Source organism: Ignavibacteriota bacterium (assembly GCA_013285405.1).
Classification (GTDB): domain Bacteria; phylum Bacteroidota; class Ignavibacteria; order Ignavibacteriales; family Ignavibacteriaceae; genus IGN2.
Window position 1 is genome coordinate 3,077,743 of the sequence record CP053446.1, and the last position, 778,724, is coordinate 3,856,466.

Annotated in this window: 636 protein-coding genes, 18 tRNA genes, 13 pseudogenes and 1 riboswitch (1 of these 668 running past the window's edge); of the genes and pseudogenes, 319 read left to right on the plus strand and 348 right to left on the minus strand. The window is 34.9% G+C overall.

Annotated elements, in window-relative coordinates:
* The 32 genes from HND39_13545 to HND39_13700 form a co-directional block, all read left to right on the plus strand.
* Positions 1 to 52, plus strand: the final stretch of a protein-coding gene (locus HND39_13545) for a T9SS type A sorting domain-containing protein (GenBank protein QKJ97226.1). The gene continues 2,972 nt to the left of window position 1, outside the view; only the last 52 of its 3,024 coding nucleotides appear in the window; the start codon falls outside the window, past its left edge; it ends in the stop codon at positions 50 to 52.
* Between the two features lie 127 nt (positions 53 to 179).
* A complete protein-coding gene (locus tag HND39_13550) occupies positions 180 to 3,326 on the plus strand; it encodes a biopolymer transporter Tol (GenBank protein QKJ97227.1) in 3,147 nt (1,048 codons plus the stop codon).
* A 5-nt stretch (positions 3,327 to 3,331) separates the two neighbouring features.
* Complete coding sequence (locus HND39_13555; GenBank protein ID QKJ97228.1) at positions 3,332 to 4,216, plus strand: hypothetical protein; 885 nt, start codon at positions 3,332 to 3,334, stop codon at positions 4,214 to 4,216.
* Between the two features lie 96 nt (positions 4,217 to 4,312).
* The gene (locus tag HND39_13560) at positions 4,313 to 6,103 is read left to right on the plus strand and encodes a T9SS type A sorting domain-containing protein (GenBank protein ID QKJ97229.1); all 1,791 of its coding nucleotides are present in this window, start codon (positions 4,313 to 4,315) and stop codon (positions 6,101 to 6,103) included.
* A 66-nt stretch (positions 6,104 to 6,169) separates the two neighbouring features.
* Positions 6,170 to 7,495: a ribosome biogenesis GTPase Der gene (gene der, locus HND39_13565; protein QKJ97230.1), complete on the plus strand. Its 1,326-nt coding sequence runs from the start codon at positions 6,170 to 6,172 to the stop codon at positions 7,493 to 7,495.
* Positions 7,496 to 8,851, plus strand: coding sequence for an FAD-dependent oxidoreductase (locus HND39_13570; GenBank protein ID QKJ97231.1), 1,356 nt, complete (start codon positions 7,496 to 7,498; stop codon positions 8,849 to 8,851). It abuts the gene before it with no gap.
* Positions 8,852 to 8,869: 18 nt separating this feature from the next.
* Positions 8,870 to 9,508 carry a uracil phosphoribosyltransferase gene (upp, locus tag HND39_13575; GenBank protein QKJ97232.1) on the plus strand — a complete coding sequence of 213 codons (639 nt, stop codon included), beginning with the start codon at positions 8,870 to 8,872 and terminating at the stop codon, positions 9,506 to 9,508.
* Positions 9,477 to 10,520, plus strand: coding sequence for a tetratricopeptide repeat protein (locus tag HND39_13580; protein ID QKJ97233.1), 1,044 nt, complete (start codon positions 9,477 to 9,479; stop codon positions 10,518 to 10,520). The genes upp and HND39_13580 overlap by 32 nt, the downstream gene beginning before the upstream one ends.
* An 88-nt stretch (positions 10,521 to 10,608) precedes the next feature.
* Positions 10,609 to 12,783 (plus strand): bifunctional (p)ppGpp synthetase/guanosine-3',5'-bis(diphosphate) 3'-pyrophosphohydrolase, encoded by a 2,175-nt coding sequence (locus HND39_13585; protein QKJ97234.1) that lies wholly within the window; start codon positions 10,609 to 10,611, stop codon positions 12,781 to 12,783.
* Position 12,784: 1 nt separating this feature from the next.
* Positions 12,785 to 13,219 carry a Holliday junction resolvase RuvX gene (ruvX, locus tag HND39_13590; GenBank protein QKJ97235.1) on the plus strand — a complete coding sequence of 145 codons (435 nt, stop codon included), beginning with the start codon at positions 12,785 to 12,787 and terminating at the stop codon, positions 13,217 to 13,219.
* 141 nt (positions 13,220 to 13,360) lie between these two features.
* Positions 13,361 to 13,642: an ethanolamine utilization microcompartment protein EutM gene (eutM, locus tag HND39_13595; GenBank protein ID QKJ98006.1), complete on the plus strand. Its 282-nt coding sequence runs from the start codon at positions 13,361 to 13,363 to the stop codon at positions 13,640 to 13,642.
* Between the two features lie 8 nt (positions 13,643 to 13,650).
* On the plus strand, positions 13,651 to 14,301 hold the full coding sequence (locus tag HND39_13600) for a BMC domain-containing protein (protein QKJ97236.1): 651 nt from the start codon (positions 13,651 to 13,653) through the stop codon (positions 14,299 to 14,301).
* Positions 14,302 to 14,353: 52 nt separating this feature from the next.
* The gene (locus HND39_13605) at positions 14,354 to 15,265 is read left to right on the plus strand and encodes a hypothetical protein (protein ID QKJ97237.1); all 912 of its coding nucleotides are present in this window, start codon (positions 14,354 to 14,356) and stop codon (positions 15,263 to 15,265) included.
* A gap of 88 nt (positions 15,266 to 15,353) precedes the next feature.
* The gene (gene tmk / locus HND39_13610) at positions 15,354 to 15,971 is read left to right on the plus strand and encodes a dTMP kinase (protein ID QKJ97238.1); all 618 of its coding nucleotides are present in this window, start codon (positions 15,354 to 15,356) and stop codon (positions 15,969 to 15,971) included.
* A gap of 41 nt (positions 15,972 to 16,012) precedes the next feature.
* Entirely contained in the window at positions 16,013 to 17,623 is a 1,611-nt protein-coding gene (locus HND39_13615) for a S41 family peptidase (GenBank protein ID QKJ97239.1), read from the plus strand.
* Positions 17,620 to 18,432: a sulfite exporter TauE/SafE family protein gene (locus tag HND39_13620; protein ID QKJ97240.1), complete on the plus strand. Its 813-nt coding sequence runs from the start codon at positions 17,620 to 17,622 to the stop codon at positions 18,430 to 18,432. The genes HND39_13615 and HND39_13620 overlap by 4 nt, the downstream gene beginning before the upstream one ends.
* Before the next feature lie 101 nt (positions 18,433 to 18,533).
* Positions 18,534 to 18,707, plus strand: coding sequence for a hypothetical protein (locus tag HND39_13625; GenBank protein ID QKJ97241.1), 174 nt, complete (start codon positions 18,534 to 18,536; stop codon positions 18,705 to 18,707).
* Positions 18,708 to 18,971: 264 nt separating this feature from the next.
* On the plus strand, positions 18,972 to 19,541 hold the full coding sequence (locus tag HND39_13630) for a cytochrome c3 family protein (GenBank protein ID QKJ97242.1): 570 nt from the start codon (positions 18,972 to 18,974) through the stop codon (positions 19,539 to 19,541).
* Positions 19,542 to 19,550: 9 nt separating this feature from the next.
* The gene (locus HND39_13635) at positions 19,551 to 19,730 is read left to right on the plus strand and encodes a hypothetical protein (GenBank protein ID QKJ97243.1); all 180 of its coding nucleotides are present in this window, start codon (positions 19,551 to 19,553) and stop codon (positions 19,728 to 19,730) included.
* Entirely contained in the window at positions 19,723 to 22,827 is a 3,105-nt protein-coding gene (locus tag HND39_13640; GenBank protein QKJ97244.1) for a TAT-variant-translocated molybdopterin oxidoreductase, read from the plus strand. The genes HND39_13635 and HND39_13640 overlap by 8 nt, the downstream gene beginning before the upstream one ends.
* Positions 22,827 to 24,203, plus strand: a complete 1,377-nt coding sequence (gene nrfD / locus HND39_13645; protein ID QKJ97245.1) for a polysulfide reductase NrfD — start codon at positions 22,827 to 22,829, stop codon at positions 24,201 to 24,203. Before HND39_13640 ends, nrfD (HND39_13645) begins: the two co-directional genes overlap by 1 nt.
* Positions 24,196 to 25,338: a DUF3341 domain-containing protein gene (locus HND39_13650; protein QKJ97246.1), complete on the plus strand. Its 1,143-nt coding sequence runs from the start codon at positions 24,196 to 24,198 to the stop codon at positions 25,336 to 25,338. Before nrfD (HND39_13645) ends, HND39_13650 begins: the two co-directional genes overlap by 8 nt.
* Positions 25,298 to 26,536: a quinol:cytochrome C oxidoreductase gene (locus HND39_13655; protein ID QKJ97247.1), complete on the plus strand. Its 1,239-nt coding sequence runs from the start codon at positions 25,298 to 25,300 to the stop codon at positions 26,534 to 26,536. The genes HND39_13650 and HND39_13655 overlap by 41 nt, the downstream gene beginning before the upstream one ends.
* 6 nt (positions 26,537 to 26,542) lie before the next feature.
* Positions 26,543 to 27,472, plus strand: coding sequence for a cytochrome c (locus tag HND39_13660; protein QKJ97248.1), 930 nt, complete (start codon positions 26,543 to 26,545; stop codon positions 27,470 to 27,472).
* A gap of 8 nt (positions 27,473 to 27,480) precedes the next feature.
* A complete protein-coding gene (locus HND39_13665; protein QKJ97249.1) occupies positions 27,481 to 28,269 on the plus strand; it encodes an SCO family protein in 789 nt (262 codons plus the stop codon).
* A 6-nt stretch (positions 28,270 to 28,275) separates the two neighbouring features.
* Entirely contained in the window at positions 28,276 to 29,937 is a 1,662-nt protein-coding gene (gene ctaD, locus HND39_13670; GenBank protein QKJ97250.1) for a cytochrome c oxidase subunit I, read from the plus strand.
* A 56-nt stretch (positions 29,938 to 29,993) separates the two neighbouring features.
* Positions 29,994 to 30,557, plus strand: a complete 564-nt coding sequence (locus HND39_13675) for a cytochrome c oxidase subunit 3 family protein (protein QKJ98007.1) — start codon at positions 29,994 to 29,996, stop codon at positions 30,555 to 30,557.
* A gap of 9 nt (positions 30,558 to 30,566) precedes the next feature.
* Positions 30,567 to 30,860 (plus strand): hypothetical protein, encoded by a 294-nt coding sequence (locus HND39_13680; GenBank protein QKJ97251.1) that lies wholly within the window; start codon positions 30,567 to 30,569, stop codon positions 30,858 to 30,860.
* 13 nt (positions 30,861 to 30,873) lie between these two features.
* A complete protein-coding gene (coxB, locus tag HND39_13685) occupies positions 30,874 to 31,515 on the plus strand; it encodes a cytochrome c oxidase subunit II (protein QKJ97252.1) in 642 nt (213 codons plus the stop codon).
* Between the two features lie 21 nt (positions 31,516 to 31,536).
* Positions 31,537 to 32,400 (plus strand): protoheme IX farnesyltransferase, encoded by an 864-nt coding sequence (gene cyoE / locus HND39_13690; protein ID QKJ97253.1) that lies wholly within the window; start codon positions 31,537 to 31,539, stop codon positions 32,398 to 32,400.
* 2,464 nt (positions 32,401 to 34,864) lie between these two features.
* Entirely contained in the window at positions 34,865 to 35,470 is a 606-nt protein-coding gene (locus HND39_13695) for a T9SS type A sorting domain-containing protein (protein ID QKJ98008.1), read from the plus strand.
* Positions 35,471 to 36,909: 1,439 nt separating this feature from the next.
* On the plus strand, positions 36,910 to 37,389 hold the full coding sequence (locus tag HND39_13700) for a T9SS type A sorting domain-containing protein (GenBank protein QKJ98009.1): 480 nt from the start codon (positions 36,910 to 36,912) through the stop codon (positions 37,387 to 37,389).
* 81 nt (positions 37,390 to 37,470) lie between these two features.
* Here the strand turns inward: HND39_13700 and HND39_13705 are convergent, their stop codons facing one another.
* The 6 genes from HND39_13705 to HND39_13730 form a co-directional block, all read right to left on the minus strand.
* Positions 37,471 to 38,619 carry a glycosyltransferase gene (locus HND39_13705; protein ID QKJ97254.1) on the minus strand — a complete coding sequence of 383 codons (1,149 nt, stop codon included), beginning with the start codon at positions 38,617 to 38,619 and terminating at the stop codon, positions 37,471 to 37,473.
* A gap of 218 nt (positions 38,620 to 38,837) precedes the next feature.
* Positions 38,838 to 40,349: a magnesium chelatase gene (locus tag HND39_13710; protein QKJ97255.1), complete on the minus strand. Its 1,512-nt coding sequence runs from the start codon at positions 40,347 to 40,349 to the stop codon at positions 38,838 to 38,840.
* A gap of 9 nt (positions 40,350 to 40,358) precedes the next feature.
* Positions 40,359 to 41,456 (minus strand): VWA domain-containing protein, encoded by a 1,098-nt coding sequence (locus tag HND39_13715; protein QKJ97256.1) that lies wholly within the window; start codon positions 41,454 to 41,456, stop codon positions 40,359 to 40,361.
* A 134-nt stretch (positions 41,457 to 41,590) separates the two neighbouring features.
* Positions 41,591 to 42,217, minus strand: coding sequence for an ATP-dependent Clp endopeptidase proteolytic subunit ClpP (clpP, locus tag HND39_13720; protein ID QKJ97257.1), 627 nt, complete (start codon positions 42,215 to 42,217; stop codon positions 41,591 to 41,593).
* Positions 42,214 to 43,533 carry a trigger factor gene (gene tig / locus HND39_13725; protein ID QKJ97258.1) on the minus strand — a complete coding sequence of 440 codons (1,320 nt, stop codon included), beginning with the start codon at positions 43,531 to 43,533 and terminating at the stop codon, positions 42,214 to 42,216. The genes clpP and tig overlap by 4 nt, the downstream gene beginning before the upstream one ends.
* 27 nt (positions 43,534 to 43,560) lie before the next feature.
* Positions 43,561 to 43,646, minus strand: a tRNA-Leu gene (locus tag HND39_13730).
* 201 nt (positions 43,647 to 43,847) lie between these two features.
* Between HND39_13730 and murA the strand changes: the two genes are divergently transcribed.
* Genes murA through HND39_13745 form a run of 3 tightly spaced genes read left to right on the plus strand, consistent with a single transcriptional unit; the run spans position 43,848 to position 48,757 of the window.
* Positions 43,848 to 45,113, plus strand: coding sequence for a UDP-N-acetylglucosamine 1-carboxyvinyltransferase (gene murA, locus HND39_13735; GenBank protein QKJ97259.1), 1,266 nt, complete (start codon positions 43,848 to 43,850; stop codon positions 45,111 to 45,113).
* A 6-nt stretch (positions 45,114 to 45,119) separates the two neighbouring features.
* Positions 45,120 to 47,345: a hypothetical protein gene (locus tag HND39_13740; protein ID QKJ97260.1), complete on the plus strand. Its 2,226-nt coding sequence runs from the start codon at positions 45,120 to 45,122 to the stop codon at positions 47,343 to 47,345.
* A 14-nt stretch (positions 47,346 to 47,359) separates the two neighbouring features.
* Positions 47,360 to 48,757, plus strand: coding sequence for an HD domain-containing protein (locus HND39_13745; protein QKJ97261.1), 1,398 nt, complete (start codon positions 47,360 to 47,362; stop codon positions 48,755 to 48,757).
* A gap of 10 nt (positions 48,758 to 48,767) precedes the next feature.
* Here the strand turns inward: HND39_13745 and HND39_13750 are convergent, their stop codons facing one another.
* Positions 48,768 to 49,199: a hypothetical protein gene (locus HND39_13750; protein QKJ97262.1), complete on the minus strand. Its 432-nt coding sequence runs from the start codon at positions 49,197 to 49,199 to the stop codon at positions 48,768 to 48,770.
* A 280-nt stretch (positions 49,200 to 49,479) separates the two neighbouring features.
* Between HND39_13750 and HND39_13755 the strand changes: the two genes are divergently transcribed.
* The 5 genes from HND39_13755 to HND39_13775 are packed head-to-tail and all read left to right on the plus strand — an operon-like array spanning position 49,480 to position 55,390.
* Entirely contained in the window at positions 49,480 to 50,835 is a 1,356-nt protein-coding gene (locus HND39_13755; GenBank protein QKJ97263.1) for a TolC family protein, read from the plus strand.
* A 22-nt stretch (positions 50,836 to 50,857) separates the two neighbouring features.
* Positions 50,858 to 52,165 carry an efflux RND transporter periplasmic adaptor subunit gene (locus HND39_13760; GenBank protein ID QKJ97264.1) on the plus strand — a complete coding sequence of 436 codons (1,308 nt, stop codon included), beginning with the start codon at positions 50,858 to 50,860 and terminating at the stop codon, positions 52,163 to 52,165.
* 17 nt (positions 52,166 to 52,182) lie between these two features.
* The gene (locus HND39_13765) at positions 52,183 to 52,908 is read left to right on the plus strand and encodes an ABC transporter ATP-binding protein (GenBank protein QKJ97265.1); all 726 of its coding nucleotides are present in this window, start codon (positions 52,183 to 52,185) and stop codon (positions 52,906 to 52,908) included.
* Positions 52,909 to 52,927: 19 nt separating this feature from the next.
* A complete protein-coding gene (locus tag HND39_13770) occupies positions 52,928 to 54,163 on the plus strand; it encodes an FtsX-like permease family protein (protein QKJ97266.1) in 1,236 nt (411 codons plus the stop codon).
* A complete protein-coding gene (locus HND39_13775) occupies positions 54,164 to 55,390 on the plus strand; it encodes an FtsX-like permease family protein (GenBank protein ID QKJ97267.1) in 1,227 nt (408 codons plus the stop codon).
* A gap of 100 nt (positions 55,391 to 55,490) precedes the next feature.
* On the opposite strand, the gene HND39_13780 is transcribed toward HND39_13775, so the two are convergent.
* The 21 genes from HND39_13780 to HND39_13880 all read right to left on the minus strand — a co-directional run bounded on the left by HND39_13780 (position 55,491) and on the right by HND39_13880 (position 76,764).
* Entirely contained in the window at positions 55,491 to 55,793 is a 303-nt protein-coding gene (locus tag HND39_13780; GenBank protein ID QKJ97268.1) for a HigA family addiction module antidote protein, read from the minus strand.
* Positions 55,794 to 55,799: 6 nt separating this feature from the next.
* Entirely contained in the window at positions 55,800 to 56,087 is a 288-nt protein-coding gene (locus tag HND39_13785) for a type II toxin-antitoxin system RelE/ParE family toxin (GenBank protein QKJ97269.1), read from the minus strand.
* 635 nt (positions 56,088 to 56,722) lie between these two features.
* A complete protein-coding gene (locus HND39_13790) occupies positions 56,723 to 57,157 on the minus strand; it encodes a hypothetical protein (protein QKJ97270.1) in 435 nt (144 codons plus the stop codon).
* A 447-nt stretch (positions 57,158 to 57,604) separates the two neighbouring features.
* Entirely contained in the window at positions 57,605 to 58,492 is an 888-nt protein-coding gene (locus HND39_13795; GenBank protein ID QKJ97271.1) for a DUF2167 domain-containing protein, read from the minus strand.
* A gap of 222 nt (positions 58,493 to 58,714) precedes the next feature.
* Positions 58,715 to 59,710 carry a site-specific DNA-methyltransferase gene (locus HND39_13800; protein ID QKJ98010.1) on the minus strand — a complete coding sequence of 332 codons (996 nt, stop codon included), beginning with the start codon at positions 59,708 to 59,710 and terminating at the stop codon, positions 58,715 to 58,717.
* Complete coding sequence (locus HND39_13805) at positions 59,710 to 60,687, minus strand: hypothetical protein (protein QKJ97272.1); 978 nt, start codon at positions 60,685 to 60,687, stop codon at positions 59,710 to 59,712. The genes HND39_13800 and HND39_13805 overlap by 1 nt, the downstream gene beginning before the upstream one ends.
* A 10-nt stretch (positions 60,688 to 60,697) precedes the next feature.
* Positions 60,698 to 61,942, minus strand: coding sequence for a hypothetical protein (locus tag HND39_13810; GenBank protein ID QKJ97273.1), 1,245 nt, complete (start codon positions 61,940 to 61,942; stop codon positions 60,698 to 60,700).
* 66 nt (positions 61,943 to 62,008) lie between these two features.
* Positions 62,009 to 62,656, minus strand: a complete 648-nt coding sequence (locus HND39_13815; GenBank protein ID QKJ97274.1) for a hypothetical protein — start codon at positions 62,654 to 62,656, stop codon at positions 62,009 to 62,011.
* A 464-nt stretch (positions 62,657 to 63,120) separates the two neighbouring features.
* On the minus strand, positions 63,121 to 63,765 hold the full coding sequence (locus HND39_13820) for a hypothetical protein (GenBank protein ID QKJ97275.1): 645 nt from the start codon (positions 63,763 to 63,765) through the stop codon (positions 63,121 to 63,123).
* The gene (locus HND39_13825) at positions 63,762 to 64,085 is read right to left on the minus strand and encodes a hypothetical protein (protein QKJ97276.1); all 324 of its coding nucleotides are present in this window, start codon (positions 64,083 to 64,085) and stop codon (positions 63,762 to 63,764) included. Before HND39_13825 ends, HND39_13820 begins: the two co-directional genes overlap by 4 nt.
* A gap of 473 nt (positions 64,086 to 64,558) precedes the next feature.
* On the minus strand, positions 64,559 to 65,662 hold the full coding sequence (locus HND39_13830) for a hypothetical protein (GenBank protein ID QKJ97277.1): 1,104 nt from the start codon (positions 65,660 to 65,662) through the stop codon (positions 64,559 to 64,561).
* 11 nt (positions 65,663 to 65,673) lie between these two features.
* Complete coding sequence (locus tag HND39_13835; GenBank protein QKJ97278.1) at positions 65,674 to 67,293, minus strand: DNA methylase; 1,620 nt, start codon at positions 67,291 to 67,293, stop codon at positions 65,674 to 65,676.
* 483 nt (positions 67,294 to 67,776) lie between these two features.
* Positions 67,777 to 68,808 carry a DUF5050 domain-containing protein gene (locus HND39_13840; GenBank protein ID QKJ97279.1) on the minus strand — a complete coding sequence of 344 codons (1,032 nt, stop codon included), beginning with the start codon at positions 68,806 to 68,808 and terminating at the stop codon, positions 67,777 to 67,779.
* 420 nt (positions 68,809 to 69,228) lie between these two features.
* Positions 69,229 to 69,702: a hypothetical protein gene (locus HND39_13845; GenBank protein ID QKJ97280.1), complete on the minus strand. Its 474-nt coding sequence runs from the start codon at positions 69,700 to 69,702 to the stop codon at positions 69,229 to 69,231.
* 229 nt (positions 69,703 to 69,931) lie between these two features.
* Complete coding sequence (locus HND39_13850) at positions 69,932 to 70,630, minus strand: hypothetical protein (GenBank protein ID QKJ97281.1); 699 nt, start codon at positions 70,628 to 70,630, stop codon at positions 69,932 to 69,934.
* Positions 70,631 to 70,880: 250 nt separating this feature from the next.
* Entirely contained in the window at positions 70,881 to 71,168 is a 288-nt protein-coding gene (locus HND39_13855) for a hypothetical protein (GenBank protein QKJ97282.1), read from the minus strand.
* Between the two features lie 422 nt (positions 71,169 to 71,590).
* On the minus strand, positions 71,591 to 71,926 hold the full coding sequence (locus tag HND39_13860) for a hypothetical protein (GenBank protein ID QKJ97283.1): 336 nt from the start codon (positions 71,924 to 71,926) through the stop codon (positions 71,591 to 71,593).
* 22 nt (positions 71,927 to 71,948) lie between these two features.
* Positions 71,949 to 72,374, minus strand: coding sequence for a hypothetical protein (locus HND39_13865; protein QKJ97284.1), 426 nt, complete (start codon positions 72,372 to 72,374; stop codon positions 71,949 to 71,951).
* A gap of 35 nt (positions 72,375 to 72,409) precedes the next feature.
* Positions 72,410 to 74,134: a hypothetical protein gene (locus tag HND39_13870; GenBank protein QKJ97285.1), complete on the minus strand. Its 1,725-nt coding sequence runs from the start codon at positions 74,132 to 74,134 to the stop codon at positions 72,410 to 72,412.
* Between the two features lie 6 nt (positions 74,135 to 74,140).
* On the minus strand, positions 74,141 to 75,562 hold the full coding sequence (locus HND39_13875; protein QKJ97286.1) for a hypothetical protein: 1,422 nt from the start codon (positions 75,560 to 75,562) through the stop codon (positions 74,141 to 74,143).
* A 248-nt stretch (positions 75,563 to 75,810) separates the two neighbouring features.
* Positions 75,811 to 76,764: an integron integrase gene (locus tag HND39_13880; protein ID QKJ97287.1), complete on the minus strand. Its 954-nt coding sequence runs from the start codon at positions 76,762 to 76,764 to the stop codon at positions 75,811 to 75,813.
* An 863-nt stretch (positions 76,765 to 77,627) separates the two neighbouring features.
* Between HND39_13880 and HND39_13885 the strand changes: the two genes are divergently transcribed.
* The 13 genes and pseudogenes from HND39_13885 to HND39_13945 all read left to right on the plus strand — a co-directional run bounded on the left by HND39_13885 (position 77,628) and on the right by HND39_13945 (position 97,781).
* Positions 77,628 to 81,107, plus strand: coding sequence for a hypothetical protein (locus tag HND39_13885; protein ID QKJ97288.1), 3,480 nt, complete (start codon positions 77,628 to 77,630; stop codon positions 81,105 to 81,107).
* Between the two features lie 81 nt (positions 81,108 to 81,188).
* Positions 81,189 to 81,647: an NUDIX pyrophosphatase gene (locus HND39_13890; GenBank protein QKJ97289.1), complete on the plus strand. Its 459-nt coding sequence runs from the start codon at positions 81,189 to 81,191 to the stop codon at positions 81,645 to 81,647.
* A gap of 210 nt (positions 81,648 to 81,857) precedes the next feature.
* Positions 81,858 to 82,775 (plus strand): sugar kinase, encoded by a 918-nt coding sequence (locus HND39_13895; GenBank protein ID QKJ97290.1) that lies wholly within the window; start codon positions 81,858 to 81,860, stop codon positions 82,773 to 82,775.
* Positions 82,762 to 83,797 (plus strand): annotated as a pseudogene (gene mtnA, locus HND39_13900) (S-methyl-5-thioribose-1-phosphate isomerase). Before HND39_13895 ends, mtnA begins: the two are co-directional and overlap by 14 nt.
* Positions 83,794 to 84,537 (plus strand): DNA repair protein RecO, encoded by a 744-nt coding sequence (recO, locus tag HND39_13905; GenBank protein ID QKJ97291.1) that lies wholly within the window; start codon positions 83,794 to 83,796, stop codon positions 84,535 to 84,537. The pseudogene mtnA and the gene recO overlap by 4 nt, the downstream one beginning before the upstream one ends.
* A 70-nt stretch (positions 84,538 to 84,607) precedes the next feature.
* Entirely contained in the window at positions 84,608 to 86,092 is a 1,485-nt protein-coding gene (locus HND39_13910) for a Do family serine endopeptidase (GenBank protein QKJ97292.1), read from the plus strand.
* 91 nt (positions 86,093 to 86,183) lie between these two features.
* Positions 86,184 to 87,395 carry a chorismate synthase gene (gene aroC, locus HND39_13915; GenBank protein ID QKJ97293.1) on the plus strand — a complete coding sequence of 404 codons (1,212 nt, stop codon included), beginning with the start codon at positions 86,184 to 86,186 and terminating at the stop codon, positions 87,393 to 87,395.
* The gene (locus HND39_13920; GenBank protein ID QKJ97294.1) at positions 87,396 to 88,037 is read left to right on the plus strand and encodes an MBL fold metallo-hydrolase; all 642 of its coding nucleotides are present in this window, start codon (positions 87,396 to 87,398) and stop codon (positions 88,035 to 88,037) included.
* Between the two features lie 36 nt (positions 88,038 to 88,073).
* Entirely contained in the window at positions 88,074 to 89,618 is a 1,545-nt protein-coding gene (locus tag HND39_13925) for an acyl-CoA carboxylase subunit beta (protein QKJ97295.1), read from the plus strand.
* A gap of 112 nt (positions 89,619 to 89,730) precedes the next feature.
* Positions 89,731 to 92,715 (plus strand): LysM peptidoglycan-binding domain-containing protein, encoded by a 2,985-nt coding sequence (locus HND39_13930; protein QKJ97296.1) that lies wholly within the window; start codon positions 89,731 to 89,733, stop codon positions 92,713 to 92,715.
* A 59-nt stretch (positions 92,716 to 92,774) separates the two neighbouring features.
* A riboswitch (TPP riboswitch) is annotated at positions 92,775 to 92,897 on the plus strand.
* Between the two features lie 69 nt (positions 92,898 to 92,966).
* Positions 92,967 to 95,471 carry a TonB-dependent receptor gene (locus HND39_13935; protein ID QKJ97297.1) on the plus strand — a complete coding sequence of 835 codons (2,505 nt, stop codon included), beginning with the start codon at positions 92,967 to 92,969 and terminating at the stop codon, positions 95,469 to 95,471.
* Positions 95,472 to 95,740: 269 nt separating this feature from the next.
* Complete coding sequence (locus HND39_13940) at positions 95,741 to 96,394, plus strand: thiamine diphosphokinase (GenBank protein QKJ97298.1); 654 nt, start codon at positions 95,741 to 95,743, stop codon at positions 96,392 to 96,394.
* On the plus strand, positions 96,381 to 97,781 hold the full coding sequence (locus HND39_13945; protein QKJ97299.1) for a sodium:solute symporter family protein: 1,401 nt from the start codon (positions 96,381 to 96,383) through the stop codon (positions 97,779 to 97,781). Before HND39_13940 ends, HND39_13945 begins: the two co-directional genes overlap by 14 nt.
* Before the next feature lie 15 nt (positions 97,782 to 97,796).
* Here HND39_13945 and HND39_13950 read toward each other — a convergent pair whose 3' ends face one another.
* From HND39_13950 to HND39_13975, 6 genes are all read right to left on the minus strand, one after another.
* On the minus strand, positions 97,797 to 98,705 hold the full coding sequence (locus HND39_13950; GenBank protein QKJ98011.1) for a TerC/Alx family metal homeostasis membrane protein: 909 nt from the start codon (positions 98,703 to 98,705) through the stop codon (positions 97,797 to 97,799).
* Positions 98,706 to 98,735: 30 nt separating this feature from the next.
* The gene (locus HND39_13955; protein ID QKJ97300.1) at positions 98,736 to 99,281 is read right to left on the minus strand and encodes an arginine decarboxylase, pyruvoyl-dependent; all 546 of its coding nucleotides are present in this window, start codon (positions 99,279 to 99,281) and stop codon (positions 98,736 to 98,738) included.
* 18 nt (positions 99,282 to 99,299) lie between these two features.
* On the minus strand, positions 99,300 to 100,490 hold the full coding sequence (locus HND39_13960; GenBank protein ID QKJ98012.1) for a tyrosine--tRNA ligase: 1,191 nt from the start codon (positions 100,488 to 100,490) through the stop codon (positions 99,300 to 99,302).
* A gap of 160 nt (positions 100,491 to 100,650) precedes the next feature.
* Complete coding sequence (locus HND39_13965) at positions 100,651 to 101,118, minus strand: four helix bundle protein (protein QKJ97301.1); 468 nt, start codon at positions 101,116 to 101,118, stop codon at positions 100,651 to 100,653.
* Between the two features lie 93 nt (positions 101,119 to 101,211).
* Complete coding sequence (gene smpB / locus HND39_13970) at positions 101,212 to 101,670, minus strand: SsrA-binding protein SmpB (GenBank protein QKJ97302.1); 459 nt, start codon at positions 101,668 to 101,670, stop codon at positions 101,212 to 101,214.
* Between the two features lie 159 nt (positions 101,671 to 101,829).
* On the minus strand, positions 101,830 to 102,657 hold the full coding sequence (locus HND39_13975) for a hypothetical protein (protein QKJ97303.1): 828 nt from the start codon (positions 102,655 to 102,657) through the stop codon (positions 101,830 to 101,832).
* Between the two features lie 306 nt (positions 102,658 to 102,963).
* Between HND39_13975 and HND39_13980 the strand changes: the two genes are divergently transcribed.
* The 6 genes from HND39_13980 to HND39_14005 all read left to right on the plus strand — a co-directional run bounded on the left by HND39_13980 (position 102,964) and on the right by HND39_14005 (position 111,640).
* Positions 102,964 to 104,697, plus strand: a complete 1,734-nt coding sequence (locus tag HND39_13980; GenBank protein QKJ97304.1) for an alpha-amylase — start codon at positions 102,964 to 102,966, stop codon at positions 104,695 to 104,697.
* Position 104,698: 1 nt separating this feature from the next.
* Entirely contained in the window at positions 104,699 to 105,955 is a 1,257-nt protein-coding gene (locus HND39_13985; GenBank protein ID QKJ97305.1) for an MFS transporter, read from the plus strand.
* 147 nt (positions 105,956 to 106,102) lie between these two features.
* The gene (locus HND39_13990; protein QKJ97306.1) at positions 106,103 to 106,747 is read left to right on the plus strand and encodes a PEGA domain-containing protein; all 645 of its coding nucleotides are present in this window, start codon (positions 106,103 to 106,105) and stop codon (positions 106,745 to 106,747) included.
* Between the two features lie 50 nt (positions 106,748 to 106,797).
* On the plus strand, positions 106,798 to 108,795 hold the full coding sequence (locus tag HND39_13995) for a T9SS type A sorting domain-containing protein (GenBank protein ID QKJ97307.1): 1,998 nt from the start codon (positions 106,798 to 106,800) through the stop codon (positions 108,793 to 108,795).
* Positions 108,796 to 109,155: 360 nt separating this feature from the next.
* Positions 109,156 to 110,757, plus strand: a complete 1,602-nt coding sequence (locus HND39_14000; GenBank protein QKJ97308.1) for a hypothetical protein — start codon at positions 109,156 to 109,158, stop codon at positions 110,755 to 110,757.
* A 34-nt stretch (positions 110,758 to 110,791) separates the two neighbouring features.
* Positions 110,792 to 111,640: an EamA family transporter gene (locus HND39_14005; protein ID QKJ97309.1), complete on the plus strand. Its 849-nt coding sequence runs from the start codon at positions 110,792 to 110,794 to the stop codon at positions 111,638 to 111,640.
* A gap of 1 nt (position 111,641) precedes the next feature.
* On the opposite strand, the gene HND39_14010 is transcribed toward HND39_14005, so the two are convergent.
* Complete coding sequence (locus tag HND39_14010) at positions 111,642 to 113,156, minus strand: MFS transporter (GenBank protein QKJ97310.1); 1,515 nt, start codon at positions 113,154 to 113,156, stop codon at positions 111,642 to 111,644.
* 58 nt (positions 113,157 to 113,214) lie between these two features.
* On the opposite strand from HND39_14010, the gene pabB reads away from it, so the two are divergent.
* The 20 genes from pabB (at position 113,215) to HND39_14110 (ending at position 140,343) form a co-directional block, all read left to right on the plus strand.
* Positions 113,215 to 115,053, plus strand: a complete 1,839-nt coding sequence (pabB, locus tag HND39_14015) for an aminodeoxychorismate synthase component I (protein QKJ97311.1) — start codon at positions 113,215 to 113,217, stop codon at positions 115,051 to 115,053.
* Positions 115,054 to 115,135: 82 nt separating this feature from the next.
* Positions 115,136 to 116,173 carry a type 2 isopentenyl-diphosphate Delta-isomerase gene (locus tag HND39_14020; protein QKJ97312.1) on the plus strand — a complete coding sequence of 346 codons (1,038 nt, stop codon included), beginning with the start codon at positions 115,136 to 115,138 and terminating at the stop codon, positions 116,171 to 116,173.
* A gap of 17 nt (positions 116,174 to 116,190) precedes the next feature.
* Positions 116,191 to 117,156, plus strand: coding sequence for a polyprenyl synthetase family protein (locus HND39_14025; protein QKJ98013.1), 966 nt, complete (start codon positions 116,191 to 116,193; stop codon positions 117,154 to 117,156).
* Positions 117,156 to 117,422 (plus strand): HPr family phosphocarrier protein, encoded by a 267-nt coding sequence (locus HND39_14030; GenBank protein ID QKJ97313.1) that lies wholly within the window; start codon positions 117,156 to 117,158, stop codon positions 117,420 to 117,422. Before HND39_14025 ends, HND39_14030 begins: the two co-directional genes overlap by 1 nt.
* The gene (gene ptsP / locus HND39_14035) at positions 117,419 to 119,185 is read left to right on the plus strand and encodes a phosphoenolpyruvate--protein phosphotransferase (protein ID QKJ97314.1); all 1,767 of its coding nucleotides are present in this window, start codon (positions 117,419 to 117,421) and stop codon (positions 119,183 to 119,185) included. The genes HND39_14030 and ptsP overlap by 4 nt, the downstream gene beginning before the upstream one ends.
* A complete protein-coding gene (locus HND39_14040) occupies positions 119,186 to 120,214 on the plus strand; it encodes a bifunctional phosphoglucose/phosphomannose isomerase (protein ID QKJ97315.1) in 1,029 nt (342 codons plus the stop codon). It begins immediately after the preceding gene.
* A 72-nt stretch (positions 120,215 to 120,286) separates the two neighbouring features.
* Positions 120,287 to 123,103 carry a hypothetical protein gene (locus tag HND39_14045; protein QKJ98014.1) on the plus strand — a complete coding sequence of 939 codons (2,817 nt, stop codon included), beginning with the start codon at positions 120,287 to 120,289 and terminating at the stop codon, positions 123,101 to 123,103.
* On the plus strand, positions 123,091 to 124,242 hold the full coding sequence (locus tag HND39_14050; protein ID QKJ97316.1) for a PQQ-like beta-propeller repeat protein: 1,152 nt from the start codon (positions 123,091 to 123,093) through the stop codon (positions 124,240 to 124,242). The genes HND39_14045 and HND39_14050 overlap by 13 nt, the downstream gene beginning before the upstream one ends.
* Positions 124,217 to 124,945, plus strand: coding sequence for a hypothetical protein (locus HND39_14055; GenBank protein QKJ97317.1), 729 nt, complete (start codon positions 124,217 to 124,219; stop codon positions 124,943 to 124,945). Before HND39_14050 ends, HND39_14055 begins: the two co-directional genes overlap by 26 nt.
* Before the next feature lie 45 nt (positions 124,946 to 124,990).
* Positions 124,991 to 125,845 carry a peptide chain release factor N(5)-glutamine methyltransferase gene (gene prmC, locus HND39_14060; protein ID QKJ97318.1) on the plus strand — a complete coding sequence of 285 codons (855 nt, stop codon included), beginning with the start codon at positions 124,991 to 124,993 and terminating at the stop codon, positions 125,843 to 125,845.
* Complete coding sequence (locus tag HND39_14065; GenBank protein ID QKJ97319.1) at positions 125,842 to 126,291, plus strand: D-tyrosyl-tRNA(Tyr) deacylase; 450 nt, start codon at positions 125,842 to 125,844, stop codon at positions 126,289 to 126,291. Before prmC ends, HND39_14065 begins: the two co-directional genes overlap by 4 nt.
* A 27-nt stretch (positions 126,292 to 126,318) precedes the next feature.
* The gene (locus HND39_14070) at positions 126,319 to 127,209 is read left to right on the plus strand and encodes a metalloenzyme (GenBank protein QKJ98015.1); all 891 of its coding nucleotides are present in this window, start codon (positions 126,319 to 126,321) and stop codon (positions 127,207 to 127,209) included.
* Entirely contained in the window at positions 127,206 to 129,596 is a 2,391-nt protein-coding gene (locus tag HND39_14075) for a DNA internalization-related competence protein ComEC/Rec2 (protein QKJ97320.1), read from the plus strand. The genes HND39_14070 and HND39_14075 overlap by 4 nt, the downstream gene beginning before the upstream one ends.
* A 29-nt stretch (positions 129,597 to 129,625) precedes the next feature.
* Positions 129,626 to 130,120 (plus strand): 5-(carboxyamino)imidazole ribonucleotide mutase, encoded by a 495-nt coding sequence (gene purE, locus HND39_14080; GenBank protein QKJ97321.1) that lies wholly within the window; start codon positions 129,626 to 129,628, stop codon positions 130,118 to 130,120.
* 251 nt (positions 130,121 to 130,371) lie between these two features.
* On the plus strand, positions 130,372 to 132,528 hold the full coding sequence (locus HND39_14085) for a T9SS type A sorting domain-containing protein (GenBank protein QKJ97322.1): 2,157 nt from the start codon (positions 130,372 to 130,374) through the stop codon (positions 132,526 to 132,528).
* Between the two features lie 255 nt (positions 132,529 to 132,783).
* Positions 132,784 to 134,964, plus strand: a complete 2,181-nt coding sequence (locus tag HND39_14090; GenBank protein ID QKJ97323.1) for a T9SS type A sorting domain-containing protein — start codon at positions 132,784 to 132,786, stop codon at positions 134,962 to 134,964.
* Positions 134,965 to 135,255: 291 nt separating this feature from the next.
* Positions 135,256 to 137,415 (plus strand): T9SS type A sorting domain-containing protein, encoded by a 2,160-nt coding sequence (locus HND39_14095; protein QKJ97324.1) that lies wholly within the window; start codon positions 135,256 to 135,258, stop codon positions 137,413 to 137,415.
* 162 nt (positions 137,416 to 137,577) lie between these two features.
* On the plus strand, positions 137,578 to 138,798 hold the full coding sequence (locus tag HND39_14100) for a T9SS type A sorting domain-containing protein (GenBank protein QKJ97325.1): 1,221 nt from the start codon (positions 137,578 to 137,580) through the stop codon (positions 138,796 to 138,798).
* Between the two features lie 133 nt (positions 138,799 to 138,931).
* Positions 138,932 to 139,435, plus strand: coding sequence for a tetratricopeptide repeat protein (locus tag HND39_14105; GenBank protein ID QKJ97326.1), 504 nt, complete (start codon positions 138,932 to 138,934; stop codon positions 139,433 to 139,435).
* Entirely contained in the window at positions 139,435 to 140,343 is a 909-nt protein-coding gene (locus HND39_14110) for a DUF58 domain-containing protein (GenBank protein QKJ97327.1), read from the plus strand. Before HND39_14105 ends, HND39_14110 begins: the two co-directional genes overlap by 1 nt.
* A gap of 75 nt (positions 140,344 to 140,418) precedes the next feature.
* On the opposite strand, the gene glmM is transcribed toward HND39_14110, so the two are convergent.
* On the minus strand, positions 140,419 to 141,777 hold the full coding sequence (gene glmM / locus HND39_14115) for a phosphoglucosamine mutase (protein ID QKJ97328.1): 1,359 nt from the start codon (positions 141,775 to 141,777) through the stop codon (positions 140,419 to 140,421).
* 113 nt (positions 141,778 to 141,890) lie between these two features.
* Between glmM and HND39_14120 the strand changes: the two genes are divergently transcribed.
* The 8 genes from HND39_14120 to HND39_14155 all read left to right on the plus strand — a co-directional run bounded on the left by HND39_14120 (position 141,891) and on the right by HND39_14155 (position 149,651).
* Positions 141,891 to 142,598, plus strand: coding sequence for an endonuclease III (locus HND39_14120; GenBank protein ID QKJ97329.1), 708 nt, complete (start codon positions 141,891 to 141,893; stop codon positions 142,596 to 142,598).
* Between the two features lie 122 nt (positions 142,599 to 142,720).
* Complete coding sequence (gene hppD, locus HND39_14125; GenBank protein ID QKJ97330.1) at positions 142,721 to 143,836, plus strand: 4-hydroxyphenylpyruvate dioxygenase; 1,116 nt, start codon at positions 142,721 to 142,723, stop codon at positions 143,834 to 143,836.
* Between the two features lie 98 nt (positions 143,837 to 143,934).
* Complete coding sequence (locus HND39_14130) at positions 143,935 to 145,101, plus strand: homogentisate 1,2-dioxygenase (protein QKJ97331.1); 1,167 nt, start codon at positions 143,935 to 143,937, stop codon at positions 145,099 to 145,101.
* Positions 145,102 to 145,188: 87 nt separating this feature from the next.
* Positions 145,189 to 145,341 (plus strand): hypothetical protein, encoded by a 153-nt coding sequence (locus HND39_14135; GenBank protein ID QKJ97332.1) that lies wholly within the window; start codon positions 145,189 to 145,191, stop codon positions 145,339 to 145,341.
* A complete protein-coding gene (locus HND39_14140) occupies positions 145,319 to 145,468 on the plus strand; it encodes a four helix bundle protein (GenBank protein ID QKJ97333.1) in 150 nt (49 codons plus the stop codon). The genes HND39_14135 and HND39_14140 overlap by 23 nt, the downstream gene beginning before the upstream one ends.
* A gap of 170 nt (positions 145,469 to 145,638) precedes the next feature.
* Complete coding sequence (locus HND39_14145; GenBank protein ID QKJ97334.1) at positions 145,639 to 146,661, plus strand: fumarylacetoacetate hydrolase family protein; 1,023 nt, start codon at positions 145,639 to 145,641, stop codon at positions 146,659 to 146,661.
* Positions 146,661 to 147,623, plus strand: coding sequence for a flavin reductase family protein (locus HND39_14150; GenBank protein QKJ97335.1), 963 nt, complete (start codon positions 146,661 to 146,663; stop codon positions 147,621 to 147,623). Before HND39_14145 ends, HND39_14150 begins: the two co-directional genes overlap by 1 nt.
* 57 nt (positions 147,624 to 147,680) lie before the next feature.
* Complete coding sequence (locus HND39_14155; GenBank protein ID QKJ97336.1) at positions 147,681 to 149,651, plus strand: acetoacetate--CoA ligase; 1,971 nt, start codon at positions 147,681 to 147,683, stop codon at positions 149,649 to 149,651.
* Here HND39_14155 and trxA read toward each other — a convergent pair.
* The gene (gene trxA / locus HND39_14160) at positions 149,648 to 150,457 is read right to left on the minus strand and encodes a thioredoxin (protein ID QKJ97337.1); all 810 of its coding nucleotides are present in this window, start codon (positions 150,455 to 150,457) and stop codon (positions 149,648 to 149,650) included. The two genes, HND39_14155 and trxA, sit on opposite strands and share 4 nt — an antisense overlap.
* Before the next feature lie 415 nt (positions 150,458 to 150,872).
* On the opposite strand from trxA, the gene HND39_14165 reads away from it, so the two are divergent.
* The 11 genes from HND39_14165 to HND39_14215 all read left to right on the plus strand — a co-directional run bounded on the left by HND39_14165 (position 150,873) and on the right by HND39_14215 (position 160,353).
* The gene (locus tag HND39_14165) at positions 150,873 to 151,316 is read left to right on the plus strand and encodes a MerR family transcriptional regulator (GenBank protein ID QKJ97338.1); all 444 of its coding nucleotides are present in this window, start codon (positions 150,873 to 150,875) and stop codon (positions 151,314 to 151,316) included.
* The gene (locus tag HND39_14170; protein ID QKJ97339.1) at positions 151,313 to 153,517 is read left to right on the plus strand and encodes a molybdopterin-dependent oxidoreductase; all 2,205 of its coding nucleotides are present in this window, start codon (positions 151,313 to 151,315) and stop codon (positions 153,515 to 153,517) included. Before HND39_14165 ends, HND39_14170 begins: the two co-directional genes overlap by 4 nt.
* 1 nt (position 153,518) lies before the next feature.
* A complete protein-coding gene (locus HND39_14175) occupies positions 153,519 to 154,058 on the plus strand; it encodes a 4Fe-4S dicluster domain-containing protein (protein ID QKJ97340.1) in 540 nt (179 codons plus the stop codon).
* Positions 154,059 to 154,067: 9 nt separating this feature from the next.
* Entirely contained in the window at positions 154,068 to 155,015 is a 948-nt protein-coding gene (gene nrfD, locus HND39_14180) for a polysulfide reductase NrfD (GenBank protein ID QKJ97341.1), read from the plus strand.
* A 15-nt stretch (positions 155,016 to 155,030) separates the two neighbouring features.
* Entirely contained in the window at positions 155,031 to 155,606 is a 576-nt protein-coding gene (locus HND39_14185) for a YeeE/YedE family protein (GenBank protein QKJ97342.1), read from the plus strand.
* Positions 155,603 to 156,208: a YeeE/YedE family protein gene (locus HND39_14190; GenBank protein QKJ97343.1), complete on the plus strand. Its 606-nt coding sequence runs from the start codon at positions 155,603 to 155,605 to the stop codon at positions 156,206 to 156,208. The genes HND39_14185 and HND39_14190 overlap by 4 nt, the downstream gene beginning before the upstream one ends.
* A complete protein-coding gene (locus HND39_14195) occupies positions 156,205 to 156,609 on the plus strand; it encodes a rhodanese-like domain-containing protein (GenBank protein QKJ97344.1) in 405 nt (134 codons plus the stop codon). The genes HND39_14190 and HND39_14195 overlap by 4 nt, the downstream gene beginning before the upstream one ends.
* 25 nt (positions 156,610 to 156,634) lie before the next feature.
* Complete coding sequence (locus tag HND39_14200) at positions 156,635 to 156,802, plus strand: hypothetical protein (GenBank protein QKJ97345.1); 168 nt, start codon at positions 156,635 to 156,637, stop codon at positions 156,800 to 156,802.
* A gap of 148 nt (positions 156,803 to 156,950) precedes the next feature.
* Entirely contained in the window at positions 156,951 to 157,367 is a 417-nt protein-coding gene (locus HND39_14205; GenBank protein QKJ97346.1) for a transcriptional repressor, read from the plus strand.
* A 47-nt stretch (positions 157,368 to 157,414) separates the two neighbouring features.
* The gene (katG, locus tag HND39_14210) at positions 157,415 to 159,598 is read left to right on the plus strand and encodes a catalase/peroxidase HPI (GenBank protein QKJ97347.1); all 2,184 of its coding nucleotides are present in this window, start codon (positions 157,415 to 157,417) and stop codon (positions 159,596 to 159,598) included.
* 140 nt (positions 159,599 to 159,738) lie between these two features.
* The gene (locus HND39_14215) at positions 159,739 to 160,353 is read left to right on the plus strand and encodes a GNAT family N-acetyltransferase (GenBank protein QKJ97348.1); all 615 of its coding nucleotides are present in this window, start codon (positions 159,739 to 159,741) and stop codon (positions 160,351 to 160,353) included.
* Positions 160,354 to 160,367: 14 nt separating this feature from the next.
* Here HND39_14215 and HND39_14220 read toward each other — a convergent pair whose 3' ends face one another.
* A complete protein-coding gene (locus HND39_14220; protein QKJ97349.1) occupies positions 160,368 to 161,426 on the minus strand; it encodes a hypothetical protein in 1,059 nt (352 codons plus the stop codon).
* Positions 161,427 to 161,590: 164 nt separating this feature from the next.
* Here HND39_14220 and lpdA point away from each other — a divergent pair, with 164 nt between their 5' ends.
* The 17 genes from lpdA to HND39_14305 all read left to right on the plus strand — a co-directional run bounded on the left by lpdA (position 161,591) and on the right by HND39_14305 (position 188,089).
* Entirely contained in the window at positions 161,591 to 162,994 is a 1,404-nt protein-coding gene (lpdA, locus tag HND39_14225) for a dihydrolipoyl dehydrogenase (GenBank protein ID QKJ97350.1), read from the plus strand.
* Between the two features lie 27 nt (positions 162,995 to 163,021).
* The gene (gene lipB, locus HND39_14230) at positions 163,022 to 163,723 is read left to right on the plus strand and encodes a lipoyl(octanoyl) transferase LipB (protein QKJ97351.1); all 702 of its coding nucleotides are present in this window, start codon (positions 163,022 to 163,024) and stop codon (positions 163,721 to 163,723) included.
* 120 nt (positions 163,724 to 163,843) lie between these two features.
* Positions 163,844 to 165,856: a tungsten formylmethanofuran dehydrogenase gene (locus HND39_14235; protein QKJ98016.1), complete on the plus strand. Its 2,013-nt coding sequence runs from the start codon at positions 163,844 to 163,846 to the stop codon at positions 165,854 to 165,856.
* Positions 165,857 to 165,889: 33 nt separating this feature from the next.
* Complete coding sequence (locus HND39_14240) at positions 165,890 to 166,243, plus strand: four helix bundle protein (protein QKJ97352.1); 354 nt, start codon at positions 165,890 to 165,892, stop codon at positions 166,241 to 166,243.
* A 77-nt stretch (positions 166,244 to 166,320) separates the two neighbouring features.
* On the plus strand, positions 166,321 to 167,991 hold the full coding sequence (gene sucB / locus HND39_14245) for a 2-oxoglutarate dehydrogenase, E2 component, dihydrolipoamide succinyltransferase (protein QKJ97353.1): 1,671 nt from the start codon (positions 166,321 to 166,323) through the stop codon (positions 167,989 to 167,991).
* A gap of 60 nt (positions 167,992 to 168,051) precedes the next feature.
* Positions 168,052 to 168,993 (plus strand): lipoyl synthase, encoded by a 942-nt coding sequence (lipA, locus tag HND39_14250; GenBank protein ID QKJ98017.1) that lies wholly within the window; start codon positions 168,052 to 168,054, stop codon positions 168,991 to 168,993.
* 89 nt (positions 168,994 to 169,082) lie between these two features.
* On the plus strand, positions 169,083 to 170,549 hold the full coding sequence (locus HND39_14255) for a T9SS type A sorting domain-containing protein (protein ID QKJ97354.1): 1,467 nt from the start codon (positions 169,083 to 169,085) through the stop codon (positions 170,547 to 170,549).
* A gap of 125 nt (positions 170,550 to 170,674) precedes the next feature.
* Positions 170,675 to 172,780, plus strand: coding sequence for a hypothetical protein (locus HND39_14260; GenBank protein QKJ97355.1), 2,106 nt, complete (start codon positions 170,675 to 170,677; stop codon positions 172,778 to 172,780).
* A 12-nt stretch (positions 172,781 to 172,792) separates the two neighbouring features.
* Entirely contained in the window at positions 172,793 to 174,937 is a 2,145-nt protein-coding gene (locus HND39_14265; GenBank protein QKJ97356.1) for a T9SS type A sorting domain-containing protein, read from the plus strand.
* Positions 174,938 to 174,992: 55 nt separating this feature from the next.
* Positions 174,993 to 176,531 (plus strand): hypothetical protein, encoded by a 1,539-nt coding sequence (locus HND39_14270; GenBank protein ID QKJ97357.1) that lies wholly within the window; start codon positions 174,993 to 174,995, stop codon positions 176,529 to 176,531.
* Positions 176,528 to 179,329, plus strand: a complete 2,802-nt coding sequence (locus tag HND39_14275) for a TonB-dependent receptor (GenBank protein QKJ97358.1) — start codon at positions 176,528 to 176,530, stop codon at positions 179,327 to 179,329. The genes HND39_14270 and HND39_14275 overlap by 4 nt, the downstream gene beginning before the upstream one ends.
* Positions 179,330 to 180,310, plus strand: coding sequence for a PorV/PorQ family protein (locus HND39_14280; protein QKJ97359.1), 981 nt, complete (start codon positions 179,330 to 179,332; stop codon positions 180,308 to 180,310). It abuts the gene before it with no gap.
* Positions 180,310 to 181,404, plus strand: coding sequence for a hypothetical protein (locus HND39_14285; protein ID QKJ97360.1), 1,095 nt, complete (start codon positions 180,310 to 180,312; stop codon positions 181,402 to 181,404). Before HND39_14280 ends, HND39_14285 begins: the two co-directional genes overlap by 1 nt.
* Positions 181,405 to 182,095: 691 nt before the next feature.
* Positions 182,096 to 182,656 carry a T9SS type A sorting domain-containing protein gene (locus tag HND39_14290; GenBank protein ID QKJ98018.1) on the plus strand — a complete coding sequence of 187 codons (561 nt, stop codon included), beginning with the start codon at positions 182,096 to 182,098 and terminating at the stop codon, positions 182,654 to 182,656.
* 21 nt (positions 182,657 to 182,677) lie between these two features.
* Positions 182,678 to 185,938, plus strand: a complete 3,261-nt coding sequence (locus tag HND39_14295) for a T9SS type A sorting domain-containing protein (GenBank protein QKJ97361.1) — start codon at positions 182,678 to 182,680, stop codon at positions 185,936 to 185,938.
* 328 nt (positions 185,939 to 186,266) lie between these two features.
* Positions 186,267 to 187,676 carry a F0F1 ATP synthase subunit beta gene (gene atpD / locus HND39_14300; GenBank protein QKJ97362.1) on the plus strand — a complete coding sequence of 470 codons (1,410 nt, stop codon included), beginning with the start codon at positions 186,267 to 186,269 and terminating at the stop codon, positions 187,674 to 187,676.
* Positions 187,676 to 188,089, plus strand: coding sequence for a F0F1 ATP synthase subunit epsilon (locus HND39_14305; protein QKJ97363.1), 414 nt, complete (start codon positions 187,676 to 187,678; stop codon positions 188,087 to 188,089). The genes atpD and HND39_14305 overlap by 1 nt, the downstream gene beginning before the upstream one ends.
* Positions 188,090 to 188,126: 37 nt before the next feature.
* Here the strand turns inward: HND39_14305 and HND39_14310 are convergent, their stop codons facing one another.
* From HND39_14310 to HND39_14415, 22 genes are all read right to left on the minus strand, one after another.
* Positions 188,127 to 188,801 (minus strand): hypothetical protein, encoded by a 675-nt coding sequence (locus HND39_14310; protein ID QKJ97364.1) that lies wholly within the window; start codon positions 188,799 to 188,801, stop codon positions 188,127 to 188,129.
* Positions 188,802 to 188,815: 14 nt separating this feature from the next.
* Positions 188,816 to 189,424, minus strand: a complete 609-nt coding sequence (locus tag HND39_14315) for a superoxide dismutase (GenBank protein QKJ98019.1) — start codon at positions 189,422 to 189,424, stop codon at positions 188,816 to 188,818.
* 141 nt (positions 189,425 to 189,565) lie between these two features.
* Positions 189,566 to 189,916, minus strand: coding sequence for an iron-sulfur cluster assembly accessory protein (locus HND39_14320; GenBank protein QKJ97365.1), 351 nt, complete (start codon positions 189,914 to 189,916; stop codon positions 189,566 to 189,568).
* Between the two features lie 26 nt (positions 189,917 to 189,942).
* Complete coding sequence (locus tag HND39_14325; protein ID QKJ97366.1) at positions 189,943 to 190,248, minus strand: hypothetical protein; 306 nt, start codon at positions 190,246 to 190,248, stop codon at positions 189,943 to 189,945.
* Positions 190,249 to 190,293: 45 nt separating this feature from the next.
* Positions 190,294 to 190,701 carry an Rrf2 family transcriptional regulator gene (locus HND39_14330; GenBank protein QKJ97367.1) on the minus strand — a complete coding sequence of 136 codons (408 nt, stop codon included), beginning with the start codon at positions 190,699 to 190,701 and terminating at the stop codon, positions 190,294 to 190,296.
* Between the two features lie 112 nt (positions 190,702 to 190,813).
* Complete coding sequence (locus HND39_14335) at positions 190,814 to 192,349, minus strand: T9SS type A sorting domain-containing protein (protein ID QKJ97368.1); 1,536 nt, start codon at positions 192,347 to 192,349, stop codon at positions 190,814 to 190,816.
* Positions 192,350 to 192,656: 307 nt separating this feature from the next.
* Entirely contained in the window at positions 192,657 to 194,162 is a 1,506-nt protein-coding gene (locus tag HND39_14340) for an NADH-quinone oxidoreductase subunit N (protein ID QKJ97369.1), read from the minus strand.
* A 5-nt stretch (positions 194,163 to 194,167) separates the two neighbouring features.
* Entirely contained in the window at positions 194,168 to 195,757 is a 1,590-nt protein-coding gene (locus HND39_14345; GenBank protein ID QKJ98020.1) for an NADH-quinone oxidoreductase subunit M, read from the minus strand.
* 138 nt (positions 195,758 to 195,895) lie between these two features.
* Entirely contained in the window at positions 195,896 to 197,992 is a 2,097-nt protein-coding gene (gene nuoL / locus HND39_14350; protein QKJ97370.1) for an NADH-quinone oxidoreductase subunit L, read from the minus strand.
* Positions 197,993 to 197,995: 3 nt separating this feature from the next.
* Positions 197,996 to 198,304: an NADH-quinone oxidoreductase subunit NuoK gene (gene nuoK, locus HND39_14355; protein ID QKJ97371.1), complete on the minus strand. Its 309-nt coding sequence runs from the start codon at positions 198,302 to 198,304 to the stop codon at positions 197,996 to 197,998.
* A 101-nt stretch (positions 198,305 to 198,405) separates the two neighbouring features.
* Entirely contained in the window at positions 198,406 to 198,894 is a 489-nt protein-coding gene (locus HND39_14360) for an NADH-quinone oxidoreductase subunit J (protein ID QKJ97372.1), read from the minus strand.
* A gap of 1 nt (position 198,895) precedes the next feature.
* A complete protein-coding gene (locus HND39_14365; GenBank protein QKJ98021.1) occupies positions 198,896 to 200,755 on the minus strand; it encodes a T9SS type A sorting domain-containing protein in 1,860 nt (619 codons plus the stop codon).
* Between the two features lie 900 nt (positions 200,756 to 201,655).
* On the minus strand, positions 201,656 to 202,198 hold the full coding sequence (locus tag HND39_14370; GenBank protein ID QKJ97373.1) for an outer membrane beta-barrel protein: 543 nt from the start codon (positions 202,196 to 202,198) through the stop codon (positions 201,656 to 201,658).
* Positions 202,195 to 202,782: an NADH-quinone oxidoreductase subunit I gene (locus HND39_14375; GenBank protein ID QKJ97374.1), complete on the minus strand. Its 588-nt coding sequence runs from the start codon at positions 202,780 to 202,782 to the stop codon at positions 202,195 to 202,197. The genes HND39_14370 and HND39_14375 overlap by 4 nt, the downstream gene beginning before the upstream one ends.
* A 1-nt stretch (position 202,783) precedes the next feature.
* Complete coding sequence (gene nuoH / locus HND39_14380) at positions 202,784 to 203,857, minus strand: NADH-quinone oxidoreductase subunit NuoH (protein ID QKJ97375.1); 1,074 nt, start codon at positions 203,855 to 203,857, stop codon at positions 202,784 to 202,786.
* A gap of 115 nt (positions 203,858 to 203,972) precedes the next feature.
* Positions 203,973 to 207,569 carry a T9SS type A sorting domain-containing protein gene (locus HND39_14385; protein ID QKJ97376.1) on the minus strand — a complete coding sequence of 1,199 codons (3,597 nt, stop codon included), beginning with the start codon at positions 207,567 to 207,569 and terminating at the stop codon, positions 203,973 to 203,975.
* A 32-nt stretch (positions 207,570 to 207,601) separates the two neighbouring features.
* Positions 207,602 to 208,336 (minus strand): hypothetical protein, encoded by a 735-nt coding sequence (locus HND39_14390; GenBank protein ID QKJ97377.1) that lies wholly within the window; start codon positions 208,334 to 208,336, stop codon positions 207,602 to 207,604.
* Positions 208,333 to 209,481, minus strand: coding sequence for an NADH-quinone oxidoreductase subunit D (locus HND39_14395; GenBank protein QKJ97378.1), 1,149 nt, complete (start codon positions 209,479 to 209,481; stop codon positions 208,333 to 208,335). Before HND39_14395 ends, HND39_14390 begins: the two co-directional genes overlap by 4 nt.
* Positions 209,481 to 209,834, minus strand: a complete 354-nt coding sequence (locus HND39_14400) for a four helix bundle protein (protein ID QKJ97379.1) — start codon at positions 209,832 to 209,834, stop codon at positions 209,481 to 209,483. Before HND39_14400 ends, HND39_14395 begins: the two co-directional genes overlap by 1 nt.
* Before the next feature lie 90 nt (positions 209,835 to 209,924).
* Complete coding sequence (locus HND39_14405) at positions 209,925 to 210,455, minus strand: NADH-quinone oxidoreductase subunit C (protein ID QKJ97380.1); 531 nt, start codon at positions 210,453 to 210,455, stop codon at positions 209,925 to 209,927.
* Positions 210,452 to 210,967 (minus strand): NADH-quinone oxidoreductase subunit NuoB, encoded by a 516-nt coding sequence (gene nuoB / locus HND39_14410; GenBank protein ID QKJ97381.1) that lies wholly within the window; start codon positions 210,965 to 210,967, stop codon positions 210,452 to 210,454. The genes HND39_14405 and nuoB overlap by 4 nt, the downstream gene beginning before the upstream one ends.
* A gap of 2 nt (positions 210,968 to 210,969) precedes the next feature.
* On the minus strand, positions 210,970 to 211,404 hold the full coding sequence (locus tag HND39_14415) for an NADH-quinone oxidoreductase subunit A (protein QKJ97382.1): 435 nt from the start codon (positions 211,402 to 211,404) through the stop codon (positions 210,970 to 210,972).
* 195 nt (positions 211,405 to 211,599) lie between these two features.
* Between HND39_14415 and HND39_14420 the strand changes: the two genes are divergently transcribed.
* From HND39_14420 to ftsE, 11 genes are all read left to right on the plus strand, one after another.
* Positions 211,600 to 212,433 (plus strand): hypothetical protein, encoded by an 834-nt coding sequence (locus HND39_14420; protein ID QKJ97383.1) that lies wholly within the window; start codon positions 211,600 to 211,602, stop codon positions 212,431 to 212,433.
* An 11-nt stretch (positions 212,434 to 212,444) separates the two neighbouring features.
* Positions 212,445 to 213,512, plus strand: coding sequence for an NTP transferase domain-containing protein (locus HND39_14425; protein ID QKJ97384.1), 1,068 nt, complete (start codon positions 212,445 to 212,447; stop codon positions 213,510 to 213,512).
* A 5-nt stretch (positions 213,513 to 213,517) separates the two neighbouring features.
* Positions 213,518 to 214,204 carry a ribose 5-phosphate isomerase B gene (gene rpiB / locus HND39_14430; GenBank protein QKJ97385.1) on the plus strand — a complete coding sequence of 229 codons (687 nt, stop codon included), beginning with the start codon at positions 213,518 to 213,520 and terminating at the stop codon, positions 214,202 to 214,204.
* A gap of 111 nt (positions 214,205 to 214,315) precedes the next feature.
* Positions 214,316 to 215,077 (plus strand): dihydroorotate dehydrogenase electron transfer subunit, encoded by a 762-nt coding sequence (locus HND39_14435; GenBank protein QKJ97386.1) that lies wholly within the window; start codon positions 214,316 to 214,318, stop codon positions 215,075 to 215,077.
* Positions 215,074 to 215,991 carry a dihydroorotate dehydrogenase gene (locus HND39_14440; GenBank protein QKJ97387.1) on the plus strand — a complete coding sequence of 306 codons (918 nt, stop codon included), beginning with the start codon at positions 215,074 to 215,076 and terminating at the stop codon, positions 215,989 to 215,991. Before HND39_14435 ends, HND39_14440 begins: the two co-directional genes overlap by 4 nt.
* Before the next feature lie 4 nt (positions 215,992 to 215,995).
* On the plus strand, positions 215,996 to 217,267 hold the full coding sequence (locus tag HND39_14445; GenBank protein QKJ97388.1) for a bifunctional folylpolyglutamate synthase/dihydrofolate synthase: 1,272 nt from the start codon (positions 215,996 to 215,998) through the stop codon (positions 217,265 to 217,267).
* 189 nt (positions 217,268 to 217,456) lie between these two features.
* Positions 217,457 to 218,704 carry a transcription termination factor Rho gene (gene rho / locus HND39_14450; protein QKJ98022.1) on the plus strand — a complete coding sequence of 416 codons (1,248 nt, stop codon included), beginning with the start codon at positions 217,457 to 217,459 and terminating at the stop codon, positions 218,702 to 218,704.
* A gap of 78 nt (positions 218,705 to 218,782) precedes the next feature.
* Positions 218,783 to 220,054, plus strand: a complete 1,272-nt coding sequence (locus HND39_14455) for a GWxTD domain-containing protein (GenBank protein ID QKJ97389.1) — start codon at positions 218,783 to 218,785, stop codon at positions 220,052 to 220,054.
* The gene (gene pdxA / locus HND39_14460) at positions 220,054 to 221,052 is read left to right on the plus strand and encodes a 4-hydroxythreonine-4-phosphate dehydrogenase PdxA (protein ID QKJ97390.1); all 999 of its coding nucleotides are present in this window, start codon (positions 220,054 to 220,056) and stop codon (positions 221,050 to 221,052) included. The genes HND39_14455 and pdxA overlap by 1 nt, the downstream gene beginning before the upstream one ends.
* Entirely contained in the window at positions 221,049 to 221,774 is a 726-nt protein-coding gene (locus tag HND39_14465; protein ID QKJ97391.1) for a class I SAM-dependent methyltransferase, read from the plus strand. The genes pdxA and HND39_14465 overlap by 4 nt, the downstream gene beginning before the upstream one ends.
* Positions 221,775 to 221,776: 2 nt before the next feature.
* On the plus strand, positions 221,777 to 222,460 hold the full coding sequence (gene ftsE, locus HND39_14470; GenBank protein ID QKJ98023.1) for a cell division ATP-binding protein FtsE: 684 nt from the start codon (positions 221,777 to 221,779) through the stop codon (positions 222,458 to 222,460).
* A gap of 1 nt (position 222,461) precedes the next feature.
* On the opposite strand, the gene HND39_14475 is transcribed toward ftsE, so the two are convergent.
* The 4 genes from HND39_14475 to HND39_14490 form a co-directional block, all read right to left on the minus strand.
* The gene (locus tag HND39_14475; protein ID QKJ97392.1) at positions 222,462 to 223,106 is read right to left on the minus strand and encodes an adenylate kinase; all 645 of its coding nucleotides are present in this window, start codon (positions 223,104 to 223,106) and stop codon (positions 222,462 to 222,464) included.
* 46 nt (positions 223,107 to 223,152) lie between these two features.
* Positions 223,153 to 223,647, minus strand: a complete 495-nt coding sequence (locus HND39_14480) for a nucleoside deaminase (GenBank protein QKJ97393.1) — start codon at positions 223,645 to 223,647, stop codon at positions 223,153 to 223,155.
* 267 nt (positions 223,648 to 223,914) lie between these two features.
* A tRNA-Arg gene (locus tag HND39_14485) sits at positions 223,915 to 223,988 on the minus strand.
* A 543-nt stretch (positions 223,989 to 224,531) separates the two neighbouring features.
* Entirely contained in the window at positions 224,532 to 224,828 is a 297-nt protein-coding gene (locus HND39_14490) for a hypothetical protein (GenBank protein QKJ97394.1), read from the minus strand.
* A gap of 331 nt (positions 224,829 to 225,159) precedes the next feature.
* Here HND39_14490 and HND39_14495 point away from each other — a divergent pair, with 331 nt between their 5' ends.
* Both HND39_14495 and HND39_14500 read left to right on the plus strand, forming a co-directional pair.
* Positions 225,160 to 226,509, plus strand: a complete 1,350-nt coding sequence (locus HND39_14495; GenBank protein QKJ97395.1) for an insulinase family protein — start codon at positions 225,160 to 225,162, stop codon at positions 226,507 to 226,509.
* Positions 226,509 to 228,041, plus strand: a complete 1,533-nt coding sequence (locus HND39_14500) for an insulinase family protein (protein QKJ97396.1) — start codon at positions 226,509 to 226,511, stop codon at positions 228,039 to 228,041. The genes HND39_14495 and HND39_14500 overlap by 1 nt, the downstream gene beginning before the upstream one ends.
* A gap of 674 nt (positions 228,042 to 228,715) precedes the next feature.
* On the opposite strand, the gene HND39_14505 is transcribed toward HND39_14500, so the two are convergent.
* The 6 genes from HND39_14505 to HND39_14530 form a co-directional block, all read right to left on the minus strand.
* On the minus strand, positions 228,716 to 230,011 hold the full coding sequence (locus HND39_14505) for a peptidase (protein ID QKJ97397.1): 1,296 nt from the start codon (positions 230,009 to 230,011) through the stop codon (positions 228,716 to 228,718).
* A gap of 18 nt (positions 230,012 to 230,029) precedes the next feature.
* A complete protein-coding gene (locus HND39_14510) occupies positions 230,030 to 230,923 on the minus strand; it encodes a DMT family transporter (protein QKJ97398.1) in 894 nt (297 codons plus the stop codon).
* Positions 230,920 to 232,041 (minus strand): alanine--glyoxylate aminotransferase family protein, encoded by a 1,122-nt coding sequence (locus tag HND39_14515; protein QKJ98024.1) that lies wholly within the window; start codon positions 232,039 to 232,041, stop codon positions 230,920 to 230,922. Before HND39_14515 ends, HND39_14510 begins: the two co-directional genes overlap by 4 nt.
* Before the next feature lie 3 nt (positions 232,042 to 232,044).
* Positions 232,045 to 232,929 (minus strand): dihydrodipicolinate synthase family protein, encoded by an 885-nt coding sequence (locus tag HND39_14520; protein ID QKJ97399.1) that lies wholly within the window; start codon positions 232,927 to 232,929, stop codon positions 232,045 to 232,047.
* A gap of 25 nt (positions 232,930 to 232,954) precedes the next feature.
* A complete protein-coding gene (locus HND39_14525; GenBank protein QKJ97400.1) occupies positions 232,955 to 233,884 on the minus strand; it encodes a proline dehydrogenase in 930 nt (309 codons plus the stop codon).
* 191 nt (positions 233,885 to 234,075) lie between these two features.
* A tRNA-Arg gene (locus HND39_14530) sits at positions 234,076 to 234,149 on the minus strand.
* Between the two features lie 988 nt (positions 234,150 to 235,137).
* Here HND39_14530 and HND39_14535 point away from each other — a divergent pair.
* From HND39_14535 to gltA, 7 genes are all read left to right on the plus strand, one after another.
* Positions 235,138 to 236,019: a 4-hydroxy-tetrahydrodipicolinate synthase gene (locus HND39_14535; GenBank protein ID QKJ97401.1), complete on the plus strand. Its 882-nt coding sequence runs from the start codon at positions 235,138 to 235,140 to the stop codon at positions 236,017 to 236,019.
* A gap of 9 nt (positions 236,020 to 236,028) precedes the next feature.
* A complete protein-coding gene (locus HND39_14540; GenBank protein QKJ97402.1) occupies positions 236,029 to 236,694 on the plus strand; it encodes a 4-hydroxy-tetrahydrodipicolinate reductase in 666 nt (221 codons plus the stop codon).
* Between the two features lie 90 nt (positions 236,695 to 236,784).
* Positions 236,785 to 237,483: a 2,3,4,5-tetrahydropyridine-2,6-dicarboxylate N-acetyltransferase gene (gene dapD, locus HND39_14545; GenBank protein ID QKJ97403.1), complete on the plus strand. Its 699-nt coding sequence runs from the start codon at positions 236,785 to 236,787 to the stop codon at positions 237,481 to 237,483.
* Between the two features lie 111 nt (positions 237,484 to 237,594).
* The gene (locus HND39_14550) at positions 237,595 to 238,788 is read left to right on the plus strand and encodes an aspartate kinase (GenBank protein ID QKJ97404.1); all 1,194 of its coding nucleotides are present in this window, start codon (positions 237,595 to 237,597) and stop codon (positions 238,786 to 238,788) included.
* A 130-nt stretch (positions 238,789 to 238,918) separates the two neighbouring features.
* Complete coding sequence (locus HND39_14555) at positions 238,919 to 241,216, plus strand: TonB-dependent receptor (protein ID QKJ97405.1); 2,298 nt, start codon at positions 238,919 to 238,921, stop codon at positions 241,214 to 241,216.
* 373 nt (positions 241,217 to 241,589) lie between these two features.
* Complete coding sequence (locus HND39_14560) at positions 241,590 to 242,447, plus strand: sulfide/dihydroorotate dehydrogenase-like FAD/NAD-binding protein (protein QKJ97406.1); 858 nt, start codon at positions 241,590 to 241,592, stop codon at positions 242,445 to 242,447.
* A gap of 13 nt (positions 242,448 to 242,460) precedes the next feature.
* Entirely contained in the window at positions 242,461 to 243,924 is a 1,464-nt protein-coding gene (gene gltA / locus HND39_14565) for an NADPH-dependent glutamate synthase (protein QKJ97407.1), read from the plus strand.
* A 48-nt stretch (positions 243,925 to 243,972) separates the two neighbouring features.
* Here gltA and HND39_14570 read toward each other — a convergent pair whose 3' ends face one another.
* Complete coding sequence (locus HND39_14570; protein QKJ97408.1) at positions 243,973 to 245,604, minus strand: DUF814 domain-containing protein; 1,632 nt, start codon at positions 245,602 to 245,604, stop codon at positions 243,973 to 243,975.
* Between the two features lie 154 nt (positions 245,605 to 245,758).
* Here HND39_14570 and HND39_14575 point away from each other — a divergent pair, with 154 nt between their 5' ends.
* The 11 genes from HND39_14575 to HND39_14625 all read left to right on the plus strand — a co-directional run bounded on the left by HND39_14575 (position 245,759) and on the right by HND39_14625 (position 254,728).
* Positions 245,759 to 246,520 (plus strand): PASTA domain-containing protein, encoded by a 762-nt coding sequence (locus HND39_14575; protein ID QKJ97409.1) that lies wholly within the window; start codon positions 245,759 to 245,761, stop codon positions 246,518 to 246,520.
* 1 nt (position 246,521) lies between these two features.
* Positions 246,522 to 247,175 carry a ribulose-phosphate 3-epimerase gene (locus HND39_14580; protein QKJ97410.1) on the plus strand — a complete coding sequence of 218 codons (654 nt, stop codon included), beginning with the start codon at positions 246,522 to 246,524 and terminating at the stop codon, positions 247,173 to 247,175.
* 276 nt (positions 247,176 to 247,451) lie between these two features.
* Positions 247,452 to 248,351 carry a dihydropteroate synthase gene (gene folP / locus HND39_14585; protein QKJ97411.1) on the plus strand — a complete coding sequence of 300 codons (900 nt, stop codon included), beginning with the start codon at positions 247,452 to 247,454 and terminating at the stop codon, positions 248,349 to 248,351.
* The gene (locus HND39_14590) at positions 248,348 to 249,169 is read left to right on the plus strand and encodes a TIGR00159 family protein (protein QKJ97412.1); all 822 of its coding nucleotides are present in this window, start codon (positions 248,348 to 248,350) and stop codon (positions 249,167 to 249,169) included. Before folP ends, HND39_14590 begins: the two co-directional genes overlap by 4 nt.
* A gap of 49 nt (positions 249,170 to 249,218) precedes the next feature.
* On the plus strand, positions 249,219 to 249,818 hold the full coding sequence (locus HND39_14595; protein QKJ97413.1) for a glycosyltransferase family 2 protein: 600 nt from the start codon (positions 249,219 to 249,221) through the stop codon (positions 249,816 to 249,818).
* 100 nt (positions 249,819 to 249,918) lie between these two features.
* A complete protein-coding gene (locus HND39_14600; GenBank protein ID QKJ97414.1) occupies positions 249,919 to 250,596 on the plus strand; it encodes a metal-dependent hydrolase in 678 nt (225 codons plus the stop codon).
* A gap of 28 nt (positions 250,597 to 250,624) precedes the next feature.
* Positions 250,625 to 251,410, plus strand: coding sequence for a ParA family protein (locus tag HND39_14605; protein QKJ97415.1), 786 nt, complete (start codon positions 250,625 to 250,627; stop codon positions 251,408 to 251,410).
* 1 nt (position 251,411) lies between these two features.
* Entirely contained in the window at positions 251,412 to 252,356 is a 945-nt protein-coding gene (locus tag HND39_14610; protein ID QKJ97416.1) for a ParB/RepB/Spo0J family partition protein, read from the plus strand.
* Entirely contained in the window at positions 252,328 to 252,813 is a 486-nt protein-coding gene (locus HND39_14615; GenBank protein QKJ97417.1) for a hypothetical protein, read from the plus strand. The genes HND39_14610 and HND39_14615 overlap by 29 nt, the downstream gene beginning before the upstream one ends.
* A gap of 16 nt (positions 252,814 to 252,829) precedes the next feature.
* A complete protein-coding gene (locus HND39_14620) occupies positions 252,830 to 253,540 on the plus strand; it encodes a hypothetical protein (GenBank protein ID QKJ97418.1) in 711 nt (236 codons plus the stop codon).
* A gap of 3 nt (positions 253,541 to 253,543) precedes the next feature.
* Positions 253,544 to 254,728, plus strand: coding sequence for an aspartate aminotransferase family protein (locus HND39_14625; protein QKJ97419.1), 1,185 nt, complete (start codon positions 253,544 to 253,546; stop codon positions 254,726 to 254,728).
* 119 nt (positions 254,729 to 254,847) lie between these two features.
* On the opposite strand, the gene HND39_14630 is transcribed toward HND39_14625, so the two are convergent.
* On the minus strand, positions 254,848 to 255,774 hold the full coding sequence (locus HND39_14630) for a hypothetical protein (GenBank protein ID QKJ97420.1): 927 nt from the start codon (positions 255,772 to 255,774) through the stop codon (positions 254,848 to 254,850).
* 40 nt (positions 255,775 to 255,814) lie between these two features.
* Here HND39_14630 and HND39_14635 point away from each other — a divergent pair, with 40 nt between their 5' ends.
* The 9 genes from HND39_14635 to ftsY all read left to right on the plus strand — a co-directional run bounded on the left by HND39_14635 (position 255,815) and on the right by ftsY (position 265,236).
* Positions 255,815 to 256,342 carry a hypothetical protein gene (locus tag HND39_14635; GenBank protein ID QKJ97421.1) on the plus strand — a complete coding sequence of 176 codons (528 nt, stop codon included), beginning with the start codon at positions 255,815 to 255,817 and terminating at the stop codon, positions 256,340 to 256,342.
* Entirely contained in the window at positions 256,332 to 256,604 is a 273-nt protein-coding gene (locus HND39_14640) for a hypothetical protein (GenBank protein QKJ97422.1), read from the plus strand. The genes HND39_14635 and HND39_14640 overlap by 11 nt, the downstream gene beginning before the upstream one ends.
* Positions 256,601 to 257,029, plus strand: a complete 429-nt coding sequence (locus HND39_14645) for a 3-dehydroquinate dehydratase (GenBank protein ID QKJ97423.1) — start codon at positions 256,601 to 256,603, stop codon at positions 257,027 to 257,029. The genes HND39_14640 and HND39_14645 overlap by 4 nt, the downstream gene beginning before the upstream one ends.
* Before the next feature lie 176 nt (positions 257,030 to 257,205).
* Complete coding sequence (locus HND39_14650; protein ID QKJ97424.1) at positions 257,206 to 257,601, plus strand: MerR family transcriptional regulator; 396 nt, start codon at positions 257,206 to 257,208, stop codon at positions 257,599 to 257,601.
* Between the two features lie 2 nt (positions 257,602 to 257,603).
* Positions 257,604 to 257,677 (plus strand) — tRNA-Pro (locus HND39_14655).
* A gap of 352 nt (positions 257,678 to 258,029) precedes the next feature.
* Positions 258,030 to 259,517: an amidophosphoribosyltransferase gene (locus HND39_14660; GenBank protein ID QKJ97425.1), complete on the plus strand. Its 1,488-nt coding sequence runs from the start codon at positions 258,030 to 258,032 to the stop codon at positions 259,515 to 259,517.
* Positions 259,507 to 263,739, plus strand: coding sequence for a S8 family serine peptidase (locus HND39_14665; protein QKJ97426.1), 4,233 nt, complete (start codon positions 259,507 to 259,509; stop codon positions 263,737 to 263,739). Before HND39_14660 ends, HND39_14665 begins: the two co-directional genes overlap by 11 nt.
* A gap of 1 nt (position 263,740) precedes the next feature.
* Positions 263,741 to 264,292 (plus strand): CDP-alcohol phosphatidyltransferase family protein, encoded by a 552-nt coding sequence (locus HND39_14670; GenBank protein ID QKJ97427.1) that lies wholly within the window; start codon positions 263,741 to 263,743, stop codon positions 264,290 to 264,292.
* Positions 264,292 to 265,236: a signal recognition particle-docking protein FtsY gene (gene ftsY / locus HND39_14675; protein ID QKJ97428.1), complete on the plus strand. Its 945-nt coding sequence runs from the start codon at positions 264,292 to 264,294 to the stop codon at positions 265,234 to 265,236. Before HND39_14670 ends, ftsY begins: the two co-directional genes overlap by 1 nt.
* A gap of 218 nt (positions 265,237 to 265,454) precedes the next feature.
* On the opposite strand, the gene HND39_14680 is transcribed toward ftsY, so the two are convergent.
* From HND39_14680 to HND39_14795, 24 genes and pseudogenes are all read right to left on the minus strand, one after another.
* On the minus strand, positions 265,455 to 267,515 hold the full coding sequence (locus HND39_14680) for a CBS domain-containing protein (GenBank protein ID QKJ97429.1): 2,061 nt from the start codon (positions 267,513 to 267,515) through the stop codon (positions 265,455 to 265,457).
* Positions 267,516 to 267,571: 56 nt separating this feature from the next.
* Positions 267,572 to 268,427, minus strand: a pseudogene (locus HND39_14685) (3-hydroxybutyryl-CoA dehydrogenase).
* A gap of 11 nt (positions 268,428 to 268,438) precedes the next feature.
* Entirely contained in the window at positions 268,439 to 269,617 is a 1,179-nt protein-coding gene (locus tag HND39_14690) for a thiolase family protein (GenBank protein QKJ97430.1), read from the minus strand.
* A gap of 79 nt (positions 269,618 to 269,696) precedes the next feature.
* On the minus strand, positions 269,697 to 270,812 hold the full coding sequence (locus HND39_14695; GenBank protein QKJ97431.1) for a hypothetical protein: 1,116 nt from the start codon (positions 270,810 to 270,812) through the stop codon (positions 269,697 to 269,699).
* A gap of 23 nt (positions 270,813 to 270,835) precedes the next feature.
* Positions 270,836 to 271,057, minus strand: a complete 222-nt coding sequence (locus tag HND39_14700; protein QKJ97432.1) for a DUF2795 domain-containing protein — start codon at positions 271,055 to 271,057, stop codon at positions 270,836 to 270,838.
* Between the two features lie 3 nt (positions 271,058 to 271,060).
* Positions 271,061 to 272,002, minus strand: coding sequence for a M23 family metallopeptidase (locus tag HND39_14705; GenBank protein QKJ97433.1), 942 nt, complete (start codon positions 272,000 to 272,002; stop codon positions 271,061 to 271,063).
* A gap of 55 nt (positions 272,003 to 272,057) precedes the next feature.
* Positions 272,058 to 273,071, minus strand: a complete 1,014-nt coding sequence (locus HND39_14710) for an HPr kinase/phosphorylase (GenBank protein QKJ97434.1) — start codon at positions 273,069 to 273,071, stop codon at positions 272,058 to 272,060.
* Positions 273,068 to 273,370 carry a ribosome-associated translation inhibitor RaiA gene (gene raiA / locus HND39_14715; GenBank protein ID QKJ97435.1) on the minus strand — a complete coding sequence of 101 codons (303 nt, stop codon included), beginning with the start codon at positions 273,368 to 273,370 and terminating at the stop codon, positions 273,068 to 273,070. Before raiA ends, HND39_14710 begins: the two co-directional genes overlap by 4 nt.
* A gap of 9 nt (positions 273,371 to 273,379) precedes the next feature.
* The gene (locus HND39_14720) at positions 273,380 to 274,261 is read right to left on the minus strand and encodes a tyrosine-type recombinase/integrase (GenBank protein QKJ97436.1); all 882 of its coding nucleotides are present in this window, start codon (positions 274,259 to 274,261) and stop codon (positions 273,380 to 273,382) included.
* A gap of 182 nt (positions 274,262 to 274,443) precedes the next feature.
* Positions 274,444 to 274,881 (minus strand): rRNA maturation RNase YbeY, encoded by a 438-nt coding sequence (gene ybeY / locus HND39_14725; GenBank protein QKJ97437.1) that lies wholly within the window; start codon positions 274,879 to 274,881, stop codon positions 274,444 to 274,446.
* A gap of 10 nt (positions 274,882 to 274,891) precedes the next feature.
* A complete protein-coding gene (locus HND39_14730; GenBank protein QKJ97438.1) occupies positions 274,892 to 275,455 on the minus strand; it encodes a gamma carbonic anhydrase family protein in 564 nt (187 codons plus the stop codon).
* On the minus strand, positions 275,428 to 276,240 hold the full coding sequence (locus tag HND39_14735; GenBank protein QKJ97439.1) for a DUF3108 domain-containing protein: 813 nt from the start codon (positions 276,238 to 276,240) through the stop codon (positions 275,428 to 275,430). The genes HND39_14730 and HND39_14735 overlap by 28 nt, the downstream gene beginning before the upstream one ends.
* On the minus strand, positions 276,237 to 277,850 hold the full coding sequence (locus HND39_14740) for a S41 family peptidase (protein QKJ97440.1): 1,614 nt from the start codon (positions 277,848 to 277,850) through the stop codon (positions 276,237 to 276,239). Before HND39_14740 ends, HND39_14735 begins: the two co-directional genes overlap by 4 nt.
* 93 nt (positions 277,851 to 277,943) lie before the next feature.
* Complete coding sequence (lysS, locus tag HND39_14745) at positions 277,944 to 279,446, minus strand: lysine--tRNA ligase (GenBank protein ID QKJ97441.1); 1,503 nt, start codon at positions 279,444 to 279,446, stop codon at positions 277,944 to 277,946.
* Positions 279,447 to 279,463: 17 nt separating this feature from the next.
* A complete protein-coding gene (locus tag HND39_14750) occupies positions 279,464 to 280,177 on the minus strand; it encodes an rRNA pseudouridine synthase (GenBank protein QKJ97442.1) in 714 nt (237 codons plus the stop codon).
* The gene (gene scpB, locus HND39_14755) at positions 280,155 to 280,808 is read right to left on the minus strand and encodes an SMC-Scp complex subunit ScpB (protein ID QKJ97443.1); all 654 of its coding nucleotides are present in this window, start codon (positions 280,806 to 280,808) and stop codon (positions 280,155 to 280,157) included. The genes HND39_14750 and scpB overlap by 23 nt, the downstream gene beginning before the upstream one ends.
* Complete coding sequence (locus HND39_14760) at positions 280,801 to 281,520, minus strand: segregation/condensation protein A (GenBank protein ID QKJ98025.1); 720 nt, start codon at positions 281,518 to 281,520, stop codon at positions 280,801 to 280,803. Before HND39_14760 ends, scpB begins: the two co-directional genes overlap by 8 nt.
* A gap of 1 nt (position 281,521) precedes the next feature.
* Positions 281,522 to 282,499 carry a tryptophan--tRNA ligase gene (gene trpS / locus HND39_14765; GenBank protein ID QKJ97444.1) on the minus strand — a complete coding sequence of 326 codons (978 nt, stop codon included), beginning with the start codon at positions 282,497 to 282,499 and terminating at the stop codon, positions 281,522 to 281,524.
* Positions 282,500 to 282,576: 77 nt separating this feature from the next.
* Positions 282,577 to 283,002, minus strand: a complete 426-nt coding sequence (locus HND39_14770; GenBank protein QKJ97445.1) for an HNH endonuclease — start codon at positions 283,000 to 283,002, stop codon at positions 282,577 to 282,579.
* 111 nt (positions 283,003 to 283,113) lie between these two features.
* Positions 283,114 to 283,314 (minus strand): hypothetical protein, encoded by a 201-nt coding sequence (locus HND39_14775; protein QKJ97446.1) that lies wholly within the window; start codon positions 283,312 to 283,314, stop codon positions 283,114 to 283,116.
* Positions 283,315 to 283,403: 89 nt separating this feature from the next.
* On the minus strand, positions 283,404 to 283,802 hold the full coding sequence (gene acpS / locus HND39_14780) for a holo-ACP synthase (protein QKJ97447.1): 399 nt from the start codon (positions 283,800 to 283,802) through the stop codon (positions 283,404 to 283,406).
* A 17-nt stretch (positions 283,803 to 283,819) separates the two neighbouring features.
* Positions 283,820 to 284,728 carry an MCE family protein gene (locus HND39_14785; protein QKJ97448.1) on the minus strand — a complete coding sequence of 303 codons (909 nt, stop codon included), beginning with the start codon at positions 284,726 to 284,728 and terminating at the stop codon, positions 283,820 to 283,822.
* A gap of 362 nt (positions 284,729 to 285,090) precedes the next feature.
* Entirely contained in the window at positions 285,091 to 286,368 is a 1,278-nt protein-coding gene (locus tag HND39_14790) for an HlyC/CorC family transporter (protein ID QKJ97449.1), read from the minus strand.
* Positions 286,369 to 286,397: 29 nt separating this feature from the next.
* On the minus strand, positions 286,398 to 286,808 hold the full coding sequence (locus HND39_14795; GenBank protein ID QKJ97450.1) for a single-stranded DNA-binding protein: 411 nt from the start codon (positions 286,806 to 286,808) through the stop codon (positions 286,398 to 286,400).
* A 543-nt stretch (positions 286,809 to 287,351) separates the two neighbouring features.
* On the opposite strand from HND39_14795, the gene HND39_14800 reads away from it, so the two are divergent.
* From HND39_14800 to HND39_14810, 3 genes are read left to right on the plus strand one after another with little or no spacing between them, the layout of a single operon-like run.
* On the plus strand, positions 287,352 to 287,852 hold the full coding sequence (locus HND39_14800) for a hypothetical protein (GenBank protein QKJ97451.1): 501 nt from the start codon (positions 287,352 to 287,354) through the stop codon (positions 287,850 to 287,852).
* Between the two features lie 9 nt (positions 287,853 to 287,861).
* Positions 287,862 to 288,461 carry a hypothetical protein gene (locus tag HND39_14805; GenBank protein ID QKJ97452.1) on the plus strand — a complete coding sequence of 200 codons (600 nt, stop codon included), beginning with the start codon at positions 287,862 to 287,864 and terminating at the stop codon, positions 288,459 to 288,461.
* Positions 288,462 to 288,475: 14 nt separating this feature from the next.
* A complete protein-coding gene (locus HND39_14810; protein QKJ97453.1) occupies positions 288,476 to 289,693 on the plus strand; it encodes a hypothetical protein in 1,218 nt (405 codons plus the stop codon).
* An 83-nt stretch (positions 289,694 to 289,776) separates the two neighbouring features.
* Here HND39_14810 and HND39_14815 read toward each other — a convergent pair whose 3' ends face one another.
* The 14 genes and pseudogenes from HND39_14815 to HND39_14880 all read right to left on the minus strand — a co-directional run bounded on the left by HND39_14815 (position 289,777) and on the right by HND39_14880 (position 304,758).
* Positions 289,777 to 290,202, minus strand: coding sequence for an SPOR domain-containing protein (locus HND39_14815; protein ID QKJ97454.1), 426 nt, complete (start codon positions 290,200 to 290,202; stop codon positions 289,777 to 289,779).
* A 35-nt stretch (positions 290,203 to 290,237) separates the two neighbouring features.
* Complete coding sequence (locus HND39_14820) at positions 290,238 to 291,632, minus strand: hypothetical protein (GenBank protein ID QKJ97455.1); 1,395 nt, start codon at positions 291,630 to 291,632, stop codon at positions 290,238 to 290,240.
* 16 nt (positions 291,633 to 291,648) lie between these two features.
* Complete coding sequence (locus tag HND39_14825) at positions 291,649 to 292,899, minus strand: hypothetical protein (GenBank protein ID QKJ97456.1); 1,251 nt, start codon at positions 292,897 to 292,899, stop codon at positions 291,649 to 291,651.
* 48 nt (positions 292,900 to 292,947) lie between these two features.
* Positions 292,948 to 293,451: an acetyl-CoA carboxylase biotin carboxyl carrier protein subunit gene (locus HND39_14830; protein ID QKJ97457.1), complete on the minus strand. Its 504-nt coding sequence runs from the start codon at positions 293,449 to 293,451 to the stop codon at positions 292,948 to 292,950.
* On the minus strand, positions 293,444 to 294,940 hold the full coding sequence (locus HND39_14835) for an acetyl-CoA carboxylase biotin carboxylase subunit (protein QKJ97458.1): 1,497 nt from the start codon (positions 294,938 to 294,940) through the stop codon (positions 293,444 to 293,446). The genes HND39_14830 and HND39_14835 overlap by 8 nt, the downstream gene beginning before the upstream one ends.
* A gap of 7 nt (positions 294,941 to 294,947) precedes the next feature.
* Complete coding sequence (locus tag HND39_14840) at positions 294,948 to 297,296, minus strand: endonuclease MutS2 (protein ID QKJ97459.1); 2,349 nt, start codon at positions 297,294 to 297,296, stop codon at positions 294,948 to 294,950.
* Positions 297,296 to 297,814, minus strand: a complete 519-nt coding sequence (locus HND39_14845; GenBank protein QKJ97460.1) for a CvpA family protein — start codon at positions 297,812 to 297,814, stop codon at positions 297,296 to 297,298. The genes HND39_14840 and HND39_14845 overlap by 1 nt, the downstream gene beginning before the upstream one ends.
* On the minus strand, positions 297,811 to 298,263 hold the full coding sequence (locus HND39_14850; GenBank protein ID QKJ97461.1) for a GatB/YqeY domain-containing protein: 453 nt from the start codon (positions 298,261 to 298,263) through the stop codon (positions 297,811 to 297,813). The genes HND39_14845 and HND39_14850 overlap by 4 nt, the downstream gene beginning before the upstream one ends.
* A gap of 20 nt (positions 298,264 to 298,283) precedes the next feature.
* Positions 298,284 to 298,976 carry an SDR family oxidoreductase gene (locus HND39_14855; GenBank protein ID QKJ97462.1) on the minus strand — a complete coding sequence of 231 codons (693 nt, stop codon included), beginning with the start codon at positions 298,974 to 298,976 and terminating at the stop codon, positions 298,284 to 298,286.
* On the minus strand, positions 298,973 to 300,019 hold the full coding sequence (locus HND39_14860; GenBank protein ID QKJ97463.1) for a hypothetical protein: 1,047 nt from the start codon (positions 300,017 to 300,019) through the stop codon (positions 298,973 to 298,975). The genes HND39_14855 and HND39_14860 overlap by 4 nt, the downstream gene beginning before the upstream one ends.
* Before the next feature lie 5 nt (positions 300,020 to 300,024).
* Positions 300,025 to 300,567 carry an inorganic diphosphatase gene (locus tag HND39_14865; GenBank protein ID QKJ97464.1) on the minus strand — a complete coding sequence of 181 codons (543 nt, stop codon included), beginning with the start codon at positions 300,565 to 300,567 and terminating at the stop codon, positions 300,025 to 300,027.
* 29 nt (positions 300,568 to 300,596) lie between these two features.
* Positions 300,597 to 301,896: pseudogene (locus HND39_14870) on the minus strand (sodium:proton antiporter).
* A 95-nt stretch (positions 301,897 to 301,991) separates the two neighbouring features.
* Entirely contained in the window at positions 301,992 to 303,815 is a 1,824-nt protein-coding gene (locus tag HND39_14875) for a KUP/HAK/KT family potassium transporter (GenBank protein QKJ97465.1), read from the minus strand.
* Positions 303,816 to 303,996: 181 nt separating this feature from the next.
* A complete protein-coding gene (locus HND39_14880; GenBank protein ID QKJ97466.1) occupies positions 303,997 to 304,758 on the minus strand; it encodes a hypothetical protein in 762 nt (253 codons plus the stop codon).
* 1,173 nt (positions 304,759 to 305,931) lie between these two features.
* Here HND39_14880 and HND39_14885 point away from each other — a divergent pair.
* The 3 genes from HND39_14885 to HND39_14895 all read left to right on the plus strand — a co-directional run bounded on the left by HND39_14885 (position 305,932) and on the right by HND39_14895 (position 310,604).
* Positions 305,932 to 306,465, plus strand: a complete 534-nt coding sequence (locus HND39_14885) for a T9SS type A sorting domain-containing protein (protein QKJ98026.1) — start codon at positions 305,932 to 305,934, stop codon at positions 306,463 to 306,465.
* A 340-nt stretch (positions 306,466 to 306,805) separates the two neighbouring features.
* The gene (gene polA / locus HND39_14890) at positions 306,806 to 309,562 is read left to right on the plus strand and encodes a DNA polymerase I (protein ID QKJ97467.1); all 2,757 of its coding nucleotides are present in this window, start codon (positions 306,806 to 306,808) and stop codon (positions 309,560 to 309,562) included.
* Positions 309,563 to 309,575: 13 nt separating this feature from the next.
* Complete coding sequence (locus HND39_14895; GenBank protein ID QKJ97468.1) at positions 309,576 to 310,604, plus strand: glycosyltransferase family 9 protein; 1,029 nt, start codon at positions 309,576 to 309,578, stop codon at positions 310,602 to 310,604.
* A gap of 3 nt (positions 310,605 to 310,607) precedes the next feature.
* Here the strand turns inward: HND39_14895 and HND39_14900 are convergent, their stop codons facing one another.
* Positions 310,608 to 311,708 (minus strand): glycosyltransferase, encoded by a 1,101-nt coding sequence (locus HND39_14900; protein ID QKJ97469.1) that lies wholly within the window; start codon positions 311,706 to 311,708, stop codon positions 310,608 to 310,610.
* Between the two features lie 106 nt (positions 311,709 to 311,814).
* Here HND39_14900 and HND39_14905 point away from each other — a divergent pair, with 106 nt between their 5' ends.
* The 3 genes from HND39_14905 to ispE are packed head-to-tail and all read left to right on the plus strand — an operon-like array spanning position 311,815 to position 314,663.
* On the plus strand, positions 311,815 to 312,927 hold the full coding sequence (locus HND39_14905) for a glycosyltransferase family 9 protein (GenBank protein ID QKJ97470.1): 1,113 nt from the start codon (positions 311,815 to 311,817) through the stop codon (positions 312,925 to 312,927).
* 16 nt (positions 312,928 to 312,943) lie between these two features.
* Positions 312,944 to 313,828 (plus strand): homocysteine S-methyltransferase family protein, encoded by an 885-nt coding sequence (locus HND39_14910; GenBank protein ID QKJ97471.1) that lies wholly within the window; start codon positions 312,944 to 312,946, stop codon positions 313,826 to 313,828.
* The gene (gene ispE, locus HND39_14915) at positions 313,809 to 314,663 is read left to right on the plus strand and encodes a 4-(cytidine 5'-diphospho)-2-C-methyl-D-erythritol kinase (protein ID QKJ97472.1); all 855 of its coding nucleotides are present in this window, start codon (positions 313,809 to 313,811) and stop codon (positions 314,661 to 314,663) included. Before HND39_14910 ends, ispE begins: the two co-directional genes overlap by 20 nt.
* Here the strand turns inward: ispE and HND39_14920 are convergent.
* Entirely contained in the window at positions 314,656 to 315,597 is a 942-nt protein-coding gene (locus HND39_14920; protein QKJ97473.1) for an LD-carboxypeptidase, read from the minus strand. The genes ispE and HND39_14920 overlap by 8 nt on opposite strands.
* Before the next feature lie 218 nt (positions 315,598 to 315,815).
* Here HND39_14920 and HND39_14925 point away from each other — a divergent pair.
* From HND39_14925 to HND39_14955, 7 genes and pseudogenes are all read left to right on the plus strand, one after another.
* Positions 315,816 to 316,769 (plus strand): annotated as a pseudogene (locus tag HND39_14925) (hypothetical protein).
* 136 nt (positions 316,770 to 316,905) lie between these two features.
* On the plus strand, positions 316,906 to 317,703 hold the full coding sequence (locus HND39_14930) for a glycosyltransferase family protein (GenBank protein ID QKJ98027.1): 798 nt from the start codon (positions 316,906 to 316,908) through the stop codon (positions 317,701 to 317,703).
* A 31-nt stretch (positions 317,704 to 317,734) separates the two neighbouring features.
* Positions 317,735 to 319,069, plus strand: coding sequence for an aminotransferase class III-fold pyridoxal phosphate-dependent enzyme (locus HND39_14935; GenBank protein QKJ97474.1), 1,335 nt, complete (start codon positions 317,735 to 317,737; stop codon positions 319,067 to 319,069).
* Between the two features lies 1 nt (position 319,070).
* Entirely contained in the window at positions 319,071 to 319,895 is an 825-nt protein-coding gene (locus HND39_14940) for an SDR family oxidoreductase (GenBank protein QKJ97475.1), read from the plus strand.
* 263 nt (positions 319,896 to 320,158) lie between these two features.
* Positions 320,159 to 320,686, plus strand: coding sequence for an HAD-IIIA family hydrolase (locus HND39_14945; protein QKJ97476.1), 528 nt, complete (start codon positions 320,159 to 320,161; stop codon positions 320,684 to 320,686).
* Between the two features lie 31 nt (positions 320,687 to 320,717).
* Complete coding sequence (locus HND39_14950; protein QKJ97477.1) at positions 320,718 to 321,590, plus strand: N-acetylneuraminate synthase; 873 nt, start codon at positions 320,718 to 320,720, stop codon at positions 321,588 to 321,590.
* 70 nt (positions 321,591 to 321,660) lie between these two features.
* A complete protein-coding gene (locus HND39_14955) occupies positions 321,661 to 322,464 on the plus strand; it encodes a sterol desaturase family protein (GenBank protein QKJ98028.1) in 804 nt (267 codons plus the stop codon).
* A gap of 61 nt (positions 322,465 to 322,525) precedes the next feature.
* Here the strand turns inward: HND39_14955 and HND39_14960 are convergent, their stop codons facing one another.
* The 21 genes from HND39_14960 to HND39_15060 all read right to left on the minus strand — a co-directional run bounded on the left by HND39_14960 (position 322,526) and on the right by HND39_15060 (position 340,267).
* Positions 322,526 to 322,666, minus strand: coding sequence for a hypothetical protein (locus HND39_14960; GenBank protein ID QKJ97478.1), 141 nt, complete (start codon positions 322,664 to 322,666; stop codon positions 322,526 to 322,528).
* Positions 322,638 to 323,222, minus strand: a complete 585-nt coding sequence (phoU, locus tag HND39_14965; GenBank protein ID QKJ97479.1) for a phosphate signaling complex protein PhoU — start codon at positions 323,220 to 323,222, stop codon at positions 322,638 to 322,640. The genes HND39_14960 and phoU overlap by 29 nt, the downstream gene beginning before the upstream one ends.
* A gap of 28 nt (positions 323,223 to 323,250) precedes the next feature.
* Positions 323,251 to 324,009: a phosphate ABC transporter ATP-binding protein gene (locus tag HND39_14970; protein ID QKJ97480.1), complete on the minus strand. Its 759-nt coding sequence runs from the start codon at positions 324,007 to 324,009 to the stop codon at positions 323,251 to 323,253.
* An 11-nt stretch (positions 324,010 to 324,020) separates the two neighbouring features.
* The gene (gene pstA / locus HND39_14975; protein QKJ97481.1) at positions 324,021 to 324,968 is read right to left on the minus strand and encodes a phosphate ABC transporter permease PstA; all 948 of its coding nucleotides are present in this window, start codon (positions 324,966 to 324,968) and stop codon (positions 324,021 to 324,023) included.
* 11 nt (positions 324,969 to 324,979) lie between these two features.
* Positions 324,980 to 325,957 (minus strand): phosphate ABC transporter permease subunit PstC, encoded by a 978-nt coding sequence (gene pstC, locus HND39_14980; protein ID QKJ97482.1) that lies wholly within the window; start codon positions 325,955 to 325,957, stop codon positions 324,980 to 324,982.
* 22 nt (positions 325,958 to 325,979) lie between these two features.
* On the minus strand, positions 325,980 to 327,077 hold the full coding sequence (locus HND39_14985) for a hypothetical protein (GenBank protein ID QKJ97483.1): 1,098 nt from the start codon (positions 327,075 to 327,077) through the stop codon (positions 325,980 to 325,982).
* A 71-nt stretch (positions 327,078 to 327,148) separates the two neighbouring features.
* Positions 327,149 to 328,069 carry a PstS family phosphate ABC transporter substrate-binding protein gene (locus tag HND39_14990; protein ID QKJ97484.1) on the minus strand — a complete coding sequence of 307 codons (921 nt, stop codon included), beginning with the start codon at positions 328,067 to 328,069 and terminating at the stop codon, positions 327,149 to 327,151.
* A 174-nt stretch (positions 328,070 to 328,243) separates the two neighbouring features.
* On the minus strand, positions 328,244 to 330,832 hold the full coding sequence (locus HND39_14995) for a DUF3160 domain-containing protein (GenBank protein QKJ97485.1): 2,589 nt from the start codon (positions 330,830 to 330,832) through the stop codon (positions 328,244 to 328,246).
* 128 nt (positions 330,833 to 330,960) lie between these two features.
* Positions 330,961 to 332,439 (minus strand): hypothetical protein, encoded by a 1,479-nt coding sequence (locus tag HND39_15000; protein ID QKJ97486.1) that lies wholly within the window; start codon positions 332,437 to 332,439, stop codon positions 330,961 to 330,963.
* Between the two features lie 858 nt (positions 332,440 to 333,297).
* A tRNA-Glu gene (locus HND39_15005) sits at positions 333,298 to 333,372 on the minus strand.
* Between the two features lie 31 nt (positions 333,373 to 333,403).
* Positions 333,404 to 333,480 (minus strand) — tRNA-His (locus HND39_15010).
* A 39-nt stretch (positions 333,481 to 333,519) separates the two neighbouring features.
* Positions 333,520 to 333,596 (minus strand) — tRNA-Arg (locus tag HND39_15015).
* Between the two features lie 534 nt (positions 333,597 to 334,130).
* Positions 334,131 to 334,355 (minus strand): hypothetical protein, encoded by a 225-nt coding sequence (locus HND39_15020; protein ID QKJ97487.1) that lies wholly within the window; start codon positions 334,353 to 334,355, stop codon positions 334,131 to 334,133.
* Between the two features lie 72 nt (positions 334,356 to 334,427).
* On the minus strand, positions 334,428 to 334,628 hold the full coding sequence (locus HND39_15025) for a hypothetical protein (GenBank protein ID QKJ97488.1): 201 nt from the start codon (positions 334,626 to 334,628) through the stop codon (positions 334,428 to 334,430).
* Positions 334,629 to 334,700: 72 nt separating this feature from the next.
* Positions 334,701 to 335,390, minus strand: a complete 690-nt coding sequence (locus HND39_15030; GenBank protein ID QKJ97489.1) for a hypothetical protein — start codon at positions 335,388 to 335,390, stop codon at positions 334,701 to 334,703.
* Positions 335,391 to 335,413: 23 nt separating this feature from the next.
* Positions 335,414 to 335,902 carry a hypothetical protein gene (locus HND39_15035; GenBank protein ID QKJ97490.1) on the minus strand — a complete coding sequence of 163 codons (489 nt, stop codon included), beginning with the start codon at positions 335,900 to 335,902 and terminating at the stop codon, positions 335,414 to 335,416.
* A 52-nt stretch (positions 335,903 to 335,954) separates the two neighbouring features.
* Positions 335,955 to 337,340: an AAA family ATPase gene (locus tag HND39_15040; protein ID QKJ97491.1), complete on the minus strand. Its 1,386-nt coding sequence runs from the start codon at positions 337,338 to 337,340 to the stop codon at positions 335,955 to 335,957.
* Positions 337,288 to 337,497, minus strand: a complete 210-nt coding sequence (locus tag HND39_15045) for a hypothetical protein (protein ID QKJ97492.1) — start codon at positions 337,495 to 337,497, stop codon at positions 337,288 to 337,290. The genes HND39_15040 and HND39_15045 overlap by 53 nt, the downstream gene beginning before the upstream one ends.
* A 538-nt stretch (positions 337,498 to 338,035) precedes the next feature.
* A complete protein-coding gene (locus tag HND39_15050; GenBank protein QKJ97493.1) occupies positions 338,036 to 338,746 on the minus strand; it encodes a hypothetical protein in 711 nt (236 codons plus the stop codon).
* 168 nt (positions 338,747 to 338,914) lie between these two features.
* Positions 338,915 to 339,925, minus strand: coding sequence for a site-specific integrase (locus tag HND39_15055; protein QKJ97494.1), 1,011 nt, complete (start codon positions 339,923 to 339,925; stop codon positions 338,915 to 338,917).
* Between the two features lie 267 nt (positions 339,926 to 340,192).
* Positions 340,193 to 340,267 (minus strand) — tRNA-Pro (locus tag HND39_15060).
* Between the two features lie 196 nt (positions 340,268 to 340,463).
* On the opposite strand from HND39_15060, the gene HND39_15065 reads away from it, so the two are divergent.
* Genes HND39_15065 through HND39_15075 form a run of 3 tightly spaced genes read left to right on the plus strand, consistent with a single transcriptional unit; the run spans position 340,464 to position 343,619 of the window.
* Positions 340,464 to 341,675, plus strand: coding sequence for an ABC transporter permease (locus HND39_15065; GenBank protein QKJ97495.1), 1,212 nt, complete (start codon positions 340,464 to 340,466; stop codon positions 341,673 to 341,675).
* A complete protein-coding gene (locus tag HND39_15070) occupies positions 341,675 to 342,898 on the plus strand; it encodes an ABC transporter permease (protein ID QKJ97496.1) in 1,224 nt (407 codons plus the stop codon). Before HND39_15065 ends, HND39_15070 begins: the two co-directional genes overlap by 1 nt.
* Positions 342,899 to 342,941: 43 nt before the next feature.
* Positions 342,942 to 343,619: an ABC transporter ATP-binding protein gene (locus HND39_15075; GenBank protein ID QKJ98029.1), complete on the plus strand. Its 678-nt coding sequence runs from the start codon at positions 342,942 to 342,944 to the stop codon at positions 343,617 to 343,619.
* A gap of 7 nt (positions 343,620 to 343,626) precedes the next feature.
* Here the strand turns inward: HND39_15075 and HND39_15080 are convergent, their stop codons facing one another.
* The 8 genes from HND39_15080 to HND39_15115 all read right to left on the minus strand — a co-directional run bounded on the left by HND39_15080 (position 343,627) and on the right by HND39_15115 (position 353,291).
* Positions 343,627 to 345,138 carry a leucyl aminopeptidase gene (locus tag HND39_15080; GenBank protein QKJ97497.1) on the minus strand — a complete coding sequence of 504 codons (1,512 nt, stop codon included), beginning with the start codon at positions 345,136 to 345,138 and terminating at the stop codon, positions 343,627 to 343,629.
* A 1-nt stretch (position 345,139) separates the two neighbouring features.
* Positions 345,140 to 346,138, minus strand: coding sequence for a bifunctional oligoribonuclease/PAP phosphatase NrnA (locus HND39_15085; GenBank protein ID QKJ97498.1), 999 nt, complete (start codon positions 346,136 to 346,138; stop codon positions 345,140 to 345,142).
* A gap of 60 nt (positions 346,139 to 346,198) precedes the next feature.
* Positions 346,199 to 347,236: a 2-oxoacid:ferredoxin oxidoreductase subunit beta gene (locus tag HND39_15090; GenBank protein ID QKJ97499.1), complete on the minus strand. Its 1,038-nt coding sequence runs from the start codon at positions 347,234 to 347,236 to the stop codon at positions 346,199 to 346,201.
* The gene (locus HND39_15095) at positions 347,226 to 349,079 is read right to left on the minus strand and encodes a 2-oxoacid:acceptor oxidoreductase subunit alpha (GenBank protein ID QKJ97500.1); all 1,854 of its coding nucleotides are present in this window, start codon (positions 349,077 to 349,079) and stop codon (positions 347,226 to 347,228) included. The genes HND39_15090 and HND39_15095 overlap by 11 nt, the downstream gene beginning before the upstream one ends.
* Before the next feature lie 82 nt (positions 349,080 to 349,161).
* A complete protein-coding gene (locus HND39_15100) occupies positions 349,162 to 350,943 on the minus strand; it encodes a thioredoxin fold domain-containing protein (protein QKJ97501.1) in 1,782 nt (593 codons plus the stop codon).
* A 71-nt stretch (positions 350,944 to 351,014) separates the two neighbouring features.
* Positions 351,015 to 351,491 carry a hypothetical protein gene (locus tag HND39_15105; protein ID QKJ97502.1) on the minus strand — a complete coding sequence of 159 codons (477 nt, stop codon included), beginning with the start codon at positions 351,489 to 351,491 and terminating at the stop codon, positions 351,015 to 351,017.
* Positions 351,433 to 351,648, minus strand: a complete 216-nt coding sequence (locus HND39_15110; protein QKJ97503.1) for a hypothetical protein — start codon at positions 351,646 to 351,648, stop codon at positions 351,433 to 351,435. Before HND39_15110 ends, HND39_15105 begins: the two co-directional genes overlap by 59 nt.
* Positions 351,649 to 351,653: 5 nt before the next feature.
* The gene (locus tag HND39_15115) at positions 351,654 to 353,291 is read right to left on the minus strand and encodes an NAD+ synthase (GenBank protein QKJ97504.1); all 1,638 of its coding nucleotides are present in this window, start codon (positions 353,289 to 353,291) and stop codon (positions 351,654 to 351,656) included.
* A gap of 281 nt (positions 353,292 to 353,572) precedes the next feature.
* Between HND39_15115 and HND39_15120 the strand changes: the two genes are divergently transcribed.
* Positions 353,573 to 354,046 carry a PspC domain-containing protein gene (locus HND39_15120; protein ID QKJ97505.1) on the plus strand — a complete coding sequence of 158 codons (474 nt, stop codon included), beginning with the start codon at positions 353,573 to 353,575 and terminating at the stop codon, positions 354,044 to 354,046.
* A 14-nt stretch (positions 354,047 to 354,060) separates the two neighbouring features.
* A complete protein-coding gene (locus HND39_15125; GenBank protein ID QKJ97506.1) occupies positions 354,061 to 354,981 on the plus strand; it encodes a hypothetical protein in 921 nt (306 codons plus the stop codon).
* 773 nt (positions 354,982 to 355,754) lie between these two features.
* On the opposite strand, the gene HND39_15130 is transcribed toward HND39_15125, so the two are convergent.
* The 13 genes and pseudogenes from HND39_15130 to HND39_15190 form a co-directional block, all read right to left on the minus strand.
* Entirely contained in the window at positions 355,755 to 357,227 is a 1,473-nt protein-coding gene (locus tag HND39_15130; protein QKJ97507.1) for a hypothetical protein, read from the minus strand.
* A complete protein-coding gene (locus HND39_15135) occupies positions 357,197 to 357,976 on the minus strand; it encodes a nucleotidyl transferase AbiEii/AbiGii toxin family protein (protein QKJ97508.1) in 780 nt (259 codons plus the stop codon). Before HND39_15135 ends, HND39_15130 begins: the two co-directional genes overlap by 31 nt.
* 119 nt (positions 357,977 to 358,095) lie before the next feature.
* Positions 358,096 to 358,689, minus strand: a complete 594-nt coding sequence (locus HND39_15140; protein QKJ97509.1) for an Abortive infection protein AbiEi — start codon at positions 358,687 to 358,689, stop codon at positions 358,096 to 358,098.
* A 139-nt stretch (positions 358,690 to 358,828) separates the two neighbouring features.
* Positions 358,829 to 360,277, minus strand: coding sequence for an SAM-dependent DNA methyltransferase (locus HND39_15145; protein QKJ97510.1), 1,449 nt, complete (start codon positions 360,275 to 360,277; stop codon positions 358,829 to 358,831).
* A 6-nt stretch (positions 360,278 to 360,283) separates the two neighbouring features.
* Positions 360,284 to 360,751: a hypothetical protein gene (locus HND39_15150; protein ID QKJ97511.1), complete on the minus strand. Its 468-nt coding sequence runs from the start codon at positions 360,749 to 360,751 to the stop codon at positions 360,284 to 360,286.
* Complete coding sequence (locus HND39_15155; GenBank protein QKJ97512.1) at positions 360,752 to 363,436, minus strand: DEAD/DEAH box helicase family protein; 2,685 nt, start codon at positions 363,434 to 363,436, stop codon at positions 360,752 to 360,754.
* Positions 363,437 to 363,616: 180 nt separating this feature from the next.
* Entirely contained in the window at positions 363,617 to 363,973 is a 357-nt protein-coding gene (locus HND39_15160; GenBank protein QKJ98030.1) for an MGMT family protein, read from the minus strand.
* Positions 363,974 to 364,168: 195 nt separating this feature from the next.
* A protein-coding gene (locus HND39_15165) for a peptide chain release factor 2 (protein QKJ97513.1) occupies positions 364,169 to 365,270 on the minus strand; the annotation gives its coding sequence in 2 pieces (ribosomal slippage) (positions 364,169 to 365,200 and positions 365,202 to 365,270; 1,101 coding nt in all).
* A gap of 126 nt (positions 365,271 to 365,396) precedes the next feature.
* Positions 365,397 to 365,708 carry a hypothetical protein gene (locus tag HND39_15170; GenBank protein ID QKJ97514.1) on the minus strand — a complete coding sequence of 104 codons (312 nt, stop codon included), beginning with the start codon at positions 365,706 to 365,708 and terminating at the stop codon, positions 365,397 to 365,399.
* A gap of 98 nt (positions 365,709 to 365,806) precedes the next feature.
* Positions 365,807 to 366,123, minus strand: a pseudogene (locus HND39_15175) (GIY-YIG nuclease family protein).
* 96 nt (positions 366,124 to 366,219) lie between these two features.
* Positions 366,220 to 367,590, minus strand: a complete 1,371-nt coding sequence (locus tag HND39_15180) for a DUF1446 domain-containing protein (protein QKJ97515.1) — start codon at positions 367,588 to 367,590, stop codon at positions 366,220 to 366,222.
* A gap of 1,248 nt (positions 367,591 to 368,838) precedes the next feature.
* Entirely contained in the window at positions 368,839 to 369,801 is a 963-nt protein-coding gene (gene miaA, locus HND39_15185; protein ID QKJ97516.1) for a tRNA (adenosine(37)-N6)-dimethylallyltransferase MiaA, read from the minus strand.
* Positions 369,802 to 369,892: 91 nt separating this feature from the next.
* Entirely contained in the window at positions 369,893 to 370,528 is a 636-nt protein-coding gene (locus HND39_15190) for a protein-L-isoaspartate(D-aspartate) O-methyltransferase (GenBank protein ID QKJ97517.1), read from the minus strand.
* A gap of 613 nt (positions 370,529 to 371,141) precedes the next feature.
* Between HND39_15190 and HND39_15195 the strand changes: the two genes are divergently transcribed.
* The 8 genes from HND39_15195 to HND39_15230 all read left to right on the plus strand — a co-directional run bounded on the left by HND39_15195 (position 371,142) and on the right by HND39_15230 (position 381,539).
* Positions 371,142 to 372,788, plus strand: coding sequence for a T9SS type A sorting domain-containing protein (locus tag HND39_15195; protein ID QKJ98031.1), 1,647 nt, complete (start codon positions 371,142 to 371,144; stop codon positions 372,786 to 372,788).
* A 584-nt stretch (positions 372,789 to 373,372) separates the two neighbouring features.
* Positions 373,373 to 374,830 carry a T9SS type A sorting domain-containing protein gene (locus HND39_15200; protein QKJ98032.1) on the plus strand — a complete coding sequence of 486 codons (1,458 nt, stop codon included), beginning with the start codon at positions 373,373 to 373,375 and terminating at the stop codon, positions 374,828 to 374,830.
* 143 nt (positions 374,831 to 374,973) lie between these two features.
* Positions 374,974 to 375,049 (plus strand) — tRNA-Gly (locus tag HND39_15205).
* Between the two features lie 53 nt (positions 375,050 to 375,102).
* Positions 375,103 to 375,176 (plus strand) — tRNA-Cys (locus HND39_15210).
* 1,017 nt (positions 375,177 to 376,193) lie between these two features.
* Entirely contained in the window at positions 376,194 to 376,829 is a 636-nt protein-coding gene (locus HND39_15215) for a glycerol-3-phosphate acyltransferase (GenBank protein ID QKJ97518.1), read from the plus strand.
* Positions 376,822 to 378,015 carry a PDZ domain-containing protein gene (locus HND39_15220; GenBank protein QKJ97519.1) on the plus strand — a complete coding sequence of 398 codons (1,194 nt, stop codon included), beginning with the start codon at positions 376,822 to 376,824 and terminating at the stop codon, positions 378,013 to 378,015. The genes HND39_15215 and HND39_15220 overlap by 8 nt, the downstream gene beginning before the upstream one ends.
* A complete protein-coding gene (locus HND39_15225; protein ID QKJ97520.1) occupies positions 378,012 to 379,316 on the plus strand; it encodes an adenylosuccinate lyase in 1,305 nt (434 codons plus the stop codon). The genes HND39_15220 and HND39_15225 overlap by 4 nt, the downstream gene beginning before the upstream one ends.
* A gap of 135 nt (positions 379,317 to 379,451) precedes the next feature.
* Positions 379,452 to 381,539: a carboxy terminal-processing peptidase gene (locus HND39_15230; protein ID QKJ98033.1), complete on the plus strand. Its 2,088-nt coding sequence runs from the start codon at positions 379,452 to 379,454 to the stop codon at positions 381,537 to 381,539.
* Here HND39_15230 and HND39_15235 read toward each other — a convergent pair.
* The 3 genes from HND39_15235 to HND39_15245 form a co-directional block, all read right to left on the minus strand.
* Complete coding sequence (locus tag HND39_15235) at positions 381,536 to 382,252, minus strand: hypothetical protein (protein QKJ97521.1); 717 nt, start codon at positions 382,250 to 382,252, stop codon at positions 381,536 to 381,538. The genes HND39_15230 and HND39_15235 overlap by 4 nt on opposite strands.
* A gap of 275 nt (positions 382,253 to 382,527) precedes the next feature.
* Positions 382,528 to 384,060 (minus strand): aldehyde dehydrogenase family protein, encoded by a 1,533-nt coding sequence (locus HND39_15240; GenBank protein QKJ97522.1) that lies wholly within the window; start codon positions 384,058 to 384,060, stop codon positions 382,528 to 382,530.
* A 20-nt stretch (positions 384,061 to 384,080) separates the two neighbouring features.
* Entirely contained in the window at positions 384,081 to 384,503 is a 423-nt protein-coding gene (locus HND39_15245) for an Rrf2 family transcriptional regulator (GenBank protein QKJ97523.1), read from the minus strand.
* 325 nt (positions 384,504 to 384,828) lie between these two features.
* Here HND39_15245 and HND39_15250 point away from each other — a divergent pair, with 325 nt between their 5' ends.
* A complete protein-coding gene (locus HND39_15250; GenBank protein ID QKJ97524.1) occupies positions 384,829 to 386,160 on the plus strand; it encodes an L-lysine 6-transaminase in 1,332 nt (443 codons plus the stop codon).
* A 219-nt stretch (positions 386,161 to 386,379) separates the two neighbouring features.
* Positions 386,380 to 387,060, plus strand: a complete 681-nt coding sequence (gene rsmI, locus HND39_15255) for a 16S rRNA (cytidine(1402)-2'-O)-methyltransferase (GenBank protein QKJ97525.1) — start codon at positions 386,380 to 386,382, stop codon at positions 387,058 to 387,060.
* 12 nt (positions 387,061 to 387,072) lie between these two features.
* On the opposite strand, the gene HND39_15260 is transcribed toward rsmI, so the two are convergent.
* The 25 genes from HND39_15260 to HND39_15380 form a co-directional block, all read right to left on the minus strand.
* On the minus strand, positions 387,073 to 387,810 hold the full coding sequence (locus HND39_15260) for an RDD family protein (GenBank protein ID QKJ97526.1): 738 nt from the start codon (positions 387,808 to 387,810) through the stop codon (positions 387,073 to 387,075).
* A gap of 7 nt (positions 387,811 to 387,817) precedes the next feature.
* Positions 387,818 to 389,149 (minus strand): DUF58 domain-containing protein, encoded by a 1,332-nt coding sequence (locus tag HND39_15265; protein QKJ97527.1) that lies wholly within the window; start codon positions 389,147 to 389,149, stop codon positions 387,818 to 387,820.
* Positions 389,149 to 390,126, minus strand: coding sequence for a MoxR family ATPase (locus HND39_15270; protein QKJ97528.1), 978 nt, complete (start codon positions 390,124 to 390,126; stop codon positions 389,149 to 389,151). Before HND39_15270 ends, HND39_15265 begins: the two co-directional genes overlap by 1 nt.
* Complete coding sequence (locus tag HND39_15275; protein ID QKJ97529.1) at positions 390,126 to 391,301, minus strand: hypothetical protein; 1,176 nt, start codon at positions 391,299 to 391,301, stop codon at positions 390,126 to 390,128. Before HND39_15275 ends, HND39_15270 begins: the two co-directional genes overlap by 1 nt.
* On the minus strand, positions 391,301 to 392,074 hold the full coding sequence (locus tag HND39_15280; GenBank protein QKJ97530.1) for a DUF4129 domain-containing protein: 774 nt from the start codon (positions 392,072 to 392,074) through the stop codon (positions 391,301 to 391,303). Before HND39_15280 ends, HND39_15275 begins: the two co-directional genes overlap by 1 nt.
* Positions 392,074 to 392,901 carry a hypothetical protein gene (locus HND39_15285; GenBank protein QKJ97531.1) on the minus strand — a complete coding sequence of 276 codons (828 nt, stop codon included), beginning with the start codon at positions 392,899 to 392,901 and terminating at the stop codon, positions 392,074 to 392,076. The genes HND39_15280 and HND39_15285 overlap by 1 nt, the downstream gene beginning before the upstream one ends.
* Positions 392,888 to 393,862 (minus strand): stage II sporulation protein M, encoded by a 975-nt coding sequence (locus HND39_15290; protein ID QKJ97532.1) that lies wholly within the window; start codon positions 393,860 to 393,862, stop codon positions 392,888 to 392,890. The genes HND39_15285 and HND39_15290 overlap by 14 nt, the downstream gene beginning before the upstream one ends.
* A gap of 14 nt (positions 393,863 to 393,876) precedes the next feature.
* Positions 393,877 to 394,407 (minus strand): adenine phosphoribosyltransferase, encoded by a 531-nt coding sequence (locus HND39_15295; GenBank protein QKJ97533.1) that lies wholly within the window; start codon positions 394,405 to 394,407, stop codon positions 393,877 to 393,879.
* 8 nt (positions 394,408 to 394,415) lie between these two features.
* Positions 394,416 to 395,165, minus strand: coding sequence for an enoyl-CoA hydratase/isomerase family protein (locus HND39_15300; GenBank protein QKJ97534.1), 750 nt, complete (start codon positions 395,163 to 395,165; stop codon positions 394,416 to 394,418).
* Positions 395,166 to 395,182: 17 nt separating this feature from the next.
* The gene (locus HND39_15305; GenBank protein ID QKJ97535.1) at positions 395,183 to 395,779 is read right to left on the minus strand and encodes a phosphatase PAP2 family protein; all 597 of its coding nucleotides are present in this window, start codon (positions 395,777 to 395,779) and stop codon (positions 395,183 to 395,185) included.
* Between the two features lie 77 nt (positions 395,780 to 395,856).
* Positions 395,857 to 396,849 carry a tRNA dihydrouridine synthase DusB gene (gene dusB / locus HND39_15310; protein QKJ97536.1) on the minus strand — a complete coding sequence of 331 codons (993 nt, stop codon included), beginning with the start codon at positions 396,847 to 396,849 and terminating at the stop codon, positions 395,857 to 395,859.
* 115 nt (positions 396,850 to 396,964) lie between these two features.
* Positions 396,965 to 398,236, minus strand: a complete 1,272-nt coding sequence (locus tag HND39_15315; protein ID QKJ97537.1) for a T9SS type A sorting domain-containing protein — start codon at positions 398,234 to 398,236, stop codon at positions 396,965 to 396,967.
* Positions 398,237 to 398,423: 187 nt separating this feature from the next.
* Positions 398,424 to 399,410, minus strand: a complete 987-nt coding sequence (locus tag HND39_15320; GenBank protein ID QKJ97538.1) for a hypothetical protein — start codon at positions 399,408 to 399,410, stop codon at positions 398,424 to 398,426.
* 18 nt (positions 399,411 to 399,428) lie between these two features.
* On the minus strand, positions 399,429 to 400,382 hold the full coding sequence (locus HND39_15325) for a T9SS type A sorting domain-containing protein (GenBank protein QKJ97539.1): 954 nt from the start codon (positions 400,380 to 400,382) through the stop codon (positions 399,429 to 399,431).
* 12 nt (positions 400,383 to 400,394) lie between these two features.
* Positions 400,395 to 400,880, minus strand: a complete 486-nt coding sequence (locus HND39_15330; GenBank protein ID QKJ97540.1) for a T9SS type A sorting domain-containing protein — start codon at positions 400,878 to 400,880, stop codon at positions 400,395 to 400,397.
* Positions 400,870 to 401,829, minus strand: a complete 960-nt coding sequence (locus tag HND39_15335) for an IS3 family transposase (protein ID QKJ97541.1) — start codon at positions 401,827 to 401,829, stop codon at positions 400,870 to 400,872. The genes HND39_15330 and HND39_15335 overlap by 11 nt, the downstream gene beginning before the upstream one ends.
* 10 nt (positions 401,830 to 401,839) lie before the next feature.
* Positions 401,840 to 402,151, minus strand: coding sequence for a transposase (locus HND39_15340; protein ID QKJ97542.1), 312 nt, complete (start codon positions 402,149 to 402,151; stop codon positions 401,840 to 401,842).
* Between the two features lie 18 nt (positions 402,152 to 402,169).
* Positions 402,170 to 403,384, minus strand: coding sequence for a hypothetical protein (locus HND39_15345; protein QKJ97543.1), 1,215 nt, complete (start codon positions 403,382 to 403,384; stop codon positions 402,170 to 402,172).
* 288 nt (positions 403,385 to 403,672) lie between these two features.
* Positions 403,673 to 404,863 carry an MFS transporter gene (locus HND39_15350; GenBank protein QKJ97544.1) on the minus strand — a complete coding sequence of 397 codons (1,191 nt, stop codon included), beginning with the start codon at positions 404,861 to 404,863 and terminating at the stop codon, positions 403,673 to 403,675.
* Between the two features lie 35 nt (positions 404,864 to 404,898).
* Positions 404,899 to 406,035, minus strand: coding sequence for a hypothetical protein (locus HND39_15355; protein QKJ97545.1), 1,137 nt, complete (start codon positions 406,033 to 406,035; stop codon positions 404,899 to 404,901).
* On the minus strand, positions 406,032 to 407,192 hold the full coding sequence (locus HND39_15360) for a CapA family protein (GenBank protein QKJ97546.1): 1,161 nt from the start codon (positions 407,190 to 407,192) through the stop codon (positions 406,032 to 406,034). The genes HND39_15355 and HND39_15360 overlap by 4 nt, the downstream gene beginning before the upstream one ends.
* A gap of 86 nt (positions 407,193 to 407,278) precedes the next feature.
* Entirely contained in the window at positions 407,279 to 407,470 is a 192-nt protein-coding gene (locus HND39_15365; protein QKJ97547.1) for a histone H1, read from the minus strand.
* A 76-nt stretch (positions 407,471 to 407,546) separates the two neighbouring features.
* Positions 407,547 to 409,559, minus strand: coding sequence for a 4Fe-4S dicluster domain-containing protein (locus tag HND39_15370; GenBank protein ID QKJ97548.1), 2,013 nt, complete (start codon positions 409,557 to 409,559; stop codon positions 407,547 to 407,549).
* A 17-nt stretch (positions 409,560 to 409,576) separates the two neighbouring features.
* Positions 409,577 to 410,155, minus strand: coding sequence for a biotin transporter BioY (locus HND39_15375; protein QKJ97549.1), 579 nt, complete (start codon positions 410,153 to 410,155; stop codon positions 409,577 to 409,579).
* Between the two features lie 7 nt (positions 410,156 to 410,162).
* The gene (locus HND39_15380; GenBank protein QKJ97550.1) at positions 410,163 to 410,996 is read right to left on the minus strand and encodes an alpha/beta fold hydrolase; all 834 of its coding nucleotides are present in this window, start codon (positions 410,994 to 410,996) and stop codon (positions 410,163 to 410,165) included.
* Positions 410,997 to 411,151: 155 nt separating this feature from the next.
* Between HND39_15380 and HND39_15385 the strand changes: the two genes are divergently transcribed.
* From HND39_15385 to HND39_15400, 4 genes are all read left to right on the plus strand, one after another.
* Entirely contained in the window at positions 411,152 to 412,291 is a 1,140-nt protein-coding gene (locus HND39_15385; GenBank protein ID QKJ98034.1) for an acyl-CoA dehydrogenase, read from the plus strand.
* Between the two features lie 4 nt (positions 412,292 to 412,295).
* A complete protein-coding gene (locus HND39_15390) occupies positions 412,296 to 413,054 on the plus strand; it encodes a 1-(5-phosphoribosyl)-5-[(5-phosphoribosylamino)methylideneamino] imidazole-4-carboxamide isomerase (protein QKJ97551.1) in 759 nt (252 codons plus the stop codon).
* Between the two features lie 134 nt (positions 413,055 to 413,188).
* Positions 413,189 to 413,719, plus strand: a complete 531-nt coding sequence (locus tag HND39_15395) for a cyclic nucleotide-binding domain-containing protein (protein ID QKJ97552.1) — start codon at positions 413,189 to 413,191, stop codon at positions 413,717 to 413,719.
* Between the two features lie 12 nt (positions 413,720 to 413,731).
* Positions 413,732 to 414,226, plus strand: coding sequence for a universal stress protein (locus HND39_15400; GenBank protein ID QKJ97553.1), 495 nt, complete (start codon positions 413,732 to 413,734; stop codon positions 414,224 to 414,226).
* A gap of 5 nt (positions 414,227 to 414,231) precedes the next feature.
* Here HND39_15400 and HND39_15405 read toward each other — a convergent pair whose 3' ends face one another.
* The 7 genes from HND39_15405 to glgA form a co-directional block, all read right to left on the minus strand.
* Positions 414,232 to 415,212, minus strand: a complete 981-nt coding sequence (locus HND39_15405) for a polyprenyl synthetase family protein (protein ID QKJ97554.1) — start codon at positions 415,210 to 415,212, stop codon at positions 414,232 to 414,234.
* Complete coding sequence (gene tatC / locus HND39_15410; protein QKJ98035.1) at positions 415,205 to 415,909, minus strand: twin-arginine translocase subunit TatC; 705 nt, start codon at positions 415,907 to 415,909, stop codon at positions 415,205 to 415,207. Before tatC ends, HND39_15405 begins: the two co-directional genes overlap by 8 nt.
* Before the next feature lie 77 nt (positions 415,910 to 415,986).
* Positions 415,987 to 417,282 carry a serine hydroxymethyltransferase gene (locus HND39_15415; protein ID QKJ97555.1) on the minus strand — a complete coding sequence of 432 codons (1,296 nt, stop codon included), beginning with the start codon at positions 417,280 to 417,282 and terminating at the stop codon, positions 415,987 to 415,989.
* A gap of 371 nt (positions 417,283 to 417,653) precedes the next feature.
* Positions 417,654 to 418,901, minus strand: a complete 1,248-nt coding sequence (locus tag HND39_15420) for a hypothetical protein (protein ID QKJ97556.1) — start codon at positions 418,899 to 418,901, stop codon at positions 417,654 to 417,656.
* Between the two features lie 3 nt (positions 418,902 to 418,904).
* Complete coding sequence (locus HND39_15425; protein QKJ97557.1) at positions 418,905 to 420,080, minus strand: hypothetical protein; 1,176 nt, start codon at positions 420,078 to 420,080, stop codon at positions 418,905 to 418,907.
* A 12-nt stretch (positions 420,081 to 420,092) separates the two neighbouring features.
* A complete protein-coding gene (locus HND39_15430) occupies positions 420,093 to 420,653 on the minus strand; it encodes an HAD family hydrolase (protein ID QKJ97558.1) in 561 nt (186 codons plus the stop codon).
* Positions 420,653 to 422,146 carry a glycogen synthase GlgA gene (gene glgA, locus HND39_15435; GenBank protein QKJ97559.1) on the minus strand — a complete coding sequence of 498 codons (1,494 nt, stop codon included), beginning with the start codon at positions 422,144 to 422,146 and terminating at the stop codon, positions 420,653 to 420,655. The genes HND39_15430 and glgA overlap by 1 nt, the downstream gene beginning before the upstream one ends.
* A 169-nt stretch (positions 422,147 to 422,315) precedes the next feature.
* Between glgA and HND39_15440 the strand changes: the two genes are divergently transcribed.
* From HND39_15440 to HND39_15455, 4 genes are all read left to right on the plus strand, one after another.
* On the plus strand, positions 422,316 to 422,831 hold the full coding sequence (locus HND39_15440) for an SPOR domain-containing protein (protein QKJ97560.1): 516 nt from the start codon (positions 422,316 to 422,318) through the stop codon (positions 422,829 to 422,831).
* Positions 422,831 to 424,078, plus strand: coding sequence for an imidazolonepropionase (locus HND39_15445; GenBank protein ID QKJ97561.1), 1,248 nt, complete (start codon positions 422,831 to 422,833; stop codon positions 424,076 to 424,078). Before HND39_15440 ends, HND39_15445 begins: the two co-directional genes overlap by 1 nt.
* Before the next feature lie 354 nt (positions 424,079 to 424,432).
* Entirely contained in the window at positions 424,433 to 425,308 is an 876-nt protein-coding gene (locus HND39_15450; protein QKJ97562.1) for a T9SS type A sorting domain-containing protein, read from the plus strand.
* Positions 425,309 to 425,396: 88 nt separating this feature from the next.
* The gene (locus HND39_15455) at positions 425,397 to 425,720 is read left to right on the plus strand and encodes a T9SS type A sorting domain-containing protein (GenBank protein ID QKJ98036.1); all 324 of its coding nucleotides are present in this window, start codon (positions 425,397 to 425,399) and stop codon (positions 425,718 to 425,720) included.
* Between the two features lie 44 nt (positions 425,721 to 425,764).
* Here HND39_15455 and HND39_15460 read toward each other — a convergent pair whose 3' ends face one another.
* From HND39_15460 to HND39_15535, 16 genes are all read right to left on the minus strand, one after another.
* Positions 425,765 to 427,402, minus strand: a complete 1,638-nt coding sequence (locus HND39_15460; GenBank protein QKJ97563.1) for an Ig-like domain-containing protein — start codon at positions 427,400 to 427,402, stop codon at positions 425,765 to 425,767.
* A 70-nt stretch (positions 427,403 to 427,472) separates the two neighbouring features.
* A complete protein-coding gene (gene mltG / locus HND39_15465; GenBank protein QKJ97564.1) occupies positions 427,473 to 428,516 on the minus strand; it encodes an endolytic transglycosylase MltG in 1,044 nt (347 codons plus the stop codon).
* A gap of 6 nt (positions 428,517 to 428,522) precedes the next feature.
* Positions 428,523 to 429,560 carry a tRNA (adenosine(37)-N6)-threonylcarbamoyltransferase complex transferase subunit TsaD gene (gene tsaD / locus HND39_15470; GenBank protein ID QKJ97565.1) on the minus strand — a complete coding sequence of 346 codons (1,038 nt, stop codon included), beginning with the start codon at positions 429,558 to 429,560 and terminating at the stop codon, positions 428,523 to 428,525.
* Entirely contained in the window at positions 429,560 to 430,459 is a 900-nt protein-coding gene (locus HND39_15475; GenBank protein QKJ97566.1) for a proline dehydrogenase, read from the minus strand. Before HND39_15475 ends, tsaD begins: the two co-directional genes overlap by 1 nt.
* Before the next feature lie 80 nt (positions 430,460 to 430,539).
* Positions 430,540 to 431,154: a dephospho-CoA kinase gene (locus HND39_15480; protein QKJ97567.1), complete on the minus strand. Its 615-nt coding sequence runs from the start codon at positions 431,152 to 431,154 to the stop codon at positions 430,540 to 430,542.
* A 30-nt stretch (positions 431,155 to 431,184) separates the two neighbouring features.
* Complete coding sequence (gene rny / locus HND39_15485; protein ID QKJ97568.1) at positions 431,185 to 432,750, minus strand: ribonuclease Y; 1,566 nt, start codon at positions 432,748 to 432,750, stop codon at positions 431,185 to 431,187.
* Between the two features lie 239 nt (positions 432,751 to 432,989).
* The gene (locus HND39_15490) at positions 432,990 to 433,286 is read right to left on the minus strand and encodes a cell division protein ZapA (protein ID QKJ98037.1); all 297 of its coding nucleotides are present in this window, start codon (positions 433,284 to 433,286) and stop codon (positions 432,990 to 432,992) included.
* A gap of 74 nt (positions 433,287 to 433,360) precedes the next feature.
* Entirely contained in the window at positions 433,361 to 433,669 is a 309-nt protein-coding gene (locus tag HND39_15495; protein QKJ97569.1) for a hypothetical protein, read from the minus strand.
* Positions 433,670 to 436,072, minus strand: a complete 2,403-nt coding sequence (locus HND39_15500) for a phenylalanine--tRNA ligase subunit beta (GenBank protein ID QKJ97570.1) — start codon at positions 436,070 to 436,072, stop codon at positions 433,670 to 433,672. It lies immediately after the preceding gene.
* A gap of 12 nt (positions 436,073 to 436,084) precedes the next feature.
* Complete coding sequence (gene pheS / locus HND39_15505; GenBank protein ID QKJ97571.1) at positions 436,085 to 437,098, minus strand: phenylalanine--tRNA ligase subunit alpha; 1,014 nt, start codon at positions 437,096 to 437,098, stop codon at positions 436,085 to 436,087.
* A gap of 68 nt (positions 437,099 to 437,166) precedes the next feature.
* Positions 437,167 to 437,514 carry a 50S ribosomal protein L20 gene (rplT, locus tag HND39_15510; protein QKJ97572.1) on the minus strand — a complete coding sequence of 116 codons (348 nt, stop codon included), beginning with the start codon at positions 437,512 to 437,514 and terminating at the stop codon, positions 437,167 to 437,169.
* An 18-nt stretch (positions 437,515 to 437,532) separates the two neighbouring features.
* Positions 437,533 to 437,724 carry a 50S ribosomal protein L35 gene (rpmI, locus tag HND39_15515; protein QKJ97573.1) on the minus strand — a complete coding sequence of 64 codons (192 nt, stop codon included), beginning with the start codon at positions 437,722 to 437,724 and terminating at the stop codon, positions 437,533 to 437,535.
* 14 nt (positions 437,725 to 437,738) lie between these two features.
* Complete coding sequence (locus HND39_15520; protein QKJ98038.1) at positions 437,739 to 438,260, minus strand: translation initiation factor IF-3; 522 nt, start codon at positions 438,258 to 438,260, stop codon at positions 437,739 to 437,741.
* A 29-nt stretch (positions 438,261 to 438,289) separates the two neighbouring features.
* The gene (gene thrS / locus HND39_15525) at positions 438,290 to 440,224 is read right to left on the minus strand and encodes a threonine--tRNA ligase (protein ID QKJ97574.1); all 1,935 of its coding nucleotides are present in this window, start codon (positions 440,222 to 440,224) and stop codon (positions 438,290 to 438,292) included.
* Between the two features lie 128 nt (positions 440,225 to 440,352).
* A tRNA-Val gene (locus tag HND39_15530) sits at positions 440,353 to 440,426 on the minus strand.
* A 73-nt stretch (positions 440,427 to 440,499) separates the two neighbouring features.
* Positions 440,500 to 440,585 (minus strand) — tRNA-Leu (locus tag HND39_15535).
* A gap of 472 nt (positions 440,586 to 441,057) precedes the next feature.
* On the opposite strand from HND39_15535, the gene HND39_15540 reads away from it, so the two are divergent.
* The 6 genes and pseudogenes from HND39_15540 (at position 441,058) to HND39_15565 (ending at position 446,466) form a co-directional block, all read left to right on the plus strand.
* Positions 441,058 to 442,713: a methylmalonyl-CoA mutase family protein gene (locus tag HND39_15540; protein ID QKJ98039.1), complete on the plus strand. Its 1,656-nt coding sequence runs from the start codon at positions 441,058 to 441,060 to the stop codon at positions 442,711 to 442,713.
* A 40-nt stretch (positions 442,714 to 442,753) separates the two neighbouring features.
* Positions 442,754 to 443,161, plus strand: coding sequence for a methylmalonyl-CoA epimerase (gene mce / locus HND39_15545; GenBank protein QKJ97575.1), 408 nt, complete (start codon positions 442,754 to 442,756; stop codon positions 443,159 to 443,161).
* 54 nt (positions 443,162 to 443,215) lie between these two features.
* Entirely contained in the window at positions 443,216 to 444,775 is a 1,560-nt protein-coding gene (locus tag HND39_15550) for an acyl-CoA carboxylase subunit beta (protein ID QKJ97576.1), read from the plus strand.
* A 109-nt stretch (positions 444,776 to 444,884) separates the two neighbouring features.
* Positions 444,885 to 445,028: pseudogene (locus HND39_15555) on the plus strand (lamin tail domain-containing protein).
* 8 nt (positions 445,029 to 445,036) lie between these two features.
* The gene (locus tag HND39_15560; protein QKJ97577.1) at positions 445,037 to 445,480 is read left to right on the plus strand and encodes a biotin/lipoyl-binding protein; all 444 of its coding nucleotides are present in this window, start codon (positions 445,037 to 445,039) and stop codon (positions 445,478 to 445,480) included.
* A 2-nt stretch (positions 445,481 to 445,482) separates the two neighbouring features.
* On the plus strand, positions 445,483 to 446,466 hold the full coding sequence (locus tag HND39_15565; GenBank protein ID QKJ97578.1) for a TerC/Alx family metal homeostasis membrane protein: 984 nt from the start codon (positions 445,483 to 445,485) through the stop codon (positions 446,464 to 446,466).
* Between the two features lie 124 nt (positions 446,467 to 446,590).
* Here the strand turns inward: HND39_15565 and HND39_15570 are convergent, their stop codons facing one another.
* The 4 genes from HND39_15570 to HND39_15585 all read right to left on the minus strand — a co-directional run bounded on the left by HND39_15570 (position 446,591) and on the right by HND39_15585 (position 451,015).
* Positions 446,591 to 446,758 (minus strand): hypothetical protein, encoded by a 168-nt coding sequence (locus tag HND39_15570; GenBank protein QKJ94783.1) that lies wholly within the window; start codon positions 446,756 to 446,758, stop codon positions 446,591 to 446,593.
* A gap of 12 nt (positions 446,759 to 446,770) precedes the next feature.
* Complete coding sequence (locus tag HND39_15575) at positions 446,771 to 447,892, minus strand: sodium ion-translocating decarboxylase subunit beta (GenBank protein QKJ97579.1); 1,122 nt, start codon at positions 447,890 to 447,892, stop codon at positions 446,771 to 446,773.
* Positions 447,893 to 448,272: 380 nt separating this feature from the next.
* Positions 448,273 to 450,495, minus strand: coding sequence for a polysaccharide biosynthesis tyrosine autokinase (locus tag HND39_15580; GenBank protein ID QKJ97580.1), 2,223 nt, complete (start codon positions 450,493 to 450,495; stop codon positions 448,273 to 448,275).
* Between the two features lies 1 nt (position 450,496).
* Positions 450,497 to 451,015, minus strand: coding sequence for a hypothetical protein (locus HND39_15585; protein ID QKJ97581.1), 519 nt, complete (start codon positions 451,013 to 451,015; stop codon positions 450,497 to 450,499).
* A gap of 382 nt (positions 451,016 to 451,397) precedes the next feature.
* Here HND39_15585 and HND39_15590 point away from each other — a divergent pair.
* The 21 genes and pseudogenes from HND39_15590 (at position 451,398) to HND39_15690 (ending at position 474,480) form a co-directional block, all read left to right on the plus strand.
* Positions 451,398 to 452,495, plus strand: a pseudogene (locus HND39_15590) (hypothetical protein).
* A 441-nt stretch (positions 452,496 to 452,936) separates the two neighbouring features.
* On the plus strand, positions 452,937 to 454,223 hold the full coding sequence (locus tag HND39_15595; protein ID QKJ97582.1) for a hypothetical protein: 1,287 nt from the start codon (positions 452,937 to 452,939) through the stop codon (positions 454,221 to 454,223).
* 7 nt (positions 454,224 to 454,230) lie between these two features.
* Complete coding sequence (asnB, locus tag HND39_15600) at positions 454,231 to 456,264, plus strand: asparagine synthase (glutamine-hydrolyzing) (GenBank protein ID QKJ97583.1); 2,034 nt, start codon at positions 454,231 to 454,233, stop codon at positions 456,262 to 456,264.
* 37 nt (positions 456,265 to 456,301) lie between these two features.
* Complete coding sequence (locus tag HND39_15605) at positions 456,302 to 457,018, plus strand: FkbM family methyltransferase (GenBank protein ID QKJ97584.1); 717 nt, start codon at positions 456,302 to 456,304, stop codon at positions 457,016 to 457,018.
* 7 nt (positions 457,019 to 457,025) lie between these two features.
* Positions 457,026 to 457,913, plus strand: coding sequence for an FkbM family methyltransferase (locus HND39_15610; GenBank protein QKJ97585.1), 888 nt, complete (start codon positions 457,026 to 457,028; stop codon positions 457,911 to 457,913).
* A gap of 48 nt (positions 457,914 to 457,961) precedes the next feature.
* The gene (locus HND39_15615) at positions 457,962 to 459,470 is read left to right on the plus strand and encodes an oligosaccharide flippase family protein (protein ID QKJ97586.1); all 1,509 of its coding nucleotides are present in this window, start codon (positions 457,962 to 457,964) and stop codon (positions 459,468 to 459,470) included.
* Between the two features lie 163 nt (positions 459,471 to 459,633).
* Positions 459,634 to 460,899, plus strand: a complete 1,266-nt coding sequence (locus HND39_15620) for a hypothetical protein (protein QKJ97587.1) — start codon at positions 459,634 to 459,636, stop codon at positions 460,897 to 460,899.
* Positions 460,859 to 461,665: a glycosyltransferase gene (locus tag HND39_15625; GenBank protein ID QKJ97588.1), complete on the plus strand. Its 807-nt coding sequence runs from the start codon at positions 460,859 to 460,861 to the stop codon at positions 461,663 to 461,665. Before HND39_15620 ends, HND39_15625 begins: the two co-directional genes overlap by 41 nt.
* A 22-nt stretch (positions 461,666 to 461,687) precedes the next feature.
* Positions 461,688 to 462,905 carry a glycosyltransferase gene (locus HND39_15630; GenBank protein QKJ97589.1) on the plus strand — a complete coding sequence of 406 codons (1,218 nt, stop codon included), beginning with the start codon at positions 461,688 to 461,690 and terminating at the stop codon, positions 462,903 to 462,905.
* A 6-nt stretch (positions 462,906 to 462,911) separates the two neighbouring features.
* Complete coding sequence (locus tag HND39_15635; GenBank protein ID QKJ97590.1) at positions 462,912 to 463,538, plus strand: class I SAM-dependent methyltransferase; 627 nt, start codon at positions 462,912 to 462,914, stop codon at positions 463,536 to 463,538.
* Positions 463,538 to 464,440, plus strand: a complete 903-nt coding sequence (locus HND39_15640; protein QKJ97591.1) for a glycosyltransferase family 2 protein — start codon at positions 463,538 to 463,540, stop codon at positions 464,438 to 464,440. Before HND39_15635 ends, HND39_15640 begins: the two co-directional genes overlap by 1 nt.
* 367 nt (positions 464,441 to 464,807) lie before the next feature.
* Positions 464,808 to 465,029, plus strand: coding sequence for a hypothetical protein (locus HND39_15645; protein ID QKJ94784.1), 222 nt, complete (start codon positions 464,808 to 464,810; stop codon positions 465,027 to 465,029).
* The gene (locus tag HND39_15650; GenBank protein QKJ97592.1) at positions 465,026 to 465,295 is read left to right on the plus strand and encodes a type II toxin-antitoxin system RelE/ParE family toxin; all 270 of its coding nucleotides are present in this window, start codon (positions 465,026 to 465,028) and stop codon (positions 465,293 to 465,295) included. Before HND39_15645 ends, HND39_15650 begins: the two co-directional genes overlap by 4 nt.
* A 62-nt stretch (positions 465,296 to 465,357) precedes the next feature.
* The gene (locus tag HND39_15655) at positions 465,358 to 465,627 is read left to right on the plus strand and encodes a hypothetical protein (GenBank protein QKJ97593.1); all 270 of its coding nucleotides are present in this window, start codon (positions 465,358 to 465,360) and stop codon (positions 465,625 to 465,627) included.
* A 256-nt stretch (positions 465,628 to 465,883) separates the two neighbouring features.
* Positions 465,884 to 467,062, plus strand: a complete 1,179-nt coding sequence (locus tag HND39_15660) for an ATP-binding protein (GenBank protein QKJ97594.1) — start codon at positions 465,884 to 465,886, stop codon at positions 467,060 to 467,062.
* Between the two features lie 223 nt (positions 467,063 to 467,285).
* Positions 467,286 to 469,034, plus strand: a complete 1,749-nt coding sequence (locus tag HND39_15665; protein ID QKJ97595.1) for a carbamoyltransferase — start codon at positions 467,286 to 467,288, stop codon at positions 469,032 to 469,034.
* 93 nt (positions 469,035 to 469,127) lie between these two features.
* Positions 469,128 to 470,069, plus strand: coding sequence for a glycosyltransferase (locus HND39_15670; GenBank protein QKJ97596.1), 942 nt, complete (start codon positions 469,128 to 469,130; stop codon positions 470,067 to 470,069).
* Between the two features lie 74 nt (positions 470,070 to 470,143).
* Complete coding sequence (locus tag HND39_15675) at positions 470,144 to 470,650, plus strand: hypothetical protein (protein QKJ97597.1); 507 nt, start codon at positions 470,144 to 470,146, stop codon at positions 470,648 to 470,650.
* Positions 470,643 to 470,834, plus strand: coding sequence for a hypothetical protein (locus HND39_15680; GenBank protein ID QKJ97598.1), 192 nt, complete (start codon positions 470,643 to 470,645; stop codon positions 470,832 to 470,834). Before HND39_15675 ends, HND39_15680 begins: the two co-directional genes overlap by 8 nt.
* A 330-nt stretch (positions 470,835 to 471,164) precedes the next feature.
* Positions 471,165 to 472,829, plus strand: coding sequence for an undecaprenyl/decaprenyl-phosphate alpha-N-acetylglucosaminyl 1-phosphate transferase (locus HND39_15685; protein ID QKJ97599.1), 1,665 nt, complete (start codon positions 471,165 to 471,167; stop codon positions 472,827 to 472,829).
* A 4-nt stretch (positions 472,830 to 472,833) separates the two neighbouring features.
* On the plus strand, positions 472,834 to 474,480 hold the full coding sequence (locus tag HND39_15690; GenBank protein QKJ97600.1) for a hypothetical protein: 1,647 nt from the start codon (positions 472,834 to 472,836) through the stop codon (positions 474,478 to 474,480).
* A gap of 79 nt (positions 474,481 to 474,559) precedes the next feature.
* Here the strand turns inward: HND39_15690 and HND39_15695 are convergent, their stop codons facing one another.
* The 8 genes from HND39_15695 to HND39_15730 all read right to left on the minus strand — a co-directional run bounded on the left by HND39_15695 (position 474,560) and on the right by HND39_15730 (position 482,574).
* Positions 474,560 to 476,491: a DUF2207 domain-containing protein gene (locus HND39_15695; protein QKJ97601.1), complete on the minus strand. Its 1,932-nt coding sequence runs from the start codon at positions 476,489 to 476,491 to the stop codon at positions 474,560 to 474,562.
* Entirely contained in the window at positions 476,488 to 477,036 is a 549-nt protein-coding gene (locus HND39_15700) for a LemA family protein (GenBank protein QKJ97602.1), read from the minus strand. Before HND39_15700 ends, HND39_15695 begins: the two co-directional genes overlap by 4 nt.
* A gap of 2 nt (positions 477,037 to 477,038) precedes the next feature.
* The gene (locus tag HND39_15705; GenBank protein ID QKJ97603.1) at positions 477,039 to 477,701 is read right to left on the minus strand and encodes an HAD family hydrolase; all 663 of its coding nucleotides are present in this window, start codon (positions 477,699 to 477,701) and stop codon (positions 477,039 to 477,041) included.
* Positions 477,698 to 478,366, minus strand: a complete 669-nt coding sequence (locus HND39_15710) for a CoA pyrophosphatase (GenBank protein ID QKJ97604.1) — start codon at positions 478,364 to 478,366, stop codon at positions 477,698 to 477,700. The genes HND39_15705 and HND39_15710 overlap by 4 nt, the downstream gene beginning before the upstream one ends.
* A 92-nt stretch (positions 478,367 to 478,458) precedes the next feature.
* Positions 478,459 to 479,388 (minus strand): DUF4340 domain-containing protein, encoded by a 930-nt coding sequence (locus HND39_15715; protein ID QKJ97605.1) that lies wholly within the window; start codon positions 479,386 to 479,388, stop codon positions 478,459 to 478,461.
* Positions 479,369 to 480,904 (minus strand): hypothetical protein, encoded by a 1,536-nt coding sequence (locus HND39_15720; protein ID QKJ97606.1) that lies wholly within the window; start codon positions 480,902 to 480,904, stop codon positions 479,369 to 479,371. The genes HND39_15715 and HND39_15720 overlap by 20 nt, the downstream gene beginning before the upstream one ends.
* 9 nt (positions 480,905 to 480,913) lie before the next feature.
* Entirely contained in the window at positions 480,914 to 481,639 is a 726-nt protein-coding gene (locus tag HND39_15725) for an ABC transporter permease subunit (GenBank protein ID QKJ97607.1), read from the minus strand.
* Between the two features lie 2 nt (positions 481,640 to 481,641).
* Positions 481,642 to 482,574, minus strand: coding sequence for an ATP-binding cassette domain-containing protein (locus tag HND39_15730; GenBank protein QKJ97608.1), 933 nt, complete (start codon positions 482,572 to 482,574; stop codon positions 481,642 to 481,644).
* Between the two features lie 210 nt (positions 482,575 to 482,784).
* On the opposite strand from HND39_15730, the gene HND39_15735 reads away from it, so the two are divergent.
* Positions 482,785 to 483,858 (plus strand): hypothetical protein, encoded by a 1,074-nt coding sequence (locus tag HND39_15735; protein QKJ98040.1) that lies wholly within the window; start codon positions 482,785 to 482,787, stop codon positions 483,856 to 483,858.
* 67 nt (positions 483,859 to 483,925) lie between these two features.
* On the opposite strand, the gene HND39_15740 is transcribed toward HND39_15735, so the two are convergent.
* Positions 483,926 to 484,108 (minus strand): hypothetical protein, encoded by a 183-nt coding sequence (locus tag HND39_15740; GenBank protein QKJ97609.1) that lies wholly within the window; start codon positions 484,106 to 484,108, stop codon positions 483,926 to 483,928.
* Complete coding sequence (locus HND39_15745) at positions 484,092 to 484,856, minus strand: CHAD domain-containing protein (protein QKJ97610.1); 765 nt, start codon at positions 484,854 to 484,856, stop codon at positions 484,092 to 484,094. The genes HND39_15740 and HND39_15745 overlap by 17 nt, the downstream gene beginning before the upstream one ends.
* A 318-nt stretch (positions 484,857 to 485,174) precedes the next feature.
* Here HND39_15745 and HND39_15750 point away from each other — a divergent pair, with 318 nt between their 5' ends.
* Entirely contained in the window at positions 485,175 to 486,752 is a 1,578-nt protein-coding gene (locus tag HND39_15750; protein ID QKJ97611.1) for an OmpA family protein, read from the plus strand.
* 115 nt (positions 486,753 to 486,867) lie between these two features.
* On the opposite strand, the gene HND39_15755 is transcribed toward HND39_15750, so the two are convergent.
* The 48 genes and pseudogenes from HND39_15755 to HND39_15990 form a co-directional block, all read right to left on the minus strand.
* A complete protein-coding gene (locus tag HND39_15755; GenBank protein ID QKJ97612.1) occupies positions 486,868 to 487,455 on the minus strand; it encodes a hypothetical protein in 588 nt (195 codons plus the stop codon).
* A gap of 34 nt (positions 487,456 to 487,489) precedes the next feature.
* Positions 487,490 to 489,874, minus strand: a complete 2,385-nt coding sequence (locus tag HND39_15760; protein ID QKJ97613.1) for a T9SS type A sorting domain-containing protein — start codon at positions 489,872 to 489,874, stop codon at positions 487,490 to 487,492.
* 200 nt (positions 489,875 to 490,074) lie between these two features.
* Positions 490,075 to 494,313, minus strand: coding sequence for a choice-of-anchor D domain-containing protein (locus HND39_15765; protein ID QKJ97614.1), 4,239 nt, complete (start codon positions 494,311 to 494,313; stop codon positions 490,075 to 490,077).
* Between the two features lie 492 nt (positions 494,314 to 494,805).
* Positions 494,806 to 497,379, minus strand: a complete 2,574-nt coding sequence (locus HND39_15770) for a S8 family serine peptidase (protein QKJ97615.1) — start codon at positions 497,377 to 497,379, stop codon at positions 494,806 to 494,808.
* A gap of 118 nt (positions 497,380 to 497,497) precedes the next feature.
* The gene (locus tag HND39_15775) at positions 497,498 to 499,654 is read right to left on the minus strand and encodes a choice-of-anchor B family protein (GenBank protein QKJ97616.1); all 2,157 of its coding nucleotides are present in this window, start codon (positions 499,652 to 499,654) and stop codon (positions 497,498 to 497,500) included.
* Positions 499,655 to 499,719: 65 nt separating this feature from the next.
* Complete coding sequence (locus tag HND39_15780) at positions 499,720 to 503,532, minus strand: T9SS type A sorting domain-containing protein (protein ID QKJ97617.1); 3,813 nt, start codon at positions 503,530 to 503,532, stop codon at positions 499,720 to 499,722.
* Positions 503,533 to 503,798: 266 nt separating this feature from the next.
* The gene (locus tag HND39_15785) at positions 503,799 to 506,132 is read right to left on the minus strand and encodes a T9SS type A sorting domain-containing protein (protein ID QKJ97618.1); all 2,334 of its coding nucleotides are present in this window, start codon (positions 506,130 to 506,132) and stop codon (positions 503,799 to 503,801) included.
* 180 nt (positions 506,133 to 506,312) lie between these two features.
* Positions 506,313 to 506,528 carry a T9SS type A sorting domain-containing protein gene (locus HND39_15790; GenBank protein QKJ97619.1) on the minus strand — a complete coding sequence of 72 codons (216 nt, stop codon included), beginning with the start codon at positions 506,526 to 506,528 and terminating at the stop codon, positions 506,313 to 506,315.
* A 34-nt stretch (positions 506,529 to 506,562) separates the two neighbouring features.
* Positions 506,563 to 509,220, minus strand: a complete 2,658-nt coding sequence (locus HND39_15795) for a M28 family peptidase (protein ID QKJ97620.1) — start codon at positions 509,218 to 509,220, stop codon at positions 506,563 to 506,565.
* Between the two features lie 62 nt (positions 509,221 to 509,282).
* Complete coding sequence (locus tag HND39_15800) at positions 509,283 to 513,005, minus strand: T9SS type A sorting domain-containing protein (protein QKJ97621.1); 3,723 nt, start codon at positions 513,003 to 513,005, stop codon at positions 509,283 to 509,285.
* Between the two features lie 143 nt (positions 513,006 to 513,148).
* Complete coding sequence (locus tag HND39_15805) at positions 513,149 to 514,720, minus strand: hypothetical protein (GenBank protein ID QKJ98041.1); 1,572 nt, start codon at positions 514,718 to 514,720, stop codon at positions 513,149 to 513,151.
* Between the two features lie 107 nt (positions 514,721 to 514,827).
* Positions 514,828 to 518,178, minus strand: coding sequence for a S8 family serine peptidase (locus HND39_15810; protein QKJ97622.1), 3,351 nt, complete (start codon positions 518,176 to 518,178; stop codon positions 514,828 to 514,830).
* Positions 518,179 to 518,241: 63 nt separating this feature from the next.
* The gene (locus tag HND39_15815) at positions 518,242 to 520,899 is read right to left on the minus strand and encodes a hypothetical protein (GenBank protein QKJ97623.1); all 2,658 of its coding nucleotides are present in this window, start codon (positions 520,897 to 520,899) and stop codon (positions 518,242 to 518,244) included.
* 32 nt (positions 520,900 to 520,931) lie between these two features.
* On the minus strand, positions 520,932 to 522,404 hold the full coding sequence (locus HND39_15820; GenBank protein ID QKJ97624.1) for a hypothetical protein: 1,473 nt from the start codon (positions 522,402 to 522,404) through the stop codon (positions 520,932 to 520,934).
* 14 nt (positions 522,405 to 522,418) lie between these two features.
* Positions 522,419 to 523,351 carry a hypothetical protein gene (locus HND39_15825; GenBank protein ID QKJ97625.1) on the minus strand — a complete coding sequence of 311 codons (933 nt, stop codon included), beginning with the start codon at positions 523,349 to 523,351 and terminating at the stop codon, positions 522,419 to 522,421.
* Entirely contained in the window at positions 523,348 to 523,818 is a 471-nt protein-coding gene (locus HND39_15830; protein QKJ97626.1) for a T9SS type A sorting domain-containing protein, read from the minus strand. Before HND39_15830 ends, HND39_15825 begins: the two co-directional genes overlap by 4 nt.
* 13 nt (positions 523,819 to 523,831) lie before the next feature.
* Positions 523,832 to 524,896, minus strand: a complete 1,065-nt coding sequence (locus HND39_15835) for a T9SS type A sorting domain-containing protein (GenBank protein QKJ97627.1) — start codon at positions 524,894 to 524,896, stop codon at positions 523,832 to 523,834.
* Between the two features lie 546 nt (positions 524,897 to 525,442).
* A complete protein-coding gene (locus HND39_15840) occupies positions 525,443 to 525,925 on the minus strand; it encodes a T9SS type A sorting domain-containing protein (protein QKJ97628.1) in 483 nt (160 codons plus the stop codon).
* Positions 525,922 to 527,505, minus strand: coding sequence for a T9SS type A sorting domain-containing protein (locus HND39_15845; GenBank protein QKJ97629.1), 1,584 nt, complete (start codon positions 527,503 to 527,505; stop codon positions 525,922 to 525,924). Before HND39_15845 ends, HND39_15840 begins: the two co-directional genes overlap by 4 nt.
* Before the next feature lie 35 nt (positions 527,506 to 527,540).
* Positions 527,541 to 529,670: a T9SS type A sorting domain-containing protein gene (locus tag HND39_15850; protein QKJ98042.1), complete on the minus strand. Its 2,130-nt coding sequence runs from the start codon at positions 529,668 to 529,670 to the stop codon at positions 527,541 to 527,543.
* A 1,135-nt stretch (positions 529,671 to 530,805) separates the two neighbouring features.
* Positions 530,806 to 532,053 carry a T9SS type A sorting domain-containing protein gene (locus HND39_15855; GenBank protein ID QKJ97630.1) on the minus strand — a complete coding sequence of 416 codons (1,248 nt, stop codon included), beginning with the start codon at positions 532,051 to 532,053 and terminating at the stop codon, positions 530,806 to 530,808.
* A 32-nt stretch (positions 532,054 to 532,085) separates the two neighbouring features.
* Positions 532,086 to 535,235 (minus strand): T9SS type A sorting domain-containing protein, encoded by a 3,150-nt coding sequence (locus HND39_15860; GenBank protein QKJ97631.1) that lies wholly within the window; start codon positions 535,233 to 535,235, stop codon positions 532,086 to 532,088.
* A 421-nt stretch (positions 535,236 to 535,656) separates the two neighbouring features.
* On the minus strand, positions 535,657 to 538,272 hold the full coding sequence (locus HND39_15865) for a T9SS type A sorting domain-containing protein (protein QKJ97632.1): 2,616 nt from the start codon (positions 538,270 to 538,272) through the stop codon (positions 535,657 to 535,659).
* 185 nt (positions 538,273 to 538,457) lie between these two features.
* Positions 538,458 to 543,146, minus strand: a complete 4,689-nt coding sequence (locus HND39_15870) for a T9SS type A sorting domain-containing protein (GenBank protein QKJ97633.1) — start codon at positions 543,144 to 543,146, stop codon at positions 538,458 to 538,460.
* 404 nt (positions 543,147 to 543,550) lie between these two features.
* Complete coding sequence (locus tag HND39_15875; GenBank protein ID QKJ97634.1) at positions 543,551 to 546,775, minus strand: T9SS type A sorting domain-containing protein; 3,225 nt, start codon at positions 546,773 to 546,775, stop codon at positions 543,551 to 543,553.
* A gap of 429 nt (positions 546,776 to 547,204) precedes the next feature.
* Positions 547,205 to 549,211, minus strand: coding sequence for a T9SS type A sorting domain-containing protein (locus HND39_15880; protein QKJ97635.1), 2,007 nt, complete (start codon positions 549,209 to 549,211; stop codon positions 547,205 to 547,207).
* Positions 549,212 to 549,721: 510 nt separating this feature from the next.
* Positions 549,722 to 553,486 (minus strand): T9SS type A sorting domain-containing protein, encoded by a 3,765-nt coding sequence (locus HND39_15885; GenBank protein ID QKJ97636.1) that lies wholly within the window; start codon positions 553,484 to 553,486, stop codon positions 549,722 to 549,724.
* Between the two features lie 327 nt (positions 553,487 to 553,813).
* Positions 553,814 to 558,832: a T9SS type A sorting domain-containing protein gene (locus HND39_15890; GenBank protein ID QKJ97637.1), complete on the minus strand. Its 5,019-nt coding sequence runs from the start codon at positions 558,830 to 558,832 to the stop codon at positions 553,814 to 553,816.
* Between the two features lie 52 nt (positions 558,833 to 558,884).
* Positions 558,885 to 562,205, minus strand: coding sequence for a T9SS type A sorting domain-containing protein (locus HND39_15895; GenBank protein QKJ97638.1), 3,321 nt, complete (start codon positions 562,203 to 562,205; stop codon positions 558,885 to 558,887).
* A 357-nt stretch (positions 562,206 to 562,562) separates the two neighbouring features.
* Positions 562,563 to 563,657 (minus strand): T9SS type A sorting domain-containing protein, encoded by a 1,095-nt coding sequence (locus tag HND39_15900; GenBank protein ID QKJ97639.1) that lies wholly within the window; start codon positions 563,655 to 563,657, stop codon positions 562,563 to 562,565.
* Positions 563,658 to 563,950: 293 nt separating this feature from the next.
* Positions 563,951 to 566,989: a choice-of-anchor D domain-containing protein gene (locus tag HND39_15905; protein QKJ97640.1), complete on the minus strand. Its 3,039-nt coding sequence runs from the start codon at positions 566,987 to 566,989 to the stop codon at positions 563,951 to 563,953.
* Positions 566,990 to 567,105: 116 nt separating this feature from the next.
* Positions 567,106 to 574,548, minus strand: coding sequence for a hypothetical protein (locus HND39_15910; GenBank protein ID QKJ97641.1), 7,443 nt, complete (start codon positions 574,546 to 574,548; stop codon positions 567,106 to 567,108).
* 1,706 nt (positions 574,549 to 576,254) lie between these two features.
* Positions 576,255 to 576,328, minus strand: a tRNA-Ile gene (locus HND39_15915).
* 169 nt (positions 576,329 to 576,497) lie between these two features.
* A complete protein-coding gene (locus HND39_15920) occupies positions 576,498 to 577,352 on the minus strand; it encodes a DUF72 domain-containing protein (GenBank protein ID QKJ97642.1) in 855 nt (284 codons plus the stop codon).
* On the minus strand, positions 577,349 to 577,591 hold the full coding sequence (locus HND39_15925) for a hypothetical protein (GenBank protein ID QKJ97643.1): 243 nt from the start codon (positions 577,589 to 577,591) through the stop codon (positions 577,349 to 577,351). The genes HND39_15920 and HND39_15925 overlap by 4 nt, the downstream gene beginning before the upstream one ends.
* A 12-nt stretch (positions 577,592 to 577,603) precedes the next feature.
* On the minus strand, positions 577,604 to 577,909 hold the full coding sequence (locus HND39_15930; GenBank protein QKJ97644.1) for a hypothetical protein: 306 nt from the start codon (positions 577,907 to 577,909) through the stop codon (positions 577,604 to 577,606).
* A 33-nt stretch (positions 577,910 to 577,942) separates the two neighbouring features.
* Positions 577,943 to 578,449: an HIT domain-containing protein gene (locus HND39_15935; protein QKJ97645.1), complete on the minus strand. Its 507-nt coding sequence runs from the start codon at positions 578,447 to 578,449 to the stop codon at positions 577,943 to 577,945.
* Positions 578,450 to 578,604: 155 nt separating this feature from the next.
* A pseudogene (fusA, locus tag HND39_15940) lies at positions 578,605 to 580,701 on the minus strand (elongation factor G).
* 35 nt (positions 580,702 to 580,736) lie between these two features.
* Positions 580,737 to 581,120 carry a DUF948 domain-containing protein gene (locus HND39_15945; protein ID QKJ97646.1) on the minus strand — a complete coding sequence of 128 codons (384 nt, stop codon included), beginning with the start codon at positions 581,118 to 581,120 and terminating at the stop codon, positions 580,737 to 580,739.
* 8 nt (positions 581,121 to 581,128) lie between these two features.
* Entirely contained in the window at positions 581,129 to 581,551 is a 423-nt protein-coding gene (locus tag HND39_15950; protein QKJ97647.1) for a gas vesicle protein, read from the minus strand.
* Positions 581,552 to 581,702: 151 nt separating this feature from the next.
* Positions 581,703 to 582,347, minus strand: coding sequence for a flippase-like domain-containing protein (locus HND39_15955; protein ID QKJ97648.1), 645 nt, complete (start codon positions 582,345 to 582,347; stop codon positions 581,703 to 581,705).
* A gap of 10 nt (positions 582,348 to 582,357) precedes the next feature.
* The gene (locus tag HND39_15960) at positions 582,358 to 582,657 is read right to left on the minus strand and encodes a hypothetical protein (protein ID QKJ97649.1); all 300 of its coding nucleotides are present in this window, start codon (positions 582,655 to 582,657) and stop codon (positions 582,358 to 582,360) included.
* 1 nt (position 582,658) lies between these two features.
* Positions 582,659 to 583,237, minus strand: coding sequence for a septum formation protein Maf (maf, locus tag HND39_15965; protein QKJ97650.1), 579 nt, complete (start codon positions 583,235 to 583,237; stop codon positions 582,659 to 582,661).
* A complete protein-coding gene (locus HND39_15970) occupies positions 583,230 to 584,339 on the minus strand; it encodes a SpoIID/LytB domain-containing protein (GenBank protein ID QKJ97651.1) in 1,110 nt (369 codons plus the stop codon). Before HND39_15970 ends, maf begins: the two co-directional genes overlap by 8 nt.
* Positions 584,340 to 584,564: 225 nt before the next feature.
* A complete protein-coding gene (locus HND39_15975; protein ID QKJ97652.1) occupies positions 584,565 to 584,963 on the minus strand; it encodes a hypothetical protein in 399 nt (132 codons plus the stop codon).
* Positions 584,964 to 585,042: 79 nt separating this feature from the next.
* Positions 585,043 to 586,413 carry an MATE family efflux transporter gene (locus HND39_15980; protein ID QKJ97653.1) on the minus strand — a complete coding sequence of 457 codons (1,371 nt, stop codon included), beginning with the start codon at positions 586,411 to 586,413 and terminating at the stop codon, positions 585,043 to 585,045.
* Between the two features lie 123 nt (positions 586,414 to 586,536).
* Positions 586,537 to 586,609, minus strand: a tRNA-Ala gene (locus tag HND39_15985).
* A gap of 65 nt (positions 586,610 to 586,674) precedes the next feature.
* The gene (locus HND39_15990) at positions 586,675 to 586,926 is read right to left on the minus strand and encodes a GIY-YIG nuclease family protein (GenBank protein ID QKJ97654.1); all 252 of its coding nucleotides are present in this window, start codon (positions 586,924 to 586,926) and stop codon (positions 586,675 to 586,677) included.
* Between the two features lie 347 nt (positions 586,927 to 587,273).
* On the opposite strand from HND39_15990, the gene HND39_15995 reads away from it, so the two are divergent.
* Positions 587,274 to 587,552, plus strand: a complete 279-nt coding sequence (locus tag HND39_15995; protein QKJ98043.1) for a hypothetical protein — start codon at positions 587,274 to 587,276, stop codon at positions 587,550 to 587,552.
* Here HND39_15995 and HND39_16000 read toward each other — a convergent pair.
* Positions 587,549 to 588,541, minus strand: a complete 993-nt coding sequence (locus HND39_16000) for an NAD(P)-dependent oxidoreductase (GenBank protein ID QKJ97655.1) — start codon at positions 588,539 to 588,541, stop codon at positions 587,549 to 587,551. The genes HND39_15995 and HND39_16000 overlap by 4 nt on opposite strands.
* A gap of 112 nt (positions 588,542 to 588,653) precedes the next feature.
* Here HND39_16000 and HND39_16005 point away from each other — a divergent pair, with 112 nt between their 5' ends.
* Both HND39_16005 and HND39_16010 read left to right on the plus strand, forming a co-directional pair.
* The gene (locus HND39_16005; protein QKJ97656.1) at positions 588,654 to 589,844 is read left to right on the plus strand and encodes a pyridoxal phosphate-dependent aminotransferase family protein; all 1,191 of its coding nucleotides are present in this window, start codon (positions 588,654 to 588,656) and stop codon (positions 589,842 to 589,844) included.
* Positions 589,845 to 589,916: 72 nt separating this feature from the next.
* Positions 589,917 to 591,040: pseudogene (locus HND39_16010) on the plus strand (hypothetical protein).
* 41 nt (positions 591,041 to 591,081) lie between these two features.
* On the opposite strand, the gene HND39_16015 reads toward HND39_16010, so the two are convergent.
* On the minus strand, positions 591,082 to 591,960 hold the full coding sequence (locus HND39_16015) for a DUF4835 family protein (protein QKJ97657.1): 879 nt from the start codon (positions 591,958 to 591,960) through the stop codon (positions 591,082 to 591,084).
* 77 nt (positions 591,961 to 592,037) lie between these two features.
* Here HND39_16015 and HND39_16020 point away from each other — a divergent pair, with 77 nt between their 5' ends.
* The 5 genes from HND39_16020 to HND39_16040 all read left to right on the plus strand — a co-directional run bounded on the left by HND39_16020 (position 592,038) and on the right by HND39_16040 (position 600,742).
* Positions 592,038 to 592,892: a hypothetical protein gene (locus HND39_16020; GenBank protein QKJ97658.1), complete on the plus strand. Its 855-nt coding sequence runs from the start codon at positions 592,038 to 592,040 to the stop codon at positions 592,890 to 592,892.
* Positions 592,893 to 592,909: 17 nt separating this feature from the next.
* Positions 592,910 to 594,922, plus strand: coding sequence for a helix-hairpin-helix domain-containing protein (locus HND39_16025; protein QKJ97659.1), 2,013 nt, complete (start codon positions 592,910 to 592,912; stop codon positions 594,920 to 594,922).
* A gap of 205 nt (positions 594,923 to 595,127) precedes the next feature.
* Complete coding sequence (locus HND39_16030; protein QKJ97660.1) at positions 595,128 to 597,482, plus strand: response regulator; 2,355 nt, start codon at positions 595,128 to 595,130, stop codon at positions 597,480 to 597,482.
* Positions 597,483 to 597,563: 81 nt separating this feature from the next.
* The gene (locus HND39_16035; GenBank protein ID QKJ97661.1) at positions 597,564 to 599,021 is read left to right on the plus strand and encodes a glutamate--tRNA ligase; all 1,458 of its coding nucleotides are present in this window, start codon (positions 597,564 to 597,566) and stop codon (positions 599,019 to 599,021) included.
* A 17-nt stretch (positions 599,022 to 599,038) separates the two neighbouring features.
* The gene (locus HND39_16040; GenBank protein QKJ97662.1) at positions 599,039 to 600,742 is read left to right on the plus strand and encodes a glutamine--tRNA ligase/YqeY domain fusion protein; all 1,704 of its coding nucleotides are present in this window, start codon (positions 599,039 to 599,041) and stop codon (positions 600,740 to 600,742) included.
* 67 nt (positions 600,743 to 600,809) lie between these two features.
* On the opposite strand, the gene HND39_16045 is transcribed toward HND39_16040, so the two are convergent.
* Complete coding sequence (locus HND39_16045) at positions 600,810 to 601,016, minus strand: hypothetical protein (GenBank protein ID QKJ97663.1); 207 nt, start codon at positions 601,014 to 601,016, stop codon at positions 600,810 to 600,812.
* Between the two features lie 27 nt (positions 601,017 to 601,043).
* Complete coding sequence (locus HND39_16050) at positions 601,044 to 601,250, minus strand: hypothetical protein (GenBank protein ID QKJ97664.1); 207 nt, start codon at positions 601,248 to 601,250, stop codon at positions 601,044 to 601,046.
* Between the two features lie 402 nt (positions 601,251 to 601,652).
* Here HND39_16050 and HND39_16055 point away from each other — a divergent pair.
* The 3 genes from HND39_16055 to HND39_16065 all read left to right on the plus strand — a co-directional run bounded on the left by HND39_16055 (position 601,653) and on the right by HND39_16065 (position 602,898).
* Positions 601,653 to 601,738: transfer RNA gene (locus HND39_16055), tRNA-Leu, on the plus strand.
* Between the two features lie 45 nt (positions 601,739 to 601,783).
* On the plus strand, positions 601,784 to 602,449 hold the full coding sequence (locus HND39_16060) for a rhodanese-like domain-containing protein (GenBank protein QKJ97665.1): 666 nt from the start codon (positions 601,784 to 601,786) through the stop codon (positions 602,447 to 602,449).
* A gap of 2 nt (positions 602,450 to 602,451) precedes the next feature.
* A complete protein-coding gene (locus HND39_16065) occupies positions 602,452 to 602,898 on the plus strand; it encodes a DoxX family membrane protein (GenBank protein ID QKJ97666.1) in 447 nt (148 codons plus the stop codon).
* 5 nt (positions 602,899 to 602,903) lie between these two features.
* Here the strand turns inward: HND39_16065 and HND39_16070 are convergent, their stop codons facing one another.
* From HND39_16070 to HND39_16090, 5 genes are all read right to left on the minus strand, one after another.
* Complete coding sequence (locus tag HND39_16070; protein ID QKJ97667.1) at positions 602,904 to 604,505, minus strand: DNA polymerase III subunit alpha; 1,602 nt, start codon at positions 604,503 to 604,505, stop codon at positions 602,904 to 602,906.
* Between the two features lie 87 nt (positions 604,506 to 604,592).
* Entirely contained in the window at positions 604,593 to 605,867 is a 1,275-nt protein-coding gene (purD, locus tag HND39_16075; GenBank protein ID QKJ97668.1) for a phosphoribosylamine--glycine ligase, read from the minus strand.
* Positions 605,868 to 607,145 (minus strand): glycosyltransferase, encoded by a 1,278-nt coding sequence (locus HND39_16080; protein QKJ97669.1) that lies wholly within the window; start codon positions 607,143 to 607,145, stop codon positions 605,868 to 605,870.
* A gap of 27 nt (positions 607,146 to 607,172) precedes the next feature.
* Positions 607,173 to 608,645, minus strand: coding sequence for an IMP dehydrogenase (guaB, locus tag HND39_16085; protein QKJ97670.1), 1,473 nt, complete (start codon positions 608,643 to 608,645; stop codon positions 607,173 to 607,175).
* An 11-nt stretch (positions 608,646 to 608,656) separates the two neighbouring features.
* Complete coding sequence (locus tag HND39_16090) at positions 608,657 to 609,826, minus strand: acyl-CoA dehydrogenase (GenBank protein ID QKJ97671.1); 1,170 nt, start codon at positions 609,824 to 609,826, stop codon at positions 608,657 to 608,659.
* Positions 609,827 to 610,334: 508 nt separating this feature from the next.
* Between HND39_16090 and HND39_16095 the strand changes: the two genes are divergently transcribed.
* The 13 genes from HND39_16095 to HND39_16155 all read left to right on the plus strand — a co-directional run bounded on the left by HND39_16095 (position 610,335) and on the right by HND39_16155 (position 624,351).
* A tRNA-Ser gene (locus tag HND39_16095) sits at positions 610,335 to 610,424 on the plus strand.
* 442 nt (positions 610,425 to 610,866) lie between these two features.
* On the plus strand, positions 610,867 to 612,537 hold the full coding sequence (locus tag HND39_16100) for a mechanosensitive ion channel (GenBank protein QKJ97672.1): 1,671 nt from the start codon (positions 610,867 to 610,869) through the stop codon (positions 612,535 to 612,537).
* Entirely contained in the window at positions 612,524 to 613,606 is a 1,083-nt protein-coding gene (gene ribD, locus HND39_16105; GenBank protein ID QKJ97673.1) for a bifunctional diaminohydroxyphosphoribosylaminopyrimidine deaminase/5-amino-6-(5-phosphoribosylamino)uracil reductase RibD, read from the plus strand. The genes HND39_16100 and ribD overlap by 14 nt, the downstream gene beginning before the upstream one ends.
* A gap of 38 nt (positions 613,607 to 613,644) precedes the next feature.
* Positions 613,645 to 614,292, plus strand: coding sequence for a riboflavin synthase (locus HND39_16110; GenBank protein QKJ97674.1), 648 nt, complete (start codon positions 613,645 to 613,647; stop codon positions 614,290 to 614,292).
* 12 nt (positions 614,293 to 614,304) lie between these two features.
* Complete coding sequence (locus tag HND39_16115) at positions 614,305 to 615,540, plus strand: bifunctional 3,4-dihydroxy-2-butanone-4-phosphate synthase/GTP cyclohydrolase II (protein QKJ97675.1); 1,236 nt, start codon at positions 614,305 to 614,307, stop codon at positions 615,538 to 615,540.
* A 24-nt stretch (positions 615,541 to 615,564) separates the two neighbouring features.
* Positions 615,565 to 616,029 (plus strand): 6,7-dimethyl-8-ribityllumazine synthase, encoded by a 465-nt coding sequence (locus tag HND39_16120; protein QKJ97676.1) that lies wholly within the window; start codon positions 615,565 to 615,567, stop codon positions 616,027 to 616,029.
* A 117-nt stretch (positions 616,030 to 616,146) separates the two neighbouring features.
* Positions 616,147 to 616,989, plus strand: coding sequence for a 3-deoxy-7-phosphoheptulonate synthase (gene aroF / locus HND39_16125; GenBank protein ID QKJ97677.1), 843 nt, complete (start codon positions 616,147 to 616,149; stop codon positions 616,987 to 616,989).
* Between the two features lie 175 nt (positions 616,990 to 617,164).
* Positions 617,165 to 617,806, plus strand: a complete 642-nt coding sequence (locus HND39_16130) for a hypothetical protein (GenBank protein ID QKJ97678.1) — start codon at positions 617,165 to 617,167, stop codon at positions 617,804 to 617,806.
* A 31-nt stretch (positions 617,807 to 617,837) separates the two neighbouring features.
* Positions 617,838 to 619,298 carry a hypothetical protein gene (locus tag HND39_16135; GenBank protein QKJ97679.1) on the plus strand — a complete coding sequence of 487 codons (1,461 nt, stop codon included), beginning with the start codon at positions 617,838 to 617,840 and terminating at the stop codon, positions 619,296 to 619,298.
* Positions 619,299 to 619,505: 207 nt separating this feature from the next.
* Positions 619,506 to 620,363, plus strand: coding sequence for a DUF481 domain-containing protein (locus tag HND39_16140; GenBank protein QKJ97680.1), 858 nt, complete (start codon positions 619,506 to 619,508; stop codon positions 620,361 to 620,363).
* A 316-nt stretch (positions 620,364 to 620,679) separates the two neighbouring features.
* Entirely contained in the window at positions 620,680 to 621,558 is an 879-nt protein-coding gene (locus HND39_16145) for a pirin family protein (protein QKJ97681.1), read from the plus strand.
* Positions 621,559 to 621,762: 204 nt separating this feature from the next.
* Entirely contained in the window at positions 621,763 to 624,000 is a 2,238-nt protein-coding gene (locus HND39_16150) for a tetratricopeptide repeat protein (GenBank protein ID QKJ97682.1), read from the plus strand.
* A gap of 105 nt (positions 624,001 to 624,105) precedes the next feature.
* Positions 624,106 to 624,351: a hypothetical protein gene (locus HND39_16155; protein QKJ97683.1), complete on the plus strand. Its 246-nt coding sequence runs from the start codon at positions 624,106 to 624,108 to the stop codon at positions 624,349 to 624,351.
* A gap of 74 nt (positions 624,352 to 624,425) precedes the next feature.
* Here the strand turns inward: HND39_16155 and HND39_16160 are convergent, their stop codons facing one another.
* On the minus strand, positions 624,426 to 624,563 hold the full coding sequence (locus tag HND39_16160) for a hypothetical protein (GenBank protein ID QKJ97684.1): 138 nt from the start codon (positions 624,561 to 624,563) through the stop codon (positions 624,426 to 624,428).
* 368 nt (positions 624,564 to 624,931) lie between these two features.
* Here HND39_16160 and HND39_16165 point away from each other — a divergent pair, with 368 nt between their 5' ends.
* The 21 genes from HND39_16165 (at position 624,932) to HND39_16265 (ending at position 645,053) form a co-directional block, all read left to right on the plus strand.
* Positions 624,932 to 627,304 carry an arylsulfatase gene (locus HND39_16165; GenBank protein ID QKJ97685.1) on the plus strand — a complete coding sequence of 791 codons (2,373 nt, stop codon included), beginning with the start codon at positions 624,932 to 624,934 and terminating at the stop codon, positions 627,302 to 627,304.
* Positions 627,305 to 627,520: 216 nt separating this feature from the next.
* Positions 627,521 to 628,123 carry a DUF4136 domain-containing protein gene (locus HND39_16170; protein QKJ97686.1) on the plus strand — a complete coding sequence of 201 codons (603 nt, stop codon included), beginning with the start codon at positions 627,521 to 627,523 and terminating at the stop codon, positions 628,121 to 628,123.
* A gap of 64 nt (positions 628,124 to 628,187) precedes the next feature.
* The gene (locus tag HND39_16175) at positions 628,188 to 628,823 is read left to right on the plus strand and encodes an outer membrane beta-barrel protein (GenBank protein QKJ97687.1); all 636 of its coding nucleotides are present in this window, start codon (positions 628,188 to 628,190) and stop codon (positions 628,821 to 628,823) included.
* A gap of 40 nt (positions 628,824 to 628,863) precedes the next feature.
* Positions 628,864 to 629,334, plus strand: coding sequence for a hypothetical protein (locus HND39_16180; GenBank protein ID QKJ97688.1), 471 nt, complete (start codon positions 628,864 to 628,866; stop codon positions 629,332 to 629,334).
* 114 nt (positions 629,335 to 629,448) lie between these two features.
* On the plus strand, positions 629,449 to 630,168 hold the full coding sequence (locus HND39_16185) for a hypothetical protein (protein QKJ97689.1): 720 nt from the start codon (positions 629,449 to 629,451) through the stop codon (positions 630,166 to 630,168).
* Between the two features lie 11 nt (positions 630,169 to 630,179).
* The gene (locus HND39_16190) at positions 630,180 to 631,427 is read left to right on the plus strand and encodes a glycerophosphodiester phosphodiesterase (protein ID QKJ97690.1); all 1,248 of its coding nucleotides are present in this window, start codon (positions 630,180 to 630,182) and stop codon (positions 631,425 to 631,427) included.
* Between the two features lie 10 nt (positions 631,428 to 631,437).
* Complete coding sequence (locus HND39_16195) at positions 631,438 to 632,016, plus strand: outer membrane beta-barrel protein (GenBank protein ID QKJ97691.1); 579 nt, start codon at positions 631,438 to 631,440, stop codon at positions 632,014 to 632,016.
* Between the two features lie 35 nt (positions 632,017 to 632,051).
* Positions 632,052 to 632,600 carry a DUF4136 domain-containing protein gene (locus HND39_16200; protein ID QKJ97692.1) on the plus strand — a complete coding sequence of 183 codons (549 nt, stop codon included), beginning with the start codon at positions 632,052 to 632,054 and terminating at the stop codon, positions 632,598 to 632,600.
* A gap of 35 nt (positions 632,601 to 632,635) precedes the next feature.
* Positions 632,636 to 633,247, plus strand: a complete 612-nt coding sequence (locus HND39_16205; GenBank protein ID QKJ97693.1) for a tetratricopeptide repeat protein — start codon at positions 632,636 to 632,638, stop codon at positions 633,245 to 633,247.
* A 334-nt stretch (positions 633,248 to 633,581) separates the two neighbouring features.
* Positions 633,582 to 635,036 (plus strand): DUF3943 domain-containing protein, encoded by a 1,455-nt coding sequence (locus tag HND39_16210; protein QKJ97694.1) that lies wholly within the window; start codon positions 633,582 to 633,584, stop codon positions 635,034 to 635,036.
* Positions 635,037 to 635,180: 144 nt separating this feature from the next.
* Entirely contained in the window at positions 635,181 to 635,771 is a 591-nt protein-coding gene (locus HND39_16215; protein QKJ97695.1) for a hypothetical protein, read from the plus strand.
* Between the two features lie 21 nt (positions 635,772 to 635,792).
* Positions 635,793 to 636,842 (plus strand): AI-2E family transporter, encoded by a 1,050-nt coding sequence (locus HND39_16220; protein ID QKJ97696.1) that lies wholly within the window; start codon positions 635,793 to 635,795, stop codon positions 636,840 to 636,842.
* 3 nt (positions 636,843 to 636,845) lie between these two features.
* Positions 636,846 to 637,889, plus strand: a complete 1,044-nt coding sequence (locus HND39_16225; GenBank protein ID QKJ97697.1) for a DUF481 domain-containing protein — start codon at positions 636,846 to 636,848, stop codon at positions 637,887 to 637,889.
* 11 nt (positions 637,890 to 637,900) lie between these two features.
* Positions 637,901 to 639,256 carry a hypothetical protein gene (locus HND39_16230; protein ID QKJ97698.1) on the plus strand — a complete coding sequence of 452 codons (1,356 nt, stop codon included), beginning with the start codon at positions 637,901 to 637,903 and terminating at the stop codon, positions 639,254 to 639,256.
* A gap of 143 nt (positions 639,257 to 639,399) precedes the next feature.
* Complete coding sequence (locus HND39_16235; GenBank protein QKJ97699.1) at positions 639,400 to 640,287, plus strand: VOC family protein; 888 nt, start codon at positions 639,400 to 639,402, stop codon at positions 640,285 to 640,287.
* Complete coding sequence (locus tag HND39_16240) at positions 640,284 to 640,463, plus strand: hypothetical protein (GenBank protein QKJ97700.1); 180 nt, start codon at positions 640,284 to 640,286, stop codon at positions 640,461 to 640,463. Before HND39_16235 ends, HND39_16240 begins: the two co-directional genes overlap by 4 nt.
* A gap of 50 nt (positions 640,464 to 640,513) precedes the next feature.
* Positions 640,514 to 641,149, plus strand: a complete 636-nt coding sequence (locus tag HND39_16245; GenBank protein ID QKJ97701.1) for a hypothetical protein — start codon at positions 640,514 to 640,516, stop codon at positions 641,147 to 641,149.
* Positions 641,149 to 641,991 (plus strand): MBL fold metallo-hydrolase, encoded by an 843-nt coding sequence (locus HND39_16250; protein ID QKJ97702.1) that lies wholly within the window; start codon positions 641,149 to 641,151, stop codon positions 641,989 to 641,991. Before HND39_16245 ends, HND39_16250 begins: the two co-directional genes overlap by 1 nt.
* Positions 641,992 to 642,023: 32 nt before the next feature.
* On the plus strand, positions 642,024 to 642,683 hold the full coding sequence (locus HND39_16255) for an outer membrane beta-barrel protein (GenBank protein ID QKJ97703.1): 660 nt from the start codon (positions 642,024 to 642,026) through the stop codon (positions 642,681 to 642,683).
* 53 nt (positions 642,684 to 642,736) lie between these two features.
* Positions 642,737 to 643,273, plus strand: coding sequence for a DUF4136 domain-containing protein (locus tag HND39_16260; protein ID QKJ97704.1), 537 nt, complete (start codon positions 642,737 to 642,739; stop codon positions 643,271 to 643,273).
* 169 nt (positions 643,274 to 643,442) lie between these two features.
* Positions 643,443 to 645,053, plus strand: a complete 1,611-nt coding sequence (locus HND39_16265; protein QKJ97705.1) for a T9SS type A sorting domain-containing protein — start codon at positions 643,443 to 643,445, stop codon at positions 645,051 to 645,053.
* 20 nt (positions 645,054 to 645,073) lie between these two features.
* Here the strand turns inward: HND39_16265 and HND39_16270 are convergent, their stop codons facing one another.
* On the minus strand, positions 645,074 to 646,381 hold the full coding sequence (locus HND39_16270) for a T9SS type A sorting domain-containing protein (GenBank protein ID QKJ97706.1): 1,308 nt from the start codon (positions 646,379 to 646,381) through the stop codon (positions 645,074 to 645,076).
* Between the two features lie 316 nt (positions 646,382 to 646,697).
* On the opposite strand from HND39_16270, the gene HND39_16275 reads away from it, so the two are divergent.
* On the plus strand, positions 646,698 to 647,399 hold the full coding sequence (locus tag HND39_16275; GenBank protein QKJ97707.1) for a hypothetical protein: 702 nt from the start codon (positions 646,698 to 646,700) through the stop codon (positions 647,397 to 647,399).
* Between the two features lie 13 nt (positions 647,400 to 647,412).
* Here the strand turns inward: HND39_16275 and HND39_16280 are convergent, their stop codons facing one another.
* Positions 647,413 to 648,642, minus strand: a complete 1,230-nt coding sequence (locus HND39_16280) for an HD domain-containing protein (GenBank protein QKJ97708.1) — start codon at positions 648,640 to 648,642, stop codon at positions 647,413 to 647,415.
* 219 nt (positions 648,643 to 648,861) lie between these two features.
* Between HND39_16280 and HND39_16285 the strand changes: the two genes are divergently transcribed.
* Positions 648,862 to 649,356, plus strand: a complete 495-nt coding sequence (locus HND39_16285) for a histidine phosphatase family protein (protein ID QKJ97709.1) — start codon at positions 648,862 to 648,864, stop codon at positions 649,354 to 649,356.
* 10 nt (positions 649,357 to 649,366) lie between these two features.
* On the plus strand, positions 649,367 to 651,433 hold the full coding sequence (gene ppk1 / locus HND39_16290; GenBank protein QKJ97710.1) for a polyphosphate kinase 1: 2,067 nt from the start codon (positions 649,367 to 649,369) through the stop codon (positions 651,431 to 651,433).
* A gap of 14 nt (positions 651,434 to 651,447) precedes the next feature.
* Here ppk1 and HND39_16295 read toward each other — a convergent pair whose 3' ends face one another.
* The 8 genes from HND39_16295 to HND39_16330 form a co-directional block, all read right to left on the minus strand.
* Positions 651,448 to 654,075, minus strand: coding sequence for a BamA/TamA family outer membrane protein (locus HND39_16295; GenBank protein QKJ97711.1), 2,628 nt, complete (start codon positions 654,073 to 654,075; stop codon positions 651,448 to 651,450).
* Between the two features lie 51 nt (positions 654,076 to 654,126).
* Positions 654,127 to 656,055, minus strand: a complete 1,929-nt coding sequence (locus tag HND39_16300) for a tetratricopeptide repeat protein (protein QKJ97712.1) — start codon at positions 656,053 to 656,055, stop codon at positions 654,127 to 654,129.
* A 154-nt stretch (positions 656,056 to 656,209) separates the two neighbouring features.
* Positions 656,210 to 658,465: an NADP-dependent malic enzyme gene (locus tag HND39_16305; GenBank protein ID QKJ97713.1), complete on the minus strand. Its 2,256-nt coding sequence runs from the start codon at positions 658,463 to 658,465 to the stop codon at positions 656,210 to 656,212.
* Between the two features lie 222 nt (positions 658,466 to 658,687).
* Positions 658,688 to 659,455: a queuosine precursor transporter gene (locus tag HND39_16310; GenBank protein QKJ97714.1), complete on the minus strand. Its 768-nt coding sequence runs from the start codon at positions 659,453 to 659,455 to the stop codon at positions 658,688 to 658,690.
* A 97-nt stretch (positions 659,456 to 659,552) separates the two neighbouring features.
* Positions 659,553 to 660,896, minus strand: a complete 1,344-nt coding sequence (locus HND39_16315; GenBank protein ID QKJ97715.1) for a hypothetical protein — start codon at positions 660,894 to 660,896, stop codon at positions 659,553 to 659,555.
* A 147-nt stretch (positions 660,897 to 661,043) separates the two neighbouring features.
* Complete coding sequence (locus HND39_16320) at positions 661,044 to 662,195, minus strand: glycosyltransferase (GenBank protein QKJ97716.1); 1,152 nt, start codon at positions 662,193 to 662,195, stop codon at positions 661,044 to 661,046.
* Entirely contained in the window at positions 662,185 to 663,165 is a 981-nt protein-coding gene (locus HND39_16325; GenBank protein ID QKJ97717.1) for a flippase-like domain-containing protein, read from the minus strand. Before HND39_16325 ends, HND39_16320 begins: the two co-directional genes overlap by 11 nt.
* Positions 663,166 to 663,174: 9 nt before the next feature.
* Positions 663,175 to 664,089, minus strand: a complete 915-nt coding sequence (locus HND39_16330; protein QKJ98044.1) for a radical SAM protein — start codon at positions 664,087 to 664,089, stop codon at positions 663,175 to 663,177.
* Between the two features lie 240 nt (positions 664,090 to 664,329).
* Here HND39_16330 and bshC point away from each other — a divergent pair.
* Positions 664,330 to 665,956, plus strand: a pseudogene (gene bshC, locus HND39_16335) (bacillithiol biosynthesis cysteine-adding enzyme BshC).
* Here the strand turns inward: bshC and aroA are convergent.
* The 7 genes from aroA to HND39_16370 all read right to left on the minus strand — a co-directional run bounded on the left by aroA (position 665,953) and on the right by HND39_16370 (position 671,409).
* Positions 665,953 to 667,230 (minus strand): 3-phosphoshikimate 1-carboxyvinyltransferase, encoded by a 1,278-nt coding sequence (gene aroA, locus HND39_16340; GenBank protein QKJ97718.1) that lies wholly within the window; start codon positions 667,228 to 667,230, stop codon positions 665,953 to 665,955. The pseudogene bshC and the gene aroA sit on opposite strands and share 4 nt — an antisense overlap.
* A 10-nt stretch (positions 667,231 to 667,240) precedes the next feature.
* Positions 667,241 to 667,795, minus strand: coding sequence for an RNA methyltransferase (locus HND39_16345; GenBank protein QKJ98045.1), 555 nt, complete (start codon positions 667,793 to 667,795; stop codon positions 667,241 to 667,243).
* A gap of 34 nt (positions 667,796 to 667,829) precedes the next feature.
* Positions 667,830 to 668,057, minus strand: coding sequence for a hypothetical protein (locus tag HND39_16350; GenBank protein QKJ97719.1), 228 nt, complete (start codon positions 668,055 to 668,057; stop codon positions 667,830 to 667,832).
* A 12-nt stretch (positions 668,058 to 668,069) separates the two neighbouring features.
* Positions 668,070 to 668,945: a deoxyribose-phosphate aldolase gene (deoC, locus tag HND39_16355; protein ID QKJ97720.1), complete on the minus strand. Its 876-nt coding sequence runs from the start codon at positions 668,943 to 668,945 to the stop codon at positions 668,070 to 668,072.
* Positions 668,938 to 669,474 (minus strand): ORF6N domain-containing protein, encoded by a 537-nt coding sequence (locus tag HND39_16360; GenBank protein ID QKJ97721.1) that lies wholly within the window; start codon positions 669,472 to 669,474, stop codon positions 668,938 to 668,940. Before HND39_16360 ends, deoC begins: the two co-directional genes overlap by 8 nt.
* A 136-nt stretch (positions 669,475 to 669,610) precedes the next feature.
* Entirely contained in the window at positions 669,611 to 670,489 is an 879-nt protein-coding gene (gene folD / locus HND39_16365) for a bifunctional methylenetetrahydrofolate dehydrogenase/methenyltetrahydrofolate cyclohydrolase FolD (GenBank protein QKJ97722.1), read from the minus strand.
* 113 nt (positions 670,490 to 670,602) lie between these two features.
* Complete coding sequence (locus HND39_16370) at positions 670,603 to 671,409, minus strand: TIGR00282 family metallophosphoesterase (protein QKJ97723.1); 807 nt, start codon at positions 671,407 to 671,409, stop codon at positions 670,603 to 670,605.
* 227 nt (positions 671,410 to 671,636) lie between these two features.
* On the opposite strand from HND39_16370, the gene HND39_16375 reads away from it, so the two are divergent.
* The 3 genes from HND39_16375 to HND39_16385 are packed head-to-tail and all read left to right on the plus strand — an operon-like array spanning position 671,637 to position 675,790.
* On the plus strand, positions 671,637 to 673,253 hold the full coding sequence (locus HND39_16375; protein ID QKJ97724.1) for a hypothetical protein: 1,617 nt from the start codon (positions 671,637 to 671,639) through the stop codon (positions 673,251 to 673,253).
* A 31-nt stretch (positions 673,254 to 673,284) separates the two neighbouring features.
* A complete protein-coding gene (locus tag HND39_16380; protein ID QKJ97725.1) occupies positions 673,285 to 675,015 on the plus strand; it encodes a GIY-YIG nuclease family protein in 1,731 nt (576 codons plus the stop codon).
* Entirely contained in the window at positions 674,996 to 675,790 is a 795-nt protein-coding gene (locus tag HND39_16385; protein QKJ97726.1) for a hypothetical protein, read from the plus strand. Before HND39_16380 ends, HND39_16385 begins: the two co-directional genes overlap by 20 nt.
* Here the strand turns inward: HND39_16385 and HND39_16390 are convergent.
* Positions 675,787 to 677,124: an MATE family efflux transporter gene (locus HND39_16390; GenBank protein ID QKJ97727.1), complete on the minus strand. Its 1,338-nt coding sequence runs from the start codon at positions 677,122 to 677,124 to the stop codon at positions 675,787 to 675,789. The genes HND39_16385 and HND39_16390 overlap by 4 nt on opposite strands.
* Before the next feature lie 287 nt (positions 677,125 to 677,411).
* Positions 677,412 to 677,498, minus strand: a tRNA-Ser gene (locus tag HND39_16395).
* A 131-nt stretch (positions 677,499 to 677,629) separates the two neighbouring features.
* Between HND39_16395 and HND39_16400 the strand changes: the two genes are divergently transcribed.
* Positions 677,630 to 677,716: transfer RNA gene (locus tag HND39_16400), tRNA-Ser, on the plus strand.
* 50 nt (positions 677,717 to 677,766) lie between these two features.
* Here HND39_16400 and HND39_16405 read toward each other — a convergent pair.
* The 5 genes from HND39_16405 to HND39_16425 form a co-directional block, all read right to left on the minus strand.
* On the minus strand, positions 677,767 to 678,903 hold the full coding sequence (locus HND39_16405; GenBank protein QKJ97728.1) for a collagen-like protein: 1,137 nt from the start codon (positions 678,901 to 678,903) through the stop codon (positions 677,767 to 677,769).
* Positions 678,904 to 678,945: 42 nt separating this feature from the next.
* Complete coding sequence (locus tag HND39_16410; protein ID QKJ97729.1) at positions 678,946 to 679,983, minus strand: CxxxxCH/CxxCH domain-containing protein; 1,038 nt, start codon at positions 679,981 to 679,983, stop codon at positions 678,946 to 678,948.
* 20 nt (positions 679,984 to 680,003) lie between these two features.
* Positions 680,004 to 681,200, minus strand: a complete 1,197-nt coding sequence (locus HND39_16415; GenBank protein ID QKJ97730.1) for a cytochrome C — start codon at positions 681,198 to 681,200, stop codon at positions 680,004 to 680,006.
* A 5-nt stretch (positions 681,201 to 681,205) separates the two neighbouring features.
* Positions 681,206 to 682,327 carry a hypothetical protein gene (locus tag HND39_16420; GenBank protein QKJ98046.1) on the minus strand — a complete coding sequence of 374 codons (1,122 nt, stop codon included), beginning with the start codon at positions 682,325 to 682,327 and terminating at the stop codon, positions 681,206 to 681,208.
* Positions 682,328 to 682,506: 179 nt separating this feature from the next.
* On the minus strand, positions 682,507 to 683,043 hold the full coding sequence (locus HND39_16425) for a cytochrome C554 (protein ID QKJ97731.1): 537 nt from the start codon (positions 683,041 to 683,043) through the stop codon (positions 682,507 to 682,509).
* Between the two features lie 450 nt (positions 683,044 to 683,493).
* Between HND39_16425 and HND39_16430 the strand changes: the two genes are divergently transcribed.
* Positions 683,494 to 683,940, plus strand: coding sequence for a hypothetical protein (locus tag HND39_16430; protein QKJ97732.1), 447 nt, complete (start codon positions 683,494 to 683,496; stop codon positions 683,938 to 683,940).
* Between the two features lie 21 nt (positions 683,941 to 683,961).
* Here the strand turns inward: HND39_16430 and HND39_16435 are convergent, their stop codons facing one another.
* Positions 683,962 to 684,252 (minus strand): ATP-dependent Clp protease adaptor ClpS, encoded by a 291-nt coding sequence (locus HND39_16435; protein ID QKJ97733.1) that lies wholly within the window; start codon positions 684,250 to 684,252, stop codon positions 683,962 to 683,964.
* A gap of 139 nt (positions 684,253 to 684,391) precedes the next feature.
* Between HND39_16435 and HND39_16440 the strand changes: the two genes are divergently transcribed.
* From HND39_16440 to HND39_16450, 3 genes are read left to right on the plus strand one after another with little or no spacing between them, the layout of a single operon-like run.
* A complete protein-coding gene (locus HND39_16440; GenBank protein ID QKJ97734.1) occupies positions 684,392 to 685,141 on the plus strand; it encodes an electron transfer flavoprotein subunit beta/FixA family protein in 750 nt (249 codons plus the stop codon).
* 12 nt (positions 685,142 to 685,153) lie between these two features.
* Positions 685,154 to 686,128, plus strand: coding sequence for an electron transfer flavoprotein subunit alpha/FixB family protein (locus HND39_16445; protein QKJ97735.1), 975 nt, complete (start codon positions 685,154 to 685,156; stop codon positions 686,126 to 686,128).
* Between the two features lie 12 nt (positions 686,129 to 686,140).
* The gene (locus HND39_16450) at positions 686,141 to 686,734 is read left to right on the plus strand and encodes a hypothetical protein (protein ID QKJ97736.1); all 594 of its coding nucleotides are present in this window, start codon (positions 686,141 to 686,143) and stop codon (positions 686,732 to 686,734) included.
* Between the two features lie 5 nt (positions 686,735 to 686,739).
* Here the strand turns inward: HND39_16450 and HND39_16455 are convergent, their stop codons facing one another.
* From HND39_16455 to HND39_16540, 18 genes are all read right to left on the minus strand, one after another.
* Entirely contained in the window at positions 686,740 to 688,209 is a 1,470-nt protein-coding gene (locus HND39_16455; GenBank protein ID QKJ97737.1) for a DUF2851 family protein, read from the minus strand.
* A 168-nt stretch (positions 688,210 to 688,377) separates the two neighbouring features.
* A complete protein-coding gene (gene pyrF, locus HND39_16460; protein ID QKJ97738.1) occupies positions 688,378 to 689,187 on the minus strand; it encodes an orotidine-5'-phosphate decarboxylase in 810 nt (269 codons plus the stop codon).
* Positions 689,188 to 689,194: 7 nt separating this feature from the next.
* Positions 689,195 to 690,424, minus strand: coding sequence for a rod shape-determining protein RodA (rodA, locus tag HND39_16465; GenBank protein QKJ97739.1), 1,230 nt, complete (start codon positions 690,422 to 690,424; stop codon positions 689,195 to 689,197).
* A 13-nt stretch (positions 690,425 to 690,437) separates the two neighbouring features.
* On the minus strand, positions 690,438 to 692,237 hold the full coding sequence (gene mrdA / locus HND39_16470; GenBank protein ID QKJ97740.1) for a penicillin-binding protein 2: 1,800 nt from the start codon (positions 692,235 to 692,237) through the stop codon (positions 690,438 to 690,440).
* Positions 692,234 to 692,722 carry a rod shape-determining protein MreD gene (gene mreD / locus HND39_16475; protein QKJ97741.1) on the minus strand — a complete coding sequence of 163 codons (489 nt, stop codon included), beginning with the start codon at positions 692,720 to 692,722 and terminating at the stop codon, positions 692,234 to 692,236. Before mreD ends, mrdA begins: the two co-directional genes overlap by 4 nt.
* Positions 692,719 to 693,552: a rod shape-determining protein MreC gene (gene mreC, locus HND39_16480; GenBank protein QKJ97742.1), complete on the minus strand. Its 834-nt coding sequence runs from the start codon at positions 693,550 to 693,552 to the stop codon at positions 692,719 to 692,721. The genes mreD and mreC overlap by 4 nt, the downstream gene beginning before the upstream one ends.
* On the minus strand, positions 693,552 to 694,577 hold the full coding sequence (locus tag HND39_16485) for a rod shape-determining protein (protein ID QKJ97743.1): 1,026 nt from the start codon (positions 694,575 to 694,577) through the stop codon (positions 693,552 to 693,554). Before HND39_16485 ends, mreC begins: the two co-directional genes overlap by 1 nt.
* Positions 694,578 to 694,585: 8 nt before the next feature.
* The gene (purH, locus tag HND39_16490; GenBank protein ID QKJ97744.1) at positions 694,586 to 696,103 is read right to left on the minus strand and encodes a bifunctional phosphoribosylaminoimidazolecarboxamide formyltransferase/IMP cyclohydrolase; all 1,518 of its coding nucleotides are present in this window, start codon (positions 696,101 to 696,103) and stop codon (positions 694,586 to 694,588) included.
* A 30-nt stretch (positions 696,104 to 696,133) separates the two neighbouring features.
* The gene (locus tag HND39_16495) at positions 696,134 to 696,742 is read right to left on the minus strand and encodes a phosphoribosylglycinamide formyltransferase (protein QKJ97745.1); all 609 of its coding nucleotides are present in this window, start codon (positions 696,740 to 696,742) and stop codon (positions 696,134 to 696,136) included.
* A 72-nt stretch (positions 696,743 to 696,814) separates the two neighbouring features.
* Positions 696,815 to 698,341, minus strand: coding sequence for a DUF3808 domain-containing protein (locus HND39_16500; GenBank protein QKJ97746.1), 1,527 nt, complete (start codon positions 698,339 to 698,341; stop codon positions 696,815 to 696,817).
* A gap of 45 nt (positions 698,342 to 698,386) precedes the next feature.
* Positions 698,387 to 700,015 carry a CTP synthase gene (locus HND39_16505; protein ID QKJ97747.1) on the minus strand — a complete coding sequence of 543 codons (1,629 nt, stop codon included), beginning with the start codon at positions 700,013 to 700,015 and terminating at the stop codon, positions 698,387 to 698,389.
* Positions 700,016 to 700,151: 136 nt separating this feature from the next.
* Positions 700,152 to 702,746, minus strand: a complete 2,595-nt coding sequence (locus tag HND39_16510; GenBank protein QKJ97748.1) for a T9SS type A sorting domain-containing protein — start codon at positions 702,744 to 702,746, stop codon at positions 700,152 to 700,154.
* A gap of 72 nt (positions 702,747 to 702,818) precedes the next feature.
* On the minus strand, positions 702,819 to 703,184 hold the full coding sequence (locus HND39_16515; GenBank protein ID QKJ97749.1) for a hypothetical protein: 366 nt from the start codon (positions 703,182 to 703,184) through the stop codon (positions 702,819 to 702,821).
* A gap of 51 nt (positions 703,185 to 703,235) precedes the next feature.
* Positions 703,236 to 705,770, minus strand: a complete 2,535-nt coding sequence (locus HND39_16520) for a T9SS type A sorting domain-containing protein (protein ID QKJ97750.1) — start codon at positions 705,768 to 705,770, stop codon at positions 703,236 to 703,238.
* Positions 705,771 to 705,842: 72 nt separating this feature from the next.
* Positions 705,843 to 706,208, minus strand: a complete 366-nt coding sequence (locus HND39_16525; protein ID QKJ97751.1) for a hypothetical protein — start codon at positions 706,206 to 706,208, stop codon at positions 705,843 to 705,845.
* Positions 706,209 to 706,259: 51 nt separating this feature from the next.
* Positions 706,260 to 708,752, minus strand: coding sequence for a T9SS type A sorting domain-containing protein (locus tag HND39_16530; GenBank protein ID QKJ97752.1), 2,493 nt, complete (start codon positions 708,750 to 708,752; stop codon positions 706,260 to 706,262).
* Positions 708,753 to 708,905: 153 nt separating this feature from the next.
* Positions 708,906 to 709,238: a hypothetical protein gene (locus HND39_16535; protein ID QKJ97753.1), complete on the minus strand. Its 333-nt coding sequence runs from the start codon at positions 709,236 to 709,238 to the stop codon at positions 708,906 to 708,908.
* Positions 709,239 to 709,249: 11 nt separating this feature from the next.
* Positions 709,250 to 711,730, minus strand: coding sequence for a T9SS type A sorting domain-containing protein (locus HND39_16540; GenBank protein ID QKJ97754.1), 2,481 nt, complete (start codon positions 711,728 to 711,730; stop codon positions 709,250 to 709,252).
* A gap of 366 nt (positions 711,731 to 712,096) precedes the next feature.
* Here HND39_16540 and HND39_16545 point away from each other — a divergent pair, with 366 nt between their 5' ends.
* The 4 genes from HND39_16545 (at position 712,097) to HND39_16560 (ending at position 716,348) form a co-directional block, all read left to right on the plus strand.
* Positions 712,097 to 712,513, plus strand: coding sequence for a hypothetical protein (locus HND39_16545; GenBank protein QKJ97755.1), 417 nt, complete (start codon positions 712,097 to 712,099; stop codon positions 712,511 to 712,513).
* A 94-nt stretch (positions 712,514 to 712,607) separates the two neighbouring features.
* Positions 712,608 to 714,161, plus strand: coding sequence for a sel1 repeat family protein (locus HND39_16550; GenBank protein ID QKJ97756.1), 1,554 nt, complete (start codon positions 712,608 to 712,610; stop codon positions 714,159 to 714,161).
* 4 nt (positions 714,162 to 714,165) lie between these two features.
* Positions 714,166 to 715,332 (plus strand): aminotransferase class I/II-fold pyridoxal phosphate-dependent enzyme, encoded by a 1,167-nt coding sequence (locus HND39_16555; GenBank protein ID QKJ97757.1) that lies wholly within the window; start codon positions 714,166 to 714,168, stop codon positions 715,330 to 715,332.
* Positions 715,329 to 716,348 carry a cation transporter gene (locus HND39_16560; GenBank protein ID QKJ97758.1) on the plus strand — a complete coding sequence of 340 codons (1,020 nt, stop codon included), beginning with the start codon at positions 715,329 to 715,331 and terminating at the stop codon, positions 716,346 to 716,348. The genes HND39_16555 and HND39_16560 overlap by 4 nt, the downstream gene beginning before the upstream one ends.
* Here HND39_16560 and HND39_16565 read toward each other — a convergent pair.
* From HND39_16565 to asnS, 13 genes are all read right to left on the minus strand, one after another.
* A complete protein-coding gene (locus HND39_16565; GenBank protein ID QKJ97759.1) occupies positions 716,341 to 717,555 on the minus strand; it encodes an MFS transporter in 1,215 nt (404 codons plus the stop codon). The two genes, HND39_16560 and HND39_16565, sit on opposite strands and share 8 nt — an antisense overlap.
* A gap of 3 nt (positions 717,556 to 717,558) precedes the next feature.
* The gene (nusB, locus tag HND39_16570) at positions 717,559 to 718,035 is read right to left on the minus strand and encodes a transcription antitermination factor NusB (GenBank protein QKJ97760.1); all 477 of its coding nucleotides are present in this window, start codon (positions 718,033 to 718,035) and stop codon (positions 717,559 to 717,561) included.
* A 66-nt stretch (positions 718,036 to 718,101) separates the two neighbouring features.
* Positions 718,102 to 719,124: a YdcF family protein gene (locus tag HND39_16575; GenBank protein ID QKJ97761.1), complete on the minus strand. Its 1,023-nt coding sequence runs from the start codon at positions 719,122 to 719,124 to the stop codon at positions 718,102 to 718,104.
* 288 nt (positions 719,125 to 719,412) lie between these two features.
* Complete coding sequence (vanZ, locus tag HND39_16580; protein QKJ97762.1) at positions 719,413 to 719,823, minus strand: VanZ family protein; 411 nt, start codon at positions 719,821 to 719,823, stop codon at positions 719,413 to 719,415.
* Positions 719,816 to 721,378: an NAD(P)H-hydrate dehydratase gene (locus HND39_16585; protein ID QKJ97763.1), complete on the minus strand. Its 1,563-nt coding sequence runs from the start codon at positions 721,376 to 721,378 to the stop codon at positions 719,816 to 719,818. The genes vanZ and HND39_16585 overlap by 8 nt, the downstream gene beginning before the upstream one ends.
* Positions 721,379 to 721,427: 49 nt before the next feature.
* Entirely contained in the window at positions 721,428 to 722,855 is a 1,428-nt protein-coding gene (locus HND39_16590; protein ID QKJ98047.1) for an NADH-quinone oxidoreductase subunit N, read from the minus strand.
* A 149-nt stretch (positions 722,856 to 723,004) separates the two neighbouring features.
* A complete protein-coding gene (locus HND39_16595; protein ID QKJ97764.1) occupies positions 723,005 to 724,444 on the minus strand; it encodes a citrate transporter in 1,440 nt (479 codons plus the stop codon).
* A gap of 7 nt (positions 724,445 to 724,451) precedes the next feature.
* Positions 724,452 to 725,975, minus strand: coding sequence for an NADH-quinone oxidoreductase subunit M (locus HND39_16600; protein QKJ97765.1), 1,524 nt, complete (start codon positions 725,973 to 725,975; stop codon positions 724,452 to 724,454).
* Between the two features lie 3 nt (positions 725,976 to 725,978).
* Positions 725,979 to 727,967 carry an NADH-quinone oxidoreductase subunit L gene (nuoL, locus tag HND39_16605; GenBank protein QKJ97766.1) on the minus strand — a complete coding sequence of 663 codons (1,989 nt, stop codon included), beginning with the start codon at positions 727,965 to 727,967 and terminating at the stop codon, positions 725,979 to 725,981.
* Between the two features lie 150 nt (positions 727,968 to 728,117).
* On the minus strand, positions 728,118 to 728,417 hold the full coding sequence (nuoK, locus tag HND39_16610) for an NADH-quinone oxidoreductase subunit NuoK (GenBank protein QKJ98048.1): 300 nt from the start codon (positions 728,415 to 728,417) through the stop codon (positions 728,118 to 728,120).
* A gap of 8 nt (positions 728,418 to 728,425) precedes the next feature.
* Entirely contained in the window at positions 728,426 to 728,941 is a 516-nt protein-coding gene (locus HND39_16615; GenBank protein ID QKJ97767.1) for an NADH-quinone oxidoreductase subunit J, read from the minus strand.
* Between the two features lie 148 nt (positions 728,942 to 729,089).
* A complete protein-coding gene (locus HND39_16620; GenBank protein ID QKJ97768.1) occupies positions 729,090 to 729,380 on the minus strand; it encodes a four helix bundle protein in 291 nt (96 codons plus the stop codon).
* A 93-nt stretch (positions 729,381 to 729,473) separates the two neighbouring features.
* A complete protein-coding gene (asnS, locus tag HND39_16625; GenBank protein QKJ97769.1) occupies positions 729,474 to 730,769 on the minus strand; it encodes an asparagine--tRNA ligase in 1,296 nt (431 codons plus the stop codon).
* 262 nt (positions 730,770 to 731,031) lie between these two features.
* On the opposite strand from asnS, the gene HND39_16630 reads away from it, so the two are divergent.
* Both HND39_16630 and HND39_16635 read left to right on the plus strand, forming a co-directional pair.
* Positions 731,032 to 732,603, plus strand: a complete 1,572-nt coding sequence (locus tag HND39_16630) for a T9SS type A sorting domain-containing protein (GenBank protein ID QKJ97770.1) — start codon at positions 731,032 to 731,034, stop codon at positions 732,601 to 732,603.
* Between the two features lie 334 nt (positions 732,604 to 732,937).
* Positions 732,938 to 734,539 (plus strand): peptidase C69, encoded by a 1,602-nt coding sequence (locus tag HND39_16635; protein QKJ97771.1) that lies wholly within the window; start codon positions 732,938 to 732,940, stop codon positions 734,537 to 734,539.
* Between the two features lie 10 nt (positions 734,540 to 734,549).
* Here HND39_16635 and HND39_16640 read toward each other — a convergent pair whose 3' ends face one another.
* The gene (locus tag HND39_16640) at positions 734,550 to 737,243 is read right to left on the minus strand and encodes a hypothetical protein (GenBank protein QKJ97772.1); all 2,694 of its coding nucleotides are present in this window, start codon (positions 737,241 to 737,243) and stop codon (positions 734,550 to 734,552) included.
* 8 nt (positions 737,244 to 737,251) lie between these two features.
* The gene (locus tag HND39_16645; protein ID QKJ97773.1) at positions 737,252 to 737,785 is read right to left on the minus strand and encodes a hypothetical protein; all 534 of its coding nucleotides are present in this window, start codon (positions 737,783 to 737,785) and stop codon (positions 737,252 to 737,254) included.
* Between the two features lie 202 nt (positions 737,786 to 737,987).
* Here HND39_16645 and HND39_16650 point away from each other — a divergent pair, with 202 nt between their 5' ends.
* A complete protein-coding gene (locus tag HND39_16650; protein ID QKJ98049.1) occupies positions 737,988 to 738,035 on the plus strand; it encodes a hypothetical protein in 48 nt (15 codons plus the stop codon).
* A 79-nt stretch (positions 738,036 to 738,114) separates the two neighbouring features.
* Here the strand turns inward: HND39_16650 and HND39_16655 are convergent, their stop codons facing one another.
* Entirely contained in the window at positions 738,115 to 739,755 is a 1,641-nt protein-coding gene (locus HND39_16655; GenBank protein QKJ97774.1) for a GAF domain-containing protein, read from the minus strand.
* 213 nt (positions 739,756 to 739,968) lie between these two features.
* On the opposite strand from HND39_16655, the gene HND39_16660 reads away from it, so the two are divergent.
* The 11 genes from HND39_16660 to HND39_16710 all read left to right on the plus strand — a co-directional run bounded on the left by HND39_16660 (position 739,969) and on the right by HND39_16710 (position 749,744).
* Positions 739,969 to 740,190: a ferrous iron transport protein A gene (locus HND39_16660; GenBank protein ID QKJ97775.1), complete on the plus strand. Its 222-nt coding sequence runs from the start codon at positions 739,969 to 739,971 to the stop codon at positions 740,188 to 740,190.
* Entirely contained in the window at positions 740,187 to 742,220 is a 2,034-nt protein-coding gene (feoB, locus tag HND39_16665; protein QKJ97776.1) for a ferrous iron transport protein B, read from the plus strand. The genes HND39_16660 and feoB overlap by 4 nt, the downstream gene beginning before the upstream one ends.
* A gap of 74 nt (positions 742,221 to 742,294) precedes the next feature.
* The gene (locus HND39_16670; GenBank protein ID QKJ97777.1) at positions 742,295 to 742,750 is read left to right on the plus strand and encodes a transcriptional repressor; all 456 of its coding nucleotides are present in this window, start codon (positions 742,295 to 742,297) and stop codon (positions 742,748 to 742,750) included.
* Complete coding sequence (locus tag HND39_16675) at positions 742,747 to 743,439, plus strand: ribonuclease Z (protein ID QKJ97778.1); 693 nt, start codon at positions 742,747 to 742,749, stop codon at positions 743,437 to 743,439. Before HND39_16670 ends, HND39_16675 begins: the two co-directional genes overlap by 4 nt.
* A 32-nt stretch (positions 743,440 to 743,471) precedes the next feature.
* Positions 743,472 to 744,518 carry a hypothetical protein gene (locus HND39_16680; protein QKJ97779.1) on the plus strand — a complete coding sequence of 349 codons (1,047 nt, stop codon included), beginning with the start codon at positions 743,472 to 743,474 and terminating at the stop codon, positions 744,516 to 744,518.
* 32 nt (positions 744,519 to 744,550) lie between these two features.
* Positions 744,551 to 746,350, plus strand: coding sequence for a M28 family peptidase (locus HND39_16685; GenBank protein QKJ97780.1), 1,800 nt, complete (start codon positions 744,551 to 744,553; stop codon positions 746,348 to 746,350).
* Positions 746,351 to 746,450: 100 nt separating this feature from the next.
* Entirely contained in the window at positions 746,451 to 746,870 is a 420-nt protein-coding gene (locus HND39_16690; protein QKJ97781.1) for a hypothetical protein, read from the plus strand.
* A complete protein-coding gene (locus HND39_16695) occupies positions 746,870 to 747,301 on the plus strand; it encodes a YjbQ family protein (GenBank protein QKJ98050.1) in 432 nt (143 codons plus the stop codon). Before HND39_16690 ends, HND39_16695 begins: the two co-directional genes overlap by 1 nt.
* A gap of 22 nt (positions 747,302 to 747,323) precedes the next feature.
* Complete coding sequence (locus HND39_16700; protein QKJ98051.1) at positions 747,324 to 747,797, plus strand: low molecular weight phosphotyrosine protein phosphatase; 474 nt, start codon at positions 747,324 to 747,326, stop codon at positions 747,795 to 747,797.
* Positions 747,763 to 748,635, plus strand: coding sequence for a phosphotransferase (locus HND39_16705; GenBank protein QKJ97782.1), 873 nt, complete (start codon positions 747,763 to 747,765; stop codon positions 748,633 to 748,635). The genes HND39_16700 and HND39_16705 overlap by 35 nt, the downstream gene beginning before the upstream one ends.
* Positions 748,636 to 749,000: 365 nt before the next feature.
* Positions 749,001 to 749,744: a glycosyltransferase family 2 protein gene (locus HND39_16710; protein ID QKJ97783.1), complete on the plus strand. Its 744-nt coding sequence runs from the start codon at positions 749,001 to 749,003 to the stop codon at positions 749,742 to 749,744.
* A gap of 73 nt (positions 749,745 to 749,817) precedes the next feature.
* On the opposite strand, the gene HND39_16715 is transcribed toward HND39_16710, so the two are convergent.
* Positions 749,818 to 750,654, minus strand: coding sequence for an FKBP-type peptidyl-prolyl cis-trans isomerase (locus HND39_16715; protein QKJ97784.1), 837 nt, complete (start codon positions 750,652 to 750,654; stop codon positions 749,818 to 749,820).
* 145 nt (positions 750,655 to 750,799) lie between these two features.
* Between HND39_16715 and HND39_16720 the strand changes: the two genes are divergently transcribed.
* Positions 750,800 to 751,444, plus strand: a complete 645-nt coding sequence (locus HND39_16720) for a M15 family metallopeptidase (protein QKJ97785.1) — start codon at positions 750,800 to 750,802, stop codon at positions 751,442 to 751,444.
* On the opposite strand, the gene HND39_16725 is transcribed toward HND39_16720, so the two are convergent.
* Positions 751,436 to 752,596: a histidine kinase gene (locus tag HND39_16725; protein ID QKJ97786.1), complete on the minus strand. Its 1,161-nt coding sequence runs from the start codon at positions 752,594 to 752,596 to the stop codon at positions 751,436 to 751,438. The two genes, HND39_16720 and HND39_16725, sit on opposite strands and share 9 nt — an antisense overlap.
* 72 nt (positions 752,597 to 752,668) lie before the next feature.
* Here HND39_16725 and HND39_16730 point away from each other — a divergent pair, with 72 nt between their 5' ends.
* Positions 752,669 to 753,628, plus strand: coding sequence for a hypothetical protein (locus HND39_16730; protein ID QKJ97787.1), 960 nt, complete (start codon positions 752,669 to 752,671; stop codon positions 753,626 to 753,628).
* Between the two features lie 55 nt (positions 753,629 to 753,683).
* On the opposite strand, the gene HND39_16735 is transcribed toward HND39_16730, so the two are convergent.
* The 3 genes from HND39_16735 to HND39_16745 all read right to left on the minus strand — a co-directional run bounded on the left by HND39_16735 (position 753,684) and on the right by HND39_16745 (position 757,316).
* Positions 753,684 to 754,310 carry a hypothetical protein gene (locus tag HND39_16735; GenBank protein ID QKJ97788.1) on the minus strand — a complete coding sequence of 209 codons (627 nt, stop codon included), beginning with the start codon at positions 754,308 to 754,310 and terminating at the stop codon, positions 753,684 to 753,686.
* A gap of 167 nt (positions 754,311 to 754,477) precedes the next feature.
* Positions 754,478 to 755,836 carry a glucosyl transferase gene (locus HND39_16740; GenBank protein QKJ97789.1) on the minus strand — a complete coding sequence of 453 codons (1,359 nt, stop codon included), beginning with the start codon at positions 755,834 to 755,836 and terminating at the stop codon, positions 754,478 to 754,480.
* 211 nt (positions 755,837 to 756,047) lie between these two features.
* On the minus strand, positions 756,048 to 757,316 hold the full coding sequence (locus HND39_16745) for a glucosyl transferase (GenBank protein ID QKJ97790.1): 1,269 nt from the start codon (positions 757,314 to 757,316) through the stop codon (positions 756,048 to 756,050).
* A gap of 299 nt (positions 757,317 to 757,615) precedes the next feature.
* Here HND39_16745 and HND39_16750 point away from each other — a divergent pair, with 299 nt between their 5' ends.
* From HND39_16750 to HND39_16760, 3 genes are read left to right on the plus strand one after another with little or no spacing between them, the layout of a single operon-like run.
* Entirely contained in the window at positions 757,616 to 758,149 is a 534-nt protein-coding gene (locus HND39_16750; GenBank protein QKJ97791.1) for a GNAT family N-acetyltransferase, read from the plus strand.
* Entirely contained in the window at positions 758,146 to 759,588 is a 1,443-nt protein-coding gene (locus tag HND39_16755; GenBank protein ID QKJ97792.1) for a phosphotransferase, read from the plus strand. The genes HND39_16750 and HND39_16755 overlap by 4 nt, the downstream gene beginning before the upstream one ends.
* On the plus strand, positions 759,588 to 760,307 hold the full coding sequence (locus HND39_16760) for a nucleotidyltransferase family protein (GenBank protein ID QKJ97793.1): 720 nt from the start codon (positions 759,588 to 759,590) through the stop codon (positions 760,305 to 760,307). Before HND39_16755 ends, HND39_16760 begins: the two co-directional genes overlap by 1 nt.
* Before the next feature lie 403 nt (positions 760,308 to 760,710).
* On the opposite strand, the gene lptB is transcribed toward HND39_16760, so the two are convergent.
* From lptB to kdsA, 5 genes are read right to left on the minus strand one after another with little or no spacing between them, the layout of a single operon-like run.
* Positions 760,711 to 761,448 (minus strand): LPS export ABC transporter ATP-binding protein, encoded by a 738-nt coding sequence (lptB, locus tag HND39_16765; GenBank protein QKJ97794.1) that lies wholly within the window; start codon positions 761,446 to 761,448, stop codon positions 760,711 to 760,713.
* Entirely contained in the window at positions 761,441 to 762,829 is a 1,389-nt protein-coding gene (locus tag HND39_16770; protein QKJ97795.1) for a hypothetical protein, read from the minus strand. Before HND39_16770 ends, lptB begins: the two co-directional genes overlap by 8 nt.
* Positions 762,829 to 763,365, minus strand: coding sequence for an LPS export ABC transporter periplasmic protein LptC (lptC, locus tag HND39_16775; GenBank protein ID QKJ97796.1), 537 nt, complete (start codon positions 763,363 to 763,365; stop codon positions 762,829 to 762,831). Before lptC ends, HND39_16770 begins: the two co-directional genes overlap by 1 nt.
* Positions 763,362 to 764,339: a KpsF/GutQ family sugar-phosphate isomerase gene (locus tag HND39_16780; protein QKJ97797.1), complete on the minus strand. Its 978-nt coding sequence runs from the start codon at positions 764,337 to 764,339 to the stop codon at positions 763,362 to 763,364. Before HND39_16780 ends, lptC begins: the two co-directional genes overlap by 4 nt.
* Positions 764,340 to 764,376: 37 nt before the next feature.
* Positions 764,377 to 765,192 carry a 3-deoxy-8-phosphooctulonate synthase gene (kdsA, locus tag HND39_16785; protein ID QKJ97798.1) on the minus strand — a complete coding sequence of 272 codons (816 nt, stop codon included), beginning with the start codon at positions 765,190 to 765,192 and terminating at the stop codon, positions 764,377 to 764,379.
* A 263-nt stretch (positions 765,193 to 765,455) separates the two neighbouring features.
* On the opposite strand from kdsA, the gene HND39_16790 reads away from it, so the two are divergent.
* From HND39_16790 to HND39_16865, 16 genes and pseudogenes are all read left to right on the plus strand, one after another.
* Complete coding sequence (locus HND39_16790; GenBank protein QKJ97799.1) at positions 765,456 to 766,325, plus strand: PIG-L family deacetylase; 870 nt, start codon at positions 765,456 to 765,458, stop codon at positions 766,323 to 766,325.
* Positions 766,326 to 766,437: 112 nt separating this feature from the next.
* Positions 766,438 to 766,758, plus strand: a complete 321-nt coding sequence (locus HND39_16795) for a hypothetical protein (GenBank protein ID QKJ97800.1) — start codon at positions 766,438 to 766,440, stop codon at positions 766,756 to 766,758.
* Positions 766,759 to 767,029: 271 nt separating this feature from the next.
* Positions 767,030 to 767,932: a hypothetical protein gene (locus HND39_16800; protein ID QKJ97801.1), complete on the plus strand. Its 903-nt coding sequence runs from the start codon at positions 767,030 to 767,032 to the stop codon at positions 767,930 to 767,932.
* Positions 767,925 to 768,071, plus strand: a complete 147-nt coding sequence (locus tag HND39_16805; GenBank protein ID QKJ97802.1) for a hypothetical protein — start codon at positions 767,925 to 767,927, stop codon at positions 768,069 to 768,071. Before HND39_16800 ends, HND39_16805 begins: the two co-directional genes overlap by 8 nt.
* A complete protein-coding gene (locus HND39_16810; protein QKJ97803.1) occupies positions 768,068 to 769,768 on the plus strand; it encodes a sodium:solute symporter in 1,701 nt (566 codons plus the stop codon). Before HND39_16805 ends, HND39_16810 begins: the two co-directional genes overlap by 4 nt.
* A 56-nt stretch (positions 769,769 to 769,824) precedes the next feature.
* Entirely contained in the window at positions 769,825 to 770,082 is a 258-nt protein-coding gene (locus HND39_16815) for a hypothetical protein (protein QKJ97804.1), read from the plus strand.
* 11 nt (positions 770,083 to 770,093) lie between these two features.
* Entirely contained in the window at positions 770,094 to 770,669 is a 576-nt protein-coding gene (locus HND39_16820; protein QKJ97805.1) for a TetR/AcrR family transcriptional regulator, read from the plus strand.
* Between the two features lie 110 nt (positions 770,670 to 770,779).
* Entirely contained in the window at positions 770,780 to 770,992 is a 213-nt protein-coding gene (locus tag HND39_16825) for a hypothetical protein (GenBank protein ID QKJ97806.1), read from the plus strand.
* Between the two features lie 9 nt (positions 770,993 to 771,001).
* A pseudogene (locus HND39_16830) lies at positions 771,002 to 773,097 on the plus strand (sodium:solute symporter family protein).
* A gap of 366 nt (positions 773,098 to 773,463) precedes the next feature.
* Positions 773,464 to 774,669 carry a hypothetical protein gene (locus HND39_16835; GenBank protein QKJ97807.1) on the plus strand — a complete coding sequence of 402 codons (1,206 nt, stop codon included), beginning with the start codon at positions 773,464 to 773,466 and terminating at the stop codon, positions 774,667 to 774,669.
* Positions 774,647 to 774,982, plus strand: coding sequence for a hypothetical protein (locus tag HND39_16840; protein QKJ97808.1), 336 nt, complete (start codon positions 774,647 to 774,649; stop codon positions 774,980 to 774,982). The genes HND39_16835 and HND39_16840 overlap by 23 nt, the downstream gene beginning before the upstream one ends.
* Positions 774,879 to 775,252, plus strand: a pseudogene (locus tag HND39_16845) (T9SS type A sorting domain-containing protein). Before HND39_16840 ends, HND39_16845 begins: the two are co-directional and overlap by 104 nt.
* A gap of 136 nt (positions 775,253 to 775,388) precedes the next feature.
* Positions 775,389 to 775,878 (plus strand): annotated as a pseudogene (locus tag HND39_16850) (hypothetical protein).
* A 113-nt stretch (positions 775,879 to 775,991) separates the two neighbouring features.
* The gene (locus HND39_16855) at positions 775,992 to 776,351 is read left to right on the plus strand and encodes a hypothetical protein (protein QKJ97809.1); all 360 of its coding nucleotides are present in this window, start codon (positions 775,992 to 775,994) and stop codon (positions 776,349 to 776,351) included.
* 378 nt (positions 776,352 to 776,729) lie between these two features.
* A complete protein-coding gene (locus tag HND39_16860) occupies positions 776,730 to 777,170 on the plus strand; it encodes a hypothetical protein (protein QKJ97810.1) in 441 nt (146 codons plus the stop codon).
* Positions 777,171 to 777,309: 139 nt separating this feature from the next.
* Positions 777,310 to 777,663: a 30S ribosomal protein THX gene (locus HND39_16865; protein ID QKJ97811.1), complete on the plus strand. Its 354-nt coding sequence runs from the start codon at positions 777,310 to 777,312 to the stop codon at positions 777,661 to 777,663.
* Positions 777,664 to 778,100: 437 nt separating this feature from the next.
* Here the strand turns inward: HND39_16865 and HND39_16870 are convergent, their stop codons facing one another.
* Both HND39_16870 and HND39_16875 read right to left on the minus strand, forming a co-directional pair.
* The gene (locus HND39_16870) at positions 778,101 to 778,427 is read right to left on the minus strand and encodes a hypothetical protein (protein ID QKJ97812.1); all 327 of its coding nucleotides are present in this window, start codon (positions 778,425 to 778,427) and stop codon (positions 778,101 to 778,103) included.
* Positions 778,354 to 778,545, minus strand: coding sequence for a hypothetical protein (locus HND39_16875; GenBank protein QKJ97813.1), 192 nt, complete (start codon positions 778,543 to 778,545; stop codon positions 778,354 to 778,356). The genes HND39_16870 and HND39_16875 overlap by 74 nt, the downstream gene beginning before the upstream one ends.
* Positions 778,546 to 778,724 lie beyond the last annotated feature (179 nt).

A 778,724-nucleotide genomic window follows, 5' to 3' on the forward strand; every position in this document is an offset into this window, starting at 1 on the left:
TGATTGCGGGAAAACAGAAGAAGCAGTTATAAAGATAGCGGTCGTAAAATAACATTGCGTCATTTAGTTGTCATTTGCTTCGCTGTCATTCTTTGTTTGAAAGTTTAGAATGTAAAATATTGAATTGACAACAAATGACTATTAATGACAATGAATGACTATCCAATCTTTCAAATCAAATGAAACAATTTTTAATATTAACTTTTTTAATCAGCTTATTTACTCTTGGTGGAACATTCGCCCAGTTCACAGAATTTCATCCTGAACTCGATTGGTTTACAATCAAAGGCAAACATGTTGAAGTCCACTATCACAACGGAGCAGAACGAACGGCAAAAGTCGTAGCCAAGATTGCGGATGAAGTCTGGGATCCGATTTGCTCTTTGTACGATTACGAACCTGATAAAGTGCATTATGTGATTAAAGATCTTGATGACTACTCAAACGGTGCAACATATTTTTTCGATAATAAAATTGAAATCTGGACAAGCGCACTTGATTTTGATCTTCGCGGAACTCACAACTGGCTTCGTAATGTAATATCACACGAATTCACACATCTTGTTCAGATACAATCAGCGATGAAACTTTCACGTTCAGTCCCTGCGGTCTTTCTTCAATTATTAAATTATCAGGAAGAAAGAAGACCAGACATTCTTTACGGCTATCCGAACTATGTAATTTCTTATCCAATTGCTTCAGTGAATGTACCTGCCTGGTTCGCTGAAGGAACTGCACAATATATGCGGCAGGAATTTGATTATGATAACTGGGATTCTCACCGCGATATGATTTTACGCAGCTATGTTCTCGATGGAAATATGCTGACCTGGAACGAAATGGGTGTATTCGGTAAAACAAGTCTTGGCAACGAATCAGTTTACAATTCAGGTTTTGCACTGACACGATACATTGCCCAGCAGTATGGTGAAGATAAGTTAAGAGAAATATCGGAAAAGCTCGGCAAGCTCGGTAACTTTACAATTGATGCAGCTTTTGAAGACGTTCTTGGTAAAAATGGAAATGAAATTTATAACGAGTGGAAAAGTTTTCTTGAAAAAGATTACTCACAGCGGGTTGAGAAAATCAGAACAAACTTAGTTGAAGGAGAGATGATTGCTGATAAAGGATTCGGGAACTTTTATCCGACATTCAGCAAAGATGGAAAAAAGATTTACTACATATCAAACAAGTCATCTGATTATTTCAGTCCTTCTTCAATTTATGAATATGATTTGGAAACAAAGACAGAAAAAAGTTTAGTAGTGGGAGTCCGTTCAACTTACAGTTGGATTCCCGGTACAAATAAAATTCTTTACTCAAGGATTACAGAAGACAATCCAAACTGGTACAATGTTCACGATATTTTTATTTATGATGTTGATGAAGATGAGGAAACAAGGTTAACGGAAAACCTTCGTGCAAACCAGCCGGATGTTTCAGGTGATGGTAAGAAAATTACATTTTTATTTCAGAAAGACGGAACTACCAATCTTGGAATTATTGATATAGATGGTAAAAACTTCAAAGCTCTTACTGAATTTAGTAATGGTGAGCAAGTTTATAATCCGAAATTTTCAAATGATGATTCATTTATCATATTTGATTATTCATATCATCAGACAAGGGACATTGCAAAAGTAGATGTTGATGGCAGCGATTTTGAATTCGTCATCCAGACGAATAAAGATGAAAGGAATCCAACATTCGATAAGAATGGAAATATTATTTATGCATCCGACGAAACCGGTATCTTTAATATCTATTCATTAAATGGTTCAACTAAAGAAAAGAAACAGTTGACGAATGTTCTTGGCGGCGCTTTTATGCCAGCTATTGATGAAAATGGCAAAATCACTTATGCAGGCTATACTTCTTCAGGATATAAAATTTTCTTAATTGATAATGATGAGCAAATAGATGTTGTGGAAGGTAACTCTTATGTATGGAGAAAAAATCCTCCGCTCGATTTATCAAAACCAAATGGCGATATAGGAAAGTTTAATGTTGACTCCTTAAAGAACTTTAATGATTATGAAACACCTGAGTATGTGGAAACAAAATACAGCGGCGCATTTTCAACATTAAGCTTCTTCCCATATATCAGATTTGATAATTACAACACTGAAAACAGTTTCTGGCAGAGAATAAAACCCGGCGTTTATGTTGCGTCAAATGATATGCTGAACCGTTACTCAATCTTTGCAGGTGCAGATATAAATGCAGTGTGGGAACGTGATTTGTTCTTCATCTTTGAATATAAAAATAAACTTCCATTATTAAGTCTTATTGGATTAAGACCGGAACTTTCCGCAGAACTTTACAGTGTCAGCAGAAAATCTGATGTGGATGTTCTGTTCGGTGCCGATACCGTGAATGGAAATGTTTCCTACGATCAGATAATTCCGACTGAAGTTACTTACAATCTGCTTGAATTTGATTTTGCTGCAAGACATCAGATAATTAATCGTTATAACGATCTTGAGCTCAGATTTATTTTCAGTCGTTACACTGCAACACTAGCTAGCTTCATAATTCCAACTGACGGTGAACCAATTCTATACCCAACTTCAGATGATACTTATTTCATTGGGAGAGATTTCAGAGTAAGTTATAATTTTGAAGCACTTAAACCTACACGTGATACTGATATCAATCCTGTTGGAATGTCACTGGATATAATTTATGATTATGAATGGAATGAGTTTAATGATGAAGGTGAATATGTAATTGAAGATGGATTACTTGTACCAAGTTACAATGATTATAATTTCCATCGCATTTTGTTTGACGGAAGTCTTTATTCACAACTTTGGGGAGATCACACACTTACAACACGTCTGGTTGGTGGAACAATTCTCGGTCCTGCTGTTCCTGACTTTTTTGATTTTTATCTCGGCGGTTTGATAGGAATGAAAGCTTATCCTTTTTACTCAATAAGCGGAAATGAAATTGCCTGGGTTAATTTCACTTATCGCTTCCCGTTATGGCGAAATATTGATTATAAATTGAGCTTCCTCTATTTTGATAAAATATTTCTCTCATTCCACTTTGATTATGGAAATGCGTGGACTGGAAACTTCACATCATTTTCTGATTTTAAAAAAGGCGCCGGTGCTGAGATCAGACTCGATATGAACTCTTATTATCTTTTCCCGACTGCTATTTTCTTTAATGCTTCTTATGGCTTTGATAAATTTGATAAGGTCGTTGAACAGGGTGTTGCAACTTATGGCAAAGAATGGAGATTTTATGGTGGAATTCTTTTCGGGTTTGATATTGTTAATTCGAAAACAGCTTTTACAAATCCAAATCGTTTAAGGTAACCACGATGAAAACGACAAAAATATTTTTACTTTTTCTATTTCTTATGATTTCAGCTTTTGTGTTTGGACAGGAAAACCCGGACAATAAAATTGAATTGACAGGCAGCTTGTTTGCAGATTCGAAAATTATTTCAAGTAACTATATCGAATTAAACAGAAACCCGATGGCGGATGATCTCCCGTCAAAAAAATCTCCCGTGCTTTCTGGTGTATTGTCTGCGATAATTCCGGGTGCCGGACAAGTTTACAATGAAGACTGGTGGATTGCAGGAATATTTGTTGCAGTTGAAGCAGCTTTAATTACAACTGCAATTACTTATGATAATAAAGGCGATGATCAAACTGAATTTTTCGAAAATTATGCCGATGATTATAATAATCCAGATCACAACTGGAGTGTCGTGCGCTATGCTGAATGGCTTGTTGAATTTGAATATAACAATGACCCGGAATTGTTGAACAGAATTATAATTAGTAATGATCCGAATCTTCCGCCATGGGAACGAATAAACTGGGCTGAGTTAAATGCCGCAGAAACAGGTTCACATAATCTTCCACCTCACGGAGAGCAGCAGTACTACGAAATGATTGGAAAGTATCATCAATATGCCGGCGGTTGGAATGATTACACAGGTGGAGCAAATAATTCCCAGATTTCTCCAAATTTTGATTACTACTCAGGTTTGCGTGGGCAGGCAAACGATTATTACAATACCTCATCAACTGCAGTTATTGGAATTTACATCAATCATCTCTTGAGTGCTGCCGAAGCTGTATGGGGTGCGACGAGATTTAATAATAATTTGGCTGTAAACTTTAGAGTTGAACCAATCAATACAGCAACTGGAACTGAACTCATACCTACATTGAACATGAAGTTTAGTTTTTAAATTTAATTAAATGAAAAATTTACGAAGGGCGGGTCATTGACTCGCCCTTCATATTTTAAATCATTACTTTTGCGTAACAAAATTTTATTATGACCTATGAAAAAATATTTACTAACTCTTACTTTAATACTTAACACAATAACATTTGCACAATATAATCCTACTTCACCTTATCTGATTAATCCTGATCTGGCGATTGGTTACACAGATAGTTGTGCCAATTTCTGGATTCAAACGTGGGATAATTCAATTGGTGGATTCTTCACAAACATAGATAAATTTGGAAATGTAATTACACAGTGGGGTACGAATAAAAATATGCTCACTCAGTCACGCAATGCGTATGGAATGACTCGTGCATATATGCTGACAGGTGATACAACTTATCTTCATTACGCAAAGATTGCATTGGACTGGATGTATCTTCGCGCCTGGGATGAAACGTATGGAGGATGGTTTCAGGAACTTGATGTAAATGGAAATCCAATTAATCAAACTGCAAACAAAACTGCTTTTTATCAGCATTATGCTCTACTTGGAATTGCTGCTTATTACGAAGCAACAGGAGACACAACCGCCTGGAGCTGGTTGATGAAAGGTTATCAGCATCTTGAAAATTTTTATTGGGACGAAAGACCTGGTCTTGAAGGCTATTTTGATCAAACGAATTATACAAACTCAACAGCCTGGAATAAAAGTTTCAATGCAACTGTCGATGCAATTACAACACATCTTCTATATCTGTACTTGATGACAGAAGAAGAAAGTTACAAAGAAAGACTTCTTGAAATTGCTGAAGAAATAAAAATCAGATTTGCTGCAAGTATGCCACAGCAGGCTATTGGATTTGTAGAGGAGTTCGATTCTGACTGGAACTGGGATAATAGCGCAACAATGACAATTATGGGTCACGTTTTAAAAGCCGGATGGTGTCTCGCAAGAATCAATCAATTATTTCCTGATACAAGCAATATGAGTGCTGCTGAATATATGATCAACGATGTATGGCAAAATGGTTATGACCACGAATATGGCGGACCATATAAAGATTTTAATCGTATCACCGGTGAAATGCTGCTTTGGGGATTGCAGGATTCTGCAAAAGCATGGTGGCAAATGGAACAAGCTGTTGTTGCAGGATTACAAATGTATAATCAAACCGGTGAAAACTGGTATCTCCAAATGGCAGATGAAACCATAAACTTTTTTATGCAATTTTTTGTTGACCATCAGAACGGTGAGGTTTATGAGAACAGGAAACGCCGCGGCGGTTTTGCTTGGAATGAAGCAAAAGGAAATTCCGGTAAAGCTGGCTATCATTCGATTGAAACCGGATATTACACTTATCTGTATGGAAAACTTCTTTATCATTTTCAACCGTCAATACTTCACTACAAATTTTATTCGTTAACAACCGATAGAGATATTAATTTAACTCCGATTGCTATTAATAATGATGCATTGAAAATTTCTGAAATTTTACTTGATGGACAAGTATATACTGATTATGACCCGGTCAATCGTGTACTTCATTTACCGTCGGGATTTGGTGGAAATTTTATAGTAAGATATGAACCAATAAGTACGGATATTAACCCGGATGAGTTGGTAACTGTAGATGGATTTGAGTTGATGCAAAATTATCCGAATCCATTCAATCCAGGCACTACAATCAAATATCAATTACCTGATGCAGTAAATGTTTCACTTAAAATATTCAACTCACTTGGTGAGGAAGTCGCAACATTAATTGATGATGAATTTCAGAACACCGGTTCTCATTCAAAATTATTCATTGTAAATTCTACATTACCAAGCGGTGTATATTTCTATCGTTTGCAGGCAGGGAATTATATTGACACAAAGAAGATGATATTGTTGAAGTAATCTTCCGTCCCAAATATTTATATTTAAGTCCCGAGTTTCTCGGGACTTTTTTATTAACTAGAATATATGAAAACACCTTTAGTTGTAATAGTCGGAAGACCGAACGTCGGAAAATCTACACTCTTCAACAGACTTGTTGGAAAAAGAGATGCGATTGTTGACAATGTAAGTGGTGTTACTCGAGACAGAATTTATGGAGAAGCGGATTGGGCTGGTAAAAAATTCCAGGTAATTGATACTGGTGGTTATGTGCCTGAAAGTGAAGACGTTTTTGAAACTGCAATCCGTGAACAGGTTGAAATTGCAATTAGTGAAGCTGATAGTATTATATTTGTTGTTGATGTTCGCGACGGTATCCTTCCAACCGATAAAGAAATAATGACAATGCTTCGCACTTCCGGTCGTGAGTTTTTTTTGCTTGTTAATAAAGCAGATGCACCGGGCTTTGATGCTGCTGCATCAGAATTTTATAAACTCGGTGTCAAGAAAATTTATCCGGTATCCGCGTTAAGCGGAAGAAATCTTGGTGATTTACTTGAAGATGTAACCGATGGCTTTTCTGAACAGGAAAAACCTGAAGAAGATCCAAGACTTAAAATTGCAATTGTCGGAAGACCAAACGTCGGAAAATCATCACTCGTAAATTCACTACTTGGCGAAGAAAGAAGTATAGTGACAGATATTCCCGGAACAACCCGCGATAGTATTGATACGATCCTGAAATATTACGGTGAAGAAATAGTTTTGATTGATACAGCAGGACTTCGTAAAAAGAAAAAAGTTCAGGAAAGTATTGAATTTTATTCTAATATAAGAACATTAAAAGCTATTGGTGAGTGTGATGTTGCAGTTGTAATGATCGATTCAGTAATTGGTTTAGAAAAGCAGGATCAAAAAATTATTGATGAAGTTGTTCGCTGGAGGAAAGGATTGATCATTGCAATAAATAAATGGGATCTTGTTGAAAAAGATTCCAACACTTCAGCGATGTACGAAAAATTACTTCATCAAAAAATGGGTGCTATCGATTATGCGGAAATAATTTTTATCTCTGCACTTACGAAACAAAGAATCTTTAAACTTATTGAGCTCAGTAAGCAGGTTAGCGGAGAACGGAAAAAGAAAATAGCTACTAAAGCACTGAATGAATTTCTTCTGTCTGAAATTGAAAAATCACCGCCTCACACAACACCATCGGGTAAAGAAGTTAAAATAAAATACATTACCCAGATTGGTGAGCATTATCCCATCTTTGCATTCTTTTGCAACTATCCAAAACACGTCGGAGATAATTACAAACGCTTCCTCGAAAAGTTGATTCGAAGTCGTTGGGGATTTAAAGGAGTTCCGATGACACTTAGCTTTAAATCAAAATCATCAACGCAGGAATAAATGAAACGACCTGTAAAAATAATTGTTGTTGGTGGAAATGCTGCTGGTCCTGCTGCCGCTGCAAAAGCAAAACGATTCAATCCAAACGCTGAAGTAATTTTGTACGAAGGAAATGAATTCATTTCGACAGGAACTTGTGAAATGCCTTATGTGCTGTCTGGTGAAATAGAAAATATTAATAAAATTATCTACTTCAACCCTTCAACATTTCAGAGAGAAAAAAATGTTAAAGTATTTATAAAACATTTTGTCGAAGAAATTGATACTAAAAAGAAAATAATCATCGTAAAAGACTTAATTGAAAATAAAATAATCAAACAGGATTATGATAAGCTTATACTCTGCACAGGTTCAAAAGCCAAAACATTACCCGACTTTGATACGCATATAAAAAATATTTTTAATCTCAAAAATGTAAATGATTTGAGAAGATTAGATGAATATATCAGACTAAATAAAGTTGGAAAAGCTGCAATTATCGGTTCAGGATTTATTGGTTTGGAAGCAACAGAAGCTTTAGTAAAACGAAATATCAAACTTAAAATTTTCGAAAAAGAAGCAAAACCATTTCCGATTGCAGATAAAGAGTTTAGTGATGAAATCCAAAATATATTGACTCAGAACAGAGTTGAATTCTTTAGTAATATTGAAGAGATCGAACCGGTTATTACTGAAGATAAGCTTGTAGCAGTACGAATTGGTGAAAAGTTCATTGAAACAGATTTGGTTTTGATGACTATCGGTTTTGAGCCGGAGAATTTTTTAACACAATCTGTAAAACTTGAAATAGGAAAGTCCGGAGCAATCAAAGTTGATCAATATTTAAAAACATCGGACCGTTTTATTTTTGCTGCTGGTGATAATGTTGAAGTTTTAAATGCAGTTACTGATAAACCGGATTATATTCCACTCGCAACTCATGCTTATAGTTTGGGTCGTATTGCAGGAGAGAATGCTGCAGGTGGAAATGTAAAGTATGATCCAATCATTAATAATATTAGTGTGAAAATATTTAATAAATATTTTGTTCAGGTTGGATTAACTTCAGGTGAAGCGACCAAATCCGGATTCGAGTTTGAAACTTCTTTTATTAAAACGAAAAACCTGGTTGATGTTATGCCCGAAAGTGAATTTGTAATTGGTAAATTGGTTGTTGATAAACAGAATAAACGAATTTTAGGTGCATCATTTTTTGGTGGCAGGGAAGTTTCTGGTTATGCTGACCTGATATCGGCATTAATAAAATTGAAGGCTCCGGCATCTATTCTTTCAAAAATTAATTATAATTATACACCACCGCTTTCTCCGTTTGTAAATATTCTAAGTTTACTCGGTAAAAAATTTACTCAATTATAAATAGGTTACGTATTGAAAATGAAATCAACTTTCAAAAATCTTATCATCATTCAGCATCCATTGGTAAAAAAAGATGTGACTATTTTACGTGATAAGAAAACAAATGCTGAAATATTCAGAGCAGCAGTGACGAGAATTTCTAATATTATGGCTGTTGAGATCAGCAATTCTTTTTCTCTTAAAGAAGTAAAAGTTGAAACTCCTCTCGAAAAAACTATTGGTTATAAATTACAGCAGGACATTGTCTTAATTCCCGTGCTTCGTGCAGGTCTCGGAATGGTTGAAGGTTTTCTACAGTTAATTCCGAATGCAAAACTTGGTCATGTTGGATTAGAAAGAAATGAAACAACTCTTCAACCAAATAGTTATTATCTTAAAACACCAAAGAATCTAAAAAACTCGGAAGTGATTTTGCTCGATCCAATGCTTGCTACAGGTGGAAGCGCATCTGCTGCAATTAATTATCTGAAAAAACGAGGTGCTAAAAATATTGTATTTGCCTGCTTGATTGCTGCACCGGAAGGGGTAGATAAACTTCTAAAGGAACATCAGGATTTGATAATATTTACATCCGTACTTGATCGTCAGTTAAACAAAAAAGGATTCATACTTCCGGGATTGGGTGATGCAGGAGACCGCACGTTTGGTACGCTATAAAATATTTTTATTCTTTATTACATTCCTGATTTCTATTAATACTTCTGCGCAGGTTTATCCGGATAAAGTTATTGATTCGCTATTGCGTTCCGGTATAAATCAGATTGTCAACCAGCATTACGATTCTGCCGAAAAAATTTTCAACAAGTTGAATAATGATTATCCAAATCTACCTCTGGGAAAAATTTATCTTGCTGCAAATAAAATAGCTGAAACTTACGACTATGCTAAAGAATTTGATGAAGAGTTTATACTTAATAAACTTGAGAGTGCGAAAGATCAGGCTGAAAAGCTATTGAAGAAAGATCAATCGAACATTTGGTACAGATACTTTTATGCTCTCGCGGAGGGTTATATCTCTTATTTTGAAGCAATAAATGGCAGCTGGTTATCAGCACTTTCATCAGGAGTAAGTTCTATATCCGAATTTGAAAAAATATTAACTATCAAACAAAATTTTTTTGAAGCATACATAGCCATCGGAACTTTTGAATATTGGAAAAGCAGAAAAATGGAATTCATGGATTGGCTCCCATTTGCAAGCGATACAAAAAATACAGGTATTGATCTCCTGGTAATTGCCACAGATTCAGCAACTTATAATACTTACCTGGCAATGAATTCATTAATTTGGATTTATATTGATCAGGAACGATATAATGATGCTATCAGTGTTGCTGAAAAAGCATTAAAAGAATTTCCTGATTCAAGGACTTTTAAATGGGGACTTGCAAGAGCATACGAAGAGAAGAATCCTTCAATGGCAATTCAATTGTATAAGGAAATTCTGGTATCATATCCATCATCTGTAACAAATAATAATAAAAACATAATTACACTTAAGCATCTGATTGCTCAGCAATATGCAAAGATAGGCGATCGGAAAAATGCACTTAAATATTGCGAAGAGATTTTGTCCATCAAAAATTTACCTCAGGAAGATGATAGTGAACTTGGTGAGAGAATTGAAAGAGTTAAATCATTGAAGAAAGAACTGAGTAAAAGTAACTAGTTTTTTCCCTCAATACATCCTGACTTTAACAAATGAATAAAATAAAGTAAATTATTGTTGAAAAGTTGAGTGATTTATTTTATATATAATGAGTAAAGATAAACCAGACTCTCAGAAAATGTTGGAGGATCTTCTTTCTGTTTGCCATAAAAACCTGCCAAGGGTTGATGAAGGTCTGATAACAAAAGCATTCAAGTTCGCACTTGAGGCTCATAAGCACGATCTCAGAGCTTCCGGTGAACCATACTTTTACCATCCTTATGAAGTCGCAATGATAGTTGTTGAAGAATTCCCTCTTGATGATATTACTGTCGTTGCAACTCTGCTCCATGATGTAGTTGAAGATACAGATTTTGATCTGAACCTGATGAGAAAGGAATTCGGCGAAGAAGTTACCGAGATTGTTGATGGAGTTACAAAGATCAGCGGAATTTTCAAAGGTCAGGATATTACAAAAGCAGAAAATTACCGGAAGATGCTTCTTTCGATGGTGAAGGATGTAAGGGTTATCCTCGTGAAATTTGCTGACCGGCTTCACAATATGCGTACTCTCGAATTCGTAAGTCCTGATAAACAGAAACGCATTGCTCAGGAAACACTTGAAATTTACGCACCGTTTGCTCATCGGTTTGGTCTTGCAAGAGTTAAATGGGAACTGGAAGATCTGTCATTTAAATATTTAAATCGAGATACTTATGAAGAACTTGTCGGAAAAGTTAAAAGTACACGGAAAGAAAGAGAAGCTTATATAAAAAGATTTTCTGATCCAATCAGAAAAAAGCTCGATGAATATAAATTGAAATATGAAATGGGAGGAAGACCTAAACACTTCTATAGTATTTATCGAAAGATGATGAAGCGAAATAAACCCTTCGAGGAAATCTATGATTTATTTGCTTTGCGAATTATTCTTGATACAGAAAACACAAATGAATGTTATACTACGCTTGGTATTGTTAACCAAATGTATCTGCCCGTCCCCGACAGATTCAAGGATTATATTTCTATCCCGAAGAATAACAACTATCAATCTATCCACACTACAGTTATCGGACCTGAAGGAAGATTGGTTGAAGTTCAAATCAGAACAAAGAAGATGCACGAAATAGCAGAACGTGGTCTTGCTGCACACTGGAAATACAAAGAGGATAAAACAACAACTGATAAAGATCTTGAAAATTGGCTTAACTGGATCAGAGATATTTTTGAAGGCGCTGGTAAAGATGAAACCCGTAAGGAAATTTTAGAAGATTTTAAACTGAATCTTTATCAGGATGAAATTTATGTATTCACACCAAAAGGAGAATTAAGAAGACTTCCGATTGACTCAACTCCTGTTGATTTTGCATTTGAAATTCACAGTAACGTTGGTTACCAATGTATCGGTGCTAAAATAAATGGTAAAATTGTACCGCTCGATACACCTCTGCATAGTGGTGATCAGATTGAAATCATCACTTCAAAAAATCAGCATCCAAATAAAAACTGGCTCAAGTTTGTAAAAACTCAAAAAGCAAAATCTGCTATCCGAAAATGGATGAATAAAGAAGAAGAGAAGATTGCTAAAACTGGAAGAGAAATCTGGAGTAAGAAACTAAAGAAATTGAAACTTGCTTTTTCAACAAGTGAAGTTTCCAAAATCGCAAGGAAATTCAAGTTTGATAATAACTCACAGTTTTATCAGGCGATTGCTCAGGGCAATGTAAATATTGATAAAGTTTTGAGCGATACTGGTGATAAAGTCAGCGAAGAACAGGAAAAGAGTTTAGCCTTTGATCAGTTTGCTGCTATTGCAAGGAAAGATGCAGGCGGAATTTTAGTCGATGGTAAATCTTCGGGTATATTGTACTCTTATGCTAAATGCTGCAATCCGATTCCAGGCGATCCGGTTATTGGATATGTTACGATCGGTGAAGGGGTAAAAATTCATCGGAAGACCTGCAGTAATCTTATAAATCTTTCCAAAGTTGATAGTGATAAACTTGTTGCAGTTGATTGGCCTGGAAATGATGGGACGATGTTTGTAGCAGGATTAGCTCTCAGAGGTGAAGATAGTCCTGGAATTTTAAATGAAATCGCTCACACGATTGTGTCGTATAAAAACACTAATATTAAATCGATTAACATCAACACAAATGATTCAACTTTCGAAGGTTCGGTTATGGTTTACGTAAATAATCTGGAGCACCTGAATAATCTGATTGACAGATTAAAAAAACTTCGTGGTCTGTACAAAGCAGAAAGATTTGAAGGTAGCCAGTAATTTGGAGCAGCTCAATCCTGAATCAAGAGTAATGGGAATCGATTATGGTGAAAAAAGAATTGGCATCGCAATAAGTGATCCACTCAAGATATTTGCTACTCCATTCAACACACTGGTGAACGACAATCAATCACTTCAAAAATTATTACTGATAATTAAAGAAAAAAATATTATAAAGATAGTTCTCGGTCTCCCATCAGGAAGATTTAAGTCATCTCAATTACTATCAGAAAAAATTCACTTATTTAAAAAAGAAATAGAAGCTGCAATACAAGTTGAGATAATTTTTTGGAATGAAGAATTTTCATCTGTGATTGCGCAGGAGAAAGTGAATGAATCAGTTACAAAAAAATCTTCCCGGAGAAAGAAAAATTTATTAGATATGCATGCAGCCGCAATCATATTGCAGGAGTATCTTAATTCAACAAAAAGCTGATTACTTTTGACAACTTTTATCAGGTCATTCGACCTACATGTGTTAATTGAAAAATTATCTTTAAATAAGTTTGACATTATCATTTGAAAAAACTATTTTTTCAGCCATAAATCAATTAATTGGGAGCATTCTATGTCAGCATTGTCACTTGATGCACTCGGAATGGTGGAAACAAAAGGATTAGTAGGTTCCATCGAAGCCGCAGACGCAATGGTTAAAGCCGCAAAAGTTGAGTTAATCGGAAAGGAAACTATTGGTGGCGGTTATGTAACTGTAATGGTTAGAGGAGATGTGGGAGCAGTTAAAGCAGCTACTGATGCAGGTGCTGCAGCAGCGCAAAGGGTTGGTGAATTAGTTTCAGTTCATGTTATTCCTCGACCTCATGCTGATGTTGAAATAATTCTCCCGAAGAAATCTAAGTAGAAAATCTTATGGCTGATCAAGCTTTGGGTATGGTAGAGACCCGTGGCTTGGTGGCTTCAATTGAAGCCGCTGATGCTATGGTAAAAGCAGCTCGGGTAACTCTGATCGGAAAAGAAAAAGTGGAAGGTGGTCTGGTTACCATTTTAGTTGTAGGCGAGACAGCCGCAGTTAAATCAGCTGTTGATGCCGGAGCCGCTGCCGCTAAAAGAATCGGTGATATAGTCTCAACTCATATAATTCCCAGACCAGATGATCAGGTAGGAGAAATTGTTGACGGAATTCCCTCTGTTAAGAATAAAAATTCTTATCCAATTGAAAAGACTTTTGTAACTGAGAAACCAAAGAAAGAACGTAAACTTAGAGTAACTGTTGAAGAGGAAGTTTTTGAAAAAGTTTCACCGGTTACGCGGACTACTACTTCTTCCACAATTGAAAAATTGAAAGAAGAAGCTCTTGGTGGTTTTTCCAAGACGATAAAAACAAAATCACGTAAGTCAAAGAGTGAACAAAAATTTACTATGTCAGAACTTGAAGTGATGAATGTTCATCAGCTTAGAAGATTCGCCAGAGATTTTGAAGAGTTTCCCATTAAAGGCAGAGAAATTTCACGCGCAAATCGAGGCGAATTACTGGACTTCTTCAAAGCTCTCCAAAGGTAGTTTTATCAGTTTTCTCTTTTTCTGAAGTTAGCTCCATTAATGGTATCGAATCGTGAGAAAAAAAATTAATATTTTTATTGCTTCTTTAATCTTTGCAGCAATCTTGTGGGGGTCAATATCACTTTCGGATTATTACTATACCAACGCTGATGTTAAACTTGCACTAATAAATCTTCCACCAGGTTATACAACCGGTTCACCATTACCGAAAAAAATAAATGTCAGAATTCGGGGTCAAGGCTGGAAACTCGTCTCCATTAATGTTGGTCCGGAAACTGAATTCGTTGTATCATTAAATAAGGACAGTGGTGAATACAATATTGATCTCGAAAAATATCTTGAGACAAACCGATCTCTTTTTTCCGATGTAGATATAATCAAGCTGCATCCCGATTCAATAAAGTTTTTTGTTGAGAGAATCATTAAAAGGAAATTACCTGTAGTATCTGGGCTGGAACTTGATTTTAAACCCGGTTATGGTTTGGCAACAGATATTAAATTCGTACCGGATTCAGTAATTGTAAGCGGACCATTAAGCTATTTGAAAAAATTAAAAGGTATTAATACCGAAATCAAAACATTGACTTTGCTTGACACAAGAATAGAAACAGAAGTTCCACTCAACAGGATGCAAGGATTTGGTTATAGCTCTAATGTTGTTGAAGCAAAACTTGATGTCCAACGAATTGTTGATAAACAATTTGAAAACATTTCGGTCGAAGTAATTGATCTTCCGCCGGGAAAAGAAGTTGTATTACTCCCAAATAAAATTGAAATTCAAATCAGAGGTGGAATCGAAATACTTGGCAGGTTGAAACCTGAGCAATTAAGCTGCTATGTGAATTATCAGGATCTTGTAAAAGATACTCTGGGAAGTGTGGAGCCTGAATTATCATTACCAAAAAATGTTACTCTTCAATATACCAAGCCGGGCAGATTACGATATATAATCAGATCTTTCTGACTTTCTACTTCAGTCTCAGATTTTAATTGAGAATAAAGTTTATCTATATTAACACAATTAAATTTTAATCAAAACAAAATAAAATTATATGTTTATCTCTTTTGAAGGTATAGATTTTTCGGGTAAATCAACTCAAATAGAACTGTTAAAAGACTATTTGATTGATAACAATAAAAAAGTTGAAATACTCAGGGAACCGGGAGGTACTGAAATTTCTGAAAAAGTAAGAAAAATCCTTCTTGATAATAAAAATGACAAAATGTTTGCAGAAGCTGAACTTTTTTTATTTTCGGCAAGTCGTGCACAGTTAGTACGGGAAAAAATTAGACCTTACCTTCAAAAAGGCATTTATGTAATTTCGGACAGGTTTCATGATAGTTCAACTGCTTACCAGGGATTTGGCAGAGGAATTCCATTAGAAACAGTAATGAAAATTCATGAATTGGCGATTGGCGATACAATTCCGGATTTAACTTTATTCATTGATATACCTGTTGGTATTGCAAATGAACGAAAGAAAAAGAAAAGTAAAGTAAAACTTGACCGAATAGAAGTTGCTGATATTGAATTTTATAATCGTGTCAGAAGTGGTTACCTGGAAATCGCACGGAGTGAAGAAAGATTTAAAATTATTGATGGAACTCAGACAATTGAAACCATACAAAATCAGATTATTTCAGAATTAGAATTAATAGACCGGAGGTGAATTAAGTCTTGAAGAAAAAGTTTTTATTAATTGCAGTTGTAATGTTGATATTTATTGTAGCTGTTGGTTTCTACCCGGGTAGAAGTGATATCTATCTTGAAATTGCTAAAAATCTGGATTTATTAGGTAGAGTTTATAAAGAAGTTGCTTTTAATTACGTAGATGAAGTTGACCCTGAAAAATTTTTAAGAGCAGGAATTCAGGGAATGCTTTCATCATTGGATCCATACACAATATTTATTGATGAAAAGAAAATTGAAGATATCGATCTGATAACAAATGGCAAATACGGCGGTGTTGGAATTTCTATAGGACTTCGCGGTGAAGAAGTAACTGTGGTTGAAGTGATGGATGGATATGCAGCTCAACGTCAGGGAATTCAGATTGGCGATGTGATCATTGAAGCAGCGGGAACCAGCATAACACCAGAAAACATTGACGATATATCTTCACTTGTAAAAGGAGAACCCGGAACAACTATCGAATTGACTGTTGTAAGAAATGAGATGAGCGATACAATAATTTTCAATCTTGTGCGTGAAGAAGTCCTCGTGAAGAATGTTACTTACTCAGGATTTTTTCCGGAGAATAGCAATGATGTTTATATAAAGTTATCTAACTTCAACAGAGCTGCGAGTGACGAAATTAAGAAGACTATTAAAGAACTACAGGAAAAGAAACCAATTCATTCAATTGTTTTGGATTTACGCGGGAATCCGGGTGGTTTGCTCGATATTGCTGTAGATGTCTGTGATAAATTTCTTGCCCGTGATTTACTGGTTGTTTCAACCAAAGGTCGTGATGAAGCAAGCGTGAAAAAATATTACTCAGTTGAAGAACCGTTAATTGCTGGTAATGTTGATATGGTCGTACTTATTAATGGAGGAAGCGCTTCAGCAGCAGAGATTGTTGCAGGTGCACTCCAGGATCATGACAGAGCTGTAATACTGGGGACTAAATCATTCGGGAAAGGATTAGTTCAAACTATAACGCCGCTCAGTTACAATACCTCACTTAAAATAACAACTGCTAAATATTACACACCAAGCGGAAGATGTATCCAGCGGATTGATTATTCTGATGGCAGTGAAATTATCAAATCAACAACTCACGAATCGGAGAGTAAATTCTTTACAGATAATAAAAGAGAAGTTTACTCTAAAGGAGGAATTACTCCGGACACAACTGTGGAATTTAAAGTTAATGGTGAATTGACAAAAAGCCTTCTTGCAAAGGGATTATTTTTTAAGTTTGCAAATAATTATTTTTTCAACAATCCGAAAATTGAATATTCAAAATTAGATGACCAAAAATTATATAATGAATTCAGAGAGTACCTGAATCTTGAAGAGTTTAAATATACTTCTCAAACGGAAGTGGAAATTGATAACTTAATTAAAAGTGCTGATGATAAGGATGAGATTAAATCTGAACTGCTAAAGATCAAATCAGAACTCGCCGGATTGTATGAAAAAGAAATGCAAATCTATAAAAACGAAATCCTGAGAGAGATCAAATCAGAACTTGCTGCACGCTATCTTGGGATTGAAGGTCGGATAAAAGAACAATTGAATTCTGATGTTCAGCTTCGTACTGCACTGGACGTACTTTCAGATAAAGTGATATATAATAAATTGCTAAATGTTCGTTGAATGAATTAACATCATCCCTGCTTTTTCTGGTGTCCGGATTCTTTTCAGGAATTTTAATTGGAATGCTGGGTATCGGTGGAGGTTTGGTTTTTGTTCCGTTACTTTATTTCACTTTACCTCTGTTTGGTATTCAGGAATCTTCACTCGCTTATTTTACAATCGGGACATCACTTTTCACTGGAGCTATCGCCGTTTCCAATTCAGCAATTCTTCACATAAGAGCAAAAAATTATTTTAGAAAACCAGCTGTATTAATTTCGATCGGGGCACTGATTACTGCATCAATCACACCATTCTTCGTTGTCAAAGTTGAGTCCAAAACGCTTGAAATAATTTTCGCTACTGTATTGTTTGTTGTTTTAGTAAGTATGTTGTTTGAATCGAACAAACGGAAATGGCTCGTTCTTAAAAATCCTTTAAATGAAAGATATTATATCCCACTGGGATTATGCGTTGGAATATTTTCGGCGTTCATAGGTCTTGGAGGAGGAATTATTTATCTTCCTGCATTAATGAACTTATTTTTAGTGGAGCCAAGAAAAGCTGTTGGAACTTCTTCGGTCATTGCAGCGGTCACGATGATTTCTTCAACAATTTCTTACTTATTTCAGAGTGCAAATTCGGCTACTACTGTTGGAACTCTTGGTTTTATTGTTCTTGCTGCTGCAATTCCTCTGGGTATTGGAGCTATAATAGGTTCATTTTTTGGTGTGCGGCTCGCTTTGGTTTCATCAAACTTATTAATAAAAAAAGTATTTGCCGGGATTATTTTATTAGCGATTATTCGAATATTTTTTAATATTAGTTGAGCATTTGATCTAGGTCAGTGAAAAAGCGATATTCAATATGTCCAGTTTGCAAGAATACAGGGGAATTACGAAATTCAAGAGCGCGTACTTTTCGTGAGAGGATGATAAAATATTTAACGTGGTACGAACTCTACAGATGTAAAAAATGCGGATGGCGTGGATGGAAAGCTAATTTCATTCTTAATAAATCTATGATCAGAAGGATTATTTTTTATTTTATATTGATGATCATTGCTGCAATTATTGTTTACAATCTGTTAAAGTTAATTGCGTAATGTTTGTAGATGTGTTTAGCCAAATAATGATAAATAAAAATAATTAAAAAAATTTGCTTTAAATAAATAAAATTAAGATTTTAACACACCAAAAATTGAAATATTGTCCAACCAGATGTGGTTGATAAATAAAGCATCCGCGCTTCTATTTTTTCAAAACTAATTTCGGAATATTTTGTTAATCTTGCTTTTAGGGTTTTACTCAACAGTGATAATGTATTTTTCCCGAAGCGTGTTTCAACGGGAATGTCAAAAAGGTAGGCTATGAAAAAATCTTACCTCGATTATATTCTCAGAAACCGATTACCGGTAACTATTTTCGTGATCTTAATGGCGTTCGCACTGACTTATTTTGCGTCACGCTCTGAAAGAGATGGTGTTGGTTATACACCCGATCAACCAATTAATTATTCTCACAAGCTTCATGCCGGAACAATGCAAATTGATTGCCAGTATTGTCATATTGGAGTTGAAAAATCAAGGCACGCAATGGTTCCTCCAATTGCAACTTGTATGAATTGTCATAGTATAGCGAGAAAAGACAGACCTGACATTATTAAACTTACTGAATACTATAATGAAGGTAAACCACTCAGATGGAAACGGATTCATAAAGTTCCTGATTACGCTTATTTCAATCATAGCGTTCATGTGAATAAAGGAATAGATTGCGTTGCCTGTCACGGCGAGATAAGACAAACAGAAAAAGTGGGTCAGGTTCAATCATTTACGATGAGTAGTTGTCTGGATTGTCATCGGAATGCTCACGAAAGATTACCTGATCTAAAAAATATAAACTTCGGCCCGGATTACTGCTGGGCTTGTCATAGATAATTTATTTTTATGAATAGAAAAAAATTTGTTGCATTGTTTTCTACGAGTTTGATTGGTGCCGCTTTTATTAAGGCAAATCCTTTAAATATTTTCTTTTCAAAGAAAACATCATCACTAAAAAACACTGCAAATGTAAAAATCAATCCGGATGCAGTTATGAGAGAAAAATCAGGAAAGAAGAATGGCTGACGAATTAATTGGAATAAATAAAACTGATTCAAACGCATCTGGTGAACAGATAAGTTACTGGCAATCATTCGAAGAACTTTATAAGCACCCTGATTTCATTAAAGCACATCAGGATGAATTTAAGGAAGGCGTTTCAGAAGGTATTGATACAAACGGAATGTCTTCAATTTCAAGAAGAAAATTTCTTGCATTATTGGGCGCATCCGCTGCACTTGCCGGAACAGCTTGTTCTGATTACAGAGATAAGGGCGAAATCATTCCTTATAATAAAAAGCCTGAAGAAATAACGCTTGGAAAAGCTAACTACTATGCATCAACGTGCAATGTATGTGCAAATGCGTGCGGAACATTAATCAAAACCCGCGAAGGCAGACCAATTAAAATTGACGGTAATCCTGATCATCCGGTTTCAAAAGGAAAGATATGTGCACAGGGTCAGGCAAGCATAATGAATCTTTACGATCCTGATAGGTTAAAAAGCCCAAAAAAGAAACTTGATGGTAATTTTAGCGAGTATAAATGGAAAGAAGCAACAGATGAAATTGTTTTTGATTTAATGAATGCTGGCAGCAGGGAAATAGCTATCATTACCCGCAAAATCTTTTCACCTACTGCCAAACGTGTACTTGATGATTTTGTATCCAAATATCCATCTGCAAAAATTTATTCATACGAACAGTTTGATAATTCTGTAAGAAATTCTGCCTGGCAAAAAAGTTATCCCGAAAACGGGACAGGTGGTTCGGGTGTATTTCCGTCAATCAAATGGAATGAAGCTGAAATCATACTTTCTTTAGATGGTGATCTTCTTGGTGAAATATACAACAGGATTGAAAACAACAGACTGTTTGCTGAAAAAAGAGATGTATTGAACAAAAAATTTAATCGTCTGTATGTTTTTGAAGGTAATATGTCTTTGACTGGAATGACGGCAGATTACAGATTAAGACTTCGTCCCGATTTACAACTAAATTTCGTATTGAGTTTAATTGATGCTTTGAATAAGAAAGGTGCCGGTATTCCTCTTAACGTCAGTGGAACAAGCTTGGAAAATTTTGCGAAAGAAAATAATCTGAGTATTGATACTTTAAATTTACTGGTAACTGATTTATTAAAGAACAAAGGCAAATCAATTATCTATGCAGGTGACCATCTTCCACAAAATGTTCATCTTGCTGTGAATTTATTAAATAATGTTCTCGGCAATGAATCGCTTTATAATTTTGAATCTGCACCTGTTTCAGTTCTGCCATTATCATCTGCTGAAGAAATAAAAAATCTGACTGCGAAAATGAAAGCAGGGGAAGTAGCAGTTGCGATACATATTGATGTAAATCCGGTTTATAACTTACCAGTGGATTTGAAATACTCAGATGCATTAGCCAAAGTTGGTACTGTTATAAGTCTTGTTGAACTGGAGAACGAGACAACTGAACTATCCAATTTTATACTTCCGATTAATAATCAGCTTGAAAGCTGGGGAGATGCAAAAACACGGACAGGATTTTATTCATTACAGCAGCCGGTAATCGCTCCTCTCTATGATACAAGACAGACTGAGGCAATACTTTTAAATTGGATTTCAAATACTTCAGATTTTAATGAATCAAGTTATCACCAGTATTTAATGAGCAATTGGGAAAAAAATATTTATTCTCAACTCGGTTTAAGTTTGGAGTTCAAAAGATTCTGGTATAACGCACTTCATGATGGTATAGTTTATTCGAAAGATCAGGCTGAGACAGGTATCAAATTTAATTCAGCATCTGTAACCGGAATAAAACCATATCAAGCTTCAAATAATTTTTCCTTATTTGTGAAAGAGAGTTATGCAGTTCGGGATGGCAGGTTTGCAAATAATGGCTGGCTTCAGGAGTTACCGCATCCGGTTTCTAAAATCGTCTGGGATAATTATGCTGCTATTTCACCAAATACAGCAATAGACCTGGGTTTAAAGAGTAATGATATGGTTCAAGTTACTGCTGGAAATAATTCTTTGACTTTACCGGTATTTATTCAACCCGGTGCATCTGATAATTCTATAACAATTGAAACAGGCTACGGTCGGAAAATTAGCGGCACTGTAGGAACAGGAATAGGATTTAATGCAAACTTACTCCTTGCTTCTGTTGGCGGATTATCTCCCTGGCTATATTCAGATGTCAAAGTTGAAAAATTATCAGACACATATAATCTGGCTACATCACAAACTGTTTATGCTTTCAATGAAGGTCATACAAAAGATTTACCTGCAAAGAGAGGAATAATAAAAGAGGCAACAGTTCAGGAGTATCTTAACAATCCTGATATCTTTCAGAATGCAGAAAAACATGAGCTTGAAAGTGTTAACCCGTTTTATGATTATAAAGGTGTGAAATGGGGAATGTCAATTGACATGAACAGATGCCTTGGCTGCGGCGAATGTATTATGGCTTGCAATGTTGAAAATAATATTCCTGTTGTAGGAAAAGAACAGGTTGATAAAGGAAGAGAAATGCACTGGATAAGAATTGACAGATATTATTCAGGAACACATGAAGACCCGAATGTTAACAATCAGGTAATGCTTTGCCAGCATTGTGATCATGCGCCTTGTGAAAATGTCTGCCCCGTAGTTGCAACAACACACAGTCCTGATGGTTTGAATCAAATGGTTTATAACAGATGTGTCGGTACGAGATACTGCTCAAACAACTGCCCTTATAAAGTTCGAAGATTTAATTATTTCAATTTCCGTGATCGTTTTAGGGATGGATTTCAGGAATCACCAGTATTTGCATTGTTGATGAATCCGGAAGTAACTGTTCGTTCAAGAGGAGTAATGGAGAAGTGTACTTTCTGTATTCAAAGAATCAGCGAAGCAAGAGCAGATGCGATAAGAGAAAATCGAAAATTAAAAGGATCAGATGTTACTACAGCTTGCCAGGATGCTTGCACTACTAATGCAATTCATTTTGGCGATATTAATGATGTTGAAGATAAATTTAATAATTACAGAAATCACGAACTTGGTTTTTATGTACTTGAAGATTTAAACATCAGACCAAATGTTACCTACATTGCAAAACTTAAGAATAAGGATCGGGAGATAGCTTAGTGAGTACAGATTATTCAGTTGAAGCTCCTTTAGTTGCTGGTCGTCTTTCTATTGTTGAAATAGAAGAACTGATTGCAAAACCACTTGATACAAAACCAGATAAGAAGTTTTATATAGCGATCTCTATTTCAGGATCCGTGTTATTAATTGGCATTATATGTCTTTTATATACATTTTATTATGGTATTGGGATGTGGGGAAATAACCAGCCAGTCAGTTGGGGATTTGGTATTGTAAATTTCGTTTTCTGGGTTGGTATTGGTCACGCAGGAACTTTAATTTCTGCTATTCTATTTTTACTCAGACAAAGATGGAGAACAGGCATTGCTCGTTTCGCAGAAGCAATGACGATTTTTGCAGTTATATGCGCTGCACTTTTTCCAGTTATCCATACTGGTCGTCCGTGGCTTGCTGGATATTTATTTCCGTACCCGAACCAACATAGTTTGTGGGTTAATTTTACTTCTCCGCTTATATGGGACGTCTTTGCCGTATCCGTTTACTTTACAGTTTCACTTGTATTTTGGTACACCGGATTGATTCCTGACTTTGCAACACTGCGTGATAGAACCACATCAAAATTTAAAAAAACTATTTACTCAGTTTTTAGTTTAGGATGGAGACATTCTTCAAGACACTGGATCCATTATGAAAAAGCTTATGTTATTCTTGCAGGATTTGCCACTCCGCTGGTTCTCTCTGTTCACACAATCGTAAGTTTCGATTTTGCTGTTTCCATACTTCCGGGCTGGCACACAACAATATTTCCACCTTATTTCGTAGCAGGTGCAATATTTTCAGGCTTCGCAATGGTTGTAACAGTTCTGGTTTTAGTTAGAAAGATTTTTGACCTTCAGAATATTATTACCATTGATCATCTGGAGAAAATGAATAAAGTAATTGTTGCTACAGGGTTAATGGTTGGCTATTCTTATGGAATGGAATATTTTACAGCGTGGTACAGTGGTGTACAGGTGGAACAATTTGTCTTTATCAATCGAGCGTTCGGTCCATATACCTGGGCATATTGGACAATGATAAGTTGTAATGTGATTTTCCCGCAATTGTTTTGGGTAAGAAAATTCAGAAGATCAATTCCGGTAATGATGGTAATTGTACTCCTTGTCAATGTGGGTATGTGGTTCGAAAGATTTGTTATTGTTGTTACTTCATTACACAGAGATTTTCTGCCAGCAAGCTGGGGTATGTTTACTCCAACACTCGTTGATCTTGGTATATTATCTGGAAGCTTTGGATTATTCTTTACACTTGTAATTCTGTTCACAAAAACATTACCTGTGGTTTCAATTGCCGAAATAAAAGCAGTCGCAGACAATGCTCAGCCCACACATCATCGAGGAGAAGATCATGGCTGAGAAGAGGATATACGGGGTTACTGCGTTGTTTAATGATCCGAATGCAATTACATCTGCTGCAAAAAAAGTTGCTAACGCGGGGTTTACAAAGTGGGATGTCAACTCTTCTTATCCTATTCATGGTATTGAAAAAGCTATGAAATTGAAACCATCAATGTTGGGTATAGTAACATTAATTAGCGGTCTATCTGGAATTGTTGTTGCTTTATTAATGATGTGGTGGACAATGTCAGTTGATTATCCAATGATTATTGGAGGTAAACCATATTTTTCTCTTCCCGCATTTATACCGATTACATTTGAAGTAACGGTAATTTTAGCAACAGTTTCAACGGTTGTTGCAATGTTTGCTTTCTTCTTTGGATTACCACGGAATGTTCATGCTTTGCACGACACAGTGTATATGAAGAAAGTTTCGCGTGATCATTTCGGAATTGTTATTGAAGCTATTGATCCAAAGTTTGATGAAAAAAACACACTTGAGTTTCTTAAGAATCTTAAACCACTTTCCACAGAAATAATTTATTTCCCGGAGAAAGAAAATTATCCCGTTTTTGAATTAAGATTTATCATGTTTTTAATTGGAGTTGCTGTAGTAGTTTCATTAGGCACTTATATAACTTTGAATAAATTAATGTACCTGCAGCCTTTCAACTGGATGGAGAGTCAGGCAAAATTAATTCCACAACGTACTACTGATTTCTTTTCTGATGGCAGATCAATGAGACTCCCGGTAGAAGGAACTGTGGCTAAAGGATTTATACCTTATCCATTTGAGGGTGAGACGAATCCGGTTCAAGTACTGTCTAATCCTTATTTTCCAACCGAAGAAAATCTGAGCCTCGGTAAACGAAAATTTTTAACCTACTGTAGTCCTTGCCACGGAAATTTTGGTGATGGAGACAGCAGATTAGCAGGTCAGTTTCCTAATCCGCCAACATTACATTCCGATCGTGTAAGAAGTTTTCCTGACGGTATGATATATCATATTATTACTAATGGTCAAAATATTATGCCATCTTATGCTTCACAAGTGAATAGACAAGAAAGATGGGCAATAGTTAATTACATACGAGCTCTTCAGAGAGCAAAGAATGCTACTGACGAAGATCTTAAACTGGTTAAAGCGGAGTAAATCTGAAATGCATACTAACGATTACATATATCAGAGAAAAGATTTACCTGCAAGCATTTCAAAATTAGGAATGGGTTTGCTTGCCTTAGGAGTAGTTCTAGGTGTGGTTGCATTTTTTGTCGATCATTCCAGGGCTGTTTTTAATTACCTTATTGCATTCACTTTTTTGATCAGCATTGGTGTTGGTGCTTTGTTTCTGATTGCTCTGGATTATACTTCCGGAGCTGATTGGAGTGTACCAATCAGAAGAGTAGTGGAATTTTTTGCAGCAATTATTCCGATTCTTGCAGTGCTGGTAATTCCTTTGTTATTCAATGTTGGGGAACTCTTTCACTGGTCGCATCCGGAAGCTGTTGCCGAAGATAAAATTTTACAAGGTAAATCTTCTTATTTAAATGTAACGTTTTTCATAGTCAGAGTATTTGCTCTTATTGGGATCTGGTCACTTTTTTATTTTTTCATAGTGAAGAATTCAAAGAAACAGGATACTACCAGAGATCAAAAACTAACAACAAAAAATCTCAGATTATCAGCTATCTTCATTCCAATTTTTGCAGTTACGATTACCATTTCAGCTATTGATTGGTTGATGAGTATTGAACCTCACTGGTTCTCAACAATGATTGGCGTTTACTTTTTTTCTGGTGTAGTAATAGCTGCACTCGCTGCTGTAACCTTAACAACAGTTTTATTAAAAGAAAATGGTTATCTCCATCCTGCTTTAACAAACGATCATTTGTATAGTCTTGGTGCATTATTATTTGCATTCATAAACTTCTGGGGCTATATAGCTTTTTCACAATACATGTTAATCTGGTATGCAGATTTACCAGAAGAAACTTTTTGGTTTATGCAAAGGTGGGAAGGGAGTTGGTCTATATTCTCGATTGGATTAATTCTTATTCATTTTGTTGTTCCTTACATAGCTCTTGTTTCTCAGCCATCCAAGATGAACCCTAAAACATTAAAGTTTATCTCTGTCTGGTTATTGTTCGCTCATCTTTATGACCTTTTCTGGTTTGTGATGCCTGAAGTGAATGAACTATCAGCAGGTTATTCTTTTAGCTGGATAGATCTTGTATTCCCAATTGCTGTTGTTGGAATAATAATTCTGGTCTTCAATATGAAAGCAAAAAAAGAAAATCTTATTCCCATCGGTGACCCAAAATTGCAAAGAGGATTAGATTTTCATCTATAAGATTTTATGGACAAATTAAAAAAAATAATATCAAATTTTTCGAAGACTGTAAAAGAAAATCCCGGAACTATCTTCGGAATTCTTTATCCTTATATTTTGGTGATAATTGTTGCCATCGGAATATATTATGTTGCAAATGAAGGGAACATTGCCTTAAACAAAAATTCAGCATTTATACCTGATACAATAATCGTATCTGATCTTCCGGTTGTTCAGGCGAAAACGGTTCCTCCGGTAGATATTTTTAAAATGAAAGAACCAACACCTGAATTACTTGCAAAAGGAAAAGAACTTTACACAAATACTTGTGCAACCTGTCATAACGAAACTGGCGCCGGTGGTGGTCCTGCTTCTGTTGGAATGAATCCTGCCCCAAGAAATTTTACAAGCCCTGATGGCTGGATAAACGGTAGAACAATTTCCGGAATTTATACAACTCTTGAAGAGGGAATTAAGGGTAGTGCTATGATCTCATATAATTTCCTTACTCCGGAAGATAGGATTTCGCTTGCTCATTACATCAGACAGCAATTTATGACAAATCCTCCTGTTGATACTGATGATGATTTAGCTGCATTGAACTCATTATATAATTTATCTGCCGGAGTAAAAATTCCTGCACAGATTCCTGTCAGCACCGCAATGAATATTCTTACTTCTGAAAATTCAGATAAAATTGAAAAACTTAACAAAGCAATCAAGACACTGGAAGCTGACAAATCTGATTATCCCGCCGCTATCTTTAGTGAAGTTGTCAGTAATGAAAAACTTGCGCTATCTTCACTGATCAATTCAGAAAGCTGGAAAAGCAGTGATGTATCTTTTATGAATTATTTAAATCTAAATGTTAACGAAAATGGATTTAACACAAGAGCACTCGAACTTTCCAATAATGACAGAATTGCTTTGTTTAATTACTTAAGCAAAATTTTATAGTAACACTTATGAAATTTCATATAGGTATATTTTTAATTGCTGTACTGACCCAAGCCATCTTTTCAAACAATCAGATTGAAATTGGTGTTGATGAACAGCTTGGGAAAAATATTCCTCTGGAAGTAATGTTCAATGATGAGAATGGAAACCAGGTAATTTTATCAGAACTAATTACCGGACCAACAATTTTAACTTTCGTTTATTACAACTGTCCGGGGATTTGCAATCCGCTTATGTTTGAATTAGCAAATGTGATGAACAAATCTGATCTTGAACCGGGTTATGATTACAATGTTATTTCAATCAGTATTGATGAATTTGAAAACCCCGAAAAAGCCTCAGTCAAAAAGAAAGAAATGTTATCCGGATTCGATAAAGAAATCTCACCTGATAGCTGGAGATTTTTAACAGGCTCAATTGAAAATATTAAAACTATGACCGATGCTGCCGGGTTTTATTTTAAGCGCGAGGATAAAGAGTTAAGACATGCTGGAACTTTAATCTTCATAGATAAAGATGGAAAAATATGCAGATACTTATTCCCAGGTTATACAGAAAGTCGTGGTTATGGTATTTTACCGTTCGATTTTAAAATGGCAGTTATTGAAACTGGTGAAAGTAAAGTATCTCCAACGATCGCAAGATTTCTGAGATTTTGTTTCAGCTATGAAACAGAAGGACAGAAATATACATTAAGTTTTACAAGGATTTTTGGTGCTGCGATTTTATTATTTGCCGGAATTTTTTTCGTTACTATCAGATTGAAATCAAAGAAAGAAATTATTAAAACAAGGTGATATACTATGGCAGGTGATTCTGCAGCTATAAAAACAAACGGACACGAACCAAGTTATCTCGAATATAAAGGGAAGCATACTGGTATTTTGGGATGGATACTTTCCACCGACCATAAACGAATCGGAATTCTGTATTTAATTTCTCTTTCTATTTTTTTCCTTGCAGGAGCTACATTCGGATTTTTAATGAGGCTCGAATTAATTGCTCCCGGACGAACGATTATGGATGCACAAACATATAACTCCATTTTTACCCTTCATGGAGTTATCATGATATTCCTTTTTGTAATTCCCGGTATTCCTGCTGTTTTCGGAAATTTTATGCTTCCAATTCTTATTGGTGCGAAAGACGTTGCATTTCCCAGAATAAATTTGATGTCATGGTATATGTATGCAATCGGAGGGTTGCTGGCAATAATATCAATCTTGCTACCCGGCGGTCCTGCTGATACAGGCTGGACATTTTATATTCCGTATTCAGTCAGAACTAATACTAATGTAATTTTCACACTAATTGCTGCTTTTATTCTAGGGTTCTCTTCAATTTTAACCGGATTGAATTTTGTAACTACTGTTCATCGTATGAGAGCACCTGGAATGACCTGGTTCAAAATGCCGCTTTCAATCTGGTCAATTTATTCTACAGCATGGGTTCAGGTATTAGCTACTCCTATCATAGGTATCACTTTGCTTCTTGTAGCTATTGAAAGATGGCTGGGTGTTGGAATTTTTGATCCGGCATTGGGTGGTGATCCGGTTCTGTTTCAACATTTATTTTGGATCTATTCACATCCAGCAGTTTATATAATGATATTACCGGCGATGGGAATGGTTTCAGAAATAATTCCGGTATTTGCACGAAGAACAATTTTTGGTTACAAGTTTATCGCATTTTCAAGTGTTGCAATAGCACTTCTTGGATCACTGGTTTGGGCTCATCATATGTTTACAGTTGGAATGAGCAATACTGGTCAGTTTATTTTTTCATTGCTTACTATGCTGGTAGCCATCCCAAGTGCAATAAAAGTTTTCAATTGGGTTGCTACTTTATACAAAGGATCAATTCTTGTTGAAACTCCAATGCTTTTCGTTCTAGCATTTATATTTCTATTTACAATTGGAGGATTAACAGGTGTTATGCAGGGAATCCTCTCAATAGATATACAGGTTCATGATACTTCTTTCATTGTTGCTCACTTTCACTATGTAATGTTTGGTGGAACAGGTTTTGGTTTCTTTGCTGCATTACACTACTGGTTTCCTAAAATGTTTGGCAGAATGTATAACAAGAAATTATCAAAAATATATTTCTGGTTGTTGTTTGTGGGTTTCAATTTTTTATACTTCCCGATGTTTATTATGGGATGGCTCGGAATGCCAAGAAGATACTACGATTATCTTCCTGAATTTCAAAGCTATCATGTTATTTCAACAGTTGGATCCTGGATTTTAGTTGCAGGGTTATTGTTGATGATTTACAATATGTATCGTTCTAAAATCAAAGGTCAAATTGTTACCGAAAAAAATATCTGGGGTGGAGAAACATTAGAATGGCAAATTGAAACACCACCAATTCACGAAAATTTTCATCGGATTCCTGTAATTAAAACCGATCCTTACCAGTACAAATTAAATGAACTAAGCCTGGAAAAAGAGGTGGCTAATTGAATTCAACTGAACATATAACAGAAACTCATATTCATCGGGATGATGTAGCTTCCAGAATGGGGATGTGGTTGTTCTTGTTTACTGAGCTTTTGCTTTTTGGCGGAATGTTTCTCTTGTATTCTGTTTACAGGTTTGACCATGCTGATCAGTTTCACCTTGCCGCAAAGGAACTCAATACTATCCTCGGCACATTTAATACTGCGATACTGCTTACAAGCAGTCTGACGATTGCTTTATCCATAGTTGCTATTCAAAGAGATCAGAAAAATTTATCAGTGTTACTGCAGATATTGACGATAATCCTCGCACTATTCTTTTTAATAAATAAATATTTTGAATGGAGTGCAAAGTTCCATCACGGAATTTATCCGGGAAGTGAAATTCTGCTTTCAAAGAGTTCGGGTGAGATTTTATTTTTCGGACTATACTACGTGATGACCGGTTTACATGGTATTCACGTTGTTGTTGGAATGTTCCTGATTGCGGTGATGACCAGACAAACTAAAAAAGGTGTGATCACAAAAGACAGCTATGTGAGACTTGAAAATGCGGGATTGTATTGGCACCTTGTAGATATTATTTGGATATTCCTTTTCCCACTATTCTATCTTATTACATAAGGAAAATAAATGCAGACTCACGACAAACCTCATCAGCAGTCACACAGCTACAGCACATATATCATCGTTTGGCTGGCACTTATGGCTCTTACTGCAATTACGGTCGCAATAGCCGGAATGAATATAGGTAGGTTTACAGTTGCGACAGCCCTCATAATTGCATCTGTTAAAGCATACCTGGTGCTTTCAATCTTTATGCATCTCAGAAGCGAAACAAAAGTATTTGCAATTTTCGTAATTGTTGCTCTGTTCTTTCTGGGAATTTCGTTTGTATTATTATTCTCTGATTATTCATTCCAGTAAGGGTATTCAAAGTATGTTTGATGGTCTATCTAATTTTGTAAATTCATTTGACACAACATTCCTTGTGGTACTCATTGTATGCGTGTTCTTTCTTACACTGATTACAGTTCTGATGTTGGTGTTCGTATTTAAATACAGCCGAAAAAAAAATCCGAGAGGTACGAATATTCATGGTAATGTTGCACTTGAGATCACATGGACAGCAATTCCAACAATACTCGTACTGATAATGTTTTGGTTTGGATGGGAGAATTATTTAGAAACCGTTAATGTCCCGGAAAATGCAATGCCGGTTAAGGTTACAGCGCAAATGTGGAAATGGAGTTTTGAGTATGAAGACGGAAAAAAAACAGATACTCTTTACGTACCGGTTGACATACCAGTAAAATTGATTTTACATTCTACCGATGTTAGTCATGCTTTCTTTGTTCCAGCATTCAGAATTAAAAAAGATGTTTACCCGAATCAGGAAAGAATTGCCTGGTTTGTCGCAAACAAACCTGGTGAATATCATATAGCTTGTGCAGAATACTGCGGTCTGAATCATTCTTATATGGCTTCCACAATAGTTGTATTAAATGAAGTTGATTTTAAAAACTGGATGTATGGAATGAGCGATGAAGATCTCAAACTGATGGAACAATTGACAAACTAGGAACTCCCGAAGTAAAACAATTTGAAAAATACACTTAAAATATTCTTTGAATTGACTAAAATTAGGATTACACTATTTGTAATGTTAACAACAGCATTTGGTTATATTGCTGCAAGTAGTCAGATTGATATTAGAATTATTCCAGTTCTTATAGGTGTACTTTTACTCGCATTTGGTTCCGCAGCATTGAATCACTATCAAGAAAAAGATTTTGATTCAAAAATGAATCGTACAAATAAAAGACCCATTCCATCAGGCAGGATTTCACCAGTAAATGTTTTGATTGTTTCAACAGGGCTTGTGATTATCGGCTCAGTTATCCTGATTGTTTTTACGGATTTTCTGGTTCTTTCTCTTGGGCTGTTAAACCTGGTATGGTATAATTTTTTTTATACATTACTAAAAAGGAAAACACCATTTGCTATAATTCCTGGTTCATTCGTTGGTGCAATTCCACCGGTAATTGGCTGGGTTGCTGCTGGTGGTTCAATGAGCGACCCACAGATGATCATAATAGCATTCTTCTTCTTCATCTGGCAGATACCTCATTTCTGGCTTTTACTTTTGGTAATGGATGATGATTACAAACGCGCAGGGTTTCCTACACTTTCAATGTTATTCAATAAAGCGCAGCTTTCAAGAATAACTTTTATCTGGATTATCTCAACTGTTGTCACCGGATTAATGATTCCGCTGTTCGGAATCGTTACTCAGCTCTGGATTGATATTGCATTATTCATAAGCGGAATGCTTCTTACCTGGAGAGCATTTGGATTGCTTGCTGAATCAAATGATTTTTCGGAATTTAGACTTAACTTCAGATCAATTAATTATTTTGCATTAAGTGTTGTGTTTTTCGTTTCAATTGACAAACTTATTTCCTGATCGAACAAATTGTGTTAGAATATTGTTCCCGAAGTTTTTTGAAAGTAAACAGTTCAAGGAGATATACTCTTCGCTTATCCTGATGAAAAATAATTATTTTTATATATTGAAATATTATAATTGTATCCTAATATCATAATACTTAACTTCGCAAAAATTTTACAACAAATAATTGAAGGATAGAGATATGAAAAATAATTTTATACTAACACTTCTATTTATCGTTTGCCTTTCCGCTGCTTCATTTGCTCAACTCGATTCAGTTTATTATTTGGGCCCTGCAGCAGGAAATGTTCCCTCCGGAGTAACTGTTACACTTAATCCGATGACATTTGATGAACCAATATCCGGTGATCCAATTGAAATTAAAGACCTTGAGGGTCCATCTATAAACGGAAATTTAGAAAATTACGATCCGAGTAATTTACCTCCCTATGTTTACACCGAAGATAAGTTGATTAAAAGTGTCAATAAAGGAACTACAGCGCAGACAGTTATATTGGATAAATGGGATGGCATAGCGATGACAAATTCCATACCTCCTGATCCAATTATGGCGGTTGGACCTGATCACGTTATCGCTTGTGTAAACAGTGCTTTCAGAGTTTGGGACAAGCAAGGAAATTTGTTAGCAAGTGTTAATGCGGATTCATGGATTTCACCCGTAATAGGATCCGGTGCTTTTGATCCTCAAATTATTTATGACCATTATGCTAACAGATGGTTTATGCTCTGGGATTGGCAGGATAGCCCATCGCAACAAGGTTGGTTTATTATTAGTTATTCAGATAATGCAGATCCATTTGGAACCTGGTATATGTATAAAATGGATGCTAAACTAAACGGAACAGCTAATTCAGGTACCTGGGGAGATTTCCCCCAGATCGGTTACGATGACCAAGCCATTTACATAAATTCACGCTCATTTAGTTGGGCAGGATATTATCAATATAACAAAATAAGAATTCTTGATAAGTCAGTTTTGTATGCGAGTAACGGCGGCGTTTTGCCTTTTGTTGATCTATGGAGTATTGGACGACCAAATGTACCTTCAGATAAACCTGATGTGTTAGAACCAGCAATATGTTATACACCAGGTCAGGGTGGATATTTCTTTAATACACTACAAAATGGCGGTGTATATACTATTATGTATAAATTGTTAAATCCAACTTCCCCAACTCCAAGATTAAGAGGAAAAACTCTTGTCGTTAATTCTTATGGTAATGCACCTCTTGCGCAGCAGCTTGGTGGCGGCACCGGAATAGAGAGTGGTGGAAGCAAACATCGTCATTCACCTATTGTAAGAGATAATTATTTGTATGCTGCTCATTCAATTGCAAATACAACAAATGCTTCATACTCAAGCGTAAGATATTACAAAGTAGATTTAAGCAATGCTTCAATTTCTGAACAAGCAGAACTGGGAATGATAGGTTATTACTATTTGTACCCAGCACTCGCTATTGACAAAGATCATAATATTCTCGTTACTTTCAGTCGGTCAGCAACAACAGAGTATGTCGGTGCATTTGTATCTTCCAAATATGCTGCAGATCCACCGGGGTTGAATCCAAGCTTAATTTTGCAGCCAGGACTTGGAAATTATGTAGTTGATTTTGGTTCCGGTCGAAACAGGTGGGGTGATTATATGGGAATTTATCTCGATCCAGTCAATGAGTATGATGTCTGGACATTTACGGAATATGTTCGTTCAACAAATACCTGGGGAACGTATGTTGGCAGGATTTTAATGGCTGCATTTCCGGGTGCTCACGCTTATGCTGAATCATTCAACGTTGATTTCGGTAATGCCCAGGTTGGTGCTACACCATCAACTAAAACGGTAATACTTACAAATTATGGTCAGGCAGACCTTGTTATCAGTGCGATCAATTCTCCCGTTGGTCCATTTTCATTACTAACCAATCTATCTTTGCCATACACTTTAGCCCCATATGATAGTGTAGACCTTGATTTTGAATTTGATCCGGCAAACCCAATAGTGTATGATGAATTAATAAGTTTCACAAGTAACGACCCGGATTTCCCAGGATTCAGATTGAAAGGTAGAGGTTTTGAAATCAATCCTGCTGTGTCGGACATTCTATATGCTGTTTCAAGTGCCGCTGACACTGGCAAAACGTTCTGGATTGATAGGGCAACAGGATTAGGTACCGAAATCGGTCCTTCCAATTTTCCATCGATAAACACTGCAACGATTGATCCGGTAACAAATACTATATATGGGGTTATTCCAGGTACTACTGAAAGCGATCTCGTTAAAATAAATGCAACTGGGGGTGATGCTTACATAATTCACACACTTAATTTAGGTTTCCTCGTTGCAGTTGCTTGCGATACAAATGGAACTGTTTACGCAGGAACACAAGCCGGTGGAATTTATACTGTTGATGTTAATACAGGAGTTTATACCCAAGTTACAACAGCAAGCATTCAGTTGATGTCACTCGCTTTTAATCCTCTTACAAATGAGTTGTGGGCTTCATCGAAAGTTGCAATTGGTCAGAAAGACAAAATTTACAAGATTGATCTTACTACTGGTGCTGCAATACTGATAGGTGAAACTGATTTCAATGTTCCTACTAATGATCTTGCTTTTGATGAAGCAGGAGTTCTTTTCGGAGTAATTGGTTCTCCAACAGAAAATGGAAGGATAATTATAATTGACACAAGCACAGGGCTTGGAACTCTTCTTGGAGATACCGGTTTCCAGGATGTCAGAGCTTTAGCTTATACAGTAAATAATCCGACCTCAGTTGATGATAATAATAATTCTTTACCGGAATCATTTTATCTTGCTCAAAACTATCCGAATCCATTCAACCCGAGTACAAAAATTTCATTCCGGATTGCTGAGCCAGGAATAGTAAGTTTGAAAGTTTTTGATATTCTTGGAAACGAAGTAATGTCTCTGGTTGATGAACAAAAACCTGCCGGGTTGTATGAAGTCAAATTTGATGCTTCATCATTAACGAGTGGTGTTTACTTCTATCAACTAAAATCAGGTAATTTGGTTCAAACGAAGAAAATGGTTTTGTTAAAGTGATCCGGAGCCTAAATTAAGTATTTATAGGGCGAGCTTTTGGCTCGCTCTTTTTTTTTCAATAATCTTTCCAAAGATCAACAAATTACTTCAATTGTTTTTTTAACTTTTTTTAGTTAATGTTAGACAGGTTTCTTCAATTAATACGGGAGATGAATATGAAGACGAAATACATTCTTATAATATCTTTTCTATTTTTTTTAATTATTGCATTTCCAGTTTATACACAATATCATTTACAAGGTTATGAAATGCTTCAGACCGGATATGATTATTTATATAATAATTCTGCTTTAAGAACATTTGACCTGGTAGATTTTGATGGGAATGGAGAAAGAGATGATCCGGTGATGATTGGAACGCAAAAACTAAATACTGCAGGACTCAGTAAAGTAATTTTTTCGTACGTAAAATTTGGTTCTGTTAATTCGATTATTTTATTTGATTCGACAAGCGGTGGTGCTTTATCGCTACAGTATTGTTCAGAAGGAGTATTTGCTCAAAAAATTTTAGTGCTTTCATCTAATACAAATCAACTAAATTGGGCTTTAGTGGATAATAATACATTACAGATTGATTACTTTACTACCTCAGGAAGTTTTAACACACCTTCATTTCATTATTCAAATGATGGAACACTATGGCTTTCCACAAGTGATCTGAAACTTTATACTTCAACTGATTTAGGTACAACCTTCGACTTGTTAACTACTATTGGTGCTGGTGATCCGAATTTTGGAGTTCCTTCAAATTCTCCGTCAGAACTGCCTATTCAATCTTCCTTTGATGGTAAATATTTATCAATTGTCGGAACTTTTGAGGGTGCTTACTTGAGCGGGAATCCAGATATCGTTTACAGATATTATTCAACTGATTTTGGTGCTACCTGGCAGGGAGAAGTTATAGCCAGAGGTTCTGGTTCAAACCCTGAGTATGGACAAATATCAAACAGAAATTACGCACCGTACTTTACAAATTTTGGTCAATGTAATGCAATCGTTGACGATAATGGAGTCACTCATGTTGTATTCAACGGATATGGTGAAGGAATTTTGCCTGGAGCAACCGACACAACCGAAGTATTTCCTGTTCTCTATTGGAATAGTAATTATAGAGAATGGGTTGCAGTGACTTCTACCGAACTGGAAGCACCAGATGATGGGTTCGGTCATTCAATTATTGATTATTATCCATATCCTGCTATCGGTAATGCGTTTCCTTCAGTTATGGTTTCTTCAGATGGAATAAGAGTTATTGTTGTTTGGACCGGACCAGAATTTACAGGGAGTGGAAATACACCATATAATATCTTTCCAGGTGATGGTGGGCCTAATTCAGCAGCAGTTTACTATACTGATCTTTATGTTGCATTCAGTTATAATGGTGGGGTAGAAATTGCAGGTGGAAATCCCGCTGTTGCTGCTCGATATAATAATTCGGAAATGTATCCGATCTGTGCAAGTCGGATTAATATTTACTCACCTAACTGGCAGGAACAAGGAACGTTTGTTTTCTTCAATGATTCAATACCAGGCGTTTCGTTTTTTAATAGTCAAAGACCAGGGAACGGTTTTGCAATTGGGTTTTGGGAAACCGGAACTGAAGCATTTTATTTTCCTTCAGTAGAAAGCGAAGAAGGTTTGAGAGATTTTGCACTCAATCAAAACTATCCCAACCCCTTCAACCCGAGCACAAAAATTAGTTGGCAGTCTGCAGTAGGCAGTTGGCAAACATTAAAAGTGTATGATGTGTTAGGGAATGAAGTTGCAACATTAGTAAACGAATATAGACCAGCAGGCAAATATGAGATAGAATTCAACGTAGCTCAGGTCTCCAGACCTGAGATAGCCAATGGAGTATATTTCTACCAATTGAAAGCAGGTGAATATATACATACACGTAAAATGGTCTTGTTGAAATAAAAATTATTGCAGCAGGGACACAATATATTGTATCCCTGCTTCAGGCTAAAAATAATTTAGAAGCAAAAACTATACAGATTCTTATATATTGTCTTCTAAAATTTTTTCAAACACTTCCGGCAACTGGTTAAAACTGTTCTTCCTGTTTCTTTCATTTATGTGGGTAGTAAAATCCACTTTTTCTTTTACAGAAAGAAATTTTTGAACTCCACCTGTAATTGCTTCGGGTGAGTTCGGTTGAACAACAAATCCTGTATTACCCTCATCTACAAATTCCGCTAATCCGCCGACATCAGTCACAATAACGGGTTTATTAAATCCATAAGCCACATTCAGAATCCCACTTTGAGTTGCACTACGATAGGGAAGAATTACAACATCAGCAGCTTGATAGTATTTGGCAACTGATTCGTTGGGAACAAACTGATTTATCACCTTAACTTTATTTTCAATCTTCAGCTTTTTAATCAACTCAAAATATTCTTTTGGATTATCATAAAACTCACCAACAATCAGAAGCCGTGCTTTAGGATTTGAAGAAAGGATTTTCGGGAATGCTTCGATAAGAATATCCAGACCTTTGTATTTTCTAACATACCCAAAGAATAATAAAACAATTGAATCATCTTCAAAACCGAATTCCTTTTTTATTCCTTTTTGATCTGTTAAATCACGTTGTTTATAGCAATTATAAACAGGCAATTCAGACCTGTAAACTTTCTTTCCCTTGGAAAATTGCTGAACTTCTTTTTCAACTATACCTGAAAGTGCCAGAAACTTTGATGCAGAAGTCAAACCAATCTTTGTTAGTAACTTATCAATTGCATTTGCTTCGTGGGAAACAACATTTTCAGTGATGAATAAAATTTTATTTTTATACTTCTTCTTGATAAGAAATGAGATTGCTCCATGACATAATCCAAAAAAAGGATGCCACCAATCAAAAACAACTAAGTCTGCGTTTTCCTTTTTAAGTAAGCCAGCAACTTTTAACCAGTTGAATGGATTTATTGAATTGATAATTCTTTCGCTTGGAACCTTGAATACCTGTTCTTTGCTTTGGTCAAACTGTGTCGTTCCTGGAAAAAGGAGTGATGGATAAAGAAGTTTATAATTATAAATCTTTACATCGAATTGATTCTTTAAGGATTCATAAGCGTGTGTAATGAAGAGTGCATTTCCACCTCTGTAGGGATAGGCAGGACCAATGAGAATAATTTTTTTCTTCAAGTAAGTAAATGATGATAAATAAAATTCAATCGAAATATAATCAAATCGTTGAAGGGTAGAAAGATCACAAAGTCATACTGAACTTGCCTGCCTGTCGGCAGACAGGTTTCAGGATCTTATTTTAACCGTCAAATCTATCAGACTATTTTAAAATATAATACCAGATTAAGATTCCGGAAACTTCGATTGCGACAGAGTTCTGGAATGACAATTAGTGATCAAAACTTGTACTGAGATTCATCATCTTCATCATCAAAATCTTCTGCTTCTGGCATTGTGAACATTGAGCTAAGCATATCACTGAACTGAATACCATCTTCGATTTTAGTTCTGCTTAGTAATGAATATTCTGACAACCCAAATAGAAAAAACTCCATTAACAAAAGTCTTGAATTTCCGTTCACTGATGGCTGATATTTTTTAACAACATTTTCAAGCTGTGGAATTTTATGAAGCAGAATCTCATAATCTTTGTCCGGCAGATTCATCATCAAGTCTGCTTTGTTTCCTTTTTTAAACCAGTCAATAATTGGCTGATATGGATTTGGCTGCTGAGTTTTTTTTAAACTTTCAGGAGCTGGAAAATATTTAGAGAAATTATTTCTTATTGCTTTAGCTATTAGAATCTGCGCAACCTTCGCAGGACCTTCCTGTTCACCTTCATATACAAGCTCAATTTTACCAGTGATTGATGGAATCACACCAAAAAGATCACTTATGCGTAAATGCGTTTCTTTTTCCTGGTTCAGAATTCTTCTTCTTTCAGCAGTGCTGATTAGATTTTCAAAAGCGGAAATTGAAAGTCTTGCAGAAACACCACTCTTTGAATCTACGTATTCGCTTCCGCGTGCTTCGAATGCAACTTGTTCTACCAGATCAAGTAATATTTCATCAGGATATATTTTTTGCTTTTGGTCTTCTGTCAGTTTTGCTTCTTGTTGAGTTATCATTTTAGAAATTTCAATACTCTTCGGATAATGAGTAAGAATCTGGCTGTCAATTCTATCTTTTAACGGAGTTACAATTGATCCTCTGTTTGTATAATCTTCCGGATTTGCTGTGAAGATAAATTGAATATCCAATGGCAGCCTTACTTTAAATCCACGAATCTGAATATCGCTTTCCTGGAGAATATTAAAAAGCGAAACCTGAATCCTTGCCTGCAAATCCGGCAGTTCATTGATTACAAAAATTTCTCTGTGTGATCTGGGAATTAATCCAAAGTGAATTACTCTCTCATCGGAATAGTGAAGTTTGAGTGCTGCAGCTTTTATCGGATCTACATCACCAATCAGATCTGCTACTGATACATCAGGTGTTGCAAGTTTTTCTGTATAACGTTCGAAACGATGCATCCAATCTATCCTGGTACCATCTCCGTCTTTTGTTAAAATTTCCTTTGCATAAACTGAAATAGGATTCAACGGATCATCATTCAACTCTGACCCTTTTACGACAGGGATAAATTCATCAAGTAGATTTATCATCAGACGGGCAATTTTTGTTTTTGCTTGTCCTCTCAATCCTAAAAATAAAATATCATGTCGTGAAAGAACTGCTGTCTGAAGATCCGGAATTACCGTATCATCAAAACCAATTATTCCCTCAAAAGGATTTTTATTTTCTTTTAAGAATTTTATCAGGTTATCCCTTAATTCATCTTTTATAGATTTTGATTTATAACCGTTTTGCTTTAATTCACCAAGCGTTTTAATCGAATTTAATTTCATACTATAATTTTACCTTACTCTCTTTCGTCTGTTTCGTATATAATCTTCAAATAAAAAGTCGCCAAGACCTGTCAAGTTGCTGTAATAAGCTCTGCCATTATTGATTTTTGTGAATTCTCGTACGAACTGCTGCAGATAAGGATCACGCGCAATCATAAATGTTGTAATTGCTATATTATGTTTTCTGCATATAGCTGCCTGATCAAGTGTTTTGTTGATGATTTTTCTGTCTAATCCAAAACTATTTTGATAATATTTTGCACCGATTTTCAGACATGTTGGTTTGCCATCAGTAATCATAAATATTTGTTTGTTATTTGTCTTTCTTCTGCGAAGTATATCGTGAGCTAATTGCAATCCAGCAACTGTGTTTGTGTGAAATGGACCGACTTGTAGATAGGCTAAATCCTTTATTTCAATCGGCCAGGCATCATTTCCGAAAGCAATTATATCAAGTGTATCTTTTGGATATTTCGTAGTGATCAGTTCAGATAAAGCCATTGCAACTTTTTTTGCAGGTGTAATTCTGTCTTCGCCATAAAGAATCATTGAATGGGATACATCTATCATCAAAACAGTTGAAGTCAGAGCTTTGTAATCTCGTTCTTCAATTTCAAGATCTTTCTCAGTTAATTGGAAGTCCTCAATTCCGTGATTGATCTGAGCATTCCTGATTGAATCTGTCATGTCAATTTGTTCCAGAGTATCACCGAAGCTGTATTCTCTTCTGTCTGAAGTTAATTCATCACCATGACCAGAAAATGGAGTCCGATGATTTCCTCTTGCCGTTTTTTTCAACTTACCAAAAATTTCTTCGAGGGATTGTCTTCGAATTGTCATCTCACTTTTTGCTGTCAGGGAAATAGTTTTTCCATCTTCATTTTCTTTTATGTAGCCACGATCTTTTAATTCATCAATAAAGTCACCCATTCCGTATTCTTCACCGGTAAGGTTATATTGTCTGTCAAGTTCGTTCATCCAGTTTAAAGCTTCAGAAACATCACCGGAAGTAATTGTAACAAGCTGAAGAAATACTTTGAGTAAATCATCAAAGTTACCATTACCTCTGTTATCAGGAATGAAATCTGTAAATCTGTGACCAATCATATTATATAAATTAAAAATTAAGAAATATTAGTTCTGAATAATTTCGATTTGAAAATAAATTAAACTTGATGTTAAAACAAGAATATTATTTATTGAGAAAGAAAGGTGAATGGGGGAAGATTTTCCCCCATAAATTATTTTTTTTCCGCAGCTATGCGAGTTTCTAAAACGTTATCGATCAGTTTATATTCTTTTGCTTCTTCCGAAGTCAGAAAATAATCTCTGTCACAATCTTTTGTAATTTGTTCAACTGATTTACCAGTGTGCTTTGATAAAATATTGTAAAGCGAATCCCTGGTTTTAAGCATTTCCTTAGCATGAATTTCAATATCTGTCGTTTGTCCCTGCAATCCACCAATCCACGGTTGATGAATCATGATTTTTGAATGTGGGAGCGCTGAACGTTTTCCCTCTGCACCGCCAGCAAGTAATATTGCAGCCATGCTTGCAGCCATTCCAACACAAATTGTTGCAACTTCGGGTTTTATGTAACGCATTGTATCGTAGATTGCCATTCCTGCTGTTACACTTCCACCGGGACTATTTATGTAAAGATTAATATCCTTTTGAGAATCTTCAGCTTCAAGAAATATTAATTGTGCAATAGTCAGGCTTGCAACGTGATCATCTATCGGCATTCCGATAAAAATAATTCTTTCGCGGAGAAGTCTGGAATAAATATCCATTCCTCTTTCACCACGACCGGTTTGTTCGATCACATAAGGTACAAGCTGGTTAAAAATTTCTATTTTGTCTTTCATTGTTTTTCCTCTTTCTGTTTCTTTGCAAGTTGTTCCGGATCTACTTTTTTAATTTCATTTTTTTCTTTAAAGAAATCTAAAAGCTTTTTATCAATCATTCGTTGAATCTGGTTTGATGATTTGTAGTAATTGATCAGCTTCTCAACAGATAAGCCGGTTTTTTCTGCATCTTTTGCCGCAAGTTCTTCAAGCTCTTTATCTGTTACTTCTATTTTTTCTTTTTTTAGAATCTCATTTTTTAAATGAAACCATTTTACTTCATTAAGTGCTGACGGTTGAAGATATTCTCTCAAATATTTTGTATCTACTTTTTTCATTCCTTGTTTTTTAAGTCTGTCTTCTTCGCTCTTTACCATTTCATCGAGAATACTTTCAACCATAAATGAAGGCGGAGTAAATTCATTCTTTGATAATATCAATCCGATTAATCGGCTTCGGATATAATCTTCAGCTTTTTGATCATAGTAACTCTGAATATCCTTTTCCATTTCAGATCGAAGTACTGCTTCAGTTGAGATTTTATCTTTTGTTACTTTTTTAATCAGTTCTTCATTCAACTCAGGAAAGATTATTTTTTTAATACCAAGGATCAGAACTTCATAGTCAAAATGTTCAACAACTTTTTCTTCCTGCCCATCTTTATTTGGGACCATTCTTTCATCGTGGAAATGAAACTTAAATTTCTCTCCGACTTTCTTTCCTTTTGAATTTTCTTTTATATCCGAATGAACGTTTTCATTTGAAAGATCAATCTGCATTTTCTCTGGTTTTGAGTCTGCAGCAGGTTGACCATCTTCACCAAGTCTGACAAGTTCGACATCCAAAACAAAATTATTATCATCACCAATTAAATCTGCATCTTCCTGTGTGCTGTTTACTCGCAGAATATGTTCAATCTCTTTGTCAATTTCTTCTGGTTTGACTTTAATATCAGGTACTTCAATAATCTGATCAGTATAATCTTTAACTTCAATTTCAGGGATGACTTCATACTTAACCTTGAACTTAAATTCTTTCTCTGGATGAAAGTGAATATCAGTCATAACCGGCTGACCAATCGGTTTGAGATCTTTGTCCTTTGCAATCTCCCAGAATTTTGAATTTGCAACTTTTTCAGAAGCTTCATATTCAAGAGCATCACCGAATCTTTGCTTAATAATGTACATCGGTACTTTACCCTTACGAAAACCCGGCACTTGCAGTTTACCGGCTTGTTTTTTTACTTCAGCATCAATATCAGTTTTAATTTCATCATAATTTAAAATGACTTCAACTTCACGTTCTGATTGGGATATATCATTAACCTTAAACTCCAAATTAACCTCTGGTTTTTAAATTTGAATTGGTGCGAGAACGGGGACTCGAACCCCGACACCTTTCGGTACTAGATCCTAAGTCTAGCGCGTCTGCCAAATTCCGCCATTCTCGCAGATTTGTTATTTTTCTTTGTAATTCTTTAAAAATTGGCTACAAATATACTGTCAGATGATTTGTATATCAATTCTGTTTGTGCTTCATAACATATTCTACATAATAGTTACGGGCTCATCATATTATAAACTGAACCTGTATCATTGCAATATTTTATAAGTAATTTTGCAGAAACAATTCAAATATTTATAAAGCTTGTATGGATAAATTTGTAATAAAAGGTGGACGAAAACTTTCTGGAAGTGTTAAAGTAAGCGGATCTAAAAACAGTTCGCTCGCTTTAATGCCTGCATCAATTCTTGCATCAGGAAAATCTATTCTTAAAAACACACCTGAATTGAATGATGTTTACACGATGTCAAAACTGTTGAAGCATCTGGGAGTTGAAATCTCTTTTAAAAATGAAATACTTGAATTAGATACTTCAGGAATAAATGACTTCACTGCACCTTATGAACACGTAAAAAAAATGCGTGCTTCTATTTATGTGCTCGGACCTTTATTAGCAAAATTTGGAAAAGCTACGGTTTCTTTACCTGGTGGTTGTGCGTGGGGTCCAAGACCGGTGGATCTTCATATTGAAGCGATGAAAAAATTAGGAGCCAATATTGATTTAAAAGACGGATACATAATTGCTGAAGCAAAAAAACTGAATGGAGCTAAAATTAATTTTGATGTGTCATCTGTCGGTGCCACCGGAAATGCAATGATGGCTGCTGCATTAGCAAAAGGAACGACTCTTATTAACAATGCAGCGATTGAACCTGAAATAACACAACTTGCTGAATTTCTTGTTCAAATGGGTTCAAAAATTAATGGAGTTGGAACAAATAAAATTGAGATCGAAGGTGTTGATGAATTGCATCCTGCAAATATTATCACAATACCTGATAGAATTGAAACCGGTACATTATTAATTGCAGCAGCGATCACGAAAAGCAATATTAACCTGACAAGTACATCTTCTGAATATTTGGATGCAGTATTGTTGAAACTTGAAGATACCGGATGCGAGATTAAAAGGAGTCCGGATCAGATTTCAATTGATTGCAGGAATATTGAGCTCAAACCTGTTTCAGTAACCACATCTATTTATCCGGGGTTTCCGACAGATATGCAGGCACAGTGGACAAGTCTGATGTCTATTGTGAACGGAGTTTCAACTGTTACCGATTCAATTTATTTTGACAGGTTCAAACATGTTCCTGAATTGAACAGACTTGGTGCACAAATTGTTCTGGACAATAATACAGCGATAGTTACAGGGGTTAAAAAATTAAAAGGTGCAAAAGTCATGTCAACTGATCTTCGTGCAAGTGCAACTCTTGTCCTTGCCGGACTTATTGCTGAAGGCACTACTGATGTTTTGAGAGTTTATCATCTTGACAGAGGTTATCAGAGAATAGAAGAAAAGTTAAAATTCCTCGGAGCCGATATTCAAAGAGTTGAAAGCAAAGAATATTAATTTTTTATGGTTTCAGGATTATTTAAAAAAAACAACTACCTTTTCGTTTATCTTTTCGTTATTGGAATTATAAATGTATTTCTTCTGACATTACCACTTACAAATGTTTTTGGTTATGAGTTCTCAGCGATTAATTCATTACTGTTATCATTTCTTTCAGGTATCTACACGATTTCAATTTTCAAATCTGTAGCAAAAGAGAAAAAATATTTTTATACAAGCAAACTTTTTGGTGCCTGGTTATGGATGCTTTTTATTCCTTTCTTAATTTCAGTTGTTAATTCAATAATATTTGGATTTTGTTCATTTTGGGATGGACTGATGTTTTATCTTGTCATTACTTGTCCATCAGTGATAATTGGCAGTGCGATTGGTGCATTTAGTTTTCATTTTGTTACGAAGTTTAGAATCATTGTATTTCTGTTTCTTTATTTGCTGATATTGTTTATCGCAGTTTTAGAAATATATTTCAATCCACAAGTTTATCTTTACAACCCGTTGTTTTCCTATTTCCCCGGGACAATCTATGATGAGGGAATTAGTGTTGATTTTAAGTTGATTTTGTATCGAATAATTAGTCTAATCTTTTTTCTTCCGATACTAAATTATTTTATTCGTTGGTTAAAAAAAGAATATACATTCAATAAAAAATTTTCATTCTTAATTATTACAATTATCATCACCGGTTTATTTTACTTTTTTATTTCACCTGCGTTAGGATATACAACAACAAACTCTAATCTGCAAAACACACTTTCGAACCGGATCGAATCAGAGCACTTCATAATTCAAGTTGATAAAAGAATTGAAAAGGATGAACTAAAACTAATCGTATTAAACCAGGAGTATTATTATTCCAGATTATCTGAATTTTTTCTGGAAAAACCGGAAACAAAAATTTCTTCTTACATATTTTATGATAGTAAACAAAAGAAAAAACTTTTTGGTGCTGGTTCGGCTGACGTTGCAAAACCATGGCTGAACAGTATTTATATCTCTGCAGATACATGGGAGAGCACACTTAAACACGAAATCGCACATTGTTTCACTGCAGCTTTCGGTACAGGTTTGTTTAAACTTGCAGCAGATTTTAATCCTGCTTTAATTGAAGGAATGGCTGAGGCTGCTGATGGATTTTATGATGACAATAGCATCAATTTTATGGCTGCTCTTGCATATAAAAATCATTACAGGATTAATCTTAGTGATGTGTTTACTGACTTTAGTTTTTTCAATAGTGTTTCAAGCCTGTCATATATTTATTCAGGTTCATTTATAAAATATTTAGTCGATGAATATGGTATTGAAAAAGTAAAATCTTTCTATGCAACAAATGATTTTTATCCGGCATTCGGAGAAAATCTAGAAACTGCAATTAATAATTTTGAATCATATCTTGACACATCAGCGATTGAAGCTAATGCAAATAAAGCTAATTATTATTTTGGACGTAAACCATTAATTAGTAAAGTTTGTCCAAGATACGTCGCTTCAACATTACAGGAAGGCTGGGAATATTTCTTACTCAAAAATTATGATTGTGCAGAGAGCATTTTTAGGAACATACTTTCTAAAACCGAAAGTTATAGTGCTATCGCAGGTCTTTCCGAAATCTATGAGGAAAGAGATTCTGTATCTCAGGCAGTAAATCTTTTCGAAAAATATCTTGATACTTTCGAAGGCACAAGCAGTGAATACAATTTGAAAATTCGTCTGGCTGATTTATATGTTAAGGAATCAAAAGAAGCCGATGCTTTTAAGATTTACAAATCTGTATCCGATGGATATCCAGAGAGGAGATTAAAGTTGCTTGCAGATACACGTTTAGCTTTGATTGATAAAAGTAAAATTGAAGCATACGTTTCCGGAAGTGATTATGATAAATACTCAATCCTTAAAGAACTTAATGCAAAAACGTACAACTATTCTTCCATACCATTGATGATTGATTTGAGTTATTCTCTAAAAGAAAGTTACAGGAATTTTATATTCTTCTTTAAAAATGATTTTGAAGTAAAGGACGAGATTAGCAGCTATGCAATATTAGAACTTTCAGAATATATGCTGAATAATTTTGATTATGCTAACTCAAGAAAAATGGCTGGATTTGCTTTCAGGTATAAAGCTAATGAAAACCTTCTGAAACTTACTGCCGAGCAATATAAAAAAACAGAATGGTTTGTCAGAAATGCAAAATTAATTCTTGATCAAACTAAATTTGAATTGAATTGAATTAAATTAATCCTATGAACGTCAGCGAAGAAATAAAAAAATATAATTTCCTTCAACAAGCAGCTGAACTAACCGGGAAAATGAATGTAAAGACTTTCATTGTTGGTGGTTTTGTCAGAGACTTAATTTTAAAAAAAGAATGCAAGGATATTGATTTTCTTATTATTGGCGATGTAATGACCTATGCTCAAACCTTCGCGAACCAGCTTGGTATCAAAGATATTGTTGTGTACAGAACTTTCGGAACTGCACACTTTGTATATGATGGAATTAATTTTGAGTTTGTTGCTGCGAGAAAAGAATCTTATAAGCGATCGAGCAGAAAACCTGAAGTAACCGATGGAACTTTTCTGGATGATATTTCCCGGCGTGATTTTACAATTAACACGCTTGCTGTATCTATAATGAAAGATAATTTTGGTGATGTGATTGATCAGTTCAATGGACTGAGTGATATTGAAAATAAAATTATCAGGACGCCAATCGATCCTAAAATTACTTTCGATGACGATCCGCTCCGCATTTTACGCGCATTCCGTTTTGCTTCGCAATTGAATTTTATAGTGGATGATTCAGTGATGCAGGCTGCTGAGGAATTTCGCGAACGTCTTGAAATAGTTTCACAGGAAAGAAAGACTGATGAGTTCCTGAAAATTTTAAAATCTCCAAAACCTTCAATCGGATTAAATTTATTACAGCAATCGAAAGTTATGGAAGTTATATTTCCTGAAATTTCAGTGATGATTGGTGTTGAGCAAAGAAAAGATTATCATCATAAAGATGTATTCTATCATACCCTTGAAGTTGTGGACAATATTTCTCTCAGAACCGATGATGTCTGGCTGCGATTTTCTGCATTGGTTCATGACATTGCAAAACCAAAAACAAAAAAGTTTGTTGAAGGAATTGGCTGGACATTTCACGGTCACGAAGAAATCGGCGCACGAATGATGAGATCAATTTTTAAAAGAATGAAACTGCCGTTTAATAAGCTCGAGTATATAGAAAAATTAATTAGATTACATTTGCGTCCAATAGCACTTGTGAAAGATGATGTTACCGACTCAGCGATTCGAAGATTGGTTGTTGCTGCTGATGAAAACCTGGAAGATTTAATTACGTTGTGCAGAGCGGATATCACGAGTAAAAATCCTGAAAAGGTCGAAAGGTATCTGCAGAATTATGAGATAGTAATGAAGAAAGTGCTTGAAGTTCAGGAAAAGGATAAATTGCGGGCTTTTCAATCTCCGGTTAGTGGTGAAGTAATCATGCAGGTTTGTAAAATAAAACCATCAAAGAAAGTTGGTGAAATAAAAACCGCAATCGAAGAAGCAATCCTCGATGGAATCATAGCTAACAATTATGAAGAAGCCTATGAATATCTTTTAAAGATTAAAGAAGATTTTCTTTAAAACTGATCAATCAGAATTTTACTCTTAATCCCAGTTGATAGATTTTATTATTCAAAATTGCTTTATCATTATTTACACCCAGAAATATATCAACCGGAATCTCTTCCTTCGCTGTCTGAAATTCTTCTTCAAATGAATCAAACCGGGAGATATTTGAATAATCAGAAGGTGAAGACAAACTCGCAGTTGTATCAGTGTCTGCTTTCTTTTCTTTAAAGAATAGTGCATACGCAAGTATTCCGGCAATTACAAGTCCTCCAACTATATAAATGGTGGAATTGTTACTACCTTCATCAGTCTGATTTGTTCCGTTGTTACCACCTCCGGGAACATCAAAGATTCTTAAATTACTTTGTGCCCATGTTTCCGAAGAAAGCATCGTAATTGCGAGCACAAGAAAAACTGCAACAGTCTTGGAGAAAAAGTTTAAAATAGCTTGCACTTTTATTACCTTAAATTTGTTGTGACTAATATACTGTAAATCTTCTCAGCTATTCAAGCGTGAGGATAGTACCGATTCTCGATCTGCTTGATTTTAATTATTCTTCTATATTGACCGAATAAATAATAATACTACCATTTATAACGTTAATCACATAAGTACACGTCTAACTTTAATATTTTTACAATGGGTTTTATTCATAGAGTAAAAAAATGTAACATTGCATGTTATCTAACTGTCTAAAATATCAATCAGGGAAAAATATAAATCGGAGATAAGGATGCGATATATTCTAATAATCTATCTTTCATTTTTTATAACTGGTTTTTCATTAAGTCAGGAAAAACTGACACTTGAAAAAGCAATTGGCATAGCACTTCATAAAAATTCACAATTATTAATCAGCACAAGTCAGATTGAAGGATATGAATCCAGCGTTCAGGCAGCGTATGGAAATTTTTTACCTTCGCTTGGATTAAATGCAGGCTGGGATTGGTCTCGATCAGATGTTAAAGGTGTTGGTACGGTTGTGATTAATGGAATTCCTGTACCAAGAGTAAGCACTACTTCAACTTCCAGAAATTACAGAGGTTCAGTTTATACTGATTGGACTCTATTCGATGGCTTAGCAAATTTTGCACAGCTTTCAAAGACTGAAAATGAATTGCAATCTGCTCAATACTCACTTGAAAGAGTAAAGCAGGATATAGTTTTTCAGACAATGTCACTTTACTATGACGTGGTTTATGCTGAACAGTTACTTCGTGTTAAGAAAGCTGATTTGAAATGGAACGAAAAAAATCTTGAAACCATAAAAGAGAGAAACAGACTCGGAGCTGCTACACTTGCGGATGTTTATCAACAGGAAGTTGCAAAAGGTAATGCAGAACTTGAATTGATAAAAACTGAAAACCAGCTTGAAATTTCTAAGAAGGATTTATTATTCTATCTTGGTGAAGATATCTTACAGGAATTTGTTTTTTCAGATACACTAACTTCTGCTGAAACAGAAATTCTGAATTCTGATCTGTTGAATGATTATGAAAATATTACAGAACTTGTTACTCAGGCTTTGAATAAACGTTTTGATTACCAGAGTGCAGTCCTGAATTTTGAAAGCTCAAAGGAAGGAGTAACAATTGCAGAATCCGGTCACTGGCCAAGTTTAACAGCAAATGGAAACTATTCGCTTTATACTGATAATCTGTCAACGATTGATCAATCAAAAACTCTCGGATTTGGATTAAGCCTGAACATTCCGTTATTCTCAGGCTGGTCCGTTACTAACAGAGTGCAGCTCGCAGAAGTACAATCAAAAATAAGTGAAGTTGAAAAGAGTGATCTTGAAAGAGATATAAAACGACAGATAAAAACAACCTTCCTGAATTTACAGGCTGCTCAAAAAGGATTGGGTGTAAGTGAAAAAAACATTGCAGCCGCCAGAGAAAACTTGAAGATTGAGGAAGAAAAATATTCATTGGGATCTGGCAAACTGCTCGATGTTTTAATCGTTAATTCACGCTATACTGATGCACTCACAAGTCTTTTGAACGCACAGTTTGCTTATATAGTGCTGAGTCAGCAAATGAGATATTACCTCGGAATACTGGATTATAAAATTTATGAACAACAATAGACTTTCTTAGGAGATAAAAAGAATGGCAAACGGCACAAGAAAAAAATCAAAGAAGAAACTTTTCATTTTTGGGGGACTTGGTCTTCTCGTTCTCATCCTCGTTATTGTTGCTTTAACGGGTGGCAGCAAGGAAAATATTATCCTGGTGCAAACAGAAAAAGTTTCAAAGAGAAGTATTACTCAAACTGTAACAGCTACCGGAACGATTGATCCGGAATTTAAAGTCGTGATTACACCTGAAGTAACTGGTGAAATTATCAGCTTGCCTGTTAAAGAAGGTGATGTTGTAAGGAAAGGTCAGCTTTTAATCAAGATAAAAGGTGATCAGTATATGGCGCAGAAAGACAGACTCGAAGCTAATCTGAAATCATCCGAAGCATCTTTACAGATGAGTGATGCTGAATTGAAAAGAGTAAAGCTTGAATATGATCGTGTTAAAGAACTTCACAGCAAAGGACTTGCGAGCCAATCAGAATATGAAACAGCGGAAACAAATTATCTTACTTCTAAAGCATCGTATGATGCAGCATCTGCAAATGTTCTTCAAAGTAAAGCACAATTGAGAGAAGTTCTTGATATACTTTATAAAACTACAATTTATTCTCCGATAGATGGTATTGTTACTCAGCTAAATGTTGAACTTGCAGAAAGAGTTCTCGGTAGTGGTTTTAGTCAGGGAACTGATATTATGACGGTTGCTGATCTGAATAAAATGCAGGCTGTTGTTGATGTTGATGAGAATGATGTCGTTCTCGTTTCCGTTGGAGATACCGCAAATGTGAAAGTGGATGCTTTTGGTGATAGAATATTTCATGGAGTAGTTGTTGAAATAGGTAACAGTGCAAAAGCCACTGGATTCGGAACTCAGGAACAGGTTGTGAATTTTTCTGTTAAGATAAACCTGATGGATCTCGATCCTAATCTTCGTCCGGGAATGTCATGCAATGCAGATATTGAAACTGAAACAGTTAAAGACGTAATAAGTGTGCCGATTCAAAGCGTTACTGCGAGAACAAATGTGCCGGAGGATAATGATTCAACAAAGGTTGAGAAGACTAAAGATGGCGAAACTCAAAAATCAATGATGAAGAAACCAAAAGAAGTTGTTTTTCTTGCTGACAATGGAAAAGCAAAAATGGTTGCTGTCGAAACAGGTATCAGTGATGATAATTTCATCGAAATAAAAAGCGGCTTAAAAGATGGTGAAGTTGTAATCTCCGGCAGCTATCGTGCTATTTCACGGGAATTAGAAAATGGTTCCATTGTTAGAGTCGAAGATAAAAAAGGCGGTCAAAGTAATCAGGAAATGGTTGCCGAAGAAGAAAACTAACTACTCCGGGAAATAATATGAATATCATTAACATAGAACATATAGCGAAAATATATCAGGTTGGGTTGGAGGAAGTTCGAGCGCTTCGTGATGTTACACTCAGGATTGATAAGAATGAATATGTAGCTATTATGGGTCCATCAGGTTCCGGCAAATCAACTTTGATGAATATGCTTGGATGTCTCGATACACCAACTTCAGGTAAATATGAGTTTAACGGTGTTAATGTAAGTGAAATGAATGATAATGAGCTTGCAAGAATCAGGAATAAGGAAATAGGATTTGTCTTTCAAACATTCAATCTTCTTCCAAGATCAGATGCGTTACACAACGTAGAGCTACCATTAATTTATGCCGGAGTTTCTTATAGTGAAAGAAGAGAGAAGGCTTATAAAGCTTTAGTTGATGTTGGACTGGCAGACAGAGTTCATCACAAACCAAACGAACTTTCGGGCGGACAGAGACAAAGAGTTGCTATCGCAAGAGCTCTGGTAACTAATCCTTCAATTATTCTTGCAGACGAACCAACCGGTAATCTTGATTCAAAAACCGGTGAAGAAATAATGAATTTGTTTAACGAGATACAGCAGAAAGGCAATACTATAATTCTTGTAACGCACGAAGAATATATTGCAGAACATGCTGCGCGGATAATAAGGCTAAAAGATGGTTTGGTGGAGAAGGATGAGAAAGTACAAAACAGATACATCCCACAAAAAATTAATTCACATGTAGAAATATAATTTTAGTGGTTTTAATTATATGAGATACATACTATTTGAATTTAAAGAGGGAATGAAAATTGCTTTAAGGGCTCTGCAAGCGAACAAGGTGAGAACTTCATTAACTATGTTGGGTATATTCATTGGAATTACTGTCGTTGTCCTGATGTCAACCGCTATAAAAGGAATTGATAATTCCTTCCAGAATGGTATCAGTGCACTTGGTTCAGATGTTTTATACATTGATAAATGGGCATGGTTCTCAAATGAAGAATGGTGGAAGCTGCGCAATCGAAAAAGTATTACGATGGCAGATTATGAACAATTTAAATCATTAGCAAAGCTTCCTCTTGCCGTTGCACCCGTAATAAATTCTCAGCAAACAATAAAATTTGGTGAAAAGAGAGTTGATGGTGTTTTTCTTACAGGATCAAATGCTGACTATGTGAAGACTACAAACTTCACTTTTGATCAGGGCAGATTTTATAATGATGTCGAAAGTAATGCTTCACGACAGGTTGCAGTAATCGGAAGTGAAATCGCCAAAAAACTTTTTCCGCGTGGCGATGGTTTGGACAAAACAATTAAAATCGGAAATGCAAACTTCAAAGTTGTTGGTATCCTTACTGAACAGGGAAGTTTTATTCTTGGTCCGTTCAATCCGGATAATCAGGTATTTATTCCTATCGGTACGATATTTAAAAATTTTATTGCTGAACACAGAGGTACGGTTACCTTTAATGTTCGTGCTCCAAATCCTGCAATGCTTGAAGAAACGAAATCTGAAGCTGAAGGTGTTATGCGTAAAGTAAGAGGATTAAAGTACAATGAAGAAAATGACTTCTCAATCAACCAGCAGGAAGGTTTGATGGCTGAATACAATTCAGTTGTTGGTGTAATTCAGATTGCTGGTTTGATAATAACGGGATTATCATTATTCGTAGGTGCAATTGGAATAATGAATATTATGTTCGTTTCTGTCCGTGAAAGAACAAAAGAAATCGGTATCCGCAAAGCCATCGGTGCAAAGAGAAGAACAATTCTAACTCAATTTTTATTGGAGTCATCTGCTATCTGTTTACTGGGTGGAATTGCAGGACTAATAGCAGCAATTTTGGGAAGCATGGCTCTTAATCAATATTTTCCCACATCAATCCAGATAGATGCAGTAATAATTGCAATCGGTGTTTCAGCATTGACCGGAATATTATCCGGCTTTGCTCCTGCATATCAAGCATCGAAATTAGATCCCGTAGAATCATTGAGGTATGAATAAATGAATATCAGTCAATTATTTAATATTGCTGTTCAATCAATCATTAATAACAAACTTAGAACTACACTTACAATTCTTGGTGTTGTTGTTGGAATTTTTTCTATCATAGTTATTATGACGATTATCACAATGCTTCAAAGCAGCATTGAAGATGGTCTGGCAATGCTGAACAAAAATACTTTCCAGATACAAAAACATGAACCGATGCAGGGACCCGGTCACAACAGAAGTGACAGAAATAGGAAAGATATTACGATTGAAGAGGCAATGCGTTTAAAAGAAGTGCTGACATCAGCACAATATGTTGGCGCAGAACAATGGCAGTTCGGGAAAGTTGTAAAGTTTGGCAACATCGAAACAAATCCGAACATTAGTGTAGCCGGTGCAACAGTTGATGCTTTGCGAACGAATGATTGGAATGTTGATTATGGAAGAGATTTAAGAGAGAACGATGTTGAATACTCTGCTAATGTTTGCCTGCTTGGACCTGAGATCGTAGATAAATTATTTCCCAACCTAAATCCGGTTGGACAAACTGTTAGAGTTGATAACCAGCCATTGAAAGTTATTGGTGTACTTCAGAAGCAGCCTGCAATGTTTGGTGAAAGCAGAGATAATTATATCGTTATGCCGATAACTACCTGGCAATCTATTTATGGAAAGTACGGTCGTAGTGTAAACATAACAGTTACTTCACCAAATAAAGAATCTTATAACGATGTTATCGAAGCAGCAATTGGGCATTTCAGAAAAATAAGAAAAGTGCAAGCTGGTCAGCCGGATGATTTTTATATTTTCAGCAACGAATCAATGATTACACAGTTTAACACTATTAGTGGTCCGATTAAAATTGGTGCACTTGCTGTTTCACTTGTTGCATTGATTGCTGCAGGTGTTGGTATTATGAATATTATGCTTGTATCGGTTACTGAAAGAACCCGCGAGATTGGGATTCGAAAAGCCATCGGCGCAAAAAAGTCGAGTATATTAATTCAATTTCTGATTGAAGCTGTAATACTTTGTATCGTTGGTGGATTAGTCGGAATTGCCCTTGGTATCGGTATAGGAAATTTCTTCGGAAGTTTCCTGAACGCACAAATGGCAATTCCCTATGATTGGGTGATTATCGGTATTACAATGTGTGTTATTGTTGGACTAATATTCGGAACTTATCCTGCTTACAAAGCTGCAAACCTTGATCCGATTGAAGCATTGAGGTATGAGTGAAACATAGAACTATTAGAATTTCTAGCCCATTATATTTTTATAACCGATTGCTTGCTCGTCTGTAGTGGATTTCTTACTTTTTTTCAGCGGTTACACTGTACTAACTCACTTTTTCAAATTTTTTTATTTCTCTTTTGAGTCGGTCTTTCAATCTATCTTTTTCTACTTCCAAATTATATCTTATCTGTAAGTTCAGCCAAAATCGTTCTGATAATCCGAAATATTCCGATAATCTTAACGCTGTATCAGCAGTTATCGCCCTTTTGCCAAGAACAATTTCGTTTATTCTTCTGGCAGGAACACTTATATCCTGTGCTAATCGATATTGACTAATTTCCATTGGAATCAGAAATTCTTCAAGTAATATTTCACCGGGATGTATTGGTTCTATTTTTTTATTCATAATATTTTATCCTTTATGATAATCTATAATTTCAACTTCGTAGGCGTTATTTTCTTTCCAACTGAAAACTATTCTCAATTGGTCATTTATTCGAATACTATATTTACCGACTAAATCACCAGATAATTTTTCAAGTCTGTTACCAGGTGGAATTTTTAAATCATTGAGTTTTTCTGCACCATCAATAAGTAGAAGCTTTCTATAAGCCAACCTTTGAATTTTCGGAGGCAAATGCCTAACAAATTTTCTATTGAATAAATCTTCAGTTGATTTATCAGAAAAACTATTTATCATACGTTCTTATAATAACGCTTTGCGTTATTAAATTCAAGACTATTCTAAAATTAGTTCTCTGAGATTTATTTGGTCTCTCTCAGGCGGATTGATTTATATTATTTGGCTGAGGTAATCTCTTAAAGGATTTTCGATTTCTCTTGTTTAATGAGAATAATCTTTGGTATTACTCTTAGTATCCTTGTCGGCTATTTTGCTGGAAGCTTCTTAATTGCTCAAATGGCAATCCCTTATGAGTGCATAATTATCGGTATCTCAATGTGTGTAAACATGGGACTTATGCTTTGAACATATTCAACTTACAAAGCTGCAAACCTTGATCCGATTGACGCATTGAGGTATGAGTGAAACATAGAACTTATTTGAGATACCTGTTAGACTATCTTTTTATAATCTATTGACTTTTTACTTATTAAAGAGGCTGCCATAGCCTTTTTGATATTAAGGCAGAATAGTTGTTTTCCCGCTTTTGCGGGATCCCGTTTTACGGGAAAGTAAGAAACATTGTAGATCAGTTTTTCAAAGAACTTAATTTTTTATTTAACTGTCTCGAGCCGGATAACTATTTATTTTCTGTGCCTATTGACTTTTTACTTATTAAAGAGGTTATGAAGCAATTTTATTAAATAGATTTGTTAATTAATAATTAACTCAACTCTTTTGCCTCCATCATTATATGAAGGACAACCGCCATCAAATACAGAATAACTAACATTTTCAATTGTTATTTGTTTTGGTTGGAATCCTTCAGCTTCGATTATAAATTCATACTTACCTTCTTCTACTCCAAAACCAAATGGAATATTGCAATAATAGATACTATCGTTGCCTACAATTCCGTAGGATTCCATCAATGGATATGCTCCATATTCTTTTGAACCATTAATCTTTAATTCACGGAGAATTATAAATCTAGGATGATTATAATTAGCTGTATCACGAAGAGAAGTAATATTTAATATTGGTTCTTTGTAAGTATGAACACAAGGTCCAATTCTATTATCTTCATTGCAAGAAAGAATAATAAAAGTAAAGAAGATTACTATTGTAAATTTGATTGAACTTTTCATTTTATTTATGCTTTATAACGACGTGTTATGTTAAAACACAACACCGTAATTATTTTTAATTTAAGATTTCCTGTGTGTTTATTTTTTTATTAAACACTTTAATTATTTTCAATATCTAACTTAATCCAATCAACGAAATAAATTATCCTCTTTAATAATAGGATATCCTCCCGTATAGCGGGACAAGTCGTTATACGCTCTTCCACTAAAGAATGAGTAATTCCCAAAATGCCTGTCCCGAACTTGTTTCGGGAAGGTTTGGCTGCCATAGCCTTTTTGATATTAAGGCAGAATAGTTGTTTTTCCGCTTTTGCGGGATCCCGTTTTACGGGAAAGTAAGAATCATTGTAAATCAGTTTTTCAAAGAACTTAATTTTTAATTTAACTGTCTCGAGCCGGATAACTATTTATTTTCTGTGCCTATTGACTTTTTACTTATTAAAGAGGTTATATGCTGGTATCATTTTTATTCTGCGTTGTTGTAATTAAAGGTTCATCTATCTTCGAATTTTTTTTCCCGAAAATCTTTTTAATGAATCCCCAAATAGCAGCAAAAATTCCTACGATAAATGCCCAAATTGCTTTTCCTAGACTTTTTACAAGTTTTGTAAACCATCCACTTTTTGCTACTTGACGGCCAACCAACACCGTTCCTATCCCAACTGCTGCATACTTATCAATATCGGGATTAAAATCAGCATAACGATAATTATTATCAAAATTTACTGTTGAGCGAATTGGATAAGATGCATTTTTAATATTTTCATATTTTTCTTTGCTACATACAAAACCACTCAATAATAGTCCTTTTCTCCCAAAATATAATGAGCGATGCTCTACCATAGAAAGGCCTTCTTGTATTGATTCAATAGAAAAGTTTAATGTTTGGTTGGATTTATTTAAATAAAGTTTTTCAACATAACCTATTACATCAATTGATGAGAAACCAGAGGAAATTCTTTTTTTATTTTGTTCTTCCGTATTCTTTTTTATTTCTTCTAGAATATCAATATCCTCTAGTTCTTCTTGGACGTCTCCCATTTTAAAATATCCTAAGTCATTAAATTTGAAATAAACAAACCAATCCGCATCTTCAGAAGAAGGCATAACCAAACCAGAAATATCCATTCCCGAATTTCCAATTTCTCTCATTAATTGATTTGCATCGTAACTTTCAAGAAAAAGGAAACTATCTGGAATAATTACACTTGAATTAGAATTCGGGATTGAAACTTTAGTCGGTCCGTAAGTTGGAGAATAATCACTTATTTGTGAGAAGAATTGATGAGATGTCATCAAATACAAGGCTATAAAAAGTAAAAAACAATTTTTCATTTTATTACTCCTTTTTCATTAAGCACATAACGACTTGCCGCTAACCGGCAGCCCAGAACAAGAATGCCGAATAGTTGCAACTACTTTTATTTATAAAAAATGTTTCTTAGAACAACCTACCTTAAAGAGCAACTTAACTTTGTAACACAACAATATAATTACACAACTGCCGCACTGAAAACGCTGTCCGTGTTGAGCGGCTGGTTATAACGCATTTCTAATTTATGGACAATTACAAAATTCTAATTGCATTGAATCTTGTTTAATTTTTCCATTTCCATTGATGACAAAATCAAAGTGCTTTAAGATTTTTTTCTTATCTATAAACTCAATTTGTGTGTGATCAATTTCGCGGTTATTTTGAGGGAGTAAATAATATTTGGATAATCCTTCCCAATCTATGTCTCGGAGAGAAACAATATCTTTTAAGAAAAAACTAATCCAGTAATCGCCAAGTTTTGAATTTGGTTGCTCGTATTTAAGCTTATTGTTTGCTATAGTTACATATTTATTATCTAATTCAAATCCTATAAATTTTCTTCCGAGTCGTTTCGACGCAATCGCCGTTGTCCCAGTACCCATAAATGGATCCAGAACAACATCTGATTCATCTGTGCTCATTAAAATAATTCTCTCCAATAGATGAATTGGTAATTGACACGGATGTTCGTCTCTGTATTTATTATGTTTTATTCTATGAATATCAGTCCATACATCGGAAAGTAATGGTCCAAATGAATGCAATCCTTCTTTCTTTCCTCCATAATCCTTTAGAAGATAACCACATTTTCGACAACGTTTGTGGGGGTATCTTAATTCATAAAATTTGGATTGCTTAATATCTTTTACATAATATAAGATTCCGTAATGCGATGGTTGTAAAGATTTACCCATCGGTGCGGTTGGCGCATCCCAAGAAATCCAATGTCGGAAAGTTGCATATTTATTTAAGATAGATGAATAGTAGGTTAACCATTTTGGTATATTGTGTAGAAAAATAGCTCCAGTAGGCTTTGTAACTCTCACCATCTCTTTTATCCACACCTCACACCAATTCAGGTACTCTTTGAACTCCAAAGAATCTTTATAACCATTGTACTTTTTCTTCAAATTAAAAGGAGGGTCTGCAAATGTGATATCAATTGAATTATCTGGAATATCTTTGAATAATTCTAGCGAATCTCCATTTAGAATTTTATTTATAAATTTTTCCATAATTATTTTATCGTATCCTTTAGCAGTTCTTTAAATCTTCGTAATTCATCTTCGTGAAAAGTAAAAACATCTTCGTATGCCGAAACCATTCTTTTTAAATCACCCTTTCTGACATACCAACCAATTCCATCAACAAAACCAATAAATTTAGATTTTGGATAGTGCTGTTTGAGTAAAGCATCAATCGAAATTTCTGTTTTTGATTTATCACCTTGCCCAGAGGATGTTGTTACTAAATATGAACTTTCAATAATAAGCAGTGGATTTTTCTTATTTGGAATAATAAAGTCCATCGTTCTTTTTGAATCAGGTGCATTTGTAATTAATTCAGAAAGATCACCTCTTTCAAAAGTTACTTTGAATTCCTCTAATAAATTTTCAATAACAGTTTCGGGATTATTTTCCTTTTTGCCGGAGTATGAACCCTTTTCTTTATATCTGATTAACGTATCGATTAAGTCGGGAATTTGATATTGTAATTTAGAAATGCTAAGCTTTTTCAATTCAAATAAAGGTAATGTTTTTGCCAAAAAAGGAATTGTAGCCCCTTCAAAAAATAGATTTACTATTCCTTGTCTGAAATATTTTTCTGTTTTTATCATCGCAGTAATTTTTGAGTCAGACCATTCAGCTATTCCATCATCGGAAATATTTTCTTTTTTGAACCATCTGTCTTTGAGCAATATTCTATTTAATTCTGCATCGTCAACCACTCTGATTAATGTCGTAATGCGTTTTAAGTTTTCGTTTGAAAAACCAGTCAAAGCAAGTAAAGCGCGTAATCCGTTTTCTTTTTCCAATATTAATTTTTCAAAGAATTCTTTTTTAAGTCCGTTAAGCTCAATTTCGTTCTTTAAATTTAGAAGTAGTTCTTTGATCGAATTAACATAACCTTCATAACTTTCTTCAAACTCTTTATTGTAAAAATAGAATGTGTTTTTGTCGATTACTTTTTTAAATTTTTCATCAGTTGACTTCATCAAATGCCTCTTAAACAATTTTTTTAAAAAAGAGAACATATTCATCCTTCATAGTATTTCGCAAGCCTTTGATAGGTTTAACAATACTTTTAACAAGTTTTAGATTAGCTCTCTCACAAAAGTTTATTATTTTATCTTCTAGTTGTATTCCGCCAGTCTGATTTGTATTTGAGCCAATAATTATTACAGCATATTTATCAGGTTTTAATACTCTTGCAATTTCAACACATACAGTTCTCATATCCTCGAAATAATTTTCAAGCCTTTCTGTTTTATTCTTTCCTCTCAATCCGATCATTTTTTCTTTTAGCTTTTCCACGTCTAGTCCCAAGTATTCAAGTTGATCTTTATCGTTGCTAGCATAGTCAATTGCGAACGAATAAGGTGGAGATGTAATGATTCCATCAAATGTATTCTCTTCCAATTTTAAATCCATTGCCGTTGAATCTTTAGAAATGATTACATTCCCTAAGTTTTCTTTATCATAAAATGGATTTTCTAAATAATTCAAAACAGTATAAATATAACGTTCAAGAACTCTACTAAATAATTCTTTATGAGACGAACTTTTTGTCCTATTGAAATATCCCATAGAGTCAAGGAATGCTAATAAAGTGAGGTAATAATTTGGCTCACTTTCAAATAGCTGGATATTTTTTTTAGAGTCATACTTTTTCTTAGCTGAAAAAAAGTTAAACAACTTTTCTTCTTTTTTTATTAGTTGCTGTAATTCGGTGTTTTTTGCCTTAATGGATTCAAATTTCGTTTTGGTCATTAGCCTACAAAATGGGCTTATATCAACAGCAATGGAATTTATACCAAGGAGTGCTGCTTCAATGTTAGTAGTTCCACTTCCGCACATTGGGTCTAAAACTAATTCTCCCTTTTTTACGCCAATAATATTTAATAAACTTTTTATTAGTTGTGGATGGAATTTACCGCGATATGGAAATAAAGAGTGTGTTGCGTAGCCGGTAGAAAATGCACCATTCTCAAAATAACTTTTTGTTTTACTCGATCTGGATAATATTTCAAAAGATGGTTTGAAAGTATTTGTTTTAAAATGAATTGTAGAATTTCCCTTAATTGATTTAATGTAAGCGGCTCTATTAATTAAATCCTTGGTTTGAAGAGAGTTGTATTCTAGAAATGCAAGTTCTAATTCGAATAATTCGGTAACCGACGGCAATAATTCGATATCATTATCGAACAACTTATAAGTAAAATTATATGTGAAAATATTTTCCTTATTCATATCATAAATATATCAAAGTATAAATCAGTATTCAGCAAAAATTTAGTCGATTTTTATTTTTCTAGCTTAAAATAAGCGACTGATAATTACACCAATTTTTGTTACAGCATCGGTTGCACCCGCTAGTGTTGCCAAGACCTTAAGAGATTCCCAAACTGAAGAAATTATATTTTTGTTTGGATTCTTTTTTGCTATTTGTGTTCTTATGGTTGAAATGTCACCGGAAACATCCAATTTTTGAGTGTCATCTAATCTGTCGCTAGATTCAATTTCTTTTTCAAGCACATCTAAAAGTCTCGATAAGTCAGTGTACTCATTATTTACAATATTTCCATCTCCAATTATTGTGACTCCTTGAACGTTTGTAATATTAATATTGTGAGAATTTTCAATACTTTTAAAAAGTGTTCCGGCTTCTAAATGATTAATTCCTATATCGGAAATCTTGTATTTAATTTGTTCTTGGCTCATTTCCATTCCGGTTTTAGTTGTAATAGAACGTTCTTTTACTACTTCTCTTACCCAATCAACTTGGACTAAGTAATCCAGATTTGATGAAACATCTTGTTGAGTCATTGAATGTCTACTTTTCATTTCACTTTGTAAATCACGAATACCGATAGGTATTTTTGCAATTCCACGTGATTGTTTATGACGTTCATATAAAAATCTTAAAATTTTATCTCTCATATCATCATTTGGATTAAGAGCCATAATAACCTCTGACTTTTATGCGTTATAAGCGTGTTATGTTAAAACACAACACCGTAAATATTTTTAGTTAAAGATTTCCTGTAGCGTTTATTTTTTTATTAAACACTTTAATTAATTTCAATATCTAACTTAACCCAACTAACGAAATAAATTATCCTCTTTAATAATAGGATATCCTCCCGTATAGCGGGACAAGTCGTTATACGCTCTTCCACTAAAGAATGAGTAATTCCCAAAATGCCTGTCCCGAACTTGTTTCGGGAAGGTTTGGCTGCCATAGCCTTTTTGATATTAAGGCAGAATAGTTGTTTTTCCGCTTTTGCGGGATCCCGTTCTACGGGAAAGTAAGAAACATTGTAGATCAGTTTTTCAAAGAACTTAATTTTTTATTTAACTGTCTCGAGCTGGATAACTATTTGTTTTCTGTGCCTATTGACTTTGTACTTATTAAAGAGGTTAGTTGCTTAAAAACTATAACTTAGACCTATAAGTAAATTTAAAGTTAAAAAATGTTGATTATAATTTGATAAATCTCTTCCTTTCTCATCGTAAAATAATCCGTACAAATATCTTAGTTTTATCCCGTAGTAAAAATACCACTTAGTTGAGTTATCACTTATTGGAGTTATCATATCTATCGTTCCACTTAATCCAATATTAAAAGAAGCTAATCTATCTTCAAAACTTTCTTTATTATAAACGATAGATCTATTCACAATTGAAAAGGAAGGACCAATGCCATAAAATATTTTTTCACTTAATTTGTTTTTAAGAAGAACATCTAATGTGTGGAAAGATAAAGAAGCATCAACGTAAGAAGTGCCAATATCAAAACCACTTGTTCTTACAAATTCCAATGCTCCATTATTGGAAGCATAAATGTATGAGTAGTCTAATTGAATATTGTAATTAAAAAGAGTCTGATTTAAATAACTTGCTTCAATACCATAATTTAAAAGGAAATTACTATCATCCGTTATCTTCAGCGGATTCTCGGAATTGTAAATAAATATTCCAACACTAGGTGAAAGTTTGATCTGACTTTGTGCAATGGAGCATGAAAAAAAGATTAGAATTATGGAAACGATTTGTAATATATACTTTTTCATTTTTTAATTAATATCAACCTTCTTGTGGCTTCAAAAAATGTATTATCATTTACGCCTCTTGCTGTGAGATTATAAAAGTAAAATCCCTCTGCAAGACCCACGGTATTAACAGTAACTGAGTGTACTCCCGCAGATTGTTGAGTATCTACGATGGTAAAAACAATAGTATCATATGAATTTTCTAATGTAAGTTTTACGTAAGACTCAACTGGTAGGCTGTACGTTATACTTGGAGGATCTGAATCATAAGTATCTAAAACCGATGACCCACAACCAATAAAAAATATTATAAGAATTAAAACCACTCCCGTTTTTTTCATAAAATTTATCCTTATAATTTTGGCAACTAACGGCTATTATGTTAAAACACAACACCGTAAATATTTTTATTTAAAGATTTCCCGTAGCGTTTATTTTTTATTAAACACTTTAATTAATTTCAATATTTAACTTAACCCAACTAACGAAATAAATCATCCTCTTTAATAATAGGATATCCTCCCGTATAGCGGGACAAATCGTTATACGCTCTTCCACTAAAGAATGAGTAAGTTCCTAAATGCCTGTCCCGAACTTGTTTCGGGAAGGTTTGGTTGCCATAGCCTTTTTGATATTAAGGCAGAATAGTTGTTTTCCCGCTTTTGCGGGATCCCGTTTTAGGGAAAGTAAGAATCATTGTAGATCAGTTTCTCAAAGAACTTAATTTTTAATTTAACTGTCTCGAGCCGGATAACTATTTATTTTCTGTGCCTATTGACTTTTTACTTATTAAAGATGTTATACTTCTTCTTTATTATTCTTGATTTCGAACTAAAAACAGTGTGGTTGCAAAGGTATTATATTCTTCTTCTTCCCAATTAAAAGTTATTCTTAAGTTGTTAAAATCAATCTCTCTGTTTTCATTTAAATAATTTGTAATACCTTCTGATAAGAGTTCTCTATTTCTTTTAAGTTTCCAACTATTTTCAAGATTCTGTAAATCAATCAAGATAAGGAAAAATCTATTCGCCGAATCAAATCGTCGCGGTCCTTGTTCTTGATACAACCAAATAATTAACTCTCTCGGATTTTGAATTGTATCATTTATTATTTCTCTTCGAATTCGGTGAAATTCTTCCATAAAATTTTGTGATTCTTCACCCGGGAATTCAGTTATTCTCGTTAATAGTTCTTGAAACTGTTCATTATTTTTTGCGTTTCTATCAAATGGGATATTGTTTCGACGGGCAAAAGATTTAAGTTCAGTAAGTTCGGGGCGCAAACCAAGTTGCTGTCTTTTTAATTTCATAAATCCATCAGGGAAGTAGGTTACTTTCAAATCGAATGGAAAGTTATGCCAAAAAAAGTCAACTTTTTTTACTAGACCTATAGATGGGGTAATATCAGGATGATCCCTAAACATATCTTCAATCAAAATTGAAGACCAATGATTATACCAAGAACAAAGAATATAACCACGTAATCTTGGACTTATGTCATTTTCGATAGCAGTATTTAACTGATTGTAGTCTCTTATCTTTTTAATGTAATTATTAACTAAAGTTTGTTCAACAGCATTTTGATAAAAACCACCCCAGTCAAAAACTTGTAAGCGATACAATTGTGTATATAGAAAATCTTCATTACCTATTCTTTCTTCTCTTTCCCTATCATAGACTTGCTGAATAAAAGTCTGTATTACTTCAATATCTATGTTTTGACAAAAAAGATGTCTAAACAATTCTCGCGCAGCTATTTCAGTAGTGTCAATACCAGCTAATTCTGCAAGTTCTTTTAACAAATCGGAGCGTGACATTGAGCGTAATAATAAAAAATAATAACCATATTGATGTTCAAGAATTGTTGGGAAATCATTGTTTTTATATGCACGGGTCAATAATTGGAAAATTTCTCTCATTAAGTGAATTCCTAATTTTTATTATTTGAATGTAATTGATCTATGATTTTTACTGCCTCAGATATTTTGAAAAACTTATTTTGGTTTAGATAAAATTTAAATAGCTGATTAAATATCTGATAATGTTGAAGAGATTTACTACCTTTTATTGATAAACCATCTACTAAGCTTAAAATTTCTTCTTTTGGGGGAATTATTATATTCAATGGATGATTTAAGTGATTTTTCTTTTTTATAAATGTTAGAATAAAATCCGTTTTTAATCCTTTGCCTCTTGTATCTTGAACAACTGAATTTGCGGAATAGTCTAAGGTTTCGACTTTGTGCAGTTGAAAATTAAGTGAGTGCAGTTCTGAGATAACATTTATCCAAGTGTTATCATCAAGTGAATTGAACATTAGTGAAAAATACTTTTCATATTTCAAAACTCTGTAGATTTCTTGAAAAACTTTATTTAACAGACTATTGTAATTCTCTAAATTCTTTTTCCTTTCTTTGGATTCACTTATTACTATTTCATTTTCATAATCCACATCCATTTTTAGCCAACTATTCCACAGCATACTTAATTCTAAATAAGGAATTCTGTTACCGTGTGGTGGGTCAGTTATAATATAGTCAATGGAATTATCCGGTATTTCCTCTAAAGCTTTCTGAGCTGGTAAATTCCTCAAATAAAGGTTTTTATCATTATTGCTTAGTGAAGTAATGCTATTAACTTCTTTTATTTCATAATCACTTTTTTCTTGTTGTTTCTTTGCTTTTAGAATTTTTTGAAATTTATTATTAAAGCAGTTCCAAACATTTATTTCAAAATTTTCTTTTGGTGTCCAGTAACCAATGACCCAACTTCCAACTTCTTTTCTTGTTTCGTTTGATTGCCCTTTATATTTGCCCCTATTTTTTACGACAAAAACCATTTTGCTAGCTTGTCCAACAGAAGATGTAAAACAGAATTTTAATATATTTCTTATTTCGGGATCATCTTCTTGTTCGATAGCATTCATCAACATAGATAAAGCAAATAAATTGCGTGGTGTGAATAACTCGTAAATTTTTTTACCACCATAAGCATTTATTCGTGGATTATGAAAAAAATCATTTTGTGGATAGTAATAATTGATTTTATCGTAATTGAATTGACTGATAAAACTAATATCACCTTCAGTTGGATTTGTAATATTCTTATTTGAGCCGTTTTGGTACCAAATTTCAGTTAGCTTGTTTTCTTCCCAAATGAAATGTGTAGCTAAATATTTTTTATTTTCTCTTTCAATAACGTATAGAGAGTTAATATCATCTTTAACTTTTGATTCAATTTTCAAATATGATTCATAAAGTTTTGAAGTAGATATTTTATTTAACATTTGCTTAGTTATAAAAATTGCAGAAGGGTTTATATCAAAACCTACTGCCTTTCGATTACTTAGTATGGATTCAATGATAGAAATTCCAGAACCACAAAATGGATCTAAAACTATTTCTTCTACTTGAGAATATTTTTCAATGAAATGACGAATTATATTATATGGCTTTTTTGACCAATATTTATGAACTCCATAAATACCAGTATAACTTTCTGCAGAATAATCATCTATATTTTTTTTTACATCAAATATCTCTAATTGCATCTTTACCTTATTTTTTCATTTTTTCCAAAAATAACCATTTAGTAAACAAGATGTGTAATTGAAATTGAATAGAAGTATAACGGCGTGTTATGTTAAAACACAACACCGTAAATATTTTTATTCAAAGATTTCCGGTGTGTTTATTTTTTTATTAAACACTTTAATTAATTTCAATATCTAACTTAACCCAATCAACGAAATAAATCATCCTCTTTAATAATAGGATATCCTCCCGTATAGCGGGACAAGTCGTTATACGCTCTTCCACTAAAGAATGAGTAAGTCCCTAAATGCCTGTCCCGAACTTGTTTCGGGAAAGTATGGCTGCCATAGCCATTTTGATATTAAGGCAGAATAGTTGTAGATCAGTTTTTCAAAGAACTTAATTTTTAATTTAACCGTCTCGAGCCGGATAACTATTTATTTTATGTGCCTATTGACTTTTTACTTATTAAAGAGGTTAGGTTTACTTTTTAGCATTTATTACTTCTTTGGATTCCAATCAGGATAATCATTGATTGGAAAGACACCTTGATAATTAGTTAATTTGGTAATACTTCCATTAGATAAATTTTTTATATAAATATCAGCTCTTCCATCATTTGTAAAGGTGGAGAATACTATTTTATTTCCATCCGAAGAATAAACTGGTGTCGATTGAGCAGAGCCTAAATCAATAATCAATTCTTCATTATTCGTATTTATATTTACTCTGAATATTTTATCATAAAATCCGAGGACAGTTTCAGGTGCAACAAACAAAATATCGGTATTGATCGGCGAAAATGAAGATTTTATGATTGGATCTTTTTTGCTCAGTTCTTTTATATCGCTCCCATCTAAATTCATTATATGGAGCGAAGCTTTACCACTATCATTATCTCGAAATGATCTGAAGATTATTTTATCATAATGAGGTGAGACAACTGGACAGAAGTCAAATATAGTTCCATCTGTTATTTGAATTAAATTACTTCCATCAGAATTTATAGAGCAAATTCCATCCCCACCAAATATTATCTTATTTTGTTCTACCCAATTTGGATAATTTCCTTCAATTAATAATGCTTGGTTAGAACCATCTGCATTTATAATATAGATTTGTCTGATATTTTGTTCTGAAAATACTTGAATCAATATTTTTGCCCCGTCCGGTGACCATTCAATCCATTCATACCCATTATAAATATTTAAATCAAAAGATATCTGTTTTTGATTAGAGCCATCTTTATTCATAACAAATAATTGATTCTTCCCATTTACTTCGGAGAGATAAGCAATTCTTTCCCCATCGGGCGACCATTTGGGAAACCAGTCCTTCACATTATTGTTTGTTAATCTTGTTTGATTACTTCCATCTGCATTCATAACATATATTTCAAAATTCCCATCGCGATTGGAATTGAAAACAATTTCATAATTAAGTTGTGAAATATCTGGCTCAGTAATTCTTTCTTTACAACTATGAATCGTAAAAAAGGTAACTGCTATAAATAATATTTTTATATACTTCATAGTAAACCTAACGACGCGTTATGTTAAAACACAACACCGTAATTATTTTTAGTTAAAGATTTCCAGTGTGTTTATTTTTTTATTAAACACTTTAATTATTTTCAATATCTAACTTAACCCAACTAACGAAATAAATCATCCTCTTTAATAATAGGATTTCTTGTTATACGCTCTTCCACTAAAGAATGAGTAATTCCCAAAATGCCTGTCCCGAACTTGTTTCGGGAAGGTTTGGCTACAATAGCCTTTTTGATATTAAGGCAGAATAGTTGTTTTCCCGCTTTTGCGGGATCCCGTTTTACGGGAAAGTAAGAAACATTGTAAATCAGTTTTTCAAAGAACTTAATTTTTTATTTAACTGTCTCGAGCCGGATAACTATTTATTTTCTGTGCCTATTGACTTTTTACTTATTAAAGAGGTTATACAAAATGCCCTTTGATTTGTTTTTTATTTAAGAATATAACTAATGAAATAGATATTGCGATAAAAAATACTATCGCAACTATAATTCCTATACTGAATAAAAAGTATATGCTCTTATTAAAAACCAGTTTGATAACTATAATTAAAATTAATATCTGTCCTAGAATAAAAATTGACGATAAGGCAATTAATGAAACTCTTGCCCAATTTTTGTATTTTGTTAGGAAAATTCCTCCAACCAGAAACAGCAAACCAAATAGTACCATCGCCAAACCAAATTTTAACATATAATTGAAGAACAAATAATATCCTGAATAATCTAGCCCTGTCCGTGGATCAGTTAAGGGTGAATTCTGTTCAAAGAACCCACCTGAACTTAGCGCAAGGCTACCAAGTCCATTACTGAATATTGATAATCCTATAATTATTATCCCAACTGTTTTAATTGATTTAGGTTTTACTTCTTCCATAATGTTTTTTGTATAACACCTTTGCGCCTAACCCGCCGCCAATAACAAGGAAGACAAGTAAAGAACAAAAGCCAAATATTTAACAAACTGCGTTTAACTTGCATCAGTAAATGCAGTTTGTAAAAACGTTAATTAATTAAGAACACATAGAACAAAATGCCAAACAAAAACACAATTTCGAAAATCTCAAATCCGCCTAACTAAAATGGCGGTCGGGTTGAGGCGCTGGTTAGCCAGTAACCTTTGGACGATAATACCAATAATCAGTTTTATATTTTATTTCTTTAAGATTACTTGAATAACATTCTCGATAATTTTTAGTAGTATCATTCACACATAACTTTTTGATATAGTTAGCTAAGCTTTGGTTCATTTCTAAGATTACTGGATTTAGTTCTGTATTTTCTCCGATTCCAAATTCAATACGCTGGCAATAATTCCATCTTTTAACCTGTAGTGAGTTAAACGTTATTTTACTTTCGTCATCTGGCCAACAATTATCTGGTTCACCTCTATCTGTAATTAATCCAGCTTTTAAGAAATTAATTTTTGAAAAAGATTCGTCTATGAGGAATAATAATTCATTTACCCTTTTGGATTCTTTTTTATTCAAAACGTGTTGAATGATTTTTATTATTGGCCATTTTCGAACACGATTTGATTTATATTCAATTTCTCTATTCCATTCAGCATAACGGACTAATGGCTGAAGGAAATTTTTATGTCTATTTATAGTATTATCAACAAACACTGAATACGAAAAAGCATTTCTACGAATTCCCATTGGTTGATTGACCAAACTATAAATTGGGTCTAACCATCCAGAGTTTGCAAACCTCGCTGGCGAATTAATCCATTCTGGACCTTCTAAAAGGATAGTTCCAATTTTTTGATTCCGTAGTTTACTTTGTCTTGAAGGTTTTATCATTATTTATTTTTCTGCCTAACGACGTTGCGCCTAACCCGCCGCCAATAACCGGGAAGCCAAGTAAAGCACAAATGCCAATGATTAAACAAACTGCACTTAACTTGCATCAGCAAGTACAGTTTGTAAGTTAATTAATTAGAACGAACACTTAGAACAACAAACTATAACTAAAACACAATTTCAAAAATTATAAATCCGCCAAACCAAAACAGCGGTCGGGTTGAGGCGCTGGTTAGGTAGTGCAATATTTTTATTGTAAACTTTTAATTTTAGTAATAACAATAGTTCGACCCCATTGTTGAATTGTCATTTTATCAGTTATGTAACCTTCAAAAAGAATTCTAAGACTATCTTTCTGAAAATTGGGATTAAGGTTTTCAGGTAAAAAGTGTTCGTTTGAATCAGTTATTATTCCATAAAAACCACCTTCAAGAGAAAAATAGCTAATAGTTCCTTCACCAGATACAGTTTGTTGTTCGTCTTCACATCCAATAAAGAATAAAAGAAGGAATGCGATGAAATAAAATTTTGATTTCATATTTACCTCCAATCAATAAATAAAACTACCTAACGACGTTGCCGATAACCCGCCGCCCATAACAACCGGCTTAGTTAAAAAGACAAAACCAAAGATTTGGCAAACTGCACTTAACTTTCTTTGCAAGTGCAGTTTGCAGCAATGTTAATTAGCAGAACAACATTGAACAACAAACTTGTTACGGAACTACCAAGCCAAAAATATTAAAACTGCCGAATGCGAAAAGGCGGTCGGGTTGATTGGCTGGTTAGCTGCGTATAGTATATTAACTTCATTTATTTTTTAAATTTTCTCAAATAAGAATAATATATTTTTGGACCAATTGGGCCTTGTTTATTTCTATCATAACTTCTTCGAGGTTGAAAAAACTGACACAGTGTTTCATTTTTACTATCAAAATATAAAGCTCTTCTATGACGACTTTAGTTTAATTTTCGTGTATCAAAAAACCCCAACTCTGGCGCAATAATAATTAATACAGGTTCCGTAGGTTCCAAATCTCCATACGCATCCATGTATATTATTTCTGCTTTGATAATTGAATATTCACTTTTTACAGTATCTAAACTTCTCCAATTATTCTCATCCGGATATATCATTGTACAAGTAAAATCGTCATCAAAATATAAGCGATAAGTTTCCTCATAATTGTAATCTTCATTGTTTAATTCCCAATCATAATCGACTAAGTAATCTTTTAATTCTTCTACTGTTTCTGGAGTACTGTTACAACTTTGAATAAGAGTGCATCCTAACAAAGTAAATGATAAAATTAATTCATTATTTTTTCTTATCCCAATAATTCAGATTATCACCCAAATTTTCTTTTCCAATTATCAGCCAATTAAGTCCATAAGTAGGTTGCATCCCTTCATAAGTGAAAATAAGAATTGGATTACCTATTTTAAGGTTGTCTTTATAGTAGTCTTTATCGTATTCATCAAATTGATCAATGAACTGTTGATCAACACGTTTGATTTCAAATGTTCCTTTTCCATAAACCTTGTGGTGCGCTCTTTGCTGGTATACATTACCCAGACTTCCTGTTGTAGTACCTACTACCTCACTTTCAATGTCAAAGAATTCAAACTCTCCATTCTTAACTATTAATTTTGCGTCAGCATATTGGTATTCACCATCATATTCTCTGTTAGCACCGCAACCAATCAATAGCGTTAGCGTTAAAAGTAGGGTTGACGTTTTCATTTGTTTTCCTTTTATTTCTTGAAGTTAAAAGTTAATTAGAATTTAAAAGTTAAGAGAAGCATATACACACTGTTTCTTGGTTCACCTCTTATATTCCCAGGTTTAAAAGATGAACTTTTTATCTCTTGTTTGATTATTTTTTCAAGTTTACCGCTATATACTGAAGGATTAGTACTCCTGGGTTCCACCTTAATGACCTCACCTTTTTTATCTATATAGACATAATAATATGCAGATTTATCAATTCTCCAACCTAAAGAAGTTGAACCATGTTTTTCCAATATTCTTTTATATAAGTTTTCCAAACTATTTACCATAGTTGGATTTTTGAAGTTGCGAGGATTTGATTTAAGACCTAAATCGGATGTTCCTTGATACCATTCTTCATCTTCAGAGGAACCTTCATTGTACGGAGGGATTAATTTTATAACAAAAATATTAGCATTAGCTTTCTTTTCAATATTTATATTGCATTCCTGTATTGCAATATCTGAATTTCCAGCTAAAAAGATTTCTTCGTTCGGTCCAATTGTGAAATCATTAAAATATCCTTTACTGTTGCCATTACTTCGTAACCACTCAAGCTTATTAATTTTCAATTCTAGGTTATTAAAAAATTGAACCTCAGTAGTCGGGTCATATCTAAAAATAGTTCCGTTTGACAATAAATAAATTTTATTTTTATAAATGTTAAATCTGTTAATTTGATCTGTTCTAGTTGACCATTCAAGTACCCCCTTAATATTAAATTTAGCTAAATAATAGCCACCACTAGTTTCTTTAAACTTGTCGGTTGCTATTTCAACATTATTCCCAGGAAGACTGGTTACAGTTATATAAGCATTATTATCGTTATCTGTTTTCAAGCCAACTATTTGATTCTCAGATCTGCCGCCCGCCTTATTAACCCATTGAAATTCTCCATTAGTATTATAATCGGCAATGAAAACATCTGGATATTCATCACCTAGCCAAACACTTTCCATATTTTTATTTTCAAACGTAATTTCCTTTGTAAAGATTCCTCCAACAAAAACGTTATCATCACTTCCCACTGAAATAAATTTTGCACAATCATAATTGCTTGCACCAGCCGTTTTTACCCATAATTGTTTTTTTAAATCTTTGGAATACTTAATCAGAAAAACATCCATACTTGGTAATTCATCACCAAAAGTGCTTATTCTTTTGTAACTGCTGAATTTTTTATTTGAAAATGTTGCTTCACCTTGAAAACCCCCAGCTATATAAATGTTGTTACTATTATCAACAACGATTCCACTTGGAACTAGTACTTTTGATGTCATTAAATGTTTTTCCTTTTTTACAACTCCAAAATCTGCATGATTTATGATTTCCCCATCGTTGTTTATTTTGTATATATGTCCAGCAGTTTGATTATCATCATCCGTTAGAGTTAATAAAAATAAATTTCCTACACTATCAATAGAAAAATCAAGCAAAGGTTCCAAATAATTTCCTTCAATATGCCATCTAAGGTTGCCTTTGGAGTTATATGATGCAACAACATATCCAGAACCTGAATCTAAAATGTTTGAATTTTGATCCAGTTTTACTGTGCCTGAATAAAACAATAATAAATACAAGTTTCCACTTTGATCAGCTTCAATCTTTTTTATTTCTAATTCTCGTTCAGCTAATATCTGCATCCACCAATCGCATGTCTGGGCTGAGAGTTGAATTGAAAACAAAAAGAAAAAATATATTACAAAAAGGATTTTTGAAGTAATTATTTTCATATAAAGTTATCCCTTTGTTTTTGAAGTTAGTAAGTCTCTATAGATTGTTGAGGTATCGTTAATGAAATCTATGTACATTTCAATGAGTTTATCTTCATTATCAAATAAATTTTTATTTTGTCCTCTCATTAATTCTTCATCACCAGTCTTGATTTTTCCATAAGGGTATAAAATCCTGATACCAAATTCAAATTGTTTAGCATATTTTTTCAGTTGGTTAAACTGATTTTTAATTTCAGTTATATTAGTTTGCTCTTGATTTAATTCAGAAAAATTAAGTTCAAATTTAAATGTCTCAAATGTTTTCCCCTTTTGTTGCCCTTTTTTCCAATCCATTAATTTGTAATTAACTAATTGTAAAAAATATCTTGAACGTTGAATCTTATCTAAAGTCAATACTTTTTTAAAAACATTATTGAATTCCTTGTTTTCTAATATTTTCTCCATCTGATTCTTTTTTGACGAGAGATTTCTAGTAGTTAAGGATATACCTGCTCCATCAAAATCAAAATAAATCGAATAATGTGGATTGTATTGAGCCTTTCCTTTATCAGACCAACCATAAAAATCCCAAATATAATCAGCTAAAGGGCGTCCTGATCTATATAAGTAAGGATGAGTATCCTTGATTTTTTCATCGAGTCTGATAAGTAGTATTTTGAATTGTTGCCTAGCATCTATTCGGTTATAACCTTTTCCACTAGTTATAAATGATAAATCAAGATTTTGTCCAGTTTTCATTAAAACCTCTTTAAAATCCTTAATAAAATATTTTCTCATTGGATTATCATTATGGATAGTATCAACAAAATTATTTTCATTCATTGAATCTATAATCTGTTTCCAACTTTTAGTAACTAACCAAAAATTTTCATTAATATTATCTTTAGTTATGTTAAAGTGTTTCTCTATATGTCGCTTTAGCTGATTGGTATCAACTTTATTATGTTTTATTTTCGATTCAATCATAATTGCCCAATCATCAAGAATTAGCCAGCCGTCGGGTCTGCTGCCTTTAGATTTATTCTCTGCTACTGATTTTATTAAATCTTTTTTTGTAATCTCAGGCTTAATGTTTGAAATAACTAGTAAAATTTTTTTTGTTTTTTTATCTTTTATTTTCTCAGAAAGTTGTTTGTCAATATTTTGTAAATCAAAGTAAATATTCTTTGATTTATCTATCCGTATAGAATTTTCTTTAAAAAGTAGGTTAAAATATTTAATAATATTGTTTTGAAATGATTTTAGAGTGATTAAAAATGCGCGAGTTAAATTATCCTCCAAAACTTCGAATTGTTTTTTATCCTTTAATGTTAATTCATCAAGCGAATCTTCTGAATTATTTTTTCTTTTGCCACCGATAGAGTAAGAATAAAATAAGTTGAAGTGAGGATCCTTAAAATCAATATGACTTCTATTATTTCTCATTTTGAATTTTATATTTTTCCCTTGAAATCAGTAGAAAAAATATTAGAATTACATTAAGCAGCTAACTATTACTTATACCGAATTGGTGGTCCTCAATCCGGTTGTTATTTAAGAATTATTTTCTAATCTACCGACCACATTATTTATTATTTTTTTCTTCTAACTTATTTTAATGCTTATACTTAAAAATGCAATTACCGGGTTCTTTCAGGAATATATTCCCGAAAGTTTTTCTCATCTATCAACTTTTAATCCAATGGGCTTCTAACTCCAATGCCTCTATTCAACACGTGAGTATATATCATCGTTGTCTTCACTGAATTATGCCCCAGCAATTCCTGTACAGTTCTGATATCATAACCGTTTTGCAGAAGATGTGTAGCAAAGCTGTGTCTTAAAGTATGTGGTGAAGCTTGCTTTGCAACTCCTGATTTCCGAACGGCTGCTTTAAAATCTTTTTGAAATGTACTTGGATGCAAATGTACTCTGAAATATTTTCTTAACTCCGAATTATAAACAGGACTTTTTGCCGGGAATATATATTGCCAGGCAAGCTCTTTACCAGCATTCGGATATTTTTTTGCAAGTGCATACGGTAATGGAGCTTCTATTTTTTGCCCAGCCAAATCTTTCTTGAATAGATTTTTGACTTTGTTTAAATGAGTTCTAAAGTCGGTAACAAGCTTGTCTGGCAGTACAGTAATTCTGTCTTTCTCACCTTTGCCATCCCTAACAGAAATTGTCATCAAATCAAGATCGATGTCTTTTACTCTTAAACTTAAACATTCACCTAATCTTAAACCTGCACCATAGAGCAGTTTGGAAATCATCAGTGCGATACCTTCCAAATTTTCGAATATTTTTTTAACCTCCTCTTTTGAAAGCACAACAGGTAAGTGTTTCTTTCGGTGTGTAAACTTAATTTCTTCAATCCAGCCTACATTTTTATTTAAAATATTTTTATAAAGAAAAAGTATTCCCTGCAGGGCTTGGTTCTGAGTCGCACTCGAGACGTGATGATCTGTGGCCAGGTTATTAATAAACGATTTTATCTCCTCAGCACCCATTTCATTTGGATGACGTTTATTATGGAAAAACACAAACCGCTTGATCCAGTTTGTATAAGCTTTTTCCGTTTTTATGCTGTAATGCTTTGAACGAAGTTCAGTTCTAACTTTATCCAGAAGTTTTAGCGCAGGCATTTAATCCCCGAATAAGTAATTACTTGATTCAAACTTAATATTTACAGTTTGAAAAATCAATCGGTTTAATTGCTCTATACTGGTTATTTTAAGTCCATTCTTTCAATATGGACTTGATAAAGGCACTGCTTAAATTATTTGGAACTCAACCCAACCCTTCTCTTGCCAAGAGAAGGGCTTGCTAATTGTGATGACTTATCATCAACTTTCTGACAGAATTCTGTAATTAAACGATTTATTGGCATTAAGTCTCTGTCTTTTTAAGAAAGATTAGAAAGCTTTTTTAAGTGGACAGATACACAAATATCAGTTCAGACTATTCCATCAATACACCCTTTATGGACTTGATAAAAGCACTGCTTAAATTATTTGGAACTCAACCCAACCCTTCTCTTGCCAAGAGAAGGGCTTGCTAATTGTGATGACTTATCATCAACTTTCTGACAGAATTCTGTAATTAAACGATTTATTGGCATTAAGTCTCTGTCTTTTTAAGAAAGATTAGAGAGTTTTTTTTAAGTGGACAGATACACAAATATCAGTTCAGACTATTCCATCTATACACCCTTTATGGACTTGATAAAGGCACTGCTTAAATTATTTGGAACTCAACCCAACCTTTCTCTTACCAAGAGAAGGGCTTGCTAATTGTGATGACTTATCATCAACTTTCTGACAGAATTCTGTAATTAAACGATTTATTGGCATTAAGTCACTGTCTTTTTAAGAAAGATTAGAGAGTTTTTTTTAAGTGGACAGATACACAAATATCAGTTCAGACTATTCCATCCATACACCCTTTATGGACTTGATAAAGGCACTGCTTAAATTTACATTTCAAAAACAAAATCCTTGTTTCGTTATTGAAATTAAGCATTCTTCACATCGTAATATTATTTCTTTTAATTCCTTCTTTAGCTGAAGTATTAGCTCAGAATCAGTATGCTACTCATACGGTTACTGATACAATTCCGATTAATTTTGATAACCTTTATAATATTTCAAGCGTTTCGATTATTCCATTCTCTGAAATGATAGAATTACGCAATCACATTCTTGAAAGATTCACCGATTATAATTTTTCATATTCAACGGCTACGTTTACTTTATCCGACACACTGCCATATTCTATTTTCGATACTTTGATAGTTACTTACGAAACAATAAGAATCGGTTTGAAAAAAGAATACAAGAAAAGATCGTTAGTACTCAAGTATGACGAAAAACGCGGCGATACTTTACAGGTTGTTCAGACTGAAACCGGAGGATTTACTCCTGAAGATATTTTTGGTCCGGGCTTACAAAAAAGCGGAACGTTGATAAGAGGTTTTACTGTCGGAACAACAAAAGATTTTTCTCTCAACAGCGGATTAAGATTACAACTTTCAGGAAATATTACTGAAGATATTGAAATAGTTGCTGCATTAACTGACCAGAACACTCCGATTCAACCGGAAGGGAATACCGAGCGACTTGAAGAAGTTGATAATGTTTTCATCCAGATAAAACATAAAAATGCGACAGGAACTTTTGGTGATTATAATTTGACAAACAGGAATGGTGAGTTCGGTGTTATAAACCGCAAGCTTCAGGGATTGATGGGAACGGTGAACTTCAATCCTCATCAGGGTTATGTTGCAGTTGCAGGACAGCGGGGAAAATTTAATTCAATTAATTTCAACGGAACAGATGAAGTTCAGGGTCCATATAATTTAACTGGTTTAAACGGAGAGAAGGATATCGTTATACTTGCAGGAACTGAAAAAGTTTTTCTTGATGGAATTGAAATGATCCGCGGTGAAAATAATGATTACATAATTGAATACTCAAACGCTACAATAACTTTCACTCCGAAAAGATTAATTACAAACGCAAGCAGGATTGCAGTTGATTTTGAATATACTGATCGGAAATATTCCAGAAATTTTTTCGGTACCGGCGGACAATCATTATTTATTAATGACAAAATGAAAGTTGCATTCCAATATTTGCAGGAAGGTGATGATCAGGATGCACCGATTGATTTTGCCCTGTCAGAAGATGATAGACGAATACTAACAGAAGCTGGTGATGATCCACTGAAAGCAATTAAATCAGGAGTAATACTTGCGCCGCTTGACTCTCTCGGTAATAGAAAAGGTATTTACCAGGCAATTGATACTTTAATTAATAATGAAACTTTTGTTTATTACCTCTATAATCCGGGCGATTCACTTTCATTATTTATAGTTTCATTCAGTTATGTTGGCGAAGGAAACGGTGATTACGTTCGTGAAGCTCTTGGTAAGTTTCGTTTTGTTGGAATTAAGCAGGGAGGTTACTTACCTGTAATTTTTCTTCCTCTTCCGCAGATTAAGCAATTAGGAAATTTGACTACTACAATAAATCCTTTTGAAAATGTTCAGCTTGATTTGGAATATGCAGGAAGTCTATGGGATAAAAACAGATTTTCAACTCTTGATGATGGAGATAATTATGGTTACGCCGCAAATGTTTCACTCAAAGTTATTCCGTCGAACATAAGTCTCGGTTCATTAAATCTTGGCAAAGCTGGTTTTTCATATAGAGAAAGATTCATCAATAAAAAATTTACTTCGACTGACAGATTCAATGAAGTTGAATTTGACAGAACCTATAACACCTCAGGTTCATCAACACAGGAAGATGAACAATTCAGAGAAGCCCGGTTAAATCTTATTCCAATTGAACAGTTAAGTATTTCTTCATTAGCAGGATTTCTTAAAAGAGGAGACTTATTTCAATCCAATAGATACAACAATGCAATAAGGTTTTCTGACCAGACTAATTATAATATTTTTTATAATCTGGATTTTGTTGATACAAAAAATCAAAATAACACCACCGATTGGTGGCGGCACTCCGGTGATGCTCATTATGTTTTCTGGAATCTTATCAAACCGGGTTTCAATTATCTTGCTGAGAATAAAAAGGGATATGGTGCAAATAAAGATTCACTCATTTCAGGGAGTCTTGAGTATTATGAACTTAATCCATATCTCCAGCTGCTTGAGATTGAAGGACTCAGCTTCACGGCAAAATATTCACGCCGCGATGATTATCTGCCGATGGGTGGAAATATGACAAAGGAATCAATTGCAAGAGCGCAGATTTATGATCTTACTTACAGAGGAATTGAAGAAGTATCGACTACATTAAATCTTACTATCAGAAATAAAAATTATTCTGAAACTTATAAGCAATCAGGTTTTTTGGACAGTGAACAATTGCTGATCAGGTCTCAATCAAAATTTACTTTCTGGGAAAAGATACTTAACGGAGATTTGTATTATGAAGTATCAACTGAAAAACAGGCAAGACTTGAAAAAATATTTGTTCGTGTTGAGCAGGGAACAGGCAATTACAAATATCTCGGTGATCTGAATAACAATGGAATTGCTGATGATAATGAATTTGAACCAACTCTTTTTGATGGTGATTATGTTCTTGTAACTTTTCCGACAGACGAACTTTTTCCGGTTATCAATTTAAAGACAAATACCAGATGGAAAATTCAATATGCAGATATTTTTGATAAAAGTACTTTCATTGGAACCGTTCTCGAACCATTATCCACAGAAACTTCCTGGAGGATTGAGGAGATTACCCGTGAAAGTGATCTTTCAAAAATTTATTTACTTCAGCTTAATTTCTATCAGCAGGAAGGTGTAACAATCCGCGGAGCAAACTTTTTCCAGCAGGATATTTTTATAAATGAAAACAGACAGGACCTTTCTTTCAGGTTCAGATATTCGCAAAGGTTGGCAATGAGCGAATTTAATACAGGTGTGGAAAACGGTTATAACAGAGAAAGAAGTTTGAGGATAAGATTCAGAATGATTAAAGAAGTTAGCAATCAAACTGATTTTATAAATCTTACTGATAATGTTTCTGCTCCTATGCCTTCAACCAGAAACAGACAGATTTCTGATAATAGTATAACAACAGATTTTTCATACAGACCAATTGGAACTGTGGAAGTCGGGTTGAAGATTAAAGTCGGAAAAAGTGAAGATAATTTTCCTGAATTACCAACAGTAATTGATTTGAATTCACAATCAGGCAGATTTAACCTTTCAATTGCACAAACAGGAAGATTGCGAATTGAAATTGAACGAACTGAGTTGATAGTAAATACAATGGAAAATATTATCCCGTTTGAAATGTTGAATGGCAATCAAATTGGAAAAAATTATTACTGGCGATTAAATTTTGATTATCGAATCGCATCATTCTTACAAACTACTATTGGATATGATGGTCGCTTACAAGGTGAAAGCAGAACTGTTCACACAGCGAGAGCTGAAGCGAGAGCGTATTTTTAATTTATAATTTTTAATTTATAATTTATAATGAACAATGGATGTAAAGTGATTTTTAAAAGTTGTTAAGCAGGGAAAAAGAATATGAAACTAATTTCAAATCTGATTGAAGCACATATTTTTCGTGAATCAAAAAACGGAATAGAGTTTTTATTATTGAAAAGATCTGAAGGACAGCCATACCCCGGTTTGTGGCAGATGGTAACAGGCAAAATAAAATCCAATGAAAAAGCATATCAGACTGCTTTGAGAGAAATAAAAGAAGAAACGGGTTTAACTCCTGTTCAGTTTTGGGTTGCACCAACAGTTAATTCTTTCTACGAACCCATAGGTGAAAATATTTGTCTGATTCCTGTGTTTGCAGCAAGAGTTGAATCAGACAAAATAAAATTAAGTTCTGAACACACAGAATATCAGTGGGTTGATAAATCAACAGCGCAAAAGCTGCTTGCGTGGGAAGGACAGCGTAAAGCAGTACAGATTATTGAAGATTATTTTCTGAGTGAAAAGAGTTTCCTTCATTTTGTTGAAATAAAAATTTAAGAAATAGCTAATTTCAAGCATCAGATTTCAAATAATATTCAAGTGTCAATATTTAAATAACAATTTAAGTAGAGATTGAATATTGATGATTGGAAATTTAAATTTATTTGAGATTCGAATTTTGTTATTTAGTAATTCAAATAATTGTGCACTCAGGCTACTTTTAATTATTTTTGAATAAATTTTTTAATTGTTTTCAAGGAAATTGATTTGAGTTTACTCGTTGTTGGTTCTGTTGCATTGGACTCCGTTGAAACTCCGTTTGACAAAATAGATGACGCTCTTGGAGGTTCAGCTACATACATTTCACTTGCTGCAAGTTATTTTTCCGCTCCGGTCGAGTTAATCGGTGTTGTGGGGAATGATTTTCCCAAAAAATATATTGAGATGCTTGAGCAGCACAATATTGGGCTTGAAGGATTACAGATAATCGAGGGAGAAAAAACTTTCCGCTGGGGAGGAAAGTATCATTACGATCTGAATTTTCGCGATACATTATTTACTGAGCTAAATGCATTTCAAAATTTCAATCCAATAATCCCTGAAAAATTCAGAAAAGCAAAATACATCTGTCTTGGAAATATTGACCCAATTTTACAGATGAAAGTTCTTGACCAGGTTTCAGATCCGCAGTTTGTGGTTTGTGATACTATGAACCTTTGGATAAATACAATGAAGAACGACCTGTTAAAATTATTAAAACGGGTTACAGTTTTTATTCTGAATGATTCAGAAGCCAGAATGCTGACCGAAGAACCAAACCTGATAAAAGCCGCCAAACAAATTCGTCAAATGGGTCCCGAAATTTTAATTATTAAAAAAGGTGAACACGGTGCAATGCTGTTCACTGAAGATACTATTTTTTCTGCACCGGCATATCCAATGGAAATGATTTTAGATCCCACAGGCGCAGGTGATACATTCGCCGGTGGGTTCATCGGGTATTTACATCATAAACGTGAACTTAATTCTGAAAATATTAAAAGAGCAATAATATACGGCAGCACAATGGCTTCCTTTTGTGTTGAACAGTTTAGCACAAATGGATTGGAAAATTTATCATACCTAAAAATTCAGGATCGGTTCAGAGAATTCAAGAAAATATCCAACTTTAATGAAACCAACTGAATACTTTTCTATCAAGCTTGTCCAGAAGGACTCCTATGGAGAAAATGATAAACTGATTTTTCTCGATCAGACAAAACTTCCACTCGAAGAAAATTATATTGAAACTGATGATTACAATCGAATTGCAAAAGCGATTGAGAAGCTGGAAGTTCGAGGTGCACCATTAATCGGAATTTCTGCTGCTTATGCACTGGCACTTTCGATAAAGAATGTCAAATCTGAAATTGAAAGTAAATTCAACTCTGCTTATAAACGTTTGGCTGAGACACGCCCAACAGCAGTTAATTTATTTCAGGCATTGGATGAGATGAAGGAAACATTCGAAAGCATTACCGATAAAACTTCAGCGTATGAAATTTTAAAATCAAAAGCAATTGAAATTCACAAAAGAGACGAAGAATATTGTTTACGTATTGGTAGAAATGGTTTGAGTCTGTTCAAACGCAAATCTAATGTGCTTACTCATTGCAACACTGGTAAGCTTGCTACAGGTGGAATTGGGTACAGCTTTCGGAATTATAAAAACTGCTTTTGAAAATGGATTGGTAAATCATGTTTTTGCAGATGAAACACGTCCACTTCTGCAAGGTTTACGGCTCACAAGCTTTGAACTGAGAAGAAGTGGAATTCCATTTACAATGCAGACTGATTCATCTGCTGCAGAACTTATGAAGCAGGGAAAAGTTGATCTTGTAATCACAGGCGCTGACAGGATTGCACTCAACGGTGATTCAGCAAATAAAATTGGAACTTATAATCTGGCAATCCTGGCAAATTATCATAATATTCCTTTTTATATAGCTGCTCCTTCTACAACGATTGATAAAAAAATTTCTTCCGGACAAGAAATTGTGATTGAGTACAGAAATAAAAAGGAACTCCTTTATTTTGGCGATACATTAATTACTTCTGAACAATTTGAAGCGTTCACACCTGCGTTTGATGTAACTCAGGCTCATCTTATTTCAGGAATTATAACTGAAGAAGGATTATTTACTTTTCCTTATAACTTCATGCAATGAGCGAAATCCTTAAAACTGAAGCTGTAGTTTTAAGTAAGATGAACTATGGCGACTCAAGCAGTATTGTTTCAATGTTTACTGAAGATTACGGTAAAATAAGTTTGATAGTTAAAGGAGCGAGATCTCCAAAATCAAAGTACGGGAAAATTGTTGACCCGTTAAACTACATCTCGATTGTTTTCTACAAAAAAGAATCAAGAGAAATTCAATTATTATCACAGGCAGATTTGATTGAATATTATCATAAAATCAAAAGTGATATTGAAAAAATCAAATATGCGCTCGCAGTAATCGAACTTGTAAAATATATGCTTGCTGATTCTGAGATAAACAAGAAAATTTTCAGAGGTACAGTCAGAATTCTCTCCCGAATGGACGCAGGCGAAGAAAATCCTGAAATCAGTTTTGGTAGATTCTTTTATTTTATGCTTAAAGAAGCAGGCTACGAAATCCAGTTAAATTCCTGTGCTATCTGTGGTAAAACTGAGTTTAAGGGAAATTTGTATTACAATTTTGATAAAGGATTGATATGCGGTGAATGCAAAAGAACAGTGGTTGAAATTTATGATATAAATTCGGAACTTTTGACATATCTGAAATGTCTAAAGTACAATGAATCTGTAGATAGTTTCAGTAATTCAGTCAGACATAAAGCTATAACTTTTATGGAAAGACATCTGAAATATCATTTATCGGATTTCAAAGGATTAAGTTCAATAAATTTGTTTAACGAGAGGTAGTATCGCCATAATTTTACTATCCTGAAATAATCAGGACAATTTAACTAAGGAAAATACATTGGGAGATAAAATGAAAACAAAAGGAATTGTAGGTGCACTTACGCTATTATTCATAGGAATATTATTCGGTGCAATACTTGTTTCTGGATTCGGATTAGTCAGACCCGGACTCGCAGATATAAATCTTGGTGCAAATGAACCACCTGTAAAATTGGATGCTGATGCTTCCTCTTTTAGTCAGGCTTTTATTGAAGTAGCTGCAAAAGTTACTCCAGCAATCGTTCAAATCACCGTCGTTTCTGAAAGAGAAAACCCACACAGCGATTGGTTTTTCTTTCCATTTAAAGATATGCCAAAAGAACAACGAGGTTCTGGCAGCGGAATAATCATTTCTCAGGATGGTTACATCGTCACAAATAATCACGTAGTTGAAAATGCAAGTAAAGTAACTGTCGGTCTTTCTGATAAAAGACAGTTTGATGCAACTATTGTAGGAACTGATCCGCTAACCGACCTTGCGGTAGTTAAAATTGATGCAAGCAATTTACCAGTTGCATTTTTGGGAAATTCAGAAAACTTGAAAGTTGGTCAATGGGTGATGGCAATTGGAAATCCATTATCATTGAGCTCAACTGTCACGGCTGGAATTGTTAGTGCAATAGGTCGCGGGCAGCTTGGATTGATCCGTGATAGTTATGGAGTTGAAAATTTTATTCAAACAGATGCAGCAATCAATCCGGGAAATAGTGGTGGAGCGCTTGTTGACCTGTCAGGCGCTGTGATCGGAATTAATTCTGCAATTGCTTCCGGCGGTGGTGGAACGTACATCGGTTATGGGTTTGCTATTCCTATTAACCTTGCAAAAGCAGTATCACAGGATTTAATTGCTCACGGAAAAGTCAGCAGAGGTTATATAGGTATTAACATTGGTGAAGTTGATGATGCACTCGCAAAATCATTGGGGATGGATAAACCTAAAGGAATTATTATTCAGGGAATTGTTGAAGATGGTGCAGCTTCAAAATCTGATCTCAGAGCTGGAGATATTATTCTTGATATAGATGGTCGTGAAGTAAACAAACCTAATGAACTGCAAAGTTATGTTGCAGCTCTTACAGCAGGTACCACTGTAAAACTTAAAATTTATAGAAATGGTGAAACTCTTGAGAGGAAGGTAACACTTAAAGCCCGTGATGAGGATTCGAAAACCGAACCTATATCCAACAAAGATGATTCTATGGAAAAAGATAATTCCGGCTCAGGCACTGCAACATTTGATAACATTGGTTTGACGGTTAAGAATTTAACTAATAATGACAAGACCGAGTTTAAACTTGATAACGGTATTTTGATTACCAATGTTAAACCATTCAGTAAAGCCGAAGATCAGCGTTTGTTTGCAGGATTGATTATTACTGAAGCTAACAAAGAGAAAGTAAATAATGTAAATGATTTCAGAAGAATAGTTGATGAAAAAAAAGGAAGTGCACTATTGATTAAAGTAGTAGATAAGGATGGAAATAACAGATTTGTTGGTATCGAAATTCCAGAATAATATTTGAATCGAATGAATCTACGCAAAACGTCCCAATTTTTATCGGGACGTTTTTTTTTATATTTGTTTATAAACTAAAATTAATAATTTAATGATAAGATTTCTTACTGCTGGTGAATCACACGGAAAAGCACTAATAACTATTGTTGAAGGATTTCCTTCCAACATATCAATTTCTTCTGACTATATAAATCTTCAACTTAAACGAAGACAGTCCGGTTATGGAAGAGGTTCAAGAATGAAAATTGAATCAGATACAGTACAAATATTAAGCGGTGTTAGATTTGGAAAAACATTGGGCTCACCAATTTCGTTTTTAATTGAGAACAAAGACTGGATCAATTGGCAGGAGATAATGAATACGGAAACACAAAAAGGTCATATTGATAAAATTACAATTCCACGCCCCGGGCATGCGGATTTGGTTAGTGTAACAAAATATAATTTTAGTGATATAAGAAATTCTATTGAACGATCCAGTGCGAGAGAAACAGCAGCAAGAGTAGCAGCAGGTTCAGTTGCGCGGAAATTTCTTGAACACTTTGGAATTTTTATTGGTAGTTGCGTCGAGAGTATTGGCAGTATTTACTCAGCAACTGATTATTACACCAAATTACTTCAAAATAAATTTCCTTTATTGAAATCTGCTGCAATGGTTTCTGCAAAAGCTGATAAAAGTTCAGTAAGAGTTTTGGACAATTCGCAGGAAAATAAAATCATAAAAAAAATAAAATCAATTAAGAAAAAAGGCGATACACTCGGTGGTACTTTTATAACAGTTGCAACAGGTATTCCACCTGGCTTAGGAAGTTTTATGCATTATGACAGAAAACTCGATGCAGATATTGCGTTTAATATTATGTCAGTAAATGCTGTTAAAGCTGTGGAAATCGGAAATGGTTTTGAAAGCTCTCAGTTATCCGGTTCACAGGTTCATGATGAAATAATCGTGAAAGAAAAAAAAATCGAAAGGAAGACAAATTTTGCCGGCGGAATTGAAGGTGGAATTTCTACAGGACTCCCAATTCTGGTAAGGACTGCAATGAAACCAATTTCAACTCTTGCAAAACCACTCAATACTATTGATCTGAGTACGTTGAAGAAAGTCAAATCGCGCTACGAGCGAAGTGATTTTATTGCAGTACCAGCCTGTTCTGTTATTGCTGAGAGTATTCTTGCATGGGTAATTGCAAAACATTTTCTTATGAAGTTTGGCGGTGATTCTATTGAAGAGACTTTTGATAATTTTAAATCATACAAAAGAAAATATCTCCAAAGAGTAAAAACGGGATTCAGGAAATAAATGCTTAAAATAAAATTATTTACATTCAACATGTTTTCTGAAAATACGATTATCATTTGGGATGACGAGTCTCGTGATGCTGCAATTGTCGATCCGGGAACTTCGTCTTCGACTGAAGAGAACGAACTGTTAAGTTTTATTTCATCAAAGGATTTACGAATCAAGTATCTCATCAACACACATTGTCACATTGATCACATCCTCGGATGCAGCTTTGTAAAGGAAAAGTTTAATCCTGTTTACTATGCACCTGAACTTGATTTGCCATTACTGGATAACGCACAGCATCAGGCTCAAATGTTTGATCTTGATATTGATCAACCTCCAATACCAGATAAACTGATAACTGAACAAACAGAAATTATGATTGGTGAATCGAAACTTCAATTTCTGTTTACACCGGGACATACACCCGGGGAATTTTGTATTTACATCGGGGAAGAAAAAATCTGTGTTACCGGTGATGTATTATTTAAAGAAAGCATCGGTAGAACTGATTTATGGGGTGGAAACTATGAAACTTTACTCAATTCAATTCACGAAAAATTATTTTTGTTGCCGGATGATGTTATAATTTATCCGGGTCACGGTGAACCAAGTACAATCGGATATGAAAAACAAAATAATCCATTTCTTGTATAACTAAAAGAATTTTTAAACTTTTCAACGGTGCGTGATATGAAAGCAAAAATAGATAAGCTATTAAAATTAAAAGATGAAGCAAGACTTGGTGGTGGTGAAGACAGGATAAAAAGCCAGCACGAAAAAGGTAAGCTAACTGCTCGTGAACGAATTGAATTATTAGTTGACGAAGGCAGTTTCGAAGAAGTTGATATGTTTGTCAAGCACCGCGCAAAAGATTTTGGTCTCGATAATCAGCATTATCCGGGGGATGGTGTTGTTACTGGTTTCGCAAAAATTGATGGAAGACAGATTGCATTATTTAGCCAAGATTTTACTGTGTTTGGTGGTTCTCTTTCTGAAGCACACGCCGAGAAGATTGTAAAAGTGATGAAGATGGCGATGAAAGCCGGAATACCTATTATTGGATTAAACGATTCTGGTGGTGCACGAATTCAGGAAGGAGTTGTCAGTCTTGGTGGTTACGCAGATATATTTCTGCTGAACACACTTGCTTCAGGTGTTGTTCCTCAGATTTCAGTAATACTCGGTCCATGTGCAGGTGGTGCTGTTTACTCACCGGCAATTACTGATTTTGTTTTTATGGTGAAGCAAACAAGTTACATGTTTGTAACCGGACCAAATGTTGTTAAAACCGTCACGCACGAAGATGTAACCTTCGAGGACCTCGGTGGTGCTGAAACACACGCAAGTAAAAGCGGAGTGGCTCATTTTATATTCGAGAATGAAATTGAAACTTTACTTAATGTGAGAAAGTTAGTTAGTTATCTTCCATTGAATTATAGAGATAAAAGTCCTGAAAAATCCTATGATCAAAATAAACTTAGTGCTGAATCAAAACTTGATGATATAATTCCTGATAATCCTAACAAACCATATAATATGAAACAGATAATTTTTTTGCTCGCCGACGATCAGGAATTTCTCGAAGTTCACCAATATTATGCTGAGAATATTATCTGTGGCTTTTGTAGAATTGGAGGAATGTCAATCGGTGTTATTGCAAATCAGCCTGAAGTTTTAGCCGGAGTACTGGATATCAACGCTTCAACCAAAGCTGCTCGCTTTGTGAGATTTTGTGACGCATTTAATATTCCGATGCTTGTACTCGAAGATGTTCCTGGCTTCTTACCCGGTACAGAACAAGAGTGGAATGGTATTATTCGGCACGGCGCAAAACTGTTGTTTGCTTTTTCCGAAGCAACAGTTCCTAAAGTAACAGTTATCATACGAAAAGCTTATGGAGGTGCGTATGATGTAATGAATTCTAAACATATCCGTGGTGATTTTAATTTCGCCTGGCCTTCAGCGGAAATTGCAGTTATGGGACCAAAGGGTGCAGTTGAAATTATATTTAAGAAGGAAATTTCTAAAGCATCTGATCCTGAAGCGGAGATTGAAAAAAAATTATCTGAGTATATAGAAAAATTTGCTAATCCTTACATAACTGCCGAGAGAGGTTACGTTGATGATGTAATAGTTCCCAATGAGACTAAACAAAGGCTGATAAACGCATTTAATTTACTTCGCACAAAAGTTGATACAAATCCAAAGAAGAAGCACGGGAATATTCCTTTATAACAGATAACCATTTGTTGTAGGAAGAGTTATAGAAAACATTTGATTTTCCACTTGATAAAGGATATATTAACCGCTAAATTTGTCAAACTTAAATTTAAACCAGAGAGAACATATGAGGCTTAACTTACTAAAGTTACCAATTATACTTTCGCTGATTGCATTTCTGTATTCATGTAGTGGAAGTGACGAGATTACCCAAAAAAAGGATGATGCACTCAACAACAAAGGTAATGTTGTTGTAGAAATGCTTGAACAAGCCAGACAATTCTATTTAACCGCGCTTGAAAAACAAAAAGCAAATCAAATTGAAGAAGCTGTCCAGAGTTATGAATCGGCACTTAGAATAATTAATAACCTTAGTTATTATCCTGGTGTTGATAATAATGACGCTTACATAGAACTCGAAACGTCAATAATTGAGGATTATAAATCTTATGTAGATGGATTGCAGGAACTTCCTCCTGGTGTATCGCTTGCAGCACTTGAAGAATGGATGAAGGGTTACGTTCCTGAAATCGAGTTGTCTGAAAATATTAATGACGAGAGAGAAATTATTCCGGCAGATATTCCGCTTGAAGTAAATGGATACGTTGAACAATATCTTACCTACTTTACCGGTAAGGGTGAAAAATCTATGCAATTATGGCTGGAGAGATCAGGCAAATATTTTCCAATGATGTCAAATATATTTGCAACTGAAGGCGTGCCTAAACAACTTATCTATTTAAGTATGATGGAAAGCGGATTGAATCCGACTGCTCGATCGTGGGCAAGAGCTGTCGGTTTATGGCAATTCATAAAATCCACCGGAAATCTTTATGGATTGGATGGAAATTTTTATTTCGATGAGAGAAGAGATCCTGTAAAATCAACTACTGCTGCAGCAAGACATTTGAAAGATTTATACACATCATTAGGTGATTGGTATCTCGCTCTTGCAGCTTATAACTGCGGTGAAGGACGCGTAAGGCGGGCGATACAAAAATCCGGAGCTAATGATTTCTGGTCGATGAGAAAGTATCTTCCAAAAGAAACAAGAAATTATGTCCCACAATACATCGCAGTTTGCCTGATTGCAATGGATCCGGTTGCATACGGTTTCAGCAATATAAACTTCCACAGACCTCATGAATTTCAAACATATAACGTGCCCGGTGCTGTTGATTTGGGATATCTTGCAACAGTGGCTGGAACTGATCTTGAAACACTTCAGGATATGAATCCGGAACTTACTCAACTCAGTACGCCACCTGATTTTCCTGGCGGATATCCACTTAAAATTCCCAAAGGATCGTTAGAACAATTTTCAGCGCAGATGCAGAACATACCTGAAACTGCAAGAAGAACATTTCTTGTTCACGAGGTCAGGAAAGGCGAAACACTCAGTAAAATCTCCAAGAAATATGGAGTATCTATTTATGAACTCGCTGATGCAAATAATATTTCAACTAAATCAAAATTATATGTTGGCGTGCCGTTGAGGATACCTGTTCTGGTCAATCCAAATGAAAATGACTATTCATACAATACAGATGTTACTGTTGCACAGGATAATGGAAATAATACAGATCAGGAATATGTATCGCCGTACCTTTCTTTAAATGGAGATAGTGAGATAACAAATTCTGATGAAAGCATTGTAGATGTTTCTTTATCTGGTGAAGATAGTAGTCAGAATGAATCCTTAATCTCAGAATCTCTTGTGGAAGAAAAAGAATTGATAGGAACTATTGAGGCTATCATTCCAGAAGGATTTGTTGCTGTAAATTATCGTGTCAAGAAGGATGATAGTTTATTAGGTATCGCTGATTTATTTAGTTCAAGAGTCAGCGACGTAAGAAACTGGAATAATATACCATACACTTCATCTATCAGAGTTGGTCAGCAGTTAACGATTTATGTCCCTCAGGATAGACAAGAGTATTATGCTAGTTTGGATAAAAGTACTGAGATCGAGGAGAAAGCTCCAGAAAATTATACCGAGACCACCAAATCTTCTTATGTATATCATAAAATAAGCAGAGGTGAAAATCTGGGTCTTATCGCAACTCAATATGGTGTAAGTATTGCCGCTATAAAAGAGTGGAATAATTTAAGTTCCAATAAAATTGTTGCGGGTAAAAAATTAAAAATTTATACTGATAAAGATTATGCGCCGATTAGTTCTGATCTGACATCAAAAAATACTAAGGGCAATGTTTACTATTATAAAGTAAAAAAAGGTGATACGATAAGTGAGATAGCAGAAAGATATCACATTTCGGTTTCGGAGATAAAGAATTGGAATAACCTGAAAAGTAATAATATAATAGCAGGAAAAACTTTGAAGATTTTCTCCAATGAAACTTCCGAATCCCTCGTTGAATCTACAAGTTCTGAATCTGAAAATGTAAATTATCATAAAATTAAAAGTGGTGAAACTATCGGACAAATTGCAGAGGAATATAAAGTTTCGTCATCAAGCATTCGTGAGTGGAATAATTTAAACAGCGATAAAATTATTGCCGGAACCACTTTAAAGATTTACTCTGATTCATCACCTAAAACTGAGAAAGAAATTATTTCTTCTAAAAATGAACTTAATGGTGAATCAATTACTCATCAAATTCAATCTGGTGAGACAATCATCGGAATCTCAGCATTATATGGTGTATCTGTTGATGAGATTAAAAGATGGAATAATTTGAATAGCAGTAAAATAGTTGCAGGAAAAAATCTGATAATTTATTCTACTGGTAATCATCAGAAGGATACAACTCCGAAGATTACTCAGAAATCAAATGAAGCTAAAATTCATAAAGTTAAGAAAGGTGAAACTCTCAGTGGGATTGCAGATAATTATCGAGTTACGATTTCCAGCTTGCAAAAGTTGAACAATATCAGCGGTAATAAAATAATTGCAGGACAGGAAATAAAAATTCCTAACTCGACAGATGTTAAAACAAAATCAAAGAATGACGACTATCATATTGTTGAAAATGGAGAGACGCTTTATTCAATTGCGATTATGTATAACACATCAGTTCAGAAAATAAAAACATTGAATCATCTTTCAAGCAGTAAAATTATTGTTGGTCAGAAATTAAAAGTTGGTTGATTTCGTAGCTTTGATTGATTAAATTTATTGTAAGCATAATTAGTTCTTTTTATTTTTTACAGAGCCGTTAGGGGTGTTATTCCAAGCCGATCCGTTAAAAGCCGGATAAATGGGATGACTGAGATAATACCCTAACACCTGATCTGGATAATGCCAGCGTAGGAAAACGGGCTAACTTAATATTTGCAGAAGATCGAAAAAGATTTTAGCCGTTGTTTCAAACGGCTTTTTTGTTTTAAAGGAAACAGAATATGAAAATCTTAATCATTCTTTTGTGGTTTATATCAGTCTGTGTTTCAGCACAGCAAATTTCTTTCTCAGGAAAAGTTGTAGATGCAGAAACTGAGCTACCGTTAGAAAATGTAAATATCAGTGTCTCTTCAAAACCTGGTGTCGGAACATTTACCGATAGTGCGGGATTATTTACTTTAACTAACCGCGTTGAAAATACAGATACTTTGTTAGTATCGGCGATAGGTTATGAAACCGGAGTTATCACTTTATCTTCATTGTTGAAATTTACTGTTGATCAACCAACAGATAAAAAAATATTTTATACATTCCATCTCAATCAGCAAGTTATTTCTTCCCAAACCGTTTTTGTTGAGGCTGCAATTGGCAGGAAAGGAATTACACCACTCGCATTCGATCAGATTAAAGGAAAAGAGATTGAGAAAACTTATACAGTTTATGATATCCCAAAATATCTGAGTGAACTTCCTTCAACCACATTTTATTCTGAAAGCGGAAATAGTATTGGATACAACTATTTAAGTATTAGAGGATTTGATCAGAGAAGAATTGCTGTTTCAGTAAATGGTATTCCGCAAAATGATCCTGAAGATCATAATGTTTATTGGCTGGATTTTCCTGATCTTCTTGCAAGTACAGAATTAATTCAGGTACAAAGAGGCGCAGGTTCAGGAGTTTTTGGATATCCTGCAATCGGTGGATCGATAAATATTATTACTTCAAATTTTTCGAACAAGCCAAAACTGGAACTTTCAACATCGTATGGTTCTTATGTTACCAGAAAATATACTGTTGCACTTTCCAGCGGACTGATTGATAAAAAATATTCCTTTTATGCCAAGCTTGGACAAATTCTCAGTTCGGGTTATAAAGAACAGTCGTGGGTAAATTTCAGAAGTTATTTTTTATCGGCAGTACGTTACGATAAAAAAGTAACAACTCAACTTAATTTTTATGGAGGACCTATTGCAGATGGGCTTGCATATACTGGTATAGCGAAGTTTGCTGTAAAAGATAAAAAATTGAGAAGAAAAAATTATTCTTATTGGGAAGCGGATTCTTCCTCATACACTTACACAGTTCAGCGAAGACCGGAAGAAATTGAAAATTTTTCTCAACCTCACTTCGAGCTATTGAACGATTGGCAAATATCAGAAAAAGTAAAAATGAATTCGGCTCTTTTTTTAGTTTTGGGTGATGGTTCTTTTGATTATGATGGTTCCTGGTCAATTTATTACGATGATTATTTTAGATTGAATGAAAATGGATTTGACACAAGTTATGTTCCGACAAATGCTTTGATTCATGCTCAGGTCAATAATAAACAATATGGTTGGATGCCAAGATTTAGTCTGCAGCATAAAAATGGAATATTACTTTTTGGTGCTGAATTCAGAAAACATAATTCAATTCATTGGGGAAGTATTGGTTACGCTGATAATCTTCCGCCCGGAGTTTCTCCTGAATATCAATATTATTCTTATGAAGGCGAAAAGAATATTTATAGTTTATTTGTGAATGAATCTTATCAGCTTGATAATAAATGGAATCTGTTAGGCGAACTTCAACTAGCATATCACAAATACAGATTATACAATGAAGAATACGTTGGGACTGATTTTACTGTCAGTGATTTATTTTTTAATCCTCGTATTGGAATTAATTATAAACCGATTCAGCCATTAAATATTTATTTTTCTTTTGCAAGAGTTTCCCGTGAACCAAGATTAAAAGAATATTATGACGCTGCTGAATCAAGCGGAGGAGAAGTTCCTCAATTTAAATTAAACTCCGATGGTTCATACAATTTTGATGAACCATTAGTGCAGTCGGAAACAATGAATGATTTTGAACTTGGTGCTTCTATAATTGAAGATAATTATTCAATTACACTTAATCTTTTCTATATGTTGTTTAATAACGAAATTGTTAAAGATGGTCAGGTTGATAGATTTGGTCAACCAACCACAGGAAACGTTGATCGCACAGTTCATCTTGGTGCTGAACTTTCAGGAATACTGAAATTATTTGATGATAAAGTTGAACTATTCGGAAATGTTTCATTAAGTAAAAATACAATCGAGGAAGGAAAGTATTTTTTGGATTCAACAAATTTTGTTGACTTGAGTGGCAATCGAATTACGGGTTTCCCAGATTTTCTTACAAACTTTGGAATCACATTTCAGCAATCAGGATTTTACTTACGATATACTGGTAAATATGTTGGTGATTTTTATTCTGATAATTATGATGAACGTCTGGATAATTATTTAACTTACTTTCCTGGTTTTGTTGAATATTCTGATAACCTGAACAATGGATATTTTGTTTCAGATATTTTTGCGAGCTATGAATTTTATTTATTCAATACATTGACACCCTGGAAAATATTCGGGCAAATAAATAATTTATTCGATGAACTTTACTCAGCAAATGCAATTGGCAAAGAATTTTTTCCTGCAGCCGAAAGAAACTGGCTTGCTGGAATACAGGTGGGACTGTAATTCATCCTGTCATTCTGAGGGAGTGAAATAACCGAAGAATCTCTGAGATTCTTCGCTTCGCTCAGAATGACAAAAAAAATAATACATATGAAAAAATGCATCATACTCGCTAATGGCAAGCCACCAAAGAAAAGCTTAAACACCTTTTTTTCAGGAATGTCTAAGCTGAACTTGTTTCAGCTTCTTAAAATAATGTTAAACGGATTTGAGATTCCGAAACAAGCTTGCCTGCTGTAAGCAGGTTCGGAATGACATTAAGAAAAACCAATATGAAAAAATGCATCATACTCGCTAACGGTAAACCACCAAAGAAAAAAATATTCCGGTATTTTCAGAAACTCGGTTATCAAACATTAATCTGTGCTGATGGTGGTGCAAACTCAGCTTTAAAAATGCAACTCGATCCCGATTTCATTATTGGAGATCTTGACTCAATTTCTGACGAAGCATTGAAGAGATTCAGAAACTCTGCTAATATTATCCGGTTGAAAAGACAAAACGATACTGATGTTGAAAAATGTTTAAAGTATGCCATCAAAAATAAATTTGATGATGTACTGCTTCTTGGTGCAACAGGAAACAGACTCGATCACACTTTTTGTAATCTTGGGATAGTGCTGAAATTCTTTCCTCAAATAAATATTTCTCTTGTTGCTGAAAATTCATTCCTTAAACCTTTTGAAAGAAATGTAAATCTTAAAACACATCCAGGTGAAACCATTTCTATTTACGGTATATCTCAAAAGACTAAAATCACCTCAGTTGGTCTGAAGTATGAATTGAAAAATAGCACACTGGCATTCGGTGTAAAAGAAAGCACAAGCAATGTTGCGAAAAAAAGAATTATAAAATTAAATATCACGGATGGGATTGTATTTGTAATCCGTGATGTTAATACAATGATGAAGCATGATCTCTTTTAGTTTTGTTGATGTTCTTATTATTCTCTCATTCTTCTCAATACTTCTGTTCATTGGATTTTATTCCGGCAGAAAAACTAAAACCGATGCATCTGATTATCTTCTTTCAAACAGAAGCATTGGATTATTTCTTTTCATCGCTATAAATGTATCTACATGGTATGGCGGAATTCTTGGTGTCGGTGAATTTTCATATCGTTATGGATTGGTAAGCTGGTTCACACAAGGATTTCCGTATTATATTTTTGCTTTTCTGTTTGCAATCTTCTTTGCTAAAAAAATTCGTGAAGCATCTCTCTTCACAATTCCCGATAAACTTTCACAAATGTATGGAAAGAATGTCGGCTTGATTTCAGCTATTATTGTATTCATTCTTGTTTCGCCTGCACCATACTTATTAATGACCGGAAGTTTGTTCTCGTTAATATTTAAAATCGATTTACTTCCATCATTATTAATCTCAATGATACTTTCACTTGTATATTTAGTTAGAGGAGGATTCCGATCGAATGTTTATGTGGATGTATTTCAATTCTTTGTGATGTTTGGCGGATTTATACTTGTTGTTGTTTACTCAGGAATGAAATTCGGAACTATTGATTTTCTTTCATCATCACTTCCTGAAAATCATTTGAAAATAACAGGTGGAATGTCATCAACTTTCCTGATTGTCTGGTTCTTAATTGCGCTTTGGACATTTGCTGATCCGGGATTTCACCAACGATGCTACGCAGCAAAAACAGGAAACATTGCAAAGTGGGGGATAATCATTTCAATTTTTTTCTTTGCACTTTTTGATTTTTTAACCACAACAACAGGATTATTTGCAAAAGCAATTCTACCGAATCTTGAAAATCCTGTTCTGTCATTTCCGTTATTTGCTGAAAAGGTTTTACCTGATGGAATAAAGGGAATTTTTTATGCAGCACTATTTGCAACAATAATTTCAACACAAGTGAGTTTTTTATTTCTGAGCGGAACAACCATCGGAAGAGATTTTATTTATCGCGGCGTAGTCCCGCTACTCAGGACGAAGCCGGATGAATCAAAACTTAAAACTTACACTGTTGTTGGACTTATCATCTCCGGAATAATTGCTATTCTTCTCGCGTACTTCATTCCATCAGTAATCCAAATCTGGTACACGATCGGTTCACTTTTTATTCCCGGAATAATTTTTCCGGTTGTGAGTGCATATTATTCAATACTGAGAATTGATAAGAAAATAATTTTATTAGAAATGATTACTGCAATTGTTGTAAGTACGGGTTGGTATTTTTTAAGAAATGAATTTTCTTCCATTCCTGTTATAAATGAAGTTGAGCCAATGCTGGTTGGGTTGGCTTTTGCTTTAGGAATTCACGTTTTTGGTATTTTCCTAAAAAAATAAATCTTTTAGATCAATTTATTCCTTAAATTTTTTCTTTTTGTGCGTTAAGGATAGAACAATTGAAATAGTTAGTATCAAGAGAATAATTGTCAGCGAATACTCAGTCGGCACGTGAAAGAATTCGGCAGTCAACATTTTCACACCCACATAAAATAAAATTAATGCAACACCGTATTTCAAATAAGCAAAAAGTTCATTCAATACTGCAAGGGCAAAGTAAAGTGCACGAAGCCCGAGTATTGCAAATATGTTTGATGAGATAATGATGAATGTATCTTTTGTTATTGCAATAATTGCAGGAATAGAATCCACAGCAAATACTATATCGGAAGATTCAATTAAAAGGAAAGTTAAGAAAATTGTTGTCGCATATTTTTTCCCATTCTTTGTAATAAAAAATTTCTTTCCTTCATAACCAGTATCAAGACTCAAATACTTCTTTGCGATCCGAATAAGCCAATTATGCTCTACGTCAATTTTCTGATCACTACCGAATGCCATTTTATATGCAGCGTACAACAGAATAGCTCCGAAAACATAAATTATCGGTTCAAATAAATTTACTAAACCAACTCCCGCAACAATGAATATTATTCTGAAAACAATCGCACTTAATATTCCCCATTTCAAAACGTGTGGTTGGTTTTCAGGCTTAATCTTCATCACTTCAAAGATGAGAAGAAAAACAAAGAGATTATCGAAGGAGAGAGTTCGTTCAATTATGTAACCTGTCAGGAACTCAATGGCTCGTTCCTGACCAAGATCATAATAAATAAATACGTTAAAGAGACCGGCTGCGATAGTCCAGATTGTGCTCCAGATCAGACTGGATTTTAAAGAAACTTTTCCGGAACGATGTTCACTTAAATAAAGATCAATAAAAAACAGTACGGCAACGATTGCCCAAAAAACAATCCAGTCTATTAATTCACGTTCCACTAAGCAATATTTTTATTAAGGAAGAAGAATTGCAGATGCTAAAACAGTTGTCCAGAGACCATTCTTATCACCTTCAGCAGATTGAGTAATATTGAAAGTCTTAACAATCTTTCCGGACATTTTGTAGAGATCTTCACGTTCATTCCAATCAGTATCAGAATTAAATTCAATACCAAGAGTTGATGCAAGCATTGTTGCAGCAAGATCCTCAGCGTATTCACCGCAAATTTTTTCTGTCTGACCGAATGGATGGTGTTCTGATAAATAACCATAAGCACTTTTATCAGCAGGAACAGCCACTCCGATTGAAGATGCAATCAATCTGTTAGGTTCATTTGTTGAATTACGAGCCATGACACAATGAACTATTTGTCCTGGCTGAATTTCTTTCAAACCTTCTTCGAGAGTTATTCTCTTGCAGTTTACAGGATATATGCTGCTTACCGTTACGAGATTACAAATCTCTATCCGTGCACTTCTTAATGCAAGTTCAAATGAAGTAAGATATTCTTTACTTCTGCCGACACCTTTTGTGAAGAATATTTTTGTGGGTAAATACAATTTAGTTCCCTCCGTTTTTTACTTGATGAATTTTATGAATTTTCTTTTACCAACTTTCAGCACCATACCTTCAGTTAGTATAATATTAAAATTTGCATCGGTTATTTTTTTATTTTCAATTGAAACGCCACCTTGAGTTACCAATCTTCTTGCTTCGCCTCTTGATGGAGCAAAATTTACTTTGAGAATCAGGTCTAATATATTGATTTCTGAATTATTGTTCTCAATCTTAAATTCTTCAACTTCATCCGGAATTTCTTTTTTTATAAAGATTCTATCGAACTCTTCCTGAGCCTGAATAGCTGACTCTTCGTTGTGGTACATTCTTACCAAAGTTCTTGCAAGTTTTCTTTTAATATCACGCGGATTAAAATTAGAATCTTCAAGCTGATGCTTGATTGATAATAGTTCTGGAGTTGATATATCAGTTGCGAGTTCAAAATATGTATAAATCAAGCTATCAGGAATAGATAAAGTTTTTCCAAATATTTCTTTTGGTGATTCTGAAATACCGATGTAATTATCATAAGACTTGCTCATTTTCTCGACACCATCTGTTCCAACCAGCAAAGGCATTGTTAAAATAATTTGTGGTTCCTGTCCGTGTTCTCTTTGAATATCTCTGCCAACCAGTAAATTAAATTTCTGATCAGTTCCGCCAAGTTCAACATCACTTTTGATTGCAACTGAATCCATCGCTTGTGCAAGAGGATAGAGAAGTTCGTGAATGCTTATTGGTTCACCTGCTTTGTATCGTTTAGTGAAATCATCACGTTCGAGCATTCGTGCTACTGTATATTTTGCGGCGAGTTTAATGACATCTTCAAAACTCATTTTACCGAGCCATTCAGAGTTATAAACTATTTTTGTTTTCTTTGCATCAAGAATTTTTGATGCCTGCTGAAAATAAGATTGACCGTGTTCTCTTGTTTCTTTTAAAGTGAGTGATGGACGAGTCGCATTACGACCAGATGGATCACCAATCATTCCTGTGAAATCACCAATAATTAATATTGCCTGATGTCCGAGTGTTTGAAACTGTGCAAGCTTTCTTAAAACGACTGAATGTCCAATATGCAAATCAGGTCTTGAAGGATCGCAGCCAAGTTTGATGTTCAGTGGTATTCCTTCCTTAGAAGAACGTTCTAGCTTTTTAATTAATTCTTCTTCGGGAATAATTTCACTGACACCTCTTTTGATGAGGTCCATCTGTTCGGATATTGGTGGAAAAGTTCTTTTATTACTCACTACAAACTAGAATTTGATTTATGGAATAAAATATTTGTATGTCAATAAACTTGAGCAGGACTGTATGAATGAATGTATGCATGTATGATTGTATGATTGAATGATTGTATGAATGTATGTTTCATTTTAGATTATAATTTTCTATTATTTCTCTTAATATATAATCGTTCTTCCACTCTTCTTTTGACTTCATTTTAGAAATATACGATTGATTTAGTTTTATAAGTTTATTCTCTAATGAATAATGTTTTTTATCGTATTCTTTGAACCAATCAATATCTATATCATTTGAATTTGTCAAAGTAAAAATTTGAGAATAATTCTCACCCAATGAAGACAGTGAAATGGCTAAGTATTGAATATTTTCTTTAATTGATCTTCTACAATAACCTTCAGCAATATTAGATTGAACAGAAAAGATAGAATCTTCAACCTGAGCATTAATTTTAAAGGAAAGATTATCGAGTGTTTTTAACTTTTCTCTAACAAAATAGAAAAGCTCAACAGCTTCCTTCCAAACATTAAGTTCTCTATACCCTCTGTTGATATTTTTATTCTGTTCAGATAAACTTTTTAATTCTTCCTTCATTCCAAATAATTAATGCATATATTTATTAATTTCTTAAACTCATTCTTTCATACATCCATACATCCATACAACCATACGATGAATTACTTTCGGTCAATACTTTATTCTTCTTTCCTGTTCTCTCTGGAAATCTTTTTTGGCAATAGCGTGGCGTTTATCATAGACCTTTTTACCTTTTGCAAGGGCTAATTCAACTTTGACTTTACCATTTTTAAAATACAATCTTAACGGCACCAAAGTTAATCCTTTTTCTCTCGTTTTGCCAATGAGTTTTCTTATTTCACTTCGGTTGAGTAAAAGTTTTCTATCTCTTCGTGGATCGTGATTATTAATATTTCCCTGAGTGTATTCGCTGATATTAACGTTGACAAGCCAAACTTCTCCGTTTTCAATTTTAGCATAACCATCAACCATATTTGCTTTACCCTGACGAAGTGATTTGACCTCTGTCCCGACCAAAGCAATTCCAGCTTCAAATGTCTGAAGGATAAAATATTCGTGAGTTGCTTTACGGTTAACTGTTATATTTTTTTCTGCGTCGTTTGTTTTCATTCTATAAATTGTAGGATGTTTCGATTGAAAAATCAAACGCAAAAATCACTTTAAATGAAGTTAAATGCAAGGGAGGAAAATAATTTTAGGGAAGAATTTTAACCTGAAAAAAAAGGCAGCCACCCTGACTGCCTTCTTACTCAAATTCAAATATTTGAATTACTCACTGCAATCCTGATCATCAAGTTTTTCATCCCAGCAATGCCAGTTTTCATCTTCAAAGTAAATTGCATCTTTCACTCTTCCGAAATATTGTTCATAGTTCCAGTTAATATCGATCAGATTATTGTTTTCAGCATTGTAGATTTGATAGAATCTATTGAAAAGAACTTCATTTGTTTTTCCGTAGAAAATAAAACTGCTGTCAGCCGGAGAAGTTGGAGTTATTAGTGAATATTTCACGTTAGCTGTTTCTTCCTGGACGTTGCGATGCCATTCTATAAACAAAAATGGTGATGGTGAATTAGGATCCTTATTCAAAGTCCAGGTTCCTTCTGTTAGCGGAAGATTAGAAAAACCTGTGAACCATTCAAAATCTGTGTACTCACCTTCCTTTGTTATCAGCATTTTCCATTCGACACCTTCTGCAACTGTTTTACCATAAAGTTTAGCTGTGTAGATTGGTTCCTGCTGAGTTACACTGTACTGCCACAACCAACTGCCATCAGGCTGCTTGACTGGCTGGTGATTAAATGATTCTGCAAATGCAGCAACAGGTATCGCAAACGTTAAAGTCAAAACCGAATTCCAAAATACGATATTGTGAGCAGCCCATCCCCAATTTCTATTAGTCAACTGCGAAAAATCGAGCTTGCTAAGTGATGATGTATCAGGAAAATCATCGAAGTTAATTATCATACTTGATTGAGGTGGAATTGTTGGTGCCTGATTTCCAGGATTCAATGAATTTTCGTCTTCACAGGAGACTATCAATCCGACTGCAACTATTGCAAGTAGAATTGGAAAGATTTTAATAAAGTGCATCATATGTTTTCCCTTAAAATAATTCTCGAATCAAAACTGTTTTAGCACAAGAATTATGCCTCAGGTGTGATTTAAGATTTAACATTTGATTAAAATACCTTTACTGACAGAAGCACCAAATAGTAAAAAAGTCTTTCAAAATTACAGGTCTTTGGCTATTTTAACCTCCGATTTGTATTTTCAAAAGTGTCAAATTTGTTAAACCAACTTACTCGCAAAACTTTACTAATTTTATTATTCATAAGTCATTTCGGCTTCTCACAAGATTTTTCAATCACAAAAATTGAACCTCCCAATTGGTGGGTCGGGATGAAATGGGATACTCTGCAACTTATTGTCTATGGAAATAACTTCGAAAATGTTGAGGTGAAAAGTGATGATAGCAGATTAAAAATTCTGAATTCTTTTCCAACTGAAAATAAATCGTACATATTTATTGATGTAATCATTCCCAAAGATCTGCAGGCTGGAAATTATAACTTTGTTTTTAGCAATGGCATCAGTGAAAAAGAAATATCATTTCCAATCCTTGATAGAAAACACAGCGATGACGAGCACAACGGTTTTAGTAATGAAGACATTATTTATTTAATTTTTACTGATAGGTTTTGTGATGGTAATCCAAACAATAACACAATAGGTGATTCACTTGACCAATTTACTTCAGAGGATTTAGACGGTAGAAAAGGCGGTGATATTGAGGGAATTATTTCCAAACTAAAATATTTGAAGGATCTTGGTGTAACTGTCTTATGGATTACACCAATGCTAGAAAATAATATGTATATGAGTTATCACGGATATGCTGCAACAGATTTTTATAAAATTGATCCACGTTTTGGTAGTAACGAACTCTATAAAAAATTAGTTGAAGAGGCTCATAATCAGGGATTAAAAATTATCCTTGATCATGTCAGCAACCATATTGGAATAAATCATTACTGGGTTAAAAATCTTCCAATGCACGATTGGTACAATGGGACACCGGAAAATTTCATCAAAGCTTCGCACGATAAGATGGCTTTTCTCGATATTCATGGAGATTCAACAATAGTTAAGATGAATCAACAGGGTTGGTTCACTGATTACATGCCTGATTTGAATCAAAGAAATCCATTCCTGAAAAATTATCTTATTCAAAATACATTATGGTGGATTGAATTTGCTGGAATTGATGGAATAAGAGAAGATACATATCCATACAGTGATCAAAAATATTTAGCTGATTTGGCTAAAACAATTTTAACAGAATATCCCAACTTTAATATTGTAGGAGAAATATGGCAGGGAGTGCCTGCAATAATATCAGGGTATCAGTCTAAATCACCGGTACGATTAGTGAATTTTGATTCGAATCTTCCGACTGTAACAGATTTTGCTTTGACGGATGCCATCCGTGATTTCCTCAGCGGTAAAGAATCTATATATAAAGTTTATGAAACGATAGCACAGGATATCGTTTATTCTGATCCGGATAATCTCCTCGTTTTCGTTGACAATCACGATGTTGATCGTGCAATGCTTCTTGCAAAAGGAAACGTTGATAAATTTAAAATTGCTTTGAACCTCATTCTTTTTACGCGTGGTATCCCGCAGATTTTTTATGGAACCGAGATAGGTATTGAAGGAGGAACAAAGCACGGAGAATTAAGACAACCATTTCCAGGAGGTTTTTCTGACGATTTTCAGAATGCGTTTTTAGACAATGGAAGGACAGAATATGAAAATGACATTTTTTATTATGTGAAAGATTTATTCCATTTAAGAAATCAATATCCATCGTTATCAAAAGGGAAATTAAGACACATATATCCATTCGATGATATATATATTTTAATAAAAAGTTATGATGATGAAATGACAATGGTTGTGATCAATGCTCGTGGAGAAGATTTTTCATTTGAATCTTTACAATTAAAAAAGTTTTTGCCCGAAGCAAATGAAATAGTTAATCTAAAATCGAATACAGAAATCAATCTGAAAGCTGTTGATAGATTTTTAATAAACAAAATGAGTGCTGAAATATTTTTAATAAGGAAATAATATGCTCGAAATCCAGAAAAAACTTACCAATACGTTTTATGCTTTGCTTGCTTTACCAGCTACAGCGATGGGATTTGCACTCTCAATTCAGATTGCTGTACTTAGCTGGATTCTGAATTCACAATACGGATTGGACATTCACGAGATTGGAATTGTGTGGGCTGCAGGACCGCTTGCAGGGATATTTGGTCAGGTAATAATCGGATTGATCAGTGATAAAGTTTGGTTCTGGGGTGGAAGACGCCGACCATTTATCTTAATTGGCGGAACGCTCGCAGCTATTATGATAATTGCTTTACCCAACATCGGGGCGATAAATGATTTTCTCGGGATAGGAAGTATTCTCGCTGTGGCAATAGTCGTTGCGCTGACTCTTGATCTTGCAATAAATATCAGCTTCAATCCAACTCGTTCTATAATCGCCGATATAACTCCGGATGGAATTCCACGAACGAAAGGTTATACATGGATGCAAACAATTTCAGGATTCTGGGGCGTGATGGCTTATGCTATCGGAGCAATTTTTGGTAATTATTTTTTGATTTATCTTGGTGCAATTATAGTACTCGGCTTTTCATTAATTCCACCTTTCTTCATTAAAGAAAGTATGGAACTGACTGATTCCAAAAAAGAAAACGCAGTAGCTGAATTGAAAAATAAGGTAACCGACTGGGGAGAATTATTTAAATTATATTTTGCACATGGTTTTTCGTGGATCGGAGTGCAAACGATGTTCGTTTACATTATTGCATACATACAGCAAAAATTAAATCCTGCCAGCGAAACCGAAACAGGGCAGATCATCGCAATTTCCTTTCTTGTTTTAAATGCAGTTGGATTTCTGCTTCCCGCATTTGTACTCGAACCAATCACTGAAAAAATTGGAAGGGTAAAAACCCATCTGATTTGTGTTGCGATAATGGCAGTTGGCTATTTTGGAATTGTATTCATCGGAAAGTCCTCAATCATTCTTTATGCGCTCATGGCTGTTTGTGGAATCGGATGGGCAGCAATAGTTAGTTTACCTTTTGCAATTATGTCAGAAAAAGTTGATCAAACTAAAATGGGATTCTTTATGGGAATATTTAATTTATCCGTTGTCCTTCCACAATTAATCGTTAGTTTAGTTTTAGGCTATTTTATTAAAGAAGCTTCGGATAAAAATCTGATCTTCATAATTAGTGGAACAACATTAGCTATTTCAGCTATTCTGTGGCTGATGGTAAAAGAAAAAAAATCTCATATTCCGGCAAATTAAAATTATTTTTCTGATTACAAATACTGTAAATATCCGGCTGAATTGAATCGTACGAATTAGTTGTAATCAATTACAATGAAATTCTTTTTGATTTAGAAGAATATTTTTCTTTAGTTTGCAGTATAAATTATTTCCGGGTGATACTTTATGAAATCAATTACACTTCTCTGTATCGTAAGCGTTTGTTTATTTATCATTGGCTGTTCGGATGATGGCCCCACCGATCCAAAAGACAAAAAAGGTAAATTAGTTGTTAAATCAATTCCTCCTGGGGCAAGGATTTTCTTGATGGGGAATGATACAGGAAAAAATACGCCCGACAGTCTTGTTGATCTTAATCCGGGAGTTTATGATCTTTTTTTATTGTTACAGTACTATGATACTGCATTCTTCTCCGCAAATGTTGTAGAAAACCTGACTACTACAAAAGAGATTATTTTATCAGATGCACTTCCATCTGTAAATATCACTTTAAATTATACAATCTCCTATGGTGGTGATAGCGTAAAGTTTAACTATACACTTAATCAGGATGTTTTGCTTGATAGTATAATTATCAAAAGACCTGTAAGTACTGTTAGAGATACAACTGAAAAAAATACATTCAACTCACAATTATTCAGTTATGAAGATCAGTCAGGAAATCCGGTTACATATTATCTTCCCACAACAGGTTCAGGAAGGAATTTTTATCCGAGAATTGAGGACACAACTTACTTTATTGATTTCTACGGTCGGAAAGCACATGGATCGGGAACTTTATTTCATCTATCATTTAGTCAGGAACTCTAAAAGTTGAAAGAATAATTGTATCATTTTTATTTAAACAAATTGGTGATTTTATGAAAACACTATTTTTATTGACAATTGCTTTACTGATAAATACTTCCTTCGCACAATGGTCAACTGACCCAAATACCAATCTTAAAATCTGTGATGTAGCTGGTGAACAAGCACTTGCAAAAATTGCAATGACTTCCGATGGTGGCTGTTATATTTCCTGGTTTGATACCAGGTCCGGTTCATACAATGTTTATTTGCAAAGACTTGACGCACTTGGTTACAAACAATGGGCTGCTGATGGATTACTAATCAGCAATAATCCTCAGGACACGTGGATAACAGATTATGATTTAATTTGTGACCAGAATGATAATGCGGTAATAGTGTTCAGTGATATCAGGTCAGGTGGATTATTAAAACCATTTGCTTATATGATAAGTCCCACAGGAAATTTTCTTTGGGGAGCTAATGGTGTTGATATTTCAACCGGAGATAATTTTCAGCCATCACCAGTTGTAACAGAAACAAGTGACGGTAATTTTGTTTTTGCCTGGATTAGTTCTGATGGTTCTCAAAAAATTGCTTTGCAAAAATTATCAGCTACTGGTCAAAAGCTCTGGGGAACCACTCCCATTCTTATTCAGAGCGGAACTGAAGATTACAGTTATCCGGCTGTAGTTAAGTCTGATAATGATCAGGTGATTTTGGTGCATACAGTTCAAACCGGCGGTTTTCCACCTCAGGTTCGGATAAGAGCTCACAAGTTAGATTTAAATGGTCAATTGGTTTGGGGAAGTACTGGAGTTATGATTCAGGATAATGGTCAGATGGCATTCTTCCAGGTTCCTGAAGTTGAATCCGATGGAAATAATGGAGCACTGATTGCCTGGTATGATGGAAGAGCAATGAACAATTTATCAAGTTCTTTCATACAACATATTTCATCTGCAGGTAATTTATATTTTCCGGCTAATGGTGCAGAAGGATCGCTTGCTGCAGAGCGAAATAAATTTTCGCCACAGGTAGCTTACAATTCGGCTACACAGGAAACTTATTTGTTCTGGATAGAAACAGAACCAAATCAAAATCAAAATGGAATTTGCGGACAGAAATTTTCACCAAGTGGAAATAGAATTTGGGGAAATACTGGCATGGTTTTCGTACCATTAAGTGCTCCAAATACAAAATCAATTAGTGATCTGTCTTCACATATGGGTAATAATCAAATTTATATTTTTTATCTGGACAGCCAGGCATCCGGTTTAAATTCAATGACTATGGGTTTTGCTTGTGATACTACAGGTGGTTTTATCTGGTCTGGAAATTTTGTAACACTTTCAAATGCAACGCAGGAAAAACTTCAGATGGAAACTGCGATGGATGTTTACAAGAATTGCAAATTAGTTTGGGGTGATAAAAGATTTGATGCAAGCGGAATTTATGCACAGGATATCAATCCGTCGGGTCAACTTGGTCAACCAGTTATCCCGGTAGAACTAACAACTTTTGAAGCTGTCGTAAATAATAATGAAGTTATTCTAAACTGGACTACTTCCACTGAAACTAATAATCGTGGTTTTGAAATCGAAAGATTAATTTCAGAAAATTCTCTTGCTCAGAATTGGGAAAGAATTGGTTATGTGGAAGGAAACGGGACAACTACCGAACCAAAAAATTATAATTTCATTGATAAAGAAACTCCCGAAGGAAAAGTTCAATACAGATTGAAGCAAATTGATTTTGATGGTAGTTTCAACCACTCAAATACTATAGAAGTTGAGATAAATTATCCGGATGATTACATACTATTTCAGAATTATCCGAATCCATTTAATCCTGTTACAGTCATCAGTTTTCAAATACCAACTAAAAGTTATGTAAGTTTAAAGATTTATGATCTGCTTGGCAATGAAATCACAACTTTAGTAGATGAAGAAAAAAACAGTGGCGTTTACTCAGTTAATTTCGATGCACCTAAATATGCAAGCGGAATTTATTTTTATGAATTTAAAGCTGGTGATTTCAGAGAGACAAAAACTATGTTAATGTTGAAATAATAAAATCAAGAATAGGGCAGTTGACTTTTAAGTTTCTCGCATAAAGATCATTCTGTTATGATAAGATTAGCATCGGAATCTCAAATATGTATTCTAAAATAAAATGAGAACCTATTCATTGGGATTTTCTTGTTGAATCAAGTTCTGGTTAATAACTACAGAATTTTGAATCATAGCCATTCTTCAGCTTTAATTCATTCATTTAATGTTTTTCTTGCTGTTTTTACAGAATTTAGAATTTTAAAATTACCTTAAATATTTTATCTTTGTTTGAGGGTGTTGAAGGATTTTCTGTGCTGAAACAACTTTATACCTTACCAAAATAAATCACGCTTAACTCACAAATATTGGTGAACAGCTATGCTATGGAAATTAAACAGATTAATATTCAAGTTGATGGTAACTTCTATAATATTTTGCTTATCAACAACAAGCACAATTTTCGGTCAATATCAATTACAGGAAGCATTTCCAAATCTGAGTTTCTCAAGCCCGCTATTCTTAACAAATGCAGGTGATGGAACAAACCGGATTTTTGTTGTCGAGCAGGATGGAATTATCAAAGTGTTTTCTAATAATCCTGGTGTTTCATCGGCAAAAGTTTTTTTGAACATAACAGATAGAGTAGCATCTGGTGGTGAAATGGGATTGCTTGGTTTAGTATTCCATCCTGACTATGAAACAAATGGATATTTTTATGTCAACTATACTGCAGAGGATCCATTGCGTACGATTGTTGCTAGGTTTCAGGTTACGAGTAATCCGGATTCCGCTGATAAAAATAGTGAATATCAGATTTTAACATTCAGTCAACCTTTCCAAAATCACAATGGCGGGTGGGTTGGTTTTGGACCAAATGATGGCTATCTATACATTTCTACAGGTGATGGCGGTTCCGGTGGGGATCCAAATAATAATGGTCAAAGGATAAATACTTTACTAGGGAAAATTCTTCGTATAGATATAAATACTGGCAATCCATACTCAATTCCTGCAACAAATCCTTTTGTTGACAGTACAAACACACAGATTAAAAAAGAAATTTTTGCCTGGGGATTGAGAAATCCGTGGCGTTGCAGTTTTGATAATACAACAGGCAAGTTATGGGCTGGAGAAGTTGGACAGGGCTCGTGGGAAGAAATTGATATAATTGAGAATGGTAAAAACTATGGCTGGCGTTGCTACGAAGGTAACCATACTTATAATATGACTGGTTGTAATTATCCGGAATATACTTTTCCTATCTGGGAATATAGCCACAGTTTGGGTTATTCTATTACCGGCGGATATGTTTACAGAGGACCAAGTATGTCTGAACTTACAGGCAAATATATCTATGCAGATTATGTGTCACGAAAAGTTTGGGCTCTGAGTTATGATGGAATAAATCCGGCAACGAACGAATTACTTTTAACTGCATCAGGATTAATAACATCCTTCGGTGAAGATGAATTCAAAGAACTTTATATTACTTCATTCGATGGCAATATTTACAAATTTAACTCATCAACAGGTTGTCAGAATATTGTTATTAAATCAGGTTGGAATCTTGTATCCGTTCCATTTCTCAGTAACGATATGTCTGCTTCAAACATTTTTCCTAACTCAGAATCAAGTGTATATGGATATAATAATAGCTATTATGTGGCAGATACACTTAATAATGGAGTTGCCTATTGGGTCAAATATAACAATCCTTTAAACATACAAGTCTGTGGAACCAGAACTTCGGTTCCGGTTCAAGTAACAACTGGTTGGAATCTGATTGGACCATTTGATGCTGAAGTATTAACATCAAACATTATCTCAACTCCACCAGGAATAATTTTAAGTGCATTTTATGAATACAATAATGGTTACGTAGTTTCTAATATATTAAAACCCGGTAAGGGGTATTGGGTTAAAACTAGTAGTGCAGGAACGTTGGATTTATCATCAGGTAATCTTAAATCAATTGAATAAAATTTCTAAAACTAATAACTATTAATTGGATTGAATGCACCACCTGGTTCTGACGATCGTTTGTTCGACAAGCATTGCTTTGATCCTGAAACATAATGAAACACAGAAAGGTGAGCTTATTGTATTACTAACCGGCAATTATCTTACAGCCGCAGTCATAGCTTTGGTTTTATTGTTGATTAATGATCAAAGTAATTTTTCACTTCAAACACTTCTTTACGGTGCAGCACTCGGATCTTTATTTGTTATTACTTTCTTCATTTTGGCTTATGCAATAAAATTTGCCGGTACCGGGTTAGCTATTACAAGTTCAAGATTATCAGTAATCATACCAATTATATTTTCCATAATTTTTTTTGATGAAACTCCAAATAACCTATATGTATTTGGTTTTGTATTTACGATTATCACGTTTATCATTTTTTACCTTTCAGTAAAACGCGGTCACAAAGATGGTGAAGGATCAATAAAATACTTTTACCTGATTGCTGTTTTTATTGGAATAGGTCTGAATGATTTTGCACTTAAGTTTTTCAAAGTATGGCGTCACGAAAATGAAGAACCTTATTTCATATTATTTATTTTTTTATCAGCATTTCTTTATACTTCAATTTATATAATCATTAAAAGAATAAAAATTAAACGAAATACCGCTTTACTTGGTTTGACTTTGGGTGTTCCGAATGTACTAACAACTGTTTTTCTTCTCAGTGCCTTAGCACTGCTTCCTGCTATCATTGTATTTCCGATAATGAATGTGGGAATAATTCTTCTCACAACTGTAATGGCATTTATAATCTGGAAAGAAAAGTTGAACCGATGGGGAGTTTTAGCTCTTACCAGCGGAATGATAGCAATTCTATTCTTAAGTCTTGGAAGATGAGCTAATTTTTTAATGCATCCACATCTTCAACAAACATCACTAATAGTCCGGCAATAATCATTGAAACACCGCCTAATACCAAAGCATAAATTGCTTCGCCATGAACAATGCTCCTTACAAAAAATCCTAATATACTTGCAGCAGTTATTTGTGGGATGACAATAAAAAAATTAAAGATTCCCATGTAAACTCCCATTTTTTCTGAGGGCAGTGAACCTGTTAGGATTGCATACGGCATTGCAAGTATTGATGCCCAGGCAAGTCCGATTCCCAATTCAGATAGTAAAAGAATATCGGGATCTTTGATAAGATAAAATGATGCTAAGCCAATACCTCCGATAACGAGACTGATCATGTGTACAGTTTTACGGCTTGTCAATTTCGCCAGCCATACAAGAACAAAAGCCATCACAGCGGCAAATCCATTGTAAACCGACATCAACACACCGACCCAATCTGCACCTTCGTTATACAATTCTGTTGTTGGATCCGTTGCACCATAAATGTGATGGGTTACTGCCGGAGTTGTGTAGATCCACATAGCAAATAATGCAAACCATGAAAAGAATTGAACTACTGCAAGCTGCTTCATTGTTTTAGGCATATTGTACAGATCATTAAGCACCACTACGAAACCGTTTTCTGTTTTGTCATTTTTAACAAGATAGCCTGCAATGATTTGCATTAAACCGAATACAGCACCTCCTACAAACAAAACATACAAACCGTAATCAATTTCATTTACACTTAATGCGATTATAATGGTAATAATAATTCCCGATAACAGCCAGATGACACCAACCTTTAAAAATTTCGATCCAGATCCTAAAACTTCAGTTTGGTTTTTGCTTATTGCAATATTTCCGTCGTCTTCAGAAAATTTCTTTAGTTCATCGGGTGAATATTCCTTTGTACTGAAAACAGTCCAGGCTACAGCAAGAAAGAAAACGATCGCACCAAAATAAAAAGAGAATTTTACAGAGTCGGGAATCTGTCCTGCAGGTGCAATATTTGAAATACCAAACCAATTCGTCATCATATAAGGAAGAGCAGAAGCAATAACAGCTCCGGTTCCAATAAAAAAACTTTGCATGGCAAATCCGGCAGTTCTTTGTTCTGATGGAAGCATATCGCCAACAAAAGCACGAAAAGGTTCCATAGAAATATTTATTGACGCATCCATTATCCAAAGCATTCCTGCAGCAATCCAAAGAACAGGAGAATTCGGCATTGCTATAATTGCAAGTGATGCTAAAATCGCTCCTACTAAAAAATACGGTCGTCTTCTTCCAAGTTTATTCCAGGTCTTATCACTCATATGACCGATTATTGGCTGGACAATTAATCCAGTAACAGGAGCAGCTATCCATAGAATCGGAATGTTATCAATACTCGCTCCTAAAGTTTCAAAGATTCTGCTTACATTTGCATTCTGAAGGGCGAAACCAAATTGTATTCCGAGGAATCCAAAGCTCATATTCCATATTTGCCAGAAGGTTAGTTTTGGTTTTTGCATACAAATTTCTCAATCAATGATGGATAGTATTTAATTTTATTTGTGTTGAAAAAATAATATGAATTTCAATTATATAATAAAGGCAGTTGAAGATAATCCTTACTCAGCTTTCTTTTACACTCCTTCAGTTTATAAAAAAGCTAATTCATATCTGCTGATAAAACCAATTGAGTTTATTTCAATAGTGAACCAAAATGAGTTTAATTCTTCCTTTAAACTGATTCAAAAATTAATTGATAAAGGATGCTTTGGCTGGGGCTCGATTAATTACGAAGCAGGATTTTTATTTGAAAAAAAATTAAATCGGTTTTTACCCCGCGATCAAAAAAAATTAATTCAGTTTTATTTCTTTGATAAAAAGGATGTCCTGCGAATCAAATCATCAAAAATCGAATTTGATGATAAACAAAAAGATAATTATTCGATATCAGACTTTCGATTAAACAGAACTGAAAATGAATTTGTTGATGATATTAAAAAAATAAAACACTTCATTAAAGAAGGGGATACTTACCAGGTTAATTACACAATTAAAGGAAAATTTGAATTCAAGGGGTCATACACAGCATTCTTACAAAAATTAATTTTCAACCAATCCGCTCACTATACCGCATTTATAAATAATGATAAGAATATTATTCTATCACTTTCACCGGAACTTTTTTTCAGAGTAAAAAGAAGAAAAATAGAATCACAACCGATGAAAGGTACATCCAGACGTGGTTTTAATCATACAATTGATGAAAAGATTGAAAATGAACTAAAGAATAGCGAAAAAAATCTTTCCGAAAATGTGATGATTGTAGATCTTATCCGGAATGATCTTGGAAAAATTTCTAATTATGGAAGTATTAAAACAACGGAACTTTTCAGAATTGAAAAATACGAATCACTGTTTCAGATGATTAGTAAAATTGATGGTAAGTTGAAGAAAAACGCAAAACTCGATGATGTTATCATGAATATTTTTCCGTGTGGATCGGTAACAGGTGCTCCAAAAATCCGGACGATGGAAATTATAAAAGAAATTGAAAAATCAGAACGTGGAATTTATACTGGCGCAATTGGTCTAATAACTCCTGAAGAGATAAAGATGAATGTTGCGATCAGAACTATCACAATCGAAAAAAAATCGGGTGATGGCGTTATGGGATTAGGTTCAGGTATTGTCTGGGAGAGTGATGCTAAAAACGAATTTGAAGAAGTTCTGCTAAAGAGTAAGTTTTTAACCGAACCACTCGATTATTTTGAAATATTTGAAACGATGAGATTAGAGAATGGTTCAATTAAGTTTCTTAATGATCATATTGCAAGAATGAAGTCTGCTGCAGATTATTTTCTATTTAAGTTTCGTGAAAAGAGAATGAGAAAATTTTTAGTTGAACTGATAAAATCAATTGATCCTTATCAACACAAAAAGATCAAATTATTTTTGAATAAATGGGGTCAGTTTAGATCAGAAATATCTGATGTGGTAAAAGTGCCCAAAAGTATCAGGGTTATTTTTTCTGAAAAGGAAATACATTCTGAAGATAGGTTCAGGTATTTTAAGACTACAAACCGGAAATTATATGATGATGAATATGACAGATGCATTCATAGAAAATTTCATGAAGTTCTTTTTCTGAATGAACAGGATAAAGTTGTTGAGGGTAGTCGGACTAATTTGTTTATCAGACTTGGTAAAACCTGGCTGACTCCACCATTAAATTCTGGTGCACTGCCTGGCATTTACAGAAATTATTTTATACAAAATCATCCGGAAGTTTTGGAACAAGAAATTAACGTGGCTGATTTGGTTAAAGCTGACGAGGTGATCCTGACAAATGCTGTTCAGGGAGAAATAAAAGTAAGCCGGATTTATCTTACGCAGGAAGAATTTGTAAACTTTAATTAATAGAGCTTAAAAAGTAATTGAGCGTAATTTTTAATAATTTGTAGATGCAGAATTATTCGTTTTCAAGTTGAGTATCAATTTAATGACTGATTATACTACCCGGCGAAAAAAAGAACATCTCGAACTTAGCTTAACGGCTGATGTATCCTTCAAAACTAAAACGAATGGTTTTGAGCTCTATGAATTTATTCATAATGCCGCTACCGAGGTTGAACTCAATAAAATTTCATTCGAAACAAAATTCTTCAAAAAAAAGATTAATTATCCTTTCATTATTTCTTGTATGACAGGTGGAACAGAAGAAGCTGAAAACATAAATGCAGAACTTGCAATCGCCGCAGAAGAATTAAAAATACCAATTGGTGTCGGTAGTCAAAGACAGGCACTCGAAGATAAAAATTATCGGAATACTTATTCTGTTATTAGAAAAAATGCTAAGTCGGTTCCGGTGCTTGGCAATCTTGGTGCTGCTGAACTGGTAAGATTAAAATCATATTCCTCTGTTCAGATGCTTATAGATTTAATTGAAGCAGATGCATTCGTGATTCATCTAAACCCGTTACAGGAATTATTGCAGCAGGAAGGAACTCCGAACTTCAAAGGATTGATTAAATGTTTAAAAAAATTTATCAAAGCAATTAATATTCCCGTAGTTGTGAAGGAAGTTGGTGCAGGAATTTCCGGGACAGCATCAAAAGTCCTTCTTGAAACAGGAGTTCATGGGATTGATGTCGCAGGTGCTGGCGGAACAAGCTGGGCTGCAATTGAAATGCTAAGAAATAAATCAGTTGTGAATGATTATTTTTGGGATTGGGGATTGCCAACTTCTTTTTGTTTACGTGAAAATTCTAAACTCAAAAAAGAATTCAGGTTTATATTGATTGGTTCAGGTGGAATAAATTCGGCTATTGATGCGGCAAAAGCGTTTGCACTTGGTGCTGACTACGTTGCTTCTGCCAGATTAATTTTAAAACAACTTGATTCAAATGGTATTGAAGGTGTAAAGAAGTTGGTTGTTGATTGGTTCGATGATATCAGAAAAATTATGTTTTTGACCGGCTCACACACAATTAAAGATTTAAGAAAAAATAAATTATTGAGAAAAGATCAATTAGTTTGAAAAGAAAAAATAATTATATCAGGATATATGAGCTTGAGAGGGAAAAAATTAATAAAATACTTTCCGGCGCATTAAGAAATAGAAAACCAGCATCGCTTTATGAACCTGGTTCTTATATTTTGAACAGTGGTGGAAAACGATTAAGACCTCTGCTTGTTTTACTGTCTGCTAAAGCAGTTGGTGGAAAGTTCAACAATGCTTACAACGCAGCAGCAGCAGTTGAGATGCTCCACAATTTTACACTCGTTCACGATGATATTATGGATAATGCTGATAAGAGAAGAGGACGTTTAACTTTACATAAAAAATATGATTACAATACTGCTATTTTAACCGGTGACAGTTTGCTGTCAATTGCTTATGAATACCTTCTAAAAGATTGTAACGGGAATGCGAATGAAGTAATCGGGGCATTTACACATGGCTTGATTGAAGTTTGTGAAGGACAAAGTCTCGATACTGATTTTGAGTTAAGACGAAACGTATCGTCATCTGAATATATTGATATGATAAAAAAGAAAACTGCTGCAATGGCTGAAATGTGCTGTAAAATTGGTGCATTATTAGGTGGTGGGACAAGTTCACAGGTTAAAGCTTTAGGAAATTATGGGTTGAATCTGGGAATTGCATTTCAGATTCAGGATGATTTACTTGATATTTCAGCGGATGAAAAAAAATTTGGTAAAACAATCGGTGGCGATCTTGTCGAGGGTAAAAAAACATTTTTATTTCTGGAAGCACTTGAAAAGTCCAAAGGCGAAGACAGGAAAAAGCTGCTTAAAGTTATTGAACGAAAAGGTATTCGGAGAAATCAGGTTATTACTTATAAATTGTTATATGAAAAACTTGGTGTTCAGGATGCAGCCAGAAAAGAAATTTTCAATTATACGCAGAAAGCGTTACGCTCAATAAATTTACTGGATGACAAGAATAAAAAAATATTTAAATGGCTGGCTGATTCTTTAATTCATAGAACAAGCTGATGATAGAAAAGAAAATAAAAATAATTAATAAGGCAGGTTTACACACACGACCTGCAGCTACTATAGTAAAGATGGCTTCAAAATACAAAAGTGAGTTCTACATTTCACGCGATGGAATGAGCATAAATGGTAAAAGCATAATTGGCGTGATGACTCTTGCAGCAGAGGAGGGCGCAGAACTTATTCTAAATTTTAACGGTGAGGACGAAGATCAGGCAGCAAAAGAAATAACTGAATATTTTGAAAGGGGATTCGACGAACTTTGAAATCATTTAAAGATATTTATCGTCAGGCTGAAAATAAAATTTCCGGTTTAGCTGCGGCGCCCGGAATTATTATTGGTGAAGCTTATCTCTACACAAAAGAGAAACTTCAGATAAACAAAGCAGATATCGATGATATTGAAAAAGCGAAGAATGATCTCGTCGATGCAATTGCAAAATCGAAGAAAGAACTTAACAAGGTTTTTGTTTTTGCTCGCGAAAAGATGGATGAAGTTCGTGCAGCAATTTTTGAAGCTCAATTAATGATTCTCGATGATCCAATATTATTGGATGAAATTATCGGAAGGATTGAAAAGGAAAAAAAATCTCCTGAATTCATTGTTGATGATGAAATATCAAAATATCAGAACAAGATGATTCTCTCACACGAATCTTATATGAAGGAAAGAGCACTGGATATCGAAGATATTAAACAACGGATCGTGAGAAATCTTCAGAAAAAAAGATGGGAATCTAAAATTGAGCATAATGTAATTGTTGTTAGTGAATCGCTCACACCTGCTGACACCATTCTACTAACAAGAAATAAAGTTCTGGCGTTCATTACTGATCATGGTGGTTTAACTTCTCATGCTGCTATTATTTCTCGATCTCTTAACATTCCCGCTGTAGTTGGAACTCACAACGCTACTGCTCAAATAAAAGATAATGACGAAATTGTTGTTGATGGGTTTTATGGATACGTTATCGTAAATCCTACTGAAGAGCAGAAAGAATTTTTCGTCAATAAAAGAAAACGGCTTCTCGAACTGCAGCACGAATTAGAAGAACTTAAAGACGAGAAGGCTATCACAAAAGATGGAAGAGAAATAAAATTATTTGCCAATGTAGATGTGTCAGGTGAAATTGATATGGTTGTAACCAGCGGAGCTAATGGTATTGGGCTTTATCGCACAGAACAAATTTTACACGAGCTTGGCGAATTTCCAAATGAAGATGAGCAGACAATAATATATTCAAAATTAGCTTCGCGTATTTATCCGTCTTCAATTACAATCCGTGTTTTTGATATTGGTGGTGACAAATTTCGATTCCTTGATTTTGAAGAACCAAATCCATTCCTTGGCTTGAGAGGAATAAGATTACTTCTTGAAAATCCGGCATTATTTAAAACTCAAATACGTGCAATACTTAAATCTAGTTTGAATAAAAATGTCAGGATAATGATTCCTATGGTGAGCACTTTAAAAGAAATCAGTGAAGCAAAACGGATAATTGAAGAATGTAAAAGTGAACTGCTTTCCGAAAAAATAAAGTTTGATGAAGATATCAAAGTTGGAATTATGATCGAAGTTCCTTCTGCAGCAGTAATGGCAAGAGAATTGTCCAGAGAAGTTGATTTTGTCAGTATTGGAACTAATGATCTCGTTCAATATTTAATGGCAGTTGACAGAGGTAACGATCTTGTTGCAGACCTTTATCAGGAGTTTAGTCCTGCTGTAATCAGCACTCTGAAACATATCATCGATGAAACTAAAAAGTCAAAAAAACCGGTAAGCCTCTGCGGCGAACTTGCAGCAGATACGCTCGCAATGCCGCTACTTTTAGGATTAGGTCTGGATAGTTTGAGTATGTCAACACCAACTATTCCTTATGCAAAAAGAATTATCAGAAGTTGTGAATATAAAAAGGCTAAGAGACTTGTAACCGAATGTTTAAAAATGCACAGTGAAGAGGATGTGAAAGCTACTATCGAAAAATTCTTTAAGAAAAATAATATCACAAGAACAAGACAAATTATTTAGATGCACTCAACAGATTTTATTAAAACCTTTGATACGCAAAATCAGTATCAAGTTCTTCAGGATTCTTATAAGCAATTAATTGATGCCTGGGATTCAAAAATTAATTTAGAACAATTAGTAAAGTATAAGTTTTCCTCGATAGTTTATTGCGGGCTCGGAGGTTCAGCAATCAGTGGTGATTTATTTGTTGATTATGTTGCGGATGAATTAAAACTTCCATTTCAGGTTGTCAGGGGATATTCACTCCCTTCATACGTTGATGAGAACTGTCTGGTTATTATTTCGTCATATTCTGGTAACACTGAAGAAACTGTATCTTGCTTCAATCAGGCTTTAAAGAAAAAAGCAAAAATTGCAGCAATAACTTCAGGCGGAAAGATTGGTGAGATAGCTGAGCAGAACAAAATACCTGTTGTAAAATTAAGAGGAGGTTTTCAACCAAGATTTGCTCTCGGTGCAGGTTTCTTTTCTCTTTTAAAAATAATGTATGTGCTTTCAATTGTTGATGAATCAAAAAACATTCAAACGATAATTGATTTATGGAAACGAAAAGGTCTCGAATACTCTTCAAAGGATAGTACAGCAATGTATTTTGCAGAGCAGATTATCGGTTTCATTCCCGTCATCTATTCATCTGAGTTTCTTTCATCAACAGGATACAGGATGAAATCTCAACTTAATGAGAACTCAAAAATGCATGCATTCTATCACAATTTACCTGAAATGAATCATAATGAAATTATTGGTTGGGAGTCATTCAAGGAAAAACAATTCAATACAAAAGTTATTTACCTGCTGGATAATGAGTATCATCCTCAGAACCAGAAACGGTTTGAAATACTTAAAGAAATACTCAATCAGCAAAAAATTGAGGTTCTTTCATTGATGAGCAATGAAGAAAATAAAAAGGTGCGAATAATGGATTTGATTTTTTTAATCGATTGGATATCTTTTTACGCATCGGTTTTGCGCGGATATGATCCATCAGAAATTGATTTTATTCACAGGATGAAACAGCGCCTCACTTAAGTTTTACGACCCGGATGTTTAAATCATCAAAAATAAATTTTATCCGGTATTATGCTTACTCTCTCTTCCATCATTAAGAAAATATTTTTGCTTTTATGCATCAAATTATTATTTCTTTGTGATTTTGCATACGCCCAATTTTTTTATTTTGGGCGGAATAAAATCCAGTACGAAGAATTCGATTGGAAAATTCTTCGAACTGATCATTTCGATATTTACTACTATGGTGAGATGGGATATGTTGCAGAGATTGGAGCAAATTACGCTGAGGAAATATATGACGAGTTGAAAATCCGGATGAATCATCTTGTTACCCGCAGAATCCCGCTTATTTTTTATAACACTTCAATTGATTTTCAACAGACGAACATTACACCCGGTCTTATTCCTGAAGGTGTCGGAGGTTTTTTTGAATTCCTGAAAGGACGAGTTGTTTTACCAAGCACAGGTTCTTTGAAAGATTTCAGACACGTAATCAGGCATGAGATTGTTCACGTTTTTATGACTAACAAAGTTTACAGGATTTTGAAAGATCATCGCATACCGACAAACAAAATGCCGCCGCTTTGGTTTGTGGAAGGACTTGCTGAATTTTATTCAACCGAATGGGATGCTCAGGCAGAAATGCTAATGAGAGATGCAGTTCTTAACAATTATTTCGTGAACCTCGATAATATATTCAGTATCTACGGATCTTTTCTTATGTACAAAGAAGGACAAAATTTTCTTGAGTTTGCTGCTGAAAAATACGGAGAAGAAAGAATCGGAATGCTTATTGATAATTTCTGGATGTATTCAAATTTTAATCAGGTAATTGAGACAACATTCAAAGAATCTTTCGAGCAGATTGATGCAGAATGGAACTATTGGCTCAGAAAAAAATATTATCCATTAATGAAATCAAGCTATCCCACAGAATTTGGTTCGCATAAAGTAACAAAGAGAGGTTTTAATTTTACACCAGTTTACTTCAAGTTACAGAACAGACATTATCTTTACTACCTCGCAAACCTAGATGGGTATTCCTCGATTTACAGAATTGAATTATCTCCTGAATATATTCAAATAGATTCACCTGAATTAATTCTTCGCGGAGAACAAACTGAGGAACTGGAATCATTCCATTTATTCCAGTCAGCTATAGATATTTCAGATGACGGACTGCTTGTCTTTAACAATAAAAAAGGTGGAACTGACGTAATCCATTTTTTTTCGGTTTATGAAAACCGGATTGTTAAAACTTTTCAGAATGATGAGTTACTTTTTATTACGTCACCAAAATTTTCCAATGATGGCAGCAGAATTGTTTTTAGTGCAGTTGACAGAAAAGGTTTCAGTGACGTTTATATTTATGATCTTCAGTCTGATAAACTCTTCAGAATTACAAATGATTATTACAATGATCAGGATCCCTGTTTCGGGCTTGATGATCAACAGATTATTTTTTCTTCAGACCGGACAGGAGGTGAATTTGAAGGAAAACAAAATTTATTTTCAGTAAATCTGAATAATTATGAAATTCAGTATATAACTTATCTTAATGCTAACTGCCAGGCTCCAATCCTTTCTCCGGAAAAAGACTTGTTGTTATTTACTTCAGATTATAACGGTGTAAGAAATCTTTATGAAATTCCGATAGTTGACGGAGATTATTCAAACAGTGTAAATAAAATTTCTGAATTTATTTCGAGCGTTTTCAATCCCGTTTATATTGATTCCAATTACATTACATTTTCAGGATTTGAAAAATTCTCATTCGGTTTATTTGTATTCAGTAAAAAAGATACAAAAGAAGATTCTCTTTATTCTTTTCAAATGAATCCTGACAAACCATTAGAAATCTGGCAGGCGAAGTCATTGAAGCTGCCTACAGAAAAAAAGAAAGCTGAATATGAAAAAGAATATTCGCTGGATTTTGCGCAAGGTGTTGTTGCTACCGATCCGATTTTCGGAACTCGTGGTGGTGCTGTTTTTTCATTAAGTGATCTTTTGGGTGATGACAGATATATTTTTATGATTTATAATAATGCTTCCGTGACGAGTGAAATACTGAATAGTTTTAATGTGATACTTCAGAAAGTAAACTTTGCAGAAAGAATAAATTATGGCTACGGAATTTTTCACCTAAGTGGACCGGTTTATGATTATTCTGATCCGGATGAATATTATTATGAAAGAAGTTTTGGCGGTTCATTTCTTTTAAGTTATCCAATTTCAAAATTCCAGCGTCTGGAAGCTACGGTTACACTCAGAAATTCAAACAAAGAAGTTATCCCCGAAGTCATCGAAAGAAAAGCCGTACTTGTAACAAATACTATCGGTTGGGTGATGGATAACTCACTTTGGGGACCAACAGGACCAGTGGATGGAATTCGTGCATTAACTTATCTTGGATTTACAACTGATATCAAATATAGCAATGTAAATTATTTTTCTATTATTGGTGATTACCGTTATTACCAACGTTTTGCATTAACAACTCTTCTTGCATTCAGAGCAGCAATATTTTACAATGAAGGCAAGGAAGCGCGATTATATTTTGTTGGCGGAAGCTGGGACTTAAGAGGCTGGCCAAGATTTAGTATCCGGAGCGAAAAAATCTGGCTTACTTCTCTTGAGTTCAGATTCCCATTAATTGATCAGCTTGGCATCAGATTCCCGTTCTTTAATCTTGGATTCCCCGGAATACGTGGTGCAATATTTTATGATATGGGAGGAGTCTGGAATGACAATTTTAATTATACAATCGGGTCGGTTGGATTCGGATTCAGATTTAATCTATTCGGAATGCTGACGCTTCGCTATGATATGGGTAAAAAGATAGAAAATAATTTCACAAGATTTCAGGATGGTTTATTTTATCAATTCTTTTTCGGATGGGATTTTTAAAGTATAAAATATATTTGCTGATTATCATTCTCTTGATTACCGGCTGTGCAAGATCAGTCATTAAGTATTCAACGAAGTATGATGAAGATCCGTTCAGGATGTTTGGGAAAATTCCTTCCAGAGAATTTTATATCCCAATTAATACTTCTGATTCATTAAACCTAATATGGGAATCAGAAACTTATGGCAGTTTTCCAAATTCATCAGTTTCAGTCTATGATAATCTCGTATTCATAAATGATCTATCAGGAAGAGTTTTTTGTTTCGATGCGGAAACAGGAGATAAGATTGGTTCGCTGAAATATAGTTACGGAAGTATTTATTCGACACCGATACCATACCGAAGTAAAGTAATTTTTCCTGTTGCACTGGATAAAGAAAACCTCACTGAAATAATAATTTATGATTACAGTCAGGGAAAAGAACTGGATGAAATCGAACTTCCGGGAAGAGTAGTTACTCAAATGATTGCACTTGATGATGACATTCTTTTTACTACTGAAGTTGGAATTGCTTACAGGCTCAATTCAGCCGGAAAAATAATTTGGGAAACTCATACACGCGTTCCAACAAGAAGTTCACCGGCGTTAACAAATAACTTATTCATTTTCGGAAATGATAAAGGTGAACTGATTGGGTTGAATTCAGATTCCGGTGATTCTGTTTATGTGAAAAAAATTGGCGGACATTTTTTCTCAGGAATCACAGTTCAGGATAGTATTGTTTATGCAGGAAATGACAACGGTTTTATTTATGCAATTAATGTTCGTGACGGTGAAATTATTTGGCAGTTTGATACGAGATTCAAAATAAAAATGGAACCTGCAATTGATGAACAGAATCTTTTTATTGGTAATCTTAATGGCGATTTCTATTCAATTAACAGATCAACCGGAAAAGAAAACTGGAAAGTAAATTTCAAAGGGATACTGAATTCAACTCCATTGATTACAGAAAATATGATCATTCTGCCGAATGTGCTTTTTGCTGTTCACTTGCTTGATAAGTTTGATGGAAGTGTTTTAAATACCATTTCACTTGAAGGTAGAGCAAAATTATCACCAGTAATTCACAATAATATTCTATTCATAGGTTTTGATGACGGAGTAATTCGTGCGTACGAATTTGCTAATAAATAGTTTGCTGATTTCTCTTTCGATTGCATCATTGGTATTTGGGCAGGATTGCAAGTCAATCGTCACGATTAGCACTAATGATGAAGAAGCTGAATTATTTTTAAATGATACTTTAAAATTAAATGGAAACAATTTTATTCTTGAACTTAAACCCGGTACTTACTCGTTTGCTTTGACGGAAAATTCTAAAATCTGGAATACTCAGATTATAAAAGATTCTCTGAATATTAAGGATTGTGATTCCGTTACTATATCATATCGTTTTAATCCGCAATTGCTGTTAGATTCAGATCCACAAAACGTTTATGTTTATGAATCTGATTCATTGCTGGGATTCACACCACTTTTTATGGAAGGTAATTTTCAGGATTTGCTTCTTAAAAAGCCAAGCTATTCAGATTTAACTATAACAAGAAATGAATTAGCTGACGGTATCAAACCTGAGTTGAAATTTATTGGTGATTATAAAACTGAAAGTTTTTATGGTTCAACTTTATCTAAAATTCTTGCCGGAACTTTAATTGCTCTTGGCGCAACTACAGCTTATTTCAAACTGGAAGCCGATAAGACATTTGAGGAGTATCAAATTACCGGTGATCCGGCATTGCAAGAGCAAACAGAAAAGTATGATGTAATTAGCGGTGTTTCCTTTGTCGCTATGCAGATAAATTTTGGACTCATATTGTATTTATTCCTTACCGATTAGACCAAAGCTTTTAATAAATTAACCGACCATTTATTAAAACAGTTGATGATTACCGTACTAGAAGCAATTAGATTATCCACAGAATATCTCGACAAGAAAAAGATTGATTCGCCAAGAATAAATGCTGAACTATTGCTTGCTCATATTATTGGCTGCAAAAGGCTCGACTTATATCTTGCTTTTGACAGACCTTTAACTGAACCCGAACTTAATATTTACAGAGGGCTTATTAAAAGAAGAGCAAGTTATGAACCGCTTCAATATATTATTGGAACTGTAGAATTTTATGGATTAGTATTTAAAGTAACTCCATCAGTACTTATTCCAAGACCTGAAACAGAATTACTTGTTGAAAAAATTATAAAGGAATTATCCGATAAAGAACAATTGAATATACTTGAAATCGGATGCGGCAGTGGAAATATAGCAATTAGTCTTGCTTATCATTTAAAGCAGGCACAAATTATAACCACAGATATAAGCGATGCGGCTTTGAATCTTGCAAAAGAAAATTCCCAAAAATTGGGTGTTGCTGAAAGAATTAGTTTTATCAGACATAATATTTTAACCGATGACCTGTTAAGATTTTCTATGTTTGATTTGGTTGTTTCAAATCCGCCGTATGTTTCACTGCAAAGTTATTCATCACTGCAAAAAGAAATTATGGACTTCGAACCGCGTTTAGCCGTAACAGATGAATCGGATGGATTAACTTTTTACAGGATTATTTCAGAAAAGGTTTCTGGCAATATTAAAAAAGGCGGGAAACTTTTTTTTGAAATATCTCATGGACAATGTGATGATGTTAAAAGTATAATGACAAAAAATAATTTCAGCAAGATTGAGGTTATTAAAGATTATCAGAATATTGAAAGAATAGTATTCGGAGAGTTTAAATGAAAGCTGTAATTCAACGAGTCAAATCTGCATCAGTTATAATACACGAACAAAATTATCACCAGGAAATTGGTAAAGGGATTTTAATTCTTCTTGGTATCAAATCCGGCGATACATTGACTGATGTAAATTTTATTGCTGATAAGTGTGTTAACCTTAGAATATTTGAAGATGCTGAAGACAAAATGAATAAATCATTGAAAGATGTTGATGGAGAAGTTTTGATTATTTCACAATTCACACTTTATGGAGAAACTGCAAAAGGAAACAGACCGGGTTTTACTGACGCAGCAAAACCGGATGAGGCAATTCCTTTGTATGAAAAATTTATTCAGCGATTGAAAGAAAATTTGGATCCTGAAAAAGTAAAAACAGGTGTCTTTGGTGCAATGATGGATATTGAGTTAATAAATTACGGTCCTGTCACTGTTATTGTTGAATCAAAATAAAATACGAAATAAATGAATAATGTGTTAATGGTTTTTCTCGATGGTATTGGTATTGGTAAAAAAGATTTTCAGTTCAATCCGTTCTTCAAATATGGTTTCAGAACATTTGAAAAAATTTTTGGTGATATCCCTTCACTTGAGAATCAAACAATTTCAAACGGTACACAATTCATTTTTCCGACAGATGCAACTCTTGGTGTCGAAGGATTACCACAAAGTGGAACTGGACAAGCTTCATTATTCTGCGGATTCAATGCGCCTGAATATGTTGGAAAACATTTTGGACCTTATCCATATTCCTCTACATTCCATGTTCTTGAGAAGAAAAGTTTACTGGTATATTTCAGAGATAATTATAACAGCAGTTATTTTGCAAATGCTTATCCAAAAGCATTTTTTGATTATGTTAAATCCGGAAGAACCCGTTTAAGCGTAACTACTATGACGTGCAAATTAGCTGGAATTAAATTAAATCGTGTCAGCGATGTCAGAGCAGGAAAAGCATTGACAGCCGAACTTACAAATGAAAGATGGAATCAACGTCTTGGATACAAATTGAAAGTGATAAAACCTGAATCCGCTGCCAGAAGACTTCTTAATATCGCACATAACTATAAATTTACTTTATACGAATATTATTTGAGTGATCATCTTGGTCATTTAAGGCTTGCGGCTGAATTTGAAAAAATATTTTCAGAACTCGATGAATTTTTATTTACTCTACTGAATGAAGTCGATTCAAAAAAAATGACGCTGATTATCTGCTCAGATCATGGAAATCTTGAGGATTTATCTGTAAAAACACATACAAGAAATCCTGCTCTTGCAATTACAGCTGGAAAATCTGCCAAAAAAATTGCAGAGTCAGTAAAAGATTTAACTCAATTCAAAAAAGCAATTATTAAATTTTGTAAATGAAAGATTATCCTGTAATAAGGTTGACGATACTTTTTATAATCGGAATATTCTCTGCAAAATTATTCCAGATAAGTTTGATAGCCGCAGCACTCATAGTCATTCTAGTCATTCTTTTGCTTTTACTTCGCAGAAGGTTCAACCATTTCCCAATTTACTCGCTAACGATTTCATTTCTAACCGGAATTATAATTTTATCCATTGGAAATCTAATTGCTAAAGAAAATGAAATAATCATTAATCCGGAAATATCACGAATTGATAAAGTAAAAAACACAATAGTTATTGGTAAAATTGATAATATTGATCTGATCAGGAATAATGAATTACTTTTCTATATCTCAGCAGATTCAATTTATTCAGAAGAATTTTTTATTAGGGATGACGTCAAAATTCTCTGCAAAGTAAAAATAGATAATGAATCATTATTCACTCTTTATGATGAACTTAAACCCGGTCAAACAGTTAAACTAAATGGATATTACTACAAAGGCAGAGAGAAAAGAAATCCTGGTGAGTTTGACTATGATGCTTATCTGAAATCAAAAAATATTCTTGGAATCGTTCTCATCAATGATATCAATTCTGTTTCAATCATTAACATATCTGCATCTGCTTTCGGTAATGCAATTCATCAGGTTAGAAAATCAATTGATAATCAGATAAAAAAATACAACTCTCCTGAAACTGCTGCTTTGCTTCGTGGTTTACTGCTTGCTGATAGGGGAGACATTAAATATCAGACTAAGAACCAATTCATAAATACCGGAGTTGTTCATGTTCTTTCTGTATCCGGATTACACGTTGGTTATATAGTTCTGATTTTTCTTTTTCTATTTGGCAGGATGAATTTTATTGTTCGATCCGTTCTTACTATTGTCGGTTTGTTGTTTTATATGTTGCTTACAGGCATCCCGCCTTCCGTATTCAGAGCAACTGTGATGTCAATCGTTTTTATCCTGGCATTTTTATCGAACAGATCAACAAATATTTTCAATTCTATTTCGATAGCAGCGTTATTTATACTGGTAATTAATCCGAATGAACTTTATAACCCAGGTTTTCAACTTTCGTTTGCTGCCGTATTAGCAATAGCAATTATACTTCCATACTTAAATCAATTTATTGATGGTTGGAACATTCAAAACAAATTTATAAAATATATTTTAACATTTCTGGGAGTCTCAATAAGTGCACAGATCGGGACTTTACCATTCACACTTTTATATTTTAACAAATTCTCTGTTGTTGGAATTTTCGCCAACCTGTTGGTAGTTCCTGCAATTGGAGTAATTATAGCTGCAGCAATAGCTACTTTATTATTTGCGATTTTTGTTCCATTCGCTGCCTTTTATTTAGGTCAGGCGACGAGCCTCATTTCAGAATTGACGCTGGACATAATAAAGTATTCCGGTGATTTAAGCTATTCGTACATATCTGTTACTAATTATTCGCTATTGGATTTAATTATCTTTTACGTTTTGCTTACCGTCTTTTTAATTTATATCGTTCAGTTTGAAACTGTCCGTTCAAAATTAATTTTGTTCATTCTTGTTACTGCAAGTATGTTTACTTTCTCTGCAATTGATAATTCAGAATTACTGCCGAAAGGTTATTTAAGCGTACTAATGATAGATGTTGGTCAGGGAGATTCTTTTTTGATAAAGTTTCCAAATGGTCAAACAGCTTTGATAGATGCAGGCAATACAACAATCACTTTTGATAACGGTGAAAGAGTAATTATTCCTTTGTTGAATTATCTTGGTATCAAAAAGATTGATTATGGAATTGTTACTCACATTGATTCCGATCATTATGGTGGTTTTGTATCACTTATTCTCGATGATAAGATAAAAGAAATTCTTAAACCAGAAATTGATACATCAATCAGTAAAGATGTCAGGTTTGAAGAATTTGTCAGAAACAAAAATATTCCGATTAAATACTTCCGGCAGGAAAAGAATATTATTGGTGATGCAGTACTTTACTGGCTGAACAATGATGAAATTAAAAATGTCACAGGCGAGTCAACAAATAATCAAAGCGGAATATTCAAACTTGTCTATGGTAAAAACAGTTTTCTTTTCACCGGTGATATTGAAAAAACAGCAGAAAGATTCTATTCAGAGACTTACAAGAATTTTTTGGATTCGGATGTCCTGAAAGTTGGGCATCATGGAAGCAAAACCAGTACGTCAGAAAATTTTTTAAAATATATTTCCCCTAATATCAGTTTGATAAGTGCAGGATTTAAAAATAAATTTGGACACCCAGTACCTGAGATTATGGAAAGGTTACTGTATTCAGGCTCATCCGTACTTCGAACTGATTTGCAAAAAGCGATATTACTTAGATCGGATGGAGAACATATCAATTTAATTAACTGGTAAATATTTTTTGTCATTTTTGGAGATGTGAAATGAGTTCCAATAAAATTGAAGTGGGAATAATAATGGGAAGCGATTCAGACCTTCCTGTAATGGAAGATGCAGTAAAGGTCCTTAAGGAATTTGAAGTTGGATATGAAGTTAAAATTCTTTCTGCTCATCGTACTCCTGTTCAGCATGCTGAATATTCGAAATCAGCTGTTGAAAGAGGACTTAAAGTAATTATCGCTGCTGCTGGTGGTGCTGCACATCTGCCGGGAGTTACTGCTGCACAAACAATCTTGCCTGTAATCGGAGTTCCGATAAAAGGAAAATCATTGGAGGGAATGGATTCACTATTATCTATTGTTCAAATGCCACCCGGAATTCCTGTTGCAACTGTTGCTATCAACGGAGCGAAGAATGCTGCAATACTTGCATTGAACATTTTAGGACTCGTCAATTCTGACATACAAAAAAAGCTTGCAAACTATAAGAAAAAAATGGAGGAGGAGTCGCTTGCAAAAAATAATAATATCAATAAGTAAGGTTAATAATTGTTTGGTAAGGTAATTGAAAGCAAGATATTTCAACTCTACTTTAAAAAGATAATATTAAATAAATTTGCTTTGAATGCTAAAAATTGCTAATCTTTGATTAATAAATTTTGTGTGTATAAATAAATATTAGAAACTCCCTTTCGAAATAATTAGATTGTTAAAAGTTTTATAGATAAATATAAATTCTTGTTACATAAACTAACTAACATATCTTCAACTTATCTCAGGAGAAACTCATCATGAGAATATCATTTCGTTTACTTTTCTCGCTGTTACTGACATTTGCATTTATGAATGCATTTGCACAGAATGAACAGCAATCGAATGGACCGATTCCGTTTATGAAAATCGAAAAAACACACACGATTATCAACACACTTGATAATCCTGCTTCGATTGCATATGGTTACGAATCACAATCTACTTCAACTCTTTCGATGCCTATACCAGCAGGTACTCCATTCACTACATTAAACACGTTTACATTTCCAACTTTTGGTGCATCTATGGTTAAAGGCGGCAATGGTGTTTATTATGCGATAGACATTGCACCTATTTTATACGAATTTAATCCCTCAACCGGTGTTATTACTTTACTCGGTAACATAACCGGTACATCCGGTGATCAGCCAAACGGTATTACTTTTAATCCTGCTAATGGTCAGTATTATCTGATTTCTGGTTTAAATTTTTACGGTTTTAATCCCGCTACATTAACCGCAACTTTAATTGGCAGTATGGGTGTATCAGGTAGTTTGTTCATTGATCTTGCCTTTACTGCTGCTGGAGTTTGTTATGCTTATGACCTTGTAACTGATGCATCTTATACAATCAACCCGACAAATGGTGTTGCTACACTTTTGGGTCCACTTGGCTTCGATTCAAACTTTGGTCAGGGTATGAGCTACGACATGGAAACAAATACATTATATCTTAGCTCATTTAATAATGGTACATTCACCGGTCAGTTAAGAACGATGGATCAGGTGACTGGTGCCACAACATTACTTACAGATTGGGGATTACAACAAGTTGCACCTTTTGCTTTAGATACTCAGTATGGTCCACCTTGTCCGATAGGTACGCCATCAAATCCAACTCCTGCAAATGGAACAACTGGTTTAGGACTCACTGGTATTACATTAGGTTGGACTAATGGAACTGGAACTGTAAACGTTGAAGTTTGGTTCGGACCTTCAGGAAATATTACCAAAGTTTATGATGGACCTGCAATTACCTCCTATCCGCTCGGAACTCTTGTATATGGAACTACCTATATATGGTATATTGTATGTAAAGATGCTAATTGTGGATCGCAAGGTCCAGGTTGGTCATTCTCAACTATGACCGATCCAAACCTAAACGAATGGTGTGATGATTTTGCGAACCTGCAAAACTGGACTGTGGTTGGTCCAATGGGTATGACAAACTGGTCAGCAAATAACACAGCACTCGCAGGTGGAACAGCACCTGAACTCTATATGTCTTGGTCTCCATCATTTACAGGTGTCTCATTGATCAGATCAGTTCCAATACCGTTATTAAATAACTGGCTCACCAATTATTCATTTAACTTCTTCCTTGACTTCTATGCAAACCCAAGCGGTGTGGTAACGGTATCAATAACTTATGATGGCGGTGCAACATCTACTCCGCTTTATACATTGACTGATCCAACTGGTAACGTAGGACCGGTAGTTCAATCAGGTAGTTTTACAACACCAGTTTCCGGTGCTTCAAATGCTCAGATTGAAATCAGTTATAATGGATATTCATTTAATATAGATGCAATAGCCTGGGATAATATGTGTCTGGATTGGATTGTTCCGGTTGAATTGACATCATTCACAGCATCAGCAGATTTTGGTGTTGTAGAATTAAGATGGTTCACAGCAACAGAAACTAACAACCAGGGATTTGAGGTTCAGAGAAGTGCTGGCGGTGAATTCGAAACAATCGGATTCGTAGAAGGACACGGAACAACAACAGAAGTTCAGGCATATACCTATAGTGACAGAAGTGTAGCTGTTGGTTCATACAGCTATAGACTAAAACAGGTTGACTTTGATGGAACAACAACCTACTCAAATATCGTTGAAGTTAATGTTCCAGCACCTGCAGAATTTGCACTGGATCAGAACTATCCGAATCCATTCAACCCAAGTACAAAGATAGCATTCAGACTTGCAGTTGATTCAAAAGTCAGCTTGAAAGTATTTGATGTATTAGGACAAGAAGTTGCTTCGCTTGTAAACGGAAATCTAGTTGCAGGTGGACACAGTGTTGACTTCGATGCTTCATCATTAAACTCAGGAGTTTATCTATACAGAATAGAAGCTACAGGAGTTGACGGAAGCAATTTCGTAGATGTTAAGAAGATGATATTAACCAAATAATTTTGGTTTAATAGTATAATTAAGAAGCCAGCTTTGAAATATGAGCTGGCTTTTTTTTTGCAGCTAATTATTGCTTAAGAAATTTTGTGGCAATCTTGATTTAAATATTAATAATGTGTAATATTATTAAAGATAATTCAACATTTAAATCCAAAATGTTCTATGCTAACACTATGTTGAAAAATGGGCGAAATAAAAACTTACATAATTTTCTACCTAATTCACTAAATTTATAATTAATTGGAGGGTGTACTCATGAGGTATATTTTCAAATCGTTAATTGTCCTTTCTGTTGTTAGCTGGTGTCTTACCGTTATGGCACAACCGGTAGGTGATAATCAGTTTGAGCAATCACCAAATCTACAGAAGCATCCCATAGATCGTAATCAGGAAGCAATATGGGATCTGCTCCTAGGATTTGATGTTACCGCATTATCCGGTGCAGCAGGTAATGCTGGTGCTGAATGGGATGGAACTTATCTGTATTCTACAAGATGGGGTTCAAACTTAATTCATAAATATGATGCAACTGGCACTACTCTCATTGAAGAATTTTCAATACCGGGTGTTACCGGTTTACGAGATCTTGCTTTTGATGGACAATATATGTATGGAGGTGCTGCAGCAAATACAATTTACATGATGGATTTCACAACAAAGACTTTGATTGGTACCATTCCGTCACCTGTAGGTGTTCGCTTTATAGCTTATGATGAAGTATCAGATGCATTCTGGTGTGGAAATTGGAGTGACCCGGCAACTTTGGTTAGCCGTACGGGAACCACGATTACTTCTTTCACAACAAGTCTGGCAGGTCAGTATGGTGCTGCTTATGATAACGTAAGTCCAGGCGGTCCGTTTCTCTGGATATTTGATCAGGGCGGCGGTGCAGGTACTGCTCAGCTAATTCATCAATTTAACATATCGACAGGAACAGCGACTGGTGTTACACACGATGTTACACTACAATTTCCAACTGCTTCTGGTATAGCTGGCGGTTTATTCTCAATGTGTGATTGGCAGGCAGGAACGTTTACAATCGGTGGATTATTGCAGGGAACACCTGATAATATTTTCATTTATGAAATAGCAACTTGTGGTCCTCCTTGTCCTGTTGGAGCGCCTGATAATCCAAATCCAATAAATGGGGCTACTAATGTTAGTATAAATCTTGCTAATATTAGCTGGACAAATGGCGCTGGAACAACGCAAGTTGAATTACAGTTCGGTGAATCCGGATCAATGACCACTGTTTATTCTGGTGCACCAATCACAAGCTGGGCAATTCCAGGTCAATTAGATTATATGACAACTTATAATTGGAAAGTAATTGATAAAAATGATACTTGTAGCACTTTTGGTCCTACCTGGGCATTTACAACCATACCAGATCCAAATTTAAGCGAATGGTGTGATGCTTTTGCTAACTTGCAAAACTGGACTGTTGTTGGTCCAATGGGTATGACAAACTGGTCAGCAAGTAACACAGCGCTCGCAGGTGGAACAGCACCAGAATTATATATGTCTTGGTCTCCATCATTTACAGGAGTGTCAACAATAAGATCGGTTCCAATTCCATTACTGGATAATTGGCCGACCAACTATTCATTCAATTTCTTCCTTGACTGGTATGCAAACCCAAGCGGTGTGGTAACGGTATCAATAACTTATGATGGCGGTGCTACTTCCACTCCACTATTTACTGTGACAGACCCGACAGGCAACGTTGGACCGGTAGTTCAATCAGGTAGTTTTACAACACCAGTTTCCGGTGCTTCAAATGCTCAGATTGAAATCAGTTATAATGGATATTCCTTTAACATTGATGCAATAGCCTGGGATAATATGTGTCTGGATTGGATTTTGCCGGTTGAATTGACATCATTCACAGCATCAGCAGATTTTGGTGTTGTAGAATTAAGATGGTTCACAGCAACAGAAACTAACAACCAGGGATTTGAGGTTCAAAGAAGTGCTGGCGGTGAATTCGAAACAATCGGATTCGTTGAAGGACACGGAACAACAACAGAAGTTCAGGCTTATACTTACAGTGACAGAAGTGTTGCTGTTGGTTCATACAGCTATAGACTAAAACAGGTTGACTTTGATGGAACAACAACTTACTCAAGTATCGTTGAAGTTAATGTTCCAGCACCTGCAGAATTTGCGCTGGATCAGAACTATCCGAATCCATTCAACCCAAGTACAAAGATAGCATTCAGACTTGCAGTTGATTCAAAAGTCAGCTTGAAAGTATTTGATGTATTAGGACAAGAAGTTGCTTCACTTGTAAACGGAAATCTAGTTGCAGGTGGACACAGTGTTGACTTCGATGCTTCATCATTAAACTCAGGAGTTTATCTATACAGAATAGAAGCTACAGGAGTTGACGGAAGCAATTTCGTAGATGTTAAGAAGATGATATTAACCAAATAATTTTGGTTTAATAGTATAATTAAGAAGCCAGCTTTGAAATACAAGCTGGCTTTTTTTTTGATAATCCAAAAATTTTAAAATAATCTGGCTACACTTCTTGAATTAATGCTCAAAATTTATTATTGTATAAAGGACTTTTGATAAGTTGTTTATATTTTGATTCAGAAAGCGTTAATTATAGATTCACTAAATAATTATTGATTAACTCCAGGAAAAAAATGTCTGGGTTTTCTATAGTTGTAAGTGCATACTTTAATCAATATATCTATCAACAAATAACTTGGAGGATTTATGCTTAAACAAATTTATACTTATGTTTTTGCACTTCTTTTCTCTTTTTCTTTCTCGGGTATTCTTATCGCTCAATCTTTAGCGGGTAGTGATAAGGATTCATACTTTGGTCCAGTACCAAAAGAAAAAACTCCCGATGGTCAAAATGTTCCAACGCCTTATGTTGGCGACCTTGTTCTTCTTTATGATAATGGTCCTTTGACTACTCATCCGGGAGGCGGCTTTGGTGGAGCAGATGCAAGTGCACTCCAAACTGCAATATCATTGACAGTTTATGGATTCGGTGCTCAAATTAGCGCGAACAATTCTATGGCTGATGATTTTACAATTGCTGGTGCTGATTGGGCGATTGATGAAATTCAGTTTTTCACTTATCAAACTGGTTCCACTACTACCTCAACTATAAATGATGTTCGACTCCAGATTTGGAATGGTCCGCCAAATGGAGGCGGCTCTGTGATTTACGGTGATATGACAACTAACCGTTTAAGTTCAACAAGCTGGACTAATATTTATCGGTCCATTGATACAGATCTATTGGCTAGTAACCGTCCAATAATGAGGGTTGTGATTCAATTTTCACCTGCTTTAGTACTGACCGCAGGCACTTATTGGTTACAATGGCAATATGGTGGTTCATTAGCTTCTGGTCCTTGGGCTCCACCGATTTCAATTGTTGGTCAAACAACTACAGGCGATGCTTTGCAGAATTTAGCTGGAGTGTGGGGCGCAGCATTAGATGGTACATTTCCACAAGGAATGCCATTTATGATATTTGGAAATAGTGGTCCTCCATGTCCAGTTACCGCACCAACAAATCCAACACCTGCAAATGGTGCAATTGATATTCCAATTAGTGGTAATACATTAAGCTGGACAAATTCTGCTGGAACAACACAAGTAGAAGTTTGGTTTGGTGAAGTTGGAAATTTAGCTCAGATTTATACTGGTGCGGCTCTTTCGTCGTACCCTTTAACTTCTGTTGAACCATTGGACTATCTGACTGACTATGGCTGGTATGTTATATGTAAAAATGATACTTGCGGAACAGCCGGTCCAACCTGGACATTTACTACGATACCAGATCCAAATATTGTAAATCTGTTTTGTGATGCTTTCGAATCAGGTACAGGAAATTGGACTATAACAAATGACGGCGGAACTTGTGTATGGGAAATTTTCACACCTCCTTATCCGAACACTTACACACTTCCACCAACTGCAACAGGCGGTGTATTTGCTGCCGATGCCGATGATTGCGGAAGCGGAACTACTGTATTAACCACAGCAACTTTAACAAATGCAATTGATGCAAGTATTTATCAAACTGTTTGGCTGGAATTTGACAATGACTGGCAGGCAATTGATAATGCAGATTTTGCTTATGTTGATGTGAGTGTTGATGGTGGAACAACGTGGTTAAACGTATTAACATTTGATCAGGTTGACGTTAGAAATACTCACGAAATACGAGATATGAGTACATTAGTTGCACTCAGTAATTTTATGATCAGATTTAAATCAGTTCAGCCAGGATGGGATTGGTGGTGGGCTGTTGACAATATCTGCATTTATGGATCAGATCCAATTCCAGTTGAGTTAACTTCATTTACAGCAACTGCAAATTTGGGTGCTGTTGAATTAAACTGGATAACAGCTACTGAAACAAACAATCGTGGATTTGAAGTTCAAAGAAGTGCCGGCGGTGAATTCGAAACAATCGCATTCGTTGAAGGACACGGAACAACAACTCAAACTAATGCATATTCATACACAGACAAAACAGTAGGAACAGGTTCATATAGTTACAGATTAAAACAAGTTGACTTCGATGGAACATTCGAGTATTCAAATGTTGTTGAAGTTGAAGTAGCTGTACCTGCTGAATTTGCTTTGGATCAGAATTATCCAAACCCATTCAACCCAAGCACAAAGATTGCATTCAGACTTGCAGTTGATTCAAAAGTAAGTTTGAAAGTATTCGACATTCTTGGTCAGGAAGTTACATCACTTGTAAACGGCAACTTAGTTGCTGGTGGACACAGTGTTGACTTCGATGCTTCATCATTAAACTCAGGAGTTTATCTATACAGAATAGAAGCTACAGGAGTTGACGGAAGCAATTTCGTAGATGTTAAGAAGATGATATTAACTAAGTAAAATTGGTTTAATAATTTCTTTTTATAAAGCCAGCTTTGAAATACAGGCTGGCTTTTTTATTTTATATAAAAATTTTGATTATTAAATATTATTTTTATATTTCCAACAGGTTTATAGGGTTTTTTTTAATCAACAAATCTATTCACCAATTAAGGAGACCTCATGTCTAAATTCTTTTCAATCCTATTTCTTATTTTTTCGTTTTTTGTAACGAACAGTTTAGCTCAAATTAACTTGCATCATAAATCCAATTTCTTTCCTCAGCAAGTTGATGGCAGTATGGCATTATTGTATGATCAAACCACCGGTGGTACAACAAATGGATATGCTTCGCAAGATTTTGAAGCAGCTAACGATGCATTCGATTGTCAAGCTGCAGATGATTTTACGGTTCCAGCACCGGGATGGTCGATAGATCAGGTAGTTGTATCAGGTCAATATAGTGCTAGTGGTCCCGCTGCCGGTTTTAATGTTTATTTTTACAGTAATAGTAGTGGATTACCTGGTACTTTAGTATATACGGGATTAAGTCAAGCTTTCGTATTTAATGGAACGGATTTATTTACAATAACACTTGCAACTCCCGCTGTGTTGACTCCAGGTGTGTATTGGGTTTCTGTTCAGTGCAGAATGGATTTCACTCCTGCCGGACAATGGTATTGGAACCAAGTCGGTGGTTCGTATCCGAGTGTAGCAGCATGGCAAAATCCAGGTGGTGGTTTTGCAACTGCTTGTTCTGCCTGGGGTAATATTCAAACCTGTATACAAGCTGCTGGTACAGATCAATCTTTTGCACTATATGGTGGTACAATTCCAGTTGAATTATCTTCATTTACAGCATCTGCAAATGTTGGAGTTGCTGAATTACAGTGGACAACTGCTACAGAAACAAATAATCAGGGATTTGAAGTTCAAAGAAGTAATGGCAGTGAATTCATAACAATCGGTTTTGTTGAAGGTCACGGAACAACAACCGAAACACAGACATATAGCTATAGTGACAGAACCGTTAATGTTGGAACATACTCCTACAGACTTAAACAAGTTGACTTCAATGGAACTTTTGAGTATTCAAGTATTGTTGAAGTTGATGTTCCAGCACCAGTTGAATTTGCTTTGGATCAGAACTATCCAAACCCATTCAACCCAAGCACAAAGATTTCATTCAGACTGGCAGTTGATTCAAAAGTTAACTTGACAGTATTTGATGTACTTGGTCAGGAAATTGCATCTCTTGTAAACGGCAACCTCGTTGCTGGTGGACACAGTGTTGATTTCGATGCTTCCTCACTGAATTCAGGAGTTTACCTGTACAGAATAGAAGCAACCGGAGTTGACGGAAGCAATTTTATAGATATGAAGAAGATGATATTAACCAAATAATTTTGGTTTAATAGTATAATTAAGAAGCCAGCTTTGAAATACAAGCTGGCTTTTTTTATGCAAAAATCATTCATTGTTTGTTGAATTCTAAAATCATAATTTTACCCAGATTCAATAATAAAATGGGCATAAAATGAAATCGTTTATCGTTTTACTTTCATTATTTTTCATCATTGGCTGCTCTTCCAAGAAATCAGATAAAGAACTCTTCGATGAAGCACAGCAAAATCTAAAGCTGGATAAAATCCCCGAAGCTGTCATTGCTTTCGAAGAAATAGTAAATGACCATTCTGATAGTGAATTAGCCCCCGAAGCTTTATCTCAACTCGCTGGTTTGTATCAGAACAAATTAATAAAAAGTCTTTCTGAAAAAGAAAATCTCGAAAAAGCAATTGAACTCTTTAAGAAACTGCATTCAGATTATCCAAAAAGCACTTTCGCGCCTTCAGGATTATTTATGGCAGGATTCATCAACGCAAACGAACTTCAAAACTATGATGAAGCTACAAAATTATACAAACAGTTTCTTGTGGAATATCCAAATGATGAACTTGCAGCCTCAGCACAAGCTGAACTTGATAATATGGGTCTCTCTCCTGAAGAAATTCTTATGAAGAATATGGCGAAAGAAAAATAATGGATAAACCAGTTCAGGACTTTAAGAATTATCTTCATCCATCCTTCATCTCTAAACTTAACTCACTTGAATTAAAAGCAAGATTAGTTGTCGAAGGATTTATGGTTGGGCTGCACAAAAGTCCATACCATGGTTTCAGTGTTGAATTTTCGGAACATCGCGCTTATATGCAGGGAGATAATTTAAAAGATGTTGACTGGAAAGTTTTTGGTAAAACTGAAAAGTATTTTATAAAACAGTACGAGGAAGAGACAAACCTCAGAAGCTATATTTTTCTTGATACAAGTAATTCAATGGCTTATAGTTCTGAAAAAAATATTTCCAAGCTCAATTATTCAATTACGCTTGCTGCGGCATTAAGCTATTTAATGATTCATCAGCAGGATGCTGTTGGATTGACATTGTATTCAGAAAAGATAAATAAATTTTTACCTCCTAAATCTTCCAGAGCCTATCTTCAGGAGATTTTAAAAAGTCTGATCAATGTCATTCCATCAGAAAAAACAAACACAGCCGAAAGTTTGAGTGAAGGCGCTGAAAAGTTAAAACGAAGAGGACTCGTTGTTATAATATCAGATTTTTTTGATGATATAAATTCTGTCCTCAAAGCTCTGAAGCATTTCAGCTATAAAAAAAATGAGGTGATCGTCTTTCAGATATTAGACCCGATGGAAAAAACTTTTGCTTTTGGGAAGGATGCAATCTTTAAAGATTTAGAGACAGGAGATGAATTAACGACGCAGCCATATCAGATTCAAAAAGCATATCGCGAAGCTATGAATGAATTCACAAATAAAATTAAATCGGAATGTCTAAACTCGAATATTGATTACAACCTGATTGAAACATCTGATCCCTACGATAAAGCATTACTTCGTTACATTCAGAAAAGAGAAAAGTTATTCTAACGTCATTGCGAACGAAGTGAAACAATCTTTCAGTCTGATTTTAGTATTACGAATCAATAGCTTAAATAGTCCAAATTAAATTTTACTTGATAGTTTGGTAATATCATTAAAATATTTTTTAGACAATCCTTCCGCCTTTGACTCTGACTTCGCCTCGACAATTATACGAACAATCGGTTCAGTGTTCGATTTCCTGAAATGCACCCAATGATCATCAAAATCAACTCGTAATCCATCTTCAGTATTAATTTTTTGATTTGAAAAGTTATCAGTCAATTTACTGATTACTTCATCCGGATTTTTGGTTACTTCAATTTTCTTTTTAACGATGAAATATTGCGGAAGTTCTTTCTTTAATTCAGAAATTGATTTTCCGTAATCTGACAGATATTGAAGTGTCAGAGCAATTCCAACCAAAGCATCTCTGCCATAATGCAATTCGGGGAAAATAATTCCACCACTTCCTTCACCACCGATTACAGCATTAACTTCTTTCATTTTCTTGACGACATTTGCTTCACCAACTGGTGAACGAAATACTGAACATCCGTATTTTGCAGCTATATCATCAACCGCACGAGTTGTGGAAAGATTAACAACTACATTTCCTTTTTTTCTTGAAAGAATGAATTGAACTATTTGTGTAATTGTATTTTCTTCAATGAATGGTTCGCCTTTATCTGAAATTAAAACCAATCTATCAACATCAGGATCAACAACAATTCCGAAATCAACTTTTGCAGATTTAACTCTTTTCATTGTCTCTATTAGATTTTCAGGAAGAGGTTCCGGAGTTCTTGGAAAAATACCTGTCTTCTCACAATTCATCTCGATGACTTCACAACCAAATTCTTTTAAGAAATCGGGAAGTATGTAAGCTCCGGCGCCATTGACACAATCAACCAAGACTTTGAATCGTTTCTTTCTTATCTCCTCGACATAAATTATTCCCAAATCGAAAATGGCATCGATGTGATTTTGAATTCCTTTAGAATATTCCGTCCACTTCCCAATTTTGTCCCACGATTTATAATTTGATTGACCATCAGCTAAAAACTTTTGCATTTGAACATATTCTGCCGGTGAAAGAAATTGCCCGGTGCCGTTTAACAATTTTAATGCATTCCATTCATTCGGATTGTGACTTGCTGAAATTGCAATCCCACCTTGAGCTTTAAGTTTTTTTACATTGAACTGAACTGTCGGAGTGGGGCAGATGCCAATATCAACAACATCAATACCTTTTGCCAATAAAGTTCCGGTAGTAATTTGATTTACCATCTCACCTGTAATTCTTGCATCTCGTCCAATAACAACTTTTCCCGAACCGATGAATTCAGCATAAGCTTTAGTGTATTTAATAATTATTTCCGGATCCAAACCATTACCCACAATTCCCCGTATGCCGGAAATGCTGCTCATCAACGTAGCCATTAATTTACCTCTGTTATTTAAAAAATATTCTAAAGAATGTGTAAAGATAAATATTTGGTAATTGAATAATCGAATTTAACTTTAGCGAAGTAATAAATAAATTTTATGTGGTATTGAAAGACAAAATAAAAAAGATAAATAAACTGCTGGTAAAACACTTCGGAATCCCTAAAAGATCAAAGAAACTTCCTGATCCCATCAATACTCTAATTGCAACAGTGCTTTCTCAAAACACCAATGATAAAAATTCATATCAGGCTTATCAGAATTTAAAAAAGAAATATAAAAGCTGGAGTGAAGTTGCTGAGCTTACGAAATCCGAATTAGAAAAAGTTATCAGAGTTGCCGGATTGGGAAAACAGAAATCATCTGCAATACTGAGTTTTCTTAAAACACTAAAGAAACGGAACGGTAAAATTGATTTGGGCTATATTACTGAGATGAGCGATGAAAATATTTTGGATGAATTAACTTCAATAAAAGGGATTGGAGTGAAGACAGCAAGTTGTGTTTTGCTTTTTTCACTTGATAGAAATATTTGTCCTGTTGATACGCACGTTCATCGAACATTGAACAGGATTGGTATCGTTAAAACTTCATCTCCAGCAAAAACATTCGAGATCATTAATAAACATTTACCGGATGGAATTGCTCATCAGTTTCATACGAATCTTATTAATCTTGGAAGAGCAATCTGCAAGTCATCCAAACCGATTTGCTCGATCTGTCCTTTATTACTGGAATGTAAATACAAGTACAAAAATCTTGAGAAAAGTGATTCGGTAAATGTCAGCAGGTTTCTATTACTTGATTCGATTTAGGTAGTTGAATTTTTTATTTTGTGAAAGTTTATTTCTTCTTATCTTTGTTTTGCTGTAAAGGATAAATCGCTTAAATTTGAAATAAAATTTCCACTTCTATTAAATTTATCAGGAGTTTAAAAATGGCAGAACAATTAGGTTTGCTGGGATATGATTATGTTGAGTTTTACGTTGGCTCAGCAAAAATGTGGGCTTACTGGCATGCAAAAGCAATGGGGATGAAGATCGTTGGTTATTCAGGACCTGAAACAGGAGTGAAAGGAAAAGTATCTTATTATCTCGAACAAAATAATCTGAGGATAGTCGTCACTTCTGCAATCAATCCAAGTCAATATCAAATTCACACTTTTGTTGAACGACATGGTGATGGAGTTAAAAGATGGTCATTAAAAGTCAAAGATGTTCAAAAAGCATTTGATGGAGCAATTAAGAATGGAGCAATTCCTGCATGGGAACCAATCAAAACTGAAAATGAAAATGGTTATGTGGAAGAAGCAGCTTTGAAGTTATATGATGATGCAGAAATTGTTTTTGTGAACAGAGAAAATTATAAAGGAATATTTAAACCCGGTTATGGGAAACCGTTTCAGAAAATTGAAATTGTAACTGAAGATACTGGTCTGCAGGCTATTGATCATATAGTTGGAAATGTTCGTGTAAATGAAATGGATTTGTGGGTAAATTATCTTAATAAAACTCTCAACTTTGAAACGTTTATTGATTTTGGTCCCGGTGATATTTCAACTCAATATTCAGCACTGCTTTCGAAAGTTGTCAGATCAACTGAAGGTCCTGCAGTTAAAAATCCTATCAACGAACCTTATGAAGGATTGAAAAAATCTCAGATAGAAGAATACATTGATGAATATCTTGGTTCAGGAATTCAGCACGTAGCTGTTATTACAAATGATATTATCAAAACTATTGCAGCGATGAGAAAAAACGGAATGGAATTTCTTTCCGTTCCTGATACATATTATGATACTTTGAAGGAAAGAGGATTCGACGTAACCGAGGATATAAATGAATTAAAGCATCACGGAATTCTTTGTGACATTGAAGGAAAAGGTTACTTACTTCAGTTGTTCACAAAACCAATTGGTGACAGACCAACTTTTTTCTATGAAATAATTCAAAGAAGAAAAGGTGCTCAAGGATTTGGACAGGGCAACTTCCAGGCTTTGTTTGAATCTATTGAAAGAGATCAGGCAATGAGAGGAAGTCTGGATAAAAAATAAAAGCATACATTCATACAGTAATTCAGCTTTGCTTCTTTTCGTATGATAGTATGTTTGTATGAATGTATGATCACAAAAAATTATTTTGGAGGTATTAAATGCCGTTTTATGTTAAAGTAGGGAAAGTCCCGCCAAAAAGACACGTCACTTTTTATAAAGAAGATGGTAAATCGCTATACAGGGAAGAACTTTTCAGCACTAAAGGTTTTTCAGGAATTTATTCAAATAAATATCATCTTTATATGCCGCCGCAGGTTGAAAAAATTACAGCGATGAAACCAGGCAAAGCAATAGATTGGCCTGACGCACCATTACAATATTATCATTTCTTTACTGACAATAAAAAAACAGAAGGAAACTTTCTTACATCGAGGAATGAATTTCTGAAGAATGATAACTGTGTTCTCTCAACTGCAAATCCAACTGAAGATACTGATGTGTTTTTCAGGAATAGTTACGCTCACGAAATTCTTTTTGTTCACCAGGGAACCGGCGATTTACTTTCGGAGTACGGACGACTACCTTTCCAGGAGTGGGATTATATTGTAATCCCAAAAGGGACTACGTATCAGGTCAAATTCAAAAATTATAAGAAGGCGAAATTATTCATAATCGAATCATCTACTCCTTTCGATATTCCAAAACATTTCAGAAATGAATATGGACAACTCACAGAGGATGCGCCATACTATGAACGTGATTTCAAAGTTCCGGAATTCATGGAACCAGTTGATAAAAAAGGGAAATTTGAAATAGTGTTAAAAGTCAGAAACAAATTTTTTAATTATTTAGTACCTCATCATCCGTACGATGTTGTTGGATGGGATGGATTTCTTTATCCATATACTTTCAATATAAAGGAGTATGCTCCTAAAGTTGGCAAGATTCATCTTCCTCCGCCGATTCATCTCGTATTCACAACTGAGCATTTTGTCATTTGTAACTTTGTACCAAGACTTTATGATTTTCATCCGGATGCAATTCCTGCACCGTATTATCATTCAAATGTTGACAGCGATGAAGTGCTTTATTATGTGCATGGAAACTTTATGTCGAGGAAGGGAATTAAGAAAGGATCAATTACTCTACATCCAATGGGAATTCCACACGGACCGCAACCAGGAAAAACAGAAGCATCAATCGGCAAAAAAGAAACTGATGAATATGCAGTTATGATAGACACATTTCAACCATTGCATGTAACAAAAAATGTTAAAGAAACAATGGCAGAAAAGTATAGTCAGTCCTGGCTTGAGAAGGGTTGATAAGTATAGGGAAATAAGCTATAAGGAAATAAAGTGTGAGGAATTTTAGATTGGGAAATAATGCTTGACAATAAAAAAGCATATATATTGAATGAATACGATAATGCAGTGAATGAACCTATTGAATTTTATAATAATAAGAAAGACTTCACAACATTAGAAGCCTGGAAGAAGTGTCGTGAAGTAAAATTATTTTTTACGATAAGGTTCTTCCTTTATGCCGAAGGAAGAAAGATATAATTTAGATTCTCAAATTAGAAAAGCATCTGTGAGCACTACTTCTAATATTTCAGAAGGATATGGACGATATCATTATCAGGAAGGTATTCAGTTTTACAGAATATCAAGGGCTCATTGCATGAATTAAAAGATCATTTATTAAGTTGCTTTGATTTAAAATATATTCAAATCGAATTGAAACTTGAAGGTGAAAAATTAATTGAAGAAACCAAAATTATTTTAAATGGATTTATAAATTTTGTTAAATCAAAAATTATATAATATACCTTATAACCTATACCATATTACCTTATACTTATGAAACTCGTATCATACACTACAAAGAAAAAAGATAGACTTGGATTATTTGTTGATGGAAAAATATATAATCTGCAGGAGTGTGCTGCCGGAATGGGATTTGAATTACCAAATCGAATGAGAAGATTTCTTCGTGGTGGTGATGAATTTATGAAAATGGCACGACAGGTTGAACAAGCAATTAAAGAAGGAAAGATAACTTCATTTGTTGATGGTACTAATTTGAAATTACTTGCACCAATCCCAAATCCTGCTTCTTGCAGAGATGGATATGCATTTCGTCAACACGTTCAGACAGCCAGAAGAAATCGCGGTGTTGAGATGATTCCTGAGTTCGATCAATATCCTGTTTTTTATTTTACTAATCATAATGCGATTTTTGGGGAAGGTGAGATAAGAGTAGAAGATGATCATCTTCGACAATTAGATTTTGAACTGGAAGCAGCAATAGTTATTGGGAAAGAAGGAAAGAATATCTCATCATCAGAAGCTGACGAATACATTGCAGGTTACACAATTATGAATGACTTCTCTGCACGAGTTTTACAAATGGAGGAAATGAAGTTAAATCTTGGTCCGGCAAAAGGGAAAGACTTTGCAACCAGTATCGGTCCTTGGCTTGTAACACCAGATGAACTGGAACCTTATAAAATATTAACCGAGTTTGGAAATAAATACGATCTGCGGATGAGAGCCAAGCACAACGGTAAGCAAATTTCCGATGGAAATATGAAAGATATGAACTGGACGTTTGCAGAAATAATAGAAAGAGCTTCTTATGGTGTTCGATTGTATCCTGGTGATGTAATTGGTTCTGGAACAGTTGGAACTGGATGTTATCTTGAATTAAATGGAACCTGGGCAATCGAAGCTAAAGAAAAGGGAAAAGACTTTAAACCAATTTGGCTTCAAGATGACGATGAAATTGAATTGGAAATAACAGGGCTTGGCGTTCTCAAAAACACAATCCAAAAAACAAAGAAAAACAGGTCAATTCTGACAAAGAAAAAGAAAATTTCCTGATGCTTCATTACGAACCAAAAGATTTATCTGTACCCGAAGTTCACAGATTACTTCTTGGCGGAGTTGCGCCGAGACCAATTGCACTCGTATCGACAATTTCCAAAGATGGAATTAATAATCTAACTCCATTTTCTTTTTTCAATGCATTCGGTGCGAATCCTCCGATAGTGGCATTTTCTCCATCACGACGAGGAAGAGATGCTACTTTAAAAGACACTTATTATAATCTTACTGAGATTAAAGAATGTGTAGTTCAATCCGTCACTTATTCGATGATTGAACAAGTTAGTCTTGCATCAACCGAGTACCCACCGAATACTGACGAGTTCATAAAATCAGGATTAACACCAGTTAATTCTGATATCGTGAAACCGAAGCGAGTTAAAGAATCTCCTTTTCAAATGGAATGTAAGCTGCTAGAGTTAAAAAGTTTTGGAAACGGTGGTGCATCTGCTAACATGGCAATTTGTGAAGTGCTTAAGTTCCATGTTGCTGAAGATTTGTTTACGAATGGAATTATCGATCCAGTCAAAATTGACCTTGTTGCCAGGATGTCTGGAGATTTTTATTCAAGAGCCGGTTCCGATCTGTTTAGCATTAAACAGCCTGGAAATAAAAAATGCATCGGAATTGATCAGATACCAGAACATATCAAAAAGTCTGAAATATATTCTGCAAATGATCTTGGAAAATTTGGAAATATAGAATCGATCCCGACGTCAGAAGAGGTTGAATCGTTTATTCTTAAAATAGATGGAGAAAAAGTTGAAGCATTTGAAGAAGGTTATGAAGCGTTTTTAAGATACCAAAAATTGAACGACTATAAAAAAATGTTAAAAGCAGCCTTACTAATTAAAGAAAAACAAAAGGAACTTCTTGAATTATCTGCCAAAGCTGCTTTAGCAAATAATGATATAGATGCTGCATGGAAAGCAGCACTTTACGCAGGGATAATCAAATAAACAAAAATAATATCAGGCAGTAACTTAACTCACCTAACCAGTGAGTTTTTTAATATTATGAGTTCATCAAAACCACTTTGGATTCCTTCAGAAGATAGAATCAGGAATTCAAACTTTACAAAATATTTTACATTCCTTGAACAGGAGCATGGACTTACATTCTCCGATTATTCTGCTTTACACAAATGGTCAGTAACTGAAATTGAAATATTCTGGGAATCTATTTGGAAATTCAGCGGGATAATACATTCAAAATCGTACGAAAGAGTTCTAGATAAAAGAATTATGCCCGGTGCAAAATGGTTTGAAGGCTCCGAATTTAATTTTGCTGAAAATCTTTTAAGATTTAATGATGATCACATTGCTTTAATCAGCAGCAGGGAAGATCAGCCTGATATCAAGCTCACGTATAGAGAACTTAATGAATTGGTAACAGCTTGCAGTTTTGGATTGAAGAAATTAGGTGTTAAAAAAGGTGATACAATTGCTGGTTTTGTTACAAACATTCCTGAAACAATCATTGCAATGCTGGCAGCAACGAGTCTTGGTGCAATATGGACATCATGCTCCCCGGATTTCGGAATACAGGGAGTCATTGATCGTTTTGGTCAGGTGAAACCAAAATTATTATTTGCAATTGAAGAGTACCAATACAATGGGAAGATCATCAACTCCAGAACAAAAGTGGAAAAGATTGTTCAACTTCTTCCTGCTATTGAAAAGATTATTTGGATATCAAGGTTTCAGGAACTTAGAATTGCATCAGCAAGCCAGAATAATAATGAAATTAATCAGTTTAATTGGTTGAATTTTAAACAATTACTTATAAAGAATTCAAATCAAATCAATTTTGAACAACTGCCCTTCAATCATCCGGTTTATATAATGTATTCGTCGGGTACTACAGGACTTCCCAAGTGTATGGTTCACGGTGCTGGTGGTACTTTACTTCAACATTTTAAAGAACTTCTCCTACATACAAATTTAAAGAGAAGTGATGTGATCATGTATTATACAACCTGTGGATGGATGATGTGGAACTGGCTTGTGAGTTCCTTACAAGTGGGAGCAACTATCTTTTTATATGATGGAAGTCCAATTCATCCGAAGATAGAAATACTCTGGGAAAAAATTGAACAACACAAAATTACAGTATTTGGTACATCTCCGAAGTATCTCTCAACATTTACAAAATCTGATTTTATTCCGAAAGAAAAGTTTAAACTTGAAAAACTTAATACCATTCTTTCAACAGGTTCACCACTTCCTGAAGAAACATTTGAATGGGCATATAAAAATGTAAAATCAGATTTGCAGCTTTCATCTATTTCAGGTGGAACAGATATTATTTCTTGTTTCATGCTCGGTAATCCAATACTTCCGGTTTATTCAGGTGAAATTCAGTGTAAAGGTCTGGGAATGAAAGTGGAAGCATTCGATGAGAACGGAGAATCGGTTGTTGGTAAAAAAGGAGAATTGGTTTGTAAAGAACCATTTCCTTCAATGCCGGTTTACTTTTGGGAAGATGATACTGGTGAGAAATATAAAAAAGCATATTTTGAAAAGTATCCTGGAATCTGGACACATGGTGATTACATAGAAATAACTGAAAACAACGGAATAAAAGTTTATGGCAGATCAGATGCAACATTGAATCCGGGTGGAGTGAGAATTGGAACAGCAGAAATTTACAGAATAGTTGAAGAAATAGATGAGGTTCATGATAGTCTGGCTGTTGGTAAAAAATGGAATGGAGATGAAAAGGTGATTTTGTTCGTTACATTGAATGAAGGAATTGAACTTGATCATACTTTAATAGAAAAAATAAAATCTGAACTAAAATCAAAAGCTACGCCGAGACATGTTCCATCTGAAATATTTGCAGTAAAAGAAATACCAAGAACCATCAGCGGAAAAAAAGTTGAGATAGCAGTTTCAAAAATTCTCAATGGTGAAGAAATTGACAATAAAGATGCATTGGCTAATCCGCAATCTCTTGAACAATTTTATCATTACAGGAAATTTTAGACATAAAGTGCGCTGCCAAAATCTCGCCTGTGTTTAATAGTTATTTCATGATCTTCACCAAGAAATTTGAAAATTGCGATACAAGCTCTTCTGGCTCCATCATCATCATAGTTTCTGTCATTCCGGATTACATCAATAAATTTTTCCAGAGCTGAATCAAAATCTTTCCTTCTAATACAATCAATTGCAGTTATATATTTTTCTTTTACTTCTGAAACTGGAAGTGTTTTTGTATCACACTTCAGTAACTCTGCAATGAATCTGATTGATTCTGCAAGTTCAATGTTACTCAAATTGCCATCAATATTTTGAACAAGTCTTAATGCTTCTTTCTGATCTTCAAATAGAAGTATTTTAGCGAGCAGTACCTTAACTTCACCATTATTCACATCTCCTTTCAGCACATCTTCCAAAATAAGTTTTGCATCGGAACCGTTTCCATTTTTGAGCAAAATTTTTGCGTGTTCTATCTGTTCAGCAAATTTGCTTGGAATTGATTTCTTCAGCCAATCCTTAATAGCAGATTCCGGAAGTGCGCCTGTGAATTCATTTATCACTTCACCATTCCTGAAAAGTTTAACATTTGGAATTCCACGAACACCATATCTTAAAGCAATTTCCTGATTATTATCAGTATCAACTTTGACAAGTTCCCAATCAGATTTGTTTTCATCAGCAAGTTTTTCCAGAATTGGACCAATCAATCTGCACGGTTGACACCATTCAGCCCAAAAATCTACAAGTACTGGTTTCTCATAACTTTTTTCCAGCACATTTTTTTGAAAATCTTTTACTTCGTATGACATGGAATATATTTCGTATTGAGATCAATAATTATTTTTAACGTTTGATGAATCAGATTCTATAAAGTTTCAAATCAATTTAATTTATGTATTATAGAGTTTGAATTCTAAACGTGCCGGATAATATCACAGTCTTCAACTATGAAAAAGAATCCGTTCCAAAAGTTGTAAGAATGATTTTCAAACCTATCAGTTAAACTTATCTCCAATAAAATTATAAAGTCAAATTATCTCTTTCTTGCGTTAAATAGTTTCTTGTGCTAATCATTCCAAAAATTTAGAAATGTGCATTTGATTTTTCTTGTATATGAAAAAAATGAATTTCACTCTTCTAAAAAGTTGTTGCAATAAGAATTTTTGGTGTGGCAGCAAAGTTGATATTTATAAATATCAACTTTAAATAAGTTGCTATTTTGATATGGAAATAACCAATAACGAACCGATTTACCCGATCAGGACAGCGGCAAAACTGCTGAACATATCTGTTCATACTCTCAGAATGTATGAAAAAGAAAATTTAATTATTCCTTTCAAAAAGTCATCAAGTCATCGACTTTATTCTCAATCAGATATCAAACGAATCGAATGTATCAGGTCAGCAATCAATGATTCCAAAATAAGCATCAGTGGAATAAAGACTATTTATTCGATGATGCCATGCTGGGAAATAATAAGCTGCAGCAAAGAAGATAGAAGCAGGTGCAGTGCATACCTGACACACTCAGGACCTTGCTGGTCAATGAAGGGAGAAGCAACAGTTTGTGCATCGAAAGATTGCCGAAACTGTTCAGTGTACAAAGATTATGGTGAATGTGAAAGCATTAAAAATTTTATTCGAAATAAATTGATGGGAAGAGAATGAATTCGTTATCGAGAAGACGATTCCTGAAAATTTCAAGTGCAACGATAGCGACTGCTGCAGTACTAGCCAGTACAGCAAAAACTTTTGTTACTGCTTCTAATAAGATTAATAAAGGAAACGAAAAAGGTATAAGGAAAATTTCAACTTACTGCGATTTATGTTTTTGGAAATGCGGTGTCATGGCATACGTAAAAGATGGAAAACTTTGGAAAGTCGAAGGGCATCCCGATGACCCTTTGAGTAACGGAAGATTATGTCCAAGAGGAACAGGTGGAGTTGGTGCACACTATGACCCAGAAAGATTAAAAACTCCTTTGATAAGAAAAAGTTTACGCGGTGAAGAAAAGTGGGTTGCAGTTACCTGGAGTGAAGCCATTGATTACATCGCTGAAAAAATGAACAGGATAAAATTTGAATATGGACCGGAAGCTTTGGCTTTATTCAGCCATGGAATAGGTGGAACTTTCTTAAAGCACTTAATGCATGCTTTCGGAAGTCCGAACGAAAGTGCTCCATCATTTGCTCAATGTCGTGGACCAAGAGAAACTGGATTTTCACTTACTTTTGGTGATATAGTAGGATCACCTGAAAGAACAGATATTCAAAATGCCAGATGCCTTGTACTGATCGGTTCTCATCTTGGTGAAAATATGCACAATACACAAGTGCAGGAATTTTCAAGAGCAGTTGAAAAAGGTGCATCAATAATTGTTGTCGATCCAAGATTTTCGGTCGCTGCAGGTAAAGCAAAATATTATTTATCGATTAAACCCGGAACAGATCTGGCTCTTCTTCTTGCGTGGATGAGTGTAATTGTGAATGAAAAACTCTATGATGTTGATTATGTGAACAAGTACGGATTTGGATTTGAAAATTTTGCGGCAGAAATTTCGCATTACACTCCTGAATGGGCATACATTGAAACAGGAATTGATCCTGATGCTATCAGAGAAACAGCAAGAGAAATGGCTAGATACAAACCTGCAACTCTTATTCATCCGGGAAGACACGTAACCTGGTATGGTGATGATGCACAAAGAAGTCGTGCCATTGCATTACTTAATGCACTGCTCGGAAGCTGGGGAAGAAAAGGTGGATTTTATGTTCCGTACAGTTTTGAAATTCCTAAATATCCATATCCGGATTACCCGGAATTAAAGAAAGAACCGGCAGATAATCCTGGAAATAAATTTCCATTTACAGAAGGTGAACAGATTTCAAATGGCATACGTGAAGCAACAATAACAGGCAAGCCATATCCGATAAAAGGATGGATAATCTATGGAACAAATCTTTTACAGGCGTTACCAAACCAAAAAGAAACTATTCAGGCAATCCAAAATCTCGATTTGATGGTTGTTGTTGATGTTGTACCAAGTGAAATTGCAGGATGGGCAGATGTTGTTCTTCCTGAGTCAGTTTATCTTGAAAGATATGATGACTTAAATACTTCGCCTTTCAAAGAAGGATTTGTTGGAATCCGTCAGCCGGTTGTTGAAGCACCAGATGATCAGAAACCAAATTGGTGGATTGCAAAAAAGCTTGGTGAGAAACTTGGGCTGAATTCCTTTTTCGCCTGGAACAATATTGAAGAATATCTTGATACACGATTAAAACTTGCCGGTCATTCGCTTGAAGAGTTGAAAGAAAAAGGAATCATCAAAGTTCCGGAGCAGCCAATATACTTTGAAGATGGTGTTGAACCGGAATTTTATACTCCTTCAGGAAAGATAGAATTTTATTCCGCTCAACTTGCCGAAGCCGGTTTTGATCCGGTTCCAAAGTTTACAAAACATCCTGAACCACCTGTCGGATTTTTCAGACTTCTTTATGGAAGAGCACCAGTGCATACTTTCAGCAAGACTCAATCAAATCCTTTGCATCGTGATATGATGATAGAAAATGAAATCTGGATAAATGCTGATATTGCGGAACAATATGGATTGAAGCAAGGAGATAAAATCAAACTTAAAAATTATGATGGAATTATATCTGACGAAATAAAAGTAAAACCAACTGAGAGAATCAGAGCAGATTGTGTTTATATGGTTCATGGATTTGGTCAGAAATCAAGACAACTAAAGAGCACTTACAAAAAAGGTGCGAGCGATGCAGAACTTATCACGCAGTACAAAATTGATCCATTGATGGGAGGGACTGCAATGAACGAGAACTTTGTAACTTTTGAGATGGTGGTGTAAGATGCCGCGATATGGAATGGTAATCGATACAAGAAAGTGCGTTGGCTGTAACGATTGTGTAGTTGCTTGCAAAACTGAAAATAATGTTCCCGAAGGTTACAACAGGGATTGGATCATTACAGAATCATTCGGAAAATTTCCTGAAATCAATATGGAAATCAGAACTGAAAGATGTAATCATTGTTCAGAAACTCCTTGTGTTTCGTGCTGTCCGACTGGCGCAAGTCACATTCACGATGCTGGTGGTGTTGTTCTTGTAACACACGAAAAGTGTATCGGCTGCAAAGCTTGTGTTGAAGCTTGTCCGTACGATGCGCGCTTCATTCATCCTGATGGATATGCTGATAAATGTACATTCTGCATTCACAGAGTTGAACAGGGAAAGAATCCGGCTTGTGTTGATGTGTGTCCAACATACTGTATGTATTTTGGTGATCTTGAAGATCCTAACAGTGAAGTGAGCAAACTTTTGAATGCAAGAAAATATCATACTTTAATTCCTGATGCCGGAACTCAACCGAATATTTTTTATTTAATCTGAGCACATACAATGCACGAAATATTCACGACAAGACATAATCCTGATGTAGATCCCTGGATGACAATGTGGGGCTGGGAAATTCCTGTTTATTTATTCCTTGGTGGAATGGTTGCTGGAATGATGATCATTGCAGGATATTTTTTATTCAGCGGGAGACACAAAGAGAGTAATTGTTCCTGCTACTCAATTCCATTAACAAGTTTTGTACTTCTTTCAATTGGTATGTTTTCTTTGTTTCTTGATCTTGCACACAAACAATACGTTTGGAGATTGTACACAACATTTCAAATTACTTCACCGATGTCGTGGGGCGCCTGGATTCTGATTTTAGTTTATCCTGCTTTGATTGCAAATATTCTTATTCGACCGCCTTCATGGATGACACGAAGGTTTTCAAAGCTAAGCGATATTGCAGGGAAATTGCAAACTCATCAGTTCTTTATAAAAAATATTGGAATATTGAATATGATACTTGGAATGATGCTCGGTGCATACACTGGTGTTTTACTCAGCACTATGGGTTCACGTCCTTTGTGGAATACTTCACTGCTTTGGGTTTTATTTCTTGTGTCAGGACTTTCAACTGCTGCTGCTTACGTTCATCTTATAGCAAAGAACAGAGCTGAAAGTGAATTGCTGGCAAAAGCGGATAATGGATTTCTTGTAGTTGAGTTATTCATTTTCGTGATGCTGTTTCTTGGTCTGATGTCTTCTGCACGTCCTCATATCGAAGCTGCTCAACTATTACTTACTGGAATTTATGCGCCTGCATTCTGGGTTTTTGTTATTGCACTTGGAATAGTAATCCCGCTCGGAATACAACTTCTTGCAGTCAATCATAAAATTAAACACACACCGATCGCACCGATAATGGTAATCATCGGTGGATTGATATTAAGATTCATAATAGTCGAAGCCGGACAATACAGTCATTGGTTTAATGCACATTTTAAATAACGGAGATAAATTTTTATGACAACTCTTGTAAAAAAATTAACACACATCTTTGAGAAGGAAGAAGAAAAAGTCGTGACAAAATCTCAACCTTATTCAAATCCATATCTCGTTGGCGTGGGACTTGGTCTTGTATTGCTCGCTGCGTATGTAATAATGGGCAGAGGATTGGGTGCATCAGGTGCTCTTACAACGTTAGTATCTGTTGGAATTAACAAAGTAGCTCCCGAGCATGCACAGGACAATGAATTTTTCAGCGAATATCTTGGCGACGGAGTAACGAGTCCTTTCAAAGATTGGCTTGTCTTTGAAGTAATTGGAGTTATTGCCGGTGGATTTATTTCAGGTTCACTTGCAGGAAGAGTTAGAAAGGGAATCGAAAAAGGTCCACATATTCCCGCAACTAAAAGATTAATATTTGCATTTATCGGTGGTGGATTGATGGGAATCGGTGCAAAGCTTGCTCGTGGATGTACCAGTGGTCAGGCTTTATCCGGTGGTGCAATTCTTAATCTTGGTAGCTGGGCATTTATGATGATGGTTTTTGCCGGTGGATATTCTGCAGCATATTTCTTGAGGAGACAGTGGACATGAATGCACCATTTTTCAAATTCGAATATTTTAATTTTGATGTAAGTCTAATTCTCGCTTTCATCATCGGTATTGGTTTTGGTTTCGCACTCGAACGTGGTGGATTCGGTAATGCAAGACTTCTCGCTGCGCAGTTTTACTTTTCAAATATGCGCGTACTCAAAGTGATGTTCACTGCAATCGTAACTGCAATGCTGGGAGTTTATTTTCTTTCAGTTATAGGATTTATGGATCTGTCACTTGTTTACGTCAGCGAAACCTTTATTCTTCCTCAAGTGATTGGTGGATTTATTCTTGGTTTAGGTTTTATCATTGGTGGTTATTGTCCCGGAACTTCACTTGTTTCTGCTGCCACCGGAAGACTTGATGGTTTTATGTTTGTGTTTGGAGTGATTGCCGGAATATTTGTTTTTGGTGAAATCTTTCCTTTGATCGAGAATTTTTATTACTCAACAAATATGGGAAGTTTAACACTACCGCAATATTTTAATTTGCCTTATGGTGTTGTAGTATTTTTCGTAGTTGCGATGGCGCTTGGTGCATTTGCAGCCGCTGAATGGGCAGAGAAAAAATTTGCAGATAAAAATCCGGAGAACAGTTTATGAAAAAATTTTTCATCAATATGAATACTCAGAAAAAACTTGCGTTCACTGCATTAACCTTTGGTATCATTGCTTTATTCGCAGGGAGTCCATATTCCGGATCGCATGTGAAAGTGAATATGAAAGATGTCGCTCTTTCGACTGTTAATAATTCTGATAAAATAAGATCACTCGAACTCGCTGATTGGATTATAAAAGGCAGATCGGATTTCACTTTAGTTGATGTCAGAGATGAAGAAACATTCAATCAGTATTATATTCCCACAGCTATCAGCATTCCGTTAATACAATTACCAGAATCTGAACTATTACGTAATCAAAAAATAATACTCTATGCTGATGATGATGTTAATGCAGCTCAGGCTTGGTTCATCCTGAAATCAAATAATTTTAAGGGAGTTTAAGCTTGATGTTAATACATCTAAGGAAATGATAGTTCAATTTGAAAAAGTAAAGGAGATGAGTAAATACTTTGGCGGATCAGCACAGTCAGATTCAACACAGGTTTCTGAAATAAAAGTCAATCTGCCAACTCCGAAAGGAAATACACAGTCAAATGTCAGCAAGCCAAAGAAAAAGAAAAGAGAGGGCTGTTAAAAGTGTATCCTGAATTTATTCCAGGTTTCCCGTTGGTAAAAAATAAGTTCAAAAGCAGTAATTGCTGATACAAGATTTCAAACTTGAAATTCTATAAATAAAATTTTATTTTTAGATAAGAATAATTCCTATCTAATAATTTTTATTTATGACAAAAATAAAACACGACATTCATTTAAAAGACAGCAATTTAAAAGTTACCCCTCAAAGAATTGCTGTTCTTGAAGCATTGAACAATTTAAAGAATCATCCCACTGCTGATAAAATAAAAGAATATGTAATTAAGAATCATCCGAACATTGCAGTTGGTACCATCTACAAAACTCTCGAAACATTTGTTGAAAAAGGATTGGTCAAAAAAGTAAAGACAGAAAAAGATGTGATGAGGTATGATGCTATACTCGATCATCATCATCATTTGTATTGTGAGGATACCGAACGCATAGAGGATTTCTTTGATGATCAGTTGAATGATATGATTGAAGAATATTTTAAGAAAAAGAAAATCCCGAACTTCAAAGTGAAAGATGTTAAACTTCAGATAATCGGAACTTTTAAGAAATAAAATTAATTGAATAATCTATTAACCTTTAAAACATCAGGAGAATTAATATGAGTGATGAAAGTAAATGCCCGGTAACCGGAAGAACTTCATTCGGAAGAGGTACATCAAATAAAGAGTGGTGGCCAAACCAATTAAATCTTGGAATACTTCACCAGCACCATCCGGCATCAAACCCGTTGGGTCCTAAATTTGACTATGCAAAAGAATTCAGCAAGATTGATTACAAAGCACTTAAAAAAGATTTGTATTCGTTGATGACTGACTCACAGGATTGGTGGCCCGCAGATTGGGGTCATTATGGTGGTTTGTTTATTCGAATGGCATGGCATAGTGCTGGCACTTACCGAACCGCTGACGGACGCGGCGGTGGTGGAACTGGTAATCAACGTTTTGCTCCGGTAAATAGCTGGCCTGATAATGCTAACCTCGATAAAGCGCGAAGACTTCTTTGGCCGATCAAACAGAAATATGGAAACAAAATTTCCTGGGCTGATCTGCTTATCTTAGCCGGTAATTGTGCGATGGAATCAATGGGATTTAAAACTTTTGGCTTTGGTGGTGGACGCGAAGACATTTGGCAGCCAGAAGAGGATATCTATTGGGGAAAAGAAGATACATGGCTTGGTGATAAACGTTACAGCGGTGACCGTGAACTTGAAAATCCATTAGCTGCCGTTCAGATGGGACTTATTTATGTAAATCCCGAAGGTCCGAATGGAAATCCCGATCCGGTAGCTTCAGGTCGTGATGTGCGCGAAACGTTCAAACGCATGGCTATGGATGCTGAAGAAACTGCAGCACTTACAGCAGGTGGACATACATTTGGTAAAATGCATGGTGCCGGTGATCCAAAATTAGTGGGTCGTGAACCGGAAGCTGCACCTATTGAAGAACAAGGTTTGGGATGGATAAACAAATTCAAATCAGGAAAAGGCATTCACCAAACAACAAGTGGTTTGGAAGGTGCATGGAAACCTAATCCTACAAAATGGGATAATGGTTACTTCGATATGCTCTTTGGATATGAGTGGGAGAAAGTTAAAAGTCCGGCTGGTGCTTGGCAATGGCAGGCGAAGGATGTTAAACCGGAACACATGATACCTGACGCTCATGATCCATCAAAGAAATATCCTCCCACGATGACAACTGCAGATATGGCGTTACGTTTTGATCCGGTATTTGAACCTATCTCAAGGCGATTCCATAAAGATCCAAAAGCTTTTGCAGATGCATTTGCAAGAGCATGGTTTAAACTTACTCACAGAGATATGGGACCGAAAGCCCGTTACCTCGGACCTGAAGTTCCAAAAGAAAATCTTATCTGGCAGGATCCGATTCCCGCAGTTAATCATAAACTGATTGGTAAAACAGAAATCGCAAATCTTAAGAAGAAGATTTTAGATTCCAGACTTTCAATTGCAGAATTAGTTTATACTGCGTGGTCGTCAGCATCTACTTTTCGTGGTTCTGATTTTCGCGGAGGTGCAAACGGTGCCCGAATTCGTTTAGAACCACAAAAGGATTGGGAAGTCAATCAGCCAACACAACTTGAAAAAGTCCTTAAAGTATTGAAAGGAATTCAAAAAGAATTTAACAATCGTAAAGATGGTAAAAAAGTTTCTCTGGCTGATCTGATTGTTCTTGGTGGATGTGCTGCAATTGAATCAGCAGCTAAGGCTGCGGGCTCGAAAATAGAAGTTCCTTTTACGCCTGGAAGAATGGATTCATCACAAGCTCAGACTGATGTAGAATCATTCACATTATTAGAACCTGAAGCAGATGGATTCCGTAATTATCAGAAGAAAGCTTACTCAATATCAGCAGAAGAAATGCTTGTTGATAAATCGCAGCTTCTTACTCTAAGTGCACCGGAGATGACAGTGCTTGTTGGTGGATTACGTGTACTTGGTGGAAACTACGGTGGTTCCAATCATGGAGTGTTTACAAACCGGGTTGGTAAACTCACTAACGATTTCTTTGTTAATTTGCTTGATATGGGAACCAAGTGGCACCCAACCTCAGAAAAAGGTGATACATTTGAAGGAAGAGATCGTAAAACAAACGAACTCAAATGGACGGCAACACGAGTAGATTTAATATTCGGATCGAACTCACAACTTCGAGCACTTGCTGAAGTCTATGCACAGGATGATGCAAAAGGAAAATTCGTTAAGGATTTTGTCGCAGCATGGAATAAAGTAATGAATCTTGACCGTTTCGATTTGAAATAATTAATGCTTGAGTCATTCTGAGTTCCGATGAAATCGGGACGAAGAATCTCAAACCTCTAACTTAGAAAGGGCATCACTACGATGCCCTTTTTGGTTTTGCAAATAATTTCTTGTATTTAATGAATAAATAGAAAAAAATAATGAGTGTTGTAAACCTCTCCAATGAAAACTTCTCCGAAGTCACAGATGTTTTCTGCGAATCATTCTATAATTACCCTGTAATGAAATATGTTCTTGGCGAAAAAGAAGATTACGATGAACGGCTTCGAAAACTGATTACATTTTTTGTTTCTGCAAGAGCAATTAGAAATGAACCTTTACTTGGCATATATAATTCAACCAACCTACTCCTTGCTACTGCTACTGTAACCTTACCTGGAGAAATTTCTTCACCACCGGAATTAATCAAACTGCGAGATAAACTCTGGGAAGAAATCGGTGCAGAAGAAAAAGTTCGATATGAAAAGTATGGGCTTATTGCATCTAATCTACTTCCAAAAGAACCACATCATCACTTGAATATGATCGGAGTGAGAAATGCTTACCAGGGAAAAGGTTATGCTCGTAAGTTAATTGATGAAGTTGAAAAATTAGTCTCAGAACATCCAACAAGCACAGGTCTGAGTCTCAACACAGAAGTTGAAACGAATGTAAATTTTTATCTTCACTTTGGGTTTCAATTAAATGGTCAAGCTAAAATTGATGATAAGTTAAATACCTGGGGATTTTTTATGCAAAGAAATAAAAAAAATTAGAAAATCTTTTTTTATTATTTACTTAGTAACAAATAATAAAATGATGTTGATAGAAAATAACGAATGCGTTTAAGTCCTTTTTTATTCTTCGAATTTTTCCAGCAAAAATTTACAATCTTTTTGAACTGCGGAAACATAGACATTATTTCTTCAATTTCTTTTGAGTAAACGCTCTTCCTCTTTGCAGCAAATTTTTGAAAAAGCTTTTTAAAAAATGGTGCCAGCAAATAATACCAGATAAAAGTAATCATCAGAGCTCTCACAAGCATAAAAATTACAGACACAGCCGCATTATTTTCGAGTTCATCGGAGGAATATGATAATACGATTACACCTGCGGAAAGAAGAATGATGAAAATCCCGGTAGGTCGTAAAAACCAATTCTTCTTTTTTCTACTTCCTTTCTTCGGAATATCCTCAATAATGTTATTCTCAATCAAAGTTGGTACTACTTTTTTGTAGTAATCGATTTTGTTTGGAAGTTTTCCGGCATAAATTCCAATAAACAATCCGGCAGCTACATGAAGCGACAAATAAATTCCAACTAAAAAATATCCATAGTTAATGTCAGGATTAGTTATCCCTAAAAATTCTGACGACACTTGTTCTATAAAAAGATTTAGTGATTCCCAAAGTGTATTACCAAAAAGAATGGTAAGAATAATTATTTTTTGCAATCCGGATAAAAAGAGAACTAATAATCCGAGTAACAAAGTCGATAATTTGTAAAACTTTTTTGTTGAGAAAAACAAAAATCCCAACACACCCTGGAGAGAAACTGCTAAATACGCAGTGAGAGGAGAGTGAGGACTAACTACAGCTTTGATCAATACTACTATCAGTGTTGCTTTCAGGACGTCTTTATTGTTTTTCGAAAACAAAGCTATCAAAGAAATAAAAAGAACTGCAGCAGATGCAATAAATATTCCTCTGAATGGAATTTTCAGCGCATGCAATATTCCACCAAACGCAGATTCACTAAAAGCCCAGAGAGCAGTGATTCTTAATACACTAAGTTGTTCATTGCTTGTAATCGATTTTGAAGCCTGAGTATTTTGTTCAGTGTTTATCATAAAATTTTAGCGAAACAAATATGGTTATTTAGTTCTGTCTGTAAAAACCTGAAAGCATTTCTCAAAACCCGACTTGGAAGTCAAAATTAATTGTATTTGATTTTCATTTATATACTTGTGTGCCTATATTTGCCAAAAAAGTATATTAACTAATTACACAATTTATGCAAAAACATTTCAATATCGCAGTTTTAGGAGGTGGTCCAGGTGGTTATGTAGCTGCTATCCGTGCGGGTCAACTTGGATTTAAGACAGTTGTGATTGATAAAGATAATCTTGGTGGAATTTGCCTTAATTGGGGGTGCATTCCTACCAAATCGCTTCTTAAAAATGCTGAGATTTATGACCAGATTAAAAATCACGGTGATGACTTTGGAATTAAAACTACCGGTCTCAATTTCGATTTTAATAAGATAATTAAACGAAGCAGAGATGTATCAGACCGAATCTCAAAAAATGTTGAACTGCTCATCAAAAAAAATAAAGTGGATAGAATAAGAGGATTCGGAAAACTTTCTTCAAAGAATACAATCGATATCTTAGATGATAAGGGAAAAATAATTGAAACAATTTCTGCTGATAAAATAATTATTGCTACTGGTGCGAGACCACGAAATATTTCAGCGATCCCTGTTGACAGAAAAAACATCATTACAAGTACAGAAGCGATGATACTTGAAACTCTTCCAAAAGAATTAATTGTAATTGGCGCCGGAGCAATAGGAATTGAATTTGCTTATTTTTATTCGGCACTCGGAACAAAAGTTACGGTAATTGAAATGCTCAAGCATATTCTCCCAATTGAAGATGAAGAAGTTTCAATTGCTCTTGAAAAGAATTTTAAGAAAAGAGGTATTGAGATTCTGACAAGTGCAACAGTTGAAAAAGCTGAAGTGAAAGGAAATAAAGTTAATGTAACTGTTAATGTAAATGGAGAGAAGAAAATCCTGTCTGCTGAAAAAGTATTGAACGCAATTGGAGTGGTTGGAAATGTTGAGGGAATCGGACTTGAAGAACTCGGAATTCAAATTGAGAAAAATCATATCAAAGTAAACAAAGAAACTTATGAAACGAATCTTCCTGGACTTTTTGCAATCGGTGATGTAATTGGTCCACCATGGTTAGCACACGTTGCTTCAGCAGAAGGAATTCATTGCGTTGAGCATATTAAGGGATTACACAATCCTCCAATTGATTATGATAATATTCCCGGCGGTACTTATTGCCAGCCGCAAGTTGCCAGTGTAGGATTAACGGAAGCAAAAGCAAAAGAAAAAGGATACGAAATCAAAGTTGGAAAATTTCCGTTTATGGCGAGTGGAAAAGCTTTCGCGATTGGTGAACGAGAAGGTTTTGTAAAAATGATATTTGATGCTAAGTATGGTGAAATTCTCGGGGCTCATATTATTGGTAGTGAAGCTACTGAGATGATTGCAGAAGTAACTTTAGCCCGTTCACTCGAAGCAACAGGTGAATCCATAATCAAAACTATTCACGCACATCCAACTTTATCAGAATCAATAATGGAAGCCGCTGCTCAGGCTTATGGAGAAGCAATTCATATTTAATGGATGATGTTAAATCGAAAATGGAAGATGAAGAATAAAATTCTAACATACTGCGATTTGGGATTTATTGATTATAAAGAAGCATGGGACTTGCAGCATGAAATTCATACAAAAAGAGTTTCAAACGAAGTTGAAGATTTTATTTTTCTGCTTGAGCATCCGAATACTTATACACTGGGTAAAACAGCGCATAAAGAAAATCTTGTTGGTTCCGAAAATTATTTGAGGGAAAACCAGATTTCAGTTTACGATATTGATCGTGGTGGTGATATCACTTATCACGGTCCGGGACAAATTGTCGGTTATCCGATAATTGATTTAAATAGGTGGCACAATGACACTCACAAATATTTGAGAGCACTTGAAGAGGTGATTATAAAAACCTGCAGTGAATTTGGTCTGGATTGTGAAAGAAATGAAAAGCATACTGGAGTTTGGTTAGCGGACAGAAAAATCGCAGCTATCGGAATTAAAGTCAGCAGATGGGTAACAATGCACGGATTTGCTTTCAATGTTAACACTGATTTGAATTTATTTAATGGAATAATTCCCTGTGGTATTCAGGATAAATCGGTTACATCGCTAAAAAAAGAATTAGGAAAAGAAATATCAGTCGCTGAAGTGAAAGAAAAAATTCTTAAAAACTTCTTTGACTTATTCAGTTATGATGAGCTTGCTTCTTTGAAGAAGCAGGAACTATTTCAAACAAAATTTAGTCTCACAAATTAGAAGAGTTTTTCAATGGCAAAGAAAAATTTAAACCAAGTAATCGAATCCGGAAAAAAAAGTGATACCAAAGAAAAACCAACTAATGGCAAAGGGACAAAAATAAATCCAAATAAAAATATTATGGGATTTGAGAAAAAACAGCTAATTGAAATCCTAACTATGATGATCCGTTCAAGATCTATTGATGCAAAAGCAATGCGAATTCTAAAACAAGGGAAATCATTTTTTCATATTGCTGCTGAAGGACACGAAGCTGTTCAGATGGCAATTGGTTTGCATCTCGATCCAAAAAAAGATTGGTTGTTTCCGTACTACAGAGATCTTGGAACAGTATTGATGGCTGGTCTGACTCCTGAAGAAGTATTTCTGGGAACTTTTGCAAAAGCGAATGATCCTGCGAGCGGTGGAAGACAGCTTCCGGTTCATTGGGGAATGATAAATGCTCAGCTTCCATCTCAATCAAGTCCAACCGGTACACAGTTTTTGCAAGCAGTTGGAACAGCAATGGCTTCAAAAAGAAAAGGAATTAAAAATGTTTCTTACGTCAGCAGCGGCGAAGGAACAACAAGCCAGGGTGAGTTTCATGAAGCAGTAAACTGGGCGAGCAGAGAAAAATTACCTGTCCTTTTTGTAATTCAGAATAACCGGTATGCTATTTCTGTTCCTGTTGAACATCAAACGGCAGGCAAGGATGGTTCAGTAGCTGAGATGATGGGAGGATTTTACACTCTGCATCGAAAAAAAATTGATGGAACAAATTTTTTCGAATCTTACAAAAAAATTCAGGAAGCGATCAGTTACATAAAAAGCGGAAAAGGTCCTGCACTAATTGAAGCAGAAGTTGTCAGGCTGCAATCACATTCATCTTCTGACGATCAGAAAAAATACAGAACGAAAGAAGAACTGGAAAAGGATAAACAAAATGATCCGATAGAAAAATTTGCTGCTCAACTTAAAGCTGAAGGTTTGTTGAATGAAAATGAATATCAGAATCTCTGGAAAGAAATAAATGAGGAAATAGAAAAAGCTGCTGATAAAGCATATCAGGCAAATGACCCTGATCCACGTGATGCAGCAAAATATGTTTTTGACGAAAGCGGGCTGAAAGAATCTCTGGATTATGAGAAAAGCAATCCATCTGGTGAAAAGATCGTGATGGTGGATGCAATAAATCATGCTCTCCACGAGGAGATGAAACGTAATAAAGATATGTACATTTTCGGTGAAGATATCGCTGATTTAAAAGGCGGTGTGTTTACAGCAACAAAAGGATTATCAACAACTTTTGGCGATGATAGGGTATTCAACTCACCACTTGCAGAAGCAAGTATTCTTGGTGTTGCAAATGGAATGGCGTTAGCTGGATTAAAACCTGTCGTTGAAATTCAATTTGGCGATTACATCTGGCCTGCATTTATGCAAATGAAAAATGAAACTGCTGCTATGCGTTATCGTTCAAACAATGCGTGGTCAACACCTGTAGTTGTTCGTGTTGCTGTTGGCGGATATATTCATGGCGGACTTTGCCATAGTCAAAACATCGAATCAATTTATGCACACGTTCCGGGAATTTATATCGCTTTTCCGAGTAACGCAGCAGATGCAAAAGGGTTACTAAAAACTGCTTGTAGAATAAATGACCCTGTTTTATTCTGTGAGCATAAAGGGTTATATCGTCAGAGTTCAGCAATTTTTCCTGAACCTGATGATGATTATCTGATTCCTTTTGGGAAAGCAAAAGTTGTAAAAGAAGGAAACGATATTACAGTTGTTTCTTACGGAGTTTCAATGTGGGATTCAGTTCTTGCAGCAAAAAAATTGGAAGAAGAATCCGGTTATTCTGTTGAAGTGATTGATATCAGAACAATAATTCCGCTTGATGAAGAAACTATTTTCAGATCAGTTAAGAAAACGAATAAAGTAATTGTTATACACGAAGATACTTTAACAGGAGGTTTTGGTGGCGAGATAGCTGCGCGAATTTCTGATAATTGTTTTCAGTATTTGGATGGACCGGTCAAACGGATTGCAGCAAAAGATACTCACATTCCCTATGCACCGGTTTTGGAAAATGTTGTTCTGCCATCCAGAACTCAGATATATAACGGTATTAAAGAGTTAATAGAATATTAGACAAAGGCTGAGCCCAAGGCGAAGAGATTTGAAATGGAATATCCGAATTTTACAAATATGTCAGTTTGGAAGAAGTCAATTGATTTGCTTCTTAAAATCTATGTAATTACAAAATCTTTTCCATCTGACGAAAGATTTGGATTGATAAGTGATATGCGTCGTGCAGTAAATTCTATTTCTCATAATTTTTCCGAAGGATTTGGAAGATTTGAACCTCGTGACAAAACAAGATTTTATAAAATATCACGTGGAAGTGGATACGAACCAATGAGCCAGAGTTTTGCTTCATTTAAGCTGGGTTATATTCGAGAAAAAAATGCACTTGATGAAATCATTACCGACACAACTAAAATAGTAAATGAATTAACAGCATTAAAATTTCATTAGAAAAGAAAGCAGGATAGACAGATGAATAAAAATGTTTCAGGTCTTCGCATTATCCTTTGCCTCGAGGGAGTTTGAACATGGAAATAATCATGCCCAAAATGGGTGAAAGCGTTAGTGAAGGAACAATTATAAAATGGCACAAAAAGGTCGGTGATTCTGTAAAGATGGATGAAATTATTTTTGAAATCAGTACAGATAAAGTTGATACAGAAATTCCATCACCAGTTGCAGGTGTTTTGACAGAAATAAAATATAAAGAAGGTGAAACAGTTGAAGTCGGAACTGTTGTTGCTATTATTAATGGTGGAAGTTCTTCTGATGTTAGTGCAAAACCTGAAATTGAAGTGAAGAAAGTCGAAGAACAACAAGTCACTGAAATTAAAAAGCCTGTTGAAGAAAAAGTTATTGAGACTGCTGTTCCAGCAGGAGATCTGTTTGCAATTGAAATGCCGAAGATGGGTGAATCGGTGATGGAAGGAACGATTATAAAGTGGTTTAAAAAAGTTGGTGATCACATAAAGAAAGACGAGACTATTTTTGAAATCAGCACTGACAAAGTTGATACCGAAATTCCATCACCTGTTGAAGGAACACTTGCGGAAGTTTTAATTGGTGAACAAGAAACTGTTGCTGTCGGAACTATAGTTGCAAAAATAAGTACGGGTGCCGGAACAATCATTTCTGCAAAAAAGGAAACCATCACTGAAAAGAAAATTGAAATACCACAGCCAGTCTCGATGCACGATAATTTTTCTAAAACTATTTCAGTCGAAAAAGAAAAATCAAAGGGTGAGGGAAGTCAGTTTTATTCACCGCTTGTTTTAAGTATTGCACAGAAAGAAAATGTCAGCTTCGATGAACTCCGAAAAATATCAGGAACTGGATTGGATAGCAGAGTAACGAAAAAGGATATTTTATCTTACATTGAAAACAGAAGCAGGCAAAAAGTTTCATCGAAACCAGTTGAAGAAAAAATTGAGAGAAAAGCAGCACCCGCCCCGTCATTTATTCCTTCAGAAGTCAAAACTTTTTCATCTGGTTCTGGTGTGGAAAGAATTCCAATGGATAATATCCGGCAAAAGATAATGGATCATATGGTTGCAAGCCGTGATACTTCTGTTCATGTCTCTGCAATGTTAGAGGTTGATATGATGCGTATTCACAATTATATACAGGAATATAAAGATGAATTCCAGAAGCAATATGGAATTAAATTGACTTACATGGCTTTCATCGCTCAGGCTTGCGTTAAAGCATTGAAAGCTTATCCACTTGTCAATTCTACTATTGATGGAAACACTATACTTCAGAAAAATTTTGTTAATCTTGGAATCGCAGTCGCAATACAACCAACAGGATTAATTGTTCCGAATATCAAAAGCGCTGAACAGTTAAACCTGATTGGATTAGCAAAAGCTGTGAATGATTTAGCATTCCGGTCAAGAAATAAAAAATTAACTCCTGATGATATTTCTGGCGGAACTTTTTCAATCACAAATTATGGTGTATTTGGTACTATTTTCGGAACACCCATAATCAATCAGCCTGAAGTTGCAATACTTGGTGTGGGCGCTGTAATTAAAAAACCGATAGTTGTAAACGTGGATGGTTCGGATTCAATTGCCATCAGACCGGTATTGGCGTTAACTTTATCACACGATCACAGGTTAATCGATGGTATGTTAGGTGGTATGTTCATGAAACATCTTAAAGAAACATTAGAGAATTTTGATTCAGAGAATTTTTAATACTCAGCGAGATCACTTCATTCGGCAATCGCCGGATTCTTGATGACAATAGGAAAATTTATGAGTGTAATTAATAAACATCAAAAAGCTTTTATAGAGCAAATAGAAAAAGAAAAAATTCCTTTAGGAAAAAGACCTGATTGGTTGAAGGTTAAACTTCCCACAGGTGATAATTATTCTGATGTGCGCAGTATAATGCGTGAGAAGAAACTAAACACTGTTTGTGAGGAAGCAAAATGTCCGAACATTGCTGAATGCTGGAATCATCGAACTGCAACTTTTATGATTCTTGGAGACACTTGCACAAGAAGCTGTGGATTCTGTAACGTTAAACTTGGTTTGCCAACTGAACTTGATTTAGATGAGCCAAGAAGAGTTGTTGAAGCAATCAAGCAGCTTAATTTAAAACACGCAGTAATAACTTCGGTTAACAGAGATGAACTCGAAGATGGCGGTTCGTTTATTTTTAAGGAATGTGTCAGACTTTTAAGGGAAGAAAAACCTGATTGTACCGTTGAAATTCTTATTCCGGATTTTAAAGGTGATGAAAAAGCATTTGAAACTATAATGCAATTTCCACCTGATATTTTGAATCATAATCTTGAAACTGTAAAAAGATTATATCACGCAGTTCGTCCCCAAGCGAAGTATGATAGAAGTTTAAATTTGATTGAATGGTTTTCCCGCGAAGCAGGATCCCGTTTTGCAGGAAAATTTCGCAGATTAAAAACTAAAAGCGGAATCATGGTTGGTATCGGTGAGAGAACAGAAGAAGTTTTGGAAATTATGAATGATCTGCTTCAACACGGATGTGAGATTATGACTATCGGTCAATACCTTCAACCGACAAAACTGCATTTACCTGTAGATCGGTTTGTTCCTCCTGATGAATTCAGGATGTATAAAGAAGAAGGGTTGAAAATGGGTTTCAAAGTTGTTGAATCATCACCATTGGTACGAAGTTCGTACCACGCAGATCGACACGCAAGAGAAGTATTTTAGTTTAAGTACAAATAAAACCGTTTCATTCAGCCGGAATAAGATTTGTGATTTTTACTTCATTGAATTTAAAAATATTTTGAAATATATCTATGAAAAAATTTCTTATTACATTTTACTTTATTCTTTCAGCTTTAACCTACAGCCAATCACAGTTCCAGCAATTTATTGATTATGTGAATTCACTTGGTGACCCGTCTCTAAAGCAAGCTGCGGTTGACAGTTTTATGACTTATGCAAGAACACAAGGAATTCCTTTCATAGAAGATTCAACTGCCAATTTTATTTATCAGGGTAATCCAAGCTCCGTTTCTGTTCCGGGAGATTTTAATGGATGGAGTGCTTCCGCCTGGCCAATGACAAAACTAAGTGAAACAAATTTCTGGTATCGTTCAGAAAATTTTGAACTTGACGCGAGACTTGATTATAAATTCTTTATTGTAAACAATAGTGGTAGTTTTTGGATTCTAGATCCCGAAAATCCAAATACTTGCCAGGGAGGGTTTGGTCCCAACTCAGAACTTTCAATGCCGTTATACGTTCAACCGTGGGAAATAAATTATAATCCTTCAATTCAACACGGAACAGTAATTTCAAAAACTATTTTCAGTTCGATCGTGGGGACTAACTATCAACTTAATATTTATTTACCACCAGGATATGATTCTTTATCTTCTACAACTTATCCAACAGTTTATTTTCAGGATGGATCAGAATATATTAGTCTTGGCAAAGCAGTAAATGTAATTGATAATCTTCTTGACAGCTCAAAAATTCAACCTGTAATTGCTGTGTTTGTAAAACCAAATAATCGCAATGAAGAATATGCAGGTTCACTTCGAAATCAATACAGATTATTTTTTATAAATGAACTTGTGCCATACATCGATGCAAATTATCATACTAAAGTTGATCCAAAAGAGAGATTAGTTCTCGGCGATTCTTTCGGAGGAAATATTTCTGCACTCATCAGCTATAATCATCCTGAAGTATTTGGATTATGTGGATTGCATTCAGGTGCATTCTGGCCAAATAATTATGAAGCATACAATCTGATTATTAATGGTCCGGTTAAAGACATCGACTGGTGTGCAATCTGGGGAACTTATGAAAGTCTTTACACTAATATGAGAGATTTCAGAGATTATTTGCTTGGTGCAAACTATCAACTCAATTGGCTTGAAAGACCTGAAGGACACAGCTGGGGTTTGTGGCGGGCATCGATTGACAGAATGCTTGAATTTTACTTTCCCGGAAGTTCAAGTGGTGTGATCACAGAAGTTAATTCTCCGGACGGTTTTATTCTTTCCCAGAATTTTCCGAATCCGTTCAACCCTACAACTGTTATAAGATATCAATTATCGATAGGTAGTTACGTAACATTGAAGGTATATGATATTCTCGGAAATGAAATCGCAACTCTTGTTAATGAAGAGAAATCTGCGGGAGAGTATGAGGTTGTATTCTCTGCTGATAATAGTTCATCATCAGGCATTTATCTTTATAAACTAACCTCTCGGGGGTTTTCACAGTCCAGGAAGATGATACTTTTAAAATAAATTGTCTGTTTCATCTCTTTAAAATTTAACAATTCCATTATTTACTAAGATTTATTTTTTGTGTATTTTGACTCCGTGTTTATAAACCATTCGGATTATTAAAGACTTTTTTTACTTTTTATCAAATGAAACTTCGTTACCGGATAATTTATCTGTCCATACTTCTTTGTGCCTTCACCACAAACCCCGGTGATGAAGAAAAGTACTTCCCCAAAATCCTTGACGATGATAACAGCAAGTACACCAATATTGGTAATATTGGAATCACAGTTACAAATTTTGGTACTTATGGACACGGTTTCGTTCTTTGGCCAGAACAGCCAAGCTGTCAGTATCCGATCGGAAGTGGAATAGAGCATCTCTTTGATGGCGGACTTTATGTTGGTGGTTTTATAAGAGGTGTTGGTGGTCCTTTTGTAACTACTGGAGCAGTTGATGCGGCTTCAGTTTCAGCAAGAGGAGGAGGATTTGAATTCACGAATATTGCTGGCAGTCGTGTAAAGGAAAGATCATCGCTATTTGATTCCAGATTTTTTAGCCCCGCTGCAATTTCTCACCAGGATTTTCTGATGGATTATTCAGATACCAGCAGAGTTTTTCTAAATGGCGAACCAATCATTGATCACAATCCACTTGGAATTGCTGTGCATCAGGAAACGTATGCCTGGAATTTTCCATTCGCTAACTTCTTTGTAATATTTAATTACTGGATTAAAAACGTCAGTAATAGAAATATTGATAGCGTATTTGTTGGAATGTGGACAGATGCGGTCGTTCGTAATACAAATATAACAGGCAGACCATCAGGCAGCGCATTTTTCAACAAGGGTGGTGATGGTTATAATGATTCAATTAAAATGGCTTATGAATTTGATGCTGCCGGTGATCTTGGATTTAGTGATAGCTATATCGGGGTTCTTCATTGTGGATCAGATCCAAAATTACCTGAGAAATTTCCAGTTGGATTAATTGATTCAATACCTTCAGTCAATTTTGTTACCTGGCAATTTAGGAATGTAGATGATCCCGATTTTTTTGCACCTCAGAATGATTTTGATCGTTATGGAAAACTGAGAGGTTATTTCAGCGGAACTAGTCGATGGAAAGATGGTATCACACCACAGCAAATAAAAACACCTTCCAATAGATCAATTCTTATTACAAACGGTCACTTCCCGACAATTGAACCTGGTGATTCAATAAATGTTGTATTTGCAATAGTGTGCGCTAAAAAATTTGGTCCTGATCCTGCAAACCTCGATACAGAAGAACAAAAAACAAATTTATATATAAATGCAGATTGGGCGTTACGTGCTTACTTCGGTGAAGATAAAAACAGAAATGGAATTCTTGATCCTGGAGAAGATCTTGATTCTAACGGAAAAATAACTCGTTATATTCTGCCAGCACCTCCGGTTGTTCCTGTAGTCAAAGTAATTCCAAAGGATCGTGAAGTTGAAATTTACTGGGATAAACGAGCTGAATTATCTATTGATCCGATATCAGGCAAACAGGATTTTGAAGGATATAAAATTTACAGAACTCAAGCGGGATTTGACCTTACACAGGGTGGACAGGATATATTTAATTCATTAGTAACACTTGCTCAATTTGATAGTGCTGGTAACGGTGTTTCATTTGATACAGGTTTTGATTTTGTTGAACTGCCTGAACCAATTACTTTTCCGGGTGATACAATTCAATACTATTACAAATATACTTTGAACAATCTGCTAAACGGCTGGCAGTATTTATTCTCAGTAAGTGCATTTGATGAAGGTGATCCTGAAAATAATCTCGATATACTCGAATCATCACCGTTAGCAAATTTTCAAAGAGTACTTCCCGGAACTCCTTCTACTGACGATCCGGATATACAAATCGGTGTTTACCCAAATCCTTATTATGGAAATGCAATCTGGGATGGAAGTTCTGAGCGATTACGGAAAATATATTTCTTTAATCTTCCTTCCGATTGTCAGATTACGATTTATACTCTTTCAGGCGATGTCGTAAAACGAATTGATCATACTTCATCAAGTAATAGTTCGGAAGTAAGATGGTTTGAAACTTATGCACCTGATGGTAAGCAAAAATTTGCAGGAGGCGAACATGCCTGGGATCTGTTAACAGATAATGAACAGGCAATTGCAACAGGGATGTACTTATTCACTGTTAAAAACAATAATAGCGGTGATATAAAAACGGGAAAATTTTTAGTAATCAAATAAAAGGAGTAAAAAATGAAAACATTCATATTTTTTCTTGTGATGATGATGGCATACATCACTAGTGACTTGTTTGCACAAGCTCTTGTTACAATTGAGGATATTCAATATATACCTGATTCTACGTTGTTAAACACCGGTGATCAGCCCTCACCTTTGAATGGACAGCAGGTAAAAGTTCGGGGAATAGTAATGGTTAGCCCTTTAGTTAACCCGCAAACTGACAGGAGACCAATTATGTGGTCTGGTGCAAGATGGGTTACTTATCTTTACGATCCGGATGGACAAGTGTATAATGAATTTGACGGAATTAATGTTCTGCAGATGGATACATCATCCCAATACCAGGGAACATTTTTTGATTTAATAGATACTGCTCAGGTAGTTGAAATAACCTTAACTGTTAATGAATTTAATACAACTACACAGGGTGAAGTTCTGATTAACCCGGTGACACCAGTCAGCATAATTCAACAACTACCTAAAAGACCGGACCCTATTGAACTTGATATTTCAGATTTTATGTCTGGCGGAGTACAAAATCCTTTAGCTGAAAAATATGAAGGTCAATATGTTGTTATCAGAAATGTAACTACAAGCGATAGAAATACAAGTACTGGAACATTCAGAATAAATGATGGACAGGGCAATTATATGTTTATGTTCGATCAATCTGGTTATTTCACGCTGCGATCTCACAGACTTACAGGATTAACAACTTATCAGGTGCCTGTGGACGGAACAGTTTTAAGTTATATCAGAGGAGTAATACAAACCAGAACGACTGGATATTATATTGGTCCTATGTATCCAAACGATATGGAAATTGCTGTAACACCTCCTGCAATTAGCAAGCTTAAAAGAAATCCAGCCGTTGTTTTAACTAATCAGGCAGTTACATTAACTGCAAATGTTACAGATGATGGAAGTGTTGACTCAGTAAGACTTTATTATCGTGTTGATGGTGGAAATTATTCTGCTGTTAATATGACACCTGGAAGCGGTAGCAGTTATTCAGGTACAATTCCGGGAGTAAATAGTGACTCAGCTTTGGTTGATTATTACATCTGGTCAAAAGATAATCAAGGAAATACTTCCACATTACCATCGAACATTACAAATCCTTACTATTTCTATCTTGTGCTAAACAGGGGTGTAGAAATTCAGGATGTACAGTATAATCCTTTCGGTACCGATGTTAGTGGATATAATGGATACCGGCTTCAATTGACTGGTGTAGTTACCGCTGATACAAATGATTGTACACCAACCTATGCATTAAGAATTTATATGCAAAACGGTCAGGGTCCATGGAGTGGAATTCAGGTTGGAACAAGAGGTACAAATGGCAGTACGATTCGTGGATTCCAAAAGGGTCAACTCGTATCAGTTGATGGTCTCGTTTGGGATGAATCAATTACACCAACATTTAATGTTACAAGAATTGACAGTATCACAAATGTTCAGATACTTTCTTCAGGCGAGCCGCTTCCAACTCCTGAAGTCTTGGAAACTGTAACAATTGGAACCGGTGGATTCGGACAAGTTCAAAAAGAACAGTGGGAAAGTGTACTTATCCGATATAATAATGTGACTGTTACTAATGAAAATGCAGACTTCCCAAGCAACTTTGGTGAAATGTACGTGAGTGATGGCAGCGGTGATACAAGAGTTGAACTTGAGGACGGTAATCATGATTATCATAATCTTTCAGATCCTACAAGACTTTATTATGTAAAAACCGGAAGCACTTTCGATGCACTTCAGGGTATCCTGTATTACTCTTTTGGTAATTACAAACTTGTTCCAAGAAATAACGATGATTTCATCGGATACGATCCGGTAAGTGTAGAAAATGAAGGTACTATTCCGGATGAGTATCAGCTTTCACAAAATTATCCTAATCCATTCAATCCTGCTACAAGAATTAATTTCTCACTTCCATTTGAATCGAATGTGAGATTGAGTGTTTTCAATATTCTTGGTCAGGAGATTAAAATTCTTGTTGATAACCAGGTTCAACCAGTTGGCAATTATAATCTTACATTCGACGCCAGCGATCTTCCATCCGGAATTTATTTTTACAGATTGATTGCTTCTTCATCAGAAGATAACGGACGGAATTTTGTTGATGTTAAAAAGATGATGCTGATAAAATAAGATATGGAAGAACCCTCTTCAACCGGAGAGGGTTCGTCCTCTTGAATAATTAAAAATGTCTGATAAAAATCTTTTACTGATAATATTTCTTGCAATTGTTTCTTTGTTTATGATTTCCTGCAAAGAGGAAATCGTAGGAGTTAAAAATAAAAATCAGGCTCCCGAAACAAGTGTATCGTTGTATCCGGATAGTGTAATCATTCCGCAGCAAACAAGATTGTTAGTAAGCTGGTGGGGAGATGACCCTGATGGAATAATAAGAGGATTTTATTTCAAATGGAACGATGAACCATGGCAGTTCACAGCAGGTAATGATAGTTTATTTTCACTCAAGATTGGTGCAAACGATACAACGTTCAGATTTAATGTTTCTGCTGCCGATGCTGAGGGAAATGGAAAATATGATAATCAGATTTTTCAGAATGGAATCAATTTCGGTCCTGAACCATTCATTGATAAAAATGGCAATGGTATTTGGGACAATAATGAAAAATATTATGACATTGGTTTGATTGATGCAACGCCGGCGGAATTTTTATTCCCGTTAAAAAATTCTGCACCGACAATACAATGGAACGAACTAAGTTTTCTTCCTGATACTTCTTTTCCTGTAATGTCTTTCGGCTGGATCGCCGATGATATTGATGGTGTTGAATCAATACTAAAAATTAACATTGCACTAAACGATACTTTAAATCCCGCTAATATCATTTCTCTCGATGGAAGAGTCAGAACAATAACAATGAGAACTAATGAGTTTACTTCCCAGAATCCGTTAATGGAAATATTAATCGAAGGGCAGGAGAATAATATTAATCCGGAAAAACTGCCGGGGCTGTTATTTAATGACTTGAATTATTTTTATGTTCAGGCTGAAGATATCTCGGGTGCAAAATCCAGGTTCATTAAACTTCCCGGAAATGATCCAAATGATTATTGGTATGTAAAAAAACCTGTAAGTAATTTTCTTGTTATTGATGATTATGCAACGATAGACAATGCCGCAACTTTTTATTCTGCTATGTTTGACAGTCTTAATTTGACTGGCAGTTATGATACTTATGATATTGTAACACAGGAACCTCCTTTTAAAAATGTAACATTTCTTGAAACTATAAAATTATTCGATTACCTGTTCTGGTACACTGACAATAATCCTTCTATTGATTTAGCTTCATTCTCCACACAGAAATATTTGAGTCAAGGAGGTAAAGTTGCTTTCTCAATGCAATTTCCTCAAACTGTTGATCCTGTTGAACTGCAAAATTTTATTCCGATTATTTCAGATAGTATTGGATTAAAAGTTTCGCTTTTGCCCGGAACTAATGTTGTCTCAGATACTACAGACCCATTGTATCCAAATTTAAAGCTCACAATAAATGTATTTCGCGTTAAATCGTTTTATCTGAATGAACTTGTTGCTAATCCTATTTATTATTATCTGAATGGTGAATTGCCGGGGTTTGCCGGATTTACAAATATTGGCTTGACTGAATTTTTTATCGCTCTGCCGCTTGATAAATGTAATGGAAGTGGAAATGTTAAAGCGCTTCTTCAAAAAGTTTTTTTCGTTGATTTTGGAATAACAAGATGAAGAAAACTTTACTGCTATTCTTTTTATATACTTTTACTCTTGCAGCCCAGCAAACGGGAACTCTAACAGGAAATGTTACTGATGCAGCAACCGGCGAAACTCTACCCGGTGTAAATATTATTTTAAAAGGCACATACTTCGGTGCTGCGACCGATTTAAACGGAAACTTCAGCATCACAAACATTCCGGTTGGAATTTACAATGTTGATATTTCATTGATTGGTTACAAAACTTATCAGTACACAGGAACTAAAATCGAAACGAATAAAGCTACCAGAATGGATGTTAAACTTGAAGAAACAGTATTAACACTTGAACAAGATATCGTCGTGATTGGTGAAAAGCCTTTAATGGATGTAGAAGAAACACAAAGTAAAAGAACAATATCGAAGGAAGAGATAGATCAGCTTATTGTTGAGAATGTTCAGAATATAGTTTCGCAGCAAGCAGGAGTAGTTGTTAACAATTCAAATGAAGTTCATATTCGCGGCGGAAGAACTTATGAAAATGCTTTTCTGCTCGATGGTGTTTCTGTTCAGGATCCGATAGCTGGGACAGGTTTTGGACTTCAGTTAAGTGCTTCTTCAATTGAAGAAGTTGAGGTTATTACCGGCGGATTTAATGCTGAATATGGTCAGGCAACATCAGGAATAGTTAACGTAAAAACAAAAGAGGGGAGTGAAAAATATAGCGGATCACTAACTTATAAACGCGATAATTTTGGTAATACATCTTCCGATCATGTTTTTAACATTGATGTTCTTGAAGCCAACTTTAGCGGACCTGAACCGATAACCTCTTTTTTGCTGCCAGTGGTGGGTTTAAACATTCCCGGCGAATTTACATTCTTCACTAACTTTTATGGCGGAATCAGTGATGGTATTACTCAAGGATATTATAAATCTACTGCTGATCAACTCATCTCATCAACATTCGGTGGAAGCAGATATGCACCGCGTGAAGAAAATAGCTGGTTCTGGCTTGCAAAATTATCTTACCTGTACTCACCAACTTTGAAATTCAATTATTCATTTAATCAATCCGTTAACATTAATCAAAACTCACAATCGCTACAATCGAATCTTGAGTATGTAGAACCATCACCCGGTTATCAATTTACATTTCAAAATCTTTTAGATAATGCGAATACTTTTACGCATAACAATATCTATCATAGTTTTACTACAACCCACACGTTGAATTCCAGAACTTACTATGAATTTAAAGCAAATTACTTTTTCACAAATCTTAGAGGTGATGCTAACGGTCTCTATTATAATTTGTATAACGAACCAAAGGATATTGTAAACTTTCCTATTGAATACTATAATGAAGAATTTGATACAATAGGAGTTATCCCCGGTGATGGATTCTGGGATGTTGGAAATCCATTTACCTGGCATGATCATTTTCTCGAAGAGTTTTCATTGAGAGGTGACTTAACAAGTTTCTTCGATGAAATGAATAAATTCAAAACCGGGTTTAATATGCAGTTCCAGGAAATGCAGGTAGTAGATATTTACAAACCCTGGATTGGTGAGCTTGGATTGAATAACGATATCTACACAGTTTATCCGGCACTTGGTGCTTTCTACGCACAGGATAATATAAACTTCGGTGGTATGATCTTAAATTTTGGGCTTCGTCTTGATTATTGGTTCCCCGGAAAATATGTTGATGATGCTGTTGCTGACACTAATGTTATCACAATTCCCGATCAGATCAGGGATGCATATTATGAGGATACTTATGGATGGTTTAGTGATAGAAGATTTAAAGCAAGATTGAGTCCGCGATTAGGAATTTCACATCCTGTATCTGATTTCCAAACGCTTTTCTTTTCGTACGGACATTTTAGCAAATGGCCAAAGCCTCAATTTGTTTATGCAAAATTAAATCCCGTTAGTGCACAATCATCTTTTCAGAAATTTGGCAATCCAAATCTTAATCCTGAAACCACAGTAGCTTATGAATTAGGTTTGAAAACACAATTCACTCCGGACGATGTTCTTACAGTAACAGCCTATTACAAAGATATTTATGATTACGTTAGCACAAGGTCTGCCAGGATAACTTCTGCACGTTTTGCTGCTGAAAGTTTTATTACTTATGTAAATACAGATTATGCACGTTCAAGAGGATTGGAAGTTGAATTCAGAAAAAGAATTGGCAGATGGTTTAATGGTCAGGCTTCATTTGCATATTCAATTGTTACTGGTAAAAGTTCTTCTGCTGAAGAAGGTGTTCTTATCGCTCGTGGTGATTTAGAAGAATCAATCCGTGAAGAGTATTTATCATGGGATAGACCAATTACAGCATCATTATCTATCAACTTCTTTGCTGAGGAAGGTAGTTTTGGATTCGCTGAGGGAATAATTGATAACTGGAGTATGTACATCAGAACATTTTATCAGTCAGGAAAAAGATATACACCTGCAGTATTTACAGGATCAATTGATAATCAGGGTAGAAAAGAATATGAGTACGTGCGTGGTGAACGCTACACAGAAATTGGAGATGACTGGTTTTATGTTGATCTGAACTTTGAAAAATATTTTGATCTCAGCGGATTAAGCTTTTCAGTATTCCTGGAAGTTAATAATCTGCTTGACAATAGAAATTCAACAATAATAAATCCAGTAACCGGAAGAGCATACGAATATGGCGACGATGTTCCTGGCAGTTGGAATGATCCGCGATATCCGGATTTGCAGGCTCCAATTACACCTTATCCTCTCAATCCGGCAAGATATTTATCAAAGCGTAATCTGAAATTTGGAGTGACTTTTACTTTCTAAATGAAAAATTTGTTTTACATATCGCTCATATTCATAATTATGACGGATGTTATGTTTTCACAACTTTTTCCAGTTCTTGGAGATCAGCGAGCGGGAATTTCAACAGCACAATTTTTAAAAATTGGAGTTGGAGGTAGGGCAGCAGCTCTCGGTGAATCATTTATTGCAATTTCAGATGATGCCTCGGCTCTTTACTGGAATCCTGCAGGTTTAGCACAGTTTAATAAAAATCAATTAATTATTTCGCATAATATCTGGGTTGCTGATATCAATCATGATTTTATTGGCGCTGTATATCATTTGGATAGTGAAAATTCGTTTGGCGCTTCTCTAACTGCGGTTACAATGGATGATATGCCAGTGACAACTGAGTTTGCACCTTTTGGAACCGGTGAATATTTTAGTTTTACTGATATCGCAATATCGCTGTCTTATGCCAGGAGAATGACTGATCAATTTAGTTTTGGCGGAACTGTTAAGTATGTTGAAGAAACTCTTGATAAATTAAAAATGCGCGGAGTGATGATAGATTTGGGTACGTTTTATAGAACAGGTCTTGGTTCAACACGATTTGCGGTAACGGTATCTAATTTTGGTGCTGAACTGGCGCCTGATGGTGATGTTGTTTTAATCGGGAACAGAACAAATTCTGAATGGCAGTCTTTTGCACCACCGACAATATTCAGAGTTGGTTTTGCGTTTGAGCCTTATGAAACTGAAGAACACAGAATAACAACATCAATTCAACTTAATCATCCGAATGACAACAGCGAAAACATTGTTTTGGGAGCAGAGTATGCATGGCAGAAAATGTTCTTCCTTCGGGGTGGTTATAAATTTAATGTTGATGAGCAAAATTATTCTTTCGGGCTCGGATTAAATGTACCTCTTAGTATTGCTGAGTTCACACTTGATTATGCTTTTACGAATTTCCAGAGATTAGGTTCAGCTCATAGATTTTCAATTATGCTTGGACTATAATGAATTTTCAAAAAAAATATAAACTCATTCTATTATATGCACTTATAAGTTTCTTCACAAGTTGTGCGGAGAAGTTTGATCTCACAGACATTGATACCGGAAATGGAAATATTAATATAGGAGGAGATACGGTTTATGTTCAAATAAAACCTGTTTGGGATGGATTCAACAGACCACAGGATGTGATGGTTGGACGAGAACCGTTTATCTATGTTGCAGATACCGATAATGATCGCATCGTTATGATGAATCTTAATGGTGATATTTTAGGAGCAAGATCAATAAAACATCCGGTTGCTCTTGCTCAGGATTACAGACTCAATCTGATTGTATGTGCACAGTTTGATACTTTGGTGGGCGGTCAAAGTCAAACTTTTAGTGCTGTCTATAAATTTGATTTGGTTGCTTCATCGCACCAATTAAATACTGCACCGGTTAAAAAGTTACTTCCTCGAACTGCTGATCTGAATAGACCTTTGGTCGAATACACTGGAACCTGTGCTTTCTATAACAATGTTTTTTATATTGCTAGGAAAGGTCCAAACAATACAAGTTTTGTTGATCCAGATAATTCAATTTTAATCTTCAGTCCGAAAAAATTACTGGGTATCCCAAGCAATGAGGACACTCTTATTGGAAGAGTTCCAAACATTGATCCATTAGGTCAGGGTGTGGTTTCAGCATACAATATAAGCTCGCTTACATCATTCAATGATCAGACTATTGATATGATCGTAACATTGACAGGCGAGAATAGTTTTAAATCTCAGTGGTTTGAATATGTAATTACACCTGTTGATCAAAGATATCTGAGTAATTTTTCTCCTAACTCGGTTTCATTCATGATACCAAATAAATTCCAAAGACCCGAAGGAAGTGCGGTTGATAGAAGTTTAAACATTTTTATTGCAGATGCGGGTAGAGACAGCATTTACAAGTTTAATTCCTTTGGGGATGAACTTCAATCATTTGGAACTTTCGGTTCTGATTCCTTTAATGAACCTCATGGAGTTGCGTTCTTCGATAAAACACTTTATGTTGCCGACACAGGTAATAACAGAATACTAAGATTCATTTTATCAACAGAACAATAATGAGCGTTTAATGAAAAATGTAATAAAACTTTTATTGCTTTTACTCGCATTTCTGACAGTTATATCTTTTCCTCAGGAAAGAGTAAAAGTATTGACTTATAATATTCTCAACTATCCAAATTTTTCAAGCGAAAAAGATTCATTGTTTGAACTCATTTTTGACGAAGCCGCACCGGATATAGTTGCTGTTCAGGAAATATTATCTCAATTTGGTGTGAACTCGTTTCTTAATAATGTTTTGGGAAGTAAATTTAAAGCCGCGACCTTCTTTGATGGACCTGATACTGATAATGCGCTTTATTACAAAGATTCAATTTTAACGTTGTTGACCGCTGATATTATTACAAATACACCAAGATATATTACAAGGTATGTAATTCAACATAAGTTTACTCAGGATATTTTTATTGTTTACATCGCTCATTTTAAAGCAGGGAATACTCCTGCAGATGAAACTACCAGAGAACAGGAAGCTGCACGGTTAAGAATATATACTGATCAACTTTCACCCGGCACAAATTTTATAGTAGTAGGTGATTTTAACCTTTATCGATGGTCGGAACCAGCGTATTTGAGATTATTGGATCAGGCAAATCCAGGTTATTTTCTCGATCCTGTGAACAGACCAGGAAATTGGCATGACGCATCTCAATTTTCAGATTTACATACTCAATCCACCAGAACATTACAGTTGCCTGATGGAGGGTCAACAGGTGGATTGGATGATAGATTTGACTTTATACTTGTTTCTCAGTCATTAAAGAGTCCTGGTGGTGTTGATTATGCAGAAGGAACTTATTGGGCTTATGGTAATGATGGGCAGCATTTTAATCAACAAATTGTTAATCCTCCGTATCCAATTTCAGAAGAAATTGCATTCGCATTGCATAAAGTTTCTGACCATTTGCCAGTAGTAGCCGAATTTAATTTTGGTGTCGTCAACGACGTAGAGAATGAACAAGATCCATCAACATTATCTTTTAATCTATATCAGAATTATCCTAATCCATTCAACCCATCAACTAAAATATCTTTCACAATTCCTGCAAATAGATCAGGTGAAAATCAATTTGTCAATCTTGCAGTCTTTGATATTTTGGGAAGAGAAGTAGCCCGGCTAATCAATGAGGAAAAATCTCCCGGAAATTATACTGTAGAATTTAATTCGGGTGAACTACCAAGTGGTGTATATATCTATCGGCTATCAACTTCTGAAAATAACATATCAAAAAAGTTAACAATAATTAAGTAACTAATATTCTAAATACCTTCTATGAAAAAATTAATATTTCTTTTGCTGCTTTTGATTGTACCATATTTATTCAGCCAGCCAATTGTAATCAATGAATTATACAACTCGGTTGCAAATGATGAATGGATTGAACTGCTTGTTTTGGAAGACAGTCTGGATCTGAGAAACTGGGATATCAGAGATTTCAGCAGTGGTGGTTCTGCACAAGCGCCGTTAGTTTTTTCGAATAACAATCTTTGGAGCAATCTTCAAAAAGGTACGATCATTATTATAGCAAGACCGGAAAATGCTTTCAGTGAAGATTTTGACCCAAGCGATTATTTGCTGGTAATTAAATCAAACAACGCAATTTATTTTTCCGGTAATGTATTTTTAATTGCCGGAAGTTCGGAGGCTGTGCAAATCAGAAACACTTCGCAGACTCATGTCTTTGGTGTTTCCTGGGGTGCAGCAAATCAAAATAGCTTACCACAACCGAAAGTACATTTATCCGGAACATCTCCAAGCAATACTTCAGTCTATTTCAAGGAAGATAGCCTGCCAGAAATATTAGTGGCTTCTAACTGGGCAATGAACGGAACTGCAACAATGGGTGCTGGTAATACATCAACCAATATTGCATGGATACTCTCATTAAGAACAAAACCTGAAGGCTCAGGAATAGTATATCTTGAGCCATTAGTTGCTTCTGGAAGTTCTGTAGTTAACTTAAAGTTTATGTATAAAAGAGATATTCTGTACAATATTGATGCTCTGAAAATTATTTTTCCTGTTGGATTTTCGTGGTCACAAAATCCTGCTCAGATTTCGATTGAAAATTTCACAGCTTCTATAACGGTCGAATCAGATACAATCAGTTTTTCAAATGTAATTTTTCAAAATGATTCTGTTGTAATCACTATTCAGGATGTAACTACACCCACATTCACTGGTAAGTATAAATTTAAATTTCAATCGGGAATGGGTTCTGTTGTTGATGACGTAAATCCTTCACCGATACTCACAGTGTACGGTGATCCTATTCCAATTGCACAAGCAAAAGAAAATGATACATCAGGTGTTGCTGTTTATTACGGAAACCTTGTTTCGATAAGAGGAATTGTAGTTGTTGCAAATCAGTTTGGCAGCCCAAGTTATATTCAGGATAATAGTGCAGGCATTTCAATTTTCGGTTCAAGTTTTTCTGATTCTGTGCAAATAGGAGATGAAGTTCTGGTCTCCGGGACAATAACTCAGTTCAACGGTTTGAATCAATTAGAATTTCCTTTGTTGCATCAGATTATCAGTACAGGAAATACAGTTGAACCAATTTTAGCAACTCCGTTTGATCTTGCGCATGATGGACAAGGTGGTTTGGAAAATTTTGAAGGACGATTTGTAAGACTAAATAATGTACTCGTAACGGAATTAAACGGAACACCTGTTTCTAACTGGGCTTATAAAAATTACATGCTGACTAGTTCCAATTCTGCTGATACTGTGCAAATCAGGATTGATAATGGTACCAATATAATTGGTAGTGTTGCTCCTGCCGGAAGGTTTGATATAGTTGGAGTTCTTAGTCAATATAAAACCTCTCTGCCATTTATTGGTGGTTATCAGGTGATGCCAAGAATGTTAACTGACATTATTTCCAGTGGTCCTTTGTTTGAAGAATTTCCCGAAGAATCCGATTTGACGCCCGGTTCAATTACGCTGGATTGGAAAACAATAAATCCTGGAACTTCACGTGTTCGATATGGACTTACTCCAAACTATGAACTCGGTATTATCCAAATTGATGACAGCTTAAGAACTAATCACAGCATTACTGTTAGCGGATTACTGACTGCAACTATTTACAATTTACAAGCTTTCTCTGTTGCAAATTCAGATACAAGTTTTTCCGGCAACATTATTTCAAGTACAAGTTCGGATTTCCCGACAACCGGTGAAATAAATGTTTACTTCAATAAGAATGTTTATTTTGGGGTATCATCTGGTGTAAACGCAAATCAAAATGTTGATTTTCTAAGCAAGGCTGTCGAAAGAATAAATAATGCAAAACGATCTGTTGATGCTGCACTTTATAGTTTGAGTGGTTCAGTAGGAGATAATCTGGCGACTGCAATCATCAACGCAAAAAATCGCGGTGTTAAAGTTAGAATAATCGGAGAATATGATACCCGGAATTCAACATCTTACCAATCATTAATTAATAACGGAATTCCGTACATAAATGATCGCTTTGGTAATAATGATGGCAATGGTTTACAACATAATAAATTTTTTATAATTGATTATCGCGGTGGTTCGCCTGACAGCGTTTGGGTAATGACCGGATCGTGGAATCCGACAGATCCGGGGACTAATAATGATCGGCAAAATCTGATTGAAATTCAGGATGTTGCACTCGCTGGCGCCTACACAGTTGAATTCAACGAGATGTGGGGAAGTAATAATGAAGTTCCAAATGCTCAGTTCTCCAGATTTAGTTCAAGAAAGTATAATAATACACCGCATATTTTTAAGATTAATGGAAACAGAATTCAAAGTTATTTTAGCCCAAGTGACTTTACAAATTCCAAAATCGGAAAGACTTTAGGTAAAGCTCAAAAATCTATCAATGGAGCTGTTATGACAATTACAAGACGCGATTTAGCCGATACAGTAATCGTAATTAAAAATGACGGGAAGAAAACAAGATTAATTCTCAGCAACAATACCGATACAGGTTCGCAGTTCAGTTACCTTCAATCAAACGGAGTGGATATCCGGTTGAAAGGTTTTTCCGATGGGCTATTGCATCATAAATATGCTATTGTTGATGCTGAACCTTATGGATACCCCGCAACAGTAATTACAGGTTCACATAATTGGTCATCTTCTGCGGAAAACAGCAATGATGAAAATACAATCATTGTTCAGAATGACAGAGTTGCGAATTTCTATTTACAGGAATTTGCTGCTAGATATTACGAAGCCGGTGGTCTTGATTCAATTTTGATTTCTAGTATTGAAGATGAGTTTTCGGTTCCGAGTAGTTTTTTATTATACCAAAACTATCCAAACCCATTTAATCCAATTACGACAATCCGTTTTCAGATTCCATCGCGACAGAAGGTTGAACTCAAGGTTTATGATATTTTAGGAAGTGAAGTCGTTACATTGCTCAATGAAGAAAAGCTTGCGGGAATTTATGAAATAAAATTTAACGCTTCAGGTCTGTCGAGTGGCGTCTATTTTTACCAGATTAAGACGCAGGATTTTATACAATCTAAAAAGCTGATTTTACTCAAATAATCCTCAATTAATGAAGAGTGATTAAGATATCAGGTACGGTAATTATTGGGATATATTTATTCAATCTTTATTAAGAAATAAAACAGATTAATAGAGACTTCTGAATTATTATGAATGTGTCACTCTGAAGAGTCTCATTTTAATTTAAAAACCAGATATTTCACTCCTGCCTTGCCGGCAGGCAGGTCGTTCAATATGACAAATTAGAATTTTTCAGAAGTCTCTAATAATAATTCACATATCATTTTTATGCCTGTATTATTTGTTTAAGTTCCGTATCAACTTTAATTTTACAATTCAATTTTCTTAAAACTTTTCAGGGATAATAATGTCAGAAATCAAAGGAAAAATAATACAGGTAATTGGACCAGTTGTCGATGTGGAATTTGAGGAAGGTCATCTTCCGGATATTTACACTGCAATAAGAATACCTCGCACAACTACAGAAGGCGTAAAAGATGATTTGATTGCAGAAATACAGCAGCATCTTGGTGAAGATAGGGTAAGAGCCGTTGCGATGGATTCAACTGATGGATTGGTAAGAGGTATGGATGCATTTGATACCGGCGGTCCTTTATCAATACCTGTCGGTCCTGAAACTTTAGGAAGATTAATCAATGTTATTGGAAAACCAATTGATGGTTTGGGTGAAATCAAAACACAGAAATCATATCCTATCCACCGACCTGCTCCTGCATTTAAGAATCTATCTACAAATTCAGAAATGTTTGAAACAGGAATAAAAGTTATCGATTTGATCGAACCATACACAAAAGGTGGAAAGACCGGATTGTTCGGCGGTGCTGGAGTTGGTAAAACTGTTATCATACAGGAATTAATTCATAATATTGCTTCACAGCATGGCGGTTATTCAGTTTTCTCAGGTGTTGGTGAAAGAACACGTGAAGGAAATGATCTCTGGATGGAAATGAAAGAGTCAGGAGTTTTAAGCAAAACCGCTCTTGTTTTTGGTCAGATGAATGAACCTCCCGGTGCAAGATTAAGAGTAGGTTTAACCGGTTTAACTGTAGCAGAATATTTCCGTGATGAAGAGGGAAGAGATGTACTTTTATTCATTGATAACATTTTCAGATTTACACAAGCTGGTTCAGAAGTTAGCGCATTGTTAGGAAGAATGCCGTCAGCAGTTGGTTATCAGCCCAATCTTGCAACTGAAATGGGGGCACTCCAGGAAAGAATTACTTCAACAGATAAAGGATCAATTACATCTGTTCAGGCAATTTATGTTCCGGCAGATGATTTAACCGATCCGGCTCCGGCTGCAGCATTTGCTCACCTTGATGCAACAACTGTATTAAGTCGTCAAATTTCTGAACTTGGTATCTATCCTGCTGTCGATCCACTTGATTCTACATCCAGAATTCTTGAACCGGGAATTCTCGGGCAGGAACATTATGATGTAGCAAGACGATGCAAAGAAATTCTTCAACACTACAAAGATCTTCAGGATATCATTAACATTCTTGGAATGGATGAACTATCTGATGAAGATAAAACTATCGTACGACGTGCAAGAAGAATACAGAGATTTTTAAGTCAACCTTTCCACGTAGCTGAACAGTTCACAGGCTTTGCTGGAAAATACGTTAAACTTGAAGATACAATTCGCGGATTTAAAGGAATCATTGACGGGAAATACGACGATTTACCGGAAGGAGCTTTCCTTTATGTGGGTACAATAGAAGAAGCAGTTGAAAAAGCAAATAAGATGAAATAATGGCTATACTGAATCTTGAAATAATTACTCCTGAAAAACCTGTATTTAATGATTATATTGAATCTGTTACAATTCCTGGAACACTTGGAAGTTTTCAAATTCTGAAAGACCACGCACCATTGCTTAGTTCATTTGAAGTTGGTGTGATAAAAGTTAAAAAGAATTCTGCTGATTCTTTTTATACAACTTCCGGTGGAACAGTAGAAGTAAATCAAAATCAGATTTTAGTTCTGGCTGATTCGATTGAAAAAATCAGTGATATTGATGTTGACCGGGCTGAACAAGCAAGGAAAAGGGCAGAGGAAAGACTGCGAAAAAAAATGGATGCTGATATTGATGAAGCTCGCGCAAAATCTGCGTTGAATAGAGCTTTGAACCGATTAAATGCAGTTAAGATGTATTCCGGAAATTGAGTATCAGGATCTTTGGTCTGATTCGTTCAGCAAAAAATTAATTCAGAAATCCATCCCCCAGAATAATTTCTCTAATTACTCTATTTGCTTCTAATTTTTCTTCCAGCTTTTCAAAGTGTTCAAGAAGATAACTGAGTCTCTTATTTTCGTTTTGAAGAGTGAGAAGTTCTTGCTGCTGCAGAATTGACAAACCCGATTTCTCAGCAATTTTAAATGATTTCAAATGTGCCTTTTCTAAAGCTTCCCAAAAACCTTTTCCAGCATCAAAGTTTGCAAGACGTAACATCTCCTGCACTCTTTGCTTCAATGCAAAGAATAAATTGTAGTTCAATTCAGTATCGGATTCCGTTTCAGTTATCTTATTCACATCACTCAAATAATATCCATCAGGATGCATGAGAAGATTTAATCTCTTAAAACGCCATCTTCCAACCACAACTATATCCAACTCACCCGATTCATAGATTTTTATCACATCCGCAATCTCAACGTAAACACCAATCTCAGAAATATTTTCTCCAATACGTGGTACGATTCCAAATCCCGTTTTATGCAATAGACACTTGTTGATCAGCGTTTTGTATCTTTCCTCAAATATATGGAGGGGATATCTTGAATTCGGAAAGACTACTGATGCAAGAGGGAATATTGGTATCTGCATATTAACTTCTCCCTGTTTTAAACCGGAAGCAATCAATGTGACTGCTTCCATTGAAATAATTTAAATTACTTAGCCTCGCTGAATCGTTTAGATGCTTCAGCCCAGTTTACAACATTCCACCAGTTCTCGATATATTCTGCTCTTTTATTCTGATATTTCAGGTAGTATGCGTGTTCCCAAACATCCAGACCAAGTATTGGTGTTCCTTTAAAATCAGCAATATCCATCAAGGGATTATCCTGATTTGGTGTAGAACCAATAGCGAGTTTTCCATTCTGTTTAACTAGCCACGCCCAGCCCGATCCGAATCTGGTTGCGCCGGCGTTACTAAACTGAGTTTTAAATTCACCAAATGATCCAAACGACGATTTGATTGCATCGGAAAGAAGTCCGGTTGGCTCACCACCGCCATTTTGTTTCATCAAAGTCCAGAATAGAGAATGGTTCCAATGTCCACCGCCATTGTTTCTAACAGCAGCGGGATATTTGGAAATATTTGTTATAAGATCATCAAGAGATTTAGATGCCATCTCAGTTCCTTCAACAGCTTTATTGAGATTATTTACATAAGCAGCATGATGTTTGTCGTGATGAATTTCCATTGTCATTTTATCAATGTATGGTTCTAATGCATCGTAGCTGTAAGGCAAGGGAGGCAATTCAAATTTTGCCATAATATTTTTACTCCTTTCGAAATTGTTAGAAATATATTTTAAATTTTTTGAAAATGGTTCCATTGCAGAAACTGTGCTTATTGCTGCAACAGAGTAGAGAAATTTTCTTCGGTTCATAGCATCCTTTCATTATATGATTGATTAAACTCCAAACGATTCACCGCAGCCGCAAGTTTTTGCTGCGTTCGGGTTGTTGAAAACAAATCCTCTTCCGTTCAATCCATCGCTAAAATCAAGTTGTGTCCCCATCAGATAAAAAAGACTTTTGCCATCAATAAATAATTTAATTCTTTCAGATTCGATTATTGTGTCACCTGGTTTTTCAACTCCATCAAAATTTAAAGTGTACGTTAATCCGGAACATCCACCGCCTTTTACACCTACTCTCAATCCGTAATTCTCAGGAATGTTGTTCGACTGCATAATACGCAGGATTTCGTTTCTTGCTTTTTCTGTTACTTTTATTTCGGAATTAATATTTAAATCTGTCATAATTTGACTCTTAATTTTAGAAATTGTTAAAAAGGATCACCGGGCGCAGCAGTTACGAATTCCTGTTTGTTAATCTTCCATGACTGATGATTTATTTTTACAAAAAGATTTTTATCCTCGTAATGTTTTGCCATATCTTCAGCGAGCTTTTCTGCCATCTGGTAGCTTGCTTTTATTTCTTTCTTTTCCAAGAAACTTCTTATTCCATATTGAAAATCGCGAAAGAATAAATTAGAATTGTGAAAGATTGGAAACTTAGCTTTCAGGTAATTCAATAATTCTTCATCATTTCTTTTTAACAATTCGAGATTATTTTGATACTTATCTGACATTCATCCCTTTCAAATATTATTTATAATTTATGAAATTTAGTTCTCTTATAGAATATGAGCAATCGTAGTCTCTGTAAAAACTTTATCTATTTTCTTCTGCACTTCTGCAAGCGGATCTTTTATTTTGCAGCAACTATAATGTTCGCAATCTGCTGATGAACTGTTTGCTTGCATACAATCAACTATTTTAAAATTTGTTTCAACTGCTTTGATAATATCTATCAAAGAAATTTTCTCAGCTTTTTTAGCGAGTGAAAATCCACCGTTTGTTCCTTTCGCAGAAAATGCTATTTCACACTTAACAAGATTCTGCAAAACCTTTGCAACCAGAGGATAAGGTATTTGATATTTCTCTGAAATCTCTTTTGCTGTTGAGTAACCTGAATGGTTTTTCAGAGCCATATATTTGGCTGCCATCAACGCATATTCTGTTTTTTTTGATAGTTTTAGCATACATAAAAGACTATTTTGGTCTGATATAAACTATGGATTGTGGTGTTTAAATGCAAGTCGGAGGCCTCACCCCGTCCCCCTCCGAAGGAGAGGGTGGATGAGTGTTTTTATTTCATTTTAACAAAACTAATTTCTTTGTAGCGCTGAATCCTCCGGCAGTTAATCTATAAAGATATATACCACTTGAAAGATTACTGCCATCAAATTCTATTTCATAATTACCAGGATGTTTTTCCTCATTAACCAGAACTGCTATTTCTCTTCCTAAAATATCATAAACTATTAATTGCACTAAAGTCCCTCCTTTGGAGGGATTTAGGGAGGCCGGTATTTCATATTTTATTTTTGTTGACGGATTAAATGGGTTGGGGTAGTTTTGGGAGAGTGAGAACTCATTAACAAATGGAATAACAACTTCTACAATTTGTGAATATTCAAAAGTGCCATCATAATCTATTTGTTTTAGTCTGTATTGATACTTGCCCGGTTTAACATCGTTATCCGTAAAACAGTAATGCTGAGTTTCTGTTGTTGTTCCCTGTCCGGGAACAAATCCCATTTTATTCCAATCTTCATTTTCGGTTGAGCAAAGAATCTCAAATCCAGAGTTGTTTGTTTCTGTTGCCGTTGACCAGGTTAATTCCACCTCATTTTCTAAAACTTCTGATGTGAATGAAATAAGTTCTACTGGAATGCCACCATTTGGAGTATAAAGAATCGTTCCATTTTGACCAACTGCCCAACCATTATTGGTGTTTATGAAGAAAATATCATTTAGTGTGTTATTAGTATTAGAATTTTGAAGTGTCCAAGATGAGCCACCATTTGTAGAGTTATAAATTTGATTACCGTACGTGTACCACCCAATTTGTGATGTAATGAATTGAAAGTTATAAACTGGCTGAGCTTGTAGTTCCCAGTTGACACCACCATTGGTTGTTTTAAACAAAGCATTGGGTCCATAAACCCACCCAAGATGAGTATTAATAAAATCAAGATCCGTAGGTTGAAAATTTTGTGGTAATGGTACTTGTTGCCAGTTGTTTCCTCCATCTGAAGTTTTAAAAAGGGTGTCGTCTCCAGCAACAATCAAATTCATATAATCAATAGCATCAATTTGAACTAGTCTTCCCCAATAATTTGGTGGAAAATTTTTATCCAACCAAGTAAGTCCTCCATTTGTTGTTTCTTTAAATAAAACAGGAAATTCTGTAATACCATCTTTAATTGAACGTATTGTTTCTTCTCCAACTATCCAACCTATATCTGGGCTTATAAATTCGAAATCATGTATAAATTCGTACGAACCCATAACCGAATATATTTCTACCCAAGTATTTCCCCCATCGGTAGTTTCTAAAATGGCAGGGCCAGTAAGCCAAGTAGATATCCATCCAACATTTTCACTATGAAAGAATATTTGAAAGACTGGGTTTTGTGTATACTGATATTGCCAACTCTGCCCACCATCCGTTGTTTTGTAAATTACTTGATAAGTTGTTGCCCAATCAACTAGTTCATTGACAAAATAAACACTGTAAAGATTGTCAGTAGTTCCGCTATTTTGCTGATACCACTGTGCAGATATAGTAATAGAAAGAATGAAAACCAGAAGAAATATTTTAAGGATTCGCATTTTACGCCTCATTAAAAATTATAACTAATAGAAACTTAAAAAATTATTTTGAGAAAGACGAGAGGGACTATTTCGTCCCTCTGGGACTTTTTGATATTTCTGGATTATTTTTTATAGGTATTATGTCCCTAACGGGACAAACTAGGATTGGTGATATTAGTTTTAGGTAATTATAATCCCGTGAGGGATTAAATATTTCTAGCATTAATAATACGTCGGGGTTTTCAAAGTCCCGGTAGGGACGATATAGAGTTGGCATTGAAATCTAATCCATATTTCAAATGACAGAAAGATACTGAAACAAGTTCAGCATAAGTCATTAAAACCCTAATATCGCAGCGGAGGTTTTTGCAAGATTTACAATCGGAGTGAAGTAAACACCAAATACAAAAACAGGAATAAGCAGAAGGAGAACTACAATCACATTACCAAAACTAACCTGAATTTTTTCGTGCGATGTTTCAGTTCTAACAAGATAAAGATTTTTCAAAACACGAACGTAGTAGTAGTATGCAACAACTGTGTTTAACAAAGTGATGAATGCAACAACAATCATATCAGCATTTATCAGTGCAATGAAAATGTAAAGTTTACCAATGAATCCGCCAGTCGGTGGTAAACCAGCTAATGATAGTAAGAAAATTGATAAAGCAATTCCAAGAAATGCAGTTGATGATCCCATTCCTTTATAGTCATCCATTTCTTCACTTCCGATTTTGTTTGCAATCAGCATAACGACAAAGAAAGCACCGAGATTCATAAAAAGATAAATTGCAAAATAAACGAGAACAGCAATCACACCATCGTTTGAGAAAATTGCAACTGCAAGAAGTAAATATCCAGCGTGTGCGATACTTGAGTATGCGAGCATTCGTTTAATATTATCCTGCCACAGTGCAGCAAAGTTTCCAAGTGTCATCGTCAGGATTGCAAGAGCAATTAAAATTCTTTGCCAGTCAATAATATTTAACATTATCCAGCTTCCATCGGGAGAAATATTCTGGAAGAAAGTTACTTTGAGAAATCTAATGAGCAACGCGAATCCAGCAGCTTTACTTGCAACTGAAAGATATGCTGTAATTGCAATCGGAGCTCCTTCATAAACATCCGGAGTCCAGAAATGAAATGGTGCTATAGAAATTTTAAATCCAATTCCACTAAGAACCATTATGCCTGCAAATATGAATGTAAATCCTCCAGTACCAGTGTGTTGAAGAAGAGCATTCATTTCGTAAAGATTGGTTGTGCCAGTAAGTCCGTAAAGAATTGAAATGCCAAACAACATTATTCCTGAAGCGACACTTCCGTAGATGACATATTTCAACGAAGCTTCTGAACTTCTTTCAACTGTTTTAAGATAACCAGAGAGTACGTAGGAAGAAAGCGACATCAATTCAATTGAGAGGTAGATGAGAATTAAATCCGTTGCTGATGAAACAAGGAACATTCCGAGAACCATTCCAAGAATTAAAGTATAGTATTCACCATGCCGGTCAGGATTCTTAATTATTTCATTTGATGTAACTGAAAACATCACAACAAATATTGTTGAAAGAATTACAATCAATTTGAAGAATGCCGCGAATGAATCAACTGCAAGCATTCCGACACTTGTTAAATCATATCTGAATGCAAAGCTGTTCATATTGAATTGTTCAACAACATAGTAAGCAATAACCAGCAACCCGATTATTAAAATATAGGGAAGTATATTTTTCCTCTTATCAAATATCAGATCAAAAAGGACAACTACTACCAGCAGGATTGAAAGAGCAATCTCTGGTTTAATAAGCTGAAGACTTGTTGTTAGATTTTCAATGTTCACTTTTCTTATAATCCACTTATTGAGCTAAAGAATGATTGTGAGTCCTGCATAAACTTAACCATAGAATTAACTGAAGAATTCATTATATCGAGCATAGCAGAAGGATACACACCGAGGAAAATTATTATCAATGTTAACGGAATGAACATTGCGTATTCTCTTCCATCAAGATCTTTGAGTGCATTCCATTTTTCTTTTAAAGTTCCGAGATAAACTCTCTGCATTGTCCATAACATATAGCCAGCACCTAAAAGTATTCCAAGAGTTGAAACGATAGTGATAATTCTAATAACGTCATGACTGAATGCACCAAGGAATACAAAAATTTCAGAAATGAATCCGCTTAAACCAGGAAGACCAATTGCGGCAAAGAATGCAACCGTAACAAAGCCTGTGTAAATCGGCATTTGAGTAGCCATTCCTCCAAAGTCATCGAGATTTCTTGTGTGAGTTCTATCGTAAAGCACTCCAACAATCAAGAAGAGCATTGCAGTAATAGTTCCGTGATTGAACATTTGAAGTATCGCACCGGAAATACCCATCGTGTTCAGTGCAGCCATTCCAAGCAAGCAGTAACCCATATGAGAAACTGAAGAGTAAGCAATCAGCTTTTTGAAATCTCTTTGTGCCATCGCAGCAAGAGCACCATAAATAATATTTATCATTCCAAATAATCCAATGTACCATGCAAGATCTTTTGTCAACTCAGGGAAAATTGGATAATTGAATCTGAGTATTCCATAAGTTCCCATTTTCAGGAGAACACCTGCCAGTATAACGCTGATTGGTGTTGGAGCTTCAACGTGTGCATCAGGCAGCCAGGTATGAAAAGGGAACATAGGAATTTTAATTGCAAATCCTGCGAACAAAGCAACGAACGCAATGAATCGCCAGTTGTTCGGATTAAGCGGAGATAAAATTCCATCGACAGTGTAATTAGCCGTATTCATCATTTCAAGAATGTTGAAAGTAAATACTTTTGAACCATCGGCAAGTGTTTCGGTTGTACTGAAATAAAGTCCGATCATCACAAGTAAAATAAAAATGCTGCCAAACAAAGTGTAGAGGAAGAACTTGATTGCTGCGTATTCTCTTCTCGGACCTCCCCAGATTCCAATTAAGAAATACATTGGCAGAAGCATAATTTCCCAGAAGATGAAGAACAAAAAGAAATCCAGAGAAACAAATACGCCCATCATTCCAGTATCGAGTAAAAGGAACAGAGCGAAATAACCTTTGAGTTGACGATCGATAGTCCAGGAAGATAAAGTTGCGATGAACGTGACAATTGCAGTTAAAAGTATTAATGGAGTACTTAATCCATCAGCACCTAAAAAGTAATCAATTTTTATTGTTCCGATCCACGGGAAATCTGAAATCTCGATCCATCGGAATTTTTCAACAAACTGAAATGTGTTTGCATCGTTAATACCTCCGAGCGAGTAATTGTAGTTGTTCATTAACACAATAGCAAGAACAACCTGCACACCGGTTGCAAGCAATGCTGTGTATTTGATTGCAGCTACATTCTCTTTCTTCAGGAAGAGAATTATCACCATTCCGAGAACCGGAATAAATGTTAGAAATGTTAGTATTGGAAAATTCATTTATCTACCTATGTATTTTCAATTTTTTTTTCGTATCTCAGTTCTCCTGAACCGAGAATTTAATTTTACAAACTCAGGACTTTTCCAAAGGAATCCCTTCGGGAGAGAACTGAGCTACAAATTTTTCTAAAATGATTTAAATAAAAACAACAATATCACGATTGAAAAAATTACCATTATTATATATGTCTGTACTTTACCTGTCTGGACTTTTCTAAACATCAGTCCTATCATTGCACTAATCCATGCCATCAGATTTACAAGACCATCAACAACGACATTATCAAACTTTCCTATAAAATTTGAGAAAACCTTAGTAACAGTTGCACTGCCGTCAACAATTCCATCAACTATTACACGGTCAAACCAGGCAACTAGCCAGCTCAGCCCTAATGTTCCTGCAATAAATGTTTTATGATAAAGTTCATCGAAGTACCACTTGTTGTAAGAAAATTTGTAAAGTGGTTTAAATCTTTCTGCAAGATTATCAGCATTTATCTTCTTCCATTGATAAATTGAGAAAGCAAGAAGTATTCCTGCTACTGCAACAAGCAGTGATAGAATAACTGCTGTTCCGTGTGCGTGATGTAATGCATCATAATATGTTTTTGAGTACATAATCTCGTGTTCTTCAGAGGAATTTGACAATGCAGCTTCATCAGATTTCATAAAATCCCACCGAACATTTTCCGGAGTGTAAATCACCGGAGCCTTAATCCATTTAGAATAAAACCAACCTGCATCAGGACTCATTGGATTTGGTGTGTACCAGAAGAATAATGAAAGTAATGAAAGGACAACTAACGGCATTGCCATCACAAATTTTGATTCGTGTGCGTGATCAAATTTGTGTTGATCTCTCGGTTCACCGTGGAATGTAATTATCACAAGTCTGAACATATAAAATGCAGTCAACATTGCAACTAACAATCCTACAATCACAAACAACCAATGTCCTGTCAAGTCTCCAAAAGCAAAAGCACCTGAAAGAATTCCATCTTTACTTAAGAAACCTGAAGTGAGAGGAATGCCTGAAACTGCTAATGAAGATATTAAAAATGTTGCGTACGTAATTGGCATTTTCTTTCTGAGTCCGCCCATATTCCTGATATCCTGTTCGTGATGCATAGCATGAATAACAGAACCAGAACCAAGAAAGAGACACGCTTTGAAGAATGCGTGAGTAATCAAATGGAAGAATGCAAATTTGTAAGCACCTACTCCGAGTGCCATTATCATATAACCTAACTGCGAAACTGTTGAGTACGCTAAAACCCGTTTGATATCATTTTGAGTTAAAGCGATTGTTGCAGGAATGAATGCAGATAATGCACCAATGGTCGCAATAATCAGCATTGCATCAGCAGTGAGTATTCCAAAAACTCTTACAACAAGATAAACGCCGGCAGCAACCATTGTTGCAGCATGAATTAACGCACTGACCGGTGTCGGACCTTCCATTGCATCAGGAAGCCAAACGTGTAAGGGGAATTGTGCTGACTTTCCAACTGCGCCACAGAAAATTAAAACGCCCGTTACCGTAAGCCAGAATCCACTGTTGAATGGAAGATTACCTTTTGCAATTTCACCAAATATTTGTTCGAATGAAAAAGTGTTATAAGTAAAAAATAGAATTAGCAAACTTGAGAGCATTCCAAGATCACCAATCCTGTTTACGATAAATGCTTTCTTTCCAGCATCTGAAGCAGATTTTTTTTCAAACCAGAATCCTATCAACAGATAAGAAGAAAGACCAACGAGTTCCCAAAACATAAACATCATCAGCATATTGTGAGTGAGAACGATACCTGACATTGAAAATGTAAACAGACCTAAATAAGCAAAGTATCTGTTGTATCGAATGTCATCTTTCATATAATCGATTGAGAAGAAATGAACAAGGAAACTAACTATGTAAACGACAACAATCATCAATGCGCTGATATCGTCAATCAGCACTCCGAGATAAATATTGATTGAACCGATAATAGGAACGCTGCCCATATCAATCCATTTAAACTCCGAAACTATTCGTGCATCAGGGAAGGAAGTTAGTTTTCCAATGAGAAGAACAAAAGCAAGAACAAGTCCGGAGAACATAACTAATATTTCAAAGAAAAATATTTTCGGAACTTTCTTGCCGAGCAGTAATGTAACTACAAAACCGAGAAGCGGTAAAAAGAGTACGATAACTGAAAGTTGTGTTAAGAAATTTTCACTCATTTATTAATCCCGGAGTTCGTCGATTTCATCGACATTTACATTTACAAAAGTTTTATAAACATTTAACACAATAGCCAGAGCGATTGCAGCTTCAGCGGCAGCGAGGACAATTACAAAAAGTGCGAACAACTGTCCTTGTAAGCCAAAATTTCCAAATCTTGAAAAAGCAACGAAATTGATGTTTGATGCATTGAGAATTAATTCAATTCCCATAAGAACCATAATTGCATTCTTCCTTGTTACGATGCCATAAATTCCAAGACAGAATAAAAGCGTGCTGACTACTAAAAAATGTGTTAAAGTTACTTCCATTTAAGAATTAAAAATTAAAAATGAAAAATTAAAAATTGATTTCAGTATTTTTAAAAATCTATTCATACATTCATACAACCATACAATCATGCTGTTGACTTTCACTTCCTCGCCATTGATGCTGCACCGATCAGTGCAACCAAGAGTAAAATTCCAAGCAGTTCAAAAACTAAAACGTATTCATTCAAGAGCATATTACCCAAAGTAGATAAAGTTGATTCTGGTATTTCAGATTTAGAAATAAACCAATCTGTATTAAATATTACTGCGCCAATAATTCCTGTGAATAATCCAACTCCAATTGCCGCTGGTAATGTTTGGACTGTTCCTGTTTTAATATCTACACTGGTTATTTTATTTGTGATCATCACTCCGAAAATCAGTAGTATCAAAATTCCGCCTACATAAACAATCAACTGAACGATTGCAACAAAATCAGCACCGAGCAAAACATAAATCCCTGATACACCAAAAAAAGTAAATAGTAAAAAGAAAGCAGCACGAACAATATTTCTTGTCGTCACTACAAAAAATGCTGAAAGCAATGTGACTGCCGCAAATAAATAAAATATGATATCGTAAATGTTCATTTTATTTAACTAAAATCATTTTCTTAGTTTGCTGAAATTCTTTCGCCACTAATGTGTAAAAATAAATTCCGCTTGAAAGATTTTCCGCTTCAAATGTAACTGTGTATTCACCTACTAACTTATCTTCATTAACAAGTACTGCAACTTCTTTTCCTAATACATCGTAAACTTTCAGAGTCACTAATCCATTTTCTTTTACCGAATATTTGATTTGTGTGGTTGGATTAAATGGATTCGGATAATTATCAAACAGTTTGTTCTCCTTCGGAATTAAAACTTCCTCGTCTGTACTTGTTAATTTATTAAATGCAAAGGTTGTATCTGTTTCATATCTTCCCACTGTTTTAATGACATATGCTATTCTTTCAGTTGGCACATTATCAAATTGAAATGTGAAATCAATCGATTCTCCCGGTAATATTTCCGCATAATTCTGATCTATACTGCCCAAAAGATTATTTACGTTGCCCTGCTGATTGTGAATCGCACCAATTAAATTAAGTGTTCTTGTCCGTGCAGTTCTTATATTTATAACAATAGCCAGATAATCAAGCACGAGATCTCTATTGATTTCTATTTCAAGATTTCCTGGTGGAACATTTCTCAAACTTTTTGCAATAACACTTCTATTTGGTCTGAAAAATAATCCACCAAATGGTGGGTTATCGCTATCTTTACTATCTAAACTTTCATCACCATCTTTTTGTTTTGCTACTTTTAATGTGATTGATTCCTGATCTTTAATCGGTACTTCTCCACCTAATACAACATCCTCATCGTCTTCATCTTCAGGTGTAAGTGAATTTCTCATAACTGTCAAAACATCTCCTTCCACTAGTGATATATCAATTGAATCCATTGAAGTAAGAATATCAGTAATATCTGTTTCGCCGTTAAGCATCACAGATACTGGTGCAGTTGACTCTTTATAGTTTATTATCTCTCCATCATCGTTTACAGCCACCAACTCATCTCTTCTTACTCTGGTTACAATAAGTTCTGCATAATCCAGCCACGTATGTTCTGTCTGCGGTTCGTGTACACGTAGGTTTATTTGATTACCAATTGGTGTTATAACATTTTGTGCAAGATAGTAATCGGTTACATCTAATCCTGGATTGCTTGGTGATTTAATGAGTAAAGGATTATCATCTGTTATTTCACCGCTGACATCGTATGCAAGTGTTGGACAACTACCTCCACCACCTCCTGGTGCGCAAGTTTCAACGGTTACATGATGATAGTCAACCACACTTTGATTCCCATTCCAAACGGTCAATTTTAAGTAGTAATGGAAGGCCGAATTATTATATAAAGTTAATGTCGAACCATTTCCTCTTATTAAATAAGTGCCACAATTACCAAGGTCGTCGCCACAACAAGGATACATTTGTTCCCATTGATATGTAACGCTACCCCAAGAACCAACGACAGTCGAAGTAAAATTACTTGTAGTATATTTTTGAGCGTTTGTCGGTCCTGAAATTGTAACACTTAACGGAGGCGGAGGTGGTGGAATAATTCCTACCTCATTAGCAAACCAATAAAGTAAACCTGCTGTAGCTCTTATTACATGAGGGAATGTATTATCTCTAATATTTATTTTTTCTGTTTCAGTTAAGGTCGCGCCAGTTAAATTGGTTGGTTGAATATTATAAGGATAATAAGGTATCATATAAGGTGGAGGAGATATGACATCATCACCACTAAAATCTCTACTCCCAAAATGATCTGCATATTGATTTTGATCATACATCAAGTAACGTAATGGATCAGGTTTATTTAATGGATCCATAATATTACCAAATATATTCCAAACACGTGTTGCATTCCAATATGTTGCTAAAGTGCCGTACGCCATTGCATTCTCATAAGGATCAGTATCAGGCCAATGAACATCACAATGAACATGTGCCGGGACAGACATGTCTGCAAGTAAATGACACATCCTACCAAGTATTTCCCAAGTTAATGTGTTAGCAAGGTACTCAACGGAGATGTTTTGAAGATTAGTATTTGTCAATAATCGAGGTGGATTGTAGTAGACTGTTCCACTACCAAAAAATTCAACTGCAGTCACATAAATTTTTTTATTTTGATACATATCGGATAGGGAGTTATATGTTAAATGTAAGTTTGCCCACTGGGTTGCACAAGGTACACCATTACCATTAGGTAATCCCCAGACAAGTGCCAAGTAATTTTTGATTTCCCAATCTCCACTAACATATTTTCTCAGCTTCATTAATGCATTAGGATAGTAGCCATCAAATGGAGCATTTAAATGACTTAGATACTCGTCACCGTAATCTGCGTTCCAAAAGTGCGTAATGCTTGCCCATGCCATCCTTGAAAGATCACCGATTCCATCACCATAGCCATACATTACATCCTCTTCATCCTCTCTAAACGCTCCAGCAACAATCTTACCCTCAATCCATGGATTTCCATTTTCCCCCGGCCAATGACTAACAAAGCCACCATCTTCGTTAAATCCTAAAGCTGCTTGCATTATAGGAATATTACGTCTAAGGTATTGTGTTAGTAATGCGTAAGCTTCTCTAACAATATATTGATGTGTCCTTTGCTCATGTGCATAATTTTCAATTGTTGAGCCAATAACGATATTTAGCAAAATAGCAATGTTTAAAAAAATATTTTTCATGATGTGGTATCTTTCTACATATTTATTGAAGTTATAATTTTTAAACCCAGAGTGATACTAAACCGTCTTAAAAATAAAATTAAATACTCTTATTACTTAGTTTAAACTATACTGAATACCTAATCCAACTAACCAAGAACTATATGCAGGCAATCCTCCGCCGAAATTCGGAGAGCCTGTCAATTGTTTTCTTAACTGGATAAATCCATCAGCGTTTTTTGTAATTACTAAACCAACTTTTAGTGCAACATCAAATGAAAGTGAAAAATCCGAGTTCTCGCCGTAAATTGAATTTTCGGATGATACATTTGCAATACCAGGGCCGAAGAGCAATTGTATATAGACATTATCTATATCCCATTTGTGTGCTACTAATAATGGAAATTCAGACAAAGTTACAGTTTTATCAGCCCCATTTTCATTAGATTTCCAGAGATTATATTCAAGCTGTAAACTCCAGCCCAATCCTGTTGGAAAATTAACGAAAGCACCAAACCAAGGTCCTGTATCTAAGTTAACATCATCAGGCAATTGTATCCCTCCATAAATTCCAAAGCCAAGTCTTTTTGATGATGATTCTTGAGCATAAGCAGTTATAAAAACCATTGTTAACAAATAAATAAATAATATTTTTTTCATAATTTATTTTCCTCTTTGTTATCCTGTTTAGCTTCTACTGGTTTGTTAGCTTGAACTACTGCAATTTTTTCTCCGGCTTTGACGGTTTCTTTCTTTGCTTGTAATTCTTCGTAATTCTTTTTCTTCTGGATTCTTTCTTCAGGAAGAAGAGTCACAAAATCATAAACAAGGTTTTCTCTCTGGAATTCTGAAAATTCATAAGTATCAGTCATATAAATACATTCAGTAGGGCAGGGGAATACACACAACTGACAGTAACAGCATTTAGCAAAATCTATATTGAATGTCGTAACCCAGAGAGCTTTCTTTTTACCGTTTGATGTTGTTCCGAGATCTTCTCCCGGAATAGATTTAACTGTTTCAATTTCAATACAATTTACCGGACAAGCACGAGCACATTGATCACAGCCGATACAGTCATCCATATTAACATAAAGTCTGTTACGTTCTCTTTCCGGTAGTTGTGGTTTTACCGATGGATACTGAATTGTTACTGCAGGAATGAAAACGTGACGTAATGTTACTTTCATTCCGATAAGAATCGTGTATAAACCTTGCCAGAAATTGTAAAAATAATTTTTCATATTAAATCAATACTATCAATCCAACTAATAAAAGAATTACAAAAGAAATTGGAATTAAATATTTCCAGCAGAATGCCATTAGCTGATCAACTCTGAATCTTGGTAATGTCCATCTTAACCACATTTGAACGAAGACAAAGAATAATCCTTTTGCTGTGAACCAAAAAAATTGTTCAATCGGAACTAACCAGGTCCAGCCAAGTGTGTTACCGAGATATCCGAATGGGGATTGATATCCGCCAAAGAACATAATTGCAACAATTGCAGATACAGCAAACATATTTGCGTACTCAGCAAGGAAGAACATTGCGAATTTCATTCCTGAGTATTCTGTGTGATAACCTGACACTAATTCTGATTCTGCTTCAGGAATATCAAAAGGTGTTCTGTTAACTTCTGCGAGTGTGCTTGTGTAAATTATCAAGCATCCCATAATCATTAATGGAAGTAATAATATTTTCTGAATACCGAATTCGGGACCGCCGAAAATGTACCAATTCCAGAAATATGCTGTTTGCATTTCGCTTAAATCATAAAAACTAAGAGTTCCACTGATTATGACAATTGTTAAAATTATGAGCAGAGTTGGAATTTCATAACTAATAATCTGCGCTGCAGAACGCATTGCACCAAGCAGTGAATATTTATTATTTGATGCCCAGCCTGCCATCAGAATACCTGCAACAACAAGTCCGGTTATTCCAACAATGAAAATAATTCCAAGATCTATTTTTGAACCTATGAAAAATCCTGAGAAGGGAATTACAGCAAAAGCTCCGTAACTTCCCATAAACACTAACAAAGGTGCAAAGTTGAAGAGAGTTTTATCAGTGTCCCTTGCAACTAAATCTTCTTTTTGTAAAAGTTTTATTATGTCAGCAACAGTCTGGAGAATTCCGTGGTAACCTGTACGCATTGGTCCCAAACGATCCTGCATATGAGCAGAAACTTTTCTTTCAGCTAAAACTGCAGCCAGGGCAAAAGGCAAAATAAAAACAAATAAAGGCAACAGACTAACAATGAACATTGCAAGAATTTCACTTCCGGTAAGATTAAATAACCATTCGTACATCATCTGTCGATTTCTCCTAAAACAATATCAACGCTGCAAAGATTTCCAAGAACAGATAATGTAGAAAGAAAAGTATCTACACTAATTAAAGAGAATAATTTGAAGTAGTGAAGCATAATTATTTTACTAAAATCATTTTTTTAACATTAACATAATCATTCACATTCAATCGGTAAATATATACACTGCTGGCAAGTTTACTTGCATCAAAGCTCACTTCGAACTTCCCAACTTCTTTAAATTCATCAACAAGTGTAGCTACTTCATTTCCCAGAATATCATATACTTTGATAGCGACATTTCCTGATATTGGTATTTGATACTTTATTGTAGTTGTTGCGTTAAATGGATTAGGATAATTCTGTTCCAAAGCATATTCTGTCACCACTTCTGAACCTGAATATGAAATAACATTTTGATTTTGCTTTGGTAAAACATTTTCCTCAGCAGATATATTTGCCATTGCATACTCACCTCCAATGTTTTCTTCAACTACAATACGAACTCTTACTTTTTTATTTCCTATTCCGTTTGTGTTTATTGAAAACGATTCTCCATAATACGGAATGACGTTCTGCTTTGTAAATGTTACAACAGTGTATTCACCGATCACATTATTTGTATTTGCATTTATGAGTTGAAGTTTGAATTTCACAAACTCATTCTCTGCAAGGCTTTGAACTGCATTTAATGAATCAGATACACCATATTCTATGGAAAAATCAAACTGTGAAGAATTCGTAACATTAAATTTCTGAGTGCTCAGGTAGTAATTCAACGTATCAAGGTTTGTGAAATCTGGATTTATTCCGGTTGGAATAAAATCAATTATGTTGCCATTAAGATTTACGTCCCCTAATGTGAAATAAAACTCAGCGCTGTCACCTATTACGATACCCTTCCTACCACAGGCTATTGGTATTTCTGTTACTTTTTGAAGACTTCCAAGACTGGCAGACATTGTAAAGCTGTAAGGCAATGTTGTATTCTGGAATGACATTGCGTACATATTATTTGTACTTGAACCATTACTCAGGTGAGTTTGCTTACCTGTTGTCCCAAGATTTTTTTCTGAACCCCAATACCAAACCTGTCTGAACTTATTTCTCGTACCACTCTGGTCGCCATAAGCAATGATTGCTTTCCCATCATCTGTAGTTCTCATACTGTGGCTGCTTACATTTGTGCCGAAAATATAAAACTGATAGTTGAAGTAAGTAACAACTTGCTTTTGACCTATTCCATCTAAATAATTTTCACCGAACCAGCTAATACGGTAATCATTATTAGGCATAACACTTATTGATGGTTGCTCGTTTTTAGAAAAACCTGCCTGACCATACGCTAAAAGTTGTGATTGCTGGATATCACTTGCACCATTTATCGGAACTAAATTTGCAAATTCAATAAATGTCTGATCTCTGTCCCAAGCTAACCAAAAACTATTTAATTGAAGTTTAGAAGTTCCGATTGTTGGATTATTTCTGAACGCTTCAAATGGATTTGAAATGGTGCGAGGATCGAAATACCAATAAAAGTCGTAGTAGGGTGGATAGGGTGGATTTGAAATAGTAACTTTTTGACCAAGACTATAAAAAATTTCACCCGAAGCATTCCAGGCAACCATTAATCTTGTGTATGTCCAGGCAATTACTGGTTTTGAATCCGGAGTTACTTGACCCCATATAGAATTATCTGCAACTATTGATTCACATTTAAATACACCATTTTCATAATATTGTGCGGCTATCACAGATTCATCTCTATTATATACAATAATTATATCATTAGTGCCTGGATAAAAATCTATTGATGGATGAGTTGCAATTCCACCATAGATTGGTTTGCCACCATTCATTATTTCCCAGGTCTGTCCGCTGTTCGTACTTCTTTCATACCAAACTTTGTTCATACTCTCATAAACAATATGCAAGTGACCACTGTTTGTTTTGATAAATCTTCTCTGCCCGGGATTTTGATAAGCAGTCGTAGTATTAGAATGGTGAGGGTATTTGTAAAGCGCGATATATGTCTCATTGTTAATTGGTGTGATCGTTCGTGGATTGGGCACTAATAAATTATCACTCCAGCCAGCATAATTATACAACTTCCCATTGACGCTGATTGGATTGTAAGCTGTTAATTCAAAGCTATTGCCCCAGTAAACGATTTTATTAATAGGTGAATTATATGGAATATTGTTAGTTGATTGAATTAAGTTTTTTATATCTACCTGGCCATTATTTTCTGTGTCAAATTCAAAATTATTTTTAAGCGTTAGTGAAAAAGGATCCGGATATAGGTACACAACTCCTGAAATATCATCTGTTTCAAGCGTTCTCTTTTTCGTTTCGTTCGTACTACTATAACCATACATTGTTTTTTCACCATCAGTATTACCATACAAATCATGTAAGTTTAATGCATGGCCTAATTCATGAGTTGCAATGTTTTGTACGTCCATTCTACCAGTTTGACTTGTAGTTGTCCATTGATAAGATACACCATTAAAATAAATATCGGATTCAAATATTTCATTTAACCATGGATTCGGATTAAAACCCCAAATATTTACTCCGATTGCTGAAGAAGCATAAGGCCAGTTGCTTTCAATCCATCCAAAATCATTATAGTTATCAGAACTTTGAGGTGTTCTGGTAGTTGTTCCTCCATATACAAAAGAAAGATTTGAATGACCCACAATATTCCAATTTTGAATTGAATTTTGGATCTCAGTAAATTCATCTTCAGTGTCGGGCGTGCCGTTTTGATTAACGTAAAAAGTTATTTGTGGATCGAGAAATTTTTTATTTGGTGTTGAGAATGTCACGTTAAATTGTTCACCATTACTAGTTCCTCCAGAAGTAATAACATAAATAAGACCGCTACTGGTATGAGGAAATTTACCCGCAAGTGTATATTGACCACCAGGTATTTTACACTGAATATGTGTATCACTCCATAATAAAACATATTGAGCATCTACGGGAATGCTTCCGCTTTCATAAAATCTAACAACACTTGTGCCTTGAGTAGTGCCAAAATTTGAACCATAGATGTCAATTATTGTCCCTCTTTCACCTGGATTAAATGGATCATTTGGATTAATTGCAAATGGTCTTAAAGCAGGACCAATATTTGGAGTAATACTTGAAACAGATGGCACCGATTCAGGTGAATTAGGTCCGTTGTTTGGGGACTTATAATTTATCTCAATTTTGCCTTGCTCACCTTTTTGAATGAAGTTCTTTAATCCTAAAATAAAACCATTTGCATCTATTTCATCACCTTCATAAAATATCTTGTTATTAATTATTTCGAAATTGCCTTGTATCCATTCGGTAACTGTTTGTCTTCCTTTGTAATCATTCGTGATAAAAACTATTGATTCTTCACCAAGATCAAATTGTGGTGTGTGCGATACCATCATCCCAACATCACCAATAATACCTCCAGGGACTACTACTCTTTGTTTTTCTGAAGAAGTTCCTTTGATTGTTTCGATTACATTAAACTCTACAATTGTTATAATATCCTTACCATTTGTATCATATTCAGACCATTTCTTGGAAACTATACCTTTAATTATCAAAGGTGAATTAACCGATATTTCTTCCATCTCGACTTTTAACATTTGTGCTTCAACAATAAAAAAGTTAAATGAAATAAAAATCAAAACAATTAAACTCAATTGTTTGTTCAGTAAAGTTTTCATTTTTTTCTCCTATTGATTTCTTAAAATGTTAATTAGTGGTCAATTACTATAAAGACTGGACTTGCGATAAGAATTTCACTTCTCGTATTAAAATAGATTAACATGTTTCGCACATTATTTATACTATGACAATGAAGATAGTAAACATCATTCTCATAGGGATCAAATACAGGATCATTATATCTCCAAACTCTCAATGTATCGCATCCTGAATTTTGTACGATTTCCCAACCAATGCTATCAGGTGTTTCCGACTTCAAATAGACCCCTATTGATGGCCCATACCCCTGTAATCCAAATTGTGGTGCATCTGGTCTTCCAACAGAATCAGCGATGCTGGTTATATATATTGTTGAGTCAATTAAATATCCGCCACTATTAGGATAATAAAAACTATTTCCTGTAGGTTTTAATGTTAGCTTCCCGAGTTTCGCACATAAGTATTTATCATTTATAAATATTATATCGAATACACCTTCAGGCATATTTGTGATTTTGAAACTAGCGTCAGTAGAGTTCACAAAAACAGATAAGATTGTATCACTGTAATCTTGATGATTCATAATGTAAATGTTAGTATTACTTACAGATATTAAGGGATGGACATAATCATTAATAAAACCATACAAGTAAGCTGGACCGCCAGGGCCCTCAACTTCTGTAGTTGGAATAGATGGAATGTCCGGTGGTGTTTCAGTTATATCGCAGGAACTTAGAAGAAGCGAAACAAAGGCTAAAAGTGTAAATAACTTTTTCTCGTACATCATCTGTCAATTTCTCCTAAAACAATATCGATGCTTCCGAGAATTGCCACAACATCGGCAACCATAAAACCTTTACATAGTTCAGGAAACACCTGCATTGTAACAAATGAAGGTGCTCTGGCTTTTACTCTTGCAGGATTTAACGAGCCATCACTAATAATAAAATAACCTAATTCACCACGCGGGTTTTCAACTCTTGCATAAATCTGTCCTTCAGGTGGTTTAATTCTTTTTGGAATTGCAGAGGATACATCACCATCAGGAATTTGTTCGATAGCCTGCTCAATTATTTTCAGACTTTCTTCCATCTCCAAAACACGAACGTAATATCGATCCCAGCAATCGCCAACTTTTCCTTTTTCACCTGTTCCAACCGGAATATCATAATCAAATTTGTGATAGACAGAATAAGGATCATCTTTTCTTAAGTCCCACTTCATTCCGCTGGCGCGAAGATTTGGTCCGCTTACTCCATAATTGATAGCTGTTTCCAATGGAAGAACACCAACATTTGCAGTTCTTTCAATAAAAATTCTGTTATAGGAAAGAAGTTCGTTCAACTCTTTTACGTTTGGTCTGAAATCTTTTATAAATTCTTTTGTAAGTCTGATAAAATCCGGATGTATGTCATGAGAAAGTCCGCCAATCCAGATATAATTATATAGAAGTCTTGCACCGCAAGTAATTTCAAAAAGATGAAGAATTCTTTCGCGATCTCTGAAACAAAAGAGGAAAGGTGTGAATGCTCCAATGTCTGCACCGTAAGTACCGATTGCAACTAAGTGAGATGCAATTCTTTGAAGTTCACCCATAATCACTCTTATATAATCAACTCTTTCCGGGACTTCAATCTTCAACAATCTTTCCATTGCAACAGCGTATCCGAATTCATTATACATCGAGGCTAAATAATCCATTCTGTCAGTGTAAGGAATTACCTGTGGATAAGTCATAGCTTCGCAGTGTTTCTCAAAACATCTGTGAAGATAACCAATATGAGGAACAACATCTTTTATGATTTCTCCATCAAGCTGAAGCTCAAGCCTTAACACACCGTGGGTTGACGGGTGCTGAGGTCCCATATTCAATACCATTTCTTCGGTTTTTAGTTTTGAGTCTTTAGTATTTTGTATTGAGTATTGAGACATTATTTTTTTAGCGATTTTATTAAACCGTTCAATATTTTTTGTAATTCTTTGATGTAATTAGTTGAATCGTTTAATTCAGTTTGATTAATAAATTCCAAGTCGAACGATAAAATTATCTGTGTATCAAGTTCACAAGTTGATGCATAAGCAATCTCTAAAAATCTTGAAAATTCTTTTTTAGAAGAATGACCGGCACCTTCAGCAATATTGAATGGAATCGAAACAACTGCTCGTCTAACTTGTGATATCAAAGAATAAATTTCTTCTTTTGGAAATTTTTTAGTGAGTTGATAAGTGAACTTCACTAACTCCCTTGCTTTTTGCCAGACTTTCAATTCTTTATAATTATGCATAATATTTTTTTAGCAATTTGAATAATGTCCTCAACTTAATATTAAAATACAGTTAAAATTATCTCAATACTCAATACTCGCATCTCAATACTAATAAGGAACTTTCATCCCCTGATAAAACTCAGGATTCTTGTAATCTTTCCTTAATGGATAACCAAATTCCCAATCATAAGGCATTAAAATTCTTCTTAAGTCGGGATGATTTAGAAAAATAATTCCGTACATATCATAAGCTTCTCGCTCGTGCCAGTCTGCACCTTTCCAAACTTCAGTAACAGATACGACTTCTGGTTTTTCTCTGTCAGTTGAAGCTTTGATAGTAAGCTTATGTTTTAATTTTGTGGATTCTGTATGATAGTAAACACTTAGAGTTCCGCCTTTAATAGTTTCTAAACCTTTATCATCTTTTTCTTTTGTACCATTTGCATCATCAACTCCAGAAAGATTCATCAATGAATCAAATTGCAGATCCTTTTCATCTTTGAGGAATAAACATATCTTATCAACTTCAAGTGGATTTACAATCACAAAAGGTTCAACTGGTTTATCAGTCTTGAGTTCAATGACTGATGACCCAAATTTTTCTTTTAATTGATTGAATATTTCTTCAGCAGTTTTCATGCACTCTTTCCGACGATGGCGGACTTACTTGTCTTAACAATAGATTCATTTCTAATTTTTTCCTGAAGCTTTAATAACCCTTCTAATAATGCTTCAGGTCGTGGAGGACAGCCGGGAACATAAACGTCAACGGGAATTACTCTGTCAACGCCTTTTAATACATGATAACCGTGTTCCCAATAAGGACCACCGCAGTTTGCACAGCTTCCCATAGAAATAACGTATTTTGGATCCGGCATTTGCTCATATAATCTTTTAACACGAATAGCCATTTTAAGTGTTACAGTTCCGGAAATAATTATTACATCAGATTGTCTTGGTGATGGACGTGGTATTACTCCAAATCTGTCAAAATCATAGTGTGAAGCCGAAGTTGCCATCATTTCGATCGCACAGCAGGCTAAACCAAAACCGACTTGCCAAAGTGAGGATAGTCTTGCCCAATTGAAAAGATCCTCAGCTTTCGCAATCACTATATTACCATCCGTAAATTCCTGATCTAGTAATCCCATATTCAGATTGCTGTCTTAAATTCTTCTTTTTTAATTTCTGTTGATTTAATTATTTCGAGGGTTGGTTCTTTGATTTTAGGTCTTGCCCATTCAAGGTCCCCTTTTTTCCATTCGTAAGCCATTCCAACTGCTAAAAGAAGCAGGAAGATAGCACCAATTAAATATCCGACTATTCCAATCTCCTTAAAAACCAAAGCCCAGGGAATTAATAAAACGACTTCAACATCAAATATTAAAAAGATGAGAGCTACTACATAAAAGCGAATGTTGAATTTAACCCAAGGTGAACCTTCAGGATTTTCACCACATTCATAAGTTGTCAGTTTTTCAAAAGTGGGTCGCTTTGGTCGGAGAAGACGGGAAACATAGATAGCAACAACAACGAAAAGTGCTGCTGTTAAAATGAAGACGAATACCTTACCGAATTCTGTTAGCATTATTTTTTGAAATTTGTTACTGAAAATTAACACTACTATCAAGTAATGTCAAGAAAATGATAAAACAAAAATCGGATTGTGATTTATAAACATGAGATTTTTGTATTTTCAAGATAATTCTTTTATGATAATTAACTATTTTTGCTTCCGATCGATTCAAATATTTCACGATTACCAGAAAACTATAAAGGCTAAATGGAATTAGTAAAAGTTTATCTTATCCAAAGCATTACAACTGCCGCAAACAATCTTAGACTGAATGCCCAGCAAATTGAAGTTGTTGGTTTATTACGTGAAACGATAATCAATGCTGAGGATATTGGTGCTGAATTGTTATTAATGAAAAAGACTACCGAACTTTCAAAGCTGGCAATCAGGTTGAGTGAAATTCATACTTTTCTCACTCAGGGTAAAGTGGATTTTATTAAAATTTCGGAACAGTTTCGTGAACACAGCAGATATCTGATCAGGGATCTTAATCAGTTTCTTGAAAATGTAACACCCAATATTTTTAAAGATGCATTTTTGAAGATGAATAATACACAACAATCTGCACTTGATATTGAACTGGTTGATCGGAGTAATTTATCTCAAGAATTATTTGACAAAGGATTATCAATCACGGATGAAAAGTCATCTGAGGTTCAACCAAAGATTACCTACACAACATTGGATTTTGAGAAAAAGATTCTTAGTCCGATCAAATCACTGGATGACATTCTCAAAAAAATTCCTTCTGGAAATGTTAGTGATCAGGAATTAAAACATACTTCGGAATTGATGACTGAACACGCAGAACTTTCCTCTCAACAGGGATTTAAAGTCTTATCACAGATGCATAATCTAATTGCCCGGTCATTCGATGCAATCTCAAAAGGCAATCTTATTGTGGATAAAACAATTGTGGAATCACTTCGCGCATGCCTTATTGTTATTGTGGCTGTAGTAAAGAGAAAAGATGTTGATATCACCGGATACCTGAACAGGGCTGAGGAGTTCGGCAATAAATATTTTCAGCAAAATTTTTAGGAAATAATTTAATGGAATTATATTCAGTAATAATGGCTGGTGGTATTGGAGCACGATTCTGGCCAAGAAGTAAGAAGAAAAGTCCAAAACAACTTCTGAAAATTGTTGGTGAAAAGACAATGATTCAGGAAACATTTAGGAGATTAAACGGACTTGTCCCGCGTGAAAATATATTGATAGTAACTAATGAAACACAAAAACCTGGTATTCTCGAACAACTTCCCGAAGTTCCTCCTGAAAATATTATACTTGAACCTTTTGGAAGAAATACCGCAGCTTGTATCGGACTGGCTTCCGTAATTATTAAAAGAAGATCACCTGATGCGGTTACTTTTGTAATGCCAGCCGATCATATTATCAGAGACAATGAAAATTTTATAAATACATTAAAAACTGCAGCACAATTTTCTTTTGATAATAATGCGTTGTTAACTATTGGAATTCAGCCAACAAAACCTGAGACAGGCTATGGTTATATCCAGATTGATGAAGACTCAGCTAAGAATAATGTTTTCAAAGTTTTAACATTTGCAGAAAAACCAAATTATTCTACTGCTGTTAATTTTATAAAGAGCGGAGATTTTTTCTGGAATAGTGGAATGTTCATCTGGAAAATAAATACTATCCTTAATGAGTTTAAAAATTTAATGCCCGATCTATATGAGGGATTGGTAAAAATGGAAGACAATCTGGACAAACCGGATTTCCAGAATACTCTGTCAGACATTTACGGTCATCTGAAAAGTATTTCGATTGATTATGGAATCATGGAGAAATCTGATAAAGTTTTTCTGGTCAAAGGTAATTTCTATTGGAGCGATGTCGGTAGCTGGGATGCTGTTTATGATTTAAGCGAAAAAGATCCTGATGGAAATGTTAAAGTTGGAACTATTTACACCGATATGGCTTTGGATTCGTACATCTACTCGCCTGATAAATTTACTGCAGTAATCGGATTAGATAATATTATTGTGATCAACACAAACAATGCTCTGCTTATTTGCAAAAGAGATAAAGCTCAGGATGTAAAAAATATTATCGACTATCTTAAATTGAATAAACTTGACGAACAGCTTTAATTCAAATGAAAATACTGGTAACTGAAAGAGATATCATAGAACTTGAAAAGCAGGGGATCAAAGTTTTACAAAAAACAAAGAATACAATTATTACTCCTCTCGCTGCTGACCGTATCAAATCTTCCAAATTTACCGTGGTAGAAAAAGAAGTATTACACGATAATAGTTCGCAAAAATTAGCCAGCGTATTTCCCACACTGCGGAAAAAAGTAATTTTCGGAAGTGATCATACAGGATTCAAACTAAAAAATATTTTGATAAAGTATCTGGCAGATAAAAATTATGAAATTACAGATGCAGGTACATTCAATGAACAATCCTGTGATTATCCTGATTATGCAAAAATCGTAGCAGTAAGTGTATCGAAAGGTGAGAATGATTTTGGAATTTTAATCGATGCAACTGGAATTCCATCCTCTATCACGGCAAATAAGATAAAAGGAATCAGAGCAGCAACCTGCTACAATACATTCAGCGCAAGAAGTGCACGCGCACATAACAACGCAAACATTATTGTTGTTGGTGTAAAAGCTCTTGGTGAAGAGTCAATAAAATTAATCATTGATGAATGGCTTGTCACTAAATTTGAGGGTGGCAGACATCAGCACAGACTCGATAAAATATCCAGGATTGAAAATGATTCTTCTTCTCAGAAGAGTAACCAATCAAATAATTTTGAAATAAGTGAATGAAGCCCTAATTTTCATAAGCCAAATAGATATTTAAATTCAGATAATGATGTTTTATCAGCAAAAGGCACTTCTTAAAATTACTCAACTATCAATTACTCAAAATCAATTAAATTGTTCATCATAAATTCACCTCTTGAAGAAATCCTGGAAATAAATCCTCAGATTTTTCTCCTTAAAGTTTTTTCTCCTGAGCTTGCAGCAGTTATTAAACCTGGTCAGTTTTTGAATATCAGGGTGACCAACCGAACTTCACCACTTCTGCGAAGACCTTTTAGTGTTTGCGATGTTGAAGGAGACCATTTGTATCTGATGTTCAACATTACAGGAGAAGGAACTAATATGCTTGCACACAAACCAATCGGCAGCGATCTGGATATTCTCGGACCACTTGGAAATGGTTTTAATCTTGAAGGAAATTACAACACAGCCGTGATTGTAGCTGGCGGATTGGGAGCTGCACCTTTTCCTTATGTAACACGGATGTTAGATGGAAAGAAAAAAATTCTTTCATTTGTTGGTGGAAGATCAAGACACGATGTTATAACTTATAATCTGAAGAATGAAAAAATTGCATCTGACGATGGAAGTCTGGGTGTAAAAGGTAACGTTATCCAATTGCTTGAACAGAATTTACCAATTTTGCAGAATGACAGAATAAAAGTATTTGGTTGCGGACCGAATGCGATGCTTAGAGCATTAAAAGAGTTTTGTCTTAAGTACAACTTCGAGTGTGAAGTATCAACCGAATGTGCAATGGCATGCGGTTTTGGAATTTGTCAGGGTTGTCCTATTGAATCAACCAAACAATCTGATAAATATTTGCTTGTATGTACGGATGGACCCGTTTTTAATATTAAGGATGTGGTGATATGAGCAGCGTAGATTTATCTGTAAATATTGGATCGCTAACTTTACGAAATCCCATTATGCTTGCTTCGGGGACTGCCGGTTACGGTAATGAAATATCTGAATTTACAGATTTGAATATGCTTGGTGGTATTGTAACAAAATCATTAAGCCTGAAACCAAGAAAAGGAAATCCGCCGCAAAGAATAGTTGAAACTCCTTCAGGTATGTTGAATGCAATTGGACTTGCAAATGTTGGGGTTGAAGTTTTTATAAAAGAAAAAATCCCATTCCTTAAAAATTACAATGTTCCTTTGATATGTAATATTGCTGCAAGTACGATCGAGGAGTACGTTGAGTGTACAAAAATTCTCACCACAGAAGAAACTATCAAAGCATTTGAAATAAATGTTTCGTGCCCAAACGTAAAAGATGGTGGTTTGTCTTTTGGAAATAATCTAAAAGCAGTAGCAGCTATAACTGAAAAAGTCAGAGCAGTAACTAATAAACCACTTATCATAAAACTTTCGCCAAATGTATCTTATATTTTTGAATTTGCACAGGCTGCAAAAGAAAACGGAGCCGATGCTGTTTCCGCAATTAATACTCTTGTTGGCGCATCATTCAATATTCTTACTCGCAAACCAAAAATCCATAACATTACAGGTGGATTATCAGGTCCGGCAATAAAACCTATTGCAATTGCAAAAGTGCTGGAAATATCGAGACAAGTTAAAATTCCTATAATTGGTGTCGGTGGGATTATGGATTGGAAAGACGTAATTGAGTTTATAATTGCAGGCTCTACAGCTGTACAAATAGGTACACTAAATTTTATTGATCCAACTGCACCGGGTAAAATTGTCAATCAACTCGAAGAATTTTGCATCAACAATGGAATTAAGAAAATCACAGATCTAATTGCATCATATAAATTATAATTTGATGGATATCGAAGCTTCACTGAAGAAACTCTTTTCTCTTCATACTTTCGGTATAAAACTTGGGCTTGATAATACAATTGGTTTCCTGAATTATCTTGGTAACCCACAGAATAATTTAAAAACTATTCACGTCGCCGGTTCAAATGGAAAAGGCAGTACATCTTCATTTATTGCAAGTATTCTTCAGGAGTTTGGTTTTAGGATTGGTTTGTACACTTCACCACATTTTGTAAAGTTTAATGAACGCATTGTTATTAACGGAAATCAAATTGAAGATGAGTTTGTAGCTGATTTCTTTTCAACTCACGAAAAATATATTGATGAACATCAACTTACTTTTTTTGAAGTGACAACGGCAATGGCTTTTCAATATTTCAATGCGATGAGAACAGATTATTGTGTAATCGAAACAGGACTTGGCGGAAGACTTGATTCAACAAATGTTTTACCGGGCGGGCTGGATTCACAAAATCGTTTGGCAGTTGTAATTACTTCCATCAGTCTGGAACATACCAATGTTTTGGGAACCACTATAAATCAAATTACATCTGAAAAAGCTGCAATTATTAAGAAGAATTCAAAAGTATTTACCGGGTTGTTAAACCCGGAAGCTGAGAATGTTATAAATCAAAAATGTAAAGAAATTGAAGTTCCACATTTCCCTGTAAAGAAATTTTTAATAGATGGAAATAAAACAAGTGTCAGACTCCCTAGTAATACATTAATTGAAATTAATCCACCATTGAGAGGTCATTATCAAAAAATAAATGCTGCACTTGCCGTGTTAACTGTTGCAGAATCATTTTCAATGTTTGATGAAAAAAAGTTTATTGCCGGTATCCAAAATGTTTCCACAAATACAGGTCTGACTGGCAGATATGAAATATATAATGAGTTACCAAGGATAATTTTTGATTCAGCTCATAATCCTGAAGGAGTTGAAAACTTCCTTAGTGAGTTTTCTACTGAATATACAAATTACCAAAAAAGACTAGTAATATTTGGAGTAATGAAAGATAAAGCAATTGAAGAGATGATAAAGAAGCTTGGGATGTACTTTGATGAAATATTATTATCTGAAATCCAATATGATCGGGCAGCCAAGCCTGATGAAGTTTTTGAAATATGTAAACGGTTAAACATCAATTGCAGAATACTCAAACAGCCGGCAGTTTTTATAAAAGAATTTACAAAAAGAGAATCCAATGACTGCCTGGTTGTGCTGGGGAGTATGTATTTACTGGGTGAAATTAAGCAACAATTACAGGGATGAATGCTTGACATTTACAAATTTAAGGTTTATGTTTCGGTGAGCCGCAAAAACCTATCAAGTAAAATACAAATTGTTATAAGTAATAATTATTTCCCCGAATTCACAGACTGGCAGAGAACCAGTAAAATTTTATGTTAAATAACTATACCTTCATCTGACAAACAATAATTCAGGATAAAAAAAATGCCAATGGATATATCCGAACTCAAATCGAAGAAGATCGTAGAACTAAATGAAATTGCCAAAGAATTAAATATTCCCGGCTACAGCGATCTTCGTAAACAGGAACTCATCTTCAAAATTCTGGAAGCTCAAACTTCAAAGGATGGTTTAACATTTTCGAAAGGCGTGCTGGAAGTTCTTCCTGATGGTTATGGATTCCTTCGTTCTTCGGACTACAATTACCTGCCATCTCCCGACGATATTTATGTTTCTCCCTCGCAGATTAAAAAGTTCAGCTTGAGGACAGGAGATTTTGTAAGTGGACAGGTAAGACCTCCAAAAGAAGGTGAAAGATTTTTTGCACTTCTGCGTGTCGAAGCTGTAAACGGACTAGCACCGGAAAATATTCGTGAAAGAACTTTATTCGATAATCTTGTCCCGGTTTATCCCACGAAAAAAATTAATCTTGAATCTGCACCTGGCGAATATTCAATGAGAGTGATGGATATGCTCGCTCCGATTGGTAAAGGTCAGAGAGGTTTAATTGTATCACCACCAAAAAGCGGTAAAACTGTTTTGCTTCAGAAAATTGCTAACTCGATTACTCGTAATCATCCTGAAATAAAATTAATCGTTTTGCTGATTGATGAAAGACCTGAAGAAGTAACAGATATGGAAAGATCTGTTCAAGGTGAGGTTATCAGTTCAACTTTTGACGAACCTGCTGACCGACACGTTCAGGTTGCTGATATGGTAATTGAGAAAGCTAAAAGAATGGTAGAGGCAAACGAACACGTGGTAATTCTTCTCGATAGTATTACACGTTTAGCAAGAGCTCACAACATTGTTGTTCCTCACAGCGGAAGAATATTATCAGGTGGTGTGGATTCAAACGCACTCCATAAACCAAAAAGATTTTTTGGTGCTGCAAGAAATACTGAGGATGGCGGAAGCTTGACTATTATTGCAACTGCTCTAATCGATACAGGAAGCAGAATGGATGATGTTATTTTCGAAGAATTTAAAGGAACTGGTAATATGGAACTTGTTCTCAATCGTGATTTGAGTGACAGAAGAATATTTCCTGCAATTGATGTAAACCGTTCTGGAACAAGAAGGGAAGATTTATTAATGAAAGAAGATGATTTAGGTAAAATCTGGATTCTTAGAAAAATACTCAGTGATTTTAGTCCGGTTGAAGCAATGGAATTTTTACTTGATAAAATAAGAGGAACGAAGAACAATAAAGATTTCCTGAACAATATGAACAACTGACAGTTAAAGTTCAACGATTAATTGTAACGAATTTTACCTTGTTTGTAATCCAGCCATTTATATTTTTCATCTAAAAAAGTGAAAAAATTTTTAGCAGGACTCATCCTTACTACACTTAGCTTATTCGGGCAAACAGAACCCGATAATCCTCCTGTTGTACCAATCATGCCTTTTCGATCCGAAATAATCTCATTTCCGAGGGTTGATGGAGAATTCTCCGTTTACTACACTTTTAAAGTTCCTTACCGTCTTCTCGTATTTGAACGGAACGATAATTCATTCATTGCAGGGTTTCGAATTATAGTCGAAATACTGGATGATGATTCCAGGTTGGTTACAAGAGATATTAAAGACAGCAAAGTTTCCGTAAATAATTTTGATTCGACTAATGATAATAATTTATTTCTCCAGAATTTTCTGAGTTTCAAAGTAAAACCCGGTGAGTACAAAGTTGCTGCTTTCATTTCTGATAAAAATTCATCTGGTGAATTGCCTCTGAAACCTGTTGAATTAATTTTGGAGGAGGATAAAGTTGTGCTTCATCCTTTAGTTATTAAAACGAATGAGTTAATTTGTGAGGAACAAAAATCTTTCGAATTGACTAATGCAGGCGGAAAGATTCCATTTAGCAGTGAGACATATCATTTAATCATTCCTGTTCGTGATACATCCGTATCGCAGCTTACAATTTCAATTGAAAACAACGAAGAAGAGATCATCTCAACAGAATTAAATGAGTTTTACATTTTACCGCCTGGAATTAATAAATGTGAGGAACAAATATCAGTCACGAAAAATCAAGCGAATTTGCTGCTTAAGAATTTTATTTTGCACGATGTTAATAAAAATCTTTCTGAGGGTGAAGTAGTATTAACAGTAGTAAATGAAGAAAAATCTATTGATGAAGAATTTCGTTCTCAAATTGTATGGTTCAATAAACCATTCTCGCTGATGGATCCTGAAAAAGCAATAGAAAATCTTAGTTTTATTGCGTCTGATTCTATTATTTACACATTGCTTCAAGAAAGTACTTCTGATTATCCAAATGTTCTTTCTGAGTACTGGAAGAAATATGATCCCACACCAGAAACTGTTTTTAATGAAGTTATGTCCGAGTACTATAAACGTATTGATTATGCAATAAAGGAATTCAAAGGTATAGGAAAGATCAATGGCGCAAAGACTGACAGAGGTGTAGTTTATATCAAATTTGGTCATCCTGAAAAAATTGAACGATCTTCAAATTCTATGGGACAAATTGTTGAAACCTGGACTTATGCAAAACCAGATCGAATATTTTCCTTTATTGATAAAGATGGAAAAGGAAATTTTAATTTGTCTGAGAATTAATGGGAAGATTTGTTTTTACATGCGGTGATATTAACGGTATCGGACCAGAGATATTAATCAAGACCATCAACAAACTCTCTTCAAAAAAGAATACTGATAAGTACACACTAATAATTCCTGAAAAAATATTTAATCTCACATCCAGAATAGTTGAACCAACATTTGAATATAAAATAATCAGGGGAATAACTTCCGTCAATCATACTGATGATATAATAAGTGTTCTTGATTTTAAATCCGGAAAACAAAAATATGGCAGACCAACAATTGATTCAGGGAAAGCAGCATATTCAGCATTAAAAACTTCTTTCGATTTACTAAAAAAGAAATTAGCTGATGCGGTTATAACTGCTCCTGTTTCAAAAACTGCTCTGAGAATGGCTGGTATTAAATATCCCGGTCAAACTGAAATGTATGCAGATTGGTGTAAGGTTAAAAATTTTGTTATGACATTTTTATCCGGAGAGCTTAGAGTAGGACTTTATTCAATCCACATTCCTGTTAAAGATGTGTCAAGCTCGATTAACAAGAAGTTACTTACCTCAAAATTAGATACAGTTATTAAAATGCTAAAGTTTGATCTTGGAATTAAAAAACCGAGAATTGCATTACTTGGATTGAATCCTCATGCCGGTGAAAACGGAATTATTGGTGATGAGGAAAAAAAAGTCATTGAGCCTGTAATCAATCACAAACATTTTAAGGGAATTATTGAAGGAACATTTTCTTCAGACGCTTTCTTTGCAGGCAGAAGATTTAAAGATTATGATTTAGTCTTTGGTCTCTATCACGATCAGGTTTTAATTCCATTTAAATATATAAATTCAGGCAGAGGAGTAAACTATTCCGCAGGACTTCCGATTATCAGAACATCGCCTGACCATGGGACGGCTTATGATATTGCAGGACACGGAATTGCAGATGAATCAAGTATGATTGAAGCATATAATTATGCTAAGTTCATTTTGCGGAATAGAAAGAAGATCAATAACGGATGAAGGTTAAACCTTATGATAAGGTATCGGTCATTTTTGATACCTTGATGAAAAAATTGGATTATGAAAGCTGGTCGAATTACATATCAGCAATTGCTGATAACTATATTAACAAAGATGCAAAAATCCTTGAACTTGGGGCAGGTAGTTGTAAAATAGCTGAATTTATTTTCGCCAGCTATAAAAATTATATCGCATCTGATATTTCCTTTGCAATGCTCAACTCAGCAAATAAAAATAATTTCATAAAAGTTTGCTGCGATATGACGGCACTCCCTTTTAAATCAAAATATGATTTTATCTTCTCCAGCTTTGATTGTGTTAATTACATTCTGAAACTAAGATCCCTTTACAAATTATTTACAGAAATATTTAGATTGCTTAAAAGAAACGGTGTTTTTACTTTTGATGTGAGTCTTGAAAATAATAGTCTGGATTTTGTTATAGGTAAAACAATAGAAGGTCAATCTAATGGATACACTTTCCAGCGCAAAAGTAAGTATAACAAGCAAAAAAGAATTCATTCAAATCATTTTTACATAACAGACGAATTTGGAAATGAATTTCATGAAGTTCACAAAGAGAAAATTTACAAGATTGATACTTTCTTTAAGTTAGCAGATAAAGCCGGGTTGTCCATCGATGCTTGTTACGATTGTTTTACTTTTGATGATGTTAAAAGGAAATCCCAACGCGCACAATTTGTTATGAGGAAAATAAACTAATGATGCTTTCTTTCGACAATGTAGAGTTTCACTATAAGAATCAACCTGTATTCACCAATCTGAATTTGGAACTTGATTATGGTGAGTTCGTTTTTGTAATTGGCAAAAGTGGTATAGGTAAAAGCACATTGATGCAGTTGATATATATGAATTTATTTCCTTTGACTGGTACAGTCAGAATAGCTGAGTTTGATTCGCAAACAATAAAGCCTTATCAAATTCCTTTGCTGCGAAGAAAAATTGGTGTAATTTTTCAGGATTTTAAACTGCTGCCTGATCGGAATGTTTATCAGAACCTTGCCTATGTGTTAAAAGTAACGGGTGTTCCATCGACAGATGCTAAGAGAAAGATAAATGAGGTTCTTACTGAAGTGGGACTGTCACATAAAAGATTAAATAAACCAGGTGAGCTTTCTGGAGGTGAACAACAACGAATAGCAATTGCCCGCGCCATCATTAATGATCCCGTACTAATTCTGGCAGACGAACCAACAGGAAATCTTGACCCCGACACTTCATCTGAAATTTTAGCTCTTCTTAAAAAAATAAATAAGCGGGGAACATCAGTACTTGTCGCTACTCATAATTATGAGATTGTTAAAAAAGCTAATGAGAGAGTTATAAAACTTGAAGATGGCAGAGCATTAAAGGCTGTAATCAAACCTAAGTCAGAACTTCAGCAATAAATTAGCTTGACAGATGACCCATTAATTCCTGATTAACACCTTCCACACTTCCGAGTCCATTTATAGAAATTACTTTTCCCTGCTTTTGATAATGCTTTAACACCGGCTCTGTATTTTGCTTGAATACGTTAAGACGTTTGCGTATGACTTCTTCCTTGTCGTCGTCGCGAAGATAAAAGCTATCCTTTGAATTACATTTCGGACAGGAATTAGCATTTTCAATTTCTGCCAGAGTAAATATTTGTCCGCAAACTTTACACGCTCTTCTGTTATTCAATCGCTTAACGAGTTCTTCTTCATCAGCAACAATATTAATAAGTCTGATATCATTAATATTCATTGCTTCAAGAAGTTTATCAAGCTCCACAGCCTGATTTATTGTTCTTGGAAATCCATCCAGAATAAAACCATTGATACAATCTTTTGCGTTTAATCTATCCTTGATGATGCCAATCATTATTTCATCAGGAACAAGATCACCTCTGCTCATAATTTCATCAGCCTTCTTACCGAGATCAGTTTGATCTTTAACTGCCTGTCTTAACATCTCACCCGTTGAAATATGTGGAATATCAAATTTGACGGAAAGTAATTTTGCCTGTGTTCCTTTTCCAACACCAGGTGCCCCAAATAGAAGTAGTCGCATAAAGAATATTTTTTTTATTGCAAATTATAGAAATTAAAATGCAGTCTCAAGCTGATGGCGGTGAAAATTTGAGAGAGTTTTTATTTTTTAATTGATTGAAGAACTCCTCAAGCAGTTTTTTACTTTCCTCTGAGTAAATACCTGAAAATACTTTTATTTTGTGGTTGGTTTTACCATCTTCGGCAAGATTGTAAACACTTCCGCAGGCGCCAAACTTTGGATCAAATGTCGAAAAAAATAATTCATTTACTCTTGATGCGAGCAATGCCCCGGTACACATTATACATGGCTCCAAAGTAACATAGATTGAACAATCATTTAACCTCCAGTTACCGATATGGTTTGATGCCGAAGTTAAAGCTATCATTTCAGCGTGAGCGGTAGCATCTTTTAATTTTTCAACCTGGTTATATCCGCGACCGATTATTTTATTATTTTTTACAACAACGGCACCAACAGGTACTTCATTCTCTTCAAATGCTTTTTCAGCTTCCTGTAAAGCTGCAAACATAAACCGATATTTTTCTTCGTCGAAAATCATCTTGGTTGCTATAAGATAGTAATTAGTAAGTAGTGGGTAATAAATTATAATTAAATCTTTTAATCCTCAGTAATTATTAATACTGAGACTTCTGAATTATTATGAGTGTGTCACTCTGAATCCGGCAACTGCCGGATTTTTTAATTTAAAAACCAGATATTTCACTCCTGCCTTGCCGGCAGGCAGGTCGTTCAATTTGACAAATTAGAATTTTTCAGAAGTCTCTACTAATTACTGATTACTTTTTACTACTTACTCAAAATGAAGTACGCCCGGTAGGATTCGAACCCACAACCCTCAGATCCGAAGTCTGATGCTCTATCCAGTTGAGCTACAGGCGCAAGAATTACTAAGTAAAAATAAAGATGCGAAATTGTAATTACAATAAATTGCTATCGATGATACTTGCTCTAAAGAAAAAATCAATTTTATTTATTCAAGATGCATTTTTGGGTATGAATTAAAACAGATTATGTTTTTTGATTTATCGGCTAATAAGTTTTAAATAAAAAAAGGAGACCACTTTTTTGCGATCTCCTAATTAACGCCCTCTCCACTCGAAATCATTAAATGCAGACTTTATTTACTTGAACATCTTTTCAGTATCAGATTTGGATTTTTTAATTCCCCGGATTGAAATAATTATAAACAATAAAAGTCCGCCTAAAATTATTCCGGCTAAAAGATAAACTGCCATTGGATTGCCCTCCATTTTTAACGACTAAATTTTCAACGTTTATGCCATGATAAATATTCTGAGAAACAGAGATAATCTTTGAAATATTGCTGATAGCTAATAATTGTTGTATCTAATTGGAATTTAAAATGAGAATTGTATCAAAAAAGGTGAAAGGAAATTTTAAAACTCAGCTTTTGAGATAACATTAGTTCTTATTCAGAACAATTGGTACTCCATTATGGAAATATATCCTGCCGTAATTTTCTTTTATCCAGTAGAGCGGTTTTTCTGTTGAAGTAAATCTTTCAACAATATTCAGTCTGACAACATCCGGTCGTTCCTTTATGTTTATTACCGCTTCACAAAATTCTTCAGGAGAAATACAAACTTGATCATCGAGTGAAATTTCAACAACTCTTTGCTTGTTTATTAAAACAGAACTGCTGACAACCTTATTAACGACTAATGGTTTAAAGGTTAATGTAACTTCAAAATTTCTCATAGCAATATTTTAATTGTTTTAAGTCATTATCGAAATGATAAACATTCAGGTTATCCTGATCTGTTGAAATAGTTTAAGTTATTACTTTACTTTTTATAATAACTCAAATGTAATAACAATTAAATTTCCATCACAACATTAAAATAGAAAATGAAATTGAAAAAGGGAAGTGGTTAAATAAAGTAAATTTTCGGAAACTGCGTAGAATCATTTAGAATTTATAGTATTTTTAGAATAATACAGGTTTCTCTCTTGGCTCAACCTGACTAATGAATTAAATTTGTCATTAAAAATCAAAATAACTATTCGAAAATAAATCAAGGAGTTAAATGTGTGCAGACTAAATTTATTATTGATGATAGGATTGATGTTGTTTATGCTTACTGATTTAATAGCAAGCGATAACAAAATTCTGCCTTATCCAATCTATCAGCATAAACTGGCAAACGGATTAAATGTTGTTACCGTTCCTTTCGATAGCCCGGGATTAGCAGCATTCTATATTGTTGTTCGGGTTGGATCCAGGAACGAAATTGAACAGGGAGTTACCGGCTTCGCTCATTTTTTTGAACATATGATGTTCAGAGGAACTGATAAATATCCGCGTGAAAAATATAATGAAGTTTTAAAAAGCACAGGTGCCGGAGCGAATGCAAATACTTCGTTGGACAGAACAATTTATCACATGACTGGTAATGCAGATTATCTTGAAGAAATGTTTGAACTGGAATCAGACAGATTTATGAATCTCAATTATTCTGAACACGATTTTAAAGTTGAAGCAGGTGCTGTTAAAGGTGAATACACAAAAAACTTTGCTAATCCTTATCAGCGCCTTTATGAAAGTTTACTAAACACTGCATTTGATGCTCATACTTACAAACATACAACGATGGGATTTTTTAATGATATTGTAGATATGCCCAATCAGTATGCGTATTCACTCCAATTCTTTAAAAGGTATTACAGACCAGAATATTCGACAATAGTTGTTGTTGGTGATGTTAAAGAAGAAAAAGTTAACGAACTTGCAGAAAAATATTTTGGTATGTGGGAAACGGGAAATTATACTGCTGATGTTCCGGCAGAACCTGAACAAAAAGCGGAACGGAATGTACATCTTCAGGATGGATCGATTCCACCTTTTATGAGTTTAAACTATAAAGGTCCTGCATTTAGTGATTCAAAAATTGATATGGCAGCACTTGAAGTTCTTACAACAATTCTATTTTCACAAAATTCAGATTTATATAAAAAGCTTGTTGTCGAGGAACAAAAACTCAGATTTCTTGGCGGAGGAGCGATGGCTACACGTGATCCGTACCTGATAAACATTCAGGCGTCATTTATAGACAAAAATGATTTTCAGTATGTTAAAAATGAAATCGTAAAAGCGATAAATAATATCAAAGAAAATGGTGTCAGCAAGGAACTTTTGGATAAGACCAAATCAAATCTGAAATACAGCTTTGCAATGAGTATTGATAATCCTGATGTGATTGCCAACTCACTGTGCAGGTTTATTTATCTGACTGGAGATCCTGAATCATTAAACCGATTCTATTCGCTCTATGATACAGTAACAGAGTCCGATGTGAAGATGGTTGCCGAAAAATATTTTAAAGATAGTGGTTTAACAATAGCTACCATTTCAGATGATGAAAAAGGAGGTGTTGAATAATGAAAGCGTTAATAATTTCAATTTTAATTAGTGGATTTATTATGGCTCAACAGATTGTTGAATTAAAACAACCGAATTCTTCCAAGATAGTTGTAAAATTTATGTTCACGAACGGATCAGTTACTGATGCGGCAGGAAAAGAAGGATTAACCTATACGACAGCTCAGCTTATCACGCAAGGTGGAACCGGTAATTTAACTTATAGTGATATTCAGGATAAAATTTATCCTATGGCAGCAGATTATTTTTCTTTGGTTGATAAAGAAGTTGTTACGTTCACTTTTCTTTTTCATAAAGATTGGATTGAAGAATTTTATCCGATTATGATTGGATTAATTACAAATCCTTCTCTAAGCCAGGCGGATTTCGATCGTGTGAAGAAAAACCAGCAGGCTTATGTTGACCAGGTGATACGTGCTTCATCAGATGAAGAATACAGCAAAAAAGCTCTGGAAGATTTTCTTTTCAGAGGAACAAACTACCAGCATATGGTTGAAGGAAAAACAGCTTCGGTTGGAGCAATTACACTTGATGATGTAAAAAATCATTATAAAAATTTCTTCACAAAAAATAATCTTATGATCGGTATTGCAGGCAGTTATCCCGAATCTTTACTTGAGAAAATTAAAAATGATATTGCAAATCTTCCTGATATAAAACCTGTTATTCCTGAGGTACCGAAGATCAAAATGCCCGATGGAATTGATGTAGAAATCATTTCTAAAGATGGAGCTTTTGGTTCCGCAATTTTCACTGGCTATCCTTTGGATATAACCAGAGCCAATGATGATTTTGCAGCGTTGATGGTAGCTAATTCATATCTCGGCGAACATAGAAAATCTTATGCTAAGCTTTATCAGGTGATTCGTGAAGAGCGGTCTATGAATTACGGTGATTATTCTTACATCGAATGGTATCATAACGGCGGTGGAAATATGGTACCACCTTCCGGTGTTCCAAGACATTCAAATTATTTTTCAATCTGGATTAGACCTGTTCAGATTGCAAAACAATTAAGGATGCAATATCCCGAATTAGATAGTGTTGAAATTGGTCACGCACATTTTGCACTTCGGATGGCTTTGAGAGAAATGGATAAGATGATAAAAAATGGATTGAGTCAGGAAGATTTTGAGGCAACAAGAGCTTTTCTGAAAAGTTATATCAGGCTCTACATAAAATCACCCGAACAGCAGCTTGGATATCTTATGGATTCGAAATTTTATGGAAGGGAAAATTACATTGAAGAACTGTCCGGACTTCTGTCTGAACTGACACTCGATGATGTGAATAATGCAATCAATAAATATTTTCAGATTGAAAATATGAAAATCACTATAGTTACTGATGTAAGTGAAGCTGAACCACTCGCAAAAAGTCTGAAAGAAAATTTACCATCACCGATGAGTTATTCAAATATTGTGAAAGCTGGATTACCGGAAGAGGTTCTGAAAGAAGATGAAGCAACAGAAGATTTTAAATTGAATGTAAAGAATGTAACAATAATAAATTCAGCAGATACATTTAAATAAAAAAAAATTTTATGGGACAGTCTTAGACTGTTCCATAAAAAATATTACACTATCGACTTAAGTCCATTACCACTCAAATCATTTCAGAAATAAAAATGCGATTGTCCGAACCAAACAATCTTGAAAAAGGGATAGATAATTATCTGTCTAAATTGGAATTATTAAATCGGAGTATTTTAAGAAAAGTATTTGAGGGGAAACTGGTTTAATACAATAGCCCCGAGTTTCAACTCGGGATAAAAGAAAAAATCCAAAACTAACCGGGCTTTAGCCCAAACAATTTGGCTAAAGCCGATAAATATTTTCTATATTATATAATCCACGAGCTAAAGCTCGTGGCAATTGGTCAGGAATCCAATGCTGCGTGCGGAGTTGTAACGGAGGAGATAGGTCTTTGGTCTAATAATAAAACTAGTTTAATCATAATTTTTTATAATTAAAGGAAACAGCATATATTTAATTATAGACTTTTATAATTAAGGGAAAACATCGAAAATCAATGAAATTTGAAGCGTTCAAAAGCGGGAAGTACTTACAGCAAAGGGATCATAAAACCTTTTCACCGGCTAACATAAATCATCAATGGATTTGGGATGATGTGAAAATTAATACTAGGATGCATTTAAATAATATAAAAATTATAAAGAATTGAAGTCAGGTTTTACCTAGCTTTTTTATTCCGGTACTTCATACCCAATCCAATCTTCGATTGTGTTAATAATATATTCCTGATCCTTTTCATTAAAACTTTTTATTCTTGTTCGATGATTACCACCGGGTTTAACCATCTTGATTGCATTAGTTTCACCAGTCAACTCAACAGCTGTTGCTGACCAGGAATCAATTTCACCATAAATAAAAATCATATTATTTCCGTGTTTCTGAATCCATGTATTAATTTCCTGCATTATGCAGCAATCATAAACAGGTTTCATATAGTCTGGTAAAAATATTCTGCTCGTCGGTTCTTTAACTTCTTTTAATAAGTCTTTAAAATTTGAAATATCGTAACCGTAGTAACCCATCTGAGTGTAAGCCTGATAAATGAAAGGAAGATTGGACTCAATTTCCTGATCAGAAAAATAACTGAATGAAGATCCTGTTTTCAGATGCTCAAATAAATCATCGTTTGATGCTGTTGTGTCAGGAATTTGTGAACACTTTGTGTACTGCCATTGCCAGAACGCAAATCCATACTCAAGTACTACATATTCAAAAATGAATTCGTAGTCACCGATTGAATAATTATAACCCGACATTTTTGTATCCTCGATAAACATCGGGATTAGTTCATCTTCTCGTTTCAAAACCTCTCTTTGGAATGCAACCATTTTATCTCTACACTCTTTTGTTCCAACATTGTCGAGGAAATGATAAATGCGTGGATCTTCTGGTGCAAGATTCAATGGTGCTACATAGCAGACTGAAGCATCAGCATCATCAGGAAAATAATATTTATGGATATATGTTGTCTGACCACCTTTGCTTATTCCGGTTGTGATCCATTGTTTGTCATAAATTTTTTTTAGCGTTTCAATTATTTTATGATGATCATTAGCAGCTTGTTCAATTGTCAGATAATTCCAGTCGAGTGAATCAGGTTTCGATTCACCGAAATAACGATGTTCGACTACAATCTTATTGCATTTTAATATTGATGATAGTTCATTTTCTCTGTTGTAATCAATGTTGTATCCATCAAGTTCAATCACCATCGGCAACGAAACATCTTTATGTGACAAATAAAATTTCTGTCTGAACTTTTTTCCTTCAGGATGATTATGGTCAATCGGTTGCTCGATAAATATTTTATATGCTTCATTATATTCTGAATCGGGTTGAATTATTTCTACATTCAGAATTCCCGGGAGAGATTCCAGATTTTTCTTTAAATCATTCTGCGAGTAGAGAAGGGAAAAGCAAAGTAGTACTATCCCCAGAACAGTTACAGAAAGCTTAATTATTTTCATTATAAGCTCATCTGATTATTAAGTTGAATAAATTTCTTTTTTCTTTCCGAAAAGATAAAGTTGAGAAAGAATCATTCCAAGCATCATTAAAACACAGCCAAATAATCCTCTCAAAGGAATTGATTCATCAAGCAGCAGCCAGCCTCCGATTAAAGCAAATACAGCTTCCAGGCTCATAATGATTGCAGCATTTGCAGGATGAGCTTCTTTTTGAGCGATTACCTGAATTGTAAATGCTATTCCAACAGAAAAGATTCCGGCATATAATATCGGAAGATATGCTTTTAGTATGTTTTGAAATTCAGTTGACTCAGTGAACAGTGCGGCAAGCCAACTTAGCAAAGCACAAACAGTGAATTGATAGAACGCAAGCTTGAAGGATTCGATTCTTTTTGAGTAATGTCCGATTACAAGAATTTGAATTGCCCAAAAAAAAGCTCCGATCAATACAAGTATGTCACCAATATTAATCATAAGTGATTCGGTAACACTTAGCAAATACAAACCAAAAATTGCTACTAAAGCACCAACCCACGTCATCAACGAAGTTTTCTGCCCGATAAAAAGTCCTAAAATTGGAACAAGGATAATATAAAAACCAGTGATGAAACCAGCTTTGCCTGCTTCGGTATAAACCAATCCGTACTGTTGAAAGGCTGCACCAAGAAAAAGAACGGTTCCTGATATTAATCCTCCAATAAAAATCTTCTTGTCAGCAAATGATTGAAAACTTTTTGTTTTAATTTGTTTGCTTCGATTGATAAGCAGGAGTGGAATTAATGAAAGACTTCCAAGTGCAAATCTTGCGGTGTTAAATGTGAACGGTCCTAGAAATTCCATTCCGGCGCGTTGTGCTACAAACGCGAATCCCCAAATGACCGCAGTTAAAAGTAGAAGTAAATTTGATTTCAATTAGATAATATTTCTTTCAGTGCAGTTAGTAATGCGTCAATATTTTTTTTATTTGAAGAATAACCCATTAATCCGATTCGCCAGACTTTACCGGATAGTTCTCCTAATCCTGCACCAATTTCTATGTTGTAATCATTCAGAAGTGACATGCGTACATTTGCTTCGTTGACACCATCCGGAACGGCTATTGTTGTTAGCTGTGGCAATCTTTCATTTTTATCGACGAAAGCTGATAAACCGATTTTTTCCAGTTCGCTGATCAATTCTTTACCGTTAATTTCATGACGCTTCCATGAATTTTCTATTCCTTCTTCTTTAAGAATTAAGAGAGCTTCGTGTAAAGCATAAAGAGAATTAATTGGTGCAGTGTGGTGATAAGTTCTTTTGTTACTTCCACTCCAATAACCTAAAATTAAATTCAAATCCATGAACCAGCTCTGCACCGGAGTTTTTCGATTCTTAACAAGTTCAACAGCCTTTTCATTAAAAGTTACAGGTGAAAGACCAGGTGGACACGACAAACATTTCTGCGAACCAGAATAAGTTGCATCTATATTCCATTCATCAATCAATACAGGAATGCCACCGAGTGATGTAACAGTATCAGCAACTACAACACAATTGTACTTATGTGAAATTTCTGTTAACACTTTAATATTGCTTTTAGCTCCGGTGGAAGTTTCGGCATGGACAAATGAGCAAAGATTTATTCCTTTATTTTTTTTCAATGTGTCTTCAAAAGTTTGAGGATCAATTGATTTACCCCACGGAAAACTTAAAACAATCGGTTCGGCTTTACATCGTTCAACAATGCTTTTCATTCTTCCGCCAAAAACTCCATTAATGCAGACTAATACTTTAGTTTTTGGTTCAATCAGATTAACAAGACATGTTTCCATCCCGACTGAGCCTGGACCTGATACGGCAAAAGTAACATCATTTTTTGTTTGGAAAGAATACTTGAGAAGTTGTTTAATTTCATCCATCAGTTCAATGAATTTTGGATCAAGATGACCAATAGTATTTCTTGACATTGCTTCTAATACTCTTGGATGAACATTAGATGGACCTGGTCCTAATAAAATTCTATCTGGTGGTGTAAAGGAGTTCATATTAATTTTTTATTCAATTAAAGCTGCTTTTTTGAGAATAATTTTTAATTCGATTAGTTGAGCTTCACTCAACGGTTCCAAAGGCAAGCGCGGAAGCCCACCAAAATAACCAACTAAATCCATCGCAGCTTTCAGACCAGCGACACCATATTTTGCTGTAACTGCCTTATTTACAGGAATCATTCTGTTTTGAATTTCAAGTGCTTTTTCAAAATTCCTTTCACGTATAAGGTTAAAGATTTGAATACATTCGTCGGGAGCGATATTTGCCAATGCAAGAATCCCAGCCGAAGCACCACTGAGAAGTGCTGTGTAAAGAACAGAAGCAGTTCCAACAATCATTCTAAAATCAGGCGATACATTTGCTGATATCTCAGAAATTCTTGAAGGTATTTCAGTGCTATCTTTTAATGCAATAATATTAGGATGAGATGATAATTCAATTACAGTTTCAACTTCAAGATTTACAGTTGTAAATTTTGGAACATTGTAGAGGATAACAGGAATCATTACGCTATCAGCAACTTTGGTATAATAATTTAGTAAAGTATGATGTTTCATTTCTGTTTTGAAAAATGAAGGTGTAATAATTAAAGCAAAGTTTGCTCCCGCTTCCGCAGCATCATTAGTCAGTGTGATTGTTTCCTTAATTGAATCAAGTCCAGTTCCTGCTATTAATATTCTGTTAGTTTGCTTTCTGGCACTTCGAATTAATTGAAGCTTTTCTTCAGCAGTTAGAAATGCACTCTCTCCATTTGAGCCAAATAGAACATAACCAGCAAGCATCTTCTTTTCATACTTTAATATATTCCCAATAAACTTTTCGTACGATACTTCTTCACTCTCAAACGGTGTTGTTAGTGGGGGATAGATTCCTTTTAATAAATCAGCCATAACTTATTGTATTTTATTATTTAGATTATTTATTAAACATATTTTTTAATATAAACCAAACGTTTGCAGGTCGTTCAGCTAATCTACGCATATACCATGGATACCAGTGATTTCCATAACTGATTAAAGTCCTGATTTTATATCCATCCTGTGCTAGTTTGTATTGAGCACTGGATTTTATTCCATATAACATTTGAAACTCCAGTTTCTCTTTAGGCAGACCAATCTTTTCGCTTTCATTTTTAATGTGCTCCTGAATAATTAGATCATGTGTAGCAAAAGCGGCTCTAATCTCTTTTTCCTGAATCTGCTTTAATAGAAATTTTGATAGCTTAATATAGTTTTCATTAACCTGATTTAGTTTTTTGAATACGACTGAAGCGGGTTCTTTGTAAGCACCCTTTACCAATCTTATCCATGGTTTTATTTCAGACATTGATCGTAGATCGTCCATGGTTCTGTACAAATATGCTTGCAGACAGAGTCCTACATTGTTGTATTTTTGCTTTATTTGTTTGTAAAATTCTATCGTTTTATCAGCATAGCTGCTATCTTCGATGTCGATAAAAACATTATTGTTAAGTTTGCCGGCTTTCTCGGCGATATTTGAAAATAACTCAATAGTTTTATTGAAGGAAAGATCAAGTCCAATGTGAGTCAGCTTAAGCGAAACTTCTACATCAAGTTTTTCGTTATTTATCTTTTCGAGCAGGTCGAGATAATGTTGGGTGTTTAACTCAGCTTCTTTGATATTTGTTATATTTTCACCAAGATGAGTAAATGTTGTTGGTATGTTGTTTTTGAGAAGTTCTCGTGTTGCAAGAATCGCATCTTCAACCGATTCACCAGGCATAAAACGTTTCACTGCCTTTTGCGCAAAGTTCATCTTTGGAACACGATTTTTCAACCATTCATTTCGTGAAGCCCAAAGAAGAATATTTCTACTTATGCCCATAATGAAAATTAAAATTGAGGTAATATTATTTAATGATATTTACTTTTTATCAAAACTCATTGAAATGTAATAAAAACAAAAATTACCGTTATCTAATAAGCATGTCAAAAATAAATAATGATTACAATCACGTTGTTAGTTATAACTTGCCTCATCAACCCCTTGTTAGTTACGCACATTAAAAAAAGTAGTACACCCGTAGGGATTCGAACCCCAAACCTTCTGATCCGTAGTCAGATGCTCTATCCAGTTGAGCTACGGGTGCAATTAATTATTTTTTGTATAACCTTCTGATCTCCCGTTTGTAGTCGGGATAAACTCCGTCAGATGCTCTATCCAGTTGAGCTACGGGTGCAATTAATTATTTTTTGTATAACTTTCTGATCTCCCGTTTGTAATCGGGATAAACTCCGTCAGATGCTCTATCCAGTTGAGCTACGGGTGCAATTAATTATTTTTTGTATAACCTTCTGATCTCCCGTTTGTAATCGGGATAAACTCCGTCAGATGCTCTATCCAGTTGAGCTACGGGTGCAATTAATTATTTTTTGTATAACCTTCTGATCTCCCGTTTGTAATCGGGATAAACTCCGTCAGATGCTCTATCCAATTGAGCTACGGGTGCAATTAATTATTTTTTGTATAACCTTCTGATCTCCCGTTTGTAGTCGGGATAAACTCCGTCAGATGCTCTATTCAGTTGAGCTACGGGTGAACGATGACTTTCCGGTTAAAAATGTATCATTAACAATTGATACTTTCACTGCAAATATAATCTAAAATTTTTGAAGTTTAAGATGTATTTAATCGTTGGATTCTCATCTCAAGTAAAACTTAAATTCAATAATTCATTATGAACCTATTAAAAGCAAATGCATCATTCTAATAAAAATATTTAACACTTTCTCATATTGTAAACTGATGAAGACTTTTATAAATAATTCCAATTACAAAATTCAATTTTCACTGGCATACATCTTGGGAATATGACCAATCAGGCAAGAGTAAATAAGTGCTCATCACGAAGATATTATTGCAATTCTGAGACGCATTGGAATCTTAGAATTATTTGTGGAGGCTTGATGAGCCACTCTTGCCAACGATTTGAAACTATGTCCTCGTCTCCAAAAGGTCAATATTATTTCCCACATCAATAATCTCCTCTAAACAATCTTAATAATTTTTTTTATTTTTGAAAGTAGTCTAAACTCTGTTTGGACGAATCAATCAGAAAATAAAAAATAAGGAGATAGATGTTTAAAGGAACAGGTACGGCTTTAATCACACCATTCAGGAAGGATACTTCCATTGATATAGAATCGCTTAGAAAAATTGTTGACCAACAACTTCGTGGTGGAGTTGATGCTTTGGTTGTGCTCGGTACGACAGGTGAGTCACCGGTTATCGAATCTGACGAGAAAAAAATATTAGTAGAAAATGTTGTTGAGGAAGTAAAGAGAAGAATTCCTGTTATCGTTGGAACCGGCACTAACAATACTAAAAAAGTAATCGAGCTTAATAAACAAGCGGAAGAACTTAGAGCCGATGGAGTCTTGATTGTAAATCCTTACTATAACAAAGGCACACAGGAGAGTCTTGTTGAACATTATAAATATATTTCTGAAAGAACAAAGCTTCCTATTATTCTATACAATGTTCCATCAAGAACCGGAATGAATATTCTTCCGGAGACTGCCGTACGTATTCATAAGGAATGCAAAAATGTTGTGGCGATTAAAGAGGCGAGCGGAAACATTTCACAAATTGCTCACCTGATTTCGATAAAACCAGATTCGCTGTCTGTACTTTCCGGTAATGATGATCAAACGTTATCTATAATGGCTTCAGGTGGTGATGGAGTAATTTCTGTTTTCTCAAATCCCTATCCTTCAGAAATGAAAAAAATTACTGAAGCAATGTTGAATGGCAAATTAAGAGAGGCGCAAACTTTGAACAATAAATATTTTGCTATGATGAATGCTCTGTTTATTGAAACAAGTCCATCACCTGTAAAATTTGTAATGAGCAAACTGGGACTTTGTGAAAATGTAGTAAGACTTCCTTTGATAAAAGCATCCCTAAAAGTTGAGGAACTTCTTGATAAAGAAATGAAAAGATTATCATCAGTAAAATGAGGTTATAAAATGAAATATGGTTTAGTTGGCGCTTCCGGAAAACTTGGTAAAGAAGTCATTTCTGTATTTGCAGAAAAAAATAATGATCTGGTTTTTTCATTTGATTTGCAGGGAGATTGGAAGCAAACAAATCCTGAGGTTTTAATCGACTGTTCTCTTCCGGAGGCATTTGATAAAATGATGGATTTCACAAAAGATTTTAATGTGCCTCTTATTATTGCAACAACAGGATTATCGGAAAAACAATTATCGTATTTAAAAGAATATTCAAAACTAAAACCAGTAATTCAAAGTTATAATTTTTCGTTAGGTATCCAGATTCTACTTGAGCTTGCAAAAATCGCTTATGAAAAATTACCAGACTGGGATATTGAAATTTCCGAAACACACCATCGTTTTAAAAAAGATAAACCTTCAGGAACAGCAAAAATGATCCAAAGCATTTTCAAAGGCAGAGAAGTGAATACTACTTCACACAGATTAGGAAATGTTCCGGGCGATCACACAGTAAATTTTGCCGGACTTGGAGAAGTGGTTTCCATTCAACATAGAGCTTTATCAAGACGAACATTTGCAGAAGGAATATTAAAATCTGCAGAGTTTGCTTTGAAAAAAAAGAACGGTTTTTATTCGTTTACTGATGTAGTGTTTGGAAATATATCAATGGAACACTGATTATTTTGATTGTTTATGATCTGTGCCGGTCATAATTAATCTGTAAAATCTGCGTTCTATTTGTCTTCATTATTATCAATAGGATTTATTATGGATTCACATGAAATCATAAGAACAATATCAGACGCAAAAAAGAAAACACCGGCAAAGGTTTATCTTCAGGGTGAACTTGGTAAAATTAATTTTGGTGAATTAGATTATTATGGTTCATCGGTTTCTGGAATTCTATTCTGCGAATATTCCGATTTCGAAAAATTTTATGAAAGTAACAAACAATTCATTACTAAATTTAAGATTGAAATTGATAGAAGAAATTCGGCAATTCCAATGGCTGATCTTTCAAAATACAATTGCAGAATCGAACCCGGAGCGATTATCAGAGATATGGTGGAGATTGGTGATCACTGCGTCATAATGATGGGAGCTGTGTTGAATATTGGTGCAGTAATCGGTGAAAGAACAATGATAGATATGAATGTTGTAATTGGTGGAAGAGCAATTGTTGGTAAGAATTGTCACATCGGTGCAGGAACAGTTTTAGCCGGAGTGATTGAGCCGCCGAGTGCTGATCCTGTAATAATAGAAGATGATGTTTTGATTGGTGCGAACGCAGTCGTGCTGGAAGGTGTAAAAGTTGGTAGAGGTGCAGTAGTTGCTGCTGGTTCGATCGTTGTTAAAAATGTTGAACCAAATACAGTTGTTGCCGGAGTACCAGCAAAATTATTAAAAAAAGTTGATGATAAAACTAAAGCTAAGACTCAGCTAATGGAAGAGTTGAGGAAGCTGTAGATGGAAGATGGTTGATGGAAAATGTATGATAAGAATTTTATTCCGAACTTGTTTCGGAATCTTCCCAGGAATGCTAAATATGAAAGTGAAGCAAGTTCGTCATAAATAAAAATGAAATTAATCGTTCAAAAATATGGTGGAAGCAGTGTTTCTGATGTTGACAAACTGAAAAAGATTGCTTCGATGATTGCTGCAGTCAGGAAGCAGCAGATTGATGTTGTTGTTGTAGTTTCAGCAATGGGAAAAACTACAAACCAGCTTATCGAAATGGCAAAAGCAATTTCGCCTGATCCTCCACGAAGAGAAATGGATATGCTGTTAAGTACTGGCGAACGAACTTCCATGGCTTTACTTTGTATTGCACTTCATGAAGAAGGAATTGAATCAATTTCTTTAACAGGTTCACAAGCCGGAATAATAACTAATGACCGTCATAATGATGCAAGAGTAATTGAAGTTCGCCCGATCAGAGTTCTGGATGAAATTGATAAAGGTAAAGTTGTTGTAATCGGTGGTTTCCAGGGCGTCAGTTACAAACGCGACATAACGACATTAGGAAGAGGGGGTTCGGATACTTCAGCAGTTGCATTAGCTGCTGCATTAAATGCAGAAAGATGTGAAATATATTCTGATGTTGATGGTGTTTATACAACTGATCCGAATATTGTAGCAAATGCAAAACATCTTCCCGAAATTTCTTATCAGCAAATTCAGGAAATGGCGGAAGCAGGTGCCAAAGTATTGAATGCTCAGGCTGTTCAATTTGCTAAAGAGGCAAAAATTACTTTGTTTGCACGTGATACGTTTAAACCAGGTAAAGAAACAATTATAAAAGATGTTTCCAGAAAAGAACTGTCAAGCGTTTTAGCTGTAGTTTATGAAAAAGATATCGTTCGCGTTTTTGTTCACGACGCAGATAAAATCTATGTTGTGCTGGACTTTCTTGAAAAGAATCAGATCCCAATTAAAGAATTTCAGGTATCAGGTATTTCTGGTGATAAAGGATACAAATGTTCGTTTATCATCTCAACAAGCAGTCTGTACAATTGGGAAAAAGTCAAAGAGAGTCTCGAAGAAAAGTTAAGAGATGGTATTTACATCAATGAAAACTTTGCAGCAATTTCGATAATTGGCGAAGGTTTCAGCCGAAACAACGATGCATTGATTGAGACAATGAAACTGCTGGATTCCAAAGCAATTAATTATTACGGAATAAACACAACATCATTCAGAATTTCTCTGCTCGTCGAAAAAAATCTCCTTAATGAAGCTGTAAAAATCTGCCACGAGTATTGGATTAAATAACGAGGTAAAATTTATTCCACTACAAATTCTATCCGTTGATTTCTATATTTGATAAACATATCTGATTATTAAACTTTTTGTGCCATATTTTTTGTCTAATGATATTGATACAATCAAGATAAAATTTTATATGAATATTTTTTTTAGGATTATTTGTGTCTGTTTAGTTGTTGTAACTCAGGTGATTGCTCAACAAGGTCAGGGTAATTTTTCCGGAGGTTCTATTTTTGGTAAAGTGTTTGACTCATCAACGAAGCACGCAATTGAATATGCGAACATTATCATTTTCTCTTTACGTGATTCATCGATGGTGACCGGTGGAGTAACAAATAGTGATGGCGTGTTCAACATTACACTAAACAAACCTGGTAAATTTAAAGTCGAAGTCAGGTTCATCGGATACGATACTGAAACAATTGAAGTATCAGTAAATCCATCTTCACCAAATATAAATCTCGGTGATATTCTTATTCATCCAACAGCAATAAATTTATCTGATGTTGTCGTTCAGGGAGACAGATCTCCGGTTACTTATGAAATCGACAAAAAAGTTATCAACCCCGATCAGATGCAAACTGTAATCTCCGGAAATGCTGCAGATGTTCTTGCAAATGTTCCTTCGGTTCAGGTGGATGTCGAAGGAAATGTTAGTTTGCGCGGAAGTCAAAACTTTACTGTTTTAATTGATGGAAGACCATCTTTGATGGATGCACAGGATGCCCTTCAACAGATTTCTGCTTCGTCCATTCAGCAAATTGAAATAATCACGAATCCAACAGCTAAATATGATGCTGAAGGAACTGCTGGAATAATTAATATTATTATGAAAAAGAATTTAGGTCAGGAGTTGAATGGTATCTTTAATGCAAATGCTGGAATGTATGATACTTACGGTGGAAATTTTTTAATCAACTACCAGAATGGTTTCAAAGCAAATGCTGGGCTCGATTTTAATCAAAGGAATTTCCCTGGTGATCAAACACAGAATAATATTTATTATCTCGAGAACGGCACATCAACAATAAACTCAATTGGTGAAATCGAAAGAAGAAGAATTTCTTTTGAAGGCAGAGCAGGTATCGAGTTTAATTTAAGCGATTACGATCTCCTTACATTTGGAGTTCGTGGTGGAAAAAGAGAAGGTGGATTTAATTCCACTGATAATTTTACTGAATTTGCTTCATCAGATTCTGCTGATTTTCATTACAAAGGAATTAACGATAGGACACGCGAAGGAACTTACTATTCATTAAATTCAAATTATACCCGGACATTTGATTTACCCGGTCATCAATTAATAGCTGAATTGCTTTTTAGCAAACAGTCATCAGATGAGTTAACAACTACTGCAGAGTTTGATAACGTTAATCAACTAAGCGGGAAAAAAACAACCGAGAATGGTCCATCCACAGATTTCAGAGGAAAGTTAGATTATACTTTACCATTTTCTGAGGTGAGTAAATTTGAAGCAGGTTATCAGGGAGAAATTGAATTATCGGATGAGAGCAACGATCTTTATGAATACAATCCCTCCACCAATCAATATGAACTTCAGGCTCAGTTCAGTAATCTTACAAAGTACAATGAAAGTCAGCATTCACTATACTCAATGTATTCCGATATGTTATGGGTTTTAAATTATCAACTTGGATTGAGAGTTGAATATACTTACAGGAATATTGAAGTTCCTTTGATGAGTCAGACTTTCAATATCGATCAGGTTGATTACTTCCCGAGTATTCACACTTCATATAAAATTACACCAGTGTCAACAATCATGGCAAGTTATTCACGAAGAATTAACCGACCGGGAGGTTGGGCACTCGAACCATTTCCAACCTGGGTTGATGCAAACAATGTTAGGGTTGGTAATCCCAACTTGTTACCAGAATTTATTGATTCCTATGAAACAGGTCTTCAGTCGATTCTTGGAAGTGTTAATCTTTCCATCGAACTATATTTCAGGAAGACAACAAATAAAATCGAATGGGTGCGGACGGCAATAGAAGACAATGTAACTTTAACAACGTTCAGCAATGTTGGTGAAGATTATTCACTCGGCAGTGAAGTAATGGTGATATTCGATCCATTCAGTTTCTGGAATGTTAACCTGATGGGGAATCTTTATAATTATCGTGTTGAAGGAAGTATATTGAACGAGCCATTTTCAAACGAAAGTTTCAACTGGCAGACAAGAATGAATAATACTTTCAAGCTCTGGAGCTCGACCCAAGTACAGTTTAATTTGAATTACAACAGTCCAACAGTTTCTTCGCAAGGGCGATGGGAGGAATTTTTCAGTTCTGATCTTTCTATAAGACAAGAAATTATCTCAAATATTCTCGCGATAACTTTACAAGTAAGAGATGTTTTTGGAACTGCTAAAAGAGAATTTTCTTCGGAAGGTACCCAACCTGTACAATTATAATTATTTTAATATGCACACTCCGGCATTGACATTAAATCTTCGATATACATTCAACAACTATAAACCTAAACGGGAAGGCAGGGGAGAGGATAGCGGCAATTTTGAAGGTGGTGAAGAATTTTAAATTGCTAACCTACCAACAATTTTTATCTTACTTCACGACCTCAATCATTTCTCCATTTCAATAATTCATTTTCTATAAATAAGAATTATTGTCAACCATCAGTTCTATCTCCGTTCAGTTCAGAATAAAAAGCTAATAATTGAACTAAAAAAGATTGACACATTCCATTCAATATCGACTCAACATTTTAAACTTCTGGCATATTTTGTGGGAATGTGATTCAACTCAGGACAATTATAAAAACTCATTATGTATAAAATTTTATCTGCAACATTTATTGCGCCTAACATTAAAAGATTTACAATTGAAGCACCAAAGATTGCTCATAAGAGAAAAGCCGGACAGTTTGTAATTATCAGAATAGATGATTTTGGAGAAAGAATTCCTTTAACTATTGCTGATTCCGATTCTGAAAAAGGAACGATTGATATTATCGTGCAGGGTATTGGTAAAACAACTAACGAATTAAACTCACTTCAGACCGGAAATTATCTTAAAGATGTTGTAGGACCACTTGGCAAAGCTTCGCACATAGAAAATTATGGTACTGCAGTTAGTATCGGTGGTGGAGTTGGAACTGCAATTGTATATCCGACAGCCGTTGCTTTAAAACAAGCCGGTAATCATACTATTTCAATCATCGGAGGAAGAACAAAAGAGTTTGTGATTCTTGAAGATGAAATGAAAAAAGTTTGTGATGAAGTTTTTGTAACCACTGATGATGGAAGTTATGGTAAACACGGTTTTGTAACTGATCAGTTGAAAGAATTAATCGCTCAAAGAAAAATTGATTTCGTTCTTGCAATCGGACCAATACCGATGATGAAAGCAGTTGCAGATGTTACAAGAGAGAAGGGAATTCAGACTGTTGTAAGCTTAAACCCGATAATGGTTGATGGCACAGGAATGTGCGGTGGATGTCGTGCAACAGTTGATAATAAAACTGTTTTTGTATGTGTTGATGGACCGGAATTCGATGCACACAAAGTTGATTTCAAAACTTTGATGACAAGAAATCAATCATACTTGATGGAAGAGAAAGTTTCAATTGAAGGGCACGAATGTAATTTAAACAAACTTCAGCCTAATGATATTCTAACTTATTAATTGAAAGTTAAATATGTCAGAAAAAATTTCTAACAAAGAAAGAATGAAAATTCCAAGACAGGTAATGCCCGAACAAGATCCTGTTCAAAGAAGAGCTAATTTTTCTGAAGTAAATCTTGGATTTACAGAAGAACTTGCAAAGATGGAAGCACTTCGTTGTATTCAATGTCCAAAACCAACTTGTATTGAAGGTTGTCCGGTTGGTGTGAAGATAAATGAGTTTATTGCTTTAGTTGCTGATGGTGATTTTTTAGGTGCTGCGTCAAAAATGAAAGAAGATAATTTACTTCCTGCAATTTGTGGAAGAGTTTGCCCGCAGGAAGAACAGTGTGAGATCAAATGTGTTGTTGGAAAAAAGAATGAGCCCGTTGCAATTGGAAGATTAGAAAGATTTGTTGCAGATTACGAAAGAGAGACAGTTGGTATTCGGGTTCCATCACCAAAACCTAAAACCGGGAAGAAAGTTGCAATTGTTGGAAGCGGTCCAGCCGGTTTGAGCTGTGCAGGCGATTTAATACAAATGGGACACGACGTAACTGTGTTTGAAGCCCTTCACGAACTTGGTGGTGTGTTGATTTATGGAATTCCGGAATTCCGTTTACCAAAATCAATTGTTAAAGCTGAAATAGAATCACTCAGCAAACTCGGTGTTGAATTTAGAACTAATGAAGTTATTGGTTTAACGGATACCGTTGATGAGCTTATGAAAAAAGGGGCTTCGTCTCCGACTTCGACCTCTCAAGATGGTTATGACGCTGTTTTTATTGCAGTTGGTGCCGGACTTCCATACTTCCTGAATATTCCTGGTGAAAATCTTAACGGTGTTTATTCTTCAAATGAATTTTTAACAAGAGTTAACCTGATGAAAGCGTACCGCTTTCCTGAATTTGATACTCCTGTTTTCAATTGTAAAGATAAAAACGTTGCAGTGTTTGGCGGTGGTAATACTGCAATGGATACAGTAAGAATTTCAAAACGTCTTGGTGCAAAGAATGCATATATCATTTACAGAAGATCAGATGTTGAAATGCCTGCACGTGAAGAAGAAATTCATCATGCAAAAGAAGAAGGGATAGAATTTATTTTACTTTCAAATCCTCTTGAATTTATTGGTGATGAAAGGGGCTGGCTCAAATCTGTAAAGATTCAAAAAATGGAACTTGGTGAACCCGATTCTTCCGGAAGAAGAAGACCAATTCCGATTCAAGGCTCGGAATATATTCTCCCGATTGATATGGCTGTAATTTCAATTGGCAATGGTTCAAATCCTATCATTCAAAAAACAACTCCCGACTTGCAGTATAATAAGTGGGGAAATATCATTGTTGATGAAAACACAATGAAGACATCGAAGAAAGGTGTTTTTGCAGGCGGTGATATTGTAACCGGTGGTGCAACCGTTATTCTTGCTATGGGTGCAGGAAGAAAAGCTGCTTCAGCGATTAATGATTATTTACTTAATGGAGATAATCCGTAAATATTTTGCGTCATAAGTTTAACTGAGACAATTAAAATATTTCAATTATTAATCTTGTGAAGAGACGTACTCACATCCAGCAGGAATCTCAGGCTTTACTAACAATACATCTTCTCTTAATAAATGAACAGTTCCAACCGGATCTCCTTTTTTCTTCACTACGTATTTTTTAAAAGTAAAAGCAACCGGAACTATTCCTGCCGTCTTTGCCTTGCTGTGAAAAGCAGCAATCGAAGCAGATTTTTTTAATACACTTTTCGGAACAGGTTCTTTTGTGTTATGAATTCTCAAAACTGCGTGTGAACCTGAAGCACCTCTTGCATGGAACCAATAATCGTTTTGCTTTGCAAACTTTGTTGTTAAAAGATCGTTGTTCTTACTGTCTTTGCCGACATAAAGATCATATTTTCCTTCAATCACATAGTGTTTGAACCTCAAGCTCAAATCATCTTTAGCTTCTTTTTCTTGTACGGATTTTATCCTTAGTTTTTTCATTACTTCTTCCAGTTCTTTAACTGATTGAATTTGATTAACAGACTCATTCAGATTTTTAAGATAGTTGAATTCACTTTTTAATTTTTTCACAAGTTCTTGAGTTTTTGCAATCAACGTTCTTTCTGATTTTGATTTTTCGAAGTAGTAATCAATATTTTTTTGAGGTGAAAGCTTTGGATTAAGTGCAATCTGAATTTTAATGTCATCACCGAAAATATTATCAACAGTAATATTGTTCATTCCTGCTTTGATCTTGCTGATATTAGTCAGCAGAAGATTTCCGTTTTGGTTGTATTCAGCTTCCTTGCTTCCTCTTTCCAGAATTCCGTTAAGACTATTAAGCCTGTTAGAAATTTTATTTATTTCTCTATCAAGAGATTGTTTGATTAGCTTCAAACGCTCTGATCTTGAATCAACATAATATTTTTTTGAAAGAAGAAAATTCTGTGCCTCAATTACATTTTTGAACAAAAACTTTTCTGTAAATGGTATGCTTTTAAAATTCTCAAAACCGAGTTTTATTTCCTGAGCGCTTTCATCTGCAAATACACAAGGGCTGGATATCCTGATCTCTTCTAGGACTCCTTTCAATATGTTTTCAAGTTTTAGATTTGAATTATCATTAGATCGTGATTTTACTTCTTTGATTATATCAGTTCCAAGCACCGGATATTTTTTCCTGATGTGATCAAGATAATTTGTCTCAACAACAAGATGCAGATTGATTGCGTTCCAATCTTCTGAAAACTTTTTATTCAGAAATTCATCATGAATAACGGAAAGTTCAGCTTGTCCGATAGTTTTGAATGGGATGAAGACTTCATTATTTGAAAAAAAAACGTTTGTAAATTTTCCCCTGATTGCAAAATAGATTTCTGAATGTTCGAGATTGAATTTTATAATCCTGTCATCAACAGCAATTTCAAGCGAATGAATCTTTTCATCAACAGACTGGTTAAAAAAGTCTATCGTGTTTTTCTTTGCTCTCGAAAAAGTATTTTTTATAGTTAAATAAGGGCTGCCGGGGACAACACATATCTCAACAAATTTCTCATTACTTTTATTCCTGCAATGAATGATGAGCGTACCTTTTTCCTGCGAAAATATTTGTGCAATATTTAATCCTTTTAAAAGATCATTTGCCTCAATGATTAACCTGTTAAGAAAGAAATAATTTCTGTGCATTTAAATTCATATTATAATCGTCTCAACAAATAAAAGTATGCCGGATGGCAAAAACAAAATTAAATTCATAATCCATACAACCATACAGTCAATCATCCATACTTCTATTACATCGTTAATTGTATAAGAAAACTGCAATTGATATATTTGATTTATGAAAAATTTCCTTCGAAATTCTCTGTTAAAAAAAATACTTTACGGTTTTATAGGCTTAATATTATTTATTATCGTTCTGGATAATTTTATAATGCCGTGGGTTGTGAGTTCTCCTGAAACAACCGTCCCGGAAGTAATCGGAATGCAGGTTACTGAAGGAATTCGTGTACTTGAAGAAAAAGGATTTGAACCTGTAATCAGTGATACATCTTATGGTCTTCAATCAAAAGTTGGGGAAATTTTTCTGCAAAAACCTGATCCCGGTGCTGTTGTGAAAGAAGGAAGAACAATTTATTTGTTTGTTAGTGGTGGTGATAAAACTATATCGGTACCTCTGTTAAAAGGTAAATCACTTCTCGATGCAAAGTTTGCACTTGAACGTTTGGGTCTAAAATTAGGAAGAATTGAAAGAATTCCTTCCAGCCAGCCTCAGGATATGATTTTTGATCAACAGTTTGAAGAGGGAACATTACTCAAACAAGGTGACTTTGTTGGTGTTTCAATTAGTGCAGGTACAGGTGGTGGAACGATTATTGTCCCTGATCTGATTGGTAAATCTCTTACAGAAGCAAAAAAGATTCTTGCTGATAGTTCATTGATTATAGGAAAGATAAATTATCAACCCTCTGCAACTCTGCTGCCTAACACTATACTTGATCAATATCCAAGCAGTGGTAATTCTGTAAATCCCGGAAATGCCGTTGACCTTTTTGTTACAAAACCCGCAGATACCAATATTCCTAATGAGGAGAATGATTAATATGACTTACTTAGCTCCTTCAATACTCTCTGCAGATTTCTCAAATTTATCGCAGCAAATTCGTATGACTGAAATGGGTGGAGCAGATTGGATTCATTGTGATGTGATGGATGGTCATTTTGTTCCGAATATTACAATCGGACCTGTAATAGTAAAAGCTGTTAGAAAAACCACTAAGCTTCCGGTTGATGTCCACTTAATGATTGAAAATCCGGATAAATATTTGGAAGCTTTTGCTGAAGCAGGTGCAAATTATATATCGGTGCACGTTGAAGAAGTTGTTCATCTTAACAGAACTGTAAATCGAATAAAAGAACTTGGATGTAAAGCTGGTGTTGTAATAAATCCTGCAACTCCTGTGTCTGCTTTGACAGACATTGCTGAATATATTGATCTGCTACTCATTATGACAGTTAATCCGGGATTCGGAGGACAGGAATTTATTCCAAATTCAATCAGAAGAATTGAAGAGGCTGTAATTCTCAGATCAAAACTTAATGCAAATTTTTTAATTGAGATTGATGGCGGTGTTAATTCAAAAACTATAGTAAAAGCAAAGAAAGCCGGGGCTGATATTTTTGTTGCTGGTTCTGCAATATTTCATTCTGATAATATTACGGCTTCGACTGCCGAATTAAGGAATCTTATTAAATAAATGTTACACTGAATCCTTCCAGGTATCAATTTAAGTTACACATAATTGATCTCTCAATTAATAAATCTTTCGTACATTAATTCTTTTAACAAATACAGGGACAAGTTTAATTATTCTCTTTTGCGTTTTAATGGATTTTATGGGCTTGAACTAAGGAATATTCCGTCAGAATTATTTTACATTTTTAGTGATAGTAATGGATCAAACATATTTCAATCAGGAAATAATTTTTTGATCACAGGTTCATTTCACGATATCCGAAATAGTATCAATAATATGAAATTAACTGAAGTTATAAAATCAGATTTACTTAATCCGATTAAGAATTATGAAAAGTCTTCAATGATCAAATATCAAATCGGTAAAAAAGTATTTGATTTTAAATATTCATATTCCATGGGTGTTCTCAACGTCACTCCTGATTCATTTTCTGATGGAGGAAAATTCTTCAAAAAGAAAGAAGCACTTCAACTTGCATCGCGAATGGTAGAGGAAGGCGTGGATATTATTGATATTGGCGGAGAATCTACAAGACCGGGATCTATTCCAATTGAAGAGCAGGAAGAATTACAGCGGGTTATTCCTTTGATTGAAAGAATAATATTAGAAAAACCGGAAACAATTATTTCAGTTGATACAGTACGTTCAAACGTTGCACGAAAAGCTCTTGAAAGCGGTGCAAAGATAGTTAATGATATTAGCGCAGGAACATTTGATCCAAATATCTTCAATATCATAAAGGATTTTGATGCATCAATGGTAATAATGCATATCAAAGGTAAACCTAAAACAATGCAGGTTTCGCCCAGCTATGAAAATGTAATCACTGAGATTTATGACTTTCTTTCCGGACAAATTGAAATTGCGGTGAAGCATGGAATAAAACAAATTTTTATTGATCCTGGTATTGGCTTTGGAAAAAGAATTGAAGATAATCTTAAACTTTTAAGCAGGCTTGAAGACTTTAAGTCATTGGGATTTCCTATTTTAATTGGTGTTTCTAGAAAATCTTTTATTGGGAACATCCTTAATTTAAGTATTGAAAACCGGGATGATGCTTCCAATGCTTTAAATGCGATGCTTTTAACAAAAGGAGCCAGAGTAATACGAACTCATAATTTTGTTCAAGCTGTTCAAACTTGTAAACTTTATAATTCACTTACAGACTATCAATGATAGAACTTTTCAAAATCGGATTTTTAACATTTACTCTTTTAGATCTGATTGATATCCTGATCGTGGGTTTTATTGTTTATAAATTATATGTCCTGCTCAGAGGAACAATCGCTGCTCAGATTTTTATTGGACTAATAATTATTTTAATCATTTCATTTGCAGCACAGGCAATTCAATTAAAAGCTCTTAACTGGCTTTTGAAACTCATTACTGACATCTGGGTGATTGCATTCGTTATTTTGTTTCAACCGGAAATCAGACGTCTGCTGGTAATACTCGCCAGAAATCCTATAATAAAAATATTCAGTAAGCATGATATTGGTGAATCCGCTGAGATCATTGCCGATGCAGCATTTGAACTTTCTCAGAGACAATATGGAGCGTTGATCGTAATTATCAGAGAAACCGGAATCAGAACGTATATTGAATCAGGTGAAATTTTAAGTGCCCGACTCAGTAAATCATTAATTACTTCTATTTTCTTCCCAAAATCTTCATTACACGATGGAGCTGTGATTGTAAAAGGCAATATTGTTGAAGCTGCCAGATGTACTCTGCCTTTATCTACAACCACACAAGTTGATGGAGAAAATCTTGGTATGCGGCACAGAGCAGGATTAGGTATAAGTGAACAAGCTGATGTCATAAGTGTAATTGTCTCGGAGGAAACCGGTGGAATTGCAGTGGCTGAGAATGGTATTTTAACAACAGGTCTTTCAAAAGATTCACTCAAGAAAAAGTTAAAAGAATCTTTTGTGGCACCAACTCCAAAAGGCTGGAAATCATTATTTGAACAATTCAAAGGTCATAAGAAATAATTCCAGTCTGATATGTGCAGTCATTCCTTTTTATAATGAAAAAGAGACTTTGACAATTATTTTAAATGATACATTGAATTATGTTGACTCTATTATCGCTGTAAACGATGGTTCTATTGATGGCTGGGCTTATGAACAGAATGAAAATAAAATTCATTTTATAAATCTTGACAGGAATTACGGAAAAGGAAAAGCATTGAATGCAGGATTTGAAGCAGCACTTGAAAGAGGGATGAAAATAATAATTACTCTTGATGCAGATCTTCAGCACGAACCAAAATACATCCCGCATCTGATAAGCAGTTTGGAGACGTATGATATCGTTATTGGAAACCGATTAAAAAATTTAACTGGTATGCCTGTTCAAAGAAAGTTGAGTAATAAGTTAACTTCAGTTTTGCTTTCATTTAAAACAAAACAAAAAATAGTGGATAGTCAATGTGGTTTCCGGGCATTCCGATCCGAAGTATTAAAAAATGTCCGAACCAATAGCCCAGGATTTGAAGCAGAGAGTGAAATGATTATCCAAGCTGCAAAAAAAGGATTCAGGATAGGCTTTGTTGATGTTCCAACTATCTACGGAAAGGAAAAGAGCAAAATGAAACCTTTGCAGGCGATAATCGGTTTTTTAAGGGTTCTATTATCTTAAACAATGAATTAATTTTATAGTCGAAAACAAAATTTTTCTAAGTTATTTTTGTCAATGACAGGATAAACGTTTTTGTATTATAAAAGAATGGAGTGATAAAATGAAATTAAGATATTTTTCACATTCAGCTTTTCAACTGACCACATCTGTCGGTACGAAAATTTTAATAGATCCGTTTTTATCAGGAAATCCAACGTCACCTGTAAAACAGAACGAAGTTGACGCAAATTATATAATTCTGACTCACGCACATGGTGATCATATTGGTGATAGTTTCGAGATAGCAAAAAGATGTAACTCTACATTTATTTGCGTTAATGAACTGGCAAATTATTGTAAGTCTAAAGGATTTAATGCTCACAATATGCATATTGGTGGTGCACATAATTTTGATTTTGGAAAAGTTAAATTTACTATAGCTCACCATGGTTCATTAACTCCGGATAACCATTATGCCGGAGAACCTGCCGGAGTTATTATATCAGTTGACGGAAAAAATGTTTATCATACCGGCGATACCGGATTATTTTATGATATGAAACTGATAGGTGAGATGACCCCAATTGATTATATGCTTCTGCCGATTGGAGATAATTTTACGATGGGAATTACGGATGCAGTTAAAGCAGTTGAATTTGTTTCACCAAAATTTGCTGTGCCAATACATTATAACACTTTTCCGGTTATCATTGCGGATCCAAATGAGTTCAAAAAATTATGTGAATCTAAAGGTCACCAGGTGAAAGTACTTAAGTTTGGAGAAGAAATAGAATTATAACTAAACTGGATAGTAAATAAATAATTTAATGACTAAAATAATAGCCATAGCAAATCAAAAAGGAGGAGTAGGTAAAACTACCACCGCTATCAATTTATCTTCACTTCTTGCTGCTGCAGAAATGAAAACACTTTTGATTGATATTGATCCACAATCTAATTCATCCTCCGGACTTAGTGTGGTAAAACATAGTCCCTCCGTTTATGAAGTGCTTGTCGGCAATGAAAACATAAAAGATGCGATAATAGAATCATTTATGCCGTTTCTTGATTTACTTCCTTCAAATATTAACCTTGTTGGTGCAGAAATTGAAATGGTTGAATTACCAAAAAGAGAAACAATACTTAAAGAATCTCTGCAGGAAATTTCGGAGAGATATGATTATATTTTAATTGATTGTCCGCCTTCGCTTGGTCTGTTAACACTCAATGCGCTTACTGCTGCAGATTCAGTATTGATTCCTGTCCAGTGTGAATATTTTGCGCTCGAAGGTTTAGGTCAACTCTTAAACACTATCAATATTGTCAAACAATATTACAATAGTAAATTAACAATTGAAGGCGTTCTGCTTACAATGTTTGATACCCGATTAAGACTTTCGCATCAGGTTGCAGATGAAGTGAGAAAATATTTTGGTGAGAAAGTTTATAATACGGTCATTAACCGAAATGTTAGAATATCTGAGGCTCCAAGTTTTGGAAAACCAATCATACACTATGACGCTGTATCAACCGGTGCGCAAAATTATATGGCGCTTGCTGTTGAAGTTATTGAAAGAAATTCAAAATCTATAAATACTGTAGGAAATGAGTAAAATGAAAACAGGTTTAGGCAGAGGATTAGATGCTTTGATCAAGCCTCAGGAATATATTAAAAATACTGAGCAAAATGTTGACTTATCAAGAGTTAAGGACGACGATGGTAAACAGATTGATGTCCTTGCAAAAATTGCTGTTGAGTTTGTATCAAGAAATCCATATCAGCCTCGTTTCAATATTGATCCTGTATCGCTTGATGAACTTAAAAAATCAATACTTACAAATGGTTTGATCCAGCCGATTACAGTAAGGAGAACACCTGATCATAAATATCAGTTAATCTCTGGTGAGAGAAGACTTCAGGCTTGCAAAGAGATTGGATTCAAGGAAATACCAGCATACATCATTGATGTTGATTCTGACGAATTAATGCTGGCGCTTGCTTTGATTGAAAATATTCAACGAGAAAAGTTAAATGCTATTGAGGTTGGCACTGCTTACAAAAGATTGATGGATGAATGTCATCTTACTCAGGAACAAATTGCTGAGAGAGTTGGTAAAGACAGAACGACTGTTGCAAATACTATCAGGTTATTGAAACTTCCACAAAAAATTCAGGACGCGTTGGCTCAGGATAAAATTACATCCGGACACGCAAGAGCATTAATCAATCTTGACAATGAGCCACTTCAGCTTCAATTGCTCGATAATATTCTCAGTAAAAATCTATCTGTAAGAAAAGTTGAACGGCTTGTCCGAGAATTGAATGAAGGTGGCACCAGAAAAATAAATAAGACTCAAACAAATGATGATGTGAAAGCTACTTTCTACACTCCAAATTTACGTGATGTGGAAGATAAACTGCGCGTAATTTTTGGAACAAAGGTTAAATGTGTTCAGAGAAAAGACGGTACCGGCGAAATAACTTTAGAGTACTATTCAAAAGATGAATTCGAGCGTTTAATTGAACTCTTTGAAATTATTACCAAGAATTATAATTAGTATATTTTTTGTACTGGTTATTTTTTCCACGATAACTCACAGTCAGGAAATCACCGATACAAACCCTCCTTCCGATACCGGATTTGTTTTGCAAAAATCACCATGGGGTGCTGTTCTGCGAAGTGCTGTAATTCCTGGATTCGGTCAATTTTATAATGAATCATACTGGAAAATACCGGTCATCTGGGGTGTTGGCGCTTTATTTATTTCTGGTTGGGTTCATAACAATAATCTTTATAAAGATTATAAAGATTTGTTTATTGAAACCGGAAATCAAAATTATTTGCAATACAGAGATTTTTACAGAGATCAACGTGATAATTTTGCAATTTATCTGGCGTTGTTATATCTGCTAAATCTGGTTGATGCTTATGTCGATGCTCATTTGTATGATTTCAACGTAGATGAAGATCTTATCACAGGATCTTCAAGATTAAATTTCAGACTTTATTTCTGAACTTAAAAACCTGTAGATGAAAAACTCAATTACTTGTCCTCATTGCAAGTCCGATAATGCTTTCTATAATGTAACATGCAATAAATGTGGATATTATCTGCGGGACAAAATCTATAATATTGATCTGTGGTCAATTATTATAAAATTAATTGATAATCCTTCAAAGGCTTTCAGAAATATCATTTATGCGGAGCATAAAAATTTTATTTTTTTTATTCTTCTTTTCATCTCTGCAAAAGTTTTAATCAACAGTCGTTTCCTTTCAATGGTCAGCGTTGGAGAATTTCAAACAACATTAGAATTGTTTTTCAGTTATCTGATCGTTCTGGTCTCTGTACTAATTTTTTTTATTGTATTCACTTTTGCTTATAAATCACTATGTATTTTTCAGAGTGTTCATTTCAGATTTGCGGATATTATTTCTTTAATTATCTATTCTCAAATTCCATTTGTTTTTGGACTAATAATTTTATTTCCTCTTGAGTTGGTGATCTTTGGTGATTACTTGTTCTCAATTAATCCATCACCTTTCTTAATAAAAGGCAGCATAGCATATCTGTTTCTTGTAATGGAATTAGCATTAATATTATGGAATATATTTCTCACTTTCTTAGCTTTCAAAGTTCACTCACACAATCTTATCCTCAGCACTGTTGTTACGATTAGTTTCGTTGTTTTGTTCTGGGTTTTAATATACTTTTGTTCAGTTATCATATTTACAATTTAAATTATGTCATCAACCGATAATTCCTTTAACAGAGATGAAGAATATATTGTTCACACCTATAAAAGATTGCCTATAGAAATTACACACGGCGAGGGTGTTTATTTATTTTCAAAAGATGGCAGGAAATATCTTGATTTTTTTTCTGGTCTTGCTGTGAATGCCCTTGGTTACGGAAATAAAAAAGTAATTAGTTCAATAGAGGATCAGCTAAATAAATATCTGCACATTTCTAACTATTATATCAGTACGCCCCAGATCCAACTTGCTGAAAAATTAGTCAAGTATTCAGGATTATCAAAAGTATTTTTCACAAACAGCGGAACAGAAGCAATTGAAGCTTCACTGAAACTGGTAAGAAAAGTATCCGGACCTCAAAAAAGAATAATTGCATTTTCAAATGCATTTCATGGAAGAACTTATGGCGCATTGAGTATTAGTGGAAAAGAAAAATATAAAAAACAATTTGAGCCGTTAGTTCCAAATATTGTTCGATTAAATTTTAATGACATTGATGAAATTAAAAACTCAATAGATGCTAATACTGCAGCAGTTTTTATAGAGTTTGTTCAGGGAGAAGCAGGAATTTATACTGCTTCAGCACAATTCGTTCAACAGTTAGATGAACTAAGAAAAATATTTGGTTTCATACTGGTCGCTGATGAGATTCAAACTGGAATAGGTCGAACCGGTAAGCGTTTTTCATTTAATCATTACAATATAGAGCCCGATATAATTGTTTTAGCTAAAGCAATTGGAGGAGGATTACCTCTGGGTGCTATGATTATTAACAAAAAATATTCAGAGGCATTTCAACCTGGTGATCATGGAAGTACTTTCGGGGGCAATCCGGTTGCGTGCGCTGCTGGGTTGGCTGTTACCGAAATAGTTTTTGAAAATGGATTGGTTGATCAAGTGGAAAAATTGGGAAATTATTTCAAATCAGAATTAGTATCAATCTCAACGAACTTTCAATCAATTATAAATGAAGTTAGGGGAATTGGATTCATGCTCGGTGTGGAATTGAAAGATTCCTGTTTAAATATTGTTGATGAGTTTTTGAAAAATGGAATATTGGTTAATTGTACAAATGACAAAGTAATCAGGATTTTACCACCACTTATTGCAACAAAAGACAACATTGATTATTTCCTGAGTACTTTTAGAAATATTCTAAACAAATACTCGTGATGATTTCTTCATTAACTTCTTACATTCTTGTAATAGGAACTCGTTTATCCGGATTATTTACAGTCAGAAGATTAAAGGAATAAATTTCATCAGGCAAAAGGACACGAATAGTCAAAACGTCAATCCGTAGTTTTATAAAAAATATTTTTAACGATTGCACCGTATCTAATACCTCGAGTACTAACCGACAAATTTTCGATTTTATAATATTTCAAAAATTGTTCAAGTATAATCGCTCCTGCCAGGATTATGTCTTCACGCCCTTGCATTATCGTCCCATACTTGTTAAGAATACCAGTTGAATCAAGTTTACTGATTTCTGAAATCATGTGAATTAAATCATCTTTTTTTAGAGTAAAGTTATCAACCAAATCTTCATCAAACTCTTTTAGTCCAAGATGCATACATGCTAATGTTGTTGCCGTTCCCGCTACCGCAATTATCTGTGATGAAACTAATGAATTGTTATAAGTTCGAAAATGATTTGTAGCTGAACTGTTTAAAGATTCTATTTCATTTATTGTGGGAGGTGAGGATTTAAGAAATTCTTCCGTCGCAGTAACTGAACCGAGTTGTAAACTGACTTTAGACAAAATTTTTGTGGTATCACCCGTTATGATTTCAGTACTGCTCCCGCCGATATCGATTACTGTCGTTCTGCCAATAGTCTTTAATGCTGAAGTAGCTCCAAGATATGCATACTCTGCTTCTTCATTTCCATCTATTACTATTAATTCCATCCCACATTCTTTACGAATGGTTTCGATAATTTCTGACGAGTTAGAAGCTATCCTGAATACATTTGTTCCGGAGACAATTATTCTTCCACAATTAAACTTATTAATAATACTTTTGTATTTCCTCAAAACTGCTAATAAGTTAGAGATACTCTCTGAACTTATTTTACCATTTTGTTTGATTCCCCGACCGATTCTGGGCATATTATAATCATTAAATACCGGTACAATACTTTTTGTCACAGTATTGACTTCTGCGATCAAAAGTATAACTGTATTTGTACCAATATCGATAGAAGCAATAGTCATATATTTTTTTTAAATTTAAATTAAAGATTGGATAAATTAAATGAAAAAAGAAAAAATACTTACAAAAATCTTTGCATATATTTCACTTACTTCAGGAAGTATTTGGTTTGGAGCATATATCTCCAGGTTGCTCACAACCTACCAAATGTTTGAGGCTACCGAACTCAAATTAAAAAGTTATGTCACGGATAGTAATATCTCATCTATTTTTCAAACAACGTATCCTTTAGTAAACTTAACTATCTTTTCTTATTTAATTATGATAGTTTCATTCACATTATTTTTGGTATTCTCAAAAATTAAATTAAAAGAGAACGGTTGGCTATTCATTATTGCAATGATCATTTACTTAACTTTACCATTTGAATTTATTCTTTTACTGATTGATTATAAACTCTTTATTTTATTTATGAATGACCAGTTTACATCAGAACTAATATTGCAATTAATAACGAAAAGGGTTACTATGTTAAGCAGCTTTCCGATTATACTATTGTTTAGTTATTTATCGATACCATACTTTTTAGTATTTCAACCATTCACAAAAAAGACATCGAATGAAAATTAAAGAAAAAGAATTTGAAGAAATATTGCAGGAATTAAAATCGGTTGCAGACCAGCTTGGAGCAAGTATCAGGTTTGAAAAGGGAGACTTTAAGGGTGGATATTGTATTATTAACGATAAGAAAGTCATTGTAATTAATAAAATGACCAACCTTCAGAGAAAAGTTATGATACTCTCGACAGCATTAAAGGAATTAGGCGTCGAAGAAATTTATCTTTCACCACGACTAAGAGAAGTAATAGAAGAAATGTCAGGTTCAGTATGAGAATTATAATTATAAATGGTCCTAACTTAAATCTCATGGAAAAACGTCCAGCAGACATATATGGAAATATCTCATTAACCGAAATCGAAAAAATTGTAAAGACAGCATATCCAAAACATCAGTTCGAGTTTTTTCAAAGCAATCACGAGGGCGAATTAATTGAAAGAATCCAATCTGCTGATTCAACATTTGATGGATTAGTGATTAATCCCGGTGGTTTCTCACATACTTCAGTTGCGATCAAAGATGCTCTCGAACTTTGTTCAGTTCCTAAAATTGAGGTCCATTTATCGAATATTGCTTCCCGCGAAAACTTTAGGAATGTTATGCTAACTGCTTCAAGTTGTAATGGTTACATAAGCGGTTTTAGAGAAAAGGGTTATCTTGCAGCAGTTTTCCTTCTTGAGAAAATAACAGCAAAGTAATAAATAGATAAACTTTGTGTCATAAAACTCCTATTCTGTTCTGACTGAATTTGTAACAATCAATGGTATGAAAAGAGTTAACTGATATAATTAAAGTTAATAGTTACAAACTCGACTTAAATTTTGATATATTAACAAGGATTTCTTAAGTTTCTATCAAGAATTTTATAAAAACTATGCGAGACCTTTCAATAAAAAAGTTATACTACTCAATCAGTGAAGTAAGCAAAATCACAGATATCGAACAGTACGTGTTGAGATATTGGGAAACTGAATTTGAACAGTTAACTCCACAAAAAAACAGAGCAGGCAACAGAATATATACAAATAAGGATATCCGCTTAATCCTTTACATCAAAGAACTTTTGAGAGAGAAAAAATATACTATTGAAGGTGCAAAAAAAATCCTTGAAAATTATGAACAGGATAAGAAACCAATCGTTGAGGTAAAAGAGAAAAAAATAATTGAAGATATTAAACCAGAAGTTGAAATTGTGATGGATAATATTTCAGTAAAAGAGGACCTTAAGGAGATTAAAGAAATCTTAAAATATTTGTTACAGAAAATTTAATACGGAACGTGGCGCAGCCCGGTAGCGTACCTGAATGGGGTTCAGGTGGTCGGGGGTTCAAATCCCCCCGTTCCGACAAAAACAAAATCTTATCAGAACATTCTCACAAAATTTATTAATAATATATTTTTTATAATTTCATTTGAATGGGATTCAGGTGGTCGTGGGTTCTTCCGAAGGAATGCCTTCGGCAAAATCCCCCCGTTCCGACTCAAGATCGCTCAACTAAAGGTTGAGTTTTTCTTTTTTAAAATTAACTCTGGAAATAATAAACATTTTTCAATGTCCGTTTTATTGTCTTCTAATTAGAAACCATATTCTTAAATTCTATTTTTTAAATTAAGTTTTGCTAATCGTCTATTCTGATTATTCAGATGGTATACCTAAATTTGACCTATAATTTTCTATTAACCTTCATATTTTTCGTTATGCAATTTAGCATCCAAAGAGAAAAACCAACCTGCAATTGTGGAGTATTTGGAATCTATGGTTCACAAAATGCTTCACTTGAAACTTACTATGGTTTACACGCGTTGCAGCATAGAGGTCAGGAAGCGTGTGGTATAGTAACAAAAAGCACCAATCAAAAAAATCATGAGGTATTTTCTGTACATAAAGGTGAAGGTCTTGTCACGGAAGTTTTTGTTGATCAGGAAATTTTTCAGCACAAACTCAAAGGTGATGTTGCAATTGGTCATAACCGCTACTCAACGACGGGTTCAGCTCAATCAATAAAAAATATACAACCTTTCATTGTCAATTACAGACTTGGCAATCTTGCAGTTGCACATAACGGAAATCTTACTAATGCTAGGGAAATTCGTGAAGAATTAGTAAACGAAGGCTCTATATTTCAAACTACAAGTGACACCGAAGTTATACTTCATTTAATTGCACGCAGTAAATTGAATGATCAAATTGATCAGATAAAAGAAGCACTCCAAAAAATAGAAGGTGCGTTCAGTCTTGTGATTATGACTGATGATAAGCTTGTTGCAGCCAGAGATCCAAATGGATTCAGACCTCTTGTAATTGGAAAACTGAATAATGCGTTTATTGTAACTTCAGAAACCTGTGCATTCGATCTGATTAGTGCAGAGTTTATTCGGGAAGTTTTGCCCGGCGAAATCGTGGTTATTGATGACGAAGTGATTCAAACAAGAGAAATAAAATCATACAACATTCATACTTCAATCGCACCTCAAAAACATTGTATTTTCGAGTTCATTTATTTCTCACGTCCGGATAGTTTCATCTTCGGTCACAATGTAGATAAAATGAGAAGAAGACTTGGTAAAGTACTTGCCAGGAACCATCCCGTCTATAATGAAGATGATAATAAAGTTATTGTTATTAGTGTGCCGGATAGTTCAAATACAACAGCTTTAGGTTATCAAACAGAACTGGAGAAACTCGGTGTTAATTGCAGATTGGAAATTGGTTTAATCCGAAGTCACTATATCGGCAGAACATTTATTCAACCGGGACAGGCTAACAGGGAAATTGGTGTTAAAATTAAATTCAACACAGTTAAAGGGGTTCTTGAAGGAAGAACTGTTGTGCTGATTGATGACTCAATTGTTCGTGGAACTACTTCAAAACAACTCGTTAAATTAATTCGTGATGCAAATCCAAAATCTATTCATCTTAGAATTTCATCTTCTCCAATAACTCATCCTTGTTATTATGGAATGGATTTCCCAAGCAAAGAGGAGTTAATCGCACATAATTATAACTCGGATATTCAAGAAATCGGCAAATATCTTGGAGTAGATACACTTGAATATCTGACAATTGATGAAATGCTCGAAGCAGTTTCAGAAGCAGGAAAAGATAATTTCTGTTATGCTTGTTTCTCCGGAAAATATCCTACAGTTGTTGATCACAAATTCAAAAAGGAAATATATGAGATTTAGTCTGTTTTTTCTGATAATTCTGCTAACATCCATTTCTCATTTCACATCAGCACAGAGTACATATTTTATCAAGTATAAATCAGATGTTTCATTAGCTGAAGTTGAGCAAAAAGTTCAGCAGGATCAGTTTGTTCCGGCAGGGATTCAGTTGAGATTGCAATCTGAAACTAAGTCGGTTGATCATCTTGCTAAAGGAATAGCAAAGGCTGACGAAGTAATAGGAAGAATAATAAAGATTACATTCACTGATGATGTTGATGAATCACAATTTCTTCAACTAAAAAATCTTGACCCGACAATTGAGTATGTACAAAAATCGGTCAACTATAAAATTGATTTTGTACCAAATGATAGCTTATTATCACAGCAGTGGGCATTGGAGAAAATTCAGGCATTTGACGCATGGGATGTAACAACCGGATCTGATACAGTTCTACTTGGTATCATTGATACGGGAATTGATTATTACCATCCCGACCTCAAAAACAAAATCTGGCAGAATCCGGGTGAGACTGGTAATGGCAAAGAAACGAATGGAATTGATGACGATAACAATGGATTTGTTGATGATTATCGTGGTTGGGATTTTACAGATCGTGTAGGTTTTCCATTCGATTCCACAGGTGGTGATTATCTCAATTGGGATAACGATCCATTCGATGAATATGGTCATGGAACTAACATTTCGGGAATTGCAGGAGCCGAAACAAATAATTACACCGGGATTGCTGGCGTCGCTCCAAATATTAAACTTGTGAACCTGCGAGCATTCGATCCGGGTGGATATGGTGAAGAAGATGATGTTGCAGCAGCGATCCTTTATGCTGTTCAGATGAAGGTTAAAGTTCTGAATATGAGCTTTGGTGATTATTCTTTCTCATATGTTCTCAGAGATGTGATTAGATATGCTTATTCAAAAAATATAGTACTTGTTGGAAGTTCAGGGAATAGTACACCTCCATCAACTGATCCACATTATCCATCAGGATATTCGGAAGTAATTTGTGTAGGTAATTCTACAGTGTATGATTTCATTGCAACAAATTCGAACTATGGTTCAACTTTGGATTTAGTTGCCCCAGGTACACTAATAATGAGTACAGCAAAAGATAATAAATATGCCCTGGTCAGCGGTACATCAGCTGCAACTCCTCATGTTGCGGCAACTGCTGCATTAATTCTTTCCTTAGAAAGTTTTACTAATGAAGAAGTTAAGCAAATTATTAAATCTACAACAGATGATATAATGGAACCAGGTTGGGATATAGAAAGCGGCGCTGGAAGGTTAAATACGCACCGAGCATTAACAACGCTTGCCCCTTCTATAATTAAGTTCAATCATCCTTACCAGGATTTTGCGATTCTAGATGATTCCTTAAAAATAAATGCGACAGTTCTTTCACCATTGTTCTCATATTATAGTCTTTATTATGGCTATGGATTTAATCCAACGAATTGGACGTCTCTAATCAATCAGGGAAGTAATCAGTTTTCTGATCAGGATATTTACTCACTTACTCTTTCAAATTTACCAGACAGTGTTTATTGTTTAAGACTGGTTGTTCAATTAACAAACGGTAGAACGCTTGAAGAAAGAGTCAATTTTTATATACAGAGGACTCCACCAGAGGTTATTATAGTTGGAGATGGACCTATTTACTATGGAGATAGGTCAACAATTCAAGCTGAAATTTATACGAGCCAACGGTCTGTAGTAAGAATGTTTTATAGGAAATATGGAATGGGTGATTTTAATTTTATTACACTAGATGGATTTAACACAAATAATCAATTTGTTAAGCAACTGCATTATGGATTTATCCCGAAGGAATTAGCTGAGCCCAATACAGTTTACGAAGTTTATTATGAAGCTGAAAATCTTGCAGGATTAAAAAATACAGTCTTAGATACTTTAAACAATTTGTCATATTTTGTCTGGGTAACATCTCCACTGCCGGAAATAGTTATGCCTACAGAAATGAGTTTTACACTTCCAGCAGGTTATGTTTTTAGTAGACCTGTAAGTTTTCTCTCGGAGAATTACAATGAAATTTTCTTTCAACAATTTTATGCTTCACGAGATGCTTATTTTGGATTGTATGTTCTTGATAATGACTCATTCAATAAAATAGACTCAATAAAGAATAAAATCCCAAGATTATTTGGTGACTTTAATAATAACGGGAAAAAAGATTTCGTAAGTATTTTATATCCTAAAGTAAATATTGACGAACAAGAACAACCAAATACATTCAATTTAACGACAGCCTTTAATGGGAGTAGGATTTATTATCCAATAATTATTGAAAATTTGACTGGCGATGAGCAGTATGAATTAATAACACAAAGTGATGATAATAGATATTACATCTTATGGACAATAAAAAGCGACCTTTCAGTTGATAGTGTTCAATCATTTTATAAAAAATTTAATGACAATTTGGAAGGAAATTTTCCATTTAATAATGCAACTACGGGTAACCTTATTACTACAGATACTGATGGTGATCTGCGAAAAGAGGTTTGGTTTATGGATGCAGATGCCGATTTAAAAGGATACGAAATGGACGGATCAGGATATTTGGCAAAAATAGATAGTTTTATTACTCAAGGATTAAGAATAAATCAGAGTAATGTATTTGATGTAGGCGATTATGATGGAGATGGAACTCAAGATTTTGCGATTCTTTATAATACAAATTCAATTGCTCCAAATTTTCTGCTGCTCATTCTTACATACAAGAATAATTCTTTTGAAATTATCACTTCTAAAGTCTTTATGGATCAATCCGCTGAATTTAGCGGACTATTCAATGAAGCTTATCAATCTTTGGGATTTATTGATGTTGACAATGATGGAATCGATGAATTGGTGCTTAATATCTTTCCTTATGCATATATAATGAAGAAAGATATTACTGGTGATAAGTTTATTTATTTTGAGGAAAATATTAATACATTTAGTGTATTTAAAGGTGATTTAAATGGTAATGGTACTCCGGAAGTTTTGTACAATTATATCGATGGTGCAAAATTCTATGAATTTAGTTTACCAAACCAGCCTCCTATTCCTAATAATGTTGAAGGTTTTAGTATCGATTCAAGCAGCATTTTTCTGTCCTGGCTGGGAAGTGTGGACCAATATTACATTTACCGTGGATTGTCTGCTGATAATCTGGAATTAATTGATTCCACTATTGCCACAACTCAATATGTCAACTTTAATCTTACGCAAAACACAAACTACTATTACGCAATACAGTCATTCGATCTATCAAAGCCTGATCCATATTCAAATTTATCAAGGGTTATTAAAGTGTACAGCCACAAGCCGGGAGAAGTAATTTCTGCCATCGTTTCGAGCAGTAAAGCCGTAACAGTAAATTTTTCGGAAAAGATGAGCAACACAATTGAAAATCTGCAGGCATTCAAACTAAATGGTAATGTTTTTCCAAATTCTATTTCACCGGCAAGTCAGTACTCATATCTGCTTACATTCAGAGATGTAATTCCTGTTGGCATAAATGTACTGGAAGTATCAGGACTACGTGATCTGTATGGGTCATCAATTGAGCCATCAACTATTTCATTTAATATGGATTCGGTAATAGTCAATCCGGAATTTTTTATCAGTTCATTCAAAATAGTAGATGCGTATAACATCAGAGTTATATTTAACCTTGAAGTTGATGAACAAAGCGCTACCGATGTTAATAATTATTTCTTCGAACCGTATAATAAAGCTTCTTCAGTTAAGGTTGATGCAACTGATAAAAAAATAATCAATATCAATTTGAACGGACAGAAACCTGTTGGATCAATCGGCAGGGAATATGTGTTGAGAGTAAAAGATATATTTTCATCTCCATCTACAGGAAGCTTGAAAATAAATGAAGGTGCTGGTAGTTACATAGTGCTTTCTACTTTCGCAAGTGATTTGTCAAACGTTTATGTATATCCGAATCCTGTGCATCCGGAGAGCGGGGAATCATTAACTTTTGCAAATCTGCCAAAGTATGCTCATATTACTATCTGGACAATTGATGGAAATCGTATTGGAGAAATTGAAGAAGCAGATGGTAATGGTGGAGTTACATTTGAATTAAAAGATTTGAACGGGAATACACTTTCTTCCGGAATATATGTTTACAGAGTTGTAATGCTTGATGAATCAAAGAATGAACAGGAAGAAAAACTCGGTAAATTTGCAGTGATAAAATGATATGAGCAGAAATAAGATTTTCAATGCTTCAAACTCATTAAGTTTTCTTAGACTGCTTTTAGTAATTCCAGCCTGGATAGCATTTAGCAATTTTGATAAGACATCGCGTTATACTGTCGCAGCAATAGGAATCTTTGCTGCAATCACTGACATACTTGATGGATACCTTGCCCGGAAGCTTAATCAGATAACTGAATTTGGAAAAATTATAGATCCGCTTGCAGATAAAGTGCTGGTCGTTTTTGTAGTATTCAATTTATTTCTCATTGGAGATATTCCGGAATATTATTTCTATTTGATTGTGGCGAGAGACTTTTTGATTCTAATTGGTGGTTTAATAGTTTCAAAAAAGTTGGGGAAAGTGTTACCATCAGATTATCTTGGTAAAGCCACAGTACTTGCTATATCATTTACACTCTTAATGATATTATTAAATGTTGATAGACAGAGCTTGCCATATTTAATTTTATATTATTTGAGTATCCTCTTAATTTTTATATCCTTTATTAACTATGTAATAAAAGCTATAAAATCCTTAAACAAAATGACTTAATGAAATTTTTTAATAATATTAATATTACACGTCTTAAAGAGGGTTTAAATAAAACCAGGGAAAAACTTGTAAACCGAATCACCGAAACATTTTCGGGTAAAGCTGTAATTGATGATAATACTTTAGATGAGCTCGAGGAAATACTTATCACCGCTGATATGGGCGCTGAACTTTCAGAAAAAATAATTACAAATCTCAGAATCAATCTTAAAACAGAAAACGACCGAACTTTTTCAAACATTTTGAATTTGCTTAAAGTTGAGTTGCTTCAAATCGTAACTGATCACAATAATACTTCTTCAAAAACAATTGACTCCAAACCATTTGTGATTCTTATAGTCGGAATCAATGGAGTAGGGAAGACTACAACGATCGGCAAACTCGCTAATAATTTTAGACAAGCAGGTAATAAAGTTATTGTTGGTGCTGCCGATACATTCAGAGCAGCAGCAAATGAACAACTTGATATATGGGCTCGGCGAGCAGGAGTTGATATCGTTAAACTTGATATCGGTTCAGATCCCTCTTCTGTTGCTTTCGAAACTGTTAAAAGAGCGGTTCGTGAAAGCTATGATATTGTTTTAATTGATACTGCAGGAAGACTTCAGAGCAAGGTCAATTTGATGAATGAGTTGAGCAAAATTAAAAATGCTATATCAAAAAGTCTTCCTGGTGCTCCCAATGAAACATTTCTCGTTCTTGACGCAAATCTTGGTCAAAATACTATCTCACAAGCAAATGAGTTTGCAAAAGTTATCAACTTAACCGGACTCATTATCACAAAACTTGATGGAACAGCTAAAGGCGGAACAATCTTTCAAATTTGTGATTCGAATAAAGTACCAGTCAGATATATTGGTGTTGGAGAAAAAATTGATGATCTTCAAACTTTTGATCCAACAATCTTTGTTGACGCACTTTTCAAAACTAATCACCACAATTAAATTTATTCTGTTATAGAACTGCGATATCCAGTGCTTTAGAATATTTGATTCTAGAATAAAATGTAAGCCCACATTTGGTTGTCAATTTAATTACTTTGAATAATCAGAGCGAAACAGGGATGTGTATTTATTGAATGAAGTATTATGATTAAATTTTGTCTGGCAGTAAGTAAAAGGTAAATATGAGTTTACATAATATACATTATCGGACAAATATTCTACTCTTTCTTGAATGCTTTGATATTTTCATCTTTTCCAAAAATAACAAGCTTATCTCCTACTTTTAATTTATAGTCAGGCTCAGCACTGATGATAGTTTCTTCAATTTCAGTATCATCAAACAACTCATTTGAATGTTTAATCATTAATACTTCCAGACCAAATATAGATCGTATCTTTAGTTCTCTTAGACTTTTACCAATCATCTCGGGCAACACTATTTTTTCTGTTATTGAATAGCCAGTTGCTACTGATGATGTTCCAATTTCACGAATTGATTTTATATCTTCTGATAATCCTTCAGCGAGATTAGCCTTCAATGTTTCAAGATTGTATATCTCCAGAATTTCAGATCTGCTAACAGCTCCTAGTATCTTATTTTCATCGTCGTCATTTATCACTGGCAAACTATCAGCATTGACTTTACTAAACAATCTTAATACATAATCAAGATTATCTTCAGGAGCAAGAAATACAAGATTTGGGTTTGCAATATCCGTTGCTACAATGAAATCTTTAACGTTTTCATATTCTGTCATTATATTTTTGAGTTCAACTTCAGTAATGACACCTGTAATCCTGTTTTCATCATTAATCACATATAAAGAACTACCTGGACCTTTAATAAGTTTATTAATCAGATCTGGCAGCCTGGTTGTTTCTTTTATTGAATTTAAGGGTTTTAGTTCCAGATCCCTGATCAGAATTGATTTTAAAATATTTCGTTCGCGCCCCTCATTAACCTGATATCCTTGTTCTTCAAGATGACGAAGATGAAATGATTTCTTTTGAACAAGTCTGCTGATAATAGTGCTCACAATAACCGCAAGCATGAGAGGTAACATAAAACTGTATTCTTGAGTCATCTCAAAAATCATAAGTATTGCTGTTATCGGGATTGTGTTGATCCCACCAAGCATAGTTCCCATTCCAACAAGGATATATGTTGTTGTGTCGAGATTCATACCTAGAAAATAATTTGCTCCGGTTGCAAACAGAAAACCAATACAAGCACCCATAAATAATGAAGGTGCAAACATTCCACCAAATCCACCTGAGTTTATGATTAAAGGAACAAGAAGAAATTTTAATGCGAACAGGACAAGGACAACTTTCCAAAGAACTTTTCCTGCAATTATATTATTTATACCCGAATATCCGATTCCAAATATATCTTTATAATAATATCCCGAAATTCCCATAATCAGACCAACAATTATCATTATCAACCACTGAGGGATAAGACGTGGAAAAAGAATTTTCTTAAAAAAATAATTTGTTAAATTCGAATATCTGAGAAAAAGTACAGAGAAGAGTCCTCCGATTATTCCGAGAACCATATACATATAAAGATAGTGATAGCTGCCTGCATCAGTGGAAGAAAATACAATGACAGACTCACCACCAAGTAATTCTCTCGATATTGTACTGGCAGATACAGCAGCAAGGATTATTGCAGACAGAGTTGGTGCACTAAAATCATTTAACAATATAAGTTCAATTGCAAAGAAAACACCACCAAGCGGAGTGTTAAAAATTGCGGCAATAGCTGCACCCGAACCAGCCGCTGTGAAAACTCTTCTTCTTACATCTGAAAGACCCAATAATTGACAAATCTTGCTTGATACACCACCGCCTAATTGAGCCGCCGGTCCTTCTGGTCCAACCGTTCCTCCTGAACCGATACATATTACGGGAGCTAAGAAATGAAATATTGTAGTTTTTAATGGTATGTATCCGCCACGGAGAGCTACTGATTTAACAACTTCAGGCACTCCTTTTTTCTGAGCAATTACAGGTGCTATTTTTATCATTAAAGCCTGTATGAGCATTCCAATAGCAGGCAGAACTATTACGGCACCTGCACCAAGAAAAAACAATCCTTCAGCTGTCTGCTCAAAAAATAATCCGTTAAAGAAATCTATTGAATTGTGAAAAAATACTGCTGATAAACCAGCGACTATTCCAATCAGTAATGAGTAGATAGTAAAACTGAGATAATCGGGCAAGGATAAATTTCGAAATTTACCTTTGAAGAATTCACGAATTTTCGCTGCCATAAATAGTATTTCACAGAATTATTTTTATCATTAGGATTCAAAACCTTCTTCGATGATTACTTATCATACTTAAAGAAACCTTCTCCAGTTTTTCTTCCTAATTTTTTGGCTGCTACCATTTTCTTTAGTAATGGACACGGTCTATACTTTGAATCATTATAACCATTATAAAGTAACTTCCATAATTGCAAGACATACATCTAATCCGATAAAATCAGCTAATGTGAGCGGACCCATCGGGTGATTCATCCCAAGTTTCATTACCGTATCTATATCTTCTGCCGAAGCAACTCCTTCCATAAGAGCAAATATAGCTTCGTTTATCATTGGCATCAGTATTCTGTTTGAAACAAACCCTGGATAGTCAAATACTTCAACAGGAACCTTACCAAGTTTTTCTGAAAGTAATTTTATTGAATTAAATGTCTCATCACTTGTGGAGTAACCGCGAATTATTTCTACAAGTTTCATCATCGGAACAGGATTCATGAAGTGCATGCCAATAAATTTATCAGGTCTGTTTGATGTTGAAAGTTCAGTAATTGAAATTGATGAAGTGTTAGATGCAAAAATACAATCTGATTTAACTAGATTATTTAACTTATTGAAAATTGATAGCTTTGCAGATTTATCTTCAAATACGGCTTCTATAATGAGATCCATTTCTTTATCGACATTATCTAAGCCAACTATTTTTGTGATTTTAGACAATACCTTTTTTTTATCATCCTCTTTTATGATTTCTTTCTTTACCTGTCTATCAAGGTTCTTCGAAATTGTATCGATTGCCCTGCTTGCTAATTCATCATTCATCTCTACAAGACTGACTTCAAAATTATGCAGTGCGAATACATGAGCAATTCCATTGCCCATTGTTCCCCCACCAATTACAGCAACTTTATTAATAATCATTTATTCCTCTTCTAATTAAAATTTTTAACAATTAATGAAGCTGCCTCACCACCACCAATACATAATGAAGCCAAACCATATTTTGATTTTCTTTTCTTCATTTCATGAATAAGAGTAACTAACACTCTTGCTCCACTGGCTCCGATCGGGTGTCCAAGAGCAACTGCTCCACCATTAACATTTACATTGCTGCCGTCCAGTCCAAGTAATTTATTATTTGCTAAAGAAACAACTGAAAAAGCTTCGTTGATTTCAAAGAGGTCAATGTCGGTAATCTTTAAGTTTGCCTTTTTAAGAACTTTATTTATAGAATCTGTTGGAGCCGTGGTAAATTGTATCGGTGCTTTTGCTGCTGATGACTGGTCGATTATTTCTACTAAAGGAATCAGTCCAAGTTGATTTGCTTTATCTTCACTCATAACTAATAATGCTGCGGATCCATCATTAATACTTGAAGAATTTGCAGCAGTCACAACACCGTTCTTGTCAAATACTGGTTTAAGTGAAGGAATTTTATCGAATCTCACTTTACTTGGTTCTTCATCAATGTTTACAAGAACATCTTCCCTGCCAGATTTAACTTTAACTTCTATTATTTCATCTTTAAATCTTCCATTCTTTTGTGCATCAAGAGCTTTTTGGTAGGAGTTAATAGTAAACTCATCGAGTGCCTCTCTCGTAAATTTAAATTCTTTTGCACAAGCCTCAGCACAATTACCCATATGAACATTGTTATACACATCCCACAGACCATCCTTCACAAGAGAATCGATTATTTCTCCATTACCAAGCCGATATCCATTTCTGGCTTTATCAAGAATATACGGTGCATTACTCATGCTTTCTTGACCACCAGCAATAATTATTTCAGCATTTCCAGTTTGAATAGCTTGTGCTGCGAGCATAACAGCTTTTAATCCGCTTCCGCATACTTTGTTAATTGTCATGCATTCTGTTTTTTCGGATAATCCCGCGAAGATTGCAGCTTGTCTCGCCGGTGCCTGACCAATTCCAGCAGTTAGAACGTTTCCCAAAATAACTTCATCTATAATATCTGTAGAAATTTTTGATTCGTCTAAAATCGCTTTGATTGCAATACTCCCAAGTTGACTGGCTGATAAAGAAGATAATGATCCATTAAAAGAGCCAATTGGAGTTCTCCTGGCAGAGGTGATTACTACTTTTTTCATTTTGTCTTTCGATTATTTGAATAATATCTTGTTAAAATTAACGAAATATTTTCAAAGATTCAGGTTACTTTGGTCTAAGTTATCTGTTCAGAACAATCGAAGATAACTCAAATAAAAGAATTGCTGAAAGTAGTGACGGATTGATATTGCTTTTTGGAAGTTTAGATAAGTTGTCAAGCCGGGTAGTTAACGCATTGATATCCACATCGGGAAATTTACTATTAAATTTCTCAAGCGTTTCTATATGATCATTAAAAAAATATTTATTAATATCTAATCTATGCTTTTGAATATCATTTAACCATATAATAATCATTGAAATAATTATGGTGTAGTTTTCTGAATGATTATCTGTCAAAATAGAATTAAGCTCATTGAAGGCAGAATTGTATTTTCTGCCAAAAGAATATCGAAGAATAGAGACCGTTTTCTCCTTAAGATTATGTGTATCCAGATTTATCAAATGCAATGCAGTTTGCACTGATCCCATCGCGAATGGTGCAGTTTCAATTGCAGTCTTCTCATCAATTTTAAAATATTTTTGAAGAATAAAAACCAGTTCGTTCTCCTTTAATGGATCAAATCCTATTTTCCAACAACGTGATAAAATGGTCGGTCTTAATCTGTTTACAAACGATGTAATCAGAAAGAAAATAACTTTATCCGGAGGCTCCTCCAAACTTTTTAGAAGTGCATTTTGTGCTTCGTCGCTCATCAAATGTGCATCAGTAATAATAATGAACCGATAACCGATTTCATCATACTGCATCAACAGGAATCTTTTAATATCTCTGATACTATTGATCTTTATTGAGTTTGCTTTTTCAACTGAAATTTTATGAAATGGATTTTCAGATTTGCTGATTATTTGTTCTCTTATTGATTCTAAATCATCCTGAGAAAGTTTTTCAGTTGGTGAACTTGAATCCGTTTCATTCTTTCCGCGCGGTAATGGAAAAATTAATTTTATGTAAGGTTCCTGAAGTAATTCAACAGAGCGTAATGCTTTTTCGGCATCTATATTTTTCTGATTTGTAACAATTGCTTTAGCAAATTGGATTGCAGCATTTACTTTACCGGTTCCATCTAAACCTGTAAACAAAAATGCGTGTGGAATTGATTCTGATTGTAAAAAATTATTTAGAGTAGCCCTGACTCTCTTTTGTCCCGGGATAGAGTCAATCGTGGAATGCATTCTTCAGGTGCGTTGTGCACCGATTAAAATTCGTCTTCATTGTAAAAGAAATCCTCATCAGTCGGATAATCCGGCCAGATATCTTCTATAGTTTCGTAAGGTTCATCGCTATCTTCAAGTTCTTTTAAATTTTCAATAACTTCATATGGCGCACCAATCCTGTCAGCATATTCAATAAGTTCTTCTTTTGTAGCAGGCCAGGGGGCGTCATCAAGATACGCAGCTAATTCAACCGTCCAGATCATATTTTATTTTTCCGTTAGAGATATAGTTGAAGTGTCTAAATCAAAAAATGTTAAATCATCAAAGAAAAAGTTAGTTGGATCTAATGAAATTCCATCGTGATAAACTTCATAATGCAAATGCGGGCCGGTAGAAAGTCCTGAATTTCCCGATCTGGCAATTAATTGTCCCCTTTTAACTTTTTCACCAATTTTAACTTCCGCTTTGGAAAGATGAGCGAAAATTGTTTTATAACCGAAACCGTGATCTACTTCAACAACTAATCCAAATCCAGCTTGTCTCTCAACAACAATCACCTTTCCATCTCCGGGTGATCGGACCTCTGTTCCATAATTACAATTAATATCAATACCATGATGGAACTTTCTAACCCCTAAAATCGGATGTCTTCTCATTCCGAATCCGTCTATTGAATAATTACCCTGAGTAGGAATAATGGCTGGTATGCACTTGTGTAATTTTTCATTTAAACGAAGTTTCTCAGCTATCTCTGTTGTTTGGCTTTTTTCAAATTGAACTTCATTAATCATTTTATCAACAGATTTTATAAGATTATTTATATCTAAATCACGGATATTAAAAGTGGAAGAAAAATAATTTTCACTACCACCGACACCAAGCTGTTTTATTTCATCTGAAATAGGTTCTAAGTTAGCAGAAATTCTTAACTCTGAATTCAAAGCAGAAATATCTTCAACATCAGCTACTATTTTTTTGTAGGATTCGGATATTCTCTCAATTTCTTTTTTAAGTACAGCGTTTTCATTTTTTAATGATGCAATCGTTTGATCAGGATTTTTTCCAAGATCAAATAGATAAGAAGTAATAATAAAAAATGCTGCAAAAAAAAGTGATAGAACTAAGAGAACCGTAAATAGTTTAAGCTTGAAATTCTTGATTTCAATGTATTTCAAACTTGCTTTTGAAAAGTAAAATAATTTATTCATACAACGGTGCGCAAAAATAATAATTTAGTGTAATTGATACAAGACTACAAAGAAATTATTCGAAGTCATGTTCAAAATAATCTGTGGACCTCTGGGTTTTCAAACTTTTATTTGAAATCCGTTCAGAAAGCCGTCTTTTAAACATTTCGGCTGCATCATATCCATAGTGTTTGAGAAGATAATTTAATGCTATTACTTCTGAAATAACGGTGATATTTTTTCCGGGCAATATTGGCAATTTTATGTGAAGGATTTCAATATCTCCAATGTTTAATGTTTTCTCCTCTAATCCGGTTCTGGTGTAATGAGCTTTATCATCCCAAACTTCGAGTTCGACTAAAATCTCAAGCCGTTTTTGATAACGTATAGCTCTGATACCAAAGATTCGTTCAACATCAATAATGCCAAGACCTCTTATTTCCATATAGTGTTTCGCGAGGTCAGTCCCTGAACCAATTAAAATATTTTCGCCCTTTTTAGTCAAAATTATGACGTCGTCGGCGACAAGTCTGTGACCTCTTTCAATTAGATCTAATGCAACTTCACTCTTCCCTACCCCGGATTTACCGACGAAGCAAATTCCAACTCCGTAAACATCAACAAATGATCCATGGATTGTTATTCTTTCAGAAAACTGATCGTCAAGAAAATCACTGATTAAATAAACCAACTTAGTGGTTGGAAAAGGAGTAGAAAATACCGCGACACCTTTTTTCTTAGCAAAATCCAGAAGTACAGGAATTGGTTTATTATTATTCGTTAGTATGATACAAGGAATGTTAAATTGGAAAATTGTTCCTAATGCTTTTTCCTGTTCTTCTGTTGATAATTTATTCAGATACCTGACTTCTGTATTTCCAAAAATCTGCACACGATTATATGTGAACAAATCAACAAAGCCAGCGAGTGCCAACCCTGGTCTGTGAACATTTTGATCAGAAATTTTTCGTTCAAGATCAGGATTTTCAGAAAGTAATTCCAGCTTCCCGATTTTCCTGGCATTACTGTAAAAGAAATCTACGGTAATCGATTCCTTTCTGGAAATTGATTTGTCTGTTACAATTGTCATTTAGCTCTGCTTTTTCTTTTTGATTTTAAAGTTTTAAGTTGACGTGATAATTTTTCAGAAGCTCCACTGACTGCTTTTATAAATTCATCTGATTCATTTTTTGCAATTAATATGTGTCCGGGAATCTGTAAACTTATCTCTGCTTTCTTAACGCTGTCGTGATTATTCTGAAAACTAAGTATTACATCTGCACTTATTATACCATCATTGTATTTCAATAAAGATTTTAGTTCATCCTTAATATGATCTTTTAAAGTTTCTCTTGCCTTAAACTTGCGTGCGGTTATTGTGATGTTCATGATTTACTCCTAAGATTTTGGATGAGATTTTTTATATGATTGTTTGAGTCTTTCAATACTTACATGAGTATAAATTTGAGTTGTTTTTAAATTTTCATGTCCAAGTATTTCTTTAACTGCTCTCAGATCTGCGCCTCTATCAAGCATGTGAGTTGCAGAGCTGTGACGCAAAATATGCGGACTTTTTTTCTTTATATCTGTAACTTTACTCAAATATTTGTTTACGATTCTATAAACAAATTTTTCGTATAATTTTTTTCCGTTTTTATTTTTAATGAATGGCTCTGAATAATTCTCCGGAGGAAATGAGTTCAAATATTCAGATAGGTTTATTTTTGATTTATCTCCTATCGGTACTATTCTTATTTTAGAACCCTTACCGAAAACCCTGATCAATCCTTTTTGTAAATCCACATCACCTACTTTCAAGTTACATACTTCTGAAACGCGAAGCGAACATCCATATAATAATTCAAAAATTACTTTAATTAATTCCGGATTCTCATCCGAGTCGTTTAAAAGTTCAAACGTTTTGGAAATGTTTTCAACTGAAGCAATTTCAGGAAGTTTCTTTAATGTTTTTGGATTTTTTAACTGCGATGCAGGATTATACTTTATCAATTCCTCTTTATATGCAAATCTAAATAATCCCCGAAGTGAAGAGAGTTTACGAACAATTGAAGTCTTTTCCATTTGCTGCTCACTTAAGTTCATAAGATAAGATTTGATGAATCTTTCATTTATCAATGCGACATCCACTTTTTTATTTTGGCTGCAAAAATTTACAAAACTCATTAAATCAGTTTTATAAGACTTTACAGTATTTTGCGAATAACGTCTTATGTTTCTGAGATAAATTATGTAAGCATCAATTATCTGATCAATATTCATTAACTAATTGCTTTATTAATAGATGTCAACGAAAATTTTATTTCAGTTCGGTGAACTGCACCGGGAATAAATGAATGTTTCGGAAAAAATATTTTACTGTGAGGTATCAACTGGTAATTGTTTAATCTGTGGTTGAAAAAAATGATTTAGTAACCAAATTCAAGTTCACCAAAGACTTTCCATTACTTACCTGCGAATAAAGTAAAATTATATCTATTTACCAACTTATTTTCTTCTTTTTTCATAATTTTTTTACTTTCTATATTTTTATCATCAAAATCAAGCAAATGCAGTAAACCATGGATAACTAATCTATTAAGTTCCCGACCGAAAGCAACATTGTATTTTTTTGAATTTAGTTTTGCTTCTTCGAATGAGATTAAAATTTCGCCGTCAATTATTTTTTTCTGGTTAGAATAGTTAAAAGTAATAACATCAGTTTCATAATTGTGACCTAAGAACTTTCGGTTTATTTCCAGCAGTTCATCAGATTTAATGAAACTTATTGAAAGAGATTTAATAGCAAAATCATAATCCTGTTTTATATCTGATATCAGTGAATGGATCGCCCTCTTATTTACATATATATCTTCAGAATAAACGCGTAAATTTTTTATCAAGCTAAATCCTTTAAAGATCAGACTTTAATGATTCTGCTGTAATTCGGGCATATTCAACATAACGATGAGCGCCTGCTTCAATATTCTCAATTTCGTCTTTTGTCAAATCACGAATTACTTTTGCAGGCACGCCCGCAACCAACTTTCCTGATGGAACAATAAAATTTTGTTTGACAAGTGCACCGGCTGCAACAATTGTATTTGATTCAACTACTGCACCGTCGAGTACTATTGCTCCAATTCCAATCAAGCATAAATCATGAAGAGTGCAGCCATGTAAAGAAACGGAATGACCAATCGTTACTTTATTACCAATATTCAATGGATATTTTCCATTTGTTACATGGAGCATAGAGCAATCCTGAATATTAGTGCTTTCTCCAATTTTTATATAGTGGACATCACCACGGATAACAGTGTTGTACCAAACCGTAGAATTTTTTCCGAGAGTAACATCACCAATAATTTTTACACCAGAAGCAAGAAATACATTCTCGCCAATTTTGGGAAACATTTTTTTATAGGGAAATATTTTTACTTCACCTTCTAATTTTTGAATGACGGAGGATTCCATAAATTTTTATTCCATTTAATTAATTCAAGCTTAATACTTCCAATTATTACATTCAATGTTGCCTTTATCGGAACTGAAAAAGAATCATTACTAAACCATCCTTGAAAATCTCCGGTTAGACCATATACGCTGACAAAATCTGTGTAGCCATCTAAAAACCGACAATCAATCTCATAATCAACAGCGTCGATTGAGATTGGTTCATTTTCGGTGTAAAAGTTAATAACAGCTTTTTCCTCTTTTTCATTTATAAAACATGGAACTGAAACGGATCTCTCTTCTCCAAAATTCATTCTTGCAAAAAATAAAATTGACAGTCCATCCTGTGTCCGATGTTCAACAGATGCTACCGAATCTAACCAAAGCCTCGAAGCTCCAACTTTGCCCTTTTTCATTTGAACTTTTTTTTGATCGAGAAAATTATATTCTACAAAAACGGTATCCTCATTAAAAATCTTCGCAAAGAACCTTAATGGAAAAAGGGTTGAGTCAATATAACTTTCATAAATCTGATGTATGCTTACAAATGGCAGATCAGGATACGAATTTATGTAAGCAATGGTTTTATAAACCGGAGTATTATCTATTGTGGTTTTTTCAAGAACCTTAAATCTTATTTCGCCCAGATTGAAGAAAGCATATTTAACTATGTAGGTTAAGTCTTCTCCAATAAAAATATTTTCTGTTGATCGTGAATTATGCTGATTATTTTCATAGTGATCTGTCTGGGCACCTGCAAAAACTGACAAATCGATTATTAAGAAAATGATTATAAAAATTTTCATTTCAGATCAGCAATTTGCTTTGCTTCGTCAAACAAACCCAGGGCTTTTTCTAACTGGTTATCGGTTGTAAGCATGACCGAATACCAGCCATCATTCTTCCAAAAGTTTCTTGCAAGCTGTGCTTTAAGTCTGGTGGAAATATATTCTTTATCTGTTTTAAATTGTTCCTGATCGAACTTTACATCTTTTGATGAAGCGAAAGAAATAAAATTATTTATTTCTTCGTTTGAGAAATTAAATTCAGCAACAAATCTGTTCAGGTCTTCACCATATTTGGATCTTATTGCTTTTCCATTTGATTCAATAAATTTTAAAATGTATTGATAAAAGATGTTTTTCCTGAGCAGATTACTTGTGTAATCAGTTATTCTTTCTGTCTTTAAAATATAATCAGGTGTTATTCCGCCACCTCCGTAAACAGTTCTTCCTTTATTGGTTTTATAGATCGGTTTGGAAGTATCCTGTTCAACATCGTGATTAAGATTATCTATTTCAGCAGTGACTGTATCCTCCATATTGTCGTAGTATTCTTCATACTTCTTTTTGTCTTTATAATCTCTCTGAATTGATCTGCCGGACGGAGTAAAATATTTTGAAATAGTAAGACGAATTGCAGAATTATCCGGAAGTGTAAACTGACGTTGAACTAATCCTTTACCGAAAGAAGTTTCACCAACTATTAAACCTCTGTCCCAGTCCTGAATTGCTCCCGATACAATTTCGCTAGCACTTGCTGAACCATGATTTATCAATACAATAAGTGGAATATTTTCATAAGGCGATTTCTTTGAAGCAAAATATTCTTCATCAGCATCTTTTCTTCTTCCTTCAGTGTAAACTATTTTCTTTTCTCCATCGATAAACAAATCAGCCATTTCAACTGCCTGACTGAGATATCCGCCTGGATTTCCTCTCAGATCAAGAATCAGCTTGTTCATTCCCTTTTGTTTCAGATCATTCAAAGCTTTATTAAGTTCATCCAAAGTTGTTTCAGAAAACCGGGAAACACTGATATACCCAGTTTGATTCTTCAGCATTAAGCTAGTATCAACAGAATAGATTGGTATTTTGTCACGGGTGATTTCATATTCAATCAGATCATTTACTCCAACCCGGCTTATCGAAACATTTACTTTTGAACCAGCTTTCCCCCGAAGTTTATCTCTCACCTGATCATTAGTTATACCAATACAATCTTCACCTTCAATTTTTACAATCCTGTCACCAGGCAAAATACCAAGTGCTTCACTTGGTCCACCGGTAATCGGAGAAACTACAGTAAGAGTATCGTTCACGATTTGAAACTCAATTCCGATTCCTTCAAAATCACCCCGGAATGATTCTTCAACTGCAGTTAGATCTTTTGCAGAAATATAAAATGAATGTGGATCGAGTTCATCTGTGATTCCCTTAATGGCTGACTCAACCAGCTTTGGTGTATCAACTTCTTCTATATAGTATCTTTGAGTATAGGAGAGAACATCGTTCAATTTGCGAACACCATCACGCAAAGTGTCATCCGAAAAAACTTTTTCTATTTGAATTCCCAGCACTATTCCAATAGTTAGAATAATTATTACAAGAGGAATTCTTAAAAATTTATTGCTCATTTAGTCTCCATAATTAATTTCATTTAAAATAATCCAAATAATTCATAAATGATATGAATCATTTTATCCACGGTCGAATAGAATGATAAATAATCAAACTTGTGGTTTCATTTGCGGAAAGAAAATTACATCTCGTATTGATGATTGATTCGTCAAAAGCATAACAAGACGGTCAATTCCAATTCCAAGTCCAGCCATCGGAGGCATACCATATTCCATTGACCGTAAGAAATCATCATCAACCTGTTGTGCTTCTTCATCACCGGCATCTCTCATTCTTGCTTGTTCTTCAAATCGTTTTCTTTGGTCAACAGGGTCATTTAGTTCAGTAAATGCATTACAAATTTCCTTTCCTGCAACATAAGCTTCAAATCTCTCAACCAATCCTTCTTTAGCCCGATGTTTTTTAGCAAGTGGTGAAAGAACCAGTGGATAATCAACAACAAAAGTAGGCTGAACAATTTCAGATTCAACCACTTTACTAAAAATTTCATCAATCAATTTAGCATTACCAAATAGTCCGTCTATTTCAATTCCAAGATTTTTCGCCAACCCTCTCAAATCATTTTCAGATGCATTGATTACATTCATACCGGTTCTATCCAAAATAGAATCCACATAACTTATTCTCTTCCAGGGACGAGCAAAACTAATTTGTTTATCTTCATAGACAAAGTCAGTAGTGTTGAACACTGTTTTACAAATTTGTTCGAATAATTCCTCGACCAATTCCATCATCCAAAAATAATCTTTATAAGCAACGTAAAGTTCAAGCATTGTAAATTCAGGATTATGAGATCTATCCATTCCTTCGTTGCGAAAATCTTTTGATATTTCATAAACACCATCGAAACCACCTACTATTAATCTTTTCAGATACAATTCATCTGCAATTCTCAGAAACAATTCAATATCAAGTGCATTATGATGCGTAACAAACGGTCTTGCAGAAGCACCACCGTAGATTGGCTGAAGAACCGGTGTTTCAACTTCAAGATAACCTTTGCTATCAAGAAACTTTCTGATCGCAGTAACAATTTTTGAGCGTTTGATGAAAACATCTTTTACCTGCGGATTAACAACTAGATCAACATAACGTTGTCTGTATCTTAATTCCTTATCTGCGAACTGATCAAATACAATTTTGTTTCCTTGTTCATCCTCGACTTCTTTGGCGATTGGAAGTGGTCGGAGAGATTTTGCCAGAAGCTTAAATGATTTTACATGGATAGATATTTCACCCGTTTTTGTTTTAAATACATAACCATCAACACCGATGATGTCTCCGATATCCATTAATCTGAACAAATCATAGCTTTCACCAATATCATCTTTTTTAAGATAAACCTGCATTCTGCCTTTATGGTCCATAATATGAGCGAAGGATGCTTTACCCATTCTTCTGATAGTCATTATTCGTCCGGCAAGTTTAACATCTTTGTTCTCATACTTTTCGAAATTACTTTTTATATCTTCAGAATAATTATCCACATCATAGGAATACGCAAAAGTTTCCGCACCTTTGTTCTTTAGTTCTTCAAGCTCTTCATATCTTCGTTTTATCAATACGTTTATGTCTGTGAGATTATTTTCCACTATTTCTCCTTAATAATTCAATTAGAATAATTTTGTTTTATCAATTCAACTTCTTTTAATGATAGGATCCGGTATTTACCTTTTGGCACATCCAGTTTCATTCCTGCAAAAGTAGAGCGATTCAATTCCAGGACAGTATATCCAAGTTTACGAAACATTCTTTTTACAAATTTATTTCTGCCTTCTTCACAGGAAATAATAATATTTTTTTTATCCTTTTGATTAAAGAATGACATCTTGATAAATTTCCCAGGTTTTCCTTCAAGCAAAACACCTGTTAAAAGTTTTATTTTATCTTTTTCTTCGAGTGGTTTGTCGATCTTTACTTCATATTCCCGAACTACTTTATTTCCCGGATGAGTAAGCAGTTGAGAAAACTCACCATCATTTGTCAGAAAAAGAAGTCCGGTTGTATCATAATCTAATCTTCCCACAGGATAAATTCTTTCTTTAACGTTCACAAGATCAAGCACTGTCGATCTCTTCCTGTCATCTGAAACTGAAGTGATATATCCTTTGGGTTTATTCAATAAAATATAGATATGCCGTTTTGGTTTTATCTTTTCGCCATCGAGAGTAACAATATCTTTATCAGTATTTATTTGATGACCAAAGTCTAAGATCACGGTGTCATTAACTGCCACTCTTCCCTGCAGAATAAATTCTTCAGATTTGCGACGCGAACTTATTCCGCTGTCCGCAAGAAATTTATTGATCCGGACTTTCGTCACCGCTTGTTCCTCCAATCGAATCTTCCAGTTTTTCCTCGAGATCTGCCATCATAATTTTTCTTTTCTGCTCAAGGAAATCTTCATCCTGCATAATTTCTTCTATCTCTCTTGGTTTTGGTAAATCGGATAAGTTATTCAATCCAAAATATTTCAGGAACTCATCTGTGGTTCCGTAGAGAAGAGGTCTTCCAACAGATTCAGCGCGTCCTTTAATTGCGATAAGATTTTTTTCAAGCAATGTAGTAAGAATGTAATCAGAATTAACTCCACGAATAGTTTCCAATTCAGGTTTTGTTATTGGCTGTTTGTAAGCAATTATGGCAAGAGTTTCAAGCGCTGCCTGGCTTAATCTGCGTTTTGCTCTTTCTGAAGAAAGATAACCAACATACTTTGCATATTGTTCTGTTGTTGCGTGTAAATATCCATTTGCAATTCTTAATATTCTGAATGCACTATTATCCGCTTCGTATTTCCTATTAAGCTGATCAACAGTTGTATCAACATCTGCCTTTGATATTTCAATTTCTTCGCCATCGATTGACTTAATGGCTCTGATTATTTCTTCCGGAGATAATGAATCATCAGAAGAAAATATTAAAGCTTCAATAACTGAGTTGTATATGTTATCCATTTACTTTCTTTATTATTATAAAGTCGTTGAATTCTTTGGTAGCATGAATTTCAATCCGAACTGCTTTGACCATTTCCAGCAGTGCAATGAATGTTACGATAATCCGAATCTTCTCGGTGATATCCTCTATCAATTTCAGAAAATGAAGTTCGGGAAAATCTTTTAGTTTGCTTTCAATAAAATCCATTTGTTCATCAATTGATACATTAAGCTTTTTAACCTGATGAACAGGTTCTTCTTTTATTTGTTCAATAGCAAATTTGAATGCCTTTGCCAGATCATAAATAGATACATTTTTAAGAAGGATTGCATATTCGTGCGGTGCTTCGCTGCTATCTTCAGAATAATTGCCCCTGAATTTTCTTTTCCTTTGTGCTGATTCGAAGAACGATAGCTCTTCTGACATTTCTTTATATCGCTTATACTCCAATAATGCTTTTACAAGATCAGCTCTTGGATCAATCTCTTCTCCTTTTTCATCAATCTCACGTGGAAGAAGCATTCTGACTTTTATATGCATTAAAGTGGAAGCCATCAGAATAAAATCACCAGCAACTTCGAGGTCGAGTATTTTTATAAGATTAACATAATCAAGAAATTCTTTTGTCAGTCGTGCTATAGGAATATCATAAATGTTCAGCTCATCTCTTTTAATAAAAAAGAGCAGTAAATCAAGCGGACCTTCGAACTGATTTAGCCTGACTTTAAACATCTCAGCCAAATTTCATTTTTTGGTGAACTTCTGTCATTGTTTCTTCCGCAGCTTTTTTAGCGCGCATCTCTCCATCTTTTAAAATATCAATCACTTCGTTCATATTATTTTCATAATATTTTCTTTTTTCAATTATTGGCGAAAGGAAAGTTGAGATTTTTTCAGCACACCTTAATTTACATTCAACACATCCAAGAGCACCCGAGCGGCAATCGGCTTCTATTTGCGCCGCTTCAGTAGGATTAAATTTTTTGTGATAAGAAAAAACCAGACAAATCTCAGGGCGACCGGGATCGTTCTTTCGGATTTTCAGAGGATCAGTTACTGCTTTCCTTAATTTAGCTTTCACAGTTTCTGGTTCATCAGATAAAAGAATTGAATTTCCCAAAGACTTGCTCATCTTTGCACCGTCTAAACCAGGCAATCTTGAAAATTTAGTCAGTAGCGCTTCCGGTTCAGGAAAGACCATTCCATATTGGTTATTAAATTTTCGTGCAATCTCTCTTGTTATTTCAACATGAGGAACCTGATCTTCACCAACCGGAACAGCATCACCTTTATACAAAAGAATATCAGCGGCTTGCAGAACGGGGTAACCAAGATGACCGTAAATGATCTGGTCAATATGCAATGCTCTGGCTTGTTCTTTTACTGTTGGATTGCGTTCAAGTCTATTAGAAGTAATCAGCATACTGAAAATCAAAAAAAGTTCAGTATGTTCTTTTATTTGTGATTGACGGAACATCGGGCTGGAATTTGAATCTAACCCGGCAGCCAGCCAATCAATTAACATATCGATTGTATCATCATAAATGTTTTCAGTATTTAAACCAGTCGTCAATACATGATAGTCAGCAATCAGATGAAAACTTTCGTATTTATCCTGCAGTTGAACCCAATTTTCAAGCGCTCCAACATAATGACCAATATGCAACTTACCAGTGGGACGCATCCCGCTAAGGATTCTTTTTTTCTTCATAAAATTTTGAGATAGTTGAATTTACAATTCAAAGATAAGAATAATCATCAATTTTTTTAAGTATTCAGCCGCAACCATCAGGAAAGATAGAGATAAGGTTTCCATTTTTCATCAACACGTCCAACAACATTTTTGATGAACATAATGTGACTGGGTTTAAATGGTCTGACCATTAACATCATTCCGGCTTCAACCGGAGTTCTGTCACCTTTTTTATTATTACAATGTGTGCATGCACTCACAAGATTTTCCCAGGAATCATCTCCACCTCTTGCTTTCGGATTAATATGATCAATTGTTAGCGTCAGATCACCTCTTCCGCAGTAAGCACATTTATATCCATCTCTCCTCATGATATTCTTTCTTGTCAACACAACTTTTTTATATGGAACACTCACGAAACGGCTTAAACGAATTATGCTTGGCCAGGGATATTGTCTTTGCATTGACCGGATTGCCTTACCGTTGTCATTTAAAACAAGTTCAGCTTTTCCCAGGTACATAAGTATGACTGCTTTTTTAATATTGCAGATAGTGAGGGGTTCGTAGCTTTGGTTTAGTATGAGCACCTTTGCATTAAGTTTTCCATTCGTTCGTTTCGGTGGTTCGAAGACTTAATCTCCTTTTCTATTTTTTTTGAGATACGAATTCAAATAAACTCTTGCAATTATACGTCCAATTAAAATAATAACTGTAATAATCAGAAAAGGAATATAAGTTTCTCTTGGAACCACATCAGTAAGGATCAGGATCAGAAAAACAATTACAATAGCAATTGTCGAGTAGTTGAAGATTGTATAATATTTTGGGAACATATTTATTTAATAACTTTTTAATTTATTGATGAAAAACTAATCATATCAGCATTTAATAGCAATGGAATTTATTGATGAAGTTGAGCTGATTATCTGGCTGGAGTGGACGAAGAGTTATCCTTAAATATAATTGCAACAGAAGTCACATAACTTTCAGAATGACTTATTGAAATTCGTAATTGAGCATCTTCTGAAAGAAATGATTTTAATTTACCTGATGTATTGATTGATGGCATACCAGCACTATCATTCTGAATCTCAATATCCTTCCATCTGAGACCTGACTTCCAGCCGCTGGTTAATGCTTTGTAAACTGCTTCCTTTGCAGCAAACCTGGCAGCATAATGCTGGAATTTGTTGAACTTTGAATTGCAGTATCTTATTTCTTCAGGAGTAAATACTTTATTTAAGAACCTTTCACCATAATTTTCTATGCTTTGTCTTATCCGATCAATTTCAATTATATCAATTCCTAATCCTAAAACCATTTTAATTTCCGTGTGACTTAGAAAATATAGGCATCAACTTTTAGCCCATCAGTCTGAAGCTGCTCAAGAATCAGATTGCTCATTTTTTTTAACATTTCCATTGACTGAGTAAGATTGTAATACAATGAATCATTATAAAGTATTTTACCAAGATTGTTTTTCCCGGATGTTGTTTCATTGGTTAAATAGTTTAATGAAGTAAGAAGTGAATCTGATTTAATTAAAACAGCATTCAAATTTTCTAAAGATTTTTCAATGTTATCTTTATTTTCTCTTAAGAACCATTTTGTATCGGAAGTAATTTCTTTGGTGTTTTCAGAAATCAGTTTAATGTTTTCCTGATTTTCTGAAATCATCGCATCAAGTTTTGCAGTGACATTATTTAAGTTTGTAATACTTGTTCTTAAACCGTTAACGAAATTTTCGTCTTCGAGTAATGAATTTATTCCTTGTAAAGTTTTAACAGATTCATTTGCAATGATACTTATCTTATCCTGTATATCACTAAAAAGACTAATCATACCAGCAATATCCGATATGTAAATACCGTTATGAATCTGTGAAAGATTCAGGTCTTCGGACGAAACTCCGGGATCAACTTCGATTTTTCTGCCTCCCATAAGGTCAGTGCTTTCCAAAGAAAACTCAGCATCTTTTTTAAGTTTTACGTCATTGCTGATGCTCAGTGTCACAATTACGGATGAACCCTGGATATAAAAATCTTTAACAGAACCTTTTCTTACTCCGTTAACTGTAACATTGTTACCAATCTCCAAACCAGAAACTTTATTGAAGCTGACTCTTACAATATTATCAGATGAACTTACTGAAAAATTCTTTGCCCAGCCCAACACCCAGATAAATACAAGCAATCCTAATAAGACTGTTACACCAACTTTAATTTCAGTTGCTCTTGAATTTTTCATAATCTTCCCTTTTAAAAATCGAAGTTAAGTTTGAAATTCCCTGATCAGCAATAATGTTATCTATAAAATAGCTTTATTAAATTCTTCAATAAATAATTCTGGATACAAATTTACTATTTCTTCAAAAGACTTTTATATGGTAAAATAATATTTTACCGACTTTTAAAGAGTTCTTTCTTCATAGATTCTGCAAACAATCAATTCATCATCCGGAATCTGCAGTGTTTTATTGAAAAGAAATTTTTCGTATGGTTTCATTAATAATCTTCCATTTTATACTGAACAAAGATGCGATAGCTCAACTCTATATGATAACCACAGTAACAGATTTTAAGAAGTGACATTTATTCATTCAAATCTAATCAAGATAATTTTTCAATCTCAATTTTCTTAATTCTCTTTTTCAGAACTTCTTTTACCGTTAGTTTATATTCATTTAATTTAATAAAATATCCTTCCTTAGGAACCTCTCCGGCTTTACTTATAATAAGTCCTGCAATTGTATCATAGTCATCACTCTCAGGTATTGCATTCATCCCGATTATTTCGTTGAAGTCAGAAATCGGGACTTTTCCCAGAACACTAAATTTGTTTTCTGATAATAATTTTACAGAATTTTCCTGAGGATCATGTTCATCCCAGATTTCACCAATGATTTCCTCAATAATATCTTCCAAAGTAACCAATCCCGCTGTTCCACCAAATTCATCCACTACAATTGCAAGATGCATTTGTTTCTGCTGGAATTCTCTGAGCATATCACTTATTTTTTTACTTGAAGGCACAAACATTACTTCCCTTGTGATTTCTTTGATTGTCTGTTCTTTAATAAAAGATTTGTCTTCGAGAAACCGCAATAAATCTTTTACATGCAGAACTCCGTGAATCCTATCAAGATTTCCTCCGTAAATCGGTAAACGGCTAAATCCACTGCTATTAATTGTTTTAATTATTTCATCGTAGTCAATATTAAATGGAACTGCAACGATATCAACTCTTGGAATCATAACTTCAGCTACAAGTACAGATTTAAAATCTACGAAACTTGAAATAATTTGCTGTTCATCATTTTCAAGTGTTCCTCTTTCGTGTCCTAATTCTGCAAGGTAAGAAATTTCTTTCTCAGTCATTGCTGTTTTAGCTTTATCAAATTTTAATTTTGAAAAAGTTAGTTTGATTATTTCTGTAATTGATTCAGCGATCGGATACAGAATAATGCTAATCAGATATAAAGGAATTGCGGTGATCTTTATTGTGAACCTGGGATATTTTGATGCAAATATTTTAGGAAGTAATTCGCCAAAAAGTAAAATAATTACTGTAATCAGGATAATTTGAATTACCAGCACTAAGTTAATGTTGAGTCCATAAAGTTTTGCAACATTGAGTGCTATCGAGACAGAAACAATTGAAGCAGCAACATTTGTAATTGTATTCCCGACGAGTATAGTTACAAGAAGTCTTCTGGGAAAAGCAATAAGATTATTAGCGTATCTGTAAATCAGATTGGAAGATTTAAAGTCAACATTCAAATCTTTTTGCTTAATAGAAAAAAAAGCAACTTCAGAACCGGAAAAAAAAGCTGAAGAGATTACTAAAATGAATAATAAAAGTATTTGGAATATCCAGTCAATCTCCAAGAATATTCAAAGCCTGAGTTATGAATAAATTAAAATGGTAAATCATCGTTTTCATTAGCAGCCGGTGCCACTGATGGTCCATCGTCTTCCTCTGTCGAAGTAGTTTCAGTTGATGGTTCTAATGGAATTATCTTATCCGTAATTACTTCCGTGCTATAACGCTTTACTCCATCTTTATCTGTGTAATCTCTTTTACTCAGTCTTCCTTCGACATAAAACTTTTTTCCCTTCTTCAGGTTTTCCTTGAAATAGTCTGACAGATTGAATGAAACTATATTGTGCCAGGTAGTTTCATTAACCCAATCACCTGTCTTACCTTTATAACGATAGTCAGTAGCAAGCGAAAAATTTGTCACCGACACATTGTTGGTTGTGAATCTTGTCTCCGCATCTTTTCCAAGACGCCCGATAAGCATTATTCTGTTTAAAGAAAAAGCCATTTGATACCCTCCAGCTTTATTTTTTGTTTGAATTTATTCAAAAAATAACCAAATAAACTATAAGAAAAAACTGTTGAACATCAATCTGATATAAATTTATCTAATAACTCCAAAAAACATTTATGGCGTGTTTGGTAATTAATAACTCACCTTACGCAAAATGGAGAGATGACATCTTTTTATAGATTAAATAAGCACTTAAATTGGAATGTCAATGTTACTTTTGTTTAAATATTTAATAAAAAATAAAGATGTCATCTCTTTGCTAATTGCTTTTCTGCGTAACATCAGTTAATAAAAAGTGATTGGCTTCATTAGACAATGTTTTATTTAGTCCGACAGAAGTGTCAAATGGGGGTTAATTATTGTTACAATAAAAAACTACTCTCTCATTTCATTACAGCACTTTTTTCTGTTTGACCTTTCCAAATTTTACTGAGATTAAAGTTTATTCTAAAATCAAAGTAATTCTTACCGATGTCCTCTGGTATGATAGTTCATTTAGTCCTGAAGATAAATGTTTAACAAAAAATTACAAGGAATATGAACACAGGACAGATGATAATGACTTTAGGTGCGATGTTGTTGCTCGCCGTTATTATGTTACGGGTAAACACAACGAATCTTACCAATGAGACTGTCAGAGATGAAGCTCAGTTTGGTGTATTAGCCAACTCAATTGCAACATCAATAATTGAACAAGCGCAAAGCAAAGCATTTGACGAAGCTACGGATACATCTAATATTATTTCAACTTCACAGCTATCATCAATACTCGGTCCTGAAAGCGGCGAGACTGAAGAAAAATTTAATGACTTTGATGATTTCAATGGATATACTAAACGAGATAGTTCAATGAAATCGAGTGTCTTTGATATCTCCTGTGCGGTGGTTTATGTTGAACCCGGAAATATACTCGGATCAACTGCTAACAGAACTTACCACAAAAAAATAACCGTCACTATAACCAGACCTGTCTCTGCAGACAGTTCAGTACAGGTTGTTCAAAGTTCATCTATTTTTAGTTACTGGTATTTCAGATAGGAGAATTACATGGGTACAAATACAATTTTAGATATAATCGGATCTATAATAATTGCTGGAATACTAATGTTATCTATTTTTCGATTGCAAAGCAGTTCCACCGAAGATCTGTATCGCGGTACAACAAACTTGAACGCACAAACTAATCTGGCAACTGTTATTCAAATATTGGAAACTGATCTCAGAAGAATCGGGTATTGTGCAGATTGGCAGAAGATTCCAATTCCAACTCAAGCGATACTTTATGCTGATTCTTCAAGTATAAGATACCTGACCGATACTGATAATAATGGAACTATCGATACTTTGTACTATTATTTTGACTCTGTAAAAGACATTCCACAAACACCAAATCCAAGAGATAGATTTCTGTACAGGATTGTGAATAATGAATCTCTGGCTGATGTGAATTTGGGAATAACACAATTCAAGATGGAATTTTATAATGCACTTGGAACAAAATTAAATTTCCCGATATCTGATCCAAGGGAAATTTATTCAATGCAAATAGATATTACTGTTGAGGATGTTTCAGCGTATAATGAAAATTATCAAACAATTTTCTGGAGGCAGATACGTATGGCTGCAAGAAATTTATTTAACCGATAAGGAGGCATAATCTAATGGGAAAATTATCATTGTTTTTAGTGCTCGGTTTTAGTGTGCTTTACATAGTCCTTGGTGGGAACTCAAATAAATTATCTACCCGGACAGTTGAAAATATGGCTGATTATAATGCTAAGACAGTTGCACATAATATAGCGGTTAGCGGGACTAATCTTGCCTGCAATGAACTGTTCTTAAACGGTTCCTGGAATGCCGGATTTAATAATGTTACTTTCGAAAATGGATCATTCAGTGCAAGTGTTCAAGTGCTTGATGCCTGGAGAAATATTAGAAAGTTAACAACAACTGGAAGTTACGGTGGAATTACAAAAACTATTGAAGTAATTTTTCAACCAAGTAAATTCTCAAAATTTGCATATTACTCGATGAATGAAGGTGGAACGATTTGGTTTACAGGCAGTGATACAATCTGGGGACCTTTTCATACTCAGGATTATGTGAGAGCACACAACCACCCCGTATTTTTTGGTAAAGCAACTACTAAAAAATCATTGATTTATTATACAGATCAAAATAGTGATGAACCTCGATTTTTTGGCGGTTACGAACAAGGCATTGATCTTCCGCTTCCAACAGATGGACTTGATCCGATGAGAGCATCTGCACAAAATGATGGTCTATATCTTTCTGGTAATGATACCGTTTATGTAACATTTAAAGAAGATAGTTTATTATACAGATATTCTTATGATGGAAAAGATATGTCTGCATACCTGCCAACGGCTGCACCAGGCGGAGTAATATTTGTTGAAAATGCAATTGTTCGCTTGAAAGGAATTGTAAAAGGAACTTACTCACTTGCTGTATCTGGATCTTCAGATAAAGGGATGATATATCTTGATGACGATATAATTTATAAAACGAATCCGTTAGCAAGCGAAAGTGCAACTGATATTCTCGGTATTGTTGCTGAGAATAGTGTCCTCATCACTGACAATACAGCAAATCATAATGATATAAATATTAATGCATCCATTTATTGTGAAGACGGTGGATTCGGATCAGAGAATTACGATAAAAGACCAATCAGCGGCAATATAAATTTGATTGGGGGAATAATCCAGAATACTCGTAGAGCAGTTGGTACCTTCGACAAATCCGGAATAAAAACTGGTTTTGCTAAAAGATATAGGTATGATGAAAGATTTATGATTGCTTCACCACCAATGTTTCCCGGAACAGGTGGTTTGGAAATTGTTTCCTGGTTTGAATGATATAATTATTTGAAATTCTATCTGCTCTAAATGTAGTGAGGGAATGCAGAGTAAAGGCTAAGCTGAATCTGGCTTAGCCTTTTTTATTTCCTCGAATCTATTTTAACAATCCACGCATCTTTGAATTCCTCGTTCATCCTTAATTCGTTTCTATATGATTCTGCCTGAATTTTATTTTCGAAAGGAGGATGAATCCATACAACATAAAGATTTTTCTGTTGGTTGAATTCAACTTTAATATCCTTTGATAAAACCTGCCGGCTCTTTTCAGCAAATTCTTTTGCACTTTCAAGATTTGAAAACGCACCTATCTGAACAACATAAACATCAAAAGATTGCTGCTGAGGTGATTCAAATTTGTAGATGTCTTCCGGAGGAACTTCATCAAATACATAAATACTATCTGTAGTTCCCTTTTCTTTTTGCTGTGTCATTTCAGTTGATGAACAAGCAATTAAACCGAGAATAAGAATAAAATTCAGAAATACTATTTGGGCTGTTGTTCTCATAAATTAAATTGGGATGGATTTTCCATCCCTAAAGATTAAAATAAAACGTTATCTAATGCTCCATACGGAATAATTGGAATACCATATTTTCCCATGTTTACTTGCCCTTCAAATACAAGGCTTCCTGGAATTGTTGAGACATCAACTAACGGAATTTGAGCATTACACTCTTCATTGATTGCTTTGATGAATTCATTAGCAATAATTCCATATCCCTGGCTTGTCGGATGAATTCCGTCAAGACTGAAAAAGTTTCCTTCAATGTAAGTAGTAGAGTATGTAACACCATTTACAATTAAACCATTTGAACTTGCCAGTTGATTAAAAACATCATCCCAGTTGATGACCGGATAATTAAAAGTAGCAGCTAATCCAGAAATGATATCATTAAATCCTGCTCTTAATGCCTTATATCCAGCAATCTCAGTTGGATCCAATACTAATCCATTTGGAAATGGATTTTCCGGAGTAAGTCCGAATGGAAATGCTGTATTTACTCCAGGCGGTACTGGAATTCCATTGTCAGAATAATATTTACCTGTTTGATCACCAATTAAACCTGCAGCAGATGAACCGCTTAAAGTTACAAGAACGCTATCAGTTAATAATTGATTAGCTGTTGCAACTGCAATACCAGGACCACCTGTAGTTTGATATACTAAGCCAGGTACCGGAAGTGATTGCAATTTCAAACCAATACCCGGACCAACTGTGGTAAAAAATGGAGTCAACAATCCATTCGGTAAACTTCCGATAATCACCGGCGCGCCAGTTGAACTTAACGCTGTGAGAATTTGTGTGTACTGATTTTGAAATAATGATGCACTGGTTGGTGGAAATAATCCACCACGCGTTGCAAATGCAAGTATATCATTATTTCCGATCCATAAAGTGACCAATGTTGGTTGTTGTGCAAGAGCTAGTTCCATTTGAGTTCCTAACCCTCTTAGAACTACATCAAATAAAGGGTTCGGAGTGTTGAATGGCGGCTGCGCTGTGTAACAAGTTGTTGCACTTCTTGCATTCATCACATCAAATATAAAAGCACTTTTAATTCCGAGATTATTATACGGTGCCGGATAATTCAAGTTTGTTGGTGAACCTTGTCCCGGATTTGTGTAAAGTGTAAATGGATTCAGTGAACCAACTTCCAATCGTCCCACAGTTCCCGGATCACTAAAAGTTGCCTGTGCGTACGTAGTTCCTACTTGTTTCGCAATGATGTTACCAAAAGAATATTGTTGTGCTGATTCAAAAATTGATGTTGATTGTTCGCCCATTGTCAAACTATTACCAATACAAACAAATCGGGTAAAGTCTGCAGTTCCAAAATTAATTTTGGGAGCGGTAAGTTCATTGAAATCTTCACATCCGATTATTGCCAGTAAAATAAAGGAGAGAAGACTGATAGATATATAAAATTTTTTCATTTCTTTGTTTCTCCTTCTATTGCAAATGATAATATAAACTTAAAGACAGTAAATTGGCTGAAGAATTATATGTTCCGTTAAATGGTGAATCGCCAACTGTATAAATTTCCTTGGAGTTTGTTACAGTCAATTCTTTTGCACGGATAAATAAATAAGAGCCCGAAATACCAAACTGATCAAAAATTTTAGCGTCTGCACCAATGCTGAGTCCTAATCTATCTGAATCCGGCAGAGTTGGACTGACGTAATCAGGATCAACCGGCATTTTATCAAAGTAAACGCCACCAAGCAGTGAAACCTTATCACTTATATCATATTGAGCGCCGAATCGAATTATGTAAGTATCTTTATACGAACGGTTACTCTTTGAATCTTCATATTCTGGATTGACGAAATCCACATTTAATGAATCATAACTCGACCAGGCAATCCATTGAAAATCTGCACTTAGTCGAAGCTGTGGAATAACCTGATATGCAACTCCACCAACAATGTTCATCGGAGTTGTAAGTTTTGCTGTGACATCTCCTCCCGGAAATGCATCAATTTCCTGAAGCTGTTCAGCACCGGTTACTGTAGCAGTTCCTTCAAATTCATATTCAACTTCACTTCTGAATGATGCACCAATTGAAAAATCTTTTATTGGTTTATACATTAAGCTGAAAGTATAACCGTAAGCAAAATTATCGCTGCCTTCAAGTTCAACATAAGCATCTCCGGCAAACGGAGCTTGTGAATTATTTCGTGTGATTAAAACATCCGCAAAGCTGTAAATAAATCCTGCACCTATCGAAAGGTTTTCAACAGGACTGTACGCGAATGTTATCGGTACCCAGAAAGTTTTTAGCTCAGTTTCCAGAGCAAGATATCTTCCAATCCAGCCATTACTCCAGTGAGTTCCTAATCCAAATGGTGTAGTCAATCCTAAACCTGCAGAAAAGGATTCAGTAAATGAGTGTGTTATGAATAAGTGGCTCGGAAAAAAAGCCTGACTCTTCATCCGGCTGATATCAACAGCAGGTGATACACCTCTAAATGAAGAACTTGGAGCTATCAGAGCACTGCCAAGTAAAAAATTTGTACCACTGAGTTGTGTCATTCCGGCAGAATTCCAGTAAATAGCAGAAGCATCGTTTGCGATTGCAGTGAATGCACCGCCGAGTCCCATCGCTTTTGCACCATGTTCATTAATCTGAAATCCGCCCGCAAGATTGACTTCAGCGAATAAACCAATCAGCATCAGGATCGTGTATAGATATTTTTTCAAATGGATCCCTCCTATATGAAATGATAAATAATGTTATTTAAGAACAAACTAAATGATTGAAAACAGCAGAACGCCTTTTTCAACCACAGAACCCTCATTGACGTAAATTTTTTCTATAGTTCCGGAAGCAGGTGCTTTCAGATCATTTTCCATTTTCATTGCTTCTAAAATAACTATTGAATCTCCGATTTCAACACTGTCACCTGAATTTTTCTTTATCTTAATAATCATTCCGGGCATTGGAGATTTGATTTCTGCATGTCGTTTAACTGATTGACCCGAACTTTCGAGAAGCTTTTTAGCTTTTTCTTGCAACAGTGTTCTCACAGTAGTTTCAAATTTATATCCATCAAAAAACAGATTAAAATTATTACTGTCTATTTCTTTTGAACTGAGCTCAAATATTTTGTTATTTATTTTTAAAAGATATGTATGATTGAAGTAAGAAGTTAATTTAATTTTATATTCAACATCATTAACGATTACTTCTTCATCTGATAAAATTTTAACTTCATATTTTGTATTGTCAACCTCTACAACAAATTCATTCATACATTTGCTCCTGCCATGAATTAGTTGAATCTTTCGAATCAATCTTCACATTAGCTGCGGTTGATTTGAATTTTAATAATGATGACAATATTGCTGCTGCTAATTCTTTTTCTTTTAAACCCTGCTCATTATCAGACTCATTAAATCCTTTTAAAAAATATTTCTCAAGAAAATTAATATTGATATCCCCTTTTCTAAACGATTGGTGATCAATGACTGATTTTAAAAAGGAAATATTTGTTGTAAATCCACTTATTACATATTCTGAAAGTGCTCCAATCATCCTATTGATAGAAGACTCTCTGGTATCTGACCAACTAATGAGTTTTGCAATTAATGGATCATAATTAAATGTAATGTGTGAACCTGCATCAAATCCCGAGTCCACTCTGATTCCCGGACCGGATGGTTGAAGATATCTTATTATCTGACCGGTTGAAGGAAGAAAATTATTCAATGGATCTTCAGCATAAATTCTGCATTCAATTGCATGACCATCAATTGATAGTTCGCTTTGTTTAATTGACAGCGGATTTCCGGCTGCGACTGATATTTGTTCTTTTACCAAATCCAATCCTGTGATTAATTCAGTGACAGGATGTTCCACCTGAAGCCGGGTGTTCATTTCAAGGAAATAAAAATTCTTTCTGGAATCCATCAGGAATTCGACTGTACCTGCATTATAATAATTGCATGCTTTAGCTGCATCGATTGCAGCCGAAGTTATTTTTTGTCTTGTTTTTTCATCAACAAAGGAAGATGGAGCTTCTTCAATTATTTTTTGATGTCTTCGTTGAATTGAACATTCACGTTCAAAGAGATGAACATAATTTCCCTGCTTATCTCCAAAAACCTGAACTTCAATGTGTCTGGGATTTTCAATAAATTTTTCAAGGTAAATTTCATCATTGGCAAAGGCTTTTAATGCTTCTCTCTTTGTTGCATCAAATGCCGATTCAAATTCATCTCTTGAAGAAATTTTTCTCATTCCTTTACCACCTCCGCCTGCAGAAGCTTTTGATAATATGGGATATCCAAGTTCTTCAGCAGAATTTAATCCGTCCTTGAGAGATGTTAAAGGTGAAGTAGTTCCCGGAACAATAGGCACACCACTCTTTGCCATAATTTTTCTTGCTTCAGTTTTACTTCCCATCAACGCAACGGATGTTGAGGACGGACCGATGAATGTAATTTTATTTTTTTCGATTGAACGTATAAAATCTGCATTCTCAGAAAAGAAACCATACCCGGGATGAATTGCATCTGCTCCGATTTCTTTAGCGAGTTGAATTATTTTTTCTTTGTTGAGATATGATTCTGATGCTTGAGAACTTCCGATGTGATAGCTTTCATCGGCAAACCGTGTGTGAAGTGAAGTAATATCTGCATCGGAATAAATCGCAGCAGATTTTATTCCCATTTCACGACAGGATCTTATAATTCTTACTGCAATCTCTCCTCTGTTAGCTATTAATATTTTTTTAAACAACCGATTCCTATTTTAATTCGACTATAGTTATTCCCTCTCCACCAAATTCGATTGGTGCAAAATAATAGTTTTTAACCTTTTCATGCTTGTCAAGAATATCTCTAACAGTTTTTTTCAATGCACCTGTTCCCTTTCCATGTAAAATTTCTATTCTATCCTGACCATTCATATATGAATCATCTAAAAACTTTATAATTTCAAAATCAACTTCTTCCGGCTTTCTTCCCCTTATATCAAGACGATGTTGTGGAATGATATTTTGTAAATTATGATGATGATTCTCTGCCTTGGTTTCTTTTGATGCATTTGCAATTACAAGTTCAGAAAGGTTCACCTGCATTTTAATTGAACCGGATTCAATCAGAGCTTTATTCCTTGCTGAATCAATTTGTAAAATTCTTCCTTGAGTAGAAGTTTCCCGTATCATCACAAAATTTCCAACTCTAAAATCGGATATATTTATCTCTGTTACAACTTCTGGTGAATAAAGATTTTGTGCCTCGGCTTTAAGTTCATCAATGATTTTCTTTGTTTCTTTAATTACGTTTTTCTGTGCGCCAGATTCACGGATTTCCTTAATAGTACTTTCAACTTTTTTGTTCACAGTTTTCAAAAAATCCTCAGCATCCGACTTTGCCTTTTTAAGTATCTCTCTCTTTTCTTTTTCAAGTCTGCCAATATTGGTTTTGTAAAGATCCGATAGCCCGGTTAATCTTGTATTTTCAATTTCAATATGCTTTAGTTTTTCTTCAAGCCGGTTTGATTTGGCTTCAATTTCAGAAAGAAATACTTCAAGCTTAAGTTTATCACTATCCATCATACCCGCAGCAGTATCAATTAATTTCTCATCAACTCCGATTCTTCTGGCAATTTCAAACGCATAACTTGAACCGGGAATACCAAGTTTGAATTTATATGTCGGCTTTAGTTGTTCGTGATCAAATTCCATTGCGGCGTTGATAAAACCACTTTCGGAATTTGCAATTAGCTTTAAACTACCGTGATGCGTTGAAGCAAATACTAATGCACCTTTGTCTCTGAGTTTCAGTAAAACAGCAGAAGCAAGTGCTGAGCCTTCTGTCGGATCGGTACCGGTTCCAACTTCATCGAGCAGAACGAGAGTATTTTCATCACTGACAGATAAAATATTTTTTAAGTTTGTAAGATGTGAACTGAATGTCGAAAGATCATCTTCTAATGATTGTTCATCTCCAATATCAACCAACACATTGTTGAACAGATGGAAGTTTGAATCCGGATCAACCGGGATGTGGATTCCTGATTGAAGCAGAAGCGATAGTAATCCGATTGTTTTCAACACAACTGTTTTCCCGCCGGCATTCGGACCAGTAATTACGATGACCCTTTGCTCATCTAATTTAAAATTCAGTGGAATAGTTTTATCTCTTCCAAGTTTCTTTAACAACACCGGATGTCTTGCGTCGTTAATATGAAAATCGAGATCATTTTTAATAGTCGGAAATGATCCTATAATTTCAATTGAATATTTAGCACGTGCAAATACCGTATCAACATAAGAGATGGTTAATAATGAATCTTTAATTTTATCACTGTTTCTTCCGATCAATGCAGTAACATCTTTCAAAAGCCTCTCGATCTCTCTTTTCTCCGCAAACCCAAGAGTAATAATTTCATTGTTGAGTTCGAGAGTTTGTTCGGGTTCAATATAAACTGTTTGTCCTGTTGCTGATTCAGAATGAATGAATCCTCTTATTTGCCGCTTATGTTCAGCTTTAACAGGGATTACCATCCGACCGTCACGAAGTGTCAGATAATCTTCTCTTACAATACCATCTGTTTCAAGTGTTTTCATAATACTGCTGATAGATTTGACAAGTGAGTTTTGTTTTTCTCTTATTTGTTTTCGTATCTCTGAAAGTTTCTGACTTGCTTTTTCTTTGATATCTCCATTTTCATCAATTACTTTTTCAATATGATTTTCCAGCAGTTTATCGTTGAACAATGAGCTCAGTTGTTCTGATAATAATGGAGCGATAGATGAATTGTTTTTAAGGAACTGATATAAACTTCTTGAGTTTTTTAAGAGCTTTAGTATTTCTAAAATTTTTTTTGCACTCAGAACCACACCTTCTATCTTGCTTTGAGAGATGGATTCGAATATATCTGGAATAAAATCTATTTGAGGCGGAATATTTCGAATTAAAATTTCTTTTGCTTCTGAAACCGTTTGACCTTCTTTTAAAATTTTATTGAGATTAAAAGTCGGAATCAGTCCAAGAATTTGTTTCCTCCCGGTCTCTGTTGAAGAATAATTTGCAAGAGTTGAAAGTACCTTGTGGAATTCTAATTTATCCAGTACAACCTTATCCATCATTATTCAGTGTCTTTTTCATTGATATAATCTTCAATCAATTTCCGCGGCTCTGGTGTATAGTAACTTATGTACTGGATAGTGTAATGAATTACATTTAATGTGGGAGTGTATAATAGCGATTCTTTTTTTGTTTTGTTATCCGGTAAATCGAAAATATTCAGAACAATAAAGATCACACTCAGGAAAAAAAGTATTTGAAGAGCCCCGACAACTCCTCCAGCGATCTGGTTGATTAAATTGTTTACTTTATCAAATGGATGAACAACGCGCTTCAAGAAAACGAATAGGGTCATTATTGAAATAAAAATAAAAATCCCGCCAATTATTTCAGCGAGATAATATTCAATTCTAAAAAGACTCTCGATGAACAAACCAAGTTTACCGGCAAAAAAAACTGCTGCAACAACTGCGAGTATGAATCCGATTAATCCGACAAGTTTTCTGATGAAACCATCTTTGAAACCAAGAATGAATCCTATAATCACCCCTGCGATAATTAAAATATCAAGAAGGATCAACTTGCACCAAGAAATTTCTCAACAGCTTCTTTAACAGCTTTACCATCAGCTAATCCTTTCAATTCTTTAACAGCCACAGGCATGAGTTTTGGAAAATCGGCTTTCGATTTAGCGCCGATCTGTTCTGCCAAAGATTTTATTTTTTCAGATATTTCTTCGGGTGAAAGCTGTTTTGGAAGATAGGATTTGATAATGTTTAATTCTGCTTCTTCTATTGAAGCCAAATCGTTTCGTCCGGCTTTATTGTATTCTTCCATTGCTTCTTTACGTTTTTTTGCTGCGGATGTGAGAAGTTTAATTTCTTCTTCTTCATTAAACGATTTTCCTGAACCGCTTTTTTCAAATTCCAATATCAAAGCTCTTATTGATCTGATTGTCTGAAGCCTGAGAGTGTCATTAGCTTTCATTGCTTCTTTCAGATCACGATTTATTTTTTCTGTTAAATTCATGTTATCCTCTAAAAAATCTTTTAATTATTGTTAGACAGATGATCCATCATTTGACAAATATTCCCTGACACAGCCTGATAATTCTGGAACAGTGAGTTCACAAATTCACCAATATCTTCAGGAGTAATCCACTTCTCAAAATCAGCATCCTTCATCCATTCTCTGTTTGCAGGAGTATCAATGATGTACGGTGCAATTGCATTAGCCGAGAGATTTATTTTTTTCCCTTCCTCACTCAACGTTTTTATTAAATGAATTACACCGGCTTTAGAAATTCCATAAGCAGCTTTTCCGGCTTCAGCATCCAGTCCGGTGTATGCAGCGGTCAAACAAATTGAACCTGAGTGAGAATCCTTCACCAGTAGAGAAAAATATTTTGCAATCAGAAAACTGGTTTTAAGGTTCATATTTATCATTCTGTCAAAGTAGCCAATCTCTGTTTCCCAGATATTTTTTCCACCGTAAAATCCTCCGACAGTACTAAAAAGATAAAATATTTTTTCCCTTGAAGGGGTTATCTGAGCAAATGCTTTTTTAATATTTAGTTCTTCCGATAGATCGTTGATAGTAATTAATTTTACGTTTGGGTTTGATCGATCTTTATGCTTGAAATCGAACAAATAAATATTGTCATATTGCTTTTTAAGAAGTACTTCAGTTACACCGTTTCCGAGTGCACCGCTTGAGCCAAAAATTAGAAGTTCCTTAGTCAATTTTTTTTCCTTTGATTAATAAATTTTGCAGTTACCGGGAAATGATCACTGTAGCCGCCAAGATATCTGCTTCCTCCGTAAGTCGGGAAAGGAGTTCCTGCATACTGTCCGGTTTTTGTAACTATAAATTCAGGTTTGAATATTTCAAATGACCCGCAAAGATATTTATAGCCCATTCCTGTAACTAATGATCCTGATATAATTACCTGATCTAATAAATTCCAGTCATCTTTGTATTTATATGATCCTTCGCCGTTTTCGTAAACCTCATAAGAGACATTAAATAATTCTTTCTCCGAAGCAAATTCAAAATCACTTTGCAGGGAATCACATTTTAGCGGATGTGCTTCGAGCTCTTCTAAGATAGATTTATCTGTTGGTTCATCATTAAAATCGCCAATGATAATCAGCATTGCATTTGAATCAGCAGCGAAAATCCTATCAACTGATTTGCGCAAAGTCTGTGCAGCAGCAATCCGGTTAGGTTCAGATTCAATCTGACCGCCTCTTCTCGATGGCCAATGATTAACAAATACAGTAAAAACATCCTTGTCATTCATAAGCAGATTTACACCAACAATTAATCTTGTGGGCCAGCCATCAGCCAGATGAACAGTATCAGCCAGCATACTCAGCAACTTAAATTTTTCTCTTTTAAATATTAATCCGTTATCAATTCCCCTGTTATCAGGTGATTCAATATACGCAACATCGTAACCCAAATCTGGTAAATATCTGTTTACCATTTCAGCCAGAACAGCTTCATTCTCAACTTCGCAAACACCGAGTATATCAGGTCCTTGTCCATTATTCATCATTCTGATTACTCTTGAGTGATTATACATTTTTTTATCGAGACGATCTTCTGTCCATTCTAAATCAGAACCCGGTAAAAATTCTTTATCGTCTTTTAACGAATCATCAACGGTATCAAAAAGATTTTGCAAATTCCAGGAACCGATAAATAGTGTGTCATTATCTGTTTGACAGGAAACTACTCCGGAAAAAATTACAAACACAAGTACAACAAATATATTTTTCATAAATTTTACTCCGATACTAATCTATTTTTATTCTTATCGTACAGCTCCAGACTGTCGTTAATTATCTTGTAAGCTTCCTGTTTCCCTAAAAAATTTTTAACTGTTACTTGCTTGTTCTCAAGTTTTTTATAATCTTCAAAAAATCTTTGAAGTTCGACCATTGTATGCGGAGGTAATTCAGAAAGATCATTAATATAATTCAGCGCTATATCGTTTTTAGCTACTCCGATAATTTTATCGTCTTTCATTTTCTCATCAACCATATGCATCACACCAAGTACACGTGTTTCAATTATGCAAAGCGGGTCAACATCGATTGAACAGATTACCAATATGTCAAGCGGATCATTATCTTCACAATAGGTTTGAGGGATAAATCCGTAATTCGCAGGATAATGTACTGCTGAGAAAAGTACACGATCTAGTTTTATCAAACCACTGTTCTTATCCAACTCATATTTGGCTTTTGAACCTTTGGGTATTTCAATTATACTATTTACAACCTGAGGTGCTTCGCTTCCGGGATTAACTTGATGCCAAGGATTCATATTTTCTTGGAAATTTTTGTAATTCTATCTTACAAAATAATGATTTGTATTATTATGAATACAGGTAAAAGAATTATTAAGGAAAATTTTAATATGTAGCTGAAAAAAATCAGGCATCTTTATATTATTTTCTTCTGCAACTGTCTTTACCATAAAATTAGGACCATTGCCAATATATGTCATACTCCCGAAATAAACTGCACCAATACAAATTGCTTTCAATATTTCTTCCGGAATCCCCGCGATTAAATTTGCAGAGTTTGCACCAAGTCCCAAAGCTAATGAGTGAAATGTTACTGCAGTAGGTGTGTTATCTAAAAAACTGCTTAACAATCCAGTGTAATAATAAAATTCAGTTGCTGAAGTAATTCCAAACGATTTTGCATTCACTTCAAGATAAAGAAGACAAGGCACCATTGTTACAAAAATTCCTAAAAACAAATAAGCAACTTCCTGAATCGGCATCCAGGTGAAATTATTTGATATCCGTAAAAGTCTTGGTGTAAACAGAATTGATAAATAACCGGCAATCATAATTACTGCTTCTCGAATAAATTTAAAGTAATGATTTGAATGCATGACCGTAACGTATTCTTCATTAAGAAACGCAACTGCTAAAATCACTATGAGCAGAAAAATAAAATTACGCTTGCCCTCAAGTTTTAAAGGTCTGATTGATGATTTATCAATAGCAATCGAAGTAATGTCTTCTTTTTTATGATAGTACATATCCGAAATGTAATAGATTATTAAAAGCAGCAGATTCACAAATAACCATTCAGGGAAGAGTCTGAAAAACCATTCGAATGGTGCGCCTCTCAGATACATCATAAACAATGGCGGATCTCCCAGCGGAGTCAATAGTCCTCCGCAGTTGGCAACTATTCCGATAAAAAATAAAATGGTATGAACTTTATATTTTCTTTGTTTGTTTGTTTGTATGATTGGACGGATTAAAAGCATTGCAGCTCCGGTTGTTCCGATGAATGAAGCTAACACTGCACCAGTAGTCAAGAACAAAGTATTAATACCCGGTCTGGCTTCGATATCTCCTGATAAATATATTCCTCCCGTGATCGTAAACAATGTTCCGAGAAGTATTATAAATGGTACATAGTCGAATAATAAAGTTTCAATTAATTTATCGCTTAGTCCATTTGCTAATAAATAAATTATAACCGGTAGGCTCAAAACAATTGCAACGAGTAATTTGTTTTTGTTCTTTTCCCAGAAATGATTCCAGAAAAGCGGAAAGATTGCTATTGATAAAAGCATCAATAGAAAAGGAATAAGTGATAAAATATTTATGCTGGCTAATTCAGGTTCCATGTAGAAAATTTAAAATTACGAATACATATTTTGGGTGGGGAATAAAAATAATATCCTGCAAATATTTGTGATTCTGTAAATCTTTATAGACAACATTAAATTTCGTGTCTCGTCACTACTCCATGAAGTTTATTGTATGGAAAGTTATAGAAGCTCGCAAATGATGGAGTTATTTTTTTAATGAATGAATAAATCCTGAAAAACATTTTTGTTGTTTTAATATCATCAACACCGTAAAAAATAACTTTCTCTGAGATTCCCTGTCGTTTAAACAATTCAGGTAAATTAGGAATTTGCATATACCCAACTGAAACGGACATTCCATATAATCCTTTCGAATATTCTTTCATCTCGGAAAACTCAATTCCATAAGGAACATCAGCCGTTTCGACAGCGAATAAAATATTTTTCTCATAAATAATTCCGCTTCTTATTATGCAATGAACAACATAAGGCGGAACTTTATCCAAAACTCTTGCAAAAAAAACTGCTTCTCCTTTTAACACCGGTTCTGAGGAATAAATTTGTTCAAAGTTTGTGATGAAAATGTCAAGATCCAGTGCGCGGAACTTTTTCCTGAGCATATCAGAACCTTTAAGCCATATCTGAATCAAAGACATTACTAGTATAGCGATTATGATTGACCAGTATCCACCAGCAGGAATTTTTGTAAATACTGCAACCATATAAGCTAAATCAAACAACAATACAAATACCGCAAAGAATAATTGAATTTTCAATCTCTTGTTCCAGAAAACCCAGACAAGAAATAACGCACTGATGGTCATCGTTGCAGTAACAGCAAAACCGTAAGCTGCAGATAAATTTTCTGAAGATTTAAAAATTAATACCATCAGTAAAACTGCAGCCAGCAGCATCCAGTTTACTGAAGCAATATAAATCTGAGATCTCAGTTCAGTAGAAGTGTATTTGATTTTCATTAATGGAAATATCCGAAGGTTTATCCCTTGAAAGACTAAAGACATAACTGCACTGATCATAGCCTGAGATGCAATAATAGTCGCAAGTAAAGCGAGAATTAAAAATGGAACATACAAAACCGGAGAAATGTTATTCACCGAAGAGAAAAGAATTTGCAGCGTTGAACCAGCAGTTAACAAAAAAGCTCCCTGACCAAAATAATTTATTACTAACGCAATTACTACAAATATCCATGCATACCTAATTGATTTTCCTCCCAGATGTCCCATATCCGCATAAAGAGCTTCACCGCCGGTCGCACAAAGAATTACATCACTTAAAACCAGGAATGAAACAAAGCCATTATGAAAAAGCATATTTAGCCCATGCACCGGGTTAATAGCTTTTAATATAAATAAATTATCAAACACGTAATATGATCCAGCAAGAAAAAGACTAATGAACCAAATCAACATTATTGGACCAAATGATTTAGCAATTTTATCCACTCCTCTTGCTTGAACTGAAAACAAAAGAATTGTTATAATGCACGTAACTAAAACTATCAGAGGCAGAGTAATCTGACTAAACTCAGGAATTAGCTGCAGACCTTCAACCGCTGAAAGAATGCTAATTGCCGGTGTGATAATGGCATCTCCAATAATTAACGATATTCCGAGGTAAGCGAGCGCAGAAGCTAATCCAAGTTTTTTCCCTTTTTTTAAAGTGCGTGCTAATGATTCTTTCAGAACAATAATACCTCCTTCACCATTAATACTCAGCGACATTCCAAGCCAGGCATATTGAATTGTTACAATAAAAATCAGCGTCCAGAAGATGAGTGATAATACTCCGATTACATTTTCTTCAGTCGGTTTGATAAGGAAGAATATTATTGTGAGTGTATAAATTGGGCTGGTGCCAATATCACCAAATACAATCCCCATTGCTCGCACAACTTCGCTGAATGAAGTTGATTTAGTGTTTTCGTTATTCACTACACCGTTTGCTTACAAAAGTTAATGTGCAGTTATAATCGATATTAAATTTCAAATGATGTCTGAATCGAGTAATCATAGTCTCAATATTTTAAATGCAGAATTTCATTTGTTATAAAAGAATTCAAAAGATTGACTCAAATATATTAAACATGTTCGGATAACATCGCTGCTATTCTGATTAAATTTTTGTAAGATTAATAGGTTTCCACTCAATCATCGATTGAAATACCGGTTTATCATTTCCTGACTTAACCGCATCTACATAAAATGATGATGGGTTTGTACTAATCTTCTCTCTTCTCAATTCTATCGTATCAGAAAATTTTGTTTCTGAGTTGAATGAAACGGTTAGTGTATTTATCACATTATTATGATGGAAATCAAGATCAAAACAATTTAACATCATATCAACGTATCGGACGTTATTAGTGTGCTGATTTAAATCAATTTCAGAATAACGGACTTGTGTTGAATAAATATTTTCTGTTCTTGATGGAATATTTATTTTTTGAGGAAGTTCAGTTAACGCATCTTTTGAAAAAAGCATTTTGGAATCAGGAAATAATTGTGTGAGAATTTTTGGACGAAATGATTTTGAATCGAGCAGAATCCATGCAGAAGTTCCTTTGCAAATAACTCTATTTGCAGAATCCATCATCAGATAATCTCTGATTGAATAAAGTTTATATTGTTTCTTTGGCCAGGTTTGAATTTTGATTTGATCTGAAAATTTCGGGTAGTCTATAAATTCAAACTTCGCCCAGGACAGAACCCAGATCAATCCCTTCGAAACAAAATCCGAAAATCCAAAATGCAATCGTTCCGCATCATTTGAAGCTGCATCTTGAAAGTAATCGAGAACCACACTCACTTTCATTCGATTAAATGCATCAACATCAGTTGAGCGAATTTTAAAAGAAGTTTCCCAGATTGAGTTCATAGTTTATCAAATTATTAAGTTCTGATGATGACAATATAAAAAATTATTTCCGCTGCCGTAATTTTTGAATTAACGTGTCACGATAATTCATTCTTCAACAGTCTGTATTTTTTTAATTGAAGTTTCAATTTTCTGAAATGTTTTATTTGGATTGCCAAGAAACTCTTCATTTTTTATCCGAATAAATTTTATCCTAAACGTTTCAAGATATTTCTGTCTTGCTTTATCATAATACTTTTATTCAGGAATTTCGTGAATCTTACCCTCAAGCACAACAGCAAGTATTAATTCGTAACAATAAAATTCATGCTTCAATGATTTGTAAAATTCTGACCGAATATAAACATTAGAGTTATCCAACTCATTCATTTTGACTTAATAATAAAATAATTAAACGTAAATAGAATTAATAAATTAATATGTAAGATCTGATGATATATTTAATAAGTTGCTATAATTTAATTGCACTTGCATTTAAATAAAAAAAACTGAAAGTTAATTTGTCAAAGATAAAAAGGAAATTTTATGAAACAGTTTTTAATTTCGACCTTAGTACTGGTATTTTCTCAATTGATATTCACTCAGACAATTCCAAATCTGCCGATACCCATTGGTGGAGGTAATGCTGAAGTTTGGCATAATAATATTTATTATTTCGGAGGTTCCGATAGCTGGTCAGGTAATACAATTTATCCGCGAATTTATAAGTTCGATGGTGCAAATTGGAGTTATTACGATTCAATCCCTGATAACAAAGTATGGGATGCTGAGACAATACTTTATGGAGATTACGTTTACCTATTTGGTGGGTGGCCATTCGGTTCCGAACTAAACAGAAGATATGATCTTAACACAGGAGATTGGGTGTATCTAGCTAATAGCCCAAACACAAATCAGACTTATGGTTTAACCGCCGAAGAAGTAAATGGAAATATTTATCTTTTTAATGCTTTTGGAGAAGTATTCGAATATAATATTTCTGGTGATTCGTGGACTTCAAAAACACCCAACACTGTGGAGGGAGGATGGGGCTTGAGTTCCATTCTATATCAGAATGAGGTTTATATTCTTGGATGGAACGATTCAGCGTTTTATAAATATACTCCTTCAACCGATTCCTGGACGCAACTAAGTGTTTCTCCCTACCAGGTCGATGCTTGTTCATTTGGTATTATGAATAATCTCATCTACGCTATCGGTGGGAACGCTGGCGGATCATCCGGTGCGAGTTACAAAAGTATGATGGTTTATAATATATCTTTTAATTCCTGGACAATCAGCTCTCAGGAATTAAGTTCCAAAAGAGACTGGATGGCAACTGCTGAGTACGAAGGAGGACTGTATGTCTTGGGAGGAATTGATTCAGTCGATATCGCAGTTGACATCGTTGAAGAGATGGTTTCACAGAGCACACAAGTGGTTAATACTGGGATGGGAATTTCAGAAGAATATTCCCTTGAGCAGAATTATCCCGATCCATTTAACCCCAGCACAAAGATCGCCTATTCTATTCCCAGTTTATCTTTTGTAAAACTGAAAGTTTATAATGAATTGGGTAAGGAAATAAAAACTTTAGTAGATGAAGAGGAACCTGCTGGAAATTATTTGGTTGAATTTGATGGGGCAAATCTTCCCAGTGGAACGTATTTCTATCAATTAATTGCTAATAATATTTCTGAGACAAAGAAGATGATTCTCCTTAAATAGCTCAACCGACTTTTTGAAGGCAACATAAAATCTAAAATAAAAAAGGTGAGTTAGCAGCTCGCCTTTTGCAATTGTGATAGATTCTCAACTGAATATTGTTTGGATTTTTTTATAAATATTTTGTCTCCACCGGGACGTTTCTTAAAACTAAGTTTATAATTGTTTAATTTTTAATCCCGTTAGGGATGATATATAAAATTATTGTCGCCACCCTCCTTTTTAAAATTCTATATATAAAAAATAAACATAGGGCAAAACTAGATGTTCATTTTACAATTTAAACTTACGCATCAATTTCTTATTTTCAATCTAACAATTCCCTCAATTAAATTTTTTAATGATGAAAAATAAAACATTCGTAATTGTTGATGCGATGGCAATGGCTTACAGAGCATACTTTGCATTCATCAACCGACCATTGACTACAAAAAGCGGTGAACCAACCTCCGCAGTATTTGGATTTATGAACCAGCTTGTTAAAGTGCTTGAAGATCATAAACCTGATTATATCGCTGTCGCTTCTGATTCAAAAGAAAAAACTTTTCGTCACGAAATTTATAAAGAATACAAAGCAACACGCGAAGCAATGCCGGAAGATATGATTCCGCAAATAGGAAGGATAAAAGAAATTGTTGAGTTGCTGAATATTCCCCTTTATATAAAACCCGGATATGAAGCTGATGATATAATCGGAACAGCAGTTCGTCTTGCAGAAAAAAAAGGAATGATTTCGTACGCCGTTACTCCTGATAAAGATTATATGCAATTAGTTAGTGATAAAACAATTATTGCAAAACCCGGTCGGGGATCTGACGAAGTTTCTTTCTTTGATGTAAAAAAAGTAAAAGAAAATTATGGATTCGAACCGAAACAAATGATTGACTACCTGGCTTTAGTTGGCGACAGTTCTGATAATATTCCTGGTGTAAAAGGCGTTGGCGAAAAAACCGCTCTTCCATTAATTCAGCAGTTTGGTTCGATAGAAAATCTTTATAAAAATCTGGATAAGGTTGAGAAAGAAGGAACGAAGAAAAAGCTGGAAGAAAATAAAAACAATGCTTTTCTTTCAAAAGAACTTGCTACAATTAATTGCAAGGTTCCAATGGAAATAGATTTTGAGAAAGCTAAGTTTAGTAAACCCGATGTTGATAAAATGCGTGAAGTTTTTGTTGAATTAGAATTTAATAGTTTGTTTACAAGATTACTTAAAATTTATGATCTGGAAAATCAGAAACAGGAAATCAAAGAAGAAGAATTTTCAAATGCATCAACTTTTGATAAATCAAAATCAAAGTATGAACTTATCACAACAAAAAAAGATGCAGAAAAGCTAGCAGAAAAATTAGGTAAAAAAGAGTTGATAGTATTTGATACAGAAACCGATTCACTAAATCCATTTGAATTAAATATTGTCGGTGCTTCTTTTTCAACAAAAGCAGGAGAAGGATTTTTTGTAGCGATTGATCCCGGAAGCAGAATATTTTCCGATGGTAAAGAAAGATTACCTGTTGATGATTTTAAAAAAATATTCAAACCGCTATTCGAGAATAAAAAAATTAAAAAAGTTTGTCAAAATGGTAAGTATGATATTTCGGTTATGCGCAGTCTTGGAATTAGAGTAGAGAATTTTTATTTCGATACTATGATTGCCAGCTATATATATGATCCCGATGAAAAACACGGAATGGATGATCTCTCAGAAAAGTATTTGAATTATAAACCTATTCCACTTTCCACACTGATTGGTGAGAAGAAAGATCCAACCAAAATTTATGATGCAGAGGTTGAAAAACTTTCAGATTATGCTGCTGAAGATGCTGACATAACATTTCAACTTTATGAAATTCTCAGCAAAATAATTACAAAAGATAAACTTGAAAAAGTTGCATTCGATGTTGACTTCCCGCTTATTCCTGTACTCGAAGCAATGGAATATGAAGGCGTTAATATTGATAAATCAGCACTTGAAAGTTATAGCAAGGAGTTGCAAAAGCTGATTAATGGTTATACAAAAAAAATATATAAATCTGCGGGTGAAGAATTTAACATCAGCTCACCAAAACAATTGCAGGTAATTCTTTTTGAAAAACTTGGATTGGAATCAGGCAGAAAAACTAAAACCGGATTTTCAACAGATGCCCGTGCACTTGAAAATCTTCGAGGCGAACACGAAATAATAGAAATGATTTTGAATTATCGTCAGGCTTCAAAATTAAAATCAACATACACGGATTCGTTACCCAATCTTATAAATCCAAAAACCGGAAGAGTTCATACAGATTTCAATCAAACAGTAGCAGCAACAGGAAGACTTTCAAGCTTGAATCCAAATCTTCAGAATATTCCTATTCGGACTGAGATGGGAAAAGAAATTCGAAAAGCATTTGTTCCCCGCGATAAAAATTATTTTTTGATAAGTGCAGACTACAGTCAGATTGAACTTCGATTACTTGCAGCGATTTGTAAAGATGAAGCATTGATGAAAGCTTTCAAAAATGGAGAAGATATTCACAGAAGTACCGCTGCTCTTGTTTTCATGGTCGATCCGATAGATGTTACACCTGATATGCGAAGAAAAGCAAAAGAAGTTAACTTCGGAATTTTATATGGGATTGGTCCATTTGGTTTGAAAACAAGATTAGGAATTCCACAAGCTCACGCAAAAGAAATTATTGATCTTTACTTCAATACTTTCAAGAAAGTAAAAAACTATATGGAAGATTCAGTCAGTAAAGCTAAAGAAAAAGGATTTGCTGAAACTTTACTTGGACGAAGAAGATTTCTCAAAAATATTAATAGCAATAACAGAGTTGTCCGTCAGTTTGAGGAAAGAGTTGCTATCAATATGCCGATTCAAGGTACGGCTGCTGATATGATAAAACTTGCGATGATAAAAATTCACAATGAATTTGAAAAAAGAAAGTTCAAAACTAAAATGGTTCTTCAGGTTCATGATGAACTATTGTTCGATGCTCATAAAGATGAAGTTGATGAATTGCGTCCGCTCATAAAAAAAATTATGGAATCAGCTTTACCTCTTGATGTTCCGATTGTTGTTGATACAGGAGTTGGTGATAATTGGCTGGATGCGCACTAACCAGAGTAAGAGTATGAGTAAGAGTAAGATTGGAAGAGAAAAGATAAAAAAAATTCTTCTTATCAAACCACGTGGTATTGGTGATATAATTCTTTCCACAATAGTTCTGGAAAATTTAAAATCCGCATTTCCCCATTCCGAAATTCATTATCTGACAGAAACATTTGCTCGCAGAGCGGTTGAGAATAATCCTTTTGTATCAAAGATTATAACTTTTAATAAAAAAGATTTTGTCCTCTCAATTATTAAAAAAGTCAGGAGAGAAAAGTATGATTTGGTTTTTGATCTCTGGTCAAATCCAAAAACTGCTCAAGTTACTTTTCTGTCCGGTGCAAAATATCGGGTTGGTTTTGAAAAGCATGGTAGAAAATACGCGTATAACTTTCTCGGTAAAAATGGAACGATGGGAAAACATGCTGCAGAAGATAATCTTGTTTTGTTGAATGCGTTTGATATTCCAATCATCTCAAAGAAAGTAATTTATAAAACGACTGAACAAGAAAAAGAATTTGCAGAAAAGTTTTTGAACAGTTTAAATCATCAGTATGAATTGAAATTGATTAGCATTATTCCATCTGGAGGATGGGAATCAAAAAGATGCGATCCTGTGAAATGGATTGAAATTTGTAATGAGATCAATAAAAAGTATAACGTAAAATTTTTAATTCTCTGGGGACCTGGTGACGAGAAAGATTCCAAAATTATTTTCGATGCACTTAAAACAAAATCAATTTTAATACCTGAAACAAACTTTGGTCAGTTATCAGCACTAATTGAAAAATGTGATCTTGTTATCGCAAATGATTCGGGTCCGATGCATGTTTCTGCTGCACTTGGCAAACCAACACTCGGAATTTTTGGACCGACAGATCCTGAAGCACATCGACCATTTGCAGAAAATTCTTCTTACGTAATTCATTCGGAATTGTTTTGTATAATCTGCACGAAGCTTGTCTGTCCGTATAAACACGAATGTATGCTCGAATTGCCGATTGAAAAGGTGATGAAAGAAATTGACAAGCTAATAAAATTTGTTATCTGATTTTCACTTTTTTCGATTTGAAATTGCTTCATCAAAAAATGAATTCAGTTTTTCTGCAAATCGTTTAAAAGCAAATTCCGCTTCAAAAGTTGCTTTGGCATTTATTCCAAAATTCTTCACCAACAATGGATCACGAGTTAACTCCAAAATTCCATCTATTAATTCTTCAGGTTTTGAAATATTGAAAAGTAAACCATTCTTTCTGTCTTCAACAAACTCATCATTACCAGGAATGTCTGAAGCTATAATTGGTAATCCACAAGAAGCGGCTTCTAATAATGCGAGTGAGAATCCTTCTGATCTGGATGGAAGTAAAAAGATATCCATCGCTTTGTAATATTCATAAATATTGTCAACATATCCAGGCATTATTATTCTCGTTTCTGAAATGCCAAATGTTCCTGCATACTCAATAACCTCATTTTGATTTTCATCAGGAATGCCAATGATGAGCAGAACAAATTTTGCATCAAGTTTTGAAAATACCTCGAACAAAATATCAAACCCTTTTCTTTCTTTATGAAACCAACTTGATATTCCAAGAACAATTTTGTCATTCAATTGAAATTGATTACGAATTTTCTCGCCGGAAATTGAATCGATATTCTCAGGAATTTCAGTCGTGTTGTGAATCGTAAAAACTTTATTCTTTTTTATTCCTTCTTGAATCAAACTCTGTGCAACACCATTACTGCAAGCAATCATATAATCAAAATATTTGTTATACAGGAATGACCCAATAATTGGAGTGCTTAATGAGATATTTTGTCTGTATGCAACACTAATAATTTCTTTTTTCAATTTTGATTTCAACTTCATTACAACTTTTCTATCTTGAGAATGATATGCGACAATAAAATCAGTATTCTGCAATTTGCAATTGCTCAGAATATTTTTTACCAAAGTTGAATTTTTCTGTTTGCTATCAAACTCGATTACAGGTATTCCTTTTTCCAAAGCTCTTTTTTTTGTTAGTGAATCTTTCGAAACGACAAGTTTTACCGAATGACCTGAATCAATTAATGCTTTAGAACTCAATACAGCCATCTTTGCACTCCCTGCAAAGCCATCACCAAAACTAAATTGAATAATATTAGCTTTCATCCTGATTATTCGTTTCTTATAATAATTTTTTTTATGCTTAATTTTGTAATGAAATAGTAAACAATGCTATTTCAAAATTACAAATAATTGATTGATGGATTAAATAATGCCAAAAGAAATTCCTGCTTGTAAAAGATTTTCAGGGTATAAACCATGTTTTCCAGATCATAACTGCTGGGAGGATGGATGCAAGGATTACATTCCTGTCGGGAAAAAGATTCTGATAATAAATCTCGATGCGATGGGCGATGTGTTGATGACAACTGCTCAACTGCCATCAATAAAACGGAAATATCCTGAATCAACTATTTACTGGATAACTTTAAAAAATGCTGCTCCCCTTCTTCTCAACAATCCTTTGATTGATCACGTTTATAATTTTGATGCAAGTTCTTTACTAATACTTCAACAAATGAAATTTGACTTTGTGATGAATGTTGATAAATCTCAGCAATCTTGTGCTTTATTGAATAGTATTAATGCTCAACAAAAACGTGGATTTGGTTTGAATGAAAATGGTAAAATTATCCCAGTTAACGAAGGTGCAAATTACAACTATAAACTTGGTATGGATGATCATTTCAAATTTAAAATTAATCAAAGAACTGGTCAGGATTATTTAGCTGAAACGTTTGAACTTGATTTTAAAAGAGATGAATACATTCTTGAACTAACACAAGATGAAAAGGACTTTATAGAAAAATATAAAAAGAAGGTTGGTATCGGAAAAAAAGATAAAGTGATTGGATTCAATACAGGCTGCTCCGAGTTATACCCAAACAAAAAAATGACTATCGAACAACATATTTATCTGATACGAAAATTATTGAAGAAGAAATACAAGATTATTTTACTCGGCGGTCCAGAGGATACAACACGAAATAAAGAAATCTATTCACACTTTAATGGTAAAATTATAAATTCGCCAACAACAGAAGGTTTAAGACGAGGTATTTGTTACGAAAGTATTCCAGATATAATAGTTACGGGTGATTCTCTTGGAATGCACATAGCTATTGGTCTAAAAAAATATGTCATCGTATGGTTTGGTGTAAGTTGCTGGACAGAAATTGATTTATATGAACGTGGGGTTAAGCTGTTTCAGGAAGATTTGTTCTGTTCTCCCTGTTGGAAGAAACAATGTCCATACAATCTTGAGTGCATAAAGATGATTGATCTTGATAGAATTATTTTGGAGATAGATAACTATTTTAATTAGCTCATAATATCATTTGATGATTACTACAAATCCATTTCAAAATATTAACCAAAGAAATAAACCATTATTACTCGATGGTGCAATGGGTAGCTATCTCCAACAGAAAGGATATGAAACGGATGATGTTTTATGGACAGCAAAACCTAATCTTATTCAACCTGATGCTATCAGGAATATACACAAAGATTATATTGATGCGGGAGCAGATATAATAACAACCAATACTTTCAGAACAAATCCAGCAGCTCTCTTAAAATCTGGAATCAATGATCTTTCTGTATATGTGAGCGAAGCAGTGAGTTTAGCAAAACAAGCAACCGAGGGAAAAAAAGTTTTGATCGCTGGTTCAAATCCTCCAGCAGAAGATTGTTATCAGAGAGCCAGAGCTTTGACTAATAATCAACTTGAGATGAATCATAAACAACATATTGATTTACTTATAGATAACGGGGTTGATTTTATTTTAAATGAAACTCAAAGTCATTTAGATGAAATCAAGATAATTTGTCAACACTGTGATGGGAATGCAATCCCATATGTCCTCAGTTTATATCTTGATGAAAAATTAAAATTGTTATCAGGAGAAAGTTTTGAATTTATTATTTCATTTTTAAAAGAACATAATTCGTTGGCGATTGGTATAAATTGTATTTCCCCGGAATTATTTACAAGAATAGTTGGGAGCATAAATTTACCAGAGAACTGGGGTTTTTATTTAAACTGCGGAAGCGGCAAACCAACTGATCATATTATTCATTGTGGTGTTTCACCTGATGAATACATTAAGTTGGTAAAGGAATCACTTCAATTTCATCCTTCATTCATCGGTGCATGTTGTGGATCTTCTCCAAAACATATTAGAAAAATCAGAGATTTTCTTGATGAGCGGTATAGCAGTTAATTCACCAGCAAAAATTAATCTCGGTTTGAACGTAATCCGCAAGCGTAATGATGGCTATCATGATATTGAAACAATTTTTCTTCCTCTTCTTTTATGTGATACCATCACATTCGCAAAGTCAAATGAGCTTAAGCTAAAAACCAATTCGGATTTATTAAACAATAGCTCTGGAAATTTGGTGCTAAAAGCAATTGAGCTTTTGGGAAGAAGTACTAAATCAGAACTTAAGTTAAAAGTATTTGTCAACAAAGTAATTCCTATCGGAGGAGGGTTAGGAGGCGGAAGTTCAAATGCAGCGATTACGCTTAAGACTGTGAATAAAATTTATAATCTTGGTTTGATTAGTGATGAATTATTCCAACTTGCTCTTGAACTTGGTTCTGATGTTCCATTCTTTCTTAATCCTGTAACTTCATTCGCAGAATCCAGAGGAGAAATTCTTCAACCATTGAAATTTGAAGTACCCTACCCTATTCTAATCGTCAATCCAGGAATAAAGATTGACACAAGTTGGGCATTTAGCAAAATTCATCCGTCAAAGCCAAAGAAAAGTTTAAAAAATTTAATTGCAAATGATTCAGTTGATTTATCTGAGTTACCAGAAATAATAAATAATGACTTTGAAAAAATAGTGTTCGGAGAATTTCCGGTATTATCTGTTATCAAAGAAAGTCTGTATTCTTTCGGAGCTCAATTTGCTTCAATGAGTGGAACAGGATCTACAGTTTATGGGATCTTTTCCAACCTTCAGAAAGCTCATTGGGCAGAAGAATATTTCAAACAGAAATATTTTACCTTTCTCAATAACCCGTTTACAATTGGTTCAATCACCTGACACCGCTTTCAAGAAATTCAATTATTCCTTTGTCAGCATTTACATTAATTTTAATCCCTATTGGAAATGTTATAATATTTTTAGAATGTCCGTGGGGAAATGAATGAATTACAGGAACTTTCAATTCACCAAAATAATCTTTCAAAACTTCAGTGAGAGTCAAACTCTTTTTCTTTTTATCCGATTCTTCGCAATCAATGAAATTTCCAAGAATGATTCCATTAACTTCAGTAATAATTCCACTTAATCTTAATTGATTTAACATCCTGTCAATTTTATACGGAGGTTCACTTATTTCTTCAAGAAAAAGGATATTATTTTTCAAAGATGGCAAATATCGTGAACCAATCATTGCAGTAAGAACTGCTAAATTTCCACCAATCAATCTGCCTGAAGTTATTCCTGTTTTTTGTTTTGAAATAATTTGGTACTTAGAAAAATTAATTTCGATTGATTTATTTTGAGATGTAACCGAAAACCAAAAGTTCTCTTCAGTAAACTCGCTTATTTCACTTGCAAAATTTGAAGCTACCATCGGTCCTGCAAATGTGATTAAGTTTGCTTTCTGGAGAAACGCCATTTGCAGTGCAGTTATTTCACTAAAGCCAACAAAAATTTTGGGATTCTTTTTGATTATCTGATAATCAATTTTATCTAGTAATCTGAATGCACCATAACCACCTCTTAAACAAATAATCGATTTAACTTTTTTATTGCTGAACATTTGATGAATATCATCAACTCTTTCTTTATCACTTCCTGCTAAATAACCTCTTGTCTTTCCAAGGTTTTTCCCAGGTAAAGTTCTAAATCCAAAACTCTCAATATATTTAATACCCTTTTCGATTAATGAATGATCATTTGGAGTGGAAGCCGGAGAAATTATTCCTATTAAATCTCCGGATTTTAATCGATTCGGTTTAGTATAAGACATTTTAATTTTGATATAAATAAATTGTTTTGCAAATAATACTTAACAAATTATACTTTTATTGATTTGTCAGATAACAGAAAAAATATGTCAGTTAAATTTACTTCTGTGATTTTAATCAAAGTTAATTCCGATTTTTATTAAAAAATTTTTTTTCACTGTTTAACGAAAAATTATTTTTTATATTTGTTACTCAAAAGTAGTTATCCTGATGTAATAAAATGAAATCAAAAAAAATTTTATATATATGTGGTTCGATGAATCAAACCACACAAATGCACAAGATTTCTCTCCAACTTCCGGAACACGAAGCTTATTTTAGTCCATTCTTTGCGACAGGATTTCTTGGTTTTTTAAATCGATTAAGATTGGTTGAGTACACAATCTTAGGCGAAGTGTTTCAGAAAGCCACTCTAAATTATATCAAAGAAAATAATTTGAAATTAGATTACAGGGGCAAAAGTGATGACTACGATCTTGTAATGATTTCACAAGATATAACTATGCCACGCAATATTAAAAAATTCAAAACTATTCTTATTCAGGAAGGAATGACTGATCCACCTGATTGGAGATATCATGTGACGAGGTTTTTACGTCTTTATAGATGGTGTGCTAGTACCTCAATGACCGGGTTATCACATCAGTACGACAGATTCTGCGTTGCCTCAGAAGGATTTAGAGAACAGTTTATTGACAGAGGAATTAATCCGGATAAGATTCGGGTTACAGGAATACCAAACTTTGATAATTTAATTGAAATGAGAGAACTAAAATTCGAGCATAAAAATTTCGTTCTGGTTGCTACATCTGACATAAGAGAAACACTAAAATATGAAAACAGAAAAAAGTTTATCAGATATGCACTCAAAATAGCAAATGGAAGAAAACTAATATTTAAACTTCACCCGAATGAGAATGTAAAAAAACGAAAAGCAGAAATTAAAAAACACGCACCAGATGCTCTGGTTTATGATGGTGTAAATATCGACCCATTGATTGCAAATTGTGATGTATTCATTACAAGATTTTCAAGTACTATCTTTCCTGCTTTTGTTTTGGGAAAGGAAGTTCATTGTGATATTCAAAATGAAGATTTAAAAAGATTAATCCCCATTCAAAATAATGGAATATCAGCAAAAAACATCGCAGAAGTAGCAAATGAATTATTAGAATCACCTCAACCTGTTTTCAGAAAAAAAGAGAAAAGCAAGTATCATTCGGATATAATAAATAATCTGAAGTTTCTTTTAAAACGTAAACCAATTCAGACAAATCTGGAGAATTAATTAATTTAGTTTGACTACATCAATTAAAATTGTTACAATAATTCAGGCGAGGATGAGTTCGTCCCGATTACCGGGAAAAGTAATGCTTCCTCTTACTGGTAAACCTCTGATTTTAAGAATGTATGAACGTGTTGTATTGTCAAAATTTTCGGGTAAAATCGTAATCGCAATTACGGACGAAATGATTGACGATGAACTTCTCAAAGTCTGCACACAAAATATTATTGAAACATTTCGCGGAAATTCATTTGACTTGTTGGATCGGCATTATAAAACAGCAAAGAAATATCAGGCTGAAGCTGTAGTAAAAATTCCTTCAGATTGTCCACTGATAGATCCCGAAATTATTGATAAGGTAATACAGCATTATATTAACAATATTGAAAAATATGATTATGTAAGTAATCTTCATCCGGCAAGTTACCCTGATGGTAATGATGTGGAGATAATGAGTTTCGATACATTGGAAAACGCATGGATAAATGCTAAGAAGAATTTCGAACGCGAACATACGACGCCATATATATGGGAAAACCTTGATAATTTTAGAATCGGTAATGTTCTTTGGGAAACAGGAAAAGATTACTCAATGACACATCGATTTACAATTGATTATAAAGAAGATTATGATTTCATTAAAAAAGTTTATGACGAGTTGTATTATGAGAATCCTAAATTTGGATTGGATGATATACTTAATCTTCTTGAAAGAAAACCAGATATAAAAAAAATTAATCAAATGTATGCAGGTGTAAATTGGTATAGAAATTATATCAATGAATTAAAAACTATTACACCTGAACAAACAAAAAGTATTTAGAATTTTATTAATCATAATAATGAATTGAATCATGCCAAATAAAGTTGAGTTCAATAACGATTATCCTTCAATAAAAAAATCGGATGAATATTTCAAAATCGCAGTTGAATTAATTCCTGCTCAAACACAGACTTTAGCTAAAGGAACCGGGCAAAATGTCAAAGGCGTTGCGCCAAAATATTTACAGCGCGGAAAAGGCTCACATGTTTGGGATGTTGACGGTAACGAGTACATTGACTATACAATGGGTGTTGGACCTCTTTCACTCGGTTATGCGTATGATAAAGTTGATATCGCAATCAAAGAACAATTAAAAGATGGTATTACTTTTTCTTTAACTCATCCACTTGAAGTGGAAGTTGCTGAATTAATTCATCAAATAGTCCCAAATGCAGAAGCCATTCGTTATAGTAAGTCGGGAGCAGAAGTAACATCTGCTGCAATTAGAGTTGCAAGAGCATTCACGAAACGAAATAAAATTTTATGCTGCGGATATCACGGCTGGCACGATTGGTATATATCAGTAACCGACCGAAATGCCGGTATTCCACAAGTCATTCAGGATTTAACATTTACATTTAACTACAATGATATTCAATCCGTAATTGATTCAATTGATGATGATACGGCTGCAGTTATATTAGAACCATTTGTTTTCGAAGCGCCGAAAGATAATTTCTTACAAAAATTAAGAGACATCTGCACTAATAATGGAACTCTTTTAATATTTGATGAAATGTGGACAGGTTTTAGAATTGCACTTGGTGGTGCACAGGAATATTTTGGTGTTAAAGCAGATCTTGCTTGCTTCTCAAAAGCAGTTGCTAATGGAATGCCAATTGGAATTCTCGCCGGAAAAAAAGATGTGATGAGTGTTCTTGAAAAAGATGTATTCTTTTTCACAACTTTTGGTGGTGAAGCGTTATCATTGGCAGCAGCAAAAGCCACAATTAATGAATTGAAAGAAAAAAATGTTCCAGCTTATCTGGCAAAACAAGGCGGAAAGTTGAAAGTTGGTTACAATAAAATTGCCCACGAATTGAATATGCGTTATACAAAATGTATTGGCTATGAATGCCGCTCTCTGATTACTTTCGATGCTTCGGCTGGAAATCCACTTGAAATGAAATCATTAGTTCAACAGGAAATGATTAAACGAGGAATTCTCTGGGGAGGATTTCACAATATGAGCTTTTCTCACAGCGATGAAGATGTTGATTACACATTAAAAGCATACAAAGATGTTCTGCCGATATTAAAAAAAGCTGTTGATGAAAAAAATATTGTCAAATATTTGAAGGGCGAACCGGTTGAACCTGTCTTCAGAAAAATAAGTAACTTTAATACAAAGCCGAAGAAAAACTAAAGTGTCAGTTGAAAATAAAATTTCTGAATTATTCTCACTCAAAAATAAAGTTGCAGTTGTAACTGGTGCAATTGGATTACTGGGAAAGAATCATTGTCATGCACTTGCTGAAGCCAGTGCTCATGTTATAGTTGCAGATTTGGATAAAAATGAATGTGAAAAATTTGCTTCTTCCCTTTCGGGAAATGCTTCTGGATTTGAAGTCGATATTACGAATAAAAAATCTATAATTGATTTGAAGGAAAAAATTATAAACAAATTTGGAAAGATCGATATACTTGTGAACAATGCAGCTATCAATGATAAATTTAACGATCCTGTATCTGCAATCGAAGAATCAAAATTTGAAAATTATCCTGTTGAGATGTTCAGAAAATCTCTTGATGTAAATGTAACCGGAATGTTTCTTTGTTCGCAGGTTATTGGAGCTGAAATGGCAAATAAAAGTTATGGAAGCATTATTAATATCGCATCAACTTATGGTATTGTTGCACCTGATCAATCTATTTACAAAAATGAAAAAGGTGAACAAACTTTTTATAAATCAGCAGCATATCCCGTTACGAAAGGTGCAGTTATTTCTTTCACAAGATTCCTTGCAGCTTACTGGGGAAATAAAGGCGTGCGTGTAAATACTTTATCACCGGGTGGTGTAAAAGATAATCAGGAAGAATTTTTTGTGAATAACTATTCAGCGAAAACACCACTTGGGCGAATGGCTCATCCAAATGATTATAAAGGAGCCTTAATCTTTCTTGCAAGTGACGCTTCAAGTTATATGACTGGCGCAAATCTTATTGTTGATGGAGGTTGGACAGCATGGTAATTGTTCTTTACCCTGAACTAGTTTCAGGGTCTTTATTGAATTACCATTTTAATAATTTGACTATTAGATGTTGAAACGAGTTCAACATAAATTATTTTGATGGAGGTTGGACAGCATGGTAATTGCAGTTTGTCATTCCGAATCTGCCTTGCTGTCAAGCAGGCTTGTTTCGGAATCTATTTCTAAAAATTTAAAGATGCTGAAACAAGCCTGCCTACCGCAGGCAGGTTCAGCATAAATTCTGTTGATGGAGGTTGGACAGCATGGTGATTGATAATCAATTAATGAAAAAAAATATCCACCTGAAAGAAAAGCTTGAAAAAATAAAATTAGTATTAACCGATAACGATGGTGTATTAACAGATACCGGAGTATATTATTCAGCAAAAGGTGAAGAGTTGAAAAGGTTTTCTATTCGTGATGGAATGGGAATTGAACGACTTAGAAAATATGCAAATGTTGAGACCATTATCATCACTGGTGAGGAATCTGGCTCTGTTAGAGCAAGAGCAGAAAAACTTAAGATGAAAGAGTACTACCTTGGCGTGAAGAAAAAAGAGGAAGTCCTGTTAGAAATATTAAAGAAACATAATCTGACAGTGGATGAGATAGCATTCGTTGGTGACGATTCAAATGATGTCGAAATCATGAAGCTCGTTGGTTTCAAAGCTACACCATCCGATGGTATGAACTTCATAAAAGAAATCGCTGATTATATTTGTGAAAATAAAGGTGGCAATGGTGCTTTCAGAGAAGTAGCTGAACTTATTATATCATCTAAATCAAAATAATTTTTTATTCTGTTTTGAAAGAATATATTTTATGCGATCAATAAATACCAGCAAAATAAAAATTGGTGATGGTCATCCGGTTTTTATTGTAGCAGAAATCGGAATTAACCACAATGGTTCATTAGACATTGCAAAAAAATTAATAGAAGGCGCAAAATCCGCTGGATGTGACGCTGTGAAATTTCAAAAAAGAACTCCTGAAATCTGCGTACCGAAAGATCAGTGGAATATTGAAAGAGACACACCATGGGGAAGAATGACATACATTGATTACAGACATAAAGTTGAATTTAATAAAGATCATTATTCTGTAATTGATAAATATTGTAATGAAAATAATATCATCTGGTTTGCATCCTGCTGGGACGAATCAGCAGTAGATTTTATTGAACAATTTGATGTCCCGATTCATAAAACGGCGTCAGCTTCACTTACTGATACAAACCTTCTGATGAAACATAAAAACATTAATAAACCAACGATCGTTTCTTCAGGTATGTCAACTATTGAAGAAATTGAGGCTGCTGAAAAAATATTTGAGAAGAAGAATCTACTGATAGCACATTCAACCTCATCTTATCCTTGCCGGAATGAGGAGCTGAATTTAAAGATGATCACTACTTTAAGAAATAAGTATCCTGAAATACCTATTGGTTATTCCGGTCACGAAACAGGATTAGCACCAACCTGGGCTGCTGTTTCACTTGGGGCAAACTTCGTTGAGCGACATATCACACTTGATAGAGCGATGTGGGGCAGCGATCAGGCTGCGTCGGTTGAAATTGAAGGATTTCATCGTCTTGTAAGAAACATTCGCGATATCGAAATTGCTTTGGGTGATGGTGTTAAAAGAGTTTACCCGAGTGAAATGAACGCAAGAGAAAAATTAAGAAGAATTAAATGAATTCAGCTGGATAGATATGGCAGGTGTTTTTGCAGATATAACTCATTGGATTCAAAACTACTTTACAAATATGTCCGATGCAGAACTATATTCAACTTTTATAATTATTGGAGCAGCAATAATTTTTATCATCGCTGAAAGAATTTGGCCATATACAAAAGGTCAGAAAGTTCTGCGTGAAGGATTCTTTGATGATCTTGCTCTTTATACAATTGCGCAGAGTTACCTACTCGGTATTTTAATTTTCACTTATGTTATAAATTTTATTGATTCTTCTACTGGGCTTTCCAGATTACAATTATTCAGAGAAGTTCCAATCTGGTTTCAATTGATTTTCTTTTTAGTTACTCACGATCTTTACATTTACTGGATGCATCGCTGGCAGCATAAGAATAAATATTTATGGCGGATTCATGAAGCACATCATTCACCTAAAAAAGTTGACTGGCTTTCTGGATCTCGTTCGCACGCATTGGAGATTTTGATTAATCAGACAATAGAATTTCTACCCATCGTTTTGCTTGGTTCTCCTCCTGAGGTGATTGCATACAAAGGAGTGTTAAGTGCCGTTTGGGGAATGTATATTCATTCAAATTTGAATATGCACACAGGCAAACTGCAGAAGATTATTAACGGACCAGAAATGCATCGCTGGCATCATTCAACCGGTAAAGGAAGAAACAGAAACTTTGCCACAAAGCTTGCAATCTGGGATTGGATATTCGGAACTGCTTTTCTCCCCGAGACAAAACCGGATGAGTATGGTCTTAAAACTTTCTTTCCGAAGCACTATCTAATACAAACATTATTCGCATTCCGGACTTTCAAGAAGACAGGAAAAAATCAGCAGGCAGAAACCGAAAGCATTGTGTAATTCATATTAAGAAAAAATATTAATAGATTATTCAAGGATTTATAAATCAACAGAAGAATCTTTATGCTTCGTTTTCATTTTTATCTTCGTTGAAAAGATATTTTTGGTGTTTATGTTTTACGAAATGGGCTTCAACAATAAAGAAAACATCCTCTGCAATATTTGTACAGTGATCACCCAATCTTTCTAATTGTCTTGACATAAAAAAGCAGTACGACTCCGCTTTCAATATTGTTCTTGTCTTGTTTCATTATCTCGACAAGAATTTTATGGTTATCCATATTTAATTTATCAAGTGCATCATCCAATTCAATTACTGATTTAGCAAGTACTTCATTTCCCTGAATATATGAATCTATTGCATCATTAAGCATCTGTTTTGAAATTTTAAACATTTCATCAAGTTTTGTTTGATTAAAAAACATAGGTTTTTGTTTAATCATCGTCATGTATTCAGCGATGTTAACAGCAATATCACCAATTCTTTCAAGGTTATTATTGATTGTGAGAGAAGACATTATAAATCTCAAATCGAATGCGACCGGTTGTGTAAGTGCAAATATTTTCTGACATATTTTATCTATTTTATTATCATATTTATCAACCTTACTATCTTTTTCAATTACCAGCATTGATAATTCAAGATTTTCATCTTCCACTGATTTAATAGCAGATTGTACCTGCTCATCGACAAGGCTGCACATTTTTATCACTCTCGATTTCAATTTTTCAATATGCTCGTCTAATAATCGCTCCATCATTTCTCCTAATTATTAGTTTAAAAAATTACCCGAATCTGCCTGTAACATAATCCTCAGTTTGTTTTCTTGAAGGATTTGTAAATATTTTTGTTGTTCGGTCATACTCAATTAACTCACCAAGGTAAAAGAATGCAGTTTGATCACTTACTCTTGCAGCTTGCTGCATATTGTGAGTGACAATTACAATTGTGTATTGTTTCTTCAAATCATGGATCAGTTCTTCAATTTTAGCTGTGGAAATCGGGTCTAATGCACTTGCAGGTTCATCCATCAGAATAATTTCAGGTTCAACTGCGAGTGCGCGGGCAATACAAAGTCTCTGCTGCTGTCCGCCTGATAAACTCAATGCATTTTCATTTAATCTATCCTTAACTTCATTCCAGATAGCAGCCTGGTTCAATGTTCGTTCAACAATTTCATTTAGTATTTTTTTATCTTTTATACCGTTTATCCGTGGACCGTAAACAATATTCTCATAGATAGTTTTTGGAAACAGGTTTGATTTCTGAAATACCATTCCAACATTTTTTCTCAGATTAACTATATCTAATGACTTATCATAAATATTTACACCATCAATGAAAACTTTACCATCAATTTTAACATTATCAATAAGATCATTCATTCTATTTATCACCCGAAGAAAAGTAGATTTGCCGCAGCCGGACGGTCCAATGAATGCAGTGACCCGTTTTGCAGGGATATTAATCGAAATATTTTTAAGAGCCTGCTTCATACCGTAGAACAAGTTTAAATCTTTAGCAATTATTTTAATTTCTTTCATAAACTTTAAGATTATAATCTTCCCAATAGTTTCCTGAATCGGTATCTGAAAATTATTGCTGTGATGTTTAATAAAAATGTAAGCACAATTAATACTAATGCCGAACCGTATTGAATCGGTAAAGTTTTGGTCGGATTCGACGATTGAGTAGCCATTATAAAAATGTGATAAGCCAGATACATGAATTGTTCAGCAGGATTTATCATTGGTATGCAGTATTCACCAATACAAATATCAGCAACCGGCAAATTTGGTAAGAAGAATGCAGCCCCAAGAAACAAAATTGGAGCTGTTTCACCTGCGCCACGACTAATAGCTAAAATGGTTCCTGTTAATATTCCAGGTCTCGCTTGCGGTATTACTACATTTTTAATTGTCTGCCACTTAGTTGCACCTAAACCATAAGAAGCGTCTCTATGTGATTTTGGAACTGAGTTGAGTGCTTCAAGAGTAGAAACGATTACAATCGGTAAAACAAGAACAGCTAAAGTTGCTGAAGCCCAGAGTAATGCCGGTTGTCCGAAGAGTAATCCTGTTTGTAATACACTATCAAGGTTTTTTCCTATGAACAGAATAAAAAATCCCAACCCGAATAATCCAAAAACTATTGAAGGAACTCCTGCAAGATTATTAATTGATGTTCTGATTAATCTTGTGAAAAGCGAATCCTTTGCGTATTCATTTAGATAGATTGCTGAACATACACCTAATGGAACTGCAAAAAGAACCATCAATAATGTCACTGCGATTGTTCCAAAAATAGCCGGACCAATCCCGCCTTCTGTCATATTATTTGTAGGCTCATCTATCAGAAAATTTAAAGAGATGACACCAATACCTTCGACAAAAATTTTACCAAGAAGCAGTATAAGTAAAATGACAAGTGCGTAGAATGTGAACCTGACAAGACCAAGAGATATAAAGCCAGCTAAATCTATTTTTCGTTTTTTAAGCTCCATAATAAACCGGATTAAAAAGTATTCTTCTTTCTCATTTTATTGATGATAATCTCAGCTATCAGGTTGAGAATGAACGTAATAGTAAATAAAACAATTCCAATAAAGAATAAGGAATAATAATGATCAGAACCCTGGGACACTTCACCCATTTCTGCAGCGATCGTTGCAGTCATAGTTCTCACACTTAAAAAAATATTTGCAGTTACATTTGCAGCATTACCAGCACACATTAGTACGATCATAGTTTCACCGATTGCTCTTCCAAATCCAAGAAGAATGCTTGCTGAAATTCCGCTGAATGCTGCAGGGAGAATAACTTTGCTTATTGTTTGCCATTTGGTTGCGCCTAATCCATAAGAAGCCATTCTCAATTCATTTGGTATTGAATGAAGTGCGTCTTCCGTTAAAGATGCAATTATTGGTATGATTACAAATGACAAACCTATTGCTGCGACAAAAGCATTTAGCCGGTTTGCAGGATTTAAAAGATCATTAAAAAAACTTGCGCCGACAACAAGCATAATAAACCCGAGAACAACGGTGGGAATTCCTGCAAACAATTCAATCATCGGTTTCAGAAATTCTTTGAACTTCGGATTAGCAACTTCTGAAAGATAAATTCCGGCACCAACTCCAAGTAAAGTTGAAATAATCGTTGCAGGAAAAGCAGTAAGAAAAGTTCCAATCAACATTGGAATCAGCGAATATCTTGGTTCTTCAGAAGTGGGATACCATTGTAATACTCTTTCAATGTTTCCGTGGGCATCGGTTCTGTCAAGATAAAGAAAGTCCAATAAACCGATATGGTCTAAAGCTTTAAATCCTTCTTTGAAGAGAAAAACAAAAATCAAAATGATAAAGATTAAAGCCATAGTACCGTTTACAGCAAAAAAGAATCGTATCAGTGATTCCTTTAATCGAGTGTTACCCGCGATCTTTTTACCGTATTTTGAGTTTATTGCTTTATCGAAAAAATCTTTTTCTTCCATTTAACTTAAAGTCTGGTCGTGGTTATAGAAATTCATAGTAAAATGTAATTCTGCCAGTTAATGAAGGATTGATTGAAACTCCGTTGACAGGGTGTTCATAAGTTTCAAATAAAATATTTGGAGTGATTGAAACTTTTTCGTGCAAAATAAAACTTAATCCTAAAACAAAATAATTTCTTGCATCACCAGTAAAATCACCCGAGATGTTTGGATCAAAATAATCGTACCTCCCTACTCCTGCAAGTAATTCTGAAAATCTGTACCATCCGAATAATGATATTCCGAGAGCATTACGATTTGATATTTTATAAACATCATTATCAAATTGAATAACATCATTAACTGTGTTCTGTAAAAATGATTCAACACCGATAGAAAAGTTTTTTGGAATTTTGTAACCTACAAAAATATCGGTTGTGAGCGCATCATTTCTAAAACTTTCTTCAGGCAATGAGCTGAATGTTTTATCTGCTTTAAATCTATAATCTCCGTAAACAGTGATATCAATGTTCTCAGAAGGTTTAAGATCAATGTGTGCATAAGACCTTTTGTACCTGTCAGTTTCCGTATCAACAGTAATTCCATTACCATACATCAAACAATAATTGATAGTTCCACCGCTATTAAGTTTTCCTTTGAGTGCAACACCAAAATCTCTGGAACTTACAATACCTCTTAAATCCATGATAGTTTTTTCAAGTGAACGATATCCCCAATAATCTTCAGCAACGTCAAAACTCGGAGGCGGTTGTATTCCAAAAATCATATTGCTTCCCTCAAATATATCTTTCCATTTTAAAAATGCGTCCTTCACAAATATTACAAAAAGTGTGGAGTTTACTCCGACTTGAGTCTGTGATTCAAGCCTGAATCGTGTACTGAATTGTTCTGAGATTGTATAATCATACGTGAAGAAAATTCTTCTGAACTGAAAACCATTCAGATCCTTTTGCCCTGTTTGTGCTTTATAACTGATATCATCTATAGTAGAATCTCGCAAGACATTATAAAAATAATCTCCGAACATAAGTCCTGAAAATTTTCCACCTTGTTCATTCTGTGCTGATGCCTGTGATATGAACAAAAAATAAAACAATAAAACGGTACAAATATTTTTCATATATTCTCTCTAAATTGTTTGAACGTTTATATCCACTTAATCAAGAAAGTTCGTTACTTTCTTCGGGAAGTTTAATCTTCTTTCCCTTTTGGAGGCAGCGGAATGTATTCCATTGACTCAACTAATTTTTGACCTTCAGGCGATAAAATAAAATCCATAAAGTTTTTCAATTCGCCTTGTGCTTCCCCATTTGTAAAACAGTAAAGGTATCGTGAAATCGAATAATCACCGTTCCAAATAGATTCGTAATTTACTTTACCATTTTCAGAGGGTGAGATTGCAGGAGATTCATCATCCTTTTTTATATGAAGTATTTTTACGTCATTACGAAGAGCAAAATAACCAACACCACCATATCCAATTCCTTTAACATCACGAGCAACTGCTTCACCGAGTGCTGCTGTCCCCTGTAAAACTTGCGTTGCTGGTGAGTAATCCACTTGCTTCCCTGATTCATCTTTACCTAAAACGTGATCTTTAAAGAATTCATAAGTACCACTGCTGTTTTCTCTTCCATAAAGTGTAATTGTCATTTCAGGACCACCAAGCTGTTTCCAGTTAGTAATTTTACCCGCGAAAATATCACTTATCTGCTGAACAGAAAGATTATCAATTTTATTATTAGGATGTACAATCAGTGCAATTCCATCAAGTGCAACTTCATAAACAATTGGTGTGACGCCTTTCTGCTTTGCTGTTTCCAATTCACTATCTTTTAATTCTCTGGAAGAATTTGCAAGATCAGTTGTACCATTTAATAAAGAAGCAACACCAGTTCCAGATCCTCCTCCTGTTACCTGAATAGAAAGATTTGGATTTTTCTGCATATAAATTTCAGCCCACTTCTGTGTAAGATTGACCATTGTATCTGAACCTTTTATGGAGATAACTTTTTTTTCTGTACCAGTTTCCTTTTTCTTACAGCTAATGAGGAATAAAGATGCGATCACAAGTGAAAATATTATAAAGTAAATAGGTTGCTTAGTATGCATTCGTTTTTCCTTTTCTAAATTATTTCTTTTTTATGCTCAAAATTAAAAACTTAATGTTAAGGAATTGTTAAGGAAGGGTTAAATGTATGTTAAGTTTAAAGGTGAAATGAAAATAAAAAAGCCCCATCCGGCAGTTGCAGGATTCGGGGCTAATAAGTAAAAGAAATTTAGAAATTATTTTAACAACGTCATCTTCTTATTCACTGCCCTGTCTCCAACCCGGATCGAATAAATATAAACTCCGCTGCTTACTTTATTTCCACCGGCATTATCCCCTTCCCATTTTGTTAAATAATTTCCTGCGGGAAGATTTTCATTCAACAGAGTTTTAACAAGCCTGCCATTGATATCATATATTTTCAATTCAACAAATGAGTTGGTTAAATCATACGGAATTGAAAAAGAAATTATCGTATATGGATTAAACGGATTCGGATAATTGTTAAGCAATATTTGCGACTGAGGGATTACCGGGTTTTTAATTTGCTCAACAGAAGTTATTAAAGATGGTCCGTTTCCTCTTGATTGACCAAGACTATCAGCCAAATAAATGTTTACCCATTCAGGTCTTAGCGCAGCTTGAAGATATGTCGATGCCCATTCATCATCTGTTAATCTTAAAAAGTTTGTTGTTCGGTATTCATAGTAACTCATAACAGGTCCAACGAACGCCGTTGGTTCACCAAGATGATTTTCAGTAATGAATACTCCAAGATTTATATTTCCAGTACCAACGTGGGAAATTGCTCCAATATAACCACCGCCACAATTAGTTGGAGTTGTATGAATATCTGCAACAATATGATCGCTTTCCATCAAACCCTCATAGCCCCATTCTCCTCGAAAAATATCATCGTAGAAAAGATTTGGGTACCAGCCATCGTATGCAACACCACTTTGACCGGTAGCATAAATCATTCCGCTTAAAAATGTTTGTTCTCCATTATTAAAAGGAATGCCTGCAAGTTCTTTTTCACAAATTGTCTGAAGCGTATCAGTTATTGCTTTACATCTTCCAAAGTAATAGATGATTTTATTTTTTATAGAAGGATCAGGAAAATTTAGACTTGTGAAATAATTCAGTGCTTCAGTCGAGTAATCATTCAGTACAGAATAAAATTCCGGAAAAGGCTCTACATAACTGAATGGATAAGAGCAAATTGTTCCTCCCGTATATGACTGTTTTGCATATAAAAGATTATCATGTCTCAACTCTGTCCATGATGCTAATTGAGTATTCATCTTCTGCTGCCAGAAAGCTGCGGTCTGCATAAATTCAGGGAAGCCGCTTCTGTCTTCAGGTGGATTTAACTTTCTGATTGAGTTCAGCCAATAGTTGTAAATAGAACTTCCCCAGAAATCAGGATCGTAATGATCAATTAAATATCTGAGTGCTGCAAGATTTGTTGAGTAGTGAAATTCATCTAATTCATCAATAAGTAATTGCGCGGATGCGCTGTTTCCAAGTGAAAACAAAACATCGAGTGTTGAAGGATATAGTCTGCAAATTCTATTTCCATAATAAAGAATTTTATCGAACACTACTGTCCCTGTTACGTATGAATCAATAACGAATCTTTGACCGAACATCATAAATGCTGAAGCAGGTTGAATACTATCAGGACTCATAGGGTCACCAAATAATATTTGAGACAGTATTAACTGGTATGCAAAAGCTTGATTTGCAAGTGTATCCTGGAATTCCACCATTTTCAGGCTATCTAACAACTCAGCAGGGTTATTCAAAGTTATTGCTTGTTTAAGATAATCAAGATGATCAAGTCGAACATTATCAGACTCACCCACAAAAAATTTAAGTATGTTCTCCATTTCATCATAGATCGAAGTTGCATTTGCAATATCAAAGAGCTCGTTTATCAGAAATGCATCAATAGCTTGTCTTTGAACATCCTGAAATGTTTGATTAGGACATTGAACCGGAATTGAAACCGGGGCAATCAAGTACAACTCAATTCTTCCCAACCACATCATTGCTTTGAAATAGCCTTCAAGATTATACGGTTTTTGTGGATCGTAAACATAATGCCCGCGTGGTTTAAATTGACTCCAATCCATTACACGGCAGGTAGTCGAAAAAATTGTTGAGGATACTCCTCCCTGTTCGTTATCAATCCAATTCAGAATGGAATCTATCATTACATCGTTTTCTGAATAGTATGGTGATACATTTTCCTGTAAGAGTAATAAAGGAACTGTTACATAAATGTCCACATCGTGCAGCATTGTAATCATTTCAGGATTACTGACGTAGTTGCTATGCAGTTGCGCAACAGAATTTCTCAAACTCCAGAGTAACTGAATTAATCTATACTTCAGTAAACCAACTTCCATATCAGTCAATATTCTATCGTACGAAATATGAAATGCGTGCAGAATCGCATCAGTCGAAACGTAAACTGGAAAATCCTGGTGAAATATTTGAAGTAATGATTCTCCGAAAGAAATTCGTTTCAACCTCTCGCTTACCATGAAACCATGATCTTCAATCAAAGATTTTTCATATTCAGAAAAATTAAAGTAAGCATCAAGAGAATCGAAGTAAAGAGCATCTTCATAATTAGTATTGATTTGATTTGTGAAATATCCTGCCGGATGCATCTGTAAAAGATCCTCAGTATTCATATTCTGATGAGCCTGGAGAAACTGTATATAATCATCAACGTTGAATACCTGGGAGTAAGTTATCGGAGAGATATTAAAAATAAGAATTGTAAACCAACTTAGTGTAAAAAGGTTTTTCATAATTTACCTCATTTTTTTTCAAACTTAATAAATAAAGTTGAAAATAACTATTTACAATTAGCAACGATTAATTAAAAAAGCCCCATCTGATGATTGGGGCTCAATGAATCATGAAATTGAATGAAACTTTAAAATCTCAATGACAAACTCGCAAGAATATTTTGACTAATGATTGATTGCCTGATTGGCGAAATACTGCTTCCATAATCTTCAGCCACATGATCCCACCATCCATAAACATAAGCGACGTTAAATTCCATAGCTCCCTCACCAGACCTGATACCAAGTCCGGCTGTTAAGAACTTCCTGTCATTTTCCGTCGGAGAATCTGCAACAGGATAAGGAATATACATTGCACCCGCTCTTGCACTTAGTCCCGTCCATGGTAACCTGAATTCTGCACCTATCTTAGCATTAAAGGTTTGAGTATATGTATCAATTATTTTTTTATTCAATGCAGATTGCTCGGGTACCGGCAAATCACCGGAAAATTTCATTTGCGTATAATCAATATAAGTTATTTCTGCAGTGCCTGTTATTATCCAGAGATTAACATCACCTGCTACGGAAAATTCATACGGCGTTTGGATTGTAAACTTATTAGAAATTACAGTATCCAGTTGTGTAACATAATCTGTTGTAAATTCACCTCTCCCTGTGAAATAATGATCTTCAGTCACAGAAATAATTGAAGGAGTTTTAACAGAACCGCCAATCGCAATGAAATTAAAGAATCTGTACAGTACACCAACTCTTAAATCAAAACCATTGAACACCCAATCTTTAATATCATTGATATAAAATGATTTAAATCCGGCAGTAAGAGGATCACTGGCAATAGTTCTAATGGAATCAGCATAAGAATCTCTCGAGTCAGATTCAGTAAACTCACCATCACGCAAATAATTACCAACGTTATAATTGAAACTGGCGCCAAAGAAAATGTTACTGGCTAATTCACCTGCTATACCAATTGACCAATGATTTATACCACCGTCCTCCAGTACGTAGCCTTCTTGATTTAAGTTACCATTAAAAATTGTTCTATCACCTAGATATTCATTGCTGATTAGATCGTACTCAGGATAACTTAATTGCAAATCTCTTGGAATATAATTATTGATTGAAGTTAAATCCTGAATTAATGAGTTATTGCCGGAGTTGAAAGAATTGAATTTTAATATTCTGTTAAAATCTTTTGATCTGTTATAACCGAGTGAGATTGCAAAATTATTTGAAGCCGAATCGCTGACTAATGGAATAACAATTCCTAATTGATTCAGAACAGTTTCAGTTCGTTTGCTTAATAACGAATCGGATAGATAGAAAGCTTCGTTATTGTATAAGTTTGCACCAACAGAAGTATTTACAGTAAATTTTCTTGCTAATCCTAATGTTGCCGGGTTTAAAAGAGTTGCAGTATAAGTATCATTAAATACCGAATTAGAATTACCCATACTCAGACTACGTGCATCATAAATTTGACCGCTGATAGAAAGTCTTAACGCATCTCCAACATTAGGTTTAAAATAATCCTGTGCATTAATTAAATTTAGAAAGCCAAGTTGTGAAAGAACAATTAGTATTACAAAGATTTTGTTTTTCAAATTTGAGTATTCCGAAATGTGAGTAAATACTTTTATTAATCAGTAAAAATATGTTCAAAATATTTCATTTAATAGTGTATAAATTAAGGTCTATTACAAATACAATTCAATCAGATAAAAGCAATGAGATAATTTGTTTGTTAGTAAAGAATAAAAAACTCCGATAAAACTACCGGAGTTTTGTGACTCCAAGGGGATTCTGCCGAAGGCATTCCTTTGGAAGAACCCTCTATTACCGCCGTAATTCTACTTTTTATTAAAATAAAAAAGCTTCGATATTTCTACCGAAGCTCTGGTGACCCCAAGGGGATTCTGCCGAAGGCATTCCTTTGGAAGAACACTCTATTACCGCCGTACTTCTACTTTTTATTAAAATAAAAAAGCTTCGATATTTCTACCGAAGCTCTGGTGACCCCAAGAGGATTCTGCCGAAGGCATTCCTTTGGAAGAACCCTCTATTACCACCGTACTTCTACTTTCTACCAAAATAAAAAAGCTTCGATATTTCTACCGAAGCTCTGGTGACCCCAAGGGGTTTCTGCCGAAGGCATTCCTTTGGAAGAACCCTCTATTACCACCGTACTTCTACTTTCTACCAAAATAAAAAAGCTTCGATATTTCTACCGAAGCTCTGGTGACCCCAAGGGGATTCTGCCGAAGGCATTCCTTTGGAAGAACCCTCTATTACCACCGTACTTCTACTTTCTACCAAAATAAAAAAGCTTCGATATTTCTACCGAAGCTCTGGTGACCCCAAGGGGATTCTGCCGAAGGCATTCCTTTGGAAGAACCCTCTATTACCGCCGTAATTCTACTTTTTATTAAAATAAAAAAGCTTCGATATTTCTACCGAAGCTCTGGTGACCCCAAGGGGATTCGAACCCCTATTACCGCCGTGAAAGGGCGAGGTCCTAACCATTAGACGATGGGGCCAATAATAATTTTAGAATTGAAATTTTAAAGTTGGGGTGAGCGATGGGATTTGAACCCACGGCCCTCAGGGCCACAACCTGATGCTCTAACCAACTGAGCTACGCTCACCATAAACATTATAAAAGTTTTCTTCAATATGGGCTCTAATGGTACGCCCGAGTGGACTCGAACCACTAACCCTCAGCTTAGAAGGCTGATGCTCTATCCGGTTGAGCTACGGGCGCTCAATATTTAGCTCAAATTCGCAACATTACTTTTAAGAACAAGCGCAAAAATACTAAAAAAGTACTACCAAAGTATAAAAAAAAGTAAAGAGTTTTTCTGACCTATTACTGACCGAATTTAATACGTTCAATCTGTCAAAGAGCAACTAACCGAAAAAGCCCCGCAGAAATTCATCGGGAGTCTAAACCCGTTGTTTAAAACTGCAAGGCTAATTCGGATTAGATAAAACTTGTAATTAGACTTTTATGAATTTTTTCTGTTATAAATTTACAGAAAAGTAAGGGTAGAAACAACGGTCATTCCCACCCTCCGGAGTTATGGCTAACCGATTACGCTTTTAATTTCAATGCATTCCCAAAAAACTGATAGTAGAGTGCCCTGTTTTTTGTATATCCCCCTGCTTTTTACCTATCCCCTTACGATTCGGATTTTTGCCTAATCTAAACGAGTACAGGGGGCAATCTGTTATTTTACATTCCCTGACTTCTTTAGCACTTCCACCGGAACATTCCAGGCAACACTTTCTTATCGATTTAATCGGTGTCATTGTTTTGTCTTCTCCGTATTTGTTCACCACTTCGGACGTGAACAAATATTTCCGGTAAATCCGAGACTGCATACTCCCCATTTTTTTTATATCGCTTTATCGCTTGTTCTCTCGTCTCTCCATCATATTCATTTACGATAATAACGTTTGACTTGTCTAATCCCCTCAGACGATTCATTATTTTTGAAATTCTATTCTTTAGATTTTCCATTTTCATCCTTATTATTTATTTGCCAAAATTCCCTCTCACCCTTAAGAAGTATTTCAAATTCATCCTTGTTTATCAAAAAAAATTTCCTATTTTTTGTTCAAGTTCATCAAGCCGTTGTTCGACTTCATACTTAAAATTGGCTTCTATAATTGCACGTAAAATATAAGTACGGGTTTTTGCGGTCTCGCTTTTTATCTTACCTTTTTTGTATAGGTCGTAAGTCTTGCCAATTTCTAACCGTGCCTGATTGATTGAAGTTATGATTTTTTCCATTTTTAGCTAACCTTCATTTGAACTTTATTCCATAGTAGTATGAGCCAAATTACTTGACTGTAAAAAGCATCATTAACGCATCTGAATATTTACCATTGGAAATTTTTGCTTTGAAGTTATTTGGCTTATCCGTCCATCGATAATATCAGTAATATGATTACAAAATTCCATCTCTTTTGTATAGGCTCCGAGTGGACGTTTTGAGAAATAAGCGTTTAGCTTTTCTCTAACAGGCTTTAATACTTCAAGTTCTTTTTGACTGCCTGCCTTTCTCGAATCATAAAGACGTCCTAACATACCTAATGCGTCGGTATTCTCAGACATTATCAATCCATCGATAACAGTTAGAAGTTCTTCCTTTGAAAATCGTTGCTTAGAAATTTGCAATCCTAATGCCTGTGCTGCAAATCCGGCTGCTTTCCTTTGTGGATCATCCGAGCAAGATAAGGGCTGAGTTATGTCATTAATCTTTCGTTCAAGAAATTTTTTATGTTCATTAAATTTATTTTTTGTCATCTGATAATTTGATAAAGAATCATTCAAATGTTTTTCTCGGACGGCTTGTTGCTTCTGGATTAATACTCCCGGCTTCATCTGATATTCTCCATCGTCTTCAACCTTCGGCGGGGACATATAAAATTTTTCATCGTTACTAAATATTTTCTCCAGTCTTTTTGTTTCATCGCTTGGAGCATGGAGAACGAGATCAGGGCTAATGTCGATTTTGAATAGTTGGTTAATGTCGGTTTTCTGGGCTTCCATTTTATTTATTCCTTTCTCTTTTATTATTCCTGTGTCTGATTTTTCTGATTATTTATTTCTTTGTGTAAGGCTCGATGATGTTGTCTGCAAAGAGGTTGAACATCAAGCGCATCATTGTAACTTAAGTCTAAATGATGTGCCTCAATATTTTTTTTACTTCCACAAATTGCACAAGGCTCTAAAGTGATGTTGCCAACTTTTTTATGATACTGTACTTTGTTTCTTGCTCGTATCTTTAGACCACCAGTCTCAGCCCTATCCTTTGCGATAGCACGAAGTTTATAGAAATAATGATTCTTACTACGTCCCCCCTTCCAATTCGGATTACGAGCGCCTCTCTGATCTTCACCATGCTGTAAAAATATCTGCTTTAATTGTTCCGATGTTCTACGCAAATTCTTTTGTTCTAAATAATGCTTGACCTGGTAAATAGAAACTCCAATCTTTGAAGCCAATTCCCGATTTGTGAGCTGAAGATTATTCTCAATATACCTGCAATCTTTATCTGTCATATTTTTGCCCTTCATATTCTTTGTCTGATGCTATCGCTTTTATTTCAATAACTTAGTTTGAATTATTTACCATTAATATGTCCTCAACCTCTGAAAAGTATTCGGTTGCAAGTTCTGTAAATTCCCCTGACTCTTTCATCATCAATAGAATTTGTTTCTTGTGTTTGTTGTGTCGATTCTTTTCGCATCTGAGTATGAAATGAGAGTCATTAAATTTTATTCTACCGTCTGTTTTCAGACCGTATTCTATCGGTTTGTAGATAGTGAAAAGAAAATCGGATTCTCTCGCAAGTCCTATTGATTCGGCAAGGTTGGTTATTATTGGCGCTTCTTTACCAGAACGATTTAACTGTGATAAAACTATAATCGCAACGTCAAGCTCTTTTGCTGTCAATTTCAAAAATTCTGAGTAGTGAGTTAGTTCACGTTCACGAGTTGTAAATTTCGCTCTTGACTGAATTAATCCTAAATAGTCAATACATACAACCTTCACGTGAAAACGATCACGCCAATATTTTATTTTTTGCTTTATATCTGCTTCCGTCAAAGGTCTGTCGTTAATGTAGAACGGCAATTTATTCTTACTAAGATTTGATAGAGTAATTCTACTCATTTCATCTTTACTTAATCTTTTAGGATTCCGCAACTTCTCTGAAGGGATTCCGCCAAGAATACCGATTAAACGGTCCGAGATTTCTTGCTCTGATTGTTCCAAAGAAATAAAGCCAACTGGGATGCCTTGCTTTGCTAAATCGAGCATGACATTTAATACAAAATATGTTTTCCCTTGTCCGGTGAAACCGGCAACGGTAATAAGATTTGATAATAGGATGCCACCAGTAGCAATATTAAGACTCGGAATTGAATTGATGTTGAGGGAATATTCATTCCCTGACATTCTGTTTTCTATGTTGCTTAATATCTCAGGGAGTTTGTCGGTAAAAGATTTATCTATTCTGATATTATCTTCAGCTATAAGCAATTCGTTAATTTCAGATTGTAAATCCATCAGCGTATCTAATCCTTTACAATCACTTTTAATTGCTTCAGCTTTGGTTTGTAGAATTTTCTCGATTGAGAAACTATACGCAACATCTTTGAACTGCATTAATACATCATTGGTTATCAGATAAGACAATGTTGGTACTAATACCCTATCTTTTAATTTTGTAATCCTATCAGCTCCAAACTGTTTAATTAATTTCACTAATAGCAAATCAGTAGCAACATCTTTGAGTGATAACTCTACAATGCTGTTATAAAGCGATTGGTTGCCCTCTGAGAGACTTTCCGAGCGGATTCGTTCCGCAACATACACAACGGCTTCAGGATCGTTTATCATCACACAAATAATAATTTCCTCAAGAGCGTTTTTATATTCAAGTTTATTCTGCATAGGTTGGTACTCCATTGAAACTGAGTATTGTTTCATCATCATTTTTAGACATATTAATTTCTTTATATTCTTGTCTGTGTCGGGCTGTTGTCGGCTTGTTGTCGGGTTTGTTGTCGGGATAATTGTTCAAAGCCTGATAGTAAGTCCATTTTACAACGGTTATAATTGATTTTCTGTTGTCGGATTTGATGTCCAACATTTTGAGGTTTTTTAATTTGGTTAATTGATCTCGGAATGTTGATGGCTTCATATTACAATCTTCAGCTCCCTCAAATCGACCTGTAATAAACTGACCTGCCCTCAATAGTATTTCTTGACCTTCAAATAATACTTTCGTTGCTTTGTGGTTAGCTCTGAGTAAGCAATAAGTCCACACTTGCCAAAGATTCGGATTCCGGAAAACGGTGCTCTTCAGAGCCTTTCGATAGAGTTTTATGAAGGTTAAATCATTCATAAATTCGACTCACTGAGGTAATTAAATTGGTATAGTCCTCTATCGTAAGTAATTGAAAATAAAGGGTGATCGTCTCTCAGGTTATCCGAAGGGCAAAAAAATGGAGTTTTGAAGTTTGAATAAACTTTAGAGAAAAGTGTCTTAAATGTGAAATTCATTATCCTTAATTCCTTTATATGAACTTTATTTGTGCAATCTATTTTTTGTGGATTGCACAATGCAAGAAAGAGAAATTTTCGGATAATTTCTGTAAATAGTTATTTACATTTTTGTAAAGATGCTTTTACAGGTCTTTCTTTTGAACTTTGTAACTATCTCTAATGCTTATTAATAGCTGGGTTGGAAATCCATTTCCGCAAATTAGATCTGATTCATTATATTTTTTCAGCAACTTATTTGCCTTAATGATCGCTTGAAATTGCTTTGGTTTTGGTTTTTCTGTTGTTTCAATTTCCTTAATCTTTTTCATAAAATTAAAGTCATAAGTTCTCCCGGCGTTCGCTTTCATTTCCATTTTTTCAAGTTCACTCTGAGTTATTAGATTCTTTTCCCTTAGGATTTTTAGTAACGGTAACATAAATCCGTAAGACAACAAGAAATATTCCCCGACTAAATCTTTCGCTTCATTTTCTAATAACGTGTATTGTTTTGTTTTGCTCCCAAACGTCCGGTCTAAAATTACAATGCTTTCCTTTCCGATAACATGCTTCTTTTCTTTTAGAATAATTTTTTTCTTAGTGAAGTAATAATCAAAGTTATTTCTCAACTCTTTTTGAATCATCATAAATGAGTTGATAAGCAAATCTTTTTTCAAAGTATCATCAAATGCAGTGGGTTCAATTTTCGATATGATTGAATAAGTTTCCTCAAATTTCTCATTAAATATTTGCCATACTTTTGACAGATATTTCGATTTTTCATAATATTTTATTAGTCCATATTCCGATATATATATTCTGTTTTTTTTGATTTCTTTTGAGATTAAATCATCCATTTTTCATTCCTTCTTTCTTTCCTTATGTAAAAATTAAAAAATTATAAGAAGCTATCAATTCCAGACAAATACCTGTTTTAATCCTTCTTATATCATTGGAGAGTATTTATCCCTCAATAACTCTTTATAAATCAATAGAATAAATCAGCTATCTACGCCGATGCGCTGTTAAATCTGAATAATACTTATTGAATTTCTCAAATCTTCAGTTCTTACATGGCTGTATATCATTGTTGTCTTAATATCAGCATGACCGAGTATCTTTGAAACGTGGTAGATACTTACACCGCTTTGAACTAACCAAGAAGCCGTTGTGTGTCTTAGTGAGTGAAATGTCAATTTACTATTTATCTTTGCTTTGCGTACATACTTCTTAAATTTATGAGTGATGTAATCCTGTTTGATCTTCTCATTAAACAGAGTGAACACAAAAGACGATTCTGATTGTCGCTGTCGTTTAGCTAATATCTCAAGAGCTGGTTCGGTTAGTGGAACGGTTCGGATTCTTTTTGACTTAGTTAAGTAATTCTGGTTATTTAGGATTAATAATCGCTCGTTAAAATCAACTTGACTCCAATCCATCTGGATAAGTTCACCCTGTCTTAGTCCGGTATAAAGAGCAATCTTAACAATGTCTATTATATCGGGGTTGTCAATTACTTCAATCAACTTTTGAAAATCTTCCTTGCTATAAAATAAGGGTTGTTTCTCTGGTAGCCTGAAGCGCTTAATTTTCTTCATTGGATTCTCTAATAGAAAACCGTCCTGTACTGCTTTGTTAAGCATACTCGCTATTTGCCGGTAGTCTCTACTTGCTGAATAAACAGAGGACGATTTCAGTCTATTCAGTAAATATGTTTCGAGTTCTTTTGATGTTAGCTCGGTTAGGAATGGATTACCAAAAGCAGACTTTAGAAAATTGAATGTTGTTTTATAGTTCCGCATTGTTTTGGCTGTGAAGATAGGTTCTGCATACCTGAAGAAATGAAATTGAAATTCTTTGAGTCTGATAGGTTCAACCAACTGAGAGTTTTTTATTTCTTGCTCCCTCTGGAATTTCACAAAAAACTTTTGTGCTTCCTTTTTGGTTCTCTCACCCGTTGAGATTGCTGCCCGTTTATTATCCTTGTCTTTATAGATAATATAATATCTGCCGTTCTGGTTTTTGGATAAGAACATAGTAAAGCTCCTTGTCTCTCAAAGACAGGATTGAAGTATAAAACAGGTAAAGAATGATAGGTAAGTTTTTTTTATGTAGTTTGCTTCCTCAGCTTAGAAGGCTGATGCTCTATCCGGTTGAGCTACGGGCGCTCAATTCAAAATATCAATAATCAATTTTCAAATAACAAATAAAATTCATTGCTCAAATTTCAAATAACAAACCATTGGAATTTTGAATTTAGAATTGTTTGTTATTTGGTGCTTATGATTTGGTCTTTTAACCAGTCGGGGCGGCAGGATTCGAACCTGCGACCTCCTGCTCCCAAAGCAGGCGCGATAGCCGGACTACGCTACGCCCCGATTTATCTTTTGATAGAAGAACAAATATCTTAAAAATTGAAGCACAAATATATCTATCGAATTCTGAAAAAAAAAGTAAATTACGTGGGGTATCGCATTATGAATTCTTTTTTATTCATCGTATCAATTTTAACTTGATTCTGTTATTTTTTGTTACATAAAATAGAATTTTTCAATTAGTTGTCGCTGGTTGTTCATGATTGTTTCCTGGTATATCGCAAAGCAATTTATTCACTCACGAAAAGATTCGCGCTTTATTAGTTTGATTTCAACGATTGCAATTATGGGTATTGCGCTTGGTGTTGCAACTCTTATAATTGCCATTAGTGTGCTCAAGGGCTTTGAACAAACTATTACAAATAAAGTCATTGATTTCGATTCACATATCAAGATCACATCTTATCGCTCGGATTTACCTGACTACAAAAAAACTTTGCCGTGGATTCAATCTCATCTGGAAAAATTTAATCCCAAGATAACTCCATTTTCATCCAAATTGGTACTAATTAGCAATAAGAAGAAGAAAGAGGGAATCAATTTATTTGGACTGGATGCTGATAATGATAAACCCTTTTTTGTGAATAATATTGTTGAAGGTGATGTCAAGCTTTCAGATGATAAAATATTGATTGGTAAAAAACTTGCTGATAAATTATTTCTTAAAGTTGGTGATCGGGTAAATATATTTTCTTTAAAAAATGATCAGATACCATCACCAGATAATTTACCAAACATTCAAAAATTTGTTGTCAGCGGAATTTTTGAAAGTGGCATGACTGAGTATGATGATACATATGCTTATACTTCTTTAGAATCTGCTCAGAAACTTTTTGATATTGGTGACAATATTACCGGAATTAATATTAAACTTGGAAACATCTCAAAGATTGACAGCCTTACTACATTTCTGAGTAAATCTCTTCGGTATCCATACCTTGTCAGATCTGTATATCAGATACATAGAAATATTTTTACGTGGATTGAATTGCAGAAAGAACCAATTCCTATTGTTCTCGCACTAATAATTCTTGTCGCAGTTTTTAATATTGTTGGTACATTGCTGATGATTGTTCTTGAAAAAACAAATTCAATCGGAATAATCCAAACGTTGGGATCTAAACAGCATCAAATCATTTCCATCTTTATGATACACGGTGCTTTTCTTGGAATAATAGGAATCTTTATGGGAAGTTTATTAGCATCCATTCTGATTTTTGTACAGGAAAAATTTAATATTATAACTTTACCGTCATCTGTTTATTTTATGTCAAAAGTTCCGTTTTTACTTACTGCCGATACTTTTATATGGATAGCGATTCTCACTTTTGTACTTTGTCTTCTGGCATCAGTTATCCCTAGTTATATTGCATCGAAGATAAGAACTTTAACTGCATTGAGGTCCGGCTGATGAGATACGAACGATTTATCGCAAAAAGATATCTGGTTTCAAAACACAAAATTAATTTCATTACTATTATCTCAATCATTTCAATTACCGGTATAACGATTGGAGTTGCAGCATTAATAATTGTTCTCTCCGTTTTTAATGGATTCGGCAGTCTCGTCACAAGTTACCTGATGAGCCTCGATCCTCACATCAGGATTAACGCAACATCAGAAGCAGGTGAGAAATCATTACCAAAATTAGCCGGATCATTGGATTCAATTGATGATGTGAAAGCATATTCAGCTTATGTGGAAGGAAAAGTTCTTGCCTATAACAAAGGATTGACACAAGTAGTTAACCTGAAAGGAATCGAGAAAATTTCTATCAATAACGTTTATATGTTAAACGAAAATATTGTTGATGGCGAAGATAAGTTTTCAGATATTTCAAGTGTATTCATTGGTCTTCCTTTAGCTGATAAGATGCGGGTAATGGCTGGAGATACTCTTATTTTAATTTCACCGTTAAATATTGAGCAAGCAATCACCCAACTCTCCTTGCCATTATCAAAGACGTTTATAGTAGCTGGTGTTTTTATTTCTAAAAATAATGAATATGATGAAAGCTATATTTTTAGTGATCTAAAAGATGCTCAATATTTATTTGGTTACAAAAATAATTTTCAAGGATATGATATAAGGTTAAATGACATCGATGAGTCAAATGCAGTGAAAGCACAACTTGTTTCCAAACTTGATCAAAATAATTTTAGTGTAAATACCTGGTATGATTTTCATAAAGAACTTTACTCTGTTATGCAAATTGAAAGATGGACAGCATATATAATCCTCTCATTAATAATTGCAGTTGCTACTTTCAATATTCTTGGTTCTTTGTCAATGTCAGTAATTGAAAAGAAACGCGACATTGGCATATTGAGATCAATAGGCGCTACGGAAAAATCAATTTTAAAAATATTTATGTTCGAAGGTTTGCTAATCGGAATCATTGGTACTCTGCTCGGCGTCTTGATTGGATATGCAGTGTGTTACATCCAGATTAAATACAATATTTATCCATTGGATCCTTCACAGTACAAAATTGATTCGCTTCCGATTGAAATCAGAATTTCAGATTTCTTTTTCATAAGCTTTGCATCCATGTTGTTATCATTTCTGGCTTCGCTGTACCCGGCAAAAAAAGCAGCAAAAGTTAATCCGATTAGTGCAATTAAATGGGAATAAACCTAATAGAAAATTTTCTATAACAATAAATTAAATGGACAATATCATTTTAACTGCAAAAAATATATACAAGTCTTTTCAATCGACCAGAAGAAACAAGCTCGAAGTTTTGAAAGGTGTCTCCGTTGAAATCGAAATGAAAAATATTACAATCATAGTTGGAGCTTCTGGTGCCGGTAAAAGCACATTGCTTCATTTACTTGGAGGTTTAGACAGACCGGACTCTGGAGAAGTAATTTATGATTCGGAAAATATTTTCAAATATTCTGAAGATCAACTGGCTAAATTCAGGAATAAGAATATCGGATTTGTTTTTCAGTTTCATCATCTGCTGCCGGAATTCACTGCAATCGAAAATGTTATTCTTCCTCAGATAATCGGAGGGATAAATTTTCAGGATGCAAAAATTAAAAGTGCAAAGTTGCTTGAAACGGTTGGGTTAACTGAGCGTATCGATCACAAACCTGCAGAATTGTCGGGAGGAGAACAACAACGAGTAGCTTTTGCACGTGCTTTAGCTAATGATCCTAAAATAATTTTTGCTGATGAGCCTACCGGCAATCTGGATTCAGTTAACAGTGAAGGAATACATGCTCTGATTCGTGATCTTAAATCAAATCTTGGAATTACTTTTGTAATTGTAACTCACAATCCAAAGTTGGTAAACTTAGCCGATAGGTTATTAGAAATCAAAGACGGAAAAATTCTTTCCAAACAATAATCGGAAATCACTTTTTATTATTAACCTTATTCGATAAATATTCAAACATCAAACGTACACCAAATCCGGTCATATAAGTTTTATTATAATTAGTAAGCTCGTTGGCACTTGCAGGTCCGGCAATATCTATATGCGCCCATGGAATTTTTTTATCCACAAAATTTTCTAAAAATTTTGCCGCAGTGATTGCACCACCCCATCTTCCACCATCATTATTTACATCTGCAATTTTACTTTCGTTCTCTTTGTTATATTCATCCCACATTGGAAGCCGCCATAGTTTATCATTCGTCTGCATTCCGATTTTAAATAAATCGTCAGCGATTTCGTCATTCTTTGTAAATAATCCTGCTGCATTTATTCCGAGAGCAACAACACACGCACCAGTTAATGTAGCAAAATCAATTATCTCATCAGGTTTTTGTCTGGAAGCAAAATCAAGCGCATCTGCGAGAATCATTCTACCTTCTGCATCAGTATGACCAACCTCAATAGTTTTTCCTGAAGCAGTTTTAACAACATCACTCGGACGCATTGCTTCACCATTGATCATATTTTCGGCTGCAGGAATAACTCCAATAATTTCCATAGGAATATTTGCTTTTGCTGCTGCAAGCATACTGCCAGCCACAACCGCAGCGCCTGACATATCACCTTTCATTTCGAGCATTCCCTGCCAGGGTTTAATACAGTAACCACCAGTATCGAATGTAACACCTTTTCCGACTAAAGCAATTTTCATTGGGTTGGTAGTTTTTTGTTTTGGTTTGTATTCTATGAAAATAAATCTTGGCTTTGCATTACTTCCCTGTCCAACCGCCAGCAATCCGCCCATATTTCTTTTCTTGATTTCTTTTTCATCAAACACTGAAACTTTCATTCCGGCATTTGTCAACTTTGCTTTTATTATTTCTGCAAGTTCAAATGGTCTCAGTGATGATGGCGGTTCATTCTGCAGATCTTTGGTGAAGAATATTCCTTCCGAGACAATATTATTTTTAGCAATAGCAGATTTGATAAGTTTTTCATATTGTGCAAAGATAATTACAGAAAGATTTTTCGTTTTTTCTTTTTCTTTTTTGAATTTATCGAAAGTATAATTTCCAAGTGTCAATCCTTCGAGAAATGTCCTGTAGTAATATTCCTCTTCTTCAAAATATTTTTTCACTGCAGAAAATTCAGGAATAAATAAATGCAAAAACTGAACTTCATCATTTTTAATATCCTTAATTAAACCGGCAAGATGATTTCTAAAATAATCGCATGAAAATTTTTCATCTGTTTTAAATTTGTGGAGTATTATCTGATCCGGCTTACCTTTAATATTCGTAATGTTTATTTGTTTATACTTTTTTGCAAGAATATTTTTTATCTGTAATTCAGTGAGTTTTATTCTGAATTTTTTTTCAAATACTGCAAGATTATTCTTAATGTTTTTATCATCAGCTATGTAATGCACAGCAATAGATAATTTCTGAAAAAATAATTTACCACCCGGTTTGAAATTCAATTTGAACATTTTATCCTTTTCTATAATTGCTTAAAAATTTTTCTGCTTCTCTTAATATTTCCGGAATCATTGTTCCCATTTTGGAATTATAAAATCTTGCTCCGGCTGCGTTTATATGACCTCCACCACCGAATATTGCTGCAAGTTTATTTACTGGTAACTGTCCTTTAGATCTGAAACTTACTTTAAATCCGATCTTCAATTCAATAAAGAATAATCCAAGTACAACTCCTTCGACTGAGATAATATTGTTCACGAAATTTTCAGTATCACTCTCAAGACCATTTAATTCTCTAAAATCCTCCTGAGTTAAAATCATATAACCTATTTTATTCTTAGCTATTAGTCGTAATGAGTTTAATGATCTTCCAAGCAGTTTTAGTTTGCTTAATTTACTTTCATCATACAATTGATCGTAAACCTCCGATGGATTAACCCCACGATCAAGTAAGTAAGCTGCAATTCTATGGATTTCTGAAGACGTTCTGTCAAATCGAAAAGATCCTGTGTCGGTCATTATCGCCGCATAAAGCGGAACTGCCAGTTCTAAATCTATCTCCACAATATTTGTCTCTTTAATAAATTCAAATAATATGTGACCGGTGGCAGCATAACTCGCATCAATAAACAAGTGATCTGCAAAATCTTCAGGATCCTGGTGATGATCTACACAAATTTTTAATTTTGTCGAGTCCAAAAACTTTTGTTGTAAACTGACCATTCGATTAGCTCTGTTAAAGTCCAGAGCTACAAGTACATCTGAAGAAGCAAAAGAGTCAACATGCTCATTCGCATCATACTTCTCTATGATATTTTTAACATCAAGAAATTTAAGATTGTAAGGCGTTTCACTATGATTTATAATCTTATATGACTTATTAAGTTTGTACAACAAATTAGCAAACGCTATCTCTGATCCAATAGCGTCGGCGTCTGGATTAACATGAGTTGTTATCAGGAAGGTTTGATTGCTTGTTACTATTTCAGCGAGTTTATGAAAATTTATCATTAATAATAAAAGGGGCTTATGATTAAGCCCCATCTGCTTAAATTTTATCTGTATTTTTAATTATGTTACTTCCCAGGTATTAGCGCCAAATAAAACTTTTTCCAAATCACCTTTACCTTTTTTCTCAACAATTTTATTTATCTGAGTTCTAATACCTTCATCATACGTTTCTTTAAATATTTGTCTGAATACTCCAATGGGCGAAGGTAAATCCGGTCTATCATCAAGATGAGCTAAGATCATTGCATGGACAGGGCTATTGGAAAATTCATCATGAACCCAGAGATCATCAATTGAATACTTACCGTTTGAAATGTCAACAACTATCGGATGAGCACCATCGAGTTTTATTCCTTTATCCTTGTTCTTGCCAAATACCATCGGCTTACCGTGTTCAAGGATCAAAACATGATCGTCTTTTGTTTCCTTTTCAGTTAACAGCTCGAACGCGCCATCATTAAAAATATTACAGTTCTGAAAAATTTCCAGTAATGCCAATCCTTTATGCATCCCGGCTCGCTTAATCATTTCCTGCATGTGTTTTGGATTCCGATCAATCGTTCGAGCAACAAAAGATGCTTCAGAACCCAGAGCAAGTGATATTGGATTGAATGGATAATCAACGCTACCATAAGGAGTAGTTTTTGTTACTTTACCTTTTTCTGAAGTCGGTGAATATTGACCTTTTGTTAAACCATAAATTCTATTGTTGAATAATAAAACTTTCAGATCAATATTTTTTCTGCAAGCGTGAATAAAATGATTTCCACCGATGCTTAGCATATCGCCATCACCTGTTGCAACCCAAACGGATAAATCCGGATTTGCAACTTTAACACCGGTTGCTAGAATTGCAGCTCTTCCGTGTATTCCATGAAAACCATAAGTATTCATGTAATATGGAAAACGGCTTGAACATCCAATACCAGAAATCCAAACAACATTTTCTTTATTTGCCTGGATCAGTTCCGGGAATGTTCTTTGTACTTGGGCAAGGATTGAATAATCTCCACAACCGGGACACCATCGTACATCCTGATCACTTGTAAAATCTTTTGCCGTATATTTTTGAGTTACGGCTTCTGCGTTATTTGCCATTTCCACCTCCGAGTATGGATTTTATTTTCTCTAAAATATCATTGACTTTAAGCGGAAGTCCTCTAACTACATTTAATTGTTCGACTGGAATTAAATACTCACTCCGCAAAACATGAGCTAACTGCCCAAGGTTTATTTCAGGAACCAGAACAGTTTTGAAATTCTTTAATACCTGTGCGGTATTTTTTGGCATCGGATGCAAATATCTTAAATGTGCCTGGGATAACCGATAACCTAATTTGCTTGCTTTTATTACAGCATCTTTAATTGAACCATAAGTACTTCCCCAACCTAACACAAGCAGATCACCGTGATCGTCTCCATCAACTTCAAGATCCGGAATATCATTTGCAATTCTTCTAACCTTTTCAGTTCTGAGTTTAACCATCTTGTCATGATTGTCGGGATCATAACTTACCGAACCATACACGTCAGCTTTTTCAAGACCTCCAATCCTGTGTTCTAATCCGGGAGTACCTGGAATCGCCCAGGGTCTTGCAAGATTTTCATTCCTTAAATAGGGATAAAATCCTTCGGGGTCCGTTCTGTATTTAACAGGAATTTCTGCTAAATCCTTAACGTGGGGAACTCGCCATGGTTCCGAACCATTAGCAAGATAACCATCAGTCAATAAAATTACGGGAGTCATATATTTCAGTGCAATTCTCGATGCTTCGATAGCCATATAGAAACAATCTCTTGGTGTTCTTGCGGCAAGTACACAAACAGGAGCTTCACCATTACGACCATAAATAGCTTGAAAGAGATCTGCCTGTTCTGTCTTGGTTGGTAATCCGGTACTTGGTCCGCCTCTTTGAACATCAACAATAACAATCGGCAACTCGGTCATCACTGCTAAACCGATAGCTTCGATTTTGAGTGAAAGCCCTGGACCGCTCGTAGTCGTTAGTGCAAGATTACCAGCGAAAGCAGCGCCAATAGCCGAAGTAATTCCAGCAATTTCATCTTCTGCCTGAACAGTTTTAACGCCAAAGTTTTTATATGAACTCAAGTATTGTAATATTTCTGATGCCGGAGTTATCGGATAAGATCCGAGAAACAGAGGTAATCCACTTTTTACAGATGCTGCAAGAAATCCTAAAGCTGTTGCTTCATTTCCCGAAATATTTCGATAAATACCCTTTGGAAGTTTTGCGGCTTCAACTTTGTATCGGGTTGTGAAAATTTCAGTCATTTCACCAAATTTATGTCCAGCAAGCAAAGCTCTTGAATTTGCTTCAACGTATTCTGGTTTATTTTTAAATTTATCCTTTATCCAGTCTTCAGTATTTTTAAGTGGACGATCATATAACCAGTACATTAAACCAAGTGCAAAAAAGTTTTTAGTTCTTGCAACGTCTTTAGGACTTAAGCGTAAACCTTCAAGCGCATTTGCAGTAAGAGATGAAATAGGAACTTGCTGAACTTCAAAACCGCTCAATGAATCATCTTCAAGAGGATTTGATTCATAATTTGCAAGTTTTAAATTTTTCTGATCAAATGAATCAGAGTTGACAATAATTGTTGCGCCAGGTTTAAGTTCTTTAATATTTTTTTTGAGAGCAGCCGGATTCATTGCAACCAAAACATCAGGTAAATCTCCCGGTGTATTTATATCTTCACTTCCAAAGCTAAGTTGAAAACCACTGACACCATAAATTGTACCGGCGGGGGCTCTGATTTCTGCGGGATAATCGGGAAGTGTACTCAGGTCATTTCCAAGCCAGGCTGTTGTATCACTAAATTGTGTGCCTGTTAATTGCATTCCATCGCCGGAATCACCTGAAAAACGAACAGTAACATTAGTTACTACTCTAAATTCTTTTTCTTTAATTTCTGACATTTATTTTAATTCCTAAATATTTTTTAAAGCAATCAAAGTTACTAAGTACTATCTGATTTATCAATGCAATAATTGGTGTTTACTAATTAACAACTTCAATCATTTTGTAGAATTCGCCTGCATTTACGAATCCTGTTATGCGTTCAACTTCTTCACCTTTTGAATTGAGAATTAATACTGTTGGCACACCAACAATTTTAAATTGTTCTCTCAGCATTTCAACTTCGGGTGACAATGCTTTCGTCATATCAGCTTTATAAGTTTCAAATTCTTTTGACAACGATATAACCTTTGAATCCGAAAAAGTTAAAGCATCCAGTTCTTTACAAGGAATACACCAGTCAGCATAAAAATCTATGATCACTCCCCTGCCTGAAATTTCATCAAGAGCACTTTCAGAAAAAGGTTCCCAGCTAACTGAATTCGATTCTGATGGAATAAGTGCGTAAACTCCCACTGCCATAATAATTATTGAAAATGCAATCTTAAAAATTCTGAATCCTTTAACTGAGTTCGCGAGTTTTTCAAAGAATAAAAGATAGATAGCTGCTCCAATCATAAATACTGGAAGAACATAACCTGAAATACTTTTTGGTAGTAAAGGAAGCAAAAAGTACAAAGCCATTCCGATTAGAATAAAACCGAAAATGTGTTTAACTGCATCCATCCACTCACCAGCTCTGGGTAGTTTTTTAATTTTACCGGAAAAGATTGCGAGAAAGAGATAAGGTATTCCGAGTCCAACTGCAAGAACAAAAAATAAAAGAAATCCAAAATATGGATCTTGTTTTGTTGCAACATAAGTCACCAAACCCAGGACAAAAGGACCGATACATGGTGCAGCAACTATTCCCATAGTCAAACCCATGAAGAAAGCACCGTATAAACCAGCCTTTGCGCCGCCAGCTTTATTTACAAGATTATCGGGAAGTTTAAACTCATATACTCCGAACATACTTAATGAAAGTGCAATCATTATTGCAACGATTATTAAAATTACAATCGGATTTTGTAGTAGAGCTCCAAAAATTGCACCTGTAAGAGATGTAATTACACCAATAGCAGAATAAGTAACTGCAAGCCCAAGTATGAACAGGATACCCATAAAGAAAAGTTTGGTCGTGCTGCCTTCACTTTGTCCGCCAAAATATCCAACAGTAATCGGGATTAAAGGATAAACACAAGGAGTAAGATTTAAAGCTAAACCTCCGAGAAAAACAAAGAGCAACCCGATCACGAGTCCATTACTTTCGAGTGCATTTGAAATTGGATCAGATTCTGATTCTGTGCTAGCAGAAGTCTGAGTTAAACTAAGATCAATCTCTTTAAATATTTCATCATTAATTGAATTTACAGGAGTTGTTTTATCTGCAACTTCAACTAGTAATGTATCAATTACTGAAGTTGGTGCCTGACAGCTTATATCATTACAAGCCTGATATTCCAATTCAACTAAAAGCGGATATGTTCCGGGTTTAATTAATGAATCGACTGTTATCAGACCGCCAATGTAAACCGTTCCAGCTTCCCACACTGATAATGGTGATTCTGAAAACGAGAACTTAAAATCGTGAGGTTTGGGATAAGCAATTTTAATTAATGTGAAATGAGGGTTTTCTGGTATTATCAGAGAAGTTGGTATCAAATATTCATCATAAGGTTTGTTTGAATTGATATGCCATCCTTCAGCTACATTGGTTTCTAATGCTATTTTAAATTCTGTTCCCGGATATATTTTATCAAAGGAATGATAAGTTTTTATTGTCACGAGATCTTTCTGAATATCAAATTGTGCGAAAACACTGAAACTGATAATCAGAAAAAATGAAAAAGATAAATATGTTATTAACTTTAATTTTAACATTGTTTTCTCCAGTAATTAGATGTCGGAATGTGTGTGCAAATTTCTATTTATGAAAGTAACCCTGTATCAATTTACCCGGTATTGCTTTTATCATTTTGTTCCAAAAATTTCATTAAAAGTTCTGCATCAGCAGAATCCTTAGTTCTGTTAGCTGCCTTTTTGTTTTTTAAAAGATCATCCGGTGAAATAAAATAAACATCTTCATTTCCCAGTTTTCCTTTTACTTTATTTTTATATGCTTCAAAAAATGCAACGCCGCTGATGCTAGTAATCAGATCAATCCGGTTTGGACTGAAACCCAGTTGAATTATAGAATCGGGTTTAATAAAATCTTCCTTCTTAAGTTCCACACTTTCAAAACCAAAATCCTTAATAACTTTTAAAATTTTATCTGCATTTGTTTCAGACGGCTCAATAAAAAAATCAATATCTCCCGTATTTCTTGGATAAGTATAATAGATTAATGCGAATGCACCTACCACAAGATATTTAACTTCGTGATAATTGAGTAATCTTATAAACTCTTCGAAGTCCTTTTCTACTCTCATTATATAATTCTTGTTTATTAAATAATTCGATGTACTGCTCTCTCAATTCCTGCAGAATACTTAATTTTTCTTCGGGCGGAACTTTTTTCCAATATTCAATTTCATCTTCGTATTGTGCCGAATCGTGGAGATTGTATTTTTTAATTCTTTTTTCCATTAATATTAATTTCTCCAGCCTTGAACTATCGGATATCGTCTTCCATATCCAAATGCTTTTTTTGAAATTCTTAAAGCCGGAGCTGCCTGTCTTCTTTTAAATTCATTTATATCAACCATTCGTAAAACTTTCGAAACAACCTTTTCATTTTTAATCAACATATTTATTTCATCGAACTCTTTGTTTTCCTCCAGATACATTTTAAGAATTTTATCCAGTAAATTGTATGGTGGAAGGTCATCCTGATCTTTTTGATCGGGACTGAGTTCTGCCGAAGGCGGTTTCAAAATTATTTCCTTTGGAATTATTTCTTTGCTTTTATTTATGAACTCAGCAATCTTATAAAGATCACTTTTATAAACGTCCGCAATTACTGCAAGACTTCCACTCATATCACCGTAAAGTGTACAATAGCCAACAGCTAATTCGGATTTATTTCCCGTTGTCAAAACTAAATAACCATCGTTATTGGAAAAAGCCATTAAATACATACCACGAATTCGTGCCTGAATGTTTTCGCCGGTGAGTTTTCCAAATTTGTTCTTAAAATTAAAGTTTAACTGATTGATTGTTTCATCTACAACTGGTTGAATAGAAACATTATCTGATGAGATGCCAAGATTTTTAATAAGTTTCTTTGAATCAGAAACACTCCCTTTGCTCGAAAATTTTGAAGGCATAATTACAACGTGAACATTTTCTTTCCCCAATGCTTTTACAGCAATGTATGTCACCATCGCAGAATCAAGCCCACCACTCAATCCAACAACTGCTTTTTTGAATTTCATCTTTTGAAAATACTCTTTCACGCCATAAATCAGTGATGCAAGAACTTCTTCTTCAAAAGATTTTTCAATCTCTGTTTTTATTACTCTATCATTATCAGGGTCAAACAGAATAAAATCTTCTTCATAAGTTTTTCCAAATTGAACCAGGATTCCTTTTTTATCAAAGCACATACTTCCGCCATCAAACACCAAATCAGTTTGAACTCCAACACAACATACATAAGCTAATGGAAGCGAATCTTTTCTGCAGATTGTTGAGAGCATTTTTAGCCTTTCCTGCCGCTTACCATAAAAATACGGACTTGCAGAAATATTAATTAAAATTGCTGCACCTTTCTTTTTCAATTCTTCAACGGGATCAATAAGATATCTTCGTTTATACCAATAGTCAGCATCGTTCCAGATATCTTCACAAACAGAAATCCCAATATTTTCGCCTTTGAATTTATGAACCAAGACTTCTTTAGCCGGTTCAAAATATCTCATCTCATCGAAAACATCATAATTCGGGATCAAAGTTTTTGGCTGAATGAATTGAACTTTTCCATCATAACAAAGAACTGCAGAATTATGAATGTTTGTTCCGATTCTGTCGTGATCTTCAGTTATTGCACCAAAGAGCAATCCTGTTTCACCAGTAATTTTTGCAAGCTCGTTAATTTTTTTGTTTACAGCAGAACGGAATTCTTTTTTTTCTACAAGATCAAGCGGTGGATAGCCGACAAGCGAGAGTTCTGGAAATATTACCAGGTCAGCCTTTGCCGTGGTTCCTCGCTTATAACCTTTTACAATTTTTTCTTTGTTGTAATCTAAATTGCCAATAATTGGGTTTATCTGGCAAAGTGCAATTTTCATTTCTATAATTGATTTTATTACGAAATATACTACTACAACCAAACTCGGCAAAATTGAAAAATGCAAGAGTCTTCTTATTTATCAGGTTATTTTGAGAACAAAATCTATTCATACAATCATTCATGCATACATTTATACGATTTACTGGATTCATTAACCGATAAATCTCTTGCAATCACCGATATAATCTTACCATACTTAATAAAATACGTGGAAATCATTTAAAATCTTATTTATTAGAATCTGGATTTTAAAAGATTATTTTAAAGCTGGAGGAAAAAATGAATAAGAAACTATATCGTTCGACAAATGACAAAATGCTTGGCGGAGTTGCCGGAGGACTCGCAGAATATTTTGGAATTGATTCAACTCTTGTCAGAGTATTGTTCATCGTCATAGTTTTTTTGGGAGGCGGAGGTATAATTGCTTATATCATTCTATGGATAGTTGTTCCTCAAAAACCTTATGAACTTCCAAAGTATCCATTTAATCAATCACCTCCCGAATGTGAAAGCAATTCTAATTTTTCTTCGAGTGAAAATAAATCCGATTCTTTCAGTATGAATAGCAGCGGTGGTATTGCAAGTTCACTTCCACATACAAATAATAAACAAATCTGGGTTGCAATTGTGCTAATGGTAATCGGCAGTTTATTACTGCTCGATAATATTTTTCCGCGATTTGATTTTAATCATTACTGGCCTGTAATTCTGATTGCGATTGGTGTTGGACTTTTATTGAAGGCAAAAAACTAATAGGAGATATTAAAATGAAACCATCACATATTTTTTGGGGTTTACTTTTTATCGGACTTGGTTTGCTGGTTCTGATTAATAATTTTACAGATATCATGATGGACTGGTCAACAATCTGGAAACTCTGGCCGTTAACAATTGTTCTGATCGGTTTATCCATTCTGATCAAGCATCAGTTTGGAAAAAGTATAATCGCCGGACTTGCAGCGATAGTTCTAGCTCTTGCAATCTTTGCAAGTTTCAAAACTGCTACACACTTCTTAAACAATGATTTCAAAATTGATTTCGGAAATGATGCAAAACACGAAATCGATACATCAGAATTTACAGAACAATTTGATTCTACATTGCACTTTGCAACTTTTAATTTTAATGCAGGCGCAGGTACTTTTAATATAACTGATACAACCGCACATTTAATATATGCAAAGACAGTTGGCTATATAAATAATTACGATCTCTCAAGATATGATACCGATAGCAGCACAATTATTGATTTCGATATGGGAGATAAAGCAATTTTCAGATTCGGTGATAATTATAAAAATACAGTCAACTTAGCTCTAAATCCCAAACCTGTTTGGAATATGAATTTTGATGTTGGTGCAGCTTCAATGGATTTTGATTTGACTCAGTTTAAAACGAGAGATATTACGGTTGATATGGGTGCTGCATCAATTAATATTAAGATTGGAAATCTGAATCCCGAAACAAATATTAGTGTTGATGCTGGTGCATCGGATATTAATATTTCTGTTCCAAAAGAATCAGGTTGTGAAATTACAATAGATGGGGCACTTTCTTCAAAGCATTTTGATGAATTTAAAAAGATGGATTCTGATAATTATGTGACTGAGAATTTTGAAAGTGCAGTTAACAAAATTTATATAAACATAGAATGCGGAGTTTCTTCAATAAGTGTGGACAGGTACTAAACTAAAAACTTACTCTTAAACTTTAACTTTAACTTAAATTGTTTAGAAGTAAGTTTAAGAACAGGAGCTCAGCTAGCTCCCCTTTAAACGCTTTTTGCATTAAGCTTATGAACTCTCGCCAACCTCTCTCTTACCAAGAGAGAGGCTTATTTTCATTTTAAAACTTTTTTTAATTGTTCTGTCAGCATAAGAAATGTTTTTTTATAACTCTAAATAATCCCTTCTCTTTTTAAGAGAAAGGTACGGGATGAGTTCACGAAACCAACTCCCCTTTAAATGCTTTTTGCATTATAAATAATCTCTCTCTTTATCTCTCTCTTGAAAAGAGAGAGAATTATTAAAAATTCAAAACTAATTATTAGTTCTTCTGTCAGCATAAGAAATGTTTTTTTATAACTCTAAATAATCCCTTCTCTTTTTAAGAGAAGGGTACGGGATGAGTTCACGAAACCAACTCCGCTTTAAATGCTTTTTACATTAAACTGAGGAACTCTCTCTTTATCTCTCTCTTACAAAGAGAGAGAATTATTAACAATTCAAAACTAATTATTAGTTCTTCTGTCAGCATAAGAAATGTTTTTTTATAACTCTAAATAATCCCTTCTCTTTTTAAGAGAAAGGTACGGGATGAGTTCACGAAACCAACTCCCCTTTAAATGCTTTTTACATTAAACTAAGGAACTCTCTCTTTATCTCTCTCTTACAAAGAGAGAGAATTAATATCATTATAAAACTTTTCAACTTTTATTTTCTCCAATAGCTCACTTGCTGACTCACCTGCCCGCCGATTTTTTCTTCTGCTTTTTGTTAAGGTTTAACTTTTCCTTTTCTAATTTAATTTTTTCCAATAGCTTGCTGGCAGGCGGGTCATTCGGGTCTTGCGGAACAAGTTCTCCTCTGAATGCTTTTGCTAATATTGATTGTGTTAGTTTATCTACAAATGCTTTTGCTTTTTTATATCTCTCTTCTATTTCATCTGCTTTTTTGAGAAGTGCTTCAACTCGTTTTACGATTTCTTTTTGTTCTGCGTAAGGAGGAATATTGATTTCCCAGTTTTTAATTTTTGAGATGTTAAGATTAGGCTGATTCCCTCCTACTGAAATCATTCTAATTTCTGCATACTGACTTAAACAAAACAAGTAGACATAATTCCTTATTACCTCATCGATAGATTCATTAACTAAAGCTGCACAAGCTTGATTTATAGTAGCTTTTATTTTTAACACTCCAACTTGACCTCTTGTTTTTCCCTCACCATACATTGCAATTAGTATTGTATCAATTGGTAACAAACTGACATTTGTTTCCTTAAGTGCTTTCTCTGTTATATACTCTTCAGATTCTATGATATCACAATTCTGGACTTGACCAGATTTTATCCAAGGTATTTTACCATTTTCCCAATAAGCGTTATTCTTTCTAGATGGTGTTGATCCTGTTTCTACATCAAAAATGTTTTGAAGACAAGTTCTACTCCAATTTTTAATCTCTGTAATTTTAGAACTATCAATCTCAACAAACTTCAATTTTATATTCTTTTTAGTTCGATTAATAAATATTCTATTTATTAGAATAGCTCCACTTTCATCAACTGCATTCCTCTCTCTCCAATCCTTTGTCAACTCTCCTGTTACTGCTGCGTTAAGAACTGACTGCCTGAATCTTTTTATTATAACAGGAATTTTCTCAAGCCGTGCTTTTGCATCTTCTACTTTTGCTAATAGCTTATCAAGTTTTTCTACAATTCGCTTTTGCTCGTTGAGTGGAGCTAAGGGAATTTCTATTTCAGCAAGTTTAGTTGCATTAACATTTGGAATCGCTATGCCAGTAGTAAGGTCTGAAATTGATTGCCAGTAATTCTTTGTATGAAAATAATAGTAAATAAACTTAGAATTGATCTCATCAAGTGTATTAAATCTAATCAAATATGAAGCAAATACCGTTTCAATAGATATATCTGATATTATATAACTTTTTCCGACCGACCCGGCCCTTGAAATTAAGATATCATTTTTCCTAATTAAATATTTACCTACATCCTTCGGAATATTGATGCAATATGGAACATTATCCCAAATTATTTTTCCATTTGATAAATCAGTCGTTCTAAGATATTTTATTTTTCCTGTTCTTTCGGATTTTGTTGTCCAACCATATTGAGGTTTCGAACAAACTTCTCCAATCTTACATTCAACCCACCCGTTTGGCAATTCACTCATTGCCATTTCCAATCTTTTCTGTTCCAATTATTTTTTTTATCCGAGTTAAAAGCGGGTTCAATAAATTTTTCAATTTCAGAAACAACTTCTGTAAAGTTTAAATTTATTTTTAGCATTCGTTTATTAATAAATGCATTCCAAAGAATTTTAAGACTTTCATCATTCTTAAATTTATCATCAAAAACAAAACGCCTTTTTTCGATTGATGTATTTCTGTTTTTAAATGTTTCCGTTAAAGCGTTATGGAGAGTTAAAAGATCAAACTGCTTACCAGCGGCAAAGAAATGAATATCATAAAAGTCTTTCATCCTGCTTGTAGCAATACCAAGAGAAACAATCGCTTCAAATTTTTCTGCAATTGCCGATTCAAGTGAATATACTTTTAAGTGCGGTGCTTCGAAATCCAGCAATGTGGGATAATCCATTGTAAGTGCATCAGGATAAATGACATCACCAAATCCAATATCTATTTGTATTTGCTGCTTTACAGAATCAAGTTTTGCCGACAATTTTATTCTAATACCGTGATAATCATCCTGCTCAACAATTTGTTCAGCAGAAACAGAATCCTTCTGAAAAAATAATCCATCTTCAAAATTTATTGCTGCAATTTCGCTGAATATTTCTTCCAACGATTCAGTTTTATTTGGCAGAGAAGTTCCAAGCAAATCAATATCTTTAGTTGGTCGGAGTCTGCTAATATCGTGGGCAAGAAAAAGCAGAGCACCTTTCAGGACAAAATTATCGGAGTAAACAGATTTTGAAATTCTAAACAAAAACCTTTCCTGAATATACTGTAGCAGGACTGAATTGAAATCGAGAGAGTTTTTACGAGCATAATTAAGTAGCTTTTCCTTTACAGATACGGCAATATTTTTAATTTCTTTTTTAGGCATCAACCTACAATTGCCTTAACATAAGGGAGTATTTTTTCTTTTACACTCAGAATCTCTGCATACTCAAAGAGCTTGTTTATATCCCGCTTTTTTAGCTTAAGATAATTTTTAAGAGATTCAATTACTATATCATCGCCAATCTTATTGCGGTAGCGGAAGAGGTCGCAGATTGTTTTTTCTATTTTATAAATTTTTATCCTTCCGCTTTTAGTATCAATCTCATCTATCCCTGTTTCATAATATTTATTGGGAAAATAGAAAACCTGAATCGGAGGATATTCCAGCTTAAAACCAGGGGTATTGTGTGGAACAGCTACAGTAATGTTAGAAGGATTAAAAGTAGTCAGCTCAAAATAGTCCGCAGCAGAAGTAAGGCAAATAACCGCTTTCTTATTTGCATTGCAAACGTCTGCAAAACTTCCGTGTTCATCCCAGGGATAATTTACAAGTTTATAAAGTCCAGGTTTTATCTTTTCAATTATTCCTTCAGATACAGCCTTAGCAATGTCTCTTGGATGAATTTTCTGGTTACGCAGTTCCTTCATTGTTGCGTAACCCTTATGTTTTTCGAATATTTTTATTATTTGTTTCATAGTATTGGATCGTTTCTTAGGCAAATATACAAAATATGCCTAAGAATTGATCCACTAAATTATGGTTCATTTTTACTGCCAACAGAATCGATTGGCAGTAATTCAGGACTGAATCAATTACAAGGAAAACAAAATTGATTTACTTTGAATTCGAACCATTCCCGTTTATTTCAATCTGTTCAAGAATATCTTTTAAGCTGTCAACAACTGCTTCAAGTTCTGTAATAGCTTCGCTTGCTAATACCTGTGGTTCTGGTAGTTCATCTGCATCTTCAAGACTTTCATCTTTAAGCCAGCTTATATCAAGTTTATAATCTCTTTCCTGTATCTGCTTCAAACTAAATTTTCTAAATCTACCTTCTTCACCTAAGTCTTTTCTCTTACTTGTTCCGTTAGGATTTTCACCATAGCACTTTTCAAACTCTTCAAAATGTTTTGGAGTAAGTGGTCTGTCTTTCTTAGTAACTCCAGGCACATTAGAACGTGCATCAAATATCCATACATTTTCAGTCGGCAATCCTTTCTGGAAGAAAATTACATTCGCTTTAACTCCCTGACTGTAAGGAGTAAATGTTCCCCTCGGCAATCTTAAAATTGTATGGAGGTTGCAATCCTGCATAAGAATTTCAAACACATCACCAGCTTTATCTTCAAACAAAACGTTATCAGGCAAAACCATCGCTGCTCTTCCGCCTGGTTTAAGCACATTCATAACGTGCTGAACGAAGTTTAACTGTTTGTTGCTTGTTTCAATTGTAAAGTCATCTCTTTCAGGTGCCTGATTAGCTCCTTTCGTTCCAAACGGAGGATTGGTAAGGATACAATCGTATAATTCATTTTTCTTTGGTTCATAGATTGTATCACCCAGATAGATTGTTGGCTCTAATCCGTGCAGGTAAAGATTCATTAAAGAAAGTCTTCTTGGTCTCGGGACTAAATCCTGTCCGTAATAAGTTTTTGTTTTAATTCGCTTGTAATCTTTTCTATCAATAGCTGCCCCGTGGTTTGATATACTCATCAGCCATTCATAAGCAGAAACAAGAAAACCTCCGCTTCCACAGGCAGGATCACAAATTGTAAAACCTGCCTGTCCGGTAGGCAGGTCACTTTTTTCTCTTGGATCAGGTTTCATTAATCTTACAATAGATTGGATCAAAACTCTTGGAGTAAAATATTGTCCAGCACCCTTCTTTCCTTCGCTTGCGGCTTTTTCTAACAGACCTTCAAAAGCTTCTCCCTTTACATCAACATCCATTGCAGTCCATTCTTCTTCATCAATCAAAACCAAAAGTCGTTTAAGATTAACAGGATTATTAAACCTTGGCATTGATTGAGCAAAGATGTCACCGAGAATTCCTTTTTGTTCTCTGAGGACTCTCAATATATCTGAGTAATGATCTGTTAATTGTGTTCCCGATTTTTCTTTTAAGGTATTCCAGTCGTAACCTTTTGGAATAGTTACGTCCTTCTCATTAGCCATCTTAAGAAATAGAAGATAAGTTAACTGCTCGATGTAATCGCCGTAATCAATTCCATCGTGACGAAGAGTGTGACAAAAACCCCAGAGTTTGTTTACAATGTCTGACATATTAGTTTAATGTTTAGATTTCTTAAAAGATTCGAATTTTTCCTGATCTAATTTCTGTTCAATTAGAGTTAGCACATTTTTATAAATCATCTTCTTTGATTTATCAGGGTAATTGGGAAATTCGTTAAATGCGATCCTATCGATAGCCCTAACTGATCTGGTGTATTCGAAGTAACCCATTATAACATCTGTATTGATTTCATCACCACTTCTACGCTCTAGTTGGAGCTCTCCCTTTTCAGAAAAGGATGCTTTATTGTGTTGGTTATGAAATTTAACATTTCCCATAGTTGTTGTTTCAACAATCCCCTTTATATACTGAGCATCAGTATAATATGATACTTTCCATTTACTCAAGTCAGTATCAATTGGGACTTCATTTTTATTCTTATCAACTGACGGCTTATCATAGCTGATAACCTCACTCAGATTAAATTTTATATTATACTTTGATTTGATTTTTACTTGTTTCATTTAAGCAGCAATATGATAATTTATTTCTTGAATTAGTTTCTTAAGTTCATCTTTCCCGAAAATCTTCTCGGCTTTTTTCCAACCACCTTTTTGTTCAAAGACTGGTGCTTCCTTGAAATCAATCTCATCTATTGTAAGATTTTGGACAAGATGTTCTTTAATCAGACTTAACCACTTTAATTGTTCATAAGTATAGTTTTTATTCGCTACTACTTTTTCAAAAGCAATGGATACCCTTTCCTCTGCAGTAAAAATTGGTTCTTCTTTCCTTGCAGCGTGTTTTACCATTGAAATAATATCAGCTAGTGACTTATTGTAAACCAATTTGTGTGCTTCCTGCAAATACTTCTCAGGAAATTTATTTATCGTCAGTCGCTCTCTAAGTTCATTCAAAGCTTTCGTATTCCAATCCTTTGGTTTCTCAAGCAGTATCTTAATTGCAAGTATATGTTCAGGATTTTCTTTTACAAATTTCATAAACATATTCAAATAGTCTGATGGTTTCTCTCCCATTATCAATTTTTCAGACGTAACTTCATCTTGGATTTCGTAACCAACTAGGAATTGCCTTTTAGCTCTTTGATAGTTAACTAATAGATCGTGAAAATCTTTATCTCTTAGAATTTTCATTGTGCCAGTAAAATCATCCTTGAGTTTTTGGAGTAATTCAGCTGCAAACTTTCCAATATCCCCATCAGGAATAAACATTGAAAACTTTTCTCTTGCCTCCGCACTCATATTCTTTTCAATTCTTCTCAGTCGTTTTACTAATACTTTAATAAAATATTCTCTGTCTACATTCTGGTAAATATTTTCAATTACTTGAGAAATCGTTAATGGTTCTTTTTCTGGAGCTTCAATCTGAAAGTCTGTTGTATTCTTAAAGTATTCTATCAGAGTCCCGTTAAAGCAATCAAAAACGACAAATTTTTCCTTATTGATTTCAGGACATAATCGTGTTCCTCTGCCAAGCATCTGCACCCAGAGGATTCTTGATTTTACAGGTCGCATAAAAACAACAAACTCAAGTGCAGGAAAGTCAACTCCAGTGCTAAGCATATCTACTGTTACTACTATCTTGGGATTTGGTCTATTTCTAAATTCTCTTATTCTTTGGAGAGGTCTATCAACATTTGGATTGCCTGTTATTTTCTTAACAAAGTCATCTCCCTGGTTAAATACTTCCTTACAAATCTTAACAATCTGGTCAGCGTGAGAAGTAAATTGAAGATCATTAACAGCAAAAATCAGAATCTTGGGAAATCTGCCTGTATCCTTTTCGTGTGCATAAGCATACTTAGCAAGTTCTTCAATTATTTGCAGATTGGTTGAAGGAGAAGTAATTTTTCTTTCTATTTCTTCCGCCTGGAATTCTCTTTCATCTTCTAGTTCATCATAAGTTTCTTTTCCAGTATCCGTATCTATTACACCTACCTGCTCACCTTCTTTAAGGAAAGCACCATTCATTAAAATATTTGAAGATATTTTGACAGCGTCGTAATCAACAAGAAAGCCATCAATAATAGCTTCATCAGTTGAATAACGATAAATTGGTTTACCGAAATAGGCTGTGGTATGTAATGCAGGTGTAGCAGTTAATCCTATCTTTATCGCATCAAAATAATCTAATGTGCTTCGCCAGACAGCCGTTTCTTTTGCAGTATAACCTCTGTGGCATTCATCAGCAATAATCAAATCAAACGTATGTATTGGAATTGGCGTTTCTAATTTTTCTGCATCTTCTTCATATTCGGGATCGTTCTTATCCTGTTCGAAAGAGTTCTCCCAACCAAAAAGATTTATTGTCATCCTTTGAATTGTGGACACATATACAAAGGTCTTGGTTCCATCTGGTTTTGTAAGATAATTTGTTGGCAAGATTTTAGGATTAAATGGTTCATCATCCCCAAAATCTTCTTTCTTGAATCGCTGTGAATATACTTCGTATTCCTGGTCAAACTTATTTCCAACTGGAGTAGTGAATGATCCAAACTCTCGGACAGCTTGAGCAGCTAACGCTCTTCTGTCAACTAAAAATAAAATTCTCTTGAATTGTTTTGTTTCCAATAATCTATAGATAAGCGAGACCAGAGTGAATGTCTTACCTGTGCCTGTAGCCATTGCAAGAAGCATAGCTCTTTTTCTTTCAACGATACCATCCTCAATAGCTTTAATGGCTTTGCTCTGGTAATATCGCAATTTATCGTTTTCTATAATTTGATCACCAATAGCTGTTTCATCAAAAGATTTTCGATTGAATAATTCTACTAACGCTGAGGGGGTGTGAAAGTTGGAAATTTTTCTGGAAATATTTTTTTCATTTCTGACGTCTAAGTGCCAGATTACTTCACCATTTGATGCATATAAAAAAGGGACTCCATATTCCTGCCATTTACCCACACTATCCATTACACCTTTTGCATATCGTTTTGCTTGTTCAAGAACATTCTGCGGATCAACACTAACTTTCTTTGCTTCAAGAATTCCCAACAATTTCCCATTAACAAAAAAAGCATAATCAGCGGGTCCATTACTGGTAGGATATTCTTCAACTGCGTGATTGGTTAATTTTGAAACGTCTTGAACTTTTGAGTTATGCACAATCTTCCAGGCAGGACTAAGAGATTTGAGTTGCCTGTCAATTCTCTCTTTTCTTGTTTTCCACTCTAGTTCTTGGTTTAGCATCAATACCATCGATAAATGTTTGACTAAAATAATGCTAATCTCACCGACTCGTCACCTCCCAAAAAAATGAAATTAAGTAGGAAGTGAAATTTCTAATAGAAGCTCATAAATCTTGTATATTAGGTTACTTTAAAATAAAGAAATGCATAGTTTATTCTAAACGATCTTCAGGTCGTGCTGTTATTTTTTTGACTTTTTACTTTTGACTTTTAAACTCGGTATCCACAAATACTTTTCAAGAATTACGCAATTATTCTTATCAAACTCTACTCCTTCATTACGCAATAATTCTTCCATTAGAGTTGGATCTCCAAAATGAATTTTTCCTGTTAACGCGCCATATCTGTTCACAACTCTGTGTGCAGGAATATCGGGTCCACATCCATTCAAAGCCCAACCGACTGTTCTTGCGGCAGATTTAATTCCACAAGCTTCAGCAATATGCCCATATGTTGTAACTTTTCCGTAAGGTATTTTCCTGGCAACAGTATATACTTTGTTGAAAAAATCCTTTTTTTGTTTATCTGTTTTTCGAATTGTTTTTTTCAAGTGAATAGAAACTGATTGCTAATAATATTACATTTATTAAATCCCAATAATCAAATAACAAATATCAAATAAATTTCAAACTACAAACCCAAAATTGCAGTCAATTGCAGATTTGAATTTTCAATATTCTGGTTTGATATTATTTGTTATTTGCAGATTGAGTTTTGGAAATTTATATAGATATTAATTCTTACTAAACTTTGAAAGATACGCTTTTATAAATCTATCAATATCGCCATCCATCACCCGTTGAACATCAGATGTCTCTTCATCCGTTCTGTGATCTTTGACCATATTGTATGGATGAAAAACATAAGAACGAATTTGACTTCCCCATTCGATTTTCATTTTGTTTTTTTCAACTTCATCAATTTCTGCCTGCTGTTTATCAAGTTCAAGTTGATAAAGTTTTGACTTCAGCATTTTCATCGCTCTTGTTTTATTTTGAATCTGAGATCGTTCACTCTGACAAGCTGCAACAGTATTTGTTGGAATGTGAGTAATTCGTACTGCGGTTTCAACTTTATTTACGTTCTGTCCACCCTTTCCGCCGGAACGATACGTATCAATTCTTAAATCCGCAGGATTAATTTCAATTTCGATTGTATCATCTATCTCAGGAATAACAAACACAGATGCAAATGAAGTATGTCGTCTTTTATTTGAATCGAAAGGAGAAATACGAACTAGTCGATGAACACCATTTTCAGCTTTTAAATATCCATATGCAAATTCGCCGGTAACTTCCACTGTTGCAGATTTTATTCCTGCACCATCACCATCAAGAATATCCACAATACTCATCTGATATCCGCTCTGTTCTCCCCAGCGCATATACATTCGCAAAAGCATATCAGCCCAATCCTGTGATTCAGTTCCACCGGCACCGGAATGAATTGTAAGAATACAATTTTTATCATCATCTTTTCCACTGAGCATATTTTTGAATTCAGCTTTTTCAATTTCGGAATTCAGATTATCAAGTTCTTTTCTGATGTCGTCATAAAATGATTCATCTTCTTCCATCGACGCCAATTCAATAATATCTCTTACATCATTCGATTTTTTATCAACCTCTTTCCAGAGATTGATCCATTGTTCGAGAGTTTTTATTTCCTGGAGAGTTTTTTGTGCAGCGATCTGATCATTCCAGAAAGAAGATTCAGAAGATTTATTGCGGAGTTCTTCTACCTTTGCAATCTTTTTATCAACATCAAAGATACCCCCGAAGATTCGTGATTCTCTGCTGGTAGGTTTTAAGTTCTTTTAATTCGTCTTCGTACATAACACTCTCAGGTTAATTAATAATTTCTGATTCGGTTGTATTTAAAATAAATTATAGTAAAGTCAAAAGCATGGTTGAATGGATGCATTGTTTCATGATAAATCATACATTCATGCATACATGCATTCAAACGTCCAGTTCGAGTCGTAGTAGCGCAGCCGCAAGTGTTTTACCTTGTGCATCATGTTTTAGTGAGACTGTTCCACCGCCTCCAAGCGTGTCGTGAAGCAGAAAGTTTAACGCTCTGATATTTGGTAATTCGTATCTCTCAACTTTACCGTGACAAATTCCTTCGAAATGTTTTTTGACACTTTCAGCAGTCAGATATTTTTCAATTATTTTATAACCATTTTGATCATAAGCGATGATACCAATATTAGCGGCATCGCCTTTATCTCCACTACGACCGTGTGTTATATCTCGTAATTTTATTTTCATTCTTTCTCTCTTTATGCTGAACTTGTTTCAGCATCTTAAAACTAAATAAATAATTTTCTTTAAGCAGTAAATCTCTGACAAAAGATCCTGAACCAAGTTCAGGATGGATCTGAGTAAAGCATTTTAACCGGATCAGAAATTTCAGGATACAAATCTTTCCAATCCTTATTTTTATCTTCAATCAAATTAATCTTCCACTGTCTGTGCCAATTCTTAAGTTGCTTTCTCTTTTAATTGCACTTTGCAAATCTGGTTGAGATTCAAAATAAACCAACTTATCCACATTATAATTTTTTGTAACACCTTCAATTAACCTATTTTTATGTTCAAAGATTCGTCTGGCTAATACATTGGTCATCCCTATGTAAAGCACTTTATTTTTACTCGACAATATATAAACGTAATAATTTTTCATCCCAATTTATACTGGATATGTTTTCAGTATCGATTAGCGTACGCTCTATCTTATTTTTCAATGCCACTAAAGGTCCTGAAATAAATTCAGGACAAGTTATTGCAACTCCAGAATTTGAACTTTCGGTTCGACTAATTTTTTCGGAATCAACGCAGGCCAATAAGCAACAACTTCTTTTGGCTTTGGTCTTCCACCAGCGAAACCAGTTACACTTGGTGGACCGGTTAGAATCAGCGGTGCGATTTCTTGTCCAAATCTGTTTACTGATTTCCAATCTTTTGATCTGACTGAAAAATGGAAAACTATTTCATTTATTTTATCTTCATCTAATTCAGGCGCAAGAGTTTCGTGTGTTGCATTGTAACCAATATATTCTGTTCTGATTTCATCGAATTGCAGTCCAAGATTTTCTAATCGCTTTCTTAAAATTTTATCGGCAGCTTTTGCTTTCGTCAATGCCTGCGGCCAGGAATAAGTCAGACTTCCTGATGAACTATAACCATCGCTGTATGAACAGGAAACTTTGTAGAATTCTGTTTCTGGTTTTCCTTTGACATTAAAAACTTTAACTCTATCCTTCCCAACTTCTTCAAGTTTAATTGAAGTGAAATCAGCGACACAATCAGGAGTTATATATTCTTTGGGATTTCCAATTTCATAAACGAGTTGTTCAGCAACTGTTTCGAATGAAACTCTTCCACCTGTATTGGTATGTTTCGTAATTATAACTTCACCATTTGGAAAAGCTTCCGCAATCGGGAATCCAATTTCAGCAAAATTATCAATTGATTCCCAATCACCTAAAAAATTTCCACCTGATGCCTGGGCACCACATTCAAGAATATGTCCGGCTACAGTTCCTGCAGCCATTAAATTATAATTTTTCATATCCCATCCAAATTCATAAATCATCGGAGCGAGTGTTAAACCTGTATCGGTTGTTCTACCAGTAATTACAATATCAGCGCCCTTCTTTAACGCCTCAACAATTGGTGCAGCACCGAAATAAACATTTGCACTTAATAATTTATCTTTGACGAGAGTAATTGATTCACCGGTTTCCATATTATTCAGTTGAGAACCGTTTCCTAGAATTTCATCAAGTCGATCTTTGATATCATCACCTAAAACAACAGCAACATTTAATTTTATTATTCCGGCTTGATTTGCAACCTCACGAATTGCTTCCGCACAAGCGACCGGATTTACTCCGCCACCATTCGTAATAATTTTTATTCCCTTTTGGGAAGAGATTGGAAGAATTCTTCTCATCAACTCGATCAAGTCAGTTGCATAACCAAGTTTGGGATCTTTATTTTTTTGTTTTTGAAGAATGGACATCGTTACTTCAGCAAGATAATCCATTACAAGATAATCGATATCACCTTTTGTAACCTGATGATATGGTGCATCAATTAAATCACCCCAAAATCCTTGTCCGGAAGCTATTTTTATTTTTTCTTTCATCTCACTTTATGCTGAATTTATTTCAGCATCTTTAAGTGTTTGCTGTAATTTATTTATTGATTATACACGAGTCCCTGAAACAAGTTCAGGGTAAAGTATTTAGTCACCCCAAAATCCTTGTCCGGAAGCTATTTTTATTTTTTCTTTCATCTCACTTTATGCTGAATCTACCTGTCGGTAGACAGGTTTATTTCAGCATCTTTAAGTGTTTGCTGTAATTTATTTATTGATTATACACGAGTCCCTGAAACAAGTTCAGGGTAAAGTATTTAGTCACCCCAAAATCCTTGTCCGGAAGCTATTTTTATTTTTTCTTTCATCTCACTTTATGCTGAATTTATTTCAGCATCTTTAAGTGTTTGCTGTAATTTATTTATTGATTATACACGAGTCCCTGAAACAAGTTCAGGGTAAAGTATTTAGTCACCCCAAAATCCTTGTCCGGAAGCTATTTTTATTTTTTCTTTCATCTCACTTTATGCTGAATCTACCTGTCGGTAGACAGGTTTATTTCAGCATCTTTAAGTGTTTGCTGTAATTTATTTATTGATTATACACGAGTCCCTGAAACAAGTTCAGGGTAAAGTATTAAGTCACCCCAAAATCCTTGCCCGGAAGCTATTTTTATTTTTTCTTTCATCTCACTTTATGCTGAATCTACCTGTCGGTAGACAGGTTTATTTCAGCATCTTTAAGTGTTTGCTGTAATTTATTTATTGATTATACACGAGTCCCTGAAACAAGTTCAGGGTAAAGTATTTAGTCACCCCAAAATCCTTGTCCGGAAGCTATTTTTATTTTTTCTTTCATCTCACTTTATGCTGAATCTACCTGTCGGTAGACAGGTTTATTTCAGCATCTTTAAGTGTTTGCTGTAATTTATTTATTGATTATACACGAGTCCCTGAAACAAGTTCAGGGTAAAGTATTAAGTCACCCCAAAATCCTTGTCCGGAAGCTATTTTTATTTTTTCTTTCATCTCACTTTATGCTGAATCTACCTGTCGGTAGACAGGTTTATTTCAGCATCTTTAAGTGTTTGCTGTAATTTATTTATTGATTATACACGAGTCCCTGAAACAAGCTCAGGGTAAAGTATTAAGTCACCCCAAAATCCTTGTCCGGAGGCTATTTTTATTCTTTCTTTCAATTAATTTCATTAAAAATAAATTTTGATAATCTAATTTATCAAGAAATAAATAAAGCGGGAAATAGATTCGTATCTTTTCAAAGTTACTTCTGATTTTTTTATAAAAGCTTGCTAATAAATATTGCGATTTTATCTAAATCAGAAAATTCATTCACTTCAAACCAATGAATGCGTTCATCTTTTCTAAACCAGGTCATCTGACGCTTTGCATAATGACGTGTGTTTCGTTTAATTAATTCAATCGCTCTTTCAAGACTAATTTCTCCTTCAAGATGCTGAACTATTTCTTTGTAACCAACTGTATTCAATGAGTTCAGATTTTTATCGTAGCCCATTTCCAGAATATTTTGTACTTCATCAATTAATCCATTTTCAATCATACTATCGACGCGTTGGTTAATATTTTCATAAAGTAGTTCTCTATTCCAGTTTAAACCAAATTGTTTAAACTCATATTTTTTTTCTTTTAAAGAAGATTGTTTTTGATGATGCTTCCAGATTGGTTCACCTGTGGTATGAAATACTTCAAGCGCACGCATTACTCTTTTCCAATTTTGTGGAAGCATTTTCTCAGCACTGATCGGATCATTTTTTTTTAGTTCTTCATACAAATATTCATTTCCAAATTCTTTTCGTTTTTGAAGCAGTTCATTTCGATATTCCTCATCTTTATCAGTTGATTGAAAAATTCCGTCAATCAAAGCTTTTATATAAAGTCCACTCCCTCCAACAATCACAGGCAATTTATTTCTATTAAATATTTCTTCGATGATTCGTTCGGCATCTTTCTCAAACAAACTTACATCATAATTTTCTGCTGGATCAAGAAAATCGATCAGATGATGTTGAACTTTTCTGAGCTGTTCAGTAGAAGGTTTTGCTGTTCCGATATCAAGAAGTTTATAGAATTGTCTGCTATCTGCAGAGATAATTTCAGAATGAATTAGATGAGAAAGAATTAAGCTAAGATTAGTTTTACCAGAACAAGTTGGACCAACTAATACTATTACTTCATTTATATCCTCACTTCGCACCTTTGTCTTCCCGCTTCCATTTTCCATCTTCCATCAACCATTTTCTCCGCCAAAAGCGGATTTCGCCTTGCCTACCGGCAGGCAGGTTTGCTCAACATCATCCATCTTCCATCCTAAACTATTCTTTCCATCCTTCTCTACCAATCAAAGGAACGAAAGCAAACTGTGGAATTTCTTCAACAACAAATTCGGTATCTGAAATTTTTGTTAGCACTTTCAGAGTTTGCGTACTCATATTACCAACAGGAATAACCATCTTTCCATTAATAGCTAATTGTTTTTTCAAAGTTTCAGGAATGCTCGGTGAACCAGCAGTCACGATTATTTTATCAAAAGGTGAATATTGATCCCAGCCAAGTGTACCATCTCCATATTTACAATGAACGCGAATTCTCAGTTTCTCAAATCGTTTCAAGACTTCGTTATAAATATCAATGTGTCTTTCAACGCTGTAAACTTTAGCACCCATTTCAAAAAGGATTGCAGCCTGATAACCAGAACCTGTTCCAATCTCCAAAACTTTTTCCCCCTTCTTGATCTGAAGTGCTTCTGTCATAATCGCAATTGTAAATGGTTGGGAGATTGTTTGATTATACCCAATCGGTAAAGCAATATCCTTATAAGCATTTGATTTCATCACCGCCTGAACAAATTTTTCTCTTTCAACTTTTTGAAATGCACTGAGGAGGTGTTCATCTGAAATACCTTTTTGCCTGAGGCTATCGACTAGTTCTTGTCTTTGCAGTTTGTACATTATTTGTCGTTTACCTTTCACATTAAAATAACAATAACTTCATCAAAAAGTAAAAAATTACCCAAATCTCACCGTCAAGATTTTTTTAAAATAATAGTTGATTTTATACGGAATTTTTTTAATATAGTAGTAGAATTTTAATAAAATTCATATTCATTGATTGTTAGTATTAAATCAGTTGAATTTTATTCATCTTTTAGAGGGTCTATCAATTAAATATGGTTAAAAAAAATTTTAAATCTTTTTTAGCTCACTTCAATCTCGAAATTAAAAGTAAATATTTTTGCTTAATTAACTTCATTCATAAATCAACACAGGAGGTTTCTATATGAAACAATTCTTTAGTATACTTTTCTTGTTTGTACTTTTTTCTGGGCTTGTTCTTGCACAGGATAACGCAAGAGATTTAGCTCCGAAATCTTCAGGACCAGTAATAATCGCTGGACATGGTGGATTGCCAATTTGGGAAGCACCTACTGCAACCTTATTTGATAATGGTGGTATAGTAAACGATCCAGGTGGTGGATCAGGCGGTGCTGATAGAAGTTACATCGAATCAGCTTTAGGTCACACACTTTTCGGATGGGGTCATCAAATAGCTTCAAACATTTCTATGGCAGACGATTTTACAATCCCTGCCGGTGAATCATGGCAGATTGATCAGTTGATATCTTATTCTTATCAGACTGGTTCAACAACTACATCAACAATAAACGATGCCAGAATTCAAATTTGGAATGGTAGCCCAATGTCAGGCGGGACCGTTATCTGGGGTGATTTGACTACAAATCGTTTGGCTTCTTCAACATGGGGAAATATCTATAGAACAACCGACACTGACCCAACAAATACTCAAAGACCTGTAATGATAGTAACATCTAACGTAGGTACAACTCTTCCTGCTGGTACTTATTGGATTGAATGGCGATTAGGTGGAACTTTATCTTCGGGTCCTTGGTGCCCACCGGTTTGTTCACTCGGTGTTGCAGTAACAGGCGATGCATTGCAATTTAATGCTGGTACTTGGGCAGCAGCTTTAAACGGAACTTCACCTAACGGAGCTCCTTTTATACTTACAGGCAGCATTGTTGGTGGTGGAGGCAATACGTTTTTCGAAGACTTCGAAGGCTTTGCCGTTGGCGGACAAGTTGCTTGTCAGGATCCTGCAAACTGGACAACCTGGAGTCAACTGCCTTGCAGTGCAGAAGATGCATCTGTATCCTCAAACTATGCACACAGTGGTACAAAATCTTTTGTTATCGTACCAGCTAATGACTTCGTGAAACCGCTTGGCGATAAAACATCCGGTAAATGGTGGGTAAGTTTCTGGGTATATATGCCAACAGGTAAAGGTGGATATTTCAATACACTTAACACATTCCCTGCTACTGCATCTGAACATTGGGGAATGGAAGTTTATTTTGACGTAGGTGGTGCTGGAAGACTTCTCAATGGTGGTACAGTTAACTTCTCCTGGACAGAAAATACCTGGCAGTATTGTGAAGTTATTGTTGACCTTGATCTCGATCAGGCTCAGTTCTGGTTCAATGGAAGTCAGGTTGGAACAAGCTGGCAGTGGACAAGAGGAAATCCGGCTTATGCACTTAAATTAGCTGCAAACGATTTCTATGGTCCGTTACAGACAACTGCTGACGAATGTTATTATGATGATTACTGGTTCGGTGATGAAGCCTGGGTTCCTGTTGAAATGACTTCATTCGCTGGAAGTGTAAACAATCTCGGTCAAGTTGTATTGAACTGGCAAACAGCTTCCGAATTAAATAACCATATGTTTGAAATTGAAAGAAGAACAGAAACTTCTGAATTCAGAACTGTTGGTTTTGTTGAAGGTCACGGAACTACTACACAGCAGAATAACTACAGCTATGTTGATAAAACTGCTGAACAAGGTGTTAATTATTACAGACTCAAACAAGTTGATTTCAACGGAACATATTCTTATTCAGACATCGTTGAAATTGAAGTAGTTGGTCCATTAACATTTGAATTGGCTCAGAATTATCCAAACCCATTCAACCCATCAACAAACATTAAATACAGTGTACCTGAATCTGGTAATATCAGACTTTCAGTTTACAATCTTGTTGGTGAGGAAGTTGCAGTATTAGTAAATGGTTTCAGCCAGGCTGGATTCTATGAAGTAACTTTTGATGCTTCAAATCTTTCGACAGGTGTTTACCTTTATAAATTACAGTCAGCTAATTCAGTTCAGACAAAGAAGATGATGTTACTCAAGTAATTTCATCTGAATATCAGAAAATTATAGTCCGGCAGCTGCCGGACTTTTTTTTGCTTTTATTGAATTCTTTTAAAAAGATTAGTATAATGATCTTAGAATTTTAATAATTTATTGCTCAATCCATTATTAAAATTGCTTCAAACTAATAATATTTTTTTTCAACAAACGTAGGGAGATTTGGCATGAAACAAATCACTCAATTTTTTCTTTCCTTCCTGATTATTTCAAGTATTGTGTTAGCTCAGGAAAACAACAGAGACCTAACCAAAACACCATCCAATTTTGATAATCCTAAATATGTTTATGGTCCAGGATTGACTGAAGCTACTTTGGGCTTCGCAGAAAGTTTCGAAGATGCAACATTCCCACCGGCTGGATGGCTCAAGGCTAATCCTGATGGTGGTACTGGTTGGAACAGACAACTAGCAGGTACAACACCTATACCTGGTTGGAACGGTGGAGTTATCACAGCACCCTCAGGCGGTGGAAATGCAGTTGCATTTTGCACTTGGAATACTGGAGGCGCTACTTCAAATGACCAATGGCTTATCACACCCCAGGTAACAAATGTTCAAACTGGTGATATGTTAACTTTTTGGATGTTGATCCCTGGATATGCAAATGGTAGCTACCTTGAACAAGTTGATATCAGAATTTCAACAACTGGAACCAATGTTTCTGACTTTTCAACTGTTGTTGCAGCATTAGTTTTCCCTGCTGGCTCTCCTGATACTACCTGGATTCAATATTCATATCAATTAACAAATTTTGTTTCACCTGGTTCAAACATTTACATTGGTTTCCGAGAGCATGTAACTGATAATTTAAATGATGGCGCTGCAGTTCTTTTAGATTTGGTTGAAGTAACTCAAGGTGGATCCAGTAACACCTTCTTCGAAGATTTTGAAGGCTTTGCCGTTGGCGGACAAGTTGCGTGTCAGGATCCAACAAACTGGTCAACCTGGAGTCAACTACCATGTAGTGCAGAAGATGCATCTGTATCCTCCAACTATGCACACAGTGGTACAAAATCTTTTGTTATCGTACCAGCTAATGACTTCGTGAAACCGCTTGGCGATAAAACATCCGGTAAATGGTGGATTAGCTTCTGGGTATATATGCCAACAGGTAAAGGTGGATATTTCAATACACTTAACACATTCCCTGCTACTGCAAATGAACACTGGGGAATGGAACTTTATTTTGACGTAGGTGGCGCAGGAAGACTTCTTAATGGTGGGACAGTAAACTTCTCCTGGACAGAAAATACCTGGCAGTATTGTGAAGTTATTGTTGACCTTGATCTCGATCAGGCTCAGTTCTGGTTCAATGGAAGTCAGGTTGGAACAAGCTGGCAGTGGACAAGAGGAAATCCAGCTTATGCACTTAAATTAGCTGCAAACGATTTCTATGGTCCGTTACAGACAACTGCTGACGAATGTTATTATGATGATTACTGGTTCGGTGATGAAGCCTGGGTTCCTGTTGAAATGACTTCATTCGCTGGAAGTGTAAACAATCTCGGTCAAGTTGTATTGAACTGGCAAACAGCTTCCGAATTAAACAACCATATGTTTGAAATTGAAAGAAGAACAGAAACTTCTGAATTCAGAACTGTTGGTTTTGTTGAAGGTCACGGAACTACTACACAGCAGAATAACTACAGCTATGTTGATAAAACTGCTGAACAAGGTGTTAATTATTACAGACTCAAACAAGTTGATTTCAACGGAACATATTCTTATTCAGACATCGTTGAAATTGAAGTAGTTGGTCCATTAACATTTGAATTGGCTCAGAATTATCCAAACCCATTCAACCCATCAACAAACATTAAATACAGTGTTCCTGAATCAGGTAATATCAGACTTTCAGTTTACAATCTTGTTGGTGAGGAAGTTGCAGTATTAGTAAATGGTTTCAGCCAGGCTGGATTCTATGAAGTAACTTTTGATGCTTCAAATCTTTCGACAGGTGTTTACCTTTACAAATTACAGTCAGCTAATTCAGTTCAAACAAAGAAGATGATGTTACTCAAGTAATTTCATCTGAATTTCAGAAAATTATAGTCCGGCAGCTGCCGGACTTTTTTTTGCTTGAAAACTTATTTGATTACAAAGGATGGTGATATTATATTTGAACACGAAATTGTTTGATTACTTGTTCTTATTTAACTTGATTTTATGCGGGAATAGCTCAGTTGGTAGAGCGCAACCTTGCCAAGGTTGATGTCGCGGGTTCGAGTCCCGTTTCCCGCTCCATTTCCAGACAAAAACCCAATTTCTGAAGGAAGTTGGGTTTCCGAATTTTAGAAGGCGGCGTTGCCAAGCGGTCTAAGGCGAAGGTCTGCAAAACCTTTATTCGTCGGTTCGAATCCGACCGCCGCCTCTAAATTTTTTCTCAAGTAATTTATTCCTCCGATAAAACCTTTATTCGAAGTTCTCCCAAAGGGATTCCTTCGGAAGATTCTGACCACCGCCTCTAATTTTTTCTCAAGTAATTTATTCCTCCGGCAAAACCTTTATTCGAAGTTCTCCCAAAGGGATTCCTTCGGAAGAATCTGACCGCCGCCTCTAAATTTTTCTCAAGAAATTTATTCCTCCGGCAAAACCTTTATTCGAAGTTCTCCCAAAGGGATTCCTTCGGAAGAATCCGACCGCCGCCTCTAAATTTTTCTCAAGTAATTTATTCCTCCCGCAAAACCTTTATTCGAAGTTCTCCCAAAGGGATTCCTTCGGAAGAATCCGACCGCCGCCTCTAATTTTTTCTCAAGTAATTTATTCCTCCGATAAAACCTTTATTCGAAGTTCTCCCAAAGGGATTCCTTCGGAAGATTCTGACCGCCGCCTCTAACTTTTTCTCAAGTAATTTATTCCTCCCGCAAAACCATTATTCGAAGTTCTCCCAAAGGGATTCCTTCGGAAGATTCTGACCACCGCCTCTAATTTTTTCTCAAGTAATTTATTCCTCCGGCAAAACCTTTATTCGAAGTTCTCCCAAAGGGATTCCTTCGGAAGATTCTGACCACCGCCTCTAATTTTTTCTCAAGTAATTTATTCCTCCGGCAAAACCTTTATTCGAAGTTCTCCCAAAGGGATTCCTTCGGAAGAATCTGACCGCCGCCTCTAATTTTTTCTCAAGTGATTTATTCCTCCGGCAATACCTTTATTCGAAGTTCTCTCAATAGGATTCCTTCGGAAGATTCTGACCGCCGCCTCTTTTAGTTAATCATCATTAATAAAAAAGTAAACTCAAGAAACAATAATTCATAAATTCTCTTTGAAGTTTCACAAATCTGATTTTTTGTGAAATTGAATCTGACTATTACCTACCTTTAATAAAACATTATATCTAAAATATCATTTACAAAATCATTAAATTTATTCCATCAATCACTCAAAATTTATGGAATATCTTTTAAGTTCATTAATAGGTTATTTGCTCGGCTCCTTTCCGACCGCATATATATTTCTCCAAAAGACAAAAGGATTGGATATCACAAAAGAGGGTTCCGGAAATGTTGGAGCTATGAATTCTTTTGAAGTGAGCAATTCAAAATTCGTTGGTATTTCCGTTTTATTTATCGATCTTTTAAAAGGCGGGGCAAGTGTTTTGATTCCAATTTTAGTATTTGGAAATGTATTCATTTATCCGGCAATAGGACTTTTGTTTGCTGTTTTTAGTCATTGCTATAATCCATGGATTTTTTTCAAAGGTGGACGAGGTCTTGCAACTGCTGCGGGTGGTGCTGCGATAATATTTCCATATCTGCTTGCAGTCTGGGTGATATTTTGGGTACTCTTTTATGTAATGAGAAAAGATATTCTTTTAGCTAATATTGCTGCAACAATTTTATCGGTATTGGTCCTGTTTGGAACTTATAGAATTGCATTCAACTATGCATTTCCCAAACCAGCAGGAGTAGATATATTATTAACGGCAAGTAGTTCAATACTGATAATAATTTTTATAAAACATATCGAACCGTTAAAAGAACTTATTCAAAAACAAAAAAATAAACGGAAACATAAAAATGAATAGTCAACAAAAAACAATACTCACCGTATTTTTTGTATTAGTACTATTAATCGGTGCAGTATTTATTAGTGCTGAACTAAACATCATCAGCTTCTCTGGTAATTCAAATGCTGATTTCAATTTAGCTTATGCTCAGACACAAGATCAGAAGACTATAAATAATGATAATATTACTTCTTCGAGAAGAAATATCATAACAGAAACTGTGAAAAATGTAAGCCCGTCAATTGTAGGTATAAATGTTATTGAGATAAGAGAATACAAAGATCCTTTCTCATCATTCTTCGATGACCCGTTCTTCCAAAGATTTTTTGGAAATCGAGGGAGTTACAGTCAGGAAGTTAAAGGTTTAGGTTCAGGCTATATAATTTCTGAAGATGGCTATATCGTTACAAATGATCATGTTGCCGGTAACGCAACAAAAATAACAATCACACTCACCGATGGACGGCAATTCGATGCTAAACTAATTGGTTCCGATTCTGCAAGTGATATATGTCTTCTTAAAATTGATGGAGATGATCTGCCTTATGTTACTCTTGGTAACTCGGATGATATTATAATTGGAGAATGGGTAATTGCTTTAGGAAATCCTTTTGGATTATTTGAACTTAATGATAAACCTACGGTGACAGTTGGAGTAGTTAGTGCAAGCGGTATGAATCTCGATGCTATAAATAACCGTTACTATTTAAATATGATTCAAACTGATGCTTCAATTAACGGCGGTAACAGTGGTGGTCCATTAGTCAATAGCGAGGGTAAGGTTATCGGAATGAATACACTTATTTTCACTGCTGGAGGAAATACAGGTAGTATTGGACTCGGTTTTGCTATTCCTATTAACAAAGTAAAAAGAATTGTTGAAGAACTGAAAAAAAATGGCAGTATTGATAGAAACTTTGAAATCGGAATGAGGATACAAACTATTGATGAGGGAATTGCACAGTATTATCATCTGAAAAGTATCAAAGGAGTAATTGTAACAAAAGTTTATCCTAATACTCCTGCTGAAAAAGGTGGAATTGAAGTCGGGGATATTATTCTTGAAGTAGAAGGATATAAAATCAATAACGAGAATACTATCTTCAGCGTATTCCATGAATTCAGAGCAGGTCAAACAGTTACACTCAAAATAATCAGAGATGAAAAAGAGTTAACCAAACAAATGAAATTGGTAAAAGGATGATTAGCAGATATACTCTGCCCGAAATGGGTAAAATATGGGAAGATGAATTTAAATTTTCCACCTGGTTAAAAATTGAAATTCTTGCCTGCGAAGCAAGAAAAGAAATGGGTGAAATACCAGAAGAAGATTTGAAAGTTATAAAAGAAAAAGCAGCATTCAATGTGAAAAAAATTCTTGATATAGAAGAAACAACCAAGCACGATGTAATTGCTTTTCTTACAAACGTCGCGGAATATGTTGGTCCTTCTTCCCGTCATATTCATTATGGAATGACTTCATCGGATATTTTAGATACAACTCTCTGCTTTCAAATGAAATCTGCTGGCGAAATTTTATTGAATCAACTACTTCAACTTAAAGAAGTATTGAAAGTACGAGCCATCGAACATAAAAACACTGTTTGTATTGGCAGATCGCATGGCATTCACGCAGAACCAACTACAATTGGGCTAAAGTTTGCTTTATGGTACGAAGAAATCAAGAGAAATATAAAAAGACTTCAGAGTGCAATTGATACAGTAAGTGTTGGACAAATTTCGGGTGCAGTTGGAACTTTTGAACATCTCTCTCCAAAAGTTGAAGAGTATGTTTGCAAAAAAATGGCGTTGAAACCAGCAAGCGTTTCTACTCAGGTTATCCAACGAGACAGACATGCCGAGTTTATGAATAGTCTGGCGGTTATCGGAGCAACACTTGAGAAAATTTCTGTTGAGATCAGACATCTTCAGAGAACTGAAGTACTCGAAGCTGAAGAATTTTTTTCAAAAGGTCAAAAAGGATCTTCTGCTATGCCTCATAAAAGAAATCCTGTAATCAGTGAAAGGATTACTGGTCTGGCAAGAATACTTCGAGCAAATGCAATTGCTTCACTCGAAAATGTTGCACTCTGGCATGAACGGGATATTTCACATTCATCAGTAGAGAGAATTGTAATTCCTGATAGCTGCATCGCATTGAACTATATGCTGGATCTGATGATAAAGCTGATAAAGAACCTGATTATTTATCCTGAGAATATGATTAAAAATTTGAATCTTACACGTGGCTTAATATACTCTCAGACGGTTTTACTAAAACTCGTTGATAAAGGACTATCACGTGAAGAAGCGTATAGAATTGTTCAGACTTCAGCGATGGATGTTTGGGCAAATGAAAATAAAAATCTGAAAGATGAATTATTAAAATCCAGTGAAGTGATGCATTACCTGTCAGGCAATGAATTGAATGAAATCTTCAATCCGGATAAAATTCTGAAAAACGTAGATTATATTTTTCAGCGCAGTATATTTTCAGAAGAATAATTTGAAAATAATCACCGGGCAGCCCTTTCTTTGCAAAACAACAGCTACTTAATTTAGTATTGTTAATAAGTATTTGAGTAAGTAATTATAATTAGTTAAAGTAAATAATTGAAGAATAAAAACATCAAAAATATTATGAAGGCTTTACCAATAATCGTTCTTATCATATTGACTGCAAATTTCTTTCTTGCTGAATCTAAAAAAACTATTCAGAATGAAGATGAACAAACTGATACTTTACGTTCTATAGAACCCAAAAATCATTTTACACTTGAGAATCAGCTTGTTACTACAATGCTTTCAAGATATCATTACAAAGACTTTACAATTGATGATTCATTGTCATCAATAATTTTGGATAAGTATTTAAAGAGTCTTGATTATAGTAAAGTTTACTTCTACGAATCGGATATAAGCTCATTTGAAAAAAACAGATATTTATTTGATGATTATTTTCTTGATGGAAATGTTCAGCCATTTTTTGATATGTTCAATGTTTATGAAAAAAGGATGCTGGAACGGATGGAATTTGTAGATACAATTCTTACTGCAGGATTTGATTTTTCACAAGATGATTCTGTTGAGATAAACAGAGACAGTTCAGATTGGATAGCTTCCACAGAAGAGATGAATAAATTATGGGAAGGAAGAATTAAAAATGATGCGCTTGCATTACATCTTGCAGGAAGAAGCGACGAAGAAATAAAATCAAATTTAAAAAAGAGATATGATAATTATACAAGAGCATTGTACCAATACAACAGTGAAGATGTTTTTCAGATTGCAATGGATGCATACACAAGTTCAGTAGACCCGCATACTAATTATTTTTCCCCCGTTACTTCTGAAAATTTCAAAATCGATATGAGCCTTTCTCTTGAGGGAATAGGTGCACGACTTATGAGCGAAGATGGTTATACAAAAGTTGTTGAGGTAATTCCCGGAGGTCCGGCATTTAAATCAAAAGAATTAGCTGTTGATGATAAAATTATTGCTGTGGCTCAGGGAGATACTGGTCAATTCGTTGATGTGATTGGTTGGAGGATTACTGAAGTTGTTAAACTAATTCGCGGACCAAAAGAAACTACTGTCCGATTACAAATTCTTAGAGCAAAAGCTGGTCTTGATGCCAAACCAGAGGAAATTAGTCTTGTAAGAGAAAAAGTTAAACTTGAAGATCAGGCTGCCAAGAAAAAAATTATTGAAGTCGAAAATAATGGTTTGAAGTATCGCGTTGGTATAATAACCATTCCAAATTTTTACACTGACTTTAACGGAAACCGGAACGGAGATCAAAATTCAAAAAGTACTGTGGTTGATGTTAAAAATCTTTTACAAGAACTCAATCAGGAAAAAGTTGATGGAGTCGTTATCGATTTAAGAAATAACGGTGGTGGCGCGCTTTCAGAAGCAATTGATGTTACCGGGTTATTTATTGATAAAGGACCTGTTGTACAAGTTAAAAATTCTGATGGAATGATTGAAGTTGATTCTGATATGGATCCGTCGTTGATTTACGGAGGTCCACTCGCAGTATTAGTAAATCGATTCAGTGCTTCGGCTTCAGAAATTTTTGCAGCAGCAATTCAGGACTATCAACGCGGTATTATCGTTGGCGAACAAACTTATGGTAAAGGTACTGTTCAAAATCTGATTGACTTGAATCAGATTTCCAGAAATTCCGGTAATAAATTTGGACAGCTTAAACTAACAATAGCAAAATATTATCGGATTAATGGTGGAAGTACACAAAACCTTGGTGTGATTCCCGATATTTCTTTCCCAACTTATTTGGATCCTCAGGAATTTGGTGAAAGTTCACAGACTTCTGCGTTACCCTGGGATCAGATTGATGCTACAAGCTACAAACTATATAGCAGTTTGAATAAATTAATTCCAAAATTGAAAGAAAATTCTGAAAACCGGACTGAAAAAGATATTGAATTTCAATTCTTGCGTGAGGATATAGAAAAATATAATATGATGAAAAATAGAAAGTATATTTCCTTGAATGAAGAAGTACGTAAGAAAAAGAAAGAATCTGATGATGAGTTAGAATTTGAGCGTGAAAACGAAAGACGACAGAGTAAAGGGTTAAAACTTTTGGACAAGGGTGAAGTTCCGGAAAAGAAAGACGAAGATGATGATATCTTTCTTACTGAAACGGCAATGATATTAGCTGATATGATTCAACTTCCGAAAGGATTAACAGAAATACGCTAATGGCTTAAGTGCTTTAATAATTTCTCTTCTGCAATCGGGAAAATAGTTTCATTATACGGAAAGTCAAGTTCGGTTTGAAGAACGAATGCAACGGGCTCATGCATATCTTTCGAATAAGAAATAAAATTATACATCATTTCTTCAACTGAATCGCCAATTGATTTTAATGGAATAGTACGGACAAGGTTTGATGTAAGCCGTTGATATAAATTTTCCTGAGTCCAATCCCAGATTATCTCGTAGAGATAAATGTTCAGTATTTGATTTTTATTATCCGGGAGGCTGAAGTAACCTTTCCCGTGATAATTCTTCTCAGATCGTGATACACGTTTGACTCTGATATTCTCTTCAACAAAGTTTTTAATTATTCTTCCTTCCTCAAGAACCGGTCTGTTCAGCTGCAAAGCCCAATCAATAAATGTTAACAGTTTATCCAATTGATGACCGACCTGATGAGCCTTTTCATAAACTACTACTCTCTCATTTATTTTTCTGCCTTTGATTTCATTGTCAAACCATAATTTACATTCAATATTTTCGCGCAGTAAGTCTTCGAGTGCAAGGTTAAGCTGTATGGCTTCTTCAATAGAAGGAAACAATTTATTCTTATTGAAGTTCAATGACCACTCTTTTACCTTAATGAGTATTTTGTACTGATTAGATTCCCAATCAGAACCGTATGAAGTAAGTTTTTTCAAATCAAGGGTTGTCATTTTATTCATTACTATTTGGTTGTCACTTTTAGTTATGTTTAATACTAAAAGCCTGCCAAAGGAATTGAATAAACTCAGCCGATATGCATTTATTGAATTGATACAGTAGTGAGAAAGAATTGCATGATGCGCCAAATTATTCAGGTAAATTTTCCTGAATATTTCTCGTATTGATATAAAGAATGATGAAGTAAAATTGGTCTGGAATTTTTACATAAAAAAAGGAACGGAAAAAAATTCCCGTCCCTTTCAAAAATACCAACGGATGGAATAATTTATATATCGAATTTTATTCCTTGCGCCAACGGTAGCTTCGATCCAAAATTAATCGTATTAGTTTGTCGTCTCATATAAGCTTTCCAGGAATCGGATCCGGATTCTCTTCCACCGCCAGTTTCTTTTTCTCCACCAAAAGCTCCGCCAATTTCAGCGCCAGAAGTTCCGATATTCACATTTGCAATTCCGCAATCAGATCCGGAAGCCGAAAGGAACTGCTCTGCTTCTCTCATATTATTAGTGAATATTGAAGAAGATAATCCTTGTACAACTCCATTTTGTAATGCTATTGCTTCATTAACATCTTTTTTATATTTCATTATATAGAGAATAGGTGCGAAGGTTTCTTCCTGAACTATTTCAAAGTGATTCTGAGCCTCGGCAATTGCAGGAGAGACGTAACAACCAGATTCATATCCCTTTCCACTCAATACTTCTCCTCCAAAAATTATCTTTCCACCTTCTTTTTTAACACGCTTTAATGCATTTGAAAAATCATTAACAGCATTTTTATCTATCAACGGACCCATATGGTTTTGCTGGTTTAACGGATCACCAATCCTAATGCTCTTATACGCTTTAACCAACGATTCTTTCACTTTATTATAAATTGAATCATGTATAATCAATCTACGTGTTGACGTACATCTTTGACCGGCAGTTCCCACTGCACCAAATACAACCGCAGGAATCGCTATTTTTAAATCAGCATCAGGAGTTATAATTATTGCATTATTTCCACCAAGCTCAAGAATTGTTTTTCCAAATCTTCCTGAAACGACTTCAGCAGCATGCTTACCAACACGGGTTGATCCAGTCACTGAAACCATAGCAACACGTTTATCATTTAAAATTCGTTCGCCAACTGTTGAACCTTTGCCAACTATCAGAGTAAAAATTCCTTCAGGAAGATTATTTTCTTTCAGAACTTTTGCAATAATATTTTGTGTAGCTATAGCACTAAGAGGAACTTTGGAAGAAGGTTTCCAAATATTTACATCACCACAAACAGCAGCGAGCATTGCATTCCAGGAATAAACTGCAACCGGAAAATTAAAAGCTGAAATAGTACAGACGATTCCAAGAGGATGATACTGATCATACATTCTATGCATTGGTCTTTCAGATTGCATAGTAAAACCATAAAGTTGTCTTGATTGACCGACAGCGAAATCGCATATATCAATCATCTCCTGAACTTCACCCAATCCTTCCTGGAGAGATTTTCCCATTTCGTATGAAACTAATTGTCCAAGCGGTTCTTTATACTCTCTTAATTTTAATCCAATTTGTCTTACAATTTCGCCTCTTGCCGGGGCTGGAACTTCGCGCCAGATCAGAAATGCTTCTTCCATGCTTTTAATAATTTTTTCATAATCTTTCTCAGAACCCTGATGAACTGAAGCGATATATTTACCGTCAACCGGTGAATGAATTTTTAACTCGCCTTCTGATTTGGTTTGTAACCATTTTTGTCCGGTTGATGCACCAAAATTTGATTTACTGATACCAAGTTTTTTTAAGAATTCCATACTAACTCCAGAATATTTTATTAATTACTTTTAATTTTATTTATAATTGATTGTAATGTTATATTTTTCATTTTATCCTCTATTGTTACCTGAACTTCTGAAAATAAATCAAGAAAGTAAGAGTTCAATTTTTCAGGCAAGCTATTTTTCTTTATTGCATTTCGTCTTACATCCAAATGGAAAGCCTTCCTATCTTCGATTGCGCAATAGATTTCCTGCAAATGAATTTCCGAAGGTAACTTCTTCAATTTGAATCCTCCAGACATTCCAGCGTTACTTTCAACTATACCATTTTTTACGAGTAAAGATAGAATTCTCCTCAACTTGGATGAATTGATTCCGATAGCTTCTTCGAGCTCAAAACTCGAAACCGCTTTTGGGTGTTCTTGCTGCAAATAGCATAATGCTTTGACTGAGGTTGATAATTTTGTGGAGGCAGACATATTTTTTTAATTTGTTACAGTAAGTGTAACAAATATAAATCTTAAATCAAAATTTTATTAGATTTTATCGGAGAATCTGGCTTATATCAAAGCAATTTTAGATTGAATATTCTCATCAACATAGCTATTTTTGTACAGGCAAATTCAAAAATGAAAAAATTTCAATTACATACGATTTTAACATTATTCTCTCTTAGACACAGAAGTTACTTTGTGTCTGCCTACGAATCAGTTTTTTAATTCTGTTCCATTCGTCATCAACAGAATAAAAACCTGTTGCATAATTCTTTTAATATTTTTTTCATTTTAAATTAGAGGTGACTGCATGATCACAGAAATAATAAACCCTGCTGAAAAAGTTCGCGAAACAATCGGGAAGTATATGCTTGCTGATGGATTTCAATTAATCTTAGATTTAAAGAATAGTTATCGAACTAAAATAGTTGATGAACGAAATGGTGATGAGTATATAGATTTCTTCACTTTCTTTGCATCAAACCCGCTTGGAATGAATCATCCCAAACTTAATTCTACGGAAGTTGTCGAATCACTCGGATTAGCTGCTGTTAACAGACCATCAAATTCTGACATATATACAACACAGATGGCTGAGTTTGTTGATACTTTCGGAAAAGTTGCAAAACCTGATTATATGAAACATTTGTTTTTTATTGATGGTGGAGCTTTAGCCGTTGAAAATGGATTGAAAGTAGCCTTCGATTGGAAAGTTAGAAAAAATTTACAAAAAGGTTACAAAGAAGAAAGAGGACAAAAAGTAATCCATTTCAAAGAGGCTTTTCATGGTAGAAGCGGATATACAATGTCATTGACTAATACAGATGAAAATAAAATTAAGTACTTCCCTAAGTTTGAATGGCCCCGAGTTATCAATCCAAAAGTTACTTTTCCTATAGAGCAACATCTGGAACAAATAAAAAAAATTGAAACACAGGCACTAAATGAAATCAAAGATGCAATCAAAAATAATCGGGATGATATTGCTGTCCTGATTCTTGAACCAATCCAGTGTGAAGGTGGCGATAATTTTTTCAGAAAAGAATTTTTTACAGAACTAAGAAATCTCACACTGGAAAATGAAATTATATTGATGTTTGATGAAGTTCAGACTGGCTTTGGAATAACCGGAAAATTCTGGGCGTTTGAACATTTTGTAAAACCAGACATTATTGCTTTCGGAAAAAAATCACAGCAATGTGGTATTATGGTATCTGAGAGAATAGATGAAATTACGGATAATTGTTTTAATGTTTCCGGAAGAATTAACTCAACCTGGGGCGGAAATCTTGTCGATATGGTTCGCTCCAAATATATCCTGAACATAATGAAGGAAGAGGAGCTCATTGATAATTCATCACAAAGAGGTAACTACTTATTGAAAAGGCTTTTTGAGATTCAATCCAACTACCCTAATTTAATTAGCAATACCAGAGGTTTAGGTCTTCTGTGTTCATTTGACTTTCCTAACAAAGAACTCAGAGATGATTTTAGGATGAGATCTGAAAAAGAAAAATTGCTTATTCTCGGTTGCGGGGTTAAATCAATACGGTTCAGACCGATGCTTAATATAACAGATGATGAGCTGGAAGAAGGCTTGCAGGTGATTGAGAAAGTGCTTAAAATTATGTTGTCTAAATAATTAAATAGGATTAACTACTTGCCAGAAACGGCTCCGGAACGGAGCCGCTTCTGTTTTAAAGCAAATTGTTGCGAAATATTTTATAGATTTGTACAGAGAAATTGAACTTATTGAGAATATCTCTCACAAGTTCTGATACAAGCAGGTTAAAAATCTGTCGGGCATCAAAATCAATCATTACTAAAACGCTGAATTAAATGCAGAGAGAGACTTGATTATATGACCGGTAAACTTCACATAGTTAGTACACCTATTGGTAATCTTAAGGATATTACGCTTCGCGCAATTGAGACATTGAACGAAGTTGACTTTATTTTGTGCGAAGATACTCGGGTCACTTCAGTATTAACTAAACAATATAATATCATTAAGCAGCTTATTTCATTTAATGCTGTCAGTGAGACTAAAAAAATTCCTATGATAATCGAGCGGCTTCGCAATGGACAGAGCTATGCGCTCGTTTCAGATTCTGGAACTCCAGCAATTTCAGATCCAGGAATCAGATTAGTTTCAGAAGCGATAAAAAATGGAATCGAAGTTATATCTGTTCCCGGAGCAACAGCTTTGATTGCCGCACTTACGATTAGCGGTCTGCCAACAGATTCTTTTGTATTCGAAGGATTTCTTCCTCAAAAAAAAGGAAGACAAAAAAAGCTCGATGAACTAACAAAAGAAGAAAGAACCATCGTGCTTTATGAATCTTCTCATAGAATTGATAAACTGATTGATGAACTTGTTGAATATTTTCCTGAAAGATATGTAGTGGTCTGCCGTGAGTTAACAAAAAAGTTTGAAGAAACCTGGCGGGGTTATCCTCCAGAGTTAAAAGAAAAGCTAAATGAGAAAACAATAAAAGGCGAGTTTGTAATTGTAATAGCAAACAAAAGTTGGAAGCACTGACCACTCCCCTTTTTACTCACTCAACAAATAATTATAATCTTTCAGCACTGTATCCAGGAATGTTAAAGGATGTAAAGTTGAAGTTATTCCAGTTTTGTTTTCAACAGCCGCTTTAGTTTTTTGTAGCATCTGATTATACAAATAAATATCAGGATTTTTATAGTTCATATCCAACACCGATTTGATTATTGCAATGTCTTTATCGGTTAAAGCACTTACCTGTGGAAATTTCACATCATAGTTAACCGGAGTTGCGGTTAAAATAGTATCATCAAGTTTAGTTTCTGCTTTTAGTTTTACCACTGTGGTATTTGCAGCAAGATCACCCAATCGTTGTCCCTTTCCATTCATCATAAGTGTAATTATTCCAACAGCGCCAAAAAATGAATAATCAATCAGAGTTAATATCCATCTTAAAAAGTAACTGCCGATTCCTGCTTGTGTTCCATCAAGTTTAACTACTCGCATTTTCATTATTTTTTTTCCGAAGGATTGTCCATTCAGAAATGTTTCGCACAATAGATGATAAAAAAAGACCGGCAAAAATAATATTATGAAATACGCAACCGGAAAATATAGTCCCGAACCTTCAGTTAAATCCAAAATCCAGATGTAAAGAAATATTATGCTGATAAAATAACCTAACATTATCAACGAATCTATAATTGCTGCAACAACTCTGTCTCCAATATTTGCTACAGGATACTCGATGTTCACATTTTGAGTTGTCTGAATTTCGATAGTTGACATATTATTTTTAAATCAATCCTCGTGATTTTAATTCGAGATATTTATTTATTGTATTTACAGAGAGATTCTGCGGAGTCGTTAGAATTGATTGAATGCTGTATCTTGCTAATTCTTTAACAATTAATCGTTTCTCGAAAGCAAATTTTTCAGCTATAGTTTTATGATATATCTCCTCAACATTTTCTGCAGCTTTATCTATTAAAGAGAAAAGTTCAGTGTTAATGAAAAAGATAATAATTGCCAGGTGCGTTTGTGCGAGTCGTCTTAAGTAAGGTAGTTGTCTTTGAAGAGCGTTTAAACTTTCAAAGTTTGTGTATAATAATATCAGGCTTCGATGAGTAACTTTTTTTAAAATCGCAGAAGTAAGAATTTCAAAGTCTGATTCAAGAAAATCTGTTTTTTGATTATATAAAAGTTCGAGAATATTTTCCATCTGCCTGGCTTGCCGATCTGCGGGAAGTATTTTACTGACTTTATTAGAAAAAGTAACAATCCCTGCTTTATCCTGTTTGAGCATTGCAATACTTGATATCACCAACGAAGAATTTATTGCATAATCCAGCAAGCTTAATCCTTCGAAAGGCATTTTCATTACTCTTCCAATATCGATTACACTGTAAACCTGTTGTGATTTTTCATCATCAAAATGATTGACCATCAATCTTGATTTTCTTGCAGTTGCTTTCCAGTTAATAGTTCTGAAATCATCTCCTCTGACATAATCCTTTATGTGATCAAACTCCATCGAATGACCAATTCTGCGAATTCGTTTTACACCAGCTTCTGTTAATCTGTCTGAAATTGCCATAAGCTCATATTTTTTCATTTGCAGATAAGACGGATAAACAGGGACTAATCTACTTCCTTCAAATCTGTATCTTCTAGTCACGAATCCAATTGGAGACGATACATAAACGTTTGTACTCCCGAAATTATATTCACCGCGCTTAACAGGTCGTAAAGTATAATTAAAAACTTTTGTGACAGCCGAATCAACTTTTATCTTGAATAGAAGATCTCTTATTTGAAATTCAAAAGGAATCTCATCAATCAGCTCGCAACTAATTTTGAATGGATATTTATTTTCAATAATAATTTTAATCTCATTATCATCACCATTGGATAAGCGTTTAGGTACGGAACGATAAGAATGAATGCCGTTCTTATTACTGTACAGAATCACTGCATCTGATATTAAAAGGAAAATAAGCGCCGCAAATAATAGATTTGTTATCACCAGCAATTGAGGCTGAAAATATGAAGACACAAAAAGTATCACCAGAAATGAAACGATAATAAAAAATCTTGCAGAAAGATAGAAGCTTTTTAAAACCTTCACTATCTTGGAACCTCGGCTCTTTCAAGAATTGTCTTGATAATATCATCCGGGGTCTTCCCTTCCATTTCTTTTTCAGGAGTTAAAATAATCCTGTGGCGTAACGCAGGATAAACAACCATTTTAACATCATCCGGAGTTACAAAGTCTCTGCCATTCATAGCTGCGACTGCTTTTGCGCCGATCATAATAGATATTGAAGCTCTGGGTGATCCACCAAGATACAGATCACTATTGTTACGTGTTTTATTAACTACGCGGGTTATATATCCAGCAACTTTTTCATCAAGGTGAGCGGTTCGAACTTTTTCACGCAATTGTTGCAGCTTATCCCGAGTAAAAACCGGTTGAATCAGGTTCAGATCGTTGATGTTTTTTCTGCTGTGCAGATCGAGAAGAATTTTTACTTCCTGATGCTCAAGAGGATAATCCATTTGAACTTTAAATAAAAATCTATCAAGCTGAGCCTCTGGTAATTTATAAGTTCCTTCATGCTCGATAGGGTTTTGTGTTGCAAAAACTGTAAACGGAGATTCCATTTTATAAGTTTTTCCATCTATTGTAACCTGACGCTCTTCCATTGATTCAAATAATGCAGATTGTGTTTTAGCAGGGGCTCTATTTATCTCATCAATCAGGATAATATTCGAAAAGATTGGTCCACGATTAAATTCAAATTCTGAAGTTTTAATATTGAATACAGAAGTTCCTAAAATGTCAGAAGGCATTAAATCAGGAGTGAATTGAATTCGCGAAAAATCAGCCGAAATTGTTTTTGCAATTATTTTTGCAAGAAGTGTTTTTGCAATTCCCGGTACACCTTCAATCAAAATGTGACCATCAGCTAAAACTGCAGCGATCATCAAATCAATTATGTTTTCCTGTCCGACAATTATTTTTTTTACTTCTGTTCTTACCCGGTCAACAGATTCTTTAAGTTCGGTCAGATCCGTTCGAGGTGTAAAGTTAGTTTCTTCCATTATTTTGTTCTTTCGTAGAATGTTTCAATTCGTTGATTAAGATTAATTAATTCTTGTTCAGTAACTTTTTGACTTGCAGTAATATTCTCAATTTCTTTAAACACTGATTTTATAATTGTTTCAGGAATAGATGACTTCTCTGCAATTTTTTTGAGTGTTTCATTGTCAAATGAACTTGTTCGGATAAAATATTTGTTCCTGATGTGGTCAAGAAAATAAATGATCTTTTTATCTGCAATATTTTTATAATCCTTTTGCTGATAATACAAATTCCCCACCGTTTCAACGAATTCAAGCGTCGTGTTACTTAACGGTTTAATTACCGGAATTATCCGCTGTTTCCTTCTGCCATAAAATAAAATGAATAGCACAATAGAAACCAGCATTAAGTAGTAAGCCCATCGCAAAGAAGTTTGTGAAACGATGTACTGTAATGCAGAAGCGTTGTATTTATTTCCATCTTTGTAATAATCGTCCCAATAAGTTGTTTGAGATGGAAGATGAGATAAAACTTTACTTATATAATCATTATTATCAAAGTTCAGCAGATAGTAATTTGTGAATGCAAGCGGAACTGTGTTCAGAAATATATTACCTATTCCATATTTGATTCTAATGAAGTTAGCATTTCCTGAAGCATTATTTCCAAGAATCTGAACTAAAGCTGTATCATATTCACTGAAATAATTTTGGAAATTACCTTCAGAATACAAATATCCTGCTTCAGTTTTAAGTTCCGGTGAAGTAAAATTTATTCTTGTAGAATCGTCAATAAAAAAAGTATCGTAAGTTTTTATTTTCAATGAATCTGATAGCGGACCCAAAATGCCAAATGCAGAAATGAAAACATTATTACCTTCCGATGCAAAATTAAGAAGATACTCAGTATCAAGACGATCAGGAGAAAAATAAGAATTTATAAAAACATAATTGGTGTTGTATATGAACTTGTCTTTTAAAATATTGTAAACAGGTAGTTCTTTTATAATTATTTCAGAATCAGTGAACAACTCGTCAGCAGCATCAACGATGATAAATCCACCATAAGGAATTTTATCTTTTCGCGCAAAACTTCTGTCCCAGTCTATTTCTTCGGGTTCAAGAATTTTTATAAAAGTAAGTAAACCTAAAGTTATAAGTATAGGAATCAGAAATTTTATATTCTTCTTACTCATCATGCAGCAATAACGGAATATAATTTCTTGAAATCTTTCTGAGAAGAATTAACAGTCTGTTCATCAACTGGAAAATCGCCATACCAAATCCATTCGAAAAGTGAAGTTGTATTCCGGAATGCTGTTGCAATCTGTTCATTCCTGATTTCGGATAAATACTGATAGTTGGTCTTATTATTTTTTAATTCAATCAATCCTTTTTCAGAAAGCAGATTGAGTGATTTTAGATACATGTAACGAATTGCAAGTTTAAATTGTTTACTTGCAATTGCTGCTGAAATAAGTTCATCAAAATTCATTTGACTTATGTCTTCATCATCTTCATTCATTTTTATCTGATTAGTATTTACTTTACCAAATAATAAGCCACGACGATCGGCTTTAATTAATCCCCGAATAATCAGGAGTAAAGCAATTATCATTAAGCCATAATAAAGATAATCTAAAATTATAGAGAATGTTTTGGAATTACTCATGAGAATCAACTGTTGATTGATCCAGTTGCTGATTTTTGTTATCCAATCGTCTGCTGGTTCAGGTGTACCATCGTAATTAAAATCAGGATCGTTTTTGTATTTATTTATAAATCCTTCAGGCAAAGCTTTGAGTTGAATAACAAGACTATCATCTTTTGTTGATTGAATTTTTTTTGTTGTATCAGAATAAAATGTATAATCCGAATTAATTGCCGAAGCAGCTTTCTGTGCATAGTTAAGTTGAAATACACTGAAAGTGAAGAGAATCGTCAATAATATTATTCGAATAATCTGCATTACTTTATCTGATCAATTTGTTCCAAAAGTCCGGGTGCTTCTTTTCGTTCAACAAGATTGTAATATTGAAATGTAGTTGCTATGATACTTATCATATATAACAAGACAGCAAACGAGGAAATAATAGCCGTTAATATGTAAAGAAATCTTTCCAGTCCACTCGATTCGGAATTAATTCCTGTAAAGCTCACAAATATCATAACAAAATAACTCGGCATATAAAGAGCGTATGTGAGAAATCCTTGAATCATACTTACAACAAATAAAACTCCGAAAGTAAACCACCAGTGACCGGAAATTAATTTTGTGCAGCGACGAACTGCATCAAAGAAACTTAAATTTTCTTCCAGTCTAACTATAAATATTATTGACATAGCAATTGACAGATATATACCCGGAATTATTAGAAAGACAAATCCCAGAACAATAAATATTATATACCCGATAATCGTAAGTGTAACTGGTAGGAAATTTTGTTTAACCACACGCCATACATCTTCAAGATTGAAAATACCATTATCAGAATTTTTATAATTTATGAGATGAGAATATGTAACGACTGTAATCAGCAGATAAGAAATAAATGTAAAAAACATCGAGATTACGAATGGAATACCAATTAATTCAAGAGTTGAATCAGCGGATAAGCTGAACATTGATGACTGGTAAATTCCCATAAAGACTCCCGCCAGCAATAAGGATGGTGCACTGATGAACAGATTTGCTTTCACCAAAAGTTTAAAATTTATTTTTATATACTCGAATGTTACGTTAAGTATTCCACCAAAATCTCTTACTTTTCTGAATTCAATTTTACTTTGCTGCATTTTTACTTATTAGGTTATGAAAAATTCTGTATGGATAAATGACAAAATACCAGATAACGAAAATAGCTGAACTGATAATTATTGTTAAACTTAAATAAATTGGCATTCCAGTAAATCTTGTTACAAAAGATTCCAGAAAACCAGCGGTGATGAAAATAGGCACAAGGCTTACGATTATTTTTAAACCTTCTTTGGAACCGATTATGAAAGATTGTCTTCTTGAATATGTTCCCGGAAATAGAATACTATTACCCAAAACTAATCCTGCAGCACCTGCAATAATGATTGCAGAAATTTCAAGTGTACCGTGTATCCAGATAACAAGAATCGATTCGAACAATAAATTATGAATATGAAAGAAGTATTGAAATGCTCCAAGCATAATTCCATTTGACATCAATACCCATCCCGTTCCAAATGAAATCAGAATTCCATAAACAAAAGCGATAAATGATACACGAATGTTATTAAATGTAATTCCAAGAAACATATCTACACCATTCATCTGTTTGTAAATAGCCATCGGATCCCCTTTATCAATATTTTCCAAAGTCATATTTACATAGCCATCTCCCATTATCAGTCTTACAAAACCTGAATCACCTGCTGATGATACAACACCCATCAACATTGAAATAAAGAATATGGAAAACGAAATTACTATTTTCAATCTATGCTTGTAGAAAAGTAATGGAGCTTCGTACTTCCAGAAGCGAAAAAATCTTTCTTTCCGTTCTTTTTTACTTTTATAAATTGATTGATGAACACGCGCAGTAAGTGAGTTCAGGTATTGAGTAGTCTTACTTTCAGGAAAAAAGGTTCTCGAATAAGAAAGGTCATCGGTAAGTTCGATAAAAAGTGCTGCAAGTTTATCAGGATTAATATTTTCTTTAGATGAAAGAAAAGTTTCAAATTCTTTCCACTTATCAGCATTCTTTTTAAGAAATGTAACTTCTCTCAAATGTTTGCTTTCTGTTAGTTTTCATCTTCATAAATTATCAGAGAGTTCACATTATATTTTCTCAGTTTTTCACGACCGTTCAGAAAAGACAGTTCAACGATAAATGAAATTTGCACTACCTCACCTCCGAGCTTTTCAACTAATTCACAAGCAGCTTCTGCAGTTCCTCCTGTAGCTAACAAATCATCGTGAACCAATACTTTATCACTCTTATTGATTGCGTCTTTGTGAATTTCAATTTTATCAAGTCCATATTCAAGTTGATAAGTTTGTGATTCTTTTTCAGCAGGAAGTTTGCCTGGTTTTCTAATAGGAACGAAACCTGCATTCAATTCATTCGCAAGCAGAGCTCCGAATATGAATCCACGTGATTCAATTGCAACTACTTTATCAATATTCAGTCCCTTCAGAGAAGAAAGTAGCTGTGATAATGTATCTTTGACTGCGGTGGGATTCTTTAACAAAGTTGTTATATCTCTGAACATAATTCCTTTGATAGGAAAATCACGTATGCTCCGGATATATTTTTTAAGGTCAGATGACATAACGATGTTTACTTTTTAATTAGAAAATTTGTTAAACCATTTTGGAAATCTTTAGTAGTTCGGCTTATGGTATTTAGCCCAATGCAATATTCAACTGCATCTTCAACTGTCAGACCAGATACTTTACCAATCATGTTTTTTGTCATTAAAATACTTTGCTGCGAATTAGTTTTTATTTTAGACGCGATATTCAGTGCCTGTTCTAATGCATTATTATTTATATAGTTTACAAAACCAATCTCATACGCACACTTGCTATCAATAACTTCACCTGTTAACAACAATTGTTTTGCCAGTCCTTCACCCACTCTTCTGATAAGAAATGTTGAAACTATAGCTGCAAGGAATCCAATTTTTACTTCTGAATATCCGAATCTGGCATTTTCTTCATCAGCAACAATAATATCGCAAACTGATGCCAGACCACAACCACCTGCAATTGCTGCTCCGTTCACTGCAGCAATTATAACTTTTGGAAAGTTATATATCTTCAGAAATAATTCAGCTAAAGATCTGGAATCTTTCTCGTTCTCAAGCACAGAAAAATTTTGCAATCCGCTTAAGTATTCAAGATCAGCACCTGCACAAAATGAATTCCCTTCACCTGTGATGATTAAAACTCTAACATTACTGTCATTTTCTAAATCATTCAGTTTTGATTTTAGTTGACTTATCATATCCGGATGAAGTGCATTTCGTTTTTCTGGACGATTGAGTGTTATAATTCCAATTTCATCTTTTGTTTCATATTTGATCATAAATATTCCAATTTTAATTACTCAAACAAACGAACAATAAAATACATTTGCAAATAAGTTGAGATGAAAGCAAATAGAATTCCTCCGATTACTTGAGCTATCGTATGAACCTTCAACTGAACCCTCGACCATCCAACCAGAAATGTAATAAATGAAAAAAATAACATCTGCGGTCCTAAACAAAATGTAATAGCTGCGAGCGGTCCGGCTGAACCCATTGCGTGTGCACTAATTTTCCAATGTTTGTTTATCAATATGGTAATCATAGTATTAGAAATATAACAAAACCAAAAAGCTATTGAAATAATATTCACATTAAAAATAAGTAGAATGATCAATCCTACTAGATAAAATCCGGTTCCAATTACAAAAGGTAAAGTTCTTTCTTCTTTAATTGAAGCATCCAGATCAGCAAGTTTTTTACTTTTCCTTAATACAACGAATAGAATTATCGGAGCGATGAATCCAAACAGTAACGCAACTAAAAAAGTAATGAGTCTTTGAGTTAACTCTGTTTCGAGTGTAAAAGCAAAAAATGTAAAAACAACAATTGTAAAAGACGGCGGGACAAAAATTGTTGAAATGATCCTGGCGTGCTTATCAGTTGTATTCATTAGCAATGCTGAATTTATTTCAGCATCTTAAACTTTGAAAATTGAGATCCTGAAACAAGTTCAGGATGACATTGAAATTAATTACTGACAAATTCAACCTCAGTTTTAAGCAATTCAAGATATTTCAGTAACGCATCTTCAACAGGAGTATATTCAGTAAGTTTCATAAGTTCTGATCGTATTCGTGCAGCTCCGTACATACCTCTTTGATAACCAGCATAAAACTTTCGATGTTCTAATACTCCCCTCTTCTCGCCTTTTACTTTTACTGCAAGCTTAAGATGTTTTAGACACGTCCGTATTCGCATCTCTTCATCAACAACAGTTGTGATACTGCCCGTTGATAAAAGTTCTTTTGCTTCTTTAAATATCCAGGGATTGCCAATCGCTCCTCTTGCAATCATAACTCCATCAGCGCCTGTTTCATCGAATGCTTTTTTCACATCTTGGGCAGTTAAAACATTTCCATTAAGGATTACGGGGAAACTAACAACTTCTTTGATTCTCGGAATCCAACTCCAGTCAGCATCTCCTGAATGACCAGCTTTTCTCGTTCTGCAATGAACTGTCAATGCAACAGCGCCTGCTTCTTCCATTCTTTTTGCTACTTCAAGTATCTGGATACTATTATCATCCCAGCCAAGTCTTGTTTTAACTGTAACTGGCTGCGATGTTGAGTTAACTACTTCTCGAACAAGCTGCTGCATATATGAAGGATCTTTTAATAACGCTGAACCAGCACCACAACCGACTACATTTTTTACCCAGCAACCTGCATTGATGTCAATAAGATCAGGATTTTCCGCTTCTGCAATTTTTGCGGCACCAACCATTGATTCAATATTTGCACCATAAATTTGAATTCCAACCGGTCGTTCTTCTTCAATAATTTTTAATTTGTCATGAGTCTTTTGATTTGAACGTACCAATCCCTCGGAGTTTACAAATTCTGTGTAAACAATATCAGCACCTAATTCCCTGCAAACTAAACGGAAGGAAATATCCGTTACATCTTCCATTGGTGCAAGAAGAATAGCTTTGTTTAGTTCTATGTTACCAATTTTAAACATTTATTAAATTAATTTTTTCAATAAAGTAAAGATATGAATTGAACCCAACCGAGAAAAGTAGAATTATAGTAAGTGATAATTGATTCTATTCAAACGGCTGATTTTAACTTATTAATTATTTTAATAAAATTATTTTTTTGATTGATATAAAGTTACCGCTCTGCATTCGACAAAAATATATTCCACTTGGTAAATTACTCGCATTAAATGTTATTTCATACAGCCCCTTTTGTTGTTCCATATTCACTAACAATCCAACTTCCCTTCCAAGTATATCAAAGACTTTTATCTGGACTTGTGATTGACTCGGAATCTCATAAATAAATTTAGTTGAAGGATTAAATGGATTTGGGAAGGCATTGGATAAAAAATAGTCATCCACTAAAACCTTTTCATTTCCAGCATGGGACAAACTATCTAGAATTACATCCTTAAATGGATAGTAGATTTCCGGTGTAATCCGTAGGTGACGTGAATTTCCCGACCTAGCCAATGTGCCGAATGAATAAGACCCAGTATTGTCAGTGAAAAATAATGAACTTCCACTTTGTCCAGGAATTCCAGTTATTTTATAGCCTATCCATTTCTCTTGTATAAGGTCAAGAGTTCCATAGTTGTAGTAGAGAGTGTCACCATTAAATATTCTTGTAGAATCATCCGGGTCCACTGTCATCGGGTAACTTATCTTGTGAAATAAGTTATATTCGAAAAAGGAATCGTCATTCGAAAAGGCAATCCCTATCCATCCAGTACTTATTCCAAGTCTATCATTTAATTTTATCAAAGCCATATCTTTTTTATAGAATCCATTGCCTATGTTCAGATTAGAATTAAATGTTACGTATTCAATACTAATACTTTTCCCGAATAGTGGATTTTCAATTCCGTTATCAAATGCTGGGAAAGCCCATATACTATCACGAAAAATAAGAACGCCGTTGGTATCATAGCTTCCAATACAATGGCACGCAGTCAGGACGTATTCAGGAGCGACCATTATACCTGAACATAATTGAAATAAAGTATCATTTTTGCTCCGATATAGTTTTACTGCCGTTCGTGATGGATAATTATTTGTATTATATAAGTTTTGAAGTGGTATGTAGTCTGTAAATCCAGAGTTATTATATGTACTATCAGGTGGTTCAAGATTAAGAAAATCACGTCCCGGGTAATTGCCATAATTCCAACCTGATTGTTCGAATTCTTTTGTGGTATCAATTGGGACAAGTGGGTAATAAAAAATTTGATGAGTAGTCGTATTATAATTGATTAAAGTATCCTGTTGTGCATAACCATTAGCATAAATCAAAGCAACAAAAATCAGTAGGATTACTTTGTTTAGTTCTATGTTGCCGATTTTGCGCATTTGTAAATTTTTATCCATTGCAAGATAAAGATAATTATTTGAGTGACAATGGGGAAAGGATTTTGGAATCTCCTTTCAGGACTGATTTTTCATTTTACAATGCAGTGAAACTTTTAATGCAAAAAAGGGACACTTTATGTGTCCCTTTATTGTTTAATAAATTATCTGTTATGAACTGAATATTGTATTCAAATATTTCTTTACTCTATCTGACTCTATCAGCATTCAATTGTATCACACCATTTTGATTTGCTTTAATCCAATATCCTTTTCCCGGCAATAATGTGGTTGGAATAATATATCCACCTTCATATCCATAAAATGGCGATGAAAGTATATTTGGTGGAACGGTTGTTATACCGGACACAACTACATCATACGCAAACGGACCAATTAAATTCCAGCCTTGAACAACAGATACTTCATTTCCGGTTACATAGTTGCCTGAAATAGTTACACTCTGACTGCTGTCGAACTTTGCCCAATAACCTTTTCCGTTTTCTAAAGTTGTGACTGGGTTGTAACCTGCATTGTAAGCATAGAAAGGAGTGATAGCATTTGGGAAAAGAGTAGTTCCTGTCATATCGCTTGCAGCTAAAGGAACAGAGAGTAGATTCCAACCGTTGTTTATTGAAACTGATGATTGAGTAGTTGCACCCGGATTAATATTACTGTACTCCATTTTTAAATACGCTTTGTTAAATATTTGTGTATAACTACCTGGTATAGTTGCTATTCCTTGTCCTGTAAATGGGCCAATATTTAATAATGAACCATTAATATAATCTGTCAAATACATTACAGCACCGACAGGGATATTATAATTTATATCTATTGGTGTACCAGGTAAACCTTCATACCACCAAAGCGTATGTACAATCGAACCAGTAAATGGAAATGCAGGTGGATTACCCGGAGCGCGATAATCTCTAAGACTGTTAGTACCCGATGGACAACCATACCAAGAAAGATCAAATGTTATTACAAAATCAAGTGGGGGCCAACTCATATGATATTCACCAAGCTGAGGATCAATACAGTTGGTTGCTGTTAAATCTAAACCAACAGCTAACCCGTAAGTGGTGTTGCCATCTGTTGCACTTAATGGAATATCAACTGCTGCCTGTCCAAAAACTTTTACGTTTAAAATTAAAATAATACAAAACATCAGATAAAATTTTTGTGTATTCATTTTGACCACCATTGGTAGTTATTTCACAAGGATCATTTTTTTCGTCTGTACAAAACCTTGTCCTGAGCTTGTCGAAGGATCATCTGCTTGTATTCTGTAGAAATAAATTCCTGAAGAAAGCAGAGAAGCATCAAAATTTACTTCGTAATATCCTGGTTTCATAAATTCATTTTTTAATTCTTTGACTTTTTCCCCGAGTATATTGAAAACACTTAAATCTACTTGTGATTCTTTTGGTAAAGCAAACTTAATTGTCGTGTTTGGATTAAAGGGATTCGGATAATTCTGGAATAATTCAAATTTTTGAGGCATTTGAGTATTTGATGGATTATTTACTTTTCCAAATAATTTGATTTTGCCTTGTGAATTTTGATCAAAGGTAAGTTGATTATTTGAATTATTTAATTGAGATATCTTACCAAGACCGCTGTATGAAAACATCATGCTATCAAAATCTGATGAAAAATACCCGTCTGGTCGATTTCCAAGTGAATCAGTTTTGTAATGAGTTGTATCTGTAAACTCAATCAGTATAATGCCAATCTTTAAAGTAACAGGCTGCCCTGATGCCTGAGCTTGTTTCTGTGCAAACCATTGTCTGTTTAATTCAATCTGTTCGTTGAACTGTTCTATCTGTTCTTTAATTTCATCTAATCTTGCCTGTGTTCTTTCAAGCTGGTAAGAGGATGCTGGAGGTGTGTCGATACCAACTTTATAATTTGACGGTGTATATTCTCCGCTCTGATCTAATGCTGCGTAATAATACCAACCGTCTCCTGATTCAATAAAGCGGTATCCATCTTCGGTCTCTGCCCACCAAATAAATTCATCGCCCCACATTCTTCCAATAAAATCCACACCATTAGGTTGTTTGATAGTAATCATCCCAGTATCAAATGGAGCAGCTTGCAAGTTGTTATTGATTGCAGCAAATAATAAAACTTTAACAGCAATACTTAAAATCTTTTTCATTCTCTCCTCCTTTTATTTAATGGTTATAAATTTTTTAATTAAGGTTTGAGTACCTGTTTCCATTTTATAAAGATAAATGCCTGATGGCAGTTTATCAGATGAAAAGTCAATAGAATGCATTCCTCTGGAATAAAAACCTTCAACAATCGTTTGAATTTTCTCACCAAGAATGTTATAAAGTTCTATTCTAATTTTGTTTTCTTGCGCTAGTTGAAATTGAATAATTGTAGATGAGTTAAAAGGGTTGGGAAAGTTCTGATATAAATCAATCTCATCTTTGAATATTAAGTTATGTTGGTCATTTATGTTTGTTATAACTTCACCCATTATTCCGTTTTTACTAACCTTAAATGATCTAATAGAGAAATCGAACTGATGCCAACCTAAGCCGATAGCACCTCCTCTACCATCTGTTATTGCGAATAAGTCAGAATTGTATTGGTTCAGCGGAAAATGGAATTTCTGGTTAGTTAAGTAAGGTAGAAAATCAACTGACATTTCTTACCTCAATTCTTTTCAGTTTGGCTTCATTAAGTTTCATTTCTCTTAGCTCTAATTTTTCTTCAACTCTGCTAAACAGAAAATCTTCGGGAGTTAAATAAAACAACGAACTGTGAAGTCGTTCAGTATTGTAGTAATCAATATAAGAGGAAATCTGTTTACGTGCATCATCAAGATTTATTAAAGAAGATTTCATTAAGCAGTCCTGATGAATAGTTCTGTGGTAACGTTCAATCTTTCCGTTGCTCTGAGGATATGCAATAGAGGTTCTGATGTGCTGTAATCCAGCTTGCTTCAGATATTCAGCAAAATCTTTGGAAATAAACTGAGGACCGTTATCAGAAATAATTCTTGGTTTATAACCGGGATATTTTTCTAAAGCTCTCTGCAAGGTTATCTGAACATCAAATTGCTGCATATTCTGCCTAAGCTCGTGATGAACAATATATCGGGAGTAACCATCAATAACAGAAATAAGAAACAGAAACGTTCCGTGATAATTAACGTACTTAATATCTGTATGCCAATGCTGATGAACTGCTGCTGGCTGATTAAAGCCATCTCCTTTAGAAGATCGTTTAACTTTATTCCATCTGTTAAGCAGCCCTGCTGCTTTAAGAACTCTGTAAGTAGTAGCCGGAGATACAGCAGCAGCATTATCATCAATCATCATATAAGTAAGCCGTCTGTAACCTTCACCCGGATGATCTTTAGCATAACTGATAATAGTTTCTTTCTCCCAATCAAGGCACCAATGCCCTCTGGGAGTTTTACCGTTATGGTTATTAGAGATTCCTTTTCTATCAATCCAGGAATAATATTTACTGTAATTTATTCCTATAAGGCGAATCATTCCTTTAAGAGAAATATCAGCCTTAGCTCTGATGAGATTTATAAAATCAATTACATTATCTCGTATATCCGGTTCAACCCATTGCCCGGTCATATTTCCCCATCTATACTTTTTTTATATCTATGTTTTCTTTAAGCAGAATAGCAATTGCTTCATCCCGGTCTCTCAGTTTAGATTCAAGTTTTTCTATCTTTTTTTGTTCAATAGTAGTTTGTTTATTATTTACTGCTTTTGTTTGAAAAATATCTTTTGCTCCTTCAAAAAGCTTTTTCTTCCAGTTATATATATCATTGGGGTGAACATAGTATTTTTCTGCAAGCTGGCTGATGGGAATATTGTTTTCAAGAAGTTCTCTAAGAATAAGAACTTTCTGCTCAGGTGAATAAAATTTTCTTTCTCTTTTTGTTTCGGACATTGAAATTTTCCTTTCTGTTTACATTAATACAAATTTAGGAAATTCCATTTCCGTCTGAAGCATTACAGAATACATTCCGTTATAAAGGGGTACATCACTTGAATCCCACAGTATATTATTTAAGATATCTTTTCTTTGACCAAACACACCATCATTTGGTCTGTAATCTTGCCAAATCGCGACGAATGTTCCCAAATCAGAAGGTAAAATATTTCCAATTAATGCATCAACAGGATAATTGCTAATTGGTAAGCTACCTTGACTGAAAAGTTTAGTCCCATCCAATCTTAGTGCTTGATATTGAGTAACAAGATCAACTCCGTTTTTCCTTCCGTACCACCAGTAATAGTAATAACCATTAATTTCTTTAACATTTATCGGTGAGTTTATATAAAGACTATCGGCTATCTCAATATAAGGTTCCTGCCAACGATTATTGCCAAGAGAGTCTTTTCTTTGAGCTACTAGTTTAGGAATCATACCAGTCCATACTCTACCGCTTAATACAATTCCTCCTTCAGGGTCAGGTACCGGATAACCGAGAGAAACGGAATATTGGTTTAATATCTGGCCTTCTCTTCCAATTCTGTGGACTGTAAGCCCCGTTTGTACGTAATAATTTCCATCACTCGCTCGGATTATCCATTTACTATTGCCGTTACCAATTGCTATCCCTGAGTCACCCCATTCTCTTTGTCCAAAACTGTTTATTCGGTTCATCCAGTAAGTTGCATCAATATTCTGCCATACAATTACACAACCACCCTCTCCATCTGATACCAATTCCTGTGCACCGTGATTTGATTCTGTTACATATACTCTTACACCTGTCTGACCCCACAAAAAATTTCCGTTGCTGTCAACTCTTTGTACTCTAACTCTTGTTACGTAATCAGTTCCAATAACCTCGTTATCCTCATAACTTACAATTACTCCGCCTTCGCCGTCTTCAACAATTTCTGCTTGCCATTGTTCGGGTAATTCACCGAGAATCTGTTTTTTATTTCCCCAAGGTTTAAAACCGTACAAATCCAATCTTTCCACAGCAAGCTTTTGCGGGTAAAAACTTTCATAGTTGTATGTTACATAACATCCTCCGGCACTATCACTTACAATATGAGGATCCCAACCAGTAGCAATAACCAGATTATTATTTGGATCAGTTGACCATTGGGCTGGGAGTTGAAGGTTTGTGACTATTAGAAACGTGATGATTAGAATAAAATTTTTCATCTTCTCTACTCACTCATTTAAATCTGAAAATATTATATGGCAGGTGCCAATCCACACAATATTGTGGAATGGACTTCGATACTTTCTGCCTAAAGGTTCGCAGTTAATAAGTGGGGTTGGAAGAAATTCAAATTTAATTTTTATCTTCATTAAAATTTTCCCTTTTTACTTATCATAATTTAACATAATAATTCAAAGAGTCAAGATTACCAGATTGTTAAACATAGTTGCTAAACGCCAAGTAATTAATGTAGAATGCTATTATTCGGTTAAAATTATTAAGCGATTTTAATTAATATTTCGATGTGTCAGGTAGAAAATTGTGAAGAGAAAAACTAATAGCATGAACCCGGCTCCAGTTAAAAAAGGAAACTGATAGCCCAGAAATTCAAAAGCAAAACCTCCCCACAATGGGCCTGCAACTCTTGCAAGAGCTGCTAACGATTGATTTACACCTAGTGTTATCCCTTGTTCGTTATCCGGTGTTACATCGGATATTAAACTTAATAATGTTGGCTGAAGCATTCCTGTTCCGATTGAAAGAAATCCAGAAATTAAAGCAAGCCCGAGAAAATTGCCGCCATAAGGAATAAGTCCAAGTCCGATACAAATAATCAGCGAACCGATTCTCAGAATATTTATTTTTGTCAACATCTTATCAATATATCCTATCATACCGCCCTGAACAATTGCAGAGACTAATCCAATAATTCCAAATAATAAACCATTCTGCATATCAGAAAATCCATAGACCTGTAATCCAAGTAAAGCAAAAGTTCCGTAGATATTTGCAAACGAGAATATCAGAATAAAAAAAAGGCTGATGAAAATCGCTCTGCTTGGCTCATGAAAAACTTTTTTAATAGCGATTACGTCTAATAATTTTCTTTTTTTGACCTCTGTTTCAGAAATTGGTTCTGTTCTTTTTGTGAGAGATTCAGGAAGTAAAATCGTTGTAACGATAAAAGCCGCTAAAGAAAAACCACCAGCCACAAAGCCTGTAACCATATAACCATATTCACTCAAGAATCCACCGATAAGAGGACCAAAAACAAATCCTAATCCGAATGCCGAGCCAATTAATCCCATTCCTTTTGAGCGGTTTTCTTTTGTCGTTACATCAGCAATGTATGCCTGAGCAACTGCAATACTGCTTCCACCAATTCCGGCAACAACACGACTTATCAGAAGCATAATAAAAGAATGAGTGAAAGCAAAGATAACATAACCGGTTGCGTTTAATAACAGACAAACAGTTATTACCGGTTTCCGTCCATATTTATCAGAATATTTTCCGAGAATCGGGTTAAATAAAAATTGAACGAATGAATAGATGGCAATTGCAATTCCTATTGCAGTTTCATCAACTCCGAGTATTTTTGTTGCAAATGATGGAAGTATCGGAATGAGTATTCCAAAGCCGAGCAGATCAATAAATACGGTTAAAAAAATTAATGACAGAGCGGATTTATTTTTCAAATATTATTACACAGTATTTTAAAATCATTCAATAATCAATTCGATGGCTGCACTTGTTTGTTCAACCAGAAATACCAGTTCTGATAAGCCAGTCGGGCAACTCCATTCTCATCATATATTCCAGTATCCTTCCAGACTTTGTTGAGATCATCAGGTGAACCTATATCTTCCCATAAAGCATCATAATCTCTTAGAACAAAATTCACAACAAATTTTAGATCATATTGTTCAGCTTTGTTCATTAAAAGAGTTAAGTACTGGTTTTGTTTTTGTGGTGAACCATTCAGAACAACAGTTCCTTCATAAACTGTTATCGAATCTGCAGCATAACCTGTTTCGCAAATTGCTTTATCCTTTGGCAGATATGAAAATATTTTCTCAAACATATCTGAAGGAATTGAATCACATAAAAATCCAGTTAAATATGGATACAACGAAACACCACATAAATCTGTAAAGTTAATTATGTTGTCAAGAACCTGCATTTGCTGCGAATGATTAGCATTCGTATAACCTTCAACGAGGTCCATCCCTGTTACAGAAACAAGTATTGGAAGCTGCGGATCGAGAATTTTTAATTGTTGATAAACGTACTGGTGTAAGTCGAGATATTCATCCCACAATCCAGGAGCCTGAATCATAAGCAGATTTACTTCAATACCAATTACAAAAAAATCCGGGTTGAAATAATTTTTTATTCGCACACAGTAGTTTAAGAAAGCTTGTTTAACATCAGGATGATTGAACGAAATAGTATCCCATGGTGCAGGTAAAGGTAAATCACCTTTTTCAGCTTTGTACGGCGCTAATCCATCTCTGAAAAATCTGATTGGAGTAACTGACAACAAAATTTTGTGTGAAGCCGGAGTTCGTGAAAGCCTGTACTGCCAATCGTTCATTATGTTGATATGAAAATCTGAACCACTCAGAGCTTCCGGCCAGGGAACTCCATCATCAAAGTGATGAGAAATAATATCAGCGTCAGTTGCAAGTTTATTATAAACATAGTCAACTGCTTCATTGCTAATATCGTAAGGAAAAGGAGTGAATCCCATATAAAAACTTCTTGTTGCCTTTGGTGGTGGATCAACAATTGGATTTTCTTCTTTAGTACAACCTGATACCAAAAAGATAAATAGACTAAAAGCCGATGATAAAATAATTTTCTTCATTTCAACAATTTAATTTTACTGTTATTTGAATATTTATTAATAATTTCTTTTGTATCACTGAATGCTTCTTCCATCAATTTCTTATCGTGTTTAGTCAAATAATTACAGGTTGTATCATTTGATAGCTGTGAAGGTAAAATCACATACTCCCTTCCCTTTTCAGTTTCGCCTTTGAACACCCACGTCGGCAGATAATTAACTTCACGAATATAAATGGAATCGCTTAAAATGTTTTTCGAAATTTGAATATTTAGAATTAATCCTGCATCAGAATATCGCCAGCGTTGATTTGAAACAAAATTTCCAAGCGAATAAGCGACAAATCCAGAATCAAGTTTAGCGTTATTCGTTTTAAAAAAGTTAACAGGTTGAATAACGTGCGGATGACCGCCGATTATAATATCAGCACCGTATTCGATTATTTTATTAACAATTTGTTTTTGATAATCATCCGGTTCACGCAAATACTCCTGACCAAAATGAAGATGAACCAGAACGACATCAACATTTTTTTCCCTTGCCTTAACTATATCATTTTTCATTAATTCCTCATCAATCAGATTTATTGCAAAATCTTTTCCTTTTGGGATAGGAAGACCGTTTGTGTTTTCGCTATAAGCAAGAAATGCAATTGTGATCGAATTGATTTCAAATATGCGAACTGAATCTCTATCCTCCTTGGAAACAAATGTCCCGGTCTGATAAAGCTGATTATCATTAATTATCTCAATAGTTCTTTTAACTCCATCCCATCCCTGATCAAGAGCGTGATTATTTGCAGTAATAAGCAAATCAAATCCCGCATCTTTCAAAGCATAAATAAAATCATCGGGTGCATTGAAATAAGGATATCCGCTGTAACCTTTGTTCTTTCCTGCAACGACAGTTTCAAGATTACCAACTGTAAAATCAGATTCTGATAAGAATGTTTTTACTTCTGTATATACACCTGTAAAATCGAAAGTGTCTGCACCAACATTTGCATAATTAAATTGAGTGGAATGACACATAAGATCGCCGGTAAAGCAGAGAGTTACAGTAAGAACCGAATCTTCTGGAACACTAACTTCAGTTTTCTCTGCTCCGACAGAATTAAATAAATAATGCTGAAGTGTTATAATTATGATGAACGCAATAAATGAAAGAATACTTTTCATAATTTTAAGATAAATTCATCCGCATAAAAAATAAGGCTGGATTGATATTTCAACCCAGCCCTCACATCAAACCGGAAAGCCTTGGCTTAACCTTTAGATGCTTTTCTTTGAGCTTTTACATCCTGCACGTCCTTACGTACATCCTGGCAAAGTTTTCGTAGATCACTTAAGCCTTTTCTTACGCGAGTTCCTGCAGCGGATTGTCCTTTTTCATAAAATTTATGAAAATCGGTTTCCAATCCTTGTACGAACTGAACCAATTGATTGAATTTATCCATTCGTTCCTCCATTATTAGTGGTTGATTATGTTAATTAGAATCTGACTATTTCTTTTTACTTCCTGAAACATATCTCTTAATTGCCAACCTCGGCAGAAAGGTTTTCAAGAATAATTTCTGCAATATCTTTTACTTTTACTTCCTCTGTTTTATTAAAATGTTTTACACCATCAGTCATCATTGTCATACAAAAAGGACACGCAGAGGCGATTGTTTCAGCATTTGTTGCCAGTGCTTCTTTTGTTCTTTCTTCATTTATTCTTCCGCCTTCATCATCCTCAAGAAATAATCTACCGCCGCCAGCACCACAACAGAATCCTTTATCCTTATTACGACTCATTTCAATTAAATTAATTCCTTCCACTGCAGAAAGACTTTTTCTTGGTGCATCGTAAACTTCATTATATCTTCCTAAATAACATGAGTCGTGATATGTAACATCTGAATTGTTATTTCCATTCAATAAAATTTTCTTCGAAGCAATCATCTCATCAATTAATTCGGTGTGATGATAAACTTCAAAGTGCCCGCCAAATTGCTTGTATTCATTTTTTAATGAATGAAAACAATGCGGACAAGCAGTAACTATTTTCTGAACTTTGTAATGATTTAAAGTTTCTACGTTTTCCATCATGAACATTTGAGCAAGATATTCATTACCAAGTCGTCTTGCTGTATCACCATTGCATTTTTCCTGAGTTCCAAGAATTCTGAATTCAACTCCGGCTATCTGCATTAGTTTAGAAAATGACTGAGAAACTTTCTTGTAACGTTCATCATAAGAACCTGCACATCCAACCCAAAATAGATATTCGCAATTTGAATCCTCAGCCATCGTTTTGACTCCAAGCCCTTCTGCCCATTTTGCTCTGTCAGCAGGATTGAAAGCCCACGGAGAATAATTAGTCTCGAGACTTTTGAATACAGCGTTTAATTCAGATGGAAACTTCGACTCAGTTAAAACCAGGTCCCTTCTCATATCAATTATACTATCAAGATGCTCGATCATTACAGGGCATTCCTGTACGCAAGCCATACAGGTTGTACATTGCCATAAAACTTTATCAGAAACATAGTCATGAACAAGAGTTTTTTGAAATAGTTCGCTTTCGGTAACACCATCTACTATCAACGGTGCCTTATCTTTTGTTCTTCTTCTGATATCAACAATTATTTCTTTTGGATTTAATGACTTGCCAACAGTATGCGCCGGACAAGCTTGAGTACATCTTCCACATTCTGTACAGCTATAACCATCAAGAATTTGCTTCCAAGATAAATGCTCAATATCAGAAGCACCAAATGATTCAGCGTTTTCGTCTTCAAGATTAAGATGCTTGATAGTATTTCTGACAGGATCGAGGTTTGCAAAATATGTATTTGGTATCGAAGTAAATACATGCAGATGCTTTGAATATGGTAGAAAATTCATAAAACCAAAGATCGTTAGCACGTGAATCCACCAATAAACTTCATAAGCAGCATTGGCTCCTATCGAAGGATTGTCAAAGAATACATTTACGAGTACGGCAGAGATAGGACGAACTTCATACTCGTGCAATACAAAATTATTTTTTGCAATTCCTGCCATATTCTGTAACAACATTGATACAACTACAATTAAAATAAGTGAGAGTATTACAATTGCATCGAGTGATGCACCTTTATCAACCTGCAGACGCGGAATTTTAAAGACATATCTTCTTAAAAGCGCAGTAACAACAGCAATAATAACCAGAAGACCAAAAACATCCTGAATCACTGTGATGACAGAATAAACCGGACCTAAAAATGAAAGATTAAATGATGAATAAAATCCCTGGATGATTGCTTCAATTACTGCAAAGAGGAAAAGAATAAATCCCCAGAAAATCAAAAAGTGAACTGTTCCGGCAACTGGTTCTCTCAAAAGTTTTGATTGTCCGAATGCAATTTTTAATACGTTTCCAATTCGTCTTCCAACATCGTCAAATCTGTTGTCCTTCTTTTTTGCAACTTTCATATAAAGGAATAAATTTCTTAAGCTCCAGCTAAGAAATCCAAATGCTGATAGAAAGACTACTATGAATATTACGTTTTTAATTGTCATTCGATTTAACTAATTATTTATGGCAGTCTTTGATGTTTTTCAGCAAATGTGAAATAAATAGATGCAGCCACAAAAACTTTTACTACCATCCAAATTGTAAATATTGACGCACCTGCCTTAACAGAATTAACAATGTTATGAAGATATGCAGCAGATAAATATAAAGTTCCAAAAAGTATCACAATTAACTCAGCAATAAACATTGCAATTATGATTGTCAGATATTTCTGATTTTTTCCTGTCATATATCCAACTAAATAGGCTGCAATCGGGAATGCAAGAAGGTAACCACCAGTTGGACCAATCAATCTTGCAAATCCGATTGTTCCATCAGCAGTTTGAGCAAATACTGGTAATCCGATTGCTCCAAGAAAAATATAGATTATTTGGCTGTAAGCACCATTCTTTGCACCGAGAAAAGCACCGGCTAAAAGAACGATCATCGTCTGTAATGTAAACGGAACAGGTTTAACCGGAATTGAAACCTGCGCTGATATTATAGTTAAAATTGTAAATGAAAGAATCCAGAATAATTCTGATTCTTTTATTGAACTAAATATATGGCTGATTGTAAAATTTTGTGAAGATGATTTCATATTTTCCTTAATTTAAGCGTTGATTAAAAAATTTAAGAGTCTTTTCAAGCACAGAGTCAAACTTCGGATTACTTTTCTCGAAAGGATGTGTAACATCAAAAGTATGTCCTGTAGCCTTTATTTTATAGAATTCTGTCAAGTTCTTATCCGACCAGTTGTAAATTTGTTCACTCTCTTCTATTTTGACTGATAAATCTTGTTCGCCGTGAATAATTAACAATGGTTTGTTCAGGTTTCTTGCTGCAAATTCAATGTTTAATAAATCATCTTTATTCTTTTCGATATCATCGAGCAAGCATACATTTAATCGCATCAACTGATTTGTTCTGGTATTCAAAACTTCAAAGAATCCATTTTTTCGCCATTGATCTTCTTGTCTTCTTGAATATCTGTTAAAATTCGCAACAGGCGCCCACAATGCAACAGCATTGATTTCCTTTCGTCTCGAAGAAAAAATCAGCGAATCGCCTCCGCCACGGCTATGTCCAATAATCCCAATCTTCTTATTGCTCTTTGAACCGAAAAAATTATTCAAATATGCATCTAGAATTTCATTCAATTCGTCGAGTTCAAGAGAAAATGTATTATCCGCAAATTTATCAAGTTCCGTAAACTCGGTTGGAATGTTACCAATTCCGTTATGAGAAAAATTAAATGAAAGAACAAAATATCCTCTTTCAGCAAAGTAATTTCCTGAGTAAGGCCAAAAACCCCAATCTTTAAATCCTTTGAATCCGTGAACAAAAATAAGGCAAGATGCAGATTCTAAATTTTCGTATCCATAAGTAGTAAATCTAAGTTTTTCTCTTTTCTTTGTATTTAGCACAAAATCTTTGTTCATCCGAATCAAATATGTCGAATATCGTTAGAAAAGTCAATATTCAATAAAAATTTAAAATTTTGGAAAAAATTCAGCTTTTTGATGTATTTGGGCTGTTTTTTAACTTTCGGGTGGATTTCAAAACTATATTCATCATCCCGAAAACTGTTAACATTATGGATTTTACTCTATCTGAAGATTTACGAATGCTAAAAGAGCTTGCCCGCGAATTCACAAATAGTGAAATAAAACCAGTAGCTCAAAAAATTGATGAGGAAGAAAAGATACCAAAAGAACTAATTCAAAAACTCGCTGAGGTTGGATTTTTTGGGACTTCTTTTCCCGAAGAATTTGGTGGTGGTGGTTTTGGAAAAGTCGGTTATTGTGTTATGATGGAAGAAATCGCACGCGGCTGTTCTTCAACCGCAACAATGATCGGCGCGCATCAATCAATAGGAACAAATGCCATCTTTATTGGTGGTTCGGAAGAGTTAAAGAAAAAATATTTACCAAGACTTTGTTCCGGGGAAATGATAGCTTCCTTTGCATTAACTGAACCTGAAGCTGGCTCAGATACATTTAATCTTAAAACTGAAGCGAGAAAAAATGGTAATAAATGGATTTTAAATGGTTCTAAAATCTGGATTACAAATGCAGGAATCGCAAATTTATTCTCAGTATTTGCAAGAACAGAAAAAGGTATAACCGGATTTGCTGTGGAAGCTGATACACCGGGAATATCAATTGGTCCAGCAGAAAAAAAATTGGGAATAAAAGGAAGTACAACAAACTCAATTACATTTGAAAATGTTGAAGTTCCTGATGAAAATATGATCGGAAGAGAAGGACGTGGTTTTATAATCGCAATGAAAACACTTGACGGAGGAAGGTTGACAATTGGTGCTTGCTGTCTTGGAGCATCAAGAGAATTACTGGAAATTTCTACGAACTATGCAAAACATAGAAAACAATTTGGTGAACCGATTTCAAAATTCCAGGCAGTGCAGTTTATGCTGGCAGAAATGGCTTCAAAAATTTATCCAATGGAAAGTATTGTTTATAGATGCGCAAATGATTATGATAGAGGTAAAGATGTGTCAGTAGATGCCGCAATTGTTAAACTTTATGCATCTGAGGCAATGTCTGAAGTCGCCGATAAAGCTTTGCAGGTTCATGGTGGGATGGGTTTTTCCCGTGAACTTCCAATGGAAAGATATTATCGTGATGCCAGAATTTTAAGAATTTTTGAAGGGACGACTGAAATTCAGAAAATGATAATTGGACGACACATAATTAAATCAAACGGTAAAATTTAAAATTATGTTACAGCAAAAACTTTTAGTAATTCCATCTATAGATATTAAAAATGGAAAGTGTGTCCGGACAGTTCAGGGTATTCCTGAACTTGACTGTTATGAATACGGGAATAATCCTGTTGAGATGGCAAAAATCTGGCGTGCTGAAAACGCAAAAATGATTCACGTTGTTGACTTTGATGCTGCACACGAACAGTCAAAAAGAAATTATAAAGTGATCGAAGAGATTTGTTCATCTGTGGTAATACCTGTAGAGTTTGCTGGCGGAATCAGAAATATTCAGGATGCAGATGAAATCATACAAACAGGAATTATCAGACTCGCAATTAATACTCTTGCTGTTGAAAACAGGAAGGAATTCTTAAAGATTTTCGAAAAGTATGGGCCCTCAAAAATCGTAATCTCTTTAGACATACTTGGCGAAGAATTAATGGTAAGAGGAAGAAGCAAAAAAACCGGAATCAATTTCAGAACTTTTACTCAGGAAATGGTTGCACTCGGTGTGAACAGGTTTATCGTTTGTGATATATCAAGAAACGGAACTCATATCGGACCAAATATTCAACTATCGCGGGAAATAGCAGAATTAACAAAAGCTAAGGTAACACATGCCGGTGGAATTAGAAACAAAGATGAGTTGATGGATATTCAACAGCTAATTCCAATTGGTGTTGATTCAGCTATTGTTGGACGAGCGTTATATGAGAATAGATTTCCGTGTCAAAAACTCTGGCGTATCGCTGAATCGGGAATTTTTAACTAATTTTATTTATAATTTTGTAGTATCAAGATTTAAATTAGATATTAAATCATGTTAGAAACTTAAATTTTATTATTTGACTGGTTAAAGCAGTAATTGTTTTACTTATTTTTCATAATTCAAATTTTTAACCTGCAATGACTGAAGAAATTAAAAAGCCAATACATAGCAGTTTTTGGGCAAACATTTTTCGTTCACCAACTGAATCCGATGAACTTATCGCCTCTCTAAAAAATATTCCTTTATTTAAATCATTAACTAAACGGGATCTTTCCGAACTTCTCAATTTAATTCATGAACGTACTTATGTGGCGGGCGAAAATATTTTCTATCAGGGTGACCCCGGAATCGGTCTGTATTTAATTCGCGAAGGTGAAGTTCAAGTCAATCGTGAAAGTGATAATGGAAATAAAATTCAATTAGCTGTTTTTCAAAAAGGAGATTTTTTTGGCGAACTTGCACTTATTGATAATGATAAGCGTTCGGCTTCAGCAACTGCAAAGACCGATACTAAACTCTCTGTAATCTTCAAACCCGACCTTGACGAGTTTATAGAAAAATATCCCAAAAAAGGAGTAAAAATTTTACAAGGGATTGCCGAGATTACAGCTTTGAGATTAAGAACTTTAAACGAAGATTATTTCGCTCTCAGAACAGATAAAAAGTAATGGAGGTATAAGATGGAATCTGGCATAAAAAAAATATTAGTTCCAATTGATTTTTCGGATTACTCAAAAAGTGCGCTGAGATATGCTGTCAACTTCAGCAAGAATTTTAAAGCTGAAATGATATTGATTTATGTTGTTGAACCGGTTATTTATCCACCTGACTTTAGTATGGGACAAATTGCTATCCCATCCGTAAAAGCTGAATGGGATAAAAGGGCAAATCAGGAACTGGATAAACTGGCTAAAGAAAATATTCCTGATACTGTCTCATTTAAAACGATCATCAAAACCGGAAAACCTTTTGTTGAGATAGTTGAAACTGCCAATGATCTTGATGTTGACTTGATTATTATTGCAACGCACGGTCGAACCGGAATTGAACATATTTTATTCGGTAGTACTGCAGAAAAAGTTGTTAGGAAAGCTCCCTGTCCTGTTTTAACATTGAGAGAGCCTATTAAAGGATTCAATTATAAAGATGGAATGAAAAAAGAAAACGGTAGTTAGTCAGTTCAATTCTTTCTATCAATAGCAAAATCAACTAATGCTTCAAGAGCAAGTTTGCTTTGAGAATCAGGTAGTTTTTTCAGAGCATCTTTTGCTGCCTGAGAATAAATATGTGCCTTTCCGATTGCGTACTCAATTCCCTTATTCTCTCTTACAAAATTAATTACCTCATCAATATTCGGTTTATCTTTTCCGTTCTTAATTATTTTCCTGATATCAGCAGCTTTATTAGCAGGTACCTGTTTCAAAGAATGGATCAATGGTAAGGTAATTTTTTTTTCTTTTATATCTCCGCCTGTTCTTTTACCAAAAACAGAAAGACTTCCTTCATAATCAAGAATATCATCCCGGATTTGAAATGACATGCCAAGGTTTTTTCCAAATTCTGACATTGCATTGACAAAACTTGTGTCAGAACTTGAACTCATTGCACCAATCGTGCAGCAAGTTTCAATCAGTGATGCAGTTTTATCGGATATAACTTTAAAATAAGTTTCTTCATCAATATCAAGCTTTCGGGTTTTTTGAATCTGAAGCAGTTCACCTTCCGACATTCGCTTTACTGTATTCGTTATTACTTCCAAAAAATCAAAATCTTTTCCTTCCATTGCGATCAACAATCCTTTTGAAAGAAGGTAGTCACCCATTAAAACTGCAACTTTATTTTTAAAAACTTTATTTATTGACCAGAGTCCTCTGCGTTTATCTGCATGATCAACAACATCATCATGAACCAGAGTTGCTGTATGAAGCAATTCAACTAAAACTGCACCGCGATAACTACGCTCATTAATTCCTCCACAAACTTTTGCGGAAAGTAATACGAGCAATGGACGTATTTTTTTCCCTTTTTGACGAATGATATATCGCGCAACAAGATCAACCAATCCAACATTAGAACGAAGCGATTCTCTGAATATTTCATTAAAAGAATCCAATTCATTTTTTATAGGTTGAGTTATTTCGGAGAGCTGATTATTAAACACTTTTCTTTGATGATATTTTTGATATAAAAATACTTATTTCGTATAAGAGTACCAACGGTACTGCAAGTATAATTTGTGAAACCGGATCTGCACCAGGCGTCAGAAAAGCTGACAGAATAAGAATAATTACAATAGCATGTCTTCTGTATTTACGCATAAAAGCAGGAGTTAATATTCCAAGTTTTGAAAGGAAAAATGAAATCATCGGAAGTTCAAATACCACACCTGCTGCAAGCATAACACTGATGATGATCGACATATATTCGTCAATTGCAAACTCATTTGCTATTTCTGCTGTACCAAACTGTGCTGCAAATTTCATCGCTAAAGGAATCATTACAAAATATGCAAAAGCAACGCCTGCTAAAAAACAGAATGAGGAAAAGAACACTATCCAGAGAATGTTTTTTCGCTCCTTCTTCCGTAGTGCCGGCGCAATAAATTTCCAAAGCTGATAAAATATATTCGGAAGACTTGCGATGATTCCGACAACTATTGCAACCTGCACATACAGAAATAATTGTCCGAAGGGTCTCAGATTTTGCAGTGAAGCATTTGCATCACGGGCAGGTTTTAACAAAACAATTTCGATAAGAGGATCAATGAATATCCATGCGACGATAGTAAAAATAACAATACCGATTAGCGCATAAATGATTCTCCAGCGCAGTTCTTCGATATGATCAAGAAATGACATTTCGATATCAACATCCCCAAGTCTTTCATCATTATTAACAGCTTTTTCTTTGTCAGCCAAATCTCATTCCCAGATTCTTAAATAATATCCTTATAAAGAGGAAACCCGGAACATAATTCTTTTACATCTGTAACGATAGCATCAAGTGTGGATTCATTTTCAGCATTGGTTACCGCTGAATTAATAATTTCAGCAATCCGCTTCATCTCAGTTTCTTTCATACCTCGAGTAGTAACAGCAGGTGTTCCTACTCTTATTCCGCTTGTTACAAATGGACTCTTGGTATCGAATGGAACCATATTTTTATTAACGGTAATCCCTGCTCTTTCAAGCGCATTTTCCGCTTTCTTTCCTGATATATTTTTATTCGATAAATCAATCAGCATTAAATGATTATCCGTACCTGATGACACAATATCAAATCCATATTTCATTAATTCATCAGCAAGAGCTTTTGCATTTTTTATAACTTGCTGAGCATAGAATTTAAATTTATCATCTAATACCTCTTTAAATGCTACAGCTTTAGCCATAATGATGTGCATCAAAGGTCCGCCCTGAATTCCAGGCATAACAGTACTATCATAAAGTTCTGACATCATTTTCAATCTGTCACCTTTTGGCGTTTTCAATCCAAAAGTATTTTCTTTGTCTTTGCCCATTAAGATAATTCCACCTCTTGGACCACGAAGTGTTTTATGAGTAGTTGAAGTAACTACATCACAATATGGAAGCGGATTATCTAAAAAGCCTTTTGCAATTAATCCAGCCGGATGCGCCATATCGCACATTAAAAAAGCACCGGTAGCATCAGCAATTTCCCTGAGTTTTTTATAATCCCATTCTCGAGAATATGCGCTTGCACCTGCAATAATAAGTTTTGGTTTTTCGCGCTTTGCAAGATTTTCAATAATATTATAATCCAGCAGACGCGTTTCTTTATTTAATTCGTAACCGATCGCCTGGTATAATTTTCCTGAAAAATTCACAGGCGAACCGTGAGTAAGATGACCCCCGTGTGGAAGACTTAATCCTAAAAATTTATCACCTGGCTGCATGAGTGTCATCATGGCTGCCATATTAGCTTGTGAACCACTATGCGGCTGAACATTTACATATTCAGCGTTAAAAATTTTCTTTAGTCGTTCGCGTGCTAATTCTTCTGCCATATCCACGTACTCACAACCACCATAATAGCGTTTTCCGGGATATCCTTCAGCATATTTATTCGTTAGCGGTGAACCTGCAGCCTCCAATACAGCGGAACTAACAAAATTTTCTGATGCAATAAGTTCAAGCTTATTTTGTTGTCGTTCAATTTCTTGTTTTAATATTTGAAAAATTTCCGGATCGTTTTTTAATTGAGTGTACATTTTTTTTATGAATTTTATTTTTGATAATCAAATTTAACAAAAAAATCCGGCATCTGCCGGAAATTTTGTTTGCTTAATGTTGCCGATATATTCATAATATTTACTTGTTTGAGACTTCTGAAAAATTCAAATTTGTCATATTGAACGACCTGCCTGCGGGCAAGGCAGGAGTGAAATATCTTGTTTTTAAATTGAAAAATCAGGTAGCTACCGGATTCAGAGTAACACATCGATAATAATTCAGAAGTCTCTGGTTTATATATCAATATTTGAATAACTCTCTTTAATTTTACCGGGATCAAATCAGTAAATCCAGCACTAATAAAACGATTAATGATTTATTCAGATTATTTTGTTATTCCTTAGACTAATTATTTTTCATAACGGATAAACCAAATATCGCCAAAACTGATTCCGAGATTTACTCTGAAAAAATCCTCCTTCATTAAATTTTTGTCCTGAGTTCCTCTTACTGAATATTCTAATCCAATATCAATTGTATTTTCAGTGCTGAGCGGAAGTGCAAATCCACCAAATACTGAGTACTGTTTTAGATTTATTCCTTTAAAATTATATTGTGACATCTCATAACTAAACCCAGCCCGAAACATTATTTGCTCCCAATAATTCATACCGGGGACACTCTGAGGACGATATTCAAATCCCAGACTAATTTTATGTAAGTCGCTTAAATTACTTTGATTGATATCGCTCAATTTAAATTGACTCCAGGGCTGATAAAAATAATCGATTGCAACATTATATACTTTAATGAAAGAAATATGAAGACCAACATTTAATCGTACAGGAACTTTCATTGTAGTTTCGCCGCTGCTTACTGAGTCAACAATTGTCGATGAGGTGCTGACCAGGCTTGAATCAGTGGCAAGATTTCCGATAATATTTGTGCTCACTCCCAGCCTTAAGTCAGATATTATTGAACTATCCATCAACGAACAAAAATTGGGAGTAATTATTCCGAGTGTTGTACCAAAACCTTTCGGTGCATAATTCAACTCATATTTACTTGGGAAATATGAAGTATTATCAAAAGTTAAACTGGAAGTATATTTTAAATTTCCAAAATAGTATTCGAGTGTAGCTCCAAGTAAAAATTCGGCAGGAAGTTGAACAGAAGATCCGACAAATATCTTTGAAAGCCCGCCTTTACCAAGATAAGTAGTTGTGTAGTTTCCTGAGATAGAATCAGCTACTTTTTCTGTGACTTCATAATTACTCCGGCTGTAAGGAACTAATCCGAAAGCCATCCCTATCTTATTTACCTCACTTATCGGAAAAGCAAATGTTATACCTTTAAAGAAACCATCACCATAAAGTTTTGAATCACCGGTTTTGGATAATTTTAGTTGTTCGTAAGAAAAACTAAATTCAAATCTGACTCTTGATAAACCTGACCATGAAGCTGGATTTAGTATCTCTACATAATCTTTATTTAACATCGCAGTCCCGGTATTTCCCATTGACAAAGTTCTGGCAGAATAACTGTAATAAAGATCACCAACTCCATATCGTGTGTAAGTAGAAGTAACCTGTGAGTAGTTTAAATTCACATTGATAAAAAACAGCAGCAATAAATATTTGATAATTTGAAATTTCATTTTTTATTTGATTGTGTAAGTAATCTTTAAACGCGGACGCTCTGCAAAATTGATATAATCACTTCCTTTAAGTGCAAACAGTTCTAATCCAGATGTAAAATTTCCGGATTCAATCAACAAACCATAATTTACTTTCCTGCTTATCCAGTTACGTACGATAACCGTAATATCTCCGGAATATTTATGATTACTGAAATTCAAAAATGCCGGGCTGCCCTCAGTGTTGACCGAATCTGCATATTTCAGATATGATACTCTTAAGTTATTAGGGAAACTAGAACCTTTAATCGAGGCAATCGTATCCGGTGTTATAAATAATTCAGCTTTGTTTATCACAATCCCGCTCGGAATATTTTCCAGATTAAAAGTTAATCTCGATGCAATGGTCACACTGCTCTGCGTACAAATTATTCCGTCAGATAATATTGGTAAATCAGGACGATCAACCAGACTAATATCTGCTGCGATGAATCCATTTATTGTGTCAACATAAGCTCCGGGTTTTTCATAGACAACAAACAACTTTGCAGCCTCAGATGACAGTGATGTGAATGCCTGAAAACCGACTACTTTACCAGAACTCACTGCCGGATCAAGATAAATACCATAATTGCTTTCAAGTGTTTTATCCGCTGCATTTTTCATCCAGGCAAGTGGTACAGAATTATCTAAATGGAAAGTATATAGTGTATCTGAAATAGTGAATTGTGAGCTAATATCATTAGGTTCATACTCAAGTTTATACAAACTGTCAATCGTAAAAGATGTGGAAGACCAGCGTGAATTTACTTTATGTGCAGAAAAATTCATTGACGCCATTGAATCAGTATAAATATATCCCACTGTTAAATTTATCCAGGAATCAATTACATTTATATTTCCATCTTTCAGAGCGGTCTTTAAACTATCCGGTAATCCAAATACGAACCTGAGTAACGCCGTTGATTTTATATCACCATATCTTCCAACTAAAAACCGATCTGCACTGCCGAGTGCAACAACTTTTTTAAAGTAAGATGAGGTTTGAGAAGAAGAATCAACTTCTGTATCAAAAATCTTTGCTGAAATATTTTCACTTCCGATAAGTTCAATACCAAGTGAAGACGGTTCATCGGAACAGGAAAGTATGAGGAATGCTGATAGAACAATTGTAAAAGAGAAGATAAATTTTAATTTCAAAAAATGACTCCGCTAAATATCACCAAGTATTAAGTTACAAGCATTTGCTAAATTTTCGGCTACAAAAGTTGGAAAATTATTTTCTTTTTGCAAGATAGAAAAACTCTCCTCACCTTTTCCTGTTTTGACTAATATTGTCTTCAATCCTGCATTTTTCCCGCAATCAATATCAGCAACTGTATCACCGATAAAATAAGATTGATTCAAATCAACATTAAACTCTGCTGCAGCATCAAATATCATTTTAGGCGAAGGTTTTCTACACTCACATTCTTCCGGCGTACTGTAATCTGGATGTGCAGGACAATAATAGAACGCATCAATACTCACTTTGAAAGCAGTTAAAAGTGAATTTATTTTTTCGTTAACAGCATCAACATCTTCATTTGACATTATTCCCCTTGCGATTCCTGATTGATTTGAAATTACAATAAGCAGGAAACCAAATTTTTTTAAAGTGTATAATGCGTCGCCGGTTTCTTTAAATAAAACTACTTTTTCCGGATCACTTATATAACCGGGGTCTTCGTTGAGTGTTCCATCCCTGTCAAGAAAAATGGCACGGATGGACATCAACTCTCATCTAGGATTGTCTTATACAATTCAATGTATTTCTTTGCAGAGGAGTGCCAGCTAAAATCTTCTTTCATACCGGCTCTTACAATTTTATCCCAGGTTTCTTTATCCTGATAAACTTTTATTGCACGTTTGACTTCACTGAGAAACTCTTCAGCATTGTATTTCTTAAATACAAAACCATTACCATCTTTTGATTTTTCGCTGAATCGTTTTACTGTATCAGCAAGTCCGCCGGTCTCACGAACTATCGGAACAGTTCCATAGTTTAAACTGTACATCTGATTAAGTCCGCATGGTTCGTACTTGGATGGCATCAGAAACATATCAGCACCACCTTCAATTAAATGTGCGAGGTCATCATTAAATCCGAGATAGCAAGCGAATTTATCACTGTGCTTTCTTGCCATCTGATCAAAAAAGTTATGATATTCTTTATCACCTGTACCAAGCACAATCATTTGAATGTTTTCTTTGAGCAGTTGAGGAAGAATTTTTTGAACGAGGTCTATTCCCTTTGAATCATACAATCGCGATATCAAACCAATAATCGGAACATCTTCATTGAATTCAAATCCAAATTTTTCAGCAAGAGCTTGTTTGTTGACCACTTTTTGTTCAACATTTTTTATTGTGTACTTTTTAGGAAGATGTTTATCCCGATCAGGATTCCACACTTTATTATCGATACCGTTTATTATACCATAGAGATCATCTTTTCTCTTAGCCAGAATATCTTTCAACTGACCACCGATTTCAGAATCTGTTCTTATTTCGTTTGCATAAGTTTCACTTACTGTATTTATGATATCTGCAAACAACAAACCGCTTTTCATAAAATTCAATTTACCTTTGTGAAGTATTCCTTTATCAGAATTCAGACTTTCCGGTAAACCGGTTTTCTTGAATGAGGATTTTGGAAATTCACCCTGATATGCAAGGTTGTGAATTGTAAAGAGTGTTTTAAACTTATCAAAATTTTCTTCGTTTTTGTAAACAGTTTTAAGATAAGCCGGAATCAAACCACACTGCCAGTCATTGCAATGAATTATATCCGGAATCCATCCCAATTTAATAATCAGTTCAAAAACTGCTCTGCTTAAAATTATAAATCTTTCATCGTTATCTTCATAATCTTTCCCAGTCATAGGATCAGAATAAAGACTATTTCTGCTTCCAAAATATTCCTGATTATCAAGAAAATAAATTTGCACTCTGATTTTTTGTCCGGGAAGAAAACACGATTTTAAAGAAAAGATAACCTCTTTGCCTGCTATATCAATCTTAATGTCTTTTAATCTTACAACTTCGTGAATTTTAAACTTCCGATCATCAACTGCACCATATTTTGGAATAACAATACGAACTTCATGACCTAACTCAGCCAGAGTTTGAGGCAATGCTGCTGAAACATCTGCGAGTCCGCCTGTTTTTACAAACGGAACAACTTCTGATGTTACAAACAGGATTTTTAGCTTTTTTGTAGACATTTTTTTGAAAATTTATGGAATGATATTGCAAAATTACGAAAACACGTTTTCTTTAACAAAATTTGATGAAATTATTATTACTCAGACGTTTGTTTATCAATAATAGCTTTATAACAACAGAATATAGTTTTAAATTAAAGTGTAATTAATAACATTTTTAGAGAATAGATTGAAAATTGCTTTATCGCTTGTTGCTGTCTGCGTTCTGCTGATTGGTTGCAGTGCTGCAACCGGTTCACGTTATGAAACTAAAAAAGAATCAAAACCCGAAATTAAATTAGAACAAAGTTCTGAAGTAATTGAAGATTTTGATATTACTCCTTACCGCACTAAAATAGAAATCGAAGCTCCGCCAATCGGGACTGACAAGCTGCCACCAGATGTTTGGTACGGCTACAATTCTGATTCTACAAGTATTGTAAAAAAAATTATTGGAACTGCGGATGGTTACAGAGTTCAGGTATTATCAACTGATGACATAGATCAGGCGAATAATATTCGTGCTGAAGTTTATGAAAAGACTTCCAGAAAGGAAGTTTATGTAGTTTTTGAACCACCGTTTTATAAAGTTAAAGTTGGAGACTTTACTGTAAAATCCGAAGCTGAAAATCTCAGGTTTAAACTGAACCAACTTGGTTACACAGAATCTAAAGTTGTTCAGGAAACCATAAATATTTTTGAATGATGAAAAAACTTTTATTTAATCCGGCATCTGTCATTACAGTCAATACATCAGGAAAAAATTACAAGCGTGGGAAAGAACTATCTGAGATTGGTTGTCTGGACAATCACTCGATAGTTATCGAAGACGATTTAATTAAAGATATTGTCAGCACTGCATCAATTGATAAAAAAAATTTCGATGAAGTAATTGACTTAACCGGAAAAACAGTTTTACCCGGTTTAGTTGAATGTCACACGCACACAGCATTCGCCGGTTCACGAGCTGATGAATTCAGACAGAAGTTGAGAGGAATTGGTTACGAAGAAATTGCAAAAAAAGGCGGTGGAATAAATACAACCGTAACTGCTGTACGTTCATCTTCATTTGAAGAGCTTGTGAACATAATAAAACCAAGAATTGATCATTTTATTTCGCAGGGAATTACCACTCTTGAAATTAAAAGCGGGTACGGATTGAATTTTGAAAATGAAAGAAAGCTTTTGCAGGTAATAAATTTTCTTGACGAAATATATCCAATAGATATTATTCCTACTTTTCTCGGTGCACATACATTTCCAAAAGAACACAAAGAGAATCACCAAGCTTATGTTGAAGAAATAACTGAGAAGATGATTCCTCATTTTGCAGAACAAAAGCTTGATGAGTTTTGCGATGGGTTTTGTGAATCAACAGCTTTTTCAGCAAATGAAATGGATGAGATATTCACCACAGCAAAAAGTTATGGTCTGAAACTTAAACTGCATACAGATCAATTTAATTCAATCGGTGGACTGGATATTGCATTAAAACACAAAGCAATTTCAGTTGATCATCTTGAAGTAATAAAAGATGAAGATGTTCCAAAACTAGGACAATCAGAAACAGTGGCAGTTCTTCTTCCAGGAGTTTCTTTTTTTCTGAATCATCAATTTGCACCTGCAAGAAAATTGATAGATCAAAATGCAATTGTCGCTCTCGCTACTGATTATAATCCCGGCTCATCTCACATTTCAAGTTTGAGTTTGATTATGAGTATTGCAGCATTAAAGATGAAGATGACTATCGAAGAGACAATAAGTGCAGTAACAATTAATTCTGCTAAAGCTTTATGCAGAGAAAAAAGTATCGGCTCAATTGAGATAGGTAAGAAAGCTGACTTTGCTGTTTTAAATACTACTGACTATGCTGATATCGTTTATTCGATTGGCAGTAATTTGAATTGTATGACGATAAAGGCTGGGAATGTTATTTATCATTCTGCCTTTTGAAATTAAGTGTTCTTTTAATTACCAACTGCAAGTTGTCAAAATTTGACTGTATTACCCTTGACATTCTAAAATCCGTTTCCTAAGTTGGGATTGAAATTAATTCAGGGTAGAAAACCGATGAACTTTTTTTCAGAAATAAGTTCTTCAAAGCTGGCACGATATTTAACTTTCTCTCTCTTTCTCCGGAGCGAGAAAGATGGTGAATTTATTTTCACCAATCCAGATTATTCTGTATGAAACTTTCAAAGTTCTCATACAATCATTCAATCAACCATCCATTCATTTCACTTACTTTCCCACAGGTTTTACATAGCTTGAAAAAAACCGAATTTAATTAAACAAACAGGCTTTACAATGAAAAATATTCTTCATCTTATAATATTAGTTTTAATAACAACAACTGAGGGTGTTAAATCTCAGGAAATTAATCCGCTTGATTTTTTCCCACATCACCTTGGGGATTTGTGGCAGTATATTACCTACACGCAAACTGGTGGCGAATTTTGGGAAAGGAAAATAACTGCTATTGATACCGTGTGGTCAGATTCCTCTATAATTATTACTGAGCGTATAAGGAATTCTTACGATATTAAAAATAAGATCTATTTAAATGATAGTCTTATTGTTTATTGGGAAAGCTGGGGAGGAGGTATATGGGAACCAAGATATAAGTTTAATGTCCTCATAAATACTTTTTGGTTAAGCGATCCATTTTTCCCTTTTTATACAAAATATATTAATGAAAGTGAAGAATTAGTTTTCGAAGATACTCTTTTGTATAGAGAGTACTGGACGGCACCAGATACTTTCTTTATCTTAGCTCTTTATACTGAATGTTTAGCATTAGGGATCGGATTCTACTATGGTGAATTTGAAGTTGGTATTACAGTTCTGAATGGATGTATAATAAATGGAATTCAATACGGCATAATATTAAATATTGAGGATCAAAATGGAGATGGACTACCTTCCGAATATATCTTAGATAACTTTCCAAATCCATTTAATGGTCAGACAACAATTCACTATTACTTACCCTCTACTGATCATTTAACAATAAGTATTTACGACGTTCTTGGAAATGAAATTGAGAAATTATATAGTGGAGAGGAAAAGGAAGGACACCATTATAAAATCTGGAATCCAAAAACGAATTCAAGCGGACCATATTTTGTTGTTATGAGAACTAATGAAACACAAATAACTCATAAAATTTTATTTCTTAAATAGGAGAATAAAAATGAAAACGATTTTCAAAATTACTTCAATAATTGTCTTGATATATTCTTTTCAAATGTTTGGACAGTATTAAGTTAACATAGATATTGTTAAACCGTCGGCTGGTGATAAGCCCTCTGATTATTCTCTAAATCAGAACTATCCTAATCCTTTTAATCCTGTTACAACGATTGACTACTCAATCCAAAAAGCTGGAGAAGTATCGTTTAAGGTTTATGATATGCTCGGAACTGAAGTAGCAAACTTAGTAAATGAAAATCAAGAAGCAGGAAATTATTCAGTTACTTTCAACGCAGCAGAACTTCCGAGGCGATCAGGCTCAGCATTGACGAGTGGAATTTATTTCTACACATTAACTTCAGGAAATTTTATGGAGACGAAGAAATTAATTTTGCTGAAGTAAATTAACCTTTTTTGGGGTACTATAAATGTACCCCAATATTAATTTCACTTAAACCTAAAAATCAAATCTGTTACTTCCCATCTCGGTCGAAGGTTCAAAGTATCCGGATAAAAGGAAAACCTTTCTGAAAATTCAATTGGTTCAGGCCAGCCGTAATTATATTTCCCACTGCTATCCTCATCCAGAAAACACCAAAGTAAATACTTCCCAGGTTCAATGCGCGTAAATTCAAATTTATCATCACTGATATTCAATTGATATTTCAATTGCGGATTCTCTCCATTTTCTAAAATCAATACGGGATTTTTTGTGTAATCCAGATCAATGATGTTTCCGGACAATCCTGTAAAATCTAATCCTGAAATTGTTCTGAATTTAAATTGAAATAAGGAATCAGTTTTGTTACCAGCAAGATCAACAAAATTTCTCAAATGAAGTTTTACCAAATAGTCTTTGTCCGGTTTTAAACTTTCAAACGGTTTAATCACGAGCGTTGCATCGTCATAAAAATCCAGGTCAAAAGAAATCGGTTTGCCAAATGTATCTGTCAAAGCAACTGCAGAGATATTAAAATCTTTATTGAAAGCTTCATCAAAGAAAATTTTAATTTCAGTATTTTCAAAGTCAATCGAACCACTTGCTGCTGGTTCTGTTGAAACAATTTTTATTGAATTAGTATCTACTCTATCGCTGACAACAACTTTGGTAAAATCATTTGACATAACATTTCCAATTTCATCAGTCAAAGTATCTGCGATTAAATAAACCAGGTTTGCAGGATTAATTTTAGATTCGAACATTAGAATAAATTCTTCGGGTTTTGTTTTCCCTTTGAACGCGTACTGCATCTTGTAAATTTTATTGTCAGTAGAATCAACAACAGTAAAATTATCAGCTCTTGTCGATTCATTACTTACTGGCTTGTTGCAGCTCACAAGAAGGTGATTGTGATCTGTCATAATAGCACCAATCAATCTTGGTGATGATACGTCCGCATTAAAAAGCAAAAAGTATAAACCTGAATAAAGTGAATCTGTTTCACTAAGAATTATGTCAGTCTGTGGTATTCCTATCTTATCCTGGTCCTGCTGATATAAATAATCTTTGTACTGATCATTCACTGCAAAAATTCTATAAGTTCCGGAACCTAATCCCTGCAAACTAAAATTGCCGCCAATTCCTGTTTGCGAAACATAATCAGGTTTACGTTCTAAAATTGAATCTACACTCTCCCCCAGTTTATAAGCATAAATAAAAATACCTTCGTTTTCTTTTCCATATACTTTTCCTGAAATGATTCTCCTGTCAATCTTCTCCCCTGTTGAAAAAGAAAACGTAAATGACTGAGCCATTCTGTTTTTATTATTTAAATCAATAACATCTGTCCCGATAGTAATTGTGTAGGTAACATCTTCTTTTAGTTGAACTGGAAAAGTAACTTCAAGCGATGTTCCGCTCCAACTGTATTCAAAATTGCCTTCAATATAAGGTGAGATAAAAATTGCATCCCGAACAGATCGTTTATCAACATATTCTGAAAAATTGATTTCGAAATAATTTTCATTAAAATTTATTGTGCCATCAGGCGGATAAACTTCTACAATTTTTGGTGGAATTTTATCAACGTCACCTCCTCCCGGCGGAAGCTGATTTGCACACTTTGTAATTAAGATAAAAGACAAAAGGATAAAGATTAAAGTGTTTTTATTATTTATTTGTCTTTGTAACAATCGTTTCCGAATAATTTGATAATTAATTATTAGCTTTTGAATTTTGCTTCCTGATAAACTCTCTGTACTTTTTAACATTGTTATTGTGCTCGGTTAAATTTTTACCAAACACATGACCACCTGTACCATCAGCAACGAAGTAAAGATAATTATTTTTTTCCGGATAAAGTGCAGAGATGATGGCTGCTCTACCAGGATTGTTAATTGGTCCGGGAGGTAATCCGAAATATTTATAAGTATTGTATGGAGAATTAAGTTCAAGATCTTTATAGGTTAATCTTTTCCAGCCGCCAGGAATAACATACTGAATTGTTGGATCAGCCTGAAGTTTCATTCCAATCCGTAATCTGTTATGATAAACACCGGAAATTCTTGGCATCTCATCTTCTTTATTTGTTTCGCCTTTAATAATTGATGCAAGTGTTATAATCTCGTGAACAGTAAAACCAATCTCATTTGTTCTTTGAATCAGACTATCATTGTAAAAATCCTTGAAGGCATCATAAAATAGCGTGATTGCTTCTTGCGGTGAGCTTCTTTCGTAGATTTCATAATCGGTTGCAAACAAATAACCTTCAAATGATTTTTGATGAAGACCGAGCGAATCCGCAAAAGTTTTATCGTTGGCAAGTCTTACAAACTCTGTCGAATCAATGTAAACATATTTTTGCAGACGATGAGCAAGCCATTTAATAGTTTGTCCGGGATTAATCGTTAAAGTTCTCTGAAAATCACATTCACCTGAAATAAATAAATCAAGCAGATCGAGATAACTCAATCCATTCGGAATACGGAATCTTGCTGCCCGGATTTTTTTTTCAGCACCGTAAATAAACGCTGCTATTTTAAAATTAGTTTTGCCGGGAATTATCCCCTTCTCAAATAATCGTTCAGCTATTGAATCAAAACTTTCGCCTTTACTGATATCAAACCTAATTGGCGAACTGCTTGTAAAATAGTTCGGAGTAAAGAAAGTCAGATAAGAAATAATTAATATGAATATGAAAACACCAACTACACTTAAAAACTCCCAGCGAGTCAACAAATTTTTAAATCTACTTTGCATCAATTATTAATTCATCCTGAGAAAATGATTTTCAGGAATTGCAGGATACGGTTTAACACTCAGATCATCAGTTGCACCTGAAGAATAAAGCTGAAATCCTCTCAGTGCAATCATCGCAGCGTTATCTCCACAGTATTCCATTGACGGAATAATACAAGGAATATTAAATTTTTTAGAAAGAGCCGTCATTTCATCTCTTAATTTTTTATTTGCTGCGACTCCGCCAACAAGTGATAGTGAATTAACAGTGTAATCATTCAATGCACGCACTACTTTTTGAAGCAAAGCATCAACCAGAGCTTTTTGAAATGAAGCTGAAATGTTGTTCAAATCTTTTTCAGGGATGTTCTTTTCAGGAAAATTATTTTGTACAAATCGAAGCACCGATGTTTTCAATCCACTAAATGAAAAATTGAATTTATCTTTTAATTCAGCAATCGGAAACTTAATTGAATTCTCATCACCATTTAATGCACTTGCTTCTATCTGTGGACCACCGGGATATCCAAATCCCAATAATTTTGAAACTTTATCGAATGCCTCACCTGCTGCATCATCGACAGTTGTACCGAGCAAATATACTTTAGTAAAATTTTCCACATACAATAAAAGTGTATGACCACCGGACACGACCAAAGTTAACATTGGAAATTCAGGTTTTTTCTCCATCAGAAATCCGGAAAATATATGTCCTTCAATATGATTAATTGCTATTAAAGGTTTGTTCAGCGAGAATGATAAACCTTTAGCATAAGTTAGTCCAACGAGTAACGCACCGATTAATCCCGGACCAGCAGTTGCAGCAAACAAATCAATCTGATTTAGACTTAATCCTGTAGTTTTTAATGCTGAATCAATAAGTGGTTTAATTATTTGCAAATGTGCTCTGCTCGATAATTCAGGAACAACCCCGCCGAAAGCTTTATGAAAATGTTGTGATGATATCAGATTTGCTTTTACTTCATCATTAATAAGAATGGCAACCGAAGTTTCATCACAGGAGCTTTCAATTCCCAGTATATTTAATTTCCGGGAATCAGTCATCACCTGAATGCAAAAAATTCTTTTACGATATGCCCTGCCATATTCGGGTTTTCCTGAAGCCTTCTGATTGAATATTTATACCAATCATTACCAAACGGAACATAAATTCTTATCTTAAATCCATCTTTATTTATTTTATCTCTGAGATCCTCTCTCACACCGAGCAGCATCTGGAACTCAAACATATCTTTTGGAATTTTGAGTGACTTGATCAGTTCATACGCTTTATCAATAAGATATTTATCGTGGGTTGCAATACCAACATAATTTCCATTCTTCAACATTAGTTCAAGACTTTTCAAATAATTATCTCTGATTGCTTGTTTTTCTTTATACGCGATTGCTGCGGGTTCAATATAAATTCCTTTACAGAGACGATAGTTCGTCCCGATTTTATTCAGGACAATAGTATCATTCACAGTTCTTTTCAGATAAGCCTGAAGCACAATCCCAACATTATTGAACTCTTCATAAATTCGTTTATACACTTCGATGGTCAAATCAGTGTATGAAGAATCTTCCATATCAATCCGAACAAAATTATTTATATCACTTGCTCTTTTAACCAATTCTTTTATTTGCTGGTATGCAAATTCTTTATCGATAGCCAAACCCATTTGTGTTGGCTTAATAGAAAGATTCGCTTTTAAATTATGCTTGACAATCGAATCAAAAACTTCAAGAGCTTTTCGCCTGGCATCGATTGCTTCTTCCTGAGTATTTACTGATTCACCAAGCACATCAAGTGTTGCCAGGATACCTTTAGCATTTAATTCTTTTACTTTGTTTACTGCTGATTGAAGGGTTTTGCCTGCGATATATTTTTTTGAAAATATCCAAACAATGTTTTCAGGCATCGATTTGACTGTTTTGACAAGAAGATTATGAACTATAGACACAACATTCTCCGAAAATATTATATACAAAATTACAGCATTTTTCTTACTGCAAAAAATGCATTCATACCGGAAGATGATTTTTATTGATTTACGATAGACTTTAACAGCTTTATGAGAAGCAAAGCTTTATCCTGTAAATCTTTAGTCGAAGTGTTGTTTGAGAAAACAAAATCTGATTTTTTCTTTTTTTTATCTTCATCAAGTTGGTTTGCTTCACGTTGCAAAAATTCCGCTTTGGAAAGTTTTTTTGATAGCATGGTACGTTGCATTCTCAAGTTTATATCGGAAGTGATCAATACTACATAGTCGTACATTTTTTCAATTTTTGATTCGAATATCAGCGCTGCTTCAACAAATACTATGTCGGTTTTCTGAAAATATTTTTGAGAAAGTTTTTCAATTTCTGTTCTTACTTTCGGATGTAATATGGAATTTATTTTCTTCAGCTCAATGGTATCGGAAAAAATTGAAGCAGCTATATATTTTTTATCTGGTTTATCACCGTTAAATGCTGATGGTCCAATTACTTTAATTATTTCTGCTCTGACTTGCTTGTCATCGGCTAAAATCCGCTTTGAAATTTCATCAGCATAAAGTACCGGGAAACCTTCATCGGAAAGAAATTTTGCGAAAGTTGATTTACCACAACCAATGTTCCCTGTAACAGCAACTTTAATTTTTATTTGTTTCTTCATAAAAAAAGAAAATAGAAATACTATCCTTTTTTACTTAGCGTATCCAATTTTTCTGACTTCACGTATAACAGTCACTTTTATTTGTCCGGGGTATTCCATTTCACTTTCAATTTTTAAGGCAATTTCCTTTGCAAGTTTGTCAGCCAGAATATCATCAACTTTTTCATGTTCAACAACGACTCTTACTTCTCTTCCAGCCTGAATTGCGTAAGTTTTTGCAACACCTTCAAAAGATTTTGCCAGCGATTCAAGGTTTTCAAGCCGCTTAACATAACTTTCAAGCGGTTCACGTCTTGCACCAGGTCTTGCACCGCTAATTGCATCAGCAGCCTGAACTAAAGCAGCAATCGGATGTTCCATTTCAATATCTTCGTGATGAGACCCAACTGCATTTATAACGATTTTATTTTCATTATATTTTTTTGTGAATTCATAACCAATTAATGCGTGAGGACCCTCAACACTTTTATCAACTGTTTTTCCAATATCGTGAAGCAACCCAGCACGTTTAGCCAAATTTGTTTCCATCCCAAGTTCAGAAGCCATTATACCGGTTAGATAAGCTACTTCAATACTATGCTGCATTAAATTCTGCCCAAAACTTGAACGGTATTTCATCTTACCAATATGCTTTATAAGTTCGTTATGCATATTGTGCAACCCTAATTGTAATACTACATTTTCGCCATCGCGGATCATCTCCTCTTCAAGTTCCTGTTTCACTTTCTCAACAACTTCCTCAATCCTCGCCGGATGTATTCTGCCATCAGAGATTAATCTTTCAAGCGATACTCTTGCAACTTCTCTTCTGAATTGATCAAACGAAGATAGGATTACTGCCTCTGGCGTATCATCAACAATTACATCTACTCCTGTGCTTGATTCAAACGCACGTATGTTTCTTCCTTCCTTGCCAATAATTCTTCCTTTCATTTCATCATTTTGGATCTGGACTACGGATACGGTACTTTCAATAGAATGGTCGGCAGCGGTTCTTTGAATTGATTGGACAATAATCTTTTGAGCCTCTCTCTTACCATCAGCTTTAGCTTTATCAGTAATATCTTTTATTATTGATGCAGATTGAGTCTTAGCTTCATTGACAAGATTCTCCATCAGAATTTTTTTAGCTTCCTCCGATGAGAGACCGGATATTTTCTCGAGTTTTGCATTTTGTTCAAGCTCGATACGATTGATGTCGTCTAACTTTTTTTCAATATTTTTGTTCTGTTGAGCGAGTTCCTGTTCATATTTTTTATTTTCGCGTTCCTTTTGTAAAACAAGGTCGAATTTCTTCTCACTGTTTTCTTCCCTTAACTGGATTTGTTTTTCCAGTGCAGTTAGCTTTTGGCGTTTCTGTTGAACCTCTTTATCAAATTCAGTTTTCTTTTTATACCATTCATCTTTCACTTCAAGCAGTTTTTCTCTCTTAATATTTTTCGCATCTTTATCAGCATCATCAAGAATTTTTTTTGCCTGATCTTCTGCAGTCAGGATACTTTTCTTACCAATCCTGGAATTCATCATCCATCCAAGGTAAAAGAACACAACTATAACAACCACGAGCATCGGTATTAGAACATACAATTCAGCCATTTTTCCTCCGTGCAAATTTTATTTTTTTAAGCCGCTTTCACTGCCCCGTAATTAATAGGAAAAACCCTATTAATCACAGTGGGAATGTTCCCAGTCGCTTTTTACTTCCACTGCTTTCCCAAAGGGTTAGTCCTCAATACAAGATTGAAGATGAGGCCTGTAATACACGCCGGAGTAATACTCCCAATTAGTTTATGTTAGTTTTTCACTAATTATTAGGAGCAGTGAAGCGGTTATAATTAGGATGGGTCAATCGAATGTTGATCTGACAGAAGAACTTTTATTCTTTTAACTTTATCCGAAGCTTGAATTAAAAATTCCCGGTTCTTGTTTTTTTCTAAAAATAAATCATACGCAATATTCAAACAGGCAATAATAGCAATAGTTTGAGCTGGTTGATCAGGCAATTCGTCTTTTGTTTCTTCCATAACCTTATTTACATAAATAGCCAACTCTTTTGCTATTTCTTCATTTTCAACAAGCAGAGAATATTCTTTGTCAAATATTTTTATTTTCAGCTTCTTTTTTTCCATCAGTATTTCTTCGTTAACCCACGAACAAATTGTTTAAGAACTATATTAATTAGTTTTTCTTCAGAAAGATATACCTTTTAATCTGAAGATAAATGTTTATCTATTCTGTTTATTAATTCTTTTATTTTACTTTTGATTTCTTCCCGTTCTTCTAAATTTAATTTTGATTTTTCCTCCGATTTAAATTTTGTGTCTTCCAATTCTGATTCCAATTCAGAAATTTTTTGATGAAGAAGGTTTTTATCCTGCTGTATTTCATTCAATGAAATTTCCAGTTCTTTATTTCTGCCGATAGTATCACTGTATTTATTTTTCAGAATCTCCACCTGAGATTCTAATTTTCCTAAATCACCGATTAAAGTTTCATATTTCGCCAGGTCAACCAATTATTTACCTCTCAGTATTGCGTTAAATTGTTTTGTCACTTTATTTATTAAATTCTGAAAATCCTGGTCAACTTCTTCATCAGTTAATGTTTTATTATAATCATAGTACTCTAAATTGAATGCCATACTTTTTTTATTATTACCAATATCTTTACTTTCATAAAGATCAAAAAGTTCAACAGATTTAAGAATGCTTCTGCTTTCTTTTAAAATAAATTCCTTTACTATGGAATAATTTATCGAATTATCAAATAAAAAAGCAAAATCCCTATGTACTTTTGGGTATTTCAGTAATTCAATGAATGACTTCTGAGAAGATTTGAATTTCCTGAATACTTCGAGATCACATTCAAATGCATACACTGGCTGATTTATATCAAACATTTTAAGAATGATTTGTGTCAATTTACCACCAGCACCAAACTGCAGATCCTTAAAGTTTATGGCAAATTGAAAATCGTAAATCTTATTCTGTATGGAATTATAAGAATCATTTAAAACATAGTCAAGCGGAATTTTGGATAAAAATGAATTTACCATACCCTTTAAATCAAAAATATCGTATTCAATTTCCTCTGAATACCATTTCCTGGTTGTCTTTTTACCTGAAAGAATAAGTAATAATTTCTTGTTTTCAGCAAAATCCTTAAATGAATTAAGGTTGTCTGTCAATTTTCCAAATGTATTTCCGATTTCAAATACTGCTATATCTTTCTCACCTTTTTTTATATTTTCGGATACAGCCGATAGTGCTGCAACGAGCAATGACGTCCTCAAGAATGCCATATCCTGACTCTGTGGATTTGCAATTTGTACTGGATTACCTGCTATTTTAGTTTTGGGTTCAGAGATAAGCGGATTATTAACCATTTCGTTAAAACCGAGTGCAACCATAGTTTCTCTAACTTTCTCTTCAAGTTCAAAATCATCTTTTCTTTTATGCAGTGTAATACTAACTTTTTCAATTACAGGGATTTTATTGTAACCAGCTATCCTTGCCACTTCTTCAATTAAATCTATTTCTCTTTCAATATCAGGTCGATAAGTCGGAATAATCACTTCAACAGCTTCACCGAGATCTTTGAGTAAATTGATGCCTAATTTTTGAAAGATTCTCATCACTTCAGATTTTGGAACCTCATAACCAAGTAACTTATTCATTCGATTCAGACGAAGAGTAATTTCCTTTTGCCGAATCTTGGTTGGATATTCATCAATCGCACCTTTTGCAATTTCACCACCAGCTATTGAAGTAATTAATTGTGCGGCTCTTTGGGCAGCATATAAAGTATTTGATGGATCGATTCCTCTCTCAAATCTGTAAGACGAGTCAGTTGATAGCTGTAATTTTTTAGAAGTTCTCCGAATTGAAGTCGGATTAAAATAAGCTGATTCAATCAATATATTCTTTGTAGATTCTGTAACTTCCGAATTTGCTCCGCCCATGACACCAGCAATAGCAACTTCACGTTTTCCATCACAAATCATCATAGTTCCGGCAGTTAATAATCTTTCTTTTGAATCGAGAGTGGTGAATTTAAATTCATTAGTCAAGCTGCGGATAACAATCTTTTTATCATTTAAATTATTAAGATCGAATGCATGTAATGGCTGTCCCAATTCGTGAAGAATAAAGTTTGTTACATCAACAACATTATTAATCGGTCTGAGTCCGATTTTCTTTAATTTATTTTTGAGCCAGTCTGGGGATTCCCGAATAGTCAAGCCAATCACAACTTTAGCAGAATATCGCGGACAATTTATTTTATCTTCTATCTCAACGCTTGCAAATTGCCTAATATCATTTTGCGATTCACTGAAATCTAATTTAGGAATTCTGAGATCACGATTGAATATTGCAGCCAGATCTCTTGCGACTCCGATATGTGAAAGTGCATCTGGTCGATTTGGAGTTACTGCTACTTCAAGTATTACATCGTTTAATCCAAGTGCATCACTAAATGGTAGTCCTGCAGATAGATTCTTGTCAAGGACTAAAATTCCAGAATGATCATCGCTTAATTCTAATTCATCTTCAGCACAGATCATCCCGAAAGATTCGACACCACGGATTTTAACTTTTTTAATCTCCACATTCCCTTTTGGAATATTGGTTCCAATTGGTGCGAATGCTACGTTCTGCCCCGCTGCAACATTTGATGCACCACAAACAACTTGCAATTCATTATTACCATCAAAGAGAGTACAAATTGTAAGTCTATCGGCATCGGGATGCTTGCTTGTATCCTTAACAAGTCCGACAATAATTCCCGAATATTTTTTATTCTGATCTTCAAAGTCTTCGACTTCAAGTCCGGACATTGTTAATTGATTAACGATCTCATCAGTTGAGATTCCATCGAGGTTAACGTATTCTTTTATCCAGTTAAGTGAGATTTTCAAGAAAAATTCCGTTTAAAACTGTTTGAGAAAACGCAAATCATTTTCAAAGAATATTCTTATATCTGTGATTCCGTATTTGAGCATCGCTATTCTTTCTATTCCCATTCCAAATGCATAGCCACTATATTTTTCTGAATCATAATTAACATATTTAAAAACATTCGGGTCCACCATTCCGCAGCCGAGAATTTCGAGCCAGCCAGTATTTTTACAAACTCTGCATCCACTGCCTTTACAGATATAACAAGTAATATCCATTTCAGCACTCGGTTCAGTAAATGGGAAGAAGCTTGGTCTGAATCTGTATTTCAAACCATCACCGTAAAATTGTTCCGCAAAAGAAACCAGAGTTCCCTTCAATTCCGCAAAAGAAACATCAGTATCAACATAAATACCATCAACCTGGTGAAACATGCAATAACTTCGCGAACTTACTGCTTCATTCCTGTAAACTCGTCCAGGCATTATTGCTCTGATAGGAGGACTTTCTTTTTCCATAATCCTGATCTGCACCGGAGTAGTGTGTGTGCGAAGTAAAAATTTATCGGAGACAAAAAATGTATCCTGCATATCTCTTGCAGGGTGATCAGGTGGAAAATTTAATGCTTCAAAGTTGTAATAGTCAGATTCGAGTTCTGGACCGTCATAAACAGAAAAACCGAGTCCTTTAAAAATTGATTTGATCTCAGAAAGCGTTTGTGTGAGTATGTGCCGGCTTCCAAGTTTTATTGTTTTGCCGGGTAAAGTTAAATCAAGGTTTGCAGATCCAGAGATACTTTTTGATTCAAAAATTGATTTCTGATCACTGAATAATTGATTAGCATTATTTCTAAGATTATTAAGCAGTTTACCGAAAACAGGTTTCTCTTCTCCGGAAAGTGTTTTCAGATCATCAAACAGCTTTGTAATAATTCCATTGCGACTCAGATATTTAATTCGTATTTGCTCAAGTTCAGTTTCTGTAGATACTTTATGAATATCATCACTAAATTCTTGTTCGATTCTTTCTATATCAGAAATCTGCATAAAGGGAATTACTGAAGGTTTTAAAAAATACCCCCAAAGAAATAATAATCTTTCTTTGAGGGATGAAATTAATTAGCTGCAAACTTAACAAGTTCAGAGAAAGCATCGGGATTATCAACAGCCATATTAGCAAGCACCTTTCTATTGATAACAACACCCTTAGTATCGAGAGCATTTATGAATTTAGAATAGCTCAGTCCATGCGGTCTTACAGCAGCATTAATCCTGGCGATCCATAACTGTCTGTAAATTCTCTTTTTTGATTTTCTATCTCTATATGCATGCACTAAGCCTTTCTCGACAGCATTTTTAGCTACCGTCCAAACATTACCACGATTGCCCCAGTAACCTTTGGCTTGTTTTAGTACTTTTCTTCTTCTTTTTCTTGAAGCAACGTTATTCTTTGCTTTTGGCATTTTACTATTCCTTTATCATTATTGAAGCATTAAACTTACTTTTTTCTGATCAGCTTTAGAGATCAATGTAGCTTTCCTCAATTGTCTTTTCGTCTTGGTAGATTTTGAGGTTAGAATGTGACTCTTATAAGCCTTTTTTCTTTTAAATTTTCCCGAAGCGGTTTTCCTGAAAGTTTTGGAAGCACCCCGGTTACTCTTCATCTTTGGCATAACTTAATCCTGATTTATGATTGTTTTTTCTTACCTTTTTTTGAATTAGGAACTACAATAAGACTCATATTTCTTCCTTCCATTTTGGGTTCCACTTCAACTTTTGCTACATCCTGAACTCGTTCCAAAAATCTTTTCAGAAGAACCTCTCCTTGTTCAATATAAGCCATTTCTCTTCCTTTAAACACAACAGTAGCTTTAACTTTATTTCCATCTTCCAAAAAATTTACAGCGTGCCTTGTTTTGAAATCAAAATCGTGCACATCAGTATTTGGGTGGAATCTTATTTCTTTAAGTACTGAAACCTGTTGATTCTTCTTTTGGATTTTTTCTTTTTTCTGCTGCTCGTATCTAAATTTTCCAAAATCTATAATTTTGCAGACAGGTGGTTTTGCTTGTGGTGCAATTTCCACAAGATCCCTCCCGCGTTCGTTCGCCAATCTTCTGGCATCTTTTATTAAAAATACTCCAAGCTGTTTTCCCTCCATATCAATTACTCTAACTTTTGGAGCCTGGATTTCTTCATTTACGCGGATACTTTCTACTTGAGCGATGTATGACCTCTCTAAATTGTTGTGTACTCTTTATTTTTAATTTCGTTAACAAGTTTATCAATAAAATCGGATAAATTAAATGCCCCAAGATCACCTTTTTTATGCTGCCGGACAGAAATATTCGATGCTGTTTGTTCCTTTTCACCAATGATGATCATGTAAGGCAATTTCTGAGTTTCCCAATCTCTTATTTTGTATCCGATTTTTTCATTTCTTTCATCAAGTTGAGTTCTCAAGCCGGCTTCAATTAATTGATCATTTACTTTACGTGAATACTCAATAAAGTGTTGTGAAACTGGAATAACAACTGCCTGAACCGGAGCCAGCCATAATGGAAAATCTCCAGCAAAATGTTCGATCAGAATTCCAAAGAATCTTTCAATCGAACCCAGCAATGCACGGTGAACCATAAATGGTCTATGCTCTTTTCCATCTTCACCAATATACTTAATCTCGAATCTTTCGGACATATTGAAATCAAATTGAATTGTACTCAATTGCCATTCTCTGCCAAGTGCATCTTTAATTTTGATATCGATCTTTGGTCCGTAAAATGCGCCTCCACCTTCATCAACCTGATATTTTAGATTTTCAGCAGTTAGTGCATTTCTAAGCGAGTCAGTTGCTTTATCCCAAAGTTCAACTTTACCAACTGATTCTTCGGGTTTAGTTGCCAGGTAAAAGTTCATTTCAGTAAAACCAAAAGTTCCAAGTATCATTCTTGCAAAGTTTAATGTTCTTCTGATCTCTTCCTCAACCTGTTCGTGTGTACAAAAAATATGCGCATCATCCTGAGTGAATCCGCGAACTCTCAGCAAACCGTGTAATACGCCGCTCTTTTCGTATCGATAAACAGTTCCAAGTTCTGCCCACCTCAATGGCAAATCCCTGTAAGATCGTAATTGAGATTTGTAAATCATTATGTGGAATGGACAGTTCATCGGTTTAATGTAATAATCCTGTTCATCGATTTTCATTCCTGAATACATACTGTCTTTATAAAATCCAAGATGACCGCTGGTTTCCCAAAGCCAGCTTTTACCCATATGAGGTGAATAAAGCAATTCATATCCATTTTGCAAATGGGCTTCACGCCAATAGTTTTCAATTTCTAATCTTATTCTCGCGCCTTTTGGATGCCAATAAATTAAACCTGCGCCAGCTTCTTCGTGAATGCTAAACAAGTCTAACTGCTTTCCTAATTTCCGATGGTCGCGACGTTTTGCTTCTTCAAGAAAGTGAATGTAATCATCGAGCATTTTCTTTTTAGGAAAAGATATTCCGTAAATTCTCTGCATCTGCTTATTATGTTCATCACCGCGCCAATAAGAACCTGATACGCTTAAAAGCTTTACATATTTAATTTTTCCTGCCGATGGAAGATGTGGACCGGTGCATAAATCCGTAAAATCACCTTCATTGTAAATGCTAATTACTTCACTTTGCTCGTCGAGTTCACTAAGTATTTCAAGCTTGTATTGATCATCCTGTTTCTTAAAGAATTGGACAGCGTTTGCTTTCGACAGTTCAGTTCTCTCGAATCTATGATCTTCTTTTGCAATTAATTCCATCTGCTTTTCAATTTTCTGAAGATCGTCTTCATCAAGTTTTTTATTTATATCGAAATCATAATAGAAACCATTTTCAATTGCAGGACCGACACCAAACTTTGCTTCAGGATAAAGTGATTTTATTGCATGAGCCATTAAGTGAGAAGAAGAGTGCCAGTAAACATGTTTACCTTCTTCATCATCAAACCTGAGAAACTGAATATCACTGTCCTTTTGAATAGGTCTTTGCATATCGATTATTGACCCATTCACTTTTGCTGCGAGTACTTCTTCAGCCAATCTATCAGAGATTGATTGTGCAATTTGATAAGGAGTAATTCCTTTCTCGAATTCTTTTTCTTTACCGTCTGGAAATTTTATTTTAATATTGTCCATAAACTTTCATAAAAAAACCTACCGGAACATTTACAAAACACAAAATATTATTACCGGAAGGTGTGTGGGCTCTAAAGGATTCTTCCATAGGAATGCCTTCGGCAGAACCTTTGACCTTTTTAAATCTGTGGGCTCTAAAGGAGTCGAACCTTTGACCTTCTGCACGTCAAGCAGACGCTCTAACCAACTGAGCTAAGAGCCCGGGATAATTAACGACTCATAATTAAAAATGTATAATTATAAATTTTACATTCTTAATTCTACATTACTAAAAGTACCGAGGGCCGGACTCGAACCGGCACGGGAACAAGTTCCCACAGGATTTTAAGTCCTGTGCGTCTACCAATTCCGCCACCCCGGCAATAAATTAAATATCCAGAATATTAACTATTAAAATTAAATTACTATTCCGGAAAATCACCGCGAAGTTTATGATGCCGTATTCTGCTATTCCAGCAAAACCGGTTCACAAGAATAAATATTTGATTTTGAGCCTGTAAAAATAATTAATGACGTCTCATTTTGCAAAAAAAAGATTATGACCATTGGACTAATAAATATCTTCTAAACCATAGGTTAAGATATTGGTTCGAGTTACTTTATTGTTAATAACTTATTCATTTTCATTTTTAAGAATGAGTCGATTCGATTTCTCTTTAATGAATTTTGAATTATTCACATCTCTACTTTAAGTAAGATAGGACTAATATTTTTGTTCAATTCTGATGGCATCTGCTTTGCTCAAGTTCATATTTGCCAAACTCAAATACTGCCAATAAATTTGCTAACCAAAGATATTTTGGAAACGAATTCGAATCTAAATCTGAAAGGAGATAGTCTTGGTGAAAAACTATAGTGAATGGCTGAAAAGCACTTATAATAATTTCATACTAAAAAATCCTGAACGAAAAAAAGATTTTACAACAGCCTCCTTCTCCTCTGTCAAAGAATTGTTCACACCTGACGATGCTAATGGAAATTATGAAGAGAAATTAGGATATCCGGGTCAATATCCTTTCACAAGAGGAATACAACCAACAATGTATCGCGGCAAGTACTGGACAATGCGACAATATGCCGGTTTCGGAACTGCAAAAGAATCGAATGAACGCTACAGATATTTACTCGAGCAAGGACAATCAGGATTATCCGTAGCATTTGATCTGCCAACTCAAATTGGTTACGATAGTGATGATCCGATTGCTTTTGGTGAAGTCGGAAAAGTGGGTGTTGCTATTGATACTTTGGCAGATATGGAAATTCTTTTCGATAAAATTCCGCTTGACAAAGTATCAACTTCAATGACTATAAATGCACCCGCTTCAGTTTTACTTGCAATGTATATTGCAGTTGCTGAGAAACAAGGTGTATCACGGGATAAAATCAGCGGAACTATTCAGAATGATATCCTGAAAGAATATATTGCGAGAGGTACCTACATCTATCCGCCAAAACCCTCGATGAGACTGATTACAAATATTTTTGAATATTGTTCGAAGGAAGTTCCGAAATGGAATACAATTTCTATCAGCGGATATCATATCCGTGAAGCTGGATCAACAGCAGCACAAGAAGTTGGTTTTACTTTAGCAGATGGAATTGCTTATGTAGATGCTGCAATAAAAGCTGGTTTAGATGTCGATACTTTTGGTCAGCGTATCTCATTCTTTTTTAATTCACACAATGATCTTTTGGAAGAAGTTGCAAAGTTTCGTGCAGCCAGAAGGTTGTGGGCAAAAATTATGAAAGAAAGATTTAAAGCAAAGAATCCACGATCAATGATGTTAAGATTTCATACTCAGACAGCCGGTTCAACGTTAACTGCCCAGCAAGTGGACAATAACATTGTTCGCGTTACAATACAAACTCTGGCTGCAGTACTTGGTGGAACTCAAAGTCTTCACACAAATTCACGCGATGAAGCACTCGCTCTCCCAACCGAAGATTCAGTAAGAACTGCGTTGCGAACTCAACAAGTTGTTGCTGAGGAAAGTGGCGTAACAAATACTGTTGATCCGTTAGCGGGTTCATATTTTATAGAAGCGATGACTGACTTAATAGAGAAAGAAGCAAAAGATTATATTGATAAAATTGATTCAATGGGTGGAATGGCTGAAGCTATCGATGCGGGTTTTGTTCAAACAGAAATTCAAAAATCTGCTTACAAGTATGAGATGGAAATTGAAAACCAGGAAAGAATAATTGTAGGAGTTAACAAGTTTCAGATTAAAGAGACTGAACATAAGGATTTATTAAAGATTGATATGAAGGTTCAGGAAGAACAGATAAAGTTCCTGAAAAAAATCCGATCAGAAAGAAATAATGAGTTGGTTATACAAAAACTTGAAGCACTCAAAAAAACTGCGGAAGGAACCGACAATTTAATGCCCTTCATCCTGGATGCTGTTAAAGTTTACGCGAGCATCGGTGAGATTTGCAATACGATGCGTAAAGTATTTGGTGAATACAAGGAACACGTTGTTATTTAATTTATAGTGTATAATTAAGAATGAATAATGAAGGTTTAAAATGAACTTAACACATATTGAACATCTCGGAATTGCTGTAAAGAATCTGGATGAATCCATAAAATTTTACGAAGAAATATTCGGATTGAAATGCTATGCGATTGAGGAAGTAGCCGATCAAAAAGTTAAAACAGCATTTTTTCAAATCGGGCAGACAAAGATCGAACTTCTCGAATCAACTGACCCCGATGGACCAATAGGAAAGTTTATTGAAAAACGAGGTGAAGGAATTCATCATATTGCTTTTGCTGCTAAAGGACTTGAAGAATCAATTATTCAGTTAAAAGCAAAAGGAATAAAGTTAATTGATGAAAAACCACGAAAAGGTGCTGAAGGATTGAGCATTGCATTCATTCATCCGAAATCAACATTTGGAGTACTTACTGAGTTATGCGAAAAACCAATGTGACTATTTACTTTTCTAAAAAATTAAAAAATATTTTAAATCATAGAAAGACGACAAATGGCTATACAAGATAAAATACAGGAACTTATGTCACTTCGCGACAAGGCCAGGCTTGGCGGAGGTGAAAAGAGAATTGATTCACAACATAAAAAAGGTAAGCTAACTGCACGCGAACGGTTAGATCTTCTTCTTGATGAAGGAAGTTTTGAAGAATTTGATATGTTCGTTTCACACAGAAGTATTGATTTTGGATTGGACAAAGAAACTTATCTTTCAGATGGTGTGGTTACCGGTTACGGAACAATTGACGGCAGACTTGTGTACGTTTTTTCGCAGGACTTTACTGTGTTTGGTGGTTCTCTTTCTGAAATGTATGCACAGAAGATCTGTAAAATAATGGATAAAGCATTGAAAGTCGGAGCACCTATCATTGGTATTAATGACAGCGGAGGCGCAAGAATACAGGAAGGCGTAAAAAGTCTCGGTGGGTATGCAGATATATTTCAAAGAAACATTTTAGCTTCCGGTGTTGTTCCTCAGATATCTGCTGTATTCGGTCCTTGTGCAGGTGGTGCGGTTTACTCCCCTGCCCTAACAGATTTTATTTTAATGTCCAAAGAAACAAGTTATATGTTTGTAACAGGTCCCAAAGTTGTGAAAACTGTAACAGGAGAAGTTGTTGATGAAGAACAGCTTGGTGGTGCGTTTGTTCATGGAACAAAATCCGGCGTTACTCATTTCATTGCTGACTCGGAAGAAGAAGGAATTTTGTTGATCAGAAAACTTCTGAGTTATCTGCCGCAGAATAATCTTGAAGATCCACCCATAGTTCCCTGCGATGATCCAATTGACCGACTTGAAGATGAGCTGAATGAACTTGTACCAGAAAATCCAAATAAACCGTACGAGATGAGAGATATCATCCATTCAGTGTCCGACAATAAAGAATTTTTTGAAGTAGGAAGAAACTTCGCACCAAATATCATTACCGGATTTTCAAGGTTCAACGGTATGTCAGTTGGTGTGGTCGCAAATCAACCTAACTATCTGGCTGGAGTTTTAGATATCAATGCTTCAAGAAAAGCAGCCCGGTTTGTCAGATTCTGCGATGCATTCAACATTCCATTGTTAACCTTTGTTGATGTTCCGGGATTTTTACCAGGTACGGCTCAAGAATATGGTGGAATAATAATTCATGGTGCTAAACTATTGTTCGCTTATGGAGAAGCTACAGTGCCTAAAATAACAATCATCATTCGAAAAGCGTACGGAGGTGCGTACGATGTAATGAGTTCAAAACATTTACGCGGTGATATTAATTATGCATGGCCAGGAGCTGAAATTGCGGTTATGGGTGCTAAAGGCGCAATTGAAATACTTTACAGCAAAGAATACAAAGATATTCAGGATCTTGAAGAGCGAATGAAATTTCTTCAGAAAAAAGAAGAGGAGTATAAAAAGAAGTTCACAACACCTTATGTTGCAGCAAAATATGGATATATAGATGATGTGATTGAACCAAGAAATACAAGATTCAGAATCATCAGAGCGCTTCAATCATTAGCAACAAAAAAAGATGCGAATCCTCCTAAAAAACATTCTAATATTCCGTTGTAAGGAGCAAAAAATGTTAAACATCTTTAAGAAAAAACAAAACTCAGAAATCATTGCTACAAATAAAGTAGAAATTGATAAACACGAGAATGATGCACTGGCTGAAATTGCTGCTGCAATCAGTTATGCATTGCATCTTTATCAGCAGGATATTCACGACTATGAAGAAATGATTCTCACAATCCAAAAAGTAGTCAGACCATACTCTCCATGGAGCTCCAAGATCTATGGATTAAGACAAATACCGAGGAGATAAATACAGTAATGAAAAAATTCAAATTAAAAATAAAAAATAAAAATTACGACGTATCAATCATCAATGTTGAAGATAACATTGCTGAAGTTGAAGTGAACGGAGAAGTATATGAGGTAGAACTTGACAAAAAAATATCTCAGACTAAAACACCGAAACTGATGCGCAGCGTAGTATCGCCATCAACAGAAAGCGATTCAAAATTAGTAAAGACAAGCTCACCTGCTTCACCAAAAGGAGCCGGGCTTATTAAATCACCGCTTCCCGGAATTATTCTTAGTATTAATGTTAAAGAAGGTGATGTAGTTAAAATTGGAGATAAGCTCCTGATTCTCGAAGCGATGAAAATGGAAAACAATGTAAATTCAGATAAGGAAGGAAAAATTTCAGCTATTAAAGTTAAACCCAGAGATTCAGTGCTTGAAGGTGATGTTTTAATTGAGATTGGAGGCTAACGATGGATATACATACGATATTATGGATAGTATTTATATGTCTGTTTATTCTTGTTTTCACAATCGATATGTATGTAACAGATCATCGAAAAGGAAAAATAAAAGTCAGAACTGCTCTAACCTGGACGGCAGTATGGATAACCACTGCTTTACTTTTCAGCAGCGCTATTTACTTGTATTATCCTGAAGGCAAAACCAGAGCATTTGAATTCATCACCGGCTACCTGATTGAGTATTCGTTATCGGTTGATAATCTTTTTGTTTTCATTTTGATTTTTACGATGATGGGAATAAAAGAGAAAAATCAACCAAGAATTCTGAAATGGGGTATTATTGGTGCAGTTGTGCTGAGAATTTTATTTATCGTCGCTGGCGTAGAGTTGATTAAAGCTTTCCATTTTATGATCTACCTGCTCGGTGCTGTTCTTGTGTTTACAGCTATAAAAATGTTCGCATCAAAAGAAGAAGAGATACACCCTGACCACAATTTATTTGTAAAAATCGCAAAAAAACTTTTCAAGATTAAAACTGATGTTGGTAGTGATCATTTTTTTATAAAAGAAAACGGACAGCTTTATGCTACTGTAGCTTTTATAACTGTTGTTTTGCTTGAATCTACTGATTTAGTTTTTGCGGTTGATTCAATCCCAGCAGTTCTCGCAATAACACAGGACTCGTTCATCGCAATAACATCAAACCTTTTCGCAATACTTGGTTTGCGTTCATTATTCTTTGCGCTTGCAGGAATTCTGAATTTATTCCGCTATCTGAAATTTGGGATATCTTTCATCCTGCTTTTTATTGGTGTTAAAATGCTTATATCAGGATGGATAGTTATTAGCGTGCAAACTTCTTTAATTGTTATACTTGCAACACTCGTTACATCGATACTTGCATCTGTAATCATTAAAGAAGAAGAAGAAACTGATCATCATGCTTTCCATGAGCACCCTCCAAAAGAAATTAAGGAAGAGATACTCAAGTAGATCTCAATTAACAGTAATTAAAAAATCCCGATCAAAAGGTCGGGATTTTTTTTGCGAATAAGTTTAAGTATCTGATAACTATTAATAATAAATAATTTGCAATCAATTATTCATTATCAATCGGCTATTTATTATTACTTTCATTCTCTGCTTTCTTGGGAAATACTTTATCTATCAATTGAATTATCATGAAGAAAACAAACATAAATACAAATATTCCGCCCATACCTTTAATCATCACTTCGATTGATGTCCAGAAATTACTTAATATTTCAGGTGAAAACATATCCATACTCCTTCCTGCTTAAATAACTAATGATAAAATTAAACCGCCTGCAATAACAGACCCGATTTGACCGCTTACATTTGCACTGACAGCATGCATCAAAAGAAAATTAAATTGGTCCTCTTCCTGACCAAGATTATGAATTACTCTTGCAGACATCGGGAATGCAGAAATACCTGCAGCACCAATCATCGGATTGATTTTCTTCTTCATAAATAGATTCAGAAATTTGGCAAATAAAACACCACCTGCAGTATCAAAAATAAATGCTACAAGTCCTAATCCGATTATGATAAGTGTTGAAGGCTGGAGGAATCTGTCTGCTGTCATTGTTGCTGCAATTGTAATTCCCAGCAATAATGTTACTATCGATGCTAATTCATTTTGAGCTGCAAGCGACAGTTTATTCAAAACACCACATTCTCGAACAAGATTACCAAACATCAAAAACCCAATAAGTGCAACTGAAGTTGGTGCAACTAATCCCGCAACAACTGTAACAATAATCGGGAAGAGAACCAGTGCAACTTTTGACACACTGTGAGCATGACTTTCCATTCTTATTCTTCTTTCATGCTTAGTTGTTAAAAGCTTAATTACCGGTGGTTGAATTATCGGTACCAAAGCCATATAAGAATAAGCCGCAACAGAAATCGGACCTAGCAGATCTTTTGCAAATCTGGTAGCCACATAAATTGATGTTGGTCCATCTGCAGCACCAATGATACCAATTGAAGCTGCTTGCTTTAAACTAAATCCAAACAAAGTTGCTGCTGCCATAGTAAAAAAGATACCAAACTGCGCAGCCGCACCGAACATTAATAGTTTTGGATTTTTAAACAACGGTGAGAAATCTATCATTGCACCGATCGCAATAAAAATCAGCAATGGAAAAATTTCAGTTAAAATTCCAAAATTAAAAAAAGTGGTCAGGGCGCCTTCGACCTCTTCACCGTTTGTAACCTGAGTAATTGCTGCTGAGAAAGGAATATTAACTAATATCGCTCCGAATCCTATCGGTAATAATAAAGTTGGTTCATACTCTTTGGCGATTGCCAGATAAATTAAAATTGATCCGACTGCAATCATAACAAGCTGCTGCCATGTTATTGATGCAAGTCCTACGAAAAGACCTTCCATAAAACTCTCCTGTAATCTAAAATTGGTTGATAAAATACTATCTGATTAAGTAAAGAATTGCTTAAAAGATTTGTGTTTTTGAGATGAATAAAAATAATGAGCACAATCAATACAACATTTATTTTGTTGTACAAAATTAACACTTTTATTCCACTTTTGTTTTATTTAATGAACTGATGTGAAGCATTTCACATCAATTTGATGTAGAAAAGAAGCTGTAATATCAATGAGAAATTATTGGATAGAGCTTAAACTTTTTTACGATAAATTAATGGTGATACCGTTAATTGAAATGCGTAACAAAAGGGAAATGGACAATCCAACCAGGTGAAGCGATGACTCCAGGAATGAAGTATAAGAGCTAAATCATTATATATGTTCTATGATTTTGTTTCCGGTCGGGAATAATAGTAGTAATACTTATAATAAGATCCATATCCCGATTTATAGCTGAAGTTATTCAATACTGTTCCAAGGAATTGAGTGTTCTCGCGTCTGATGAGTTCAACTGAACGTTCCATCATATCTATTTCAGTACTTTCAGATGAAACTACCAGAAGAGTACCATCAACCATACTTGTGAGTATTTCACTGTCAGTAACTGCAATAATCGGTGGTGAGTCAAGTATAATGAGATCAAATTTTTCTCTTAACTGTTTCAGGAAATTTCTCATCTCCTGCGAATCAAGCATCTCGGCAGGATTCGGTGGAATCGTACCAGACGAAATAAAACTAAGATTCTGAATTTTGGATTTCATCAAAACTTCTTCGAGTTTTACGCTGCCAACAAGATAATCAATCAATCCGGGCACTTTTTCTTTTTCAAATAATTTATGCACAGATGGTTTTCTCAGATCACAATCAATCAAAAGCACTTTTTTCTTTGAATGAGCGAAACTTCCTGCAAGGTTTACAGCAATTGTTGTCTTTCCTTCCTGAGGCGCTGAAGAAGTAATTAAAATTGTTTTTAATGATTCTGTGTTTATTCGGGAAAATTGTATTCTGGTTCTCAATGCTCTGAATGCTTCACTAGGAATTGAGTCAGGAAGTTTGTCAACAATAAATTGTACAGTTTGATCTCCTGCAATACTGCTATCAAAATGAGGTATCCATGCCAGTACATTTATGTTTCTGTGTTCAATATCATCCGGAGACTTAACGGTATCATCAAAATAATTTTTCACAAAAACATATCCCACTGCAAGTCCGGCACCGAGCAAAAATCCGATTATTATAATAAGCTTACGGTTTGGTTTAGATGGAAATTGTGCAACTCTCGCTTCATCAATGATAAGTACATTACCTGGCTGAGATTGTTCATTGATTAATGCTTCCTGGTATCTTTGTTCAATCATCAGGTAAAGTTTCTCAAGTGCTTCAGAATTTCTTTTCAATCTTGCAAGCTCAATAGTATTTTTTGGAAGCTTCATGAATCTTGCTTCATAACCTTCAACTATTTTATCAAGTTCTTTTATTGACGTCTGAAGGGATTGATTCTTAACTTCTTCTGCGATTATTTTTTGTGTGAGTTCTTTAACTTCTTCAGGACTGCTGGCAAAAATACCAGCTTTCAATACACCAAGTTCTTTATCAAGTTCTTTTCTCAGCTCATTTATTTTTCTATCGTACTCCAGAATAACAGGTGAATCTTCAGTTAAACCATCCTTTTTTGAAAGTGCGACCTGTTTATTTATTTCAAGCTTAGTAATTTCTTCCTGAATTGCTGTAATATATTTCTGAGAAGTTAAGCTTGTGAGATAATCAGCCATCCTGGGATTCTGTGCCTGAAGTTCTTTTCGCAAATTTTCCAAAACTTTATTTGATGCCATCAGATCAACCTGCGTAGCGCTTTTCTGAGCTTCGAATTGTGCAAGCACGCTTATCAATGTAGAAGCTCTTTCATCCAGAGCAATAAGACCTCCGCTTTCCTGAAAATCTCTTAATGTTTCTTCAGCGGCATTCAATTCATCATACTTTTCTTTACGTTGTTCATCAAGAAAGTTTGTTACAAGCGTCAACTGATCTCTGTTCTGCTCAAGATTCAATTTTTTATATTGCTGTGCATATACGTTTGCGATTAATGCTGCTTCGTAAGGTGAGGGAGAAACTGCGCTGAGTTCAATAATATCTAATCCTCTTTTCTGATCAATTGAAACATCACTTAATGCAATTGCAAGATCATCAACGGATTTAACATTGTTATCCGATTCGTTCTCAGTCAGTTTAGTATCCTTCAACACAAAGTAATGAGATTTATTGAGGTCCCTGTAGAAACTATCAATTAAAGTAACAGCGACCATTCTTCTGGCAGTATAAGAAGTCATGATTTCAATTTCGTTAGCAATGAAACGATCATTCCCCCATTCCTGGAACTCCGGCAGAAGTGGTGAAGTTAAGACGCTTCCACCTTGTGGTCTTGATATTTTTATTGTTGCAGTAGATTTGTAAATATCAATCGCATTAATTGCATAAATAGAAGCAACTATCAGCCCGACAAGCGTAATAAGTACAACCGGAACCCAGTTTGCCCTGATTAATCGTATATAATCTTTAAAAGTATTTGTTTGATGAACGCCGTAATCTTCCTGCTGATCTTCTGCCATATTAATTATTTGCTGTTATGATTAGAGTTGTTAATGAAAGTAGAACGCCCACAATGGAAAGCCCCAACGTCAGATAATTTTCCCAATATAATCTTGGTCGTCCCGGAACTACAAGAACATCGCCGGCTTCCATCCTGTAAATGTTTAAATTCGGATTAAGATCCTCATTCCACCAGAGATCTTCATAATCAAACTTCAGCATCTGTTGTGTGGAATCTTTTAAAACTTTATAAATACGAAGATCATCAAGATAAGAATCATCGGATATTCCTCCTGCATAAGAAATCAAATCCTTCATATCGCTGAATTGAGGAATAACGTATCTGCCGGGATATTTAACATATCCCCACACTGAAACTTTAATATTCAATCCATCCGGATTAGAGTAATCATAATATGCACCTTGATTTTGAACTCTGTAATTCGGGTCTAACCCAAGTTGATAGTCATCCTGTTGAGAAAAGGTACTGTATGAGAAAACAATCAATAAGAAAAAAATGGTAAGGGTAATTCGCATCACAATTATTTTTATTTGTTTTAATAAATTTATAGAATAAATCGACTCAATCAAATTTTAAAGCGGAAAGAAATTTTTTTTTGTCAACTGGATTCATGACTGAAAATTAAATTTGCATTTCAATATATTTGCCCCGCAAAATTAAATCTGCTATTTACCGATTAATTGATTCTAACGGTAAAATTGACCGTGTTTAGATAACTATTATATTGGTAGCTGACTGCTTTTTTCATATTAGATTAGAACGATTAAAATACTTTCTGGTATAATTATCGTTCATTTTCATTAACCCGAATAAAATATAGAATTAAGGATGAGAACATATTACTATCTTATTTTAGCATTTACGGCTGCATTAATATTTTCGTTTACAGCACTTCCCCAGGAGGATGAAGAACCTGTGAATTATTTTCAGATGGAACCGCTGGATGACAGTCTTTTTATTCAGATACAGGAAGCTTTGTTTATTGATCCGCCAGATCCAAAAGCAGAAATAGTTGTTGACGTACGCGATGCTAACAATCAAACTGTATCAATTAAAGGTGCTCTTTATCCATTTCTTGCATTGAGTCCGGAACTGCGTGCAAGAATAATAACATATCCTTTCAAACTGAACCTTGAAGAAACAATAAATTATGGAAGCGTTTATACAAGAGTAATTAATAAATTAAGATTTGAAAAAATACTCATTCCTCCTTCGGTATTTCAGATCTCGCCGTCGCTCGGATATATAAATCCTTATCTGCAATTCCAGGGCGGAGAGAGATTCGGAATTCCAATCAAGAAAGATATCGGTTTGTCAATAGGATTCGGTACGCCATACTCAGGTGCCCTTGAAACCAATTTTACTGAAGCAAATTTTCACATACTCGGATTCAGAGGTGGGCTCTTTACAGCAGTTGATGCATTCGTTGAATTAAAAGGTTCAGAAAATCACAATAATTTATTCGTAACAAACGGCTATCAGTTCAGCTATGTTATCCCATTCGGTAATTTTTTTGAAATTGGATATCTCGGTGTTTCAGATGATTTCACAGAAACTCAGATTCTCAAATACACTCAGCAAACAGTAAACAAGGATAACATAGTTTATAATCCTGATGGAACTATTAAATATCAGCCATACCTATTAACCGGATCGTATCTCAATTGGGAAATGAGATATCCTGTAAAATTTCTTGGTGCAACCCGTGGAAAGTTTTATGTTGCTCAGTTTATAGATGAATGGCATATCGGATATACCGGGCGAGAGCTCTCACTTGCAGGGAGCGTTTTTGATTTGCGATTTGATGCAATGGTCAGCAGCCATGTTCGGCAACCGCAATACGTACTTGACATTCTGGTACAGAAAATATTTGACTACTGGGCATTCAGTACTATATCAATAGGACCGAGCATAATAATGACCCACACAAAAAGCGGAAGTTTTGGATTCACCTCTATATTTGCAAATCTCAGGATTAAGGTAGGATCATCGCTTTAAAAAGCTCTCTTTAATTCGTCTTAAGAATTTAATTCATTATTTTTACAATTGTAAGTTCATGTGATAAAGAACATCGCAGTTTGTGAATATCGAATATTGATCAACGAATTTTGATTTCAAATGATATTTAATTAATGAGGGTGATGTGTTTAGTATCCTAAACGCATTTAAGAAAGATACTAACCTGGTGATTTCTGTATTATTCATTTATGCTTAACCAGTTGCCAAATATTAAAAAATTACTTTTTCTCGGGGTTGCAATAGCTTCAACAAAAGTAATGCTGCTCTTGTTTGCTTATTTTTTTGATGCTAAAACTTATAATCAATTTAACCAGATTTATTATACTGCTTCCCTGATAATTTTGTTCGGTTCTTTCGGATTTAATGTTGTCACCATGAAAGTAGATCTTTATCGAATTTATTTTAATAGTAGATTAATCATTGAAACTTGACAATTTCCTAAAATACTCCGTACCAATTTTTATGGCTTTGACCGTATTAAGAATGTTCAGAGAAATGTACTGGCTGTATTATGCAACGCAGTTAACGTTACTGCTTTTCATTTTAATAATAGTTAAAGAATTATGGCAGAAAAAATTAGTGTTGAATAAGAAAACAATTCAGATGTTCGGTATCGTTATTCTTTTCCCAGTATGGACGGCACTGACAGCTTTTTGGTCACTTAATCCTCTAACCACTTTTTTAAAAGGGGTGAACTTTGTTTTTGTCGTTACAGGATTATTTTCAGCGTTACTGCTATGGGTTAATTATGAAGACGGAAATTTCTTTAAGCTATTTTTACCTGCAAATTTACTAGTTGTTTTAACGTCTATATTTTCATGGTTGACGGGAATTCCAAATGATGCATGGGATATTGGACACGGTTTGAGCTTTGCCGGATTTTTCGGACATCAGAATGTAATGGGTATGGCACTTATGTTTACTCTTCCGGGAGTATTCGGCTTGCTTGAAGACAAGAAAATAAATCTGAATAATGATAATAAATCCACTATAATTTTTGAAGGGGAATCCACTGCGAAAACTAAAATTTCAAATCAAAAGTATTTCTTTTTTCTCATTTTATCATTGAACTTATTTCTTATTGGAATTACTTATACCCGTTCGGTCATACTCTCATTATTTATCGGAGTAATCTTCTATTTGTTTATAGCAAAAGCGATTAAATTGCTTATTGGAATAGGAGGATTATTAACATTAGTGGCAATATTATATTTTACAATTACTCCAGTTAACCAAGCAATCTACAAAGTAGCATCAAAGCATGGCTGGGACATTCTGGCAACTCGCTCAATTCTTTGGGAACCTTCATATGAAGCTGCAAAAATTGGAGGAGTTTTGGGAATCGGGTATGGGATGTCTGCACCAGGAATTTATGTTTATGGGCCGGAAGATTTAATGAAGGGGCAACCAAATTATTATAGAGAAAAGGGAAATAGTGCATTAGCTTATATTGAAGAGACTGGTCTAATAGGACTAATATTAGTTTTTTACTTCTTCAGTTTATGGTTTTATAAATTATTTAAATTTAGAGAAAATATTTCAATTCAAATCTTGCTTAGTTTTACTTTTGCTTTTATTATACAAAGCAATTTTGAAGGATGGGTTGGCGGCGGTTCACCATTATTACAATTATTTATTCCAGTTATTATTTATCCAATGCTAATAATGGTAAATAGATCCATACTCCTTAAATCTTCAGTTAATTAAGAAAAAAATGTGCGGAATATTTGGTGTAATTAATTTTAACGGACAGCATGTAGATAAAGAAAAAGTTTTATCTGCAAGGGATATTCTTGCTCATCGCGGACCAGATGATTCCGGATTATATTTATCATCATACAATCATACATCCATACAATCATGCGTCGCTCTCGCTCACCGCCGTCTCTCAATCATCGATCTCTCCCCTTCTGCTCATCAGCCAATGACAACTGAAGATGGAAGGTTTACGATAGTATTCAATGGAGAAATATTTAACTACGAGGAGTTGCGTGAACCTATAAGCAGTAAGCAGTTAGCTGTAAGCCAGAATCAATTTAGGACAAATAGCGATACAGCGGTAATTCTTAAGTTATATGCGATGGAGGGATCTGATTGTTTGAAAAGGCTTCGCGGAATGTTTGCTTTTGCTATCTGGGATGATAAAGAGAAAAAACTTTTTACTGCAAGGGATCGTTTCGGAATAAAACCTTTTTACTATTTACATAATGATAATGAATTTATTTTTTCTTCTGAGTTAAAAGCAATTAAGAAATACAAGAATGGATTAACTCTTTCGATGGAAGGAATGGATGCATTTTTGAAAACCGGCTCTGTTCCTGCACCGCTAACTATTTATGAAGAAACGACAGCATTGCTTCCGGGAAATTATATAGAAGTTAGGAATCACCCTTCGACTCCGCTCAGGGTGACGGAGAAACAATACTGGTCATTCTTTGATTTACTAACTTCAAATGACAGTCATACTGAGCGAAGTCGAAGTATGGCGCCTGATAATTTTGTTAACCTGACTTCACAAGTTATAAGACGACGAAGCAATCTAAATTACGATGACGAAACAAAAAAAATAATTCGTAATTCACTACTCGATTCTATTAAAGCTCATATGGTTTCTGATGTTGAAGTAGGTGCATTTCTTTCAGGTGGAATTGATTCAACCGCAATTGTTTCTTTGATGAGACAAACTGGGCACGATAAAATAAAGACAATCTCTGTTACATTTCCCGGACATCAACTCGACGAATCAAAATACTCAAATCTTGCAGCGAAGAAATATGAAACAAATCATTTTGAGTACCGATTACAGGAAGATGAACTTATCAATGACTTCGAAAAAATTATAGAAGCAATGGATCAACCAACAATTGACGGCATTAACACTTACTTTGTTTCAAAAGCTGCTGCATCATTCGGACTGAAGGTTGTTCTTTCAGGACTTGGCGGTGATGAACTATTCGGCGGTTATCCGTCGTTCATCAATATTCCCAAATACCAGAGAATTAAATCATTGCCATTCTCCAGATCATTAATGAAAATTGCGGGAACAGTTTTAAAAGGAAAAATTCCGGCAAAAGCAATTGAGTATTTCAAAAATCCAAATTCACCAAATGCAGAATACAGGATGATAAGAGGGCTCTGCACTGACAATGAATTACGAGCTTTGAGGTGGCTTAGCGAAGGTCAAACGTCAAATGGAAAATGGCAGATGGAAAATGCTTTACAACCAATGACTAATGCCCAATTTACCAATGACCCAATGACCAAAGACTACTTCTCCCAAATTGTCATTGCGAGCGAAGCGAAGCAATCTCTCTCACCATTGCAATATATTTCCTATCTCGAGTCTTGCAATTATATGCGTAACCAACTCCTGCGCGATTCCGATGCATTCAGTATGACACACTCACTTGAATTAAGAGTTCCGTTTGTTGATCATTTACTTTATGCAAATGTACTTCCCTATCTTGATAATGGATTCGATAAATCATTTCCAAAAAAAATGTTAGTTGATGCAGTCAGTGATCTTCCAGCCGAAATAGTTCACAGACCAAAACAGGGCTTTACATTTCCATTTGCTGATTGGATCAAGAAAGGAAAAATGAAGGATTCGATTAATGATTCTTTAAACAGCAGTAAAATGAAAAATTATTTTAATCCTCAATCCTTATTAAATTTGAATAATGAATTTCAGAAAAATAAAATACATTGGTCGAGAGTGTGGGCTATGTATGTACTATCCCGTTTTTAAACAATGTAATTAATTTACTCGGAAACAAGAAGTACAGATGTTCAGAAAAATAGTTAATAATTTATTAGTAAAGAGTGGTTACGAAATAATTAATAAGCAAAAACTCCCAACTACCAAAATTTTAGGTCTAAAAAGTTTAAATATCAACACGATAATAGATGTAGGAGCTAATCGTGGTCAATTTTTAGGCGATTATGTAAAACGTTTTCCGGTGGCACAATTCTTCTGCTTTGAACCATTAACTAAAGAAATTAATGAATTAAAAAAAAATTCAAAAAAATTTAAGAACAAAATTGTAATAGTGAATAGTGCATTAGGAAATATGGAGGGAAAGACAAACTTTTATCAGCATAAACACACCGCATCATCAAGTGTATTAAGTACCACGGAAGATTGCGTTGTATTATATCCAGAAACAAGTGATCAGACAAACATAGAAGTTAAAATAACAACGATAGATAAATACTTCGGAAATATTTTAAATGAAAAACATAAAAACATATTACTTAAACTAGATGTTCAAGGTTTTGAACTAGAAGTATTAAAGGGTGCACAAAAAACATTGAATATGATAAGTGCATGTCTGCTTGAAATAAATTTTACCAAGCTGTACAATAATCAGGCAAGTTTCAATGGAATATATGAACTGTTTAACAAAGCTGGCTTCAAGTATGCTGGTGCGATGGAACAAAATTTCAATGATGAGGGTAGACTAGTTTTTAGTGATATTTTATTCATTCGGGAAAATCTATAAAATGATTATGGATAACAATCAAAAAGCAAATCTCATAAAAAAAATAATACTTACATCCAACAGAAATAATACAAATAGATTAAAAGGTTGGATTTATAATTTTCATAAAATTGTATATTATAAATCTTTGGAGTTCCTCAAAAAAACTTCTGAATTCAAAGTAAAAACATTTTGGAACCGTGATATAAATATAATTCTACCCGAGAGTGTTTCAGTAAGTATATGGCGAAACGGCTTTGTGGAGAGTGATGTAACGATTTATCTACTAAACTATTTAAATAAAGGAGACACATTTATTGATATCGGTGCACATTTTGGGTTTTATACATTACTTGCTGCAGATATTGTTGGACCAAAAGGACAAGTATTGGCATTTGAACCAACAATTTCAACATTCAATCAATTATCAAAGAACGTCTCTAATTCCAAGAATGATAATATTAGAATTTATAATTTGGCTGCCTCTAATTCAAATACAGAAATGGAATTCAATGATTTTGGGATAATAAATTCAGCGTTTAATTCATTTTTTGAGAATAGAGGAGATAAATATTTTGAGGGTAAAAAGATAATAGTAAATGCAGTTATAGTTGATGATTTCATCAAGGAAAATTTTAGTAAAAGTAAAATTAGTGCTATTAAAATTGATGCTGAATCTGCTGAGTTTCAAGTATTGAGTGGATTAATAAATGTAATCAATAAAGATCACCCGATAATAATTCTTGAAGTCGGTGACTATTCGATAAGCGGAACTAAAAAATCCAAAGAATTGATAGAACTGGTAGAAAGCTTCGATTATCAGAGCTTTGAACTTGACAAAAAGTCTTTTAATATAATGCCCTATATCAAGAAAAATATTGAAAGGTATAGCAACATATTATTCATTCCGAATTAGTAATTAGTTTATTATTGTTGCCAATCAATCTAAATTGTAAGAGCCTTATTGAAGTCTAAAATTCATATCAACGCAATTTCTTCTTTAATTCAAGCAATCATAACATCAATAATAATTTTTGTCTCCTATAAATATTTAATTGCAAGGCTCGGTATGGAGAAGCTGGGTGTTTGGTCACTTATTGTTGCTTCAGCGTCAATACTTAACATAGGGAATCTTGGTTTATCATCAACTATAGTTAAATACATTGCAAAGTATTTAGTTTATGATGACCATGATAAAATATCTTCTATTATCCAAACTGCTCTGATCACAATCTTAATTGTATCATTATTTTTATTAGGATTAGTCTATATTCTTGCAAATATTTTATTGAAAGCTATTGTTCCGGAAAACCTGATGCCTCTTGCAACGAAACTCTTACCTTATAGTTTAATTAATATTGGAATTATTTTACAAGCTAGTATTGCATTATCAGCATTGGACGGAATACAAAAAATTTATATTAGGAATATATTATTAATCAGTTCATCAATTTTATTTTTATCATTAATTATAATCTTCGTACCTATGTTCGATCTGTTAGGCGTTGTTTATGCCCAGATTGCCCAATCAATATTTACATTGGCATTAAGCTGGTATTTATTAAAAAGAGTTTTTTCTTTTTTACCAATAATACCCTACAGATGGAGCAAAAATACTTTTTTTGAAATAATCGGTTACAGTGCAAATCTACAATTAGTTACGATACTTCAATTGCTTTTTGAACCAGTTACAAAAACCTTATTAACAAAATTCGGAGGCCTGACTGCGGTCGGTTATTATGAAATAGCAAATCGTTTTGTATTGAAGGTAAGAGAATTGATTGTTTCTGTTTTTCAGGTACTTATCCCAGTTTATGCAACTCACGTTGAGAAGAATATTGAAAATATTAAGATGATTTATTCCAAATCATTAAACTATATACTATTCATTGCAATGCCTGTATTTTCAATATTATTAATTATTCTCCCTATAATTTCACTTTTTCTTATAGGTAGATTTGAGCGTTTATTTTATACATTCGGTTTTATTCTGATTATAGCCTGGTTTATTAATATTTTAACAGTCCCAGCTTATCATGCTTACCTTGGGAAAGGTACTCTGCGGTGGAATGTATTAGGGCACTTTATTATCTTGATTTTAAATTTGGCATTTAGTTACACTTTTGGTTTAATGTTTGGCAGTTTAGGTACTATTATAGGATGGGCATTGGCACTTAGTATAGGCAGCTTATTAATTTTTTTCAATTTCAATCTTGAACACAAATTGAGTTTTAATGAAATAATTATTAAAGAAAATAAAAAATTATTTCTTGTAAACAGTTTTGCATTCATATCTATTATTTTAGTAAATATTTTATTCACCCATTTGATTCATGATATATTTGCAAATGCAGTATTTCCTTTAACATTCATTGTGATATCTTTTTATTTTATTTGGAATCATTCGATAAGACGGGAATTATCTCATTCAGTTAAACGGCTGCTTTCCAATGAAGGAATTATTAATTTTTGAGTGTGATTTTTTTATTGTGAGATAAATATTTTTTTATTAATATATAGAGCATTTAATAAATTGTGAGATGTTTGAGTTAGAAAGTTATCCAGAATTTTTCTTTTACTTGTTTGGAATAATCGGTTTTATTTTTTTTGTAAAGAAACCGCAATATAATTTCTGGATGGGAATTTTTTATTTTGCAGCAAGAGAAGGAAACAAAGCGACATTCACACGTACCGAGTTTTTTGGCCCATATCTTAATTTAGATGATTTATTAATTTTAATAATGCTCCTATCATTAATTCATCTTGCATTTAGACATAAAATTAAAATACCATCAATTGTTTACTGGATTGCTTTGTGTGCATTCGTAAGCATTTTGATCATGGCAGCAAAGTATGGTCTTACTTATCCTGTACAGCGAGAACATAAATGGGCTTTGTATTTCCCTATCGCTATATTATTGAGTTATAACTTGGTGCTAAAAGAAAATGATTTTAAAATATTTTTAAATATTTTGTTTATCGGATCCATAGTTGCCAGCATTCAATATATTTTTATTACCCAAGAGAAAGCACAATTATGGGGTACCTTTAACAACGAGGAATCTTTCAGATCGGTTGGATTTATAGGACTTATACCTATTTTCATTATAACAAGTTTTTTTGTGAAGATTAAATGGATTGATTCTTTTACAGCTAGATTCATTTATTTTGCCGGATTAAGCTTAATGATCAGCAACTTAATACTAAGCCAAACCCGTTCATTTTATATTTCTATTGTGTTAGCGATAATAATAATTTTCTTATTGAATAAAGAAATTAAGTTAAAGTCAAGTTTTCTATTGATATCTCTTTTACCATTCCTAGTATATATTGTTTTTGATCAATACTTAGGTTACTTTAATATTATTGATCTCATTTTAGACAGAATGCAATTGTTTTCAGATAATCCAAGCACTGATCTGACTACAATTGGAAGAATAGCTGCACTGCAATATGAGTTTGCTGCTTTTCTAAGCAGTAATATTATTTTCGGGAATGGATTAGGTTTTACTTACTTCCTTCCTGAGGCATCAAATCCCTATATATCATGGGGACATATCGGACACATTGCCTATCTTGCCAGGTTTGGGCTATTAGGGTTTATAATTTATTCAATTTATATTCCCTTTACATCACTTAAATATTTGATTGGAATAAAAACCTATTATTTAAAATTTAGTTATACTAAAATTTTTCTAGTCATCTCAACCGCTTTGATCCTGAATGACTGGATTCAGTTCTGGATGAGTGCTTCATACTTAAATCTTACTGCATTTTTACCAGGTTCTGTAATTGGAATTATATGGGCCCTCAAAGACAAACGTATAATGCTAACAAGAATTTCAACAAAAAAAGTTAAAAATGAATTACTCGAAAATCAGCATAGTTACTCCATCGTATAACCAAGAACAATTCCTGGAAAGGACAATACTTTCGGTCATTAATCAAAATTACCCAAATCTTGAATATATAATCATTGACGGCGGTTCAACAGACGGCAGTGTTGATATTATAAAAAAATATCAAAAGTATTTAGCATATTGGATTAGTGAAAGAGACAGCGGTCAGAGTGAAGCAATCAATAAAGGTTTTCAAAAAGCAACTGGTGAAATTTATGCCTATTTGAATTCTGATGATATTTTAGAATTAAATGTTTTGAAAAGAATTAATGAAATATTTACAACTCAAAAAAAGTTAGATCTAATTTATTCAAATTGTAAGATTATAGATGAAAATGATCATATATTAAGGTTAAGTATAGCATTGCCATTTAATCTGATAGAGCATCTTGCGAATATCTTTGCAATTCCTCAACCGAGTACATTCTGGAAACGTGAAGTATTTGAAAAGGTAGGCGGATTTAATACAGGAAATCATACTTGTATGGATAGCGAATTTTTTGCAGTGGCATACAAACTAGGTTTTAATTTTAAAGCTTGTGACGAAATCTGGTCTAGCTTTAGAATTCACAACAAATCGAAAACGGGTGCAAAAACATCTTATTTTATTAAATCACAATTAGAAGATCAAAATAAATACTTTTTAGAAATTGATGTAAATTTCAAAAATAATTTTTATAATAAAATTCTGTGTTATTATTTAAGGTTGAAGTATATTCCGTTCAAAACATTAAAGTTTCTGAAATTCTTTTTAAATTTTTACTTGTGATGATTTATCAATATTGCTATTAATGAGAATAAAATTAATTTCACCCTCCTTTTATCCCTCAACATATTACGGTGGTCCAATACAATCAACTTATAAATTATCAATTGCGTTAATGAAGAAAAATGTTGATGTACGAGTAATTACTACAAATGCAAACGGCAAAGAAAAATTAGAAGTTAAAACAGGCGTAATCCATAAATTAGAAAACGAACTGCCAGTAAAATATTACCGCTCGCTTGATTCAAGAGGTACTTCCATTTCAATGCTATTAAACCTGTGGAAAGAAATTAAAAACTCAGATTTAGTTTACCTCGTTTCAATATTTTCACCACCGACACCATACACAATTTTTCTTAGCAGATTTTATAAAAAACCTTTGATCATTTCACCTCGTGGACAACTTGGTAGATGGTGTCTTGAGCAGGGAAACAAATTCAAAAAACTCTGGCTTCATACATTCGTACTACCATACATTAAATACTTGCACTGGCATTTGACATCCCCTGCAGAAGAAAAAGATGTTCTCTCAGTTTATCCATCAGCTAAAACATTTGTAATTCCTAACGGCGTAAATGAGGAACTTTTTTCGTTAAGCGACAAACCAAAAGACAAATCGTTTTACAATAAATTCACAGGCTTTGACTGCACGGATAAAAAAATAATTATTTCAATGGGAAGATTGGACAAAGTGAAAGGGTTTAACATACTGATTGAATCAATTGGAATGATTGCAAAGCTTGTCCCGAACCTGCCTGACGGTAAGGCAGGCTTGTTGCGGGATCTGGTGTTATTTATAGCAGGAGAAGATTTTGGCGAGAAAAAAAATCTGGAAATATTAATTGATAAATTAGCATTGAAAGAAAAAGTTTTTTTGATTGGCAGGATTGATGGGTTGGATAAGATAAAATTCTTAAGAAATGCAGATGTGTTTGCATTGGCATCACATCACGAAAATTTCGGGATGGTAATTGCTGAAGCTCTTGCTGCAGGAACTCCAGTTATTGCAAGCAGGAATACTCCCTGGCAAGATGTTGAAAAACAAAATTGCGGAAAATGGATTGAGAATACACCTGAAAAATTTGCTGAAGCAATAACTGAAATAATAAAATCTGATCAAACACAAATGAGAAATAATGGCACCAATTATATCAGAGAATATTTTGATTGGGAAAAAATTGCCTTGGAATTCAAAGAGAAACTAGAGGAAATAGTTGCAGACAATAATACTTTACAGAATTAATTTCTAATGTCTGAATATATTGAATACGGTTATCAATCTGCTGACCCACATCAATCGCACAAATATTTATTCTCTGTCATAAAAAACCTGCTAGCTGATAAAAAGAAAAAAATACTTGATGTTGGTTGTGGTAACGGGAGCCTCGTAATTGAACTGCTTAAATTAGGTTACGACGCTTATGGTATTGATGCTTCAATTGAGGGAATCACTATCGCTAAGAAAAAATATCCTGACAGGTTTTATATTTTAGATTTGAGCAAAACCCATATCCCAAGTGAATTAAGTGATGTTAAGTTTGAAGTAATTATTTCAACAGAAGTCATCGAGCACTTACATTCTCCACGTTCATTAATCTCTTTTTGTAAAGATATTTTCTTAAAAAATAATATTAAAGGCGATTTAATAATTTCTACACCATATCATGGTTATTTTAAAAATCTCGTACTAGCAGTTAGCAACAAAATGGATTCTCATTTTACTGCTTTATGGGAAGGAGGCCATATCAAATTTTGGTCGCGCAAATCGCTAACAAAACTGTTAACTGATAATGGTTTCAAGGTTACTCATTTTGTTGGTTGCGGACGACTGCCATTATTATGGAAATCAATGATTGTAAAAGCTGAATTAAAATAATGGCAGAACTGACGACTATAATATTAACCCACAATGAAAAGCTGCATTTAGAACGATGTTTAAGATCACTAGTAAAAGTATCTGATAAAATTTGCATAGTAGATTCCTATTCAAATGATGAAACATTAAAAATTGCTGACTCTTATGGTGCAGAGGTAAAACAGAACAAATGGATTAATTATGCTAAACAGTTTAACTGGGGATTAGAAAACTTTAATATTGATACTAAGTGGGTAATGAGATTCGATGCGGATGAATTTTTAACCAAAGAATTGGCAAAAGAAATAAAAGAAAAATTGCCTAAGTTTGAAAAAGATATTACGGGTATAGTCCTGAAACGCAGGGTTTATTTTATGAACAGGTGGATAAAACATGGCGGCTACTACCCTACCAATCTTCTGAGAATTTGGCGTAATGGCAAAGGTATTTGTGAAGAAAGATGGATGGATGAACATATAAAAATAACAGAAGGAAAAACTATAACTTTTGATAATGATTTTATTGATGACAATCTAAACAACCTCACTTGGTGGACAACCAAACACAACAACTATGCAACGAGGGAAGCTATTGATCTGCTTAACATTAAGTATAAGTTCTTAAAATCAGAATCAATCAATGCAGAACTATCTCAGCAGCAGGATAAAAGAAAACGGTGGGTCAAAGAAAACTTCTATACCTATATACCTCTATTCCTTAGACCATTTCTCTATTTCATCTACCGTTACATCTTCAGGCTCGGATTTCTTGATGGGAAAGCCGGACTTATCTGGCATTTCCTGCAAGGCTTCTGGTATCGTTTTCTTGTTGATGCAAAGATCTACGATATTGAAAGAAGAGCGAAGAAAGAAAACAAATCTATTCCGGAAGTGATTAGAGAGAATTATGGAATTGAGGTTTAAGCCTTAAGCTGTAAGTTTTGACAACAAGTTCGCGTTGATTAATTTAGAGTTTGAACTAAGTGCTTAAAGCTTATATCTGGATTCGGTTATAATATTTCTACAATTGATGGCAAAACGATTGATGAGTCGGATGATTTTGTTTGTGAATAAAAGTTATCCGGAAATGAAAAAAGAGCAGTATAATATCGAGCGGTAAGCGGTAAGCATTAAGCGGTAAGCGTTGAGATGTTGAGCAAACTTGCCGAAAAGCATGGCAGGTCTGCGTTCTATTATTTCAATAATAATTTATTTTTTTTTAGAAATTCTATTTTAATTTAATCGTATTCTAAGTAAATTTCTTTTAAAAGTTTAACAAACGTCTAATACTATGGATACAATAACAATCAAACGCAGGGAACTGAAAAAATTAATTCGCGAAACTTTTGAGGATGTATTGAGTGACCGGAAAGATTTAATAAGTGAAGCATTGCTTGAAGCGATGGAAGATATCGGGCTTGCTAAAGCAATTGAAAGTGGCAGAACAGGTCAATTTGTAGACACTAAAGAATTCAAGGAAAGACTCACTTCCAGAATAAAACGTATTAAATGAAACTTCTTATTGATAAATCCTTTGTTAAGGATGTTGAAAAGGTAAGCGAAAAGAAAATACTGAACAAATTAAGTTCACTCATCCGGCAATTAGAAAATTCGAAAACACTCACCGAACTTCCAAATGTTAAAAAAATAAAGGGCTACAATTCATTTTACAGAATCAGAATAGGAGATTATCGCTTAGGCTTGGAAGAAATCAAAGGTAATGGTATATGCCTTACCAGATTTTTACATCGAAAAGATATCTATAAATATTTTCCATAAAAAAATAAAAATAGATTTGATAACTAATTAACTATTTCATCTATTCAATTCGGGAGGGTAAAATGGAACTGCGTAAAAGGAATCTTGGCTTTGCACTTGGCTTATTGTGGGGTTTAACAGTTATGCTCGGAACCTGGTGGTTGTTGTATTGGGGATCTCCGGGCGCAATTATTTCCAAACTAAGCGGCTTTTATTTTGGATATACTTACAGTTTTGTTGGAGGTATAGTTGGTTTAATTTGGGGCTTTGTGGACGGATTTATAACCGGTGTGTTGATAGCATGGTTTTATAATTTGGGATTTAAGGTGTTTAAGAGAAAGAGTAGTCAGTAATTAGTAAGTAGTAAACAGTAATAAGTAATCGGTGAAGTCGGTTATTGGTTTTTGGTTGTTAGTTTTGGTTATTTAGTTAATGGTTATGGTTTTTCGTTAGTAGTTTCAACAAACAATTTACTACAACTGGTAACTGTTCAACTATAACTACCGACTAAGAAACTATGAACTGAGGTCGGCATTCTTTCCTCTAAATAATAAACCAGCTTGAACCTTTTACAAAAAAACGTATATTTGTAATAAAATATTTACAGATATGAAAAAAAGGTATCTTTTTGATGATTTATTAAAGTATTTGGATCACAAGAATGCTTTGGTAATTACCGGAATGCGTCAGGTTGGGAAAACAACTATAATGAAGCAGTTATTTGAAAAGGTTTCCGGACCTAAGCTATGGTTTGATTTTGAGAACCCGCTCGACTTATTGCACTTTGAAAATATCAACTACGATGGAATTTATGAAACCTTAAAACAGGAAGCTGGCAGCGATAAAGATCGGTTATATGTTTTTATAGATGAGATTCAAAACTTCCCGGACATAACAAAAATCATTAAATATCTGATTGATAAGTACAATGTAAAATTTATTGTTACCGGTTCTTCAAACTATTATTTAAAAAATCTTTTTCCCGAATCATTGAGCGGCAGAAAATTTATTTTCATTCTTCAGCCCATAAATTTTAATGAATACCTTTTTTTCAATGACAAGATCACCAAAAGAGAACCAAATAAGAATCTGGATCTAAAATCATCCTATTCTCTTTTAGATTTTAAGAAGTATGAAACTGATTATCAAACCTACTTAGAGTACGGGGGTTTCCCTGAAGTCGTAACAACAACGGATAACGCTACAAAAAAATTAATTCTAAAAAATATTTTCGCTTCATTTTTTGAAAAAGATATTAAAGTATTATCAGATGTTAAGGATATACGGGAATTGCGGGATTTAATTTTAATGCTTGTACCGAGGACAGGAAACATTATTGATATCACAAAACTTTCAAATCAACTCGGGATAAACAGAGTTAAAATTTACTATTATCTGGAATTGCTGCAAGGTACTTTCTTTATAAAACTTATTCCAAAATTCTCAAAAAGTATCGATCGCACGGTTGCAGGAGGAAGAAAAGTCTATTTTGCTGATACAGGTTTATTAAATATTATCGGGAAAGTAAATGATGGTCAGTTATTCGAGAACGCTGTTGCAAATCAATTAAACTTTTACGGCGATCTTTTTTATTACAACAAACGAAGCATATCTGAAATAGATTTTATTCTTAACAAAGAAATTGCTTTTGAAGTAAAATTAAAATCTTCTTCAGCTGATTTAAAAAAACTTGAAAAAAATGCATCCGAGATTGGTGTAAAAAAATATTACTTGGTGAGCAAAAACTTTAGTGAAACAGATAAAACTATTTTCCCGATGTACTTATAAAAGCTGAGATTTATTATTTACAATTGATTATTTATTATTGAAGAACAAAAATAAATGCATTTAAATTAGCTCAACCAACCTGCCGGTGAGGCTGGTCTGTATCATTCGTCTCGGCGAAGGCAAAGCCGAAGTGTGATCTGCGAGCTATTGGCTTTTAGTGAATAGAAATTGATAACAATTAAAATTTTTATAATCAGAAAGAAATAGTAGGAGAAAACATATTTTGTACATACTTGGCTTAAACGCTTACCATGGTGATTCATCAGCCTGCTTACTTAAAGATGGTAAAATAATTAATGCGATCGAAGAAGAAAGAATCAGAAGAATTAAACATTGGGCTGGTTTTCCATCTGAATCTATAAAGTTCTGTTTGAAAGATGCCGGCATAACAATTAGTGATGTTGATCATATAACAATCGGTAGAAATCCTTCAGCGCATCTTGGAAAGAAGATTTTAAGTTCATTAAAAAAACTGGCAAACTTTCAATTCATAAAAGACAGAGTTTCAAATATTAAAAAAGTAACTTCACTTAAATCAGAAATAGCTGCAGGTCTTGGTGTAAGTGAGAGTAGTTTTCGCGCAGAGATAAAGCACATCGAACATCACCGCTCACATCTTGCTTCTGCATTCTTTGTCTCCCCTTTTGATGAAGCAGCAATACTTTCTATTGATGGCTTCGGTGATTTCTCATCAACAATGATTGCAATTGGAAGGGGAAATAAAATTGAAGTATTGGATTCAGTTACTTATCCACACTCACTTGGGATTTTTTATACTGCATTCACTCAGTTTCTTGGTTTTCCCTGGTATGGTGATGAATATAAAGTGATGGGACTTTCACCATATGGCGAACCAAAATATGTTGATCAGATGAAAAAAATAGTGAGGCTGCTGGATAATGGATTGTTTGAACTGGATGAGAGTTATTTCATTCATTCAACTGAAGGTGTCGCAATGACGTGGAATAACGGAGCTCCGTTCATTGGAAGAATTTATTCGGATAGGATGATAAAAGAATTCGGTCAGCCCAGAGACAAAGATGAAACATTAACCCAATATCATAAAGATTTGGCTGCATCGGTTCAAAAACATTGTGAAGATGTCATCTTTCATATACTGAATCATCTTCAAAAAAGAACCGGTTTGAAAAATATTTGTATCGCTGGTGGTGTTGCACAAAATTCTGTTGCCAACGGTAAAGTTCTTCAGCTTACTGACTTTGAAAAAATATATATACCTTCTGCCGGATATGATGCAGGAACTGCAATCGGATCTGCTCTCTGGCATTATTATCAGATTTTAGGAATGGAAAGAAAATATTTTGTAAGAGATGCTTACTTTGGAGCGCAATATTCCGATGATGAAATTGAAAGAGAATTAAAAGAAGCAAAAGTAAATTACAAACGATGCAGTTCAGATAGTGAAACTATTGAACAAACAGCTCAAATGCTTGCTGACGGTGCAGTGATCGGTTGGTTCCAGGGAAGAACTGAATTTGGACCACGAGCACTTGGAAATCGTTCTGTTCTGGTTCATCCCGGAAGACCTGATGCAAAAGATCTGATAAATTCTAAAATAAAGAGAAGAGAATCTTTCCGCCCCTTTGCTCCTTCAATTTTACGTGAGTATGTTAACGAATATTTTGAACAGGAAGACGATGTTTATTTTATGGAGAAAGTTTTTCAGATCCGTATTGAAAAAAGAAATGGCCTTCCGGCGGTGACTCATGTTGATGGAAGCGGAAGGTTGCAGACTGTGCATAAAGATGTTTCACCAAAATATTATGCTTTGATTGATAAGTTCAGGGAGAAGACAGGGCTGCCAATTCTGCTTAATACTTCTTTCAACGAAAATGAACCGATAGTTAATCATCCTAAAGAAGCAATTGATTGTTTTCTTCGGACAGAAATGGATGCAATTGTGCTTGAGAATTGTATTGTAACACGAAATCAGAATATTACTAATAAATAGAACCTGAATTTGATTTAAGTTTTCGATTAATACTGATCTGTGTGAATCAGCCTGATCTGCGACATCAGCGTTCTATTGATTAAAAGTTTTAATATGAAAATCTCCATAATTACCGTAGCAAAAAATAACAAAGCTGGACTTCTCGGAGCGATTGAATGTGTACGAAATCAAACTTATAAGAATGTTGAGCATATTATTGTCGATGGAGGATCGACCGATGGAACCGTAGAGATACTGAAACAAGTTCAGGATGACATTCGGTCAGCTCAGTATGACTCACGACTCACTACTAACTACTCACTACTTACCATCAGCGAAACTGATTCAGGAATTTACGATGCAATTAACAAAGGTATTAAGCTAGCAACAGGAGATGTAATTGGATTATTGCATTCTGATGATCTTTATGCGGATGAAAATGTGCTGGAAAGGTATGCTGAGATATTCAAGAGACCCTTCGACTTCGCTCAGGGTGACAATGTTGATGCAGTTTATTCAGATTTGGTTTATGTTAGGAAGAAGCGAGAAGTTAGAAGTAGGAAGTCAGAAGTTGAAAACTCAGAAACCACCAACTACCTACTACCCACTACCTACTCAACAATCAGATACTGGAAAACACATAAATCAGTAATTAGTAATCGGTCATCAGTAAACAGCAGCGATACTGACCACCATTTACTGGTTACCGATCACCTGCTGAAAAAAGGTTGGATGCCTCCCCATCCTACTTTATTCATCAGAAAAGAATTATTTACCAAGTACGGTTTTTATAGAACTGATATGAAGATTGCTGCTGATTATGAAATGATATTAAGACTTCTTTATAAACATAAAATTAATTCGCACTACTTACCAATTACTACTTACTTAATGTCAATCGGCGGTGCAAGCAATAAAAGCTTGAAAAATATTTTACAAAAAAGTAAAGAAGACTACCTTGCAATGAAAATAAATGGAATAAGTATTCCTGTATTCACATTAGCAATTAAAAATTTAAGAAAGCTCCCTCAGTTTCTGGCTCACGATGTATTATAGCAACTAATAATTAAGTGAAAAAGCTTTCATTTTATTTTATTATACCTAACTTTGAACAAAAAATTAATTAAAGTATGAAAGAGACTCTTCAAAAAATAAACGAGCTAGTTAAACTCGGAATAATAGAGAGTTACGCAATTGCCGGAGGAATGGGTCAATTTTATTATATTGAGCCTTCCGTAACTTATGACTTAGATTTAATTATCCACATTTCTGACGAAGAAAAAACTTTAACCCCGCTATCAAAGATATATGAATGGGCTGATAAGAATAATTATAAACCATTAAAAGAACATATTATAATTGAAGGAATTCCCGTTCAATTTATATTAGAATACAATAACCTTGTCACAGCAGCGTTAAATAATCGTAGTAAGATTAAACTTTTTGATGAAGAGACTAATATATTAAAGCCTGAATACTTAATGGCAATCATGCTGCAAACCGGAAGGTCGATTGATAGGGAAAGGTTAACCAAATTTCTAACCGAATTTGATTATGATAAAGATTTATTTTCAGAAATTCTAAATAAATTTAATTTAACTAATGCTTTTAATAGATTCAACAAAATGCATGAATAAGAATTATATCTCACATATAGCAGAATCAAAAGTTGATTATCATCAATCGCAAGCCAAACTTTCATACGAAGAGAAAGTCAAAATCATCATTGAATTACAGAAAATTGATGCTGAAATGCGAAAAAGTAATAAGAAAAGATTCGCAACTGATAAATTCCATATGGTCTGGGATATAAACGTTTAGCTACATTTCTTGTAATATTAATAATCTCCGATATTTAAACTTTTACCTGCAATTGTTCACTAACTATAGAATAATGAATATCATCGGAAGTACCAGCGACAAAAACGCTATGAGTATTTTACAAAAAATAAAGAAGACTACCTTGCAATGAAAATAAATGGAATAAGTATTCCTGTATTCACATTAGCAATTAAAAATTTAAGAAAGCTTCCTCAGTTTCTGGCTCGCGATTAAAATTAGACCTTCAGGAGCTTCATAATCATTTTATAGTTAATTAATTTTTAATCATTATTTTTGGCATGTGAAACTCCCAAATCTTAATCATTATTAATGCAGTACCTGATAATATTTTTTGCTACACTTGTCAGCACAATATTCCTGACTCCGTATATTATTGACTTATTCAACAGGATAAAGATTGTTGATCTGCCTGACGGAAAACGAAAATTGCATTCAGTTCCGATTCCAAGAATGGGTGGACTGCTAATATTTTTGATTTTTCTGACATCTATTTTTGTTTTCTACGGTGATATTAATGCAATTAAATACTATCTGTTTGGAACCATTATAATTTTTGCGCTTGGTGCTTACGATGATTTACTTGGTACAGGCTGGCTGTTAAAATTTATTTATCAGACAATCGCAGCAATATTATTGGTTCTTTATCTACTGCCAAAATTTTCTTCGATTACTTTATTCACGATTGAATTTTCAAATATACCGGGAATAATTTTACTGTTATTCTTTATTGTGGGAACAATTAATGCGTTCAACCTGCTTGATGGGCTTGATGGGCTCGTTGCAGGTATTTCCATGCTGACTTTTATCGTATTGTTTTTTATAAGTCTGAATCTGATGGATATATTTTCTCTTGTGATACTGTCTTCTATCGCTGGATGTGTAATGGGATTTCTAAAATACAATACTTTCCCCGCAAAAATATTTTTAGGAGATTCCGGTTCATTCTTGTTAGGTTTCCTGGTTGTTAGTGCCGTATTAAATGTATCAATTAATAATACCACTGGAATACTTGATCTTACTTTCCCTGTAATATTGCTCGCTGTGCCAATTGCTGATACTGTAAAAGTCTTTTTTATCAGGATTGTGAAAGGCAAACATCCATTTGCTGCAGATAGAACTCATATTCATCATATAGTTCACAGTCAGAACATAACACATGCAACCACAGTATTTATAATCTCGATTTACTCGTTATTATTTGCCGGTTGTGCAATTATCTATTTGTTCTACTCACGAGTTTGGGGAATGGCTTTGTTTGGTGTTATGATTTTTCCTCTCTTCTTCGCAAATAAAATTCTTCAATTTATTATTCAGAGAGAAAAGCTAGTAGTTTTTGGAAGAGCAGTTAACAGGTTTCCGCAATTTTTAATTAATTATTATAAGATGGTAGTGCTGCCTTTAACCGGATTATTACTGCTTCTTTTTTTTCTCTATCTTCTTATTGGTGAGGATGGTCCGATTGCTGAATTCTTATTACCGTCATTTATCATCATCGGAATTTTATTGGTATTCGCTTTTGTAAATTACAGACGAAATAAGATAGTCACGGACAGTATTGTTTTTTTCAACATATTAATTTTCTTTATTATTAACCAGACACATATTGTCTTGTATGAGGATATTTTACACATTCCGGTTATCGGGAATCTGACTTACCATCTGCTCGTCGTAAGTTTTTTACTACCAACTGTTGGGTTTTTTATGGTGTTCAAAGATAGAATAATTCAAAAAGAGTCTTCATTTTTTACTGCATTCGATTTAATAATTATTCTGATAATAATTCTGTTATCAATAACTGCCAATTTAATACCCGTATCAAAATCGTATTTGATCGCAGATGTAATCTTCAGAAGTTTTCTCATTTATGCTTTCTATAAAGTAGTCATATCTATTCAATCTTCATTCCGGTTTTATTTATTTGCCGGATCATTTCTATTCGTAATTTTATCACAGATAATATTCTTAATGCATTAAGATGATGAAGTCAGTTATTCTGTTTTTTTCGATCGCACTATTCTGGATAGAAATACATGCTCAGACAGTTTACCAGCCTGTAAACTCAGATATATACGATCTGCTTGAAAGATTATACATCAAGGGTGTGTTAGACTATCATTCAGAAATAAAACCAATTCCAAGAAAAGAGATAGCATCATATCTTCTAAAGGCAATTTCCAATGAAAAGAATTTGTCAGGTATTGATAAAGAGGAGGTTAAATTTTACAGTGAAGAATATGCTGATGAGATTTCATTGATTACGTCGAATTTAAAATTAAAACTTCCACGAACTGAGTTTTTTACTTCAGGACAAACTGGAAGATTCAGACTCTTTAACTATAGAGATTCATCTTTTAGTTTTAATCTTGATCCAATACTCGGCTTGGAAATAGGTGAACAGTGGGGTTCAGCATATCATCATCGCTGGAACGGATTAGAATTTTTTGGTTATTATTCGGATAACTGGGGTTACTCACTCGACTTCCGCGACAACCTTGAACAGGGAGATTATATAGATGACCGGAAAACAAATGTACCTGAAACAGGAATAAATATTTCTAAAAATGCTGATAACAGTATCCAGTATAGTGTCGTTAACGTACAATTAAATTATGCATGGAGTACTGGCAATTTTTCATTCGGAAAATTTGCTGTGAATTTAGGAAATGGAAGAGCAGGACAAATTATTAATTCTTCCAAAGCACCAACGTTTCCATTAATAAGAATTGACTTCAGACCTGTTGAATGGTTGAATTTCATTTATTTCCATGGCTTTCTTAAATCCGATATTCCTGATTCTTCGACTTATCGCTCAACGAGTGTGGAAGGAAGAGAAAGTATTTCTGATATACCAAAATTTATTGCATCGCATCTGATTTCATTTTATATCGCTGATGATATTTCATTATCCATTGGTGAATCCGTAATATATAGCGAGAATGTTGAGCCAATCTATTTAATCCCTGTTATGTTCTTCAGACTTGCAGATCATTATTTATCGAGCACAGGATCTAACACAGGTGACAATGCACAGTTATTTGCAGATGGATGTTACAGATTCTCATTGATTAACAGTAAAATCTATGGCTCAGTATTTATTGATGAACTTTCAATCGAACGTGTTATGGACGGAGATAATTTATCTTCAATCGGATACACAGTCGGAACGGAGTTTTCAGACTTACTCATCCCGAATTCAGGTTTAGTTTTAGAATATACAAGAATTCAACCATTCGTATATACAAACTCAAATGATGCACAAACTTACCAGAGCCATCAATATCAGTTAGGTCATTGGATCGGGAGTAATTCTGATATGCTTTATTTATCATACAGACAAAATATTTTTCGAGGACTGAGAGTTCAACTTTCCGGCTGGTATTTCAGGAAAGGTCAAACTGAACTTCCTGAAGAACAGTATCAGTCGCCTTATCCTCCAACTTTGTATGGAGCACGAAGAACAGAGAAGAAAATAAATTTGGAAATTACCTGGCAGCCTGTACATAATCTTTATTTAAAAGGACAATACAATCACTCAGAAATTTCAGATGAAGAAACGACTCGTACACAGGAATTTATGCTCGGTACAAATAATAATTTTTGTTTTGCACTATACTATGGATTATAGGATTATGACCGCAAAGGAATTATTTAAGTAAATCAGATAATTCATAAAATACAATAAGTTACCTGATTTTATTTGAGGATTACCATCCTCCTCCCCCGCCGCCACCTCCACCACCTCCAGAGGAACCACTACTCCCGCCACCTGAGGAAGAACCTGGCGGCGTTGAAGATGAAGAAATTGTCGAGCTGAAACTACTTGATAATGATGATGCAAATCCGGCTGCTCCAAGACTGCTCCATGCAACTCCGGAATACCAGCCAGGTTTATATCCCGTCATATCTTTATCAACTGCAGATAAAATGTCTGAAAACTTTTCTGCCCATTTATTTTCAACACCTAATGCCAGTGCATATGGTAAAAATGATTCAAATAGTTGCGGTGATTTTTCTGGTTCTTGAATCGAAGCAATATTATCTCCTTCAGCAGTTCCGAGATACATTTTGAAACCATCAATGTCATCCATTATCTTTCTGCCAAGCAATGTCGGAGCTTTCAGCAAATGATAGAAAAGAATATTAACAAAAACTATTATTGCAATAATCAGAATAATTAATGGTGAACTGACTTGAGTTAGAAAATAGAAGCCAGCAATTTCTCCAATGACAAACGGAATTGAAAAGATTGTCATAAATATTGCACCTCCGATAGCAGTAGCTTTTCCACTTCCTTTATTTACGTCTTTCCAAACTCTAAAAACTCTGAATAGCAAAACTGCAACTCCAAAGCTCCATAATGTTATCCAAATTAGAATAAAGGTTTGTTCTTCTGAACCGCCAATTATTGAAATTATCAGAAGTACGAGCGAGATAATTATCCCAATAAAAAAATATTTGCGGTTTGTAATAAAGTAATTTATTTCATAACTGTTCTTGAGAGACTTTTTCAGAGCTTTTATTGTACTTTGCAATATTGAATGATTCTTCTGCTTTAACTCTAGTATCAGACTTTCACTATTGTTCGAAAATGATAGCTTATCAAGCACAGTTTGTTCATCACTGGAAAGCTGAAATTTACTTCCATTAATCTTAACCAGCCTATAATCTTTTTCAACTTCTTCAATTTTTAAATATCCTTTAACAGCAAGTGAAACTATTGCACTCGTAAAAACTTTGTCATCGTAGCCCATCTCAGAGATAAATCTGACTGCAGCAGGTGATAATTTTTTTGGTGGTTCATATAGAGGGATAATTAATCCCTTTGAAGGATCTTTTCCCACACGATACCAGATAAAGAGATAGTAGAATATGAGTCCGATCAATCCAATAATCGCAATCACTAACTGGATGTTATCTGAGATGAAATAACCCATTCGCTCTGATTGACTTGGCTCAAACACCAAACCTTTTGGCCATTGCACAACAATTGTCAATCCTTCACGAGGATTCAGCATTTCCGAAGTTTTGAAGATAACTCTATCCGCACTCAAAACATCAAAAGAAAAATCTTTTCCCTGATATCCGCTATATCCGGTGTAACCAAATAATTTCAAGTCATTAACGGAAACCGGTGCAGGTAAGTTAATTGTGGCTGTTACTTTCTCAATGAGAAAATCCCAACCGTTACCAGTTACATTCCAATAAAGTTCATCAAATTTCTCAAAATATCCGAGCTGACGATCAGTTCTATATTTTATGTTATAAGTGTACTCACCATGTGGCAAATAATAATCACTTCTACCGCAATATACTCTTATCCCATTATTAAGATTTTCTGTGTGATAATCTTCTGAATTTCCATCTCTTGAAATTTCTAATATCTGAAATTTTATCTCGACATTGTTTCCGTATTGATCTTTGTATTTTGTTGGGAAATCCCGATAAATACCCCGCTGAATTTTATTTCCACCCGCAAAGACTTTTATTTTTTCATTGACAATCATTGAAGCATCTTGATTGATTGTAATATCGCTGTCAAATGATATTATTCGCTCAACATTTTCATACTGAGCAATTGAAGAATTATTGAAAATGAAAATTAAAGAGAGTGAAAGCAGTAAAACCTGCTTTATCATAATTTCACCTGAGGTGTGGATCGTTCTGTGGCAAGCGATATTTCAAAAAAACTTTCTTGATTAAAATTGAATATGCTTGCAATAATATTTGACGGAAATGATTCAACTCTGATATTGTAATTTCTTACGGCACCATTATAATATCTTCTTGCATACTGGATCTGATCCTCAATTTCCGTCAACTGATTCTGAAGATTCAGGAAATTATCGCTTGCTTTAAGATCAGGATAATTTTCAGCTACAATAAAAAGATTTTTGAGCATACCCGATAAATCAGATTCAGCGGGAGCTTTATCATTTAAACTTTCAACTTTAACAGCTTCACTTCTTTTTTTAGTGATATCTTCCAGAAGAGTTTTTTCATGCTTACTATATCCCTGAACAGCAGAAACAAGATTTGGGATCAGATTATGTCTTCTCTTAAGTTGTACATCTATTCCGCTCCAAGCCTCCTTAATCAGGTTTTTATCCCGAATAAAAAAATTATAAATAACAATCCCCCATAATATTAATGCTGCAATTGTAATTAATATGATTGCGGTCAAACTTATTTGTCCTTCAGTATGATTATTAATTCCTCAAAATTTTTTACCACTGGAATTCCAAGCTTCAATAATCGTTCCTCATCCTGATGACCATGCGATATAAGAATACAATCAGAATTTATTTCACGCGAAACTTCGTAATCGTGAATTGTATCACCAATGAGTAAAATTTTCCCGGACTGACCGTTGCTATTAATTTTTGCTTCAAGTTGTTTTGCAATATGAGCCTTTCCATTTGCATAAACATTATCCAAACCAACTACATTTTGAAAATATTTTCCGAGTGCAAATTGTTTTACAATTCGATTAAGACTGTTTTGTTCATAAGCTGAAAGCAGATGTTGATTAATATTTCTATTCTGCAATTCGGAGAGAAGATCGCGTACGCCAGGATACAGGTCACAAACATCTTTTTTGATTTCATATTCATCTATAAATTGTTTCCCCAGTACTTCAAAGGAGTTTCTTTCAAAACTATGACCAGCTATTTTATAATATTCAATAATAGGAAAGGTGAATATTTCTTTATACCTTTCTACTGAAATTTGAGGCAATGATTCCTGTACGAGCAGCATATTCATAATTCCCGCACAGAGCTCGACATCGTTTAACAACGTTCCGTTCCAGTCCCATATAATATGATTATACTTTTTTGATTGGTTCATTTTGTAGAGTTGATCAACCTGCATAACTCATAAACAATTTCCGCAGTAATACCCCAGATAACTTCTTCAGTTGAATTATAAACGAGTATCCGATGTAATCCATTCTTCCATGGTTTTGAATATTTGGATGGCAGCCCAAGTTTCTGAACCGGAAGTAATTCAACCTTTTTTCCATTCTCATCAGTATATGAAGGATGTACTTCAAGCTTCACTTTGTATTCTTCAGGTTTTTGTTTGAGAAAATATTCTACCGGAATAAGAAATACTTTTTCAACTTCATTAATATCAATAGCAAGTTCATCAAGACCTTTAATTGTCAGTATTCCGACAAATGCATCCACTGTAACGCCCATTGGAGCTACAAGTGTTCCGAACTTACCAATAATCTTTATCTTCTCAATAGATAATCCGAGTTCTTCAGAAGTTTCGCGGATTGCAGTGTGACGAAGTCCTTGATCCTTTTTATTATCAAATTCGCCTCCAGGAAAACTAACTTCTCCACCTTGACGAATATGGTTCGATCTTTTTTCAAACAGGAAGTGGAATTTATCTTCAATTATAATTAATGGAACAAGTACTGCTGAATTGAAATACTTATCTTTACCAAGTATTTCAGATGAATTGGTTAGTGCTAAAGTAATATTTTCGAGTGTAAGAGAGTTCACAGATAAACAAAAAGAAAAATTGATTTTACAATGTCAATCTAAATTTTTCTTTTTAAATACTGAAATAAATTTAAGACAGAGAACAAAATTTTTTACTTGGAAAGAAAGGAAGACTTACTAACAAAAATAGAAGCTGATAGTGAATTGCCATCAAACCAGGCTTCCGGATTTTGAGAAGAATGGATCAGGAACGAAGCAGCATCTTTATATCCTTTGATCTCAATGAATTGTAAGTCCTTAGTTGTAATATTCAGGGAAAATGTCGGAGAAGCTGTCGGATCAATTTTGATATCATCAACGAAATTACTGTTTGATAGATTAGCCAATCGTGTTAAATAATTGGCAGTCTTTGTCGAATCAACAGCCTGTCCGTTCAATAACCAACTATCACCATTGTTTACAAGATTGAATGAACTATCTGCAGGATAAATAAACTGTAATTGTCGCCAGTTTTTAGAATCAGATTTAATGACAGTACCGTCACGAAAAATATTTGCACCCTGATTAAACATCATATCGAGGAATCCATCTACTTCATAAACATCAATATCATTATATAATCTTACAAAAGTATTCATAGTTCTTGGTTGTTGAAATGAAAATCTTCCTATGACAAGATCGAGAGTCAAATTCGATCCTTCAAATACTTTAACACGCGAACCTGTGCTGTCAACCTGAAGTTCTTTCCACTTACTCTCATCTCGTGCAGCAAGTCGTTTAGGTTGTATTGCCAAAAATTGTGTGAATAAATTGCTGATTCTGTCATTCAACACTTTTGCACTGTTCCCTGAGGGAAGAGTAACATGCCAGCCAGCATTATCTTTATAAAGTTTTACTTCTTTATGATCCTGTGATTTAGGATAAATTAATATTTCAGTAACTTTTGAAGTATCAATATCTACAAGAACTTCCCTAAATGTTCTTTCATTTTTTCCTCCATCAAATAAAAAGAGGAGGAAACCTGCAAGAAGAAGAATACCGAAAATTATTCCCAGTAGTTTGTTATTTACTTTCCGAAACATACTCTGTATTCATTAATTCGTTACGTTTTTTTCTTTTAATTTGAAAGCGGATAACACCGTAAACTATTATCAGTACTATCGGTAAAAGAAAATTAAGATATTTTAGGAGTGTTTTTGTACCATCTTCCAGAGATGGATCAAGAGGGCGGGAAGTAACACCTTTCGTCCTTAATTCAATTAAACCTGTATCATCTGATAACCAGTCAATGGCGTTCGACATCAGACTAATATTATCTTCACTGAGTTGTTGAGCATTCTGTCCTTCTCCGTTTACAACAAAATCACCATCGCTGAACACTACCATTTTAAATCCGGAAGTTGATGGTACTTTTCCTTCGGCAATTACAGCAACAGGAAGAGAAGATAATGTAAAATCGTTAAGTGTCCATTGTTTCATGACATCAAAATAAAGCGGAGGAGTTTGAATACCCGATTTTTCAGAAGTAACTGCAAGCGGAAACATTACTACTGAAGTGTCAGTGGGTGTCAACCTGATGGGGCTTGCAAAAATTAATACTACTGACTCAATTCCTTCGGTAATCGGATGCTTCGTAAAATTTGTAATGTTCGGTAGATAAGGAAACTGAACCGGTGTGTTCATCATAAATGGACCTTGCTGCTGCCTGACCATTATATTACTACAGCTTGCATCGATCACAAAATTATCTTCTACTTCAATTCCTTTTTGCTTTAGCCAGGTTTCAAATCCAGTATAAATTTTATTGCCGCTTCCATTGCTTAAATCACCGGAAACAGTATTAATAGCCGCAAGTAATCTGCCACCTCTATTAAGGAATTCATCAAGATATTTAAAATGAAGCGATGGGATTGTATCAGTCGGAGCGATGACAACAAGAGTTTTATATTGCGGTGGAACACCAGTCGAATCAGTGAATGTAAGCGGTTCAGTAGAGTAAAGAATTGAAAGCTGATTCTGGAGCTGCGTCATTGAAGTGAGGCTTGCTTCACCATGACCCTGTAAAAATGCAATTGCTGGTTTATCTTTAACTGAAAGTTTTTTAATATTAGTTGAAAGAGCATATTCCATCGCTGCACCGGGCTGAATAAACGGAATTACTTCCTTCCTATCCCCCATCTGAACCAGCGCACCAAGATAAGCTCTTTGCTGTTTCATTTGATCTCTCTCACGCACATTTATCATTATTGGCTGAATACCATTTTGCTGAGCCTTCATCTCGCTTTCCTGGTTCTCACTCGGATTTATAAATTCATAAACGATTAAACCATTAGAATTACTTGAGTATTCAACAAGCATATCGCGAAAGTCCTGTCTGACCTGTTCAATATTCGGTGGGAGATCTTCAGAAAAATATGCACTGATTGTTACCGGCTCATTAAGCTGGTTAAGAATATCTTTCGTCGCCTGGCTTAAAGTATAACGTTGATCGGCAGTATAATCAAGCCTAAAGAAATATTTTGATACAATCAGGTTGACTAAAATAATAATGCCTATTACTAAAAGAATTGTTGTCTGAACTTTTTTTCGTGTTAGCATATTGCCTCCTTACTCCACAATATTTCTTTTTGATAAGGAAGTCTCTGCAAGAATTAATCCGAGTAAAGTAATTGACAGAAAATAAATCACATCACGTAAATCAATAACTCCTCTTGAGATAGAATCAAAGTGAGTTGACATACTGAGAAAACTGAGCAACTGACCAATTGTTCCTGTAAACGAATTTGATAAGACATCAAAAATTATCAGGAAGAAAACTCCGATAAAAAGTGCAAGCAGAAATGAGACTATCTGATTATTCGTTATACTGCTTGCAAACAATCCAATAGCAATATACGCCATACTCATCAGGATCATTCCAAAATAACCGCACCAAACTGCACCGTGATCAATCGGACCAATAGCCCAAACTGTTATGTAATATGGAAGTGTTAAAGCAAGAGCGATAGAGATTAGTAGTAAGCAAGATAAAAATTTTCCAAGTATAACCTGCCAGTCTGAAACAGCTTTTGTCAGGAGTAATTCTATTGTACCGATTCTCTTTTCTTCGGCAAGCATTCTCATTGTTAACGCCGGAATGAAAAAGAATAAAGTAAAATAAGCTATCGAGAAGAATGGTTGCAGAGTAGCCTGACCGATTAGAAAAATATCGGATCCAAACAGCCAGGTGAAAAATCCGCCAATACCAAGAAAAACAACAATGAAAATGTAAGATACGAGTGAATCAAAAAATGAATTCAACTCTCTTTTTGAAATTATCCAGATTGAGTGCATAGTTAGTTGGTAGTTAATTCTCTGAAAATGTCTTCTAGTTTTGTTTCGATTGGTGTCATTTCATTCAACACCCAGTTTTTTTGAATGCAAAGTTTGAATATCTCTTTTCTTGAACTTTGATTTTCTTTACTTGTAACGAGGAAATAATCTTTGGAATCTTTTACGAAATCTACAATGGCAACAGTATCTAATCCTTTCAATGCATTCATAACCATATCTTTGTTATCAAAATCAACTATCTGAACCCTTACCATTTCTTCACCTCTTGCTCTTTTACGAAGCATATCAGAAGTACCGTCAGCAACAATTTTACCTTTGTTGATAATCAAAATTCTATCACAGGTAGCTTCCACTTCAGGAAGAATATGTGTACTAAGTATCACTGTTTTTTGCTTACCGATTTCCTTAATCAGTTTTCTTATTTCTACAATCTGATTGGGGTCAAGACCAGTAGTTGGTTCATCAAGAATTAAAATTTCGGGATCGTGAATCAACGCCTGCGCAAGTCCAACTCTCTGCCTGAAACCTTTGGAGAGTTCACCAATCTTTTTGTGTTTTTCGATATTTAGTCCACACACAAAAACCATTTCAGTAATTTTATCTTGAATCTTATCCTTCTGAACACCCTGAAGCTCTGCAACAAATTTAAGATAATCCAAAACCGGCATATCATAGTAAAGTGGATTATTCTCGGGGAGATAGCCGATTTTTTTCTTTATTTCGTCCTGATGTTCAAGAATAGATAGGTCATTTATTTTTGCGTCACCATCTGATGGTGCCATATAACAAGTCAGAATCTTCATAGTGGTAGTTTTTCCGGCACCGTTGGGTCCTAAAAAACCAAGTATCTCACCTGTTTTCACTTCGAAAGAAATATTATCAACAGCTCTTTGTGAACCGAATTTTTTTGTAAGATTATTTACGACAATACTCATATTAAATTATTTTTTTTGAACGACGCCAAATTAATTACTCCTTAAAACAAATTCAATGCATCTTTGACGATTTACTATCAAAAAAGTTTCCACAGAAAAAATATTTTGTAATGTTAATTGATACTGTTTATCTTAACCGCCAAAATGTGTGAGAACACTAAAATTCAAGAATAAATTGGAGAATGTATGAGCCTAAAATCTTCAGCGGGAATATTTTTACTTGCATTATTATTCGTCACCGAAGCATTCTCGCTTCCACGATTTGCAGTCAGACTTGGGGATAAATGTATTGACTGTCATTATAACCCAACTGGTGGAATGATGCGAAATGAAGATGGATGGAACTTTGGTAAAAATATTATGAGTGCAATAACTCCAAGAGATCAGGATTTTGCAACTACTCCAAAAATTGCAGATAATATCAGTTTTGGTCTTGATTACAGAACACAATTCCTCTACTCAGAACAAAAGGACCGAACAGATTTCCAGCAGATGACCGGCTCAATTTATACAAATGTAGGTCTTGCAAAAAATATTAATTTGTTGGGAAGATATGATTTCATTAATGAAGTATGGGAAGCATACGGAGTTGCGCAAATACTTCCAAACAATAGTTATATTAAAGTTGGTTCATTCATTCCAAACTATGGAATCAGGATTGATGATCACACTGCTTACACCAGAGGTGGTGATATGTTCTTGCTGTCCACAAATGGCAATCAGGGATTGATATACACACCGTATTATACTGAAGCTGGAGTTGAAGCAGGACTTTATATTAGTAACTGGGGATTATTTACAGCAAGTGCTGGTTCAAATCTTGCCAACAATTTTACGCTTTCAAAAGATCCAACATATACAACGCGAATCGAACTTTTTCCAAAAATAGGTAGAGCAGGTTTAATGTTTGGTGGTTCATACGCTGCTGCAAAAATTCCTCATTCAGCAGATTTTTATGGTGGCTTTGTTGGTTTCGGGCTTGACAGGTTTTCGCTGCTCAGCGAATTTGATCTTGGAAATAATGTTATTACAAACGGAACTAAATCCAACTTTGCTATGGCTGAAGCAGCATATGTTATTACAATGGGAATTGAAGCTGTAGTTCGATATGACCGTATTGACCCGAATATTGATGTTGGCAAGAATGAAATACAGCGCGTTATAGTTGGCTTCGAATGGTTCCCGTATGCATTTATTGAAATCAGACCACAATACAGGTTCATCATTGAAGAACCGAGTCAAAAAAATAATTCTGCTGTTATTCAATTTCATTTTTGGTACTAAAAGTAAACAAAACTAAAACCTGATTTTATTATGAGGTAGGTTTTTAAATAATACGTCAGTAGAATTATCAGACGGAATAATATTTAAGCGGTGTGTATTCGCTTCGCCAGATTTCAAAATAATTTTGCATTCTGCCGACAAAATATTTTGAATCTTCTGAATATATCTTTCTGCCAATGGAACGTGCTTCTCTGAGTAAATCAATTATTCTTCGATCAATAAAATTAATAAGTTCACGTGTGCTGATCATCTTTGAATTTATTTTGGTTTGAGAGAATTCTTTGTTTTAACAGGAACAGATCATTTGCATCACCGAGAGTATCAGATAATTTCCCAAGCAGCAAAACCAACGGACTCATTATTTCAGTCCAGATGTTGTTCAATATTCTCATAGCATACAAGAGATCCTTGGCTCTTTTTCGCCATTCGTGTACGTTCTCTTTAATCGATTCGCTGAATACAGCGTACATATAATTCTTTCCCTGCTCATAAATTTTTTGGAGATTCTTTTTAAGCAGTGTAAAATCATCCCCACTCAAAGGCCAGTCAAAAACTCTGCTTCTCGCAAGGATCAGATCAGTTGACAGAGAATTAAGAAGAGCACTTTTCTTACTCTTTGCCATCCGGATAGTTTTGTGTTTTTCCACCAGAAATTCCCGGAACACTGAAAAATCAAAGTTTGACATTTCAATTTCCGAATTTTTTAAAAGCTTATCGAAAGTCTCAATTAAAACTGTACTATCCCTTAAATCGGATAATGTTCTGCCAGCATCCCGATAAAATAAATTTTCTGCAAAGAAATTTTTTCCTCCTAACTCAGATTTAATAAGCCTTAAAACAGTACGTAACTTTTTAAAATTTTTTCTGGTATCATGAACATCATCATTGAATGAGCCGTTCCCCTTGGCAAGATTAAATACCGACCTGTCAATCAGTTCAAGCACTATTCTTTTCAAACCAAAGCTGAGGGTTTCATTATTTTCAAGTAGATAACTCATTTCAATCGTTAATTTATTTAATCGTGATATACAATAATTTAAGAAATTATGGGTAACAAAATATAAGGTAGTTACGATAGAAATTTTATCTTTTTTCGATGAAAAAATGGACTTTTGGTAATTTAATTCAGAAATATATTTTTATTCCGTGAAAGAAATTTTCGTTTAATTGGGCTGAGAAAAAGCATTTTTCACGAAATATTGTTAACTTGGTTTCGTAGATTTTTCCTCTGTTTAGCAGGGATTCATCAGGGCAGAATATTTCATCGTATTTAATTGATTGATTCAAATTTATCACAAAAACGTTCCGGGAGAAAGATGAACAAAGTGAGGGTTATTCTTTTTCTGTTTGTTATTATCATTACTTCTAATCTATCCTATTCTCAACTAAAAGACTGGGGTTCTAAAATCGGAATACGCGCAAATCTACTCTTTCCTGAGAACGATTTTGCTAATCTTGGTTTTTCCAATAATGATGATTTTTCATTTGATTGGTACGAATTTTCATTTCTTAATCAAGCATTTTTCGGATTGGCTGCTACTAAATCTTTAGAAGTACATCTTACGTTTGGTTATGGTACTTACTCTGGTAAAGCATATTTTGATAGTCCGGAGAATAGTTATGGAAAATATAAAACTACGATCATACCTGTAAACTTAACTTTTAGAATAACACCCTGGGATATTCAAACATGGAATCCATATTTTTATGTCGGTGCTGGAATGATGAGTTATGATTTAACAACAATACCCACAAATTTACCTGGTGTGAACAATGTAAAGGCTGCAGGATGGACAGGTTTTTTACCTGTCGGAACAGGTGCGGAATTTCCTTTGTCTGATAATTTTATTTTTGATCTTTCACTTGGTGGAGCTTTTTCTACAGGTTTTGATCTTGAAGGTTACAGAAATGAAAATGATAAAACCTGGGAATCCTATATTAATATCGGTTTAGGTTTAACAATGGTTAATGAAAGCTGCAGTTCCGACAGAGATAAGGATAAACTTTCCAGGTGCGAAGAAGAAAAATTAGGAAGCGACCCAAAAAATCCGGATTCTGATAGTGACGGTTTAAATGATGGTGATGAAGTTTTAAATTGGCGTACTGATCCAACAAATCCGGATAGTGATGGCGACGGGTTAAACGATTTCAAAGAAGTGATAGAACTAAATACCAATGCAATAAATCCTGATACTGATGAAGACGGATTGTCAGATGGAGAGGAAGTTTTAAAATATGGGACTAATCCATTAAAACCTGATTCAGATAATGATGATCTGTCAGATAGTTTAGAAATTATAAAATATAAAACCAATCCTCTTCGTTCTGATACAGATGGTGATGGACTATCAGATGGGGCTGAAGTAAATATTTATCTCACTGATCCGACAAATTTAGACAGCGATCTCGATGGATTATCAGATGGTGAAGAAATAATAAAATTTGGTACAAATCCTCTTGACAGAGACACAGACAATGGCTCAGTTGATGACTTTACGGAAATACATCGCGAAACAAACCCACTGGATCCTGATGATGATATTATACAAATGAACGTTCCAATCGTGCTCGATGGAATAACATTCGCAACAGGTAAAGCAGAAATCGAACCGCAGTCTGAATTTGTTTTAAGAAGTGCCTTGGAAACATTAATGAAAAATCCGGATATCATTATTGAAATAAGTGGTCATACGGATAATGTCGGAAGTGAAAATAATAACAGAACTCTATCACAAAAGCGCGCTGATGCTGTTCGATTCTGGCTTATTCGTAATGGAATTGCACCAGACAGAATATTAGCAAAAGGATATGGCGAAGATTTTCCAAGAGTTCCGAATGATACTGATGAAAATCGACGAATCAATAGAAGAATAGAGTTTAAAAGGATCAGATAGTAACCGTTATACAGCTTTTGATCAAAATTTAAAATATTGTTTCTGCCAGAAAGTTGTACGAGATTAAAATATCATTTCATCAAAATTTAATTCCATTTCGGGGCAGAGTTAAATTTTATTTTTTCTTTCCTTCAATATTAATTTTTATTTCATCTTTAGTTGATTGAATAAGTAACGGGAAACCATCAAATGTGCTTGCTTCAGCTTTAACTATTTTCATTGAAGATTTTTTAATGCTTTTTGTGTCCGGCAAATTAATTGTTTTGTAATTCACTTTAACCAGATCGAAATAATCCCCAGGCTGTAAACCACTATTCTGATTAGAATTATACAACAGCACAAATACTTCTTCTGCATTGCTGTTTTTACTGCTATCCTTTATCACATTAAAATCTAAAAGCCAACCTGGATCCTTTAAGTCACTTCCCTTTTCAATATCTTTGAAAATTAATGCATCATAATCATCCGACGCTTTGTTTATCAAGATTCTAAATTGTATAGCCTGAGCTTTACCAGTCAGATTAAATAATTGTATGATTTCAGAGTATGTGCCATTTGCACTTCTATTGACAGATTCTGATTCGAATTTTAAACCACCATTCGTTTGATGATTCTTTAAACTGGATTTCATTCCATCCTGAGCCATTCCTCCGGAAAAGAATAACAATATTAATCCGCTAATAATTAAAGTTATTTTATTCATAAGTAAAGTAAGTTTAGTTAATAGAAACATTTAGTTATTTAATTAGTACCATCTTTTTTACTGCGATGAATTTATCAGTTCTCAATTCGTAAATATATATTCCGGTTGCTATCCCGCTTTGCGGGACATTCCAGTTGTATTGATATTTTCCGGCTTGCAATGATGTGTTTACTAGTTCTGTTACCTTTTCTCCCAATGCATTGTAGATACTTAGTTTTACATTTGCCATCTCCGGCAACGAGAACTCGATCATCGTGCTTGGGTTGAATGGATTTGGATAGTTCTGTTCAAGTGAATATACTGTCGGTAACAGTTCTCCCGATACCATCAGCTTCTCTACCGTTGATTCACTGATTTCTATTGATTCTCCATCCTTCAGATTTTCATTCAGCTTCTTGCCGCTCTCATCCATCAACCTGATATCCATTCCTTCTACTCTTACTGTCAATGGATATACTACTCCGCTCATCTCAATCGTTTTCACTGAGTTGCTCAGGTCTTCAGCTATTCTTCCGCTCGAATATCTGATGTCAAACATTCCATTCATCGGTGCTGGTGGTAATTCATACTGACTTAAGTCAACCTGTCCATTTACTGCATACAGTGTATAGCTTACTCCTGCTGCATCCGTCAGTACTATTCTTCCCCAATCTTCTGGGAACGGATCAATTTCTTTAATTGCCTTCGTTGCTTCTTCAGGAAGAATTATATATCCTGCACTTGTCAGTTTTATCCAGTATCCAAAACCTGGTTCCAATGTAGTTGCAAAATGGTAACCACCGGAATATTTGAAAATCGTTCCGGTTTGCAATCCAGGTGGGTTTGTTGTAATTGATGATGTTGCAACAATTAATTCATATCCACCAAAAAGATTCCATCCCTGACTTGCCGGAATGGGATAATGTCTTGTTACCTGAATACCATTCGAAGGCCATTCATCTCCTGTATTGTAGGTTCTGGTACCAGCTTGTTTAAGAAAGTAACCGGTACCCGGAAGTAAGTTCACAACAGTCTGATATCCGGCAACATATTTATAAACATAAGCTGAGTTGTCTCTGAAAGCCCACCATGTATCTATATTCTGATTCAGAGGATGTTTACCCGGAATTGAGACCATATTCCATCCGTTAGCTAAAGTGACAGAGAGTTGAAAAGTTGGAACCGGTTTTACATGAATTTGTCCGTCAATAGTTCCTCTGATTAAATTTTGTGAATTAGAATCAGATAATATTGCATTACTCAAATGAAGAGGAAAAATTCCTGTATCATTTCCGGCTACAAAATTCATTGTGACCACAGTGCCTGTATCTCCATAAAACGGCAGTAAGTTTTGTGTAAATGTAAACAACCGAAGTTTATTTGGTGCAAGAAGAGCTTCAAAAACAAGATGATCCTGCTTGCGGTTTGTCAGGACGGCGCTGTTCGGAACAAAAGTCAAACTGTCTGGGAAATCCAAATCCAATTGAAAATTAATGAATGGCTCATAGTTGTTCACATTAATTTTTAAGGTTACAGTATCACCAACAAACGCTTCAGCATTTTGAACGATCATATAATTAGGTGCAAACGAAGATGCAGAAACATTAATAAAAAATGGATCCTCATCCGGATCATTGCTTCTTACAGTAAAAACAGATGTGTGTTGTCCTTTGTGGATATTATGAAATTTTAGTTTGAATAACCTATTATCACCCGGTAAAAGAATTTGTGGAATCAAAGTTTCATTCCAAAAAAATATTTCTGATGAAGAAAATTCTGTAATGAATAATGTATCATTTCCTGTGTTACTCAATTGATAATCATAAGATAGAGTATCCAAAACAGATACTTCACCAAAGTCGATTGTCGTAAGACCGGAAATATCAGGAGAAATTATTTTCACAAATCCGGGATATACTCCGGTAAGTATATTCACTCCACTAGAATTAGAAACAACTACATTACTAAGTCCAACATTATAAGTTGCGCTGGTTCCATTCAGATTAAACAATATCCTAACAATCTCACCATCATTTCCTGAGAATGGTTGATTTGTAGGAGAGTAAGCAAATATTCTAAGAGTCCGCGGATTAATCTGATTTGCAATAATTATATGATTCGTTTTTCGAAACAACCATACTGAATCCTCCACAAATGATAGAACAGACGGAAGAATAATATCAAACTGGAATCCAACAAATTGATCGGTATTATTTATTGAATAGGAAATTGAAATAGGATAACCGGATCTACCGGAATCCGAAACCATGTGTAGTTCGTTAATTGCTAACCCGGATGGTGAAGAGATATTCTGTAAATCAATTTTATTGTTATTACTTTTCAAATCTTCTGAAGATTGTGAATTCTGTGTGTATGAAGTTTCATTCATCACAAACAAAGCCAATGACATGAATAGAACTACCCGGAATGAATTGCTCATAATGTAATTCCCAAAAAATTGAAATATGAGTTTTTGTTTAAATCCCTGAACAAACCTAATTAAATTATAAGTAAAGCTCAATAAGCTGAATCAATGATTTCTTATTAATTGCATCGACGAAATAATTTTAGATTATTATATCAATAAAAAATCCCACTCATAAATGATAAGTGGGATTTGAAGAAAACCTTTTCCAGTTCTTATTTTACAAGTACCATCTTTTTAACTGAAACAAATTTATCAGTTCTTAATTCATAAATATACATTCCCGTTGCAAAATCTTTTGCATTCCAATAGTAACTATGATAACCGGCTTGTAATGATGTATTAACCAACTCTGCTACTTTTTCACCTAATGCATTATAAATTGAAAGTTTTGCATTTGATACATCTTCAGGTAATGTAAACTCAATTACAGTTCCCGGGTTAAATGGATTCGGGTAATTCTGGAAAAGCGCATAATTCTCTGGCAAGTCAACCTGATTAGAGTAAATTATTTCTACCTGTATCTTTTCTAATTTTTCTCTGTTAACATCAACAACTACAATTTTTTCAATTGTGACATTTTCAGGTTTATCAAGAGTGAATGGCATTTCAGCCAGAAAGTGTTCACCTTGTTCGATATATTTTTCGCCCAGAGGATCATAAAGCAACGTTCGCAATATTTTATTTTCTTCAACATAGAAAAAGAAACCTCTGCCTAAATCAGTATTAATTATCATACTTCCGGGATTGCTTTCAACATTTGATAATTCCAATTGTACACCTCTGATGCCAATTGTTGAATTGATAGAAGATTCAATTCCTTTTTTACTGATATGCAAAGTTATTTTAGCGTCTTCATCGCCATTGTACTTTGAATAATTAGCTTTCGCAACCGGTCCTATCGGAGTTCCATCAGGATAATGACCTGTCAGAATAATATTCTGAATCAAAGATAGTTCCTGAACATTAACGATTCCATCAGGTTCGGGTACTGCATGACCGGGCAGCCAGGGTGCAATATCAGCTCTGAAAAATTCAGTTGCATTGAGTGAATCAACGTTCACAATATGATCAACAACCATTATCAGATCCAATACATCCAGATAACCATCACTGTTAACATCGCCTCTCCATGAGACTCGGTTCCTTGCTATTACATTTAATAAATCTCTGGATGGTGTAATGTCAATTGGCAATCCCTGGTAATCGCTGCCTTCCACATGTGTTATCCGGAATGTTGATTTTAAACTATCCTGTAAAGGTTCAAGATCAGCTACTGTGTAATTGACTCTGAAAAGATTATTATAATTACCCGGTGCTAAACCTGCACCTTGATTAATATTGTATAAGAGAACAAATACTTCATCCATCGAAGCACCATTTGGAGTGATCGGTCCTCTTGTAATCGTTGACCTTAAAATCCAGCTTGCATCTGCTACATCAGTACCTTTTTGAATATTCTGGAAAATCAGAATCACATTATCGCTAATTTCTTTATTAACCTGTATCCTAAACTGGAATGCATGCAATGAATCAGTTAAATTTTTCAGTTGCATTATTTCCATATAAGAATTATCCTCCAACTTATAAACCGAATCCAGTTCAAAAATAATTCCTGCATCAGAAACAACATTTGCAGAGAGAGGAATCCTTAATGATGGAAAACCAACAGTACTCAAAGTTAAAGTATCAGCAAAAGTAGTTGGTGTTGCAGGTGCTGAAAATGTAAGCGTGAAAATAAAATTACTGCCTGCTGGAATAAGTACTGTATCTGGCGAAATATTCCAATTCGGTGCATCAGTTATATTTGTGTTTATCAGCAATGGAACTGTACCATTATTAATAACTGTAAATTGCGTATCCACTATACTGCTTGTAATGACATTCACAAGATTTAATAAGTTTAAACTTGATGAGAAAGCTTCTATGCCAATTCCCTGTATTGAATATACCGTCGGTGATCCTGATGCATTGTGTGTGATCGTAAGTGTTCCTGATAACAATCCTGTCACTGTTGGTGTGAATGTTACATCAAATATCTGACTGCCGCCTGCTGTTATCGTTACCGGAAATACATCAGGACTGAATGTGAACTGTGTGGCTGATGAACTTATTCCGCTTATCACTAGATCACTCGTTCCAGGATTACTTATCGTTGCCTGTAATGTTGAACTGCTTCCTAATACTACGTTTCCAAATGACAAACTTACTGGACTGATACTGAATCCTGCTGCTACTCCTGTTCCCTGTACTGAATATACTGTCGGTGATCCTGCTGCGTTGTGTGTGATCGTAAGTGTTCCTGATAACAATCCTGTCACTGTGGGTGTGAATGTTACATCAAATACCTGACTGCCGCCGGCTGTTATCGTTACCGGAAATACATTCGGACTGAATGTGAACTGTGTGGCTGATGAACTTATTCCGCTTATCACTAGATCACTCGTTCCAGGATTACTTATCGTTGTCTGCAGTGTTGAACTGCTTCCTAATACTACGTTTCCAAATGACAAACTTGCAGGACTGATACTAAATCCTGCTGCTACTCCTGTCCCCTGTACTGAATATACTGTCGGTGATCCTGATGCATTGTGTGTGATCGTAAGTGTTCCTGCTAACAATCCTGTCACTGTGGGTGTGAATGTTACATCAAATATCTGACTGCCGCCTGCTGTTATCGTTACAGGAAATACATTCGGACTGAATGTGAACTGTGTGGCTGATGAACTTATTCCGCTTATCACTAGATCACTCGTTCCAGGATTACTTATCGTTGCCTGCAGTGTTGAACTGCTTCCTAATACTACGTTTCCAAAAGATAAACTTGCAGGACTGATACTGAATCCTGCTGCTACTCCTGTCCCCTGTACTGAATATATTGTCGGTGATCCTGCTGCGTTGTGTGTGATCGTAAGTGTTCCTGCTAACAATCCTGTCACTGTGGGTGTGAATGTTACATCAAATATCTGACTGCCGCCTGCTGTTATCGTTACAGGAAATACATTCGGACTGAATGTGAACTGTGTGGCTGATGAACTTATTCCGCTTATCACTAGATCACTCGTTCCAGGATTACTTATCGTTGTCTGCAGTGTTGAACTGCTTCCTAATACTACGTTTCCAAATGACAAACTTACTGGACTGATACTGAATCCTGCTGCTACTCCTGTTCCCTGTACTGAATATACTGTCGGTGATCCTGCTGCGTTGTGTGTGATCGTAAGTGTTCCTGATAACAATCCTGTCACTGTGGGTGTGAATGTTACATCAAATACCTGACTGCCGCCGGCTGTTATCGTTACCGGAAATACATTCGGACTGAATGTGAACTGTGTGGCTGATGAACTTATTCCGCTTATCACTAGATCACTCGTTCCAGGATTACTTATCGTTGCCTGTAATGTTGAACTGCTTCCTAATACTACGTTTCCAAATGACAAACTTGCAGGACTGATACTAAATCCTGCTGCTACTCCTGTCCCCTGTACTGAATATACTGTCGGTGATCCTGATGCATTGTGTGTGATCGTAAGTGTTCCTGCTAACAATCCTGTCACTGTGGGTGTGAATGTTACATCAAATATCTGACTGCCGCCTGCTGTTATCGTATCTGGAAATGTATTTGGTGTAAATATGAACTCTCCGCTTGAACTTGTTATCCCATTTATCACTAGATCACTCGTTCCAGGATTACTTATCGTTGCCTGTAATGTTGAACTGCTTCCCAATACTACGTTTCCAAATGACAAACTTGCAGGACTGATACTAAATCCTGCTGCTACTCCTGTTCCCTGTACTGAATATACTGTCGGTGATCCTGATGCATTGTGTGTGATCGTCAGTGTTCCTGATAACAATCCTGTCACTGTTGGTGTGAATGTTACATCAAATATCTGACTGCCGCCTGCTGTTATCGTATCTGGAAATGTATTTGGTGTAAATATGAACTCTCCGCTTGAACTTGTTATCCCATTTATCACTAGATCACTCGTTCCAGGATTACTTATAGTTGTCTGCAGTGTTGAACTGCTTCCCAATACTACGTTTCCAAATGACAAACTTGCAGGACTGATACTAAATCCTGCTGCTACTCCTGTCCCCTGTACTGAATATACTGTCGGTGATCCTGATGCATTGTGTGTGATCGTAAGTGTTCCTGCTAACAATCCTGTCACTGTGGGTGTGAATGTTACATCAAATATCTGACTGCCGCCTGCTGTTATCGTATCTGGAAATGTATTTGGTGTAAATATGAATTCTCCGTTTGAACTTGTTATCCCATTTATCACAAGATCAATTGTGTCCGGATTACTTATTGTTGTCTGTAATGTTGAACTGCTTCCTAATACTACATTTCCGAAATTCAGACTAGAAGGACTTATGTTAAAGACTTGCCCGAACAAAAATGCATTGTATAGCAGAATTGATGAAAGAATTGTAAATAGTTTAAGCATAACGCACCCTTTTAATTCTTTAGATTATTTATCTAAAAATGGATTATAAAACAACCTCTTTTTATTTAAAAAATTATACCAGTTTTTATAAAGCAAAATTCGAATTATTTCAAATCTGCCCTCAAAGTTCTATATTATCTTGAAATAAGCGTATCAATAGTACACAACATGGAAAGAAACTTTTTGATAAAATAATTATGACTATAAAAAAAATTTTAAAAAGAATTAATTTCTCTAAATAAACTATTCTGAATTGTTTATGTGATTTTACGAAAGAATGTTGATTTTCAATATAAATCCTATGATTTCCCCAATAACTTAATTTATCACATTAATTTCAGATTATCATACATTCTCTTTCAAGATGCGAGTTAAAACCCTACACAACTTTAATAAAAATAATGAAAAAGCCAAGTAATTGTTAATAATTAATTATAAAATATTTACTACAATTATTATGCAGATTTTAATAATAAGCTGATAAACATTGATTTATTTAAGTAAAAGCATCTTTTTTACAGCGACATAATTGTCAGATTTTAGCTCGTAGATATAGATTCCTGAAGCTCTGTCCTTTGCATTCCAGTTGTACTGATATTTTCCGGCTTGCAATGAAGTATTAACCAGTTCTGCTACCTTTTCTCCCAATGCATTGTAGATACTAAGTTTTACATTTGCCATCTCCGGCAACGAGAACTCGATCATCGTGCTTGGGTTGAATGGATTTGGATAGTTCTGTTCAAGTGAATATACTGTTGGTAACAGTTCTCCCGATACCATCAGCTTCTCTATCGTTGATTCACTGATTTCTATTGATTCTCCATCCTTCAGATTTTCATTCAGCTTCTTGCCGCTCTCATCCATCAACCTGATATCCATTCCTTCTACTCTTACTGTTAATGGATATACTACTCCGCTCATCTCAATCGTCTTCACTGAGCTGCTCAGGTCTTCGGCTATTCTTCCACTCGTGTATCTGAAGTCATACATTCCTGTTGGTGGTGCTGGTGGTAATTCATACTGACTTAAGTCAACCTGTCCATTTACTGCATACAGTGTGTAGCTCACTCCTGCTGCATCTGTTATCACTATTCTTCCCCAGTTCTCAGGGAAGTATTCTACTGGTTTGCTTTCCTTTGACATTGTCTCTGGTATGATTATCTGTCCTGCATCTGTCAACTTTATCCAGTAACCAAATCCTGGATCAAGTGTCGTTGCTACAGAATATCCACCTGAATATTTGTAGATCGGACCACTCTGTAGTCCTGGTGGATTTGTTGATACGTTCGCTGCTGTTACAATCAATTCATAGCCACCGATCATATTCCAGCCTGACAATGCTGTTAGTGCTGTGTGAGTTACTATATTTAATCCACCTGTTGGCCATTCATCTCCTGTGTTGTAAGTCTGAGCTCCGTTATTCTTCATCCAGTATCCTATTCCAGGTGTTGCTGTGGTTACTGTTTGATAACCAGCATTATATTTATAAACTTCTCCAACTCTTCCGGGCCACCAATTTGCTACTCCCATTCCATTCGGATTTGTTCCCGGTACTGATACCATATTCCAGCCGTCGCCAAGGTTAACTGAGAGTTGGAAAGTAGCTGCAGGTGGTGGAAAATAATTGATTGCATCAAATGCATTAAGAATTCCCCAGCCATATAAATTATCCGGATTATTATTTTTCGATGCAGTGTTTCTCATTGCATCCCTTACCTGCATTGGTGTAAGATTTGGATTGACGCATAAAATTAGTGCTGCAACTCCGGCTGAAAGCGGACAACTGAATGAAGTTCCACTAGCAGTAGTGTATGAGTTATTACTGTAAGGTGAGGCAACTACATTACCCGAACCTAAAGCCATAATATCTGGTTTAATTCTTCCATCCACAGTAGGTCCAACACTACTAAAAGATGATCTGCTGCCCGATGAATTTACTGCTCCAGCAGCGATTACACTGTCACCATCAGCTGGTGCACCAAGTGTATTGTGTGAAGAGTTATATCCTTCATTACCAGCAGAATTAACTACAACAATTCCAATGAAAGCTGCATAATCAGCTCCATTTGTTATAACCGTTGTATTTCCATCCATATCCATCCAGGAATAACTTGAGTACGGTGGATCAAAATCAATGTATCCAAGTGATGTTGAAGTAACATCAACTCCAATGCTGTCAGCCCATTCCATAGCTGCAATCCAATTATCCTCCTCGATGGGTGTTTCACTGTCAGTGTTTTCAGTTTTTGCTAGAATGTACGCAGCATTGAAAGCCGGACCTATCAAATTACCTGGTGCAAAACCACCGATATCAGAAAGTGTCATTGTTCCATGAGATCCTTCTCCCATATCATTTTCATCGCCTACATTAGGATCATTATTCACAAAATCCCATGCAGCTATTATATCCATAGAATTAAATACTTCGTGACTCAGACGGTTAAATCCTGCATCCATCACACATATAGTAACTCCCTGCCCAGTGTATCCCGAATCGTGAACAGACGGCACATTTATTTGTTGAAGCTGTGCATAAGAGCTGCCATAATCATAGCTGTGAACACCGTCTAGTTGCAGCAATTCATCATTATTCAGTAACGAAGTATTTTCATTATCAAGTTGCTTTTCACTTTTTAATTTATATACGATATCTAATTTTTTCACAAAGGGTAGTGATGCAATTTCTTCTAATTGATATTTGTTTGCGTTACCGCTGACTGCATTCAACCATTTTGAGGGCCACTTAATTTTAAAACCTGTCGATCTAACTTGATTGATATAATCACGATTCAAAGGTATATCCTTGTAGGTTAGTAAACTAGTTTTATCAAAAACTTTTGCTCTTCTGTTCAATGATTTTTGACTTACAACTATTTCCGGATTGCTTAAATAGAAATTAACGTCCTGTCCCTTGTCATTGAAATAAATCCAGACGAGTGTTTCATGATTTGCAGGAGTTTCACTCAATTTTATTTCAAGTGCTTTGGAGAATTTATTGATTTGCGCTTGTGTGATTGTAAAAGATAAAAGGTATGACAACAAAACCATTACTATCAATTTATACATACGAAAGTTCCATTCTTTGTTTTAGGTAATTAAGAAAATATAATTATTATTCTGATAAGTAGCCTTTTAATTAATATGCCGCTACAATCAATAAATCCGATCTCATAGATAGAGAATTTTATCTTATCAACAACATCTTCTTCACTGATACAAAATTATCCGTTCTCAGCTCATAGATATACATTCCTGTTGCTATCCCGCTTTGCGTGACATTCCAGTTGTATTGATATTTTCCGGCTTGCAATGAAGTATTAACCAGTTCTGCTACCTTTTCTCCCAATGCATTGTAGATACTTAGTTTTACATTTGCCATCTCCGGCAATGAGAACTCGATCATCGTGCTTGGGTTGAATGGATTCGGATAGTTCTGTTCAAGTGAATATACTGTTGGTACCAATTGGCTCGATACCATCAGCTTCTGGATCGTTGCATCACTGATTACTATTTCTTCGCCTGATTTAAGGTTTTGATTTAGTGTCTTTCCTGTCTGATCCATCAACCTGATATCCATTCCTTCTACTCTTACTGTCAATGGATATACTACTCCGCTCATCTCGATTGTCTTTACTGAACTGCTCAGGTCTTCGGCTATTCTTCCACTCGAGTATCTGAAGTCATACATTCCTGCTGGTGGTGCTGGTGGTAATTCATACTGACTTAAGTCAACCTGTCCATTTACTGCATACAGTGTGTAGCTCACTCCTGCTGCATCTGTTATCACTATTCTTCCCCAATTCTCAGGGAAGTATTCTACTGGTTTGCTGTCTTTAGCAAATGACTCAGGTATTATTATCTGTCCTGCGCCTGTCAACTTTATCCAGTAACCAAATCCTGGATCTATTGTTGCTGCAGCTGAGTATCCACCTGCATATTTGTAGATCGGACCACTCTGTAATCCCGGTGGATTTGTTGATACGTTCGCTGCTGTTACAATCAATTCATATCCACCGATCATATTCCAGCCGATAGCTCCTGTTAATGGTGTGTGTGCAACTACTTGCAATCCGCCTGCTGGCCATTCATCTCCTGTATTATAAGTCTGAGCTCCGTTATTTTTCATCCAGTAGCCTACTCCAGGTGTTGCTGTGGTTATTGTTTGATAGCCAGCATTATATTTATAAACGTCTCCAACTCTACCTGGCCACCAATTTGCTACTCCCATTCCATCAGGATTTGTTCCCGGTACTGATACCATATTCCAGCCATCGGATACATTCACGTTCAATTGAAATGTCTGAACTTCTCCATCAAAATGAAGAACATACAATCCAGTTGACATATCAGACACAATAATATTCCCTGATGGTAAATATGGATAAACACCCCAGGCACCATCATAATCCGAATTATTATTTGCGGGATATGTATCATACTGACCGGCAATTTGAGGATTTGTTGGATTAGAAATATCAAGAACTAAATAGCCTGATGTATAATAAGAAACGTGAGCAAAGTTTCCTTTAATATAAAGATTATGAATTACTGAATTATTATTGAGCCCCCAGCTTGGTATAATTAAATCCCATGAAGTTCTATCTTGTAAATCCCAAACAGTCATATCACGAACATTGAATTCTTCAGTTGCAAAAAAATATCTTTTATTTTCTGTCATCCATCCACTGTGTGCATAAATTCCCGGAAGCGTTTGGCTTGCACTAATAAATTGCGGATTAGATTTATTTGTTACATTAATGAGATGGTACTGTTGTGAACTACCACAAGATGCAATTACTGTATCATTCCAGATATAAATATCGTGGATATAACCGCTTGCGGTGTAGTAAGCCGTTTGAACGGGATTAACCGGATCAGCCAAATTTAAAATTCTCAAACCACCAATTCCATCTCCGCCAACAGTGTAACAATAACCATTATCAATTAAAAGATCATGGCAATCATTAAAATAGGTATTCAAGGTGTTCACAAGAATTGCTGTATCAGGCAATGGAGCCAGATCAATAATTTGCAATCCGTTTCCGGTAGCGTCTGTTGCAACATAAGCATAATGACTCCAAACTTTTAATTCTCTCCATAATGATTGAGGTGCAGGGATAAAGGCACACTCCACAGGATTTGATGGGTCAGCCAGACTTATAATTGAGGTTCCTGTTCCAACACCAAGCAAAGCATACTCGGTTCCGTTTGGAGCAACGTAACCCCAGATATTCGCATAGCCGGCTGCCGGATGTGGATTCAGATTGCTCAGAAATGTTACATTATTTTGCGCAGAAATGATAATGCTGAACGTGATAAAAAAAAGAAAAAATAGCCTCATGATATTTACCATATTTAGTTATTAATAATCACTTGCATACCCCCGGTTAAATTTTTTAATTAAAATTATTTAACAAGAATCATCTTTTTCATTGATACAAACTTCTCTGTTCTTAACTCATAGAAATAAATTCCGCTTGCAGAGCTGCCTGCATTCCACTGATAACTGTATCTTCCTGAATCTAAATTACTATTCACAAGCTCAGTTATTTTTTGACCAAGTGTATTATAAATGCTCAATGTAACATTTGCAGCTTCTGGTAATGCAAACTTAATTGTTGTACTTGGATTAAAAGGATTCGGATAATTCTGTTCAAGATTATATGAGGTTGGAACATCTTGTTGTTTTATAATTTTTAAAAGTGAAATCTCTTTATTAGTTATAAATATTTCAGAGCCATCATTTATTGCATGAGTATTAACTTCAATCCCATTCACAATTTCTAAAAGAACATATTCTCCATTAAAGTTCAGATTGGTTATCGAAACACTTAAAGGGTATTCTTCCGCCTGCAATTGAATGATGACTTCATCATTTTCAGTTAAGCGATAATCATCCTTAAGTCTTGCATCAAAACTTCCCTGAGGTGGAACCGGAGGCAAACTGAAACTTTCAATAGAAATATTATCATTAAGATTACCATTAAAATATAATTCCTGAGAGTTTCCGATTGCATCGCTAATCTTAATCTCAGAAAAGTTATTAAATATTTCTTTTGATACAAATAATTCTTCGTTCTGTTTAGCAACTGAAGTTGAACAACTGATCGTAATTGTTCCTGCTGAATTTGTTTTTAACCAGTATGCTTTTGTTCCATCAATTGAATTTACGTTTGTATAAGAGCCTGAATAACTATACAAAGTTCCCGGAATAATTATTCCTCCCGGATCTATTACAGTACTCAATAAAACATTACAATTTGGACCACCAATTAAATTCCAACCACTGCTTAATGAGATGACACTCTCGGTTATATCAGATCCAAAAATATTAACTAATTCCGAAGCTGGAAACTTCAACCAATAACCAACGTGATTTTGAAACGAAGTAGTTGAATAATATGATCCTGCATATCCAAAAAGTGTTCCTGGAACAGCATTTGGGAATAAAGTCAGATAATTATTATCCGCAACACTTAACGGAAGGCTAATCATGTTCCATCCGGGAGACACATTATACTTTGAATTAATCTGAAAATTATATTTTATCAGAAGCTGACCTAAACCCAAAGCATCTGAATAAGAATTTCTGGTACGCATATTTATATTAACAAGATTGCCATATATTGGATCGACAAGATGAAAAAATCCCCCAGCAGGAAGTTGTGCAGGATTCCAGCTAAATATTGCCGGACTGCATCCCGTTGCGGGTGTATAAAGAGTCTGCCAAATTCTTTCATTTGAGATATTAGTTGCACGGATATCAGTAAACCAATGCTCACCACAACTAACAAATCTTCCATCAAACGCACCAGCCGGAGGTGGAGGAGGTGCAGAAACATCTAAACCCGGATCATAACAATCTGATGCACCCGGGGCAGTACCAAAAAATAACGAAACGGTATTAGAACAGTTATCACTCACTTGAAAATTTACAATGAAATCAGTTAATGTGGTGGTAGTTGCATTTGCTGTTAATCCTGGCGAATAACTAATCCCAGAATTTGAAAAAGCTTTATAGTAGTATGTTGTTGCCTGTGTAAGCCCTGTATGACTAACCGGAGAGACTGTTCCATTGTATAATAAAATACCACCGGCGAAAGCACTACCAACCGGCGGTGGTGAACCTGATGGTGTTAAAAAATTACCATCATAATTCCATACAATAACCACATTGTTACCGCTTCCATTTGTAGTAAAGGAGAGATCAATTTGTGAGAAGTTAATGGCTGTTGCAGTAAAAGAACCGGGATCGTTAACTATAGGATTATTCACAATAGTAAAATTGGTATTTGAAATATCAAAAAAGATATTACCAACTGCTTCAACTTTAATTCTTGCTTGTGAAGTTGGAACATTAGGCAAATCGATCGTCTGAGAACCATCATTCGGTGTACTTGCAATCAATACAGTATTAAAATTATTTCCACCATTGGTTGAAAGAAGAATCTTAACATTAGCACAATTCACAGGAGATGAGCTTGTGTTTGCAACATTCCAGGTGATTGTTTGCTGAGTGTTCCCAAGCCATGAAACATTAGTGTTAGGCGAAGTTACCAGAAAAGGTCCGGAGTTTCCATCAACAAAAAATGTTGACATCTGTGAATAATCAACTCCGCCGCCGCCAGCCTTATTATCGCGCACAGTCAACCTGAACGTAAGGTTTCGTGAATAGGTTGGTAACAACTCTCCGATTGTTTGAGTATTGTTTAATAAATCAGAAAGCTTTGGAAAAGTTCGTGTTGGAGAAGTTGATGGATTAAAACTTCTGAATATCGGTGCATTTCCTGAAGGACTATTTGGATGACCAGCGGCTCCCAGATCAAATTCTTCCCAGCAATACGTTACTGCATCACCATTTGGATCAGTTGCAGAACCGGTTAATGCAAACGGAGTACTTTTAGGAATATAAAATCCTCCGGAAGGAATGGTTACCACTGGGGCATTATTACCGGTGTTTGTTATTACAGCGCAACCATTACCGCTTCCTGAATTTGTGTAAGTTCTGATTTCACTAAAACTAATTGTATGGAAATAAGCATCGCTGTGTAATTGAAGATCCTGACTACCGCAAATACCTGCATAAGCCATAATCGTACTTCCACTTCCTGGTTCATAAGCAGTCGAAGCATTTCTGTTTCCTCCACCACAAGAACTTTCATTCCCATTGAAGGAATGATTTCCACTAAACTGATGACCCATTTCATGTGCCACATAATCAATGTCAAAGGGATCGCCAACAGGAGCTGATGAACCTGTTACACCTCTTGCCTTTTGACCAGTTATACAAACCACGCCTAATCCGGCAACTCCACCTCCACCAGTACTGAAAACATGTCCAATATCATAATTAGCATTTCCGATAACGGCATCAAGATTAGTTTGGTTTTGCCCCAACATAGTACCGCCGCTGTTATTTGTATAAGGATCAGTGTTTGGGTTTGTATAAATAATTAAATTATTATTTGCAACAAGAACCATCCTGACAGCAACTTCTTTTTCATAAACTCCGTTCACTCTATTAACACTGGTTGTCACGGCAGCCAAACCTAATGGGACAGTTCCTCCAAAAAAGGCTGTGTATTCTCCTGTTGCTGCATTTGCTAGTCTATAAGTTCTCAACTGCGGACCAGTGGGAGGAACAGGTGAGTCAGAATAATTTTCTGGCTCCGGTAAATTAAACTCATTTGTTACCACTTGGCAATTAAACTCTGCATTACGTTTAGTAAAATCTTTTGTGTAATAGCTGATGTAATTAATTCTGTCACCTTTATTGTGAGGATCAATAAATACTCTACCATTTGGAGATAGTATTTGTGCATGAAATCCATGCGGAGTAAGATCGAATTTCAATGTTGCATAAGGATCATCAACTCCTTGACCAGTGTATGTTCGTATCTCCGGAAATTTTGCCTGAAGTTCAGGTTCCATTGTTGATGACTCCCAGAATTTAAACTTTTGATTTGAACCATTGGGAAGTGGAAGAATGATTATACTTTTAACTTCAAGTGCTTCAATTGTAAATTCAACCGGTGCAGCTTTAAGTAACTGTGTAAGTAACTGCAGATTCAATCTCACAGTTCGATAATAGTCGGGAATAATGACACGCTCTCCAATAAGTTGAATTTGGTTTTCAGAGATATCTGACCATAAATCAGACTGAGAGAATAAAAAATTATTGTTAAATAAAAGAAATGCTAAAAGTAAAATAATTTTCATTTGAACTCATTTTTTGTTTAATACCTGGATGCAACAATTATTAATTATCCTGAAATTATGAGGTAAAACCCTTATGGTCAATTTATGCAACTATAATTTATCTTAAAATACCAACGAGTATATTTTTATAAATGATAAACTTACACTAATAACAATTTAACGGCTTTATTCATATTGGCTGTAACACCGACCAAACTAATTAATTAAGCAAGTTAAATACAAAATTCATAGAGCCCTGCAATTAGCGGGGCTCCGTAAAGCATAAATTATTTCAACAACAACATCTTCTTCACTGATACAAAATTATCTGTTCTTAATTCATAGATATACATTCCTGTTGCTATCCCACTTTGCAGGACATTCCAGTTGTATTGATATTTTCCGGCTTGCAATGAAGTATTAACCAGTTCTGCTACCTTTTCTCCCAATGCATTGTAGATACTTAGTTTTACATTTGCCATCTCCGGCAATGAGAACTCGATCATCGTGCTTGGGTTGAATGGATTTGGATAGTTCTGTTCAAGTGAATATACTGTTGGTACCAATTGGCTCGATACCATCAGCTTCTGGATCGTTGCATCACTGATTACTATTTCTTCGCCTGATTTAAGGTTTTGATTTAGTGTCTTTCCTGTCTGATCCATCAACCTGATATCCATTCCTTCTACTCTTACTGTCAATGGATATACTACTCCGCTCATCTCGATTGTCTTTACTGAACTGCTCAGGTCTTCGGCTATTCTTCCACTCGAGTATCTGAAGTCATACATTCCTGCTGGTGGTGCTGGTGGTAATTCATATTGACTTAAGTCAACCTGTCCATTTACTGCATACAATGTGTAACTTACTCCTGCTGCATCGGTTATCACTATTCTTCCCCAGTTCTCAGGGAAGTATTCTACTGGTTTACCATCCTTTGCCAGTGTTTCAGGTATTATTATCTGTCCTGCTGCTGTTAGTTTTATCCAGTATCCATATCCTGGATCTAGTGTCATTGCTACTGAATATCCTCCGGAATATTTGTAGATCGGTCCACTCTGTAATCCCGGTGGATTTGTTAATACGTTGCCTGCTGTTACAACTAATTCATATCCGCCAATCCCATTCCAACCTGCTGAACCTTCTAATGGGAGATGAGGTACAGTAATTATTCCACCTGCCGGCCACTCGTCACCGGTATTATATGTTCTGGATCCTGAATGTTTCATCCAGTAAGCTATTCCTGGGTACAAAGTATCGACTGCCTGATAACCATTGTTATACTTGAAAACATTTGCTGAAGGATCTCTAAAGGGCCACCAATTATCAGGTGTATTTCCATCAGGATGATTGCCAGGAATTGAAACTAAATTCCAACCGTTGGCTACATCCACAGATAACTGGAAAGTATTTGCAGGAGTGGATGTTTCAAACTCATGAGCAGAACGACCGGAAATACCAGAGACTGGAGTTGCCACTACAGCACCAGTTGTCTGATCAAGTACAACAACACTTGTTCCGTTTGTTACAAGATAGTTTCCATTACCAAGTTGAATACATCCGCGTAGCCCAGTTACTGCATTAAAGTAGTTAAGCTGAGTTCCATTTTCATCATATATATACAAACCACTTGGAGAACTAAAATTTCCTACAATGATATTAGTTGTAAGTGTTTTATTTATTTGCTCTGGAAAAGCAATTGTTGGAACAAATACACCCAGGTAATTTCCATTCAAATCGTATCTTGTAACATCATTACTTGCCTGACCTGTGACTAAACAATCTGCTTGTCTGAAAATTATATCCCATGGTCCATCCATTTGTGTAGAGTTCGGAGCTATAAAATTACCGAGATAACTTCCTGTAGATAGACTAAATTGTGCAATCGCATCCTGATTGGCCCCGCCAGCAATAGCGGCAACAACCATAGTATCACTCGGATGTAGTTCTATTCCACGGCAATTATCGAGTACTGCTGTGTTTCCACCAAACAGAATTCTTACAAATGCACCAAGTGTATCGAACTCAACGATATTATCTGTTAACTGATCCGAAACAAGAATTTTTCCCTGTGGAGTTAGTAGTGGTTCAATAGGTGTACTCAAGTTTGGATTATCGCTGGGAATAAATACACTATCTAGTAAAGCGCCATCATCATAACGGAAAGTCATACACGCATCGTTAGTCGATTCCATCACCATTATAAATCTTGGTGTGAGCTCAGGATCAAAACCGACAGGCTTACTAAAGCCTAAATTAGGATTCTGTGTCGGTTTGTTCGACCAGTGTATCCTGGCACTTCGCAGATCATACCTTTGCACTATTTCTTCCCAGAAAGCAACCTCACCGTTATTAAAAGGATGCAGAAGATCATTTATTATTGAATAAACAACTTTGTTATTTTCCGTCCCTTTAGCTTCGATGAAAATACCTTCCGGTAAGTAAATCGTGTGCGGAAGATCATTTGATTCAGCTAATGTGCGAGCTTTACTGATTAGACTGAAATCCTGCTCTGCTGATATCATCAGGTTTTCAAAACTAATTTGAGGTTTTGCTTGCCCAAAAATTGAAACTGATATCAGGAGCAAAAGAAAAAACGAAAAAAGAATCTTAGATTTCATTTGCCCTCCAAATGTTTATTGAAAATATTAATTAAGTCGTCTATGCATTTAACATAAAATTAGACTCATAATAAAAACAATTTTTTTCGATAGTTACATTGTAACTACTTTTCCATAAAAAAGTGAAAATCCTTATCAACTCTTATTGAAAAGGATTTTCAATTATAAAATTAGATATATCTATCTTACTAAAAGCATTTTCTTTACTTCAACAAAATTATCTGTTCTCAATTCATAGATATACATTCCGGTTGCGACATCTCTTGCGTTCCATTGATACTGATATTTACCAGCTGTCAACGATGTGTTAACCAGTTCTGCTACCTTTTCGCCCAATGCATTGTAAATACTGAGTTTTACACTTGCCACATCTTCCGGCAATGAGAACTCGATCATCGTGCTTGGGTTGAATGGATTCGGATAGTTCTGTTCAAGTGAATATACTGTTGGTACCCAATTGGCTCGATACCATCAGCTTCTGGATCGTTGCATCACTGATTACTATTTCTTCGCCTGATTTAAGGTTTTGATTTAGTGTCTTTCCTGTCTGATCCATCAACCTGATATCCATTCCTTCTACTCTTACTGTCAATGGATATACTACTCCGCTCATCTCAATTGTTTTCACTGAGTTGCTCAGGTCTTCGGCTATTCTTCCACTCGTGTATCTGAAGTCATACATTCCTGCTGGTGGTGCTGGTGGTAATTCATACTGACTTAAGTCAACCTGTCCATTCACTGCATACAGTGTGTAGCTTACTCCTGCTGCATCCCTCAGTATTATTCGTCCCCAGTTCTCAGGGAAGTATTCTACTGGCTTGCTCTCTTTTGCAAATGACTCAGGTATGATTATCTGTCCTGCGCCTGTCAACTTTATCCAGTAACCAAATCCCGGAGTTAAAGTATTGGCTATAATATATCCTTGATTCGGGATGTACGTATAAACAGGGCCGGCTTGTAGTCCTGCTGGAATGGTTGTTATATTTGATACACTTGCAACATTATTATAACCACCAATCAGGTTAAATCCTGCAACTCCGTTTATTGGATCATGCGGAACCTGAATGATTCCATTTGCAGGCCATTCATCTCCGGTGTTATACGTTCTTGCACCAAGGTGTTTGATCCAGTAACCAACACCTGGCTTTAAAGTATCTGCAACCTCATACCCATTATTATAGAAAAATACATTAGCACTTGGATCTCTGTATGGCCACCAGTTATCAAGAGTATTACCATCCGGATGATTCCCGGGAATTGAAAGTACATTCCATTTGTCTCCAACATTCACACTCAACTGAAAAGTTGTTGTGGATTCATAAACAGTAACTTTAATATTATCAACATACCATCCATCTTTTGTCAATGACCCATCACTTCTAAAATAAAATCTTATAGTTATGTTTTGATTTACATAGTTTGAAATATCAATTGTTTCATGAACCCAGCTTAGTTGTGTTCCATCGTACAGAGGTTCACCGTTTGGTTGAAAACTTCCGACACCCGGATTAGTGTACAAACCGGTTAATGCAGTCCATGTTGTTCCATTATTAGTTGAAATTTGAATCTGTCCATAGTCCCAATTATTTTCAATATCCCATTGAGTATCAAATTCAAGTGCAGCTCCAAGCACATCAGTCAGGTTGATTTGACTATTATATTTCAGTGACGATGTAACATTGTTTCCATAATTTCCTGAAGGTGAATCTGTAAATGAAGTTGGAGGAGATACAAATTTTGTGGATGTGATATTCCAGCCACTTGTCGAAGTCCAATTATTAATATTATTAGCTTCATCATACAATGCAACTTCTTGTGAAGCTACGTAGAACTGGAAAAATTTTGGCGGCGGTGTACTTCCAGGTGGATTAAACCCGCTTCCACCAGTTGGAAGCGTTTTTACGACACTTGAATTTGCATCCTGTGCTGCGAGATAGTATTGAACTATTGTTCCAAGCGAAATTGAGAAAGTAGTAAAACTATAAGTTCCACTCTCAGTTGGAACACCTGTGATAGCAGTAAAAGGACCAAATGTGCCACCACTAATTTTCGTTCTGTAATAAAGTCTTGGAGAAAGATTTCCCGCTCCAATATTCAATCCGGTAGAAATAAATGCTGTAGTTGTTATCGGACCTGATAGAGAAGTTGAAGCAATAGGAGTATGAATAATATTCAAATTCAGGTTGAGTGCAAGCGATGCAAGTGTGGCATACGATAACTTTGCCATTTTAAAATAATAAGGTTGATTATAGTACTGAACCAGGTCATTTACGGTATGATAATAAGGATGAAAATCATTATCATCTTCAATGAGAAGAATTGCCCCATAACCATGATCAAGAAATGATTGATGATCGCTGTAAGGTTCAGCAGGAACAACATCTAAATCAAGATTGATTCCATAGAGAAGATTCACTTCAAGCATTTTATCTTTTAATTCACTGGTGTTTGCGACAGAACTATTGTGAACATCAGCATTGCCATCGCTATTTCCATCATAGCTGATCATATCCATGTTTATAACACCGAGAATTGAGTCACCTGCATTTTGAGCCTGAGTTGCATAATACTCACTTCCGATTAATCCTTGTTCTTCTTCATCCCACAAAGCATAAATAATTGTGAAAGGAAAATCATGCTGAGAGAAAATTCTTGCAGCTTCAATTACTGCTGCGGTTCCACTGGCATTATCATCCGCACCCGGAGCAGTTGTACCTGAAGGCATATCATCGTAATGTGCGCAGATCATGAACTTCTGATTTGGAAATTCTGTCCCTGGTTGGACTGCATATACATTCTTTCCGGTTGTACTGAAAGACTGAATCGTTGTTGTTAAACCGTAAGATTGCAGCTTCTGCTTGATATAGGTTTCTGCAAGAGAATTGCCTGGCTGATTCTTATGTCGGGAAACAATGGTTTGTGTTGTTCCATTTATAATTGTTGGAACATTACCTGATAACTCACGTGCAAAATAAACCAACGAATCTTGCCGCGCTGCATTCAATATTTGCTGAACCACCGGCGATTGCGGAAAAAGATTTGAAGAAATAATTATAGATAAAAGAAAGAAAAATATTTTTTGTTTCATAGTGTTTACCCCGTAAAAATGTAGCCCTGCCCAAAAGAGCAGGGCTTAAGATTATTATTCAATTATTTTAGAAGCAGCATCTTCTTCACTGATACAAAATTATCTGTCCTTAATTCATAGATATACATTCCTGTTGCCACTCCACTTGCATTCCAGTTGTATTGATATTTTCCAGCCTGCAGTGATGTGTTTACAAGTTCTGCTACCTTTTCTCCCAATGCATTGTAGATACTTAGTTTTACATTTGCCATCTCCGGCAATGAGAACTCGATCATCGTGCTTGGGTTGAATGGATTCGGATAGTTCTGTTCAAGTGAATATACTGTTGGTAACAGTTCTCCCGATACCATCAGTTTCTCTATCGTTGATTCACTGATTTCTATTGATTCTCCATCCTTCAGATTTGCATTCAGTTTCTTGCCGCTCTCATCCATCAACCTGATATCCATTCCTTCTACGCTTACTGTTAATGGATATACTACTCCACTCATCTCAATTGTCTTCACTGAGCTGCTCAGGTCTTCGGCTATTCTTCCGCTCGAGTATCTGAAGTCATACATTCCTGTTGGTGGTGCTGGTGGTAATTCATACTGACTTAAGTCAACCTGTCCATTTACTGCATACAGTGTGTAGCTCACTCCTGCTGCATCTGTTATCACTATTCTTCCCCAATTCTCAGGGAAGTATTCTACTGGTTTGCTGTCTTTAGCAAATGACTCAGGTATTATTATCTGTCCTGCACCTGTCAACTTTATCCAGTAACCAAATCCAGGATCTATTGTTGCTGCTGCTGAATATCCACCTGCATATTTATAGATCGGTCCACTCTGTAGTCCTGCTGGAACTGTTGTTACTAATGATGCTGTTGCTGCTATCTCATAGCCACCAATCATATTCCAGCCAATAGCTCCTGTTAATGGTGTGTGTGCAACTACTTGCAATCCACCTGCTGGCCATTCATCTCCTGTATTATAAGTCTGAGCTCCGTTATTTTTCATCCAGTATCCTACTCCAGGTGTTGCTGTAGTTATTGTTTGATAGCCAGCATTATATTTATAAACGTCTCCAACTCTTCCTGGCCACCAATTTGCTACTCCCATTCCATCAGGATTTGTTCCCGGTACGGATACCATATTCCAACCATTTAATAAGTTTATTGATAGCTGGAAGGTTGAGGAGCCAGAGGAAGGTATCCAAGAATTTGCAACACGTATTCCCCCAAGTGTTAAAGTTGCAGCATTGCTTGAACTTCCTTGTCGTAAAGCCATCATTCCTAAACTAAGAGCATCCTCACCTAAATCTGTCTGAGATATTGTAGCACTTGGTTCAATTCCATCCAAAACCGGATTGATCCATAATTTGACTTCATCGTCTGTGTTGGTAGCGGAATTAAATGAGTACTTAACTGCAATTAAATAAGTCGTATTTAAAGCATAGCTAAAAGATGTGTAAACAACATCACCATTATTTCTTTTTGCTACTCCAATTGCAAGGCTATCACCTGCATTCTTTTTTACAAAAATTTTCGCAAAGTATAATGAGGTTGTATTTTCAGGTCCAAGATGAAAGAAATAATCGCCAGCGGTTTGAGCTGAACTGAAGTTCACCATAAATGAAGCATATAAACTTCCAGCAGTAACAGAATTAAAAGCTCTGTTATCATCTTCACCGGTTGAATTCATAGAGATTGATTTACCTAATCCTGAATTAACATAACCAGAATAAGTCAATGGAGTTGCTTGAATTGAAATCGGGTTAGTACCGCTACCACTGTGTGCAAGCCATCCGTTATCAGTAAGAAATGATCCGGTTACATATTCAAAATTTTCAGTCAATGGTAATGAAGGCGCATTTGTTGTTGCTATACTGAATTGAGGTACAACACCATTGGTTTTGTAGTTAATGATTGCATCAGAATTTGTATAAGGAAAAATTTTGAAATAATATGTTGTTGCAGAATTAAAACCGAATGTTTTAGTTTGAATTCCCTGTACGACATTTTGAATAAAAAGAGAATTCGTCTCCGGTACACCATCCACCGGTGCAGCAATTGAATCAAATGCAAAAGAACTTCCTTTAATTAAATATCCATCCGGAGTCGTTCCACCGGTAGCATCAATCCAGTTTAAAATTATATAATAATATGAAGGTGTGCCATTTACTCCTGCAAAATTTGTAACGTGGTTTGTTGGTTCCGGTTTTATAACAAAACCATTACAAGTAACAACCTGCGAAGTCGCACCGCCACCTGTATTTGTTATTTCTTCACCATTATAAGTTCCACCTGTTAATCCAGCTTTCAATCTTACATAAACAGGAGTTGATGAAAGAGATCCGCCGGAATAAGGCACATTGACACTTCCGGAGAATGTTGTATTATTTAATGATACTTCATAATTCGTTGAACCAGTTACTGAAATATTACCTGATGCAGGAGTAAGATTACTTCCGCTTAAACTATAACTTTGAGATGTTGATGGTCCACCGCCCTGAGAATATGAAAAGCCTGATAACGAAGATGGAGTTACACTTATAAATGGGGTTCCTGAAGGTGGAAATATTTCAGTCCAAGTGGTTGCTACTCTAATACCATCAATGGATGCATTTGGTGTTCCGCTCGATCCTTGCCGTACAACGAATCGCGCAACTTCTGCTAAATCAACACCAGCAATCTGTGTCAAATCAGGAGTTGGTTGTGTTCCATCCACTGGAGGATTTATCCAAACAGAAGCCACATCATTCGCGGTTCCAGTAATTACTTCATAACTCATAGCGATTAAATATGTAGTTCCAGGATTCAAATCAACCGGATGCCAGACTGCGGCTGCATTTGATGAGCTGGTTCGCAAGCCAATTTGAAAAGTATTAGCTACGGTTCCAGTTTTGATGGAAATTCTCGAATTTAGTGCGCTCGTACTTGTACCCGGTAAATAAGAGATAAAATAATCACCAGTTGTACTTGAATTTGCAGCCAGTCCAGTCGTATTCGCAAGATTTAATAAAAACGCAGAATAAGTAACGGTACCTTCTCCTTGAGCAGGAAATTGTCTGTAAACATCTTCACCGGATGTGGTTAGATATAATATATCTATTTTATTAAATAGTCCTGATGACTGATAGCCAGAATATGATAGACTACCGCTCGATACCTGAACTAATGAACCGGTTGAGCCTGAATAACTAACCCAATTACCTCCGCTACCAGAGACCAATCCACCAACCGCATAATCAAAATTTTCTTCCCAGAATAAAGTCATCACTGAATATTCAAGATTGGTTATTTCGATAGGGAGACCAGTCCCGCTATCCCAACTGAAAACTCTTGTATAAGGAACTGTTGAACTCTTCCAACTTATACTAAAATTTTCAGAAGCAAATGAAGCTGCCGAAGTTTGTAATCTGAATCTATAAAGCCGTAAGGTTTGATCCGGTAGAATTGTTCCGTTAGATCCCGGAAGATTAGATGATGTTCTCAAGATATTCGGACTTGTAATTAAAGCAGAAGGTGGATATGCACCGGCTGCAAAATCACTAAATCCGGGAACAAGTGAAAATGCTGCTGTTCCTCCATTTAAAAAAGCAGGATCATAATTCCAGGCATAACTGCCGTGACTATAATTAATACCTGAGAGACTTGTGTTTTTAACAAAGACATCAAATGTTAGTGAATTTGTTGACTCAAAACTTATATTGGCAACACTTACTTCGCACTGTTGAGCAAAGAGAATTCCGCTCACTGCAAAGAATATTACCATTAGAAAAATATAAAGAATATGTTTAGGCATTTTGCCCTCCGATTAGATTGTTTTTGATTAATGAATTTTAATAAATCTGATAAAATAATTTTCATCAACATTAACAAAGAATGAAAAATATCTTAAACAATAACTGAACTTTCATAATAAACTTATATTTAACTCAACTGATATTATTCACCATTTTTGTTTGATATATTTTCGCCGCTTATAGATGAATCGCCGGCGGGGGTTTCTTTAGTCACACCCATAACACTATTGGTGAATACAATATTTAAATCTTCAATTTCAGTAAACATATCTCCGTTCAAATCTGTATTTGTATATCCGGTCGTTCCAATTGTATTGTTATTAAAGACTGAATTCAAATCAGCATTATCAACTGTACCGTTCTGGTTTACATCACCACCGTAAATACACCATTTACTTCCAACAAGTTTTAAATTGTTACCAAATGCTTTGTTCTGTCCGGTTGTAAAATCATAAGTCAAAGTGTTAGCAGAAAATGTTTGCGGGAGTGCACTCCAGGTTTCAACTGCATTTCTATGCTTTACTACCAGATAATAAGGTGTTCCATTACTGGCATTCAAAAAGCTGCCACTTCCAATGCCAGAATTATTCACAACTATTTTAGTTTGATCAACAAGATTAAAAGGGAATGAAGTGTTGCGAAGTTGAACTGATACCGTATCTGAATTCATAACTGAACCGTTGTAAAATCCCTCGATTAATACAGTGAACGAAGTTAAGACCATCGCATTAAAATATTCGGATTCGAGTTTGTAAAAACCAGAGCTTTGTGCAGCATACTGTGTTGTTGAATCCACAGACACAACCTGATAACCCGATGATGGAATTGAGATTGGAGTCCAGGAAACACCACCATCTATTGAACGCCAGCTTCCCGGTGCTGTTGAATAACTGTTAACTAAAATAATATTTCCGTCAGTTGGTTGAATATGAACTCCCCACATAAATATTCCTGTAAAACCAGATTGTAAGCTCCAGGTTTCTCCGTAATCGGTGGATTTCAATAATCCACCACCACCACCCCATTTTGTTGCCCATGCAATTCCCGGGTTTGTGTAATCAACTGAGATGGTTGGGATTTCACCGCTGGTAAAATATTTCTGCACCCATGTCAATCCATAATCAGTACTTTTAAAAATTCCTGTTCCGTTATCTCCGATAAGAATAATGTTTGTTCCCGGAAAAACTTCAATATCACAAGGAGCTGCACCAAGACCAAAATCACTTGATATTGTTGTCCAGGTGCTTCCAAAATCCGTTGACTTTTTAAAATTCGTACCAATCATAGTAAAAATTGTATTTGGGTTTGATGGATCCTGTGTCATTGGAATTCCGAAATATGACATTTGTCCTTCATCAAGAGTCAAAATCCAGTTAGATCCGTCATTAGTTGTTTTATAAATTTTATCATTCGGTGATGATTCAATTGCGATGATAAATGTTCCCGGAACTGCATCATTAAGAATTATACTTTTGATTTCCGATGAACCCGGCACTAATACACCTGTCATAGCAAAAGTTTCACCTCTATCCGTGCTTTTATAAATTTTATTGTCAGAACCATAGTAAACAATATTTGTGTTGTTGATATTGTAATCAATCGGTCCACCAAGACTGCTTCCACTTCTTTTTTGCGTCCAATGATACGGTGTTTGTGCAAAAACCAGGCTTGACAAAATACAATATACAATTGTTGCATAAAGATGCCTCATTATAACTCCTCATGTTTATGAATAATAAGTTTGCATTTACTTTATTGCACAATTGGTTATACTGTGAAAATAATATTTGATTAATTGTTTTATAAAAATCATACATAATATTATGGCGGAGTTTGTTTCTGAATATTCAGGATACTATTTCTGAACACTATATTCAGATCTTCTATCTCCGTGAATGAATCACCATTCAAATCTGTCGGAATATATCCAGTTACTCCGGAAATATTCTGCGAATAGACTAAATTCAAATCGGGTGTATTAATGTAACCATCCTGGTTTACATCTCCACCGAAAATACACCACTTACTTCCAACAAGTTTTAAATTATTTCCGAATGCTTTGTTCTGCCCGGTTGTAAAATCATAATTAAGTGTATTTGCAGAAAATGTTTGAGGGAGAGCACTCCACGTTTCAATCGCGTTTCTATGTTTGAGTATTATATAATATGGAATCCCATTTGATGTATTTGTGAATCTTGCTGTTCCCTGACCACTGCTGTTCAATAATATTTTAGTCTGATCAACTAATGAATAAGGAGAGGATGTATTTCTAAGTTCAATTGCTACTGAATCAGCAACCATAACTGACCCATCATAAAATCCTTCCAGCAAAGCAGTAAAAGATGTGATCTCAAAAATATTTGCAATCTGCATACTAACTGGAATTGTTATTGATGAATTAACAGGATCGTTACTCGTAATCAAAACATCCATCGTGTATAAACCGAGCGGATAATCTTCGGAGATGAAAGTCAAAACCACTTCAATTGAATTGCTGTTGTATATTCTTCCACTGCTAATATTGTTTGATAGCCAATCAGGATCAGATGATATTTTCACTGCAAGATTATTTGAAACGTAAGCAGAATTGTACGTGACCTGTAAACCATCTGTTCCATTTGAATTTTCAATTCCAACAGTTGCAGAGGTAAGAGTAGCATTCATATTATTATAGTATAACATTATCCTGCCGTTTTGATAAAGAACTACCTGGAATGTAAGTGAGCCGGTTGCGTTATACTTTTGCCAGTTTGTGAATTGAATATAAAATTTATCACCATCCGGTAAATAGTGAACAGTGCCTTGTGTTCTTCCATCAAGATCATCCCAGAACGGAGCGATTAAATTATTTGGTAATCCTGTTGCCGGTATCTGTGCATTAGTTATATACGAAGATGTTAAAGCATTGAAACTTATAAATCCGTTTGTACTTAAAAAAAGATTGTTGTATTGATTTCCGTAAAATTCAAACGGGAAACCGATTTGAATTGCGTTTGTCCATCCATCATCGAGCGATCCGTTTGGAAAAGATACTTGAACTGCCGAAGGATTTGCTGTGATATTGTACCACGTATATTGTGGACCGTTCGGATCATTGCTGTCGATCCACTCATAACCAAATAAATCAGGCCCTCCTTGTCCGTCAATGCTAACTCCATTATTTCCAGAATTATTTTCTTTATCACTAATATTTTCTTCCGAGTTAAAATCATAAATTTTTGGGAGTAGTTTTACATTAACCAATCCATCTGGGAATGTATTATTCTCCAATGAAACAGTAAAATCAAGAGTAGAAGGTAACACTGTTACGTTCGAAATAGTTAGCGTGTCTGTTTCAGTGGATTGCGGTGAAATTATTTTATTAATTGATAATGGAACTGCAGATATTTGCGGAGCAATCCAGGTTGTTCCTGAAATTGGATTTGAAATATTTGACCAATTACCCCACATATCACTTGACTTAATTGAAAAGTGATATGTAGTTGAAAAATTTAATCCCGTTACATTGAAAGTTTCAGTAGCACCTATTGTATCCGGTGTTCCTGCAAAGTTTAATGGAGTTGCATTATTGAAAGTTGTTTCATTGGTAATTGGATTCAGTGAATACCTGATATCATAATCAGTAATTCCATTTATGGTGGAATCATAAGGAACTGTCCATTGAAGAGTAAGTGAATTTGAAGTTGGATTAATGACTAATAGATTTGAAATCGGATCAGGCGGTGTTGTATCTGGAGTACCCAAAGATAAAAAAGCAGCATAAACATCTATCAAACCTGTTCCATAAGTATTGTCCTCACCTGCTGTTCCGAGATCTCTGGCAGTATTGTATAACGCTTCAAGAATTTGTCTTCCGGTAAGATTTGGAAAAGCTTGTTTTAACAAAGCAACTGCACCAGCAACATGCGGAGCTGCCATTGAGGTTCCGGTTGCTGATGTATATCCACCAGAACTATTACAAGAACGAACAGACGTTCCCGGAGCTGATACCTCAGGTTTAATTAACAACGAGCCTGTTCCTCCGCAAAGTGAAGGACCTCGGCTTGATGAACTTGTTATCGGGTCGTTTGATCCTGCAAGCCACGACGCACCATTAATATTTGCAACACAAAATACATTTACAGAATTCGTATTAATATTTTTTGGCTTTGTGATTGTCGAAGCACCAGATCCGTTGTTTCCCGCTGAAAATACAACTGCTATTCCTGCAGCTTCAACTGCATCGAGAGTGGTTTTGTAAATTCCTGAACACTCATTTGTGACATCAGGATCATACCAACTGTTGCTGATAACATCTGGCATATCGTCTGTTGTGGCTGGATTTCCATCCGGATTTATTGCCCATTGAAATGCAGCAATAGAATTTGAAGTATGCGGACTCGAGCAAATAGTTTTCGCTGCAATCCATTCTGCATTTATTGCGACACCCACTGTATCTGCGGTTGTTATTGATCTTCCGACCATTGTTCCCATTGTATGTGAACCATGATAATCACAATCATTTGGTGTTGTTGTTCCACCTGACGGATCAAACCAAGCCTGATTGTATGGAACGTGATTTCCTCGCCACTTGTATTGAAGTGCAGGATGTAGAAGCTGAACACCAGTATCAATTCCCATGACCAATCTTCCCTGTCCTGTGATTCCCATTGCCCATAACAAATGTGCATTAATTATTTTCACACCCGGTTCAACTGATTCAATACCTTCTGGTGCATTTTCAAAAACTTCGACCGGTTTATCCAATTCAAGTATTGCATCGAGATCAATTTGACTTACATCCATACGAAACATTAATTCATTAATTACATCAAGTTTTGCTTCCACCGCTATAAGATTACTTATCCAAAATGATTCGTATTTAAAAACTCTTCCCTGTGCTGATTTTTCATTTAAATAAGATATAAGATTTGTTTGTGTGTTTCTTGCTTTTTCTTGTAGTGCATTAATCAGTAGATAAGCTCTTTGCTGAATAGAGACTGATTCCCTGTAAAATTGTTCATCCATAGATATAACATCTACCTGATCCCGTAAGAGAACTATTACTTTAATATAATCTTCAGGATTTGCTTCAGACATTGCGTTTTGAAGTCTCGAACTCACTTCTACCTGGCTGTAGAGAAGTGATGATAATGATATATTCAATAATAAAAACAGAAGAAAAGATTTCATTTTACCCTCAGCATTTTGCACAACATAATTTTTTTGAAAATTAAAAATTATTCTACATTAAAATTATGGAGATATTTTTTGTATCCCCAGAGCATTGTTTATAAAAACAATATTTAAATCCTCAATCTCCTCTAAGTTATCGCCATTCAGATCTGTATTTACATAACCAGATAATCCGTTTACATTGTCTGAGAAAACCTGATTGACGTCTATCGAATTAACAAAACCATCCTGGTTTACATCACCACCGTAAATACACCATTTAGTTCCAACAAGTTTTAAATTATTTCCGAATGCTTTGTTCTGTCCGGTTGTGAAATCATAGGTTAAATTGTTAGCAATGAATGTTTGAGGAAGCGTGCTCCAGGTTTCAATCGCATTGCGATGTTTTAAAACGATATAATATGGAATCCCGTTATCTGCATTATAGAATCTGCCTGAACCTTGTCCACTGGAATTCAAAAAGATTTTTGTTTGATCTATTAATTCATACGGAACAGAAATATTTCTTAACTCAATGTTAACTGTATCTTCAACTGATGAAGTACCATTATAAAAACCTTCAATCAATGCTGTAAGTGATGTCAGTTCAATAGAATTAGCTGTGTAATAAAATATTTTTATATCGTCAACATACCATCCATCTTTCTCAACATAACCATCCGTTTTTAATTCAAACCTAATTTTAAATTGATTACTGATATAAGATGAGAGAGATATCTCTTCTTTAACCCATACAGTTTGTGTTCCGTCATAAAGAGGTTCTCCATTCGGTTGAAAAGAACCGGTTCCCGGATTTGTGTACTGACCATGCAAAGGAATCCAGGTTGCTCCGTTATTTGTACTTATTTCAACCTGACCGTAATCCCAGTTATTTTCAATATCAAATTTTGTGTAAAATGATAAACGAGGATTTGAATAACCAGTCAAGTTTATCGCGTTAGTAAGAGTCATAGTTATTGTAGAACTTGCAGCATAATTTCCTGATGGACTATCGGTATAAGAATTTGGTGGTGAATTATATGTTGCTGTTGTTATCGCCCATTTAGGTGCTGAAGCAGGTGTTCCGATTATCGTCCACAAGTTATTTGGATTATTTGTTGTATCAGCAAAAATGTATTCTGGTTTACCAACAATTAGAAATAATGTATCCTCACTCATTGTTACACCGTTTGTGTTAGCTTTTATTAGCAATTGAATTTGCGATTCTGCCTGAGCGTTTGATGATATCGTAAATGAAAGCGGTGATAAAACAGTTGATGTGTGTCTCGCACTAATTGAATCAAATGATGCATTGCTCACTGAAATGGTTGCATTAGTATTTAAAGAAGTCAGCTCAATAGTTACATTCGCTGCAGTTGATAATCCTTTATTCCTGAAAGTCGGATACATAATAATATTATCGCCTGGCATAAAATATTGTTTGCTGAAATTCGGATTTATCATTTCAACATAACCGCCGGCAATCCACGCATAATATAAATTGGGAAAAACGTTTTCAATTGCGAGCGGAAATATTTCTGATTGAGATGGCCAAAATCCTGTTGTTCCAACTTCAGGTGTCATTGTAAATATTTTCCCGCTATTTAAAACCGTATCTCCATCATAAAAATAATCATCACTGTTTCCGCGTGTGCTATAGTTTACAGTTTGCAAATCAGTACCATAAGTATAATTATTATAGAAAGTCATATCAGAAGCATATTCCCTGAATGTTAATGAATCAGGTGTTTCATGGTCTAAAGCACCATAAGGATAGATGAGGTAGTTGCCATAAGTGTGGTAGTTGAGTGCATTCTTAATTTTCCTTGATGCAAGAAAATTCTTAATATTATTTGTTTCAGGTTCTGAGAATGGTGCTGTTCCTCTGTAAGTATCACTTGATGGAGTTGTACTCGAACCACCATTTGGTGCATTCCAGTAAGAATAGGGTCCATAATTTCTGTTTAAGTCCACACCATAACTTCCACCATTATTTCTCCTGTTCTTCCGCCACATACCACCACCTGAAGGATATGTACTCCGATTATATTCGTAGCCATCAGGATTTACAACTGGAATAAAATATAATTCACGATTATTCACAAGATATTGCACTGCGGGATCGGTGTTATAATTTTCCAGCAAATAGTACATAAAGTAAATCATCTGCATCATACTTTCAGGTTCTCTTGCATGATGAAGAGCGGTGTACAGAACCTCTGGCTCATTTTCATCTACTCCGGGGTTATCAGAAATCTTAACCATATAAGTAGGTTTGCCCTCAATTGTATTTCCGATTGAAACTTTTGATGTTATCAGATTAGGAAAGAGAGATTTCATACTATCAAGTTCTGCAACTACTTCAGCAAGAGTATAAAACCCACCCATAGAACCAAATCCAAATCCTCCAACATTCATTTCTGTTTTGCTTTGATTAATGAACGCAGATTTTTGTTCATCAGTTAATTTTGGAATTTTGCTGTAATATCCATACCAGTCATCAATAAGGATTTCATATCTGAAACCGGTAGTCTGCAATAAACCAAATTCATTATCATTCAGAAAGACGATGATTGAATTATCTCTTGAAAAGTTCAGATGATCGAATTCTAATCCTGAATTTAAAAGTTTTTCGATATCAGAAGAACTATTCAAATAAATTTGAACCTGTTTATAATTCTGCGCAGATAGAGTCTGAGCAAATATTAAAAGAAACAGCAAAATGAAAATATTTTTCATAACTCGATTTTGTTTAAGCAATCAAAAATCTTTTACGGTTTTATTCTGTGAATTCCCAAAACATTATTTCTGAACACAATATTCAGATCTTCAATCTCGGTAAGTGAATCACCATTTAAATCTGTCGGAATATATCCTACTGCCCCGAAAATATTCTGTGTATAAATTGAATTCAAATCTGTTGCATTAACAAAGCCATCCTGATTAATATCACCGCCATAGATACACCATTTAGTTCCGATAAGTTTTAAATTATTTCCGTACGCTTTGTTCTGTCCTGTTGTAAAATCATAAATCATTGTATTTGATGAAAATGACTGAGGTACAGCGCTCCATGTTTCAATCGAATTGCGATGTTTTAAAACTATGTAATATGGAACTCCGTTAACTGCATTATAGAATCGGGCAGAACCTACTCCAGTACTGCTCAAAAATATTTTAGCCTGATCAACGATTGCAAAAGGTGCAGATGTGCTGCGAAGTTCTACTGTTACTGTATCCGGTTTCATTGTCGAACCATTGTAAAATCCTTCAATCAATGCTGTGAAAGAAGTTATTTCAAGATACTCATTATCAAAGCCGAATGTTGCATAAACCGGCAGATGGTCGGATGCATAATGTAATGCATCTGCAACCTGCTGACTTACAACAGCATTTGGCGGTTTGTTGATTGAATCATTAAAATGATTACCATCATTTCCATACGTTACGAATGAACCCGGATAAAAAGTAATTCCTCCGCTATTAAGAATTTCTTGTGACATTAAAATCATATCAAATCTATCATCCAATCCTCCTGTTGAGCCACCACCAAAATTTCTTATTCGGGTTGATTGTGTGTGGTAAGAATCGAATGCCCCATTATTATTCCATTGCCCAACAAGATTTAGAGGGTCAATAAAATAACCATCTTGAGTCTGGTTAAGCAATTTCTGAAAAGCCATTTCATTCGAATTATATATATTGAAATCACCGACCACAATAAAGTTAGAATTTGGCGGAAGCGAATTAGTTCGTTTTCTAAGACTATCAACTTCAGCCATTCGCTGGATACTGTCCGCTCCGGAATCACCTGCTTTTAAATGAACCGAATAAATAATAATTGTATCACCTGTTGCATTATGTCTGAGTCTGAATTCATTTATATCACGAAGCGTGGTCGAGATTGGTATGTTACTCAAAAAAGTAAATATACTGCTCTTATAAAAAATTGCATTATCAGTATCCATTCCATTAATAAATGTTCCTGCTGCATATCCGGAAGAAACTCTGTTCAGTACCCGAACAAGGAAACCGTTTACACCAGTCACCGAAGTCATTTCCTGGCATACAAGAATATCTGGCTGAACGTTTGAAAATATTGTTCTGAAATATGGATTTCTTACAAGTGTATCGGTTAACACAAAATTCAGCATATTGTAAGACATAATTGTATGCTGATTTTGACTAAGTACAATATTAGTAAATAGTAAAAATGGGAGAAATATTTTTAGAAATTTTCGCATGGGGTACCGCATAATTATTTGAGAAGGATCATTTTTTTAGATTGAACAAATGATTGTCCTGAAAGTTTTGAAGAATTGTTAACTCTAAGTTGATAGAAATATATTCCACTCGTCAAAGCTGAGCCTTGATGGTTTGAAAGACCTTGCCTACCTGCAGGCAGGTTCTGTCCGCCATTGGCGGATTCGTTGGAATGACTGCTGAATTCAACTTCGTAAATGCCAGCAGGTTTTTCTCCATTAATTAGTATAGCAACTTCATTTCCAAGTACATCATAAACAGTAAGTGTTACAACACAGCTTACTGGTAACTGAAAACTGATTATTGTAGTTGGATTGAAAGGATTAGGGTAGTTCTGTTCTAATTTAAATTCTGATGGTAACACACTTTCATTTGCCGCATCTGCTACAATATTATTATAGTAAACAAATAATTTCAGTTGATTGAAAACTTCGAAATTATTTATTTGATAAGTTCCACTACCTGCAATCGGGACATTAATAAAAGTGCCGTTAATTAAATCCTGCACGAGCCCTGTAATTTCGTCTGGTAAATTCCATTTGAAATACATTTCCGTCGTACCCAGCATACTCTGATATCTGAATCTGTGTTCAACGGTTCCTGAGTAGGGAAATCCCGGCGCATTTCTGTAATCAAGCCAGGAACTGAATGAACCATTAAATCCATTTTCAGGAAGAATCCATCTTACATCGAATGCACCGGTTGGCGGATACGGAGGAAGATCACTTTCACCAAGAAGAAAATCTATTCCATTCGTTGCTGTTTGATCCAGTCCGAAATACAGAATTTTTTGACCGCCGGTATTATCATAAATCTCGAAAGGAATAGACACTTGCGCCTCAGCTTGACAATAAGCAATGCTGCTGAAGAAAATAACAAATAAGAAAACCATAGTGCAAAGCAGGATATTTTTTATATGGATTATCATTTTAAAAATATCATTTTCTTTGAAGAAATAAATTTGTTCGCTCTTAATTCATAAATATAAATACCGCTATCAATGTCGGTGGCGTTCCATTGGTAGCTGTATCTTCCTGCTTCCAATGTTGTGTTCACTATTTCATCTACCTTCTGTCCCAATGTGTTGTAAATTGTCAAAGTTACTTCCGATGCTTCAGGCGAATCAATACCTACTTTATAAATGGTAGTTGCGAATTCACCATATCGATCAAGTGTTGCATAATAATACCATCCATCACCTGACTGAACAAAACGGTAGCCATTCTCTGTTTCCATCCAGTAGAAGAATTCATCACCCCAAATTCTTCCAATGAATGTTTTTTCATCCGGTTGTTGTAGCTCATTCATTCCTGTGTCAAACGGGGCAGACTTTAGAGTTGTGTAGTTCAATAAAATCAGTAATACTACAAACAGAATGTATAACAACTTTTTCATTTTTCTCCTCCTGTTATTTGATTATTAATAATTTTTTAGTTATGAATTTTGTTTCTGTTTGCAATTTGTAGAGATAGATTCCTGATGGTAAATTGTCAGATGATAGATTAACTTCGTGAAATCCTGCGCTAACGAAATCATCTGCAATTGTTTTAATTAGCTCACCTAAAGAATTATAAATTTTTATAGAAATCTTTCCTTCTTTGGGAATTGAATAACTAATATTCGTGATTGAATTAAAGGGATTGGGGTAGTTTTGGTATAGAATTATTTCTGTTGGAAATATCTCTTGATCTTCTTGAGGAATTGAAGTAATAATCTCGCCCAAGTATCCATACTTATTAACTTGCTGCGCAATTATTGTAAATTGATTTATCGGACCAATGGTTATAAAACCACCTTGCCCATCGGTTGTATTCTCATATGCTATTGCAGGATAAGAAACTACAATGCCATTGTCATCCCACAGGATATTACCAAGAGTATCGTACATTTGGCTCATTGTGGAAGACGCAATTGTTGCATCATTCCATATTAAAATTGTTCTGCCAGAATCTGATGGAATAATATACGGACTGCCTATCGGAGTATTTCCACTAATCTCAATGCTGCCATTCGAAAATAATTTGCTCCCATCAAATCTCAACGCTTGAAATTGAGCAATTCGGTTTATTCCATTTTTTGTACCGCTCCACCCATAATAGTAATAACCACTATTAAATTGTATTCTTAATTCTGTATTTATATAGAGACTATCCGCAATCTCAACATAAGGTTCCTGCCAGAGGTTGTTACCGAGTGAGTCTTTTCTCTGTGCTACAAGCTTTATATTGTTTATACTGCCTGTTTTTCCGCTTAATACTAACCCTCCTGCCTGATCAGGTACCATATTTCCAAGCGTGATGCTATCACTTCTTGCTATCTCTCCATTATTCCTTATCCTGTATAAATTTCTGTTAACCTGTGCATAGTAGTTACCATCGCTTGCTCTTACTACTTTTATACTGGTACCCGTATTGATTAGAAATATACCTGTTTCACTCCAAACTCTCCGACCAAACCTATCAATTCTATTCATTAAGATTCGCTCATCGTAGTTTTGCCATACAATTACGCAGCCTCCATCTCCATCGCTGACTAATCCACCTTGTCCGTGATTAGTTTCTTCTGTTGTTACTCTTACACCTGTTTGCCCCCATAAAAAATTGCCAGCGCTATCAACTTTCTGTACTCTAACTCTGCTGGTAAAATCTGTTCCAACAACTTGGTTATCATCATAGCTTACAATTACTCCGCCTTCACCATCCTCAATTATTTGCGCCTGCCATTGTTCAGGTAGTTCACCAAGTATTTGTTTTTTATCGCCCCAAGGTTTGTATCCATATTTATCCAGTCTTTCGACAGCTAGCTTTTGCGGATAAAAACTTCCATAGTTGTAAGTTATATAGCATCCACCCGCACACTATCACTAACAATATGCGGATCCAGCCAACAGCAACAACAAGATTGTTGTTTGGGTCAGTGGACCATTGGGCGTTTATTACATATGCAGTTATTAAAATCCAAATGTATATGTAATGTGTTCTCATAGTCATGCAAATAAATAAATCATTTTAAACAACATTTATTTTAAAAATATCATTTTCTTTGAAGAAATAAATTTGTTCGCTCTTAATTCATAAATATAAATACCGCTTGCAATGTCGGTGGCGTTCCATTGGTAGCTGTATCTTCCTGCTTCCAATGTTGTGTTCACTATTTCATCTACCTTCTGTCCCAATGTGTTGTAAATTGTCAAAGTTACTTCCGATGCTTCAGGCGAATCAATACCTACTTTATAAATGGTAGTTGCGAATTCACCATATCGATCAAGTGTTGCATAATAATACCATCCATCACCTGACTGAACAAAACGGTAGCCATTCTCTGTTTCCATCCAGTAGAAGAATTCATCACCCCAAATTCTTCCAATGAATGTTTTTTCATCCGGTTGTTGTAGCTCGTTCATTCCGGTGTCAAATGGTGCTGAATTCAAATTATTTCCATTGAAGAAAATAAAAACTGCTAACAATCTTTTTAACAAATTTTTCATTATACTTCCCATCATTTAATGATTGTTAATTTTTTAGTTAATACCTTTAAACCTGTTTCCAGAGTGTACAGGTAAATTCCAGACGATAAATCATTCGAATAAAATGTCAACGTGTAGGTACCAACATATTGATATTCATCTGAAAGTATTTTTAGTTTCTCACCGAGAATGTTGTAAAGTAAAATTCTTACCTGACCTTCTTTTGGAATTTGGTATTTTATAATTGTAGAATAGTTGAATGGGTTAGGATAGTTCTGAAACAAAAATGACTCGCCAATAACAATTTCCTCACTTTTACTTTCTGAAACAGTAATTATTTCACCAAGAATTCCTTTTGAACTTACCTTAAACACTCGAATTCCAAAATCTGAGTTATAATACCCTACACCAATTGCTCCACCAGCACAGTCAGTTGTTGTGTTTAAATAATTTAGTTCCGGATAACTCAATAGAACTTGATTTGAATTCCATTTCAATAATCCCAGAGTATCGATCTTCTGCCCAAATGTACCGACAAAGGTATTTGTATAATTACTTATGAATAAACACGAACCTGAATCAGATGGAATTATAGGAATATGTGTTGTTCCACCAGGATTATCACTTAGAGAAATTGAACCTTCGTTAAATAATAACGTTCCATTGTGTCTAATCCCTTGAATTTGTAATATTTCATTATCACCATTCTTCCTACCCATCCAACCATATAAATAATATCCACGATATTGAATAATACTTAGCATGGTATTTATATGAAGGCTATCAGCAATTTCAACATAAGGTTCCTGCCAAAGGTTGTTGCCAAGTGAATCTTTTCTTTGCGCTACAAGCTTTGGTATCATTCCATTCCATACTTTACCGCTCAATATTACTCCACCTTCTGGATCCGGTACTGGATAACCAAGCGTAACGCTATCTCGTCTAATTATCGTCCCATTTTGGCTTATCCTGTATAAATTTCTGTTAACCTGTGCATAGTAGTTACCATCGCTTGCTCTTACTACTTTTATACTGGTACCCGTATTAATTAAAAATATACCTGTTTCACTCCAAACTCTCCGACCGAACCTATCAATTCTATTCATTAAGATTCGCTCATCGTAGTTTTGCCATACAATTACGCAGCCTCCATCTCCATCGCTGACTAATCCACCTTGTCCGTGATTAGTTTCTTCTGTTGTTACTCTTACACCTGTTTGCCCCCATAAAAAATTGCCAGCGCTATCAACTTTCTGTACTCTAACTCTGCTGGTAAAATCTGTTCCAACAACTTGGTTATCATCATAGCTTACAATTACTCCGCCTTCACCATCCTCAATTATTTGCGCCTGCCATTGTTCAGGTAGTTCACCAAGTATTTGTTTTTTATCGCCCCAAGGTTTGTATCCATATTTATCCAGTCTTTCGACAGCTAGCTTTTGCGGATAAAAACTTCCATAGTTGTAAGTTATATAGCATCCACCCGCACTATCACTAACAATATGCGGATCCCAGCCAACAGCAACAACAAGATTGTTGTTTGGGTCAGTGGACCATTGGGCGTTTATTACATATGCAGTTATTAAAATCCAAATGTATATGTAATGTGTTCTCATAGTCATGCAAATAAATAAATCATTTTAAACAACATTTATTTTAAAAATATCATTTTCTTTGAAGAAATAAATTTGTTCGCTCTTAATTCATAAATATAAATACCGCTTGCAATGTCAGTTGCGTTCCACTGGTAGCTGTATCTTCCTGCTTCCAATGTTGTGTTTACTATTTCATCTACCTTCTGTCCCAATGTGTTGTAAATTGTCAGAGTTACTTCCGATGCTTCTGGCAAATCAAACTTTATTGTCGTTGATGGATTAAATGGATTCGGATAGTTTTGTTCTAAACTATATGCTTCCGGTATTTCTCCTTCTTTCTCTATCTTCAGCTTATTGACTGATTCATTATTTATTATTATTTCTTCGCCATCTATTACTCTGTGACTTCCTGCTTCCTCTCCATTCACTATCTCTACCAATCTATATTCTACCCCATTCTTCAGGTTTGTAATTTTTATTCTTATCGGATATTCTCTCGCCTGTATCTTTATTTCTGCTTCTTCATTTTCTGTTAACCTGTAATCGTCTTCCAGTCTTGCATCAAACACTCCTGCCGGCGGTACTGGAGGCAGACTATAACTTTCACTTCCTATTCCACCTGTCAGTTTTCCGTTAAAGTACAACCTCTGCGTGTTGTTCTCTCTGTCCGTTATTTCTATCTGACTGAATTCTTTTGTGTTTTCTGTTATTTTTTCTAATTCATCATTTTCTTTCATCACTACATTGATGCAGCTTATTGTTATCGTCCCCGGTCCGTTTGCCTTTATCCAGTATCCTTTCGTTATATCTATCGAACTTGCATTTACATAACTCCCTGTGTATCCATACAATGTCCCCGGTACTATTATTCCTCCCGGATCACTCACACTGCTCAACGGCACGTTGCAGTTCGGTCCTCCTATTATATTCCAGCCTGTGTTCAGACTTAATATAACTTCTGTTCTGTCTGTTCCACATACCTGACTTATCTGTGACGATGGAAACTTCAACCAATAACCCATTCCATTCAATATATTCTCTGTTGTATAATATGAACCTGCATATCCGTATAACGTCCCGGATATTGCCGTTGGAAACAATGTCAGATAGTTGTGGTTAATTACATCTATTGGAAGACTCAACAGATTCCATCCGTTGATTATATTATAATTATTACATATCTGGTAGTTGTATTTTATCTGAAGATGACCCAAACCTATCACGTCTGTATAATGATTCGTTGTTCTCATATTTACGTTTACCATATTTCCGTTTATCGGATCTACTAGATGAAAATATCCTGCTGCCGGAAGCTGTGCTGGATTCCAGCTTATGCTTGCTGGTGAACAGTCACTGGCTGGTGTGTATAGTAATGACCAGATTCTTTCTGAGGATGTATTTGTTGCCCGGATATCTGTGAACCAATGTTCGCTGCAACTGAGAAATCTTCCGTCGAAAGCTCCTGCCGGAGGAGGAGGCGGTGCTGATACATCTAATCCAACGTCATAACAATCCGTTGCGCCTGGTGCTGTCCCAAATTCCAATGGAACCTGATTCATACAATTATCAAATACTAATATGTTTACTCCGAAGTCAAGTGCTGGAACTACCACCTGTATTGATGCAGTCCGGCGGTGAACAGGAGTTCCATTTGGACCTTTGCCTTCAATATTTATCGTATAGTTTCCTAGAGTAACATTTCCGGAAGTCCTTATTCTCATTGTGACAGTTCCCGGGAATGAACTTAAAGTATTGCCTTGAGGAAAATCAATGATGAAAGAACCACTCGGTGGATTCGGTGTTATATTCGCAGAAAATATTGCCGTTGAATTATAGAGCTTCACTCCAGGTACATTAATAAATATAAATGCGCTATCATTATTGGAAACAATAGTTGAATTTGGTGGAGAAACTTTCATCGCAAAATCCGGGAAGTAAGCAACGTAACTTCCAAAATCTCCGAATCTGAAATCACTCCACATCATCATCGCCTGGTTATTTGTTGAAACGATAGCATCATAATCACCCTGATAACGTGGGGTTCCACCACCACCACAAGTTGAACAGTCAATTCTCATTTTTTGATTTGATATTCTTTGATTCGCTGCCCATGTGACACCGCCATTATCAGAATAACTTGCATATATATATGCACTGTCACTTGTTGGAGTATCCCTTGTATCCATCCATTTAACATAAAGTCTTCCTGTGGATTTATCACACCATATTGAAGGATGCCATTGATGATTTACAGTTGTATTCAGGTCGTCATTCACTCTGATTGCCGACGACCAGGTTGTTCCTTGATTCGTAGAATACCTGCAAAAAATATCTGGTTTGTTTCCGTTACCTGAAGGGGTGTTTGAAGCATAAATACAATACAATCTTCCTCTGTATGTTCCATTACTTTGATCCGCAGCGATGAATGGATATGGTCTGGTTCTCATATTCTGAACAGAATTTCTTCCATTAACATTAGTACCGACATAGTTAGCAAAATTCTGTGCAGATTTTTGTGTAAAGTTTAAGCCGCCATTTGTTGACACATAAAAAGTATAAGTAGAGGCGAATGAACTTCCTGAATTTGTAACAACATAAACAGCTCCGCCATCTGTTGAACCGTTTGGTCCGATACAAACCATCATACCTGGCAATGTTTGTGTAGAAAAAGTTGCAGTCGTTGTCCAGTTAGCCCCAAAATTTGTGGAACGCGCAAAGTTACCGGGAGTCATAGTTGTATAAACATAATTTGCATACGGACCATTTGTTTGATCTGCTGCCATCCAGTTTTTATCATTCCCGGATATTGCCGTAACCGATGCAGACCATGTTGCTCCATTGTTTGTCGATCGCATTACCTTACATCCGGTAACACTTCCAAACATTGTTTCATAGTACAAATTACCAGCACCATCATAAGCAGTACAGGGATCGCCATCTGCTGGTACACCAAATGCAGGTGATGAACTTATCCAATTAAAACCATCTGTAGTTCGCCATGCATTATTAATATTGTATGCCCCAAAATATTGAATCGGATTGTTTGGATTTTGTGAAAGATGCGGTTCAGCGAAATCTACTCCAAGATTAAAATTATCATAACCATTAATATCTGTAATTACATCCTCTTCACTATCAGAATAATTAATATTTTCAAGCCACTCCCGCGGAACGTGATCAATCAAAGGATTATCACCCTGAGGATAGACTCCAACAGAAATAAAAGTAACCCACAAAACAGTTAATAAAGTTATTCTAACTAAGAAGCTTAAAATATTATTCATTTAATACACATTGATGAATTGAAAAATTTATATACCATTATTTGAGCAGTATCATCTTCTTAAATAATTTAAAATCGTTCGCTCGTAATTCGTAGATGTAAGTTCCATTAGGAAAATTTTCCGCCCGCCAAACGTAACTATATCTTCCTGATTCAAGTGTTGTGTTTACTAATTCAGCTACCTTCTGTCCTAATGTGTTGTAAATCTTCAGTGTTACTTCTGCTGCTTCTGGAAGCACAAAACTTATTGTGGTTGAAGGGTTGAATGGGTTTGGGAAATTCTGTTCTAATAAATACTCTACTGGAGTAAAGCTCGTCAACTCAACCGGAACAATATAATCTGTATTCTTTAGAATTTTTCCTTGTGACCCAGAAATCAATCCAGCATGGTTTTCAGTAAATAAAATTTTATACAGCGAAATATTTGCACCACCATTGAAATCACTAATCCATGATGATCCCGCATTTGTACTTTTGTAAATTTGTTCAGGCGAACCAACCACAAAGGAATTCTGTGCATCAATAATATGAACATCGGACAACGACACTATGTTATTTACTGTGTTGAATGTCCAATTTGTACCGCTGTCAGTTGTCACAAGTACTTTACCGCTATCACCACAGACTAATCCATAATTTTCATCAAAGAAATCAACCCCGTAAAATTGTTGTAACAGAGTACCTGAATAAACTTCAGTCCACAAAAAACCACCGGAAGTTGATTTATATATTTTCTGATCACCTCCAACGATGAAAAGATTTGTGTCATCTGCATAACATATATCTTCGACGCTTCGTTTTACTCCATAAGTTGAGTCCCAACTTATTCCACCGTCAGATGTTCGATAAACTGATTTTGGATAGCTGATAACAACTCCATTATTGTCATCATAGAATTTAATGTTATTGAAATACCACAACTTTGAATCAATCATTAAAGATTGCCAGGAGGCTCCTCCATCTGTAGTTTTCATCAAAAAGTTCTGATACCCGCCTGCATATCCGACATTTAATGATGTAAAATAAACTGCTTTTAAACCTGGAAGAGTATCTACAGAAATTTTCATCCAGTTTGATCCTCCATCTGTAGTTTTAAGCACAATGCCATCGCCATTGAAAATTAGAGTAGATCCTACAGCAAAACCTACGTTACTTTGCCCGGGTGGAAAGCTCATATCAAATATATGGACCGGAAATCCGGTATCAATCCATTGCCAACCCTGTGCATTAATATTTTGAATAAAGATCAAAAATAAAATTGACGTTATTACTAATTTTTTTTTCATTTTATCTCCATAATCTTTTATGACTATAAATTTTATTTAAGAAGTATCATCTTCTTTATTGCGCAAAACTTTTCAGTTCTTAATTCATATATATACATTCCTGTTGCTACTCCACTTGCATTCCAGTTGTATTGATATCTTCCGGCTTGTAGTGATGTGTTTACAAGTTCTGCTACTTTTTCTCCCAATGCATTGTAGATACTTAGTTTTACATTTGCCATCTCCGGCAATGAGAACTCGATCATCGTGCTTGGGTTGAATGGATTCGGATAGTTCTGTTCAAGTGAATATACTGTCGGTAACAGTTCTCCTGATACCATCAGCTTCTCTATCGTTGATTCACTGATTTCTATTGATTCTCCATCCTTCAGATTTTCATTCAGCTTCTTGCCGCTCTCATCCATCAACCTGATATCCATTCCTTCTACTCTTACTGTCAATGGATATACTACTCCGCTCATCTCTATCGTCTTCACTGAGCTGCTCAGGTCTTCGGCTATTCTTCCACTCTCGTATCTGAAGTCATACATTCCTGCTGGTGGTGCTGGTGGTAATTCATACTGTCTTAAGTCAACCTGTCCATTCACTGCATACAGTGTGTAGCTTACTCCTGCTGCATCTGTTATCACTATTCTTCCCCAGTTCTCAGGGAAGTATTCTACTGGTTTGCTGTCTTTAGCAAACGATTCTGGTATGATTATCTGTCCTGCGCCTGTCAACTTTATCCAGTAACCAAATCCTGGATCTATTGTTGTTGCTACAGAATATCCACCTGAATATTTGTAGATCGGACCACTCTGTAGTCCTGGTGGATTTGTTGATACGTTCGCTGCTGTTACAATCAATTCATATCCGCCAATCATATTCCAGCCAATAGCTCCTGTTAATGGATCGTGTGCAACTACTTGCAATCCACCTGCTGGCCATTCATCTCCTGTATTATAAGTCTGAGCTCCGTTATTCTTCATCCAGTATCCTATTCCAGGTGTTGCTGTGGTTACTGTTTGATATCCAGCATTATATTTATAAACTTCTCCAACTCTGCCTGGCCACCAATTTGCTACTCCCATTCCATTCGGATTTGTTCCCGGTACTGATACCATATTCCAGCCATTGTTCACTGATACACTTAACTGAAAAGTATTATTAATATTCTCAACAACCTGAATAGTACCTTCAAATGGGATTACATTTCCTCCGCTTGCAGTAATATTTAATGAACCTATAACTGAAGTGGTAACATCAAGCATCAAAGTACCGTTAGCTGATGTAATTCCAACTACGTAAACATCTGCACCCGAAATACAGACTAATAAATTTGCAACAGGTAAACCACTTCCTGCATAAGTAACTGTTATTTGCGGATGACTTGATCCAATTGCTATAGTATCAGTATAACTCACATTTATGTTTTTCGGTGTATCTTTCCAAATGTGCAGGCTGGGGTCGCCAAGTATGTTATAAATCCGATAATGATAACCAACATAGGGATCCGTTCCTCCGAAAACTTCGTACATATAAAATTTGCCACGAAGAAGTGCTTCACCGGGACTTTCTAATCCTTCATTAAACATTCCCACATAAATTCCTTTATCAAGCTGATTATTATAGGCTGTATGGGTATTAGAAGTTGGTCCAATAAAACTGCAGGCACCTCTAGGAGAGTTTTCATCACCGATTTCCAACCAGGCTTCACCAAAACTATTATTACCGCCTGCAGTCCAGTTTGCAACTCCACATCCAATGCTTGTGACAAAAGTATTTTTTTGTCCGTTTGTTAACGCATTAACTTCGGATGTACTATATGGAAAACAATCAGCCCACCATTGAGTGTACCATCCTTCACCTCTGTAATTTAACCATCCTCGCCCGGCATTAATCATATTGGAAATAGTTGTTACATTTCCGGGACAGGGGTAACCGTTATACATGGAATCTACGGAAATAAAATTTCCGCTTGTCAACATTATTTGAGCCGTAAATCTTTTCGTTTGTATCTGAGATTCGTAAGCATTGTTTGAACAGACAAGTGCTTTCCTGAACCAATTTGGATCAGCTGTATAAGGTACTTTTTCATAATTTATTAATTTATTTCTTATGTTACGCAACTTGCTGCTGCCCTGATTAGTAAACCTTCCAATTAACATTTCCGGGAAAAAATCGCTGCCTGTAATTTGTACGAAATAATCGTCGTATGGAAATGTCCAGCCATCTAAAGTTATATTTTGATGCGGTGCAACTCCATTATCACCAACGATTAAGATATGAGTTGGCGGAGCAGGCCATGTGCTATATGCGGTTGTGATATAATTCTTAATCGGAACAGGATTAGATCCTGTTGCACCAATCTCACTGAATTTGACTACTTTTATAAATGTTCCTGTTTTATGGTTCCAATCAGCATAAGGTTGAAAACTTGTGACAAAAGAATCCGGCATGAAGCAAATCATTTTATCAATTCCCAGAACGTCCCCATTGTACTCTCTTTGCAAAACTTGCTGGTAATTAAAAATTATACTTCTATACAAACGATCGAAAGATGGAGATATTGGTTTTTGTGGACTCAGTTTTGGATTTACACCTACACCATCACCATACTTAATTTTAACAGTAATAGAAGTCAGTGCTTCAATTTCTTTTTTTGCAGGTGAATATCTTATAGGAAAAATTGATACGCGCGCAATACGAAAATCTCTGAAAATTACAGGGTCTTCTATTCGGACAAATTCAGAAGGATAAATATTATCTGAGTTATAAGCAGCAAAATTTTCTACAAATTGAGTTTCAGGTTTTCCTTCTGACCAGTTTTCTCTGACAGGCGGAATATTAATACTTTCAACTTTTTGAATATTACTTATTTCAATGACTTCAAAACTAATTGAACCTTGATCTGGTATCGCTAATAATTTAGCTATGTGCGGGATTTCCGGTAAGCCAATTTCATTCGATATTCCAAGAGAACCAAGTTCAATTGATTGATACGTTTTACTTTCTGAATTGAACTCTCTGATCCTGAAACCAGAAAGATCGACTTTTAAGATTGTTTCGGATCGATCATCACTAATTATTTTCACAACTGGTGGTGAATCAGGAATTGAATTTTCAGTGAGCGAAACCCATTGTGCACGGGAGAAGTGATTGAAAGACAAAACGAGTAAAAACAGCAGTAGATGTTTTTTCATTTTTGGAATCCTTAGTTATTGGAAATTATTTTGAATTATGTTTTAATAAAATATTAATTGATTTCATGAAATTTTATTTAATAAAATAATTTTGAACATATTACAAGGAAAAATATCTAATTGTTGCCCATATAATTACAATAATTTTCAAGCACAATTTATAAGCAAATATGTGCCAATCCTTGACGATTAATTTTTCGTCAACAAATTAGATATTCAGTAATGATACTTTGAATAATTTTAGCGCTAAACGGATAAATTAATAACAATAATTCTCAAATGAATACTTCATGAATTGCTTACGAGGGAATAGCTGAGAATTTTTTTTCAAAAATTTTCGTAATAACAATCTCCCTCACTCTGCACAACTCAATAATAATAAGTGCCCCGCCAGGATTGACGGAGCGCTTACAAGAAATCATTATTTTATTAACAACATCTTCTTAACTGAAACAAAGTTATCAGCTCTTAATTCATAGATATACATGCCTGTTGCCACTCCACTTGCATTCCAGTTGTATTGATATTTTCCGGCTTGCAGTGATGTGTTAACCAACTCTGCAACCTTTTCTCCTAATGAATTGTAAATCGATAAGTTTGCATTTGCAACTTCTTCAGGCAGAGAGAACCCGATAACCGTACTTGGATTGAATGGATTGGGGTAGTTCTGTTCGAGTGAGTACACAGTCGGCAAAAATTCAACCGACACCAAAAGTTTATTCAATATCGGATTATCGATTACTAGATCTTCTCCATCTTTCAGAGTTATATTTAAATTCTTTCCACTCTCATCCGTCAACCTGATACCCATGCCTTCTGCTCGCACTGTTAAAGGATATGTTACTCCTGCCATATCTATCGTCTGCATTGAATTGTTGATATCCTCCGCTATCCTTCCGCTTCCAAATCGAATATCAAATGAACCGGCTGGAGGTAACGGTGGTAGTTCGTAAAGGTTCAGATCAACATCACCGTTTACAGAATACAATGTAAAATTTTTCCCGGCTGCATCGATAAAAGTAATTCTTCCCCAATCATCTTTAAACCATTCTATAATTTCATTATTACTTTTTAATGAAGCATCAGGAATAATTATTTGCCCATCTCCTGAAAGTTTTATCCAGTAACCATTTCCGGGTTCTAAATTTGATGTTGTAAAATAGCCGCCAGAATAACCATAGACTGGTCCATTTATTAATCCGGGCGGGATTGTTGTTAAACCTGCAGCAGGAACAATTTCTTCATAAGCCCCGAATATATTCCAACCATTTGAAGCGTTGATTGGATCATGACGCACGATTCGTATTCCTTCAGCCGGCCATTCATCACCAGTATTATAAGTGTTTGAACCAAGGTTTTTCATCCAGTAACCTTTTCCTGGAATCAAATTAGTCGTAGAAAAATATCCTGTACCAGGAACATATCTCCAGACGTTTGCCGCCGGATCTCTGTGTGACCACCAGCTATCCACGTTTTGTGCACCAGGAAGCAATCCAGGTATTGAAATCATATTCCATCCATTTTCAATATCCAATGATAGCTGAAAAGTTGTAACACCAAGAAAAGAATATATTACTCTCAAATAGGGTTTGTTAGCTTCTGCCCATCCATGGAATTTTACGAAGTAGTTAGTACTAAAATCAAAATCAACAATTCCTATTGCGAACCAATTTTTTGATAATGCATTTTGTAAATCTACCGTAACCGTTGAGCCTAAAGTTCGTGTGATCCAATTATTATTTAAATTACCTGATTCAAGGTTATAGCTGTACGCAATACCTTGACCTGAATGAGTACTTACCTGATTAAAAATTGTTGATGCAGGATCAGTTATCGGATTGACATTTCCCATTGGAGTTATTGACCAATAAGGCCAGCTATTTTCATATAGGTAACCATTAAATATCACAGAGTTTATAGTTACATTATTAGGAATAGCACTTATATCAAATGCCATCCATCCAAGCTCAGTGTTATAACTATTGACCAAACTTATCTGTGTCTTGCTTGATGTATTACAGGTTCCGGTCCAGTTGTTTAAATTTTGCGGGTACACATCCATAGTATCAATAATTATATTGGTATCCTGAACTGTAGTAAATGTCCAGAGAGGACTTTGAACTTCGCAAGTATCATCTTTGCTTACGATGTACCAACCATATTGAGTAGCATAGTTCAAAGTTCCAAGCGGCCAGGAAGATATAATGGGTCCGTCATAAAGCTTGAGTAATCTGTTATCAGGTCCAAACCAAACTTCAACGAAATCTGTTGCTGCACCATTGTTCCAGCCAAGATTAATTCCTGAAACCTGGATATTAGCTTGTAAGTCTGGTGGATTTGGATTTGAAGCTGGTTCAACCGGGCAAGGATCACCTTTATATCCATTAAGTCGAAAAGACATATCATAATATGGTGTAGATCCAACATTACAATTTGTTAATCTATATCCCCATGAAGTACAAGAATTAATCCAGCCTCCACCGGGATTCTGCCAAACAGATTCTGTGCTGCTCTGTAATTGTTCCGTCCAACCCCATTGTCCAACTGCTGAATCCATATTAGTTTGAACTGATAACCAATATACACCAGGCGGTAATGTTATTGGTGAAATTAGATTTATTACAAATGAACCCGTTGAAATACCTGCTGATGGAACAATATCTGATCTGCTAGCTTGAATAGAACCTGGAAAACCAAGACTATCATTATAAAACCAAATATTAACTGAATTAGCGGGACCTGTTCCATTAAAGTAAACTCCGGATACGTCTATTGATTCTATAGTCCAGCTATCATCTCCAACTGGAATAATAAAATCATCAGCGATCTGGTTATCATATACGTTGTAAGTTGTATCAAAATTTTGAGATGTTATACTATTGGAGCCAAAGTTATTCATTTGTTCATAAAGAATAACTCCTGCAGTTTTATTGTTGAACTGACTGACTTTGATCTTTTGTGAATGATAATTCTGAGAATAAATTGAGATTGATAAAAAACTTAAAATAATAAAATTAAAAAAGTAAAATTTATACACATGCCCTCCCTTTTAAATATTAATATTTTGTGATTGATATTTATTTAGCAAACTTAAAACCATAAAATCTGATAATATTCTGCATCCTATATTCAATATTTCATTGAGAAATTTTTAACCGTTTTTTTGTGATTTAAAAAGAAAAATTAAAGGCGGTCAAATGACCGCCTTTATTTTTATTTAGCTTACTTCAACAACAACATCTTCTTCACTGATACAAAATTATCTGTCCTTAATTCATAGATATACATTCCTGTTGCCACTCCACTTGCATTCCAGTTGTATTGATATTTTCCGGCTTGCAATGATGTGTTTACTAGTTCTGCTACCTTTTCTCCCAATGCATTGTAGATACTGAGTTTTACATTTGCCATCTCCGGCAACGAGAACTCGATCATCGTGCTTGGGTTGAATGGATTCGGATAGTTCTGTTCAAGTGAATATACTGTCGGTAACAGTTCTCCCGATACCATCAGTTTCTCTATCGTTGATTCACTGATTTCTATTGATTCTCCATCCTTCAGATTTTCATTCAGCTTCTTGCCGCTCTCATCCATCAACCTGATATCCATTCCCTCTACTCTTACTGTTAATGGATATACTACTCCGCTCATCTCAATCGTCTTTACTGAACTGCTCAGGTCTTCGGCTATTCTTCCACTCGTGTATCTGAAGTCATACATTCCTGCTGGTGGTGCTGGTGGTAATTCATACTGACTTAAGTCAACCTGTCCATTTACTGCATACAGTGTGTAGCTCACTCCTGCTGCATCTGTTATCACTATTCTTCCCCAGTTCTCAGGGAAGTATTCTACTGGTTTGCTGTCTTTAGCAAACGATTCTGGTATTATTATCTGTCCTGCGCCTGTCAACTTTATCCAGTAACCAAATCCCGGATCTATCGTTGCTGCTGCTGAATATCCACCTGAGTATTTATAGATTGGTCCACTCTGTAGTCCGGATGGTACGGTTGTTACAAGTGATGCTGTTGCTGCTATCTCATAGCCACCAATCATATTCCAGCCAATAGCTGCTGTTAATGGTGTGTGTGCAACTACTTGCAATCCACCTGCTGGCCATTCATCTCCTGTATTATAAGTCTGAGCTCCGTTATTTTTCATCCAGTATCCTACTCCAGGTGTTGCTGTGGTTACTGTTTGATAACCAGCATTATATTTATAAACGTCTCCAACTCTGCCTGGCCACCAATTTGCTACTCCCATTCCATCAGGATTTGTTCCCGGTACTGATACCATATTCCAGCCATTTAATAAGTTTATAGATAACTGGAAGGTTGAGGAGCCACCTAAATTAACAGTATAAATCTGAGTTGAATCAGATACTACTGAACCAGTATATCCTGAAGCAACAATAAGTTTCCATACTGAGCCACTATTTACTGTTCCAAGCGAAGCGCCTAGAACGGGGTAAGGAACATCTGCTTGCTGAGTCCATGTATCTGAAGTTGGATTGTAAGTATATGTTGGGTTAGGATCAGCAGGTATCCAATCTACAGTAGGACTACCGTTTGCAACTATGATTTGATCTGTTCCCCAAGGCGCACCATCGAATCTATACATAGTACCTGGAGGATAAACCGCTGCTTCGGGTGAACGATGATCCTTTGTGGACGTATTAGGCTTTAACAGTTCATTCAGCCTGCCAGTATATTCAGAATATACTTGTTTCTGAATACCCGGATACGGATTAGCCATTGTAGTCCAGGTTATAAGTGCTGGATTTCCACCATCAATTGTTCCAACAAATACGGTGTTATAAATTGATGTTAAATCTGCACCGCCAACGTAAACCAGTTTGTTACCGGTTACCGAGAATGCACCACCAAATCTTGCAAGAGGCATTGATGTAGCTGTAGCCCAGGTATCAGTACCAACATCATAAACATATACTGAAGAGACTACTATACTACCTACAGCCACTCCTCCAGCAACATATATCTTATTGTTATATCCAACCGCTTTAACCCAACCAAGTGCTGTTGGTAATGGAGCAACGGTTGACCAGGTGTTTGCGGATATATCATATTTATAAATTGTGTTTATATATGTACCTGAAACCATATCTGCACCTGCAACAGCATAAACAAAATTACCAACTGTAGCAGAACCTAAAACAACTCTGCCTGCTGGTAATGAAGCTATCGGAGACCAGGTATTTGCAGCTACATCGTATTTGTAGCATTCAGTTCCAAGACCGGAGTTTGTGTTACCGCCTAAACTGTAAAGAATACCGTTAGCAGCTACACCAGTGCCTAAATAAGTACCATCCGGGAATGTACTTCCGCCTGCCCATGAACCAGGATAAACTCCAACATTTTTATATAATGTATCATTTGAAGCATCACCATCAGTTCCTAACTGAGTAAATACCTTTACTGTGTATTGACCTAATGATGCGTTCCAGCTATCAAATGTTACTTGCTGACTTGCACCAGGTGCAAGACTTGTTACTGTCTTTGTGGATGTGTAACCACCTGTAATATTCATCTGAACATTAAATGTGTTAGTGCTTGTTCCAAAATTCTTTACTGTAGCTTGTGGTGTAACTGAACCAGGTACAAGATTCGAAGCTACATCAATTGAGAAAGTACCAACGTCATTTGGTAATGGTATGGTTACAGCTACATCATCAATATAATAATAATCATATTGGAAATGATCTCCATCTAATACCCATGCAATATATGTTATTGAACCAAGGTTATTTGAAATCGTAGTATTTACAGTTTCAGGTCCGACATTGCCACCGCCAGATACAAAGCTGTAAGATTCATCTGTCCAGGTTGTAGCATCAGTACTTGATTGTATCTTAAATGTAATACCAGCCCCGTAATCATCAAACAACTGTTTGAAGGCAAGTTTAAGACTTGACATTCCAGATGTATTGATCGGACCAACGATTAATCTTGTTTGACCAACAAAACTAAACCATGTTGCCATCATTTCGTTTGGTGTTCCGCCTGCAAGAGCTGTTGTTGCTACAGACCAGTTAGAATTTGACTGAAACCATCCTGGTGGGAATGTAGCAATATCAAAGCTTTGAGTATAAGGTACACTTAACGGATTAATTTGTGTTGTAAATGAGGTAGGTCCTGCCCAGGCGCTGTAATTTCCTACTCCGCATTTTTGTCTTACATATACATCATAAGTTGTATATGCAGAAAGACCACTAATCGTGTACGGATTTGTTGTTACATCACTTACAACCGTTCCGGTTCCAGCCGGATGACCGGGAGTTCCATAATCAATGTCAACTGTTGCAGCGCCGTTCCAGCCAATATTTGCTGATACATTTGTTAATCCGGTTGCGGTTATACCAGTCGGCATAGGGCAAGCAGGTGTTGGTTCAAATCTGAAATCATCAAAACTTAAATACCATGGTACACTTGATGCATTAACTCTTATTGCAAAATAATATGTACCGGTAACTGATGGTACAAAAGTATAAATCTCCAGTTGATAATTTTTTGTTGTTAAATCAGTACTTATAACAAAAGAAGTTCCTAATTGAGTCGCACCTGTTGAATCCTGAATGGTGTTATAGAATACATCACCAGTCCAATCATCATATGTATCGCCTGCCCAGTAAAAAGAAAAGTCATAAGAAGTACCGGCGGTTAGTTGGAACCCCGGTGACCAGATAAATTCATTTGTAGCTCCATAAGACTCGCGCAAAAACTGAGCTCCAGTCCTTGCATCGGCGTCAAAAGTCGAGTTTGAGTTGTTCGTTGTTACCCAATCCCCATTCTGTTTAAACCAGCAGTTTGGAATCGCTGGTATTGTAACACTCTCGAAACCTTCAGTCCAGGGAAATGAAGTAACAGGTAAACAAAACGTTGTTGCACTTGTTTGAACACCAACAGAATAATTACCACCACCGTAGCTAAATAATCTGTAATAATATGTTGTTGCCGGAGTCAAAGAAGTGTGTGAATATGGTGACGTCAACCCATTATACAATAATGTACCGCCGGCAAAAGGTGTTCCAGGTGCTGGTGGTGCTCCAGAAGGAGTAGTAAATACACCAGTAGTGTTAAATACCATAACTACATTATTCCCTGCATACGGCGTAAACGCAACATCTATCTGACTGCTGCTCATTGGTGTTGCTGTAACACCCGTAGGATTAAGTATTAATGGTGCTGTAAATGTGAAAGTCAGTCCGCTCGCTGGAACAGTTGTTGGATCAGAAGAATTAAAAAACATTGTTGCTGTATTAGTTGCACCAGCAACAGAATTAATCCACGACCCACCGCCAGTAAGAATAGATCTGTTATTAAAATCTGTATTGGTTGCACCTCTTAAGCCGATCTGAGGATATGTTGCATTAGCTCCCGGAGTTATTGTCCCGCCATATACAAATTTAATTGAGTTATCAGATGAATTCAGTCTCAATTGAAAACTAAATATTTCACCGGTAACGCTATATCTTCTAACATCCTGCCATTGCACTACGAACTCACTGCCAACAGTTTCATACCTTACTTCTGGTACACCTGATGCAGCATTTTGCAAGTCTCTTCCAAAAGGTGCAAATACACCGGGTGCAACAGCGGTACTGCTTATTGGTGTGTAACCCAAGCTTACACTTCCTAAAGTAGCATAACCATTAGCAGTAATATAAATTGTTGTGTATGCCGTTCCACTGAAGGTAAAAGATGGCATTGTAACGGCAGTTGAAAAGTTATCATCAAATACTCCCGACCAAAGAACTGTACCGCCGGAGATCGGGGTATAAGTTCCTGCTGTCTGTGTAAAACCATAACCTGATGCTTGTGCAAAAACATCCTGCACAAACAAAAAGGAAACAAGCAAGACAGCAGATAAAGTAAAGTTTAAAATATTTTTAAACATAAACCCTCCGAAATGAATAAATTAGTTAATTATTAAATAGTAGTCAGCTTTACAGTTAAACAACCTGAGCACACGCCTGTAAAGCAATTAAATGGGCAAGATCAAAAACTTCATCAAGTGCATACTACCTCCGATCAGTTTTAAATTTATAAATACATTAATTAATTCAGGTGAATATATTTTCATTTATGTAAACAACACCCTTTCTTGATAAGTTAAAAAAATATTTTACAAAGCAAATTATTTTCTTAAACCATTAAATATTGATTGTTTAGTTTGTGATTAATAAATATTCCTCACAAACGAATTAAGAATTAATATAATCAAGTTTATGACCGCAAACACTTTTCTTTATTCGGATAAATGGAGGTGGTCTTTCAAAGACCACCTCATTTTATAAGATCTTATTTAAGTAAAAGCATCTTCTTCACTGATACAAAATTATCCGTTCTCAATTCATAGATATACATTCCTGTTGCCACTCCACTTGCATTCCAGTTGTATTGATATTTTCCGGCTTGCAATGATGTGTTGACTAGTTCTGCTACCTTTTCTCCCAATGCATTGTAAATACTAAGTTTTACATTTGCCATCTCAGGCAACGAGAACTCGATCATCGTGCTTGGGTTGAATGGATTTGGATAGTTCTGTTCAAGTGAATATACTGTCGGTAACAGTTCTCCCGATACCATCAGTTTCTCTATTGTTGATTCACTTATTTCTATTGATTCTCCATCCTTCAGATTTTCATTCAGCTTCTTGCCGCTCTCATCCATCAACCTGATATCCATTCCCTCTACTCTTACTGTCAATGGATATACTACTCCGCTCATCTCGATTGTCTTCACTGAGCTGCTCAAATCTTCGGCTATTCTTCCACTCTCATATCTGAAGTCATACATTCCTGTTGGTGGTGCTGGTGGTAATTCATACTGACTTAAGTCAACCTGTCCATTTACTGCATACAGTGTGTAGCTCACTCCTGCTGCATCTGTTATCACTATTCTTCCCCAGTTCTCAGGGAAGTATTCTACTGGTTTGCTTTCCTTTGACATTGTCTCTGGTATGATTATCTGTCCTGATCCTGTCAACTTTATCCAGTAACCAAATCCTGGATCTATTGTTGCTGCTGCTGAATATCCACCTGCATATTTATAGATCGGTCCACTCTGTAGTCCTGCTGGAACTGTTGTTACTAATGATGCTGTTGCTGCTATCTCATAGCCACCAATCATATTCCAGCCGATGGCTCCTGTTAATGGTGTGTGTGCAACTACTTGTAATCCACCTGCTGGCCATTCATCTCCTGTGTTATAAGTCTGAGCTCCGTTATTTTTCATCCAGTATCCTACTCCTGGTGTTGCTGTGGTTATTGTTTGATAACCGCCAGCATATTTATAAACATCACCAACTCTTCCGGGCCACCAATTTGCTACTCCCATTCCATTCGGATTTGTTCCCGGTACTGATACCATATTCCAGCCATTTAATAAGTTTATAGATAACTGGAAGGTTGATGCACCGCCTAAATTATCAGTCCATATTTGAGTTGCATTAGTGTCAATTGAAGCTAAAGTTAAACCAGAGGCAACAATAAGTTTCCATACTGAGCCATTATTTACAGTACCAAGTGAGGCACCAAGAACCGGAATTGGAACATCGGCTCTTTTAGTCCAAGTATCAGTAGCTGGTTTGTAAACGTAGCATGGATTAGGATCTGCCGGAACCCAGTTTGCTGATGGACTTCCACTTGCTACAATAATTCCATCGGTTCCCCAGGGGGCAGCATCAAATCTATACATAGCTCCCGGAGGATAAGCAGCTGCTTCTAAAATTTCTTCAGGTTTTAATTCACTCACAACAGTTTCGGTTAAGTTTTGAAATGAAACTGAATGAGATAAATTGTTTACACCCGGATAAGGATTATCCATAGTAGTCCAGGTTATAAGTGCTGGATTTCCGCCATCGATTGTTCCGACATATACGGTATTATTAATTAATGTTAAATCTGCACCACCAACGTAAACCAATTTGTTACCAGTTACCGAAAATGCACCACCAAATCTCGCAGAAGGCATTGATGTAGCTGTAGCCCAGGTATCAGTACCAACATCATAAACATATACTGTAGATACTACCACATCTCCTGTAGCAACTCCACCAGCAACATATATTTTACTATTATTATAGCCAACGGCTTTAACCCAACCGAGTGCAACTGGTAAAGGTGCAACAGTTGACCAGCTATTTCCAGATATATCATATCTATATACAGTGGATTGATAAACACTTGCCATATCAGAACCGCCAATCGCATAAATAAAATTACCAACTACAGCAGTTGTATGTACTCTTCTACCTGCAGGTAATGAAGCTATCGGAGACCAGGTATTGGCAGAGACATCATATTTGTAACACTCTGTTCCCAGAAGCGAAGATGTATTTCCACCAAAGCTATATAAAGCCCCGTTTGTACCAACACCACTTCCCAGATAGGTAGTTGTTGGAAAATTGGCACCAGAAGTCCAGGCTCCGCTATATACACCAACATTTTTGGATAAGCAATCATTCGATGCATTTGCATCTCCAGCTAACTGTGTGCATACGTTTACAACATATTCGCCGAGAGTTGCATTCCAATTATCAAAAGTCACTTGCTGAGAAACACCCGGCGCAAGACTGGTAACTGATTTAGTTGAAGAATATCCACCGGTAATTGTCATCTGAACATTAAAAGTTTGTGTTGTTGTTCCAAAGTTTTTTACCGTTGCTTTTGGTGTAACAAGTCCTGGCTGATATGAAGAAGCAACATCCACTGATAATGTTCCGACATCATTCACAACGGATGGATCATAGATTACGAATGGTAAATCCTGAGGGAAAGTAGCATCAACAATTGCAGCCCAACCAGTGGTTGTTTTTTGCAAAGCGTTCGCTCCGGGTTTTCCTGTTGCACCAAGAATCGAAACGGGTGCTGCCCAAGGTCCTGAAGCCAGCGTTCCACCGCATTGCCATTCTACCCAATAAGTACCAGCAGCTAGATTAAGTGCTGGTGTAAAGCGAACTACTACTCTCATGACAGGACGTTGTGTATTAGACAATTGCGTATCTAATACTCTATAAATATTTGTCCAGCTTGTTTCACTTAATCGGTTAGTAGTTAAATCACCAAAAATAACAGTGCCTCCTGCATTAGGTGCACCATTCCAGATTTGCACACGTACATCATTAATAGTGGATGCTGTTGTTGAGCCGGTTTGATAAGTAAAGAACTGAATTTCTCCAACCTGCCAACCACCAACAGGTACGGTAAAATCATCAGCAACTGTATTACCCGCACTTATTTGTTGACCAAAACCATAAGTGCCAAGTCCCAATGTAGTTTGCAAAGCACTTGCATCTGCTCCACCAGAACCACCGCCAGGATGTGTGACTAATGGACCGTTATCGTAAAGCACTGCCAGGTCTGGTGAGTATGGCAGTGGTACATTTTGACCAGCTGGTATTTTTTGATTTAAATATTTTCCTTCGTAAACATCCCTTAAAGAAGACTCTTGAGCATAAACTGAAGAGCAAACCAGGATCCCAATTATGAAGGAAATCGATAAAAAGTATAATCTGAACAACATAAGACCTCCTAAATTATTATTTAATTTTAAGTTAATAGATTCCACTTATTACACTGAAAATTTGTATTAAAAAATTCTATTTAATTTATCCATCCCGATTAAATCAGGTAACCACTATATATATTAGTTTATAAATTAGTTAATTAAATTGTGCTTTACAGTGCTCAAAAAAATTGTACTGTAAAGCTTAGTTCGGCCAAATGAGATGATAAATCTCTTGCATATCGCCTCCGTTAATTTTAAGGTTTATTAATAAATTATTTAGTGTGGGCCAAAATCCAATTTTAACATTCATATCATTCATTTGTTCAATCTATAAGCAATCTATATGCATTTATTTGATTACTAAATATTTAAATACAATTTCTAACTAACTAATTTCAAAAAAACTTAATCGTTATTTTTAAAATATTCTACCTATATTATTTTTTACTTCAACAACAACATCTTCTTCACTGATACAAAATTATCTGTTCTCAATTCATAGATATACATTCCTGTTGCTATCCCGCTTTGCGGGACATTCCAGTTGTATTGATATTTTCCGGCTTGCAGTGATGTGTTTACAAGTTCTGCTACCTTTTCTCCCAATGCATTGTAGATCGAGAGTTTTACATTTGCCATCTCCGGCAAAGAGAACTCGATCATTGTGCTTGGGTTGAATGGATTCGGATAGCATTGATATAAGTTGTATTCATCCGGTATCTCAGACCTCAAATCTTCAACTGAAACCGATTGCTCAATAGTAAATGTACTATCACTGATGTCATTTACAGAAGTATTGCTTGTATCACTGATACGTACCAGGCATTGTGTTGATGGAGTGTTTGGGACTGTCCAATTATAACTCCCAAAGGCTGCTGGTCTGGCAGCAATGACAACAATCCAAGTACTTCCATTGTTTGTTGAATATTCAATTTTAACCACACTAACCTCCTGCCTTGTCCATCTAATAAGATGATTTGTATTACCTTCCCAGATTTCACCGCCATTTGGAACGGTTACTGTTATGGTTGGATTAGAGGCTGATATTGTAAATGGTGCATTGCTCAAATCATAAATGGCTGAGTTACTCGCATCACTGATACGAACCAAACATTGTGTTGAAGGTGTACTTGGTACTGTCCAGTTATAACTACCACCAGAAGCGGGTATTGATGCCACAATACTTATCCAGCTAGTGCCGTTATCTGTTGAATACTCAATCTTGACATTTGCAATTGTCTGACTTGACCATGTTATGTTATGTTGGCTATTTTCAATCCAGTTTTCACCACCGTTTGGAACATTAACAGTCACCAAAGGAACAATGGTGAATACGTTATCACTAACATCATATAATAGTGGATTACTTGTATCACTAATACGCACCAAACATTGAGTTGACGGCGTGCTTGGTAATGTCCAGTTATAGCTCCCACCTGATGCAGGAAATGATGATATGATACTTATCCAGTTAGTACCATTATCCATTGAATATTCAATATTTACATTAGTAATACTTTGACTTGCCCAGGTAATATTATGCTGGCTAGTAGCCAACCAGTTTTCACCTCCATTTGGAGCGGTAACAGTGATCAAAGGTACTATTGTAAAATTGCTATCACTGACATCAAATCTTGAGGGGAGACTTGCATCACTAATACGTACAAGACATTCAGTTGATGGAGTGTTTGGTAATGTCCAGCTATAACTTCCGCTTGCTGCAGGAATTGATGAGGCAACATTGATCCAGAGACCACCATTATTAGTTGAATAATCTATATTCACATCGGTAATATTCTGACTCGACCATATAATATTCTGCTGGCTATTAACAAACCATGCTTCACCTCCATTTGGAGTTGTTACCTGAACAGTTGCCTGTCCCGGAACTGGTAAGATCGAGAAATCATCCAGATACACCGTAGCTGAATTTCCATCAGCAGCTTCGTCAAATTTTAGCAGGTATCCAGTAAAATTTTGACCGGAATTGAAAAAATAATTTATTCTGGTCCAGTTTTGAAATGCAACTTGAGTAATTATTATTCTTCCGCTATCAGGATCAGCTAATGCTGTATTATTCAGTGAATCAATACCAAGAGCAACTTCGTCGATGCCACTCAATCCATAAACTCCCAAAAAATTATCCGCTGTAATATTTCCTTTTATCCAAATTGTCATTTTATAATTAATATTATTTTGGGGAGTTAACAATGCCTGCATCAATCGGGTTCGGTCTCCAACGGGAGTAGTTCCAGATTTAATTTCCACACTCCAAACTCCGGAATGAGCCTGAGTATTAACAGGCTCAACTGATGCACCGGTTACAGTAACATCAGCTGACCAGAATTCAAAATGATCAGCATTTTCGAATCCCGGATTCCTCATTAACTCTTGTCCATTTACAATTGATGAACTAATTAATAAAATAAAAAATGTAACAAATAATTTCATATTGCATCTCCTTATAAATTGTTGGTATAGTTTTTAGCATTATCTAACTTAAGAATTGCTATCTATAAAATGATATCGTCTGAATTAGTTTAATGAATTTTATTTAAGCCTGTTTACATTAAATTGATTGTTTTACCCGATCTCAACAAGTTTATTTTGTTCATTAACATATTGAAACTACTGAATTAGATGAATCAACAGTATTGTTTTACTGTATCTTTTTTGTGCCACATTATTATCAGAGAAAATTGTTATAAAAATTTTAACTGATGTCAATTGTTCCATCAGTGGTTTCAATATATCAATATTGTTTCAGGCAAATCTATTAATGTAAAAGTCAGTAATTAAATTAATTTGTTAATCCCTCCGCAAATAATTATTTCATTATTTAAGAATGAACTTGATTGTTCAATGTCTTATTTCTAAAACTATTTAATAATATTAGAAAAAAATTAGTTTATAGTTTAATAAAGGCGGTCTACTTAAGACCGCCTTTGAATTCAACACTAATTACTTCAACAACAACATCTTCTTCACTGATACAAAATTATCTGTTCTCAATTCATAGATATACATTCCTGTTGCCACTCCACTTGCATTCCAGTTGTATTGATATTTTCCGGCTTGCAGTGATGTGTTTACAAGTTCTGCTACCTTTTCTCCCAATGCATTGTAGATACTTAGTTTTACATTTGCCATCTCCGGCAACGAGAACTCGATCATTGTGCTTGGGTTGAATGGATTCGGATAGTTCTGTTCAAGTGAATATACTGTTGGTAACAGTTCTCCCGATACCATCAGCTTCTCTATCGTTGTTTCACTGATTTCTATTGATTCTCCATCCTTCAGATTTTCATTCAGCTTCTTGCCACTCTCATCCATCAACCTGATATCCATTCCCTCTACTCTTACTGTTAATGGATATACTACTCCGCTCATCTCAATCGTCTTTACTGAGCTGCTCAGGTCTTCGGCTATTCTTCCACTCGTGTATCTGAAGTCATACATTCCTGTTGGTGGTGCTGGTGGTAATTCATACTGACTTAAGTCAACCTGTCCATTTACTGCATACAGTGTGTAGCTCACTCCTGCTGCATCTGTTATCACTATTCTTCCCCAGTTCTCAGGGAAGTATTCTACTGGTTTGCTTTCCTTTGACATTGTCTCTGGTATGATTATCTGTCCTGATCCTGTCAACTTTATCCAGTAACCAAATCCCGGATCTATTGTTGCTGCTGCTGAATATCCACCTGCATATTTATAGATCGGACCACTCTGAAGTCCTGCTGGAACTGTTGTTACTAATGATGCTGTTGCTGCTATCTCATAGCCACCGATCATATTCCAGCCGATAGCTCCTGTTAGCGGTGTGTGTGCAACTACTTGCAATCCACCTGCTGGCCATTCATCTCCTGTGTTATAAGTCTGAGCTCCGTTATTTTTCATCCAGTATCCTACTCCTGGTGTTGCTGTGGTTATTGTTTGATAACCGCCAGCATATTTATAAACATCACCAACTCTTCCGGGCCACCAATTTGCTACTCCCATTCCATTCGGATTTGTTCCCGGTACTGATACCATATTCCAGCCATTTAATAAGTTTATTGATAGCTGAAAAGTATTCGCAGACAATGTTTGAGTATAAATTTGAGTTTCAGCCTCTGGTGCAGAAACACCAAAACCTGAAGCTATAATATATTTCCAGATATTCCCGGTGTGGAATGTACCTGACTGATGCGCGCCCACTGGAACTGTCATATTTTCCTGAGCAACCCAGGTATCTGTGGAAATTTTATAAATATAGCAAGGACCAGGAGTTGCTGCTGAGTAATTCGAGGTAGGAGTACCTCCACCCATTATAATTGCATCACTGCCCCAGGTATGAGCAAATGTTCTGTAAATTGCACCTGCTGGCCAAACCATTGCATCAGTTAAACGATTTTGATTCGAGCCTGACTGTGGATATAGCATTTCGGCAATCAGGTTCGCATTGTAAGAATCACTTACTTCCTGACCGATACCCGGATATGTATTATCCATTGTCACCCAGGTGATTTGAAGTGGATTACCAGTATTGATGGTACCCACAACAACGGCATTTGATATACCGGCTTCATAAGCTCCAGCTGCATAAACAAGAGTATTGCCCACTAATGCAAATCCACCACCGAACACAGGAAGCGGCAGCGAACTGGCTGCTGTCCATGTATTTGCTGAAACATCATATAGGTAAACATCTGATAAATAAGTTGTTCCTGCTTCAACTCCACCTGCAAGATAGATATAGTTAGTGCCATAACTAACAGCCCTACACCAACCGATTAACTTTGGTAATGCAGCAACAGTTGACCAGCTATTACCGGCAATATCATATCGGTAAACAGTATTTTGATATGTGGTTCCATCAGAACCACCGATGACATAGATGAAGTTCCCAACGCAGGCTCCTGCTGTAATTAATCGTTTGGCCGGTAATGATGCAATTGCGGTCCACGTATTTGCACTTACATTATATTTATAGCATTCAGTTCCTAAAGTTGATGTAGTATTGCCGCCCATTACGAATAGCCAATCAGTGGAACCATCGTTATATTCAACACCTATACCGTTATAGGTAGTAATAGGATAGTCAGCACCAGCCGTCCAATCACCATTCGGATCCCAGATTTGCACTCCCTGAGTTTGACAATTGTTATCCGCGTTTGGATCGGTACCAAGTTGTGTACAAACATTTACAGTGTAAGGACCAATTGTAGAAACATTCCAATTATCAAATGTAACTTGTTGTGTTGATCCACCAGCTAAACCGGTAACTGTCTTTGTGGATGAATATCCACCTGTTATTGTCATTTGAACATCGAAAGTGTTAGTAGCGGTTCCATAATTCTTTACTGTAGCAATTGGAACTACAGTACCCGGACCATATTGATAATTCATATCGATTGATACCATTCCTGCATCGTTGGCTAACTGCTGGATTGGTGGTGGTGCATTACTAAAGTAGTAGTCATCAATATACATTTGATCATTAAGTGTTGCACCAAAGAAATCGTTACCACCAAGTTGATCAGTGATAGTTGCACCTTGTGTCCAATCCCAGGTATATAATTGTGCCATCTGACCAACTTTTCCAAACCAAAATTCAGCAAGAGTTGGTGTTTGTTCAAAATCAACAACTACCATGACCTGATGCCATTGTCCTTCGTACCATGTAAAATTAATAGGTCCACTTGGTACATTTGCTAATCTGCCACCACCACCTTGATCGAAATAAACTTCCATACCCCAATCCGCACCAGGTGGATCAGGAAGCGGCGGACTTGCTAATGTATTGAAGTAACCACTCTTGCCTGCCGGGATATACATAAAGAAGTTAATATACCATTTACCGGTAGTTTTATTTCCTAAAGTTTTTACCAGGTCAACATCTCTTGGAGGAACGTTATCTATTCTGACAGATTTAGTTGAACCACCATACGCGTAGGCAGTTGATACAACGGCATCTTCAGTTCCGCACGGAGCGTTTGACCAAGTTGTCCAGACAGTTGGAGCTTGACAAGCTAACGTTGAGTCAGCTATATAAGTTTCAAAATTATCAATAAACATATCAGCAATTTTAATATTATCAAGCCAGCACAGATTACCATATCCTGATACTGCAGAAAATCTAATCATGTTTGTACCTGCTGGTAACGCTAATCGCTTAGTAGACCACTGATTAGCGGCAGGATAATAAGGAGTTGACTGTGCTAAATGGAAGGGATTCAATATTCCATTAAGTCCACCAGGCATAGCAAGAAGTAATGTCCATGTAGTTCCGGCATTTGTTGAATAGTAGATATCCAATTCATCAGGATCATCTATATAAGTTGCATACGCCCAATCAAACGATAAAGCAAGATTGCTAGCTCCTGCCGAAATAAATTCAACAGTTAAAAGATTATCAGTACCCGTTGGTGTACTATAAAAATCTGCTACACCTGACCATGTTCCCATACCATAACCACTTACAGTATTATCATTAGTCCATATCGCGGTACCATTTCTAGTCCAGCCAGTAGGTGGAAAAAGACCATTTTCAAAATTTGCAATAATGGGTAACGGATCAGCTAGCATTGATTCATCAGTTTGAGTTGTAGTTGTTTCTTTAGAATCTTTATGCAGTTTAAAATGAATATCTTTCGATTTCATATCCTGTCCATAATTATCAAAGCTACCCATTAAGGCAACTAAAATGGCAAATACAAAAATTTGTAAATAAAGAGAATTTTTCATTAGAGCCCTCCAATAGAATATTAGTTTATAAATTAGTTAATTAAATTGTGCTTTACAGTGCTCAAAAAAAATTGTATCTGTAAAGCTTAGTTCGGCCAAATGAGATGATAAATCTCTTGCATATCGCCTCCGTTATTTTAAGGTTTATTAATAAATTATTTAGTGTGGGCCAAAATCCTATTTTAACATTCATATCATTCATTTGTTCAATCTATAAGCAATCTATATGCATTTATTTAATTACTAAATATTTAAATACAATTTCTAACTAACTAATTTCAATAAAACTTAATCGATATTTTTAAAATATTCTACCTATATTATTTTTTACTTCAATAGTAACATTTTCTTAACTGATACAAAATTATCTGTCCTTAATTCATAGATATACATTCCTGTTGCTATCCCGCTTTGCGAGACATTCCAGTTGTATTGATATTTTCCGGCTTGCAATGTTGTGTTGACTAGTTCTGCTACCTTTTCTCCCAATGCATTGTAGATACTTAGTTTTACATTTGCCATCTCAGGCAACGAGAACTCGATCATCGTGCTTGGGTTGAATGGATTCGGATAGTTCTGTTCAAGTGAATATACTGTTGGTAACAGTTCTCCCGATACCATCAGCTTCTCTATCGTTGTTTCACTGATTTCTATTGATTCTCCATCCTTCAGATTTTCATTCAGCTTCTTGCCACTCTCATCCATCAACCTGATATCCATTCCCTCTACTCTTACTGTCAATGGATATACTACTCCGCTCATCTCAATTGTCTTCACTGAGCTGCTCAGGTCTTCGGCTATTCTTCCACTCGTGTATCTGAAGTCATACATTCCTGTTGGTGGTGCTGGTGGTAATTCATACTGACTTAAGTCAACCTGTCCATTTACTGCATACAGTGTGTAGCTCACTCCTGCTGCATCTGTTATCACTATTCTTCCCCAATTCTCAGGGAAGTATTCTACTGGTTTGCTGTCTTTAGCAAACGATTCTGGTATGATTATCTGTCCTGCGCCTGTCAACTTTATCCAGTAACCAAATCCAGGATCTATTGTTGCTGCTGCTGAATATCCACCTGAGTATTTATAGATTGGTCCACTCTGTAGTCCTGATGGTACGGTTGTTACTAATGATGCTGTTGCTGCTATCTCATAGCCACCAATCATATTCCAGCCGATAGCTCCTGTTAGCGGTGTGTGTGCAACTACCTGCAATCCACCTGCTGGCCATTCATCTCCTGTATTATAAGTCTGAGCTCCGTTATTCTTCATCCAGTATCCTACACCTGGTGTTGCTGTAGTTATTGTTTGATAACCGCCTGCATATTTATAAACGTCTCCAACTCTTCCGGGCCACCAATTTGCTACTCCCATTCCATCCGGATTTGTTCCAGGTACTGATACCATGTTCCAACCATCGGATACATTGACTGAAAGTTGGAAAGTGGAAGTTCCGCAGTTGTATTCATCTGCTCCAATATCAGGAGTTGTTACACTTCTTACATCACCATCAATATCTGTAGTCACTCCTGCAATTGGAACACCAATATCGCAGACGGTACTGAATGATGGGTTAATGTGTAGATTAGTTTCACTTGTGAAATGTGGATCATCTGAAATACTATTCAAATCTTGTCCTATAGCAGTTCGCCAATCATTCAAGTTTGCAACATCAGCACCAAAGTAACCAATCACACTTCCTGTTGTCCAGTAATCATTATAATTTATGTTCTGGAATGTTGTGGTATTTGGTGAATGAATCGCATAGTTCTTCGGAGTATTACCAACTCTTGTATTCAGGAAAATATTATTCCTGATATCTATATTTATTGCTGCTGTGGAAATATATAAACAAGCTGAGGGTAAATTGGCTGCTGGATTTGCAACAGTATCAGTGATGCTGACTGAGTTATAATAAATTTTATAATTACTTCCTCCGGCGATTCTGATTCCATATAAATACATCGAAGTATTGCCATAGGTACTTAAATCATAAATCATATTATTATCGATCTGATTATCAAAACAATTAGTTCCGGATGAAAAATAAATTCCCGTAGAATTATATCCCGTCGTACCGGGCTGCTTTATAGAATGAATTTTGTTTTTACTTACGACAGCGTTGTTGACATTTGCAACAAAATAGATAGGCCATTTACTTCCATCAAAAAACATATTATATACTTCATTGTTGATTACCTGAGGTGCATTGACATAACCGATATATATCCCATATTCGGTTATCGATTCACTTACAAGATCAGCACCAATAATATTCCCGGATACTAATAAATTAGTCATTTGATCCGAAGATGTTCCCCTTATCCATACACCGTTTCGAGTATTATAAATCTTGTTTTCAATGATTGAAATATTATCAAAGTCAGCACCGCCAGCGTTTCCTGTACTTAATGAACCAGTTGAACTTCCGCCAAATATTCCAAACACGTTTGCAACACTATTGATTCCAGCTTTTATGTTACAATTCCTTATTGTAATATCTGAACAGCCTTGACCAGCACCCAAACTAATCAACTGAAAAGTGGCTGTATTATTTGTGTCTTTATTATTAATAAATGTCAGATAATTACCAGAACTGTTATAACGTCCATCAATCGTTACGCGGTCTGCACCAGTTAATCGGAAAAGCCCACCTTTGAAAGTTCCGGAAATAGTTCTATTCACTGCTGCATTTGGTCGGATAGTTAGAGTATAATTACCAGCACCCTGTTCAGTCCATTGATTAAGCGGAACTTCGCCGGTTTCTGTAAGATCACTAATGACCTCTACAGTTACATTACCAGCAACAATATTTCCGTTGAACGCATTGAATAAACCTTCTTGCCCGCTCAACGAAGTATAATCGCCACCAGTTCCTACCGTAACTGTTCCTGATAATATTGTAATTATATAATATGAATTAATAGTTCCGGTAATTGGAAAAGCAGACGGAGTCAAATTAACAGATAATGGTGGAGACGAAAAATCTCCTGAATTAATTGCAACATTCACAGGTGAAGCATTATCCTGTGCAACGACAAAATATTGAATTACATCTCCCATCACTACACCAGTTCCGCCAAAGAGTAATGAATAATTAATTGTAAATTCAAAAGGAGATGATGTGTTTGCAGTTTCTACATACTTCCATCCGTTTGTGGAAGGTGTATTATCAACATAAGTATTATTATCTGTAGTTCTTCTGAAATAAATTCTTGGTGCAAACCCCGGAGTTACATTAACACCACTCTGATCATTTATAGCAACGTTTGTTAAGGTTCTGTTTGCTGTTGATGTGGTGGGGTCGAGCAAAGTATATATAATTGATGGAGCAGTAATATCAATTGAAATACCATTGAATTCATCTGCGCCAATATCAGGAGTAGAAATATTTCTCGTATCGCTATCATAATCGATACTAATATTTACTGGAGAAGTCACCGGAGTTCCGCCGCTTTCTGTTTGTGTAGCAACACTTGTCTGAACATGTAAATTATAAGGAGTTGACGAAACATTTACGAAAGGAACATTTTCTGTAATTGAGCTTGATTCTCTTGGTGCAACGCGAATTTTGAAATCATCAATAGTTTGATCAAAGTTCGTTCCGTCAAAAAAGATAACATTTGATGCGCTCGGTATTCCTGAGTAAAAACAATTATTATTAGATACTGTAGAATAATTATTGAGATTAACATTCGCGGCACTTCTTCTGAACGCAACTGTTTTTCCCGTTCCGCTTGCTGTTGAAAGATTAACAACAATATTGTCTCTCATATCAAGTGTTGCAGTTGTTGGGTTAGTGCTATTGGAATGATAGATACCAGAAGAGCCAAAATTCCCGGTGCCTGCAGCATTAAGGAAAATAGTATTATAATACAAACCAATTTTTGAATTTGCAGTTGTACTGGTTATGTTAATACCTCTTACTACATTTACATCAGAACCGTTAGGAGCTTTTATATCCGAAATAAAATTATTGTAGATATAAGTGTTTTCGGGTCCGGAAGGAATTAAAATTCCTGATGCTACTGAACCTGTCGAACTTGTAGTTGTTAAATTGTAAATTTCATTTCCATAAATATAAACGTTGGTACCATCTGTACTGTGAATACCATTGATTGGTCCGGCTGAGGAATTATTATAAATTTTATTATTGTATATATATGTATTCAACGATGCGGTAGTTGGGCTATTATAAATACAATGCATCGGACCTGAGCCAGCAGCTTTTACATTGTTCCTGCATCTGTTACCATATATGTTAACATTATATGCGCTTGCCAAATTGTAAATCATCCAGAAACTATTACTCGAAGAACCCGAATACAAACAATTTTCAACGGTGTTGTTGTAAATGTTTACCCGGTTATCAACACCGGAACTTCCCATTGAATTTACAATAGCGTATATAAGACTCGTACCGCCTTGGGTTACTGTCACACTATTATTATAAATATCCACATTCGAATTAGTTCCGCTTCCGGTACGTATTCCATATAATAACCCGGTATGTGATGCACCACCACCGTTAACAGAATTTTGTGCAATTTTCAGATTGTTCTGATATTCAATATTCATCCCATAAGCAGTTGTTGACCCATTACCATAGGCGAGAATATAGTTACCAGCGATTACACCTATTTCATTTCCTTTTCCAAAGTAGGCAGTAGTGGATGAACTTATAATTCTAATTCCGTTATAGGCATCAATTGTATTATTATCAAACTTACAGTAACTCATTACATCAAGCGTATCGGTAAGAGTAAGACCAGTCGATGATGAAGCAGTATGATTGGCTCCATATATTCCCCAGGTTGCTGTGTTTGATTTATTTAATGTGATAGTTGAATTTTTAATTGAAACAACGTAGCAGCCATCAATTGGTGCAGTTGAGTTCTTCTTCAATAAAGCATATCCCCACTCCATCCTTGTGATATCATCTATGTTAGCCGGATTATCAGAAATATTTATCCCATCAAAAGTTATATAATCTCCACCTGCAATTACAATGATACCATCAAGAGAACCAGTTCCTGTACCTGCAGTAATAACCGGGTTAGCACCAGCACCGCTTTTTTGAAAAATAATTGGATTAGATTGTGTCCCCGTTGCGGTAATCAATCCTGAAGTTGAACTTGTAAATGTTTCTATATGTCCTGCGGCAACATTAAATGTTACTCCACCTGAACCAACACCAAGTGTATCTAAAGCATTTATTGCAGCTTCGATTGTTGCATAGTCACCAGGGATTGTTTTAGTTCCTGAAAGTTGAGCGAAGGAATTTCCCTGAAATAAAATCAATGCTGATATAAAAATGAAAGCATACTGTAAAACTATTTTGTACCCCATAATATTCTCCAATTTCTTTTTTAATTATGATTAAATACTATTTGATTATTATTTATTTAATTAATATCATTTTCTTAAATGAAATAAATTTGTTCGCTCTTAATTCATAAATATAAATACCGCTTGCAATGTCAGTTGCTTTCCACTGGTAGCTGTATCTTCCTGCTTCCAATGTTGTGTTTACTATTTCATCTACCTTCTGTCCCAATGTGTTGTAAATTGTCAAAGTTACTTCCGATGCTTCAGGCAAATCAAACTTTATTGTCGTGGATGGATTAAATGGATTCGGATAGTTTTGTTCTAAACTATATGCTTCCGGTATTTCTCCTTCTTTCTCTATCTTCAGCTTATTGACTGATTCATTATTTATTATTATTTCTTCGCCATCTATTACTCTGTGACTTCCTGCTTCCTCTCCATTCACTATCTCTACCAATCTATATTCTACCCCATTCTTCAGGTTTGTAATTTTTATTCTTACCGGATATTCTCTCGCCTGTATCTTTATTTCTGCTTCTTCATTTTCTGTTAACCTGTAATCGTCTTCCAGTCTTGCATCAAACGCTCCTGCTGGCGGTACTGGAGGCAGACTATAACTTTCACTTCCTATTCCACCTGTCAGTTTTCCGTTAAAGTACAACCTCTGCGTGTTGTTCTCTCTGTCCGTTATTTCTATCTGACTGAATTCTTTTGTGTTTTCTGTTATTTTTTCTAATTCATCATTTTCTTTCATCACTACATTGATGCAGCTTATTGTTATCGTCCCCGGTCCGCTTGCCTTTATCCAGTATCCTTTCGTTATATCTATCGAACTTGCATTTACGTAACTCCCTGTGTATCCATACAATGTCCCCGGTACTATTATTCCTCCCGGATCACTCACACTGCTCAACGGCACGTTGCAGTTCGGTCCTCCTATTATATTCCAGCCTGTGTTCAGACTTAATATACTCTCCGTTCTGTCTGTTCCACATACCTGACTTATCTGTGTCGATGGAAACTTCAACCAATAACCCATTCCATTCAATATATTCTCTGTTGTATAATATGAACCCGCATATCCATACAAAGTCCCGGATATTGCCGTTGGAAACAATGACAGATAGTTGTGGTTAATTACATCTATTGGAAGACTCAACAGATTCCATCCGTTGATTATATTATAATTATTACATATCTGGTAGTTGTATTTTATCTGAAGATGACCCAAACCTATCACGTCTGTATAATGATTTGTTGTTCTCATATTTACGTTTACCATATTTCCGTTTATCGGATCTACCAGATGAAAATATCCTGCTGCCGGAAGCTGTGCTGGATTCCAGCTTATGCTTGCTGGTGAACAGTCACTGGCTGGTGTGTATAGTAATGACCAGATTCTTTCTGAGGATGTATTTGTTGCCCGGATATCTGTGAACCAATGTTCGCTGCAACTGAGAAATCTTCCGTCGAAAGCTCCTGCCGGAGGAGGAGGCGGTGCTGATACATCTAATCCAACGTCATAACAATCCGTTGCGCCTGGTGCTGTCCCAAATTCCAATGGAACCTGATTCATACAATTATCAAATACTAATATGTTTACTCCGAAGTCAAGTGCTGATAACGTTGTAGCATTGGTTACTATGCCCGTAGAATAGTTTGATCCATCGTAGGAAAAAGCTTTGTAATAATAAGTTGTTAGCTGGATTAAACCAGTATGATTTACAGGAGAAGTTATACCATTATATATTAATGTTCCTCCAGCGAAAGCCTGACCGATTGCTGGCGGAGGACCTGAAGGAGTAGTAAATGATCCAGTTAAATTCGAAACGATAACTACGTTGTTGCTATTTGAGTTTGGTGTGAATGATACATTTATTTGTGAACCATTAATAGCAGCAGCTGACACGTTTGTTGGGTCAGCAACAGGTTCGCTAAATGTTACTTTACTCATCCAACCTTGATAATTTCCCGTTCTGTTATCTGCCCAAAATGGGTATGCGACATTATTGTAAGCCGCAACACCAATATAATCGCCTGCATAACCACCAGCTAAACCTGGAATAGGTGATGGAGTATGTGCCTGATTACTGACTTTGAAATTCTCAAAGGATACTCCCCCATTTTCTGATCTGGCCATAAATACTTCTGCCTGACTATTAACAACAGCCCGACTATCATAAAATACAAGCATTAATTGTCCGGTTGCCTGATCAACAGTACACCATGGATAATACTGATCTTTACCATTATTAAGAGGATCGTTATTAACACGAATTGGAACCGACCAATTTGCACCACCATTTGTAGATCTGATCAGCACAATATCGGGATCACTCCCAGCAGGTGAAACTCCTCTCTGAGCCCATGTAATATATATATATCCGTTATTAGGTCCGCCGGATCTGTCAACACTCATTGAAGGAAAAGAAGAAACTCTGATATCATTCTTACTCGACAAGTAACCTCTAATTCCAAAGTTAACATTTTGATATGCACGAAGGTGCGTCCACGTAGTACCTCCATTAGTTGACTTTGAAAATCCTATCGCATCTTCTCCATCAGTCCAATTTGCATCATAGATTGCATAAGTAACATATACTTCCCCGTTTGGTCCTGTTTGAACATTAGCACCTTGGGCAAAAGCACTTCCAAGCGGCGTGAGCGTTCCTGAAATATTTATTGAAGAACTCCAATTCACACCAAAATTAGTTGAGTATCGTAAATTAACTTCGCCATCAGAAGCTCCGCCAAAATCTGTCCACACACAATATGATCTATTTAGATAAGGACTACCAGATTTTTTATCGACCATATAGTGATTTTTATCTGCGAGCTGCCCGGGATTTGGTGCAACTGTATGTGTAGTCCAGTTAGCGCCGTTATTTGTTGATACAGCAACACTTTGTCCATAGGCATTGTTGATGTAGTTTTCGTACAATCTGCCATCAGAACCAATTACAGAGACAGGATCACCAGAATTAGAACCGAAGGGCGGATTATCATAACCGGTCCAGTTTGTACCACCATTTGTAGTCCAGTAAACACCTGTACCATAAAGTGTAGTAACAGGCCAATCTGTAGCATTGGAAGAACAAAATACTTTGTTATTATTTGAAGGATGAACATCAACACTCAACTCAGATTGAGTGGTATTTGTACCTGGTTTCGGTCTGAAGTTTGGTCCTACAGTAATGATTGATGTGAAATCATAAATCATATCCACAGGGGGAACTGGTCTCCAGTTACTTTGCTGATTATTTTCTTTTTGGGTAACAGTTTCCATCCTGACAATTGACCAAATTTTTTCATTGTCAGATGTATCCTGCGCTACCGAAGTTTTGCATAACAATAAAATAACAGAAATTATTGTGATGCAGATTCCACTCTTCATATCTCGCCCTCAGCATATAGGTTAATTAATACTCTACAATTAATAAGATAGCAGTAAAGAGCATTATTAGAGAATAACATTGCATTTGTTATAATGAATGCTACACTCCCTTTACAGAAAAAAAAATTATTTTTGCACAGCATTTGTTTGGCTCAGTATTCATACGCTAATACTGAAACTCCTTAAATAATTCCAGGAAGGCGGAAATTTTTCTTACCTGGAATTGAAATACATTAATATTTTCAGATAAAAAAAACTATCACAACTATCGATATCGGATGAATGCTAAATCACCGTATTATCTTTTAAAACAAAAAAGCCCTGCAATTTTGCCGCAGGGCTTTTAATTTTATCAAATTACTTTAAGAGTACCATTTCCTTGACATTTATAAAATCACCGGCTGTCATTCTGTATATATACATTCCTGATGTTACTTTCATACCAGCATTGTTAGTTCCATTCCACTCAACTGAATATTTTCCGGGCTGAACCTGAGATGCAAATAATGATTTTACTTCTTTACCAAGCATATCATAAACTACAATAGATACATCACTTGCTTTCGGAACCTGGAATTGAATAGTAGTTGATGGGTTAAATGGATTCGGATAATTCTGGGATAATCCAAAATCACTTGGAGTCATATCAACTTCAACCATAACTTCAGGTGAATAGTTTGCTGATCCATCAAAATCAATTTGTCTCAATCTGTACGTGTATGTTCCGTTAGAAACATTTTCATCAAGAAATGAATATGATTTTGGTTCTGTTGTTGTTCCAAATCCAGGAACATAACCTATTTTTTGCCAGCTTTGCTGAGCAGTTGATCTTTCAATTTCAAATCCCTGATTATTTAACTCAGTAGCAGTTGACCAGTTTAACATAACACCATCCTGTATAACATTACCGGTAAACGATGTAAGTTCAACTGGAATGTTAACATAAGTTATGGTTAGCTTTGCTTTTGTACCGAAAGAAGTATAACTAGCAGGAATAACTGCTACTCCACTTCCAAAAAAAGGACCGAGATTCAATAACGTCCCTGTGATATTATCTACAATCGTCATTGATTGATCAGGTGGAAGATTATAAGTTATATTAATAGCTGAAACACCAGGTGTGGTTACCTGCCACCAAAGCATATGTTCCAGAGAACCGGAGTACGGAAATACAGTTGCATTTCTGAAATCATACCAGACTGATAAAGCAGGGCATCCGTAAGGTGATAAATCAAATCTGATATCAAAAACTCCCGGCGGAGGAAATGGTGGAAGATCACTTTCACCTAATGATGGATCGATACAGTTAGTTGCAGTAGGGTCCAAACCAATACGAAGCTCATATACGTTTGTTCCATCAGTACATGAGAATGGAATGGTAACGGTAGCTTGACCGAAATTTAAAGTTGAATAAAATATTACTAAAAACAAAATTGAAAAGAGTTTGTGCATTACATGCCTCTCCGTTTGGTGAATAATTATTAGTTAATTAAAGTTACTATCTAATATTAGCCTCTTTTAATCTCATAATCAAGATAACTTATTAATGAATCTTTTAATTTATGAGATTAAAACAAACTATACTTTTTCTATTTACAAACTTTTTGAAAAAACATTTCCTAAACACTATTAAAAAATTCATCGGCAAATTAACAAATTTTTTAAATAATTTCCTTCTGATTTAATTTTTCTGATGATTGAATAAATGAGCCCCGTAATTAAACGAGGCTCTCCATTAAATCAAATTATTTTACATAAGTCATCTTTTTGGACTGAACAAATTCACCGGCAACCATTCTGTAAATGTAACTGCCTGAACTCATCTGCTGTCCTGTATTGCTCAAACCATCCCAATTAACTGTATAATTTCCTCTTAATACCTGACCTGTGAATAAGGTCCTAACTTCCTGACCTAGCATATCATATATCTTAATTGTAACATCACTGGTTTGTGGTACCTGGAATTTAACTGTTGTGTTCGGGTTAAACGGATTCGGATAGTTCTGATAGAGTATATAATCCAGTGGTAATGGTGGAGCCTGGTGGATTATATTTACTTCGATGTTCATTACTCTCTGAACGTTCATATCTACCAATATCAGTTTATCGAGTGTAAGATCGTTGTAGTTAGAAATAGTGAAAGGCATATCAGCCATAAAGTGTAATCCTGGCTCGATATATCTTTGTCCTAACCTGTCATACATTAACGTTCTTAGTATATCTTCAACCTGCAGGTAATATCCTTGACCCAAATCTGTATTGATAGCAAGATTTCCTACATTGTCAACTACACTTCCGAATTCCATCTGAGCGCCTCGGATTCCAACCTGTGAATCCAGGTAGACAGTAATTCCATCAGGAGTTATATAGACATTAAGTGTAGCTTCTGCTTGACCCTCCACCTTTGGAAGTATTGCGTATGAGCAAGGACCAACTGGAGTTCCATCCGGGAAAAATCCGGTAAGGATGATGTTCTGGATTAATGACAGATCCTGAACGTTTACAAAACCATCCGGATCGGGAAGTGCATTACCTGGAACCCAAGGAGCTATGTCTGCTCTTGCAAACTCTGCAGCATTCAATGAGTCACGACCAACGATATGGTCAACAACCATAATCAGATCGAGAATGTCAAGGCATCCATCACCGTTTACATCACCAAGTGATGATACTCTGTTCTTTGCTAATACAACCAGTTCATTTTCTGAAGGTGTTATATCAACCGGAAATCCTTCAAAAGTACTAGCTTCTGCATTCTGAATTAAGAAAGATGATTTTACACTATCCTGTAATGCAGGTAAATCTGCTACACGATATTTTACATGTAACAAATCTGTGTAACTTCCAGGAAGCAATCCATTATTCTGATTCAGATTATACAATAGTACATAAACCACATCTTCAGATGCACCATTACCCTGAATTGGTCCACGGAATACGTTATAGTCCAGGATCCAATCTGCTGATGCAACATCTGGACCTTTTTCGATTGCCTGGAATGTTAGGATTGTGTTATCATCAATTGCCTGGTTGGTGTACAATCTAAATTGCAATGATTGTATTTTTGAAGTTGTTGCCATGAGCTGCATTTTATCCATATAGAAATTATCTTCCAGCCTTAGCACAGTATCCTGCTCAAAGACTAATCCAAAAACCGGTGGAGGAACAATTGAGTTACCGGTTAAAGCAACACTATGTGGTGAACCAGCAGCATTATCAGTAAATACCAATGTGCCAGTATATGTTCCAATTACCATTGGTGCTGAAAATGTAACAGTAAATACTTGGTTACCACCTGGTACTATTGTAGCAGTTGTTGGAGTAACTGAATATTCTGTTGCAGCAATTGCAGCACTTGATATATTAAGGTTAGCAGTACCTGTGTTGCTAACAGTAACATTCAAATTTCTGGTTGTACCCTGATTAACATTACCAAAATTCAATGATGCAGGTGTAACGTTGAATATTGGTTCTAAAATTGGTCCTGTGGCATACACTATATTCATATAAGCTTTTGTACCGAATGCAGTATAAGAACCTGGAATAACTGCAACACCACTTCCTGTGAAAGGACCTAAGTTTAGTAATGTACCGGTTATATTATCAACAATTGTCATTGTTGCATTGGGGTGCAAATTATAAGTCAAATTAATTGGCACTCCTGCTGCACTTACCTGCCACCATAATGTATGTTGTATTGTTCCATTGAATGTATTCGGGTCAGCAGCAAAACGATAATCTCTAAGTGATGACAACGTTGGACATGTTGGTGAGAGATCAAATCTTATATCAAATACACCTGGAGGTGGAAATGGTGGAAGATCACTTTCACCAAGTGCAGGATCGATACAATCTGTTGCAGACGGATCCAATCCATTCCAAAGTGAAATTGTTGTAGTTCCGTCAGTACCAGAAAATGAGTTTTCAAGGTCAACTAATCCTGGAGGTGTTCCATCACCTGACAATGCATAAACGGAAGGTGAACCAGTTGCATTGTGTGTGAATGTTAAGTTAGCAGTATATGCACCAACTGCTGCTGGTGTAAATGTTACATCAAATACCTGATTTGCACCCGGTGCAACGTTAATCGGGAATGCATTCGGTGTGAATGTAAACTGCCCATCTGAAGAAACAATATTAGAAATTACAAGTGGAGCAGTTCCAGTGTTTGTAACAGTTGCCTGTAACATAGAACTTGAACCAACTTCTACGTTACCAAAGCTTAAGCTTGGTGGTGCAATTCCGAATCCCGGCTCTGCCACGCCACCTATATTGGTATAAGTCATATTCAAATACGCCTTAGTACCGAAAGCAGTATATGAAGCCGGTATTACAGCAACTCCACTGCCAGTAAATGGTCCAAGATTTAGTAAGGTACCTGTAATGTTATCAACTATTGTAAATGACGCACCAGTTGGTAAATTATAAGTCAAATTAATAGCTGATGCACCTGGTGTAGTTACCTGCCACCACAACGTATGTTGTTTGGTTCCTGTAAACGGAAATCCAACAACTGGACGGTAATCCCTTAACGATGATAAGGTTGGACAAGCTGGTGACAGATCAAATCTAATGTCAAATACACCAGGAGGAGGGAATGGTGGGAGATCACTTTCACCAAGAGCAGGATCGAGACAATCAGTTGCAGCAAGGTCCAAACCTGCCCAAATTGAGATCGTCGTTGATCCATCTGTTCCTGTGAACGGGATGTCCACCGCTGCCTGCCCGAAAGCCATAGTGACATACAGCAGCACGAACGAAAAGATTGAAAGAAGTTTACGCATAACGCACCCTTTTAATTTATGAGAGATATGTGAATTAAAGATCATTTGCCCTACAAACTAATTTACTATAAACTCCCGTCCCAAACAATCGGGACGGGTTGAAAGTTTTTTATTTGTTACTTCAGGAGTAACATCTTTTTAACTGATACAAAATTATCCGTTCTCAGTTCATAGATATACATTCCTGTTGCCACTCCACTTGCATTCCAGTTGTACTGATATTTTCCGGCTTGCAGTGATGTGTTTACAAGTTCTGCTACCTTTTCTCCCAATGCATTGTAGATACTGAGTTTTACATTTGCCATCTCAGGCAACGAGAACTCGATCATCGTGCTTGGGTTGAATGGATTTGGATAGTTCTGTTCAAGTGAATATACTGTTGGTAACAGTTCTCCCGATACCATCAGCTTCTCTATCGTTGATTCACTGATTTCTATTGATTCTCCATCCTTCAGATTTTCATTCAGCTTCTTGCCACTCTCATCCATCAACCTGATATCCATTCCCTCTACTCTTACTGTCAATGGATATACTACTCCGCTCATCTCAATCGTCTTCACTGAGCTGCTCAGGTCTTCGGCTATTCTTCCACTCGAGTATCTGAAGTCATACATTCCTGCTGGTGGTGCTGGTGGTAATTCATACTGACTTAAGTCAACCTGTCCATTTACTGCATACAGTGTGTAGCTCACTCCTGCTGCATCTGTTATCACTATTCTTCCCCAGTTCTCAGGGAAGTATTCTACTGGTTTGCTTTCCTTTGACATTGTCTCTGGTATGATTATCTGTCCTGCACCTGTCAACTTTATCCAGTAACCAAATCCTGGATCAAGTGTCGTTGCTACAGAATATCCACCTGAATATTTGTAGATCGGACCACTCTGTAGTCCTGGTGGATTTGTTGATACGTTCGCTGCTGTTACAATCAATTCATAGCCACCGATCATATTCCAGCCGATAGCTCCTGTTAATGGATCGTGTGCAACTACTTGCAATCCGCCTGCTGGCCATTCATCTCCTGTGTTATAAGTCTGAGCTCCATTATTTTTCATCCAGTATCCTATTCCAGGTGTTGCTGTGGTTACTGTTTGATAACCGAATGCATATTTATAAACATCTCCAACTCTGCCTGGCCACCAATTTGCTACTCCCATTCCATCAGGATTTGTTCCCGGTACTGATACCATATTCCAGCCATCACCAACATTAACTGAGAGTTGGAAGGTAGCTGAACCAAGTGATTCTGAATATATCTGTACTATACTGGTTGTTGCACCTGTATATCCGGAAGCAACAATAAGTTTCCAATCGTTGCCATTATTAACTGTACCCAAAGATGAACCAAGAACCGCAGTCGGGACTGTTCTCTTAGGAATCCAGGTATCGGTAGTCGGATCATAAGTATAAGTTGGATTTGGATTAGCCGGAACCCAAGCTGCTGTCGGGCTTCCTCCGGCTACTATTATTTCGCTGTCACCCCAAGGTGCAGCATCGAATCTGTACATTGCACCAATTGGATATGCGGAAGCTTCCGGAGCGTAAGTTTTATGGTCTTTGGTATTAGCAATAAATTCACTAAGACTTCCACCATACTCTGAATACAATTGTCTGTTTACGCCCGGATATGGAGTTGTCATTGCTGTCCACACAATTACTAATGGATCAATACCATCGATAGTTCCAACATAAACACTGTTTGAAATACCGACAGCATCAGCACCGGCAACATAAACAAGTTTATTACCTGTTACAGAAAATCCACCACCGAATTTAACACCCGGCATAGATGTAGCTGCTGCCCAGGTATTTCCTGTAACATCATAAACATAAACTGAAGATAAAAGTACTGAACCGGTTGTTACACCACCAGCAACATATATCTTATTGTTATAACCTACAGCTTTACACCAACCCATCGCAACTGGAAGCGCTGCGACTGTTGACCATGTATTTAAAGCGATATCATATTTATAAACTGTTGTCTGATAATTAGTTCCATCTGAACCACCAATAGCATATATGAAATCACCAACTGCTGCTGAAGCTAATACTACTCTGCCTGCAGGTAGCGATGCTATCTGAGTCCAGGTATTAGTAGCAACTTCATATTTGTAGCATTCAGTTTTAAGAGTTGAAGTTGTGTTTCCACCGAGACTGTAAAGGAAACCATTATGAGCAACACCTGTTCCTACATAAGTTGTTACCGGATAATTAGCTCCTGAAGACCAAACACCGCTCGTATCAATGATTGAAACAACTTTTGCACGACAGTCGTTACCAGTATTTAAGTCACCGGCTAACTGTGTGCAAACATTCACATTATATACTCCATAAGCGGGTGTCCAGTTATCAAATGTGACCTGCGCTGTAGCAAAAGGTGCAAGAGCTGTGACTGTTTTCGTTGATGTATAACCGCCATCAGCTGTCATCTGAACATCAAAGGATTGAGTATTCGTCCCATAGTTCTTCACGGTAGCTTTTGGTGAAATAATTCCCGGACTGTTTATAGTAGCAATATCAATTGAAAATGTTCCAACGTCATTAGCTAATGGTATTGTCACAGCAACATCATCAATATACCAGTAATCAAACTGGAAGTGATTTCCATCTGATACCCAGGCAATATATGTTGTTGTTCCAACATTATTGTTTATTGCTATACCCACCGTTCCAGATTGATTTCCACCACCGCTAACAACACTAAATGATTCATCTGTCCAGGTTGTAGCATCAGTGCTTGATTGAACCTTCATAGTAATGCCCGTTCCATAATCATCAAAAAAATGTTTGAATTCTAATGCAAGACTTGTTAATCCGGATGTATTGATCGGACCAACAATTAATCTTGAAATACCAGTTCCACTAGCGTACATTTCTCTCATTTCGTATGGTGATCCACCAGCATTTGAAGTATTATTTACAGTCCATCTTGGGCTGATTGTAGAAGTTTGCGACCAGCTTGGCGGCATTGTAGATAAATCAAATGATTGGCTATAAGGAACACTTAATGGTGTAGCCTGTGTAGTTGCATTTGCTGTAACACCAGTTGAGTAAGCCGAACCATTATAAGAAAATAATTTATAATAGTATGTTGTCACCTGAGTCAAACCAGTGTGATTATAAGGTGAGGTTAATCCATTATATAATAATGTACCACCGGCAAAAGGATCGCCAACTACAGGTGGGGCACCTGTTGGTGCTGTAAATATACCGGTTAAATTATAGACGATAACAACATTGTTCGAACTTGGATTTGGTGTAAATGCAACATTTATCTGAACGTCACTCACAGCAGTTGCTGTAACATCAGTCGGATCTAATACTGATGGCAATGGAGCTCCTTCTTCATAAGCACCCATCGTCGGGGTTGTTGCATTTCTGGTTGCACCGAGTATATCAGTTGTTATTCCGGCAACCGGAGTTCCTGCATCTATAACCGGTGAATTTAAATATGGACGAAGATCAGATTCTGATACCAACAATGGATCTAAATTCATAGAATTTGCATCCTGACCTGTAGCAGTTTGCCACTCTAATAAGCTGTCAACATCCGCAGTTCCCCATCTGCCGAGTAAACCACCTGTACCATTAGAGTAATAATCATTATAATTCATATTCCAGGTAGTTGAAGTAGAATTGGTGAATTGAGCTCCGTAATGGAAACCAGTTCCAGTACCATTCGATCTTTCGTTGTGGAATATATTATCTACCATGACCCAGATATTTGCTGCGTCGCGTTTGTTAACTGCACCGGTTGTTCCACCTGTTACACCGCTGCCCGAAATCAAAACAGTATTATAATACATTTCAACCGAGTTAGCACTATAACCAAAATAATCTATTCCTCGAATTGTTCCGGCTGTATTACCGCCGCCTAATGAGATAACATTGTTAACAAGTTTGAGTGTCTGATCAACACCACTTGAACCAATTTCATATAAACCATAGATAGTCGGTGAAGCAGATACACTCGATAGATTGAATATCTGATTTCCAATAAGATCTGTATTGGGTGTCCTGCCAATATAGAATCCATATACCGTAGCAGCAGAAGATGGGGTTGCCTGATAAAAAATATTACCAATCGCATCATTATTGTCAACGCCAACACCACCTTGAAGAGTTATACCACGATCATTAAAGTTATTGAATTCACAATTGGAAATTGTATTATTCGTTCCAGTAAATGTTGAAAACAAATAAACACCGATACTATATCTTGTTCCACCGGCTTTTTGTCTGATTAAGCAATTGTCAATAAGGTTATTGCTGCTTCCAGTTCCAGCAGCAAGTATTATTACCCCAGATCCTGTACTTGTTTGTTCACTTTCAATAATGCAGTTCTTAACAATATTATTATCACCACTGCTATAGAAATGTACTGCAGGAAATGCACCGACAGTCTGAATGGTGAGATTTTGGGTTGTCCCGCCAACAGTATTCGAACCATCAATGATATAATATTCACCAGCTTCCATCCAGATAGATGCTGTTGTTTGCCCCGTAACACCAGGAATTCTTGCGTTAACTCCTGATGCAGGTTTAATAGTTGCAGTATTGGTTGAACTAGCTCCAGCAAACAAGGTCAGATCTATTGGATAAGTTTCTGAAGCATAGAGTGTATCAATTAATGAAAATGTAACTGGTCCCGAAGCTCCTCTTAATTGAAGGTCAGTAACCGCTGCAGTAATTGTTGGATATGCTGCAAGATTAGGATTTTCAGCAAAGAAATTCATATCAAATGGTTTTCCATTCTCCATTATCTCAACGTAAGTTTCTGTTACAGTTTCATAACGTGGTGAAAAGTTAGGAGCAGATGGATTTTCTTTGTCATTTATATTTGCATTTAAATCTTCATATGCATCAATTCCATTCATATCTCTGGTTACAGTTCTTGTTCTGGTTTCAAATGTAAGTTTTTTACCAGTCAACTTTTCAAATGCACTTACTCCAACTGTATAAGTACCACTAAGAGGTACATCAACAATCAAATAACCATTTGGAACTGTTGGAGGTGTTGTTCCCGGAGGATTTGAACCTGATCCGCCTGCTGGATTTGTACCTGCGTTACCGGGTACATCTTGAGCTGCAACATAATAAACAATCGTATCACCTATTGCTACTCCGCCAATTGCAGAATAATTAATTGTGAATGTATAATCATCACCAACAACAGATGGAGTGTTATTAAATACGTAAGAAACATCATTAATTTTCTTGAGATATAATCGCGGTGAATTTGAACCGCTTGCAACTCCACTAACATCTGTTATTGTTGCCGTCAAAGAAACAGAAGTTAGTAAATAACTTTGATTAGATATCTCGCTATAAGAAATTAATGGTGGAGTCAAATCAGCACCAATACCACTAAATTCATCTGCGCCCATGTCAGGAGTTGTAACATTTCTTGTATCACCATCAAAGTCATCAGTGATTCCGGTAACAGGTGTTCCACCCGATTCAAGTTGAGTTGCGATTGAAGTGCTGACATGCAAATTATATGGTGCAGTAGTAACATTCAGGAAAGGAGGATTCTCTGATACTGAACCGGCATCCATTGGAGAAACCAATGTTTTGTAATCTCCCAGTGTTTGAATAGCATTTGTTCCATCATAGAAAATAAGATTTGACGCAGATGGAGTTCCTGCATAAAAATCATTATTATTTGACGTAGCTGCATAAGAAGTTAAAGTTGTTGTACTTCTTCTGTATGCTATAGTAAAGCCAGTCCCGTTTGGTGTTGATGCATTTACTACAACGTTATTTCTTAAATCAACAGTTGGAGTTGTACTTGCATAAATACCACTAGTTGTGAAATTTGCACCAACGCTTGTTGCATTTAGAAAGATTGAATTGTAATACAAACCGATAGAAGTTCCACCGGAGACATACATTCCAACTAATCCTGTCAACGAAGCTGAGTTAGGTGCTTTTAAATCAGAAACAAAATTATTATAAACACTGTTGTTTGTTCCCGATGTAATATAAAAACCATACAAAGTTTGAGTAGCATTTGTTCCGGTTAAGTTGTAAACCTGGTTTTTATAACAATTTGTTGTGCCAGTACCCGCATCGTAAATACCGTACATTGTGGTTCCGGAAGTAGTGTTATTGTGAACATTATTTCCATAAACTGTTGGGTTTGTTCCAGTGAAATACAATCCATAAAAAGTACCGCCTGTAGTAATTCCATAAACATTGTTACTAAAGATTGTATTAGAAGTTGTGGATAATAGGTACAAGCCATAGCATGAACCAGTCCCACCAGTTAAGTTCGATATTGTATTACCAGAAGCAACTCTGTTTTGACCAATAGCAGTGTTGCTGTAAATCCCATAAAGTGAGGAACTACCAGCAACTGTGATGTTTGAGAAATTATTATTCGTCAAAGTCTCAGTACCAGAAGCTGGAGAACCAAGATTATAGTAACAATAAAAACTACCACTCGCTCCCGTTCGATTTAGCGTACCGCTTGTTGAATTTCCAGAAGCTGTAACATCAGGAGTAGAACTTGAAGCATAAATTAAATAAACAGTACCGGTGGAGGAAAGCGTTCCGGTAGCAAAAGTATTATTATTAAAATTTGCAGTCGTTACAGTATTAGCATTGTAAATACCATTTGTATTAGATGAAGCAGAAGTATTCGAAAGAGTAATTGAGTTATTACTTCCAACTACTATTCCACTGACCGTTGAATAAAAAATGCCGTAAAGTGTTGAAGTATGATTTGCACTTGTAATTGTATTGTAGGCAACAGATGGATTCTCAACATAAATAAAGTAAACGCCGTACGTTGAGGTCGCGCTACCTCCACCATAGTTTGTAATTATATTTCCAGCGCCGGATTGCCCTACCGTGATACTACTATCGTAGTATGCAGTTGCACCTCTTACATAAACACCAGCATGAACGTTTTGAACAGTATTGCCGTTGATTGTAACATTTGCATTCATACCACTTGCTGCGGATACAACAACTCCAGTTGCAGATGAAACACTTGTAGGTCCGTTACTAATGTTTATACCAGTAACATAAGCACTTGTACCTTTTGTCATAGTAATAACGCAGTTCGAGATTGTAACAAACTGACATCCATCCGTACCGCTTGGCTTAAAAGTAAAATAGCCATATTCAATTCCTTGATCTGAGGCAGTCACATCAATTGCATTGAAAGTAATATAGTCAGTTCCATTCATACGAAATATTGCATCACCATCAGCGCCCAATGCAGTAGTAGCCAGTGTACCTGCATCTGTTCTTGTTACTAATGGATTAGCACCTGCACCGCTTTTCTGGAAAACAATTGTGTTACCAGCAGTTCCGGTTGCAGTAATTGTGATAGGTGCAGTTATACTTTCTGTAAAACCTGCAGCTACATTAAATGTTACACCGCCAGATCCTACACCTAATAAATTTAAATCAGTAACCGCGGCTGAGATTGTAGCATAGTCTCCGGGAATTGTTTTTACTCCAGTAAGCTGAGCAAACGAATTCTGTGTAAACGCAAAAACAACAAGGAGGAAGACGACGGTCACAAATCTGAAAATATTTTTAAACATAGACCCTCCAAATGAAATTTGAAATTAATTAATTAAAAAGAAAAGAAACCTGCTTTACAGTTAAAAACACCGAACACACGCCTGTAAAGCAATTACAAAGGAAAGATTAGTGGAAAATTATTCTCCATATAGCCCTCCTGAAAAATGATAAAATACTGTATTATTAGTTAAACCTATATAAATGTAACCGGTGAGTTTAAAATTCTCTAATAAGAGAAATTCTCTGGTGAAAATACCCAATGTAAAAAATTTTAATTTTTTGTTGTGCATATCCAGGAGCTCTGTTTTAAAGCTAAGTGAATAACTAATTCTTGTTTCAGCATCTCTATTCCACAAAGAGAGAACAATGTTATAAGAATATTTAATTAATTTTTAACGTTATTATAACGACCGCACAGCCCGAAAGTAGGTATTGCCCTAAATTTTGCTTCAAAAGTTACTGCAACCTTAATAAAAAATTTTTAAATAGTCAAAATTTTAGACACGATTTTTTTATGACTTTTTAAAAAATATTTTTTCGGGTAAAAACATAAAGAGTGCCATAATATTTTATACTTTACAGTGAACTTTAAATTTATATCGCTAAGTGATTGTTTTTATAAGGAAGAAGTCTCTGCGACAGATTTGACTTTTTATAAATTGATGTTCAGGAGTTTAAAGTCAGCTAAAAAGTACTGAAGGTAAAAATATTTTTTTTGATGAGATGGTGTAACATCTGGTTAAAAAAAAATTCACAGATTTGACAAAATAATATTGAAGTGCTGAAGTGGAGTAATCAGAATATTTAAATAAATTTAATAAAAAAAACCTGGAATTTTTATTTCCCAGGTTTTGCTGTGGGCCCAGATGGACTTTTCCAAAGTTCCTATGATTTACCTGCTGAGGAATCCCTTCGGGAGAACCAACGACTTTTTTATTCCAAAGTATTTTCAAAAATTTTTTACAAAAAAAACTGGAATTTTTATTTTCCAGGTTTCACTGTGGGCCCAGATGGACTTTTCCAAAGTTCTTATGATTTGCCTGCTGAGGAATCCCTTCGGGAGAACCAACGACTTTTTTATTCCAAAGTATTTTCAAAAATTATTTACAAAAAAACCTGGAATTTTTATTTCCCAGGTTTTGCTGTGGGCCCAGATGGACTTTTCCAAAGTTCTTATGATTTGCCTGCTGAGGAATCCCTTCGGGAGAACCAACGACTTTTTTATTCCAAAGTATTTTCGAAAATTTTTTACAAAAAAAAACCTGGAATTTTTATTTCCCAGGTTTTGCTGTGGGCCCAGATGGACTTTTCCAAAGTTCTTATGATTTACCTGCTGAGGAATCCCTTCGGGAGAACCAACGACTTTTTTATTCCAAAGTATTTTCGAAAATTATTTACAAAAAAACCTGGAATTTTTATTTCCCAGGTTTTGCTGTGGGCCCAGATGGACTTTTCCAAAGTTCCTATGATTTACCTGCTGAGGAATCCCTTCGGGAGAACCAACGACTTTTTTATTCCAAAGTATTTTCGAAAATTTTTTACAAAAAAAACCTGGAATTTTTATTTCTCAGGTTTTGCTGTGGGCCCAGATGGACTTTTCCAAAGTTCCTATGATTTACCTGCTGAGGAATCCCTTCGGGAGAACCAACGACCTTTTTATTCCAAAGTATTTTCAAAAATTTTTTACAAAATAAAACCTGGAATTTTTATTTTCCAGGTTTTGCTGTGGGCCCAGATGGACTTGAACCAACGACCCTCTGATTATGAGTCAGATGCTCTAACCAACTGAGCTATGGGCCCGAATCATTATTTTTGGACCACCATGATTATCAGTCAGATGCTCTAACCAATCCGTCTCAACTTTGTTGAGCCGAGACCTCGTTCCGTTATACGGAACGGGCTGAGCTATGGGCCCTGATTTGTGGCTGCAAATTTACTACACAATAGAGCAGAAATCAACTTCGTTTTTTTAACTAAGTTGTTCTTTAATCTTATTAATTGTAATTGGGGCACTGCCCTCAAAATGGTTATTCACATTCACAAACAAATCAATTTCATTCTTCTGCAGATCTCTTATCATTTCAGCAATTGAAAGAATCTCCTTATCACGATTTATATATATCTGGCTCCAGTTGTTGTTTGCAATTTCTTCAATTCCTTTTCTGTCAGTCCCGTGCAGCCTTATCACCATCAGATTTTTAAATTGCTTTTTAAATTTAGAATAAGTTTCAGTTATTGGTGACATATAGTAACCTTCAAGCAGAACTGGCGCAATTTTTTGCTCTGAAAGAAACGTAAAATATTTCTCATTCAGATAATTCGGATTCCTTATTTCAATTCCAATCGGTGGGCTGTCATTTTTAATCTGACTTCTGAATTCTGAAAATTTATTCTGGAATTCAGACAGAGATTTCATTTTTTGTTTATTCAGATATTCAAATTGAAAAATCAAACAGCCAATTTTATCTTTTATTGGTTCGATCGTTTCAAGAAACTGATTAAATAAATCAACAGAAAGAAAACTTGGATTGATACGTAGTTCATCTTCTTTTGATTCTTTGTAAAAGTGTGTCAGAGTAATTGAATTAGGAACTTTTATTGTGAAAAGAAAATCTTTCGGGACGGATTGTTTATATTCTTCAACAACCTTTTTTTGCGGAAGAACTATTTTTGAATTTGAAAATAATGACCAGAACCACTGATCAATCTCAACTGTGTCAAACTTTTTTGAGTATTCCTGAAGATAATTTTTACTATTCGTACCGGAATAAACTATTCCTTTCCAGCTATCATACTTCCAACTGCATGTGCCAAATCTGATCACGGACGTAATTTTTTATCTAAAAATTTTGAATCATCAGCATCAACCTGAAGTGTATCTTCAATATCATAATTTTTTTCGAGAGTCATATTCCCTGCATCATCATAGAAATTCCACACGCCTGTTCTTTTTCCCTTTGTGAAAATTCCTTCTTCCTTTTTCTTTCCATCAGGATACTTCCAGAGCCACAAACCCTCAGGTAAATCATTCACAAAATTACCTTCCAGATTCAATTTGACCATTCGGATAGAAGCTTACTGCCACTTACCTACATTCCGGTTACTATCAATTTGCCCCTGAATTTCCAGCACACCATTTTCCGAAAATATTCTGAACTCGCCGTGCTTCAATCCATCTTTTACATCATACTCAATAATTTTATTTTCTACAAGTGCCCTTTCCCTTCCAGTAAATGGAACATCGCTGCCCTGTTTGTATAGAAGATTATCCTTCAGTACCAAAGTAGATTTTGGTATTTCATCTTTACCACAGGAAAAGGAAAAAATTATAATTGAAATTATAGTTGGAAGATTTACAATCAACGATTTATTATTAATCATCCTGATGCCTTGAGAGTGAAAAAGATATGATAATTATTTTTTAAGCACTTCTTCGTAACCAGCTAATAACTTTTTCTTGGTTTCAGATAGCTCCTGTGAGATTACTTTCACTTCACCAATAGCGGGCATAAAATTAGTATCGCCATTCCATCTCGGAACTATATGAAAATGGATATGATCTTCAATTCCTGCACCACCAGCTCTGCCAAGATTTGCACCTATGTTGAATCCTTGTGGTCTATAAACGATTTGAAGAACCTTCTCTGCCAGAATAATTTCATCCATTAATTCATGAGATTCTTCAGTTGTAATTTGTTCAATTGAACCGAAATGTCTTTTCGGTAAAATCATGAGATGTCCATTATTATATGGATATAAATTTAGCATCACTAAAGTGTTCGCAGATTTACGAACAAGAAGATTGTTCATATCTGCTATCTCTTTATCCAAAGCCTCGCAGAAAATACATCCTTTACCCGATTGTTTTTCTTTAAAAGATTCTATGTAATTAGATCTCCACGGAGACCAAAGGTTTTTCATATTGCCCAAATAAAAGGAGAGGCTGTCTCAAAAGTCTAAAAATGTGGAGCTGAGCCCGTTGAAGTCTGACAATTTAAATTAAAATCACCCTTCGACAAGTTCAGAGTGAAAGAAATAATAAGTTTTGAGACAGTCTCTGTTTGACTATTAAAAAATTAATTTTCTTCTTCGCGTGACTTTTTGTATTCCTCGATTACGCTTCTGTTCAATTTCTTTCGGCATCTCTTCATAATGATCGAAGCGTCGTTTATGAACTCCTCTTCCCTGAGTTAAACTTCTCAGGTGAGAAGAATATTTATAAAGCTCAGCCAGCGGAACAAGTGCTTTTATAACTTGAAATCGTCCGTCGCTGTCCATTCCAAGAATTTTTCCGCGTTTACTTGAGATATCTCCCATTACGTCACCCATATATTCTTCCGGAACTTTTACTTCGAGTTCATAGATTGGTTCAAGAAGTACAGGTTTTGCTTCAAGAAAACCTTTTTTAAAACCCTGGCTTGCAGCTATTTTAAAAGACATTTCATCAGAGTCAACAGTATGATAAGTTCCATCGAATAAAGTTACCCGCACATCAATAACTTTGTTACCGGCAAGAACACCTTTCGTCATAGTTTCAATTATTCCTTTTTCTACTGCTGGAATAAATCTACCGGGCACAACACCTCCAACAATTGCATCAACAAATTCAAATCCCTTTCCTCTGGGAAGCGGTTCCATTTTTATATGGATGTGACCGTACTGACCACGACCGCCAGATTGTTTTTTATGTTTGTATTCAACATCGTTAACAGATGATTTAATTGTTTCTCTGTATGGAATTCTTGGTTCAACAAGATCTACTTCAACTCCATATCTATCTTTCAATCTCTTTACAGCAAGTAAAAGCTGCAGCTCACCTTGACCTGAAATAATTGTTTGAGATATTTCAGGATCGAAGTTCACATTAAATGAAGGATCTTCCTCGTGAAGTGTGTGAAGACCAGTTGCAATCTTGTCTTCATCACCTTTTGCTTTAGCTCTTATCGCTCCTCTGATTACCGGTTCAGGAAATTCTATCGGGCTAATAATAACTGAGTAGTTTTTTGAAGCGAGAGTGTTATTTGTATGAGTATCTTTCAGTTTAACAACTGAAGCAATATCTCCGGCAACAACTTGTGAAATATCTTTCCGGTTGTGTCCATTAAGTGTAAATAGCTGATTAAGTCTTTCTGATTTATTATTGTTTTCGTTTAACAAATCCATTCCAGGAGAAACTTTTCCTGAATAAAGTTTAAATAAAGAAAGTTCACCAACGTGTTGTTCAGATATTGTTTTGAAAATAAATAAAACAGGTTCTGCATTTGAATCAGCCTTTATTAAAACTGGTTCGTTCTTTCCTGTCAGCTTTGCGCTTGCAGGTCCTCTATCAACCGGTGATGGGAAATAGCTGCTGACGAAATCCAGGAAATTATTAATTCCAACTACTTTAGTTGCGGAGACAGCAAAAACAGGAACAATAGTTCCATTAATAATTGAAGCTTTTAATCCTTTCTTCAAATCTTCTTCAGAGAGCGAGCCCTCTTCAAAATACTTATTCATTAAAACTTCAGAGTACTCAGCAACTTTTTCAATTAACTGAGTTCTGAGATCTTCTGCCTGTTCTTTTAAATTTGCTGGAATTTCCGATTCAGTTACATTGCGGCTTCCGGCTTCCCCGAATGTGTATGATTTCATTGTTACAATATCAACAACTCCATTGAAGTGAAGTCCTTCTGAAATGGGAAAAGTTATAACCGTTGACCCGGGATGCATTCTCTCTTTTACAGCCTCAAAAGTTTCAAAGAACGTTGAATGCTCACTATCTACTTTATTGATAATTATAGAAGAAGGCAGTTTATATTCATCGATGATATTTTTTGCGGTGTCAGTACCCAACTTCAATTCCTTCCAACAGATTTTATAATGATTACTGCCGTATCACAAACTTTAAGCGAACTTTTTACATCTCCAACAAAATCTGAAAAACCCGGTGCATCTATAATATTAATCTTATTATTATTCCATTCAACATTCATCAGTGAAGAAGAAATTGAGATCTGCTTTTCAATTTCATTGGGAGCATAATCTGAAACTGTATTGCCGTCTTCAATCTTTCCAATTCTGTTTGTTTCCTTAGCTGTATAAAGAATGACTTCAGCAAATGTAGTTTTTCCGCCTCCGCCGTGACCTACTAATGCAATATTTCGTATAGCCTCTGAACTGATCTCTTTCAAGGGTTCCCTCCTGGAAGTATTTTTTAGTTATAAAATTATTTTTTTAGGTAGTTGAGAAAAGTGCTTACTCCGTTAGAGATTGCTTTTAGCTGAGTAAGAAATCCTGAAATCGGACCATCAATTCCTGCTCTTATTTTTTCTTCAAATTTCAGGATTGTATCCACTCTGTTTTTAACACTAAAAACTATACTCTTTGTAGCTTCCAATTGTCTTTTTGCCGAATCACTTAAGTCAGTGAGTTTTGATGTAAGATCAGCCAGAGAAAATACTAATGGTTCAAGCTTATTTGAAAGATCGCTTATGTCTTTCTGTAACTCTTGAATTGATTTTGTAATCTTACCCAGATATACAATCAGGAAAACAACAAGAACCGATACAAGAACTAAAACTACAGCGATTAATACATCAATAACGGTCATTAACTAAATTATTCTCCGGTATGTTTAGATTCTTTATAAGCATCAACGCCCGCTTTAATCGCATCTTTTATCTGATCACGTTTATGTTCATAAGATTCTTTGCCGGTTTTAATTGAATCGGTTACTTTTTCTTTAGCGTCTTTATAAACTTTCTCGGCATCCTTCATAAGCTGGTCAGATTTATCTTTGGCATCCCTGACTAATTTTTCCGATCTCTTTTTTCCTTCATTAATCATATCAACAGCTTTTTCTCTTGCCTGTGAAATATATTTTTCCGCTTCGTCAAGATATTCTTCACTTTTTTCTTTGATATCTTTTCTTAATTCTTTTCCACTTTTCGGAGCAAAAAGCAAAGCCAAAGCAGTACCCAGCGCACCGCCGGTTAAAAACCCGATCAATAGTCCTTTTTTGAAATTATTTCCTTGTCCCATAATCGCTTCCTTTCATTTATTAGTGGGATACAAAAATACCAAGCTTGATGCTTTAAATCAAGGAAGTACAGCTATTCACAATGTTACTTTTAGAAATTTATTAACTGAAAGGGTTATGAATATGAAAGCAGGTGCTTTCGGAAAACATAAATTATGATTGACCAGGATTTAATTTCCCGAATCTTTTTTGGTAGAATGAGAGACTGACAATGCCAACAAAAACTGCAAACCAGAGTGTAACTACTCTAACGATAAAAGTAGATGCCACAGCTATTTCAGTTGAAATACCTTTTTGAACTAAAAGGAATGTGAGTGAACCTTCTGTTAAACCTAAACCTCCGGGCAGCATTGAAACCGCTCCAACTATCGTTGAAAAACTATAACTGAATGATGCCCAAAGTAATCCAAAATCCACACTGAAATTTTTCAATATTAAATAATAACCTAAACATTCAAAGCCCCATGAAACCAAACTTAGTAACGTCATCAAAATCAAAGGTTTAATTTTTAATAACTGGTATGAACTTTCGTACGCAGAATGAATATTATGAATATAATTTTTAATTACCGGAATTTTTTCGGTTGTGTTAATAAGCGGTAATGCAATTTTCTTATTACTGATTATTACAATGAGTACAATAAAAAATATTCCAATGAAGATTGTGATGCTGCCTCCATAATCAAAAATTATTGCGCCAGCAATTGAGATCGCTAATAACGATAAAAAATCTGTAACACGTTCTGCTAATATTATCGGAGCTGTTTTGCTTATCGGTTCACCTGCAATTTCTTTCACTAAAATCGATTTAAGTAATTTCTCCCAATTTTGCGGGAGTTACGCTCATGATTAAACCGGACATAAAGGTCGAGAGTGAATCAATTTTTTTCAATTTGATTTTAACAACCGAGAGATAATAATCCCATTTTAGAAACCTTGCGAAATAATTAAAGAATGATAGCAGAAGTAAAATTGGTATGAGCCAAAGATTAAATCTTCCAAAAGTTTTAATCACCTGATTAAAATCAGCATAAATTGTAAAAGCAAGATAAAGTACACCCGCTACAACAACCGAGATAATTACTCTTTGACGAAGTTTCTTTAACAACTCAAACTACTTCCCTGATTGCTTTGTAAAGTTTTGTTAAAGGTAAGCCAACAACATTATAGTAACATCCGTTTATTCGTTTTACAAACACAGCACCAAAATCATCCTGGATTCCGTAAGCACCTGCTTTATCCATTGGACTACCGCCATCAACATAATCAGTTATTTCATCCTTAAGTAATTTCCGGAACTCAACATCAGTTTTTTCATAATCAAGAATCATTGTATCATTCTTTTGATTAAGGACACAGAATCCTGTATAAACAGTATGGACTTTTCCACTAAGAACTGAAAGTATTTTTATTGCATCTGATTTGCTGACTGGTTTTCCAATTACTTTATGATGAAGAACAACAATCGTATCAGCGGTAATAATAATACTTCCTTTGACTTTAAGTTTTGCTAATTCCATTTTTTCAAGTGCGATCCTTTTCACGCATTCAACAGGATGTTCTCCATCTAAAAAATCTTCTGGTGTGTTAACTGAAAAAACTTTAAAATTAATTCCCAGTTGTTTTAATAATTTTCTTCTTCGTGGAGATTTTGAAGCAAGGTAAATTGGAATTTTAGTATTAATCATTAATACTTTCCTGATATGTTCCGGGATAATAGTGATCCAGAATATCTTCATAGCTCCATCCCATTTTTGAAAGTGAGATAGCTCCCCACTGGCAAAGTCCAACGCCGTGCCCGAAGCCTTTTCCAATTAGTTCAACCGAATCTGAAGATACAATTAACTCGAACATATTACTCCACAAAATACTTTTTCCATTTGCGGTTCGTAATACATTTCTGATTTCATTTCCTTTAACGACGATAGATTTTTCATTTCCGTTTGTGTCAACAACTTTAAATTCCAGCTCATTTATTCTCCCCGAATCAAATGTGCTTAATATAATTATATCCTCCAGAGTATAATTATTATTGTCAATAAGTGAATAAGCTTTCAATCGTTCAATAATTAATTCTTTGCTGTATGTTTCTTTCCATTCAAAACGTGGAGATATTTTACAATAGGGATCTGAGCCATCTTTGATTCCAGATAAATACGGCAAGTGTTCTTTTGTGAAAACATTTTGTGAATTTTCAGTATAACCGCCGCAAGTTGAATGATAGTAAACCAATGCAGGATTATCTTCAAACTTTAGAATCATATTATTTGTTTGTTCGACGGCTTTATTGGAAACAGGATTTTCTGCATCAGCACCTCCATAAACCTGGTCACGTGTGTCAGCATAAAGATCAAAATAAACATTTCCGTTTTTTACTTTTTGTAATGCATAAGTTCTGACACAGATTGCCAATGCTTTCAGCGCTTCAAGATTCTCTTCGTTTTTTCCAATCGGCATTTCCTTAGCAAGAACGCCTTTAACATAATCTTCGAGTTTAATAATATTTATTACGTTAATTGAATTGCCAGCAAAATAAAGTTGAATTTTTCCCCGATAACCCTTTCCATTAATTCTGATAATGTCTTGATTAGCTTCTGAGGATAATGAGAAAATATTACCAACAAGAATTTCATCGTTTATTTCAATTTTAATTCTGGTGTCATCATCAAAAATCTTTAAAACATTTCCCGATTTTATGTGTGCTATTTTGGTTCCATCTTTAAACAGATAAACCGGTGATTCTATTAATAATGATTCAGTTGGGATAACACCTTCTAATGATACTCTCAAATCTGAAACAGAGAATTCATTATTTTCTGAATTGTTGTCGTTTGCTGATCCTAAATTCTTTTCTGTTTCCGATTCTGCTTCTTTGCCATTGTTTGGAAGGAAATCTTTTAGACGGTGAACAGCTAAGTATTATAAGAGTGAATAGAAAAAAAAGAAATGAATATTTTAGAGTGAGATGAAAATAGTAAAAAATATTTTTTTTAGATATAAACGAAAAACTGGAGATCACCGAAACATAGCCTTGATACTGCCCCAGGTTCGCTTTACGCCGGAAACATTATGCGAAACAGTTACCTCATTGGAATAAGAAGCCTGTCCATTAGTATCAACAATTTTTAATCTGTAAACAAAAATCATATCTGTCGTTTTGTAAGTAGTTTGATCGAGATAGGAGTAATATGAATTACTTCCCTTCGGTTGAATCGTTTCAATTTCAGTGAAAGAACTTTGAGGAGTTTTTCTTTCAATCTTAAAATTCTGAAGATTTACTTCCTCTTTGGTTTTCCATTCGAGTCTTATATCATCTCCCTCACTTCTGCCATGAAAATACTCAAGGAAAGTACCAGCGAATACTGCCGTTGTAATCAACAAAACAAGAAGTATTTGTGAAAATTTCATTTTCATACTGTGAATATATTTCACTTAAAGCTTAATGTCAATACTTTTATCTAAATCTTTAAGAATTAACACATTTGATATTTGTTCAGGAATCAACTTCATTTTCAACATTAATTTTAGTGTGCCAGTTAGTTGAATTAAACTTTAAGAAAATTATTAATGAATAAAGAATTATATACAGTGGTAAAGCCATCCATGCCCAGGTCAATCCAAGTTCCAAATAAATTCCTAAAAGGTAAGCAGTTGGTACAAATATTATAAGATTTGTAAACACTTCAGACATCATAACATAAAATGAACGACCAGCAGCCTGAAGTCCGTTAGCTAACACAACTCCAACGCCATAAAAAATTTGTGCAAAGCCTGCAATCCTCAGTGCAGGAACTGCTGTTTGTATTATAGTTTGATCATTAGTTGTTATAAGTAAAACATATTGAGGGATGACCATAAAAATAATCCCTAATATTATCGTATATATAGTTGCTACTTTTGCTGTTTCGAAACCATAGATTTTTGCCAGAGAGTATTTCTTAGCTCCGAGATTATTTCCTACCAAAGTTTGAACGGCAATTCCAAAACCAAAACACGGTAAAAATGAAATGAATAATGTACTGATTATCGCTTGTGTAGATGCTTGTTCCAGTGTTCCTATAATTCCGGTTATTGAAACAAAGCTAAGAAATCCAATTAGTATAAAAACATTTTGGAAAGAAACGGGTACGGAAATTTTCACTATTGCCGAAATAATATTTTTATTAATGATAAGATGTTTGAGATTTTGGTATCGCTTACGATATGTAGGAAGCAGAATAATTACGATATAAAACAGCCCGTCAAAAACAGTTGCAAGTGTTGAACCTAATCCCGCACCTGCTAAACCCATCCTTGGAAAGCCAAAGTTTCCATAAATTAAAATGTAATTAAAGATAATGTTAAAGAGATTAGTGATGATCCCGGAAAACATAAAAATTTTTGTTTTATTGATACCAAAGAAAAATCCCCTGAATGAAACAGATATCAGAAAAAATGGTATCCCCATAAAACGATAATAAAGATATTCACTTGCGTAATTCCCCACTGTATCATCCGATGCAAATAAATGAGCAATCGGGCTGGAAAAAAATATTCCAACCATCGCAACCGCTATCCCGAGAAGAATTGCAAGCAGAATAGAATTATTTAGTGTTACGCCGCAGGAAATATAATCCCCTTCTCCAAATTTTCTTGCGACAACCACATGAATTCCTGTTGCAAGGCTTGAGAAAAAACTAATCAAAGCCCAGGTTGCGAGAACTCCAATTCCCATTGCTGCAAGTGCATAAGTTGCATCTTCAATTCTTCCAACCATCGCAGTATCAACTAACGAAACAACCATTTGAGTTGATAAGCCGGCAATAGCCGGAATAGCTACGTGCAGAATTTTTTTATAGTAATTGTTGACAGGAAATAAATTCATTAAAAGTGATCTTTTAGATATATGTGGTATAACTCACTAATTTTATTGTGACTGGCTATTTTAACAATGATAAATCAGATAAAAAAAGGCGTTGAAAATAAATCCTTCCAACGCCTGATGAAGTGGAGCTAAGGAGGATCGAACTCCTGACCTCTTGAATGCCATTCAAGCGCTCTCCCAGCTGAGCTATAGCCCCAGTATTTTTACATTAAAAAATAATTTACTGTTTTATTAATATCAATTAGAATATACTTTCATTTTTCAATCGAGATACTTACCTAACAACTTCTCTATCATAAATCTGCTTTTATATTTTCTTATTTCTGTTTCTCTTTTCATTGCAAGTGCTCTGGTAATAAAACTTTCCGGGTAAACTAATTTCCAGGGTAAACAAGCTTTTGTAGATTTTGAATATCCTGAATTATGATACAAGAGTCTTTTCCCGATATCTGCTGTCTGACCTATGTAATATTTATCAGTAGCAGAACTTTTTAATACATAAACAGTAAACACAAATAGTAATTTTATTTGAAGCTCAAATCTAATTTCCCGACCTTCCCGATTTCAATCGGGACGCTCTCCCAGCTTGTCTGCCACCAAAGCAGGCTGAGCTATAGCCCCAGTTATTCTTTTTATGTGAACAAAACTAATTATCTTTTATTCTTTTGTCAATTTAATTTAAATGAAAGTGCATTTATTTTATCATTTGAAAAGTTGATTGAAGCAAAATATTTTATTGGTGTAAATGAAAATTTATTTGCTTAAATATTCTATCGTATTATCATTCAGTTTTATTCTGGTTATCTCACAAAGTTGTGATGATACAGTTACCTCAAGTGAAATTGATAATCTCGTAATGCCTGACTCAAATTGAAAAAAAAATAAAACACATTGCACCTGTCTTTGAAGTTAAATGTGTTCCCTGCCATAATGATCAGAGAAGTGATGGCGGTGTTAACTTATCTTCATGGACAAATGTGACTGACCCAAGATTAATTATCCCCGGTGATGATAGTTCAAGTGTTTTAGTCTGGACAATTGAGCGAACTTATAAACCAATGCCTCCTCTTGAATCCTTAAAAAGAAATCATATTAATGGAGTAAGAACATGGATAAGAGAAGGAGCGCAATACAACTAAATCCATTTCATCATCTTATACCATTCACAAGTTCGTCTTATTCCTTCTTCAAGAGAAATTTTTTGCCGGTAACCAAGTTCTTTGATTGCTTTTGATGTGTCACATATCCAGAATCTTTGCACAAGATCTTTTGCTTTTTCGATATTAAGAGTTGCGGGTTTTGAACTGAACATTGCGAAGAACTGTGCAATCGCTGCAATAATAAAAACAATGAAATGTGGTATCCTGATTTTTAAAGCCTTCTTATTTAAAACCCCCGAAGTGATTTTACCTACTTCATCCCATGTATAAAACTTTTCTGAGCTGATAAAATAAATTTGTCCGTTAGATTTTTCAGAAATTGCAGCAAGATACAAACCTTCGGCTAAATCTGCGACGTGAAGTAAGCTTAACTCTTTCTTATCAAACCCGATCATCGTAGTTAAACCACGATTGAAAACCTGAAAGTAAATAAATATTTCTGTATCTCTCTCACCATAAATTGCAGGTGCACGACAAACAGTTACAGGAAAAATGTCTTTATAACTTAAAGCTACCTGCTCTTGTTTTAACTTACTTCTTCCATACGTTGTAAGTGGATTTGGCTGCATATCTTCTGTTACAGGTCTTCCGTCGGATGATGGACCACTTACTGTTTGACTGCTGACAATTATAAATTTCTTTATTATGTCTTTGACCTCTGAAGCAACTTCCAGTAAAACTTTTGTTGATTCAACGTTACCTCTTAAATATCCTGCTTCATTTTTTGCTTTGACAACTCCGGCAATATGAAATACATAATTTACATTCCGGAATACTTCATGCAATCGTTCCTTATCGAATAAACCACAATCGAAAATTTTTACATTTTTATCTTCAAGCCATCTGAGATTACTGGATTTTCTTACAACACATCTGACTTCAAAATTTTTTGAAAGAAGATTATCAACCAAGTGACTTCCAACGAATCCGTTTGCACCTGTTACTACAGCTATAAGTTTATCATTCATTTGCTTTGTTTGCTTTTAATACGTTTTAGTAATACATTTTATTCCAAAATTAACAAAAATCTACAACTTTTTATTTTTAGACTACTAACTATAACCAACCAAGGAGTTCCATTTGGATTTATTCACGAAATGTTTTGAATTTAAAAGAGCTGATGAAATAAAAGCTTTGGGCGTTTATCCATATTTCCGACCAATTGAAGAAAATGAAGGACCGGTTGTTCAGATTGAAGGACGAAAAATTATTATGGCAGGTTCCAATAACTATCTCGGATTGACTGCTCATCCCAAAGTAGTTGAAGCTGCTGTAAAAGCTGTTGAGAAATATGGCACCGGATGTTCCGGTTCACGATATTTAACCGGCACTCTCGATTTACACATTGAGCTTGAAGCAAGACTTGCAAAATTTTTCAAAGCTGAGAGTGTTCTATTATTTAGCACCGGTTATCAAACAGCTCAGGGCGTCATCCCAACTCTTGTCGGAAGAAATGAATATATAATTTCTGATAAAGATAATCATGCCTGCATCATGGCAGGCAACTTAATGGCAAAAGGTGCGATGGGAAATTTTTTACGATACAAACACAATGATATGGATGATCTTGAACGTGTGATTGAAAAGGTTCCGATTGATGCAGCAAAATTTGTTGTCAGTGATGGCGTCTTCAGTACTGGCGGAGAAATTGTAGATCTTCCAAGATTAAATGAAATAGCAAAAAGATTCAAAGCACGTATTATGATAGATGATGCTCACTCGGTTGGTGTTATCGGAAAAGGTGGAAGAGGCACAGCAAGCGAATTCAATCTTGAAAAAGAAATTGATTTAACGATGGGTACATTCAGTAAAACTTTTGCTTCACTCGGTGGGTTCGTAGCAGGTCCAGAAAGAGTAATCAACTTCATAAAACATTTTTCGCTTGCATTAATCTTCAGCGCTTCACCAACACCGGCTTCAGTTGCTGCGGCTTTAGCTGCGCTCGATATTTTAGAGAAGGAACCTGCACGCGTGCAGAAACTTATTAGTAATGCAAATTATATGAGAAAAAATCTGAAAGAAAAAGGTTTCAATGTCATTGAAGGCAGAACTGCAATAGTTCCGGTGATTGTTGGTAATGATGAGCTTGCATTCAAAATGTGGCGAATGCTGTATGACAGTGGTGTATTTGTAAATGTTTTTATTTCTCCAGGTGTTCCTGAAGGAAGACAGATGATGAGAACAAGTTATATGGCAACTCACGAAAAGGAACATCTCGATGAAATAATTCATCTGTTTGAAAAAGCAGGTAAAGCTGTAGGATTAATTTAATTTAACTTATCACATTTGTAGAGCATACTTCGGTTCTTTCTGGAGTATGCTTTTTTTATAGAGGGAATTGTTATGCAAGGAATAACTGTAAAGCAAGTAACTAATAAAAGTGAACTGAATCAGTTCATAAAATTTCCATGGAAGATTTATAAGAACGATAAATTCTGGGTTCCTCCTCTTTTAATGGAACAAAAAACTTTACTTGACAAACAAAAAAACCCCTTCTTCAAAGATGCTGCTGCAGAATTTTTTCTTGCATATAGAAATGGTGAAATAGTCGGTCGTATTGCCGCAGTCAGAAATGAAATTCATCTTAAATATCATAATGATGATACAGGACAGTTTGGATTTTTTGAATGTATTAACGATCAGCAGGTAGCAAATGCATTGTTTGACACAGCAAAATCCTGGTTGAAAGAAAAAAAATTAAAGTACATGAGGGGACCTGCAAATCCATCAAGCAACGATGTTTATGGAATGCTGGTTGAAGGTTTTGATGATTCACCAAGATTACTTATGCCGTATAATCCAGAGTATTACATAAAACTCTGTGAAGACTATGGATTGAAAAAAGCAAAAGATTTATTTGCCTGGAAATTGGTGAATGAAAAACTTATGGCTTCGGAAAAATTGAGACGCGGACAGGAACTTGTCAGGAAAAGGTACAACATTAAAATCTCACAGCTTGAAATGAAATATTTCGAGAAAGATCTTGAAAAATTTAAATATGTTTATAATAAAGCGTGGAGCACTCAAACTGGGGATTTGTTCCAATGACTGAAGAACAGATTGATGCAATGGCAAAAGATATGAAGCCTCTTGCAGAACCTTCTTTAGTACTTTTTGGTGAAATAGATGGCAACCTGATCGGAGCCGCATTAGTTATGCTCGATTATAATTTTATTTTCAAGCAAATGAACGGCAGATTATTTCCTTTCAATTTTATCAAATTATTTACTCAAAAGAAAAAAATCAAATGGGCGCGAATCCTCACTCTTGGAATTATTCCTGAATACCAAAAGAAAGGACTCGACACAATTTTCTATTGGGAAATTGTCAACCGGGCTGCAAATATTGGAATTCGTTTGGGTGAAGCAAGCTGGGTTTTGGAAGATAATGAAATGATGAACCGCGGACTTGAGTTAATGAATGCGGAGAGATATAAGAGATACAGAATTTGGGAAACTCAGCTTTAATTCATTTTCATTTTAATTAAAGAAAAATCCTGCTGTTATTTTTATGGTATCGCCGAGTCATATTTTGATGAATGCGGTGGATCAATTTTCTTCAGTTTATTAAAAATTTCCAGATCAGGATAAGTCCTCAGGTAATCAACTATCTCTCCGTTCTTCGCATCAAAAAAAGTACGAACGTAAACACTATTAATACTTCCCGTTTTTGTGTACATCTCCCATAAAATATTAATTAGCTCAACCATGTACTCCTGTGCAAGTTTTGGATTTTTTGAGTAGCTATCCAAACCATATTGGTGGTAATCAAAAACAGAACTTCTGAAAGCCGCATATTTTTCATTCAGTATATCACCGATTAATCCTAACCTGCTGTAAACTGCACTACTTGACTGCCAGCCGGTATTTGAACTGCTGATAGCTCCCATATTAGCAATGTCTAATGCTTTCTTATAATATTCTGTTCCACCAAAATTTTCGAATGTGTCCATATCCATTCCAATAATAATCAAAGCATAAAAATCAAGGAAACTTGTCAGAGGATCAAACGTAGTCAGGTTGGAGTACAATGCTTGTCCGCGTTGATACTTGAAAGTCCACTGCCCGTCGTTGATTGTCAGGATTGGAGTATTTTTTTGCGAATTAAAAATTGGTCGCTGACTTACAATTACAATTTGAGCTGAATAATCTACATCACTGCTTGCACCAGTAAAGAAAATACTGAATGTGCAATCTATTTTTTGTGCCCAATCATCATTAGTAAACCGTGTGCTGTTTAAATAACTTTCAATTACTCCTTGAAAATCAGAGAGCAATTCTCTGTTATTTACCGGAAGACTTTCATAATTTACTTCCACTTTGCAATTAAGTTCCTGTGCAGTTGCAATTGATGCAGCCAATAAAAATATTATTAATGTATATTTCATTACTTCCTCTGAGAAATCTTTAATTTTAATATATTAAATTTAGTTATACTAACTCAACAAATTTAAATTCAAACAGAATGAGACTACTTTTTACCCTTTTGTTGCTCATTGAACTCACTGCGATAACATTTGCACAATACACTCCGGGAGCGCGACAAATTTCTATGGCTAATTCAGATGTTGCACTTTCTAACGACGTATTCTCACTATTCAGTAATCCAGCAGGTCTTTCCCAAATAAATTGGAGAGAAGTTGGCATTTATTATTCCCCTGCACCTTTCGGGTTGACTGAACTTTCAAACGGATACATAGCATACAACGAACCATTTAATTTTGGTTCATTAAGTATTGGTGGTATGACGTACGGATTTGAACTCTACAGGGAATCAAAAGTTGTACTTGGTTACTCATATAACTATGAAAATATTTTATTTGCAGGAATCTCTATTAATTATCACAACTATTCAATTCAAAATTATGGAAGTACTGGTGTATTTTATTTAAATGTTGGAGGATTAGTTTACATTCTTGATGAACTTCGCTGGGGATTTTATGTAGATAATCTCAACAAAGCATCGGTTGCTAATCTTGATGATCAGATTCCAATGGTTTTTGTTACAGGATTAAGTTATGATGTTATTAATGATTTCAGTCTGAACTTTGCACTTGAGAAAGACATAAGATTTAATCCATCTGTAAAATTCGGCGTCGAGTATGACATTATCGAATATCTTTCGCTACGTGCAGGAACATCAAATGAACCTTCAAGATTTACTGCAGGTGTGGGAATAAATTATTCTTTGTTTAGTCTTGACTATGCATTTTTTACTCACCAGGATTTAGGCTTAACACACCAGGCAGGTATTATCATAAGTTTTGGTAAAGAAGGAAGCCGTTCATCCGCCGTCAGGAAGAATCTCAACTCAAGATAAATCATCCCAAAGAACATTTGAAAAATTCTTGTCACATATTTTTCTTCACTGCCGGTATAATCCTTTTTACCACGAATCATTTGATTGCGCAGACTGATTCTTCCTATCTCACTACAGAAGAAATCCTGGAAGATATTTTGCAGGAACCGGTAGGTGAAGTTGACGAATCAGATTTATATGAACAGTTGGAACTGCTGATGCTCAACCCGATTAATTTGAATACTGCAAGTGTTGATGAATTGCTGAAGATTCCAATTATGGAGATTTCAGCAGCACAATTAATTGTTGAACACAGAAATAAATATGGATATTTTTTTTCGTTGAATGAACTTAACACAATTGAAAATTTAGATAAATCTGTTGTTCAAAAAATTACTCCATTTCTCTATATTGAAAAAGAAACGGAAGTAGGAATTGAACCAACAGGTACATTCGACTCATTAATTGATGGGACGAATATTTTTTTAAGAAGCAGAATAATAAATTCACTTCAAACAAATGAAGGATTCACTAAGAACAAATATATCGGAACAAAACCAAAAACTTACAGCAGACTTCTCGTAAAGTACAGCGATCATTTCCAGGCAGGTTATCTGGCAGATAAGGACGCTGGAGAAATTGATTTCAACGAATTCTCTTCATTCCATGTTGCTGCTAATGATCTTGGATTTATTGATAAAGCAGTGCTTCTCGATTATTTACTGGAGTTCGGGCAGGGACTTACATTCTGGAGTCCGTATGCATATTCAAAAGGTGCTGATGCAATAGTACCGGTAAAGCGAACCGATAGAAATATCAGACCGTACACTTCTTCAACTGAGAATAATTTTTTCCGTGGTGCTGCATCTGCATTTCGTTTTAAAAATTTTATCATAACAGGATTTTATTCAAATAATGATTTCGATGCGAACATTGACACTGTGACCGGGAAAATAACTTCTGCACCTATTGATGGATTACACCGAACTACAAATGAAATTTTAAAACGCGACGCTGCAAATGAAAAATTATTTGGTGGACGTCTTGATTATTTTTATAGAAACTTATTAAAACTTGGCGTAATACATTACCAATCGCAAGTCAGTAATGAATTTCAACCATCAATGGCGTATGATATCTCCGGTGATAAATTTAATTATACCGCTGCCTCATATAATCTGCTTCTTGATCGATTCAACTTCTCAGGTGAATTTTCTTACAACACTATTTCTGTTGCGTCAATAAATATGATGGAACTTTTAATCAGTAATAATTTTACATTCGCTACATCTTTCAGGAACTATCCAAGAAATTTTTATAGTATTCATGGATATGCATTCGGAGAAAGAAATGGAGCTACTCAGAATGAAGTTGGTCTTTACACTGGATTCAAGTGGAGATCACCTGTTGGACTTTTGAATTTTTATTATGATCAATTCAAAATGCCTTTCGCAACATATTTCAATCCTACATCAACTCAGGGTGATGAATATTTAGTTGATTTTCTGTCGAAACCTATTCAAAAATTTGAAGTCCGCGGCAGATATAAATATGAGAATAAAGAGATCACAGAAGGTATGGATAATTCAAAAAACGTAGTGAAAAGATTAAGACAGGTTTTTCGTGGAGAACTTATTTATTCTATCTCAAATAAAATCAGGCTCAGAGGAAGGTTCGAATACAATACATTCAGAATTTCTCAGACTGGTTATCAAGAAACAGGTTACTTACTGTTCCAGGATATTCGTTACTCACCAACAGCTAATCTAAATATTTACGGCAGAATTATTTTCTTCCGAACAGATTCATTTGATTCTGCAATTTATGAATATGAAAATAATCTGACCGGTGTTTTAACAAATGTTCCGCTTTATTATGAAGGAATAAGATGGTATCTGCTTATTCGATTCAGACCTCACAAAATTTTTACAGTATCGGCTAAATATGCAGAAACATTTAAACCACAAGAAAAATCGTTAGGATCCGGCGATAATACTATTCAAGGAAATCTTGACAACACATTTTCATTACAAATAGATGTTAACCTTTGATTAATGATTTTAATTTCCAGATATTTCCATATAATTATATTTAACTTTTTGTTCTATTTTTCAACTAATTTAATATATTTGTAACGACAATTTAGTCGGTAATTTACCTAATATTGATAATTTCAAATTGTCCAGTACAGTAGAACCTTTCAACTGGTAACTGACTATGATGAGATTAATTAATCAAATTGAAAAGCATAAATAAATGTTAAGTTCAAAAATCGATTTTGTTTCCAAGTATAACGATCTTGTACTTTATGCACTCTCCGCAGCTAAAGAATTTCCTGATAATCTTTGTGATTATCTTGTCAATGAATTTGAATTCGAGGCAGTAATAATAACTAAGATTAAGGACAAGACTTTTGAGCTATTAGGTAAATCTACTTTAGCTAAAAAATCACTTAAGAATGGAACAGAAATAACTTGTAAACATTGTCAGACAGTACAAATCCCTACAACTGAAGTCACATTTGAAATAAATCCTCAATGCGAAATTATTGCAGCAGAAATGGTGGTATTTGAAGGATGCTTATACATTCCGGTTTCCAACGATGAGAAAGTTATACTTAAAATTGCAAAGCAAACTGAATTTACAAACGTCGAGAAAGATAATCTGATCATTATCGGGAATACAATCAGAAATCTGTTGCGTCTTTGGATGGGTAAGAAAGGTGGTTTAAGTTATACAATAAGTGATATAATTACTACAATCAGTCCCGAGATAAGAACTCCCATCAACAGTATTCTTGGATTTGCTTCATTGCTCAATGAAGAAAATTTATCACTGACTCAACACGAATATCTTTCTACTTTAAAAGAAAATGCTTATGATCTGCTTTCACTGCTTAATGACCTTATTGAGCTTGTTAAGCTTGAAACTTTTAAAGGTGTTGAAGAAGATACTGAAATCAATATTTTAAACTTTTTTCATGATATTCTAAAACTATTCGAAGATAAAAATTACAGAAACAGAATTGAAATTATATCAAATATTGATAAGGGATTACCTCATTCAGTTAAATGCAATTCACACAAACTTCAATATATAGTTACTAACCTGATTACGATCTCACTTCGTTTAACAGAAAGAGGCAAAATCAGTGTGGCAGTTTTTTCACCTGAAAAGGATAGACTGACAGTTAGAATAGCTGATACCGGTGTTGGAATACCATCGGATAAGATGAAAGATATTTACAATCCTTTCGCACTTACCGATCAATTTATAACTACTGTCGGAAGTACAACCGGTTTGGGTTTGACTTTAATAAAACGATATGTCGATTTCTTGAATGGTGAGCTTGACATTACTAGCACTATTGGAAAAGGCACTACTTTCAACTTAACAATTCCTGTTGAAGAAATATCAATAATAGAAAAACAGATAAGCAGTCTGCCAAAACCGGATTTCACAAACAAGGTTCTCGTTGTTGAAGATGATTATGCAACATCCAAGTTACTATCAAATTATCTTCACAAGTGGGGATATGAACCGACTATTGTGAATTCTGCTGAACAAACATTAAAAGTACTTCAGAAGGATCAGTATCTGGCGATATTAATGGATATTGTTTTACCGGATGCAAATGGATTGGAATTACTTCAGAGGATACGCGAAATAAAAACTGCCAAATCAACTCCTGTTATTGTTTGCTCTGTTGAAGCAGAACAACAGAAAGCATTTCTTATGGGAGCAGTTGAATATTTTATAAAACCTGTCAACTATAAATATCTTATCGAGGTATTAACTAATTACCGGTTAAGGAAGGATTCAAATATTCTTCTGGTTGATGATGATATTCCAAGTTTGAATTTGCTAAAGGAAGCAGTTGAAAGAAATGGATTTAAAGCACTTGCTTATTCTGATTCAACGCAAGTATTGGATTCAATTCAAAACATTCATCTTGATCTTGCTATAATTGATCTCGACATGCCCGAAATGGATGGAATAGAACTGATTGAAAAGATAAAATATCTGGAAGTCTTTAAAAATCTTCCTATCATTATTTACACCGGTAAAGAAAATTTTGAAGAAGATATAAAACGAATTGATGGCTTATTCGAAAATCTTTTACGCAAAAGCAGTACAAGCATTGAAGACCTGCAGGAAACAATTAATCAAATGATTAATCGCTACGAAGAACCATCAGCTCAGGAAGATGTAAAAGAGAAGAAAGATACAGTTAAAATCCTTTTAGTTGAGGATTATAAACATTCACAGATTATTGTAACACGTCTGCTCAAGAAAAATGATTTTGAATCTATAGTAGTTGTTGAAAACGGACAGGAAGCACTTGATGCAGTAAAACAACAACATTATGACCTGATACTGATGGATATGCAAATGCCCGTGATGAATGGATTTGAAGCTACAAGAAAAATCAGGGAGCTCAAAGATTATAAAGATACACCAATAGTTGCTCTTACTGCTTTTGCAATGAAAGGCGATAGAGAGAAATGTTTGGACGCAGGCGCAACAGATTATATTCCGAAACCGATCGACAGCCACGAGTTCATCCAAAAAGTTAAATACTACACAGAGAAAAAGCTGGTTACCAGATAATCAACTTCACTTCCATCTTAATTATTTAAGGATTTAGTTCTTTATCTTTGCATTTAAATTTTAAGTTTAATTAAGTGTAAGATGAACAAAATAACTCCAAGAGTGCGATTTGCCCCAAGTCCAACAGGTTATCTTCATATTGGTGGATTGCGAACTGCATTATACAATTATTTATTCGCTAAACATCTAAATGGAAAACTCATACTCAGAATTGAAGATACTGATAGAAAAAGATTTGTTGAAGGTGCTATCGAAAACCTGATTGATACATTAAATTGGGCAGAAATTAAGTTTGATGAAGGTCCGGGGATTGACGGAAATTTTGGTCCTTACTTGCAATCAGAACGATTGAAAATTTATAAAGAACTTGTGGAGAAACTTGTTGCAGAAGAAAATGCATATTATTGTTTTTGCACTCCTGAACGTCTCGAAAAATTAAAGGAAGAACAGCAGAAACAAAAACTTCCTCAGGCAAAATATGATAAGCATTGCCTCAATCTGAATAAAAGTGAAGTCGAAGAAAAATTAAAATCGCAAATTCCATTTGTAATCAGATTAAACGTTAAGCCCAATCAAAAAATTATTTTTACTGATGTCATCAGAGAATCTGTTCAGTTCGATACTGAAAATATTGACGACCAGGTTTTGCTAAAAAGTGACGGCTATCCGACTTATCACCTCGCAAATGTGGTTGATGATCATCTGATGGGAATCACTCACGTCATTAGAGGTGAAGAATGGCTTTCATCAACTCCTAAACATATTATTCTTTATGATTATTTTGGCTGGGAAAAACCTGTCTTTGCACACCTCCCTCTCCTTTTAAATCCAGACAAAACAAAACTGAGTAAAAGACAAGGAGATGTTGCTGTTGAAGATTACAGAGATAAAGGATATCTGAAAGAAGCATTGATTAATTTTGTTGCACTACTTGGCTGGAACTATGGTGATGATAAAGAATACTACGAAATGGATGAATTAATAGAAAAATTTTCACTTGAGCGTGTACACAAGGCGGGAGCTGTATTTAATCTGGAAAAACTGAACTGGCTTAATTTTGAACATCTCCGAAGAAAACCTGATGATGTTGTTCTTCAATGGTTAAAAGAAGAAATACGAAAATCGGAATTAAGCTTTAAATCATTCAGTGATGATTATCTGATCAAAGTTATTTCCGCAATGAAGGAAAGAGTATCCTTTGTAAAAGAATATTTGACTAAAAGTTTATATTTTTTCGAAGCTCCGAATCAGTACGAAGAACAAAATCTGAAGAAACGATGGAAAGAAGATTCAGCGGAATTACTTGGAAAGCTTGCGCAAAAATTTGAGCAGATTAATAACCCATCGAAGGAAGATTATGAAAAAGCGCTTGATGAACTATCAGTTCAATTAAATATCAATAAAGGAAAACTTGTTCACCCGTTAAGAATTGCAGTCTCCGGAATCGGCGAAGGACCAGGAGTTTTTGATATCATCACAATTCTCGGTAAAGAAGAAACACTTAAAAGAATTAATACTGCACTTCAAAAATTGAGTTAACTAAATTTTAATATTATATGAGTAACGAAGAAAATAAAAACGAAATTAAAAAACCTTCAAATTTTATCAGAGAGATTATTGATGCTGATTTAGCAACAGGTAAACATAGTGAAGTTCATACGCGTTTTCCTCCGGAACCGAACGGTTACCTGCATATTGGTCATGCTAAATCTATTTGTCTGAATTTTGGATTGGCAATAGATTATAACGGAAAGTGCAATCTTCGTTTCGATGATACTAATCCAACCAAAGAAGAACAGGAATACGTTGATTCGATAAAAGAAGATGTTCGCTGGCTCGGTTTTGAGTGGGAGAACAGAGAATATTTTGCATCTGACTATTTTGATCAGTTGTATGAATTCGCAATTAAATTAATTAAAAAAGGAAAAGCTTATGTCGATTCATTGAATGCTGATCAGATCAGAGAATTAAGAGGAACACCTACTGAAGCAGGAAAAGAAAGTCCATACCGGAACAGAACAATAGATGAAAATCTGAATTTGTTTGAAAGGATGAAAAACGGTGAATTTAAAGAAGGTGAACATGTTTTGCGTGCGAAGATTGATATGGCATCACCAAATTTAAATTTACGAGATCCTGTCATGTACCGGATTCTTCATAAATCACATCATAGAACCGGAAATAAATGGTGCATTTATCCAATGTACGATTGGGCACATGGTCAATCCGATTCTATTGAAGGAATTACACACTCACTTTGCACATTGGAATTTGAGAACCATCGTCCTCTATATGATTGGTTCATTCAGGAACTTGAAATTTATCCACCTCAACAAATTGAGTTCGCAAGACTAAATCTTAGTTATACAATAATGAGCAAAAGAAAGCTTCTTTCATTGGTTGAAAGAAAATATGTTGATGGTTGGGATGATCCAAGAATGCCTACTATTTCCGGATTAAGAAGAAGAGGTTACACACCTGAATCTATCAGAAATTTTTCAGAACGGGTAGGAATAGCAAAACGTGAAAATACAATTGATGTTGCTTTACTCGAATTTAGCATTCGTGAAGATTTAAATCTTCGTGCAAAAAGAGTTATGGCAGTTTTAAATCCGCTGAAAGTTGTAATAACAAATTATCCTGAAAATCAGATTGAGGAATTAGATGCAATAAATAATCCTGAAGACACTTCAATGGGAACAAGAAAAATTCCTTTCTGCAGAGAAATATATATTGATCGAGATGATTTTAGAGAAGTTCCTCCGCCAAAATTTCACCGGTTATTCCCCGGCAGTGAAGTACGATTACGATATGCATATATAATAAAATGTGAAAGTGTTATAAAAGATCAGGTTACAGGCGAAATAACAGAACTGCACTGCACATTTTTCGCTGATACAAAAAGTGGTTCAGGAACAAGTCAAAAAAAGGCAAAAGGTACAATACATTGGGTTTCAGTCAAACATGCTTTTGAAGCTGAAGTAAGACTTTATGATAGACTTTTTTTAACTGAAAACCCTGAAGGTGAAGAAGGAAAGGATTTCACCGAATTTTTAAATCCAAATTCACTTGAAATTAAAACCAACTGTAAGCTTGAACCTTCGCTTCAGACTGCATCATCCGGTGATAAATTTCAGTTTGAAAGAACCGGTTATTTTTCTGTCGATTCAAAATATAGTAAGACGGGTTCGCCCGTATTTAACAGAATTGTAACTCTTAAAGATTCCTGGATTAAAGTTGAGCAGGCAGGGAAAAAATAGATCAGGTTTTTTTCCTGATAGGAAGTAAAGTTTCAGTATGAATTTTTAATTTTTCTGAAACCAGAGATTAGCAACGACCGACAAATTTATACAGATTTAGCATTTTCATCAGGTTATTTATTGCATCTCTGTCGAATGGATTTGGAATCTTGTTTACGTCTTTATATTCCTTTATGATTCCGGTTAGTTTACCTAATCCATCAACCATTCTCTGAATAATGTTGCCATTATCCTCAATGTCGTAATAGCCTTCATATCCGATAAAAGTTTTCATTTTTGTACCCTCACCCTAAATTAATTTTTATAATTCCATATAATCATCGTAATCGTCCAGCTCAAGTTCATTCATACTGATATTCGTGTAGCTGTCGTTATCAATGATTTCATAAATTTGTTCGTTATCAATACATTCAGGATCAAGACAAGGTTCTTCTTCTGAGAACATTGGCAGATCTTCATCGCTGAAGAACGAATCATAAATTTGTTTTTGCTGTAAATGTTTGTTCACCTTCTGTACCTCCAGTTAGTTTATAAATATGTTTCATGTAAAATGCCAACAATGGTGCCAGAATTGACGTAGCGACAATTCTATCTTATTCAAAATAAATGTTCTGATTCCAATTGAATATCATCACTTTAATCTTTACTTAAATGTAATAGATGTAGAATGAAGGAGAAAAAGAGTCACTATAAGAGAAGAAATTACAAGGTAAAAATATTTTACCCAATGATACGCAGAGATTGGCGTTTAAAAATTGCCATATCAGTTTAAGTTTTTTAATTTTGTCAGGTCAATTTGCTTTGTAATATGATTTGCTTTTACGAAACAAAGTATCGTCAAGATTTTGCGCCTCGCGAGTTGGCAGCGAAATGTTACTGAGATTTGTTGTTCTTCAATAATAATCTTATTGCCGAAGTGGCGGAATTGGTAGACGCGCTGGACTCAAAATCCAGTATGGCTCACCCCATGTGCCGGTTCGAGTCCGGCCTTCGGTACTCGTAAAACCCTCTTCAGGAGGGTTTTATAATATTCAAAAATTGATGAAAATATTCAGTTATAAAAAAATATTTGGTATTCTTTTAACAAGCATCTTTATAGGATTCCTGATTAATTACTTTAATCCTAAAGGCATATCTTTAATTCGGGAAACGCCTGAAATCAATTGGGCTTCTGATTCATTGTTTAACAATCTTGAGACTGTGACCATTGAGGATGATAGTATCACCAGCATTCCGGAAGAAATAAATGTAAATCAATCTGATACTAACTCTCAACCAGAAATTTCATCGAAAAAGAGAGAAGACTTTATTCAACCACCAACTGAGCCAATTAAAACCGAAGATAAAAAAACCGGGACAGTTGTAGCTTTCACTGAGCCAAAAGCTGTTACATTAGATCAAGCTTATAAACTTTTTAATAGTGGAGTCTTGTTCATTGATGCAAGAGATGAAGCAGATTATGTTTTGGGACATATATCTAATTCCATTAATATTCCGTTTGATGATTTTGATAATCACAAACAAAAACTGGAAAAACTTTCCATAGAAAAGCCGATGGTTGTGTATTGTGCTGGGACTGATTGCGATTTAAGTCACCTACTTGCAAATCTTCTTTTTGAAAAAGGTTATAAACAGGTCTATGTTTTCTTTGGCGGCTGGAACGAGTGGATTGAAGCAAATTATTTAATTGATAAATCTGCTGAGTAAAAATGTTTACAAAAGTTTTTAACAATAAATATCTTTTACTGACTTTCAGATTACTCTTAGGTTTTGTTTTTATTTATGCTGCAATTTTTAAAGTAGTGGATGCTCAGGGATTTTCACAATCAATCTATAATTACAAACTGATGCCTGATTTAACAATAAATGCTCTTTCGATTGTAATTCCATGGATTGAATTAGTCGCTGGTTTACTTCTGATATTAGGGATTTCTGTAAAAGAAAATTCACTTATTTTAAGCAGTCTGCTATTAATATTTATCATTGCAATCTCAATCAGCCTTGCAAGAGGATTGAATATTGAATGCGGATGCTTCGGTACTGTAAGTGGCGCAAAAGTAGGATTGTTAAAGATCTTTGAAAATGTTGGTTTGTTCATCGTTGGTCTGATCCTGATTAAATTCGATTCGAAATTTCTTTCACTATCAAAACAATAATAGATTTAATCTTTATTCCTTATACTCTCCATTGTATCTCTGAGAACTCCGAGTGATCTCTGACTTAAAATATCAATTTTAATCAACCCTAAATCTTCAATTGAATACATATCAGGCTGAGTTACAATTAAACCAAGTCCTTTATTCTTAGCATACTCGAGCGCAACATAATCAGTAATTTTTGTTGGTGTAATTACTATTCCACCCGGATGAATTGAAATGTGTCTTGGAAATCTTGCTATTTGAGATGCAATTGAAACTATAGTTTTCCAGGGTTCCATTTTAAAATTAAGTCCTTTTGATTCAGGAAAAAGTTCAGCCAGATGAGGAAGGTTTACAGCATCTGTCCACGGAATTTTTCGGCTGAATTTTGAAATTTCTTCATTTGTGAATCCAAAAGCCTTCGCAACTTCTCTGAAAGCTGATCGCGCTCTGAAAGTCACAGTTGTTGAAATCATAGCAACTCTCTCATAACCATATTTTTCAAAAATATATTTTATTATTTCATCACGTTCTTTCCAGGAAAAATCAATATCAAAATCGGGCGGAGAACTTCTTGCTTTGTTTAAAAATCTTTCAAAGTAGAGATTTTGTTCAAGTGGATCAATCTGAGTTATTTGAAGACAATATGCAACAAGACTGTTCGCTGCGGATCCCCTGCCGATTGTCATCATTCCTCTCCTCTTTGCTTCATTTATTATATCCCAAACTATTAAAAAATAATTTGAGAAACCCATTTCACTTATCACAGAAAGCTCCATCTCAAGTCTATCTTTAGCTTTGTTTGTTATAGGATTGAATCGTTTCTCAAGACCTTTAAAAGATTCATTCCAGAGCATTGTTTCAGCAGATATGTTTTCAGGAGTTGAATAAACCGGAAATTTATATTCATTCAATTTTAAATCGACGTTACATTCATTTGCGATGCGGTTTGAATTAACTAATGCTTCAGGAAGATTTTTCCATTCATCCTCAATTTGTCGGGGATCTTTAAAGTAGTATTCCTGATCTACAATCTCTTCATTTGTCAGATTATCAATGTTTGTTTTCAACCTGATGGCAGTTACTGTTTTGTGCAGGAGATAATCCTGCTTATTCAAAAAATATATCGGATTTGTTACTACTACTTCGCAATAATTTTCTTTCGCAAATTGATATCTTTTCCTGTTATTCGCTTTTTCTTTTTTCGAAGCGATAAGTTCGATAAACACATTTTCTCTTGCTTTGATATTTTTAATAATCTCAATAGAGGAAGTTATAATGAAAAAGTTGTCAAGGTTATCGTTCAATAAGTGAGTAAGAGAAAAATCTTCATTCAGTTTTCGTGAAGTTATAATTTTACATAAATCAGAATAGCCTTTATTATTCTTTGCAAGAAGAATAATATATTCATTCGGATTTTCTGGCTGGTCAATTGTACTGCCAATTATAGGTTTTAGCCCTTTTTCTTTTGCGAGTTTTGTAAATTGAACAATACCATGCATTGAATTGGTATCAGTAATCGCAAGCGAATTTAATCTAAACTCAATGGCTTTGTCAACCAATTTGTTAATCGGAACAGTTCCTTGTAGAAAAGTATTGTTTGAATGTACGTGAAGCGGGATCATTTGTTTGTTCGTATTAACTTTACTAAGATAAGTGTAAAGATAAACTCTAATAAGAGATAAAAGTAAGTCTGTTTATTTTAGGATTATTTATTTCAATGCTTTATCGGAGATATCCTTTCTATAATAAATATTTTCAAAATGGATTTTGGCTAAAGCTTTGTAGGCTCGATCTTTCGCTAATGATAAATTAAAATCCGGAAGTACAGAAGTAACACCTAAAACTCTTCCACCATTGGTTAGAATTTTACCATTATCTTCTTTTGTACCTGAGTGAAAGACAACAATATCTGCCGGAAGTTCATCTAAACCTTTTATCTCAAAACCTTTCTGGAAAGAATCCGGATAACCTTTTGAAGCAGCAACAACACATACTGAGGAACCTCCATTATAATCAATAGAAGCTTTATCAACTTGTCCACACGCGGCTGTGAAAAGCAAATGCAAAAAATCTCCTTTAACAATTGGTAATACAACCTGAGTTTCAGGATCTCCAAACCTGCAATTAAATTCTATTACTTTGGGTCCTTCAGCAGTTATTATCAAACCTGCATACAAACATCCGATAAAAGGTGCGTTTCTTTTTTTTAAGGTTTGAACAACGGGAAAGAATATTCTGTTTTTAATTTCTTCGAACATTTTCGGAGTGACTATTGGTGCAGGTGCAAACGCACCCATCCCACCTGTATTTTTTCCGGTATCATTATCACCAATTCTTTTATGATCCTGAGAAGCAGGTAAACAAACAAATTCATTGCCATCACAAATAGCAAAAACAGAAATTTCTTCACCAGCTAAAAATTCTTCCACTAAAACCCTATCGCCAGATGCGCCAAAAATCTTATCATTGAAAATCAAATTCAATGCTTGTTCCGCTTCGTCGGAGTTGTTACAAACAAAAACACCTTTACCAGCAGCTATTCCATCAGCTTTGATCACACACGGATACTTCTTTTGTTTAATAAATTCCCTGGCTGCACCAAACATATTAGAATTGAAAGGAATATAATTCGCGGTTGGTACACCTGCCTCCTTCATCACCTTCTTGGCAAAATATTTTGATGATTCAATTTGAGCTGCTTCTTTATTGGGTCCAAAAACATTTATTTGATTATCGCGGAGTATGTTTGCGAGTCCTTCAACCAACGGTTGTTCAGGTCCAACTATTACCAAATCAATATTCTTTTCCTTGCAAAACTGAAGAATTTTTTGTTGTTCAGATGATGCAATGCTTACATTTTCACCGAGGAATTTTGTACCCGGATTACCTGGAATTAAATACAACTTCGTGAGAGATGGGCTTTGTTTTATTTTGTGGGCAAGCGCATGTTCTCTCCCACCAGAACCGATTATTGCAATGTTCATTTAAACCCTCAATACTTTATTCATTTGTTTGGCTAATTGTTCGGTCAATAAATCCCTTCTGAATGATTCCACAAATTTTTCATCCGGAACAGGTAATTTACCTTCTTTATACAAATTATAAACCTGAATGATTGTGTTCTTTATTTGTTCAATATTATCAGGTTCAGTGATAAAAGCAGCTTTGTATTCGGATGCTGCTGTTTTAAGTGAGCCTTCAGGCAAACAAGCTATGATTGTTTTTTTTGTTCCAAAGTATTCATAAAGCTTTCCACTCGAAACTGTCGATGCACTTTTTCCATTTCCGACCATAATCCAGAGTACATCACTCATCATTAATTTTTGTATCGCTTGTAAGTGGTCAACATATCCATATTCAATTACGTAAGCTTCAAGGTTCATAGTTTTAATAAGTTTTCTATTTTCTATTCCTAACAATCCAACAAATGATAATCTGATATTTTCAGCTATAGATGGATTCTCTGTTATTATCTTTTTGAATGCGTGAAGAAAATATTTTGGCGTTATATATTCATAGAATAAACCGGAGTAAGTAATAAGCATTTTATCATTTGGTTTTTGTATCTGTTCTGTCTTTGCAAAATCATCCGGATCATAACCATGGGGAATAATAAATACTTCATCAAACGATAAAAATTTATAGTCTTTGATCAGCTTTTCTTTTATTCGCCGATTAGTAACTATTATTCTGTCAACAGCTTTTAATGCTTTGTACTCCTTTCTTTTATGAATACTTTTATGAAACGGAGTCAGATAAAATGAAAATTGATTATCCACCCAAAGATCACGATAATCAAATATCATTGGTATGTTATGTATTTTTTTTATATCACTAAAAATATCAAATTGACTAAAAGGCGGACTGGAAATGAATATGCAATCGAAGTGTTCATTTGATAGAACTTCAAGAGTTTTTTTGTAAGCATTTTTGGACCAGGAGAGTTTGTTATCAGGTATAAAAAATATCTGGCTTAATCTATTGAATGTTTTACGCACTAATTCAGCCGGAAGTTTTACCGTCCTTTTTTTTGAGAGCAATGAGTTCGGCTCAGAACCAGTAACTCTTATAACTCTTACGCCAATGTCATCTAATTCTTTTTGTAATGAATTGTCATGTGCAAAGTATGCAACATCTGCAGTTGTTATTACGGTTGGGTCCCAATTAAAATTTTTTAAATACTTGATGAATTTAAGTGTACGCTGGACTCCACTTAACCCCATTGGAGGAAAATAGTATGCAATGACGAGTACTTTGTGCATTTAAAATTATTTGCCCTTTTAAGAAAACTAAGATTTAACCTGATAGTTAGGTGCTTCCTGAGTTATGATTACATCGTGTGGATGACTTTCTTTCAAACCTGAAGAGGTCATCTTAACAAATCTTGCATTCTTTCTGAGTTGCTCAATATTCTTTACTCCACAATAACCCATTGCTGCTCTTAAACCACCGACTAATTGATAAATCGTATGTTCTAATGGACCTTTATACGGAACTCTGCCTTCAACTCCTTCAGGTACTAATTTAGCAATGTCATCTTCGGCATCCTGGAAATATCGATCCTTGCTTCCTTCTTTCATTGCAGCCAAACTACCCATACCTCTGTAAGATTTAAAACTTCTCCCTTCATAGAGGATTGATTCACCCGGACTCTCTTCAACACCCGCGAAAAGACTACCGATCATTACACTGTGTGCTCCGGCTGCAAGAACCTTAGCAACATCACCAGTCTGCTTTATTCCTCCATCAGCAATTAAGGGAATTCCTAATTTTTTGACCGCCCGATATGCATTCATCACGGCAGATATTTGCGGAACACCAACGCCAGCAATAACTCTGGTTGTGCAAATTGAACCTGGACCAATTCCAATTTTTATCGCATCCACCTTGCAATTTATCAAATCAATTGCTGCTTCATAAGTTCCTATATTTCCAGCGATTAATTGAATATATCTAAATTTTTTTCTTGCTTCCTGAATTGTTTTAATAACACCGGTTGAGTGACCGTGTGCAGTATCAATTATAATCGTATCTGCACCAGCTTTGGTTAAAGCGTCTATCCTATCAAATGTATCTCTTGTTACTCCAACTGCTGCTCCCACTCTTAGTCTGCCATGCTCATCCTTACAAGCAAGAGGATGTCTTTTCTTCTTCATAATATCTTTAAAGGTTATTAAACCTCTCAGAATCCCCTTCTTATCAACCACCGGAAGCTTTTCTATTTTATGCCGCTGAAGTATCTTTTCCGCTTTTTCCAATGTTGTACCTATTGGCGCAGTAACCAGATTATCTTTTGTCATTAATTGTGAAACTCTCAACTTTTCATTTGGTTCAAATCGTAAATCTCTGTTCGTTAATATTCCAACAAGTCGTTTTGTACTGTCTACTATGGGTATCCCTGAAACGCTATACTTTCTCATTAATTCCAACGCGTCTCTAATAGTTTTATCAGGAGACAATGTTACAGGATCTTTTATCATCCCACTTTCTGATCTTTTAACTTTATCTACTTCTTCACACTGTCTTTCAATATTCATATTTTTATGGAGGATCCCGATTCCGCCTTCTCTTGCTAATGCAATTGCAAGATTGGCTTCAGTAACCGTATCCATTGCCGCAGAAATAATCGGGATGTTTAATTTAATTTCCGGTGTAAGATAAGTGGTAACATCAACCTCGCGTGGTAATACAGATGATTTTGCAGGAACCAATAATACATCATCAAATGTAAGTGCTTCTTCTATTTTAAATTTTTCATTCATCTTGATTCTATCTAATCAAATGCTGGAATTCCGGTTATATCTTCACCAAGAATAAGTGTGTGCATTTCGTGAGTTCCTTCATAAGTTTTTACTGATTCAAGGTTAGCTGCATGTCTCATTATTGGGTATTCGTCCAGGATGCCGTTTGCACCATGAATTTCCCGTGATATTCTTGCAATGTCAAGAGCTTTTTCACAATTGTTTCGCTTTGCCATAGAAACATGAACATGTTTTGCTTCCCCTTTATCCATCATCCTCCCAAGTTGTAGATTTAAAAGCTGAGCTTTGGTAATCTCGGTTATCATATAGACAAGTTTTTCCTGAGTCATCTGATATCCAGCTATTGGTTTGCTGAATTGCTTCCTGCTTTTTGAATAATTCAGTGATGAGTCATAACAAGCCATCATTGCACCTACAACTCCCCATGCAATACCGTATCTTGCCTGGTTCAAACACATCAATGCATTTTTTAATCCTTCAGTTTTGGGAAGCAGATTATGCTCCGGAAGAAAAACATTATCAAAAATTAATTCTGAAGTTACTGAGGCCCGAAGTGAATGCTTGCCCTTCATCTCTGGTGCTGCATAACCTTTCATTCCTTTCTCAACTAGAAATCCTCGAATAGTACCATCAAGTTTTGCCCAAACAACAGCAACATCAGCTATTGTTCCGTTTGTTATCCACATCTTTGCACCATTGAGATTAAAACCACCATTAACTCTATCAGCTTTAGTTATCATCCCGGAAGGATTAGAACCAAAATCCGGTTCCGTCAAACCAAAGCAACCAATCTTCGAACCATTTGCAAGTTGAGGAAGCCATTTATTTTTTTGCTCTTCGTTACCAAATCGAAATATCGGATACATCACTAACGAGCTCTGAACCGAAACAAAACTTCTGATTCCACTATCTCCGCGTTCCAATTCCTGTGCAATCAATCCATAAGAAACATAGTTAAGTTCTGCACAACCATATTTTTGTGGAAGAGTATTTCCAAATAAACCAAGTTCAGCCATCTTTGGTATAAGATGCATCGGGAATGTAGATTCACGATTATGCTTTTCAATTATTGGAATGATTTCATCAGAAACGAATTCCCGCACTGTATTCCGAATCATAATCTCCTCCGGAGTCAGCAGCGATTCAATATTATAATAATCTACACCTGGAAATTTATTCATTGATTTTTTTTGTGAAATAATGAGTATAAATTTAGCGAAACTCTATCAAGCACGCAATAAATTACATAATACGTTAATAAGTAAATGTAGAACATTTTCAGTGGAATGGTTTCTTTTTCATTTTGCCTCTAAAACAAATTGCTTTCGTCCAACACTTTTAATGGATAATGCTTTTAGATACCAGATATTAAATCTTTGTCACGAGTTGCAAAATTGGTAAAGAATTAATTTATGCAAAAACAATATTTATTATAGCATATTCGATTTTGTTAGCCACAATTATTAGAATCATTATCAGAATTCTTTTAACAATAACTCAGTCTTTGATTAATATCCAAGAAAGAATGAAGACATTTGTGTCAGATCTGATTCGGATTTCACAAGACATCTACAATTCATCAAATTATTTTGTCTTCAATTAGTGAACGGAAGTCTAATAAATTTCGCGTAGTAATCAGAGTTTCAATATTAGACGCAAAGTTGTATTTTTGCATTGCGAATTTGAATCGGAGAGATGGCCGAGTGGCTGAAGGCAACGGTTTGCTAAACCGTCGTACTGGGTAAACTGGTACCGAGAGTTCGAATCTCTCTCTCTCCGCTATTCATTTCATCAAAAATTAATTATTAGATTGAAGTAAATTAGTACCGAGAAGTTCTCCCAGAGGGACTCCTTCGGAAGAATCTCTCTCTCCGCTATTCATTTCATCAAAAATTAATTATTAGATTGAAGTAAACTGGTACCGAGAAGTTCTCCCAGAGGGACTCCTTCGGAGGAATCTCTCTCTCCGCACATTTTCAAGATGAAATAATACCTCAGTCTTTTTTATTCTCCCTATCGTTTAATAAAATTTATTCAGGCGACACTTTGACTATAAAAGAATGGGCATCGCTGCCCGCACGAAACGGAAGATATTTTTAACTTTACTTCGTCATTTCTTATAATTTAAGTTTTTGAGTTGGATTAATCAGGACTTTCGTCCTATGCGAATTATTCATTTTTTTTAATACTTTTCATTATCAAAAAAACAAAAGTATCAAAAATGAAAAACAATCCTCTGTCAAAAATCATGATCCATATCTTCAGGATATTCAAAGAATTTCTTCTAATATCAATTATAATTTTTTCTTTGAATCTGAACTTCATCAATGCTCAAGCAGACAGTTTAAAAATAAAAACAAATAAATACACACAAAATTTGTCAACTGCAGCAGTCGAAATTGATGATAAGAAATTATTTTATGTTAGAGGAATAACTTCCTTTCCTGCTGGAGAGAGAGCAAAAATAATTTCTGAAAGAATAATTAACCTTGCTGAGGAAAAATCTTTCATTCCTGATTCACTTAAAGTACAAGAGGAATCAGATCGTCATTTAATAATAGCAAATGGAAATCTTGTTCTGAGAATATTTGATGCTGACGCTGAAATTGAAGGAGTTGACAGGAAGTTACTTGCTGAAATGGTAAGAGATAATATTATTAAATCAATAAATGATTATCGTTATGAAAGAAGCAGCCAGCTGCTAATCAAACGAATTATTTATTCAGTCGTCGCTACTTTATTATTAATTGTAATTCTGTTTTTACTTAAACTATTTTCAAAAAGAATAAATGATTTCCTTGAATCTAAACTGAAATCAAAAATTGAAGGTCTGGAAACTCAATCATTCAGTCTTATTCAAGCTAAACAGCTTTGGACGGGATTGAAAGGTTTCATCAATACCGTCAAATTCTTTTTGATTGTTTTGTTAATATTAATTTATATTAATTTCGTTCTGGGTTTATTTCCTTTAACAAGACCAATTGCTAAAGAAATATTCTCATTAATATTTGAGCCGTTGGGTTTAATTGGTCGTTCAATATTATCTGCTTTACCGAATATTGCATTTCTGGTAATACTTATTATTTGTGTCCGATATTTATTGAAACTTGTAAAATTATTTTTTAAAGGAATTAGTCAAGGTACGATTGAGTTGACTAACTTTGATCCTGACTGGTCAATTCCTACTTATAAAATAGTCCGTTTTTTAATCATTGTCTTCACTGTGGTTATCGCATATCCATATATTCCTGGTTCTGAATCAGATGCCTTCAAAGGGGTTTCAGTTTTGCTCGGAATCATGTTTTCCATCGGGTCTTCCTCATTTATAAGCAACATCGTGGCTGGTTATAGTTTGACATATCGCAGAGCATTTAAACTTGGAGATTTCATTAAAGTAGATAATGATTTTGGTGAAGTAATTGATATGAAACCATTTGTTACACGGATCAGAACTCCTAAAAATGAGGAAGTTATCATACCAAACTCAAAACTCATCGACACTCAGGTATTCAACTATAGTTCACTTGCCAAAAAGAAGGGACTTATTCTCCACACTTCAGTAGGAATTGGATACGAAACTCCCTGGCGATTAGTTGAAGAAATGCTGAGAACAGCAGCAGACCGTACCGAAGGGTTATTAAAAGATCCACCATCTTACGTTTTGCAAAAATCTCTTGGTGATTTCGCTATTGTGTATGAAATTAATGCTTACTGTAATGAGCCTTCTCAAATGATGAAAATTTATACAAGGCTTCATCAAAGTATTCTCGATATCTTTAATGAGAATAATATTCAGATAATGACTCCTGCTTATGAAGGTGATCCATCGGAACCAAAAATAGTATCAAAAGACAAATGGCATACACAGCTTAAAGCTGATGGAAAAAGTTAGAGATTTAGATAGATATATTCGGGCTTGTTTTAATCTTGCTCAAAAAGGTAGAGGGAATGTTAGTCCAAATCCACTCGTTGGAGCATTATTAGTTAAGAATGGAAAAATTATTGCTCGGGGGTACCATAAAAAATTTGGAGATGCGCATGCAGAAGTCAACGCAATAAATAATTCCAGAACAGATGTGTCCGGAGCTACTCTTTATTGCAATCTTGAACCATGTTGTCATACAAATAAGCAAACTCCCCCGTGTGTTCCACTTATAATTAAAAAAAAAATTAAAAGGGTTGTAATAAGTAACCTCGATCCAAACACAGAAGTTAATGGAAGAGGTGTTAAGCAGTTAAGAGATGCCGGTATAGAAGTAATAACGGGAATTCTTGAACATGAAGGAAAAGATTTAAATAAATTTTATTTTAAATATACCGCTGAAAAAATTCCTTACATTACTTTAAAAATTGCTCAATCAATTGATGGTAAAATCAGTTTGTCAAATAAGCAGCAAACCTGGTTAACCGGAAAAGAATCAATTGAAAATGTTCACCGGCTCAGAGGTGAGTACGATGCCGTTTTGGTTGGTGCTAACACAATAAAAACGGATGACCCCCAGTTAAATGTAAGACTCATTAGAGCAAGAAATCCTATTCGAATTATTATTGACGGTAAACTCAGTCTTCCCATTAAATCAAAAATCCTTAATTGTTCTGATATTGAAAAGACTTGGATATTCACGTCATCCTCATCGAGCTCCAAAAAAATTATTTTTCTTGAAAAACTTGGAATTAAAATAACCCAGATACAGCCAACACTGAATGATGAAATTAAACTGCTCAATGTGTTAAAAATTTTAGCCGAAAATAAAATTACCTCCCTGCTGGTTGAAGGTGGACAAAAAATCTTCTCTCAATTTCTAAATCAGAATCTTTTTGATGAAATTTTGGTCTTCCAGAGTCCTATTATTTTAGGTAAAGGAATAAACGCCTTTGATAGTGTAAAACTGAAACAACTCAGGCTGAAAGTAGTCTCACAGTTTGGTAATGATATCAGGATAGTTTTGGTCAAAAAATAGCTGATTAGTTTCTGATCGAAAATAATTAACTTTACTTTATGTTTACCGGAATAGTTGAAGAAATAGGTAAAATTGAGAGGGTTAGCCCAATTCAAGGTGGCTATTCAATCAAAGTGAAATCCAGTAAAATTATTGATGACCTCTCAGTTAATGATTCTGTTTGCATTGATGGAGTTTGCCTTACAGTTACAAAAAAAGATAGTTCATTTTTTTTTGCAGATGCAGTTGGCGCAACTCTCGAAAAAACTACTTTTGGAAATCTCAAAACCGATTCATTTGTAAACCTTGAGAGATCATTAAAATTAAGCGACAGACTTGGTGGTCACCTGGTACAAGGTCACGTAAATGGTATCGGAAATATTTCGGAAATAAAAAAGCTTGGGGAAAATTATCTGGTTAAAGTTGTTATACCTCAGCAATTAGAAAAATATTTAATTAAGGAAGGTTCAATTGCTATAAATGGAATAAGTCTTACGATAGCTGATTTGAACACGAATGAAATCTCAATTTCAATAATTCCGCACACATGGCAAAATACAAACTTCAATTCCAAAAAAGTAGCAGACGAAGTAAATATTGAAATAGATATTTTAGCAAAGTATGTTGAAAAGCTTTTAAATAATGAAAACACCAGAGCAGTTGAAATCAAACTGACTGAAAACTGGTTAAAAGAACTAGGATATTAATGAAAAGTAAAAATGAAAAGTAAATCAAATAATCATAACGAATTCAAATTCAATACAATTGAAGAAGCAATTGCAGATATAAAAGCTGGCAAGATGCTGATTGTTGTTGATGATCCGGATCGTGAGAATGAGGGCGATCTGGTTATGGCTGCTGAACTTTGTAAACCAAAAGATGTTAACTTCATTACACGCGAAGGAAGAGGAATACTTTGTTTACCAATCAATGAAGAGAAAGCGCATGAACTCAATCTTGATTTGATGGTGCAGAACAATACTGCACTTCATGGAACACCATTTTCTGTTTCAATAGATTACAGACACGGAACCACAACCGGAATTTCTGCACACGATCGTGCAATTACCATTAATAGAGCAGCAGATAAAAAAGTTATTCCGGATGATTTTGCCAGACCAGGACATATTTTTCCGTTGATCGCAAAAAAAGGCGGAGTCTTAAAACGTGCTGGTCATACCGAGGCAGTTGTCGATCTTATAAATCTCGCAGGTTTAAATCCTGTAGGTGTATTATGTGAAATTCTTGACGAAGATGGAACAATGGCGAGAGTTCCCAAATTATTGGAATTTGCAAAGCAGTATAATCTCAAAATCATTACTATCACTGATCTCATCGAATACAGAATGTCAAGAGAACACTTTGTTCAAAAAAAAGTTATCATAGATCTGCCTACAAGATATGGCAATTTCAAATTGCATTTGTATGAAAATACTTTAGATCCTTTGGACAATCCAATGGCATTGGTAAAAGGAGATATCAACGGTGATGATCCGGTTTTGGTACGAGTTCATTCAGAATGTTTAACCGGAGATATTTTTGGTTCAAAGCGCTGCGATTGCGGTGAACAATTGATTGCAGCGATGAGCATGGTTGAGAAAGAAGGAAAAGGTGTAGTGCTTTATATGCGTCAGGAAGGCAGAGGAATTGGATTAGTGAACAAACTGCTTGCCTATCATCTGCAGGAAAATGGTAAAGATACTGTTGAAGCTAATGAAGCTCTCGGATTCAAAGCTGATCTGAGGGATTATGGAACCGGTGCACAAATTTTAAAAGATCTCGGCTTAAAAAAAATTAAGCTTCTCACAAATAATCCAAAAAAAGTTATTGGTTTGAAAGGTTACAATCTTGAAATAGTTGAAAGAGTACCGATAGAAATCGAACCAAATCCCATAAATGCAAAATATCTTAAAACAAAGCGCGACAGATTAGGTCATCTGCTTCATTCAGAATAAATATTAAAATTATCAGAGGTTAAAATGGCTAACATAATTGAGGGAAAACTTAATGCTAAAGGAAAGAAATTCGGGATCGTGGTTTCAAGATTTAATGAACTGATTTCTTCACAACTACTTTCAGGAGCAAAAGACTGTCTCATCCGACACGATTGTAAAGAAGAAGATATTACTATTGTCTGGGTTCCCGGTTCTTATGAAATTCCGTTAACTGCTAAGAAACTTGCTTCTTCAAAAAAATTTGATGCAGTAATTTGTCTTGGTGCTGTAATTCGTGGTGGAACTCCTCACTTTGATTATATTGCTGCTGAAGTTTCAAAAGGTGTAGCACAAGCAGGACTCGATTCAAACTTACCAGTTATTTTTGGAGTGCTTACAACTGATAATATTGAACAAGCACTCGAACGAGCAGGAACAAAAGCAGGTAATAAAGGTTGGGATGCTGCATTGTCTGCAATTGAAATGGTTGGATTATTTAAACAACTATAATCAAACTGTGCCTGCAATCACTTTTCATAAATTACACAGGATTAGATAATTTGAAAATGTGCTGATATGAAAAGTATTTTATATTTTTGTAATTGATATTGAAAAACTTTAGAAATAATGAAAAGACTATCAGAAACAAAAGTTAGAAAATTGAGTAAAGACCACTTCACTAAAATCGAAGAAGAATCGGTTGTTTTTGGTGAAGGTCACTTTACTGTTATCGCAGGACCTTGTGCTCTGGAAAGTGAGGAACTTGCTGTAAATACTGCAAAAGCTGTTGAGCATTCAGGTGCTAAAGTTTTTCGATGCTCGTTGTTTAAACCAAGAACTTCACCCTATACTTACCAGGGTTATGGAATTGATGGGGTTAACTTGTTAAAACTTCTGCACTCCGAAACTAATTTGTTGTTAGAGACTGAAGTTCTCAGCACTGATCACCTTGATACACTTGCAGTCGAAGCTGACATTCTTAGAATAGGCTCACGCAACATGGATAATTATGAATTGCTGAAAGCTGTAGGAAAAATAAACAAGCCGGTTATTCTAAAAAGAAATATGAGTGCAACCTTGGAAGAATTCCTTCTTGCTGCTGAATACATTTTATCTGTTGGAAATGATAAAGTTATTCTTTGTGAGAGAGGTATAAGAACATTTGAAACCTATACACGAAACACGCTTGACATTCTTGCAGTACCTGCTTTAAAAGAATTAACTCATCTTCCTGTAATTGTTGATCCATCTCACAGCACAGGAAAAAGCAGTCTTGTTCCTGCTGCAAGTAAAGCTGCATTAGCTGCCGGTGCAGATGGACTAATGATAGAAGTTCATCCAAATCCGATTGCTTCATATTCAGATGGTCAACAATCACTCGATATACCTTCTTTTGAAAAACTGATGAAAGAATTGTCTGAGATGGCAAATCTTCTCGGTAAAAAATCCTCAATATCTGTATATAGTTAAGCCTGTTTTTCACCAGTCTTTTATAAACAGGATATTATCAATTCATTAACACTTCATCTGAAAGTCAGAAGTATTATATCTCTTGGGACTAAGTACCTATTTATGATGATTCATGAAAAAATTAAATTTATATTAACAATCATCTTTCTAAATCAAATATAATAAGGAGACGTGAATGAATTCATTTGATTACAGCCACAAAATATTTTCCTTGTGCGTCCTTCTATCCATTATCGGATTTTCAGCAAATGTATTTGCACAAGCTGAAATATTCGGATTCGGAGGATATGAAGTCGCTTCCGATGTTCAGGTAACACAAGGTCAATTAAATATTTACAGCAATCCAAATTATGGTGCTGGAATTTCTTTCGAAGTACAACGTGGTATTCAGGCAGAAGTATTTTGGATTGGTCAGCAAACACCAATGGAGTTAAAAAGATATAACGGACTGACTGAACCTCTGTTTGATGTTGGCATTCATTATTTCCAGGCTGGTGCTGTTTATGAATTCAGGCAAACAAAAGCTCAGAAAGCATTTCCGTTTACTTCTTTTAGTTTAGGTGCAACATTATTCAGCCCGATTGATGCAAATTTTAGTGAAGAGTGGAGGTTTTCAATTACGTTTGGTGGTGGTGGAAAATTTTATATTTCAGATAGAGTTGGTTTACGATTACAAGCCCGGATGCTTCTTCCTCTGAATTTTTCAGGCGCAGGAATGTGGTGCGGTACTGGTGGATGCAGTGTCGGTGTGGGCAGTTGGGCAACTTTATTACAAGCTGATTTTACTGGTGGTATTTTCGTTCGTCTCGGAAAATAATTACAGAAAATTTTCATAATATTAAATAACTATGAAAAAAGTCATAGCACTTCTATTCATTTTAAATTTATTAACTAACGCACAAGACCGTCACTACTGGGATCAGTCAGTTGGCGGAAGAACTGCATTGTTAGGCGGGATTGCTGTAGGTGGAGTCAGAGATTACAGTGCAACATTTTATAACCCTGGTGCATTAGGATTTATTTCGAGAAGCAAGCTTAGTTTTAACTTCAATATGTATGGCATCAAGGATTACAGATTCGTTAATGGCGGTGGTCCGGGAATAGATTCTCGATACACCAGAGTATCATTATATCCTGCATCATTAGCAGGAAGCTTGCCATTTTTAGGTGATTCAACAAACAGATTCAGCTACATGATTTATGCTAATGGGTATTCTTATGTTAGAATATCAGAAAGATATGAAGGTTATGATGATGTTATTCCAACCAGACCTCCGTTACAACCGGGAAATCCTAATGCATTTCAAGGTAATGAATTGCTTCTGAATCAGGGTAAAATTGATATGCTGCTCAGTGAAGTTTCTGTTGGATTTGGATATGCAAAAATGATTTCAGAAAACGTTGGAGTTGGAATTACATTTATCGGTGCATACAGAGATCAGACAAAAGAAAGATATGAATCATATTCAGCGTTTGACACAACCAATCAACGTGCAGCGACAACAGACCTTTATATTGATATTGATTACTGGGCTGTAAGATTATCAGCAAAGATTGGAATTGCTGCAGAATGGGATCAGTTAAAAATTGGTGCAACAATAACAACACCAAGTTTTGCAATTAAACGTGCAAGCGGTGGTACTGATTACGCAAGTATATCTTCAAATAATGTATATGTCGATAGCTCAAATAATCCGATTGATATTCTCGCTTCTGACAGACAAGAGGGTTTGCCTGTTAGCTATAAAACTCCGTTTTCCATTGCAGCAGGAATTGAATACGATCTGTTCACTGACACAAAAATCCACTTCGCAGCCGAATGGTTTGCACCTTTATCCACTTACGTTGTGATGCAGCCAGAAAGCGCTGACTTTACAAGAAATAATAATGTTCCGGAAGTTTATGAGCACGACAGTTCAGAATTACTCAAGGTTTATGATTCAATGAAACCCGTATTTAATCTTGGAATAGCACTTGAACAAAAACTAACTGCAAAAGTTATGGGTTATGCTGCCTTCAGAACTGATTTCAGCAATGCAAATTACGATGAGATTAATGGTTTATACGTTGGCTTTACTGATTTTAATATTTATCACTTCACTGCAGGTGTTTCAACAGAGTTAAATGATACTTTTATCGGAGTAGGATTTGAATACAGTCACGGTCAAAGAACTGATTTCCCTCAAATATTTAATTTCCCCACAGGATCTGCTGAACCAAATGATCTGGTTATTCCGGCTAACCGCGGTACCTGCGAAGCTTATTACAATAACTTCAATTTATTTTTTGGTGTGACACAGCTACTTTAAAATTTAACTCTGTCACATTTTCGAATTTTAAGCTCTATAAAATAATAGATAAGTTTGCCGAGTTAGTTTGTTAAAAAAAATCAAATCATTTAGTTTTACACATTCTTTTTTATAACAATTATTATTCTTCTTTCTTTTCATATTCTACTCAGAGGAATAAAAATATTTCCCTTATTATTTTTCAAAATTATTAAAAGGAGAACAAAAATGCGTTCAGCTACGGCAAAAATTATTATAATTATGCTTTTAATTTCAAGTATAAATATTTTTTCACAAGATACAGAAAAAAAACTCGGATGGTTCTTTGAAGGCAAATTAGCCGGTTTATGGACTGGCGGAAATTCTGAATCGTTCACTCTCGGTTTAGGTGCTACGTTAAAACATATCTGGACAAATTCTGAATTAAGGTTTGATGCAGGTGGAACACAAACTCAATCAACTCTTACCACACGCACTGCTGTTGGAACAACGGACAACTTTGAAGTTAATGAACAATCAAAAACAGAAAAGACAGCGGAAATAATATTCGCACGAGGCAGATATGATTATAATTTTACAGAGAATTTTTATGCGCTTGGCGGAATAGACTGGCTGAGAAACCGTTTTGCCGGTATCAACAGCCGTACATTGGTTGCAGCGGGTGTTGGTAATAAATGGGTTGATAATGAAAATGTCCGGTTTAAAACTGATTACAGCTTTACTTATTCATTCCAGAATGATGTAGTAGAAAATCCGTTTGCTAAAACTAAATTCCCAGGTGTACGGTTCACTTACGACTTCTGGTATAACCTGACTGCATCAACACAGTTTGAAAGTATTTTTATTGCTGACTGGAATCTGGATAATACCGATGACATTAGATTTGATTTCTACAATGCACTGCCAATTAAAATCAGTGAAATATTTTCACTTAAACCATCACTTCAGTTATTATGGAGAAATGATCCATCACTTACTGAAATTGATTTGTTTGCTAACGATGGAACACCAACTGGTTCGAAGGTATTAACTCCTCTTAAAAATATGGATACTCTTTTTTCATTAACGCTGGTGGTTAATCTGTAATTTTTAAGTAACCTGGTTTTTATTGTTGAGTCAAAAAACGGCTTAATTAGACAGACTTCATAATATAGAGAATTTGAAAACCCATGATGACTATCGTGGGTTTTCTGTTATCAAATTTCCAATCAAAGTAACACATAGCAATAATTGGTTAACTATTAATATTTTGAAAGAAACATTAATTGACACAATGCTAAATTCGCATAATTGATTCCCAAAAATCAAATTTTGAAAATATTTCTTACCATACATCAATGCAATCTGTGCATAAGGTTTGTAATTTTCTTCAGTATAAAAACTTTATAAAAAGGAAAAGAAAATGAGTACAAAAAAAGTTGAATTAGTTGCTGCACCGGCTCAACCGCACTTTGTTGGTGACGGTTTTAGAGTGCATAATTTCATTCCAAGCGCTTATCATTTGGAAATGGAACGGATGAATCCATTTATTGTATTGGATTATAACTCAAAATTTTACTTCCCTGCTTCCGACAAGCCAAGAGGGGTTGGTGTTCATCCGCATAAAGGTTTTGAGACGGTAACAATTGCTTACAAAGGAAGAATAGCTCATCACGACAGCAGTGGTGGTGGTGGAATAATTGGAGAAGGTGATGTACAGTGGATGACTGCTGCTTCAGGTATTTTACATAAAGAATATCATGAAGAAAGCTGGAGTAAAGCAGGAGGTGATTTTCAGATGGTTCAGCTTTGGGTGAATCTGCCGGCTAAATACAAATTGTCAAATCCAAAATATCAGGCAATAACAAATTCGCAAATCAATCGTTTCATTCTGGAAAACGGACAGGGCGAAATTGAAGTAATTGCCGGTCAATTTAAAAACATTAAAGGTGCAGCTTCTACATTTTCGCCGATAAATTTATTTAATGCGAAATTAAATAAAGGTGCAAAAACTGAATTTAATTCCCCGGCGAAATTTAACACAGCACTGCTGGTTATTGAAGGAAATATCACAGTAAATGATTCCGAACTTGTTAAGGTAGATCATTTTGTTCTTTTTGAAAATAAAGGTGAAACATTTACTGTTTTAGCAAATGAAGAATCAACCGTACTAATTTTAAGTGGTGAACCAATTAACGAACCAATTGCAGCTCACGGTCCCTTCGTAATGAATACACGCGAAGAAATAATGCAAGCTTATGATGATTTTAATAAAGGCAAATTTGGTTATCTTGAAGATTAGATAAAGGCTGAAATCATTATCTGATACGCTTGAAATTTTCAGTTGATGGTTAAACAGTAATAATAGTAATTCGTAAGTTGATGGGGCTATATTTTAAAGAATTGTTATCACAAACGATTGGAAGAAAATTTACCTGTAATGACTAACTCAAGTAAGTTAATAAATTTATTCATGATCAGATTTAGCATAGTTCTGATATCAGTCATGCTTCAATTCTGTGGTAATGATTCAACTTCAAAGAAACAAGCTGACTTTGTTGGTGGAAAAAATTGCGTTAGCTGTCATCAAAAAGAATACGAGCTTTGGAAAAATTCTGATCACGACAAAGCAATGATGATCGCAAATGATTCAACCGTGCTTGGCAATTTTAATAATGTTGAATTTGAATCGAGAGGAATAAAGACAAAATTCTTTAAACGAAACGGAAAGTTTTTTGTTTATACTCAGGGTATTGATGGAAAGATGAGTGAATTTCAAATAACACATACATTTGGTGTTCGAATTCTTCAACAGTATTTAATTCCATTTGAGAAAGGAAAGTATCAATGTCTGCCGATTGCCTGGGATAGTGAAAAGAACCGCTGGTTTGATATGGCTGGAATGGTTTATCAAGCTGAAGAATTAAAACCTGATAGCTGGTTTTACTGGACGAATCAATCGCAGAACTGGAACGGGATGTGCGCAGAATGTCATTCAACAAATCTTCATAAGAATTATGATTTAGACACAGATTCTTTCAGTACAACCTGGTCAGACATAAATGTAAACTGCGAAGCCTGTCATGGTCCCGGTTCAGAACATCTCCATTGGGCAAATCTTCCTGAAGGATCGCGCAGCTATGATGGAAATATGGGACTGGTTTTAAAAACAAACGGAATAACTTCCAAACAATTTGTAGATGCTTGCGCACCATGTCATTCGCGCAGAACATCTTTTGGACCGAATGAACACGCCGATGCTGAATACTACAACCTTCATAGTCCACAAAATATTTCTCCTCCACTTTATTATGCTGATGGACAAATACTTGATGAAGTTTATGAATTCGGTTCATTCACCCAAAGTAAAATGTTTATGCATGGTGTTAAGTGCAGCGATTGTCACGATTCACACAGTATTAAATTTAAGTTTGAAGGGAACGCACTTTGCACACAGTGTCACCTTCCGGAAAAGTACGATACTTATCAGCATCATTTTCATAAATACCCGAATGAAAAAGGTGAACCTGTAAAAAATAAATTTGGTGAAATGGTTCCTGTTGGTCAAGGAACTCTCTGCAAAACATGTCATATGCCCGGCAGATATTATATGGGTATTGATTTCAGAAGAGATCACAGCTTCAGAATTCCACGACCGGATCTTTCGATAAAGTATAACGTTCCAAATACCTGCAATGACTGCCACGCAGATAAAAGTTTTCAATGGTCAGAGAATTGGATTAAAAAACATTATGGTGAACAAAAGAAATTCACATACGCATCTGTACTTGCTGACGGTTATCTGCAAAAAGAGCATGCTGATACAAGCCTGATATCATTAATTAATAATGATTCCATTCCATCAATCGTTAAGGCAACTGCACTTGGTTATTTATCCAACTATAATAATCCCGAAACAAATTTGTTATTAAAGAAATTGCTCACTAATCCTGAGCCTGTGATTCGTGAAAGAGCAATTGATGCATTTAATACTCCAGATGCAAATGAATTAGTGAGAGTAATTTCTCCCCTGCTCGATGATCCGGTAAAAATGGTTAGAATTGCTGCCGCTGCAAAACTATCGGTTCTTGGTATAGAATTTTTTACGAATGCTCAATTTCAAAAACTTAACAAAGTATTGGATGAATATTTATTGACATTACAATACACAGCAGACTTCCCTACCGGTAAATACAATCTCGGAAATTTCTATTCTAATAAAAATGACTTCGTTAAAGCCGAAAAGTTTTACGTGGATGCAATTAAGATGGACCAACAGTTTTACCCGGCAAAATCAAATCTTGCATTGTTGTATTACCAAAATGGTCAGTTGGAAAAAGCTGAAAATTTATTTCTTGATCTTATAAAAAATCATAAAGAATATACTGAAGGAAATTATTATCTGGGTTTGTTGTACGCTGAACAAAAAAAATATCATGATGCCGCTGAATATCTCGAAAAAGATCTGCTTCAAAAAGAACCCAATCAAAGAACTTTTTATAATCTTGGGTTGGTTTATCAATATCTTAATGAGAATCAGAAAGCCGGTTCTGTTTTACTTAAAGGCAATACTCTGATTCCAAATAATTTCGATTTAATTTTTGCTTTGGCAGATTTTTATCTGAAACAGAAAAATTTTTCCAAAGCACTGCAATATGCGGAAGAACTAAAACTAAAATTTCCTTTAAGAGCTGAAGGTCAGGAGATAATTAATTATATCAACAATCAAGTTAAGGCTCAATAGTCTTATCGTTGAAATTTTTCAGTTATACAAATGTCATTCATTAAATCGTTATTTATTCAAAATACAAATTCAAAAAATTCTAAATGAAGACGACAATTAAGATGTTTGTATTTTTTTATCTTTATTTTTAGTTCAGTACTTTTTGCTCAGAAGACTGACGAGGAACTAACAAAAGCTGCACAAAATCCAATAGCTATCCTTATCAGCATTCCATTTCAGAATAATACATATTTTAATTTTCCAGGTGCAAGGACACAGTATGTTTTGAATATTCAACCGGTAATTCCATCATTTAATGGAAGATTAATTACTCGTACTATATTTCCGTTTGTCTGGGATCCGGATTATTGAAATGAAAGCGGTTCTGATTTTGGTTTTGGTAATATCGTGTTCACAACATTTTACTCACCTGAATCAAAAGAATCTTACTTTGGGTATTTGCCGATAACTTCACTTCCTGCCTGAGTTAAATCACATTGAAGCAGTGAATTGGGAATTGGTTCTTCTCTTTTTGCTCTTGTAATGTCCGGACAATGAATCATTGGCGGATTGATAAACAACATCTAGTCTGTTGCCGGAGATGAAAATCATGTTTATATAAACTATAACTTTCCTGCCGTTTATTATTTATAACTTCCCCGATTTTTATTTAACCTTTTCTCCGATCATAACTGCAAACTGGAAAGCGGACAGCAATAATCAGTGGACTGTTCCATTAGAAATTGGTATAGGAAAATCGTTACGTTTTTGTAAATTACCTGTGAATCTTAACGCTAATTATTATAATAATGATATCAAACCTGAATACTATGCTTATTGGACTTTAAGAATCCAGAGTGCGATACTCTTACCTGCAAGTGTTTTATAAAGTTATATCCAAGAATAAAATTTAAGTAGTTAATAAACATTAATTTATTGTATTAGGAGGCTAATGATGTATAAACATTTTTTGTTACTATTATTTCCATTGTTTCTTGTACTCTTAGCAGGATGCAAAGAACAAATGGAACAAACAGGATCTTCCGGTCAATTTGACAGGACAATACTCCCAATCAAAGAACCGAACCCACCAAATTATACAGAACTGGATGCAAGAGATGCAAAACCACCGGAAAGATTTGAAGTTAAACCACCCCAAAATGCCCCAAACATTGTAGTAGTTTTAATTGATGATATCGGATTCGGTGCTTCAACAGCTTTTGGTGGTCCATGCAATATGCCGAATGTGGACAGGTTGGCTGAAAACGGGTTGAAGTATAATAGGTTTCATACAACTTCACTTTGTTCGCCAACAAGAGTTGCATTATTAACAGGCAGAAATCACCATGTAAATAATGCGGGTGCAATTATGGAACTGGCAACAGGCTTTCCGGGAAACACAGGAATCAGACCAAATAGTGTTGCACCACTTGCAGAAATGCTTCGCCTCAACGGTTTTAGTACTGCTGCTTTTGGTAAATATCATGAAACGCCGCCATGGGAAGTTTCAGCATCCGGTCCGTATGACCGGTGGCCAACAGGTTCCGGCTTCGATAAATTTTATGGTTTTATAGGAGGTGAAACGAATCAATGGGCACCAGCTATTTACGATGGAACTGTACGAATCGAACATGAAAAAAATCCTGACTATCACTTCACTGCTGATATGACAAATCAGGCTATTAATTGGATACAAGCTCAGCAATCTCTTACTCCTGAAAAACCATTTTATGTTTACTTTGCAACAGGTGCAACTCACGCTCCTCATCATGCACCAAAAGAATATATCGAAAAGTACAAAGGTAAGTTCGATATTGGCTGGGATAAATTACGCGAACAGACCTTTGCTCGTCAGAAAGAACTTGGAGTTATTCCGGAAGATACCAAGCTAACAGCACGCCCAAAAGAAATTCCCGCCTGGGATGAATTAACAGCAGATCAGAAAAAATTATTTGCTCGACAAATGGAAACGTTTGCTGGATTTGCAGAACACACCGACTATGAAGTCGGGCGGCTCATTGATGCACTTGAAGAAATCGGCGAGTTAAATAATACTTTATTCTTTTATATTGTAGGAGATAACGGTTCGAGTGCTGAAGGAGGACCGGAAGGAACATATAACGAGATGATGGCTTTGAACGGAATTATTGGGAAAGCAGATCAAATGATACCTTATTATGATTCGTGGGGAAGTCCTTCAACATTTCCTCATTTCGCAGTTGGTTGGGCACACGCAATGAACACTCCTTTCCAGTGGGCAAAGCAGGTTGCTTCACATTTTGGCGGAACTCGTAATGGCATGGTTGTTCACTGGCCTGATGGATTTGAATCCCGTGGTGAAATCAGATCTCAGTTTTCTCACGTAACCGATATTGCACCGACTGTTCTTGAAGCTGTTGGTCTTCCATTCCCAAAAATTGTAAATGGAACAGAGCAGGTTCCGTTCAATGGTTCATCACTAGTCTATTCATTTGATGATGCGAATGCAAAAGAAACTCATACCACTCAGTATTTTGAAATGTTTGGCAATCGTGCAATTTATCATGAAGGATGGGTTGCAGCAACAAGACATTCCATTCCCTGGGTAATGGCTGAATTACCGAAACTTTCTGATGACGTGTGGGAATTATACAATGTTGATGAAGATTTTTCACAAGCAAATGATCTTGCATCCTCAGTTCCGGATAAACTTAAGGAACTTCAAAAAATATTTGAAGAAGAAGCCCTCAAAAATCATGTCTTTCCTATCGATGACCGAAGAGTAGAAAGATTCAATCCGACAATTGCCGGACGTCCAGACGTGATTGGAGACCGGAAAAGTCTTACTGTCTATGAAGGGATGACAGGTTTGATGGAGAATGTATTTATAAATACTAAAATGCATAGCTACACAATCACTGCAGATATAGTTGTTCCGGCAAATGTTAACGGAGTAATCCTTGCTCAGGCAGGAAGATTTGGCGGCTGGGCATTATATACAAAAAACGGAAAAGTACATCATGAATATAATTTCTTCGGGCTTGAACGTACAAATGTTTCCTCAAATTCTGCACTTACTCCTGGTAAACACATTGTAAAGTACGAATTCAACATAAATGAAATGAAGCCAGGTTCCGGTGGAAGCTGTGTACTATACATTGATGATAAAAAAGTTGCCGAAGGAGTGATTCCAAAAACTCAGCCATTCGTTTTCTCAGCAGATGAAGGTACTGATGTTGGAATGGATGGCGAAACTGCCGTATCTAATGATTATAAAGAAGGTGATAATAATTTTACAGGCAAGATCAATAAAGTTGTTATTGATATAACGACAAAAACAATTTGATCAAACTATTATTAATTTTGGAATTTAAAGCCAGGTTAGTAACACGATTGGCGTCATTATAATATAGGACTAAGTACCTATTTCAGCCAATATTGGCGTATGTTAATTTATTATAAATAAAATCAACATTTTTTATGTTTTATCACTCTAACATTGATGAATTCTGCAAAATAATTTTATAAGAGTAAATAACAAATTAATCGAAAGGTAAACAATATGAGAAAATCAACATTAAGCTTAATTATACTTATCGCAGCAACGATTGTATTATTACAATCCTGTTATCCGGGCGAGGAATTAACTTACAGTGATACTGATATCGTAGCAACTTTTTATGATAAAGAAGCAAACTTTGCTACTAAAACAACTTATGCTATGCCGGACACTATTTACAGGCTGGACGAGAATGGCGATCCAATTGTGGATCCCGGAACAAATGATCAAGCTACCATCAATAAAATAAAGGAAGAGCTTGAAGATTACGGATTTACAGAAGCGGCAACTGCTGCAGATGCAGATGTTCTTGTTATTTCTGTCGTTACCACAACAAGCTGGGTTTCGGGAGGATGTTATTATGATTGGTGGTATGGATGGTGGTATCCTTATTATGGCTGGTGTTATCCGGTTTACTACACTTACGATACAGGAACTTTACTCGTAGCAATGCTGGATAATGATGCGACTGAAGCAAGAACTGGGCTTTGGGTTGCAGCGATGAATGGATTACTTGGTGACAATAATGCGGGAACTTTAGATCGGATAAAGGACGGCATTGAACAAGCTTTCTCACAGTCACCATATCTTGGTGAAGGTAAGTAACCTGAAGAAATTCGTTTAAATCATTAATCAAAATTTGAAGTTAAAAATTTATAAGGATATCAAGATGAATATTTATCAAATAAAAATCTGGCAGATACTTGCCGTATTTGCTTTTACAACTTTACTGTTCAGCAGCAGCTTTGCGCAAAAAGAACAGTGGTATGGCGCTCTTACTTATTCTGTTTCAATACCATCCGGCGATACAAAAGATATTATTGACGAAGTTGGCTGGTGGGGAATGGAATTAGATTATCGGTATATGATTCAAAAGAATTTATCTGTTGGATTGTACTTTGGCTGGAACACAATGTATCAGAGAGTAACAGGATTAACTGAACTCAACACCGATCCACCGGGCGCTATTTATGGAACTCAGGATAATACAATTAATTCATTCCCGATAATGGCGAGTGTTCACTACTACTTCGGTGAAAGAAAACAATTAAGACCATACATCGGATTGAATGCTGGTGGATCAATTATGCTTCAGGAGAAAGCTGTTGGTATTTTCTTATGGAATAATGACCAATGGCAATGGGGTATTGCACCGGAAGCCGGGGTTGCAATTCCAGTTGAAAGAGATTTTGGAGTATTGATCAATGGAAAGTATAATATGTATTTCTCAGGTGAAGATGCGATCGGAAACGATATAAATAATTCATACTGGGCTATTAACGTTGGCTTTATTTGGGAACCATAGCAGATTCAGAAAATTTAATTCAGAAAAAGGAAGATTCAGAATGAAAAAATTATTTTTAGCTGCATTCTTATTATCATTCACTGGTGTATTTGCTCAGAATATGGATAATTACATTGAGCTTTTCAAATCTGATATAAAGACTGAAAGAAAAGCTATGATCACAGAAGTTATGAAATTTGATGAGAAACAAGCAGAAATTTTCTGGCCGATTTACAATGAATTTGAATATAAACTGGATAAGTTATCATCTACTCGTGTAGCAAACATTAAAGATTTTGCTGCAAATTATGATGTTCTATCCGATGAAAAAGCAAAACAGCTTATTGAAAATGCTTTTGATTTTCAGGAAGAACGTCTTGATTTGAATGAAGATTATTATGAAAAATTTTCTAAGGCTTTAGGCCCTATTGTCGCAGCTAAGTATATGCAGCTTGAATATGAGATCCAGTTGCTGATTGATCTCAGTATTAACTCAAATCTGCCTTTAGCTAAAAAGCCTGGAGGAAAGTAAAACAGAAAAAACTTATCGCCGGTTGAGATTATTCCTCAGCCGGTTTTTTTTAGAAATTTATTTACAATATTCGCATAAATTTAAGTTGTGTAATAATAAAAATCAGGCAACTAAATGAAAATTATTCTACTGTCGTTAATCAGTGTATTACTGGTTTATAATTTCACACCGATGGTATCTGCTCAACAGTTAAACTTTGATGAAAATACTTTCTTCTATCCCCACAAATATTATCAGGGGCAAATTATCAGTTCATTAGGTATTGCTTTAGCAAAATTACCTGAAGATGTAGTAGAAACTGATGATGTATTCAGAGCTCCGTTATTTTCCTATCGGATGAAATACGGTTTACCTTCTAATTTTTTAGCTGAGGGAAGTATAGAAACCAACATCGTTACTTTTAATTTTATGTTAGGTCCTAAATGGAATTTTGCGCTTGACAGGTTCGCATTTTCAGCAGGTACTGATTTATCATTCTACATAGGAAAACTTGAACAATTTGGTTTTGACACCAAGTTTAACGGATGGGCATTGTATCCAAACATCACTGCCGGTTATAGATTGAATAAATTCACTGTTTCTGTCAAATCAGAATTGGTATTCAATCTTGCTGAACAATCAAAAAATGGTGAATCAGAAATCGAAAACGATCTGGATTTTTTCAATGGATGGACAATCGGCGTTTACATCGAACAACCTTTCTGGGGAGATAACTATGTAGTTCTGGGTATAAGATCAACATTCCTGAAATTCTATTACCCGATGTGGGCAGCTTTCTCCACTTTCGATAGACAATTCTATATCCCGGAAGCAACTTTCACTTTTATCTTTTAACAAGAATGATTATGACAAAAGTAAAAATACTCCTTGCAAGCCTGCTTCTTTTTTACTCCTGTAATAACGAAGTTGAAGTAATTACACCGGTTGTTGATCCGAGTAATTTTCTTGATCAAACTTATCCGTTGCCAGACAATGTCAAACCGACTATGGAAGGCGTATATGAGGTTAGCAAAGGAACTAACCTGCTTGGTGATCAGGTTGTGGTGAAATGGAACAGAGACAGATTATCAATTTTTGCCGGAAAAAACGGTGGATACCTGGTGCTTGAAAGTGGATATCTCGACTCAGTTTTATTCTTTATTGGCTACTGGCGATATTCAACTAATACAGAAACAGGCGCTGCAAGTTTTTATATTCCTGCAAACGAAGGAGGAAGTGAAATTCTTTCAGGTGATACATCTTTTTCTACCATCAGATTCGTTGGTGAATATGGCATAGGAAACGAGCTGGCATCTACTCCACTCATTCTTAAATTCAAAAGACCTTTCAGTCAGGAAGTAAAACAAAATGACTTTGATATTTTAGCTCACCGGGGCGGTGGACGAAATTCTGATTATCTCGGAGTTTCTGAAAATTCGGTTGAGATGCTCGAAATAGCCGAAAGGTTTGGAACTAATGGAGTGGAGATTGATGCCCGTCTTACAAAGGATGGTATCCCATTTATTTATCATGATAAAGATATTAATCTTCGACTATGCCAGAAAAGTTTAATTTGGGGAAACATCGAAGATTTCACATGGGCTCAATTAAGAACTCTTGTTACATTACGAAATGGTGAAAAGATACCTTCGTTACGCGAGGCGCTGGAATATGTTTTAGAAGAGACAAATATTAAAGTTGTCTGGTTGGATACAAAAGATGTAGATGTAGTTCCTGCTTCTATTGCATTGTTGACAGAGATAAATGAGCGCGCAATTTTAATGGATAGAGATTTGAAAATTTATCTGGGTATTCCTGCAGATGATATTTTTGAAAAATTCCTTCAACAACCTGATTATCAGAATGTACCATCGCTTTGTGAATTATCAATAGATCAGGTAAGAGAAGCTAACTCACTGATTTGGGCACCAAGATGGACTCAGGGAATTCAGTCTGCAAATGTTCAGCAAATGCAATCTGAAGGAAGAAAAGTATTTACCTGGACTCTGGATGACGAAAACTATATTGAACAATTCATTAATGAAGGTCAGTTTGATGGCATTCTCACAAACTATCCCACTATAGTTTCGTATTATTACTATATTAAACAGTAGAGAACACTTTATGTATCTAAAAATATTAATTGCACTTGCTTTAATGACTTCTGCAGTATTACCTCAAGTCAACGATACTACCTATTCCCTTTCTACTGAAATCGGACTTGGTTATTCAAGATACTTCACAACGATGGATTACAATGACTTGAATAAGAACGGCTTCTCTGGAACTGTAAGAGTAATGTGGAATCCGGAACATTTGCTTAGTATCGGGCTGGAAACCGGTTATCAATATTTGTATTCAATCGATGTGAGTGACTACGATACAGAGTTTGGAACTACAGATTTATCTGCTTCGATGTATACTATTCCTGTGTTCATTGTTTTCTCAATGAAGGTTTTACCAAATTTTAGTATAAGTGCTGGCTCAGGAATGTATTTACTCTATAATTCGGGTGAAGCTTTCGGAGATAATCTTAGCAGCAATCAGATTAGTATTGGTGCTCATACAGGAATCTCTTACACATACCCAATCAATGAATCAATGGCTGTAGGTGGAGAATTACTTTATTCTTATTTTTCTAAATTACAAGATCAGACAGTTGCTATACAATTTTTATTTATTTACGATTTTTTGAAATGGTAAAAACACAAATAACAAAACATAAATGGAGTTCAAAAATGAATTTAACTAAAATATTTTTTATCAGCTTATGCACAACAGCATTATTTTTTCTAATAAGTTGTTCATCAATATCAGTTCATCAGGACTATGATCCAGAGTATGATTTTTCAAAACTGAAAACTTATGGATTTATTCCTCTTTCAACTGAGTCAGGCATTGATCAGCTAAGTGCAGATAAATTAGATGCTGCAATAAAGAATGAATTAAATGCAAAAGGATATTCACCTTCTGACAAGAGTGATTTTGGAATTGCACTAATGTTCAGTTCCAAGACAAAAACTAATATTCAGTCTTATGGATACGGTTATGGTTATGGTTATTGGGGCAGACCAGGAATGTACGGAACCGGAGGAGTGGATGTAACTCAATATGATGAAGGCACACTTGTTATAGACATAATTGATATGACTGAACAAAAACTGGTTTGGAGAGGAATTGGTTCAGGTGCAATGGAACAATCACCAACTGTTGAAGAGAGAACTGAAAATATTAATAATGCTGTTAATCAGATACTTGCTCAATTTCCGCCAACCAAAGGTGAATAATAATCTTTAATATATTATTGAAGGAGAAAAAAGAAATGTTTAATTCATTCAGAATAATCGTATTTATTTATACATTTATTTTTTTACCACAATACTTTTGTCAATCAACCTCTGAGTATGTAAAAGCCGGATTTAACGACTATAAGAGTGGGAATTATAAATCTGCTATCGAAAAGTTTACTCAGGCACTTGCAACTGAATCTTCAGAAATTAATCGTGAAACTACTAAATCATCTGAAATAACTTACACTGATAAACAAGAAAAGTCAGATGTTGATGTGAGCAAAAGAACTCACACAAAAACAAGCAAACGAACTTATACCAATTCAACTGAAAAAGAATATGTTGATACTAAAATGAAAAGTTATGTTTCCAGTTCCCTTGAATATCAGGGTGATGAACCAGCTAAAATTTATCTTTACAGAGGCTGGACATTTTTTCAATCGGGTAATAAAGAAGCCGCATTAAACGATTTTGATAAAGCCGTAAGCCTTGATCCTAACCTTTCAGAGATATATTTCCGCAGGGCAATTTTGAGTTATGAAGTTGATCCGGATAAAGCTTGTCCAAATCTTCTAAAAGCAATTGAACAAGGTCATAAATCAGCTCAAGAATTATTTAATTTGATTTGTAAAGAAGAACAATAGCTGTTAAAATTTGATTAAAGTTTTGAAAATAATAAATAGAGACTTCTGAAAAATTATAATTTGTCCTATTGAACGACCTGCCTGCCGGCAAGGCAGGAGTGATTTATCTTGTTTTTAAATTAAAAAAAGTCCCTTTATCCGGCAGCCGTCGGATTCAGAGTGACACATCGATAATAATTCAGAAGTCTCAAATAATTATTCTTTGTGATTATTTTCAGAATACGTTTTCATTACTGTCATACAGAGAGAGCAACATTGGATGAAACTTTTCTACTATTTTAAATTATCCTTCCAATCACTCCTTTTTATTTTCTATATATTGTCATGCAATATAATGGCACAAAACAGAGAATATATTTATTCCGCGAAAGGACAGGAAGAATTTCATCAATCATTTTATATGGCTAAGTACAGATTAAATAATCAAGTGAATTCCAACCAAAGGAATAACCTGATATTTAAGAACGGATATAATAACAAATGGGGTTCAGTAAACATTCCCGCCGGATTATTGAATGATGACTTCAAACCTTGGGAATCAGAAAAACATTTTTTGGTTGGAGTCGGAGAAATTGCAATTCTTGAATTTATTCCATGGGCGCTTGCTAAATGGATAAGACATTGGGAAGATCCTGCTGATAACTGGGCAAATGTATCTTCCAAAACCTGGTGGAGTAATCTTCAAAATGGATTTGAGTATGATGGCGATAATTTTCTTACAAATAATTTTTCACACCCGTACCACGGTGCTTTATTTTTTAACGCAGGAAGAACAAATGGTTATAATTTCTGGGAATCATCTGCTTTTTCGCTAACTGGAAGTGCTATATGGGAATTTTTTGGTGAGACTTTTCGTCCATCATTTAACGACTGGATTTACACGGGTGTTGGTGGTGCTAATCTTGGTGAAATATTATATCGGTTATCATCTATGGTTACTGATAACCGGGCAACAGGATCTGAAAGAGTCTGGTCTGAAATTTTTGGAACACTCCTTAATCCTGTGCGAGGATTTAACAGAGCAATTTCCGGCGAGATGGGACAAAATTTTGACAACCCTGAATGGAGCAAACCAAAAGATTTCTTAATTACTTTTGACGGTGGTTCAAGATCCATTGACAAGGATGGTGACAAACATTATGTATCCAAAGAAGTTGAGGGGTTATTCACTTTAAACCTCGCTTACGGTAATCGTTTTAAAGTAAAGCAGCCATTTGATTTTTTCGGTTTTGAATTTGCAATTGCTTCCAACCAACCTCACTTTACTACGATGAACAGTACAGGATTTCTTTTTGGATGGGAGGTGGAAAAAAATAAACATCGATTTGATGTAAGTCTCGACTTCAATTTTAATGACCTTATTAAAGAAGAATATTCAGAGACTGATACGGTTTACAAGGGATTTTTATTCGGTGCAACACAATTATTCCCTCACCTTTCTTCTCTTTTCCCTATTGGAGAAAAAACTAATTTGATAACCCGTGTCGGAATAAACGGAATGATGATGGCTGCAACTCCAAACGACTACTATGTAGATGTTGAAGGAAGGACAAATGATTTTGGTCCTGGTGTAGGACTCAGAGTTTACACCGCAATTCAAAACGGAATCTGGAATTATGTCAGCCTGATGTACTACGGTGCCTGGCTTTGGACTCAATCACAACCTGATAATTCCAAACATCACATTCACTTTCTGATTTTGGATGCACAATATCCGATTACAAAGTACTTCTCCATTGGATTTAGTACCCGGTATTTATTGGAGAGCAAGTTATTACGATGCTTATGAAGATATTATAAATGGCATTGAATACAGAAGAGAAGCCAGCGATGTTTTTAAAACTCATCCGGTTGGAAGAATATTTTTCAGAACAGCTATTCTCGATTTATAATTAAATGAAATCAAACGAAATTTCTTTTAGGGAAACTGAATATGAATAAAATAATTTTTACGATAATAATTTTGATTTCAGCCGGCTCGGTGTTTTATGGTTCAGCACAATCAGATAGTTACATTAAAAACAGAATTTTTATTGAAGGATTATACATAAGAAACCTTGGAGATTTTTCCAGCGTCTGGTCAAATGCTTCAGGTGGATATGTTGGATACGGAATTGCTTTTCCTGACCATAATTATCTTATGATGCGTGCTGGTCTGATCAGCAATAAACTTAAAGATGAATTCAACTCTCAGGGGAATTCGGTTTATGACGATGCATATTTAACTATGGTTCCGGTTGAAATCGGCGGACGCTATTATTTTATAAACAATATGATTATGCCATTCGCTCAGTTTATGACTGGATTAAATTTAGTCTTTGGCAATGAAGATCTTGTTGGTGAAAATGATCAAAAAAATCTTGTTAAATTTGCCTGGCAGGTTGGTTTAGGTTTTACAATCAATATTATCAATAACATTAGTGTGGATGCAGGTGTGAATTATCAGTCAAATTTTTATGACGATGATGCTATGAATACCGGTTTTGAATATAATTTTGGGATTGGTTACGCACTAAGCAATTAACTAATAAAAATATTTTTAAGTTTGAATAATACAACGAATACTTCATCCAAAACATTTCAACTGATGGTTATCATTGCCAGCTTTGTGATAGTTGTAGCAGGAATGAAAGCGGCTGAATCCATCGTTGTTCCATTTTTACTTTCATTGTTTATTTCCATAATTGCACTCCCTCCTTATCTCTGGTTGCAGCAGAAAAGAATACCAAAAGCATTCGCTCTTGTACTGATTATACTGGTATTCCTGTTGTTCATCTTTTTAATCGGGTTACTTATCGGTACATCAATTAATGATTTTTCTGTAAAACTGCCGTTCTATGAACAAAAACTTCAAAGTCAGACTCAGGATTTAATTATTTGGTTAAAGGAGAAAAAATTTATCGAGTCTGATTTTCAAATCGCATCTCAGTTCAATCCCGGTGTAATCTTGCAGATTACAGGAGATGTGTTTAACCAGATAAGTAATCTTTTCGCTAACGGTTTTCTGATTTTACTCACAATAATATTTATTCTGCTTGAAGAAGCAAGTTTACCAGTAAAATTGAAATTGATGTTTTCAAATCCTGAGGAATCAATAAGTAGAATTCAAACCGTAACAAGAAACATAAATAAATATATTACATTGAAAACTATAATGAACTTATGTAATGCTATTCTTGTTACAATATTTCTTTTTTTTATGGATGTTGACTATTATTTGCTCTGGGGTTTATTAGCTTTACTACTCAATTACATCCCTACTATCGGCTCATTCTTCGCATTATTACCGCCGGCTTTATTAGCGCTTGTTCAGTTCGGATTTATTGAAGCAATTGTGGTTGTAATTGGTTTCGTTTTTATTAACACACTTATCGGAAATATTATCGAACCGAGATTTATGGGAAAAGGTTTGGGACTTTCTACTCTTGTAGTATTTCTTTCACTTATATTCTGGGGATGGGTACTCGGTCCGATAGGAATGCTGCTTTCTGTCCCACTAACTATTACAATCAAAATTGCACTCGATAGTTCTGATGAAACGCGGTGGCTGGCAATACTTCTTGGCAACGAAAATGCCGGACAGAATTTAAGATAGTCTATGTCCCTGCTTTCAAATAAAAATTCTAATCTGAGTTTAAGTTTACTCATCTTTCTGTTGTTTAGTATTCAATTATTTGCTCAGAAAACTGACATTGTTACTTTACTTAATGGTGATAAGATAACTGGTGAAGTAAAATATTTAAGAGTTGGTATTCTGACATTTAAAACAGATAATATGGAAACTGTTAGTATCCAATGGAATAAAATTCAAAGCATCGAAACTCAGAATTATTTTGAAATAGAAGTTGCTGATGGCAGAGTTTTTTTTGGATCAATCGCTCCTTCCGATAATGAAGGAATGATGATTGTAAAAGGAGTTACTCTTGATCATAACTTATTTATGAAATACATAGTACGGATAAACAGGATAAAAGAATCCTTCTGGGATATACTTGATGGCTATGTTAAATTTGGTTTCAGTTTTACAAAAGCAAGCCAGATCGGACAGATAAGTTTTGGTGGTAATGCAAAATACCGGACAAAAATAAATGTGTCAGAATTATCACTAAACTCAGTCATCACAACAACTGAAAAAGAGGCAACTTCGAGTAAGAATGATTTATCATTTTCATATCAACATAACCTTGAGCACGAATGGTTTGCCGGAGGGATTGCATCACTCCAGGAAAATAGTGAACTTGGAATAAAGCTGCGAACATCATTAGGCGGTGGAATAGGAAATAATTTTATCCAATCTCAAAATCAATGGCTCTACACACTGGCGGGTTTATCCGTTAACAGAGAAGTAAAAACTGATAACACTGAAGCTAAATTTAATGTTGAAGGTTTAATCAACGTGCAGTATCAGCTATTTAAATATGATCATCCTAAGGCAAATTTTTTAACTTATATTTACGTATTTCCAAGTCTTAATGATTTTGGCAGATACAGATTTAATTACAATGCACAATTAAGCTGGGAAATTTTTATTGATTTTTATTGGGATCTAACCTTCTATTTTGAATATGATAATGAGCCTCAATCCGAAAATTCTTCGCAATCAGATTACAGGATTGATACTTCAATTAAATTTGAATTCTAAGGAGTAAAGCTATGAGATTGTTTCTGAATTCTGTTTGCATAATCATTTTCTTTTTTATCACTCTTTCTTATAAACTTCCGGCTCAGGAAAATAATTATTGGAATATCCAATACGGAACAAGATCAACATTGCTTGGTGGATCAGTTATAGGCAGCGTTTCTGATTTAAGCGCTACTTTTTATAACCCGGGGGCGATTGCTCTATTTCCGGACGTTAAATTCATCTTAAGTGCTCAGGTATATCAACTTGATAATTATACTGTAAAGGATGGTGCGGCAGAAGGAAGAGATCTTGATTATTCTTCCATAGTCCCATCTCCAAATTTTGTAGCGTTTGATTTTGATTTTGATTTTTTGGGTGACGACAGGTTAGCTTTGTCAATCCTGACAAGACAAAATGCCAATGTGGAATTCTCAACCAGAATTATTGATTCTTTAGAAATAATTGAATCTTCGCCCGGTAAAGAAAGTTTTGCAGGAGGTATTAATCTTGAAAAGAAATTTAGTGATGTTTGGGGAGGAATAACTTATTCATCAAAGCTCTCTGAAAAGATTGGAATCGGAATAACAGGATATATTTCTTATAGGAGTTATTCAGCTTCAACTTTAACAATTCTACAGGCTCTCAAATCGGATGGAGATATTGCATCCTATTCTGATATTTCTAACTACCAATTCAGTAATTGCAGAGCTCTGGCTAAAGCCGGAATTGGTTTTAACTTTAATCCGTTAACTTTCGGCTTAACGTTTACTACCCCAAGTATAAATATTTTTGGCAGCGGATCGGTCGGTACACATTTATTTGCTTCAGGATTTGATACCGCAAGATTCGAAAGTAATTACCAGGATGATGTCAAATCAAAATTTAATTCTTCGTGGGCAGTTGGGGCTGGTGGAGCCTATAGATTAAATAAATTCAAAATCCATTTGAGTGCAGAATGGTATAATGCAATTGATAAATATAATGTGATGGACACAAAGCCATTTATTGCACAAAGTTCAGGAGCAGAAATTTCTAATGATTTATCTCATGAAGCTAAAAGTGTAATTAATTATGGAATTGGTCTGGATTATTTTGCAAATGATAATCTGATTTTTTCTTTTAGTTTTACAGGCGACAACTCAGCTTTCGTGGAAGGAACAATAACCAATTTAGCACCTTACAATTCCTGGGATTTAATACATCTCGCGGCAGGTTCTTCATTCAAACTCTGGAAGTCAGATATTACAGTTGGAATCGTTTATTCATTTGGTTCGCAAGTCCTTGAAAATAAAATCAATATTCTTCCTGATGAAGAAGGTATGATTGAACGTGATTCAGAACTTAAGTACACCCAGATTAAAGCTCTTTTAGGTTTTGAATTTTAATCTGTTTTACAATGTTTTTTGCATATTTTTTTACCATTGAAATCATGAATTCTTTTAGATTTATCTTAATCAGGTTTACAATCAATTATTCTGACAATGAACTTGAATTAATAATTAAAAAATAACTTTAATAATCTATTTACATGCTTAGAACTAATTTATTAATAACAACTACAATATTACTTTTCATTTCCTGTTCACCAGAATTACCGGTAGTACCTCCGATCAATACTACTCCAACTAATGAATTTCATCCCGGAAAATTTGTCTGGTGGGATTTAATGACGTACGATATTCCTTCAGTTAAAATATTTTATTCCGAATTATTCGGCTGGACTTACCTTGACGTCGGAGAATCCGATAATGATTATACTGTTGTACTTCAGGATGGAAAACCAATAGCTGGTATGTTTAAGTTAAGAGATGTTGATCCGAAACAAGGTTTCTCTCAGTGGATAAGTTATTTATCTGTTGCAGATATGAATCAATCTATAAATTACGTAAAAGCCAACGGAGGAAAAATTTATAGGGAACCCTTTGAATTACCAAATCGTGGAGCGATAGCTTTTATCTTTGATTCACAACAAGCGATAATTGCATTAGTTAAATCAAGTAGTGGTGATCCTGTTGATCAGGATCCGGTTTACAATCGATGGTTCTGGACGGAGCTATGGACCAATGATGTTGACAACTCAATAAAATTTTATAAGGAATTATGCAGATATAATAATCGGATATTCGATACACGCGCAGATAATAAATACTACGTGCTTGAAAACGAAAACAGACCTCGTGCAGGTATTGTTAAAATTCCATTTGAAAATGTTAAGCCCCACTGGATGCCATACATAGCAGTAAAAGATCCATCTGAAATCGTAAAAAAAGTTGAGCAGCTCGGTGGAACTGTTTATCTTAGTACAGAAGGCATCGCAGGAAATAATGCTGCAATAATTGCTGATCCATCCGGTGCAGTTTTCACAGTTCAAAAATGGCCTTTGGAAAAAGGTGAATTTAATGAGGTGAAGGAATGAAAAATAAAATTAAATTACTCATCATCAGTATTATTTTATTGACCTTGCTGGTATTGTCGGGATGCGGTACCGGACAGGTTAGTGTTGGAATTGGTGTTTATGTCCCGGGTGCTTGGGGTGGTCCATACAGTCCGGGCTATTATCCACCTGTTGGTGTTGGTTATCCACTTTATTAAATATAAAAATTAAATAAATATTTCATTATAAAACTGATCGGAAATTTTAAATGTATAAATCTTTACTTACTCTACTATTTTTCCTGACAATTCTGTTGATGACTTTTGTTTCTTGTTCATCTACAAAAACTCAAATAATTGGTGAATGGCAGGATGATTCATTTCAAAAAGGTAATATTGATAAAGTTCTTGTGCTTGGAATTGTTAATAAAGATAAACCTCTTCTTAGAAGAAATTTTGAAGATGGGATGGCAAAAGCTTTTAATGATCATGGTATTACTGCGATTGTTTCAATGGATCACATGCCTTATGACGTAGCAATCGACTCAACAACTTTCGAAAAATATTTTAAAGAGCTTGATATTGATGCTGTTGTTGTTTCCAGACTTGTTGGTATGGATGCATCACGTGATTACACAGCCGGTTACTTATATACCATTCCATTTAGTTCATACTACGGTTTTTATGGTTATTATTATTCCGGATTAGAATATGCAAACAGTTCTGGTTATTTATCGCAGAACGTAGTTGTCGTTCTCGAAACAAATGTCTATGAAACTGCTGACAAAAAATTAATCTGGAGTGGTGTATCCGAAACTGTAGATCCTGATAAAGCATCTGATGTAATAAATTCGTTTTCTGATGAACTTGTAACAAAACTTCAAAGTGAAGGTTACCTTAAATAATGTTTGTTAAATTTTATAGAACTCGCGGTTCAATTCCTGTCTGCCATCCGGATTTTCAGGAGTTTGGTGGAAACACTACCTGCATCCAAATAAAGGAAAAGGAATCAAAAAATATTGCTGTTCTAGATGCAGGAACCGGAATCAGAGAATTAGGGAAAGAATTTCTAAAGAGTGGGCATAAACAGGACGAGATCTTTATAGCTTTCTCTCATTTTCATTGGGATCATATTCAAGGTTTCCCGTTCTTTGCACCTGCATTTAATAAAAAACAAAAAATAAATATACTCGCTATGGGTTGGGGAAAACAGATAACCTGCCTTAAAGATATTTTCAAAACTCAGATGCAAAAAGAGTTTTTCCCGATTCAACTTGAAAAGATGGGCGCTCGTTTCAGATTTATGCTTCTGGAAAAAACAACAAAAGTTTTTAAAACTCAAACAAAAAAACCAAAATCTGTAAACGTAAAGTCTTATAAACACAGACATCCGGGTGGTGCTTACAGCTACCGAATTGAATTAGACGAAAAGGTATTAGTTTTTTGTACTGATATTGAATATGGTTCTTCTATTGATGAAAAGATAATAAAGTTTTCTGCGGATGCTGATCTTTTGATACACGATGCTCAATTCACTAATGAAGAACTTAAAAACAGAAAAGGCTGGGGTCATAGCAGTTTCGACCAGGCAATTGAAGTTGCTGAGAGAGCAAATGTAAAATTGTTGGCTCTCACACATCATGATCCTGATCATGATGATATATTTCTAAAAAAGATGGAACGAAAATGTCAATCGAGGTTTAAAAATTGTTTTCTCGCAAGAGAAAAAATGGAAATTGAATTGTGAACTATTAATTCATTTAAACAACAGGAGAAAAAATGAAAAAATATTTGCTGTCTATTATGTGTATCATGGGTCTGACTTTTAATTGCTATGCACAGGCTGGATACGGAACAGAACTGACCGGAAATTTATTAATTCCATTAGGAAAATATGCCGATGATTATAGCCCCGGTTTCGGTGCATTAGTAGGTTTCTATTATGATATTGAAGAAAATTTCCGATTGGCGTTTGTTACCGGCTATTTAAGATCAAGCATTAATGAAAGCAAATTCAATGGTGATTTTACAAGTGGCGGTCAACAAGGAACTATTGATGTATCTGGTGGTGTTTCAACTATTCCGGCATTACTTAGTTTACGTCTCATCTCCCCCGGACCAGGAATGAGAATGTATGCATTAGTTGAGTTAGGACTTTATACATATAAAACTGATATCAGCGGAACTTATACATTAGGTGGTGTTTCAACACCGGTGGATGAATCAGAATACAGATTTGAAGGAGGATTTGCTGCTGGTGGCGGCGTTTTATTTCCTTTGAATGAAGAACTTTCAATAGATGCCAATCTCAGATACCACTGGATTAACGACTCAGAATATTCTGATGTTCCTACAACTGATGGAACTTATCTGGGAAGCAGTAAGATTTTCTCGATAGGGCTTGGTGTTAACTGGTTTTTCCCAATGAAGAAACCTTAAGTAAACTTAGTAAGTCTAAATAAATAAAATTTAAAACAATATATGGAATCTCAATGATAAAGTATTTTTTAATTCCTGCATTATTATTTGGTGCAATTGCCTGTTCATCTGTTTCAACTACAAGCGACTACAATCCTGATGCGGATTTTACCTCATATAAATCATTCTGTATTTATGATGGCGTTATAAAAGATAGCGAACTTGAGTCAAGACCACTTGCAAAGAAAAGAATTTTTGAAGCCATCACAAATGAAATGCAGAAAAAAGGATTAACTCTGTCAGATTCGACAAATGCATCATTACTAATTTATGTCCACGCCGGTACTACTGAAAAAATGAACGTCACGGATTACGGTTATGGATATGGTGGATGGTGGGGACCTTATCCTTATGGAAAAAATATAGACGTTTCATATTATACTCAAGGTTCATTGATGATAGATTTTGTAGATAATTCTAAAGATGAACTTGTTTGGGCTGGAATTGGTACTGCTGCATTGCAGGATCAGGGAACGCCTGAAGAACGGCAAGCATTTATTGATGAAGCGGTTGCAAAAATTTTAAGTCAATACCCACCGGAAAAAGAATAAACTTTCTATCAGAAATTATCCAGGGCTGTCGAATCTGCCAGACAGCCCATTTTTCCCATTAAATTATTTTCCTTAAAAAATTAATCTTACAAAGATGCCAACGATTTATCTTACAATTAATTATCATAATTGTTATCTTTGAAAAAGAATTAAGAACAGGAAATTTATAATGCTCATTCACACAAAATTGTTCAGTTTTATCTTACTCTCAACATACATTCTTGCTCAAAATTCAGAAAAGCAGACTTCATTGTTAATCGGTGAAAATTTTAGAATTTTTCCAGGCAATGCATCCCAGACCGAAGTCTTTTCGATAAACCATCCTTATAATCCGGATATAATTTTCGTATCGGCAAACACTATAGTTTTCAGCCCGTTTTTTATTAGTGAAGGGATTTATGTTACTTCTAATGGTGGAAATAACTGGTATGGTTCTGATACTTGCAAAGGCACACCCATTCAATTGCATGGCGGCGATCCTGGAATTACTATAAATAAAAACGGCACTTTTATTTTAACCAGACGCGGGTTTTCTCCCGGATTATATTCACATTACTCTACTGATAATGGAATAACTTGGTCTAATCAGAAAACGATTACAAACGACGATCTTGAAAGGGCCTCAATGACATCTGATGTTCATCCATCAAGTTCATATTACGGAAGAAGCTATGCTGCCTGGGTCAAATTTGCTCCTCCATTTCCAATTAATTTTGCGTACACTGACAATGGAGGTTTAACATGGTCAACTCCGGTTGCTATTAACAATCCTATTCAACGAAGTGCCGGAGGTGATATGGCGATGGGTCCAAACGGCAAAGTTTTGGTTTGCTGGGCTGGTGTTACTTCTGTTTCTCCCTTTACTGAAGACTTTGTTGGATTTGCTTACTCAACGAATGGCGGAACTAACTGGCAGCGTACAGAGAATGCATTTGATATAAATGGAATCAACGGATTGTTCCCACAAAAAGGAAATATCAGAGTAAACGGTTTACCTGATATTGCAGTGGATACAACTGGTGGTTCACGAAATGGCTGGATATACATAATTACAACTCAACGAAATCTGGCGCCTGCAGGTAGTGATCCGGATGTTATACTTAATCGTTCAACCGATGGAGGACAAACCTGGTCAGCCGGAATCAGAGTTAATCAGGACCCGATTAATAACGGAAAGATTCAATACTTCCCTGCTATTCACGTTGATAAGACAGGTGGATTGAATATAATTTTTTATGATGACCGGAATACAACTCCGGATTCAACAGGAGTATTTTTAGCCCGATCTGAAGATGGTGGAAATACATGGAAAGAATTTGAAATAAGTGATAAGAATTTTAAACCAATACCAATTGGAGGTTTGGGGCAAGGTTATCAGGGCGATAATATTTCAATCACTTCTGCAAATAACAAACTTTGGCCATTCTGGATGGATAACAGAACTGGTGTTTATCAGATTTGGACAGTGCCAATTGATATTTCATTGGTTAATGTTGAGCCATCTTCGGAAGCGATTTCTGAATTTCAACTAGAACAAAATTACCCTAATCCTTTTAATCCAAATACAAAAATAAGATTTCGGATTTCGGATTTCGGATTTGTATCTTTAAAAATATTTGACGTTTTAGGAAATGAAATTGCGACGTTAATAAATGAAGAAAAACCGATGGGTAATTATGAAGTCGAATTTATTACAAATGATAAATCTAGTGGGATTTATTTCTATCAATTAACTGCAGGTTCGTTTACAGATACAAAGAAGATGATATTACTGAGATAAATATTAATTACAACTGAAAATTATTTTAGCAGCATCATTTTTTTTGTTATCACATTACCATTCACACTTAGCTGGATAAAGTATATACCGCTCGCTACATTGATTGCATTCCATTCAATTTCATAACTTCCGCTTTCCTTGTAATCATTTATCAATGTTTGAATTTGACCACCGAGAGTATTAAATATTTTGATTGTTGCATATCCGGGCTCATTCAAATTATACCTGATTGTTGTGGCTGGATTGAATGGGTTAGGATAATTCTGAAATAAAGTAAAATCCTGAACTACATCTGATATCTGATTAACATTATTTGGCTTTTGATACTTGTATTTAAGTATCACTCCTTCTTCACCAACTGCAAATCCGGTAAGTGAGTCAGTAAAGATAATGTCATACAATCTTGAACTATCAGGTGTTGTATAACTTGTCCATGTTTGACCATAATCGAAAGTTGTAACAAAATTTTCGGAGGTAGGTACAACAGCCCATCCTTCATTTTCAGTTCTAAATGAAACGGCATGAGCTTGACCAAATACTCCAATTTCAAAGTAGTTCCACGAATTTCCTGCATCTGTCGAATGTAAGATACCGACACCAAATAAATCAGGATCCCCACCTACACCCATAACGTGAGTTGAGTCGAAGAAATGAATATCATAAACCTGATCAGCTGGTGCAAAAGCAGTATCAATCGCAGTCCAGTTTCCTCCTGCATTCGTGGTTCGCCAGATTACTCCGGCAATATCAAATCTTCCGCCACAAGCATACCCATAAATATCATTGTAAAATTTGAAATCAATGACAGGAAAGAATGCAAACGTACTCGTATCGATTTTTGCAGGCTCCCAGTTAATTCCTCCGTCAGTTGTTTGAAGGAATTTAGTTGGCTCACCACCGGCAAAACCTTTTAACGTATCAATAAAATAAATTCCCCTGAGAAAAACATTCTCTTCTCTGTACTGACTGACACTCCAGGTCTGACCACCATCGGTAGTTGTTAAAATCTCCGTTCCATAAAATGTACTATTTTTATCTAACACATCAGCCCACGCTAATGCCCAGGCTCTGTTGTTATCAAGAAAAAACAAACGCATTATTTTATTGTTTGTATTAGTCTGCTGTTGAACCCAATTTGTTCCACCATCACTTGTGTAAAAGATTGCACCAGAATCCCCACCAACCCAGCCATGAAGGCTGTCAGCAAAGTGAAGTGTTCTTAAAAAATTATCTGTGGGACTGTCTATGCGTTCCCAAAAGTTTTGACCAAATATTGGTTTACTTAAAAGTATTAAAAGGTTTAAAATGAAGATTTTTAGAAGATTCATTTCCGGATAAATGTATTTATTACTGGTAAAAAGATAATAAATATTTCAGTAAAACAATTCATATTTTTTTTACCGATCAGAAGTTAAGCTACAATTAGAGACTTCTGAATTATTATTTATGCATCACTCTGAATCCGGCAGCTGCCGAATGAAGAGTCTCTTTGTAATTTAAAAAACAAGATATTTAACTCCTACCTTACCGGCAGGCAGGTCGTTCAATATGACAAATTGGAATTTTTCAAAAGTCTCAATTAAATAATATATCCTCATTCTTAGGTATATTTGAAGCATATATTAACAATTTTTAGGAAACAAAATGAAATTAATGCTAATCATTATCTTTGCATCAGTAGTTATATTCTCCGGATGTGAAAGTAATGAAAAACCGGAATCAGGTGAACAGGAAGTTGTGAAAACAGAACCTCACATTGCTCAAGTAATAGACAAGATTCCGGCAAAAGGCTATACTTATCTTCAGGTTACTGAAAATAAAAATGATTTTTGGATCGCTGTACCAACAATGGAAGTAGAAGTAGGTGAAACTGTATATTTTTCCCGTTATATGGTTATGCAGGATTTTAAGAGTGATAACATTAATAAATCCTTTGATGAGATTTTATTTGTTGAAGATGCGCGTAAATCACCAACACCAGAAGAGATGAAAAATATCCACTCAGGTGCTGCTTCTATTGATAAGCAGTCTGTCAAAATTGAGCCTTTGAAAGATGGAAAAACTGTTCAACAAATATTCACTGATAAGTCAACGCTTGAAGGTCAGACAATAAAAGTTAAAGGCAAAGTGGTAAAGTTTAATAAACAGATAATGAAAAGAAATTGGATTCATCTTCAGGATGGAACAGGTACGGATACTGAATTTGATTTAGTTCTTACTTCGAATGATGATGTATCGGTTGGTGATATAATAATTGCAGAAGGTAAAGTAGCTGTAAATAAAGATTTTGGTGCTGGATATTACTTCCCTGTAATAATTGAGGATGCAAAAATCAGTAAAGAATAAATGACGGAATAATTTATTCTATAAGAGGACTTAGTTCTGTGCCGGGATTGAGTACAAACGCTATTGCGAATGCCAGCACAGAAATTATTAATCCGTACATAAAAATAGTGTAACAGATTCGCAGCTTCTTATATTTTTGTCCAAGCACTTGCCCGAGGTAATAGAAATCCATAATCATATTATCGTAAAGAAAACCTTTATCCTTCATCATCTCTTTCATACCCCAATTAAAATCTTTAAGTGACATATTATGGAAATTGCCAAAAAAGAGAAGATTAACTTTCTTCTCCTTAATATCTTCTTCAGTAAAAGTTCCGCGTGATACTTTCGGACGAGTTACCAGTATTGCAAATACAAGAGTTACAAGGCTGGTCAGCGTTAGTATTGCAGTTGGAATAATTAGCTGCGGGTTTGAATCAAGCTTTCGTATCATTATGCTGACAATAATCGTAAGGATTAATGTGTTTACACTAATCATAATGTTGGCTTTAGTATCTGCCATTGAACTAAAATCAACGTGAGTACGAACAGTATTACGGAACATCGTTTCAATCGAACGCCCGGCATCTTTATCTTTTTCTTTGTCCTTCTTCTTTTCTTTTTTTGATTCGTCAAAAACAGAATTCTTTTCTTCTTCCACTTTCTTATTAACCTTTTTTAATTTCTTTTCGAGTTTAATATAATTAATATTTTTTTGAGTTTGGAATCGGTCTTTTGCATAATCAGTATAAAATCTATGCTGATTAAAAAATTTAAGATTATTCTTTATCCAAACTTCATCTGGTATTTTACAACAATTTATCGATTCAATTTCATTCCTGAGGAGCTCAGCATTAAAATCAGATTTTTCCGTACCAAGATGATGAAGGTCTGCATCGCAAATAATATCTTCAAGAATATTTTTTGGATTTCTGGGTAATCTCGTTACATCAATTAATGAAATAACTTTACTGATTCCATCTTCCGGATAATTATTTTCTCTGAGAAATCCGGACGCCATCTCCATACTGATAGCTTCATGACCTTCACATTTTTCAATATGACCAATATCATGAAGCCATGCTGCTATTAACAATATTTCCTTATCGTTTTCATTTATTCCCGATGCATCAGCTATTTCTTCTGCGACTTTCGCTACATCTGCTGCGTGGTTAAAGTTATGATAATAAGCATCGGTTGAACCTTTCTCACGAAAAGTTCTTTCTGCATAATCTTTTACTTTGCTGAGAATTTCACTGCTCATTTTATATTCCTTGTTAAGTGATTTAATTGCAAAGTAAATATATTTTCAGTTATCTTTTTCACCAGTTATTATTAATTATTTTATTATTTGCTGGAAAAGTTAGAACCTATTTTAATTCATCACGGTGATAATCATCACAATTATTTTATATTGTCATGCAATTTTCTTCTATCTAATTACCTAATTTTAATTTGCTAATTAATTGTGATTGAGAGCATAATGAAAACAATATACCTTATCAGACATGCAAAATCATTCTGGGGTGATCAAAGTCTTCCGGATTTTGATCGTCCATTGAACAAACGTGGTAAAAGAGATGCGCCGTTTATGGGTGAAGTACTTAGAGAGAAGAATATCAAACCAGATTATTTTATTTCAAGTCCTGCTAAACGAACAAAAAAAACTGCGATTATCATTTCAGATAAATTAAACTTTCCAGCAAAAAATATAGTCCTCATTGATGAATTGTATGAAGCAACTTCCATCAAGATTCTTGATGTTATCAACACAGTTGACGAAAAATATAAATCGATTGTAATAGTTGCACATAATCCGGGACTAACACTATTAAACAATTATATTTCTGATAAATATATTGACAATATTCCAACATGCGGAATAGTAGGTTTACAGGTTGATAAAAAGTGGAAAGAGATTGGTAAAAACTCCTGTGCACAACTTTTTTTTGAATATCCAAAATTATACCTGAAGTGAACATTAAATAATGGGAAAAAATGTTTTCTTCGATCGGGAATTAAGCTGGCTCTCATTTAATCACAGAGTGCTGCAGGAAGCAAAGGATTCATCAGTTCCGCTATATGAAAGAATAAAATTTCTCTCGATTTATTCTTCCAACCTTGATGAATTTTTCAGGGTACGGGTTGCATCGCTCAGAAGCTTGTTGAATCTCAAAGAAAAATCCAGACAAACACTAAGATTCCAACCAAGAATTCTACTCAAAAAAATAAAGGAAACCGTAAAACTTCAACAGGAAGAATTTGGGAAAATTTATCGCGAAGAAATAATTCCCGGGTTAAATGAACAAAATATTTTTTTGGTGGATGAGTCTAATATTTCAGAAGGTCAAAGCAATTTTGTAAAGACTTACTTTCTTGATCTGGTTTTGCCTTATGTACAACCTACTCTTTTGGATAAAAATAATATCACAACATTTCTTCATAATCGTTCAATCTATCTTGCGGTTAAATTAAGAAGTAAAAAAAAATCTCATTCATCCGGACGAGCAAAACTACAGCGATTCAAATATGCAATTGCTGAGATACCAGCAGATAGACTCGGCAGATTCATTTCACTTCCAGCAGAAAACGGAAATCACTTTGTAATATTCCTCGATGATATAGTAAGGATTAACCTGAGTACATTATTTCCTGGCTACCGGATCGAATGTGCTTATTCGATTAAGCTAACAAGAGATGCTGAACTTTATATTGATGATGAATTCAGTGGAGATCTGTTACAAAAAATTAAAAAAGGTTTATCAAAAAGAAAAACCGGAGTTCCATCAAGATTTCTTTATGACAATGAGATGCCTGATGATTTTTTAAAATTCCTGCAGGATGCGCTTCATCTTAAAAATGATGATCTTATCCCTGGTGGAAGATATCATAACTTCAATGATTTTTTCAACTTTCCAAATTTTGAAAAACCACAACTTGAATATGAATCAATGCTTCCTCAAAGCTGCCGTGATTTTGATAACCCGGTATCGATATTTGATGTTATTGCAAAGAAAGATATCCTTCTGCATTTTCCTTATCAATCGTTCAGATATATTCTTAAATTTTTAGAATCTGCTGCTGAAGATGCGAATGTAAAATCTATCAGGATAACGTTGTACAGAATTGCGAATGAATCATTAATTATCCGTTCATTGATTAAAGCAGCTGAAAATGGTAAAGATGTAACTGCATTCGTTGAAGTAAAAGCAAGGTTTGATGAAGAAACTAACTTTGCGTCAGCAGATGCTCTGGTAAAAGCAGGTGTGAAAGTACATTTTAGTTTCCCTGGAATGAAAGTTCACTCAAAACTCTGCTTAATTGAAAGAACTGAAAAAAGGAAAACCAGATTTCATTCATACTTATCTACAGGTAACTTCAATGAAAAGACAGCAAGGATTTATTCAGATTTTGGTTTGTTCACATCGAATCAGGAAATGGGAAAAGAAATAAAAAGAATTTTCAATTTCCTTGAAAGAAAGAGTGAAAAAGAAAAGTTTAATCACTTGCTCGTTGCACCTTTTAATTTAAGAAAGACTTTGATGCAACTGATCGACAGTGAAATTAAAGCTGCGATCGGGGGAAACTCATCTGAAATCATATTAAAACTCAATAGCCTTGAAGACAGAAAAATAATTAGAAAATTGTATGAAGCATCACAGGCAGGAGTTAAAATAAAATTAATTATCAGAGGAATTTGTTGTCTTCTTCCAGGATTAAAAGACCTGAGTGAAAATATTGAAGTGATTAGTATTGTTGACAGGTTTCTTGAACATTCAAGAATTTACATTTTCAACAATAATGGTGATAAAAAATATTTTCTTGCTTCAGCAGATTGGATGAAAAGAAACTTAAGCCGAAGAGTAGAGGTTGCATTCCCGGTTTATGATAAAGAAATTCAGGAACGGATACAAAAAATAATTGATCTTCAGTGGAATGATAATCAGAAAGCAAGAATAATTGACCAAAATCAGACTAATAATTATCAACTCTCATCAGGAAAGAAGAAAATCAGAAGTCAGTATGAGATATACGAATTAATAAAACCTGATTGAAAATAAATCTTCTCTCAAAACCCCATTCCAAGTCCAAGGAAAAATGTTGTTCGGTCGGGTGAAAAAGCAACGTATGTTGACCCAATGATCATTGAATTAAAATATGAGACCCATAATCCAAATCCATAAGATGGATGCCACTTTTTAGAACTATCATTTTCAATATAAACTCTTCCGGTTTCAGCAAAGAGATTGATTCCTACCCTGCTCCTTATAATAATATTCATCTGAGTAACGAATAATCTGAGTTCAGCCTGACCGAATAGTGCAGCATCACCGGAGAATCTTTTGTGGTTGTATCCTCTTAAATCATTTTCACCTCCAATAGTAGCACCGGCATAGAATGGATATTTACCAAACATTTTACTACCACCTGCCCTCAAAGCTAAAGTGGTAAATGAGCCAAACTGCGGGGTGAAGTAAGTTCTAAAATCAAATCCTGTCATATAAAATGTTTCGGGTGTATCAAATACTTCAGGGAAAATCTTCCCGTAAAAATTCATCCAGTAACCATTAGTTGGGTAATTCGGATGATCCTTTTCATCAACTGTTAACGCAAGATGAATACCAAACGGATTTATCTCTCCCAAACCATAGTCACCATATTTAAAATCTGTAAGTAAAGTATCATTTTTAAGAGAAGTATTCGTATGCACAAATGAAATTCCAACACTGCCTGAAAGAATTTTTGAAAAGTTGTAGTGGAATGTTGGAAATAAAGTTATCAAAGTTTGATTAGTCTCGTAATAATTATTTTTTTCAAGGTCACTGTTGTAATTCGTTTCATTGCCGTAGCCGAAATAACGCGTAACAAATTGCTCAGTAGCAGCAACAAGCAAATTCAATCTTCCGTTATTTACAACGGAATAAAAATCTCCTTCATAAGCTACAGCAAAATTGCCGAATCTTGTTGCATAGCTTACGGTTAATTGCTGCAAATACTCATGAGGTATCATTCTAAAATTATATTTATAAAGCTGGACGCCTGCACCGATTGTTAATCCGTAATCAGTATCGAGAGCAAGAACAGGAACGGGCAGCCAGTTATGTCCTCTGTCAATCTGTTTGGGTTCATACTTTTCAAATTCATCTACAGGATCTGGATATTCAGTGTCGTCATAAACTGTTCCCGGACCTTCAACAACTTCACTTTTATTACCGCTATCATAGAAATAAGTTCTGCGCTGCGTCGCAGGAAATGGTGTAATTGATAAAAAATTACCATGAACAATTGATTCATCGACGATTTCATCCTGACCATGACCACCTACAATCCGCACAATGGGACTTTCTGAGCATTCGCCAATAACAAACGCTTTATCATCACCATCATTGAGATGAATTCTTAAATCAATTGTTATATCATTATCAAAAACTTTATAAAAGAGAGGATCATCTTTGCCAATTCCACTTTTCTTATCTCTTTTAAAGATTGTAACTACTGTTGAAAGATCATCAATTCTGTTTACTTCCACATAATCATCTTCATCACTACAGAAAACATCAGCATATTTATTCACAAGTCCGTAAAACTGATCAGATGCCCACAACAGATTATCACGCCTTGATTTTAGTTTGTAAGAAATTTCCGGAGCGCAGATATTGTAAACTTCGGGCGGCAGTTTTGTTAAAGAGCTATCAATTAATTCATCAGTAATTTGAGATTTAACAAAAACAGCAACCGAATCCCAGCTATGTTTATCGAGTTCTGTTAAAACTCTTCTATCAAGGAATCTTCCGTTCCAGGTAAGATCTTCTACTTGAGGGAAATCGACTTCAAAGTCTGTTATCTGCGGAATAACATAATCAGCGATTGTCGGAAAGAGACCATCATATTTTGAAAAGACCTGGTCTCTATCCCTCGGAATTGGTTTCCAGATACTTTTTGATTCACCATTAATATTTCTCTCATATTTTGCCCATCGCCATTGATCCATATGTCTGTCCCAATCACTAAGAATTATATCAATCAATCTAGCTTTTAGAAATCCTTCTGCATCTATCTTCTGGCTTCTTTTAACAGCAAGATGATCAAATAATTTGTAAGTCCCTTTGACATCAATCGCATTTTCAAAACCAGGTAAACCATCCGAACCTTCTGAAGGATGTTCTTCAATAAAACCAAGCATTCCTCCAAACTCTTCTTGAAATTCACCAAGTTTTTCGTCATCCGGAAGAAAAACTAATTTCGGTTCAGCTTCAAGTACGTTAAGAGATTTGAGTATAAGGGATACTACAAGTGATGCATACGGATTTGCAGAACTTATCTGATCCTGCAGAATATCCTCTGCGATTGATTCTTTCAGGTCTTCCGGTAAAACTTTTGAAGGATCTTTTTCAATCGATCTGAACTTCCAGATTTTACCATTGACAGATTGAAATCGAAGAGATTTGGTTTGCATTCCCCCACCCCGCTCTGTCGGAATTAATCCACCTGAAAAAGTATTTAAGTCAAGAACTTCAACTCTTACCGGAGTAGTCCATACATCACGCCAATGTTTACCAAAGAAAAATTCGTAGAAGCCACTCGCAGCATAATGTTCGCCCGGAATTACGGTAACATAATTTTCTTCATCCACCTGTGAATTGATACAGACTGTAACAAAGAGGGAAATAATTATTGTTAAAAAATGTTTTCTCAAAATATTTTGTTGTGATTATTGCTGAAATTCAGAAAATAATTTTAATTGCTTTTAATCTGGAGGTAAGTTCATCCGTTGAAGAATTTCTTTAAACTTTGGATGGTCGTGAAGTTCTTTCCAATATTTCCCATTTATAAAATTCAAACCGCTCAGACGTTTATCAATAGCACTGAATAAAAGATCAAATGCAGAATCAAATTCTCCGAGTCCGGTGTAAATAATTGCCTGTTCCATATTTGTTGGCAGCTGCTCTGAATTAATCTCGTTCAGCATCTGAATATATTCTTTAGATTTCTCAGGCTGACCTAATTTTCCATAAGCATATCCTAAACCAGAGATTGCTTTTAATTTAAATGCGGGCTGGTTCAGATTCTGATTGAAAATATCCATTCCTTTTTGGAAGTCATTTGATTTTAAATAAATCCATGCCAGACTATTCCATGTATCACCAAACTCGGGATCAAGTTCAATTGTTTTTTTATGCTGTTCGATTGCTAAATCCGTTCTGTTATTATTGAAGTAAACAAATGAAAGAATATAACTTATTGGTGCATTTAACGGATCAAGCTGGTTTGCTATTTCAGATTCTTTTAAAGCTTTTTTATGATAACCTAAAGTAGATAACAGCATTGCATAATATTGATGCGCTTCAGCAGAGTTTGGATTTATTTCAATAGCCTTTAGAAAACATTTCTCCGCACCTTCCCAATCCCAATCGTTAAAATATTTAACTACTCCGAAAGCAAGCCGTGAATCCAGTGCTGAGCTATCAAGTTTGTAAGCTTTCTCTGCATATTCTTTAGCCTTTGCATAAGCAACATTGTTTGACATAAAACCTGCAGCACCTAAAAAAGAATAACATGCAGAAAGCCGTGCATAAGCTGCAGTAAAATCCGATGAGATTGCAACTGCATCCTCAAAATATTTTATTGCTTTGAGTACAAAATCCGGTGACCACTTATTCCAACTATCCAAACCTTTCAGAAACAAATTGTACGCATCCATGTTTTCAGTTGGAGCTTTAACAAGCTGTTCAATCGATTTATGAATTTTTATGGTTTTCTTTAACTGATCAACAATTGAGTTTGCCAATTCATCCTGCACTGCAAAAATATCTTCAATATTTCTGTCAAAAGTTTCTGACCATTTATGATATCCGTTTTCTGAATTTATTAGCTGTGCAGTCACTCTCACACGATTTCCATATTTACGTACACTACCTTCAAGAACTGTTTTTACACCGAGCGTTTTTCCTATCTCCCTGATGTCTGTATTTTTTCCTTTGAATGCAAACGAAGAAGTTCTTGAGGTTACCAGAAGTCCATCAACTTTTGCAAGTGCATTTAGTAATTCTTCTGTTACCCCATCACTGAAATATTCATTTTCTTTATCAGTACTAAGATTTATAAAAGGTAAAACAGCAATGGAATTTTCTGAGATAGCTGATTTACCTTCCAACTGATCAGGAGAAGGAATAACCAAGCCATCCATTTTGATTGCATAAATTTTCACCGGCGATTTAACATTCTTTAGCTCATATCTTCCAAGAAAAACAGATGATACATCAGTCTGATTTTTCAATTCATCATTGATTTTATCAGATATAAGTACGCTTCCTGGTACGGCTAAATTTTCAATTCTTGATGCGATGTTTACTCCATCGCCGTAAACACCCTCATCATCATAAACAACATCACCTGCATGAATACCAATGCGCAGCGGGACTTGTGGTTCCGATTGAAGTTCTTGTTGGATTTTCGCCCCACACACAGCAGCTTCGATTGCACTGCCGAAGATTGAAAGCGTTCCGTCTCCATAATATTGCAAGATTTGTCCGCGATGTTCCAGTATCAACCTGTCGAGAACGACCCGATGTTTATCTCTTAAAATCTTTGCCTTGCGTTCATTTTCCTGCATCAATGCAGTATAGCCTACCATATCGGTAAACATAATTGCAGCGAGCATTCTAATCTCTTTCATATAAAAATATTTTAAGTCTGTTAAGTAAAAATTTTAAGATGTGAGAAAAAATTAAAGGACTAATCGGTTAAATACAAAATTACATCCACCAGCGGGAAATGTAGATTATGGACGAGAGGAGGAAGAAAATCTCTTCCTCCCACTCATAAAAAGATCATTTTTTCTTCGACCCTGCATCCGCAACAGCAATTGCAGTCATATTGATAATATCATCAACTGAGGCACCTCTCTGTAATACGTGAATGGTTTTATTCATTCCCATTAAAATTGGACCAACAACTGAAGCCTGCCCAATTCTTGCCATCAGTTTGTAAGCAATATTTCCTGAATTAAGATCCGGGAAGATTAGAATATTTGGTTTTCCTTTTAAAGCACTAAATGGAAATTCACTTTCTATGATTTCAGGTACTACTGCCGTATCAGCTTGCATTTCACCGTCAACCATTAAATCCGGTCGAAGCTTTTTAATTAATTCAGTGGCTTGCTTTACTTTTATAGATTCAGGATATGGTGCACTTCCAAAATTGCTGAAAGAAAGCATAGCTATCTTCGGAACGACATCAAAAGCTTTAACGGTGTCTGCAGTTGAAATTGCAATTTCAGCAAGTTGTTCAACATTCGGATTGACATTCACCGTTGTATCAGCAAAGAAGTAAACATCCTGTTTTGCAAATACAATATAAAGTCCAGATACAACTTTAACTCCCTGTTTCATACCGACACATTGGAGCGCTGGTCTGATTGTAGTCGGATAACTTGTCGTCAAACCACTGATGAGTGCATCAGCTTCGCCTAATTCAACCATCATTGAGCCAAAATAATTTGGTTTCTTCATCAGGTTTTTGGTGTCTTTTAAAGTTGCACCTTTTCTGGAACGTTTCCTGAAGAATGCATCTGCATAAGCATTTCTCTTTTCACTTGCTTCAGGATCATATATCTGGAATTCTTTCTGATCAAAACCTAATCTTTCAATCTCATCTTTTATAATTATCTCATTTCCCAAAAGTACCGGGTAAGCCATGTTATCATTATAAACGACATGAGCTGCCCTGATTATTTTTTCCTCTTCACCTTCCGGATAAACTACTTTAAGAGGATGTTTCTGTGCCTTGTGAATCATTACACGAATCAGTTCTTTTGATAAGCCGAGTCTTTCTTTAAGTTTTTCCTCATATTCCTGCCAATTCATTTCTTTAATTTTTGCTACTCCGGTTTCAATTGCTGCTTTGGCAACAGCAGGAGCAACATACCAGAGTACTCTGGGATCGAACGGTTTTGGGATAATATATTCTTTACCGAAAGAAAATTCTTCACCACCATACGCTCTAAGAACCATCTCAGGTACTTTTTCTTTTGCAAGTTTTGCCAATGCCAAAGTGGCAGCCATTTTCATTTCATCATTGATTGCTACTGCCCTTACATCTAAAGCACCTCTGAAAATAAACGGAAATCCGAGAACATTATTTACCTGATTGGGAAAGTCACTTCTCCCCGTGGCCATAATTAAATCTTCTCTAACCGATACAGCTTCATCATACATTATTTCAGGATCAGGATTTGCCATCGCAAAAATGATAGGATTTTTATCCATTGATTTTACCATATCTTTGCTAACTACACCACCGGTCGATAAACCGATAAATACATCTGCACCTACCATTGCATCAGCTAAAGTTGCAAATCCTTTGGTCTGCGCAAACAACTCTTTATACTTATTAAGGTCCTTTCTGTCCTTGGTAACGCAGCCTTTAGTATCAAACATCCAGATATTTTCCCTTTTAACACCAGCCATTATGTAGTGTTTGCAGCAAGAGATTGCCGACGCACCAGCACCACTGACAACAATTTTTAACTTATCTAATTTTTTACCTGCAACTTCAGCCGCATTAATTAGTGCCGCACATGAAATAATAGCTGTACCATGTTGATCATCATGGAAAACAGGAATTTTCATTGTGGCTTTAAGTTCTTCTTCTATTTCGAAACATTCGGGCGCTTTTATATCCTCAAGATTAATACCACCAAATGTTGGTTCGAGCATCTGTACTGCTCTTATTATTTCTTTTGGATTATGTGAGGCAAGTTCAATATCAAATACATCAATGTCTGCAAATCTTTTAAAGAGAACTCCTTTACCCTCCATAACTGGTTTTCCTGCCTCGGCGCCTATATCACCAAGTCCAAGCACAGCAGTACCATTTGAAACAACGGCAACGAGATTTCCTTTTGCCGTGTATTTATAAACATCTTCCACATTATTGTGAATTTCACGGCAAGGTTCTGCAACGCCGGGTGTGTAAGCTAATGAGAGATCACGCGAAGTTAAACAAGGTTTCGAAGCAATAACTTCTATTTTACCTTTTCTATCTATCGAGTGATATTGAAGGGCTTCTTCTTTACTAATTTTCATTTTTAACTCCTGGTAATTTTTTATTTCACTAAGTTATAATATTGTTTAACATAAGAATGGATATAATAATTATGGTGTAGATTTTTTTCATTCGAAGTGAGTTTATGATCTGAGTAATGCTTTAAAAATTGCATAAAATTACTTCACAAAATTACACCAAATTTCTGAATAAGCCTAAGTAAATTGTTAGAGTAAATTCTAATAAAAATGAACGATTAGCACTTAATTTATCCGGCTGGAAATTGCAGCTTCTTCAATCAGTTTATAAGAAAGTTCTTTACCGAGATATCTATCAATCAAAAAATGGAGTAGATACAACAGCGGGGTTAGCAGAATAGCAATGAAAAACTTATAAATGTAATTGACAACACCAATTGCTAAGACGAGTGATAGGTCCCATCCGGCTCCCAGATAAAACGCAATCAAAAGAACAACAAAGCTGTCAATAAACTGAGATATCAAAGTAGAACCTGTCGCACGCAACCATATTTTTGAGCTGCCTGTAATTGATCTTAGATAATGAAAAACATAAACATCTACAAATTGACCTATTAAAAAAGCAATTAAAGAACCAACTATTATCCATAAACCTTGTCCGAAAATTGTATTAAATGCATGATCCATATTAATTACACCATAAGTAGTTTCTCGTTGAATCCAGAAATCAGCGGGATGCAGACCCATTGCAGCGTAAACCATCAGAAACGCATACGCAATCAAACCAGCAGCGGTGAATGACATAAACCTAACGCCTTTTCGACCATAATATTCATTAATAATATCAGTCATTATAAAAACAACCGGCCAAAGCAGTACGCCAGCAGTTAAGTTGAATGACAAATCAGTCTCTCCAAAGAAAGAAAGATTAATTGGTGAAATACTTAAAGATTTTTCAAGTGAAAAAATTTTAACTCCAATAAATTCAGCAAGAAGCGCATTAGCAACAAAAAATGCTCCGAGTATGTAAAAAAGATTATTGCTTTTACTCATTTAAATATTAATGGTGATTAAATTTTTATGTTAATATAAATAAAAAAGCGGTACCATTGCTGATACCGCTTGTGTGGAGAGAGTCTGGTGCTTTAAGTTATCTTCTGTTCTTTTCTCGTGTGTTATCCTTCTCAACAATTCTATCTGTTTTGACTTTTTTTTCATTGTTATTTCTATTCTGAACATCATTTCGCTTTTGATCTTTGACTTCATTTCTTTTGACCTGATCGTACTGATTTATCTTAGTGTTTTCACGTTTAACTTCTTTTTCCTGATACTGATTCTGTTTATTCAAATCTTTCTTCACATCCGTTTTATTCCGGTATTGATCATTTTCTCTATCTTTATTCTGAGTAATATTTTCATTTCTGTTTTGATTCAGGTCAACTTTTTTATTATTTCTAACCGTTTCTTTATTTCTTATTTCAATTTTTTCTTTGTTACGGTCTGAATTTAAATCACTATTACGATTGGGTTCAAATCTTTTCTCTTCAAATGATTTATCAACATTAGTTTTTACATCTTTTCTTTTCTGATCATTGTTGCGAACGTCAACATTTCTATTGGTGGACTTGTTTTCATTTTGATTTGTTCTGACATTTTCTCTTTTACCAATCTGAACTTTTTCCATATCCAAAGAAGTACGTCTGTTTTCTCGTTTGACTTCCATACGGGTCAAATCATTTTTCACTAGTTCATCACGTTTTAGATCAAGTGTTCTGATTTGATTGCTTTTTCCAAAATCATCTCGTTTCCAATCTTTTGAATCATTGATTCTTATTATATCTCGCTGCTTTATTTGCTGACCAGAGCGAGTGCTAATATATTTAACATCGATTCCTCTATTTTGAACTCTCCCATTACGATATCCGTACTCGTTGCGATACTTTGTTTCACCATAAATTCTATATTTGTAATCAGGACCAACATAGTAGTTATATACATAAGGATCACAAAAATGGTTATATGTTACAAAATTCCAGTGATTGTATGGTGAGTAATAAGTATTACTCCAAAAAATTCCGATTGAGATTGAGAAAGTTGCATACGGATGCAGCGGAGCCCAACCGATGTAATTGTTATCATATCTCCACTCGACCCACGCCGGTGCCCACTCATAGTCAGGATACCAAAGCCATCCATAATAGTCATCATAATACCATCTGCCGTAGTGATACGTGATGAATCCGAAAGGTTCGTATGAATCCCAATACCATCCATCGTATGTCCATACCCAATTACCCATTTGATATGGCATCCAGTTAACACGAATAATGGTAGGTCTCCAAACCACCACTCCATAATCAACTTCAATCCAGCTTCCATATGGAGATAGTTCTGAATAAAAATATCCGCCCACCCCGTGATAATGTCCCTTTGCATCTGCATTAAAAGTTACTGCAGCAAAAAGAACAACTGCAAGAATTATGATCCGTTTCATTTTACACCTCTGTGTTATGTTTACGGTACTGATAATCCAATGAAGATGCCAAAGGAAAAAACTTGATATTATTTGATTTTAATTTATAATTGAAGTTTTTCTGTACATTAAAATAGACAGGAGAGGATGCAATTGTGTGCTTAAAATCTATCGTTTGATTTTTCTAGACTTCCATAAATAGTTACCGAAAGCGCCAACAAATCCTGTGAGGATGATATAAGGTACTTGAAATATTTCTGTAATTATTAAATAGTTCAGGTTAATGTTGTTAAGCAGTAATCTCTTTCCCCTAAACAAAATCATATATTCAAAAATGATTTTAAAGATAATTGATAACATAAATGAAAATAAAAATAATTCATTTAATGTGAGTCCAAGAATTATTTGAGCAATCAACCCAAGATAAAATGCATAAATTAAAATTAGTTTTAATACGAGGCTTTTATCGCTGTAAAATAATCCTTTGCTTGCCCATCTTTTTCGCTGTTGATAAAATGCACCAAGGCTTTGATTAGCAGAAGTTCTAACGATTGCATTTTTATCAATACAGAACTTCACTTTGAAATCAGTATCCGTCCATATTTTTTGCATCAACAATTCATCGTCACCGGAAGACAAGTTCATATTATCTTTAAATCCTCCTACTTCATCAAATACTTTTTTACGATAAGCGATATTTGCTGCATTGCAAATAGTTGGATGACCGGATCCAATCAAACCTGCCCCGGCTAGCACTAATCCGGCAAATTCAAGTTTTTGAAATTTTGAGAATATACTTTTATCATCCAAAAATTCAACTGGACCGGAAACAAAACCAGTTACAGAATCGAAGGTTTGCATTAAAGATATCAACCACTCTTCGTTATGAATGCAGTCAGCATCAGTTGTAACAATAATATCACCTTTTGCATTTTCAATTCCGAATCTGACTGCACGCTTCTTATGTGCATTTATCGAATATTCATTTGGCACTGAAATAATCTTAATATTAATCTTTTTAATATTTTCTTTAAGAATTTCCATTGAGTTATCTTCTGAAGAATCATTTACGTAAATGACTTCAAATTTTTCGATCGGGTATAACTGGGATTCAATTGATTTCAGACTTGCCAAAATATTTTCGGATTCATTTCGGAATGGAATAATTACAGATACAAATTCACGAGGTATTTTTTGGTTCTGATTTAAGATTAATTGTCCCAGTCCTCTGAATATTCGCTGCAGAAAAAAGAGATAGTGCAATAATAAGACTAAAAATAATGCGAGTAAATAAAGTGAGAATGAATACTCAACGTTCATTTTTTCTCAGGAACATTCCAACGCCAATTAAAGCTGGAATTAACAGATTGATGATGAATAAAAATATTGAAGCATTGAAACCAACAGAAGCACTTTCACCCATCTGAGTCAAAAAGTAAATAGAAACACCTTCTCTTATTCCAAGTTCACCAATGGAAACCGGTGGTATAATTGTCTTTGAAAACATTATCAGGTTAGCTGCCCACAAGTAGTTAATGAAATTAAAATGATTTGAGAAAGCCATAGCAAGCAGCGCATACTGAATCAAGAAACATGAATAAAATAAGAAGGAAATAACAATCATTTTGTAGAAATACCTTTTATCAAGGTTTTCGAAAATTTTTAACTTATCCAGAAATGATCTTACACGCGAAGAAGTATTCAGTCTGCTAAATAGTAAACTATTCCAAAAACGGTTACTCACTAAAAGCATTAGAAGTAAATAGAAAAACGAAAAAATTAATACAAAGAGTGAAAGAACTAAATAGATGGATACATTATGATAATAATAAATAAACAGCAAACTCGACACTGATCCAATCGAAGCTACCATCAACAAAGGAAAAAATTTATCAACCAATGTTGCAACTGTTACCTGCACAAGTGACTTATCTCTAAATTCAATTCCTCTTCCAAAATATTCACCAATTCTTAACGGAGTAATAATACCGGCAGAGAATCCAAAGAAAAGTGATCTGAATATTTTAGAATTATCTTTCACTTCAAGCACTTCATTGCAGGTAATTCTCCATTTAATGTACTGAAGACCGATATTAACGACTCCAAGAATCAAAACTAAGCCGATCATTAACAAGTTAGCTTCGTTTATTGCTGATATAATTTGATCGTAATCAATAAAGTTAATGAGAAAGATCAGTAATCCTGCGGCAATAATTAACTTCGCTGCAATTACTACAGTTATTTTATTAATCAGACGGTATTTTTGTATTTCTGTTAAATCCTTTTCCATAAAGTTTTTCTATTGCTCTATCTCAAATATATTAACTTTCAGACCTTCTGTACAGTTAGTGCACATGGATTCCGATTTCCTATCATCAAGTATTTTTTTTCTGAAATTATAATACTTTGCTGATCTCCATATTTCAGAAAATGATTTCCCGTTAACCAGTCCGATTTCATTCTCAGCATCTTTATCAAAGCAGCAGGGAACAACTCTTCCATCCCAGGTAATTACGGATGTTCTCCATAAAGCAAAGCAATGGTTCTTAATTTCATTCTTAATCCTGAATGATTGATCATCAAGCGCATATCTTCTGAATTTTTTATTTGTCGGAAGAAACTTAAGAGCATTTTCATAAGAAGAGATTTGCATTGTTTTAAATACGAGTTTATCGACACCGACCTCTTTGCAATATTTTTTAACCTCACCCAATTGATGTTCATTCTGTTTCATCACAATAAATTGAAATTCGACAAAAGGTTTTTTAAATCCACGTTCTATCTTTCGATTTATCAAAGCTCTCAATCCTGAATCAGCTTGTTCAAAAGTGCCACCGATACGATACTTTTGATAACTTTCCTCATCAAGTCCATCAACTGAGAAAATAAGTTTATCAGGTGCGTTATCAAGAACTTGATCAACATTTTTAGCATTTACAAAATGACCGTTGGTACTAATTGATACATATACTTTTTTCGACTGAGCATAGCTAATCATCTCAGGCAGATTTTTATTTATATATGGTTCCCCCTGAAAGAATAGCTGAATATAAAACCCAGTCTTACTTATTTCATCAACTAATTTTTTAAAATCCTCTGACTTCAATAAACCTAATGGACGGGTCAAAGCTCCTAAACCAGAAGGACATTCGGGACACTTAAGATTACAATGATTTGTTGGTTCAATTGAGTACGATATTGGCATTCCCCACACAATTGGCTTTCGTAACATTCTGGAAAGATAAAAAGAACTAATTATTTTAATTGAGTTGACTGCTCTTTTAATAGTAAAATATTTGATTAGATTTATTTCCAACAACACAAACTAATTTGTTAAACTTCAATCAAAAAATAATCATTTGATTTCTAACCTGAAAGAATTCCCTTTTTTAAATAGCTGTTAAAACATTATCTTTCGAGCGACAAACTCACCAATTCATTCACTGAGGGATAAATGTTTATAAACTTTAGCGATATACCGGGTCATCAAAATCTTTTTCTTGATTACCTGTACGAGTTTGAAAACGTTGCAGACTTTTTTGCCAACGACTTTCGAAACAGGGAGAACTATCTGAAAATATTCAGAAGCATTTCTGAGAGCAGACAAGATTTCGCTTCCAGAATTCCTGATATTATTTCGAATCAATACGCAAATCTGAATCCCTCTGGTAAAACTGCCCAAAACATTAAGAAACTGGCTGATAAAAAAACACTCGCGATTGTAACCGGTCAGCAGCTTGGAATTTTAGGCGGACCGCTCTACACATTTTACAAAATAATAACAGCGATAAAGCTGAGCCAATTTCTCTCAGAAAGATATGATGATTATAACTTCGTTCCGGTTTTTTGGCTCGAAGGAGATGATCATGACTTCAATGAAGTAAGGACAATTAAAATTATTGATGATAATAATTCGTTAGTAACTGTTGGTTATAAAGAAGAAATTGAAGAAGATGATTTAAAACAGAGTGTCGGATTAATAAAGTTAGATAATTCCATTAATGACTTTTTCACTGCTCTGGAAAAGGAACTCAAAGAAACTGAATTTAAATCATCGCTTCTCCAACAATTAAAAAATTGTTTCCAGGAAGGCAGAACATTTTAAAGCCGCTTTCAGGGATCTTATCTTCAATTATTTTGACAATTATGGTCTCGTAATTTTTGATCCGCAGACGGATGAAGTAAAACAACTACTCAAACCAATATTCAAAAAAGAGATAACAGATTTCAGAATTCACACAGAACAATTGGTACACGTTAGCGCAACTCTTGAAGAATTATATCATGCACAGGTAAAAGTCAAACCTGTAAATTTGTTTCTGAGAGTCGATGAAGGTCGTCATTCAATTGAACCTGTTGAGAATGAATTCAGGTTAAGAAGAAAAAGAAAAAGCTATACACAGGAACAGTTGCTTGAAGTTCTGGAAAATGAACCTGATAAATTCAGTCCGAATGTTTTACTCAGACCAATTTGCCAGGATTATTTATTACCAACAGCATTTTACATTGCCGGACCCAGTGAAATTGCATATTTCGCTCAGCTAAAACCATTGTATGAGTTATACAATATAGTCGAGCCTATTATTTACCCAAGGTCATCACTAACTATACTGGAAAATTCAATTGCCGGTTCTCTTGATAAATTTTCAATCGGAATAAATGATGTTTTTGTTGATGTTGAAAATGTTAAGAAAAGAATAATCAACTCGGTTGAACAAAGTTCAGTGGATGAAATGTTCAGCGATATTTCAAATCAACTGGAAAACTCATTCGATCAACTCAAAGAAAAACTATTTGATCTTGATAAAACAATTGCAGATTCAAGTAACAGGTACAGAGATAAAATATTAGGAACTATAGCCGAACTTAAATCAAAAGCCGAAAAAGCTCAGCAGAAAAAATATGAAGTTACATTGCGGCAAATTGATCGTGCAGCCGTTCATCTTTTCCCGAATTCAAATTTACAGGAACGTGAAATCAACTTTGTTTACTTTGTTAATAAATACGGTGATGAATTTTTAAAAAGAATTTTTGATGAATTACAGATAAATAAGTTCGAACACCAGGTAATCAGATTTTAGCTGGAAACAGCACGAAGTTGATTTAAAAATCCGGGATTGGAAACTGACACACATTCAAATTTATCCACATTTCCACCACTATCAAGTAAGGATGACAAAATTGCAAAAGCCATCGCAATCCGGTGATCGTAAAAACTTTCAAATGTTTGAGCAATATTTTTTGGTAGTCCAATAACACTAAAACCGTCCTCGTGCTCATCAATTGTCAATCCAATTTTCAAAAGATTTTTACAAATAGCTTTAATTCTGTCCGACTCTTTTACTCTCAACTCAGAAGCACCCCGAAGTTCATAATTTCCATCGGCAAAAATTCCGGCTATTGCCAGAATCGGTATTTCGTCAATTATTAGTGGAATAATTTCTTTCCTGATTATTATATTCGAAAGTCTGCTTGATTTAACAATTACATCACCAAAGACTTCATTGTTCGAAACACCTTTCAGGTCGATTTGAATTCTTCCACCCATTTGTTTTAGAATATTTAAACATTCAGTTCGGGTTGGATTTAATGAAATATCTTTAATTATCAATTCAGAATCTCTTACAATTAAAGCAAGCACTATAAAAAACATTGCAGATGAAACATCACCCGGAATAAAATATTCTTTGGCATCCGGATAATTTTTTCTTGAGACAAAAGATTTAATTTTAGTACCGTCTCTCTCGACTGATAATCCCAACAAATTTTCTGTATGATTTCGTGCAGCAGTTGTTTCAACCACGGATGATTGTTCATCAAGATGTAATCCGGCAAGAAGTATTGAACTTTTTACCTGCGCACTTGGAACCGGTAAAAAATAATTTATTGCGCGAAAATTATTTGATGAAGAAATTTTTATCGGAAGTTTCCCATTATTGCTATTCAGATTAGTTCCCATTTGAGTTAATGGCTCAATAATTCTATTCATCGGTCTTGTAGAAAGAGATTTATCTCCGATTATTTCAGATTCAAAATTTTGTGCGGATAGAATTCCTGTTAATAATCTTGCAGTCGTTCCCGAATTTCCTGCATCGAGAGATTTTTGTGATGCATGGAACCCTTTATAACCCTTTCCGGTGATTGAATGAATACCGTTTTTATATTCAACTTGAATTCCCAGATCAATTAAACATTTTATAGTTGATTTAACATCATCACTTTCTGAAAGATTTTTTATGATCGATTTTCCTTTTGCTAACGAAGAAATTAATAATGCCCGGTGTGATATAGATTTATCACCTTTGAATGTTAATGTACCTTTTACCTTAGTTATTTTATTAAAGGACTGAATCATTCAAGTAAAATTATTTCTTTGACCACTCATCGAGCAGATTTTTTAATTCTTTCGTACTCAATTCACTTTTGTCATACTTTTTCCTGATTAACCTTTGCCTCAATGCTTCATAGATACAAATTGCAGCAGAGACAGATACATTCAGGCTCTGAACCATACCGTACATTGGAATAAAAAATCGTTCATCAGCAAGCTTCTCGGCTTCATTTGAGAGACCTCTGTGTTCATTCCCAAAAACAATGGCTGTCTTTTTTGTAAAATCAAGATCGTAAAGACTTTTCGAATCGGAATTAAGAGATGAAGCATAAATAACAAATTTTTCTTCCCGAAGCTGTGAATAACAATCTTCAATAGATTTATATTTCTCGCGTTCAATCCATTTATAAGCTGAAGCAGAAGATTTTTTACCAATCTTCGGAAACTTCTCTACATTATACACTAATGAAACTTTGGGTACTCCTGCAGCATCGCAGGTTCTGAAGATTGCACTTACGTTATGAGGATCGTGAATATTTTCTAATACAACACGGAGAGATGGCTGGCGTTTTGATAACACCCATTTTATTTTTTCAATTCGTTTTTCAGTTCTGAAATATGAATCAGACACTTTGATTGAAAACTAATTTATAAACTGAATGATCTTTAATTTTTCTTGCTTTATCAACCTTCAATTTCTTAACATCAGTTTTAAGATAGAAAGCAGCCAGATCTAAAATTTTAGTCAGAACTGTTTCTTCATCGTGAGCCCAGCTTTCGCATCCTGTTAAAGAAGGAACTTCAGCAGTAAAGCCGTCAAAAGTTTTTATAACTATAATATCAAGAACCACTTTAATCTACCATTAATAATTCGATTCGCTTTTTTCGCCAGATACAATTTTCACACTTGCACTCGCACCGATTCTATCTGCACCGGAAGCAATCATCGCTTCAGCATCTTCTTTCGACCTGATACCCCCTGCAGCTTTAACACCAATTGAACTTCCAACAACATATTTCATCAAGGCAACATCGCCAACAGTTGCACCGCCTTTGCTAAAACCTGTGGATGTTTTTACGAAATCGGCTCCGGCTTTTTTACAAATCAAACACGCTTTAACTTTTTCCTCATCAGTAAGTAATGCTGCTTCAATAATAACTTTCACTAAAGCGCCTTTACTTTTAGCTGTCATAACAACTTCGTTCACATCATTCTCCACATAACTATTATCACCAGCTTTCAGCCTTCCAACATTTATAACCATATCAATTTCTGTTGCACCATTTTTTATAGCTTGCTCTGTTTCAAATTTTTTTACTTCTGCGGTTGTTGCACCAAGCGGGAATCCGACAACGGTACAAATTCGTACTTCACTTCCCTTTAACAATGAAGCGCAGAGAGAAACATAACCTGGATTTATACAGACTGACGCAAAGTGATATTTTTTTGCTTCTTCACATAGTTCTGTAATTTCTTGTGGAGTAGCATCTGGTTTAAGCATTGTATGATCAATCTTTGATGCAATGTTTTTATCTTTTATAGAATTGCCAACTCCCTTTCCCGCTGCGATTCTTGAAGCACCAACATCAACAATATTTTTTACAGTTTGCGGTTGAGTAATAACATTTGTTTCCCATCCTTTGCAGGAATCTCCGTAACAGTAATAATCTTTAAGGACTTTCTCAAGAAATTCCTGAGAAACATCTTCATCGGAAATTTTGTGGCTCTTGTTATTCATTTATTGTAATTCCCATTTTTCTTTTTGTTGGATCCGGTGGAATTATAAGTTGATTAATTACATCAAATATAGCTTGAATCTGTGTATCGTGTGAATCGATTTTTAGTTCAAGTTCTTTTAATTTTTGAGCAAGCTCTTTGTGAGTGGAAATTATTTCTCTCAATTTAACGAATGCACGCATAATTTGAATGTTTACTTTTATTGCCTTCTTGCTTTTAAGAACAGATGAAAGCATAGCTACACCTTGTTCGGTAAATGCGTAAGGTTGTGATCTTCGTGCGCCTCCCCAACTTGTGGTCACAATTTGTGACTTCAAGTTTTCGAATTCTTTCTTCGATAATTGAAACATAAAATCTCTGGGAAAACGGTCTATATTTCTTTTTACAGCTTGATTCAAAACTTTTACTTCGACTTCATATAATGCTGCTAAATGAGTACTCAACATTACTTTCTGATTCCTGATCGAATAGATCTTTCTTTCAATTCGTTCGCTAGGGATTATTTCGGCTTTTTCTGATCTATTTTTCATATAATATTTTTTATTTGTGGTCGCAATTTGCGACTACGTTTTTTGAGATCACAACCTGTGATATCAATTTATGTTGAGGTACTAATTTGGAGCATCAAACTTTTAATTCTAAGATCTCAATTTGCGACCTCAAAACCTATTGATTCAACTTTGAGTATGCTTCAAAAGTATTTTTCAATAACATAGCAATCGTCATCGGACCAACTCCACCAGGTACCGGAGTTATGTATGATGCTTTTTTTGATACTTCATCAAAATCAACATCACCGACAAGCCGATAACCTTTTTGTGCTGCTTTATCTTCAAGACGATTAATTCCAACATCAATCACTACAACACCTTCTTTAACCATGCTTCCTTTTACAAATTTAGGAGAACCAATGGCTGCAATTAAAATATCTGCTTGCTTTGTGTAATATGAAACATCGGGTGCAGCAGAATGACAAATCGTAACAATAGAATTTGCAAATTCTTTTTTTTGAAGCATAATATTTGCGATTGGTTTACCAACAATATTACTCCTACCAAGAACAACAACATGCTTTCCTTTCGTTTCAATTTTGTATCTGATAAGCAATTCCTGAATACCGGCTGGTGTGCAGGAACGAAATGCAGGTTTGCCAATTACTAAATTTCCAACATTGATTGGATGAAATCCATCAACATCTTTTTTAGGTGAGATGGTTTCAATAACTTTATCTTCATCTATATGTTTCGGCAATGGAAGCTGAACAAGAATTCCATTGAATTTATCATTATTGTTATATGAGTCTATTAAATCAAGAAGAGTTTTTTCAGTAATATCAGATGGATGTCTTTCAGTAACAGCCCGCATTCCAATTTCTTCACAAGCTTTCGCTTTTCCTCTCACATAGCTTTCAGAAGCAGGATTATCACCAACAAGAATAGCAACCAATCCGGGAACATTCTTCCCTGCTGATATTAGTTTGTCTATTTCAGTTTTTAATTCAGCTCTTATTTCCTGAGCTATTTTTTTTCCATCAATGATTATCATACTTCAATCTAATTTGTTTCTGAGGTTCTCTGTGTCTTCTCAGTGAACTCTGTGTAACTATTTTTTGGTGACACGGAGAACACAAAGAACCTCAGAGAGCCACTGAGAATAATTTAGTTTTGAATACTTTTAACAAAATCAGGAAACAAAATTCTTTCTATAAGTGTTGTTTTTCCTGAATCAGAATCTACTTTTAAAAATACGCCGCAGAGATGAACATCATTAGTCGCTGCTTCATATTTTTGGGGAGTTTGGTATAAAAACCTGTTCACTGCAGCCTGAACTTTCATACCAACTACCGACTCATAGGGACCAGACATTCCTGCGTCAGTAATGTAACCAGTTCCTTTTGGCATTATTCGTTCATCCGAAGTTTGGATGTGAGTATGAGTCCCAATCAATGCACTGACTCTTCCATCAAGATAATGAGACATTGCAATTTTCTCTGCAGTTGCCTCAGCGTGAAAGTCAACAATGATAACTTTAGTTTCATTTTCAATTTTTGGTAAGACCCAATCAGCAGAACGGAAAGGACAATCAATTGGAGCCATAAAAGTTCTTCCCTGAAGATTGAGAACAGCAACTTTTCCTTTTTTAGTCTCAGCAATGTAATAACCATTCCCATAAGTGCCTTTCGGATAGTTTAACGGTCGTAAAGCTCTTGATTCTCTTCGAAGATAATCCTGAGATTGATGTTTGTCCCACGTATGATTTCCTCCGGTTAATACGTGAACTCCAAGTTCAAAAAGCTGGTTGCCTTCTTTGTCAGTACAGCCTTTTCCTTCGGAAGCATTTTCTCCGTTAGCAATTACAAAATCTGCCTTGTATTTCTGAATTAATCCTGGTAGCCAGGTTTGGACAAGATCCATCCCTGGTTTCCCAACGATATCTCCAATGAAAAGAATATTTATTGTGGGCATATAAGAGTTAATTTTTAGTGCAAAATATAGTTATAATTGTCGAAATTATTCAGAGATGGTTCTATTAGCAAAAAGGTTTATCCTGAAATTATTTACCGCTCCGATATGTCTGTGGTAATGAATCCGTTTGCGTACGATTATCAAATTCTAATCAAGCAGTTAATTTCAATCCAGTTAAACTTATCCTTCTAATTTTTATATTTCAACTATTGTTATTCAAAATTAAGATGACTAAAACAAAAATAATAATTTTCATCTCACTGGTTGCATACTTTGCTGTCTTAAATTCTTTTCGCTTAAATTATCTATACACGACAATACTTGACGATGCTTACATTTTTTTAAGATATGCAGAAAACATTGTTAATGGTTATGGCTTCGTCTGGAATATCCACGAAGCACCTGTGGAAGGTTATACCTCTTTCCTTTATTTGGTTGTTCTTATCACAGCTAAGTATCTATCAATTGATCTGGAATCATTTGCAATCATTTTAGGAATATTGACTGCAGCACTGACGCTTTACTATGTATTTTTAATTTACGTTCATCTGTATGATAAAATCCTCTCAAAAAAATACTCAATCATTTTCTCATTAATTATTTTAACAATTTCGCCTGCTTATCTCTTTTGGTCAGCGGCAGGAATGGAAACATCATTTTATTCAATGTTTCTTGTGATGACTTTGTATTATTTCCTCACGTTATCTGACAAAAATTTGAATATCTTTTTAAAGGGAATATTATTTGGGCTTCTTTGTGTGATTCGATTCGAAGCGGTTTTGTTTTTTATTGCTGCATTTTATTATTTAGTCAAAAAGGATAAATCAACATTTAAAATTAAAATTTCTTACAATACAGTTTTGTTTGTAACTGGATTCGCATTAATCTTTGGAACATATTTTATCTGGCGCTGGATTTATTTTGGATATTTTCTGCCTAATACATTTTATGCTAAAACTGGTGGCGGTTTTCAGCAAATTGTTGGAGGGTTTCTGTATATCATTGAAGCCTTTAGATCATTTTACGGTTTTGGCTGGATCCCAATCTTTTTAATTTTTCTTTTCTTCAAAATAGATATGATTACAAAGCAGACATTATTTTTATTCAGCATAGGAATCATTTCACTTATAACAACAATATTTATCGGTGGTGATCATTTTTATTATGGAAGATTTGTAATTCCTGTTCTTCCTTTACTTTTTGTTCTCTTCCCCCCTGTCTTTGATAGGTTTTTACTTATGTCGTTAAAATATGTTAAGTTGAAACCGGCAAATACAGTGATAATATTGTTCTTAATTATTACTGTACTTCTCATTTTCAAACCTGTTTACCAGGAAACATTTGGTGGAATTAAAAATTTAGTTGATGGTGAAAAAGAAATTCTGGTAGTTTACGATCAATCAGCCACAACAGACATCATTTATTGGCAGCATGGTTTTATAATTATGGGAAAAACTTTGAATAAAATTGCATCGCAAAATGATTACATTGCTGCTGTTCCAATTGGTGCTATCGGATATTTCTCTAAGATAAATGTGATTGATATGGTTGGACTTGTTGATCCGGTTATAGCTCACGAAATATTTTCTCCAGATGCTGTCCGCAAATGGACACCGGGACATACTAAAGGCGATGGTAGATATATTTTATCCAGAAAACCAGAATACATTCAACTGACAGACTACTTAACGAGAAAACCTCTTGAGAAACCTCATCGACGTTCAACTCAGTTTGTTTCTGTCAGAGAGATATGGGAATCAGAAGAGTTTCACCGCGATTATGTATTTTATCCGATTGAAGTCTTAGACGGATGGTATTACAATCTATTTAAAAGAAAACAATAATCATAATATTGCAATCAAATAAATTTCAAATATGATTACATCAGAATTTCCATCAACATTACTTAAAGACGCAGAATTCAGCGTTCTGGATGTTGAAACAACTGGTCTTTCTGCAAGAAACAATCGCGTAATCGAAATTGGAATTGTTAAAATAAAAGACCTGAAAATCATCGATAAGTTTTCAACACTTATAAATCCAGGTTGTAATATTCCATATTTCATAACTCAGTTTACAGGTATTGCAAATAGTGATGTTGAATATTCGCCATGCTTTTATGATATAATCGAAGAAATCGAGGAGTTTATTGGGGACTCAATTATTAGTGGACACAATTTAAGTTTTGATGAGGGATTTTTGCGTTATGAATTTATAAGAAATGGATTTGAACCACTGAGTAATCTCAATGTCTGCACATTAAAATTATCAAGAAAAATATTTCCAGAACTTAAAAGCAAATCTCTCGCATCAGTATCACAACATCTGAAGATAATAAATAAAGATGCTCACCGCGCATTGTCAGATGCTGAAGCCACAGCAAATATTCTTGTCAAACTGATAAAAATATTATCAAAAGATAAAAAGATTAAATCACTTCAGCAGTTGTTAGAATTTGAATCGTCATCGGTTGCTATTAACCAAATCATCAAATTACCAAAAGATATTCACGACTCACTTTATTCACTACCAGATGTTCCTGGCGTTTATTATTTCCTGAATAAAAAAAATGAAGTGATTTATATCGGCAAAGCGAAGTCACTAAAAGATAGAGTCAGAAGTTACTTTTCACCGACAACCATCAGCAAGCAAAAAACAATTGTCAGACAGGCAGTAAAAATTAAAACCGAGATAACAAACTCTGAACTTACTGCACTGCTGCTTGAATCGGAAAGTATTAAACTAATTAATCCAAAGCACAACCGTCAATTAAAAAAGTATGGCAATAAATATTTTATCAGGATAACAAAAACTCATAGGTATCCGAAAGCAGAAATAACAACTAAATTTGATTTTGATGGCGATGATTATTTCGGATTATTTATATCCAGACGAAAAGCCGAAATTGTTCTTGATATAATCAACAAAACATTTTCATTACGCGAATGTGACGATAAAGAATTTAAGAAAGGAAAGAAATGTTTTCTGGCTGATATTGAAAGATGCACAGCACCTTGTGTAAAAAATATTAATCAGGATTATTCTGACGAACTTAAAAAAGTCTATGAATTTCTTTCAGGCGGCAACCAATCTGCACTTAATCGTATGTTGAACAAGATGAAAGAATACGCTGCCAAAGAAAAATATGAAAAAGCTGCTGAGACAAAATTTGTAATCGATTTAATGCTTACTCAAACCCACAAATCTTCTCTTCTTTCTGAACCGATTAATAAAGCGAATGTTTTATTTGAAGTCTCTGAAGGGATGAACAAGGATTTCATCCTTTTACTTGAAGGAAAATACTTTATTAAAAAAGAATCAACATCAGGGAAAGATAGTTTTGAAAATGCTCTCGAAGATTATTATTTACAAACTTCAAGAATAGATACAAATCCAACAGAGGAAGATCTTGAAAAGATGAAGATATCATTGAACTGGCTGACTAAAAACCGGAATAAAGTTAGAATATTTTATTTGAAAGATTTTCAATCGAAGGAGGAATTATTTAATGTTATGAGTTCGAATAACCCATCTCCTAAAAAATCTTTCAAGAATTTTAGTTTGAAAAGACTGGTGATTAATAACATTGAAGAAGACGACAACTAAATCAATTCAGCTTAACCAAATCTTAACTAATAAACTACTGGGATCTTCAGAACTAGTTCGATTGTTAAACGATTACTTTTTATCCATCTATAAAAATAAATCAGAATTTGAACTGAGTATTCAATCAGCAAAGTTAAAACTCGGTCACTTCGCAGATGTGAATAATTACTTAAAGCGATTATCAATCGAACAGAATAATGAAATAAGCTTATCATACTTCTTAAAAAATTATTCATCAGCTCAGAAAGAAAGAGTTGAAATAATTTTTGCAGGGCTTTATCCTGAAATTAAAAATATGGATACTGTTATGACTTTATCAAGAAGCGGAACGGTTTTGGAAGTTTTAAAAGTGTGGCACAAAAAGAATAAGAAGATTAAAGTGATTGTCTGTGAATCGAGACCAAAATATGAAGGTAGATTAATGGCTGAATCTTTAGCTAAAGCAGGAATTCAAGTCGAATTAATTACTGATGCTATGATGAGTTTACTTTATGATCGTGTTGATGCGGCAATTATCGGCGCAGATTCGATTTTGAAAAATGGAAATATTGTCAACAAAGCAGGAAGCAAATCTCTTGCTTTACTTTGCAAAGAATACAAGAAACCTTTTTATGTAGTTACTGCCCGATCAAAATTTTCAACAACAAAAGAATTCAAACCAAAGAAAGAAAATCCGAAAGAGGTTTTCAATAAAAAGTTTAGCAATCTCTCTGTCGCAAATATTTATTTTGAGGAGATTGATAAGAAATTTATTACAAAGATTTATACAGATTAAACTGTAATAATATGCTTACTTCTGGAATTGAATCGAATTGTAAGCAAAATCGCTGAAGTTGTTAATCCTAAAAGAAGTCCAATCCAAACTCCCTGAACACCCAAATCAAAAGTAAATCCCAACAGATATCCTATTGGTAATCCTACAATCCAATAAGCAATGAATGTAATTGCAGTTGGAATTTTAACATCAGTTAAACCGCGAAGAATTCCAATTCCAACTGCTTGAGTTCCATCGGATAATTGAAACAGCGCTGCAATAATTAATAAAGATGAAGCATAGTTAATCACCTGATCATCCTGAACATAGAGCGTTGGTAAATGATTTCGGAATAAAATAAAAATCACGCCTGATATAAACATGACAAAAGCTCCGAGTAATGACGCAGTAAATCCAGCTCTTCGTGTTTCGAAAATATCTTTCATACCAACAGCGTTTCCAACTCTGATAGAGCCTGCTACAGAAATTCCAAGTACAGCCATGAAAGAAATTGATGCAAGATTTATAGCAATCTGATGTGCTGCTAATTGTTTAGTTCCGAGCCAACCAACCATAACTACTGCAAATGAGAATGCTCCAATTTCAAAGAAATACTGGAATCCGCTTGGCAAGCCGAGTGAAAGAATTTTTTTAATTATATGTCTGTTAAAATTTTTAAAATGAAATGAAACATTATATTGCCTGAATAATTTACTTTTCATCACATAGATCATTATGCAAATAGCCATAAATAATCTTGAAGCAAATGTTGCCCAACCAGCTCCATTGAGTTCCAATCGAGGAAATCCCAGTTCACCAAATATTAATATCCAGTTCACGAATGCGTTTATTAGATTAGCGAGAATTGCAATAATCATCGCTGGTTTCATGATTGAAAAGCCTTCGATGAACTGTTTATATGTTTGAAAAACCATCAAAGGTAATGTGCTAAATCCAATTATTCTCATATAGGATTTCGCAAGAATTTGAACTTCAGGCGGCTGATCAAAATATTCTATCAATCCTGCAGCAAAAAAAATTGCAAATGCTAAAAATATTGACAAGGTGCTATTCACTAAAAGTGACTGACGAAAATAAATTCCGCACTCATCATACTTATTTGCACCAACAGCAATTGCAACTAATGGTGTCACTGCAAGTGAAACACCTATTCCAATAATCATTAAAATAAATGCCAGACTATTTCCGAGGGATGCAGCAGCCAGATGAGCAGCACTAAGATGTCCTACCATTAAGCTATCAACAACTCCCATCATAATTATTCCGAGTTGACCGATTATTATGGGGTATGCTAATTCGAAAGTGCTAAGAATATGTTTTTTTAAGCTGGTCATAAAACGATTAGTAAAATTACAGAAATGAAACAGAAAATTATTTATAAAGAAAAGTCCCGAATCACTCCGGGACTCTTCCAGGGTAGCATGTTTATCTGCTGTCTTGGGGGGATTTTTTTCTTAATTAACTTTTTTCAAATCTCTGCTAGAAAGATATTATGGAAAGTAGAATGCTGAAATTAATTATTGATTAGCGGTAAACTTTCAGGATTAGAATAACAAGATAAATATGAGATGAGAACCGGTATTTTCCGGTTTCAATTTATTAAAATAGATTTTGAATTTTGCGGAGAGAGTGGGATTCGAACCCACGGTACCCTTGCGGGTACACTACCTTTCCAGGGTAGCCAATTCAACCACTCTTGCATCTCTCCAATTTTGCATTACAAATATATCAATTAGCTTTCAGATTTTATTGCATCTCCTGAAGAAATAATCTTACCGAAATTCAAATGAGCAAAGAATTAATCAATATATTTGATCAAGACAAAAAGAAATTTTACCAGGAGAGGTGCCGGAGTGGCTGAACGGGACGGTCTCGAAAACCGTTGTTCCGCTTGCGGAACCGAGAGTTCGAATCTCTCCCTCTCCGCAAAAAAAAAGCCGCAATGAAGCGGCTTTTTTAATGACTATTTTTTATAATTATTCACCTGCAGTTAATTCTGCAATTGAAGCTTCGAGTAATTGGTGAGCATATTTTGTATTATGAGAACCAAAACTTAAATCATGTTCAACAAAATAATAGTTGAATATTGCACCGGATAAGTAAGCCGGTGAAATGACTAGAGGATTGCTGCTGCTTGCATTTAAAAGTCCAGTACTTGGATTGAGCCATCCACGATCAACAAGCAACGTGTGTAAACTGTCAAGAAGATGATGGGTTTCAGTTTGACTATCTTCATAATTTAGATCAAAAGGTGTTGAATGGCAACCTGAAATTGTACAACCACTTATCAATTGTTGTTCTTCACCATATGTGCCTTCATATCTGATATTCATGGTATGACCACCTCCAAAACCAGTTCCTGCATTTGGATCTGCCATATGACAAACTATACAGCCTTCGTCTTTAATTACCTGACTATTAGCATGGTATGAATTGCTAAATGTATAACCCTGGAACTCAAAACCACCTTCACCGGCAAGCATCTGAGCTTGAACTCCATAATGAGGATACCAGCGATTTGTTGAAATTGTTATTACATCTGTACTAGCTGTTTTCGTTGGATCTGGTTCTGGATTTATGGATCTGGTTTTATGGCAAGTTGCGCATAGATTACCTTTTCCGTAATCGAAAACATAATCTGGAACACCAGCAACTCCAGACATTATTGTTACCGGATCTTCAGTACGAAGTGAGAAATCTGCTCTTGAGTGCGGAGAGTGACAAGCAAAACATCCCGGAGGAGAAGCATGAATATTATCAGTAACTTGTCTTCCCATTTGTGACTGTAGATAACCCTCGGTTGTATGGCAGGCAGCACATTGTGCAGTGTTTCTTTCATAATCTCCACCTACTGCATGTTTTGAGAGTATCCACTGATATTTTCTTGCCCAAACAAAATAAGTTGTATCAAAGTCAGGATTATGACAGTCAGCACATTTAATCCCTTCTTTAAATCCTTCCCAGTTAACAAAAGATCCTGGACCTGGTTCTCCTGGATCACCTTTATCGCCTTTTGGACCTTGTGGGCCTTCGGGTCCTTCGCAGGCTGCAAACATACCCACTAAAAAGATTCCTGCGACGAGTAATCTAAGTAGGCTGCTTATTTTTTTCATTTAAGTACTCCTGATTAATTATTTATATTAACTATTAGTGAGCTAGAATTCAATATCATTTCCAAAAAGATTTAACAACCCATCTATATGCTTAGCAGGATTAATTATATTTTTATTTGCATCCACTACCCCACCATGACAATTCGAACAATTTTCATTATTTGGATGACTCCCGCCAGCTGCTGAAATCTTGGGTAATGGGTTAGTACCATTACCATGACAACTTCCGCACGCAGAGGTTGATGGATTTGTCCAAACCGGTTTGTTATCCAGATTCCCATTTTTAAAGTAACCGTGACAATATGTATTACCACAAGTTAAATCGTTCGGATTATAAGATGGATTTGGAACAAACAGAGCGAGTGTTGAATCATATTGCGTAGTATTAGGTTCATTAGTTACTAAATTTGCTCTTGGATTATTCATTAGAACTTCAGCCGGAAGTTCCGAATCAACGTGACCAGGTGTATATACTCCACCAGGAACATTATGACACTCAGTGCAAGTTAGATTTCTTCCAACTATCCCACCTTTAAGATGTATTTGATGAGCGCCAACTCCTCGTTCTGTTGTTGAAGTGTTCCCGTTAATATCCTTTGGTGGTGCGTTACTTGTTGGGCTGCCGTGACACGTCGTACAATTTTCCGGACCTGCTGCATTGTTATGACAATTAAGACAAGTAGGTGAAACATATCCACCTGAGTAATTTTCAGCATGACAGCTCTGACAGCCGCTCATCTCCCACTGATCATTCCTGATATATTTTCCATGAAAGTTATTACTAGCTGGATCCAATATTCCGCTTAAGTGAACATTAATAGTGGGATGACATTTGTTACAGCCAGCTTTTGCAGTTCCACCTGAAAAATCTGCTGCATGACATTCACTGCAATCATACATTCCATTCGGTGAATTCGCAATTGTTTTCGGATGAAAATTTTTTGACGTAGAAGAATATAAACTATCACCGTGAGTATTAATTTTTGGAACTGACGGTATATCAGTATTTAATTCGCTGCAGGCTGCAACTAAAAGGAAAGCCAGAATAAGAGTAATATATGTTAAAACTATTTTAGTCATATTATTTTCCGTTTTTATCATTACATACCATGACAATAATTACAGAAGCCGGAAGTTTGCTGCGACATGGGTGATGCACTCGTGTGACAATTATAGCACATAGAGGCTTGAGTATCGTGCCAGTCTCCTCTTTCATCCTTCATATAATTAGATACGTGAGTTTTTGGATTGGTACCTAAAATACCATCGCTATCGAGATGACAGGTAATACATGTTGGATCTGCGCCCTGAACATCGTGACAAGATACACAACTTTCAATATCTCTTCTTGCTAACCTTGCATGATCTCCACCACCGGTACCAACACCAATCGTCTTAAATGTTGGTAAGAGATGTGATGATGGAACTATACCACCCATTGCAAAATCTGTATTCTCAGATTGATGACAACTTGCACAAAAAGTTTCGATCTGATGACAGGACTGACATTCATTAGTTTTTCCTTTAGCATCTATTCCGTGAGAGAATCTGTAACCAAAATCATCATGAACTTTTAATATTGCTTGTTGTTTAGCCCCATCAACAGAATTACTTGGATAATAAGGGGCATAAAAATCATCAGGTAAATTCATTTCTGTAATACCAGTGGTTGCAACGTGGCAATCCTGACAAGTTGTGTTGTCGTGACACATCATACAGTTAGCATTCAACTCCCAGGCAAGAAATTTATGTGATCTTTCAAAATCAACATTTCTATGGTTTTGAGGTTTCAAATAATTTGTTGATATATGACAGGACTCACAAGCATTGGAGGCTATCTTTACTTCATTATGACAACCCGAACAATTTTCCATAGGAGGATTTAATTCAGCACTTTCAAAACTATAATCAACTTTATCAAGTCCTTTATGGCAATCGATGCATTGCAATCCTTGCACTGCGTGGATTTTGTGATTATAAATCAACTCGGGTTTTTTCTGAATCAATGGTTCATAATTATCATTTATATGACAAGTACTGCATTCAGCATCATTATCTACTTCGTGGCAGTTAACACAGTTATCATGATTTGGAAGAAGCCTGTCGTTTAGCGATATACTTTCGGCAACAGTTGAATGGCAATCAGCACAATCAACTAATTCATTATGCAGGGAGTGAGAAAATTTAATCAGATCTTTATTGCTTTCAACTGATTCTGATTGTTCGCCTGAAAAGGCAACCATCAACAGCAATGAGCTGCCGATAACAAAAATTGTAATGTATAAATTCTTTATCATAATTCTCAATTAAAAATTGTATTAAACCAGAAATTAAGCTTAAAGAATAATCTCCAATCATTATTGTAAATTTTATTATTCAGAAATTGACCCTGAACATCAAATGAGAGAGTTCTGAATGGTCGAATATTTGTCCCTGCCAACACTGAAACTAATTCATTCGAGGGGTCACCCTCTGTCAGTTTGTATCTTGTATAAGAAAACCCTAATGAAGGAGTTAAAAAACCATCAAGCTGGGAAAATGCAGTGTAAAGAGAAATTGCATCCATCTCACCAGCATAACCGAAATTTTTTCTCGCTGTGATAGAGCCGTAAGGAGATGAAACTCCTAATGTAAGCCGTTGTGATCTATCATCTTTGTATGTAACATTAGCAAACTTACCAATGACGGTGTATTTGTTATCGATCAGATAGTCAACACCGGCTTCAACTTCCCAGGTATTGCCATAATCGAAAACTGAAAAAATTGAGTTATACCTGATTTTCGGTTCTCTGTAATTATAATATGCATTTATACCAAGGTTCTTAATTGCTTCATATCTGCCTGATATTTCAAATCGTGAAGTTGTTTGATAGTTAAGGTCATAATCATACCTGATGTTGCCACTTCCAAACTTTTGTTTGAAGTAAGAAACTTCACCGGAAAGAAACTGATACTGATTTGATTCATTTTCAATCAACACATTTATCGGGTTGAGTTCAGGATCTAATCGAACAGCAGTATAAGATTGGCTTTTAAAATTTTTGTTGATATACTTAGCACTGAATCTCCAATCCAAAAGGGCTAAAACCGTAAACTCGCCGCCAAGCAAATAATTATTTCCCCAATCTTCAATCAACTCCAGTTTCTGATAAGCAGGTACATTACCGCCGTAATAACCAGTCAATTTATACCCTGAATAATTCAGTCCAAGAGTTGCACCATCGAAAACACCGCCAGCAATCGAATTAAATAGAGGTTGTCTGCCAAGTTTTAATGACGCTACATCAAAAATATTATTTATATCTGCATATAAATTATAAACTCTGAATCTTGGATCACTCTTCTGTTTATTTGAAAGATCATATTCAAGGTTGAAGTTGGACCTCAGCCACAAATTTTCTTTTCCAAAATTAAAAGCGAGCATCTGGTAAGTTCTTGCGTTGGTAGTAGATGATCCTGATGTATCGAATCGTTCGAAAGTGTAAACCGAACTTGAAAATCTGCCGTTAAGGCTTTGTGGGATGATTGTGAAAGCCATCCCACTTGCTAAAAGTAACAGTAAAAATTTTTTCATAAAGTATTATCGCTATTTATGCAATTGCTTTATTGTTTGGGAACCGGATGTTTAATCTTTTCCCACATTGCTTCTAATTTGAAATCCACGTAAGTCGGGCTTTCAGCATTATGGCATCCGATGCAAAAATCTTCTATATTTTCATGGACAATCAAACCGTTTGCAATTGCATCAGCACGATTTTCCATAACTTTTTTGCTTTTATAGTCAGCACCTGCACCATGGCAAGTTTCGCATTGAACACCTTCACTAACTTTAAATTTTTCACCAATGAATTTTGCATCTACATTATAACCGGATGCATGACACTTCAAACATTCAGGTGTTTCAACTGCTTTCGTGGTAAATCCTTTTTCCTTGGCAATCTGGTCTGCTTTTTCAGTTTGAAGAGTTTGATATGCCTGAGCATGTTTGCTATTCTGCCAGATTGATAATTGACTTCCCTGCTTTTCAGATTTGTGACACATTCCACACGCACTTGTGCCGATAAAGCCGTGTTGTTCTGTCTGAGCAGAGATAATGAAGATTGGTAAACTGATGAGTGCAATAAAAATTCTGAAATACATATTCCCTCCTGGAAAATGATTTTTTTTTCAATGTATAAATAAATAATGTCTAAAAAAAAACAAAGGAGAGCGCTTAAAATATAAGTTGTTACATTCAGGCTCTCCTTTGTACTAAGGAGGCTATGCACGGCTAAAGACAACAATCACACCAATTTTATTCAGCATACTCAGCTAATATTTTCATATTTTTAATGATAAATTCCAACAATTGAGAAAAGACAATTGTTTCTTCTCATTGATTAGAATAGATAAGCCTTTATCAATACACAATCTTAATTTGAAAGTGATAATTAATCCTCTCTAACTCAACCCAAGTCAACATTAATCAGAAAGCACTAATCTTAAATGAATCAGTTCTGAAGAAATGAAAAATGACACTGAATTTATTCTTTTTTGATAACTCATGATTTAATTATCTTTTCATAAAGAATTAAAAGGAAATTCTCCTGTATGCTTAAATTTATTTTATTGTTTTTATTTGCTTACGTCTCAGTATATACTCAGCAGGACGATAAACATGTTTGGAAAGTGATCAACGCCGACGATGGTTCCAAGTTCTGGTTTGATTCAGCTTCTTTAGACACAACTAAAGGGGATAAATTTAACATCTGGATACTGCAAACCAATCAGCCTCCAAAAACTTATGAAGGTATTGATGGCGAAGTTTTCAGAGTAAAAACTCTCTACACAATAAACCTGACAACAGTTAAATACGGCATTTTAAAAGTTCGTTACTACAATCTCAGTAATCAGGAAATATTTTCATTTGATTATGATAAACCAATGCCTCCTGAAAGTATAAGATATCCTTACCCTATCACAGATAACTCAATTCTGTATTATCTAATAAAAGAATTATACGAACCTAAAGGTGAGCGGACACAAAAAATAAATTAATTTAATTTGAGACTAGTGCCGTCAAGTTTCAATCTGAGTATGAAGTAATATTTCTTCAAGAACACCGGAGACACGAAGACATTCTGATAATACACCCGAATATACAATCGCTTTCCCATTTACATGAACTTCAAATGTTTTATCACGAGCTTCAATAAAGGAACACTTTGTTGCTTTAATAATCTGAGAAATAACTTCTTCAAAAGTATGCCAGTCGTCATTAAACAAAATGACCCGGCTTCCCAAATCAATTTCTGAACTTTCCTTATCTGTTATTTCTAATTCAGGTGTTTGCGTTAATGGATTTTCCATATTGTGAAAATAATTATTAAGCAAATTAAATTAAAGCAGACACTATCTCTCATCCAAAACTATTATATGATTTAATTGTTTTTATAGCAGGTCATCCATATATTTTGAATATAAAATAATGCAATAAAACGGAGATCAAATGAAAATAATTGTTTGTGTAAGCCATGTTCCTGACACAGCAACGAGAATAAAAGTTGGAAATGATGGTAAAACTATAGACCCGGCAGGAGTTACGTTCATTATAAACCCCTATGATGAATATGCAGTTGAGGAAGCTTTAAAGATGAAGGAAAAAATTGGAAGCGTAGAAGTTATTGTAATTACAGTTGGTACTGAAAGCAGTAAAGAAACTATCCGAAAAGCCTTAGCTATGGGTGCAGATAGCGGAGTATTGTTAAAAGATGAAAATCGGCGCGACTCGATTGGAATTGCCAAAGCATTGGCAGATGAAATAAAAAATCAGGGTGCGCAGATAGTTTTTATGGGAAAACAATCTGTTGATTACGATAACTCAATTGTTGGTCAGCTAACCGCCGAACTTCTGGATTTTAATTGTGTTGCAGTATGTGTAAAACTGGATATTGATAACAATAAAGTTGTAGCTGAACGTGAGATTGAAGGTGGAAGAGAAGTAGTTGAGACTTCGTTACCTGCTGTTATTACTTGTCAGAAAGGACTGAATGAACCTCGCTATGCATCATTAAAAGGAATAATGGCTGCAAAGAAAAAGAACATTGAAGAAAAACCAGCATCAGCTTATACACCAACAAGTGAAGTTGTAAGTATGCATCTTCCTGCAGGAAAACAACCCGGACGAATAATCGGAAGTGATGTGTCCGCCGTACCTGAACTGGTCAGACTTTTAAAAGAAGAAGCAAAAGTAATTTAAGGAATACAATTTATGTCAAGTAAAATTTTAGCAATACTCGAACAAAGAGATGGTATCATCAAAAGAGCAGGATTTGAAGCGGCAAGCGCTGCTTCAAAACTCGCCATTGATTTAAAATTATCTGCAGATGCATTGGTCATTGGAGACTCGATATCAAATCTTGATGAAATATCAAAATACGGGATACAAAAAATACATTATCTTAAACACGCTGCATTAACAAATTACTCTTCATCAGCTTATTCAGAAGCGATTTCAGACCTGGTGAAAGAATCTGATTACGATACAATAATTCTTGCAAACACAACACTCGGGAAGGACCTTGCACCAAGATTATGTATTAAGCTGGATGCTGCATGCCTGGTTGATTGTATAAAAATAAATGTAACTGGAGATGAATTAGTATTTACAAGACCATCTTATGCAGGGAAAGCACTTCTTGATATAAAACTATTGAGTAAGAAAAAAGTTGTAACAATCAGACCGAATGTATTTAAAGCTGAAATTGTAAATGCAAATGCAAAATCTGAAGTGATTGTTAAGGAATTGACTGAAGTTAACTTACGAAGCAGAGTCACATCATTCAAGAAATCGGAAGGTAAGCTGGATGTTGCAGAAGCTGATATTATCGTGTCCGGTGGAAGAGGAATAAAAGGGCCAGAAAATTTTCATCTTATTGAGGAATTGGCAGAAGCATTTGGTGGAGCTGTCGGTGCTTCACGTGCAGTAGTTGATGCTGGCTGGCGACCTCATAGTGAACAGGTTGGTCAGACAGGTAAAACAGTTTCTCCGTCACTTTATGTAGCTTGTGGAATTTCAGGTGCAATTCAACACCTTGCAGGTATGTCGTCATCAAAATATATTGTAGCCATAAATAAAGATAAAGATGCACCAATTTTTAATGTAGCCGATTATGGAATTACCGGGGATCTTTTTGAAATTCTTCCTGCATTGACCAGCGAAGTAAAAAAACTTAGACAATCTTAATAGAGAAAATCTTTGCAAAAAATAGCCTGTGAAATTTTAAATCTTTCTTCCAGTCCTGCAACAGGTGGTGCTTATGCCATCCTGTTAAAAGAAATTGACGGAAAGCGTAGGCTCCCAATTATAATTGGTGCATTCGAGGCTCAGGCAATTGCTCTCGAGATTGAAGGAATAAAACCACCCAGACCTCTGACTCACGATTTGTTGAAACAATTAACTGATAGTCTGGGTGCTACTGTGCTTGAAGTGATTATTGATGAACTTAGAGACAACACATTTTTTGCAAAAATTGTACTCGAAGTATCCGGTTTTACACAGGAAATAGACGCAAGACCAAGTGATGCCATTGCTTTAGCCGTTCGTGTTCAATCACCAATCTATGTTTCTGATATTGTTATGGAATCTGCTGCTTTTCTGCCTTCGGATGAAGTAGAAGAAACAGCTGCTCTAAGTTCTGCAACCAACTCAACTGAGCCAAAAAAACCTCCGACTAAAGAAGCAAAACTTGCGGCACTGCAAAACAAACTGAGGGAGGCAATCGAAGGTGAAGAGTACGAAAGAGCTGCAAAAATCCGTGATCAGATTAAGAATCTTACAAGCGAGAATTAAACAGACTAATTGAAGATTTTCTTTCCGATTTTACATTCCAGACATCTTTCCTTAACACAATAATTTCTGAAGAGCTCAATCATAGCCTGATAATTTACACTTCTTCTTGAAGCTTTTTCTAAACCAAGTGTGGATTCCACCTGATCAACGACCATGTTCGAACCGTACTGAGTATATTGAATATACAAATCCTTAACTCTCAATGCTGAATCTTTATTCTCGAAAATTTCAAAATACAAATTAAGAACAGGAAAAAGCACGTTTATTATCATCTCATCAGCTCTTGAAACACCAATAAAATAATTCAACTTTTCTTTTGATAGCTTGTCAAAATTAAAATGAGTCATCCAATAACCATTAGCATCGGTAATAAGATAGTTTCTTAGAATTACATTTGCTTCTTTTACATTCCTATATTCATTAAAATAATTTATTAAAGATTTGAATACACCATTTTCTAAAAAATGTGAAAGCAGAAGTCCACCACCACAAAGTCTGATTGTTGGAAAATTTTGTGGACGACTTTTGAAAAAGTTCCAATCAGTAATTTTGAAAAATGGACCATCATATTTTTCCCGGACAGAATTCCATACTTCAACTAATGTTCTTATATACTCAGCGGTCGCTTCCTCCTTAAAATTAACTTTTTGAGGAATCATTCCACTCACATTAAATAAAGAACTTTCGATAACCGTATTAAAGTTTTCATTTCCTCTGAAATTATTTAGAAAGTTGATATTCACAGCTTTCGCCATCCGAATCATAATTTCTTTATTGCTGGAATATCCGAGCGCTTCAAAAATCATCTCATAAATCAGTTGTTCCCATAAGTGGATATCACTGAAATCTGTTGCAGCATATTTCTTGTTAAAATAATCTTCACCAAAATCATATTTTAAAATTGGTTCTCGTATATTCATTTCTTTGAGATATACCATCTCCTTTAACCGGTCAAGAAATCTTCTGGACTTTCTGTTAAATCGTTCAATGCCAAGTTCAAGAAGAAATTCAAGTTTATCTTTTTTATGAATCGTATCATTTCTGCCGTAACAAGGCATCCTGAATTTTCTGTTTTCTTTTTCAGATTTAACCGCATCGATTAATAATTTATGAATGTTCGATTCAACGAAATCAAGCAGGCATAAAGAGTTGATTTTTCTACCGTCTTTACTATAAACAAAAGGTTGATGTCTGTCCTTTGAAATAACGAGATGTAGAATAACTTTGTTATATTTTTTGTCGAAGAAATGTCCGTGAGTTTTCCAATCGGAGTGCCAGCTATCGATTTCTATATCACCGAGATAAGTAATATTACCAAATTTAATCCTGGCATTAAGAAAATCAGGTCCGGCTGAATCTTTATTGTGGGTACCTGGATCAACAATCTCAATTTTTTCAGAGTTATCCAGTTTAAGTTCCTTTTCAAACTTACCATCTTTCCAGATTTCATAGACGAGTTTTTCGTTAATACTCATTTTAATTCAGTAGTAAACCTAAAATTAAACTCAGCTTTTTCAGTCTAAAGATATTTGCTTTTTCTTATAAAAGAAAATACTAAAAGAAGATTTTTTCAAACGCTATGTGCAGGGCAAAATCGAGTTTTTATTCCGGATGCGTTCTACGAGATATGAACAGCAGTAGCTTTATTGATTACTTTCTGATACCAGATTGTTCAATCGCTGAAGTTCACTTTTAGCTGCTTCTGCAAAATCTTCTCCAATACCTTTTTGAATGATTCCTCTGCTGACATTTATCAGGAAATTGCATCGCTTGTGTTTAAACAAAAGCCCGATAATATCAGAAAGGCTTCCACCCTGTGCACCAACACCCGGTATCAAAAGAGGCAAATCATTGATTAAGTTGAGATTATCATTTAGCTCATTAATTTGTGTGGCGCCAAAAACAAGCCCACAATTCAAATTTTTATTCCACTGATGAACTTTCTTTATAACTTGCTGATAAAGAAATTCACCGGAAATCAATTTTGATTTTTGAAAATCTTCAGAGCCAGGATTGGAAGTCAATGCAAGTATAAAATTAAATTTATCTTCGTAGGAGAGGAATGGTTGAATTGAATCTTCCCCCATATAGGGATTTAAAGTTGAAGCATCAAAATTAAAATGCTCAAAAACAGATCTGGCATATAAATTTGATGTATTACCTATGTCACCTCTTTTTCCATCAGCGATTGTAAAAATGTTTTGAGGGATGAACGATAAAGTTTCATGCAGATTTTCGATACCGGAAGCACCTTCACTTTCATAAAAGGCAAGATTTAATTTATATGCTGCTGCTGAATCTGATGTCGCTTCGATTATCCTTTTGTTGAATTCAATAACAGGATTTTTATAGGTTGATAAATGAGCAGGAAGTTTTTTATGATCAGTATCAAGCCCGACACAAATATATTTTCCTTCAATATTTGCTGACTTAAGTTTTTGGATGGCATTCATTTGAAAATCAAGTGTAATTTTTTCTTGTGCGATATAAATTTGCAAGGATACCAAGCATAAACAAATTGACTAATAATGAACTTCCCCCGTAACTAATAAAAGGTAATGGTATTCCGATAACAGGAAGTATTCCAACTACCATCCCGAGATTAATAATAAAATGAATCAGATAAACAGTAAGTATTCCAATCGAAACTAAACTCAGAAATTCATCCTTGGTGTTGAAAGTAAGCTTTAGAATCCGAAGGAACAGGATCAGAAAAATACTAATGACTATTATGCTGCCAATAAATCCAAACTCTTCGCCGATTACGCAAAATGCAAAATCTGTCCATTGTTCAGGTATAAATTGAAGCTGGGTTTGGTTCCCTGATAAAAATCCTTTTCCTAAAAGTCCACCTGACCCTATCGCTACTTTCGCCTGAATAGTATTATATCCAGAACCAAGCGGATCTGCATTAGGATCCAGGAATGATTGAATCCGTCTTTGCTGATGTGGACTTAATGCATGATAAACGTAATCAGCAAAAAATCCGCTTGCCAAACCGATTGCAAAGATTGATGCACTAAAAAATAAATTTCTCTTGAATGTAATAAGTAAAGCAATCACCAAAAGCATTGCGATTATGAAATAGACAGTACCAAATATTGATGCTATTGCAACAAATGCAGGAGATAAAACTACGAATAATGAAAATGAGCTAATCCCCTTCCAGAAAAACATCATCAGAATAACACCCATAAAAACAATAGATGTGCCCATATCCGGTTCAAGCAAAATTAGCATCACTGGTGTAAAACCAATTATTAAAGTAAAAAGAATATCTTTAAAGGAATCAATATTAGAACTATTTCTGCTTAGATAAGCTGCGATTGCCATAATTGTAGCAATCTTTGCAAGTTCAGATGGCTGGAATCCAACTGCACCAATGACAAGCCAGCTTTTGGATCCGGATATTTGTCTCCCAATACCTAATACAGCTACAAGTAAAAGTAACGATACAATGTATCCCGGGATAGCCAATGTTTTAAAAACATTTGTTGGTAGTGAATATGTAATAAAGAAAATAATGAAAGCAAAAACTCCCCATACTATCTGCCTTTGAAAATTTTCTTGTGCAAATGTATTATTGATTGTCGAACTGTAAATTGCAAGTAATCCAAATCCGAACAGCGCTAATGCAGGCAGGAAGAGACCAAAGTCAAATTTATCTTTTATGTTATAATCAATTCTCACTTATACTCTTTCCTCAATGAGTTTTGACAACTGCAATTTGATTTTCAAGAGTACTTCCTTCTCCCTTAAAGCTATTCATATATGCTTGTATTACATTTTTAGCAATCGGTGCTGCATGAGTTCCACCGAAACCAACGTTTTCAACCAGAACAGCAATTGCAATTTTTGGGTTTTCATACGGAGCAAAACCTACAAACCAGGCATGGTCTTCTCCGTGTGGGTTTTGGGCTGTTCCTGTTTTACCACAGATTTCTACATCAGGCAGTTTTATATGAGTTGCTGTTCCATGACCATTCACTACCAAGTACATTCCTTTTTTTACTATATCTAACGCCTCCTGGCTTACACCAGTACTAATTTCTTTAAATTCGAGAGGTACTAGCTTTTCAGTATTTATATCTATATATCCCTTGACAACATGTGGAATTTTTGTCTTCCCATTATTTGCTATAAGACTTGCATACATCGCTAATTGTAAAGGAGTAACGCTGACTTCACCCTGTCCGATACCAAGACTTGCCATAATACTCCTCGGCCATTTTTCACCGTATCTTTTTATATAGTAATTTTCATCTGGAATTAAACCGGGAACTTCTTCAGTCAGATCAACACCTGTAATTTTTCCAAATCCGAATTTTGTCGCATACTCTTTCCATTTATCAATACCAATTTTATAAATGAGTCTATAGAAAAAAGAGTTACAGGATTTTTCAATTGCGGTAACTACATTAACGGTACCATGATTTCCGTGACATTTGAAGAATCTTCCAAAAGTAAAACCACCACCACATGTGATAGTATAAGATTCATCAATCACGCCCATGTCAAGTGCAGCAATTGCAGCAAGCATTTTAAAAGTTGAACCCGGCGGATGAATCGACATTGTTGCACGATTAAATAATGGTGTAAAAGGATTAGAGTAGATGCTGTCTAAAAAACTTCTTGGTGTGAAATATGAAAATCTATTAAGATCATAATCAGGTGAACTTACCATTGCTAAAATTTCACCGGAAGTAGGTTCAATAGCAACTAACGCACCTCTTTTACCTTTGAATTGTTCTTCCGCTATTCTTTGAGCAGAAGCTTCGATACCAAGAACCAGATCTTTTCCCTTAATTGGAACGATGTCATCTTTTCCTTCCTGAAATCTTCCAATCTGTCTTTGCCGCGAATCCACAAGAACATATTTGTAACCTTTAGTACCGATGATTAATTTTTCATAAGTTTTTTCAATACCATTGTGACCAACATAGTCACCCGGGTTATAAAGTTCCTTTTCCTTGGCAAGTTGTTCAGGTGAGATTTCTTTAGTGTATCCAAAAGTATGGGATGCTATAACCTGAGCAGGGTAAAAGCGCTGCATTTCGATAATATAATCAACACCAGTCAGATGTTCAGAATTTTCTTCATACCAGGCAATAACCTGGAAGTCAACACCTCTGCGAACTTTAACCGGTAAAAATTTAGAATAGATTTTATTTTTCTTCAATAATCCTTTAATATATCCGGGTTCTGTACCTATGACAGCTTCTAAAATTTTATTGAGGCTTGTATCATAGTATGCCGGAGTTATCCTAAGAGTGTACGCAGGTACATTACTGACCAGCACTTTATAATTTCTATCATAAAAAACTCCACGCAGCGGCTGAAGTTCAATACTTTTTATACTATTATCTGTAGATTTTTTATCATATTCAATTGTATAAACGATTTGCATCTGGAATAATCTTCCGGCAAGAATTATCATCGTTGCAATAATAATTGCGAAGATAATCGTTTTACGTCTCAGCGAACCAAAATTTTCAGTCTTCAATCGAATGCTCTTCTATAAGGGACAATTACCACTAAAATACTAACCACAGCAGTATAAATTGAAGGTAATAATGCGTGATTAAATAATGCCTGAACAAAGTTTGTATTAAAATCAATAACTGAGAATAGCGAAAAAATCGTTGCATTTATCAGAGCACATATCACGACAACTAATGAGAACGAATATGTGAACAGATATTTCTCGCGTTTGGTTTCTCCTGAAAAATAACCTGCAATAAAGCCGGCGACAGTTAATGAAAGCATATTGCTTCCAACAAGATTTCCTGAGATTAAATCATACAACAAACCATACAGAGCACCATTGACAGTTCCAATTATCTGACCATTTGCAATAGCGAAATACACTACTGAAATCAAAAGAAGGTTTGGCACAACTTCCTGTATTGAAACAAACGGAATTATTGTTAATTGTATTATAACAACAGGTATGAAAATGAGCAGTGGTATAAAATATTTCAGTTTCATTGCTTGTTATAAAAATTCAGTTCAAGATTATTTTTTTCCACGTTCTCAACCTGCATCAAAACAAATACTGTTTCAACACTTAATACTTCTTCAAATGGATTTATTTGGATCAGATTAAGCAGACCACTTTTATCTTCTTCAATCTTCGAGACTACTCCAACTGGAATTGGAACAGGTATAATAGAGCTTATGTCTGAGGTTACGATTCTGTCGCCAATATCAAAATCAAATGTTCTTGGAACATCTACGATCAATAATTTTTCTCCATCCCATTTCATAATTCCATTTAACCGGTTTTTTTCATTTTTTACTGTCAGCTTGAGATCAACATTTTTAATTGTTCTGATTATTGAAAAATTTTCTGAACAGGATTGAACGATACCAACCAATCCGCGATAGCTAATAACAGGCATTCCCGGTTTTATACCTCTGTTAATTCCTGCGTTAATGGTGATTGTGTTTTGAGTTATAGATAAAGATTTTGATACTATATTCGCCGGCATAAGTGGTAACGAAATAGTGTCTTTCATTGCTAACATACCTTTAAGCTCACTATTTAAAATACCTTGTTCTCTTAAAATGCTCATCTGCAGCATCAATTCTGCATTCAATTCTCTTAATGCCAGGTTTTCCTTTTTTAATTGTGTGATGTTAAATAAGTCGTAGAATATAGCTGTAACAGAAGCAAAACTGCCAAAAGCCAGTGCACGTACTTTTTGAACTTGTGGATTATTATTCTGAGTGAGGAGTGAAAGACTAATAATAACCAGTAAAATTAAAACCAGATATTCCCTGAATTGATTCCAAACATATAAGATCAGCTTGAACATTAATATCTTCTGTTACGAATAAGAACCTTTGAATATTCATTAAGATTTTCAATTACTTTTCCTGCACCACGTGCAACCGCAGTCAACGGGTCTTCAGCAACATGAACCGGCAGATTAGTTTCCATTTTAATTCGCTCGTCGAGACCTTTTAACAAAGCTCCGCCACCGGTCAGCATCACTCCACGATCAAGAATATCAGCAGATAATTCCGGTGGTGTTCGTTCAAGAGTTTGTCGTACAGTATTTACAATCTGTGTAATTGCTTCATTTAGTGCTTCACGAATTTCAACAGAACTGACTTCAGTGGTTTTGGGAATACCACCGACAAGATCACGACCTTTGACTTGAATTGTAATTTCTTCTTTCAAAGGAACGGCTGATCCTACTTCACACTTAATTGCTTCGGCTGTTCTTTCACCAATAAGAATGTTATGATTTCTTTTGAAGAATTGCATAATTGCATAATTCATTTCATCACCAGCAATCCTGATTGATTCTTCGTTAACAATTCCAGAAAGTGCAATCACCGCTATTTCAGTTGTTCCTCCGCCAATATCAATAATCATATTTCCAACCGGTGCATGAACATCAATTCCGATTCCAATAGCAGCAGCCATTGGTTCAGCAACAAGGTGAACTTCTTTTGCGCCTGCATGTTCAGCACTATCCCTGACTGCTCTCTTTTCAACTTCAGTGACTCCACTGGGTACTGCAACCACAACTCTTCTACTGCTTAATGCGCCAGCCTTCACACGTTTAATGAATGCACGAATCATTCCTTCAGCAATTTCAAAATCTGCAATAACACCATCCCGCATTGGACGGGTTACTTTAATTTCTTTATGTTCTCTTCCCTGCATTTCTTTAGCTTTATTTCCAAGCGCGATAATTCTTTTTGAACTTTTATCAAAGGCTACTATTGAAGGCTCATTCAACACAATACCTTTCCCTTTAACGTAGATCAGCGTGTTGGCAGTTCCAAGATCTATTGCAATGTCTGTTGAAAAAAAGTCAATTAATCCCATAAATCCTCTTAATGTTTAAAGTGCCTTATTCCTGTAAAAACCATAGAAATATTTTTATGGTTAGCAGCATCAATTACTTCCTGATCTCTGACTGAACCACCCGGCTGAATTACAGATACGGCACCACAATTTACAATTTCAATTAAACCATCTGCAAAAGGAAAAAATGCATCCGATGCAGCAACAGATCCTGTAAGATCCAATCCGTGCTCCTCTGCTTTCATCTTCGCAATCTTTGCTGAATCGATTCTCGACATCTGTCCTGCACCAACACCAAGTGTTGCTTTATCTTTTACAAATACAATTGCGTTTGATTTTGTGTACTTTGCAATCTTCCATGCAAATTTCAGGTCTTCCAATTCATCAGCAGTAGGTTTTTTATCGGTTACGGTTTTTAGTTTATTTTCATCAAGATCCAATAAATCTGCATCCTGAACTATAGCACCACCGGGAACCGACCTGAATGTAATCTTATCAGTCAAAACAGATTTTTTTTGTTTTAATAATCTTCTATCTTTTTTCTTTTTTAATATTGCAACAGCACCTGCAGTATATTCCGGGGCGCATACAACTTCCAGGAAAATTTCATTCAATTTTTCCGCAAGTTTTTCATCAACAATAGAAGTAAAAGCAACAATTCCTCCAAAAGAAGAAACCGGGTCACATTTTAATGCTTTCAGATAAGCTGCGATTGAATTTTCTCCGATAGCCGCACCAGCCGGATTGTTATGCTTGATGATACTGCATGCGTTTTTTCCAAGACTCTCTGCCAATTCAACTGCTGAAACAAGATCCAGAATATTATTATACGAAAGTTCTTTTCCATGTAAGAATTCAAAGTTTTCATAAAACTCACCATACACGCCTGCTTGCTGGTGTGGATTTTCTCCGTAGCGTAATGCAGAAGCAAGTTTAAAACTTATATTAAAATAATTTGAAGATAAATTCATTTTGGTTTGTAATGAGTTTACAATGTGAGAATCGTAATCCGCCGTGTGTGCAATCGCTGCAATTGCCAATTTCTGTCTTGTTTCCTGACTGATGTTTCCGGCTTTTAACTCTTCAAGAAAAGGTTTGTATTGAGCGGTGTCAGTTAGTATTGAAACATACTTATTATTTTTTGCTGCAGCTCTGATCATTGTTGGACCACCGATATCAATATTCTCAATAAGAGTATCAAGATCAGCATCCGGATTTTTTGAAATTTCTTTGAAGGGATATAGATTAACGCAAACAATTTCTATCGGAAAAATATTGTTTTCTTCGGCTTCTCTCTGATCGGAGGAATTATCTCTTCGCATCAAGATTCCTCCGCTGATTTTTGGGTGAAGAGTTTTTACTCTGCCATGAAATATTTCAGGAAATCCTGTAACGTCTTTAATTTCAGTTACGGAGATTCCACTTTCTGATAAGAGTCTGAATGTATTACCAGTAGCAATCAGTTCAAAACCAAGTTCTTGCAGACCTGCTGCAAAATCAATAATTCCTGACTTATCAAAAACACTGATTAGAGCTAATTTTTTCAATGCATCATATGAGGTTTGTATGAATAAAAATTAAATTGAGACCCGCACCCTGCTATTCTCAACAAAGACTTTGCCAAGTGCAAATTTCTCAATCACGTATGGCAAGAGTTGATGTTCAACGTCCAGAACACGTTCGGCAATCTCTTCTGGTGAATTAACACCTGAAATATCTACACATCTCTGGGCGATAATTCTTCCTGTGTCGTAAGTTTCGTCCACAAAATGTACAGTTGCACCGGATACCTGAGCTGAAGATTTATAAACTGCCTGATGCACTTTAATCCCGAACATTCCAGGTCCACCAAAATGCGGAAGCAATGCAGGATGTATGTTGATAATCTTGCTTCGAAAGGTTTTTATAAAATTTTCGGGAATAAGTTTTAAAAATCCTGCAAGTACAATCAATCCCACATTTAAATTTATAAGAACAGATATAAGTTCGTCGAAGGAGATAAATCCTTCTTTCTTACCAACACAAAAAACCGGGATCGAAAATTTTTTAGCTATATCGAACGCAGGACAATATAATTTATCACCAACCACTGCTTTTACCTCGACAATATTTTTCAGAATTGGTGACTCGAGTATAGCTTTTAGGTTTGAACCCCGACCTGATACAAAGACCGCCAGTGCTAACACATTCCTGTTAAATTATTTGGTCAAAACTACTTAAACAGAATTAATTTATCAAATAACTATGCTGTCATACAATTATTTTTCTTCAAGAGTGAACGAAAGGTAACTGAGTTTATCCTTGAGTTTATTTTCATAATAATAATTTCTGAATTGACCAGCGTAGCCGATAAAAAATTCAGCATCTACATTATTGTTCAATTCTTTGCTGGCTCTTGCAGCATAATAACAAGCGAAGGGTTTTACCCAGAGTTCACATTCATTAAAATTAAAAACAGCAACAGCGTACTCGAGTGATTTTTTAAATTTACCCTGATAAAAAAGTGCGTTGCTGAAACACAGGATAGCCTCAGCGCGTAAAGTATCAGAGACAGGAAGTTCAATAAATTTTTCGAGTGAATCCACTGCAGCTTTAAACTTTCCTGCATCAATCATATTATTTATCAGGATCAACTTCAATTCATTTGAAGCTGGAAGTTTAGTTAAATATTCTTCCCCTTTTTTCTTTGCATACGCGTCATCATCTAAATCCATATTCCCTTCATCAGTTTTATCAAAGTATAATAATGCTGAGAGCGAATCTCCTTCGATAAGATGGCTCAATCCGATTTTTAATGCTACAACACTTTTAAAATGATCATCAACAGTTTGTTCAAGAAACCTGTTGTAATATTTTCTTGATTCATCGTAATCACCTTTGGCGTAAAGAATATTCCCCATAAGCATTGCCGAATAATTTTTCAACTGAATGAAATTTGTATCTGTCGAAGAATAAATTGTCATATAATTTCTTGACGCACTTGATAAATCAAAAGTCTTTACCTGAAGATTTGCTAATGCGAAGCGGAACAATAAATTTTTTGGAAATCTGAATATCAACTCATTTAATAGTTTCTTTGATTGAGCGTACTTAAGCAGGAATTCTGAAAATATCTGAGACAGATAAAACTTAGCTTCAACTTTTGCAAAATTTCCTTTCTTCGATGCAATCTCAAGAAACTGCAATCCTTTCTTTTTATCACCAGCCATTCCAACTAAATTTATTGCCCAGGACCATGTTTGCGGAGCCTGAGATATTGCAAAGTTGAACAATCCTTTTCCCATATATGCATCATAGTATAAACTGTCTTTGGCTAAAAGTTCATCAGAATATAGATGAAATTTTCTTGCAGCAAATACAGCATCAAAATAGTTTTCATCTCTTGTGTAAGCAAAAGTACGATTTCCATAAACGGAACTGAGAATGTATAAACTAAAAAGGTCTGATGAATCACTCTTTAATTTTATCTCAGCTTTTTCAATTGCTGAGTCACTAAGTTCTATGAATTTATTTAAATTACTTTCATCTTTGCTATCAAGATAGAACCAGAGGTAACTTATAGACTTATAATGATATCCTGCAGGATGATCCGGGTACTTACTTAAAATTGAATTAAATGTTTTATCAGATGATTTAAAGTTGAAATTGTAAAGGGCTTCAAGTCCGGTTGATATTCTGGTTTTAAGATCTGATTGAGGATAGATAAAAGTTACATTTAAAGATAAAAAGCAAATTATAACAAGAATAATCTTATATAAATTTTTTAGAAGGTTGTGAGATAACATTTTATCTGGCGGTAAAAGAATTAAATGCTTTTAAAAAAATGATTTTCAGTTTCCACTCTTAACAATAGAATATTCCATCGCGGCTCGCACAAATTCCCTGAACAAAGGATGAGCATTTGTAGCTCTTGATTTTAATTCGGGATGAAACTGACACGCAACAAACCATGGATGATCTCTCAATTCAATCATTTCAACTAATTCTTTATCGGGTGATAACCCGCTGATAACCAAACCATGATCAATCAACTTTTTGCGAAACTTATTATTTACCTCGTAGCGATGACGGTGTCTTTCAGAGATATAATTTGTTTTGTAAGCATCGAAAGCTTTTGTTTTATCATGTATCACACAAGGATAAGCACCAAGCCTCATTGTCGCACCCATTTCTTTAATATCCTTCTGACCGGGCATTAAATCAATTACATTAAATTTCGTTTTCTTGAATTCAGAACTATTTGCATTTTTCATTCCGCAAACATTCCTTGCAAATTCAACAACCGCACACTGCAAACCAAGACAGATACCGAAAAATGGAATTTTATTTTCACGTGCATATTCTATTGCTTTAATTTTTCCTTCGATACCTCTCTCTCCAAAACCACCCGGAACGAGAATTCCTGATACACCCTTTAAAAGTTCCTCCAGGTTATCTGACAAACAATCTTCAGCATTCACTGGTTTAATTTTAACTTTAACCTGATTTGCTGCACCAGAATGAATGAATGCTTCCATAATACTTTTGTAAGCATCAAGATGCGTAATGTATTTGCCGCAAACAGCAATCTCAACTTCACGGGTTGGATTTCTTATTCCATCAACAAAATTTTCCCATTCTTCGAGTTTTATTTTTCGCTCTGGAAGATGCAGACGGCTTGTAACAAGTAAATCCATTTTTTCTTTTTGAAGAACGAGTGGTACTTCATAAATTGAGTGAACATCATACGCAGAGATTACTGCTCTCGAATCAACATTGCAGAATAATGCTATTTTTTCTCTTATATCTTTCGCTAATTTTTTTTCAGATCTGCAAATTAGAACATCAGGCTGGATACCAAGTTCCAACAAATTCTTTACGCTATGCTGAGTTGGTTTTGTTTTTACCTCACCTGCAGAAGCAATATATGGAACCAGTGTAACATGAATTACCATCGAGTTGGCTCTACCAAACTCGAGCATATGCTGTCTCATTGCTTCGATGAAAGGTAAGCTTTCAATATCGCCAACAGTCCCGCCAATCTCAGTGATTATTATCTCGTATTCACCGAGCTCGCTCAGACGGGTAAGTTTACGTTTAATTTCATCCGTGATATGAGGAATAACCTGAACTGTTGCACCAAGATAATCACCTCGTCGCTCTTTTGTAATTACTTCATGATAGACCTGACCAGTTGTAGTATTATTAGCACGTGTCATACTCACATCAAGGAATCTTTCGTAATGACCCAGATCAAGGTCAGTTTCTGCACCATCGTCCGTTACATATACTTCACCATGCTGAAACGGACTCATTGTCCCAGGATCAACATTTATATAAGGGTCAAATTTTTGGATAGTAACGCTAAATCCTCTTTGTTTGAGGAGAAGTCCAAGTGATGAAGCGGTAATACCTTTTCCGAGCGAAGATACAACACCACCGGTTATGAATATGAATTTAACTTTTTTTCCGCGGGACATTTAGTTTTTTTTTTGCTTTCAAATATAGAGTAAGAGGTTTTGATAAACAATCAGCAGTAAGGGAGGGAGATGGTTGATTAAAGAATTTAAAAAGCCGCTCAATAGCGGCTTTGAAAAATTCAAACAATATATATGGTCACTTAATTAAAATCATCTTTTTTGAACTAATATATTTCTCAGCGATTAGCTGATAAATATAAACACCACTTGAAAGATCACTTGCATCAAACTGAACTTCATACCTTCCTGCTTGCTGAATTTCATTAACTAACACTTTAACTCTTCTGCCAAGTATGTCATAAATTACAAGATTTACTAAAGTCCCTCCTTTGAAGGGATTTAGGGAGGCAGGCAGATCATACTTTATTGTTGAAATTGGATTGAAAGGGTTAGGATAATTTTGTAATAATAAAAACACTGAAGGACGTTCTATTATTACACAAACAATTTTAGAGTATTCAAAACTTCCATCGTAATCAACCTGTTTAAGGCGATAAAAATAATATCCTGGTTCATTTGTAAAGTCTACAAAAGTGTAAGAATGCTCTTCTGTTGTCGTCCCGTTGCCATGTACAAAACCGATGCGTTGCCAAACTTGGCTATCAGATTCACTTTTTTCTACCTCAAATCCTTTGTTATTAATTTCACTTGCGGTTAACCAACTAAGAATCACTTTGTTATTAATTGTCTCGCTGTAAAAAGATATTAACTCAACCGGGACATAAGTTGAATCGTAATATTTCATTATCAACCCTAATTCTCCAACGGCATAACCAGAACCAGAATTCAATAAATTTAATCCTGTTATTCTGACACCATTAAGTTCTGTGAACTCAAACCAGTTTTCTCCTCCGTCAGTAGAACGATAAGTCTTATATCCAATTATGAAAATAGTGCTGTCTTTGTATGTACTAAGTTTTGCAATACTAAAACCTGTGAGATTCTGATTCTGAACCCAGATAACTCCTCCATCTGTGGTTTTATAAAGTTTATTACTTTCAAGTAAAAAACCATTTTGATAATCTATGAAAAAAACATCCCTGGATTGCCCAATATTAATATTTAATTGCTCAATCCAGTTTTGTCCACCATCTTTTGTCTTAAAAGGCCTGGCATTCCCATTTGCAGTCCATCCATAAAGAGAATCAACAAAATAAATACTGCTAAATCCTATACTAAGTGGTGCATTCAACTGAGCAAACCAGTTATCTCCTCCATCTGTAGTTTTGAGTATCCCACCTCGGCTTGTCACCGCCCAACCAGTTGTTGGGTTAATAAAAAAGATTTTTCTTATTTGTCCAATCGTGTCAGAAAGTCCCGTTCTGTTTATCAGATTCCAGGTTACTCCTGCATCAGTTGTCTTCAGTATTCTGCTCGGTGCTCCTCCAACAAAACCCGTCAAACTATCTGTAAAGGTTAAACAGGCTAGGGTTGTTGTAAATAAATTTATAGGGAAGTTGGGTATTCCTGACCAGCTTTCTCCTCCATCTGTTGTTTTATAAACAGGTCCTCCTATCCACGTTCCTCCTGCTATGTATCCTGTCATCTCGCTTGTAAAAAACACATCAGCAAAGTTGTCGTTTATTATCATACGTTTCCAGACATCATAACTTCCTTCTGCTTTCCATAATTTTAATCCTGTTCCTGTATTGTATCCTGTTCTTCCTTCTTCAATATATTGTAATTCATATTCTCCTATTCCTCCTGTTATTGTCCAGTTTTGTCCACGGTTTGTTGTCTTCCAAATTCCTATGTTACTCATTACCACGTAACCAGTATCAATACTTATATATTTAATACAGTTCACTTCACTTGTTGTCATCATTCCTCCGGTTACCCACGTGTTCCCACCATCACTGCTGTAAATGTTTTTTGCCGGATAACTTGTTCCTCCATAACCTGCTGCTGCTATGTGCAGCGAGTCTATTACATCAATACTAAATAATGGATAAGCATCTCCGGCTTGTATTATTTCCCAGTTGGTTCCTCCATCGGTTGTTCTCAAAACTTTTCCGTTGGCTGCTATAAATCCATAATTCTCATTCATAAAATCTATCCACCAATAATCAGATGTATAACCGGGTGTTTCTATATTTTGCCAAGTTTGTCCGCCGTCTGCTGTCTTGATAAGTGAGTTTGCATTTCCACAAGCCCAGCCAAGTGTATCGTTTATCATTTGCAATCCCCACAAGTCGCCGGTTACATTGCTTGTAACTTGTGTAAATGTTTCTCCGCCGTCCGTTGAGCGGAGTATAAGTCCACCAAATCCACTTGCAATTACAATCTGTCCGTCATAACTTCTTACTTTAAGTATTGGTGTTGTTGTGTTTGTTTCGCTTACTGTCCAACTTGTGCCTCCATCAGTACTCTTTATCAATGCACCGAGATCGCCAACTGCCCAACCTGTGCCTGCCTGTCCGGTAGGCAGGTCTTTATTTACAAAATTAATTCCCAGATAATCTACTCTCGGTACTTTGGGATTTAACTCTGTCCAAACTCCTGTGCTTACTAAAGGAAATAATTTTCTCTTTTCTTCATCAAGATTCTTTCCTAAATATTTTTGTCCGTAACTCTGGTAGTTTTCACTCAACTCAATTCCTCTTCGGTACTGGACAGGTTTTTCCCGCAAACGGGGCAGGTCTTTTGTTGTGTCTTGCTGTTGTGCAGTAATAAAACAATTAAACAATAAAACAATTATTAATGTTGTTTTTCCAGTAAGGAGGGATTTCATTGCGTTCAACATTTTCTCATCTCTTCATAATGTTATTTTTTAATTCCATTTTAAATTAATGAATTTCCCTAACTAAGCTACAAATCTATTATCCAGAAAATATTTCCAGGCGTGTTTTGTTGGTGTAACTGCGTTGTTTGCATTGTTAACGCTGTCTTGTATTATATCTGTAACTTGCACAATTTTTACTCGGTGAGTCTCGCCGTCTATGATTATGTCTTGGTCAAATAAACTGTCCAAGGTGACAATGTTAGATTCGGGAATGCCTCGGGCATTTTGGTAGTAATCTTTTACATCAATTGATGTTTGATCAAGTGAGTTATATACAACAAGAACACGATTGGCATCAGGAATCCCTGCAAAGGTTGGTGTTTGTGCTTCAGCTATATTAAAGCTGAAAAGAAAAAGTATAGAAAACAGTAAAAATGAATTTTTCATTTTGCACTCCCTTTTTTTAAGTGATGAAATCCGCAATGAGAGCGGAGTTAATTATTTGAGTAAAACCAACTTCTTAACATCATAAAATCCTTTGTCTGTTGTCATTTTATAAAAGTAAACTCCAGAAGCAAAATCGTTCAATTTAACCTCTAGATTATAAATTCCTTTTTCTTTTTCCTCATTTAATATTTGCTTTACAAGTTCTCCATTAATTGAATAAAGGTTGATTTCAACGAAAGATTTTTGGGGAAGAGTAAAAGAAATATTTGCTATTGGATTGGCAGGATTGGGGTAATTCTGAGAAAGATAGAAGTTGAGAGAAGATATTTCTATCTCTATTATGGTTGAATATTCAAAAGTTCCATTAAAGTCAATTTGCTTTATCTGATAATAAATTTTGCTGCCGTATATTTTATGGTCAATAAATGAATATTCACTTTTTTCAGTTGTTGTGCCAGCGCCTCTAACAAATCCTATTTTGACCCAGTTATTATTGTCGTAAGATCGAAATAATTCAAATCCGAGGTTATTTATTTCGGTAACGGTAATCCAACTTAAATGAATTTTATTATCAGTATACTCCGCAGAGAAATCTATTAGTTCAACTGGAATATAGGTTGTATCGTTATAACTTAAAACCAAACCTAAGCTGCCAACCGCATAGCCTTGTATGTTAGTTGGTGCATAGAAACTATTAATACCTGTTGGTACATCATTGGTAAATTCATACCAGGTATTACTGTAATCGTTTGTTATATAGTATTGCGAAAAACCTATAATAACCCAATGAATAGGATCTGGGAAAAAATAAAATTTACGGGCACCTATAACCTCTGGAATTCCTGTCCAAGTCAAACCTCCATCAATTGTTTTAAACAAAGAATTGTTTATTGAAGAATATTTTGCAAACCAACCGCTATCCGTATTAGTAAAGTAAACGTCATCTGAATTCCAAATAATTGTATTTGTTTGTTGAATCCAGTTATTACCTCCATCAGTTGTCTTATAAGGTCTTCCACCTGATACCCAACCATATAAAGTATCGGAAAAATTTATACTAGTAAAATGAACGCTCGCTGGAGCTGTAAACTGTGTAAACCAGTTTTCACCTCTGTCTGTAGATTTATAAATTACATTACTTCGTACTGCCCAGCCAATTTCCTGGTTTACAAAAAATATTTTTCCTGCTCCGCCCTGTCCTCCATTAGGAACGTACCACGTTACTCCACCATCAGTAGTTTTATTAATTTGGTAGCTTCCTACAAAACCTGTAAGGCTATCCAGAAATAATAATTCGTTACCACTTGGTGCTCCATTTACAACATTCCAACTGATTCCGCTATCGTTAGTTTTGTATAAACTGCCATATTCGTAGCTTGGACTTACAACAAATCCTTTCTGTTCGCTTGTAAAAAACACATCAGCAAAGTTGTCGTTTATTATCATACGTTTCCAGACATCATAACTTCCTTCTGCTTTCCATAATTTTAATCCTGTTCCTGTATTGTATCCTGTTCTTCCTTCTTCAATATATTGTAATTCATATTCTCCTATTCCTCCTGTTATTGTCCAGTTTTGTCCACGGTTTGTTGTCTTCCAAATTCCTATGTTACTCATTACTACATAACCAGTATCAATACTAATATATTTAATACAGTTCACTTCACTTGTTGTCATCATTCCTCCGGTTACCCACGTGTTCCCACCATCACTGCTGTAAATGTTTTTTGCCGGATAACTTGTTCCTCCATAACCTGCTGCTGCTATGTGCAGCGAGTCTATTACATCAATACTAAATAATGGATAAGCATCTCCGGCTTGTATTATTTCCCAGTTGGTTCCTCCATCGGTTGTTCTCAAAACTTTTCCGTTGGCTGCTATAAATCCATAATTCTCATTCATAAAATCTATCCACCAATAATCAGATGTATAACCGGGTGTTTCTATATTTTGCCAAGTTTGTCCGCCGTCTGCTGTCTTGATAAGTGAGTTTGCATTTCCACAAGCCCAGCCAAGTGTATCGTTTATCATTTGCAATCCCCACAAGTCGCCGGTTACATTGCTTGTAACTTGTGTAAATGTTTCTCCGCCGTCCGTTGAGCGGAGTATAAGTCCACCAAATCCACTTGCAATTACAATCTGTCCGTCATAACTTCTTACTTTAAGTATTGGTGTTGTTGTGTTTGTTTCGCTTACTGTCCAACTTGTGCCTCCATCAGTACTCTTTATCAATGCACCGAGATCGCCAACTGCCCAACCTGTGCCTGCCTGTCCGGTAGGCAGGTCTTTATTTACAAAATTAATTCCCAGATAATCTACTCTCGGTACTTTGGGATTTAACTCTGTCCAAACTCCTGTGCTTACTAAAGGAAATAATTTTCTCTTTTCTTCATCAAGATTCTTTCCTAAATATTTTTGTCCGTAACTCTGGTAGTTTTCACTCAACTCAATTCCTCTTCGGTGCTGGACAGGTTTTTCCCGCAAACGGGGCAGGTCTTTTGTTGTGTCTTGCTGTTGTGCAGTAATAAAACAATTAAACAATAAAACAATTATTAATGTTGTTTTTCCAGTAAGGAGGGATTTCATTGCGTTCAACATTTTCTCATCTCTTCATAATGTTATTTTTTAATTCCATTTTAAATTAATGAATTTCCCTAACTAAGCTACAAATCTATTATCCAGAAAATATTTCCAGGCGTGTTTTGTTGGTGTAACTGCGTTGTTTGCATTGTTAACGCTGTCTTGTATTATATCTGTAACTTGCACAATTTTTACTCGGTGAGTCTCGCCGTCTATGATTATGTCTTGGTCAAATAAACTGTCCAAGGTGACAATGTTAGATTCGGGAATGCCTCGGGCATTTTGGTAGTAATCTTTTACATCAATTGATGTTTGATCAAGTGAGTTATATACAACAAGAACACGATTGGCATCAGGAATCCCTGCAAAGGTTGGTGTTTGTGCTTCAGCTATATTAAAGCTGAAAAGAAAAAGTATAGAAAACAGTAAAAATGAATTTTTCATTTTGCACTCCTTTTTTTTAAGTGATGAAATCCGCAATGAGAGCGGAGTTAATTATTTGAGTAAAACCAACTTCTTAACATCATAAAATCCTTTGTCTGTTGTCATTTTATAAAAGTAAACTCCAGAAGCAAAATCGTTCAATTTAACCTCTAGATTATAAATTCCTTTTTCTTTTTCCTCATTTAATATTTGCTTTACAAGTTCTCCATTAATTGAATAAAGGTTGATTTCAACGAAAGATTTTTGGGGAAGAGTAAAAGAAATATTTGCTATTGGATTGGCAGGATTGGGAAAATTTTGAAATAGTTCATACTCTAAAGGAACTGAAAAATAAATTTCTATTTCTTCGCTATAATTATATGTACCGTCAAAGTCTGTTTGCTTCAGTCTGTAACAATAAACTCCTGACTCAGTTAAAATATCTTTGTATGAATAGTAATTAATTTCCGTAGAGTTTCCTTTACCTTCAATAAAATCTAAATCAATCCATTCCTGCTCATTCAGTTTTTTTCTTTGTATATAAAAACCTCTGTTATTAGTTTCGGTAGCAGTAGTCCATTGAAGGTTGGTTTCATTTTCGTTTAACCAACCTTCAAAGTTTATTAACTCTACTGGAACTGTTTCATCATAGTATTTAAAGATTAAACCCGTGTTGCCAACCAGGAATCCAGAATTAACAGCAAATAAGTCGATTGTCATCCTCCATCCTTGATTGGCTAGTTCAGGGAATTCAGTCCAGTTAATACCCGCATTTGTTGTCCTATATACCCTATCACCAGTAATGAATATATTCTCTGAATCAAAATAACCAAATCGTCCAGATCCGAAACCAGTTAGTAATGAATCTAAAGTCCAATTTATACCTCCATCAATAGTCTTATAAAGCTTATTCCAGTCTAATAACCATCCATTAAGTGTATCTTTAAAATATACGTCATCTGTTTGATAAAAGTTTAAATTTGTTTGTTCAATCCAATTCTCTCCTCCATCTGTTGTTTTAAATGGTCTTCTATTAAGAATAGAAGCCCAGCCATATAAGGAATCTATAAAATGAATACTTGAAAAATATCCAGCACCTGGTGAATTTAATTGCACGAACCAGTTTTCTCCCCTGTCTGTTGTTTTCATAATTTGTTTACTCTTAATTGCCCAGCTAATTAATTGAGTTTGGGAGAAAAATTTTATGATTGCTCCAATAGTATCTGTTAATCCGGTTATATTTGTTAAATACCAGTTTTCTCCGCTATCAATTGTCTTATATATTTTCGGTCTTGATACACCTATAAAACCATTTGAACTGTCAAGAAAATTCATTGCATCCATATACAAAATTTGATTGTAAGGGAATGTCAGTAAGGTATCTAAGGTGTATCCTCCATCGTTTGTCGTGTATATAAGGTCCTTACTGTTTATTATACCCTTATACTCATCACTAAAAAAAATATTAAGTAAATCAGCATTTACAATTGTTCTACTCCAGTTTTCACCTTCATTTGTGGTTTTTGCAAGAAGCATTTTACCTCCGGTAACAAAGCCCTTTTCTTCTGTTGGGAAAGATAAGTTTGTTGTCAATGCTTTTGAACTTCCTAGATTAAGATCAATAATTTCATACCAACTAACACCACCGTTAGTAGATTTATAGAAGCCGCCTGAAGATGCTAAACATCCTTTTACTTCATCCATAAATTTTATTTTATTTATTTCCGGTGCACTTATTCCTCCTCCTCCTGCATACAACCAATTATTACCGCCGTCGGAAGTATAAACAACCTTTCCAGCAAAGCCCCCTGCAGATGCTCTGAGTGTATCAATAGCATAAATTGTGTAGAGACTTCTCGTATCTCCAGCTATTTGTGTTATCCAGCTTACTCCACCATCTGTTGTTTTCAACACAATACCCGAACTTGTGCACATATAACCAAATGATGTGTCAATGAAACTTACATCCCAGTATGGTGCAGTTGGATATGGCATAGATTGTTGCACCCAGATTAATCCGCCATCAGTTGTTTTTAAAGCAGTTCCTCTTTCTCCTACCATCCATCCAATCTCATCGGTTATCATCTGCAGATTCCAGATGTTTCTTGTCGTCGGGCTTGACAACTGGATCCACGTTTCTCCTGCATCTTCTGAGATTATAATTATTCCTCCATCGCCTGCTGCTATAACTCTTTGTCCGTTATTTACTGAAGCAACTGTTCTTAATGTATTTTCAACTCCGCTTTCATACCATATCCACTTCTGTCCTCCATTCGTTGTTTTAATTACTGCACCGCCTTCGCCTACTGCCCAGCCGGTGCCTGCCTGTCCGGTAGGCAGGTCTGCATTTGCAAAATCAATTCCCCAATAATCCACTCTTGGTATTAATGGATGAACTTCAGTCCATACCCCGGTAGATTGAAGTGGGAAGAGAGAATAGTCACGAGTTAATCCAGGCTGTACAGATCGTTCCTCTTGCTGGGCATAGTTCATCGAAGGTAATAATAGTAAGACAAGCAGCAGTGAGAGGAGAAAATTAAATTTCAGGGATTTTTTGTTAAACATATAAATACCCGTGATAATTGCTGATTTAATTTTAAGAAATTAATTTTTGAAACGCAAATAATGATGTTATAGTAACTTCTTGAGACTTCTGAAAAATCAGGTTATAAAGCCAAAAATACTTTGAATTAATTTTTTTCTTTTTTTTATGAGTTTTTATTCAACGATTATATCAGCTATTACTTCTTTAACATAGTGCCAGCCCCCATCTCCCTGTAATGTGGTGTCAACTATCTCTTCATTATTCCAACGGAATTCACAGCCGTAAGAAGCAGGATCAGACAATGTGATCGGAACAATATTTATCGGATCTGGGATACTTCTTTTCTCAACATAGTAATTTTTTATTTTAAGTGAAGTTGAATCACCATTCATTGGGTTGGTATAAACTACTAAAACTCTTTCAGGGCTTGGAATTTCATCGGTAGTTTGAGCAAAAATTAATATAGATAGGAGTAATATCTGAGAACAAGTAAATAAAATTTTCATAACCTCTCCCGTTATTTGATGAATAATAATTTTTTTGTTTGTGAAAAACCCGTAGAGCTTTTAAGCGTATAGAAATAAACACCCGTGGATAATTCTCTCAAATCAATTTCTTTTGTATATATGCCAGCCTGAGTGTTCTCGTAAATCAGAGTTGAAACTTTTTCACCTTTGATATCATACAGATACATTTCAATAAAAGATTCCAGCGGGACGATATATTTTATTATGGTGGTTGGATTAGTTGGGTTCGGGTAATTCTGAAAGAGTTCAAAATTATTTAAGTAAATTTTTATTTCAATAATATTAGAATATTTAAATAAACCATTGTAATCAATTTGTTTAAGTCTATAAAAGTACATTTGATTTTCAATATTGGTATCTTCAAACGAATAATTTTGTCTTTCTGATGTTGTGCCTTTACCAGAAACAGTACCTATAACTTCCCAATGAACTTTGTTTTTTGAGCGTTGTATTTCAAATCCCATATTGTTTTTTTCAGTTGCTGATTGCCAGCTTAATAATACATTCAAATTTCTTAACTCTGCTTTGAAGCCTGTTAATTCAACTGGAACTATTGTTGTGTCCAAATAATTCATAACAAGACCTCTTACTCCTATCGGGACACAAAAATAATTATAAGGTGCATAAAGATTTAAAAAAGAAGTACCTACATCCGACATTATATTAATCCAGGTATTTCCTGTGTCTATGCTTTCATAGATATTCCAAGTAATTAGAAAGTGGGTATTACTAATTAATTTGAATCGCGAAGTGTAGGCTGAGATTTGAGTATCCTGATACCAAGTAATTCCTCCATCATTAGTCCTATAAAGCTTATTCTCGCTTAATAACCATCCGTTAAGCGTATCTTTAAAATATACATCATTAGTCTGATAAAAGTTTAAATTTGTTTGTTCAGTCCAATTTTCTCCTCCATCTGTTGTTTTAAATGGTCTTCTACTTAATACTGATATCCAACCATATAAAGAATCAACAAAATGAATACCGGAAAAATATCCGGCTCCTGGCATATTTAATTGCACAAACCAATTCTCTCCCCCGTCATTTGTTTTCATTATGCGTTTATTGCTAATTGCCCAACCTATATCCTTTGTCAAAAAGAAAAACTTAATTATTACCCAGGATGAATCCACTAACCCTGTTATATTGGTTCTATGCCAGCCTTGCCCTCCATTTGTGGTTTTGTAAATTCTTGCAGGCAATGTTCCGATGAAGCCGTTCAGACTATCTGTAAATGTCATTCCTTCCATAGAAAAAATTTCATTGTACGGAAAAGTTAAAATAGTATCTAAAGATTGTCCTCCGTCATTTGTTGTGTAAATTAGGTCGGTACTGTTTATAAACCCATTTTGTTCATCCTTAAAGTAAACATTAAATAAATCTGCATTCACTATTGTTCTTCGCCAGCTTTCACCTTCATTTGTGGTTTTTGCAAGAAGCATTTTACCTCCGGTAACAAAACCTTTTTCTTCTGTTGGGAGAGATAAGTTTGTTGTAAATACTGAGGAAAATTCCTGATTAAGATCATTATTTTCATACCAACTAACACCTCCGTTAGTAGATTTATAGAAGCCGCCTGAAGATGCTAAAAATCCTTTTACTTCATCCATAAATTTTATTTTATTTATTTCTGGTGCACTTATTCCTCCTCCTCCTGCATTTAACCAGTTAATACCTCCATCCGTTGTATAAACAACCTTTCCTGCGAAGCCCCCTGCAGATGCTCTGAGTGTATCAATAGCATAAATTGTGTAAAGACTTCTTGTATCTCCAGCTATTTGTGTTATCCAGCTTACTCCACCATCTGTTGTTTTCAACACAATACCCGAACTTGTGCACATATAACCAAATGATGTGTCAATGAAACTTACATCCCAGTATGGTGCAGTTGGATATGGCATAGATTGTTGCACCCAGATTAATCCGCCATCAGTTGTTTTTAAAGCAGTTCCTCTTTCTCCTACCATCCATCCAATCTCATCGGTTATCATCTGCAGATTCCAGATGTTTCTTGTCGTCGGGCTTGACAACTGGATCCACGTTTCTCCTGCATCTTCTGAGATTATAATTATTCCTCCATCGCCTGCTGCTATAACTCTTTGTCCGTTATTTACTGAAGCAACTGTTCTCAGTGTGTTCTCAACTCCGCTTTCATACCATATCCACTTCTGTCCTCCATTCGTTGTTTTAATTACTGCACCGCCTTCGCCTACTGCCCAGCCGGTGCCTGCCTGTCCGGTAGGCAGGTCTGCATTTGCAAAATCAATTCCCCAATAATCCACTCTTGGTATTAATGGATGAACTTCTGTCCATACCCCGGTGGATTTTAAAGGGAAAAGAGATTTATCCCGAGTTAATTGTGGTTGTAAGGATCGTTCTTCCTGCTGGGCATAGTCCAAGGAAGCAAACAATAGTAAGACAAGCAGCAGTGAGAGGAGAAAATTAAATTTCAGGGATTTTTTGTTAAACATATAAATACCCGTGATAATATTTGTTAGAAATGTAAAAAATTATTTTGAGAAAAGCGAGAGCGTATAGGTAAATTTTCAGTAATGATGTTTTCATAAAACTAAGAATCTATAGAATTGATATAGAAACTCAGACTTATCCACCTTGGTGGTTATGACTACTTTTAATAAATAAGCTGTTGGACTAACCTGCGATTGTTACAGCGCTGGAATAGATTAAGGTCAATTTATTAGCAATTTAAAGTAAAATAAAATCAAGGATTGCATTTTCACTCTTCATAGATGAGGATAATCTTTCGTTAATTAATTTCACTTTAGATTTGCCATTAGGCATGAATTTTCTTATTCTTACAAAAAGAGATTAATAAATTGGAACCCAGTATTAAAATATCTGCAATATTTCCTGTTAGTGCTAAGAAACTATACGATTCATGGTTAAATAGTAAAATTCATACTACTTTTACAGGAACTAAGGCTCACATTGAACCAAGAAATGGTTCATCATTCTCGATCGCAAATGGTTTTATAACCGGAACGAATATGATTTTACAGCCTTTTGGACGAATAGTTCAAAGCTGGAGAACAACAGATTTTCCTGAGGGAGCAATAGATTCCAAAGTTGAAATCCTGTTTGAAAAACACAACAACAGTACAAAGCTTACCATAATACATACTCAGCTTCCATCAGGAGAGGAAAAAAAATATGAAAAATGCTGGAAGGAACATTACTTAAAACCGATGAAGGCATACTTTCAAAAAGCTAAAGCCAGCAGCAAAACAAAATAGAGATTTCGATACATACCCTCCAAAATCAACTTGAACTGCCTTCAAAATTTCAATTATATTTGATATTATTTTTAGAAGATTTAAAAAGCAATTGTTGAAAAAAATTTGTTTCTCTTTAATATTTAGCGGTTTATTTTGCCTGACGACATTTGCACAGGATACCACTCAAAGTCTTGCATTCAAAAATAAAGGACCACAGCAAACTTCACCACATTTTTACAGACCTGATCTGGCTTACCAGATATGGCAAAAGTTTAGATTAACTCAGGAAGCAAATGCTGGTGATCCGCTTGCACAACACGAACTTGGCTTGAGATTTTTACTTGGTGAAGGGATTCCTGCTGATACAGTTCAAGCAATTTATTGGATTAAGAAAGCTGCTGATCAAAACCTGACTTCTGCTAAATATAATTACGCAATTATGCTGTTTAATGGAATCGGGGTTTCGTGGGATCCTTATACTGCATTTAAGCTTTTCCAAAGTGCTGCTAATGATGGAATGGTTCAGGCACAGTATGTTGTTGGAATTTTATACACCGATAACCTTACTGTAAAACGGGATTATAATCTGGCTTACTACTGGATTAAAAAAGCCGCTGATGAGGATTATGAACCAGCGAAAGAAATTGCAGCGAAACTTGAACCCAAAGTTTCACAAAATGTTGTTGATTCACTTCTGAGTCAATCAGGAAAACCTGAAGAAAAAAATCCTATACCTGATCCATCAGAAAACCTTACTTCAAATCTTGGTTTGGTTTTTATTGATTTCGATTCAATTAGTGATTCTTCTATAGTTATTTCCGATAGTGTTTTAATTGAACAGTTAGAAATTATTGGTTCTGATAGTCTTTCGAAAATCTTATTAGCTGAAAAACCAAAATCACTAAAAGATTTGTGTACTCCGGGAAATGTTGAGATTCTGAAAACGCTTGCTGAAATAGGAAGTCCTGAAGCTCAAAGCATCATCGGTCGGATGTATGAACAAGGAATTTATTTTAAGAGTAACCTGGTAGATGCAGCTACATATTATTATTTGTCTCTAAGAAATGATTCTCCTTCCGGCACATACTTGCTCTGGCAATTATCACAGAAAGAAAATTTTATACAAATAGTTGAGCAGGAAAGTAATAATGGTAATGTAGTTGCTAAATATTTATGGTACGGCTTAACTGCTGTTGGTTTTGATAAAAGGATTACGATTACAGATGCGATCAATTTACTGGATGAGTCTGCAAATGCTTTATACCTTCCGGCAATCGTTGAATCAGGATTGAATTACTACTCAAACAGATTTGGAAGATATAATCCTGATACAGGATTGACTCTCTGGAAAGATGCAGAGAAACTCGGAAGTAAAGAGGCTGGAATCAGATTAACTGTTTCAAAGCTGCTTGATGAATTCAGTAGTTACAATAAAACTGAAGATTTCAAAAAAATAAAAAAAGCTGCTGAAGAAGGTTCTCTGTTCGCTATGGTTTCAACTGGAATTTGCTATGCTAATGGGTTTGGCGTATCTCCATCAAAATCTGATGCGGTAAATTATTTTAAGATGGCAGCACAGCGTGGAAGCAGATTCGCTTATGAAGAATTGAAACGCATTTATGATGAAATGAGACCTGAAGATCCACAATTTCTAATTTCAAATTGAAGTTATGAATCACCTGCCAAAACTACCTGAATGGGGTACAAGTATTTTCACAATTATGTCAAGGATGGCTGCTGAGTACAATGCATTAAATCTTGCACAAGGTTTTCCTGACTGGAATTGTGATGATGAGCTGATTGATCTTGTTCACCATTTCCAGAAAAAAGGATTTAACCAATATGCGCCGATGCAGGGTATTCAATCACTTCGTAAAATTATTTCAGAAAAGATTGAAAAACTTTACAACAGACATTATGATTCTGAAGAAGAAATAACAATAACCGCCGGTGCAACTCAGGCATTGTTTACAGCAATAAGCTGTGTTGTGAAAGCTGGTGATGAAATAATAGTATTTGAACCTGCTTATGATAGTTACGTACCTGATATTCTTTCCAATTATGGAATCCCGGTTTACATTCCACTCCTTCCCGGAAATTACTCAGTCGATTGGGATCTTGTCCGAAAAAAAATTACCAGCAAAACAAAAGCAATTATTATCAATACACCACATAATCCAACAGGAAGTCTTCTGAATGAAAATGACATTATTCAACTTGAACAGATTATAAAGGAAACCGGAATATTAATAATCAGTGATGAAGTATATGAGCATATTACTTTTGATGGCAATAAACATTTGAGTCTTGCAAGTTCAGAGGAATTAGCTAAACGAACATTCGTCATTTCTTCATTCGGGAAAACATATCACACAACCGGTTGGAAGATGGGTTATTGTGCAGCACCTGAGTTTCTTACAAAAGAATTCAGAAAGATGCATCAATTTGTAGTATTTTCTGTTAACACTCCCATTCAATTTGCTTATGCAGAATTTATGAAACAGGAAGAAAAATATCTGTCGCTTGGTAAATTTTATGAGCTCAAACGTGATGTCTTTCTGAGTGAAATTCAATCTGCTTCCGGACAATCAAAATTCAAAACTCAAAAATGTTCAGGTACATATTTCCAGCTTCTGGATTACTCTGATATCTCTGATAAACCTGACTTAGAATTTGCAGAATATTTAACTAAAGAAGTCGGTGTAGCCGTAATTCCTCTTTCACCTTTTTACAATGATCGAAAAAGCAGATCAATAATCAGAGTTTGTTTTGCTAAATCTGATAATGTGCTCATAGAAGCAGCAAAAAAGCTCAACAAAATAACTGACGTTATATGAACAGAACTGAACAAATTAATCTTCGGAAAAAAGCAGCTCACATTTCACTTGCAATCGGCATTGGAATGTTCATCACAAAGATGACAGCTTATTTAATTACCGGGTCAGTAGCAATTTTTTCTGATGCTGCTGAATCTGTTGTTCATGTAGCCGCAACAGGAATGGCATTGTTCAGTATTATTTTAAGTTCCAAACCTGCTGATGAATCACATCTTTACGGTCATGGCAATGTTGAATATTTTTCTGCTGGGGTTGAAGGACTTCTAATTCTGCTGGCAGCTGGTGTAATAATTTATGAGGCAGTCAGCGATTTAATTGCTGGTCCTGTTTTACAATCCTTAAATGTTGGAGTAATTTTCATAAGCATTGCGGGAGTTGTTAATCTTGGACTTGGCTATTATCTGATAAAAACCGGAAAGAAAACAAATTCAATAACTCTGATTGCTGACGGCAAACACGTACTGACAGATGCTTACACAAGCATCGGAGTTCTGGTTGGAGTAATATTGGTAATATTCACAGGTTATATTCTGCTCGATCCAATTCTTGCCATCATAGTTGCAATAAATATTATTTTCACCGGTTATAAACTAATAAGTGAATCAGTGCGCGGTTTGATGATGGAAACTGACCCTCAGATTCTTAAAAATATTTCGGATAAACTCATCTCAATGAAAAAAGATTATTGGATAGATGTTCACGAATTGCGTTACTGGCAATCCGGTGACAGAATGTTTATTGATTTTCATTTGATACTTCCCTATTACTTTACTATCGAGCAATCTCATAAAGAAGAAAAGAGGATTGAAGAAGAGCTTGGTAAAGATTTTCCTAACCTGTTTGCAGGAAAGTCAGGTTCTCAGCTAAAAATTCATTTTGATTTTTGCACATCAGAGCTTTGTAAATTCTGCGGATATAAAATCTGTAATGTACGAACTGAGGAAAAGAAAGTTAACTTTGAATGGAATGTTGAGAAGCTGGCAGGTAAAGCAGTGTATAAGATTTTACCTAAGTAATGGTCTTAGGATCTTTAACTTTTGTTAAAATCAGTAATCCAATAATAAAGAAAAATGCTATCGAGATGATGGCGATTCTCTGATCGCCTGATAAAAAGCTGACCAATCCAAAAACTAATGGTCCAATAACCGCAGAACTTTTTCCAAAGAATGAATAAAATCCGAAGAACTCGGTTTTTTTCTCAGGTGGAGTTAATTTGCTCATCAAACTTCTGCTGGTTGATTGACTTGAACCCATTGCCGAACCAGCTATCAATCCAACAATATAAAAACCTGTTTTATCATACACGAAAAATGCTAATGCAACAGTAACGAGCCACATAAATAATGTTATGACAATAGTTTTCTTCTGCCCGATTTTATCTGCAATTATTCCAAACAGCACAGAACCTAAAATCGCAGTTGTCTGAACAACAATAAAAAAGATAAGAAGTTCCATTTCTGAAAAACCGAGTGTTGTACTTGCATAGTTTCCTGAAAAGAAAATTACTGTATTCACTCCTTCTATATAAAAAAAGTAAGCGACCAGAAAAATTGCGAGGTTCTTGTAATTTTTTAAATGCGTTAAAGTTGTCCAGACTCTTCCTAATCCAATTGAAATAAATGATTGGTGTGTCTCAACTTTGTTTCTCGTTTCCTTCAAAAAGAAAAATAGCGGCAGAGAAAAAAACAAAAAGAAAGCCGCAGCAACTGGAAAAGTTTCTTTAATCATTGATGCTTCAATCAGAGGAAAAACTATTGCCAGTGTGGCTAATGAACCGAGATATCCCATACCAAAACCATAACCGCTAACTCTGCCATAATTTTTTGGAGTTGTAATTTCCGGAAGGAAAGCATCGTAAAAAACAAGACCTGCTTCAAAACCAACATTTGCAATAACGAAAATGACAATCCCCCAGAAAATTTGTCCGGGTCCGATAAAATAAAGTGAAGCCGTTCCAATAACGCAAAGTGATGTGAAGAAAAGAAGAAATCTTTTTTTGCCTGCACTAAAGTCAGCGATTGCACCAAGTACAGGTGAAATTATTGCAGTAATAATCATTGCAATACTTGTGCTGATACTCCAGTATAAATCACCGATTGCTTCATTTCCTGCAACCGTTTTCTTAAAGTAAACTGCATAAAGAAAAGTTACAACGATGATTGAAAAAGAAGTGTTGGCAAAATCAAAGAGAGTCCAGACAAATACTCTTCCTTTGTCTTTCATCGGCTATTGCTTTGAAGGTGATATTGATTCTTCGACAAGACCCCTGCCAGTTTTATTTAATCTTCCCTCTTTTTTTTCTTCAGCAAGTACTGCATCGAGTATTCCATTAATAAATTTTGCACTTCCTGCTGTACTGAAATCTTTTGCAATTTCTATTGATTCGTTGATAGATACTTTTGGAGGTATATCCGGAAAAAATAAAAGTTCACAGATACCTATCCGCAGAAGAATTTTATCAATTAATGCAATCCGGTTCATTTCCCAGTTCGTTACTCTCCCTACTATTCGCATATCCAGTGCTTCAAGATTGTCAAGTACTTTTCTAACGAGGTTTTTAGCAAATTTTTTTTCTACTTCTTCACTAATATCGCTTAGGATTTCTTTTGAGAGTGGCTGAAGTGATTCTTTATTCATTTCATACGCATATAAAATTTGCAGAACTTTCTCTCTTACTATCCTGCGTTTCGATTTGTTGGTCATTTTTTAAGAACAATTTTAAATTTCAATATTCAGACTTAATCTTGCTGCAAATATCAGAACAGTTTTTTATAAAGCAAAATTCCAAAAATTAAATACAGCAATACATTCTCGGATCTTGGTAAAGATCTTATCATTAAATTCTTGTTTGTGAGCTGATTGAGCAACTTTAATATCAAGATTGAAAAACTTACTAATCTCAATCGCTCTTGGCAAATGGTATGCATCCGATATTATTATTATATCAGAAATATTTTTTTGATTAGCAACAAGTTCATCTGAGATCCACCTGATTTGATCACTCGTTGATGAAGTGACGTTCTCTATCACAACTTTTGATGTATCAACTCCTTTTATGCGGGCATACTCGAATGCTACTTCGGATTCGCTCAACTCTCCCGGAGCTTTACCGCCTGTTAAAACAATTTCTCCTGCAAATCCGTCTTTTAAAAGCTCCAATGCTTTATCTACTCTCGAAGAAAGTGTTGGACTTGGAATATTTCCACTCCATACAGCAGCACCTAAAACTACTGCAACATTTTTTTTACTTTTTACCAGCACCCATCTTCCCGATGTATAGCTTATATTATCTATGAAAAGTATAATGGCAATCAGAAACAGCAGTAGTATAAAGAATGACCTGGTGATAATCCGAATAATCGAAACCTTTTTAGCGCTGATTACCTGACTCCAGATGAACACTAAAAAATAAATCAAAGAAAAAAAGTAGAAAAGGAATAATAATCCTGTGAGCACTTTATTAAACGGTTGATCGAAGAAATAAGCGGAAGTTTTAATTATTTCAACCTTCGTTGATATTATTGATACCAATATCAAAAAATAACTTATAAGTATAAAAATATTGATACTCTTAACTGATATTATTTGCTTTCCTTTCCTCAGGGAAATAAAAATCCCTGCAATAATTCCGGCATAGATTAATAAATTAATAAAGTTTCCTGTCTTCAGAATAGAAAAATTATTTATGGAAAGATCCTGATTGTAATATTTAAATAGATACAGAATTATCAACTGCATAAATAATAAAATAACAGAGATCAGAATTTTTCTATTTGCTGTAACTTTCGACATACAATGATGATAATTGTTTATTCACATTGAGAGTAAAATAGATTTACTTGCTCTTTTGAGCTATCTCGATTTTTAATTAAAGTAATTGGACACACTGAAAACTAATGAGAGGAAGATATATATCAAATATCGAATTGTATCCGCAAATACTATGAAGTCATTCACTCGAGTAAGTTTTAGAGACTTCTGAAAAATTCTAATTTGTCATATTGAACGACCTGCCTGCCGGCAAGACAGGAGTGAAATATCTTGTCTTTAAATTGAAAATAGTGATACATCGATAATAATTCAGATGCTCTTATATTCTGATTTGTACTTAAATCTGTTTTTAAGATACAAAACAAGTAATACTCCTATTATCGCTCCGGAAGCATCAGCTATCCAATCAAGTAATTCAGCAGATCTGCCGGGAATCAGCATCTGATGAAGCTCATCTGCAATGCCATATAATAAACTAATAATTAAAGTTGCTGCTGGCGCGTAGTTAAAAAGTATTTCAAACCTTCGCTGGTAAATCAATGTTAGATGAACTAAAACAGACAGAACAAAATAAGCAATGAAGTGATTTAATTTATCTGATAATCCAATACTCGGTAGTTCCTGAACAGGCAAAGTTGTTGCAGTGAAAAGTACAAGCCAGTAAATAATTAATGGCAGGTAAACTAATATTACTTTTCGTTTTTGCAGATATTCAAACAACAGAATTTCTCAGGAATTTTATTGTTTGTGGTACATAATTTTGAATATCTGTAGCAAGAATATCAAGATTTGTTCTTTTATGAACTAACAGATCTGCAGCAAGACTATGAATATAAACAGCAGAAACGATTGCTTTTTCAGTATCTTTTTGTTGTGATAAAATTCCCGCGATGAATCCGGTTAGAACATCACCTGTCCCAAATTTTGCGAGTGCTGGATTTCCGGTTGTATTTATTAATGCTTCACCTTCTGGGTTGAATATTATGGTTGGAGCACCTTTCAGTACAAGATATGCACCAGTCCTAAGTGAAAATAATTTTCCGAATTTTAAGACATCTTTTTTTAATTCAGATACTGTAATACCAATCATATTAGCAAATTCAGCATGATGAGGTGTGAGTACTACATTTTTTAAATTTATTTTTTTGTACCGATTGTTTCCAAGCGCAAAAACCGCATCAGCATCTATTACAAATTTTTTCGATTTATACTTTTTTAAAATGCTAATAACAGCATTTTGTGTTTCTCTTTCTCTTCCAAGCCCAGGACCAATTGCAATAATATCCGCCCAGCGAATTTTTTCCTCAAGTTCTGAAATATTTTTTTCACTAAGATATTCCTTCCCGGAATCTTCATACGATTTAACAACAACTTCACCAAGTTTTCTATGGACAAGCTCTCTTACAGATTTAGGAAAGCAAAGTATTGATGCACCAGCGCCAACTTTCAAAACTGATGTTGAAGTTAGAACAGCAGCACCCGGCAAGGAACCTGAGCCAGCAATTGTAAGTACTTTTCCCGCAGAATATTTATGTAAGTTTTTAGCTTTTACCGGTAAACCAGCAAGCGCATCTTCAGGTTCAATTAAAAATTCTGCGGGTTTGAATTTATTGTAAAGTGAATCAGGAATTCCGATTCCACCTTTTTCAACCTCACCCGAATAAACATATCCATCATTGAAAAACAATCCTTTCTTCAATTGCCCAAGCGTAATGGTAAAGTCGGCATTGAAAGCATTTTCAGCATAACCGGTATCAGCATTCAAACCAGTTGGGATGTCAATCGCAACACGAATAATTTTAAGTCTATTAACATAATTTATGATTGATAAATATGGTTCACGAAGCGAGCCTGTAATTCCACTGCCTAACAAAGCATCACAAATTATCCTGCAATCTTTTAATGTTTTCAAAGTTGAAACTGAAGTAAACTTTTTTAGAAATATTGATTTATTTGATTGCGATAGTTTTTTCAGAATTTTAAAATTGAATTTACAATCAGCAGACATTTCATTTTCATTACCGGCATAAATGACAACAACTTCAAAACCAGCATTAGAGAAATGTCTGGCTGCAGCAAACCCGTCTCCTCCGTTATTTCCTTTGCCGCACAGGAAACCAATTTTGAAATAATTCGGATATGAGGTTCTATCCATTATCTTTAGGAATATTTCGCGGGAAGCATTTTCCATCAAAATAATTCCGGGAATACCAAATTGTCTGATAGCAATTTCATCAATCTGTCGGATCTGTTTTGTGGAATAAAGCGGAATCATAATTAATTAAGTCTCATTTAAAGAAATTATCTGACATTTAAATATCACATTAAAGGTAAGCTGTAATCAGATCTAATAAAGAACCTGGAATAATACCAAACAAAATAACCAGCAATACTGATACAGCTACTCCAAATAAACCACTTTTACTTTTTGAGTGCTCAATTTCGTGTTCAGTTTCTTTGAAATACATCAGGACAACTATCCTGAGGTAAAAATATACACTAATTATACTTGAAATAATTCCGAGGATTGCAAGCCAGGTTAAACCTGATTTGATAGCGGCAACGAAAACATAATACTTTGCAAAAAATCCTGCTAACGGAGGAAGCCCTGCAAGAGAAAACATTATAATTGCAAGTAATGCAGCAAGAACCGGACTCTTGGTACCCAAACCTGAATATGAATTTATATCAAGATTGGAATCATCATCACCTTCAATCAATGAAATGATTCCAAACGCTGCCAGGTTCATGAATGTATAAACAGCAAGATAGAAAACTACACCAGCAACACCCGAAGATGTTCCTGCTGCTAAACCGATAAGAATGTAACCGGCATGGGAAATTGATGAGTATGCCAGCATTCTTTTAATATTTGTTTGAGCAATCGCAACTATACTTCCATACAGCATTGAAAAAACAGAAAGCACTGCTAAATATGGAAGAAAGATACTTGAACTTTGACCTGAGAATAATGCAGTGAGTGCAGCAAGAATAGCTGAGAATGCTGCTGCTTTTCCGATAGTTGAAAACAAACCGGTAACCGTTGTTGGCGCACCTTCATAAACATCAGGCACCCACATGTGAAAGGGAAAGGCTGCAATTTTAAATGAGAATCCGATAAGGAATAAAAGGATGCCAGCAAGAAAAAGAATATTGCCAGAGTATTCAGAAAAGCCAGCAGTAATCATATCTATTGAAGTAGTTTTTGTTGAACCATAAATAAGTGCTATTCCGTAAACTAAAAATCCTGTAGCAAATGCACCCAATAAAAAATATTTTAATGAAGCTTCAATTGCTTTCTCTTTTTTTCTGTTTACTCCTGCAAGCACATAAAAACATACAGACATTATTTCAAGACCAAGAAAAATCATAAACAAACTTTTAGCACCAGCCATAAACATCATACCTAAAACAGAACTTTGGATGAGGATATAATATTCGCTGTAATTAATCCCGTACTTTTTTGAATAATCAATTGATAAGAAGCAAACCAGTGCTGCTCCAACATTAAAGATAAAATAAAATACATTTGTAATACCGCCTGTTGACAACATACTTTGAAAAATCACTGATTGATTCTGTACAGTAAGCAAGGAATAAAGTGCGGCTGCTGTGAAGAGTATTATCGAAAACCATGGCAGAATTCGTTTTCCTGAATCCATATACAATTCTAAAATTATAGACAGGACTATTCCACCCCCGATAATAACGAGTGGTATTATATTAAAAAAATCTTGTAAGCTTATCATAATTGTACTCTATGAAGATTGTGTTTTCATCAATAATTTTTTGAAATACTATTTTAATTCACAGATAGTTCCGGATCATTTTTCCAGGTAAACTAAAAACAAAAATATTCACTATCTCTGCAATGATTTTAAATTCATATAAAGATTCAATATCAAGATTTACCAAAATAAAAAACTAACCAGACTAAAGTAAATATCGGTAGAAGAACCGGAACTGAATATTTAAATAAATAACCGAAAAAACTTGGCATTTTAATTCCGGCTCTTTCACTGATTGACTTGACCATGAAATTTGGACCATTTCCAATGTAAGTCATCGCACCAAAAAAAACAGCAGCGACCGATACAGCAGAAAGATAAATCGGAAAATCTCCGGAAAATTGTGATACCTGCGAAGGAATGTTTACATCCATTCCGGATTTACCCATTGCAGCGCTTAAAAAATTCAAATAAGTTGGAGCATTATCCAGGAATGCAGACAAAATACCTGTAGCCCAATAAAAAATTCCCGGCGTTAAAGCCTGACCATTAGCTTTAGCAGTTTCAGCAATTAGTTGAAGTGCTGGCATCATAGTAGCAAATATTCCTAAAAACAAATACGTAACTTCTTTCATCGGTTCAAAATCAAATTCATTCGCTTTTAATATTTCCGGTTTTGTGAATTTGTATGCGGCAAAAATTATACTGATCATAATAATTTCTCTTATTCCCAAAGGAAACGGATCGAGACTTGGAACCCAGCTAATTACTGCCGGGTCAATGAAAACTGAAATTAAAATTATTAAAAGTAAGAGCACATTTTTAATTCCCTGAAATTCAATTTTACCTGAATAAGTTTGTTCTTTTTCATTAGCCGAGATGTTACGCGAATCAATAATAAAAAAGATAGCCATTACAATTAGTATCGTTGGCAGCCAAATATACCAGACGTTCTCTATTACCCAGAAAAATTCTACACCTTTCAGAAATCCAAGAAATAATGGTGGATCCCCAATTGGTGTTAATGCGCCACCGATATTACTCACCGTAAAAATAAAAAAGATTATATGATAAGGTTTAATTCTGTCTTTATTCAATTTTAAGAATGGTCTTATCAACAACATTGATGCACCAGTAGTACCTATAACGTTTGCTATAACTGCACCGAATAAAAAAATTAATGAATTCAACATCGGTGTTGCCTTCCTGTCCACTTTTATTAATATTCCACCTGCAGCAACAAAGAGAGATCCGAGCAAAGCAATAAATGATATATATTCATCAAGTGTATGAAGGACAGTGTGGGAATCACGCAGGATAAACAGATAATATCCAACAGTGATCGATCCTAAAACAATAGAAATGATCGCATAATTTTTTTCAAAAAAATGACGATAGAACAAAGGACCGGTAGCAATAATCAAAAGCAGAGTGATAAAAGGAATCACCATAAAAACATCAGGTAAATTATGAGCTTCTGAATAATTGGTATCCGAATTCTCAATGAAGGATGTTGTGTCTGCTACATTTTGTACTGATGCATTTAATTCAACATTAAATGACAATAATATTATGGTCAATATGATTGCATTGAAAAATACCTTACAAATCATACCGAACCTATTCTAAATTTAATTTTTCAGGATTGATTACTTTTTCAATTACTTTTTCGGAGGATTTTTCCGAAATGTTGAGGAATGTACTTGGGTAAATTCCTATCCATACTATAAAAATAAATATCGGAATCAGTACAAGTTTTTCTCTGAAGTTAAGATCAGTTAAAGAGTTCAAGCTGTTATTGGTTACTTCACCAAATACCACTTTTTTATACATCCATAATAAATAGATAGCTGCGAAGATTACACCGGAAGCAGAAAATATAGCAAACCACCAACTGTTCAAAACTGAGGATTTGAAAGCACCGGTTAAAATTAAAAATTCACCAATGAAGCCATTCAATCCGGGTAATCCGATTGAAGAAAGTGAAGTAAACAAAAATGCAAATGAGAACCAGGGAACAAGTTTTGCAATTCCTCCATAATCAGCAATTTTTCTTGTATGAGTTCTTTCATAAATCATTCCCACTAAAAGGAAGAGTGCGCCTGTTGATAATCCATGATTTACCATCTGGATTACCGCACCCTGAACTGATTCCTCGTTCAATGCAAAAATTCCAAGCATTACAAAACCTAAGTGAGAAACTGATGAGTAAGCAACCAGTTTTTTCATATCTGTCTGAACCATTGCAACGAGTGCCCCATAAATTATTCCAATCACCGCAAGAACTGAAATCAATCCTGCATAATCAAGAGTAGCTTGTGGAAACAATGGAAGATTGAATCGCAAAAATCCGTACGTGCCCATCTTCAATAAAACTCCTGCCAGAATAACACTTCCGGCAGTTGGTGCTTCAACGTGTGCATCAGGAAGCCATGTATGAAATGGAAATAACGGTACTTTAATTGCAAAGCTTAATGCAAAAGCTAGAAATAATAATCCCTGAATTGTATGATCAATCGTTGGTCCAGTTTTGTATAAATCAAGCAAGTTTGTTGTAAATCCGCCAAGCAATTCTGACGAATAAACTACAAGCCAGACAATTGCAACAAGCATTAACAAACTGCCAGCCATCGTGTAAATAAAGAACTTAATAGATGCGTAAATTCTTCTTTCGCCACCCCAAATACCGATAATGAAATACATCGGAATGAGCATTGCTTCCCAAAAAACATAAAACAGAAAAATATCAAGAGATGCAAATACACCGAGCATCCCTAATTCAAGAAAGAGCATGAAGAATGTGAATTCTTTTACTTTATGTTTAATACTGCTCCAGCTTGAAATAAGAGTTAATGGAGTAAGAAAAGTTGTAAGCAGAATTAATAGAAGTGACATACCATCGGTTCCAACATTATAACTTATGTTGAGATCTTTTATCCAGTTAAATTTATGAACAAACTGGAAATCTGTGGATTGATTATCAAAATAAAAATAAATAATTAATGAAATTATAAAAGCAATGAGTGAAATTGCCAGCCCGGTGTACTTAATCAGTTTAGCTTTTTCTTTATGAATGAAAAGAATGAGGATTGAACCGATTACCGGAACAGCTAGCAAATATGTTAATAAATATGATTGTTCCATTTACTAATGTCTTAGAATTATCCAGAATAGAGCGATTAAAATTCCCAGAACCATCATGAGTGCATACGATTGAGCAACTCCGGTCTGAATTTTTTTGATTACTCCGGAAAGCGCATCAATAAGTTTTGCAATGTAGTTTATAAGACCATCTATTACTTTATTGTCAGTAAAGTTCCAGAGTATTTTTTCAGATCCTTTAACGATTGGATTTACTATCGTAGCCTCGTAAGCTTCATCAAGAATATATTTGTTCAGCAAAGTATGATAAATACCTTTAAATCTGGAAGCTGTCTTATCTGCAACTTCAGGTTTTTTCAAATAAACAAAACGCGCATAAAGAATTGCACTTACTGCAGCGATGATCGAAATTAACATCAATAATAATTCTTGGGAATGTGAGTGACTTCCAAAATCCATCAATTTAATTTCCGCTGTTTTAAATATTGGAGCTAACCACGAATGAAAAAGATTGCCATGTTCACCCGAAAAAATTTCAGGGATACCGATGAATCCACCGATTGCCGATAAGATTGCCAAAATAATTAAGGGGATTGTCATCAGTTTTGGTGATTCGTGTGGATGAGGCCCATCCCCAACCCCTTCCCCAAGGAAAGTGGCTTTTGATGAAGAATGATGAGTAATCTTAAATTTTTCTTTTCCTTCGAATGTTAAAAAGTAAAGTCTGAACATATAAAAAGCAGTCATCATTGCTGTAAGCAATCCAATCAGCCAAAAAACAATTCCAAGGTTCGTGAATGAATACCAGAGAATTTCATCTTTACTGAAAAATCCTGATAGCGGTGGAATACCTGAAATAGCAACAGCAGCAACTAAAAAAGTTCCATAAGTGATAGGCAGATATTTTTTCAAACCACCGTAGTGTCTTATATCCTGCTGTTCATGCATTGCATGAATTACTGAACCGGCACCAAGGAAGAGCAGTGCTTTGAAGAATGCGTGAGTCATCACATGAAATATTCCTGCAGAGAAAGCGCCCGCACCCATTGCTAAAAACATATATCCAAGCTGGCTGACAGTTGAATAAGCCAAAACTTTTTTAATATCATTTTGAACCAGACCGATAGTTGCAGCAAAGAAAGCAGTGAACACTCCAATTACAGCAACAACCATCATTGCAGCAGGAGCAGATGCATAAATGATACTGCATCTTGCAACCATGTAAACACCTGCAGTCACCATTGTTGCAGCATGAATGAGAGCAGAAACCGGTGTCGGACCAGCCATCGCATCCGGAAGCCAAACAAGCAGCGGAATTTGTGCAGACTTACCCGTTGCACCGATGAATAAAAATATCCCAATTAAAACAAAGATATGTTCCGGTACACTGAAAGAAACTGCTCGGGCAAAAACATCTGAAAATACAAGCGTTCCGAATGTTGAATAGATCAGAAACATTCCGATAAGAAATCCGAAATCACCAATCCTGTTAACAATGAAGGCTTTTAATCCAGCCGCAGATGTTGTACTCTTTTCAAATTTTCTATCATACCAAAATCCGATAAGTAAGTAAGAACATAATCCCACACCTTCCCATCCGAGAAACAGAAGAAGAAAATTATCTGCTAACACCAGATTCATCATTGCAAAGATGAAGAGATTCAGATATGCAAAAAATCTCCAGAAACTTTTATCGCCGTGCATATAACCGATTGAGTAAACGTGGATGATAAATCCAACTCCGGTTACGATGAGCGACATAACAAGTGAAAGCTGATCAACCTGGTAAGAAAAGCTGATGTTCAATCCGCCAACAGCAATCCACTGAAAAAGCGTTATGATATTTAATCGCTGTTCTGCAGGAAGCGATAGAGTTTCGAAAAATGCACCAACTGTTACAACAAAAGATAATCCAATTGCACCGCTGCCGACAATCCCGATAAGTTTTTCACTTTTAATTTTTGGTCCGATTAAACCATTAAATAAAAATCCGAGTAACGGAAAAAGGACAGTGAGATAAATTAAATCAATCATAACGGCCCCACTCCGTCTCTCCGCCAAGGGGAGAGTGATACGCTTTCATATAAATTTATAATTTCCATAAATTAAATTTTCTGAGTCATCAATCTTACTTCAAAAATTCTTTTTCTCTATCCTCCCCCTTCGGGGGAGATAGAGGAAGCCTTACCACTTTAAAATATTTATTTCATCAATATTAACTGTGAGCTTATTTCTGAAGATTGCAATTATAATTGCCAATCCAACTGCTGCTTCTGCTGCGGCAACTGACATGACAAAAAAAACAAAAAGCTGCCCGCCAACATCTCCCAAATAAGATGAAAATGTAATCAGTGTTAGATTTGCTGAATTCAACATCAACTCAACACACATAAAAACAACGATTGCATTTCGGCGTGTAAGAACTCCAACTATTCCCACCGTAAACATAAACGCACTTAATACTAAATAATATTCAATTGGTATTTGCATATCTATTCAAATTTCTTTTTTGCTAAAACCAATGCACCAATCGTTGCTGCAAGTAATAAGTAGCCAGCAGCTTCAAACGGCAAAATGTAATTAGTGAACATTTCTCTTCCGATATTTTCAACAGTTCCGGTTTCAACACTTTTAGTAAATTCCGGTGTTACTGATTGAGAAGGGTTTGATAAAAATATTATATAGACAATTTGTATTAGCACAAGCGTAACGATTACAACAACAAAAATTCTAAGCTTAGCTTTTTGTTCAAAAAAATTTTTTTCTTTTTCAGGATTCAAAAGCATAATCACAAAAAGGAAGAACACCATAATCGCACCAGCATAAACGATGACCTGAGCAACTGCAATGAACTGTGCATTAAGCAGTAAATACAATCCGGCAAGTGAAGCAAAATTCAACACAAGAAATAACGCTGAGAGAACCGGGTTAGGTCGTGTAATCATCAGCACTGCTGATACAGCACAAATCGATGCGAATACGATAAAGAGAATGGTTTCTAAAGTCATTACCCCTCTATCGATGGTAGATGTTTAATGGAAGATGGGAGATGTAGATAACCATTATAAATCAGTATTGCTTATTTAAATTTTGTTGTGCTGTTAATTTAATTGAAGTGAAAATCTTTTTAAAATCAAAACTTTCTTTTAATAGAAATTATAAATCAGAATTCTTAAAATCATCCTTTGGAATTGCATCCAAAACTCTCAGCCTGTGATTACTCTCTCTTGATTCTTTCAATACAACACCATTTTTTTGTATAAAATCTTTCAATGATTCAGCAGCTTGCGCTTCTTCGTAATTGCTACCAACAGATGTAGAAGCTTTTGTCAAGTGATAAGTTATTAGAGCATTCCCTTTCGTATTCAGTAAAGATTCAAGAAATAATGAACACTTAACTCCAAATTCAAAAGTTCTATTTAATAACTCCTCAGTTTTCGGATTCATTTAATCAATGCTTAAAAATTTTTCCATCTTACATCTTCCATCAGCCATCTACCATTTCCCATCTTCCATCAACCGTCTAACATCTTCCATTTCTCAAGGAGTATTACGGTAAATCATTCTCGGAAAAGGAATTGCTTCTCTTAAATGATCGAGTCCGCAAATCCAGCTTACTGTTCGCTCAAGTCCGATTCCAAAACCAGCGTGAGGAACGGTTCCATATCTTCTTAAATCCAGATACCATTCAAAAACTTCCTGAGGAAGATTGTGTTCTTTGATTCTTGAGATGAGTTCATCCAAACTATCTTCTCTCTGACTTCCACCAATTATTTCGCCGTATCCTTCAGGTGCAAGTACATCAACTGCCAACGCAACTTTTGGATTTTCAGGATCACGTTTCATATAAAAAGCTTTTACTTCCGCAGGATAACGGTGAACCATAACTGGTTTATCAAATTGTTGAACGATAACAGTTTCATCAGGTGCACCGAAATCATTTCCCCATTCAAACTTTACTCCGTTCTTGTGCAGAATCTGAACTGCTTCATCATAACTTATTCTTGGAAAAGGTTTAACAACTTTTTCAAGTTTTGATGTATCACGTTCTAAAATTTTTAACTCTTCTGCTCTTTCCTTTAAAACTGTTTGAACAATATATTCAAGCATTGATTCAGCTAAATCCATATCGTCATTTAAATCTGCATACGCAACTTCAGGTTCACACATCCAGAATTCAGTCAGGTGTCTTCTTGTTTTTGATTTCTCAGCTCTGAATGTTGGACCAAAAGTATAAACTTTTCCGTGAGCCATTGCACCGGCTTCTGCATAAAGCTGTCCTGACTGAGTTAAGTATGCATTTCCAAGATCGAAGTACGGAGTTTCAAATAATGTTGAAGTTCCTTCAACCGCATTTGGAGTAAGAATCGGTGGATCCATTAAAACAAAATCGCGTTCATCAAAAAAATCTCTGATAGCTTTTATTATGCGATGACGAATTCTCATTATCGCAACCTGTTTTTTTGAACGAAGCCAGAGATGACGATTATCAAGTAAAAATTCCGGTCCGTGTTCTTTTGGAGTGATCGGATAATCTTTTGCATCCTGAATTACAGTCAAACCTGTTGCATCAATTTCAACTCCACCAACCTGTCGGGTATCTTCCTTAACTTTTCCAGTTACAATTATGGAAGATTCCTGTCCGATTTTATCAGCCAACTCAAAAATTTCATCAGAAACATTTCCTTTGAAGTAAACACACTGAACATAACCAGTTCCGTCTCGTAAAATTACAAACCTGATTTTTCCGCTTGATCGTTTATTAAATAGCCAGCCGTGAAGCGTTACTTCCTGACCGATAAAGTCTTTGAGTTTATTGATGAATACTTTCTGCATTAATGTAGTTTTTTTGTAAAAAATTGAAGCCAAATATAAAGATTTTTTTGATTTGGTGGATAAAAAAATGTTCCGTTCCTCAGTTCTCCTCCAAAGGAGTCCTTCGGACAGAACTGAGCAAAATGATGTTGGATGAAGAACATTATAAAATCTCAGAACTGTCCCAACTTGTCGGGATGATCTTCGGCCATAATAGTACTCGACTTTGTTAAATTATTTTTTTATGTTTCCGATAAGTTTAATTTTATAATGGGGTAAAATTATGCAAACACTTAAAATATTTCTTCTGGTTTTTTTGCTTTCAATTAGTGTATCTGCACAGTGGTATCAGCAAAACAGTAATGTGACCTTAAATCTCAATTCAATATTTTTCATCAATGTAAATCTTGGCTGGGCAGTCGGCGATGAAGGCATTGTTCTAAAAACTACTGATGGTGGAAATAATTGGATTGTTCAGACCGGTTTAACAACTGATAACCTCTACTCAGTTTATTTCTTAAACAACAATACCGGATGGATTGTAGGAGAGGATGTAAGCATTATGAAATCAACCGATGGTGGTAGTAATTGGTTTTTACAAATAGCTAATCCTCCTTTTCCAGTTGATTTGCATTCAGTACAGTTTCTGGATTTAAATAATGGATGGGCAGTCGGAAACTATATGTATTCAAGCACAGGTTATGATAGTTATATAATTCAAACTACTAATGGGGGTGCATCCTGGCAGGACAATTATGGATTTATGGATGAAAAACTATTTTCTATTTTCTTTGTGAATAGTAGTCTGGGTTTTAGCTCTGGCTCAGAAGTTTTCAAGACAACAGATACCGGCTTAAACTGGAATCCGGTGTTTAACTCAGCTTTTATGGATGAATTTTATGCAGTTTTTTTCATCAATTCCAATACTGGATGGATTGCAGGGAAGAATGCACAATGGTCGAAGGGCTTGATTTACAAAACAACCGACAGCGGACTTAACTGGTCTTTACTTAGAAGTGATACATTAAAAACTTACACATCTGTTTTCTTTGCCGATGCTAACAACGGATGGGTAACTGGATGGGCAGGAAATATTTTATATTCTTCAAACGGTGGAACAAACTGGTCAATGCAGGTTAGTGGAACAACTTCTAATCTTAATTCAATATTTTTCGTCGATAATTCAGTCGGATGGGCTGCTGGTAGTAATGGAACAATTCTTAAAACAAATAATGGTGGAACACCAGTGGAATTAATTTCTTTTGCTGCTAATCATATTAAAAATGATAATTTAATAGAATTAACCTGGTCAACCGCAACAGAAACAAATAACTCTGGTTTTGAGATTCATCGCGGAGTTTATCCTGCAAACAGCGGGACTCAGAATGACAACAACGAGTGGAAGAAAATAGGATTTGTTCCCGGACACGGAACAACAACGGAAACACAGCATTACTCATTTACTGATAATGATGTGAAGCCGGGCAAATGTCAATACAAACTAAAGCAAATTGACTACGACGGAACATTTGAGTATTCACAAATTGTAGAAGTAGAAATTCCATTCGTTAATGAGTTTTCACTTTCACAAAACTACCCCAACCCGTTTAACCCAACAACAAAAATAAAATTTACAATACCGGCCTCCCTAAATCCCTCCAAAGTAGGGACTTTAGTGCAATTAAAGGTATTTGATATTTTGGGAAAAGAGATTGCATTATTGATTAATGAGGAAAAGCAATCCGGAACGTATGAAATAGAATTTGATGGCAGTAGTCTTTCTAGTGGAGTTTACCTTTACAGATTAACTGCAGGTAATTTTAATGAAACTAAGAAATTTGTTTTATTAAAATGAAGTTTGAAAAATCGTTCTGCCCTCTCCTTCGGAGAGGGACGGGGTTAGGCCTTCTAATGGAATATATTTTTATCAGTTGCTTGTCTCGTCTTTGCAAAGCAAAGACGGAAAAGTCGGTACATTTTCAGAAACGAAGAAGATGATTTTAATAAGATAGAGCAAGTTTAAGTTTAAGAGTAAGTGTATGATCAAGATTAAGAAAAACAAATTAAAATCTTTCTCTTACTCTTTAACTTAATCTTACTCTTTTATTCTAATAACTTTTCATAATTCCTAACAACTTTTTTATCTTTCTGATATTAATTATCGATTAAACTAAACCTGAGGAATAAATATGACCAGAATATTTTTACCAATCATCTTCATACTTTTCCAGTTAGCTAACTATTCCCAAAATCAACAAAATAAAAATGACAAACCCGATTGGGAGGGAGGATACCCCGATGGCTGCACAACTGTTGCAGTAGGAAAACTTGCAACATTCGATGGCTCATCAATGACATCACACACAGATGATAGTCACAGAACTCGAAGCAATCTCGATATTGTTCCTGCAATGCGACACGAAAATGGTGAACTGGTTACTTTGTATAAAAGAGGTAATGATGATACTCAGAAAATGCCTTCGTACAAAAATATTCCGACAGGACAAATTCCTCAACTTGATTACACTTATGGCTATATAAATACAGCATATCCGTGCATCAACGATCAGCAGGTTGCAATTGGTGAAACTACATTCGGTGGACGAGAAGAACTCAGAACCGATAAAGGACTAATTGATTGTCAGCGATTATGTCAGCTAATGCTCGAGCGAGGAAAAACCGCACGCGAAGCTATTCAGATTGCTGGTGAACTCTTAGAAGTTTATGGATGGATTGATGATGGTGAAATGCTGACAATAGCTGATCCAAATGAAGTTTGGGTTCTGGAAATAGTTGGTCCGGGCAAAGATAAAATCGGTGCTGTGTGGGTCGCGCAAAGAGTTCCTGACGATCACATTTTTGTTGGTGCAAATGGAAGCCGGATCAGACAGATAGACACTGAGAATCCTGATTATTTTATGTACTCAGAAAATGTTTTTGAAGTTGCAAAAGAAAATGGATGGTGGAAACCAGAAGACGGTCCTTTAGAATTTTGCTATGCTTATGCTGACCGAAATTCTCTTGCAACAAGAAGAAGAGAATGGCGAGTTTTTGATCTCGTTGCTCCATCATTAAAATTGGATCCTAATTCTGAAAATTATCCATTCTCAGTAAAACCAGACGAAAAGATCACACTTGAAAAAATGGTTGAAATATTTTCAGATTATTATGAAGGAACAGAATTTAATTTCGTAAAAGATTTAACTGTAACTGATGACAGTGGAAAAACCGTTCTCTCCCCTCTTGCAAATCCATTTATGCCTTATGATATGAACAAACTTTTAAAAATTAATGGTGGCTGGGGCTGGCGCGGTGAAAGAACTATTGCAAGATGGTACACAATGTATGCGACAATTATTCAATGTAGGAGTTGGCTTCCGAATGAGATTGGTGGACTTGTCTGGTTAGCATGGGATAATGTTGCAACTTCGATTTATGCTCCATTTTATGCAGGAATTACTCGAGTCCATAAAACATCTTCAACCGATGGAAGAGTAACAGGTTTCTCCCGAAACTCTGCCTGGTGGGCTTTTAATCATCTGGGAACTCTTGCAGCTCAAAGATGGGGAGATATGCGTCATGATGTTAGATCGGTCTGGGATCCATGGCAGGCTGAGTTGTTTGCAAATCAAAAATCTTTTGAGAATGAAGTTCTTGAACAATGGGGTGCTGACCGGGAGAAAGCAAAAGAAATGTTAACAATGTATTGTATCGAAACGCAGATTGCTATTGTTCAACGTGCATGGGAACTTGGTGAAGAACTCTGGACTAAATATGATGAATTGTTCTAACTGAAAAAAATTATTTGTTAGATAATGAAATTCCAACTCTGATCAGGAATTTCGAAAGCAAATTTCCATCAAGAAGAGTTACATTATTGTGCAATTTTGCTTCATCAATTTTGGGCAATGTTGTTCTGGATATAATAAAAATTTTATCCTGTTTTCGTGCATCAGTTTCAGTAATGATATTTTCAAGTGCAGATTTATTGATTTTATTTTCCAAAATCGCACGTGCATTAAGAAAAAATGTGTGATTATTACGCTGTGCTCTTCCGATTATATTGAATGAATTGGAATTCGGTAGTTCAAGAATATCTACATCCGAATATCCAATAAGTGTGAAGAATTTTACCAGCATCTTTCGAAATTCATCAATAGTCATTTTTGTAATAACATCAGTCATCAATTCAGTATCTTCTAAAAGTTTTGACTCACCGCTCCCTGGCATTCCAAATATTTCAAGCCATTCATCGATTGTAATCAATTCCTCATAAAGCTTTGGCTGCATCAATTCGAATACATTCCGATTCAATAAATCACCTTCAAGCAGCATCTCTCTTACTTTTTGATCCAGAGTTCCGGTAGAATAGTAATTCAGTACGTTCACACTCTCTTTAAATACTTCTTCTCCCGTCTTTGTGAACATATCTTCAAGTTCCCAATTTAGCATCGGGTTCCACCATTGATCAAAATTAATTAAATAAGGAATTTCAATATCAGAAATCTTTAATCTTGAAATTTTGGAATCTGAGATGAATGCGACAACATCTTTTTTCTGATGGAAATCATTTAATAATTCTTTCAATTCTTCCACAGCCAATCCGTTCGGGGCAAGTACATTTTTAATTCCATGATCATTTAATAGCTCACTTATCTTTTTAACTCCAAGTTTTTCATATTGAGATAATACCAGTACTTTTTTCCCATTCGCCTTTATATTCATAATGTGATGCAACAGCAATGCAGTCTTGGGACTCATTGATTTGCCTGATGCAAAATTTCCCAGTTGATTGAGCTTGTGATAAAGTGTAAAAATATTCGCAGCAAACCGTAATGGATTACCAGATTCAAGAACGCGACGTAAATCTTTTCTTGCTTCAACTAATGCAGTTTTAAATTCCGCAGCCTGTTTTTCATCTGTCTCACACCAAAATTCATTCACAATAAATTTAGAAGCATCGGATATTATTGATGCTTTGGTCCTGATTTGTACTTTGTCAATTTTCACAAGAGGATTTAACAGCTTATTAAGTTCCTGCTGAATATTTGTATTAAGAACTGCCGTAGTTGCCCATAAAATTTTTGATTTTACAGAAGCTAAAAATTCAGCACCACTTTCACCCATAGCAAGAATATTATCTACCGAATCAAGCACGAGGCAATCAAATTTATCGAGGCGTTTTTCATCAAGTAATTTCATTCTGAAATCATTTATTGCTGTATCAATATCAGTTAGTACAATTGATCTGGATAATTCCCACATCTCTGCTCGCTCATCATTGTTCCCGTGAATGATATTGAAATCTAAATCAGGACAGTGTTTTTGTATTTTATCGCTCCAACCTATTTCCTGATTTAAATGTTTTGCAAAATTCGGATTTCCGAGCTTCGTGAAATCAGTTACAATGAGAGCAGATTTAATTGCTCTATTGCCAAATAAAATCTTCAAAGCAGCAACAGCTTCTTTTTCCGAATCGATTCCGAATTCATCCTGAAGTAACGCATATTCATTCTCTGCTAAAAACTTTGCACCAGCTTCTTCATATTTTTTAAGCTTAATGTGAAGTCTGACATTCTTTTCCCAATCAATTCTTTTTACATTACCAAGAATGTATTTTAACTGATCCTGTAGTTCTGGATCGCCCTTTAACCTACCAGCGTTTTTATCCGATTTGTCATTTACTTTTGAAGCAGCGAGATAATAAAGAATCGATGGTGCCACTGATAAATTAAAATTAGCATAAAAGTTTTTGCCTCGCACAAGTTGGAAGTTTTGCGTATCGGATATTGAAGGATTTGAAAACCCTGGAAATTTGATTTGTTTTTGGCTGAATTTGTAGTTACCCATTGAAGGAACTTTTATCCTGAAAGTTTTCTTCATATCAGGCATACCGGGAAGCGGAAATTTTTCTACTTTTAACTTTTTGAACTTTAATATCTCAACATTTTTAACTTTAACTTTTTTGGAAGAATTTGCTATATCCTCGAAATCCAACAAATCAATTTTTATTATTTCAGTTACAAGATTACTCAGGTAATCAAAAATTGTTGGTACTGATAAAACGAATTCGTAGTTAGATGGAGGTAAATTATCAAACTTAACTTTAAAAGCTTTCGCTCCTGGATTTTTGAATGAGAACTCTACTTGTTTTAATGAAAAATTGCGTGGTTTAATCTCAACATTTCTAAATACAAATGAATTCTCAACAACATCTGCAATCATGAAAAAGATTGCATTGCTTCTGACTTTTTTGAACTCACAGTTTTTTAATTCATCTGTTACTTCCGGCTCATTCATATCAAATTTAAATTCCGAATGATCAGGAAAGATAAATTCGATTTGCTGCTCACCAAGGTCTGCTAAATATGAAGAGATTGATTCAACGGGATGGTTATGAATAACCGGTTTTTTTAACCAGTTGGAAAAATTAAAATCATCAGCCTCTTTAATCTTTGATATTCTCGAGGCAACTTTAGAACGTACATTTGGCATTAGTTCTTTTAATCAATGGACTTTTGTTGCTGCACTTGTTCACAGGCAAGTTTCAGTCTTTCAAAAGGTTCAAGCAAATTCCGCTGTTCTGCTAATTTATTAAGTTGATCACGGATTGGAGCAAGCTCAGTCTCAAATTTTTTTGAAGTTTCTATCATCATTTTTCCACCACCCGTTCCAGGGAAAGCGATTGCCTCAGCTTTGGTACTTGATCGTGATTTTCCATCAGCTTCGTTGAATACTCTTACAACACGAATCCCTTGTTTATTATTAGCTCCAAGGAAGAAAGGATCTTTTACAAGAATTAAATCAACATGTTCATTTATTGCACTCAGCAGAGGCACAGAAATCAATTCAACCAGAATATGTTCAAGTAACACATCTCCATAAAGTGTTTTCTGAAATCCGGTTGGTTTTATTGGTGATGTAACTCTAAACTCCAAAGGTTTTGTTTCAGCATCTGTAACAAGAATAGCCCCGATAATTCCACCACCATCTTCTGAGGTGTACGTTTCTAAAAAGGCAATTTTTCCAATTTCCATTATAAAACTCCAAAATGAATAATGAATAGACTCAATCGTCCTGAATTAACATATTCAGTGCCACTTTTGACGTTAAAATCTTAAAATGAATCATGTAAAATTGAGAGGTTATGAAAATTATTTAATCGTATTGTTAAGCTTAATTGATGGCTTTGAGGAAGATGAATATTTCAAAATTTCATGCTAATAAGTTAAAAATGCTATCGAATGTCAAAATTACTTTTGGAAATCTATTACAAAAGGATTGTAAACTTCCGTAAAAATTACCGTAATCGTAAAAATAAATTAACAGTATTCTCGCAACTATGATTTAGAGGTGACTGGTTGATTTAAATTTTTATACTTGGGAAGGTTATAACAATTGTAGTTCCCTGTCCTTCGGAACTTAATATTTCGAATTTGCCTTTGTTCAATGAAACATATTTTTTAGTGAGTAACAAGCCCAGTCCTGAACCTGGTTCCTTTTCAGTTCCCTGAGTTGAAAACATAACATCGGAATTAATCAGTATTTGATTTTCCTCTGATATTCCAATTCCCTCATCAGTTATACTTATTTGTGCAGCTAAGGAATCGGTATTGCTGTTGTGAGCTTCTTCAGCAAAAATTTTAATTGCACTCTGCCTCGGTGAGAATTTCAGAGAATTCGAAATGACATTTCTGAAAGTAGTAACAAGCATTTCCTCATCAGCAACAAGAGTATAGTTCTGTTTTAACTCCACTTTTATTGCAATATTTTTTTTCTGTGTTCTGTACTTCAAAGAATCTATCGCTTCTTTGATAACTTCATTTAATAATACTTTCTTAGGAATATAATCGTATTTGTTAAGCTGAAGTCTTGAATAGTGAAGTAAATTATTCGTCATTTCAAATAAAGTATTAGAAGAATCATTAATCACATTAATGTATTCTTTGATATCCCTGTGAGTGAGATTATCAAAATCAGTTCTTAGTATTTCAGCAAAACCTAATAAAGAATTAAATGGTGAACGAAGGTCGTGGGAGATAAGTGAGAACAATCTATCTTTTGAAGTATTCATATCTTTCAACTTAACAATCATCTCTTTGCGTTCTTCTTCAACTATCTTTCTTTCGATTGCTCTTGAAATAGGATAAGAAATTACATCAAGAATCTGCTGGTGAGCCAAAGTATAAGTCAAAGCATCCTTGTAATCCTGAACCACCATTACACCAATAGTTTTTTCCTTTATCTTTAGTGGTACTCCAAGCCATATTGGGGATTGCGGTCCTATTAATTCTATTTCACCTTTCTTTCTAAGGTCTTCATCTTTGTGAAGATCAACTAATGCAGATTTACCTGTTCTTAAAACATATTCAGTAAGACCCTTTCCAAGTTTTTTTGATGAAGAATCATTATCCGCTTCGTCAACAAAATAAGGGAAAGTTAATAAATCAGAATCTTTCTTGTAGTAGGCTATATAAAAATTATCTGCTTTCATTAATTTTGTGATGCACGAATGAATAAACTTAAATAATTCACTTATATTTTTTTCTGAGTTTGCAGCTTCAAGTATTTCCAGAATTATTTGTTTTAGTTTCTCTTCTCTTAATTTTTCACTTATGTCACGCAGCAGCCCGATCTGCGAAACTTTTATTTGTTCAAGATTAAAAAATGATATAGAATTATCTTCAATCCATTTTTTCTCACCACTCTTTGTTTCTACAAAATAGATTGTCAATTTTTCTTCTATCTGAGGCAGATCCTTTTTACCATTCATTGGATAATTGGATACATATTCATCATACTTAGTTAAGACTAAACTCTCAAAACCCTTCTCATTCAACTCAGAAATGTTGTATCCTAAAAGTCTGCTAACTGCTGGATTAATGAAATTGTATTTATGAAGTGTATGATCAAAATTGTAAAATACCTGATCAGAAATGACTGAGTGATGGTTGGCTGATTCAACTACTGTCTGAAGTTTTAATGGTTTTATTTCGGTGTCTAGCAATTTAAGCTCTGAATTTGTCAGGAAAACAGTGAAAAAGTCAATTTTTATGCCGATAACAATCTTTTCATACAAATTCTAATGAACTGTTTAATTGTGATGATGAACATTTTGTCTTGGCAAATTTACTTAATCCGGTAGTTTTTATTGACATTTTGAAAGTAATCGCTTATTTTTATGTAGATTAAATCTTAATAATATTCAAAGTGTTGGAAAATGCGTACTGCAGCAGAACTAAGCTATAACGAAAAGGGTGTCATCTCAGAAATTGATACTACTCATCCTTCAAGCAAAAGAATATTGGAACATGGCTTTACTCCAGGACAAATAATAGAACTGATGTGTAAATCTACATTTAACGATCCGATTGCGGTTTCAATTCGGGGAACACTAATAGCAATCCGGAAAAGCGAAGCGGATTGCATTAAACTTAAATGAAAAGTGATATCGGTATTCAGACTCCGCTGATTACTTTAGTCGGTCCACCAAATTCAGGGAAGACTACTCTATTTAATATTCTTAGCGGCAAAAATTATAAGACTGTGAACTATCCTGGTTCAACGGTAGAATATTTCACAGGTAAAATATTACCCAAATATAATTTAGAAGCTGAGATACTTGATTCGCCGGGAATCGTTAGTTTAATTCCAGAATCACCCGATGAGAAAGTTGCAATTGATTCGTTGTATTCACATCCAAAGCTTGGATCTCCGGATTTACTTATTGTGACGATCGATTCTTGCCAGCTTTCAAGACATCTCTTGTTACCGAAACAATTAATAAGTGCCGGCTTTAATGTGATAATAGTCATTACTATGACTGATATACTCAGCAAACGAGGATTACAAGTATCTGAAAAAAAATTAAGAGAAGCTTTGAAATGTGATGTTGTACTGGTAAATGGAAGAACAAAAGAAGGATTACAAAAATTAATTGATTTGATGAGTTCTAATCTTGAGAGTAACTATCAAATTTCAAATAAAATTACACCTTATCCAAATCTTAAAGACAATACACAATTACTCGATTCCTTCAATGAGATTGAGAAAATTATCCAGCAAGTTTATGAACCAATTAGCAGCGATCTTAAAATTGATTTAAAATCTGCAAACAAAGAACTAAAAGTTTTAACTGATAGCAACCTTTCAAATAACTTCCCTATTGATCAGGCTACATTAAAAATTGATAAAATATTATTACACAGATTTTGGGGATTTGTCATCTTTTTGATTGTGATGGGAATAACATTCACAAGCATATTCTGGTTGGCACAACCACTAATGAATTTTGTTGATGAGCTGTTCACTAATCTTAACAACCTGGTAGTAAACAATTTTGATAAAGGATGGTTTACATATCTGGTTTCAGATGGAATAATTTCAGGTACCGGATCCGTACTCGTATTTGTTCCACAAATTTTAATTTTATTCCTGATTCTAGGGTTGCTTGAAGATTCAGGTTATCTTGCACGTGGAGCTATGTTGATTGACAAACCATTATCCAAAGTTGGATTAAATGGTAGATCATTTGTTCCAATGTTATCTGGATTTGCATGCGCCATTCCAGCAATGATTGCTGCGCGTACTATCCCAAATCGTAAAGAACGATTATTCACAATCTTTATTATACCATTAATGAGTTGCAGTGCAAGGCTACCGGTGTACGCATTATTGATTGCTTATATTATCCCGCAGGATAAACCCTGGATAGGCGGATTTATTCTGGGTGGTATTTATTTATTCAGTATGATTATCTCATTGTTAGTCGCGTGGATAATAAATAAATTCTCAAATAAAATATTCAAGGAACAAGAATCATCAACATTTATTCTGGAACTTCCATCCTACCGAATACCAAAATTTAGTGCAGTCCTGAATCATACTTATAACAGTTCCAAACATTATATTCTTAAAGCAGGACCAACCATTCTGGGATTTTCATTAGTCCTATGGTTTCTTACTTTCTTTCCAAACATTAATCCGGATATTAAAACTGATGAAGTACCTCCGAGTCAGGTAGAAAACGTGGTACGCGCAGAAAGACTCCAGAACTCTTATGCCGCTGATCTTGGCAAAATTATACAACCGGTTATGACTCCGATAGGAATGGATTGGAGAATTGGTGTGTCACTAATTTCTGCATTTGCAGCACGCGAAGTTTTTGTTTCATCGCTCGCATTAACATTTAAAGTCACCACCGATGTTGATGAAAAGCCAAACACTTTGCTTACATCACTTAGAAGCGCAAAGATTGAATCAACAGGACAACAATTATTCACAACTGCAACTTCCATCGGACTAATTGTGTTTTTCATATTCGCACTCCAATGTTTGTCAACAGTTGCTGTTTCTAAAAAAGAAACTGGTGGCTGGACAATTCCATTACTGCAAGTTTTTGTTTTTACAGTACTTGCTTATTCGATGACTTTAATTACTGTGAACGGTTTAAGATTTTTTGGAATTCAATGAGGTGTATTATTATGAATAAAATTATTATTTTGCCAATGATTAGCTGTGGTCATATTTAAATCGAATAATATAAATTGAAAAACAAACAAGCAGAAGATATATTCAGGAATTTCCTGAAAGCCGGTAAGAATAGAATAACTCCTGAAAGATTTGAAGTTCTTGAAGCTGCATTGGAGTACGAAGGTCATTTCGGTGCCGATGATTTATACATCATCATGAAAAATGCAAATTCAAGAGTTTCCAGAGCTACTGTTTACAAAACGCTTGAATTACTTTCTCAGTGTGAACTTCTTTCAAAAAGAAATTTCGGTGATAACGTTAATAGATTTGAAAGCAGCTTTAAACGTCAGGTTCACGATCATTTAATATGTGTAGTTTGCGGTAAAATAGTTGAATTCGCTGATCCAAGGATTAAGCAGATTCCAGAACAAATTAGCGAAGAATTAGGTTTCAACTTCGAGAGCTATTCATTTAATATTTTTGCCCGCTGTAAAGATCCAAAAAAATGTAAACAATCCAGAGAGAAATGACAGAACAGATATATCCGCTTCAATGGAAGAAAAAAGATTTCTCAATAAAGATATTTTGTTCGATACCGAACATTGCCACAGGAATTTTACTGAAAGCTGGTGATTCAAATTTCGTTATTGATCCGGGTGATGGAATACTTAGAGATTTAAATTCTGAACTGGGAGTTAAGAAATTGTTAGAACTTTCAGATGTATTTATAACACATGGTCATCATGATCATGTCGGTGGTGTATGGTCGTTATTAACATATCTGAGAGTGATGCAAAAAAAATCTCCGCTTACAATCCACTATCCTGAAGGTTGTGTTGAAATTGAAAGCATTTATAACGCGTTTAAAAAAGTTTACTCCCGTTCAATCACTTACAAAATAAATCTGAAGCCTATCAAAAAGACAAACGGTTTTACTACCGGAAATATTTCGGTCAAACCTTTCCCAGTTATACATAAAGAACTCTTATCTAATGGGAAAAAACGACAGGTGCCTGCACTTGGATACAATTTCATTTACGATAATATGAAAATTTGTTATGGAGGTGATACAGCATATTGTGATGAACTTGTCGTTCATGCAAAAAATGCTGATCTCGCAATTCTTGAAGCTGGGCACGATGAAGAAACACCCGATGATATGCATATGACAAAAACTGAGGCTGTTTCAATCGGCAAATCAGCAAAAAAATATTTTTAGTTCATGTTCCAGAATAAACAAATCGGTCAGTTATGAAAAATTTAAAATTAGTTCACTTAAAAGTCTGCCTTATTATTTCAATATCACAGCTCTCTTTCACACAGCAGGATTTTACTTTTGAAGGAGAAAATCATTTGAGCAACATCCGAATGCTTACCGATAGCGGCGAGAATGCGGAAGCATATCTTTCATTTGATGAAAGTAAATTAATTTTTCAGTCAACAACCGGCGATATGAAATGTGATCAGATATTTACGATGAATATTGATGGAAGTGATAAGCAAATGGTTTCAACAGGAAAAGGAAGAACAACCTGCGCATATTTTTTACCCGGTGATGATAAGATAATTTATGCATCAACACATTTAGCTGATGAAGAATGTCCAACGCCTCCTGACAGAGCAAAAGGATACGTTTGGCAGCTATATAAATCATTCGATATTTTTTCAGCGAATGCAGATGGCAGTGAATTATCAAGACTAACATTCTCCGATGGATATGATGCAGAAGCAACTGTTTCTCCCAAAGGAGATAAAATTGTTTTTACATCAACAAGAGATGGAGATCCTGAAATTTATGTGATGGATATTGATGGTTCAAATCAAAAGAGATTGACTTTTGAAAAAGGATATGATGGTGGTGCATTCTTTTCTCTTGACGGAAGTAAAATAGTTTTTCGTGCAAGCAGACCTAAAACAGAAGAAGAACTTAAAGATTATCAGGAGCTTGCAGACGACGGATTATTTCGCCCAACGGTTCTTGAACTTTATGTTATGAACGCTGACGGATCAGATATCAAACAAATAACAAATTTTGGTAAAGCAAGTTTTGCGCCTTTCTTTTTTCCTGATGGAGAGAAAATTATTTTTTCTTCAAATGTTAACAGCGAAAGTGGACGTGACTTCGATCTTTATATGATAAATGTTGATGGAACCGGATTTGAGCAAATTACTTTCAATAAAACCTTCGATGGTTTCCCGATGTTCACCAGGGATGGTAAGCAGCTCATCTTTTGCTCCAACAGATTTAACAAAAATGAAGGCGACACAAATGTTTTTATTACTGACTGGACTGACTAGTTAGGAATCAATTAATTTTTTCGGAGAGTGCAATGTATTCTAAAAGTTTAATTCTTACCGTTTTATTATTTACAATTTCTAATATTGCTGTTTATAATCAACAAGCAGATAATCCTGAAGTAACTACAGAAGAAATTAAAGAGCACATCAGTTTTTTAGCTTCAGATAAATTAAAAGGAAGAGACAGCGGAACAGAAGAATTATTCGGTGCTGCTGTTTATATCTCAGATGAATTTAAAAATTATGGGCTGGAACCTTTATTCAAAGATGGATTTTTACAAGAATTTCCTTTCGTAAAAACAATTGAACTTACTGATAAGAACAGTCTTTCCTTTTCAACTAATAGAAGTGAAGTTGAACTAAAGTTAAGAGAAGATTATATCACGTTACCTTTTTCCGGCAACACAGATGTGAATGGCAGCCTGGTTTTTGCTGGTTTTGGAATATCAGCTTCCGATCTTAATTATGATGATTATTCGGGCATTGATGTGAAAAATAAAATTGTAATTGTTTTCAGAAACACACCTGAACCGGCGGTTGCACATTCTGGTTTTGATGCTCATTCACCGCTGAGAAAAAAATCGTCAGTTGCAAGAGACAAAGGTGCTGCCGGGATTATATTTATTAATCCTTATGATTCAAATAAAACCTCAGATGATTTAGTGGAATTTAGTTTTGACAGAGGAGGTGCCATGAGTGATTTCTCTGTTCAAAGTGTTAAACGAATTTTTATCGAAGAATTATTACATAACGAAGGAATAAATCTTAAAGACGTTTACAATAAAATTCTTGAATCAAAAAAACCATCGTCTTTTGAACTAAAGAATTCGTCCGCAAAAATTTCAACTGAAGTTAAAGAAGTTGAAGCAGTTAGCTGGAATGTTGCTGGATACCTTGAGGGAAAAGATCCCGAACTAAGAAATGAATTGATAATTATTGGCGCTCACTTCGATCATCTTGGAATGGGTGGCGAAGGTTCTCTTTATCGCGGCGATAAACCTCAAATTCATAATGGCGCTGATGATAACGCTTCAGGAACAACCGGTGTTTTAGAATTAGCAGAAAAATTTGCTTCTCGGAAAAATAATTTAAAAAGAAGTATAGTATTCATAACTTTTTCAGGTGAAGAGCTTGGTTTACTTGGTTCGAATTATTTTGTAAATAATCTGCCCTTCCCTGTCGAAGACGCAATAACAATGGTGAATATGGATATGATCGGAAGATTAAAAGACAGTTCTCTAATTGTTTATGGAACAGGTACTTCATCGGATTGGAAAGATATTCTGAATAATTATAATAAATACGGATTCAAATTAACATTTAATGATGAAGGATTCGGACCGAGTGATCATTCATCTTTTTACGGCAAGAAAATTCCGGTTCTGTTTTTTTTCACCGGTACACACGAAGATTATCATAAACCATCCGATGATACAGAAAAAATTAATTTCACCGGCGAAAAAGATATTCTAAATTATGTTTATGATATTGTTACTGCTATTGATAAGAATCCTATACGACCGGATTATCTGCTGGTTGAGAAGAAAGAATCGGGACAGATGTTTGCAAGAAAAGTTTATGTCGGTACCGTTCCTGATTTCGCAAGCAATGTTGATGGCTATAAAATCAGCGGAGTGTCTGAAGGAAGTCCTGCACAACTTGCAGGATTACAGGGCGGAGATATTATCATTTCATTCGGCGGGAAAAAGATTTCTAACATTTACGACTTCACTTATGCACTCGGAGATTTTGTCCCCGGCGATGAAGTAGATGTGATTGTTAAACGAGGCGAAGACGAAATTACTTTTAAAGTTAAACTTGCTTCGAAGTAAATCAGGTAATAAATATTCCAATGATAGGCGGATCTCCTGATTCGCCTTTTTTCTTTTAAAGAATTAATTTTGCTGATATAAATCCATCAATTGAGAAACAATGAAGAGAAAGAAGAGAAAATATGCGAATGTTATAATGCTGCTGTTGATAATTTTCGTGCTCTTCTTTATAGTCTTTCAGGATAAAAATAAAGTTGTGAGTGCGGCTGAACTGGTAGAAAGTTATTCCATCGATCAGAAAACAGCAGAAAATAAATTTTTAAATAAAAATATAGAACTTTCCGGAAGTGTCAAATCTTTTATTCAATCAGAAAACGGAAGTAGCTTTCTTGAATTGCAAACAAATACCGAGAACATGAAAATTTTTTGCATAATAAAAGATGAATCTACCGTACAAGAAGCATCAACATTGACTAATGACTCACTCGTTACTGTTTTTGGTAAATGCCTGGGACTAAATCCAACTGGTTACGAAAAATTTTCAAACAGTATTTTTATAGAAGTGGAATGGATAAAATAATCTGGCGTCAAAAAGAAATCTCCCTAAAGCCAAGAGAAAGAGGATTCCATATTGTAACTGATGAGATTGTTCATCAGTTGCCTGAGCTAAATAAAATTCAAATTGGTTTAATGCACATGTTAATAAAACATACATCCGCTTCAATAACTCTAAATGAAAATTTCGATCCTGATGTTCGCTCAGATATGGAGAAGTATTTTAGTCAGGCGGTAAAAGAAAATGAACCCTGGTATAATCATAATTCTGAGGGCACAGATGATATGCCTGCACACATTAAATCAACATTGATTGGGAATTCTTTAACAATCCCGATCACGAGTGGAAAATTAAATCTCGGAACATGGCAGGGAATTTATTTGTGTGAACATCGTAATCATGCAGGAAGCAGAAAAATTATTGTAACAATATCTGGAGAAAAATTAGTTGAGTAAAAAAAGAATCTTGTTCGTATGTATGGGAAACATCTGCCGTTCACCTGCGGCGGAAGGAATTGCAAAAAAACTTTCTGCGAAGAGAGGTCTTGAAGGTAAAGTTGAAATTGATTCAGCAGGAACTCTTGATTATCATACAGGTGAATCACCTGATTCAAGAATGATAAAACATGCTTCCAAACGTGGTTATAGTCTGGATAGCAAAGCCAGGCAATTCAATCCTGAAAAAGATTTTGAACATTTCGATTATATCATCACAATGGATAATGATAATTATTCTGAAATAATTTCACTCGATAAAAGAAATCAGTTTGCTGATAAAGTTTTTAAGATGGTGAGCTTCGGAAATAAAATAAAAGCTGATGAAGTACCTGATCCTTACTACAGCGGAAGTGATGGTTTTGAATATGTTCTTGACATTCTTGAAGATTCTATCGAAGGTTTACTTAACAGAGTTAAAGATGATATCAGAAGAGAAAATAAAAAAGCGGATTGAAGAAAAGCTCGGGAGTAAAATAAAAAGCTTCTCTTCCCTTTCCGGTGGATGTATAAGCGATGCTTTCAAAATTTCTACTGAAAATGGAACCAGCTTTTTCCTGAAATACAATCCATCAGCTTCAAATGATATGTTTTTTAAGGAAGCAAATGGATTGAGAGAACTGGATAAATCAAACGCTATCAAAATCCCTGAAGTATTATCTGTTGATGAAGATTATATTCTTCTTGAATTTATTGCATCCGGAAACCGGAAAAAAAAATTTTTTGAAGACTTTGGAAAGAGCTTTGCCGAAATGCATAAGTTCAAATCAGATAGCTTTGGTTTTTATGAGAATAATTACATCGGATCAAATCCGCAGATAAATATTCCCGATGAAAAAGAGAAATCTGACTGGACAGCATTTTATCTTAACAAAAGAATTTTATTCCAACTGCAATTAGCAGAAAAACTTGGTAATTCAACTGATGAATTGAGGAAAGGAATTTCAAAACTCGAGAATAAGATCGAAGATATTATCGGTCACAATTCTGAAAAGCCTTCACTTCTTCATGGTGATCTCTGGGCGGGTAATTACATGATTGATCAAAACGGAAATGCAGTACTGATTGATCCTGCCGCTTACTATGGACATAGGGAAGCGGATCTTGGAATGACAAAACTTTTTGGCGGATTTAATTCAGAATTCTATAAAGCTTACAACGAATCTTTTCCTTTAGAAGACGGATTCGATTACAGAGAAAATATTTACAAACTCTATCACGTTCTTAATCATCTAAATCTTTTTGGTGGTGGATACTATTCGCAGGCAATAAGTCTCATAAAGTTTTATGTTTAATAAGATTGGATGTTTCTTTCTACCTTTACCTACCCTAGCAGTTACACGAGTCTCTTTTTGTCAACCTGAACCTGCCTGACGGCAGACAGGCTCGCTTCTCCGAAGGAGTCCTTTGGACAGGTTCTTCTTATTTACCAAAAACGCGATTAAAGATTCCGAAACAAGTTCGGAATGACAGTCGTGCAACACCCTGGTCTGACGGCAAGGCAGGTTAGCGGCAAATGAATACAAAGTTATCAGAAGAATAAAAGAATTGCCACAAAGACGCCAGGTCTCAAAGAATTGCAAAGACTAGTTACATTTGCAGGCACGATTCGATAATGAATGAATTATATTTAAGTTGTTCAAATAAAAAAGCTTATTAAATGGAAAAAATATCGGTAACAGTAATTACCAAAAACGAAGAAAAAAATATTTCTGACTGCTTGAAGAGTGTTGAATGGGCTGATGAAATTATTGTGGTTGATTCAGAAAGTACTGATCGCACTATCGAATTAACAAAACAATTCACTAATAAAGTATTCACTCGTAAATGGGAAGGTTATGTTCCTCAAAAAAGATATGCATTAAGTCTGGCAAGTAATGAATGGGTGCTCAGTCTTGATGCAGATGAGCGAATAACTGATGAGCTGAAAAATGAAATAATGAATCTGAAACCGGACGATTTAAATGGATACAAGATCAGAAGAAAAAATTTTCTGATGAATAAAGAAATAACAAGCTGCGGCTGGGAGAAAGATTTTCAACTTCGTCTTTTCAAAAAAGATAGAACAAATCTGAACGATCGGTTGGTTCACGAAAAATTTATTGTTGATGGTAAGGTTGGAACACTTAAAAATCCGATGCTGCATTTTACTTTCTCTTCCTTTACAGATTACTTTGAAAAAATTAATAAATACACAAGCCTTAAAGCTGAAGAACTTTCAAAGAAAAAGAAAAAGATTGGCGGCTGGACGATTTTTTCACATACCATATCAGCTTTCTTTGCATTCTTTTTTATCAGAGGCGGTTTTAAAGATGGAGTTTACGGTTTGATTATCTCTTTACTTCATTCTGTAAGCACGATGATGAATTACATAAAATTATGGGAGCTTCAGAATAAAAAATGAGATGGAAAGAATGATTGAGTGCATTGATGCATGATTGCATGCGAACATGCAACCATGCAATAATGCAGAATTGTTATTTTACGTCAACGATTTCAGTATCAAAAATAAGTGTTGAGTTAGCTGGAATTTTTTCGAGCTGCATTTCACCATAACCAAGCTGTGGTGGAATTATGAACCTTGCTTTATCTCCCTTTTTAAGAAGACGCATTCCTTCATCCCAACCGGGTATCACTTGTCCTTGTCCGACAACAAATTGAATTGGTTCATCTCTTTCAACGGAACTATCGAATAAAGTTCCATCCTGCAGGTACCCTGAATAATTAACAGTGACCACTTTACCTGAGTCAATCATTGGACCATCGCCATGAGAAATAATAGCATATTTGAGACCGCTGGCTGTGGTTTTAAATAAAGTCGAATCAACCTCCCACATTTTGGCAACACCTTTATCTTTAACATCAAGTAATTCAATTACAACTTTTAAATCAGTATTTGGTGGAATAAATCCGACACCTGCTTCACCATAAGCAAGCTTTGAAGGAATGATCATTGTTCTTACTCCACCAGCTTTCATTCCAATGATACCTTCATCGGTTCCCTTGATAAATGAACCTGAATTCAGAACAAATTTTATCGGTTGGTTTCGCATTTTTGAATCGCCAAGAGAAAGCATATTTTTTGTTTGGTCGGTTGACCAATCTGTAAATAATTCTCCGGCAGAATCTTTTGGGACCATCCAGCCTTTGAAGTGAATAGAAACCAGATCACCAGCTTTAGCTTCTCTGCCTGTACCAAGAGAATCATCCATAAACTGTAACCCAGACTCAAGAGTTTTTATTTCCTGTCCTTTATTGCAGCCCACCAAACTAACTGTTAAAACTGCAATAAGTACAAACAATATTTTTTGCATTTTTTTCCTTTTAAAAATTTGACGATGAAATATATTCATAATTATTGTCTCTTTTTTATGCGTAATAATTTTATCCTATGTTTTAAGAATTGTCTGTTTTACCTTTGAAACAATTCAGGATAAACAATTAAATATTTTCAACTGTATGTTAAGCGAAAAATTTTCTATTACCCGAACATTGATACTATTAACGGTAGTTTTTTTAGTTTTTAATTTTGATAACGCACAAAGCCAAAAATCTGAATCAGAATCTGTCATTGATTCAGATTTGAATTTTGAGGAGGCTGTTGCAGGAATTTCAGTTCCTGATGGTACGATTGAAAATTTAAGAATTGTTGATATTTATTATTATGGATTTGATGACAAACTTCATAAAGGACAGTTGGTGGTTCATAAAGATGTGGTATTGGATATAATTGAAATATTTGAGTTTATCAGAGAATCTCACTTCCCTGTTGAAAAAGTAATTCCAATCAGCCAATACAATTGGTCCGATGAAAAATCTATGAAGGATAATAACACATCAGCTTTCAACTACAGATTCATTTCCGGAACGAGAGTAATTTCAAATCATGCCTCCGGATTAGCAATCGATATAAACCCCCGGTTGAATCCATACATTAAGAACGGATCAAGTTTACCGGCAAATTGTATTTACGATACGACAAAAACCGGGACAATTTCAGCATCATCTCAACTTGTTAATGAATTTAAACAGAGAGGCTGGCAATGGGGCGGCGATTGGAAGAGTCTTAAAGATTACCAGCATTTCGAAAAAAAATTAAAGTAGGCTTTTCCCCTTTTCTGTTCCGAATAAATAGATAAGCGCACGCGGGATATTCTTTGACCAATCTCTTTCACCATGTTGTGAGCTTTTAGCCTTTACATAATAGAAATCTGTTCTTTCCTTGTATCCATTTTTCGTTAAAGCGTTCAGCATCTCATCAACACCTGTTTGCAATCTTGTATCAAGTTCATCATCTCCATTACAAATAAAAAGATTAATCTCTTTCTTCTTGCCAGAATAGGATAATACATTATCAACAAAGTTATACCGATCAATTTTAAAAGCCGGAGAAAAGCAAAAGGCTTTTGAAAATATTTCAGAATATTGCCAGGCGAGAATAAAAGAAATTAATCCGCCGAGTGAACCACCGCCGTTTGCTGTATTCTGCCTGTCCGGTTTTGTCCTGTAATTCCTGTCAATAAAAGGTTTGAGCGAATCAACGATGAAATTCATATAAGCATATCCGGTATCGTTTTCAGAGTACTCATTATTCCTTTGCGGCGTATTATAAATTCCGACAATTATTAACGGTTCAATTAATTTTTGTTTGATAAGACTATCTGCTGCTTCATCAATTTGCCAATCAACCTGAAAAGATGAAGTTGAAGGATCAACAATATTTTGTCCGTCATGCATATATAGTACAGGATATCGTCTGTCAGATTCTGAACTATATTCCGGAGGAAGCCAAACGACAATATCTCTTGCTTTTATTCCACTTCCTGAAAAATTTCTGTGATACTCTACAAATCCGGTTATTTGCCCTTCAATTTTTCTTTCAACCTGATCCGCCCAAAGATTGATCTTCAATGAAATTGTAGTATCACTCCAAACTATGAAAGAAAAGTTTGAAGGAATTGTTCCATCATCGTTTAATGCTTCTTTAATCCAGCTTCCGCGCGTGAATTTGAATTCAAGCTTCTTACCTCTCGGGAAGGAGAAATTTTTAACCCATTTACTTTTCACGATTTCATCAAGAGAAACAACTTCCGGCTGCCAGTTACCTAACAAATTATCGTTGCCGGTTATATAAACAGCTTCATCTGCATTTAAATCTTTTGTAAAAACTTCAAAAGTAATTGAAACTTCAGTTTGTGGAAAAGAATCAAATGAATAAAAAAAGATGAAGTAGAAGATGAGAGAATATTTTACCATATTAATTTGATTTGAATGGCTTATTTTTTGCAAGATTAAAAAAACTTATCAGTGTTGATTACTGAATTAATTATGAATTATTGCTTCCCAAAAATAACGATTTTAGTTTTTCTTTTACTCAGCAGTTGTGCTGATCGTTCACTTTTCACTGACCCAACTGATCCGGGTCTTGGGGGAATTTTTACTGTTATCAAAGGTAATCTTTCAGGAACATTATTGAAAAGTAAATCTCCATATTATGTATCAGAGGATATTTCTATAAACCCCGGAATTACACTGCTCATCGAACAGGGTACATTAATTTTTTTTAAGTCGGATGCAGGATTATATATTTCAGGTGGAATAAGAGCAATTGGAAACAAGCAGTCACGGATTGTATTTGAAGGTTTTGGAAATGCTTGGAAAGGTATCCACTCTGAAAATCCGACTGATAGTTTGATTTTTATTTTCTGCGATATCAAAGAAGCTTATCTTCCTATCGGAAGCGAGTTAAAATTTGGTGCAATTGAAACCTCCAATGCCAACCTCGTTGTGAAGAATTGTTATTTCAATTTTAATTATTCACAGTACGGTGGTGGAATTACCTTGCTTTACTGCAACTCGGAAATAATCAACAATATCTTTTATGACAATGAATCTCTTGACTATGGCGGAGCAATTCTCTCCCAAAACTCTTCAAATAAAATTATTAACAACACTTTTTACAAAAACTATTGTTTGAATTTTGGCGGAGCGATAACAGTTGTTGATCCGGTTTACGAGGAAATACAGAATAATTTGTTTTACAAAAACTTTTCATATCGCGGTGATACAAGAATTCATCTTGTTTCAGGTGACAGCTTAAACATTTTTGAGCAGTATAATTTTTTAGATCCCGACAGTTTAGATCCTTTATTTATTTCAGAAACTGATTTTAACTTAAAAGAAAATTCGCCCTGTAAAGATGCTGGTAATCCTGCAGCAGAATTTAATGACTGGGATGGTTCGCGAAACGATCAGGGTGCTTATGGCGGACCTGGTGGCGATTGGTGAAACATAAAAATGCCATCTATAAAGTAGCACAGATTATTCCGAAGGAATGGCTTTGCTACTGATCTGTACTACAAAGCAAAACCAATGTGAGACTCACCTTCGAGGTGAGCCTCACGTAAAGATTGACTAATTCTTCTATTCCATAGCCATGGGTATGATAAAGATAAAAGCAATGCGCAACTTCATGTGCTAATTTACCCTTATGCGTCGCTGAACCATTTATTATCGCACAATTGTTGGTTTTGTAATACGCCATTCCTTCAGCCGCCCCATTTGGCACAAAATAAATATTCAGTTTATTTTCTACATCATAAAAAGCTGTCAAAATTTGGAACAAACTATCAGTTAAATAACAGAAGGTACTATCAGTTATAGTTTCAATTTGATTGCATTCAAAAGAAATCATTGCGTCCGCAAAATCTGATTTAAGTTTCTGAATTGCAATGGTTAAATCATTTTGTGATATTCCAGGACAACTTGAAGAATTAATTATCCATGCTACAACATAAACTGTTCTAACTTGAGTTGGTTGATAATGAAGTAATACCTCAGGAGCACCATATGTGCTATCGATAGTAACCGGTTCTCCAGGCGGAAAAGTAACTAGACATTCTTGCGCATTAATGCTAGTATATAAGCTAATTATAAAAGAACACAAGATTAAGAGATCTAAAAGTTTCATATAGATTTCCTTTCTTTATAGTGAATAATTCTTTAAAATTGAAAAGCAAACAAAAAGGCGTATCTCACGTTTGTGAGAACTCAGCAAACCGATTTGTTTGTATTATGGGTAACGGTGTTACCGCACCGTTACTCTTTCTATTAAACTCATATCTATTCCTATCATTTTCACCTCCTCCCAATTATTAAAAGTGCATCTCCAAGTCCGGTACCATATCGCTTACCTACGGCGACCATAATTTCTTCTTGAACAGATAAGCCATAAATTCTATCATTAGTATTATAAATTTCTTCAAATTTATGCCAGGACTTTCCGTTATAATGCCAGATCATAGCTGCATCTCCGGCTACAATGAAATTATTTTTATTGCTGCCCCTGATTCTATAAGCAAAATTTCCAAGATCAAGTACTTTCCAACCATTCGAAGTTGGCACCCATTCTTTTCTCACTATCATTTTATCAATAAGGGAATGCCTGAAAACTTGACCATCGACCAATACGAATTCGCCATTTCCACTAGTCCATAAACTGTTTAAGAGAGTTCCACTATAAATATTTAGCGTTGTATTTGTTTGACTATCCCATATAGATTCTACACCATTTCCATTAATTTCTAATATTGCAACTCTTCCATTCTGATTACTCCAACCGCAAGTCCAAATCTCATTTCCGTCTGTTGTTCCGAAAATATCTTTTAAGTCCACATCCGTTCCGCTTGTAATTTTACTCCAGTGCCAGTTTTGGTAGTGTGCAATAAATCCATTACCACTAACAACATATAAATCATTTCTTGAAGTACCCCACATTTTATTTACTGAACCATTTAATTGTGTAATTAAAGAACAATCATTTGTGAATTTTATACCATCATAGTGAGAAATGCTGCCATCAATATGAGCAAATAAAATATCATCTGCTGCAAAAGCAAAAATTGCTTTAACAGGAGGATAGTCAACACCGCCGCAAGCATTTGTTTTTATTCTTTTCAACTCCCATTGGCTGCCATCCCAGTGTACGGCATTGTATGCCGTGTAACCGTTTATGCTTGTATCTGCAATATTTATTTCACCAACTGCCCAGATATTATTTTCATTAATAATGGCTACATCGAACAATACACTGTTGCTTATATCCCCGAAAGTGAAAGTTTCAAATGTATAGTTGTGGCTTGTTGTATCCATTGTGGTTACGCTTAGCTCATTGCTGGAGATTCCGGTCAAGCCGGAATGACTGGTGATAAAAGAATAAGTTCGGTTTGGCAGAAGTGAATCAATGTAGAGTAACGAGTCTTGAGTATTGAGATTTAAGATTTGAGATTTAGTATCGCCGGATGGGTTAGTTTGATTCAGAGTTATGGTTGTCGGTAGTGGCAGGTTGGTTGTTGTTAAAGTAATCCAGGCTTCGGTGCAGGAAACGTCTTCAAGTTTTAGATTTAATGACTTATTGTCGGGAGGGTCAGTCGTATCACAGGACTTGATTAATAGACTAAAACTGATTACAAGAAGACCTACAATTACTCGCTTCATTTTTATATTCCTAAAAACTAATAGTTATTTAGCCTTAATTTAAGTTTCGTAAACGAGCATTGCTAATTTTTAATATGCAAAAAAAGGCAAGAGCAGCTTGCCAGGCTGTTCAATGAATAGATAGTGTCTTTTTTGCCAATTAACCCGCCTGTCGCTGCTACGATAGGCGGGATTTTTTTGTTGAGCTATTAACTCCTTTTTTTAATGATTATTAATTTCTTGTGCCAATCTCAATTAAACCCTGTCCCTGATAATTTCCACAAATTACCACTATATTTCCCCTGATCGCTACCTTTGAATAGCCTTTATTATTGGGTGTATTTAACATCTTCCAGCTTACTCCGTTGAAATGGAAAATTGCTCCGGAATCCCCCACGATAAAAATATCATTTGAACTATTACCTCTTACTGAATTAGTTCCTACGGGGTATAAATCTATCTCATCCCATACACCAAATTTGTTAACGTACGCTCCTTCACCACACACATATAAAATGTTTTCATTAACTGCCCAGGCTGAATAAAGCCGGACATCCCTGTTCCAGGAAACGGAATCTGCTTTTCCATCTACGATTTTTAATATCTTCTTGTCTCCAGGAATAAAGAATGAAGATACAGGACAGTAAAGAATAGTCTTATTCTCTTTAGCAATAATTCCCCAAACATCATTTATTCTCGTTTCTGTTCCGCTTTCTACATTTTGCCAGATTCCATTGGTATTCCTATGTCCAACAAAACCTTCATCCCCAACAACATAAATTCCAACTTCATTTCCCCACATCTTGTTAATTCCGACACCAATAAAGATAGGATCGATGACAAGTTCCTTATAGTTTTGCCCGTCCCAATGAAACCAAGGGTCAAACCATACATCGTTTTCATTAATAGCACAAACAGAATGAACTACTGGAGGATAACCTTGATAGGTGAGCTTTCGTAATTCCCAAGTATTTCCATTCCACTCAGCTAAATTGTAAGGATGTGGATCTGGTTGCCCGAGAGTATCGTTTATATAAATCTCACCAACAGCATAAACAGAATTTTTGTCTATTATCGCTACATCCCAAAGAAAACTGGCATCATGCTCGCCAAATGTCCACGTTTGCCAGGTAAATGCGTGGCTGGTGGTGTCCAAAGTAATTACGCTTAGCTCATTGCTGGAGATTCCGGTCAAGCCGGAATGACTGGTGATAAAAGAATAAGTTCGGTTTGGCAGAAGTGAATCAATGTAGAGTAACGAGTCTTGAGTATCGAGATTTAAAATTTGAGATTTAGTATCGCCGTATGGGTTAGTTTGATTCAGAGTTACGGTTGTCGGTAGTGGCAGGTTGGTTGTTGTTAAAGTAATCCACGCTTCAGTGCAGGAAACATCTTCAAGTTTTAGATTTATGCCCTGTCCTTCAGGTGGTTCAGTTGTGTTACAAGCCTTCAGTAGCAGACCAAGGCTTATTACTATTAAACCAAAAATTACTTGCTTCATTTTAATTTTCCTAAAACCAATAGTTAATTAGCCTTAATTTAAGTTTCGTAAATGAGCATTGCTAATCTTAATAAGCAAAAATTGTACAATTAAACAGAATACGTTTTCTTCAAATAAATCAAATTAAATTTTTATGCTGAGTAAAAAGGTTAGCAGCACAGCAGGAATTTTCAACCAACTGAAAAAAATCATTGCTTAAAGGTCATTTATTAACGAATAAAGTTTTAAATATTTTTCTCATTTTTATATAGAGAATTGTAATAAACAGTTATTTCCTGAGAGATTATTACTTTTACACTATGAAAATTTATTTTGGTGAATATTGTATCCGCAGTTATGAGTATTCTGATCAGAAAGCATTGGTCAAATACGCAAACAATTACAACGTTTCCAGATTACTCAGGGATCAATTCCCCTTCCCTTACACTTCAGAGATGGCTGAAATGTGGCTTGTTCATGCATGCAATCAGAATCCTGAATCAAATTTTGTAATTGCAAATGAGAAAGAACTTATCGGTGCAATCGGGATTAATTTACAGGATGATGTTAACAGATTTTCGGCTGAAATTGGTTACTGGCTCGGTGAACCTTTCTGGAATAAAGGTATAATTACACAAGCTTTAAATTTATTTTCTGATTTTGCATTTAATAAATTTGAATTGAATAGAATATTTGCAAATGTATTTGAAGGCAACGACGCATCTGAAAAAGTTTTGCGAAAAACAGGCTACAAAAAAGAAGCAACTTTGAAGAAAGCAGTTTTCAAAGAAGGAAAATTTATTGATCAGCATATTTATGCATTATTAAAAGATGAATTCCTGAAATCAAGATGACAGAGAGAACCCAAAAACTTATTAAGCTTTTTAAAGATTGGTCAAATGAAGACGCTGAAAGCATTCAGCCAATAATTCAGTCAGGTTCTGACAGGAAATATTTCAGAATATCAGGCAACAAAAAAACTGCCATTGGAGTTTTTAACCCTGACAAAAAAGAAAACAAAGCGTTTCTTCTATTCACTGCTCATTTCAACAAAATAGGGTTGAATGTACCAAAGCTTTATAATCAACAGTTAAAAGAAAATATTTATTTGATCGAGGATCTCGGAGATATAAGCCTTTTTTCTCTTGTAGAAAAAAAAGGTTCTAAGGAAGTAATATCAAAAAATACTATTGAATACTATAAGGATGCGCTCCTTCATTTAGTTCGTTTTCAAATTGATGGCAATAAAGGATTGGATTATTCAGTCTGCTATCCGAAGAACAAATTCGATAATCAATCTGTTTTATGGGATTTGAACTATTTCAAATATTACTTTCTAAAACTTGCAAAAATTACTTTTAATGAGCAGAAGCTGGAAAATGATTTTCATTTTTTCTCCAAATATCTTCTTGAAGCCGATTCAAAATATTTTATGTACCGTGATTTTCAGTCAAGGAATATTTTAGTCCGTGACAACCAGTTGTACTTCATTGATTACCAGGGAGGAAGAAAAGGTGCATTACAGTACGATGTGGCTTCTCTTTTGTTTCAGGCAAAAGCAAACTTATCAACGCAGATTCGAGATGAGTTATTAGAATACTATCTTGTTCAGGTAAGTCAAAAGTCAAAAGTCAAAAGTCAAAATTTTTTAAAATATTATTATGGATTTGTGTTGATAAGACTTTTGCAAACACTTGGTGCTTACGGATTCAGAGGTTATTTTGAAAACAAATCTCACTTCCTTTTGAGCATTCCTTTTGCTCTGAAAAATCTCAAATGGCTCGTTGAAAAAAATCATATCCCAAAAAATCTTCCTGAACTAAAAAGAATAATTAACTCAATCTTACAGAATGAAGAATTAAAAAATCTCGGTTTAACAAAATCTGGAAACAGATTGAAAGTTACTATCAAAAGTTTTTCATACAGGAATGGAATACCAAAAGATTTTTCAGGCAATGGCGGTGGATTTGTTTTTGACTGCCGCTCGCTTGAAAATCCCGGCAGATATCCTGAATATGCGAATAGTACTGGACTTGATAATAATGTAATCGACTTTTTAAAGAATAGAAGCGATGTGAAAAATTTTTTAGATTCTGTTCATTCAATAGTTGATCGGGCAATCACAAATTATTTGGATCGTGGTTTCAAGAACCTGATGATCAATTTTGGATGTACTGGCGGACAGCATCGTTCAGTTTATTGCGCTGAAAATATTGCAAAGCATATCAATAATAAATTTAAAGTCGATGTTTCATTATATCATACACAGCTTAACAAAAAAGGGATTGCGTGATGCGTGCGATGATACTCGCTGCAGGACTCGGAACAAGACTGAAGCCGCTCACTGATACAACTCCAAAAGCGCTTGTTAAAATAAAAGATAAAACTTTGCTTGAAATACAAGTTAAGAAATTAGTGTCAGAAGGATTTAACAAGATCGTCATCAACATTCATCATTTTGCTGATCAGATTAAAAATTATCTTGAGAGCAACAAATACTTCAATTGCTGCATTGAATTTTCTGATGAAAGTAATTTGTTATTAGATACGGGAGGTGGATTAAAAAAAGCATCTCATTTTTTCGCAGACAATAAACCGTTTCTGGTTTATAATGTGGACATCCTATCAAACATCAATCTTAAAAAATTATATGAATTCCATCTCAAGTCAGAAAGTATTGCAACACTGGCAGTTCAGGAAAGAAAGTCTTCCCGCAAATTTTTATTTGATGATAGAATGGTTTTATGCGGATGGAAGAATGAAAAATCAGGCGAACGAATTATTTCAGTGGAAAGTAAATCTGAATTAACAGCTTATTCATTCAGCGGAATTCAAATTATTGATCCGAAGATTTTTAAATATTTTCCTGATAAATTAATTTTTTCGTTAGTTGAGCTATATCTGAATGTTTCGGCAAAAGAAAACGTTACTGGTTACGTTCATAATGATGATGAATTGATGGATGTGGGAAAGGTGGAAAATATTAAGGGGGCAGAATCTTTCTTCGGATAATCAGGTCACTCCGATGGAGATTCCATTTCAGCTTTTGTTTTTTCCTTATTACAAACAGATCGTTCCTTCGGAACTTATTCAATTTTATTTTCATTTTGTTAACTACATAACACCGTAGGTGTGACCTGTTTGTAATTTAAAACTACGACTCACTGATTAAGCGCTGTAGGTGCGATATGTTATTATTTTTTCTATGATCAGGTCGCTCCGATGGAGCCTCTATTTCAGTTTTCATTTCTTCCTTATTCCAAACAGAACGTTCCTTCGGAACTTATTCAATTTTACTTTCATTTTGTTAACTACATAACACCGTAGGTGTTTCCTGTTTGTAATATTTTAGAACAAACATTTATTTAGTGAGCACCGTAGGTGCGACCTGTAATTTACTTTCAGAAATTGTGCTTCACGAGTACCTATCAAGTCTGAACTTCTCACCGAGATATAATTTCTTAACTTCCTCATCGTTCGCCAGATCTTCAGCGCTTCCCTGTTTAAAAATCACTCCATCGATCAGGATGTAAGCCTTATCAACAATACTTAATGTTTCGTGAACGTTGTGATCAGTAATCAGAATTCCGATTCCCCTGTTCTTCAGATTGGCTACAATGTTCATAATATCCTCAACAGCAATCGGATCTATACCAGCAAATGGTTCATCCAGTAAAATAAAACTTGGATCCGTTGCAAGTGCTCGGGCAATTTCTGTACGACGCCTTTCACCGCCGCTTAACTGAAAACCTTTGCTGGTTCGGATATTAGTGATTGATAATTCATCTAATAAAGTTTCACATTTTTTAAGTCGTGATTCTTTATCAAGGTTTGTCATTTCAAGAACAGCAAGAATGTTTTCCTCAACCGTAAGTCGTCTAAAGATTGAAGCTTCCTGCGGCAGATAACCAATTCCCATTCTCGCACGTTTATACATTGGTACTTTTGTAATCTCCTGATCATCCAGAAAAACTCTGCCTGCATCCGGTTTGATCATCCCGGTAATCATATAAAAAGTCGTCGTTTTACCTGCACCATTTGGACCAAGTAATCCAACTATTTCACCTTTTGAAACTTCAATTGATGCTTTGTTAACAACTTTTCTCTTCTTGTAAATTTTTACAAGCGAATCGCTTCTAAGTGTTTTACTCATTCTCTGGTAAGTTAATTATAAAATCTTTTTTCTCTGGTCTGTTTTCTCTCAAAACAAATTTAGGCAAAGTAAAAGTTCTTTCTAAACCTTCTACTTTATTTTCAGGATGATATTCACTTGTGGGCGATCCATAAAGTTTCACCTGATCAATTTCATTTTCTTTAAATAGTATTACGGCTCTTTGCGCAGTTGATTTAACAAGACCATTTGGTGTATTATCGTCATACAAATAATAAATTGACTGAACTTTTCCTTCAAACTCTGCTTTATGCAATCGGTTATTGAAAAAATAAAGCTTAACGCTGTCTGATGAAGTTTGGTCAAATCTCTGAACATAAGTTTTATTTTGTGAGAGCATGAAAGCGTTATTATCAACAATCAGTGATTTAATATCTCCATCCTCAAGATAAATTGTAATTGAATCACCAGTTAATTGTGATGTTTCATACCACATAGCTGGTCTGGGTTTTTCTTCACTCAATCTGTTAGTGACAATTTTTTCCTCATCACGATAATAAATTGAAAGGTCGTTCAGCGAAGCAAAGCTTCCCCTCAAAATTTTTACTGAATCAGTTGCTTTGAAGACATCCTCCCCGCTCCTGAAACTTTCCATCACCAGGCTTTTAATTAGAAGAGTATCAATAGAAATTCTGTCCTGATCAACTTCATCAGTATTAAACGTAGTATCAATTTGCATCAGGAGCGGTTTTTCATTTATCAAAGTATATTTTAACTGACCATCATCTTCAAGATGATTACCAAAGATCGTTAAGTTATCCTTTAAATTTTTTATGCTCACATTCCCATCAGCAATACTATATTTTGTTTTACGGAGATGAGTTAGTGAATCAGCAATAATGATATTGTCCTGATCTGTGATGTTTACGTTTCCGGTTGCAATTGATTTATCAAGATTTTTGAAATAAGTAAGTTCGTTCGCCGATAAAGTAGAAGTCGAATCAACGAGAGTAACATTTGTCTGGAAAAATGCTCGGGCTTCATCAAAATAGTATTCGCCGCTATCTGCTGAGAGAACAACTTTAGTATCATCGAGAATAATCCCGGAAGTGCTTTTGGTTTTTCTTAAGTTACCATAGTAGTAACCTTTTTCTGTCTGAAGTGTAAGACTATCCTGTTTTGCAACGACATTCCCGATCAATTCGGCTTCATTGCGCGCAAGGTATTGAATTGCCATATTACAAGTTACTGTTACATTTCCCTGGATTAATTTAACATTGCCAACAACTTCACGGATCGATTCACCATCAACAAATTTCCCGATTAAACTATCACCAACCACAGTAATTTTCTCATCTTCTGATTGTGACAAAAGGGAAATTTGAATTGCAAACAAACTTAGTATCAGAATAATCCTGAACATTATTCCTTTTTAGCTTTAGTGATATAAGTAATATTGTAGATAACATAGTTTCTAAGATGCTGGTCAGACTCGAATCCGTAACCTTCAATATGTTCATCTGGTGAATCAATAGTAACAAATTTATCCGAGACAATTTTTTTGTCACTGTTTCTCCATTTTAATTCATCCGTCCTTACAACAATTCCGCTATCATTAACAGCCACTACACTGTCAATAGCATACAAATCATTTGTTTTTTCATCCACTCTGCCTCGTTTGGATGTAAGAGTAGTTGTTTTTATTTCCTTCATATTGAAAAATTCAACTTTAACTCCTTCATCAAGAATAGTTTCTTTTCTTGTATTAAATAATTGTAAATGTCCTGCTGTAAGAATTGCTCTTGTTTTTCCCGAATCAGTAAAGAATACAGTTGAGTTCCAGCTTTCCTGAGCAGGTAATTCTTCAACAACAAATGAAGTATCTACGTGAGGTTTTACATCTTTACCTGTGCATCTGAACATTAATAAAGTGAGAAAGAAAAGAAAGAAAAATTTCATCTTCTCTGGAGTCCGAGATTAACAAGATCGTGTAGATGAACAATACCAATTGGTTTTTTTTCGCTATCAGCAACTATCAATGAAGTGATTTTATGATTTTCCATTATTTGAAGAGCGAATGATGCAAGATAATCTTTATCAGTTACTTTGGGATTTTTTGACATAATATCTGTAGCAACAAGATTTTTCACATCCATAGTTTTTTCAAGAAGTCGTCTTAAGTCACCATCAGTAATTACCCCGCTCAACTTCCCGCCTTTATTAACAACGCAAGTAGCACCAAGTCTTTTACTTGTCATCTCAATAATAATATCTTTTATTGATGCATCTTCGTTAACAATGGGAACACCATCGCCTTTTGTCATTATCTCATCAATCTTTAAAGATAATCTTTTGCCAAGACTTCCACCCGGATGAAGCAATGCAAAATCTTCAGCAGTAAATCCTCTTTTCTGAAGTAATGCAACCGAAAGTGCATCACCCATTACAAGTGTTGCAGTAGTTGATGAAGTTGGTGCAAGGTCATGCGGACAAGCTTCTTCTTTTACATTTATGCTAAGAAAAATATCACTGTCTTTTACAAGAGAGGAATCAGGATTACCAGACATAGTGATTATTTTCACACCAAGTCTTTTAAACATTGGTAACAGTCTGGTGATTTCTTCAGTTGAACCGCTTTTGGAAATTATGATAACCACATCTTCTTTTCTTACCATTCCAAGATCACCGTGAAGCGCATCAGTAGGATGAAGAAATATTGCTGCCGTGCCGGTCGAATTTAAAGTTGCCACAATTTTCCTGGCAATCAATCCGGATTTTCCCATTCCGGTAAGAACAACTCTCCCTGTTGATTTGAAAATTGTTTCTACTGCATTTACAAATTCCGAATTTATGCTTTGCTCAAGATGAGAGATTGCATCGGCTTCAATTCGTACTACATTTCTTCCGGTTTTAATAATTTCATTATCTGTCAAAATCTACCTTTAATCAATTTAGATAAAAGAGAAAAATTTATTTGTGATTTTTTACCAGTAAATCTATTTGCTGAATTTCAAATAATAAATCTTCAAGCTCTGATAATGGAAGCTGACTTTCTGCATCACTCAAAGCGTTTGTTGGATCAGGATGAACTTCAAGAAACAAAGCATCGATTCCAACAGCAGCAGCAGCTTTTGCAAGAGGTTTTATGAACTGAGCTTGTCCTCCGGTTTTCCCATCGCTTCCGGGTAACTGAACGGAATGTGTTGCATCCATAATAACCGGATAACCAAATCCTTTCATGATTACTAATGAGCGCATATCAACGACAAGATTATGGTAACCAAAAGATGAACCTCTTTCAGTCAATAATATTTTTTTATTTCCTGTTGATTCAATTTTTTCAATTGCATATTTCATATCGCCTGGTGCAAGGAACTGACCTTTTTTAACATTTACAGCAGCGCCGGATTTACCTGCCGCTAACAACAATTCAGTTTGTCTGCATAAGAAAGCTGGTATCTGAAGAACATCAGCAACTTTGCATACGTCTTCAATTTCATTAACTGAATGAATATCTGTCAATACAGGTACATTATAAATTCTTTTTACATCAGCAAGAATTTTTAGTGCTTCCGAATCTCCGATTCCTTTAAACGAATTGATACTTGTTCGATTTGCTTTTTTATAGCTTGATTTAAAAATGAAAGGGATATGTAGTTTATCAGTTAACTTTTTAATGTGTTCAGCAGTTGTGAAAATAATCTTTTCATTTTCAACAACACAGGGTCCGGCAATCACAACGAAAGGTAAATTTGAACCCAACTTTACATTTTTAATCTCAACCATAATTCCTTTTAATAAATTACTCCGGTAATATGTAAATATAAGAAAATATAGGATTTATGTCTTTCCGAAATTGCCATAGATCAATAGTTAAATCATACAGAAACCCTTTTCATTGTCATCAGAATGGTTGTCGAAAATTGTCACTGATGATAGCTTTCAGTTTAATCCTAAATTTTTCCATCAAAATTCTTATTGAATTATCGGTAGTAATCATTAAATTTTATTTCAAGTCTTTGAATATTTCAAAAAATCATTATGAGTAAATGACAAAAAGAATTTTTTTATTACTGTTAATTTCAGTAGAGGTCATTCTTTGCCAGCCATCCGAATCTCTGAATTCTTCTGAAATAAAAATCGCCCTTGAGAAATTAAACACACTTGGAAGTGTGCTGTACATTGCTGCTCATCCTGATGATGAGAACACATCTTTTCTATCCTATTTTAATTATGCAAAACATCTTAGGACAGGTTATCTTTCACTAACCCGTGGTGATGGTGGTCAGAATCTGATTGGAGATGAACAAGGTGACTTACTTGGTGTTATCAGAACTCAGGAATTACTGCAAGCAAGAAGTATTGATGGTGCCGAACAATTTTTTACGAGAGCTGTCGATTTCGGTTATTCAAAAACACCGGAAGAAACTTTGAGGAAATGGGGTAAAGAGGAAATACTTTCTGATGTCGTTTGGGTGATAAGAAAATTTAAGCCTGATGTTATTGTCACAAGATTTCCGACTAATGGAGTTGGTACGCACGGTCATCATACAGCCTCAGCATTACTTGCGGTTGAAGCATTCAAACTAGCTGGAAAAAAAGATGCATTTCCCGAACAGTTAAAATATGTCGAAACTTGGCAGCCAAAAAGAATTTTCTGGAATGCATGGACACCAGCTCTAAATTCTATGGGAATAAACAGCGATACTTTAATTACAATAAATTTTGGCGAGTATAATAATCTGCTCGGAAGATCATACACAGAAATTTCTGCATTGAGCAGATCAATGCACAAAAGCCAGGGTTTTGGTGCTTCAGGAAGACGTGAAAATTTATATAATTTTTTTCTTGAGCTCGATGGTGAAACAGTAAAAAATGATTTGTTTGATGGTATTGATTTGAGCTGGGGACCGTGTTGATGGAAGTGAAAATGTAGCGAAGTTACTCTCTGAAGCCAATAATGAATACGATTTTGAAAATCCATCTGCAATACTCCCTCTATTAGTTAAAGCATATTCTGAACTTCAAAAGTTGAATGATAAATATTGGGTAAAAGTCAAATCTGCTGAATTATTAAATGTTATAAAATCTTGTGCTGGCATTTGGGCGGAAGCTGTGACTGAAGAAAACCTTCTCTCTCCCAGGAGTGAAGTTAAAGTATCAGCAGGATTTGTTGTTCGTTCAGATGTTCCGATTACTTTGAAATCAATTCAGATTGATTATCAATTAAAAGATTCAACATTGAATTCAATTTCTGTTAAAGGTGAAATGATTTCAGTTGAACGAATGATCTCTATTCCCGAAAATGCAGAATACAGTCAGCCTTATTGGTTAGCTGGAAGGAAATCATAAAGATGTTTATGTTGTTAATGATCAGAACCTGATCGGTCAACCAAAAACTGATTATCCTCTGTATGCAAAATTCATAACAGAGATTAATGGTGATGAAATTGAATTCCGGATACCTGTATTTTACAGAGACAATGACCGGGTAGATGGAGAAATCTATAAAAGAATTGAAATTGTTCCTGAAGCAATTGTTAATTTTGATAAAGGATTATATCTGATAAAAAATAATGATGAAAAAGAAATAAAGGTTTTCGTCAGAAACTTTAAAGATCAGTTGAACGGTTCGGTTCAACTTATAACTGATGATGGATGGAAAATTTCACCACCAAAATATGATTTCAACTTTACGGATAAAAATCAGGAACAGGAATTTATTTTCACCATCAGTTCAAGCAATAATAATCATTCAGGCAAAATAAAAGCTGTTCTTGATATTGATGGTAAGGATTTATCCAAGAGTCTTGTCACACTCGATTATCCTCATATACAACCCCAAACTGTTTTATTCGAAGCAGAAGCTAAAGTTCTGAAACTTAAATTCGAAAAAGAAGTGCCGAGAAAAATCGCATATATTATGGGCTCAGGCGATAAGATTCCTGAACTTTTAACTGACCTGGGATTCTCGGTTGATGTATTCAATAAGGAATCGATAACTCCTGAACTTCTAAAAAATTATGAGGTTGTAATAACAGGAATCCGGGCTTATAATACTTACCAAAGACTTTCAACTGATCAAAAAAATCTTCTGGAATTTGTTAGAAACGGAGGAAGATTAATCGTTCAGTACAATACTCTTGGAGATTTATTTGCAGATCCATCTCCCTACAAGTTGAAAATTTCGAGAGATCGTGTGACAGAAGAAGATTCACCCGTTACAATTCTTAATCCTTCTCACAGCGTGATGAATTATCCATATAAAATTTCCTTAAAAGATTTTGATGGATGGAATCAGGAACGTGGTTTATATTTTCCAAATGAATGGGATGAAAAATTTATTCCATTACTTGGAATGAATGATTCTAACGAAGCTCTGATGAAAGGTTCACTTTTAATTACTGAATATGACAAAGGAGTTTTCATTTATACAGGCATCTCATTCTTTCGTCAATTGCCTGCTGGTGTTGAAGGTGCATACAAGCTGTTTATTAATTTAATTTCGGCGGGAATAAATGAATAAAGAAGACAAAAAAATTTTTGAAGTAGAAGATGATCTTCCACCAATATTCAATAGCTGGAATAAGTTGTACACATTTGTGCTTGGCTTTTTTGCTATACTCGTATTTCTATTTTATTTATTCACGAAAGCTTTTGAATGAGTCTCATTGACTGGATTGTAATGTGCGGTTTCACCGGTTTCGTTGTCATTTACGGAACTATTAAATCCAGACACGCGAAAGATGTTGACACTTATATCCGGGCAGGCAGAACTTCACGATGGTGGCTTGTTGCATTATCAATAATGGCAACGCAGGCAAGTGCGATTACTTTTCTTTCAACTCCCGGTCAGGCTTATGTTGATGGAATGAGGTTTGTCCAATTCTATTTTGGATTACCAATTGCGATGATAATTCTTTCAATCACTGCCGTGCCAATCTATAATAAGCTAAATGTTTTCACTGCATACGAATATTTAGAAAAACGTTTCGATTTGAAAAACAGACTTCTTGGCAGTGCATTGTTTTTAACACAAAGAGGATTAGCTGCGGGATTTACAATTTATGCACCTTCATTGATTCTTTCAGTTATTCTTGGATGGGAATTGAATATTACAATTATCATTACAGGTGGTTTAGTAATTTTATACACAACTATAGGTGGTACTGTCGCAGTAAATAAAACACATTTGATCCAGATGATTATAATTACTGTCGGAATGTTTGCTGCGTTTTATTTTCTTATGTCGTTTTTACCTGAAGAAGTTTCTTTTTTTGATGCAGCTTATCTTGCAGGAAAAATGGGAAAGTTCAATGCAGTTGATTTTAGTTTTGATTTGAGTAATCGATATACTTTCTGGTCGGGAATAATCGGTGGTACTTTTCTGATGCTATCATATTTCGGGACTGACCAATCCCAGGTTCAGCGGTATCTTGCAGGCAGTTCAGTAAAACAAAGCCGATTAGCTTTATTGACGAATGGATTAGTAAAAGTCCCTATGCAGTTTATTATTTTGTTTATTGGTGCGATGGTTTTTGTTTTTTTTCAGTTTATTACTCCCCCATTGTTTTTCAATCCGGTTGAAGTATCGAAAATCAAAGCAAGTCAATATTCAGAAGAATATTCAAGATTAGAAGATGAATACGTTAAAGTTAATGAAGAGAAACAGAAAGCAGCTACGAAAATAATTTCAATGATTGATTCGGATGATAAAACTTCACTGCAAGCACAAAATCAACTATTACTCGAAAAGCAAAAGGAAGCGGATGAAATTAAGAAAAGTGCAGTTGAAATTATTAAGAAGTCTGATCCGATGGCTGAAGCAAATGATACTAATTACATTTTCATTTCATTTATTATAAATTTTTTACCAATTGGATTTGTTGGTTTACTAATAGCAGCAATCCTTTCTGCATCTATGTCTTCCACATCTGCTGAGTTAAATGCATTGGCTTCTACAACTGTAATTGATTTTTATAAAAGACTTGTCCGCAAAGAAGCAGATGATAAACAGTATTTAAAGATTTCAAAAATTGCGACCGTGTTCTGGGGAATTTATGCAATACTTTTTGCTGTTCTTGTAAAGGAACTTGGTTCATTAGTTGAAGCAGTAAATATTCTTGGTTCATTAGTTTATGGAACTATTCTTGGTATATTTTTAACTGCATTTTACCTTAAAAAAGTTTCCGGTACACCGACATTTCTCGCAGCAGTAATGGCAGAACTGGTCGTGATTTACTGTTACTTGTTTACGGATATTCCATTTCTATGGTATAATGTTATCGGTTGCCTTATTGTGGTATTTGGTGCATTTTTGTTGAGTATTTTGTTTCAGATTTTAAAAACTGAAAGCAAATAAAAAGAAATAGAATAAATATTTTTATGAAAAATAAATTAAAAAAAGCAGGCTGACTTATGAGCAAAAAGAAATCGAATCTTTTATTGTATGGACTTATTATTGGTGGAATAATTGGCGCCGGAGTAGCAGTTTATTTTGGAACAAAAGCAGTAATTGACAGCAATAAGAAAAAGAAAGAAAGAAAGCATAAATTCTACGAAGGCATTGATGATATCTTTGATGAAAGTGCAAAGGACATTGCTTCTTCAGATACAAAAAATTTAATCGACGATGAAAAAGAAATTACCGATGAACTTTTTTCACGTTCTAAATAACCAAATTAATTTTGGCTAAAGGACGTAAAGAAGAAATTGTTCGTGCGGCTGCCAAAAGATTCAGCCGGCACGGCTTTAACAAAACTACTTTGGAAGAAATTGCCAGAGATATCCGCATTGGCAAGCCAACAATCTATCACTACTTTACTTCTAAAGATGAATTATTCAATAGTTCTGTTGAATTCCAGTCTTCACAATTTATTGAGGATATAAAAGCAATTTTCAACAATCAGGATTTACCCGTCGGAGCCAGATTACTTGAATATTTTGCCTTCAAAGAAACACTATTGCACCGCTACAAATTATTATACGATCTACTGCTTTCATTATTAAAAGATGAAACACTGGAGAAAGAAAAAATTATTTTACAGAGTTTACTTAAAAAGGAGACTGAAGTAGTTGCACTTATTTTAAGTTCAATTTATACCGGAAGAATTGAAAGCATGAATATCTCATTGCCCTACTATATAGTTCATTTGAGCTGGGGATTAATGTTCAGCAGTTTAATTAAAGAATTTCACCCTGATGGAAAATCCGCAAATACAAAAGAACTGACGTTCAAAAGTCTCGAAACTATTTTATCCTGATAAATAGCCCCCACAATTAGCAAATTAATATTTTTTTTATTTGAAACTTATAATTCTATCTATAACTTTCAGATATAAAAACTCATATATCCTTAACAATAACCTATTAAATGTCGCTATTCACACATTCCTGGCTGCCACTAATTTATCTGTATTTATTTGGTGGTCTATTCTTCGCATTTGGTTTATACATCATTTATAAATCAGGAAGTCTTAATCGTCATAAAAAGTTACACAGAAAATGGAGTAGAGTATTAATTTTTGGTTACATCTACTTCCTGATAATTCACACTATTTTAATATTAGCAGCTCTATACTTGTAAAATAATTTTATGGAATCACTACACGGACTTGGAACCGCAACTGACTGGATTGTAATGGTTGCTTATTTCGTCGGGATAATGCTCTTCGGAAGTTACTTTGCAAAATACAATCGAAGCACGAATGATTTTTTCTTTGGAGGAAGGAGATTTGCCTGGTGGCTGATAACAGTTTCGATTGTTGCAACCGGTGTGGGTAGTCACAGTTTTGTAAAATATTCCGCTAAAGGATTTGAATACGGACTTTCATCAACGATGACTTATATGAACGATTGGTTCTTTATGCCATTCTTTCTTTTTGGCTGGCTCCCAATAGTAGTTTATACAAAAATCAAATCCATCCCCGAATATTTTGAAAGAAGATTCAGCCCAACAGTAAGACAGATTGCGACCATATTCCAATTACTTTATATGATTGGATATTTAGGTATCGGTCTTTTAACTCTCGGAAAAGTATTTACACCATTATTACCTGAGTCATTTACAATTCTTGGATTAACCATTCCTGTAACACTGATGGGAGTAATAATTGTCATCGCAATTATCACAGGTGTCTATACAACATTTGGTGGACAAACGGCAGTAATCTTCACGGATTTACTTCAAGGTGGAATTTTACTTTTTGCAGGTGTACTGATTTTTATAATGGGTGTAAGTTATGTTGGTGGATTCGATTCCTTCTGGCATTTACTTCCGGTTGAGTGGCGATTACCTTTAGCTGATTTCAACAAACCTGCTGACTTTAATTTTGTTGGAATCTTCTGGCAGGATGGAGTTGCCGGGTCTGTTGGTTTTCTTTTTATGAATATGGGTTTACTGATGCGTTTCATGTCCGCAAAAAGTGTGAATGAAGGACGTAAAGCAGCAGCATTTAACGTGTTGTTTATGCTTCCGATTTCAGCGATAGTGGTCGGAAGCGCTGGCTGGATTGGAAAAGCATTAACTGAAATGAATCCTCCGCATCTTGGCACAAATGTAAATCCGGATGAAGTTTTTATTGCTGTTACACATATCATTGCCAGTGAAGGTGTTTTTTGGATTTGTCCTCGCTGCATTAACAGCCACATTACTTTCCACAGTTGATTCGCTGATAAATGCTATTGCTGCGGTTTACATAAATGACGTTCATCGTCCATTAAAAAAATTATTGAAAAGAAAATTAGCATCCGAAGAAGTTGAATCGAAAAAAGAGTTAGGCGCTGCAAGAATGGCTTCAATCTTTTTTACAATAATTGGAATAATTGCGACGATTCCTTTCAACCAATACCCAACAGTGTACGAAGCTCACGGATATTTCCATTCAACTCTGACACCTCCACTCGTTACAGCAATTTTTCTTGGTGTATTCTGGAAAAAATTTACACCTGCAGGTGTACTCGGAACTTTTCTCGGCGGTTCATCATTAATGATACTCGGTGCAAGATATCCGGATATTTTAATTACACCTATTGCTCATGGAACTCCACTGGACCCGGTTCATCCATATACATACATAAGTGCACTTTATAATACGCTTGTCTGTGTTGGTATTGGTACTTATAACTTATCTGCAACCAATAATAATGAGGACCTCTGACCATATCAAAAAAAGCAGAAAGCATAAATTGATTATAGATACTATGATAGTATTAATTGTAGTTTCATTGTTGCTTGTTTGGTTTAACGTTGGTCATCTTGCGTTCTTACTTACTTTAACTCTTTTGATCACAATATTTGTGTCACTCTCTGCTGCATATTACATTAAATTTGATCCGACCGTACATCTTGAAGGATTAACTATCTGGTCAATCAAAAAAGCAAAGGAGAAATTCAAAGGTGGAAAAGTCAATGATAAGGAAGGCAAAATTGTTCATGTAATGTGGAGAGAAAGAAAAGATAATGATGATGTAATCAATCTTGCGGCAGAAGATATGAAAAAAATGGCTGCTGAAGTTGGCGATATGGTGTATCTTTGCGATGCCAGAAAATATTTGGGCGGATTAAAATCTGTTCACTCCCGCATTGGAAAACCACACGACGATCCCGGTATCATGCTCATCAGTAAAGAACATAAATTAAGCGCACTCTTTAAAGAAGATAAAATTCTTTATGCAGAAAAAGAGATGTAAACACTTCAGATTTCTTTACAATTAAACTTCAGTCCGGCAAATACGACAGATATTCGAGTCAATGCCGGCGATTCTGATTTACAGAAACTTAATCAAATGTAGCTAAACAGACAGAAATCAATTAATATTGGTTTCATCAGATCTGGTACCCGGATGGCATAGTATATGTAAAATAATACTGCATAAAACAGAAAAAATCACAGGATAATTACTTCAAACTAAACAATCAATAAGTATGTTAATCCAGAATTTTTTCTTGATATGTTAATGATTAATGTACAATACTTTGATTCACAAGGATTTTGCTCAATTCAACATTAAAACTTAAATCAACTAAATCAATCACATTGTTCAAGGAGGACATATATGAAACAATTTATTATTGTTTTAACAATCTTAACATTCTTCACTGTTTTTACATCAGTTCAGGCACAGAACAACGATATGTCAACAGGATACGAAACTATTTCTGTTCCTGAAAACATTCAATCGATCCTGCATCAGATAAAAATGGCTGAAGTAAATGAAGATTGGACTTTATACTCTCAGTTGAGAGAATCATTAATTCAAACCTGGCAGCAAGTAAATCCAGAGGTTGCAAAACTTTACAGAAATGTAAACAATGGTGCCTCAGATTTAACAACTGATGGAACTCCGGTTGGTACGAAAAGAAATGATGATGGAAGATCTTTTCATTATTTATTGGAAGAATCCCAGCCGCTATCAAAACCGTTGTGGGGTGATGATAAAATAGTGTTTAACGGACGAGCCGCCGATATAAGTATGGATATTGCAATTAATGGAGATATCTATCTGTCAGTAATTGGAAGACACGATGGTTTAGCAACTACAGACTCAGTTTATATCTATAAGTCAACTGATGGTGGCGTAAACTGGGTTGAATGGAGCGTACTATTTGCTTCAACTCAAACGTTCAAGCAAATTGAGATTATGCTTTTTGATGGACAAATTGGCGGCACTGGTCAACCTTCATACATTTTACTTTTCTATTTATTTGATAATGGCTGGCTTAGAGTAGGAAGAACAGAAACCACAACACCAAGTTGGAGCTATTATACCATATCTGGTAGTTCAGGCGGCGCACCAATCACTCAATTTGCAGTTGACCGAAATAATTCGGCTTCAGATTACCGTGCAATTTGTCTTTATGACAGCTCGACAGTTGTTAAATGTATCAGATCTGAACCAACTAGTTACGGGACCGTCTGGCAGGATGCACATTCACTTGGTTATGTAGGAAGAGATCTTGATTTTTGTTATGGCTGGAATGGAGCTGTTTACGCAAGTTATAATGGCTTCTCTAGTGGTAACCTTTATGCAAGAGAAAATACAAACTATGGAGATCCCGCATCCTGGGCGCCTCATGTGACAGTTGTAAGTGGAGCAACGGACACAACAAGGCGAGGACAAATAATAGCCTCCAGAGAAGATGATCCGAATAATATTGTTGCACTTATTTTTGAAAGAAAATCAGGTTCAGAGTATGATCTTTACTGGTCTTTAAAGCCAAGTGCCGGAACCCAGTACGATGGAAGCTTGGGTTGTCCCTAATGAAAATAAATGGCCTGCAGTTTATTCGAGAAAAACTACTGGCAATCAAACTTTTCAGAGTGTATTTGAACAGTCCGGGATAGCCAATGCAACTCCAAGATTAATCAAATACAAATCTTTTGATGGATCAATTTGGTCGCAGAGCATTGAAGTATCGGATGCATCAAATGATGTAACTGGTTTGCAAAAACCTGAAGTTGGAGATATTGATGGAAGCACACCTGTTTTTGCGTTTGTTGGTGGAAATTATACTAATGTGTATTTCGATAATTATAGCTGGATACCAACAGATGTTAATGAAACCCCAAGGTAATTTTCCAGTTGAATACATTTTAGAACAAAATTACCCGAATCCATTTAATCCAAATACAACCATCAAATTCAGTATTCCGGAAAATTCATTTGTGTCACTAAAAGTTTATAATGTTCTTGGTAAAGAAGTATCATCTGTAATAAGTGAAGAGATGAATGCTGGTACTATGAAGTAAATTTCAATGGAAATAATCTTTCCAGTGGTGTATATTTCTATAAACTTGAGACAGAAAATTTTGTTAAAACTAATAAGATGATTTTAATGAAATAAACCCAGTGTAATATATTCTTAATTGAAATGACCGTCTTGAAAATTATATTTTGAGACGGTCTTTTTATTTATGTTTATAAAAATTCATTCATTTAGTATTTTCAATTCACAAATAAATTATTCTCAATAACTATTCATGGATTTTTTTATATGCGATATTGCAATTGCAAGAATTCTACATATTCTTGGTGTTGTTTTGTGGATTGGAGGGGTTGGGTTCGTTACAACTGTAAGCTCTACCAACAGTAAAAGAATTTAAATCGAAAGAAGAAAGAATAGATTTTTTCGAAAAAGCCGAACACAGATTTGCCAGACAAGCAAGGTTGACAACGCTTCTGGTTGGACTAACAGGTTTTCATATGGCTGCAAGATTGAATTTGTGGGAAAGGTTTCTGGATGTTTCTTTTTGGTGGATGCATTTGATGGTTCTGATTTGGTTAATATTTACTGTAATGCTATTTGTTCTTGAACCATTCTTTCTGCATAAAAAGATGCGAGAGAAAGCTGAGATTGATCCTGAAGGAACTTATAGACGAATCTATAAAATGCATCTTCATCTTTTTATTTTAAGCATAATAACTATTATCGGTGCTGCTGCAGGAAGTCACGGCTGGTTGTTTTTTTAATTGAAATGCTTACGAACAGTTTTTAATATAATATCAATTCCTTTTTTCAAATAATTTGTTATACTCGTCTGTCAAATGAACATTGAGTGACATAGCCAAAGGAGATAAATTATATGAGAGAAAAATATCGCAAAGGTGGAATCGGGGCAGTGATGGATGAATACGAAAGAGCAGCAGCCGAATTCAAGAATATGATTGAAAATATTTCTGATTCAAACTTTATCAAAATCGTTGACACAGAAACAAAGGACGATGATTGTCGTTCTGTACAAACTATTGTTTCTCACGTCACAAATTCCGGTTTCGGTTATGCAAATTATATCAGAGACTGGTATTCGATTCCAAAAAATTCTCCAGAGAGGAAACTTCTTACAAAAGTAGAATTCATGTCAAGGTTTGACAACATCTTGCCTACACATCTGAAACACTTGAAGGGAAATGGGAATATTCTGATGAAGAAATTCAAAAAGTAAAAATGATTGTTCGCTGGGGTCCTCAATATGATCTCGAACAATTACTTGAGCATGCTTGTAGTACATATTTTAAGACATAGAAGACAAATAGAAAAGTTTGCCGCTAACGGAAAAATATTTCTTCCAAATAAATAAAGTTTCCTGTTTTGTTGAAAGAAAAAAATATTCTTTGGGTGACATTTTTCACAATCGCAATGGTTTATCTTGAATCTGCCATTGTAGTTTACCTGCGGGGAATATATGGAATTGAAAATCTACTTAGCGATATTAATTTTACTCCGGATAAATATACCATTATCGAAATCGGGCGTGAAGCAGCAACCATAGTGATGCTCGTATTGATCGCGATGATATCTGGTAATTCAAGGCAAAAAAAGTTTGGTTATTTTTTCTTGCGCTTCTGGAATTTGGGATATCTTCTATTATATATGGCTTTATGTTTTTATTCAGTGGCCAAAATCTTTAATGGATTGGGATGTACTGTTTCTGATTCCACTTCCATGGTGGGGACCTGTTATCTCACCTATTTTGATCTCAGTAATTTTGATTACTACCGGTTACCTTCTAATAAAAGAAATAAATTATAAAATAACACTTATTGATTTGACTATAATCAGTATTTCTGTAATTACTCTTCTATATACTTTTGTCGAGGACAGTATTATAATCATTTTAACAGGACAAGGTTCAATAACTGAAGTTCGACCATCATCATTTAATTGGATACTATTTTCCATCGCAATTATCACCTGGATAGCGTTAACTATCAAAGTATTCTTACCCGGACCAAGACGTACTGAGTTAGCATATTCGAATTAAATCAGGTAAATAGCCTGTAAAATTTTCTGATAGCACTCAAAATATTTTATTAATGTTTCATGTTTTAATTGAAAGTTAAACTTGTGAAAAGTATAATTGTAGAGTAAATATTTTATTCTAAAACCATATAGAGGCGATAATGGGCAAAGGAGACAAAAAATCAAAAAAAGGGAAAAGATTCAGACACTCGTTTGGAAGGACAAGACAACGGAAACATACTAAAAGTAATCATCACAAAAAGAAAACAGAAGAAAAGCCAAAATCAATAGAACAGAAAAAGACACTTCGCAGTGAACCTGAATTGGAAAAACCAGTTGTTGTTCTTGAACCAAAGGTAGATGAAATTAAATTGGTTCAACCAGAAATCTCTGAAATAAAAGAAGAAGTTCAAATTTCGGAAGTATCTGTTGCTGTAATTCCGGATATACCTGAAGAAAGTCTTGCCCGGTTATCGAATCATCTGAACCAAGTCAATCAGCCAAAGAAGAGTTAAAGAAAAGAAATTCGGACTGAAGAGAAAGTTTCACCGGAAGCACCGAAAAAAGAGGAGACCGGAAAGTTAGAAAAAGAAGAATAATCTATTTGAAGCTAATGAACTAAAAACAGATTATTATCACGGTTAGAATCAGGTATTTGCAAATCTCCGAGTTCTATTTGTCTTATCGTTTTTGATAATTTTATTTTAGCAGAAAAATCTCTTTCATTATTCTGCCAGATTTTTGCAGTATAATAATAGTCCTCTACAGAATCATCTTCATAAGTTAGTTTTAACTTAACCGGAGTGGGAATGTTTCCTATTTTCGTTACCGTTACTATAACTGCTGAGTCTTTTATTACAACTTTATCAATTGCTAAATCAGGGTATCCTCTCTCAAAAAACCACGGCTTCCAGAACCAATTTAAATTTCGTCCTGTAAAATCATTAAAAAGTCAAAAAAGAAGTCGTATGGAATCGGATGTTTCCCTTTCCACCGATTCATAAATTCCGTAATGCACCAAAAAAAGTTCGTCCCCTAAAATATTGCGTAGTATGTTATAAGAAATTGATGAACGATCGTATGCTGAATTTCTATATGAGCTGTATGGCATTGAAAAAGAAGAAATCATAGCCGGTAAATCATTTTCTGTTCCGGCATTGTATTCATAATTTCCGACGATGCTGATTAATCTTGAATTAATCCTGTCAAATTCTTCCATATAATCGAACGGCAGCATAACCGCCCAGCCTTCCATCCATAAATGCATATTTCTTTTCATTCATGCTTCCGACATAAAAAGGAAAATACTGATGCGCTAATTCGTGTGAGGTTAATGATTTTACTGTATGTTCCCAAATATCAGTCGAACCATCATTAATCATCATAGGAAATTCCATACCTCCACCGGGTCTTCCAGTATTAAACGCAACGATGGATGGGAATGGAAATTTTACACCTGGTATTTCTTCTGAGAAGTATTTTATTATATCCTTACAAGCCTCTGCAACATCATAGAAATCTGGTGAATATTCAGGATTAGATCGTTTTGTATAAATACAGATTTTGTTTCAACACT

What these genes read in the sequence shown, in the direction of transcription:
- HND39_13550 (QKJ97227.1), top strand. Translation starts at nt 180, where the DNA reads ATGAAACAATTTTTAATATTAACTTTTTTAATCAGCTTATTTACTCTT.
- HND39_13555 (QKJ97228.1), top strand. Translation starts at nt 3,332, where the DNA reads ATGAAAACGACAAAAATATTTTTACTTTTTCTATTTCTTATGATTTCA.
- HND39_13560 (QKJ97229.1), top strand. Translation starts at nt 4,313, where the DNA reads ATGAAAAAATATTTACTAACTCTTACTTTAATACTTAACACAATAACA.
- der (QKJ97230.1), top strand. Translation starts at nt 6,170, where the DNA reads ATGAAAACACCTTTAGTTGTAATAGTCGGAAGACCGAACGTCGGAAAA.
- HND39_13570 (QKJ97231.1), top strand. Translation starts at nt 7,496, where the DNA reads ATGAAACGACCTGTAAAAATAATTGTTGTTGGTGGAAATGCTGCTGGT.
- upp (QKJ97232.1), top strand. Translation starts at nt 8,870, where the DNA reads ATGAAATCAACTTTCAAAAATCTTATCATCATTCAGCATCCATTGGTA.
- HND39_13580 (QKJ97233.1), top strand. Translation starts at nt 9,477, where the DNA reads ATGCAGGAGACCGCACGTTTGGTACGCTATAAAATATTTTTATTCTTT.
- HND39_13585 (QKJ97234.1), top strand. Translation starts at nt 10,609, where the DNA reads ATGAGTAAAGATAAACCAGACTCTCAGAAAATGTTGGAGGATCTTCTT.
- HND39_13600 (QKJ97236.1), top strand. Translation starts at nt 13,651, where the DNA reads ATGGCTGATCAAGCTTTGGGTATGGTAGAGACCCGTGGCTTGGTGGCT.
- tmk (QKJ97238.1), top strand. Translation starts at nt 15,354, where the DNA reads ATGTTTATCTCTTTTGAAGGTATAGATTTTTCGGGTAAATCAACTCAA.
- HND39_13615 (QKJ97239.1), top strand. Translation starts at nt 16,013, where the DNA reads ATGTTGATATTTATTGTAGCTGTTGGTTTCTACCCGGGTAGAAGTGAT.
- HND39_13625 (QKJ97241.1), top strand. Translation starts at nt 18,534, where the DNA reads ATGATAAAATATTTAACGTGGTACGAACTCTACAGATGTAAAAAATGC.
- HND39_13630 (QKJ97242.1), top strand. Translation starts at nt 18,972, where the DNA reads ATGAAAAAATCTTACCTCGATTATATTCTCAGAAACCGATTACCGGTA.
- HND39_13635 (QKJ97243.1), top strand. Translation starts at nt 19,551, where the DNA reads ATGAATAGAAAAAAATTTGTTGCATTGTTTTCTACGAGTTTGATTGGT.
- HND39_13640 (QKJ97244.1), top strand. Translation starts at nt 19,723, where the DNA reads ATGGCTGACGAATTAATTGGAATAAATAAAACTGATTCAAACGCATCT.
- HND39_13650 (QKJ97246.1), top strand. Translation starts at nt 24,196, where the DNA reads ATGGCTGAGAAGAGGATATACGGGGTTACTGCGTTGTTTAATGATCCG.
- HND39_13655 (QKJ97247.1), top strand. Translation starts at nt 25,298, where the DNA reads ATGCTACTGACGAAGATCTTAAACTGGTTAAAGCGGAGTAAATCTGAA.
- HND39_13660 (QKJ97248.1), top strand. Translation starts at nt 26,543, where the DNA reads ATGGACAAATTAAAAAAAATAATATCAAATTTTTCGAAGACTGTAAAA.
- HND39_13665 (QKJ97249.1), top strand. Translation starts at nt 27,481, where the DNA reads ATGAAATTTCATATAGGTATATTTTTAATTGCTGTACTGACCCAAGCC.
- ctaD (QKJ97250.1), top strand. Translation starts at nt 28,276, where the DNA reads ATGGCAGGTGATTCTGCAGCTATAAAAACAAACGGACACGAACCAAGT.
- HND39_13675 (QKJ98007.1), top strand. Translation starts at nt 29,994, where the DNA reads ATGGGGATGTGGTTGTTCTTGTTTACTGAGCTTTTGCTTTTTGGCGGA.
- HND39_13680 (QKJ97251.1), top strand. Translation starts at nt 30,567, where the DNA reads ATGCAGACTCACGACAAACCTCATCAGCAGTCACACAGCTACAGCACA.
- coxB (QKJ97252.1), top strand. Translation starts at nt 30,874, where the DNA reads ATGTTTGATGGTCTATCTAATTTTGTAAATTCATTTGACACAACATTC.
- HND39_13695 (QKJ98008.1), top strand. Translation starts at nt 34,865, where the DNA reads ATGTCACTCGCTTTTAATCCTCTTACAAATGAGTTGTGGGCTTCATCG.
- HND39_13700 (QKJ98009.1), top strand. Translation starts at nt 36,910, where the DNA reads ATGTATCCGATCTGTGCAAGTCGGATTAATATTTACTCACCTAACTGG.
- HND39_13710 (QKJ97255.1), bottom strand. Translation starts at nt 40,349, where the DNA reads ATGAAATTAAATTCGATTAAAACGCTTGGTGAATTAAAGCAAAACGGT.
- HND39_13715 (QKJ97256.1), bottom strand. Translation starts at nt 41,456, where the DNA reads ATGATTGGTCACAGATTTACAGATTTCATTCCTGATAACAGAGGTAAT.
- clpP (QKJ97257.1), bottom strand. Translation starts at nt 42,217, where the DNA reads ATGAAAGACAAAATAGAAATTTTTAACCAGCTTGTACCTTATGTGATC.
- murA (QKJ97259.1), top strand. Translation starts at nt 43,848, where the DNA reads ATGGATAAATTTGTAATAAAAGGTGGACGAAAACTTTCTGGAAGTGTT.
- HND39_13740 (QKJ97260.1), top strand. Translation starts at nt 45,120, where the DNA reads ATGGTTTCAGGATTATTTAAAAAAAACAACTACCTTTTCGTTTATCTT.
- HND39_13745 (QKJ97261.1), top strand. Translation starts at nt 47,360, where the DNA reads ATGAACGTCAGCGAAGAAATAAAAAAATATAATTTCCTTCAACAAGCA.
- HND39_13755 (QKJ97263.1), top strand. Translation starts at nt 49,480, where the DNA reads ATGCGATATATTCTAATAATCTATCTTTCATTTTTTATAACTGGTTTT.
- HND39_13760 (QKJ97264.1), top strand. Translation starts at nt 50,858, where the DNA reads ATGGCAAACGGCACAAGAAAAAAATCAAAGAAGAAACTTTTCATTTTT.
- HND39_13765 (QKJ97265.1), top strand. Translation starts at nt 52,183, where the DNA reads ATGAATATCATTAACATAGAACATATAGCGAAAATATATCAGGTTGGG.
- HND39_13770 (QKJ97266.1), top strand. Translation starts at nt 52,928, where the DNA reads ATGAGATACATACTATTTGAATTTAAAGAGGGAATGAAAATTGCTTTA.
- HND39_13775 (QKJ97267.1), top strand. Translation starts at nt 54,164, where the DNA reads ATGAATATCAGTCAATTATTTAATATTGCTGTTCAATCAATCATTAAT.
- HND39_13780 (QKJ97268.1), bottom strand. Translation starts at nt 55,793, where the DNA reads ATGAATAAAAAAATAGAACCAATACATCCCGGTGAAATATTACTTGAA.
- HND39_13785 (QKJ97269.1), bottom strand. Translation starts at nt 56,087, where the DNA reads ATGATAAATAGTTTTTCTGATAAATCAACTGAAGATTTATTCAATAGA.
- HND39_13790 (QKJ97270.1), bottom strand. Translation starts at nt 57,157, where the DNA reads ATGAAAAGTTCAATCAAATTTACAATAGTAATCTTCTTTACTTTTATT.
- HND39_13795 (QKJ97271.1), bottom strand. Translation starts at nt 58,492, where the DNA reads ATGAAAAATTGTTTTTTACTTTTTATAGCCTTGTATTTGATGACATCT.
- HND39_13805 (QKJ97272.1), bottom strand. Translation starts at nt 60,687, where the DNA reads ATGAAGTCAACTGATGAAAAATTTAAAAAAGTAATCGACAAAAACACA.
- HND39_13810 (QKJ97273.1), bottom strand. Translation starts at nt 61,942, where the DNA reads ATGAATAAGGAAAATATTTTCACATATAATTTTACTTATAAGTTGTTC.
- HND39_13815 (QKJ97274.1), bottom strand. Translation starts at nt 62,656, where the DNA reads ATGGCTCTTAATCCAAATGATGATATGAGAGATAAAATTTTAAGATTT.
- HND39_13820 (QKJ97275.1), bottom strand. Translation starts at nt 63,765, where the DNA reads ATGAAAAAGTATATATTACAAATCGTTTCCATAATTCTAATCTTTTTT.
- HND39_13825 (QKJ97276.1), bottom strand. Translation starts at nt 64,085, where the DNA reads ATGAAAAAAACGGGAGTGGTTTTAATTCTTATAATATTTTTTATTGGT.
- HND39_13830 (QKJ97277.1), bottom strand. Translation starts at nt 65,662, where the DNA reads ATGAGAGAAATTTTCCAATTATTGACCCGTGCATATAAAAACAATGAT.
- HND39_13835 (QKJ97278.1), bottom strand. Translation starts at nt 67,293, where the DNA reads ATGCAATTAGAGATATTTGATGTAAAAAAAAATATAGATGATTATTCT.
- HND39_13840 (QKJ97279.1), bottom strand. Translation starts at nt 68,808, where the DNA reads ATGAAGTATATAAAAATATTATTTATAGCAGTTACCTTTTTTACGATT.
- HND39_13845 (QKJ97280.1), bottom strand. Translation starts at nt 69,702, where the DNA reads ATGGAAGAAGTAAAACCTAAATCAATTAAAACAGTTGGGATAATAATT.
- HND39_13850 (QKJ97281.1), bottom strand. Translation starts at nt 70,630, where the DNA reads ATGATAAAACCTTCAAGACAAAGTAAACTACGGAATCAAAAAATTGGA.
- HND39_13855 (QKJ97282.1), bottom strand. Translation starts at nt 71,168, where the DNA reads ATGAAATCAAAATTTTATTTCATCGCATTCCTTCTTTTATTCTTTATT.
- HND39_13865 (QKJ97284.1), bottom strand. Translation starts at nt 72,374, where the DNA reads ATGAAAACGTCAACCCTACTTTTAACGCTAACGCTATTGATTGGTTGC.
- HND39_13870 (QKJ97285.1), bottom strand. Translation starts at nt 74,134, where the DNA reads ATGAAAATAATTACTTCAAAAATCCTTTTTGTAATATATTTTTTCTTT.
- HND39_13875 (QKJ97286.1), bottom strand. Translation starts at nt 75,562, where the DNA reads ATGAGAAATAATAGAAGTCATATTGATTTTAAGGATCCTCACTTCAAC.
- HND39_13880 (QKJ97287.1), bottom strand. Translation starts at nt 76,764, where the DNA reads ATGCCTGCGCTAAAACTTCTGGATAAAGTTAGAACTGAACTTCGTTCA.
- HND39_13890 (QKJ97289.1), top strand. Translation starts at nt 81,189, where the DNA reads ATGAAACTAATTTCAAATCTGATTGAAGCACATATTTTTCGTGAATCA.
- recO (QKJ97291.1), top strand. Translation starts at nt 83,794, where the DNA reads ATGAGCGAAATCCTTAAAACTGAAGCTGTAGTTTTAAGTAAGATGAAC.
- HND39_13910 (QKJ97292.1), top strand. Translation starts at nt 84,608, where the DNA reads ATGAAAACAAAAGGAATTGTAGGTGCACTTACGCTATTATTCATAGGA.
- aroC (QKJ97293.1), top strand. Translation starts at nt 86,184, where the DNA reads ATGATAAGATTTCTTACTGCTGGTGAATCACACGGAAAAGCACTAATA.
- HND39_13920 (QKJ97294.1), top strand. Translation starts at nt 87,396, where the DNA reads ATGCTTAAAATAAAATTATTTACATTCAACATGTTTTCTGAAAATACG.
- HND39_13925 (QKJ97295.1), top strand. Translation starts at nt 88,074, where the DNA reads ATGAAAGCAAAAATAGATAAGCTATTAAAATTAAAAGATGAAGCAAGA.
- HND39_13930 (QKJ97296.1), top strand. Translation starts at nt 89,731, where the DNA reads ATGAGGCTTAACTTACTAAAGTTACCAATTATACTTTCGCTGATTGCA.
- HND39_13935 (QKJ97297.1), top strand. Translation starts at nt 92,967, where the DNA reads ATGAAAATCTTAATCATTCTTTTGTGGTTTATATCAGTCTGTGTTTCA.
- HND39_13940 (QKJ97298.1), top strand. Translation starts at nt 95,741, where the DNA reads ATGAAAAAATGCATCATACTCGCTAACGGTAAACCACCAAAGAAAAAA.
- HND39_13945 (QKJ97299.1), top strand. Translation starts at nt 96,381, where the DNA reads ATGATCTCTTTTAGTTTTGTTGATGTTCTTATTATTCTCTCATTCTTC.
- HND39_13960 (QKJ98012.1), bottom strand. Translation starts at nt 100,490, where the DNA reads ATGGACCTCATCAAAAGAGGTGTCAGTGAAATTATTCCCGAAGAAGAA.
- HND39_13965 (QKJ97301.1), bottom strand. Translation starts at nt 101,118, where the DNA reads ATGAAGGAAGAATTAAAAAGTTTATCTGAACAGAATAAAAATATCAAC.
- smpB (QKJ97302.1), bottom strand. Translation starts at nt 101,670, where the DNA reads ATGAAAACAAACGACGCAGAAAAAAATATAACAGTTAACCGTAAAGCA.
- HND39_13975 (QKJ97303.1), bottom strand. Translation starts at nt 102,657, where the DNA reads ATGATGCACTTTATTAAAATCTTTCCAATTCTACTTGCAATAGTTGCA.
- HND39_13980 (QKJ97304.1), top strand. Translation starts at nt 102,964, where the DNA reads ATGAAATGGGATACTCTGCAACTTATTGTCTATGGAAATAACTTCGAA.
- HND39_13985 (QKJ97305.1), top strand. Translation starts at nt 104,699, where the DNA reads ATGCTCGAAATCCAGAAAAAACTTACCAATACGTTTTATGCTTTGCTT.
- HND39_13990 (QKJ97306.1), top strand. Translation starts at nt 106,103, where the DNA reads ATGAAATCAATTACACTTCTCTGTATCGTAAGCGTTTGTTTATTTATC.
- HND39_13995 (QKJ97307.1), top strand. Translation starts at nt 106,798, where the DNA reads ATGAAAACACTATTTTTATTGACAATTGCTTTACTGATAAATACTTCC.
- HND39_14000 (QKJ97308.1), top strand. Translation starts at nt 109,156, where the DNA reads ATGCTATGGAAATTAAACAGATTAATATTCAAGTTGATGGTAACTTCT.
- HND39_14005 (QKJ97309.1), top strand. Translation starts at nt 110,792, where the DNA reads ATGCACCACCTGGTTCTGACGATCGTTTGTTCGACAAGCATTGCTTTG.
- HND39_14010 (QKJ97310.1), bottom strand. Translation starts at nt 113,156, where the DNA reads ATGCAAAAACCAAAACTAACCTTCTGGCAAATATGGAATATGAGCTTT.
- pabB (QKJ97311.1), top strand. Translation starts at nt 113,215, where the DNA reads ATGAATTTCAATTATATAATAAAGGCAGTTGAAGATAATCCTTACTCA.
- HND39_14020 (QKJ97312.1), top strand. Translation starts at nt 115,136, where the DNA reads ATGACTGATTATACTACCCGGCGAAAAAAAGAACATCTCGAACTTAGC.
- HND39_14030 (QKJ97313.1), top strand. Translation starts at nt 117,156, where the DNA reads ATGATAGAAAAGAAAATAAAAATAATTAATAAGGCAGGTTTACACACA.
- HND39_14040 (QKJ97315.1), top strand. Translation starts at nt 119,186, where the DNA reads ATGCACTCAACAGATTTTATTAAAACCTTTGATACGCAAAATCAGTAT.
- HND39_14050 (QKJ97316.1), top strand. Translation starts at nt 123,091, where the DNA reads ATGGGATTTTTAAAGTATAAAATATATTTGCTGATTATCATTCTCTTG.
- prmC (QKJ97318.1), top strand. Translation starts at nt 124,991, where the DNA reads ATGATTACCGTACTAGAAGCAATTAGATTATCCACAGAATATCTCGAC.
- HND39_14065 (QKJ97319.1), top strand. Translation starts at nt 125,842, where the DNA reads ATGAAAGCTGTAATTCAACGAGTCAAATCTGCATCAGTTATAATACAC.
- HND39_14070 (QKJ98015.1), top strand. Translation starts at nt 126,319, where the DNA reads ATGGTTTTTCTCGATGGTATTGGTATTGGTAAAAAAGATTTTCAGTTC.
- HND39_14075 (QKJ97320.1), top strand. Translation starts at nt 127,206, where the DNA reads ATGAAAGATTATCCTGTAATAAGGTTGACGATACTTTTTATAATCGGA.
- purE (QKJ97321.1), top strand. Translation starts at nt 129,626, where the DNA reads ATGAGTTCCAATAAAATTGAAGTGGGAATAATAATGGGAAGCGATTCA.
- HND39_14085 (QKJ97322.1), top strand. Translation starts at nt 130,372, where the DNA reads ATGAGAATATCATTTCGTTTACTTTTCTCGCTGTTACTGACATTTGCA.
- HND39_14090 (QKJ97323.1), top strand. Translation starts at nt 132,784, where the DNA reads ATGAGGTATATTTTCAAATCGTTAATTGTCCTTTCTGTTGTTAGCTGG.
- HND39_14095 (QKJ97324.1), top strand. Translation starts at nt 135,256, where the DNA reads ATGCTTAAACAAATTTATACTTATGTTTTTGCACTTCTTTTCTCTTTT.
- HND39_14100 (QKJ97325.1), top strand. Translation starts at nt 137,578, where the DNA reads ATGTCTAAATTCTTTTCAATCCTATTTCTTATTTTTTCGTTTTTTGTA.
- HND39_14105 (QKJ97326.1), top strand. Translation starts at nt 138,932, where the DNA reads ATGAAATCGTTTATCGTTTTACTTTCATTATTTTTCATCATTGGCTGC.
- HND39_14110 (QKJ97327.1), top strand. Translation starts at nt 139,435, where the DNA reads ATGGATAAACCAGTTCAGGACTTTAAGAATTATCTTCATCCATCCTTC.
- glmM (QKJ97328.1), bottom strand. Translation starts at nt 141,777, where the DNA reads ATGGCTACGTTGATGAGCAGCATTTCCGGCATACGGGGAATTGTGGGT.
- hppD (QKJ97330.1), top strand. Translation starts at nt 142,721, where the DNA reads ATGGCAGAACAATTAGGTTTGCTGGGATATGATTATGTTGAGTTTTAC.
- HND39_14130 (QKJ97331.1), top strand. Translation starts at nt 143,935, where the DNA reads ATGCCGTTTTATGTTAAAGTAGGGAAAGTCCCGCCAAAAAGACACGTC.
- HND39_14140 (QKJ97333.1), top strand. Translation starts at nt 145,319, where the DNA reads ATGCCGAAGGAAGAAAGATATAATTTAGATTCTCAAATTAGAAAAGCA.
- HND39_14145 (QKJ97334.1), top strand. Translation starts at nt 145,639, where the DNA reads ATGAAACTCGTATCATACACTACAAAGAAAAAAGATAGACTTGGATTA.
- HND39_14150 (QKJ97335.1), top strand. Translation starts at nt 146,661, where the DNA reads ATGCTTCATTACGAACCAAAAGATTTATCTGTACCCGAAGTTCACAGA.
- HND39_14155 (QKJ97336.1), top strand. Translation starts at nt 147,681, where the DNA reads ATGAGTTCATCAAAACCACTTTGGATTCCTTCAGAAGATAGAATCAGG.
- trxA (QKJ97337.1), bottom strand. Translation starts at nt 150,457, where the DNA reads ATGTCATACGAAGTAAAAGATTTTCAAAAAAATGTGCTGGAAAAAAGT.
- HND39_14165 (QKJ97338.1), top strand. Translation starts at nt 150,873, where the DNA reads ATGGAAATAACCAATAACGAACCGATTTACCCGATCAGGACAGCGGCA.
- HND39_14170 (QKJ97339.1), top strand. Translation starts at nt 151,313, where the DNA reads ATGAATTCGTTATCGAGAAGACGATTCCTGAAAATTTCAAGTGCAACG.
- HND39_14175 (QKJ97340.1), top strand. Translation starts at nt 153,519, where the DNA reads ATGCCGCGATATGGAATGGTAATCGATACAAGAAAGTGCGTTGGCTGT.
- nrfD (QKJ97341.1), top strand. Translation starts at nt 154,068, where the DNA reads ATGCACGAAATATTCACGACAAGACATAATCCTGATGTAGATCCCTGG.
- HND39_14185 (QKJ97342.1), top strand. Translation starts at nt 155,031, where the DNA reads ATGACAACTCTTGTAAAAAAATTAACACACATCTTTGAGAAGGAAGAA.
- HND39_14190 (QKJ97343.1), top strand. Translation starts at nt 155,603, where the DNA reads ATGAATGCACCATTTTTCAAATTCGAATATTTTAATTTTGATGTAAGT.
- HND39_14195 (QKJ97344.1), top strand. Translation starts at nt 156,205, where the DNA reads ATGAAAAAATTTTTCATCAATATGAATACTCAGAAAAAACTTGCGTTC.
- HND39_14200 (QKJ97345.1), top strand. Translation starts at nt 156,635, where the DNA reads ATGATAGTTCAATTTGAAAAAGTAAAGGAGATGAGTAAATACTTTGGC.
- HND39_14205 (QKJ97346.1), top strand. Translation starts at nt 156,951, where the DNA reads ATGACAAAAATAAAACACGACATTCATTTAAAAGACAGCAATTTAAAA.
- katG (QKJ97347.1), top strand. Translation starts at nt 157,415, where the DNA reads ATGAGTGATGAAAGTAAATGCCCGGTAACCGGAAGAACTTCATTCGGA.
- HND39_14215 (QKJ97348.1), top strand. Translation starts at nt 159,739, where the DNA reads ATGAGTGTTGTAAACCTCTCCAATGAAAACTTCTCCGAAGTCACAGAT.
- HND39_14220 (QKJ97349.1), bottom strand. Translation starts at nt 161,426, where the DNA reads ATGATAAACACTGAACAAAATACTCAGGCTTCAAAATCGATTACAAGC.
- lpdA (QKJ97350.1), top strand. Translation starts at nt 161,591, where the DNA reads ATGCAAAAACATTTCAATATCGCAGTTTTAGGAGGTGGTCCAGGTGGT.
- lipB (QKJ97351.1), top strand. Translation starts at nt 163,022, where the DNA reads ATGAAGAATAAAATTCTAACATACTGCGATTTGGGATTTATTGATTAT.
- HND39_14235 (QKJ98016.1), top strand. Translation starts at nt 163,844, where the DNA reads ATGGGATTTGAGAAAAAACAGCTAATTGAAATCCTAACTATGATGATC.
- HND39_14240 (QKJ97352.1), top strand. Translation starts at nt 165,890, where the DNA reads ATGGAATATCCGAATTTTACAAATATGTCAGTTTGGAAGAAGTCAATT.
- sucB (QKJ97353.1), top strand. Translation starts at nt 166,321, where the DNA reads ATGGAAATAATCATGCCCAAAATGGGTGAAAGCGTTAGTGAAGGAACA.
- lipA (QKJ98017.1), top strand. Translation starts at nt 168,052, where the DNA reads ATGAGTGTAATTAATAAACATCAAAAAGCTTTTATAGAGCAAATAGAA.
- HND39_14255 (QKJ97354.1), top strand. Translation starts at nt 169,083, where the DNA reads ATGAAAAAATTTCTTATTACATTTTACTTTATTCTTTCAGCTTTAACC.
- HND39_14260 (QKJ97355.1), top strand. Translation starts at nt 170,675, where the DNA reads ATGAAACTTCGTTACCGGATAATTTATCTGTCCATACTTCTTTGTGCC.
- HND39_14265 (QKJ97356.1), top strand. Translation starts at nt 172,793, where the DNA reads ATGAAAACATTCATATTTTTTCTTGTGATGATGATGGCATACATCACT.
- HND39_14270 (QKJ97357.1), top strand. Translation starts at nt 174,993, where the DNA reads ATGTCTGATAAAAATCTTTTACTGATAATATTTCTTGCAATTGTTTCT.
- HND39_14275 (QKJ97358.1), top strand. Translation starts at nt 176,528, where the DNA reads ATGAAGAAAACTTTACTGCTATTCTTTTTATATACTTTTACTCTTGCA.
- HND39_14280 (QKJ97359.1), top strand. Translation starts at nt 179,330, where the DNA reads ATGAAAAATTTGTTTTACATATCGCTCATATTCATAATTATGACGGAT.
- HND39_14285 (QKJ97360.1), top strand. Translation starts at nt 180,310, where the DNA reads ATGAATTTTCAAAAAAAATATAAACTCATTCTATTATATGCACTTATA.
- HND39_14295 (QKJ97361.1), top strand. Translation starts at nt 182,678, where the DNA reads ATGAAAAAATTAATATTTCTTTTGCTGCTTTTGATTGTACCATATTTA.
- atpD (QKJ97362.1), top strand. Translation starts at nt 186,267, where the DNA reads ATGTCAGAAATCAAAGGAAAAATAATACAGGTAATTGGACCAGTTGTC.
- HND39_14305 (QKJ97363.1), top strand. Translation starts at nt 187,676, where the DNA reads ATGGCTATACTGAATCTTGAAATAATTACTCCTGAAAAACCTGTATTT.
- HND39_14310 (QKJ97364.1), bottom strand. Translation starts at nt 188,801, where the DNA reads ATGGAAGCAGTCACATTGATTGCTTCCGGTTTAAAACAGGGAGAAGTT.
- HND39_14315 (QKJ98019.1), bottom strand. Translation starts at nt 189,424, where the DNA reads ATGGCAAAATTTGAATTGCCTCCCTTGCCTTACAGCTACGATGCATTA.
- HND39_14320 (QKJ97365.1), bottom strand. Translation starts at nt 189,916, where the DNA reads ATGACAGATTTAAATATTAATTCCGAAATAAAAGTAACAGAAAAAGCA.
- HND39_14325 (QKJ97366.1), bottom strand. Translation starts at nt 190,248, where the DNA reads ATGTCAGATAAGTATCAAAATAATCTCGAATTGTTAAAAAGAAATGAT.
- HND39_14330 (QKJ97367.1), bottom strand. Translation starts at nt 190,701, where the DNA reads ATGCTAAAACTATCAAAAAAAACAGAATATGCGTTGATGGCAGCCAAA.
- HND39_14335 (QKJ97368.1), bottom strand. Translation starts at nt 192,349, where the DNA reads ATGAGGCGTAAAATGCGAATCCTTAAAATATTTCTTCTGGTTTTCATT.
- nuoL (QKJ97370.1), bottom strand. Translation starts at nt 197,992, where the DNA reads ATGAGTGAAAATTTCTTAACACAACTTTCAGTTATCGTACTCTTTTTA.
- nuoK (QKJ97371.1), bottom strand. Translation starts at nt 198,304, where the DNA reads ATGGAAGTAACTTTAACACATTTTTTAGTAGTCAGCACGCTTTTATTC.
- HND39_14360 (QKJ97372.1), bottom strand. Translation starts at nt 198,894, where the DNA reads ATGAACATTTACGATATCATATTTTATTTATTTGCGGCAGTCACATTG.
- HND39_14365 (QKJ98021.1), bottom strand. Translation starts at nt 200,755, where the DNA reads ATGGCGTACGGCACTTTAGCAACATATTGGAATGCAACACGTGTTTGG.
- HND39_14370 (QKJ97373.1), bottom strand. Translation starts at nt 202,198, where the DNA reads ATGAAAAAAATATTATTTATTTATTTGTTAACAATGGTTTTTATAACT.
- HND39_14375 (QKJ97374.1), bottom strand. Translation starts at nt 202,782, where the DNA reads ATGAAAAATTATTTTTACAATTTCTGGCAAGGTTTATACACGATTCTT.
- nuoH (QKJ97375.1), bottom strand. Translation starts at nt 203,857, where the DNA reads ATGATGTACGAATGGTTATTTAATCTTACCGGAAGTGAAATTCTTGCA.
- HND39_14385 (QKJ97376.1), bottom strand. Translation starts at nt 207,569, where the DNA reads ATGAAAACTTTACTGAACAAACAATTGAGTTTAATTGTTTTGATTTTT.
- HND39_14390 (QKJ97377.1), bottom strand. Translation starts at nt 208,336, where the DNA reads ATGATGTACGAGAAAAAGTTATTTACACTTTTAGCCTTTGTTTCGCTT.
- HND39_14395 (QKJ97378.1), bottom strand. Translation starts at nt 209,481, where the DNA reads ATGTCTCAATACTCAATACAAAATACTAAAGACTCAAAACTAAAAACC.
- HND39_14400 (QKJ97379.1), bottom strand. Translation starts at nt 209,834, where the DNA reads ATGCATAATTATAAAGAATTGAAAGTCTGGCAAAAAGCAAGGGAGTTA.
- HND39_14405 (QKJ97380.1), bottom strand. Translation starts at nt 210,455, where the DNA reads ATGAAAACTGCTGAAGAAATATTCAATCAATTAAAAGAAAAATTTGGG.
- nuoB (QKJ97381.1), bottom strand. Translation starts at nt 210,967, where the DNA reads ATGGGATTACTAGATCAGGAATTTACGGATGGTAATATAGTGATTGCG.
- HND39_14415 (QKJ97382.1), bottom strand. Translation starts at nt 211,404, where the DNA reads ATGCTAACAGAATTCGGTAAGGTATTCGTCTTCATTTTAACAGCAGCA.
- HND39_14420 (QKJ97383.1), top strand. Translation starts at nt 211,600, where the DNA reads ATGGAATTAGTAAAAGTTTATCTTATCCAAAGCATTACAACTGCCGCA.
- HND39_14425 (QKJ97384.1), top strand. Translation starts at nt 212,445, where the DNA reads ATGGAATTATATTCAGTAATAATGGCTGGTGGTATTGGAGCACGATTC.
- rpiB (QKJ97385.1), top strand. Translation starts at nt 213,518, where the DNA reads ATGAAAATACTGGTAACTGAAAGAGATATCATAGAACTTGAAAAGCAG.
- HND39_14440 (QKJ97387.1), top strand. Translation starts at nt 215,074, where the DNA reads ATGAGCAGCGTAGATTTATCTGTAAATATTGGATCGCTAACTTTACGA.
- HND39_14445 (QKJ97388.1), top strand. Translation starts at nt 215,996, where the DNA reads ATGGATATCGAAGCTTCACTGAAGAAACTCTTTTCTCTTCATACTTTC.
- rho (QKJ98022.1), top strand. Translation starts at nt 217,457, where the DNA reads ATGGATATATCCGAACTCAAATCGAAGAAGATCGTAGAACTAAATGAA.
- pdxA (QKJ97390.1), top strand. Translation starts at nt 220,054, where the DNA reads ATGGGAAGATTTGTTTTTACATGCGGTGATATTAACGGTATCGGACCA.
- HND39_14465 (QKJ97391.1), top strand. Translation starts at nt 221,049, where the DNA reads ATGAAGGTTAAACCTTATGATAAGGTATCGGTCATTTTTGATACCTTG.
- ftsE (QKJ98023.1), top strand. Translation starts at nt 221,777, where the DNA reads ATGCTTTCTTTCGACAATGTAGAGTTTCACTATAAGAATCAACCTGTA.
- HND39_14475 (QKJ97392.1), bottom strand. Translation starts at nt 223,106, where the DNA reads ATGCGACTACTTCTATTTGGGGCACCTGGTGTTGGAAAAGGAACACAG.
- HND39_14480 (QKJ97393.1), bottom strand. Translation starts at nt 223,647, where the DNA reads ATGATTTTCGACGAAGAAAAATATCGGTTTATGTTTGCAGCTTTACAG.
- HND39_14490 (QKJ97394.1), bottom strand. Translation starts at nt 224,828, where the DNA reads ATGAGAAATTTTGAAGTTACATTAACCTTTAAACCATTAGTCGTTAAT.
- HND39_14500 (QKJ97396.1), top strand. Translation starts at nt 226,509, where the DNA reads ATGAAAGCGTTAATAATTTCAATTTTAATTAGTGGATTTATTATGGCT.
- HND39_14505 (QKJ97397.1), bottom strand. Translation starts at nt 230,011, where the DNA reads ATGAAAATAATTAAGCTTTCTGTAACTGTTCTGGGGATAGTACTACTT.
- HND39_14520 (QKJ97399.1), bottom strand. Translation starts at nt 232,929, where the DNA reads ATGGCTGATTTATTAAAAGGAATCTATCCCCCACTAACAACACCGTTT.
- HND39_14525 (QKJ97400.1), bottom strand. Translation starts at nt 233,884, where the DNA reads ATGGGCATAAGTAGAAATATTCTTCTTTGGGCTTCACGAAATGAATGG.
- HND39_14535 (QKJ97401.1), top strand. Translation starts at nt 235,138, where the DNA reads ATGTTTAAAGGAACAGGTACGGCTTTAATCACACCATTCAGGAAGGAT.
- HND39_14540 (QKJ97402.1), top strand. Translation starts at nt 236,029, where the DNA reads ATGAAATATGGTTTAGTTGGCGCTTCCGGAAAACTTGGTAAAGAAGTC.
- dapD (QKJ97403.1), top strand. Translation starts at nt 236,785, where the DNA reads ATGGATTCACATGAAATCATAAGAACAATATCAGACGCAAAAAAGAAA.
- HND39_14550 (QKJ97404.1), top strand. Translation starts at nt 237,595, where the DNA reads ATGAAATTAATCGTTCAAAAATATGGTGGAAGCAGTGTTTCTGATGTT.
- HND39_14555 (QKJ97405.1), top strand. Translation starts at nt 238,919, where the DNA reads ATGAATATTTTTTTTAGGATTATTTGTGTCTGTTTAGTTGTTGTAACT.
- HND39_14560 (QKJ97406.1), top strand. Translation starts at nt 241,590, where the DNA reads ATGTATAAAATTTTATCTGCAACATTTATTGCGCCTAACATTAAAAGA.
- gltA (QKJ97407.1), top strand. Translation starts at nt 242,461, where the DNA reads ATGTCAGAAAAAATTTCTAACAAAGAAAGAATGAAAATTCCAAGACAG.
- HND39_14570 (QKJ97408.1), bottom strand. Translation starts at nt 245,604, where the DNA reads ATGCACAGAAATTATTTCTTTCTTAACAGGTTAATCATTGAGGCAAAT.
- HND39_14575 (QKJ97409.1), top strand. Translation starts at nt 245,759, where the DNA reads ATGAAAAATTTCCTTCGAAATTCTCTGTTAAAAAAAATACTTTACGGT.
- HND39_14580 (QKJ97410.1), top strand. Translation starts at nt 246,522, where the DNA reads ATGACTTACTTAGCTCCTTCAATACTCTCTGCAGATTTCTCAAATTTA.
- folP (QKJ97411.1), top strand. Translation starts at nt 247,452, where the DNA reads ATGAAATTAACTGAAGTTATAAAATCAGATTTACTTAATCCGATTAAG.
- HND39_14590 (QKJ97412.1), top strand. Translation starts at nt 248,348, where the DNA reads ATGATAGAACTTTTCAAAATCGGATTTTTAACATTTACTCTTTTAGAT.
- HND39_14600 (QKJ97414.1), top strand. Translation starts at nt 249,919, where the DNA reads ATGAAATTAAGATATTTTTCACATTCAGCTTTTCAACTGACCACATCT.
- HND39_14605 (QKJ97415.1), top strand. Translation starts at nt 250,625, where the DNA reads ATGACTAAAATAATAGCCATAGCAAATCAAAAAGGAGGAGTAGGTAAA.
- HND39_14610 (QKJ97416.1), top strand. Translation starts at nt 251,412, where the DNA reads ATGAAAACAGGTTTAGGCAGAGGATTAGATGCTTTGATCAAGCCTCAG.
- HND39_14620 (QKJ97418.1), top strand. Translation starts at nt 252,830, where the DNA reads ATGAAAAACTCAATTACTTGTCCTCATTGCAAGTCCGATAATGCTTTC.
- HND39_14625 (QKJ97419.1), top strand. Translation starts at nt 253,544, where the DNA reads ATGTCATCAACCGATAATTCCTTTAACAGAGATGAAGAATATATTGTT.
- HND39_14630 (QKJ97420.1), bottom strand. Translation starts at nt 255,774, where the DNA reads ATGACTATTGCTTCTATCGATATTGGTACAAATACAGTTATACTTTTG.
- HND39_14635 (QKJ97421.1), top strand. Translation starts at nt 255,815, where the DNA reads ATGAAAAAAGAAAAAATACTTACAAAAATCTTTGCATATATTTCACTT.
- HND39_14640 (QKJ97422.1), top strand. Translation starts at nt 256,332, where the DNA reads ATGAAAATTAAAGAAAAAGAATTTGAAGAAATATTGCAGGAATTAAAA.
- HND39_14645 (QKJ97423.1), top strand. Translation starts at nt 256,601, where the DNA reads ATGAGAATTATAATTATAAATGGTCCTAACTTAAATCTCATGGAAAAA.
- HND39_14650 (QKJ97424.1), top strand. Translation starts at nt 257,206, where the DNA reads ATGCGAGACCTTTCAATAAAAAAGTTATACTACTCAATCAGTGAAGTA.
- HND39_14660 (QKJ97425.1), top strand. Translation starts at nt 258,030, where the DNA reads ATGCAATTTAGCATCCAAAGAGAAAAACCAACCTGCAATTGTGGAGTA.
- HND39_14665 (QKJ97426.1), top strand. Translation starts at nt 259,507, where the DNA reads ATGAGATTTAGTCTGTTTTTTCTGATAATTCTGCTAACATCCATTTCT.
- HND39_14670 (QKJ97427.1), top strand. Translation starts at nt 263,741, where the DNA reads ATGAGCAGAAATAAGATTTTCAATGCTTCAAACTCATTAAGTTTTCTT.
- ftsY (QKJ97428.1), top strand. Translation starts at nt 264,292, where the DNA reads ATGAAATTTTTTAATAATATTAATATTACACGTCTTAAAGAGGGTTTA.
- HND39_14680 (QKJ97429.1), bottom strand. Translation starts at nt 267,515, where the DNA reads ATGGCAGCGAAAATTCGTGAATTCTTCAAAGGTAAATTTCGAAATTTA.
- HND39_14690 (QKJ97430.1), bottom strand. Translation starts at nt 269,617, where the DNA reads ATGAAAAAAGTAGTAATCACCTCTGCCAGGAGAACTCCAATTGGCTCT.
- HND39_14695 (QKJ97431.1), bottom strand. Translation starts at nt 270,812, where the DNA reads ATGCATTCCACGATTGACTCTATCCCGGGACAAAAGAGAGTCAGGGCT.
- HND39_14700 (QKJ97432.1), bottom strand. Translation starts at nt 271,057, where the DNA reads ATGATCTGGACGGTTGAATTAGCTGCGTATCTTGATGACGCCCCCTGG.
- HND39_14705 (QKJ97433.1), bottom strand. Translation starts at nt 272,002, where the DNA reads ATGAATAAATTATTTTACTTTTCAAAAGCAAGTTTGAAATACATTGAA.
- HND39_14710 (QKJ97434.1), bottom strand. Translation starts at nt 273,071, where the DNA reads ATGACAATTGTAACAGACAAATCAATTTCCAGAAAGGAATCGATTACC.
- raiA (QKJ97435.1), bottom strand. Translation starts at nt 273,370, where the DNA reads ATGAACATCACAATAACCGCACGCAAGTTTAAGGCAAGAGAAACTTTA.
- HND39_14720 (QKJ97436.1), bottom strand. Translation starts at nt 274,261, where the DNA reads ATGAATATTGATCAGATAATTGATGCTTACATAATTTATCTCAGAAAC.
- HND39_14730 (QKJ97438.1), bottom strand. Translation starts at nt 275,455, where the DNA reads ATGGAATCCTCCGTCATTCAAAAATTAGAAGGTGAAGTAAAAATATTT.
- HND39_14735 (QKJ97439.1), bottom strand. Translation starts at nt 276,240, where the DNA reads ATGAAAATTTTTATAATCATTTTCTTAATAATCGATTTGTCAGTTTTT.
- HND39_14740 (QKJ97440.1), bottom strand. Translation starts at nt 277,850, where the DNA reads ATGAGCAATAAATTTTTAAGAATTCCTCTTGTAATAATTATTCTAACT.
- scpB (QKJ97443.1), bottom strand. Translation starts at nt 280,808, where the DNA reads ATGGATAACATATACAACTCAGTTATTGAAGCTTTAATATTTTCTTCT.
- HND39_14760 (QKJ98025.1), bottom strand. Translation starts at nt 281,520, where the DNA reads ATGTTTAAAGTCAGGCTAAATCAGTTCGAAGGTCCGCTTGATTTACTG.
- trpS (QKJ97444.1), bottom strand. Translation starts at nt 282,499, where the DNA reads ATGAAGAAAAAAAGAATCCTTAGCGGGATGCGTCCCACTGGTAAGTTG.
- HND39_14770 (QKJ97445.1), bottom strand. Translation starts at nt 283,002, where the DNA reads ATGTACCTGGGAAAAGCTGAACTTGTTTTAAATGACAACGGTAAGGCA.
- HND39_14775 (QKJ97446.1), bottom strand. Translation starts at nt 283,314, where the DNA reads ATGTTCCCAAAATATTATACAATCTTCAACTACTCGACAATTGCTATT.
- acpS (QKJ97447.1), bottom strand. Translation starts at nt 283,802, where the DNA reads ATGGTTTTAGGATTAGGAATTGATATAATTGAAATTGATCGGATAAGA.
- HND39_14785 (QKJ97448.1), bottom strand. Translation starts at nt 284,728, where the DNA reads ATGAAAAATTCAAGAGCAACTGAAATTAAAGTTGGTGTAACAGTCTTA.
- HND39_14795 (QKJ97450.1), bottom strand. Translation starts at nt 286,808, where the DNA reads ATGGCTTTTTCTTTAAACAGAATAATGCTTATCGGGCGTCTTGGAAAA.
- HND39_14800 (QKJ97451.1), top strand. Translation starts at nt 287,352, where the DNA reads ATGAACACAGGACAGATGATAATGACTTTAGGTGCGATGTTGTTGCTC.
- HND39_14805 (QKJ97452.1), top strand. Translation starts at nt 287,862, where the DNA reads ATGGGTACAAATACAATTTTAGATATAATCGGATCTATAATAATTGCT.
- HND39_14810 (QKJ97453.1), top strand. Translation starts at nt 288,476, where the DNA reads ATGGGAAAATTATCATTGTTTTTAGTGCTCGGTTTTAGTGTGCTTTAC.
- HND39_14815 (QKJ97454.1), bottom strand. Translation starts at nt 290,202, where the DNA reads ATGAGAACAACAGCCCAAATAGTATTTCTGAATTTTATTCTTATTCTC.
- HND39_14820 (QKJ97455.1), bottom strand. Translation starts at nt 291,632, where the DNA reads ATGAAAAAATTTTATATATCTATCAGTCTTCTCTCCTTTATTTTACTG.
- HND39_14830 (QKJ97457.1), bottom strand. Translation starts at nt 293,451, where the DNA reads ATGAATGAATTTGTTGTAGAGGTTGACAATACAAAATATGAAGTTAAA.
- HND39_14840 (QKJ97459.1), bottom strand. Translation starts at nt 297,296, where the DNA reads ATGATGGATAAGGTTGTACTGGATAAATTAGAATTCCACAAGGTACTT.
- HND39_14850 (QKJ97461.1), bottom strand. Translation starts at nt 298,263, where the DNA reads ATGAATTTAACAGAAAAAATAAATCGTGATCTGAAAGAAGCAATGAAA.
- HND39_14860 (QKJ97463.1), bottom strand. Translation starts at nt 300,019, where the DNA reads ATGAAAAATATATTTGTTGTACTTGTGTTTGTAATTTTTTCCGGAGTA.
- HND39_14865 (QKJ97464.1), bottom strand. Translation starts at nt 300,567, where the DNA reads ATGAATCCTTGGCATCAAGTTAATCCCGGAAGCGAAGCACCTCAGGTT.
- HND39_14880 (QKJ97466.1), bottom strand. Translation starts at nt 304,758, where the DNA reads ATGAACTCAATCTGGGAAACTTCTTTTAAAATTCGCTCAACTGATGTT.
- HND39_14885 (QKJ98026.1), top strand. Translation starts at nt 305,932, where the DNA reads ATGAATAATCTCATCTACGCTATCGGTGGGAACGCTGGCGGATCATCC.
- polA (QKJ97467.1), top strand. Translation starts at nt 306,806, where the DNA reads ATGAAAAATAAAACATTCGTAATTGTTGATGCGATGGCAATGGCTTAC.
- HND39_14895 (QKJ97468.1), top strand. Translation starts at nt 309,576, where the DNA reads ATGAGTAAGAGTAAGATTGGAAGAGAAAAGATAAAAAAAATTCTTCTT.
- HND39_14900 (QKJ97469.1), bottom strand. Translation starts at nt 311,708, where the DNA reads ATGAAAGCTAATATTATTCAATTTAGTTTTGGTGATGGCTTTGCAGGG.
- HND39_14905 (QKJ97470.1), top strand. Translation starts at nt 311,815, where the DNA reads ATGCCAAAAGAAATTCCTGCTTGTAAAAGATTTTCAGGGTATAAACCA.
- HND39_14910 (QKJ97471.1), top strand. Translation starts at nt 312,944, where the DNA reads ATGATTACTACAAATCCATTTCAAAATATTAACCAAAGAAATAAACCA.
- ispE (QKJ97472.1), top strand. Translation starts at nt 313,809, where the DNA reads ATGAGCGGTATAGCAGTTAATTCACCAGCAAAAATTAATCTCGGTTTG.
- HND39_14920 (QKJ97473.1), bottom strand. Translation starts at nt 315,597, where the DNA reads ATGTCTTATACTAAACCGAATCGATTAAAATCCGGAGATTTAATAGGA.
- HND39_14935 (QKJ97474.1), top strand. Translation starts at nt 317,735, where the DNA reads ATGCCAAATAAAGTTGAGTTCAATAACGATTATCCTTCAATAAAAAAA.
- HND39_14945 (QKJ97476.1), top strand. Translation starts at nt 320,159, where the DNA reads ATGGTGATTGATAATCAATTAATGAAAAAAAATATCCACCTGAAAGAA.
- HND39_14950 (QKJ97477.1), top strand. Translation starts at nt 320,718, where the DNA reads ATGCGATCAATAAATACCAGCAAAATAAAAATTGGTGATGGTCATCCG.
- HND39_14955 (QKJ98028.1), top strand. Translation starts at nt 321,661, where the DNA reads ATGTCCGATGCAGAACTATATTCAACTTTTATAATTATTGGAGCAGCA.
- HND39_14960 (QKJ97478.1), bottom strand. Translation starts at nt 322,666, where the DNA reads ATGTCAAGACAATTAGAAAGATTGGGTGATCACTGTACAAATATTGCA.
- phoU (QKJ97479.1), bottom strand. Translation starts at nt 323,222, where the DNA reads ATGGAGCGATTATTAGACGAGCATATTGAAAAATTGAAATCGAGAGTG.
- HND39_14970 (QKJ97480.1), bottom strand. Translation starts at nt 324,009, where the DNA reads ATGAAAGAAATTAAAATAATTGCTAAAGATTTAAACTTGTTCTACGGT.
- pstA (QKJ97481.1), bottom strand. Translation starts at nt 324,968, where the DNA reads ATGGAGCTTAAAAAACGAAAAATAGATTTAGCTGGCTTTATATCTCTT.
- pstC (QKJ97482.1), bottom strand. Translation starts at nt 325,957, where the DNA reads ATGGAAGAAAAAGATTTTTTCGATAAAGCAATAAACTCAAAATACGGT.
- HND39_14985 (QKJ97483.1), bottom strand. Translation starts at nt 327,077, where the DNA reads ATGAAAAATATTTGTACCGTTTTATTGTTTTATTTTTTGTTCATATCA.
- HND39_14990 (QKJ97484.1), bottom strand. Translation starts at nt 328,069, where the DNA reads ATGCATACTAAGCAACCTATTTACTTTATAATATTTTCACTTGTGATC.
- HND39_14995 (QKJ97485.1), bottom strand. Translation starts at nt 330,832, where the DNA reads ATGAAAAACCTTTTTACACTAAGTTGGTTTACAATTCTTATTTTTAAT.
- HND39_15020 (QKJ97487.1), bottom strand. Translation starts at nt 334,355, where the DNA reads ATGGAAAATCTAAAGAATAGAATTTCAAAAATAATGAATCGTCTGAGG.
- HND39_15025 (QKJ97488.1), bottom strand. Translation starts at nt 334,628, where the DNA reads ATGGAAAAAATCATAACTTCAATCAATCAGGCACGGTTAGAAATTGGC.
- HND39_15030 (QKJ97489.1), bottom strand. Translation starts at nt 335,390, where the DNA reads ATGGAAGCCCAGAAAACCGACATTAACCAACTATTCAAAATCGACATT.
- HND39_15035 (QKJ97490.1), bottom strand. Translation starts at nt 335,902, where the DNA reads ATGACAGATAAAGATTGCAGGTATATTGAGAATAATCTTCAGCTCACA.
- HND39_15040 (QKJ97491.1), bottom strand. Translation starts at nt 337,340, where the DNA reads ATGATGATGAAACAATACTCAGTTTCAATGGAGTACCAACCTATGCAG.
- HND39_15045 (QKJ97492.1), bottom strand. Translation starts at nt 337,497, where the DNA reads ATGTTGGACATCAAATCCGACAACAGAAAATCAATTATAACCGTTGTA.
- HND39_15050 (QKJ97493.1), bottom strand. Translation starts at nt 338,746, where the DNA reads ATGGATGATTTAATCTCAAAAGAAATCAAAAAAAACAGAATATATATA.
- HND39_15055 (QKJ97494.1), bottom strand. Translation starts at nt 339,925, where the DNA reads ATGTTCTTATCCAAAAACCAGAACGGCAGATATTATATTATCTATAAA.
- HND39_15065 (QKJ97495.1), top strand. Translation starts at nt 340,464, where the DNA reads ATGATTGTTTCCTGGTATATCGCAAAGCAATTTATTCACTCACGAAAA.
- HND39_15070 (QKJ97496.1), top strand. Translation starts at nt 341,675, where the DNA reads ATGAGATACGAACGATTTATCGCAAAAAGATATCTGGTTTCAAAACAC.
- HND39_15080 (QKJ97497.1), bottom strand. Translation starts at nt 345,138, where the DNA reads ATGTTCAAATTGAATTTCAAACCGGGTGGTAAATTATTTTTTCAGAAA.
- HND39_15085 (QKJ97498.1), bottom strand. Translation starts at nt 346,138, where the DNA reads ATGATAAATTTTCATAAACTCGCTGAAATAGTAACAAGCAATCAAACC.
- HND39_15090 (QKJ97499.1), bottom strand. Translation starts at nt 347,236, where the DNA reads ATGGCAAATAACGCAGAAGCCGTAACTCAAAAATATACGGCAAAAGAT.
- HND39_15095 (QKJ97500.1), bottom strand. Translation starts at nt 349,079, where the DNA reads ATGTCAGAAATTAAAGAAAAAGAATTTAGAGTAGTAACTAATGTTACT.
- HND39_15100 (QKJ97501.1), bottom strand. Translation starts at nt 350,943, where the DNA reads ATGTTAAAATTAAAGTTAATAACATATTTATCTTTTTCATTTTTTCTG.
- HND39_15105 (QKJ97502.1), bottom strand. Translation starts at nt 351,491, where the DNA reads ATGAGAGTAGAAAAGGACTTCGAAGAGTTTATAAGATTACTCAATTAT.
- HND39_15110 (QKJ97503.1), bottom strand. Translation starts at nt 351,648, where the DNA reads ATGGAAAAAAGAATTAAAAAATACAATCTCCACGATTCGGCACAATAC.
- HND39_15115 (QKJ97504.1), bottom strand. Translation starts at nt 353,291, where the DNA reads ATGAAAATTGCACTTTGCCAGATAAACCCAATTATTGGCAATTTAGAT.
- HND39_15120 (QKJ97505.1), top strand. Translation starts at nt 353,573, where the DNA reads ATGAATAAGAAACTATATCGTTCGACAAATGACAAAATGCTTGGCGGA.
- HND39_15125 (QKJ97506.1), top strand. Translation starts at nt 354,061, where the DNA reads ATGAAACCATCACATATTTTTTGGGGTTTACTTTTTATCGGACTTGGT.
- HND39_15140 (QKJ97509.1), bottom strand. Translation starts at nt 358,689, where the DNA reads ATGAAACAAATAATAAAAATATTCGAAAAACATAAGGGTTACGCAACA.
- HND39_15145 (QKJ97510.1), bottom strand. Translation starts at nt 360,277, where the DNA reads ATGTCAGACATTGTAAACAAACTCTGGGGTTTTTGTCACACTCTTCGT.
- HND39_15150 (QKJ97511.1), bottom strand. Translation starts at nt 360,751, where the DNA reads ATGAAACAAGTAAAAATCAAATCAAAGTATAATATAAAATTTAATCTG.
- HND39_15155 (QKJ97512.1), bottom strand. Translation starts at nt 363,436, where the DNA reads ATGCTAAACCAAGAACTAGAGTGGAAAACAAGAAAAGAGAGAATTGAC.
- HND39_15170 (QKJ97514.1), bottom strand. Translation starts at nt 365,708, where the DNA reads ATGAAAATAAAATTACGAGATATAACACACGGTCGTAGTGGAGATAAA.
- HND39_15180 (QKJ97515.1), bottom strand. Translation starts at nt 367,590, where the DNA reads ATGAAAGAAAAAATAAAAATAGCTTCCGGACAAGGATTTTGGGGTGAT.
- miaA (QKJ97516.1), bottom strand. Translation starts at nt 369,801, where the DNA reads ATGGAAAATGGAAGCGGGAAGACAAAGGTGCGAAGTGAGGATATAAAT.
- HND39_15190 (QKJ97517.1), bottom strand. Translation starts at nt 370,528, where the DNA reads ATGTACAAACTGCAAAGACAAGAACTAGTCGATAGCCTCAGGCAAAAA.
- HND39_15195 (QKJ98031.1), top strand. Translation starts at nt 371,142, where the DNA reads ATGGCAGACGATTTTACAATCCCTGCCGGTGAATCATGGCAGATTGAT.
- HND39_15200 (QKJ98032.1), top strand. Translation starts at nt 373,373, where the DNA reads ATGTTAACTTTTTGGATGTTGATCCCTGGATATGCAAATGGTAGCTAC.
- HND39_15215 (QKJ97518.1), top strand. Translation starts at nt 376,194, where the DNA reads ATGGAATATCTTTTAAGTTCATTAATAGGTTATTTGCTCGGCTCCTTT.
- HND39_15220 (QKJ97519.1), top strand. Translation starts at nt 376,822, where the DNA reads ATGAATAGTCAACAAAAAACAATACTCACCGTATTTTTTGTATTAGTA.
- HND39_15225 (QKJ97520.1), top strand. Translation starts at nt 378,012, where the DNA reads ATGATTAGCAGATATACTCTGCCCGAAATGGGTAAAATATGGGAAGAT.
- HND39_15230 (QKJ98033.1), top strand. Translation starts at nt 379,452, where the DNA reads ATGAAGGCTTTACCAATAATCGTTCTTATCATATTGACTGCAAATTTC.
- HND39_15235 (QKJ97521.1), bottom strand. Translation starts at nt 382,252, where the DNA reads ATGACAACCCTTGATTTGAAAAAACTTACTTCATACGGTTCTGATTGG.
- HND39_15240 (QKJ97522.1), bottom strand. Translation starts at nt 384,060, where the DNA reads ATGGAATTCTTAAAAAAACTTGGTATCAGTAAATCAAATTTTGGTGCA.
- HND39_15245 (QKJ97523.1), bottom strand. Translation starts at nt 384,503, where the DNA reads ATGTCTGCCTCCACAAAATTATCAACCTCAGTCAAAGCATTATGCTAT.
- HND39_15250 (QKJ97524.1), top strand. Translation starts at nt 384,829, where the DNA reads ATGATCACAGAAATAATAAACCCTGCTGAAAAAGTTCGCGAAACAATC.
- rsmI (QKJ97525.1), top strand. Translation starts at nt 386,380, where the DNA reads ATGACCGGTAAACTTCACATAGTTAGTACACCTATTGGTAATCTTAAG.
- HND39_15260 (QKJ97526.1), bottom strand. Translation starts at nt 387,810, where the DNA reads ATGTCAACTATCGAAATTCAGACAACTCAAAATGTGAACATCGAGTAT.
- HND39_15270 (QKJ97528.1), bottom strand. Translation starts at nt 390,126, where the DNA reads ATGGAAGAAACTAACTTTACACCTCGAACGGATCTGACCGAACTTAAA.
- HND39_15275 (QKJ97529.1), bottom strand. Translation starts at nt 391,301, where the DNA reads ATGAGTAAGAAGAATATAAAATTTCTGATTCCTATACTTATAACTTTA.
- HND39_15280 (QKJ97530.1), bottom strand. Translation starts at nt 392,074, where the DNA reads ATGCAGATTATTCGAATAATATTATTGACGATTCTCTTCACTTTCAGT.
- HND39_15285 (QKJ97531.1), bottom strand. Translation starts at nt 392,901, where the DNA reads ATGCAGCAAAGTAAAATTGAATTCAGAAAAGTAAGAGATTTTGGTGGA.
- HND39_15295 (QKJ97533.1), bottom strand. Translation starts at nt 394,407, where the DNA reads ATGTCATCTGACCTTAAAAAATATATCCGGAGCATACGTGATTTTCCT.
- HND39_15300 (QKJ97534.1), bottom strand. Translation starts at nt 395,165, where the DNA reads ATGATCAAATATGAAACAAAAGATGAAATTGGAATTATAACACTCAAT.
- HND39_15305 (QKJ97535.1), bottom strand. Translation starts at nt 395,779, where the DNA reads ATGAATACAACTGATAAGCACGCCAGGATCATTTCAACAATTTTTGTC.
- dusB (QKJ97536.1), bottom strand. Translation starts at nt 396,849, where the DNA reads ATGTTTAAAATTGGTAACATAGAACTAAACAAAGCTATTCTTCTTGCA.
- HND39_15315 (QKJ97537.1), bottom strand. Translation starts at nt 398,236, where the DNA reads ATGGATAAAAATTTACAAATGCGCAAAATCGGCAACATAGAACTAAAC.
- HND39_15320 (QKJ97538.1), bottom strand. Translation starts at nt 399,410, where the DNA reads ATGAATACACAAAAATTTTATCTGATGTTTTGTATTATTTTAATTTTA.
- HND39_15325 (QKJ97539.1), bottom strand. Translation starts at nt 400,382, where the DNA reads ATGAAAAAGATTTTAAGTATTGCTGTTAAAGTTTTATTATTTGCTGCA.
- HND39_15330 (QKJ97540.1), bottom strand. Translation starts at nt 400,880, where the DNA reads ATGTCAGTTGATTTTCTACCTTACTTAACTAACCAGAAATTCCATTTT.
- HND39_15335 (QKJ97541.1), bottom strand. Translation starts at nt 401,829, where the DNA reads ATGACCGGGCAATGGGTTGAACCGGATATACGAGATAATGTAATTGAT.
- HND39_15340 (QKJ97542.1), bottom strand. Translation starts at nt 402,151, where the DNA reads ATGTCCGAAACAAAAAGAGAAAGAAAATTTTATTCACCTGAGCAGAAA.
- HND39_15345 (QKJ97543.1), bottom strand. Translation starts at nt 403,384, where the DNA reads ATGAAAAATTTTATTCTAATCATCACGTTTCTAATAGTCACAAACCTT.
- HND39_15355 (QKJ97545.1), bottom strand. Translation starts at nt 406,035, where the DNA reads ATGAAGAAAATTATTTTATCATCGGCTTTTAGTCTATTTATCTTTTTG.
- HND39_15360 (QKJ97546.1), bottom strand. Translation starts at nt 407,192, where the DNA reads ATGAAAAGTATTCTTTCATTTATTGCGTTCATCATAATTATAACACTT.
- HND39_15365 (QKJ97547.1), bottom strand. Translation starts at nt 407,470, where the DNA reads ATGGATAAATTCAATCAATTGGTTCAGTTCGTACAAGGATTGGAAACC.
- HND39_15370 (QKJ97548.1), bottom strand. Translation starts at nt 409,559, where the DNA reads ATGACAATTAAAAACGTAATATTCATAGTAGTCTTTCTATCAGCATTT.
- HND39_15375 (QKJ97549.1), bottom strand. Translation starts at nt 410,155, where the DNA reads ATGAAATCATCTTCACAAAATTTTACAATCAGCCATATATTTAGTTCA.
- HND39_15380 (QKJ97550.1), bottom strand. Translation starts at nt 410,996, where the DNA reads ATGAACAAAGATTTTGTGCTAAATACAAAGAAAAGAGAAAAACTTAGA.
- HND39_15385 (QKJ98034.1), top strand. Translation starts at nt 411,152, where the DNA reads ATGGATTTTACTCTATCTGAAGATTTACGAATGCTAAAAGAGCTTGCC.
- HND39_15390 (QKJ97551.1), top strand. Translation starts at nt 412,296, where the DNA reads ATGTTACAGCAAAAACTTTTAGTAATTCCATCTATAGATATTAAAAAT.
- HND39_15395 (QKJ97552.1), top strand. Translation starts at nt 413,189, where the DNA reads ATGACTGAAGAAATTAAAAAGCCAATACATAGCAGTTTTTGGGCAAAC.
- HND39_15400 (QKJ97553.1), top strand. Translation starts at nt 413,732, where the DNA reads ATGGAATCTGGCATAAAAAAAATATTAGTTCCAATTGATTTTTCGGAT.
- tatC (QKJ98035.1), bottom strand. Translation starts at nt 415,909, where the DNA reads ATGTCATTTCTTGATCATATCGAAGAACTGCGCTGGAGAATCATTTAT.
- HND39_15415 (QKJ97555.1), bottom strand. Translation starts at nt 417,282, where the DNA reads ATGTACACTCAATTAAAAAACGATCCGGAAATTTTTCAAATATTAAAA.
- HND39_15420 (QKJ97556.1), bottom strand. Translation starts at nt 418,901, where the DNA reads ATGAAATTTCAAATTATCAAATATTTATTGCTGCTGTTTTTTATCAAT.
- HND39_15430 (QKJ97558.1), bottom strand. Translation starts at nt 420,653, where the DNA reads ATGTCCATCCGTGCCATTTTTCTTGACAGGGATGGAACACTCAACGAA.
- glgA (QKJ97559.1), bottom strand. Translation starts at nt 422,146, where the DNA reads ATGTCTACAAAAAAGCTAAAAATCCTGTTTGTAACATCAGAAGTTGTT.
- HND39_15445 (QKJ97561.1), top strand. Translation starts at nt 422,831, where the DNA reads ATGAAAAAACTTTTATTTAATCCGGCATCTGTCATTACAGTCAATACA.
- HND39_15450 (QKJ97562.1), top strand. Translation starts at nt 424,433, where the DNA reads ATGAAAAATATTCTTCATCTTATAATATTAGTTTTAATAACAACAACT.
- mltG (QKJ97564.1), bottom strand. Translation starts at nt 428,516, where the DNA reads ATGCAAAGTAGATTTAAAAATTTGTTGACTCGCTGGGAGTTTTTAAGT.
- tsaD (QKJ97565.1), bottom strand. Translation starts at nt 429,560, where the DNA reads ATGACTGATTCCCGGAAATTAAATATACTGGGAATTGAAAGCTCCTGT.
- HND39_15480 (QKJ97567.1), bottom strand. Translation starts at nt 431,154, where the DNA reads ATGAAGAAACAAATAAAAATTAAAGTTGCTGTTACAGGGAACATTGGT.
- rny (QKJ97568.1), bottom strand. Translation starts at nt 432,750, where the DNA reads ATGGCTGAATTGTATGTTCTAATACCGATGCTCGTGGTTGTTATAGTT.
- pheS (QKJ97571.1), bottom strand. Translation starts at nt 437,098, where the DNA reads ATGCAGATTTCTGATATAGAAAGAATCGAACAAGAATTTAGTGATGAT.
- rplT (QKJ97572.1), bottom strand. Translation starts at nt 437,514, where the DNA reads ATGCCAAAAGCAAAGAATAACGTTGCTTCAAGAAAAAGAAGAAGAAAA.
- rpmI (QKJ97573.1), bottom strand. Translation starts at nt 437,724, where the DNA reads ATGCCAAAGATGAAGAGTAACCGGGGTGCTTCCAAAACTTTCAGGAAA.
- thrS (QKJ97574.1), bottom strand. Translation starts at nt 440,224, where the DNA reads ATGGACAATATTAAAATAAAATTTCCAGACGGTAAAGAAAAAGAATTC.
- mce (QKJ97575.1), top strand. Translation starts at nt 442,754, where the DNA reads ATGAACTTAACACATATTGAACATCTCGGAATTGCTGTAAAGAATCTG.
- HND39_15550 (QKJ97576.1), top strand. Translation starts at nt 443,216, where the DNA reads ATGGCTATACAAGATAAAATACAGGAACTTATGTCACTTCGCGACAAG.
- HND39_15560 (QKJ97577.1), top strand. Translation starts at nt 445,037, where the DNA reads ATGAAAAAATTCAAATTAAAAATAAAAAATAAAAATTACGACGTATCA.
- HND39_15565 (QKJ97578.1), top strand. Translation starts at nt 445,483, where the DNA reads ATGGATATACATACGATATTATGGATAGTATTTATATGTCTGTTTATT.
- HND39_15570 (QKJ94783.1), bottom strand. Translation starts at nt 446,758, where the DNA reads ATGGATATGTTTTCACCTGAAATATTAAGTAATTTCTGGACATCAATC.
- HND39_15575 (QKJ97579.1), bottom strand. Translation starts at nt 447,892, where the DNA reads ATGGAAGGTCTTTTCGTAGGACTTGCATCAATAACATGGCAGCAGCTT.
- HND39_15580 (QKJ97580.1), bottom strand. Translation starts at nt 450,495, where the DNA reads ATGGCAGAAGATCAGCAGGAAGATTACGGCGTTCATCAAACAAATACT.
- asnB (QKJ97583.1), top strand. Translation starts at nt 454,231, where the DNA reads ATGTGCGGAATATTTGGTGTAATTAATTTTAACGGACAGCATGTAGAT.
- HND39_15605 (QKJ97584.1), top strand. Translation starts at nt 456,302, where the DNA reads ATGTTCAGAAAAATAGTTAATAATTTATTAGTAAAGAGTGGTTACGAA.
- HND39_15610 (QKJ97585.1), top strand. Translation starts at nt 457,026, where the DNA reads ATGGATAACAATCAAAAAGCAAATCTCATAAAAAAAATAATACTTACA.
- HND39_15620 (QKJ97587.1), top strand. Translation starts at nt 459,634, where the DNA reads ATGGGAATTTTTTATTTTGCAGCAAGAGAAGGAAACAAAGCGACATTC.
- HND39_15625 (QKJ97588.1), top strand. Translation starts at nt 460,859, where the DNA reads ATGAATTACTCGAAAATCAGCATAGTTACTCCATCGTATAACCAAGAA.
- HND39_15630 (QKJ97589.1), top strand. Translation starts at nt 461,688, where the DNA reads ATGAGAATAAAATTAATTTCACCCTCCTTTTATCCCTCAACATATTAC.
- HND39_15635 (QKJ97590.1), top strand. Translation starts at nt 462,912, where the DNA reads ATGTCTGAATATATTGAATACGGTTATCAATCTGCTGACCCACATCAA.
- HND39_15640 (QKJ97591.1), top strand. Translation starts at nt 463,538, where the DNA reads ATGGCAGAACTGACGACTATAATATTAACCCACAATGAAAAGCTGCAT.
- HND39_15645 (QKJ94784.1), top strand. Translation starts at nt 464,808, where the DNA reads ATGGATACAATAACAATCAAACGCAGGGAACTGAAAAAATTAATTCGC.
- HND39_15650 (QKJ97592.1), top strand. Translation starts at nt 465,026, where the DNA reads ATGAAACTTCTTATTGATAAATCCTTTGTTAAGGATGTTGAAAAGGTA.
- HND39_15655 (QKJ97593.1), top strand. Translation starts at nt 465,358, where the DNA reads ATGGAACTGCGTAAAAGGAATCTTGGCTTTGCACTTGGCTTATTGTGG.
- HND39_15660 (QKJ97594.1), top strand. Translation starts at nt 465,884, where the DNA reads ATGAAAAAAAGGTATCTTTTTGATGATTTATTAAAGTATTTGGATCAC.
- HND39_15670 (QKJ97596.1), top strand. Translation starts at nt 469,128, where the DNA reads ATGAAAATCTCCATAATTACCGTAGCAAAAAATAACAAAGCTGGACTT.
- HND39_15675 (QKJ97597.1), top strand. Translation starts at nt 470,144, where the DNA reads ATGAAAGAGACTCTTCAAAAAATAAACGAGCTAGTTAAACTCGGAATA.
- HND39_15680 (QKJ97598.1), top strand. Translation starts at nt 470,643, where the DNA reads ATGAATAAGAATTATATCTCACATATAGCAGAATCAAAAGTTGATTAT.
- HND39_15685 (QKJ97599.1), top strand. Translation starts at nt 471,165, where the DNA reads ATGCAGTACCTGATAATATTTTTTGCTACACTTGTCAGCACAATATTC.
- HND39_15690 (QKJ97600.1), top strand. Translation starts at nt 472,834, where the DNA reads ATGAAGTCAGTTATTCTGTTTTTTTCGATCGCACTATTCTGGATAGAA.
- HND39_15695 (QKJ97601.1), bottom strand. Translation starts at nt 476,491, where the DNA reads ATGATAAAGCAGGTTTTACTGCTTTCACTCTCTTTAATTTTCATTTTC.
- HND39_15705 (QKJ97603.1), bottom strand. Translation starts at nt 477,701, where the DNA reads ATGAACCAATCAAAAAAGTATAATCATATTATATGGGACTGGAACGGA.
- HND39_15715 (QKJ97605.1), bottom strand. Translation starts at nt 479,388, where the DNA reads ATGTTTCGGAAAGTAAATAACAAACTACTGGGAATAATTTTCGGTATT.
- HND39_15720 (QKJ97606.1), bottom strand. Translation starts at nt 480,904, where the DNA reads ATGCTAACACGAAAAAAAGTTCAGACAACAATTCTTTTAGTAATAGGC.
- HND39_15725 (QKJ97607.1), bottom strand. Translation starts at nt 481,639, where the DNA reads ATGCACTCAATCTGGATAATTTCAAAAAGAGAGTTGAATTCATTTTTT.
- HND39_15730 (QKJ97608.1), bottom strand. Translation starts at nt 482,574, where the DNA reads ATGAGTATTGTCGTAAATAATCTTACAAAAAAATTCGGTTCACAAAGA.
- HND39_15740 (QKJ97609.1), bottom strand. Translation starts at nt 484,108, where the DNA reads ATGATCAGCACACGTGAACTTATTAATTTTATTGATCGAAGAATAATT.
- HND39_15745 (QKJ97610.1), bottom strand. Translation starts at nt 484,856, where the DNA reads ATGAGTTATCTACTTGAAAATAATGAAACCCTCAGCTTTGGTTTGAAA.
- HND39_15750 (QKJ97611.1), top strand. Translation starts at nt 485,175, where the DNA reads ATGAACAAAGTGAGGGTTATTCTTTTTCTGTTTGTTATTATCATTACT.
- HND39_15755 (QKJ97612.1), bottom strand. Translation starts at nt 487,455, where the DNA reads ATGAATAAAATAACTTTAATTATTAGCGGATTAATATTGTTATTCTTT.
- HND39_15760 (QKJ97613.1), bottom strand. Translation starts at nt 489,874, where the DNA reads ATGAGCAATTCATTCCGGGTAGTTCTATTCATGTCATTGGCTTTGTTT.
- HND39_15765 (QKJ97614.1), bottom strand. Translation starts at nt 494,313, where the DNA reads ATGCTTAAACTATTTACAATTCTTTCATCAATTCTGCTATACAATGCA.
- HND39_15770 (QKJ97615.1), bottom strand. Translation starts at nt 497,379, where the DNA reads ATGTATAAATTGATAGTAATGGTTTTGTTGTCATACCTTTTATCTTTT.
- HND39_15775 (QKJ97616.1), bottom strand. Translation starts at nt 499,654, where the DNA reads ATGAGGCTATTTTTTCTTTTTTTTATCACGTTCAGCATTATCATTTCT.
- HND39_15780 (QKJ97617.1), bottom strand. Translation starts at nt 503,532, where the DNA reads ATGAAAATTATTTTACTTTTAGCATTTCTTTTATTTAACAATAATTTT.
- HND39_15785 (QKJ97618.1), bottom strand. Translation starts at nt 506,132, where the DNA reads ATGAAATCTAAGATTCTTTTTTCGTTTTTTCTTTTGCTCCTGATATCA.
- HND39_15790 (QKJ97619.1), bottom strand. Translation starts at nt 506,528, where the DNA reads ATGATCGAGTTCTCATTGCCGGAAGATGTGGCAAGTGTAAAACTCAGT.
- HND39_15795 (QKJ97620.1), bottom strand. Translation starts at nt 509,220, where the DNA reads ATGAAACAAAAAATATTTTTCTTTCTTTTATCTATAATTATTTCTTCA.
- HND39_15800 (QKJ97621.1), bottom strand. Translation starts at nt 513,005, where the DNA reads ATGCCTAAACATATTCTTTATATTTTTCTAATGGTAATATTCTTTGCA.
- HND39_15810 (QKJ97622.1), bottom strand. Translation starts at nt 518,178, where the DNA reads ATGAAATCTTTTCTTCTGTTTTTATTATTGAATATATCATTATCATCA.
- HND39_15815 (QKJ97623.1), bottom strand. Translation starts at nt 520,899, where the DNA reads ATGAAAAATATTTTCATTTTGCTGTTTCTTTTAATATTTGCTCAGACT.
- HND39_15820 (QKJ97624.1), bottom strand. Translation starts at nt 522,404, where the DNA reads ATGCGAAAATTTCTAAAAATATTTCTCCCATTTTTACTATTTACTAAT.
- HND39_15825 (QKJ97625.1), bottom strand. Translation starts at nt 523,351, where the DNA reads ATGATAATCCATATAAAAAATATCCTGCTTTGCACTATGGTTTTCTTA.
- HND39_15830 (QKJ97626.1), bottom strand. Translation starts at nt 523,818, where the DNA reads ATGAAAAAGTTGTTATACATTCTGTTTGTAGTATTACTGATTTTATTG.
- HND39_15835 (QKJ97627.1), bottom strand. Translation starts at nt 524,896, where the DNA reads ATGAATAGAATTGATAGGTTTGGTCGGAGAGTTTGGAGTGAAACAGGT.
- HND39_15840 (QKJ97628.1), bottom strand. Translation starts at nt 525,925, where the DNA reads ATGATGGGAAGTATAATGAAAAATTTGTTAAAAAGATTGTTAGCAGTT.
- HND39_15845 (QKJ97629.1), bottom strand. Translation starts at nt 527,505, where the DNA reads ATGAGAACACATTACATATACATTTGGATTTTAATAACTGCATATGTA.
- HND39_15850 (QKJ98042.1), bottom strand. Translation starts at nt 529,670, where the DNA reads ATGGATACAAGGGATACTCCAACAAGTGACAGTGCATATATATATGCA.
- HND39_15855 (QKJ97630.1), bottom strand. Translation starts at nt 532,053, where the DNA reads ATGAAAAAAAAATTAGTAATAACGTCAATTTTATTTTTGATCTTTATT.
- HND39_15860 (QKJ97631.1), bottom strand. Translation starts at nt 535,235, where the DNA reads ATGAAAAAACATCTACTGCTGTTTTTACTCGTTTTGTCTTTCAATCAC.
- HND39_15870 (QKJ97633.1), bottom strand. Translation starts at nt 543,146, where the DNA reads ATGTTTAAAAATATTTTAAACTTTACTTTATCTGCTGTCTTGCTTGTT.
- HND39_15875 (QKJ97634.1), bottom strand. Translation starts at nt 546,775, where the DNA reads ATGTTGTTCAGATTATACTTTTTATCGATTTCCTTCATAATTGGGATC.
- HND39_15880 (QKJ97635.1), bottom strand. Translation starts at nt 549,211, where the DNA reads ATGAAATTATTTGTTACATTTTTTATTTTATTAATTAGTTCATCAATT.
- HND39_15885 (QKJ97636.1), bottom strand. Translation starts at nt 553,486, where the DNA reads ATGAAAAATTCTCTTTATTTACAAATTTTTGTATTTGCCATTTTAGTT.
- HND39_15890 (QKJ97637.1), bottom strand. Translation starts at nt 558,832, where the DNA reads ATGGGGTACAAAATAGTTTTACAGTATGCTTTCATTTTTATATCAGCA.
- HND39_15895 (QKJ97638.1), bottom strand. Translation starts at nt 562,205, where the DNA reads ATGAAGAGTGGAATCTGCATCACAATAATTTCTGTTATTTTATTGTTA.
- HND39_15900 (QKJ97639.1), bottom strand. Translation starts at nt 563,657, where the DNA reads ATGCACAAACTCTTTTCAATTTTGTTTTTAGTAATATTTTATTCAACT.
- HND39_15905 (QKJ97640.1), bottom strand. Translation starts at nt 566,989, where the DNA reads ATGCGTAAACTTCTTTCAATCTTTTCGTTCGTGCTGCTGTATGTCACT.
- HND39_15910 (QKJ97641.1), bottom strand. Translation starts at nt 574,548, where the DNA reads ATGTTTAAAAATATTTTCAGATTTGTGACCGTCGTCTTCCTCCTTGTT.
- HND39_15925 (QKJ97643.1), bottom strand. Translation starts at nt 577,591, where the DNA reads ATGGTCAAATTGAATCTGGAAGGTAATTTTGTGAATGATTTACCTGAG.
- HND39_15930 (QKJ97644.1), bottom strand. Translation starts at nt 577,909, where the DNA reads ATGATTAATAATAAATCGTTGATTGTAAATCTTCCAACTATAATTTCA.
- HND39_15935 (QKJ97645.1), bottom strand. Translation starts at nt 578,449, where the DNA reads ATGAAAAACCTTTGGTCTCCGTGGAGATCTAATTACATAGAATCTTTT.
- HND39_15945 (QKJ97646.1), bottom strand. Translation starts at nt 581,120, where the DNA reads ATGACCGTTATTGATGTATTAATCGCTGTAGTTTTAGTTCTTGTATCG.
- HND39_15950 (QKJ97647.1), bottom strand. Translation starts at nt 581,551, where the DNA reads ATGGGACAAGGAAATAATTTCAAAAAAGGACTATTGATCGGGTTTTTA.
- maf (QKJ97650.1), bottom strand. Translation starts at nt 583,237, where the DNA reads ATGATTAATACTAAAATTCCAATTTACCTTGCTTCAAAATCTCCACGA.
- HND39_15975 (QKJ97652.1), bottom strand. Translation starts at nt 584,963, where the DNA reads ATGAAAATGAAATTTTCACAAATACTTCTTGTTTTGTTGATTACAACG.
- HND39_15980 (QKJ97653.1), bottom strand. Translation starts at nt 586,413, where the DNA reads ATGAATTTATTTCCTGTCAACAATTACTATAAAAAAATTCTGCACGTA.
- HND39_16000 (QKJ97655.1), bottom strand. Translation starts at nt 588,541, where the DNA reads ATGAATGATAAACTTATAGCTGTAGTAACAGGTGCAAACGGATTCGTT.
- HND39_16015 (QKJ97657.1), bottom strand. Translation starts at nt 591,960, where the DNA reads ATGAAATATACATTAATAATATTTTTATTGGCTGCATCAATTGCAACT.
- HND39_16020 (QKJ97658.1), top strand. Translation starts at nt 592,038, where the DNA reads ATGAGACTACTTTTTACCCTTTTGTTGCTCATTGAACTCACTGCGATA.
- HND39_16030 (QKJ97660.1), top strand. Translation starts at nt 595,128, where the DNA reads ATGTTAAGTTCAAAAATCGATTTTGTTTCCAAGTATAACGATCTTGTA.
- HND39_16035 (QKJ97661.1), top strand. Translation starts at nt 597,564, where the DNA reads ATGAACAAAATAACTCCAAGAGTGCGATTTGCCCCAAGTCCAACAGGT.
- HND39_16040 (QKJ97662.1), top strand. Translation starts at nt 599,039, where the DNA reads ATGAGTAACGAAGAAAATAAAAACGAAATTAAAAAACCTTCAAATTTT.
- HND39_16045 (QKJ97663.1), bottom strand. Translation starts at nt 601,016, where the DNA reads ATGAAAACTTTTATCGGATATGAAGGCTATTACGACATTGAGGATAAT.
- HND39_16060 (QKJ97665.1), top strand. Translation starts at nt 601,784, where the DNA reads ATGAAAATATTCAGTTATAAAAAAATATTTGGTATTCTTTTAACAAGC.
- HND39_16065 (QKJ97666.1), top strand. Translation starts at nt 602,452, where the DNA reads ATGTTTACAAAAGTTTTTAACAATAAATATCTTTTACTGACTTTCAGA.
- HND39_16070 (QKJ97667.1), bottom strand. Translation starts at nt 604,505, where the DNA reads ATGATCCCGCTTCACGTACATTCAAACAATACTTTTCTACAAGGAACT.
- purD (QKJ97668.1), bottom strand. Translation starts at nt 605,867, where the DNA reads ATGAACATTGCAATAATCGGTTCTGGTGGGAGAGAACATGCGCTTGCC.
- HND39_16080 (QKJ97669.1), bottom strand. Translation starts at nt 607,145, where the DNA reads ATGCACAAAGTACTCGTCATTGCATACTATTTTCCTCCAATGGGGTTA.
- guaB (QKJ97670.1), bottom strand. Translation starts at nt 608,645, where the DNA reads ATGAATGAAAAATTTAAAATAGAAGAAGCACTTACATTTGATGATGTA.
- HND39_16090 (QKJ97671.1), bottom strand. Translation starts at nt 609,826, where the DNA reads ATGAATAAATTTCCAGGTGTAGATTATTATAATATTGAATCGCTGCTG.
- HND39_16100 (QKJ97672.1), top strand. Translation starts at nt 610,867, where the DNA reads ATGAAAAACAATCCTCTGTCAAAAATCATGATCCATATCTTCAGGATA.
- ribD (QKJ97673.1), top strand. Translation starts at nt 612,524, where the DNA reads ATGGAAAAAGTTAGAGATTTAGATAGATATATTCGGGCTTGTTTTAAT.
- HND39_16110 (QKJ97674.1), top strand. Translation starts at nt 613,645, where the DNA reads ATGTTTACCGGAATAGTTGAAGAAATAGGTAAAATTGAGAGGGTTAGC.
- HND39_16115 (QKJ97675.1), top strand. Translation starts at nt 614,305, where the DNA reads ATGAAAAGTAAATCAAATAATCATAACGAATTCAAATTCAATACAATT.
- HND39_16120 (QKJ97676.1), top strand. Translation starts at nt 615,565, where the DNA reads ATGGCTAACATAATTGAGGGAAAACTTAATGCTAAAGGAAAGAAATTC.
- aroF (QKJ97677.1), top strand. Translation starts at nt 616,147, where the DNA reads ATGAAAAGACTATCAGAAACAAAAGTTAGAAAATTGAGTAAAGACCAC.
- HND39_16130 (QKJ97678.1), top strand. Translation starts at nt 617,165, where the DNA reads ATGAATTCATTTGATTACAGCCACAAAATATTTTCCTTGTGCGTCCTT.
- HND39_16135 (QKJ97679.1), top strand. Translation starts at nt 617,838, where the DNA reads ATGAAAAAAGTCATAGCACTTCTATTCATTTTAAATTTATTAACTAAC.
- HND39_16140 (QKJ97680.1), top strand. Translation starts at nt 619,506, where the DNA reads ATGCGTTCAGCTACGGCAAAAATTATTATAATTATGCTTTTAATTTCA.
- HND39_16145 (QKJ97681.1), top strand. Translation starts at nt 620,680, where the DNA reads ATGAGTACAAAAAAAGTTGAATTAGTTGCTGCACCGGCTCAACCGCAC.
- HND39_16150 (QKJ97682.1), top strand. Translation starts at nt 621,763, where the DNA reads ATGCTTCAATTCTGTGGTAATGATTCAACTTCAAAGAAACAAGCTGAC.
- HND39_16160 (QKJ97684.1), bottom strand. Translation starts at nt 624,563, where the DNA reads ATGTTGTTTATCAATCCGCCAATGATTCATTGTCCGGACATTACAAGA.
- HND39_16165 (QKJ97685.1), top strand. Translation starts at nt 624,932, where the DNA reads ATGATGTATAAACATTTTTTGTTACTATTATTTCCATTGTTTCTTGTA.
- HND39_16170 (QKJ97686.1), top strand. Translation starts at nt 627,521, where the DNA reads ATGAGAAAATCAACATTAAGCTTAATTATACTTATCGCAGCAACGATT.
- HND39_16175 (QKJ97687.1), top strand. Translation starts at nt 628,188, where the DNA reads ATGAATATTTATCAAATAAAAATCTGGCAGATACTTGCCGTATTTGCT.
- HND39_16180 (QKJ97688.1), top strand. Translation starts at nt 628,864, where the DNA reads ATGAAAAAATTATTTTTAGCTGCATTCTTATTATCATTCACTGGTGTA.
- HND39_16185 (QKJ97689.1), top strand. Translation starts at nt 629,449, where the DNA reads ATGAAAATTATTCTACTGTCGTTAATCAGTGTATTACTGGTTTATAAT.
- HND39_16190 (QKJ97690.1), top strand. Translation starts at nt 630,180, where the DNA reads ATGACAAAAGTAAAAATACTCCTTGCAAGCCTGCTTCTTTTTTACTCC.
- HND39_16195 (QKJ97691.1), top strand. Translation starts at nt 631,438, where the DNA reads ATGTATCTAAAAATATTAATTGCACTTGCTTTAATGACTTCTGCAGTA.
- HND39_16200 (QKJ97692.1), top strand. Translation starts at nt 632,052, where the DNA reads ATGAATTTAACTAAAATATTTTTTATCAGCTTATGCACAACAGCATTA.
- HND39_16205 (QKJ97693.1), top strand. Translation starts at nt 632,636, where the DNA reads ATGTTTAATTCATTCAGAATAATCGTATTTATTTATACATTTATTTTT.
- HND39_16210 (QKJ97694.1), top strand. Translation starts at nt 633,582, where the DNA reads ATGGCACAAAACAGAGAATATATTTATTCCGCGAAAGGACAGGAAGAA.
- HND39_16215 (QKJ97695.1), top strand. Translation starts at nt 635,181, where the DNA reads ATGAATAAAATAATTTTTACGATAATAATTTTGATTTCAGCCGGCTCG.
- HND39_16225 (QKJ97697.1), top strand. Translation starts at nt 636,846, where the DNA reads ATGTCCCTGCTTTCAAATAAAAATTCTAATCTGAGTTTAAGTTTACTC.
- HND39_16230 (QKJ97698.1), top strand. Translation starts at nt 637,901, where the DNA reads ATGAGATTGTTTCTGAATTCTGTTTGCATAATCATTTTCTTTTTTATC.
- HND39_16235 (QKJ97699.1), top strand. Translation starts at nt 639,400, where the DNA reads ATGCTTAGAACTAATTTATTAATAACAACTACAATATTACTTTTCATT.
- HND39_16240 (QKJ97700.1), top strand. Translation starts at nt 640,284, where the DNA reads ATGAAAAATAAAATTAAATTACTCATCATCAGTATTATTTTATTGACC.
- HND39_16245 (QKJ97701.1), top strand. Translation starts at nt 640,514, where the DNA reads ATGTATAAATCTTTACTTACTCTACTATTTTTCCTGACAATTCTGTTG.
- HND39_16250 (QKJ97702.1), top strand. Translation starts at nt 641,149, where the DNA reads ATGTTTGTTAAATTTTATAGAACTCGCGGTTCAATTCCTGTCTGCCAT.
- HND39_16255 (QKJ97703.1), top strand. Translation starts at nt 642,024, where the DNA reads ATGAAAAAATATTTGCTGTCTATTATGTGTATCATGGGTCTGACTTTT.
- HND39_16260 (QKJ97704.1), top strand. Translation starts at nt 642,737, where the DNA reads ATGATAAAGTATTTTTTAATTCCTGCATTATTATTTGGTGCAATTGCC.
- HND39_16265 (QKJ97705.1), top strand. Translation starts at nt 643,443, where the DNA reads ATGCTCATTCACACAAAATTGTTCAGTTTTATCTTACTCTCAACATAC.
- HND39_16270 (QKJ97706.1), bottom strand. Translation starts at nt 646,381, where the DNA reads ATGAATCTTCTAAAAATCTTCATTTTAAACCTTTTAATACTTTTAAGT.
- HND39_16275 (QKJ97707.1), top strand. Translation starts at nt 646,698, where the DNA reads ATGAAATTAATGCTAATCATTATCTTTGCATCAGTAGTTATATTCTCC.
- HND39_16280 (QKJ97708.1), bottom strand. Translation starts at nt 648,642, where the DNA reads ATGAGCAGTGAAATTCTCAGCAAAGTAAAAGATTATGCAGAAAGAACT.
- HND39_16285 (QKJ97709.1), top strand. Translation starts at nt 648,862, where the DNA reads ATGAAAACAATATACCTTATCAGACATGCAAAATCATTCTGGGGTGAT.
- ppk1 (QKJ97710.1), top strand. Translation starts at nt 649,367, where the DNA reads ATGGGAAAAAATGTTTTCTTCGATCGGGAATTAAGCTGGCTCTCATTT.
- HND39_16300 (QKJ97712.1), bottom strand. Translation starts at nt 656,055, where the DNA reads ATGAAAGAGATTAGAATGCTCGCTGCAATTATGTTTACCGATATGGTA.
- HND39_16305 (QKJ97713.1), bottom strand. Translation starts at nt 658,465, where the DNA reads ATGAAAATTAGTAAAGAAGAAGCCCTTCAATATCACTCGATAGATAGA.
- HND39_16310 (QKJ97714.1), bottom strand. Translation starts at nt 659,455, where the DNA reads ATGAGTAAAAGCAATAATCTTTTTTACATACTCGGAGCATTTTTTGTT.
- HND39_16315 (QKJ97715.1), bottom strand. Translation starts at nt 660,896, where the DNA reads ATGAAACGGATCATAATTCTTGCAGTTGTTCTTTTTGCTGCAGTAACT.
- HND39_16320 (QKJ97716.1), bottom strand. Translation starts at nt 662,195, where the DNA reads ATGAACGTTGAGTATTCATTCTCACTTTATTTACTCGCATTATTTTTA.
- HND39_16325 (QKJ97717.1), bottom strand. Translation starts at nt 663,165, where the DNA reads ATGGAAAAGGATTTAACAGAAATACAAAAATACCGTCTGATTAATAAA.
- aroA (QKJ97718.1), bottom strand. Translation starts at nt 667,230, where the DNA reads ATGATTCAGTCCTTTAATAAAATAACTAAGGTAAAAGGTACATTAACA.
- deoC (QKJ97720.1), bottom strand. Translation starts at nt 668,945, where the DNA reads ATGAATAACAAGAGCCACAAAATTTCCGATGAAGATGTTTCTCAGGAA.
- HND39_16360 (QKJ97721.1), bottom strand. Translation starts at nt 669,474, where the DNA reads ATGAAAAATAGATCAGAAAAAGCCGAAATAATCCCTAGCGAACGAATT.
- folD (QKJ97722.1), bottom strand. Translation starts at nt 670,489, where the DNA reads ATGATAATCATTGATGGAAAAAAAATAGCTCAGGAAATAAGAGCTGAA.
- HND39_16370 (QKJ97723.1), bottom strand. Translation starts at nt 671,409, where the DNA reads ATGCCCACAATAAATATTCTTTTCATTGGAGATATCGTTGGGAAACCA.
- HND39_16375 (QKJ97724.1), top strand. Translation starts at nt 671,637, where the DNA reads ATGACTAAAACAAAAATAATAATTTTCATCTCACTGGTTGCATACTTT.
- HND39_16380 (QKJ97725.1), top strand. Translation starts at nt 673,285, where the DNA reads ATGATTACATCAGAATTTCCATCAACATTACTTAAAGACGCAGAATTC.
- HND39_16390 (QKJ97727.1), bottom strand. Translation starts at nt 677,124, where the DNA reads ATGACCAGCTTAAAAAAACATATTCTTAGCACTTTCGAATTAGCATAC.
- HND39_16405 (QKJ97728.1), bottom strand. Translation starts at nt 678,903, where the DNA reads ATGAAAAAAATAAGCAGCCTACTTAGATTACTCGTCGCAGGAATCTTT.
- HND39_16410 (QKJ97729.1), bottom strand. Translation starts at nt 679,983, where the DNA reads ATGACTAAAATAGTTTTAACATATATTACTCTTATTCTGGCTTTCCTT.
- HND39_16415 (QKJ97730.1), bottom strand. Translation starts at nt 681,200, where the DNA reads ATGATAAAGAATTTATACATTACAATTTTTGTTATCGGCAGCTCATTG.
- HND39_16420 (QKJ98046.1), bottom strand. Translation starts at nt 682,327, where the DNA reads ATGCTCGCTTTTAATTTTGGAAAAGAAAATTTGTGGCTGAGGTCCAAC.
- HND39_16425 (QKJ97731.1), bottom strand. Translation starts at nt 683,043, where the DNA reads ATGTATTTCAGAATTTTTATTGCACTCATCAGTTTACCAATCTTCATT.
- HND39_16430 (QKJ97732.1), top strand. Translation starts at nt 683,494, where the DNA reads ATGCTTAAATTTATTTTATTGTTTTTATTTGCTTACGTCTCAGTATAT.
- HND39_16435 (QKJ97733.1), bottom strand. Translation starts at nt 684,252, where the DNA reads ATGGAAAATCCATTAACGCAAACACCTGAATTAGAAATAACAGATAAG.
- HND39_16440 (QKJ97734.1), top strand. Translation starts at nt 684,392, where the DNA reads ATGAAAATAATTGTTTGTGTAAGCCATGTTCCTGACACAGCAACGAGA.
- HND39_16445 (QKJ97735.1), top strand. Translation starts at nt 685,154, where the DNA reads ATGTCAAGTAAAATTTTAGCAATACTCGAACAAAGAGATGGTATCATC.
- HND39_16455 (QKJ97737.1), bottom strand. Translation starts at nt 688,209, where the DNA reads ATGAGTATTAACGAAAAACTCGTCTATGAAATCTGGAAAGATGGTAAG.
- pyrF (QKJ97738.1), bottom strand. Translation starts at nt 689,187, where the DNA reads ATGAATGCCATCCAAAAACTTAAGTCAGCAAATATTGAAGGAAAATAT.
- mreD (QKJ97741.1), bottom strand. Translation starts at nt 692,722, where the DNA reads ATGAAACTGAAATATTTTATACCACTGCTCATTTTCATACCTGTTGTT.
- mreC (QKJ97742.1), bottom strand. Translation starts at nt 693,552, where the DNA reads ATGTTCAAGCTGATCTTATATGTTTGGAATCAATTCAGGGAATATCTG.
- HND39_16485 (QKJ97743.1), bottom strand. Translation starts at nt 694,577, where the DNA reads ATGGGATTAATTGACTTTTTTTCAACAGACATTGCAATAGATCTTGGA.
- HND39_16500 (QKJ97746.1), bottom strand. Translation starts at nt 698,341, where the DNA reads ATGTTATCTCACAACCTTCTAAAAAATTTATATAAGATTATTCTTGTT.
- HND39_16505 (QKJ97747.1), bottom strand. Translation starts at nt 700,015, where the DNA reads ATGTCCCGCGGAAAAAAAGTTAAATTCATATTCATAACCGGTGGTGTT.
- HND39_16510 (QKJ97748.1), bottom strand. Translation starts at nt 702,746, where the DNA reads ATGAAATCCCTCCTTACTGGAAAAACAACATTAATAATTGTTTTATTG.
- HND39_16515 (QKJ97749.1), bottom strand. Translation starts at nt 703,184, where the DNA reads ATGAAAAATTCATTTTTACTGTTTTCTATACTTTTTCTTTTCAGCTTT.
- HND39_16520 (QKJ97750.1), bottom strand. Translation starts at nt 705,770, where the DNA reads ATGAAATCCCTCCTTACTGGAAAAACAACATTAATAATTGTTTTATTG.
- HND39_16525 (QKJ97751.1), bottom strand. Translation starts at nt 706,208, where the DNA reads ATGAAAAATTCATTTTTACTGTTTTCTATACTTTTTCTTTTCAGCTTT.
- HND39_16530 (QKJ97752.1), bottom strand. Translation starts at nt 708,752, where the DNA reads ATGTTTAACAAAAAATCCCTGAAATTTAATTTTCTCCTCTCACTGCTG.
- HND39_16535 (QKJ97753.1), bottom strand. Translation starts at nt 709,238, where the DNA reads ATGAAAATTTTATTTACTTGTTCTCAGATATTACTCCTATCTATATTA.
- HND39_16540 (QKJ97754.1), bottom strand. Translation starts at nt 711,730, where the DNA reads ATGTTTAACAAAAAATCCCTGAAATTTAATTTTCTCCTCTCACTGCTG.
- HND39_16555 (QKJ97757.1), top strand. Translation starts at nt 714,166, where the DNA reads ATGAATCACCTGCCAAAACTACCTGAATGGGGTACAAGTATTTTCACA.
- HND39_16560 (QKJ97758.1), top strand. Translation starts at nt 715,329, where the DNA reads ATGAACAGAACTGAACAAATTAATCTTCGGAAAAAAGCAGCTCACATT.
- HND39_16565 (QKJ97759.1), bottom strand. Translation starts at nt 717,555, where the DNA reads ATGAAAGACAAAGGAAGAGTATTTGTCTGGACTCTCTTTGATTTTGCC.
- nusB (QKJ97760.1), bottom strand. Translation starts at nt 718,035, where the DNA reads ATGACCAACAAATCGAAACGCAGGATAGTAAGAGAGAAAGTTCTGCAA.
- HND39_16575 (QKJ97761.1), bottom strand. Translation starts at nt 719,124, where the DNA reads ATGTCGAAAGTTACAGCAAATAGAAAAATTCTGATCTCTGTTATTTTA.
- HND39_16585 (QKJ97763.1), bottom strand. Translation starts at nt 721,378, where the DNA reads ATGATTCCGCTTTATTCCACAAAACAGATCCGACAGATTGATGAAATT.
- HND39_16595 (QKJ97764.1), bottom strand. Translation starts at nt 724,444, where the DNA reads ATGATTTGTAAGGTATTTTTCAATGCAATCATATTGACCATAATATTA.
- HND39_16600 (QKJ97765.1), bottom strand. Translation starts at nt 725,975, where the DNA reads ATGGAACAATCATATTTATTAACATATTTGCTAGCTGTTCCGGTAATC.
- nuoL (QKJ97766.1), bottom strand. Translation starts at nt 727,967, where the DNA reads ATGATTGATTTAATTTATCTCACTGTCCTTTTTCCGTTACTCGGATTT.
- HND39_16615 (QKJ97767.1), bottom strand. Translation starts at nt 728,941, where the DNA reads ATGACTTTAGAAACCATTCTCTTTATCGTATTCGCATCGATTTGTGCT.
- HND39_16620 (QKJ97768.1), bottom strand. Translation starts at nt 729,380, where the DNA reads ATGAATCCGAAAACTGAGGAGTTATTAAATAGAACTTTTGAATTTGGA.
- asnS (QKJ97769.1), bottom strand. Translation starts at nt 730,769, where the DNA reads ATGCAGAAAGTATTCATCAATAAACTCAAAGACTTTATCGGTCAGGAA.
- HND39_16630 (QKJ97770.1), top strand. Translation starts at nt 731,032, where the DNA reads ATGCAAACACTTAAAATATTTCTTCTGGTTTTTTTGCTTTCAATTAGT.
- HND39_16635 (QKJ97771.1), top strand. Translation starts at nt 732,938, where the DNA reads ATGACCAGAATATTTTTACCAATCATCTTCATACTTTTCCAGTTAGCT.
- HND39_16640 (QKJ97772.1), bottom strand. Translation starts at nt 737,243, where the DNA reads ATGCCAAATGTACGTTCTAAAGTTGCCTCGAGAATATCAAAGATTAAA.
- HND39_16645 (QKJ97773.1), bottom strand. Translation starts at nt 737,785, where the DNA reads ATGGAAATTGGAAAAATTGCCTTTTTAGAAACGTACACCTCAGAAGAT.
- HND39_16660 (QKJ97775.1), top strand. Translation starts at nt 739,969, where the DNA reads ATGCGTACTGCAGCAGAACTAAGCTATAACGAAAAGGGTGTCATCTCA.
- feoB (QKJ97776.1), top strand. Translation starts at nt 740,187, where the DNA reads ATGAAAAGTGATATCGGTATTCAGACTCCGCTGATTACTTTAGTCGGT.
- HND39_16675 (QKJ97778.1), top strand. Translation starts at nt 742,747, where the DNA reads ATGACAGAACAGATATATCCGCTTCAATGGAAGAAAAAAGATTTCTCA.
- HND39_16680 (QKJ97779.1), top strand. Translation starts at nt 743,472, where the DNA reads ATGAAAAATTTAAAATTAGTTCACTTAAAAGTCTGCCTTATTATTTCA.
- HND39_16685 (QKJ97780.1), top strand. Translation starts at nt 744,551, where the DNA reads ATGTATTCTAAAAGTTTAATTCTTACCGTTTTATTATTTACAATTTCT.
- HND39_16690 (QKJ97781.1), top strand. Translation starts at nt 746,451, where the DNA reads ATGAAGAGAAAGAAGAGAAAATATGCGAATGTTATAATGCTGCTGTTG.
- HND39_16700 (QKJ98051.1), top strand. Translation starts at nt 747,324, where the DNA reads ATGGGAAACATCTGCCGTTCACCTGCGGCGGAAGGAATTGCAAAAAAA.
- HND39_16705 (QKJ97782.1), top strand. Translation starts at nt 747,763, where the DNA reads ATGATATCAGAAGAGAAAATAAAAAAGCGGATTGAAGAAAAGCTCGGG.
- HND39_16710 (QKJ97783.1), top strand. Translation starts at nt 749,001, where the DNA reads ATGGAAAAAATATCGGTAACAGTAATTACCAAAAACGAAGAAAAAAAT.
- HND39_16715 (QKJ97784.1), bottom strand. Translation starts at nt 750,654, where the DNA reads ATGCAAAAAATATTGTTTGTACTTATTGCAGTTTTAACAGTTAGTTTG.
- HND39_16720 (QKJ97785.1), top strand. Translation starts at nt 750,800, where the DNA reads ATGTTAAGCGAAAAATTTTCTATTACCCGAACATTGATACTATTAACG.
- HND39_16725 (QKJ97786.1), bottom strand. Translation starts at nt 752,596, where the DNA reads ATGGTAAAATATTCTCTCATCTTCTACTTCATCTTTTTTTATTCATTT.
- HND39_16730 (QKJ97787.1), top strand. Translation starts at nt 752,669, where the DNA reads ATGAATTATTGCTTCCCAAAAATAACGATTTTAGTTTTTCTTTTACTC.
- HND39_16735 (QKJ97788.1), bottom strand. Translation starts at nt 754,310, where the DNA reads ATGAAACTTTTAGATCTCTTAATCTTGTGTTCTTTTATAATTAGCTTA.
- HND39_16740 (QKJ97789.1), bottom strand. Translation starts at nt 755,836, where the DNA reads ATGAAGCGAGTAATTGTAGGTCTTCTTGTAATCAGTTTTAGTCTATTA.
- HND39_16745 (QKJ97790.1), bottom strand. Translation starts at nt 757,316, where the DNA reads ATGAAGCAAGTAATTTTTGGTTTAATAGTAATAAGCCTTGGTCTGCTA.
- HND39_16750 (QKJ97791.1), top strand. Translation starts at nt 757,616, where the DNA reads ATGAAAATTTATTTTGGTGAATATTGTATCCGCAGTTATGAGTATTCT.
- HND39_16755 (QKJ97792.1), top strand. Translation starts at nt 758,146, where the DNA reads ATGACAGAGAGAACCCAAAAACTTATTAAGCTTTTTAAAGATTGGTCA.
- HND39_16760 (QKJ97793.1), top strand. Translation starts at nt 759,588, where the DNA reads ATGCGTGCGATGATACTCGCTGCAGGACTCGGAACAAGACTGAAGCCG.
- lptB (QKJ97794.1), bottom strand. Translation starts at nt 761,448, where the DNA reads ATGAGTAAAACACTTAGAAGCGATTCGCTTGTAAAAATTTACAAGAAG.
- HND39_16770 (QKJ97795.1), bottom strand. Translation starts at nt 762,829, where the DNA reads ATGTTCAGGATTATTCTGATACTAAGTTTGTTTGCAATTCAAATTTCC.
- lptC (QKJ97796.1), bottom strand. Translation starts at nt 763,365, where the DNA reads ATGAAATTTTTCTTTCTTTTCTTTCTCACTTTATTAATGTTCAGATGC.
- kdsA (QKJ97798.1), bottom strand. Translation starts at nt 765,192, where the DNA reads ATGGTTGAGATTAAAAATGTAAAGTTGGGTTCAAATTTACCTTTCGTT.
- HND39_16790 (QKJ97799.1), top strand. Translation starts at nt 765,456, where the DNA reads ATGACAAAAAGAATTTTTTTATTACTGTTAATTTCAGTAGAGGTCATT.
- HND39_16805 (QKJ97802.1), top strand. Translation starts at nt 767,925, where the DNA reads ATGAATAAAGAAGACAAAAAAATTTTTGAAGTAGAAGATGATCTTCCA.
- HND39_16810 (QKJ97803.1), top strand. Translation starts at nt 768,068, where the DNA reads ATGAGTCTCATTGACTGGATTGTAATGTGCGGTTTCACCGGTTTCGTT.
- HND39_16815 (QKJ97804.1), top strand. Translation starts at nt 769,825, where the DNA reads ATGAGCAAAAAGAAATCGAATCTTTTATTGTATGGACTTATTATTGGT.
- HND39_16825 (QKJ97806.1), top strand. Translation starts at nt 770,780, where the DNA reads ATGTCGCTATTCACACATTCCTGGCTGCCACTAATTTATCTGTATTTA.
- HND39_16835 (QKJ97807.1), top strand. Translation starts at nt 773,464, where the DNA reads ATGAAACAATTTATTATTGTTTTAACAATCTTAACATTCTTCACTGTT.
- HND39_16840 (QKJ97808.1), top strand. Translation starts at nt 774,647, where the DNA reads ATGGAAGCTTGGGTTGTCCCTAATGAAAATAAATGGCCTGCAGTTTAT.
- HND39_16855 (QKJ97809.1), top strand. Translation starts at nt 775,992, where the DNA reads ATGAGAGAAAAATATCGCAAAGGTGGAATCGGGGCAGTGATGGATGAA.
- HND39_16865 (QKJ97811.1), top strand. Translation starts at nt 777,310, where the DNA reads ATGGGCAAAGGAGACAAAAAATCAAAAAAAGGGAAAAGATTCAGACAC.
- HND39_16870 (QKJ97812.1), bottom strand. Translation starts at nt 778,427, where the DNA reads ATGAAAAGAAATATGCATTTATGGATGGAAGGCTGGGCGGTTATGCTG.
- HND39_16875 (QKJ97813.1), bottom strand. Translation starts at nt 778,545, where the DNA reads ATGGAATTTCCTATGATGATTAATGATGGTTCGACTGATATTTGGGAA.